At 62.7% G+C, this 922,746-nt stretch carries 830 protein-coding genes, 19 tRNA genes, 3 rRNA genes, 1 other RNA gene, 24 pseudogenes and 1 riboswitch (2 of these 878 running past the window's edge); of the genes and pseudogenes, 403 read left to right on the forward strand and 474 right to left on the reverse strand.

Annotated features, from left to right (window positions below; translation table 11 throughout):
- Window positions 1-1,076 carry the 3' portion of a winged helix-turn-helix domain-containing protein gene (locus PGC08_RS07960; RefSeq protein WP_271709915.1) on the forward strand. The gene continues 169 nt to the left of window position 1, outside the view, so 1,076 of the gene's 1,245 nt are visible here — the last part of the coding sequence; the start codon falls outside the window, past its left edge; it ends in the stop codon at window positions 1,074-1,076.
- A 54-nt stretch (window positions 1,077-1,130) separates the two neighbouring features.
- Complete coding sequence (gene secA, locus PGC08_RS07965) at window positions 1,131-3,827, forward strand: preprotein translocase subunit SecA (RefSeq protein WP_193083770.1); 2,697 nt, start codon at window positions 1,131-1,133, stop codon at window positions 3,825-3,827.
- Window positions 3,828-3,849: 22 nt separating this feature from the next.
- Here secA and PGC08_RS07970 read toward each other — a convergent pair whose 3' ends face one another.
- On the reverse strand, window positions 3,850-4,317 hold the full coding sequence (locus PGC08_RS07970; RefSeq protein ID WP_069599908.1) for an Rv3235 family protein: 468 nt from the start codon (window positions 4,315-4,317) through the stop codon (window positions 3,850-3,852).
- Entirely contained in the window at window positions 4,314-5,132 is an 819-nt protein-coding gene (locus PGC08_RS07975; protein WP_069599909.1) for a LysM peptidoglycan-binding domain-containing protein, read from the reverse strand. The genes PGC08_RS07970 and PGC08_RS07975 overlap by 4 nt, the downstream gene beginning before the upstream one ends.
- A gap of 148 nt (window positions 5,133-5,280) precedes the next feature.
- Here PGC08_RS07975 and PGC08_RS07980 point away from each other — a divergent pair, with 148 nt between their 5' ends.
- Window positions 5,281-5,796 carry a hypothetical protein gene (locus tag PGC08_RS07980; RefSeq protein ID WP_009884688.1) on the forward strand — a complete coding sequence of 172 codons (516 nt, stop codon included), beginning with the start codon at window positions 5,281-5,283 and terminating at the stop codon, window positions 5,794-5,796.
- 32 nt (window positions 5,797-5,828) lie between these two features.
- Here PGC08_RS07980 and PGC08_RS07985 read toward each other — a convergent pair whose 3' ends face one another.
- A complete protein-coding gene (locus PGC08_RS07985) occupies window positions 5,829-6,050 on the reverse strand; it encodes a helix-turn-helix domain-containing protein (RefSeq protein WP_009884687.1) in 222 nt (73 codons plus the stop codon).
- 140 nt (window positions 6,051-6,190) lie between these two features.
- Between PGC08_RS07985 and PGC08_RS07990 the strand changes: the two genes are divergently transcribed.
- The 4 genes from PGC08_RS07990 to PGC08_RS08005 are packed head-to-tail and all read left to right on the forward strand — an operon-like array spanning window position 6,191 to window position 8,534.
- Complete coding sequence (locus tag PGC08_RS07990) at window positions 6,191-6,841, forward strand: SAF domain-containing protein (protein ID WP_009884686.1); 651 nt, start codon at window positions 6,191-6,193, stop codon at window positions 6,839-6,841.
- On the forward strand, window positions 6,838-7,902 hold the full coding sequence (locus tag PGC08_RS07995) for a DNA-binding response regulator (RefSeq protein WP_271709916.1): 1,065 nt from the start codon (window positions 6,838-6,840) through the stop codon (window positions 7,900-7,902). The genes PGC08_RS07990 and PGC08_RS07995 overlap by 4 nt, the downstream gene beginning before the upstream one ends.
- Window positions 7,899-8,057 carry a hypothetical protein gene (locus PGC08_RS08000; RefSeq protein ID WP_271709917.1) on the forward strand — a complete coding sequence of 53 codons (159 nt, stop codon included), beginning with the start codon at window positions 7,899-7,901 and terminating at the stop codon, window positions 8,055-8,057. The genes PGC08_RS07995 and PGC08_RS08000 overlap by 4 nt, the downstream gene beginning before the upstream one ends.
- A 9-nt stretch (window positions 8,058-8,066) precedes the next feature.
- Window positions 8,067-8,534, forward strand: coding sequence for a DUF6912 family protein (locus tag PGC08_RS08005; RefSeq protein WP_069599911.1), 468 nt, complete (start codon window positions 8,067-8,069; stop codon window positions 8,532-8,534).
- Between the two features lie 57 nt (window positions 8,535-8,591).
- Here the strand turns inward: PGC08_RS08005 and PGC08_RS08010 are convergent, their stop codons facing one another.
- The gene (locus PGC08_RS08010) at window positions 8,592-9,056 is read right to left on the reverse strand and encodes a DUF2505 domain-containing protein (protein ID WP_009884683.1); all 465 of its coding nucleotides are present in this window, start codon (window positions 9,054-9,056) and stop codon (window positions 8,592-8,594) included.
- 177 nt (window positions 9,057-9,233) lie between these two features.
- On the opposite strand from PGC08_RS08010, the pseudogene PGC08_RS08015 reads away from it, so the two are divergent.
- A pseudogene (locus PGC08_RS08015) lies at window positions 9,234-14,084 on the forward strand (NAD-glutamate dehydrogenase domain-containing protein).
- 138 nt (window positions 14,085-14,222) lie between these two features.
- The gene (locus PGC08_RS08020) at window positions 14,223-15,737 is read left to right on the forward strand and encodes a sensor histidine kinase (protein WP_271710052.1); all 1,515 of its coding nucleotides are present in this window, start codon (window positions 14,223-14,225) and stop codon (window positions 15,735-15,737) included.
- 268 nt (window positions 15,738-16,005) lie between these two features.
- On the opposite strand, the gene PGC08_RS08025 is transcribed toward PGC08_RS08020, so the two are convergent.
- Window positions 16,006-16,254, reverse strand: coding sequence for a WhiB family transcriptional regulator (locus tag PGC08_RS08025; RefSeq protein ID WP_009884680.1), 249 nt, complete (start codon window positions 16,252-16,254; stop codon window positions 16,006-16,008).
- A gap of 388 nt (window positions 16,255-16,642) precedes the next feature.
- On the opposite strand from PGC08_RS08025, the gene PGC08_RS08030 reads away from it, so the two are divergent.
- From PGC08_RS08030 to PGC08_RS08045, 4 genes are all read left to right on the forward strand, one after another.
- Window positions 16,643-17,197, forward strand: coding sequence for a gamma carbonic anhydrase family protein (locus PGC08_RS08030; RefSeq protein WP_009884679.1), 555 nt, complete (start codon window positions 16,643-16,645; stop codon window positions 17,195-17,197).
- 109 nt (window positions 17,198-17,306) lie between these two features.
- Window positions 17,307-18,725, forward strand: a complete 1,419-nt coding sequence (locus PGC08_RS08035) for an NAD(P)H-quinone dehydrogenase (RefSeq protein WP_009884678.1) — start codon at window positions 17,307-17,309, stop codon at window positions 18,723-18,725.
- Between the two features lie 119 nt (window positions 18,726-18,844).
- Window positions 18,845-19,186: a YciI family protein gene (locus PGC08_RS08040; RefSeq protein WP_271709918.1), complete on the forward strand. Its 342-nt coding sequence runs from the start codon at window positions 18,845-18,847 to the stop codon at window positions 19,184-19,186.
- Window positions 19,186-20,475 carry an RNA polymerase sigma factor gene (locus PGC08_RS08045; RefSeq protein WP_069599915.1) on the forward strand — a complete coding sequence of 430 codons (1,290 nt, stop codon included), beginning with the start codon at window positions 19,186-19,188 and terminating at the stop codon, window positions 20,473-20,475. The genes PGC08_RS08040 and PGC08_RS08045 overlap by 1 nt, the downstream gene beginning before the upstream one ends.
- Window positions 20,476-20,500: 25 nt before the next feature.
- Here the strand turns inward: PGC08_RS08045 and PGC08_RS08050 are convergent, their stop codons facing one another.
- The 3 genes from PGC08_RS08050 to PGC08_RS08060 all read right to left on the reverse strand — a co-directional run bounded on the left by PGC08_RS08050 (window position 20,501) and on the right by PGC08_RS08060 (window position 24,108).
- Entirely contained in the window at window positions 20,501-22,309 is a 1,809-nt protein-coding gene (locus tag PGC08_RS08050; protein ID WP_271709919.1) for an acetyl/propionyl/methylcrotonyl-CoA carboxylase subunit alpha, read from the reverse strand.
- Window positions 22,310-22,432: 123 nt separating this feature from the next.
- On the reverse strand, window positions 22,433-23,161 hold the full coding sequence (locus PGC08_RS08055; RefSeq protein WP_271709920.1) for a Maf family protein: 729 nt from the start codon (window positions 23,159-23,161) through the stop codon (window positions 22,433-22,435).
- Window positions 23,158-24,108, reverse strand: a complete 951-nt coding sequence (locus PGC08_RS08060) for an SGNH/GDSL hydrolase family protein (protein ID WP_271709921.1) — start codon at window positions 24,106-24,108, stop codon at window positions 23,158-23,160. Before PGC08_RS08060 ends, PGC08_RS08055 begins: the two co-directional genes overlap by 4 nt.
- 65 nt (window positions 24,109-24,173) lie before the next feature.
- Here PGC08_RS08060 and PGC08_RS08065 point away from each other — a divergent pair, with 65 nt between their 5' ends.
- Window positions 24,174-25,532: an AI-2E family transporter gene (locus tag PGC08_RS08065; protein ID WP_271709922.1), complete on the forward strand. Its 1,359-nt coding sequence runs from the start codon at window positions 24,174-24,176 to the stop codon at window positions 25,530-25,532.
- 130 nt (window positions 25,533-25,662) lie between these two features.
- On the opposite strand, the gene greA is transcribed toward PGC08_RS08065, so the two are convergent.
- The gene (gene greA, locus PGC08_RS08070) at window positions 25,663-26,157 is read right to left on the reverse strand and encodes a transcription elongation factor GreA (RefSeq protein ID WP_009884671.1); all 495 of its coding nucleotides are present in this window, start codon (window positions 26,155-26,157) and stop codon (window positions 25,663-25,665) included.
- 213 nt (window positions 26,158-26,370) lie between these two features.
- Window positions 26,371-26,796 carry a DUF4307 domain-containing protein gene (locus PGC08_RS08075; RefSeq protein WP_271709923.1) on the reverse strand — a complete coding sequence of 142 codons (426 nt, stop codon included), beginning with the start codon at window positions 26,794-26,796 and terminating at the stop codon, window positions 26,371-26,373.
- Window positions 26,797-26,920: 124 nt separating this feature from the next.
- Between PGC08_RS08075 and mca the strand changes: the two genes are divergently transcribed.
- Both mca and PGC08_RS08085 read left to right on the forward strand, forming a co-directional pair.
- Window positions 26,921-27,913 carry a mycothiol conjugate amidase Mca gene (gene mca, locus PGC08_RS08080; protein ID WP_009884669.1) on the forward strand — a complete coding sequence of 331 codons (993 nt, stop codon included), beginning with the start codon at window positions 26,921-26,923 and terminating at the stop codon, window positions 27,911-27,913.
- The gene (locus PGC08_RS08085; RefSeq protein ID WP_009884668.1) at window positions 27,910-28,257 is read left to right on the forward strand and encodes a hypothetical protein; all 348 of its coding nucleotides are present in this window, start codon (window positions 27,910-27,912) and stop codon (window positions 28,255-28,257) included. Before mca ends, PGC08_RS08085 begins: the two co-directional genes overlap by 4 nt.
- A 26-nt stretch (window positions 28,258-28,283) precedes the next feature.
- Here the strand turns inward: PGC08_RS08085 and trhA are convergent, their stop codons facing one another.
- Complete coding sequence (gene trhA / locus PGC08_RS08090) at window positions 28,284-29,069, reverse strand: PAQR family membrane homeostasis protein TrhA (protein ID WP_271709924.1); 786 nt, start codon at window positions 29,067-29,069, stop codon at window positions 28,284-28,286.
- A gap of 137 nt (window positions 29,070-29,206) precedes the next feature.
- Between trhA and PGC08_RS08095 the strand changes: the two genes are divergently transcribed.
- Window positions 29,207-29,968, forward strand: coding sequence for an isoprenyl transferase (locus tag PGC08_RS08095; protein ID WP_271710053.1), 762 nt, complete (start codon window positions 29,207-29,209; stop codon window positions 29,966-29,968).
- A gap of 178 nt (window positions 29,969-30,146) precedes the next feature.
- A pseudogene (locus PGC08_RS08100) lies at window positions 30,147-31,453 on the forward strand (PhoH family protein).
- A gap of 262 nt (window positions 31,454-31,715) precedes the next feature.
- Here PGC08_RS08100 and PGC08_RS08105 read toward each other — a convergent pair.
- From PGC08_RS08105 to glpX, 3 genes are all read right to left on the reverse strand, one after another.
- Window positions 31,716-33,119, reverse strand: a complete 1,404-nt coding sequence (locus tag PGC08_RS08105) for a class II fumarate hydratase (protein ID WP_271709925.1) — start codon at window positions 33,117-33,119, stop codon at window positions 31,716-31,718.
- A 67-nt stretch (window positions 33,120-33,186) separates the two neighbouring features.
- The gene (locus PGC08_RS08110; protein ID WP_101583128.1) at window positions 33,187-33,813 is read right to left on the reverse strand and encodes a carbonic anhydrase; all 627 of its coding nucleotides are present in this window, start codon (window positions 33,811-33,813) and stop codon (window positions 33,187-33,189) included.
- 92 nt (window positions 33,814-33,905) lie between these two features.
- On the reverse strand, window positions 33,906-35,030 hold the full coding sequence (gene glpX / locus PGC08_RS08115) for a class II fructose-bisphosphatase (protein WP_009883708.1): 1,125 nt from the start codon (window positions 35,028-35,030) through the stop codon (window positions 33,906-33,908).
- A gap of 209 nt (window positions 35,031-35,239) precedes the next feature.
- Here glpX and PGC08_RS08120 point away from each other — a divergent pair, with 209 nt between their 5' ends.
- Window positions 35,240-35,809, forward strand: coding sequence for a DUF4245 domain-containing protein (locus tag PGC08_RS08120; RefSeq protein ID WP_271709926.1), 570 nt, complete (start codon window positions 35,240-35,242; stop codon window positions 35,807-35,809).
- 3 nt (window positions 35,810-35,812) lie between these two features.
- Here PGC08_RS08120 and PGC08_RS08125 read toward each other — a convergent pair whose 3' ends face one another.
- Together PGC08_RS08125 and xseA are read right to left on the reverse strand one after the other, a co-directional pair.
- On the reverse strand, window positions 35,813-36,052 hold the full coding sequence (locus tag PGC08_RS08125) for an exodeoxyribonuclease VII small subunit (protein WP_009883710.1): 240 nt from the start codon (window positions 36,050-36,052) through the stop codon (window positions 35,813-35,815).
- 69 nt (window positions 36,053-36,121) lie between these two features.
- Window positions 36,122-37,429, reverse strand: coding sequence for an exodeoxyribonuclease VII large subunit (xseA, locus tag PGC08_RS08130; RefSeq protein WP_009883711.1), 1,308 nt, complete (start codon window positions 37,427-37,429; stop codon window positions 36,122-36,124).
- 167 nt (window positions 37,430-37,596) lie between these two features.
- Here xseA and PGC08_RS08135 point away from each other — a divergent pair, with 167 nt between their 5' ends.
- Complete coding sequence (locus PGC08_RS08135; RefSeq protein WP_009883712.1) at window positions 37,597-38,655, forward strand: 4-hydroxy-3-methylbut-2-enyl diphosphate reductase; 1,059 nt, start codon at window positions 37,597-37,599, stop codon at window positions 38,653-38,655.
- 12 nt (window positions 38,656-38,667) lie between these two features.
- Here the strand turns inward: PGC08_RS08135 and PGC08_RS08140 are convergent, their stop codons facing one another.
- Window positions 38,668-39,852, reverse strand: coding sequence for a DNA recombination protein RmuC (locus PGC08_RS08140; RefSeq protein WP_009883713.1), 1,185 nt, complete (start codon window positions 39,850-39,852; stop codon window positions 38,668-38,670).
- A 73-nt stretch (window positions 39,853-39,925) separates the two neighbouring features.
- Between PGC08_RS08140 and ychF the strand changes: the two genes are divergently transcribed.
- Window positions 39,926-41,011 (forward strand): redox-regulated ATPase YchF, encoded by a 1,086-nt coding sequence (gene ychF, locus PGC08_RS08145; protein WP_009883714.1) that lies wholly within the window; start codon window positions 39,926-39,928, stop codon window positions 41,009-41,011.
- A gap of 5 nt (window positions 41,012-41,016) precedes the next feature.
- On the opposite strand, the gene PGC08_RS08150 is transcribed toward ychF, so the two are convergent.
- The 3 genes from PGC08_RS08150 to PGC08_RS08160 form a co-directional block, all read right to left on the reverse strand.
- Entirely contained in the window at window positions 41,017-41,703 is a 687-nt protein-coding gene (locus tag PGC08_RS08150; RefSeq protein ID WP_009883715.1) for a haloacid dehalogenase type II, read from the reverse strand.
- A gap of 179 nt (window positions 41,704-41,882) precedes the next feature.
- Window positions 41,883-42,473: a GNAT family N-acetyltransferase gene (locus tag PGC08_RS08155; RefSeq protein WP_009883716.1), complete on the reverse strand. Its 591-nt coding sequence runs from the start codon at window positions 42,471-42,473 to the stop codon at window positions 41,883-41,885.
- Window positions 42,470-43,075, reverse strand: a complete 606-nt coding sequence (locus tag PGC08_RS08160; protein WP_009883717.1) for a TetR/AcrR family transcriptional regulator — start codon at window positions 43,073-43,075, stop codon at window positions 42,470-42,472. The genes PGC08_RS08155 and PGC08_RS08160 overlap by 4 nt, the downstream gene beginning before the upstream one ends.
- 171 nt (window positions 43,076-43,246) lie before the next feature.
- On the opposite strand from PGC08_RS08160, the gene PGC08_RS08165 reads away from it, so the two are divergent.
- The 4 genes from PGC08_RS08165 (at window position 43,247) to PGC08_RS08180 (ending at window position 46,563) form a co-directional block, all read left to right on the forward strand.
- Complete coding sequence (locus tag PGC08_RS08165; RefSeq protein WP_271710054.1) at window positions 43,247-43,612, forward strand: zinc ribbon domain-containing protein YjdM; 366 nt, start codon at window positions 43,247-43,249, stop codon at window positions 43,610-43,612.
- A 1,172-nt stretch (window positions 43,613-44,784) separates the two neighbouring features.
- The gene (locus PGC08_RS08170; protein WP_442868170.1) at window positions 44,785-45,030 is read left to right on the forward strand and encodes a type II toxin-antitoxin system RelE/ParE family toxin; all 246 of its coding nucleotides are present in this window, start codon (window positions 44,785-44,787) and stop codon (window positions 45,028-45,030) included.
- Window positions 45,031-45,039: 9 nt separating this feature from the next.
- Complete coding sequence (locus PGC08_RS08175) at window positions 45,040-45,339, forward strand: HigA family addiction module antitoxin (protein WP_009883720.1); 300 nt, start codon at window positions 45,040-45,042, stop codon at window positions 45,337-45,339.
- Window positions 45,340-45,372: 33 nt separating this feature from the next.
- Window positions 45,373-46,563 (forward strand): PD-(D/E)XK nuclease family protein, encoded by a 1,191-nt coding sequence (locus PGC08_RS08180; RefSeq protein WP_271709927.1) that lies wholly within the window; start codon window positions 45,373-45,375, stop codon window positions 46,561-46,563.
- Between the two features lie 76 nt (window positions 46,564-46,639).
- Here PGC08_RS08180 and PGC08_RS08185 read toward each other — a convergent pair whose 3' ends face one another.
- Together PGC08_RS08185 and PGC08_RS08190 are read right to left on the reverse strand one after the other, a co-directional pair.
- Complete coding sequence (locus PGC08_RS08185; RefSeq protein ID WP_271709928.1) at window positions 46,640-47,680, reverse strand: methionine synthase; 1,041 nt, start codon at window positions 47,678-47,680, stop codon at window positions 46,640-46,642.
- Window positions 47,681-47,697: 17 nt separating this feature from the next.
- On the reverse strand, window positions 47,698-48,690 hold the full coding sequence (locus PGC08_RS08190; protein WP_069599929.1) for a putative oxygenase MesX: 993 nt from the start codon (window positions 48,688-48,690) through the stop codon (window positions 47,698-47,700).
- Between the two features lie 125 nt (window positions 48,691-48,815).
- Here PGC08_RS08190 and PGC08_RS08195 point away from each other — a divergent pair, with 125 nt between their 5' ends.
- Both PGC08_RS08195 and PGC08_RS08200 read left to right on the forward strand, forming a co-directional pair.
- Window positions 48,816-49,757: a LysR family transcriptional regulator gene (locus PGC08_RS08195; RefSeq protein ID WP_029417202.1), complete on the forward strand. Its 942-nt coding sequence runs from the start codon at window positions 48,816-48,818 to the stop codon at window positions 49,755-49,757.
- Between the two features lie 156 nt (window positions 49,758-49,913).
- Window positions 49,914-51,143 carry an alpha/beta hydrolase gene (locus tag PGC08_RS08200; protein ID WP_271709929.1) on the forward strand — a complete coding sequence of 410 codons (1,230 nt, stop codon included), beginning with the start codon at window positions 49,914-49,916 and terminating at the stop codon, window positions 51,141-51,143.
- Here PGC08_RS08200 and PGC08_RS08205 read toward each other — a convergent pair.
- Complete coding sequence (locus PGC08_RS08205; protein WP_096160941.1) at window positions 51,140-52,027, reverse strand: bile acid:sodium symporter family protein; 888 nt, start codon at window positions 52,025-52,027, stop codon at window positions 51,140-51,142. The genes PGC08_RS08200 and PGC08_RS08205 overlap by 4 nt on opposite strands.
- A 276-nt stretch (window positions 52,028-52,303) precedes the next feature.
- On the opposite strand from PGC08_RS08205, the gene PGC08_RS08210 reads away from it, so the two are divergent.
- Both PGC08_RS08210 and PGC08_RS08215 read left to right on the forward strand, forming a co-directional pair.
- Window positions 52,304-53,143 carry an alpha/beta fold hydrolase gene (locus PGC08_RS08210; protein WP_271709930.1) on the forward strand — a complete coding sequence of 280 codons (840 nt, stop codon included), beginning with the start codon at window positions 52,304-52,306 and terminating at the stop codon, window positions 53,141-53,143.
- Window positions 53,144-53,228: 85 nt separating this feature from the next.
- Window positions 53,229-54,074, forward strand: a complete 846-nt coding sequence (locus tag PGC08_RS08215) for an alpha/beta hydrolase fold domain-containing protein (protein ID WP_271709931.1) — start codon at window positions 53,229-53,231, stop codon at window positions 54,072-54,074.
- 25 nt (window positions 54,075-54,099) lie between these two features.
- Here PGC08_RS08215 and PGC08_RS08220 read toward each other — a convergent pair whose 3' ends face one another.
- The 9 genes from PGC08_RS08220 to PGC08_RS08260 form a co-directional block, all read right to left on the reverse strand.
- Window positions 54,100-55,320: a N(5)-(carboxyethyl)ornithine synthase gene (locus PGC08_RS08220; protein WP_271709932.1), complete on the reverse strand. Its 1,221-nt coding sequence runs from the start codon at window positions 55,318-55,320 to the stop codon at window positions 54,100-54,102.
- A 112-nt stretch (window positions 55,321-55,432) separates the two neighbouring features.
- The gene (locus PGC08_RS08225; RefSeq protein ID WP_096146804.1) at window positions 55,433-56,416 is read right to left on the reverse strand and encodes an ArsA family ATPase; all 984 of its coding nucleotides are present in this window, start codon (window positions 56,414-56,416) and stop codon (window positions 55,433-55,435) included.
- Window positions 56,407-56,598, reverse strand: coding sequence for a cory-CC-star protein (locus PGC08_RS08230; protein ID WP_271709933.1), 192 nt, complete (start codon window positions 56,596-56,598; stop codon window positions 56,407-56,409). The genes PGC08_RS08225 and PGC08_RS08230 overlap by 10 nt, the downstream gene beginning before the upstream one ends.
- 116 nt (window positions 56,599-56,714) lie before the next feature.
- On the reverse strand, window positions 56,715-58,442 hold the full coding sequence (locus PGC08_RS08235; protein WP_009883732.1) for a carbon starvation CstA family protein: 1,728 nt from the start codon (window positions 58,440-58,442) through the stop codon (window positions 56,715-56,717).
- 106 nt (window positions 58,443-58,548) lie between these two features.
- On the reverse strand, window positions 58,549-59,052 hold the full coding sequence (locus PGC08_RS08240) for a mycothiol transferase (protein WP_009883733.1): 504 nt from the start codon (window positions 59,050-59,052) through the stop codon (window positions 58,549-58,551).
- Between the two features lie 48 nt (window positions 59,053-59,100).
- Window positions 59,101-59,541: an alternative ribosome rescue aminoacyl-tRNA hydrolase ArfB gene (arfB, locus tag PGC08_RS08245; RefSeq protein WP_101583619.1), complete on the reverse strand. Its 441-nt coding sequence runs from the start codon at window positions 59,539-59,541 to the stop codon at window positions 59,101-59,103.
- Window positions 59,542-59,565: 24 nt separating this feature from the next.
- Window positions 59,566-59,979, reverse strand: a complete 414-nt coding sequence (locus tag PGC08_RS08250; protein ID WP_009883735.1) for a PH domain-containing protein — start codon at window positions 59,977-59,979, stop codon at window positions 59,566-59,568.
- Window positions 59,980-59,988: 9 nt separating this feature from the next.
- Window positions 59,989-60,561, reverse strand: a complete 573-nt coding sequence (locus tag PGC08_RS08255; protein WP_271709934.1) for a 1-acyl-sn-glycerol-3-phosphate acyltransferase — start codon at window positions 60,559-60,561, stop codon at window positions 59,989-59,991.
- Window positions 60,562-60,595: 34 nt separating this feature from the next.
- Window positions 60,596-60,790, reverse strand: a complete 195-nt coding sequence (locus tag PGC08_RS08260) for a hypothetical protein (RefSeq protein ID WP_029417207.1) — start codon at window positions 60,788-60,790, stop codon at window positions 60,596-60,598.
- A 212-nt stretch (window positions 60,791-61,002) separates the two neighbouring features.
- On the opposite strand from PGC08_RS08260, the gene PGC08_RS08265 reads away from it, so the two are divergent.
- On the forward strand, window positions 61,003-61,512 hold the full coding sequence (locus PGC08_RS08265; protein ID WP_096158607.1) for a hypothetical protein: 510 nt from the start codon (window positions 61,003-61,005) through the stop codon (window positions 61,510-61,512).
- An 85-nt stretch (window positions 61,513-61,597) separates the two neighbouring features.
- Here PGC08_RS08265 and PGC08_RS08270 read toward each other — a convergent pair whose 3' ends face one another.
- Window positions 61,598-62,176 carry a hypothetical protein gene (locus PGC08_RS08270; RefSeq protein WP_271709935.1) on the reverse strand — a complete coding sequence of 193 codons (579 nt, stop codon included), beginning with the start codon at window positions 62,174-62,176 and terminating at the stop codon, window positions 61,598-61,600.
- A gap of 92 nt (window positions 62,177-62,268) precedes the next feature.
- Here PGC08_RS08270 and PGC08_RS08275 point away from each other — a divergent pair, with 92 nt between their 5' ends.
- Complete coding sequence (locus tag PGC08_RS08275; protein WP_271709936.1) at window positions 62,269-62,955, forward strand: SDR family oxidoreductase; 687 nt, start codon at window positions 62,269-62,271, stop codon at window positions 62,953-62,955.
- Between the two features lie 87 nt (window positions 62,956-63,042).
- On the opposite strand, the gene PGC08_RS08280 is transcribed toward PGC08_RS08275, so the two are convergent.
- Complete coding sequence (locus tag PGC08_RS08280; RefSeq protein WP_101556773.1) at window positions 63,043-63,687, reverse strand: dihydrofolate reductase family protein; 645 nt, start codon at window positions 63,685-63,687, stop codon at window positions 63,043-63,045.
- Between the two features lie 54 nt (window positions 63,688-63,741).
- Here PGC08_RS08280 and PGC08_RS08285 point away from each other — a divergent pair, with 54 nt between their 5' ends.
- The 3 genes and pseudogenes from PGC08_RS08285 to PGC08_RS19575 form a co-directional block, all read left to right on the forward strand.
- On the forward strand, window positions 63,742-64,266 hold the full coding sequence (locus PGC08_RS08285; RefSeq protein ID WP_271709937.1) for a winged helix-turn-helix transcriptional regulator: 525 nt from the start codon (window positions 63,742-63,744) through the stop codon (window positions 64,264-64,266).
- A gap of 179 nt (window positions 64,267-64,445) precedes the next feature.
- Window positions 64,446-64,778 (forward strand): VOC family protein, encoded by a 333-nt coding sequence (locus PGC08_RS08290; protein ID WP_271709938.1) that lies wholly within the window; start codon window positions 64,446-64,448, stop codon window positions 64,776-64,778.
- A 122-nt stretch (window positions 64,779-64,900) separates the two neighbouring features.
- Window positions 64,901-65,128: pseudogene (locus tag PGC08_RS19575) on the forward strand (hypothetical protein); the annotation flags it as partial.
- Between the two features lie 83 nt (window positions 65,129-65,211).
- On the opposite strand, the gene PGC08_RS08295 reads toward PGC08_RS19575, so the two are convergent.
- Together PGC08_RS08295 and PGC08_RS08300 are read right to left on the reverse strand one after the other, a co-directional pair.
- Window positions 65,212-65,769, reverse strand: coding sequence for a PfkB family carbohydrate kinase (locus tag PGC08_RS08295; RefSeq protein ID WP_333937924.1), 558 nt, complete (start codon window positions 65,767-65,769; stop codon window positions 65,212-65,214).
- Window positions 65,670-66,095 carry a PfkB family carbohydrate kinase gene (locus tag PGC08_RS08300; protein WP_271709939.1) on the reverse strand — a complete coding sequence of 142 codons (426 nt, stop codon included), beginning with the start codon at window positions 66,093-66,095 and terminating at the stop codon, window positions 65,670-65,672. Before PGC08_RS08300 ends, PGC08_RS08295 begins: the two co-directional genes overlap by 100 nt.
- A 120-nt stretch (window positions 66,096-66,215) precedes the next feature.
- Between PGC08_RS08300 and PGC08_RS08305 the strand changes: the two genes are divergently transcribed.
- Genes PGC08_RS08305 through PGC08_RS08330 form a run of 6 tightly spaced genes read left to right on the forward strand, consistent with a single transcriptional unit; the run spans window position 66,216 to window position 70,989 of the window.
- Entirely contained in the window at window positions 66,216-66,674 is a 459-nt protein-coding gene (locus PGC08_RS08305; RefSeq protein ID WP_069599944.1) for a DUF2695 domain-containing protein, read from the forward strand.
- A gap of 36 nt (window positions 66,675-66,710) precedes the next feature.
- Window positions 66,711-67,928 carry a nucleoside hydrolase gene (locus PGC08_RS08310; RefSeq protein ID WP_096160952.1) on the forward strand — a complete coding sequence of 406 codons (1,218 nt, stop codon included), beginning with the start codon at window positions 66,711-66,713 and terminating at the stop codon, window positions 67,926-67,928.
- A complete protein-coding gene (locus PGC08_RS08315) occupies window positions 67,855-68,718 on the forward strand; it encodes a hypothetical protein (RefSeq protein WP_009883747.1) in 864 nt (287 codons plus the stop codon). The genes PGC08_RS08310 and PGC08_RS08315 overlap by 74 nt, the downstream gene beginning before the upstream one ends.
- A complete protein-coding gene (locus PGC08_RS08320) occupies window positions 68,719-68,991 on the forward strand; it encodes a hypothetical protein (RefSeq protein WP_271709940.1) in 273 nt (90 codons plus the stop codon).
- A 2-nt stretch (window positions 68,992-68,993) separates the two neighbouring features.
- A complete protein-coding gene (locus PGC08_RS08325) occupies window positions 68,994-69,533 on the forward strand; it encodes an energy-coupling factor transporter transmembrane component T family protein (protein ID WP_271709941.1) in 540 nt (179 codons plus the stop codon).
- 4 nt (window positions 69,534-69,537) lie between these two features.
- The gene (locus PGC08_RS08330; protein ID WP_271709942.1) at window positions 69,538-70,989 is read left to right on the forward strand and encodes an ATP-binding cassette domain-containing protein; all 1,452 of its coding nucleotides are present in this window, start codon (window positions 69,538-69,540) and stop codon (window positions 70,987-70,989) included.
- Window positions 70,990-71,010: 21 nt separating this feature from the next.
- Here PGC08_RS08330 and PGC08_RS08335 read toward each other — a convergent pair whose 3' ends face one another.
- Window positions 71,011-71,301: a YrhK family protein gene (locus PGC08_RS08335; protein ID WP_009883750.1), complete on the reverse strand. Its 291-nt coding sequence runs from the start codon at window positions 71,299-71,301 to the stop codon at window positions 71,011-71,013.
- 152 nt (window positions 71,302-71,453) lie between these two features.
- Here PGC08_RS08335 and PGC08_RS08340 point away from each other — a divergent pair, with 152 nt between their 5' ends.
- From PGC08_RS08340 to PGC08_RS08360, 5 genes are all read left to right on the forward strand, one after another.
- On the forward strand, window positions 71,454-72,245 hold the full coding sequence (locus PGC08_RS08340; RefSeq protein ID WP_271709943.1) for a hypothetical protein: 792 nt from the start codon (window positions 71,454-71,456) through the stop codon (window positions 72,243-72,245).
- 106 nt (window positions 72,246-72,351) lie between these two features.
- The gene (locus PGC08_RS08345) at window positions 72,352-72,912 is read left to right on the forward strand and encodes a DinB family protein (protein ID WP_271709944.1); all 561 of its coding nucleotides are present in this window, start codon (window positions 72,352-72,354) and stop codon (window positions 72,910-72,912) included.
- A 53-nt stretch (window positions 72,913-72,965) separates the two neighbouring features.
- Window positions 72,966-73,427, forward strand: a complete 462-nt coding sequence (locus tag PGC08_RS08350) for a VOC family protein (protein WP_009883753.1) — start codon at window positions 72,966-72,968, stop codon at window positions 73,425-73,427.
- Between the two features lie 73 nt (window positions 73,428-73,500).
- A complete protein-coding gene (locus PGC08_RS08355; RefSeq protein ID WP_271709945.1) occupies window positions 73,501-74,172 on the forward strand; it encodes a PepSY domain-containing protein in 672 nt (223 codons plus the stop codon).
- A 114-nt stretch (window positions 74,173-74,286) separates the two neighbouring features.
- A complete protein-coding gene (locus PGC08_RS08360) occupies window positions 74,287-74,895 on the forward strand; it encodes a thymidine kinase (RefSeq protein ID WP_009883755.1) in 609 nt (202 codons plus the stop codon).
- Between the two features lie 53 nt (window positions 74,896-74,948).
- Here the strand turns inward: PGC08_RS08360 and PGC08_RS08365 are convergent, their stop codons facing one another.
- Window positions 74,949-75,593, reverse strand: a complete 645-nt coding sequence (locus PGC08_RS08365) for a mismatch-specific DNA-glycosylase (RefSeq protein ID WP_009883756.1) — start codon at window positions 75,591-75,593, stop codon at window positions 74,949-74,951.
- 70 nt (window positions 75,594-75,663) lie between these two features.
- On the opposite strand from PGC08_RS08365, the gene PGC08_RS08370 reads away from it, so the two are divergent.
- A complete protein-coding gene (locus PGC08_RS08370) occupies window positions 75,664-76,167 on the forward strand; it encodes an SRPBCC family protein (protein ID WP_271709946.1) in 504 nt (167 codons plus the stop codon).
- Here PGC08_RS08370 and moeB read toward each other — a convergent pair.
- From moeB to thiO, 4 genes are all read right to left on the reverse strand, one after another.
- Window positions 76,105-77,355: a molybdopterin-synthase adenylyltransferase MoeB gene (moeB, locus tag PGC08_RS08375; RefSeq protein ID WP_271709947.1), complete on the reverse strand. Its 1,251-nt coding sequence runs from the start codon at window positions 77,353-77,355 to the stop codon at window positions 76,105-76,107. The genes PGC08_RS08370 and moeB overlap by 63 nt on opposite strands.
- Window positions 77,352-78,119, reverse strand: coding sequence for a thiazole synthase (locus PGC08_RS08380; RefSeq protein WP_009883759.1), 768 nt, complete (start codon window positions 78,117-78,119; stop codon window positions 77,352-77,354). The genes moeB and PGC08_RS08380 overlap by 4 nt, the downstream gene beginning before the upstream one ends.
- 1 nt (window position 78,120) lies before the next feature.
- Window positions 78,121-78,369: a sulfur carrier protein ThiS gene (gene thiS, locus PGC08_RS08385; RefSeq protein WP_009883760.1), complete on the reverse strand. Its 249-nt coding sequence runs from the start codon at window positions 78,367-78,369 to the stop codon at window positions 78,121-78,123.
- Window positions 78,366-79,547, reverse strand: a complete 1,182-nt coding sequence (gene thiO / locus PGC08_RS08390) for a glycine oxidase ThiO (RefSeq protein ID WP_271709948.1) — start codon at window positions 79,545-79,547, stop codon at window positions 78,366-78,368. Before thiO ends, thiS begins: the two co-directional genes overlap by 4 nt.
- Window positions 79,538-79,641: riboswitch (TPP riboswitch) on the reverse strand. It overlaps the preceding gene by 10 nt.
- A 23-nt stretch (window positions 79,642-79,664) precedes the next feature.
- Between thiO and thiE the strand changes: the two genes are divergently transcribed.
- Together thiE and PGC08_RS08400 are read left to right on the forward strand one after the other, a co-directional pair.
- The gene (gene thiE / locus PGC08_RS08395) at window positions 79,665-80,333 is read left to right on the forward strand and encodes a thiamine phosphate synthase (RefSeq protein ID WP_009883762.1); all 669 of its coding nucleotides are present in this window, start codon (window positions 79,665-79,667) and stop codon (window positions 80,331-80,333) included.
- A gap of 51 nt (window positions 80,334-80,384) precedes the next feature.
- Window positions 80,385-81,311, forward strand: a complete 927-nt coding sequence (locus tag PGC08_RS08400; RefSeq protein ID WP_035278984.1) for a 2-dehydropantoate 2-reductase — start codon at window positions 80,385-80,387, stop codon at window positions 81,309-81,311.
- On the opposite strand, the gene PGC08_RS08405 is transcribed toward PGC08_RS08400, so the two are convergent.
- Complete coding sequence (locus PGC08_RS08405) at window positions 81,265-81,912, reverse strand: histone deacetylase (protein ID WP_271709949.1); 648 nt, start codon at window positions 81,910-81,912, stop codon at window positions 81,265-81,267. The genes PGC08_RS08400 and PGC08_RS08405 overlap by 47 nt on opposite strands.
- An 8-nt stretch (window positions 81,913-81,920) precedes the next feature.
- Window positions 81,921-82,586 carry a DedA family protein gene (locus PGC08_RS08410; RefSeq protein WP_165770303.1) on the reverse strand — a complete coding sequence of 222 codons (666 nt, stop codon included), beginning with the start codon at window positions 82,584-82,586 and terminating at the stop codon, window positions 81,921-81,923.
- 153 nt (window positions 82,587-82,739) lie between these two features.
- Here PGC08_RS08410 and PGC08_RS08415 point away from each other — a divergent pair, with 153 nt between their 5' ends.
- Complete coding sequence (locus tag PGC08_RS08415) at window positions 82,740-83,888, forward strand: histidine kinase (RefSeq protein WP_096146823.1); 1,149 nt, start codon at window positions 82,740-82,742, stop codon at window positions 83,886-83,888.
- On the forward strand, window positions 83,881-84,597 hold the full coding sequence (locus tag PGC08_RS08420; protein WP_096160961.1) for a response regulator: 717 nt from the start codon (window positions 83,881-83,883) through the stop codon (window positions 84,595-84,597). Before PGC08_RS08415 ends, PGC08_RS08420 begins: the two co-directional genes overlap by 8 nt.
- Window positions 84,598-84,638: 41 nt before the next feature.
- Here PGC08_RS08420 and PGC08_RS08425 read toward each other — a convergent pair whose 3' ends face one another.
- A complete protein-coding gene (locus PGC08_RS08425; RefSeq protein WP_009883768.1) occupies window positions 84,639-85,856 on the reverse strand; it encodes a Fic family protein in 1,218 nt (405 codons plus the stop codon).
- A gap of 146 nt (window positions 85,857-86,002) precedes the next feature.
- Here PGC08_RS08425 and PGC08_RS08430 point away from each other — a divergent pair, with 146 nt between their 5' ends.
- From PGC08_RS08430 to PGC08_RS08440, 3 genes are all read left to right on the forward strand, one after another.
- The gene (locus tag PGC08_RS08430; RefSeq protein ID WP_009883769.1) at window positions 86,003-87,241 is read left to right on the forward strand and encodes an alpha-hydroxy acid oxidase; all 1,239 of its coding nucleotides are present in this window, start codon (window positions 86,003-86,005) and stop codon (window positions 87,239-87,241) included.
- 61 nt (window positions 87,242-87,302) lie between these two features.
- Window positions 87,303-88,778, forward strand: a complete 1,476-nt coding sequence (locus PGC08_RS08435) for an amino acid permease (RefSeq protein ID WP_125187921.1) — start codon at window positions 87,303-87,305, stop codon at window positions 88,776-88,778.
- Window positions 88,779-88,871: 93 nt separating this feature from the next.
- Window positions 88,872-89,828: an iron-siderophore ABC transporter substrate-binding protein gene (locus tag PGC08_RS08440; RefSeq protein ID WP_009883771.1), complete on the forward strand. Its 957-nt coding sequence runs from the start codon at window positions 88,872-88,874 to the stop codon at window positions 89,826-89,828.
- Between the two features lie 9 nt (window positions 89,829-89,837).
- On the opposite strand, the gene PGC08_RS08445 is transcribed toward PGC08_RS08440, so the two are convergent.
- The gene (locus tag PGC08_RS08445) at window positions 89,838-90,296 is read right to left on the reverse strand and encodes an NUDIX hydrolase (RefSeq protein WP_069599959.1); all 459 of its coding nucleotides are present in this window, start codon (window positions 90,294-90,296) and stop codon (window positions 89,838-89,840) included.
- Window positions 90,297-90,357: 61 nt separating this feature from the next.
- On the opposite strand from PGC08_RS08445, the gene PGC08_RS08450 reads away from it, so the two are divergent.
- The 7 genes from PGC08_RS08450 (at window position 90,358) to PGC08_RS08480 (ending at window position 96,365) form a co-directional block, all read left to right on the forward strand.
- Window positions 90,358-90,849 (forward strand): SRPBCC domain-containing protein, encoded by a 492-nt coding sequence (locus tag PGC08_RS08450; protein ID WP_069599960.1) that lies wholly within the window; start codon window positions 90,358-90,360, stop codon window positions 90,847-90,849.
- 31 nt (window positions 90,850-90,880) lie between these two features.
- Window positions 90,881-91,669: an alpha/beta fold hydrolase gene (locus PGC08_RS08455; RefSeq protein WP_009883774.1), complete on the forward strand. Its 789-nt coding sequence runs from the start codon at window positions 90,881-90,883 to the stop codon at window positions 91,667-91,669.
- 141 nt (window positions 91,670-91,810) lie between these two features.
- Window positions 91,811-92,719 (forward strand): sulfurtransferase, encoded by a 909-nt coding sequence (locus PGC08_RS08460; RefSeq protein WP_180959482.1) that lies wholly within the window; start codon window positions 91,811-91,813, stop codon window positions 92,717-92,719.
- The gene (locus PGC08_RS08465) at window positions 92,719-93,207 is read left to right on the forward strand and encodes a SufE family protein (protein WP_009883776.1); all 489 of its coding nucleotides are present in this window, start codon (window positions 92,719-92,721) and stop codon (window positions 93,205-93,207) included. The genes PGC08_RS08460 and PGC08_RS08465 overlap by 1 nt, the downstream gene beginning before the upstream one ends.
- Window positions 93,208-93,292: 85 nt before the next feature.
- Window positions 93,293-94,360, forward strand: coding sequence for an iron chelate uptake ABC transporter family permease subunit (locus PGC08_RS08470; RefSeq protein ID WP_009883777.1), 1,068 nt, complete (start codon window positions 93,293-93,295; stop codon window positions 94,358-94,360).
- On the forward strand, window positions 94,357-95,463 hold the full coding sequence (locus PGC08_RS08475) for a FecCD family ABC transporter permease (RefSeq protein WP_009883778.1): 1,107 nt from the start codon (window positions 94,357-94,359) through the stop codon (window positions 95,461-95,463). Before PGC08_RS08470 ends, PGC08_RS08475 begins: the two co-directional genes overlap by 4 nt.
- Window positions 95,460-96,365, forward strand: a complete 906-nt coding sequence (locus PGC08_RS08480) for an ABC transporter ATP-binding protein (RefSeq protein ID WP_009883779.1) — start codon at window positions 95,460-95,462, stop codon at window positions 96,363-96,365. Before PGC08_RS08475 ends, PGC08_RS08480 begins: the two co-directional genes overlap by 4 nt.
- 77 nt (window positions 96,366-96,442) lie before the next feature.
- On the opposite strand, the gene PGC08_RS08485 is transcribed toward PGC08_RS08480, so the two are convergent.
- The 3 genes from PGC08_RS08485 to PGC08_RS08495 are packed head-to-tail and all read right to left on the reverse strand — an operon-like array spanning window position 96,443 to window position 98,352.
- The gene (locus PGC08_RS08485) at window positions 96,443-97,573 is read right to left on the reverse strand and encodes a DUF808 domain-containing protein (protein ID WP_271709950.1); all 1,131 of its coding nucleotides are present in this window, start codon (window positions 97,571-97,573) and stop codon (window positions 96,443-96,445) included.
- Entirely contained in the window at window positions 97,574-97,891 is a 318-nt protein-coding gene (locus PGC08_RS08490) for an META domain-containing protein (RefSeq protein WP_271709951.1), read from the reverse strand.
- Complete coding sequence (locus PGC08_RS08495) at window positions 97,888-98,352, reverse strand: META domain-containing protein (RefSeq protein ID WP_271709952.1); 465 nt, start codon at window positions 98,350-98,352, stop codon at window positions 97,888-97,890. The genes PGC08_RS08490 and PGC08_RS08495 overlap by 4 nt, the downstream gene beginning before the upstream one ends.
- Window positions 98,353-98,597: 245 nt before the next feature.
- Here PGC08_RS08495 and PGC08_RS08500 point away from each other — a divergent pair, with 245 nt between their 5' ends.
- Both PGC08_RS08500 and PGC08_RS08505 read left to right on the forward strand, forming a co-directional pair.
- Window positions 98,598-100,547 carry an LPXTG cell wall anchor domain-containing protein gene (locus PGC08_RS08500; RefSeq protein WP_271709953.1) on the forward strand — a complete coding sequence of 650 codons (1,950 nt, stop codon included), beginning with the start codon at window positions 98,598-98,600 and terminating at the stop codon, window positions 100,545-100,547.
- A 268-nt stretch (window positions 100,548-100,815) separates the two neighbouring features.
- On the forward strand, window positions 100,816-103,176 hold the full coding sequence (locus PGC08_RS08505; RefSeq protein ID WP_271709954.1) for an LPXTG cell wall anchor domain-containing protein: 2,361 nt from the start codon (window positions 100,816-100,818) through the stop codon (window positions 103,174-103,176).
- 91 nt (window positions 103,177-103,267) lie between these two features.
- On the opposite strand, the gene PGC08_RS08510 is transcribed toward PGC08_RS08505, so the two are convergent.
- Window positions 103,268-103,585 (reverse strand): hypothetical protein, encoded by a 318-nt coding sequence (locus PGC08_RS08510; protein ID WP_271710095.1) that lies wholly within the window; start codon window positions 103,583-103,585, stop codon window positions 103,268-103,270.
- Between PGC08_RS08510 and PGC08_RS08515 the strand changes: the two genes are divergently transcribed.
- The 8 genes and pseudogenes from PGC08_RS08515 to tpx all read left to right on the forward strand — a co-directional run bounded on the left by PGC08_RS08515 (window position 103,576) and on the right by tpx (window position 109,620).
- Window positions 103,576-103,803, forward strand: coding sequence for a hypothetical protein (locus PGC08_RS08515; RefSeq protein ID WP_271709955.1), 228 nt, complete (start codon window positions 103,576-103,578; stop codon window positions 103,801-103,803). The two genes, PGC08_RS08510 and PGC08_RS08515, sit on opposite strands and share 10 nt — an antisense overlap.
- A gap of 36 nt (window positions 103,804-103,839) precedes the next feature.
- Complete coding sequence (locus PGC08_RS08520) at window positions 103,840-104,673, forward strand: thioesterase family protein (protein WP_069599972.1); 834 nt, start codon at window positions 103,840-103,842, stop codon at window positions 104,671-104,673.
- Window positions 104,674-104,765: 92 nt separating this feature from the next.
- Window positions 104,766-105,152 (forward strand): VOC family protein, encoded by a 387-nt coding sequence (locus PGC08_RS08525; protein ID WP_271709956.1) that lies wholly within the window; start codon window positions 104,766-104,768, stop codon window positions 105,150-105,152.
- On the forward strand, window positions 105,149-105,673 hold the full coding sequence (locus tag PGC08_RS08530) for a DinB family protein (RefSeq protein WP_271709957.1): 525 nt from the start codon (window positions 105,149-105,151) through the stop codon (window positions 105,671-105,673). The genes PGC08_RS08525 and PGC08_RS08530 overlap by 4 nt, the downstream gene beginning before the upstream one ends.
- Before the next feature lie 70 nt (window positions 105,674-105,743).
- A complete protein-coding gene (locus PGC08_RS08535) occupies window positions 105,744-106,715 on the forward strand; it encodes a DUF368 domain-containing protein (protein WP_009885034.1) in 972 nt (323 codons plus the stop codon).
- Window positions 106,716-106,815: 100 nt separating this feature from the next.
- Window positions 106,816-107,613: pseudogene (locus PGC08_RS08540) on the forward strand (metallophosphoesterase); the annotation flags it as partial.
- Between the two features lie 386 nt (window positions 107,614-107,999).
- Window positions 108,000-109,040 (forward strand): 5'-nucleotidase C-terminal domain-containing protein, encoded by a 1,041-nt coding sequence (locus PGC08_RS08545; RefSeq protein WP_271709958.1) that lies wholly within the window; start codon window positions 108,000-108,002, stop codon window positions 109,038-109,040.
- Between the two features lie 79 nt (window positions 109,041-109,119).
- A complete protein-coding gene (gene tpx / locus PGC08_RS08550) occupies window positions 109,120-109,620 on the forward strand; it encodes a thiol peroxidase (RefSeq protein WP_069599975.1) in 501 nt (166 codons plus the stop codon).
- 37 nt (window positions 109,621-109,657) lie between these two features.
- Here tpx and PGC08_RS08555 read toward each other — a convergent pair whose 3' ends face one another.
- Window positions 109,658-110,374, reverse strand: a complete 717-nt coding sequence (locus tag PGC08_RS08555; RefSeq protein ID WP_096160970.1) for a PIG-L deacetylase family protein — start codon at window positions 110,372-110,374, stop codon at window positions 109,658-109,660.
- A gap of 114 nt (window positions 110,375-110,488) precedes the next feature.
- On the opposite strand from PGC08_RS08555, the gene PGC08_RS08560 reads away from it, so the two are divergent.
- Entirely contained in the window at window positions 110,489-111,157 is a 669-nt protein-coding gene (locus PGC08_RS08560; protein WP_226838845.1) for a hypothetical protein, read from the forward strand.
- Here the strand turns inward: PGC08_RS08560 and PGC08_RS08565 are convergent.
- The 4 genes from PGC08_RS08565 to PGC08_RS08580 all read right to left on the reverse strand — a co-directional run bounded on the left by PGC08_RS08565 (window position 111,127) and on the right by PGC08_RS08580 (window position 114,735).
- Window positions 111,127-112,365 carry an oleate hydratase gene (locus PGC08_RS08565; RefSeq protein WP_271709959.1) on the reverse strand — a complete coding sequence of 413 codons (1,239 nt, stop codon included), beginning with the start codon at window positions 112,363-112,365 and terminating at the stop codon, window positions 111,127-111,129. The genes PGC08_RS08560 and PGC08_RS08565 overlap by 31 nt on opposite strands.
- A gap of 128 nt (window positions 112,366-112,493) precedes the next feature.
- Window positions 112,494-112,835, reverse strand: a complete 342-nt coding sequence (locus PGC08_RS08570) for a hypothetical protein (RefSeq protein WP_096146845.1) — start codon at window positions 112,833-112,835, stop codon at window positions 112,494-112,496.
- Window positions 112,836-113,380: 545 nt separating this feature from the next.
- Window positions 113,381-114,022 (reverse strand): hypothetical protein, encoded by a 642-nt coding sequence (locus tag PGC08_RS08575; RefSeq protein ID WP_271709960.1) that lies wholly within the window; start codon window positions 114,020-114,022, stop codon window positions 113,381-113,383.
- A gap of 134 nt (window positions 114,023-114,156) precedes the next feature.
- Entirely contained in the window at window positions 114,157-114,735 is a 579-nt protein-coding gene (locus tag PGC08_RS08580; protein WP_069599980.1) for an HhH-GPD-type base excision DNA repair protein, read from the reverse strand.
- A gap of 55 nt (window positions 114,736-114,790) precedes the next feature.
- Between PGC08_RS08580 and PGC08_RS08585 the strand changes: the two genes are divergently transcribed.
- The 6 genes from PGC08_RS08585 to PGC08_RS08610 all read left to right on the forward strand — a co-directional run bounded on the left by PGC08_RS08585 (window position 114,791) and on the right by PGC08_RS08610 (window position 119,909).
- On the forward strand, window positions 114,791-115,171 hold the full coding sequence (locus PGC08_RS08585) for a YchJ family protein (RefSeq protein WP_226833658.1): 381 nt from the start codon (window positions 114,791-114,793) through the stop codon (window positions 115,169-115,171).
- Between the two features lie 188 nt (window positions 115,172-115,359).
- Window positions 115,360-115,818 carry a DUF2087 domain-containing protein gene (locus PGC08_RS08590; protein ID WP_271709961.1) on the forward strand — a complete coding sequence of 153 codons (459 nt, stop codon included), beginning with the start codon at window positions 115,360-115,362 and terminating at the stop codon, window positions 115,816-115,818.
- A 59-nt stretch (window positions 115,819-115,877) separates the two neighbouring features.
- A complete protein-coding gene (locus PGC08_RS08595; RefSeq protein ID WP_009885022.1) occupies window positions 115,878-116,387 on the forward strand; it encodes a phosphoribosyltransferase in 510 nt (169 codons plus the stop codon).
- A 13-nt stretch (window positions 116,388-116,400) separates the two neighbouring features.
- Complete coding sequence (locus PGC08_RS08600; RefSeq protein WP_271709962.1) at window positions 116,401-117,705, forward strand: carboxylesterase family protein; 1,305 nt, start codon at window positions 116,401-116,403, stop codon at window positions 117,703-117,705.
- 97 nt (window positions 117,706-117,802) lie between these two features.
- Window positions 117,803-118,885, forward strand: a complete 1,083-nt coding sequence (locus tag PGC08_RS08605) for a winged helix DNA-binding domain-containing protein (protein ID WP_271709963.1) — start codon at window positions 117,803-117,805, stop codon at window positions 118,883-118,885.
- A 7-nt stretch (window positions 118,886-118,892) separates the two neighbouring features.
- The gene (locus PGC08_RS08610) at window positions 118,893-119,909 is read left to right on the forward strand and encodes a diacylglycerol/lipid kinase family protein (protein ID WP_271710056.1); all 1,017 of its coding nucleotides are present in this window, start codon (window positions 118,893-118,895) and stop codon (window positions 119,907-119,909) included.
- Here PGC08_RS08610 and PGC08_RS08615 read toward each other — a convergent pair.
- From PGC08_RS08615 to pdxS, 3 genes are read right to left on the reverse strand one after another with little or no spacing between them, the layout of a single operon-like run.
- A complete protein-coding gene (locus tag PGC08_RS08615; protein ID WP_271709964.1) occupies window positions 119,906-121,501 on the reverse strand; it encodes a helicase HerA-like domain-containing protein in 1,596 nt (531 codons plus the stop codon). The two genes, PGC08_RS08610 and PGC08_RS08615, sit on opposite strands and share 4 nt — an antisense overlap.
- A gap of 10 nt (window positions 121,502-121,511) precedes the next feature.
- The gene (gene pdxT, locus PGC08_RS08620) at window positions 121,512-122,093 is read right to left on the reverse strand and encodes a pyridoxal 5'-phosphate synthase glutaminase subunit PdxT (RefSeq protein WP_271709965.1); all 582 of its coding nucleotides are present in this window, start codon (window positions 122,091-122,093) and stop codon (window positions 121,512-121,514) included.
- Window positions 122,090-122,971, reverse strand: a complete 882-nt coding sequence (gene pdxS / locus PGC08_RS08625; RefSeq protein ID WP_009885016.1) for a pyridoxal 5'-phosphate synthase lyase subunit PdxS — start codon at window positions 122,969-122,971, stop codon at window positions 122,090-122,092. Before pdxS ends, pdxT begins: the two co-directional genes overlap by 4 nt.
- Before the next feature lie 144 nt (window positions 122,972-123,115).
- Between pdxS and pdxR the strand changes: the two genes are divergently transcribed.
- Together pdxR and PGC08_RS08635 are read left to right on the forward strand one after the other, a co-directional pair.
- On the forward strand, window positions 123,116-124,546 hold the full coding sequence (gene pdxR / locus PGC08_RS08630; RefSeq protein ID WP_009885015.1) for a MocR-like pyridoxine biosynthesis transcription factor PdxR: 1,431 nt from the start codon (window positions 123,116-123,118) through the stop codon (window positions 124,544-124,546).
- A gap of 34 nt (window positions 124,547-124,580) precedes the next feature.
- Window positions 124,581-124,988 carry a hypothetical protein gene (locus PGC08_RS08635; protein WP_009885014.1) on the forward strand — a complete coding sequence of 136 codons (408 nt, stop codon included), beginning with the start codon at window positions 124,581-124,583 and terminating at the stop codon, window positions 124,986-124,988.
- A 9-nt stretch (window positions 124,989-124,997) separates the two neighbouring features.
- Here the strand turns inward: PGC08_RS08635 and PGC08_RS08640 are convergent, their stop codons facing one another.
- The 3 genes from PGC08_RS08640 to PGC08_RS08650 all read right to left on the reverse strand — a co-directional run bounded on the left by PGC08_RS08640 (window position 124,998) and on the right by PGC08_RS08650 (window position 128,464).
- Window positions 124,998-125,642: a 4'-phosphopantetheinyl transferase family protein gene (locus tag PGC08_RS08640; protein WP_009885013.1), complete on the reverse strand. Its 645-nt coding sequence runs from the start codon at window positions 125,640-125,642 to the stop codon at window positions 124,998-125,000.
- Window positions 125,643-125,645: 3 nt separating this feature from the next.
- The gene (locus tag PGC08_RS08645) at window positions 125,646-126,134 is read right to left on the reverse strand and encodes a LapA family protein (protein ID WP_069599988.1); all 489 of its coding nucleotides are present in this window, start codon (window positions 126,132-126,134) and stop codon (window positions 125,646-125,648) included.
- A gap of 101 nt (window positions 126,135-126,235) precedes the next feature.
- A complete protein-coding gene (locus PGC08_RS08650; RefSeq protein WP_271709966.1) occupies window positions 126,236-128,464 on the reverse strand; it encodes an NADP-dependent isocitrate dehydrogenase in 2,229 nt (742 codons plus the stop codon).
- 161 nt (window positions 128,465-128,625) lie between these two features.
- On the opposite strand from PGC08_RS08650, the gene PGC08_RS08655 reads away from it, so the two are divergent.
- The 5 genes from PGC08_RS08655 (at window position 128,626) to PGC08_RS08675 (ending at window position 133,524) form a co-directional block, all read left to right on the forward strand.
- Window positions 128,626-129,267: a thymidine kinase gene (locus PGC08_RS08655; RefSeq protein ID WP_009885010.1), complete on the forward strand. Its 642-nt coding sequence runs from the start codon at window positions 128,626-128,628 to the stop codon at window positions 129,265-129,267.
- A 63-nt stretch (window positions 129,268-129,330) separates the two neighbouring features.
- Window positions 129,331-130,098, forward strand: coding sequence for an alpha/beta fold hydrolase (locus PGC08_RS08660; RefSeq protein ID WP_009885009.1), 768 nt, complete (start codon window positions 129,331-129,333; stop codon window positions 130,096-130,098).
- A gap of 42 nt (window positions 130,099-130,140) precedes the next feature.
- Window positions 130,141-131,760: an SLC13 family permease gene (locus tag PGC08_RS08665; RefSeq protein WP_271709967.1), complete on the forward strand. Its 1,620-nt coding sequence runs from the start codon at window positions 130,141-130,143 to the stop codon at window positions 131,758-131,760.
- Window positions 131,761-131,789: 29 nt separating this feature from the next.
- Window positions 131,790-132,860, forward strand: coding sequence for an NADH:flavin oxidoreductase/NADH oxidase (locus PGC08_RS08670; RefSeq protein ID WP_096158647.1), 1,071 nt, complete (start codon window positions 131,790-131,792; stop codon window positions 132,858-132,860).
- A 7-nt stretch (window positions 132,861-132,867) separates the two neighbouring features.
- Complete coding sequence (locus tag PGC08_RS08675; RefSeq protein WP_009881692.1) at window positions 132,868-133,524, forward strand: MBL fold metallo-hydrolase; 657 nt, start codon at window positions 132,868-132,870, stop codon at window positions 133,522-133,524.
- A 49-nt stretch (window positions 133,525-133,573) separates the two neighbouring features.
- Here PGC08_RS08675 and PGC08_RS08680 read toward each other — a convergent pair whose 3' ends face one another.
- Entirely contained in the window at window positions 133,574-134,164 is a 591-nt protein-coding gene (locus PGC08_RS08680; RefSeq protein WP_271709968.1) for a hypothetical protein, read from the reverse strand.
- 248 nt (window positions 134,165-134,412) lie between these two features.
- Here PGC08_RS08680 and PGC08_RS08685 point away from each other — a divergent pair, with 248 nt between their 5' ends.
- The 7 genes from PGC08_RS08685 (at window position 134,413) to PGC08_RS08715 (ending at window position 146,141) form a co-directional block, all read left to right on the forward strand.
- Window positions 134,413-136,218 (forward strand): ABC transporter family substrate-binding protein, encoded by a 1,806-nt coding sequence (locus tag PGC08_RS08685; protein WP_271709969.1) that lies wholly within the window; start codon window positions 134,413-134,415, stop codon window positions 136,216-136,218.
- A gap of 104 nt (window positions 136,219-136,322) precedes the next feature.
- On the forward strand, window positions 136,323-137,867 hold the full coding sequence (locus tag PGC08_RS08690; RefSeq protein WP_271709970.1) for an ABC transporter permease: 1,545 nt from the start codon (window positions 136,323-136,325) through the stop codon (window positions 137,865-137,867).
- Complete coding sequence (locus tag PGC08_RS08695; RefSeq protein WP_271709971.1) at window positions 137,864-138,922, forward strand: ABC transporter permease; 1,059 nt, start codon at window positions 137,864-137,866, stop codon at window positions 138,920-138,922. Before PGC08_RS08690 ends, PGC08_RS08695 begins: the two co-directional genes overlap by 4 nt.
- Entirely contained in the window at window positions 138,922-140,862 is a 1,941-nt protein-coding gene (locus PGC08_RS08700) for an ABC transporter ATP-binding protein (RefSeq protein ID WP_271709972.1), read from the forward strand. The genes PGC08_RS08695 and PGC08_RS08700 overlap by 1 nt, the downstream gene beginning before the upstream one ends.
- A gap of 228 nt (window positions 140,863-141,090) precedes the next feature.
- The gene (gene typA / locus PGC08_RS08705; protein ID WP_009881698.1) at window positions 141,091-143,001 is read left to right on the forward strand and encodes a translational GTPase TypA; all 1,911 of its coding nucleotides are present in this window, start codon (window positions 141,091-141,093) and stop codon (window positions 142,999-143,001) included.
- 16 nt (window positions 143,002-143,017) lie between these two features.
- Complete coding sequence (locus PGC08_RS08710; RefSeq protein WP_271709973.1) at window positions 143,018-144,370, forward strand: PIG-L family deacetylase; 1,353 nt, start codon at window positions 143,018-143,020, stop codon at window positions 144,368-144,370.
- A gap of 13 nt (window positions 144,371-144,383) precedes the next feature.
- Complete coding sequence (locus PGC08_RS08715) at window positions 144,384-146,141, forward strand: VanW family protein (protein ID WP_271709974.1); 1,758 nt, start codon at window positions 144,384-144,386, stop codon at window positions 146,139-146,141.
- 29 nt (window positions 146,142-146,170) lie between these two features.
- On the opposite strand, the gene PGC08_RS08720 is transcribed toward PGC08_RS08715, so the two are convergent.
- On the reverse strand, window positions 146,171-147,244 hold the full coding sequence (locus PGC08_RS08720; RefSeq protein ID WP_271709975.1) for a GNAT family N-acetyltransferase: 1,074 nt from the start codon (window positions 147,242-147,244) through the stop codon (window positions 146,171-146,173).
- Between the two features lie 201 nt (window positions 147,245-147,445).
- Between PGC08_RS08720 and fdxA the strand changes: the two genes are divergently transcribed.
- The 3 genes from fdxA (at window position 147,446) to PGC08_RS08735 (ending at window position 150,398) form a co-directional block, all read left to right on the forward strand.
- Window positions 147,446-147,769, forward strand: a complete 324-nt coding sequence (gene fdxA, locus PGC08_RS08725; RefSeq protein WP_009881702.1) for a ferredoxin — start codon at window positions 147,446-147,448, stop codon at window positions 147,767-147,769.
- 3 nt (window positions 147,770-147,772) lie between these two features.
- Window positions 147,773-148,909 carry a succinyldiaminopimelate transaminase gene (dapC, locus tag PGC08_RS08730; protein ID WP_271709976.1) on the forward strand — a complete coding sequence of 379 codons (1,137 nt, stop codon included), beginning with the start codon at window positions 147,773-147,775 and terminating at the stop codon, window positions 148,907-148,909.
- Between the two features lie 205 nt (window positions 148,910-149,114).
- Window positions 149,115-150,398, forward strand: coding sequence for a citrate synthase (locus tag PGC08_RS08735; RefSeq protein ID WP_009881704.1), 1,284 nt, complete (start codon window positions 149,115-149,117; stop codon window positions 150,396-150,398).
- Window positions 150,399-150,727: 329 nt separating this feature from the next.
- Here the strand turns inward: PGC08_RS08735 and dapD are convergent, their stop codons facing one another.
- Complete coding sequence (dapD, locus tag PGC08_RS08740; RefSeq protein WP_009881705.1) at window positions 150,728-151,672, reverse strand: 2,3,4,5-tetrahydropyridine-2,6-dicarboxylate N-succinyltransferase; 945 nt, start codon at window positions 151,670-151,672, stop codon at window positions 150,728-150,730.
- Window positions 151,673-151,715: 43 nt separating this feature from the next.
- On the opposite strand from dapD, the gene dapE reads away from it, so the two are divergent.
- The 6 genes from dapE (at window position 151,716) to PGC08_RS08770 (ending at window position 156,395) form a co-directional block, all read left to right on the forward strand.
- Window positions 151,716-152,882, forward strand: a complete 1,167-nt coding sequence (gene dapE, locus PGC08_RS08745; protein ID WP_271709977.1) for a succinyl-diaminopimelate desuccinylase — start codon at window positions 151,716-151,718, stop codon at window positions 152,880-152,882.
- 5 nt (window positions 152,883-152,887) lie between these two features.
- Window positions 152,888-153,664, forward strand: a complete 777-nt coding sequence (locus PGC08_RS08750) for a TIGR00730 family Rossman fold protein (RefSeq protein WP_271709978.1) — start codon at window positions 152,888-152,890, stop codon at window positions 153,662-153,664.
- Entirely contained in the window at window positions 153,661-154,560 is a 900-nt protein-coding gene (gene folP, locus PGC08_RS08755) for a dihydropteroate synthase (protein WP_009881708.1), read from the forward strand. The genes PGC08_RS08750 and folP overlap by 4 nt, the downstream gene beginning before the upstream one ends.
- Window positions 154,561-154,591: 31 nt before the next feature.
- Window positions 154,592-154,861 carry a DivIVA domain-containing protein gene (locus PGC08_RS08760; RefSeq protein ID WP_069600003.1) on the forward strand — a complete coding sequence of 90 codons (270 nt, stop codon included), beginning with the start codon at window positions 154,592-154,594 and terminating at the stop codon, window positions 154,859-154,861.
- Window positions 154,858-156,093, forward strand: coding sequence for a hypothetical protein (locus PGC08_RS08765; protein WP_096146860.1), 1,236 nt, complete (start codon window positions 154,858-154,860; stop codon window positions 156,091-156,093). The genes PGC08_RS08760 and PGC08_RS08765 overlap by 4 nt, the downstream gene beginning before the upstream one ends.
- A 131-nt stretch (window positions 156,094-156,224) precedes the next feature.
- The gene (locus PGC08_RS08770; protein ID WP_009881711.1) at window positions 156,225-156,395 is read left to right on the forward strand and encodes a DUF3117 domain-containing protein; all 171 of its coding nucleotides are present in this window, start codon (window positions 156,225-156,227) and stop codon (window positions 156,393-156,395) included.
- A 163-nt stretch (window positions 156,396-156,558) separates the two neighbouring features.
- On the opposite strand, the gene PGC08_RS08775 is transcribed toward PGC08_RS08770, so the two are convergent.
- Together PGC08_RS08775 and PGC08_RS08780 are read right to left on the reverse strand one after the other, a co-directional pair.
- Window positions 156,559-157,197, reverse strand: a complete 639-nt coding sequence (locus PGC08_RS08775) for an O-methyltransferase (RefSeq protein ID WP_069601330.1) — start codon at window positions 157,195-157,197, stop codon at window positions 156,559-156,561.
- Between the two features lie 36 nt (window positions 157,198-157,233).
- Window positions 157,234-157,566 carry an MGMT family protein gene (locus PGC08_RS08780; RefSeq protein WP_226829486.1) on the reverse strand — a complete coding sequence of 111 codons (333 nt, stop codon included), beginning with the start codon at window positions 157,564-157,566 and terminating at the stop codon, window positions 157,234-157,236.
- Window positions 157,567-157,632: 66 nt separating this feature from the next.
- On the opposite strand from PGC08_RS08780, the gene PGC08_RS08785 reads away from it, so the two are divergent.
- A complete protein-coding gene (locus PGC08_RS08785; protein ID WP_096158655.1) occupies window positions 157,633-158,106 on the forward strand; it encodes a twin-arginine translocase TatA/TatE family subunit in 474 nt (157 codons plus the stop codon).
- Between the two features lie 47 nt (window positions 158,107-158,153).
- Here PGC08_RS08785 and PGC08_RS08790 read toward each other — a convergent pair whose 3' ends face one another.
- From PGC08_RS08790 to PGC08_RS08800, 3 genes are read right to left on the reverse strand one after another with little or no spacing between them, the layout of a single operon-like run.
- Entirely contained in the window at window positions 158,154-159,278 is a 1,125-nt protein-coding gene (locus PGC08_RS08790) for an Mrp/NBP35 family ATP-binding protein (RefSeq protein WP_009881715.1), read from the reverse strand.
- A 43-nt stretch (window positions 159,279-159,321) separates the two neighbouring features.
- The gene (locus PGC08_RS08795; RefSeq protein ID WP_271709979.1) at window positions 159,322-159,855 is read right to left on the reverse strand and encodes a DUF1003 domain-containing protein; all 534 of its coding nucleotides are present in this window, start codon (window positions 159,853-159,855) and stop codon (window positions 159,322-159,324) included.
- A gap of 2 nt (window positions 159,856-159,857) precedes the next feature.
- Window positions 159,858-161,132, reverse strand: a complete 1,275-nt coding sequence (locus tag PGC08_RS08800; protein WP_009881717.1) for a magnesium transporter MgtE N-terminal domain-containing protein — start codon at window positions 161,130-161,132, stop codon at window positions 159,858-159,860.
- Between the two features lie 191 nt (window positions 161,133-161,323).
- Here PGC08_RS08800 and PGC08_RS08805 point away from each other — a divergent pair, with 191 nt between their 5' ends.
- A complete protein-coding gene (locus tag PGC08_RS08805) occupies window positions 161,324-163,252 on the forward strand; it encodes a calcineurin-like phosphoesterase family protein (protein ID WP_271709980.1) in 1,929 nt (642 codons plus the stop codon).
- A gap of 107 nt (window positions 163,253-163,359) precedes the next feature.
- Here PGC08_RS08805 and PGC08_RS08810 read toward each other — a convergent pair whose 3' ends face one another.
- A complete protein-coding gene (locus PGC08_RS08810; protein ID WP_271709981.1) occupies window positions 163,360-164,436 on the reverse strand; it encodes a P1 family peptidase in 1,077 nt (358 codons plus the stop codon).
- Window positions 164,433-165,946, reverse strand: a pseudogene (locus tag PGC08_RS08815) (aminopeptidase P family protein). The gene PGC08_RS08810 and the pseudogene PGC08_RS08815 overlap by 4 nt, the downstream one beginning before the upstream one ends.
- 79 nt (window positions 165,947-166,025) lie before the next feature.
- Here PGC08_RS08815 and PGC08_RS08820 point away from each other — a divergent pair.
- Window positions 166,026-166,883: a PHP domain-containing protein gene (locus tag PGC08_RS08820; RefSeq protein WP_009881721.1), complete on the forward strand. Its 858-nt coding sequence runs from the start codon at window positions 166,026-166,028 to the stop codon at window positions 166,881-166,883.
- Window positions 166,884-167,143: 260 nt separating this feature from the next.
- Here the strand turns inward: PGC08_RS08820 and PGC08_RS08825 are convergent, their stop codons facing one another.
- Entirely contained in the window at window positions 167,144-168,613 is a 1,470-nt protein-coding gene (locus tag PGC08_RS08825; RefSeq protein ID WP_271709982.1) for a DEAD/DEAH box helicase, read from the reverse strand.
- A 61-nt stretch (window positions 168,614-168,674) separates the two neighbouring features.
- On the opposite strand from PGC08_RS08825, the gene PGC08_RS08830 reads away from it, so the two are divergent.
- Window positions 168,675-169,307 carry a ferritin-like fold-containing protein gene (locus PGC08_RS08830; RefSeq protein WP_009881724.1) on the forward strand — a complete coding sequence of 211 codons (633 nt, stop codon included), beginning with the start codon at window positions 168,675-168,677 and terminating at the stop codon, window positions 169,305-169,307.
- A gap of 126 nt (window positions 169,308-169,433) precedes the next feature.
- On the opposite strand, the gene PGC08_RS08835 is transcribed toward PGC08_RS08830, so the two are convergent.
- Window positions 169,434-169,655 (reverse strand): DUF3107 domain-containing protein, encoded by a 222-nt coding sequence (locus tag PGC08_RS08835; protein WP_009881725.1) that lies wholly within the window; start codon window positions 169,653-169,655, stop codon window positions 169,434-169,436.
- Window positions 169,656-169,745: 90 nt separating this feature from the next.
- Window positions 169,746-170,339: a TetR/AcrR family transcriptional regulator gene (locus PGC08_RS08840; protein ID WP_029416568.1), complete on the reverse strand. Its 594-nt coding sequence runs from the start codon at window positions 170,337-170,339 to the stop codon at window positions 169,746-169,748.
- A 97-nt stretch (window positions 170,340-170,436) separates the two neighbouring features.
- On the opposite strand from PGC08_RS08840, the gene PGC08_RS08845 reads away from it, so the two are divergent.
- Both PGC08_RS08845 and PGC08_RS08850 read left to right on the forward strand, forming a co-directional pair.
- The gene (locus PGC08_RS08845) at window positions 170,437-173,697 is read left to right on the forward strand and encodes a PD-(D/E)XK nuclease family protein (protein WP_271709983.1); all 3,261 of its coding nucleotides are present in this window, start codon (window positions 170,437-170,439) and stop codon (window positions 173,695-173,697) included.
- On the forward strand, window positions 173,697-176,882 hold the full coding sequence (locus PGC08_RS08850; RefSeq protein ID WP_009881728.1) for an ATP-dependent helicase: 3,186 nt from the start codon (window positions 173,697-173,699) through the stop codon (window positions 176,880-176,882). Before PGC08_RS08845 ends, PGC08_RS08850 begins: the two co-directional genes overlap by 1 nt.
- A gap of 86 nt (window positions 176,883-176,968) precedes the next feature.
- On the opposite strand, the gene PGC08_RS08855 is transcribed toward PGC08_RS08850, so the two are convergent.
- Window positions 176,969-178,027 carry an aminoglycoside phosphotransferase gene (locus tag PGC08_RS08855; protein ID WP_069600010.1) on the reverse strand — a complete coding sequence of 353 codons (1,059 nt, stop codon included), beginning with the start codon at window positions 178,025-178,027 and terminating at the stop codon, window positions 176,969-176,971.
- Between the two features lie 105 nt (window positions 178,028-178,132).
- Here PGC08_RS08855 and nudC point away from each other — a divergent pair, with 105 nt between their 5' ends.
- Both nudC and PGC08_RS08865 read left to right on the forward strand, forming a co-directional pair.
- Complete coding sequence (gene nudC, locus PGC08_RS08860; protein WP_009881730.1) at window positions 178,133-179,110, forward strand: NAD(+) diphosphatase; 978 nt, start codon at window positions 178,133-178,135, stop codon at window positions 179,108-179,110.
- Window positions 179,107-181,146: a UvrD-helicase domain-containing protein gene (locus tag PGC08_RS08865; protein ID WP_069600012.1), complete on the forward strand. Its 2,040-nt coding sequence runs from the start codon at window positions 179,107-179,109 to the stop codon at window positions 181,144-181,146. Before nudC ends, PGC08_RS08865 begins: the two co-directional genes overlap by 4 nt.
- Here the strand turns inward: PGC08_RS08865 and PGC08_RS08870 are convergent.
- Entirely contained in the window at window positions 181,123-182,025 is a 903-nt protein-coding gene (locus PGC08_RS08870) for a hypothetical protein (protein WP_009881732.1), read from the reverse strand. The genes PGC08_RS08865 and PGC08_RS08870 overlap by 24 nt on opposite strands.
- Before the next feature lie 516 nt (window positions 182,026-182,541).
- Between PGC08_RS08870 and PGC08_RS08875 the strand changes: the two genes are divergently transcribed.
- Window positions 182,542-183,090: a M48 metallopeptidase family protein gene (locus PGC08_RS08875; protein ID WP_009883922.1), complete on the forward strand. Its 549-nt coding sequence runs from the start codon at window positions 182,542-182,544 to the stop codon at window positions 183,088-183,090.
- Here PGC08_RS08875 and PGC08_RS08880 read toward each other — a convergent pair.
- The 3 genes from PGC08_RS08880 to PGC08_RS08890 are packed head-to-tail and all read right to left on the reverse strand — an operon-like array spanning window position 183,077 to window position 185,091.
- A complete protein-coding gene (locus tag PGC08_RS08880) occupies window positions 183,077-183,646 on the reverse strand; it encodes an NUDIX hydrolase (protein WP_069600014.1) in 570 nt (189 codons plus the stop codon). The genes PGC08_RS08875 and PGC08_RS08880 overlap by 14 nt on opposite strands.
- The gene (locus PGC08_RS08885) at window positions 183,647-184,705 is read right to left on the reverse strand and encodes a zinc-dependent metalloprotease (RefSeq protein ID WP_271709984.1); all 1,059 of its coding nucleotides are present in this window, start codon (window positions 184,703-184,705) and stop codon (window positions 183,647-183,649) included.
- Window positions 184,648-185,091: a hypothetical protein gene (locus PGC08_RS08890; RefSeq protein WP_271709985.1), complete on the reverse strand. Its 444-nt coding sequence runs from the start codon at window positions 185,089-185,091 to the stop codon at window positions 184,648-184,650. The genes PGC08_RS08885 and PGC08_RS08890 overlap by 58 nt, the downstream gene beginning before the upstream one ends.
- A 171-nt stretch (window positions 185,092-185,262) precedes the next feature.
- On the opposite strand from PGC08_RS08890, the gene PGC08_RS08895 reads away from it, so the two are divergent.
- A complete protein-coding gene (locus PGC08_RS08895) occupies window positions 185,263-186,402 on the forward strand; it encodes a YlbL family protein (protein WP_009883919.1) in 1,140 nt (379 codons plus the stop codon).
- Window positions 186,402-189,416: a UPF0182 family membrane protein gene (locus PGC08_RS08900; protein ID WP_271709986.1), complete on the forward strand. Its 3,015-nt coding sequence runs from the start codon at window positions 186,402-186,404 to the stop codon at window positions 189,414-189,416. Before PGC08_RS08895 ends, PGC08_RS08900 begins: the two co-directional genes overlap by 1 nt.
- 132 nt (window positions 189,417-189,548) lie before the next feature.
- Here PGC08_RS08900 and PGC08_RS08905 read toward each other — a convergent pair whose 3' ends face one another.
- The 3 genes from PGC08_RS08905 to PGC08_RS08915 form a co-directional block, all read right to left on the reverse strand.
- A complete protein-coding gene (locus tag PGC08_RS08905; protein WP_271709987.1) occupies window positions 189,549-190,574 on the reverse strand; it encodes an ABC transporter substrate-binding protein in 1,026 nt (341 codons plus the stop codon).
- A 134-nt stretch (window positions 190,575-190,708) separates the two neighbouring features.
- A tRNA-Met gene (locus PGC08_RS08910) sits at window positions 190,709-190,782 on the reverse strand.
- Window positions 190,783-190,997: 215 nt separating this feature from the next.
- A tRNA-Met gene (locus PGC08_RS08915) sits at window positions 190,998-191,071 on the reverse strand.
- 188 nt (window positions 191,072-191,259) lie between these two features.
- Here PGC08_RS08915 and PGC08_RS08920 point away from each other — a divergent pair.
- Window positions 191,260-191,808, forward strand: coding sequence for a YceI family protein (locus tag PGC08_RS08920; protein WP_009883916.1), 549 nt, complete (start codon window positions 191,260-191,262; stop codon window positions 191,806-191,808).
- Window positions 191,809-191,968: 160 nt separating this feature from the next.
- Here the strand turns inward: PGC08_RS08920 and PGC08_RS08925 are convergent, their stop codons facing one another.
- From PGC08_RS08925 to PGC08_RS08945, 5 genes are read right to left on the reverse strand one after another with little or no spacing between them, the layout of a single operon-like run.
- Window positions 191,969-193,240 carry an aminotransferase class I/II-fold pyridoxal phosphate-dependent enzyme gene (locus PGC08_RS08925; protein ID WP_271709988.1) on the reverse strand — a complete coding sequence of 424 codons (1,272 nt, stop codon included), beginning with the start codon at window positions 193,238-193,240 and terminating at the stop codon, window positions 191,969-191,971.
- 43 nt (window positions 193,241-193,283) lie between these two features.
- Window positions 193,284-194,090, reverse strand: coding sequence for a histidinol-phosphatase (gene hisN / locus PGC08_RS08930; RefSeq protein ID WP_101638809.1), 807 nt, complete (start codon window positions 194,088-194,090; stop codon window positions 193,284-193,286).
- Between the two features lie 9 nt (window positions 194,091-194,099).
- Entirely contained in the window at window positions 194,100-195,131 is a 1,032-nt protein-coding gene (rsgA, locus tag PGC08_RS08935; protein WP_096160657.1) for a ribosome small subunit-dependent GTPase A, read from the reverse strand.
- Between the two features lies 1 nt (window position 195,132).
- Window positions 195,133-196,449 (reverse strand): 3-phosphoshikimate 1-carboxyvinyltransferase, encoded by a 1,317-nt coding sequence (gene aroA / locus PGC08_RS08940; RefSeq protein WP_009885384.1) that lies wholly within the window; start codon window positions 196,447-196,449, stop codon window positions 195,133-195,135.
- On the reverse strand, window positions 196,442-196,939 hold the full coding sequence (locus PGC08_RS08945; RefSeq protein WP_009885383.1) for a DoxX family protein: 498 nt from the start codon (window positions 196,937-196,939) through the stop codon (window positions 196,442-196,444). Before PGC08_RS08945 ends, aroA begins: the two co-directional genes overlap by 8 nt.
- Window positions 196,940-197,107: 168 nt before the next feature.
- Here PGC08_RS08945 and PGC08_RS08950 point away from each other — a divergent pair, with 168 nt between their 5' ends.
- Together PGC08_RS08950 and rsrA are read left to right on the forward strand one after the other, a co-directional pair.
- Window positions 197,108-197,746, forward strand: coding sequence for a sigma-70 family RNA polymerase sigma factor (locus tag PGC08_RS08950; protein WP_371860661.1), 639 nt, complete (start codon window positions 197,108-197,110; stop codon window positions 197,744-197,746).
- On the forward strand, window positions 197,743-198,015 hold the full coding sequence (gene rsrA, locus PGC08_RS08955; protein WP_009885381.1) for a mycothiol system anti-sigma-R factor: 273 nt from the start codon (window positions 197,743-197,745) through the stop codon (window positions 198,013-198,015). The genes PGC08_RS08950 and rsrA overlap by 4 nt, the downstream gene beginning before the upstream one ends.
- A gap of 84 nt (window positions 198,016-198,099) precedes the next feature.
- On the opposite strand, the gene PGC08_RS19580 is transcribed toward rsrA, so the two are convergent.
- The 3 genes from PGC08_RS19580 to PGC08_RS08965 form a co-directional block, all read right to left on the reverse strand.
- Complete coding sequence (locus PGC08_RS19580) at window positions 198,100-198,174, reverse strand: 50S ribosomal protein bL37 (protein WP_373270343.1); 75 nt, start codon at window positions 198,172-198,174, stop codon at window positions 198,100-198,102.
- Between the two features lie 77 nt (window positions 198,175-198,251).
- Window positions 198,252-198,866, reverse strand: a complete 615-nt coding sequence (locus PGC08_RS08960) for a GDSL-type esterase/lipase family protein (RefSeq protein WP_009885380.1) — start codon at window positions 198,864-198,866, stop codon at window positions 198,252-198,254.
- Window positions 198,863-202,624, reverse strand: coding sequence for a multifunctional oxoglutarate decarboxylase/oxoglutarate dehydrogenase thiamine pyrophosphate-binding subunit/dihydrolipoyllysine-residue succinyltransferase subunit (locus PGC08_RS08965; protein WP_009885379.1), 3,762 nt, complete (start codon window positions 202,622-202,624; stop codon window positions 198,863-198,865). Before PGC08_RS08965 ends, PGC08_RS08960 begins: the two co-directional genes overlap by 4 nt.
- Before the next feature lie 101 nt (window positions 202,625-202,725).
- Between PGC08_RS08965 and PGC08_RS08970 the strand changes: the two genes are divergently transcribed.
- From PGC08_RS08970 to murA, 29 genes and pseudogenes are all read left to right on the forward strand, one after another.
- A complete protein-coding gene (locus PGC08_RS08970; RefSeq protein WP_009885378.1) occupies window positions 202,726-204,183 on the forward strand; it encodes a GuaB1 family IMP dehydrogenase-related protein in 1,458 nt (485 codons plus the stop codon).
- 131 nt (window positions 204,184-204,314) lie between these two features.
- On the forward strand, window positions 204,315-205,643 hold the full coding sequence (locus PGC08_RS08975) for a hemolysin family protein (protein WP_096147165.1): 1,329 nt from the start codon (window positions 204,315-204,317) through the stop codon (window positions 205,641-205,643).
- Window positions 205,643-206,698: a hemolysin family protein gene (locus PGC08_RS08980; RefSeq protein ID WP_029417822.1), complete on the forward strand. Its 1,056-nt coding sequence runs from the start codon at window positions 205,643-205,645 to the stop codon at window positions 206,696-206,698. Before PGC08_RS08975 ends, PGC08_RS08980 begins: the two co-directional genes overlap by 1 nt.
- Before the next feature lie 277 nt (window positions 206,699-206,975).
- The gene (locus PGC08_RS08985) at window positions 206,976-208,013 is read left to right on the forward strand and encodes a M15 family metallopeptidase (RefSeq protein WP_069600023.1); all 1,038 of its coding nucleotides are present in this window, start codon (window positions 206,976-206,978) and stop codon (window positions 208,011-208,013) included.
- 87 nt (window positions 208,014-208,100) lie between these two features.
- A tRNA-Arg gene (locus PGC08_RS08990) sits at window positions 208,101-208,176 on the forward strand.
- 94 nt (window positions 208,177-208,270) lie between these two features.
- Window positions 208,271-209,026, forward strand: a complete 756-nt coding sequence (locus PGC08_RS08995; protein WP_113717816.1) for an ABC transporter ATP-binding protein — start codon at window positions 208,271-208,273, stop codon at window positions 209,024-209,026.
- Window positions 209,023-211,572, forward strand: a complete 2,550-nt coding sequence (locus PGC08_RS09000) for an FtsX-like permease family protein (protein ID WP_271709989.1) — start codon at window positions 209,023-209,025, stop codon at window positions 211,570-211,572. The genes PGC08_RS08995 and PGC08_RS09000 overlap by 4 nt, the downstream gene beginning before the upstream one ends.
- Before the next feature lie 45 nt (window positions 211,573-211,617).
- Window positions 211,618-212,793: an MFS transporter gene (locus PGC08_RS09005; protein ID WP_096146434.1), complete on the forward strand. Its 1,176-nt coding sequence runs from the start codon at window positions 211,618-211,620 to the stop codon at window positions 212,791-212,793.
- Window positions 212,794-212,878: 85 nt separating this feature from the next.
- The gene (locus PGC08_RS09010) at window positions 212,879-213,781 is read left to right on the forward strand and encodes a DALR anticodon-binding domain-containing protein (protein ID WP_009884037.1); all 903 of its coding nucleotides are present in this window, start codon (window positions 212,879-212,881) and stop codon (window positions 213,779-213,781) included.
- Complete coding sequence (gene lysA, locus PGC08_RS09015) at window positions 213,781-215,217, forward strand: diaminopimelate decarboxylase (RefSeq protein ID WP_101583637.1); 1,437 nt, start codon at window positions 213,781-213,783, stop codon at window positions 215,215-215,217. Before PGC08_RS09010 ends, lysA begins: the two co-directional genes overlap by 1 nt.
- 31 nt (window positions 215,218-215,248) lie before the next feature.
- The gene (locus tag PGC08_RS09020) at window positions 215,249-216,556 is read left to right on the forward strand and encodes a homoserine dehydrogenase (protein ID WP_009884039.1); all 1,308 of its coding nucleotides are present in this window, start codon (window positions 215,249-215,251) and stop codon (window positions 216,554-216,556) included.
- Between the two features lie 2 nt (window positions 216,557-216,558).
- Window positions 216,559-217,647: a threonine synthase gene (gene thrC / locus PGC08_RS09025; RefSeq protein WP_096158670.1), complete on the forward strand. Its 1,089-nt coding sequence runs from the start codon at window positions 216,559-216,561 to the stop codon at window positions 217,645-217,647.
- A gap of 2 nt (window positions 217,648-217,649) precedes the next feature.
- Complete coding sequence (thrB, locus tag PGC08_RS09030; protein ID WP_009884041.1) at window positions 217,650-218,552, forward strand: homoserine kinase; 903 nt, start codon at window positions 217,650-217,652, stop codon at window positions 218,550-218,552.
- 225 nt (window positions 218,553-218,777) lie between these two features.
- A pseudogene (rho, locus tag PGC08_RS09035) lies at window positions 218,778-220,866 on the forward strand (transcription termination factor Rho).
- A gap of 1 nt (window position 220,867) precedes the next feature.
- Complete coding sequence (prfA, locus tag PGC08_RS09040; RefSeq protein ID WP_009884043.1) at window positions 220,868-221,947, forward strand: peptide chain release factor 1; 1,080 nt, start codon at window positions 220,868-220,870, stop codon at window positions 221,945-221,947.
- Between the two features lie 34 nt (window positions 221,948-221,981).
- Window positions 221,982-222,869, forward strand: coding sequence for a peptide chain release factor N(5)-glutamine methyltransferase (gene prmC, locus PGC08_RS09045; protein WP_009884044.1), 888 nt, complete (start codon window positions 221,982-221,984; stop codon window positions 222,867-222,869).
- A gap of 54 nt (window positions 222,870-222,923) precedes the next feature.
- The gene (locus PGC08_RS09050; protein WP_009884045.1) at window positions 222,924-223,574 is read left to right on the forward strand and encodes an L-threonylcarbamoyladenylate synthase; all 651 of its coding nucleotides are present in this window, start codon (window positions 222,924-222,926) and stop codon (window positions 223,572-223,574) included.
- Window positions 223,575-224,684, forward strand: coding sequence for an MraY family glycosyltransferase (locus PGC08_RS09055; RefSeq protein WP_009884046.1), 1,110 nt, complete (start codon window positions 223,575-223,577; stop codon window positions 224,682-224,684).
- Entirely contained in the window at window positions 224,681-225,127 is a 447-nt protein-coding gene (locus PGC08_RS09060; protein WP_096162099.1) for a hypothetical protein, read from the forward strand. The genes PGC08_RS09055 and PGC08_RS09060 overlap by 4 nt, the downstream gene beginning before the upstream one ends.
- Window positions 225,128-225,342: 215 nt before the next feature.
- Window positions 225,343-226,155, forward strand: a complete 813-nt coding sequence (gene atpB / locus PGC08_RS09065) for a F0F1 ATP synthase subunit A (protein WP_236850701.1) — start codon at window positions 225,343-225,345, stop codon at window positions 226,153-226,155.
- An 81-nt stretch (window positions 226,156-226,236) separates the two neighbouring features.
- Window positions 226,237-226,461: a F0F1 ATP synthase subunit C gene (gene atpE / locus PGC08_RS09070; protein ID WP_009884049.1), complete on the forward strand. Its 225-nt coding sequence runs from the start codon at window positions 226,237-226,239 to the stop codon at window positions 226,459-226,461.
- A 19-nt stretch (window positions 226,462-226,480) separates the two neighbouring features.
- Window positions 226,481-227,032 (forward strand): F0F1 ATP synthase subunit B, encoded by a 552-nt coding sequence (locus PGC08_RS09075; protein ID WP_009884050.1) that lies wholly within the window; start codon window positions 226,481-226,483, stop codon window positions 227,030-227,032.
- Window positions 227,032-227,838 carry a F0F1 ATP synthase subunit delta gene (locus tag PGC08_RS09080; protein ID WP_009884051.1) on the forward strand — a complete coding sequence of 269 codons (807 nt, stop codon included), beginning with the start codon at window positions 227,032-227,034 and terminating at the stop codon, window positions 227,836-227,838. Before PGC08_RS09075 ends, PGC08_RS09080 begins: the two co-directional genes overlap by 1 nt.
- A gap of 84 nt (window positions 227,839-227,922) precedes the next feature.
- Window positions 227,923-229,557 carry a F0F1 ATP synthase subunit alpha gene (gene atpA, locus PGC08_RS09085; RefSeq protein ID WP_069600049.1) on the forward strand — a complete coding sequence of 545 codons (1,635 nt, stop codon included), beginning with the start codon at window positions 227,923-227,925 and terminating at the stop codon, window positions 229,555-229,557.
- Window positions 229,558-229,588: 31 nt separating this feature from the next.
- Window positions 229,589-230,521 (forward strand): F0F1 ATP synthase subunit gamma, encoded by a 933-nt coding sequence (locus PGC08_RS09090; RefSeq protein WP_009884053.1) that lies wholly within the window; start codon window positions 229,589-229,591, stop codon window positions 230,519-230,521.
- A 27-nt stretch (window positions 230,522-230,548) separates the two neighbouring features.
- Window positions 230,549-231,997, forward strand: a complete 1,449-nt coding sequence (atpD, locus tag PGC08_RS09095; protein WP_009884054.1) for a F0F1 ATP synthase subunit beta — start codon at window positions 230,549-230,551, stop codon at window positions 231,995-231,997.
- A 3-nt stretch (window positions 231,998-232,000) separates the two neighbouring features.
- Window positions 232,001-232,261 (forward strand): F0F1 ATP synthase subunit epsilon, encoded by a 261-nt coding sequence (locus PGC08_RS09100; protein ID WP_069600050.1) that lies wholly within the window; start codon window positions 232,001-232,003, stop codon window positions 232,259-232,261.
- A gap of 22 nt (window positions 232,262-232,283) precedes the next feature.
- Window positions 232,284-232,751: a DUF2550 domain-containing protein gene (locus PGC08_RS09105; protein ID WP_009884056.1), complete on the forward strand. Its 468-nt coding sequence runs from the start codon at window positions 232,284-232,286 to the stop codon at window positions 232,749-232,751.
- Complete coding sequence (murA, locus tag PGC08_RS09110; RefSeq protein WP_271709990.1) at window positions 232,751-234,064, forward strand: UDP-N-acetylglucosamine 1-carboxyvinyltransferase; 1,314 nt, start codon at window positions 232,751-232,753, stop codon at window positions 234,062-234,064. Before PGC08_RS09105 ends, murA begins: the two co-directional genes overlap by 1 nt.
- Window positions 234,065-234,090: 26 nt before the next feature.
- Here murA and nucS read toward each other — a convergent pair whose 3' ends face one another.
- Entirely contained in the window at window positions 234,091-234,786 is a 696-nt protein-coding gene (nucS, locus tag PGC08_RS09115; protein ID WP_101598512.1) for an endonuclease NucS, read from the reverse strand.
- A 30-nt stretch (window positions 234,787-234,816) separates the two neighbouring features.
- On the opposite strand from nucS, the gene PGC08_RS09120 reads away from it, so the two are divergent.
- Window positions 234,817-235,113, forward strand: a complete 297-nt coding sequence (locus PGC08_RS09120) for a hypothetical protein (protein ID WP_271709991.1) — start codon at window positions 234,817-234,819, stop codon at window positions 235,111-235,113.
- Window positions 235,114-235,217: 104 nt separating this feature from the next.
- On the opposite strand, the gene PGC08_RS09125 is transcribed toward PGC08_RS09120, so the two are convergent.
- On the reverse strand, window positions 235,218-236,804 hold the full coding sequence (locus PGC08_RS09125; protein ID WP_193083903.1) for a cell division protein: 1,587 nt from the start codon (window positions 236,802-236,804) through the stop codon (window positions 235,218-235,220).
- A gap of 229 nt (window positions 236,805-237,033) precedes the next feature.
- Between PGC08_RS09125 and PGC08_RS09130 the strand changes: the two genes are divergently transcribed.
- The 9 genes from PGC08_RS09130 to ettA all read left to right on the forward strand — a co-directional run bounded on the left by PGC08_RS09130 (window position 237,034) and on the right by ettA (window position 246,020).
- The gene (locus PGC08_RS09130; protein WP_271709992.1) at window positions 237,034-238,224 is read left to right on the forward strand and encodes an acetyl-CoA C-acetyltransferase; all 1,191 of its coding nucleotides are present in this window, start codon (window positions 237,034-237,036) and stop codon (window positions 238,222-238,224) included.
- 55 nt (window positions 238,225-238,279) lie between these two features.
- Complete coding sequence (locus PGC08_RS09135; RefSeq protein ID WP_009884061.1) at window positions 238,280-238,594, forward strand: thiamine-binding protein; 315 nt, start codon at window positions 238,280-238,282, stop codon at window positions 238,592-238,594.
- A gap of 185 nt (window positions 238,595-238,779) precedes the next feature.
- Entirely contained in the window at window positions 238,780-238,986 is a 207-nt protein-coding gene (locus PGC08_RS09140; protein ID WP_009884062.1) for a hypothetical protein, read from the forward strand.
- A gap of 141 nt (window positions 238,987-239,127) precedes the next feature.
- Window positions 239,128-239,201, forward strand: a tRNA-Arg gene (locus PGC08_RS09145).
- A 118-nt stretch (window positions 239,202-239,319) separates the two neighbouring features.
- Complete coding sequence (locus PGC08_RS09150) at window positions 239,320-241,017, forward strand: dynamin family protein (RefSeq protein WP_029417346.1); 1,698 nt, start codon at window positions 239,320-239,322, stop codon at window positions 241,015-241,017.
- Complete coding sequence (locus PGC08_RS09155; protein ID WP_271709993.1) at window positions 241,014-242,594, forward strand: GTPase; 1,581 nt, start codon at window positions 241,014-241,016, stop codon at window positions 242,592-242,594. Before PGC08_RS09150 ends, PGC08_RS09155 begins: the two co-directional genes overlap by 4 nt.
- A gap of 208 nt (window positions 242,595-242,802) precedes the next feature.
- Complete coding sequence (locus tag PGC08_RS09160) at window positions 242,803-243,402, forward strand: single-stranded DNA-binding protein (RefSeq protein WP_009884065.1); 600 nt, start codon at window positions 242,803-242,805, stop codon at window positions 243,400-243,402.
- A gap of 143 nt (window positions 243,403-243,545) precedes the next feature.
- On the forward strand, window positions 243,546-244,271 hold the full coding sequence (locus PGC08_RS09165; protein WP_271709994.1) for a DUF6993 domain-containing protein: 726 nt from the start codon (window positions 243,546-243,548) through the stop codon (window positions 244,269-244,271).
- Window positions 244,272-244,337: 66 nt separating this feature from the next.
- Window positions 244,338-246,020: an energy-dependent translational throttle protein EttA gene (gene ettA, locus PGC08_RS09170; RefSeq protein WP_069600054.1), complete on the forward strand. Its 1,683-nt coding sequence runs from the start codon at window positions 244,338-244,340 to the stop codon at window positions 246,018-246,020.
- 45 nt (window positions 246,021-246,065) lie between these two features.
- On the opposite strand, the gene PGC08_RS09175 is transcribed toward ettA, so the two are convergent.
- Window positions 246,066-246,380 carry a hypothetical protein gene (locus tag PGC08_RS09175; protein WP_271709995.1) on the reverse strand — a complete coding sequence of 105 codons (315 nt, stop codon included), beginning with the start codon at window positions 246,378-246,380 and terminating at the stop codon, window positions 246,066-246,068.
- Complete coding sequence (locus PGC08_RS09180) at window positions 246,377-247,285, reverse strand: acyl-CoA thioesterase (RefSeq protein ID WP_096146451.1); 909 nt, start codon at window positions 247,283-247,285, stop codon at window positions 246,377-246,379. Before PGC08_RS09180 ends, PGC08_RS09175 begins: the two co-directional genes overlap by 4 nt.
- A gap of 82 nt (window positions 247,286-247,367) precedes the next feature.
- Between PGC08_RS09180 and PGC08_RS09185 the strand changes: the two genes are divergently transcribed.
- Together PGC08_RS09185 and PGC08_RS09190 are read left to right on the forward strand one after the other, a co-directional pair.
- Window positions 247,368-247,922 (forward strand): acyl-CoA thioesterase, encoded by a 555-nt coding sequence (locus PGC08_RS09185; RefSeq protein ID WP_240689195.1) that lies wholly within the window; start codon window positions 247,368-247,370, stop codon window positions 247,920-247,922.
- Complete coding sequence (locus PGC08_RS09190) at window positions 247,919-248,593, forward strand: hypothetical protein (RefSeq protein ID WP_009884071.1); 675 nt, start codon at window positions 247,919-247,921, stop codon at window positions 248,591-248,593. The genes PGC08_RS09185 and PGC08_RS09190 overlap by 4 nt, the downstream gene beginning before the upstream one ends.
- Before the next feature lie 78 nt (window positions 248,594-248,671).
- Here PGC08_RS09190 and PGC08_RS09195 read toward each other — a convergent pair whose 3' ends face one another.
- From PGC08_RS09195 to pepN, 3 genes are read right to left on the reverse strand one after another with little or no spacing between them, the layout of a single operon-like run.
- On the reverse strand, window positions 248,672-249,073 hold the full coding sequence (locus tag PGC08_RS09195) for a globin (protein WP_009884072.1): 402 nt from the start codon (window positions 249,071-249,073) through the stop codon (window positions 248,672-248,674).
- A 2-nt stretch (window positions 249,074-249,075) separates the two neighbouring features.
- Entirely contained in the window at window positions 249,076-250,194 is a 1,119-nt protein-coding gene (locus tag PGC08_RS09200; RefSeq protein ID WP_101556722.1) for a mechanosensitive ion channel family protein, read from the reverse strand.
- 12 nt (window positions 250,195-250,206) lie between these two features.
- A complete protein-coding gene (gene pepN, locus PGC08_RS09205) occupies window positions 250,207-252,903 on the reverse strand; it encodes an aminopeptidase N (RefSeq protein ID WP_271709996.1) in 2,697 nt (898 codons plus the stop codon).
- Between the two features lie 104 nt (window positions 252,904-253,007).
- Between pepN and PGC08_RS09210 the strand changes: the two genes are divergently transcribed.
- From PGC08_RS09210 to PGC08_RS09220, 3 genes are all read left to right on the forward strand, one after another.
- Complete coding sequence (locus PGC08_RS09210) at window positions 253,008-253,613, forward strand: mycothiol-dependent nitroreductase Rv2466c family protein (protein WP_069600058.1); 606 nt, start codon at window positions 253,008-253,010, stop codon at window positions 253,611-253,613.
- An 82-nt stretch (window positions 253,614-253,695) separates the two neighbouring features.
- A complete protein-coding gene (locus tag PGC08_RS09215; RefSeq protein WP_069600059.1) occupies window positions 253,696-254,169 on the forward strand; it encodes a ribose-5-phosphate isomerase in 474 nt (157 codons plus the stop codon).
- On the forward strand, window positions 254,166-255,278 hold the full coding sequence (locus tag PGC08_RS09220) for an alcohol dehydrogenase catalytic domain-containing protein (protein WP_096146453.1): 1,113 nt from the start codon (window positions 254,166-254,168) through the stop codon (window positions 255,276-255,278). Before PGC08_RS09215 ends, PGC08_RS09220 begins: the two co-directional genes overlap by 4 nt.
- Window positions 255,279-255,299: 21 nt before the next feature.
- Here PGC08_RS09220 and PGC08_RS09225 read toward each other — a convergent pair whose 3' ends face one another.
- Together PGC08_RS09225 and PGC08_RS09230 are read right to left on the reverse strand one after the other, a co-directional pair.
- The gene (locus PGC08_RS09225; protein WP_271709997.1) at window positions 255,300-256,265 is read right to left on the reverse strand and encodes a PQQ-dependent sugar dehydrogenase; all 966 of its coding nucleotides are present in this window, start codon (window positions 256,263-256,265) and stop codon (window positions 255,300-255,302) included.
- A 426-nt stretch (window positions 256,266-256,691) separates the two neighbouring features.
- Window positions 256,692-256,765, reverse strand: a tRNA-Pro gene (locus PGC08_RS09230).
- A 178-nt stretch (window positions 256,766-256,943) separates the two neighbouring features.
- Between PGC08_RS09230 and PGC08_RS09235 the strand changes: the two genes are divergently transcribed.
- From PGC08_RS09235 to PGC08_RS09265, 7 genes are all read left to right on the forward strand, one after another.
- Window positions 256,944-257,014, forward strand: a tRNA-Gly gene (locus tag PGC08_RS09235).
- 244 nt (window positions 257,015-257,258) lie between these two features.
- Window positions 257,259-258,626, forward strand: coding sequence for a hypothetical protein (locus PGC08_RS09240; protein WP_271709998.1), 1,368 nt, complete (start codon window positions 257,259-257,261; stop codon window positions 258,624-258,626).
- Between the two features lie 260 nt (window positions 258,627-258,886).
- Complete coding sequence (tig, locus tag PGC08_RS09245) at window positions 258,887-260,257, forward strand: trigger factor (protein ID WP_271709999.1); 1,371 nt, start codon at window positions 258,887-258,889, stop codon at window positions 260,255-260,257.
- A 270-nt stretch (window positions 260,258-260,527) separates the two neighbouring features.
- Window positions 260,528-261,124, forward strand: a complete 597-nt coding sequence (locus PGC08_RS09250) for an ATP-dependent Clp protease proteolytic subunit (protein WP_009884093.1) — start codon at window positions 260,528-260,530, stop codon at window positions 261,122-261,124.
- 26 nt (window positions 261,125-261,150) lie between these two features.
- The gene (locus PGC08_RS09255; RefSeq protein WP_029417364.1) at window positions 261,151-261,792 is read left to right on the forward strand and encodes an ATP-dependent Clp protease proteolytic subunit; all 642 of its coding nucleotides are present in this window, start codon (window positions 261,151-261,153) and stop codon (window positions 261,790-261,792) included.
- A 253-nt stretch (window positions 261,793-262,045) separates the two neighbouring features.
- Window positions 262,046-263,332, forward strand: coding sequence for an ATP-dependent Clp protease ATP-binding subunit ClpX (gene clpX, locus PGC08_RS09260; RefSeq protein WP_096146481.1), 1,287 nt, complete (start codon window positions 262,046-262,048; stop codon window positions 263,330-263,332).
- Between the two features lie 13 nt (window positions 263,333-263,345).
- Complete coding sequence (locus tag PGC08_RS09265; protein WP_101583650.1) at window positions 263,346-264,635, forward strand: MFS transporter; 1,290 nt, start codon at window positions 263,346-263,348, stop codon at window positions 264,633-264,635.
- A 117-nt stretch (window positions 264,636-264,752) separates the two neighbouring features.
- Here PGC08_RS09265 and PGC08_RS09270 read toward each other — a convergent pair whose 3' ends face one another.
- Both PGC08_RS09270 and valS read right to left on the reverse strand, forming a co-directional pair.
- The gene (locus PGC08_RS09270; protein WP_009884154.1) at window positions 264,753-265,442 is read right to left on the reverse strand and encodes an AIM24 family protein; all 690 of its coding nucleotides are present in this window, start codon (window positions 265,440-265,442) and stop codon (window positions 264,753-264,755) included.
- Window positions 265,443-265,566: 124 nt separating this feature from the next.
- Window positions 265,567-268,212, reverse strand: a complete 2,646-nt coding sequence (gene valS, locus PGC08_RS09275; RefSeq protein ID WP_271710000.1) for a valine--tRNA ligase — start codon at window positions 268,210-268,212, stop codon at window positions 265,567-265,569.
- Between the two features lie 138 nt (window positions 268,213-268,350).
- On the opposite strand from valS, the gene PGC08_RS09280 reads away from it, so the two are divergent.
- The 6 genes from PGC08_RS09280 (at window position 268,351) to ndk (ending at window position 276,260) form a co-directional block, all read left to right on the forward strand.
- Window positions 268,351-269,499: an acyltransferase gene (locus PGC08_RS09280; RefSeq protein ID WP_096146463.1), complete on the forward strand. Its 1,149-nt coding sequence runs from the start codon at window positions 268,351-268,353 to the stop codon at window positions 269,497-269,499.
- Window positions 269,500-269,651: 152 nt separating this feature from the next.
- A complete protein-coding gene (locus PGC08_RS09285) occupies window positions 269,652-270,407 on the forward strand; it encodes an SDR family oxidoreductase (RefSeq protein ID WP_009884157.1) in 756 nt (251 codons plus the stop codon).
- A gap of 335 nt (window positions 270,408-270,742) precedes the next feature.
- The gene (ileS, locus tag PGC08_RS09290; protein ID WP_009884158.1) at window positions 270,743-274,009 is read left to right on the forward strand and encodes an isoleucine--tRNA ligase; all 3,267 of its coding nucleotides are present in this window, start codon (window positions 270,743-270,745) and stop codon (window positions 274,007-274,009) included.
- The gene (locus PGC08_RS09295) at window positions 274,006-275,394 is read left to right on the forward strand and encodes a bifunctional folylpolyglutamate synthase/dihydrofolate synthase (RefSeq protein ID WP_271710001.1); all 1,389 of its coding nucleotides are present in this window, start codon (window positions 274,006-274,008) and stop codon (window positions 275,392-275,394) included. The genes ileS and PGC08_RS09295 overlap by 4 nt, the downstream gene beginning before the upstream one ends.
- 4 nt (window positions 275,395-275,398) lie before the next feature.
- Window positions 275,399-275,764: a DUF4233 domain-containing protein gene (locus PGC08_RS09300; protein WP_271710002.1), complete on the forward strand. Its 366-nt coding sequence runs from the start codon at window positions 275,399-275,401 to the stop codon at window positions 275,762-275,764.
- An 82-nt stretch (window positions 275,765-275,846) separates the two neighbouring features.
- Window positions 275,847-276,260: a nucleoside-diphosphate kinase gene (gene ndk / locus PGC08_RS09305; protein WP_009884161.1), complete on the forward strand. Its 414-nt coding sequence runs from the start codon at window positions 275,847-275,849 to the stop codon at window positions 276,258-276,260.
- A gap of 140 nt (window positions 276,261-276,400) precedes the next feature.
- Here ndk and PGC08_RS09310 read toward each other — a convergent pair whose 3' ends face one another.
- Window positions 276,401-277,051, reverse strand: coding sequence for a vitamin K epoxide reductase family protein (locus tag PGC08_RS09310; RefSeq protein WP_009884162.1), 651 nt, complete (start codon window positions 277,049-277,051; stop codon window positions 276,401-276,403).
- A gap of 346 nt (window positions 277,052-277,397) precedes the next feature.
- On the opposite strand from PGC08_RS09310, the gene PGC08_RS09315 reads away from it, so the two are divergent.
- Entirely contained in the window at window positions 277,398-280,505 is a 3,108-nt protein-coding gene (locus PGC08_RS09315) for an Rne/Rng family ribonuclease (RefSeq protein WP_271710003.1), read from the forward strand.
- Between the two features lie 108 nt (window positions 280,506-280,613).
- Here PGC08_RS09315 and PGC08_RS09320 read toward each other — a convergent pair whose 3' ends face one another.
- Window positions 280,614-281,717 carry an SPFH domain-containing protein gene (locus PGC08_RS09320; RefSeq protein WP_226823785.1) on the reverse strand — a complete coding sequence of 368 codons (1,104 nt, stop codon included), beginning with the start codon at window positions 281,715-281,717 and terminating at the stop codon, window positions 280,614-280,616.
- 142 nt (window positions 281,718-281,859) lie between these two features.
- Between PGC08_RS09320 and PGC08_RS09325 the strand changes: the two genes are divergently transcribed.
- The 12 genes from PGC08_RS09325 (at window position 281,860) to PGC08_RS09380 (ending at window position 291,972) form a co-directional block, all read left to right on the forward strand.
- Window positions 281,860-283,392 carry an alanine/glycine:cation symporter family protein gene (locus tag PGC08_RS09325; RefSeq protein WP_271710004.1) on the forward strand — a complete coding sequence of 511 codons (1,533 nt, stop codon included), beginning with the start codon at window positions 281,860-281,862 and terminating at the stop codon, window positions 283,390-283,392.
- Window positions 283,393-283,487: 95 nt separating this feature from the next.
- Window positions 283,488-283,802 carry a chorismate mutase gene (locus PGC08_RS09330; RefSeq protein WP_009884166.1) on the forward strand — a complete coding sequence of 105 codons (315 nt, stop codon included), beginning with the start codon at window positions 283,488-283,490 and terminating at the stop codon, window positions 283,800-283,802.
- 175 nt (window positions 283,803-283,977) lie between these two features.
- Entirely contained in the window at window positions 283,978-284,286 is a 309-nt protein-coding gene (rplU, locus tag PGC08_RS09335; RefSeq protein ID WP_029417392.1) for a 50S ribosomal protein L21, read from the forward strand.
- Window positions 284,287-284,299: 13 nt separating this feature from the next.
- Window positions 284,300-284,551, forward strand: coding sequence for a 50S ribosomal protein L27 (gene rpmA / locus PGC08_RS09340; RefSeq protein WP_009884168.1), 252 nt, complete (start codon window positions 284,300-284,302; stop codon window positions 284,549-284,551).
- 83 nt (window positions 284,552-284,634) lie between these two features.
- On the forward strand, window positions 284,635-286,197 hold the full coding sequence (gene obgE / locus PGC08_RS09345; RefSeq protein ID WP_009884169.1) for a GTPase ObgE: 1,563 nt from the start codon (window positions 284,635-284,637) through the stop codon (window positions 286,195-286,197).
- Entirely contained in the window at window positions 286,194-287,360 is a 1,167-nt protein-coding gene (gene proB / locus PGC08_RS09350; protein WP_009884170.1) for a glutamate 5-kinase, read from the forward strand. Before obgE ends, proB begins: the two co-directional genes overlap by 4 nt.
- Window positions 287,361-287,363: 3 nt before the next feature.
- Window positions 287,364-288,653 (forward strand): glutamate-5-semialdehyde dehydrogenase, encoded by a 1,290-nt coding sequence (locus PGC08_RS09355; RefSeq protein ID WP_009884171.1) that lies wholly within the window; start codon window positions 287,364-287,366, stop codon window positions 288,651-288,653.
- A 151-nt stretch (window positions 288,654-288,804) separates the two neighbouring features.
- On the forward strand, window positions 288,805-288,969 hold the full coding sequence (locus tag PGC08_RS09360; RefSeq protein WP_009884172.1) for a hypothetical protein: 165 nt from the start codon (window positions 288,805-288,807) through the stop codon (window positions 288,967-288,969).
- A gap of 1 nt (window position 288,970) precedes the next feature.
- Entirely contained in the window at window positions 288,971-289,576 is a 606-nt protein-coding gene (gene nadD / locus PGC08_RS09365) for a nicotinate-nucleotide adenylyltransferase (protein ID WP_035279184.1), read from the forward strand.
- Window positions 289,569-290,972 carry a hypothetical protein gene (locus tag PGC08_RS09370; protein WP_009884174.1) on the forward strand — a complete coding sequence of 468 codons (1,404 nt, stop codon included), beginning with the start codon at window positions 289,569-289,571 and terminating at the stop codon, window positions 290,970-290,972. The genes nadD and PGC08_RS09370 overlap by 8 nt, the downstream gene beginning before the upstream one ends.
- Window positions 290,973-291,016: 44 nt before the next feature.
- Window positions 291,017-291,379, forward strand: coding sequence for a ribosome silencing factor (gene rsfS / locus PGC08_RS09375; protein ID WP_009884175.1), 363 nt, complete (start codon window positions 291,017-291,019; stop codon window positions 291,377-291,379).
- On the forward strand, window positions 291,376-291,972 hold the full coding sequence (locus PGC08_RS09380) for a histidine phosphatase family protein (RefSeq protein ID WP_069600069.1): 597 nt from the start codon (window positions 291,376-291,378) through the stop codon (window positions 291,970-291,972). The genes rsfS and PGC08_RS09380 overlap by 4 nt, the downstream gene beginning before the upstream one ends.
- An 18-nt stretch (window positions 291,973-291,990) precedes the next feature.
- Here PGC08_RS09380 and PGC08_RS09385 read toward each other — a convergent pair whose 3' ends face one another.
- Complete coding sequence (locus tag PGC08_RS09385; RefSeq protein ID WP_101598509.1) at window positions 291,991-293,121, reverse strand: glycosyltransferase family 4 protein; 1,131 nt, start codon at window positions 293,119-293,121, stop codon at window positions 291,991-291,993.
- A 278-nt stretch (window positions 293,122-293,399) separates the two neighbouring features.
- On the opposite strand from PGC08_RS09385, the pseudogene PGC08_RS09390 reads away from it, so the two are divergent.
- From PGC08_RS09390 to PGC08_RS09425, 8 genes and pseudogenes are all read left to right on the forward strand, one after another.
- Window positions 293,400-294,380, forward strand: a pseudogene (locus PGC08_RS09390) (proton-conducting transporter transmembrane domain-containing protein); the annotation flags it as partial.
- 565 nt (window positions 294,381-294,945) lie between these two features.
- Window positions 294,946-295,194: pseudogene (locus tag PGC08_RS09395) on the forward strand (hydrogenase subunit MbhD domain-containing protein); the annotation flags it as partial.
- A 15-nt stretch (window positions 295,195-295,209) separates the two neighbouring features.
- On the forward strand, window positions 295,210-296,328 hold the full coding sequence (gene mbhE, locus PGC08_RS09400; RefSeq protein ID WP_271710057.1) for a hydrogen gas-evolving membrane-bound hydrogenase subunit E: 1,119 nt from the start codon (window positions 295,210-295,212) through the stop codon (window positions 296,326-296,328).
- Window positions 296,325-296,657, forward strand: coding sequence for a sodium:proton antiporter (locus tag PGC08_RS09405; protein ID WP_009884179.1), 333 nt, complete (start codon window positions 296,325-296,327; stop codon window positions 296,655-296,657). The genes mbhE and PGC08_RS09405 overlap by 4 nt, the downstream gene beginning before the upstream one ends.
- Window positions 296,654-298,171 (forward strand): monovalent cation/H+ antiporter subunit D family protein, encoded by a 1,518-nt coding sequence (locus tag PGC08_RS09410; RefSeq protein ID WP_271710005.1) that lies wholly within the window; start codon window positions 296,654-296,656, stop codon window positions 298,169-298,171. Before PGC08_RS09405 ends, PGC08_RS09410 begins: the two co-directional genes overlap by 4 nt.
- Complete coding sequence (locus tag PGC08_RS09415; RefSeq protein WP_333937918.1) at window positions 298,168-298,566, forward strand: Na+/H+ antiporter subunit E; 399 nt, start codon at window positions 298,168-298,170, stop codon at window positions 298,564-298,566. Before PGC08_RS09410 ends, PGC08_RS09415 begins: the two co-directional genes overlap by 4 nt.
- Window positions 298,563-298,823, forward strand: coding sequence for a monovalent cation/H+ antiporter complex subunit F (locus tag PGC08_RS09420; RefSeq protein WP_009884182.1), 261 nt, complete (start codon window positions 298,563-298,565; stop codon window positions 298,821-298,823). Before PGC08_RS09415 ends, PGC08_RS09420 begins: the two co-directional genes overlap by 4 nt.
- Entirely contained in the window at window positions 298,823-299,227 is a 405-nt protein-coding gene (locus PGC08_RS09425; RefSeq protein WP_009884183.1) for a cation:proton antiporter, read from the forward strand. Before PGC08_RS09420 ends, PGC08_RS09425 begins: the two co-directional genes overlap by 1 nt.
- Window positions 299,228-299,267: 40 nt before the next feature.
- Here PGC08_RS09425 and PGC08_RS09430 read toward each other — a convergent pair whose 3' ends face one another.
- Window positions 299,268-299,990 carry an alpha-ketoglutarate-dependent dioxygenase AlkB family protein gene (locus tag PGC08_RS09430; protein ID WP_009884184.1) on the reverse strand — a complete coding sequence of 241 codons (723 nt, stop codon included), beginning with the start codon at window positions 299,988-299,990 and terminating at the stop codon, window positions 299,268-299,270.
- A gap of 17 nt (window positions 299,991-300,007) precedes the next feature.
- Entirely contained in the window at window positions 300,008-301,216 is a 1,209-nt protein-coding gene (locus tag PGC08_RS09435; protein WP_271710006.1) for an NAD(P)/FAD-dependent oxidoreductase, read from the reverse strand.
- A 132-nt stretch (window positions 301,217-301,348) separates the two neighbouring features.
- On the opposite strand from PGC08_RS09435, the gene PGC08_RS09440 reads away from it, so the two are divergent.
- The 4 genes from PGC08_RS09440 to PGC08_RS09455 all read left to right on the forward strand — a co-directional run bounded on the left by PGC08_RS09440 (window position 301,349) and on the right by PGC08_RS09455 (window position 304,584).
- Window positions 301,349-301,421: transfer RNA gene (locus PGC08_RS09440), tRNA-Ala, on the forward strand.
- Window positions 301,422-301,494: 73 nt separating this feature from the next.
- Window positions 301,495-301,842 carry a DoxX family protein gene (locus tag PGC08_RS09445; protein ID WP_271710007.1) on the forward strand — a complete coding sequence of 116 codons (348 nt, stop codon included), beginning with the start codon at window positions 301,495-301,497 and terminating at the stop codon, window positions 301,840-301,842.
- Window positions 301,843-301,954: 112 nt separating this feature from the next.
- Window positions 301,955-303,319, forward strand: a complete 1,365-nt coding sequence (locus tag PGC08_RS09450) for a GH1 family beta-glucosidase (RefSeq protein ID WP_271710008.1) — start codon at window positions 301,955-301,957, stop codon at window positions 303,317-303,319.
- Window positions 303,320-303,375: 56 nt separating this feature from the next.
- Entirely contained in the window at window positions 303,376-304,584 is a 1,209-nt protein-coding gene (locus PGC08_RS09455; protein WP_009884188.1) for an MFS transporter, read from the forward strand.
- A gap of 19 nt (window positions 304,585-304,603) precedes the next feature.
- Here PGC08_RS09455 and PGC08_RS09460 read toward each other — a convergent pair whose 3' ends face one another.
- The 4 genes from PGC08_RS09460 to PGC08_RS09475 all read right to left on the reverse strand — a co-directional run bounded on the left by PGC08_RS09460 (window position 304,604) and on the right by PGC08_RS09475 (window position 308,522).
- Window positions 304,604-305,155, reverse strand: coding sequence for a YdeI/OmpD-associated family protein (locus PGC08_RS09460; RefSeq protein ID WP_096166991.1), 552 nt, complete (start codon window positions 305,153-305,155; stop codon window positions 304,604-304,606).
- Between the two features lie 75 nt (window positions 305,156-305,230).
- Window positions 305,231-306,727 carry a 3-hydroxyacyl-CoA dehydrogenase NAD-binding domain-containing protein gene (locus PGC08_RS09465; RefSeq protein ID WP_069600077.1) on the reverse strand — a complete coding sequence of 499 codons (1,497 nt, stop codon included), beginning with the start codon at window positions 306,725-306,727 and terminating at the stop codon, window positions 305,231-305,233.
- The gene (locus PGC08_RS09470) at window positions 306,724-307,635 is read right to left on the reverse strand and encodes a 3-keto-5-aminohexanoate cleavage protein (protein WP_009884191.1); all 912 of its coding nucleotides are present in this window, start codon (window positions 307,633-307,635) and stop codon (window positions 306,724-306,726) included. Before PGC08_RS09470 ends, PGC08_RS09465 begins: the two co-directional genes overlap by 4 nt.
- Window positions 307,632-308,522 carry a TetR family transcriptional regulator C-terminal domain-containing protein gene (locus PGC08_RS09475; protein ID WP_009884192.1) on the reverse strand — a complete coding sequence of 297 codons (891 nt, stop codon included), beginning with the start codon at window positions 308,520-308,522 and terminating at the stop codon, window positions 307,632-307,634. Before PGC08_RS09475 ends, PGC08_RS09470 begins: the two co-directional genes overlap by 4 nt.
- Before the next feature lie 188 nt (window positions 308,523-308,710).
- Between PGC08_RS09475 and PGC08_RS09480 the strand changes: the two genes are divergently transcribed.
- Window positions 308,711-310,084, forward strand: a complete 1,374-nt coding sequence (locus tag PGC08_RS09480) for a pyridoxal phosphate-dependent decarboxylase family protein (RefSeq protein WP_009884193.1) — start codon at window positions 308,711-308,713, stop codon at window positions 310,082-310,084.
- Window positions 310,085-310,203: 119 nt separating this feature from the next.
- Here PGC08_RS09480 and yczE read toward each other — a convergent pair whose 3' ends face one another.
- Complete coding sequence (yczE, locus tag PGC08_RS09485) at window positions 310,204-310,875, reverse strand: membrane protein YczE (RefSeq protein ID WP_069600079.1); 672 nt, start codon at window positions 310,873-310,875, stop codon at window positions 310,204-310,206.
- Between the two features lie 135 nt (window positions 310,876-311,010).
- On the opposite strand from yczE, the gene yczR reads away from it, so the two are divergent.
- From yczR to PGC08_RS09510, 5 genes are read left to right on the forward strand one after another with little or no spacing between them, the layout of a single operon-like run.
- Window positions 311,011-312,465, forward strand: a complete 1,455-nt coding sequence (gene yczR / locus PGC08_RS09490) for a MocR-like transcription factor YczR (RefSeq protein WP_271710009.1) — start codon at window positions 311,011-311,013, stop codon at window positions 312,463-312,465.
- 45 nt (window positions 312,466-312,510) lie between these two features.
- A complete protein-coding gene (locus tag PGC08_RS09495; protein ID WP_009884196.1) occupies window positions 312,511-313,302 on the forward strand; it encodes a YggS family pyridoxal phosphate-dependent enzyme in 792 nt (263 codons plus the stop codon).
- Window positions 313,303-313,312: 10 nt separating this feature from the next.
- Complete coding sequence (locus PGC08_RS09500; RefSeq protein WP_096146471.1) at window positions 313,313-314,281, forward strand: arsenic resistance protein; 969 nt, start codon at window positions 313,313-313,315, stop codon at window positions 314,279-314,281.
- Between the two features lie 32 nt (window positions 314,282-314,313).
- The gene (locus tag PGC08_RS09505) at window positions 314,314-315,804 is read left to right on the forward strand and encodes an Ada metal-binding domain-containing protein (protein WP_009884198.1); all 1,491 of its coding nucleotides are present in this window, start codon (window positions 314,314-314,316) and stop codon (window positions 315,802-315,804) included.
- On the forward strand, window positions 315,801-316,382 hold the full coding sequence (locus PGC08_RS09510) for a methylated-DNA--[protein]-cysteine S-methyltransferase (RefSeq protein WP_226830318.1): 582 nt from the start codon (window positions 315,801-315,803) through the stop codon (window positions 316,380-316,382). Before PGC08_RS09505 ends, PGC08_RS09510 begins: the two co-directional genes overlap by 4 nt.
- Before the next feature lie 83 nt (window positions 316,383-316,465).
- Here the strand turns inward: PGC08_RS09510 and PGC08_RS09515 are convergent, their stop codons facing one another.
- Complete coding sequence (locus PGC08_RS09515; protein ID WP_069600082.1) at window positions 316,466-316,840, reverse strand: VOC family protein; 375 nt, start codon at window positions 316,838-316,840, stop codon at window positions 316,466-316,468.
- Between the two features lie 622 nt (window positions 316,841-317,462).
- On the opposite strand from PGC08_RS09515, the gene PGC08_RS19585 reads away from it, so the two are divergent.
- The gene (locus PGC08_RS19585) at window positions 317,463-317,648 is read left to right on the forward strand and encodes a DUF6968 family protein (protein WP_442868171.1); all 186 of its coding nucleotides are present in this window, start codon (window positions 317,463-317,465) and stop codon (window positions 317,646-317,648) included.
- 242 nt (window positions 317,649-317,890) lie between these two features.
- Here PGC08_RS19585 and PGC08_RS09520 read toward each other — a convergent pair.
- Together PGC08_RS09520 and PGC08_RS09525 are read right to left on the reverse strand one after the other, a co-directional pair.
- Window positions 317,891-319,200, reverse strand: a pseudogene (locus PGC08_RS09520) (ISL3 family transposase).
- Window positions 319,201-319,324: 124 nt separating this feature from the next.
- Window positions 319,325-319,555, reverse strand: coding sequence for a hypothetical protein (locus PGC08_RS09525; protein WP_096146982.1), 231 nt, complete (start codon window positions 319,553-319,555; stop codon window positions 319,325-319,327).
- Between the two features lie 255 nt (window positions 319,556-319,810).
- Here PGC08_RS09525 and PGC08_RS09530 point away from each other — a divergent pair, with 255 nt between their 5' ends.
- Together PGC08_RS09530 and PGC08_RS09535 are read left to right on the forward strand one after the other, a co-directional pair.
- On the forward strand, window positions 319,811-320,482 hold the full coding sequence (locus tag PGC08_RS09530; RefSeq protein ID WP_271710010.1) for a hypothetical protein: 672 nt from the start codon (window positions 319,811-319,813) through the stop codon (window positions 320,480-320,482).
- A gap of 57 nt (window positions 320,483-320,539) precedes the next feature.
- Window positions 320,540-320,884, forward strand: coding sequence for a hypothetical protein (locus PGC08_RS09535; protein ID WP_009885521.1), 345 nt, complete (start codon window positions 320,540-320,542; stop codon window positions 320,882-320,884).
- A gap of 725 nt (window positions 320,885-321,609) precedes the next feature.
- On the opposite strand, the gene PGC08_RS09540 is transcribed toward PGC08_RS09535, so the two are convergent.
- Window positions 321,610-322,191 carry a recombinase family protein gene (locus tag PGC08_RS09540; protein ID WP_009884202.1) on the reverse strand — a complete coding sequence of 194 codons (582 nt, stop codon included), beginning with the start codon at window positions 322,189-322,191 and terminating at the stop codon, window positions 321,610-321,612.
- Window positions 322,192-322,431: 240 nt separating this feature from the next.
- On the opposite strand from PGC08_RS09540, the gene PGC08_RS09545 reads away from it, so the two are divergent.
- From PGC08_RS09545 to PGC08_RS09560, 4 genes are all read left to right on the forward strand, one after another.
- On the forward strand, window positions 322,432-324,108 hold the full coding sequence (locus tag PGC08_RS09545; protein WP_271710011.1) for a Mu transposase C-terminal domain-containing protein: 1,677 nt from the start codon (window positions 322,432-322,434) through the stop codon (window positions 324,106-324,108).
- Window positions 324,102-325,019 (forward strand): TniB family NTP-binding protein, encoded by a 918-nt coding sequence (locus PGC08_RS09550; protein WP_271710012.1) that lies wholly within the window; start codon window positions 324,102-324,104, stop codon window positions 325,017-325,019. Before PGC08_RS09545 ends, PGC08_RS09550 begins: the two co-directional genes overlap by 7 nt.
- Entirely contained in the window at window positions 325,016-326,173 is a 1,158-nt protein-coding gene (locus tag PGC08_RS09555; RefSeq protein ID WP_271710013.1) for a TniQ family protein, read from the forward strand. The genes PGC08_RS09550 and PGC08_RS09555 overlap by 4 nt, the downstream gene beginning before the upstream one ends.
- A 125-nt stretch (window positions 326,174-326,298) precedes the next feature.
- On the forward strand, window positions 326,299-326,922 hold the full coding sequence (locus tag PGC08_RS09560) for a recombinase family protein (RefSeq protein ID WP_119296828.1): 624 nt from the start codon (window positions 326,299-326,301) through the stop codon (window positions 326,920-326,922).
- 228 nt (window positions 326,923-327,150) lie between these two features.
- On the opposite strand, the gene PGC08_RS09565 is transcribed toward PGC08_RS09560, so the two are convergent.
- The 4 genes from PGC08_RS09565 to PGC08_RS09580 all read right to left on the reverse strand — a co-directional run bounded on the left by PGC08_RS09565 (window position 327,151) and on the right by PGC08_RS09580 (window position 330,345).
- Window positions 327,151-327,924 (reverse strand): sulfite exporter TauE/SafE family protein, encoded by a 774-nt coding sequence (locus PGC08_RS09565; protein WP_062862459.1) that lies wholly within the window; start codon window positions 327,922-327,924, stop codon window positions 327,151-327,153.
- Window positions 327,921-328,544, reverse strand: a complete 624-nt coding sequence (locus tag PGC08_RS09570; RefSeq protein WP_062862458.1) for a rhodanese-like domain-containing protein — start codon at window positions 328,542-328,544, stop codon at window positions 327,921-327,923. The genes PGC08_RS09565 and PGC08_RS09570 overlap by 4 nt, the downstream gene beginning before the upstream one ends.
- 78 nt (window positions 328,545-328,622) lie before the next feature.
- Window positions 328,623-328,925, reverse strand: a complete 303-nt coding sequence (locus tag PGC08_RS09575) for a rhodanese-like domain-containing protein (protein ID WP_119296827.1) — start codon at window positions 328,923-328,925, stop codon at window positions 328,623-328,625.
- A 40-nt stretch (window positions 328,926-328,965) separates the two neighbouring features.
- Entirely contained in the window at window positions 328,966-330,345 is a 1,380-nt protein-coding gene (locus PGC08_RS09580) for an MBL fold metallo-hydrolase (protein WP_062862456.1), read from the reverse strand.
- Between the two features lie 124 nt (window positions 330,346-330,469).
- Between PGC08_RS09580 and PGC08_RS09585 the strand changes: the two genes are divergently transcribed.
- The 7 genes from PGC08_RS09585 to PGC08_RS09615 all read left to right on the forward strand — a co-directional run bounded on the left by PGC08_RS09585 (window position 330,470) and on the right by PGC08_RS09615 (window position 337,067).
- On the forward strand, window positions 330,470-330,727 hold the full coding sequence (locus tag PGC08_RS09585; protein WP_062862455.1) for a metal-sensitive transcriptional regulator: 258 nt from the start codon (window positions 330,470-330,472) through the stop codon (window positions 330,725-330,727).
- Window positions 330,728-330,790: 63 nt separating this feature from the next.
- Complete coding sequence (locus PGC08_RS09590) at window positions 330,791-331,210, forward strand: DUF302 domain-containing protein (protein WP_062862454.1); 420 nt, start codon at window positions 330,791-330,793, stop codon at window positions 331,208-331,210.
- Between the two features lie 53 nt (window positions 331,211-331,263).
- Window positions 331,264-332,619, forward strand: a complete 1,356-nt coding sequence (locus PGC08_RS09595; RefSeq protein WP_062862453.1) for an MBL fold metallo-hydrolase — start codon at window positions 331,264-331,266, stop codon at window positions 332,617-332,619.
- Window positions 332,620-332,928: 309 nt separating this feature from the next.
- Window positions 332,929-333,195, forward strand: coding sequence for an SHOCT domain-containing protein (locus PGC08_RS09600; RefSeq protein WP_062862452.1), 267 nt, complete (start codon window positions 332,929-332,931; stop codon window positions 333,193-333,195).
- Window positions 333,192-334,685, forward strand: a complete 1,494-nt coding sequence (locus tag PGC08_RS09605; RefSeq protein ID WP_271710014.1) for a multicopper oxidase family protein — start codon at window positions 333,192-333,194, stop codon at window positions 334,683-334,685. Before PGC08_RS09600 ends, PGC08_RS09605 begins: the two co-directional genes overlap by 4 nt.
- Window positions 334,686-335,149: 464 nt before the next feature.
- Window positions 335,150-336,445, forward strand: coding sequence for a NucA/NucB deoxyribonuclease domain-containing protein (locus PGC08_RS09610; protein ID WP_271710015.1), 1,296 nt, complete (start codon window positions 335,150-335,152; stop codon window positions 336,443-336,445).
- 16 nt (window positions 336,446-336,461) lie between these two features.
- On the forward strand, window positions 336,462-337,067 hold the full coding sequence (locus PGC08_RS09615) for a hypothetical protein (RefSeq protein ID WP_101584306.1): 606 nt from the start codon (window positions 336,462-336,464) through the stop codon (window positions 337,065-337,067).
- Window positions 337,068-337,503: 436 nt separating this feature from the next.
- On the opposite strand, the gene PGC08_RS09620 is transcribed toward PGC08_RS09615, so the two are convergent.
- A tRNA-Ala gene (locus tag PGC08_RS09620) sits at window positions 337,504-337,576 on the reverse strand.
- Window positions 337,577-337,733: 157 nt separating this feature from the next.
- Window positions 337,734-337,961: a hypothetical protein gene (locus PGC08_RS09625; RefSeq protein ID WP_271710016.1), complete on the reverse strand. Its 228-nt coding sequence runs from the start codon at window positions 337,959-337,961 to the stop codon at window positions 337,734-337,736.
- An 850-nt stretch (window positions 337,962-338,811) separates the two neighbouring features.
- On the opposite strand from PGC08_RS09625, the gene PGC08_RS09630 reads away from it, so the two are divergent.
- Both PGC08_RS09630 and PGC08_RS09635 read left to right on the forward strand, forming a co-directional pair.
- Window positions 338,812-339,711, forward strand: coding sequence for a universal stress protein (locus PGC08_RS09630; RefSeq protein WP_096160811.1), 900 nt, complete (start codon window positions 338,812-338,814; stop codon window positions 339,709-339,711).
- Complete coding sequence (locus tag PGC08_RS09635; RefSeq protein WP_096160812.1) at window positions 339,708-340,577, forward strand: alpha/beta fold hydrolase; 870 nt, start codon at window positions 339,708-339,710, stop codon at window positions 340,575-340,577. The genes PGC08_RS09630 and PGC08_RS09635 overlap by 4 nt, the downstream gene beginning before the upstream one ends.
- Window positions 340,578-340,683: 106 nt before the next feature.
- Here PGC08_RS09635 and PGC08_RS09640 read toward each other — a convergent pair whose 3' ends face one another.
- The gene (locus PGC08_RS09640) at window positions 340,684-340,917 is read right to left on the reverse strand and encodes a hypothetical protein (protein WP_009882457.1); all 234 of its coding nucleotides are present in this window, start codon (window positions 340,915-340,917) and stop codon (window positions 340,684-340,686) included.
- A 110-nt stretch (window positions 340,918-341,027) separates the two neighbouring features.
- A complete protein-coding gene (locus PGC08_RS09645) occupies window positions 341,028-341,441 on the reverse strand; it encodes a phage holin family protein (protein ID WP_096160813.1) in 414 nt (137 codons plus the stop codon).
- A 318-nt stretch (window positions 341,442-341,759) separates the two neighbouring features.
- Here PGC08_RS09645 and PGC08_RS09650 point away from each other — a divergent pair, with 318 nt between their 5' ends.
- Both PGC08_RS09650 and PGC08_RS09655 read left to right on the forward strand, forming a co-directional pair.
- Window positions 341,760-343,022, forward strand: a complete 1,263-nt coding sequence (locus tag PGC08_RS09650; protein ID WP_271710017.1) for an MFS transporter — start codon at window positions 341,760-341,762, stop codon at window positions 343,020-343,022.
- A gap of 142 nt (window positions 343,023-343,164) precedes the next feature.
- Entirely contained in the window at window positions 343,165-344,634 is a 1,470-nt protein-coding gene (locus PGC08_RS09655; protein WP_009882453.1) for a peptide MFS transporter, read from the forward strand.
- Between the two features lie 77 nt (window positions 344,635-344,711).
- On the opposite strand, the gene PGC08_RS09660 is transcribed toward PGC08_RS09655, so the two are convergent.
- Entirely contained in the window at window positions 344,712-345,560 is an 849-nt protein-coding gene (locus tag PGC08_RS09660; protein WP_308298009.1) for a CPBP family intramembrane glutamic endopeptidase, read from the reverse strand.
- An 87-nt stretch (window positions 345,561-345,647) separates the two neighbouring features.
- Here PGC08_RS09660 and PGC08_RS09665 point away from each other — a divergent pair, with 87 nt between their 5' ends.
- From PGC08_RS09665 to PGC08_RS09675, 3 genes are read left to right on the forward strand one after another with little or no spacing between them, the layout of a single operon-like run.
- Window positions 345,648-346,112, forward strand: a complete 465-nt coding sequence (locus PGC08_RS09665; RefSeq protein ID WP_271710018.1) for a hypothetical protein — start codon at window positions 345,648-345,650, stop codon at window positions 346,110-346,112.
- The gene (locus tag PGC08_RS09670) at window positions 346,066-346,827 is read left to right on the forward strand and encodes a molybdopterin-binding protein (RefSeq protein ID WP_271710019.1); all 762 of its coding nucleotides are present in this window, start codon (window positions 346,066-346,068) and stop codon (window positions 346,825-346,827) included. Before PGC08_RS09665 ends, PGC08_RS09670 begins: the two co-directional genes overlap by 47 nt.
- A gap of 20 nt (window positions 346,828-346,847) precedes the next feature.
- Window positions 346,848-347,963: a ThiF family adenylyltransferase gene (locus PGC08_RS09675; RefSeq protein ID WP_271710020.1), complete on the forward strand. Its 1,116-nt coding sequence runs from the start codon at window positions 346,848-346,850 to the stop codon at window positions 347,961-347,963.
- A 47-nt stretch (window positions 347,964-348,010) separates the two neighbouring features.
- On the opposite strand, the gene PGC08_RS09680 is transcribed toward PGC08_RS09675, so the two are convergent.
- Together PGC08_RS09680 and moaA are read right to left on the reverse strand one after the other, a co-directional pair.
- Window positions 348,011-348,256 (reverse strand): MoaD/ThiS family protein, encoded by a 246-nt coding sequence (locus tag PGC08_RS09680; protein WP_009882448.1) that lies wholly within the window; start codon window positions 348,254-348,256, stop codon window positions 348,011-348,013.
- On the reverse strand, window positions 348,257-349,345 hold the full coding sequence (gene moaA / locus PGC08_RS09685; RefSeq protein ID WP_096158706.1) for a GTP 3',8-cyclase MoaA: 1,089 nt from the start codon (window positions 349,343-349,345) through the stop codon (window positions 348,257-348,259).
- A 42-nt stretch (window positions 349,346-349,387) separates the two neighbouring features.
- On the opposite strand from moaA, the gene PGC08_RS09690 reads away from it, so the two are divergent.
- The 14 genes and pseudogenes from PGC08_RS09690 (at window position 349,388) to gluQRS (ending at window position 361,111) form a co-directional block, all read left to right on the forward strand.
- The gene (locus tag PGC08_RS09690) at window positions 349,388-350,653 is read left to right on the forward strand and encodes a molybdopterin molybdotransferase MoeA (RefSeq protein WP_035278444.1); all 1,266 of its coding nucleotides are present in this window, start codon (window positions 349,388-349,390) and stop codon (window positions 350,651-350,653) included.
- Complete coding sequence (gene moaC, locus PGC08_RS09695; RefSeq protein ID WP_069600102.1) at window positions 350,650-351,120, forward strand: cyclic pyranopterin monophosphate synthase MoaC; 471 nt, start codon at window positions 350,650-350,652, stop codon at window positions 351,118-351,120. Before PGC08_RS09690 ends, moaC begins: the two co-directional genes overlap by 4 nt.
- Window positions 351,117-351,539, forward strand: a complete 423-nt coding sequence (locus PGC08_RS09700) for a molybdenum cofactor biosynthesis protein MoaE (RefSeq protein WP_069600103.1) — start codon at window positions 351,117-351,119, stop codon at window positions 351,537-351,539. The genes moaC and PGC08_RS09700 overlap by 4 nt, the downstream gene beginning before the upstream one ends.
- Window positions 351,536-351,937 (forward strand): TOBE domain-containing protein, encoded by a 402-nt coding sequence (locus tag PGC08_RS09705; RefSeq protein WP_009882442.1) that lies wholly within the window; start codon window positions 351,536-351,538, stop codon window positions 351,935-351,937. Before PGC08_RS09700 ends, PGC08_RS09705 begins: the two co-directional genes overlap by 4 nt.
- Before the next feature lie 118 nt (window positions 351,938-352,055).
- Window positions 352,056-352,583: pseudogene (gene modA / locus PGC08_RS09710) on the forward strand (molybdate ABC transporter substrate-binding protein); the annotation flags it as partial.
- 101 nt (window positions 352,584-352,684) lie between these two features.
- The gene (locus PGC08_RS09715) at window positions 352,685-352,813 is read left to right on the forward strand and encodes a substrate-binding domain-containing protein (RefSeq protein WP_271710059.1); all 129 of its coding nucleotides are present in this window, start codon (window positions 352,685-352,687) and stop codon (window positions 352,811-352,813) included.
- A 57-nt stretch (window positions 352,814-352,870) separates the two neighbouring features.
- On the forward strand, window positions 352,871-354,547 hold the full coding sequence (locus tag PGC08_RS09720; protein ID WP_009882440.1) for an ABC transporter permease: 1,677 nt from the start codon (window positions 352,871-352,873) through the stop codon (window positions 354,545-354,547).
- A 33-nt stretch (window positions 354,548-354,580) separates the two neighbouring features.
- Window positions 354,581-356,275, forward strand: a complete 1,695-nt coding sequence (locus PGC08_RS09725) for an AMP-binding protein (RefSeq protein WP_193078987.1) — start codon at window positions 354,581-354,583, stop codon at window positions 356,273-356,275.
- Between the two features lie 153 nt (window positions 356,276-356,428).
- Window positions 356,429-357,178: an amino acid ABC transporter ATP-binding protein gene (locus tag PGC08_RS09730; protein ID WP_050773352.1), complete on the forward strand. Its 750-nt coding sequence runs from the start codon at window positions 356,429-356,431 to the stop codon at window positions 357,176-357,178.
- Between the two features lie 76 nt (window positions 357,179-357,254).
- Window positions 357,255-358,154, forward strand: coding sequence for a glutamate ABC transporter substrate-binding protein (locus tag PGC08_RS09735; protein ID WP_271710021.1), 900 nt, complete (start codon window positions 357,255-357,257; stop codon window positions 358,152-358,154).
- Window positions 358,155-358,221: 67 nt separating this feature from the next.
- Window positions 358,222-358,884 carry an amino acid ABC transporter permease gene (locus tag PGC08_RS09740; RefSeq protein ID WP_009882435.1) on the forward strand — a complete coding sequence of 221 codons (663 nt, stop codon included), beginning with the start codon at window positions 358,222-358,224 and terminating at the stop codon, window positions 358,882-358,884.
- A complete protein-coding gene (locus tag PGC08_RS09745; RefSeq protein WP_009882432.1) occupies window positions 358,881-359,723 on the forward strand; it encodes an amino acid ABC transporter permease in 843 nt (280 codons plus the stop codon). The genes PGC08_RS09740 and PGC08_RS09745 overlap by 4 nt, the downstream gene beginning before the upstream one ends.
- A 93-nt stretch (window positions 359,724-359,816) precedes the next feature.
- A complete protein-coding gene (locus tag PGC08_RS09750; RefSeq protein WP_271710022.1) occupies window positions 359,817-360,134 on the forward strand; it encodes a GNAT family N-acetyltransferase in 318 nt (105 codons plus the stop codon).
- Window positions 360,135-360,181: 47 nt separating this feature from the next.
- Entirely contained in the window at window positions 360,182-361,111 is a 930-nt protein-coding gene (gene gluQRS / locus PGC08_RS09755) for a tRNA glutamyl-Q(34) synthetase GluQRS (RefSeq protein WP_009882430.1), read from the forward strand.
- Between the two features lie 5 nt (window positions 361,112-361,116).
- Here gluQRS and PGC08_RS09760 read toward each other — a convergent pair whose 3' ends face one another.
- From PGC08_RS09760 to PGC08_RS09770, 3 genes are read right to left on the reverse strand one after another with little or no spacing between them, the layout of a single operon-like run.
- The gene (locus PGC08_RS09760; protein WP_307722858.1) at window positions 361,117-362,349 is read right to left on the reverse strand and encodes a glycosyltransferase; all 1,233 of its coding nucleotides are present in this window, start codon (window positions 362,347-362,349) and stop codon (window positions 361,117-361,119) included.
- The gene (locus PGC08_RS09765) at window positions 362,350-362,589 is read right to left on the reverse strand and encodes a hypothetical protein (protein WP_271710023.1); all 240 of its coding nucleotides are present in this window, start codon (window positions 362,587-362,589) and stop codon (window positions 362,350-362,352) included.
- Window positions 362,571-363,260 carry a DMT family transporter gene (locus PGC08_RS09770; RefSeq protein ID WP_271710024.1) on the reverse strand — a complete coding sequence of 230 codons (690 nt, stop codon included), beginning with the start codon at window positions 363,258-363,260 and terminating at the stop codon, window positions 362,571-362,573. The genes PGC08_RS09765 and PGC08_RS09770 overlap by 19 nt, the downstream gene beginning before the upstream one ends.
- Window positions 363,261-363,484: 224 nt before the next feature.
- Between PGC08_RS09770 and PGC08_RS09775 the strand changes: the two genes are divergently transcribed.
- From PGC08_RS09775 to PGC08_RS09800, 6 genes are all read left to right on the forward strand, one after another.
- Window positions 363,485-363,557, forward strand: a tRNA-Asn gene (locus tag PGC08_RS09775).
- A gap of 120 nt (window positions 363,558-363,677) precedes the next feature.
- Window positions 363,678-364,730, forward strand: coding sequence for an LLM class flavin-dependent oxidoreductase (locus tag PGC08_RS09780; RefSeq protein ID WP_069600108.1), 1,053 nt, complete (start codon window positions 363,678-363,680; stop codon window positions 364,728-364,730).
- A 122-nt stretch (window positions 364,731-364,852) separates the two neighbouring features.
- Window positions 364,853-366,331, forward strand: a complete 1,479-nt coding sequence (locus PGC08_RS09785; protein ID WP_101556345.1) for an MFS transporter — start codon at window positions 364,853-364,855, stop codon at window positions 366,329-366,331.
- 84 nt (window positions 366,332-366,415) lie between these two features.
- A complete protein-coding gene (locus PGC08_RS09790; RefSeq protein WP_009882405.1) occupies window positions 366,416-367,675 on the forward strand; it encodes an EAL domain-containing protein in 1,260 nt (419 codons plus the stop codon).
- Window positions 367,676-367,778: 103 nt separating this feature from the next.
- Window positions 367,779-367,855, forward strand: a tRNA-Ile gene (locus PGC08_RS09795).
- 18 nt (window positions 367,856-367,873) lie between these two features.
- Complete coding sequence (locus PGC08_RS09800; protein WP_096160835.1) at window positions 367,874-368,374, forward strand: GNAT family N-acetyltransferase; 501 nt, start codon at window positions 367,874-367,876, stop codon at window positions 368,372-368,374.
- Window positions 368,375-368,392: 18 nt separating this feature from the next.
- Here PGC08_RS09800 and PGC08_RS09805 read toward each other — a convergent pair whose 3' ends face one another.
- Window positions 368,393-368,905, reverse strand: a complete 513-nt coding sequence (locus PGC08_RS09805) for a hypothetical protein (protein ID WP_135447022.1) — start codon at window positions 368,903-368,905, stop codon at window positions 368,393-368,395.
- A 230-nt stretch (window positions 368,906-369,135) separates the two neighbouring features.
- On the opposite strand from PGC08_RS09805, the gene PGC08_RS09810 reads away from it, so the two are divergent.
- Window positions 369,136-369,627, forward strand: a complete 492-nt coding sequence (locus PGC08_RS09810; protein ID WP_069601345.1) for a DUF3145 domain-containing protein — start codon at window positions 369,136-369,138, stop codon at window positions 369,625-369,627.
- Between the two features lie 311 nt (window positions 369,628-369,938).
- Here the strand turns inward: PGC08_RS09810 and PGC08_RS09815 are convergent, their stop codons facing one another.
- The 6 genes from PGC08_RS09815 to aceE form a co-directional block, all read right to left on the reverse strand.
- The gene (locus PGC08_RS09815; protein WP_271710025.1) at window positions 369,939-371,183 is read right to left on the reverse strand and encodes a beta-ketoacyl-[acyl-carrier-protein] synthase family protein; all 1,245 of its coding nucleotides are present in this window, start codon (window positions 371,181-371,183) and stop codon (window positions 369,939-369,941) included.
- Window positions 371,184-371,248: 65 nt separating this feature from the next.
- Entirely contained in the window at window positions 371,249-371,500 is a 252-nt protein-coding gene (locus PGC08_RS09820) for an acyl carrier protein (RefSeq protein WP_009882400.1), read from the reverse strand.
- Between the two features lie 118 nt (window positions 371,501-371,618).
- Window positions 371,619-372,620 carry a beta-ketoacyl-ACP synthase III gene (locus PGC08_RS09825; protein ID WP_069600112.1) on the reverse strand — a complete coding sequence of 334 codons (1,002 nt, stop codon included), beginning with the start codon at window positions 372,618-372,620 and terminating at the stop codon, window positions 371,619-371,621.
- 19 nt (window positions 372,621-372,639) lie between these two features.
- Window positions 372,640-373,545, reverse strand: coding sequence for an ACP S-malonyltransferase (locus PGC08_RS09830; RefSeq protein WP_009882398.1), 906 nt, complete (start codon window positions 373,543-373,545; stop codon window positions 372,640-372,642).
- Between the two features lie 55 nt (window positions 373,546-373,600).
- Window positions 373,601-374,800 carry a PucR family transcriptional regulator gene (locus PGC08_RS09835; protein ID WP_009882397.1) on the reverse strand — a complete coding sequence of 400 codons (1,200 nt, stop codon included), beginning with the start codon at window positions 374,798-374,800 and terminating at the stop codon, window positions 373,601-373,603.
- Window positions 374,801-374,920: 120 nt separating this feature from the next.
- Window positions 374,921-377,683, reverse strand: a complete 2,763-nt coding sequence (gene aceE / locus PGC08_RS09840) for a pyruvate dehydrogenase (acetyl-transferring), homodimeric type (protein ID WP_009882396.1) — start codon at window positions 377,681-377,683, stop codon at window positions 374,921-374,923.
- 262 nt (window positions 377,684-377,945) lie between these two features.
- Here aceE and PGC08_RS09845 point away from each other — a divergent pair, with 262 nt between their 5' ends.
- Genes PGC08_RS09845 through PGC08_RS09855 form a run of 3 tightly spaced genes read left to right on the forward strand, consistent with a single transcriptional unit; the run spans window position 377,946 to window position 379,316 of the window.
- Window positions 377,946-378,389, forward strand: a complete 444-nt coding sequence (locus PGC08_RS09845) for a DUF3052 domain-containing protein (RefSeq protein ID WP_083248727.1) — start codon at window positions 377,946-377,948, stop codon at window positions 378,387-378,389.
- Entirely contained in the window at window positions 378,386-378,856 is a 471-nt protein-coding gene (locus PGC08_RS09850; protein WP_009882393.1) for a peroxiredoxin, read from the forward strand. The genes PGC08_RS09845 and PGC08_RS09850 overlap by 4 nt, the downstream gene beginning before the upstream one ends.
- Before the next feature lie 55 nt (window positions 378,857-378,911).
- The gene (locus PGC08_RS09855; protein WP_096161925.1) at window positions 378,912-379,316 is read left to right on the forward strand and encodes an HIT family protein; all 405 of its coding nucleotides are present in this window, start codon (window positions 378,912-378,914) and stop codon (window positions 379,314-379,316) included.
- A 26-nt stretch (window positions 379,317-379,342) separates the two neighbouring features.
- On the opposite strand, the pseudogene PGC08_RS09860 reads toward PGC08_RS09855, so the two are convergent.
- Both PGC08_RS09860 and PGC08_RS09865 read right to left on the reverse strand, forming a co-directional pair.
- A pseudogene (locus tag PGC08_RS09860) lies at window positions 379,343-380,112 on the reverse strand (MerR family transcriptional regulator).
- 52 nt (window positions 380,113-380,164) lie between these two features.
- Window positions 380,165-381,346 carry a trans-sulfuration enzyme family protein gene (locus tag PGC08_RS09865; protein WP_271710026.1) on the reverse strand — a complete coding sequence of 394 codons (1,182 nt, stop codon included), beginning with the start codon at window positions 381,344-381,346 and terminating at the stop codon, window positions 380,165-380,167.
- 109 nt (window positions 381,347-381,455) lie between these two features.
- Here PGC08_RS09865 and PGC08_RS09870 point away from each other — a divergent pair, with 109 nt between their 5' ends.
- The gene (locus PGC08_RS09870; protein ID WP_193083495.1) at window positions 381,456-381,932 is read left to right on the forward strand and encodes an Lrp/AsnC family transcriptional regulator; all 477 of its coding nucleotides are present in this window, start codon (window positions 381,456-381,458) and stop codon (window positions 381,930-381,932) included.
- A gap of 45 nt (window positions 381,933-381,977) precedes the next feature.
- On the forward strand, window positions 381,978-382,406 hold the full coding sequence (locus PGC08_RS09875) for a DUF1801 domain-containing protein (RefSeq protein ID WP_193083496.1): 429 nt from the start codon (window positions 381,978-381,980) through the stop codon (window positions 382,404-382,406).
- An 8-nt stretch (window positions 382,407-382,414) separates the two neighbouring features.
- Here the strand turns inward: PGC08_RS09875 and PGC08_RS09880 are convergent, their stop codons facing one another.
- Window positions 382,415-383,014 (reverse strand): DUF2249 domain-containing protein, encoded by a 600-nt coding sequence (locus PGC08_RS09880; RefSeq protein WP_193083497.1) that lies wholly within the window; start codon window positions 383,012-383,014, stop codon window positions 382,415-382,417.
- Between the two features lie 106 nt (window positions 383,015-383,120).
- Between PGC08_RS09880 and PGC08_RS09885 the strand changes: the two genes are divergently transcribed.
- On the forward strand, window positions 383,121-383,462 hold the full coding sequence (locus PGC08_RS09885) for a cupin domain-containing protein (RefSeq protein ID WP_271710027.1): 342 nt from the start codon (window positions 383,121-383,123) through the stop codon (window positions 383,460-383,462).
- A 120-nt stretch (window positions 383,463-383,582) separates the two neighbouring features.
- Here the strand turns inward: PGC08_RS09885 and PGC08_RS09890 are convergent.
- A tRNA-Pro gene (locus PGC08_RS09890) sits at window positions 383,583-383,659 on the reverse strand.
- Window positions 383,660-383,741: 82 nt separating this feature from the next.
- On the opposite strand from PGC08_RS09890, the gene PGC08_RS09895 reads away from it, so the two are divergent.
- The 5 genes from PGC08_RS09895 to PGC08_RS09915 all read left to right on the forward strand — a co-directional run bounded on the left by PGC08_RS09895 (window position 383,742) and on the right by PGC08_RS09915 (window position 388,949).
- Window positions 383,742-384,233 (forward strand): TetR family transcriptional regulator, encoded by a 492-nt coding sequence (locus tag PGC08_RS09895; RefSeq protein ID WP_271710028.1) that lies wholly within the window; start codon window positions 383,742-383,744, stop codon window positions 384,231-384,233.
- A 78-nt stretch (window positions 384,234-384,311) separates the two neighbouring features.
- Window positions 384,312-384,385, forward strand: a tRNA-Val gene (locus PGC08_RS09900).
- A gap of 664 nt (window positions 384,386-385,049) precedes the next feature.
- Complete coding sequence (locus PGC08_RS09905) at window positions 385,050-385,352, forward strand: DUF1003 domain-containing protein (protein ID WP_271710029.1); 303 nt, start codon at window positions 385,050-385,052, stop codon at window positions 385,350-385,352.
- Window positions 385,353-385,591: 239 nt separating this feature from the next.
- Window positions 385,592-387,343: an amino acid transporter gene (locus tag PGC08_RS09910; RefSeq protein WP_271708355.1), complete on the forward strand. Its 1,752-nt coding sequence runs from the start codon at window positions 385,592-385,594 to the stop codon at window positions 387,341-387,343.
- Window positions 387,344-387,485: 142 nt separating this feature from the next.
- On the forward strand, window positions 387,486-388,949 hold the full coding sequence (locus PGC08_RS09915) for an MGDG synthase family glycosyltransferase (RefSeq protein WP_442868133.1): 1,464 nt from the start codon (window positions 387,486-387,488) through the stop codon (window positions 388,947-388,949).
- A gap of 486 nt (window positions 388,950-389,435) precedes the next feature.
- Here PGC08_RS09915 and PGC08_RS09920 read toward each other — a convergent pair whose 3' ends face one another.
- The 3 genes from PGC08_RS09920 to PGC08_RS09930 all read right to left on the reverse strand — a co-directional run bounded on the left by PGC08_RS09920 (window position 389,436) and on the right by PGC08_RS09930 (window position 392,314).
- Window positions 389,436-389,861, reverse strand: a complete 426-nt coding sequence (locus PGC08_RS09920; protein ID WP_009885189.1) for a cupin domain-containing protein — start codon at window positions 389,859-389,861, stop codon at window positions 389,436-389,438.
- Between the two features lie 125 nt (window positions 389,862-389,986).
- Window positions 389,987-391,987: a heavy metal translocating P-type ATPase gene (locus PGC08_RS09925; protein ID WP_271708357.1), complete on the reverse strand. Its 2,001-nt coding sequence runs from the start codon at window positions 391,985-391,987 to the stop codon at window positions 389,987-389,989.
- Between the two features lie 93 nt (window positions 391,988-392,080).
- Window positions 392,081-392,314, reverse strand: a complete 234-nt coding sequence (locus PGC08_RS09930; RefSeq protein ID WP_029417737.1) for a heavy-metal-associated domain-containing protein — start codon at window positions 392,312-392,314, stop codon at window positions 392,081-392,083.
- 166 nt (window positions 392,315-392,480) lie between these two features.
- On the opposite strand from PGC08_RS09930, the gene PGC08_RS09935 reads away from it, so the two are divergent.
- Window positions 392,481-393,164 (forward strand): Crp/Fnr family transcriptional regulator, encoded by a 684-nt coding sequence (locus PGC08_RS09935; protein ID WP_127363015.1) that lies wholly within the window; start codon window positions 392,481-392,483, stop codon window positions 393,162-393,164.
- Between the two features lie 207 nt (window positions 393,165-393,371).
- Here PGC08_RS09935 and PGC08_RS09940 read toward each other — a convergent pair whose 3' ends face one another.
- The 4 genes from PGC08_RS09940 to PGC08_RS09955 form a co-directional block, all read right to left on the reverse strand.
- Window positions 393,372-393,836: a pyridoxamine 5'-phosphate oxidase family protein gene (locus PGC08_RS09940; protein WP_096158716.1), complete on the reverse strand. Its 465-nt coding sequence runs from the start codon at window positions 393,834-393,836 to the stop codon at window positions 393,372-393,374.
- A gap of 295 nt (window positions 393,837-394,131) precedes the next feature.
- A complete protein-coding gene (locus PGC08_RS09945) occupies window positions 394,132-395,040 on the reverse strand; it encodes a universal stress protein (RefSeq protein WP_271708358.1) in 909 nt (302 codons plus the stop codon).
- Between the two features lie 551 nt (window positions 395,041-395,591).
- Window positions 395,592-398,384: an aconitate hydratase gene (locus PGC08_RS09950; RefSeq protein WP_271708359.1), complete on the reverse strand. Its 2,793-nt coding sequence runs from the start codon at window positions 398,382-398,384 to the stop codon at window positions 395,592-395,594.
- 26 nt (window positions 398,385-398,410) lie between these two features.
- A complete protein-coding gene (locus tag PGC08_RS09955; protein ID WP_271708360.1) occupies window positions 398,411-400,210 on the reverse strand; it encodes a molybdopterin-dependent oxidoreductase in 1,800 nt (599 codons plus the stop codon).
- Between the two features lie 476 nt (window positions 400,211-400,686).
- Here PGC08_RS09955 and PGC08_RS09960 point away from each other — a divergent pair, with 476 nt between their 5' ends.
- From PGC08_RS09960 to PGC08_RS09970, 3 genes are all read left to right on the forward strand, one after another.
- Window positions 400,687-401,034 carry a cupin domain-containing protein gene (locus PGC08_RS09960; protein WP_009885195.1) on the forward strand — a complete coding sequence of 116 codons (348 nt, stop codon included), beginning with the start codon at window positions 400,687-400,689 and terminating at the stop codon, window positions 401,032-401,034.
- A 45-nt stretch (window positions 401,035-401,079) separates the two neighbouring features.
- Window positions 401,080-401,451: a non-heme iron oxygenase ferredoxin subunit gene (locus PGC08_RS09965; RefSeq protein WP_009885196.1), complete on the forward strand. Its 372-nt coding sequence runs from the start codon at window positions 401,080-401,082 to the stop codon at window positions 401,449-401,451.
- 384 nt (window positions 401,452-401,835) lie between these two features.
- A complete protein-coding gene (locus PGC08_RS09970; RefSeq protein ID WP_009885197.1) occupies window positions 401,836-402,381 on the forward strand; it encodes a YceI family protein in 546 nt (181 codons plus the stop codon).
- 127 nt (window positions 402,382-402,508) lie between these two features.
- Here PGC08_RS09970 and PGC08_RS09975 read toward each other — a convergent pair whose 3' ends face one another.
- Both PGC08_RS09975 and PGC08_RS09980 read right to left on the reverse strand, forming a co-directional pair.
- Window positions 402,509-403,249, reverse strand: a complete 741-nt coding sequence (locus PGC08_RS09975; RefSeq protein ID WP_271708361.1) for a L,D-transpeptidase family protein — start codon at window positions 403,247-403,249, stop codon at window positions 402,509-402,511.
- Window positions 403,246-404,505, reverse strand: coding sequence for a uracil-xanthine permease family protein (locus PGC08_RS09980; RefSeq protein ID WP_442868172.1), 1,260 nt, complete (start codon window positions 404,503-404,505; stop codon window positions 403,246-403,248). The genes PGC08_RS09975 and PGC08_RS09980 overlap by 4 nt, the downstream gene beginning before the upstream one ends.
- A gap of 331 nt (window positions 404,506-404,836) precedes the next feature.
- Here PGC08_RS09980 and bioB point away from each other — a divergent pair, with 331 nt between their 5' ends.
- On the forward strand, window positions 404,837-405,892 hold the full coding sequence (gene bioB, locus PGC08_RS09985; RefSeq protein WP_114385049.1) for a biotin synthase BioB: 1,056 nt from the start codon (window positions 404,837-404,839) through the stop codon (window positions 405,890-405,892).
- A gap of 44 nt (window positions 405,893-405,936) precedes the next feature.
- Here bioB and PGC08_RS09990 read toward each other — a convergent pair whose 3' ends face one another.
- Window positions 405,937-407,478 carry a fatty acyl-CoA synthetase gene (locus PGC08_RS09990; protein ID WP_101556342.1) on the reverse strand — a complete coding sequence of 514 codons (1,542 nt, stop codon included), beginning with the start codon at window positions 407,476-407,478 and terminating at the stop codon, window positions 405,937-405,939.
- A 188-nt stretch (window positions 407,479-407,666) separates the two neighbouring features.
- Here PGC08_RS09990 and PGC08_RS09995 point away from each other — a divergent pair, with 188 nt between their 5' ends.
- On the forward strand, window positions 407,667-408,500 hold the full coding sequence (locus tag PGC08_RS09995) for a Nif3-like dinuclear metal center hexameric protein (RefSeq protein WP_009885202.1): 834 nt from the start codon (window positions 407,667-407,669) through the stop codon (window positions 408,498-408,500).
- A 45-nt stretch (window positions 408,501-408,545) separates the two neighbouring features.
- A complete protein-coding gene (locus PGC08_RS10000; RefSeq protein ID WP_096161985.1) occupies window positions 408,546-409,274 on the forward strand; it encodes a zinc ribbon domain-containing protein in 729 nt (242 codons plus the stop codon).
- Window positions 409,275-409,340: 66 nt separating this feature from the next.
- On the opposite strand, the gene PGC08_RS10005 is transcribed toward PGC08_RS10000, so the two are convergent.
- The gene (locus PGC08_RS10005) at window positions 409,341-410,117 is read right to left on the reverse strand and encodes a YaaA family protein (RefSeq protein ID WP_029417744.1); all 777 of its coding nucleotides are present in this window, start codon (window positions 410,115-410,117) and stop codon (window positions 409,341-409,343) included.
- 121 nt (window positions 410,118-410,238) lie between these two features.
- Here PGC08_RS10005 and rnpB point away from each other — a divergent pair.
- Window positions 410,239-410,606, forward strand: an RNA gene (gene rnpB, locus PGC08_RS10010) — RNase P RNA component class A.
- Window positions 410,607-410,652: 46 nt separating this feature from the next.
- Here the strand turns inward: rnpB and PGC08_RS10015 are convergent.
- The 3 genes from PGC08_RS10015 to map are packed head-to-tail and all read right to left on the reverse strand — an operon-like array spanning window position 410,653 to window position 413,072.
- The gene (locus PGC08_RS10015) at window positions 410,653-411,318 is read right to left on the reverse strand and encodes a hypothetical protein (RefSeq protein WP_009885205.1); all 666 of its coding nucleotides are present in this window, start codon (window positions 411,316-411,318) and stop codon (window positions 410,653-410,655) included.
- Between the two features lies 1 nt (window position 411,319).
- Window positions 411,320-412,153: a polyphosphate--glucose phosphotransferase gene (gene ppgK / locus PGC08_RS10020; RefSeq protein ID WP_009885206.1), complete on the reverse strand. Its 834-nt coding sequence runs from the start codon at window positions 412,151-412,153 to the stop codon at window positions 411,320-411,322.
- Window positions 412,154-412,163: 10 nt separating this feature from the next.
- Complete coding sequence (gene map, locus PGC08_RS10025; RefSeq protein WP_096145549.1) at window positions 412,164-413,072, reverse strand: type I methionyl aminopeptidase; 909 nt, start codon at window positions 413,070-413,072, stop codon at window positions 412,164-412,166.
- 138 nt (window positions 413,073-413,210) lie between these two features.
- Between map and PGC08_RS10030 the strand changes: the two genes are divergently transcribed.
- Entirely contained in the window at window positions 413,211-413,936 is a 726-nt protein-coding gene (locus tag PGC08_RS10030; RefSeq protein ID WP_009885208.1) for a FadR/GntR family transcriptional regulator, read from the forward strand.
- Between the two features lie 168 nt (window positions 413,937-414,104).
- Here the strand turns inward: PGC08_RS10030 and ald are convergent, their stop codons facing one another.
- A complete protein-coding gene (gene ald, locus PGC08_RS10035) occupies window positions 414,105-415,223 on the reverse strand; it encodes an alanine dehydrogenase (protein WP_009885209.1) in 1,119 nt (372 codons plus the stop codon).
- Between the two features lie 328 nt (window positions 415,224-415,551).
- Here ald and PGC08_RS10040 point away from each other — a divergent pair, with 328 nt between their 5' ends.
- From PGC08_RS10040 to PGC08_RS10050, 3 genes are read left to right on the forward strand one after another with little or no spacing between them, the layout of a single operon-like run.
- Entirely contained in the window at window positions 415,552-415,755 is a 204-nt protein-coding gene (locus PGC08_RS10040; RefSeq protein WP_009885210.1) for a hypothetical protein, read from the forward strand.
- A 3-nt stretch (window positions 415,756-415,758) separates the two neighbouring features.
- Window positions 415,759-417,117, forward strand: coding sequence for a type I glutamate--ammonia ligase (gene glnA / locus PGC08_RS10045; RefSeq protein ID WP_009885211.1), 1,359 nt, complete (start codon window positions 415,759-415,761; stop codon window positions 417,115-417,117).
- A gap of 4 nt (window positions 417,118-417,121) precedes the next feature.
- Window positions 417,122-420,163 (forward strand): bifunctional [glutamine synthetase] adenylyltransferase/[glutamine synthetase]-adenylyl-L-tyrosine phosphorylase, encoded by a 3,042-nt coding sequence (locus PGC08_RS10050; RefSeq protein WP_096161984.1) that lies wholly within the window; start codon window positions 417,122-417,124, stop codon window positions 420,161-420,163.
- 9 nt (window positions 420,164-420,172) lie between these two features.
- Here PGC08_RS10050 and PGC08_RS10055 read toward each other — a convergent pair whose 3' ends face one another.
- On the reverse strand, window positions 420,173-421,642 hold the full coding sequence (locus PGC08_RS10055) for a mycothione reductase (protein ID WP_271708362.1): 1,470 nt from the start codon (window positions 421,640-421,642) through the stop codon (window positions 420,173-420,175).
- 155 nt (window positions 421,643-421,797) lie between these two features.
- Window positions 421,798-423,222 (reverse strand): type I glutamate--ammonia ligase, encoded by a 1,425-nt coding sequence (gene glnA / locus PGC08_RS10060; protein ID WP_009884662.1) that lies wholly within the window; start codon window positions 423,220-423,222, stop codon window positions 421,798-421,800.
- Window positions 423,223-423,365: 143 nt separating this feature from the next.
- Between glnA (PGC08_RS10060) and PGC08_RS10065 the strand changes: the two genes are divergently transcribed.
- Entirely contained in the window at window positions 423,366-423,806 is a 441-nt protein-coding gene (locus PGC08_RS10065) for an RDD family protein (protein ID WP_009884661.1), read from the forward strand.
- Between the two features lie 248 nt (window positions 423,807-424,054).
- On the opposite strand, the gene PGC08_RS10070 is transcribed toward PGC08_RS10065, so the two are convergent.
- Genes PGC08_RS10070 through lipB form a run of 3 tightly spaced genes read right to left on the reverse strand, consistent with a single transcriptional unit; the run spans window position 424,055 to window position 426,543 of the window.
- Complete coding sequence (locus PGC08_RS10070; RefSeq protein ID WP_009884660.1) at window positions 424,055-424,786, reverse strand: DUF4191 domain-containing protein; 732 nt, start codon at window positions 424,784-424,786, stop codon at window positions 424,055-424,057.
- A gap of 55 nt (window positions 424,787-424,841) precedes the next feature.
- Window positions 424,842-425,894, reverse strand: coding sequence for a lipoyl synthase (lipA, locus tag PGC08_RS10075; protein WP_009884659.1), 1,053 nt, complete (start codon window positions 425,892-425,894; stop codon window positions 424,842-424,844).
- A 10-nt stretch (window positions 425,895-425,904) separates the two neighbouring features.
- Window positions 425,905-426,543 (reverse strand): lipoyl(octanoyl) transferase LipB, encoded by a 639-nt coding sequence (gene lipB, locus PGC08_RS10080; RefSeq protein WP_096160706.1) that lies wholly within the window; start codon window positions 426,541-426,543, stop codon window positions 425,905-425,907.
- A gap of 178 nt (window positions 426,544-426,721) precedes the next feature.
- Between lipB and PGC08_RS10085 the strand changes: the two genes are divergently transcribed.
- The gene (locus PGC08_RS10085; protein WP_193069988.1) at window positions 426,722-428,245 is read left to right on the forward strand and encodes a hypothetical protein; all 1,524 of its coding nucleotides are present in this window, start codon (window positions 426,722-426,724) and stop codon (window positions 428,243-428,245) included.
- A 112-nt stretch (window positions 428,246-428,357) separates the two neighbouring features.
- On the opposite strand, the gene sucB is transcribed toward PGC08_RS10085, so the two are convergent.
- The 3 genes from sucB to PGC08_RS10100 all read right to left on the reverse strand — a co-directional run bounded on the left by sucB (window position 428,358) and on the right by PGC08_RS10100 (window position 433,275).
- Window positions 428,358-430,223 (reverse strand): 2-oxoglutarate dehydrogenase, E2 component, dihydrolipoamide succinyltransferase, encoded by a 1,866-nt coding sequence (sucB, locus tag PGC08_RS10090; protein WP_271708363.1) that lies wholly within the window; start codon window positions 430,221-430,223, stop codon window positions 428,358-428,360.
- A gap of 20 nt (window positions 430,224-430,243) precedes the next feature.
- The gene (gene lpdA, locus PGC08_RS10095) at window positions 430,244-431,632 is read right to left on the reverse strand and encodes a dihydrolipoyl dehydrogenase (protein WP_271708364.1); all 1,389 of its coding nucleotides are present in this window, start codon (window positions 431,630-431,632) and stop codon (window positions 430,244-430,246) included.
- A gap of 152 nt (window positions 431,633-431,784) precedes the next feature.
- Window positions 431,785-433,275 carry a leucyl aminopeptidase gene (locus tag PGC08_RS10100; protein WP_271708365.1) on the reverse strand — a complete coding sequence of 497 codons (1,491 nt, stop codon included), beginning with the start codon at window positions 433,273-433,275 and terminating at the stop codon, window positions 431,785-431,787.
- Window positions 433,276-433,437: 162 nt separating this feature from the next.
- Between PGC08_RS10100 and PGC08_RS10105 the strand changes: the two genes are divergently transcribed.
- Window positions 433,438-434,544, forward strand: a complete 1,107-nt coding sequence (locus PGC08_RS10105; protein ID WP_096160710.1) for a quinone-dependent dihydroorotate dehydrogenase — start codon at window positions 433,438-433,440, stop codon at window positions 434,542-434,544.
- On the opposite strand, the gene PGC08_RS10110 is transcribed toward PGC08_RS10105, so the two are convergent.
- A complete protein-coding gene (locus PGC08_RS10110; RefSeq protein ID WP_236850376.1) occupies window positions 434,519-435,079 on the reverse strand; it encodes a DUF3043 domain-containing protein in 561 nt (186 codons plus the stop codon). The two genes, PGC08_RS10105 and PGC08_RS10110, sit on opposite strands and share 26 nt — an antisense overlap.
- A 77-nt stretch (window positions 435,080-435,156) precedes the next feature.
- On the opposite strand from PGC08_RS10110, the gene PGC08_RS10115 reads away from it, so the two are divergent.
- The 6 genes from PGC08_RS10115 to PGC08_RS10140 all read left to right on the forward strand — a co-directional run bounded on the left by PGC08_RS10115 (window position 435,157) and on the right by PGC08_RS10140 (window position 440,782).
- The gene (locus PGC08_RS10115; RefSeq protein ID WP_271708366.1) at window positions 435,157-436,605 is read left to right on the forward strand and encodes a dipeptidase; all 1,449 of its coding nucleotides are present in this window, start codon (window positions 435,157-435,159) and stop codon (window positions 436,603-436,605) included.
- 9 nt (window positions 436,606-436,614) lie between these two features.
- A complete protein-coding gene (locus tag PGC08_RS10120; protein ID WP_009884650.1) occupies window positions 436,615-436,968 on the forward strand; it encodes a HesB/IscA family protein in 354 nt (117 codons plus the stop codon).
- A gap of 36 nt (window positions 436,969-437,004) precedes the next feature.
- Window positions 437,005-437,709: a leucyl/phenylalanyl-tRNA--protein transferase gene (locus PGC08_RS10125; RefSeq protein WP_096160711.1), complete on the forward strand. Its 705-nt coding sequence runs from the start codon at window positions 437,005-437,007 to the stop codon at window positions 437,707-437,709.
- Window positions 437,710-437,817: 108 nt separating this feature from the next.
- On the forward strand, window positions 437,818-438,690 hold the full coding sequence (ctaC, locus tag PGC08_RS10130; RefSeq protein WP_271708367.1) for an aa3-type cytochrome oxidase subunit II: 873 nt from the start codon (window positions 437,818-437,820) through the stop codon (window positions 438,688-438,690).
- Entirely contained in the window at window positions 438,687-440,384 is a 1,698-nt protein-coding gene (gene ctaD, locus PGC08_RS10135) for an aa3-type cytochrome oxidase subunit I (protein ID WP_271708368.1), read from the forward strand. The genes ctaC and ctaD overlap by 4 nt, the downstream gene beginning before the upstream one ends.
- The gene (locus PGC08_RS10140; protein WP_271708369.1) at window positions 440,381-440,782 is read left to right on the forward strand and encodes a cytochrome c oxidase subunit 4; all 402 of its coding nucleotides are present in this window, start codon (window positions 440,381-440,383) and stop codon (window positions 440,780-440,782) included. The genes ctaD and PGC08_RS10140 overlap by 4 nt, the downstream gene beginning before the upstream one ends.
- 432 nt (window positions 440,783-441,214) lie before the next feature.
- Here the strand turns inward: PGC08_RS10140 and PGC08_RS10145 are convergent, their stop codons facing one another.
- Window positions 441,215-442,639 (reverse strand): IS1182 family transposase, encoded by a 1,425-nt coding sequence (locus PGC08_RS10145; RefSeq protein WP_271710061.1) that lies wholly within the window; start codon window positions 442,637-442,639, stop codon window positions 441,215-441,217.
- A 586-nt stretch (window positions 442,640-443,225) separates the two neighbouring features.
- Here PGC08_RS10145 and PGC08_RS10150 point away from each other — a divergent pair.
- The 3 genes from PGC08_RS10150 to PGC08_RS10160 all read left to right on the forward strand — a co-directional run bounded on the left by PGC08_RS10150 (window position 443,226) and on the right by PGC08_RS10160 (window position 444,560).
- On the forward strand, window positions 443,226-443,609 hold the full coding sequence (locus tag PGC08_RS10150; protein ID WP_271708370.1) for a transposase: 384 nt from the start codon (window positions 443,226-443,228) through the stop codon (window positions 443,607-443,609).
- A 42-nt stretch (window positions 443,610-443,651) separates the two neighbouring features.
- Window positions 443,652-443,876 (forward strand): hypothetical protein, encoded by a 225-nt coding sequence (locus PGC08_RS10155; RefSeq protein ID WP_271708371.1) that lies wholly within the window; start codon window positions 443,652-443,654, stop codon window positions 443,874-443,876.
- Between the two features lie 492 nt (window positions 443,877-444,368).
- Complete coding sequence (locus PGC08_RS10160; RefSeq protein WP_271708372.1) at window positions 444,369-444,560, forward strand: hypothetical protein; 192 nt, start codon at window positions 444,369-444,371, stop codon at window positions 444,558-444,560.
- Between the two features lie 119 nt (window positions 444,561-444,679).
- On the opposite strand, the gene istB is transcribed toward PGC08_RS10160, so the two are convergent.
- The 6 genes from istB to ctaE form a co-directional block, all read right to left on the reverse strand.
- Entirely contained in the window at window positions 444,680-445,492 is an 813-nt protein-coding gene (gene istB / locus PGC08_RS10165; RefSeq protein WP_271708373.1) for an IS21-like element helper ATPase IstB, read from the reverse strand.
- Window positions 445,489-447,033, reverse strand: a complete 1,545-nt coding sequence (istA, locus tag PGC08_RS10170; protein WP_271710062.1) for an IS21 family transposase — start codon at window positions 447,031-447,033, stop codon at window positions 445,489-445,491. Before istA ends, istB begins: the two co-directional genes overlap by 4 nt.
- Before the next feature lie 823 nt (window positions 447,034-447,856).
- On the reverse strand, window positions 447,857-449,482 hold the full coding sequence (gene qcrB, locus PGC08_RS10175) for a cytochrome bc1 complex cytochrome b subunit (RefSeq protein ID WP_271708374.1): 1,626 nt from the start codon (window positions 449,480-449,482) through the stop codon (window positions 447,857-447,859).
- Window positions 449,479-450,522, reverse strand: coding sequence for a cytochrome bc1 complex Rieske iron-sulfur subunit (gene qcrA, locus PGC08_RS10180; RefSeq protein WP_271708375.1), 1,044 nt, complete (start codon window positions 450,520-450,522; stop codon window positions 449,479-449,481). Before qcrA ends, qcrB begins: the two co-directional genes overlap by 4 nt.
- A 49-nt stretch (window positions 450,523-450,571) precedes the next feature.
- Window positions 450,572-451,357 carry a cytochrome bc1 complex diheme cytochrome c subunit gene (gene qcrC, locus PGC08_RS10185; protein WP_271708376.1) on the reverse strand — a complete coding sequence of 262 codons (786 nt, stop codon included), beginning with the start codon at window positions 451,355-451,357 and terminating at the stop codon, window positions 450,572-450,574.
- A 57-nt stretch (window positions 451,358-451,414) separates the two neighbouring features.
- The gene (ctaE, locus tag PGC08_RS10190) at window positions 451,415-452,089 is read right to left on the reverse strand and encodes an aa3-type cytochrome oxidase subunit III (RefSeq protein WP_442868134.1); all 675 of its coding nucleotides are present in this window, start codon (window positions 452,087-452,089) and stop codon (window positions 451,415-451,417) included.
- A gap of 181 nt (window positions 452,090-452,270) precedes the next feature.
- On the opposite strand from ctaE, the pseudogene trpD reads away from it, so the two are divergent.
- Window positions 452,271-453,391: pseudogene (gene trpD, locus PGC08_RS10195) on the forward strand (anthranilate phosphoribosyltransferase).
- On the opposite strand, the gene PGC08_RS10200 reads toward trpD, so the two are convergent.
- From PGC08_RS10200 to PGC08_RS10210, 3 genes are read right to left on the reverse strand one after another with little or no spacing between them, the layout of a single operon-like run.
- The gene (locus PGC08_RS10200; protein WP_271708377.1) at window positions 453,359-455,104 is read right to left on the reverse strand and encodes a DEDD exonuclease domain-containing protein; all 1,746 of its coding nucleotides are present in this window, start codon (window positions 455,102-455,104) and stop codon (window positions 453,359-453,361) included. The pseudogene trpD and the gene PGC08_RS10200 sit on opposite strands and share 33 nt — an antisense overlap.
- Window positions 455,105-455,163: 59 nt before the next feature.
- Entirely contained in the window at window positions 455,164-455,586 is a 423-nt protein-coding gene (locus tag PGC08_RS10205) for a hypothetical protein (RefSeq protein WP_271708378.1), read from the reverse strand.
- Between the two features lie 29 nt (window positions 455,587-455,615).
- Window positions 455,616-456,407 carry an alpha/beta hydrolase gene (locus tag PGC08_RS10210; protein WP_271708379.1) on the reverse strand — a complete coding sequence of 264 codons (792 nt, stop codon included), beginning with the start codon at window positions 456,405-456,407 and terminating at the stop codon, window positions 455,616-455,618.
- Window positions 456,408-456,493: 86 nt separating this feature from the next.
- Between PGC08_RS10210 and PGC08_RS10215 the strand changes: the two genes are divergently transcribed.
- Together PGC08_RS10215 and PGC08_RS10220 are read left to right on the forward strand one after the other, a co-directional pair.
- Window positions 456,494-457,273, forward strand: coding sequence for a lysophospholipid acyltransferase family protein (locus PGC08_RS10215; protein WP_271708380.1), 780 nt, complete (start codon window positions 456,494-456,496; stop codon window positions 457,271-457,273).
- Between the two features lie 239 nt (window positions 457,274-457,512).
- Window positions 457,513-458,094: a MerR family transcriptional regulator gene (locus tag PGC08_RS10220; RefSeq protein WP_143921639.1), complete on the forward strand. Its 582-nt coding sequence runs from the start codon at window positions 457,513-457,515 to the stop codon at window positions 458,092-458,094.
- A gap of 222 nt (window positions 458,095-458,316) precedes the next feature.
- On the opposite strand, the gene PGC08_RS10225 is transcribed toward PGC08_RS10220, so the two are convergent.
- On the reverse strand, window positions 458,317-459,129 hold the full coding sequence (locus PGC08_RS10225) for a ParA family protein (RefSeq protein WP_271708381.1): 813 nt from the start codon (window positions 459,127-459,129) through the stop codon (window positions 458,317-458,319).
- 175 nt (window positions 459,130-459,304) lie between these two features.
- Here PGC08_RS10225 and PGC08_RS10230 point away from each other — a divergent pair, with 175 nt between their 5' ends.
- Genes PGC08_RS10230 through PGC08_RS10240 form a run of 3 tightly spaced genes read left to right on the forward strand, consistent with a single transcriptional unit; the run spans window position 459,305 to window position 464,101 of the window.
- Window positions 459,305-462,706 (forward strand): pyruvate carboxylase, encoded by a 3,402-nt coding sequence (locus tag PGC08_RS10230; RefSeq protein ID WP_271708382.1) that lies wholly within the window; start codon window positions 459,305-459,307, stop codon window positions 462,704-462,706.
- Window positions 462,699-463,205 (forward strand): peptide deformylase, encoded by a 507-nt coding sequence (locus PGC08_RS10235; protein ID WP_009884630.1) that lies wholly within the window; start codon window positions 462,699-462,701, stop codon window positions 463,203-463,205. The genes PGC08_RS10230 and PGC08_RS10235 overlap by 8 nt, the downstream gene beginning before the upstream one ends.
- A gap of 41 nt (window positions 463,206-463,246) precedes the next feature.
- Entirely contained in the window at window positions 463,247-464,101 is an 855-nt protein-coding gene (locus PGC08_RS10240) for a 3-hydroxybutyryl-CoA dehydrogenase (protein ID WP_271708383.1), read from the forward strand.
- 95 nt (window positions 464,102-464,196) lie between these two features.
- Here PGC08_RS10240 and PGC08_RS10245 read toward each other — a convergent pair whose 3' ends face one another.
- Complete coding sequence (locus PGC08_RS10245; RefSeq protein ID WP_271708384.1) at window positions 464,197-465,456, reverse strand: aminotransferase class I/II-fold pyridoxal phosphate-dependent enzyme; 1,260 nt, start codon at window positions 465,454-465,456, stop codon at window positions 464,197-464,199.
- A 135-nt stretch (window positions 465,457-465,591) separates the two neighbouring features.
- Here PGC08_RS10245 and PGC08_RS10250 point away from each other — a divergent pair, with 135 nt between their 5' ends.
- The gene (locus PGC08_RS10250; protein WP_035279408.1) at window positions 465,592-466,311 is read left to right on the forward strand and encodes a class I SAM-dependent methyltransferase; all 720 of its coding nucleotides are present in this window, start codon (window positions 465,592-465,594) and stop codon (window positions 466,309-466,311) included.
- Between the two features lie 134 nt (window positions 466,312-466,445).
- Here the strand turns inward: PGC08_RS10250 and PGC08_RS10255 are convergent, their stop codons facing one another.
- A complete protein-coding gene (locus tag PGC08_RS10255) occupies window positions 466,446-466,910 on the reverse strand; it encodes an Hsp20/alpha crystallin family protein (protein WP_009884626.1) in 465 nt (154 codons plus the stop codon).
- An 83-nt stretch (window positions 466,911-466,993) separates the two neighbouring features.
- Between PGC08_RS10255 and PGC08_RS10260 the strand changes: the two genes are divergently transcribed.
- The gene (locus PGC08_RS10260; protein ID WP_271708385.1) at window positions 466,994-467,929 is read left to right on the forward strand and encodes an AEC family transporter; all 936 of its coding nucleotides are present in this window, start codon (window positions 466,994-466,996) and stop codon (window positions 467,927-467,929) included.
- 158 nt (window positions 467,930-468,087) lie between these two features.
- Here the strand turns inward: PGC08_RS10260 and PGC08_RS10265 are convergent, their stop codons facing one another.
- Window positions 468,088-468,603: a ferritin gene (locus PGC08_RS10265; RefSeq protein WP_029417556.1), complete on the reverse strand. Its 516-nt coding sequence runs from the start codon at window positions 468,601-468,603 to the stop codon at window positions 468,088-468,090.
- Window positions 468,604-468,801: 198 nt separating this feature from the next.
- Here PGC08_RS10265 and PGC08_RS10270 point away from each other — a divergent pair, with 198 nt between their 5' ends.
- Window positions 468,802-469,083, forward strand: a complete 282-nt coding sequence (locus PGC08_RS10270; RefSeq protein WP_009884623.1) for a 4a-hydroxytetrahydrobiopterin dehydratase — start codon at window positions 468,802-468,804, stop codon at window positions 469,081-469,083.
- Here PGC08_RS10270 and PGC08_RS10275 read toward each other — a convergent pair.
- From PGC08_RS10275 to PGC08_RS10290, 5 genes are all read right to left on the reverse strand, one after another.
- Window positions 469,059-470,507, reverse strand: a complete 1,449-nt coding sequence (locus PGC08_RS10275) for an amidase (RefSeq protein WP_009884622.1) — start codon at window positions 470,505-470,507, stop codon at window positions 469,059-469,061. The two genes, PGC08_RS10270 and PGC08_RS10275, sit on opposite strands and share 25 nt — an antisense overlap.
- A gap of 4 nt (window positions 470,508-470,511) precedes the next feature.
- Window positions 470,512-471,744, reverse strand: a complete 1,233-nt coding sequence (locus tag PGC08_RS10280; RefSeq protein WP_271708386.1) for an amidohydrolase — start codon at window positions 471,742-471,744, stop codon at window positions 470,512-470,514.
- A 68-nt stretch (window positions 471,745-471,812) separates the two neighbouring features.
- Window positions 471,813-472,301, reverse strand: coding sequence for a hypothetical protein (locus PGC08_RS10285; RefSeq protein WP_333937177.1), 489 nt, complete (start codon window positions 472,299-472,301; stop codon window positions 471,813-471,815).
- Window positions 472,283-472,546: a hypothetical protein gene (locus PGC08_RS19420; protein ID WP_333937178.1), complete on the reverse strand. Its 264-nt coding sequence runs from the start codon at window positions 472,544-472,546 to the stop codon at window positions 472,283-472,285. The genes PGC08_RS10285 and PGC08_RS19420 overlap by 19 nt, the downstream gene beginning before the upstream one ends.
- A gap of 10 nt (window positions 472,547-472,556) precedes the next feature.
- Window positions 472,557-473,303 carry a DUF5058 family protein gene (locus tag PGC08_RS10290; RefSeq protein ID WP_096177783.1) on the reverse strand — a complete coding sequence of 249 codons (747 nt, stop codon included), beginning with the start codon at window positions 473,301-473,303 and terminating at the stop codon, window positions 472,557-472,559.
- Between the two features lie 222 nt (window positions 473,304-473,525).
- Between PGC08_RS10290 and PGC08_RS10295 the strand changes: the two genes are divergently transcribed.
- Window positions 473,526-474,092 carry a maleylpyruvate isomerase N-terminal domain-containing protein gene (locus PGC08_RS10295; protein WP_096158730.1) on the forward strand — a complete coding sequence of 189 codons (567 nt, stop codon included), beginning with the start codon at window positions 473,526-473,528 and terminating at the stop codon, window positions 474,090-474,092.
- Between the two features lie 59 nt (window positions 474,093-474,151).
- Here PGC08_RS10295 and PGC08_RS10300 read toward each other — a convergent pair whose 3' ends face one another.
- The 9 genes and pseudogenes from PGC08_RS10300 to PGC08_RS10340 form a co-directional block, all read right to left on the reverse strand.
- Window positions 474,152-474,643, reverse strand: coding sequence for a hotdog fold domain-containing protein (locus tag PGC08_RS10300; protein ID WP_096158731.1), 492 nt, complete (start codon window positions 474,641-474,643; stop codon window positions 474,152-474,154).
- Between the two features lie 152 nt (window positions 474,644-474,795).
- Window positions 474,796-476,115 (reverse strand): MFS transporter, encoded by a 1,320-nt coding sequence (locus tag PGC08_RS10305; RefSeq protein ID WP_096158732.1) that lies wholly within the window; start codon window positions 476,113-476,115, stop codon window positions 474,796-474,798.
- Window positions 476,116-476,708: 593 nt separating this feature from the next.
- Window positions 476,709-477,155, reverse strand: coding sequence for a transglycosylase family protein (locus tag PGC08_RS10310; RefSeq protein ID WP_269465928.1), 447 nt, complete (start codon window positions 477,153-477,155; stop codon window positions 476,709-476,711).
- 229 nt (window positions 477,156-477,384) lie between these two features.
- Window positions 477,385-479,766, reverse strand: a complete 2,382-nt coding sequence (locus PGC08_RS10315) for an excinuclease ABC subunit UvrA (RefSeq protein ID WP_271708387.1) — start codon at window positions 479,764-479,766, stop codon at window positions 477,385-477,387.
- Between the two features lie 5 nt (window positions 479,767-479,771).
- Window positions 479,772-480,190, reverse strand: a pseudogene (locus tag PGC08_RS10320) (VOC family protein).
- Window positions 480,191-480,201: 11 nt separating this feature from the next.
- The gene (locus PGC08_RS10325) at window positions 480,202-480,636 is read right to left on the reverse strand and encodes a helix-turn-helix transcriptional regulator (protein WP_009884899.1); all 435 of its coding nucleotides are present in this window, start codon (window positions 480,634-480,636) and stop codon (window positions 480,202-480,204) included.
- Window positions 480,633-482,176 (reverse strand): annotated as a pseudogene (locus PGC08_RS10330) (APC family permease). Before PGC08_RS10330 ends, PGC08_RS10325 begins: the two are co-directional and overlap by 4 nt.
- Before the next feature lie 24 nt (window positions 482,177-482,200).
- Window positions 482,201-483,553 carry a flavin monoamine oxidase family protein gene (locus PGC08_RS10335; protein ID WP_096160721.1) on the reverse strand — a complete coding sequence of 451 codons (1,353 nt, stop codon included), beginning with the start codon at window positions 483,551-483,553 and terminating at the stop codon, window positions 482,201-482,203.
- A 102-nt stretch (window positions 483,554-483,655) separates the two neighbouring features.
- Complete coding sequence (locus PGC08_RS10340; protein WP_271708389.1) at window positions 483,656-484,627, reverse strand: SDR family oxidoreductase; 972 nt, start codon at window positions 484,625-484,627, stop codon at window positions 483,656-483,658.
- 58 nt (window positions 484,628-484,685) lie between these two features.
- Here PGC08_RS10340 and PGC08_RS10345 point away from each other — a divergent pair, with 58 nt between their 5' ends.
- Window positions 484,686-485,534: a helix-turn-helix transcriptional regulator gene (locus PGC08_RS10345; protein WP_271708390.1), complete on the forward strand. Its 849-nt coding sequence runs from the start codon at window positions 484,686-484,688 to the stop codon at window positions 485,532-485,534.
- Window positions 485,535-485,654: 120 nt separating this feature from the next.
- Here the strand turns inward: PGC08_RS10345 and PGC08_RS10350 are convergent, their stop codons facing one another.
- The gene (locus PGC08_RS10350) at window positions 485,655-486,470 is read right to left on the reverse strand and encodes a septal ring lytic transglycosylase RlpA family protein (protein ID WP_096158734.1); all 816 of its coding nucleotides are present in this window, start codon (window positions 486,468-486,470) and stop codon (window positions 485,655-485,657) included.
- Window positions 486,471-486,646: 176 nt separating this feature from the next.
- Window positions 486,647-486,970: a hypothetical protein gene (locus PGC08_RS10355; RefSeq protein WP_226823530.1), complete on the reverse strand. Its 324-nt coding sequence runs from the start codon at window positions 486,968-486,970 to the stop codon at window positions 486,647-486,649.
- Window positions 486,971-487,025: 55 nt separating this feature from the next.
- On the opposite strand from PGC08_RS10355, the gene PGC08_RS10360 reads away from it, so the two are divergent.
- Both PGC08_RS10360 and PGC08_RS10365 read left to right on the forward strand, forming a co-directional pair.
- Entirely contained in the window at window positions 487,026-487,769 is a 744-nt protein-coding gene (locus PGC08_RS10360) for a glycerophosphodiester phosphodiesterase family protein (RefSeq protein ID WP_271708391.1), read from the forward strand.
- Window positions 487,770-487,846: 77 nt separating this feature from the next.
- Window positions 487,847-488,188: an RNA polymerase-binding protein RbpA gene (locus PGC08_RS10365; protein WP_029417638.1), complete on the forward strand. Its 342-nt coding sequence runs from the start codon at window positions 487,847-487,849 to the stop codon at window positions 488,186-488,188.
- A 122-nt stretch (window positions 488,189-488,310) separates the two neighbouring features.
- Here the strand turns inward: PGC08_RS10365 and PGC08_RS10370 are convergent, their stop codons facing one another.
- Window positions 488,311-489,084 carry a polyprenol monophosphomannose synthase gene (locus PGC08_RS10370; RefSeq protein WP_009881280.1) on the reverse strand — a complete coding sequence of 258 codons (774 nt, stop codon included), beginning with the start codon at window positions 489,082-489,084 and terminating at the stop codon, window positions 488,311-488,313.
- Between the two features lie 283 nt (window positions 489,085-489,367).
- On the reverse strand, window positions 489,368-490,321 hold the full coding sequence (locus PGC08_RS10375) for a metal-dependent hydrolase (protein ID WP_271708392.1): 954 nt from the start codon (window positions 490,319-490,321) through the stop codon (window positions 489,368-489,370).
- 87 nt (window positions 490,322-490,408) lie between these two features.
- On the opposite strand from PGC08_RS10375, the gene PGC08_RS10380 reads away from it, so the two are divergent.
- The 3 genes from PGC08_RS10380 to secA2 all read left to right on the forward strand — a co-directional run bounded on the left by PGC08_RS10380 (window position 490,409) and on the right by secA2 (window position 494,447).
- Entirely contained in the window at window positions 490,409-491,545 is a 1,137-nt protein-coding gene (locus PGC08_RS10380) for a 5'-3' exonuclease (RefSeq protein ID WP_271708393.1), read from the forward strand.
- Window positions 491,546-491,636: 91 nt separating this feature from the next.
- On the forward strand, window positions 491,637-492,143 hold the full coding sequence (locus PGC08_RS10385; protein WP_271710064.1) for an exonuclease domain-containing protein: 507 nt from the start codon (window positions 491,637-491,639) through the stop codon (window positions 492,141-492,143).
- 42 nt (window positions 492,144-492,185) lie between these two features.
- On the forward strand, window positions 492,186-494,447 hold the full coding sequence (gene secA2, locus PGC08_RS10390; RefSeq protein ID WP_271708394.1) for an accessory Sec system translocase SecA2: 2,262 nt from the start codon (window positions 492,186-492,188) through the stop codon (window positions 494,445-494,447).
- An 85-nt stretch (window positions 494,448-494,532) separates the two neighbouring features.
- Here the strand turns inward: secA2 and PGC08_RS10395 are convergent, their stop codons facing one another.
- From PGC08_RS10395 to PGC08_RS10415, 5 genes are all read right to left on the reverse strand, one after another.
- Window positions 494,533-497,256, reverse strand: a complete 2,724-nt coding sequence (locus tag PGC08_RS10395; protein ID WP_271708395.1) for a DEAD/DEAH box helicase — start codon at window positions 497,254-497,256, stop codon at window positions 494,533-494,535.
- A 7-nt stretch (window positions 497,257-497,263) separates the two neighbouring features.
- Window positions 497,264-498,091 (reverse strand): twin-arginine translocase subunit TatC, encoded by an 828-nt coding sequence (gene tatC / locus PGC08_RS10400; RefSeq protein ID WP_307722867.1) that lies wholly within the window; start codon window positions 498,089-498,091, stop codon window positions 497,264-497,266.
- The gene (tatA, locus tag PGC08_RS10405; RefSeq protein ID WP_009881286.1) at window positions 498,088-498,369 is read right to left on the reverse strand and encodes a Sec-independent protein translocase subunit TatA; all 282 of its coding nucleotides are present in this window, start codon (window positions 498,367-498,369) and stop codon (window positions 498,088-498,090) included. The genes tatC and tatA overlap by 4 nt, the downstream gene beginning before the upstream one ends.
- 99 nt (window positions 498,370-498,468) lie before the next feature.
- A complete protein-coding gene (locus PGC08_RS10410) occupies window positions 498,469-499,356 on the reverse strand; it encodes a WYL domain-containing protein (protein ID WP_271708396.1) in 888 nt (295 codons plus the stop codon).
- Window positions 499,340-500,362: a helix-turn-helix transcriptional regulator gene (locus PGC08_RS10415; protein ID WP_236850405.1), complete on the reverse strand. Its 1,023-nt coding sequence runs from the start codon at window positions 500,360-500,362 to the stop codon at window positions 499,340-499,342. The genes PGC08_RS10410 and PGC08_RS10415 overlap by 17 nt, the downstream gene beginning before the upstream one ends.
- Before the next feature lie 40 nt (window positions 500,363-500,402).
- Between PGC08_RS10415 and PGC08_RS10420 the strand changes: the two genes are divergently transcribed.
- A complete protein-coding gene (locus PGC08_RS10420) occupies window positions 500,403-501,527 on the forward strand; it encodes a DUF3866 family protein (protein WP_069600201.1) in 1,125 nt (374 codons plus the stop codon).
- A 63-nt stretch (window positions 501,528-501,590) separates the two neighbouring features.
- Here the strand turns inward: PGC08_RS10420 and PGC08_RS10425 are convergent, their stop codons facing one another.
- The 7 genes from PGC08_RS10425 to dop form a co-directional block, all read right to left on the reverse strand.
- On the reverse strand, window positions 501,591-501,965 hold the full coding sequence (locus PGC08_RS10425) for an FKBP-type peptidyl-prolyl cis-trans isomerase (protein ID WP_009881290.1): 375 nt from the start codon (window positions 501,963-501,965) through the stop codon (window positions 501,591-501,593).
- A 61-nt stretch (window positions 501,966-502,026) separates the two neighbouring features.
- Entirely contained in the window at window positions 502,027-502,983 is a 957-nt protein-coding gene (locus PGC08_RS10430) for an FKBP-type peptidyl-prolyl cis-trans isomerase (RefSeq protein WP_236850408.1), read from the reverse strand.
- Between the two features lie 36 nt (window positions 502,984-503,019).
- Window positions 503,020-504,423 carry a Pup--protein ligase gene (gene pafA / locus PGC08_RS10435; RefSeq protein ID WP_096161968.1) on the reverse strand — a complete coding sequence of 468 codons (1,404 nt, stop codon included), beginning with the start codon at window positions 504,421-504,423 and terminating at the stop codon, window positions 503,020-503,022.
- Entirely contained in the window at window positions 504,423-505,118 is a 696-nt protein-coding gene (prcA, locus tag PGC08_RS10440; RefSeq protein ID WP_096145570.1) for a proteasome subunit alpha, read from the reverse strand. The genes pafA and prcA overlap by 1 nt, the downstream gene beginning before the upstream one ends.
- A complete protein-coding gene (gene prcB, locus PGC08_RS10445) occupies window positions 505,115-505,915 on the reverse strand; it encodes a proteasome subunit beta (protein ID WP_009881294.1) in 801 nt (266 codons plus the stop codon). Before prcB ends, prcA begins: the two co-directional genes overlap by 4 nt.
- Window position 505,916: 1 nt before the next feature.
- Entirely contained in the window at window positions 505,917-506,108 is a 192-nt protein-coding gene (locus PGC08_RS10450) for a ubiquitin-like protein Pup (protein WP_009881295.1), read from the reverse strand.
- The gene (dop, locus tag PGC08_RS10455) at window positions 506,105-507,646 is read right to left on the reverse strand and encodes a depupylase/deamidase Dop (RefSeq protein ID WP_271708397.1); all 1,542 of its coding nucleotides are present in this window, start codon (window positions 507,644-507,646) and stop codon (window positions 506,105-506,107) included. Before dop ends, PGC08_RS10450 begins: the two co-directional genes overlap by 4 nt.
- Window positions 507,647-507,678: 32 nt before the next feature.
- Here dop and PGC08_RS10460 point away from each other — a divergent pair, with 32 nt between their 5' ends.
- Window positions 507,679-508,086, forward strand: coding sequence for a DUF3054 domain-containing protein (locus tag PGC08_RS10460; RefSeq protein ID WP_009881297.1), 408 nt, complete (start codon window positions 507,679-507,681; stop codon window positions 508,084-508,086).
- Window positions 508,087-508,100: 14 nt separating this feature from the next.
- Here PGC08_RS10460 and arc read toward each other — a convergent pair whose 3' ends face one another.
- The 3 genes from arc to PGC08_RS10475 are packed head-to-tail and all read right to left on the reverse strand — an operon-like array spanning window position 508,101 to window position 511,994.
- The gene (gene arc / locus PGC08_RS10465; protein ID WP_009881298.1) at window positions 508,101-509,753 is read right to left on the reverse strand and encodes a proteasome ATPase; all 1,653 of its coding nucleotides are present in this window, start codon (window positions 509,751-509,753) and stop codon (window positions 508,101-508,103) included.
- Window positions 509,750-510,787 (reverse strand): tRNA (adenine-N1)-methyltransferase, encoded by a 1,038-nt coding sequence (locus tag PGC08_RS10470; protein ID WP_096158740.1) that lies wholly within the window; start codon window positions 510,785-510,787, stop codon window positions 509,750-509,752. The genes arc and PGC08_RS10470 overlap by 4 nt, the downstream gene beginning before the upstream one ends.
- Before the next feature lie 46 nt (window positions 510,788-510,833).
- On the reverse strand, window positions 510,834-511,994 hold the full coding sequence (locus tag PGC08_RS10475; RefSeq protein WP_096158741.1) for a site-2 protease family protein: 1,161 nt from the start codon (window positions 511,992-511,994) through the stop codon (window positions 510,834-510,836).
- Between the two features lie 106 nt (window positions 511,995-512,100).
- Between PGC08_RS10475 and PGC08_RS10480 the strand changes: the two are divergent.
- Together PGC08_RS10480 and PGC08_RS10485 are read left to right on the forward strand one after the other, a co-directional pair.
- Window positions 512,101-512,280, forward strand: a pseudogene (locus PGC08_RS10480) (PD-(D/E)XK nuclease family protein); the annotation flags it as partial.
- 62 nt (window positions 512,281-512,342) lie between these two features.
- On the forward strand, window positions 512,343-512,909 hold the full coding sequence (locus PGC08_RS10485) for a RecB family exonuclease (protein ID WP_271708398.1): 567 nt from the start codon (window positions 512,343-512,345) through the stop codon (window positions 512,907-512,909).
- Here the strand turns inward: PGC08_RS10485 and PGC08_RS10490 are convergent.
- Window positions 512,887-513,546: an HAD family hydrolase gene (locus PGC08_RS10490; RefSeq protein WP_226838341.1), complete on the reverse strand. Its 660-nt coding sequence runs from the start codon at window positions 513,544-513,546 to the stop codon at window positions 512,887-512,889. The two genes, PGC08_RS10485 and PGC08_RS10490, sit on opposite strands and share 23 nt — an antisense overlap.
- A gap of 22 nt (window positions 513,547-513,568) precedes the next feature.
- Between PGC08_RS10490 and PGC08_RS10495 the strand changes: the two genes are divergently transcribed.
- On the forward strand, window positions 513,569-514,399 hold the full coding sequence (locus tag PGC08_RS10495) for a proteasome assembly chaperone family protein (RefSeq protein ID WP_009881303.1): 831 nt from the start codon (window positions 513,569-513,571) through the stop codon (window positions 514,397-514,399).
- 70 nt (window positions 514,400-514,469) lie between these two features.
- On the opposite strand, the gene mshC is transcribed toward PGC08_RS10495, so the two are convergent.
- The 3 genes from mshC to PGC08_RS10510 all read right to left on the reverse strand — a co-directional run bounded on the left by mshC (window position 514,470) and on the right by PGC08_RS10510 (window position 517,184).
- Window positions 514,470-515,729 carry a cysteine--1-D-myo-inosityl 2-amino-2-deoxy-alpha-D-glucopyranoside ligase gene (mshC, locus tag PGC08_RS10500; RefSeq protein WP_009881304.1) on the reverse strand — a complete coding sequence of 420 codons (1,260 nt, stop codon included), beginning with the start codon at window positions 515,727-515,729 and terminating at the stop codon, window positions 514,470-514,472.
- Between the two features lie 73 nt (window positions 515,730-515,802).
- Window positions 515,803-516,615, reverse strand: a complete 813-nt coding sequence (locus PGC08_RS10505) for an SCO1664 family protein (RefSeq protein WP_271708399.1) — start codon at window positions 516,613-516,615, stop codon at window positions 515,803-515,805.
- A 5-nt stretch (window positions 516,616-516,620) separates the two neighbouring features.
- Window positions 516,621-517,184, reverse strand: a complete 564-nt coding sequence (locus PGC08_RS10510; protein ID WP_096158744.1) for a DUF3090 domain-containing protein — start codon at window positions 517,182-517,184, stop codon at window positions 516,621-516,623.
- Between the two features lie 57 nt (window positions 517,185-517,241).
- On the opposite strand from PGC08_RS10510, the gene PGC08_RS10515 reads away from it, so the two are divergent.
- Window positions 517,242-517,523, forward strand: coding sequence for a hypothetical protein (locus PGC08_RS10515; protein WP_009881307.1), 282 nt, complete (start codon window positions 517,242-517,244; stop codon window positions 517,521-517,523).
- Window positions 517,524-517,586: 63 nt separating this feature from the next.
- Here the strand turns inward: PGC08_RS10515 and PGC08_RS10520 are convergent, their stop codons facing one another.
- Window positions 517,587-518,489, reverse strand: coding sequence for an aldo/keto reductase (locus PGC08_RS10520; protein WP_271708400.1), 903 nt, complete (start codon window positions 518,487-518,489; stop codon window positions 517,587-517,589).
- Window positions 518,490-518,558: 69 nt separating this feature from the next.
- Here PGC08_RS10520 and PGC08_RS10525 point away from each other — a divergent pair, with 69 nt between their 5' ends.
- A complete protein-coding gene (locus PGC08_RS10525) occupies window positions 518,559-519,392 on the forward strand; it encodes an undecaprenyl-diphosphate phosphatase (protein ID WP_009881309.1) in 834 nt (277 codons plus the stop codon).
- Window positions 519,393-519,520: 128 nt separating this feature from the next.
- Here the strand turns inward: PGC08_RS10525 and PGC08_RS10530 are convergent, their stop codons facing one another.
- A complete protein-coding gene (locus tag PGC08_RS10530; RefSeq protein ID WP_009881310.1) occupies window positions 519,521-520,225 on the reverse strand; it encodes a histidine phosphatase family protein in 705 nt (234 codons plus the stop codon).
- Between the two features lie 37 nt (window positions 520,226-520,262).
- Here PGC08_RS10530 and PGC08_RS10535 point away from each other — a divergent pair, with 37 nt between their 5' ends.
- Window positions 520,263-520,466, forward strand: a complete 204-nt coding sequence (locus PGC08_RS10535) for a DUF5703 family protein (protein WP_029416462.1) — start codon at window positions 520,263-520,265, stop codon at window positions 520,464-520,466.
- A gap of 10 nt (window positions 520,467-520,476) precedes the next feature.
- Complete coding sequence (locus PGC08_RS10540) at window positions 520,477-521,454, forward strand: DMT family transporter (protein ID WP_193078193.1); 978 nt, start codon at window positions 520,477-520,479, stop codon at window positions 521,452-521,454.
- On the opposite strand, the gene PGC08_RS10545 is transcribed toward PGC08_RS10540, so the two are convergent.
- The 5 genes from PGC08_RS10545 to PGC08_RS10565 all read right to left on the reverse strand — a co-directional run bounded on the left by PGC08_RS10545 (window position 521,408) and on the right by PGC08_RS10565 (window position 526,594).
- Entirely contained in the window at window positions 521,408-522,715 is a 1,308-nt protein-coding gene (locus PGC08_RS10545) for a M20/M25/M40 family metallo-hydrolase (RefSeq protein WP_096160733.1), read from the reverse strand. The two genes, PGC08_RS10540 and PGC08_RS10545, sit on opposite strands and share 47 nt — an antisense overlap.
- Window positions 522,716-522,898: 183 nt before the next feature.
- Window positions 522,899-522,986, reverse strand: a tRNA-Leu gene (locus PGC08_RS10550).
- A 115-nt stretch (window positions 522,987-523,101) separates the two neighbouring features.
- Entirely contained in the window at window positions 523,102-523,956 is an 855-nt protein-coding gene (locus PGC08_RS10555) for a MaoC family dehydratase (protein WP_271708401.1), read from the reverse strand.
- On the reverse strand, window positions 523,956-525,308 hold the full coding sequence (locus tag PGC08_RS10560; RefSeq protein ID WP_009881315.1) for a 3-oxoacyl-ACP reductase: 1,353 nt from the start codon (window positions 525,306-525,308) through the stop codon (window positions 523,956-523,958). The genes PGC08_RS10555 and PGC08_RS10560 overlap by 1 nt, the downstream gene beginning before the upstream one ends.
- Window positions 525,305-526,594, reverse strand: a complete 1,290-nt coding sequence (locus PGC08_RS10565) for an acetyl-CoA C-acetyltransferase (RefSeq protein WP_096145575.1) — start codon at window positions 526,592-526,594, stop codon at window positions 525,305-525,307. The genes PGC08_RS10560 and PGC08_RS10565 overlap by 4 nt, the downstream gene beginning before the upstream one ends.
- 58 nt (window positions 526,595-526,652) lie before the next feature.
- Between PGC08_RS10565 and PGC08_RS10570 the strand changes: the two genes are divergently transcribed.
- Entirely contained in the window at window positions 526,653-527,240 is a 588-nt protein-coding gene (locus tag PGC08_RS10570) for a TetR/AcrR family transcriptional regulator (RefSeq protein WP_271708402.1), read from the forward strand.
- On the forward strand, window positions 527,237-529,303 hold the full coding sequence (locus PGC08_RS10575; RefSeq protein WP_101598277.1) for an acyl-CoA dehydrogenase family protein: 2,067 nt from the start codon (window positions 527,237-527,239) through the stop codon (window positions 529,301-529,303). Before PGC08_RS10570 ends, PGC08_RS10575 begins: the two co-directional genes overlap by 4 nt.
- Before the next feature lie 126 nt (window positions 529,304-529,429).
- Here PGC08_RS10575 and metX read toward each other — a convergent pair whose 3' ends face one another.
- The 6 genes from metX to PGC08_RS10605 all read right to left on the reverse strand — a co-directional run bounded on the left by metX (window position 529,430) and on the right by PGC08_RS10605 (window position 537,770).
- Window positions 529,430-530,464, reverse strand: a complete 1,035-nt coding sequence (metX, locus tag PGC08_RS10580) for a homoserine O-acetyltransferase MetX (protein ID WP_009881319.1) — start codon at window positions 530,462-530,464, stop codon at window positions 529,430-529,432.
- A 1-nt stretch (window position 530,465) separates the two neighbouring features.
- Complete coding sequence (locus PGC08_RS10585) at window positions 530,466-531,788, reverse strand: O-acetylhomoserine aminocarboxypropyltransferase/cysteine synthase family protein (protein ID WP_069600215.1); 1,323 nt, start codon at window positions 531,786-531,788, stop codon at window positions 530,466-530,468.
- A 179-nt stretch (window positions 531,789-531,967) separates the two neighbouring features.
- Window positions 531,968-535,336, reverse strand: coding sequence for an error-prone DNA polymerase (locus PGC08_RS10590; protein ID WP_271708403.1), 3,369 nt, complete (start codon window positions 535,334-535,336; stop codon window positions 531,968-531,970).
- Window positions 535,337-535,355: 19 nt separating this feature from the next.
- Window positions 535,356-536,420, reverse strand: a complete 1,065-nt coding sequence (locus PGC08_RS10595; protein WP_271708404.1) for a hypothetical protein — start codon at window positions 536,418-536,420, stop codon at window positions 535,356-535,358.
- Entirely contained in the window at window positions 536,384-537,100 is a 717-nt protein-coding gene (locus PGC08_RS10600; protein ID WP_271708405.1) for a Y-family DNA polymerase, read from the reverse strand. The genes PGC08_RS10595 and PGC08_RS10600 overlap by 37 nt, the downstream gene beginning before the upstream one ends.
- Window positions 537,090-537,770: a porin gene (locus PGC08_RS10605; protein ID WP_180959470.1), complete on the reverse strand. Its 681-nt coding sequence runs from the start codon at window positions 537,768-537,770 to the stop codon at window positions 537,090-537,092. Before PGC08_RS10605 ends, PGC08_RS10600 begins: the two co-directional genes overlap by 11 nt.
- Window positions 537,771-538,147: 377 nt before the next feature.
- Between PGC08_RS10605 and PGC08_RS10610 the strand changes: the two genes are divergently transcribed.
- From PGC08_RS10610 to PGC08_RS10620, 3 genes are read left to right on the forward strand one after another with little or no spacing between them, the layout of a single operon-like run.
- Window positions 538,148-538,882 (forward strand): class I SAM-dependent methyltransferase, encoded by a 735-nt coding sequence (locus PGC08_RS10610; RefSeq protein ID WP_009881325.1) that lies wholly within the window; start codon window positions 538,148-538,150, stop codon window positions 538,880-538,882.
- 50 nt (window positions 538,883-538,932) lie between these two features.
- Window positions 538,933-539,397 (forward strand): tRNA (cytidine(34)-2'-O)-methyltransferase, encoded by a 465-nt coding sequence (locus tag PGC08_RS10615; RefSeq protein ID WP_009881326.1) that lies wholly within the window; start codon window positions 538,933-538,935, stop codon window positions 539,395-539,397.
- Window positions 539,398-539,442: 45 nt separating this feature from the next.
- Window positions 539,443-540,267 (forward strand): PfkB family carbohydrate kinase, encoded by an 825-nt coding sequence (locus tag PGC08_RS10620; protein WP_096161958.1) that lies wholly within the window; start codon window positions 539,443-539,445, stop codon window positions 540,265-540,267.
- A gap of 138 nt (window positions 540,268-540,405) precedes the next feature.
- Here the strand turns inward: PGC08_RS10620 and PGC08_RS10625 are convergent, their stop codons facing one another.
- Complete coding sequence (locus PGC08_RS10625; protein WP_009881328.1) at window positions 540,406-540,660, reverse strand: type B 50S ribosomal protein L31; 255 nt, start codon at window positions 540,658-540,660, stop codon at window positions 540,406-540,408.
- A 176-nt stretch (window positions 540,661-540,836) separates the two neighbouring features.
- Here PGC08_RS10625 and PGC08_RS10630 point away from each other — a divergent pair, with 176 nt between their 5' ends.
- Window positions 540,837-541,388, forward strand: coding sequence for a YbaK/EbsC family protein (locus PGC08_RS10630; protein WP_096177774.1), 552 nt, complete (start codon window positions 540,837-540,839; stop codon window positions 541,386-541,388).
- A gap of 43 nt (window positions 541,389-541,431) precedes the next feature.
- Here PGC08_RS10630 and PGC08_RS10635 read toward each other — a convergent pair whose 3' ends face one another.
- The 4 genes and pseudogenes from PGC08_RS10635 to PGC08_RS10650 all read right to left on the reverse strand — a co-directional run.
- Window positions 541,432-542,202, reverse strand: coding sequence for a phosphatase (locus PGC08_RS10635; RefSeq protein ID WP_009881330.1), 771 nt, complete (start codon window positions 542,200-542,202; stop codon window positions 541,432-541,434).
- Between the two features lie 107 nt (window positions 542,203-542,309).
- The gene (locus tag PGC08_RS10640; protein ID WP_009881331.1) at window positions 542,310-542,939 is read right to left on the reverse strand and encodes a maleylpyruvate isomerase family mycothiol-dependent enzyme; all 630 of its coding nucleotides are present in this window, start codon (window positions 542,937-542,939) and stop codon (window positions 542,310-542,312) included.
- A 67-nt stretch (window positions 542,940-543,006) separates the two neighbouring features.
- A complete protein-coding gene (locus PGC08_RS10645; RefSeq protein WP_009881332.1) occupies window positions 543,007-543,993 on the reverse strand; it encodes an RNA polymerase subunit sigma-70 in 987 nt (328 codons plus the stop codon).
- A gap of 93 nt (window positions 543,994-544,086) precedes the next feature.
- Window positions 544,087-544,533: pseudogene (locus tag PGC08_RS10650) on the reverse strand (TrmH family RNA methyltransferase); the annotation flags it as partial.
- A gap of 349 nt (window positions 544,534-544,882) precedes the next feature.
- Between PGC08_RS10650 and PGC08_RS10655 the strand changes: the two are divergent.
- Together PGC08_RS10655 and PGC08_RS10660 are read left to right on the forward strand one after the other, a co-directional pair.
- Window positions 544,883-545,284: an excisionase family DNA-binding protein gene (locus tag PGC08_RS10655; protein ID WP_166971825.1), complete on the forward strand. Its 402-nt coding sequence runs from the start codon at window positions 544,883-544,885 to the stop codon at window positions 545,282-545,284.
- Window positions 545,281-546,300 carry a PIN domain-containing protein gene (locus PGC08_RS10660; RefSeq protein WP_166971827.1) on the forward strand — a complete coding sequence of 340 codons (1,020 nt, stop codon included), beginning with the start codon at window positions 545,281-545,283 and terminating at the stop codon, window positions 546,298-546,300. The genes PGC08_RS10655 and PGC08_RS10660 overlap by 4 nt, the downstream gene beginning before the upstream one ends.
- A 540-nt stretch (window positions 546,301-546,840) precedes the next feature.
- On the opposite strand, the gene PGC08_RS10665 is transcribed toward PGC08_RS10660, so the two are convergent.
- The 6 genes from PGC08_RS10665 to PGC08_RS10690 form a co-directional block, all read right to left on the reverse strand.
- Window positions 546,841-547,317 (reverse strand): HAD-IC family P-type ATPase, encoded by a 477-nt coding sequence (locus PGC08_RS10665; RefSeq protein ID WP_271708406.1) that lies wholly within the window; start codon window positions 547,315-547,317, stop codon window positions 546,841-546,843.
- Window positions 547,268-548,719, reverse strand: coding sequence for a heavy metal translocating P-type ATPase (locus PGC08_RS10670; RefSeq protein WP_271708407.1), 1,452 nt, complete (start codon window positions 548,717-548,719; stop codon window positions 547,268-547,270). The genes PGC08_RS10665 and PGC08_RS10670 overlap by 50 nt, the downstream gene beginning before the upstream one ends.
- A complete protein-coding gene (locus PGC08_RS10675) occupies window positions 548,716-549,111 on the reverse strand; it encodes an ArsR/SmtB family transcription factor (RefSeq protein WP_166971829.1) in 396 nt (131 codons plus the stop codon). The genes PGC08_RS10670 and PGC08_RS10675 overlap by 4 nt, the downstream gene beginning before the upstream one ends.
- Window positions 549,112-549,464: 353 nt before the next feature.
- The gene (locus PGC08_RS10680; protein ID WP_166971831.1) at window positions 549,465-550,562 is read right to left on the reverse strand and encodes a cation diffusion facilitator family transporter; all 1,098 of its coding nucleotides are present in this window, start codon (window positions 550,560-550,562) and stop codon (window positions 549,465-549,467) included.
- A complete protein-coding gene (locus PGC08_RS10685) occupies window positions 550,559-550,930 on the reverse strand; it encodes an ArsR/SmtB family transcription factor (RefSeq protein ID WP_166971833.1) in 372 nt (123 codons plus the stop codon). The genes PGC08_RS10680 and PGC08_RS10685 overlap by 4 nt, the downstream gene beginning before the upstream one ends.
- A gap of 121 nt (window positions 550,931-551,051) precedes the next feature.
- On the reverse strand, window positions 551,052-551,684 hold the full coding sequence (locus PGC08_RS10690) for a TetR/AcrR family transcriptional regulator (protein ID WP_166971835.1): 633 nt from the start codon (window positions 551,682-551,684) through the stop codon (window positions 551,052-551,054).
- 165 nt (window positions 551,685-551,849) lie between these two features.
- On the opposite strand from PGC08_RS10690, the gene PGC08_RS10695 reads away from it, so the two are divergent.
- Window positions 551,850-553,415: an MFS transporter gene (locus tag PGC08_RS10695; RefSeq protein WP_166971837.1), complete on the forward strand. Its 1,566-nt coding sequence runs from the start codon at window positions 551,850-551,852 to the stop codon at window positions 553,413-553,415.
- Between the two features lie 321 nt (window positions 553,416-553,736).
- Here PGC08_RS10695 and PGC08_RS10700 read toward each other — a convergent pair whose 3' ends face one another.
- Both PGC08_RS10700 and PGC08_RS10705 read right to left on the reverse strand, forming a co-directional pair.
- On the reverse strand, window positions 553,737-555,260 hold the full coding sequence (locus PGC08_RS10700; RefSeq protein WP_166971839.1) for a multicopper oxidase family protein: 1,524 nt from the start codon (window positions 555,258-555,260) through the stop codon (window positions 553,737-553,739).
- Between the two features lie 206 nt (window positions 555,261-555,466).
- Window positions 555,467-555,904: a DUF6153 family protein gene (locus PGC08_RS10705; protein WP_166971840.1), complete on the reverse strand. Its 438-nt coding sequence runs from the start codon at window positions 555,902-555,904 to the stop codon at window positions 555,467-555,469.
- A gap of 151 nt (window positions 555,905-556,055) precedes the next feature.
- On the opposite strand from PGC08_RS10705, the gene PGC08_RS10710 reads away from it, so the two are divergent.
- From PGC08_RS10710 to PGC08_RS10775, 14 genes are all read left to right on the forward strand, one after another.
- Window positions 556,056-556,265, forward strand: a complete 210-nt coding sequence (locus PGC08_RS10710; RefSeq protein ID WP_166971842.1) for a heavy-metal-associated domain-containing protein — start codon at window positions 556,056-556,058, stop codon at window positions 556,263-556,265.
- Window positions 556,265-557,209 (forward strand): hypothetical protein, encoded by a 945-nt coding sequence (locus tag PGC08_RS10715; RefSeq protein ID WP_166971844.1) that lies wholly within the window; start codon window positions 556,265-556,267, stop codon window positions 557,207-557,209. Before PGC08_RS10710 ends, PGC08_RS10715 begins: the two co-directional genes overlap by 1 nt.
- 127 nt (window positions 557,210-557,336) lie before the next feature.
- Complete coding sequence (locus PGC08_RS10720) at window positions 557,337-559,550, forward strand: heavy metal translocating P-type ATPase (protein ID WP_166975927.1); 2,214 nt, start codon at window positions 557,337-557,339, stop codon at window positions 559,548-559,550.
- A gap of 49 nt (window positions 559,551-559,599) precedes the next feature.
- Window positions 559,600-559,941, forward strand: a complete 342-nt coding sequence (locus tag PGC08_RS10725) for a hypothetical protein (protein WP_166971846.1) — start codon at window positions 559,600-559,602, stop codon at window positions 559,939-559,941.
- 148 nt (window positions 559,942-560,089) lie between these two features.
- Window positions 560,090-560,686 (forward strand): YdhK family protein, encoded by a 597-nt coding sequence (locus PGC08_RS10730; RefSeq protein WP_166971852.1) that lies wholly within the window; start codon window positions 560,090-560,092, stop codon window positions 560,684-560,686.
- A 90-nt stretch (window positions 560,687-560,776) separates the two neighbouring features.
- Window positions 560,777-562,921, forward strand: coding sequence for a heavy metal translocating P-type ATPase (locus tag PGC08_RS10735; RefSeq protein ID WP_166971854.1), 2,145 nt, complete (start codon window positions 560,777-560,779; stop codon window positions 562,919-562,921).
- An 11-nt stretch (window positions 562,922-562,932) separates the two neighbouring features.
- Window positions 562,933-563,268, forward strand: coding sequence for a metal-sensitive transcriptional regulator (locus PGC08_RS10740; RefSeq protein WP_228282191.1), 336 nt, complete (start codon window positions 562,933-562,935; stop codon window positions 563,266-563,268).
- Between the two features lie 247 nt (window positions 563,269-563,515).
- A complete protein-coding gene (locus PGC08_RS10745) occupies window positions 563,516-564,076 on the forward strand; it encodes a CueP family metal-binding protein (RefSeq protein WP_166971858.1) in 561 nt (186 codons plus the stop codon).
- A 116-nt stretch (window positions 564,077-564,192) separates the two neighbouring features.
- Complete coding sequence (gene arsB, locus PGC08_RS10750) at window positions 564,193-565,290, forward strand: ACR3 family arsenite efflux transporter (RefSeq protein WP_166971860.1); 1,098 nt, start codon at window positions 564,193-564,195, stop codon at window positions 565,288-565,290.
- Window positions 565,287-566,303, forward strand: coding sequence for a metalloregulator ArsR/SmtB family transcription factor (locus PGC08_RS10755; RefSeq protein ID WP_166971862.1), 1,017 nt, complete (start codon window positions 565,287-565,289; stop codon window positions 566,301-566,303). Before arsB ends, PGC08_RS10755 begins: the two co-directional genes overlap by 4 nt.
- Before the next feature lie 17 nt (window positions 566,304-566,320).
- Window positions 566,321-566,743, forward strand: a complete 423-nt coding sequence (locus PGC08_RS10760) for an arsenate reductase ArsC (protein WP_166971866.1) — start codon at window positions 566,321-566,323, stop codon at window positions 566,741-566,743.
- Window positions 566,740-567,057, forward strand: coding sequence for an FAD-dependent oxidoreductase (locus tag PGC08_RS10765; RefSeq protein ID WP_228282193.1), 318 nt, complete (start codon window positions 566,740-566,742; stop codon window positions 567,055-567,057). Before PGC08_RS10760 ends, PGC08_RS10765 begins: the two co-directional genes overlap by 4 nt.
- Complete coding sequence (locus PGC08_RS10770; RefSeq protein WP_228282195.1) at window positions 566,972-567,790, forward strand: NAD(P)-binding domain-containing protein; 819 nt, start codon at window positions 566,972-566,974, stop codon at window positions 567,788-567,790. Before PGC08_RS10765 ends, PGC08_RS10770 begins: the two co-directional genes overlap by 86 nt.
- Before the next feature lie 556 nt (window positions 567,791-568,346).
- Complete coding sequence (locus PGC08_RS10775; RefSeq protein ID WP_166971870.1) at window positions 568,347-568,778, forward strand: arsenate-mycothiol transferase ArsC; 432 nt, start codon at window positions 568,347-568,349, stop codon at window positions 568,776-568,778.
- A gap of 6 nt (window positions 568,779-568,784) precedes the next feature.
- Here the strand turns inward: PGC08_RS10775 and PGC08_RS10780 are convergent, their stop codons facing one another.
- From PGC08_RS10780 to PGC08_RS10790, 3 genes are read right to left on the reverse strand one after another with little or no spacing between them, the layout of a single operon-like run.
- On the reverse strand, window positions 568,785-570,020 hold the full coding sequence (locus PGC08_RS10780; protein WP_208085310.1) for an MFS transporter: 1,236 nt from the start codon (window positions 570,018-570,020) through the stop codon (window positions 568,785-568,787).
- Window positions 570,013-571,077, reverse strand: a complete 1,065-nt coding sequence (locus PGC08_RS10785; protein WP_166971872.1) for a flavin-containing monooxygenase — start codon at window positions 571,075-571,077, stop codon at window positions 570,013-570,015. Before PGC08_RS10785 ends, PGC08_RS10780 begins: the two co-directional genes overlap by 8 nt.
- Complete coding sequence (locus tag PGC08_RS10790) at window positions 571,074-572,390, reverse strand: NAD(P)-binding domain-containing protein (RefSeq protein WP_271708408.1); 1,317 nt, start codon at window positions 572,388-572,390, stop codon at window positions 571,074-571,076. Before PGC08_RS10790 ends, PGC08_RS10785 begins: the two co-directional genes overlap by 4 nt.
- An 86-nt stretch (window positions 572,391-572,476) precedes the next feature.
- Here PGC08_RS10790 and PGC08_RS10795 point away from each other — a divergent pair, with 86 nt between their 5' ends.
- Window positions 572,477-572,821, forward strand: a complete 345-nt coding sequence (locus PGC08_RS10795; RefSeq protein ID WP_166971877.1) for an ArsR/SmtB family transcription factor — start codon at window positions 572,477-572,479, stop codon at window positions 572,819-572,821.
- A 307-nt stretch (window positions 572,822-573,128) separates the two neighbouring features.
- Here PGC08_RS10795 and PGC08_RS10800 read toward each other — a convergent pair whose 3' ends face one another.
- The 3 genes from PGC08_RS10800 to PGC08_RS10810 are packed head-to-tail and all read right to left on the reverse strand — an operon-like array spanning window position 573,129 to window position 575,684.
- A complete protein-coding gene (locus PGC08_RS10800; protein ID WP_271708409.1) occupies window positions 573,129-574,061 on the reverse strand; it encodes a TrmH family RNA methyltransferase in 933 nt (310 codons plus the stop codon).
- A gap of 4 nt (window positions 574,062-574,065) precedes the next feature.
- On the reverse strand, window positions 574,066-574,878 hold the full coding sequence (locus tag PGC08_RS10805; RefSeq protein ID WP_009881341.1) for a sulfite exporter TauE/SafE family protein: 813 nt from the start codon (window positions 574,876-574,878) through the stop codon (window positions 574,066-574,068).
- 20 nt (window positions 574,879-574,898) lie between these two features.
- Entirely contained in the window at window positions 574,899-575,684 is a 786-nt protein-coding gene (locus PGC08_RS10810) for an ABC transporter ATP-binding protein (RefSeq protein WP_069600222.1), read from the reverse strand.
- A gap of 44 nt (window positions 575,685-575,728) precedes the next feature.
- Here PGC08_RS10810 and PGC08_RS10815 point away from each other — a divergent pair, with 44 nt between their 5' ends.
- A complete protein-coding gene (locus PGC08_RS10815; protein WP_009881343.1) occupies window positions 575,729-576,463 on the forward strand; it encodes a hypothetical protein in 735 nt (244 codons plus the stop codon).
- A complete protein-coding gene (gene serB, locus PGC08_RS10820) occupies window positions 576,460-577,140 on the forward strand; it encodes a phosphoserine phosphatase SerB (RefSeq protein WP_009881344.1) in 681 nt (226 codons plus the stop codon). The genes PGC08_RS10815 and serB overlap by 4 nt, the downstream gene beginning before the upstream one ends.
- A gap of 91 nt (window positions 577,141-577,231) precedes the next feature.
- Here serB and PGC08_RS10825 read toward each other — a convergent pair whose 3' ends face one another.
- The 3 genes from PGC08_RS10825 to PGC08_RS10835 form a co-directional block, all read right to left on the reverse strand.
- Entirely contained in the window at window positions 577,232-577,735 is a 504-nt protein-coding gene (locus PGC08_RS10825) for a SixA phosphatase family protein (protein ID WP_009881345.1), read from the reverse strand.
- 42 nt (window positions 577,736-577,777) lie between these two features.
- Window positions 577,778-578,536, reverse strand: a complete 759-nt coding sequence (gene fabI, locus PGC08_RS10830; protein ID WP_009881346.1) for an enoyl-ACP reductase FabI — start codon at window positions 578,534-578,536, stop codon at window positions 577,778-577,780.
- Window positions 578,537-578,633: 97 nt separating this feature from the next.
- On the reverse strand, window positions 578,634-579,344 hold the full coding sequence (locus PGC08_RS10835; protein ID WP_271708410.1) for a beta-ketoacyl-ACP reductase: 711 nt from the start codon (window positions 579,342-579,344) through the stop codon (window positions 578,634-578,636).
- Between the two features lie 147 nt (window positions 579,345-579,491).
- On the opposite strand from PGC08_RS10835, the gene PGC08_RS10840 reads away from it, so the two are divergent.
- The 3 genes from PGC08_RS10840 to PGC08_RS10850 are packed head-to-tail and all read left to right on the forward strand — an operon-like array spanning window position 579,492 to window position 581,022.
- Window positions 579,492-579,911: a DUF3099 domain-containing protein gene (locus PGC08_RS10840; protein WP_271708411.1), complete on the forward strand. Its 420-nt coding sequence runs from the start codon at window positions 579,492-579,494 to the stop codon at window positions 579,909-579,911.
- Window positions 579,908-580,120 (forward strand): hypothetical protein, encoded by a 213-nt coding sequence (locus tag PGC08_RS10845; RefSeq protein WP_143921730.1) that lies wholly within the window; start codon window positions 579,908-579,910, stop codon window positions 580,118-580,120. The genes PGC08_RS10840 and PGC08_RS10845 overlap by 4 nt, the downstream gene beginning before the upstream one ends.
- Window positions 580,120-581,022, forward strand: coding sequence for an SURF1 family cytochrome oxidase biogenesis protein (locus tag PGC08_RS10850; protein ID WP_271708412.1), 903 nt, complete (start codon window positions 580,120-580,122; stop codon window positions 581,020-581,022). Before PGC08_RS10845 ends, PGC08_RS10850 begins: the two co-directional genes overlap by 1 nt.
- 36 nt (window positions 581,023-581,058) lie before the next feature.
- Here PGC08_RS10850 and PGC08_RS10855 read toward each other — a convergent pair whose 3' ends face one another.
- The 10 genes from PGC08_RS10855 to PGC08_RS10900 form a co-directional block, all read right to left on the reverse strand.
- Window positions 581,059-582,657, reverse strand: a complete 1,599-nt coding sequence (locus PGC08_RS10855) for an ABC-F family ATP-binding cassette domain-containing protein (RefSeq protein WP_271708413.1) — start codon at window positions 582,655-582,657, stop codon at window positions 581,059-581,061.
- Window positions 582,654-583,343, reverse strand: coding sequence for a ribonuclease H family protein (locus PGC08_RS10860; RefSeq protein WP_096145584.1), 690 nt, complete (start codon window positions 583,341-583,343; stop codon window positions 582,654-582,656). The genes PGC08_RS10855 and PGC08_RS10860 overlap by 4 nt, the downstream gene beginning before the upstream one ends.
- Before the next feature lie 209 nt (window positions 583,344-583,552).
- Window positions 583,553-583,888 carry a metal-sulfur cluster assembly factor gene (locus tag PGC08_RS10865; protein ID WP_009881355.1) on the reverse strand — a complete coding sequence of 112 codons (336 nt, stop codon included), beginning with the start codon at window positions 583,886-583,888 and terminating at the stop codon, window positions 583,553-583,555.
- Window positions 583,889-583,890: 2 nt separating this feature from the next.
- Complete coding sequence (sufU, locus tag PGC08_RS10870; protein WP_009881356.1) at window positions 583,891-584,358, reverse strand: Fe-S cluster assembly sulfur transfer protein SufU; 468 nt, start codon at window positions 584,356-584,358, stop codon at window positions 583,891-583,893.
- A 10-nt stretch (window positions 584,359-584,368) separates the two neighbouring features.
- Entirely contained in the window at window positions 584,369-585,619 is a 1,251-nt protein-coding gene (locus PGC08_RS10875) for a SufS family cysteine desulfurase (RefSeq protein WP_009881357.1), read from the reverse strand.
- Complete coding sequence (sufC, locus tag PGC08_RS10880) at window positions 585,619-586,377, reverse strand: Fe-S cluster assembly ATPase SufC (protein ID WP_271708414.1); 759 nt, start codon at window positions 586,375-586,377, stop codon at window positions 585,619-585,621. Before sufC ends, PGC08_RS10875 begins: the two co-directional genes overlap by 1 nt.
- Before the next feature lie 50 nt (window positions 586,378-586,427).
- The gene (locus tag PGC08_RS10885) at window positions 586,428-586,751 is read right to left on the reverse strand and encodes a non-heme iron oxygenase ferredoxin subunit (RefSeq protein ID WP_009881359.1); all 324 of its coding nucleotides are present in this window, start codon (window positions 586,749-586,751) and stop codon (window positions 586,428-586,430) included.
- The gene (gene sufD, locus PGC08_RS10890) at window positions 586,748-587,923 is read right to left on the reverse strand and encodes a Fe-S cluster assembly protein SufD (RefSeq protein WP_009881360.1); all 1,176 of its coding nucleotides are present in this window, start codon (window positions 587,921-587,923) and stop codon (window positions 586,748-586,750) included. Before sufD ends, PGC08_RS10885 begins: the two co-directional genes overlap by 4 nt.
- 34 nt (window positions 587,924-587,957) lie before the next feature.
- Window positions 587,958-589,388 carry a Fe-S cluster assembly protein SufB gene (gene sufB, locus PGC08_RS10895; protein ID WP_009881361.1) on the reverse strand — a complete coding sequence of 477 codons (1,431 nt, stop codon included), beginning with the start codon at window positions 589,386-589,388 and terminating at the stop codon, window positions 587,958-587,960.
- Window positions 589,385-590,104, reverse strand: a complete 720-nt coding sequence (locus tag PGC08_RS10900; RefSeq protein ID WP_009881362.1) for a helix-turn-helix transcriptional regulator — start codon at window positions 590,102-590,104, stop codon at window positions 589,385-589,387. Before PGC08_RS10900 ends, sufB begins: the two co-directional genes overlap by 4 nt.
- A 103-nt stretch (window positions 590,105-590,207) precedes the next feature.
- Here PGC08_RS10900 and PGC08_RS10905 point away from each other — a divergent pair, with 103 nt between their 5' ends.
- The 4 genes from PGC08_RS10905 to PGC08_RS10920 are packed head-to-tail and all read left to right on the forward strand — an operon-like array spanning window position 590,208 to window position 593,245.
- Complete coding sequence (locus PGC08_RS10905) at window positions 590,208-591,134, forward strand: ABC transporter ATP-binding protein (protein ID WP_009881363.1); 927 nt, start codon at window positions 590,208-590,210, stop codon at window positions 591,132-591,134.
- Window positions 591,135-591,166: 32 nt separating this feature from the next.
- Complete coding sequence (locus PGC08_RS10910; protein WP_271708415.1) at window positions 591,167-591,910, forward strand: ABC transporter permease; 744 nt, start codon at window positions 591,167-591,169, stop codon at window positions 591,908-591,910.
- A gap of 8 nt (window positions 591,911-591,918) precedes the next feature.
- Entirely contained in the window at window positions 591,919-592,818 is a 900-nt protein-coding gene (locus PGC08_RS10915) for a COX15/CtaA family protein (RefSeq protein WP_009881365.1), read from the forward strand.
- A complete protein-coding gene (locus tag PGC08_RS10920) occupies window positions 592,781-593,245 on the forward strand; it encodes a VOC family protein (protein ID WP_009881366.1) in 465 nt (154 codons plus the stop codon). The genes PGC08_RS10915 and PGC08_RS10920 overlap by 38 nt, the downstream gene beginning before the upstream one ends.
- Before the next feature lie 137 nt (window positions 593,246-593,382).
- On the opposite strand, the gene PGC08_RS10925 is transcribed toward PGC08_RS10920, so the two are convergent.
- Window positions 593,383-594,360, reverse strand: a complete 978-nt coding sequence (locus PGC08_RS10925; protein WP_009881367.1) for a heme o synthase — start codon at window positions 594,358-594,360, stop codon at window positions 593,383-593,385.
- A gap of 273 nt (window positions 594,361-594,633) precedes the next feature.
- Here PGC08_RS10925 and tkt point away from each other — a divergent pair, with 273 nt between their 5' ends.
- The 3 genes from tkt to PGC08_RS10940 are packed head-to-tail and all read left to right on the forward strand — an operon-like array spanning window position 594,634 to window position 599,434.
- Window positions 594,634-596,715, forward strand: coding sequence for a transketolase (tkt, locus tag PGC08_RS10930; protein ID WP_271708416.1), 2,082 nt, complete (start codon window positions 594,634-594,636; stop codon window positions 596,713-596,715).
- A complete protein-coding gene (gene tal, locus PGC08_RS10935; RefSeq protein WP_009881369.1) occupies window positions 596,712-597,815 on the forward strand; it encodes a transaldolase in 1,104 nt (367 codons plus the stop codon). The genes tkt and tal overlap by 4 nt, the downstream gene beginning before the upstream one ends.
- Window positions 597,812-599,434, forward strand: a complete 1,623-nt coding sequence (locus tag PGC08_RS10940) for a phosphoglucose isomerase (PGI) (protein WP_009881370.1) — start codon at window positions 597,812-597,814, stop codon at window positions 599,432-599,434. Before tal ends, PGC08_RS10940 begins: the two co-directional genes overlap by 4 nt.
- Window positions 599,435-599,555: 121 nt before the next feature.
- Here PGC08_RS10940 and secG read toward each other — a convergent pair whose 3' ends face one another.
- From secG to PGC08_RS10990, 10 genes are all read right to left on the reverse strand, one after another.
- Complete coding sequence (gene secG / locus PGC08_RS10945; RefSeq protein WP_009881371.1) at window positions 599,556-599,801, reverse strand: preprotein translocase subunit SecG; 246 nt, start codon at window positions 599,799-599,801, stop codon at window positions 599,556-599,558.
- A gap of 43 nt (window positions 599,802-599,844) precedes the next feature.
- Window positions 599,845-600,630, reverse strand: coding sequence for a triose-phosphate isomerase (gene tpiA / locus PGC08_RS10950; RefSeq protein ID WP_009881372.1), 786 nt, complete (start codon window positions 600,628-600,630; stop codon window positions 599,845-599,847).
- Between the two features lie 14 nt (window positions 600,631-600,644).
- Window positions 600,645-601,862, reverse strand: a complete 1,218-nt coding sequence (locus tag PGC08_RS10955) for a phosphoglycerate kinase (protein WP_271708417.1) — start codon at window positions 601,860-601,862, stop codon at window positions 600,645-600,647.
- Window positions 601,859-602,860: a type I glyceraldehyde-3-phosphate dehydrogenase gene (gene gap, locus PGC08_RS10960; protein ID WP_009881374.1), complete on the reverse strand. Its 1,002-nt coding sequence runs from the start codon at window positions 602,858-602,860 to the stop codon at window positions 601,859-601,861. The genes PGC08_RS10955 and gap overlap by 4 nt, the downstream gene beginning before the upstream one ends.
- 9 nt (window positions 602,861-602,869) lie before the next feature.
- The gene (whiA, locus tag PGC08_RS10965; RefSeq protein WP_009881375.1) at window positions 602,870-603,853 is read right to left on the reverse strand and encodes a DNA-binding protein WhiA; all 984 of its coding nucleotides are present in this window, start codon (window positions 603,851-603,853) and stop codon (window positions 602,870-602,872) included.
- A 26-nt stretch (window positions 603,854-603,879) separates the two neighbouring features.
- Window positions 603,880-604,875, reverse strand: coding sequence for a gluconeogenesis factor YvcK family protein (locus PGC08_RS10970; protein WP_009881376.1), 996 nt, complete (start codon window positions 604,873-604,875; stop codon window positions 603,880-603,882).
- Between the two features lies 1 nt (window position 604,876).
- Window positions 604,877-605,710 carry an RNase adapter RapZ gene (rapZ, locus tag PGC08_RS10975; RefSeq protein ID WP_226823560.1) on the reverse strand — a complete coding sequence of 278 codons (834 nt, stop codon included), beginning with the start codon at window positions 605,708-605,710 and terminating at the stop codon, window positions 604,877-604,879.
- Between the two features lie 153 nt (window positions 605,711-605,863).
- Entirely contained in the window at window positions 605,864-607,723 is a 1,860-nt protein-coding gene (gene uvrC, locus PGC08_RS10980) for an excinuclease ABC subunit UvrC (RefSeq protein WP_009881378.1), read from the reverse strand.
- Entirely contained in the window at window positions 607,716-610,586 is a 2,871-nt protein-coding gene (gene uvrA / locus PGC08_RS10985; protein WP_069600234.1) for an excinuclease ABC subunit UvrA, read from the reverse strand. The genes uvrC and uvrA overlap by 8 nt, the downstream gene beginning before the upstream one ends.
- A 15-nt stretch (window positions 610,587-610,601) precedes the next feature.
- Complete coding sequence (locus PGC08_RS10990; RefSeq protein WP_271708418.1) at window positions 610,602-613,127, reverse strand: DEAD/DEAH box helicase; 2,526 nt, start codon at window positions 613,125-613,127, stop codon at window positions 610,602-610,604.
- Window positions 613,128-613,193: 66 nt separating this feature from the next.
- On the opposite strand from PGC08_RS10990, the gene PGC08_RS10995 reads away from it, so the two are divergent.
- Window positions 613,194-613,484 carry a YciI family protein gene (locus PGC08_RS10995; protein ID WP_096145592.1) on the forward strand — a complete coding sequence of 97 codons (291 nt, stop codon included), beginning with the start codon at window positions 613,194-613,196 and terminating at the stop codon, window positions 613,482-613,484.
- 110 nt (window positions 613,485-613,594) lie between these two features.
- Here the strand turns inward: PGC08_RS10995 and PGC08_RS11000 are convergent, their stop codons facing one another.
- The 5 genes from PGC08_RS11000 to rpsA form a co-directional block, all read right to left on the reverse strand.
- The gene (locus tag PGC08_RS11000; protein ID WP_271708419.1) at window positions 613,595-614,656 is read right to left on the reverse strand and encodes a TerC family protein; all 1,062 of its coding nucleotides are present in this window, start codon (window positions 614,654-614,656) and stop codon (window positions 613,595-613,597) included.
- Window positions 614,657-614,858: 202 nt separating this feature from the next.
- Entirely contained in the window at window positions 614,859-616,991 is a 2,133-nt protein-coding gene (uvrB, locus tag PGC08_RS11005) for an excinuclease ABC subunit UvrB (RefSeq protein WP_069600237.1), read from the reverse strand.
- Between the two features lie 65 nt (window positions 616,992-617,056).
- Window positions 617,057-618,217: a dephospho-CoA kinase gene (coaE, locus tag PGC08_RS11010; RefSeq protein ID WP_271708420.1), complete on the reverse strand. Its 1,161-nt coding sequence runs from the start codon at window positions 618,215-618,217 to the stop codon at window positions 617,057-617,059.
- Window positions 618,218-618,245: 28 nt separating this feature from the next.
- Window positions 618,246-620,066 carry a hypothetical protein gene (locus PGC08_RS11015; RefSeq protein WP_271708421.1) on the reverse strand — a complete coding sequence of 607 codons (1,821 nt, stop codon included), beginning with the start codon at window positions 620,064-620,066 and terminating at the stop codon, window positions 618,246-618,248.
- Between the two features lie 46 nt (window positions 620,067-620,112).
- Complete coding sequence (gene rpsA / locus PGC08_RS11020; protein ID WP_069600240.1) at window positions 620,113-621,600, reverse strand: 30S ribosomal protein S1; 1,488 nt, start codon at window positions 621,598-621,600, stop codon at window positions 620,113-620,115.
- Between the two features lie 204 nt (window positions 621,601-621,804).
- On the opposite strand from rpsA, the gene PGC08_RS11025 reads away from it, so the two are divergent.
- Complete coding sequence (locus PGC08_RS11025; RefSeq protein ID WP_009881388.1) at window positions 621,805-622,644, forward strand: class I SAM-dependent methyltransferase; 840 nt, start codon at window positions 621,805-621,807, stop codon at window positions 622,642-622,644.
- Window positions 622,645-622,652: 8 nt separating this feature from the next.
- On the opposite strand, the gene polA is transcribed toward PGC08_RS11025, so the two are convergent.
- Complete coding sequence (gene polA, locus PGC08_RS11030) at window positions 622,653-625,319, reverse strand: DNA polymerase I (protein WP_271708422.1); 2,667 nt, start codon at window positions 625,317-625,319, stop codon at window positions 622,653-622,655.
- A gap of 41 nt (window positions 625,320-625,360) precedes the next feature.
- Between polA and PGC08_RS11035 the strand changes: the two genes are divergently transcribed.
- A complete protein-coding gene (locus PGC08_RS11035) occupies window positions 625,361-625,819 on the forward strand; it encodes a PaaI family thioesterase (RefSeq protein ID WP_009881391.1) in 459 nt (152 codons plus the stop codon).
- A gap of 105 nt (window positions 625,820-625,924) precedes the next feature.
- On the opposite strand, the gene PGC08_RS11040 is transcribed toward PGC08_RS11035, so the two are convergent.
- Window positions 625,925-626,545: an ANTAR domain-containing response regulator gene (locus PGC08_RS11040; RefSeq protein WP_404801969.1), complete on the reverse strand. Its 621-nt coding sequence runs from the start codon at window positions 626,543-626,545 to the stop codon at window positions 625,925-625,927.
- 197 nt (window positions 626,546-626,742) lie between these two features.
- Here PGC08_RS11040 and PGC08_RS11045 point away from each other — a divergent pair.
- A tRNA-Leu gene (locus PGC08_RS11045) sits at window positions 626,743-626,824 on the forward strand.
- Between the two features lie 141 nt (window positions 626,825-626,965).
- On the opposite strand, the gene PGC08_RS11050 is transcribed toward PGC08_RS11045, so the two are convergent.
- The 50 genes and pseudogenes from PGC08_RS11050 to aspS all read right to left on the reverse strand — a co-directional run bounded on the left by PGC08_RS11050 (window position 626,966) and on the right by aspS (window position 682,794).
- Complete coding sequence (locus tag PGC08_RS11050; RefSeq protein ID WP_096158770.1) at window positions 626,966-628,378, reverse strand: dicarboxylate/amino acid:cation symporter; 1,413 nt, start codon at window positions 628,376-628,378, stop codon at window positions 626,966-626,968.
- Between the two features lie 192 nt (window positions 628,379-628,570).
- The gene (gene pyk, locus PGC08_RS11055) at window positions 628,571-630,118 is read right to left on the reverse strand and encodes a pyruvate kinase (protein ID WP_271708423.1); all 1,548 of its coding nucleotides are present in this window, start codon (window positions 630,116-630,118) and stop codon (window positions 628,571-628,573) included.
- 123 nt (window positions 630,119-630,241) lie between these two features.
- Window positions 630,242-631,696 carry a glutamate synthase subunit beta gene (locus PGC08_RS11060; RefSeq protein ID WP_101618595.1) on the reverse strand — a complete coding sequence of 485 codons (1,455 nt, stop codon included), beginning with the start codon at window positions 631,694-631,696 and terminating at the stop codon, window positions 630,242-630,244.
- On the reverse strand, window positions 631,689-636,389 hold the full coding sequence (gene gltB, locus PGC08_RS11065) for a glutamate synthase large subunit (protein ID WP_271708424.1): 4,701 nt from the start codon (window positions 636,387-636,389) through the stop codon (window positions 631,689-631,691). Before gltB ends, PGC08_RS11060 begins: the two co-directional genes overlap by 8 nt.
- Before the next feature lie 187 nt (window positions 636,390-636,576).
- Entirely contained in the window at window positions 636,577-636,873 is a 297-nt protein-coding gene (locus tag PGC08_RS11070; RefSeq protein ID WP_101598263.1) for a hypothetical protein, read from the reverse strand.
- Window positions 636,870-637,661 (reverse strand): tryptophan synthase subunit alpha, encoded by a 792-nt coding sequence (gene trpA, locus PGC08_RS11075; RefSeq protein WP_271708425.1) that lies wholly within the window; start codon window positions 637,659-637,661, stop codon window positions 636,870-636,872. Before trpA ends, PGC08_RS11070 begins: the two co-directional genes overlap by 4 nt.
- Window positions 637,658-638,872: a tryptophan synthase subunit beta gene (gene trpB, locus PGC08_RS11080; protein WP_096161939.1), complete on the reverse strand. Its 1,215-nt coding sequence runs from the start codon at window positions 638,870-638,872 to the stop codon at window positions 637,658-637,660. Before trpB ends, trpA begins: the two co-directional genes overlap by 4 nt.
- 37 nt (window positions 638,873-638,909) lie before the next feature.
- On the reverse strand, window positions 638,910-639,713 hold the full coding sequence (gene trpC, locus PGC08_RS11085) for an indole-3-glycerol phosphate synthase TrpC (RefSeq protein WP_096161938.1): 804 nt from the start codon (window positions 639,711-639,713) through the stop codon (window positions 638,910-638,912).
- The gene (locus tag PGC08_RS11090; protein WP_009881401.1) at window positions 639,710-639,979 is read right to left on the reverse strand and encodes an HGxxPAAW family protein; all 270 of its coding nucleotides are present in this window, start codon (window positions 639,977-639,979) and stop codon (window positions 639,710-639,712) included. The genes trpC and PGC08_RS11090 overlap by 4 nt, the downstream gene beginning before the upstream one ends.
- Window positions 639,980-640,077: 98 nt before the next feature.
- Window positions 640,078-640,605, reverse strand: coding sequence for a Trp biosynthesis-associated membrane protein (locus tag PGC08_RS11095; RefSeq protein WP_069600244.1), 528 nt, complete (start codon window positions 640,603-640,605; stop codon window positions 640,078-640,080).
- Window position 640,606: 1 nt separating this feature from the next.
- On the reverse strand, window positions 640,607-642,184 hold the full coding sequence (gene trpE / locus PGC08_RS11100) for an anthranilate synthase component I (protein ID WP_271708426.1): 1,578 nt from the start codon (window positions 642,182-642,184) through the stop codon (window positions 640,607-640,609).
- Window positions 642,174-642,545 (reverse strand): phosphoribosyl-AMP cyclohydrolase, encoded by a 372-nt coding sequence (hisI, locus tag PGC08_RS11105; RefSeq protein ID WP_009881404.1) that lies wholly within the window; start codon window positions 642,543-642,545, stop codon window positions 642,174-642,176. The genes trpE and hisI overlap by 11 nt, the downstream gene beginning before the upstream one ends.
- Window positions 642,542-643,306 carry an imidazole glycerol phosphate synthase subunit HisF gene (hisF, locus tag PGC08_RS11110; protein ID WP_096161937.1) on the reverse strand — a complete coding sequence of 255 codons (765 nt, stop codon included), beginning with the start codon at window positions 643,304-643,306 and terminating at the stop codon, window positions 642,542-642,544. Before hisF ends, hisI begins: the two co-directional genes overlap by 4 nt.
- Before the next feature lie 28 nt (window positions 643,307-643,334).
- Window positions 643,335-644,837, reverse strand: a complete 1,503-nt coding sequence (locus tag PGC08_RS11115; RefSeq protein WP_101556310.1) for a carboxyl transferase domain-containing protein — start codon at window positions 644,835-644,837, stop codon at window positions 643,335-643,337.
- A gap of 85 nt (window positions 644,838-644,922) precedes the next feature.
- Window positions 644,923-646,128, reverse strand: a complete 1,206-nt coding sequence (locus PGC08_RS11120) for a CaiB/BaiF CoA transferase family protein (RefSeq protein ID WP_271708427.1) — start codon at window positions 646,126-646,128, stop codon at window positions 644,923-644,925.
- Between the two features lie 2 nt (window positions 646,129-646,130).
- Complete coding sequence (locus PGC08_RS11125; RefSeq protein WP_271708428.1) at window positions 646,131-646,592, reverse strand: PH domain-containing protein; 462 nt, start codon at window positions 646,590-646,592, stop codon at window positions 646,131-646,133.
- Window positions 646,573-647,412 (reverse strand): ATP phosphoribosyltransferase, encoded by an 840-nt coding sequence (hisG, locus tag PGC08_RS11130; protein WP_009881409.1) that lies wholly within the window; start codon window positions 647,410-647,412, stop codon window positions 646,573-646,575. Before hisG ends, PGC08_RS11125 begins: the two co-directional genes overlap by 20 nt.
- 81 nt (window positions 647,413-647,493) lie before the next feature.
- Window positions 647,494-647,757 (reverse strand): phosphoribosyl-ATP diphosphatase, encoded by a 264-nt coding sequence (locus PGC08_RS11135; RefSeq protein WP_009881410.1) that lies wholly within the window; start codon window positions 647,755-647,757, stop codon window positions 647,494-647,496.
- An 80-nt stretch (window positions 647,758-647,837) separates the two neighbouring features.
- Window positions 647,838-648,503, reverse strand: a complete 666-nt coding sequence (locus PGC08_RS11140; protein ID WP_009881411.1) for a nicotinamide mononucleotide transporter family protein — start codon at window positions 648,501-648,503, stop codon at window positions 647,838-647,840.
- Between the two features lie 11 nt (window positions 648,504-648,514).
- Window positions 648,515-649,177: a ribulose-phosphate 3-epimerase gene (gene rpe / locus PGC08_RS11145; RefSeq protein ID WP_271708429.1), complete on the reverse strand. Its 663-nt coding sequence runs from the start codon at window positions 649,175-649,177 to the stop codon at window positions 648,515-648,517.
- A 1-nt stretch (window position 649,178) separates the two neighbouring features.
- Complete coding sequence (locus PGC08_RS11150) at window positions 649,179-649,754, reverse strand: RsmB/NOP family class I SAM-dependent RNA methyltransferase (protein ID WP_271710065.1); 576 nt, start codon at window positions 649,752-649,754, stop codon at window positions 649,179-649,181.
- The gene (locus PGC08_RS11155; protein ID WP_271708430.1) at window positions 649,646-650,656 is read right to left on the reverse strand and encodes a transcription antitermination protein NusB; all 1,011 of its coding nucleotides are present in this window, start codon (window positions 650,654-650,656) and stop codon (window positions 649,646-649,648) included. The genes PGC08_RS11150 and PGC08_RS11155 overlap by 109 nt, the downstream gene beginning before the upstream one ends.
- A gap of 5 nt (window positions 650,657-650,661) precedes the next feature.
- Window positions 650,662-651,621 (reverse strand): methionyl-tRNA formyltransferase, encoded by a 960-nt coding sequence (locus PGC08_RS11160; RefSeq protein ID WP_069600246.1) that lies wholly within the window; start codon window positions 651,619-651,621, stop codon window positions 650,662-650,664.
- Window positions 651,622-651,675: 54 nt separating this feature from the next.
- Entirely contained in the window at window positions 651,676-653,766 is a 2,091-nt protein-coding gene (locus tag PGC08_RS11165) for a primosomal protein N' (RefSeq protein WP_096177762.1), read from the reverse strand.
- The gene (metK, locus tag PGC08_RS11170) at window positions 653,766-654,968 is read right to left on the reverse strand and encodes a methionine adenosyltransferase (RefSeq protein ID WP_009881416.1); all 1,203 of its coding nucleotides are present in this window, start codon (window positions 654,966-654,968) and stop codon (window positions 653,766-653,768) included. The genes PGC08_RS11165 and metK overlap by 1 nt, the downstream gene beginning before the upstream one ends.
- Window positions 654,965-656,212 carry a bifunctional phosphopantothenoylcysteine decarboxylase/phosphopantothenate--cysteine ligase CoaBC gene (gene coaBC / locus PGC08_RS11175; RefSeq protein ID WP_009881417.1) on the reverse strand — a complete coding sequence of 416 codons (1,248 nt, stop codon included), beginning with the start codon at window positions 656,210-656,212 and terminating at the stop codon, window positions 654,965-654,967. The genes metK and coaBC overlap by 4 nt, the downstream gene beginning before the upstream one ends.
- Window positions 656,209-656,541 carry a DNA-directed RNA polymerase subunit omega gene (gene rpoZ / locus PGC08_RS11180; RefSeq protein ID WP_069600248.1) on the reverse strand — a complete coding sequence of 111 codons (333 nt, stop codon included), beginning with the start codon at window positions 656,539-656,541 and terminating at the stop codon, window positions 656,209-656,211. The genes coaBC and rpoZ overlap by 4 nt, the downstream gene beginning before the upstream one ends.
- Window positions 656,542-656,553: 12 nt before the next feature.
- A pseudogene (gene gmk / locus PGC08_RS11185) lies at window positions 656,554-657,161 on the reverse strand (guanylate kinase).
- Window positions 657,136-657,447 carry an integration host factor, actinobacterial type gene (gene mihF / locus PGC08_RS11190; RefSeq protein WP_096158782.1) on the reverse strand — a complete coding sequence of 104 codons (312 nt, stop codon included), beginning with the start codon at window positions 657,445-657,447 and terminating at the stop codon, window positions 657,136-657,138. Before mihF ends, gmk begins: the two are co-directional and overlap by 26 nt.
- Window positions 657,448-657,767: 320 nt before the next feature.
- Entirely contained in the window at window positions 657,768-658,625 is an 858-nt protein-coding gene (gene pyrF / locus PGC08_RS11195) for an orotidine-5'-phosphate decarboxylase (RefSeq protein WP_009881421.1), read from the reverse strand.
- Complete coding sequence (carB, locus tag PGC08_RS11200) at window positions 658,625-661,900, reverse strand: carbamoyl-phosphate synthase large subunit (RefSeq protein WP_009881422.1); 3,276 nt, start codon at window positions 661,898-661,900, stop codon at window positions 658,625-658,627. Before carB ends, pyrF begins: the two co-directional genes overlap by 1 nt.
- A gap of 9 nt (window positions 661,901-661,909) precedes the next feature.
- Window positions 661,910-663,061, reverse strand: coding sequence for a glutamine-hydrolyzing carbamoyl-phosphate synthase small subunit (carA, locus tag PGC08_RS11205; protein WP_009881423.1), 1,152 nt, complete (start codon window positions 663,059-663,061; stop codon window positions 661,910-661,912).
- Complete coding sequence (locus tag PGC08_RS11210; protein ID WP_009881424.1) at window positions 663,058-663,552, reverse strand: PH-like domain-containing protein; 495 nt, start codon at window positions 663,550-663,552, stop codon at window positions 663,058-663,060. The genes carA and PGC08_RS11210 overlap by 4 nt, the downstream gene beginning before the upstream one ends.
- Window positions 663,537-664,856, reverse strand: a complete 1,320-nt coding sequence (locus tag PGC08_RS11215) for a dihydroorotase (protein ID WP_009881425.1) — start codon at window positions 664,854-664,856, stop codon at window positions 663,537-663,539. Before PGC08_RS11215 ends, PGC08_RS11210 begins: the two co-directional genes overlap by 16 nt.
- Window positions 664,849-665,829: an aspartate carbamoyltransferase catalytic subunit gene (locus tag PGC08_RS11220; protein ID WP_271708431.1), complete on the reverse strand. Its 981-nt coding sequence runs from the start codon at window positions 665,827-665,829 to the stop codon at window positions 664,849-664,851. Before PGC08_RS11220 ends, PGC08_RS11215 begins: the two co-directional genes overlap by 8 nt.
- Window positions 665,826-666,377 (reverse strand): bifunctional pyr operon transcriptional regulator/uracil phosphoribosyltransferase PyrR, encoded by a 552-nt coding sequence (pyrR, locus tag PGC08_RS11225; protein WP_101598257.1) that lies wholly within the window; start codon window positions 666,375-666,377, stop codon window positions 665,826-665,828. The genes PGC08_RS11220 and pyrR overlap by 4 nt, the downstream gene beginning before the upstream one ends.
- A gap of 110 nt (window positions 666,378-666,487) precedes the next feature.
- A complete protein-coding gene (nusB, locus tag PGC08_RS11230; protein WP_029416485.1) occupies window positions 666,488-666,895 on the reverse strand; it encodes a transcription antitermination factor NusB in 408 nt (135 codons plus the stop codon).
- Complete coding sequence (gene efp / locus PGC08_RS11235; RefSeq protein WP_009881429.1) at window positions 666,896-667,456, reverse strand: elongation factor P; 561 nt, start codon at window positions 667,454-667,456, stop codon at window positions 666,896-666,898.
- A 171-nt stretch (window positions 667,457-667,627) separates the two neighbouring features.
- Complete coding sequence (aroB, locus tag PGC08_RS11240) at window positions 667,628-668,743, reverse strand: 3-dehydroquinate synthase (protein WP_009881430.1); 1,116 nt, start codon at window positions 668,741-668,743, stop codon at window positions 667,628-667,630.
- Between the two features lie 79 nt (window positions 668,744-668,822).
- Window positions 668,823-669,446 (reverse strand): shikimate kinase, encoded by a 624-nt coding sequence (locus PGC08_RS11245; RefSeq protein WP_009881431.1) that lies wholly within the window; start codon window positions 669,444-669,446, stop codon window positions 668,823-668,825.
- Window positions 669,443-670,648: a chorismate synthase gene (aroC, locus tag PGC08_RS11250; RefSeq protein WP_029416487.1), complete on the reverse strand. Its 1,206-nt coding sequence runs from the start codon at window positions 670,646-670,648 to the stop codon at window positions 669,443-669,445. Before aroC ends, PGC08_RS11245 begins: the two co-directional genes overlap by 4 nt.
- 10 nt (window positions 670,649-670,658) lie before the next feature.
- The gene (locus tag PGC08_RS11255) at window positions 670,659-671,429 is read right to left on the reverse strand and encodes a hypothetical protein (protein ID WP_009881433.1); all 771 of its coding nucleotides are present in this window, start codon (window positions 671,427-671,429) and stop codon (window positions 670,659-670,661) included.
- Window positions 671,430-671,456: 27 nt separating this feature from the next.
- Entirely contained in the window at window positions 671,457-672,374 is a 918-nt protein-coding gene (locus PGC08_RS11260; protein ID WP_096177756.1) for a shikimate dehydrogenase family protein, read from the reverse strand.
- Window positions 672,371-673,513, reverse strand: a complete 1,143-nt coding sequence (gene mltG / locus PGC08_RS11265) for an endolytic transglycosylase MltG (RefSeq protein ID WP_193083661.1) — start codon at window positions 673,511-673,513, stop codon at window positions 672,371-672,373. Before mltG ends, PGC08_RS11260 begins: the two co-directional genes overlap by 4 nt.
- Complete coding sequence (gene ruvX / locus PGC08_RS11270) at window positions 673,510-673,986, reverse strand: Holliday junction resolvase RuvX (protein ID WP_029416490.1); 477 nt, start codon at window positions 673,984-673,986, stop codon at window positions 673,510-673,512. The genes mltG and ruvX overlap by 4 nt, the downstream gene beginning before the upstream one ends.
- Window positions 673,983-676,637, reverse strand: a complete 2,655-nt coding sequence (alaS, locus tag PGC08_RS11275; RefSeq protein ID WP_271708432.1) for an alanine--tRNA ligase — start codon at window positions 676,635-676,637, stop codon at window positions 673,983-673,985. The genes ruvX and alaS overlap by 4 nt, the downstream gene beginning before the upstream one ends.
- 257 nt (window positions 676,638-676,894) lie before the next feature.
- Complete coding sequence (gene rpsD, locus PGC08_RS11280) at window positions 676,895-677,494, reverse strand: 30S ribosomal protein S4 (RefSeq protein ID WP_009881438.1); 600 nt, start codon at window positions 677,492-677,494, stop codon at window positions 676,895-676,897.
- 238 nt (window positions 677,495-677,732) lie between these two features.
- Window positions 677,733-679,346, reverse strand: coding sequence for a cation:proton antiporter family protein (locus PGC08_RS11285; protein WP_241211272.1), 1,614 nt, complete (start codon window positions 679,344-679,346; stop codon window positions 677,733-677,735).
- Between the two features lie 117 nt (window positions 679,347-679,463).
- Window positions 679,464-681,011: a replication-associated recombination protein A gene (locus tag PGC08_RS11290; RefSeq protein WP_101638685.1), complete on the reverse strand. Its 1,548-nt coding sequence runs from the start codon at window positions 681,009-681,011 to the stop codon at window positions 679,464-679,466.
- Window positions 680,995-682,794 carry an aspartate--tRNA ligase gene (aspS, locus tag PGC08_RS11295; protein ID WP_271708433.1) on the reverse strand — a complete coding sequence of 600 codons (1,800 nt, stop codon included), beginning with the start codon at window positions 682,792-682,794 and terminating at the stop codon, window positions 680,995-680,997. Before aspS ends, PGC08_RS11290 begins: the two co-directional genes overlap by 17 nt.
- Window positions 682,795-682,912: 118 nt before the next feature.
- Here aspS and PGC08_RS11300 point away from each other — a divergent pair, with 118 nt between their 5' ends.
- Window positions 682,913-683,287 (forward strand): ArsR/SmtB family transcription factor, encoded by a 375-nt coding sequence (locus PGC08_RS11300; RefSeq protein ID WP_009881445.1) that lies wholly within the window; start codon window positions 682,913-682,915, stop codon window positions 683,285-683,287.
- 6 nt (window positions 683,288-683,293) lie between these two features.
- Here PGC08_RS11300 and hisS read toward each other — a convergent pair whose 3' ends face one another.
- Both hisS and PGC08_RS11310 read right to left on the reverse strand, forming a co-directional pair.
- Entirely contained in the window at window positions 683,294-684,628 is a 1,335-nt protein-coding gene (gene hisS, locus PGC08_RS11305; protein ID WP_009881446.1) for a histidine--tRNA ligase, read from the reverse strand.
- 84 nt (window positions 684,629-684,712) lie between these two features.
- Complete coding sequence (locus PGC08_RS11310) at window positions 684,713-685,357, reverse strand: MBL fold metallo-hydrolase (RefSeq protein WP_035277963.1); 645 nt, start codon at window positions 685,355-685,357, stop codon at window positions 684,713-684,715.
- A gap of 119 nt (window positions 685,358-685,476) precedes the next feature.
- Between PGC08_RS11310 and PGC08_RS11315 the strand changes: the two genes are divergently transcribed.
- Both PGC08_RS11315 and PGC08_RS11320 read left to right on the forward strand, forming a co-directional pair.
- A complete protein-coding gene (locus PGC08_RS11315) occupies window positions 685,477-686,829 on the forward strand; it encodes a DUF349 domain-containing protein (RefSeq protein ID WP_271708434.1) in 1,353 nt (450 codons plus the stop codon).
- A gap of 97 nt (window positions 686,830-686,926) precedes the next feature.
- Window positions 686,927-687,487 (forward strand): hypothetical protein, encoded by a 561-nt coding sequence (locus PGC08_RS11320; protein WP_101556300.1) that lies wholly within the window; start codon window positions 686,927-686,929, stop codon window positions 687,485-687,487.
- Between the two features lie 47 nt (window positions 687,488-687,534).
- Here the strand turns inward: PGC08_RS11320 and PGC08_RS11325 are convergent, their stop codons facing one another.
- The 17 genes and pseudogenes from PGC08_RS11325 to PGC08_RS11405 all read right to left on the reverse strand — a co-directional run bounded on the left by PGC08_RS11325 (window position 687,535) and on the right by PGC08_RS11405 (window position 704,643).
- A complete protein-coding gene (locus tag PGC08_RS11325; protein ID WP_009881449.1) occupies window positions 687,535-689,835 on the reverse strand; it encodes a RelA/SpoT family protein in 2,301 nt (766 codons plus the stop codon).
- 16 nt (window positions 689,836-689,851) lie between these two features.
- On the reverse strand, window positions 689,852-690,868 hold the full coding sequence (gene secF, locus PGC08_RS11330; RefSeq protein WP_069600261.1) for a protein translocase subunit SecF: 1,017 nt from the start codon (window positions 690,866-690,868) through the stop codon (window positions 689,852-689,854).
- Complete coding sequence (secD, locus tag PGC08_RS11335; protein WP_236850413.1) at window positions 690,865-693,204, reverse strand: protein translocase subunit SecD; 2,340 nt, start codon at window positions 693,202-693,204, stop codon at window positions 690,865-690,867. The genes secF and secD overlap by 4 nt, the downstream gene beginning before the upstream one ends.
- Before the next feature lie 33 nt (window positions 693,205-693,237).
- Window positions 693,238-693,843 carry a preprotein translocase subunit YajC gene (locus PGC08_RS11340; protein WP_240518044.1) on the reverse strand — a complete coding sequence of 202 codons (606 nt, stop codon included), beginning with the start codon at window positions 693,841-693,843 and terminating at the stop codon, window positions 693,238-693,240.
- A gap of 81 nt (window positions 693,844-693,924) precedes the next feature.
- Window positions 693,925-695,007: a Holliday junction branch migration DNA helicase RuvB gene (ruvB, locus tag PGC08_RS11345; protein WP_009881453.1), complete on the reverse strand. Its 1,083-nt coding sequence runs from the start codon at window positions 695,005-695,007 to the stop codon at window positions 693,925-693,927.
- A complete protein-coding gene (gene ruvA / locus PGC08_RS11350) occupies window positions 695,004-695,624 on the reverse strand; it encodes a Holliday junction branch migration protein RuvA (protein ID WP_009881454.1) in 621 nt (206 codons plus the stop codon). Before ruvA ends, ruvB begins: the two co-directional genes overlap by 4 nt.
- A gap of 82 nt (window positions 695,625-695,706) precedes the next feature.
- Window positions 695,707-696,302: pseudogene (gene ruvC, locus PGC08_RS11355) on the reverse strand (crossover junction endodeoxyribonuclease RuvC).
- 21 nt (window positions 696,303-696,323) lie between these two features.
- Window positions 696,324-697,076: a YebC/PmpR family DNA-binding transcriptional regulator gene (locus PGC08_RS11360; protein WP_009881456.1), complete on the reverse strand. Its 753-nt coding sequence runs from the start codon at window positions 697,074-697,076 to the stop codon at window positions 696,324-696,326.
- 126 nt (window positions 697,077-697,202) lie between these two features.
- Complete coding sequence (locus PGC08_RS11365; protein WP_050773326.1) at window positions 697,203-697,682, reverse strand: NUDIX hydrolase; 480 nt, start codon at window positions 697,680-697,682, stop codon at window positions 697,203-697,205.
- A gap of 224 nt (window positions 697,683-697,906) precedes the next feature.
- The gene (locus PGC08_RS11370) at window positions 697,907-699,946 is read right to left on the reverse strand and encodes an alpha/beta hydrolase family protein (RefSeq protein WP_271708436.1); all 2,040 of its coding nucleotides are present in this window, start codon (window positions 699,944-699,946) and stop codon (window positions 697,907-697,909) included.
- On the reverse strand, window positions 699,943-700,542 hold the full coding sequence (locus PGC08_RS11375) for an HIT family protein (RefSeq protein ID WP_206426700.1): 600 nt from the start codon (window positions 700,540-700,542) through the stop codon (window positions 699,943-699,945). The genes PGC08_RS11370 and PGC08_RS11375 overlap by 4 nt, the downstream gene beginning before the upstream one ends.
- Complete coding sequence (thrS, locus tag PGC08_RS11380) at window positions 700,539-702,545, reverse strand: threonine--tRNA ligase (protein WP_271708437.1); 2,007 nt, start codon at window positions 702,543-702,545, stop codon at window positions 700,539-700,541. The genes PGC08_RS11375 and thrS overlap by 4 nt, the downstream gene beginning before the upstream one ends.
- A 184-nt stretch (window positions 702,546-702,729) precedes the next feature.
- Complete coding sequence (locus PGC08_RS11385) at window positions 702,730-704,067, reverse strand: DUF4190 domain-containing protein (protein WP_271708438.1); 1,338 nt, start codon at window positions 704,065-704,067, stop codon at window positions 702,730-702,732.
- Window positions 704,068-704,260: 193 nt separating this feature from the next.
- Window positions 704,261-704,332: transfer RNA gene (locus tag PGC08_RS11390), tRNA-Val, on the reverse strand.
- 36 nt (window positions 704,333-704,368) lie between these two features.
- A tRNA-Val gene (locus tag PGC08_RS11395) sits at window positions 704,369-704,440 on the reverse strand.
- A 33-nt stretch (window positions 704,441-704,473) separates the two neighbouring features.
- Window positions 704,474-704,544 (reverse strand) — tRNA-Cys (locus PGC08_RS11400).
- A gap of 26 nt (window positions 704,545-704,570) precedes the next feature.
- Window positions 704,571-704,643 (reverse strand) — tRNA-Gly (locus PGC08_RS11405).
- A 136-nt stretch (window positions 704,644-704,779) separates the two neighbouring features.
- Between PGC08_RS11405 and PGC08_RS11410 the strand changes: the two genes are divergently transcribed.
- Complete coding sequence (locus PGC08_RS11410; protein WP_271708439.1) at window positions 704,780-705,256, forward strand: PGPGW domain-containing protein; 477 nt, start codon at window positions 704,780-704,782, stop codon at window positions 705,254-705,256.
- A 28-nt stretch (window positions 705,257-705,284) separates the two neighbouring features.
- Here PGC08_RS11410 and zapE read toward each other — a convergent pair whose 3' ends face one another.
- The 8 genes from zapE to hrcA all read right to left on the reverse strand — a co-directional run bounded on the left by zapE (window position 705,285) and on the right by hrcA (window position 713,152).
- The gene (gene zapE, locus PGC08_RS11415; protein ID WP_271708440.1) at window positions 705,285-706,295 is read right to left on the reverse strand and encodes a cell division protein ZapE; all 1,011 of its coding nucleotides are present in this window, start codon (window positions 706,293-706,295) and stop codon (window positions 705,285-705,287) included.
- Between the two features lie 61 nt (window positions 706,296-706,356).
- Window positions 706,357-707,292 carry a GTPase Era gene (gene era / locus PGC08_RS11420; RefSeq protein WP_009881464.1) on the reverse strand — a complete coding sequence of 312 codons (936 nt, stop codon included), beginning with the start codon at window positions 707,290-707,292 and terminating at the stop codon, window positions 706,357-706,359.
- A gap of 1 nt (window position 707,293) precedes the next feature.
- Window positions 707,294-708,547: a hemolysin family protein gene (locus PGC08_RS11425; RefSeq protein ID WP_114384916.1), complete on the reverse strand. Its 1,254-nt coding sequence runs from the start codon at window positions 708,545-708,547 to the stop codon at window positions 707,294-707,296.
- A 3-nt stretch (window positions 708,548-708,550) separates the two neighbouring features.
- Complete coding sequence (ybeY, locus tag PGC08_RS11430; RefSeq protein ID WP_069600267.1) at window positions 708,551-709,039, reverse strand: rRNA maturation RNase YbeY; 489 nt, start codon at window positions 709,037-709,039, stop codon at window positions 708,551-708,553.
- Window positions 709,036-710,088: a PhoH family protein gene (locus PGC08_RS11435; protein WP_009881467.1), complete on the reverse strand. Its 1,053-nt coding sequence runs from the start codon at window positions 710,086-710,088 to the stop codon at window positions 709,036-709,038. The genes ybeY and PGC08_RS11435 overlap by 4 nt, the downstream gene beginning before the upstream one ends.
- A 28-nt stretch (window positions 710,089-710,116) precedes the next feature.
- On the reverse strand, window positions 710,117-710,863 hold the full coding sequence (locus tag PGC08_RS11440) for a 16S rRNA (uracil(1498)-N(3))-methyltransferase (protein ID WP_271708441.1): 747 nt from the start codon (window positions 710,861-710,863) through the stop codon (window positions 710,117-710,119).
- Window positions 710,860-711,978 carry a molecular chaperone DnaJ gene (gene dnaJ / locus PGC08_RS11445; RefSeq protein WP_009881469.1) on the reverse strand — a complete coding sequence of 373 codons (1,119 nt, stop codon included), beginning with the start codon at window positions 711,976-711,978 and terminating at the stop codon, window positions 710,860-710,862. The genes PGC08_RS11440 and dnaJ overlap by 4 nt, the downstream gene beginning before the upstream one ends.
- Window positions 711,979-712,081: 103 nt before the next feature.
- A complete protein-coding gene (gene hrcA, locus PGC08_RS11450; protein WP_069600269.1) occupies window positions 712,082-713,152 on the reverse strand; it encodes a heat-inducible transcriptional repressor HrcA in 1,071 nt (356 codons plus the stop codon).
- Between the two features lie 140 nt (window positions 713,153-713,292).
- Between hrcA and PGC08_RS11455 the strand changes: the two genes are divergently transcribed.
- Entirely contained in the window at window positions 713,293-714,156 is an 864-nt protein-coding gene (locus tag PGC08_RS11455) for a DUF3097 domain-containing protein (RefSeq protein WP_096145612.1), read from the forward strand.
- Window positions 714,157-714,313: 157 nt separating this feature from the next.
- The gene (locus PGC08_RS11460; protein WP_069600270.1) at window positions 714,314-715,132 is read left to right on the forward strand and encodes a DUF4870 domain-containing protein; all 819 of its coding nucleotides are present in this window, start codon (window positions 714,314-714,316) and stop codon (window positions 715,130-715,132) included.
- A gap of 140 nt (window positions 715,133-715,272) precedes the next feature.
- Here the strand turns inward: PGC08_RS11460 and hemW are convergent, their stop codons facing one another.
- Together hemW and lepA are read right to left on the reverse strand one after the other, a co-directional pair.
- Complete coding sequence (hemW, locus tag PGC08_RS11465; protein ID WP_009881473.1) at window positions 715,273-716,505, reverse strand: radical SAM family heme chaperone HemW; 1,233 nt, start codon at window positions 716,503-716,505, stop codon at window positions 715,273-715,275.
- Window positions 716,506-718,377 carry a translation elongation factor 4 gene (gene lepA, locus PGC08_RS11470; protein WP_035277969.1) on the reverse strand — a complete coding sequence of 624 codons (1,872 nt, stop codon included), beginning with the start codon at window positions 718,375-718,377 and terminating at the stop codon, window positions 716,506-716,508.
- Between the two features lie 196 nt (window positions 718,378-718,573).
- Here lepA and PGC08_RS11475 point away from each other — a divergent pair, with 196 nt between their 5' ends.
- The 3 genes from PGC08_RS11475 to rpsT all read left to right on the forward strand — a co-directional run bounded on the left by PGC08_RS11475 (window position 718,574) and on the right by rpsT (window position 720,399).
- Window positions 718,574-719,341, forward strand: coding sequence for an endonuclease/exonuclease/phosphatase family protein (locus tag PGC08_RS11475; protein WP_009881475.1), 768 nt, complete (start codon window positions 718,574-718,576; stop codon window positions 719,339-719,341).
- 11 nt (window positions 719,342-719,352) lie between these two features.
- Window positions 719,353-719,931 (forward strand): type II toxin-antitoxin system PemK/MazF family toxin, encoded by a 579-nt coding sequence (locus tag PGC08_RS11480; protein WP_096158797.1) that lies wholly within the window; start codon window positions 719,353-719,355, stop codon window positions 719,929-719,931.
- Between the two features lie 207 nt (window positions 719,932-720,138).
- A complete protein-coding gene (rpsT, locus tag PGC08_RS11485; protein ID WP_009881477.1) occupies window positions 720,139-720,399 on the forward strand; it encodes a 30S ribosomal protein S20 in 261 nt (86 codons plus the stop codon).
- A gap of 91 nt (window positions 720,400-720,490) precedes the next feature.
- On the opposite strand, the gene holA is transcribed toward rpsT, so the two are convergent.
- From holA to PGC08_RS11510, 5 genes are all read right to left on the reverse strand, one after another.
- Complete coding sequence (gene holA, locus PGC08_RS11490) at window positions 720,491-721,474, reverse strand: DNA polymerase III subunit delta (RefSeq protein WP_009881478.1); 984 nt, start codon at window positions 721,472-721,474, stop codon at window positions 720,491-720,493.
- Between the two features lie 65 nt (window positions 721,475-721,539).
- Window positions 721,540-723,864: a ComEC/Rec2 family competence protein gene (locus tag PGC08_RS11495; protein ID WP_271708442.1), complete on the reverse strand. Its 2,325-nt coding sequence runs from the start codon at window positions 723,862-723,864 to the stop codon at window positions 721,540-721,542.
- Window positions 723,848-724,750: a helix-hairpin-helix domain-containing protein gene (locus PGC08_RS11500; protein WP_271708443.1), complete on the reverse strand. Its 903-nt coding sequence runs from the start codon at window positions 724,748-724,750 to the stop codon at window positions 723,848-723,850. The genes PGC08_RS11495 and PGC08_RS11500 overlap by 17 nt, the downstream gene beginning before the upstream one ends.
- A 141-nt stretch (window positions 724,751-724,891) precedes the next feature.
- A complete protein-coding gene (locus PGC08_RS11505) occupies window positions 724,892-725,767 on the reverse strand; it encodes a DegV family protein (protein ID WP_035277972.1) in 876 nt (291 codons plus the stop codon).
- Window positions 725,764-727,071, reverse strand: a complete 1,308-nt coding sequence (locus PGC08_RS11510) for a UDP-glucose dehydrogenase family protein (protein WP_009881482.1) — start codon at window positions 727,069-727,071, stop codon at window positions 725,764-725,766. Before PGC08_RS11510 ends, PGC08_RS11505 begins: the two co-directional genes overlap by 4 nt.
- A 94-nt stretch (window positions 727,072-727,165) precedes the next feature.
- On the opposite strand from PGC08_RS11510, the gene PGC08_RS11515 reads away from it, so the two are divergent.
- Window positions 727,166-727,861: a hypothetical protein gene (locus PGC08_RS11515; protein ID WP_125188006.1), complete on the forward strand. Its 696-nt coding sequence runs from the start codon at window positions 727,166-727,168 to the stop codon at window positions 727,859-727,861.
- Window positions 727,862-727,931: 70 nt separating this feature from the next.
- On the opposite strand, the gene nadE is transcribed toward PGC08_RS11515, so the two are convergent.
- Window positions 727,932-728,759, reverse strand: coding sequence for an ammonia-dependent NAD(+) synthetase (gene nadE, locus PGC08_RS11520; protein WP_009881484.1), 828 nt, complete (start codon window positions 728,757-728,759; stop codon window positions 727,932-727,934).
- A 41-nt stretch (window positions 728,760-728,800) separates the two neighbouring features.
- Window positions 728,801-731,725 (reverse strand): leucine--tRNA ligase, encoded by a 2,925-nt coding sequence (leuS, locus tag PGC08_RS11525; protein ID WP_009881485.1) that lies wholly within the window; start codon window positions 731,723-731,725, stop codon window positions 728,801-728,803.
- 190 nt (window positions 731,726-731,915) lie between these two features.
- On the opposite strand from leuS, the gene PGC08_RS11530 reads away from it, so the two are divergent.
- Together PGC08_RS11530 and PGC08_RS11535 are read left to right on the forward strand one after the other, a co-directional pair.
- Complete coding sequence (locus PGC08_RS11530; RefSeq protein ID WP_271708444.1) at window positions 731,916-733,724, forward strand: AMP-dependent synthetase/ligase; 1,809 nt, start codon at window positions 731,916-731,918, stop codon at window positions 733,722-733,724.
- Between the two features lie 105 nt (window positions 733,725-733,829).
- Window positions 733,830-734,867 (forward strand): glutathione S-transferase family protein, encoded by a 1,038-nt coding sequence (locus PGC08_RS11535; RefSeq protein WP_009881487.1) that lies wholly within the window; start codon window positions 733,830-733,832, stop codon window positions 734,865-734,867.
- A 34-nt stretch (window positions 734,868-734,901) separates the two neighbouring features.
- On the opposite strand, the gene PGC08_RS11540 is transcribed toward PGC08_RS11535, so the two are convergent.
- Window positions 734,902-735,648, reverse strand: a complete 747-nt coding sequence (locus PGC08_RS11540) for a DedA family protein (protein WP_050773327.1) — start codon at window positions 735,646-735,648, stop codon at window positions 734,902-734,904.
- A 102-nt stretch (window positions 735,649-735,750) separates the two neighbouring features.
- Here PGC08_RS11540 and PGC08_RS11545 point away from each other — a divergent pair, with 102 nt between their 5' ends.
- A complete protein-coding gene (locus tag PGC08_RS11545; RefSeq protein WP_193086208.1) occupies window positions 735,751-736,791 on the forward strand; it encodes a YhjD/YihY/BrkB family envelope integrity protein in 1,041 nt (346 codons plus the stop codon).
- Window positions 736,792-736,844: 53 nt separating this feature from the next.
- The gene (locus PGC08_RS11550; protein WP_271708445.1) at window positions 736,845-738,272 is read left to right on the forward strand and encodes a glyceraldehyde-3-phosphate dehydrogenase; all 1,428 of its coding nucleotides are present in this window, start codon (window positions 736,845-736,847) and stop codon (window positions 738,270-738,272) included.
- A 105-nt stretch (window positions 738,273-738,377) separates the two neighbouring features.
- Here the strand turns inward: PGC08_RS11550 and PGC08_RS11555 are convergent, their stop codons facing one another.
- From PGC08_RS11555 to PGC08_RS11595, 9 genes are all read right to left on the reverse strand, one after another.
- Window positions 738,378-738,977 carry a hypothetical protein gene (locus PGC08_RS11555; RefSeq protein ID WP_193078152.1) on the reverse strand — a complete coding sequence of 200 codons (600 nt, stop codon included), beginning with the start codon at window positions 738,975-738,977 and terminating at the stop codon, window positions 738,378-738,380.
- Entirely contained in the window at window positions 738,974-739,939 is a 966-nt protein-coding gene (locus PGC08_RS11560) for a D-2-hydroxyacid dehydrogenase (RefSeq protein WP_114319708.1), read from the reverse strand. Before PGC08_RS11560 ends, PGC08_RS11555 begins: the two co-directional genes overlap by 4 nt.
- Window positions 739,881-741,647, reverse strand: coding sequence for an MDR family MFS transporter (locus PGC08_RS11565; RefSeq protein ID WP_226829430.1), 1,767 nt, complete (start codon window positions 741,645-741,647; stop codon window positions 739,881-739,883). The genes PGC08_RS11560 and PGC08_RS11565 overlap by 59 nt, the downstream gene beginning before the upstream one ends.
- 11 nt (window positions 741,648-741,658) lie before the next feature.
- Window positions 741,659-742,303 carry a TetR/AcrR family transcriptional regulator gene (locus PGC08_RS11570; RefSeq protein ID WP_009881494.1) on the reverse strand — a complete coding sequence of 215 codons (645 nt, stop codon included), beginning with the start codon at window positions 742,301-742,303 and terminating at the stop codon, window positions 741,659-741,661.
- 104 nt (window positions 742,304-742,407) lie between these two features.
- Window positions 742,408-744,627, reverse strand: a complete 2,220-nt coding sequence (gene dnaG, locus PGC08_RS11575) for a DNA primase (RefSeq protein WP_069600277.1) — start codon at window positions 744,625-744,627, stop codon at window positions 742,408-742,410.
- Between the two features lie 3 nt (window positions 744,628-744,630).
- Window positions 744,631-745,938, reverse strand: a complete 1,308-nt coding sequence (locus tag PGC08_RS11580; protein ID WP_009881496.1) for a deoxyguanosinetriphosphate triphosphohydrolase — start codon at window positions 745,936-745,938, stop codon at window positions 744,631-744,633.
- A gap of 2 nt (window positions 745,939-745,940) precedes the next feature.
- Complete coding sequence (dusB, locus tag PGC08_RS11585) at window positions 745,941-747,131, reverse strand: tRNA dihydrouridine synthase DusB (RefSeq protein WP_009881497.1); 1,191 nt, start codon at window positions 747,129-747,131, stop codon at window positions 745,941-745,943.
- Window positions 747,132-747,188: 57 nt separating this feature from the next.
- Window positions 747,189-748,856, reverse strand: coding sequence for an ATP-binding cassette domain-containing protein (locus PGC08_RS11590; RefSeq protein WP_271708446.1), 1,668 nt, complete (start codon window positions 748,854-748,856; stop codon window positions 747,189-747,191).
- A 160-nt stretch (window positions 748,857-749,016) separates the two neighbouring features.
- Entirely contained in the window at window positions 749,017-749,565 is a 549-nt protein-coding gene (locus PGC08_RS11595; RefSeq protein WP_009881499.1) for a helix-turn-helix domain-containing protein, read from the reverse strand.
- 78 nt (window positions 749,566-749,643) lie between these two features.
- On the opposite strand from PGC08_RS11595, the gene PGC08_RS11600 reads away from it, so the two are divergent.
- On the forward strand, window positions 749,644-751,032 hold the full coding sequence (locus PGC08_RS11600) for an L-lactate permease (RefSeq protein WP_271708447.1): 1,389 nt from the start codon (window positions 749,644-749,646) through the stop codon (window positions 751,030-751,032).
- Window positions 751,033-751,049: 17 nt separating this feature from the next.
- On the opposite strand, the gene PGC08_RS11605 is transcribed toward PGC08_RS11600, so the two are convergent.
- Complete coding sequence (locus tag PGC08_RS11605) at window positions 751,050-752,378, reverse strand: M24 family metallopeptidase (RefSeq protein ID WP_009881501.1); 1,329 nt, start codon at window positions 752,376-752,378, stop codon at window positions 751,050-751,052.
- A 192-nt stretch (window positions 752,379-752,570) separates the two neighbouring features.
- Between PGC08_RS11605 and PGC08_RS11610 the strand changes: the two genes are divergently transcribed.
- Together PGC08_RS11610 and PGC08_RS11615 are read left to right on the forward strand one after the other, a co-directional pair.
- Window positions 752,571-753,056, forward strand: coding sequence for an Lrp/AsnC family transcriptional regulator (locus tag PGC08_RS11610; RefSeq protein ID WP_101582677.1), 486 nt, complete (start codon window positions 752,571-752,573; stop codon window positions 753,054-753,056).
- Window positions 753,053-754,444 carry an aspartate aminotransferase family protein gene (locus PGC08_RS11615; RefSeq protein ID WP_009881503.1) on the forward strand — a complete coding sequence of 464 codons (1,392 nt, stop codon included), beginning with the start codon at window positions 753,053-753,055 and terminating at the stop codon, window positions 754,442-754,444. Before PGC08_RS11610 ends, PGC08_RS11615 begins: the two co-directional genes overlap by 4 nt.
- Window positions 754,445-754,582: 138 nt before the next feature.
- On the opposite strand, the gene PGC08_RS11620 is transcribed toward PGC08_RS11615, so the two are convergent.
- Window positions 754,583-755,962: a glycine--tRNA ligase gene (locus PGC08_RS11620; protein WP_271708448.1), complete on the reverse strand. Its 1,380-nt coding sequence runs from the start codon at window positions 755,960-755,962 to the stop codon at window positions 754,583-754,585.
- Between the two features lie 337 nt (window positions 755,963-756,299).
- On the opposite strand from PGC08_RS11620, the gene PGC08_RS11625 reads away from it, so the two are divergent.
- Window positions 756,300-758,120 carry a DEAD/DEAH box helicase gene (locus PGC08_RS11625; protein WP_096145622.1) on the forward strand — a complete coding sequence of 607 codons (1,821 nt, stop codon included), beginning with the start codon at window positions 756,300-756,302 and terminating at the stop codon, window positions 758,118-758,120.
- Window positions 758,121-758,283: 163 nt separating this feature from the next.
- Here the strand turns inward: PGC08_RS11625 and PGC08_RS11630 are convergent, their stop codons facing one another.
- From PGC08_RS11630 to PGC08_RS11645, 4 genes are all read right to left on the reverse strand, one after another.
- Entirely contained in the window at window positions 758,284-759,060 is a 777-nt protein-coding gene (locus PGC08_RS11630; protein ID WP_271708449.1) for an isoprenyl transferase, read from the reverse strand.
- On the reverse strand, window positions 759,057-759,785 hold the full coding sequence (recO, locus tag PGC08_RS11635; RefSeq protein WP_009881508.1) for a DNA repair protein RecO: 729 nt from the start codon (window positions 759,783-759,785) through the stop codon (window positions 759,057-759,059). Before recO ends, PGC08_RS11630 begins: the two co-directional genes overlap by 4 nt.
- A 119-nt stretch (window positions 759,786-759,904) precedes the next feature.
- Entirely contained in the window at window positions 759,905-761,671 is a 1,767-nt protein-coding gene (leuA, locus tag PGC08_RS11640; RefSeq protein WP_009881509.1) for a 2-isopropylmalate synthase, read from the reverse strand.
- Between the two features lie 225 nt (window positions 761,672-761,896).
- Window positions 761,897-763,150, reverse strand: coding sequence for a DUF6636 domain-containing protein (locus PGC08_RS11645; RefSeq protein ID WP_271708450.1), 1,254 nt, complete (start codon window positions 763,148-763,150; stop codon window positions 761,897-761,899).
- Window positions 763,151-763,210: 60 nt separating this feature from the next.
- On the opposite strand from PGC08_RS11645, the gene PGC08_RS11650 reads away from it, so the two are divergent.
- Window positions 763,211-764,026 (forward strand): L,D-transpeptidase family protein, encoded by an 816-nt coding sequence (locus PGC08_RS11650; protein WP_096145624.1) that lies wholly within the window; start codon window positions 763,211-763,213, stop codon window positions 764,024-764,026.
- A 7-nt stretch (window positions 764,027-764,033) separates the two neighbouring features.
- The gene (locus PGC08_RS11655) at window positions 764,034-764,585 is read left to right on the forward strand and encodes a hypothetical protein (protein WP_193078141.1); all 552 of its coding nucleotides are present in this window, start codon (window positions 764,034-764,036) and stop codon (window positions 764,583-764,585) included.
- A 20-nt stretch (window positions 764,586-764,605) separates the two neighbouring features.
- On the opposite strand, the gene PGC08_RS11660 is transcribed toward PGC08_RS11655, so the two are convergent.
- The gene (locus PGC08_RS11660) at window positions 764,606-765,253 is read right to left on the reverse strand and encodes an NAD(P)-dependent oxidoreductase (protein ID WP_271708451.1); all 648 of its coding nucleotides are present in this window, start codon (window positions 765,251-765,253) and stop codon (window positions 764,606-764,608) included.
- A 123-nt stretch (window positions 765,254-765,376) separates the two neighbouring features.
- On the opposite strand from PGC08_RS11660, the gene PGC08_RS11665 reads away from it, so the two are divergent.
- Together PGC08_RS11665 and PGC08_RS11670 are read left to right on the forward strand one after the other, a co-directional pair.
- On the forward strand, window positions 765,377-766,246 hold the full coding sequence (locus PGC08_RS11665) for a DUF817 domain-containing protein (RefSeq protein WP_271708452.1): 870 nt from the start codon (window positions 765,377-765,379) through the stop codon (window positions 766,244-766,246).
- Between the two features lie 26 nt (window positions 766,247-766,272).
- Entirely contained in the window at window positions 766,273-769,020 is a 2,748-nt protein-coding gene (locus PGC08_RS11670) for a penicillin acylase family protein (RefSeq protein WP_271708453.1), read from the forward strand.
- Window positions 769,021-769,029: 9 nt separating this feature from the next.
- On the opposite strand, the gene PGC08_RS11675 is transcribed toward PGC08_RS11670, so the two are convergent.
- Complete coding sequence (locus PGC08_RS11675; RefSeq protein ID WP_271708454.1) at window positions 769,030-770,229, reverse strand: alpha/beta hydrolase family protein; 1,200 nt, start codon at window positions 770,227-770,229, stop codon at window positions 769,030-769,032.
- Between the two features lie 186 nt (window positions 770,230-770,415).
- Here PGC08_RS11675 and msrB point away from each other — a divergent pair, with 186 nt between their 5' ends.
- Together msrB and PGC08_RS11685 are read left to right on the forward strand one after the other, a co-directional pair.
- Entirely contained in the window at window positions 770,416-770,841 is a 426-nt protein-coding gene (gene msrB, locus PGC08_RS11680) for a peptide-methionine (R)-S-oxide reductase MsrB (RefSeq protein ID WP_069600287.1), read from the forward strand.
- Window positions 770,838-771,356 carry a GNAT family N-acetyltransferase gene (locus PGC08_RS11685; RefSeq protein ID WP_096163031.1) on the forward strand — a complete coding sequence of 173 codons (519 nt, stop codon included), beginning with the start codon at window positions 770,838-770,840 and terminating at the stop codon, window positions 771,354-771,356. Before msrB ends, PGC08_RS11685 begins: the two co-directional genes overlap by 4 nt.
- 14 nt (window positions 771,357-771,370) lie before the next feature.
- On the opposite strand, the gene PGC08_RS11690 is transcribed toward PGC08_RS11685, so the two are convergent.
- Complete coding sequence (locus tag PGC08_RS11690) at window positions 771,371-771,844, reverse strand: MarR family winged helix-turn-helix transcriptional regulator (RefSeq protein ID WP_271708455.1); 474 nt, start codon at window positions 771,842-771,844, stop codon at window positions 771,371-771,373.
- A 127-nt stretch (window positions 771,845-771,971) separates the two neighbouring features.
- Here PGC08_RS11690 and PGC08_RS11695 point away from each other — a divergent pair, with 127 nt between their 5' ends.
- On the forward strand, window positions 771,972-772,184 hold the full coding sequence (locus PGC08_RS11695; protein WP_035279299.1) for a hypothetical protein: 213 nt from the start codon (window positions 771,972-771,974) through the stop codon (window positions 772,182-772,184).
- A gap of 80 nt (window positions 772,185-772,264) precedes the next feature.
- Here the strand turns inward: PGC08_RS11695 and hemQ are convergent, their stop codons facing one another.
- The 3 genes from hemQ to hemE all read right to left on the reverse strand — a co-directional run bounded on the left by hemQ (window position 772,265) and on the right by hemE (window position 775,534).
- On the reverse strand, window positions 772,265-772,975 hold the full coding sequence (gene hemQ, locus PGC08_RS11700) for a hydrogen peroxide-dependent heme synthase (RefSeq protein WP_009884412.1): 711 nt from the start codon (window positions 772,973-772,975) through the stop codon (window positions 772,265-772,267).
- A gap of 104 nt (window positions 772,976-773,079) precedes the next feature.
- Window positions 773,080-774,483, reverse strand: coding sequence for a protoporphyrinogen oxidase (gene hemG, locus PGC08_RS11705; RefSeq protein ID WP_271708456.1), 1,404 nt, complete (start codon window positions 774,481-774,483; stop codon window positions 773,080-773,082).
- 4 nt (window positions 774,484-774,487) lie between these two features.
- Window positions 774,488-775,534 carry a uroporphyrinogen decarboxylase gene (hemE, locus tag PGC08_RS11710; RefSeq protein WP_101556287.1) on the reverse strand — a complete coding sequence of 349 codons (1,047 nt, stop codon included), beginning with the start codon at window positions 775,532-775,534 and terminating at the stop codon, window positions 774,488-774,490.
- 150 nt (window positions 775,535-775,684) lie between these two features.
- On the opposite strand from hemE, the gene PGC08_RS11715 reads away from it, so the two are divergent.
- Both PGC08_RS11715 and PGC08_RS11720 read left to right on the forward strand, forming a co-directional pair.
- Complete coding sequence (locus tag PGC08_RS11715; protein ID WP_009884409.1) at window positions 775,685-776,299, forward strand: DUF3000 domain-containing protein; 615 nt, start codon at window positions 775,685-775,687, stop codon at window positions 776,297-776,299.
- Window positions 776,296-777,471, forward strand: coding sequence for an HRDC domain-containing protein (locus PGC08_RS11720; RefSeq protein ID WP_069600291.1), 1,176 nt, complete (start codon window positions 776,296-776,298; stop codon window positions 777,469-777,471). Before PGC08_RS11715 ends, PGC08_RS11720 begins: the two co-directional genes overlap by 4 nt.
- Window positions 777,472-777,521: 50 nt before the next feature.
- On the opposite strand, the gene dxs is transcribed toward PGC08_RS11720, so the two are convergent.
- Entirely contained in the window at window positions 777,522-779,462 is a 1,941-nt protein-coding gene (gene dxs / locus PGC08_RS11725) for a 1-deoxy-D-xylulose-5-phosphate synthase (protein ID WP_009884407.1), read from the reverse strand.
- Window positions 779,463-780,000: 538 nt separating this feature from the next.
- A pseudogene (gene acnA / locus PGC08_RS11730) lies at window positions 780,001-782,684 on the reverse strand (aconitate hydratase AcnA).
- 275 nt (window positions 782,685-782,959) lie between these two features.
- On the opposite strand from acnA, the gene PGC08_RS11735 reads away from it, so the two are divergent.
- On the forward strand, window positions 782,960-783,151 hold the full coding sequence (locus PGC08_RS11735; protein ID WP_009884405.1) for a hypothetical protein: 192 nt from the start codon (window positions 782,960-782,962) through the stop codon (window positions 783,149-783,151).
- A 69-nt stretch (window positions 783,152-783,220) separates the two neighbouring features.
- Here PGC08_RS11735 and PGC08_RS11740 read toward each other — a convergent pair whose 3' ends face one another.
- The gene (locus PGC08_RS11740) at window positions 783,221-784,534 is read right to left on the reverse strand and encodes a class I SAM-dependent RNA methyltransferase (RefSeq protein ID WP_271708457.1); all 1,314 of its coding nucleotides are present in this window, start codon (window positions 784,532-784,534) and stop codon (window positions 783,221-783,223) included.
- A 6-nt stretch (window positions 784,535-784,540) separates the two neighbouring features.
- Window positions 784,541-786,451, reverse strand: coding sequence for an APC family permease (locus PGC08_RS11745; RefSeq protein ID WP_271710066.1), 1,911 nt, complete (start codon window positions 786,449-786,451; stop codon window positions 784,541-784,543).
- 136 nt (window positions 786,452-786,587) lie between these two features.
- On the opposite strand from PGC08_RS11745, the gene PGC08_RS11750 reads away from it, so the two are divergent.
- Window positions 786,588-787,259 (forward strand): potassium channel family protein, encoded by a 672-nt coding sequence (locus PGC08_RS11750; RefSeq protein ID WP_009884402.1) that lies wholly within the window; start codon window positions 786,588-786,590, stop codon window positions 787,257-787,259.
- Complete coding sequence (locus tag PGC08_RS11755) at window positions 787,256-787,921, forward strand: potassium channel family protein (RefSeq protein WP_271708458.1); 666 nt, start codon at window positions 787,256-787,258, stop codon at window positions 787,919-787,921. Before PGC08_RS11750 ends, PGC08_RS11755 begins: the two co-directional genes overlap by 4 nt.
- 42 nt (window positions 787,922-787,963) lie before the next feature.
- Here PGC08_RS11755 and PGC08_RS11760 read toward each other — a convergent pair whose 3' ends face one another.
- The 3 genes from PGC08_RS11760 to dut are packed head-to-tail and all read right to left on the reverse strand — an operon-like array spanning window position 787,964 to window position 789,696.
- Window positions 787,964-788,338: an OB-fold nucleic acid binding domain-containing protein gene (locus tag PGC08_RS11760; protein WP_271708459.1), complete on the reverse strand. Its 375-nt coding sequence runs from the start codon at window positions 788,336-788,338 to the stop codon at window positions 787,964-787,966.
- Between the two features lie 5 nt (window positions 788,339-788,343).
- Window positions 788,344-789,216: a DUF3710 domain-containing protein gene (locus tag PGC08_RS11765; protein WP_271708460.1), complete on the reverse strand. Its 873-nt coding sequence runs from the start codon at window positions 789,214-789,216 to the stop codon at window positions 788,344-788,346.
- Window positions 789,217-789,222: 6 nt separating this feature from the next.
- Complete coding sequence (gene dut, locus PGC08_RS11770) at window positions 789,223-789,696, reverse strand: dUTP diphosphatase (protein WP_271708461.1); 474 nt, start codon at window positions 789,694-789,696, stop codon at window positions 789,223-789,225.
- Between the two features lie 64 nt (window positions 789,697-789,760).
- On the opposite strand from dut, the gene PGC08_RS11775 reads away from it, so the two are divergent.
- Entirely contained in the window at window positions 789,761-790,216 is a 456-nt protein-coding gene (locus tag PGC08_RS11775; RefSeq protein WP_271708462.1) for a DUF3093 domain-containing protein, read from the forward strand.
- Window positions 790,217-790,351: 135 nt separating this feature from the next.
- On the opposite strand, the gene PGC08_RS11780 is transcribed toward PGC08_RS11775, so the two are convergent.
- The gene (locus PGC08_RS11780) at window positions 790,352-790,651 is read right to left on the reverse strand and encodes a DUF4193 domain-containing protein (RefSeq protein ID WP_092107696.1); all 300 of its coding nucleotides are present in this window, start codon (window positions 790,649-790,651) and stop codon (window positions 790,352-790,354) included.
- A 286-nt stretch (window positions 790,652-790,937) separates the two neighbouring features.
- Here PGC08_RS11780 and PGC08_RS11785 point away from each other — a divergent pair, with 286 nt between their 5' ends.
- Window positions 790,938-791,165 carry a hypothetical protein gene (locus PGC08_RS11785; protein WP_198396379.1) on the forward strand — a complete coding sequence of 76 codons (228 nt, stop codon included), beginning with the start codon at window positions 790,938-790,940 and terminating at the stop codon, window positions 791,163-791,165.
- A gap of 112 nt (window positions 791,166-791,277) precedes the next feature.
- Here the strand turns inward: PGC08_RS11785 and PGC08_RS11790 are convergent, their stop codons facing one another.
- Window positions 791,278-792,384 carry a ferrochelatase gene (locus PGC08_RS11790; protein WP_009884394.1) on the reverse strand — a complete coding sequence of 369 codons (1,107 nt, stop codon included), beginning with the start codon at window positions 792,382-792,384 and terminating at the stop codon, window positions 791,278-791,280.
- A 252-nt stretch (window positions 792,385-792,636) separates the two neighbouring features.
- Between PGC08_RS11790 and sepH the strand changes: the two genes are divergently transcribed.
- Complete coding sequence (sepH, locus tag PGC08_RS11795) at window positions 792,637-793,710, forward strand: septation protein SepH (protein ID WP_096145631.1); 1,074 nt, start codon at window positions 792,637-792,639, stop codon at window positions 793,708-793,710.
- On the opposite strand, the gene cydC is transcribed toward sepH, so the two are convergent.
- From cydC to PGC08_RS11810, 3 genes and pseudogenes are all read right to left on the reverse strand, one after another.
- Window positions 793,685-797,128, reverse strand: a complete 3,444-nt coding sequence (cydC, locus tag PGC08_RS11800) for a thiol reductant ABC exporter subunit CydC (protein ID WP_271708463.1) — start codon at window positions 797,126-797,128, stop codon at window positions 793,685-793,687. The genes sepH and cydC overlap by 26 nt on opposite strands.
- Entirely contained in the window at window positions 797,125-798,147 is a 1,023-nt protein-coding gene (gene cydB, locus PGC08_RS11805; RefSeq protein WP_271708464.1) for a cytochrome d ubiquinol oxidase subunit II, read from the reverse strand. Before cydB ends, cydC begins: the two co-directional genes overlap by 4 nt.
- Window positions 798,148-798,159: 12 nt before the next feature.
- Window positions 798,160-799,724, reverse strand: a pseudogene (locus tag PGC08_RS11810) (cytochrome ubiquinol oxidase subunit I).
- Window positions 799,725-800,022: 298 nt separating this feature from the next.
- Here PGC08_RS11810 and PGC08_RS11815 point away from each other — a divergent pair.
- Both PGC08_RS11815 and PGC08_RS11820 read left to right on the forward strand, forming a co-directional pair.
- Complete coding sequence (locus PGC08_RS11815; RefSeq protein ID WP_271710067.1) at window positions 800,023-800,385, forward strand: BlaI/MecI/CopY family transcriptional regulator; 363 nt, start codon at window positions 800,023-800,025, stop codon at window positions 800,383-800,385.
- An 18-nt stretch (window positions 800,386-800,403) separates the two neighbouring features.
- On the forward strand, window positions 800,404-801,297 hold the full coding sequence (locus PGC08_RS11820) for a M56 family metallopeptidase (RefSeq protein WP_271708465.1): 894 nt from the start codon (window positions 800,404-800,406) through the stop codon (window positions 801,295-801,297).
- A gap of 65 nt (window positions 801,298-801,362) precedes the next feature.
- Here the strand turns inward: PGC08_RS11820 and PGC08_RS11825 are convergent, their stop codons facing one another.
- Entirely contained in the window at window positions 801,363-803,474 is a 2,112-nt protein-coding gene (locus PGC08_RS11825; protein ID WP_069600299.1) for a DNA gyrase/topoisomerase IV subunit B, read from the reverse strand.
- Between the two features lie 127 nt (window positions 803,475-803,601).
- Here PGC08_RS11825 and PGC08_RS11830 point away from each other — a divergent pair, with 127 nt between their 5' ends.
- Complete coding sequence (locus PGC08_RS11830; RefSeq protein ID WP_069600300.1) at window positions 803,602-804,441, forward strand: N-acetylmuramoyl-L-alanine amidase; 840 nt, start codon at window positions 803,602-803,604, stop codon at window positions 804,439-804,441.
- A gap of 161 nt (window positions 804,442-804,602) precedes the next feature.
- Here the strand turns inward: PGC08_RS11830 and PGC08_RS11835 are convergent, their stop codons facing one another.
- Complete coding sequence (locus PGC08_RS11835; protein WP_009884385.1) at window positions 804,603-806,024, reverse strand: RNA polymerase sigma factor; 1,422 nt, start codon at window positions 806,022-806,024, stop codon at window positions 804,603-804,605.
- Between the two features lie 203 nt (window positions 806,025-806,227).
- Window positions 806,228-807,433 carry a DUF4192 family protein gene (locus tag PGC08_RS11840; protein WP_069600301.1) on the reverse strand — a complete coding sequence of 402 codons (1,206 nt, stop codon included), beginning with the start codon at window positions 807,431-807,433 and terminating at the stop codon, window positions 806,228-806,230.
- Window positions 807,434-807,597: 164 nt separating this feature from the next.
- Between PGC08_RS11840 and PGC08_RS11845 the strand changes: the two genes are divergently transcribed.
- A complete protein-coding gene (locus PGC08_RS11845) occupies window positions 807,598-808,389 on the forward strand; it encodes a spermidine synthase (protein ID WP_069600302.1) in 792 nt (263 codons plus the stop codon).
- 86 nt (window positions 808,390-808,475) lie between these two features.
- Window positions 808,476-810,686 carry a HelD family protein gene (locus tag PGC08_RS11850; RefSeq protein ID WP_009884382.1) on the forward strand — a complete coding sequence of 737 codons (2,211 nt, stop codon included), beginning with the start codon at window positions 808,476-808,478 and terminating at the stop codon, window positions 810,684-810,686.
- 245 nt (window positions 810,687-810,931) lie between these two features.
- On the opposite strand, the gene nrdR is transcribed toward PGC08_RS11850, so the two are convergent.
- The 22 genes and pseudogenes from nrdR to mraZ form a co-directional block, all read right to left on the reverse strand.
- Entirely contained in the window at window positions 810,932-811,429 is a 498-nt protein-coding gene (gene nrdR, locus PGC08_RS11855) for a transcriptional regulator NrdR (RefSeq protein ID WP_009884381.1), read from the reverse strand.
- 2 nt (window positions 811,430-811,431) lie between these two features.
- Window positions 811,432-812,742, reverse strand: coding sequence for a histidinol dehydrogenase (gene hisD, locus PGC08_RS11860; protein ID WP_009884380.1), 1,311 nt, complete (start codon window positions 812,740-812,742; stop codon window positions 811,432-811,434).
- Window positions 812,743-812,771: 29 nt separating this feature from the next.
- Entirely contained in the window at window positions 812,772-816,281 is a 3,510-nt protein-coding gene (dnaE, locus tag PGC08_RS11865) for a DNA polymerase III subunit alpha (protein ID WP_236850743.1), read from the reverse strand.
- A 203-nt stretch (window positions 816,282-816,484) separates the two neighbouring features.
- Window positions 816,485-817,407 (reverse strand): annotated as a pseudogene (locus PGC08_RS11870) (RluA family pseudouridine synthase).
- Window positions 817,400-817,945: a signal peptidase II gene (locus tag PGC08_RS11875; protein ID WP_271708466.1), complete on the reverse strand. Its 546-nt coding sequence runs from the start codon at window positions 817,943-817,945 to the stop codon at window positions 817,400-817,402. Before PGC08_RS11875 ends, PGC08_RS11870 begins: the two are co-directional and overlap by 8 nt.
- A gap of 132 nt (window positions 817,946-818,077) precedes the next feature.
- On the reverse strand, window positions 818,078-818,917 hold the full coding sequence (locus PGC08_RS11880; protein ID WP_271708467.1) for a DivIVA domain-containing protein: 840 nt from the start codon (window positions 818,915-818,917) through the stop codon (window positions 818,078-818,080).
- Between the two features lie 262 nt (window positions 818,918-819,179).
- Window positions 819,180-819,479, reverse strand: a complete 300-nt coding sequence (locus PGC08_RS11885) for a YggT family protein (protein WP_069600305.1) — start codon at window positions 819,477-819,479, stop codon at window positions 819,180-819,182.
- Between the two features lie 328 nt (window positions 819,480-819,807).
- Complete coding sequence (locus PGC08_RS11890; RefSeq protein ID WP_009884374.1) at window positions 819,808-820,299, reverse strand: cell division protein SepF; 492 nt, start codon at window positions 820,297-820,299, stop codon at window positions 819,808-819,810.
- A gap of 76 nt (window positions 820,300-820,375) precedes the next feature.
- Window positions 820,376-821,134: a peptidoglycan editing factor PgeF gene (pgeF, locus tag PGC08_RS11895; RefSeq protein ID WP_069600306.1), complete on the reverse strand. Its 759-nt coding sequence runs from the start codon at window positions 821,132-821,134 to the stop codon at window positions 820,376-820,378.
- A gap of 1 nt (window position 821,135) precedes the next feature.
- Window positions 821,136-822,317: a cell division protein FtsZ gene (gene ftsZ / locus PGC08_RS11900; RefSeq protein WP_009883149.1), complete on the reverse strand. Its 1,182-nt coding sequence runs from the start codon at window positions 822,315-822,317 to the stop codon at window positions 821,136-821,138.
- Between the two features lie 190 nt (window positions 822,318-822,507).
- A complete protein-coding gene (locus tag PGC08_RS11905; RefSeq protein WP_271708468.1) occupies window positions 822,508-823,263 on the reverse strand; it encodes a cell division protein FtsQ/DivIB in 756 nt (251 codons plus the stop codon).
- A 5-nt stretch (window positions 823,264-823,268) separates the two neighbouring features.
- A complete protein-coding gene (gene murC, locus PGC08_RS11910; RefSeq protein WP_271708469.1) occupies window positions 823,269-824,669 on the reverse strand; it encodes a UDP-N-acetylmuramate--L-alanine ligase in 1,401 nt (466 codons plus the stop codon).
- Between the two features lie 2 nt (window positions 824,670-824,671).
- The gene (locus PGC08_RS11915; protein WP_271708470.1) at window positions 824,672-825,772 is read right to left on the reverse strand and encodes a UDP-N-acetylglucosamine--N-acetylmuramyl-(pentapeptide) pyrophosphoryl-undecaprenol N-acetylglucosamine transferase; all 1,101 of its coding nucleotides are present in this window, start codon (window positions 825,770-825,772) and stop codon (window positions 824,672-824,674) included.
- 1 nt (window position 825,773) lies between these two features.
- On the reverse strand, window positions 825,774-827,375 hold the full coding sequence (gene ftsW / locus PGC08_RS11920; RefSeq protein ID WP_271708471.1) for a putative lipid II flippase FtsW: 1,602 nt from the start codon (window positions 827,373-827,375) through the stop codon (window positions 825,774-825,776).
- 1 nt (window position 827,376) lies between these two features.
- Window positions 827,377-828,912, reverse strand: a complete 1,536-nt coding sequence (gene murD / locus PGC08_RS11925; protein ID WP_271708472.1) for a UDP-N-acetylmuramoyl-L-alanine--D-glutamate ligase — start codon at window positions 828,910-828,912, stop codon at window positions 827,377-827,379.
- On the reverse strand, window positions 828,905-829,993 hold the full coding sequence (mraY, locus tag PGC08_RS11930; protein ID WP_271708473.1) for a phospho-N-acetylmuramoyl-pentapeptide-transferase: 1,089 nt from the start codon (window positions 829,991-829,993) through the stop codon (window positions 828,905-828,907). Before mraY ends, murD begins: the two co-directional genes overlap by 8 nt.
- Entirely contained in the window at window positions 829,990-831,456 is a 1,467-nt protein-coding gene (locus PGC08_RS11935; protein WP_271708474.1) for a UDP-N-acetylmuramoyl-tripeptide--D-alanyl-D-alanine ligase, read from the reverse strand. The genes mraY and PGC08_RS11935 overlap by 4 nt, the downstream gene beginning before the upstream one ends.
- A gap of 1 nt (window position 831,457) precedes the next feature.
- Entirely contained in the window at window positions 831,458-833,020 is a 1,563-nt protein-coding gene (locus PGC08_RS11940) for a UDP-N-acetylmuramoyl-L-alanyl-D-glutamate--2,6-diaminopimelate ligase (protein WP_271708475.1), read from the reverse strand.
- Window positions 833,020-834,801 carry a peptidoglycan D,D-transpeptidase FtsI family protein gene (locus tag PGC08_RS11945; RefSeq protein WP_271708476.1) on the reverse strand — a complete coding sequence of 594 codons (1,782 nt, stop codon included), beginning with the start codon at window positions 834,799-834,801 and terminating at the stop codon, window positions 833,020-833,022. Before PGC08_RS11945 ends, PGC08_RS11940 begins: the two co-directional genes overlap by 1 nt.
- Before the next feature lie 49 nt (window positions 834,802-834,850).
- Window positions 834,851-835,417, reverse strand: coding sequence for a hypothetical protein (locus PGC08_RS11950; RefSeq protein WP_271708477.1), 567 nt, complete (start codon window positions 835,415-835,417; stop codon window positions 834,851-834,853).
- Window positions 835,414-836,376: a 16S rRNA (cytosine(1402)-N(4))-methyltransferase RsmH gene (gene rsmH / locus PGC08_RS11955; protein ID WP_271708478.1), complete on the reverse strand. Its 963-nt coding sequence runs from the start codon at window positions 836,374-836,376 to the stop codon at window positions 835,414-835,416. Before rsmH ends, PGC08_RS11950 begins: the two co-directional genes overlap by 4 nt.
- A gap of 166 nt (window positions 836,377-836,542) precedes the next feature.
- Entirely contained in the window at window positions 836,543-836,974 is a 432-nt protein-coding gene (gene mraZ, locus PGC08_RS11960) for a division/cell wall cluster transcriptional repressor MraZ (RefSeq protein WP_009883133.1), read from the reverse strand.
- Window positions 836,975-837,567: 593 nt separating this feature from the next.
- Here mraZ and PGC08_RS11965 point away from each other — a divergent pair.
- The 3 genes from PGC08_RS11965 to PGC08_RS11975 are packed head-to-tail and all read left to right on the forward strand — an operon-like array spanning window position 837,568 to window position 842,046.
- Window positions 837,568-838,557 carry an AAA family ATPase gene (locus PGC08_RS11965; protein ID WP_204235976.1) on the forward strand — a complete coding sequence of 330 codons (990 nt, stop codon included), beginning with the start codon at window positions 837,568-837,570 and terminating at the stop codon, window positions 838,555-838,557.
- A 4-nt stretch (window positions 838,558-838,561) separates the two neighbouring features.
- Window positions 838,562-839,710, forward strand: coding sequence for a DUF58 domain-containing protein (locus PGC08_RS11970; RefSeq protein ID WP_271708479.1), 1,149 nt, complete (start codon window positions 838,562-838,564; stop codon window positions 839,708-839,710).
- Complete coding sequence (locus PGC08_RS11975; RefSeq protein WP_271708480.1) at window positions 839,674-842,046, forward strand: transglutaminase family protein; 2,373 nt, start codon at window positions 839,674-839,676, stop codon at window positions 842,044-842,046. Before PGC08_RS11970 ends, PGC08_RS11975 begins: the two co-directional genes overlap by 37 nt.
- 453 nt (window positions 842,047-842,499) lie before the next feature.
- Here PGC08_RS11975 and PGC08_RS11980 read toward each other — a convergent pair whose 3' ends face one another.
- Window positions 842,500-842,910: a DUF3040 domain-containing protein gene (locus tag PGC08_RS11980; RefSeq protein WP_235351409.1), complete on the reverse strand. Its 411-nt coding sequence runs from the start codon at window positions 842,908-842,910 to the stop codon at window positions 842,500-842,502.
- 130 nt (window positions 842,911-843,040) lie between these two features.
- Window positions 843,041-844,300, reverse strand: a complete 1,260-nt coding sequence (gene dinB / locus PGC08_RS11985; RefSeq protein ID WP_235351408.1) for a DNA polymerase IV — start codon at window positions 844,298-844,300, stop codon at window positions 843,041-843,043.
- A gap of 66 nt (window positions 844,301-844,366) precedes the next feature.
- On the opposite strand from dinB, the gene PGC08_RS11990 reads away from it, so the two are divergent.
- Window positions 844,367-844,909 carry a hypothetical protein gene (locus PGC08_RS11990; RefSeq protein ID WP_235351407.1) on the forward strand — a complete coding sequence of 181 codons (543 nt, stop codon included), beginning with the start codon at window positions 844,367-844,369 and terminating at the stop codon, window positions 844,907-844,909.
- The gene (locus PGC08_RS11995; RefSeq protein ID WP_271708481.1) at window positions 844,906-846,111 is read left to right on the forward strand and encodes a polyprenyl synthetase family protein; all 1,206 of its coding nucleotides are present in this window, start codon (window positions 844,906-844,908) and stop codon (window positions 846,109-846,111) included. The genes PGC08_RS11990 and PGC08_RS11995 overlap by 4 nt, the downstream gene beginning before the upstream one ends.
- Before the next feature lie 33 nt (window positions 846,112-846,144).
- Here the strand turns inward: PGC08_RS11995 and PGC08_RS12000 are convergent, their stop codons facing one another.
- Entirely contained in the window at window positions 846,145-846,495 is a 351-nt protein-coding gene (locus PGC08_RS12000) for an Rv2175c family DNA-binding protein (RefSeq protein WP_198396418.1), read from the reverse strand.
- Window positions 846,496-846,693: 198 nt separating this feature from the next.
- Here PGC08_RS12000 and PGC08_RS12005 point away from each other — a divergent pair, with 198 nt between their 5' ends.
- Both PGC08_RS12005 and PGC08_RS12010 read left to right on the forward strand, forming a co-directional pair.
- Entirely contained in the window at window positions 846,694-847,770 is a 1,077-nt protein-coding gene (locus tag PGC08_RS12005) for a lytic transglycosylase (protein ID WP_271708482.1), read from the forward strand.
- Entirely contained in the window at window positions 847,767-849,827 is a 2,061-nt protein-coding gene (locus PGC08_RS12010; protein ID WP_271708483.1) for a protein kinase domain-containing protein, read from the forward strand. The genes PGC08_RS12005 and PGC08_RS12010 overlap by 4 nt, the downstream gene beginning before the upstream one ends.
- A gap of 143 nt (window positions 849,828-849,970) precedes the next feature.
- Here the strand turns inward: PGC08_RS12010 and PGC08_RS12015 are convergent, their stop codons facing one another.
- Genes PGC08_RS12015 through gcvH form a run of 4 tightly spaced genes read right to left on the reverse strand, consistent with a single transcriptional unit; the run spans window position 849,971 to window position 853,262 of the window.
- Complete coding sequence (locus PGC08_RS12015) at window positions 849,971-851,365, reverse strand: class II 3-deoxy-7-phosphoheptulonate synthase (protein ID WP_271708484.1); 1,395 nt, start codon at window positions 851,363-851,365, stop codon at window positions 849,971-849,973.
- 10 nt (window positions 851,366-851,375) lie between these two features.
- The gene (locus PGC08_RS12020; RefSeq protein ID WP_009883118.1) at window positions 851,376-851,861 is read right to left on the reverse strand and encodes a bifunctional nuclease family protein; all 486 of its coding nucleotides are present in this window, start codon (window positions 851,859-851,861) and stop codon (window positions 851,376-851,378) included.
- A 10-nt stretch (window positions 851,862-851,871) separates the two neighbouring features.
- The gene (locus PGC08_RS19425) at window positions 851,872-852,858 is read right to left on the reverse strand and encodes an FHA domain-containing protein (RefSeq protein WP_096147007.1); all 987 of its coding nucleotides are present in this window, start codon (window positions 852,856-852,858) and stop codon (window positions 851,872-851,874) included.
- A complete protein-coding gene (gene gcvH, locus PGC08_RS12030; protein WP_009883116.1) occupies window positions 852,858-853,262 on the reverse strand; it encodes a glycine cleavage system protein GcvH in 405 nt (134 codons plus the stop codon). The genes PGC08_RS19425 and gcvH overlap by 1 nt, the downstream gene beginning before the upstream one ends.
- A gap of 232 nt (window positions 853,263-853,494) precedes the next feature.
- Here gcvH and PGC08_RS12035 point away from each other — a divergent pair.
- Window positions 853,495-853,568 (forward strand) — tRNA-Pro (locus tag PGC08_RS12035).
- Between the two features lie 118 nt (window positions 853,569-853,686).
- On the opposite strand, the gene PGC08_RS12040 is transcribed toward PGC08_RS12035, so the two are convergent.
- Both PGC08_RS12040 and PGC08_RS12045 read right to left on the reverse strand, forming a co-directional pair.
- A complete protein-coding gene (locus PGC08_RS12040) occupies window positions 853,687-854,931 on the reverse strand; it encodes an MFS transporter (RefSeq protein ID WP_271708485.1) in 1,245 nt (414 codons plus the stop codon).
- The gene (locus PGC08_RS12045) at window positions 854,928-856,358 is read right to left on the reverse strand and encodes a sodium:proton antiporter (protein WP_271708486.1); all 1,431 of its coding nucleotides are present in this window, start codon (window positions 856,356-856,358) and stop codon (window positions 854,928-854,930) included. Before PGC08_RS12045 ends, PGC08_RS12040 begins: the two co-directional genes overlap by 4 nt.
- A 317-nt stretch (window positions 856,359-856,675) precedes the next feature.
- Here PGC08_RS12045 and PGC08_RS12050 point away from each other — a divergent pair, with 317 nt between their 5' ends.
- Window positions 856,676-858,076: a sugar porter family MFS transporter gene (locus tag PGC08_RS12050; protein WP_096147025.1), complete on the forward strand. Its 1,401-nt coding sequence runs from the start codon at window positions 856,676-856,678 to the stop codon at window positions 858,074-858,076.
- Between the two features lie 52 nt (window positions 858,077-858,128).
- Here the strand turns inward: PGC08_RS12050 and PGC08_RS12055 are convergent, their stop codons facing one another.
- Window positions 858,129-858,629: a DedA family protein gene (locus PGC08_RS12055; RefSeq protein WP_009883112.1), complete on the reverse strand. Its 501-nt coding sequence runs from the start codon at window positions 858,627-858,629 to the stop codon at window positions 858,129-858,131.
- Window positions 858,630-858,820: 191 nt separating this feature from the next.
- Window positions 858,821-860,035 carry a metal-dependent hydrolase family protein gene (locus PGC08_RS12060; protein ID WP_083248755.1) on the reverse strand — a complete coding sequence of 405 codons (1,215 nt, stop codon included), beginning with the start codon at window positions 860,033-860,035 and terminating at the stop codon, window positions 858,821-858,823.
- A 301-nt stretch (window positions 860,036-860,336) separates the two neighbouring features.
- Between PGC08_RS12060 and PGC08_RS12065 the strand changes: the two are divergent.
- Window positions 860,337-864,331 (forward strand): annotated as a pseudogene (locus PGC08_RS12065) (Pls/PosA family non-ribosomal peptide synthetase).
- Window positions 864,261-865,622 (forward strand): M1 family metallopeptidase, encoded by a 1,362-nt coding sequence (locus tag PGC08_RS12070; protein ID WP_271708488.1) that lies wholly within the window; start codon window positions 864,261-864,263, stop codon window positions 865,620-865,622. The pseudogene PGC08_RS12065 and the gene PGC08_RS12070 overlap by 71 nt, the downstream one beginning before the upstream one ends.
- Window positions 865,623-865,645: 23 nt before the next feature.
- On the opposite strand, the gene PGC08_RS12075 is transcribed toward PGC08_RS12070, so the two are convergent.
- Together PGC08_RS12075 and PGC08_RS12080 are read right to left on the reverse strand one after the other, a co-directional pair.
- Window positions 865,646-866,341 (reverse strand): GNAT family N-acetyltransferase, encoded by a 696-nt coding sequence (locus tag PGC08_RS12075; RefSeq protein ID WP_271708489.1) that lies wholly within the window; start codon window positions 866,339-866,341, stop codon window positions 865,646-865,648.
- On the reverse strand, window positions 866,338-867,654 hold the full coding sequence (locus tag PGC08_RS12080) for an MATE family efflux transporter (RefSeq protein WP_009883106.1): 1,317 nt from the start codon (window positions 867,652-867,654) through the stop codon (window positions 866,338-866,340). Before PGC08_RS12080 ends, PGC08_RS12075 begins: the two co-directional genes overlap by 4 nt.
- 60 nt (window positions 867,655-867,714) lie before the next feature.
- On the opposite strand from PGC08_RS12080, the gene PGC08_RS12085 reads away from it, so the two are divergent.
- Complete coding sequence (locus PGC08_RS12085; protein ID WP_125240555.1) at window positions 867,715-867,951, forward strand: hypothetical protein; 237 nt, start codon at window positions 867,715-867,717, stop codon at window positions 867,949-867,951.
- Window positions 867,948-870,425, forward strand: coding sequence for an HNH endonuclease signature motif containing protein (locus PGC08_RS12090; protein ID WP_271708490.1), 2,478 nt, complete (start codon window positions 867,948-867,950; stop codon window positions 870,423-870,425). The genes PGC08_RS12085 and PGC08_RS12090 overlap by 4 nt, the downstream gene beginning before the upstream one ends.
- 39 nt (window positions 870,426-870,464) lie before the next feature.
- On the opposite strand, the gene PGC08_RS12095 is transcribed toward PGC08_RS12090, so the two are convergent.
- Complete coding sequence (locus PGC08_RS12095; protein WP_009883104.1) at window positions 870,465-871,664, reverse strand: acetyl-CoA C-acyltransferase; 1,200 nt, start codon at window positions 871,662-871,664, stop codon at window positions 870,465-870,467.
- A gap of 143 nt (window positions 871,665-871,807) precedes the next feature.
- Window positions 871,808-872,551 carry an SDR family oxidoreductase gene (locus PGC08_RS12100; RefSeq protein WP_069600331.1) on the reverse strand — a complete coding sequence of 248 codons (744 nt, stop codon included), beginning with the start codon at window positions 872,549-872,551 and terminating at the stop codon, window positions 871,808-871,810.
- Between the two features lie 422 nt (window positions 872,552-872,973).
- On the opposite strand from PGC08_RS12100, the gene PGC08_RS12105 reads away from it, so the two are divergent.
- From PGC08_RS12105 to PGC08_RS12125, 5 genes are all read left to right on the forward strand, one after another.
- Complete coding sequence (locus PGC08_RS12105; protein WP_096161092.1) at window positions 872,974-874,200, forward strand: ABC transporter substrate-binding protein; 1,227 nt, start codon at window positions 872,974-872,976, stop codon at window positions 874,198-874,200.
- A gap of 102 nt (window positions 874,201-874,302) precedes the next feature.
- Window positions 874,303-875,169: a branched-chain amino acid ABC transporter permease gene (locus tag PGC08_RS12110; RefSeq protein WP_009883101.1), complete on the forward strand. Its 867-nt coding sequence runs from the start codon at window positions 874,303-874,305 to the stop codon at window positions 875,167-875,169.
- The gene (locus tag PGC08_RS12115; RefSeq protein ID WP_271708491.1) at window positions 875,166-876,242 is read left to right on the forward strand and encodes a branched-chain amino acid ABC transporter permease; all 1,077 of its coding nucleotides are present in this window, start codon (window positions 875,166-875,168) and stop codon (window positions 876,240-876,242) included. The genes PGC08_RS12110 and PGC08_RS12115 overlap by 4 nt, the downstream gene beginning before the upstream one ends.
- Window positions 876,239-877,012 (forward strand): ABC transporter ATP-binding protein, encoded by a 774-nt coding sequence (locus tag PGC08_RS12120; protein ID WP_009883098.1) that lies wholly within the window; start codon window positions 876,239-876,241, stop codon window positions 877,010-877,012. The genes PGC08_RS12115 and PGC08_RS12120 overlap by 4 nt, the downstream gene beginning before the upstream one ends.
- A complete protein-coding gene (locus PGC08_RS12125; RefSeq protein WP_009883097.1) occupies window positions 877,012-877,716 on the forward strand; it encodes an ABC transporter ATP-binding protein in 705 nt (234 codons plus the stop codon). The genes PGC08_RS12120 and PGC08_RS12125 overlap by 1 nt, the downstream gene beginning before the upstream one ends.
- A gap of 179 nt (window positions 877,717-877,895) precedes the next feature.
- Here the strand turns inward: PGC08_RS12125 and PGC08_RS12130 are convergent, their stop codons facing one another.
- The 24 genes and pseudogenes from PGC08_RS12130 to PGC08_RS12245 all read right to left on the reverse strand — a co-directional run bounded on the left by PGC08_RS12130 (window position 877,896) and on the right by PGC08_RS12245 (window position 903,402).
- Window positions 877,896-878,516 carry an L-threonylcarbamoyladenylate synthase gene (locus PGC08_RS12130; RefSeq protein ID WP_009883096.1) on the reverse strand — a complete coding sequence of 207 codons (621 nt, stop codon included), beginning with the start codon at window positions 878,514-878,516 and terminating at the stop codon, window positions 877,896-877,898.
- A gap of 106 nt (window positions 878,517-878,622) precedes the next feature.
- Entirely contained in the window at window positions 878,623-880,002 is a 1,380-nt protein-coding gene (locus PGC08_RS12135) for an AI-2E family transporter (RefSeq protein WP_271708492.1), read from the reverse strand.
- Window positions 880,003-881,513 (reverse strand): annotated as a pseudogene (gene der / locus PGC08_RS12140) (ribosome biogenesis GTPase Der).
- The gene (gene cmk, locus PGC08_RS12145; RefSeq protein ID WP_009883092.1) at window positions 881,510-882,169 is read right to left on the reverse strand and encodes a (d)CMP kinase; all 660 of its coding nucleotides are present in this window, start codon (window positions 882,167-882,169) and stop codon (window positions 881,510-881,512) included. The pseudogene der and the gene cmk overlap by 4 nt, the downstream one beginning before the upstream one ends.
- Window positions 882,166-883,266, reverse strand: a complete 1,101-nt coding sequence (locus PGC08_RS12150) for a prephenate dehydrogenase (protein ID WP_101557487.1) — start codon at window positions 883,264-883,266, stop codon at window positions 882,166-882,168. The genes cmk and PGC08_RS12150 overlap by 4 nt, the downstream gene beginning before the upstream one ends.
- The gene (locus PGC08_RS12155) at window positions 883,263-884,123 is read right to left on the reverse strand and encodes a pseudouridine synthase (RefSeq protein ID WP_029416991.1); all 861 of its coding nucleotides are present in this window, start codon (window positions 884,121-884,123) and stop codon (window positions 883,263-883,265) included. The genes PGC08_RS12150 and PGC08_RS12155 overlap by 4 nt, the downstream gene beginning before the upstream one ends.
- A gap of 18 nt (window positions 884,124-884,141) precedes the next feature.
- Window positions 884,142-884,774, reverse strand: a complete 633-nt coding sequence (gene scpB / locus PGC08_RS12160; RefSeq protein ID WP_009883088.1) for an SMC-Scp complex subunit ScpB — start codon at window positions 884,772-884,774, stop codon at window positions 884,142-884,144.
- A complete protein-coding gene (locus tag PGC08_RS12165) occupies window positions 884,771-885,655 on the reverse strand; it encodes a segregation and condensation protein A (RefSeq protein ID WP_083248756.1) in 885 nt (294 codons plus the stop codon). The genes scpB and PGC08_RS12165 overlap by 4 nt, the downstream gene beginning before the upstream one ends.
- A gap of 8 nt (window positions 885,656-885,663) precedes the next feature.
- Window positions 885,664-886,533 (reverse strand): ParA family protein, encoded by an 870-nt coding sequence (locus tag PGC08_RS12170; protein ID WP_009883086.1) that lies wholly within the window; start codon window positions 886,531-886,533, stop codon window positions 885,664-885,666.
- A gap of 39 nt (window positions 886,534-886,572) precedes the next feature.
- Window positions 886,573-887,519: pseudogene (xerD, locus tag PGC08_RS12175) on the reverse strand (site-specific tyrosine recombinase XerD).
- A 9-nt stretch (window positions 887,520-887,528) separates the two neighbouring features.
- On the reverse strand, window positions 887,529-888,176 hold the full coding sequence (locus tag PGC08_RS12180) for an NUDIX domain-containing protein (RefSeq protein WP_127362149.1): 648 nt from the start codon (window positions 888,174-888,176) through the stop codon (window positions 887,529-887,531).
- An 11-nt stretch (window positions 888,177-888,187) separates the two neighbouring features.
- On the reverse strand, window positions 888,188-889,870 hold the full coding sequence (locus tag PGC08_RS12185; RefSeq protein WP_069600337.1) for a CTP synthase: 1,683 nt from the start codon (window positions 889,868-889,870) through the stop codon (window positions 888,188-888,190).
- A gap of 8 nt (window positions 889,871-889,878) precedes the next feature.
- Entirely contained in the window at window positions 889,879-891,015 is a 1,137-nt protein-coding gene (locus PGC08_RS12190; protein WP_009883079.1) for a hypothetical protein, read from the reverse strand.
- A 38-nt stretch (window positions 891,016-891,053) separates the two neighbouring features.
- Window positions 891,054-892,220, reverse strand: a complete 1,167-nt coding sequence (locus PGC08_RS12195; protein ID WP_271708493.1) for a glycosyltransferase family 4 protein — start codon at window positions 892,218-892,220, stop codon at window positions 891,054-891,056.
- The gene (murJ, locus tag PGC08_RS12200; protein ID WP_271708494.1) at window positions 892,217-893,950 is read right to left on the reverse strand and encodes a murein biosynthesis integral membrane protein MurJ; all 1,734 of its coding nucleotides are present in this window, start codon (window positions 893,948-893,950) and stop codon (window positions 892,217-892,219) included. The genes PGC08_RS12195 and murJ overlap by 4 nt, the downstream gene beginning before the upstream one ends.
- Window positions 893,947-894,816, reverse strand: coding sequence for a hypothetical protein (locus PGC08_RS12205; protein ID WP_271708495.1), 870 nt, complete (start codon window positions 894,814-894,816; stop codon window positions 893,947-893,949). Before PGC08_RS12205 ends, murJ begins: the two co-directional genes overlap by 4 nt.
- 1 nt (window position 894,817) lies before the next feature.
- Window positions 894,818-895,768 (reverse strand): copper transporter, encoded by a 951-nt coding sequence (locus tag PGC08_RS12210; protein ID WP_096161101.1) that lies wholly within the window; start codon window positions 895,766-895,768, stop codon window positions 894,818-894,820.
- Window positions 895,761-896,999 (reverse strand): putative cytokinetic ring protein SteA, encoded by a 1,239-nt coding sequence (steA, locus tag PGC08_RS12215; RefSeq protein ID WP_009883074.1) that lies wholly within the window; start codon window positions 896,997-896,999, stop codon window positions 895,761-895,763. The genes PGC08_RS12210 and steA overlap by 8 nt, the downstream gene beginning before the upstream one ends.
- Before the next feature lie 15 nt (window positions 897,000-897,014).
- Window positions 897,015-898,718 carry a DNA repair protein RecN gene (gene recN / locus PGC08_RS12220; protein ID WP_096146996.1) on the reverse strand — a complete coding sequence of 568 codons (1,704 nt, stop codon included), beginning with the start codon at window positions 898,716-898,718 and terminating at the stop codon, window positions 897,015-897,017.
- A complete protein-coding gene (locus PGC08_RS12225; RefSeq protein WP_271708496.1) occupies window positions 898,719-899,660 on the reverse strand; it encodes an NAD kinase in 942 nt (313 codons plus the stop codon).
- Window positions 899,657-900,460, reverse strand: a complete 804-nt coding sequence (locus tag PGC08_RS12230) for a TlyA family RNA methyltransferase (protein ID WP_271708497.1) — start codon at window positions 900,458-900,460, stop codon at window positions 899,657-899,659. Before PGC08_RS12230 ends, PGC08_RS12225 begins: the two co-directional genes overlap by 4 nt.
- On the reverse strand, window positions 900,457-900,684 hold the full coding sequence (locus PGC08_RS12235; protein ID WP_069600344.1) for a hypothetical protein: 228 nt from the start codon (window positions 900,682-900,684) through the stop codon (window positions 900,457-900,459). Before PGC08_RS12235 ends, PGC08_RS12230 begins: the two co-directional genes overlap by 4 nt.
- Window positions 900,677-901,711 (reverse strand): HAD-IIA family hydrolase, encoded by a 1,035-nt coding sequence (locus PGC08_RS12240; protein ID WP_271708498.1) that lies wholly within the window; start codon window positions 901,709-901,711, stop codon window positions 900,677-900,679. The genes PGC08_RS12235 and PGC08_RS12240 overlap by 8 nt, the downstream gene beginning before the upstream one ends.
- Window positions 901,708-903,402 carry a hypothetical protein gene (locus PGC08_RS12245; protein WP_271708499.1) on the reverse strand — a complete coding sequence of 565 codons (1,695 nt, stop codon included), beginning with the start codon at window positions 903,400-903,402 and terminating at the stop codon, window positions 901,708-901,710. The genes PGC08_RS12240 and PGC08_RS12245 overlap by 4 nt, the downstream gene beginning before the upstream one ends.
- Between PGC08_RS12245 and PGC08_RS12250 the strand changes: the two genes are divergently transcribed.
- From PGC08_RS12250 to PGC08_RS12260, 3 genes are all read left to right on the forward strand, one after another.
- On the forward strand, window positions 903,388-903,930 hold the full coding sequence (locus tag PGC08_RS12250; protein ID WP_271708500.1) for a hypothetical protein: 543 nt from the start codon (window positions 903,388-903,390) through the stop codon (window positions 903,928-903,930). The two genes, PGC08_RS12245 and PGC08_RS12250, sit on opposite strands and share 15 nt — an antisense overlap.
- 1,017 nt (window positions 903,931-904,947) lie before the next feature.
- The gene (locus PGC08_RS12255; protein ID WP_271708501.1) at window positions 904,948-906,426 is read left to right on the forward strand and encodes an aldehyde dehydrogenase family protein; all 1,479 of its coding nucleotides are present in this window, start codon (window positions 904,948-904,950) and stop codon (window positions 906,424-906,426) included.
- Window positions 906,427-906,439: 13 nt separating this feature from the next.
- Window positions 906,440-908,002 carry a GMC family oxidoreductase gene (locus PGC08_RS12260; RefSeq protein ID WP_271708502.1) on the forward strand — a complete coding sequence of 521 codons (1,563 nt, stop codon included), beginning with the start codon at window positions 906,440-906,442 and terminating at the stop codon, window positions 908,000-908,002.
- Between the two features lie 257 nt (window positions 908,003-908,259).
- On the opposite strand, the gene PGC08_RS12265 is transcribed toward PGC08_RS12260, so the two are convergent.
- The 12 genes from PGC08_RS12265 to PGC08_RS12320 form a co-directional block, all read right to left on the reverse strand.
- A complete protein-coding gene (locus PGC08_RS12265) occupies window positions 908,260-910,056 on the reverse strand; it encodes a BCCT family transporter (protein ID WP_271708503.1) in 1,797 nt (598 codons plus the stop codon).
- Window positions 910,057-910,379: 323 nt separating this feature from the next.
- Window positions 910,380-910,498, reverse strand: a 5S ribosomal RNA gene (gene rrf, locus PGC08_RS12270).
- A gap of 157 nt (window positions 910,499-910,655) precedes the next feature.
- A 23S ribosomal RNA gene (locus PGC08_RS12275) occupies window positions 910,656-913,771 on the reverse strand.
- A gap of 410 nt (window positions 913,772-914,181) precedes the next feature.
- A 16S ribosomal RNA gene (locus PGC08_RS12280) occupies window positions 914,182-915,715 on the reverse strand.
- Together the 16S, 23S and 5S rRNA genes form the textbook arrangement of a ribosomal RNA operon.
- A gap of 538 nt (window positions 915,716-916,253) precedes the next feature.
- Complete coding sequence (locus PGC08_RS12285) at window positions 916,254-916,655, reverse strand: YccF domain-containing protein (RefSeq protein ID WP_009885325.1); 402 nt, start codon at window positions 916,653-916,655, stop codon at window positions 916,254-916,256.
- 298 nt (window positions 916,656-916,953) lie between these two features.
- The gene (gene tyrS / locus PGC08_RS12290) at window positions 916,954-918,240 is read right to left on the reverse strand and encodes a tyrosine--tRNA ligase (protein WP_069600350.1); all 1,287 of its coding nucleotides are present in this window, start codon (window positions 918,238-918,240) and stop codon (window positions 916,954-916,956) included.
- A 106-nt stretch (window positions 918,241-918,346) separates the two neighbouring features.
- Window positions 918,347-918,604: a type II toxin-antitoxin system RelE family toxin gene (locus tag PGC08_RS12295; RefSeq protein ID WP_271708504.1), complete on the reverse strand. Its 258-nt coding sequence runs from the start codon at window positions 918,602-918,604 to the stop codon at window positions 918,347-918,349.
- Between the two features lie 9 nt (window positions 918,605-918,613).
- Complete coding sequence (locus tag PGC08_RS12300) at window positions 918,614-918,859, reverse strand: type II toxin-antitoxin system prevent-host-death family antitoxin (protein ID WP_101584913.1); 246 nt, start codon at window positions 918,857-918,859, stop codon at window positions 918,614-918,616.
- Window positions 918,860-918,942: 83 nt separating this feature from the next.
- A complete protein-coding gene (gene argH, locus PGC08_RS12305; protein WP_271708505.1) occupies window positions 918,943-920,364 on the reverse strand; it encodes an argininosuccinate lyase in 1,422 nt (473 codons plus the stop codon).
- A gap of 76 nt (window positions 920,365-920,440) precedes the next feature.
- A complete protein-coding gene (locus tag PGC08_RS12310) occupies window positions 920,441-920,974 on the reverse strand; it encodes an arginine repressor (protein WP_271708506.1) in 534 nt (177 codons plus the stop codon).
- Complete coding sequence (gene argF, locus PGC08_RS12315) at window positions 920,971-921,894, reverse strand: ornithine carbamoyltransferase (RefSeq protein WP_271708507.1); 924 nt, start codon at window positions 921,892-921,894, stop codon at window positions 920,971-920,973. The genes PGC08_RS12310 and argF overlap by 4 nt, the downstream gene beginning before the upstream one ends.
- Before the next feature lie 93 nt (window positions 921,895-921,987).
- Window positions 921,988-922,746, reverse strand: partial view of an acetylornithine transaminase gene (locus PGC08_RS12320; RefSeq protein ID WP_271708508.1) — the 3' portion only. Its footprint extends 459 nt past the window's final position; only the last 759 of its 1,218 coding nucleotides appear in the window; the start codon falls outside the window, past its right edge; the stop codon is at window positions 921,988-921,990.

The raw sequence follows: 922,746 nt of genomic DNA on the forward strand, positions 1-922,746 counted from the left end.
CCTTCTTCTCGCGTCTGGGTCCGTATCCGCGGGAGACCCTCGACCGCCTCCTCTACACGGCGCCGAGGATGGGCGTCGAGTACTGGGCCCACGCGGCGGCGTTCGTTCCGCCTGAGACCTGGCGCCACTTCGAGCAGAGTCGCACCGAGTGGTGGCGCAATGACTACGGGCAGCGGCATCCCGAGAGCGGTGCGGCGTTCCGCGAACTCCAGGCTTCCGTCCTCGATGCCCTGGAAGACGGACCCAAGACTGCGCGTGGAGTCGCCGATGTCGTCGATCATGAGATCCCCGAACGGCATCGCGGCCATTGGGGCTGGAATCCCAGCCAGGTCAAGATGGCCCTTGAGGCGCTGTTCGCCGGGGGAACAGTGAGCGCCACCGGCCGCAATGATCACTTCGAACGGATCTATGCGCTGCCGCCCGACGTCAGCGATGTCCTGCCGCAGACGCCGCTGGCCTATGGGCCCAGCCAGACACCGGAGCTGAGCCTCGTCGACCCGGCGGCTTCTCGTCAGCGGGGCATCTCAGGCACGGAGAACAACGTCCTCGAGCTCACGAGGATCGCCGCGAGAGCCCTGGGTATCGCGCGTCCGGGCTGCGTGGCGGACTACTTCCGCCAGCAGCGCGCCCCCACGGACGAGGCGATCAGGACTCTGCTGGAGACCGGCGAGCTCATCGAAGTCGACGTCGAGGGCACCCGTGCTCTGAAGTGGCACACAGCGAGGACCCCGCGCCGAGTCGACGCACGTGCACTCCTGGCTCCGTTCGACCCTCTGGTCTTCTACCGGCCGCGGATCGAATGGCTCTTCGACTTCCACTATCGGATCGAGATCTACACTCCGGCCAAGGACCGAGTGCACGGGTACTATGTGCTGCCGTTCCTCCTCGGCGAACGCCTCGTCGGTCGAGTTGACCTGCACCGGGACCAGGCAGCCGATACGCTCCGGGCGCTGAAGGTGACGTGGGAGCCCGGTGAAGAGCATCAAGAGGAACTGGCGCTGGAGCTGTGCGAAATGGCGAAGTGGCTCGGATTGGGTGCCGTGGATATGAGCGGTACTCACCTGCCATTAAGCTAGGGAATATAGAGTCGTTCGAGTTGTTGTCAGGCATTCATGCCGATTAGGAGAAAAGTGGCTAATTTCCTCGAGAAGCTTCTGCGCACCGGTGAGGGACGCACGCTGAAGAAACTCCGCCAGTACACGGAAGCGATCAATGCGCTGTCCGAGGAGTTCAGCGAGATGTCAGACGCTGAACTGCGAGAGGAAACAGATCGTTTCAAGAAGCGCTATCAGGAGGGGGAGACCCTCGACTCGCTGCTTCCGGAAGCCTTCGCCGCGGTGCGTGAGGCCTCGGGCCGCACCCTGGGCATGCGCCACTTCGACGTCCAGCTCATGGGCGGGGCGGCACTGCACTTGGGCAACATCGCCGAGATGAAGACCGGTGAAGGCAAGACGCTCGTCGCCACGGCACCGGCCTATCTCAATGCGCTCACCGGCGGGTCCGTGCACGTCATCACGGTCAACGACTACCTGGCGACCTATCAGTCCGAACTCATGGGCCGTGTGTTCCGGTTCCTCGGTATGGAGACAGGCTGCATCCAGGCGAACATGTCCTCGGACAACCGTCGCAAACAGTACGCCGCAGACATCACCTACGGGACGAACAATGAGTTCGGCTTCGACTACCTGCGCGACAACATGGCCTGGTCGGCCGACGAACTGGTCCAGCGCGGACACGCCTTCGCGATCGTCGACGAGGTCGACTCGATCCTCATCGACGAGGCGCGCACCCCGCTCATCATCTCCGGTCCAGCAGAAGGCGACGGCAACCGCTGGTACGAAGAGTTCGCCAAGGTCGTCAAGCGCCTCAAGACCGACCGTGACTACGAAGTCGATGAGAAGAAGCGCACCGTGGGTGTGCTCGAACCCGGCATCGAACGAGTCGAGGACTACCTGGGCATCGGCAACCTCTACGATGCGGAGAACACCCCGCTGATCAGCTTCCTCAACAACGCGATCCGCGCGAAGGAGCTCTTCAAGAAGGACAAAGACTATGTGATCCTCGACGGCGAAGTGCTCATCGTCGACGAACACACCGGTCGTGTGCTCAAGGGACGTCGCTACAACGAGGGTCTGCATCAGGCCATCGAGGCCAAGGAGAACGTCAAGGTCCAGGCTGAGAACCAGACCCTGGCGACGATCACCCTGCAGAACTTCTTCCGTCTCTACGACAAGCTCTCGGGCATGACCGGTACAGCCGAGACCGAAGCTGCTGAGTTCATGGCGACCTATAAGCTCGGCGTGGTCCCGATCCCGACGAACAAGCCGATGCAGCGCATCGACCAGTCCGACCTCGTGTACAAGAACGAGGTCGCGAAGTTCGACGCCGTCGTCGACGACATCGCCGAACGCCACGAGACCGGACAGCCGGTGCTAGTGGGCACCACCAGCGTGGAGAAGAGCGAATACCTCTCCAAGCACCTGAAGAAGCGCGGCATCCGTCATGAGGTGCTCAACGCGAAGAACCACGCGGGTGAGGCCTCTATCGTGGCAATGGCCGGTCGGAAAGACGCCGTGACAGTGGCGACGAACATGGCCGGCCGCGGTACCGACATCATGCTCGGCGGCAACGCCGAGTTCATCGCCGTGGCCGAGATGGAGAAGCGGGGCTTGGACCCGCAGGAAGACGCAGAGCAGTACGAAGCGGAATGGCAGGACGTCCTCAAAGCCGCAGAGAAGCGAGTCAAGAGCGAAGCCGAAGAGGTCGTCGAGGCCGGTGGCCTGTACGTCCTGGGCACCGAACGTCACGAATCCCGGCGCATCGACAACCAGCTGCGGGGACGTTCGGGACGTCAGGGTGACCCCGGCGAGAGCCGCTTCTACCTCTCACTGACCGATGATCTGATGCGACTCTTCGGCTCCGGTGCCGCTGAACGGATCATGGCCACCGCCAATGTTCCCGACGACGTCCCGCTGGAATCCAAGATGGTCTCCAGAGCGATCCTCTCCGCGCAGTCGCAGATCGAACAGCGCAATGCCGAACAGCGCAAGAACGTCCTCAAATACGATGACGTGCTCAACCGCCAGCGCACAGTGATCTACGACGAGCGTCGCAGCGTTCTCGACGGGGCGGACCTGGAAGACCAGGTCTCGAAGTTCCGCGAGGAGGTCATCGACGCCTATGTCGCCGAGGCGACCACCGGTCCGGTCGAGGACTGGAAGGTGGGCGAACTCTTCGAAGCACTGGGCAAGATCTATCAGCCCTCCATCACCGAAGAGGACCTGGCCGACGAGGTCGGCGGAATCGGAAACCTGACGAAGAACCGTCTCAACCGTGAGATCCAGTCCGACATCGAGGTGTTCTACGAGCAGCGCGAAGAGGCTCTGGGCGAAGAGGCAACCCGTGAACTCGAACGACGGGTCGTGCTCTCGGTCATCGATAAACGGTGGCGCGAACACCTCTACGAGATGGACTACCTGAAGAACGGCATCGGTCTGCGGGCCATGGCGCAGAAGGATCCGCTGGTGGAATACCAGCGCGAAGGCTTCGACATGTTCAAGACCATGCAGGATGGGATCAAGGAGGACGTCGTCCGCCTCACCAATACCCTGGAAGTGACCGTGAACCGGGCCGACGATGCAGCCGACGATGACTCCGAGGTCGAGGTCGATGCGGCAGAGCTGCGTCACACCACGCCCAAGATGCAGCTGTCCGCTCCGTCCGAGGACGGCTCATCCTCGATGTCTGAGTCCGAGGGTGACGAGGCCGGAGCCGAGCAGCCGGCCAACCGTGCCGAGCGTCGTGCGAAGAAGAAGGCGAAGAGCTGATTCTTCGGCTCTGACAACGAATTCACATCGTCTGCAGAGCAGTCATCGTCCACCGGGTGGTGAGCAGTTCCAAGCGAATTGCCACCGCCCGGAAGCGACTCTGGGTGCGGACGATGACAGTGACTTCGGCGACGTCACCGGTGACACGACAGACTCGCGCATTGCCAGCCTGCAGCGTTCGAGATGGCCCGAGCTCACCCACCGGCTTGGCCGGCGCCACCTCGGCACGCAGCTGGGCCCGCTGATCGATCTTCTCCAGCAGTCCCCGGTCGACCCAACGGGAGATGGAATCGCTGCGCCGTATGCCAGCGAAGATCTCCAAGCACGCCACCGCCAATGAGGTTGCGGTGGCTGCGATGCGGCTGTCATCCCGATCCGCTGCGACCTGGGTCGTCTTTGCCGCTGGGGCAGTGCCGATCCGGTTCTGTCGTGAGTTGGCAGGTGGCGTGTTTGCCACTCGTGGGCGTGAAAGCACCAGTGGGGCGGTCATGGCTGGATCTCCAATCGTTGGCCGGGCATGATGAGGTTCGGATTCGTGCCGATGACGTCCTTGTTTGCTGAGTAGATGTCATCGACGATGTCTTGGGCGGTGCCACCGGATGAGGGCTGGCTGATTGCGATCGACCACAGGCTTTCCCCGACGCCGACGATATGAACGCCGACCTCGTCGTCGGCACCTGGTGGAGCCGAGTCGTCGCTGTCTGCAGCTGGGTCAGGACTGTCTGGATCAGGGTCAGGGGCACCGGTGTCGGCCGCTGGTCCACCCTGGTCAGGGGAGGGAGGACGCGTCGGACCTGATGAGTCGGAGTCAGCAGGCGGTGGAACTGTCGGCCAGCCGGGGTCCAGCGAGGGATCGTCGGCGACTGCAGTCGGCCAGCCCGGATCGAGCGCGGCACTCGGCCCGTCCGGATCGGGCGCGGCACTCGGTGCGGCATTCGTTGCGGCAGCGGCGGCGTAGTGAGCGTCTCGTGGAGGTGCGCCCTCCGGCAGGGGAGAGGCCTGTGCCGCGTGAAGCGTCAGGCTCGCCGAGGCCACAGCGAGAACACTCGAACGCAGCACGGCGGGCACGATGCGCAGGACCGTCCCTGTGGCCAGTGTTCTCACCCGACCTCGGGGCAGGAGCCTGATCAGCATCGTCAGCAGAGACACCACACCGAGCCGAGACGACAGCGCCGCAGCTGTGCCGACGATGATGAGGATGACGAGATCGGTGGTGCTGCGTGGCTCTGGGAGCTGAACCCACGCGGTGATGAACGCACCGATCAGACAGAGCCACGAGATGGTGCAAGCTGCCAGCAGATACATGAAAGCGATCCTTCATTGGAAACGTACACCAATGATGTCGGTAGATAACGTTTGATGTCAATAGACAAATATAACTACAGTAGTGTAGTTCTCATGTACGGGTCGGAATCCCTTGCCTCACGCTCGTCACTGCGGCAGGCTTCAGATCATGGACGATCGGATCGACGCTCTCCTTGCGGATGTCGAAGCAATGCACGCGTCTCGGGAGATCCACGCCAGGCGTGGGGAGTTCGGTGATGAACTCGCGGTCCATGCTGCGCAGCGCACCCTGCTCGAGCGGATGCGTGGAACGCTCGGTCAGCCGGTTCAGGTAGTGGTTGCTGACCGGGAGATATCCGGGACCGCCGTGTTCCTGGGCGATGGAATCTTCGTCATCGCCGGCGTCGAGACAGTGGTCGTGGCCATCGACTCGATTCGAGAGATTCGCACCCGTTCCCGACGGCACAGATACGAACCCGGTGCCTTGGAGCGGTTGGGGATGGCGTCTGCGCTGAGGCGCCTGGCCGCCGATCACGAGGAGATCTCGCTGGAATTGGCGGGGGATGGTGGGACTATTCGTGGGCGCAGCGACATGGTCGCCGCCGACTATGTTGAGATCTCAGGTCGGATCATTCCGCACCGAGCGATCGTGCTGGTGCGTGCCAGGACCAACCCATTCGCCTAGGCAGTGCTGACGGTTCGAGCGCTGCGGTGCGCTCAGTCTTCGAGCGAGCCGGTCTTGATCTCGTGCTCGGTGCGTTCATACATCCGCTGGATGTACGCTTCGATCTCGGTCTTCTCCACACGCCACTGTCCGCGTCCGCCGACTTTGATGGCGCGCAGGTCGCCGGTGCGGACCAGGGCCCGCGCCTGAGCGATCGAGACATTGAGCAGATCGGCCACATCGGTGAGCGGCAGGAAGCGATTTTCGACGACCATGAGGGCCCCTTCTCATTCCAGGTGACTGATTGCTTGGTGACTAATTTTGCCAAAACCATTGCTTTGACCTCGTTTGGTGTTCAATACTATCACTCAGAAACAGTTCCTGTCATGGGAAATTTTCCAAAGGTGGAGATGCAATGGAGCTCTCAAAACGAATTCGTCGGCCCAAGTGGACCGATGCCAGACTGCTGGTCGGAGCGGTCCTCGTCGTCGTGGCCATCGTCGCGACCTATCTGCTCATCAGCGCCGCGAATGCGACGACCCGCGTGTGGGCCAGCGCCTCGCCTCTGGTCCCAGGTCAGGTGGTCAGTGCGGACGATCTGACGATTGCGGAGGTGAACCTGGCAGACATCGGAGACAAGTACCTCTCGGCCGACGCAGGAATCCCGGATCGCTCGAGTGTGCGCACGGTCATCGCCGCCGGTGAGCTGCTGCCAGCCTCGGCGCTGGCGCCCGTCGCGGAACTCGACGGCAGAATTGTGGCCATCGATGTCGCGGGCTCTGTCCCGACGGTCGTGGACACCGGCAGCCTGGTCGATGTCTGGGCGCAGCCGGAGTCGAAGGGGCTCGATGATGAGGGCATCGACCCAGAGCAGATCGTGACCTCGGCACCGGTGTCGAACATCTCCCGTGAGGTGGGCAGCTTCGGTGTCGGAGACGGTGCCAGGATCGAGGTCTTCGTCGCCAGCACTGAACTCTCCGATGTCCTCGGAGCCCTCGACGGCAACAGCGTGCTCTCCGTTGTCGGCGCCCCCGCTGAAGTCAAGGCCGAGGGCGGCCAGTCATGACGCAGGTCCTCCTGGCTGTGGACTTCGAATTCGATCTCATCCTGTTCGAACTCCTCAGTGAGGTCGACGATTTCACCATCGTCGCCCGCCCCGCGGACGAGGTCGAACTGCTCGCATTGTGTCGGACCGGCAGCGCCGACGTCGTCATCGTCGGGCAGTATTTTCCGGGCCTCGACGCGCAGGTCATCGCATCGATCCTGGCAACGGGGACGGCGGTGCTGGGGTTCGGCAATGACACCGCGGCATTGACGGCACTCGGCATCAGCACCAGCGTCCCGTCGAATGCCGATGCTGAGACCGTCGCCCAGGCGCTCAACGACACTCGCGACTCCACTGTTGTTCCGCCGCGGCCCATCGCCCCACCTGGGTCGGCGAGCGGTCAGGGACATATCGTCACGGTCTGGGGAACCGGCTCCTCTCCGGGTCGCACGCTCACGGCGGTCAACCTCGGCGATCATGGGGCCAGACAAGGGCATCGCAGCGTCGTCGTCGATGCCGACACAGTAGCCGCGATGGTGGCAACGACCCTGGGGTTGACGGAGGAGTCGGCACACTTGGCAAGCCTCTGCCGACTCGAGGCGGAGAAGGCGCCGCCCCTGGACGTCTCCGGCGTTCCGCGTGCTGCGATACGCGAGGACTTCCATGCCATCACCGGTTTGACCAGGCCCGACAGGTGGCCGGAAGTGCGCGCTTCGGTCCTCACCGCGGTGCTGGCTCGCCTGGCGAAGATGTTCGACCTCGTGGTCGTCGACGTCTCCGACCGAGTCGACCCCGACGATGACTTCGCCGATCCGTTCTACGACCGGCACTGTGCGACCCGGGCTGCTCTCGACGCCGCCGACACGGTGCTCGTCCTCGCTGCCGGAGATCCGATCGGACTGCAGAGGCTCGTCAAACTGCTGGGCACCGACAGAGTGGAGTCGCTGGGTTCGAGAATGCGCATCGGCATCACGAAGGTCCGCTCGTCAGCCGTCGGCCACCCCGCCGAGGGGCGAATCCGGGAAGTGCTGTCCAGGTTCGTCCGTCGGATCCCGACCTCATCTTCAGCGAAGATCGTGTGACGACCGATGCCGCCATGTTGGCCGGACACACGCTCCACGAGGAGAATCCGAAATCCGTGCTCAGCCAGGAGTACGCTGCCGCGGTGGCCGAACTGCTCCCGGCACGAAAGCGCTCTAGGAAGACAGGTTCGGGGCGCAGGGTGAAGTCCCTTTAAGATTGGAGCATGTCGATTCGCTGCTACATCCCGACCACACTGGACGCACTTCGCCGAGGACTCGCCTCCGTGCATGCGGTCGCCCCCGACGCCCACGGTCGAGGGCTGGGCGGAGATGAACTTGAGGCGCGAGAGTTCGACGCTCTCTACATTGCGGCCGCACTGGCCGCCACCCAGTCATTCGAGGACGGTCCCGCAGACATCCAAGAGCCCTCGCCACGCGCCGTCGTCGCCTACGACGCACCCGATGCAACTGCCGGTGAGGAACTCGTCGACGGCTTCGACCTGCTCAGCCTTCCCGAGGTCGACGTGACCTCGATCGTGAGCATCCACATCGACGAGGTCGAGGTCTGGGAAGAAGCTGCCAAGATCGGGGCCGACGGCGGACACGAAGCGGCAGAGGACCACCTCGGCGACTCAGATCTGCTCTGGTACGACGCGACCGAGCTTCCCGAGCTGCTGCGCGAACGCAGCTGAGACCGGACGCGGACATAGCTGAGACTGAACGCGCCTGAGACCGGGCGCGCCGCAGTCTCAGGCGCGTTCGAGCTTGTTCAGCCGATCGTCGAGACGGTTCTGCAGAATAGGCACCACGGCCTGTTCGATCATCGACCCGAACAGGGGAATCGAGGAGCTGATCTCGGCGCGCACCGACAGCGAAGTTCCCGCGTCCTTCTGGGTCAGCGTGATGAGCGCATCGATCTCAACGGGCACTCCGGCCGCGTGGGCGGTCATCCTGATCTCCGCGCTGTCACCGATGACGTCGCCGGGAATCATGTAGACCTCAACGAGTTCGGCATCCGCCGGCAGGTGGGAGGCCAGGGCCGAGGGCATCTCATCCTTGGGCAGCGGCGTCTTCACCGTCACCTCGGTGTCGGGATCGATTCGTTCTGCCTGGGCTTCATATCCCAGTGACTGCCACGTCGAGGCGTCGGCAAGCCTGAGAAGAAAATCGGACAGAGATTCCGAGTAATCATGGTTGAGAGTCAGAGTTCGCATAGCTCCAGTTTGCCAGTAGTTCATCGTCCTGACCCAGCATCGCCGTCGGCGTGCCTTTCTGGGCATTACGGCATAGTGTGGGTGATGGCGGTTCGACGTCGAATCGCAGTAAATTTTGCGCGCTGATCATAGAGGTGACATGGTGTCTCAGGTCTCATATTCGGACATTGCAGAAGAGTGGAGGAAGCAGAGGGGACAAGGTGCCCCGGAGAACTTCATCGAGGCGTACTATCCGCGTTTCGAACCAGGCACCTCCGAAGCAGGAACAGAGGCATTGGCCGCAGCGGCTGCCTCACACTACGCGCTGGGACTTGAGTACGACGGCAGATCACCGCAGATCTCCATCTACAATCCCGATGTCGACTCTCCCGAATTCCGTGACAATCACACTGTCATTGCGATGGTCCTCACCGACATGCCGCACCTGGTGTCCTCGATCGTCAGCGATCTGGCCACCAGCGGTCGAGCCATCCGGCAGGTCCACCACCCCATCATCGCCGTCGAAGGCCAGGGATCGGGGCTGTCGGTGCTCTCACGTGCCGAGGCACCAGCCGTCTCCGCCGACACCGCCGGCATCCCCCTGATCTCTGAGCCCAACGAGACCCCCGCAACAGACCTTCCTCAGCAGCAGTCGTGGATTCGTCTCGAGATCGATCGCCTCCCCGAAGAGGACCTCCCCGGGCTGAAGGACCAGCTGCGCAGCGTCCTCGACTACGTGACAGCCGCTGCCACCGATGCCAGCGCCATGGCGATCCGAGCCAAGGACATCGCGAAGGAACTGCAGACGCAGCCTCCGCGCCCGGAGCTCGCCTCCGAAGCGGAAGCCGCAGCGGAGTTGCTCAACTGGCTCGACGGTCACTTCACCTTCCTCGGATACCGCGAGTACGACTACTCTCACGATGAGAGCCAGAGCAGCCTTGAGCCGATCGAGCACACCTCGCTGGGCATCTCCGCCCTGCGGCCGCTGACGAAGTCGCCGTTGAGCCGCGCCGTGGCAGACAAGGCCCTCGAGCCGCACGTTCTGGTGCTGACGAAGGCAAACTCACGCTCGCGCGTCATCCGCGGCTCGTTCATGGACTACATCGGGGTGAAGACCTTCGACTCGGCTGGTGAGATCGTCGGTGAACGTCGTTTCGTCGGTGTGTTCAAGCCTGAGTTCTACAACGACAGCGTGCTCAACATCCCGGTCATCAACCGCAAGGTGCGCAAGATACTGTCGGCCAGCGGGTTCCCCGCCGGCTCCCATTCGGCCAACGAACTCCTGGGCGTCCTCGAGACCTACCCCCGCGATGACCTCCTGCACGACGTAACGGAGACGATCTTCGACGTCGTCATGCAGATCGTCGACATGCAGGAGCGCCGCCAGTCACGCGTCTTCGTCCGCCGCGACCCGTACCAGCGATTCGTCTCCGTCATCCTCTACCTGCCCCGCGATCTCTACGACACGGCCGCACGCATGCGGGTCCAAGAGGTGCTGCGCAAGTTCTACAACGCCGAGAGCGTCGACTTCGACGTGCTGCTGACGGAATCCGCATTGGCACGCATTCACTTCGTGGCCCGTGTCGGCCGTGACATGGAACTGCCGCAGATCGATCCCAAGACCGTGGAGAAGCGGATCGTCGGCGCAGTGCGTTCCTGGTCCGAAGACGTCCACGCCTTCCTCGCACCCACAGAGCGAGGCGACAACGACAGCTCAGTGGCACGCGCGAACCGGTGGTCGAAGGCGTTCCCACCCAGCTACGAAGAACATCATTCTCCCGCCGACGCCATCGCCGACGTCTCCCGGTTCGAAGCGCTGGAAGCCGGTCACGGCCCCGCGGTTCGCCTCTATCGTCCGGAGGACACCACGGATGCACCTGTGCGATTGGCCCTCTACCGCAAGGAACGAGTCGGACTCTCGGAAGTGCTTCCGTTCCTCACGGCCTTCGGCGCGACCGTTCTCGACGAACGTCCCCATGAACTCGACCTCGCTGGCGGGGAACACCGCTACATCTACGACTTCGGGTTGACCTTCCCCGAGGAACTCGACGATGGCGACTGCGAACGGATCTCTGATGCGTTCATCGCCGGCTGGGAAGGCAAGAAGGAAGCTGGAGTCTTCGACCGCCTCGTCGTGTGCGGAATGCACTGGAAGCATGTCACGATCATCCGTGCTTTGGGCAAATACCTGCGCCAGGCCGGCTTCACGTACTCCGACGCCTACGTCGGTGAGGTCTACAGCGACAATCCGGAGATCTCACGCCTGCTGGTGGACTACTTCTTCGCGAAGTTCGACCCCACCGCCGACGATGCCGGACGCGATGACAGGATGACCGAACTCAACACCGCGATCGAGTCGGCACTCAGCGATGTCGCCAGCCTCGACGCGGACCGTGTCCTGCGGTCCTCTCTCGAACTGCTGCGCGCCACAGTGCGGACGAACTACTTCCTGGACGAAGACGGCGAACTGCCGACAGCGCTCGTACTCAAGATCCGCGCCAACGACCTCAGCTTCGTGCCCAAGCCGAAGCCAGCCCTGGAGATGTGGGTGTACTCGCCTCAGGTTGAGGGCGTGCACCTGCGCTTTGGAACAGTGGCCCGCGGCGGCCTGCGGTGGTCTGATCGTCGTGATGACTTCCGCACCGAGGTCCTCGGTCTCGTCAAGGCTCAGATGGTTAAGAACGCGCTCATCGTTCCGACCGGCGCCAAGGGCGGATTCTTCCCCAAGCAGCTGCCGCCGATGAGCGACCGCGATGCGTGGATGGCCGCCGGTCAAGCCGCCTACGAGGTCTTCATCGAAAGCCTTCTCGAGGTTGCCGACAATCTCGTCTACGGCGCCGACGGCACCCAAGAGGTCGTCCACCCGGACCGTGTGGTCCGACACGACGGCGATGACTACTACCTCGTCGTCGCCGCGGACAAGGGCACGGCACGCTTCTCTGACGTGGCCAACGCGATTGCCGAACGCCGCGACTTCTGGCTCGGCGACGCCTTCGCCTCCGGCGGCTCCGTCGGCTACGACCACAAGAAGATGGCCATCACCTCCCGCGGTGCATGGAAATCCGTCGAACGACACTTCCGTGAGCTCGGGGTCAACACCGCGGCCGACGACTTCACTGTCGTGGGAATCGGTGACATGAGCGGTGACGTCTTCGGCAACGGAATGCTGCGCAGCGAGCACATCAGGCTCGTCGCAGCCTTCGACCACAGAGACATCTTCCTCGATCCGAACCCGGATGCCGCACGCAGCTTCGTCGAGCGCAAACGTCTCTTCGACCTGACGCGCTCCAGCTGGCAGGACTACGACAGGGAGCTCATCTCCAACGGGGGCGGAGTCTTCCCCCGGTCGGCGAAGTCGATCGACCTCAGTCACGAGGCCGCCGCGGTTCTGGGACTCGAGCCCGGCAAGCGCAGCCCCGCCGAACTGATGTCCCAGATCCTCAAAGCCCCTGTCGACCTCGTCTACAACGGAGGAATCGGAACCTACATCAAGTCCTCCGATGAGAGCCACGCCGATGTCGGGGACAAGGCCAATGACGCCATCCGCATCGACGGTCGCGACGTGCGCAGCCGGGTCGTCGGAGAGGGCGGCAACCTCGGTGTGACCCAGCTGGACGTGTCGAAGCGGCATTGAACGGTGTGGCGATCAACACCGACGCCGTCGACAACTCGGCAGGTGTGGACAGCTCCGACCACGAGGTCAACATCAAGCTGCTCCTGCGCACCCTGCTCCACAAGGGTGCCTTCGCCGCCGAGGATCGCGAGCGCGTGCTCCTGTCCTTCACCGATGATGTCGCCGATCGGGTGCTGGCGAACAACTACGCCCAGAACGTCGTCCTCGGCGAGGCACGGGCACAGACCGAATCGATGTCGGGCACCTACGGCCGGATGCTGAGCTACCTGGAGAAGAACGCCGACCTCGATCGCCAGGTCGAGTTCCTGCCCGATGCGCAGGAACTGACCAAACGTGAGTTCAGCTCCTATGTCTCTCCAGAGTTGGCCGTTCTGCTGGCCTACGCCAAGATGCATGCGGCCGATGAGATCCTCGACAGCGTGGTTCCCGATGAAGAGTGGATGAAGCGGGAACTGAGTTCCTACTTCCCCGATTCCCTGGTCGAGAAGTACGGAGAGCTGATCCCGGAGCACCCCCTGCACCGGGAGATCGCGACGGCCAAGCTCGTCAACCGGATGATCGACCGCGGCGGACTCACCTACGTCTACCGCATGTTGGAAGAGACTCCGGCCTCGGTGCCGCAGATCGCCCGCGTCTTCGTCGTCGTCTCCGAGATCTTCGGACTCGATGACTTCTTCGAGGCCGTATGCGCGCTCGACAACAAGGTGTCCACTGACGTTCAGGTCCAGCTGCAGCATGCCTATGTGCGTCTGCTCGATCGGTCCTCGCGGTGGCTGGTCCAGCAGGCCCCGGACACACTTGACGTGGATTCCGGCATCGAGATGTACGGCAAGGTCGTTGCGGCACTGCGGGACCGCGTGCCCGACCTCGTTGACGGGTTCGACGCCGCGAGCATGAAGGCGACGGCTGAAGGCTTCATCGACGAGGGAGTGCCCAGCGAACTCGCATGGCGAGCGGCAGCCCTGCTCGACGAGTTCGTCCTCCTCGACGTGGCACAGCTGGCTGGCCGGTCGAACGAATCCGCCGAGGACGTCGCAGAGGTCTACTATGCAGTCAACGACAAGTTCTCCGGTTCGCAGGTGCTCACTCTCATCGGCGATCTCGACCGCAGCGACCGGTGGTCGGCGCTGGCACGGGGTTCGCTGCGTGATGACTTCTACTCGGCCATCCTCTCCGTGGCCGGAACAGTGCTCGCCGCGACCGACTCACCGATCTCCGGGACCCCGGACGAACGAGCCAACCAGCGTCTGAGCGAGTGGCTCGAGCGCAACGACACCGTGGCCGCGCGAGTGCTCGATACGACCGAGACGATCTTGGGACTCGAGACCGTGACCCAGGCTCCGCTGTCGGTGCTGCTGCGCATGATGCGCGGAGTGGTCCGTTCCTCCGCATGGGAATCGGAGCACGGCGCCTGAGGTTGAGCGCAGGAGATCAGTGATAGCGTCAGATCATCGCTGACGTCGGCAGACTCACGGACTTCGAGTCCGTAGGTCTGCCGGCGTCTGGGCCGCCATCATCGGCTAGTGCCGTTGCCCATCCGGAAGAAGAACACAGTGCTCAACGAACTCCTGGCCGCCGAAGACATCACCGACGAGACCGACGTCGAACACATCCACCTGCTGGTGGGGGACTGGCAGCTCATCGCCGATCTGTCGTTTGCCGACCTCGTCCTGTGGGTGCCCTCGGCCAGCGGTGCATACACGGTGGTTGCACACGCGCGACCGACCACCGGTGCGACCCTGTTCAACCGTGATCTCATCGGCGCCCGAGCCACCGGACTCGAACGGGAGCTCCTGGACACGGCAACCAGCACAAATGAGTTGGTCACGAAGGTGGCGCAGGCGAAGTCCCTGGGCGTCAATGCCGGCACCGATGACACGGAAGTCTCCGCCGAGGCGGTGCCCCTCGTCCGCGGGGGAGTGACGATTGCCATCATGGTCCGGTACTCCGAGGAAGTCCGTCGTCGCGGTTCGTCACGCCTGGAGAAGTACTACACACAGTCAGCGATGTCGCTGCTGACCATGATCGCGCAGGGTGCCTTCCCTGATCGTGAGGCTCCCAGCGGGGCCCGGCACGGTGAACCACGCGTCGGAGACGGCATCTTCATCCTCGACCGTGACTCCCATGTCCAGTACGCGTCCCCGAACGCGGTTTCGCTCATGCACCGCCTCGGTCACCGGGGCGAGGTCGAAGGCGATTATCTCGCCGAGGTGGTCTCGAGTCTGAGTACGGAGCTGCGTCAGGTCGATGAGACTCTGCCGCTCGTGCTCACCGGCCGTGCCCCGTGGCGGACCGAGCTCGAAGTCGGCCGGACGAGTGTGTCGCTGCGAGCGATCCCGCTGACCGATGAGGGCACTCGCACCGGCGCGATCGTCCTCGCTCGCGACGTCTCTGAGATCAGACGTCGCAAACGTGAGCTGCTCTCACGCGATGCGATGATCAAAGAGATGCACCACCGGGTGAAGAACAACCTGCAGACCGTTTCGGCACTGCTGCGGCTGCAGACTCGTCGGATCGACAGCCCCGAGGCCAAGGGCGCTCTGACGGAGGCGATGCGCAGAGTCTCGATCATCGCCGTCGTCCATGATGTGCTCAGCCAGGGTGTCGAATCTGAGGTGGACTTCGACGAGGTCGTCGACAAGGGATTGCGGTTGACCCCTGAGCTGACAAGTCCATTGGTCCAGATCAGTCTCAAGCGCTGCGGCAGCTTCGGCACCATCTCCTCCGCCGATGCCACCTCGCTGGCTCTGGCGATCACCGAGCTGATCACCAACGCGATCGAACACGGCTTCCCTGTCGCGGAGCAGGAGAATCTCGCTCCAGGCGAGACGCTGACCGGTCATGTGTGGGTGACGCCGGAACGCGAAGGCGATCATCTGCACGTCACGATCGCCGATGACGGTGTGGGGCTGGGCGAACACCACAGCCCCGGCAACGGACTGGGCACGCAGATCGTCAAGACTCTGGTGTCTGCCGACCTTGCAGGCTCGATCCAATGGCAGGAACGAGAAGGCGGCGGAACCGTGGCCATCCTCGACGTGCCTCTGCGGGCCGACTCCTACGACTGAGCGCGCCGACTGCGGTCGCGTATTCTTCGCTGATCCGCGTATCGCCTACACGTACTGACAATTCAACTTGGTGCACCCTGGCGATGCGGCACTCACGGTGCGGGGTGAATCAGCGACAGTGCGAATTGTGCCGACAATATTGGTGTGCCGACGAATTTGATTGACCCCGTGTGCGGACACAATTGAGTCCCTTGCTCAGAATGCGAAGATCTCGTATTCCGAGCAAGGGACTCAAGTTGCAATCGACCGACTTCGGTCGCCGAGGGACTCAGCCGGCGCGGCGGGCACGTGCGGCGCGACGCTTGAGCGCGCGACGCTCGTCTTCACTGAGACCGCCCCAGACACCGGCATCCTGACCGGATTCCAGAGCCCACTGCAGGCAGGTCTCGACTACTTCACAGCGGCGGCATACAGTCTTAGCCTCTTCGATCTGGAGCAGGGCGGGTCCGGTGTTTCCAATCGGGAAGAACAGTTCCGGATCCTCATTGAGGCATGCTGCACGATGTCGCCAATCCATGGTGACCTTTCGACGAATTAAGTGAACGCGGTGTACGACACCCAAGTTCCAGGCGCGCAACTCTCTTACCCAAGGTTCACATAACCGTTTTGGGCACACAAGGGTAATGCAGTGTGAAATTTCTGACAAATATTTTGTTCATTGTCCTGCTATGGGGCTCTGGACGCAAATTCGTCCAATATGCGACTGAACTGTCCCGCCAGCGCTCACCAGCACACGATCGGATTCTGTTGCGACCCAGCTCTGAAGTGGCCCACGTTCGCGGCTAGACTGACGATGAAACGACTGGTCACCTCGGTGAGAGGATCCGAAGGAGCAGACGATCCGTACGGGGTCGGACTCAGTCGCCTAAGAGAACCGAATCGCACCGTGAACCAATGGAGGACTCATGACAACGGACAACCTTTCCCACGCACGCATCATCTCGGTCGGCGGTCACACCCCACAGGTCGATCCGGGTGCTTTCATCGCCGCCGGCGCCACCCTCGTCGGGGACGTCAGGGTGCTCAAGGGCGCCAGCGTCTTCTATGGCTGCGTGCTCCGTGCCGAGGCCGCTCCGATCACCATCGGCGAGGACTCGAACGTCCAGGACAACACCGTCATGCACACCGATGAGGGGAAACCGGTCGTCATCGGCTCCCGAGTATCCATCGGCCACCAGGCCCTCATCCATGGAGCGATCGTCGACGACGATGTCCTCATCGGCATGCACGCCACCGTTCTCAACGACGCCCACGTGGGAACCGAATCGCTCGTCGCCGCGGGGGCAATCGTCCTCGAGGGCACAGAGATCCCGCCTCGTTCTTTGGTCGCAGGCGTCCCGGCCAAGGTGCGCCGGGAGATGACGGACGACGGTGTGGAGAAGGTGCGCCAGAACGCACAGTCCTACCTGCGCCTGTCCGCGCTCCACCGGGATACCGCCGAGGTTCTCGACGAACTCTGAGGTGAACTCCGAGGTGCCGCGATCGGTCGCCGATGTTCGGCTCGTCTCGGTGTTGTTCGATCCGAAGTGTCCATTCGCCCCGCCGTCCGCTATTTGAGAGAATTGTTCTGTGAACACTGAATTTGAACCCACTGCAGATCGAGTCGTCATCATCGGCGGTGGCCCTGGCGGATATGAAGCCGCACTGGTTGCCGCACAATTGGGCGCGGACGTGATGCTCATCGAGCGCAACCGCTGTGGTGGGGCCGCCGTCCTCACCGACGTCGTCCCCTCCAAATCACTCATCGCCACAGCGGAGATGATGGAGGAGATCGCCCGGTCCGAGAGTCTGGGCATCCGCATCTACGACAGCGAGGGCGACGACGGCGACACGGTCATCGCGGACCTCAAAGCCGTCAACAAGCGCATCCTGTCCCTGGCCGACGCGCAGGCTAACGACATCTACCAAGCCCTGGTGCGAGCCGGAGTCAAGGTGATTCAGGGCACCGCAACCCTGGCCGATCGTGACCACGTCGCAGTCGTCGAAGAGGGCGGCACCGAATACACGCTCGAAGCCTCGACGATCCTGCTGTCGGTGGGCTCCCACCCTCGTGAACTCGATTCGGCCAAGCCGGATGCAGAACGGATCCTCACCTGGACCCAGCTCTACGACCTCGATGAGCTGCCAGAGCACCTCATCGTCGTCGGATCCGGTGTCACCGGTGCCGAATTCGCCTCGGCCTACCGTGCGCTGGGTACGAAGGTCACACTGGTCTCCTCTCGTGAGAAGGTACTGCCTGGCCAGGACGAGGACGCTGCCGACGTGTTGGAATACGTCTTCCGCAACAAGGGCATGAACGTCCTGTCTCGGTCGCGAGCCGATTCGGTCAAGCGCACAGACAACGGTGTCGAGGTGACACTGTCTGATGGGCGACGAGTGGAAGGCTCGCACTGCCTGATGGCGGTCGGTTCGATCCCGAACACCGAGGACCTGGGGCTGAGCGCTGCCAAGGTCAAGGTCAGCGAGTCCGGCCATATCAAGGTCGACGGCGTCTCGCGCACGTCCCGCTCCGGGGTATACGCCGCAGGAGACTGCACCGGTGTGCTTCCGCTGGCATCCGTCGCGGCCATGCAGGGCCGGATTGCGATGTTCCATGCCCTCGGCGACGCAGTGCAGCCGCTGAAGATTCGCCACGTCGCATCGAACGTGTTCACCGCACCGGAGATTGCGACCGTCGGCTTCACCCAGTCCGACTACCGGGAGAATTCGACCGACATCGATACGGTGATGCTGCCTCTGGACACGAATCCTCGTGCGAAGATGCTGGGCATCAAGGACGGGTTCGTCAAGCTCTTCGCTCGCCGAGGTTCGGGTTCGATTCTCGGCGGAGTCGTCGTCGGTCCTCGTGCCAGTGAACTCATTCTGCCGATCACCATGGCCGTGGAGAACCGTCTGACAGTCGATCAGCTTTCAGCCTCGTTCGTCGTCTATCCGTCCGTGAGCGGCTCCCTGACCGAGGCCTCCCGCCAACTGCACCGACACCTGTAGAAAAGTTTCTCTCTCCGAACTGTCGATATCGGGAACCCCCAACCGTGAGTATGGTGTCAGGCACCTTCGCCTGACGTGCTCAGCTCCCGCTGGCGCACATTCGAGGTAAGGAGAGAGAAGTGAAGTACGTACTTCTGCTCATGGGAAATGCCGCCGATGCCGATTGCGGTACCGATGAGGGGCCCGACCCCAGTGAGTTCATGGCCTTCGACGAGGAGATCAATGCGGCGGGGATCGTCGTCGGCGGATTCGCCCTCGAAGGTCCCGAGACCGGGGTGCGCGTGAGCACCCGAGACGCAGAGACGGTGGTGACGTCGGGTCCTTTCGCCGAAAGCGGGGAATTCGTCGGCGGAAGCTACATCATCGAGGTCGCCGACATCGACGAGGCGATTGCCTGGGCAGAGAAGAGCCCAGGATCCTCCCTCGGTCACATCGAAATTCAGCCGCTCGCCGACTACTGATGGCCTCGGCAGATCACGCCGACTCCTCGGCAGTCGCCCAGGTCCTCCACACCATCGGTGTCGAGGACCGTGGGCGGCTGTTGGCAGGGTTGGCCACACGCTTTCACGATCTGGACTTGGCCGAGGACGTTCTGCAAGAGGCGATGGTGCGCGCCCTGGAAACGTGGACCCGACGAGGTGTGCCGCAGAATCCGCAGGCCTGGCTGATGACGGCTGCGAAGAATCGAGCCCTCGACATCATCCGATCCGATGCGGTGAAAGCACGTCGACTTGCCGCACTCAGAATCGAATCCGAGGTCGACGAGGGCGATCATCGTGCACACTCGGCTGACCTCGACGAGGAGCTGAGCACAGCGAATATCCCCGACGAGCGGCTGGGACTGTTCTTCACCTGCTCGCACCCGACGTTGAAGGAACGGGAGAAGATCGCCCTCATCCTGCGTTTTCTGGCCGGTCTGAGCACCGCCGAAGTGGCAGCAGTGTTCCTCGTGGACACGACGACGATGCAGCAGCGGATCGTGAGGGCCAAGAAGCGGATCACCACTACAGGAATTCCCTTCGGCAGGCCCACAGCGGACCAGCTGCGCGAGCGCCTTCCCGGAGTGCTGCGAGTTGTCTATCTCATCTTCACCCAAGGCTTTGTACCGACGACCGGAACCACACACAGTCGAACCGATCTGCAGCAGGAGGCAATCACACTGGCGAGACTGCTCGTGAGGCTGCTGCCGCAGGAGACCGAGGCCAGGGGCCTGCTCTCACTCCTGCTGCTCACCGGTTCACGAGCCGGGGCGCGAACGGACCCAGCCGGATTGCCTGTGCCACTGGCCGAGCAGGATCGCGGGTTGTGGGATTCGCGGCTCATCGCTGAGGGGCTGAGCCTGGCTCAGACTGCCGCGGGTGAGCCCGAAGCAGGGCCCTACACAGTGCAGGCAACGATTGCGGCGCTCCATGCCGAGGCCGTCACCTATTCGGAGACCGACTGGAACCAGATCCTCGTCCTCTACGGCATCCTCTCCAGACTGGAACCCGGCCCCGTGGTGGCGCTCAATCGAGCGGTGGCCGTGGGCAAGGCGAAGGGACCCGAGGACGGGCTCAACGCGCTCGAAGAGCTGGCAGCGGATCCGGGACTGGCCGACTACCGACCTTTTCACATCGCGCACGCCCTCACCCTGAGGGAAGTGGGCAAGCCCGAACAGGCCGAACGTGCCTTCAGATCAGCACTGGACTGCCCCGGAAACGACGCCGAGTCGGACTACATCGAGGTTCAGATCAGGGATCTGCTGGCCTGAAGCGGTCCCGAGCCGCGAAACGGTCTCAGGCGGCGAAGCGGATGATCGGCTCGCCTGACCTCACCGAGACACCGGAATCGACGAGCACCTCGGAGACGGTGCCGGAATGACCGGCCTTAAGTGGCTGCTCCATCTTCATCGCCTCGATCACGGCCAGGGTGTCACCGGCTTCGACAGTGTCACCGGCTGCTACGGAGACTGACACGATCGTGCCCTGCATGGGTGCGTTGAGCGAGTTCGAGTCGTCGGCCAGCTGAGCGCCCTTGCGGCTGAGGCTGCGCTTGCGGCGCGGCACACTCGGGCTCGGGACATGCCCGAGGTCGGAGATGACGTCTTTGGGAACCGAGACGGTCATCCGGCGGCCATCGACCTCAACCACAACACTGAAACTATCGGCTGCTGTGCTCATCTGATCTCCTGGTTGCGGGTCGGCAAGTGGGTTGACGAAGGTGGTTTCGAGCCAATTGGTCCAGACCTCGAAGTCCTGGGCGAAGGCCTTCTGCGCGACGAGCACGCGATGGAGGGGAAGCAGGGTCGATACGCCCTCGATTCGGTACTCATCCAAGGCCCGTCGAGCTCGTGCCAGAGCCTGGTTCCTGTCGGCCCCGGTGATGATGAGCTTGGCCAGCATCGGATCGAAGTCCGTGCCGACGACGCTGCCTTCGCCGATGCCCGAGTCAAGGCGCACGCCCGGCCCGGCCGGAGCCCGGTGGTTCTTCACCGTACCCGTGGCGGGGAAATACGTCGTGGGGTCTTCGGCATTGATCCGGAACTGGATCGAGTGACCGCGAACCTGCGGGAATGCGTCGGGAAGGTGTTCTCCCGAGGCGATGCGCAGCTGCCAGGCGACGAGGTCGACGCCCGTGACCTCTTCTGTCACCGTGTGCTCGACCTGGATCCGCGCGTTGGCCTCCATGAAGATGATCGTGCCGTCGGTGCCCAGGAGATATTCGCAGGTGGCCGCCCCGACGTAGCCGACCTTGGCGAGAACGCGGATGGAGGCCACGGTGACGAGTCGCTCCTGATCGGGGGTGAGGAACGGCGCTGGCGCCTCCTCGACGATCTTCTGATTTCGGCGTTGCAGGGTGCAGTCGCGGGTGGAGAGGACCTGCACGTTGCCGTGGGCATCGGCCAGGCACTGGGTCTCGATGTGGCGCGGGCGCACGATCTGCTTCTCAATGAGGCATTCGCCGCGCCCGAAGGCGCTGAGCGCCTCACGGGTGGCGGCGGTGTAGGCGGTCTCGAGGTCCTCGGCTGCGGCGCAGGCGCGAAATCCGCGTCCGCCGCCGCCGTGGACAGCCTTGATGACGACCGGATAGCCGATCCTGTGGGCGACCTCGGCGGCCTCTGTCAGATCTGCGACGGCTCCGTCGGAGCCGGGAGCGACCGGAGCAGACACAGCCTCGGCGACCTCACGAGCACCGGACTTGTCACCCAGGAGCTCGATCGCCGACGGGGGAGGACCGATCCAGGTCAGACCGGCATCGATCACGTCCTGAGCGAACAGGGCGTTCTCGGCCAGATATCCGTAGCCGGGGTGGATTGCATCGGCACCGGAGCGTTTGGCCAGGGCGAGGATCTTGTCGATGTCGAGGTAGGTCTCCCCGGGGCCGGCTCCGTCGAGGAGCCAGGCGTCGTCGGCCAGATGCACGAAATCAGCGTCCGAGTCCGCTCGGGTGTAGACGGCGATGGCTTTGACACCGAGGTCGTGGGCCGCCCGAATGATGCGCAGTGCGATCTCACCGCGATTGGCGATGAGGACGCGGCGCACAGCAGCTGTGGGGACGCGGGTGTGCAATGGTGCAGTCGACTGTTCGGGGAGAACTGTGGTCATGGCGCTCCTTTGTATGATCACAGAACAATTTAGAGATCGACACCAAGCGTTTGTAGGTCAGAGATAAAAACTTCGGCCGAAAACTTCAAAGGCTTCGGGCGTGTCCGTCTGCCCTCAGCGATTCTACTCGCGTGGTGACCACAGATCGGGCCAGAACAGGTCCGAGTCGCGGACCAGATCACGGATCACGGGGAGGCTGAGGCCGAGGACGGTGAGATGGTCGCCTGCAAGGCGTTGGACGAACGCTCCTCCGTAACCGTCGATGGTCAGTGCACCGGCTACGTGGAAGGGCTCCTCGGTCGCGATGTACGCCTCGAGCTCCTCAGGAGTGGGCTCGCCGATGAGCACCGAGGTCGTTGATCGCTTCGAGCGGATGTCGACGAGCTCGAAGCTCGCCGTCGACGAGTTTGCCGTCGACGAGTTCGCCGTCGACGAGTTCGCCGTCGACGAGTTCGCCGTCGACGAGTTCGCACGTCTGAGCACGGCGAGCGTGTGTCCCGAGTGCAGCTCGGTCCACGCCCCTGCTATGTCCGCCCAGACCTCACGTGTGCGTTCGGCTGTTCCGGGCTTGCCGATCGCTTCGCCCTCATGTTCGAGCAGGGAGTCCCCGGCAATGATCACTGCGGTATCCGCGGTTGCCAACTGCGCAGGAGGGGAGGCGAGCACACGGTCGACGACGGCACGCGCCTTCGCCGCGGACAGGGCCATGGTGAGATCCGCGACGGAACCCGCAAAACGTGACTCGATGGCGGACTCGTCGACCTCGGAGACGATGATGATCGGATCGATTCCCGAAGCCGCGAGGATCTCTCGGCGGGAAGGGGACTGTGAAGCCAGGACGACAGGGATCACGAGGCTGCCTCAGCTTCGGGGACAGGATCGGCGTCTGCCTCAGGTCCCGACTCCGACTCCGGTGCAGGGACCGGCCTGCGTGCGCCCTCGCCCTTCTCCGGGATGTCGAGGCTGCGATCGACCTCGATGGGGGCCTCGACGCGATCGGCGATCGCGGCGAGAACGGTCGAGGACAACTGGGCATAGCCCAAAGTGCTGGGGAACCGCCCGGACTCGCTGAGCAGTGATCTGCGTGTGGTCCCACTCAGCGAACCAGTGGCTCGCAACGGAGTGGCGCGGGCAGCCAGCGCCGCCAGCCACTGCGAGCCGGCGAGAACCCGGGAGGTCCTTCGCAAAGAGGTCTTGAGGGGATCCCGCAGGCCCGGAAGGCCGCCGAGGTTGGGGCAGACCAAGACGAAGACCGTGTACCTGCCCTCTCTCTGGAGTCGATTGATCGCCTGGTTGAGCACGGGAATGCCGATGGTGCCGTGAATCGGGTGGATGATGTCACCGGTACCGATGGAGATGATCGCGAACCGACGCTGTTCGGTCCACGAATCGGAGAGCTGGCGCGAGAGCCAGGCGGAACGCAGGATCTCATCGACTTGCCGCGGCAGGTCTTCGGACAGAGCTGAGGGACGCGCGGTTGATTGGACGCGAACGGTGGTGCCCAGGATGCGGCCAAGCCCCCGGGCGATGAGGTTAGGAGGAGCCAGCGTCGGGTCGTCAACATCGATTCCACAGAGCCATGAGTCGCCGATGATCGCCAGTGCGGCTGAGTCCTCGTCGTCGTAGTTGCGTGGAGGAGCGACCGCCTCGGCGAAGGGGGAATACGCGCGCTGGGCGTCGTCGTCGAACGCTTTGCGAAGCGCGCCCGCCTGGTGGCGGAGGAGACCAACGGCCGACGCGCCGACACCTACAACCGTCCCCGTCATGGTGGCCAAGGTGTACAGCATGCGTTTTCCCACGAAATTCCCTCCTTTAACCGTCATCATTGCACTTGTCCGAGCTTCCCAACAACTATTGTTGAGTCATGTCTGACAATGAGAAGCAGCAATCCCCGAATCGGTTCCGTGGGGCCTGGGAAGCGTTCCGCAAGGGCCGAAACGATGGCCGATCCAAACCTTCTGAACCCGCCTCGCGTGTTCAGGACGTCAGCGCCGAGGAGATCGCGCACAGCCGTATCGAAGCCGAAGCTGTTCCCTATGTGGCACCGGGCCTCAAGCTCGCAGCCGCTTGGTCGTGGCGTTCGCTCGTCGTGCTCGTTGCCATCGGCGTCGCGTTCTGGCTGCTGGCGAAGATCTCGAGCGTCGTTCTGCCTGCGCTCATCGCCCTCCTGCTCACAGCCCTCCTGGCACCGTTCACCAACTGGATGGTGAAGAAAGGGCTGCCCCGCGTCGCCGCCGCCCTCATCGCCTTCATCGGGTTCATCGTCGTCGTCTCGGGACTCTTCACTCTGGTCGGACAGCAGATCTACTCTGGCATGCCAGACCTCGTCGATCAGGTGATCACAGGATTCGCCGGCATCAGCGACTGGTTGGCCAGCAGACCCTTCGGTCTGGACGCGTCGACGGTCACCCGTTATATCGATGATTCACTCGCCGCGGCCACGAACTTCTTCCAGAACAACAGCTCACAGCTCCTCGGCGGAGCGTGGCAGGCGACGTCATCTGTCGGCACCTTCCTCACCGGTGCCGCCGTGTGCCTGTTCGCGACCTTCTTCTTCCTCTATGACGGAGAGAAGATCTTCCGCTGGGCCATGCGTCTGCTGCCGCTGCCGGCTCAGCCCGTCGCCACCGGAGCTTCGGAGCGTGGCTGGACCACCCTCGTCCAGTACGTGCGTGTACAGGTCCTCGTGGCCGGCGTCGACGCCATCGGCATCGGCATCGGTGCGGCGTTCCTCGGGATACCGTTGGTCATTCCGATGACGGTACTCGTCTTCCTGGCGTCGTTCGTCCCCGTCGTCGGTGCGATCGCCTCGGGCGTCGTAGCGGTGCTGGTGGCCCTGGTCTCAACCGGCCCGGTCAGTGCCCTGATCATGCTGGGCGTGGTCCTCGCCGTGCAGCAGATCGAAAGCCAGATCCTGCAGCCGTTCCTCATGGGCAAGGCCGTGTCCGTCCACCCGTTGGCAGTCATCCTCGCCGTGACCGCCGGTGGCTTCCTGTTCGGCATCGTCGGCGCGCTGTTCGCTGTTCCTCTGGTCGCCGTCCTCAATACGGTGGTGACCTACATCGTCCGCGCCAAGAACCCGAACAGTGCCTCCGATGGTGAAGGCGATGAGGCCGCAGCCGTCCTCGAACGGGCAAAGGACAAGCTCGATACCGCTGTCCACGAGGCTGCAATCGAGGAATCTGACGGTGACTCGACGAAGGGCGACAGCCGGACCGACTGAGCGGGTCTGATCCAGTGGATCAGCACAATGAATGAAGCAGCAGCACAATGAATGAAGCAGTGGGCGGGTGATCATCACCCGCCCACTGCTTCATTCTGCTTGGTGGGTGCACCCGTTCGGGGGCCTTCGATCAGCTGGAGAAAGGCTCGATGCCCTTGACCTCGACCTTGATCTCCTTGCCGTTGGGAGCTTCGTAGCTGGTCTTTCCTCCGACGGCGACACCGAGCACCGCGGCGCCCAGTGGGGACTTCTCCGAAAACACGTCGATATCCGAATCGCCGGCGATCTCACGGCTGCCCAGCAGGAACCGCATGTCGTTCCCGGCCACCTTAGCGGTGACGACGGAACCGGGGGATACGGTTTTGCCATCGCTGTCGCTGGACCCGACCTTCGCGGACTGCAGGAGCAGCTCGAGCTGGCGAATGCGTGCCTCCTGCTTGCCCTGCTCCTCGCGCGCCGCGTGGTAGCCGCCGTTCTCCTTCAAGTCACCCTCGTCGCGGGCGGCTTCGATCTTCTCAGCAATCTCTGCACGTCCCGGTCCGGAGAGGTGTTCAAGTTCCTGCGACAGGCGGTCGAAGGCTTCCTGAGTCAACCATGTTTCTTCCTGGGTGACATCCTCGGTCATGACTTCTCCTTCTTCGGCTCGGTGCACTGACAGGCGCGTCAGGCAACGAAAAACCGGGCGTTGGGTACGCCCGGATGTTGAATGAAACTACAGTCTAGCGCATCTGCACGCGAAAACGATGATCTCCGTCACGCGCGCTTAAAGCCGTTGTGGGCGCTGTGTTCGTGACGGATGCGAGGCGTTTCGTGCCCCACGAGAAGCGTGCAGAACTTGCTATTCGAACCAGCAGGCGTCGGCGTGTCCGGACGACGCGAACTGTGTCGTGGCCAGATCGATGTCGATCTGTCTGGGCGAGTTGGGGTCGGCGGCGGGATCGGCCGGGATGCTGACCTCGGTGAACCCGACGATGGCTTCGAAGTCGTTCGTCGCCTGCACGATGCAGTGAACATCCCGATCCTGATCAGGAAATACTGCCACAGAGACCCGTGTTAACGAAGAGTCGACAACGGAATAGCCAAGCGTCTTGGGAGTCGTGGGTGTAGTCTGCGGGCGGAACGCCACAAAACCAATCGCGACGATCATGGCAGAGACGATGACAGCAGCGATGAGCTTGGCCGTCTTGCCCAAACGCCGTTTGGGGGCGCGAGCGCGACCGTATCGATCATCATGCAGTGGCTTTTCCACTGTTATCTCAGTCATTGAATTCCTCATCTACGAACATTGCGCACTAATCTAGAGTAGTCGATCCGTCTCCTGCGATCATTTCAGCCATTGCGCAGGAAACGGAACGTCACCAGGCTGAATCGAAAGGGACACACCAAACATGACTTCGCTTCCGTACCATGGACTGCGTCTGCTGACGGTTCATGCTCATCCTGACGACGAATCCTCGAAAGGTGCGGCGACGAGTGCGAAGTATGCGGCACTCGGAGCTCGAGTCCTCATCGCCAGCATGACAGGTGGTGAAGCCGGCGACATCCTCAACCCTGCACTGCTGCAGAGCCCGAAGGCCAGCCGTGATATCGCGGGCCTGCGTCGCGAGGAGATGGCCACGGCCGCAGCGGCTCTGGGCGCCGAGCATGTGTGGGTCGGACACGTCGATTCAGGACTGCCCGATGGTGACTTCGACAACCGGACGCCTCCCGGTTGCTTCTACCGTGTCCCCGACGAGGTGGCCATGCTGCCCCTGGTGCACATCATCCGCAGCTTCCGCCCTCAGGTTGTGACGACCTACGACGAGCTGGGCGGGTACCCTCACCCCGATCACATCAAGAACCATGCCGTGACGATGGCGGCTGTGGCGGCCGCAGCCGACCCGGAGAAGAATCCGGAGCTCGGCGAACCCTGGCAGCTTGAGAAGGTCTACTTCAATCAGGATCTGTCCGCGAGGAAGTGGGTGACCATCCACGAGAAGATGACCGAGGCAGGTCTCGAGTCGCCCTTCGCCGACCACATCGAGGACTTCAAGAAGCGCGATGCCCAGCGGGTCAACTGGTTGAGCACGACGATCGACTGCGCAGAGTTCTTCCCCTCACGTGATCGTGCTCTTCTCTCCCACGCCACACAGATCGACCCGGAGGGCGGGTTCTTCTCCGCCTCACGCAAAGCCGCGCGGACCTATTGGCCGACGGAGGAGTTCGAACTGGCTGTCGACAACACCGGCCGGACGCCTCTGACTCCCGGCGTTGATTTTCAGGAGACGGACCTCTTCGCTTCGGTTACCATGGATAATGGCCGCAGGGTGCCGGCAGAGGGCATGCTTCCTGCATCACCAGACGAAGACGACTACGACGAAGCGACAGGTGAGAGTGCATGATTCTGGCTGCAGCGCAGGACGCGACCCCCAGCGGAGCTCCCGATCCCGACCTGGTGACTCCCGGCACGATCGGCTTCCTGTCGACTTTGGTGATCGTCATCTTCGTGATCTTCCTCATTCGTGACGCGCTCAAACGAGTTCGGCGTGTGCGCGCACGCGCCCATGCCGATGATGCGTATCCGATCCCGATGCGCAAGCACGCAGTGCCCAACCAGTCGAAGCTCTCCGGCGAGTCTGCACCGGAGCCGGATGAGAAGTCGTCGACGGCCGAGGCCGAGAATTCGGAGACTGAGCACGGCGACGCCGGGCAGAGCGAACCAGAGCAGCACAAGCCCTTCAGCTGAGTACGAGCCCAGCCATCAGCAGGTGCCTAGTAGGCGGCCACCGCGGCGACAAGGAGTGCGGCAAGATGGCAGCCGTAGCCGGCGATCGTGAGGATGTGGAAGATCTCGTGGAAGCCGAGCCACTTCGGTGAGGGATTGGGCTTTTTGATTCCGTAGATCACGGCACCGACGACGTAGCAGACTCCGCCTGCCACGACGAGGATTCCCACCGCGGGATTGCTCGCCCAGATCTGGGGAATGTAGCCGACTCCGGCGACGCCGAAGCCCACATAGATGGGAACGAAGAGCCACCTCGGCGCGGTTGTGAAGATGGTTCTGAAGGCTGCCCCCAGAATGGCCGCGCCCCAGAGGACGGACAGGAGCAGGACCGTCTGGTCTGTGCTCAGGGTCAGCACCGCCAGGGGCGTATAGGTGCCCGCGGTGATGAGGAAGATGTTCGCGTGGTCGAGTCGGCGCAGGATCAGTCGAGCCCGAGTGCGCCACCGTCCCCGATGGTAGACAGCGGAAGTTCCGAAGAGCAGCATCCCGGTGATGGCGAAGATCGCGGCGGCGATCCGCGACTCGATGGTGGGGGAGATGATGACCAGAGCCAGGCCGCCGACCAGCGCCAATGGAAAAGCTGCGGCGTGGAACCAACCACGCAGCCTGGGTTTGACCTGACCGGCCAACTTGTCCAACTCACGGCGGAGAGCGGAGCGCCTGCGGGCAATGCGCTCAGGGTAGCCGGACCGCGACTCCGCTGAGGATGTGGAGTCGACCGACCTCTGACCTTCGGAGCCGAGTGAAGATGGTTCAGTGACTGGAGCGTTCATGGTTCCAGGATATCGACCTCAGCTGAGGGATCGTGCAACGGAACCCCAGGCGGAGGCTCCGACGACGCGAAGCCGTTCGGGATAGTACTGTGTAAGGTGGTCGAACCGACCGGAATTCGAGTGTGAAAGAGGACAGTGTGGCGCGACCGGTGAGCCTGCTCTACCGTCTCTATGAGCGGCGGCTCCTGCGCGAGCTGGACAAATCTGTACCCGTGCCCAGGCACGTCGGTGTCATCACCGACGGCAACAGGCGCTGGGCGAAGGAATTCGGTGCCACCACCGCCGACGGGCACCGGGCCGGAGCAGAGAAGATCGTCGAGTTCCTCGGCTGGTGCGACGAGATCGACGTCGACATCGTCACGCTCTACGTCCTGTCCAAGGAGAACCTCGCCAGATCCGCCGAGGAGGTCGAGGTCCTCATCGAGATCATCTCCGATCTGGTCGAGAAGATCGCAGCCCTCAAAGGCGTGGGGGTGCAGTTGGTCGGGGACCTGGAGATCCTGCCACCGGGCCTGCGAGCACGTCTGGAGGCAGCCACCTCGGCGGGGGACTGCCAGATGCGCGTCAACGTCGCCGTCGGCTACGGCGGACGGCAGGAGATCGTCAACGCGGTGAAGTCCCTGCTGCGCCTGCGCACGGATGAGGGTACGGACCTGGAGACGATCATCTCCGAACTCTCACCGCAGCAGATCAGCGAACACCTCTACACCAAGGGGCAACCGGACCCCGACCTCATCATCCGTTCCTCCGGTGAGCAGCGCTTGTCCGGGTTCCTCATGTGGCAGAGCGCCTACTCGGAGTTCTATTTCTGCGAGGCGTACTGGCCCGACTTCCGTCGCACCGACTTCCTGCGTGCGGTCCGCGACTATGGACTGCGCCAGCGCCGCTTCGGAAAATAGGTCTCGGGCTCACCTCGGTTCATACGAAGTTCACGCCCACGACTCTCCCGAACACGCGTGCCGTCACTCAGTCGGCATCGATTCGGGGATAGGTTGGCAGTAGTTGGTCGACACCAACCCGAGATCAGGGGGATGTCAAGACTCGGATCTCGGCGGTACTCACGCCACAGGGGTCCTCATGACCGCACATACCCACACTTACGTTCTCGACACCTCGGTGCTGCTCTCCGATCCGGGGGCACTGTTGAGATTCGCAGAACACCATCTCGTCATTCCGCTTGTCGTCGTCTCCGAGCTGGAAGCCAAACGCAACCATCCAGAACTCGGTTTCACCGCCCGCAAGGCTCTGCACATCCTCGATGACTTCCGGTCCGAGTTCGACCGGCTCGATGAGCCGATCCCTGTCGGCGATGCCGGCGGCACATTGCGAGTCGAACTCAATCACGTCGATGCATCGACGATGCCGATCGGCTTCGATCGTTCGGAGAACGACACTCGTATCCTCGCCGTGGCCCGGAATCTGGCCGCTGAAGGCCAGGACGTCGTCGTGGTCACGAAGGATGTGCCGATGCGTGTGAAGGCCTCGGCCCTCGGGCTGCACGCCGAGGAGTATCTGGCGGAGCTGGCCACCGACTCCGGGTTCACTGGGATGAGCGAACTGTCACTCGACGAGGCCGAGATGTCGCAGTTCTACGAAGAAGGGTGGGCAACCACCCAGGCGGTCTCCGATGAAGTCGTCAACACCGGCGTCGTCATCACCTCACCTCGTGGCTCCGCACTCGGCCGTGTCCGCTCGGGCAAGCGGGTGTCGCTGGTGCGCGGTGATCGTGACATCTTCGGCGTCCATGGCCGCTCCGCCGAGCAGCGAGTAGCCATCGACATGCTCCTCGACGATGCGCTGGGAATCGTGTCTTTGGGAGGTCGAGCCGGAACGGGGAAGTCCGCACTCGCGCTCATGGCGGGCCTGCAGAAGGTCCTCGAAGAAGGCAAGCATTCGAAGATCATGGTCTTCCGCCCGATCTATGCCGTAGGCGGCCAGAGCCTCGGGTTCCTGCCCGGCAGCGAGGGCGAGAAGATGAACCCGTGGGCAGAAGCGGTCTTCGACACACTCGGGGCTCTGGTCAGTAAGAACGTCCTCGAAGAGGTGATGAACCGTGACTTGCTCGAAGTTCTGCCGCTCACCCACATCCGCGGCCGGTCCTTGCATGATGCGTTTGTCATCGTCGACGAGGCACAGTCGCTGGAACGCAATGTGCTGCTGACCGTGCTCTCACGCATCGGCATGAATTCGAAGGTTGTGCTGACCCACGATGTGGCTCAGCGAGACAATCTTCGAGTGGGTCGACATGACGGCGTCGCAGCGGTGATCGAGAAGCTCAAGGGCCATGACCTCTTCGCCCATGTCACCCTGACCAGGTCGGAGCGCTCGAGATCGCAGCCCTCGTCACCGATGTGCTCGAGGAGTTCGATCCCTTCCGCTCCTAGCCTGCGCAGTGCGCCGCGCGCACCGGCGACTCGAGAGGCGACGACGCCGTCGACAGCCGACTCCAGCGTCGATGGGCGACCGCAGCGTCGATGGGCGAGTTCAGGGGGTCTGCTCTCGACGCTGCGGTGTGCGCTCGATGAGGTGAACGCGAGGGGCCGGTTGCCAGGATGTGATGTCCTGGCAACCGGCCCCTGTGTTGCGCGACGTATCTGCCGTGTGGCCTATTCGGAGTCTGTGTGGCTTACTAGCAGTCTGCGTGACTTACTTGTAGTCGCCGATCATCGTGGTGACGTCGAGTGCTTTGTCGAGGTCAGCCTCGGTGATGGAGCCGTCGGAGACGAAGCCGAGATCCATGGTGGCTTCCTTGACAGTCATCTTGTTGGCCACGGCGTGCTTGGCGATCTTCGCCGCCGATTCGTAGCCGATGACCTTATTCAACGGAGTCACAATGGAGGGGCTCGCCTCGGCGAGGAAGCGGGCGCGCTCCTCATTGGCCTGGAGCCCATCGATCATCTTCTCGGCCATCACGGTCGAGGAGTTCGCGAGCAGTCGAATGGACTCGAGCAGGTTCGACGCCATGACGGGAATGCCGACGTTGAGCTCGAAGGCGCCGTTTGTCGACGACAGCGCAACGGTGGTGTCGTTGCCGATGACCTGGGCTGCGACCTGGATTGTGGCTTCGCAGATGACCGGGTTGACCTTGCCGGGCATGATCGAGGAACCGGGCTGCAGGTCGGGGATGGCGATCTCGCCGAGGCCGGTGTTCGGTCCCGATCCCATCCACCGCAGATCGTTGCAGATCTTCATGTAGCCGTAGGCAATGGTGCGCAGCTGCCCCGAGGCTTCGATGAGTCCGTCGCGGTTGGCCTGAGCTTCGAAGTGGTTGCGTGCTTCCGTGATGGGAAGGCCGGTCTCTTCGGCGAGGATCTCGACGACGCGAGCGGAGAATCCGGCAGGTGTGTTGATGCCGGTGCCGACGGCAGTTCCGCCCTGAGGAACCTCTGCCACACGTGGCAGTGACGCCTCGATGCGCTCGATTCCGTAGCGGACCTGAGCAGCATAGCCGCCGAATTCCTGTCCCAGCGTCACCGGGGTGGCATCCATGAGGTGGGTGCGGCCCGACTTGACGATCTGGGCGAATTCCTTCGCCTTCTTCTCCAGCGAGGTCGCCAAGGTCTCCATCGCCGGGATCAGCGAGTTGACCAGTGCCTTGGTCACGGCGACGTGCACCGAGGTGGGGAACACGTCATTCGAGGACTGCGATGCGTTGACGTGGTCATTGGGATGAACGTCGATGTCCTGGGATTCCAGGGCCTTCGTCGCCAGGGAGGCAAGAACCTCGTTGGTGTTCATGTTCGACGATGTTCCCGAACCGGTCTGGAACACATCGATGGGGAAGTGGGCGTCGTATTCGCCGGCGATGACCGCCTCGGCGGCTTTCTGGATCGCTCCGGCCCGGTCAGCATCGAGGACTCCGAGTTCCAGGTTGGCCTTAGCGGCTGCCTTCTTCACCTGGGCCAAAGCAGCGATGTGCGCCGATTCCAGGGTCTTGCCGGAGATCGGGAAGTTCTGCACGGCGCGCTGTGTCTGTGCGCTGTACAGGGCATCTTTGGGAACTTTCACTTCTCCCATGGTGTCGTGTTCGATGCGAAATTCTTCGCTCATAGTTGTCCTTTCCGACAAGGTGTCTGGGGTGTTCGTCATTGTTAGTCGGCCGCAGATGCGGCCGTGGTCAAGCGAAGTGGGTCGAGACCGCGTCTTCGTCGCCGCCGTGCTGCGCGACGACCGTTGTCCGGCCGTCATGCAGCTGGTAAGTCAGGCCGACGATGATGAGGCGGCCTTCTTCGACTGCGCGGGAGATGATGGCAGAGAGCTGCATGATCTTCTCGACGGTGTCCATGGTGTTCTGCGCGACCGTCTCATTGACGGTTGTGCGATTGTGTTTGCGGGCCCTGGCCACTGTGGGCAGGATCCGGGCTACGACGTCGGAGATGAAGCCGGGGGGAGTCTCTCCGGAGTCGTAGGAGTTGTACGCCGCCGTCACCGCGCCGCAGTTGTCGTGACCGAGCACGACAAGTAGGGGAGTGCCGAGAATCTCGACCCCATACTCGAGGGAACCGAGGGTCACAGGATCGACGACCTGTCCGGCATTGCGCACGACGAACATATCGCCGAGGCCGACGTCGAAGATCATCTCCGCTGCGACTCGAGAATCCGAACAGCCGAAGAGGGTGACGAACGGCATTTGGTTGTTCGACAGTGCCTCACGCCGAGCGGTGTCCTGATTGGGGTGCTGCGGGACGTCATCGACGAAGCGATGGTTGCCTTCGAGCAGTCGGTTCCATGCCTCGTTCGGCATCAGTGAGATCCTCACTTCCGGTTGTCAGGCCAGGGATCGAATCGGTGGTGTCCGTATTCGACAGTGACCGGGGTGGATATCAGAGGGTGGGCTCAGATGAGTCCGCGGCGGGCTGCCTCCTCGGCGGCCTCCACGTACGAGTGGGTCTTCGCTGCCTGATGCTCGGCGAAGACCGAACGCACGGTTCCCGACTTCGAGCGCATGACCAGCGAGTGAGTGGTGACGTGCCCGCCGTCGAACTTCACACCGTCGAGCAGATCGCCGTTGGTGATGCCAGTGGCCACGAAGTAGCTGTTATCACCGGTGACGAGGTCATCGGTGTTGAGTACCTTGTCGACGTCGAGCCCGGCTGCAGCCGCAGCCTCACGCTCGGAATCGTCCTGTGGCCACAGGCGGCCCTGGATGACTCCGCCCAGAGCCTTGATCGCGCAGGCGGTGATGATGCCCTCGGGGGTGCCGCCGATTCCCATCAGCATGTCGACACCGGTACCGGGACGGCAGGCGGCGATGGCGCCGGCGACATCACCATCGGTGATGAGCTGGATGCGCGCGCCTGCGGCTCGGATCTCGTCGATCATCGTCTGGTGGCGCGGACGATCGAGGATCATCACGGTCACAGAAGCTGGATCATTCGTGCCTTTGCCCTTGGCGACGCGGCGGATGTTCTCTGCCACAGGCAGGCGCAGGTCGACGGCATCGGCGGCAGCAGGACCAGTGACGAGCTTCTCCATGTAGAAGACAGCCGACGGGTCGTACATGGCACCGTCTTCGGTGACTGCCATGACCGAAATGGCGTTGGGCATCCCCAGCGCGGTCAGACGGGTGCCGTCGATCGGATCGACGGCCACATCGCAGTGGGGGCCTCCGCCGTCGCCGACCTGTTCACCGTTGAAGAGCATCGGCGCTTCGTCCTTCTCACCTTCGCCGATGACGACTCGTCCGGCCATGCGGACGGTCGAGATGACGTTGCGCATTGCGGCGACAGCGGCACCGTCGGCGGCGATCTTGTCGCCGCGGCCCACCCAAGGAGCGGCTGCGATAGCGGCGGCCTCGGTGACTCTGACGAGTTCGAGGGCGAGGTTGCGGTCGGGAGCGTCGGCTCCGACCTGTGCTTTCTGGGACCAGGCATCCGTCACAGCGACGGGAGGAGCCTCGGCATCCACTCGGCCTCGGTCATGATGAGATTTCACGTCAGCAGATTCATTGGAGTCACTCATAAGTCCAATTGTGCCACCCCACACGTTCGGCGCCGACATCGGGACGATTTCGCGCCGTGACTGTGGCCGCCATCATGAAAGCCCGCCCAGGATTGGCCCTTGGAGCCATCCCCGAGGACAATGGCGATGTGAACGCCCAATCTGATACCAACACTGTGGGAACGCAGGCGCCCGTGACACGCACGGATGCCGGTCCCGAGGGAGTGCCAATGGCTGACGAGTCCGGAGTGATGCTCCCGGGGTCAAGGGAAGAGATGCGCTTCCTGCGGAAGAACTCGAACTGGGTCAATATGATCATTGCGATCTTCGCCTGCCTGGCAGTCGTCGCAGTGGTTCTGCTGATCGCCCCTCAGCCAGAGGTCGACTCCCAGCGTGTGGTCGACTACCAGACGATTGCGGAGCAGTCCCAGGACAGCGCCGACTTCGATCTCATCGTGCCTGAAATCCCGAGCGGGTGGACCTCGAACGAGGCGAGCTTGGACCGTGTGGACGAATCCGACCGCACCTCCTGGTACATGTCCTTCGTCGGCACTGAACAGCAATGGGTGAGCATCGAGCAGGCCAAGGCCACCGAGAATTGGGCCGAGAACCAAGTCGACGATGCGATTGCTGCTGAGACGGTGACCGTCGGCGGCTCTGACTTCCAGATCTATCGGACTGAGGATGCCAAGGAATACTGGGTCACAGGCAAGGGCGACACGTTCGTCGTCATCACCGCCATCGCGCCCCCCGACACCATCAACGCCTTCGCACAGCAGGTCGCCGAACAGCTGAAGTGAGCCTCAGCCCTCGTCGTCTGAGGATTCTTCGCGCGCTTTGTCGAGGCGTTCGCGTGCCCCATCGAGCCATCCTTGGCAGCGGTCGGCCAGGGCTTCGCCGCGCTCCCACAGACTCAGCGAATCTTCCAGTGGAAGATTTCCGGCTTCGAGTCGTTTGACGATTCCGACGAGTTCCTCACGTGCCTGTTCATAGCTGAGCGAGGCGATGTCGGACTGGTTCTGCTGGGCTGCTGGCTCTGTCATGATTGCGTCCTTAGTGCGATTGTTTGTGTTGGTGCGTGTGATCGACGGTGATGGGCCCAGGCACCTTCACTATTCGGTTGCCTGACTGCTGTCGGTGCTTTCCTGTACGGCGGTGACCGCGGCATCGAAGCGGCCGTGAGCGACACGGACATGGACGCCGTCGCCGGCTTTGACCTCGTTCGAGTCTCTGATGGCTTGGCCGTCATCGCTTTGAACGACGGCGTAGCCGCGTTCGAGCGTCCGCAGCGGGGAGAGCGAGCGTGCCTGTGAACGCAGGTGGTTGATTTCGGTCTGCCCCTGCATGACGCGCGTCGTCGTCGCCTGCAGGCTGCGTCGACGGACCAGTCGCAGCTGCTCTTCGTGCGCGGTCACCATAGTCTGCGGCTCGGCCAGCACCGGACGCGATCGGACGGCGGTGAGCATTTCCTGCTCCCGGTCGATGATGCGGTTGACGGCGGCATCGAGTTCCGCGCGAGCACGCAGCAGGTTCATCGCTTCCTCGGCCACATCGGGCACGATGCGTTTGGCGGCATCGGTGGGAGTCGATGCGCGCAGGTCGGCGACTTCATCGAGGATCGGACGATCGGCTTCGTGGCCGATGGCCGAGACGACGGGAGTCTTAGCCTCAGACACGGCTCGGACCAGGGCCTCGTTGGAGAACGGCAACAGATCTTCCATGCTTCCACCGCCGCGTGCGATGACGATGATGTCGATCTGCGGATCAGCGTCGAGCTCGGCCAGATTCTTCATCACGCCGGGTACGGCATCGGGACCTTGGACGGCGCAGTTGCGAATTTCGAACTCGGCGGCCGGCCAACGCAGATGGACGTTTTGAACGACGTCTTTCTGAGCATCTGAGTCCCTGCCGGTGATCAGACCGATCCGGTTGGGCAGGAATGGCAGGCGTTTCTTCCGGTTGGGGTCGAACAGACCTTCTGCTCCAAGCTGCTTCTTCAGCCGCTCAAGCCGGGCCAGGAGCTCACCGAGGCCAACGGCTCGGATGTCATTTGCCCGCATCGTCAAACGACCGGTCTTCGTCCAGAAATCGGCCTTGAGGTTGGCGACGACGTGGCTGCCTTCGGACAGTGGCGCGCCAGTGCGTTCGAGGACGTTCTTCCAGATCTGAACCGGCAGCGACGTCTCGACGTCGGTGTCACGCAGTGTCAGATAACTGGCCTTGCCGCGGTGGTTGAGCTCGACGACCTGGCCCTCGATCCACACGCTGGACATGCGGTCGATATAGGACTTCATCTTGCTTGAGAGCAGACTCAAGGGCCACGGGTTCTCCGCCGTCGTCTCTCCCGCAGTCGCAGGCAGCTCCTGAGCGTCGACCGTTTCGCCGAGAGTCCCGGGAGTGCCGGAAATTCGTTGCGCCATGTTGTCTCCCCTTCCAATCCACCACCCTAACGAACGGTGGTGACATGACGAATCAGCGCCGCGCAGGAACACCCCGGGTTGCAGGCTTGTTGTGGGTTGCTTCACCTTTGTAGCCGTTGTTCAGGTCCCCGGCCTAAACTGTGCTTGTGACTGCCGTATCTGTACCCATGCCCACCATTCCGCGCAAACGCCTCGCTCCGGAAGACATTCGGACGCCTGAAGGCGCCGACCAGAAGGTGCTTCTGGCCGCCCCGCGCGGATACTGTGCCGGTGTTGACCGCGCAGTGATCGCCGTCGAGCGCGCACTCGAGCACTATGGTGCTCCGGTCTATGTGCGCAAGGAGATTGTGCATAACCGCCATGTGGTCGACACCCTCTCCGAACGCGGCGCCGTATTCGTCAACGAAACCGACGAAGTTCCCGAAGGCGCCCGCCTCGTATTCTCTGCACACGGTGTCTCTCCTGCCGTCCACGCCGAGGCGGCCGCTCGCGAACTGTCGACGATCGATGCCACCTGCCCCTTGGTGACGAAGGTCCACCGCGAGGCAGTCCGTTTCGCCCGTGACGGTTACCGCATTCTGCTAGTCGGCCACGCAGGTCACGAAGAGGTCGAAGGCACGATGGGAGAGGCTCCCGACGACATCACGTTGATCCAGAACCCTGAGGAAGCCAAGACCGTCCAGATCGACGATGCAGAGAGCCTGGTCTGGCTGTCACAGACGACGTTGAGTGTCGACGAGACGATGGAAACGGTCAACATCCTGCGGGAACGGTTCCCGCACCTGCAGGACCCTCCAAGCGACGACATCTGCTATGCCACGTCGAACCGACAGGTGGCCGTGAAGAAGATCGCCCCACAGTCCGATCTGGTTCTTGTAGTCGGCTCAGCCAACTCGTCGAATTCCGTGCGTCTGGTCGAAGTTGCGCTGGAGCACGGGGCCAAGGACGCGCATCGCATCGATTTCGCTCGTGAGGTCGACGAAACCTGGTTCCATGATGTCGCAACTGTCGGCGTGACCTCAGGAGCGAGCGTCCCGGAGGGACTGGTCCAGGATCTCCTCAAACTGCTGGCAGAGTACGGCTTCGGCTCGGTCGAAGAAATCGTCACGGCGGAGGAGGACATCATGTTCTCCCTGCCGCGCGAACTGCGCAAGGACCTCAAGGCCGCCGGTAAGAAGACATCGAACAAACGCGATGGCGCCGACCGGGATCACGACCTGATCTGATCGCTGCCTGATCTAGTCCGTGCCAGTATGGCGGCGTCTCAGATCAGTGGGATCCTGTGTCGCGAATGGATCCTGTCCCGAGATGCGTGGCCGTGTGAGTTCTTCAGCGCTGACTCCACGGCTGCGTGAGTCGAGTTCAGCAACTGCATCGAGTTCGGTGGCGACGATTCCCGTGCTCGGAAACTTTCGGGCGGTGACGAGGAACCGCGATTCCAGCGATGAGACGAATCGGTTGTAGTCCTCAACCGACCGGTCGAGACTTGAGCCCATCCGTGTCACGTGGGTGACCAGAGTGCCTATGCGTTCGTAGAGTTCGGTGCCGAGCTTGAGTACCTCGGCTGCGGAGGTGCTCATGTCAGCCTGCCGCCAATTGAGTGCCACGGTCTTGAGCAGAACCAGCAGCGTGGCGGGGGAGGCGAGCACGACGTTCTTCCCGAGAGCATGATCGATCATCTTCGGATATGTGGACGCCGCCGAGGAGAGCAGCCCGTCCGTGGGGACGAAGCAGACGACGAAGTCCGGAGCAGTGTCGAAAGACTTCCAATACTCCTTCGAAGCCAGAGCATCGATGTGGCGCAGCAGTGCGCGAGCATGATCCTCATCGCTGGCATCAGCGTCACCCATGCGTGCTGACAGTGGTGTCTTGGCATCGATGATGATCGTTCCGCCGCCGGGCAGATTCACGGTCATGTCAGGGCGATGGCGTTTGCCGTCACGCACGCTGCTGACTTGGGTCTCGAAATCCACATGGGGGAGGAGGCCGGCATATTCGACGATGCGTTTGAGCTGGACCTCGCCCCAGTCTCCACGCTGAGTCGTCGAATTCAGCGCGCTGGCCAGTGAACCGGTGGACTCCTGCAGTCTGAGGTTCTGTTGGCTCAGGTGCCCGATCTGCGTGTTGAGTCGCGTAATCTGTTCCAACTGCGTCCGGTCCTGGGACTGAAGGTTCTCCTGCAGGTGATTGACGCTTGCAGCCAGGGGGCCGATGGCCGCAGTGATCTCGCCGGCCATCTGTGCATCAGCCTCCAAATCCTCCGTCCTGTTCGTGAGAATCCGAGACGTGGTCTCCGCTCTCGTAAGTCGCTCAATATAGCGGGAACGCGTGTGTGCGCGTCCGAGGAGGAAGCCGAGGGCGACGCTGATGATGATCGCCAGGATGAGGATGACGATCGCTCCGGTGGCGGGGAAAGAATTCATGACTCAAGCGTGACAGACGGCACTGACACGAGATTTAGACCCGCACCTCGGCGGCGGGATAGACTTAGCTACCGTGGCTCTAACTATCGGAATCGTGGGACTGCCCAATGTCGGCAAGTCGACCATGTTTAATGCATTGACCAAGAACCAAGTTCTCGCGGCGAACTACCCGTTCGCGACGATCGAACCGAACGTCGGCGTGGTGCCGTTGCCCGACGCGCGACTGACTCGACTGGCGGAGATCTTCGGATCCGAACGCATTCTCAACGCAACTGTCGACTTCGTCGATATCGCCGGAATCGTCCGTGGCGCTTCCGAGGGCGAAGGGCTGGGCAATCAGTTCCTGGCCAACATTCGCGAGGCTGAGGCAATCTGCCAGGTCATCCGCGGGTTCGTCGATGACGATGTGATCCACGTCGAGGGCAAGATCAGCCCGGCCGACGACATTGACACCATCAACACCGAACTCATCCTCGCCGACCTGCAGACCTTGGAGAAGGCACGGCCGAGGATTGAGAAGGAAGTCAAAGGCAAACGGGCACCGGCAGAACAGCTGACCGCCATCGATGCCGCTGTCGAGATCCTCGAAAGCGGAAAGACCCTCTATCAGGCGATGCAGTCCGACAAGTTCGACGTCACCGAGCTGCGCGAACTTCAGCTGATGACCGTCAAGCCGTTCCTCTACGTCTTCAACGTCGATGACGATGTGCTCGCCGATGAAGAGAAGAAGGCAGAGATGCGTGCACTGGTGGCACCTGTCGAAGCGATCTTCCTCGACGCCAAATTCGAGTCCGAACTCGCTGAACTCGACGAAGCGGAAGCCCTCGAGATGCTGGAATCCACCGGCCAGGAGGAAGCAGGACTGGACAAGCTGGCACGCGTCGGCTTCGATACATTGGGCCTGCAGACCTACCTGACAGCCGGCCCCAAGGAATCCCGCGCCTGGACCATTCCGAAGGGTGCAACGGCACCCGAGGCGGCTGGTGTCATCCACACCGACTTCCAGAAGGGCTTCATCAAGGCTGAAGTCGTCTCCTTCGACGATCTCGACGCCAACGGCTCGATGTCCGCAGCCAAGTCCGCCGGCAAGGTCCGGATGGAAGGCAAGGAATACATCATGGTTGATGGGGACGTCGTGGAGTTCCGATTCAACGTCTGACGGGTTCAGCCGAGAAGCTGTGTGTGTAGGTCGGCGAGGTCTGCGGCATAGATGTCGAAATGGTCATCAAGCCTGGGCGAATCGCCGCCCGGTCGCGGCACGTAAGCGGTCCGCAGCCCGGCGTCGGCAGCGGCGCGGAGATCCCATGCGTGAGCGGCGACGAGATACGGCGGTCCTGATCCCGCCGGTGCCGCGGCCAGCGCGAGCTGGTAGATTGCCGAGGCGGGCTTGTAGGTGTTGGCGTCTTCGGCTGACAGCGTCAGGTGCCATCTCATGCCGGAGGCTTCGACCAAGGCGGACAACACTTGGTGACTGGCGTTGGACAGCCCGCCGACGATCATGTCCTCGGCGAGTCTTGCCAGACCTTCGACGGAATCTGGCCACGGTTCGAGTTTTCTCGACGCGGTTGCGAGCGGAGCGCTCAGATGGGCCGATAGCGCATCGTCCGCAACGAGTTGAGCCAGCGCCGCGGAGTCCAAGTCGTGGCTTGGGACGAACTCGGCGTCTCCGGCGATGATCTTGCGCTCTCGCGCGGCAACGTCATCGAGCCACCTGGCCACGAGGTTGTCTGCATCTGCCCCCCTCCATCCGGTAGCGGCTGCGACGGACCTCCGCAAGCTGCCGGCTTGGTCAACGAGCGTCCCCAGAACATCGAACACGACGAACGGGCGGGTCTCTTCGGAGGTTCTCATGTCTCGATGAACGCGTTCGACGCTGGGCCTATTCCAGCGTGGAGGAGACCACTGCAGCAGAGGTTGCTCCGTGCCGGAATGCGGTGGAGTTTAGATTTTCGAACTAGAACCCGGACTTGAGGAGAGCCCCGAAGCGCTCTTCCTGACCTGTCGAGTTCTTGCGCTCTTCACGCGTCGGCCTACGCGCGGGTGAGGCCCATCGAGACATATGCGGAGAACCCAGCTCGCTTCGCGAACTTGATGCGTCGTCGCTGCCTCTCGGTGAATCCGAGCTTGGCGTACAGTCCAAGGGCCGGAGTGTTGGTGTCCTTGATATCACGCAGCACGAACTCGTCGGAGGGCAGCTCCAAGAGCCGACGCATCAGCGCAGTGGCTACGCCTTTGCTCTGATGCTGCGGCGCTGTCGTGACGAATGCAATCTCCGTCAGACCGTCGCGGGCACCGTCGTAGGCCCCCATGAATTGGCTTCGGATGATCCGATAGCTGATGATCCCGTGTATTGGACCGAGCACGCGCTGGAGCTCGTGCCGATCCGGCTCGAAGCATTCCTGCTCGCCTTCGGTGACGACCGCGACCGCGGCGGGCTCGCCGTCGACGAGCGCGATGTGGAAGCGCTCCAGGATGAGCATCGGGGCGAACGCGTCGGCAAGCACACCGGGGTCTTTGGAAAAGAACGCGAAATCCTCGGCGAACCCTTGCGTGAGAACTTCCGCGATCCTGTGCCGATGCCCCTCACCCAGTTCGTCTGCGCGCGCGACTTCGATCTTCATCGGGGTCCTCCTGTGAACATTCGTAGGATCAGGTCGACATCGGGCTCCGTAGATCCCTCCCGAAGAGCAACGTGCATCGTCGTCATACCGGCAAGCATGGCGAAGTAGTGAGCGGCCATTCGGGTTGGGTCTCCCGCAGTGATCTGGCCTGCGGCCTGGCCTCGACCGATGATCAAGGCGAAGGCCCGCCAGAGCGCCCCCTGCGTTGCGGCCAGCCGCGCTGCAGTCCCCTCAGGAGTGTCCGTCGTAAAACCCTGGTTGATCACCATGTAGAACTCGGCCGCGCCGTTGTTCGCTGCGAGGTCCGCCACGTATACCTCGGTGAAGGATCGGATCATAGAGAGCGGGTCCCCTTCGGTCGAGAGCAGCGTGGTGACAGCCACGAGCCCGCGCGAGGCCTGTTCGATCAGTTCATCGAACAACTCTTCCTTGCTCGCGTAGTGCCGGTAGATCGACCCGGTGCTGACCCCCGCTTCGGCGGCGATCTGGCGCACGTTCGTGGCCGCGAAACCGCGGTGCGCGAACACTCGGACGGCAGCCGTCTCCACAGCCGAGCGCGTGGCTGAGCGCAACGCTTCGTTCTGCTCCGTCGTCCGCGGCACGATGATCCTTTCAATGAACTTGTGTTCATTTTATGCAGCGATCGCACCGGGCGCAACTGGGTGCCCGACTAGGGTTGCTACGAGGTGCCTGGTGGGCAGTGGAATGATGCGCGGCCACGGGTCGACACTCAAAGGTTGGTACGTGTGGCGACGTGGTGGAGTTCCGTTTCAATGTCTGATCAGCTGCCTTCGTGCCCTGAATGCTCGGAGTCGTACACCTACGAACAGGGCGCGCTTCTCGTGTGCCCGATGTGCGGCCACGAATGGACGCCCGCTTCGGACAGTGATGATGAGTCGTCGTCTGCCGAAGGCGAGGTTATCCGTGATGCCGTCGGCAATCTGCTCGCCGACGGCGATGCGGTGACAGTCGTGAAGGGTTTGAAGGTCGCCGGCAGCGGCGGTGGTACCATCAAGGTCGGGACCAAGGTCAAAAGCATTCGGCTGCTCGAGCAACCGGTGAACGCCCACGACATCGACGCCTCTGTGCCCAGCCTCGGGCGGATCTACCTGAAGTCCTCGGTGGTCAAGAAAGCCTGAGGAGACATTCGCCGTCATTCTTCCTCAACGGTGAGGGGGATGACGCCACGAATTGTGCGGCCTGACGGCATGGCAGGGGACTGCGCCGTCGTTCCACCCGATTGAGTTGGGGGTCCGGCTAGTTGCGTCAGCACAAACCCGGCATACACGACTCGGTTCTCCCTCATCAATGGCGTGAACGAGGATAACTCGAGGCCTAATTCATTCGTCGCAACGGTGGCTAAAGTCGAGCTGTGCGTCACGATGGACAGTGATGACAGTCAGCGCCACCGGTCGGGAAGACTCGCACTGAATAGAGCGTCTTGAGGCTCAGTGCATGCCTAGCAAATCCGAGCTGATAATTGTCTCGCAGATATGCCGTATGAGCCCGGCTACAGGCCGGGCTCTGGATTCCGAATCTGTTGTACATCCAGCCACCCGAAAGCTTTCGCATCAGCTTCAGTGAGTGGTGCGGGTCCGATAATGTCCGTGCGGAAGGTAACTACCGTGCCCGACCCCCTGCTGCCTGCGACTGGGGCCAAGGCACGGTCGGGAATGCCAAACCGATAAGTCTGTGACCACGAACCGTTTTCGCGATAGTTTTCGTGAACGAGTACGGAGCTCAGTGCCGTGACCGTCGACATGCCTCTTCTTGGTAGTCCATCGCATAGGAAGTGCTGCGGAGATCCTGGCGTGAATCGCACATCTGGAGTAGCCATTACGGGCTTGCGGATCGCAATCCCATCGGTGTCCCGTCTCGTATCGGTACCACGTCCATCGTCCGCGACCGTGACCCATCCGTTTGGCAGGTGGGTGACAGTCGTGAACCCTTTCCGTCCCTGACTTTTGGCCTCGTCGTTGGCATAAGCAAGGATTTCAAGGATGAGGTGACGACTGCCTCCCGCGAGATAGGGCTTTTCGAGACGTGCCCTGACTTCAGCGAGATGCTCAATATCAAGGTCAGCGTCCCAATTGTGTGTGGTAGTCTCCCAGCTCGAACGATGGCTCATTTGCCCATTTTAGTGACTGGGCATGGAAGAGACAGATGAAGCTGCGCTTTGTCGAGTGGGACTGAAGCATTGGAATGTGCCGGAACTTGATGAATTACCGATTTAACGTATGGCGTTATTGACGCGTTCCGTTATAAACTGGATGGCGTGATCAGATCGTTTGCCGACCGCGACACCGAGCGTGTGTGGCGTCGTGAACCGGCGAGGCGACTTGATCCTCGTATTCACAAGACTGCGAATCGGAAGTTGCATCAGCTGGATGCAGCGGTGTCGCTCGATTCCATGCGTGTTCCGCCCGGTAATCGTCTGGAGTCACTCAGAGGTGATCGGGCTGGTCAGCATAGCATTCGCATCAACGATCAGTGGCGGATCTGCTTTAGGTGGACCGGTGCCGGTGCAGAAGAAGTCGAGATCGTGGACTATCACTGAGGAGGGGCGATGTCCGAGAAGCTTTACCCGCCGATCCATCCGGGGGAAGTCCTCATGGAGGATTTCATCGAGGGGTTCGGTATCACGCAGAATAAGCTCGCTGTGTCGATCGGTGTGCCACCTCGGCGTATCAATGAAATAGTGCACGGAAAGCGTGCCATCACTGCCGACACAGCTTTGCGTTTGGGGCGGTATTTCGGTGTGGAGCCGCAATTCTGGCTTAACCTGCAGAGTCGTTATGATCTGGAGCTTGCAGAGGAACGCGTGTCCGACCAGGTCGCGGCAATCACGCCGCTTAAGGTTGCGTAACTACAACCGAGACCGGACGGATAGCATTGGCCCATGGCCATACGACCCTCGGACATGAACAACTTCGTAACGGCGCTTCTACCTTCGCTGTCGCAGAGCCTGGCCGAACAATTCAGCATTTTTCGGGTGATGCATCATGGCACGCACGAGAAGCAGCTTTCCAACGTATTCGTATGGCTGCTGGATGCTGATGCGACTCACGAGTTCGGTGACAAAGTTCAACGCGCCTTCCTTTCGAGGGTCAATGCAACACGATCGGTTGATTCGCAGTTGCCGTTGTCCGGTTATCACGTAGTGCAGGAAGTTGACACGAGAGCGCAGCAGGAGATCGCTGACGAGAGCAGTATGGATATTGCGGATATCGTCCTTTCCCGTCCAGAGGCCGCAGTCGTCATTGAAAACTACGGGACCTCGGATGGCCACGGACATGACTTTCACAGATACCTTGCACACGGAGCTGCCGGAGGTCGATCAGCTGCGGTTGTCCTGCTGTGCCATCGTTATGAGGCGCACCTGCAGCGAGAGGGTTGGGAACAGGCAACCGTCGTCACATACGCCGAGATACTGAGTGACCTTCAGAATTACATTGATCGAGACAAGAATTGGTCCCGACGACATCCCGAGCAGTTCTTCTTCATCCGGCAGATGATGGAGCATTTTGTGGAAGGCGCAGCAGCAGTGGACATTGATGATCAGATTTCCTTTATCAAAGCTAAGTGCGAGACAGGGGAATCGGCGAGATACGGATATCGGCCTCGGGACCGAGCAGCACAAGAATTTGCTGAATCTGTTGCTGAGCATGCGCGCCGTCAGTTCGATGACAGCCGTTCGACGCTCGCGGCGGTCAAAGACGGACTGCGAAGGTATGCACGAACGGTATTGACCGATCAAGTGAATGAGAGCACCGAACTCGGGCGCATCCAGAAAGTCGTGACCCGATTCGTTGGACAGTGGGAGTGGTGCGTTGAACTGCAGCGCGCAGATGCGCAGCCTACGATCTTCCTCGAGTTCGGGCCTACCGCCGCAGTTGAGAATGGACGGGTAGCTGACCCCCTGGATGCTCCTGACTATTCTCGTATTTTCTTGACCCTTCAAGATGCCCGGCGAGACGGTATCGCGCTCATCATAGAGACGGAAGTCAGTCTCGGCGAGATCATTGAAGGTCTGTCTCGAGATGATGTGCGCTTGCGGGATGCAGTGCTTGCTATGACGGCAGAAGTCTGACCCGTACAAAGCATACCTCTCGCTGACGGCCCCCGCCTGAGGACCGTCAGCCACGCGGTATCTATGCAGCCAGGAGTCAGGGCTTAGCCGCGGCGAGTTCCTCGCGAACGATGCTTGTTCCCGCGCTCAGTGCGCTCAGCTTTTCGAAGGCAACATCCCGCGAAAAGGGCGCCATGCCGCAGTTCGTGCTCGGGACGAGCTTGTCCGAGTCGACGAATCTGAGAGCCCGGCGAAGGGTGTCGGCGACCTCCTCTGGAGTTTCGATGGTCTCATTGGCCACGTCGATGGCTCCGAGCATGACCTTCTTGCCGCGGATGAGCTCGATGAGGTCCATCGGGACACGGGAGTTGTGGCACTCCAGTGAGACGATGTCGATGGTCGACTGCTGCAGGAGCGGGAATGATTTCTCGTACTGGCGCCATTCGGACCCGAGGGTAGCTTTCCAGTCGTTGTTTGCGGTGATCCCGTAGCCGTAGCAGATGTGAACCGCCGTCTCCGCGCGCAGTCCTTCCGCAGCTCGCTCCAGCGTGGCAATTCCCCAGTCCTTCATCTCGTCGAAGAAGACGTTGAAGGCAGGCTCGTCGAACTGGATGATGTCCACTCCGGCCGCTTCCAAATCCCGCGCCTCCTGATTGAGGACAGCGGCGAACTCCCAGGCCAACTTCTCGCGACTCTTGTAATAGCCGTCGTAGAGCGTGTCGATCATTGTCATCGGGCCCGGGAGCGCCCACTTGATCGGTTGGTCGGTCTGCTGTCGGAGGAACTTGGCGTCGTCGACGAACACTGGCTTCTCACGGCTCACGGCGCCGACCACAGTGGGCACGCTCGCGTCATAACGATCACGGATTCGAACCGTTTCGCGCTTCTCGAAATCGACTCCGCTGAGGTGTTCGATGAACGTGGTGACGAAGTGCTGGCGGGTCTGTTCTCCGTCACTGACGATGTCGATGCCGCGGTTGGTCTGTTCGTGGACTGCGATTCGCAGAGCATCCTGTCGTCCCTCGGACAAGGCCTCGCCTTGCAGGTTCCATGGTGACCAGAGGGTCTCAGGCTGGGCGAGCCACGTCGGCTTCGGCATGCTGCCGACGATCGAAGTGGGCAATAGAGTCGGCTTCATTGATTCTTCTCCGGTGGTCATGCGGCTGGAACGGGATAGTTGGCGGCCCACTGATCGAGCATGTCCCGGTGTGGGTTGACGAACGTCTCTGCGGTGTACTTTCCCTGCTTGACTGCGAGCTGGCTGCGTTCGACGCGATCGTAGGTGATCGGTGTCTCCGAGAAGTCGTCCCGTTCCAGTGTCGGCCGATAGATGTCTTCGGCGGCCACGTGCGCGTTGTAGATCTCCGGTCGATAGATCCTCTGGAAGGTCTCCATCGTGCTGATCGTGCCGATGAGCTGCAAATTGGAGTAGTCGTTGAGGAGATCGCCGCGGAAATAGAAGGCGAGGGGCGCGACGCTGCCTGGCGGCATGAAGTATCTCACCTGCAGTCCCATCTTTCCGAAGTAGTCATCGGTCAGCGAATATTCGTCTTGCTGGTACTCCACGCCGAGAACCGGATGGTGATTCGCGGTCCGATGGTAGGTCTTGCTCGTCGACACACTGATGCAGACGACGGGTGTCACCTGGAACCGTTCCCGATACGCTGCGGAATCGAGGAAGTGCTGGAACAGCTTGCCGTGCAGTTCACCGAAGTCATCAGGGACCGTGAATTCGCTCGCGGACTCGTTGGCAGCCGGAAGTCGCACGCTGAAATCGAAATCGCGAACATAGGACGAGAAGTTGTTTCCCACGATCCCGGGATGGCGGTCACCAGTCGCTCGATCAAGGATCTGGACATCCAGAACCTCGAGCAAGGGGAATTCCTGTTCGTTGCCGGCGGCGGTGAACTGCAGCTGTCCAGAGACGATCTCGAGGTCGACAGCGTAGCGGTCCCCGGCGGGGTTATCCCAATGGGCGAGGTCGTTGAACCGGCGATTGATCGTCGTCAGGGTGTTGCGGAGGTTCTGCTGACGGTGTTCGCCCCTGGCGAGGTTCGCGAAGTTCGTCGTGGCCCGTGAACTATCCGACGGGGAGTAGTGCTCGTCGAATCGGGTGGTGGTGATGTTGAATGTGAATTCGGTTGTCATGGACGTCCAATTCGGTGTCTGATCGGCCGGGATCGGCCTTGCGGAGGTCTTCGGAATCCATCCTGCAGGCAACGGCTGGTTATCGGGTAACTTGGTTGAACTATGGGTTCATATAGTCTTTATCTATGTCCCGAGGATTGAGAAGCATCACACTGCTGCAGCTCCACTACTTCATCGAGGTTGCGGCGGAAGGGTCGATCACAGCCGCTGCCGATCTGCTCTATGTCTCCCAACCGACGATGTCGGCGGCAATGAAAGATCTTGAGACCCGCGTAGGTCGGGCGCTGCTCTTCCGATCAGCCCGCGGCGTGACACTGACTGTGGACGGCGCGGAGTTCCTCGGCTATGCGCGGCAGGTCGTTGAGCAGGCGGAGCTCCTTGAGCAGCACTATCTCGGTCGGCCCCCGTCGCGACGCCTGCTCGGTGTATCGGCGCAGCACTACTCATTCGTGGTTGATGCGTTCGTGCGGATGGTCAAGGCCAGCGATGCGGCCGAGTATGAGTTCTCGCTTCGAGAGACTCGCACTTGGGACATCATCGAAGATGTTCGCACGCTCCGCAGCGAGCTCGGCATTCTCTATCGGAACGACTTCAACCAGAAGGTCATCGACAAACTGCTGCGAGATTCCGGGCTTGTCTTTCACCCGCTTTTCCTTGCAACGCCGCACATCTTCATCTCCCGGAAGAATCCGCTTGCCGCCCGAGATCGCGTCACCCTTGACGACTTGGCCGAGGTGCCACGACTGACCTTCGATCAGGGAGCGAACAACTCCTTCTACTTCGCCGAGGAGATTCTCTCCACTTTGTCGAGCAAGCAGGAGATCAGGGTCTCCGACCGTGCGACGATCTTCAATCTCATGATCGGGCTCGACGGCTATACGATCTCGACGGGCATCATCAGCGATGACCTCGATCCAGAGATCGTCGCGATTCCACTCGACGTCGACGAACGCATCGAGATCGGGTGGATCGACCATTCCGGCATTCCGCTCACCGAACAGGCCCGTCGCTACCTCGAGGAAGTGCGTGCCGTTGTCACGGGATTCGAACTCGAGCTGATCGGCTGACTCTGACGAGGTGAGTCTCACGCGCACGGGTGATTGCTCACGTATCCGTGCCAGGCCCTGCGCTAGAGTGTCCTCTGGCGTCAGCATGTGATCGCAACGATGAGATCTGATGCAGGTGGAATGTCAACCTGGAAGATCGAAAGTTGAGGACCGAATATGGCCGACAGCACGAGTTTGCAACAGCACTCGAAAAGTGGGGGAGTCGCAAAGGCGTTCTGGGTCGTGGTGCTCGTCCTCGGGCTCATACTGGGCGCAATCGCTGCGATCTTCGGACTCGCGTCGCTGATTCCCGGGCTTGGGTCCCTCAGTACGTTTGCCGCTCGGTTCGCGCCTACTGTGGCGCCGATAGCGGCTCTTGTGGGCTTGATCGTGGTCTTCGTCGGAATCATGGCTTTGCGCAGAAATCGTCGGCGCACCGGAACCGTCACGACGGTGCTCGGCGGGATCGGTGCGGTCGCGAACATCGCTGTGGTCATCGTTCTCGTCGGCGCCATCACCTCGGCCGGCGGATCGGTCAACTTGCTCACTGCGACGTTCGGGCTCTCCGCAATGGATTCGGAGTCGCCCGACCGCTACGAGGTGTACGACACGACAAGCTCGGGGGACGACCTGTCCTTGTCGATCTACGAGCCGAAGAATGCGAAAGGCTCGACACCGACCATTATGGTCGTCCACGGTGGCGGTTGGATCGCGGGTGAACCAGATGCAGTGAGCTCAGAGCTTCGCACCCTGGCTGACCACGGCTATTTGGTTGTAGCGGTCGAGTACGAACTTGCCACCAAGGACAACGCGACCTGGAATAAGGCACCCGCGCAGGTGGCGTGCGCGGCGAGCTGGATTCAGTCTCACGCCGACACGCTCGGTGCAGATATGGATCGTCTCGCGTTCTGGGGTGAGAGCTCCGGCGGCAACCTGGTCGCCAACACCGCGGGCGCCGCGGCGGACGGTACCGCCGAGTCGTCGTGCGGTGGAAAGGTTCCCGCTCCAGCTGCCGTTGTCACCGACTACCCCGCGTTCGACGTGACTGGTCTCTACGAGAACGCCCCTGCGGGCCCGGGGGCGGGCACAGGCTCGCGCATATTCGCGACCAGCTACACGGGTGGCACGCCCGAGGAATTCCCGAAACGCTACGCCGCGGCGGATTCCGCCACGCACCTGACTGCTGCGGCCCCGCCGACACTCGTGATGACTGCGATGCGTGATGACGTCATCATTCCTGCTGACCAGTTCGAATGGGTCGACGCGGCCCGAGACCGTGGAGTCGACGTCGAGACGGTGCAGATTCCGCTCGCAAACCACGCCTACTCGCAGAAGGCGAAGAACTCCATCGGCAGCCAGGGACACCTCAGCATCGGAGAGGCCTACCTGTCCGAACGACTTCGCTAGCCCTGCAGCTGCGGCTCTTTGGCCGCTGCGGTGCGTGTGCCCCGGCTGATTGCGAAGCCGAATGCCGTAGCGAGGATGTACATGAGGATCGAATAGATGACGGCCGGGATAGCCACCTCGGTGCTGTTGAGCACGCTGAGGGCGATGGTCAGGGCGATGGTCGTGTTGTGGATGCCGATCTCCATCGATGTCGCGATTGCCTGCGGTGCACCCAACTTCAGCAGACGGGCGCCGAGGTAGCCGAGAGTGAGGCTGATCAGGCAGAAGAGTCCGGTGGCCAGGCCGACCTGCTGGAAGTAGTCGACGAGGTTCTCCCGCTCGCCGAGCAGGGCGCCGACGGCGACCACGACGAGGACGATGATCGAGAAGATCCGCACCGGTCGGTCCGCCCGCTCCGCGAAGCTGCGGGCGTAACGACGTACCACCATGCCGAGAGCAACAGGGATCAGCACGATGACCATCACCTGGATCAATTTGCCCAACTGCAGGCCCAGCTCTCCGTCGGCGTCGAAGTAGCCGATGGCCAGGTTGGTGATCACGGGGATGGTGAATGCCGCGAGCACCGAGTTGACTGCTGTGAGGGTGATGTTGAGCGCCACATCACCGCGGAAGAGATGGCTGAAAAGGTTCGCAGTGGGGCCACCGGGAGAAGCCGCCAGCAGCATCAGCCCGACCGCCAGGCGCGGATCGACATTGAACCCGACGACCAGACCGAAGGCAATCAGCGGCAGGACGAGGATCTGCAGGACGAGAGCGATGCCGGCAGCCTGCGGGGATCGGACGACTCGGCGGAAGTCGTTGACTGTCAGAGAGAGGCCGAGGCCGAACATGATGATGGCCAGGGCAATGGGCAGGCCGACAGAGATGAGCGCAGAATCATTCATTGATGCGGAGTCCTTGAATTCGAGTTGGTCACGCTGAAGGTGGCCACCGGGAACACCGCATGCGGGTTACTGGCGGGTAGTTGCGTTGTATGACCAGTATCAGGTGAGATATGTCACAGCTCAAATTTCTGATGGGACAATTTTTCGTGATCTGCAGGTGCTCGCGATCTTTCCAACAAGGTCCATTTGCACGTAGGCACAGCGTCCGACCCGACGACCGACGCCGGTACATTCGCGGCTAAACGTTGATGCGAGAACGCAGTGCTATCGTGCCGTATGGCCATCATCACAGTGAACGGCGTCGAACTTGGAGTTGAGAGTTTCGGGCGCGAAGAAGATCCCCTCATGCTGCTCGCGGGCGGAACCACGATGTTGTCGTGGCCGGACTCGCTCTGCGTAATGCTGGCCGAAGGCGGACGCAGAGTCGTTCGCTACGACCTGCGTGATTCCGGTGCTTCAACCACAAAGGACCCGGAGAACCCGTCATATGACCTACGAGATCTCGCCGCCGATGCAGCGGAGCTCGTCACAGCTCTCGGCGCGGAGTCCGCCCACCTCGGCGGGCAAGGCGTCGGAGGCATGGCCGCCCAAGTTGCCGCACTGGATCATCCGGAGTCATTTTCAGCACTGACGCTGGTGAGTACCCGCCCGGTTGCGCCCGGTCCTGTCGATGATGACCTGCCAGACCATGATCAGTCGGTGATGTCCGATGTATTCTCGCGTCCTCAGCCGGATTGGACGAACCGTCACGCCGTCGCCGAGTACGCAGCCGAGAGCGCCGCTATTCTGGGCAACGATCCCGCACAGGCTCAGGAGATCGCTGTTCGGATCTGGGACCGAACTCCGACATCGGACCCCTCGGTCCACCAGGCGAATCAGCTGGGTATGGTCTTCTCCCGAATAGACTGTTCACCACGATGGCGCGAGGGCCTCGGTGACCTGCGAGTACCGAGTCTGGTCGTCCACGGCAGGGCGGACCCATTCTTTCCCGTCGGCAATGGCCAGGCACTTGCCGCAGCGATCCCAGCAGCACAGCTGTTGACCTACGAGGATATGGGAACGCAGATACCGGAATGGGCGACCGACGGTATCGCGACCGCCATGCTTCGCCTCTGAACCCGAAAGGAAACCTGTGCGCATACTGCTTCCCGAATCGCTCATTCCTGTCTATCTCAAGGCCACTGGCGCGAATCGTCCGTTTGTGACTGAGGACGGAGCACGCCGGCGCATCGCTGAGCGCTTTCTCCGCCCCGTCTCCTACGGTCCGCCCTCTCGTTTGGAGGGTGTGCGTGTGAAGCGTCGCCTGCCCGATCCGAACGGTTGGCCGGTCTATGACGTTGAACCATCGGCTCCCGCCGGCCACAGGGCTTTACCGAAGTCTGTTGTCGTCTACGTCCACGGCGGGGGTTGGGTCAACGAGATCGCTCCCCAGCATTGGACACTCATCGCCCGTATCGCTCGTGAGACGAACCAGCGCGTCATCGTCCCGATCTACCCACTTCTGCCCTTCGGCACCGCCCGTGAGGTCTGCGACGGTGTCGTTGAACTCATTCGAGTCGAACTCGACTCCGATCATCAGGTGCGGCTGGCCGGAGACTCCTCCGGCGGTCAGATTTCGCTGTCTGCGGCCCTGCGGCTTCGTGACGAGGGAGTGATGCTGCCGACCACGACGCTGTTGGCTCCGGCTTTGGACTTGACGTGGGAGAATCCGCAGATCGATGTGGTCCAGCCCTCCGATCCCTGGCTGGGCCGTCCCGGTGGCCGCATCCTGGCTGAGCACTGGAGCGGCGACGACGAGCTAGTCGACCCCGTGGTCAGCCCCCTGTACGGCGACCTGGGCGGACTCGGGCCACTGACGATCCTCACCGGCACACGAGACGTGCTCAACCCCGACGCGCATGTACTCAAGGACAATGCTCGCGCCGCCGGAGTGCCGGTGGAGTGGCACGAAGGCGAAGGCCAGCTGCACGTCTATGCCCTCCTGCCGACGAAGGCAGGGGAGCAAGGGGCGAAGGCCATCGTGGAGAGCCTGAGACCGAGCACGTGAATCAGTCCCGCTCGAGATCGTGGACTCAGCCCACCTCGGCGATTTGGGCGTAGGGGTACTCAGACTCCCGGTTCTGAAAACTCAGGATGCTCGGATTCTTGATCCCACCGTTCTGGATCTCGATCGCCCGGGAGATGGTGGGGACCTGTGACCACGCATCCGGCCCCTCCAGAACTGTGCGCAGATACGGCAGAATCGCTTCGCTGATCTCCCACGTCGCCGAGTTCCACAGGTACGACGGGGTGTGATCGACCGCGTAGTAGTTGACGCCTTGTCCGACGGTGAACATCGGATTCTCGAACCCGGTGGGCTTTGCCCATTCGAAGCCCATGCTCTCATCGCAGGAGACATCGATGATGAGACTGCCGGGAGCGAACTCCTTCAGATCTTCGGTGCGCAGGTAGGTCATTGGCGCGGAAACGTCTTGGAGCGTGCAGTTGAGCACGATGTCGTGTGAGGCGAGGAAGGTCGGGAGGAACACGTCGCCCGCGTCAGTGACAACAGTTGACAGGTGGGTCGGACCGTCGCCGGTGTTGAGCTGGGTGATGTGGGCACTGTGAATCGGAGAACCCACTGCCGAGGCTCCTCTTTGTGTGAGGACCTGGATGTCATAGATTCCCTGGGCCTTCAGTGCAGTGACAGCCCCTCTGGCGGTCGCACCGAACCCGATAACGACCGCACTCATTCGTGGACCATAGTCACCGGTCGAACCGCGAAGGCTCAAGGCGTGCTGGACTGAACAGTAGCCGGCGAGTTCGTTGTTCTTGTGGAAGACGTGCAGGCTGAAGTCTCCCTGACGAGTCCAATGGTTCATCGCTTCGAATGCGATGAGTGTGAGCCGGCGGTCGATCGCGGTCTGCGCCATGGCCACGTCCTGCACGCAGTGCGGCCAGCCCCACAGAATGCGGCCTTCGGGAATCGCCTCGACGTCCGCAGCCTGCGGTTTCGGCAGGAGGAGGACCTCAGCGGCCGCAATCACTTCGGAACGTGCCGCGACTCGTCCGACCCGAGACTCGATGTAGCCGGGCTCCAGCTGAAAGTCCTCAGCGTAGCCGCGTTCGACGATCATGCGAGCTCGCACTTCGGGGTCGATGCGATCGAGGTGGTGAGGGTGAATCGGGAGTCGGCGTTCGTTCTCCATCGAGGACTCGGCGAGCAGGCCGAGGGTGAGGAGACCGTTGGTGGGTGGTCCATCATTCGCCGAGGCGGTGGAGTCGGCAGTGGTCATGTGAGCGGTGCCGGTCATCCGGCCTCCCATCGTTGGGGAACCAGAGTCAGCTCCGCCTTCGACTATACGCTGAACCCGCCCGGAACCGACTTTCCGCGCAATCAACGACACTGCTGAGCCTTGATCGTGCTCAGGACAGCGATCGTGCGAAGTTTGTCAGAGCTTGGCGTCCAACCAATTCTCCTGGCACCAACGGGAGTTCGGACAGAGGGATGTCGGGCAGCATCTGCCGCACTCGTTCAATCTGTGAGTCTTCGACGTCACGGCGATCCTTGAGCAGTTGCCCCGCGTCCGAGGGGGAACGCCGATTGGCGACGAGCGCCGCCAACGGAACTTTGATGTCCTTGAGCGATTCCGCCAGCTCCAAGGTCTCCGCAACCGGCATCCTCTCGGGAGTGAATACGACGAGGAATCCGGTGCGCAAACGGTCAGTGACGACCTTTCGCAGATTCTCGAAACGGTCTCTGCGGCGAATGAGCGTGCGACGGAGCTCAGCATCCGCCTCGGCGGCGGGATCAGCGCTGGAGGTGCCCGCGATGCTGCGCATCGCCGCGGAGTAGCGTTCTGAGCGATCACGATTCTTCAGCAGCGACTCGGTCCAGGTCGTCAGCTGCGCGGGCAGGGTGAGGAGCCTGAGCGTGTGGCCGGTCGGAGCTGTGTCGAAGACGACGAGGTCGTACTCCTCCAAGCCCAATGCGACTGCGTCGGCCACCCGTTCGAGGACCGCTGATTCGAAGCTGCCAGGCGCTTCCCGCGCGAGGGCGAGATGACGCTGCGCATGAGGGCGCATGCGTTCGGGCAGCATCCGCCTCATAGTGCGTTCGACGGAAGCCAGATGGCGTTCGAGCGTGGCCTTCGGATCGATCTCCATTCCATCGACGATGCCGCCGGAAGCATCACCGTCGGTGAAGGCAATCAGCCGCTCGGGCGCATCGCCGACCTCACGGTCCCAGAGATGTCCGAGATTGTGCGCCGGATCCGTGGAGACGACGAGGACGCGGTGTCCCTTGAGCGCATGCGCGATGGCCAGGGACGAAGCTACCGTGGTCTTGCCGACACCGCCCTTTCCGCCGACGAAGACTACGCGAAGACCGTCTATCGAGTTCAACAGCATGCGATGTGGTCCAGAGGAGAGTCGGGCATGCCCATGCGGCGATGCCAGGCATGGAAGTCCTGGTAGAGGCTGGGGAGGAACTCCGCAGTGTAGTAGGCGGCAGGATCCGGTACACCTAGTGCCTCGCCCAGAACGATCAGGGTGAAGAAGTCGTCCTCATTCTGCTTCTCCCGGGCAAACATCTGACGGTACGGTCCCTTGTAGAACTCCTCCAGGCCGTCGCGGAACGCGGCCAGCGCTGGGCGAATTCCTTCGTCCAGGGCTGGGCCGCGTTCATACCGCTGTCATCGGGCAAGGATCAGACCTCTTCGCGTACGGCTTCGATCTTCTCGTCGGCGTCCTCGGGCTCCGGCGGGTCCGATCGAGCTCGGATGATCGCTCTGATGCCTTCGATCGCTACGAACACGCTGCTGACGATGATGATGCAGTCGATGGCGAAGAGCAGCCAGTCCGCGCTTCCCGGGGTCGCGAAGCTGAAGAGCTGGTCGATCGCGGCCCAGAACGACATGACGAATACGATGGCCAACGGTATGAGCGCCGGCCACGGATTGCGCCGCTTTCGGATGAGCATGACCGCGAGGATCATCAACGTCAACGATGCCATCAGCTGATTGGTCGTACCGAAGAGCGGCCAGATGCGCAGACCGCCTTCTCCTCCCAGCCCCTGTGAGAATGTGAGGCCCATGCCGAGGACGACGACGACTCCTGTCGCCGTGTACTTGCCGATCCTGAGGTTGACGCGTTCGCCCATCTCTTGAACGACGAATCGCATGAGACGGAATCCGGTGTCGAGCGAGGTTGCGGCGAACAGCACTGCCATCGTGGCGAGCACCGTGGTGCTCAATGACGCAGGCAGGCCCAGACCGGATTCCATGAGCATGCCGCCGCCCTGGACGAACGACTGCACACCGGCTTCACCGAACTTGCTGTAAAGCTCTTCCCACTCAGCCACGGTGCGAAGTCCGGCGGAGATCGCGATGATTGTTCCCAGAGCCAGGAGGCCCTCACCGACTGCGCCGAAATAACCGACGAAGCGGGAGTCCGTCTCCTTGTCCAGCTGTTTGGAGCTGGTTCCTGAGGAGACCATGCCGTGGAAACCTGAGATAGCGCCACAGGCGATTGTGACGAAGAGCAGCGGCACGATGCTGGGGGTGCCCTCCGGGACATTCATGTTGATGGCCGGGGTCACGATGTCGTGGGCACCGTCGGCGACGAACATGCCGATGACCACAGCCCCGTAGAGGAGGATGAGTCCGATGAACAGCTGCACGCCATTGATGTAATCGCGCGGCTGCAGCAGCACCCACACCGGCAGCAGAGAAGCGAACGCTCCGTAGATGAACAGCGTCAGGATCCAGAATACAGTCGGCGTCATGCCGAGGAAGGTCTCCGGCAGGACCACGGGTACAGCATCGCCGAGGACGATGAGTCCGTAGAGCGCGACGACGCCGACGATGGTCACCGCCACCAACGGCATACGCAGACGGTATACGGCCACGCCGACGAGCAGAGCAACGCCGATCGCGCCCCACGTCGGAATGACCGCGGTCGGAGTGGAGATGAGGAGTCCCGTGATGACAACAGCGAATGCTGCGATCACCATCAGAAGCAGGATGAAGATTACAATCAGGAACAGACCAGCGCCGCGTTTGCCGATATAGCGGCCGGACAGCGCACCGATTGACTGGCCCTTGTTGCGAACTGAGGCCCATAGCGCGCCGAAGTCGTGCATACCGGCGAAGAAGACAGTGCCGAGTGTGACCCAGAGGAACGCAGGCACCCAGCCCCAGATCAGCGCGACGGCTGGCCCGACGATGGGCGCGGCGCCTGCAACCGAAGTGAAGTGGTGGCCCCAGAGGATGAATTTGTTCGTGGGGACGTAGTCGACCCCGTCGGTAAGTTCGTGGGAGGGTGTGCGGAAATCGTCATTCAGGCGATAGACGCGTTTCGCGAGGTACTTGGAATACACAAGGTATCCGAGTGCCAGGATCGCGAGACCGATCACCATCAGGAGGACGGGACTCATCAAGTGTGCCTTTCGTCATTGCGTCATTGCGCAGACAAATTGAAGTTCAGTCGTTGCTGTCCTCCAGTGTATCAACGTCAGCGTTTCGTTTGAACTTCCTCAGTATTCAGTGTGAATGGTTGAGGGCACCTGCTGCGTAGGCGGCCTGACCGACGTGAACGGCAGCGTCATCGATGATCGACGCCAGGCGCACCCCGCGAGTGACCGGGGGAGTCCAGTTCTCGTCGATGATTTCGCCGAGGTCGGTCTCCGAAAGTTTACCGACGTAGCGGCCCAGCGCACTGAGCGTGGCTTCCACATAGTCGATGAGCAGCTGCTGATCATCGACCTTGATCTCAGCCGCCTGCTCGGGTGTGTGCCCGAGACCGACCGCATCGCCGGGTGCTCCGAGTTCGAAGCGATCTCGGAACTTGATCCACACCTGCTCGTCACCAGTGAGGTCGGAGAGCTGGACATCGACCTCACGCCCGCTGTGCCAGAGCAGCCAGGCAATCGAATTGGGATGGCCACCGGGGTGGGCGTTGAGCTGATCGGCGGAGAGTGCCGGCAGATTATTTGCTGCATCGACAGGACGGTGGGCGAAATCGGTGAGGATCTCAATGCTGTTCATAAGGCCCATTGTGCTCTTCGTGATCGCACATGTCACCAGGCGAAGATGTCAGTCGAATCGGGGCCGTCTGCGGTTCTGCTTGATCTCGGAACGACGTTGCTCGGTCCGGACTCTGCGGCGGCGCGAGTTCCGTGATGGTTTGGTGGCGCGGCGCTCCACGGGTGGGGCGAGTGCCTCTCGCAGGAGCTCGGCGAGTCGCTGCCTGGCGGCATTGCGATTCCTCAGCTGCGAGCGCTGTCCTTCGGAACTGACCGTCAGCACGGTTCCCGCGAGCCTGGCTGAGAGGCGCTCGAGCACCCGGGAACGCTGCGTCTCGGTCAGTGCGGTGGTCGCGCCGAGGTCGAGGCTGAGTTGAACTCGGGAGTCTGAGGTGTTGACGTGTTGCCCACCGGGTCCGGACGAACGCGAGAACTGCTCCGCGAGATCTCTTGCTGGGACCACGAGTCCGACGGGTATGCCGGGGCCGGCAGGGACTCTCAGGTCATCCACGGAATTGGTCTCCTCATGTGCCGATCAGCGGTGGCCGCCGGAGATGATCTGGTTGAGGGAGTCGACGAACTCCCGTGCGTTGATCTCCCAGTTGTACATCATGCGGAGGAACGTGCCGCGATGAGAGCTGACGATGATTCTGCCGGAGAACATGGCCCCCTTCAACGTCGCTCCTGAGACGTCACGGGCAGCGACTTCACCCCGCTTGCGCCAGAAGCCGAGCACACCACTGCGAAGCAGGAGAACGCGTCGATCGGTGACGAGCATCAGAGGATCGACCCACGTCCACCCGTTTCCTTCGAGCGCGAGATGAACGAATTCACCGTCGTCGAGGAAACGGTCGACGACGACCTTGAATGCACTGAGCGGAGCCGGCTTCTCCCGGTGGCGGTTGAGTGCTGCAAGCAGGGAGGATGCAGTGCGAGACGAGCCGTTCATGATCTCAATTTAGAGTTCGAGCTCTTCACACAGTCGCGGCACAACCTGCTTTTCCGGCCTGATGCCTGACTTATCGGCGTAGAAGGCACGGATGCGATCCATATCGGCAGCGATATCACCTGTGATGTCGATCGTGGGTCCGAGCCCGGTGGTCATCGTGGTCCGATCGACGTAGCCGAGTGTGACCGGCATGCCGGTCTTCTCGGCAATCCGATAGAAACCGGACTTCCAATGAGTATGTCCACCGCGAGTGCCATCAGGGGTGACGACCAGGCCGAAGACCTCGCCGGCATGGACACGTTCGATCACCTCGGTGACAATACGGCTGGGATCGGAACGGTCAACTGGAATGCCGCCGAGCCCGCGCATGATCGGTCCACGCCAGCCTTTGAACAGACTGCGCTTTCCCAGCCAATGCATCTCGATTCGCTGAGTCCAGGCGATCGAGAGCATGAGGACGAAATCCCAGTTGGATGTGTGAGGGGCGCCGATGAGCACGGTGGGACGATTCGGGGCAGGCTGGGTGACCAGCTTCCAGCGGCTGAATGTCCAGAAGGCGCGGGCGGCAAGGCGTCGAAGCATAGTGACTACGTTAGAGGACGCCGGCGGCGTTCCTTCACAGGAGGGACCACATGTTCGGGTGGGGACCGCCGCATGATTGGCCGGCTGGGACCCACCAGGCGTCAGCTGCGTCACCCAGCAGCCGTGCGAGTGCCCGATTCTCTGCGATTCCGGGAAGAGCTGACCGGGGAACAACTCGCGTCCATCCGGCGACCTCGCCAGCGACGAAGGCCAACAAGCCGATCGGCACGGTGCGTAAGCATAAAGCCCACTGGCTGCATCAACGTGCAGGAGAGGCAGGGAAGAATTGGTACGTTGGCATCATGGGATTCAATACAGCCATCCTCATCGCCGATTCCGTATTGACTGACGACACCGTGAAAACGCTCAATCTCGTCCCTGTAGGGGGGGCAGATCACCGCCGAGGCTGTTCTGCTCACTCCATCTGACACCCGTGCCTGCGTGGTCAGGGAGGGTGGATCGACGATCATTCTTGACGGCGGCGAGTCGCTTACGACCGCCGCAGACGAGGGCAGACTCGGCATACCGGGCACAGTCCACTTCGCCGCCACCGTTTCAAGTGTCGACTTCAGCGAATTCACCGTGGTGAGCAACGGCGAAATCGTGCGTCACCTGTGTTACGAGGACGGGGAGACGACGATTGACGTCGGCGAACCTGTCCCCGGAGAATCGCGTTGGCTGATCACGGCCGACGACGGCGACGATGAGACCCGAACTGGTGAACCGGCCGAGGCTGAGATCGAAGTCGACGGTGACATCCTGATCCAGAAACTTCCAGAGATGGCCGGGCTGTCCCCAGACCTTGACGTCTTCGCTCTAGTTGGAGCCGCGTACGACGCGTTTGAGGAGCAGGGAGAAACGACAGACCCCGGTGCCCTCGAAGGCGAAGAGACCGGGGAAGAAGGCAGTGCAAAGCGGCCTGGGTTCTTCGGACGTCTCTTCGGCCGGTGAACCACGGAGGATTCAGCGGAATCGCAGTGCAACCTCGGCGATGGGGACGTGAGTCCGATTGAGGGGACCCCTGGTTATGGGCGAATCATCGGATCTGCCTCGCATACCGTGCGTGCGCTGCAGTTAAGAGCTCAAACAGTTGCCTGTGTGAGAACTCGAAACCGTTGCGGAGAGTGATCCGTCGAGCGAAGAGGCCGGTGCGGCCACGTCGCTGGACGGAATCTCGAGTCAGGTAGTAGATGACGTACTTGGGTCCTGGCCTCGGGGTGACCGTGTCGAGGGTGATCCGTTCGATCTCATTCCACGACACGAACGACGCCGGCAGAACCGCCCCTCGGTGGGACTCCACGAGACCGGCATTGGACACCACGAGCGCATCTGCCCGGCGGAGGCGATAACCGACTGCGATCGGAGCCACGACAAGACAGCCGACGATGCCGATAGCGAACGCCCACATCCGCGGATTGAAGGCGAAGAGCACCCAGCTGACATTGCGTTCCACACTGCCCGAGACGATGAGGACCGAGAGTCCGACGAGTACCCCGCCAATCACGAGTGCTAAGCACAGAATGACGATGAGTTTCCGGGACGAGGTTCCCACGACGACACTTCGCCCACGATCCATGGCATGCAGGGCAGCAGCAGTGTTCAGGGGCCTCGACATGGCTATGAGAATACCCGGTGTGGAATAAATCGCCGCCATTCGGGGCTGTTCCCAATGACAGTGCCACCAGCACACCGACGAAGGAGGAACACATGTCTGATGCAGACCGCGTAGTCATTCTCGGAGGCCACGGAAAGATCGCACTCATGGCCGCACCCAAGTTCAAAGAAGCCGGATACTCGGTGGATTCCGTCATCCGCAACCCGGATCAGAGCGCCGAAGTCGAGGCAGCAGGCGCAAACGCTGTCGTCCTCGACATCGAATCGGCGGAGACGGACAAGCTCGCGGAGCTCTTCACCGGAGCCAAGGCCGTAGTCTTCTCCGCTGGCGCTGGCGGCGGCAACCCCGATCTCACTCGGGCAGTCGACCTCGAAGCAGCCAAGCGCTCCGTCGATGCCTCCGCTCAGGCAGGGGTCGACCGGTTCGTCATGGTCTCCTATGCCAGCGCGGGAGTCGACCTCGACCGGGTCGATCCGGACAGCTCGTTCTATCCATACGTCCAGGCCAAGCACGGAGCCGACGAGCACCTACGTGCCAGCTCCCTGAACTACACCATCCTCGGACCGGGCGGTCTGACCCTGGAACCGTCAAAGGGCAGCGTGCTGCTGGCCGATGACTCCGGTGACGTCGACGGCACGACCCCGGACAGTGACACCCGAGTGACCTCCCGTGAACTCGTCGCTGATGTCATGACCCATGTCATCGCCAACGATGCCGCGAAGCGAGAGACCGTGAACTTCTACGACGGTGACACCCCGATCGCCGAGGCTGTGAAGTAAGGCTTCGCAACACATAGACTTCGCGACACACAGATGGGGAGATCGAACTCAGCGTTCGGTCTCCCCATTGTCGTTCTTACGACGTTGTCAGCCTCGATCTTTCCTGTTCCAGAGCTGGTGCGTCAGCTCACTCGACGAGCCGATGGTCTCGATCGTGAAGCGGTCCTCGATGCCGCTGATGCCCTCCCACAGTGAAACACCCGTGCCCAGCGTGATCGGCACGATCGCCACATGCATGAAGTCGATGAGGTCGGCGGCGAGGAACTGGCGAATGGTCGAGGGACCACCGCCGATGCGCACGTCAAGGCCGTTCGCGGCGTCGACCGCCTGACTCAGGGCCGCCTCGGGGGTGTCATCGACGAAATGAAAGCTCGTCCCATTGGGAAACTCCATCGACTCCCGCGGGTGGTGAGTGAGGACGAAGCACGGAGTCTTGAACGGCGGTTCCTCGCCCCACCAGCCGCGCCACCCATCATCGGGCCATGGCCCCTGCTGTGGCCCGAACTTCTTCCGACCCATGATCTCGGCGCCGATGCCCTGACCCCACATCGCGAACAGCGCACGATCAAGTGTCACGGGTCCATCGACTCCGCCGATCCCTTCGATTCCTTGTCCGTCGAACCAGCCGAAGAGAGCTTGGGCACCGCCGATCGGCTCGTCGAACGTCACATAGTCACCGGCGGAATAGCCGTCGAGTGAGACGAATTGACTGTGGACGCGTACTCGAACCATGATCACTCCGATGTGATTGTCAGCGATGATTGAGTCAAGCGTAGAATGTAGTGATTGCTGATTGCAACCACTTGGGAGGATGAATTGCGAAGCGAACCGCGCTCGGGCTGTGCGATCAATGCGGCCGTCGAAGTCCTCGGTGATTCCTGGAGCTTCATCGTGCTCCGCGACATCGTTTTCGGCAATCGGCGTCATTTCCGCGAGCTCCTCACGCTCAACGACGAGTCAATCGCCTCGAATATGCTCTCCAGCCGTCTGAAGAAGCTGGTCGACGAAGGCTTGCTGACTCGGGCGGACACGGTTCGCGGTCAAAAGGCTGCCTATTCCCTCACCGAGGCGGGGATCCAAGTCGTGCCCGTCATGGTCGCACTCGGCACCTGGGGAATGAACCACCGCCCGACCTCTCCCGAGCTGACGGTGAGATCCCGAATTCTCGCTGAGTCGCCCGAGCTGGTCGATGATCTCATGGACGAACTTCGGGAGGCCCACCTCGGCGTTGCGCCTCCTGAATCTCCTCGGCCACGCGCCTCGGAGCGCCTGCAGGCCGAATATGAGGCCGCACTCGGAGGCACGCCCTAAGGCACGTATGCGGGCAGGGGTGGTCGACTGGCGAATGCTGCCGTCCAGCTGCTGCCGGCGAGCGAATGGCGATCGCCCCACTTGTCGGATTCGCAATTGTATGGTTGCTTTGAATAAGTGGTTGCAAAATGCAATTACTTTGAAAGTTGAATCTACTCACCGATCTCAAAGGAGCGATCATGTTCACCGGACTGATGGCCAGCATCACCGTCATGGATCAGGATCAGGCGCGGGACTGGTATACGAAGGTGTTCGAGCGCGACCCCGATGCCACCCCCATGCCCGGACTGCTCGAATGGCATTTCGGAGGCGAATTCGGAGTCCAGGTCTGGGCCGAGCCAGAGCGTGCCGGATACTCGACTGCTGTCATCGGCGAGTCGGACCTCGACGTGCTTGCCGACCGACTGTCAGCCGCCGGCATCGACCATGGCGGGCCGCAGTCGGGCGGCGGTCAGCGGATTCTGCAGATCGCCGACCCCGACGGCGATCGAATCGTCTTCTCCGGAAAGTGAGGCAAGAGGACTAGTGAATCCCACGACCGACACCATTCGACTGAGTACGGAGATCGCACGTCCCGCGGGACGTCTGGGCGGCCTTCGCCGACACCGAGGCCAGGCAGCAGTGGAGTGCCCCAGCCAGCGAGAGGCTCGTTTACGACCGTGATGACTTCCGGACCGGAGGCAGTGCGCAATATCGGTGTGGGAGCCCCGAAGCGCTCGAGTTCAGTGCGGCCATCGACTACATCCATGTCGAAGAGGAGGAGTTCGCCGTTCATACCGACACGGTGTGGCACGGGAACGAACTTCTCGCCACGGGCATGATCACCTGGTCCTTCGCTGACGTCCCGCGGGGACGTCAGTGACTATCGTGAATCAGGTGGTGTCCTTCGTCGGTGGCGACATGATCGATGGCAGTCGGAACGGTCACCGAATCGCCCTCGAACAGCTAGGCGCCTTCCTCACCGGCCCAGGGCAGGTCGGCTCCAGCACGACTGACGGTGATGGCCGCTCGACGTGAGGCATTCTCGCCGAGGCGAGTGAGCGCGACCTCATCCAGGCCCTGAAGTTGTGGACCGCTGCCATGCAGATCATGCACCAGAGAGGTCATGAAGGTATCTCCGGCACCGATCGTGTCACTGACCAGCACTGCTCCTGTTGGAACCTTCACCCTCGCCGAGGTGGTCGAGAGGATCGAGTCATCCGATCCGCAGGTGAGCGCGACCAGGTCTACCCCGAGACGAAGGATTCGATCGATCTGAGCCTCAGCACTCTGACCGGGATAGAGCCAATCCGCGTCGACATCACTGAGCTTGACGACATCAACCTGTGAGGCGAGGGACTCGAACCGAGCCAGTGCGTGCTGTTGGTCTCCGATGATGGAGGGGCGGATGTTGGGATCGAAGCTCAGTAGCGCTGAGGAATCTGTCCCGCGTTGGAGCAGAGAGTCGACGCGCGCGCCGGGGAGAGGAATGCTGCAATCGAACCGACATGGATTGCCGCCCAGTCGCCGCGGTCGACCAGTGACGCATCGGGGTCCCAGCGCAGAGAGAATTCGTATTCGGCAGAGCCATCCGGTGACAGCAATGCTCGTGCCGTCGAGGTCGAACCAGTCGGGCGTGCATGCACCCGGACGTTTGACTCCCGCAGGTGAGCCAGCAGGAATTCGCCGTGAAAGTCATCTCCGACATCGGTGAGCAGCTCAACATCGTCGCCGAGGCGTCCCAGGCCGAGGGCGACATTCGCCGGAGCCCCGCCCGGGGAATAGCGATCCGGTGTTCCGGCCGAGCTGACGATGTCGATGAGAGCCTCACCGATGACAAGAATGCTCATGGGCTCGATTCTATGCGCACGCGACCGTTGAGGTGCGTCATCAGCGAGAATAGTACGCATTTAGTGCATAGCCCCGTTGTGATTTCATTTCATGTCAGTGGCGTCTGGAATCGTTGCCGCATGGACAAAGACACCATGGAATCAGAAGTCAGAACGATCGTCGATGCCGCCTCGGCTCGCATCCTCACACCGAGGGAGGGAGAGTGCTTGGTCTGCTACGTCTTCCGCCAGCTGGGAGAATTCGGCTGCGACGGAACGCATCGATTCGCCCAGACCTTCCGGGACCGCACAGCCCCTCGGGCCACTGCGCTGATGGAACGCTTGGGAAGCATGGGCGCCTGCTGCTGTGACTGCGAGGTATTCAACAACGCCTACACTTTCTCTGAACGCCCGTGGATCACCGGGGCAGCATTCGGTGCAGACATCGGCACAGGGTTCGAATCCCACGAGCCGGTCGACCTGCGTGAGGAGTTCGGCGTCAACGAACCGCCTGCAAAGATCTTCTATCTGTGTTGCCAGTTCGTACGTCGAGGCTCGACACAGCCGTGCCCGAACTGGGTGCGAATGAGTCGGTGGTGAGAAGCAGCGAGACGAGGTTCCGGCAGAATAGGGCACATGCCTCCACGCCTGCCGCTGTTCCTCGACTGTGATCCCGGAATCGACGACGCCATCGCCCTCGGATACCTGCTGTGCCAAGACGATGTCGACATCATCGGCATCGCGGCCTCAGGCGGTAATGTCTCCACTGCACAGGTCAGCGTCAACGCTCAAGGCTGGCTTGAACTTGCCGGGCGCACGGACATCCCCATCCACCCGGGAAGCGAGTTCCCCACAGCTTGGTCCGTCGGCGACCTCGCCCGAGATCCAGTCGACGGATCCCCGGCAGAGCCTGAATACGCCGACCTCACTCACGGCCCCACCGGGGCCGGTTACGCGCACCTTCCCACCCCAACAGCAACGGCGAGCTCCACCAGCGCCGCGCAGGCCTGGGTCGACGCGGCACGTGCTCACCCCGGGGAGCTCATCGGCGTCGTCATCGGACCGGCGACGAACCTGGCCCTGGCCCTTGCCATCGAGCCTGAACTTCCCCGCCTGATGGGCCGGCTCTTCATCATGGGCGGAGCCTTCAACTATCGCGGCAACACCCTCCCGACCACCGAGTGGAACGTCACCTTCGATCCCGAGGCGACGGCGACCGTCATCAACGCCTTCGACCACGCCCACAGCCAGGGCACTCTTCGAGCGCTGCCGGTCATCGCCCCCATCGAAGCTACTGAGGCGCTTGAGATGACACTCGCACGGTTGAGCACGATCCTCGACAGAGCTGCGTCACTCCACGAGAGGGCAGGAGAATCATCTGCTGCTGGTGAGACATGGGATGCCTGGCTGGCCCAGATGGCAGAAGCTCTGCGGTTCTACTTCGAATTCCATGAATGGGACGGTCTGGGATACATCGCCCACATCCATGACCCCTTCGTCCTTGCCTGCGCACTCGAATGGGCACGCGGAGACCAGGGCAGACCCACCTCGGCGGGCAGGGAAGAGCCCATTGCGAACGGAACCCGAGGCACACTGCCCTGGGCGAGCACGATCTGTGCGCCCGTCGACGTCGAACTCACCGGTAAACTCACACGTGGCGAAACCGTCGCCGATTGGCTGGGACGGTGGGGGAAGGGCGTCAACGCCGAGATCATCCGCACGATCGATGCGCAGACCTTCCTCGACCACCTCGGCGAAACCCTGAGCAAAGGACCCCAACATGACCATGACGCCCAAGCAGTCTGGGCAGGGGCCGACACGCACCGTCGGTCCCGCACAAACCCAGAGCGATAAGAGCTTCAAGAGCCACACACTGCCCCTGACACTGACGTTTCTCGGTACGATCGTCATCCTCGGCACCTACCTTGCCGTCATTCTGACGCAGCCGGCCAATCTCGGCACCGACCTGGGCCACACGACACTGTGGGTCATGCTCGGCTACCTGGCCGGGGGAGTCCTCCTCGCAGCCGGCACACTCCCGCTCATCCCGCGCAGCATCCTCGCCCTCATTCCCGTGGCCATCGCCGCCAACATCGTCATCGGCCAGGTCGTCGGGACCATCACCCCCATTCCGCTCTACCTCGACTCGATCGGGACCGTGATGATCGGCGTCCTCGCCGGTCCCGCAGCCGGAGCATTCACCGGCATCATCTCGAACCTCATCTGGGGTGTGACTCTGAGCCCCAGCGTCATCGCCTTCAGCTCTGGTGCGGCCTTCATCGGTGCGGCCGCCGGTTGGGCTGCGCGGCTCGGAGCCTTCCGTACCCCCTGGTTCGCCGTCATCGCCGGTGCGCTGGCAGGAATCCCTGCCGGAGCTCTCGGGGCACCCGTGGCCGCCTACGTCTTCGGCGGCGGACTCGGCTCGGGTACCGGCGGCGTTGTCGCCGTCCTGCAGGCCGCGGGCCTGGAGATGCTCAATGCGACTTTGGCGCAGAGCCTGTTCTCCGACATCATCGACAAGGCACTCATCTTCGCTCTGGCCTACGTCATCGTGCGCACACTGCCCCGCCGGATCCGTGACCGCTATCCGTTCACCGACCACAGTCGTGCGCGCAGCTCCCGAGCAGCGGTGCGGGTCGGCTGAATGCCCGCGACTGTTCTCCACCGGGAACAGCAGGCCACCCGCCGTTGGCATCCAGCCACAGAGATCATCGTCCTCGCATGCGCTCTGCTGCTCGTCTTCGGCATCCCGTCCCCGGTCGTGCCCATCACCATCATCGGCGCCACGCTCATCACCGCGACGGTCTCACCGACAGTGAGGCTGCGTTCCTGGGTGATCGGCGTCGGTGTGGTGTGCCTGCCTACGCTGCTCGTCCTCTGCGTCGTCCAAGGCCTGTTCTACCCCGGCGCGAGGTGATCGTGCTGTGGCAGTTGGGACCGGCCAGGCTCACAGTCGAAGGGCTCGCCATTGCGGTCCAGATCTGGCTGCGGGTCGCTGCGCTCGTGTCCCTGTGCGCGCTCTTCGGCCTCGGGGCCGACTCGGCACGCCTGTTCGACGGGCTGCGGACACTTCGGCTGCCGACCTCCGTGGCCTATATCTGCGCCTCGACGATCGGCCTCGTCCCACTCATCCGTGCCCGTACGCAGCAGATCGTGGAGGCGCGCGCCAGTCACGGCTGGGATGTCAGCAGCTGGAGGGTCCGCACGACGTTGCTCCCGGGCATCGTCACCGGCCTGTTCACCTCCGTGCTCATCGAGGTCGAACAGCGCCACGAAGTGCTCGAGCAACGCGGCCTGACTGAATCGACAGCAGCGACATCACTGCAGGACCACAGCGACGGGCCGGACCAATGGCTCCTGCGCCGAGGCGTCCCCATCATCACCGTCGTCCTCGTCGTGTGCTCCGTGGCCGGTGTCCTGCCCCTGCCTACCGCCGACCAGCTGATCGGAGGTGTCTGAAACGGTGGTTCTCGAACTGATCGGGGCAGGCTTCACCTACCGCGGAAGTACCCGGCCAGCGTTGACGAGCATCGATCTTCGTCTGGAGCCGGGGCAGATGCATGCGATCCTCGGGCCAGTGGGCGCCGGCGCCTCGACATTGGTTCGACTGATCACAGGACTGTTGGGCGAGCGCGGAACCAGCGTCGGGCAGGTCCGCCTCGAAGGGACGTCGGTGATGCTCGGTGACGATCCCGAGGCTCAGCTGAGCGGAATGACGAGCCTCGTCGGCGATGAAGTGCAGCTGTCGGGACGGCTGCACGGTGACGAGACCACACAGGTCGACAAGCGTGCACGAGAGACCTTGGACTTGCTGGGCATCGGCGACCTGTGGGGACGACGACTCGAGACCCTGTCCGGTGGCCAACGGCAGCTCGTGGCTCTGTCCGGGCTGCTCAGTCAGCGACCGTCGCTGCTGGCCCTCGACCAGCCCTCACTGTCCTTGGATCCGGACGCTCGACGTCGCCTTGGCCACGTGTTGCAGGACTACTGCACCTCCGGAGGAACGGTGCTCATCACCGCTCATCAGCTCGACGAAGTTGCTGCCGCCTGCCGTGATTTCAGCGTTCTGGCATCCGGACGCCTACATGCGAGACAACGACGACTGACTGTCCGGGACTGCGACCACGAAGGAATCTGGGATACACGAGAACAGGATCGTGTCGAACAGGCTGAGGTATCTGCACCAACCGCTGTTGCGCTCTCCGCACGCGGACTCTCGGTCACCCGGGCAGGTGCCGCCGTCCTCGACCACGTGGACATCGATGTCGCAACCGGTGAGATCGTGACGATCATGGGTCCCAACGGTGCGGGAAAGTCGACCCTCCTACGCAGCCTGGCCGGTCTCCTCGAGCGTGGCGCCGACATTACGGGCGCGATCACGGTCGATGATGACGGGAGGGCGGTCAGCCTCGGCGACACCCCAGCACATCAGCGAGCCGCCCACCTCGGGTGGGTGGGGCAGGATCCGGGCAGCCAGCTCTCGGCTGCCACCGTGCGTGAGGAACTCACACGCTCGGCCCCGTTGCCCACCCACAGGCGCCGGAACAGGACAGCCATCAGAGCCCAACGGCAGGAGGCAGTGGCTTCGGCGATGGCGCAGGCACAGCTTGAAGCAGTGAGCGAGACCCATCCCTACGATCTGAGCATCGACCTCCGCAAGGATCTGGTGATGGCCGCGGCACTCATCGTGGGCTCTCGGATCCTCCTCCTCGACGAACCGACGTTAGGCAGGGACCGCCAGGCCATCGGTCGACTGAACAAGTTCATTCAAGACTTCGTTCGCCGAGGTGGGTCCGTCCTTGCCACCACCCACGACCGACGATGGGCTGCGCAAACCGCCGATCGCATCCTGTCCGTGGACAGGGGCCGACTCTATGAAGACCGGCAGACAGGTGGCACGCCCTGGTGCGAATGAGCCGGCTGAGTCCTCTGCGGTTCAGAAGTCGTATGTGGAGTCCGTAGTCGGGGTTTCGGGTCCGCGGATCTTCTGCAGGTGCAGGTGTCTGATCAGGCGGATGACAGGACGGATGAGCATCTCAACGCTGCCGAGGACGAACAGGCAGGTGCCGGTGAAGACCCACTCGTCGGAGAAGAACATGAAGCTTCCGATGAGGAACCAGATGCCGATGAGGACATCGTTGATGATGCTCAGCACCTGATATCGCTGGCGGATGACCAGCTCATCAGGTCCGATGCGGATCGTCAGGTTGTTGTCGCCAACTGTCATATCGTCCTCCTGGGCCGAGCTCGAGTGGGATCGTCTCGCTGGTGAGCGCCCCCGGAGCGTCCTATTGCTGATGCTAAGCGCGGTCCGTGTCGCATGACCAGGTCCCGTGCCGCTGAGTCTGCCGTGTCAGTGCCGCATCGTAGCGTGAGGTCATGGATAAGAACGTGAATTCGTTTGATGCACTGTATGCCGAAGCCGGCAGCCACAGATCCGTGATGCCATGGGATGAACTGCTGGGCTTCGTCCGCCGATTTCCGCAGATTGCGGCGTTCAACGCAGCCCTCATCGCACAGCAGAATGCCGGAGCGATCTTTGTCGAAACCGAACACGCCTGGCAGCAGAAGTACGGCAGGCTGCTCACTGACGATGCAGTGGCGCTGATCGTGCTCCACCCCTTTGCTCCCGTGCGCTTCGTCTACGATGTCGAAGACACCCACGGCCCACCAGTTCCCGACTCCTCGATCAGCCCATTCAAGGCAGTCGGTGCACCCACTTGGGACGGGCATCGTCTCGTCATGGATGTCCTGCACCGCAAGGGTCTGGATCTGCCCGGGCTTCCGAAGACGCAGAGTCCTACGGTGATGTTGGGACATGTCCTCTATGAGCTTGCCCTGGTCTATGCCGGCCATCGTGGAGAATTCCCGAAGCTGGGAATCTCTGCCAGCGAAACTGACATCGACGGACGGCAGGCCCGCTTCGAAGCCGAATGCATCACCTGGCTGATCGCTGGACGACTCGGACTGAAGATGGCGGCAACCGGATCGTTGAAGGGGTATCTCAAACACGGCGAGCTGCTGCCCCCACTGTCCAGGGATCGTGTTCTGCATGCGGTGAATGCCATTGAGAAGCTCTTCGGTGGAGCGCTGCACTTCGGGCAGATGGTGCGCGAAGATGTGCCGAGCCTGTTTCCACTGACCGAACAGTGGACACTCTCACCTCGGTAGAGTGCATCCGGGCTCCGAGTTCGGGCGTCGACAATCGGTGCAAATTCTGCAGGCCGGATTCCGTACAAGCCTGGTCAACGCCTCCTCGGAGGCGCAGAATGCCTATATGTCGACAACTCCGAACCGATGGACCAAGGCCAGCGTCTACCCGGACATGTGGGTCGACCCCGATGACGATCCGCGCAATACCGACGGCAGGAGCTCCGATGGTGAGGCCGAGACGCAGCTCGAGTTCATCCGTGACTACCGCTCCACCTTGAGGATGAAGTGCGAGGGGCTCGACGCTGAGCAGCTGGCGATGCGGTCGGTTCCACCATCAATGATGTCTCTGCTCGGGCTGCTCAGACACATGGTCGAGGTCGAACGTGACTGGTGCAATTGGATCACTGCGGACGAGACACGACCTTCACTCTACGGTGGCCTCGACGCGGCCTTCAGCACGTCGGGCGCAGATGCGGACATGCTGGCAAGGACCTGGTCAGACCTCGCAGCCGAACAGGCGACCACCGATGCCGAGGTCGCGAAGTACGAAGACCTGGGCACCCGCCTCGGTGAATCACAGATCGCGGTACGGGAGCTCCAGATCCACCGAATCGAGGAATACGCCAGGCATTGCGGACATGCGGACCTGCTGCGCGAATGCATCGACGGCAGAACCGGGCAGTGACCACACCGCAAAAGCAGGTATCCTTGATTGAACTATCTCAATGAGGAGACGCCATGAGTCGCGCAGTTCAGATCACCTTCGATTGTCATGACCCGATCGGGCAGGCCACCTTCTGGGCCGAGGTACTCGGATATGTCGTGCCCGGCCCGCCGGGAGTCAAACTTGAAGCCGGTGGCGATCCCTTTGCCGCGTGGAAGGAATTCATCGCCGGCATGGGCATCGACATGAAACCAGAAGACTTCCGAGCCGCGATCGAAGACCCAAACGGACGCGGCCCCCGGGTGTTCTTCCAGATTGTGCCCGAGGGCAAAACCGTCAAGAACAGGGTCCATCTCGATGTCCGTGCGGCTCCCGGGCTGCAGAACCACGAACGGATGCAGGCATTGGAAGACGAATGTCAGCGCCTGCTGGAGTTGGGTGCTCAACGACTCGAGCGGGTTGACCCCAACCCGCCGATGGAGACCGGATTCATCGTCATGGCCGACCCTGAGGGCAACGAGTTCTGTCTGGACTGACCAGGCCCCTCACCAGCATGAGAATCCTCTTAGCAAGGGGGCAGAAAGCCTCGCCCGTTGTTACGGTGGCGGTATGAAGACTCAGAGATTGGCCACACGGGCCGCCGCAGGGACCATGATTCTCGCCTTCGCCCTCGCCGGTTGCTCCAGCGGAGAATCGGACGCCGATCAGGCACCAGGAGGTGAGGGTCAGACAGCAGAGACAGCCGGGGCCCAGGAATCGGCCGACGACGGTGCTGAAGAGTCGACGACAGGGGACCCGAGCCCTGACGACTCGTCTGCCTCGGCATCCGCCGGACTGCCCCAGGATGCTGATCTGAGCAAGGAATCGCCATCTGTGGCCCCCGAAGACGCCATCGCTACGGCGAAGAAGGAGGCCAAGGACGGCGACGTCCACGCCATCGAACTCGACTTCGATGATCGCGACGAGGCCTGGCAGTACGAGGTGAAGATCATCGACGGCAAAACTGAATTCGACGTGGAGATCGATGCTGAGACCGGCGATGTCGTCGACGTGGAGCAGGACTCCACGGATGACAAGGAGAAGGCGGTCGATCTCAAGGATCCGATGGCCTTCGATGAGGCGCTCAAGCTAGCTCAGGAGAAGGCCTCAGGCCGACTCGACGGGTGGAAGCTCGACTCGGACGACGATCGTATCGAATACCAGTTCGATTTCGATGACGATGACGAGGAGATCGAGGTTTCCGTCGACGTCGAATCAAAGAAAGTCTCTGTCGACGACTGACCGCGGTGACGGTTGACCGTGGTGACGTGCTGACACGGTGCATGCGCGAGCTGATCGAAGTTGAGTGACCCATATCGGTACGACGGGATCGCGGCGTAGGCTGGCCCCATGCCTATGAACCCCGTTGCTTCGCCACGGCAGGCAGGTCGTCTCGACGTCATTGCCGGCCCCATGTTCTCCGGAAAGTCTGAGGAGCTCATGCGCCGGGTCCGGCGGGCAAAGATCGCCGGGGTCAACGTCCTCGTCCTCAGCCACTCTCTTGATACCCGTTCGACGCTGTCGGCGATCACCTCGCACACCGGTGTCAATATCCCCGCCGTGCCCGTCGGCGACGTCGAGTCCCTCGCGGAGGTGGCCCACGCCGAGGACTACGATCTGATCGCCATCGACGAAGCGCAGTTCTTCGGCCCGGACCTCGTGGCGACCGTATTCGAACTTGTCGAACGCGGTGCCACCGTCATTGTCGAAGGGCTGAGTGTGACGTTCGACGGTGATCCCTTCGAACCGATGCCGACGTTCATGGCCGTGGCCGAAGACGTTCTCAAGCTGACAGCAGTGTGCACAATCTGCGGCAGAGACGCGGTCTTCCACCAGCGTGTGGGCGCACCCGGGCACACAGATGACGAGTCGGACGCTCCTGCCACAGACATCGATGCCAGCCATATCGGCGGCCTCGAAGCCTATGTCGCGCGCTGCCGAGAGCATTTCGCTCCACCACACTAGAAGCGAGGCTCCACGTTCGTGCCACGGTCGGCAAGCTTGGGCTGTAAGCCCGGTCAGGCTTCGATGCTCTCCCACACTTGCCGCCAGATTCGGGCCAGATCAGGCACCTGGTAGTGGGCATTGAGGCCGCTGGGCTGGGGGACGACGTGCAGCGGAATGTCCTCGGGCCACCCCTCGATGAGTGACGAGTCCTGTAAGCCGAGTTGGGCCTTGGGCTGTGAGTACCCGATTCGGAACGAGGTGATTCCTGCGATCGCGACCACCTTGGGGCGGATGTCGTCGAGTCGGTGAACCAATCGGGCCGCCCCGTCGCGCAGCTCCTGATTGTCCAGTTCATCTGCCCTGGCGGTGGCCCGACCGACGAGGTTGGTGATCCCGATGCCCCGGGCCAAGAGCTGTGCTTCATCTGCGGCGGCAAGGCCCAGTGAGGCATCGACAAGGTGATCGGTCAGACCCGCCTGATGCAGTGAGGGCCAGAAGCGGTTGCCCGGTCTGGCAAAGGGCGCATTGACCGCGGCGGTCCACAGCCCAGGGTTGATTCCCACGATGAGCATCGACAGCTCTCCCGGACGCCCGGGCAGGACATCATCGATGGCATCGGGATCGTCGGTGGCGAACTCTGCGAGGTCGTCCTTCGTCGGCTTACGTCCTCCCAGAGGCGAAGGTCGGCGGGAGCTGATGAAACTTTCCTCAATCACAGTCTCCACAGTACCGTCGAGTCAGAACGGGTTTATCAGCGCCCGTCGATCCACGAACACCAGGGGATCCATGACGAACGATCACCAGCTCTCACTCCACCACCATGTCCGACCGCAGGCCGGTGAGTCTGCACCCTTCCACTTCGAGAATCGGTGGAGGGTCAATGCCTCTGTGCGGGATGTGTGGTCAGTGCTCAGTGACATCGAGGCGTGGCCGCAATGGTGGCCCGGCCTTCCCGTGGCTGTGCCCATCGATGACACGACCGCCCCCGGAAGCCGAGCCGACATCCAGGTCAACAGCCCGATCGGCGTGACGTTGAGCTTCAGCATCGAACTTCAGGAAACCGATGCACCGTACTTCGTGAAGTTCTCCGCAGACGGTGATCTGAGGGGGAGCGGCGCATGGTCGCTGCAGCAGACTGGCCCCATCACCACGATCAGCTCAGTGTGGTGCGTGACCACTCGTCGGCGGTCGATTCGGCTGCTGCGGCCGGTGGCGACGTCGATGCACTCACGAGTGATGAGAGCCGGACACTGCGGTCTGGCCAGGCGCCTGAACCGTCTTGTGTCCTGAAGCCGACCAAGCGTCGATGCCACCGCGCAGCGAACGCAGACGCACGGCCCCCGGCGCACCCTCCTTGAGCAGCGCCACGGCCTGAGCAGACCGTGCCCCCGACTTGCAGTGGAAGATGACCTCGTCTGGCTGGTGAATAGCCGTGGCCTCCACGGCCTTCCACCCCTGGACCTGCAGCACGCTCAGCGGCAGGTGAACGGAGCCGGGAATGGCCGAGATCTGCCGTTCCCACCCGTCACGCACATCGATGAGGATGGCAGGGGAGGACTCGGCCAGATATTCTTCAATGCTGACCTCATCGTCCCGTCGCGCGCCCTGACTCTCGGCACCTGAGCCCTTCGCACTCTGGCCCCCTAGTCCTTGGTCGGCAGCGGCGCAGGCCACCGCCACCTCGGCGAGGTCGGTGACTGGCGGACGATCAGGATCCGGTGAGAACCGAAGCGTCGAGTAGTCGGCCTCCAACGCGTCATAGCGCAGCAGACGACCGATCAGCGGTGTGCCGATGCCGCAGATGAGTTTCACGGCCTCCGTGGCCATGGCGGAGCCGACGGTGCCGCACAGAACCCCGAGCACCCCTCCCTCAGCGCAGTTGGGGACCGAATCGGCCTCAGGAATATCGGGAAACAGGTCACGCAGCATCGGCCCAGGCCCGGGGACGAACGTGCTCACCTGACCTGCGAAGCGAAATATCGTGCCCCAGACCAGCGGGGTGCCGGTGAGCTCGGCGGCATCATTGGACAGGTAGCGGGTCGCGAAATTGTCGGCTCCGTCGAGGACGACATCATGGGAGCGAAACAGCTCAAGTGCATTGTCAGGACTTAACCGTTCGCTGATCGCGGTGATTGCAAGCTCCGGATCGAGACGAAGCAGAGCATCACGGGCGGAATCGACCTTGGCCCGGCCGATATCGGCATCGCGGTGGAGGACCTGGCGCTGCAGATTCGAGGCCTCGACCACATCGTCGTCGATGATCGTCATCGACCCGATCCCCGCCGCGGCCAGGTAGTGCAGGACCGGTGCTCCCAGTCCGCCCGCACCGATGACCAGCACCGAGGCGGCCCGCAGTCGCCGCTGCCCCTCGATGCCGATCCCCGGCAGGCTCAGATGCCTGGCGTAGCGTTCGAGTTCCCGTGGGCTCAGAGAATCGGTCGGTGCGACCAGTGGACCCGGATTGCTCGCGGTGCTCATGCCGGAGTCACCATCCCCTCGAAGGTCGACGAGGCCAGGGCCAACGGACGCTTCGGAATCCGGCCAGCGTGGGCAGCCAGATGACCGGACTCAACGGCCAGGGACATCGCTCGGGCCATGGCGGTCGCATCATGTGCCCGAGTCACAGCCGATGCCAACAGGACCGCGGTGCAGCCGAGCTCCATCGCCAGGGCCGCATCGGAGGCGGTGCCGATGCCGGCATCAAGGATCACCGGCACCTGGGCACGGTTGACGATCGTCTCGATGTTGTGGGGGTTGAGGATGCCCAATCCGCTGCCGATCGGAGCACCGGCCGGCATCACCACGGCGACACCGGCGTCCTCGAGCCTCTTAGCCAACGCCGGATCATCGTTCGTATAGGCGAAGACCGTAAACCCGTCGAGGACGAGTTCCTCCGCGGCCCTGAACAGCTCAACCGGATCCGGCAGCAGAGTCTCCTCATCGGCGATGACCTCGAGCTTCACCCAGTTCGTCTCGAGTGCCTCCCGGGCCAGCTGGGCAGTCAGCACAGCATCACGGGCCGTATAGCATCCGGCAGTGTTGGGCAGGATGCGGATGCCCATGCTGTTGAGCATGGCGAACACCGAGTCCCGGGCCGTCCCGTCATAGCGGCGCAGCGCCACCGTGGTCAGTTCGGTGCCCGAGGCTTCCAGAGCCTGTTCGAGGATGCTCAGCGAACTGGCACCCCCGGTGCCCATGACCAGTCGGGAGTTCAGGGTCACCTCGTCGACGTTCCAACTCATGTCAGCCTCCCTGCACAGCGGTGACGATGTCGACACTGTGCCCCTCGGCCAAGGTGAAGTCAGACCACTTCCCGCGCCTGATCACTTCACCGTCAACGGCGAGCGCTATGCCCAGACGACTGCCGTCGACGGGTGTGCCATCGACGGTGATGTCCTTGTCAACGAGACCGGAGACGAGGTCCCTGGCCGTGGTGGGACGGGCGAGTTCATGGCGCTCGCCGTTGAGCGTGATGCTGATCGTGTCGGTCACAGTTGACTCCCTGTCGGTTGCTGAAACATTTCGGTCGGTGTGGTCTGGAGGTGCTGAGCATGAGCGGCTTCGGCGAATCGGTCGGGCGTCACCGCGGCGAGTGTCTCCGTCGGTCTCGTCAGGGTTCCGGTCTCGCGCGCGAGGTCGGCGGTGAGGTTCGCCCCCAGAGGAGCGAGGAGGATGCCATGTCGGAAGAAGCCGGTGGACACCACACAGCCGGGATCGATGCGCCCGATGATCGGCACGTCATCGGGTGAGCCCGGCCTGGCGCGGGTGGTGATGTCGGTGATCTCGGCCTCGAGGATTGCAGGGACGAGACGTTCGGCGTCGCGCAGCAGCTGGTGGACGCCTCCGGCGTTGATCCCGGACCGACCGTCCTCACGACTCGTGGCACCGAGGACGAGTTCACCGTCGGGACGAGGCACAACGTAGACGGGCCGACCTTTGACCAGCCCACGGATCGTGCGTGTGAGAAGCGGGGTCAGAGTCTCGGGCGCCCGCAGTCTGATCACCTCGCCCCATACCTGGCGCAGGGGCAGCGCGGGAACTCCGGAGATGTCGTTGCAGGAACCGCCCGCGGCCACGACGACCTGATCGGCCTGCAGTCTCGTCCCATCCTCGAGTTCGACACCGACGGTCCGATCCGCCTGAGAGAGCAGACCGGTCACTCGGGCACGGACAACGGAGTCACCGAGGACGGCCAGCAGTGCACCAGTGAGTCGACGGGGATCGATCGAATGATCCCCGGGAATGGTGACCGCACCGCATACCCCGGGTGAGAGCGCCGGTTCCAGATCCCTGGCTCTTGACCCGGGAACGAGGGAGACGTCGAAACCGGCTGCGCGCTGCAGGTCGATGAGTTCGCGCAGAGAGGCGAGATCGGCCCGGTCACCGGCACACACAAAGGTCTCGGCGCTCGAATACCCCAGATCATGGCCAGACGCGGCAGCCAGCTCGGCGGCGAAGTCCGGGTACAGGTCTGCTGAGGCACGCATCAGCGGGTACAGGGGAGACTGCCCCCACACCACCTCGGCGGCCGGAGCCAGCATCCCCGCCGCAGCATGGGAGGCACCCATGGCGGGAGCCGGATCGATGATGGTGACGCTGACGCCGCGACGGCGCAGATTCCAGGCAGTGGACAAGCCGATGATCCCGGCCCCCACAACAATGACGTGCACGTGCTTCTCCCTCCGGCGGCATGATCCGCATCAGGTTGAACGGTCGGCACAAAGCCCTCTCAGCCCCCTTTATGAGGCTCCCGCGAACTCCTCTACTCTAGGAGCATGGCCGCAGATATGACAATGGACGCCGCAGTCCACGACACAGACAGAGCCGCACGACTGGACCGGCTTCACGCGTCCAGGCTCTATGTCTGCACCGATTCCCGCAGCGCGCAGGGCGATCTCCCCGAGTTCCTTGATGCCGCCTATGCCGGTGGCGTCGACATCATCCAGCTGCGCGACAAGGGCCTCGAAGCCCGCGCTGAGATCGAAGCACTCGAAGTCCTCAGGGAGGCAGCCCACCGTCACGGGAAGCTGTTCTCCGTCAACGACCGTGCCGATGTGGCCCTCCTCGTCGGCGCCGACGTCTTCCACATCGGCCAGGGCGACCTCACCAGCGAACAGGCACGCACGGTCCTCGGCCCCGACGTGATCCTGGGCCGCTCGACACACTCCATCGAACAGGCCCACGCCGCCGAGGCGGACCCCGAGATCGACTATTTCTGTCTCGGCCCCGTGTGGGAGACCCCCACCAAACCCGGCCGGGCCGCCATCGGAGTCGAACCCCTGCGTGCGCTCGCCACCACCGCAGCCAAACCCTGGTTTGCAATCGGTGGGATCTCCGCTGGTGAGCGGCAGGCGGAAGTCCAGGCCACCGGAGCACAGCGCATCGTCGTCGTCCGCGCAGTGACCGCAGCAGATGACCCCGCGGCGGCAGCTACGGAACTCAAACAGGCATTGTGACAGCGCACAACGCAAACGCCACGGAATCCATCTGACATGGGAGAGCACACAGTGAAGATACTCATTGCCGGAGCCGGCGCAACCGGCGGAGCGTTCGGCACCCGCCTGTTCGAAGCAGGACGCGATGTCACATTCTTCGTCCGCGAGGCCCGAGCACAGACGATGAGGGCCAACGGTCTGCGATTCGTTGCACCCGGGGAGGACCGGACGAACCACATCCCCGTCCTCACCGCAGCCGAACTCGCCACTGCCAACGGCTCGAGTTCGACGTCTTTCGACCTGGTGATCGTCGCGGTCAAGGCCAACGGTCTGGAGTCGATCATCGACGACATCAGACCCGCAGTGGGGGAGGACACCCTCATCATTCCGTTCCTCAACGGCATGGCTCAGATCGAGCGATTGGTCGAGGAGTTCCCCGGCCAGGTGCTGGGCGGTCTGGTCAAGATCGTCGGGACGATCATGGACGGTGCCGTCCACCAGATGACGGACCTCGCCGTTATGACCATCGGCGATCTCGACGGAACGGGCGTCCCGGATTCCATCGCCCAGGCCCTCGATGTTCCCGGCTTTAAGTTGCAGATTCTGGACAACATCACCGACGCCCTGTGGGAGAAGTGGATCTTCATCGCCGCAGCCGGGGTCGTCACCTGCCTGTTCCGGGCACCCGTCGGGGCGATCATGGCGGCCGGAGGGCATGCGCACATTGTTCGGATCGTCGACGAGCTCGAGGCCGTCGCGGCTGCGGGCGGACACCCGGTCTCGGCCAAGGCCAGGGAGATGACCTTGTCCATGCTCACCGCCGAGGGCTCGTCGTTCACCTCATCGCTCTACCGTGACGTGACTTCGGGCCTGCCCAGCGAAACCGAGCACATCCTCGGACACCTTGCGAGAACGGCAGCGGATCTGTCTGTGGCGACGCCGCTGCTCGACCTCACACTCGTGCAGCTGCGGGCTGGGGAGTCGCTGCGGCAGAGCTGAGCTCCGACGCTGAACTGAGCTCCGATTCAAAGTTGAGCTCCGAGGCTGAACTGAGCGTCGTCACGGACCTGACCTCCTCTGCGCCGAGGCGCAGCATCGTCAGATACGGTTCGTTGGGAACGGTGTGGGGGACTGCCTCGGATCCGTGCGGGGCCGTAAACGTCACCAGCGGGATCGAGCCCTTGCGGTCGAGGACGAGGAGCGTCTCGTACTTGCCCGGTCCCACCGAATGGGCGGAGTCGACGGGAAGTTCGCTGGCCAAAGTCTCCAGCGGATTCGTGGATGACGGTGGGCGGTTCATCTCCTGATCGGCGACATCGGCGAACTGCTCGGCGGTGATGAGATACGCCTTTGCCGGTGTGGGGCCTGGGACCTGATGGTCATAGAAGGCCATTCCGCCGCCCCACACGGTGGAGCTGCCGGCGAAGTAGATGGATCCGGGAAGTTCGATGCCCATTTCCGCTAGAGGCGGATCGGTGTTCCTCGCGCCGGGATAGGTGACGAGTGCACCTGGAGGACGGCCGCCCTGCAGGTAACAGGCGAGCCTGTCACGATGCATGTTCGACCCATAGCTGACATACCACACGAGCGCTTGAGACATCCCATTCATCATGCCACGTCAACGGCTGCGGCTGTCCAATCTGCAGGGTCTCGGTGCGCCGCTGGATCCTGGTCTGCACGGGCTTTCCTCCTGGCCAGCAGTCTGCGCGTGAGTTCCGCTACACCGGTGATGGCCAGGGCGATGCCGATGCCCAATCCCACGCCGAGCAGCGGTTGGTCCTCAAACAGCACACCGCCGAGCAGACCGACCCCGATGGAATAGATCGCCCAGGCCAGACAGCCGAGAGCGTCGAAGATGAGGAAGCGGGTGCGTGGATACTTCAGAATCCCGGAGCTCAGGGTTGTGGCCGAACGCCCACCGGGAATGAAACGTCCCGCGATCAGGACGACCCCACCTCGGCGGGCAAAGATCTCCTCGGTGTGCGCCAGCAATCGCTTGGCCCTCGAAGACCGGGTCCACCGCTGCACCAGGGAACCCCCGCCACGCCCCACGAGGTGGGCGGCGAAGTCGCCGATGAGGGCTCCGACCACGGCTGCCAGGAGCAGGCCCAGGGGACTCGGGATGCCGGCGGCGGCATAGGCGGCGGCCGTGATGAGCACGGTCTCCGAGGGCACGATGGGGAACAGGGAATCCATGCCCGCGATGACGAAGACGAGGAGGTACACCCACGGGGATTCGACGGTGGTGCGGAGGATATCAAGGGCAAGGTCCATGTCCACAGACGCTATCGAAGCGCGACCGCACCCGGAACGCGGCGCAGTGCACACCTGCGGGACGGCGCCCCGAAGAGATGATGCGGAAAACCGGAAGAAAGGACTGCGGTCGATCCTCTGGGCGACCGTATAAGGCATTGCTACGATCAACTCATGCCCTGGCCGACGTCGCTGACCGCGAGGATTCCCCGAGAATCCCGCATGTTCGTCACCCGTTGGGCCACCTCGGTGCTGGGCATCCTCTGGGGAGTGGCCCTGTGCCTTCCGCTTCTGCTTGCAGCCGTCCCCTCGTCAACATCTCGGCTGAGCCGTCGAGTCCTCGGCTGGGAGAGGTCCCGGCAGGCGAAGTGCTTCGGCATCGTCATGGGCCAGCTCCCGGTCAGGAGAGGCTTCTTCGTCCTCACCGGCGCCCTCGCCGGGATCATCGCCGTGCCCATGCTCAATCTGCTCACCGGTTTCCTGCTTGTGACCATCGGCTCCCTCATCCAGGGCCTGTTCATCGGCGGCAGCATCACCATCGGCTTCGATTTCTGGACCATCAGCCAGCCGACGCTGTTCGTCGGAGTGCTCTACGGTGCCGCGAACCTCATCGGAGTCATCATTCTCGCCGAGGTGGCCAATTGGCTCCACGGCATCATCGACGCCAGGTTCACCCAGGTCAGCCGCCCCAACGCACCTCACACGCGCATCACCCAGCTCCTCATGACCCGGCACGGAGTGGTCATGGCCATCGACGAGGAGAGGCGCCGCATCGAACGCGACCTCCACGACGGGGTGCAGCAGAACGTCGTCTCCCTGTCCGTGCTCATCGCCCGCGCCCAACGTGCGAAGGACCAGGACAAGGCCAGCGCCCTCCTCGACGACGCTCTCGTCCAATCCCAGGACCTCATCGACGAAATGCGCGAGGTCGCCTGGCGGGTCTACCCCACAGCATTGGATGAGCACGGGTTGGGCACCGTCCTCAACCGGGTGGCCGATCACTGCCCGATACCGGTCGAGCTCACCGCAGTCCCGTCTCGGCGAGTGTCCCAGGCCACCGAGTCTGCTGCATACTTCGTCGTCCGAGAGGCGGTGACCAACGTCGTCAAACACGCGAATGCCACGAGCATCAGAATCAGCGTCATCGACGAGGAGCAGGCACTGATCGCCGAGGTGGTCGATGACGGTTCCGGTGGTGCCGATCCCACCGGCGGTGGGCTGAAAGGATTGAATCGTCGGGTCGGAGCGTTGGATGGAACACTGACTGTGACGAGCACGGAAACAACCGGAACCACTGTGAGAGCGGAGATCCCCTATGTCTGAACCCGGCGTGACCGAATCCGGCATGTCCGAATCCGCGGTCGAGGCCATCAACGAGGCTCCCATGCGAGTGGTATTGGCCGATGACTCCGTGCTGCTGCGAGAAGGGGTGAGGAGCCTGCTCGAAGACGAGGGCATCTCCGTCGTCGCCTCGGTCGACGACGGTCACCAGCTGCTGGCGGCAGTCGCGGACACCCGTCCAGACCTGGCGATCGTCGATGTGCGAATGCCGCCCACGCACACCACCGAAGGACTCGAAGCGGCCCTGGCGATCAAACGTCGCTTCCCCGACATCGGGGTGCTTGTCCTCAGCCAGTACGTGCTGCGCGAATACGCGACCGAGCTGCTGAGCACCGAGACCGTGGGCGTGGGCTACCTGCTGAAGAACCGGGTTACCGACATCGACCGTTTCCTCGATTCCGTCAACCGGATTGCTGAAGGCGGAACTGTCATCGACCCCGAGGTGGTCCGACAATTGCTGAGCTCGTCCGAGAAGCAGAACTCACTGTCGGCACTCACACCCCGAGAGAACGAGGTCCTCGAGACCATGGCCGAGGGGTTGTCGAATCGCGGCATCGCTGAACGCCTCTATGTGTCCATCAGCTCGGTGGAGAAGGCCATCAGCTCGATCTTCGACAAGCTCGGACTCCATGCCGGACAGACCACCAGCCGGCGAGTCGCAGCAGTCCTGCACTACCTCGACCAATCCTGAGCGCAGTCAGGTGCGGCAGCGCTGACCGGCGCGGCATACCCTCAGAGTTCGGAACGGGCTCGGGCACCGATGCGCAGGTTGAGGTCTTCGAGTTCGGCGAGCACATCGCCAGCACCCCAGATCTGATTGCGCTTGCGACTGGTCAGGCCGCGCAGGACCCCGGCTTCCGTCAGCGCGGAGACCGCTCTGTTCGCGGAGGAGCTGGACAGCTTCAACGAGTCCTCAAGATCGTCGATGGTGAACACCGGGTCCGATGCAAGGTAGGTCAGGATCCTGGCTGCGGCGCTGTTCTCACGCGGATGGCCGAGGAGGTCGGCCCACTCATCAGGCAGTCCAGCCAGCCGATGTGCGGTCAGTTGAGCTTCCTCCGCCGCGATCACCGAAGACTTAGACCACAGCGATATGACCGGTCCGGCATCACCTGAGTGATAGGAATTCAACGCCGCGAAGTAGCGGTCTCGAACCTCGACCAGGGCAGCAGCCAGGGGAACAGTGATCCCGGTCGTGACACCTCGAGAGTGGAGGATCCCAGCCGCCAAGGCTCGTCCGATCCGCCCGTTCCCGTCGGTGAAGGGATGGATCGCTTCGAACTGCGAATGGGCGACGGCCGCCTGCGCGATCGTGGGAATGTCCTCGCGCAGTGAGAAGGTCAGCAGATCGTCCATGAGCTCGGGGACGAGCTCCGGGGGAGGAGGAACGTAGAGTGCACCGCGAGGCGAATGATCCGAGCCGCCGATCCAGTTCTGCATCGGACGATGTCGGCCCGCCAGATGAGCCTCGCCGGCATCGTCCTTGAGCAGCAGCCGATGGGCGCGAGAAACCGAATCGGCACTGATCGCTCCCGATGTCAGCAGATCCAGCGCACCCGTTGCGGCAGCCATCGCAGTGGCCGAGGAATTGGACTTCGCACCGTGGAGGGCCCGGACGAAGTCGTCGATGGGTGCCTCTTCGGCTTCGATCTTCGATGAGGCGATCGATTCGCTGCGCAGCAGCAGGTACGACAGTGGAATCAGGGTGCGACCGTGCTCGGCATCGAGCCGGGAGATCGCACGGACCGCGGTTTCCGAGCGTGCGGCGAGCTCGGAGGGCAGTCGCAGGTCGACCGAGCCGATGCGGGCTGGAATGGAGACGGACACCTCGGCGAATTTTCTGTCGTCGATCGTTCCGCCGCGAAACTCCTGGCGCCACGGTCTGGTCTCTGTCTGCGCTGCGGGCACAGGAACTGCAGAATCGGACAGGGGACCAGCGGAGTCGGACATGGGAACAGTCTAAACGATAAGCCCACATAGGGAAATAAATGGGAATATCTCTCATGGTGATCCCAGTTCCAGTGACGACGACCCCCTCGCTAGACTCGCAGGCGTCTCGAACCCGATGAGATTCAGTGTCGAATATGAGGAGAACGATGAAACGGCAACTGCCTGACGTGAAGGAACTCGCCCCTCTCCTGCAGTTCGGTCTGCCTAGACTTGACCGGGTAGGTGCGCGACTCGACTCCGCAGCCGATATCTGGGATCTGCGCAAGATCGCCAAACGGGTGACACCCACAGCCCCCTTCGACTACGTCGACGGTGGGGCCCTTGACGAGCACACCCTGCGGAAGAACCGGCAGGTCTTCGCCGACGTCGAACTCCTCCCACGCATCCTGCACGGAGTCGACGCCCCGAACACATCGACGACTATCGCCGGTCAGGACGTTTCGCTTCCATTCGGCATCGCCCCGACAGGCTATACGCGGATGATGCACTCGGAAGGAGAGATCGGAGGAGTGAGGGCCGCGACGAAGGCCGGCATTCCCTTCTCCCTGTCGACGATGGGCACCCGCTCCATCGAAGAGGTCGCACAGGCCGCACCGTCCTCGACTCGCTGGTTCCAGCTCTACCTGTGGAAGGACCGCGCACGCAGCCTCGACCTGCTCCAACGAGCCCAGGCGAGTGGGTACGAGACGCTGCTCGTCACCGTCGACACCCCGATCACCGGTCAGCGACTGCGCGACAACCGCAACGGGCTCTCCATCCCGCCGAAGCTGACATTGAAGACGATCGTCGACGCCTCCTACCGGCCCGGCTGGTGGTTCAACTTCCTCACCACCGAGCCGCCGAAATACGCGTCCCTGTCCAACACGTCTCAGTCCCTGGCCGAGATGACCCGGACCATGTTCGATCCGACGTTGGACCTCGATGACCTCAAGTGGATCCGCGAACAGTGGCAGGGCAAGCTCTTCGTCAAAGGCGTCCTCACCGCCGAGGATGCCAACAGGGCCCGGTCCATCGGCGCCGACGGTCTGGTCGTATCCAATCACGGAGGCCGCCAACTCGACCGCGCACCCGATTCCCTGACAGCACTTGCAGAAGTGCGGGCAGCGGTCGGTGACGATATGGAACTCATCCTCGACTCCGGAATCATGTCCGGCACCGACGTCGTGACAGCTCTGTGCGCCGGAGCGGACTTCGTGCTCATCGGCCGGGCCTACCTCTACGGACTCATGGCCGGTGGCCAGCGCGGCGTGGAGCGAGCCATCGACCTTATCAAGGCCGAGATACTGACCGCCATGGGGCTGATGGGTGCCCGGACCATCGCCGACCTCGGACCGCAGCTGGCCAGAGGACTGCCCACTGCGGCAATTGCGAAGGCCGACACCTGAATGTGGTAAGAATGGCCGGGGCCCGAACAGGATCCCGCCGGTACGACAGTCAAGGAACACGATGAACGAAGCAGCCACCTCGGCGGGGGAGAGTCGCGAACTCAAACGGGGGCTGAAGTCTCGGCACCTGCAGATGATCGCCATCGGAGGTGCCATCGGCACCGGCCTCTTCCTCGGTTCGGGCGGAACGATCTCGCAGGCGGGCCCCGGCGGCGCACTGTTGGCCTACGCCGTCATCGGAATCATGGTTCTCTTCGTCATGCAGTCGCTGGGGGAGATGTCGACCCACCTGCCGGTCGCCGGCTCCTTCCACACCTACGGATCGAAGTACGTCAGCCCCTCGTTCGGCTTCGCCATGGGGTGGAACTACTGGTTCAACTGGGCGATCACCCTCGCGGCTGAACTCGTTGCCGCCGGGGTCATCATGTCCTTCTGGCTGCCAGATGTCCCGTCCTGGGTGTGGGCGGCGATCTTCCTCGCCCTGCTCACCGGACTGAACTTCCTCTCGGCCAAGGCCTTCGGCGAGGGCGAATTCTGGTTCGCCGCCATCAAGGTCACCGCAGTGCTTGCGTTCCTCGTCCTCGGCGTGCTCATGATCGCAGGCATCATCGGCGGCGAATCGCCGGGCATGAGCAACTGGACGAGAGACGAAGCACCGTTTGTCGGCGGCTGGGTCTCGATCATCAGCGTGTTCATGATCGCCGGCTTCTCCTTCCAAGGCACGGAGCTCGTCGGCGTCACCGCCGGCGAGTCGGCCAACCCGCGCCGCGACATGCCCCGGGCCATCCGCACCGTGTTCTGGCGCATCATGCTCTTCTACATCGGCGCGATCATCATCATCGGCTTCCTCCTGCCCTACTCCGACCCCTCGCTGCTGGCCTCGGCGAACAACGAGGACGTCACCGCCTCACCCTTCACCCTCGTCTTCGAACGCGCCGGAATCGCAGTGGCCGCATCGGTGATGAACGCTGTCATCCTCACCGCGATCCTCTCCGCCGGAAACTCAGGGCTCTATGCCTCCACCCGCATGCTCTACGCGATGGCCAAGGAGGGGACCGCGCCGAGGCTGTTCGCCCGCCTGAATGAACGCGGCGTTCCCGTCATGGCGCTGCTGGCCACCGCCGTCATCGGACTCTTCGGCTTCCTCTCCGAGGTGATGGGCGACGGGGGTGCCTACACCTGGCTCATCAACGTCTCCGGGCTCTCCGGGTTCATCGTCTGGGTCGGCATCGCGTGGTGTCACTTCCGCTTCCGGCGGGCCTACGTCAAGCAGGGCCATGACATCGCAGACCTGCCGTATCGTGCCCCGCTGTTCCCTATCGGGCCGATCATCGCGCTCGTCATGTTGGTCATCGTCATCATCGGCCAGAACGTCGAAGCCGTCGTCAACGGACGAGTCCTCGAGGTCGCCTCGGCCTACATCGGGCTGCCGGCATTCCTGCTGCTGTGGCTCATCCACCGCCTGGTCACCGGTCGCCGCTCCAGCACCGTGCCCCTTGACGAGATGGACGTCGAAGGACTCGAGATCAAACCCTGAGTGGGCTCAGAGGCCGATAAGCGGATGAGGGCAGTCGCCGCGAGTCCGCTCATGGGTTAAGCTAGGCTCGCCTAACTACTCAAGAAGGATCTCATGCGCCGAATTCTCGCTCCCGTACTCGCCTCCGTTTTCCTGCTCGCTGCCTGTGGTGGCGGCGGTGGTGAAGAAGAAGCGGCCTCGGGCATCAGCATCGACACCAAATTCGGCTCCGTCGAGGTCCCGAAGGACCCGAAGAAGGTCGTGGCCTTGGGGTGGGGCGACGCGGAGACCGCGCTGGCAGTCGGCGTGCAGCCGGTCGGCGCCTCCGACTGGGTGGAGTTCGGCGGCAAGGGTGTCGGCTCCTGGGCCGAGGACCTCTACGATCAGGCTCCGGAGATCATCGACACGATGGAACCCGATTTCGAGAAGATCGCGGCCCTCGAACCCGACCTCATCCTCGACACCAAGAGCTCCGGTGAACAGGAGCGCTACGACCGACTCTCAGAGATCGCCCCGACCGTGGGAGCACCTGAAGGCGGCGACAATTACCTGACCACGATGGATCAGCAGGTCAACCTGGTCTCCCAGGCCCTGGGCAAGGAAGATGAGGGCAAGAAGGTCCTCGGAGAGCTCGATAAGAAGTACGAAGCCGCTCGCAAGGCTCATCCGGAGTTCGACGGGAAGTCCGTGAGCGTGGCCGCGAAGACCTCGGAAGGCTGGGGCGCCTATGTCGAAGGGTCCGAGCGCGTGCAGTTCATGGAACAGCTCGGATTCAAACAGTCGGAGAAAGTCGCGGCACTCAAACCGGAAGGCTTCACCGCCACCGTGTCCGAGGAGAAGCTCGACGATCTCGATGCGGATTTGCTCGTGGCGTTTCCGATCTACATCCCCGACACCGAGGTGACCAAGGACGCTGCCTTCAAGCGCATCCCGGCGGTCGAAGACGGTCGGAGCCTCGTACTGACCGAAGACCTCAATGATGTGCGCCAGGCATTCTCACTCAACTCGGTGCTCTCCGCATCCTTCGCAGCAGAGAAGATGCCCGACCTCGTGGCCGATAAGGTCAAATAGCCGACGAGCTCAGACGGCTGTGCGCCACGCATCCAATCCGATGTCGATGATCCGAGCGTGGCGCACCTCGGCCAGCGAATCGAGAGCCAGCCATTCGGCCCGGTCTGTGGTCCCATCGACCTCGAGAGTTCCCAGTGTCCCGCCGGTGATCCGAGCCTCATAGACGACGCGAACACCCTTGAACGGTCGTGAGACCGTCCTGCGGCGCGACGAGCTGCTCCGGTTCTCCGTGAAGGTGTGCGTCGTCAAGGGACGCACCAGCTCGGCATCGAAGCCCGTCTCCTCCTTGATCTCACGAATCGTTCCGGTCTCGATGCTCTCGTGGAATTCGATCCCGCCGCCGGGAAGGGTCCACAGTGCGTGAGCCGGTTCGTTGCCGCCGTTGAACCAACTGAGCAGGATTTCTCTGTCGTCGTTGACGATCACCGCGTAGCCGGCCAGTCGTGTGTCGTATTCGGAGAAGTGCATGGACTCACCCTACCTGTGGGTATCACTTCCCAAGCCGAGGTCGGGTGAATAGGCTGATCACATGGCCGAAGCAGCGAAGTATCCCAACGAGCACATCGTCCGCACACGAACGATCGACGCCTCCTCCGATGCGATCTTCGCAGTGTTGGCCGACCCCACCCGGCACCGTGACACCGAACCCACAGACTGGGTGCGTGATGCCATCGATGCGCACCCGATCACGGCCACCGGACAGATCTTCTCCATGAACATGCACTTCAACGACGAGAACGGTGACTACCGAATTGACAACACGGTGACCACCTTCGAACCCGATCACGCAATCGCCTGGGATCCCGGCCAAGCCGATGAAGACGGACACGTGGAACCCGGCGGCTGGCGGTGGCGCTACGACCTCGAAGGGACCGAGTCCGGCACCGAGGTGACCCTGACCTATGACTGGTCACGCACGACGCAGGAGATCCGCGAGGCGTTCGGCGGATTCCCCGTCGTCAGCCCCGAATATCTCGACCGGTCACTGCAGGCCCTCGAGCAGGCGGTCACCGACAAATGACCCGGTGAGAGGACCCGGGTAGGCTGGTGACGTGACTGACATCGCCAGCAAACTCATCGGCAGCACCGGTAAGCGCATCGTCTTCCTCCACGGACTCTTCGGCCGCGGCAAGAACTTCACGTCGATTGCCAAAGCACTCGAGCCCGACTATTCGAGCCTGCTCGTCGACCTGCCCAACCACGGCGATTCGGAGTGGACCGAGGACTTCAGCTATGTGGACATGGCCGACTCCGTGGCCGCCATGATCGCCGAGATGACCGCACCCGATGATCTGCCCGTGCACCTGGTCGGACATTCCCTGGGCGGCAAGGTCGCGATGGTCTTGGCCCTGCGCCACCCAGAGCTCATCGACCGCCTCGTCGTCGTCGACATCGCACCCACCGCTGGCGGATCTCTCGGAGTCTTCGAACACCTGCTCTCCAGCCTGGCCGAACTCGATCTCGACGAAATTGAATCACGCTCCGGCGCGAACGAGACGCTGGAGGCCAAGATCCCGGAGGACACGATCAGGGGATTCCTGCTCCAGAATCTGCGCACCACCTCGGCGGGATATGCCTGGCAGCCCAACCTCACCCTGCTCCATGAAAGCCTGCCGACTATCGGAGACTTCCCCGACATGGGGGAGGCGAGCTTCGACGGTCCCGTCCTGTGGATGGCCGGCGAGAATTCGGACTACGTCTCCCGTGAGGATCTGCCGCTCATGCGCTCCCTCTTTCCCCGGGCCACACTGCTCACCGTCAAAGGCTCAGGCCATTGGGTCCACTCGGAGCAGCCGAAGACGTTCATCTCCGCCCTGCAGACATTCTTCTCACGCGACTAGCGTCCCGAACTCACCGGTGACACCCGCATCTCACCAGCAACACCCCCGCATCGGGACATGCCTGTGGAGGAATATGCTGGTGGGCGGTGGCGTTGACCCGCACAGAGGCCCGAAGAGCCACACCATCACAAGGAGGAACGAGTGAGCACAGCGATCCCGGCTGATTCCACGGCCAAATTCGCCGAATACGCAGACGGATCACGTCTGGTCAGCACCGAATGGGTGGCTGAGCATGCCGGTGAACCCGGACTGGTCATCGTCGAAAGCGATGAGGACGTCCTCCTCTACGAGACCGGGCACATCCCCGGCGCGGTGAAGGTCGATTGGCACACCGAACTCAATGACAGGGTCACCCGCGACTACGTCGGCGGCGAAGGATTCGCCGCACTCATGTCCGCCAAGGGCATCTCCCGGGAGGACACCATCGTCTTCTACGGCGACAAATCCAACTGGTGGGCAGCCTACGCCCTGTGGGTCTTCTCCCTGTTCGGCCACGAAGACGTCCGCCTCATGGACGGAGGCCGTGCCAAATGGCAGGCCGAAGATCGTGAACTGACCACGGACAAGCCACGCCCGGAGCCGACCGAATACCCGGTCATCGAGCGTGATGACACGAGCTTGCGGGCATTCCTGCCCGAGGTCAGAGACAGCATCGGCACGCGTCCCCTCATCGATGTGCGTAGCCCCGAGGAATACACCGGCGAACGCACACACATGCCCGCCTACCCCGAAGAGGGCGCACTGCGCGGAGGACACATCCCCACCGCAGCCTCGGTGCCCTGGGCAAAGGCCGCAAACGAGGACGGCACCTTCAAGTCGGCAGCTGAACTCAAGGCCATCTACACCGATGAGGCCGGACTCGGCACCGCCGACGAGGTCATCGCCTACTGCCGCATCGGCGAACGCTCCAGCCACACCTGGTTCGTTCTCCAGCACCTGCTCGGCTACACCAACGTCCGCAACTACGACGGGTCCTGGACCGAATGGGGCAACGTCGTCGGTGTTCCCATCGTCACTGGAGCAGAGGCCGGGGAGGTGCCCAACCGCTGATGAGCGCCGCAACAGACACCCCAGAGTCCTCGGACCTGCCGGAGAGCCTGGCCGAGATCGTCACCGATTTCGCGGAGACCGATTCCAGTGACCGGCTGCAGCTTCTGCTCGAGCTCGCCTCCGAGCTGCCCGAGCTGCCACCGCGTTACAGCGAGCACCCCGAGCTGCTCGAACCGGTCCCTGAATGCCAGTCTCCGATCTTCCTCGTCACCGAGGTGGAGAACCCCGAGCAGGGGGATGCTGCGATCGTGAAGCTGCATTTCTCCGCGCCTCCCGAGGCGCCGACGACCCGTGGTTTCGCGGGAATCCTGCACGAAGGACTCAACGGACAGACCGCCGAGGTGGTCCTGTCCATCCCGTCTGACCTGCCGTTGCGTCTGTCGATGACGGACCTCGTGAGCCCGCTGCGGCTGCGGGGGATGAGCGGGATGCTCTCCCGGATTCAGCGTCAGACGTCCGAAAGGATCGGCAAGATCACAGGTCAGTGATCGAGAAATCGTTTGGATGAGCCGCCGTTTTCGACTAGATTGTGGTTAGCCTGCCCTTAATTAGTCGATACTAAGGAACCTTCCGATGACCGGTCTCGCCACCACAGCCTCGGCGAAGCCCTCTGAGGTCACCGGTCAGAAGGCGACACGGGCGCTGAAGGTCAGACGCACCCTCGGGCTCATCATCGCGGTCATCGTCTTGGTCCTCGTGGTGCTGGCCTCACTGGCCATCGGCACCCGTGACATGCCGGTCTCGGAAGTACTGGGCGCATTCTTCGATCCCAGCGGAAGCGACGACCAGCTGGTCGTCCTCGAACTGCGCTTCCCGCGAACCGTGTTGGGCATACTCGTCGGTATGGGACTGGGTCTGGCTGGCGGACTGATCCAGGCGCTGACGCGCAACCCGCTGGCCGACCCGGGCATCCTCGGCGTCAACGCAGGGGCCTCCTTCGCCGTCGCCATCGGGATCGGGTTCTTCGGAATCACCTCGATCAACGGCTACATCTGGTTCGCCTTCCTCGGTGCCCTCGTCGCCACGGCAGGCGTGTACATCATCGGGTCCTCCGGTCGAAACCACAGCGTGGATCCGATCCGGCTGACCTTGGCTGGAGTCGCCGTGGCAGCTGTGCTGACTGGATTGACCAAAGGCGTGCTGCTGACGAATGAACGAGCCTTCGACGCCTTCCGTGCCTGGGATGTCGGAGCCATCGCCGGTCGTGGTTTCGACACGGTCTACGCCGTGGCTCCATTCATCATCGGCGGCATCGTCCTCGCACTCTTCTTGGCCCACTCGCTCAACGCAGTGGCACTCGGCGACGATCTGGCTGCCAGTCTGGGCACCTCGGTCAACCGCACCCGCATCCTCACCATCCTCGCGGTCACCCTCCTGGCCGGCGGTGCCACCGCGGCCGCCGGGCCGATCGGGTTCATCGGACTGATGATTCCCCACATCGCGCGCTGGATCGTCGGCCCCGATCAGAGATGGATCTTAAGCTATTCCGTCATCCTCTCGCCCATTCTGCTCCTCGTCTCCGATGTGCTCGGACGGGTGGTGATGAAACCGGGTGAACTCCAGGTCGGCGTCGTCACCGCCTTCGTCGGTGCACCGGTGCTCATCGCCCTCGTTCGCAGAAAGAAGGCGAGCGGACTGTGAAATCGTCGCACTCACCGATCGGAGACGCCACCGAATTCGTTCCCGGCCAGCGGGTCCTGCCGGGGGAGAAGGTCGACTTCGGCCGTCCGGTGCTGCGAGCCTTCGGCTTCCGCATCGATCTGCGCGTCGTCGTCACGAGCGCCATCGTCGCTGTGCTGGCGTTGGGCTGCGGATTCCTGGGACTGCTCCTCGGAGAGTTCTCGCTTACCCCCGGCGAGGTCTTCCAAGGGCTGTTCGGCCAGGCCGACAAACGCATCGTCAACACCGTCGTCGGCGAATGGCGGGCACCACGCATCATCGCCGGAATCGTCCTCGGAGCCGGCCTGGGCATCTCGGGTGCAGTCTTCCAATCACTGACCCGCAACCCCCTGGGCAGCCCCGACATCATCGGCTTCTCCACCGGGGCCTACACCGGTGGAATCGTCACCATCATCGTCTTCGGCTCCAGCTTCGTCTCCACCGCCTTCGGTGCGATCATCGGCGGCCTCCTCACCGCCATCGTGGTCTATCTTCTGACGTGGAAGGGCGGCGTCCAAGGTTTCCGCCTTATCATCGTCGGCATCGCCTTGACCGCGATGCTCAACGCCTTCAACACGTGGCTGATCATGCGCGCCGACCTTGACCTCGCGATGGCGGCAGCTACCTGGGGAGCCGGAACACTCAACGGCATGGGCTGGTCGACTCTGCTGCCAGCCGCCGTCGGCACGGTGCTCCTGGGGCTGGGATGCGGTCTCTTCTCCCGGGGTCTGGGCACACTTGAACTCGGCGACGACACCGCTAAGGCGCTGGGGGTGCGCAACGAACCTCTGCGGGCGGGCCTCATTCTCGTGGCTGTGGCGCTTGTCGCCGTGGTCACGGCCGCCGCCGGACCGATCGCCTTCGTCGCCCTCGCTGCCCCGCAGATCGGACGTAGGATCGCAAAGTCCCAGGGCACCAGTCTGCTGTCGGCTGCAGCTGTCGGAGCGCTCCTGCTCGTCGGCGCGGACCTCATCGCTCAGCATGGTCTGGGCGAGACCCAACTTCCCGTCGGAGTCGTCACCGTGTGCATCGGCGGCATCTACCTGATCTGGCTCCTCATCCAAGAAGCTCGGAAGGCACAATGAGCATCTCATCCGATATGACCGATCACGCTGATACGACTGGCAAGTCCGGGACGACCGGCAATGTCGGCAAAGCTGGCGCGACCGATACGGCGACGTCGACCGCGACGCCGTTGGCGGCCCAGAACCTCGACCTGGCCTATGACCATCGCCAGGTCATCACCGACCTCAACGTAGAGATCGCTCCGGGCAAGTTCACCGTCATCGTCGGCCCCAACGCCTGCGGCAAGTCGACGCTGCTGCGGGCACTGGCCAGACTGATGACCCCGGCGCAGGGCACGGTTCTCCTCGACGGCGGAAATATCGCGAAACTGAAGACGAAGCAGATCGCCAAAAGGCTGGGACTGCTCCCACAGACATCGATCGCCCCAGACGGCATCACCGTGGCCGAGCTCGTGGCTCGCGGGCGCCACCCGCACCAGTCGTTCCTCAAACAGTGGACAGACCAGGACGAAACTGCCGTGCTCTCAGCGCTGCGGGCAACGAACACCGAAGACCTCTCGGGCCGCCAGGTCGACGAACTCTCCGGCGGTCAGCGGCAACGGGTCTGGGTGGCGATGGTCCTCGCACAGGAAACACCGCTGATGCTGCTTGACGAACCCACCACGTTCTTGGACCTGGCCTTCCAGATCGACCTGCTCGATCTGTTCGCACAGCTCAATCACGAACACGGCCACACCTTCGTCGCCGTTCTCCACGACCTCAACCAGGCCTGCCGCTACGCCGACGAGATCATCGCGATGAAGGACGGGGCAATCGTCGCCCAGGGCCCACCAGCCCAGATCATCACATCGGAGTTGGTGGACCGGGTCTTCGGCATCGACTGCACCATCATCGACGACCCCGTCACTGGTGCACCCATGATCGTTCCCGGCAGGCCGAAGAAGACCTTCGCAGACCGCTGAGCCGCAGTTCTTGTGAACGCCGCCGTCCGATCCGCGCCCGTTCCGACCGAAAGTTCCTCGTGCAGAGGAGATAGGGCTCAGCTTTCGGACGGACCTTTGCTCTGTCCCGGTGCGTAGTTCGGCTTAGGTCCCGCTCCATGATCGGCTGTTGAGGACGTGTCCGCGACCGAGGAAGAGTCTGCTGAGCCGTCTGCAGGAGCCTTCTCAACAGGCATCTCGTCGTCCTTCTGGACAGTGTCGGTGTCCTTGCCGTTCTTGTTTCCCGACTTGAGCAAAGCGGTGAAGCCGATAGCGATACCAGCCACGATTCCTCCCCAGGCGGCGCCGAGGATGAGTGAGAAGAACGTGTTGACCAGCCACCCGAGGATTCCGCCGACTCCGGCGATCGCGGCCACTGGCTCTTCGAGGTGGTGGACGAAATCGTAGAGGGCATGGAATCCGAGCTCGTCTGTGCCGACGAGGATGATATGTCCGCCGACCCACAGCATGGCGAAGGTGCCGATGACTGACAGGCCTCCGAGGAGCTTGGGCATCGCCTTGACGAGGAACCGGCCGAACTTCTGCGTGCTCGCCTTCTCCTTCTGCGCCATGTGCAGGCCGATGTCGTCCATCTTGACGATGAGGGCCACAGAACCGTAGACACCGATGGTGATCGCCAGGGCCACGACGACGAGGATGATGGCCCGTGGGATCAGGTCCTCGCTGGCCACCTCGTTGAGGGCGATGACCATGATTTCGCAGCTGAGCACGAAGTCAGTGGTGATGGCCGAACGCACGATCTTCTTCTCGGCGTCGCCGTCACCCTTCTTACCGTGCTTGGATTCCTTCTTCGGCTCTTCGTGGTGCTCGACCCACCCGAACTTCTCGAAGATCTTCTCCGCACCCTCGAAGCACAGGTAGGTACCGCCTACCATCAGGAGGGGAGTCAGCAGCCAGGGGAGGAACTCGCTGAGCAGCAGGATGATCGGCAAGATGATGAACATCTTGTTGATCAGCGAACCGAAGGCGATGCGCTTGATGATCGGCAGTTCCCGTTTCGGGTTGACGCCCTCAACGAATTTCGGAGTCACCGCAGCATCATCGACGACTACGCCAGCGGCTTTCATTCCCGCCCGGGATGCACCTGCGGCGACATCGTCGAGGCTCGCCGCCGAGAGTTTGACGAGTGCCGCTACGTCATCGAGGAGCGCGAACAGACCGCCGGCCATCTAACGTCCTTCGTCGAGTTCGTCTGAAGCGGCTCGAGTCAGCGCCCCGAGTTGGTTTCCGCTGTGGTCGAAGACGGTGAGTACGTCACCGTCTGCCTCGACCCGGTGAACCCGTCCCACCCAGGCCTCCATCCCCATGACGGCGCGCTGTGTGGTGGCGAAGGGTTTGATGACCGCGCCCAGCTCCTCCGCTCCCCAGGTGGTCGAGATCCGGTTTCCGCCATCGCTGCCGGTCAACGTTCCGTCCTCCTCGAATTGGAGGAACGCGGAGGACCCGTCCTTTGTGCTGATCCACTTGCCATTGACTGAGTTGCTCATTTGTCTTCCTTCTCCAGCCCGCCGACGACCTTCCCGCTGGCGTCGGCGATCTTCATGACGTTGCCTTCGACAGTTGCCGACGATGCTTTGGACAACCATGTGTCCACGCCTGCACACGCCTTCTGCGTGGTGGTGAATGAGGAGATGAGAATGTTCTCCCCATCGACTTCCCACGTTGTCTTGATTGCGTTGCAGCCATCAGTTCCCTCTACCTGTCCGTCTTCGGAGAACTCGAGATACGGATCTCCAGCTTCAGGAGAGGTCCATTTTCCGGTCGGATCCAGTGGCGCGGAGTCGGCCGAATCCGAGGGCGTGTTGGATTCTGTGGGTGCGGAGCTGGTCGGTTCGCTGGGCTCGGAGCCTGTCCCGCACGCGGCAAGGGGCAGGACAAAGCCGAGAACAGCAACTCCGATCACACGTCTGAACGCAGCTGAAGGTCTGTTATCAGTGAGGTTGAGCATGCACCGATCATAACGGCCAGTCTTGAGCGCATCATGGAGAAGACGGCGAGTTGGGTGTCAATTCAGGTTTTGTAAGTTGTGTTCACCACCAATGTGCATTGTGCTTGCGTCTCATCGTTGCCAAACCGTAACCTTTCATGTGGTTGAAAGACTGTTCTCAGAAACGTCCGCGCGATTGTTGAGCTGCGGGCCGAAGAGGGCACAGGCAAACGCAACAGTGAATCCGATCAAGGGAACCAAAGAGTATGCAGAAGAAACTCGTGCAGAGTTCGCTGGCACTGACCGCCGCCGCGGCGCTCGGTCTCGGCAGCGCGTTCGTCGCATCCCCTGCTGTGGCCGACGGCGGTCCGCAGAAGCTGAATGTGGAGAACGACGCCCAGGTGCAGAAGGCGCTGTCCGGAGTCGAAGGCGTCAACGCCTACGGTGCGAAGAACGGAAAGCTCAACCTCGGTGTTGAGAAGAAGACCGACGAAATCAAAGACCTTGAGAAGAAGTTCGACAACGTCAACATTGTCGACGGCATCAAGGAACTGAAGCCTTACGCAAAGAAGGACCTCGTCGGCGGCGCCGGCTACCTGGCCAGCTCCTCTGGAGGCAACGGCGTCTGCTCCACCGGTTTCTCCGGCTGGGACGGCGAGGGCAACCCTGTCGTGCTGACCGCAGGACACTGCTCGAAGGTCATCGACCCGGCGACGAGTGAGATCTCCGGCGACACCAAGGTCGGCGACACCGAGAAGCCTTCCATCGCAGAAGCCAATGGTGGCGAAGGATTCCAGCCATCCGGCATCGGCACCGTGGGCGAGTGGGGCTACCACAGCTACGGCAGCGGCGACCTGCTTGAGGGCCCCGAGGACAACTGGACCGACCCGAAGCCTTCCGACATCGACTTTGCAGTGATCAACGTTGATGAAGAGAAGTACAACGTCAAGAACGGCGTCACCGATTGGTCGAGCGCAGACTCCGACGATCTCTCGACGAGCCTCGCGACTGACATCGCAGAGGTTGGTGCACACGAAGAAGGTTCCATCGAGAAGTCCGGCCGCACGACTGGCCTGACCGAGGGTGAAGTCATTCCATTCGATGAGTACCCATTCGAGTACTCGAATGTCGGCGGTCGCTGGGTTCACGGCTTCGGCGTGACCTCACCTGCAGACGATCCGTTCTCAGCACCGGGCGACTCCGGCGGCGCTGTCTTCCAGGGTGACACCGCAGTCGGCGTCATCTCCGGTGGCGGACCCGCAGCAGACGGCACTTCATTCGGCTGGGTTGCCGACCTTGACTACTCGCTCGAGCAGTCCGGCGTCGACTTCCAGGTCGAGAAGCCAGACGGCGGCGAAGAGACCCCTGAGGCTCCAGCAGCCCCAGAGGTCAAGGACCAGACCATCGAGCCTAACGGTGACGTGACCGGCAAGGCCACGGCCGGCGCCGAGGTCAAGCTCGACTGGGCGCCTGCCAAGGGCACGCAGTCCGGCAATGACACGCAGGCCGCCAAGGAAGGCTCGGAGACAGTGAAGGCCGACGAAGACGGCAACTTCACTGTTGAGGGTCCCGAAGCTGCAGGCGACTACGACTACACCGCAGTCGCCACGGTGGACGGACAGGAATCCGAGCCTGCTGAGTTCCAGGTGACCGTTGAGAAGGAAGAGACCGAGACTCCTGCTCCTGCCGAGCGCGAGATCAACGTTGACCCCAAAGAGATTGTTGCTTCCGAATTCGTGAAGGAAGACAAGGGCGTCACGGTTTCGGTCAAGGGCTTCGATGAGGGAGAGAAGGTGACCCTCGAGGTCGCTTCCGGTCCTGAGAACGTCGAAGGCATCACCCTCGACGAGACCGCTAATGAGAACGGTGCAGCTGCCTTCTCGATCTACGGTACGAGCGAAACCGATCCTTCGGTCTATCTCGGCAAATACGACGTGAAGGTCACCGGAGCCAACGACACGGACGACGAGAAGGCTCTGGCCGGATCGTTCACCGTTGTTGAAGGTGAAGAAGGCAACGGCGGCGGCGGAAACGACGGCGGCGATGACGGTGACTACGGCAACAAGGATGATGACGGCAATGGTGACGGTGGAGACGGCGGATCTGATCTGCCTCGCACCGGTGCTGAACTGACCGGCCTCGCTGCCGGTGCCGGACTCCTCGTTGTCGGTGGAGCCGCAGTCGTTCTGACGATGCGTCGCAACAAGAAGAACTGAACATAGCTCACACGATCATCTAATGATCGTCTGAGAGTACACACGAGCGCCCCTGGTCTTCGGACCGGGGGCGCTCTGCATGTCCGGGCGCTGCAAACCGTGGCGGAGTCTGTGCTCACCATTTCAGCAACGCCTGTTGTTTCGTTCATTTAGTTCACAGTTTTAGGGGTACTTTCTTGGTAGTCGCTGTGTGAACCCCGTAACCTAACCGTGACCAAGGTCATCAAGTTGTAATATTGCAAGCTCCCGATAAGAGAGACGAAAACGTATGCATAAGAAATTCGTGCAGAGTTCGCTGGCGCTGACTGCCGCCGCGGCGCTGGGATTGGGTGGCGCCTTTGTTGCTGGCCCAGCCGCCGCCGAATCCCCAGTGCTCAACCAGCAAGCCGCACATCAGGCCGCGAAGAGCATTTCCGAAGTGAACGCTTTCGGATTCGAAGACGGTACGCTTCACCTCGGCGTCGATAGGGACAGCGACATCGATGCCGCCGGAATCGAGAAGCTCCAGACGAAGTATGGCGCAGACAAGGTCGAGGTGCAGGCCGGTATTCCCGAGCTCGACGCATACGCTGCGAATGACCTCGTCGGTGGCGCTGGCTACCTGATGAACGTCCCGAGCAATGGTGGTGTCGCCGTGTGTTCGACCGGTTTCTCCGGTTGGGACGAACAGGGCAATCCCATTGTTCTGACTGCCGGCCACTGTGCCGAGGACAGTGACAAGGACACAGGCGCCGACCTCGGCTCCACGGTTCATGCCGACACCGAGCGCCCGAGCACTGCTCAAGCGACTGGCGGCGACGGCTTCGAACCGGCTGGCGTCGGCCCCGTCGGAACGTGGGGATTCAATGAATTCGGCAGCCCGGTGGAGGCCGGAGAAACGTCCGGCGAAGCCAGCGACATCGATTTCGCTGTCATCGAGCTCGATGACGCGGCCTACAACGCGAAGGCTGAAATCACGGATTGGACGAGCGCCGGTTCCGATGATCTCGCTGCATCGACGAGTCCGATCACCAAAGTCGGGTCGCACACCGAAGGGTCGATCAAGAAGGCCGGTCGGACGACCGGCCTGACCGAAGCCGACGTCATCCCTGCCGAATCCTACCCTTATGAGTACATGAACGTCGGCGGTCGCTGGGTGCATGGCTTCGCTGTTGAGGGTGCTCTCGATGACCCATTCTCGGCTCCTGGTGATTCCGGCGGCGGAGTCTTCCAGGGAGAGACCGCAGTAGGTGTCATCTCCGGTGGTGGACCTGCGGAGTGGAATGACGGCACTAAGTTCGACTTGAGCTGGGTGGCTGACCTGGACCATTCATTGTCCGAGTCCGGCATCGACTTCCAGTTGACCGATCCGAATGAAGAGCCTCCAGGTGACGATGACGCGAATGCTGATGCAGGCGCGGATGCCAAGGATGCCGACGCTGACGCTGGCGCGGATGCCAAGGATGCCGACGCTGACGCTGGCGCGGATGCCAAGGATGCCGACGCTGACGCAGGTGCCGACGCCAAGGATGCCGACGCTGACGCTGGCGCGGATGCCAAGGATGCCGACGCAGCAGCTGCAGCTGACGCTGATGCCAAGGATGCAGATGCTGACGCAGGTGCTGACGGTAAGGAAGCAGATGCTGACGCAGGTGCCGAAGGTGACGACGCGAGCGCCGATGCCGATGGCTCGGACGCTCCCGAAGCCCCGAAGGTCACCGACCAGAAGGTGGACGAAGGCGGACAGATCACCGGCAAGACCGAGGCCAATGCCAAGGTGAAGCTGGACTGGAAGCCCGCGTCCGGTACTCAAAAGGCCGAACCTGAAGGCTCTGTGACAGTTACAGCTGACGCCGAAGGCAACTTCACGACCGAAGCTCCGTCAGAAGCTGGCGAGTACGCCTACACCGCTACCGCCACCACTGACGCAGGAACTTCGGATGCAACCGAGTTCACCGTGACCGTGGAAGAAGCTGCAGACGAAGCAGATGCCGCTGCTGCTGCCGATGGCGACAACGCAGACGCTGACTCTGCCGCTGAAGGTGACGACGCTAACGCTGACTCCGCTGCCGATGGCGCCGAGGCAGACGCTGGTGCAGCTGCAGACGCCAAGAATGCAGAGTCCAACGCTGACTCCGACGGATCGAAGGACGGCGAGGCTCCGGCCGAGCGCAAAATCTCGATCGAGCCCAAGGAAATTGCTGCCTCGGACTTCGTGAAGAAGGACAAGGGCGTGCAGATCACGGTCGAGGGCTTCGAAGAGGGCGAAAACGTCTCGCTCGAGGTTGTCGCCGGTCCGGAAAACGTTGAGGGCATCACCCTCGACGAGACCGCTAACGAGAATGGCGTCGCCGCCTTCTCGATCTACGGAACCAACGCATCCGATCCTTCGGCCTACCTGGGCAAGTACGACGTGCAGGTGACCGGAGCAAACGACACGGACGATGAGAAGGCACTGAGCGGCTCGTTCACCGTTGTTGCCGATGAAGACGGCAACGGCGGCGGAAGCGACGACGGTGACGGTGGAGACGGCGGATCCGATCTGCCTCGCACCGGTGCTGAACTGACCGGCCTCGCTGCCGGTGCCGGACTCCTCGTTGTCGGTGGAGCCGCGGTTGTCCTGACCATGCGTCGGAACAAGAAGAACTGAACATAGCTCACCCGATCAGCCACTGATCGCCTGAGAGTTCATAAGAGTGCCCCTGGTCTTCCGATCAGGGGCATTCTTCTTGTGGCCAGAGCTACGGCGTCACGGCACACATAGCGATATTGTCATCGCGAGTATTGTCTTCGAGCCGCACTATGCCGAGGTTGCTCAACTGTTCATGTTGGAGCCAGAAAGGGTCGTAGTCATCACTGCGAAGAGTACTCGAATCAATGCGCTCTTCGACCCCGGCAGCAGTCCATTGCTGTGGGCTGACATGGAAGGGAAAATCATTGCTGGTGAAGAAATCGATGAGTCCGGAACGATCGGCACCATTGGGATCGAGACGTGACAAGGATATGCTCATGGTCACCAGGCTAATCAGATGCGCGATGACGGGGGGGAGTGAGAGCATTGAGCCTCGATGATGACCCATTCGACTACCGCATCACGAAATCCGGCATGCTCATCATTACGCGCAACGGCCGAACCGTGATGGAACTTGGCGGCAAGAAGGCGTCTGCATTGATTCCCAAGCTCGGTGCCAACGACGAATCCGATCAGCAGCTGCTTGCTCGTGTCACCGGCAACTACCGCCACGGGAATGAACGACAGGTCAACAAACGGCACTGACCGGACGATTGTTCAGATCTTGGTAATGTGTGTCACATGAGTCAGAAGAATCCGAGTGAATCTCCCCTGAGCGAGTTCACCTCCGCCATTGCAGTCAAACGCGAGTCGGATACCAGCTTCAGCGCTGAACTCGACGGAGAGTGGAGTGTCGCCGGCGCGGTCAACGGCGGATACCTCCTCAGCATTGCCGCGCAGGCTCTGCGGAGCAACAGCCCGAAGGCTCCTGACCCTCTGGTCCTTTCGACCTACTACCTGGGCCCCAGCCAGGGCGGACGAGCCGACATCGCGACGCGACTCATCCGCGAGGGCCGATCCAGTGCCACCTTCGCCGTTGATCTGTCCCAGAACGACGCACCGACGATCACCGCCCTGGCGACGATGGGCAGCCTCGCTGATCTGCCGGATGATGTCGCGACCACAGCCAGCCCACCAGAGCTGCCGGACCCGGATCAGTGCATCAGCATCGCCGAGGCACCCGGAGACTTCGTCAAGTCCGCTCCCTTGGTCAAACGCTACGATATGAGACTCGATCCCGAGACCGCCGGCTTCGCCGCCGGTCGACCCAGCGGCCGCGGTCTGCTCCAGGGTTGGATCCGCTTGGCTGACGGGACCGAACCAGACTCGCTGGCGCTGCTGGCATTCCTTGACGCGTTCCCACCGGTGATGTTCGATCTGGGCCGCTTCAACTGGGCCCCGACCATGGAGCTCACCGCTCATCTGCGTGCCGTTCCAGCGCCAGGCTGGATCAGGGCGAAGCTGTACACGCGCAACATCGCCGGCGGCATGTTCGAAGAGGATTGTGAGCTCTGGGACTCCGCCGGCCGACTGGTCGCCCAGTCCCGGCAGCTGGCACGACAGCCGCGAGGTTGAGAGCTGAAGTATGTCGGGAGGCCCGCGTCGAGTCAGAGCCTGCGTCTAGAGTGTGAGGACAAACAGGCATCATTATGAAAGGATCACCAGCCATGGCGTCTCTGTCCTCGCTGAGCATCACCTTCGACTGCAAAGATGTCGAAACCCAGTCGGTATTCTGGGCCGAACTCCTCAACGCCGAACTCGATGACGGCGCGAACGAATTCGTCGCCAGCATCGGCGGCGTCCACAGTGGCGAATCGACGACTCCCGGCATGCTCTTCCTCAAGGTCGAGGAACGTGGCGAGGGAAAGAACCCCTTGCACATCGATCTCGATGACCCGAACTATCCCGCCGATGTCGACCGTGCGGTGGCATTGGGGGCCGAGAAAGTTGAATCGTTTGCCGAGTTCGGCATCGAATGGACCACGCTGAAAGACCCCGAAGGAAATGTCTTCGACATCGGTCGGAAGACACCGACTGAAGAAGGCGAAATATGACCTCGAGCCCGCGGCCAGCAGACCCGGCCGAAGCACCGAGGGAGCGACAGGGGCTCGAAGAGTTCCTCGACTACTATCGTGCGGTGCTGCGCATAAAGGTCGAAGGGCTGTCCTCGGCCGACCTCAACCGTCGGGTCGGTGCATCGCCGCTGACTCTGGGCGGGATCATCAAGCACCTCAGCCTGGTCGAAGAATCATGGTTCGTCGAAGACATCCTTGACCAGGAACTCTCCGAACCGTGGGCGAGCATTGACTGGAAGGCCGATCCTGACTGGGACTTCGAGAGCGCAGCCGAGGACACGCCCGGCTACCTATTGAGGCTGCATGCCAAGGCCTGTGACCAGTCGCGGGAAATCCTCGCCGGCATCGATGACTTGGATACGCTCATGGCACGTAAACCGTCCGCGGGCGAGCGGTTCAACGTCCGGTGGGTGCTCATCCATATGATCGAAGAATACGCTCGACACGTAGGCCACGCCGATCTCATCCGCGAAAGCATCGACGGGGCCACCGGCGACTAAGACGCCACGACGGTGATATCGAGCCTATTGTTGGCACCTGGGAGTGTGAGTCTCGTAGGCTGAAGGAACTATGACTAACTCCAGCTCCGAGGCGGCCGCTTCCGTGAAGACCACCCGTTCCAAAGCTCTGATTCCCCTCGATCTGCTCCGCGGTTTCCTGATCGGCTCCGCCGAGCTCGTCCCTGGGGTCTCCGGCGGAACGATTGCTCTCGTGACCGGAGTCTACGATCAGCTCATCGACTCGGCCGCCCATGTGGTCAAGGCGGCGAAGACTGTGATCACCGGCCCTGACCGGTGGAGCGGCGCCCGCGCAGAACTGCGCCGCACAGACTGGTTCCTCGTCATCCCTGTCCTCCTGGGCATGGCGACAGCAGTCCTCAGCATCGCTGGAGTGATGGAAGGCTTCGTCACAGCCAACCCGGAACTTGCCAGGGGACTGTTCTTCGGACTCGTCGCTGCCAGCATCTGCGTCCCATTGCGCATGCTGCCGGCGCGCAGCGGGCAATCTCTGCTGCTGGGTATTCTCGTCTTTCTCGCCGCTGCAGCTCTCGCTTTCTGGATGACCGGACTGGCAGGAGGTTCCGACGTTGAGAACCCACCACTCATTGCGGTCTTCTTCGTCGCCTCAATCGCCATCTGCGCTCTGGTCGTTCCCGGCGTATCGGGATCGTTCTTCCTCCTCGCAGTCGGCCTCTACGCCACCACGCTGCGCGCGGTCGACGACCGCGACCTCGTCTATATCGCTGTATTCGGACTCGGCGCGATCCTCGGCTTGGCACTGTTCGTCAACATCCTGCGCTACTTGCTGCACAATCACCGATGGTGGACTCTGGTCGCGATGGCTGGTCTGATGCTCGGCTCCCTGAGAGCCCTGTGGCCGTGGCAATCCGATGCGGAAGCCGGGGGTCTGCTCGCGCCTTTCGACCCGATCGCTGCCCCGATCATTCTCGCCGTCATCGGTGCGGCAATAGTGGTTGTCCTCATCGTCATCGAGTCCAAGTTCGCGTCGAAGGCTGCCAAGGACAACCTCGTCGAACAGTAGAGACAACATAGTTTGTGCAGATTTCGCTCAGGATTTGCTCAGGGTCGTCGGAATTCAGATTAGAGTGGGAGATCTGAATCACAACGACATCTGGAGACTCATGCGCTTGCGAACCCTGGCCTCGTCCACATTGGCACTGACACTCATCGTTGCGGGACCGGCAGCCGCCTCGGCGTCGGGACTGGGCAGCGGACCTCCGGACGAGGAACAGGCAGCAAGCGCGGGGGAGCTCACGCTTCTGGCGACGACCGATGTCCACGGTCACGTCCTCAACTGGGACTACTTCGCCAACGCACCCTACCCGGCCGGGGAGGAGCTGGGCATGTCGCGTGCCTCCACCCTGATCAAGGGTGTGAAGGAAGCCAAGGGTGAGGACTCGGTGCTTCTCGTCGACAACGGTGACACGATCCAAGGCACCCCGTTGACCTACTTCTACGCACAACAGGAGCGCATCACCGAAACCGGTGAGACACATCCGATGGCCAAGACCTTCAACAACGTCGGCTACGACGCACAGGTCGTGGGCAACCATGAGTTCAACTACGGACTTGACCTGCTCGCCAAATACAAGGAACAGGTGGACTTCCCAGTCCTGGGCGCCAACGTCATCAATGACGACGATGGGCAGTCCCACCTTGACCCCTACACCATGGTGAAGAAGCGCGTCTCCGGTCAGGAGATCACCATCGGCGTCCTGGGAGTCACGACCCCCGGCAGTCGGATCTGGGACAAGAACAATCTCTCCGGCAAAGTTCATTTCGACGACCCGGTCGAGACTGCGAAGAAGTACGTCCCACAGATGAAAGAGGCCGGTGCAGACATCGTCGTCGTCCTCTCCCACTCGGGTAAGGATCCGGAAGGCCAGGCTTGGGATCCTTCGGAACTGCAGGAAAACGTGAGCACCTCAGTCGCGAAGGTGCCGGGAGTCGACGTCCTCGTCGCCGGGCACACGCATCAGAACGAGCCCACCCAGGTGGTCTCACGCGAAGACGGCACGAAGGCCCTCATCACTCAGCCCAACTACTGGGCACGGTCGGTCTCCGAGGTAGACCTGCCCATCGATCTCGAGGACATGGGCATCGACTGGGGCAGTGCCGAGCCCGAAGCCACACCGCTGGCAACACAGGGCGACGTCGCCGAGGACCCCGAGATCAAGGACCTCATCGACTCCCAGCACAAGAAGACGATCGACTACGTCAACACGAAGATCGGCTCCGTGACCGAGACCATGAGCGCCTCGACTCGTACTACGAGGACACCGCAATCCTCGACTTCATCTCGAAGGTGCAGTCTCAGACGGTGGAGTCGGCATTGGCAGGCACCGAATACGAGGACGTGCCGATCATCTCCCAGGCATCACCATTCAGTCGAACTGCCGAATTCCCTGCAGGTGACATCACCATCCGCGACGTCGCCGGACTCTATGTCTTCGACAACACGCTCGGCGGGGTAGAGATCAACGGTTCACAGCTGCGTGACTACCTGGAGTTCTCCGCCCGCTACTTCAAACAGACAGAAGAAGGGGCCGACTTCGACCCAGCCACCGGAACCAATGCCATCGACGACGTACTCGATCGGCCGATTCCCGATTACAACTACGACGCGCTGTCGGGCATCGACTACGACATCAACGTGTCCAAACCAGTAGGTGAACGCATCGAGAACCTCACCGATAAGAGTGGCAAGACCATTGGTGATGACGACACCTTCATTCTCGCGATCAACAACTATCGTCAGTCCGGAGGCGGCGACTACCCAGTAGGTGATCTGAAAGAGGTCTACAACGAACAGGTCGAGGTTCGTCAGGCGCTCATCGACTGGGTGAAGGACAACGAGGTGGTTGACCCCACTGACTTCTACGACGAGAACTGGCAGGTCGTCACGTCCACACAGGACCCAGGCGATGCGGACGAGGCATCTTCCGATGACACCGCCGAGGCGGACGCCACGGCCGAAACCGACTCGGACGCGACGGCAGATGGCGGAAACGCTGACGCTGCCGATGGCACCGACAGTGCCGACGGTGACGACAGCGGTGCGAATGCCGATGTCGAAGCTGGTGCCAACGACAGTGCCGACTCCACAGCCGACGAGACTGCCACATCCGATACCGACGGTGGGACCACCTCGGCGAACGGATCCGATTCAGCCGGTGGAACCGATTCGGCAAGCGGATCTGACTCTGCCGACGGCAGTGGGGATGCCAATGCCGGTGGAGATCTGCCACGCACCGGTGTGGAACTTGGAAGCACGATCGGGATCGCTGCAGCCATCATCGCAATGGGTGCTGGACTCGTCTGGATCGCGCGCCGCCGCCGCATCTGAGCAGCCGATTCTCATGTCTGTCACTTCACGTAGGGTGGGGTCTGACAGCAATGATCACGAAAGAAAGTGAGAACCAAGCATGGCCACTACAGCATTCCAGGGCACACCAGTCAAGACTGTTGGAGACCTCCCGGAGAAGGGTGCGCAGGCACCGGCGTTCAGCCTCGTAGGCAACGACCTCGGCGAAGTCAGCTCTGCAGACACGGCAGGCAAGCGAGTTGTCCTCAACATCTTCCCCAGCGTGGACACCGGAGTCTGTGCCGCCTCGGTGCGCAAGTTCAACGAACTCGCCGCGAGCCTGGAGAACACCACCGTCCTGTGCGTGTCCAACGATCTGCCTTTTGCCCAGGCTCGCTTCTGCGGCGCCGAAGGCATTGAGAACGTCGTCGCCGCTTCGGGCTTCCGCAGCGCCTTCGGCAAGGAATTCGGTGTGACTATGGTTGATGGACCTCTGGCCGGGCTGCTGGCCCGCTCTGTCGTCGTCCTCGACGAAAAAGGCACAGTCATTCACAAGCAGCTCGTCGACGAGATCGGCACCGAACCGGACTACGACTCGGCGGTCGCGGCACTCAGCGCATAATTGCGTCGAACCCGACCACCGAATCGGTGTGCGGGAGCTACATGTCAAAAACCTGCACGGGCAGCGCGTACTTTACGCCTGCCCGTGTTCCGGCTTCCGAGGTGATTCCGGGAATCATCTCCGATGGAACCGGATGGTCGGGCAGTGCCTCCAGGTAGACGGTATGGGCCTCCAGCGAACGCACTGCCTGGTCGACGTGTTCATCGTCGAGGACCACGGCATGGGTGGCGTCAGCGCCATTGACCAGCAGCCTGTCGGCCTTCCATGCGTCGAGTCCAGCCTCCTTGAGGTCGGTGAAGACCCACGGATTGTCGGCGTCTCTGATCGCATCGACGGTGGCAATGCCAGCGGCCCGGTGGTCGACATGGTTGAGACCCCACGGCATGTTGAGTTCCCAGTTGGTGACCATGACGGCGTCGGGTTTGAATTGGCGGATCTTCTTCGCGATCGCATGCCTGAGCTCGAGGTTGGGTTCGAGGAGTCCGTCGGGGAACTCGAGGATCTCAAGGTCTTCGACCCCAACGATCGTGCACGCCTGTCGCTGCTCATCTGCGCGCAGCGGGGCGACCTTCTCAGGGTTCATGTCCCTGATTCCCGCCTCGCCACGGGTCAGCAGCAGATAGGACACTGGCTTACCCTGGTCTGTCCATTTTGCAACGGCCGCGGAGGCGCCGTATTCCATGTCATCGGGGTGGGCGACGATGCACAGGAGTCGGGTCACATCATCGTCGTTGAAGATCGGGAGTTCAGTCATGGTCCCAGGCTAAGGCCCCGGCGGCGCTTGTGCCAGAGCAGTCGGCGGGTCCTGTGGGTACTATGTGTATGGCGTTGTCGACGCAGTGCCGTTCCCTGATTCGAAAGCAGGCCCATGTATCGGAGTCTCCTCCTGGCATCCGTGGTGGTGCTGGGTCTGTTCCTCTCCGGATGCTCTGCGCTGCGCATCAGCACCGCTGAGGGCGATTCGAAGCCGATCGCCGTCGGTATCGATGACGGCTCCGAAGCGCAGCCGTCGCAGGATTCCGAGACTCCTGCGATCCCGTCCGGCATGTCTCAGGTGACGGCTGATCTGGGCCCGGAGTGCCCGATCAAGGTGCAGCTGGCCATGGATGGGCAGTGGAACGATGATCTCGCCTACGACAGTTATCAGCTCTACAGCCGCGACAACGGTGCCATCATCACCGTCAACTGCTATGAGGCCGGCGACGACACGGCACAGTCCGTCGTCGCCTCGGCCCAGGAACAGACCTTCGGTGAGTCCGGTTCGAGCATTCTAGAAGAGAAGACCGGGACGGTGACCGGTGGTCAATACTGGACAGTCCACGGGTTGCTCGCAGGCCAGGAGGTCCGAGCCATCGACCAAACCGACTCTGTGCTCTTCGGTGCTGTGGCCGGGATCTCCGACAACGGTCGACTCTACAAAGTCAGCGTCGAAATGGTCACGCTTGCCAGCGACGAAACCACTGCTGAACTCTTTGCACAGATGCTGCCGACCGTTCGTTTCGCCGATCAGGGTCTCGATACGCCGGCTTTCTCCTGAGCCGGTACGTGCTGTGCTCGTGCGCGCCGTTTCAGCAGCTCTCGGGCCGCGATCCTGCCAGCGCGAGTCGCACCGACGGTTGAGCTCGCGGACCCGTAGCCGACGAGGAAGATTCGACGGTCGTCTTTGACCGCGACCTCGGTCTCCATGGAGATTCCCCCGTCGGGTGTGCGCAGACGCAGCGGTGCCAGATGGTTAAGAGCGGCCCGGAAACCGGTGTTCCAGAAGATGACATCGACCTCTTCGACACGTTCGTCTTCGAAAGGCTGCCAGGATTCGGGCAGCGCCAGGTGATCGCTTGCCGAGGGACCAAGCCCCTCCGAGGTGGACTGTTCTTCGGCGGACTGCCCCGGGAAATGGACTCCATGAGGCATGATCGCGTCGATCATTCCGCGTGAGACGAGCACACCGGATTCGACGCCGTCGAGAAAGTCCTGGCGGACAGGAAGTCCAGTGCTGCGAACGACGCTGGCTGGGGCGAGGCCAGCCAATGTGCGAGACCGCACGGCTCGTTCAACCTCGAGGCCCCAATTGCCGTCAAACTCCCGTGAGGTGAAATTCGGGGGACGACGGGTAGCCCACAAAGTCTCGGTGACCTTCGCCAGCTCGAGCAGGAACTGTGTGGCAGAGATGCCACCGCCGATCACCAGGGTCCGCAGTCCTCGGAAGTCCTCGACGTTACGGAAGTTCGCTGTGTGCAGTTGCCGGCCCTCGAATTCAGCGATGCCCGGGACGAACGGAACGTACGGATGGGTCCAGGTTCCGGTCGCGTTGATCAGGTACCGGCTTGAGAGTTGAACACGTTCACCATCGATATCTGCCGTGATCTCGAGAGGTCCGGAGCCGGGGGTGGGGGATTTGACCGTGACCACCTCGGCGGGGCGGACGACGCAGAGTTCGAGTTCACGTTCGAAACGCGAGTAGTAATCGGAGACCACCGCCGAGGCGGGTACTGAGGGGTCTGGCGTACCCAGTGGAAAGCCCGGTAGATCCGCCACGTGGTTCGTTGAACCCAGCGTCAGGGAATCCCATCTCTCGCGCCACGCACCGCCGGGCCCAGCTCCGGCGTCGAGGATAATGAAATCCTTTCCCGGCACCAGCCCGTCGCGCCATAGATAATGAGCTGCCGAAAGACCAGCTTGACCTGCGCCGATGATGACAATCGGCCAATGGGAATCGACGAGCAACTCCGAAATGCGGCACACCATGTGGCCATTGTTTCAGGTTCCTGCCGTATTTGCCCTGGGAGGTTGGTGGAGTTGTTTCCGCCCCTTGTGAACGACGGTCAGGCCTTCTGCCTTCGGGCTGGATTGAAGATCTGAGCTGAGGGTGAAGATCAGTTGCAGTCTGGACCCTGTGGGTTCATGTAGCAGTCCTCGTCGACGAGATAGCGGTGGTAGCGGTAGACATCGATGGAGATCTCGTTGCTTGCTACGTGTGCAAAACCGTCGATGGGCAGCCAAGGTCCACCGTCCACGGAGAATTCCCCGCTGAACGTCGCGGTCATGTCGACAGTCTTCGCTCCTGTCTTCTGATAGTCGTGTCCGATCTGCGGTTCGTCGCCGGGGCGTGGCTTGGATCCGGTCTTCGTCGTTGTCCCGCCGGTGTCGTCGCCGAAATCCCAGTAGAACTTCTCAGGAGTGACCTTGACCGTAACGGCGTATGTCAGCAGTGTCATATCGATGTAGCTGGTGTCTGCATCGGTCCAGAAGGCAGCCGGTTTGCCGATGACGGACCAGTCCTTGGGCCAGGCATGAATCGTCGGAGCTGGTATGTCGAAAGTCTGAAACTGGGACTCTGGAATCCGGGTGGGTGGTTCTGGCCTGACGGGTGCACCGCCGCCGCCCCCTCCGGGACCGGGGCCCGGACCCGGGAGGTCTGCACAGATATGTCCGACTTCCTCGAGAATGCAATCGGGCATATCGGCCCCGTCGCCTCCGCCGTCGCCTCCGCCGTCGCCTCCGCCGGAGCCTCCTCCGGAGCCTCCTCCGCCTGAACCGCCACCTCCGGAACCGCCGCCACCAGAGCCACCCCCGCCAGAGCCGCCGCCGGAGCCTCCGCCCCCGCCGCCAGGTCCCGGGGGAGGGGCAGGGGCAGGCGGCTCGACGATTTTGCAGTTCCCGGACTTCTTATCTAGCCAATAGCAGGCACTTGCTGGTGCCTCTGCAACTAGCACAAGTCCAGCCATAAGCATCGCGCTGAGTGTTGCAAGCGTCACGAACTTCATGAAGCGCATTGTTCCCTGATCCAAGTCTGTTTTGCGACCTTCCAGGAGTCTTCTTTAAAGCGAATTGTAAACTCGAATTCAGGGTTGCTTGTATCACTTTCGGCCGGAGCGGAGTTGTCAGGATTCTCAAAATGGTAAGTCTCTGAAGGGCTGCATGCTTGAACGCTTACCTGATGAACAGTCTGCTCGATATCGATACTGCTGACTGTGATCCGTTCTATAGTGACCTCGCCAACCATGGTGGTTGATTCATCCACCATCGTTTCCGCGGCTTTTTCTACCTCGTCTAACGACTCATCTGTTGCAATTTTCTCCACGCCCTTCAGGCTTTTTCCGCCAGATTCGTACAGGGCGTTCGTGAATGCGACAAAATCGTCCAACGCAACTAAAGCCCCTTCTACGGCTTCTGTCTCCTCTGAGCTCAGATCAAGGTCGGTTTCGTAGGAGGGGATTGTGGGTCGCGGGTCAGCGGCCGGTGACGCCGTTGAAGAGTCTTTGGCAGGCAGGGTTGAGGTCGGCGCGGCTACGGGGGAATGGTCTTCGCATCCTGACAGCAATAGCGGCACTGAGAGTGCAGCGGTCAAAGTCAGAGCTGTTGCAGCTCGAACGCGGACACGTCTGCCAAGTCCGGTTTTCATTCCACGCCTCTGTGGTAGATAACTCCGGCGCCGATGTATCAATCACGCCCGGAATCCCTACATTATGCGAGAACCGTGACTTTGAGAACAGGCGAAGTTGAATCTGTGGATAACCTGCCCGTCAGTGGAAGGGCCTACTTCTTGGCTGCTTTCGCGGCTGCCTTCTGCTGCTTCTTGAATGCCCGGACTTCCAACAAGGTGTCCTCATCGACCACGTCGGCGATGGAGCGACGGCTGTCTTCCGCCCCGTAGTCGCCAGCAGCCTCTCGCCACCCCTCGGCGTTGAAATCGAACTGTTTGCCGAGGAGAGCTAGGAAGATCTTCGCCTTCTGCTCTCCGAATCCCGGCAGTTTCTTCAGGCGTTTGAGGACTTCCGGTCCTGTCGGATCGCCCGAGGTCCAAATCGCAGCTGTGTCGCCGTCATATTCGTCAACGATCTCCGTCGCCAGCTTCTGCACTCGCGTTGCCATCGACTTCGGGAAACGGTGGACTGCCGGCTTGATTGAGAACTTCTCCAAGAACTCGTCGGGCTCCATCTCAGCAATGTCAACGACATCCAGCTTGCCCAGACGTTCAGCAAGCTTCGCCGGGCCGGCGAATGCGACTTCCATCGGCACCTGCTGGTCAAGCAGCATGCCCATCAGCAGGGCAAAGGGGTCATCGGCCAGAAGGGCGTCGGCTTCGGCATTGCCGGAGAGGAATACTGAACTCATTCGTCCATAGTGGCACGTAACCTGCTTGCAAGCACCTCAGAGATACCATCGAAATATGATCTGCCCCTGCTCCGGAATGCCACCCGGCACCGACTACGACAACTGCTGCCGTCCCGCCTTGGATGGACAGGCTTGGCCGACAACCGCCGAGGCACTCATGCGCTCCCGCTACACCGCATTCGCACGCGGACACGAAGACCACCTCTTTCGCACCTGGCACGCTAAGACGCGGCCCAGCGACATCGGCGTGGATGCTGACACCGAGTGGCTGGGCCTGGAGATCGTGGACACAACCGGGGGATCGGAATCCGACGAAACAGGAACGGTACGTTTTCGGGCAACCTACCGGGACCACCTCGGCGAGCACACACTGGAAGAGAACTCATCATTCGTCCGCAGGGCGGGCCGGTGGGTATATCTAGACGCCCTCGACTGAGCGGGCTTCGCACGCGCTGGACTGTGTCTATACTGTTGGCAGCGGCGTATCCATCGCCCAGCCACGGTCGTGATCCCAGCTCACCGATCAATCGGCGAAGGGGAGAGAATCCTCGGACGAACCTGTCACGGTGATCTCCTGACCAGGTTTCGTGCTGGGGGAGACTTGGTCGTTGAGGAACGAACGCCATGACCAAGCACAAAGATTTCAAACAGCTCGTCCGCCACCGTATGTCCGTGACCGGGGAGAACTTCACCTCCGCTCGTGCGGCTCTTCTCGACGATCAGAGCCGCCACAGCGCAACAGCGACCGACCCCGAGACGGAGGCATTCAGGGCCAAAACGCTGAGAACATTCATGCGCGAGGGCCGACTGGAATCAATTCCCACGAAGCGCAAGGCGCTCGTCGTGATCCTGCTTGAGCTGCTCGCAGCCTTCGATGCTGACAGGGCCTACAGCGAGAAGGACGTCAACTCGATCCTCAGCGCCTTCCACCCGGACTTTGCACGTCTGCGGCGGGAACTCATCGACTACCGGTATTTGGAACGCAATGCTCACACCGGCCAGTACTGGGTGAACTCGGCGCTGCCCGAGCGCCGAGGCAACCAGCTCCAGGAGACAGCCGTATTCGAGGAGTTTCTGCGCTGAGTCGGCAACCGCGTATCCTTGAAGCTCGGGTCAACACCGGGCAAACACAAGGAGCATCCATGGGCCAGGCATACCACGCCGATTCGACCGATCTCAACGACAAAGAGATCCTCACGTGGGACACATTCGGTACGTCGGCCAGGGAGATGGCACAGACCATCGCCGACTCCGACTACGACCCCGAGATTGTCATCGCGATCGCCCGTGGCGGCCTGCTGCCAGCCGGGGCACTGGCCTATGCGCTCGGCCTCAAACTCTCCGACGCCATCAACGTCGAGTTCTACACCGATGTCCACGAGACTCTGCCCGACCCGATTCTTCTGGCCCCGATGCTCGACATCGATGCCATCAAGGGCAAGAAGCTGCTCGTCGTCGACGACGTCGCGGATTCGGGCCGCACGCTCGCACTCGTCCTCGAGCTGCTCAAGAAGCACGGCGCCGAAGCTCAGTCCGCAGTCATCTACGCGAAGTCGGCATCCATCATCGACCCGGACTTCGTGTGGAAGCGCACCGATCAGTGGATCGTCTTCCCATGGTCGGCCGAGCCACCGGTCGTCGCCTCCAAATAGGCAGCAGACGGTGATGCACGATTGGCGGGATGTCGACGCCCCGTGCGGTCGGGTCAGAGCCTACGTCGACGGCAAAGTGATCCGTGCACGGGGCATTCGCTTTGCCCGCGCGCAGCGGTTCGCCCATCCCGTCGACGAGCCACCCGTCGAGACCATCGACGGCAAAGACCCCGGCCCTGGAAGCCCGCAGTACCGCCGAGATCCGAACGCGGGAATGACCTTCGACCAGCTCGGCGGCCTTCCCACCAGCGAAGACTGCCTGCGGGTGAGTGTGACCATGCCCTCCGAGGCGGGTGGACACGACTCCGAACTCCCCGTGCTCGTGTGGATCCACGGCGGTGCCTACGTCGCCGGTGCCGGAGATGCGGATATCTACGATCCGCACATCCTTGTCGAAGAACAGAACATCATCGTCGTCTCAGTCACCTACCGCCTCGGCGTGCTGGGGTTCTTGGGCACGGGCAAACCCGAACATTCCAATCTCGGTCTCCTCGACCAGATCTCGGCCCTGCGCTGGGTTCAGCGCAACATTTCCGCCTTCGGGGGAGACCCCAGCAATGTCACAATCGCGGGACAGAGCGCAGGTGCCGACTCCTGTGCACACCTCATGATCGCCCAGGCGACCGAGGGTCTCTTCCACCGTGTGATCTTGGCATCAGCACCCCTGGGACTTGCCGGTGGCACCGAACCGATGAACTGGGCCATGGCGAAGGTCGCCGAGAAGATTGACCCCGACGCCAGCGTCGCAGACATCCTGGCCGCGCAGGACGAAGTGCACAAGGCCGCCATGGTCGGTGGACTGCACGCAGGCATGTGCTTCGGCGTCCACTACGGGGACTACCCGTTGCCGGCGAAGTCCGACACCGGAGCCGCATGGTCAGAAGCCGCACGCAAATACGACGTGCTCATGACCCGCACAGAACGCGAGATCGCGTTCTTCGCCGGTTTCGTTCCCGCCTTCCGACGTCTGCACAACCGGCATCTGACCTCTCCGATGCTTGAATCGCTGATCTCGGGCATCACCTCGGCGGTGTACACGCGTGCGGCCAAGGAATTCTACGATCGCCACCGCATGTCGGGAGGCCAAGGCACACGCCTCCTCATCGTCTCCCGCGGAGATGGCAGCTTCTTCGATGCCGCGCATTCGGGCGACCTTCCGCTGCTGTTCCCCGGCGACGTCTGGCACGACAGCTTCCTCGACTACGGTGAGACGGCACAGATCGCCGGCCCGGAACTGCGCACCATCTGGGGGCGCTTCGCAACCTCCGGTGCCCTGCCACGGGTTCCCGTGCCCGGACTCATCGACATTCTGGGCTGAATTCGGGCCGAATCCAGGTCAAATCCGGGTCGGTGAAGAGCCCGAACCCCGACAGTTGTTTCCCACTGGGGTCAGTGCCGTGGACTATCGTGAAGTCATGGACTCACACGAAGTCTCGGCTGCCCGACTGATCGCCCAAGGACTCACCGATTCGTCGCACTCCACGAGTGCCACGACGCTGTCGGTGGTCAGCCATCTCGGCTGCGTCCAGGCTCAGGCTCTGGGAGGTGCACTGGTCTCGATCGCTCTGCGCACCGGCACCTCGGTCACAGCCGTCCGTGAGGCCATGAACGCCGGAGACATCGTCAGGACGTGGACACAGCGGGGCACAATCCATCTGGTCGCCGCCGAGGATCTCGGATGGATTCTCCAACTGACGGGACAGCGCACACTCAAAGCCGTGGCAAAGCGGCGCGAGGTCTTCGGCATCACTGACGCGATGGTCGATTCCGCCGCACTACTGGCCGAAGAGACGATTCGTGAGCGCGGTCCGGTCACCCGTCAGGAACTGCTCGATGCCTTTGCACCACTGCAGGCGGGCAAGGAATACGGGCACGAACGCTACCTCATCACCACCCTGGCCCTGCGCAACATCATCGCCCAAGGTCCAATGGTCGAGGACAAGGACGACATGAAGTACGTCCTCACCGCGGACTGGATCCCGAACCCTGTCGATCTCGACGCAGAGGCGGCCCTGCACGAATGGATGCGACGCTATGTCCTCAGCCATGGGCCCGTCACAGTCGACGACGCCGCACGCTGGACCGGGCTGCCCAAGACCCCGGTGCGCCAGGCCCTTGCCGCTGCCGTCGCCGAGACAGAGATCGTCGAAATCAGCATCGACGGCCGTAACTATTACCAGGCGCCCGATCTGGACGATCGTGTGCACGAGAACCGCAAGCAGGCCAGCGAACTCCTGCTGCTGCCCGGCTTCGACGAGATCATTTTGGGATACAAAGACCGCAGCGCCACCCTCGACCCGACACACGAGAAGCTCGTCGTCCCCGGCGGCAACGGCATGTTCAAGAACACTCTCATCCACGGCACCCGAGCGCGGGCAACATGGAAGCGTTCACCGCGCAAGACCGGGCCCCGCCTGATCATCGAACCCTTCGACGACGAAACCGTCGACGTCGCCCGCGCCGAGGTTGTGGCCGCCACCCACCCAGCCTTCGTCTGAGTCAGTGATGAAGGTCGGAATCCTCATCAATCCCAAACACGGGCACACCATGCGTGCCTACAGCGAACTTGTCGAGATCATCAGACGAAGTCACACCAGGTATCGCAGTGCCACAACGACAAAGCAGTGGCCAGGTGTCGAGCAGGCCTCGAAGCTGCTTGACTGGGGTGCCGATCTCATCGTCATCCTCGGCGGCGATGGCACGCTGCGTGTGAGTGCTCCGGTGCTGGCGTCGGCGAATGTTCCTGTCCTCATCATTCCGACCGGAACCGCAAACGTCCTGTCCAGGCACCTTGGGATCAGGTCGACTCGGCAGGCACTGCAGCTGGTCCAGAAGTATTTGGACTCACCGTTCGCACCGCGTTGCGGGGTGCCCGTCAACGTCGCTGACTGTTTCACCGAGGCGGGCCCACGACGCGAGCATTTTCTGTCGCTGGCTGGGATCGGGGGAGACGCGCGGGCAGTCTCCGGGCGCACTCGACTCCCGACAGGTCTCGGATGGGGAATTCTCGGCTATGCCTATGGCGCCGGACGGGCACTCTTCGCCCCATTGATCAGTGCGCACCTGACCACTCCTCAGAGCTCCGGTCCACCGAGGCAGAGCCCCGGTGGACATGCAGCCCCGGGGGCGGAGTCGGATTCGCAGCCAAATGAGCTTCCGCTCGAGACCACGACTGCGAACTATGTGTGGTCGGTCATGGCCTCGAAGACGGCACGACCAGCCGGCCCGATCCCGGTGTTCGACCGCGCGAGGCCCACCGCCGCGAAATTCGAGCTTCTCGCCGTGGAGCTGAGCACGACGAAACCCGGCGACCGCCTCGGCGAATGGGCACTCATCGGGTGGAGCTGCGTGAACCGACGTCCGGCGGCTCACGCAGCGATGCACTACTGGCAGGGGACCGAAGCCAGCATCACCCTTGATGATCCGGCTCCGGTCCAACTCGACGGCGACCTCATCGGGGACTGCCGTCGGCTGGACCTGCGAGCCGGAACGACCGCACTGACGATCATCACAGCGAATTAGCGTCGACGACGTGAGGTTCCGAAGATTCCGCGTGTGATCTCTCGGACTGCGGTGCGAGTGAACTGCTTGAACGCAGAGGACTTCACGACCTTGGAGAACATGCTGTCCTCCTCCTTCTGGCCCGCCCCCGAGCTCGATCGAGAATCCGACCGTGAACCTGATCCGGACTGGGATCCCTGCGACGAGTCCTCGGGGAACGCCACCTTGTTTCCGGCCGCCTGCTCCTCGTCGTGGGCCTCGGAGCCGGACTCCAGGCGCTTCGTGAGAATCTCACGCGCCGACTCATTGTCGATGGCGGTCCCGTACTTCTCGTGTTGCGAAGATGCCGCGACGGCCGATTTGATCTCGTCCTCGGACATCGGACCCATCTGCGACTCGGGCGCGCGCATCCTCGTGGGCGCCACGGGCGTGGGTGCACCCTCGGGGTCCATCACCGTCACGACAGCCTCGCCGATGCCCAGCGTCGTCAGCAGCGATTCGAGATCGTAGTCGGACTTCGGGAATGTCTGCACGGTCGACTTCAGAGCCTTGGCATCGTTGGGAGTATGCGCCCGCAGCTGATGCTGAATGCGCGAACCCAATTGGGCGAGCACATCTTCGGGCACGTCCTTCGGTGTCTGCGTGACGAAGAAGACGCCGACTCCCTTGGACCGGATGAGACGCACGGTCTGCGTCACCGACTGCAGGAACGCCTTCGACGCATCGGCGAAGAGGAGATGGGCCTCGTCGAAGAAGAACACGAGCGAGGGCTTGTCGGCATCGCCGACCTCCGGCAGATCCTGGAACAGGTCGGCCAGCAGCCACATCAGGAACGTGGAGAACAGTGCCGGTGACTGATTGAGCTTCTGCAATTCGAGGACCGAGATGATGCCGGCCCCATTGTCGTCGAGGCGCAGCAGGTCCGCGGTGTCGAACTCGGGTTCGCCGAAGAAGACATCGCCGCCCTGTGCGGAGAGTTCGGAGATCTTGCGCAGGATGACGCCGACGGTGGCCTTCGACGCCCCACCGATGTCCTCGAGATCGGCCTTGCCCTCATCAGAGGTGAGGAAGTTCAGCACGGCCCGCAGGTCGGAGAGATCGAGGAGCGCAAGCCCGGCGGTGTCGGCGTAGTGGAAGACCAGCGAAAGCACGGATTCCTGCGTGTCATTGAGCTCGAGGACCTTCGACAGCAGGATCGGTCCGAACGAGGTGACCGTGGCCCGCAGCGGAGTCCCCAGTCCCGAATCTCCCAAGGTGTAGAACTCGGTGGGGTTGGCCGAGGCATTCCACTCCTGCCCCGAGGCCTCGAGACGCTTGCTCAACTTGTCGGAAGGTTTGCCCGCGGCACCGATGCCCGAGAGGTCGCCCTTGATGTCAGAGGCGAAGACCGGAACACCGGCGCGGGAGAGCTGTTCGGCCAGGACCTGCAGGGTCACGGTCTTGCCGGTGCCCGTTGCTCCGGCAACCAGACCGTGCCGGTTGAGCATCGACAGCGGGATCGAGATCGGGGTGTCCTTGTCGGGCTCATCCTCGTTCAGCGCCACCCCCAATTGCAGTGTCGGAGCATCGAAGGTGTATCCGGACTTGAGTTTCTGCAGCGTCTCGTTTGTCATGGTTCAATCTTTACACGGTCACGCTGGGGCTGTGCAGGAATTCTCTGTGGATCCTGGTATCGGCACCGAGTTCCGGGTGGAAGCTGCCGCCCCAGATATTGCCCTGCCGCACCAGCACCGGTGAACCGTCGTGCTCCGCGAGGACCTCGACATCATCCCCGTGTTCCATGATCTGCGGAGCACGGATGAAGGTGGCTTCGAAGTCTTCGGCGAACCCGCTCACATGGACGGGGGTGCTGAAGGACTCACGCTGCCTGCCGTAGGCGTTGCGGGCCACCGTGATATCGAGCCCGCCGAGGCGGTCGAAGCCGTCCAGCGAATCATCCGTGAGTCGATCGGCGAGGAGGATGAGTCCCGCACACGTGCCGAAGATCGGCAGACCGGACTGGATCTTGTCACTGAGTGTGGGGAAGAGTCCGGATCCGGCGGCAATGCGGACCATGGCCGATGACTCGCCTCCGGGCACGATGAGCGAATCGATGGAATCAAGGTGCTCGGGCCTCGTGACCTTGCTGGAGCTGACCCCCAGGGAGTCGAGCACGCCGAGGTGCTCGCGAAAGGCTCCCTGGAGGCTGAGGACGCCGACTCTCACCAGCCGCGCTCTGCCAGGCGGTGGGGTGCAGCGACGTCGGTGACATTGATGCCGACCATCGCATCGCCGAGCCCACGTGAGGCCTTCGCAACGGCGATGGGATCGTCGAAGTGAGTGGTCGCCTCGACGATGGCCTTGGCTCGTGCCTCAGGGTTGCCGGACTTGAAGATGCCGGAACCGACGAAGACGCCGTCAGCGCCGAGCTGCATCATCATGGCCGCGTCGGCGGGAGTGGCGATGCCGCCGGCAACGAAGGTCACGACGGGCAGACGTCCGAGGCCTGCGACCTGCTTGACCAGCTGGTACGGGGCTGCAATCTCCTTCGCAGCAACATAGAGCTCGTCTTCGCTCTTGGCTCCCAGCGCCCTGATCTCGGAGTTGATGGTCCGCAGATGGCGCATCGCCTCGGAGACGTCGCCGGTGCCGGCCTCACCCTTCGAGCGGATCATCGATGCGCCCTCTGTGATGCGGCGCAGGGCCTCGCCGAGGTTGGTCGCACCACAGACGAAGGGAACCTTGAAGACGGACTTGTCGATGTGATTGACGTAGTCGGCGGGGGAGAGGACCTCCGATTCGTCGATGTAGTCCACACCGAGGGTCTCGAGGATCTGTGCCTCGACGAAATGTCCGATCCGGGCCTTGGCCATGACGGGAATCGACACGGCGGCCGTGATGCCGTCGATGAGGTCGGGGTCGCTCATCCGGGCCACTCCGCCCTGAGCGCGGATGTCCGCGGGGACGCGTTCGAGCGCCATGACCGCCGAGGCGCCGGCGGCCTCCGCGATGCGGGCCTGCTCCTCGTTGACGACGTCCATGATGACGCCGCCCTTGAGCATCTGTGCCAAGCCGGTGTTGAGCAGGGTCTGTGTCTGAGTCATTGGTGTGGTGCTTTCCGTTCGAGGTGTGCCTGATGGAGGCGAATTGATTGGTGAGAACGGCCGTTCACCACAAGACTAGAACGACCGGTGGCCCAAGAAGAGTGCCAGAAAGTATGAAAAGTTTTAGGCCAGTATGATCGTGTCATGTCTCCAGCTCAGCCGACGCACCCCGCAGCCGCCCCACCAGACGTGGTCCTGCCGCGGGCCGACGGGATCGCACTGTCCATCGCGATCGACCGCGAGACGTCGACTCCGCTGCCGGATCAGCTGGTGGCCGAGATCAGACGACTCATCGCTGCCGGGGCCGTGCGCCCGGGAGAGCCGGTGCCCGCCAGCAGACGCCTGGCTGCCCATCTTCATGTCTCCCGGGGGACTGTCGAGACCGCCTACGCCCAGCTCGTCGTCGAGGGTTTTCTCATCACTGCCGAGCGCTCGGCCACACGGGTGAACCCGGAGCTGCCGAGCACTCCGCGAGCGTCCGGGCCACAGAGCCGTCCGCCCCAGGTGCCCCGGCGCCGGCTGCGCAGCTTCGTCGACCTGCGTCCCGGGTTCGGAGGTGACAACCCATTGCAGGAACCGGCCTTCCGGAGAGCCTGGCGTGATTCCCTCGACCTCGATCCCGGTCCGATCGATGCGCTGGGACAACCGCAGGCCAGGTGGGCGATCGCTGATCACCTGCGCCTGACTCGGGGGATGAGCGTCGATCCCGACGACATCATCCTCACCAGCGGATCGAGAGACGGGCTGCGCCTGCTCCTGACAACGGGCGTTGACGGCGCCATCGGCGTTGAGAACCCAGGGTTTCCAGGCCTGCGACAGGCAATGACCGATCGTGAACTCATCCCCATCGACACGGCGCACCTCTCCGGTGCCGCTTCTGCCCACCTCGGCGCGGTCGTGGTGACTCCCAACCATCAGTTTCCGCACGGAACCACGATGCCCATCGACCAGCGGGTCAGACTCCTGGAATGGGCACAGGCCGCCGGCGTCATCGTCATCGAGGACGACTACGACAGCGAGGCCCGGTACGCCCGCACCGTGGTGCCGACTCTCTACGACCTCGCGGTATCGACCGATGCCCCCGCCCAGGTGGTCCACATCGGCACGTTTTCGACTCTGCTGACCTCGGCCGTGTCCACCGGGTACATCATCGCCCACGGGGAGCTGGGGAAGCGCTTGAGCCGGATGCGCACCGCCTTGGGGCCGGCGTTCTCCCCGGTCATGCAGTCCGCGATCGCGGCCTATCTCACCTCGGGAGGGCTGCGCCGCAGAATCTCCCGGGGTCGACGCAGGATCAGAGCCGCCGAGGCGGTCCTGGCCCAGATCGGTGAGGTTCCCGGTCTTGTCCACGAAGGTCGCACCCTCGTCATCGAGACGAGCGCGCACACGGCAGCACGGCTGCGCACCGACCTGGCCGAGCGCGGAATCCTCGTGGCATCGTTGGCGGCCGGTTGGAGTGCCGACAGTGATGTCCGGCACGGAATCGTCATCGCCCACTCCAACGTCGAAGCGACCGTGCTGCGTCAGGCGCTGGAGACGGTGCAGTCAATGCTCAGTGAGGCCGACCACCGGTGACTTTCGTACAGGGTCGGTTGAGTAGGATCGGAGCATGATGAAATTCGGGTTCGTCGCCGATGGCGTGTTCAAACTGCTCGTCGCGGTCGCACTCTGCGCGTTTCTTCCCGCGGTCGAATCGTTTCTGCTGGCACCCAGGTGGTTGGCGATCACGGCAATCGTCCTGCTCTTCCTCAGCGCTGCCACGGAGATCTCCTATGGCGCCCGCAGAGGTGAGAAGCGCTATGTGAAGTACCTGGCGATATTCGATTCGCTCTGGGTGGTGTCGACGATCATCGCCGTGATCCTCGCCCTTGTCGGAAGTCCGGCGGCGGGCCTCGTCTGGTTCGGCTACACGGCTCTCGGCTCCTTGGCCATCGCCATCGTGTTCACCACCGGGGCCAATGGCCCCGATTTCGCCGAGGACGAGGCATCCGGTGGGTCCACACCGGCGAGCGACTGAGAGTGGCTGTCAGCGGTTGAACGCGATGGCCGCGTGGTATCCCTCGGGCAGACCCGATTCCAGGTCAAAGATCTCGACGTCGGGGTGCGGGGAGTTCGGTGCGGTTCCGGCTCCGATGTAGTCCATGCCGGGATCGCGGGCCAAGCCTGTGCTCAGAGCCTTGAGGAAGGCCTCTTTGCGGGCCCACACACGGACGAAGTCGGTCGCCAGCTCAGATGCTGGCACCTGCTCGAGCTCGGCTCGCTCCTTCGGGTGCAGCAGCGACATCGCCTCGGCGGCAACCGCGTGTTCGGGCACGGCCTCGAGATCGACCCCTATGGGATCATCGGCAACGGCGACCAGGACCAGTCGCCTGGCTCTGGTGACGGAGAATTCGCATTCCTCGACCCGGGGCTTGCCCGCAGAGTCGAGACGAATCTCGATGCCGGCGGGGTCGCGGTCCAGATGCGTGCCGAGAACATGGCGGAGAATGACCCGACCGGCAGCCCAAGTGGCTGCCGCATCGGGTTCGAACTCCGTCGCATAGTTCATCTCCTGCTTCGTCAGCGAGGAGAGATCGATGCGCGCCCATTCGGCCTCGGCGTCAGTGTCGGCGAGGACGATGGTCGAATCGAGCTGGGTGGGCAGGAGGGTGAAACCGGGGTGGGACTCCATGTATCAGCGGCCCAGAGCCTTCGAAATCTTCTTCAGCTTGCGGTTGAGCACGAAGATGCGCACGGATCCGATGATGCCGGCGATGAAGATGCCGCCGATTGCGGCGAAGAGCATGGCAACGCCCAGCGGCAGCTGGAACTGCCAACCGAAGTACTGGAATTCGGCGGGGACGTTGTTCTGCAGGATGAAGATGAGCAGGAGCACGACGATGGCGGCACCGAGGATGAGCGACGCCCACATTCCCGCCGACATGCCGGACCCGCCCTTGAGCTGAGCCAGTTCGGCATCCTTGCCTGCAGGAGTCGGCTCCTGGCGCTGCTCAGGTTCGGTCTGCTGTGCGGGGTCGATGCGCTGCGTCGGATCCACCTGCTGAGTCGGTGCGACCTCGCGGGTGTTGCCGGTCGCCGGATCCTCGTCGCCGAGCACGGACTGCGTCTCGGCCAGCAGCTCGTCGGGCGTCTGTGATTCGCCACGTGGGTCTTGAGTACTCATGCGCCCATCATAGTCGCTGATGGGCGCATGAGTGTGGTGTTGCAGTCTCTGACCTGAAGATGTGAGATCAGAGACGTGTGCTGGTCAGATCAGACCTGAGATCAGACCTTGGCGCTCAGGGTGGAGATGATCTCGTTGAGCGTGGCCGAGGGGCGCATGGCCGCGTCGAGCTTGGCCTCTTCCGGGTAGTAGTAGCCACCCAGATCGACCGGGCTGCCCTGGACTTGGAGGAGTTCGGACGAGATCTTCTCAGCGTTGGTCTCCAGAGCCTCGGCAACAGGCTTGATGGCCTCGGACAGCGGTTCGTCCGTCGTCTGCTCGGCCAGGTTCTGTGCCCAGTAGAGGGTCAGGAAGAAGTGGCTGCCGCGGTTGTCGATCTCGCCGACCTTGCGCGAAGGCGACTTGTTCTCTTCGAGGAACTTGCCGGTCGCTGCATCGAGTGTATCGGCGAGCACACCGGCACGGGCGTTGCCGTGGACGTTGAACTCGTGACGGAACGATTCGGCCAGGGCGAGGAACTCACCGAGTGAGTCCCAGCGCAGGTGGTTCTCTTCCACCAGCTGCTGAACGTGCTTCGGAGCCGAACCACCGGCACCGGTTTCGAACAGACCGCCGCCGGCGATGAGCGGAACCACGGAGAGCATCTTCGCCGAGGTGCCCAGTTCCAGGATCGGGAACAGGTCGGTGTTGTAGTCGCGCAGCACGTTGCCGGTCACCGAGATGGTGTCCTTGCCCTGACGAATGCGATCGATCGAGAACTGAGTCGCCTCGACCGGGTTCATGATGCGGATGTCGAGACCTTCGGTGTCGTGATCGCCGAGGTAGGCCTCGACCTTGGCCCGCAGGTTGCGGTCATGGGCGCGGGTCTCATCGAGCCAGAACACGGCAGGGGTCTCGGAGAGACGGGCACGGGTGACGGCCAGCTTGACCCAGTCGCGGACCGGGATGTCCTTGGTCTGGCAAGCGCGCCAGATGTCACCGGCGGCGACCTTGTGGGACAGGATGACCTCACCGGCAGAGTTGACGACCTCGACGACGCCGTCCTGGGCGATCTCAAAGGTCTTGTCGTGGCTGCCGTATTCTTCGGCCTTCTGCGCCATGAGTCCGACGTTGGGGACGGTGCCCATCGTGGTCGGATCGAAGGCACCGTTGGCGCGGCAGTCCTCGATCACGGTCTGGTAGACACCGGCGTAGGAGGAGTCGGGGATGACGGCCAGGGCGTCCTGGGTCGCGTCGTCCTTGTTCCACATTTTGCCGCCGACGCGGATCATCGCGGGCATCGAAGCATCAACGATCACGTCGGAGGGCACGTGCAGGTTCGTGATTCCCTTATCTGAGTTGACCATGGCCAAGGAGGGGCCCTCGGCGATGCCCTTCTCGATTCCGTCCTTGACACCCTTGGCCACATCGGCCGGGAGGGCGTCGAGTCCGCCGAGGATGGCGGCCAGTCCGTTGTCGGAGGTCAGGCCCGCCTCGGCGAGGGCAACACCGTATTCGGCGTAGACCTCGGGGAAGAACGCCTCGATGACGTGGCCGAAGAGAATCGGGTCGGAGACCTTCATCATGGTCGCCTTGAGGTGGACGGAGAAGAGGGTTCCCTCCTCCTTGGCGCGTACGATCTGCGCCTTGAGGAACTTGTGGAGTTCTGCGACGTCCATCTTGGTGGCGTCGATGACCTCATCGGCGAGGACAGGCAGAGATTCCTTGAGGACAACGGTCTCGCCCGAGGCGGGACGCAGACGGATCTGCAGGGTGTCATCGGCCGGGATGACGACTGACTTCTCGTTGTCGCGGAAGTCACCGGCAGCCATGGTGGCCACATTGGTCTTCGAATCAGCGGACCAGTCACCCATCGAGTGCGGGTGGGCCTTCGCGAAGTTCTTCACGGCCTGCGGGGCACGACGATCGGAGTTGCCCTCACGCAGGACGGGGTTGACGGCTGAGCCCTTGACCTTGTCGTAGCGAGCCTTGGCGTCGCGTTCCTCATCGGTCGATGGCTCGTCCGGGTAGTCGGGCAGTTCGTAGCCCTGTGACTGGAGCTCGGCGATGGTGGCCTTGAGCTGGGGGACGGACGCCGAGATATTGGGCAGCTTGATGATGTTGGCTTCAGGCTTCTTGGCCAGCTCGCCCAGCTCGGCCAGGGAATCAGCGACCTGCTGATCTTCGGGGAGGCGATCAGTGAACTGTGCCAGTACACGCGCGGCCAGAGAGATGTCTCGGGTCTCGACCTCGACGCCCGCCGAGGTGGCGAAGGCCTCGATGATCGGCTTGAGCGAGTATGTCGCCAGAAGAGGCGCTTCATCGGTGCGCGTATAAATGATTTTGGCCATGGTGATGGACTACTCCACATCGTCTCGGGGTTTGACCTCACCATCCTACCGTTGACCCGGATGCGCTCAGCTTCCCGGTAGGGTTCTGTTTCGTCACACACCACAGGACACCCATTACGAACAACAGCAAAATCATCACGAACGACTCAGAGAGGACGAAGGTGGCAAAGCTCTACTTCCGTTACGGGGCGATGAATTCCGGAAAGTCGACCGCTCTGCTGCAGGCCGCCTTCAACTACGAGGAGCGCGGCCAGCGAGTGCTGCTGGCCAAACCCCACATCGACACGAAGGGTGCTGGCGAGATCGTCTCGCGGCTCGGTGTCACCCGCGAAGTCGACTTCCTCATCCCCGCCGGCTCTGACGTTGAGACCATCTACCGCGAACACGCCGACTACGTCGATCATGATGCTCTGCTGGAATCCATCGACACCCCTAAGGCAAGCGTGGCCTGCCTGCTCATCGACGAGGCCCAGTTCCTCGAACCGCTCCAAGTCGATTCGCTCATGCGCATCGCCACTGCTATCTCGGTGCCGGTGATGTGCTACGGAATCCGCACCGACTTCCGCACCAGGGCATTCCCTGGTTCTGCCCGATTGCTTGAGATTGCTCACACTCTGGAAGAGCTGAAGACCATCTGCAGGTGCGGCCGCAAGGCCATGTTCAACGGACGCCTCGTCGATGGCCAGTTCATCTTCGACGGTGATCAGGTGGCTATCGACGGCAATGCCGTGACCTATGAATCACTGTGCCCACGCTGTTATCTCCAGTACTCGGGCGGTAGGCTGAGTGCGGTGGTCTCCTGACCTTCCGACAGCACTCCTGACCTCGAACATCTCATCTGATCTCGAACCTCGCTAGGAGCACTCTTGCGCATTGCAGTCCACCCCCTCAACGACAATCCGGGTTCACCGGCCATCGTCTTCGGAAACGCCCTCGGTACGCGAGTCTCCCTGTGGGCGGCGGTCGCGGCTCGGCTGGCCGACGACTATCAGATCTACCTCTCCGACCTGCCCGGCCACACACATCCTCGGACCGATGACGGTGGCGACTTCACAGTCCCCGACCTCGCCGCCGGACTCGTCACCAGTCTGGCTGAACTGGGTGTGGAGAAATTCACCTACTGCGGAGTATCGATTTCCGGCGGCATCGGCCTGACCCTCGCGCTCGATCACCCCGACTCTCTGAACGGCCTCGTCGCCTGCTCGACAGCAGCGAAATTCGGCACCGCCGAAACCTGGGCCGAACGCATCAAGGACGTCGAGGAGGACGGCACACGCGGTCAGCTCGACGACACCGCCGACCGGTGGTTCGCTGCGGGCTTCCTCACCGAGGACATCTCATCGGGACCCGCGATCCTCACCGATCTCGCCATGGTCGACGATGCCGCCTACCTCGCCTGCGCGCGGGCGCTGACCCAGTACGACCTGACCGGCCGACTCGAGGCGATCACCACACCGACCCTGTTCATCGCCGGAGCACAGGATCCCGGCTCCACCCCGGAAGCGATGACCGACCTCTCTGCACAGGTGCCTGACTCCACGATCGTCGTCATCCCCGACGCGGCCCACCTGCCCATGGCCGAACACCCGGACATCGTCTTCGACCACATCGAGGCATTTTTGAGTAGGGTGTAGATGTAGTCCCCAGCATCCGACCTTGCTCAATGAGGAGCGCAGATGACTCAGGAACAGCACTCACGAAGCGAGACCTCGACCGACCTCCGCGAACTGTCACCCGGTGAGAGAGCGCCTGGGCTGTCCAGACAGACGGTGCGCATCCGCTGGACCGGCTTCCTCCTCGGGCTCATCCTGTCGACCCTCGTCTACGCGATCATGCCGGACGGGGTCGAACACGGCGCGAAGCTGACGGCCGCCGTTGCTGTGCTCATGGCGGTGTGGTGGATGACCGAGGCACTGCCGATCCCTGCCACCTCCCTGCTGCCGCTTGTGGCTTTCCCCGTATTCGGCACCGAGGTCGAGATGGACACTGTCGGTGCCTCCTACGGAAACCCGATCATCTTCCTGTTCCTCGGCGGTTTCCTCATCGCTTTAGCCATGCAGCGTTGGAACCTGCACCGGCGAATCGCCCTCATCACCCTGTCCATCATGGGCAACAAGCCGGGACCGATGATTGCGGGCTTCATGATCGCCACCGGATTCGTCTCCATGTGGGTCTCGAACACCGCCACAGCGGTGATGATGCTGCCCATCGGTATCTCGGTGCTGATGATCGTGAGCAAAGTCGTCGGCGGCGCCATCACCGATGCGGCAGAAACCGCGGACTCCGATACCGCGGATTCGGCCGCCGAGGTGCCAGAGACAGGGGAGGACGACTCCGGCCTCGGGGCGGTGGTGAAGTCCAACTTCGGCACGGCGCTCATGCTCGGCATCGCCTATTCCGCCTCCATCGGGTCTCTCGGCACCATCATCGGCACACCGCCGAATCTCTTCCTCGTCGGCTATCTCAAGGACAACCACGACATCTCCATCGGCTTCGGTCAGTGGATGCTCGTCGGTGTGCCGCTGGCGATCGTGATGATGGTCATCGCCTGGTTCCTCCTCGTCAAGGTCCTGTTCAAACCCGAGATCGATGAGATCCCAGGGGGTCGCGAGCTCATCCGCGAGGAATTGGAGAAGCTCGGACCGATGTCGACCGGGGAAAAGCTGGTGCTGGGCATGTTCGTCCTCGCCGCGGTCAGCTGGATCTCCCTGCCGCTGATCTTCGAGGAGCCACCGATCAGCGATGAGGGCATCGCCATGGTCATCGGCCTCCTCCTCTTCCTCATTCCCGGAGGAGCCAATCGCGGAGTCCGCCTCCTCGACTGGGACACCGCGGAGAAGCTGCCCTGGGGTGTGTTACTTCTCTTCGGCGGCGGCCTGGCCTTGTCTGCACAGTTCTCCTCCTCGGGACTGACCGAATGGATCGGCAAATCCACGAGCGGTCTGGGAGTACTGCCGACAGTCTTCGTTGTCGCGATCTTCGCCACGATCATCCTGTTCCTCACGGAGCTGACCTCGAACACCGCGACCGCAGCCACCTTCGTTCCCGTTGTCGGCGGCGTGGCGATGGGGCTCGACCTCGACCCGCTGCTTCTCACCATTCCGGTGGCCCTGGCTGCGACCTGCGCCTTCATGCTTCCGGTGGCAACACCACCCAACGCTGTTGCCTACGGTTCGGGCTACGTGACGGTGGCGCAGATGGTCAAGGGCGGACTATGGCTCAACGTCATCGGAATCGTCCTCATCACGATCACCGTCTACGTACTCGCCGTACCAGTATTCAACATCATGCTGTGATCGACGAGGAACCTTGGCAGACTGACGACATGACTCATCTCTTCTCACCTATGACAATGCGCGGCACCGAGATCGCCAACCGCATCTGGCTGGCCCCGATGTGCCAGTACTCCTGCGAGTCCGAAGACGGCGTGCCCGGCACCTGGCACCTCGTTCACCTGGGTGCCCGTGCCCAGGGCGGGTTCGGACTCATTCTCACCGAGGCCTCCGCTGTCCTGCCTGAAGGGCGGATCTCGCCTCAGGACGCCGGCATCTGGAATGACGATCAGGCCGACGCCTGGTCCTCGATCACCGAGTTCGTCCATTCGCAGGGCAGTCGGATCGGTGTGCAGTTGGCCCACGCGGGTCGCAAAGCGAGCACATACCGTCCCTTCGAAGGCAATCCTCGGGGCAGCGTGCCCGAGGCCGAGGGCGGCTGGCCGACCCTCGGCGCCAGTGCCGTCGCCTACCCCGGATATGAGGCCCCGGAAGAGATGACGAAGGACGACATCGCCGAGGTGGTCGAGGCCTTCGCCGCGGCCGCCGTTCGAGCCATCGATGCTGGATTCGACCTCGTCGAACTTCACGCCGCCCACGGCTACCTGCTCCATTCGTTCCTGTCTCCGCTGTCAAACGTGCGCACCGATGAGTACGGCGGAGACCTAGCCGGACGTTCGCGAATTCTGATCGAGACCTACCAAGCCGTGCGCGCCGCAGTGGGGGAGGACGTGCCCGTCTTCGTCCGCCTCTCCGCCAGCGAGTGGCGCGAAGGCGGCTTCGACATCGCCGAGGCGGTTGAGGTCTCGCGTGACCTGAACGAATGCGGCGTCGACCTCATCGACGTCTCCTCCGGAGGCAACTTCCCCGTCAAGGTCCCCGTCGGTCCTGGCTACCAGGTGCCGCTGTCGGCCGCGATCCGCGCAGAGGGTGTGAGCACCGGAACCGTGGGCCTCATCACCGATCCGGAACAGGCGGAGACGATCCTGGCCTCCGAACAGGCAGACGCGATCTTCCTGGCCAGAGCAGCTCTGCGCGAACCGGCATGGCCACAGAGAGCAGCCCACGATCTCGGAGTCGAACCGGGACCGTATCCACCGCAGTACACACGAGGAGCATGGTGAACTGATAATGACGAAGACAATCGAGACCGAACACGTCGTCATCCGCAGCATTGCGGTGTCCGACATGGCCAACAACGTCTACCTCATCACCGCCAAGGAATCGGGGGCACAGGTGCTCATCGATGCCGCCGACGATGCCGATGCGATCACAGCACTCATCGCCTCAGGCGGTGACGACACCTCCGCGGAACCGATCCTGGAGGCGATCATCACGACTCACCAGCATTGGGATCATATTCGGGCACTGCCGGCCACTTCGGCGGCATTCCCTGATGCGATGACGATCGCCGGCAGCGCCGACGCGGAGGCGATCACCTCGGCCGAAGGGGTCGAGATCGCACGCTCCGTCGACCATCTCGACGTCGGCGACTTCGGCGGGTTCGTCCTGCAGGCGATCGGCCTGCGCGGGCACACACCCGGATCGATCGCTCTGCTGCTGCGTGATGGGGGAGAGACCATCCTGTTCTCCGGTGATTCGCTGTTCCCCGGGGGACCGGGCAAGACCTGGAAACCAGAGGACTTCACCTCGCTCATGGACGATCTGGAAGAGCGCGTCTTCGATCAGCTGCCTAACGAGACCCGGGTGCTGCCCGGACATGGTGATGCCACCACGCTGGGCGCGGAGCGTCCAAAGCTGAGCGAATGGCGCGAACGCGGCTGGTGAACAGTCGCGGCGGCTGAAAAGCCGACTGTCTGATCATTCAAGCGGCTGATCAGCTGGGCAGAGCCGCGAAGCCGAAGCCTGCCCAGATGACGGCGACCACGAGCGCGGCGATGATGCCGAAGTTCCACGAGCTGGAGATCGTGCGTTCCCCGCGAGGGTTCGACAGTTCCTCATCGCTGAGCTTGGAATGACGGTCGAGCACGGTGTCGACAGCAGGATTCGGATTGTCCATCAGCCTGCGGATGCCGTGTTCGTCCTTCTCCATCTTCTTACCCTTGCTGGCCAGGGGCCAAGAGGAGAAGACCTTCCCATGGGTGCGCACCCCGAGTCCGAAGTGGATGTCGAACCCGTCGACGAGATTCCAGGGGATGCGCACTGACTTCATCGGATTGATCAGTGCGATCTCCTTGTGCCGCAGCTCGACGCGCGGAAACCGGTAGAGGGCGTAGACGACGGTGATGATGGCGATCGGGATGCCCGCCACGGCCATGCCCCGAGCCGTGAAGTCTCCGACGACGATCGACCCGAGGCCGATCACGCACAGCCCAGCGATGACGAAGAAGAGCACCGTAGAGCTCGTCGTCCGTACGATCGTCGGCTGTTCGTTCCCTGAATTGCGATCTATCTCACTGTTAACCACCTGAACATCCTATCCACTGAGACTCCGCGTTGTGTGCATGTTTCCTTGGTCTCGAAACGGTAACGATTGTGAAATTTGCTCAGTATGTGGACTGTGTCACAGTGTCGCGTGAATTAACTTTGAGGCATTCCATGTGAAAAACATGAACGCGCTCACAGTCCCGACCAGGGATTGATCGGGCGCAACACGCCCTGACCTGTGGGCGTGGCTACAAGGGCGAAACAGCCTCATGACAACAAGGAGAGAACGTGAACAAGCGCTTCCTCGCGGCCGGAGCCTCAGTTGCCGCAGCAGCAATGGTGCTCACTGCGTGCACACCCCCCGGCGGCGGAGACGATGAGAAGTCGTCAGAGAAATCAAGCGTCAACATCGGATGGAACGAATCCTTCCGTTCGATGAACACATTGACGGCTAACGGCAACGCCACATCGAACGCCATTCTCACCTACATGATGAATGACAACTTCGGGTACTACGACGGCGAGCTCGAGGTCCAGGACGGATCTCTGGGTAAGGTCGAGCAGGTCTCCGAAGACCCTCTGAAGGTCAAGTACACCTTCAATGACGACGCCAAATGGTCCGATGGCACCCCGGTCGATGCCGCCGACTTGGCTCTGACCTGGGCCGGCACCTCGGCGAACTTCAACACCGTCGAGCAGAACAACGCGGATGACGGATCGGTCAAGGAGAACGACGCGAAGACCGTCTACTTCGACTCATCCACCGCTGGTTCCGCACTCGTCAAGGACTTCCCTGAGATCTCCGAAGACGGCAAGGAGATCACCCTCACCTACTCCAAGCCCTATGCCGACTGGCAGACCGAATTCGGCGTCGGTGCCGATGGAGTCGGTGTCCCGGCCCACATCGTGGCGAAGAAGGCGCTCGGCGTCGACGACGCGGCGAAGGGCAAGCAAGCCATCCTCGACGCAATCAAGGACAAGGACACCAAGAAGCTGTCCAAGATCTCAAACATGTGGAACACGGGCTTCGACTTCACCTCGATGCCCAAGGACAAGGACCTCCTCGTCCACAACGGTCCGTACAAGATGACCAAGTTCGAAGAGGGCCAGTACGTCACTCTCGAACTCGACGACAAGTACACAGGTCCGGTCAAGCCGAAGGTCGACACCGTCACGGTTCGCTACAACGGCGATCCGATGGCCATGATCCAGGCCATCGAAAACGGCGAGGTCGACATGACCCAGCCACAGGCCACGGCAGACGTCCTCTCTGCAGCTGAAGACCTCGACGGCGTCACCGTCGACGCGGCTGACGGTGCGACCTACGAGCACGTGGACTTCACCTTCGACAACAAGGGTCCCTTCGACCCCGAGGCCCACGGCGGCGACGAGGAGAAGGCCAAGAAGGTTCGCCAGGCGTTCCTCAAGACCGTTCCCCGTAAGGACATCGTCGAGAAGATCATCAAGCCGCTCAACGACAAGGCCGTCACCCGCGACTCCTACTCGCAGGTTCCCGGTTCGCCGATGTACGACGCGATCACCAAGGAAAACGGCGTTGCCGACGCCACCGATGTCGATATCGACGCAGCGAAGAAGCTCCTCAAGGATGCCGGCGCAGACGCGCCCAAGGTTCGCGTGATGTACGACAACACGAACTCGCGCCGTCAGCAGGAGTTCCAGCTGATCAAGGAATCGGCCGAGAAGGCCGGCTTCAAGATCGAAGATGTCGGAGACGTCAACTGGGGTACCCGCCTCGGCGACGGCACCTACGATGTCTCGTTGTTCGGCTGGCAGTCCGAGGGCACCGGCGTGACTGAGAACGATGCGAACTTCCGCACCGGCGCTCAGAACAACTACGGCGGCTACTCGAGCAAGAAGATGGACAAGATCCTCGACAAGCTCCTCGTATCCAAGGAAGAGGATCAGGAGAAGCTGCTCGTCGACATGGAGAAGCAGCTGAGCGAGGACGCCTTCGGTGCACCGATCTTCCAGTTCCCTGAGCTGACGATCTACCGCGACAAGGTCAAGAACGTGAAGTCCACGGCCGTGTCACCAACCATGTTCTGGAACTACTGGGAGTGGGAGACCAACTGATCCGCGACTGACGCGGTCGGTTCTCCTTCACCCCCAGCTGCTGTGGGGATCACTCTGTGATCCCCACAGCAGCGTTTTCGGAAGATTGAAACGGACACCACCCAATGACAAGATTCATCCTCAGACGACTCCTATCAACTGCACTCGTGCTCTTGGTCGTGACCTTCGTCCTCTATCTCCTGCTCAACGTCGCCCTCGACTTCTTCTGGGATCTGCGCTCGAGCACCTCTCCCAACATCGAGGCACTCTACGAGTCTCGGCGCAGACTTCTTGACCTCGACACCCCCGCAATCGTGCGCTACTTCAAGTGGTTGGCCGGTGTGGGCGGCTGCGTGGTCGGACAATGCGATTTCGGCATCGCCTGGAAGTCAGGCCAAGAGGTCACCTCGCAGCTCCAGGGAGCGATCGTCAACACGGTCAAGCTCATCACTGCCTCGACGATCGTGGCCATCGTGCTCGGCATCGCCGTCGGAATGGTCTCGGCGATTCGTCAGTACTCGGGCTTCGACTACTTCATCACCTTCGTCTCGTTCCTCCTCTACTCGCTGCCTGTGTTCTGGGTCGCGGTTCTGCTCAAGCAGTACGGCGCGATCGAGATCAACAACTTCATCAACGACCCGACGCTGAGCAGCTGGGTGCCGATCATCCTCGTCTGCCTGGCTTTGGGCCTGTTCTGGATGGGAGCTCTGGGCGGCAGCCGCAAACGCAGACTCATCACCTTCATCGCTGCCACGGTGATCACCTTCGCCACGATCTACTACATCCTGGCCAGCGGTTGGCTGCAGCACCCGAGCATCGGCATCGTGGGTATCGTCGTCATCGGCCTCGGTGCTGCCGTGGTCATGACCTTCCTGTCGACGGGCCTGAAGAACCGGCGCGTCCTCTACGCGTCTCTGACGATGGCCGTCATTGGAGCGCTGCTCTATATGCCGCTGCAGTATCTCTTCTACTACCAGGAGATGAACTGGCTGTGGATGTTCGGACTCCTGGTCGTGACGATCGGTGTGGCCATCGGCGTCGGTTTGGCATTCCGAGGTCCCGATCCCTGGGACACGGTGCGCACCACCTTCTTCACCGGCCTCATCATCGCGGTGCTCATCTTCGCGGACCGGGTGCTGCAGGGGTGGGGAGACTACTCCGACCAGCCTGCGATCAACAACCGTCCGATCGCGACGATCGGCGCATCGACGCCGAACCTCGAGGGCGACTTCTGGATAGCGAACCTTGACACGTTCACTCACCTGCTCCTCCCATCGATCGCACTGATCCTCATCTCCTTCGCTTCGTACACCCGCTACACCCGCGGATCGATGCTCGAGGTCATGGGCCAGGACTACATCCGCACGGCACGGGCCAAGGGCCTCAACGAGCGTACGGTCGTCATGCGCCACGCACTGCGCAATGCTCTGCTGCCGCTGGCATCGATCATTCCCGTCGACATCATCACCATGATCGGCGGTGCCGTCATCACGGAGACGATCTTCGGCTGGAACGGTATGGGCAAACTCTTCATCGATTCGATGAGACAGTCCGAACTCGATCCGATCATGGCCTACATCCTCATCACGGGCCTGCTCGCCATCATCGCCAACCTCGTCGCGGACTTCCTCTATGCAGTCCTCGACCCCAGAATCCGAGTGAACGCATGAGTACCAACAACGATAACCAGAATGCTCTCGCCCCCGACGAGGTCGGGGACAATGCGATCGAGGCCAAGGAAACTGAAGGTCTGTCCCAGGGCAAGATCGTCTTCCGAAAGTTCCTCCGTCACAAGGGCGCGATGATCAGCATCGGAGTCTTCGCCTTCGTCGCCCTCTTTGCCTTCTCATCGGTGGGCTTCGGCCCGATCCCGGGGTGGTGGATCTTCAATCACACCGCCTCGGGCCCGATCGTCAACGCCGGAGGCGCGCCGACTTGGTCGTTCTCGAACTTCTTCTCGCTGGGGGAGCACCCCTTCGGGCAGGACGAGATCGGCCGCGACAACTTCGCCCGTGTGATGAAGGGGACGCAGATCTCCATCATCGTCATGATCATCATCGGCCTGGTCTGCCTCGTCATCGGCACGATTGTGGGTGCAGTCGCCGGATACTACCGCGGCTGGATCGATTCCATGCTGATGCGCATCACAGACGGCTTCATCATCCTGCCCGTCATCGTCATCGGTTCCATCCTCGGCAAAATGGTCGGAGGCGCGAACGGGCCACTGCTCGGCCTGGCCTTGGGAGCGATCCTGTGGACCGGCCTGGCACGACTCGTCCGCGGTGACTTCATGTCCCTGCGCGAACGAGAATTCGTCGATTCGGCTCGCGTGGCCGGAGCCAGCGACTTCCGCATCATGTTCAAGCACATGCTGCCCAACGCCATGGGCGTCATCATCGTCAATACGACGCTGGTGATGAGCCAGGCGATCGTGCTCGAAGCGGCACTCAGCTATCTCGGCTTCGGCATCCAGGCGCCTGGAATCTCCCTGGGCCAGCTCATCAGCGAATACCAGACCTCATTCGCGACCCGTCCATGGCTGTTCTGGTGGCCGGGCCTGTTCATCATCGTCATTGCACTGTGTGTGAACTTCATCGGCGACGGTCTGCGCGATGCGTTCGACCCCCGGATGAAGACCATTCCGAGCTGGAGGAAGATGAAGAAAGCCGAGCGCATGACCCAGAAGAATGCGGCGAACACGACGCAGAAAGAGGAGGCGAAGTGATGACTGAACAGACAAGCACAGCCAAATCACCGGTCCTCGACGTCAAAGACCTAGGCGTGAACTTCTGGGTCAACGACGAATGGTGGATGGCCGCCGAAGATCTCAACTACACAGTCAACGCCGGTGAAGTGCTGGCGATCGTAGGAGAATCGGGCTCCGGCAAATCACAGTCGAGCATGTCACTGCTCGGTCTGCTGCCCAGCAACGGCCGGGCCACCGGCTCGGCGAAGATGGGCGGAACCGAACTCATCGGCATGCCTCCGGAGAAGATGCAGCAGATCCGTGGAAACGAGATCTCGGTCATCTTCCAAGAGCCGATGACCGCACTCAATCCGGTCTACACTGCTGGCTTCCAGATTGTGGAGACGCTGCGCGTCCACCTCGACGTCGGGCCCACCGAGGCCAAAGAACGCGCTCTCGAGCTCATGCGTCTTGTCGAGATCCCGGACCCGGAGGAACGGTTCCATTCGTTCCCCCACCAGCTTTCGGGTGGACAGCGTCAGCGCATCATGATCGCTCAGGCTCTGGCCTGCCAGCCCAAGCTGCTCATCGCCGATGAGCCGACGACGGCTCTGGACGTCACCGTCCAGGCTGAGATCCTCAAGCTCATGCGTGAGCTGAAGTCGAAGCTCGATGCGGGAATCATCCTCATCACCCACGACATGGGGGTGGTCGCCGATATGGCTGATCGGATGATCGTGATGAAGGCGGGGCGCGTCGTCGAATCGGGTAACGCGGAAGAGATCTTCTACAACCCGCAGCACCCGTACACGAAGCAGCTGCTCGAGGCCGTGCCGCACCTGGGCACAGGCATTGAGGGAGAGGCTTTCGGCGCCGACCTCGCCGGTGTCGAGGACTCGGCGGTCGTTCACGAATCGGAAGCCTCCCCCGGCACCGCCGATGACGTCACGACGGGCGGCAACGACGGTGGGGCGCACCCGCCGAAGTCGACTCTCAGCCCGATGGTGGCCGAAGGCGGAGCAGACCGGGTCTCGGGCCTGGCCGAAGCCGCGGAGGCAGCCGGTGAGTCCAAGCATGCCAATGACATCGAGATGGACTCCACGGAGACCTACTACCATCCCGGGTCTCAGGCTGACTTCTCGAAGCCTTCTGCACTGCAGCTGCGCGATGCTGCGATCGAATATCCGGCGATCGGACGGAAGAAGGCCTTCCGCGCCGCACACCACATCAATCTGATGATCGCTCCCGGCGAGGTCGTGGGATTGGTCGGTGAATCCGGTTCGGGCAAAACGACGATCGGTCGTGCTGCCTTGGGACTTCTGCCCACCGTCGAAGGCGATATGGTCGTCAACGGCAAGAGCATCAAGGGCCTGAGCAACAAGGCGATGCGACCGCTGCGCAAGGAAGTCGGGATCGTGTTCCAGGACCCTGGTTCCTCGCTCAACCCGCGTCTGCCCGTCGGTGAGTCCATCGGGGAACCTCTCTACCTCCACGAGGGGATGAAGGGACCAGCACTGAGCAAGCGCGTCGAAGAGCTGCTCACCGCCGTCGAGCTGCCCACATCGATGCGCAACCGCTATCCGCACGAGCTCTCCGGCGGTCAACGGCAGCGCATCGGCATCGCCCGTGCGCTGACTCTGAGGCCGAAGCTGCTCATCGCCGATGAGCCGACATCGGCCCTCGACGTTTCGGTGCAGGCCAAGGTCCTCGACCTGTTCGAGGGTCTGCAGCAGGAATACGGATTCGCGTGCCTGTTCATCAGCCACGACCTGGCAGTCATCGAACGCATCGCCTCGCGTATCGCCGTGATGCGTCACGGGTACTTGGTCGAGATCGGGAAGAGCTCGCAGGTCGTCGCCAACCCGGTTCATCCCTACACCCAGCGGCTGCTGTCCGCGGTCCCAGTTCCGGACCCGCGCGAACAGCGCAAGCGACGCGAAGCCAGGGACGCTGTTCTGGAGGCCACGGCCAACGCCTGATCCTCAGGCAGTCCAGCTGGCCTACGTGATAATTCGGTGGTCGCAGCGGACGAGTCAGATGCGCTTTCGGGCGGATTCTCACTCGCCGCTGCGACCACCGAATGCATTCACGCTCGCATTCTTCATGCCCGACTTTGAACACCACCTGTCATTTCCGGTAAGCGTGTGGCCGTATAATGGTCTGTTGGGTCCGCACCGGACCAATCTCTCTAGCTCATAAGGTTCTTGATGACTGAAGCCATCACGCGTCGGGAAAACCGCCGCAACGTCGCAATCGTCGCCCACGTCGACCACGGCAAGACCACTCTGGTCGATGCCATGCTCCGCCAGACCGGTGTGTTCAGCGAACACGGTGATTTTGCTGAACGCGTCATGGACTCCGGCGACCTCGAACGCGAGAAGGGCATCACCATTCTCGCGAAGAACACCTCGGTTCTCTACAACGGACCGTCAGCCGGTGACGACCCCATCGTCATCAACGTCATCGACACGCCGGGTCACGCTGACTTCGGCGGAGAGGTCGAGCGCGGCCTGTCCATGGTCGACGGCGTGGTTCTCCTCGTCGACGCATCCGAGGGCCCTCTGCCCCAGACCCGCTTCGTGCTGCGCAAGGCGCTGGCCGCGAAGCTGCCGGTCATCCTCTTGATCAACAAGACCGACCGTGCCGATGCTCGCATCGACGGAGTCGTCGAAGAGGCCCAGGACCTGCTCCTCGGTCTCGCCTCCGACCTCGCGGACGAAGTTCCCGACCTCGATGTCGACTCGGTCCTCGACGTGCCTACCGTCTTCGCTGCGGCCAAGGTCGGCGCCGCTTCGCTCGAGCAGCCCGCTGATGGAGAAGCTCCGTCGAACCCGGACCTCGAGCCGCTGTTCAAGACGATCCTCGAGACCATCCCGGCTCCTGAGATCAACGATGACGACATCCTTCAGGCCCACGTGACCAACCTGGATGCCTCGCCGTTCCTCGGCCGTCTTGCTCTGCTGCGTATCTTCGGCGGCACCTTGCGCAAGGGCCAGCAGGTCGCCTGGGCTCGTGGCGATGACATCAGCTCGGTCAAGATCACCGAGCTCCTGGAGACTCAGGGCCTCGACCGTGTCCCGGCCACCGAGGCATCTGCCGGCGATATCGTCGCCGTGGCAGGCATCCCCGACATCATGATCGGTGACACGCTCACCGACCTGAACAACCCGAAGCCCCTGCCTGCGATCACAATCGATGATCCTGCGATCTCGATGACCATCGGCATCAACACCTCGCCTCTGGCAGGTCGCGAAAAGGGCACCAAGGTCACCGCACGCATGGTCAAGGATCGTCTTGACCAGGAACTCGTCGGCAACGTCTCGCTCAAGGTTCTGCCCACCGAACGTCCCGACGCCTGGGAAGTCCAGGGACGCGGCGAGCTCGCGCTGGCCATCCTCGTCGAGCAGATGCGTCGTGAAGGCTTCGAACTCACCGTCGGCAAGCCTCAGGTTGTCACCAAGAAGATCGACGGCAAGGTCCACGAGCCGTTCGAAGAGCTGCAGATCGACGTGCCTGAGGACTACCTCGGTGCCGTCACGCAGCTCCTGGCCAGCCGCAAGGGTGTCATGTCGACCATGACCAACCACGGCACCGGCTGGGTCCGCATGGAATTCACCGTCCCCGCACGCGGGCTCATCGGCTTCCGTACCCGGTTCCTCACCGAGACCCGCGGAACCGGCATCGCCAACTCCTTCTCCGCAGGCTATGGACCCTGGGCCGGCAACATCGAGTTCCGCACCAACGGATCCCTCGTGGCCGACCGCCCAGGTTCTGTGACTCCCTACGCGATGATCAACCTGCAGGAACGCGGCACCTTCTTCGTCCAGCCCACTTCGGAGGTCTACACCGGCCAGATCGTCGGCGAGAACTCCCGCGCAGACGACATGGACGTCAACATCACGAAGGAGAAGAAGCTGACGAACATGCGTTCGGCCTCGGCGGACTCCTTCGAGAACCTCGTCCCGCCGCGCAAGCTGACGCTTGAGGAAAGCCTCGAATTCGCCCGTGAGGACGAATGCGTCGAGGTCACCCCAGGGACAGTGCGCATCCGCAAGCTGGAACTCGACCCGAAGGAACGCGCGAAGACCTACGCCAAGCTGCGTAAACAGAACGCGTGAGTTCCACCAACCCAGCATGACCACAAGCACTCAGGACCCCATGGCCGTCGTTCCCCGCATCCTCTTCGTGCACGCTCATCCCGATGATGAGACGATCACGACCGGAGGCACAATCGCCGCACTTGTCGGCGAGGGAGCGCGGGTCACGGTCCTGAGTGCCACTCGTGGTGAGGACGGCGAGGTCATCCCCGCCGACCTCAAAGGCTTGGAAGGCAATCGTGCCGGACTCGCCCGCGTCCGGGAAGCCGAGGTCGCTGAGGCGATGGCTGCCTTGGGCGTGCGTGAGCACCTGTTCCTGGGCGGCAGCGCCCACACCTTCGAAGACTCCGGGATGGAGTGGGGCCCTGACGGTCATGCCGTCGCCGCCTCGACCATGCCCGCCAACGCACTCTGCGCTGCCGAACTTTCGACCGTGTCCCGCTACATCGCCTCCGTCATCGACGAGGTCCGCCCCCATGCGGTCATCACCTATGCCGCCAACGGCGGTTACGGCCACCCCGACCACGTGCGCGTTCACGAGGCTACTGTGGCCGCCGTCGACCTCGCAGCTTGGAGAGCCGGACGGCTGCTGTTCGTCGATGTCCCCGCCGAGGTGGCTCACGAGACATTCGACGCGAATCAGCCCGGATTCGCCGAAACCGGCTTCTCGCCAGCTCAGACGATCCCCACCAAACCGCCCGTGAGCGAGATCGTCATCGCCCAGGACATCTCCTCGGTTCTCGGCGACAAACGCAGCGCCTTGGCCGCTCACCGCACCCAGGTGGCGGTCTCCGGCGGGTTCTTCGCACTGTCGAACGGCATCGGCATGAAGATCGTCGACCATGAGTACTACTCCATCGGTGCCGGAACACCCATCTCGGCCCAGAGGCTTCGATCAGGACCTGCACCTCATGTGCTCACGGACCTCGACATCGCTGCCTGCGAAACCCAGACCCCCAGCGCTGTCGGTGCAGCACCCCTGCGCCGGCGACGTCGAGAGCCCAAGAAGCCAGGGTTCTTCGCCTATGCCCATGCTGTTGTCTTAGCTGTGCTCATCGGCTTCCTCGGGGCCATGCAGCACCTCAACGTGAGCGTGTTCGACCTCGCCGGTGCCACGGTCATCCTGCCCTGGGGACTCGTACTGTCCCTGCTGCTGGCCGCCTGCGGACTCTGGCACCTCAAGACCATGTACTTAAGCTCCTCTCCGATGCTTGTGGCCGCACTTGTCATCGTCATCCTCTCCTATGTCCTCGGCCAGCCGACGTGGCTGCCTGGCGCGGACATCATCGTGACCGGAACGCTGCGCTCGGCGGCCTGGCTGATCGGTCCGATGTTCATCGCCGCAATCCTCGCGTTCATCAAGGTGCGGCGGCCCACAGCAGCCCGTTAGAATCGGGAGAACTATGCCGACGCAGACACTGTCCCACCCCTCACCGAACCCCGGCGGCCGCCCGCAGGGCACCGCGGAGACTCCGAAGCGGAGACCGTGGCTCATCGCCGGGTTCATCGTGCTGGTCCTGGCCGTCCTCTACCTGGTCATCGGATTCCTCACCGGACGCGTGCTGTCGCCCGGAACGACTGTCGCCGGCGTCGACATCGGCGGCAAGTCCACCACCTCCGCGGAATCGACCCTGCGTGAAGAGCTGGGTGAGACAGCGGGGGAGAAGATCGAACTCAAGGCGGGCAAGCCCACTGCCGCCCTCGACCCTGAGAAAGCCGGGGTCGGCTTCGACATCTCGGAGACCATCAGCCGAGCCACCGGCTTCACCCTCAACCCCGTCATCATCTGGGACCGCCTCTTCGGCGATGACGAAATCGAACCGGTCATCAGCATCGACGATGAGAAATTCGAGGACGCCACCGGCAAGGTCACGGAATCACTCAAGTTCGAACCCGTCGACGCCGAAGTCAGCTACGTCAAAGCCAAGCCCGAGGTCAAGGACGGCACCGATGGTCAGAGCGTCGACGCCGAACAGGTGCGCACAGCCATCGAGGACTCGTGGCTGCGTACCGAAGGGCCGCTGCCGGTCACAGCTGCCGACGTCGAACCCGACATCACCACTGCCGAGGCGAAAGACGTCGCCGACGGCTTCGCCAAGGATGCAGTGAGTGGAGACCTGACCGTGCGAGCCGAACCCGCGAAAGACGCCTCCTCGGATGTCGACGCCGGAGATATGACGATCAGCCCCGCGACGATCGCGAAGACACTGACCTTCGAGCCCAAGGACTCGAAGCTCACTCCCGTCTTCGACGAGGAGGACCTGCAGAAACGGGTCCTGGCGGCCAACAAGGATGTCGGGAAGCCCGCGAAGGATGCAAGCTTCACGATCAAAGACGGCAAGCCTCAGGTCGTGAAGTCGGAAACGGGAATCGGGATCAAAAAGGACGAGCTGACCACAGCCGTCACTGACGCCATCTCGGGCAAGACCGACAAACCAACCGTCACCCTCGCCTCGGTGAAACCGGACTTCACCACGAAGGATGCGGAGAAGGCTGATGTCTCCGATGTGATGTCCGAATACTCAACCGGCTACTCATCCGAACCCAACCGCGACACCAATCTCAAGGTCGCGGCAAAAAAGGTCTCCGGGACGGTCGTTCAGCCCGGGGAGCAGTTCTCCCTCAACGAGGCCATCGGACAGCGCACAGCAGCAAACGGGTACAAGGCCGCTGGCGTCATCTCGGACGGGCAGATGAAGGAGGACTTCGGAGGGGGAGTCTCGCAGGTATCGACGACACTGTTCAACGCCGCCTTCTTCGCCGGTTTCGAACTGGACGAACACCAAGCTCATTCGCGTTACATCTCCCGCTACCCAGAGGGCCGGGAGGCCACGCTGGACTGGTCGACGATCGACATGAAGTTCACGAACACCTCGAAGCAGCCGGTGGTCCTCGACATGTACCTCTCCGATGGTGAGGTCCACGCAAAGGTATTCGGCGACAAGAAGCTCAAGGTCAAGTCCGATTCCTCTGACCGCTACAACTACAGTTCACCCGGGTCCGTGACCGAGTCGGGACCTGAATGCACGCCTCAGACTCCCAAACAGGGTTGGTCGATCAAGATCACGCGGACGATGGAGGACATCGCCTCGGGCAAGACGACCAGGGACTCATTCGTCACCGTCTACCGTCCGGTGAACAAGGTGGAGTGCAAGGACTGAATCGCTTCAGCCGGAGTCGTTGACGCGACTCAACCGCGACTGGCGTACCAGGACCGGTGACGAACCGTGGCTCCCAGGGATGTGAAGAGGTTCAGGGACGCTTCGTTGCTCGCCTCCACATCAACGAGATACGAACGCACTCCCCGCTGGGACAGCAGTGCCGCCGCGGCGCGGGCCACCGACCGACCTGCTCCTCGCCGGCGCAGGTCGGGGTGGGTGACGAGGTTCGTCAGCACGCCCCATTTGCTGCGTTCGACGATCCGGGCGCTGGCCACCATGGTCCTGCTGCCATCGGGGTGATCGGCATAGGCCGTGACGAACTGACACGGATCGGAAGCTTCGATGAGGCTGCGGAAAGCGTCGGCCGAACCGGGGTTGCGCTCACTCGTCCACGCCGCGTAGTGCATGGGGCTCGGCTCCTCGCTGACGTCGATAGACAGGCCTGGAGCGGCTGCGTCACCGGGATGAGCGGCCCCAGCGGCCGCCTCGGCGGTGGAACCGGCCAGCAGGAAGACGGGCTCAGAGGGGGAGTAGCCGCGGGCGGAGAGCAGCGGGGCCAGCCCCTCGCATGCCGGCGCCAGAGTACTGGAGTCATCGGCAGAATAGATCTGGACGCAGCTGGGCTTCTCCCGGGCCGAGTACCAGGCTTCGACGGCGTCGAGGCTCTGCTCCCAGTCCATTCCGGTGTCGGTGACGGGCAGGCAGCTGTTGGCACGTCTGGTCACCGAGTCGGAGCTGCGCAGCAGCCAGCCCTTCTGCAGCAGTCCGATGTCGGCATCGGATTCGGAACTCTCATTGCGCAGGTTCTCCATATGCAGCCAGGAGATGTCAGCAGGTAGCCATGCTGCTGCTGAGATCCGACGCAGATCGACGGCGGAGACAATCTCGTGGGTGCGACCTGATTTGGTCGGTGCCGGGGGCACCTCGTGGACGAGCATGATCTGCTCGCGGGCGATGCGGATCGGTCCGCGTTTGGTCCCGATCTCCACGAACGACTCGTCGGCACTGTTGACGACGCCGAGGGCATCCGAGGTCGAATGCGAATCACCGGGTTCGAGCGAATACCGCACGACCACTCTTTTGCCGGGCTGCAGATCGTCCACTTATCGCCTTCCGCCGAAACGTCCTTGAAGTTCTTGCCACCCCAGCCTAATCCAGCCCCCATCCCCACCGCCGCCGACGTGACCGAGGACACGAATGTGAAAGAAGGATCACGTCGACCCGATGGGACCTGAACGGACCGGAAGGCGTAGTCTTAGGCTGTATACGTGCAATCTCGTTGAGTCTTTATAGGAGTCGTACTCGTGACGTACATCATTGCCCAGCCTTGTGTCGATCTGAAGGACAAGGCCTGCGTCGACGAATGTCCGGTCGACTGCATCTATGAAGGTGAGCGCAGCCTCTACATCCACCCGGACGAATGTGTCGATTGTGGCGCCTGCGAACCGGTCTGCCCGGTTGAAGCGATCTTCTACGAAGACGACACACCGGAGGAATGGTCGGAGTACTACAAGGCCAACGTCGAATTCTTCGACGAGCTGGGCTCACCCGGCGGCGCCGCGAAGCTGGGCAACACCGGCTTGGATCACCCGATCATCGCCGCCCTGCCTCTGCAACCTCACGACTGAGCCATGTCTTCACGCTTCGACTCGTCGCGCTTCGGCCTCAATCTGCCCGACTACCCGTGGGACCGACTCACCGAGTTCCGCGATCGGGCCGCACAGCACCCTGATGGGGTCTGCGACCTCTCGATCGGCACACCGGTCGATCCCACTCCTCAGGTGATCCAGTCAGCACTGGCCGCCGCCGGAGACGCCCATGGCTATCCGACGACGGCGGGCACGACCGAACTGCGCGAAGCCATCGCCTGGTGGTATCAGAATTGGCATGGGGTCACACTCGATCCCGCCGCCGAGGTGCTGCCCACGGTCGGTTCGAAGGAGCTTGTCGCGTGGCTGCCCACACTGCTGGGACTGCGCCAGGCTGGTCTGGAAGTGGCCTGCCCATCGGCGGCCTACCCGACCTATGAGGTGGGTGCCACGATCGCCGGTGTCGGCTGTCGTCGTCTCGACGCGGCAGACGTTGCCGCCGGTGCCTCCCTGGACGGAATCGGACTGCTGTGGATCAACACCCCTGGCAATCCCACGGGTGAGGTGCTGGACACCGACACCCTCGCCGAGGTGGTCCGCCGTACCCGTGAATCTGGAGTCGTCCTTGCCTCCGATGAGTGCTACGGACTGCTCAACTGGGAATCCGAATCACCGGCTCCGAGCATCCTCAACGTCACCGGCGGAGATCACCACGGTGTTCTCAGCGTGTACTCGATGTCGAAGCAGTCCAACCTCGCCGGGTACCGCGCGGCCTTCGTGACCGGTGACCGCGACCTCATCGGCGACCTCACCAAGTCACGCAAGCACGCCGGAATGATCGTGCCGTTCCCAGTCCAAGCGGCGATGATCGCCGGTCTGCGAGACACTGCTCACGTCACTGAACAGAAGGAGCGCTACCGGGCTCGTCGGGACCTGCTGCGCAGCGGTCTCGAAGACTACGGATTCCGCATCGATCACTCGAGCGCGGGCCTCTATCTGTGGTCGAGTGCCGACATCAACTGCTGGGATTCGCTGTCCGGGCTGGCCGACATCGGCATCATCGCCGGTCCCGGCGAATTCTATGGTGAGGCGGCTACGGACCATGTGCGCATTGCCCTGACGGCAAGTGATGAGCGCATCGAGGCGGCCGCACGACGGTTGCATGCGGCGGCAGAATGAGCGGTTCTGAGGTCCAAAAGGGTGGACGCTGAGCCTACCGAAATTTGGTTCGAAGAAGCCCAGTAGAGCCAGATCAGACGGGTTACCGAGCAGTTTGAGGGTAGTGCTGGGATTTTCTGATTCTGGCAGTTATCGGTAGTCTTTGAGGGAATTGTGCAAGACACCTCAGGAAGTTCTTGAGGTGGGTCAAAGCTGAGGAGAACATATGCCATCGGATGCGAGTCTGCAGGTCGGGGACACGGAGCTGACGCTGCCCGAGGTGGCATCCTCAGCGGGCAACAACGGATATCGCATCGGTTCGCTGCTGAAAGACACTGGCGCGGTCACCTATGATCCAGGTTTCGCCAATACTGCTTCAAGCTCCTCGTCGATCACCTACATCGACGGTGACGCAGGTGTTCTGCAGTATCGCGGCTATCCCATCGAACAGCTCGCCGAGCATTCCAACTTCGTCGAAGTCAGCTACCTCCTCATTCATGGTGAACTTCCGACACAGGAACAGTACGACGCGTTCGACGGTCGACTGCGCGGACACACCATCGTCCACGAAGACCTGCGTCGCTTCTTCCGCGCCTTCCCCTACGATGCGCACCCGATGCCCATGGTGGCAGCCGCGGTCGCCGCTTTGTCGACTTTCTACCAAGATGACCTCGATGTCTTTGACGAAGGTCAGGTCGACACCTCGACGTTCCGTCTGCTCGCGAAGATGCCGACGATCGCTGCACTGGCCCACCGCAAGAACATGGGTCTGCCGGTCATCCACCCGGACAACTCCCTGAGCCTCGTGGAGAACTTCCTGCGCGTGAACTTCGGAGTGCCGGCAGAGGACTACGAGCCCGATCCGCTGGCCGTCAAAGCCATGGACCAGCTCTTCATCCTCCACGCCGACCACGAGCAGAACTGCTCGACCTCGACGGTTCGTCTCGTCGGCTCGTCACAGGCCAACCTGTTCCAGTCGATCTCGGCCGGCGTCAACGCTCTGGCCGGCCCGCTGCACGGTGGCGCCAACTCTGCTGTGCTGACGATGCTCGAGGAGATCTCGGCTTCTGACGACGGACCCGAGAAGTTCATGGAACGCGTGAAGAACAAGGAAGACGGCGTTCGTCTCATGGGCTTCGGACACCGCGTGTACAAGAACTACGACCCGCGTGCGAAGATCATCAAGAAGACCGCTGATGAGGTCCTGGCACGCTCCGGCGGTGACCCGCTGCTTGAGGTGGCTCAGAAGCTCGAAGAGATCGCTCTGGCCGATGATTACTTCGTCGAGCGCAAGCTCTACCCGAACGTGGACTTCTACACCGGTCTGATCTACAAGGCCCTCGGATTTCCCACCAACATGTTCACGGTGCTCTTCGCCGTCGGCCGTCTGCCGGGCTGGATCGCACAGTGGCGCGAGATGATCAACGATCCCGAGACCAAGATCGGCCGTCCGCGCCAGATCTACACGGGTGCCTACTCCCGCGACTACAAGGAAATGAACGAGCGCTGATCGCATCCGCGATCGCGCGGCTGGTCTCAACCAGTATCGCGACTCGTAATGCATACCGCGACTCTTAACCGGCACCGCCGTTCGCAATAGGCACCGCCGGTCATATACGCCCTACACTCAGCACCGCTTCACCCCTTTGGGAGAAGGTGGTTTGCAGCCGAGTGTAGGGCGTATTGTCATGTCTGCTCGAGCCGCACGCTCACGACGACAGCGCGGGGCTGACGTACGACACACGCTCACCACGGGTTGAGGCACGACGTAAGACTGGCCGAGACAGCACGAGGGCGCGCCCACTTTCGTGGACGCGCCCGAGTTGATGTTGCTGTTGCTCAGTGCAGGTCGGGGTTGAGCTCGATTCCCTTGGACGTGCGTGAGATCGCCTCGACGGCTCCGGTGACGGAGTTGCGGCGGAACAGGATGTTGTTCTGGCCGCTGAGTTCGGAGGCCTTGACGACCGACTCGTCTTCACCGGGAACGGTGACGCGAGTTCCGGCCGTGATGTAGAGACCAGCTTCGACGATGCAGTCATCGCCGATGGAGATACCCACACCGGAGTTGGCGCCCAGCAGGCTGCCGTTGCCGATCGAGATGCGGTGTGTACCGCCGCCGGAGAGCGTGCCCATGATGGAGGCACCGCCGCCGATGTCGGAGCCGTCGCCGACGACGACACCCTGGGAGATGCGTCCCTCGACCATGGCCGAGCCCAATGTGCCGGCGTTGAAGTTGACGAAGCCCTCATGCATGACGGTCGTCCCCGCAGCCAGGTGTGCGCCGAGGCGAACACGGTCCGCATCGGCGATACGCACACCGGAGGGGATGACGAAGTCGGTCATGCGCGGGAACTTGTCGAGTCCGTAGACGGCGACGGGGCCTTTGGCCATCAGCTTCGCGCGGGTGGCTTCGAAATCCTCCGGCGAGCAGGCGCCAGCGGAGGTCCACACGATATTCGCGAGGTGACCGAAGATGCCGTCGAGGTTGACGTCGTTGGGAACGACCACACGGTGGGAGAGCGCGTGCAGGCGCAGGTAGGCATCGGCTGCCGAAGCGGGACCGGCGTCGAGGTCGATGGTGGTGGTGACGACCTCGGTCCGGGTGCCCCGAGCCTCGTCGGCGGACACGAGGGCATCGAGCCCGTCAGCGTCCGCGCGGGAGGCGGCGGCCGCCTCGGCGGCTTCGAAGGAATCGGCCGTGCTCAGGGTGGGGTACCAGGCGGTGAGGACGGAGTCGTTGTGCAGGGTGGCCAGGCCACGTGCGGAAACTATGCGTTCTGTCATGCCTCCAAGACTAGTCGGTGGCGGCAGTACTAGGCTAAGCGGTATGACTGTTGATCCATCTGCTGAGACCGAATCCTGTTTCGCCCCCACCGGTGACCTGTCCGAATACCTGTTTGCGGCCCTCGGTGACCCGGCCGAACTCACCGGTCGCCTGTGCGCCGTCGAATCCGTCTCAGGCAATGAGACAACCATCACCGACGCCGTCGCAACAGTGCTCGAGCGCATCGGGGCAGGCCCTGGCCCGGACCTGGAGATCCTGCGCGACGGAGACACTCTCGTGGCCCGCACCCACCTGGGACGAGCCGAGCGCATCGTCGTGGCCGGCCACTTGGACACGGTTCCAGTCGAGGACAACCTGCCGCCTCGGCGCACCCACATGGATGGTGAGAACTACACCGATGACGAGGTCATCTGGGGCAGGGGTGCCTGCGATATGAAGGCCGGAGTCGCGATGGCACTGGTCACCGCCGCGGCCCTGCGCGAACCTACGCGCGACGTCAGCTGGGTCTTCTACGACCACGAGGAGGTCGACGCCTCCCTCAACGGTCTCGGCCGCGTCTCCCGCAACCACCCCGACTGGCTGGGAGGGGACTTCGCGATCCTCGGTGAACCCTCGAACGCCTCGGTCGAGGGCGGCTGCAACGGCACCATCAGGGTCAACGTCTCGACGACCGGAGTTCGCGCCCACTCGGCACGCGCATTCATGGGAGTCAATGCCATCCACGCCGCAGCAGAGGTGCTCCAGCGCCTGGCCGACCATGAGACCGGGACCGTGAACGTCGACGGACTCGACTACCGTGAATCGCTGTCGGCAGTGTCGATCAGCGGGGGAGTCGCCGGCAACGTCGTGCCCGATGCCTGCACAGTGGCCGTGAACTACCGGTTCGCACCGAGCAAGTCCGCCGCCGAGGCCGAGGGCTTCCTCCGCGAGTTCTTCACCGGCTTCGACGTCGTCGTCACCGACGCAGCCGAAGGGGCACGGCCCGGCCTTGATCGCGCCATCGCTCAGGACTTCATCGACACGCTTGGGCTCTCACCGGCACCGAAGCTGGGTTGGACCGATGTTTCGAGGTTCAGCGCACTCGGTGTCCCGGCGGTGAACTTCGGACCCGGCAATCCTCTCTACGCCCACAAGTCGGATGAGCATGTGTCGGTCACCGAGGTCGACGAGGCCACCCGGACACTGCACGCCTACCTCGAAGGCCGCTGAGACCGATGACCGACCATGACTCAACCGCCGAGGTTCCAGCTTCGGCTGAGGACAATGTCTACAGCCAGGGTCCGCTGCGCCTGCGCGGATCACAGGTGCCGGAGACGACCGCAGACCAGAGCCTGCTCGATTCTCGCGGACCCTCGGACTGGACACACGAAGATCCGTGGCGGGTGCTGCGGATCCAGGGCGAGTTCGTCGAAGGCTTCGACTCCTTGGCGAAGATCGGTCCTGCCGTGTCGATCTTCGGCTCCGCCCGACTGAACGCGGACACACAGGGATATCAGGACGCGCGGGAGATCTCACGGCGCATCGCTGCCGCCGGCAACGCAATCATCACCGGCGGCGGACCGGGCATCATGGAAGCTGGCAACCTGGGGGCCAGAGAGGCCGGGGGAGTCTCGATCGGCCTCGGCATCGAACTGCCCTTCGAATCCGGTCTCAACGACCACGTCGAACTCGGTGTGAACTTCCGCTACTTCTTCGTGCGCAAGACGATGTTCCTCAAATACTCCCGCGGCTTCGTCGTCATGCCCGGCGGCTTCGGCACCCTCGACGAACTCTTCGAAGCCTTCACCATGGTCCAGACCGGCAAGGTCACCTCGTTCCCGATCGTGCTCTTCGGCACCGCCTACTGGCAGGGCCTGATCGACTGGATGACGACGACTCTCCTGGCCGAGGGCACCATCAGCGACAAAGACCTGAACCTGTTCACCCTCACCGATGACATCGATGAAGTCGTCGACATCATCGGGACCGCGATCAAGGGAGAACAGCAGTGAGGGACACAGCCGAGCCCAGCCCCCACCTCGGCGGCTTTCAACTGGCACAGGCCCGGTCCGGCGGCCCAGCCATCATGGCCGTGATCAACCGGACCACGGATTCGTTCTACGAATCGGCGGCCACTGCCGAGGAAGCCATCGCAGCCGTCGAAGGCGCCGTGCAGAACGGGGCGCACATCGTCGACATCGGAGGCGTGAGGGCCGGCCGCGGGCGGGAGATCTCCAGCGCCGAGGAGATCGACCGTGTCTGCCCAGTCATCGAGGCCGTCGCGCACAGCCACCCCGACGTGCTCATCAGCGTCGACACCTGGCGCCACGAAGTCGCCCAGGCCGCCTGCACCGCGGGTGCGGGCCTGCTCAATGACACCTGGGCCGGAGTCGATCCCGAACTGGCCTCCGTGGCGGCGAAGAACGACGTGGGCATCGTCTGCTCACACACGGGCGGACTGGCCCCACGCACCGACGCCCACCGCAACCGGTACGGGCTGAGCGCCGGCGAGGTCGTCGAACGGACCCTGGACGGAGTGATCGGACTGGCCGAAGCCGCCCTGGACGCTGGAGTCGCCGCTGAGAAGATCATCATCGATCCGACACCGGACTTCGGAAAGAACACCTACCAGTCGCTGCGCCTGCTGCGGGAGCTCGAGACCTTCACCGACACCGGATTCCGGGTGCTGCTGGCGATCTCGCGGAAGGACTTCGTCGGCGAGGCCATCGGTGACGTGGCACCGGGGGAGCGTCTCAACGGAACGATCGCGGCCACCGCGCTTGCGGTGGCGAAGGGGGCTGCGATGATCCGCACCCACGACGTTCGCGCCACCGCTGACGCCATCGCGGTGACGCTGGCGATCACCGGTGACGCAGCTCCCAAACACACCGTGCGCGGCCTGCGCTGAGCAGATGCGCTCACTGTGAGAAAATGACGTTATGCCATTGTGGATTGTGATCGGAGTGGCCGCAGCGATCTTCGTGCTCGTGATCGTGCTGGCGGCGACGTTCAACGTCTTCTCCGCCGAGTCCGCTGAGGAGACTGAGGCCGACTGGCAGCCCCTGCCGCAGGACTTCACACCTGAGGATCTCGAGGGGCTCTCGTTCCGCCCCGCCCTGCGCGGCTACCGCATGGAGGACGTCGACAGCGCGGTGACAGCTCTGCGCACCCGAATCACCGAGCTGGAAGCCGCACGCGAGCAGCAATGAGCAAAGCCCACGACCTGCCCGGAATCACACTCGCTCCCGAAGTCTTCAGCTCCTCCAGGCTGTCGCGCCTGAGCACCCTGTTCCTCACCCTGCCGGTGTGGGTGCAGGCCATCGCGGTCTACTTCGTCTCACGAGTCGTGAGCATCTCGATCTTCGCCGCCGTCCTCAAACGCCAGGATCCGGCGAACTGGTCCTCCAGCCCGGTGACCACCACACTCAACGACTTCCTCAACTTCTGGGACGGCGGCTGGTACGGCCGGGTGGCGAAGGAGGGCTACCCGAACATCCTGCCGATCGATGAGACCGGCGCGGTGGCCGAGAACCAATGGGCGTTTTATCCGCTGCATCCGGCGATCGTCGGCAACCTCTCGAGCGTGACCGGACTGAGCTACGAAGTGATCTCACCGATCGTGTCGACACTCGCAGCGGGCCTCGCCGCCATCGTCATCCTGGTGCTGTTTCGCAGATACGTCGACCCCGGCCAGGCCCTGACCGGTCTGGCCCTCGTCATGTTCTTTCCCCCGGCGGCCATCTTCTCCACCGGGTACGCGGAGTCGCTGACGCTGCTGCTGCAGGCCACAGCGCTCCTCCTCGTCGTCGAACGCCGCTATCTCAGTGCGATTCCCGTCGTGTTCCTCATGGATCTCTCGCGCCCCATCGGCGTGGCCTTCGCCTTCTTCATGCTGCTGCACCTCATCGACCGCTTCATGCGTCGCAGGCACGACCCCTATCCCACCGCCGAGGTGGTGCGGTCCTGGACCTTGGGTGTGCTCTCGTGCGTCGCGGCATTGGTCCATCCCATCCACGCCTGGTTGTCGACGGGGTCGATGACCGCGTATACGGACACCGAAGCGGCCTGGCACACCGGTGAGTCGACGTATGTGGTGCAGTGGTTGGCTCAGGCCAACAGCCTCATCGGTCCGCTGGGTCCGGTGCTCCTGTTCGTCGTCATCGCAGGAATGCTGGCTCTCATCTTCTCCCCGGCGGGCGCCAAGATGGGCAGAACTCTGCAGTACTTCTGTCTGGCCTACGGCGTGTACCTGCTCATCTTCTTCACTCCGCAGACGTCGACCCTGCGGCTGCTCCTGCCGCTGTTCCCGATGGCGCTGACATTGGCTCTCGTGCGCTCTCGCGGGTACAGGGCGGCTGTTCTGTGCGCGTTCATCCTGCTCCAGATCGTCTGGGTCGCCTACCTGTGGCACTTCACCCCACCGGCGGATCTGCCGCCCTGATGATGAGGTCCAGATGTCAGAATTCGGTCGGGTTACCCGTGGGTGACCGGATCGTGGAATAATCGGTCGTATAACATTCGGTCCATCGAGCGTGAACCGTTTTTGCATAATCAACGGAAGGAAGAGCCCACATGGCAGCCCAGAAACCCCGCACCGGCGACGGACCTCTGGAAGTGACCAAGGAAGGTCGAGGCATGGTGATGCGGCTTCCTGTCGAGGGCGGAGGCCGTCTGGTGATCGAACTCAGCAGAGACGAAGCCACAGATCTGCATGACACCCTGGCCGAGACTTTGGGCCAGTGATCGACACGGCACACTCCTTCAGCTGAGCAGTCAGCGCGGCTGAACGAACAGCAGAGACTTCGCAGAGTCTCTGCTGTTTTTGCATTCAAATGTCATTGCATTCAGCGCCGCTGTCGACGCAGCAGCCAGGGTTTCCTGGTTTTCTACGGTGTCGTCGGCCTGTTCAGCGACGAGTCTTCTGGATCATGAGCAGACCCTGGCCGATGGGCAGCAGGACGCGTTCGAGGCGGTCCTGTTCGGCCAGACGGTTGAGCAGGCCACGTGCCGCCTGGGTGCGCGGCGAACGGTCAACGGGATCGGCCACCCCGCCCTTGAGCAATGTCTGGTGGATGACGAGGAGTCCGTTGGCATCGAGAAGCCGGAGCGCGGGCTCGATCATGCGTTCGAGGTTCGTGGGCTCCGAGTCGAGGAAGACCATGTCGTAGGCACCTGGCGCCAGACGCAGCAGGACATCCTCGGCACGCCCGCTCATCAGACGCAGACGGCTGTGCCTGATGCCTGCCATGTCGATGAGATCACGAGCCGCAGCCTGAGCCGTGGAGTTCGTATCGATCGAGGTCAGGATCCCTGCATTGGGCATTCCCCGCAGCAGAGCCAACGTCGAGGTGCCGGCACCGGTGCCGACTTCGACCGCGGCAACCGGGGTGAGCAGCCGGGCGAGAAGGGTCAGCGTCGACGCCGTAGTCTGCGACACCGGGGCCAAACCGTTCTCGTGGGAGAGGGCTCGCGCGGCATCCAACAAGGGGTCGGGCCCGTTGTACTGTTCGGCGAAGGTGAGATCACCTGGATTCTCGCGTGACAATCGACCCTCCCTTTCGGCTGACATGTGGACTTCAGTCTAACTGCATGCGGGGTCGATTCCGTGGGTGCGCCACAGCTGCGCGAGATCATCGATGTCAACGAAGGCCGACTTGGAGACCTTCTCATGCGTGTGCGCGGTGGACTCGTGCTCCCAGTGCTCACGCGCGGTGGGCAGCAGAGCCTCCGGCAGCACTCCAGCGGCGTTGACCACCCTCCACCAGGTGACGTTCGAGCCGAACTCCTTCATCACGCGTCCGACGTAGCGCGCCGAGCAGGAGGCGACCAGTCCGACGGTGCCATAGGCGACGACGCGGCCCTCTGGCACGAGCTCGACGATGCGCAGGACTCGTTCCACGACCACTTCATCCATCTGCTCCACTCCATCCTGTGCTGACCGTGAGTCGAGCATACTTCTGTGCACGGTAGACTTGTTTCCATGTTGGGTATCAACGGCACCGAGATGTTGATCCTGGTGGTAGTGGCTCTTGTCGTCATCGGGCCCAAACGCCTGCCCGAATACGCGCAGAAGCTGCGTGACCTCGTGCGACAGATGCGTCGGATGGCTGAGGGAGCCAAGGACAGCGTGCGCCGCGACTTCGGCGATGACTTCAATGACGTCGATTGGCAGAAGCTGGATCCACGTCAGTACGACCCCCGGCGGATCGTGCGCGAGGCTCTCGTCGAGGAGGACTCAGCGATCCGCGAGTCCAAGCTTCGGGAATCATCGGCTGCCTCGAGTGACACACCCGCCCAGTCGCTCGATTCAGGGTCCGCAGGCAGCGAAGGTGACGCGGATTCCACGCCGAGGGAGCCCCGTACCAAGACCCTGTCGCCGATCGAGCGATTCCAGGCTCAGTCCGCTCTGCGCGACCGTTCAGCCACTGCACCCTTCGACACCGAAGCCACCTGATCTCAAGCAGGCGAATCTGATCCCAAACAGGCGGATCAGACCAGACTTCAGACCGGGCTGAGACCCAAGGATCGTCCCGACAGGCCGCGTGAGCGATGGGACAGAGTCGACGCCAACGAGGCGAATTCGCGTGCTGCGGGGGAGTCGGGGGAGCCCAACACCACCGGCAGTCCGGAATCCGAGCCTTCGCGGACCTGCGTGTCGAGTGGCACCTGGCCCAGCAGCTTGACCTCGGAACCGATCGTCTCCGAGAGGTTTGCGGCCACCTGGGCGCCGCCTCCTGAACCGAAGACCTCCATCCGAGTGCCGTCGGGCATCTCCATCCATGACATGTTCTCGATCACTCCGGCCAGGCGCTGATCTGTCTGGGTGGCGATCGATCCCGCGCGCTCGGCGACCTGTGCGGCCGCCTGCTGCGGTGTTGTGATGACGAGAAGCTCTGACCCTGGGAGCAGCTGCGCTACGGAGATCGCAATGTCACCGGTGCCCGGAGGAAGGTCGAGGAGAAGGACGTCGAGGTCGCCCCAGAAGACGTCGGTGAGGAACTGCTGGAGGGCGCGGTGGAGCATGGGTCCCCGCCAGACGACAGCCTGGTTCGGCGGCACGAACATGCCGATGCTCATGACCTTCACGTTGTGAGCGACCTGCGGGATGATCATGTCGTCGACCCGGGTCGGTTTGCCGGAGAGGCCGAGCATTGCTGGAATCGAGAAGCCGTAGATGTCCGCGTCGACGACGCCTACGCGCAGTCCGCTCTGAGCCAGGGAGACGGCGAGGTTCGCGGTGATCGATGACTTGCCGACTCCGCCCTTGCCCGAGGCGATGGCGTAGACCTTCGTCAGTGAGTCGGGCTTGTTGAACGGAACCTCGCGGCTGGTGCCCGGGCCCTGGAGCTTCTCGCGCATCGCGGTGCGCTGCTCTGGAGTCATGGTCCCGAGGATCACGGACACATCGGTGACACCGTCGACCTGCGAGACCGCTGCCGTGGTGTCTTTGGTGATCGTGTCCTTGAGCGGACAGCCGGAGATGGTGAGCAGGACGGTGACGGTGACTTTCCCGCCCTCGATGCTGACGGACTCGACCATGTCGAGTTCGACGATGCTGCGGCGGATCTCCGGATCGATGACACCTGTCAGAGCTTCCCTGACTGCGTCCTCGGATGGCCCACTCATGTGCTCACGTCCTTTCACTTCCCGCTCGGTCTTCGCGGGACCTTCAGCCTACCTGTTCGTCGTCGGACCGGTCACTTCGGACCGGGTCTCTGACGGGCTCCTTCGCGTCCTCTTCGAGCTCCTTGAGCAGGTCTCGGAGTTCGGAGCGGATGAAGTCTCGGGTCGCCACCTCGCGCATGGCGATGCGCAGTGCCGCGACCTCGCGTGCCAGGTATTCGGTGTCGGCGAGGTTGCGCTCGGCCCGCTGCCTGTCGTGTTCGAACTCGACACGGTCACGGTCGGTGCTGCGGTTCTCCGCCAACAGAATCAGCGGGGCGGCGTAGGAGGCCTGCAGCGACAGGATCAGCGTCAGCAGAGTGAAGTTCAACGACCGAGGATCGAACTGCCAGGCCTCGGGGAGGAGCGTGTTCCAAATCAACCAGACAGCACAGAACACGGTCATCCCCACAAGGAACGCGGGAGTGCCCATGAACCGGGCGAAGCCTTCGGCTCCGCGTCCGAAGGTCTCCGGGGACATCGCAATGTTCGGCAGCCTGCGTCTGCTCGAACGGGGAACGTCGAAATCTTCAGCAGCCACAGCTATCCCCTCCTATGGTCATCGCGACCGGTGACTCGCCAGTCATCGGGCAGCAGCTCATCGAGGACGTCATCGACGGTGACCACCCCGATGAGGCGGTCGTTCTCGTCGGTGATCGGCACCGACACCAGATTGTACGCCGCGAGCAGCTTCGTGACCTCGCCCAGCGGTGAGTCCGGTGGCAGCGCCTCGACCTCCGTGTCGAGCATGATGCCGACGGCCTCGTGCGGGGGATGGCGCAGCATCTCCTGAATGTGGACGATCCCCAGGTACTTTCCCGTCGGCGTCTCGACCGGCTGCCGACAGACGAAGACCGCAGCCGCCAGCGCCGCGGGAAGATCCTCTCTGCGGACGTGGGCGAGCGCCTCGGCGACGGTCGTCTCCGGGGTCAGGATGACGGGTTCCGTGGTCATCAGACCACCGGCGGTGTCGTCGTCGTAGGACAGCAGGGTGCGCACATCCTCGGCGTCGTCAGGTTCCATGAGTGCGAGGAACCGTTCTGCCTGCTCATCGCTGAGCTCGCCGAGGAGGTCGGCCGCGTCATCGGGTTCCATCTCCTCCAGCACCGTCACCGCACGTTCGGTGTCGAGGGCGGAGAGGAGCTCAACCTGTGTCTCATCGGGCAGTTCCTCGATGACGTCGGCCAGTCGTTCGTCGTCGAGGGCGCGGGCGACCTGGAGTCGACGTTCGGGCTTCATCTCGAACAGGACGTCGGCGAGGTCGGCGGGTTTCGTGTCTTGGTACGCGGCAATGAGCTGCGTGGCCTCCTGATCGACGTTTGAGTCGGCCGGGTGCTCGGTGTCGGTCCAGGAGATCTGCATGGTCTCACCACGCCGGCGGAAGGCGGAGAAGGCACTGCGTTCCTGGACTCTGCGCACGAAGAGCCGGGTGACCTCCCAGTCCTTGTTCACCTGCTGTTCGATGCCGACGTCTTCGATCTGGATGGGGGAGTCGTCCTCGCGCAGCCGCAGGCGCCGGTCGAGGAGGTCGTTGACCACCAGCGTCTCCGAGTGGCGCTGTTCGAAGCGGCGCATGTTCACCAGTCCGGTGGTGATGACCTGCCCCGAGTCGATGGAGGTCACACGTCCCATCGGCACGAAGACTCGTCGTCTGCCCGGAACCTCGACGACGAGGCCGATGACGCGGGGGAACTGCCGCATGGTCGCGCGGTAGACGATGACGGCGTCTCGCACACGTCCGACCTGATCTCCAAGAGGGTCGAAGACGGGGACGGCGATGAGACGCGCGACGAAGACTCTTTTCGGTGGACCACTCATGCTCTCAAGCCTACGGGGTCAGCACCATCGGATGCGCGAAGCGCGGCTGTGCGAGCGGCTGTCGGCGGTCGCCATGAGCCCATCACTCTCCGTTCACCAAGCTGTCTTGTCGCATCCATTCAGGATTCTCTCAGGCTCCCTAGGGTCTTTTCTCGGCAGAACTTCCCACTACCGAACACAAGGAGACTTCAATGTCGGAACGACGATTTCGTCCGAACGTGGTGACAGGACTCAGCGCATGTGCCGCCCTCGCCCTGATGGCACCGCTGGTGGGCGCAAGCTCTGCAGCTGCAGCAGATGCTCCCGCCGAACTCTATGAGGGCCACGTGCAGGTGGACCGTGGACAGGCCGATGACCCGGAGACTCTGAAGGGTCAGGTCTTCGATGACGTCAACGAGAACTCGAAGCTCGACGGAGACGAGACGGGCATTGCCGACGTCGCCGTGACCAACGGCGTCGACGTCGTGCAGACCGACGGCAAGGGCTCCTACGAGCTGCCCGTTCGTGACAACATGACGGTCTCCATCACCCAGCCCTCCGGCTGGCAGGTCCCGGTGGATTCGGACAACTTCGCGCAGTTCAGCTACAACCATCTGCCGAAGGGGTCACCACAGCTCAAGTTCGGTGGAATCAAGCCGACAGGGGACACCCCGAAGGCCGTGAACTTCCCGATGATCGAATCCTCGGCCACCGCCTCGGCGAAGCAGGACTGCGCGATCGCCTCCGACACCCAGGCCTATGACAAGACCGAAATGGGCTACGCCCGTGACGGCGCTGTCGGCGACCTCGCCGATCGCAATGACTACAATGGCTGCGGCGTGCTCCTGCTTGGAGACAACGTGGGCGATGACCTCAGCCTCAACGACGAGCTCCGCGACGTCTACTCGCAGATGAACGGACCGGTTCGGGCCGCTCCCGGCAACCACGACCAGGACTACGACTCCCCGGATGACGAACACGCGCTCGATACCTTCCGCGATGACTTCGGACCCGGCCACTTCTCCTACGATGTCGGCAAGACTCACTTCGTCGTCCTCGACAGCATCGAGTACTCGGGCAACGCATCGACGAAGAAGTACAAGGAGAAGATCGGTGAAGAGCAGCTCGAATGGCTTGAGAACGATCTCAAGAATGTGGCGAAGAACGACCACGTCGTCATCGCGACCCACGTACCGATCGTCACTCACAAACAGGTCGTCGCCGAGGACGCCAAGGAGTTCTACGACGTCATCTCCGACTACCCGAACGCGGTGACCGTCGGCGGTCACACGCACACGCAGGAGAACCTCGTGGCCGGTGAACAGCGCAAGGAATGGGCCGACGAGGGCATCGACACGCTCCCCAACACCCAGATCGTCGCCGGAGCCGTCTCAGGTGACTGGTACTCCGGCGGACTAAACGCCGACGGGCTGCCCTACTCCTTCACCGGTGATGCATCCGAACCCGGCGTCCAAACCCTCGAATTCGACGGTTCCGAACGCAGCGAACGCTACACGGTCCGCAACGAGTCCGATGACCATCAGCTGCTGCTGGGCGTGAACTCGCCCGAATGGCGCGATTGGGCGCAGGAGGCACAGGACTGGCAGGATGCCGACAAGGCAGGCGAAGAGCCGGAGGCGATCTCTGAGCGCGTCGTGACTCGCGATGACCTCAAACAGGGCGACACCTGGCTGACTTCGAGCTTCCTCGCAGGCACATCGGACGCTCGAGTCGAGGTCAGCTTCGACGGGAAGTCGAGCAAGCTCGCCGAGCACACTCAGCCAGGCAAGGGCGAGTCGCTGGCGAAGGGCTGGGAGTACACCGATCCGTACACGGCCTCGCAGAACCTGCGGACCTCGGGCAGCGTCGGACAGTCCAGCTCGCACCTGTGGCGAGCCGAGATGCCGTCCGATCTCGACCTCGGCACGCACAGTGCCGAAGTCACCGGCACGGACCGCTACGGCCGTGAGTTCACGGAGACCGTCCGCTTCACCGTTGTCGAGGACGAGGCCGCTGCGGCTCAGACCTCGAAGAAGCAGCTGGCGAAGGACGGTTTCAGCACTCAGCAGGAGAAGAAGGTCGACGCAGACGACCGTAAGGGACTCGACTCGGAAGAGGCTCGCCAGGCGGACTCGAACTGATCGAATCCCCTGAGGGAGGCTGCTGATTCTGAGCGAGGCTGTTGAAGCAGATTCGCATAGGAAAGGGGCGGGCGCCGGCATCAATGATGTCGGTGCCCGCCCCAGTCTCAGTCCTGTGCGGCGAAGGTCTCCACGAAATCGGGAGCGACATCGCTGAGAGTCGGTGGTTGACCCCACGAGTCCTCCACCGGAGCGGCAGCGACATGAGCATCGATGACGGCCAGGCTCAGGGCATCGGCAGCAGCTGCGGTGATCGCGACCTGGTCGAGTGTCGAGGCCGCGAAGTCCTCCGGCAGGCTCACATCACCGGTGGCGACGGCAAAGACCGTGTCACCGTCGAAGAGCGTATGCGAGGGGTGAATCGCCCGCGCGATTCCGGCATGGGCACCGGAGGCCATACGCGTGACCTGCGCCGGGTTCAGGGCCGCGTCCGTGGCGACGATGGCGATGGTCGTGTTCTTCGCCGAGGTGGCCTCGGCCGTGGACTCGGGAGTGGCCGGCAGATGACCGATCCGCGGCAGATCGAATCCATAGGAGTCCAGGAGCGGGCCCGCCCACAGGTTGCCGTCGGGCGTCCCGATCGTGCCCAGCGGGTTGGCCACCACCAGAGCGGCAACGGTGTAGCCGCCGGGCAGACGGATCGCGATCGACCCCGTGGAGCTGCGCATGGTCTGCTGTCCCGAACGTGCACCCAGACCCGCGCCGAGGCTGCCCCTGACGCCGGGTGCCTGTGCCCTATCGTGTGCTGAGCGAAGGGCTGCCCGTGCCGCGGCCTCACCGTCGACATCCGTAGGAGGACGCGCGGTCCCGTCGCCTCGGCCGAGGTCGAAGATCGCGGCGGCGGGGACGAGTGGAATGACGGTGTCGGCAAGTCCAGGAGCAGGGAAACCGCGCCCCGCCTCGGCGAGGGCGCGCACCACACCGCTGACCGACTGCAGACCCAATGCGGATCCACCGGTGACGACGATCGCATCGGCACCATAGGAATGGGTGCCGGGGGCGATGACATCGGTCTCATGAGTGGCCGGACCGCCACCACGGACGTCCACCCCGACGTGCGCACCGGGTGGTGGCAGGACGGCGGTGACGCCGGTCAACCGGTCCGGGCCGAACTCGCCGGCGTGGCCCAGCGTGATTCCCGGGATCTCGAGGATGCCCCGGCCCCGGAACGGCCCAGGGGTCATCGTCCCTGGACCCAGGCCTCGACCTCGGCGCGGGTGCGCGGGAATCCTGCCGAAAGGTTCTCGACTCCGTCGGCGGTGACGAGGACGTCGTCTTCGATGCGCACACCGTTGCCGCGGAATTCCTCGGGCAGGAGCAGATCGTCGGTCTTGAAGTACAGGCCAGGTTCGATCGTGAAGACCATGCCAGGTTCGATCGCCGCATCCAAGTACATCTCGGCACGTGCCTGAGCACAGTCGTGGACGTCCAAGCCCAGGTGGTGACTGGTCCCGTGCACCATCCAGCGCCGGTGATGCTGACCCTCCGGTGACAGCGACTGGGCTGCAGAGACCGGCAGGATGCCGAATTCCTCGAGGCGGGCGCGATGACCTCCATCGCGGCTTCGTGGACCTCGCGGAACTTCACCTCACGGTTGGCATGGTCAGCGGCGACGGCGAAGGCCGCATCCGATGCGTCGAGGACGGCATCATAGATCTTCGCCTGAACGTCGGTGAACGTGCCTGAGACCGGGAGTGTGCGGGTGATATCGGCCGTGTAGAGCGAATCGGCTTCTGCCCCGGCATCGACGAGGACGAGGTCGCCCTCGCGCACCGCACCGTCATTGCGGATCCAGTGCAGGGTGCAGGCATGGTTGCCCGCGGCCGCAATCGTGTCGTAGCCGATGCCGTTGCCCTCGGAGCGGGCGGCGGTTTCAAAGGCGGTCTCGATGATGCGTTCACCGCGTCGATGAGTCACTGCGGTGGGCAGGGCGGCGACGACGTTGTCGAAGCCGGTGCGGGTGATGGCGACGGCTTCGCGCAGGGCGGCGACCTCGTGTTCGTCCTTGATCAGTCGCAGCTCGGACAGCAGCTGGGCCAGCTCGGCATCTCCGGCCTCCGAGGTCTCAAGATCGGCCTGCACCTGAGTGCGGGCGACATCGATGAGGGAGTCGATGCGGACATCGGCCTGGCGGACCAGACGCACTGAGATCGCGCCGAGGTCCTTGGTGATCGCGTCGTCGACCGTCGCGGCGCTTTCGGTGGTGATGCCGGTCATCGTCGACATCGCTTCGAGATCGGCGCGGGGACCGACCCAGTATTCGCCGTACCTGGAATCGGAGAAGAACTCGACGGTATCCGAACCCGCGCGGGGCCGGAAATACAGAGTCACAGTGTGAGCATCGTCCTCCGGCTCGAAGACGAGAACGGCGTCCGGCTCGGAATCGGCTTCGAGGCCGGTCAGGTGGATGAACGCCGAATGAGCGCGGAAACGGTAGTCGGTGTCGTTGGACCGGACCTTGTGGCCCCCGGCGGGGATGACGAGTCGTTCTCCGGGGAAGGCGGCGGAGACCTGCGCCCGGCGTGCTGGTGTGAATCCGGCTGCGGCCAGAGCCTGGGCATCGAGTGGTGTACGGTCCCATCCCTCGGCGACGAAATCACGAAATGCCTGGGAGTTGGGGCGATGGGAACGGTTGTTGACTCGATCGTCGAGGGCCTGGGTCTGCTCGGTGCTGTCTTCATTCTGGGCTGTCATGTTCCCATTCTAGGCACTGCTCACGGTGATTGCCGGGACGAGGACGAGCATCCTGTGTGACTGCGGATAGACTGGGTACATGGTCATAGATCTCCATGTGCACACTGCGTTCTCGGACGGGACTCAAACCCCGTCCGAACTCTTATCCGAAGCGTCGATGGAAGGCATCGACGTACTCGGCGTCACGGACCACGACACCACTGCCGGATGGGCCCCAGCGGAAGCAGCCGCACGGGTCTACGGCCTGGGTCTGGTCCGGGGGATGGAGATCTCGTGTCGGCACGAGGGAATCAGCGTGCACCTGCTGTCCTACCTGCATGACCCCTATGACACCGGTTTGGCCGCGGTCGTCGAAGAGACTCGTCGGGCCCGGCTCGATCGCACGCACCTCATCATCGACCGCCTCGCTGAGGACTACCCCGTGGACATGGACGCGGTCCTTGCCGTCTCCGGCGAAGATGCGACGATCGGCCGACCCCATATCGCTGATGCCCTGGTTGCTGCGGGCATCGTCGAATCGCGCACCGAAGCCTTCGGCTCCATCCTGTCCAGCCACGGCAAATACCATGTGAGCCTGCCGACGATCGATCCGATCACGGCCATCGCGCTGATCCGCGAAGCCGGGGGAGTCTCGGTCTTCGCCCACCCTCGCGCCGCGATGCGCGGACTTGTCGTGCCCGACACGGCGATGGCGGATTTCATCGCGGCCGGACTCGACGGACTCGAAGTCGATCACCGCGACAATCCGCAGAGCGAACGCGAGATCATGCGCAGGCTTGCCCACGACCATGATCTGATCATCACCGGTTCGAGTGACTACCACGGCACAGGAAAGCCCAACCGGCTGGGCGAGCACGTGACGACGAGTCACATGTTCGCGAAGCTGCTTGACCGCGCGAACTCCCGACCCGGGGGAGTCGACTTCATCCAGGGGTGAATCGCGGTCGCTGAGCCCGGGTACGGGTGCGGGGCGCTGTCTTTTGGACTCAGCCTCTTGGCCTCAGCCGAGGATGAAGATGTCCGACCAGGCGAAGAGCGGCACGAAATCGGCATCCGCCCGTTCACCGCGTCCGATGAGGACTCCACCGGAATGTCCGACCATGACCGTGAGCCCGGCCAGCACACGCAAGATGAACGAACGGCCCCGACCAGAGGTGGTCGAGGCCGTTCGTTTGAGTCCGGTGGTGGGCTGTTGCCCTATTCTGCGGAGTTCTGGCGGTCGTTGGGGGCAGTCGAGGTGCGCCCCACCGGCTTGCCGCCGCGGGTGCGACGACGTTCCCGGCTGCGTCGCGGCTTCCGAAGTGCGTCATCACCTGATGATGACCCGCCGCGGCCCGAGGATCCGCCTCGGCGCTGTTCGGATTTCTTCGGACCCGCATGGTCGTCCGACTCCTCGGTCTGCTGCCTGCGCAGACGCCCCTTCGTCCCCTTCGGAATGGAGAGATCGGCGAAGAAGTGAGGTGAGGTCGAGTAGGTCTCCGCGGGCTCATCATGGTCAAGACCGAGAGCCTTGTTGATGAGGCGCCACCGAGGCATGTCATCCCAGTCCACGAGCGTCACGGCGATGCCCGTGTTGCCGGCACGCCCGGTGCGGCCGATGCGGTGGACGTAGGTCTTCTCGTCGTCGGGGCACTGGTAGTTGACGACGTGGGTGACATCGTCGATGTCGATTCCGCGTGCGGCAACGTCGGTGGCGACGAGGACGTCGACCTGGCCCTCGCGGAAGGACTTCAGGGCCTTCTCCCGCTGCGCCTGACCGAGGTCTCCGTGCAGAGGTTTGACCTGGAAGCCGCGGTCGCCGAGTTCGGCGGCGAGCTTGTCTGCGGTGCGCTTGGTGCGAGTGAAGATGATGGTGCGCCCGCGTCCCTCGGCCTGCAGCATGCGGGCGACGAGTTCGCTCTTGTCCATCGAATGTGCACGGTAGACCAACTGTTCCGTGTTCTTGCCCAACAGAGACAGGTCTTCGTTGTCGTGGGCACGGATGTGGGTGGGTCGGCTCATGTAACGGCGAGCCAGGGTGATGACCGCACCGGGCATGGTGGCGGAGAAGAGCATGGTCTGACGGTGTGCGGGCACCGCGTTGATGATCTTCTCAACGTCGGGCAGGAACCCGAGGTCGAGCATCTCATCGGCCTCATCGAGGACGACCGTGCGGACCTTGTGCAGTCGCAGAACCTTGCGCCCGTACAGGTCGAGGAGGCGACCCGGAGTGCCGACGACGACATCGACGCCGGACTTGAGCTTCTTGATCTGCGGGTCGAAGTCCATGCCGCCGTAGATGGTCATGATGTCGATGTCACGCTGCGTGGAGGCGGTGACGAGATCAGCGGCGACCTGCTTGGCCAGCTCACGAGTCGGTACGACGACCAGGGCCTGGGGAAGGCGTGTCTCGGTGCTGTCGGACACGAACTCCGGAGTATTCTCAGGATCAGCTGGTGCGGCACCATCTTCGTTCTTGCCCACGACACGCTGCAGGAGGGGAATGCCGAAGCCCAGAGTCTTTCCCGTTCCGGTCTTCGCCTGGCCGATGATGTCTGCTCCGGACAGTGCCACGGGCAGCGTCATCGCCTGGATCGGGAAGGGGTGGGTGATGCCCTTGGCAGCCAGTGCGGCCACGATCGGTCCAGCGACTCCCAGTTCTGCGAAATCAGGTTCTGTCTCCGCCATGTTTCAAACTCCTTTTAGCGCCTTCGCGCTCGTCATGGTCGTGAACCGGTACTCTTGAGTTATGCCCGATTCTGCCCCATTGGCCGGTAATAATGCTGCTACGCTCGCGCTTCTGGCGTTCGGCGAGCTGACCGCTTTCGAACGAATGGCCACCAACGCGACCACCGCTGTGCACATGGACGATAAAGTCACTTTGGCGCGGTTGGCCTCTCTGTCCTTTGCGAACTTCGAAGAGCTCTCGCAGCACATCAGTCGATTGGGCCAGGATGCGGTCGAGCTCTGTCAGCATTTCGAGCCGACCTTCACCGTGCTGGCTGAACGGACTCGTCCTCGTGACTGGCACGAAAGCCTCATGAAAGGATTCGTCTTCGACGGAATCATGAATGACTTCTACCGCACGGCCGTGGATGAGCTCAGCGAGCCCGGATACAGCCTGGCAATTACAATTCTTGATGATACACGTGCGACCGATTATGTGCGCAATCGCCTGACAGCCGACGTCGCCGCGGACACTCAGCTGGCCTCTCGTCTGGCGCTGTGGGGACGCAAGCTCGTGGCCGAAACTCTGGGTCGCGGACGCAACCTCCTCACCGACCCCTTCCTCGGCATCGATGAGGAAAGAGTGGTGGCCTCGATACCGGCAGTGACGGCCAATCATTCGAAACGGATGTCGGCACTGGGGCTTGTCGCCTGAGAGCGCCCGTCAACGTTGCGTGAATAGGTTCAGGGTCCGGTGATGTACCGGACCCTGAACCTATTCACGGGGAATTTACCGAGGTTCGGTGTTCACCCCCATGCGATGGTGCGTACTGTCGGTCCTTCAGGCTCCGAAGCCGACGCGGCGGGCAGCCTCGGTGCCGATCTCGACATAGGCGAGTGCGGCCGCAGGAACGAATACCTGGCGTCCCTTCAGGTCCGTGAAGGACAGCAGCGAATCGGCCTTGACGGATTCTTCGATGCGCGCGGCGAGATCCTTGGGTGTCTCGTCGGATTCCATGACGATCTCTCGCGGTGACTGCTTGACGCCGATCTTGATTTCCATTGTGCTCCTTGTGCGGATCGTGTTTGACTCGTCCTCAGCATAACGTCAGCGAGGCCGGGTTTTCTTCCCTCGTCTGGTGGGAGTTCGCAGTCACTTCGTGGTGAAGGACTGCAGTCCGCCCCAGCTCATCTGGGTCAGCAGGCTCACAGCCGTGTCGACGTCGATCTCCGGAGTCGTCTCGAGCTGTTTGACGACGACCTCGGCAGTGCCGATGAGCGTCCGGCACAGCAGCCGAGCCTGGATGTCGTCGAGGTCGGTGTAGCTCTTCAGCGCGGTCAGGACACGGGAGGCGGTCCGTTCGCGCAGACCGCGGATACGGTTCTGAGCCTCGGGTTCGTAGACATCGGAATTGAAGAGGATGACGAATTCCTCACGATGGGACACGATGAACTCGAAGTAGGAACGGTACGTGGCACGAACCTTCTCATGCGGGTCGTTCGTCGACCCGATTGCGGCATCGAGAGTCGTATCGAGGTGCGCTGCGGAATCGTCGATGAGCGCGAGGTAGAGATCCTGCTTCGACGCGAAGTGCTGATAGAGGACCGGCTTCGACACTCCAGCCGCCTCGGCGATTGTGTCCATCGAGGTGGTCCGATATCCACGGGTCGCGAAGACAGAGCGTGCCACCCCCACCAACTGGTCACGGCGCTGTTCACGGGGCAATCTTTGGTGCGGACTCGACATTCCATCATGCTACGCGAAAACCAAGTGGAGGACCTGGCAACGCGCTCGATCATGGCCACTTCGCCCCTATGTCCGTGCCTCATGATGGAATACGAGTATGGATGAAGTGACAGAGGGGATCGGCGCGAAGCTGCTCGCGGGGGAGTCGGTGACGGTCGTGGGCCGTCCCGGTACGGGCAAGACGACGATGCTCGAATCCGTCTACGCCCAGCTGATGTCATCGGTCAGCCCGTCATCGGTGCTGGTCCTCACCCCCAACCGCGATCATGCCGACGTGCTGCGCAACCGTCTCGCGGTACCCAGGGACGCGGTGCTGGCATCCGCGCCTGCGCGCAGCATCTCATCGTTCGCCTACGGAATTGCACGTGCCGCTCATACGACCCAGACCGGTGATGACCTCGAGTTCATCTCGGGCGCCGATCAGGACGTTTTCCTCGCTGATCTCCTTGCCGGGCACGAACTCGGTCATGGCCGTGGGCCCGCCTGGCCAGCTGAGATCACCGCAGAGGTGCGGTCGACCTCCGCGTTTCGGACCGAGGTCCGTGACTTCCTCAATCGGGTGATGGAGTTCGACTTCGGCGTACGGATTCCGGCCCCGAGCGCCGGCGGTGGACCGGAACAGACTCCCGAGTTCGTGTTCGACTTCGGGCGCAGCGCTCTTGACCGGGTGCTTGAACACCATCGCGATCCTCGGTGGGAGGCCGTGGCACAGGTCCTCGAGGAATACCTCGACATTATGAGCATGCCCGGCTACGGCGGCACCGACTCTGCGACGGTTCTTGCGCGGGCCGCGTTCGAAATTCTGCGTGAACCCGCCGAGGTGACCGCGGGTCGAGCGTGGACGTTCGCCCCCGATGTGGTGCCCACCGTTGTCCTGGCCGACGGTGTCCAGGACTTCCCTGCCGCAAGCTGGGGACTGCTGGAGCAGCTGCGCGAGCGCGGGAGCGCACTGGCGCTGTTCGGCAGCCCGGAGACCGTGACAGGTCGCTTCCACGGAGCCGATGCCTCGATCATCGATCGCAGCGCCTCCGACGAGCGGTTTACGACCGTGGTTCTGCCGGAGGTGAAGAATACTGCTGACGAGCTCGTTGCCGTCGGTGATGACTTCGGCCGCCGGATCACCACGAGGTGGGGGCTGCAGCACATGCCGCGCCCCGATGGTGCCGCACGCACCGGCGAGTCGGCCGATGGGATCGAACCGGTGGACGCCGGGCCGCAGCAGGGGGAAGGCGAGCCTGAGCCGGTCGCGAGCAGCCCGGACAAGGTGGAAACACATGTGTTCGAGGGCGCAGCATCGAGCTACCGGTACCTGGCCCGTCGGGTGACGAACTTCGTCGAAGACGGCCACGCGTGGTCAGACGTGGCAGTGCTGTGCCGGAACACGTCCACTGTCCGCGTCGTCGCCAATGAGCTGAGCGCCTCGGGCGTGGCAACGGCGAACATCATGCAACCGTTGAGCATCGACCCCGCCACGGCTCCGCTTCTCGAGCTGCTCGCCCGCACCCCGGATTTCGACGATGACGAATCCATCGCCGCACAGGCACTGTCCCTGGCCGGCAGCATCTACGTGCGCCTCGATCCGGTGCAGATCAGACGCTTCAAACGCGTGGTGCGGAAGCAGTTCCCCGCAGCGAAGAGCTCGAATTCTCTGGCTCAGGCGCTGCGCAGCGACATCGACGACTCATCTCCTCCGGGACTCGCCACGATCTCACGAATGCTCCATGCCGCGGCGGAGGTGGGCTCGGTTGATCCGCACGAGGCTCTGTGGGGTATCTGGGAGGCCGCCGGCATCGCAGACAAGTGGCAGACCGAGGTATTGAAAGATCCCGAGTCGGTGGCGAATGCGCACCTGGACTCCGTGCTGCGACTGTTCACTCTGGCAGAGAAGATCTCCGATCGTGGCGGGTTCACCGCACGGTCCTTCGCAGGCATTGTGGCCGAACAGGACATCGCCCAGGATTCCTTGGCCGCCCAGGCAGGCACTGACGACCTTGTGCAGGTCGGAACACCGTCGTCCCTGGCCCACCTGAGGGTCCCGCTCGTCATCATCGCCGAGGTGAATGAAGGCGTATGGCCGAACCCGAAGATTCGCGGCGGCATCCTCGGCCTCGACGACCTCAGCGCCGTTCTGCTGACCGGGGAGACCGTCACGAGTGACCCCGGTTACCACTCCCATGCCAAACGCACGAACCTGCGGGAAGAAGGAGAGCTCTTCTACACCGCTCTGACCCGTGCCGAAGAGCACGTCATCGTCACTGCGATCTCCGATGCGGAGAGCAATCCTTCCCCATTCTTCGATGTTCTCGCCGCTGGAACGGCGAAGGGCACGCAGGACGCCGACGGATACGCCATCACGCACGAAGACGAGCTCCTGCCTCTGTCGCTGGCCGAGATGGCCGCACACGCGCGGGCACGGCTGCTGAGAGCCGCCGCAGATTCCGAGCAGGAGACAGCAGCCGAGGACGTGGAGGAATGGGCACAGCTGATGGCCGCGCTGTCTGCCACCAGCTCCACGGTCGATCCGCCCGAACGTTGGCGTGAGACCGAAGACATCACCTCCGCCCAGCCCCTCTACGGTGCTGAGGACCTGGTGAAGGTCTCGCCGTCACAGGTCGAATCCTTCACCGACTGCTCACTGCGGTGGTTCCTCACCCGCAACGGCGGAGACCGGCCCGGTTCCCTGGCCCAGAGCCTGGGAACGATCATCCATGCCGCTGCAGAGAATTACCCACAGGGGCCCGCCTCGGCGATCCGAGAATTCGTCGACGAAGAGTTCAAGACGCTGGACTTCGACGCCGAATGGGAACGAGACCGCGAGCACGTTCTGGCTATGAAGATGGCCGACCGACTCGGCGAGTACATCAAGGACTCACCGGGCGAACCCATCGGAGTCGAGGCCCAGGTGTACGCCACCGGCGTCGACGAGAACGGGCAGGAATGGAAGGTCACAGGGCGCCTCGACCGCATCGAGAGAACGCCCGAGGGTATCCGGATCGTTGACTTCAAAACCGGCAAGAACACACCTACAGGCCAGGAGATGCCACGCCATGCCCAGCTCGGGGTCTACCAGGAGGCGATCAACTCCGGCTCGATCACAATCGGCGACGATCAAGTGGTCGATGCCAAGGCCTACGGTGCTGAACTCGTCTTCCTCCGATATACCAAGCAGAAGAAGAGGGAGCAGTCCGCTCTCGAGATCGATGAGGATCCAGGCTGGGCCAGAGACCTCATCAACGACGTATCCGGACGGATGCGTGCCGCGGAGTTCCCGGCACGAGTCGAACCCCAGAAATGTATGAGCTGCCCTGTCCGAACCTCCTGCCCGGCGATCGGGCCCAAGATGTTGGAAGATTCCTGATGCGCTTCTCCGCTGAGCAACTCGCCCGTCTCACCGCTGCCGATCCTGCCCAGGCCTTTCCGCCGAGTGAGGAACAGAGGATCATCATCGAGGCCGACCCGCAGCAGTCGATGAAGGTCACGGCCGGAGCCGGCTCCGGCAAGACGACCGTCATCTCCCAACGGGTCATATGGCTGGTGGCCAACGGCTTCGTCGATCCTGAAGAGATCCTCGGTCTCACCTTCACCCGCAAGGCCGTGGGAGAGCTGGGCGGCAGGATCAGGGTGCTGCTGGCCAGGCTGCGTCACAATCTGGGGCTCGGAAGTGAGATGACGTTGCCCGGGCTCGACAATCCTACGGTGTCGACCTATAACTCATATGCGGCATCGATCGTGAGCGAACACGGTGTGAGCATCGGCATCGAACCTGAGACCGTGCTGCTCGATGAGGCTGCGGCTCACACGATCGCCGGTGGAATCATCGACGCAGCGAGCACAGAGGACATTCCCGGTGACAAGGCGCGGGAGACGATGATTGCCGATATCATCGCGCTGGCGGCCGCAATGAACGATCACGGGCGCAATGTCGACGAGGTCACGGACTACCTCGACCAGTGCCTGCAGGCGCTGGTGTCGAGCAAAGGCAAACCCGTCGACCCCAGCGGCCGACGGGCGAAGCTCGAGGCGAAGATCAAGACGGCGAAGCTCGCCGACGAGTACATGGCCGCGAAGCGACGCAACCTGGCTATGGATTTCTCAGACCAGGTCAGGTTCGCCCAACGCATCCTCGACGAGGTGCCCGCCGCGCGCCGAGCTGAACAGCACCGGTGGAAGATCGTTCTCCTCGACGAGTTCCAGGACACCTCTGTTGCACAGCTGAAGCTTCTGCGCGACCTGTTCCACTCAACAGCGGTGACGGCCGTGGGCGACCCGCGACAGGCCATCTACGGCTGGCGCGGGGCGAGTGCGGACAACATGATCCGCTTCTCCTCGGACTTCCATGACGTCGAGTCACTGACTCTGAGCACAAGTTGGCGCAACGACCACAGAATTCTCACCGTCGCCAACCGCACCGCGAACGGATTGGCGGGCAGCCGGGAGACACCTCTGTCCGCGCGCACCGGCGCCGGCGAGGGAGACGTGGCCATCGACATCAGCTCTGGTGCACATGACCCCGATTTCCTCACCGTGGGACTGCGTTCATTGACCGAATGGGTCGCCAGTCTTCCCGACGGGTCGTCGACGGCGGTTCTGTGCCGCAAACGGGCACATTTCGCGCCGGTGGCCGCAGCTCTGGAGACTGCCGGCTACGCCGTGCATGTGCATGGTTCCTCCGGCCTCCTCAGCGATCCGTTCGTTGCCGACCTGCGGGCCGTGCTCACCGCAGCGGTCGATCCGATGGCCGGGGACAGTCTCATGCGCTTGATCAGCGGTCGACTGCTGGGTCTTGGCGCCACCGATATCGCAGCGCTGCAATCGTTCACCAGACGACAGAACGATTCGCGAGTCACCGAATTCCTGGGCGAGGATCCCGAGAATTCCGGAGTTGTTCCGGAGAACATCGACCAGGCGACGATCGTCGAGGGCCTCGATGAGCTCGTCGATCTCTTCGAAGCACTGTCGGGCTCAGCGAAGTTCCCCGGTGCGCGGGCGATGGTGAGCAACTTCCGCAACTCGGGGCTGAGCGAGCTTGCTCTGAAGCGTCTCGTCAGGTTGGCTCAGGCTCTGCGGCACGTGCGGTCAGGTTCGGGCACCATCGCCTCGATCATCCGTACCGCGATGACCGAGACAGGAGTCGACACCGATATCTGGGGGCTGAGCGATTCGCTGCGCAACCTCCATCGTTCGGCCATCGATTCGTTCCTCTCTGCTGCGAGCCAGTATTCGGCGGCTGATGACCAGCCATCGGTGCCCGGCTTCCTCGAATGGCTGAGCCTGATGGAAGAGAAGGACGCACTCAGCGTGGCCGAGCCGAACTCTGCGGCCGAGGCCATCGACATCATGACCGTCCACGCGTCCAAGGGCCTCGAATTCGATGCGGTGGCGGTTCCGTCGTTGGTGGTCAAGGACTTCCCGACCTCACCGCGCGACCCAGAAGGGTGGATGGAGAGGACGGCTCTGCCCTATCCGCTGCGCGGTGACCGCGCCCATCTCGTCGACTACGATCTGCGCACCGCCGACTTCGACACGAAGAAGGCTCTTGACGAATGGGTCAACGAGTTCATCAAACCCGCTATCGCCGATGCACATGAGGAAGAGGAGCGACGCCTCGCGTACGTGGCGTTCACCCGCGCCAAACACCATCTGTGGCTGGGGGCAGAGCTGATGGGCGCGCGAGCCAACCCCGACGAACCATCCCCGTTCCTGATGGAAGCGATCGAGGAACTGAACCTGGATGTCGACATGCCGGAGCCGGCTGACGAATCAGCTGAGGATCGTGTGGAGACGAGCGTCTGGCCCGTTCCCCGCACAGCCCTCGTCTCGACCGCCCGACGTGCCGCCGAATGGGTCAGTCGTGCCGCACCGACAGGACTCAGTGAACTCGCCCAGAAGCCCACCCCTGTGGGGCAGTATGCGCGTCAAGCCCTGCGAATCAGCAGCCGTCCGGAACGTGAGGGCACCGGAGCAGTCCCGGATCGGCTCTCAGCCACCGCACTCGTGTCGTGGCGTCGCGATCCGAACGACTTCATGAAGCAGACGCTGCGGCCCGTGCCCAGTCCGCCGAGCCGAGCCGCAGAGATCGGCACCACTTTTCACTCCTGGGTCGAGCAGCACTTCGGCCAGGCGAGCATCGACATCGAGGACGAGCAGCAGGTCCGGCCCATCGACACAGCGACCATTGAACGCCTGCAGCAGACGTTCATCGGCTCTGAGTTCGCGAGCAGGCATGCCGACCACATCGAAATGTCGTTCGAACTCGTCCTTGGGAGGTTCAGGGTCCCGGGCAAGATCGACGCGGTCTTCATCACCGGCGATCATGCAGAAGTCGTTGACTGGAAGACTTCGAAACTGCCCGAGGAGAAGACTCTTGAGGTGATGAAGTGGCAGCTGGCTCTGTACCGTTTCGCCATTCAGCGGGTGCATCCCGAAATCACCGAGGTGACCGGAACGTTCTACTTCGTCGGCAGCGACGACATAGTGAGATTCACCCACCTGCCGGAGGAAACCGAGATCATTGCATGGTTAGAGGCCAACGATCGCGCGTGAAGTGCTGGAAAGGGATGACCGGGTGACGAACCGGCTTCTCAGCCGTAGGGTCTGACCAGGTCATCTGATCAGATCAGCTGACAAAGTCAGGGGCGATGAGTGTCGTCTGCCGAGCCGGATTCGTCCGGTGCTGTTCCCTCATCGACGACGTCCTCTGCTTCCGAGGTCAGCTCTGTGTCTGGGGTCGATGGGGGACTGTCTTCGACCGCTTCCGGTTCCGCCGCGTTGTGGGAGAACAGAACGTCGTTGAACGAGGACAGCAGCTCGCCAGCGTCTTGGATCGCCTCTTCGTCACCAGAGTCCACCGCTTCAAGCAGCCAGTCGAGGACAGCAAACTCTGCCAGCAACTCGGCGCGTGTGATCACGTGTTCGTCGGCACGGGGCCGTGAATTGGTGTACTCACTGAAGAAGGTCGGGACTGCGGCCGGATCGATGAGCGCTGAGGCTGCGGCCAGATCAATGGCTGGATCGGAGACTCGCAGGCGCTCGATTCCAGACAGCGCGAGCACACGCTCCTGATCGGTGAAGACGCTCGTCTCATCGATTGCACCGTGAATGGGAGTGGCGAGGAAGCGCCAAAGCGAGACCTTCTCGAATTCCTCTTCCCAGTGTTGGAGCAGGCCCGCAGGCACTCGTCCGGTGGCTGCCGCCTGATCGAGTCGCTCCAAGATCTGAAATTGGAAACGCGATGGGTCTTCGACAGGGAATCCCGCCTCGGAGATCGATTCGGGCGCCGCCGAATGCAGCGTGGCAAGAGCCTGCGCCAAGGAACTCGCCCGTGCAGTGTCGGCGATGGCCTGATCGCCTACGGGGGCACCGGGCAGAGGCTCGATGAGGGTGACTGTCGTCGGTGCAGACGTGCCGAAGTAGTCGGCCTCAACCTCGGTGATGGCGCGCAGATGGGGCCAGGTGAACCCGGCATGCGGATACATCGAGTCGTAGATCCGACCAGCTTCAGCAGCAGATCCGGTGTCGGCGGAACGGTCGAGACCCGTCTGTGCCGTCGCCACCAACTGCTGCTGACCGTCGTCGACGAGAACTCTGATTCCCAGTCCCAACGACGGCAGGGGAACCCATTCCGTCGGGGAATAGTCATCGAGCATCGTTGCCGCGACAGCTGCCAACTTGAGCGCCTTGGTATTCACCCTCCCCAATCTACCGTCTGACATGGCCGAAGACCGAGGATTCGGCTGTTGAGCGTGTCAGCACCCGCGTTTCCCACGTCAGTGCCCTGCGTTATCGTGGAAGGCATGAAGCCACTGCCACCCGTGAAGCCGATGAGTCTGGCTCGCCATGGAATCGATCGTGACCATCTCTCACGGGGTCAGGACGGTGACCTGCGTGAACTATGGGCCAGCGGAGCCAGTCCCGTCTTCGAACATCGTGGTTCGCTCCTCGTGGCGGCGGGGGGACTCTTCAGCACTGAGCCGGGAATGGTTCCGGGGAAGCAGACCGAGATCTACCTGGGCCGCGATGCCGACGGCAACCGATACATCGGGGTCTCTCTCGATGACGCAGGCCGCAGCGAGCTGGACACCGCTCTGTCGACATCGCGTGCACGCGATGCCACCGATCTGCTGACCGCCCCAGGGGAAGGCATCGACAGTTCCGAACCCGTATGGTTGCCCCTGCGTCAGCTGGCTGAATCCCTCGACGACGTTCAAGTCTCCCTGGCGTGCGAGATCGTGGGACTGGGCAATTGGCATCGGGCTCACCAATTCTCGCCCCGCACCGGACGAGCGACACATCCCACGCTCGGCGGGTGGGTCAGAACAGACCCAGACAACGGAAGCGAACACTTCCCGCGTACGGATCCTGCCGTCATCGTCCTCATCATCAACACTGACGATGAGGGAATCGAAAGAGTGCTGTTGGGCAACAACGCAGCCTGGGAAGCAGACCGTTACTCCCTGCTGGCTGGGTTCGTGGAACCTGGTGAGACCCTGGAACGCGCAGTGATCCGTGAGGTCTATGAAGAGGCCCACGTCGAAGTTGAGAACCCGAGGTATCTCGGATCCCAGCCTTGGCCCTTCCCCTGCTCGCTCATGCTCGGCTTCTCAGCAGAGGCGCCAAGCCTCGAATTCGCCGCCGACGAAGCGGAGATCGCTACCTTGACCTGGTTCACTCGAGACGAGCTGCGTGCGGCCATCGAGCACGGCAAGGTCCGTGCTCCCGGACTCGTATCGATCGCCGGACAGCTCCTCTACAGCTGGCTGGACAACATTTGAACGCTCAGGCTGCAGCACTGCTCAATGCTCTCGACGAGGAGCAGAGAGAGGTCGCCACACATTTCTCCAGCCCGGTGATCGTCCTCGCCGGAGCAGGGACAGGCAAGACTCGTGCGATGACCCACCGCATCGCCTACGGCATCGCCACCGAGGTGTTTCCTCCCAACCACGTGCTGGCCCTGACCTTTACGGCCAAGGCCGCGGGTGAGATGCGGTCACGTCTGCGCGACCTCGGAGTTCCCGCGGTCCAGGCCCGGACTTTTCACTCCGCGGCACTTCGCCAGCTGCGCTTTTTCTGGGATCGATTCGCAACGGGCGATTTCCCCCGGATCATCGACAACAAGGCCGGAATCCTCGGCTCGGTGCTGCAGGGAATGGGAATCGAGACCAGTCGGGAGCTGAATCGGGACGTGGCCTCTGAACTGGAGTTCGCTGCCGCGTCTCTACTCGGAGTCGACGACTACGCGACTCAGGCAGCCGGCCGCGATCTGCCCGGCAAACTGAGTGTCGAAGATATGGTGCGCATCTTCGAGGCCTACAGCGAAGCGAAGACACGTGGCCGACTCATGGATTTCGAAGACGTGCTGCTCGTCCTCAACGGGGTGCTGGCGGAGTATCCAGCAATCGCAGCGGACATTCGCGAACAATACCGCCACTTCGTCGTCGACGAGTTCCAAGACGTGTCTCCGCTCCAATACGATGTGCTCTCACGCTGGTTGGGGCCACGCGACAATCTGTGTGTCGTCGGCGACCCAGCCCAGACGATCTATTCGTTTGCCGGTGCGGACTCCTCACTGTTGGGAACGCTCGATTCCTCGCTGCCGACGTCGACGACGATCCAACTGGTGCGCAACTATCGTTCGTCGAAGGCGATTGTGTCCACGGCGAACAACCTGCTTCGGCACACCTCCCGGACTGCGTTGACGTTGCGTACCGACAACCCAGACGGCCGACAGCCGGCCATGACTGAGTATCCGACCGACGATGCCGAAGCTGCGGGTGTCGTCAAGGCCATCTCCGCCGAGATCAATGCCGGACGGCGGCCGCGAAGCATCGCTGTGCTGTTTCGCACGAATGGTCAGAGTCCCGCCTACGAGCAAGCTCTGGCCACAGCTGGGATTCCCTATGTGCTGCGGGGTGGAGAGAGGTATTTCGCTCGCAAGGAAGTCAAAGAAGCGATTCTCATGCTCAAGGCGGCCCGTGCCACCTCGAGCGGTCGGCCCCTGCCGGAAGTCGTCGCCGAAGTTCTCATCTCCCTGGGATATTCGACCAAGCCGCCCGCAGCCGGGGCCAGCCGGCAGAAGTGGGAGTCTCTGAAGGCTTTGGTCGACTTGGCGGAGACGCTCCAGGCAGGGTCTGAACTGCCAGTGCCGTTGGAGACGTTTCTGGCTGATCTCAGCGATCGGGCCGAGCACCAGTTCGCTCCCGATATCGAAGGTGTCACCTTGGCCTCGTTCCACTCGGCTAAGGGTCTCGAATGGGACAGCGTGCACCTTGTCGGACTCAGCGAGGGACTGTTGCCGATCAGCTACGCACAGACGCCTCGAGCGATCGCTGAGGAGCGGCGCCTGTTCTATGTGGCGCTGACTCGTGCAGGTACAGACCTGAGTATGAGTTGGTCGCTGTCGCGCCACGACTCCAAGCAACGGCCACGCAAACCGTCGCGATTCCTCAGCGAACTCGGCCGTGTCGAGCAGACCGTGGGGCAGGGTCGTCGGACGGCGACATCGGTGGCGATGAACCGCTGCCGATCGTGCGGCAAGGTGCTTGTGTCCCAAGTCGATCGAGCGCTGTCGCGGTGTGCGAACTGTCCTGCCGACCTCGACCTCGAACTCCTTGACCGTCTGCGACGGTGGCGGGCCCGTGTCGGTTTGGAACAGGGGCTTCCCCCCTATCTTGTTCTCACCGACACCTCCATTTCGGCGATCGCAGAAATCAAGCCTCAGGACATGGCGTCATTGGCGCGGATTCCCGGCGTAGGTGCCACCAAGCTCGAACTCTATGGTTCAGGGTTACTGAGCCTGCTCGTCGACTAGATCGAAGTGTGGAACGGGGACGCGGCATTGGCACCGCGGGTGGAACGACAGCGGTTCCTCGGTTCCGATCCCTGTGGCCAGTGAGACCCTCCTGCGCACCGGGTCAGCGTCTGGGCACAGCAGAGAACGCCGGAGGATCTGCACGGCGTTGAGTCCGCCGAGCGCCCGTGACAGAGGGTCGCTGAGGTTGTCTCGATCCGGGAGAGCCCGGATGTGGGAGTACTGGTTCAGCCAGGAGTCATCGGCATCCTTCTGTCGCAGGCAGTCACACATGACGCAAGGCGTTGCGCCGGGACGGATGAGACCGGTGACCTCGAGAGAATATTCTCCGATCACAACCTGGCAGTGGGGGACCTCGCGATCCGTGAGCCAGGCGGCCGTGTGGAGATCCGGGACGAGGTAGGAGGTCGTGATCACCAGCGGTGAGGTCAGGAGATCAAGGTCGTCGACGTGATGGTGTGGCGCTATGGCGAAGCCGGAGGCCGACAGATATTGTTCGGTGATGGCTCTCAGCGGACCCATGACCACGACTGGTGAACCACTGAGGAGCCTCGACACACGATCGGGTGAGAGGGCGAATATCTGCGCAGTAGCCAGCAGAGATGAGCTCTTCGTCACCATTGCGGCATCGGAATCATCGGGAACCATGACGCCCGCCTCGTCGAGCAACGTTATCAGGGAGCTCGCGCGACCCAGATCAGCACCGAGATCCTGTGCACGAGAGTAGTACTGCGCCGAACCGACTCCCATTCGCAATTCCTCGATGAGAGCGACATCTGCCGGCAGAAGGCCATCGATGAGGACAGGGTCATCGACACCGAACTGGACACACGCCGACGACCGCCATGTGATCGGCACACTGGGAAAAATCCGGAACATGTCTCCACCTCGCATCGGCTGCCTCAGACTTCCACAGTAGTGAAGGTCGAAGGCGTGCGCCAGAGTCGAGGCGATTCTGTGGAAAAGCCTGTGGAAAACAGTTGAGGGCAGGCCGGAATATGCATTCCGACGTGCCCTCAACCGCTTTGAGCCCCAGGCGCTCGCGGAGACTCGTGCAGCTTCCCCTTCCGCACGCATCTCCGGGTTTTCCGGGGTCAATCATAGAACCTATTCTTCATTTGCCTCCCCGTCAATGTCGGTTCTTCCACAGGCAAGTCAACAGCGTGTGGATAACCTGTGGATATGTCGACATGAGTTGTGGAGAAAAGGTGCCTTGAATGATTGCACGATGGCCACAGAGGAGAGTGAAAGCGTAGGTCACTTCCGCTTCCCCTGCTAGCAACGCACGATCCGTCCTGTGGACAGCCTGTTGATTAAGGTGAAATATCGATACTCAGCAAACTCACAAGAAGAGGCCGGTGAATCTGCCGGCGTCGAATTTCCTATGATGGGTGTGTGGTGACTCAACAGCGATGGACCGAAGAGGACGTACTGCGGGCGATCGCCCGTGGGGAGATCGAAGTGCGCCGTTCGGCACGTCGGAAGAAGACCATCTCGGTCTCAAAGGAATTGGGGACGTATGTGCTCAGCACGCCGGTGAGATACAGCGTGGAGCACAACATCAGGTCGTTGACCAATCTGTTCAATCGGCTGGCGGCCAGGGACCATTCATCGGCGGAGGACCTCGTCGGATTGGCAGAGGAGATGAGCCGACGCTACTTCGATGGCCGCCTGCGTCCCCAGTCGATCAGATGGGTGACGAATCAGAACATCAGCCGCTGGGCATCCACAACGACCTCGTCAGGTGATATTCGGGTCTCCCACCGCCTGCAGGCGGTGCCTCGTTGGGTCTTGGAGACGGTCATCGTCCATGAGCTCGCTCACCTGCAGATCGGACCGCATTCCAAGGCCTTTCATGAACTGGCCGACAGACATCCGAGACAGGCAGACGCGAAGCACTATCTTGAAGGCTTCAGCGCGGGGGAGCAGTTCAGCCGCGGTTGATGTCGCTGACCTGCCGCGACTCCACAGCTGCCCGGTAGAGCTTCGGCAGACGGACCACGAGATCAGGCATTAGCGATGCCGGCAGAGAAGTCAGCGGGAACCATTTCACCGCCAAGGACTCCGCCGAGACCGTAGGGGCCTGGTTCACGGAGGCGAATGCTGCGAAGACCACATCGAAGTGGCGTTCGCACGCACCGAACGAAGCCGACAGGTCATGGACATGAAGGTCGATCGGGGTGGGGGAGAACCAAGACAGGTTGCTCAGTCCGCTTTCCTCCGTGGCTTCTCTGTGCGCGGCGGAGCACAGGCTGTCATCCTCGGGCTCGAGATGCCCGCCGAATTGGCCCCAAAGATCAGCCTTGCGGTGGTGGTTGAGGAGCACGGACTCGGTGTCGGGATCGATGACCAGACAACTGGCCGTGACATGCTCACCACCTGCATCGCGCCGCAGCGCGGCATCGCCGACAGTGGAGAACAAGTGGTCGAAGTCGCGCGTGAAGCCGGTTGCAGTCGGCGCAGCTCCAACCTCGGCGCGGGCGGTATCGAGACGAATCATTCAGCTCTCGCCGCGGCCGCCGGTACCATCACTGTCATCTGTGCCCTCATCGCCATCGGATTCCGAGCCGGATTCCGACTTGGAATCGGAGCCCGAGTCGGAGCTGGATTCGGAGGTCTCAGTTCCTTCGATTCCCTCGTCGAGAATGCGGCTCAGCGCCTCGTCGAGTGTCGATTCGCTGGTCCATTCGGCGTGACGACGCTCCGAGTAGCCCAAGGGATCATCGAGATCCTGTGTCGTCGGCAGAAGGTCGGGGTGTGAGAACACCTTGTCTCTGGCCTCGGTGCCGCCCTGAGTTTCGAGATACCCGAAGAGTGCGGCAGCATCGCGCAGACGCCGGGGGTTGAACTCCAGGCCCACCAGGGTCGAGAACGTCTTCTCGGCCGGACCTGCAGTAGCCCGGCGGCGGCGCAGCGCCTCCCGGATCTGATCGCGTCCTGGGAGATGCGCACATGCCGAATAGACGACCACGTCGACCCATCCTGCGATGACGGCAAGGAGGTTCTCCAGATTCGTCAGTGCCTTCTTCTGATCTTCAGTGGTCGGAGGGTTGAACAGCCCCTGACGGATGTTGTCACTGAGGTCGGAGATGTTGGACGGGTCGATCTGAGTCGCCATGTCCTCGATCTGAGAAGTATCGACCTTCAGGCCCTGTGCATAGCGAGTCAGTGCAGTCTCGACCTGGGCGCTCAACCATGGGGCGCGCTCGAACAGCGCAAGATGCGCAAGCTCTTGGGCTGCGAGGAAGATGCGAACCTCAGACGCATCGACATCGATCTCCGAGGCGAACTTCTCCACATTGGTCTCCACGAGGACCGCTGTGTCATGAGGCAGAAGTGGCAGACCCACCTCGGTGCCGGTGAGAACGCTCTCCGACAATGCGCCCACGGCCTGTCCGATCTGCATCGCGAACATCGAGTCACTCATCGAACCGAACATCGACGAGGCACCGGCGAGGATGCCCTTCATCTCCGCTGGAACCTGAGTCTCGAGGGTCTCTGTCAGGGCAGAGGACATGTTCGCCTTGATCGGGAGCACGAACTTCTGCCATCCGGGCATCGTCTCGCTGACCCACTCCGCGCGGTGACAGTGCGGGCCGTGCGATTGGACACGGAGAACTCGGTCGCTTCGGCCAGCCACAGCTCAGCCAGACGGAAGGCATCAGTCGTGGCTTTCACCGCTTCGTCTCCCACAGCGGGATCAGGACTCGGAACCGACTTCTGAGCGATCGATGTTGCCTGGGCCTGGGGATCGGCACCCTGCCCGAAGAGACCCTGCATCTGGTTCATGATGGTTGACATCATCGCCGGGTCGATCTGAAAGCCCTGCGGACCTGCATTGCCGTACTTGTCCTCGCCCTGACCGGAGCCGGGACCATTCGCTCCGAAGAGCATTCCGAAGATCTGTTCGAACGGATTCTGCTCGTTGTTGTTGTCGTCGCTCATTTTCTCAATGCCCCCAAGAATCGGTTTGTCTTCTACGTTAACGGTTCCGGATGTGGGAAGCTTCCCAATTCCGGGAGGTTTCGGAGGATGTTCGCACCAGGCGAAAGGAGTCTGTGAAACTCACGGTCAGGTTTCAACTAGACTGGTGGGGCGGTGCAGCGAAAGGAACACATGACAGATAATGCCCCTCGGGCCGTGCCGGTGCCCGCAGCACCGATGCGTGGCGAAACTCGACGACGCGCTCCACGTCTGACCACGACTTCAGGGGTCATGACATATATCCTCATCGCTCTTGCAGTTCTACTGCCAGTTCCATACATGTTGCAGCTGCCCGGACCCGTGTTCAACACTCTCGGTGACTATCAGGGTAAGCCCATGATCGATGTCTCCGGCGCCAAAACCTACCCGACCGATGGCCGTATCGACATGCTCACCGTGGCCGTGAGCGGCGGTCCGGGGCGTGACACCTACGCTTCTCAGGCACTGGGCGCTCTGCTCCACGGCAAGGAGACAGTCATCCCCACCGAGGCCTACTATCCTCTGGACACGACGCGTGAGGACGTGACCGCTTCGAACGCAGTGGAGATGTCTTCCAGCCAGGATGTGGCCGTGGCCGCAGCGATGGAACAGCTCGACAAGCCGTACAAGGTTCATCTCCTCGTCGGCGACGTGGTTCCCGATTCGCCCGCCGAGGCGGAGCTGCGCAAAGATGATCGCATCATCTCCGTCAATGGGAAGAAGCTGGACTCCGATCCGGCAGCAGCGCAGATCATGAGCGAGACGGTCCAGTCCTCCGATTCCGTGGACCTCGTCGTCGAACGCGGCGACAAGGAAGTCGATGTCGCGTTGAAGCCGGCAACGATCGATGGGCGCAAAGCCATCGGCATCAGCATGAAGCAGGACTTCGAATTCCCCGTCGACGTGGCATTCAACGTCGAAGGCATAGGCGGTCCCTCCGCCGGCACCATGTTCGCATTGGCGATCGTCGACGAACTCACCCCCGGTGCCATGACCGGTGGAAAGCACGTGGCAGGAACCGGGGAGATCGATCCTGCAGGAAATGTGGGGCCCATCGGTGGTGCCCGACAGAAGGTAGCAGCCTCGACGGCGAAGGGAGCCAAGCTCTTCCTCTCGCCCGCAGACAACTGTGCAGAGGTCATCGAAGCTGCCGATCAGTCCAAAATCACGGTGGCACGCATCGACACGCTCGATGACGCGCAGAACGCCGTGGAGCAGTACGCAGCCGGAGACACCTCGAACCTCAAGAAGTGTTCAGCCGGCGGCGCCGACAACAACGAGAAAGGGCAGTAGTGAGCTCTCCGTCCTCACCCACCTCCGCACGAATGCCGACGAACCGGCCCAGACGTTCGCCCCTGTTGCTCACTCTCGTGTCGGTGGCGATTCTGCTCGTCGCCTTCATCGCGTTCACACAGGTGTACACCGAAGTCCTGTGGTTCAAGCAGATCGACGCCTCGCAGGTGTTCCGCACTATGTGGTTCACTCGTGGCCTGACCTTCTTGGCTGGGTTCATCGTCATGGCCGTTCCCGTGTGGCTGAGCCTGCATCTGGCCTTCCGCAGCCGCCCGGTATACGCTCCGACGACTCCGCGACAGGAGAACCTCGACCGGTACCGTGAAGCGATCGAACCCCTGCGCAAGGTTGCGACATTCGCGATCCCAGCGGTGGTCGGTGTGCTCAGCGGAATCACCGCCTCGGCGCATTGGAACACTGTCCTGCAGTGGATGAATTCCACGTCCTTCGGCTCGAAGGATGCCCAGTTCGGGATGGACAAATCCTTCTTCGTCTTCGTCCTGCCGGGCCTGCGGCTCATCGGCGACCAGGTGGGGATGGCGATCCTGCTCTCTCTCGTCGCTGCTCTCGTCGGGCACTATCTCTTCGGCGGCATTCGGCCAGGCGAGCAGAAGGGCGTCATCCTCACGAAGACAGCCCAGTGGCAGTTGGGAATCACAGTTGCGGCTCTGATCCTGGTGCAGGCAGGTCGACTGTGGGTTGCCCGCTATGAGCGGCTGACGGGCACCACCGGCATCGTTCCGGGTGTGACCTACACCGACGACAGGGCGGCACTGCCAGCCATGGCCATCGTCGCAATCGCAGCGGTGCTCGTAGCGTTCCTGTTCGTCTACACGGCGTGGAAGGGCAACTGGCGTATCTCGCTCATTGCGACTGCCACGCTCATCGTCCTCGGCGGCATCTCGATCATCGCCTACCCCGCGCTGGTTCAGCAGTTCCAGGTCAGCCCGTCCCAGCAGAGCCTGGAGTCGGAATACATTCAGCACAACATCGATGCGACTCGTGACGGCTTCGACTTCGAAGACATCGACGTGACCCCCTATGAACCGAGCACGACCGGTGAGAAGGGCGCATTGCGTGCGGACGCCGAGACTGCTGCGTCGATTCGTCTGTTGGATCCGAACCTGGTTTCGGATACATTCCGCCAGCTGCAGCAGGTCAGGCCCTACTACTCCTTCCCTGAGCAGCTCGACGTCGATCGCTATAACATCGACGGCGATATGCGCGATACCGTGATCGCGGTGCGCGAACTGGCTCCGGACTCGGTGAACAACCAAAGCTGGTACAACCGCGCGATCGTCTACACTCACGGGTTCGGTGTCGTTGCCGCCAACGGCAACCAGCGCAGTCCTGATGGTGAGCCGCTGTTCATGGAATCCGACATCCCGCCTAAGGGAGAATTCCCCGAATACGAGCCGCGTGTGTACTTCGGCGAGAGTTCACCGGACTACTCGATCGTCGGCGGTGCGAAGGACGCGACTCCTCGAGAGCTCGACTACCCCTCCGATGAGGACAGCGGTTCGGGCCAGGTGAACAACACGTTCACCGGCGACGGCGGTCCATCTGTGGGAGGCCTCTTCAACCGACTGGCCTATGCACTCAAGTATCAGGATGAGCAGATCCTGCTCTCTGACGCTGTCAACGAGAATTCTCAGATCCTCTACGAGCGCCACCCACGTGAGCGCGTGCAGAAGCTGGCACCGTTCCTCAAGATCGACGGCGACCCCTATCCCGCTGTCGTCGACGGCAAGATCAAGTGGATCCTCGACGGTTACACGACGGCGAAGGACTACCCGTATTCGACCCCTCAGCCTCTGCAGGAGGCTACCGAGGATTCGGTGACGGCGACCGCGCCGAACGCCGTGGCCACACTTCCGGATGAAGAGGTCAACTACATCCGGAACTCGGTCAAGATCACGGTCGACGCCTATGACGGCTCGGTCGACATGTTCCAGTGGGACAAGGAAGACCCCGTCCTCAAAACGTGGATGAAGATCTTCCCAGACCTCATCAAACCGTCCTCCGAGATGTCGGGCGACCTGATGAGCCACGTACGGTATCCCGAAGACCTGTTCAAGGTGCAGCGTGATCTGCTCACGAAGTACCACGTGACCACAGCCAGTGAGTTCTACACCGGCCAGGACTTCTGGACCCTGCCGACGGATCCGACGAAACAGGCCAACAGCGGCCTGACTCAGCCTCCCTTCTACATGACCCTGCAGATGCCGGGGCAGAAGAATCCGTCCTTCTCCCTGACAAGTTCCTATATTCCGGCACGGTCTTCTGAAGGACAGGCCCGGAACAACCTGACCGGGTTCCTCTCAGCTGATGCTGACGCCGGCAGTTCCAAGGGCGAGGTGGCAGACGGCTACGGAAAGCTGAGGCTTCTGCAGCTTCCGCGTAACACGACGGTGCCCGGCCCCGGGCAGGCGCAGAACAACTTCAACACTGCTCCCGATGTGCAGCGCAGCCTCAACCTGCTGCGTCAGGGTGAGTCTGAGGTTCAGAACGGCAACCTGCTGACTCTGCCTGTCGGCGGCGGTCTGCTCTACGTCCAGCCCGTCTACGTCCGGTCCGCCGGCGATACGTCCTACCCGCTGCTTCAGCACGTGCTGGTGGCCTTCGGTGAGGACATCGGATTCGCTCCGACCCTTGACGAGGCTCTCGACCAGGTCTTCGGCGGCGATTCCGGCGCCAAGGCCGGTGACGCAGGCACCGAGGACAGCGGTGCTGCAGGTGAGTCCGGTGGGTCAAGCAGCGGAGGCGACTCCGCCGCGGCGCCGAAGGATGACCAGAACCTCAATGAGGCGCTGCAGGAAGCCAAGAAGGCAATGGAGGATTCCGATGCAGCCCTCAAGGAGGGTGACTTCGAGGAGTACGGTAAGGCCCAGGACCGTCTGAAGAATGCGATTGAAGATGCGGTGGCAGCCGATCCTTCACTCGCCGAGGATGGTTCGAAGGATGGGGCGTCTGCTCCAGCCAGTGCTCCGGCTGATGAAAGCGGAGGCAACTGACGCCGGGCAAGGTCGACACTGAATGAGACTCAGGCCTCTGGGATCCGATCGGATCCCAGAGGCCTGAGTCATCTGTTCAACGGCGGTATTCGGGCCTGAGCGCGGGGGAGCGGCCGATCTGCCGTGAAGTGTTCAGTTCGCGAAGTGGCCTTCGAGGTCATCGACGATCTGGCCGGCTCCGATGGGGCCCAACCCGAGGAACCACACATCGTCGTCGACGCGGAAGGCCCTATCGTCCTCTACGGCCGAGAGACTCTTCCACTGGCTGCCGGAAAGCGCCGCAGTCTCACCGGTGGCATCAGGGTCGCCGTAGCTGGTGTAGAAGACATAGTCGCCACCGGCCTGATCGAGGTTCTCTGGGGAGATCTCGACTGCGAGCTCTTCGACGTCCTGTGCTTTCGGGCGAGCAAGTCCTGCGTCGTCGAGGATGACTCCGATGAGCGATTTATTGCCGTAGAGTCGCAGGCGCTGCGGCATGAAACGCACCAGTGAGATCGTCGGGTTGCCTTCGACTCCAGCATCGAGTTCGTCGGTGGCCGTGGCGTAGCCGTTGAGCACGTCAGTCGCTTCCGTCTCCATTCCCAGAGCCTCCCCGACGAGCATGAAGTTCTCTTTCCAAGGGAAGCCCGGGCGAATCGAGAACACCGTGGGTGCGATGGAATCGAGTTCGTCATAGAGCTGATCGGCGCGCAGCTGACTGCCGAGGATCAGGTCCGGTTCGAGCGCGGCAATCGCCTCCAGATCGAGTTCGTTGATCGTTCCCACCGTGTCGACGCCTTTGACACGGTCGGCCAGATAGGACGGGACGGGGTTTGCTCCCTCGGTCGTGACCATACCGACAGGTGTGATGCCCAGGGAGAGGACATCGTCGAGTTCTCCGGTATCCAAGACGACGACCCGCTGGGGCTTCTCAGCAATATCGGTTGTGCCGTTGGCATGTTCGATCGAACGCGGGAAGGCTCCGGGGTCGGCATCGCTGCCCAGCTTCGCAGTCTCCTCATCCGCGGTGGCAAAGGCCTTGCCACCTGTGGCGACATCCTTTTTGCCTGTGCCCTCATTCTTGTCGTTGTCGGTGCCTGGAGAGCAGGCGGTAGTGAGGAGGAGGACGGACAACGCCGTTGCGGCCATTGCTCGGGCGTGGCGGGAAGAAGAGTTCATAAGGTAAGCATAACCTTCCCATGCGCTGCCCGAGATTCGCGCGCAGCAGGACCGATCGACCTTGTCGTCTGTCACTGAGATTCAATTGAATGAGAAGAACCCCTATCCACTGGATAGGGGTTCTGCCACTTTCGTGGCGGGGGGAGGATTTGAACCTCCGACCTCCGGGTTATGAGCCCGGCGAGCTACCGAACTGCTCCACCCCGCGGCGTTTGATTACTTGGTAAATACTACGTCCTCGCAAGTCAGAAGCATAATCGGCCTGCGATCCGATCGCAGCTGCACGTGATTGGTGCAGCCTTGGCCGTCGGGGACCCAATCGGGGGAAGGCTTGGACGGGAGGGGCCTGACCGTGAGCGGTCAGGCCGGAAAAGAAAAGTGCCACGACATCGAATCAACGATGTCGCGGCACTTTCGCAAACGTGGCGGGGGCAAGATTTGAACTTGCGACCTCCGGGTTATGAGCCCGGCGAGCTACCGAACTGCTCCACCCCGCGTCGTGTTCTTTACTTTACACGAGCAGTTTCCTGCAGGCCAAACCGAAGCCGCGTGACGTCTGCCACATGGACACCTGCCGTTCACCCCGGGTGCCCAAAGTGAAAGAAGTTCGGCAGCGGACTTGCACATGGTTGAAACATAAACTATAGTCATTCCTGTACTTCAAATTTCAACTAAAGGAGAAATCATGACTGCTCTTCCACAGGGACTCACCGCAGGAATCTGGAACATCGACCCCGTGCACTCCGAGTTCACGTTCACCGCTCGCCACGCTGGCGTCTCGAAGGTCCGCGGACACTTCGAAGATATCGCCGGCAGCGTCACCGTCGGTGAGACCCTCGAGGACAGCGTGGTCGCTGCTGAGGCGGACGTCGAATCGATCTCGACCCGCAATCCTCAGCGCGACGGTCACCTCAAGAGCGGTGACTTCTTCGAGGCTGAGAACAACCCCAAGCTGACCTTCAAGTCCACCGGGATCAAAGCCACGAGCAACGATGAGTTCGACCTCGTCGGAGAGCTCACCATGCGCGGAGTGACCAAGGAAGTCACCTTCTCCACCGAATTCAGCGGAGTCGCCACCGACCCCAACGGAAACCAGGTTGCTGGCCTCTCGGCATCGTCCAAGGTCGACCGCAAGGACTTCGGTATGGAGTTCAACGCTGTTCTCGGCGGCGGCGAGCTGCTGGTGTCGAACAAGATCAAGATCGAACTGGAACTCGAACTCGTCAAGGCCTGAATCCTCTGACACTGTCCCGGCGCCTCGGCGCTGAGAAATCGATTCTCGGGCAGGGCTGACGAATAGAGCAGGGGGCGGACCGCAGCAATGCGGTCCGCCCCCTGCTCTATGTTCTTCCGTCAACGCATTCTGTTCCGTGCTCACGGAGCAGAATGGGTGTTCAGGCGCGGACGCGCAGTGCATTCGGGTTGAGTCGCAGCTCGGAGGCGAGCTGGTTGAACAGCTGCGCCCCTCGCTCAACATCGGCAGGCGACTTGCAGAACGAATAGCGGATCGATGATCTGTAGGCAGTGTGTGCAGGTGAGCCCTGCCTGCACAGCGCAGGTACTGGTATTCCGACGAGCGAATAACGTCGGGCCAGCAGCTCATTGAGTGCAAATGCGTCCAGATCTGTCAGAGCCGAGAAGTCGACGACAGTGAAATATCCTGCGGCCGGAGTCGATGCGATGACTCCGGGGACGGCTCGGCAAGCCGGCACTAGTACCTCGGCTCTTTCCTGCAAGGACTTCCGGTTATCGGAAATGAAGGTCGAATCCCCGGTCAGCGTGCGCGCCAGCCCGATCTGCATGGGGCCGCTCGCTGTGAAGGTGAGGAACTGTTTGACCGCTTGAATGGCCTCTCTGACCTCTGGCTCGGCGATGACCCACCCGATCTTCCATCCCGTCGCGTTCCATGATTTCCCGGCTGAGGAGACTGTGACGGCTCGTGCACTGTCCTCAATTGCAACGGCCGGAGGCACATGAGGTGTGTCATCGAGAATCAACTGCTCATACACCTCATCGGTGAGGACCCAGGCATCGGCCTTGGCCGCAGCGTCGCCGATGCGAGCCAGATCCTCTCTGCTGAACATGAAGCCGGTCGGATTGTGGGGTGTGTTGACGAGGATGATCGAAGGGGCGGACTCGGGTGCGGCCACAGCGTCCTCGAAGCAGGCCCAATCAGGTGCGAATCCTCCTTCTCCTGTCGGCAGGATCGGCACGGTGACGAGTGTTCCGCCCGCGGCGGCGATCGCGGCCGGGTAGGAGTCGTAGTACGGCTCGAAAGCGAGAACGGTCCCACCTCGGGGGAGCAGAGCCAAGATCGCTGCGGTGAGGCCCTCTGTCGCCCCACACGTATAGAGCACCTGCTCTGGAGACACCTCTTGGCCGAAATCGTGATGTCGTTGTTCGGCCACGGCCTCAAGCAGTGATGGAAAACCCTGCCCGGGAGCGTACTGGTTGTAGCCTTCCCGCATAGCCTGGGCAGCGGCGTCGATGAGCTCAGGCGGAGCATCGGTGCCTGGTGCTCCCTGTCCCAGATTCACTGCCCCGGTCTGGGCAGCGAACGCTGTCATCTGACCGTAGATCGTTTCGCCGATTGTTCCGTCGGCATTGATCAGGCCGGCTGCATCAGCCATCGAATGCCACAGATCGGCACGCATCACATCGGGCATCTGTCTTCCTCTTCTTCAGCGAATTCTGGGCGGTTGTTCGTACTCAGGCCTGCGCGTCGGTGCGAACCGTCGCGGGCGCGACTCGGCCAAGCCGATCAAGGGCAGATTCGTGCAGCCGGGAGTTGCTGGCGAGAGCGTTGCCGCCGAAGGGACCGTCGATTCCGGCGGTGTTGGTGAAGGTTCCGCCCGCTTCGAGAACGATCGGGACCAGCGCGCCCATATCGTAGAGTTCCAACTCCGGCTCGCAGGCGAGGTCCACTGCTCCCTCGGCCAGGAGCATGTATGAGTAGAAGTCGCCGTAGCCTCGAGTTCGCCACAGGGAATCACAGAGGTCGAGGAACTCATCGAGGACCCCCAGCTGCTTCCACCCTGACAGTGAGGCATAGGACATCGATGCGTCTTCGAGGGAATCGACGGCAGACACGTGTATCTGTCTAGCCGGTTCCCCCAGCGCCGAGGTGAAGGCTCCGTGACCAGCCTCGGCCCACCAGCGGCGGCCCAAAGCGGGCGCTGAGACTACGCCGAGGAGCGGCGTCTGTCCATCGTAGAGCGAGATCAGAGTCGCCCAGATGGGCACTCCTCTGACGTAGTTCTTCGTGCCGTCGATCGGATCGATGATCCACCGCCTCGGCGAGGTTCCGTAGGATCCGAATTCTTCGCCGAGAACGCTGTCATCCGGACGCTCACGCTTGAGCCTGTCCACGATAGCCGCTTCTACGGCCCGGTCGCATTCGGTGACGGGGGTCAGGTCGGGTTTGGTCTCGACGGTGAAATCCTGGGCCACGAAGTGACGGTAGCTGATGGAATCCGCGAGGTCGGCGAGTTCGGTTGCCAGGTCGAGATCGTTCATAGCTCCACCTTATCCAGTCGTGGGCAGCAGCCTGCGCAGTGACTCCAAGCGTGAGACTCCACCAGGGCCCGCCTTGCCGTCGCTGACCCAGGCATCGAGTCGACAGCCCGGTGCGTCTGCCTGATGGGTGCAGCCGCGTGGACACTCTGCAGTGGCCTCGACGAGCTCTGGGAATGCCGAGATCAGCGTGTCCCGATCGACGTGTGCAAGTCCGAAGCTGCGGACTCCCGGGGTGTCGACGAGCCAGCCTCCTCCGTCCAGTGGGAGGCAGATCGCCGAGGACGAGGTGTGTCGGCCGCGCCCGGTCACATCATTCACGTGGCCGGTAGCTCTGTCTGCGCGGGGGACCAGAGCATTCATCAGGGTAGATTTGCCGACGCCGGAGTGTCCGATCAACACGCTGATCTGCCCGTGCAGGCGATCGAAGACAGTTGCATCCGTGAGTCTTCCGTCAGGGCTGAGTCCCGAGGAGATGATCTCGATTCCAGTCGCCGAGAACCGTCGAATGATCTCATCGGCTGGTTTCAGATCGGTTTTGGTGACGATGAGCAGGGGAGTGATCCCGGCATCGAAGGCCGCTGTCAGGGCACGATCGATGAGCCCGAACGAGGGTTCGGGATCTTCTGTTGCGGTGACGATGCCCATGACATCGACATTGGCGACGATCACGCGCTCGGTCGGATCGGTGTCATCGGCGCTGCGGCGCAGCAGAGTGCGTCGCTTCGTGATTTCGACCAGTCGCGCCAGGGAGCCCTTGCTGCCTGAGGTGTCGCCGACGAGTTTGACGATGTCACCAGGGACCACAGCGTCTTTGCGCAGGTGGGAAGCCCTTACTGCCGTAACCCTGGAAGTGGCGGCATTCGACGCGGAGACATCCGTGCCCCTGCCTTCGGCGACGACGACACGATAGCGTCCGCGGTCAACGGCAGTGACGAGTCCCTCGATGGCTGCATCGTGGTTCGGTCTGTTCTTCGTCCGCGGTCTGGAACCGCGTCTGTTCGGCCGAGGACGGTAGTCCTCGTCGCGGTAGATCCGTGACATCTCAGGCCAGCCGACTCAGCATGGCTTCCCACAGCTGGGTGAATTCCGGCAATGTCTTCGCCACGGTGTCGGCGTTTTCGATGACCAGCCCGTCAACGCGGAGTCCCAGAAGGGCACCGGCCATGACCATTCGGTGATCGTTGTACGTATGCCACAACCCGGAGTGTGGATTTGCGCCGGTGATCGTCAGAGACGTCGGCTGCTCAACGACGTGAATGCCGATGGCACTGAGCTCGCGGTGCAGCGCAGAGAGCCGATCAGTCTCATGTCCGCGGAGGTGGCCGATGCCAGTCAGCCTTGAGGTTCCCTCGGCCATGGCTGCCAGGGCGGCAACGACTGGTGTGAGTTCGCCGATGGCGGAGAGGTCGAGGTCGACGGCCTGCAGAACCTTCGGTCCTTGGACCCGGAGACCGTGTCTGTCCAGGGTCACGGTGCCGCCGAATGCTTCGACGATGCTTCGGAACCCATCGCCGGCCTGGGTTGTATGCGCCGGCCAGTCGAGGACGGTGACGTCTCCCTCAGTGGCCAGAGCGGCAGCGACGAAGGCCGCAGCATTGGATAGGTCGGGTTCGACCTGGACATCGAGCCCGCGCGGCAGTCCCGGTTCGACGATCCAGTGTTCAGGTTGCGGTTCTGTGACGTCGACCCCGGCATCGGCGAGGACTTCCAGCGTCATATCGACGTGGGCCCGGCTGGGCACGGTCTCGCCGCGGTTGACGAGTTCGATTCCCAGGGGCATGGCCGGAGCAGTCAGCAGCATCCCCGAGACGAACTGGCTCGAGGCGCTGGCATCGATCTCGAGGTGTCCACCGCGCAGGTGGGACTGAGCGTGGATCGTCATCGGCAGCAGATTGTCTTCTGCAGTGATGGAGACGCCGAGGTGGGTCAGAGCGTCGATGATCACAGACATCGGCCTGACTCTGGCCTGTGCGTCACCGTCGAGGATGACCTCTCGTCCGGTGGCGGCAGCGAGTGGGGGAACGAAGCGCATGACGGTTCCAGCCAGGCCGCAGTCGATGGTGATCGGGGGACCTTCGCGCTGTGCGGAGAAGTCGATGGGTGTGATGTGTAGGCTGCCGTCGACCTCGTCGATGTCGGCACCGAGAGCTTTCAGCGCCTCAACCATGAGCAGCGTGTCACGGCTGCGCAGCCATCCTCGTATGACCGAATTCGACTCAGCCAGTGCAGCAAGGACGAGATAGCGGTTGGTCAGAGACTTCGAGCCGGGAACGCTGACAGTGGCAGTGACGCCGCCACCGGCGACCGGCGCAAGCCAATCGCCGGTGGCGGGTGCGGTGAGATCGGGTGTGTCAGTCAACGCCAAGCGCACTCATCGCTTGCTTGGAGGTGTCTTCGACTGAGGACCAGAGATCTTCAGCAGCATGCTGTGTTCGCCACCAGAGTCCTGGCTTACCTGCCGTGTCGACGCTGGCCAGCAGTGCGCCGCCGAGCATCGAGGTGCGAATCAGCGTGCGCTCAGTGCGTGCCCGCTTGTCGTCCTTCGACGTGGTCTTGTCCGCTGCGATGCGCTCACCGACGGTGTCGAGGAGGTAGGTGCCGACGAGGATCGTGGCACTCACACGCGGGAACCGACCGATGGCCAACAGCGATCCCGCAGCGACCTGAGCCGCTCCGGTGGCGCGTGCCAGGGTAGGAGCATCGATGGGCACATCGATCCGTTTGCGCGCCATATTGAGCAGCGGGCCGATCGATGCGGCCGCAGCTTCTGGTCGACGCAGACGGTCGACGCCGTTGCTGATGTAGCCGGCGGCCAGCATGGGCCGTGCGAGGAATCTGATTGGAGACACTATGGTCCTTCCTACGTGTCGGGCATCTCACTGGCAAGCATAACGGTTGTCCGGGAATAGTGGGGGCTCGCCCCGGTGTTGAATCAGAGAATACGCACCGGTGAGGGTCAGCCTGGCCGGTGTCGAGTCGATAGGCAGAAGGAGAAGTCTGTGAACGCCACTGCCGTCCTGGAGAGAACGGGCGTACCATTGACTACGATGACCGAATCAGTCAAAGAAGTCCCCGAGACCAAGGCCGAGCGTTCGGCCCGTTTCGAGCGTGACGCTCTGGAGTATCTCAATCAGCTCTACGCAGCTGCGCTGCGGATGACCCGCAACCCTGCCGATGCCGAAGACCTCGTTCAAGAGGCGTACGCGAAGGCCTATGCGGCGTTCCATCAGTACAAGCCGGGAACCAACCTCAAGGCATGGCTGTACCGGATTCTCACGAATACTTTTATCAACAACTACCGGAAGAAGCAGCGGCAGCCGCAGGAACACGGCGGTGAGGATATCGAGGACTGGCAGATTGCCCAAGCGGCGAGCCATTCCTCCTCGGGTGGTCGCTCAGCGGAACTCGAGGCCCTTGATCATCTTCCGGACTCTGATGTCAAGGATGCGTTGTCGGAGCTGCCTGAAGACTTCCGCATGGTTGTCTACTATGCCGATGTCGAAGGTCTGCCCTACAAGGAGATCGCTGAGATCATGGATACACCCATCGGCACCGTGATGTCGCGTCTGCACCGTGGTCGGCGTCAGCTGCGAGACATGCTGGCAGACTATGCAGCCGATCGTGGCTTCTCCAAACCTGTGGGAGGTGCAAAATGAGCGATGAATGCTGTGAGAACGTGCGCGCTGAATCTCTGATGCGCATCTATCACTATCTTGACGGTGAGCTGACGACGACAGAGATCCGAGAGATCTCTGTGCATCTCGAACAGTGCCCGTCGTGTCACGACGAATATGAGATCGAAGCTCTGCTCAAGGAACTGGTGCGCAGGTCCTGCAGTCGGGAGCAGGCGCCGATGGGTCTGCGGGAGAAGATTCGCCAGCGGATCGCCACCGAACAGACGGTGTGGCCGGGCGCCGGAGCCTGATCGCCTGATAGAGGCAGCAGAAGAGGGCGGGGAGAATGATCATTCTCCCCGCCCTCTTCTCATGTCCTGATTGATTCGAAAGAATCAGCCGTTCGGACGCTTACCATGGTTCGCGTTGGAACGACGACGGTCGTGACGCTTGCGGCTGCGCTTGCTCATAATTACAACTCCTTCGCTAGATGCTTCATTCTTTCATGACCACTGTGCCTGGGCAAAGTGTCGCTGCTCGACGGTGTTCAGGAATCGCCCATGGCGTCCTGGACTCCCAGCCATGGGAACCAACCACGGTGCAACACCAGCCACGCGAGGAGACCGTAGCCTTCCTGAGCCGGAAGATGGTCTCGCGAGGATGAGATCTCACGCTGCCACACGGGATGACCCAGCAGCGGGGTGAACGTATCGACATAGGCGATGCCCCGTCGTTTTGCGACATCTGAGAAGCTCGTGTTGAGTTCAGCGATCCCGCGGTTTCGGTCGGAGTTGTACTCCGGGGGAGGACCGATGACGAAGGCCGACACCTTCCGGGCCAACGCCTCGTCGAGCACGTTGGCGACATCGAGCCGGGCCCGGGCAACGGACCGACCGGAATCGAGATCGCCGGAACCTAAAGCCAGCACCAGGCGATTGTCGCCGTCGGAGGTGAACCTCAGAGACGCCTCGGCGATGGTGCGAGCATGCAGACCTGAGGAGTCCTCGTGCGGAACTGCCAGAGGAAAAACTCTGAGATCGGGCAGGCTGGGAAGCGTCCTGGCGGTGACACGTCCTACCCACCCGAGGCCACGGCCATCACCGTGACCGGCGACCAGAGGGCCGCCGACCACAGCAACGGTCGTCGGAGTCACGGAGCTCACCGGCGGAAGATCCTGTCGATGACTTCCTGCTGCTGGACTTCATGGACATGCTTGAGTCCGGTAGCAGTGGCAGCCGATGCTGGGCGTGAGATCACGGAGATCTCACGATCGCCCAGGAGCTGCGGCATGTTCAGTGCCATGAACGGCCAAGCGCCCTGGTTCTCAGGTTCTTCCTGGGCCCAGACCAACTGTGCACCGGCAGGGTACCGCTCGAGCAGAGCCTTGATGGAGTCCTCGTCGAGGGGGTAGAGCTGTTCGACGCGGACCAGGGCCGTCTTCTTGTCTTCGCGCTTGTCGCGCTGCGCCAACAGGTCCCAGTAGAGCTTGCCGGAGACCATCACGACGCGGTCGACCTGATCGGGATCGACGACGGAATCATCGATGACGGGCTGGAACGTTCCCGAGGTGAAGTCCTCGGGTGAGTTCGCAGCGGCCTTGAGTCGGAGCATCGACTTCGGGGTGAAGACGATGAGCGGACGCTTGTTCGTCGTCATCGCGTGACGGCGCAGCAGGTGGAAGTACGATGCGCCATTCGACGGCAGTGCCACCGTCATGTTCGACTCGGCGCACAGCTGCAGGTAGCGCTCGATGCGAGCCGAGGAGTGGTCGGGTCCCTGTCCCTCGTATCCGTGAGGCAGGAGCATGACGACTCCGGAGTTCTGCTGCCACTTCTGCTCTGAGGACGAGATGAATTCGTCGATCACAGACTGAGCACCCTGAGCGAAGTCACCGAACTGGGCTTCCCAAGCGACCAGGGCGTCCTTGCGCTCGACCGAGTAGCCGTACTCGAAGCCGACCGCAGCGTACTCGCTGAGCAGCGAGTCGTAGACCCAGAACCGTGCCTGCTCGTCACTGAGGTTCTGCAGCGGTGTCCACTCGTTGCCGTTGACGGCATCGATGAGCACCGAATGACGCTGCACGAAGGTGCCGCGACGCGAATCCTGACCGGCGAGCCGAACAGGAATCCCGTCCATGAGCAGCGACCCGAAGGCCAAGAGCTCCGCGAAGCCCCAGTCGATGCCGCCCGACAGCGACATCTCCTTGCGCTTCTCCAGGAGGGCGCGCAGCTTCTTGTGGATCGTGAAGTTCTCGGGAACATCGGCGAAGGTCTGACCGATGTGCTGCAGAGTCTCCGAGCTGATTGCCGTCTCGGCGTTGTTGTATGCCTCGATGTCGCTGGGCACGTGTGGTGCGTTGAATGCATCGCCGTCGTAGGATCCGGTCTCGGCTTCCTTGGTTTCGGCGAACGCCGATTCCAGCTTCGACTGGTAGTCCTTGAGGGCTTCGCTCGCCTCGGCGTCGGTGATGCACTTTCTGCCCACGAGCGACTCGGTGTAGAGCTTGCGCACCGAGCCCTTCTTCTCGATGAGGGAGTACATCAGCGGCTGCGTCATCGATGGGTCGTCGCCCTCATTGTGTCCGCGACGGCGGTAGCAGACGAGGTCGATGATGACGTCGCGGTTGAATTCCTGACGGTACTCGAACGCGAGTCGTGCGGCCCGCACGACGGCCTCGGGATCATCGCCGTTGACGTGGAAGATCGGGGCGTTGATCGACTTCGCGACGTCGGTGCAGTAGAACGACGAGCGAGCTGAGGCCGGAGGCGTGGTGAAGCCGACCTGGTTGTTGATGATGATGTGGATGGTTCCACCGGTGCGGTAGCCGCGCAGCTCCGAGAGGTTGAGCGTCTCGGTCACGACTCCCTGACCGGCGAATGCCGCGTCACCGTGGACGAGGACGGGGAGGACGGTGTATCCGGCCTCGCCCTGGTCGATGAAGTCCTGCTTGGCGCGCACGATCCCCTCGAGGACCGGATCCACGGTCTCAAGATGGCTGGGGTTGGCGGCGACGTAGACATCGGTGGAGTTGCCGGCGGGGGAGGTGAAGGATCCTTCGGTGCCCAAGTGGTACTTGACGTCGCCGGAGCCCTGGACGCTGTCCGGGGACATGGTTCCGTCGAACTCCCGGAACATCTGCGCGTAGGACTTGCCTGCGATGTTGGTGAGCACGTTGAGACGTCCACGGTGGGCCATGCCGATGGCGACCTGTTCCATGCCGGTGTCTGCCGATTGGTTGAGCACCTCGTCGAGGAGGACGATGGCTGATTCGCCGCCCTCGAGGCTGAAGCGCTTCTGTCCGATGTACTTCGTCTGCAGGAAGGTCTCAAACGCTTCGGCTGCGTTCAGACGGCCCAGGATGTGGCCCTGCTCGGAGCGTGTGAGCTCCTGGTGGGGTACCTCGATCTTGGCCTGGAACCAGCGACGCTGCAGCGGATCGGCGATGTGCATGTACTCGAAGCCGATTGTGCGGCAGTAGCTCTCGCGCAGGAGGCCGAGGATGCTGCGGAAGGGCATCATCGGCTTGGCGCCGAAACCACCGGTGGGGAACTCGCGTTCGAGATCCCACAGGGTCAGACCGTGCTGATTGATGTCGAGGTCAGGGTGTGAGCGCTGCCGGTAGACGAGCGGGTCGATGTTGGCCATGAGGTGGCCGCGTGTGCGGTAGGCATCGATGAGCTCGATGACGCGCGCGGTCTTGTTGACATCGTCCTGATCTTCGGCAGAGACGTCGGGGACCCAGCGCACGGGCTCGTAGGGCAGACGCAGCGATTCGAAGACATCGTCGTAGAAGCCGTCCTCACCGAGGAGGTAGCCGTGGATGAGCTTGAGGAACTCACCGGAGCCTGCGCCCTGGATCACGCGGTGATCATAGGTGGAGGTCAGCGTGAGCACCTTGGACACAGCCAGCTTGTTGATGGTGTTCTGGCTGGCACCCTGGAACTCTGCCGGGTAGTCAAGCGCTCCGACGCCGATGATGCAGCCCTGGCCCTTGGTCAGACGCGGCACTGAGTGCACGGTTCCGATTCCACCGGGGTTGGTCAGTGAGACAGTGGTGCCCGCGAAGTCATCAGCGGTGAGTTTTCCCTGCCGTGCCTTGTCGACGAGACCGTCGTAGGCGTCGACGAACTGGCGGAAGGTCAGGGTTTCGGCCTTCTTGACGTTCGGCACCAGGAGGGTGCGCGACCCGTCCTTCTTCGGGACGTCGATCGCGAGACCGAAGTTGATATGCGCGGGGGAGACCATGACCGGCTTGCCGTCGCGGATGTCATAGGACACGTTCTGCGAGGGGAAGTTCTGCAGCGCACGGATGACGGCGAAGCCGATGAGGTGGGTGAAGGAGACCTTTCCACCGCGGGTCCGCTTGAGATGGGAGTTGATGACGATGCGGTTGTCGATGAGAGCCTTCGCCGGCAGTGCTCGCACGGACGTGGCCGTGGGAACCTCGATCGAATCGTCCATGTTCTTGGCGATCAGCTTCGCCGGACCGCGCAGCGGAGTGACGGTCTCTTCGGGAGCCGGCTTGGGCTCGGTATCCTTCACGACGACCTTCGGCACGGACTTCGTCTCTGCCTTCAGGGTCTCGGTCTGAGCCGAGGAAGGGGAGACTCCGCGGGGACTGTCATCTGGCACGGTGTCTGCCTTCGAATTGGCAGACTTGTCTGCGGATTTCGCGGCGGCCTTGGGCGCTGCTTTGGAGTTTGACTTCGCAGCCGGCTTGGCGCTGGACTCTGCGGCGGGTTGGGCCTTGGCAGTCTTCGCTGCTGCTCCATCCCCGTTCTTTTCGTACTTGTCGAAGAACGGCCACCATGACTGGTCGACGGAGTTCTTATCGGACTTGTACTGCTCATACAATTCCTCGACCAACCACTCATTCGACCCGAAGTCGTCGACGGTGCGGTTCGGAGTATTGACGGACACGGCGTTGATCGCCTACTTCCTGATTCAAGAATTGCTGCTTAACGACATCTCCAGCCTAACGCGATGTGCCCACGTATGTCCGCATAGGGGACAATAGTGTTATGCGTTTCATCTCAAATGACCCGAATAATGATCTGACCTACTCGGATGTGTTCCTGGTTCCGAACTCGTCCTCACTGACCTCACGCTTCGACGTCGACCTGTCGACGACCGATCCGACAGGCTCGACAACGCCGATCGTGGCCGCAAATATGACCGCCGTCTCCGGACGTCGGATGGCAGAGACGATGGCCCGCCGAGGCGGTCTTGCCGTATTGCCGCAGGACATTCCTTTGAGCGCGGCTCAGGACACCATCAAATGGGTGAAGGGGCGGGATCGCGTCTTCGATTCGGCGCTGCGCTTCTCCCGCGACGACACTGTGCTGAGCGCCTTGCACGTTCTGGCCAAGCGCGCCCACGGCTTCGGCGTCGTCGTCGACGAGGCCGGCAAGCTCGAAGGGGTGATCGATTCAGCGAACCTCAAGGACGTCGACCGGTTCACCTCGGTGTCCGAACTCCTCGAGGCGACACCGCATGTGATCAGGTCCACAGAAGTCGACTGGTCAGACGACGCACAGCTGGAGTCGCTGTTCGAGACCATGAACGAGTCCAGGACACCGTTCGCCGCCGTGGTCGATGATGAAGACAGAGTGCTGGGGTCGCTGACTCCCAAGTCGCTGCTGCGGTCGTCGATCTACGCGCCCAACCTCGATGATCAGAACAGACTGAAGATCGCAGTCGCGGTCGGAGTCAACGGCAATGCCGTCGAACGCGCCTCGGCGCTGGTCGCCGCTGGTGCCGATGTCCTCGTCGTCGACACCGCGCACGGGCACCAGGTCAAGATGCTCGATACTCTGAGCTCGATTGCAGCCGCAGACCTGGGAGTGCCCATCGTCGCCGGCAATGTCGTCACTGCTGACGGTGTTCGCGACCTCGTGTCGGCGGGTGCCCAGATCATCAAGGTCGGAGTCGGTCCCGGTGCCATGTGCACCACGCGCATGATGACAGCAGTCGGCAGGCCGCAGTTCTCTGCGGTTCGCGAATGCGCCGAGGCGGCCCGAGAGTTGGGTGCGCATGTGTGGGCTGATGGGGGAGTGCGCTATCCCCGCGATGTGGCCCTGGCCCTGGCTGCAGGAGCATCGCAGGTCATGGTCGGCTCGTGGTTCGCCGGGACCCATGAGTCCCCGGGAGACCTTCTCGTCGATGGAGAGGGCCGCCGATACAAAGAGAGCTTCGGCATGGCCTCGGCACGAGCAGTGGCGAACAGGACGCGCACCGAGTCTGCCTTCTCCCGGGCACGCAAGGGCCTGTTCGAAGAGGGCATTTCTTCGTCGACGATGTACATTGACCCAGAATCTCCTGGAGTCGAGGACCTGCTCGACGGCATCACTTCGGGCGTGCGCAGCTCATTCACCTATGCAGGAGCCCGCAGTCTCGCGGAATTCGCGGACCTCGCCACGGTCGGCGTCCAGAGTGCGGCCGGATATGACGAGGGCCGACCCTTGTCACGGAGTTGGTAAGATCAAAACATGCACAGTGACAGTCCCAGCCGGCGGGAAGCCGGCGCCCCAGACGACGACCCTCACCCCCTGAGGCTCGATCGCAACACTCACTGTGATCTCCTGACCGTGAACGGCAGGGATCGTCACTGATGGAATGGTTCTACCTCGCGTTAGCGCTGATTCTCATCTGCGGCACTGGCGTCTTCGTCGCTGCCGAGTTCTCTCTCCTCACGCTCGACCGTCACACCGCCGACAAAGCGGTGGAGGACGGTGTCGTCGGAGCTAAGACTCTGCGACGTTCGATGACACACCTGTCCACTCAGCTGTCAGCGGCTCAGGTGGGCATCACAATCACCACCCTGCTGACCGGTTACCTGATGGAGCCGTCCCTGGGCAAGCTTCTGGCACCGGTCTTCGAGTCGTTCGGAGTCAGCCCGGGACTGGCAGCTCCGATCGCCCTGACGATCGCACTGATCTTGTCCACATTCCTGTCGATGATCTTCGGCGAACTTGTACCCAAGAACCTGGCCATCGCGGTGCCCCTGGCGACTGGGCGCATCGCCGCACCGATGCAGTACGTATTCTCCATTGCATTCAAACCTGTCATCAGCGTGCTCAATGGAACAGCGAACAAGATTCTGCTGTCCTTCGGCATCGAACCACAGGAGGAGGGCTCGGTCGGGCGTTCGCCGGAGGAACTCACCTCTCTGGTGCGGCACTCCGCTGAAGAGGGAATGCTCGACGAGCAGACGGCCGATCTTCTCGAACGGACGCTGAGCTTCTCCGAACGCACCGCCGAAGACGTGATGACCCCGCGGACCCGAATGTCATCGGTGGTCAAGGACACTACCGCGCGTGCGATCATCGAACAGGCTCGAGAGACCGGGTTCTCGCGATTCCCGGTCGCCGGAGAAGACAAAGACCATATCGTCGGAGTCGTCCACGTCAAGCAGGCATTCGCCGTTCCGCTGGCGAACCGAGACGATGCATACGCCGGTGGGCTGATGACCGAGGTCACCGAGATTCCCGAAACCCTGCTGCTGGACCCGCTTCTCATGGAGCTCAGGGCCCAAGGGCTGCAGATGGCCGTCGTCGTTGACGAATTCGGTGGCACTGCAGGCGTGGTGACGCTCGAGGACGTGGTCGAAGAACTCGTCGGCGAAGTCGCCGATGAGCACGACCGAATGCGTGTGGCAGCACGACCGGCCCGTGATGGAACGTGGATCGTACCGGGACAGCTTCGCCCCGACGAAGTCTCGTCGACGGTCGGACTCGAGATCCCCGAGGATTCCGACTATGAGACTCTGGCGGGCTTCGTTCTCAAGGAATTGGGCCGAATCCCAGAACCCGGTGATCAGGTCCGCACTGATGACGCACTCATTCGCGTCGAGCGGATGCACGGGCGCCGAATCGAAAGACTGCGGATACTCCTCCGTGCGACCGACGCTGTCGGCTATGAAAAGGGTGGTGACTTCTGATGAGCGCTGATTGGATGGGGCTCGTCTGGCTCGTCGTCCTGCTCTTGGGCAACTCCTTCTTCGTGGCTGCCGAATTCGCGGTGGTCGCAGCCAAACGCTCACAGCTCGAACCCAGAGCTCAGGAGGGTTCGTCCGCAGCCCGCACCGCGCTCTACGCGATGGAGCACGTTTCGGTGATGCTGGCGATCTGCCAGCTCGGAATCACCGTCTGTTCCCTGTTGCTGGGCAACGTCGCGGAGCCTGCGATCCATCACCTCCTGGCAGGACCGCTTGAAGGGCTGGGCATCCCGGCGGGGCTGTCGTCGACGATTTCGTTCATTCTGGCTCTCGGCGTCGTCACCTACCTGCACGTGGTGATCGGGGAGATGGTGCCGAAGAATATGGCTCTGGCGACCTCGGCGCGTGCGGTGATGCTGTTGGCACCACCTCTGGTGTTCCTGTCTCGAGTGTTCGGCTTCGTCATCAAACCGCTGAACGGCCTGGCCAACTCGATTCTGCACCTGTTCAAGGTTGAGGCCCGAGATGAGGTCAACGAGGCGTTCACGATCGAGCAGGTTGAATCGATCGTCGCCGAGTCCAAGCGCGAAGGCCTGCTCACCGACGACACGGGGCTGCTCAAGGGGGCGCTGGAATTCAGCGACAAAACCGCCGCCGACATCATGGTCCCCATGTCCGAGCTGATCACCATTTCCTCCAGCGTGACTCCAGATGAGTTGGTCACCCTGGTCGGAAAGACCGGCTTCTCCCGGTACTTCGTCATCGACGAGGACGGCTACCCGCAGGATTACCTCCACATCAAGGACGTCCTCTACGCCGACAGCAGGCTCGAATACGGCGCGCCGATTCCGGCAAAGCGATTCCGACCTCTGTTCACCGTCACGGCGAGTGACGAGGTGGAAGAGGCTCTGTCTCAGATGCAGAAGGCCGGCATCCACGTCGCCAGGGTCCTCGCTCCAGAGGGCGGCGTGCTGGGTCTGCTGTTCCTCGAAGACGTCTTGGAGGAACTCGTCGGTGAAGTTCAGGACGCCATGCAACGGGGTCGCTACGAATACTGAGCATGATGTCGGGCACAGCTGGAAATAAGACCGTGACACAGGTCATTGAATGGGCTGTTGCTTTGTAACAATATGTTACGTAGCTCGCCGTCCGGGCCCCGGAAATGCCTGCTCCAGGACACCCCGGCGTGATGAAAAACCTATGAAATCGCAGGTCACACGCCGAGTATGAACGGAAAGTGACAATCTGTAACGATGTCGTTATAGTGTTGTGACATAAGGTTTTCGTTCGCCGGGGTACATGGCGGCCGAAATACGGACAACAGTACGGAGTAATATGTCGAGTGAGTCCTCGACCGCAGAGGCGCAACCGGTCCGCCGGCGCGATCTGCGCAAGCAGCACACCTCTTCACGCGTCCCATCCGTCTTTTCCAAGCAGGGTGCGACATCGGTGTCGCAGAACTCGGATCCGACCCCCTCAGCACCACTGTCGCCGCGTCGCGCCGCGATGGCAGCTGAGGCCAGAGCGACCGCCGGTTCGCCGCGCCGGGCCGCAATGGCCAGGGAAGCCGAAGCACGTCCCGATCACGGTGGTTCCGCATTCGTCGCCGCCCGCATGGGCAGCCGCGGATCCGACGGATCACTTCTGCGCTCCGTGCGTCGCCGTCGCGTGACGACCTTCTCAGCTTTGGCCACTGTCTCTGTGACAGGCACTGCGATCGCAGCAGTGATGGTCGCCGGCAACATGAGCGGCAACCAGGAAGTCAAGGTTGACGAGACCGCTGCGGATACACAGACCCGCGCCATCAACTCCGAATCCGTCTCCGCCGACATCAAGGCAGATGACGAGAAGACGAGCATGGCCATCGGCGCACCCAGCGCCAAGCAGACCAAAGTGGAGGCCGCATCGCGTGCCATCACGAAGACCGTGCTGCCCGGATGCGAAGGCGAAGCACCCAAGGGCGACGCTTCGAACGGTGAAGTCCCCGATGAGTGGCTGTGCGAGATCGGCGTCGGCAACCACAAGCTGCGTTCCGACGCTGCTGTGTCCTTCGCGAAGATGAACGCCGCGTTCAAGAAGGACACGGGCAAGGAATTGGCCGTCACCGACTCCTACCGCTCGCTGGAGTCCCAGATCTCCGTCGCCGAACGCAAACCAGGATTCGCCGCTCGTCCCGGCACCTCCAACCACGGCTGGGGCATCGCGCTGGACCTCGGTGCGGGAACTCAGAACGGCACCGGCGTGCAGTACGACTGGCTCGTCGCCAACGCCGATAAATATGGCTGGGAGAATCCCGATTGGGCCCAGCGCAACTCCTATGAACTCTGGCATTGGGAATACGTTCCAGGTCGCAAGGATCTCAAGGGCGCCTGATGCTGACAACCGCGTGCAATCGAGTCTCGATTGCACGCGGTTTCGTTTTGGGAAGCACCACAAGTCGGTGATAGCATTGCATCCGTTGCCCGCGTAGCTCAGTGGATAGAGCGTCTGCCTCCGGAGCAGAAGGTCGTAGGTTCGAATCCTGTCGCGGGCACCATCTGCCGCCCTCCTCATGTCCTGAGGTGGGCGGTTTCTGCTACCACCGATTAAGCTGGATCCCAACGAACCTCAACCAGCTGATGAAGGCCGTGATGACGATTCCTGCGGACGCGAAGAGCGCCGAAGTCGTGCTCAGAGCACAATCCGTGCGCAAAACCTTCGGCCGAGGCGAAACCGCTGTGACAGCACTCGACGATATCTCCGTGGACTTCGAGGCCGGTAGGTTCAGTGCGATCATGGGTCCCTCAGGTTCGGGGAAGTCGACCTTCATGCATGTCCTGGCGGGCCTTGACCGGGTGGATTCCGGTTCCATCACCATGGGCGGTCAGGATATCACCGGCCTCAATGACAAGGAACTCACACAGCTGCGCCGCGATCGCGTCGGCTTCATCTTCCAAGCGTTCAATCTGGTTCCTACGCTGAGCGCCGAACAGAACATCGAACTGCCCGTGTCTCTGGCTCGTCAGCGGATCGATCCCGAGTGGAAAGCCGAGGTCGTCGACCGTCTCGAGCTGGGGGACCGACTCAAGCACCGCCCGCACGAACTCTCCGGAGGCCAGCAGCAGCGTGTGGCCGTTGCCCGTGCGCTGCTGACACGTCCCGACGTGATCTTCGCCGACGAACCCACAGGCAACCTCGATTCGCAGGCGGGAGCAGAAGTGCTGGCCCTCCTGCACGGAGCGACCACCCGCTATGGGCAGACGATCATTCTCGTCACCCACGACCCCGTAGCCGCATCCCACGCGGACCGGGTCGTGCTCCTCAAAGACGGCCGTGCAGGCGGAGAGGTCCACCAGCCGACGAAGGAATCCGTGGTCTCTGCACTGGGCGAACTGAGCGACCTGTGATCTCAGTCGCTCTGGCGGAGATCCGTATCCACTGGGCGCGATTCATCGCTGTGGGAATCGGCATCGCGCTGGCTGCCGGTTTCGTCGCCTCGACTCTGATCATCAGCTCGTCCCTGCAGACAAGCCTCAAAGATTCCGTGGGCCACACGTTCTCCGAGTCCGATCTTGTGGTCATTCCCAGCCAGGACGTCTTCGTCAACGGTCAGGAAGTCGCTCCGGTGACGGAGCCCTTGGAACAGGTCGACGGAGTGGACACCGTGGCCGTCAACGCGCGCACGACGACGACCGGCCGAGGCCAGTCGTTCTCCGAGAGCTCCTTCGCTCTGACTCCAGCACCTGCAGATCCAGACCTTGACACCTTCACCATCACCGAGGGCACTCGACCCGAGTCGATCACCGATCTGGTCCTGGACGCGGAGACAGCCCAGGAACTGGGTGCGAGCATCGGCGACGAGATCCGATTCTCCGTCGATTCCGTTTCTCTGGGGCCCGAGGACGATTCGATGCCCGTCTATCGAGGACCGAGCCAGAGCAACACGATGTTCACCGTCGTCGGACTGGCTGAGATGGGCAGCGGTCCGGCGACTACGGGCACCCATCGTGCACTGACCACCTCGGCGAGCTATCAGGAGTACTTCGCCCAGGAAGGAGATGTCGTCGCAATCCAGGTCCCTCTGGACGACGGTGCCGATCCTGCTGCTGTGCTCACCCGACTGCAGGCGACGATCGACGATTCAGATCTGCGCGGGAGCCTGGAAGCGCTGTCGGTCGCAGACGCCATCGACGTCAAAGCCGAACGCCTCTCCGGCGGCAATGACGTCATCACCTCACTGCTGCTGGTCTTCGCCGGCATCTCCGTCATTGTGGCGATACTCGTCGTGTCCAACACGTTCTCTGTGATCGTCGCCGGACGCAGGCGAGAACTCGCCCTGCTGCGCTGCCTGGGGGCCTCACGTCTTCAGCTCTACGGTTCTGTGGTCACCGAGGGAACCGTTGTGGGACTCTTCGGATCGGTCCTCGGGGTGGCTGTCGGGGCAGGATTCAGCTTCTGCCTAGCCGCGGTGGCGCAGCGGATCTGGCCCAACGAGTTCGCCTACCTGAGCCTGCACATCCCGCTGTCCTCCCTGTTCATCGGTATCGTCGTCGGGGTCCTGCTGACGGTGCTGGCCACCATCCGACCGGCCCGCAGCGCCATCGCAGTCACACCGCTTGAGGCACTTCAACCCTTCGACGAGGCGCTGGCCCCCTCACGCCACAGCAGCCTGCGACACATCATCGGGTGGTCGAGCATCGGACTCGGCATCGTGACCCTCATCGCCTCGCTCCTTCTGGTCGAAAGTTCTCCGGTGTGGATTCTGGGCGGCGCACTCGGCGGTGTTCTCCTCGTCTTCGGGATCGTCCTCTGCTCTGTGGTGATCATTCCCCCGATCGTCGCCGCGATCGGTGATCTGGCTTTCGGTCCGTTCGGAATTCCGGGACGCCTGGCGACATTGAATACCTTGCGCAATCGCCGGCGAACGGCGGCAACCGCGACCGCGCTCGTCATCGGTGTCACCTTGGTGGCGACGATTCTGATCGGTGGAATGTCAACGAAGGCGACATTGAGCTTCGGCCTCGACCAGCGCTATCCGGTCGATATCGCCGTTCCACTCGACGCCACCGTGGACCGTGACACCGTCGACGCCGTGCGCGACATCGCAGGTGTCGAAGCCGCTGTCGTCGCACACCGGGCTGAGGTCCTCAGCGACGAGGGGGACGTGACCCCTGAGCTCTATGTCATCGATCCGGATTCCGCACAGACCGTGCTCAGCGAGGGCGCCGCAGCACCGGTCCCGGGGAAGGTTCTCGTCCCCAGCGACTATGACGCTGAGAGCATCTCGGTCAAGGGCCTGACAGAGGCGACGATTGCGGTTGCCAAAGCCGGCGAGTCGAGTCAGGTGTTCTTCACGACCCCGGACGTCGGCAACGATCTGGGCGTGTCTGCAACATCCACCGCCGTCCTGGTCAAAGTCGATGCGGGTGCCTCGGTCGCCGAGATCTTCCGGATCCAGCAGGACATCGCCGAGGAACTCGACGTCACCAGTGACGAGGTTGGCGGATCGGCTGTGGCACGAGGCGAATACTCCGAATTCATCGACGTCCTCCTCATCGTCGCGGTGGCGTTGCTGTTCGTCGCTGTCCTCATCGCTCTGCTCGGGGTGTCGAACACCGTGAGCCTGTCGGTGATCGAACGTCGGCGGGAGAATTCTCTGCTCCGGGCATTGGGGCTGAGCATCTCACAGCTGAGATCGCTCCTCGCACTCGAAGCAACTCTCATCTCGTCAGTGTCGGCGCTCATCGGGCTCTGCCTCGGTGGTGGACTCGGGATCGTCGGCACCCGTCTGCTCACGAATGACTTCTCCGAACAGCTCATCGTCGACTGGTCACTTCCGGCCACTCTCGGCATTCTGTTCGTGGCGATCCTCGCTGGCCTCCTGTCCGCTCTGGCCCCCGCCAGACGAGCGGCACGACTGTCTCCGGTCGAAGGCCTCAAGCAGGAGAACTGACCCCGCCGAGGTGGGGCCGATGGGCAAGATGGTAGAAATGCAAGCATGAAATCTGCGTGGGCCTCCGTTCTGATCGTCATCGGAATCGTTGTCGCCGCATTCAACCTCCGCCCCGGTGTGACCGGACTGTCGCCGTTGCTGGGAGCCATGGGCTCCGACATACATCTCAGCGCGGCGTTCCTGGCCGTCATCGGCATGCTGCCGCCCCTGCTCTACGGCGTCAGCGGGTTCATCACGCCGAGACTGTACAACCGCTTCTCCGGACTCACGATCACTGCGGCAGTGATGATCATGATCACTGTGGGCTTGGGCCTGCGCGCCGTCGTCGACTCTCCTGCCGTCTTCTTGGGTCTCAGCGTCCTTGCCTTGCTGGGCATGGGCATCGGCAACGTCGTCATCCCGCCGATAGTGAAGTCCTATTTCCCTGATCGCGTTGCTCTGATGTCGACCGTGCACGTGGGACTGCTGCAGCTGGGGACATTCATCCCGCCGCTGGTGGCTGTGCCGCTGGCGTCGAAGATGGAATGGCGGGGATCGCTGCTCGTGTGGGCCGGAGCCGCGGCGCTGGGCGTCGCCGTGTGGGTAGTGATCGCGGTGCTCAGACCTGCACCCCGTGCGCAGGTCTCGGCCGCGGTCGCCGGCGGAAACGAGCTGCTGCGCCTGGTCAAGACCCGCCGTGCCTGGGCCCTGATGACGATGACGGGGCTGACCTCGTTCAACAACTTCATCCTCTTCACCTGGCTGCCGACGCTGCTGACGCGCTCGGGCTTCGACCCGGCCTTCGCAGGCGCCATGCTGGCGTTGGTGACTGCCATTCCACTTGTGCTCGGATTCGTCCTGCCGTTCCTGGCTCAGAAGATGCACACCGCTTCACCGATCGTCGCGGTCTTCTGCGGGTGTCTGGCCGCCGGGTATCTGGGGCTGTGGCTCTTCCCCGCGGCCGCACCAGTGCTGTGGACGGTCCTGCTGGGCATCGGAATCTCGACGTTCCCTCTGGCACTGACCCTGATCACCCTGCGCTCACGCAGTGCCGAAGCCTCTGCCGCATTGTCCGGCTTCGTCCAAGGCGGCGGCTATCTGATGGCCGCGACAGGACCACTGGTCTTCGCTTTTCTGATTCAGAGCTTTGACTCGATGTGGCCTGCCTACGCCGTGGTGCTTGTCTCCACCGCGGTGAAGTTCGCGGTCAGCTTCTCTGCCTGTCGTCCCGGTTCGATCTGAGTTCACCACTGTGGACAGGGAGTCCTGGATGGCGAGTATGACACCTGATTCGTCGTCGGCAACGGGACACGAGTAATCTGATCGAGTGACCCCGGAACTTCTGCAGACCGCTCTGGCGCGCGCGCTGGCGAGCATCGCCTCGGCACGAGGAATCGACAGCGACCGCATTCCGGAACCGACCCTTCGCCGAGGGCAGACACCGCGACACGGGCACTGGGTCTCGCCGATCGCACTGCGCAGCGCCGGCGCAGTGCACACCGACTCGCGGAGCCTGGCGGTGGAGATCGCGTCCAGGCTGCACGACGACGCTTCGATCGCCGAAGTCGAAGTCGCTGGACCCGGGTTCCTCAACATCACGCTCACCCCCAGTGCTCTCGCCGTGATCGCCGCGGACATCGTCGCCGCGGACGACCACTTCGGACCCGAGCAAGGTGTTGCAGCACGCATCGACGCCATCATCGATGAGCGCATCTCCTCCAGCACAGAGCGCCAGCCCCGGCAGCAGACGATGGGCACCGACATCCGCCGCTACATGGCCGCACGCGAGATCCCGGCATCAGCGCATCTTCCCGATGCCCGACAGTGGCGCAGAGCCCACCCGGACAACCCGGTGCACTTCGTCCAAGTCACGCACGCCGCAGCGTGCAGAATCCGACGTCGTGCAGCCGCGGCGGGCATCGACGGCTGGGCGTTCGACCCCACCGCACTGAGCGATGACACCGAGACGGCACTGGCTGCGGCATTGGCGGACTTCATCGCCACAACAGCGCGCGCTGCATCCGCCGGTGAGCCCCAGCGCATCGCCTTCCTCCTCGAAGCCGTCTCCCAGCTGTTCCTTGACTGGACACAGTCATGCCCGGTGACACCGACTCTCGATGAGGACATCACACGCCTTCACGCTTCCCGGCTGGTCCTTGACCGAGCCGCCATCATCGTCCTGGCCACAGGACTTTCACTACTGGGCGTTTCCGCCCCGGAGAGGATGTAATGCCTGCCCACATCGCCGGCACCATGCACGCCACCCCCGCCCCTGTGTGGCTGCCCTACCCAGATGACGTCAACGCGCTCCTGCCCAGCCTGTGGTCGGACAACGTGACGAAGTCCGACGCCGGTGTCCTCACCATCGCCGGGCACGCAGTCACCGATCTGGCCGAACGCTACGGCACCCCGACGCTCGTCATGGACGTCGCCGATTTCAAGGCCCGCGCCGAGAACTACGTCAGCGCATATTCGGCCGCATTCTCCGAAGACAAGGGACTGGCCGGGGTCGACGTCTTCTACGCGGGGAAGGCCTTCCTGTGCACCGCCGTAGCACGGTGGGTTCACGAGTCCGGCTTGGGCGTGGACACGTGCTCTTTGGGAGAGATGATGGTGGCGCGCGCCGCCGGTGTGCCGGGGGAGAGGGTCGGGCTGCACGGCAACAACAAGTCCGCTGCCGAGCTCGAATACGCCCTTGACTACGGTGTGGGACGGATCTTCGTCGACAGCCTCGACGAGATCTCCCTCCTCGAATCGATCGCAGCTGCACGTGGAGTCCTGGCTCCCGTCATGCTGCGCGTCACGGTGGGAGTAGAGGCCCACACCCACGACTTCATCGCCACGGCGCATGAGGACCAGAAGTTCGGACTCTCCGTCTCCGCCGGTACCGCGGCGAAGGCCGCCGAGGCTGTGTCGAACTCCGCGCACCTGCGTTTCGACGGACTGCATTCGCACATCGGATCCCAGATCTTCGACATCTCCGGATTCCAGGTCGCTGCCGCCCGTGTTCTGGCTCTGCGAGCAGAGATCATGGCAGAGCACGGTGTCGACCTGCCCGATATCGACCTCGGCGGCGGCTTCGGCATTCGCTACACCTCACAGGACACACCGATCCCGGTGGCCGAAATGGCGCAGGAGCTCGCCGAGGTGGTGGCAAAGGAGTGCCGTGGACTGGGCACGAACGTTCCCCGGATCTCCATCGAGCCCGGGCGTGCGATCGTCTCCCCGTCGATGTTCACCCTCTATCAGGTCGGCACCGTCAAAGAGGTCGACACCGATAACGGTGTACGCACCTACGTCGCCGTCGACGGAGGGATGAGCGACAACATTCGGACAGCACTCTACGACGCCGACTATTCGTGTACCTTGGCAAATCGGAACTCCGGTTCCGAGCCGGTCATCGTCCGCGTCGTGGGCAAACACTGTGAGTCCGGTGACATCATCGTCCGTGACGAATACATGGGATCCGATGTGTCCTCCGGCGACCTCGTCGCGGTGCCGAGCACCGGTGCCTACTGCCGGTCGCTGGCCAACAACTACAACCACCTGCCCAAACCCGGGGTCCTGGCCGTGACAACGGATAAGGTTGAGTGGATCGTGACCCCCGAGGACTACTCTCAGATGTTGCGCAGCGATCCGGGAATGAACGCCGGAGAACGTGTGTGAGTGCCATAGAAGACAGCGAAAAGGTGAACAAATGCAGGCTTTGAAAGTTGCCATGCTCGGATGTGGAGTCGTCGGCACCGAAGTCGCCGCTCGCATCCAGAATCGGAGCGAGGCCCTGGCCGAACGAATCGGTGCGCCCCTGGAACTGAGCGCAATCGTCGTCCGCGACACCTCGAAGGAGCGCCCGGGAATCGACCCAGGTCTGCTGACGACCGATGCGGAGACCGCCATCGCCGGCGCCGATATCGTCATCGAGCTGATGGGCGGCATCGAGCCTGCCAAGACTCTCATCCGGTCGGCCCTCGACCACGGATCATCCGTCGTCACGGCCAACAAGGCATTGCTGGCCGCCAACTACGGCGAACTCATGTCCGCAGCCGACACCGCCGGTGTCCGTCTTGAACATGAGGCAGCGGTCGCGGGCGCGATCCCGATCATCCGGCCCGTCGGCGACTCGCTGGCCGGTGACCGAATCGATCGGATCATGGGCATTGTCAACGGCACGACCAACTACATCCTCGACCAGATGGATTCCGAGGGCTGGGGCTTCGATGAAGCGCTCACGGCTGCGCAGGAGCTGGGCTTCGCCGAGGCGGACCCGACCGCCGATGTCGGTGGGCACGATGCTGCGGCCAAGGCCGCAATCCTGTCGTCACTGGCCTTCCACGCTCCCGTCACGATCGACGATGTCCACGTCGAAGGCATTGCCGACATCACTCCGGACATGGTGGCCACGGCCCGCGACCAAGGGTTCGTCATCAAACTCCTCGCCGTCTGCGAACGCGTCAGCGACTCACCGGCAGGATCCGGGCTGTCCGCTCGCGTCTACCCGGCGCTGCTGGGACGCAGCCACCCGCTGGCAACGGTCCGCGGCGCGTTCAACGCTGTCTTCATCGAGGCCGAGGCCGCCGGTTCGCTCATGTTCTACGGGCAGGGCGCCGGCGGCGAACCAACGGCGTCCGCGGTCCTCGGCGATGTGGTCTCTGTGGCCCGTCGCAAGGTCCTCGGCGGCCGAGGCCAGTACGAGCGTCCCTTCCACGAGGACTCCCGGATTCTGCCGATATCGGCGATCACCACCCGCTATCACATCACGCTCGACGTGGTTGATCGTCCAGGTGTCCTCGCCGCAGTCTCCGAGGTCTTCTCCGACGAAGGCGCCTCGATCGAGCTCATGCGCCAGACCGTGGGGGAGGTCGATGATCAGGGCACTCAGCACGCGAAACTGGTTCTCGCCACCCACTCGAACACCGACGCGATCCTGCGGAGAACGGTCGACCGCCTCGGCGGCCTCTCCGTAGTGCGCGCCGTCAAATCCGTGATCCGTGTAGAAGGACAGTGACAATGACTGAATTCCCCAAAAAGCAGTGGCAGGGCGTCGTCGAAGAGTACCGCTCTCTCCTCGACATCTCGGAGACCACACCGGCTGTCACCCTGGGTGAGGGCGGGACGCCGCTCATCAAGGCGGAGAAGCTCAGCGAACTCACCGGCGCAGACGTGTGGGTGAAGTACGAAGGACTCAACCCCACCGCGTCGTTCAAAGATCGCGGTATGACGATGGCCATCACGAAGGCCCTGGCTCAGGGCGCGAAGGCCGTCATCTGTGCTTCGACAGGCAACACCTCGGCCTCGGCGGCGGCCTACGCCACCAAGGCCGGGCTCACCTGTGCCGTGCTCGTGCCCTCCGGCAAGATCGCCCCGGGGAAGATGAGCCAGGCCATCGCCCATGGGGCCACGCTCCTGGAGGTCGACGGTAACTTCGACGACTGCCTGACCCTGTGCAGGAAGCTCTCTGAGTCCTACCCCGTCCACCTCGTCAATTCCGTCAATCCCGATCGCATCGAGGGACAGAAGACTGCATCCTTCGAGGTCGTCGACGTACTGGGCGATGCTCCGGATATCCACGTGATGCCAGTCGGCAACGCCGGTAACATCACCGCCTACTGGAAGGGCTACCGCCAGTATCAGGAGATCGGAGCCTCGACGCGCCTGCCCCAGATGTGGGGCTTCCAAGCCGCCGGCTCTGCCCCGATCGTCCTCGGCCACCCAGTCGACGAACCCGATACGATCGCCACGGCCATTCGGATCGGCAATCCGGCCAGCTGGCAGCAGGCCATCGAAGCCCGAGACTCCTCCGGAGGAGTCATCGATTCGGTGACCGATGATGAGATCCTGCGCGCTCACAAGATCCTGTCCCGGGACGAGGGAATCTTCGTCGAACCCGGTTCTGCCGCCTCGGTGGCCGGGCTGCTGAAGATGTCCGAGGCCGGCAGAGTCCCTGCCGGTGCGAGGATTGCGGTCACCGTGACCGGTCACGGACTCAAAGATCCCACCTGGGCCCTGCACACCGCCGACGGTTCCGACATCGAACCGAAGCGGGTCTCCGTCGACGCAGTCAGCGCTGCACGGGCTCTCGGGCTCGAAGACAGGTGAGTGTGAGAATCCAGATCGAGGTGCCGGCCACCTCGGCGAACCTGGGCCCCGGTTACGATGCCCTGGGCCTTGCGCTGGGGATCTTCGACACGCTGACCCTCACGGTCCACGATGAGCCGGTGGATCCCAGTACCTGTGTGAAGGTGACGGGGGAGAACGCCGAAACACTGCCGACGGATCGGTCCCATCTCATCATGCGCGTGCTGCTCGAGGTGCTCGCGGCTGAGTACCCGGAGGCACCCGTGGGATTGGGTGATCGCCTCAGTCTGGAATGTGTCAACCGGATAGCGCATTCGCGTGGCCTCGGTTCCTCCGCCGCCGCGAACGTCGGTGCCATCGCACTGGCCGGTGAGCTCGGTACGTATGTCGGTGGTCAGCAGCTGAGCAGGCAGCGAGTGCTCGAACTCGCCTCCGATCTCGAGGGCCACCCCGACAATGCCGCGCCCGCGGTCTACGGGGGACTGACCATCGCACTGCCCGGCCCTGCACGGTCATGGCAGGTTCCGGCTAACACCGTGAACGAGGTGACTGTGCTGGTGCCGGACGTGCGTTTGGATACGGAGATTGCTCGCAGTGTGATCCCCGTGTCGATCGAGCACGAGGTCGCCGCGGAGAACTCTGCACGGGCTGCGCTGCTCATCCACGGCTTCGTCTCCGATTCATCGGTCCTGCTCGAAGCCACCGACGACCGTCTGCACCAGGAATTCCGACGCGAGGCCTACCCGGAGTCGATGGCACTCGTCGATGCCCTGCGCGCCGATGGTCTGCCCGCAGTGATCTCAGGGGCGGGGCCGACTGTTCTCGTGCTTGCGGGTGCGGTGCCTGAGTCCTTGGTTCCCGACACTGTCACACTCATTCACACCTCCATTGACCTCGGCGGATATCGGGTGGAGCAAAAGAATTAGGCACAGGATTAGCGTGATCGTCGTCGAGCACGTAAACTGGTGGTGTTCCGTCAGTGATCGGGTTTGACGATATGCATCGCGAATCCACTGTCAATGTCACAAATTCTGGAACGTCTCCTGCTCATTCTTAGGCAGGTTATCTTTCACAATGCACCGTCAATGGTGTTTCCGTCGCCGTGAGTAAACGGCTCTTGCCGCACGGCCGAAAGAGGGAGAAGGACCTTCGTGTCTGAAACCACTACTCAAGATTCCGCACCACGCACAGGCAGTCTGACCGCTTTGCGTCTGCCCCAGCTCCAGGAAATGGCAGCGGGACTCGGGATCAAAGGGTACCGTCGACTTCGCAAAGGCGAACTGATCGACGCCATCAACAACCACAACAGCGCTCAGGGCGGTTCGGGACAGGCTCAAGCCGCCCCGAAGACCGCACCTGCCGCTTCTGCAGCCTCCGCCAAAGAAGCTCAGGAAGAGAAGCCCGGCTCCAGCGAAGCAACCGACGAACCCAAGCGTCGTCCGTCCCGTCGCAGCGCTGCTGCCTCGTCTGACAAGGACACCGCCGGCTCTCAGGATGCCGCTGCCTCTGTGACTTCCACGGAATCCTCCGCTGTCGTCGAGACTCCGGCTGCAGATGACAATTCATCTGACTCCACCGCAGACCAGGACAGGCAGCGCTCACGTCGCAGCCGTTCCCGCTCACGTGGAGCCGAAGCTCAGAACGACGACAACGGACACAGCTCCGATGACTCGAACGAGCGTACGGACCGCAATGATCGCGGCAACGGTCGCAATCGTCAGAACGACGACAACAACGACCGCAACGATCGCGGCAATGATCGCAACAACGATCGCAGCAACGGCCGTAACCCGTCAGAACGACGACAACAACGATCGCGGCGATGACCGCAGCAATGATCGTGGCAATGGTCGCAATCGTCAGAACGACGACAACAACGACCGCGGTGATCGCAACAACGACCGCGGTGATCGCAACAACGATCGCGGCAACGGCCGTAACCGTCAGGGCGATGACAACGACCGTCGGAATCGCAACAACAACGATGACGACGATCGCGGCAACCGCCGCGGACGCGGACGCGACCGTGATCGCAAGCGTCGCGGAGGACGCGGCAACGACGAGCCCGAGATCCGCAACGATGACGTGCTCATCCCAGTCGGCGGCATCCTCGATGTGCACGACAACTACGCATTCCTGCGCACCTCGGGCTACCTGCCCGGCCCCAACGACGTCTACGTCTCGGCCTCGATGGTGCGCAAGAACCAGCTGCGCAAGGGCGACGCCGTCGCCGGCGCCATCCGCCAGCCGCGTGAGAACGATCGCAACAGCAAGCGTGAGAAGTTCGACGCTCTGGTGCGACTGGACTCCGTCAACGGCCTGACCGTCGATGATGCTCGTAGCCGTGTCGAGTTCTCGAAGCTGACACCGCTCTACCCACAGGAGCGGATGCGCCTCGAGACCACCTCGAAGCAGCACTCGACCCGACTCATCGACTTGGTGACACCTATCGGCAAGGGCCAGCGTGGTCTCATCGTGGCGCCCCCGAAGGCGGGCAAGACGATGATCATGCAGCAGGTCGCTAATGCGATCACCGAGAACAACCCGGAAGTCCACCTGATGGTCGTCCTCGTCGACGAACGTCCCGAGGAAGTAACGGACATGCAGCGCGCAGTGAAGGGCGAAGTCATCGCTTCGACCTTCGACCGTCCGGCAGATGATCACACGACGATCGCCGAGTTGGCCATCGAGCGCGCCAAGCGGCTCGTCGAAATGGGTTCGGACGTCGTGGTGCTCCTCGACAACATCACTCGCCTCGGCCGTGCCTACAACATTGCGCAGCCAGCTTCAGGCCGCATCCTCTCCGGTGGTGTCGACGCGAACGCGCTCTACCCGCCGAAGCGATTCTTCGGTGCTGCCCGCAACATCGAGAACGGCGGCTCGCTGACCATCCTGGCCACAGCCCTCGTCGAGACCGGATCCAAGATGGACGAGGTCATCTTCGAAGAGTTCAAGGGCACCGGCAACATGGAGCTGCGCCTGTCGCGCCAGCTCGCCGACAAGCGCATCTTCCCGGCCGTCGACGTCAACGCGTCGAGCACTCGCCGCGAAGAGATGCTGATGACCAACGAAGAGATGAAGGTCATGTGGCAGCTTCGTCGCGTGCTGTCCGGCCTCGAACAGCAGCAGGCTGTTGAGCTGCTGATGTCGAAGCTGAAGGAAACCGGCTCGAACGTCGAGTTCCTCATGCAGGTGCAGAAGACGACTCCTCTGCAAAAGTCGTCCACCGACAACAACTGAGATGGCCGACGATGACACCCTCAAGGCCAGCGTCAGCGCATTGCTCGACGAGCATGCACGACTGCAGTCGGAACTCTCCGATCCTGCAGTCCACGCTGACGCTGGTCGCGCCAAGAAGCTGACAAGGCGCTACGCGGAACTCGACAAGGTTGCCGTCACCGCACGTCACTTCGCCCAGCTCGAAGAGGATGCCGCCGCTGCGGAGGAACTCGCGGACGACGACGCCGAATTCGGCGCTGAGGCAAAACGTCTGCACGCTGAGGCCGCTGATGTGGAGACTGAGCTCAGAGACCTCCTGGTGCCCAGCGACCCCGATGACGCACGCGATGCGATCATCGAGATCAAAGCTGGTGAGGGTGGCGACGAATCGGCGCTGTTCGCGGGAGATCTCCTGCGGATGTATCAGCGCTGGATCGACTCACGCGGCTGGTCCTCACAGATCCTGGATGCCACGCATTCCGACCTCGGAGGCTATAAGGATGTGACCTTGGCTCTCAAGGCCAAGGACGACGGTGCCTACGGGTGGGTGAAGTTCGAAGGTGGAGTCCATCGGGTCCAACGCGTTCCTGTGACCGAATCCCAGGGACGCATCCACACCTCGGCCGCCGGAGTGCTCGTATTTCCCGAAGTGGACGAGCCGGAGGAAGTCGCACTCGATGACAACGATCTGCGCATCGACGTCTACCGGTCCTCGGGCCCGGGCGGTCAGTCAGTGAACACCACAGACTCAGCGGTGCGCATCACGCATGTGCCCACCGGCATCACCGCGAGCTGTCAGAACGAGAAGTCACAGCTGCAGAACAAGGAAGCGGCACTGCGCATGCTCCGCGCACGCATCCTGGCCAAGCAGGCCGAAGAGGCCGCAGCCGAGGCCGCTGATATCAGACGGTCTCAGGTTCGCACCGTTGACCGCTCGGAACGCATCCGCACATACAACTTCCCGGAGAACCGGATCACTGACCATCGGACAGGGTACAAGGCCTATAACCTGGACCAGGTCCTTGCCGGTGAGCTCGACCCTGTGATCGGTTCCTGCCGTGAGGCTGACAAGGCCGCACGACTCGACGCACTGGGGGACTGACCTGGATCCGCGCCCGCCCGCTGCCGAAGGGGACGTGTCGACGGTGCTGCGTGGGGCCGCGCAGCTGCTGGCTCGCGCCGATGTCCCGAACCCCGATACCGACGCCGCGGCACTCCTTGCTCATGCCTGGGGCCTCGACGCCTCCGGAGTTGCGCGCAGACGACTCCTCGGCGACACGGTTCCCGCTGAAGTCACGGCGACATTCGCTCAGCTCATCGACCGACGACGACAGCGCACACCGCTGCAGCACATCATCGGAGTCGCAGCCTTCAGACACCTTGAACTGCAGGTGGGCCCCGGAGTCTTCGTGCCACGACCGGAGACCGAGCTCCTCGTGACAGAGGTTCTCGAAGAGTTGGAACGGCAGCAGAACACACACGTGCCCTTCATCATCGACCTGTGCTCAGGATCGGGAGCGATCACACTGTCCCTGGCCACCGAACATCGGCGCCTGCGCGCGATCGGCGTCGAACGCGAGACCCAGGCCCTGAATTGGTCGCTGATGAACTTAGCGGCGGTCGACCTCGGCGAGTCCTCCGTCGATCTCGTCTCCGGCGATGCCACGACCTTCGCCGAGGACAGCCCGCAGCTGTGGGCCAGTGCCGATGTCGTCGTGACCAATCCTCCCTACGTCCCCGATACTGCTGTGCCCCGCGATGCCGAGGTTCGCGAGCACGATCCGGAGGCCGCTCTCTACGGAGGAGCGACGGGGTTGGAGATACCCGGACTCATCATCATCCAGGCTGAGAAGCTGCTGCGACCCGGTGGGTTCTTCATCATGGAACATTCCGAGGAACAGGGCCCGGCAGCCCGCGAACTCATCATGTCGACGGCCAGTCTGAGGCAGGCTGCCACCTACCCGGACTACACTGGACGCGACCGCTACACGGTGGCTCATCGTGTCACCGGTGTCGACCGGTGACGACGAACCAGCCGGTTCTGCCCACTGACCACCACCATCCGAAACGGAGAATTCGTGTCGAGACGATTCGACGTCACCCAAAGCGACATCCGTGACCTGGTCCTTGACGAATGCGCCAGGGTCAGTGAAACGGGCAACCTGCTCGTCATTCCCACCGACACCGTGTACGGGATCGCCGCCGACGCCTTCAGCGCCTCAGCGGTTTCCGCGCTCCTCGCAGCGAAGGGCCGCGGCCGAGACATGCCGCCGCCGGTCCTCGTGCCGCGGGCCGAGACCGTCTTCGGTCTGGTCGACGGCGTCGATGAAAAACTCCTGGCACTGACCGCCCGTTTCTGGCCAGGGCCTCTCACGATCATCGCCAACGCCCAGCCCTCATTGGATTGGGACCTCGGTGACACCCACGGGACCGTGGCAGTGAGAATGCCCGACGACGAATACGCACTCGCTCTCCTGGGCCGAACCGGTCCACTGGCCGTCTCGAGTGCCAACGTCTCAGGATCGCCCGCGGCCACCTCGGCGGATGAGGCGATGGAGATGCTCGGTGACGACGTCGACATCTACGTCGACGGGGGAGTGCGCGAATCGGGAATCTCCTCCACGATCGTCGACCTCACCGGTGACGTCCCGAAGATCGTGCGCGAGGGTCCTGTCACCAGCGATGAGCTGCGCGAAATCGTCCCCGATCTCCTCGACCTGGACGGCTGAGTGCGCGCCTACCTCTTCATCCTCATCATTTCGGCCCTCGTGGCCTACCTGCTGACCCCGATGGTCAAGCGGGTGGCCGAGCGAGGGCAGATCTTCTCGCCCCTGCGCGAACGCGATGTGCATTCCGTTCCGACGCCTAGGTTGGGCGGAGTCGCGATGTTCGGGGCAGTGATCGTGGGCCTCATCTTCGCCTCCCAGACCCCGTTCCTGCAGAGGATCTTCTCGGACATGGGGCCCATCATCGGCATCGCCGGGGCCGCAACGGTTCTGTGTGTGCTGGGAATCATCGACGACATCTGGGATCTCCACTGGATCACCAAACTCGCCGGGCAGGCTCTGGCCGCCGGGTTCATGGCCATCAATGGCGTGGCCCTGCTGTCGATTCCCTTCGGGGGAGTGATCATCGGCTCGCCGCGGATGTCGATCATCATCACCATCTTGGTGGTGCTGGTGACGATCAATGCAGTGAACTTCGTCGACGGCCTCGACGGACTGGCCGCAGGAGTCGTTGCCATCGGCGGCAGCGCATTCTTCATCTACTCCTATGGTCTGGCCCGGGATGCCTCGCCTGAGTCCTATGCGAACCTGGCCTCGCTGATCACCGCCATACTCGTCGGTGCCTGTGTCGGGTTCCTCCCGCATAACTTCAATCCCGCACGCATCTTCATGGGCGACTCCGGGTCGATGCTCATCGGACTTCTGCTTGCGGCATCCACTATCCGCGTGACGGGGCAGGTTGACCCGGCGCTGCTCGGGGAGGAGAGGGTCTTCGCGACCTTCCTGCCGATCATTCTCCCGGTCGCAGTGATGTTCCTGCCCCTGCTCGACCTCGGCCTGGCCGTCGTTCGTCGCCTTCTGGCCGGCCAATCGCCATTCTCTGCCGATGCGAAGCACCTCCATCACAGAATGCTCAGTCTGGGGCATTCGCACGCTCGGGCCGTGCTGATCCTCTACACCTGGACCGCACTCATCGCATTCGGCTCAGTCATGCTGCTGCTGATGCCGTGGATCTATGTGGTCTGCATCGTCGGCGGCCTGTTCGCCATCACCCTGCTCTTCACCTTCTACCCGTTACGGGTCCGACAGAAAGCCAGAGAGGAAATCTCATGACCGATGAGTCTCCCCGCCAGGAAACTTCCGTGCAGGCCGCATGGACGAGAGTCTGGAGGACCATGCTGGTCCGCGGAATCATCCTCGTCGTTGCCGTCGCCGTGCTCGGCATGGGCATCGGCTATCTGGTCTCCGGCGCCGAAGGACTCAACGGCGGTGCAGTGGGCGGGGGACTGGCGGCAGTCTTCATCATCATCACCCTGATCATCATGTATGCAGGGCGCAATATGGGGCTGACCGCGATTGCCGGATTCTTAGGCATCGGATTCCTCTTCAAAGCCTTCATCTTCATGCTCGTCATCTGGCGGCTCAAAGACGCAGCATGGCTGGATGGAAATGTGGCATTCTTCACAATCGTCGTTGCCGTGATCGGGTCATCACTCGTCGAGGCTCTGACGGTGGCCAAGGCGCGTGTGCCCTATGTGGATCCTGAGGCGAACTAGGCAATCCGGACGCACTTCGCGATTGCGACAGGGACTGCCAGAAGATGTACAGTCAAAGGTGATGAATTTGTCGGCAGCTCTCTACAATTGGTAGAGTAGTTGCGGTGCTGGAGCCATTTGTCGCTCCATGTCGCTCCTGAACCTACTGCCACGCAGGTCCTGCGTGGCTAAGGCCAGGCCATCAAGGCTTTTGACCATGGGAGAGTAAAGGAAACGTGGGAACACTCAACGCTGCGAACACAACGATCCAAGCCGCTGAAAGTGGTTTTCACGCCCCATCCATGGCGGAGTTCTTCCCCGCCGCGTTCCTCTTCGAAGGCACTCCCTTTGAGATGAACCGCGTGATGCTCATCCGCGTCCTCGCCACCGTCGCAGTCGTTGTTCTGCTTGCAGTGTGGGCCAAGCGCATGAAGCTGGTCCCCAGCCGTTTCCAGTCAGCTATGGAGCTGGCCATGGAATTCGTCACGGTCGGCATCGCCGAAGACACCTTGGGCAAGGAAAAAGCCAAGAAATTCATGCCGCTGATCGTTGCCATCTTCTTCGGCATCCTGTTCTGGAACGTCACGAAGCTCATTCCGTTCCTCAACATGCCAGGCACCGGCGTGATCGGTCTGCCGATCGTCCTCACACTGACGGTCTACGTCACGTACCACTGGGCCGGCATCTCCGAGAAGGGCTTCGGTCGCTACATCAAGGATTCTCTGATCCTTCCCGGCGTCCCTTGGCCGATGCACATCCTGCTCATCCCCATCGAGTTCCTGACCAAGTTCGTGACTCAGCCGTTCACCTTGGCGATTCGACTCTTTGCCAACATGATGGTCGGCCACCTCCTCCTGGTGCTGTGCTTCTCTGCAACGAGCTTCTTCCTGTTCGATGCTGCCAACGGGTTCCAGTTCTTCTCGATCATCACCTTCGCCGGCGGATTCTTCGTCTTCATCCTTGAGATGCTGATCGTCGTCCTGCAGGCCTACATCTTCGCTCTTCTGTCCTGCGTGTACATCAACGCCGCCATCTCAGACGACCACTGAGTAGCACCCCACATTCTGTAACCTCAGACGTTACAAGGGCCGGGCCAACCACCCGGCCGACTTATGAAAGGAAAGCATTCAATGGATATGCTCGCTGAAGTCACCGGCAGCCTCAACACCGTCGGTTACGGCCTCGCCGCAATCGGCCCCGGCGTCGGTGTCGGTATTGTCATCGGTAAGACCATCGAGGGAACCGCACGTCAGCCTGAGATGGCCGGTGCACTGCGCGGAAACATGTTCCTCGGCATTGCGCTGATCGAGGCCCTGGCCCTGATCGGCATCGCCACCCCGTTCTTCCTGCCCTGATCACGAAGAGGACTAAACGATGACTCCGGTACACATTCTTGCTGCGTCTGAGAACCCGCTTCTCCCCGCGTGGTACGACATCGTCTGGAGTGCCATCTGTCTGCTGATCGTCTTCCTGGTTGTCTGGAAGTACGTCCTCCCAGCCTTCAATAAGACTCTTGATGAGCGCGCAGAGCGCATTCAGGGTGGAATTGAAAAGGCTGAGAAGGTGCAGGCCGAAGCCGATGAGGCTCTGGCCGAGTATCAGAAGCAGCTCGCCGACGGCCGTGCAGAAGCTGCACGACTGCGCGCCGAGGCTCAAGAAGAAGGCGCCCAGATCATCGCCAATATGAAGACCCAGGCTCATGCAGAGTCCGAGCGCATCGTCGCTCAGGCTCAGACGCAGATCGAAGCCGAGCGTCAGTCCGCCATGGTGCAGCTGCGTTCGGAAGTCGGGACGCTCGCCACTGATCTGGCATCACGCATCGTCGGCGAATCACTCACCGATGATCAGCGCTCTGCCAATGTGGTCGATCGTTTCATCACCGATCTCGAGTCGCAGTCTTCGGCACAGCCGGTCAAGGGGGCGTGATGCTCCAGTCGAGCAGATTGTCCCTGCAGGCCGTACTTGAAGCCGCCAATGCTGAGATCTCCCGCGGCGACGCGCGTGAAATCGGTACGGGCGAGCTGGCCATCGTTGCTGTTCTCGCTGAGAACGTGACGTTGCGCAAGGCCTTGGCAGACTCGTCCGAGTCGGCTGAGAAGAAGCAGCATCTGCTGCGGACTCTGTTCTCGACTCGGACCAGTGAGACTGTCCTGCGTCTGAGTGAACTGGCGGTGAGCCACCGCTGGGCCAGGACTCAGGACCTCGTGACCAGCCTTGAAGTTGCTGGAGTGACAGCTATCGCTGCTGCCTCTCAGGCTTCCGGTCAACTCGGTCAGGTGGAAGAGGAAGTCTTCCGCTTCGCCCGTCTGTGTGAAAGCGAACATGAACTGGCGCGCGCCTTGGAATCTGATGCGTCTGCGTCGGCCAAGCGTGCGCTCATCGCAGATCTGCTGGCAGGTAAGGCACAGGCCGACACCATCACCCTGATCGAGCAGGCCGTTCTGTTCCCGCGCGGACTGCGCGTGGCAACGGCTCTGGATCAGTACAGCGATATTCTCGCGGCACGACAGCAGCGCTCCGTCGCCGATGTCACCGTCGCCAAACCGTTGAGCGAAGCTCAGACCCAGAAGCTGACGGCCGCTCTGTCCGCCAGCTACGGACGAGACCTTGTACTCAACGTTCAGGTCGACCCCGCAGTCGTCGGGGGAGTCCGGGTTCAGGTCGGCGATGAGATGATGAGCTCCACAGTGGCTGATCGTCTGGCCGAAGTTCAGCGCAAACTCGCAAGTTAAATCGAGGTGCCGGCCAGTCCGGCAGCACAGGCGGCCCACCGGTCGTCGGACGCAAGTTTTGAGTAAAGGAAGCAGGGAAACCAGATGGCGGAACTGACAATTCGCCCGGAAGAGATCCGGGACGCTCTCGGGAAGTTCGTTGACTCGTACAACCCCGAAAGCTCGGTAAAGTCCGAGGTCGGCAAGGTTGTCACCGCAGGTGACGGAATTGCCCACGTCTCGGGTCTGCCCGGCACCATGGCCAACGAACTTCTCCGGTTCGAAGACGGCACATTGGGCCTGGCACAGAACCTCGACGAGCGCGAGATCGGCGTCGTCATCCTCGGCGAGTTCTCCGGAATCGCTGCGGAGCAGAACGTCTACCGCACCGGTGAGGTCCTCTCCATTCCAGTCGGTGACGGATACCTCGGTCGCGTGGTGGACCCTCTGGGCCACCCGGTCGACGGACTCGGCGAAGTCGAGACCGTTGGTCGTCGCGAACTCGAGCTCCAGGCCGCAGGCGTGATGGATCGGCAGGAGGTCCGCGAACCTCTGCAGACCGGCTACAAGAGCATCGACGCTATGATCCCCGTCGGTCGTGGCCAGCGTCAGCTCGTCATCGGTGACCGCAAGACGGGTAAGACCGCTCTGGCCATCGACACGATCATCAACCAGAAGGACAACTGGGAGACCGGCGATCCGAAGAAGCAGGTTCGCTGCATCTACGTCGCCATCGGCCAGAAGGGTTCGACCATCGCCGGTGTCCGTCGTTCGCTTGAAGAAGCGGGCGCACTGGAATACACCACGATCGTGTCCTCACCTGCTTCTGACTCCGCAGGCTTCAAGTACCTCGCTCCTTACTCCGGTTCGGCCATCGGCCAGCACTGGATGTACGAGGGCAAGCACGTTCTCATCGTGTTCGACGATCTGTCGAAGCAGGCAGAGGCCTACCGTGCGGTATCTCTGCTGCTGCGTCGTCCGCCGGGCCGCGAGGCTTTCCCCGGTGACGTCTTCTACTTGCACTCGCGTCTGCTCGAGCGTTGTGCGAAGCTCTCGGATGAGTTCGGCGGCGGTTCGATGACCGGTCTGCCGATCATTGAGACCAAGGCCAACGACGTCGGCGCGTTCATTCCGACCAACGTGATTTCGATCACCGACGGGCAGATCTTCCTGCAGTCGGATCTCTTCAACGCCGGTCAGCGTCCAGCTGTCGACGTCGGTGTGTCCGTGTCCCGCGTCGGCGGTGCTGCTCAGACGAAGGCGCTCAAGAGCGTCTCCGGTACCCTCAAGATCTCCTTGGCTCAGTATCGTTCTCTCGAAGCGTTCGCTATGTTCGCCTCGGACCTCGACGAGACGACGAAGCGCGACCTTGCTCGCGGTGCGCGTCTGACCGAGCTGCTCAAGCAGTCGCAGTTCTCGCCGATGTCGTTTGAGAAGCAGACCGTGTCGATCTTCGCTGGTACACACGGCTACCTCGACGAGATCCCCGTCTCCGATGTCCTGAAGTTCGAAACAGAGCTTCACGATCACATCGAGCGCAAGACAGGCATCTTCACGACCATTCGTGAGACGCTGAAGCTCGACGATGATACGTCGGCCGAGCTGGAGAACGTGTTGGGCGAGTTCACCAAGAACTTCGTCACCTCCGATTCCAGCGGATCCCAGGCCGGCAGCGAGGACACCGCCACCGCGTCTTCAGACGAGGTCGAGCAGGAAAAGATCGTTCGGCAGAAGCGTTGAACCTGATCCGTAACAGCGAAAGGAAGAACTGATGGGAGCCCAGCAGAGGGTCTTCAAACAGAAGATCCGCTCTACTTCATCCTTGAGGAAGATCTTCAAGGCCATGGAGCTCATCGCTGCTTCACGGATTCAGAAGGCCATTGCCCGTTCGCAGGCCGCCAGCCCCTACGCCAATGCGTTGACCCGCGCGGTCTCTGCAGTGGCAAGCGAATCCAACGTCGACCACGTGTTGACATCCGAACCCGAGAACGTCAGCCGTGCGGCTGTTCTGGTTGTCGGTCCGGACCGCGGATTCGCGGGAGCCTACTCCGCGAACCTGCTGCGCGAAGCCGAAGAACTCATTCGGCTTCTGCACAGCGAAGGCAAGGACGTGTCGCTCTTCACCGTCGGTGGGAAGGCTGAGAACTACTACACCTTCCGCGACCGAGCGATTGTTCAGGCCTGGACCGGATTCTCCGAGACTCCGACTGCTGAGAAAGCACGGGAGATCGGTGAGGCCCTGTTGCAGAGCTTCAATGCCGAATCCGCTGAGAACGGTGTGGATGAGATCTACATCGTCTTCACGAAGTTCGTCTCCAGCGTCAAGCACGATCCGGAATACCGGCGTCTGCTTCCGCTTGAGGTCGTTGACGCTGACGAGGTCGCCACAGGCGGCACGTCAGCACCCGCGAACGATGCGGCCGCGTTCCCTCTCTATGAGTTCGAACCCAGCGCCGAGGCCGTCTTGGACTCGTTGCTGCCGCGATACATCGACTCTCGAGTCCTGTCTGCGCTGTTGAGCGCGTCAGCATCCGAGCAGGCTTCGCGTCAGGCAGCGATGAAGACGGCGACCGACAACGCGGACGATCTCATCAAGACCTACACCCGGTTGGCCAATACGGCTCGCCAGGCGGAAATCACCCAGGAACTCACCGAGATCGTCGGTGGGGCCGATGCCCTCGCGGCATCATCAGCCGGCGACTGACCGGCGAGAGCAGAGAAGAAAGAGACCATGACTGCCACAGCTACGGATACCTCCCCGGCGCAGGGCACAGCCCTCGGCCGGATTTCCCGAGTCATTGGCCCGGTTGTCGACATCGAGTTTCCGCTCGACTCCGTGCCAGCGATCTACAACTCACTGTCCACCTCGGTGGAACTCTCCGAAGGCACGCGCAAGCTGACCTTCGAGACTGCACTGCACCTGGGCAACGGCATCGTCCGTGCCGTGTCGCTGCAGCCCACCGACGGTCTTGTCCGCGGACAGGAAGTCACCGACTCCGGTGCGCCCATCACGGTGCCCGTCGGCGACATCACCAAGAACCACGTGTGGAACACCACCGGTGACTGCCTCAACCTCGAAGACGGTGAGCAGCTCGAGATCAGCGAACGCTGGCCGATCCACCGTACCGCTCCAGCCTTCGACGAACTCGAGTCGAAGACCGAGATGCTCGAAGTCGGCATCAAGAGCATCGACCTCCTCACCCCGTACGTGCAGGGTGGAAAGATCGGCCTCTTCGGTGGTGCTGGTGTCGGTAAGACAGTCCTGATTCAGGAAATGATCTACCGCATCGCGCACAACCACAGCGGCACATCCGTGTTCGCCGGTGTGGGAGAGCGCACCCGTGAGGGCAACGACCTCATCATGGAGATGGACGAGGCAGGAGTGTTCAAGGACACCGCCCTCGTCTTCGGCCAGATGGATGAGCCACCAGGCACCCGTCTGCGCGTTGCACTGTCGGCACTGACCATGGCGGAATACTTCCGCGATGTGCAGAACCAGGACGTGCTGCTGTTCATCGACAACATCTTCCGTTTCACCCAGGCCGGTTCCGAGGTGTCGACCCTGCTGGGCCGCATGCCTTCGGCCGTGGGCTACCAGCCCAACCTGGCTGACGAGATGGGACTCCTGCAGGAACGAATCACTTCGACGCGTGGTCACTCGATTACCTCGATGCAGGCGATCTACGTTCCTGCCGATGACTACACCGACCCGGCTCCTGCAACGACGTTCGCCCACTTGGACGCAACGACCGAGCTCAGCCGTGACATCGCCTCACGTGGTCTGTACCCGGCTATTGATCCTCTGACCTCGACATCGCGCATCCTCGATCCGCTGATCGTCGGCGAAGAGCACTACCGGGTCGCCAACGAGGTCAAGGCCATTCTGCAGAAGAACAAGGAATTGCAGGACATCATCGCCATCCTCGGCGTCGATGAACTCGGCGAAGAGGACAAGCTCGTCGTCCACCGTGCTCGTCGCATCGAGCAGTTCCTGTCACAGAACACGTACACCGCTGAGAAGTTCACCCAGGTGCCCGGTTCGACCGTTCCTCTGGCCGACACGATCGAAGGGTTCTCGAAACTCTGCTCGGGCGAGGTCGACCACATTCCGGAACAGGCATTCTTCAACGTGGGTGGGCTTGACGATGTCATGCGCAACTACGAAGAGATGCAGAAGTAAGCCATGGCTGTCCTCGATGTGAACGTCGTGGCTGCTGATCAGCAGGTATGGGCTGGTGAGGCCAAGCGCGTCATCGCCCGTACCTTGGACGGCGAAATCGGCATCCTGCCTGGCCACGAGCCAGTGCTGGGTGTCGTAGCCGATGGTGAAGCGCGTATTCTCACGACCTCTGAGGAGACCATCCGGGTTAAGGCCGATGGTGGATTCCTCTCTGTCGAGAATAATCGCGTCATCATTGCCGCTGATCAGGCCGAGCTTCTCTGATCTGTCAATTAAACTGGCAACCGTGAACCCTTCTGTCCTTCTGATCGTTCTGCTCTCGTTAGTAGGACTCGCCCTCGCGCTGATCGTCGTCGTGACGATTCGCCGCAGGTCGATCTCGAAGCTCTCCGGTGCTTTTGACTGTTCCATCAACGTGGGCGAGGAATCTTCTTCTCGCCCACGTTGGCGTTTGGGCGTGGCTGTGTTCTCAGTGGCCTCACTGGACTGGTACCCCGTCTTCGCGCTGACTCGCCGCGCCGCAGTCCGGCTGCCGCGCGCCGACCTCGATATTCTCGTCCGCCGCAAACCCACCTCCGGCGAGCAGTACTCGGTACTGCCCGACGCAGTTGTGGTGGACTGTTCCTATGGGAAGGCCGATGGCCGTCCCCGTTCCGTTTCCTTGGCCATGGACACCGAATCGCTGTCGACGATGGCGTCATGGCTGGAATCATCGCCACCTGGCTTCAACCCCACGATGGGAAGGTTCACCTGATGGATGTCTTTCGCTTGACCGGTCCGAGTCGACTGCTCGGCGAAGTCGACATCAGGGGAGCGAAGAACAGCGTTCTCAAACTGATGGCCGCGAGTCTGCTCGCCGTGGGACGGACAACGATCTCCAACGTGCCGGCCATTCTCGACGTGCGCATCATGGTCCAGCTCCTCATCCGGCTCGGCTGCACGGTCGACTACGATGCCGATCGCGGCATCGTGAGCATCGACGTTCCCGCCGAGGTGGGTATCCAGGCTGACTATGAGCTCGTGCGTGCAATGCGAGCCTCCATCTCTGTGCTCGGACCCCTGACCGCTCGGATGCGTTCTGCCCACGTGGCACTGCCAGGCGGAGACGCGATCGGCTCACGAGGTCTCGACATGCATCAGGCCGGCCTCGAAGCTCTCGGTGCGACGGTGCACCTGGACCACGGCTATTTCGTCGCGGAGGCCCCAGAAGGACTTCGCGGAACTGACATCGTCCTCGAATTCCCCTCCGTCGGCGCCACAGAGAACCTCGTGATGGCGGCGACCCTGGCCCACGGTGTGACAACGATTTCCAACGCGGCCAAGGAGCCGGAGATCGTCGATATCTGTACCATGCTCGTCGACATGGGAGCTCAGATCAAAGGGATCGGCACGGCCGACATCACGATCACCGGCGTCGACGAACTTCGCCCCGTCGACCATCGCACGGTCGGAGACCGGATCGTGGCCGGGACCTATGCCTTCGGGGCTGCCCTCTCCGGCGGTGACGTGACCGTCAAGGGCGTCGGACTCGAGCTCATGCCCAACATCGCTATCAAGCTTCGTGACTCCGGTGCCACTGTCGACGACCTAGGCGAGATCGATCTTCGCGACGGTACGCGCGGAGGAGGCTTCCGAGTCCGCGGCGCAGAACGGCCCCACGCCATTCGGGTCGCAACGATGCCGTTTCCCGGGTTCCCCACAGACCTGCAGCCATTCGTCATCGCCTTGAACTCCGTCTCTGACGGAGTCGGGCTGCTGTCGGAGAACCTGTTCGAGGCACGCTGGAGGTTCGTTCAGGAGATTGCCCGACTCGGTGCCAAAGTCCGCATCGACGGCAACCATGCACTGATCTCCGGGATTGAGAGTCTCTCCGGCGCCGAGGTGGAAGCCTCAGACATCCGCGCCGGTGCCGGCCTGGTGATGGCGGGGCTGCGTGCCGCCGGCATCACAGAGGTCTCCGGCATCGACCATATCGAACGCGGCTACGAGAATTTCGTGAGCAATCTGCGCAGCCTCGGCGCCAACATCGAACGCGTCGAGAAAGCCGACATACTCAGTTTCGAGTAGGTCTCAGACCAACTTTCGAAAAGGGTTCAGAACAGGCGTGAGTCGGGATCGTCCATGCCCCGCAGCGCGTCATAGTCCAGAACGACACAGCGGATACCGCGATCCTCGGCCAGCGTACGCGCCTGCGGCTTGATCTCCTGAGCTGCGAAGACGCCCTGTACCGGTGTCAGCAGCGGGTCACGGTTCATCAGTTCGAGATACCTGGTCAGCTGCTCAACACCATCGATGTCGCCACGACGCTTGATCTCCACGGCGACAGATTTGTGTCCTTGGTCGCGAGCGAGGATGTCGACAGGTCCGATGGCCGTCATATATTCGCGCCTGACCAGGCTGTAGCCGTCACCGAGAGTCTCGATGTGCTCTGCGAGCAGTTCCTGGAGATGGGCTTCGACGCCGTCTTTGACCAAGCCGGGATCAATACCGAACTCATGCTGGTCATCGGAGATCACCTCGGCGATGGAGATGACGAGCTTGTCACCGGTCTTGGCCTGTGACACCGTCCATATCTCTGTCATGCCGGCCTCCGTCTGCTCCTGGCTCGGATCAGCGACTGTGATCGAACACGGGGGAGTCATCCAGTTCAGGGGCTTGTACGATCCGCCATCCGAATGGATGAGGATCGAACCGTCGGCCTTGAGCATGATGAGACGGGTGGCCATGGGCAGGTGGGCGGTCAGACGACCAGCATAATCAACGGAGCACTTAGCAATGACGAGACGCACGCGCTTCACCCTACGTGAGAGAATGGCCAGATGCCACGATCTATCTCCTCGCGTCGCAAAAACAAATGGCAGCAGGCCCCACGTGAGCTCTCCGACTCCGTCAGCGGGCTGCGCACGAGCCGAGACCTGCCCGACGGAACCTGGTCCGTGCAGAACGTTGCCGGGAATTCTCAGGGCAAGATCTATATCTGTCCCGGGTGTGGACAGGATCTGGCTTCATCGACGCCCCATATCGTTGCCTGGAGACAATCGGCTCGGTACGGCACCGAGGTGGGTGTGGAATCCCGTCGACACTGGCATTCGAGGTGCTTTCAGAAGTTCCGCTGACCAAGGGCCTCGTATGTACTGAGGCGACATCGAGACATGGAAAAGGGCCAGTTCATCATGAACTGGCCCTTCTCATCAGTGCGGGCTACGGGCGAGGCCGAACCTCAGCGCAAGGAGTTCCGCGACCGCGAGGCCTTGCTGTTACGGTTCTTTCCGCCTGACACCTGAGCATCGATGGCGATCGTGTCGGCGTCCGTGGCTCCGTTCGGCAAGTCGGAGTCCTCTGCTTCCTCGGCTTTGTCCGCTGCGGTTGTGTCTGCCGGGGTCGCCTTGTCGGACTCGGCGCCGGTGGACTTCGAATCGGTTGCTTTGGAATCGGTGCCCTCGACAGAAGCGTCTTTACCGGATGCCTGTGGTGCTGTGGTCGCAGCCGATGACCCACCGGCGCCTTGTCCGCCCTTGGCGTCGGACTTCGCATCCTTGGACGCGTCTCCATCTGCCTCGGCGTCGGAATCCTCTGCGAGGAGGTCAGCGAGTTCCTGCTCATCGGCGATCTGTTCGGTGGCGTGGGATGCGGACTCGGCCTTGGCCGGATCGACCGAATCGCCTCCCATCACACCTGGCATGGCGAACAGCGAACGGAGCTGATCGAGCTGAGCGGTGATCGTCTTGCGCTGCTTGGTCAGCAGGTCGACCTGAGACTGAGCCGATGCGACGTTGCGTTTGGCTTCGGCTGCGGACTCTTCGATCGTCGCCTCGGCAGTCGCGCGGGCTTCGCCGATGAGGGTCTGCGCGCGGGTCTTGCCGTCGGCGATGATGTCATCGGCCTTCTTCACAGCATCCGCACGTGTCGTCTCAGCTCGTTCCGCGGCTTCCTTGGCCTCAGCATCGGCCTTGGCAGCACGTGCCTGTGCCTCATCGATGAGCTTCTTGTTCTCAACCTGAGCGGCGTCGTAACGCTTCTTGCGCTCGGACTCGGCCTCCTGGCGCTTACCAGCTAGCTCGACATCGAGTTCGTCAGCAGCCTTGGTTGACGCCTCATCACGAGCCTTGGCTGCGGCGAGCAGCTCATCGGCCTGCGCCCGAGCGGTGCTGAGCGACTCATCCGACTGAGTCTTGGCCGCAGCGCGGAGATCCGCAGCCTCCTTCTCCGCGGTGGCCTTGAGCTCGGCGAGTTCGTGTTCGAGGCTCTCGCGTGCTTCCTTCGTGGCTGCCTCGTTGGCTTCCTTGGCCTGGTTGTACTCACGCTCGGCAGTCGCCTTGAGCTCAGAGGCTCGCTTCTCGGCGGCCTTCACGGTCTCATCGGCGCGCATTTCGGCGGAACTGATGATCGCATCGGCCTCAGAGCGAGCATTCGACAGAGTGTCGTTGCTCTCTGTGTGCATGCGCGCACGTGCAGACGCAGCTTCGGCGCGTGCCTTATTGCGGATGGTCTCGGCATCGGAGTTCGCCTGGGAGAGCGTCTCACGAGCCTGGGACTCAGCGATTTTGAGCAGGTGGTCGATGCGGCTTCCGGGAGGGCCTGCCGCCTCGGCGCTGTCATTGGCCGCCTTCTTCAGCTGAGCCTTGGCCTCGGAGAGCTCGCCAGCGATCTGCAGCTTCGCCCGATCAGCGTTGATGACCTGACTACGTGCATCTGAGAGGGCTTTACGAACGGACTCGACCTCGGTCCGCAGCTGCTGCAGGCGAGAATCAACTTCACTTTTTTCGTAGCCGCGCATCGCTGTGCGGAATTCTTCGGTGGGCGTCACTGAAGTGGACTCCTGTCGTGTCAAGGGATGTGGTCAAATCGTCCACCCCCTACTCTAACGGACGCACCATGAGTGTTGGGTGCGAATACTCAAGTGCGGACGGGACTTGTCACTATGTGACACAGCCCCCGTGACCGAGGCCACAGACAGCTGGACTACCCTTGGATCAGAAAGAAACTTCATCGATTTCCCTGCGCTTGAGTGGGGTTCGGAAACCTGAGGAGGAAATATGGCTGAAGCAGTGATCGTCGCGGGTGCGCGCACGCCGTTCGGACGTCTGCAGGGAGGGCTGTCATCGCTGACAGCCGTGCAGCTTGGAGGTAAGGCCATCGCCGGCGCGCTCGGTCGTGCCGGCATCACCGGCGACGACGTTGAGTACGTCATCATGGGCCAGGTTCTGCAGGCCGGTCTCGGCCAAGGGCCAGCAAGGCAGGCCGCGGTCGAAGCGGGCATCCCGATGAACGTGCCCGGCGTGACCGTGAACAAGCTGTGCCTCTCAGGCATCAACGCGATCACTCAGGCCGCCCAGCTGGTGCGGGCAGGAGAGTACGACGTCGTCGTCGCCGGCGGCCAGGAGTCGATGAGTCTGGCGCCTCACCTGCTGGAGAAGTCACGTTCGGGCTACAAATACGGTGACGTGGTCGTCAAGGATCACATGGACTACGACGGCCTGTGGGACGCCTTCACCGACCAGGCCATGGGCGGACTGACCGAAGACGCCAACGCCGGAGACTTCGAGTTCTCCCGCGAGGACCAGGACGCCTTCGCAGCTCGTTCGCATCAGCGCGCGGCAACCGCCTGGGAGTCGGGCCTCTTCGGCGATGAGGTCGAACCCATCACCATTCCCGGCCGCAAGGGCGATGTGACCGTGTCCAACGACGAAGGTGTGCGCGCCGAGACCACACCGGAGTCGATGGCCAAGCTGCGGCCAGCCTTCCGCAAGGATGGAACCATCACCGCCGGAAACGCGTCACAGATCTCCGATGGAGCATGCGCCGTCGTCGTCATGTCCCTGGAGAAGGCCGAGGAGCTTGGTGCCCCGATCCTCGCTGAGATCCGCTCCCATGGATGGACTGCCGGTCCCGACTCCTCTCTGCAGCATCAGCCCTCGCAGGCGATCCAGGCAGCTGCAGAGAAGGAAGGCGTTGCCGCCGATTCCTTCGACCTCTACGAGATCAACGAGGCCTTCGCCGCGGTGGGCCTGGCCAGTTCGAAGGACCTGGGCGTTGACCCGGACAAGGTCAACGTCAATGGTGGCGCAGTGGCACTCGGCCACCCGATCGGAGCGTCCGGGGCACGCATCGTGCTGACCCTGGCCCTTGAACTCCAGCGCCGAGGTGGCGGAACCGGTGTCGCCGCGCTGTGCGGTGGCGGAGGACAGGGAGACTCGCTGATCATCACTGTGCCCGCCCAGAACTGATCCCAACCGCATTTGACCCTGAGTACAACGGGTCACGATCCAAGAGGAGAGCATGATGCTCGTCGCATTCTCCGTCGCTCCCAGCGGCGGTGACAACACAGACGCGTCGGTCCATGACGCGGTAGCCGCTGCTGTGGAGGTGGTCCGACGTTCCGGGCTGCCGCACCGAACCGATTCGATGTTCACCACGATCGAAGGCGACTGGGACGAGGTGTTCGCTGTGGTCAAGGAGGCCACCGACGTCGTCGGCGAATTCGGTCCACGCGTGGCGTTGGTGTTGAAGGCCGATATTCGTCCGGGATACACGGGGGAGATCGATGGCAAGCTCGAACGTCTGGAAAAGGCCCTCGACGCCCGCGGCGGCGACTGATCGACCCTCGGCGTCACCGTCGAGGCTCGCCGGTCGCAGCACATGGATCGCCGCACCGGAGCCAGGAGGTGTGGGGCGGGAAGTACCCAGCGGTAAGTTGGGCGCAGCGGAAATTTTCGGGGAATTCATAGTGACGTAGGTCTCATTCAGGTCTACTCTTTTCTTAAGAAAGAAGGAGATGAACAATGAACGGGTCCACCTATTTCACTACAGCCACCGCACTGACGATGGTTGCCCTGCTCGGTTTCATGGCCGCCGGCTTCTTTCCGGTCATCGTTGACTTTGCCTTCGCCATCGAAGCCGTGGCCGTCATCCTGGCTCTGACCGGGCTTGTGATGGTTGCGTTCGTGACCGTGCGAAAGTCACTGGAGCGTGCCGCTCGACTGTACTGATGCAATGCCCGATCGTCGCGTGATTCACAGTGGCGACGCAGCTTGCTGACAACGGCCCTTGTCGAAGTTTCGGAGTTCGTCTCCGAGGCTTTGACGAGGGCCGCTTTCTGTTCTGGATCACGAATCGGTTAGGATATTTGAGCCTCCGTAGCTCAGTTGGATAGAGCAACCGCCTTCTAAGCGGTAGGCCGCGGGTTCGAGCCCCGCCGGGGGTACTTTTTGTGCTCTGACGGCCCTTTCGCCCTTCCGGCGTTTCCCTGCAATGACCAATTACCGCGCGCTACGGCGTGGCAATTGGTGCACGGCTGGGAAAACGTAGAGAGTGGATGCGTGATGACAGACAGTAAGAGTGCCGTGACGCCACCAGTGGGAGGGGCGCTGAGCGATATCGCGAAGCGAGTCTCAGAAACCCGCTTCACCCTGCAGACCGACGACTTCGCCGACGGTCGCGAACTGCACCGACAGCTCTCCTCGGAGCTGACGGACTATCTGCTCCCGCGCATCAATCGGACGCAGACGCCCTTCATGATCGCGGTCGGTGGGTCAACTGGCGCAGGCAAGTCCACCTTGGTGAATTCCCTGGTCGGACGCACGGTGACTCCCGCGGGGGTGCGCCGTCCGACGACGGGCAACCCGATCGTGGTGCACAACCCTGCTGACACCAAATTCTTCGAATCGCAGTCCTTTCTCTCTGATCTGCCGCGCAGCACGGATCCGACGACGCAGACCCCCTCGGTCGTGCTCATTCCCGATGACGGTGTCGAGCCGGGCACGGCTGTGCTCGACTGCCCGGATATCGACTCCATCGCCGAGTCGAACCGTGAGTTGGCCCGCCGCATTCTGATGAGTGCCGACCTGTGGATGTTCGTGACCACGGCCAACCGCTATGCCGACGCCGCGCCCTGGGCGCTGCTCAAGGACGCCGCTGTCCGCAACACCTCGGTCGCGATCGTGCTCGACCGGGTACCGCCGCAGGCGAACCGCGAGGTCAGGCACCATCTTTCCAGTCTGCTGTCCGAGGCGGGACTGGCGAACTCTCCGATCTTCGCTGTGGCCGAGCTCGAACTGGAGGACGGCCTGCTTCCGCACTCGGCGATCTATCCGATTCGTTCCTGGATCAGCCAAGTGAGTTCCGAGGGACGCTCGCAGGACCGCATTCGTCAGCGCACCCTCACCGGCTCCATCAGTGCGATGCCGGCCCAGGTGAAGTCCTTGGCTGACTTCGCAGAGAGCCAGGAGACGACGTTCGACCGGCTGCAGGCCAGCCTGGATCAGACGTTCAGATCCGCGGACGAAGGGCTCGCGCAGGTATTCTCCGACGGTCGCGTGCTGCACGGAGAGGTCAATGCGAGATGGCAGGACTTTGTGGGAACAGGTCAGCTGTTTCGCGGTTTGGAGCCTACGATGGCTCGCATGCGCGACCGGATCTCCGCCGCAGTCACCGGCAAACACGATGCCGCCTCGCCGCTGCACATTGCCATTCTGCGCAGCGCAGCCATTTCGTTGCGGGAACAGGCTATCGGCGTCGTCGAAGAGGTCGGCACCACATGGGTTCGGGACTCGGCTGGCTCGGCCCTGCTCGATGCGTACCCCGAGCTGCGCCACAGTTCCAATGATCTTGAGGATTCCGTCAAGTCCGCCGTCAGCGGATGGTCGAATGAGGTGAACGCGCTGGTTCGAGAGATCGGCCAGGGCAAGAAGTCGAAGGCGAGAATTCTGTCCTTCGGTGTCGGCGGAGTCTGCGCCGTCGTCGAATACGCGGCATTCTGGGATCCGAAGTACACGAACGCCGGCGACCAGGCGTCGCGCAACGACGCCAACGTCGCCCTCAGCCTGGCCGGCACGATCTTCGGGGAGCAGGAAGCCGTGAATCTCATCGGATCGATTCGGGATCGTTTCCTGACCACAGCTGCAGGAATCGTCGGCGGCTGCCGGGCTCCCTTTGACAACGTACTACGACTATCCGCGGTACCGGCGCGGCAAGCAGGCGCCCTGCGCGCCTCCGGTGATCGACTTGAGGTGGCATTGTGAACGATCCTGCACAGTCCGAGATCAGGCGTCGAGCCGAAGGAATTCGGCAGACCCTGTCCCTGGGACCCGACAAATTGAGCGCCGAAGTTCGTACGGACGCGCAGAACCTGCTCAACCGTGCCGAGGATCGGCTCGGCCTGGGCGAGGAGTTCACCGTCGTGGCCTTCGCCGGCTCCACCGGTTCGGGAAAGTCCTCTCTGTTCAATGCCGTTGCCGGACTGGACATCGCCCGGGTCGGCGTTCGTCGGCCCACCACCTCCCGTCCCACTGCATGTGTGTGGGGCGAAGGCGGCAACGACATCCTCAATTGGCTCCATGTGCCCGAGCGCAGCAGGACCTGGCGCGAATCAGCGCTCGACGGTGATGATCAGCGCAAGCTGCACGGCCTGATTCTGCTTGACCTGCCTGACCATGATTCGACCGCGGTCAAGCACCGTGTTGAGTCCGATCGTCTGGTTGGGCTCGTCGATGTGGTGTTCTGGGTCGTTGACCCACAGAAGTACGCCGACTTCTCGCTCCACTCCGAGTATTTGGCAAAGCTGGCCGAGAACAGCTCGAACATGGTGGTCGTTCTCAACCAGGTCGACAAGCTCAGCGACGAAGAGCGGAAGGCTGCCGCCGATCATCTGCAGCAGCTGCTTGTCGAAGACGGACTCACCGACACCAAAGTCCACATGACCTCGGCTGTGACACGAGACGGAATCCCACAGGTCAGGTCGATCTTGGCCGACACGGTCGATTCCAAACAGGCGGCTTCTGAACGGCTGCTCTCCGATATGCAGGCCATGTCCAAACGGATGCAGCACGAACTCGGTGAGCCTGTGGTCCCGCCGGATGAACGTCCGGGAGCGTCGCGTCTGGTGGAGACCATGTCCGATGCCGCCGGCGTCGAGGCGGTTGCCCAGACCGTCCATGACGACTATATCCGTCGGGCCTACCGCAAGACGGGTTACCCAGTCCTGGCGTGGATGCAGAGGAACGCACCCGACCCGCTGGGAGCCAAGCACGGTCAGGGCAGGGAAGAGCTCATCCGCGCATCGGTGCCAGCCACCAGCAGAGCGCAGAGCTCGCAGGTACGCCTGATGGCTCACGAACTCATCACGGAATCCGTGTCCTCGTTGCCCAGACCATGGCAGAGCGCGGTCGTGGAAGCAGAGAAGGCAAGCACCACAGAGCTGTCTGAGACCCTCGACTCGGCCGTGACAGCTGTGGATATCAAACCTCGGACGCCCGGCTGGTGGTCATTGGCCAGGGTTCTGCAGATCATCTTCTTCATCGCCACGATCCTGGGACTCCTGGGTGTCATCGCTGCAGCGCTTCTCACCATCTTCGCTCCCGGATCGCTGCCAGGCTGGAGCTGGTTCGTGACGATCGGGCTGCTGGTGGTGGGAATCATCGGTTCCGTTGTGACATCGGTGATCGCCAAGTCCGCGCGCAGCAAGGGGGCTGATGAAGCTGCCGGCGAAGTAGACCGAAAGCTTCGCGACGCAGTCGGAAGCGTTGCGCAGAGTTCGTACCTGGAACCGGTCAACACCGTCATCGACGAGCACCGCCGGGCATACGAGACGTTGCGCTGATACTTCTGTGCACAGGAGCTCAGACTCGTGTGCCAATGCCCTGTGGACGATCAACGATCGTCCACAGGGCATTTTTCATGTCTGGACGCCGACATCGTCTGCCGCGCTCACTGGTGAATGACGTGATGGACCGATTCACACTGCATCGCCCCCGATGGGTGATCGGGCAGGGGCCATTACGAAACACTCCAAGAAGCGAGGCAACACGATGTCCATCATCCCGATCAACCTCAGCGGCACAGTGGCCGCCGATCCGCAGAGCCGCACCCTGCCGTCTGGCAGAGCCTGCGCCTCCTTTCGGTTGGCCGTCAACCATTGGCGCCTCGACAAAGGAACCGGAGAGTATCTCTCCGACACGACCTCGTGGTTCAGCGTCGACTGCTACGGGCCTCTGGCCAGCAACTGCTCGATGAGTCTGCACCAAGGTATGTCCGTCGTCGTACAGGGGACCCTGAAGATTCGGGAATGGTCGACTGATGAGAAGCGGGGAATCGCTCCGACCGTTGTTGCAGAACACATCGGTCCCGATCTTCGCTACGGCACCGCCAACTATCAGAAGTCCAGTAACCCGAATCGGCAAACCGAAGGTCAGCAGCAGACGGCTGCAGGCGGCGATTCGGGGTGGGACAGCCTCGCCGGCGAAGTTCCGCCCAGTGTGACCGGAGCCTCCGACACATCGACCCTCGACTCGCTGGAGGACACGGACGGAGTCGATGAGGACGGAGCGAGAGACGACGATGGGGGAGGGTCCGACAACGGCGATGACGCCATAGCACGAGAGACGGTGAAGGCAGCGGCGCCCTTCTGAGGGCACCGCAGATCGAGTTGACCAACTTCAGCGCAGAGATTTCGTGGGAACATGGGGCGCCGAACGCCTTGGAGTGCACGCCGTTTGCGGCTGTGATCGGCTAAGGTGAGACTGTTAATCGTTCCCACCTGCTGAGGTTGTTGATGCGTCTCGTTCCCCTCCTAGGTCTTGGAGCCCTGACCTTGGCTCTCTCGGGTTGTTCGCTGCTGGGATTGGGCGGAGATGATTCGTCGCCCACTCCGGCTCGCACCCCGGCGAAGCCGGTTGCAGAGGTCGACAAGGTCGTTTCCGCACTGAAACCTCTGACCGGCAACGAAGACACGGTTCCGTCGACGAAGAGATTCTTCACAACGATGATCGATGCCGGCTACGATCCGGAGCAGCTTGAGGCTACGATCGATGACTCCCCGCTGGGCAATGACGTGCCCTCGCAGATGTTCGGCGTCAAAACGGACAAAGGGTGCGTGATCGGGGAGATACGAAAGGGAAAGGCCACCGCAGAGCTGATGCCGCCCACCGAATCGACCGGGGCATGCCTGTTCGGAGAGGTCGAACGTCCGAAGGGCGTGAAGGCGCCCACAGGCGACAAGCGTGAGAAGGACGGCGATTCCAACGGCGCCGGGCACATGCCTGGCGAGGACATCAACGGCACGGACGGGCCCACTGAGAGTCCGTCTCCCGATGAAGGGTCCGATGACACGTCGGAGGGCACGTCATCCGATGGTGCATCGTCCGAAGGCGGTACATCGGGAAGCTCATCCGAAGGGACCACGTCGTCAGAAGGGTCGTCGGAGGAGGGCTCCTCATCGACGGGCGGGTCCGCCGAAGGGTCCTCGTCAGGTGAAGCTCCGTCACTCGGCGGCGGCTGAACAAGGGTGATCAGCTACCGGACCAATTGGCACTTGAACGTGGACAACCGATAGCCTGAGGTTACTATGGCCGAATTCATTTACACCCTTCACAAGGCGCGTAAAGCGCACGGCGACAAAGTCATCCTCGATGACGTGTCGATGTCCTTCTACCCCGGCGCGAAGATCGGCATGGTCGGTCCCAACGGTGCCGGTAAGTCTACGATCCTCAAGATCATGGCCGGGCTCGAGCAGCCGTCCAATGGCGAGGCTCGGCTCAGCCCCGGGTACACCGTGGGCATTCTCCTGCAGGAGCCGCCCCTGAACGAGGACAAGACCGTCCTCGGCAACGTCCAAGAGGGCGTCGGCGAGATCAAGGCAAAGCTGGACCGCTTCAACGCCATCTCCGAGGAGATGGCCAGCCCTGATGCCGACTTCGATGCCCTGATGGAAGAGATGGGCAAGCTGCAAGAAGCTATCGATGCCGCGGATGCCTGGGATCTCGACTCGCAGCTCGAACAGGCGATGGATGCTCTGCGCTGCCCACCGCCGGACGCCGAAGTCAGCGTCCTCTCCGGTGGCGAGCGCCGTCGCGTGGCGCTGTGCAGGCTGCTGCTTGAGAAGCCGGATCTGCTTCTGCTCGATGAGCCTACAAACCACCTGGATGCCGAGTCCGTGCTGTGGCTTGAGCAGCATCTGCGTTCCTACCCAGGAGCTGTCATCGCGATCACTCACGATAGGTACTTCCTTGATCACGTGGCCGAATGGATCGCCGAGATCGACCGCGGACACCTCTACCCGTATGAAGGCAACTACTCGACGTACCTTGAGAAGAAGCAGGAACGCCTCCAGGTCCAGGGCAAGAAGGACGCGAAGCTGTCCAAACGCCTGAAAGACGAGCTTGAATGGGTCCGGTCGAATCCGAAGGCCAAGCAGACGAAGTCGAAGGCACGTCTGGCTCGCTACGAGGAGATGGCAGCAGAAGCCGAGAAGACCAAGAAGCTCGACTTCGAAGAGATCCAGATTCCCGCCGGCCCCCGTCTCGGCGACATCGTCATCGAGGCTTCCAACCTGCAGAAGGGCTACGGCGACCGTCTGCTCATCGACGGTCTCAGCTTCTCGTTGCCGCGAAACGGCATCGTCGGAGTCATCGGGCCCAACGGTGTGGGCAAGTCGACCCTGTTCAAGACCATCGTCGGACACGAGGAGCTGGACGGAGGCGAACTCAAGATCGGCGACAGCGTCAAAACGTCTTATGTCGATCAGTCCCGCGGCGGTATCGACTCCAATAAGAACCTGTGGGAAGTCGTCTCCGACGGACTCGACTTCATCCAGGTGGGCAATGTCGAGATGCCCTCGAGGGCCTATGTCTCCGCGTTCGGCTTCAAAGGCCCGGACCAGCAGAAGAAGGCTGGTGTGCTCTCCGGTGGTGAGCGCAACCGTCTCAACCTGGCGCTGACGCTCAAACAGGGCGGAAACCTGTTGCTGCTTGACGAGCCGACGAACGACCTCGACGTCGAAACACTCGGCTCCTTGGAAAACGCGCTCCTCGAGTTCCCCGGCTGTGCCGTAGTCGTCTCGCACGACCGTTGGTTCCTTGACCGGGTGGCGACACACATCCTTGCCTGGGAAGGCACAGAAGAAGAGCCCGCCAAGTGGTACTGGTTCGAAGGCAACTTCGAGTCCTATGAGGAGAACAAGGTCGAACGACTCGGTGAAGACGCTGCTCGTCCTCACCGCGTGACACACCGCCGCCTCACTCGCGACTGAACGAATTCTGTGGGCTGGGGACAATCACCGCAGCCCACAGGGTTCTCATGCATTTGCTGATGCCCCGGTCAACGACCGGGGCATCAGCAAATGCATGGTGGATTCAGTCCGCTGGCGGTGGCGTCGACCGTCAGAGAGCAAGCCGCCGATCCACTGCAGGAGCTTGAACAGATACCGCAGGGCAAGTGTGCCGACGACTCCGATGATCATCGCTATGAGCGCAATCAGGGCAAGGTTCATCTCCACGTTCTCGCGAAGGAAGACCAGGGCAAGGATCGTGATGATGATGAAAAGTGCGACATTGACCAATCGAGACAGTATAGTCCCGAGGATCTCGATCATCGCGGTGTCTTTGCTCACTGCGGAGCCTTCACACGGACCATGCCCTCTTGAGCCACTGTTGCCAACAGCTCACCGGTCTGAGCGAAGATGCGCCCGTAACCGAGGCCGCGACCGCCCTGGGCCGCGGGGGACTCTTGGACGTAGAGCATCCACTCATCGACACGTACCCGACGATGCCACCACATCGCGTGGTCGAGGCTGGCCACCCGGAGCCCGGGGCTCGTCCAACTCAGGCCCTGTCGACGCAGTACCGGCTCGAGCAGGTTGAAGTCGCTGGCATAGGCCAAGGCCGCGGCATTGAGCACAGGATCATCGCCGAACTCGGAACTGGCACGGAACCACACATGCTGCTGCTCTCGCTGCCGATCATCGGTGGAGGAGAGGTACAGGGACGCCTCGACCGGGCGGATCTCGAAGGGACGTTTATTCAGCCATTCGGTCACTTGAGGGGTGTCCTGCCCAGCCAGGATGTCGCGCAGCTCTGGGCAATCCTGTGGACCAGGCAACCCGGTGGGCATGGTCTCTGCGTGTTCGAGACCCTCCTGCTCAACCTGGAAGGAGGCGATCAGGGACAGGATCGGGACGTCCTTCTGATAGGCGTGGACGCGTCGAGCGGAGAAAGATCGCCCGTCGCGCAGTCGTTCGACACCGAACTCAATCGGCTCGCTGACATCCCCAGCGCGCAGGAAGTAGCCGTGAAGTGAGTGGATGAGGCGATCATCTGGCAGGGTCGCGGCAGCGGCCACCACAGATTGCGCCACGACCTGACCGCCGTAGACGCGCCCATCGGGTTTGTACTGATTCTGTCCGAGGAAGTAGTCACTCTCCCGAGACGCCGAGGTGAAGCTCAGACTTTCGAGTTCGAGCACTTTGCGCAGCGTGTCGACATTCGCCTCGGCCGCTGTGGGTTCTGCATCGCTCATAAGGGCCTCCAGCCTGCGACAATGAATCTCTTGCGTGTGTTCACGATCCTATCGCGGCCGTCACTGCAGCGGTGAAGGTGGCATGATGGGACATATGCACAACCGCACCACGAATCCCCATCTGAACGAATTCACACGAGTCCTGTTGGAACTGAGATGGGGAGACATGGATGCCTATGGCCACGTCAACAATGTCACCCAGCTGCGTCTGCTCGAAGAGGCACGCGTCCGCGCTCTGGGCTCACCGACGCACAGCACCGATGCACCCACGACTCCGGGTCAATCGGGAATTGCCGAGACAGTTTCGGGGATCACAATTCCGTCGATCTTCGCCGAGGCTTCGGAGACCACCGAGCTGCTCGTCGCCTCGCATGCGATCGAATATCGTCGTCCCATTCCCTACCGTGCAGGTCCCATTGCCATCGATCTCGTCATCAGCGAGGTCAAACCGGCCTCTGTGACGATCGGTTACAGCATCGCCGAACCCGATGGTTCGGTCGGCTATACGCTGGCAGAGACGGTCATCGTCTTTGTAGACAGGACGACCTCCCGACCGCGTCGCCTGACCCAGGAGGAGACAGCAGCAATGGAAGACGTCATTCGACCTGCCGTACCGATGCGGGGTCGCAACCGATGACTGAACTCGAGATCGCCGATCCGCTGGCGATGAAGGATCTGGCCGCGTTCACCTCCTTGGCACACCGGCTCGACCCTGACGGGGCTATGCGCTTGCATGTGTCATCGACCGTGCTCGTCGTCACCGTTGCGCCCCTGTATCCGCATGGCATCGGAGACTCCACACCGTTGGTCCTCGCGATGCGAATGCTGCGCCTGAGCGGACCGGAGATGGACGGCCTCGACGAGGTGGTTCCCCTGACCAACCTCAAGGACCGGTTCGCGCGCGCCGAAAATGCCACACGCCTGCCTGTGCCCCCGAACTCGGTGCTGGTGTCCTGGACCGGCATTGCCCCGCCGAAGGGACAGTGGGCTGTTCGCGACAGGATCTCCGGCAATGAGATTCGGTCCACCGCCGAGGCTGGTGTGGAAGAGATCAGCAGCGGAGCTCCCGAAGGCGCGGGATCACATGCTGTGAAGGCGCTGCGTTCGCGTGTGTGGTCGAAGCCGATGGCTGCTCATGATGGCACCGAGCTGCCCGGCGGGCTCGCGTTCGCCGCGAATGCACTGCGATTCGTACCCGAGACGGGGACCGCCTCGGCGGGGGAGTCCGAGGAATATGACGTCTTCGAGACGTCCGGCTGGCTGCGGATCTCGACACCGGGCGGTCATCTGCTGACCCGAGCGAAGTAGACCCAGCACAGCAGGTCTCCTCAGGTCATGAAGACTGCAGACATAAAGGCTGCAGATGTGAGATGCGGAGTGTTCTGCTCAGACCGGGTTGCTGTTGGTGTTGACCATGGCCGTGGCCGCACGCTGGAAATAGTCCCAGAAGATTTCGTCGTAGAGCGGCGCAAGTGCCACATCGTCGAGAGCTGCCCGCATCGAGGCTAACCACCGGTCACGCGCATCGAAGTCGACAGGGAAGGGGAAATGGCGCATCCGCAGGCGCGGGTGACCCCGTTCCTCCTGATAGGTCGTCGGCCCACCGAAGTACTGTTCTAAGAACATCTGGAGCCGATGCTTGGCTCCAGTGAGGTCGTGCCCCTCCGGGTACATGGCGATGAGCACCTCGTCTTGGTCGACATGCTCGTAGAAGACATCGACAAGACGGGTGAAGGTGGGATGGCCACCGACCGCTTCGAAGATGGTCTCGTTCGATGTCTGAGTCATGGTCAGCTCTCTCCGTCTGCGGCATCGGTGCCGGATTCATCAGTGGTCGACCGGATCTCGTCATCGCTGGGCAGCGGTGAGGGTCCATTGTCGGTCGTCTGCCGTGTCGTGTAGGTGGGCCGAGGCTCGTCCTCGGAGTTGCTGCTCGTGGTCGAATCCGTTGAGTCAGTCTCTCGAGGAAGCGTCCTGAGGACGGTCTCCTGAATGATCGGGATGGTGATCCCACGCCTGTCGAACTCATTCGTGAGTTCCGCGCGGAAGGCACGTTCGACCATCCACTGCAGATTGGGCTTCGTCTTGATCATCGTCCTGATGACCCTGTACTCGGCTGACAGAGACTGGACACCGGCGATTTCGGGGACTTCGAGCATCGCGGAGGCCACCTGCGAGTCCTTGGCCATTTCAGCGGTGACCGTCTCTGTGATCTCACGGTAGGTGTCCATCGAAGTGGAGTAGTTGACTGGGATCTCGAGCACGGCACGCGCCCAGCCCTGCGACAGGTTGCCGACTCGCATGATCTCGCCGTTGCGCACATGCCACAGTGTTCCCGTGAGATCACGGATTGCTGTCTTGCGCAGGCCGAAGTCCTCGACCTCGCCGACGGCTTCTCCCAGGTCCACGGTGTCGCCGATGCCGTACTGGTCCTCGATGACCATGAAGAATCCCGAGAGGTAGTCCCTGACGAGTTCCTGCGCGCCGAAGGCCAATGCCACACCGACAACACCTGCCGAGGCCAGAATGGGTGCGATGTTGAAGTTGAGCTGGTCGAGGATCATGAGGACTGCGACGGCGCTGATGAGGATCGTCGCCACAGACGAGAGCATCCGACCGACAGTCTTCGCACGCTGAGCACGGCGTTCGCGGATCGTCGCCGGGTCGATGCCCGTCCGCTGCGATTCCATGACCGTGGCCGAGAACTTGCCGTTCTCCGCAGCCTTCTGACTGCCGACGGTGCCTTTGGCCACGGCAGTGGAGAAGCGTCGGATGAAGTACCGCATCACCATGTTGAGCACGATGGCGATGACGATGATGATGAGGATCCTCAACGGAGCGTCGAGGAGAAAGTCCCAATCGATCTTGGGTGCGGACAACAGGTCGGTATTCAAAGCATCGAAAGTCATGATGCCACGAGCCTAACGACCGAAGGTCAATGCGCCCTTGGAAGTGCTGGACACTTCCTGAGCATTCAGGGCCCGCTGGGCATCGGCAAGATTCTCACGCATCAGGCGCACGAGCCCCTTGGGCGCGGCAGGGTGATCGGCCAGCCAGCCCTCGGTGGCCTTGACCGTGTGCTCGCTGACCGGGGGGAACAGTCGCAGAGTCATGGTCTGTGCCATTTCGAGGGTGCGGGTCTCCCACCATCCGGAGACTCGTTGGAAGAACTCTGTGGAGAAGTCACACAAGGGCGCTTGTGAGGTGAGGATCTCACCCGTCTCGGTCTGCAGACCGGAGGCGAATCCCAGAGCGAGAGCGGCCAGTTCCGAATTCGGAAGCTCAGCCTCATCGAGGATGCGGGTGAAGGCCTCCGACTTCGCCGCCGAGGTGGGGCGAGCGCTGCGTGCCGTCGCTGCCTGGCGTGCTCCGGTGGCCGAAGGATCGGTCTTGGTCATGGCCGTGATCGCGGAATCATCGATCGCGTCGTGCGCCGCAAGAGCGATGATGAGCTCCCAGGTGAGATCGGTGTCGATGGTGATCCCGTGGACCAAGTCCCCGGACGCGTCCAACCAGGACTGGAGCTGTCCGAGCTGCTCCTGAGTCGTTGCGTGCTTGATGAAGCCGCGCAGGAACTGGAACGCCTGATCGGTGCCGCCGGGTACCGACCCGAGAAGCTCTGCGAATCGATCGGCGACAGCGGTATGAGCCTCTGCACGTGACTCCGGAGGCAGGTAGGACCCGACCGCGGTCTCGAGCTGACGCATCTGAGTGAGCAGACCCGAGGAGTGCGTGACTGCCGCACAGTTGTCGAGGACTGTGGCGATGTAGTCCTGTGCCGGGCGCTGTCCGTCGCGGACGGCGTCCCAGAGTGTGCCGAGGATGAGCAGCTGGGTCAGAGAATCATCGAAGTCGCCCAGTCGGGCGGCGGCGACGTCCATGCTCTCATGATCGAAGCGCACCTTCGCATACGTCAGGTCCTCGTCATTGACGATGATCACATCGGGCTTGGGCAGGCCGCGGGCCTCGTCGAGTGTCGTCGACTCGGCATCGATGTCGAGTGGGAAGCTGTGCGTGCGGACAAGGCGTCCCTGCCCGTTGTCGGAATAGAATCCGATGGACAGACGGTGGGGCCGCAGGGATGGCACCGGCTGCCCCTCGATGATCCACGGTCTCTGGGTCACACGAAGCTCGGTGACCACCTCGGCGTCGTTGTCCGTCTCGGTGTCGACTTCGGCTTCGATGAGGTTGACCCCGGATTCCTCGAGCCACAGCTTCGACCAGGAGGCCAGGTCCCGACCGCTGGTGGCCTCAAGTTCGCTGAGGAGGTCCGGCAGTTCTGTGTTCGACCACGCATGCTTGTCGAAATAGCGCCTGAGACCGGCGAAGAACTCCTCCCGACCGACCCATGCGACGAGCTGTTTGAGCACGGAGGCGCCCTTGGCGTAGGTGATGCCGTCGAAGTTGACCTCGACATCGGCGAGGTCTTCGATGCTCGCGACGATCGGGTGTGTGCTCGGCAGCTGGTCCTGGCGGTAGGCCCACGATTTCTCGATCGTGGCGAAGGTCGTCCACGCGTCGCTGTATTCGGTGGCCTCAGCGGTGGCCAGTGTGGACATGAATTCGGCGAAGGACTCATTGAGCCACAGGTCGTTCCACCACTTCATGGTGACCAGGTCCCCGAACCACATATGTGCCAGTTCGTGGAGCACTGTCACGGTCCTGCGCTCGACGAGGGCCTCGGTGGGCCTGGACCGGAAGACGTAGTTCTCCAAGATCGTCACGGCACCGGCGTTCTCCATCGCACCGGCATTGAACTCGGGAACGAAGAGCTGATCGTACTTCTCGAACGGGTAGGACACCCCGAATTCGCGTTCGTAGAATTCGAAGCCGGCGCGGGTGATGCCGAAGAGGTTCTCTGCGTCGAGATGCTCGAAGAGGGAATCACGGCAGTACAGCCCCAAGGGCACAGGGGAACCGTCGGAGGAGGTCAGTTCCGAATGCACGCTGCGGTAGGGGCCGGCCACGATCGCTGTGATGTAGGACGAGATCGGAGTCGTCGGCGCGAACTGCCACACAGCAGTGTCGTCGACCGGAGCTTCGTCGAGTTCGGTGAAGACCTCACTGGGATCGCCGGGAGTCGGGGTGGGGGAGTTCGAGACGACCGTCCAGCGGGATGGAGCGACGACCGTGAAGGAGAACGGCGCTTTGAGGTCGGGTTGTTCGAACACGGGGAAGACACGTCTGGCGTCGGGGACCTCGAACTGTGAGTAGAGGTAGACCTCGTCGTCGATGGGATCGATGAACCGGTGCAGACCCTCACCGGTGTTCATGTAGGAGAAGTGCGCATCGATGGTGAGTTCGTTCTCTGCGGCAAGGCCAGGCAGAGTGATGCGTGAGGGGGAGACGACCTCGGAGGTCTCGAGATCGAGTCCGTTGAGCCGGATGCGTTCGACGCTGGCTGTGATGGCATCGATGAAGGTCGTGGACTCCGGCGTTGCGGTGAAGCGGATGCGGGAGCGAACTCGGAAGCTCTCACCCACTCCCGTGAGAATCAGGGTGTTCTCGTAGCTCGAGACGTCGACGAGTGATGAACGTCTGCGAGCTTCCTCGCGGGTGAGGTTGTATTGGGGCACTTTGAGGTGACCTCCGCTTCGGGTCCGGGTGTACCTGGCCATTCTTTCATGGACGCATTCTTCTTCGGTGGCAAGGCTTGATAAATTGGCCTCGGAGATCGCGGGTGGTCCGCTGCTGCCCGCACCCAGCCTAATGAGGAGTGAAAATGAGCAGAGAGACACTTGACCTGTGGTTCGACACGGCCTGCCCGTGGGCGTGGATGACGTCGCGCTGGGGTCTGGAAGTCGCCAAGGTCCGTGACATCGATGTGAAGTTCCATGTCATGAGCCTGAACATCCTCAACCGGGACAAAGACATCCCCGCCGACTATCGAGCGCTCATGGATCGTGCTCTGGCACCCATGCGCATCGTCACCGCGGCCATCGCCGAACACGGCGAGGAGATCACCGAGCCCCTATACACGGCGATCGGAACCCGCATCCACCCAGGTGGAGAGAAGGACTTCGACAAGGCCGTCGCCGAGGCGTTGGATGAGGTCGGTCTGCCGGCTGACCTGATGAAATACGGCGAACGCGATGACTACGATGCGGCGCTGCAGGAGTCCCATGATGAAGCGCTGGCTCTCGTCGGCGACGATGTGGGCACACCCATCTGCCGAGTGGCCGGCACCGCCTTCTTCGGCCCGGTCGTCACACCGGCTCCGAAGGGTGAGGACGCAGGTCGTCTCTTCGACGGGGTTCTCGCTGTCGCCTCGACTCCAGGGTTCTTCGAGCTCAAACGCACCCGCAACCAGGGCCCGGTCTTCGACTGACTGACCCTCAGACACCACCGCACCATCACACGCACAGTCTTTCCCCGGCACCTCGTCCGGGACATCTCGAAGGAGTGACCATATGAAGGTTCATCTCGGCACGGACCACGCAGGATTCGAATTCAAAGAGACCCTCAAAGCCCACCTCGGCGATTCGGGTTTCGAGGTCGTCGACCACGGTGCCCACGAATACGACGCACTCGATGACTATCCCGCCTTCTGCATCGCTGCGGCCCAGGCCGTCGTTGATGATCAGGCGGCAGGCGTCGAGGCCCTCGGCGTCGTCATCGGCGGTTCGGGCAACGGTGAGCAGATCGCAGCGAACAAGGTCAAGGGGGCACGGACGGCTCTCGCGTGGAACACCGATATCGCCAAGCTCGCTCGTGAGCACAACAATGCCCAGATCGTCTCGGTCGGGGCCAGGCAGCACACAGAGGCTGAGTCCATCGCCATCGTCGACGCGTTCTTGGCAGAACCGTTCTCCGGCGAAGAGCGCCACGAGCGTCGGATTCGGATCATGGACGCCTACGAGGCCGAAGGTCCCTCGGCGCTGTGAAGATCCGAGGTGCGGTGCTTCGCGAGATGGGGGCCGCCCGCCCCTATGCGAGAACTGAGCCGATGTCGATCGAGGAGCTCGAGCTCGATGGGCCCGGCCCCGGTGAGGTGCTCATCCGACTGAGCGCTGCCGGCGTCTGCCATTCCGACCTGTCCGTCGTCGACGGCAACCGTCCACGGCCCCTGCCGATGCTCCTCGGCCACGAAGGCGCGGGCATCGTCGAAGAACTCGGCGAAGGCGTCACCGACCTCGAGATCGGTGAGCAGGTCGTGACCGTGTTCCTGCCCCGCTGCGGCGAGTGTGCGAACTGCCGCACCGACGGCAAACTCCCGTGCACACCGGGAAGCGCCACGAATGGGGCCGGCACGCTCCCATTCGACGGACACAAGGTCCGACTCCACGACGATTCGGGCGCCGAGGTGCTCCATCATCTCGGTGCATCGGTCTTCGCCTCCCATGCCGTGCTCAACCGCGCCTCCGTCGTTCCGGTCGCCTCCGATGTTCCCGCGTCGATTGCGGCAGTGCTCGGCTGCGCGGTGCTCACCGGCGGTGGAGCGGTCCTCAACGCGGGATCTCCCGGACCCGAGGACGAGATCATGATCGTCGGTTTGGGCGGAGTCGGCATGGCCGCTCTGATCACGGCGCTGTCGATTGAGACTGCGGGTGTGATCGGCGTCGATGCGAATCCGGACAAACTGGTTCGAGCCAAGGAGCTGGGCGCGGTCGAGGTGTACACGCCCGAGCAGCTGGGGGAGCGGCGGGCACCGATCGTCATCGAATGCGTTGGTCATGCCCGCGCCTTCGAAACCGCGTTCTCGGCAACAGCTGTGGGTGGGAAGACCGTCACAGTGGGACTGCCCGCCCCCGATGCGCAGTCCCACATCACCCCTGTCACACTCACTGCCGAGGCACGCACCGTCATCGGTTCGTATCTGGGTTCCGCAGTGCCCAGTCGTGACATTCCCGTCTACGCGGATCTGTGGCGTCAGGGCAAGCTGCCGGTCGAAGAGCTGGTTTCGGACACGATCGGACTCGAGGACCTCAACGCGGCCTTCGACGCCCTCGCCGAGGGAACTGTCGTGCGGCAGGTCATCGACTTCCAGCGCTGAAGTCGATTGTGACAGCTGCCCTCAGTCGTCGGTGCTGAAGTCAGCGGGAATGTGCAGGATCCGGTCGTCGTCGGCGGCCGGATCCCCACGTCCGTCGGTATTGTTCGTCAGTAACCAGATCTCGCCTTCGGGTCCGGACACCACGTCGCGCAGTCGACCGAACTCGCCGGCATAGGCGACCTCAGCCTCGGCGAGGTCCGAGAGGGGCACGGTCCGCAGCACCTGGCCGCGAAGATTGGCGATGAGCAGGCGGTCATCACTGATGGCGATTCCACTCGGACTGGCCTCATCGGGCCGCCACTGCTGAACCGGGTCGATGAAATCACCCCCGTCGGCCCCATCCTCTGAGATTCCTTCGACCTCCGGCCAGCCGTAGTTGCCGCCGGGTTCGATGATGTTGAGCTCATCCCATGTGTCCTGACCGAACTCGCTGGCATACATCGTGCCATCGTCATCCCAGGCCAGCCCCTGAGGGTTCCGGTGCCCATAGGAGAAGACGAGTGAGTCGGGGAAGGGATTGTCCTCAGGCACCGTGCCGTCGGGCTTCATCCGAAGGATCGAGCCTGAGAGCGACTCGCGTTCCTGCGCGGAGTCCTGATTCCCTGCGTCACCGACCGTGGCATAGAGCATTCCGTCGGGACCGAACGCCAGACGCCCACCATTATGGAAGCCGGCCTTCGCGATGCCGTCGACGATCGTCTCCGGTGAGCCGAGCTCAACCCCGTCCGAGCCTGTCCTGAGGGGGAACCGTTGGATCCGGTTGTCCGACTCGGCGGTGAAGTACGCGAAGAGACTGTCCCCACGCACGCTCAGACCCAAGAGCCCGCCCTCACCAGAGGCGGACACGCCGGCGACCGTCGTGACCTCTCTGGGCTGTGCTGGGCGTTCGTCGTCGACTTCGAGGATGCGAGCGGAGTCTCTCTCACTGACCAACGCCGTGCCCTTGTAGAAGGCGATCGACCATGGAGCCTGAAGATTCGTCGCCACCTCCTCGGGGTCTGCGGTGGACCCGCGTTCCTCGCCGGTCGTGTCGCCGGCAGCTGATGTGGGCGAGACGAGGTAGCCGAGGGGGCAGGTGGACGATCGGAGCTGCAGCCGCTGAGAACCAGCGCCAGAATGAGCCCGGCAGCGCGGCTTCGATGATGAGTCGTCGTCGGAGATGTTCCCACCTGCGGGTTGGTGCGCCGGTGACCTGGGGGTGAAGGACGCGAACTCAGGGGACTGCTGTCGTGGTCTCGGATCGACATGGGCGGCGTACCTTTCGGCCTCGGCAGTCTGCGACTCTGCTCTCCCATTGTCTCCCACACGCGCCCACGGTGTCTTCCGGCGGATCCGGGGTGCATCCCAGGCAGGTCCGTGGCGTGAATACGAAGAAAGCCACCCGGACTTTGAGTCCGAGCGGCTTCACTATCGTCGGGATGACAGGATTTGAACCTGCGACCCTCTGTTCCCAAAACAGATGCGCTACCAAGCTGCGCCACATCCCGCGACGGAGACAATCTAACCACAGACAGGGGGACAGATGCACATCGATTCGGCCTGATGGCGTGAATGGGATGCAGCTCACAGCTGTCGGTCACGGTCGCGTCGAGCGCTGTGACCCAGCTCATCTTCAATCGATTTGGCGGCCGGTGCGGATGTCGACTATAGTCGTTAACGCAACACGGGGATGTAGCTCAATGGTAGAGCCTCAGTCTTCCAAACTGATGGTGCGGGTTCGATTCCCGTCATCCCCTCCGCTTACCGGCCGGACCATATGGTCGGCCGGTTTTTTTGGTTCTGCGCTCATTCCTCCCGGTGCGATTCCTGCCATGGTGCCGTGCATTCGGACAGAGGTAGAATTCGGGAGGATCCGGAAGTGTGCGCCCGGGTTCCCACGCAGGCTCTCTGCCCGAACGACATTGCATGACACCACGCCGGATGACCGAGGCGGCTCCATTCACAGCCGAAGGCAGCCCACGTCAGAAAGTCCGTTTCCACATGACATCCGATCCCCAGCGCCGTCGACCGTTCCGGTCCCGGCCGAGTCGCCGTCAGCTCCTCACCGGTGCCCTGAGCGGTGCAGGCGTGCTCGGTGCCGGCTTCGTGACATCGTCGGGAACCGACATCCTCGCCGAGGTGGGCCGGAATGATCATCTTCGCTCGGTCACGGTCGCCTTCACATCGGGGACCACTCGGGAGGGTGTTGGGGCAGAAGCGGGACTGGAACTGCAGCCAGATTACCGTGTCATGCCCGGAATCGAGGATCCGGGGCCGAAGCAGCGGCAGAGGGAATTCCTCGATCGGTGCTCGTCGTGGCTATCGCGGCTGCCCGAACAACGTCGCGATCTTGCCACCTCGGCGCTGCTCGATCTCTGGGTTCTCACCGACTCATTGCCTGCGACAGTGGCCAGCTGGGCCCAACCTTGGCGCTATATCTGGCCACGGGACGCGGCCTTCGCCGCTGTCGCGCTGGCCCGAGTCGGCCTGATCGATCTGGCATGGAATCATCTCCTCCATCTGCAATCTCTGCAGTCATCCGATGGATCGTTCGCCGCGCGTTTCACTCCCGATTCGGGGGAGGCCCCGGACGCGCGCCCCTCCCAATTCGATGCGCTGGGTCTCCTTCTCTGGGGCGTGAGTGAGGTTCATGCCTCGTCGACCCGCGCTGAAGGCGCTGCCGGAGGCACCGTGGACCTCGAGGCCATGGCCCCGATGCTGCGACGGTCCTCCGCGCGTCTGTTCCACCGGACCGAACGCGGCACCGCGCTGCCACCGGTGTCCTCTGACTACTGGGAAGTCAGCGAATCCCAAGTCACTCTGGGCACGGCCGGTCCCACTCTGCTGGGTCTGCAGGCGCTGGTCGATCTCGCCGAGCACACCGATGGGCTGTGGGCACACATCGATGGGGGAGTCGAGGCTCTCGGCGACAGCTGCGCGGCGTACGAGGCGACGTTTGCTCGCACATTCATCGCCAACGGACTGCAGCGCTACCCAACCTCGGGGGGACTCGATTCGGCGGTGGCCTACCTGCCGGCAGCGGGTGCGGGTCTGGGATTGGATGCATCGACGCTTGACCATGTGTGGGACAGGCTGAGCCAACCTGCTGGTGGGATCAAACCCGGCCACGGGTGGATCTTCGACCAGACGAGCTGGACACCGTCAACGTCTCTCATGGGCCTCGGGTTCGCCCGTATAGGGGCCCGAGTGCAGGCCGAAGGGATTCTCGACTGGTTGGGTGAGTACCGCACTCAGGCCGGTTCCTTTCCTGAGAAGGTGAGCGCAGAAGGTGCTGCGCTGTCGGTGGCTCCTCTGTCGTGGACGGCATCCAATGTCATCATCGGCCTTGACGAGCTCCATCCCCGGTGATCCTGACCTTCGGTGGAAGTGCGTGTGCCCGACCCGGTGGCGCAGGCACGGGTCCGGCGGTCCGCCGCCGTCGGTGCGGATTGCGCTCCTCGCGAACTCATGCCCGGCAGTGGCCCGCCTGTTTCGTGTTTTCTCCCAGGTTTCGCGTAATATGGGTGACTGCGTCTTGCGGACGTGCGCGATCTCATCGTGGACTTTCGCTCCCTCCCGGTCACCAGAAGACCGAATATGCATGACTGTCGAAATTGAAAGGTCGCACTGTGAAGAGCTCCGTCGAGCAACTCGACCCCACGCGGGTCAAGATCAGCGTGGATGTCCCATACGCCGAAATCAAGCCGAGCATCGACGAGGCATACAAGACCATCGGTGGCCAGGTGACCATCCCCGGCTTCCGCCAGGGCAAGGTCCCTGCTCGAATCATCGATCAGCGCGTTGGTCGACCTGCAGTGATCCAGGAGGCCGTCAACAACGGTCTTGACGGGTTCTACCGCGAAGCCGTCGAAGAGAACGATCTCAAGCCGCTGGGCCAGCCCGAGGTTGAGATCTCAGAGGTCCCCGGCCTCGACGGCACCGAAGACGGCGACCTGACCTTCACGGTCGAGGTTGACGTTCGCCCGGCGATCGAACTGCCTGCCTACGACACCATCAGCGTCGAGGTCGACCCGATCGAGGTCACCGATGACGACGTCGATGCCGAACTCGAGCAGCTGCGTACCCGTTTCGGGACCCTGAGCTCCGTTGACCGTCCAGCAGCCAAGGACGACTTCGTGACCCTCGACCTCGTCGCCACCATCGACGGCGAAGAGATCGACACCGCCTCCGACATCTCCTACCAGGTCGGTGCCGGAACCATGCTCGATGGCATGGACGAAGCACTCGACGGACTGTCGGCAGACGAGACCACGACCTTCGAGACCACCTTTGCTGGTGGAGAGCACGCCGGCGAGACCGGTACAGTCTCCATCACGCTCAGCGCGGTCAAGGTTCGCGAACTGCCGGAAGCCGATGATGACTTCGCTCAGCTGGCCAGCGAGTTCGACACGATCGACGAGCTGCGCACGGACCTGCGTGAGCAGGCTGCCAAGCAGAAGGAGACCGACCAGGGTGCTCAGGCACGCGACAAGGTCCTCGAATCTCTCATCGAGACCCTCAACGTGCCGGTTCCCGAGAAGGTCGTCACCGACGAGGTCGAGCGCCACCTCGAGTCCGAGAGCCGTGTGGACGACGATGAGCACCGCAAGGAGGTCACCGAGGAGACCGAGCGCAACCTGCGCACTCAGTTCATCCTCGACGCGATCGCCGAGGCCGAAGAGGTCGAGGTGACACAGCCCGAGCTCATCGAATACCTCATCTCCGCTTCACAGCAGTACGGCATGAACCCGAACGAGTTCGCGCAGATGCTCGACAGCTCCGGGCAGGTCAACGCACTGGTCGGAGAGGTCTCGCGTCGCAAGGCCCTGGCCGCCGCCCTCGCCGGTGCCGTCGTCAAGGACACCGAAGGCAACGTCGTCGACATGGAAGAGTTCACCACTCCTCCTGAGGAAGAGGCACCAGAGGGCGCCGAGGACTCAGACGAGACGGCTGAGGACTCAGACGAGACCGTCGTGGCCGAAGGCGACGACGAGAAGTGACGTCGCACCGCCTCGGCGGTGACTGAGCTTTCAACGGTGGGTACGGGAATTATTCCGTGCCCACCGTTTTGCATAGTTCCACCCAGGCACCACAGCGACGTCGGCCCTTGCGTGGCGCCGCGGTTCACGGTCCATGAGTCCGAATCCGATGCACGATCACGCTGATGGCGAACACAGGTGCTTCGACGGACTAAAACGGACCGTTGAGCAGTTAGAGTCCATATCAAAGCAACCAAAGACCAACAGGAGTGAAACGTGAGCGCACACGAAATGACAGCGCCCGTCGGCCTCGACGCCGGTGGGGCAATGGGTCTCGATGACCACATCTTCAACCGTCTGCTCAAGGAGCGCATCATCTGGCTCGGCTCGGAGGTGCGTGACTCCAACGCCAACGCCATCTGTGCACAGATGATGCTGCTGGCGGCAGAGGATCCTGATGCGGACATCTCGCTCTACATCAACTCCCCGGGTGGTTCGGTCACCGCGGGAATGGCGATCTACGACACCATGCAGTACATCAAGCCCGATGTGTCCACCGTGGCCATGGGAATGGCCGCATCCATGGGACAGTTCCTGCTGTCCTCGGGTGCACCCGGCAAACGCTATGCCACGCCACACGCTCGCATCCTCATGCACCAGCCGCTGGGCGGCATCGGAGGCACCGCCACCGACATCAAGATCCAGGCCGAGCTCATTCTGCACATGAAGAAGCAGATGGCAGAGCTGACTGCCGAACAGACCGGCAAGACCCTGGAGCAGATCCTCAAGGACAACGACCGCGACCACTGGTTCACCGCCGAAGAAGCTCTCGAATACGGCTTCATCGACAAGATGGTGACCCGTTCGTCCGACGTCACCGACAACTGAGTGGGAGTCAAGGAAGAATGAATTCAATGAACTTTATGCCTGGGTCCACCGCTGGCAACATGCCGCAGTCCCGTTATGTCATGCCCCAGTTCGAAGAGCGGACTCCTTACGGCTTCAAGCGCCAGGATCCCTACACGAAGCTGTTCGATGATCGTGTCATCTTCCTGGGCGTCCAGGTCGACGACACCAGCGCCGACGATGTGATGGCTCAGCTCCTGGTCCTCGAATCGCAGGATCCGGACCGTGACATCACGCTCTACATCAACTCGCCAGGCGGCTCGTTCACTGCGATGACGGCCATCTACGACACGATGCAGTACATCAAGCCGGAGATCCAGACCGTCTGCCTCGGTCAGGCAGCCTCAGCTGCCGCGGTTCTTCTCGCCGCCGGCACCCCCGGCAAGCGTCTGGCTCTGCCCAACGCCCGCGTCCTCATCCACCAGCCCGCTATGGAGGGCCAGGGACAGGGACAGGCCTCGGACATCGAAATCCAGGCCGCAGAGGTATTCCGGATGCGCCAGTGGCTGGAGACGACATTGTCCGACCACTCGAACAAGTCCCCGGAGCAGGTCTCGAACGACATCGAACGTGACCTCTTCCTCACCGCCGAACAGGCGAAGGACTACGGACTCGTCGACCAGGTGCTGACCTCGCGCAAGGCAGTCTGAGACACACGAACATCTTTGGGCCCGGACAGGCAGCGTCTGTCCGGGCCCAAGGCAGTCTGTGGCGGCGGGAGTTGCCACAGGGTGTGGCGCCGAGTAGTTTGGGCCTTCTCGACAGTTTGGGTGGGTCCGGGCTCTCCGACACACCGAATGACGGTTCTGGCCGCTCATGTCAGTCCCGTATGGGAAGCTATTGAGGTACAGGAAACACGGGCGGTAGAGTTGGGGCCAGGTGCCCCGGCGGAAGGTTGTGACAGTGGCTCGCAGTGCGGACGGAGCAGACCTGCTCAAATGTAATTTCTGTGGGAAATCGCAGAAACAGGTTCGGAAGCTCATTGCCGGACCTGGCGTTTACATCTGCGATGAATGCATCGGGCTGTGCAACGAGATCATCGAAGAAGAGCTCAGCGAAGGCACCGCCGAGCACACCGAGATCGAACTGCCGAAACCCCGCGAGATCTTCGACTTCCTACAGGAATACGTGGTTGGTCAGGAGCCCGCGAAGAAGGCTCTCTCCGTCGCCGTCTACAACCATTACAAGCGCATCCGCTCTCTGCAGGGTGCAGAAGACACGAAGACCCTGGGCTCAGACGACACCGAGGTCGAGATCGCGAAGTCCAACATTCTTCTCGTCGGCCCCACCGGATCCGGTAAGACCTACCTGGCGCAGTCGCTGGCCAAGCGGCTCGATGTGCCGTTCGCCGTTGCAGACGCGACCGCACTGACCGAAGCCGGCTACGTCGGCGAAGACGTCGAGAACATTCTGCTCAAACTCATCCAGGCCGCGGACTTTGATATCCAGAAGGCCGAACACGGCATCATCTACATCGACGAGATCGACAAGATCGCCCGTAAGTCGGAGAACCCCTCAATCACTCGCGATGTCTCCGGTGAAGGCGTTCAGCAGGCGCTGCTGAAGATTCTCGAGGGAACCCAGGCATCAGTTCCGCCGCAGGGTGGGCGCAAACACCCCCATCAGGACTTCCTCCAGATCGACACCACGAACGTGCTGTTCATCGTCGCCGGAGCGTTCGCAGGCATGGAAGAGATCGTCGCCGGGCGCAAGGGCAAACACGGCATCGGGTTCGGGGCGCTCCTGCAGTCGAAGAACGACGAAGAGGACCTCTACGCCGACATCCTGCCCGAGGATCTGCTGAAGTTCGGACTCATTCCCGAGTTCATCGGACGTCTGCCGGTGCTGGCCACAGTCTCCACACTTGACCGCGCCGCACTGATCTCGATCCTCACAGAGCCTAAGAATGCTCTGGTCAAGCAGTACCAGCGCATGTTCGAGTTCGACAATGTCGAACTCCGCTTCGAGACCGACGCACTTGAAGCCATCTCCGACCTTGCCCTGCTGCGAGGAACCGGAGCACGTGGCCTGCGGTCCATCCTCGAAGAGGTCCTGCAGCCGGTCATGTTCGATGTTCCTTCACGCGAGGACATCGCCGAGGTGGTCGTGACCAGAGAAGTCGTGGACAAGAACGCAGCCCCCACACTGGTTCCTCGCGAGCAGCCTCGGACATCCAAAAAATCAGCCTGACGCCCCTCGCTAGATGCGGCTGTTCGCTGATACCCGGCCCTTAAGATACGACAACTTCCGCCGCCTCTGGGTGGCCAATATCGTCACCGTCATCGGCGCCCAGATGACTGTCGTGGCCATTCCCGCACAGATCTATCACATCACCGGGTCATCCGGGTACGTCGGCCTCAGCGGCATCTTCGGCCTGGTTCCGCTCATCGTGTTCGGACTGTGGGGCGGTTCACTCGCCGACGTCATCGACCGGCGCAGACTGCTCATCGTCTCCACCGCGGGACTGATCATCGCGAGCACTCTGTTGGCAGTGCTCGCGCTCATGCAGGTCGACAACGTGTGGCTGCTGCTGAGCGTGTTCTCCCTGCAGCAGGCCTTCTTCGGTCTCAACCAGCCCGCGAAGGGTGCGCTGCTGCCTACAATCGTTCCGCTGGACCTTCTGCCGTCGGCCAATTCGCTCAATATGACCGTCATGACACTTGGCGCCGTGGCGGGCCCGATCATCGGGGGAGCACTGATCCCCGTGGTGGGCTACCAGATGCTCTACCTCATCGATGCGCTGTTCCTGGCCACCACCCTCTACGCGGTGATGCGTCTGCCTGTTCTGGTGCCGCTGAAGCAGCCCGACACTCGCTCCGGTTTCAAGGGCGTCATCGACGGCTTCCGCTACTTGGGCACGAACACGGTCGTCATGGTCTCCCTGCTGGTCGACGTCATCGCCATGGTCTTCGGTATGCCCAGAGCACTGTTCCCGCAGATCGCCACGGAAACCTTCGGCGGTCCACCCGCCGGCGGCATCGTCTTCTCACTCCTGTTCGCCTCATTGGCGGCAGGCAGTGCTCTGGCAGGCATCTTCTCCGGTTGGGTCTCCCGTGTCGAACGCCAAGGTCTGGCAGTGATCGCAGCGATCCTCGTCTGGGGCGCCGCCATGTCTGTATTCGGTCTGTCGCTCGAGTTCGCCTCACACTTCTGGACAGCGGCCCTCATCGTCGCACTGTTCGGCCTGGCCATCGGCGGCGGCGCCGACATCATCTCCTCAGCCTTCCGCTCTACGATGCTGCAGGAGGCTGCCAGCGATGACATGCGCGGACGAATGCAGGGCGTGTTCATCGTCGTCGTCGCCGGCGGGCCCCGCATCGCCGATGTCCTCCACGGCACCGTCGCCGAGCTGACGACCACAACCATTGCGGCCTCCGGAGGCGGCCTCCTCGTGATTGTGCTCGTCATCGCCTGTGCACTGATCTTCCCGACGTTTCGGCGCTATCGCGTCGAGCGCGGAGGAGGCCATCACTCACGGACACCCGTGTCCTGACGAACTCTCCAACACAACGACCCCGAGGCAGCCCGGTGAATACCGGGCGACCTCGGGGTCGTAATATGTGCAATCCGAAGCTCCCTGTCGTCCCAGGGCGCCTCGGGCTTGGTCTGACTAGGCCTGAGCCGTATACACGGCGTTCTCAGCAGGCTGGACGACGACGAAGCCTGGGCCGTGGAAGGCAAGCTGAACCGATTCACCCGAACCACGACCGAAGAACGTCCCGACGCTGACATCGGTCTTGATCTGTGGGGCCAAAGACGAGGACCAGCACACCGCAGCCTGCGGATCGACGAAGGTCGGCTGCTGTGAGCAGTCGAGGACCATCGGCTCGCCCTTGCAGCAGATGGCGGCCGTACCCACACCGTTGAGCTCGAGGTTGAACAGTCCCGAACCGCTGGCCATGGCACCGATTCCGCCCTTGATTCGTTTGATCTCCCAGTTGAGAGCATCGTCGAATGCCAGCAGATTCGAGGTGTTGACGGTCAGCGCATCCTGCTGACCTTCGAGCGCCATCATGAAGATGTTCGAGGCCTCACGAGCGAAGAAGACTTCACCGTGACCTTCGACCTTCATCACATTCCCACCCTCGCCGGTGGCGGCCTTCTTCATGAACTGACCCACAGACTTCGATCCCTGGTGGGTGAAACGAACGTCGCCCTGATACGCGACCATGGCACCCTTCGTGGCGATCATGGGGGCGTTGGGGTTGATCACTGTGCGCAGCATCTTGTTCGACTGCAGAGTCCAGCGTTCCTGGTTCTGAATCTCCGCATTCCGCTTCGAAAAGAGTTCGCTTCTCATTGTGCAAGGGCCTTTCGTCCATGAAGAAGATCGTGAGTACTTCTGTTGTCGTGTCCATCGTATGCGTCCGAAGCCGCAGACGCCCGGAAGTTCCTGTTCTTATCTTGGAACACAGGGGGACAGATCAGTCCTGTTCGACGAAGTCGATCGCGGCAACCGTGATCTCCTCGCCCTTCTCCTCAGTGACGAGCTCCTGGATGCGTCCGGCAGCCTGCAGATCGCCTTGAGCGCTGCCGATGGCGGCGACGATAGCTGCAGGGGCATGGATGGTCAGGCTGCGGACCTGCGTCTTCTGGGAGACCTTCGCCTCGGTCTTCGCTCGCCGAATCTCGGTGAGCACCGAGGCGACTGAGACCAACAGTTCCGGGTCCACTGAGGACTCGGGATGTGTGAGCTGCTCGTCACCTGGCCAGGGTGACCTGTGCACAGATCCGGTCCGCCACCAGGACCACACCTCTTCGGTCACGAAGGGCATGAAGGGGGCGAACAGACGCAGCAGGACATCGAGCGCAGTCGCGAGCGTGACGTGGGCAGAGAGCTGATCGTCATCCCCGGTGGCACCGTAGGACCGGTCTTTGACGAGCTCGACGTAGTCGTCGGTGAATTCCCAGAAGAAGCTCTCCGCGGCACGAAGTGCATGCGCGTAGTCGTAGGCCGCCATGTGCGTCGAAGCGGCATCGACCACCTCGGCGAGTTTCTTCAGCAGCGCCCGATCGAGATCGTGGGTCACCGAGCCGAGCTGACCGACAAGACCGGAGTGCACGCCCTGTGCGAGTGCGAACTTCGAAGCATTGAGCAGCTTCATGGCCAGACGCCGCCCGATCTGCATCTGCGTGACGTCGTAGGCGGTGTCGGAACCGAGCTTTGCACTGGCAGCCCAGTAGCGGACGGCATCGGGGCCGAATCCCGGCTTCGTCTCGGCGAGGATGTCGGTGGGAACAACGACATTGCCCTTCGACTTCGACATCTTCTTGCGATCCGGGTCGAGGATCCAACCTGACAGGCCGGCATGCTTCCACGGTGCGGCGTCATTGAGCGAGTTGGCTCGAACCACGGTGGAGAACAGCCATGTGCGGATGATGTCGTGACCCTGCGGGCGCAGATCGAAGGGGAAGACCTTGGAGAAGAAGTCGTCATCGCGGCTCCAGCCGCCCAGCAGCTGCGGGGTCAACGACGAGGTCGCCCAGGTATCGAGCACATCCGGGTCGGCGGTGAACCCGCCGGGCACATCTCGTTGGTCGGCTGTGAACCTGGCGGGCACCTCGGCGATGGGATCGATGGGAAGGGACTCGGGAACGATCGGATCCGAGTAGTCAGGTTCCCCGTCCGAGTCCAAGCGGTACCACAGCGGGATGGGCACGCCGAAGTAGCGTTGGCGCGAAACGAGCCAGTCTCCGTTGAGGTTCTCCACCCAGTTCTCGTACCGGGAGCGCATGAACGTCGGATGCCACTCGATCTCGCGTCCGCGTGCGATGAGGGCATCGCGAAGCTCGGCCGAGCGACCGCCGTTGCGGATGTACCACTGACGAGAGGTGACAACCTCGAGAGGCTTGTCGCCCTTTTCGTAGAACGGCACCGGGTGAGTGATGGCCTCGATTTCGCCGATGAGGTCACCCGACTCGGCGAGCATCTCGGCGATGTCCTTGCGAGCGGTAAAGGTCGTCTTTCCCGCCAGCTTCTCGTAATTTGCCACAGCATCCGGCTTCGGCGATGCCGTGATCCACTCGGGAACTTCGAGGTTGAGTCGTCCACCACGGTTGATGACGGCACGCGTGGGCAGGTTGAGCTCGCGCCACCAGGTGACGTCGGTGAGGTCGCCGAAGGTGCAGACCATGGCAATTCCCGTGCCCTTGTCCGACTTCGCCAGTTCATGGGCGCGGACTTCGACGCTGACGCCGAAGAGCGGTGAGACGACTCTGGTGCCGAAGGATGCGGTGTAGCGCTCGTCCTCAGGATGAGCAACGAGTGCCACCACTGCGGGGATGAGCTCCGGGCGGGATGTGAGGATGATGATCGGATCCGCCGAGGTGTCCGCGAGACCGTCGGGACCTTCGGGGTAGAAGTTCACCTTGTGGTAGGCGCCGTCCTTGTCTCGATCTTCGAGCTCGGCCTGCGCGACAGCGGTGCCGAACGTGACGTCCCACATGGTGGGGGCGTCCTGTGAGTAGGCATGCCCGTTGGCGAGATCGGTGAGGAAGGCCTTCTGGCTGACAGAGCGGGAGGTGTCGTCAATGGTTCGGTAGGTGTACTTCCAATCCACGGACAGGCCGGTGGAGCGGAAGAGTTCCTCGAAGACGTGCTCGTCCTCAGCGGACAGCTTCTCGCAGAGCTCGATGAAGTTCTGGCGCGAGACCTTGACGAAGTCACGGGAGTTCTTCGGAGGCTTTGCCGGTGGTTCGAAGTCAGGATCGTAGCTTTGAGTGGGCTCGCAGGTGACCCCGTAGTAGTTCTGGACGCGGCGCTCTGTCGGCAGACCGTTGTCGTCCCAGCCCAAGGGATAGAACACGTTCTTTCCCTGCATGCGCTGATACCGGGCGATGATGTCGGTCTGCGTATAGGAGAAGACGTGCCCGACGTGCAGGGAGCCCGACGCTGTGGGCGGGGGAGTATCGATCGAATAGACCTGCTCACGATCCGTATCGACGTCGAAGGCATAGACCTCGTTGTCGCTCCACGCGGCATCCCATTTGTCGCGAAGTCCTTCGAGAGCCGGCTTATCCGGCAGGTTCACTGACTCGTGCGTCGAGTCCGAAAAGGCAGGTGTGTTCATAGTTGTTGATTTTCTCACCCGGGCGGCCTGGGGCCAAACCGATGACTGGGTACGAGCGGGTTTCGGCGATTCAAGGGTGTGACACACACGGAACGCGGCGTGAGATGCGGCGGTCGCTGAAAATGAGATTATTGGAGCATGGCGCCCTTGGACAGAATCGGATCAGAGAACCTGCCGCCCACGTCGACCGCGTGGATGAATCCTGCTCGTGCGATCGCGATCGTGGCAGTCGTGACCATCCATTCGCTGGGGACCGTCGTCGAAGAGAACTATGCGGGCATGGGCCCAGACTGGTGGGTGGCCAACGGGTTCGACTCCGCGGCCCGTTGGTCGGTTCCCGTCTTCATCATGATCTCCGGCGCACTCGCCTTGGACCCGGCACGCGGCAACAAGCCACGAAAGTTCCTCAGCAAACGGGTCTGGAGAATCGGGATTCCCCTCGTGTTCTGGACCGCTGTCTACGTCGTCTTCCGCCGCTTCTATCTCCTCCCGACCGATGACGGTTGGAACCCGGGAATCGCCATCCTCACCGGGTCCCCGTTCGTGCAGCTCTACTTCCTCTACGTCCTCGCTGGTCTGACGCTGCTGACGCCGTTCTTCCGACTGCTCAGCGTTCACGGCTCCAGGCGACTGCAATGGGGTACGGGGCTCATCTTCCTGGGCATCGGAATGCTCGACCAGTGGGTGAGCATCGTCTTCGACGTGGGCGAGGCCAATATCGCCACCCGGTTCCTGCCCATGGCCGGGTTCTATATCCTCGGATGGGTGCTGCGGGACGTGGTGCTGTCCCCTCGCGGGGTCGTTCTGGCCTGGCTGGCCCTGGCCGGAGCGATTGCGATGACCATCGTCTGGGCCGGACTCGGCCCGGGGGAGAAACCATGGATCTTCCCCTACGAATATCTCTCACCCGGCGTCGTCATCGCCTCCTTGGCGGCCTACCTTCTGCTCCACCACCATATGAACACCGGTTTCCGGTTGCTGCACTGGTTCTACCCGTACTCTTTCGGGGTGTTCCTGCTCCACCCGCTCCTGCTCTACCCATTGCGCAATGAGATGGGCCTGCCCACGACCGTCCCCGGTGTCATTCTCCATGCGATCGTGATGCCGATCGTCTACACGATCATCTGTGCTGCCATCACCTGGCTGGCGGTCAAGATCCCCGGAGTCCGCGCCGTGTTCGGCGAAGGTGGTCCACGCAATCCCCACGCGAAGCCGAACCCACGGGTGCCGCGGGCAAGGAAATCCACGTCGGCACCGAAGACAGACACCGACACCACCAGTGCCTAGAGGCCACCGTGCTGCGCCAGTCCGGCCGCAGAACTCCGTAGACTGAAGACACGACCTCGGCGAACAAGGCATCGCCCGGTCGAAGCACGCACAGAGGCGGCTGGATCCAAAGGATCACCGGGCACCAACCAGAAGGACGGAGAAGCACAGCGATGGAAACACTCAGAGCGGTCGTGACAGGGGCGAGTTCGGGAATCGGCGCCGCAACGGTTCGTCAGCTGCGGGAACAGGGCTGGGACGTCGTCGCTGTGGCCCGGCGGGAGGAGAAGCTGCGCGCACTGGCCGACGAGACCGGCGCCAGCTATATCGTTGCCGACCTCACCGACGACGATGCGGTTGCCGCACTCACCGCCGAGGTGCTGGCTGGGGGACCGGTGCACTCCCTCGTTGCCAATGCCGGCGCCGCGTACGGCACCGACACGGTCGCTGAGGCCTCGGTCGACGGGTGGCGTGACATGTTCGACGTCAACGTCCTCGGAGTCCTCCGGGTCGTCAAAGCCTTCCTGCCCGCACTGATCGAATCCGGGCGCGGAGACATCGTCGTCATGTCCTCGACCGCCGGGCATCAGGCCTACGAAGGCGGCGGCGGGTACGTTGCCGCAAAGCACGGGACACATTCCATCGCAGCGACGCTGCGACTCGAACTCGCCGGTGAACCCGTGCGCGTCATCGAAATCGCTCCCGGAATGGTCGCCACCGAGGAGTTCACGCTGAAGCGAGTCGGCGGCAGCCAGGACAAGGCCGACAAGGTCTACGAAGGGGTGGAGAATCCACTGACCGCCGAAGACGTCGCAGACGCCGTCGTCTACTCGCTGACCAGGCCGCACCACTTCAACGTCGATCTGATGGTGATCAGACCGATCGCACAGGCCGCACAGCACAAAGTCGCACGCAACACAGGACTCTGAGCCGGGAGGCCGGCGGCCGATGCGCGGTGACCGATGCGCGCCTGCGGACGTGGAGTGGTCGACACCCACGGCCAAGGTATACGATTGAGGATGCAGTGATCCGGCCATCACCGGGGAGCATCCGGAAGAACAGCGTATTCGACCCTGACCGACAATGTCGGCAGGGGAGGGGCGCCCAGTAGAACCGGGCGGTTGGACCCGTCATCACTCCGGCTATGAGCGATCCTCCGATCGTCTGTCTCATCCGACAGACGTTCACGGCGGATAAGCGAGGTGGTACCGCGGCAGACATGTCGTCCTCGTGACAGTGACCGCAGTGACTCAAAAGGACGCTCATGACGCAACCGTTGTATCCCAAGGTATCGACCTCGGCCTTCGGCCTCAGTGCCTCGCCGGACTTTCCCGCCATCGAAGACGCCGTACTCTCGTACTGGAAACAGGACGACACGTTCCAAGCCTCGATCGATCAGCGTGATTCAGGTGAGAACGGCTCGAACGAGTTCGTCTTCTATGACGGTCCTCCCTTCGCCAACGGCCTGCCTCACTACGGCCACCTGCTGACCGGATACGTCAAGGACGTCGTTCCCCGCTTCCAGACGATGCGCGGGAAGAAGGTCGACCGCCGATTCGGGTGGGATACACACGGACTCCCCGCAGAGCTCGAAGCCGAGCGTCAGCTGGGCATCACCGACAAATCTGAGATCAGCGGCATGGGCTTGGCTGCCTTCAACGATGCCTGCCGCTCTTCGGTGCTGAAGTACACGAAGGAATGGGAAGAGTACGTCACCCGCCAGGGTCGGTGGGTCGACTTCGAGAACGACTACAAGACGCTCAACGTCGAATACATGGAAAGTGTGATCTGGGCGTTCAAGCAGCTGTGGGACAAGGGCCTCGTCTACGAGGGCTACCGGGTTCTGCCCTACTGCTGGAAGGACCAGACCCCGCTGTCGAATCACGAGCTGCGGATGGACGACGATGTCTACAAGTCGCGCCAGGATCCGGCCGTGACCGTCGGCTACAAGCTCAAGGATTCCGACGAGTGGGTCCTTATCTGGACCACGACCCCGTGGACTGTTCCTTCCAACCAGGCGGTCGCGGTCAATCCCGAAATCCCGTTGGTCGCAGTCGTCGCCGGCGAGGACGGTGCACAGGAGCTGCAGGGCAAGACCCTGATCCTCGCCGAGGCTCGCCTCGGCGCCTATGCGCGCGAGCTGGGGGAGAACCCCGAAGTGCTGCGCACATTCTCCGGCAGTGAGCTGCTCGGACGTGCCTACGAGCCACCCTTCCCCTACTTCGAAGGTCGCCAGGACGAGTTCGGCGAGCGGATGCACACCATCCTCGAAGCCGACTTCGTCACGACCGAGGAAGGCACGGGAATCGTCCACCAGTCGCCTGCCTTCGGTGAAGAGGACAAGGACCTCACCGACTCCTACGGCATCACCGCAGCACGCCCAGTCGACGACGCCGGCTGCTTCGACTCCACCGTGGCCGACTACGCAGGCCAGCAGGTCTTCGAGGCCAACAAGGCGATCATCAAGGATCTGCGCAACTCCACAGGTCCGCTGACGGGCCGTTCGGCTCTGCTGATCCGTCACGAATCCTACGAGCACTCCTACCCGCACTGCTGGCGCTGCCGCAATCCGCTGATCTACCGCGCAGTGTCCTCCTGGTTCGTTCGGGTGACCGAGTTCAAGGACCGTATGGTCGAGCTCAACGAGCAGATCAACTGGGTGCCCGACAACGTCAAGCACGGGCAGTTCGGCAAATGGCTGGAGAACGCTCGGGACTGGTCGATCTCCCGCAACCGCTTCTGGGGTTCACCGATCCCCGTGTGGACCTCCGATGACCCCTCATATCCACGCACCGATGTGTACGGTTCCCTGTCCGAGATCGAGGCCGACTTCGGTCGCCTGCCGATCAATGACCAAGGAGAGGTCGATCTTCACCGCCCCTGGGTTGACGACCTGGTCCGACCGAACCCTGATGATCCGACCGGTCAGTCGATGATGCGCCGCATCCCTGAGATCTTCGATGTCTGGTTCGACTCGGGCTCCATGAGCTACGCCCAGGTTCACTATCCGTTCGAGAACTCGGAATGGTTCGACAACCATTTCCCCGCCGACTTCATCGTCGAGTACGTCGGTCAGACGCGCGGATGGTTCTATCTTCTGCACGTGCTCTCCACCGCGATCTTCGACCGTCCGGCGTTCACGAACTGCATCTCCCACGGCATCGTCTTGGGCTCCGACGGTCAGAAGATGTCGAAGTCCCTGCGCAACTACCCCGACGTCAACGAGGTCTTCGACCGTGACGGCTCCGACGCGATGCGCTGGTTCCTCATGGCCTCGTCCATCCTGCGCGGCGGCAACCTCGTCGTGACAGAGCAGGGCATCCGCGACGGAGTGCGCCAGGTCGTTCTCCCGCTATGGAACACCTGGCAGTTCTTCGCCACCTATTCCAACACGGCAGACGGAGCCGACGGTGCAAAGGCCGGCTACCGCGCGGAATCCCGCTACGACTCGAGCCAGGTGCTTGACCGGTACCTGCTGGCGAAGACCCATGACCTGATCGCTGAGTTCGCCGAAGCCATGGAGGGCCTCGACATCTGGGCCGCCTGCGATCTCGTGCGCAGCTACCTCGACATGCTCACGAACTGGTACGTGCGTCGTTCCCGTCGCCGCTTCTGGGACGGAACCGAAGACACCCACGAGTCCTTCGACGTCTTCTACACCTGCCTGGAAGCATTCTGCCGGGTTGCAGCCCCGCTGCTGCCGTTCACCGTCGAAGAGATCTACCGCGGACTCACCGGAGAACGGTCGGTGCACCTGACCGACTATCCGGACGCCGACCTGTTCCCCGCCGATGACGAACTCGTCTCCGCCATGGACCTGACCCGCGACATCTGCTCGACTGCCTCGTCCGTGCGCAAGGCCAACAGGCTGCGGGTGCGTCTGCCGCTGGCCAAGCTCACCGTTGCGGACGACACCGATCTGAGCACCGAGTTCACCGACATCATCTCCGATGAGCTCAACGTCCGCGAGGTCGAGGTCCTCGATGTCGCCGAAGCCGAAGCAGCAGGATTCTCCCTGTCGCAGAACCTGGTGATCAACGCCCGTGCCGCCGGACCTCGTCTGGGCAAGCAGGTGCAGCAGGTGATCAAGGCTTCGAAGACCGGGGATTGGTCTGTTGCCGACGACGGTACGGTCACCAGCGGCGGAATCGACCTGGTCGACGGCGAGTACACCCTGGACTCCGTGGCCCAATCGGGCACGGAAGGGATGGAACTGGCAGCGCTCGACTCCGGCTTCCTCGCCCTCGACACTCGTGTCACCCCCGAGCTCGAAGCCGAAGGCGTGGCCCGAGACGCCGTGCGCGCCATCCAGGGCATCCGGAAGCAGTTGGACCTGCACATCTCGGATCGAATCACGGTCGTCATCGAGGCAGAAGCCGAACTGACCGCCGCGCTGACCACTCACCGGGACCTCATCGCCGGTGAAACCCTGGCCACCTCGCTCGACTTCGCCGCTGTCCACGGTCACGAGCAGGTTTTCACCCCCGAAGAGCTGCCGTCGGGAACACGACTGGCCGTGAGCCGGGCATGAGTACGGGCGAAAACGCCGAGCAGTCTGACTCTCAGCTCGTCCGGGTGTATGCGTCGCTGCTGGCGCGTGCAGGTGAGACCCAGATCGAGGTTCGTCTCGACGCGACCCGTCGGGCCTGTGAGCTCCTCGGCGATATCCATCAGGCGGCTCCGGTCATCACCGTCACCGGGACCAACGGCAAGACCTCGACCGCGCGGATGATCGACGCGATCGTGACAGCCCACGATCTGAGAGTGGGCCGTTTCACCAGTCCGCACCTGCATTCGGTGACTGAGCGGATCTCTGTGGACGGAGGCCCCGTGCCGGCTGAGACCTTCGTGCGCATCCATGACGAGATCGCACCGGTGCTCGACCTCGTCGATGCTGAACTCCTCGCTGAGGGGCGCGGTCGACTGACGTTCTTCGAAGCGCTGACGATCCTGGCCTTTGCGGTGTTCGCAGACGCCCCCGTCGACGTCGTCGTGACCGAGGTCGGTATGGGCGGTGAATGGGATTCGACGAACGTTGCCGATGCCGAGGTGTGCGTCTTCACGAAGATCGGACTTGACCATCAGGCGTTCCTCGGTGACACCCTCACCGAGATCGCCACCACCAAGGCCGGAATCCTCAACCGCAGCCTCGATCCGTCTCCGGCGCCCAATCCGGTGGCTGTCATCGGCACGCAGACCGACGAAGCCCAGGAGGCTTTGGACGCCGAGGTGGAGCGTCGACAGATTCTCGCGCTGACCGAGGAACGCAGCTTCCGGCTCCTGGACCGCACCCGTGCAGTCGACGGGCAGCTCATCACCGTGCAGGGAATCCGTGATGTCTACACGGACATCTTCCTGCCGCTGCATGGGATTCATCAGGCGCACAATGCCGCCGTCGCGTTGGTCGCGGCGGAGGCCTTCCTGAGCGACGAGGATAAGCCACTGGTTCTCGACACCGTTGCTGAGGGCCTGTCCCACGTGACGTCTCCTGGCCGCGCCGAACTCGTCCGGACGGGACCGGCCGTGGTCGTCGACGGGGCGCACAACCCCGACGCGGCCCATGTGCTGGCCGAGACCATCACCGAGGCCTTTGACTTCGACTACACCGTGATGGTCCTGGCGATGTTCGCTGACAAGGATGTCCTCGGCGTGCTCGAGGAACTCCACCGCAGCGCTGATGTGTTCGTCGTCAGTGAGGCGCTGGACTCTCGAGCGCTGGGAGCCCACGAACTCGCCGAGGCCGCTCGTGAATGGGTGGATGAGGACTCTGTGCTCGAGACGCCGGACCTCAACGCCGCCCTGATGAAGGCCATCGACCTGGCGAACAGTTCCGGGGCGACGAGCCCAGGGATCGTCGTCACCGGCTCACTGCACACCGTTGCCGAGGCCCGCCTGCTGCTCGGAAAGGAAGAATGAGACTGTGAAATCGAAGTTTCCCGTTCTCTGCGGTTCGATCCTCATCTGTGAGCTCTTCGTCGTCTACTTCGCGGTGCTCACCGCCTTTGGGCTGGAAGTGAAGGCTGCAGGATCCCTGACGTTGGGCCAGCTCCTCCTCGGCGCTTCCGTGATTGCGGTTCTGGCAATCGTGTCGGTGCTGCTGCTTCCACGCAAGATCGGCCAGAAACGACCGGGTGTGGCACTGGGCTGGGTCGTCCAGGCCCTCCTCGTGGCCTCAGGATTCCTCGTCACCTCGATGTTCTTCGTCGCTGCCATCTTCATCGCCATGTGGGCGGTGTCGGTATATTGGTCGGCGAGGATCGACAGGGAAGTGGCCGAACGAGCCTGAACCGCCTCGGCGATTGACAGGAATGAAACTCACGGCGGTTAAACTGTGACCGCCGATCACCGCACAAACGAAAAGGACTGGAATGGAACGCACTCTCATCCTCATCAAACCCGATGGCGTCGCCCGAGGACTCGTCGGTCAGATCCTCGCTCGGATCGAGGCCAAGGGCTACCGCATCGACGCTCTGTCGCTGCGGACCGCGACAGCCGATGAACTCTCCGCCCACTACGCAGAGCACGAAGGCAAGCCCTTCTACCAGCCTCTCGTCGACTTCATGTCAGAGGGCCCGATCGTCTCGATCATCGCCTCCGGCCAGGGAGTCATCCCCGGCTTCCGCTCATTGGCAGGGGCGACAGATCCCACGGCAGCAGCCCCGGGTACGATTCGCGGCGATCTCGGTCGCGACTGGGGAGAGAAGGTTCAGAAGAACCTGGTGCACGGATCCGACTCCGTCGAGTCCGCCGAACGCGAGATCGGAATCTGGTTCCCCGCCTGATTCCCCTCAAGGCAGCAGTTCTGCGCACATAAATACGGGCGCCCTGTCGCAGTTCCTCTCAAAAAGGGATCTGCGACAGGGCGCTCGAGCAGTCTGTAGGACTGCCTGCTGCGCTGTTCCGTCCGACTGCGCGGTCCCCGTCAGAACAGGGTCGCGAAGAAATTCCAGAACTGGACGACGACGCAAGCTGCGATGACGAGCAACCAGAGCACAAAGATCGCGATGTTCTCCTTGGCCAGGACTCTGGCGATCGGATTGCGAGCGATTCCGGCACCGAAGTTTCCGGCCAGGGCGTTATGGGCCGTGACGGAGACGAACATCGGAATCGTCATCGTCCACACCACCATGCACCACGGGCAGCCGACGCCGATCTTATAGATCGAAATGTAGAACAGGAACATCACCAGAGTGGTGCCGAGAGCCAAGCCGACGTTGAGCCCGACCATGACCCATCCGGGGATCCTCGCTCCGGCAAGAAGCAACACGCCCAGCAGCAGCGGGAATATGAAAGCGGCGATTCCCAGCAGCTGATTGGGAAAGCCGAAGAGCTGGCTCTCGGGGTACTCCATGACCGATCCGCAGGAGAAGAACGGATTGAGATCGCAGGAGAGTACTGCATTCGGGTTCTCCAACTTCTCGTACTTCTCGACAGCGAGGGCGAAGGACGCCAGGAAGCCGACGACAGAGGTGACGACGAGGAAGATGCCAAGGGTGGCCGGCCGAAGCACCCAGGATCGGGTCTGCGGGACTACGTCGATATCGTCATCAGGAAGCGTGTCTGCGGTATTCACACTCCAAGAATGCCTCCCCGGGCATCGAGCCGCAAACGCAGACACCTGTGAATGATCGCAATACGTCAGTGACGGGGACCAGGGGAGATCCTCAACAGCAGGAGCACTTCGGTTGATCTGTGACATAATGGTCGAACGGATACCTGCTCTCACACCGAGCAGGAGAAGTGCCTCCACCGAGTCGAGGGTACGACCTCGCAGGTCGACACCAAGAAGAGGCAGCATGGAAGGCCTACGCGCTGAGCGCGAGCTGGAAGTGCCATCCACAAGTTTCGGTCCGATTTGGACCATGCAAGGATCCGAAGATCCGTGGGGTGTGGACGGAGCCTTCGGTCTGGGAGTAACAATGAATGACGCGTCAAACGACGGCAACGAAGCAACAGAGGGCATCCTCGCGGATCTCGCCAACCTGCAGCAGGCGGTGAATACGGCAGACTCCGCGAACGGAGATGTCGACGAGAGCATCAGGGAGAAGCTCGATCACATCGCGGAGGCCGCAGAATCCCTGCGTCTTCCAGAGCCCGATGAGGACTCGGATGACAGCGACGATGTCGTCCCCGAGCCGAAACGCAGTGCACCGAAGAAGGCACGTGACGCCGTGGCGAACAGAGGACTGGTCTTCGAGCAGTTCGTCCGCGATTCCAACGAAGACTCACAGGACTCTGCAGACTCACCGGAGGCCGCGAGTTCTGTCCGGGGGAGTGAAGCGAACGATTCCTCGGAGGCCGACGACGCTTCGAATGACACCGCTGCAAACGCCCAATCGCCTGCGCCGGCGTTCGATCCTCGCAATCCCTTCGCCGCGCCGACAGCCGAGCCTACGCCCGCGCCGACACCGCGAAGCGCTCCTGCAGTGCCTCACGATGGCGGCCTGATCTTCCAGGTGCCCAAGGCCGAACTGGCTCAGCCCGTTCAGGTGGAGGACACCGGCGACGATTCCGACGACGACTATGACGACTCGGACTATTCCGACTCTTCAGACCACGACACCAGCCGTGTGAAGAATGACGACTCCGAGGACAATGACTCGAATGATTCCGGCGGCCGTCGCCGGCGTCGCGGTGGCCGTGGCCGCCGCTCCCGAGGACGCGATGACAACGGCAGCGATTCCGACGCCGAGGGCTCTGCCGGAGCCTCAACCGAGGGTTCCTCCGACGACGACTCCGCCTCGGGAACGAAGAACAATGAGTCCCGGTCCGGCAGCCGTTCGGACAAGAAGGGCCAGCAGGCAGACTCGAACAAGTCCGCGGAGACGAAGAGCTCCGATGACGAGTCCTCCAAGCAGCCCACGGAGAAGTCCAACGACTCCTCCGATGACGATCACGATGATTACGACGACAACGGTTCGCGTCGCCGTCGCCGTCGTCGCTCACGTACACGCAGCACCGACAACGATGAAGTGACTTCGCTGAAGGGCTCCACGCGCCTGGAGGCCAAACGGCAGCGCCGCAAGGAAGGCCGCGAGGCCGGTCGCCGTCGCCCCGTCATCACCGAGGCTGAATTCCTCGCCCGTCGTGAATCGGTCGACCGGACGATGCTGGTGCGCGAAAGCGGCGAGCAGACCCAGTTGGTCGTCGTCGAGGACGGGATCACCGTTGAGCACTACCTCAAGGAGAACCGCCAGCAGTCCTCCCTCATCGGCAATGTCTACCTGGGCAAGGTCCAGAACGTCCTGCCGAGCATGGAAGCAGCGTTCATCGACATCGGCAAGGGCCGCAACGCCGTTCTCTACGCCGGTGAGGTCAACTGGGATGCCCTGGGCATGGACGGCAAAGCCCGTCGCATCGAAGTCGCCCTCAGCCCCGGCGACGCGGTTCTCGTCCAGGTCACCAAGGACCCGATCGGTCACAAGGGTGCCCGCCTGACCAGCCAGATCTCTCTGCCCGGACGTTTCCTCGTCTACGTTCCCGGGAACTCGATGACCGGCATCTCGCGGAAGCTGCCCGATGTCGAGCGCAATCGCCTCAAGAAGCTGCTCAAGGAACTCGTCGGTGACTCGAACGGAGTCATCGTGCGCACCGCGGCCGAAGGCGCCAGCGACAAGGAGCTCAGCACAGACGTCGAACGACTGGCCAAACGGTGGGAGACCATCGAGAAGAAGTCGAAGTCGACGAAGGTGCTCGCCCCCCAGCTCCTCTACAGCGAGCCGGACATGATCGTGCGCATCATTCGCGATGTCTTCAACGAGGACTTCTCCTCGCTCGTCATCGACGGTGACGGAGCCTGGAACACCATCCACGAATACGTCGAGGCCGTCGCGCCGGACCTGCTTGATCGTGTCCACCGCTACAGCGAAGACGAAGACATCTTCGACCACTACCGGGTCGAGGAACAGGTTCAGAAGGCGCTCCAGCGCACGGTCAACCTGCCCTCCGGTGGTTCCCTTGTCATCGACCGCACAGAGGCGATGACGGTCATCGACGTCAACACCGGCAAATTCACCGGTTCGGGCGGAAACCTCGAAGAGACCGTGACCCGTAACAACCTCGAAGCGGCCGAAGAGGTCATCCGTCAGGTTCGCCTGCGTGACATCGGCGGCATCATCGTCGTCGACTTCATCGACATGGTTCTCGAGTCGAATCGGGACCTCGTCGTGCGTCGTCTCGTTGAATGCCTGGGCCGGGACAGGACCAAGCATCAGGTCGCCGAGGTGACCTCGCTGGGTCTCGTGCAGATGACCCGTAAACGCATCGGCACGGGGCTCGCCGAGTCCCTGGTCAGTGCTGGTGCTGACCTCTCAGGCCGGGGGCTGCTGCTGCCTGGCTCGGAAGAGGACGGATCGAAGGCCCACCATGGCAACCGGTCCTCAAACAATGACGGTGGCAACAGCAGGCGTGATCGTAAGCGGCGCGGCGACAACAAATCATCATCGAAGTCCAACGACTCCGACGGCCAGTCGGATGCCGTTGCCAACGATGCCTCCCGCTCAGCCGTTGCCGCCATCGCCAAGGCCACACTGAAGAAGGACGAAGCCGAGTCGAAGGAGCCCGGAAGCTCCCAAGACGCGTCGGTGTCTGATAACGCTTCTTCCTCGGCGAACACCGACAGCTCTAAGGACTCGCAGGGCAACGAGCCCAGCGATTCGGCCGGAAACGGCGGATCGGGCCGTTCCCGGACCCGCAGCAACAGGAGACGCTCGCAGGCGAAGTCCGCTGATTCGTCCGACTCCGCACAGGACCAGTCGGCTCAGGACACAACGGTCGACGAGACGCCTGCGCCGGAGCAGCCTGCCCAGGAGCAGCCGGCACAGGCCAAGCCTGCGCGGGCGAAGAAACCTGAGGTTCCCGCAGCCGAGCTGCCGCTGATGATCGGAGCCGACTCGGCGACCAAGGTGGCCAAGGCTGAACCGGTCAAGGCCGCTCCTCGACGCAAGCCTGCCGCTAAGTCCGAGGCCAAGAGCGAGACGGCGCAGCCGTCGTTGCCGACCTCGTTCGTCATCATCGGCGAGGACTGAGCACCGGCTCCAACGGGCTGAGCGCCAGGGCTGTCGCAGTCTGACTGCGACGACCAGGCCGCACAGAAACGTCCCTCCACCGATCATCGGGATCGGTGGAGGGACGTCTTATTTGCCGGATTCCTGATTTCTTGTGGTGCTGATCGTCGGCTGCGCGGCCTGGTCGCCGCAGAGGACGATCATCAGGTTCGATACGAGATCGCTGCGTTCGAGGTGACCGAGCGTGACGATGCCGCGTCCTTCGATCTGCTCGATGGCGGTCTCGACCATGCCGACAGCACCTTCGACGATGAGCTGGCGGGCTGCCACGACGGCTGTCGCCTGTTGGCGTTGGAGCATGGCGCGGGCGATCTCGGCCGCGTAGGCCAGCTGGGTGATGCGCGATTCGATGATGGTCACACCGGCGGCGGCGACTCGCGCTGCGACCTCGCTGGAGAGTTTCGACGTGATCTCATCAGCATTGTCGCGCAGGGACATACGGTTCGGGTCCGAGGAGTCATACGCATAGGAGTTCGCGATGTGACGTACAGCGGTCTCAGCCTGGATGGCGACGAACTCCTCGAAATCATCGACTTCGAACAGTGCCTGAGCCGTGTCTTGGACCTGCCAGACGACCACTGCGCCGATTTCGATCGGATTGCCATCGAGGTCATTGACTTTGAGCGTCGACGTCTCGTGGTTGCGGATGCGCGTGGAGACCTGGATCTTCGAATAGAAGGGGTTGACGAAGCGCAGTCCCGATTGGCGCACTGTGCCGACGTACTTGCCGTAGAGCTGCAGGACGACAGCATTGCCAGGAGCCACGGACGTGCATCCCTTGAACAGGAACATCGCGGCAATGAACATGACGACACCGAGCACGATGAGGATGACCCCGAGCGCCGCCTGTGCCACTGTCATGATGAGTCCGAACACCGCGAGCAGGAGTGCCAGAATCAGCAGGATGACGCCGCCTACGATGGCGAAGTAGCCCGACACGCCTCCGGCCGAGCTTTCCCTGACACGTTCACCCTCCGCTGACGCAATTCGTGCAGGACGTCCTCGGCCCCGGCCTGGAGGTCCTCCCGGGGGCGCCTGCGGGCCGCCCGGAGGGGATTGATGGGGCCCATTGCCGGGATGCTGTCGAGATCCGCGGTCAGGACGCTGCTGGTTCTGCTGCGGTCCTGGTGGCTGGGCCGGGGGATATCTGTGCTGATTGGGGTTCTGAGTCATGATTTCAGTCTAGGACACAGAATGAGACGTGCATCTCAGAACAGCCCATCAGGTGTGATGTAGGTAACAGTTGGATAACTGTATCCGCGGCACGTGGAATAGTGCTTGCTACCTTCCTGGGGGTACGGCAGGTTATTGCACCATGAACACTTTGTTATTGGCAGCAGATGCCCCCAAATCTCCAGTTGATGATGCAATCAACTCCTGGTTCGATCCCATCGCCACCTTCTTCGGCGGGATCATCTTCTTTCCCATCACGCTCGGACCGATTTCCTTCCCCTTCGTGGTGCTATGGCTCATCGGCGCGGCTTTAATCTTCACCATCTATTTCGGGTTCATCCAAGCCCGGGGATTCAAGCTCTCGCTCGAAATCATCCGTGGCAAACATTCGTCCAAGAACGACCCGGGCGAGATCACCCACTTCCAGGCACTGGCCTCGGCGCTCTCCGGCACCGTCGGCCTCGGCAACATCGCCGGTGTCGGTGTGGCTATCGCCCTCGGCGGTCCCGGCGCTACCTTCTGGATGATCATCGCCGGCCTTCTCGGTATGTGCACGAAATTCGTCGAGTGCACCCTCGGTGTCAAATACCGAGAGATCGACGAGAACGGCGTCGTCTACGGCGGTCCCTTCAAATACCTGCCAATCGCGTTCCGCAAGTTCTCCAAGCCCATCGCCGGTCTGCTGACCGGAATCTTCGCAGTCTCCATCCTCATCTTCGGCGTCGTGGGCGGCGGAATGTTCCAGGCCAACCAGACCTTCGCTCAGGTTCGGACCGCTACCGGCGGCGCAGACGGCTTCCTCGCTGGCCCTGCGGCGTCATTGATCTTCGGCATCATCTTCGCTGGCCTCGTTGGTCTCGTGATCCTCGGTGGAATCCGGTCGATCGCCCACGTGACTGACAAGCTTGTCCCCGCCATGGGCATCTTCTACGTTCTTTCCTGCCTCTTGGTCCTGGCTATCAACTTCGGCCAGATCCCAACGGCCATCGGCCAGATCTTCGACGGAGCGTTCGCACCGCAGGGAGTTGCCGGCGGCATCGTCGGCGTCATGATCATCGGTTTCCAGCGTTCAGCCTTCTCCAACGAAGCAGGCATCGGTTCGGCCGCGATTGCACACTCGGCAGTCAAGACTCGTCGGCCCATTTCGGAAGGTTTCGTAGCACTTCTCGAACCCTTCGTGGACACCGTGATCGTCTGTACCATGACCGCACTGACCATCATCGTTGCCAACCAGCCCTCGTACACCAACGACCTTGGACAGGGTGAGATCGGCGGCGTGGCCCTGGCCTCGGACGCCTTCTCCACAGTGGCTGGCTGGTATCCGGTGCTGCTGGCGATCGCTGTCGCGCTCTTTGCCTTCTCCACGCTAATCACCTGGGCCTACTATGGTGAGCGTGCTTGGGCTTACCTCTTCGGCAAGTCGAAGGGGGCAGTCACAGTTTTCCGTGTCCTCGTCTGCGTGTTCGTGGTCATCGGCTGCATCGCCAGCTTCAGCAAGATTGTGGAGTTCGCGGATGCCGCACTGTTCCTCTGTGCCTTCATCAACATCCTTGGCCTCTACATGCTGATGCCGGTGGTGAAGAAGGAAATGAAGAAGTACCTGGCCGACCGCAAGGCCGGTACGCTCATGGACCCCGACACCAAGGACGCTGTTCCTGTGGAGGAGATGGTCTGAGTTCAGTTCTCCCCTGAGGCCGATCCCGCGAAGGCGCGAGATCGGCCTCAGTGCGTCGTCGGCGGATTGCTTCGAGTCTCGTTAGACTGGAGCACGTGGATCAGATCAACGACAAGACACATGCCCAGGAGCGACTGTTGGAACTGCGCGGAAGCATTGACAACATCGACGCAGCGCTCATCCATCTGCTCGCTGAGAGGTTCAAGCTCACAGAGAGAGTCGGCGAGCTGAAGGCCGACCACGGTCTGCCTCCCGCAGATCCCGAGAGGGAGCGCAGGCAGGTTGCCCACCTCCGCAGGCTGGCCGAAGATGCGCACCTGGACCCGGAGTTCGCAGAGAAGTTCCTGACCTTCATCGTCGCCGAGGTGATCCGTCATCACGAACGGATCGCTGAGACCCGTGAGGCTTGAGTTCGGCACGACGTACGGTTTGCCCAACGATGGTCGAATCCATTAGACTTGATCGTCGGTGCGTGCTGCGCACCACGGCTGGTGATTCCTCTCAATGGGACACCCGGGGAAATCCTTCTTCGGGAGCCAAGGGATCAACCGCCGTTCGTTTGTGTATGAACAGAAAGGGTTCGACATGGTCTATGCCATTGTCCGTGCCGGTGGCCATCAGGAAAAGGTCAGCGTCGGCGACATCATCACAGTTAACCGAATGAAGGCGAAGGCCGGAGAGAGCGTCGAGCTCGACGCCGTCCTCCTCGTCGACGGTGAGACTGTCACGACCGACGTCGATGCCTTGTCGAAGGTCGCTGTCAGCGCTGAGGTCGTCAACGAGCTTCGCGGTCCCAAGATCATCATTCAGAAGTACAAGAACAAGACCGGTTACAAGAAGCGTCAGGGCCACCGCCAGGACCTCACCCGTCTGAAGATCACGAACATCAAGTAAGAGGAGACTTCACATGTCAAGCAAAAAGGGAGTCAGCTCGTCCCGTAACGGTCGCGACTCGAACCCGCAGTACCTCGGTGTGAAGCGCTTCGGTGGACAGGTTGTCAAGGCCGGAGAGATCATCGTTCGCCAGCGCGGAACCAAGTTCCACCCAGGCGCCAACGTCGGACGCGGCGGAGACGACACGCTCTTCGCGCTGTCCGCAGGAGCCGTGGAATTCGGCAAACGCAACGGTCGTAAGATCGTCAACATCGTCGGCGCTTGATCGACTAGTTCTGTTTTTTCCCCTGTTAGGGGTCCATGAAGGGTGAGTCTCGAGACTCACCCTTCATCTGATATAAGGACATTATGGCCACCGAGTTCATAGACCGTGTCACAGTCCATCTCTCCGCCGGTGACGGCGGCAACGGCTGCGCCTCGATCAGGCGCGAGAAGTTCAAACCTCTTGGCGGACCTGACGGCGCCAACGGAGGTCAGGGCGGTGACGTCAAATTCGTCGTCGACACCCAGACCACCACGCTGCTGCCATTGCACCACCGTCCGCACCTGACCGCAGACGACGGCGGAATCGGGAAGGGCGATCTGCGTCATGGCGCTGACGGGGGAGATCTCGTCATCGCTGTCCCAGAGGGCACGGTTGTGAAGAGCAAGGACGGCGAGATCATCGCTGACCTCGTCGAACCCGGAACCGAATACGTTGCTGCCGCAGGTGGCCGCGGCGGACTCGGCAACGCGGCTCTGGCATCGTCGAAGCGCAAGGCTCCGGGCTTCGCCCTGCTGGGCGAACCTGGCGAAGCACTGAGCTTGGTGCTGGAACTGAAGACGATTGCGGACATCGCGCTCGTCGGATACCCCTCAGCCGGCAAATCCAGCCTCATCGCCGCTATGTCTGAGGCCAAGCCGAAGATCGCGGACTACCCGTTCACGACACTCGTGCCCAACCTCGGCGTGGTCCAGGCCGGGGATGTGCGCTACACGATCGCCGATGTCCCGGGACTCATCCCGGGTGCGTCGGAGGGCAAGGGGCTGGGCCTGGAGTTCCTGCGCCACGTCGAACGCTGTGCCGCTTTGGTCCACGTCGTTGACATGGCGACGTGGGAGCCGGGCCGTGATCCAGTCTCGGACCTGACGATCATCGAATCCGAACTCGCCGCCTACGCGGTCGACCTCGACGACGGAAGCGGGCTGCTGCCTCTGTCCGAACGTCCGAAGCTGGTGGCGCTCAACAAGGTCGACATTCCCGATGGCCATGACCTAGCCGATATCGTCCGCCCGGACCTCGAAGCCGCTGGCTATCGGGTGTTCGAGATCTCCGCCGTCAGCCACACCGGTCTGCGGGAACTCTCATTCGCCATGGCAGAACTCGTCACCGCTGAACGTGAGCGTCGGGCAGAGTTCGAAGCCACGCCGCAGCGCGTCGTCATTCGTCCTCGGGCAGTCGACGACCGCGGATTCCAGGTGCAGGCCGAAAGCGATGACGACGGTCCTGTCTTCCGGATCCGCGGAGTCAAGCCCGAACGCTGGGTGCGCCAGACAGACTTCGCCAATGATGAGGCTGTCGGTTATCTCGCCGACCGGCTCGATCGTCTCGGCGTCGAAGAATCCCTGTTCAAGGCCGGTGCCAAGCCCGGCGACACGATCGTGATCGGCGGAGATGACGGTGTCGTCTTCGACTGGGATCCGACAAGTGTGGGCGGTGCCGAGCTGTTGGGCAGCCGCGGTACAGACCTGCGTTTGGAAGACGACACACGGTCGACACGCAAGGAGCGCAAGGCGGCATTCCACGACCGCATGGATGCCAAGGCCGCAGTCCGGGCCGAGCAGGAACAGGAGCGTCTTGCTGAGCGCGCTGTCCGCAGCCGGGAAAGCTCGGGCGCGTCCGTCTCCGATGCGGAGTCCGGTCAGGAATGATCGAGAGTTCGTCCTCCGTAACTGAGAACCACCCGGTGCGCACGGATATCGCCACGGCCCGGCGCATCGTGATCAAGGTCGGCTCCTCGTCGCTGACGACCCTCGACGGAGGTTTGGACGAGGCGAAGCTGATTGCGCTGACCGATGTCATCGGTGCCCATCGTGCCGCAGGTCATGAGGTCATCCTCGTGTCCTCCGGTGCGATCGCCGCCGGACTCGAACCCATGGGGCTGTACAAACGGCCACGTGACCTGGCCACACAGCAGGCTGCGGCCGGAGTCGGCCAAGGTCTGCTGATGGCCGCCTACACTCGGGCTCTTGGTCGCTACGATCTGGTCCCAGGACAGGTCCTGCTCTCCGCCGATGATCTGATCCGTCGCACCAGATACAAGAACGCCCAACGCGCCATCGACAAGCTGCTTGCGCTCGGGACCTTGCCGATCGTCAATGAGAACGACGCTGTGGCGACCGAAGAGATCCGTTTCGGCGACAATGATCGCCTTGCCGCTCTCGTCGCACATCTCTCACACGCCGATGCTCTCGTGCTCCTGTCCGACGTCGACGCCCTGTACTCCGGGCCGCCGAATCTGCCTGAATCGGTGCGCATCGAACACGTCTCCAGCATCGCCGACCTCGGGGACATCGCCATCGGCGGAACCGGATCGGCCGGCACGGGAACCGGGGGCATGGCGACGAAGGTCGAAGCCGCGCTGATGGTGGCCGACTCAGGGATCCCAGCAGTACTGACCTCCGCGGAGAAGGTCTCTGGAGTGCTCGGCGGTGAACATGTGGGCACCTGGTTCGCCGTGACGCACAAACGGCGCGGGACCCGGCTGCTGTGGCTGCGGCATCTGGCTCGCACCTTCGGCTCGGTGACGATCGACAAGGGCGCCGAATCGGCAGTGCTCTCCAGAGGAACCTCCCTGCTGGCTGCCGGAGTCACAGGTGTCACCGGTGACTTCGAGGCGGGTGACCCCATCGAGATCAGAAGCCTCGACGGCACGGTCATCGCCCGTGGAATGACCAACTTCTCAGCCCATGAGCTGCCCGCGATGTTCGGCTTCTCCACGGACGAACTTGGCACCCGACTGGGAAATGATTACCGTAAAGAGGTCATCCATCGCAATGATCTCGTACTCACTCACGTGAGCGGGGGGAGATAGTCCATGACCGCTGTATCCGAGATACACCCGAAGACCGTCCGGGGTGTGACGAGAGTCGTCCGCAACGCCAAGAGCGCCGCGGCTCACTTGGCCACCTCGTCGACGGCAGAGAAAGACGCCGGTCTGCGCGCGATCGCAGATGCTCTGCGTGAGAATTCAGACCGAATCGTCAAAGCCAATGAAGTCGACATCGCCGCCGGTATCGACAACGGGATGAACGCCGGTCTCCTCGACCGACTTCGACTCGATCATGATCGCATCGAAGCCATCGCCACATCGGTCGGAACGATCATCGATCTTGACGACCCCGTGGGCAACGTCGTGGTCGGAAGGGTCCTGCCCAACGGCATCCGTCTGACCCAGAACCGTGTGCCGATGGGCGTGATCGGCGCGATCTACGAAGCTCGCCCCAACGTCACCGTCGACATCGCGATCCTGGCACTCAAGGCCGGCAACGCCACTGTGCTGCGCGGAGGCTCCGCCGCACAGAACACCAACACTGAGATCGTCTCTGTGCTGCGCAAAGCCGTGGAGTCGGCAGGTCTTCCCGCAGATTCGATCAACGGAATCGACCAATACGGACGCGACGGCGCCACAGTGCTCATGAACGCGCGTGACTACGTCGACCTCCTCATTCCACGAGGCGGTGCCGAGCTCATCAACACTGTGGTGCAGGAATCGCTGGTTCCGGTCATCGAAACCGGAATCGGGAACGTCCATATGTTCATCGATTCATCCGCTACGGTGAAGAACTCGGTCGACCTCGTCGTCAACTCGAAGACGCATCGACCCAGTGTCTGCAACTCGTTGGAAACTCTGCTGGTTCATGAGAAGGCAGCCAAGCGCGTCCTTCCCAAGATCCTCGACCGACTCGACAAGGCCGGGGTCGTTCTGCACGCCGACACCACCGTCGCGGCACTGGCACCAGAGACGATGAAGGTCAAGCGCGTGTCTCGACGCGACTGGGCGAAGGAATATCTGGACCTCGAACTCGCGGTGAAGGTCGTCTCGGGAATCGACGAAGCCATCGAGCATATCCGCGCCTATTCCTCCGGCCATACCGAGGTGATCGTGACCAAGGACCTCGACAACGCCGAGACATTCGTCACAGCCATCGATGCCGCAGCGGTCGGAGTCAACGTCTCCACACGATTCACCGATGGGGGAGAGCTCGGCTTCGGCGCCGAGGTCGGTATCTCAACCCAGAAGCTCCATGCCCGTGGACCCATGGGCGTCGAACAGCTGACGACCACGAAATGGGTCATGATAGGCAATGGACAGATCCGGAACTGACACGGCCCAGGTCAGAGAGCGCCGACGGCGAACTCCGATCACGCTCAACCTCATGTCGATGTCCACTTGTCTCACAGTTCATGAGAAACTGAAGCCATAAGCACTGTGACGCAGACACACCGCGTCAGCATCACTGATAAGGAGAGAACACGTGAATGCAGCACTGTTGACCACCGTCGCCGAAGGCGCGGAGAAGGCAGCCCACCACACCGAATTGCCGATGGACCCGATCTTCTTCGGACTCATCACCCTCGCGATCTTCCTCTCGATGGCAGCAGTGACGCGGTCGTGGAAGGGCATCTCCAACCGCCACTGATATGGCAAAGCAAACACGCAGGGTCGGTGTCATGGGCGGCACCTTCGACCCCATTCACCACGGTCACCTGGTCGCCGCCAGCGAGGTGCAGTCGACCTTCGATCTCGACGAGGTGGTCTTCGTGCCCACCGGCCGTCCGTATCAGAAGGACGTCGAAGAGGTCACCAGCGCCGAACATCGGTATCTGATGACAGTCATCGCAACCGCGTCCAACCCGCGCTTCACCGTCTCCCGGGCCGACGTCGATCGCCCGGGGCCGACCTACACGATCGATACGCTTCGTGACCTGGCCAGAAGCTACGGAACCGGCACAGAGATGTTCTTCATCACCGGCGCGGACGCTTTGGCTCAGATTCTGACGTGGAAGAATGTAGATGAGCTGTTTTCCTTGGCTCACTTCGTCGGAGTGAGCCGACCGGGACACGAACTTCGCAGTGAAGGTCTTCCGGTGGATCGATTGAGCTTGGTGCAGATTCCTGCACTGTCGATCTCTTCCACGGATTGCAGACTACGGGTGATGGATGGGGCGCCTGTCTGGTATCTCGTACCGGATGGGGTCGTTCAGTACATCGCGAAATACGAGTTGTACAGGAGTGAAAATGGCTGAGGAGCAGTTCACGTCACGTCGCGCCAGGCGAGAAGCCGAGCGGCTGGCTGCAGAACAGGCGTTCGAAGCACGAGAGACACCTGAGCAGCCGAGCGAACCGTCACCGACCAATCGGGCCGAACTGCTGAACCCGCCGCCCGCACCCGCTCAGGCGCCGGAGCCGCGAACGACGACGCCCGAGCCAACGCCGACCGGATCGGAAGCGGAGCCTGCTGAGGTCACGGACCAGCCGCAAGAATCACAAGCTCCTGTCGACACCGAGGACCGCCTCGACCCGCAACGAGCCCCACTGCCTCATTTCGAATCACGCACCGCGCGAAAGAAGTACCTGCGCGACAACGGGCTGTCCCTGGAAGGCGACGTCTCCACCGGCGCGATTCCGGTCATCGCCGGGCCCGAGGAGACAGCAGAGGACGAGACCTCCCCAGAGGGTCCGGACAGCGCAGCTGTCACCGACAGCGATTCCGTTGATGCGGCAGGATTCGGCGGATCGGCTGATGAAGTCGCCGCACGAGACTTCGAAGCTCCCGTCACCGCCGATTCGGCCCCCCGTCCCACCGCTCTCGACGATGACCCACAGGACGCACTGTCCCAGCCGATTGAGCAACTGGACGTCGAAGAGCCAACGGCAACACCTATCGCAGGAACACCTGCCCCCGGAGCCACCTCGGCGCCGAAGCAGCACGAGGTTCCCGCTGCCGAAATCGCTTCAGCTGAGACAGCCGACTCCGCGACAGCGGCGCCCGAGCAGCCCGCACACGGGGACCGCGATGAGCGTGTCGACGCCGATGCGCTCACCGATGAGACCGAGGAAGAGACCGGCGAGACGAGCCGTTCACGACGGATGCCCATCGTGAAGCCGCCGAGCAGCTCGGGAGTGCGAGTCGTCACGGCTGCCTCGGCCCAGATTCCTGCAGTCGACGACGCAGACACCAGTACCGATGCTCGCCCGGGATCCGGCGGGCCGAATACGAACCGTTCGGACTCGAATGAGGCACGGGACTCGAACGAGACGAGGGACTCGAAAGTCGATTCCTCGGCTCCTGGCACGCCGGGCACCGGAAGCACCGCGAACGGATTCGCCCCTGTTCCCGAGGCACAGTCCGCGGAAGAGTCTTCGACCTCATCCGATGATGCCGCCCGTGCGCTGGCAGCCAATCCGGAAACACGTCCGATGGAGACCGTGCCAGAGGCCTGGGCACTGCCCAACTCTGACTATGAGGACGAAGAGACCGAGAATCCTCCGGGAACGCGCATCCGCGCCAGCGAGGTCACCGGTCACGACGGTCGCATTCTTGTTGGCGAAGAACCATCCAAAGTACCCTATGTAGTGCTGGGTGTCGCTGCGCTCTTCGCAGTCGCACTCATCGTCATTGCACTGGTCATGTTGCTGTAATCATCTGAAAGGCTCTTGTGAGCGAGATCGTTGAATCAACCCAAATGCTGAGGACCGCCGCACGTGCGGCGGACGACAAGCTCGGCACCGATCAGGTGGCTCTTGATGTGAGTGCCACTCTCTACATCACTGACGCCTTCCTCATCATCTCAGCGGAGAACGATCGGCAGATCGGATCGATCGTCGACGCTGTCGAAGAAGCTGTGCAGACGACCTATGGTCGCACACCCCTGCGTCGTGAAGGCCGGGGGAGCGGTGATTGGGTGCTGCTCGACTTCGGCGACATCGTCGTCCATGTCTTCTCGCCCGAACAGCGCGAATACTACGCGCTCGAACGTCTATGGAAGGACTGCCCGGTCATTGATCTGGAGCTGCCGGAACATTCCGGTGCTGACGACGCTCGATGACCAAGACCGTCATCTTCTGGCGCCACGGCCAGACGGACTACAACGTCGAACGCCGGTTCCAGGGACAGTCCGACATCCCCCTCAACGACCTCGGCCGGAGACAGGCAGCGCAGGCAGCGAGCTACCTCAGCGAACTGGCACCTGAACTCATCGTCTCCTCAGACCTGTCACGAGCCGCTGACACGGCCGACGAACTGGCTTCCCGTCTGAACATCCAGGTGACCCGCGATGACCGTCTGCGGGAGACTGCCTTCGGCCAGTGGGAAGGCCACACTCGCGACGAACTCAGCACCACCTGGCCCGACGCACTCGAACAATGGCTCAGCGGAGCCGATATGAACCCTCCCGGCGGGGAATCACGATCCGAGTCAGGCCAGCGCGTCGCCTCGGCGATCACCGAGATCGTCAATGGAACTCAAGCACAGACGATCGTCATCGTCGCTCACGGCGCGGTCCTGCGGGCAGCTGCAGAACTGCTGCTCGGCATGGACGGGCCCGGTCGTCTGGCTGTCCTCGGCAACTGCGGACACGGGGAATTCGCGTTCACCGGAACCAACTGGATCCTGCGCAGCTGGGGCACTGTTCCTTCCTGACACGCGCGCCCACCGGGCCTACTGTCGCAGTGCGTGCACCTGGCGGATCATTCCTATCAGCGCCTGAGCCGATGAGTTCCAGTCGAAAGACGTTGCCTGCTTCTGGCCCGCAGCAGAGAGCTCTGACCACAGCTTCGCATCGGTGAGGCGAGCGATCCCAGCCGCCACGTCACCGGCATCATCGGGGTCGAAGTATACGGCGGCGTCCCCGGCGATTTCGTGGAAGATCGCAATGTCCGAGATCGCCACCGGCACACCCTGGGCCATCGCCTCGATGACGGGGAGTCCGAATCCCTCTTCCTGAGACGCCGTGACCAGAGCGGTCGCACCCTCGAGCAGCCCAGCGTATTCCTCATCGCTGACACCTCGGTGGAAGATCACCTTCGCCCGGTCAGGGATGAGAGCTCGCAGCGCGGCCTCGCGCCTTCCGTCGATGCGGCTGGCAATGTGCAGGGTCCACCCCGGCAGGTGCTGCAGCGAACCGATGAGGGTTTCGACGTTCTTATACGGCAGGAACGAACCCATGTAGACCAAAGACCGTGCATCGTGTCGGTTCACTGACCTGGATCCGGCAACAGCAACCTCGGCGGCATTGGAGACCACGGTCACCGGCTTCGACGACAGGCGGTGATCGGCGATGAGCCCCTTCGTCGTCTGGCTCACCGCTGCGATCGCGTCGGCGCGACCCAGCAGCAGTCGCTGCGGGGCAAAGCTGAGGTGGTAGGCCCGCCACAGCAGTCGCACAGCTGCCGGGAGATCTGCCGGGGGCAGGGGATGCGAATAGTAGATGAGGTCGTGGACGGTGAGAATGAGCCCGTAGCGGCGTCCCGTGGACCCCATGACCTGCATGGTGGAGAAGACGACGTCGGCGCCGAGGTCGTTGAGCTTCTTGGCGATGACGACCTCCTTTGCGGAGGTGGGGGAGTTGAGCTTGACCCACCGGCATTTCGGCAGAAGAGCGAGCTGATCTTCGTCACTGATGATCGCAGTAACCTCGATGTCAGTTCCGGCAACGGCGTTGAGCAGGGCCTCAAGCAGGCATGAACCATAACGGGAGATGCCGTCATGATGGGTTGTGCGGGTGAAGCGAGCATCGAAGAACACGCGGATCGTGTCGCTCGTCCGAGGGCGGCCTGTGCTTTTGCTCATGGAACTCCGAGTCGATAGTCTGATCATCTGTTAGTCTGCGTCTGCCAGAGTCTGCCAGAGACTGCGTTCTTTTTGTCGAAGGGTCAGTGAGTGAAGGAAGCATCACCTGCGTCCGGGGCCCTGAGGTCTCGACCATGATCCTAACGGTTGTCGCTCTCGCCGCCCTCATCATTGTCACACCCTTCATCACGCGTGTGCTGGGCCGGGCCAGTGGTTGGCTCCTGGCCGCGGCCTACCTGGGCATCGCAGGCCTGTTCACCCCCACCGCCGCCGAGGTGATGGCCGGGTCCACCCCGGAAGTGAGCTACCAGTGGATTCCCACCTTCGGTGTCGACCTGGCGCTGCGCGCCGACGGCATCGGCGTCATCTTCACCTACATCGCGCTGATCATCGGGGCCGTCGTCTTCGTCTATTCGACCGGATACCTGGAACGTGGACGGAACACGAGCTTCTACTGGCTGATGGTGATCTTCACCTTCTCGATGGTCATGCTCGTCCTCAGCAACGACCTTCTGGTGCTCTTCGTCTGCTGGGAGCTGACCTCCCTGGCCTCGTTCTTCCTCATCGCCAGGTCCGGCTCGCCCGGTCAAGCGCCGGCGCTGCGCACCATGTTCATCACCTTCATCGGCGGATTGTCCCTCCTGGTGGCCACCGGTGTGATCATCGCAGTGACCGGCACCACGAACGTTCACGAGGCACTGAGCTCGCCGGTCTGGTCAGCCCAATCGCCGGTGACGAGCTTGGTCGCAGTCCTCATCGCCGTTGCAGCGATGACCAAGTCGGCTCAGTTCCCGTTCCACTCGTGGCTGCCCGATGCGATGGCCGCTGCTACTCCGGTCTCCGCGTATCTGCACGCGGCCGCCGTGGTCAAGGCCGGCATCTTCCTGCTGTTGCGTTTCACCCCGGCATTCCATGCCACGCCGGCGTGGAACACTCTGCTCATCGTCGCCGGTCTGATCACTGCCTGCATCGGCGGGTGGTTCGCCCTCAATCAATACGACGTCAAGAAGCTGATGGCCTATTCCACGGTCTCTCAGCTGGGACTCATCACTGCGGTGATCGGCATCGGCTCCGAGGCAGCGATCGCCGCCGCGACGTTGCACGTCATCGCCCACGCCCTCTTCAAATCCGGTCTGTTCATGATGGTCGGCGTCGTCGATCACCTCGCCGGAACCCGCGAACTGACCCGAATTCCACAACTGATGCGCGCGGCACCGGCATCGTTCATCGTCATGATCGTCGGCTGTGCCTCCATGTCGGGCATACCGCCGCTGCTCGGGTTCGTGTCGAAGGAGGCACTGTTCACTGCCTTCGGCGATACTCCCGGTTCTGCCTGGACCGGGTGGGCGGCTCTGCTGGTGGCCGTCGGTGCCTCGGTGCTCACTTTCGCCTACTGCGCGAAGACCGTGTGGGGTGCGTTCATCGACGGCAAGCCTGTGGAGCGAGCGCGTCTGGGTCACGGTTCTCCGGTCATGCTTATTGCCGCCGCGGTGCCGATCCTCGCCTCGCTTCCGCTGAGTTTCGCACTGTTCGTCTTCGACAACCCCATCAGCCAGGCGGTCAGGGCTGCCCTGTACGAATCAACGGGTTCCGTACATCTGGCATTGTGGCACGGGGTGAACGTCGAACTCATCGCTTCACTGCTGATCATCGCGATCGGTGTGATCATCATCCTCAATCGGTCCCGCGTGTTCGTCTTCTTCCACCGCGCCACCCTCGGCTTCGATGGAGCCGACGTCATCAACGGTCTCACCTGGGCCCTGCGCAGGCGGCCGAAGCCTCGGCGTCTTCGTCAAGCCGATGAATTCCGGTCCCTACCTGGCAATGTCGCTGGGCGGTCTCGCCGTGCTCGCCTTCACCGCGGTGCCGATCATCTATCCGGAGCTGCCTCCGCTGCAGGAAGGTCTGTGGCGTCCCATCGACATCGTTCTCCTTGTCCTTATCACCATCGCCGTCCTCGTCGTCTGCACCTCGCATTCGCGTCTGACCACGGTCGTGGCCCTCTCCGGAGTCGGCATTCTGGCGACCGTGCAGATTCTGGCACTCGGCGCCCCGGACGTCACCCTTACCCAGCTGTTGGTCGAGGCGATGACGATCATCGTCATCATGCTGGTGCTGCAGAAGCTCCCGCGTTCGTTCTGGAGATATCCCAAGCGTCTGCAGGCCACACGGGCGATCTTTGCGATCATCGTCGGCCTCGCAGCGACGGTACTGACTCTGGCTCTGAATGGACGCCGAGAACGGTCCGACCTCGGCCAGTTCTATATTGAGAACGCCCCCGACATCAGCGGCGGACACAACATCGTCAATACCATTCTCGTCGAGTTCCGTGCCCTGGACACACTCGGAGAGCTCACCGTCCTCGGCATGGCCGGGATCGCGATCGTTGCGGTGATGTCGACGGTCAAGGACAAGTTCATCGACCCGCCCGCCGAGAACATTCCCGAACCCCCGCGGCAGGCCTGGGTCTCCATCCGACCCCGCGGCACAACCGCCTATCGAGCCGTCCATGAGGCCTGGCCCAACGTGATACCGCCTAAGCTCACGATCAAGATCCTCGGCCCCCTGCTGGCGATCACCTCACTCGTGATCTTCTGGCGCGGACACAACGAACCCGGCGGAGGCTTCATCGCGGCGCTGGTCGGTTCAGCGGTCATCGGACTGCTGTACATGTCGACGGCCAAGGACCGAGCGATCGGTCCGCCGAAGGCGCCGCTGTACCTGATCGGGTTCGGTGTCGCCACTGCGGTGGCCACCGGCTTCATCGGTCTCATCTTCGCCGGCTCGTTCCTCGAGCCGATGCACGGCTACTTCCTCGGGCAGCACTTCACAACATCGATGATCTTCGACCTCGGGGTATATCTGGCGGTGGTCGGACTGATCCTGCTGTCGTTCAACATCCTCGGCGTCTCGGACTCTGCGGCCACGCCCGCTGGCGACGATGTTCTCACCAATGGCATCATCCATCGTGACGTGGAACTGACCCGCGAGCGGGCCGACGAACTGATATACGGAGAGCTGAGCGGACCGATGGACGCGATCAGAGGGGAACGTCCGACTCACGAACGTCGATCAAGGGCCGGCAACCCCGATGCGAAGGTCAAGGCCTCATCAACGCATATCCTGCACGGCGATGCGCCCATAGAGCGGTCGAGCGACACTCAACCGGATCAGCCACCAACAGATGCACAGGAGGGTGCGAAATGATCCTTGCCCTCACGATCGGTGTGCTCACCGCAGGCGGCGTGTATCTGATGATGCAGCGATCCATGGTCCGAGGCGTCTTCGGACTGACACTCATCTCCCATGCTGCGAACTTCATCCTGCTCTCCGCAGGAGTCAGCGCCTGGCGAGTCGAGCCCTTGAGCAATCGCGGGGACCAGAGCGTGGCAGCCGACCCGTTGCCGCAGGCCTTCGTTCTCACCGCCATCGTCATCACCCTGGCGGTGACGATCTTCATGCTTGCACTCGCCGTTCTCGGCCACGACGATGATCAGAGACGGGCCCCTGAGACCGGGGAGGAGCGCGAATCATGAATCCGGCACTTCTCCTACTGCTTATCGGTGTGCCATTGCTGGCATCAGCGCTGAGCGTGCTCATCACCTCACGCACCGTCGATCGCGTCCTGCTGCTGGCGGCTCCGAGCTTCGTCGGCATATTCGGCGTCGTGCTGCTCTTCGTCCACCAACATGAGCCGGTTCTTGCCCACTCTGTGGGCGGCTACGTCCCCGGGTTGGCGATCCCGTTCGTTTCCGATACATTCACCGCTCTGATGCTGGTACTGACGTCCGCCACCGCTATCGCGAGCTGCATCTTCCTGATCACGACGGGTGAGGACCAGTACCGTTTCGTCCCTGCCCTGATCCTGATGATGCTCACCGGCGTCTACGGTGCACTGCTGACAGGGGACCTCTTCAACTTCTTCGTCTTCGTCGAGGTCATGGTGCTGCCGGCCTACGCACTCATCGCGGTCACCGGAACCTGGCGCCGCCTCGGCGTGGGTCGCATGTATGTCATGGTCAACCTCCTGACCTCGACGATCCTGCTCATCGGTGTCGGCTTCGTCTACGGAGCCACCGGCACCGTGAACATCGCGGTCCTCGCCGAGATGGGGGCACCGACCGGGCAGGGGGCTCTGGCCATCGGCGTCGTCCTCTTCGCGCTGATCATCAAAGCCGGGGGCGCACCCTTCCACGGTTGGCTGGTGCGCAGCTACCCGAACACCTCGGCCGGAATGATGTCGTTGTTCTCAGGTCTGCACTCGAAGGTCGCCCTCTACGCGATCTACCGGATCTACACCACCATGTACGGCGAGCCTGCTGCCTGGGTCAACGTCATCGTCATCATCGCTTTGGCCAGCATCATCATCGGTTCGCTGTCCGGAATCGGGCAGAACAGGGTCCGCAATGTCCTCGCCTTCCAGATGACGAGCGGCGTCGGACATATTCTGCTTGGTGTTGTGCTTCTGACCTCGACGGCGTTGGGCGCAGGAGCCTTCTACATGGTCCACCACATGATCACGATGTCGGGCCTTCTGCTGATCATGGGAGCGGTCGAACAGACCTACGGCAGCGGCTCGTTCAAAAAGCTGACCGGGCTGGCCGGCAGAGAGAGGTGGGCGACGATCCTGATGGTCCTCGGCCTGTTCTCACTTATCGGCCTCCCACCGACCTCCGGACTCTGGGGAAAGGTCGGACTCATCACGGCCGCCACCGGCAGCGGAGATGCACTGGGCTGGTGGCTGGTCGCGGCGATCGTGATCGGAGCGGTCATCAGTCTGCTCACTCTCCAGCGCATGTGGCGCAACACCTTCTGGGGACCGCCGATGCAGACGTACCGCCCCGATTCGGCTGAGACCGGCCGCGCCCCGGCCGAGCCCATTCCGAACAGCGTCCGGATTCCCGCACGCCTGCTGGTCCCGGGTACGATCATGATCGGAGTGTCCGTGGCCATCTTCGTCTACCCCGAGCCGCTGTTCGAGATCACTGCCCGCGCCGCGGCTGGGCTGCTCGACCACAGCGCCTACATCAAGGCGGTGACGACGCCATGATGCGATTCGTCCACGGCATCACCTACCTCGCCTACATCGGCTGGGCCATCGTGACCGGGTCGGCGACCATCGTCACCCGACTGTTCCGGCCCGGTCAGTACGCCCAGCCGATGATCGTCGAGGTCCCGTTGAGGTGCGTCACCGACCTTGAGGTAACCATGTTCGCCTCGTCGATCACGATCACCCCCGGAACCTTGGTCACGGCCATTGCCGCAGGTACCTCCACACAGCCGCCGGTGCTCTTCGTCCATGCCCTGTTCGAAGCTTCCGAGGAATCCGCATTGGAGGGCCTGTACGACATGGAGTCGCGTCTGCTCGCGATGACGCGAGGCCGGGCTCCAACGACTGCCGCAAGCACCGTCACCGAGGTCGAACACGAGGAAGGAAGCCCATGACCATCGTCGTCAGCATCTGCATCATCATCCTCGCCGCGGCTGTCATTGTGGGCCTGGTCCGCGTGCTGACCGCCAAGGACCTAGGTTCACGCGCGATCGTCAGCGATCTCATGTACTTCTCCGCCATCGGCATGCTCACCATGTTCGGAATTCTCGTCTCCTCCTCGATCATCCTCGACGCGATCTTCCTGTCGTCCATGGTCGGCATTCTTGCCACCATCGCACTGTCGCGGATCCTCACGAGGGGGTTGCGTTGATGAATGATGCTGTGGCAACCACTCTGGTCGGTATTCTCGGGATCACTGGCTCCCTGCTCATGCTGTTCTCCGCAATTGCGATGTTCCGGGTACGTGACGCTTTGTCCCGGATCAACGTGTTCTCACCGGCCACGGGCCTGGGGATGCCGTTGATCGTCGCGGCCGCCTACGTCTATGACCTTCATTCGGAGGGATTCAGCTGGGGCTCGCTGCTCATGGCCCTCATCGCCGTGCTGTGCCTGATCATCGTCTCGTCCGTGGCCAGCAACACGCTTTCGCGAGCCAGTGTGCTCTCCGGGCAGCCCGTCTACCGCAAGACAGCGCCGAATCGGTTGGCCCGCCCACCAGCAGGCATCGTTGACGACGACCCCGACTATCCTGATCATCCGAGGGCTGGGGCCTGATCTGGTGGGTCCTGGCAGTTGAGTTCGGGACCCCGACAGGCTAGTTCCTGCCGGTGGTGCGCATCGTGATGTTGATCCTGCCCCCGCCGAGGTGATCCAGCCGTCCGTGCTCGGGTGCGGTAGCGTCGAGGATCTTCGTCACCCCGTGAAAGGCGAAGCGGGCGGGCCCTCCGAAGACGAAGGCATCGCCGGAGGCCAGACGAATGTCCTCATAGGGCTTGTTGCGGTTGTCGGTGTTGCCGAACCGGAAGATGCAGGTGTCACCGAGGGACAGTGACACGACAGGAGCGGGATCGAGCTCGTCCTTGTCCTGGTGCATTCCCATCTTCGCCTGACCGTCGTAATAGTTGACGAGCGCCACATCGGGACTGTATTCCTCGGGCAGAAATCCCCACAGGTTGGGTGCATCAGCGGGGGAGTCGGGATCATCGGCGACCACCTCGGCGGCGTGGGAGACGACTCGGCGGCCCAGGCGAGTCATCCAATCCGGGAACGACAGGACGCGCTGGCCGTTGACGTCACGCGCGTGCCGATCATAGCGGCCGGGCTGCCAGTGCCAGCCGAGGCCGATGGTTCTCACACTCATCGGATGCCCGGCGATCGACGTCGCATGTGCCGGCACCGGTCCCGACTGCCACTTCGCGTACTGCCGGATGATCCAGGTCTGAGCAGCGGCATCGAGGAACCCCGGTACCCACACCGCCCCCGGTGCGATGACACGGGGGCGGCGGTCGAAGGCCTCGTCGGCGAAGAGTGACTCCATGGCAGGACGATTCGAACTCAGAGGTCTGTGAGCTCGATCGACTGATCCTGCAGCTGTGCGGCGGACACCTTCTTGCCGATGAGTGCCCGGAGTTCGTCACCGACATCCCAGATGTTGACGTTCATTGCGGCGGTGACGTCTCCGCCGCGAGTCCAGAAGACAATGAACTCCCCGCTTGATTTGTCGCCGCGGATGACGACGTCATCGTCACTTGAGCCGTGGCCGATGTACTCCATGCCGAGATCGTACTGGTCGGTGTAGAAGTAGGGTTCCCAGTCGTATTCCTTGTCTCCACCGGTGATGGTCGCTGCTGCGACTTCGGCCTGACGAACCGCGTTGTCCCAGTGCTCAACGCGCAGACGCTGGTTGAGCAGCGTGTTCTGCGCCGCCGCGATGTCACCGATGGCCAGGATATTGGCATCGCTGGAGCGCATATGCTCATCGACGAGGACGCCGTTATCGGTCTCCAGACCAGCAGATACGGCAAGGTCAATGGTGGGATCTGCACCGATTCCCACGACGACCAGGTCGGCAGGAAGGTCACCGGCACTGGTCTTGACGGATTCGACGGCCTTCGTTCCCGAGAACCCGTTGGTCTCGGCCTCGGTGACGAACTTGATGCCGTTGGCCTTGTGCAGCTCTTCGAAGTACTCGCCGATCTCCTTCCCGAGGGCCGACTTGAGTGGGGGAGTCGAACGCAGGACGACGGTGACATCGCTGCCGGCATTCTGGGCAGCCGCAGCGACTTCGAGGCCGACCCAGCCGCCTCCGATGATGACGACCTTGCTGCCCCGACTGAGCTGCGAGCGGATGGCCACGGCATCACCGGCATCGCGCAGGGTATGGATATTGCCCAGATCGGCACCCGGAACATCCAGGGTGCGCGGGGTGGCACCGGTCGCCAGGATCACCTGTCCGTAGACCAGGTTCTCGCCGTTGTCGAGGGTGAGGCGCTGCTGCTGGGGATCCAGGCCTGTGACCGTGGTGCCGAAGAACGTCGTAACATCGTGGGCGGGGTACCAGTCCTCACCACGCAGCGCGGACTCCGCAGGATCCGAGCCTTCGAGCATGACATTCTTCGACAGATCCGGACGGTAGTAGGGGGCTGCCGGATCGGCGCCGATGAGAGCGATCGACCCGGTGTAGCCACCGTCGCGAAGAGCCTCGACTGCGGTTCCGCCGCCGATTCCTGCACCGATGATGACGGTTCCGAATTCCTGAGCCATTGTCTGTCCTTCCTCGAGGGGGTTTCTTCCACCTTGTACCGCCTGCCTCAGCGAGTCAACCGATGCCGGACCTGCGCTGGTAGGACGCCGTTTTGTGCACGACGGGACCTTCGGCGTAAAGTGAAGAACGAAGGGGCTTTAGCTCAGTTGGTAGAGCGTTTCGTTCGCAATGAAAAGGTCAGGGGTTCGATTCCCCTAAGCTCCACAGAATGGTTTCGCATATGCGTAGAGGTGATCGCGAGATGAAGCCACAGGCAGTGCGGCGACAATCAGCGACCATGACCGGAATTCTCGGGCTTGCCGGTCTCACACACTTCTTCAGACCCGAGACTTTCGATTCGATTGTTCCGCCCCGTTTGGGCGATCCACGCTTCATCACCTACGCCAGTGGTGTCGCCGAACTCGGATGCGCGACTCTCCTGGCGCTGCCACCCACACGCCGACTGGGCGGAATGGCAGCCGCTGTACTCATGGTCGCGGTCTACCCTGCCAATATCTATACGGTGAAGAAGCACTGGCACAATCCTCGTGGACGTGCGATCGCCCTCGCCCGTCTGCCGCTGCAGGTTCCGCTCGTGTGGGTGTCATGGAACATCGCGAAGGATCGGACCAAAGTCTCGCGCTGAGATCCGCACCTCTGACACGGAGAACTGAACTTGGGATTGAGATTCGCGTGATTCCCGTGTTCACCCTGGCCACCGTCTTGCGGCAGGGCCTCTTCCATGACATATTCTGAGAATGGCAGTGACACCGGAGTTTGCCCCACGGGCACTGCAGACATTGAGCGGTCTGCGCTTCTCAACAGCCACCTCCGCGTTCCAGATCGAGGGCGCACGAACACTGGACGGCCGAGGGCGGTCGATCTGGGATGAGTTCGTTGATGAGCCAGGCAATGTCATCGACTCCAGCACCGCAGACCCGGGACCCGACAGCTATCACCGCAGCGCTGAGGATGCAGCGTTGCTGGCCGGTCTCGGCGTGGACCGCTACCGATTCTCCATCTCCTGGGTCCGTATCATCGCCGATGGTATGGCTGGGACGAAGCCCAACACAGCCGGCCTGGACTATTACGATCGCGTCGTCGACGAGCTTCTGGGTGTCGGAGTCACACCGGAACCCACTCTCTATCATTGGGACCTGCCCACTGCACTTGAAGCAGCGGGCGGCTGGTTGAACAGGGACACTGTTCATCGCTTCGGCGACTATGTCGATGCCGTGGCGGACCGCCTCGGCGATCGTGTCCGCCATTGGTACACGATCAACGAACCGGCCTCGACCTCGCTTCAGGGCTATGCACTTGGAGAACTCGCACCGGGGCACACGATGCTCTTCGACGCGCTGCCCACGGTCCATCACCAACTCCTGGCTCACGGGACTGCCACGACGATACTGCGTGAGCACGGCGCCGAGCAGGTGGCCCCGGCAATCAACCACAGTCTCATCCTTCCCGAGACGGATACCGAGGCGGACCACGAAGCGGCGGCGACCCTCGATCTCATCTACAACCGTCTCTTCGCCGATCCGCTGCTGCTGGGGGAGTACCCGGATCTTGAAGCACTCGGCGCCCAGATGCCGATCCGCGACGGGGACATGGAACTCATCTCCACACCCTGCGATGTGTACGGGTTCAACTACTACAACCCGACCACGGTGCGCGGAGTCGGCGAAGGGCCACTGCCCTTCGAGATGGTTCCGACCCCGGGTGCTGCGACCACCGGATTCGGGCCGCTGTGGCCGATCCGACCGGATACGCTCAGAGACTTCCTCGTCGATATGCGCACACGCTATGGGTCCAAGCTGCCACCCATCGTGATCTCTGAAAACGGTGCGTCCTTTCCCGAACCCGAGGTGGGCACCGAACCGATCAGAGACGATGAGCGCATCGCCTACCTACACGAACATCTCGAGGCTGTCGCCGAGGCGATCGTGGCCGGTGTTGCCATCGTCGGCTACACCGTGTGGTCGCTGCTGGACAACTTCGAATGGGCGGACGGATACACCCAGCGCTTCGGGCTCGTTCATGTGGACATGAACACCGGGCACCGAACCCCGAAGTCCTCATATCAGTGGTACCGGGACCTCATCGCTTCGGTTCGGGCATGAGCGCGAACCTACCAGGAACGGGCCACCGAACGGGAAAAAGGGTCGGGCCCCTGTGGATGGTGTGGTTCACTCTGGCCTGGCTGGCCATCTGGACGGTTCAGCTGACTCCTATCCAGCTGCTCCTGCCTTTGCAGCTGGATACGCAGAGCGGGCACTGGCTCCACGGAGTCGTCTGGTCCGGAGTCGTGCTCTCCGCAGGCGGACTCGCCGGCATCGTCGCGGCCCCGATCGCAGGGAGTCTCTCCGACCGCACACGCTCGCGTCTCGGACGCCGCCGCCCCTGGGCCATCGGCGGATCGCTGGGGGCCGCCATCGGCCTCCTACTCACCGGGTGGGCGCAGGGACCGCTGTTCGTCGGAGCCGCCTGGGTCGTCGTCTCAGTCTCGGTGGCCATCGCCTCTGCCGCGCTGACGGCCCTCATCGCCGACCAACTGGACTCACAGCGGGGAACGGCATCGGCATCGGCGAGCTCGGCCCAGGCTGTCGGCATCGTCGTCGGCGTCGGTGCAGTCGTGCTCCTGGGCCTTGGACTCGGTGCCTCCTATGCGCTCCTGGCTGCGATCATCACCGTCGTCGGGGTGGGCACCGCGTTCCTCCTGCCCGATCCCGCTCCGGACCACCCGAGGATCCTCGCCCTGCATGAGGGACGGGAGCCGATCACCCGGGCTCGGATCTCTTCGCTGCTCGACCACAACTTCAAGTGGCTGCTCGTCTCGAGGTTCGTCGTCAACGTGGGCAACGCCTTCGGCACCTCGCTGCTGCTCTTCTTCCTCATCTACGGAATCGGAGTCCCCGCAGACAGTGCCGAGGACAAACTGCTCGTCCTGATCGTCATCTACACGATCTTCGTCGTGATCTCCTCGATCGTGCTGGGAACCATCTCGGATCGTTCCGGGAATCGTCGCTTCTGGACGATCGCCTCGGCGCTGGTGCAGGCCTGTTCTGGTGTCATCATCCTCATCAGCCCGGAATTCCTCACCACCGCTATCGCAGCTGCTGTCATGGGCACCGGTTACGGCGCGTACATGGCGGTCAGTCTGGCCTTCGCCACCGACCTGCTGCTCGATCCCGATGACCACGCACGCGATCTGAGCATGGTCAACAATTCCGCCGCTCTCGGACAGCTTGTCGGGCCACTGCTGGGAGCGGGACTCGTGGCCCTCGTCGGAGGTTTCTGGCTGCTCTTCGCCGCAGCCGCGTGTGTCTCGATCCTCGGTGCGGTGATGACGCTGACGGTACGCCCGAAGACCCTTCCGGTGCGCTGAGGCTGCTCGCCGGGCGACGTCAGGAGATGCCGAGGAGCTTCCCGCTCTTCGCCAGCTCGGGATCGGTGCAGGACGCCAGATCGAAGCAGCAGGGACGGCGTTTCCCTGACTCCAACTTCGAGATCGCAACCTCGACGCGGCGGGCACGAGTCTCAGCGTTCTTCGTCGCCTGGATCCATCTCACCCATTCCCACCGCGCCATCGGCGTCAGGCTCGCCCAGACCTCGGTGAGTTCGGGTGCGTCTTCGAGGGCTGCCCCGAAGTCATCGGGGATCGAGGTCTCCGGCCATTCCTTTGTAGGAGTCAGCGACACATCCACTTCATCGTCCACCTTGGCATTGAGCGCTGCAGACAGCTCGTTGGTGACATTGATCCAATGTCCGCGCATGCCGTCGGGCTCGACCACCGTAGTGAAGTCCACACCGCCCGCCGTCCCCTGAGCGGCAACCTGCCCGCGGGAGGGCAGCTCCGCGCTGGCCTCGGCGGGCAGGCGCAGGATGGTCCTCTCGTTGATGACCTCCAGCGTTGCGGAGAACTCGATGGCCGTGGGTGTGGTCGTCTTCGTGCTCATGGTCACCAGAATAGCGCCCCACCCGGCAGGTGACTTCTTGATCCCTGACCGGTTGTGGCGCCACCTGTGTTCGGATCATCCCAGCTGTGAGCCCACCCAGTCGGGCGAGGCACATCGGATCTGCCCGATGCGTTCACTCACCTCTGTGGGGAAAGGGACGGTCGTGCCCGATTCTTGGTCCACATGCAGGGCGACGATCTCCTCAGTGGCCACGAGTTTCCCCTCGACTCGCATTTCGTAGGCCAGGTGCAGCTTCTTCGCCCCCGCCGCGACGAGAGTGGGCGTGACCTGCAGCTTCTGGCCGAGGCTGACCTCGTCGAGGTAGCGGATGTGGGATTCGACGGTGTAGAGCGAGGTGGAGTGCGCCTCCCGGTATGCCTGGTCGAGGCCGATCTGGTCCATGACCTGGTTGGTGGCGAAGCCGAAGACCAGGACGTAGAAGGCCTCGGACATGTGGCCGTTGTAGTCGATCCACTCAGCGACGACCTGGGTCTGATAGTCATCAAGCTCGCTCGGCTCGCTGTTCCCAGGAGAAGCCGTATCCGGGTGCACTGATCCTGCCGGGACATTGGTCGCCGAGGTGGTTCGGGCCTTGGTCTCCCGCGTGGACTCTAGGTCGGCGGTGAGCCTGCGCAACGCGATGATGCCCGCATCCCGGGTGGCGATGAGGTCGGGAATGGTGCTGTCTCCTGCAGCCACATCACAACCGGCCACGACATCGTCACGCAGCTTCTGGGTGAGCTCCGGGGCCTCGAGCCGTGTCCAAGGGGACTTCAGCGACGGACCGAAGTGGTCGAGCATGTGCGCCATCCCGCCCTCACCGCCGGCCAGGTGGAAGGTCAGCATCGGTCCCTGGAAGGGCCAGCGGAGACCGGGACCATCGGTGATTGAACGGTCGATCTGCTCGACCGTCGCCTCACCCTGGTCGATCATGTGCAGGGCCTCTCGCCATTGCGCCTCTTGAAGACGGTTGGCGATGAAGCCGGGGACCTCGTGGTCCATTCTGATGACGGACTTCCCGACGCGAGTGTAGAACTCGGCCGCCCAGTCGACAGCCTCGACGGCAGTGGACTCTCCACCGACGACCTCGACGAGCGGAATGAGGTACGGCGGATTGAACGGATGCCCGACAACCAGGCGCTCGGGATGCTCGGCATCGAGTGCCATCTCGGTCATGCTGTAGCCCGAGGTGGAGGAGCCGATGACCACATGTTCGTCACACACCGCATCGATGCTGGAAAGGAGGCTGCGTTTGAGTTCGAGGTTCTCCGGGGCGGACTCCTGGACGAATCCGGTTCCGGCGACCGCCTCGGCGAGGTCGGTGTGCACCGTCCAGGCGTCCTTGTCAGCACCTGCGACCATGTCGAGTTCGGCCAGGGCAGGCCATGCCGCGTCGATCAGGCGAGTCAGCTTCTCGGCCGCATCAGGTGCCGGGTCCCAGACCTTGACGGTGAAGCCCTGAGCGAGGAAATACGCTGCCCAGCCCCCGCCGATGGTGCCGGCTCCGATGCAGGTGACCGTGGTGATCGACTCGATGTCAGGATAGGACGGAGCAGTGATCGCCGCGCTCACAGGTCGAGTCCTGTCACCATCGGCGTCTGCACGCGCAGATCAAGGATCTGGCGAGCCTCGTCAGGTGTGGCGACGTCGGCGCCCAGGCCCTCGATGATGTCGACGGCACGTTCGGTCAGTGACGCATTGGTGGCCTTGACCCCTTTGGCCAGGTACAGATTGTCCTCGAGTCCGACCCGAGCGTGGCCTCCGGCGAGCACGGATTGGGCCACCCACGGCAGCTGATTGCGACCGATGGCGAAGGACGTGAATTGGGCACCTGTCGGGAGCATGTTCACCATCGCCGTCAGCAGTCCGGCATCGACCGGTGCGCCGTAAGGCACTCCCATGCACAGCTGATACAGCGGCGGCGGGTCGATGAGACCCTCTTCGACGAGCACATTGGCGAACCACAGGTTGCCGGTGTCGAAGATCTCGAGCTCGGGTCGGACCCCCAGAGTCTGGATCTTCTTCGAGCCTTCACGCAGCATGTCGGGCGTGGACACGTAGATGTTGGAGCCGTCGCCGAAATTCAGCGAACCGCAGTCGAGAGTGCAGATCTCAGGCAGAAGCTCCTCGACATGGGGGAGCCGCTCCAAGGCATTGACGAGATCGGTGCCCGGCATCTGTGTTGTCGGATCCTGAGGGTCGACGACGAGGTCTCCGCCCATGCCTGCGGTGAGGTTGATGACCGGGTCGACATCGGAGGCGCGGATGAGGCGGACGACCTCTCGGTAGTGGGCGACCTCGCGGGAACCCTGCTTGGTGTCGAGGTCGCGGACGTGGACGTGCACCACAGAGGCTCCGGCCCGAGCTGCGGCGATCGCGTCGTCGGCGATCTCCTGCGGAGTGACTGGAACGTGTTCGCTCTTGTTCGCTGTATCGCCGGCGCCGGTGACGGCGCAGGTGAGAATGACCTTGCGATTCATGATGACTCCTCATCAGGGTTGGGTTTGACGATTGCGCGTTTGAGGTAGCTGGACAGACGGCGCCGGAATGTCGCGGGGTCCATGATTCCGGTGAGTACTTTGACTCCGAGTCCGTCGATCAGCGATGTCAGCTCATCGGTCATGGCGGTACTGTCACCGTGGCGGAAGAGACCCTCTGACTGACCTGCTTCGATGGTGGAGCGCACGGTCTGGGACCAGCGTTCGTAATGCGCCGGATAGTCAGAGCTGTAGGGGTCTTCAAGGCCGAGCCTGGCCCAAGTCTGGAGCCAGATGGACCACTCGCTGCGTGCGGTGCGGCCGATGGGAGACTGCAGTTCGAGCAGGCGTTCGAGCCGGCGATGTGGGCTGGGAATCTCTCCGAGCCAGGCGACCTGTCGATCGAAGGCGAGTTTGACCGAGTAGTCGAGTGCTGCGTCGAAGAGATCGGACTTGCCGTTGAAGTAGTAGTGGATGCTCGCGTTCGAGACTCCCGCGGCTTCGGCGATGTCGACGATCCGTACGGTGTCGTAGCCGTGGCGGGCGAAGAGGTCCCATGCGGTCTCGACGATGAGCCTGCGCGGTGAGGAGCCCGGGGGCGGTGTCGGTGCCTGGTCAGAACCGGTTTGGAATCGCAGGGGAGTCGCGGACACCTGTGATTCGTCACCGAGCAGCCACCTGACAGTCACTCCTGTCGCGGTGGCAAGACCGAGGAGCTCTGCGGTGCCGAATCTGCGCCGACCAGACAGGGACTTCGACAGTTTGGTCTCATCGATTCCGATGCTTGCGGCCACATGTCGCTGAGACAGTTCGCTGGCGCGCAGCGCCTCTTTGGCACGCTGCGCAGTGATCCCGCCTTCGCTGGTGTCGGCGTCTTTGCGATCCGTCATGGCCGCCAATCTATCGTCTGCATGCGCAAATCGCAAGCAATGCTGATGTGTAATCAGAACTTGCGATTGTTGACGTTGAGCATGAACCGCCAGATTCGGACCTAAAGGAGCGCGACGAGCGGCAAGTGAGCGGATATTGTCGAAGGGATGAACGAACCAGCTGCTGCCACCTTCACCAGGAGGACTCCATGACCGACAATCTCCACTCTCGAATGCACGTCGTATCCGATGAGACCCGAAACCTTGTCAACCTCGTCCTCGACTATTCGCGACGACGGACCTTGGCAGTCGACACTCCGCTCGACCATCCGACGACAGAGACTGAACTCAAACGACTGGCCGGGCCGACCATCACCGAAGACGGTGTCGGTTCGTCTCGCGCACTGGCGATCTTCGAGCACATCTTCGCTCCGGCCTGCATCACCACAGACCACCCGAAGTACCTGTCCTTCATCCCGAGCGCGCCGACGAAGGCCGCCGTGGCGTTTGACCTGGTGGTCTCCGCGAGTGCGCTCTACGGCGGGTCGTGGCTCGAAGGTGCGGGCGTCGTCCATGCCGAAAACGAAGTGCTGTCATGGCTGGCTGGCGAGTTCGGACTGCCGGAAAGCGCCGGCGGCGTCTTCGTCCAAGGCGGCACGATCGGCAACCTGTCTGCCCTCGTCGCGGCTCGTGACGCTCGCAAGGCCCAGCTCGGCGATGAGAAGCCGGGTCGCTGGGTCATCGTGTGCAGTGCCGAAGCGCACTCCTCGGTCGCTTCAGCGGCCGCTGTGATGGACGTCGATGTGGCGCCTGTAGCGACAGGTGACGACGGCATTCTGCGCCCCGAGGGCGTGCGAGCCGCGCTCGAAGAGCACGGCAACGCCGTCATCGCCGTGGTTGCGACCTCGGGTACGACGAACTTCGGCACCATCGATGACATCGCCGGGATCGCGGCGCTCAAGGATGACTACGACTTCTGGCTCCACATCGATGGAGCCTATGGGCTGGCAGCGATGCTCTCGCCATTGGCACGCCACAAGTTCGCCGGAGTCGAGTCCGCCGATTCCGTCATCGTCGATCCTCACAAGTGGCTGTTCGCGCCCTTCGACGCCTGCGCACTCATCTACCGCGACCCTGACCTGGGACGGCGAGCGCACACCCAAAGGGCCGAATACCTCGACACACTCACCGAGTCCCAGGAGTGGAGTCCCTCCGACTACGCCATCCAGCTCACCCGCCGTCCGCGTGGACTGCCCTTGTGGTACTCGCTGGCCAGCTATGGTGCCGAGACCTATCGTGAAGCCATCAGCCACTCGATCGAACTGGCAATGCAGATCGGCACAGAGATCAAGAAGCGGCCGAATCTCAGACTCGTTCGTGAACCCGAGCTCTCGGTCGTCGTCTTCGAACGCGATGACTGGACTCGTGAGGACTATCAGCGATGGTCAGACCGACTGCTCGAGGATCAGCGGGCCTTCGTCGTGCCCAGCTCGCACCAGGGTCGGCCCAACGCCAGGTTTGCCATCGTCAACCCGCTGACGACTTTCGAGGATCTCGTCGACATTCTCGACACGGTGGAGTGACGCCGGTTCGTATGCAGTGAGGCTGTTCCCTATGCGGTGACACCGTTCCGAGTCGTGGTGTGGCCCAAAGCGTGGACCCGGCCGACGCCGTCTTGCCGTAGTACCGCCTGTGCCGGAGTTCAGTCCTTGGTCTGCTGCCGGGGCCTGAGCTCGACGGTGAATGTGGGCAGGAGGAACTGCGTGATCGGTCCGATGGACACCGCATAGAGCGCGGTGCCGAGCCCGAAGATGCCGCCGAGCAGCCAGCCGACGATAACCACGCTGACCTCGATGAGTGTGCGCACCAGACGGATCGACCTTCCGGTGACCCGGGACAGGCCGGTCATCAGGCCATCGCGTGGGCCCGGCCCGAACTGCGAACCGATGTACATCGCCGAGGCGACGCCATTGAGGATGATGCCGCCGATGAGGAGGGCGATGTTCCACCACAGTTCATCGGGCTGGGGCAGGAACAGCCGCGTGAGGTCGAGCGAGGGGCCGATGAGGAGCGCGTTGAGCACCGTCCCGAGCCCAGGCTGCTGTCTGAGCGGGATCCAGATCAGGAGGACGAGGAACGAGGTGATCGTCACGATGGTGCCGAAGGTCAGAGGCAGGTGCTTGATGATTCCGGAGTGGAGTACGTCCCAGGGCATCATGCCCAGGCCCGAGGTCACGATCATCGCCATCGAGGCACCGTAGAGGTAGAGACCAAAGATCAGCTGCGGCAGACGACGGGGGAGTCGACCGCTCTTGAGCTGTTGGATGGGACCGATATTCGCAAGTTCGCGTTTCGGTACGGGTGCTGATGACATCGTTGGTCTTCCGGCTCGTTCTGGCTGATAATCCCATCATGTCTTGAACTGGTCTTGTATTAAAGGTCCAATTGAAACAAAGTGGTCGTATCTCCACCGCTTCGGTGGACGAGTCATCGACACAGCGAGGTTGGTATGAGTACACCAGTGATGAGCGGGACCCGATTGGCCGGCATCATCGGCACCGGACCCTGGCCGGCCGGGCCAGCCTATGATGCGCTGACGACTCGGATCTCGCGTGCCATCGGCGATGGTCGCATCCCGGTCGGAGCCCGACTGCCCAGTGAGCGAGAGGTCGCCGCCGCGACGGGTCTGTCTCGGACGACCGCGACCCGTGCCTTTGCGAAGCTGCGTGAACAGGGCTTCGTGCACACCCGTCGGGGCTCGGGCAGCGTGGTCCGGCTGCCGGAAGTGCCGGGCGGACGAATCGATCATCTTCTGACCCCGACAGGATCGAACGAGGCGGAGATCGACCTCACGTGCACCGCATCGGTGGCACCGCCCTGGCTGCTGGAAGCCTACGAACGTGCAGTCGCCAACGTCCACGCCTATCTGCCCGGAACCGGGTACTACCCCTCGGGGCTGCCCGTGCTCAGGGAGATCATCGCCGAACGATTCACCGCTCGCGGAGTCCGCACCGATCCCGATCAGATCCTCATCACCTCCGGCGCCTTCGGTGCCGTGGCCATTGCCGTACGGGCTCTCAGCGAGGGGCGGGGCCGGGTGCTCATCGAGAGTCCCACCTACCCGAATGCAATTGCGACTCTCGAAGGGGCCGGAGCCTCCCTGATCCCCTATCCGCTCGAGCAGGGCCCCGACGGACACCACTGGGACATCGACGCCATGGATCACATTGCGCGCCAGACCCGGGTGCGCTCGGCCTATCTCATTCCCGACTTCCACAATCCCACCGGTGCGCTTCTGCCCGAAGAGCAGCGCCCCAGGCTCGGTGCGATGCTCAGACGCAACGCAATCGTGCCCATCTTCGATGAATCCCTGGTCGAGTTGGGCCTTGACGGTGATCCGACACCGACGCCGATGGCAGCCTTCGTGCCCGACTCGATCACGGCCGGCAGCACCAGCAAGATCTTCTGGGGAGGACTGCGCGTCGGGTGGCTGCGAATTCCCACCCACCGCATCGACTCCATGGCATCTACACGGTTGAGCCTCGATCTCGGGGCTCCGGTCCTCGAACAGCTCGTCGCCGTCGAACTCATGCGCGACCATGATGCGATCGTCGATGAATACCGGGCCAAGCTGCGCGCGGCCAGGGATAGTCTCGCGGCCCAGGTTCGCTCTCATCTTCCATCGTGGGAGGTCATCGTGCCCGGAGGAGGAATGGCTCTGTGGTGTCGACTGCCAGAGGAGCGCTCGGGTGCCCTGGCCATCGCGGCACGCAACCACGGGCTCGGACTGGTCTCCGGACCGAATTTCGCCCCGGCCGGGGGACTGGACCGATGGATCCGACTGCCGTACACCGTATCCGAGACGGATCTGGACCAGGTCGGCTCTCGTCTGGCTGCTGCCTGGGACGATGCTCTGACGTTCACCGACCGTGTCCCGGCGGGGCGGACCCGGACCGTCGCCTGAACCGTCTGAAGGGACTGGGGGACGGGCGCTGGGTACCATGAGGTCATGGACCAGGACACAGGCGACGCCGAGGCGCTCAATCACGACGAACGGTATTCGACGGCCACGACCGTCGAAGACTTCAGGATCAACCTCGCCGAGGTGAACCGGCGCATCGAGTCCGCCGCCGTTCGAGTGGGCCGGGACGCAGCTGAGGTCGAGCTGCTGCCGGTCAGCAAGACGGTCCCGCAGGAGAGGATCCGGCAAGCCGTTGCAGCCGGCTGTCACAAGCTCGGAGAGAATAAGGTGCAGGAGGCCTTTCGAAAGTCAGGCGAGATGGCTGACCTTGACATCGATTGGGCCGTCATCGGCCATCTGCAGTCGAACAAGGCCCGTGACGTGGCGAAGTTCGCATCCGAGTTCCAAGCCCTCGACCGCCTCAAAGTGGCTGCTGCTCTTGACCGACGGCTCCAAGCCGCGGGACGCAGCCTCGATGTCTACGTCCAGGTCAACACGTCCGCCGAGGAGTCGAAGTTCGGAATGCCGCCGGAGGAGCTGCCCGGTTTCCTGCGCGAACTGCCGCAGTTCTCGGCCCTGAAGGTCCAGGGGCTGATGACTCTCGCGATCTTCTCCTCAGACATCGCTCGTGTGCGTACCTGCTTCCAGCGTCTGCGGACCCTGCGGGATCAAGCCCAGGACACCAACCCCGAGCTGATCGGTCGGGGAAGCCTGTCAATGGGCATGTCCGGAGACTACGAGGTGGCTATCGAAGAAGGAGCGAACTGCGTCCGGGTGGGTCAGGCCATCTTCGGCAAGAGGGCACTGCCCGACAGCTACTACTGGCCAGAGAACAGTTGACTCCTGCGCTGTGCTCGCGTCACTGACCAGACACCAGGTTCTCTGGTACCTCATCGCCATCGGGGCAGGAGCTCTCATCGGTCTTGGCCTGCCGGGGGCATCACCGCTGGCCGCCGCTGCGATCACCCCCTGCCTCATCGCACTCCTGTTCGTGACCTTCCTCGACATCCCCTTCGATGCGGTTCGAGACTCCTTCACCGACGTGCGATTCCTCGGAGCTGTTGCCCTGGCGAACTTCCTCATCGTCCCGCCCGTCGTCGCCGGACTCCACGCCGTGATACCTCTGAGTGACGAGCTCGTAATACCCGTCCTCATCGTCCTGCTCACCCCCTGCATCGACTACGTCCTCGTCTTCACCCGACTGGCCGGGGGAGACCACGTCCGTCTGCTCGCACTGACCCCGGTGCTCATGATCGTTCAGATCATCCTGCTGCCCGTCTACCTGTGGATGATCCTCGGCGGCACCGGCGTAGGTGCGATCACTCCCGGACCAGTCATCACCGCGCTGCTCGTCTTCATCATCATCCCGTTGGCAGCCTCCGTCGTGGCGCGTGGACTCGCCCGCCGATCGACGCTCGTGGAACGGAGCATCCACGCAGCCTCACAGTCCATGGTCATTCTGATGATGGTCACCCTGGCTGTGATCGCTGCGGCACAGGTCCCGCTGATCACACCGCACCTGTTCGACCTGAGCGGTGCCATCGCGGCATTCGTCGTGTTCGCCCTCGTCATGACCGGTCTCGGATGGTTCATGGCTCGCACGATGTCGCTGCCGGTGGGAACCGGACGCGCCCTGGTCTTCACCGCGGTGACGCGCAATTCGCTTGTCATGCTCCCGATCGTGCGAGCCATCACCTCTGACGGACTGGGCCCGGCAGCCGTGGTCGCACAGACGTTCGTCGAGCTTGTCTTCATGCTCATCCTCGTCCGTGTGGTCCCACGCATCCTCCCCGGAACCGTGGTGTCCGAAAACCGCTAGTATTGTCCCGATCTGGGGAGCAGAATGGTCATATGCTCACCACAGATCAGTGCTATCAGGCAGTAGCCGGGCGCGACAGGCGCTTCGACGGAATGTTCTTCACTGCCGTGCGCTCAACCGGCATCTTCTGCCGCCCGTCGTGCCCGGCGAGAACGCCGCTGCGTAAGAACGTCGATTTCTATCAGACGGCAGCTGCGGCCTCGGATGCCGGATTCCGGGCCTGCAAACGGTGCCGCCCGGACGCCAGCCCGAATTCTCCCGAGTGGGACACCCGAGCTGACATCACGGCTCGGGCCATGCGACTCATCCAAGACGGACTCGTCGATCGGGCAGGAATCTCCGGGCTCGCCTCGGCGCTGGGATACAGTTCACGCCAGCTGGGTCGAGTGCTCCAGTCCGAACTGGGGGTCGGCCCCCTCGCCATCGCCCGGACCGAACGAGTCCGGACTGCCCGCACCCTGGTCGAATCCACGCCGCTGTCCATGAGCGAGATCGCATTCGCCGCCGGATTCTCAAGCATCCGTCAATTCAACGACACCTTCCGTGCCGTCTATTCGTCGAGTCCCAGAGATCTGCGCGACGGTCGCAGCGAACCTCGCAGGGGGCAGGACATCGTCGTTCGTCTCGCCTACCGTCCACCGCTGGACCACGTTCACCTGTTCAGATATCTGGGATTGCGTGCGATCGCCGGCGTGGAAGACGTCAGCGATGATCACTACACCCGCTCGCTGCGTCTCGCCCACGGGGCAGCCGTCGTCACTCTGGTCCCGGGGTCCGGAGACTTCATCGAATGCCGCCTCCGCCTGGCCGATACCCGCGATCTCGGCAGCGCAGTGGCCCGGGCACGACGAATCCTCGACCTCGATGCGGACCCGACCGCGGTGGCAGCGACGATGGCAGCCGCCGGCCTCTCAGAACTCGTCGACAGGTACCCAGGGATTCGGTCCCCGGGAACCGGTGACCCGGTCGAACTCGCAATCCGCACGGTCCTGGGACAGCAGATCTCGGTCACCGCCGCACAGACACACCTCAACCGCCTGGTCACCGCCTACGGTCAGCCGCTGCCGGAGGACCTGAGAGTCGGCACTGTCGACCGAGTCTTCCCGACGGCAGCAGCCATCGCGGAGGTTCCGGACGAGCACTGGTCACTGCCGGGCCGCAGGATCGAGACTCTCCGCGCGCTGAGCGCAGGGCTGGCAGACGGTTCGATCAACCTGGGTCCTGGCTGCGATCGGGAAGAAGTCAACGACAGCCTCCTGGCACTGCCCGGCATCGGACCCTGGAGCCTCGGCTACATCCGAATGCGCGCACTGGGAGACCCCGATGTCCTTCTCGGCTCAGACCTTGGAGTCAAAAAGGCGCTGGAGTCGCTCACCAGTTCAGAACCGACGTCGACCTCCTGGCTCCACAGGGTTGACCGATGTCGACCATGGCGGTCCTACGTCACGCATCTGCTGTGGGCCCATCATTCGCAAACACAATCACGAACACAGATACACGATCAGAATCGGAGAAGGCAATGACGACAGAGATGACACGCCCCACCACGGACACTGTTCGCTATACGGTCATCGACTCGACGTTGGGTCCGATCCTGCTCACCTCGGACGGTGCACATCTGACCGGACTCTATCTCGATGACTTCGACACAGTCCTGGAACGACTGGAGGCGAAAGTCGGAGTCGCGCCGGTCCTCGACGACGACCTCACACTGTTCGCCACGGCAGATAAACAGCTGGGGGAGTACTTCTCCGGCACCCGCACCGACTTCGACCTTCCCTTGGCACCGACGGGTACCGAGTTCCAACGCACGGTCTGGCAAGCACTGACGACGATTCCCTACGGCACAACCGCCGGATACGGAGAACTCGCGGCGTGGATCGACAGACCGACAGCGGCACGGGCGGTGGGAGCGGCCAATGGCCGGAACCCGATCAGCATCATCGTTCCCTGCCACCGGGTGATCGGAGCGAACGGCGCTCTGACTGGCTACGCCTGGGGTGAAGAGAAGAAGCGGACGCTGCTCGATCTTGAAGCCAGCCACTGTGTGAGATTCAGCGGTACATGGCGGTGTTTTTTCAACTTTTCGTGGCAGTACTGAGTTCACGATCTCCACATGCGTCTACGGACTGTTCGGCGAAAAATGAGCGTCGAGACTCTCTCGCCCTGCTCGATTGGACAGCCTCAGTCGTGAAAATCTTCAGGCTCCTTCGGGATGCGTTTGTCCATGAGACAGAACCTATTTCCTTCCGGATCGGCGAGGACGTGCCAGCTCCCTGACGGAGCTACGTCTGTTCGCTTCGCACCTAGGGACAAGAGCCTCTCGAGCTCGTCCGCTTGACTGCGGTCAGTCGGACACAGATCGAGATGTAGAGTTCCATTTACGGGAGTATCGTCCGAGCGATCGAAGAGAATCGTCGGAGCATTCGACGCCCCAGAGATAGCGACCCCCGTTTCATCCTTGGCCGAAATTTCGTATCCGAGTGCTTCGCACCAAAATCGGCTCAGCCGATCTGGGTCCTGGGCCTTGACTACGAGGTCCCCAATTCGACTGGTCATGGGCTCACCCTACTTGGAGCCTGAGGCGACGATACGTAACTGCATGGTTGGAGTCTGTTCTCAGAGCATGGCGAACGAGCGGCCGCTGCGGTGGAAACACCAACGGAACTGTCGTGCGAATCGACGTCACTTCACTGCCGCCATCACCGAAAGCGCTTGCGTGGAGGCTGGACCGATAACGGTCGTTTTAGGGCCACCGGCGAGCTGTCCTGAGCGATGTGAGTCGCAGCGGTAAATGGCACGTTTTTCGCGGCACCTAGTGGCCGATGAGGGGGAGCCTGCCGAGCTGCCTCTACAGCCTCGGGTGACAACTCGTCGAGGTCGATCACGGTCTGCACCCGCTAGATCTGAGTGAGCAGTCAGTCCACGAGGAAGAAGTTGCCTGCGGCGACCCGGAGGATGGCCGCGATGGCGGTTGTGTGGGCGACGCCGCATGGCCCCTCGCTTTTTACGCAGATTTCCTCGAATCAATCCATCGACACTGTCATTGATAGCTGATAGATTAGAGTAATACACTCTAAGGATAGTCTCAATATCTTCTATTCGTTACACTTAGGGAAGTTGCGTTGTGTTTACTCATATATTTTATTCTCATCTTCACGGCGCTTCAGTTCGTGTTTCGATGGATCGCCCGCAGCAACAGCATGATGGTGACTATTATTGCACTGTGAATATCCAATGCGCCAAAGCAGAGGTTGACACTTCAATGAATGCTTACGGCGTTGACCCCTTCCAGGCGATCGAAGCTGCTGTCACTATTGCTCGCGCTCAGATGAAGCACATGGATCCTGAACTTATTGTTAGCTAAGCAACCCCTTTAAGACTCCGCTAATTATTCGAGCGTCAACTTAGTTTGGAGAGATAATGAGTTTCATGCCAATTATTTCCACCGCAGCCAGCATCCTACTGATTTTCGGTGGCGCTGGGGGTTCGGCATCGCCTCAAGGTGCCTCTTCCAGCTCTAACGCTTCCAATTTAATCTGCTCAGAGGTTAGAACGGCTGCTGCGGCAGCGGGTGACGTCAAGCCGATGACAGCGAAAGAAACCGGCTCATCGTAATTGAGAGTGTAGAACTGGCCTGAAGCCACCGGACTCGAGCAGACTCCTGGCGATGTAGTGGGTGATGTTCCGGAACCCCAACGCGGACCCGCGGAGATGTTCAAGCCTGCCGTTGATCGCTTCAGTCGGACCATTCGACGTTCCCGATCGGTGAAGAACGCGAGCACATCAGCAGCTCGACGCTTCAAAGTCCTTCCTAACCGTTTGAGCTCAACCAGCCCTGTCGGCAGATTCGTCGTCAGGGTATCGATGACCGTGCTCAAGAGCTTCTTGCCCTCGTTCCGGTCGGCGGTTCGGTAGGCGCTCACTATGTCTTGGTAGACAGCCCAGGTGACTTCGACTTCGATGGAACTCGAATCGGCGAACAGGCCCGCGATCCTCTCCTGTTGCTTGGTTGTGAGCAGATCAGTACCGGTGTGCAGAGTCCTCCTTGCCCGATACAAGGGGTCTTTCGCTCGTCCACGATGGCCAGTTGTCTCCTGCTGAATACGACGGCGCACTTCGTCGAGGGCATCACCGGCGAGTTTGACGACGTGGAAGGGGTCCATGACTTCGACAGCGTCGGGCAGTTCCTCAGCTGAGGCTGTTTTGAAGCCGGAGAATCCGTCCATCGCGACGACGTCGATGCCCTCACGCCAGTCTTTCGGTCGGGCTTTCAGCCATTGTTTGAAGACTTGTTTCGACCGTCCGGGAATCATGTCGAGCAGTCGTGCCGGGCCTGTGGCCTGGCTGATCGGGGTGAGGTCTATGATGACGGTGACGTACTTGTCGCCACGTCGGGTGTGCCGCCATACGTGCTCGTCGACACCTATGACGCTGACCCCGTCGAAACGGGTCGGGTCGTTGATCAACAACCTGTGGCCTTCAGCGAGGATTGCGGAGTTCGCGGTGTGCCAGGACACTGCGAGTTTCGCAGCGATGACGGACACGGTGTCGTGGTCGATGACGAGAGCACTCAGCGCCCAGTCGAGGCCGGTTCGAGAGATCTTCGCTCGTGGTGGTGCCGCAGCAGTGGTGTCTTGGCGCCAGACGCGGCCGCACTCGACGCATTTGTAACGGCGGAGGCGAAGATGAAGCGTGGTCGGTCGGTGACCGAAGGGTTCGTGGGCCAGACGGCGGACGACGGTATCGCGAACGATCCCGTGGCCACCGCACCGTCGGCACCAGTCATCGGCAGTGTTGGGCCGGCATTCCAGGATGGCTTTGTGTCCGGTGATGTTTTGGCCGGTGCAGGTCAGGTCGAGGGTGTTGAGTCGGCAGAATGTCGTGAGGTCAGGGGTCGAGAAAGTAGGCTTGGCCACGTCGAGGTCTTTCGGATGGACTGTGTGAGAACTTCCATCATCGGAAGACCTCGACGTCTATCCGGGCAGCGACTCGCCGTGTCCGGGCATCACCGGCCTGCACTTTCTTTTACGGAAGAGCCACCTAACCTGCCCGGAAAGCCACGGAAATCCAACCACCGGATGCGGTGATCGCCGCATCCCAGAAGAAGACACCATGTTGACCCATCTTTATGTCCGCCTCGTAGCGTTCGTCGCCGGTGTCGGCACTGCCGACCCGAAGCGCCGAGGCGACGGCCCCGTTCACAAGGAGGTGCCTGACCGCAGGGACGTTCCCGGTTGGGTGCTCATCACGCTCGTTAGTTTCCGCGCGCACACCTTCCCCTCCCCTCAGAGCCAACCGAATTAAGGAAGTTCGCGGAGCAAGGCCTCAACCACAGCCGGAATCAACAAGTGACTATCAAACTTCAGTACCGGGCAGTGCGTCGCAGGTTACAATTTGGACACCAAGATCAAGCCTTACTCGATACTTCATCGAAAGTTTTCGTTCTGCGGTTAATATCACGTTACCCACTCCGACGACCGGCTGCACTAGCGCATGCCACGCGGAGCTAACAGAACGGGAAATGCAATGAAGCATACTTCCAAGATCCTGGCGATTTGCCTCTCACTAGTCCTAGCTGCCGGCGCGGCATCGCCTGTAGCTGCCGAGGAGGAAGAGTCGGAGGTCGACAGTGTTGTCATGGCGCAGTACGAGGCTTGGGCACAGACGGTCGAGACGAACGCGTTGACACTTTCGGACGACTTCCTACAAACACAGGCAGCGAGTACCGCCGAGTACGTGGACACAACTGTTACGATTGGCGATCCAGTCGCCTCGAGGTCCGCCGAAGCCGCAGAAGAGGCGAACTCGCGGTACGTCAAGTGCACTGCACGTGTGGACAACCCTCACTATTCCAAAGGGGCAGGTGGCGCGATATACAAGTCCCGGTATAAGTGCGAATCGAAAGGAGTCAGCACGACCGTGAAGCTACGAGTCCGCGGTCTTCTTAGCCTGTACCCAGCTTCGAAGAACGGCGGGAAAGCCGGCAAAGCACAGAGCCGGGCAAAGAGCGACGCAAACATTACGGTCAAGGCAAACACCGGGTTCTCCAACCCTTACTACACGCCCAAGACTGGTTACAACGGTGGACGCGGCACCGGATACTGGAACGCCACCAGCACACTGATCATCAACAGTCATCCTTCACTCTCGGGAAAGCGAACAGGATCAAACTCAAAGACCGTCTGGAAGAAGATTTAGACTGCAATCTACCAAGCAAATCAAAGATCGACAGGCTAAACGAACTGCGAGGTCCCCATGGACGACGAAGTCTTTCACCTGATTGACGAGCGAGATATCGATCGTGAAGCCACTGCTGACACATTTCGCGTTTCGTTCTGGCATGGCGACGAAAACGATCCACAGGATCTCACTTCGGTCGCCGTATACGAAACTTCAGTTGCAACTCTCGACGAGGTCATCGCGTGGGCGAAGCGCGGGCAAATTCCTGAGCCTCGGCTAGTCGAAATATTCGCAGTAGTCGCTTCTGCAGAACAGAAAGACAGCATACAGATTGCGAGTTATGACCACCGCCCAGATCTGAAGCCGGGCGAAGTTCGTGACACCGGCTACTCTGAAGCGTCGATCTTCCTACACGGTTAACTGCTCGACAGCGAACAGGATGCATGAGTCAATTGCTCTCGGCGGTTCCGTCTTTTGCGGACGGGACCGCCGACTATTCCGCTCGTCGCTCCCACCACACATCATCCGACTGCAACCACGCTCCCAGCGTAGAGCACCGCCGGTCATGCAAACGCACGAACATCCCCATCGAACCCGAGGCGCTCGGGTGCGCCGTGATCTGGAATCACCGACCTACACTCTCGTTTACGAAGAGCCAAGAAACCTGCGAGAACGAATATAACTACAATATCGATAGCTGCAAAAAGCGCTTTCCGGGGAATACTAATACCGCAAAACAAGACCGAGCGCAATGTTATTCGAATGCAATGAGAGCTTATGCGGATTGCCTTAAGGGTGCGGATTAATGACTCTTCATAAATAGGGCCTGTGAGCTTCGGCGATAATTGGCGGCACCCTTCCATCGCACAGTGGCGGTGCAGGCACTATATGGTCCCGGCGTGTCCTGGTAAGTTTCGAGGATGAGCGATCAGCAGCACCAGAGTTGGCAAAGAGGCGACCATATTTAAGGGCGCACTGCCGAAGGCGCAGCTGTCTTCTCGGCTGGTCGAGAGCAACCTTGTACCGTCATCGGCAAGCCGCCAGAACTTTCGACCCTCTGGCCCAGTCGAAGTGTGATGGCAGAGCCGGGCGCACCCCCGTCATCCGCAGGGAACGGACGCCGTTGTGAACAATGGGTGTTCCTGCTATTCGACGAGCGAGCGTGCCCGTCGGTAGAAAGTTGCCCTGGACATTCCGAGGTCTCGCGCCGCTTGCGCAGCCGGTTCACCGCCTTCGATGAGACGGATAGCGTTGCGGACCTGGCTATCGGTGATACGGCGGGGTCGGCCGCCCAGATCAAGGCCGGCGTCACGGCGTTTCTTGATGGAGTCAGTGATGCGTTCGCGTTTGATCTCGTGTTCCATCTGTGCCAAAGCGGCCATGATCGTAAACAGCATCGATCCTATCGGCGTCGCAGTGTCCACATCTCCGCCGCCGAGGTTGAGCACCCGCAAACCGGCACCACGGCCTCGGAGCTCTTCGGCGAAGGTCAGCATATTCTGCGTCGAGCGGCCTAAGCGGTCGAGCGTGGTGATAACGAGAGTGTCACCGTCAATGAGCGCGTCGAGGGCTCGATTGAACTCGGGTCGTGAAGCGCGTGCGCCCGAGACGCCGTGGTCGACGTAGAGGTCATCGCGGCGAACGCCGGCGGCGAGGAGGTCGGTTTGTTGTCGGTCGGTAGATTGATCGCGGGTTGATACGCGCGCGTATCCAATGAGTTTCGCCATACGAGTGCTCCAATGTGTCTCATAACTAACGGTCAGTACACCGATTCATCACTCAGGTTACAAGACATAGTTATAAGAATTTCTCACCTGGCCAACACTGTCGTTTTCGGAAGTCGTCTGCGCGCCGGGCTCCGGATTTTAGGGGCGTGTGCAGTTGGCTGCTGAACTCTAGCCGTTCACTACTTGTGTGCACTAAAATCGTTCTTGCTCAATAGTCCTGTTCTCAAAGGGGAGGCAGTGATGGACGAGGAGCCCGGACGAATTCTGTCGACGGGGCATCTAACGATGTCAGACGCTGAGTGGAAGCAAGCTCGATTGCGGGCAGACGTGATTAGCAAGCTTGCTGAGCGTGGAAGTGTTGGGCTGGCTGCTGCTGATGAAGCAGCCCTCGCGCTGAGCATTTCTCGCCGGCAGGTGTATGTGCTTTTGGAGCGCTGCCGCCAAGGGGCAGGTCTCGTGACGGATCTTGCCAGTCGCCGGTCCGAAGGCGGTAAGGGCGGCAGTCGCCTGTCGGAGCCAGTGGAGCAGATTATTCGCGAGCTGGTGCGCAAGCGGTATTTGACGAAACAGAAACGCAGCGTTGCTTCGGTTCATCGAGAAATTGTTCGGATCTGCACTGTGCGAGGGTTGCCGGCGCCTGCTCGGAACACAGTAGAGACGCGGATTACACGGATGAATCCTGTTGAAGTCGGTCGGCGACGAGAAGGCCCCGATAGTGTTCGAACTTTGCAATCGGCTGGTGATGACGTCCCAGTGATTGAGTGCGTCTTGGGCCAGGTGCAGATCGATCACACCGTCATTGATCTGATCGTCGTCGATGAGCGGGAACGTCAACCAATAGGCCGACCATATTTGACTGTAGCAATCGATGTGTTCAGTCGCTGCCTGGTTGGCTTGGTCGTGACGTTGGAACCGCCGTCTGCGGTGTCAGTGGGCTTATGTCTGGCTCACGCGGCCGTTGATAAGCGACCGTGGTTGGAACGACTCGGGGTCGATGTGGACTGGCCGATGAGTGGGAAACCGGAGGTGCTGTATGTCGACAACGCTGCCGAGTTCAAGAGCGAGGCACTCACACGCGGGTGTGAACAGCATGGCATTAACCTGGACTATCGACCGTTGGGGCGACCCCATTACGGCGGGATCGTCGAACGCGTGATCGGCACCGCCATGCGCGAGATCCACGAGTTGCCGGGAACGACATTCTCGAATCCAGGTGAGCGGGGCCGGTATGACTCTGAGAAAATGGCGACGCTCACCCTGTACGAACTGGAGAAGTGGCTGACCTTGGCTGCGGCGACCTATCACGGCACCGTGCACAGCAAATTAGGTCAGACCCCGGCCTCGCGATGGACTGAGGGGCTTGAGGCAGCCGAGCCGCCCGTTGTCACGGCGAATCCGACAGCTTTCTTGGTTGATTTCCTGCCCGTGATTCGTCGGAAGCTGACGCGTACCGGGTTCGTCATCGACCACGTTCACTATTTTGCCAACGTGCTCAAGCCCTGGATCGCGCGCCGTGAGAGTCTCGAACGATTCATCATACGCAGAGACCCGCGCGATATTAGTCGGATCTGGGTACTCGACCCCAAAGGAGCGGAATATGTCGAGGTTCCCTATCGGACGTTGTCGAATCCTGCCGTTAGCGTTTGGGAACACCGGCAGGCGCTAGCCCGATTGCGCGAGCGTGGAGCTGCTCAGGTCGATGAGGCCGCGTTGTTTCGGATGGTCGAACAGATGCGCCACATTTCCGAGAATGCCGAAAAGACCACGAAGCGGACGCGGCGTGAAGCTGAGCGCCGCAACAACTCGGGAACCACGAATAAGTCGTCGCCCGCCCCGAAATCGGAGGTGCCACTACCCGCAACGGAATCGAGCTCAGCCAGGCCGGCACCTCGATTCGAGGAGATTGAACAATGGTGACTACTGACGAGGACCTGTCACTGGACCTGTCTCATCTGCATCCCTCTGCACAGTCGACAGCCCGGCTACCGGCGGCCGAGCGGGTCTACAGGATTCGAGCCGACCGATGGATTGGATACCCCAGGGCAATCGAGGCGGTGACACGGTTGGAAACGCTGCTGACATGGCCCCGGAAACAACGCATGCCTAATCTGCTGCTGGTGGGGCCGACGAACAACGGCAAGTCCATGATCATCGAGAGATTCCGCCGTCAACACCTACCGACGACTGAGCCGGATCGTGAGCACATTCCTGTGTTGTGTGTGCAAATGCCCTCGGAGCCGTCGCCGTTGCGGTTCTACACCGCGATCGTCGCAGCCCTTGGCGCACCGTTACGTCCGCGCCCGCGAGTCATCGAGCTCGAACGTCTCGCTCTCACGCTCCTGCGTGAGGTCGGAGTACAGATTCTGGTCATCGATGAGCTGCACAACGTGCTCGCTGGTCGCGGCGATGTCCGACGAGAGTTCTTGAACCTCTTACGCTTTCTCGGCAACGAATTGCGGATCCCTCTCGTTGGCGTCGGTACCCGTGAGGCATACCTGGCGGTACGTTCCGATGACCAGCTGGAGAACCGGTTCGAGCCCTTCGTGCTGCCTGTCTGGGAGGCCGGCGAAGACGCCCGATCACTGTTGGCCAGCTTCGCAGCAGCCTTCCCGTTGCGACATCGATCTGCCATCGACGCCGACGATATGACACAGTACTTGCTGGCCCGCAGCGAGGGAACGATCGGTGAGCTCGCGCACCTTTTGACTGCAGCGGCGGTCGCTGCCGTCGAGTCCGGCCTCGAGTCGATCAATCATCGCACGCTGACCATGGCCGATTACGCCGGACCGACACAGCGTCGGCGGCTCTTTGAACGCGAGTTGATGTGACTACTCGCTGGCCGCTCCATCCTCGGCCGATCGTTGGGGAAGCCCTCACCTCGTGGCTGTATCGTCTCGCCGATTGCCACACGATCACCGTTGATAGTCTTACCTTCGATCTCGGCCATTGCGTCACCCGCGAAGACGATCTTGATCTGGACCCACCACAAGGGCTCGTCGAGCAACTGGCCATACGAACCGGAGTAAGCAGCGAGCAGATTCAGAGTATGAGCATCAGCGGGTACACCCCATGGCTCTTGGACACTATCGACCCTGATCCCGACACGTTCACTACCTACACCCGGCAGCAGGCTATTCTCTTGCCCGAGCGGAACGTGCGCAGCCGGACGGTGGACTCGTGGCGAGCATGGGTACCGCTGACGAACGATCGGCACTACCGGTCCTGTCCTCAGTGCTCGATCGAATCCTCACCGCCTCGCCCCTACCTTCTAACCTGGTCGCTACCGTTGATGCTCACCTGCCCCTTTCATCACTGCCGGCTTGAACACCACAACGGCTCGTCGGGCTACTACGCGTGGGGTGAACTATCGCCCGTGCCTGAACCAGAGGAAGCCCCACCGGCAATCCGACGCATGGACATCCGGACATGGCAAGCACTGACCACCGGGTTCGTCGACCTTCCACGACACCGCATCCACGCCGGCAGATGGTTCCGACTGCTTCGCACCCTGATCGACGAGCTTGGGGCAACCATGGGTGATTGCGGTGCTGCGCAGCGGCTGACCCGGAAAGCATGGGAACGTTCCGGCCATCCGGTCCGAGCCGGCCAAGCAAAGTGGCGGCCCTTCGAAACACTGACACCCCAGAAGCAAGAACAAACCCTTGAAGCCGCAGCAGTTGCAATGTGCCTCCTCGAAAACGATGAACTGACCGGCCAAGGCCGCGAGGCCGGACTGTTCCTCCCAGAACCCGATGCCTCTATCGATCCAGGCCAACCGCAACGGAAGCCGGCGCCTTCATGGCAACCGAAATCCCTTGGCCAAGCACTTCACGATGCCGTCGAGGAAGCCAAAGCCAATCCTGATAGTGCACGCCAGCTCTTTGACTTCATTACTCTCTACCGCCACGACGATGAGTACGTCGGCCGAGTTCGGGGCAATTTCGCCGAACTCGGTATCCGTCTTGACGACGTGTCACAATAACTCTCCTCAACACCGTCTGCGACACGTAGAATAATTGACGGGTTAAGTGACATATTGTGATGAGCGGTGAAAGGTCCGCTGGACTGTCGCACAAACGAACGTATAAATGATGGAGGAGAAACCTGATGCTGGTCGGCTACATGCGCGTTTCCAAAGCCGACGGCTCCCAAGCCACTGACCTGCAGCGCGACGCGCTCCTTGCCGCCGGCATCGAGCCTGCGCAGCTGTATGAAGACAAGGCCTCCGGCAAGAAAGAGGACCGCCCCGAGCTGGTCTCTTGCCTTCGGTCCCTGCGGGACGGGGACACTCTAATGGTGTGGAAGCTGGACCGGCTCGGTCGGGACCTGCGCCATCTGGTCAACATCGTCCACGACCTCACCGAGCGCGGCATCGGGCTCAAAGTCCTCACCGGTCAGGGTGCAGCGATCGACACCACCACCGCCTCCGGCAAACTGGTCTTCGGGATCTTCGCCGCCCTGGCCGAATTCGAACGCGAACTCATCTCCGAACGAACCATGGCCGGCTTGGCATCGGCCCGCGCCCGGGGCAGAAAAGGCGGCCGGCCCTACAAAATGACGTCCGCCAAAGTCCGCCTGGCGAAAGCGTCCATGGGTCAGCCCGACACCAAGGTTGGTGATCTCTGCAAAGAACTCGGCATCACCCGGCAGACGCTGTACCGGCACGTCTCGCCCACTGGAGAACTAAGGCCTGACGGCGCTAAATTGCTCTCCCGAAGCCGGGCGCAGTGAATATTGAGTACGACTGTATGGGCCGGCGCCCAGCGGCACGGAGGGTCCCCTTCACAGGCAGGTGTCTCTCTACCGCTTGCAGGTCCGACACCGCACCCAGTTGCTTGAAATCCAGTGCCAGGTTTGCTTACTAGTTGCAGATGCGGTTGGTGCATCGATCAACCTCGGTGGCGGTTACGGCACTGGGACAGTCGCTGAGCGCGGTGGAACGAAAGGAGCGGCGAATCGTCAGCCGCCGATGATGCCGATAATGGTGCTCACCGCCACGATGGCGGCGACGGCGAACACGAGGATGGCGAAGGCGGTGCGAACGTGTTTGCTGTTGAGTTTGTGTGACAGGCGGCTCGCGGCGAGCGAGCCGGCGATGGCGGGAATTGCGAAGGCCAGTGTTGGGACCCAGTCGATGGTGAAGCCGGTGGCGTGGGCACTGAATCCTGCTGCTGCGTTGATGGTGATGATGACCAGTGATGTTCCGACGGCCTGCGACATCGACAGACCGAGGAACAGCGTCAGTGCCGGAACGATGAGAAAGCCACCGCCGACGCCGAGCAGTCCGGTGAGAAAACCGATCCCAAGTCCGACGGCGGCTGCCTTGGGTAAGCACGATCGCAGGAAGGATCCCTGATCGGAGCCACAGTGTCCGGTTATCTCTGGTGTCTTGGTGAGCATCCGGGCCCCGGCGGCCACCATGATGGCGGCGAAGGCGAGAAGGAGCACCTCTTCGTTCAGGAGCCGGCCGGCGGCGGCTCCGCCCCATGCCGCTGGAATGCCGGCGGCCCCAACCGGTAGTGCGATACGCCAGCTGATACCGGTGCGGATACGGGGGATGACGGCGGCTATGGAGGAGAGTCCGACGACGAGTAGTGAGGTGGGGATGGCGTCGTGGGTGCTCATTCCCACGCCGTAGACAAGCGCGGGAACGGCAATGATGGAACCGCCGGCCCCGACCAGGCCCAGGACCGCTCCGACGAGCAGTCCCAGGGCCAGGGCGGCGGCGATCATGAAGCCTGGGTCTGCGGTGCCGGTCCCCGGGAGGGCAGTTGCAGGATGACTGCTTCGCGGGTTGGCTCCTGAGCCGCGCGGTTCCAGGGCATTGCGGCCAGTGCTTTGCCCATGGCGCAGGTGTTGGTCGCGGCGGAGAAGGTCAGTCCGGTGCCGATGGCCCCGGCGAGCATGCGGAATTTCGGTGAGAGGAACTTGCCGCCGGCGAGCCCGGTCACGACGAGGGAGCCGGCGACCAGGCGGACCTGGCGTTCGAGGTCCCAGCGTTGGGTGCCGTGGACGACGTCGCCGCCGGCGGCCGCGTAGGCGGGAATGCCTCCGGTCAATACATGGGCGGCTTCCACGCCGGCGCCGTTGAGGCGCTGCCGTGCCTGTTCGGCACGCGTGCCGGATTGGCAGACCAGTACGGTGCGTCGGCCGAGCCGCCCTGCGAGCTCATCGGCGTGTTCGGAGAGCAGCGGCAGCGGCACGTTGTATGAGCCGCGGATATGCACCGTTTCGAATTCGGCTCCGCTGCGCACGTCCAACACGATCAGGTCATCGTCGGTGTCGATCCAGGACTGCAGCGTTGCCGCGCCCACGGTATCGATCGTGGGTTTAGGTTGTGTTGAAGTAGTCATACTTTCCTTTGTGCTCAAGGTGTCCCCGCCGCCGGCAAGGACCGGCGGCGGACCGCCGGGATGGGTGGATGCGCCTTTTTAGGGCTTGTGGGTGGGTCGACCTTCGGTTTCCCAGGCGGTCATGCCGCCGGCCATCGTGTCTGCGCGGAAACCTGCGACCAGCAGGTCCACGGCCGCGTGGGCGCTTCGGTTTCCGCTGGCGCAGACGGTGATGACCGGCCGGCCCGCATCGAGTTCTCCAAGACGGGATGCCAGTTGGCCGAGCGGGATGTGCACTGCGCCGGGGATCATGCCTTCGGCGGTTTCAGCCTCTTCACGTACGTCCAGGATGGTCGCAGTATTGCGGCGTGCATTGGCCTCTGCGGTGGTGATTTCGGACATGGCGGTATTTCCTTTCCGGTGATGGTGCTGCCCGGTGTTCTTAGGCGTTGGATGGTTCGTGAGTGGCTGTCCAGGCGCTGTAGCCACCGGTCAGATCCTTAACGTTGGTGTGGCCGAGGGCTCGCAGGGTGCTGGCGCCGACGCTGGAGCGCCACCCGCCGGCGCAGTGTACGAGGACGGGCCGGTCCGCGGGGACTTCGTTGTGGCGCTGCGCCAGTTCTGCCAACGGAATCCGCACGGAACCGGGCACCGCGCCGTCTTCGATTTCACCGGGATTGCGGACATCGAGAACCGTGGCCCCTTCGTTTTGGCGTTCTGTGTCGAAGGTTTCGACGTCGACGCGTTCTCCCCGCTGGACAATGTCGCCGAGTTCGGTGAAGGCGCGTGCCGGTTCGTTGAGGTAACCGGCCACCCGGTCGAAGCCGATCCGGCCCAGCCGCATCGCGGCCTCTTCTTCACGTGACGCGTGGGTGATAAGGACGATCTCCTCATCTGATCCGATGACCATGCCGGCCGTCTCGGCGAAGCGTCCGTCGAGTCCGACGTTGAGAGATCCGGCGAGGTGGCCTTCGGCGAAGTCCTCCGGTGAGCGGGTGTCGAGGATCCGAGCGCCGCGGGCGGCGGCATCCTGCAGGTCCCGTACGGACAGTGCACGGAGGTCACTGGCGGCGCCGATCAAGGGGCGGTCCTGACGGTTCAGTACGGCATCGACGGCAAAGTACTCCGGGATGGCCGGCTGTCCACTGCGGATCATGGCAACGAATTCGTCTTCACCCATCGGCTGGACGGAGAGGTTCATCATCCGCTGCGCACCGATAGTGGACTCGAGTTCATCCGAAAGGTTTTTGCCGCATGCGGAACCGGCGCCGTGGGCCGGCAGCACACGCACGTCGTCGGGAAGCTTCATCAGCACATCATGGATCGACGCGTAAAGGGCACGTGCCAGCTCGTCCGGGTCGGCGCCGACGGCGGCAGCCAGGTCGGGGCGGCCGACATCGCCGATGAACAATGCATCGCCGGTGAGTACCGCATCCGGGCTCGCACCGGACTGTTCGCGTACCAGTACGCTGATCGACTCCCAGGTGTGCCCGGGAGTCTCCAGGATCTCGAGTTCGACCTCACCGAGGGAGACCTTATCGCCGTGGCTGAAGGTGCGGATCTCGTATTCGGTTTCTGCTCGGCGGCCGTAGCCGATCCATGCGCCGGTGGCCTGGGCGAGTTCAAGGTGGCCGGCGACGAAGTCGGCGTGGAAGTGGGTATTGATCACCCCGGTGATCGTCAGGTTGTTCGCCGCCGCGTCGGCGAGGTACTCGCCAATGTCGCGCCGCGGATCGACGACGACCGCCTGACCGCTTCTCTCATCGCCGATCAGGTAGGAGCCATGGGACAGGCAGCCGAGGTAGTACTGATTCACGATCATTATCGTCCTCCAAAGGATTGTCGTTGGTGGGAATGAAGCCAGTCTTACACATACCCTAGGGGGTATGCAATAAGCCCCTGGGGGTATACAATTAAAGGCAAGCACGAAAGACTATGGAGGAACAATGCAACTCGACACCACAGATCTGGGCCCGGTCGTGAACCGGCTCAAGCGTGCACAGGGACAACTTGGTGCCGTCACACGGATGCTCGAAAACGGCAGTGACTGCAAGGATGTGGTGACTCAGCTTGCCGCCGTATCGCGGGCGCTGGATAAGGCTGGATTTGCCATCATCGCCAGCGGGCTTCAGCAGTGCATGAGCCAGGAGGACCCCAGTATCGATAAGAAGGACTTGGAAAAACTGTTCCTCTCCCTCGCCTAACAGCACCCCCGCCCGCACGAATCGTCAAGCAGCACTGCAGGTACAACCAGCAAGGAGCAGCAGATGAGCTACACCCACACGATCACCGTCGACCTTTCCTACACCGACGCCGTGGAACGGACCAAGGAGGCCCTCTCTGAACAGGGGTTCGGCGTCCTGTCGGAAATCGACGTCCGCTCCACCTTCGAGAGCAAGCTGGGCGCTGAGGCCGCAGAGGCGCTCGGCGATTACGTCATCCTGGGTGCCTGCAACCCCGGCCTGGCCCAGCGCGGCCTCACCGCCGAGCCGGATCTGGGGGCGCTGCTGCCGTGCAACGTCGTCGTGCGCCGCGGCCCATCAGCCGGCACCACGGTGGTCCAAGCCATTGACCCGCAAACCATGGTCGAGCTCAGCGACACCGATGCTGTCCGCGAAGTGGCCGACGATGCCGATACCCGGCTGCGCGCCGCATTAGCTCAATTGCCGGCCGCCGCCGGAGCGTAGGAACCCCACCTATTCCATCAGCGTGAACAGTGCCCATAGTGAAGGAGCATCCCATGGACGTCATCACGATCGACACCCCGCAACTGGGCGACCGCAGCTACCTGGTCCACGACGGCACGAGTGCACTGGTGATCGACCCGCAGCGCGATACCGACCGGCTCGAAGCCGCCGTCCGGAATGCGGGGGTGAAAATCACCCACGTTGCCGAAACCCACATCCACAACGACTACCTCACCGGCGGGCTGATGCTCGCCAAGGCTCACGGGGCAGAGTATCTGGTCAACGCCGCCGACCCCGTCGACTACGAACGGACCCCGGTTGCCGACGGGGAGGTCTTCCAGGTCGGCGATCTATCCGTCAAGGCGGTGGCCACGCCCGGGCACACCCACACCCACCTGTCCTATATCGTCAGCGATGGTCAAGGGCAGGCGGTTTTCTCCGGAGGGAGTCTGCTGTATGGCTCCGTTGGGCGCACCGACCTGGTCAGCGACGATGACACCGAGACCCTCACCCGGAACCAGTACGCCTCGGCGCGGCGGCTCGTTGCCGAAGCCGTCCAGGACGCCCCGCTGTATCCCACCCATGGGTTCGGTTCCTTCTGCTCCAGCGGACCTGCCGCCCAGGTTGATTCGTCCACTATCGGCGAGCAGGCCCGGGACAACCATGCTCTGACAGATCCGGACGAGGACCACTTCGTTTCGGAATTGATCGCCAACCTCAGCGCTTACCCTGCCTACTACGCACACATGAGCCCCCTGAACATTGAAGGCCCCGGTCCCGCGGACCTGACAGTGCCAGAGTCGGTCGACGCCGGCGAACTCGGCCGCCGCCTCAACGACGGCGAATGGGTCATCGACCTGCGCAACCGGGTCGCTTTCGCCAGCAACCATCTGGATGGGTCCGTCAGTTTCGAATATGGCGACGGGTCCAGCTTCACCGGATATTTGGGCTGGGTGCTGCCCTGGAACGACAAACTGACACTGCTCGGTACGCACGAAGATGTGGAGAACGCGATCCGGGACCTGTCCCGGATCGGCATCGATTCCCCCGATACTGCCACCGGCGGCGGCCCGGCCGAATGGGCCCATGGAGTGCCAACCGCCAAGTATCCCCGGGTTGGCTGGGATGAGGTTCCCCGCGGCAGCACCGGTGACGAAGTCATTCTTGACGTGCGGCGCACCGACGAGTTCGAAACCTCCCACATTCGAGGGGCCGTCAACATCCCCGTCCATGACCTGCCGTCCCGGATGGGCGACGTCCCGCCACAGCGGCTGTGGGTGCACTGCGCCTCCGGCTACCGTTCCGGCATCGCCGCGAGCCTGCTGCAGCGCGCCGGCAAAGACGTGGTCCACATCGACGCCATGTTCAACGAGGCCGAAAGTGTCGGCCTGCCCATGGCCGAATCGTAACCGCTCCTCACAGCGACAGCCTTCGCGCTGGCTCACCAGGCTCTGCTGTTCCGTGCCCGATTCGCTGCTGCTGCGCTTCGGACAGGCCCAGCCCGGTTAGCGACCGCGATCGAAGAAGCCACCGAAGCTGGGATCGCCGCCGTCTCCATCGGCGGGGCCCCTGCAGCACACGGTCCATCCCGGTGGTGGTGAGCAGGAAATGCCCGCTGCCCAAGGCTTGAGAGGTCAAAACTGGGTTGACACATACCGGCAAGAGACACATAGGACTGAAGATCTGACCATGCACGACCAGAGAGAAGGAGCACGATCATGATGAACGGCGGCGGTATGGGTGGTATGGGATTGATGTGGGTCTTCGGGCTGCTGGTGCTCGCCGGGGTAATCGTGCTGGTGGTCGTGCTGGTAAAGACCCTCTCCGGCAGATCCTCGAACACCGGCGCACCCGATCACGGTCGTGCCCCCGGCGCGGATCCTGGCCGGGGGCGGGAGATCCTCCAGGAGCGCTACGCCCGCGGCGAGTTGAGCGCCGAGGAGTACCGCGAACGGTTGCAGACCCTCGAAGATGACGGCCGGTGAGCCCGCTGACCCGCCGGCAGCTGCTGGCGCTTGGCGCGGCAGGGGCCGGTGCCACCGTCGTCGGCGGGACCGGGCTGTGGTGGACCGCCACCGGCGGCCGCGGGTACACCGGTGGTGAGGACCTGATCGAACCGCAGGTGCTGGCCAGCCGCGAAGGCGTGCTGGAACTGGACCTGACCGCCGCCCAGACACGCATCCAGGTCGGCGGACGGCAGGCATCCGTGAAGGCTTTCAACGGCTCCCTTCCCGGCCCGACTCTGCGCGTGGCACCCGGAGATACAGTGCGGGTTGCGATGACCAACCGTCTGGAGGCGCCGACGAACCTGCACGTGCACGGGATGCACGTTTCCCCGGAAGGCAACGGCGATAACCCGTTCGTGAGTATCGCACCCGGTGGGTCCTTCAACTATGAGTTCGCCTTGCCCGCCGACCATCCGCCGGGCACCTACTGGTACCACCCGCACCGCCACGGCCACGTGGCCGATCAGGTCGCCGCTGGACTCTACGGGGCCATCATCGTTGAGGACACCGAGCCGGTCCCGGTCACCCGGGAGCGGGTCATGGTGGTCTCGGATCTGACCCTGGATGCTTCGGGCAACCTCGCCGAGGTGAGTCAGATGCAACAGATGATGGGCCGGGAAGGTGAGGTCGTGCTGGTCAACGGAGCGGTCCGCCCGCAACTGAACGCCGCGCCCGGGGAGCGGGAACGGTGGCGAATCGTGAACGCCTGCCCCTCCCGGTACCTCCGACTGCGGTTGGAGGGCCAGCAGGTGCGGGTGCTCAGCCGCGACCTCGGCCGCCTGCCGACCCCCGAGGACATCACCGAAGTGGTGCTGGCCCCCGGCAACCGCATCGAGATGCTCGTGGAAACGACCGAGGGCTCCTCCACGCTGGTCGCCGCACCGGTGGACCGCGGCGGCATGGACGCCATGATGGGCGGGACCATGATGGGTGACAACGAGACCGGTAGCGGCGAGCCGGTCGAGCTGCTCACTCTGACAGTGTCCGGAGCACCCGTCCAAAAACCTCCACCTGTGCCTGAAGGACCGGGCCTGCGAGATCTGCGCGGGGAGCCGATCACCGCCCGCCGCACCCTGGACTTCGCCATGGGCATGGGCGGCGGGGCCATGATGGGCAGTGGGGGCGGTGAGGGGGACACCACGATGATGACCTTCACCATCAACGGCCAGGAGTTCGGCCCCGACCGGGTCGACACCCCCGTGGCGGCCGGGACCGTGGAGGAGTGGACCCTGAAAAACTCCAGTCCCATGGACCACCCCATCCACCTGCACGTATGGCCCATGCAGATCGTCCAGGACGGAAACCGCGACCTCTCCGAACCGAGGTGGCAGGACGTAGTGAACGTCCCGGCCCGCAGCCAGGTAAAAGTCCTCATCGCCTTCGAGGACTTTCCCGGGAAGACCGTCTACCACTGCCACATCCTCGACCACGAGGACCAGGGCATGATGGGCACCGTAGAAGCCCGCTGACCGCGACGTGCGGTGACGACCGTGGCGACACAGTGCTCCGTGCCCTGCGCCGCCAGGCGAAAAAATGAGGGAAGCGCCGAAGAACAAGATCAGCAGGGTCGTCGATCAGAGCGCGGCCTCCAGCAGATAGTGCAGCCGACTTCGGACATTCCGTGCAGCCGACTTCTGAAAATGACAAACACAGCTGAGAATTCGCGGAACTCAGTTCGGCCCGAAAGCTCAGAATCGGTGTATTGATGAGACGTCGCGTATCCCTAGGGATACGCGACAGTCCTCTACGCTGCTGAGTTCAGGGGGCTGTCCCCGACACTGCACCCCACTAGTAATCGGCCGTAGCAAACACTAGGCACGTGTGAATGGCTTCAGAATCAAGTTGGGAATCTACCTCGTTCGTGCGATGTCAACGAGGTAATCGAACTATAGAATTTCGAAGCCATCACCCCACGTAAAGGATCAAAATACACATGACAAGTGTCAAATTGAGGCGATCGAGCGCTCTCTTCATAGCAGTCATCGGAGCATTGACTCTGACATTCGGGCCAGGAGGATCGGTGCTAAGTAGTGCCGCCGCGGAAGTAGATCCTAAAACCTTTGAGACTGATTCGCAGGAGTCTTCAGTCTCAGAATCGACTAAGGCGCAACGAATCGTCATCGCCCCGTCCCGGATCGATGAAACCCATGGGCTCTCCGCCGAAGCCCAATCCGGGCAAGTCACTGAAGCAATCAAAGCCGAAACCACCTGTTCTAAAGCCCCCGACGGGTCCAGCATCTGTGCGACGGTGGGCGAACTGGACAGTTCTGCTTTGAAGCCTCATGCGACGCTACCTCTGCCGAAAAATGTTTGCAAAGCGGGCGTCCGCTCGTCCGACCGAACAAACGGCTGTGTTGGTACTCCTCTCACTATCAAACATCACTCTGGCAAGGGTGCGGTGCTCGGTACTCTCACTGGGACCGTCTACGTCTACCAGTACAGCGCGACGAATCAGACCCGTATCGGATACCAACTCACCATGGTGATCTCAAAAACTACGGGAACAGGCAACAAGTTCTCGATCGCCGGCACCTCACCGAAATGCACCGGAAACTGTTCTCGCACTGGATCAGTGACATCGCTCGCAGGAAAGGCGATGCAAGCCGGCAAAACGCTGAGCGCGGAAAGTTACTACAACTGGACAGGGAAGACGACCAGGTCAAGTCAGTCGCTGTCATGGAACCTCACGGTTAAGCATCCAAAGGTCGCACAAATCCTTCCGTTCAGCTATGCAGGTGCCAGCCCAGTGCGTTGCGACAAAGAGTACAAGAGCTATTCTGCCGGATGCATCATGACGAAGGGACAGGTCGCAATCGGTTACGATAAAGGCCCCTACCCAAGCTTTGCTCGACACGTCAGCGAAGCACAAAAAAGCGGTCTACCCGGCAAGACCACAGCATTGAAGAGGCTCAAGGCCGGACAGTCTTCAGCAAAAAATCGTTCGAAGGCCTGCCCTTCGCGTCTCAAGCGACCGTCCGGTCTATCTTGTGACGAGTATCCATTCGCTTCAACACAGCAGGGTGCCTATTACGGTGGTGGTGCCGGCCGCACTTTCAGCAAGTGCAACATTGCCGACAAATCTTATCCTGTTGGCGCAAAAGGCGCGAAGGGGTACAGCGCATGTATGATTCCGCAGAAGGAAAATTCGGCAGCCGGATCCGATCTCAGCAAGTTCTTCAAGGAAAGTCGAGTGCTGACAGGCGATCCGTTCTATGTCCAAATTCTTTGAGAGACAGTTGACTGACATGTACACGCAGGTAGTTCAAACTGAGAACTGGCGGCTCCGCCTCATCCCTTTGGTGGCTTCTTCCATTGCTGAGACAGTTCTGGGCGGGACAGTCTCAGCCGATGGCGAGGGAACGCTTACACTCCATACCGGAGCGATGTATGGGCCGGTTAGCGCAAGCTTCGAATTGCTTGATCAATCGCCAGGGGAATCAGCCGGTGCATGGGAAGACGTTGTCGAGCTGGGTGCACGAGCAACTGACTCCGAACCGTTGGCGTTGGTTGGAATCTTCAGCGATAGTGTTGAAGTCGACGAGAACGACACCGGCGCGGCAGTGCTCGAAGGCGGTCAAGAATATCGCGTCCGCATTCATGTGCGTGGCCGAGATGATTCGGGAACCGACGAGCTGATCGAACCCAACCTTCCCGCAAGAGACCACTTACTCATCCAAGTGTGGCCATCGGTCGTTACCGAACCTGAAGTCTTGAAAATGACGTCGGCCAAGGCGAAAAGCGACGATGAAAACCCCGAGTTCTACAGTGGTTCCGGTGCTCTCACCCTCGGAATGGGGGATCCGGACTTTGAGGCGCTCAAAGCTCAGAGCCTTAGGGACGCAGGAGAGTAGTCATCCGAAAGCGAAATGAAGGTTCCGTCGCTTGTCAGAAGCATCGGAGCGGCGGGACTTTCGTTACGCCGTGGCCATTGACATCGGTCCGAAATGGTGCGCGTTGCATAGCGGGATCACTTGGCTCGTTGTTAGTTCTCAAAAGTGGGCGATTCGCAGCCTCAGCCTGTCTCATAACTTACCTGTCTTAAAACCCATGTCATGCGAGACTCCTTGCGGCTGGAGCTCAAACACGCAGTCAATGAGATTCGCCCCGCCACTGAGTGTTGTCATAAGACCGCCATTTATCGCTGAAGCTCACACAGCCACTGAGAGAACAGCCTCGGAGCAACCAGTCGCGGAGAGATCATCCGCAGACCCACGCACACGAAGAAGGATCCGGTGCACACGAAGAAGGACCCGGCCTCATGTTTATGAGACCGGGTCCTTCGTGCGGTGGAGGTAAGGGGATTCGAACCCCTGACCTTCTCCATGCCATGGAGACGCGCTACCAACTGCGCCATACCCCCGCTTGCTCGATCAATATTACTCAGGTGCACCCACGACGACAAATCGGGCGACAGTGACGCTGACCACATTGACTCTAGTGAGCATCGCCAAGCGCGTGGTCTCTGACGATGACCGGGGTCGGATGTGATCCCGGCCCCGGTCATCTGTCAGCGATCATCAGATCATCGGGCGCACCAGATAGAGGTATCTCGTGACTTCGCGTTCGCGCTGCTCCTGCAGCCGCTCATCTCGAGCGAGCCTGCGGAACCGCGCGTTGCGACGCTCCAACGCGATCCGATCGTGATCCTTGGTGGTATCTGGTGGACGGCGGGCCCATTGGATCAGCTTGAGCCCAGCAGTCAGCGCTATCCGCCGTGGATATGTGAATGGAAATGCCGTAGACAAAACGATTCCTTAATGTTTTCGGGCAGGGGAAATGCCCAAATGAGAGTTAGGGAAAATGTCCGATATCAATGAGCTGCAGAACAACTCAATGAACCGAATGAAAGCGACGTCCGGAATCTGGATCCGCTGCTGGTGCCGTACACAGTCGATGAAAACTCGCCCGAAGCACGCCTGTGGCGCGAGTGAGTATCGGGCAATGTCACGGCGACTGCCGTCGGCAGATGCGATCAGCGAAATGGGTCCAGAACCCAAAGGGTCGGTGAGGTTCGTGAATGCACGTACCTGTAGAACTCCAGTGTCCTACGCGAGCTCGGCTCATGCCTCGATGCTGCGAATGAGCGCCAACGGTGGCGTCAGTGCGGCGTGGAGGCAGGACGACCCCGCGGGAGAAACGTACCGGTGTTCACGTGACCGGTGGAGAAAGACGAGAGATGCGGCTGGATTCAGCCGACGAGTCCTTGTCCGCCAGTCAAGCAGGCAGTGATTCCGATCCAGCGATGCTGGGGATGGGGAAATGCGATGAGTTTCAACATTCTCCTGCGCTCCTTTCTTGGTCTTGGATCTCGTTTGAGCGGCGTCAGCGCTCAGAATGAATGGCTGCAATTGTGGGGTTTGTGCGAATCCGTAATTGCAATCTCGAATTTATCACAAATGAAGAACTCTGTGTGGTTTCTGGGCATTCTTTTTGTGAAACTTCTGCGACTAATGAGCACGGTGGCCTAATCGCGGATTATGGGGAGGGGAGATCTCGTCTCCAGCCCCGTGCTTCCAGACTCGGGGTGCGCGGTCGAGGAATCCCCAGGCAGCGACGTAGAATCTTCTCAGACTCGCGACTTACTGGGGGAAGACAATGTCACAGGCAGCTGCCACTACTCGACGACTGGTCGTCGGATACATCGCCACCGACCGTGGACGTGACGCCATCGCTCTGGCGATCTCCATGGCACGATCGGCCGGCACCGAACTCATCATCACGATCGTCCGTCCGGAAGCCTCGACCTTCACCGCCGGCAACTCCATTCCGCAGGATGGGTCCGGGATCGTCTCACAGCAGCTCGAGGACTGGCTCGACGAAGCTCTCGCACTGGTGCCGGACGATGTCACGGCTCGAGGCGTCATCCACACCTCGTCGAACGAGTCCAAAGGGCTGATGGAGGTTGCTGAGGCCGAAGGTGCACTGGCCATCGTCATCGGTGCGCGAGCCACCACATTGATGCGCTCGTTCCGCATCGGGACTGTCGCGACCTCACTGCTGCACTCGTCCGAGGTCCCTGTCGTCTTGGCGCCAGCCGGCAACTCGGACATCGGCCCGATCTCACGCATCACAACCCTCTTCGGCGCCCGACCAGGCGCTGCGGCGCTCATCGGTGCGGCCGTGCAGTCCGCCGATGCCCTCGACGTAGATCTCCGTCTGCTGTCTCTGATCGAAAACGATGGTCTCGGCGAGGACGACACCGCGGAGATTCAGGAATTCGCCGAAGAATACGGGGGAGCGGTGCTGGCTGCACGTGCCGCGAAGATGTTCGAATCGGGCCGAGCCGTGGTCAAATCACAGGCCGGAGCCGACATCGAAGACGCCGCCGCCCACGTCGACTTCCAACCGGGCGAAATCGCATTCATCGGATCGAGTCGGCTCGGACGAGGCGGGCGCGTCTTCATCGGCGCACGAGCCCGCCGACTGCTGCGTGTTCTGCCAGTCCCCGTGGTCGTCGTGCCCCGCAGAGCCGTCAGCGCTATCACTCCGCCGTGAGTCCCTCAGCTCCGACGCGCACGAACTTCACCGTCGACGGTCACCCGACCGCAGCATGGGTGCACTCCTCAGGCTCAAGCGCCCGTCCTGTGCTCATGGTCCACGGCTTCCGCGGCGACCACCACGGAATGGACCTCATCGCAGGCGCCATCCGAGACCGCGATGTCATCGTCGGTGACCTGCCCGGTTTCGGGCTCACGCCTCCGCTGGCGACCGGTCTGAGCCTCGATGCCTACTGCGATCACCTGGCTGGCCTCGTCGCCGAGGTGACTCGGCGGTGGCAGGCTGCCCCGATCGTTCTCGGGCACTCCTTCGGCTCCATCCTTGTCGCGCACACGGCCGCTCGCCAACCGTCCACGGCGCCTGAGCTCATCCTCATCAATCCGATCACCACGCCCGCTCTCGAGGGTTCGGCCAAGGTGCTGACTGCCCTGACCCGTCTGTACTACGGTCTCGGTGCTCGGCTGCCGGAGACGATCGGGCACCAACTGCTGGCCAACCCTGTGATCGTGCGTGCGATGAGCGAGGTCATGGCCACGACCCGAGATCGGGGTCTGCGGCGCTATATCCATGATCAGCATGCTCGTCACTTCTCCACATTCAGCGATCGGACCTCGCTGGCCGAGGCCTTCGACGTCTCGGTCGCTCACACGGTCACCGAGGTGGCCGGACAGCTGTCGATGCCGATGCTCGTCATCGCCGGGGACAAGGACGCCATCGCACCGATCGCGGCGACTCGCCGCTTCGTCTCAGACCTGGCCGATGCCAAGTTCGTCGAACTCTCCGGGGTCGGGCACCTGGTGCACTATGAACGACCGGATGCAGCCGCCTCGGCGATCATGGATTTCTGTCGCGGTCGGGACTGAACCTGTCACCGAGCCTCGACGATGAGCCCGACAACGGCAGCGCACTGAGAAATGGCAGAGAAAAGGGCCGATGCGAATCAACGCATCGGCCCTTTTGCTCGTGCCGTCAGATCTGGGGGCGGTCGCTGACCCAGTGGTAGACGATGGGCACGAGGAAAGCGAGGCAGGAGGCGAGCAGTCCAGCCCAGAAGAGCCAGAACTCGGTGCCAGGCGCACCGAAGAATCCTGCGCCGAAGAGATACAGCCCGAAGATGAAGAGGGCGAACGAAACGATGAAGACGATGACGTCAGCGAACGATGCTGAGTTCCGAGTTCTCTTCGTTGTGGCGATGTTGGACATATTCTCCTCCGACGGTCATTGGGTGCAGGCTCACACACACTGCACATAAGTCTACATGTCGTAGAGAAGATTCCGGTGCTGGCAGTCGCCGAAGTCGCGGCGATTATCCGTCAGTCGCGTTCGGTGCTTCGCTCCGGGACCAGCCAACCCAGCAGAGCGGAGACGATCGAGACGATGACTGCGGCGATGATGGCCGAGGGGAAGAAGGAATCGATGGTGAACTCGAACGGAGTGAAGCCGCTGAGCCAACTGGTCAGAGCCAAGATGACCGCATTGATGATGATCGAGAACAGACCCAAGGTCAGACACGTGATCGGTGCCGAGACGAAGCTGAGGATGGGTTTGATGAACGCATTCGCCAAACCGAAGATCAACCCGACGACGAGGTAGGAGATGATCGTGGCGGCGATCGTGCCGGTCTGGTCTTCGACAACCTGGTTTCCTTCGATGGCGACGCCAGGCAGAATCCAAGCCGCAACCCAGATCGCACATGCGTTGACGACAACTCTCAAGAGGAAATTCATAGAGATATCGTCGCATTCTCGTCTGCATTCTTTCTGAGTCACGGGTGAGAATGAGGTCCGTGCCGGCGGCCTGTCTCCTGGTCTTCGCCGAGGCGTGGGGGGCGACAGGATTGCTCACCGTGTGATGCCGATGGTGAGCAAGCTCAAGTGAGTAAGTGCCCATGGACCCTCGTGCACGCGGTCCGATCCCGGTAGCCTGGGAGGAGCGCCTATTGAGCGCTGACAGTGACAGCAGAGTGCATCTACCGAGTGATTTGATCCAGGTCACCACGGCGGCACCGATCCCCATCACCATGATGGGGGAGAAACTGGATTGATATGCCCAGCAATGAAACCCGCATCAGACCTGACGAGACGGCAGCACCGAAGCTGCTCAAGATCGTGGGCCCCAGCTACTTTCCGATCGCCTTCGTGGCCCGCCTGCCCTACGCCATGGTCGTCATCGGTGTCCTCACCCTTGTCGTCGCCGGCCGAGACTCGCTGAGCCTCGGCGGAATCAACTCCGCCATGGTCGGACTGGGAACGGCGATCTTCGGCTCCTTCATCGGGGCCGCCGCCGACCGTTGGGGCCAGCCTCGCGTGCTGTTGACCATCGGCCTGCTCAACAGCATCGCACTGATCTTCATGGCCTGGGTGGTCTTCAGCCCCCTGCCCGATTCTGTGGTGCTCATCGCCGCCTTCGCCATCGGTGCCACAGCCCCGCAGGTCGCCCCGATGTCACGCTCGCGTCTCGTCGAGATCATCATGTCCAAGCTCGCGGGCCCCAGACAGCAGAAGACGCTCAACTCGACGATGGCCTACGAGTCGGCCGCCGATGAGTTCGTCTTCGTCTTCGGTCCCTTCATCGTCGGTCTCCTCGCCACGACCCTCCACCCGGTGGCGCCGATCATCGGCGCGGTGATCATGACCTTGGTCTTCGTGACCTCATTCGCTCTCCACCCCACCGGCCGTGCGCACGTGAGCACGTCGACACAGCCTCGCGCCCAGGCGCCGGCGAAGGAACTGTTCACCTTCGGCGTGTTCGTCGTCGTCCTCGGCGTCTTCGGCATCGGACTCGTCTTCGGGTCAACGCTGACGGCGCTGACCTCGCTGACGAACGATCTCGGACGTCCCGAGGAAGCGGGAATCATCTACGGCATCATGGGCATCGGCTCAGCGATTCTGGCCATCACCGTCGCGCTGTTCTCACCACGCTATGCTCTGTGGGCCAGGCTGCTGTCCTTTGCACCGCTGATGTTCATCGGCTCCGTGATCATGGCGTCCTCGACCTCGATGGTCACCGTGGTCATCGCGCTTCTGCTCATGGGCTGCGCGGTCGGGCCGACGCTGGTGACATTGTTCAGCCTCGCCGCCGAACGCAGTCCGCTCGGTCGTTCTGCCACGGTCATGTCGATGGCCGGGTCCGCGATCATCGTCGGTCAGTCGGTGGCATCGGCAGTCAACGGAATCCTCGCCGAGGAGGCCGGAACCTCGGCCGCAATGGCTGTCCCGATGGCGGCTTCCGCACTTGTGCTCGTCGCGGGCCTGCTCAACCTCCTCTGCGGCAGAAAAGCCCGAAAAAGAGACCTGGTTCACTCGTAGTTTCCGCTTATTGGGACAGCGTGTCCCAGCATTGGGAGCGTGTGACCTGAGCAATATCCGGGAGTAGCATTGCCGGTTGTTCACAGTGAATCGCGCACCAGAACGACAGTGCGCGTTTGCACGCCACAACGGAAAGCACGATATGTCATCAAGCACCTCAACCACTGAGGCCGCGCGGAACGATACCCGATTCTTCGGGCACCCGCTTCCGCTCATGCAGCTGTTCAGCCTCGAACTGTGGGAACGGTTCTCCTACTACGGCATGAACGGCATCCTCGCCCTCTACCTGTACTTCCAGGTCTCCGAGGGCGGACTGGGAATGCCGCAGCCAACCGCCATCGGAATCGTCGGCGCCTACGGCGGCGCCGTGTTCCTGGCGACGATCCTCGGTGCATGGGTTGCCGACCGGATCCTCGGTGCGGAGCGAATCCTCTTCTACTCGGCGATCATCATCATGGTCGGCCACATCTGCCTGGCGCTCATCCCCGGATTCGGCGGCGTCGCCTCCGGTCTCATCCTCGTTGCACTCGGATCCGGTGGTCTCAAGGCCAACGCCTCCGCTCTCGTCGGTGAGCTCTATACCGAGAAGGACCCGCGCAGGGATGCCGGATTCACCCTCTTCTACATGGGCGTCAACATCGGGGCCCTCCTGGGACCGCTGATCACCGGCCTTCTGCAGAAGGAGATCGGATTCCACTTCGGCTTCGGCGCCGCAGCAATCGGTATGGCTCTGGGTCTGATCATCTATGCGACAGGTCGTAAGAACCTGCCCGACGAATCGCGGGGTGCGGTCAACCCGCTGGCGACCTCGAAGCTCTACCTCTTCCTGGCGGCCATCGTCGTCGCAGTCATCCTCATCGTGATTCTCTGGTTCTCCGGTGTCGTCAACCCCGACAATCTCGACTGGTGGATTGCGGGAATCTCAGCCGGTGCAGCGGCCTGCTACTTCATCGTCATGGGTGTCAGCCCGCAGACGAATGCCGATGAGCGTTCACGGGTGCTCGCATTCATTCCCTTCTTCATCACCTGCGTTGTCTTCTGGTCCCTCTACCAGCAGATCTTCGGAACGCTCACTGCCTATTCCGACACGCAGATGAACCGTGAGATCTTCGGCTGGGAGATGCCGATCAACTGGCTCCAACTCATCCCGCCGATCTTCGTCATCGCCTTCGCTCCGGTGTTCTCGGCGATCTGGTTCAAGCTGGGCACACGTCAGATCTCGACTCCGGTCAAGGCAGGGCTCTCGCTCATCCTCATCGGCATCGCATTCCTGCTGTTCCTGCCGTATGCGAATGCCGGCGAGCATGAGACACCGCTGCTGTGGGTAGCATTCATCCTGCTGCTCTTCGTCTTCGCAGAACTGCTCATCTCACCCATCGGTCTGTCCTTCTCCTCGAAGGTTGCCCCGAAGGTGTTCCAGTCACAGATGATCGCCGTCTTCTTCCTCGCCTCGGGCGTGGGAACGGCTCTGTCCGGTGTGCTGGGCGGCTACTACTCGGCCGACAATCAGACACCGTATTGGACATCTATCGGCGCGGCGTCGATCGTTCTCGGTCTGCTGGCTCTGACCCTGACGAAGCCGATGCTCAAGGCTCTGCGCGGCATCCGCTGACCCTTAGCAGTCCCATCGTGGCTCCTTCGAGCTGCAGCGAACTCCCTCGCTCACACAGTGTGAGCGGGTGAGTTTTCTCATACTCCGATGAAGATGGGCAGCGCCTCGGGATGGTGGGCATGGACGATCGTGAGGAAGACGAGCGCGTCGAAGAGGAGGTGGACCGTCACGGTGTATGGCAGCGACTTCGTCCGGGTGAAGATATAGGCCTGGACGAGTGCGAACGGAATCGTCAGCACCGGTCCGATCGACCGATAGCCCAGCTCCCAGAGGAAGGACACGAAGATGACGGTGGTGAATACGTTCGCGGTCCAGAAGGCGAAGTGCTTGCGCAGCAGAGCGAAGACCGTGCAGATGAAGAACAGCTCATCCCAGATGCCGACGGCGTTGACGCCGAAGAAGAGACGGACGATCTCATCCCACTGCGTCACCGGCGGCCAGTTGAGATAGACCCCAGTGCGCATGAAGTACTGGGGGAGGACGAGCCAGGCGACGACGATCACGAACAGCAGCCACGCCCACTCCAGACGCGACCATCGCTGCCCCCGACGCAGCGGGAAGACGATGGTGCGGTCCTTGAATCCGTAGCGGGTGATCAGCCAGGGCCCGATCACTACGGCAGAGAGCACGACCCCCATGCGAGCGATATTGGACCACGAGATATCGGCGGCCACCGAGATCGAGGAGATCAGACCCAGGCAGCCGGCGATGACGCTGAGGTCGCGTGCGAATTCCCGGTCGGCGCTCCAGGCGACGATGAGGGAGGCTACCATCGGTACATACCCGAAGGCTCTCACCTCAGGAAACGTGGTTCCCAGTCCGAACAGGACGAAAGCGGACAGTGCCAACAGCGTCGCGGCCAAGCCTGGCCAGGAAACGAGGTCGAATCGGCGAGAATCAGTGTCGAATCGTGTTTGAGTGTCCACGCCTGCCACTCTAAGTCACCACTGTCCGAACGCGAGTGCCCGAAGCGGCAACTCCTCGTAGGATTCCCAACAGACGAAAGGACACCCGTGGAACCAGAGGAATACTGCCGACTCATCCTCGCTTCGGCTCCCCAGCGCACCGAAGAGACGATTCCCACCATGTCAGGCCATGGCAGAATCGCCGCGGAAGACGTGATCGCCGATTCCCCCATTCCCGGCTTCGCCACCTCGGCGATGGACGGCTTTGCACTCGACGAGACGGCTCTGACCAGTGCCAGAACCGGCGCCGAGGTGGATGTGCGCGGTGACATCCCCGCCGGTGCCAGGCCCGTGGACATCACACCGGGGACCGCCGTGCGGGTGATGACCGGGGCCCAGGTGCCCGCCACCGCCGAGGTGGTCGTTCCCGTCGAGTACACCGATGCCGAACGCACGGGCGGCCCCGCACCGAATCCGCATCTCCTCCTGGCCCAAGGGCGCGCGACCAGGCTGGAACATCAGAGCAGTGGGGGAGGACACCGGGAGCGGAGATACCGTCATCACCGCCGGTGAGGTGATCAACTCCGCCGGTGTGGGCACGCTGGCGATGATGGGACGCGAGACCATCCGCGTGCGCCGGCCGTTGACCATCGGTCTCATCGTCACCGGAGATGAGCTGGTCACCGATTCCGCCACCTCGTCGCAGCCATTCATCCACAACTCGAACCTGCCCATGCTCAGTTCCGCGATCGCCGCTGCCGGCGCGATCCCCGTCGAACGCAGCTGCGGTGACGACCCAGCAGTCTTTCGACAGATCGTCGACGAACTGCGCGACAGCGTTGACCTGATCATCACCACCGGCGGAATCAGCGCCGGTGCCTTCGAGGTCGTCAGGCAGGAACTGGGCGATGACCATTCGACGTTCCTGCGTCTGTCGATGCGACCGGGTGGGCCGCAGGGGCACGGACGCATCGCCGGCGTACCGCTGCTGCATTTCCCGGGCACACCGACAGGGGCCATTCTGTCCTTCCACCTCTTTGCACGTTCGGTCATCGCTGCGCGGCCCCTCGCATCGAGGTGGAGGAAGGCCGTGTACACCGGTCCCGAAATCACGGGCCACAGCACAGCGGTCAGCCTGGTGCCGGGTCGTTTCACCGCTGGGGGAGAGATCGCAGCGTTCGACCGGTCACGACTGCGAGACTTCGCCGGGGCCGAGGTCATCATCCGGGTCCCTCGAGCGCCCGAGGCCATTCGCCACGGTGAGGTCATCACGGTCCTTGACTGCTGAAGCAAACTAGACTGGGACACATGTCAGGCAAAACCCTCAGCTCCGCGGACACAGCACGCTATGCCCGTCAGATCCGCCTCAGCGGCTTCGGACCACAGGCCCAATCCGCGCTCCTGGATTCCCATGTGCTCGTCATCGGCGCAGGAGGACTCGGGGCACCGGTCCTCACCTACCTGGCAGCCGCCGGAGTCGGACGCATCAGCATCATCGACCCCGACACAGTGGAACTGAGCAACCTGCACCGCCAATTCATCCACTCCGAGACAGGTGTAGGGCAGCGGAAGGTCGAATCCGCGAAACATCGGCTGGGCGAGCTGAATTCCGCCATCGACATCACCACCCACCCGGTGCTGCTGACGCCGGACAACGCCCTCGAACTCATCGGTGCTGCCGACATCGTCATCGACGGAAGCGACAACTTCGCGACCAGATACCTCGCCAACGACGCCTGCGAGATTCTGGAGAAGCCCCTCGTCTGGGGCACGATTCTCGGATTCGACGGCCAGGTTGCCGTCTTCGACACGAGGCAGGGAGCGACTCTGCGCGACCTCTACCCCGTCGTACCAGCACCCGGGTCGGTCCCGGACTGTGCAACAGCCGGTGTCCTCGGCGCACTGTGCGGAAGCATCGGTGCTGCCATGGCGATGGAGACGATCAAGGTCCTCACCGGCATCGGCACCCCGCTCTGCAACGCGGTCTCCATCCACAGCAGCCTCGACGCCAGCTGGGAGACCGTGCCGGTCGGACGGATACCGAACCGCCAGCCGATCACGGACCTGGAGAGCCACCTCGGCGACTACGGTGACACACTCGGCAGCCATGGTGATGAGAGCGCCGCCGGGACGTCCGAGGGGACGGATCCGAGCGTGACATGGGCGTCGCTGGCACCCGGCACGCACCTCGTCGACATCCGAGACGACGACGAGGTCTCGGCGGGCATGGTCCCGGGAGCCCAGCACATACCGATGGACGCTCTCCTGGAGGATTCCGGGCAGCTCGCCGGACACGAACTGGTCGCACTCTACTGCCGCTCGGGCGTGCGGTCGTCACGGGCGTGCGCCCAACTGCGCGCACAGGGTACTGAGGTCAGCTCAGTCTCCGGCGGATACCTCGCATACCTGTCACTGCCGCACTGACAAACTCAGCTGCGCTGACGACATCGGCCACACGGAACCAGCCGGTCTCAGCCGCCTGCGAAGGGCGGGAGAACGTCGACGGTGTCACCCTCGCTCAGGGGCGCTTGCGGGTCTGTGGCGGCGACCGCATTGACGAGGAAGCTCGAACGGGAGATGACTGTTGTCGCCTCGGTGCTGGCGTCCTTCGTCAGGGTCGTCATCAGCTCGTCAATGGTTGACGCGGCCGCGGTCGATTCCTTGGTTCCGAAGGCCTCTCGTGCGGCTGCGAAGAAGCGGACTCTGATCTGGGGCACTTATCCTCCGATGGCGCTCATGGGACGTTGGGGCTGTTCGAAGCTCTCGGAATCCATGCCGTGTCCGGCCAGTTTCTTCCAATGCGCGCCCTTCCACAGGTTCGCGATCGCCTCATCGTCGGCACCACCGCGCATAGCGGAGAGCAGATCCACCTCCGTGTGCGAGAACAGGCAGGTCCGAACCCGTCCCTCTGCCGTCAGACGGGTGCGGGTGCAGTCGGCACAGAAAGGCCGGGTCACCGAGGCGATGATGCCGACGTCGCCGATGATCGTGTCCGGATCGTTCCTGCTCGCAACCAGGAACTTCTCCGCTGGCGCACCGTTGCGCGGTGCGGAGTCGGGAGTGAGGACGAAATCGGGTTCGAGCAGGGCGAAGATGTCAGCGGCCGTGATCATGGTGCCGCGTTCCCAGGAATGCCCGGCGTCGAGCGGCATCTGTTCGATGAAGCGCAGCTTGAGCCCGCGCTCCAGGCACCAGGCCAGCAGTTCGGGAGCCTGATGGTCGTTGACACCTGGCAGCAGAACGGCGTTGATCTTCACCGGATCCATACCGGCGGCCTGGGCGCCCTTGATCCCGTCGAGCACCCGATTGAGGAACGGGCGGCGAGTGATCGTCGCGAACGTCTCCGGATCGACAGTGTCGAGAGAGACATTGATGCGGTCGAGGCCCGCGTCCCGCAGCTTCGGCGCCCGCTTGTCGAGGCCGATCGCATTCGTGGTCAGTGCGATATTGGGGCGGGGTTCAAGGGCGGCGACACCGGCGATGATGTCGGTGACGTCTTTTCGGGTCAGCGGTTCGCCACCGGTGAACCGGACCTGGTCGACGCCGAACTTCTCGACGCCGATGCGCACGAAGCGAATGATCTCATCGGCTGTCATGGCCGCATCGCGGGACATGAACTCCACACCCTCCTCGGGCATGCAGTAGCTGCAGCGCAGATTGCAGAAGTCGGTCAGTGAGATGCGCATATCGCGGGCACGTCGACCGAAGGTGTCCAGGAGCGAATCCTCCTGATGGGCTGTGAACGTCTCGCCCGGATCCACTGTCGGGGTTCTCAGAACGGGCGTGGGCAGGCTGATCTTGCGCATTCTGCCATCCTCCTTGATCAACTTCTTCGTTATCATCGTCCCATGACTACCGCCATCATGCATCGTCGTCGTGTCCTCGACACGATCGGCCCGCTGCTTCAATCGCAGACGATTCCGATCGGCGAACTCCTCGATACACCTCGTCGCCTGAGCACCACTTTGAGCTCACCGATCGATGTTCCCGGCTTCGACAACTCCAGCATGGACGGATATGCCGTCGCCGCCACCACGCTTCGCGATGCGAAGCAGAGTCACGCCACCGACGACAATGGTAGACGACAGACAGTCTACGGCCCCATTCCGGTCCACGGCCGGGTTGCGGCTGGAGCCCGTGGCAGCGAGGTGGCGGCCGGAACCGCAGTGGAGATCATGACCGGGGCTCCGCTGCCTGCCGGCACCGACACGGTGATCAAGATCGAGGACACCCACCCCGGGCGCTTCGAATCCCCGGAGATCACCATCACCCTGCCGGCCACGGATGCAGGCGCTGAGCCGGGCGCCTTCGTCCGCTCGCGCGGCAGCGACGTTGCTGCCGGATCCACAGTGCTCAGCGCCGGAGTGATGCTCACGCCGGCCCACCTCGGCGTCGCTGCCGCCTGCGGAATCACCGAACTCGAGGTTCAAACCCTGCCGCGCGTGCTCATCGTGAGCACAGGGGATGAGATCACCGCCGCTGCCGCAGCCGGAATCCACGACGCGAACTCGATCACCCTGGGGGCCAGCCTGCGCCGCCTCGGCGCCGAAACGACCCTCCTCACCGTGCCCGACGATCCCCAGGCTCTGCTCGACGCAGTCAGAGCAGCCGACTGCGAGCTCGTCGTCTCGACCGGCGGGATCTCGAAAGGCGCCCACGAGGTCGTCAAGCTCGCCGCCGAACTCGACGAAGGCTCGAGCATGGTCTTCGAACCCATCGCCATGCAGCCCGGCGGGCCGCAGGGATGCGGACGCCTCGCCGACACCGCATGGGTGGCACTGCCCGGCAATCCCGTCAGTGCGCTGATCAGCTTTGAGATGTTCATTCGCCCCGCGCTGCTGGGTTTGGACGTCGATGAGGAACCTCGCGAAACGGAATACCACCGTCTGCTCGGTGGCCTGGACGAGGCTCCGCCCAGCGGAAAGCTGCAGGTGCGGCGTGCCGTGATGGGCCCCGACGGCCTTGAGCTCGTCGGCGGTACCCGCTCGCATCTGCTCCACAACTATGCTCAGAGTTCGCATCTGGTCTTCATCCCGCCAACCGATTCCGGTGCGCACACGAATGAGCTCGCCCCCGGCGCAGACGATAGGCTGAAGACGTGGAAGATCACATGACACTCACGCACATCGACGACGACGGCGCCGCCCATATGGTCGACGTCGGAGACAAGGACGTGACCAAACGTCGCGCCGTCGCCACCGCACTTATCACCACCCGGAGCGAGGTGATCGACATGATCGCCGAGGCGGGCCTGCCCAAGGGTGATGCCCTGCCCGTGGCACGCATCGCGGCAGTCATGGGCGCCAAACGCACCAGTGATCTGATTCCGCTGTGCCACCCGCTGCCGCTGACGGGCATCGATGTCGACTTCGAACTCCTCGACGACGCTGTTCGCATCGCGGGCGCGGTCAAGACCGTGTCGAAGACGGGTGTCGAGATGGAGGCGCTGACCGCAGTGTCCATCGCCGCCCTGACCATCTTCGACATGATCAAGGCCGTCGACAACCAGGCGATCATCGGCGACATCAAGGTCATCGAGAAATCCGGTGGGCGCAGCGGCGACTGGAGCCGGGACACATGAGCGTCATCCACACCGACATCGTCGAGACCCCGATCAGCACCGCCGCACTTGAGGCGGATGTCCTCGATGACACCTGCGGTGCTGTGGTCAGCTTCTCCGGTGTCATCCGCGACCACGACGAGGGTCGCGGGGTCCATCGACTGACCTATGAATCCCATCCGGTGGCAAGCGCGCAGATCGCCGAGGTGGCCGCTGAGATCGCAGCCAAACACCCGGCCGTACGTCTGTCCGTCGTCCATCGCGTCGGTGCCCTCGAGATCGGAGATGTGGCCTTGGCCGCGGTCGTCGCCTCACCACATCGCCACGACTCCTTCGCCGCCTGCTCCGAGCTGGTCGACGAGGTCAAGGCGCGTGTGGCGATCTGGAAGCACCAGTTCTTCGCCGACGGTGAGGACGAGTGGGTCGGGGCTCTCGAATGACCGAACTGCGCATCAACGACGCGGCCCGGTTCCTCGGAGTCAGCGACGACACCATCCGCCGCTGGATCAGCGACGGGAAACTCACCCAGCACAAGGACGCCTCCAACCGGGCAGTCGTCGAGGGGCGGGAACTGGCTGCCCTGGCACAGACGGGTTCAGGTGCCCTCGAGGATCCGACGGGTGTCGTCAGCTCCGCCCGCAACCGATTCGCCGGTCTCGTCACCGACGTCGTCATCGACGGCGTGATGGCCCAGGTCAGCCTCCAGTGCGGCCCGTTCCGGGTTGTGTCGCTGATGTCGGCTGAGGCCTGCCGGCAGCTCGAACTAGAACCAGGCAGCCTGGCCACCGCCTCGGTGAAGGCCACAATGGTCTCCATCGACACCCCGGGTACTCGCTGAAAACTGCTCACCGGCTGCTTTTCTCCGGGACCGAGGCTGTTTAAGAAAAAGCAACATCAGTTCCGCAAATACTGAGTCAGATTAGCCATTTACGCGCAGATGCGGGTTTAATGGGCGAATGAAGTATTTGTCTGCAGCCTGCATCGTCGCAGTGCTCTCACTGACCGCCTGTTCTTCCGGGACAGAATCAGACTCGGAATCGGGGGAGAAGACGACGTTGACCGTCTTCGCCGCAGCGTCTCTGACCGAGGTGTTCGAAGACATTGCGGAAGACTTCACCAAGACAGAGACAGGCGTCGACGTGAAGTTCTCCTTCGCAGGATCCTCAGACCTGGTCGCCCAGATCTCCGAAGGAGCGCCGGCAGACGTCATCGCAACCGCCGATGAAACAACCATGGACACACTCGCAGCGGATGACCTGTTGGCCGGAGAACCATCGAACTTCGCATCGAACACGCTGACTCTGGCCGTCCCCGAAGGCAATCCAGGAGACATCTCCTCATCGCAGGACTTCGCCGGTAAGGATCTCGTCGTCTGCGCCCCGCAGGTGCCCTGCGGGGCCGCGACCCAGAAATGGGCGAAGCAGAACGCTGTCACACTTGACCCTGCCAGCGAGGAGAACTCCGTCACCGATGTGCTCGGCAAGGTCAGCGCAGGGCAGGCCGACGCCGGCATCGTCTATGTCACCGACGTGGCACGTGCGACGGCGATGTCGAAGAGGTCGAACTCGACGGAGCCGATAAGGTCATCAACAAGTACCCTGCGGCCACTGTCGACGCCAGCGAGAACAAGGACGCGGCCGATGCATTCGTGACATTCCTGCAGTCAGACGTGGCAGCGAAAAGACTCAAAGACGCAGGATTCTCGACCCCATGACAGAACATTCCCGAGGGCACTCCTCGCAGACCACCGTGATGAGATGACGGTGCGCAGATGACGAAGACGCGCAGACGGAACGCCCATCCGGCGATACCGGTGTGGCTATGGATCCCCGCAGTTCTCGGCATCGCCTTCCTCCTGGTCCCGATCATCGGGCTGGTCGCACGCATCGATCCGGGCCACCTCGGCGAGGTCATCCTGGCACCTGAATCACGGCTGGCGATGGGGCTGTCGCTGCTGACTGCTCTGATTGCGGCGCTGTGCTGTGTGGTCATCGGATTTCCGTTGGGATACCTGCTCGCGACGCGCACCTTTCGCGGGCAGCGAGTCGTGCGCACCCTCATCCTGCTTCCGCTCGTGCTGCCTCCGGTCGTCAGCGGTCTGGCGCTGCTCTACACCTGGGGGAGAACCGCGACACTCGGATCCCTGCTCACGGACATGGGACTCGGGCTGGCCTACACATCCGCGGCAGTGGTCTTCGCCCAGATCTTCGTCGCTCTGCCGTTCATGGTCATGTCCGTCGAAACTGCCGTCGCCGCACGCGGACATGACTTCGAACTTGCCGCCGCTGAGCTCGGTGCCGCACCCAACCGGGTGTTCTTCCACATCACCCTTCCGCTGCTGCGGCAGGGGATCATGACCGGCGCCATCCTCTGCTTCGCTCGAGCGCTGGGGGAGTTCGGTGCCACCCTGACCTTTGCCGGCTCCCTCTCCGGGGTCACCCGAACGATGCCGCTGCAGATCTACCTGGTCCGCGAAACCGACCCACAGTCTGCCATCGCCCTGTCCCTGCTCCTCATTGTCGTCGCCTTGGTCATCATCGTCCTCGCCTATCGTTCCCCTCACGCCCCCAGACTCCGGGCACCCAAACCCCACGAACCGCAGTCGACGACACGCTCGGTCAATGAGACGCTGCCAGCCGGTGAACCCCTGCCCGTTGACGGTCTCGGGCCGACGACAGCGAGCGCAGCCACGATCCGCCTCAGAGCATCCGTTCCCGATCGTGGCCTTGACATCGACCTGTCGATTCCCGGCTCGTCGACGACGGCGATGATCGGCCGGAACGGGGCAGGCAAGTCGAGCCTGTTCCAGCTGATGACCGGCGCCATCCCCGCCGACTCAGGCTCCCTGCACATCGGGAAGGACACCATCTTCGACATCGCGGACGGCAGCTGGCCGCCTGTCCACTCGCGCGGAATCGTCCACCTCGCACAGACACCTCTCCTATTCCCGCATCTGAATGTGATCGACAACGTTGCCTTCGGGCTCAAGGCCCAAGGACTCACCACCACGGAAGCACGCTCCCGTGCGCAGGACATGCTCACCAGGCTCGGAGTCGGCCACTGCTCCGGTCGGGCACCAGAGGCAGTCTCTGGTGGACAGGCGGCCAGGATCGCATTGGCCAGGGCCCTTGTCGTCGATCCGAAGCTGTTGCTGCTCGACGAGCCCCTGGCTGCTCTCGACGTCGACGTCAAGGTCGAAACCCGGCGAGTTCTGGCACAGGCTCTCGCTGGCCGCAGCGCCGTCATCATCACGCATGACGCCGCCGATGTCACCGTTCTGGCGACCACCCTGGTGCACATCGACTCCGGGTCTGTGGCCACCGTGGCACCGGTGGAGCAGATCGGGCAGCGTATCTCCGACGCAGGCCCAGACATGCCAGGTCACGAGTTCCTGACCAGTTTTTGCGCCACGGACGCAGAAGGAATAATGTGCATTACGACACAGTAGTTACTTTGAAACTGCACTAAGGAGCACAGCGTCGTGGCAGAACTTTCCTATTCCTCAGGACCATCCGAGACACCTCTGCTGGGGCAGACAATTCCCGCAAATCTGAAGGCCACAGTTGCCGCACATGCCCAAGAGCTGGCGCTGGTGGATCGGCATTCCGAGCGGCGGTGGACCTATGCCGAGTTCGACCGCGACACCGACGCCTTGGCGATCGGACTGCTTGAGCGCGGAGTGAAGAAGGGCGAGCGGGTCGGAATCTGGGCGCAGAACGTCGCCGAATGGGCTCTCGTCCAATACGCCACTGCGAAGATCGGCGCGATCCTCGTCAACGTCAATCCTTCCTACCGCAGTCACGAGCTCGAATACGTCGCCGAGCAGTCGGGCATGTCGATGCTCATCTCCCAGATCTCGGCACCTCCGCACTCGGACTTCCATGCGATCGCGACCGAGGTTGCCGGCAAAGTGGCGGGCCTCGAACTGGTCTTCATCGACACGGTTCCTGCCGACCTCCTCGGCGATGCGGTGATCGGCGAACGCGAATCCTTCGCTCACCTGATCGGAACCGGTCGTGACCTGCTCGACGAGGGCGCAGCCAAGTACTCGGTGCGGCTGGAGAAGCTTGCGGGCGAACTGGCGATGGACGATCCGATCAACATTCAGTACACCTCGGGCACCACAGGTTTCCCCAAAGGGGTGACGCTGAGCCATCACAACATCCTCAACAACGGCTTCTTCATCGGAGAGCTGCTGTCGTACTCTGCGAAGGACTCTGTCGTCCTGCCGGTTCCGTACTACCACTGCTTTGGCATGGTCATCGGAAACCTCGCGGCTCTCAGCCACGGCGCGGCCATCATTCTGCCCTCGCCCGGATTCGACCCGGGTGCGGCGCTGAGCGCAGTTTCAGAGGAGAAGGCGACCTCGCTCTACGGGGTGCCGACGATGTTCATCGGCGAACTCGAGCATCCGGACTTCTCGAGCTACGACCTCAGCTCGCTGCGTACCGGCGTCATGGCCGGCTCTCCCTGCCCGGTCGAGATCATGAAGCGCGTCATTTCCGATATGAATATGGACGAGGTCGCCATCTGCTACGGCATGACGGAGACCTCGCCGGTGTCCATGATGACCCGCGTCGACGACACCCTCGAAGCCCGCACTCAGACCGTCGGCCGCGTCATGCCCCACCTCGAGATCAAGATCGCCGACCCGGTCACCGGGCAAGCTGTCCCGCGCGGACAGAAGGGCGAACTGTGCACCCGCGGCTACGCGGTCATGCTCGGGTACTGGGAAAATCAGGAGAAGACCGCCGAGGCGATCGATGCATCCCGGTGGATCCACACCGGTGATCTGGGCATCATGGACGATAACGGCTACGTCGACATCTCCGGACGGATCAAGGATATGGTCATCCGCGGCGGAGAGAACGTCTACCCCCGTGAGGTCGAAGAGTTCCTCTACCACCATCCGTCGATCAGGGACGTCCAAGTCGTTGGGGTCGCCGACGAGAAGTACGGTGAAGAGCTCATGGCCTGGGTCATCCTCAAAGACGGCTTCGACTCTTTGACCGCAGCGGAGGTCAGGGAATTCTGCAACGGCAAACTCGCCCATTTCAAGATCCCGCGCTACGTGGAGGTCCGAGAGTCATTCCCGATGACCGTGTCGGGCAAGATCCGCAAGATCGAGCTGCGTGAAGAAGGCGAGAAGATCATCCAGAAGACGAGCCTCGTCTGAGGAATCGGTGCGATAGTCCTCGGTGAGGGCCGCACCCGCACGTCCGTGAAAGACTGCAACCGACGATTGGCCCAGGTCACAAGTCGGTTGCAGTTTTTCTGGCAAGCCTCCACGTTTTTCATGTGAGACCTTTATTCACTAAGATCAACTCTTATGAGAGCTGAATCACAACCGTTGGTGTCCGTCACAGATGTCGAGAAACACTACGGTGATTTTCACGCCCTGAAGCACATCAACCTCAACATCAAAGAACGCGAAGTCGTCGTCGTCATCGGTCCCTCCGGCTCCGGCAAATCGACCCTGTGTCGGACGATCAACCGTTTGGAGACCATCACCTCCGGTTCGATCACGATCGACGGGAAGGAACTTCCTGCGGAAGGCGCAGCTCTGGCGCACCTGCGCTCGGACGTGGGAATGGTCTTCCAGGCCTTCAACCTCTTCGCCCACAAGACGATCCTGGAAAACGTCACACTCGGACCGATCAAGGTCCGCAAACTGTCCAAAGCCGAAGCCGAACAACAGGCCATGGCCCTGCTCGAACGCGTCGGGGTCGCTCACCAAGCCGACAAATACCCCGCACAGCTTTCGGGCGGGCAGCAGCAGCGAGTCGCCATCGCCCGTTCATTGGCGATGAAACCGAAGGTGATGCTCTTCGATGAGCCCACCTCGGCGCTGGATCCGGAGATGATCAACGAAGTCCTCGACGTCATGGTCGGACTCGCCGAAGAAGGCATGACCATGGTGGTCGTGACCCACGAGATGGGCTTCGCCAGAAAAGCCGCACACCGGGTCGTCTTCATGGCCGATGGGGAGATCGTCGAGGTCGCCGAGCCAGAAGAGTTCTTCACCAACCCCCAGACCCCACGCGCCAAGGACTTCCTGTCCAAGATCCTCACCCGCTGATCGCAGCGAACGAAGTCGTTCGTCACCGCACAGTCCTGCACCACCTCACACAGCACCACACTCACAAGGAGAAACGATGAAGAAGCTCAGACTCTCAATCGCATCTGTCGCGATCGGACTGCTCGCACTCAGCGGTTGCGGCCAAGGTGGAACCCCTGATGCTCCTGCCGAGGGCGACGGCGCCCAGGCGGAAGCACCCGAATACACAGTCAACGACAGCGCCGATTTCAAAGACTCCAAGACCTGGAAGGCCGCCAAAGACGCCGGCGAGCTGAAGGTCGGCGTCAAGTACGATCAGCCGGGACTCGGCAACGTCAAGGCCGGATCCGAACAGCCCGAAGGCTTCGACATCGAAATCGCGAAGATGGTGGCCGCGCAGCTGGGCTTCAGCCCAGACCAGATCAAATACACCGAGACCGTCTCTGCCAACCGTGAGCCCTTCCTGCAGCAGGGCAACATCGACATGGTCGTGGCTACCTACACCATCAACGACGAACGCAAGAAGGTCGTTGACTTCGCCGGACCGTACTACGTTGCCGGTCAGGACCTGCTCGTCGCCGAAGATTCCGACATCGCCGGCCCCGACGATCTGGACGGCAAGAAGGTCTGCTCGGTGGACGGTTCGACACCGGCACAGAACATCGAAGAGAAATACGACAAGGCAGAGCTCGTGGCCTATGACACCTACTCGAAGTGTGTCACTGACCTGCAGTCGGGTTCCGTTGACGCGGTGACCACCGACGACGCGATCCTGCGTGGCTACGCAAAGCAGTACGAAGGCGAGTTCAAGGTCGTCGGCAAGCCCTTCACCGAAGAGCCCTACGGTGTTGGTCTGCCCAAGGGTGATGACGCGATGCGCGATGCTGTCAACGATGCCCTGCAGAAGGGCATGGACGACGGGGACTGGAAGAAGGCATTCGAATACACCCTCGGCTCCGCCGATGATGTCGAAATGCCTGAAATCGACCGCGACTGACCAGCCTTCAGATTGACATGATGCGAGGGCACCCAACGGTGCCCTCGCATCGATTAAGGAATCTGGAATGGATTTTCTGCAACTTCTCGAGATGTTCCTCTCAGGCATCTGGGGCACCGTCAAACTCTTCACCGTCGCCCTGATCGGCGCCCTCGTACTGGGCACGATCCTGGCCGGAATGCGCGTCTCACCGACACCGGTCCTGCGGATCGCGGCTTCGACCTACATCAACGTCGTCAGGAACACACCGCTGACGCTGGTGATGTTCTTCTGTGCCTTCGGACTGCCGTTCCTCGACATCCGCTTCGGCTCGACCAGCTCCTTCAACTCCTTCATCTACGCAACGCTGGCGCTCACTGCCTATACGGCATGCTTCGTCGCCGAGACTCTCAGGTCGGGCATCTCGACGATTCCCGTCGGCCAAGCCGAAGCAGCTCGGGCCGTCGGGCTCACGTTCGGCCAGACCCTGAGCCAGGTCATTCTGCCTCAGGCGTTTCGCACCGTCATCCCGCCTCTGGGCAGCGTCATTATCGCGCTGCTGAAGAACACCTCGATCGCCTCGGCGTTCAACAACCGTGAACTCATCTCGGCCATGCGCAATGCCATCGAGGTCCGGGGCGACCTGGTGATCCCGCTGCTGTTCGGGACCGCTCTTGCCTACCTGATCTTGGCGCTGATCCTGGGTCGCGTCTTCGACTACCTCGAGAGGAAACTGGTGATCCTGCGATGAGCGCACCGACACAGGTCCTGTTCGACGAACCCGGTCCCAAGGCTCGTCGCAACAACATCATCCTCTCGATCGTCTCGGCCCTTGTGCTGGCCGGACTCATCGCCTTCATCATCTGGAAGTTCGCCGACGCCGGACAGCTGGACGCGGCGAAATGGTATCCATTCACGTTCTCCCAGATTCAGCTGGTCCTGCTCCAAGGCATGGCCGCAACCCTTAAGGTCGCGGTCGTCGCCTCCCTGCTGGCTCTGGTCGTCGGAGTCGTATTCGCGCTGCTGCGGCTCTCGAGCAAGAAGGTCATCTCGGTACCGGGAACCATCGTCCTCGAGTTCTTCCGCGGAGTCCCTGTCCTGCTGCTGATCTTTGCGATGTTCCTCATCTTCGGAAACACCATCGGAGCATTCTGGTCAGTCGTCATCGGCCTGACACTCTACAACGGGATGGTTCTGGCCGAGATCATCCGTGCCGGTATCCTCGCCGTTCCGAAGGGTCAGCGAGAAGCCGCCATGGCCATCGGTCTGCGCCCGGGACAGGTGATGAGCCTGGTGCTCATGCCGCAGGCGCTGCGTGCCATGATGCCTACGATCATCGCCCAGATCGTCGTGCTGCTCAAGGACTCGGCCCTGGGCTTCATCGTCACCTATCAGGACCTGCTGTACCAGGTGAATCTCATCGGCCGTGAGTACAACAATCTGCTCCCGACATTCCTCGTCGGTGCCGTGCTCTTCATCATCATCAACATGATCGTCGCCGGCATCGCCCGGTGGTTGGAGAAGCGTCTCCAGCGAAAGGCCACCGCTCCCGTCGGAGCGGAAGGCCTGTCGGCGAAGACTGTCGCATAGACGAGCTGAGACGGGTGGCGTCGGTGAGTGAAGATACCGGCGCCACCCTGTAATGTTCGTGACAAGGACGATGCCGTTGACAAGGAGTCCCACATGCAGCCCGAACCCAGTTCCACCCCCGTCACGGTGGTCAAGAACCCCGGTCGCGAACGCTTCGAGATCTTCACCGCCGAGGATCCCGTACAGTTCACAGGCTTCCTTGCCTATCGCGTCATCGACGAACACACGGTCGAGCTCCAGCACACCATCATCTCCGAAGGCTTCTCACGTCGCGGCTTCGCTCGCACACTGGTCACCAGTGCTCTTGATCAGATCCGGGACGAAGGCGGTCGCATCGTCCCGACCTGCAGCTACGTCCAGGACTACCTTGAACGATTCCCGCAGTACGCCGACCTCGTGGCGAAAGCTTGAGCACACCACACACAGACTCGATTCCACGGGCCGCAGGGCTCAACTCTGTGCAGCTTGGGGCAGGTCGCTTCGCTCCCAGCCCCAGCGGGGACCTGCACATCGGCAACATCCGCTCAGGACTGCTGGCATATGTTCGTGCGCGGCAGACCGGGAGACGGTTTCTCTGGCGCATCGAAGACCTCGACCGGGTCCAGCCCGGTGCGGCGCAATCACAGCTTGAGGTCTTCGCCGATTTGGGGATCGCACCGGACGAGCCACCGCTCATCCAGTCCGAACGGCTCGGCATCTACACCGAAGCGCTGAATCGCCTCGAGGGGCGCGGGCTTGTCTATGAGTGCTACTGCTCCCGCAAGGACATCCAGCAGGCGCCGTCTGCACCCCATTCTCCGCCCGGGTCGTACCCGGGGACCTGTCGTGATCTGTTGGAGTCCGAACGAGAACAGCACAGACAGCGCCTCCAACAGCAGGGACGCAGCCCAGCGCTGCGTCTGCGGACTGACAATGTCGAGGTCACCGTCGAGGATCGACTGCTGGGTGAGATCACGGCCCCGGTCGATGACCTGGTCCTCAAACGCGGTGACGGGGTCTTCGCCTACAACCTCATCGTCGTCGTCGACGACGCTGCCAGCGGTGTCGACGAAGTGGTCAGGGGCGACGATCTGGCCACCTCGGCGCCACGTCAGGCTCATCTGGCCGACCTGCTGGGACTGCCGCAGCCGTCGTGGCTGCACGTTCCACTGGTGGTGAACACCGCAGGCAGCCGATTGGCCAAACGCGATGGCGCGGTCACCTATCAGCAGCTGCGAGCACTGGGATGGACACCAGATGATGTCTATTCCTGGATCGCCACGTCCCTCGGTGTCATCGGCGCCAAGGGATCATGGTCAACCATCGACGACATGGTGGCAGGACTCGACTTCGATCGGATTCGCACCGACGAGACGATGTTCGTTCCGCCCTCTGAAGCACTCGGCTGACAGGGTCAGGCCGCGGAGACGATGTTCTCGTCGATGACCTTGCTGTAGATGGATTCGAAGGTGTCAAGCGTGTACTCGATGTCGTGTTTGGCCACCACATCGAGTGAGGCCCTGGCCATCGTGTCGAGGTCGTCCTCGGAAAGCTCACAGATCTGCGTGAAGCGCGAAGCCAACTCCTCGATATCCCTTGGCGGGAACAGGAAACCGTTGATCCCGTCTCTGACGAGGTGCGGCAGGGCCACCGCGTCAGCGAGGACGACTGGCTTTCGGGAGGCCAGCGCCTCCAGCGTCGCGATCGACTGAAGCTCGGCGGTCGAGGGCATACAGAAGAACGTGCAGCGCTGGTAGGCGTCCATGAGCTCCTTGTCGCTGATCTTGCCCAAGACATGGACGCGGTCGGCGATGCCGAGTTCGGCAGCCAATTCCTTGAGCGGCTCTTCCTGGTCCCCGCCACCGACGATGTCGGCTTCGAGTCCGAGCGCCGGATCAGTCTTCGCGAGCGCTTCGACGATGTCGGCGGCGTGCTTCTCTGAGGAGAGTCGGCCCACAAAGAGGACTCGCGGTGGCGCTGAACCCGAAACGGGATCAGGCACTGTCGCAGGCTGAACGGCTTCATCGTCGCGCAGATGCGCGAAGCGCTCCAGGTCGATGCCACACGAGACTGCTCGGATGGGGGAGGTGAACCCATTCTGGGTGAGAAGGTCGGCGGCCAGCTGCGTCGGCACGGTGATGAAGTCCGCGGACTGGAATTTTCTGCGCAGATCCCACCAGGCGACAGCGGTGCCTCCGTCGAGAAGCGATTTCGGCGCCCGCAGATACGGGCGAACATTGTCGGGCATGAAGTGGTTCGTGGCGACTACGGGAATGCCGCGCCTGCTCGCCTCAGAGAATGCGTAGCGCCCGATGACGAAGTGTGCCTGTGTGTGAACGACATCGGGTTGAAGAGTGTCGAGGAGGCGGGACAGCTCCGGTTTCGTCTCCCACGGCATGCAGATGGTCCAGGTGGGGTGCAGGAGCCACCGATGTGAGGTCATGCGGTGGACGGTGACACCATCCTCGGTGCTCACTGAGGCCTTGCCTGTTGCAGAGGGACAGGCGACGTGAACATCGTTGCCGCGGGCAGCGAGCCCAGCAGCCAGACGTTCCGCGAACTTCGCGGCACCATTGACCTCGGGAGCGTAGGTCTCCGTCGGGATGAGAATACGGCGGGCTGGGGTGTGGCTGTGGGCGGACAGGATTCAACTCTCCTCGGTGTCGGTCAACTGGTCTGTGCGACGAGCGACTCGACGCTGGTGTTCTCGATCTTTGACATCGGGGTGATACCGCGACAATACAACGACGCCCAGACAGGCGACCAATCCGGTGGCTGCGATCACGACGATGAGCCAGACCGGAGCGGCCGATACTTCGCCCAAGACGACCGAGCCGAGGACCACAGCACCGATCGGGTCGACGACAGTCAGGCCGGCGATGACCATCTCCGGGGGCCGGCCGCATAGGCATTCTGCACGAACCAGGACCCGAGCGCCGTCGCAACGATGAGGCCGACGACATTGAGCCATGTGACCTGGTCCAGTCCTGCCCGCAGCAGTTGGACGCTGACGAGGTGGGTATTCGTGGCCACACACGCGAACAGCAGGCCTGCGGCCATGATGAGGACGAGCTGGGGCGCGCTCCGGAAGAAGACCATGATGGACAGGCCGGCAGCGACGACGACAGCGGTGATCCAGACCAGCGGCAGCGCGTCGGAGCCCAGATGCACCTCTGTACGAGCGGTGGTGGCTGACAGCGCTACGAAGATGGTCACACCGACGGTGCACCAGACGACTGCCTGGACAAGACGTCGATTGACCTTGAGCCCACGATGGCGCACACCCAGAAGAACAGACACGATGAGGGAGAAGGCACCGACAGGTTGGACGACCATCACCGGGGCAAGCGCCAGAGCGACGATGTTGCCCACAGTCCCCAGGCCCGTGACGATCAGTCCGATCAGCCATTTCCTGTTGCTCAGCAGCTCTTTGAAATGAGCCCAGCTCAGCCCGTTGTGGGAGTTATTCTGACCTGCGACGGCTTCATGTTGGTACAGCGCTCCATAGGCCAGAGCCACCGCCGCCAGGACGGCGAGGGCGATTGCCACTAAGGTCACGTGCTCTTCTTCCGCTGCATGGATGGGGAGAGGAATCCCTTTGATTTTACAGTGCGGTCACCTCGCCGAGGTGGTTGTTGACTGGGTTTGTCCTGACTGTACGGATTCCACGGTATCTGGTGGTGGGGTTAACCGGAACTGTGAGCTAAAGCACTGTTGTCCGCTTTGTCGCAGACCTTGGGTCTTTGCTAAGCTGACACAACGTGCGCAGGCAACTGCGACATTCCTCCGTAGCTCAGTTGGCAGAGCATTCGACTGTTAATCGAAGGGTCGCTGGTTCGAGCCCAGCCGGGGGAGCAGCTCAGGCCCCGTCCGTTTGGACGGGGCCTTTGTCGTGCCCTCGATTCTGAAGCAGTCAGTGTCGGCGCGCTCGCGAGGAACGGGAATAGTTGATCGATCAAGCAGGTTGTCTCGGGTATGAAGGCATTCGGGTTCTTGAGTTTCGGTCACTACGGGTCGGGAAGTGCTCCAGGGGAGTACGGGGCGAAGGAAGCGCTCCAGCAAGCAGTCGAGATCGGTGTCGGAGCCGACGATCTCGGCGTCAACGGCGCCTACTTCCGAGTCCATCACTTCGCTGAGCAGGCGGCTTCGCCGATGCCGTTGTTGGCAGCGATCGCGGCCAGGACCTCTCGAATCGAGGTCGGTACCGGTGTCATCGACATGCGCTACGAGAACCCTCTCTATCTGGCAGAGGAAGCCGCAGCCCTTGACCTGCTCTCGGATCAGCGTGTGGCACTGGGCATCAGCCGCGGATCACCGGAACCAGCCGACCAAGGCTGGGAATCCTTCGGCTACAGCGACAGCGATGATGCGAAAGCGGCGAACATGGCCCGCGACAAGTTCGCACGATTCCTGTCCGCCATCAGGGGCGATGAGATCGCGCCTGCGGATCCGATGCAGTTCGGACCCGATACGAAGCTGCGTGTCGAACCTCATTCGCCCGGTCTTGACCAACGTGTCTGGTGGGGCGCCGGAACCGCAGCGACCGCCGAATGGGCGGCTGCTCAGGGCGTGAATATGATGAGCTCGACCCTGCTGACCGAAGCGACCGGCGCATCCTTCGGCGAACTGCAACGCGATCAGATCGATCGTTATCGTGCAGCGTGGAAGTCCGCCGGCCATGACTGGACTCCGCGCGTGTCCGTCAGCCGCAGCATCTTTCCGATCACCACAAACCTCGATGACCTCTACTTCGGCCGTCGCTCCGACGGGCAAGGTGATCAGATCGGCATCATCGACGGCACCCGCTCGACCTTCGGCAAGACCTACGCCGGCGAGCCCGACGAACTCATCGAAGCGCTCAAGGCCGACCCTGCCGTCGAAGCCGCAGACACGGTGCTGCTGACGATCCCGAGCCAACTGGGAGTCGACTACAACCTCCACATCCTGGAATCCTTCGCCAGCTACGTCGCTCCGGCCCTGGGATGGCAGCCCAACACCTCTGGTCCGGTGACCGGCTCGACGATGTGATTTCCCCGGGGCGCGAGCACGGACACGTATGATGAAACAGTTCCCACAAAGGGGACTGTCGAATCGACTAGGTTCCGCACGGTGACCTCTGTGCGGAATTCGGTCCGAGCAGAGGTGATCAGGTGAGCGACGGCCAGCGCATGAATCAGGTTCAGAGACGAATCGTCCTCATCGGTCTCGTCCCGCTCTTCATGTCTCTGCTCTCAGTCTCAATCATCAACGTCGTCCTGCCGGCCATTGAGACTGATCTCCAGGCCTCGTCCTCGGCCCTGCAGTGGGTCCTCACCGGCTACGCCCTGTCCTTCGGCGTCGTGCTCGTGGCAGCAGGACGAGCAGGAGACGTCTTCGGCCGCGGCCAACTGTTCATGATCGGAGTGGGCCTGTTCGGCCTCGCCTCACTCGTTGCCGGCATCGCCCCCGGTGCACTGACTCTCAATATTGCTCGCGTCTTCATGGGGCTCGGGTCAGGTCTGCTCAATCCGCAGGTCGTGGGACTGCTGCAGCAGTACTTTCAAGGGCCGCAGCGCGGGCGCGCCTTCGGACTTATGGGCACCACCGTCGGCCTCTCCGTCGCAACAGGTCCGATCCTCGGCGGTGTCTTCATCGCTCTCTTCGGCCCTGAGCTCGGCTGGCGTGCGGCCTTTCTCGTCAATGTCCCCTTCGCAGTCATCTCCCTCATACTCGCCAAAAGCTGGCTGCCGAAATCAGCCTGGCACCCTATCGCCGCCAACGACGGGTCCGATGCGAACCCGACGGCCGCCTCGGCGAACGGGGGACACGTCCCGAACAGGGAGCGCGACCTCGATCCCGTCGGAGTCATCCTCCTCGGTGTCGGAGTCCTCCTTGTGCTGCTGCCCTTCGTCGAGTCCTCGGTCGGCTGGTTCATCTGGCTCGGCCTACCTCTGGGACTCATCACGATCTGGCTCTGGACCCGGTGGGAGCGCCGGTACTCCGCCCGTGGACACGCTCCCATGGTCGATCTGAACCTGTTCAGCATTCGGAGCTTCAGCAACGGTTCGATCATCATCACCCTGTACTTCATGGGCGTGACGAGCGTCTGGGTGCTCATCGCCATGTACATGCAACAGGGGTTGGGCCACACCGCACTGGCGGCGGGCATGATCGGCCTTCCGGCCGCCCTGCTGTCGGCTGTGTCGGCAGATGTGTCCGGACGTTTCGTGTTCCAGATCGGACGCCGACTCGTCGTCTGGGGGATCGTCACCTGCCTGGTGGGCCTCGTCTCGACGATCGGCGTCGTCTTCCTCCTCACACAGGGCATCGGCAGCGAATGGTGGATGCTGCTGACTTTGAGCTTCATCGGAGCTGCCCAGGGAATGGTCATCAGCCCGAACCAGACCCTGACGCTGCAGGAAGTGCCGCTGAAGTATGCGGGATCGGCCGGGGGAGTCCTGCAGACGGGCCAACGCATCGGCACGTCGATGGGCTTGGCAATCATGACCGCGCTGGCCTTCGCCGTCACGGCGATCAGCGATTGGAACATCGGCATGATCGCCTCGTTCGCGGCCATTGCGCTCATCGTGATCCTGGCCGGAATCGTCGGTCTGGCCGAGGTCAGACGAGGCCGGCGCCGTCAGCTCTGAGCGCAATAATGTTACGGAATTTAGACAATCGCGTCTGTTCTCATGTGGAAGACTGTGAACGCATGTTTGCCCATGGAAGGACATATGGTGGTTGAGGCGGTACACGATCTGGACCTGGCTCTCGAAGAGTTGGTGCGCTCAGGTGGGATCGAAACCTATTTCGCCCCTGTCGTCGATGCGTACACCTTCGACAAAGTGGGATATCAGATCCTCCAGGCCCCCATCGATGACCCGGCACTCGGGCACGCTGAATCCGAAAATCTGCGCCGCGAGATGCATGCCTCGGCGATGATCGGCGATATCGATGCTTCACTTCGGGCAACAGCTCTGAGGACTGCCGAGGCGGCGGGACTGCCCAAGTCGAACCGGCTCTTCCTCCACGCAGAAGGCGAATCCTTCGCCACCCTTGAAGATCGCACCGAAGAACCCGACCGCTCAGTCATCCTGCAGCTCGATGCCTCCCGCGTGTCGTCCTCACCAGCGTCCGTCCTCCGCGCGGTCCGTCAGGCCCGGTCGATGGGCTGGGGCGTGGGAATGTCCTCGGTCGGTGCTGACCTGCGGAGCACCTCATTCGTGCCTTTGGTCAATCCGTCTGTCGTTGGTCTTCACCCGGACGTTCTTCGCATCGACTGCGAATCGCATCTGGCCGAGCTCAATCGACTTCTTCATGCTCACCTCGAACGCACTGGAGCCGTGATCCTTGCAGAAGGGGTCACCACCGAGGATGATCTCGACCGGGTGCGAGCTCTGGGCGCACGCTTCATGTCAGGACCGTACTTCGGCCCCGCGACCAAGGAACCCGAACCATTCGCAGAACCGATCGAGGACGGTCTGGTCGATCACCATTCGCGTAACCTTCCGGCACTGGGCACTCCCTATTCGATCGCCCAGGGTCTGCGGCGTGAACCTCTGGTGATGAATCGTGAGCTGCTGATCGCTCAGATCGCTGCCCTCGAAGAACGCGCCCTGGCTTCAGGTGCCGCCACAATCACCCTCGGAGTCTTCGGCGAAGACGAGACCTTCTCCCAAGCCACCCGCGATCGCTATGAACGCATCCGCGACACGGTGGGACTGACCGCGATGTTCTCCGGTGGGTTCACCGAACCGCCGATCTCTGGTGTACGCACAGGCGTCGTCGATGCGTCGGATCCCATGCGCAATGAGCACGGTGTCGTCGTGGTCGGTCCCGATTGGTCGGGTCTGGTTGCCGCGTCTAAACGCAACGATCCCGGCAGTGATGGTCAGACTGTCTTCGACGTCTACATCACGACGGAACGCTACACCTGCGTCGACGCCGCGCGCAGTGCGCTGACACGCATTTCGCCGGTGTCCTCAACCAGCTGAAGGACTCAACCCCCGTCGGGCAAACGTTGGGGCTCCAGCGGCTGCGCTGCGTGTGAGCCGAATGGGTCCGGGCCGTCAGTTGGTGCTAATCTTATTTCTGCTCGCCCCCGTAGCTCAGCTGGTCAGAGCAGGGAACTCATAATTCCTTGGTCGTCGGTTCAAGTCCGACCGGGGGCACCACTGATATAGCATCGGTGCATGACGATTGTCGTTCGTACCCCAGTCATCGAAGACGCCACGGCCATGGCCAAGGTCCATGTCGAGACATGGCAGGAAACGTACCAGGGCACTATGCCCGATGACGTCCTCTTCGCACCAGATTCTCTCCAGCGCCGAGAACACATGTGGAACTCACTTCTGGCTGGCGGCACTTCAGGCAAACTCACTATCGCGGTCGCTGAACACGATCGTCAGCTGGTCGGAATTGCTATGTCTGGGCCATCTGACGACGAAGACCGTCAGGGGGAGTCGGAGCTGTTCGTCCTCTACACCTACGAATCGGTCCACGGCCAAGGTGCAGGTGCCAAGCTCTTGGAGGCAGTCGTTGCACCAGATGAGTCTGTGTCCTTGTGGGTCGCTGACCCCAACCCGCGGGCGCAGGCGTTCTACTGCAAGATGGGATTCGCTCCTGACGGTTCCCGCAGCACCGACGATGATGATGGTGTCACCGAGATCCGGATGATCCGACCATCCCGATAGAGTCTTCGCCGCTGTGTGTCAGTCAACGTCTTCTGTTCGAGGAACGTGTTTTCCCGGAGTGAATGTCTCTCCCGACAGCGGCGCGTATGCCGTCCACTCGCCATCGGGACCGGCCTCAGCCACCAGCTGTGCCGCGCGTTCGTCCTCAGCGTCGAGTTCAGCAACGATGGTGGAAAATGCGGCAAAAGCCTCGTCGTTGTCTGCTGGGCTGCGGCTCTGAACCGTGTACGTCGGTGCGTGATGTTCGTACGAGGCGAATTCGACAACGAATTCCTCGCCGAGTTCGTTCGCGACCTGCCCGGCCAGATCGATGCCTGTCTGCGTGAAGGTTCGAGCTTCTTCCGCTGATTTCCAGTTGAAGTCGGCATCCAACGCTTCGTAGTACGACTGTTCCCACGCGTCGAGCTGATGAATCAGGTCTGGGGACAGGCCGGTGTCCTCATAGTCAATTGGAAAGACGAGCCACAGGACAGTGTCTGCATAGTCCGGGAACATGCGCACGGTGGTGGTTGTGCAGTTCTCATCCGTCATGCCGCCATCGTAGAGCACAAGGTGGCTGGTCCCCAACGACCTTCCGTGTCCGGGAAGCTGGCATTGAGCTGACCGGCTCCCTTCCTGTGCTGGTGCAGATCTCGGCTACACGCGACGCCACCAGGTCTTTCGGTGCTTGGCGCACAGGAAAAACTCGTCTATCATAGGCTCTAGCACCTCCTTTCGGATCGTAGGGGAAGACGTATCCGAGGTAGGAGGCACAAATGGATATGACACAGGGCGTACTATTCGTCCACTCAGCACCTCGCGCGCTTTGCCCGCATATTGAATGGGCAGCGGGCGGGGCAATCGGTGCACAGGCACGCTTCGACTGGACACCCCAGCCGGCAGCGCCAGGTCTTGTGCGCGCCGAGGTCTGCTGGCGAGCGCCAGCGGGTTCTGGTGCTCGCATCGCATCCGCACTTCGCGGATGGGACTCACTGCGCTATGAGGTGACCGAGGAGCCATCTGCCGGAGTCGACGGAGGCCGTTGGAGTCACACTCCGGAGCTCGGTATCTACCACGCGGTCACCGACTCTGCTGGCAATATTCTGGTTCCCGAAGATCGCATCCGCTCCGTCATGGAACGCGCCTCCGGTGATCCGATCAAACTTTCCACTGAGATGGCGCTGGCCCTGGGCGAAGCCTGGGACGAGGAGCTTGATGCCTTCCGCCACGCTGGCGAGGGCGCACCAGTGCGCTGGCTGACAAAGGTCGGCTGAGACTCTCACACAGCTTCCTGCGACGTTGATCCGATGACGTCCCTCAAGTTGCGGTAAACGACTATGGGCACACCTTCCTACCTCGGGTGTGCCCATAGTCGTATTCACGTGTGAGAGTTTGCAATGCCTCGAGTTCGACGCTGCTGCCGCAGTCTCGTTCTAGGGTGCTCCAGACACAGATCGGGGCCCCAGCATAATTGCTGGGGCCCCGATCTGATCGCTGCTCAGAGGCTGTACTGGTTTCGATGAACCAGTACAGGAACAACGCCGCCTCGTGAAGCGCTATCGCATCACAAAGCTCTATCGCTGATTTATACCGACTTGAACGCGACGACGGCATTGTGCCCGCCGAAGCCGAACGAGTTCGTAATCGCTGCGATTTCTCCGGCGGGAAGTTCTGCAGGAGTGTCGCGCACGATGTTGATGCCCACGACGTCCGGGTCGACTTCCTCGATGTTGATCGTCGGGGGAGCCATGCGAGTCTCCAAGGCCTTGACGGTGAGGATCGACTCGACTGCGCCGGTTCCGCCCAGCAGGTGACCGGTCATCGACTTGGTCGCACTGACGAGAGCATCTCCGACGTGAGAGCCCAGCAGTTGGCTGATCGCCAAGGACTCCGGGATGTCGCCCACTGGTGTCGACGTGGCGTGGGCGTTGACGTGCTTGACGTCTGCGGGGCTCAGGTCCGCGTTGTCCAGCGCACTCTGCATGGCACGCAGTGCGTACTGACCACCTGGCTCACCACCGGTGATGTGGTAGGCGTCGTTTGAGATGCCCCAGCTGGAGACCTCGGCGTAGATCTTCGCACCACGAGCCTTGGCGTGCTCTTCGGTCTCAAGGATGAGAGTTCCTGCACCCTCACCCATGACGAACCCATCGCGACCGACGTCGTATGGGCGTGACGCAGTCTCAGGGTAGTCTGTCCGACGTGAGAGCGCCTGCATCGAATTGAATGAGGCGATCGTGATCGGGTGGATCGCGGCTTCGGAACCACCGGCGATCACGATGTCGGCGTGACCTGAGGCCACAACGTCGTAGGCGTGGCCCAGGCTCTCGGTCGACGAGGCGCAAGCAGAGACCATGGTCTGGACTCCGGCGCGCGCCTTGAACTCCATGCCGATGGCTGCGGCTGGCCCGTTGGGCATGAGCATCGGCACGGTCAGAGGCATGACCCGGCGCGGGCCCTCTTCCTGGAGTGTGTCCCAGGCGTCGAGCAGAGTCCAGACTCCGCCGATTCCGGTCGCCCAAGAGACGGCGGTGCGGTCAGGGTCAGTTTCCTCGAGGCCGGCGTCGGCCATGGCCTCTCGGGCGGAGATCAATGCGAATTGGGAGGAGGGGTCGAGGCGTTTGGCCTGGACGCGTTTGAGATTCTCGGGAACGACCTGTGGGTCGACCTGTGCTGCGAAGTCGACGGCGAGGCCGTACTTCTCGGACCAATCATTGTCCATTGTGTGGACGCCGGACTTGCCGGCCAGGATGGCTTGCCACGTGGCATCGGCCGTCGCGCCCAATGGGGTTACCGCACCAATCCCGGTGACGACAACTTTAGGTGTCATGGTACAAACCTCGTCGATAGTGTGGACACGGCCCGTCGGTGGACGGGCCGTGTACGGCTAGTTTCTCAGGCCTCTTGAGCCTTGTTGATGTAGTCAACAGCGTCCTGGACGGTGACGAGGTCTTTGACGTCGTCATCCGGAATCTTCACGCCGAACTTCTTCTCAGCGTTGACGACGATGGTCATCATCGAGATGGAGTCGATGTCGAGGTCATCGGTGAAAGACTTGTTGGCCTCGACTGCTTCCACAGCCAAACCGGTTTCTTCGTTGACGATCTCTGCCAGTCCAGCGAGGACTTCAGCTTCGGTGAATGCCATTACTTTCCTACTTTCTAGTGTCAGCCGAGGGTTGGTCGACTGGTTGAGGAACTTTTCGACGAGTGTCCCGCCGAATATCTTAGGACATTCACGGAGAGTTTTCCGTGAATGAACCCGTTTAAGGGAGACGGATCACTTGTGCACCGAAGACCAGACCGGCTCCGAAACCGATCTGCAGTGCCAATCCTCCGCTGAGTTCGGGCTGTTCGCGCAGCAGACGCTCGGTGGCCAAGGGAATCGACGCCGAGGAGGTGTTGCCGTTGTCTGCGATATCTCGAGCGATGACGACTGATTCGGGCAGCTTGAGCTGCTTGGCCAGTTCGTCGATGATGCGCATATTCGCCTGATGGGGGATGAAGGCAGCCAGGTCAGAGGCTTCGATGCCGGATTCGGCAAGGGCCTCCTTGGCCACTTCGGCACCATCCCAGACGGCCCAACGGAAGACGGTCGGCCCGTCCTGGCGAAGGGTAGGGAATGGGGTCTCGCGGTCGTCGCGGACGTCATAGAGGGACTCGGTCATACGGATCGTCGACCAGTTCTCACCCTTCGAACCCCAGACGGTCTTCGAGATGCCCGGCTCGTCGGAGGACGAGACGACGACAGCGCCGGCTCCGTCACCGAGGATGAAGGAGATCGAACGATCCTCCGGGTCGATGACCTCGGAGAGCTTCTCAGCGCCGATTACCAGGATGTTGTCCATGGCTCCGGAGCGGACCAGTGCGTCGGCCTGTCCGATGCCGTAGCAGTAGCCGGCGCATGCGGCGCTGATGTCCCAGGCCGGGATGTGGCCGGTTCCCAGGCGATCGGTCAGTGCCGCTGCCGCTGACGGTGTGAAGTACTCGAAGGTGACGGTGGCGATGATGATGCCGCCGATGTCCTCGGGTTTGAGGCCCGAAGATGCGATTGCCTCGAGGGCTGCTTCCTCGCACATGTCGAGGACGCCGACGTCCTTGCTGGCCCGCCTGCGGGTGATGATGCCGGTGCGCTGGCGGATCCACTCATCGGAGGAGTTGATGGGGCCGGCGATGTCGTCGTTGGTGACGAGGTTCTCGGCGCGGTAGGCGCCGATGCCCGTGATCTTGGAGAAGCTTCCGGGCTCTGCGGTCTTCAGTGTTGGCATGGTGGTCTTCCTTTGATGATCAGGCGTGGGCCGCGGCGAACTCACGCGCCCCGTCGAGGTCTGCAGCGGATTTGATGGCGAATGTCTCCACGCCCTTCATGGCGCGTCGTGCAATGCCGGTGAGAGTTCCACCGGGGACGAGTTCGATCATTCCGGTGATGCCCGCGTTCAGGAGGGTCTCCTGGCACAGGTCCCAGCGGACCGGGTTGGTGACCTGTTTGACGAGACGGCCGACGTAGTCCTGTCCGTCCTCGACGACGGTGCCGTCGGAGTTGCTGAGGATCTTCGTGCCCGGGTCGGCAATCTCCAGCGCCGAGGCGGTGGCGGCCAGTTCAGCGGTTGCCGGAGCCATGAAATCGGTGTGGAAGGCACCGGCCACAGGCAAGGCGATGACTCGGGCCTTCTCCGGTGGGTTCTCGGCTAGCTTGTCGAGGCTCTCCTTCGATCCTGCTGCCACGGTCTGCCCGCCGCCGTTGACATTGGCCGGGCTTGCCCCGGCAGCTTCGATCGCGGCCAGAACGTCCTCGGGGTCGCCGCCGACGACGGCTGACATTCCCGTTGGTGTATGGGCGGCGGCGGATGCCATGCCGGCACCACGGACAGAGACGAAGCGCATGGCGTCAGACGCTGTGAAGATCCCAGCGATCTGTGCTGCCGCGATCTCACCGACGGAGTGTCCGGCGACATAGTCGGCCTTGACTCCGAGTTCCGCTGCGCACGCGATTGCTGACGCGACGAGCAGCGGCTGCGCCAGAGCTGTGTCCTTGATGGTCTCATCATCCGATTCGGTTCCGTGCTCTCGCAGGTCGATCCCGGATGCGGAGGAGAGTTCGTCGATCTGTGCGGCGAAGGCGTCAAGTTCCAGGAAGGAACTCAGAAAGCCCGACTTCTGGGCACCTTGGCCCGGGCAGGTGATTGCTAGCACTCAGTTCTCTTTTCGCTCGACTTCGGTGTTCAATCTAGTGGATGGATCGTACAGATCAGTGTGTTTTGTCGGTGTTCGACAATAGCCCGGCATCTGACAGTCGCCCGTAGACCAATGCGATGTGGATGACGAATGCGTCGCGGGAGACTGTGGGATCGAGTGAGATCGCCGAGGTGATCTTCCGCAGCCGGTATCTCACCGTATTCGGGTGGACGGACAGCGCCTTGGCCGTGGCTTCCAAGGACGAACCGAATTCGACGTAGGCGCTGACTGTTTTGAGCAGCTGTCCCGTCCCCGAGGTCAACGGTTCGTAGTAGCGGCTGATGAGTTCTCCCAGTGCGACGGTGTCCCCGGCCAGGGCACGTTCAGGTAGGAGCTCCTCTGCCCTGACGGGGCGTGGGGAGTCGGGGCGGGCGGTGGCGGCCTTGAGCGCCATGATCGCTGCCTTCGCCGAGGTGGCGGCTTCGGCCAGTGATGACACGCTGGGACCCACGATGACCTCGGAGGGTCCGAAGCAGTCGGAGAGGTCTTCGACGGCGGTGTCGAGTTCGGTGGCACCGCCGAGGACGATGAGCAGTCGGTTGTCGTGAATGCCGACGAGTGCATCATCGGCCCATTTGCGGGCCTTGCGACGAATGACGTCGAGGCCGCGTTTGGCCGACCGCTGCGGGGCCCGTCCGACGAGGACGCTGACAGGTCCCTCGGACTGCCAACCGAAGGCCGCCGTACGGCTGGCCAACTCGTCGACGGAGTCACCGCGGACGAGGGCATCGACGACCATCGCCTCCAGGCGGGCGTCCCAGCTGCCCCGGGCTTCGGCGGCTCGGGCATAGACGTCTGCTGCGGCGAAGGCGATCTCACGGGAGTAGACGAGGACGGCTTCCCGCAGGGCCGGCTGTTCTACCGCACGCGCAATGTCGGGTACTCGTTCTTCGACGACCTCGACGACGACCTTGAGCAGCTGCAGCGTCTGCTGCAGGCTGATGGCTCGGATGAGGTCGCGGGGGGCGGACTTGAAGATCTCGCTGACGACCCGCAGATCCGTATCGGGTTTGCGATACCAGTCGATGAAGGACGAGATGCCTGACTGGGCCAAGAGTCCGACCCAGGAGCGATCCGAGGGCGACATGCTGCGGTACCAGGGGAGCCGAGCTTCGAGTCTCTGCAGGGTCACAGTGGAAAGAACTCCCACTCCGGCCCGGAGACGACGTGCCGTCTCTGCGCGGCGCCGGAGCGTCTCGGCGTCTGTTGTCATGGACTCCACTTTAAACGCTTCAACACAATTCGCTTGTACACGACACACAAGTTTTTGTCGTTGGGGACAAGTATGGCCGGAGTCTTGGAGACTCCGGCCATACCGCCTGACACGGTGTGCTTAGGCGCCCGCACCTTCGGTTGAACCCGAAGTACCAGCGGTGACATCGTCGAGCTGGTACTTCCGAGCCGCCTCGGCGGCCTTATCGATCGAGATCGCCCCGGTATCGGCCAAGGAGATCAGGGCCTGAGTCACGACCGAGGGTCCATCGACGTGGTAGTAGCGGCGAGCGGCCGGACGCGTGTCCGAGATCGCGTAGCCGTCGGTGCCCAGCGAAGTGAAGTGACTGGGCACGTACTGCCGGATCTGATCCGGTACCGCACGCATGAAGTCCGAGGTTGCCACCACGGGACCCTCGACTTCGGACATCTTCTGAGTCACGTAGGGCACACGGGCCTCGGCGTCAGGATTGAGCAGCCGGTCATCTTCGGCATTGAGCCCATCGCGACGCAGTTCGGTCCATGACGTCACCGACCACACATCGGCGGATACGCCCCAGTCCTCGGCCAGCAGCTCCTGGGCCTCGAGGACCCACGGAACACCGACTCCGGAGGCCATGAGCTGAACCTTCGGGCCACCGTTGTCCGGTCCCTTTGACAGCAGGTACATGCCCTTGAGCACACCGTCGACGTCGAGGTCCTCGGGTTCAGGAGGCTGGACCATCGGTTCGTTGTACATCGTCAGGTAGTACATGACGTTGGGGTCGCGTTCATCGGCCGGGTCGTACATGCGGTGGATGCCGTCACGGACGATGCGGGCGATCTCGTAGGTGTACGCCGGGTCGTAGGACACGATCGACGGGTAGGTCGAGGCCAGCAGATGGGAATGACCGTCTCCGTGCTGCAGTCCTTCTGCCACGAGCGTGGTCCGTCCGGCGGTGGCGCCGAGGATGAACCCGCGGGCCATCTGGTCTCCTGCGGCCCAGAAGAAGTCGCCGCTGCGCTGGAACCCGAACATCGAGTAGAAGATGTAGAACGGGATCATCGGCTCACCGTGGGTGGCATAGGACGTGCCGACGGCGGTGAGAGCTGCGGTGGCGCCGGCCTCGTTGATGCCCACGTGGAGCAGCTGACCGTCGGTGGCTTCCTTGTAGGCGAGGAAGAGGTCGCGGTCGACCGAGATGTAGTTCTGGCCGTGCGGGTTGTAGATCTTCGCCGTCGGGAAGAACGAGTCCATACCGAAGGTGCGGGCCTCGTCGGGGATGATCGGCACGATGCGCTTGCCGAACTCCTTTTCGCGCATCAGGTCCTTGAGCACGCGGACGAATCCCATGGTGGTGGCGATCGTCTGCTTGCCCGAGCCGCGCTTGCCGGCGTCGAAGGCCTTGTCGGAGGGCAGTTTGAGATCGATGTGCTTGCTGCGCCGTTCGGGGGAGTACCCGCCGAGTGCCGCACGTCGCTCCTGCATGTACTTGATCTCCGGAGCATCCTGCCCGGGGTGGTAGTACGGAGGCAGCTTCGGGTTCTCCTCGAGATCCTTGTCCGAGATCGGAATCTGGAAGTGATCACGGGCCAGCTTGAGATCGTCGATCGTCAGCTTCTTCATCTGGTGTGTGGCGTTGCGGGCCTCGAAGTGCGGTCCCAGGGAGTAGCCCTTGACGGTCTTGACGAGGATGACTGTCGGCTGACCGGTGTGCTCGGCGGCGGCCTTGTACGCTGCGTAGACCTTGCGGTAGTCGTGTCCACCGCGCTTGAGGTTCCAGATCCTCTCGTCGCTGTAGTCCTCGACCATGGCCTTCGTGCGAGGGTCGCGACCGAAGAAGTTGTCACGGACGAATCCACCCGACTCACCCTTGTACGTCTGGTAGTCACCGTCCGGGGTGGCATTCATGAGGTTGACGAGGGCGCCGTCACGGTCCTTGGCCAGGAGTTCGTCCCATTCGCGGCCCCAGACGACCTTGATGACGTTCCATCCGGCACCGCGGAAGTAGGCTTCGAGCTCCTGGATGATCTTGCCGTTGCCGCGCACCGGTCCGTCGAGGCGCTGCAGGTTGCAGTTGATGACGAAGTTGAGGTTGTCGAGTTCTTCGAAGGCAGCGACATGGAGCATGCCGCGGCTCTCCGGTTCGTCGAGCTCGCCATCGCCGAGGAATGCCCAGGTCTGCTGCTGCGAGGTGTCCTTGATACCGCGGTTCTGCAGATACTTGTCGAACTGTGCCTGCGCGATCGCGTTCATCGGTCCCAGGCCCATCGACACCGTCGGGTGCTCCCAGAAGTCAGGCAGCTGGTGCGGGTGGGGGTAGGAGGGCAGTCCGCTGGGTTTGCCGTCGATCTGATGAGACTGCTGCTGACGGAATCCGTCGAGGTCCTGTTCGCTCATCCGGCCTTCGAGATAGGCGCGAGCGTACATGCCCGGTGAGGCGTGGCCCTGATAGAAGATGTGGTCACCGCCGCCGGGATGGTCCTTGCCCCGGAAGAAGTGGTTGAGGCCGATTTCGTAGAGCGTGGCCGATGAGGCATAGGTCGAGATGTGACCGCCGACCTCGACTCCGGGCCGCTGAGCGCGGTGGACGAGCATCGCGGCGTTCCAGCGGTTCCAACGCCGGTAGCGTCGCTCCACCTCTTCGTCGCCGGGGAACCACGGTTCGTTCTCGGGACCGATCGTATTCACGTAGTCGGTGGCTGTCAGGCTGGGCACGCCGATCTGCTTCTCTCGCGAACGCTGGAGCATCCGCAGCATGACGTACCGTGCGCGTGATCGTCCGCCCTCGTCGATGAGGCCGTCCAGCGACGCCAGCCACTCCTCAGTCTCTTCGGGATCGATGTCGGGCACCTGGCTGGGCAGCCCATTGAGAATCGGTCCGCCCTGTTTCCGATTGTCCACGGTGTGGTCCTCTCTTCAGCTCCACGATCTTCGTTGGTGTCAAGATCCGGTGGGTCAGGTGGAATGGGCGGTCAAATCATGATTGAGCCCAGGGTCCACCAGATACTTCCATCAGCCTAGTCCTCCCACGCGATCTTCGCTGGGGCGAAATCTTGTGATCTCAATGACGAGTTCATAGTCTTGGATGCTCTTTGCAGCCGATTGCATCGTCTTGACGCGCCGCCATTTGCGCCTCCGGCACACTTGACGGAACAATAAGGGCATGAGTAACTCCTCTTCCGAAAGGACATCTTCCACGTCGACCCTCCCCAACGAGCTGGGCCACAACCTTGGTTTGGCTGCGGGAGACTATGTGCAAGAAATCGGCTACGACGATGACGTCGACTTGGACCTGTGCCAGGCGATCGAAAACATCATTGGTGAGAAAATCGCGGACGGCGATGAAGACGGTGTCTTCGACGCCATCCTGATGTGGTGGCGTTCTGACGACGATGACCTGATTGATGGTCTCGTCGACGCGCAGGTCACATTGAAGGAAGGCGGAGTCGTCTGGCTCCTCTCTCCCAAGGCAAGCCGCCCCGGCCACATCAGCCCGGCCGACATTTCCGAGGCAGCTCCCACAGCAGGCATGCACGTGACCTCGACGGTCAGCGCAGCCGAGCACTGGGCAGGCTTCCGTTTGGTAGGCAAAAAGAACTTCTCATGATCCTTCGGCCCGGAGACCGGGCCCCTGATTTCCGTGTGCCCGATCAGTTCGGGTCCACGATCCACCTCGCCGAGGTGTCTCGCCGGTCGGCTGTCATCCTCGTCTTCTTTCCGTTCGCCTTCTCACCCGTGTGCGGTGACGAGGTCAGAGCATTGGACGACCTGGGGCAGACTCTGGCCGCAGAGTCCGCACCGATCGAGGTCATCGGCATGTCCGTGGATTCGAAGTACACGCTCGCCGCATGGTCGAGCGAGCGTGGGCTTCGACTCGATCTGGGTTCTGACTTCTGGCCCCATGGCGAGGTGGCGAAGTCCTACGGAGTCTTCGATGCCGATCACGGTGTGGCCGAACGCGGAGTCTTCGTCATCTCGCAAACGGGTACGATCGTGACCAGTCGACAGGTCGCACGAACCGAGACGCGTGACTTCTCCGTTGATGTCGCTCAAGCGCGAGCACTTCGCGGTTGAGTCGATGTGATCATCGGATCAGCGTGATCATCGGATCAGCAAGGAGGAATGAAACATGGCCACCATCTTCACCAAGATCATCAACGGAGAGATTCCGGGCACTTTCGTCTACCAGGACGACCTGTGCGTTGCATTCCTCGATGTGTCGCCGATGACCGAGGGCCACACCATGGTCGTACCCCGGGAAGAGATCTCGCACTGGATCGACGCGGACCAGGACCTGCTCGATCACCTGATGGCGGTGGCGAGGCAGATCGGACGTGCCCAGAAGGAGGCCCTCGACTGTGAGCGCATCGGCCTGCTCGTTGTCGGCTATGAGGTCCCGCATCTGCACATCCACGTCCTGCCGACGAACTCGATGGATGATTTCGATATCTCCGATCGTGCGCCTATGCAGACCCCTGAGCAGCTGGCAGGGCCCGCCGAGAAGATTCGGCGAGCCCTGGAACACCAGTCCTGATCAGTCGTTTCGATATCCGCAGCTGATCACTGAGGTTGACCGGCGTTCACGTCGAGGTAGTGGTCGAGTGAGTCTCGGACCAGCTGCGCACCTTCGACGCCGCCGTAGTTGGCTGCGAAACGAGGATCGCTGACATACATGTCGGCCAGGCCCCTGACGTATCCGTCGAGGTTTCCCGACGGATCGCTGGCAGGGGTCCCGGGTACGGCTCTCAGCCACTCGACATGGCGCCGCGCCAGATCTTGGCAACGCTCCGATCCTGGGCCTGCCCCCGCCTCGGCGGCGTTGGTCCAGTCCTGGTTGAGTTCCTCGACCGTGGCTTCCACGACTGCTTGTCCGTGGTGGGAAGGGATTCCCACCAGTGCGCTGAAGTCTCATAAGCCTCTCGGCCCCAGCGCTGCGTCACTTCTTGCTTGTGCCTGCGATGGTCGAAACCGTCGAACATTTCCTCTGCCATGAGAGGTTCACCTGCTTCCAATCGTGCGATAGTCGCGGTGACGGCGGCGATCTGCCTCTCGATCCGTGCACGCTCGCGTCCGAGGCTGTGCACATGGTCGCCCAATGCCGCTATCGGGTCGGAGGTGCCCTCGAGCGCCTCCGCGATCCGATTCAACGGCATCCCCAGCTCCTTGAGCAGGAGGATGCGCTGCAGGCGCACCAGCCCTGTCTCGTCGTAGTAGCGATATCCGTTGTCGGCAGTGTAGGTCGGCGGCAGTAGGCCGATTGCGTCATAGTGACGCAGCGTTCGGCTCGTCGTCCCCGTCATCCGCGCTGTTTCCTGTATGGACCAGTCCATGACGATCAGCTTAGAAGTTGACGTCGCGTCAATGTCAACGGGGAGAGGATGATCAGGCTGCGGCTCGGCTCGCGTCGAGGGCGGCGATAAGATCATCTGCCAAGTCATCAACGTGTTCGAGGCCGACGGAGAGCCGGATCAGACCGTCTCCGGGCTTTGCTGTGGCCGCGACCGGTCGGTGGGTCAGCGACGCCGGATGTTGGATGAGTGTGTCGGCACCGCCCAGGGACACCGCGTGGACGACGAGGCTGCAGTGTTCGACGAAGCTGCGTGCGGCATCGAATCCGCCGGCAAGTTCCAGCGCGATCATCGCTCCACCGCCGGACATCTGGCGTCCGAGCAGCCCACGTGGATCCTGGCCTTCCAGGCCCGGGTAGTGGACTGCTGCGATGGCGGGATGGGCGGCCAGGCGCTGCGCGAGTTCACCGGCGGTGGTCTGTGCCGCGCGCATGCGCACGGCGAGGGTACGCAGTCCCCGGTGGAGAAGGTAGGCACCCATGGGGTGGAGGAGTGCTCCCGTGATTGCCCGGACCTGTCGCAGACGCATCGCCCAGTCGGAGTTGGTGGCGATGATGCCGCCCATGGCATCGCCGTGGCCGCCCAGGTATTTGGTGGCACTGTGCAGAACCAGGGCAGCACCGTGGGAGATGGGCTGCTGGAGCACCGGGGTGCAGAAGGTGTTGTCCACCAGCACTGGAATGTTCCCGGCGGCCGCGACGACTCCATCAAGATCAACGAGGTCGAGGCTGGGGTTGGCGGGGGTCTCGACGATGACGAGCCCGGTGTCGTCTTGGATCGCCGAGGCGATTTCGGCCTCCTTCGCCCATGTGACCCTCGTGCCGAGCAATCCCGACTCAAGGAGATGGTCGCTTCCTCCGTAGAGCGGGCGCACTGCGACGATGTGAGGTGTCCCGGCGCTGACGGCGGCGAGGAGGGTCGCGGTCATTGCGGCCATTCCGGTGGCGAATGCGACCGCTTCGTCGGCGTGTTCGAGTTCGGCCAGGGCCGTCTCGAAACGCGCGACACCGGGCTGCCACAGGCGCTGGTAGACGGCCGAGTCGCCATCCTTGAGCGAATGTCCGGTGGCCAGCCATTCGTAGGAGTCACCGCCGGTGGCGACATCGTTGACTGGGTTGGTGGTCGAGAGGTCGATAGCCGGAACGTGGACTCCCGCCTCGGTGAGGCCTTCCATGCCGCCATGGACCATGAGCGTTTCTGGGTGCAGTGAGGTCATGTCAGCATTCAAGCTATTCCTGCTAATAACTGCAATCATCAGTCAAGAATCCGTGATTTTCTTTGCTCTTGTCGAAGCTTCTTGAATTGCGTATGTCAGAATGTGAGTCATGTCGCAGAAAGTGGAACTCGATGATGTTGATCGACAGCTGCTCAAGGCTCTCGGAGATGATGCCAGGGCATCCGGCACTGCCTTGGCTGCTGCGGTAGGCATCTCAGAGTCGACGGTGTCGCTTCGGCTCAAACGACTGAAGACCTTGGGCGTGATCAGAGGTTTTCGCGTCGACATCGATGCCGCGGCTGTGGGCATCCCGCTGCAGGCCCTGATCTCCATCCGCCTGGCCAAACATGACCGAGCGGAGATCGATGCCTTCACCGCTGCAGCCCCGCAGTTCCCCGGGGTGGTGCGGATGTACCACATGGCCGGAGCCGATGACTATCTGCTTCATATCGTCGCCACCGACACTGAGGCGGTGCAGTCCTTCGTCCTCGACTATCTCACCCGCTACCCTGCTGTCGCCCATACCCAGACGAATCTCATCTACAAGGTGCAGGACGGCTCGGCATGGATTCCTGCTGGCGCCTGAAAACGCTGCCGTGCCTGTTCGCCGACGAGAGTCCATAATTGAGCCATGACGACACAGAAGACTCAGCCCACCGATGCCGATGTCGGGCAGTTCCTTCAGGCGGCCGTACCGAACAAACGGCGGGGGGACGGGATCCGACTCGACACGATATTCAGGGAAGTCACCGGCACCGCTCCTGTGATGTGGGGACCCTCGATCGTCGGCTATGGACAGTACCAGTACATCTCACCGTCGAACCCGCGCAATCGTGGCGTATGGCCCAAGACCGGCTTCTCACCGCGCAAGGCTCAGCTGTCGCTGTACGGTCTCAAGGATACGCCGGCTGGAGCAGAACTGCTGTCCAGCCTCGGTACGTACACAGAAGGCGCAGGGTGCGTCTATGTGCGCAAGCTGGAGGACATCGACGAAGCGGTGCTGCGCAGACTCATCACCATTGCATTCGACCGTCCCGATGACTCCGAGCCTGCGACCTGACCGCAGCCTCAGGTGCGGCTGGTGATCGTCAGTCCCTGTTTGCGCTGATGGACTGAGAAATAGCGCAGGCCCAGAGTTTCATCGGCGAGGAAACGTCGCCGGGAGCGGCGCGGCAGCCACACGATCTGGCCCGGAGCGAGAGGAATCGAGGTCAGCTCGGTCTCCAGCGTCCCGCCTCCGTCGAGGATGTGGATGAGGACGTCGAGGCTCGGTCCCACGTGTTCTTTGATCTCGCCGCCTGGGGACAAGGCGATGATGTTCGCATCGAGATCACGCTGCTGAGGCTGGAGCTGCCAGACCGAACCGGAGTTCTCGGCAATACCACCGAACTCATCCACGTCAGCGAGGACGCGGGGGAGAGGTGTTGCTGCTCGCTTGCTGATGAGAACCCGGAATTCTTCTCCATCTGAGGACTGAGGCTCCCAGCCGAGAGCCTCGGCGAACTCAGCCTCCATCTCGATTCTGAGGTTTTTGGGTTCATGGTCGTTGATGAGGATGAGACCGGAGCCGACCTCGAGCTTCTGATAGGCGCCCATGACACGAGGGTGCCGTTCGGGCTTCGGGAGAATGCGCACGTCGATGATCTCGAGTGCGGTGTCATCGGTCATTGGGAACCTCCACAGTCTGTCTCGTTTCAATCAGTTACAAGCTAGCATCAGGACTGAGATGTCGACGCACCGGCAGTGGAACGAGCATGACAGGACTGGATAGACGATGACTGACAATTCACACACACAGAACCTCGGCAAGCTCACGGACGAGCTTCTGACAAAGGCCCGCGGTGCCAACAGCGGGCGAGCCGCTCACAGCGTCTACAGCGGTCAATACCTCAAGCAGGCACTGCTGACATTGACGGCAGGGACCACCATGGCCGAACACGACTCACCGCCGGAGGCGACGCTTCAGGTTCTGCAGGGGAGCGTGGCCCTGTCCTCAGCCGAAGAGACATGGGACCTGTCCGCCGGCGACCTCATGACGATCCCGCCGGAACGACACTCCGTGCGGGCGCACGAGGACTCGGCCTTCCTGTTGACTATTCGAACCGATGTCAGCTGATCGCCAAGCTCGGTTGCAACGAGGATTCCACCGACCCTGACCAGGAGGCGTGCGTCCGAGAAGTGGCAGAAATAAGAAATGTGCCGCGACATCGAGTCAACGATGTCGCGACACATTCATTGGTCGGGATAGCGGGATTCGAACCCACGACCTCCTCGTCCCGAACGAGGCGCGCTACCAAGCTGCGCTATATCCCGCGACCAGGAACTACTATAGCGATGGCGACGCGTTCTGAAAAATCGGCACGGTCGACCATCTGCGAATGGAAGGAACGGCTCATTGGCACTGACTGCTGGGGGCATCACGACTACCGCCCTCGACATCCTTTCACGCTACGGTTTGGGCGATCTGTCGATGCGCAGGCTCGCACGTGAGCTCGACGTTCAGCCCTCCGCACTGTATTGGCACGTCAAGGATAAGCAGGAGCTCTTCGTCCTCATCGCCACACGGATGAATGCTGAAGTGGATGCGCGATGTCCGTCGACTTCTGACCCGCTTGTGACTGCGATGGCTCTGCGAGACATTCTTCTGACCTACCGTGACGGTGCTGAGATCATGCTGCTCGGCTACTCGATCGCCCCCGGCGAAGTGACTCCTGGCGCGTTGAGCGTCGATGTATTGGGGGAGACGGTCTCCCATGGCGTGATGGCATACGCGCTGGGCGCAGTGGCGATCGAACAGAATCGCAGTCTCTTCGGGATCGAGTCCGGACGTGCCAGTGAGAACTTTGCAGAAACTGCGGCTCAGCTGCTGGAGACTGCCGGTGCCTGAATAGAGAATTCGTCTGCGTGCCTGCCATATGGCATACTGATCAAGCACGTTTGGGAGCATCGCTTCTGAGCTGTTGTGGGGCCTATAGCTCAGTTGGCTAGAGCATCTCGCTTACACCGAGAGGGTCGGGGGTTCAAGTCCCTCTGGGCCCACATTTGAGCACCTGATAAGTTGCCTGTTGAGAGGCCTGGAAGTGCGAATTGAGCCGGTCGAATTAGCTCATTTGCCCACATTTCATTCTTAACTATTCCGATCTATGAGCATCCAAGGCCTCTGAAACCTGGTCCAAGTCGACGAGGTCAGCGCACAGCTTTCTCCATGTCGCCATTGTCTTCTTCAAATGGTGGCCAACACCTCTCGCGCGTACAGTTTCCGGCAGCAGTACACCGTCGGCGTCAACACCGTTCTTCCTGGACGGGAGCATCTTCGGTTTGTGTGTGCGGAGCTGGAAGGTTCTAATCATTAGGCCCAGAGGCTAGCGATATTTTCCTGGGCTCGAGAGTGTCACTAAAGACGCTTGCATCTGACCGCGCCGTGCCTTAGCGTCTGACTTCTGATGAAGCACGCATTTCTGGCTCTCGTCAGTTATGCGGACTTCCCGCGATTTGTGACGAGAGGAACAAAATTGTGGGATCTATGATGACTCCTGATGGAGAGCAACAATTGCCATCCACCGAGGCTCGTACTTTCTGGGCGGATGCCAAGAAATGCGAGCGTCAGTCTGGAGAGATGAAACGGCCACTCACGAACTAGCATGCTGAGCATTCCAAGAACCTGACCACAGGGCAGCGAGCAGCGGACCGACTGCGAAATGGAATGGGATCTTGGTACTTCATCGGCGCATTCCTCGCGTTCATGATCGTGTGGGCCATCGCCAACACGATGATATTCGCCTGGGACCCTTATCCATATATATTGCTGAATCTGTTCTTGAGTATGCTCGCCGGCCTGCAGGGCGCCATCATTCTCATCGCAGCAAAGCGACAGGATTCTATCTCAGCAATGCTAGCCCAGCACGACTTTGAGACAAACGTCGCGGCGAAGCAGGAACTTGAAGAACTCATGGAGATCAATCGCCACCAGCTTGAGTTGCTCCGCGAATTGCGCGCCCAAAGGTGACCGATGAGGTGGAGGCGTCAGCCCCAAAAGAGACTAATGGCCTCACATCAATTGCAGGTATCCAATCCAGACATAAAAGGCTGACTAGCTGGCTGTTAGATGGACTCGTTGACGGCGCGGGGACCCATCAAGGCCCGCACGCTGCGCACGCAGCCAAGAAGCACCCTTGGTGGCGGGTGATGTGTCTGAGCGGCGTTGACTATTTTTCCACTCTCGGCTAACAGCCAGCAATCGCTGCGTTGGCAGCCGGATTGCTGTCTCCACTGGCAACAATCGTGCTGGTGCTGCTCACCCTGTTCGGGGCTCTTCCTGTGTACCGCCGCGTTGCGCGCGAGAGCTTCAACGGGTCCGGATCGATCGCGATGCTTGAACATCTTCTGCCTTGGTGGGCTGGCAAGGTATTTGTGCTGGTGCTACTGGGGTTTGCGGCGACGGATTTCATGCTTACGATGACGCTGTCCGCAGCAGATGCTGCCGCGCATGCCATCGAGAATCCGTTCGCGCCCGACTGGCTTGAAGGCGGGAGGATCCTTCTTACTTTGAGTCTAATCGCGATGCTCGCCGTAGTATTTCTCAAAGGCTTTCACGAAGCGATCGGAATCGCAGTTGTTCTCGTCGCCGCCTACCTCGCACTGAACCTTATCGTAATCGCTGTCTCGCTTGTACACATCAGCCAGAATTCGATCGTGATTACGAATTGGTGGACAGCGTTGACCGCGCAACATGGCAATCCAATAGTCATGGTGGGCATTGCGCTTCTCGTATTCCCTAAGTTGGCACTGGGATTGTCTGGTTTTGAAACCGGGGTCGCAGTCATGCCACAGATTGCTGGCGCACATTCGGATACGCCGGAAAGACCCGCGCGCCGCATCCGAGACGGGATTCGCCTACTGACGACGGCTGCCGGCGTAATGAGTATCTTCTTGATTGCATCAAGCATCGTGACGACGTTCCTCATTCCACAGGAAGAATTCATGACCGGCGGCGCAGCCAATGGCCGAGCGTTGGCTTTCCTCGCTCACGAATATCTCGGAGAGGGGTTTGGAACCGTCTACGACATTGTTACTATATGTATCCTTTGGTTTGCTGGCGCATCGGCGATGGCCGGACTGCTGAATCTAGTACCCCGTTACCTGCCTCGTTACGGCATGGCACCTCAGTGGGCGCGTGCTGTCCGACCACTTGTGCTGGTGTTCACCGGGATAGCTTTCGTTATCACCATCGCTTTCGAGGCAGATGTCGATGCGCAAGGAGGTGCATACGCCACTGGCGTGCTCGTGCTCATCACCTCGGCATCGGTGGCTGTGACTATCTCGGCTATGAAAAGACGGCAACGCACCGCGATCTTCGGGTTCGCCGTAATCACCCTAGTGTTTGTCTACACGACCATTCTCAACATTATCGAGCGCCCCGAAGGAATCCGAGTTGCGGGCCTGTTCATTCTGGGCATTCTCCTTTTATCTGCAGTCTCAAGGATCTTCAGGTCTTTTCAGATACGTGCAACCAAAGTCACCTTTGACGCTAAAGCATTGGAATTCATTCAAAACGATGCCCGCAATGGCACAGTCCGGATTGTGGCACACGAATCGCACGGTGGGGGGCGTCACGAATATCAGGACAAGAACGCTGCAGAGAGGCGTTTTAGCCATATCCCTCGAGTTTCCCGAATCATCTTTCTCGAGGTTCACCCCACCGATTCGTCTGAGTTCGAAGAGGATCTTCTGGTGGAGGGTAGGAAGCGATACGGCTACCGAGTCTTGAGCGTCAAAAGCGCCAATGTTCCCAATACGATTGCGGCAATCTTGCTGCAGGTCCGCGATCAGACCACAGTGGTCCCCAACGCATATTTCGAATGGACGGAGGGGAACCCGATTTCGAGCATGCTCAAGTTCCTGCTGTTTGGAACTGGGGCAGTCGCAACACTTACTAGAGAGGTGCTCCGCAAAGCTGAGCCAAATGAAAAACAACGTCCTTTGATCCACGTAAGTTGACCGAAGCCAAATTTTCGTGCTCATCTCTCCGAAGCCTATTGAGATTACCTCACATCCCGTCTCCAGCCTTATATGAGCAAAAAACCTCGTCTGTCGTTTGACAGTGAATGTACTAGGTGATGCAGTACACTAGTCTTTCTCTATGCGTAGGACGTTGGCACGGGGCCCCCACACCGCCGGATGTGAGCGCGTCATGATCTTGTCCGCAGGTGTGGGCACAGGGCACAACAGCGCTGCGGCGGCGGTACAGCAGGCGTGTTCCGCACGCGCCGACGTCGCCGAGGTGCAGGTGTTGGATGTGTTGCAAGTAAGTAGCGCGCTCTACCGCGACGTGCTGGGGAAGGGCTACTTCGTCCTGGTCGAGGGCATGCCATGGCTGGTCGAATGGGGTTATGATGCCAGTGATCCGCCGTTTCGGCGCCGCGGCCCGATCGACCCTTGGACACGGATTAACGCCCTTCCGGTTATCCGTGCGATCAAGCGATTTCGCCCGACCGCGATCGTGTGTACGCACTTCTTGCCGGCCCAGTTGCTAGCGACCCTGATCCTGCGCGGCGTGGTCGATGCCAAGACTGCTGTCGTTACGACAGACTACGACTTCCAGGGCCTGTGGCTTACGAACGCGTTCCACAAATTTTTCGTTGCCAGGGAGGAAGGGAGAGTCGAGCTGACGGCATTCGGCCTACCTCCCGACCGCGTCGCGGCCACGGGAATCCCGATCGCGGCGGAGTCCAACATTGCACCTGAGCGCGATGCCAGCGCGCCCCCGATGCTGTTGATCTCCGCAGGCGCGAAAGGAGGCGGCTACGCCGAGGCAGTGGTGCGGCAGACGCTGCATATGCGCTCCGCATTCACGGCTACGGTCGTGTGTGGACATGACGAGGACCTACGGCGGCGCATCGAGCAGCTGGTGGCGCCCGCCGGCAATTGCTATCGCGTACTCGGCTTCACAACGGAGATGCCGCAGCTGCTGCGTCGCGCCGATCTGTTCGTGGGTAAACCGGGCGGGTTGACAGCGTCGGAGTGCATGGCCGCAGGATTGCCCATGGTGCTGGTGAACCCTATCCCGGGACAGGAAGTTCGCAACGGCGACTACCTGATGGAACAAGGAGCAGCCGTACGCTGCAACTCTGCCGCCACGATCGGCTGGAAGATCGACGAGGTGCTGCGCGAGCCGGGCCGTCTGCAGAGGATGCAGGTGGCGGCGCAGAGAACCGGCAGTCCTGACGCGGCGGCGGACGTGCTCAGCGGCCTACTGGACGGGCCGTCCCGTCCTCTGGTTGTGAGCCGTGCGGCGCAGAAAACGATCCTCGCCGAGAGTGAGCGGCGCGTGGTCGCCACCGATCTGACGGGGCCTTCCTCGCTGGTCCGCCTGGTCGAGGAGGTGGCGGGCAATACTGTGGCTCTGCTACAGGCAGAGGAGCTGATTGCGCTGCGGAAGCGGTATGCGACCGGGGCCGGGGGGCTGATCTTGCGGCGCGACCACGCACTGGTGTCGCTCCGGTGGGAGCAACGGCGGTTGCTCCGCGCCATGCTGCGGGGTGAGGACGTGCTGCCGGTGCGCGTCGAGGGGCCCTCGACTCCGTTTCGCACTCTCCCCGATTGAGTGGGACGCGCATCAAGTCGTCCTCACACTGGCCGACCATCCTTAGCGCCCTATTCGCCCGGTCAATCCGCAGCGCGTCGTAACGTGGCCGCGCCCGCCCAGCTAGCGTGGCTGTGTTGGGTAGCGACCAGTGCCGAGTCGCCGGATCCCGCTGAAGTATGCGCCCTGCACCCAGGGCGACCTGCGAGGTCCTCTTCTCACCTGCTTGCAGCATCACGCAGGCCGCCTCCCGGCTCATCGGCTCCGGTAGTCGGAACTTCCGATCCGGCTGGTCTTCGTGGATCTCCCAATCGGCAGGGTTGACTCCCTCAGCCTTCACCGTGATGACGAATCCCCGGGCCCGGACTGTGGAACAGGCCGGTCGATGAGTTGCTGGGTCGCGGAGCAGTCGTAGTCGTTGAACACGTAGACCTTGGAAATCGGATGGGGTCTTCTTCTTAATAGTTCAGATTCGGCGCCCCAGTTGGTTCGCCGGGATCAAGATGTTCAGTGCCGAGGTGGTTTGTCAAGGCCAGCGCTTTCGGCAGCGTCGGCGTCACCCTTGGTAGCGAAGGCGGCATCGACAGCGTGTTCCGGCGGGCTGTAGACGGTGTAGAGTACCAGCGACTCCTCGCCGGTGTTGCGGAAGTTGTGCTGGGTGCCGGCAGGAACTGCGCACTGGTCTCCTGCCTCGATGGGGTGGTTGTGGCCGTTGAGGTCGGCCTCGCCGGTGCCGGAGACAAAAGTCAGGATCTGGTCGGTATGTTCGTGAACCTCGTCGCCGATCTCACCGCCGGGCGGAATCGTCATGACGACAATCTGGGCGTGTTCACCGGTCCACAGCACTTTCCGGAAGTCCGGATTGTCCCGGGCGACGTCCGCGATAGTGAAGTGCTCGACGTTGTCTCCAAGGGTGAAGTTCTTTTCGGTCATGGCTGATCTCCTGTGCTTCCTGTGTAACTGTCTGTGTGGGTCGTGTCGCTGTCTGAGTTCTCGTGTCTATCCATGTCCGAGACGGCCTGGGGCGAAGTGCTCCGGGCCGCCACGCGGATTCGATGTCAGGCGATTACCTGCTTCTCCTCTTTCCTTATGGTCCACTTGCTCTTCGGCATTGCGGTCGAACCGCGGGTATTCCGCAGCAGTCGCATCGCATTGATGATGACCACCAGTACGGAGGCTTCGTGGACGAGCATGCCGACGGACATGGTCACCCCGCCGGCGAAAACGCCGGCCAGCAGCAGCACCACTGTGATCAGGGCGATCGCGATGTTCTGCCTCATCACTGACACGGTCTGCTTGGCTAGGCCAATGGCCTCCGGCAGTTTGAGCAGGTTGTCACCCATCAGGGCGATGTCCGCGGTCTCCACGGCCACGGCCGAGCCTGCGGCGCCCATTGCCACGCCGATGTTGGCGGTGGCCAGCGCCGGGGCGTCATTGACGCCATCGCCAACCATGGCAACCGTGTGTCCCTGGCGCTGCAACTGCGCAACCACGTCCAGCTTGTCTTCCGGGAGCAGCGAGGCGTGGATCTCGTCGATCACAGTGGCCTTCCCGACAGCCTCAGCTACCAGCCGGGTGTCACCGGTGAGCATGACCACCTTTTCGACGCCGGCTTGGTGGAGCCGAGCGACCATTTCGGGGGCATCCCGGCGGATCTGGTCGGCCACCGCGATGACGCCGATCACCTTGTCGTCGACGGCGACGATCATCGGCGTCTTGCCGGCGGAGGCTAGCGCCTCCGCAGCCTGGGCAGCGCGGCCGTCGTTGGGAATGCTGTATTGGTCCAGCAGAGGCGGGTTACCGATGAGCACTCGTTGGCCGGCGACATCGGACACGATGCCCTTACCAGGCACCGGGGTGACGGTACCGGGAATCCCTTCTGGGGCCACCCCTTCCTCGCGCGCCGTCTCCAGGATGGGACGGGCCAGAGGGTGCTCCGACCCGGCCTCGGCCGCAGCAGCCCATTGGAGCATCTCGGCACGGCCCCGTGTCGGGTCGAGTACCACGACGTCGGTCAGCCGAGGCTTGCCCTCGGTGAGGGTACCAGTTTTGTCCACGGCGACCGCTGAGATCTTCGCCGAGGTCTCCAAGAACTCGCCCCCCTTGATCAGGATGCCATTACGCGCGGCGCGCCCGATGCCGGCCACAATCGCGACCGGAATGGAGATGACCAGGGCGCCGGGGCACCCGATGACCAGAAGGGTCAACGCGAGGACCACGTCGCCGGCGATCAGTCCGGCTACAAGTGCTAGCACTATTACAGAGGGGGTGTACCACCGGGAGAAGCGGTCCATGAAGTCCTGGGTGCGAGTCTTGGCGTCCTGGGCCTCTTCCACCCGGTGAATGATACGGGCCAGGGTGGTGTCCGCGCCGATGCCGGCAGCCAGCACTTGCAGGAAGCCGCCTTGCGAGACGGTACCGGCGAAAACGTGATCGTTCTTGGATTTTTCAACCGGGATCGATTCGCCGGTGATGGAGGCCTCGTCGATGGCGCCGGTACCGGAGACGACCTGCCCGTCCACGGGGACCTTCGCGCCGTTCTTGACCAGGACGATCTCACCCATCCTCACCTGCCCGGCAGGGATCTCCAGCTGTTCGCCATCGCGCATGACGACGGCGGAATCCGGGGCGACGGCGACAAGCTCGGCCAGTGCCGAGCGCGTCTCGTTCAGGGTCGCAGCTTCTAGAGCGTGGCCGATGGCGAACAGGAATGTGACAGCCGCGGCCTCCCAGAAGTTGCCGATGATTATCGCGCCGATCGCCGCGATCGACACGAGCAGGTCAATCCCTATGACCCTGGCGATAATTGCGCGAACCGCCTTGATCACGATCCCGTAGCCTGCGACTACGGCGGCGGCGGCCATGAAAGCGTTGGCGAGGGTGAAGACCGTGGTGGCATGGGTGGAGAGGGTGCCGGCATCGAGCCACCACTGGGGGCTGAGGGTGAGGTTGGCCGCACCCCCTGCGAACCGCTGGACGGCGAACGAGACGATGATGAGCACGCCGGACACGACGGGGACTGCCCAGTTCCCATAGACCCATTTCTGGAGCCTGTTCATTTTCGGTACGACCTTTCTGCGATGGGTGCCAGCGAACCGGCGAATGGAAAGGGGGAGGGGTGTGCGCGCTAGCAGAGGCCGGCCGGGGGAGCCTCAGAATGCGGCAGGAGTGGCCTTATAGCCGGCCTTGGCCACGGTAGCCATGAGGTCGTCCACAGAGACGCGCTCGGCGTCGTGGTCGATCTCAATGCGGGAGGAGGCGAAATGGACCTTTACCTTCTCGACTCCGTTGAGACGGCCGACCTGCTTCTCGATTTTGGCCACGCAGGACGGGCAGGAGAATCCCTCAGCCCTCAAGATGGTGTGGGTGGCGGTGGAGGTAGTCATTGTGAGAATCCCTTTCACATTGGTGTTCATTTTGTTGATATTTTCACTATAGGTACTCGCTATCGGGAACTCCTTGACCTAGATCAAGTGCGCCCTGCACCGTACGAGGTGGACCTGGCGGCAACTGGTGCCGTAGCGCCAACGCCGGCTCCGGTAGGCTTGAGATATGTCTGACGATGACCTGTGCGTAGCCCGCGTCCCGATCTTCCAAGGGCTAACGCGCCAGGAGCAGTTGCACGTGGCGGAGTTCGTTCGCCCCACATGCGTCGAAAAGGGGGAGACAGTCTATTCCCCCGGGCAGCCAGTATCGCGTCTGCTGGTGATGCACAGTGGACAGCTCAAGGTCAGCCGCGCGGCCGCTAATGGTCAGGACCAGATCCTGCGAACGGTAACAGACGGTGACGTCGTGGGCGAACGGGCTTTCCTCACGGGCCACCGCCCGGTCGACCTTGTCGTCGCGCTGGAAGACAGCCGGATGTGCGTCTTCAACCATGCCGACCTCTCAGCCCTGCTCCGCGACTATCCGGATATCAGTCAGCGGATGTTGCGAGCCCTGTCCGACCGGCTCTCTTCCGTCGAGCGACTGCTGGCCGCGATCACCTCCAGCAACGTCAACGCCCGCGTCGCCGCCTACCTGCTGGATCTGCCCGGCAGCATCCGAGACGGCGTTGCGACAGTGCAGCTGCCGATGGCCAAGCAAGAAGTCGCCGCCTACCTCGGGACTACGCCGGAAACTCTGAGCCGGCGCCTCGCCGCACTTTCCGCCTCCGGAATCATCGAACTCCACGGACGCCGTGACGTCACGATTCGCGCCATTGACGCGCTCGAATGCATAGCCATACCTCGGTAGACCGGCGCCTTGAGGGATGGGTGAATTGTTCGGCCAGTCATCTCCGACAGCTCGGATCCCGCCCTTGACTCTTAACGCGACCGATCATCTTCCTCGATGTAGTCGACAGGGCATTCTTAAACGCACGGCTTATCCTTGATGTCCACACAGGGCTGGACGATTACGTAGGTCATCGGTTACTCTCCACAGCTACACTGGATGGACGCCCTATTCTGTTGATGTACGCCTGACGTCCGATAGCGGCGTCCGCCATATGCCAGGGCCGGCCACGGGGAAACGGCGCCCGGTTACGAGATCGGGATGAATGCGTATGAACCTGTTCTTGCCCCCGGCCTGCCACGGAAAAAGCGGAAGGTCTACGGTGTCCATCAGGTCCCCAACCTGGCTGATTGTCTTGGCGCGGCCTTTCACCACGACGCTCCATGCTTTGGAGGTTGTTGGATCGTATCCGTCGGTCTCTAATGCAACCGGGGCATCGGACAGAGCGCCGAAGACTTTCGTTCCCTCCCGGGACCGGAATACGAGGGTTCCGTGATCCACTGCGTAGTTAAGGGGAAATATGTCGGGGTGTTCGTCCACCCACACGGCGAGGCGGCCTACGGTGGTCGTGCGTAGCAGCGCCCAGCATGTGTCGACCGAGAGTTCTTCTACATCCTCTGACATGTCCATCATCGCACCTTCTTTCTGGAAACGTTCTGTCGAGCCTTCTGGTCGGTGAGCTCATCCACGAGCAGTCCCATCGCGCTGCCGAGCATAAAGTCATCGCGGGCAATGCCCCCATCCCTTCCGGAGCCGGGCGAATTCCGTCCTCGGGGTGTCATCCCCGGTGTCTTGAGATGCACCGCCATCAGGGCCCCGAAAAGCCAGCCAATCCGGCAGCAGCCACCCAAGTGGGCGCCACGGGTGCGAGCAGAGCCGCACTCACGCCGGAGAGCAGCTTCCCGAAACGCACCGGGTCGCGGAGGTATCAGCTCGGGACGATCATGACCGGGCCCTGTGCATGGTGGAGGACCCCGCGTGACACGGACCCCAGAAGCGCACTGCTGGCGGGTCCTCGACCGCGGGTACCCAGAACAGTCAGCGCAGCAGCTTTCGTCTTCTCGGCGATAACCTCAGTCGGATCTCCGATCGACACCACTGCGCTCACCTTCAGGTCGGGGAACTGCTGAGCCACGGCGGCGGCCTGGACCTCGAGTCCGGCCTCGAGCTCCTTGCTCCTCCGGTCGGTGACCTCGGAACTCAGCTCCAGTTCGGGGTACCAATAGAGCCATTCCTCGCCTCTGGGCAGGACACAGACGATTTCGAGCGCAGTCTCTCGTGAGCTGGCCACTTCGGCAGCAGCGAACATGGCCAGGCTCCCCGAATCCGAGCCGTCGACGGCGGCGACGATCGGGGCATTGGACGTCTCCGGCCGGTGGCCGGGTACCACGATCGTCGGGCAGTGAGCATGTGCAGGCAGAGCAGTTGACACCGAGCCGAGTAGTCGCCCGATGAATCCACCACGGCCCCTCGAACCCACGACGGCTGCGCTTGCGTGGGCGCTCAGGTCCCTCAGTACGCCGGTGGCATCGCCCTGCTCGGCGCGGTAGGAGACCTTTCCAGCGTGATCTGGCAGGAGTTCAGCCGCTTCAGCGAGAAGCTTCTCGACCGCTCGGCGTGACGTGTCCTGCCCGTTCTCCACCGGCATGGACGCAAGGTTGGCATAGAACATCGCGGGGGCAATGTAGGCGCAGACGACGGTGAGGGCTAAGTTGCGACGGGTGGCCTCTTCCGCGCCGTACTCGAGGGCGCGTGCGGCATGTTCGGAGCCGTCATATCCGACGAGGACCCCGAGTCCTATAGACGTCTGTTCTGTAGAGCTATTCTCTGCGGTCATGACAGCCTTCCAATTGGAGGCCGGCTATACCCTGACGAGGATGATGCCCCCGATCATTGGAACCGCCCTCGCATAGTTCACGTTACCAGGCTGCTTCTCCGGGGTGTAGGGAACCTGGAGAGGAGCTTGGCGCCTCTTACGGCACCTGGCCTTCGTAAAATGCATGTACAGCCATTCGCGCGCTGTTGGCGGGGTGCGGTTCGCCTTCGAGGACGACGCCGGAATTCACCGGAGAGTTCTGGCGCAATTCAGTCTGCAAGCTTGCGGTTTGCAAGCCTTCAGCATGCTGGAAATCTGGCATCCCCGTAACAGCAAGACAGCCTAAGGGTTGAGGTGGGGAAGTCTTCGTTTTGCGCACAGCCAAGTTCTAATAGCGCCCGAGAAGAGCGCAAAAGTCGAGCCGCGCTTCTGTGAGCGCCCGTGCCGTGGTGTTCTTTCCCGGCCGTCTACCGCTTAGAAGCCAACGTTCAGATTCCGCGGCGGCGACGCCGCGACCCCGGGATGGTCACTTACTCCATCTCGAATTCGGCTGGATTGACATGGTGCCACTGTCAGCGTTGCAAGAGGTGGCGCAGGACGTAGGTCAGGATGCCACCGTGAAGGTAGTATGCTTCCTCGGCCGGAGTATCGATGCGCAGCGTCGCGGTGATCTCTCGTGTGCTGCCGTTGGACTCAATCGTCACCGTGACTTCGCTTGGAAGTCGGTCTTTTCCTTCGAGTCCGGTTACTGAGCAGATCTCTTCGCCAGTCAGGCCCAGGGACTCCGCGGTGTCGCCGGCCGGGAATTGCAGGGGCAGCACGCCCATGCCGATGAGGTTCGACCGATGAATCCGTTCAAATGATGAAGCCAGAACGGCCTTGACGCCGAGCAGCGAGGTGCCTTTGGCCGCCCAGTCGCGGGAGGATCCTGAGCCGTAGTCGGAACCGGCGATGATCATCAGCGGCACGCCTTCCAAGGCATACGCTGTGGCGGCGTCGAATATGCTCTGCTGCCCGCCGTCGGGCCAATGCCGGGTGAAACCGCCCTCAACTCCCGGGACGAGCTGGTTGCGCAGCCTCACGTTGGCGAAGGTGCCGCGGATCATCACGTTGTGGTTTCCACGGCGCGAGCCATAGGAGTTGAAATCGGCCGGCTCTACGCCCTGCTCGATGAGGTATTGGCCGGCAGGAGAGTCCTGCCTGACGGCTCCTGCTGGGGAGATGTGGTCGGTGGTCACCGAGTCCCCGAGCAGTGCGAGGACTCTGGCCGCTGCGATATCGCGTACCGGTGACGGTTCGGCGGTCATGCCGTCAAAGTACGGCGGGCGCTGGATGTACGTTGAATCGTCGTCCCACGCGAACCTGTCGCCTTCGGGGATGTGCATGCCGCGCCAATTCTCATCTCCGGCATAGACGTCCGAATAGCCTGCGGTAAACATCTCCGCTTCGAGGTTGTCATCGACTACGGCTTTGATTTCTGCTGTTGTCGGCCAAATGTCACGTAGAAAGACCGGGCTGCCATCGGCGTCGTGTCCCAACGGATCTTTGAGTAGGTCTGCGTGCATGGTTCCGGCCAGGGCGTAGGCGATCACCAGCGGTGGGGAGGCAAGGAAGTTCATCTTCACCTCGGAGTGGATACGCCCTTCGAAGTTCCGGTTGCCGGACAGCACGGAGGCCACAGTCAAGTCGTGATCGGCGACGGCGGTACTCACTGCCGGAATCAGGGGCCCGGAGTTGCCGATGCAGGTGGTGCAGCCGTAGCCGACTAGGTCGAAACCAAGCTGCTCCAAGTAGGGCGTGAGCCCAGACCGATTGTAGTAGTCGGTCACGACGCGCGAGCCTGGCGCGAGTGTGGTCTTCACCCAGGGTTTGCTGCGTAGTCCGCGCTCCACGGCATTCTTCGCCAGCAGTGCGGCGCCGATCATGACCGATGGATTGGAGGTATTGGTGCAGGACGTGATCGCTGCGATGACGACATCGCCATGATCAATGCTCGATATGTTCCCATCGAGGATGACTTCGGCCGGGTCTGACGGCCACTCGAACGCTTTGCCGTCGTCCACATACTTGTGGGGTGGTTCATCGAGGGCAATGCGCTGGCTGATGGCGATAGGGTCGCTGGCCGGGAACGAATCGGCGGACGCATCATCAAGACCGCCTCGGATGGCATCTTCGTGGGTTTGCCCTGCCAGCAAGCCGCGGACAGCGCGTTGGGACACAGCGAGGGGAATACGGTCCTGGGGGCGCTTCGGTCCGGCGATCGAAGGCGTCACGGTGCTCAGATCGAGTTCGAGGACCTGGCTGTAGTCCGGCACCTGGTCCGGGTTATGCCACAGCCCCTGTTCCCGGGCGTAGGTCTCCACCAACCTGATCTGGTGTTCGCTGCGACCCGTCAGGCGAAGGTAACTCAAAGTCTCGTCGTCGATGGGGAAAATAGAGCCGGTGGAGCCGTATTCGGGGCTCATATTGCCCAAGGTCGCCCGGGTTGCGAGCGGGACGTTGGCGACGCCGGGGCCGAAGAAGTCAACGAATTTGCCCACTACTCTGACTCGGCGCAACAGTTCCGCAACGGTGAGGACAAGATCTGTGGCGGTGGTGCCTTCCGGCAGCTCACCGGTGAGCTTGAGGCCGACGACCTCGGGGATCAACATGCTCATCGGCTGGCCGAGCATCGCGGCTTCCGCCTCGATGCCGCCGACGCCCCAGCCGAGGACCCCGAGTCCGTTGACCATTGGGGTGTGTGAGTCGGTGCCGACCAGAGTGTCCGGGTAGGCCTGTTTCCCGTCCGGCCCATCACGGGTGAACACGACGCGGGAGAGGTATTCGAGGTTGACCTGGTGGCAGATGCCGGTGTCTGGTGGCACCACCAGGAAGTCATCGAAGGACTGCTGTGCCCACCGCAGGAGCTGGTAGCGCTCCTGATTGCGTTCGAACTCCAGTTCCGCATTGATTCCGAACGCATCGGGACGGGCGAAGACGTCGGCGATGACCGAGTGGTCGATGACCAGTTCGGCAGGGATCTGCGGATTGATTGCCCGCGGGTCCCCGCCGAGCTCGGTCATGGCATCGCGCATGGCCACCAGATCGACGACACAGGGCACACCGGTGAAATCCTGCATCAGCACCCGGGCGGGTGTGTATTGGATTTCCGGGTTGATCTCGGAGTGTGGATCCCAGTCACCAAGCGCAGTAATCTGCTCAGCGGTGACGAGTCGGCCGTCTTCGTTGCGCAACAGATTCTCCAACAGCACTTTCAGGCTGTATGGGAGTCGGTCAGAACCCTTGATCCGGTCAATTCGGTAGATCTCGTATGTCTGGTCGTCCACGTTTAGATGATTGCGAGCATTGAAACTGTTCGACGTCATGGGTTTCGCTCCTGAAATAGAAGTTTCTAAATCGATTGGCGGTAGCCGAAGAACTCGTGGTCGTTGTTGTAGCCGCCCTCGCCGCCGCCGATCTCCGAGAAATCCTTGACGAATTCGATGCCCTTGATCCATTTGACGAGTTTGAACCCGAGCTGGACTTCATTTCGCAGCCGCAGCGGGGCGCCGTGCCCGTAGGGTAGGGCCTCGCCGTTCATGTCGTAGGCCAGCATGGTCAGGTGGTAACTCATCTGTTCAATGGGTTGGGCGTCGTAGTAGACACCACCGTCGGGTCCTTCGGCAAAGGAATAGAAGATGACCCACTTCGCCTCGGAGCTCGGCTTCACCAGATCGACGATGGTCTGCATGGAGACGCCGCCCCATTTGGCGACGCCGGACCAGCCTTGGATGCAGAAGTGCTGGGTGATCTGCTCATGGTGGGGCAGGTCCCGCAGCTGCTTGAGGTCCAGTTCCAGGGGGTTCTCGACTAGACCGGAGACCTGGAGACGGTAATCGGCGAAGTTGGTTTCGTATAGGCCCTTGTATTCGGGTGTCTCCGGGTACTTGCCGTTGTGCCACATGTAGGGGGAAATGTCTTTTTCGGTGTACTGGCCCGGTTTTGAATCAAGGTGCTCAAACAGTCGTTGTGTTGGGCCGATCAGGGCATAACCGATGCGCTGAACCATGCGTGGATGCCTGTACGTGAAGGGGGTGACGGCAACCCAGAGTACAATCATCACGGCCAGTGAGACGGCAAAGATCCAGAATCCGTTCCAGCTGTGGTCATCATTGGTGTTCGTGTACATCATGTTGAAGTTGTGCAGCGCATCGGTTGCCACCACCAGAGTCACGTGCATCACGATGAACAGCAGGAACCAGATCAGCACCAGAAAATGCAGGGAACGCGCAACCTGAATGCTGAAGATTCTACTGATCCACCTGAATTTGGTGGACAGGGCCGGTGACATGCCCAGCCCTGTGATGAAGGCCAGCGGCGCTGCAATGAACACAGTGACGAAGTAGGCCAGGACCTGCAGACTGTTGTAAGCCACCCAAGCATTGTCGGTGGGCCAATCCAGGGATAGATACTGGATCATGACCGAGATCGCGTTGGGAAAGACATCCCAACTGGTGGGGATCAGGCGCAACCAATGCCCGGTAGTGAAGACGAGGATGTAGAAGATGATTCCGTTGAGCAGCCAGAGCGTGTTGACGCCCAGATGCCACCACCTGGCCAGGCCGATCGAATGACGCCGACCGGGCAGGCCGATGCTGTCGGGCAGGGTGATTGAGTCCTGTTTGGCTGTCCAGAGCGGATCGGTGGGCACAGGTTTCTGCACCCGGAACCAGTCTTTGCCTGGCGTCGAATGTCGCGTCCAGTAGAAACGGGGGTGGTCGGCAATGATCGTGACACCGGAGCGGATGATCGGGATCATCAGCAGCATGTTGAAGAAGTGCTGCCAGCCCACCCAGGTCGGGAAACCGGCATTCTCCTCGGCGCCATTAGGGACTACGGTGCCCGGGTACGTCTCCGTGAACTGGGCGACCGTTGGGATATCGCGTAGGCCTTTAGCCACGGCGATGAAGACGATGAGTAAGACGAAGCCGATCGGCAGCAGCCAGAGGAGATTGAACCATTTGCTGCGGCCGATCCGTACTCGAGGTGCCACCCCGTACTGTGCCGGTACGGAGCCTGCCCAGGAACCGTCAACGGCATCGTATTTTCGCTGGTCCAGTTCATGCCTGAATCCGGCTAGGGCTTTCGGGGTGATGGTTGATGCTGCCGGCGGGGGCAACTCATCGGGTGTAGGTCTGCCGCTGTTCGCCATGCTGTTACTCCTACTGAGTTGATTCAGCCCCGGCGATGGAGTTCATACAACCCAGGAACTGAGTCGACAGGACCCTTGTCTAAGTAGGGACCTTCGATACGATGCGTGGATGGGTGATGACGCAGGTCATCAACGCTTCCTCCCAGTGGGCGTCTTCTCTTTCCGAGTGTAGAAGGTATACGTCTTACTTACTAGAGGTCGACCAGACTCGTAGTCAGTCCCCGCGTAGCCAAGGGTCAGGTCTCACACAAAATTCTCCGGGAATGTCTTCGCCCGGGTCGCAGCCCCGACAACGGATCGCCGGCGGGATGCTGTCGAGACCGCGGCCTGCCGCGGGTCATCCTTGGAGCAAACAATTCTGGTAGCTTGGGAAGATGGCGCGTGTCACTCCTCGTCGTGCATGAATTGTGGCCACCAGCAGCCATTTATAGGCAGAGAACTGATTTGGCGAGACGGCCAGCGACAGTCCATCGAGAATGGAAGAGGGCTACGTGCAGAAAATATCTTTGACGGCGTTGATGCGTCACCAACTGGAGATCGCCAAAGGCGCGTCGAGTGGGCGCAGCGCCCGTACTGTCTACGGCGGCCACGAACATATCCTTCGGCAAACCATGATTGCATTGCGCGCGGGCGCTGAGCTCAACGAGCATGAGAATCCCGGAGAAGCCACCCTGCAAGTGCTCCACGGACGAGTGACCCTCATTGCTGACAAGGCCCGCTGGAACGGTTCGCCCGGCGACCTCATGTTCATACCTGACGCCCCGCACGCGCTGGAAGCAGTCGAAGACTCAGTGGTGGTCCTGACGGTGGCGAAGCGGCCATGAACCGGTCCTCAACGACAAGCCATGACACTGTGACGGAAAGGCAACATGACTGCTGAGGACCACCCCACAGAAGCACCAACCGACGACGAAGACAATTCGGGTTGGGTGAGAATCGACGAGGCACGAACTCTTGACGACGAGTCTGCGATCCACCTCGACATCGGTCGACATGAGATCTGCCTTATTCGTAGTCTGGGCAGAATCCATGCCATTCGCGACGAATGCACTCACGGTCAGGTGCTTCTATCCGAAGGTGACGTTGAGAGCGGCTACGTCGAGTGCTGGCTGCACGGCTCCCGATTCGACCTGGACACCGGAGTCCCCACGGGCCCGCCAGCCACCGAGCCGGTCGCCGTCTATCCCGTTCGCATGACCGACGACGAAATCGAGGTTCGTCTGCCCACCTCGGACGACTGACTCTTTAACGCGCACCCTCGCCTCAGTTGTCCCTCCGGGTGAAAGTCATTCGCGCGGGGCTGATTGCAGCCTGCGAGATCTCCGGGCACTCAGCAAGGGGTCATCTGCCCACAATTCCTTCCCAAGCCCCTGTTTTCAGAGGTGCTAATGTGAAGACTGCGACCCTAGAATTCATGGGTCAGGCTCCTCACCTGCGACGCAGGGAGATTCTAAGTCTCTCTGGCCCACAATCACCCAAGGGTAATTGTCTCGTCAACATGACAGTCCAGCTCCGCAACATATACGCTGAACTCATATGCACACCAGTACTCTCACAGTACTGACTTGGGCTCTCGTCATCTCATCGGGTTCCCACGATCTCAGCTCGGCCAAAGGAGCACGACTATGTCATCAGACGAACAGCTGACCGGAACATGGGTCATCGACCCCGCACATACCCGCCTCGGATTCTCGAGCCGCCACGCGATGGTCTCGCGCATACGTGGTGCTTTCAACACTGTCGAGGGCAAAGTCGTCGTCGACGCTGAGGACCTGTCGAAGACCGAAGTGACCATCACGATTGACGTTGACAGCGTTGACACACGCACCCCTGATCGCGATGCTCACCTGCGAAGCGCAGACTTCTTCGACGTCGAGAACTATCCAACGATCACATTCAAGTCCACCGGCGTCGATGAGGTTGAAGAAGGTAGCTACATCGTCAACGGTGATCTGACGATCCGCGATATCACCCGGCCTGTCTCTGTTCCCCTCGAGCTGCTGGGAATCGACCACGATCAGACCGGTGCACTGAGGGCGGGCTTTGAGGGCAAACGCCGCATCGATCGTAAGGACTGGGGCGTGACATGGAATACGACCTTGGACTCCGGCGGCCTGCTCGTCAGTGACAAGATCACTCTCGAGTTCGAGCTCTCCCTGATCAAGGAGTAATCAGCAGCACGGATCGCAATAAGAGTTGGTCAGAGGGCACTCCGTAGTGCCCTCTGACCGCCTCTTCGTCGTTTGCCACGGCTCGTTTGTGGTGACTGTGGTCTAAGCTGCTGACCTATCTGCTGACCTAGCTGCTGACCGCCATCTCAACCACGCTGTCATCTTCCCGCTCGAAGATCCTCAGCAGGTCCGCCTCCGACACCGATACGCAGCCTGCTGTCTTCTGACTGCCGGTGTTGACGTGGAGGAAGATCGCTGAACCCTTGCCCGGCGTGGCGGCAGTGTTGTAGTCAATGACCTGGCCATGGTCGTACGCCGGAGTCTGGTACATGGATTCACCGGAGTATCCGTCGGACTTCTTCTGCATGGTGTTGTAGTTCTTCACTGCGTCTCCATCGACCCAGACATCGTCCTTGGAGACCTTGACGTATTTGGGTCCATGGAACTGCTTCGGTTGCGCTTTCACTCCGAACCCATAGCCCATGCTGTAAACGCCGGAGGGAGTCATGCCGTCACCCTCACGTTTCTCTCCTGCCGCAGCGATGCCGTTGTAGCCGACGTACCCGTCGACACTCATCGCAGAATAGTACTTCCCGTCCCACTTCTCACATGCTCGGACCTCAGCTGTGGCACCGCCGGTGCCCGAGACTGCAATGACCTTCTCCGCCGTCGCGGCCGAAGCGATGGAACATCTGTCGCCAAGGTGATCCGGCTTGTCTGCAGCATTGCCGTCGATCAGCCCCGCGCCGAGTCCTTGGGCGGCCTGAGCCGAGGACCCGAGGAATAAGGCACCAGCGACCAGGACGACCGCGAAGCCCGCCGTCAGCTGGCGGCGCGTTCCGCGCGAGCGTGAATGTGCAGGTTTCATGATTGTCTCCTCATCATCAGATTCTCATCATCGGGGGAAGAACCTCCGTGCCCGTCCAGGTTCTGGTCGGTGCCGCGCCATTTCGCGATGCCGCGCATGACCTGATAGATGATGATCGCCGAGGCTGATCCAAGTGCGATGCCTTCGAACTGAAGGTCACCGGGAGTCCAGGTGAAGTTGGCGATTGCCACGATCAGTGCCACCGCTGCCGTGTTGAGGTTGATGGGATTGGAGAAATCGACCTTGTTCTCCACCCAGATGCGCACTCCCAGCATTCCGATCATTCCGTAGAGGACGGTCGCTGCTCCGCCGAGGACGCCTGGAGGAATGGTTGCGATGATCTCTCCGAACTTCGGCAGCAGGCTCAAGATCAGGGCGATGACGCCTGCACACAGGTAGGCCGCCGTGGAGAAGATGCGTGTGGCTGCCATGACTCCGATGTTCTCCGCATAGGTCGTCGTTCCCGAGCCTCCGCCGGAGCCGGCGAGGACCGTGGAGAGTCCATCGGCGAAGAGCGTACGGCCCGTGATCGAGTCGAGGTCGCGACCTGTCATGGCCGACACGGACTTCACGTGTCCGATGTTCTCGGCGATGAGAACGAAGACGACCGGGAGGAAGAGTCCCAGATAGCCCAGGTCGAATGCAGGGGCACGGAAGGCGGGCAATCCGACCCAGTCGGCCTGTCCGACGGTGGAGAAGTCGATCTGACCCTGAACCCATGCGGCGACGTAGCCGACGAGGACGCCGATGAGGATGGACAGTCGGCCGAGCATCCCGCGAAACAGCACGCTGGTGACCAGGATGGTGACGATCGTGATCACCGCAGTCAGAGGGGCCTCCTTCACCCAGTCCCACGCCGCAGGTGCGAGGTTGAGTCCGATGAGGGCGACGATGGCGCCGGTGACGACCGGGGGCATGGTGACCTCGATCCACCGCACTCCGGCGAAGTGCACGACGATCCCCACCAGCGCGAGAGTCACGCCCACGGAGATGATTCCGCCCTGTGCCAGTGCCATGGCATGGGAGTCGAGGTCCTCTCCCGAGGTGGCTGCGAATCCGGTCACGGCACCGGTAGGCGCGAGCAGACCGAAGGACGATCCCAGGTACGAGGGCATCATGCCCTTGGTGATAAGCAGGAACAGCAGTGTTCCGATAGCGGTGAAGAACAGCGTCGTTGAGGGAGGGAACCCGGTCAGCAGCGGCACGAGGAATGTCGCGCCGAACATGGCGACCACGTGCTGAGCTCCGATTCCCACGGTCCGCGGCCAGCTCAGTCGCTCCTCGGGTAGAACGGCCTCACCAGGACGAATCGTCTTTCCATCCCCGTGCTGCCTCCAACCCACCTTGCCTTTGAAAGGACTGGATGCAGGTGTCGTCTCGTTGGGGGATGCCACCACTTGTCTCCTCATTCGTCCGCCCGAAGGCGGCGACGTCTGTTCGTCATGCGTTCTCTGCCGTGAGCAGTCTATTCGCTTTCGCCCACCCTGCATGAGCCTGCCCACCCAAGCACTGATACGCTATTGAACACTGTTCAGGAGCGGGTGCCTGCACCACACGCTCATCCGCCGTAAAGAGGAGACTGCACCGATGACCAGCTGGTTCGACAACCTTGCCGACTCGATACTCGATGGTGGCGTGATCACCGAGGAACAGGCGGTGGCAATACTGGCCACGCCCGATGCCGACCTCCTCGCACTCGTTGCCGCAGGATCCAGACTCAGACGCACGCATTTCGGGATGACCATCAAGCTCAACTATCTGGTCAATCTCAAATCGGGTCTGTGCCCCGAAAGCTGCAGCTATTGCTCACAGGCACTTGGATCGGCGGCACCGATCCTGAAGTACTCGTGGTTGAAAACCGAAGAAGCGGTGAAGCAGGCAGATTTCGGGATCCGCGGGGGAGCCTCTCGGGTCTGCCTGGTCGCCAGTGGACGAGGACCAGGAAATCGAGACGTGGAACGCGTCAATGACATCGTCACACGTCTCAAAGACGATCATCACGATCTCGAGGTCTGCGCATGCCTGGGAATCCTCAAGGATGGGCAGGCAGAATCTCTCGAAGAAGCCGGTGTCGATGCCTACAACCACAACATCAACACTGCTGAGTCGTTTCACGACACAATCGTGAAATCACACACCTACGCGGATAGGACCAACACGGTCGCCAAGGCGAAGACGGCCGGGCTCTCTCCGTGCAGCGGACTCATCGTCGGCATGGGCGAAAGCGACGAGCAGGTCGTCGAAGCCCTGTTCGCACTGCGCGAGCTCGATTCCGACTCCATCCCCATCAACTTCCTGGTCCCATTCGACGGAACGCCTATGGAGGGACAGTGGAATCTCACTCCCGCCCAATGCCTGCGAATCGTCGTCACAGCACGATTCGTCTGCCCCGACAAGGAGATCCGACTTGCCGGCGGGCGAGAGATCCACCTGCGGTCGCTGCAGGCCCAGGCACTGCACGTGGCGAACTCCATCTTCCTCGGCGACTACCTCACAGCGGAGGGGCAGGCTGCCGAGGACGACATTGCTCTCATCCGAGACAACGGGTTCACCATCATCGGCCAGGAGAAAGGTCCCAACGGCACACAAACTCCCACGATCAGGGCACGGGGCGCGGGCACAGAGCAGGGTGCCAACGCATGACCGCGACCCTGCCGCTTGTACGCGGCAGGAACCTTCTATAAGCCTCAGGCCTCACGCAGCTGACGTTTGAGGATCTTGCCTGCCGAGTTCTTGGGCAGCTCGGTCACGAAGTCGACTCGCTTGGGGACCTTGAAGCCAGCGAGACGATCCTTGACATGGGCCAGCACATCCGCCTCGGTGATCTCGGGCTGATCAGGCTTGGTCACGACGAAGGCGGTGACTGCCTCGATCCACTTCTCGTCGGCGACTCCGACGACCGCAACCTCGGCGACCTGGGGGAGTTCGAAGATCGCATCCTCGACCTGTCGGCTGGCGACGAGAACGCCGCCGGTGTTGATGACGTCCTTCACTCGGTCGATGACTTCGATGAAACCGGATTCGTCCACCGTCACGAGGTCTCCGGAATGGAACCAGCCGTTGTCGAAGGCCTCGGCGGTGGCCTCTGGCTTGTTCCAGTAGCCCTGGCACAGCTGCGGTGACCGGTAGAGGATCTCACCCTGCTCTCCTACGCCGACATCATTGCCCTCGCCGTCGACGACCCTGGTTTCGACGAAGAAGACGGACCGGCCGGCCGATGATGCGTGGTCATCGTGTTCCTCCGGCCTGAGGACCGTGCACAGCGGACCCATCTCGGACTGGCCGAAGCAGTTGTAGAAGCCGAGCTTGGGCAGACGCTGCCGCAGCTTCGCAAGCACCGGTCCGGGCATGATCGAGGCACCGTAGTAGGCCTTGCGCAGACTCTCCAAGTTACGGGTATCGAGGTCGGGACTGTTGGCCAGGGCAACCCATACCGTGGGGGCGGCGAAGAAGGAGTTGATCTCACGTTCTTCGAACAGCGCCAGCAGCTGGTCGGGGACCGGTGCGGGCACAACGATGTTGTGCGCGCCGATGGCCAGGAGCGGGATCAGGAAGACGTGCATCTGGGCCGAATGGTAGAGCGGCAGGGCGTGCACGACCCGGTCAGTGGGTGCGAAGTCGAGGCTCATCAGCGCCGACATGTATTCGTGGACGAGTGCCCGATGGGTCATGATCGCTCCCTTGGGCGCCGAGGTGGTGCCCGAGGTGTAGAGCAGCTGTGCGACGTCGGTGTCCACGACGTCGAATTCCCCGGTGCCGGCCGGCGCTGTGTCCGTGGCGGTGGCCGATTCCAGAAGTGTGGCGAAATCCTTGGACTGGACGCCCGCGCCGGTCGTGGTTGCTGCCACGGCGTCGAGAAGATCGGCATCGGCGAAGACGAGCTTTGCACCCGAGTTGTCCAGAATGTAGTCGAGTTCGTCGTTCTTGAGCTGGTAGTTCACCGGCACGTGGATGAGTCCCGCGCGTGCACATCCGAGGTAGAGGAGAAGGTAGAGATCGGAATTCTTCCCGTAGGCTGCGATGCGGTCGCCCTGCTGCACGCCGAGGCTCATAAGTTCACGTGCAACGGCCGTGACCGCGGTGTCCAGCGCGGAATAGGTCCAGATGCGATCACCGAACTCGACGGCGACATCGGTGCCGAAGCGTCCGGCGCTGCGACGCACGATGTCGGCAACGGTCGAGGAGAAGTGAAGATCGGGCGCTGGTGAATTCGTCTCATTGGTAGTCATGTGCCAAATCTATCGCCGAGCTCCCGTCAGATGTACCCCGGGTCACATTTTCTGGGAGCGTCTCAGGCAATTCTCTGCCACGAACCCCAGCTGAGGTGACGACGCCCGCGACCGGCCAGTGGTGCTCCGTGGTCGTCCGCCGGTCAGTACCGCCTGACCGAAATGTTCGGATGTAATACTGTGGTGGCATGAGATACCCGAAGGTCAGCGAATGTGTGGATGTGTTCGAAGCACTGTGGCCGACGGCCCTGGCGGAGAGTTGGGATTCGGTGGGTCTGGCTGTGGGTGATCCCGATGCGGAAGTGCGGTCGATCCTGCTCGCTCTCGACCCGATGGACGCGGTCATCGCCGAGGCGGTGGTCCTGGGATCTGACCTGGTGTTCAACCATCATCCGCTCATGCTCAAACCCGTGAAGTCGGTGAATGCGTCCACTCTCAAGGGCGGCGCCGTGCACACCCTGATCAGCAACGACATCGCGCTCTTCAACGCTCACACGAATGCGGACTCCGCACGTGGGGGAGTCTCCGACGTCCTCATCTCCCTGCTCGGCATCGACAACGCGCAGCCACTCGTCCCGCACGCCGAGGGGTCGCCCACCGGAATCGGACGAGTCGGTGACCTGCCGACGCCGACGCCTGTGCGCGATATCGCCCGCACCCTCTCGAACCGACTTCCACGGACAACGACCGGTGTGCGCATCGCCGGAGACCCGGCAGCCACAGTCACACGGGTCGCCGTCTGCGGTGGAGCAGGCGACTCCTTGTTCGACGAGGTTCGGGCCAGCGGCGCGGAGGTCTACATCACCGCCGACCTCCGCCACCATCCCGCGACCGAGGCTCGCGATACCGCAAACAGAAACGACGGCCGCCCACAACTCATCGATGTCTCCCACTGGGCCTCCGAGACAGTCTGGCTGACTGCGGCGGCCGAACAGTTAGAGACCGAATTCGCCGAGCGCGGGCTCAGCGTCGCCCTGCAACATTCGGCGGTCAACACCGACCCCTGGGTCGAACGCTATTGACTCCCTGCCCACGCCCCCACACGCTTCGCTGACAAGGAACCAACAATGCTGATCACCGCCGAACAACGCACCGAACTCGAATCGCTCATCGAACTCGCCTCCCACGGACGTGCACTGCGACACGAACACGACAACCCGGCTCAAGCCTCGGCGCTGAAGGACCTGGTCTCCCAGCACAAGGAACTCGAAACCAAGAAGACAGAAGCCGCCGAGGTGGTGGAGAAGTTTCGCGCAGAGGTCGCCGAACATGCAGCAGCCATCGAGACTCAGAACTCTCAGATCGCGAAGAAGACCGTCGAACTCAACGACGGCACCGGCCTGACCAGCCGAGACCTTGTGAATCTGCAGAACGAGATCTCCGGTCACGAGGAACGAGTGTCGGAACTGGAAGAGGCTGAGCTCGGTTCGATGGAGGAACTCGAGTCCGCTGAGACTGCTCTGTCGGACGTTGAGTCCTCTCTCGCCGAGGTGATCGCATCGGGCCGTGCCACGCAGACGGCCATCAAGGACCGCAAAGCGGAGTTGGCCGCACAGCTGGAGGCCAACAGTGCTTCGGCTGCGAAGCTCAAATCCGATCTCCCCGATGCTCTGGTTCGTCAGTTCGACCAGAACGTCGCTCAGGGCGGACCTGGGGCCGCCGTGCTCAGTGGCCCGAATTGTCAGGCTTGTGGCCAGGAAATCAGCGGCATGGCGTGGAAGGGCATGCTGCTGGAGGACCCGAACCAGACCTACGAATGCGAAGAGTGCGAGGCTGTTCTGCTGCGCAAGGGCTGAGACGCACCTCCGCTGGCGACTCAGGCACGTTCCGCTCGAGCCGCTCGTCCCGGTCGAGCCGCTCGCTCAGTCCCGCAGGATGATGGTCAGCGCCGCCGGTCGGTTCTTGGCATGCGGGGTGAACTCGACCTCGTAGGACTCTTCTGCTCGTGATACCAGATCTGCAGAGTTCGCCGGCAGCTCACGATCGTCTGCGAGCAATCGGCCGACGAGTTCGCCGCGATAGTACTTTGCCCAGTGAGAGACAACGCTGCGCTTGGCACCGGTGACCTTGACGGCTCCCAGGGTCACGACCTGCTCATGAGGGCCCGGCCAGGCGGCCCGGTAGTCACTGGAGCGGCAGTCGAGGATCACCTCGGCGGGGTCGACCGTGAAAGATTTGGCCAGAACAGGCTTCCACCAGGACGAGAGTTTGCCCAGGGTGCCCAGGTCCGTCTTCATCGCCAGTCGATAGGCAGGGATTGGATCGAGACCGTTGACCTGACCGAAGAGGGCAGAGAAGACGTGCACACTCCGCAGTCGCTGCGCCAGGGTTTCGTTCGTCAGAGCATCGGCGACGAGGTCGGGGGCGCCCATCGCCTCATAGAGGACACCTGAGTAGGTGAGCAGAGCAGGCGCGCAGGGCAGCGAGTCGAGGCTGACGTTGCGTTCGACATCGGCTGACAGTGAGGCACCCACGCCCAACTGCTTGAGAGCGTCCTTACGTTTGGAGACCCGCTGCAGGGCAGTGAGGACCTTCTTCCGCTGGGGATTGAGGTCGGGTGCCGAGAGTTCTGGCAGATCGAGCGGGGAGCCCGAAGTTGCGGGAGTCTTTCCCTCAGAGGGCGGCAGTAGGATCTTCACCTCACCATGGTAGGCCGCCAACGCTTCGGCCCCGATTCGCCGTCCACGTTAGTTTGATCACTCCCGGGACGAGGCCGCGACGAATGGTCCCGGCGTTGCGGGTAGACTCTTGAACTCGAGGACAGGTCACCAGACGGTCGCGGCTCTCTCACGAGGGCTGAGGAACGTCCGGGCTCCGCAGAGCAGGGATGGTGGGTAACACCCACCCGGGGCAACCCGCGGGCCAGTGCAACAGAAAGCAGACCGCCCAGTTTCGACTGGGTAAGGGTGAAACGGTGGTGTAAGAGACCACCAGGGTGTCGGGTGACCGGCGCCGCTGGGTAAACCCCATCCGGAGCAAGATCAGACAGACGACGTTCGAGGCTGCTCGCCGAGTCGTCGGGTGGATTGCTTGAGGCCGGTGGCAACATCGGTCCCAGATAGATGACCGTCCGTCGAGAAGGGTAACCGACTCGATGACAGAACCCGGCGTATCGGTGGCCTGTCCTCACACAAACATCGTCAGCGCATCAGCTCCGTCAGGGCATCAGCTCCGTCAGTCCATCATCCACGGTGCCGCGCCCCACCGATCTTCCCTGTATCTCCGGTTTCCGAAGAGCAGCAGCAGTGCGCACATGAGATAGACACCGGCGCTCAAGAGCACTCCCACGACGAGAATCGCGATATCGGCGGCGAAATCGATGCTTTCGGCCGGCTCGATGGGGGCATTGCCGTCGGCGCCGATGAGCACGCTGATCGTATCGCCCGTGTCGAACTCTTCGAACCCGTCCTTACCGCGATAGATCATCGGCTCCTCGATCGGTGATCCGTCGGTGTGCTGCAGGGTGTATTCGTGTGTGTAGACCTTCCGACCTCCTGGGTCGGTCGAGTCGTGAACCGTCTTGACCTCGGACGTATGGTCGACGACAACCACTTCAGTGAGTTCGCCGACGCGGCTGATGCCGAGGTCCTCGGCCAGCATGATCGATCCGAGTCCTGCCAGCGCGAATGCCGGCACCGCGAACCAGAGCACCCAACGCCGATCGAGGATCCGGCCGATGCCGACCAGGGCAACGAGGACTGAGCAGCACCCGATGATGATGCCGGCCAGCAGAAGGTTCGGCCAGAGGACGATGATCGCAGCGCCCACAGCCAGCAGAATCACCGTCGCGGCCATGACGATGAGCAGGCTGAGCTGACCGCGAAGACTGTGTGAGTCCATGCTACGAGCGGCTCTTCTTGACCTTCGCCTTGCCGTTGTTGATTGCGAGGATCGCGGCCCCGACGATGCCGGCGTTGTTGAACAGCTTGGCCGGCTTCATCTCGGCACGCGTCTTGATGTGATGGAGGAAGTCCGCATGCGACTTCGAGACTCCGCCGCCCACGAGGATGACGTCCGGGGACACGAGGAGCTCGATCTGCTGATAGTACTGCTGCAGCCGAGCCGCCCACTCCTCATAGCTGAGGTTCTCACGGACCTTGACGGACTCAGCGGCCTGAGTCTCCGCATCACGGCCGTTCATCTCGATGTGGCCCAACTCGGTGTAGGGCACCAGCCGTCCCTGCGTGAACAGTGCGGTGCCGATCCCGGTCCCCAGCGTCGTCATCAGGACGGTATTCTTGCGATGCTTGCGTCCTGCGCCGAACACCATCTCGGCGAGGCCGGCGGCATCGGCGTCATTCATGATGAAGAAGCGACGACCTGTGTGTTCGGAGAGGATCTTGACGATGCTCGAACCGATCCACGACTGGTCGAGGTTCGCCGCGAAGTGCACCTCATCATCGAGGATGACGCCGGGGAAGCCGCACCCGATCGGCAGTGCGTCGAGCACTGCACGGTCGTCGACGATCTCAAGCTCGAGCGCCTTATCAGCCAGGTGTTCGAGGAGCTGCCCGATGGCCTCTGCCACAGCGGTCGGGGTGCTCGGCTTCGGGGTGAGCACTCGCACCCGCTTGAAGGCGAGGCTCCCCGTGGCCGTGTCGACGAGTGCGGCCTTGATTCCCGTGCCGCCGACGTCGACTCCGATGGCGAAGCGTCCCTGCGTATCGTCAGTCATGTCTGTCCTGTCAGTCTTCTCGGGCAATCGGTCCCTCGGCGATGGCGGTGTCCGCATCGGGGAGGGTGAGGATCTCGGCACCGGTCTCGGTGACGACAAGAGTGTGCTCGAACTGGGCGGAGCGCTTCCTGTCCTTTGTGACCACAGTCCAGGCGTCGTCCCAGACGTCCCAATCGACGGTTCCGAGGTTGAGCATCGGTTCGATGGTGAAGATCATTCCCGGTTCCATCACCTCGGCGTGGGCAGGTGCGGCGTCGTAGTGGGGGACGATGAGGCCGGAGTGGAACTCGCGGCCGACACCGTGCCCGCTGTAGTCGCGGACGACTCCGTACTCGAAGCGCTTCGCGTACTTCTCGATGACTCGTCCGATCACGTTGATCTCGCGGCCGGGTTTGACGGCTTTGATGCCGCGCATGGTGGCTTCCCACGTCCGTTCGACGAGGAGTCGGGACTCCTCGCCGACGTCTCCGGCGTAGTAGGTGTAGTTCGTGTCTCCGTGCATGCCGTCGATGTAGGCGGTGATGTCGACGTTGACGATGTCGCCGTCGGCGATGACCGTGGAATCGGGAATCCCGTGGCAGATGACCTCGTTGAGTGAGGTGCACACGGACTTCGGGAATCCCCGATAGCCCAGCGTCGACGGATAGGCCCCGTGGTCGCACATGTACTCATGGGCAACACGGTCGATGGCGTCGGTTGTGATCCCGGGTTCGATGATCTCGCCGACTGCAGCCAGAGCATTTGCTGCGATCCTGCCCGCAACGCGGACCTTTTCGATCTCCTCGGCTGAGTAGAAGTTGTTTCCCCGACCTTCGTCGGCATCGGCGCGTCCGACATATTCGGGTCGCGTGATGCTGCGGGGGACTGGCAGTTCGGCAGAGATGGTGCCGGGCGTGAGCAGGCGAGGCGTATCAGTCATGGTGCCTTCGATTCTAGAGCGGTTGAACCCAGATATTCCACAATTGCGGTGCCTGTCGGTGCGGGCCTGCCGTGGGAGAGGATAATAGAGTGAAAGGAACGGCCAGCGAAGGCCACAATGTTGGGCAAAGGGGGAGTGATGAGCGAACGGGCAGATGTGACCGGTCCCGAATTCTCCGGACTCAGCGACGTGGTGAGCCTGACGAGTGCACCGCAGCAGATCGCAGACCACATCCTCTCCGGCATCGCCGTCGGTGCATTGCCCGAAGGCACGCTGCTGCCCGGGGAGAGAGCTCTGGCCGCCGATCTTCAGGTTTCACGCTCAAGTGTGCGTGCGGCGCTGCTGCGTTTGGAGCGCCTCGGTGTCGTCGAACGGCGGCGCGGACGCGGCGGCGGCACCTTCGTCTCCAACGCGGAACCGACTGCGCTGGCTCCCATGGCCGATCGCATCGGTGAGTTCCATGCCGAACGCAGAAATCTCCTCGATGCCCGCGCGGTCTTCCAGAACAGTCTGGCTGCGACTGCTGCACTGCGGCGAACCGATGAGGAGCTCACCGAGCTTCGGCAGTTGGCGCAGAGATACTCCGAACGCGCCGAGGCGGGGGTGGCCAGAACAGCTGACGCGCAGTTCCATTTCGCCATCGCTCGGGCCGGGCATAACCCGGAGCTCGTTCGCATGGCCATCGACATCGACACCAGGATCAACGCCGGGTTCCGTCACGATCCCTTCTCCCATGAACTCTTCGATCATGCCGTTGCCGATCACGCTGCCATCGTCGAGGCGATCGCTGGTCAGGACGCGCAGGCGGCGGGGAGGCTGTGTGAGGAGCACTTCCGGTCGACGACGATGCCACCGCGCAGCTGAGACCAATCCAGCTCCGGTGCGGCTGACGCTTCCCGCATCCCCTGTGATCTCAGAGGTACCCCCTCACATCGAGGAGCGCCCCTTAACAACGCCGAAGGCCGACACCACAACGATGGTGTCGGCCTTCCGCGTGTGCGTTTCAGGTGATATTCACCGGAACGTGTGCGCTCAGTTCGCCAGGGCGTGTTCGACGGAGACTGCCTCGAGTCCGAAGGCCTCGGCGACGTTGTCATTGGTCACGTGTCCGTTGTGGATGTTGAGTCCACGGGCCAGTGCCGAATCCTTCGACAGGGCCGCGTGCCACCCCTGGTTGGCGATCTTGACCGCGAACGGCAGGGTCGCGTTCGTCAATGCCGCTGTGGCTGTGTTCGGTACCGCTCCGGGCATGTTCGCCACGCAGTAGTAGATCGAGTTGTGGACCTCGAACGTCGGATCGTCATGCGTCGTCGGTCGCGAGTTCTCGAAGCAGCCGCCCTGATCGATGGCGATATCGACGAGCACGGAACCTGGCTTCATGCCGGCTACCATCTCGTCGGTGACGAGCTTCGGCGCCTTCTTGCCCGGGATGAGGACCGAGCCGATGACCAGGTCTGCAGAGGCCAGGGACTTCGTGATCTCGTACTTGTTCGACACCTTGGTGGCGATGGCACCGGCAAAGGTCTCATCGATCTGGCGCAGTCGGGGGATGTTGATATCGATGACCTCGACTGCGGCGCCCAGGCCCAATGCCATGCGCGCGGCATTCGTGCCGGCGACGCCGGCACCGATGACGACGACGTTGGCCCGTTCTACTCCGGGGACTCCGGAGAGCAGGATCCCGCGCCCGCCCGAGGCCTTGAGCAGACTGTGGGCTCCGACCTGGGTGGAGAGTCGACCGGCGATCTCACTCATCGGAGCCAGCAGGGGAAGGCCTCCGGCGTCGGGCTGGACCGTCTCGTAGGCGATGGCTGTGGTGCCTGCGTTCATGAGCGCCTGAGTCAGCGCTTCATCTGCAGCCAGGTGCAGGTAGGTGAAGAGAATCAGATCCTTGCGCAGGAATCCGTATTCTTCGGCGATGGGCTCTTTGACCTTGAGGACCATGTCTCCGGCGGCCCAGGTGGTCTTCGCGTCGGGAGCGATGGTGGCGCCGGCTTCGGTGTACTCATCATCGGTGATGAATGATCCTTCGCCGGCACCGGCCTGAACTGTGACGTCGTGTCCGTGGGCAACGAGCTCGTGGACGCCGGCAGCGGTGATGGCGACGCGGAACTCGTTGTTCTTGACCTCTGTGGGCACTGAAATGCGCATAGCTTTCCTTCTCTCATGTTGCCCCATGGGCAGTTCCAGCCAGTTCGAACTGTGGCTGAGGATACATCTCACTGTATTCCTTAGAAGGTCTGGAGGGCAAACCTTTATATCCAGTATTCGTGACGAATTTTGCGGAATCGGTGGAAAATTGGTCGCCTTGATACGAAATGTTGAACTTTTGTCGCTGACCGACGCAATTAAGACGAACTTTTTGGAGGCACCGACCATCGGGCGACTGGCAGGGACGACCAAGTCATGGCGGCAACGGGCAGAACCGGTAAGCTGAAATCTGTCAGGGATTCACCACACCCGCGATGGAGGGCTCGACATGGGACTGTTCAAGGATATCGACGACGCTGATTCGAAGTACTACTTCAATCTCAAGACCAACAAGGTCGAACGCGGCCTGGTCAGCGATGCGGACCATCGCATGGGCCCCTATGAGACAGAGGAAGTGGCCCAAGCCGCCCTCGAGCGTGCTCAGGCTCGCAATGAGGAGTGGGAAGAAGACGACAAGAAGTGGAACGGCTGAGGAATGTCGCGTCAGGAAGAATTCGTTCTTCGCACCGTCGAGGATCGTGAAGTCCGCTTCATCCGGCTCTGGTTCACCGACGTCCTCGGGGGCCTGAAGTCCGTCGCGGTCGTTCCCGCAGAACTCGAGGGGGCGTTCTCCGAGGGGATCGGGTTCGACGGTTCCGCTGTCGAAGGACTCTCACGTGTCTATGAGGCCGATATGGTGCTCAAGCCGGACCCTTCGACCTTCTCGCTGCTGCCTTGGCGCGGAGAGAAGGAACCCACGGGGAGGATGTTCTGCGACATCCATGTGCCCGGGGGCGAGCCGGCGCAGGCCGATCCGCGCAATGTCCTCAAACGGACGCTGGCGAAGGCTGCCGAGAAGGGCTTCTCCTTCTATGTTCACCCGGAGATCGAGTTCTACCTCTTCCAGACGTCCAACCTCGATCCCGTCAGCGGCATCCTCGAGGGCACGACTCCCATCCCCGTCGACACCGCAGGGTACTTCGACCACGTCAACGGCGGGACAGCCAACGATTTCCGACGCTCGGCAGTCACCATGCTCGAAGCCATGGGGCTGTCCGTGGAGTTCTCACACCACGAGGCCGGACCAGGTCAGAACGAGATCGACCTGCGCTACGCAGACGCCCTGACCATGGCCGACAACATCATGACCTTCCGATCGGTGATCAAGGAGGTGGCGATCTCCCAGGGCGTGTACGCCTCGTTCATGCCCAAACCCCTCAATGATCATCCAGGCAGCGGAATGCACACACACGTCTCGCTCTTCGAAGGTGAGAACAACGCCTTCTTCGAGCCCGGGGCCATGTACCAGCTGTCGAAGACCGGCAGGCAGTTCATCGCCGGAGTCCTCACCCACGCCGCGGAGATCACCGCGGTGACGAACCAGCATGTGAACTCCTACAAGCGACTGTGGACCGGTCATGAGGCCCCGTCCTATATCTCGTGGGGACATCGGAACCGGTCCGCGCTGGTCCGGGTGCCGCAGTACAACTCGGGCAAGTCCTCTTCGGCTCGCATCGAGTACCGGGCCCTTGACTCCTCGGCAAACCCGTATCTGTCCTATGCGCTCCTGCTCGCCGCGGGGCTCAAGGGCATCGAGGAGGACTACGAACTGCCAGAGGAGGCAGAGGACAACGTCTGGCAGCTCTCGGACACGGAACGCCGGGCCATGGGAATTCAGGCCCTGCCGACCAGTCTGTCGCACGCCTTGGAGATCATGGAGCAGTCCGATCTCGTTGCAGAGACCCTGGGCGAGGAGGTCTTCGATTTCTTCCTGCGCAACAAACGACAGGAATGGAATGACTACCGCGCTCAGGTGACGCCGTTCGAGCTCAGCAAACACTTCACCTCGATGTAGACCCATGGCACGAATCACTTCGCGCACCTCCGTCGTCTCCTCGTCAGCGGCCCGCTTCCTCGATGAGATCGATGAGCTCGTCGGCGAGCCTCTGGCCACCGATTCTCGGTTCATCGATCTCCTCGAAGCGACCCCGGATCCCCACGCGGCCGCACTGGGCCTGCTCCGGGTCCTGGAGGCGGCGGGGGAGTCGGCACCTCAGTTCCTGTCCGCCATCCGTTCCGGGGCCGGGGAGGATCTGGCTGAGGACGAACTCGACCGTGCGCTGCTGCGTCGAGTGCTGGCGGTCATGGGCACCTCAGAAGCGATGGTCGACCACCTCGTGCGGCATCCTGAGTCTCTGCCGCAGCTGGTGGAGCAGTCACCGTTCCTCATGATCTCCACCCCGGCGGCTTCGGCGGCAGCGCTGCGCAGAGATCTGCTGAGCGCCGTGGGCGCCGACCCTGATTCACCGGCGCCTACGGCGGACCACCTCGGCGATGAGGCGATCAAGGACCTTCGTCGCACCTATCGCGATGCCCAGCTGCGGCTGGTCGCCGATGATCTCGTCGCCGAGGCGCCCGAGGAGATCGTCGACCACGTGATGGCTGTGCTCTCTGACCTGGCGGCGGCGGCGATGGATGCCGCACTGGCCATCGCCCGGGCAGAGCTCGATCCTCAGGGCACGGTTCGCATTGCGGTGATCGCCCTGGGCAAGACTGGGGCTCGTGAACTCAACTATGTCTCAGACGTCGATGTGGTCTTCGTCCTCGACTCCTCGACGAACGATGAACAGCGCGAACTGGCCACTGAACTGGCCCAACGTATGCGCAGCATCCTCTCCGACGCCGGAGCAGAACCTGCCCTGTGGGAGGTCGATACCGCGCTGCGCCCCGAAGGCAAAGCGGGGGCATTGGTGCGCACCATGTCCGAGTTCACGCGCTACTACGCCGACATCGCAAAGAACTGGGAGTTCCAGGCTCTTCTCAAGGCACGGCCCGTGGCCGGTGATGTGGGAGTGGGCGAGGAGTTCGTCGAAACGCTCCTGCCGCTCGTGTGGGAGGCCGCCAGCAGGCAGGGATTCATCGACGGAATCCGTTCGATGCGTCGTCGTGTCGTGGACCTCATTCCCGCCGCCGAGGCGCCCAGGCAGATCAAGCTCGGACGTGGGGGACTGCGTGACGTGGAGTTCTCCGCGCAGCTGCTCCAACTCGTCCACGGGCGCACGGACGAGGAGATCCGGACTCCGAATACTCTCGTGGCGTTGGAGGAGTTGGGAGAGCACGGGTACATCGGAAAAGAGGATGCCTACGTCTTCTCCTCCGCCTACCGTTTCATGCGCGTGGTCGAACACCGGGTCCAGATTCCGCGGATGCTGCGCAATGCACTCATCCCCGACGACGATGAGAAGCTGCGCATTCTCGCGCGCTCGGTCTTCACCTCGGGTTCACGCACCGGCGCCCGGCTGGAGGACACCCGCAAGGACTACGCGAAACAGGTCACCCGCCTCCACGAGCAGATCTTCTACCGCCCCATCCTCGATGCGGCGGTCGGCGTCCACGGTGCCGTGGTCGATGCACACAATCGCGGCAGCAGCATGCAGGCTGCCGCCGATCGGCTCCAGGCATTCGGGTACCGCGACCCGCAGGGGGCTCTGGCCCACATCAAAGCGCTGACGTCTGGTATGTCGCGCACCGCGCTGGTCATCAAGCAGGTCCTGCCGGCGCTGCTGGACTGGTTCTCAGACGGTGTCAGTCCCGATGCCGCGCTGTTGGCATTTCGTCGGCTCACAGACTCACTGTCATCATCCGGTTGGTTCCTCAAGATGCTCCGGGACTCCGGACTGGCGGCGAAGTCCGTAGCGGAGGTCCTCTCGCTGTCCGGCTATGCCAGCGAACTGCTGCTGCGCCAGCCTGCCGCCGTTGCCTGGTTGGACAACTTCGACAACCTCAAGTCCCGCGATTCGAAGGCACTTGCCGCCGAGGTCGCAGGGCTGCTCAAACGGCATGGGGCAGCGTCGATCACACCGATACGCGAAACCTACAGTCGTGAACTTCTGCGCATCGCTCTGCGCGATGTCCTCGATGTCGGCGATCGAGCCGAAATCCCCGGCGATCTCTCTGCCCTGATGGATCTGACGGTCAGCGGTGCGCTGCAGGCCGTGCGGCTTGACCTCGATGGGCCAGAGACTCCGCCCTACGAGTTCGCGATCATCGCAATGGGCCGCTGGGGCGGAAATGAGATCGGGTACTTCTCCGATGCTGATGTGACCTTCGTCTTCCGCTCCGTCGGTGAGGAGCTGGGTGCCGAGGATAAGGCCAAGCTGAGCAAGCACGTCAACAAGGTTGCCCTCGGGTTGGGGAGCCGACTCAAGGCCAGCGATGCCGCGCAGGGTGTGGATCTCGACGCAGATCTGCGTCCGGAGGGCAAGAACGGGCCTTTGGTCCGTGCGCTCTCGTCCTACCGGGCCTACTATGCGAAGTGGTCCCAACCGTGGGAGGCGCAGGCGCTGCTGAGGGCGCGTCCGGTCGCCGGTGACTCCGGCCTCATCGAAGACTTCACGGAGCTGATCGATCCGCTGCGCTATCCGGTGGAGATGCCGACGAAGTCGCTGACGCAGGTTCGCACCCTCAAGGCACGGATGGAGGACGAGCGTCTGCCCCGCAATGCGGACAAACGTCGCCACCTCAAGCTCGGCCGAGGCAGCCTCTCCGACGTCGAGTGGACCGTCCAGCTCCTGCAGCTTCAGCACGCCCACAGGATTCCTGGCCTGCGCACGACATCGACGCTGACAGCCCTCAGTGTCGCAGCCGAGGAAGGGCTCATCCCCACGGATGATGCCGAGGAGCTGGCGGCCGCATGGCAGCTGGCCACCAACGTCCGCTCAGCCGTGATGCTGTATCGAGGGCGAACCGCCCAATCACTGCCGGAGGAGCACTTCGAGCTGGAGGCCACGGCCCGGCTGCTCGGATATCCGGCGGGTGGCGGTCACGAACTCGAAGACGACTATCTGCGCACCACCCGCCATGCCAGGAACATCATGGAGGAACACTTCTACGGCTTCTGACGCCCGTCCTCAGGCGTCGTTGAACTCCAGGCCCAGCAGCGCGTTCTCAACGACCTCAGGCAGAGCCGGATGAATCCAGTACTGTCCCTTGGCCACCTCGTCGGCTCGCTGGTCGAACGCCATCGCCTGGATCAGCGGCTGGATGATCATGGACGCTTCATGACCGACGATGTGCGCGCCCAGGATCTTGCGCGTTGCACGGTCGGCGACGATCTTCACGATCCCGGGGTCATCGGCCATCGCCCACCCGTAGGCCACGTCGGCATACTTCTGCACCTTCACGCTCACGTCATGGCCGGCCCGCCGGGCTTCCTCCTCGGTGATGCCGACATAGGCGACCTGCGGCGAGGTGAACACCGCACCGGGAACGGCGTGATGGTTGACCTCCCGCAGCTGCGCCTCGGCGCCGCTTCCCGGTGCACCGGCTGCCACGTCCACGGCCAGGTTGTCACCGACGACGGCAGCTTCGTGATTGGCGACGTGCTTGAGCTGGTGCGGCGAGCTGATGTCGCCGAGGGCGAACACGCCGGGAACCGGACGGCCCTGGGACAGCACGCGCTGACGTGAGTCGACGCTGAGTCGCGCATCATCGAGGATGTCGAAACCGGCGTCGCCCACGCGCAGGCTCGTGGTGTTCGGTGTGCGCCCGGTGGCGATGAGAACCGCATCCGCGTCCAGCTGCGCAGGCAGATCGACATCGCCGAGGCGGCCGCTGGGTCGCAGTGTCACGCTCACCTGGTCGTTGTCGAAGCTGTAGGACGCCACCTCTGCTCCGCGGTGGACAGTATGGTTGCGTTCGAAGAGTTCGGTGAACTCCGTTGAGACTTCCTCATCGATGGTGCCGAGCAGACGTGGACCACGGGCGATCACGGTCACCTCGGTGCCGAGTCCGGCGAAGACGTGGGCGAACTCCATGGCGATGATGCCGGACCCGATGATGACCAGGCGTTCGGGTCTCTGGGGAATGCGCATGATCGAGTTGGAGGTGAAGACGGGGTAGCCATCGGTGTCCACCAGCTTCGGCTCGAGTCCTGTGGCCTCGGGGATGACGGGGGAGGCCCCGGCCGCGATGACGATTCGATCGGCTGTGATCGTCTCACCTGAGGCCGTTCGCACCGTTTTCTCTCCGACGAACTCGACGTGTTCGGCGACGACGCTCACATTGGGTTGCCGGTCGCCGCTGCGGTAGTCCCGACCTCCGGATTCGATGGCGTCGACCCGGTCGAAGATGCGTTTCTGCAGCGCGGGCCAATCCACGCCGTGAAAGTCGGTCGAGAGGTTGTAGCGGTTCGCCTCGGCTGCCTGTTCGGCGATTGTGGCGGGATAGACGAACATCTTCGTGGGAATGCACCCGACGTTGAGGCAGGTGCCGCCGAAGTGCCACTCCTCAGCAATCGCCACGTTGAGGTCGGAGAAGCGGTCGTCGAGGAACATGTTCCCCGACCCTGTGCCGATCAGTAGGAGATCGAAATGCGTCATTGTCCATCCCTGTATCAGTTGTGGTCACAATCGAATGCGGCCCTGGTCAGATGCACTGAAGGGCGCCACGGGTGAAACCCGTGACGCCCCCACTGTATTCCCTCAGTCCGTGGCTCACCTGCTCTGCGGCAATCCGCGGGCCCTGGGGCCGTGGCTCAGAGTCCGTAGTAGAGCTCGAATTCTGTCGGAGTCGGACGCAGACGTGCAACGTCGATCTCGTTCTCCCGTTTGATCCGAATCCACGTCTCGATCAGGTCGGAGGTGAAGACGTCGCCCGCGGTGAGGAAGTCGTGGTCCTTTTCGAGCTCGATGAGCGCCTCATCGAGGGAGCCGGGGACCAGCTTGATGTCCTTGGCCTCCTCTGGTGGGAGCTCGTAGAGGTCCTTGTCGATGGGCTCCGGGGGCTCGATGCGATTGCGGATTCCGTCGAGGCCGGCCATCAGCTGGGCCGAGAAGGCCAAGTAGGGGTTGGTCGACGGGTCCGGCACGCGGAACTCGAGACGCTTGGCCTTCGGCGAGCTGCCGGTGACCGGGATGCGGATCGCGGCGGAGCGGTTGCGAGCCGAGTAGACGAGGTTGACGGGAGCTTCGTATCCGGGCACGAGACGACGGTACGAGTTGATCGTCGGGTTGGTGAAGGCCAGCACTGCGCCTGCGTGTTCGATGAGGCCGCCGATGTACCAGCGAGCCAGATCGGAGAGCCCACCATAGCCGTTCTCGTCGTAGAACAGCGGTTCACCGTTCTTCCACAGCGACTGGTGGCAGTGCATGCCCGAACCGTTGTCATCGAAGAGCGGCTTGGGCATGAAGGTGGCCGACTTGCCGAGTTCGTAGGCGGTGTTCTTGATCACGTACTTGAAGTCGAGGAGCTGATCGCCGGCATGCTGCAGGGTCTTGAACTTGTAGTTGATCTCCTGCTGACCTGCGGTGCCGACCTCATGGTGGGCCCGCTCCATCTCGAAACCGATCTGCTCCAGCGTCAGCGACATCTGATCGCGGATGTCGGCGAACTTATCCTGGGGTGAGACAGGGAAGTATCCGCCCTTGAACGGGGTCTTGTAGCCGAGGTTGCCGCCGGGCTCGTCTTCGCCCGTGCTCCAGGCGGCTTCCTCAGAGTCGATCTTGTAGAAGCTGCTGCCCGGGGTGTTCTGGTAGCGGATGGAGTCGAAGAGGTAGAACTCCGCCTCGGCTCCGAAGAATACGGTGTCGGCGATTCCAGTGCTTTCGAGGTAGGCCTCGGCCTTGGCCGCAACCTGGCGCGGATCACGGGAGTAGGGCTCATCGGTGAAGGGATCGACGATTGAGTGAGTGATGACCAATGTTTTGGCCTCACGGAATGGGTCGATGTAGGCCGATGAGACATCGGCGAGCAGCTTCATATCCGACTCGTGAATACCCTGGAAGCCCGTGATTGAGGAACCGTCGAAGAGCAGCCCTTCGGTGATCTCTTCCGTGCCGTATGAGGCCGCTGGAAGGTTGAAATGCTGGACGACACCGGGGAGGTCGCAGAAGCGAACGTCAACGAATTTGACGTCGTTCTCCGAGATGTAGTTGACGAGTTCTTCAGCAGACGAGAACACTTAGTCTCCTAGTTAGGTTATGGTGGTCGTTTGTCTTGACCACCCCCAATCTTAGTTGCAAGCGGGTGAAGTGGTGATGTCGTCCGTGTTTCGGGCATGTTTCCTGAGGATTCGTCCAGGATCGACTTGGGTAAGCTGAGTCCGTGATTAATCGTGATGACCTCGGCTCCTGGCTTGAGGGACCCAAGATCGAACGAGAAGACGGAGACTGGCCTGGCCGGCGTTTGGGCTTGCCGGAGACCGGTTCTCATTCGGTGGCTCCGGCCTGGCGAAGGCTGCTGGGACTGATGGTCGATTGGTTCATGTGCCTGGCCATCGCCAATCTCATCGGTTCGTCCAATCCGTTTCTGGTACCCGGGCTCTTCGCCCTTGAGCATTTCCTGCTCGTGTCGACGCTCGGCTACACGGTGGGCCACCGGATCTTCGGCATCGAAGTCCGTCGCCTCGACGGTCATATGCCTGGGTTGGTCAAGACCCTCATCCGCACGGTTCTGGTCGTTCTCGTCATCCCCGCGCTGATCTTTAACCGCGACAATCGTGGTCTCCATGATCTGGCTGCCGGCACACTCATTCTCAAACGCTGAACAGTTGAGCCGCGGATTCGGTGACGAACAACCTCGGTGACGAACAACCTGGGTGACGACCTGGCTGGGGCGAGGACTGGATCGACCGAGAGCCGAAAGCAGTAAGCGCACCGTCCAGGTACGGCAGAGGGCACCGACTCATTCGAGTCGGTGCCCTCTGCTTTGTGTTCAAGACTTGAAGTCTTCGCGCAACCGGAGGACTGTCGTCCCCTGTGGCCGTCTGCTGGCTCAAGTCAGGCCAGGTTGGATCAGCGTCCGCGCATCGCCTTGTGATTCGGGCGAGCCTTGTTCGGATCGATGCCCTTCGGAATCGGGGGACGGGTGCCCTGAGTGCCGAGAGCAGCGAGGCGGTTTCGCACGGCCAGGACCTCGGTCTTATTGAGCTTACGAGGCAGCTTCTGCACGGCAGGAACGACCTGCTTCATCTTCAGCTGTCCCTCTTCGTTGCCACCCTGGAACGTATGGACCGGGACGTTGGGCAGAATGCGCTCGTGACGCTTCCTCTCCTTGGCCAGCAGTTTCGCACTGCGTCCCTTCGGTCCTTCGCTGAGCAGAACGACACCCGCACGACCCGTTGACCGAAACACGAGGTCACGGCTCTTCGGATCGATGGCGATGGGCTTGTCGTCCATCAGGTAACCGCGGCGGGCGGTGTTGAGGACGGCGCCGAAGGCTCCGGGCTGACCATCCATCTGTGCGAAGGCGGCAGTCTCAGCGAACCGACCGAGCATGAACATGCCGAGGAGCAGACCCACCATGAAGCCGAGGATCGTGGTGAAGACCGCTCCACCGAACAGAAGCCCGGCCAGCAGGCCGAGCAGTGTGCAGCCGAGGATCGCTGCGGCCAGCAGCCACGGAGTGGCCTTATTGTGTTTGGCCGACAGCTCATAGACCTGCTTCATCTGCGCCAGACGGCCCGGCTTCTTGTTCGGGTCCTTGGGCTTCCGGCGGAAAAGTCCCTTGCGCGGTTCTTCGCTCATGCTCTCACTTGCTCTTGAATGGCGTGTCGACGTCGAGGCCGGGCCTCAAACGTTCTCATTGCTCAGCAGTCAAGTCTACCTCTTCGCCCGGACCGAATGTATCCACAACGGCCTGAGCCTCCTGCTTCGCGGGAGTGTGCTTGTCCAGGTGCGAGAGATGGGCTGGGATCTGCTGTCCCCGGTGGCGCATCGCGGTTGCCCACAGGCGGCCGGCACGGTACGAGGAACGCACCAGCGGACCAGACATGACACCCGAGAATCCGATCTCCTCCGCGGCATCGCGCAGCATGACGAAGTCGGCAGGTTTGACCCACCGCGTCACGGGGTGGTGGCGAGGCGAGGGACGCAGGTACTGGTTGATCGTGATGAGATCGCAACCTGCCTCGTGGAGGTCGCGCAGAGTTGCGATGATCTCGTCATTCGTCTCACCCATGCCCAACATCAGGTTGGACTTCGTGATCAGACCTGCATCGCGGGCCTGAGTGATCACGGACAGAGACCGTTCATAGCGAAATGCCGGACGGATGCGCTTGAAGATCCGGGGGACCGTCTCAACGTTGTGAGCCAGCACCTCAGGACGAGAGGAGAAGACTTCGGCGAGCTGATCCGGCTCGGCGTTGAAGTCCGGGATGAGGAGTTCGACACCGGTGCCGCTGCCGTCGGAGTAGTCGAGGTTGTGGATCTGGCGCACAGTCTCCGCGTAGAGCCATGCACCTCCGTCCTCAAGGTCGTCGCGGGCAACGCCGGTAATCGTTGAGTAGCGCAGTCCCATCTCGCTCACCGAGGCGGCCACACGACGGGGCTCGTCGGCATCGAAGTCGGCAGGCTTGCCGGTGTCGATCTGACAGAAGTCACAGCGCCTGGTGCACTGCTCGCCGCCGATGAGGAACGTCGCCTCACGGTCTTCCCAGCATTCGAAGATGTTGGGGCAGCCGGCTTCCTCGCAGACCGTGTGCAGCTCCTGCTTGCGGACCAGCGACTTCAGAGAGGTGTATTCGGGTCCGATATGGGCCTTCGCCTTGATCCAGGCGGGCTTGTCTTCGATTGGCGTCTCTGAGTTCCGTGCCTCGACACGGAGCATGCGGCGGCCTTCTGGCGCTATGGTCACGTCAATTCTCCTAGGCTGTGATGTGGTTGTGCAGGATCTCGTCAAGGCGGTTCGCGACATCCTCAGGTGTCACGTTGCGGCCGAGTTCTGCACTCATGGTCGTGGTGTCGGCGTCCGCGATACCGCAGGCGATGATCGATTCGTAGGCAGCCAGGTCGTTGCTGCAGTTGAGTGCCAGGCCGTGCATGGTGACACCTTCGTGGATGCGGATGCCGATGGCCCCGATCTTCCGGTCGCGGCGGGTTCCGTCTCCGAGGATCCAAACTCCTGCGCGTCCCTCAACGGTGGTGGCTTCGATGTCGTATTCGGCGAGGAGTTCGATCATCGAGTCCTCGAGCTGCGATACGAAGAGCCTGACCTCTTTGGGATCGTGGAGTTTGTACACGAGGTAGGCCACGAGCTGGCCCGGACCGTGCCAGGTGATCTTCCCTCCACGATCGACGTCGACGACCTCAGTGCCGTCGGTGGGTCTTTCATGGTCTTCCGTGCGTTTCCCGGCCGTGTAGACCGGTGGATGTTCGAGCAGGAGAACCGTAGATTCGCGATCTCCAGCGAGCACTTCTTCGTGGTATCTCTTCTGCAAGTCCCAGGTTCGCTGATAATCCGAATAGTCGGGCGCGAAACCCAGCGTTTCTGTGACCAGAGGCATGCACCCAGACTATGTCTCTTGTCCCGGGGGTTCAATTTCAGAGGAGATGAGCCTCGACACCTTTGCGCACCCCACGGCTATTGACATACGGACCAACATCAAACAGTATTAAATGCACACAAACACTACTGAACGTTTCTGATGAAGCCACGCAATCCATCGACGGAGATGACGAACAATGACGTGGGAACTCCAATCACCGGTCTCTGATGACATCTACCGACTCGTGAACGAACAGGGCCGGACGCTGTGGGGAGTCGCCCATCGAGGCTTCGACGTCGATCACCCTCAGGCTCTCGGCTTCGTCGAAGTCGCTCTGCCCAGCGGCCCCACCTCTCTTCTCCTCGTCGAACCATTCGCCGGCGGGTTCGTCCTCGATGCCGTCCGCTCCTACCAGGGACTGGTCGAGGGGGAGCTGCGTACGCTCTTCCTCGGGATCGTCGACGAACTGCTGTCCAGCAGCGATGCCCAGTCTCGGCTCTGCCTCGAATGCATCGGACTCGATGCCGATGGACACCCGCGGATCATTCCCGGAATCAGCCGTACCCAGTCATCATCGATGCGCTTCGCCGTCGGAGAGATGATCTATCACGCGGCGTACGGTCGTCCGTGGGCGCAGAGTCCACTGCCGGTCACCGTTGCACTCTCCGACTTCTCCCAGCCCGTTCAGACCTTGGTGGCGCAGCTGTTGGACGAATCAGTCTCGGATACCGGCCTGTCCGCCACCCTCGCCGAGGTGAGCGGAACTCTTCGTCGAACCGGGACACCGAGTGCCCTTCCGCTTTTGCCTGCCGAACGCGATCTCGATCCCGGGTTGGCGCTGACGGCTCGGCTGCGCGCGGCCAAGGCACCCGGCGCCGATACTCGTTCCGCGCCGAGAGCGCTGCCTGAGCCTCCCGCGCCCACCACGGATTCCACCCGGTCGGTTGAGACAGATGGCGCGGCTGGCCGCCTGCGAGCCGCCAGTCGCGACCACGCTCGCAGGAAGGGGCAGAGAACGCGTCGCAGCCGTCGGAGTCGAGGGAGTCCATCCTGGTTCAGGCTCGTCACCTCGTGGCTGGCAACGAACAGGTCCAGCTTGGTCAGACGACTGTCTGAAAGAGATCAAAGTGAGCGAAGGTGGAGGTTCGGCACACGCACCTGGGCCATCCTTGCTGTGAGCCTCACGGTCATCGGAGGCTTCGTCATGGTCAGGTCATGGAGTTCGGGGGATAGTCCTGCCTCAGTCAGTTCCACTCAGGGGACTGGTGCCGAAGCCGAGTCGAAGCCCTCCCACGAATCGACCCCGTCTCCTGCGGAGAGTCCGAATCGAGACTCGGACCTGGACCAGGGTGGTGTGGATCGGCTCTCCGAGACTCAGATTCTCGACCTCCTGGAGGATCTCTGTCAACGGCGCTCGGAGGCACTGAGCTCTGGGGACGACCAGGCCCTGGCGGCACTGACCGTTCCCGACTCGGCGGCCGCAGCCGCCGATGAACTGCTCGACCTGCAGGCCTTCGTCGGCAATGCCTACACGATCGAAGTCGATGACCTCGTCATCACCAAGCAGACAGAGACACGCATCCTCGTTGACGCGCAGATGTCGACGAAAGTGACCGTCGACGGCGAGATCTCAGACTTCGAGCCCACCCAGGTCGAGTTCGAGCTGGAGTCCCACACCGGCGAATGGAAGATCGGCACAGTCACCGAGATCGAAGACTGAACAGTCGCAGCCGCTGGGAACATGGAGAAGGGCCGGTCACAACTGTGACCGGCCCTTCTCGCCCCTTTGGTGGGTCTCGCGACTCACCGAGAGAGACAGCTCATGAAGCGACTCAGAGTTCGAGGTCCGCTTCGAAGTTTCCTTCTTCCAGACGAGCCTTGATCGTCTGCAGGAATCGTCCTGCATCCGCGCCATCGACCAACTGGTGGTTGTAGGTCAGCGGCAGGTAGACCATGTCACGGATGGCAATCGACTCTTCGCCGTCCTCAGTCTTGACGACGATCGGGCGACGCACGATCGTACCGGTGCCGAGAATACCCATCTGCGGCTGGTTGATGATCGGAGTGTCGAACAGTGCTCCCACCGAGCCGATGTTGGTGATGGTGAACGTTCCGCCGGACAGTTCATCAGGCATGATCTTGTTGTTGCGGGTGCGGTCCGCAACATCGTCAATGGACTTCGACAGCCCCGCGATACTCAGGTCACCCGCATCCTTGATCACAGGAACCAGGAGTCCGCGTGGGGTGTCCACTGCGATCGCCAGGTGCTCGTGGTCGAAGTACGAGATCTGCTGAGATTCCAGATCGTACTGTGCGTTGACCTTGGGGTGCTGCTTGAGAGCCTCGACGACTGCCTTGCCGAAGAACGGCAGGTAGGTCAGCTTCGAGCCGTGCTTGGACTGGAAGGCCTCTTTGTTGGCCTTGCGCAGCTTGACGACGCGGGTCATATCGACCTCGACCACCTGGGTGAGCTGAGCCGATACCTCGAGGGATTCGCTCATCCGCTTGGCGATGGTCTGGCGGATGCGAGAAGCCTTCTCCGTGGTGCCGCGAAGCTTGGCGGCCTCCTCGGGGATCTCGAGCTTGAACGGCTCCTTCGCGCCGCCGGCTGCTGGAGCAGCAGACCCTGCCGGAGCAGACGAACGGTTGGCCGCTGCGGCCACGACGTCCTGCTTGCGGATGCGTCCACCCACGCCGGTGCCGGTGACCGAGCTCAGATCGACACCCTCATCGCGTGCCAGGCGGCGCACGAGGGGAGTCACATATGCGGCATTCTCACCGACGGTGTCAGCAGCGGCAGGAACCGATGCAGATCCTTCGGACTTCTCAGCAGGCTTCTTCTCGTCAGGCTTCGAAGCGGCCGGGGCAGAAGTCTCCTGCTTCGGTGCCTCTTCTGCAGGCTCAGACTTCTCGTCTTCGGCCGGAGCCTCTTCCTCAGCAGGCTCCTCAGCTGGTTCTTCGGCCGGCTCTTCCTCTGCATCAGAGGAAGACTCGGCTTCACCCGAACCGGAATCTGTCGATCCCGAGTCGGAGGACGAAGGAGCGCCGGAGCCGACGCGAGCCAATGGCTCGCCGACCTCGACTGTCTCGTCCTCTTCTGCCAGGTGTGCCTGCACGATGCCTGCCACGGGGGAGGGCACCTCGGTGTCGACCTTGTCGGTGGACACCTCGAGGAGAGGCTCGTCGACCTCAACCTCTTCGCCGACCTCCTTCAGCCAACGAGTCACAGTGCCTTCTGTCACGGACTCGCCCAGCGCCGGCATGGTGATCTCCGTGCCTTCGCCTTCGGAGCCTGACGAGGCCGGTGCTTCAGCTGCTGGTTCGTCTGCTGAGTCCGCGGATGATTCCTCGGCCGCCTCGGTCTCCTCTGCCTCTGCGGGCTCGGGAGCTTCGGCCGCTTCAGAAGAATCCTCGTCATCGGAGTCATCTTCCTCAGACGAGGCCGCGGAGTCCGATCCGCTGCCGTCGCCGATGTAGGCAAGATCTCCACCGACTTCGACGACATCGTCTTCGTCGGCCAGGATCTTCTCGAGAACACCTGCGTAAGGGCTGGGGATCTCTGTGTCGACCTTGTCGGTCGACACTTCGAGCAAGGGCTCGTCTACTTCGATTTCTTCGCCGACCTCTTTGAGCCAGCGGGTGACTGTTCCTTCGGTCACCGACTCACCGAGAGCCGGCATCTGCACGGAATTCGACATGTCTTTCGTCTCCTCGGATCTTAAGAGTGGAAGTGCAGGGGTTTGCCGGCCAGGGCCAGGTGGGCCTCGCCGAGTGCTTCATTCTGCGTCGGGTGAGCGTGAATGAGTTGCGCAACTTCCTCTGGGAATGCTTCCCAGTTGATGATCAGTTGGGCTTCACCGGCCTGTTCGCTCAGTCGAGCGCCGATGCCGTGGATGCCCACAACAGGTCCGTTCTTCTCGCGGATGACCTTGATCAGACCAGTGGTGTTCAGGATCACGGACTTGCCGTTTCCACCCAGGTTGTATTCGAGGGACTCGACACTGTCGGCGCCATACTGCTCTTCGGCCTGCTTGGACGAGAGTCCGACCGAGAAGATCTCGGGTTCGCAGTAGGTCACGCGGGGGATGCCGGATTCCAGAACGGGAACCGGGTTGAGCCCTGCGATCTCCTCGGCGATGAAGATTCCCTGACCGAAGGCACGGTGTGCCAGCTGCAGGCCGGGAACGATGTCGCCACAGGCGTAGATATTGCCGACTCCGGTGTGGAGACGCTCGTTGGCCAGGACGAATCCGCGGTCCATCGGGATGCCCTGCTCTTCGAAGCCGAAGCCGTCGGTGACCGGGCCACGGCCGACAGCCACGAGGAGGTACTCGGCTTCGAGGATCGATCCGTCTTCGAGGGTGACCTTGACACCGTCGGCGGTCTCTTCGACGCCCTTGAACATGGTGCCGAGCTTGAAGCCGATCTTGCGCTTCTTGAACGCGCGCTCCAGGTTCTTCGAGATCGTCTCGTCCTCGTTGGCCACGAGGTGCTTGAGTCCCTCAACGATGGTGACCTTCGCTCCGAACGACGACCACACGCTGGCGAACTCGACGCCGATGACGCCGCCGCCGAGGACGATCGCCGATTCGGGAACCTTGTTCAGCTGCAGAGCTTCGGTACTCGTAATCACGCGCTCGGTGATGTCGAGGCCGATGGTCTTCGACGTCGAACCGGTCGACAGGAGAACGTTGGTGCCGGTCACGGTGTGCGTGCCGTCTTCACCGTCAACCTCGACCGTGTCTTTGCCGGTGAGTTTTCCGGTGCCGAAGTACGTGTCGATTCCACGTGCCTTGACCAGGCCCTGCAGGCCCTTGTAGTTGCGGGAGATGACATTGTCCTTGTAGTCAAGAACCTTCTCAATGTCGATGCCCTTGAATTCGACGTCAATGCCGAAGTTCGACGATTCCTTCGCCGTGTCGGCGACTTCTGCAGCGTGCAGAAGCGCCTTGGTCGGAACACAACCGCGGTGCAAGCATGTGCCGCCAACCTTGTCGCGTTCGATCAAAGCAACCTTCATGTCGAGCTCTGCAGCGCGCAGTGCGGCAGCATAGCCGCCGGTTCCGCCGCCCAGAACGACAAGGTCGTAGGTCAATGAGTCACTCACGGATTACTCCTCGTAGCTGTGAATAAGCCTGCCGTACGCAGCTTTCCTTCTATCTTTCCACTTTTCTCGCCAAGGGCGAAAGCACACGCTGTCTGTTTGGACACAGGTGTGGATGATCACGTCCACATCGACAACGCGTAGAACTTGTTTTGTCAGTTCACCTGCTTCGCTGCCTGGACGAGAGTCCGGACTGCTGCCCCTGTGGCAGCGATCGGCGTGTAGCCGAATGCGGAGCCCGTGTTGAAACTCGGTCCGGCGATGTCGATGTGCGCCCAGTTGGCCTTCTCGCCGACGAATTCCTGGAGGAAGGCGCCGGCTGCGAGCATTCCGCCGGGTCGGGGACCGGAGTTCTTCAGGTCCGCCGCGTTCGAGTCGAAGCCGGAGAGCATCTCCTCGGGGATGGGCATCGCCCACATCTCCTCGCCGGCCTTCGTCGCCGAGGCGGTGATGAGGCTGCGTGCCTTCTCCGCTCCCATGACTCCGGAGGTGCGATTGCCCAGTGCCACGACCTGTGCACCTGTCAAGGTGGCCACGTCGATGAGGAGGTCGGGGTTCTCCGCGTCGGCGTCTGCCAGCGCATCGGCGAGGACCAGACGGCCCTCTGCATCGGTGTTGGTGACCTCAACGGTCTTGCCGCTTCGCATGTGCAGCACATCACTGGGGCGGGTGGCCGACGAGCCTGGCATGTTCTCGGCCAGCGGCAGCCACGCAGTCGCCCGGACCGGCAGTTCCAGGTCTGCGATCGCGAACAGGGCCTGAACCACAGCGGCGGCACCTGCCATATCGGACTTCATGTCCTCCATGCTCGCTGCCGGCTTGAGGGAGATTCCGCCGGAGTCGAAGGTGATTCCCTTGCCGACGAAGCTGACATGGCGTTCGGCGCCCTTGGGGGAGTACTCGACCTTGACCAGGCGCGGTCCCCGGGTCGAGCCCTGACCGACGCCGATGATTCCACCGTATCCGCCTGCCTTGAGTTCCTTCTCGCCGAGGACACTGACCTTGAGCTTTCGCTCCTTGCCCTGGTCTTTGACGCGCTGGGCGAAGGACTCGGGGTAGAGGTCGAGGGGAGGCGTGTTGACCAGATCGCGGGCACGGTTCGTCGCTGCGGCGATGATGGCGCCGGTGGCGTGCGCGGCCGAGTGCTCCTTGCTCTTGGGCCCGAGGATGGTCACGGTGCCGGGCACCTTGTCTGAGTCCTCGCTGCGGTAGTCGATGAACCGGTAGGCACCGAGTGCGGCACCGACGGTGACAGCTTCGATGGCTTCGGCGCTCAGTGCCGGAAGGCCCACGGCGATCGAATCCACACCGTCGAGGGCGCGCAGGGCATTGCCTGCGGCGCGACGCAGCACCTCGTGTGACTTTGCTGCGGCGTCAGTGCCGCGTGCTGTGGCGTCGAAGTCACCGAGTCCGACTAAGAGGATGCTTGTGGCGGAGAACCCTTTGGGAGCGGCCACGCGGGCCGTGGATCCGGCCTTGCCGGAGAATTCGATGGCCCGAGCCACGTCTTCCAAGGCTGTTCGTGCGGACTTTGCGGTCTCGAGCCCGAGAACCTTGTCGTCGGCGACTCCCAGCACCAGAACGGAAGCGGTGGCTTTCACGAGGGTGGTCGAAGAGTAGCCGGTGGGCGTGGATGCACTGGGCATATATTCCCTTTCATCGTCTTTGAACGTTGAATCGATCCTAATGCCATTTCGCGGGGGATGGATAAACGGCGACCGTTCTGAGCAGGGATCTGCGTGAATTCCTGATGTCAGCCAACTATCCCGTCTGACGTTCGGGTCACCGCCTGGCATATTCTGGTGGGTGTGTACTCACTTATCTTCAAACTCTTCTTCGCCCCTATGGATGCCGAACGTGCACATCATGTGTCGTTCACAGCGCTGAAAATCCTCGACTCCGTCCCCGGTCTGGGCCGTCTGCTGCGTCTGGTCCTAGCCCGCGGCACTCGAGACGAGGTGAATGTCCTGGGTCTGCGGTTCCCCAACCGCCTCGGGCTTGCTGCCGGCTTCGACAAGAACGGTGAGGGGATTCGCGCGCTCTCGGCGCTGGGCTTCGGCCACATCGAGGTCGGCACCATCACCGCTCATGCTCAGCCCGGCAACGACAAGCCTCGACTGTTTCGACTGCGCAACAATATTGCGCTGCTCAATCGGATGGGCTTCAACAATCAGGGCGCCCGGCAGGCCGCATTCAACATCGAGGGGCAACGGAAGTCCATTGCCTCCCTACCCGCGAGACAGCGACCGCTCATCGGGATCAACATCGGCAAGACCAAGGTCGTCGACGCCGCCGATGCGGTCGAGGACTATGCGAGTTCAGCGCGGTTCTGTGCACCTCTGGCTGACTACCTCGTCATCAATGTCAGTTCACCCAACACTCCGGGGCTGCGTGACCTGCAGTCCGTGTCTAGCCTGGAACCCATCATCGACGCCGTGCGCTCTGCCGCCGCCGAGGTGGTCCCAGCTCCGCGCTCCACGCTCGGTCATGTGCCCCTGTTGGTGAAGATCGCCCCCGACCTCAGCGACGAAGACGTCATCGATATCTGTGAACTGGCCATGCGTGCAGGAGTCGACGGCCTCATCACCACCAACACCACGATTGATCGGGACGTGCTCACCGGTCGGGAGGCTGACTTCGCCCGCAGTCAGGCCGGAGGCATCTCGGGCCGACCATTGGCCCCTCGGTCGATGGAGGTTCTGCGCTTGGTCAAAGCCACCGTGGGTGAGCGCCTCAGCATCATCTCGGTCGGGGGAATCGTCGATGCCAACGACATCAGCGCCCGGCTTGCGGCGGGCGCTGATCTGGTTCAATCCTATTCGGAGATGATCTATTCCGGTCCGTTCTGGCCAGGACGGATCATCCGTGGAGCAAGGTCGAGAACTCTGCTCACTCGGGGTACTGGCGGCGCTTGACCTGTGGCTTGGGCATGCGCAGCGGCCGAATCTGGACGCTGCGCATGATCGCGTAGAACGCCAGGCCTCGTTCGACGGTTCCGAACTTGGCGCGCAGCCGGCCCTTGAGGATGTAGTTGACGATGACACCGTCGAGGATGACCAGCGCCAACAGGCCCCAGACCGCGTAGGTGAAGTACTGCTGAATGGCCACGGGCTGGGTGAACGCCACAACCAGGATCAGAATAGCGGCAGGGATGAACAGCTCTCCGATCGAGAATCGGGCGTCGATGTAGTCGCGGACGTAACGACGCTGAGGCCCCTTGTCACGGCGAGTCAGGTACTGCTCTTCGCCGTTCATCATGCCGATGCGGGCACGGTCACGGTCCTTGCGCGTCTGCTCCTTGGCCCGCTGGTTCGCCACCTTGCGATCCTTCGACACCAGTGGCTGCTTACGCACCGATTCCTGTTGGCTGCGCTTAGGCGTCGGCCGTCCTTTCTTCTGCTCAGCCTCACGCTGCGGGGCAGCATCAGGGCGTGAACCGTCATTGTTCACCGGTCGATTGTCGGAGGATTGCGCATCCTCATGAGTTTTTTTGCTTCCGAACACCTAATGAATACTACCTTTGGAGAATGAGCGAATCGACTTCAGCACTTGACAGTGCCCAATTGCATGCCGAACTCGACACTATTTTCGACGAGGTCATCGACAAACTGACTGATCTTGTGGCGATCCCCTCGGTCGCGTGGCCGAGTTTCGATCCCGCACACGTACGAGCCAGCGCCGAAGCAGTCGCCAGCCTCGCCCGCGACCTCGGGCTCGACGTCGAAATCCTGACCGCAGCTCAGGAAGACGGAACCGAGGGCTATCCGGCTGTGGTCGCCTCGGTCCCGGCACCTGCTGGAGCCCCGACTGTGCTGCTCTACGCCCACCATGACGTTCAGCCTCCAGGCAAGTCTGAGGCCTGGACTACCGACCCCTTCACAGCCACCAGAACGGGGGACCGGCTCTATGGCCGTGGCGCCGCAGATGACAAGGCCGGCATCATGGTCCACCTCACTGCACTTCGTCTCCTGTCGGACCGCCTCGGCGTAGGTGTGACTCTCTTCATCGAAGGTGAGGAAGAGGCCGGCAGCCCCAGCTTCCGCAACTTCCTCGAGACCTACCAGGACAAACTCGCCGCAGATGTCATCGTCGTGGCAGATTCCGGCAACTGGGCGGCGGGCACACCGGCCCTGACGACGAGTCTGCGCGGAATGTGCGCGGTCGAATTTGAGATCTCCACGCTTGATCACGCCGTGCATTCGGGCATGTACGGAGGCATCGTCCCCGATGCGATGCTGGCGATGACTCGCGTGTTGAGCAGCCTCCATGATGAGAACGGCTCGGTTGCCGTCAGCGGGCTGAAGTCGCAGGCCCAGAGCGAGATCGACTACGAGGAGTCGACGATCCGGGACGACTCCGGTGTCCTCGACTCGACTGCGCTCATCGGCACAGGATCATTGGCTTCGCGTCTCTGGACGCAGCCGTCGATCACCGTCATCGGTCTCGACATCCCTGACGTCGATGTGTCGTCGAATACTCTCCAGTCGAGCCTGCGGGCGAAGTTGTCGATTCGACTGGCACCCGGTGACACTCCGGACAATGCCGTCGAAGCAGTCGAGAGGCACCTGCGTGAGAATCTTCCCTTCGGTGCCGAGCTGACCATCGGAGACACGGAGGGCGGCAGCCCGTGGCAAGCCGATATGAGTGATCCTGTGGTGCAGACCGCACAGCAGGCGCTCAACGAGGCCTGGGGGCAGGATTCTGTGACCATGGGCATCGGCGGCTCGATCCCGTTCATCGCCGATCTCCTCGACGTGTTCCCTCAGGCATCTATCTTGGTCACCGGAGTCGAGGACCCGGACGCCAGGGCACACAGCGCCAATGAGTCGCTGTATCTGCCCGATTTCAAGGCGGCCATCGTCGCAGAGGCACTCCTTCTTCAGAAATTGGCACACGGATGCGGGTTGTTGGGGAATAGGTTCGCTGACTATTACGTTGTCCGCGGTGTAGCCTGGAGACAGGCAGGATCGAAATAAGGAGTAACCATGACTGTGACGAACGAAGCGATGGCCACGCACGAGGTCGAACTGTCGAGCACGGCAGCCGAGAAGGTGCGCAGCCTGTTGCAGCAGGAAGGTCGCGATGACCTTCGTCTGCGTGTGGCCGTTCAGCCCGGCGGCTGCTCCGGCCTGATCTACCAGCTCTACTTCGACGAGCGCCAGCTCGACGGTGACGCTGTCCGTGACTTCGACGGCGTCGAGGTCATCGTTGATCGGATGAGCGTGCCCTACCTCGGCGGTTCGACCATCGATTTCGCCGACACCATTGAGAAGCAGGGATTCACGATCGACAATCCGAATGCCGGGGGATCCTGCGCATGCGGTGACTCGTTCCACTGATGCCGAACCGCTGAAACAGACCTGAAAGTCACTGAGATGGACCTGGAAGATCTGCGCGCCGTGTCATACACGGCAACGCAGGCCCAGGTCCTCTCTTCGTATCGGGCCGGACTGTTCCCGATGGGAATCGGCAGTGGCGGCACCGGTCGCATGGGCTGGTGGGGTCCGCGGCGTCGAGGGGTCCTCCTCCCCGGAGATCTCAAAGTCAGCAAGAGCCTGCGCAAATCGATGCGCCATTTCGAATGCAGCGTCAACACAGACTTCGAACACGTCATCCGGGCTTGTGCTGACCCCAGCAGGCCCGGCAGTTGGATCACCGAAGACATCATCAGCCTCTACCTGGGTCTCCACAAAGACGGGTGGGCCCATTCGGTGGAGATCAGATCCGAAGGCATCCTCGTCGGGGGTCTCTACGGCGTCGCCATGGGGTCGTTCTTCGCCGGAGAATCGATGTTCCATACACGGCGCGATGCTTCCAAAGCCGCACTCGTCCACCTGGTCTCTCTCTTCGACGAAACCCTTGACAATCATCCCTCGGAGCCCGGGGCGAAGAACGCTGTCTCGAGCGCTCCCACCTCGATTGATAATGACGATGACCACCACAGATGGCTCATCGATACACAGTGGCAGACCTCACACCTGGCCAGTCTCGGCGTGTCGGAGATCAGCGGTCTCGAGTACTCCACTCGGCTAGATTCCGCTCTCCGCGGGGATCGTTGTCAGGTTATTCTCAACAAATGATCATTTGCATGTGAATTTCTACCGCTTGTAGCGGTACTCTGGTAACTGACATAGTAAGAATTCGTCTTTGGGGCACCCCGAGGCGAATAAGGTTGTGAAAGGCTGCACGTGGATTCTCCGAATCAGGCAGGACCGGGAAAGTCCTGGGCGAAGCGGCTCGGCACTCTGGGCGCCGTCGCTGTACTGGCGTTGTTGTCCGGCTGCACGAAAGAGCAAGTCTCCACAGGATTCTTCCCCGCCGAATCGAAGGGCGCCACCAACCACACCGAGGCATACACCTCTCTGTGGAACGGCGCATGGATCGCCCTGCTGATTGTGGGGCTGATCGTCTGGGGGCTCATCCTGTGGGCGATGGTCGCTTACCGCCGCCGCAAGAACGATCGCGGACTGCCTGTGCAGCTGCGCTACAGTATGCCGATCGAAATCCTGTTCACGGTCACCCCAGTCATCCTGGTTCTCGGATTCTTCTTCCAGACCGTACAGGTCATGGAGAAGACCACCGACGACACCACACCAGGTGAACAGGTCATCGAAGTCGCCGCCAAACAGTGGTCATGGGACTTCAACTACGTCAATCAAGACGTGTACTTCGCAGGAACACAGGCGCCCCTCGATGGCAGTGAGAAACCGGGGGAGAACGCACCGACCCTCTACCTTCCGGTCGACACCGACCTTGAGATCAAGCTCCGTTCACGCGATGTCATTCACTCGTTCTGGGTCCCCGCTTTCCTCGAGAAGCGCGACATGATTCCTGGTCTCGACCAGAGTCTGAATCTGCGCGCTGAGAAGGAAGGCGAGTACGTGGGCAAGTGTGCCGAGCTTTGTGGTGAATTCCACTCGGAGATGCTCTTCAATGTGAAGGTCGTGTCCAAGGACGAGTTCGAGGAGTATACAAAGTCACTCGGCGACCAAGGCAACACCGGTCAGCTTGGCCCTGAGTATGATCGCAACTGGTACCCGAAAGAAGGTGCTGAAAAATGACCGCAACGATCAATCAGCCTACCCTTGACGCCCCTGTTGTTCCGCGGAGCAAGGGAAAGATCATCGTCGACTGGATCACGTCGACCGACCACAAGACGATCGGGTACATGTACCTGATTGGGTCGTTCTTCTTTTTCTGCATCGGCGGCGTCATGGCGCTCATCATCCGGCTCGAGCTCTTCGACCCAGGCATGCAGATCATTGAGACGAAAGAACAGTACAACCAGCTGTTCACGATGCACGGCACCCTCATGTTGCTGATGTTCGCCACCCCGCTGTTCGCGGGCTTCGCAAACGTGATCATGCCACTGCAGATCGGTGCTCCCGACGTGGCTTTCCCACGCCTGAATGCCTTCTCCTTCTGGATGTTTCTCTTCGGCTCGCTGGTCGCTCTCTCCGGGTTCCTCACTCCTCAAGGTGCAGCGTCGTTCGGTTGGACCGCGTATGCTCCGTTGAGCAATACGACCTTTACGCCTGGTGCCGGCGGTAACCTCTGGGTACTCGGGTTGGCTATACAGGGCTTCGGAACCATCCTCGGATCGGTCAACTTCATCACCACCGTCATCACGATGCGTGCTCCAGGTATGACCATGTTCCGTATGCCCATCTTCAGCTGGAACGTCCTAATCACCGGCATTCTGGTTCTCATGGCGTTCCAGCCCCTCGCAGCTGCTCTGCTGGTGCTGGGAGCTGATCGAATACTGGGGTCCCAGGTCTTCAGTCCGGCTAATGGCGGACCGATACTATGGCAGCACTTATTCTGGTTCTTCGGTCACCCGGAGGTCTATGTGATTGCCCTGCCCTTCTTCGGCATCGTCACCGAGATTTTCCCGGTGTTCAGTCGAAAGCCCGTCTTCGGCTACAAGGAACTGGTCTTCGCGACGATTTCAATTGCGGCACTGTCTGTGACCGTGTGGGCCCACCACATGTATGTCACTGGTGTTGTCGCCCTGCCGTTCTTCGCGTTCATGACGATGCTCATCGCTATTCCGACGGGAGTGAAGTTCTTCAACTGGGTTGGCACGATGTGGCGAGGGTCGATCACCTTCGAGACGCCTATGGTCTGGTCCATCGGGTTCCTCGTCACATTTCTCTTCGGTGGCCTCACCGGTGTCATCCTGGCCAGCCCTGCCCTTGATCAGGCGGTCTCGGACTCCTACTTCGTTGTCGCGCACTTCCACTACGTGGTCTTCGGGACTGTCGTGTTCGCAATGTTCGCCGGGTTCTACTTCTGGTGGCCGAAGTGGACCGGCAGGATGCTCAACGAGAAGCTCGGGCACATCCACTTCTGGATGCTGTTCATCGGCTTCCACGCGACCTTCCTTGTTCAGCACTGGCTGGGTGTTGCCGGGATGCCCCGTCGTTACGCCGACTACCTGCCGCAGGATGGCTTCACCTGGATGAACCAGGTGTCGACTGTCGGGGCGATGCTGTTGGGCCTGTCCATGGTTCCGTTCTTCTGGAACGTGTGGATCACCGCTCGCAACGCACCGAAGGTCACGGTCGACGATCCGTGGGGTTACGGCGGTTCACTGGAGTGGGCGACTTCATGCCCACCTCCACGCCACAACTTCACCTCTCTGCCGCGCATCCGTTCCGAGCGCCCGGCATTCGATGTGAACCACCCCGAACTGCTCGAGCACGCCGGGCACGGTGCCGGTGAACCACAACTCGCCGGAGGTGACGTCAAATGAAATCATCGATCTATGTTTTCAACTTCTGCGCCATCTTCTTCGTCGCAGTAGCCGTTGTCTATGGTATCTATACCGACTTCACAGAACTCGTCGGCTTTCCGGCACTTCTGCTCGTCGGAGCGATGTCGGGGATGATCGGCGTCTACCTGTGGCTGACAGACCGGCGAGTCGGTCGACAGCCTCAGGACTCAGAGCATGCTGAGATCTCGGATGCCGATGCGGATTACGGGTTCTTCAGTCCATGGAGCTGGTGGCCCATTGTCTCCGCCGCCGCGGTTGCAGTGTCGTTCTATGGAATCGCAATGGGTTGGTGGATCTTCCCCTTCGGCGCCGTCCTCGGCGTTGTGGCTCTCGTCGGCATTTCGTTCGAACACGATCGTGGAGATCACGCCCACTGATTCGTTCCAGACCGAACACTGATATCGGATAGCGCTAAGGGCCCGGACTCCTTCGAGTCCGGGCCCTCGCTGTACTCACGTACAGTCTTATGGAACAGTCCAAGAGGAGCAGGCACCACACCGGCAAGTTCTTCCGTGGCAAAGAACTGCCAGGCGATCTGCCAGATCGCTGTCACCACCTCGACAACCAGGAGTGTCTGCAGAGCCCCGAGAGGACCAGGCCGGACGAGTGCAGAGCTCAGCGCCTCACCTCGACGAGCCTTCGCTCCTAGGTGTGTGGGTCTGAAATGTCTCGAAGGATCGTAGGCACCCGCCGACTCAGATCCTCGGCAACGATGGTGATCACCCACAGTGGTGGCCATCGGCCCTGACAAGGCTCTCGCCTCTGCTCGTACCTCCTCATCCGGACAGGCCTGGGCCCCTCACCCTGTCTCAGGTGGTAGCCATTGCCCCGATTACGGGTGGAAACGAGGCAATGGCGCGGAGTTTGCGGAGGTTATGACACACCGCATGTAACACCCACTCACACTTGACCGCCGCCAACCCCCGCAACCGGAGCTGCCCGGCCGCTTGCCTCGTTTTCATCTGCCCGAACACCGGCTCCACGATCGCCTTTCGCCGGGCATAATGGGCACGATCGTCGGGTTGTCGCAGCCGGTGGGCCATCGCTTCACGGACAGTCGCATCCGCGGGCACCGGAGCATCCGGGCCGGGAAACGATTCACCGGCACGTTCACGGCCCGTCGCGACCAGCACCGTTCCCGCCAGGTCTTCGGCCGCGGTGAGATTCGCGTTCGAACAGTACCCGGCGTCACCCAGAAACACGCCCGGGTGTTGATCAATGTCAGCCTCAGCGAGTTGATCGACCATGGTCTCGTGCATCGGCACCAGTTGCTGAACGTCTGTGGCCTTGCCGGTGAGGTCGGTGGTAATGATGACCTGAGCGGTCTCATCAACAATGGCTTGCCCGTTGTAGGCATAGTCGAATCCGTGATTGGTCTTCATCATCCGCGACTCCGGATCCGTGAAGTTCCTTTGCGTTTTCGCCTGAGGTACAGCCTTCTCGGCTGCTTCCTCAGCGACGGTGTCCTGTTCCTCGGCGCTGGCGTGTTTCTTCGCAGCCTTGTCTCGTGCCTTCGCCGCTGCCCGGGCTTTGGCCTCGGTCTCGATATCGGCCTTCGCGGCTTTCAGTTTCGCGATACGACGCTGACGGTGGCGCAGTTCGTCCGGGATCTCATCACCACGCTGATCGTGACCGTATTCGGCATCCTCGACCTCATCGGTGTCTTCGGCAGCCGCCAGAAGTGAGTCGACCTCGGACTGTAAGGCTTGAATCTTGGTATCCATCCGGTCATAGCTCATCGCTTTGTGTTTCGAGGCGTTGGCATCGAGTTTCGTCCCGTCGAGAGCGACTCGACCCAGTTGGACCATGCCCGCCTGGGCACACACGGCCAACACTTGAGTGAACAGGCCAGCGACGGCGTTGAGGTGGCGTTTGCGAAACCTCGCCAGAGACCGGTAGTCCGGGGTCTGGTTACCCGTCAACCAGCGGAAGGCGATATCCCGGTGGCAGGCTTTCTCGATCTTGCGGGAACTGGTGATCCCAGTCGAGTAGGCGTAGAGGAGGACTTTGAGCATCATCGCTGGCTCGTACGGGGGCCCACCCCGCAGGTTTTCGTAGGAGGCATAAATGTCGGTCAGGTCGAGGACATGTTCGACGATCTCGGAGATGAATCGGGCTTCGTCATCGCCGGTCAGCCAGTCATCGAGGCTCGGTGGTAAGAGGAACTGTTGGGTTTGGTCGTAGTCGCGGAAGCGTTTAGCCTCTCCGGCCGGACCGCCGACGGTGGCAGCGATACACGTTGCCTGGTGTCCATGGTGAACAGTTCATCATTGCCCGTATCCATTCCACTATTTTACCTGGTCAACCATGCCGACAGGGAGTTTTTCGGGTGTGTTTCCTCATCCGATTCTCGGCAGAGTCGGCGTGTCCTGCTCCATGATGGTGATTACTGACCCACACACCTAGTGCGTGACGACTCGGAGCATTACGAGCTGCTGGACCAATCACCCGGGAGATTCTGCGAAAGTCGCGCTGCGGGACTTCATAGGCCAACAGGCCGCAGCTCGCGACCGGGAGGTCGTGTAAGATTCTGAAAGCTTTGACCCACTCGCTTTCGGTGGCTGCATGTGCGTGCCTGTTGACGTCCTCTCCGTGATACTTTCAGCCTTCACCTTCGGCGTGTTGGTTTACTCGATCTCCACCGCCGGTCCGCCCCACTCACAGTGGCGGCGAACTGCTGAATCTGTAGCCACTCAACTTGTTGTTTGACCTCTCAGGATGGGTGATCAGCCGTGTTCGCGGCGTGTCGTCGACATGGGAAGCGCCACTGCTTGCATGCTGATTGTGTTAGCAAAGACGCAAAGAACGGTGGCTCTTCCCATGGTTATCACCGACGACAACCTCACACAACTGCAGCGACACGGCGCCCGTCGAGACCTCGATACATTTCGGACCAACGTGTATCAGTGCTGCACTCTGCGCTCGGAAGCACTATTCGAACTCGCCGACGCACTGGCATGCTCGACCGGGTGTCAACGGCCATTAGGAATTGCCCACCTGTCGTTAGAAGCCGGACAAGAACGCGGTCACGGGGGCGTCTACGACGCCCTCAATGCCGGGTCCATCGACGAAGACGACCTCGGCAGGGTCTTGGCGCAGGCTCCGATTCCCACGATCCACACGCCCGATGGCAAGGACGAGATCGTGCTGGCCGTGGACGTGTCGAATTGGTTGCGGCCAGCAGCCGGGACGAGTCCCGGCTGATCATTCTGCGCCGTCTATGCTCGGGGACGGGGCCGAGCGGATATGATCTCGGGCTGGCCCGACTCATTCGTCGCGGCCCTGGAAACAGGAGCGGCATCGTGGACAGCGATCCTTGACGCGACCCGCTTGACGCCCGATGCCACAGCCGTGACTGCGAAACAGCTGCTCCGTTTCGTCGAGAACCTCATGGCAGGCGTCGTTGACAAGGCGGCCACTGGCATCCCGGCGACCCGGACATCCTCATCGTCGCCGATGCCGATCGATTAGACACCGTCATCATAGCCTTGAAGCGGTTCGGGGTTGCCCTATTGAACGAGGCTTTATGTCATCGGAGGGGCAGAAATCGTGGCCGTCACTGGGCAGTCCTACTGGCCAGGAGTGGGCATTTCTACTGTCCGCCTATGGGCAGTTTTCCATGGCGACCAACAGGCGTTGTGTGACCGGCGTATCTCAGCCCAGTTTTCCGTCGTGATCATGCCTCCTAGCATGCAACGGGGGTCAATTTTCATCCGTCGCCTAGGGGTCATTATTCACCCGTCGTTGACACCTGCCATCCAAAGCACCTTCTATACAGCTCTTCCAGATCATCACCGACCTGTGTGAGTATTCGATGGTGTGAGCACCACTGACTATTGCGGTTGAGCGCCACCCGATATTGCCTTTCAGCGCCACTGGGTCGTAGCGGTGCGCGGTGGCGCAGGCATCGCGATACTCGCTGTGCAATAGTTTCAGCGTAACCCCGACGCGAGCGAGTTCGCGGTGGACTTCACTCCAATCAGGTTGGGCGTAGACACTCTCATGCTGGCCACGGCCAGGAAACAGTCGAGCGTAGACATCGGCATCCGGCATCCCCGCTGCCTCGTCGCAGGAGAGCCCCAGGGCATCAGCGGCGGCGATGACCGCGTCGACGGAATGCCTCGACTTGCTCTGAGCGGCAATTTGGCGCCGTGAGAGCCCTTCAGATCGGAGGTGAAGCACCAACTGAGTGTGTCAACCCCATTTGGCCCCACTGTGATGCTTTGATTTGGCCCCACCCCGGCATGTGTGGTCGTGCTTGCTGAACGTGTTGGTCAAGTGGTCACGGTTGCCTCCCGTGCCCGAGTGGTACGCAACCGGTAGGAACTGGTGCCGGTGTTGATGATGTGAGCGTTAAACGTCAACCGATCAACAACGGCCGCGGCCAGACGCGGATCGGCAAACGTCGCACCCCACTGACTGAACGAGGCATTCGAGGCTGTAGCAATCGATGCGCGTTCCTCACGTTCGGTGATGATCTGGAAGAGCAACTCGGCTCCACGAGAATCGAGGCTGACATAACCCAGCTCATCAAGGCACAACAGATCCAGACGGGCATAGCGGCCCACCACCCGGGAGAGCTGCTTGGAATCAGCGGCCTCGGTGAGTTCGTTAACCAGGGCCGCTGTCGTCACGTAACGGACTCTGCGTCCCTGCTCGGCCGCTGCGGTCCCCAAACCGATCAGCAGATGCGTCTTACCCGTCCCGGAATCGCCGAGCAGGACGAGGGGCTCACCAGCATCGATCCAGGCTCCGGTGGCCAGGGTCGCCAACCGGGCCGGGGGTAAGTCCTCGATCACGGTGGGGTCGAAGTCGGCCAGGTGCTTGGTCCGGGGGAACTTCGCCTCCTTAATCCGCCGGATACGGCGGCGGGCATCGCGATCATCACACTCCGCGGCCAGGACCTCAGCCAGGTAGGCCTTGTGGGACAGTCGCTCCCGGGCCGCTGCCTCGGCCAGCACCCCGGCCTGGTCGCGGATAGTGGGCATGAACAGGCTCCGGCAGGCCGTGGTGATCGCGGCCTCGGCGGCCTGATCGCCCAGTGCAGTCACCGCCGGTGTCGACGCCAAGGCAGTCTCGGCATTCATGCTCCCACCACCCCGACCAGCTCGTCATAGGCGCCCAGGCCCGGGACCGGCCGGTCCCGGGCTGGTCCAGCATGGGCCGGGACCACCACCGCCGGTGGCGGGGTCGTGGCCTGGCCTGCCCGGCGGGCCTCGACGGCGACGAGATCAGCATCGAAGCGTCCCAGCCCGGTCGCGACTGTGATGCCGGTGGCGATATCACCGACGGGCAGGCTGCGGTTCAATAACAGCACACCGATGAGCGCACGAGTCCCGGCCGCGTCGCCGAGCTGTCTGCGCGCGCCATCCCAGAACCGCTGATGAGCCTCGGTGAACGCACCGGCCCTCCGGGCCTTCGTCAACGCTGTGGCCCCGGCCAATGCTCCAGGCTTGCGCGACAGCACCTCCAGGTAGTGATCGAGGACCAGGTCTTCGGTGTACTTATGCAGCGACCGGGTATGGACGGCGATCACCGCACCCTCGGCGACTGCGGTGACCGCCGTTGCCCCCAAACGCACCTGGACGCGTCTGCCGGCGTAGCGGGCCGGGACAGAATAATACGATTGGCGTACGCACACCCTGGCTCGGGCATCGACGCGACACGACAGGGTCTGCGTGGCATCGAAGGCATCATCAGGCAAACCCCGCAGCCCGGGCAGCTCCCGGGCCGCCGCGGCCCCAACCGTCTCGATCCGGCCGGTGATCTTGCGATCGTCGTCACCAGCATCGGCGGCAGCCATGAAAGCGTTGAGCTCGGCCAGGGATGCGAACTCGGGCACCGGCACCAGATGACGGCGCCTAAACCGGCCGACCTCACCCTCGACACCGCCCTTCTCATGAGCACCCTCAATGCCGGGCTGGCAGAAGAAACTGTCGAACCCGTAGTGTGACCGCAGACCGATGAACCGCGGATTCTCATCCCGGCCCCGGCCCCGGCCCAACAGAACCCGCACCACCGCCGGAGTCAGGTTGTCATAGCGGATCATGCCCGTCGGGACCCCACCGAGCCGGTCGAAGGCCTGGACGTGACCGTCCAGGAACGACTCCTGAGCCTGGTTGGCGTAGGCGATATGCACGGCCTTGCCCGAATGCGACAGGCGCAGGATGAACATCCACAGCTTCAACCACACCCCACCGATCAGCGCATTGAACTCCCCGAAGTCGACCTCGGCCTCCTCAGCAGGGGCATGCGTCTGCGGGACCTTCACATCCAGAGACTGATCGAAGATATCTCGGCGCAGCTCGGCGACCAGGGTCCGCACACTCGACTCCGCGACATCGACTCCTTCCTCCTCGACAAGGCGCTGCCATACCCGCCGGGCGGTATGTCGCTGCCTACGGGGGACCTCCTTATCAGCGACTAGCCACCCGCGCACCGTGGCTACGTGGGCACCGAGAACCGGGGCCACCCGGGCCGGAACCTTCCGCGGCGGGGGTACCGCATCAGCCAACGCCTGACGTATCGTCCTGCGGTGGACCTTGTACTTCTGAGCCAGCTGTCTAATCGACATTTCATTATCTCTGCGGTCTCGTCGGATATTCTCGAACTGCTCCACTCTCGACATCTCCTTCATGTGCCCCACCTCTTCGTGATCGTCTTGGTCGACATCACGAACGGTACGGCTGGTAGGTCGGGGGTGGGGCCAAATCAGAGGATCATTGTTGCTCCAAGCGGGGCCATTTCAGACTGTCACACTCACCGATCGACACCCAGGAGAGGTGGCGTTCAAAGACGAGGTCAGTGCCGCCCAAGAAGCCGAATATTCACCTGTGCTCATCCCTGGATTCTTCTTGCATCATCTCCCCGAAGCAAGCCTGACGCAACATCGCCACAGCGGCTGCAAGTGCCCCCGACCAAATTGGTCGGGGCACTTTGGTATCCGCGCAGCCCGGTACACACCGATGAACCTCGTCGACGACATCTCGGTTCGAGCCACCCTCGACAGTTGGTGACCTACGCTACTCATATCCTCAGTCTGGATGTCGACTCGCCGGTTCGTCGATGCCCTTCACTGCGCAATCTGAACGGACAGGCGGGGAAGCAGGTTGAGTATTCGATGGTGTGAGCGGAGGCTACGACGTCTCCATTGCTGGTGCTGATTCACCGTCCGGTGCAGGGTGTCGGAACCTCCCTGTACGCCGCAGCTCGGGTGTCGAGCCGGGTCGCACGTGGAATGACCGAACAGATCCCAGCACCACCTCGGTGATGGTGAAGGTTTCAGTATGAACGGTCGACCGTCGCTCGCAGGATGACGACAGCTCAAACACTCAGTTCGAATGTTCAGCGGCGCACGATGACTGTACGACGGAGGGGCCCGACATAAACTGTCGGGCCCCTCCGTCGTACCGTCGATTCGTCAGAATCAGGTCATCTGAACTCGGACTCGATCAGTGACCGAGCTGGTTGTGAGTGTTCGACTCAACCGAATGATGGTCATGGTGTGATGCTTCGAGCTCCTGCTTCGTCACTGGCGCAACACGGTCCTCGAAGAAGAACTTGGAGAGCTTCGCACGGATCTTCTCGAGTCCGGTGATCTTACCTTCCGCATTCGGCTCCGCCGGCGTATAAGTGGGCGACTCAAACGCTGTCAGCTTCCACAATTTGTGCGGAGGCAGCGCCTCGTGACGCTCGAGGAACTCACCATGTGGGAGTCGGATGATCTGGGCCGTCTCCCGTCCGTGCAGTGCGATCTCACGATCCTTGCGCTGCAGACCGATGCACATACGCTTCGTGATCATGTACCCGATGATCGGTCCAACGAAGAACACGATGCGGAAGATGTAGATCATATCGTTGAGTGACATCTGGAAGAACACCGCAATGATGTCACCGGAAGCGGCCGCCCACATATTGCAGTAGAAGATGATGCCTGCAACACCGATGGCGGTGCGGGTGGGGTTGTTGCGCGGTCGATCGAGGATGTGGTGCTCACGCTTGTCCTTGAGCAGCCAAGACTCGAAGAACGGGTAGATGAACATCGCACCGAAGACGCCGCCCATGACAATGACCGCGCTGTTGATATTCAGCGAGATCGGCCAACCTGCGATGTAGAATTCGAGCCAGCCTGGAACAATGCGCAGGAATCCGTCAGCCCAGCCAATGTACCAGTCCGGTTGAGTGCCTGCCGAGACCGGTGATGGGTCGTACGGCCCGTAATTCCAGATCGGGTTGATCGTGAACAGAGCTGAGATCAGGGAGATGAGACCGAAGATGAGGAAAAAGAAGCCTCCGCCCTTGGCTGCGAATGTCGGCAGAACAGGCTCGCCCACCACGTTCTTCTCGGTGTTGCCGGCACCTGGGTACTGCGTGTGCTTGTGCACGACGACGAACACCAGGTGGATACCGATCAGAGCGATCAGCAACGCGGGAACGATCATGATATGGAGGGAGTAGAGCCTGGCGACGATGTCGGTGCCCGGGAACTCTCCGCCGAAGATGAAGAAGGAGAGATACGTTCCGACCAGGGGCAGTGATTTGACGATTCCGTCAATGATTCGTAGACCGTTGCCCGAGAGCAGATCATCGGGCAGTGAATAGCCAGTGAAACCAGCTGCCATACCCATGATGACAAGGAGCACACCGACGATCCAATTGAGCTCACGTGGCCTGCGGAATGCGCCGGTGAAGAAGACACGCAGCATGTGGATGCTCAGCGCAGCAACGAACAGCAGTGCGCCCCAGTGGTGCATCTGACGGATGAACAGACCGCCGCGAATCTCGAATGAGATCGCCAGGGTCGAGTTGTACGCTTCCGAGATCTCGACGCCTCGCAGCGGAGCCCAAGGGCCTTCGTAATGAAGCTCGCCCATCGCGGGGGTGAAGAAGAAGGTCAGGAATGTGCCGGAGAGAATGACGATGACGAAGCTGTAGAGAGCGACCTCACCGAGCATGAAGGACCAGTGGGAAGGAAAGATCTTCCGACCGAATTCACGCACGAGGACAGAGGCCCCAGCGCGCGTTTCAGTGAAGTTTGCTGCTTTCCCGACGGCTGTTGTGGGTTGTGTAGTACTCATGGGTGATTGATCTCCCAGAACGTAGGTCCGACGGGCTCAGGGAAGTCCGACTGTGCGACCAGGTACCCTTCGCTGTCGACCGAGATGGGCAACTGCGGCAGTGGGCGCTTGGCCGGGCCGAAAATGACCTTGCAGTGTTCGGTCACATCGAAGGTCGACTGGTGGCAGGGGCAGAGCAGGTGGTGTGTCTGGTGCTCATACAGTGCGACCGGGCAACCGACGTGGGTGCAGATCTTGGAGTACGCGACAATGCCATCGTGTGACCAGTCCTTGCGATCCGGATCCTCTTTGAGGTCTTTGGGATCAATGCGCATCAGGAGAACGGCGGCCTTGGCCTTCTCATTGAGCGGGTGATCGCTGATCTCTTCATCGCCAATGCCCGATGGCAGCACGTGGAAGGCCGAACCGATGGTGACGTCGACTGCCTTGATCGGGCGTTCGGATTCCACCGATGGAATGCCGCCCGGGTCCTGGATGAGGCGAATGCCTTCGCCCCAGAGTGTGGTGAACAGCTTGTCCCCGGGTAGTGGGCCCAAGTCACGGAATACGAGGACTGCGGGCAGGGGAGCGATGGCCAGTGCCGCGATCAGCGTATTGCGCAGGAGAGGACGTCGGGCGATTCCTGACTCTTCCTTGGCCTGGTGCAGGATCTCAAGGGCAACTGCCTGATCCTCTTCACTGCCACCGATGTCGTGACGCTCATCGATTCCCTCATGATCGCTCATGAGGTTCTTCGCCCACAGGACGGCGCCTACGCCGATGGAGAACATCGCTACCGCGGCACCAAGGCCGATGGAGGTATTGTGGAGTCGAATGCTCTGCATCGTCTCGCCGGGAGAGAACAGGAAGTAGGCGACGATGAACCAGATGGTTCCGATCATCGACAGCACGAACCACAACGCCACTTGGCGTTCGGCGACCTTTGCGGCCTTCGGATCACGGTCGGCGATCCGCGGCTTGTGTTCCGGCAGCCCTGGGTTCGTGAAGCCATTCAACTCCTCGAGCTGGCTGCCGCCGCCGAAGTGGTCTTTCGAGGTCATTGAATTCCCCGTCTTTTCTCGTGGTGGTTACTGAACGACACTGGCTGGCTCACTTCGCCCTGGATGACAGCCATACTGTCAGTCCGATGACTGCGCTGAGTCCGAAGAACCAGATGAAGAGGCCTTCAGCCACTGGTCCCAGCGATCCGAGCTTGAATCCGCCGGGAGAGGGGGTCTCCGTCACCTCTTTGACATAGGCGATCACGTCGCGCTTGTCATCGGGAGTCAGGTTCGCGTCGTTGAAGATTGGCATATTCTGCGGACCGGTCTGCATCGCTTCGTACAGGTGCTTCTCGGAGACATCCGCCAGGTTCGGTGCGTATTTGCCTCGGGTCAGAGCACCGCCGGCGCCGACCACGTTGTGGCACATGGCGCAGTTGGTGCGGAAGAGACTACCGCCTGCAGCAGGATCACCCTTAGACGCATCGAGGTTTTCGTCCTCAGGGACGGCGGGACCGGGGCCCAGCGATGCGACATAGGCAGCGAGCTGCGCAGTCTGCTCGTCGTCGAACTGAGGTTCCTTGGCGCGGGCCTGCGGCCCGTTGGCCTGCAATGGCATACGGCCCGTTCCGACTTGGAAGTCGACTGCCGCGGCACCGACCCCGATGAGGCCCGGTCCGGCCTTCGAGCCCTCACCGTTGAGACCGTGACATGTTGCACAGTTCGCAACGAAGAGCTTCTGGCCTTCATCGATGTCCGAGGCACTGGCCGTATCGGCTTTGGCACTCGAGGTCTGAGTGAAGAGAGCGTATGCTCCGCCTGTCAGCAACAAGCCCACCAAGAGCAGCACAACCAGCGCCATTGGATGCCTGCGGCGATCTGCTAAAAGCTTCACGTGATCGTCCTTTGCTTGAAATTTTGTGAGTCCGAATGGCCGAGCATCTCGAGCCGACTACTGGAGGAGGTAAATGACTCCGAAGAGACCAACCCAGACGACGTCGACGAAGTGCCAATAGTAGGACACGCAAATCGCGAATGTGGCTTCGTGATGGCCGAACTTCTTGGCTCCGTATGCTCGTCCGATCACAAGCAGGAAGCAGACGAGTCCAATGGTCACGTGAATACCGTGGAAGCCTGTGGTCAGGTAGAAGACGGAGCCATAGCCATTAGAGTCAATGGCAATGCCCTCGCTGACCAGGGTGGCGTATTCCATGACCTGGCCAGAGACGAAGACAGCGCCCAGCAGGAATGTGAGGTAGAACCACTCGACCATTCCCCATTTGGCGAGGTTGAACAGTGAACCCGTCCGACGCGGCCGGAACCTTTCTGCTGCGAATACGCCCAGCTGGCAGGTGAACGAAGACGACACCAGAATGATCGTGTTGCCGAGCGCATACGGAATGTCGAGGACCTCAGTCTGAGACTCCCATAATTCCGGCACGACGGATCGAATGGTGAAGTACATGGCGAAGAGCGCGGCAAAGAACATCAGGTCGCTCGCGAGGAACACGATGAAGCCCACCGTGGTCACATTCGGACGATTGACAACCGGATGTGCTGGCGCTGTTTGAGATGCAGTGGCAGTTGACACAACTCCATTATTACTCGTCTCGGGGTGAGTTTTCATCTTTTACCCAGCTTTCGGTGAATATTTTTCTACACGGTGTAGCGAAAACCTTGATTTGGTGCCGGAATCTCGTAGTCGGATCACCGTGCCCCCCGCGTGTCGAAGACAGGATAAGATGCCGCAGGTAAGTTCCATCTCGTTGTCAGAGGTGGTGGAAGTCCCTTAAGGAAAGTTCATTCGGATGACGGAGACACCGCGTACGACAAGCCCGGAAACACAGGATTCCGGGCTCCGAACCACACCCCAGGGCACCACCTATAGCTGGCCCGATCTGCTCATGACGCTCATGCACCAGCAGGATCTCGACGAGGCCGCCGCCGTCTGGGCTATGGACCAGATCATGTCGGGACGGACAGCCGATGTGACAATGGCCGCATTTCTCGTGGCACACCACACAAAGGGCGAGACCGTCGCCGAGATAGCCGGTTTGGTCTCCGCGATGATGGACCACGCCGTGCCGCTGCCGGGTCTTGAGGATTCGGTCGACATCGTCGGCACCGGTGGCGATCGGGCGAAGACTGCCAACATCTCCTCAACGGCAGCGATGATCATCTCCGCGAGCGGGCAGCGCGTCGTCAAGCATGGCAACCGTGCGACGTCGTCGGCCTCCGGCTCCGCCGATGTGCTCGAGGCTCTCGGTGTCCGCTTCGACATCACCCCGGAACAGACAGGCATCATCGCGAAGGAAGTCGGCCTGGCATTCTGCTTCGCCAACGTCTTCCACCCGTCGATGCAGTTCGTGGCGGCAGTGCGTCGTCAGATCAGCGTCCCGACCGCGTTCAACATCCTCGGACCGCTGACGAACCCGGCCCGTGCCCGTCACACCGCGATCGGCGTCGCTGATGCTCAGATGGCGCCTCTGGTCGTCGGCACCTTGGCCAAGCGCGGTCACCAGGCAGTCGTGTTCCGCTCGAGAGACGGATTGGACGAACTGAGCAACACGACGTCAACGATGTGTGGGAGATTCGTCACGGCGAGGTCGAACATATGACCTTCGATGCCCTTGACCTGGGCTTTGAACGTGTCACAAAGAACGATCTGCGTGGCGGCGGGCCCGAACAGAACGCTGAGATCACCCGATCGGTGCTCAACGGAGAGAAGTCAGCGGTACGCGACATCGTGCTCATCAATACAGCAGCGGCACTCGTCGCAGCCGATGAGTCTGCCGTGGGCAGCCTGACCGAGCGGATGGCGGCGAAAGTGACCATTGCAGAGGAAACGGTAGACGCAGGCCTCGGTGCGCAGAAGCTCGACCAGCTGATCGCAGTCTCACACAGGGTCGCCGAGACGAACCGTCCCTGATTCCTGCGCGTGGAAATTGGCCCCGGTGCGGGGGAGCGACCAAGCTCCCCGCATCGAGGTCAGAGTCGCCGACTGCAGCCATTGGGACAGGAGCCTTGTCTCTTCCGCCAGCGAGTCGGATGCTGCTGGAAGCTTCCCTGGTGCAGGAACCCATTCCGCTGTCGCGCGAATGGCAACGAAGGCCTCGTCGATTCCCCGCGAGCCACGAGAGTGTGCAACGGCGGCCAGCTTCCCATGTCGGATGACGGCGAGATCGAAACCTCCTTCGTACCCCGGAGCGTACGCAAGGATCTCAGGGACATCTCGCAGAGCACGAACGGATTCGGCCCGTGCGGCGTTTGCAAGTCCCGAACGCATGGCATCGCGCACCTCGGCGGCTGTCTCATACCTGGCTTCGGTGGCCAATCTCGACATTCTCTGTGTGCACAGATCACGCAGCGTTGAGAAGTCACCGTCCATGACCGCGAACAGATCGCTGATGTCGGCCAGGTACGCCTGCCTGTCGGTCACGCCAGCGCAGGGACCTCCGCACTGACCGACCTGGGAACTCACGCACGGGCGGTGCGATCCGAGATTGGCGGAGGTGATCTTCGCCGTGCATCGTTTGACGGGATAGAGGGTGTCGAGAAGCTCCTTCACCCCTTGGGCCGTCTTGCGTGACCGGAACGGGCCCATCGGTGTTGCAGGCGACTTCTCCAATGCGGTGTTCGAACGGACCACCGACAACCTCGGGTATGACTCATCGCTGAGAACGATCCACGAATTGCGTTCGGGGTTCTTCGACCGACGGTTATACGGCGGGGCGAGCTCTCCGATCAGGCGAATCTCTCTGACCTCGGCCTCGAGCGCGTGCGCGCATGGCAGGCAGCTGATCTCCTGAGCTGCTGTGATCATCTCAGCCATCCGACCGCGGTTCTCCGAAGCGTTGAAGTAGCCCCGGACTCGGCGCGCCATATTGCCGGATTTGCCGATGTAGAGGACTCGTCGAGTTCCATCGAGGAACATGTAGACGCCAGGTTCGGCCGGAACCCCTTTGGCCAAATGAGATTTGGCTTTGCGTTTCGCCCATCCGGCCTGGCGCACCGTCGCCAGCTCTTCGAGAGTTGTGATGCCATAGCCGCCGAATCGCTCCAGCACCCGGTGCAGCAGCTCTCCGGTGGCCTTGGCATCGGAGAGTGCCCTGTGGTCGGGAGAGACTTCGGTTCCGAAATGAGCGGCGAGAGTCGACAGTTTGTGATTTCGCACCTCATCGCGACTCACTACTCGCCGAGACAAGGTGACGGTGTCGAGGACAGTTGGCTGAGGCCAGTTGTAGTCGAGCTTCTCACACGCGGAGCGGAGGAAGCCGATGTCGAAGGGAGCATTGTGCGCAACCAGGACCGCACCGACGGAGAACTCCAGAAAGCTCGGCAGCACAGAGCGAATCGAGGGAGCATCATCGACCATAGCGTGTGTGATGCCGGTCAGTCGGGCCACGAACGGGCTGATCACCGATTCCTCGGGCTTGACCAGAGATTGAAACTCCCCGAGAACCTCGCCGCCGCGCATCTTGACCGCACCGATCTCCGTGATCTCCGATTTTCCGGCAGTTGTACCGGTTGTCTCCAGGTCGACTATGACGAAAGTGACCTCATGGAGCGGAGTGCCAAGACTGTCGAACGACAGCTGCGAGGAGGCGATTGCTGACGGCGCTCGGTCGAATGGGGTGGACATGGGCCCCAGTCTTTCACTCGCCCCTGACACAGGAGAAGGTCCGACGTTCGACTGCGACATCAGACCGAGGCGCCGTTGTCCTCGTCGGGCGAACGGTTCGTCGGAAGATGAAAGAACAGGCCGAGCGCTCCGCCGAGGCCGACAGCAATTCCGATCAACAGAAACCAGCCGGGCAGTGGGCGGAAGAAGATCGCGCCGAGGACCAACAGCAGGACAGCGCCGAACGTCGCGACCACAGAGAGCATCAGCGTCGGCGAGGCGGTGCGCCAGCCGATGGGTTCCGCTGGCCCGGGCTCCCAGCCCTCTTCCTCTTCGAGTCTCTCCCTGACCTCTTCAACAGGCATATCACCCATCATGGCGCTGGGCTCTGCTATCTGATTGACGAGATCCTCCCAGTGACTGTCACTGATGCGCGAAGAATCACCGAGCCGCTCGGACTCGGGAACCTCATCACGCCAATCCTCGTTCTTCTCCTCGTCCATGTCCTCTATCAGCAATCTTCTTGGTGTCTCTATTCCCCGGTTCCGGGGGTTCCTGCCGGGAAACGATCGGCGGATGTCGCCTTGTCCAGGATCGCCTCGGCGATGATGCCCGCATCATTGTCCAAGGTGGCTACGTGCCGAGATCGACGCAGAGATCGGATCGTCGGCCGCTGGGGCAGACGCGATCGCAAGGTTCGCAGGGTCCGCGGCCCGACCACTCCGTCGCGGCCGGAGACGAAGAGGGTGACCGGGCATTCGATCCGCCAGAGGTCCCCGCGAAGAGTCCTCTGTGCCGAAGCGAACGAGGCGATAGCGGCGACAGGGGTGCGATCGTAAGCATATTCGCAGCGATCCGGATGTGCGATGTCGCCGGCGATTGCCGGCACAGAGGCGACCACGTGCTTGATGACGGGCAGAAACGGTGTCAGCGGGGAATCGATGTAAAGGGCAGGATTGATCAGCACGAGCTCGTCAGGAGGAGAATCCCCGGCACCCAATGCCAATCCCAGGGCACCGCCCATTGACAGACCGGCCACCACCACCCGGGAGTGAGTTCGAGACAGTGCCTGAAGCTCCGCCTTCGCTGCGTCGAGCCATTCGGACCAGGGCGTGGAACTGAGGTCCTGCCACCGAGTGCCGTGGCCCGGAAGCAGCGGCACGCTGACGCTGATTCCACGATCGGTCAAGCTCCGGGCGATGGGGAACCATGCGGCCGGGGAACCGGTGATCCCATGGAGAAACAGCACCGCAGACGCAGAGTCCGGGACGATCTGCCGGTAAGGTGCAGTCGGCACCGATTGTGGTGAGTAGTCGATCTCCATAGGTTCAGCATGGCATGAATGTGCGTTGATGGTGTCGATATATGATGTCCGAGGACGACAAAGAGTCGTGACAGGGAAGGGTGCTCGTGTTCTACTGGTTTCTCAAGCGAGTCGTGGCCGGACCCATTCTGCGGATCCTCTTCCGTCCCTGGGTGCGCGGGTTGGACAACCTCCCGTCGGATGGGCCTGCGATCATCGCGGGAAACCACAATCACTTCATGGATTCGATCTTCGTCCCCCTTCTAGCACCCCGGCCTGTCGTCTATCTGGCGAAGAAGGACTATTTCACCGGTCGCGGCCTCAAAGGTGCGGTCACCCGGTGGTTCTTCAAACTCAACAACCAGCTGCCGATGGATCGAGCCGGGGGCTCCGGTTCTCAGGCCTCGCTGGAATCCGGACTCAAGGTTCTGAGAGAGGGAAACTCCCTGGGAATCTATCCGGAAGGCACACGTTCACCGGACGGCAAGCTCTACCGCGGCCGCACGGGCGTCGCCCGCCTGGTCCTCGAATCTGGTGCCCCTGTGATTCCCGTTGCGATCATCGGCACCGACAAGATTCAGCCTCCGGGGCGCCTGATCCCGAAGTTCCGACGCGTAGGAATAGTCTTCGGATCCTCCATGGACTTCTCGAAGTACGAGGGCCTTCCCAACGACAGGTTCCTGCTCCGATCCGTCACCGACGAGATCATGTACGAGATCATGCGGCTCTCCGGCCAGGAGTACGTCGACAAGTACGCGTCGACCGTCAAGACGAAGCTCCTGACCAGCGCCAAGCCCAAGAAGGCTGAGGATCGGAAGGCTGAGGATGACAAGCCGCAGGGATCCACCGGCGCCAAGGACGACCAAGCGCAGCCCGAGACCGAATGAGCGGGCTCCCAGAGCGGTATCGAACGGTCCGTCTGTGCCTGAATCACGTGTTCGAATACTGCGATAACGGCGACACGCAGAAATTGTTACCTTGAGGTGTTTGTCCTGGAAGGCCCGGGAGAATAGCTTGGAGTTGTTGAATCCCACTGTAGGTTCGCTGAGAAGAGGGCTAGAATAGTTATGTTCTCTGCTCTTCAAAGCGATCTCGCTTCCCCCAGGGACTATAAGGAGGAGTCGGTGTGAACCGCTCAAGTCATGAAAGCGTCGAGCCGACGCCAATACCACCAGCCGCCCAAGGACTGTTGTTCGACGACGATCTGCCAGTCCTCGATGAAGAGGCTGGCTACCGCGGTCCGACCGTGTGCAAAGTCGTCGGCATCAGCTACCGCCGGCTCGACTATTGGGCGCGCACCGACCTGGTGACCCCGTCGATTCGCAACGCCACGGGATCAGGCAGCCAGCGGCTCTACAGCTTCCGTGACATCCTCGTTCTCAAGATCGTCAAGCGGCTTCTCGACACCGGCGTCGGACTGCAGTCGATCCGCACTGCGGTCGACCACCTGCGTTCGCGCGGTGTCCGGGACCTCTCTCAGATCACTCTTATGTCAGATGGCGCCAGCGTCTTCGAATGCACCTCACCCGATGAGGTCGTTGATCTCCTGCAGGGCGGACAGGGCGTCTTCGGCATTGCCGTCGGGCGTGTCTGGAACGAAGTTGAAGGCAGCCTCTCCGAACTGCCGAGCGAACGTCTTCCCGAAGATGATTCCGCAGTCGTCGAAATGGATGAGCTCGCACAGCGAAGAGCACAGAAGCTCGGCTGAACGGCTGATCGCCCGGATACCGGGCAGTCCCTGACCGGGACACCATGGGGGATAGATGAGTGTGGCCCGTCCGAGAGGACGGGCCACACTCATATTCATCAAGAAGAATCAGGCTTCGCGTCGAGGCATCACAGCAGATTCGGTCTCCCAATGAGTAGGAAGACTCACGGACGAGCCAGCTGTCACAGGACGTGGCGTTCGACGCCTACTGCTGCTACGGTCCTACTGCTTCGGGGTGTTGCGCGAACGGATGTTCTCCGAGCGCAGAGCGCGTTCCAGCAAGGTGTCGAATGAGGTCGCAACTTCCTCCGCCGGCTTCCCGGGCCACGTGTGAATTGGGCGGGCAGAACCCTGAGCCTGCTGCATCACGGCACGTTCGGCCAATGGCGGATTGAGCACCAACGGCCCGAACATCTCCCGCATCTCAGTGATGCGATAGTCATGTTCGTTCGAACCGGCGCGAACCCGGTTCACTACGAGACCCAACGGCTGGATGTCCGAGGTTCCTCGCTGGCGCAGTTCGTCTGCCGCACGCAGCGCGCGATCTGCGGCAGCTACGGAGAACAAGCTGGGCTCGGTCACCACTGCAACCCGATTGCTGGCCGTCCACGCGGTGCGTGTGAGCCCGTTGAGACTCGGCGGACAGTCGATGAGAACCAACCGGTATCCCTTGGCGACGCGACTCAGCGCGTCTTCAAGGCGCCGGAGGTACCTCTCCGACAACGAGGGTCGATCGAACTCCGCAGCTCTGGGGGAGCCGGAGATCACGTCGAGCTGGCCGAGCTTGTCACCCACCCACCCGGAGGGGATGATCGCCTCGGACAGGATTTTCTGGGACTTGGGAGCAGCGAGCACATCGGCGATATCGACACGTGTCGACGTCGGGACATCAAGGCCGGTCGAAGAGTCCGCTTGCGGATCCATGTCGACGACCAAGGTCGGAATTCCTCGGTTGTATGCGGCCGAGGCAAGACCGAGTGTCACGGACGTCTTACCGACTCCGCCTTTGAGGCTGCTGATACTTAGGACAAGCACTCTCCTACGTTAACGTATCCAACCGGGCTGAGCAGTCACGACCACGCCGGGCGTGGCAGCAGAGTCGAAATCAGACCCCCTGTATCCGAGTGCTCTGGGTCACTTAGTAGAGTGGTTCCTCGACAGCCCGTCGACTATCGCCTCTAGGCGATCGATACAGAAGTGAGAGACACAGATGTTCTCTAAAGTTCTTGTGGCAAATCGTGGAGAGATCGCCGTTCGCGCATTCCGTGCAGCGTACGAACTCGGCGTCTCCACTGTCGCTGTTTTCCCATATGAGGATCGGAACTCCGAACACCGAATGAAGGCCGATGAGGCCTACATGATCGGCCAAGAAGGCCACCCTGTTCGCGCGTACCTCAGCGTCGAAGAGATGCTGCGCGTCGCCAAGGAATCGGGAGCCGACGCCATCTACCCCGGCTACGGCTTCCTGTCGGAGAACCCCGACTTAGCGCGAGCCTGCCAGGAGGCAGGAATCACGTTCATCGGCCCCAAGGCCGACGTGCTCGAACTTGCCGGCAACAAGGTGCAGGCTCTCACGGCGGCACGCAATGCCGGTATTCCCGTACTCGACTCGACCCGCCCCTCCGCTGACATCGCTCAGCTGCTGGCCGATGCGGACTCCATGGAGTACCCGCTCTTCGTCAAGGCTGTGGCCGGCGGCGGCGGACGCGGAATGCGCCGAGTTGCCGAATCCTCACAGCTGGAGGACGCACTCAAAGCCGCCATGCGCGAAGCCGAGGGTGCCTTCGGAGATCCCACGGTCTTCATCGAGCAGGCCGTGCAGCGGCCGCGCCACATCGAGGTCCAGGTCCTTGCCGACAATGACTCGAATGCGATCCACCTCTTCGAACGCGACTGCTCGGTCCAGCGTCGCCACCAGAAGGTCGTCGAACTTGCACCGGCTCCGAACCTGGACCCGGCCATCGCTGACGCGCTTCACGCCGACGCCCTCAAGTTCGCCAAGGCGCTGGGCTACCAGAACGCCGGAACCGTTGAGTTCCTCCTCGAAACCGACGGCCCCCGCAAGGGCCAGCACGTCTTCATCGAGATGAACCCGCGCATCCAGGTTGAGCACACGGTCACCGAGGAGATCACGGACGTCGACCTGGTCGCCTCCCAGATGCGCGTCGCGTCGGGGGAGACCCTGGCTGAGATCGGCCTGACTCAGGAAGACATGCGGATCAAGGGTGCTGCCCTCCAGTGCCGCATCACCACCGAGGATCCGGCAAATGCCTTCCGTCCCGACACCGGAACCATCACCGCCTACCGCTCTGCCGGCGGCGCAGGTGTCCGACTCGACGGAGGAACCGTCCACGCCGGTGCCGCCGTCAGCGCCCACTTCGACTCGATGCTGGTCAAGCTCACCTGCCGTGGTCGCGACTTCGAACAGGCGATCTCACGTGCCCGACGGGCCCTGGCCGAGTTCAGGATCCGCGGCGTATCGTCGAACATCGGCTTCCTGCGGGCCGTGCTCGAAGATGAGTCATTCATCGCCGGAGATCTCGCAACCTCATTCATCGAAGAGCGCCCACATCTGCTCGACGCTCGTGTCAGCGCAGATCGCGGTTCGAAGATCCTCGACTACCTGGCCGACGTCACCGTCAACCGTCCCAATGGCGAGCCGCGCCTGCGCATCCGCCCGGGGGAGAAGCTTCCCGATATCGATCTCGACACGGTTCCGACGCCTGGAAGCCGCGATCGACTCCTCGAGGTCGGCCCGACCGGTTTCGCTCAGGCACTGCGCAATCAGACACCATTGGCTGTCACCGACACCACGTTCCGCGACGCTCACCAGTCTCTGCTGGCCACCCGGGTCCGCTCCCGTGACCTGCTGGCCGTCGCCGGACACGTCGCCCGGATGACGCCGGAGCTGCTGAGCATCGAAGCCTGGGGAGGTGCCACCTACGATGTGGCGCTGCGTTTCCTCGGTGAGGATCCCTGGGAACGGCTGACCGCTCTGCGCTCGGCAGTGCCCAACATCAACCTCCAGATGCTCCTGCGCGGTCGCAACACCGTCGGCTACACCCCGTACCCGACTCAGGTCACTGACGCCTTCGTCGATGAGGCGGCACGCACCGGCATCGACATCTTCCGCATCTTCGACGCCCTCAACGACGTCGAGCAGATGCGCCCGGCCATCGAAGCGGTTCGTTCCACGAACACCACAGTCGCCGAGGTTGCCCTGTGCTACACCTCCGACATCCTCGATCCGCGTGAAGAGCTCTACACGCTCGACTACTACCTCAAGCTGGCTGAGCAGATCGTCGGTGCCGGAGCACATGTGCTCGCGATCAAGGACATGGCCGGGCTCCTGCGCCCCGCCGCCGCGACGAAACTCGTCACAGCACTGCGGGAGAACTTCGATCTCCCAGTCCACGTCCACACCCACGACACCGCGGGCGGTCAGCTGGCCACTCTCTACGCTGCCGCGGCAGCCGGAGCAGACGCCGTCGACGCCGCCTCGGCGGCCATGGCCGGCACCACGAGCCAGCCGAGCCTGTCCGCGCTGGTGGCAGCGTTTGAAAACACCGAACGCGACACTCAGATCAGCCTCAACGCTGTCAGCGATCTCGAGCCCTACTGGGAATCAGTCCGCAAGGTCTACGCACCCTTCGAGTCCGGTCTGGCCGGACCGACCGGACGTGTCTACCGACATGAGATCCCGGGCGGACAGCTGTCCAACCTGCGCCAGCAGGCTGTGGCACTGGGACTGGGGGAGCGATTCGAAGAGATCGAGCGCATGTACGCCGCAGCCGATGCCATCCTCGGCCACCTCGTCAAGGTCACTCCCTCGTCGAAGGTCGTCGGTGACCTCGCGCTCCACCTCGTGGGCGCCGGTGTCGATCCTCAGGAGTTCGCCGAGAACCCGGACAAGTTCGACATCCCGGACTCGGTGATCGGATTCCTCAACGGCGACCTCGGCGACCCTCCAGGCGGATGGCCTGAGCCGTTCCGCACAAAGGCTCTGGCAGGCCGCAGGCACAATGCTGTCTCCGAAGACCTCGCAACCGAGGACGCGGCAGCGCTGGAGACCCCCGGCACCGAGCGGCAGGCGAAACTCAATTCGCTTCTGTTCCCTGGACCGACGAAGGAATTCCAGCAGATGCGGGCCAACTACGGTGATCTCTCCGTCGTCGAGACCTCGGAATACCTCTACGGTCTGACCGCGGGGGAGGAACACGCCGTCGAACTGTCCAAGGGCAAGGACCTCCTCATCGGTGTCCAGGCCATCAGCGGCACCGACGAACGCGGCATGCGCTCGGTGATGTTCACTCTCAACGGCCAGCTGCGTCCACTGCAGGTTCGCGATCGTGCCGTCGAAAGCGACGTCAAGACCGCGGAGAAGGCCGATCCGACGAACTCCGGTCACGTGGCCAGCCCGTTCGCCGGTGTGGTCACCCTGCAGGTTGCCGAGGGCGACACGGTCGAGGCCGGCGCTACGGTTGCCACGATCGAGGCGATGAAGATGGAGGCTTCCATCACCACTCAGACGGGCGGCACCGTCTCACGTATCGCCATCGGCAACGTCCAGCAGCTCGAAGGCGGCGACCTCGTCGTGGTCATCGATGGCTGAACGCGACATCCGTCTCTGGGGTGATCCGGTGCTGCGCAGTCCGTGCGCACCGGTCACCGTCTTCGACGAAGGGCTCAGAGCATTGGCCCAAGACCTCGTGGACACATCTCTGCCGGAGGGCCGGGCCGCTGTGGCGGCACCGCAGATCGGCGTCGGCGTACGGGCATTCGGATATGATCTCGACGGCCGCACGGGGTATGTCATCAACCCCGAGGTCGTCGAGGTCGGCGGGGAGCTGCGCGACATCGAAGAAGGCTGCCTGTCTGTCCCCGGGCTGTTCTTCCCCACACCGCGCTACGAGTTCGCTCGTGTGCGCGGTGTGGATGCGGAGAACTCGCCCGTGGAGATCTCCGGCACCGAGGTCTTCGCCCAGATGCTTCAGCACGAGGTCGCTCACCTTGATGGTCAGGTCTACGTCCAGACCCTTCCCAAGGAGCGTCGCCGAGAAGCGATGAAGGCCATCCGCGGCTCAGACTGGTTCCTCGCCAGGCAGCCGTAACCAACAACGACGAATCCCCACTTCAACAGAAGGAGCACCAGATGAGCATTCAACGCACTGCAGTCATCGGAAGCGGACTCATGGGAGCAGGCATCGCCGAGGTGCTCGCGAAGTCAGGTCTCGACGTCATCGTCCGTGAGATCAACGACGAGGCCTCGACAGCTGGTCGTGCTCGTATCGAGAAGTCCCTGGCCCGTGCGGTCGAAAAGGGCAAGCTCGATGCCCAGGCCCGTGACGAGGCGATGGGCAGGCTGCGATTCACCACCGACATCGGCGAACTCGCCGATCGTCAGCTGGTCATCGAGGCCGCAAGTGAGAACGAGGACATCAAGAAGTCGATCTTCGCCGAACTCGACAAGGTCGTGACCGACCCCGATGCGATCCTCGCCTCCAACACCTCGTCGATGCCGATCATCCGGTTTGCACAGTCGACGTCACGTCCGGAGCGTGTGCTCGGGGTTCACTTCTTCAACCCGGCACCGGTCCAGCCCCTGGTTGAGATCGTCTCCTCCGTGCTCACCGCCGATTCGGTGCGTGATTCGGTCACGGAGTTCGTCGCCGAGGTGCTGGGCAAGAACCCGATCCAGGCGCAGGACCGTCCCGGGTTCATCGTCAATGCACTGCTTATCCCGTACCTGTGCAGTGCCATCCGCATGCTCGAGGCCGGGTTCGCCACCAAGGAAGACATCGACGCCGGAATGGTGGGCGGCTGCGCGCACCCTATGGGGCCGATCAAGCTTGCCGACATGGTGGGACTCGACACCTGCCTGTACGCGGCTGAGAGCATCTACAGGGAGACCGGAGATCCTGCGGCCAAACCTCCAGTGCTGCTCTCGCGCATGGTTGATGGCGGCCTGCTCGGAGTCAAGTCCGGCCGCGGCTTCTACGAGTACTGAGGCCAAAGGCACTAAGACAGACAAAGAACTCCTGGTCGGTGATCGCACCGACCAGGAGTTCTTGTATTCAGGCTGCGTACCGCGAAGCGCAGGCTTCAGCCCGCGAGGAGTTTCTCGTAGCTGGCGAGCTTCACACAGGCCACGAGGCCCTGTGCAGCCAGTTCCACATCTTCGACTGTCGGCATGGTGGGGGCGATGCGGATGACGTTGTTGTGCGGATCCAAACCATAGGGATGGGTGGCACCGGCCGGGGTCAGCTTGACCCCCGCCTCGGCGGCCAGCTTCACGATCCGGTCCGCGGTGCCCTCCAAGGTGGTCAGCGTGATGAAGTATCCACCGTCTGGGTGGGTCCATTGCGCCAGGTCGGTGCCGCCCAGTTCCCGTTCCAAGGTATCGAGCACCGCGTCGAATTTCGGTGCGATGATCTTCGCGTGCTGGCGCATGTGCTCCTCGACGCCCTCCGGGGTGGAGAAGAAACGCAGGTGACGCAGCTGGTTGACCTTGTCGGGACCGATGGAGATCTTTGCGAGATTCGACCGGATCCAATCATTGGTCTCGGGACCCGCACCGAAGAAGGAGACGCCGGCACCGGCGTGGGTGATCTTCGACGTTGAGGCGAAGATCCAGGGGCGTTCCGGGTGTCCGGCCTTGGCGCAGATGTCGAGGATGTCGAGGACCTCGGGATGCTCGTCCCGGAGGTGGTGGAGACCGTAGGCGTTGTCCCACAGCAGCGTGAAGTCGGGTGCCGCTGCCGGCATCGCCGCGAGCTCCTTCGCCCGCTCCTCGGTGATGGTGATGCCTGTCGGGTTCGAGTACATGGGCACCAACCACATGCCCTTGACCGTTTCATCCTCTGCCAGACGCTGGGCCTCGGCGACGACCGGACCCTGTGAGTCCATGGGGATGCTGAGGAGTTCGAAGCCCAGCGACTCGGCCAGCGTGAAATGGCGGTCGTAACCGGGGACCGGGCAGATGAGCTTGTGGGGCCCCTGGCCCCAGGGTCGTGAGTCACCGACGGTTCCGTGCATGAGAGCAAAGGTCAGAGCCTGGGCCATGAGGGTCAGAGAGGCGTTGCCGCCGGCCAGCAACTGGTTCGAAGGGATCTTGAGCAGCGGTGAGAAGAGCTCACGCAGCTCGACGATTCCGTCCAGACCGCCATAGTTGCGGGTATCGACTCCGCTGGGAGTCATGACGTCATCGGGTGTCACCGCAGTCAGAAGGTCTGCCGCCAGGTCGAGTTGCGCGCTTGCAGGCTTGCCTCGGGTGATATCGAGTTTCAACCCGCGGGAAGCGAATTCCTGATAGGCGCCGGAGGCGCTCTCCAGCTCTGCCTGCAGCTCGGACGTGGGGGACATCGATGCTCCTTGTCACTGTTGTTTGACCGGTACCTCTATCCTAGTCACTTCCTGAGTTCGGCGCGGGCGCCACCCATCGGCGACGAGTTAGAGTTGACCTCGATCATTGAACTTTTCGAATCGGGGTGGGCAGCTGTGAGACCACGCGCGCGATCGGCCCATGGGCGCAGCTTCGGTCGACTGGCCGACGTCTACGATGAAGTGCGCCCACGCTATCCGGATGCGGCCATCGACCTTGCGGGCCCTGAGTGGAGCGGACTCGACGTCTGCGATCTGGGCGCGGGGACGGGCATCCTCAGTCGTGCTCTGCTCGACCGCGGAGCCCAGGTCATCGCCGTCGATCCCGACGAAGAGGCCCTGGAGAGCAATCCTGCGCGCAGCAGCGGCGGCAGCGCAGAAGACACTCTGCTGCCGGATGACTGCGTCGATGTCGTGACCGTGGCACAGGCCTGGCACTGGTTCGACGAAGCCGCCGCGGCGGTTGAGATCTCGCGCATCCTGCGACCGGGCGGTCGACTGCTCATCCTCATCAACCAACTCGACGTGCGTGTCGACTGGGTGCTGCGCCTGAGTCGGATCATGCACGCCGGGGACGTGTACCGTCCCGCGTACCGCCCGAACCCGGCCGGGTTCGAGCTCGTCGCTCATGAGCTGGTCGAGTTCTCCACCCCACTCACCGTGGATGGCACCGTGGATCTGGCCCGGACCCGTTCCTATTGGCTGCGCTCGAACCAGACGACCAGGGCCCGGGTCGAGGCGAATCTGCGTGAGTACTTCACCCTTGAGCACCCTATCGACGGAGCGCTGGAGCTGCCCTACATGTGCCTGGCGTATGTGCTTAAGTCGGTTGCCTGACGGTTCGCCAAGCTGCCTAGTCGGTCCCACACTCAGCGCAAAGAAGCGGGCCGTACCATGGGTGCGGCCCGCTTCTCACGGTCGAGTCCTTCGCAACGGAGCGATGTGTCCGTCGTGACGGCGCAGACTGTCGATCAGGCGCCGGCCGGATCCTCATCACGGACCGGAGAGGTTTCGACAACCTCGGTGGCTCTGGTCGGGTTGGAGTGCGAGACATTGATCTTGCGGGGCCGAGCTTCCTCTGCCACAGGGATGGTCAAGGTCAGCACGCCGTCCTGGTAGTCAGCCTGGATCCGGTCGAGGGCGACTCGATTGCCCAGGGTGAGCTGGCGTGCATAGGTGCCGGTCGTCCGTTCCCGGGTCAGCCACTTCACATCCTTATCCGCCACCTCGGACTGCCGCTGAGCGCGAACGGTCAGCGTGCGATCCTCAACGTCGACGTCGATGCTCGAGGGGTCAACACCCGGCATGTCGATACGTGCGACGAAGACCTCTCCATCACGGTAGAGATCCATGGGAAGCGAAGTGGAGTTCGGGGTGCGAGTCACTTCCGAGAAGAATCGATCGAGGTCACGGATGGGGTCAAAACGTGTAGCCATGAGCTTCCTTTCGTTAGGTCGTTACATTGAGTCAAACACACTCAACTTTGAAATGATTCCCATCTCATGAAATTCTCAGTCTCGTGAGTCTCACTCCGGTCCTCCTCGCCCTCGTTCCCGTCGCTGTTCTGATCTTCTTCGGCGCCGTGCTCAAAAGACTCCCAGGTTTCACCAATCCCGAATTCTGGTCAGGAGCGGAGAAGCTCGCCTACTACTGCCTGTTGCCGGTGCTGCTGTTCACATCGGTCGCCGACGTCAACGTCGCACATGTTCCGCTCGGGCGACTGACCATCGGCCTCATCGCCCCGACATTGCTCGTATCGATCCTCATCATCGTGCTGCGTCGGTTCGTGGCTCGCGATCTTCCATCCTTCACCTCGGTGCTGCAGGGCGGAATCCGCTTCAACACCTACATCGGACTGTCGATATCGGCCAGCATGTTCGGACCTGAGGGGAGTGCCCTGGCTGCCATCGTGGCGGCCGTTCTCGTGCCCACGGTCAACATCGTCTCCAGCCTGGGGTTCGAGTTTCTGCGCACCGGGCCCAGCTCCGTGCTCGGAATCCTCCGCGTCATCGTGACGAACCCGCTGGTGATCGGCTGTGCGGCCGGGGGAGCGTTCAACCTCACCGGAGCTCGCGTGCCCGATGTGCTCGACTCCGTGCTCTCGCCATTGGCGGCCGCGGCCCTGCCGATCGGACTTCTGTGTGTCGGCGCCGGTCTGCGAAGATTCCCGCTTCGCGCCCAGGTCGCGGGCCTGATCAATTCCACCGTGGCAAAGCTCATCGTCCTGCCTGCAGTGACCCTGCTCGCTCTGGTCCTGCTCGACGTCCCCACCACCCCGGCGTTGGTGACCATGATCTTCCAATCGATCGCCACGGCCAGTTCCGGCTATGTCATGGCGAGGCAGCTCGGCGGCAATTCGGAGCTCATGGCCGCCCTCATCGCGGCCCAGACTGTGCTCATGCTCATCACGCTGCCCATCGTCCTGCTCGTCTCACAAGCCGTACTCGGCAGCTGAGCAATTCATCGTCCGCGGTCTCTCGCATTACCCGCGAGTTCGCGGACTGGAAGTTCTCACACCGAAGCAGCGAATGGCCGGACCCCGTGCGGGGTCCGGCCATTCGCTGCTTGCCTACGGTGACTGCAGGTCACACGCAACAGGTCATGATCTGTCGATCACTCGTTGTCAGCCTTGATGTCAGGGTGACGCGATCCGAGCTCGGAATCGATCCGGAGCAGACCGGAACCGCTGTCGCCGACGAGCTCAAGGCGACCGATGATCTCAGAGATGGTTGATTCCTCTTCGACCTGCTCGTCGATGAACCAGTGCAGGAGCGGCAGGACGTCGAGATCGGTCTCCGACTGAGCAGTGCGGTAGAGGTTGCGAATCGATTCGGAGACCTTCTCCTCGTGGGCCAAGGCAGCCTTGAAGTAGTCGATGGGCTGTGAGCCCGAGACCTTCGGTGCCGCGATGTCACCGATCTGGGGAGCGAAGCCACGATCCTGGCAGTGCTGAATGAATTTCGCAGCATGGACCTGTTCTTCCTCGGACTGCGCACGCATCCAGCGTGTCATTCCGGGAAGGTCGTGATCATCGAGCTGAATGGACAGCTGCAGGTAGACCATCGACGCTTCGAGTTCGAGAGTGACCTGCTCGCCGAGGACCTTCTGCATTGCGGGGCTCAACTGCATATGTTTCTCCTTCGCGATACGAGACGGATTCGTTCCGTCCTCATGTTCCATATCCTGACACCTTTTCTAGAACGGTTCCAGTGTGGGAAGGCTCGGCAAACAATGCTGAGGCATGGCATACCTGACCCAGCAGATTCGCTGCTTTTGCCGATGCCGTGGCTATGGACACTTCGCCGGGCCCGGTGCCAAGCTGGGTCCATGCAGGATCGAATCGACGAACTCACACAATGGCAATCGGCCGACGACGCACTCCACGCACGGTTCCTGACGGGTTCCTTCGTCAGCGGAGTCACGTTCATCAATGCCATCGCAGACGCAGCAGAAGCCGCAGGCCACCACCCGGATGTGGACCTGCGGTTCCCACATGTGGATATCTCACTGACCACCCATGACGCCGGGTCGATCACCGACAAGGACATCGACTTGGCCACTGAGATCTCCCAGATCGCGAAGGATCAGGGCATCGACGCAGCCAGCTGAGGATGACGGCGATGGACCTGGGTCGCCGTTTCGAAGGCATGCGCCATGCGCAGCAGGTCCACGTCGGCACCCGGCTTCGCGACGAGCTGGACTCCCACCGGCAGCCCCGACTCCGAGAAGCCCGCAGGCACGGAGATCGCCGGGCACCCCGTGGCCGAGATCAGACACAGGGCTCGCATCCAATCGAGATAGTTCTCGAGTCCGACCCCGTTGATCTCCGTGGGGTATTCGATGCTGGCGTCGAAGGGGAGCACTTGGCAGGTGGTGAGCACCAGGAGGTCGTGGTCACCGAAGAACTGGTCGACTTCGCCATGCAGACGTGCACGAGCACGATCGGCGGAGACCACCTCGGTGCCGGTCAGCTTGAGTCCCATCTCGATGTTCCAGATCACGGAATCCTTGATCTGTTCGGGATGCTGTTCCAGCAGGGGCCCCCAGGAATGGACGAAATCGAGGGCTCGTCGAACGTTGAAGACCTCATCGGCATCGCCGAGGTTGGGGATCGTGTCGACGACGCTCGCTCCCAGCTCGGAGAAGACGTCTGCCGTACCCGCCACGATGTCATGGACCTCCCGTTCGACGGGGAGCAGACCGTTGAGGTCTGGGTTGAATCCGATCTTGACACCGCGCAGGTCAGGTTCGGCCTGATGTCCTAGCTCGAACTCGGGCAGGTCGAAGACGCTGCCGGGCTCACTGATCGAACGAGGCCCGCCTGGCTCCGGCCCGGCAGTCGCACTCATCGTCAATGCCACATCCGAGACCGTCCGGGCCATGAAGCCGCTCTGTGCCAACCACGCGAACGGGTTGCCGGGAAGCGTATGAGGAATGCGCCCATTCGACGGGCGAAACCCCACGACATTGTTGAACGACGCGGGGGAGCGCAACGATCCTCCCATGTCCGAACCATCTCCGGAGGCTTGGATGCCAGCGGCCAAGACCGCCCCGACTCCGCCGGAGGAGCCCGAGGCGGACTTGCTCGTGTCATAGGGATTGACCGTGGTGCCGAAGACCGGGTTGAAGGTGTGCGAGCCCGCCGCGAACTCAGGCACATTCGTCTTGCCGGTCGTGTTGACACCCGCCGCTTTGAGTCGGGCGATGATGAGGGAGTCAGTCTCGGGAACGCGATCGGCCATGATCGGCGAGCCCCAGGTGGTGCGCATCCCGGCAGTGTCGTGCGTGTCCTTATGGGTCATCGGCACGCCGTGCAGCGGTCCGATCGGCTCACCGTTGGCCACCGCCTGGTCAGCGGCGTCGGCGCGTGCCAGCGCGCCTTCGTCATCGCGGGTCACCACCGCGTTGAGGGCCGGGTTGAGAGCATCGATGCGTGCCAAGTGATCGCTGAGTGCTTCCCGCGCAGAGATCTCCTTCGTCGCGATCTTCGCCGCCAGCTCACGGGTGGACAGCCAGTCCAGTTCCTTGCTCATCGTCTCACTTCCCGACCGTGCTGAGAACGGCGCTCAGTGCCACACGAATACCGGTCTCCAGTGTGGTTTCGACATCGTCTGGAGCGAAGAAGGGGGAGTGGTTGCCTGCCGGCGGTTCATCACCGTCGAACTTGGCGGGGGAGTACCCGCCGAAGAACCAGTAGACGTAGGGCACGTCGATGTCATCGCCGAAGGCCCCGAAGTCCTCGCTGCCGGTGACGGCCTGGTCCAGGTGGACCTGTTCTGCTCCGAGCTCGGATCCGGCAGCCTCGAGGAACTGGTCGGTGGTTGCAGGATCGTTGTAGCAGCGTGGGAACCGGTACATCTCTTCGATGATCGGCTCCGGTGCCCCGGATGCCTGCGCCTCGGCGAGGATGATGCGTTCGATCCGGTTGAGGACGACCTCACGCACCTCCTCGTTGAAGGTGCGGATGTTGAGTTTGAATTCGGCGGAATCGGGAATGATGTTCTCCTTCAGCCCGCCGTGGAAGGTGCCCACGGTGACGACAGCCATGTCGCGACCCGAGATCTCTCGCGAGACGATGCTCTGGAGGCGGGTGATCATATAGGCGCCGAGGACGATCGGGTCGACTGAGTTCTCGGGCTGTGAACCATGAGCCTGCTTGCCTCTGACCGTGACCTTGATGCAGTCGGACATCGCCATGGCGGTCTCCTTGGCCACGTAGACGTGTCCGGCCTTACCGGGCCACACGTGCTGTCCGTAGACGACCTCTGGCTTGACGGTCGAGTCCCAAAGTCCGTCGTCGAGCATCGCCCGCGCGCCCTCGCCGGTCTCTTCGCCGGGCTGGAAGATCATGACCACGCTGCCTGACCACAGGTCCTTGTGCTCGACGAGGTAGCGGGCCAGATATAGGCCGACGGTGATGTGCGTATCGTGGCCGCAGCCGTGCATGACCTTCGTGGTCGATCCATCGGGCAGTGTTCCCTCGGCCGTCGAGGCGTAGTCGTATCCGGTATCTTCGGCGATCGGCAGTCCGTCGGTGTCGGCCCGGTAGGCCACGACAGGGCCTTCTCCGTTTTCGATGACGCTGACGATGCCGGTGCCGCCGTAGGTGCGGGTTTCAAGTCCGAGTGCTTCGAGCTTGGAACGAATCGTCGCAGCCGTCTGAGTCTCCTGCATCGACAGCTCGGGCGTGCGATGGAAGTCCTTGTAGTCGGCGACTGTCTGTGCCAGATTGTCCGAGATCGCACTCCGAAGAGTGGTGTTGAGCGACATGATGTCCTTTCACAGTGTGGGTGTCTTCGATGGTCTCAGGTATTGAATGATGAGGTGGCGGGTGACCGTCAGTTGATTCCGACGTTGTCGCCGTCTGCCGGTCCCTTCTTGTCGGTGAGGGCCTTGTTCCGGGTGAACCAGGTGATGGCGATCGTCAGAATGACGACGATGGCAACATCGCCGGAGGCCAGGACTGGGACGAGCGGGATGAGGACGAGGATGACCAGGGCCGCCGCTCCCAAGGCGATGAGCGTGGATTTGACCTGTCTGAGTGAGGCGATGAGCTGGACCGTGACTCCGCCGAGGATGGCCGGCAGAATGTAGAGCTTGGCCACGAGCGTCACCGGCTCGGGGATGATCGAGACCAGCCAGGTGCCGAGGATTCCGACGAAGAGCACCATGGATGCCACGTGGATCAACGCTGCGCCGCAGATTGCCATGGTCGCGGCATATTCGCCCTTGCGTGTGCCTGGCTTCACTCCGATGGTGTCCTGGGCGACGATCGCCGACGGCAGCAGTTTGTTGGAGATGTTGCCGATCAGGAATGCCTGGTACATGCCGCCGGCCCCAGGATCGGGAAGTAGGTCAGCGGCTCGACGATGTAGAAGACACCGTAGACGGCGAACACGGCGAGAAATCCCTTGAGGATCTCACCGAGGTTGACGTTCGCATCCGCAACGAACAGGAGGTAGAACGGCACCGAGGTGGCGATGAGGAACCCGATGAACAGCGTGCGAGAGCCCCACTTGGTCGTCGTCCGCTCGAAGGCCGCGTGTGAGGGTGACGTAATGATGTTCGACATGATGTTCTCCTCAGGCTTCGGGTGCGCCGAGACCGGCATAGTGGGCGAAGTAGGACGCAATCAGGCCCACAAGAAGTGAGATTCCAAGTCCCCATTCCTTGAGCCACGGCTGTTTCAAGGTCTTGGCGAGGAAGAGACAGATCGTCATCACCACGGCGGAGACGAGGATCGCGACGACGTGCGTCGGGGATTTCGGGAGTTCCCGGAACGTCAGCGCGGCGAAGGCCGCGAGCAGCGCCGCGCCGGGGATGATGGACATCAGTGCAGGATTGACCTTCTCCAGCTTGTGGGAGCTTCGTGTGAAGACCGGAGTCAGGATCAAGGTCGAGATCATCCACCCGGCCCCCGAGAGGCTCATCGCCATGAGTGCGACGATGAAGACGCCGCGGGTGAATGTCTCATCGCCGAGACTCGAGCCCATGGTGCCGGCTGCGATCGAGGCCGAGGCGACCTCCGTGGCCGCGGAGCCGATGAGACCGACGCGGACGACGACCGGGGGAGTGCCGAAGAGGGGCAGCAGGGCAATGGCGACGAGGACCACGGACAACGAGGGTCCGATCGCCGCAACTCCACCGGCTCTGAAAGCCGACTTGACCTCCTGCTGGCTCATGCCGGCCGACTCGGCGTTCTTCTTCACCGCATTCATATAGATGAGTGATTGGACGACGACGACACCCATGACTGCCAATGCCAGAATCCAGAGAACAGGGGCATTCGCGAGGCCGAGATAATCGGCCGATCCACTTGCCATCACCATAGCGGGGCTCCTCACTTCCTTGTCGGAGTTGCTCACAGCGACCGGTCCACGTCGTTGTGGTCCGCATCACTTGTGTCAGTAACGTATACCGAGATGCGCTCCGTTTGGTGATCTTCCATGCGACTTCCCGATTGGCGAGAATAGACTTCTCAATGCCGGCCATCAACGAATTCGATGAGTATCGTCGGAAATGAGATATCGGCGCTGAGAAAGGATCGAGCAATGGACGATCTGCTTGTGGACATCAATCTCGACCGGGCAGAGATCTGCTGGGAGACAGCGCTGAGAAGAGTCTCGGGTGCGAACCTTCATTCGCCGAGTGGATGCCGTGAGTGGACCAACGAACAGTTGATCAATCACCTCATCGGCGGTGGGCTGCGCTATGAGAAGCTGCTCGCCCAATGCTCACCTGCCGAGGTGGAGGCCACACGGGGGCAGAACCACCTCGGCGATGATCGCTTGGAAGCGTTCTGGTCACAAGAACGAGCATTCCGACGTCTCGTGGGGGAGTGCGACCTCGGGGCTCAGGTATCTCACCGCATCGGACGGATAACGGGGCACCAGTTGGTGCGAATGCGGATCCTCGAACTGGCTCTCCATGCTGCCGACCTTTCGGCCGGCACCGGCGATAAGTGGCCCATCGATGATGAGCTCGCAGAGTACATCTCCACACATCTCGGCGAGCTCATTGCTGACTTGGGTTCTGCAGGGGGATACGCTGCGCCCAGGCCGGAGCCGGGCGCCGGAGCCTCGCACGCGCAACGAGTTCTGAACGTCTCAGGCCGCTGACCGTCTCACGTCGCTGACCGGCACACTCTCCGACTCCAGCTTGCCGCGCCTTCTTCCATCTACCGCGCCTTCTTCTTGGAGACGTACATGGTGATCTCTGCAGAGACGAACACATTCCCGTCAGCATCCAGGACGTCGACCGGCACGATCAGATCCATCTTCTCGTCGCCGAACTCGGGGATGGTGTCGAGCCGGGCGATCGAGGTGACGCCCGTGGTGGCCTTGTCCTTGTATTCGACGGTCATGCCGGCGGGAATCCAACGATGCGTGGGCGGTACCGTTGCCTCGGTCATGATGCCACCGGCGATCTCTGCCATGTTGCATGAGGCGATTGCGTGATAGGTGCCGAGGTGGTTGTGGACGCCGCGACGGTTCGGCGCACTCACACGGCACAGTCCCGGGCGCAGCTCCTGGATCCGCGGATGAACGGTGCGGAAGTAGGGGACTTTGAAGCACATGGCCTGAGTGAAGAGCCACTTGCCGAATGGCAGCTTCTGCAGCTTCTGCCAGGTCTGGAGATTCTTTCCAAAATCTGCGGTGTCGACGGTCATGGAATCGTCCTTTCGGTCGTACGGGCCGTCGAATTCTGCGACATCGGGCCCGCCTCAAATGGTTCCCTAGTCATAGGCTAGGTTACTCCACAGTAACGGTCGGGGGCGTCGCAGTTCCTCGGCAGCGGCTTTGATGTCGCTTGAGCAGAGTGTCACGATGCGTGACCATCGGTGCGTACGAGCAATTTGTCCCTCTCCGGGTCGGCGAAGATGAGCGTGATCATCGCACAGACGGCGGAGGCGACGCCCAGTGCCTGAAACGCGGTGGCGTAGCCGAGACCAGAAGTCGGCGCCGCATCGACGATGAGTCCGGTGACATAGGGCCCGACGAGTCCTCCCACGGCCATGAGCGCCAAGAAGATCCCCAGCGTTCCCGCTGTCTGTCGGGGTGGGCAGATCTCTGAGACCGCCGCATTGCACAGTGGCAGGACGACGACGCCGACGCCATACCCGATGGATACGATGGCAACTGCGCCGGGGGAGTTCGAGATCGAGGGGAGGAAGCAGAGAATTCCACCGCCGAGTACCACGCAGACGGAAGGCGCGATGATTCGCACGAACCTGGACGACCAGCCTCTGGCCAGCAGTTGATCAGAGAGCAGAGTTCCGCCGATGAGGCTGATTAGACCGGCGATCGACGGGATGGCCAACATGGAACCTGACTGGAGGCGACTGTAGCCGAGACCCACTTCGAAATACGACGGCAGCCACGTGAGGACCACGGTCACCAATGCGTAGACGCTGGCGACCAGCAGCGCACCGCTGATGAACGTCTTGGTCAGGAGAATCTTCCGCCAGGGGACTCGCGGTTCTTCACTCGGGTCGATTGCGTGCTTCGCGGCCTTAGCCGGAATGTAGGGGCCGACTTCCCAGTACCGCGTCCAGAAGAAGCACCACACGACACCGATGACAGCCATCGTGATCAGCGCACTGCGCCATCCGAACGTTACCGAGAGATAGGCGAGCAGCGGGGCCAGAGCAATCTTGGCGATGGAGGCGGCGCTGGCCAGCAGGGCTCCGGGGAAGCCGCGCTTCTGCGGGGTGTGCCATGAGTAGGTGGCTGTGTGGATGAGAGCAGAACTGGGCCCTTCGGCGAGTCCGAGGAGCATTCTGGACACAACTAGGACTGCGAACGTGGCCGAGAGCACCAACGGCAGCATCGCCAGGGCCCACACAAGAGACAGGACGATGAGAACAGTGCGCAGGGACAGCCATTTGTTCAGTGCTCCGGCGAAGAATCCACCGACGGTGAAGGCGAAGAAGAACAGGCTGCCCACGAGACCGATCTGAGCTGCACTGATGCCGAGTTCATCCTTGAGGGACTGAGCGATGATGCCGAATGCGGCTTTGTCCCCGTAGTTGACCACGTACAGAACGACGAGCAGCGCAGTCAGAGACCACGCCTTGCGTCGCGATTCGGTCCCAGGTGCAGCAGCTGCGGCCGGGGGAGAGGTGAGCTTGGATGAGACCATGATGCTTCCTTGCGTCGTGGTGACTATCGTGACAATCGGCCTTGGGCTTGTTGAGCCGATCACACACACAGTATTGAACGTTCGATAAAAATGTCAATCGACGCTTGAACGTTCCCGCCGGGTTCGAGAACTCTGCGCACAGCAGGCCAAGGGCACATGGCTGACCAGCGACAACCTGGCGCTCACGGTCACCACGGCACTGTCAGCACACACGCGCTGCCGGCACTCGACTGGTACTGAAATGTCGGGGTCAAACGGAAGCCGCTTCAGTAGGAGTCGTCAGCAGACGATGCGGATCATTGAAGGCGCTCGCGCAGGACGCGAGGAGTAGTCGCGAACGAGTTTACTTAACATAATGTATATTATCGGCGTTATACACATGACCCCAAGGGAGCCACGAGATACCGCTGATATTGAGCTGTCAGTTCTGCCGTCGGTCTTGCCATCAGTTCTGCTGTCATTCCTGCGACGATCATAGTTACCGGTCAGTCACCAGCGTACAAAAAGATGACGGCCGCGGATAGCTTCTCAGCTATTCGCGACCGTCATCGTGCTGACTGCGTGTCAGCCAACTGCGTGTATCAGCAGGTGTCTCAGCTGCCGCCGAGTCCGACCTTGTCGTCATCCTTGGATCCACCATCGTCCTTGGATCCTCCGCCGTCGTCTGCAGCGCCGTTGGCCTTCGTCAGGCCAGCTTCTTCACCACAGACCGGCCATGCTCCCGGGCCCTGCTCCTTGAGAGTCTTCTGAGCGACATCGATCTGCTCTGCCTTGCTGGCCTTGTGAGGCATACCCTCACCGCCGAAGGCCTTCCAGGTCTGCTCCGAGAACTGCAGTCCGCCGTAGTAGCCATTGCCGGTGTTGATGTGCCAGTCACCGCCGGACTCGCACTCGGCGACCTTGTCCCAGACGCCTTCCGAGGACTGAGCCCCTGTGGAGGCCTGAGCTGGGCCGCCCATTCCCGTCAGTCCGGCTGCGGCGACCGCGCCGGCTCCTGCAACGAGGGCGACCTTGCGGAGGCTTGTGCTGTAGAGGTTCACTGTCTCATCTCCGTAATACGACTGCATTTCGGTTCTGTAACTCGGTCGTTACCGAGCCGTTATACACCGTAACGGATCTGAGTGCCGGTGTGAACCGAGATCAAGGTCTCTGCACTCCGAATCGACTCACAGAAGTCACAACACGAACTGAGAGACGAGCCCGTCAGGTGAGTGTCACAGAGGTGCTCGACTCCCCCGAGAATCGCCTCAGACTCCCCCGATATCCGGCTCAGGCACCTGAGACGTAGGCCGCCAGGTGCTGTGCGGTCAAGGACGCGTCCGACTCCGAGGCACCGTCTACGAGTTGCTTCGGAGTGCCTTCGAAGACGATGCGGCCACCGTCGTGTCCGGCCCCGGGTCCTAGGTCGATGATCCAGTCGGCGTGGGCCATGACTGCCTGATGATGCTCGATGACGATAACTGTTCTGCCTGCATCCGCGAGACGGTCGAGCATTCCGAGCAGGTTGTCCACGTCGGCGAGGTGCAGGCCCGTTGTCGGTTCGTCGAGGATGATCACCTGTGCGGCATCCGCGGCTTTGGCCGACAGATGTGTGGCGAGCTTGAGACGCTGTCGCTCACCGCCCGATAAGGTCGTCAACGGCTGTCCCAGGCTGAGATATCCGAGTCCCACCTCGGCGAGGTTGGCGATGATCTTACTCACCGCAGGGATACGTGACTCCTCTGCTGCGAAGTATTCGATGGCTGCTGTCACCGGCAGGTCGAGTACCTCACGGATGTTCTTGCCACCGAGCGTGTATTCGAGGACTTCGGCCTGAAATCCCTTGCCGTCGCAGACATCGCAGGGAGCTGACATTCCCGCCATCATTCCGAGATCGGAGTAGATGATCCCGGCACCGTTGCAGACCGGGCAAGCCCCTTCGGAGTTCGCGCTGAAGAGTGCTGGTTTGACCCCGTTGGCCTTCGCGAATGCCTTCCGAATGGGTTCGAGCATGCCGGTGTAGGTGGCCGGGTTGCTCCGACGTGAGCCCTTGATACCCGCCTGATCGATCATGATCACACCATCGCGATGGCGCAGCGATCCTTCGATGAGGGTGCTCTTGCCCGAACCTGCCACGCCGGTGATCGCAGTGATGACTCCGACAGGAACATCAACATCGACGTCACGCAGATTATGGGCCTGTGCTCCCCTGATCTCGAGACGTCCAGTCGGTTCACGGGTTGTCGCCTTCAGCTGCGCACGGTCATTGAGATGTCGACCGGTGAGGGTGTCACTGGTGATGAGGTCGCCGACGGTGCCGGTGAAGCAGACCTCTCCCCCGGCTGTTCCTGCTCCGGGTCCGAGGTCGACGATGTGATCGGCGATTCTGATGGTCTCGGGTTTGTGTTCGACGACGAGGACTGTGTTGCCCTTGTCTCGAAGCGCGATGAGCAGCCCATTCATTGCGTCGATGTCGTGCGGGTGGAGCCCGATCGTGGGTTCGTCGAAGATATAGGTGACATCGGTCAGTGAGGACCCGAGGTGTCGGACCAGCTTGATTCGCTGTGCCTCTCCCCCGGACAGCGACCCGGCCGAACGGTCAAGGGAGAGATATCCGAGGCCGATGTCGACGAAGGCCTGCACATCTGCGATGAGTGATTCCACGAGGTTGCTGACGCCCTCATCGGGGACTTGGGCGAGCCAGTCCAGGAGGTCAGAGACCTGCATTGCGCAGACTTCCGCGATGGACAGACCGACCAGCTTCGATCCTTGTGCCGCCGAGTTCAGGCGTGTGCCGTCACACTCGGGACACTGCGTATAGACGACCGCACGATCGACGAACTCACGCACATGCTTCTGCATCGCGTCGCGGTCCTTTGACAGGAAGGAGCGTCGAATCCGGGGAATGAGTCCGTCGAAGGTCATATTCGTGCCGTTGATGACGATCTTCTCGTCCTCGGCGTAGAGGAGATTGTGCCTCTCCTCCTCGGTGTAGTCGACGATTGCCTTGTCGGGGTCGAAGTATCCCGATTCCGAATAGAACCGCACGCTCCATCCGCCGGGCTTGTAGCCGGGGATCGTGATCGCACCCTCGTTGAGGGACCTCGAGGAGTCGACCACCTCGGCGATGTCGATGTCTGTGGCCGTGCCCATTCCTTCGCAGTGAGGGCACATCCCTCCATTGACGGTGAAGGTACGTCGCTCGACCTGTTTGTCGGCGCCCTTGTCGATCGTCACGGCTCCCTTGCCGCTGATCGTGGCCACATTGAACGAATAGGCCTTGGTCGATCCCAGGTTCGGTTGAGCCAGCCGGGAGAACAGGATGCGCAGCTTCGCGTTGATGTCGCTGACGGTGCCCACCGTCGATCGCGGGTTGGCCCCGATGCGTTCCTGATCGACGATGATGGCGGTGGTCAGGCCCTCCAACACGTCGACTTCGGGTCTGGCCATAGTCGGCATGAAGCCCTGGACGAAGGCGCTGTACGTCTCGTTGATCAGGCGTTGGGACTCGGCTGCGATCGTGGAGAAGACCAGCGACGATTTGCCGGAACCGGAGACTCCGGTGAACACAGAGAGTCGGCGTTTGGGGATGTCGACAGAGATGTCTGCGAGATTGTTCTCCCGAGCTCCCTGCACACGGATGAGCTCATGGTCATCGGCTGGATGCGTCATACCGATCAGCCGCGCTGCTGAACGCGGATCATATTGCCGGCCGGATCCCGCAGAGCGAAGTCCCGGAGACCGTAGGGCTGGTCCATCGGCTCCTGGACGATGTCGGCTCCCCTGCCCTCCACCTCGGCGAAGGCCTCATCGACGTTCGTGCTTGCCAGCACGATCGCGGCGTAGCTGCCCTTGGCCATGAGCGATTCGATGACTGCCCTCTCCTCGTCGCTGATGGTCGGGTCGGTGATCGCTGGGGTGAGCACGATGAGGTATCGGGTTGACCGGCAGGGCCCAAAGTCAGCCACCGCATCTGCCCGGATCCGACATCGAGGCGAACCTCGAAGCCGAGGACGTCACGGTAGAAGGTCAGGGATGCTTCGGCATCGGTGTGAGGCAGGAAGCTGGCGTTGATTGAAATATTCATGATCGTCATCCTAGTGCGCATCACCGGGGTGGAACTTCTCGATTCCTGACCGGTCTGAGCACATTCTTGACGATGATCGTCGGCAGGTCGTGGTCGCCTTCGACGACGCCGGAACGGTAGCGGGAGGGTGAGACCCCGACAAGTTCGCTGAATCGAGTGGAGAACGTGCCCAGCGATGAGAATCCCACAGCGAAGCAGATATCTGTGATCGACAGGTCACCGCGACGAATCAGTGCCATGGAGCGTTCGATGCGCCGGGTCATGAGATAGGAATAGGGCGACTCCCCGTAGGCAGCTTTGAATCCGCGACTGAGGTGCCCGGCCGACATATGCACCCCGGCGGCAAGTTCCTGGACGTTGAGAGGCTGGTCGAATTCTCTGTCGATGCGGTCGCGCACACGCCTCAGGATGGCCAGCTGCTGCACAGACGGCGTGTCGCTGCCTCTCGCGCTCACCCTGTGTGGACTCCCTGTGTCAGCGTCTTCCCGCGGAAGTAGTCGGGGTGCCTGCGGGATTGGATGATCATGATGACCACACCCAGGAGCAGGACGCCGATGCCCAGTACGAAGACCAGTCCGATGCCGAAGACCGAAGAGCCGGAACCATAGTCGGGATCGAGTGAGTCGATCGCGGTGGTCACGAAGATCACCAGCAGGGTCACTCCCCCGACCAGCGGGAAGAGGCACCTGAAGAAGAAGTTCTTCGCCCCGGAGAACAGGGACTGTCGGAAGTACCAGATGCAGGCCAGGCCGGTCACACCGTAGTAGAAGCAGACCATCAGCCCCAAGGCAGTGATCGTGTCCCACAGTGCGTTCTCTGACAGCAGACGCATGACCACATAGAAGATGATTGCGGCCGCGCCGAGGTGATGGTGGCCACGGATGGAGACTTGTACCGGGGCGAGATCTTTCCGTACTTCTTCGGCAGCGCCCCGTAGTGGCCCATGGCCAGGATCGTGCGCGAGGGAGAGACCATCGTCGACTGCAGCGAGGCCAGTGAGCTAGAGAGGACGGCGATCGAGACGAGAACGGCGAAGGGCCCCATCACCGGGCCGGCGAGGACGGCGAAGATGGATTCCTGATTCTCCGGATTCCCCGCGCCCAGCCCCTCGGTGCCGACACCGGCGAACGAGATGACGGCGACGGTGCAGGCCAGGTAGATGATGACGATGGCGATGATCGTGAGCATGGCTGCGCGTCCGGGAGTCTTCTCCGGGTCCTTCGCCTCTTCGTTCATGGTGATGACGGTGTCCCAGCCCCAGAACAGGAAGATGGACAGAGATACTGCCGCTGCGACCGTCGAGAAGTCTCCGGCCTCGGCAGGGTTGAACCAGCCGAGTTCGACCGGTGTGGGGTCGAAGGCGGTGCCGTTGGACACGTGGACGAATGCTGCGATGACGAACCAGCCGAGTGCAAGTACCTGGAAGGCGACGAGCCAGACCTGAATCTTCTCGGTGGCTTCGACTCCGCGGTAGGAGATCCACGCGGCGGCCGCGGTCAGGAGAACTGTGACAGGAATGTTGATCCACAGCACTCGGGTCAGATCGGCGATTCCTGGGTCACCGAAGATCTGCGCCAGCAGCAGGAACAGGAAGTCCACTGCCACTGCGGCCAGGTTCGAGAGCACGAGGATCGTGGCAGAGATCAGGCCCCATCCTCCCATCCAGCCCAGCCAGGGCCCGAAGGCGCGGGTCGCCCAGGTGAAGGTCGTCCCGGAATCGGGCATGGCAGTGTTGAGTTCGCGGTAGCCGAAGACGACGAGCAGCATCGGAACGAATCCGATGAGCAGAATCGCCGGAGTGTGCACACCGACCTGCGAGATCGTCGGTCCCAGCCCCGAGGTCAGGGTGTAGGCGGGCGCGATGCAGGAGATGCCGATGACGGCACCGCCGATGGCACCGATCTTGCCCGCCGACAGCCCCTTGGAGCTCAGACCCGAAGCGGATGTCGCAGACGCGCTTCCGGTCGGGCCCGGTGATGGAGTTGCCGAGGTCATCAGTTCAACCTTTCAGACATGTGCTCAGGTGCCCAAGATCATACGGGCGGTGTCCTGCCCGATCCTGATGGCGCCATCGACGTGCTGGTACCCGTGTGCTGCAATGTCCGAACTTGCGAAGTGGATGGGACCGACTGGGTCGTTCTGGAACCGGCCCCACCGGTGCAGTCCACCGAGGTCGTAGCTGGTCGCATACGCTCCACGGGTCCATTCCTCGGAGCCGAAGTCCGACAGGTAGAAGACGTCAGGCTCCAGGGCACGTGGACCGAGGAAGTCTGCCAGGCATTCGACGATGCGCTGCTTGCGGGTGTCCTCGTCGAGGGCGAACATCGCATCGGCGTTGACGTCTGAGATGAATCCGACGAGAGTCCCCTGCTCTTCACCGTGATTGGTGTTGTCATAGACCTCCTGAACCAGCTGGCCGGCACCGAATCCGGTTCCGCACAGGCCGTCTTCACGCCAGAACGGTGTCGGATAGGTGGCATGGACCTTGATCACCAGACCCATCGACTGGTGCTGGTGGAAGACCTGCTGGAGTCGGGGCAGATGCGGGGAGTAGCTGATGCGTGAGTACAGGTTCGGCGGGACGGCCACAATGGCACGATCGGCCGACACGGTCATCGCATCGGTGCCGACGCTCACCGCATCCTCCGTCCACTCAATGGTGCGCACGGGGCTATTGAGGTGGACGACGCCTTCACCGAGCTCGCTGGCCATCTGCTCGGAGACCGACTGCATTCCACCCACGACGCGGCGGTCGAGAATGAAATGATCATCGACGAGGTGGGTGAATGATCCCGCCGAGGCGGCCATGAGTATCGCCTGCAGTGCGGAGAATGCGGTGGCCGGCTTCGTCAGCATTCCGCCCGCGATGAACATGCCGATGTTCGCGCACGCGGTCTCATCGTCTGATTGTTGGCGCAGCCAATGGTGGAACGACACCGAATCGAGTTCGGCAGCATCCTCGGCTTCCCACGGAGCTGTCGGTCCGATGCGGGCGGCGAGCTCGTCCAACTGCGCGATCAGCCGTTCCATCTCCGCTTGGGTCGACTCCCCCACTGGGAACATGTCGCCGCTGTAGACGGAACGTGTGCCGTCCGGTGCGATGTAGACGCTGTCGCCTTCTCGGTAGCGCTGGTACGTCTCCTTGCCCAGCTCCTCGACGAGTTCGAGGAGTGCCGTCTGGTCAGGTGAGATCCACTGACCACCGATTTCGTACATCTGACCGTCGATGTGATCTGTCCACGTCCGACCGCCCACACGATCTCGTGCCTCGAGGACCACAACGTCCTTACCTGCTGCCTGCAGCGTCCGGGCCGCACTCAGGCCGGTCGGGCCAGCTCCGACGATGACCACATCGCATGTTCGATCCGACATCCTGCACTCCTTCGAAAGTTCCACTTATGTGATCAGAGTAACCAGGGAACCAGGGCCTGCCAAGGCGAGTTCGGGTCCGGTCGGACCGGTGCGGAATCGGTTTCAGCGATACTCGCGGGCGTCCGCGCCCAAGTCGGCCTCCTTGGCTGCCATGAAGCTCCAGGAATCGGGTCGAGAACCATCGATATCGTCGATCGCGTAGATATCTGCGAGTTCCCGCGTGCTCAATGTGCGTGTGTTGAACCGGTGCCGTTGCGCGTCCGAGGCCACTGCGACGACAGTTCGCCCCAACAGGTGTCGGGTCTCCGAAATCGCGAAATCCGCAGGCGGCAGTTCACGCTCGGTATCCAGAGAGTCTCGCAGCCAAGTCTGCTCACTCGTGTCGAAGAGGTCGAGCATCATCTCCGATCTCAGCCAGCCTGGGGTGATCGCCAACGCGGTGCACTCGGAGTCGCTGAGCTCGTGGCCGAGTCCGAACGCCAGCCTGCTCACCGCCGTCTTCGTCAGGTCGAGATAGATGGACTCCCGGTAGTGGGCAGCATTGAACTCGGAGGTTCCGTCGGTGATCTCGATGTGCAGTCCCCCTGGGGTGCGTGTCAGCAGAGGGAGTGCAGCGTGGGCTGTGTGCAGGTGCGTGAGCAGGCCCGCGTTCACCAACCTCATGCCCGAGTCGAAGTCCGTGTCCCAGAACTTCTCGCCCCAGGAGACGTAGGCCTCTCCCCCGATGTCGTTGACGACAACGTCAAGCCGACCGTGCTGCTCATCGATGCGGCGCACTACCTCGTGGATCATCTCCGGTTTCAGGTGATCGCAGACGAGCGCCTGGGCGTGGCCGCCGTCTGCTTCGATGAGTTGGGCTGTGCCCTCGATCGTCTCGCTGCGACCGTAGTCGGATGGCTGCGCCGAGGTGGATCGTCCTGTGCAGTACACGAACGCTCCCGCCCGGGCCAGATTCCTGGCGATGGCGCGTCCGGCACCCCGGGTTGCGCCGGCGACGAGAGCGACTCGGCCCTTAAGCGGACGCTGGACGAAGGGAGGAAATTCTGGTTCTGCTGGTGCCTGGGATGAGGTCATGATGACAGCATCTCGTGCGATCACTGACACCTCATGTCAGTGATGAAGACTATTCTTGATGAGCATGAAGGCAGCACGGCTGGTGTCGGAGATCGTCATCCTCAGCGCGAGGAGCGTACCGATCACTGCCGCGAATCTGGCCGAGCGGCTCGAGGTCACCGAACGGACGGTCTATCGCGATCTCGGCGACCTGTCTCGGATGGGTGTGCCCGTGGTGACAGAGGCCGGCCCAGGTGGGTGCATCAGCCTGCTGGGAACCTGGACGTCTCCGCTGTCGGGCATGACCCGTGATGAGCTTGATTCAGTGCTCATCGGAGGTGCCGCAGCAGCCGATCTCGGGTTCGCACGGGAGTTGGCGACGGCGCGGGAGAAGATCCTGTCCGAGACGGAATCCGTCTTCTCATCGAACGTCCTCGTCGACGGGCCCGACTGGTTCATGACACATGAGCGTCCCGAGGCGCTCTCGGTCATCGTCACGGCTCTGCGTTCGCACCGCGGACTGCAGTTTCGGTATGCAGCCCGTACGGGATCACGACTTCGCACTGCCATTCCGCTGGGACTCGTCGTCAAGGCCGGTCGCTGGTACCTCATCGCACAGCCTCCCGGAGGCAGACCCCGAACCTACCGGGTCTCCCGGATGACTGCGATCGCACTGCGCTACGTCGCGGTTTCACGGCCGGTGGAATTCCACCTCGGCGACTATTGGTCGCGGTCTCAGGTCGAATTCGACCGCACCGTCAGGTCGACGACGGTGAGACTGCGGTTCCCAGCCACAGCCTCGACGATCTGCGCCGGGCAGTTCCGGGTCGAGTCACCGAGGAGGCAATCGAGGCAGGATCCATCACCGCCGACGACTATGTCATCGACCTTCCGATGGAGCCCGTGGACGTCGCTGTCTCCCAGCTGATCACGGTGCCCGGAGTCGAGGTCATATCACCTGGAGAACTCCGACTGGCGCTGCATGAACGGGCCCGTCAAGCGGCCGCGTGCAATGGTCCCTGACGTCGCTCAGCGACGCCAGGGACGGTCACTGGACTTCGTATTTGCCGTTGATCTGCCCGGCACCGACTCCGCCGACTGCTTCCATGGCGGCCTTGGACAGGTCGATGCAGCGGCTGCCGTGGTAGGGACCACGGTCATTGATGCGCACGGTCACGGATTTTCCGTTGGCGGTATTGGTGATCTTGACCTGCGACCCGAAGGGCAGCGTCTTATGCGCAGCGGTCAGCTTGTTGGTGTCGAAGATCTCCCCGTTGGCCGTCGGCCGGCCATCGAATCCATCGCCTCCGCCGTAGTACGACATCGGGCAGGTACCGGACTCGCCAGCGGACTCACCGGACTTCGAGGGTTCGTCATTGGTATCAGGAGCGGGCTTCTTCGTGTCTGTGCCGCCTGCGGTGCCGCCCGTGGTCGCGTCCGTGCTCGCAGCCTCGTCGGACGCGGTCTCCGACGGGGTCGGGCTCGGTGTCTCGACCTTGGACTTGAGGGAGATCTCGGCTGGCTTCTCTTTGGCCTGCTTCTTCGCTTTGGCCAGGAACTCATCTGGGGATTGGGTCGCCTCGGCTGCGGCGACGACAGGAGATTCGGCGACGACCTGCTGGTCACCGCCGGCGCTGCCGGGCACCATCGCCAGGCTGGATGCGACGACCGCTGCTGTTGCGGCGGTGGGAACGATGAATGCGGAGAGCACTGGACGTGCACGCACCGAGGCCAGCACTCCCCCAGCGGTGTTCGCAGATGCCTGGGTCCCCTGCGGCGAATGCCGTCCGGACTTCTTCGGTGCCTTGAACGCAGAGAAGAGCGATCCCGTCGATTTCGAACGGGGTGAAGAGTGTTTACCCACAGTCAGTCCTTGTATAGATGTGCCGGTGTCCTTCGCAAACATGGGTCTCAGTGATCGAGCAAGGCTCAACACTGACTCCAAGTTATCGGATCGTTACCTGAACACAGTCTAATTAAGAAACTGTTACAAAAGCAATGCGGCACGCTAAAAAGCGTGCCGCATCAATGGTTATCGGGTCACTCGGACTTGCGGTTGACCAGCCTGCGGACGGTATCGGCGCCGGTGGTCACACCTTCCTGGGCCTTGTCGAAGACTCGCTCGACCTTGCCGCTTCGCACGGCATCGTCGATCGCGTGGGAGACATTGCCCAGCGCCTTCTTCACGTTCGTCTCGGTGGTCTCGATGAGACGGTTGCCAGAGGTGGCTTCACGAGCGTTCTTCACACCGCTGCTGGCCGCACCGTAGGCTCTGGTGGCTGCCGAACGCACCCTTTCGGTCGGGGTCCGCTTGGTGGAGTCAATGACGTAGTCAGGTTCAATCGGATCTTGTGTTCGGCTCATGTCTCCATAGTTGTCGACCCTGCTCGTCAGGTCAACAGCAACATAGGATTGGACCATGAATTCTCAGGCAGAGATCATCGCCCACAGAGGCGGGCAGTGGCCCGGTATGAGTGAGAACACCCTCGAGGCGTTCGCGTCCGCGCATCAGGCCGGCGTGCGGTGGATGGAGACCGATGTCCATGCGTCTGCCGACGGAGTCGTGTTCGCCGCCCATGATGCCGATCTGGATCGCATCGCAGGTCGCCCCCACCGCATCCGCGATCTCAAGGCCGCCGAACTCGATTCCATCGAACTCATCGCAGGCGGGCATCTGCCTCGCCTGACCACGCTTCTGGAGGAGCTTCCGGACCTCGCCTGGAACATCGATGTCAAAGCCGCCCACTCCATTGCACCGATGATCCGCACCATCCGCAGCCGCGAGGCCGGAGAGAGGATCCGGCTTGCCTCGTTCTCCTCGTCGACTCTGCGCCGACTGCGCGAGGCCCTGCCCGGGGTCCGTACTTCGGCCGGAGTGTTCGAGTCTGCCCTGTTTGCCTTAGGCGCCCTGCCAGGAGTCGCGGGTTCCGGCCTGACTCAGCTGCCGGCCGGTCTCGATGCGCTGCAGGTACCGATGTCGTTCAAGGGCCTCCGTGTCATCAGCGAGGACTTCGTCTCGCGCGCTCACCGCTCGGGCCTGCAGATCCATGTGTGGACCATCAATGACGTCGCCGAGATGCGCACCCTCCTCGACCTCGGCGTCGATGGGATCGTCACGGATGATGTCCTGCTGGGGCTGCGCGAGATCGCGGCGTGGACCTGAGTGCTGGGAATAGGCGTAGACGGTAGACTGTTCCTTCGTATGAGACGTCTGCAGTCGAGTCGGAAGGTGAGAGAGATATGAGCGAACGCAGTCTCCGCGGTACACAGTTGGGCTCACGCAGCCTGGAAACGGAAGAGGGCGTCGAACCGGCACCTCGCCAGATGGTCGAATTCGAGTGCGAGGACGGAACCAAGTTCAAGGTTCCCTTCTCGATCGAAGCCGAAGTGCCCTCCACCTGGGACTCAGGCATCCACGGCATCGGCACTCGTGTCGGCGTGAATGAACCCGATGGGGAGCCGGGCAAGCATGTGCGGTCCCACTGGGACATGTTGCTTGAGCGCCGCTCCTTCGACGAACTTCAGGTTCTGCTCGATGAGCGACTCGCCGTTCGTCGCGGAGAGGTGCCAGCACAGGCCTGAGCGCCTCTGTACTGAGTCACACGAACGCATCCGAGCGTAAAGGGCGGGGTGCAGGTCATCGGACCTGCACCCCGCCCTTCATCGTCCCGAAACTCATTGTCCCGAAACTGCCGGGAATCACCTCACGCAGTTCGACTGCGTGTTGTCAGACGCTCAAGCAGGCCCCGAGCCTGACGTCGGCGCCGGGTCAGTCCCCATCCGGCGACCTTGGTGAATGCCTCGGAGATGATCGATCCGCTCATCTTCGACTCCCCCAGCTCGCGTTCGACGAAGACGATGGGGACCTCGGCCACGCGGAATCCGGCTTCGACGGTGCGGTAGGTCATGTCGATCTGGAAGCAGTAGCCCTGAGACTGCACCTCGGAGAGATCGAGGTTCTGCAGTACTTCTCGCGAATACGCACGGAACCCTGCTGTCGCGTCTTTGACGCCGAGGCCCATGACCGCGTTGACGTAGATATTGGCTCCGCGGGAGAGGAAGAAGCGTGAGCGTGGCCAATCCACGATCGCCCCGCCGCGAACCCAGCGTGAGCCGATGACGAGGTCGGCGTGCCCGGCCTGAGCGACGGCCAGCAGCTGCCCGAGGTCAAGGGGGCGGTGGGATCCGTCGGCGTCGAATTCGCAGATGATCTCGTAGTCGCGTTCCAGCGCCCATTCGAACCCGGCGATGTAGGCCATTCCCAAACCGGACTTCTCACTGCGGTGCAGGACGTGCAGGCGTGGGTCGGTTCGCGCCTGTTCATCTACCCATTCGCCGGTGCCGTCAGGTGAACCGTCGTCGACGACGAGAACATCGACGTCGGGCTGGTTCTCAAACAGCCCCGACAGCGTCACGGGCAGAGCGAGTCGTTCGTTGTAGGTCGGAATGACGACCAGAGTCTTAGAAACCACGGCCACTACGATACGCGTCGCGGCAGAGAAAATATGAGCCGACACCCTCGCCTTCGGACCACGTTGAGCAACGAGTTATCTAATGACGGGGGTGCCGGCTCCATCCCAGCTGCTGTGGAATGTCAACAACGAATCTAGTGGCTCTCAGCGTCTTTGCAAAATCGCTCTGACCTGGGGTTATGTTCAAATCTCCAGGTCAGACGCAAGACAGAATGAAGAAAATAGATCTTCCTCGGCGTGTCGTCTTGCCTTCGATGAGTCGTGACTCGACTCACACAAGCGGCTGCTTCTAGACGTCCTCGCCGAGCGGAATGCGGGTCGGCAGTGCAACGTCAGAGGAAAGCTCCGGCAGTCCGGGAGTACCCGAGCGGGGGTCTGTGCTCCACGCCGCCACACGTGCGTCTGCAACCTGAACGACGAGTCGTTCCACCTGCCACCGCACGAAATCCGCATCCGCGCCCGGGGCAAGGACTCCCCCATCGGGATTGCCGGCGGCGCGGTGAGCGAATCGGGTGGCCGCGTTGAATGCTGCGCGTGCACCGATTCCGTTCTCCCCGACGACTGCCGAGCGCATCGTCGCCCACGGGGAATCCTGTGAGTCGGTCCACGACACCTGAGCACCTGCCGAGAGCAGCTGCGCCAGAGGTTGGGGCTGTGCCGGATCGAGAGTGATCGCGATGCCGGAGTAGCCCAAAGGAGTGACGAACTCCTCTTCGACACTGAAATCCAACAGCAGGCGATAGCCGTTGCGCTGGGCCAGTGCTGCCTGTCCGCGCACGCGGTCAAGGACCTCGCCCAGGCGCTGGTTCGACTCGACCTGGATGTACAGCGCGGTCTCGGGCATCTCGTCGAGGCCGAGGAAGTCGCCCGCGGCGATGCTCGCCCGGCCCTCGACCTGGTCGGCGCTGCCAGCGTCGTCGGACCCGATCTCGGGGTAGGCGACGATCCGCAGGCCCTTCGGTGCGCGAGCCTGGAAATCCTCCACATCCTCGGCGCTGCCAAGGATGTGCGCGTGCGTGTATCCGGATTCGACGAGTCGATTCCCATCGGGACCACCGCCACCCAGAACCAGTCCTGCATGGACGAAGCCTGGGGTCAGGAAATCCCCGTCGAGGTTGATCGCATCGGGGTCCGCTGCAAGCGCAGCTTCGTCGGAGCCGATGAACGAGACCTTTCCGTCCTTCGAGCCCAGGGCAGTCGCAAACGGGTCGACGCTGCTGTAAACATCTCCACCAAAGTACATAGTCACAGCCGACAGGTTACACCTCTGCTGTGGGCGACGTTGCACTCGCGTCAGGGGTGTCGGGTATCGTCATCGAGTGTGAAGCCCTTGGTTCTGATTGACACGCCTGCCCTGTACTACCGTGCCTTCTATTCGGTTCCCGACTCGATCGTCAACGACGAAGGTCAGCCGGTCAATGCCGTGCGCGGCGTTCTCGATGCGATTGCGCAGATGATCCGTCGCTTCGACTCCCCTCGAGTCGTGGCGACCATGGACGCCGACTGGCGCCCGGCATTCCGCACCGCGATCATGCCCGAGTACAAGGCCGCCCGAGTCAAGGACGCCGAGGCAGGCACGGAGATCCCACCCGAATTGGACGCGCAGCTGCCGATCATGACCGATGTCCTCCGTGCCGCAGGCATCCCCATCGCCGAGGTTGACGGCACCGAAGCCGACGACGTGATCGCGACCATGGCCGCCCAGTCGCAGACACCCGTGGTCATCGTCTCCCCCGACCGTGATCTGCTTGCCCTCATCGATGCTGCCTCCGATGTGAGCGTGCTGCGTCCCCGCAAGGGCGGAGAGTGGGAGGCCATCTCCCAGGCCGACCTGCCCGAGGCCTACGGAGTCCCCGATGGCACCAGGTACCGTGAGCTCGCCGCGATGCGCGGAGACCCCTCGGACGGATTGCCGGGAGCACCGGGGATCGGAGAGAAGACCGCAGCGACGCTGCTGGCGAACTTCGGTTCCCTCGAATCGATCATCAAGGCAGCCAAGGCCGGGGTGAAGACCGGAGGTCTCAGCCCCAAACGAGCCGCCACCCTCATCGAGGAAGAGGAGACGCTGCATAAGACCATCGAGGTCATGCGCTGTCTGACCGATGTCGCCCATGGGCTCGATCTCGAATCGGTCCCCGGCGAATGCGATCGTACTGCGGTTGAGGCTGCGGCCCACGGCCAGAACATTCGTCGTTCTGTCGACAACCTCATCGCCGCACTCGGCGATGCCGGCCGAGGCAACGACCAGAGCGGAACCACACAGCCGGCGCCGTGCCTACCAGCACGACAGCCGCAGGGGCAGGGTCCGGGCCCGCATCAGGATCCGCAGCCGCCTCAGTCTCTCCTGCGAAGTCTCGCGCCTCGCAGAGTCCGGGATCGGTCTCGGCCGAGGCCTGGTCACAGTCGCGACTCGTCGGCTTCGACCTCGAGACGACCGGCGTCGACCCGGCGACTGCACGCATCGTGACTGCGGCCTTCGTCGAATCCGCCGACAACGCCCGGACCTGGCTGGCCGATCCCGGAGTCGAGATTCCCGAACCGCCCGGGCCGTTCATGGAATCACCACCGAGTTCGCCCAAGCCAACGGAGCACCGGTCGCCGAGGTGGTTGCCGAGCTCTGCACGGTCCTCGCCGATCTCAAAGCGGAAGGTGCCGTGGTCGTGGGCCACAACATCGTCTACGACCTCAGCGTCATGTCCGCCGAGGTCAAACGCCACCAGCCCCACATCGGTCTCGCGGCCCTGCTGCCGACGATCGTCGACACCTTCGTCCTCGACAAGAAGGTCGAGCAGTTCCGCCGCGGCAAGAGGACCCTGACCGAGACAGCCAAGCGGTGGAAGGTTTCTCTGCTCGATGCCCATGATGCCGCTGCAGACGCGCTGGCCGCCCTGGACATTTCCCGAGCGTTGGCACAGAGCTCGGAGGAAATTGCCCAGCTCACCCGGGACGAAATCATGGCCGCACAAGGCGAATGGAAACGCGATCAGGCCGCTGACCTGCAATCTTGGCTGCGTAGAAAAGGCAACGCCGAAGCCGTCGTCGATGGCTCCTGGCCCATGGCCTGAACGATAGAATCAACTGCGACCATCACTCGACAAAGGACGATAATGGGTTTCTTCTCACGACTGCTCAACCGACCCGGCGCCCAGGCCGACAAAGCAACGGGATGGTTCGACAAGGCCGCCGACGATATGGCGGCCGCGAGTCGTGAATACGCGGAGCTCGATGACAGCGGCCTGACCGAGGCAGCTGCCGACATCTTCACCTCCGGCTCTGCCCAGGACAACCTCGTCCGCTACTGCGCGCTGGCCCGTGAAGCTGCCGAACGGTCCCTGGACGAACGTGCCTATGACACGCAGATCAAGGGTCTCGTCGGGCTCCTGCAGGCGAATATCGTGCAGATGGCCACCGGTGAGGGTAAGACCCTCGTCGGCGCTCTCGCCGCCGCTGGATACGCCCTGCAGGGACGTCGCGTCCACGTCGTCAGCGTCAACGACTACCTCGCAGTCCGCGACCGGACCTGGATGAAGCCGCTCTTCGACCTCCTGGGTGTGAAGTCGGCGTCGATCTCCGGGACCCAAAGTGAGACCGAACGCCGTGAGGCCTATGGCGCTGAGGTTCTCTACGCCTCCGTCACCGAGGTCGGATTCGACGTCCTCCGCGACCGATTCGTCACCGACGATGACCAGATCCGTGTCCCGGACCGCGATGTCGTCATCGTCGATGAGGCCGACTCCGTGCTCATCGACGAGGCGCGTGTCCCACTCGTCCTCGCCGGCTCGGCCAGTGTTGAAGATGCCAACGCTGCGATCGCAGCACTCGCCGAGAAACTCGAGCCAGATGTCGACTACGAAATCAGCCCGGATCACCAAGCTGTGTCTCTCACAGATGCAGGCATCACCCGAGTCGAGACCGAACTCGGTGTCGAGCTCTTCGACGAAGACGCGTCCGACCTCGCAGCAGTCAACCTCGCCCTGTATGCCAAGTCCCTGGTCAAACGCGATGTCGACTACCTTGTCGTCGATGGAAGAGTGAAACTCATCTCGGCCTCCCGCGGGCGCGTCGCCGAGCTGCAGCGCTGGCCCGACGGACTCCAGGCCGCAGTTGAGGCCAAGGAAGGCGTCGGCACCACCGAAAGCGGAGAGATCCTCGACCAGATGACCGTCGAGGAACTCATCCACGGTTACGAAACCGTCTGCGGAATGACGGGCACCGCGCTGGCAGTCGGAGATGACCTGCGTGAGTTCTACAACCTTGAGATCGTTCCCGTCGACACCCACCTGCCTGTCATCCGCCATGACGAACCCGACCGCCTCTACACCTATCAGGAGTCGAAGGAACGCGCGATCGTCGAGGAGGTCGCTGAGAACCATGCCAAGGACCGTCCGGTGCTCATCGGAACCTCATCGGTGGCAGAGAGCGAATCCCTGGCCGAGCGACTGGTCGAACGCGGCATCGAGGTCACGGTCCTCAACGCCAAGGATGACTCACTCGAGGCTGAGGTCATCGCCGCCGCTGGTGCCCCTGGTGCCGTCACCGTCTCAACTCAGATGGCTGGACGCGGCACCGACATTCGGTTGGCCGATGACAGCGTCGCCGAGGCTGGTGGCCTGCTGGTCATCGGTGCCGGTCGTTACCTGTCGTCACGGCTTGATGACCAGCTGCGCGGTCGTGCAGGTCGTCAGGGTGACCCGGGAACCTCGGTGTTCTTCACCAGCCTCGAGGACGAGCTGCTGACTCGTGTGCCCGAGATCCAACGCTTCGTCTCCGAGGGAGATGAGACCGGTCGGATCGAGTCCAAGCGCGCGCTGAGCCTCGTCGAACACGCGCAGCGTATCGCTGAAGGTCAGAACACGGCACTGCATCGCGACACGTGGAAGTTCAATGAGCTCATGGCCAAGCAGCGCGATCTCGTCCTCGCCCGGCGCAGGGAGCTGCGTGTCGATGATGAGGCTATCGACGAACTCAAGACCCGCCTCGGGGATGTGGCCGAGAAATTGGCCGAAGACCATCCTCAGGAGCTCGTCGATGAGACGCTGCGCGAGGTCATGCTCTTCCATCTCGACGCACGTTGGGTCGATCACCTTGCCTTCCTCAACGACCTGCGTGAGGGCATTCATCTGCGCACCTTCGCCCGTGAGAAGCCGCACGAGGCATTCAACACGGAATCGATCCGCGTGTTCTCCACCTTCTGGTCCGATGTCATCGACGATTCCGCATCGACTGTCGAAGAGGCAGAGTTCACTGATACGGGTATCGACCTGGCCTCGCACGGGCTCAAACGTCCGTCGTCGACATGGACCTACCTGACCACGGAGAGCGCATTCGGCTCCGACATCGAGAACATCGTCAAGAAGGTCAAGCGCTGAGCAGTCGCCGGGCCACCCCGTTTCAGGGAGGGCCCGGCGGTCACTGCCGCAGGCAGACCAGCTGTCACCCCTGGCAGACCACCTGTCAGGAGTCTGCGACGACTCCGCGACGGATGGCTTCGATGGTCCGCCGGATGCGCACAGCGGTCTCCGGTTCGGCCACCTCGGCGACCTGACCGAGGAGGTCAAGGCTCTGTTTGGCCCACCGGACGAAGTCGCCAGCGGCGATGTCGGTGCCGCGCAGGGAATCGGCGAGGTTCTTGCCTTCGGTCCAGCGGTACATCGGTTTGAACAGGCCCCGGTCGGGTTCCTGAGTCGTCGACAGCGCGTGCTGCTCCTCCAATTGGAAGAGCTTGCGCCACATCGTCACCGCTTCGTCGCCGTTGACCTTGAGATCGCGGCTGGGTGCGCGCTCCGAATGGAGTGTGTCGGCGCGCCGTGACTGGAAGACGAAGCACGATGCGAATGCTGCGAGTTCAGGTTCGACGAGGTTGTCCCACAGCCCGGCTCGGATGGTCAGTGCCACGAGCAGGTCTCGTTCCCCGTAGATGCGGCGCAGCATATCGGACTGCTCGGGATCGAAGCCGAGGGTGCGCAGCACATCCTGAACACGTTCGAAGACGAGGGCGATCGAGGTCGTCCTGCCTTCGATGCGAGCGATGAGCGAATCGTTCTCCTTGACCAGTTTGGCCGCTCGGTTGGCCCACCTGGCGTGCATCTCACGGTCGGGGCAGTCATGACAGGGATGGGCACGCAGCTGCGCGGTCATCTCCGTCACGCTCGAGCTCACACCCGGGGAACCTGGTTTGGACTCCCAATGTGCCTCGTGATCGACCTTACCCTCGTGGATGGCGTCGTTGAGGATGCCCAGCAGCTGCCGGCGGTCCCCTGCCTGGCGGTGGTTGAACTTCTTCGGCACTCGAACTCGACCCTGGGCTGGCAGCGGCGCGGTCACCTCGTGGGGCCGCAGGTGCCAGACTTTGCCCTGTTCGGTCAACACTGTCGGCAGTCTGGAACCCCCATCCCGGGAGCTCATGGGTGCGATGATGACCGCTGCGCCTTCGACTCGCTTCGTCGGCAGGGTGACGACATCGCCGATCTTGAGAGCGGTCAGGGACTCGACGATCTCACGCTGCCGATTCTTCGACTTCGTGCGAGTCTCCTGCTTCTCGGTATCGCTGATGGCCTGCCGCAATCGCGCGTACTCAGCGAAATCGCCCAGATCGCACTTCATCGACTTCTCATAGGCCGCGATCGTGGCCTCGTTCTTGCGCACCTTCTTCGCCAACCCCACGACGGCCTTGTCCGCCTGGAACTGTGCGAACGAGGTCTCCAGGACCTTCGCAGCCTCGGCGGAGCTCATCCGGGACAGCAGGTTGGCTGTCATGTTGTAGGTGGGTCCGAACGCAGAATTGAGTGCATAGGAGCGGTTGGATGCCAGCCCAGCGATCTCGTTGACTTCGAAGCTGGGATGCCAGATGACTACGGCATGGCCGATCTGGTCGATGCCGCGGCGCCCTGCGCGTCCGGTCAGCTGGGTGTACTCCCCCGGCGTGATCGAGACGTGGGCCTCTCCGTTGAACTTCACCAGCTTCTCAAGAACCACGGTGCGGGCAGGCATGTTGATGCCCAATGCCAGGGTCTCCGTGGCGAAGACGACCTTGATGATTCCTTGGGAGAACAGCTCCTCGACGAGCTGTTTGAACTGCGGGATCATTCCCGCATGGTGGGCGGCGACTCCCAGGAGAAGACCTTCGCGGAACGAATGGAACCCGAGGATGCCCAGATCCTCGCTGGCCAGTTCATCGCGCAGCTTTTCGAGTGCGGCGTTGACGATGACCTTCTCTTCACGTGAGTTCAGGTCGAAGCCCGAGCTCAGATACTGTTCGACCGCTTCGTCACAGGCATTGCGCGAGAAGATGAACATGATCGCCGGCAGCATTCCGGCCTCTGCCAGAGAGGACACGACCTGGGTGCGGCTGGGCCTGCGGAAACGGGCCCTAGTGGCTCGTTCACGCTTGGAACGGGGCCCGCCGTGGGTCCGAGTCGCATGATTGAGCGCAGGATCGATTCGGTCGGAGTCGTGGTGGGTGAACAGATCGTACATGCGGTGGCCGACGAGGACATGGTTGACCAGCGGCACGGGCCGGTGGGAGGTGGAGACGACGGTGGTGGGTCCGCGTACCTCGCTCAGCCAGGCACCGAATTCCTCGACGTTGGACACCGTTGCCGACAGCGACACCATCTGCACCCGGTCCGGCAGATGGATGATCACTTCTTCCCACACGGGACCACGGAAACGGTCGGCCAGGTAGTGAACCTCGTCGAGGACGACGAAACCGAGATCAGAGAGCCCAGCGACATTGTTGTAGAGCATGTTGCGCAGGACCTCGGTGGTCATGACGATGATCGGCGCGTCACGCCGGATCGAGGTGTCGCCGGTGAGCAGACCGACGTTCTCCACGCCGTGGACGTCCATCAGGTCATTGAACTTCTGATTGCTCAGCGCCTTGATCGGGGTCGTGTAGAAGACCCGTTTGCCTTCGTCTCTGGCCAGCTCCACAGCGAATTCCGCGATCAGAGTCTTACCCGCTCCGGTGGGGGCGGTCACGAGGACGTCTTTGCCGTCCTGCAGTTGGGCGCAGGCCTCAAGCTGGAAGTCGTCGAGCTCGAATTCCATTCTGGCCGAGAACCGCCCTAAAGGAGTCTGGGCCTTCTTCGTCCGGTCCTTGTAGTCGGCATAGGCCGCCGAGGGGCTCAACGTCTCGGTCTCGGCTGAGGATTGGATCGGGCTCTCGGATTCAGTCATGGCTCTCTCAGTCAATCGGTTCGTCGGGGTCGACCCACAGGCCCTGGGCGATGAGTCGTCTCTTGCGTCTCCGGTCGCTGAACAGGCAGATCACCCATGCCACAGCAAACAGCGTAAGCATCGGGATGACCAGGAAGAACATCGACATGGCGTCGGGGGTGGGGGTGGCGATGGCGGCGAACAGGAACACGATCATCACAATCACCCGCCAGGACTTCTGGATCCTGACGGCTGAGAGGATACCCAACATGTTGAGTCCGACCATGAGTACCGGCAGGACGAATGCGAGTCCGAAGACCACGATGATGACCATCACAAAGCTCAGGTAGTCCTGGGCGGGGATGATGTTGGTGCCGCCTGCCGGCGTGAAGGACGTCAGTGCTTTGACGGCGTTGGGAAGGGCGAAGAAGGCCATGGTCGAGCCCGCGAGGAACAGCGGAATGGCTGCGCCGAGGAAGCCGACGGAGTACAGCTTCTCCTTCTTCGTCAACCCCGGAACGATGAACGCCCAGACCTCGTAGAGCCAGATCGGACAGGACAGGAAGATGCCGATGAAGAACGACAGTTTGATCTTCAGGTCGAACGGGGAGGCGACTCCGGCGAAGTTGATCTCCGCGGTCCGGTCCCCCGAGGCTCGGATGCTGCGGATCGGCTCCTGCAGGATGTCGAGGACCGGGTCGTAGAGGAACCATCCGGCGACGGCTCCGAGGGCGATTGCGATCGCCGCGACAAGGCTGCGGTTGCGGAGTTCGATGAGATGCCCGACGACGGGCATCTTCCGTTCGGGATTCTTCCTACGTGCCGAAGCCGAACGCCGGTTGTTGTGCTCTTTCACTTCTCGTGAGACTGCGGATCCTGCTTTTCCTTCGCAGGCTGCTCAGGCTTTCGAGCAGCCTCGGCGGTTGTCGAGGTGTCGTTTTCGGTCGCTTCGCGGTTGAGTTCGCCCGGTTCCGTCTTCTTGGGCTCGTCGTCATCACGGAGATCCTTGACCTCGGATTTGAAGATCTTCATCGACTGACCAAGGCTTCTGGCCAGCGCCGGCAGCTTGGGTGCGCCGAAAATGATCACGATGATGAGGATCACGATCGCGATCTGCACGAAACTCGGTTTCATGGGGACTCCTTGACTGTTGTCTGCTGTGAAAGATTCTACGCTCTGTGGCTGTGCCTTTCATCCTCGCCGCACGGCAGGGCGGGAACGCGAAGACCGGGCTCAGCCCAGGCGCTGCAGCGCGGCTTCCACCGCGTCGCTGTCGTCGATGTCGGTGATGACGTCGGCATGGCACAGCAGGAAACGACTCAACCAGTCGACGGAGTGCACAAGGAATCGAATCCGCACACTTGGCTCACCGTTGGCGAAGTATTCACGCTCACTCAACTCGAGTTCATCCGCGAGCCATGCTCCATCCGGGGCCAGTGTCATGGTGACCTCATGCGCACTCGACTGCTGATCGCCGACGCCCAGTGGAGGATGAACAGCGGAGTTCCAGGAGCGGATGCTGCTCAGGGCGAAGCGCCGCGGAGCCTGGGCGCTGTAGCACCAGGCATCCAGGTACCAGTCTGCGCCGGGGACGAGCCGGCTGGGGGCAACGATCCGCCGAGTGAGTTCGTCTCGGGAAGCGACGTAGTAGTCGATCTCGACCGCGGCCTCGTCGTCGATGGCCTGCTTAAGGAAGGTCATGAGCTCCTCATCAGCGGGGATCTGACTGACCTCGACCGGGGTGTGCAGGTTCTCCCCCGCCGCCAGCCTGAGTTTCTCTGCCGCCGTCCGCACTGCCTGAGTGTCGAGACCCGGCAGCGTATCGATGAGTTCGAGAGCCAGGACGAGAACCCCTGCCTCCTCCGCACTGAGGCGGACCGGGACGGAGACCTCCTCGGCGTTGGAGATGTAGATCTTCCCGCCTTCCCAGCTGGCATCGATGAGATCATCGGGCATGTGCCCGGGCCGACCGGTGACGAAGAGGAGCTGCAGGTCATCGATGAGGGTGTCCGAGTCGATGTTGAAATATCCGGCGGTCTCCTCGAGATCTGCTCCCGGATGGGCATCGAGATAGGGCACCAGGCTCAGCAGCCGGGTGAGTCGTTCACGCGCTGAGGACATTGCGACCTCCGAGTCGTTTGAGGGACTCCCTGACCGTGTGCCGACGATCGTCGACAGCCTGGACCAGTTCCGCAGGCTCAAGCACGACGACTGCTGTTCCGAAGCTCACGATCTCCGCGGCAAGTGAGGCCGCATCGGTGAATTCGACGATGATGGCATCGTCCTCGGTGCGGACCTGTCGCCGGACCAGCGGGTCGGCACGGTGGGCACGGATGCGCAGCTTCGCCTCGGCGACGACAGCCATCTCCGTGCTCGAGTTCAAGGCCACGTGGGGTGCGAAGTCAGCGGGAATCTCGTAGTCACCGGGGTCGCGGCCGCCGAGCTTCGTCAGCTTGCCCTCGACCCGGGAGAGCCGGAAGGTGCGCTGAGCACCACGGTCGATGTCGTGGCCGAGGAGGTAGACACGGTCACCGCGGCTGAGCAGCGCATAGGGTTCGAGCTTGACCTTGCGGGGGCTCTGACCTGGTTTGTGATATTTGAAGCTGATGGCCTCCCGTGCGTTGATGTGGTGGAGGGCGGTGGCGAAGTTCACGCTGCCGAGCTTGCGTGCGGCAGGACCCTGGTTGGCTTCGACACGACCTGGTCCTGCCTCGGTGAGGTCGATGCCAAGGGCACGAAGCTTCGTCAGGGCCTGAGAACTGGACTCGCCGAGTTCGGTATCGGACCAGAACTGTGCCGCCACGGCTACCGCCGCCGCTTCGGCAGGGGTGAGCTCAACGTCGTCCATGGCATAGTCATCGGCGGAGATCCGGTAACCCGTCTCCCCGGTATCCGAATAGGCATCGTGTTCGGCTCGGGTGGCGATCGTGATCCCCATATGCCGCAACAGCTCCTTGTCACGGGAGAACTTGCGGTCGAAGGCGATGTCGTCAAGGCCTGCGTAGCCGTCGATGGCACTCATCAGGGTCTTCCTGGAGACCCATCCGCGGGCGGCTCTCAGAGCGATCAGCAGGTTCATCAGACGCTCGGTCTGCTGCCTCTGTCGACTGGCGCGGGGTGCATTCACAATTCCACCGTAACCTAATGCGGGCGATAGTCTTAGGACCATGATTCATTGGCGCAGAGGAACCGTGACCACGATTCGCTCCACCCGGCCAGGATACACAGAGGTCGAGGCCGATATTGACCAGGCGCTGCCAGGCACGACGATCACACACATCAAGGCCGTGGCGTACACCGAGGCGATCGGGCATCCGCAGGTCGGAGACACGGTCCTGCTCAACGTCTCGGCTCTGGCCAAACGTCTGGGCACCGGTGGTTTCGGTCTCGTCATCGCCCTGCCCGATGCGCTTCCGGCCGACCCGCCGGAGGGGCCGGGGCATCTGGTCAAGGACCGCTACTCCCCTCTGCAGACGATGGTCCTCGGCGTCGACGATCAGGAATCGGAGCACCACGAGACCCTCGCCAGCGAAGAGACGCTGCACGACATGCCGGTGCTCGCTGCGGACCTGCATTCGGCGCTGCCTGCCATCATCGCCGGCATCCGGACGGTGCGGCCCGAGGCACGGATCGCCTATGTCCTCAGCGACGGTGCGGCACTGCCCGCCAGCTTCTCCCAAGCCGCCGCCGGGCTCAAGGACGCCGGTTGGCTGCACGGAACGATCAGCACCGGCCAATCCTGGGGTGCCGATCTCGAAGCTGTGACCATTCACACCGGACTGCTGGCCGCCAAACATGTTCTGGGCGCCGATATCACCATCGTCGCGCAGGGTCCGGGGAACCTGGGCACCGGCACCAAATACGGCTATTCGGGTCTGGTCACCGGCGAGCACCTCAATGCCGCTGCCCTGCTGGGCGGGACCCCGGTAGGTGTCCTCCGGATGTCCAATGCCGATGCTCGGGGCAGACACTTCGGCGTCTCCCACCATTCGCTGACCTCTCTGGCAGAGATCGCCCGCCCCGGAATGACGATTCCGGTCCCGGACTTCTCCACCCTCGCCGAGGCGGACCGTCGAGAGATGGACACCGACCCCGCCGTCGTGGCCGAGGTCGCAGCGGCACAGCTGCCGATGCTGCACATGCACAATCAGGTCGACGTGAGCCTGGAGGGACTGTGGTCCGGGCTCAAGTCCTCACCGGTGGCTCTGTCGACGATGGGACGAAAGCTGCCCGCCGATGCGGCAGCGTTTCTCGCTGCCGCCGCGGCGGGCAGGCTGGCCGCCGAGCTCTGAAGCCGCGGCGGCCACACTCTCCTCAGCCCCAGGGCTGAGGAGAGCTCATCAGTTTTCAGTGTCTCAGCGGACGCCTTCGAGATCGCAGACGAAGATCAGTGATTCGCCGGGCTTGATGACGCCGCCTGCACCCTGATCGCCGTAGGCCAGGTGCGGTGGGATCTGCAGCGTACGCCGACCGCCGACCTTCATGCCTTGGATTCCCTGATCCCAGCCGGAGATGACCATGCCGGATCCGAGACGGAACTCGAGCGGGGTCCCGCGGTTATAGGAGGCGTCGAACTCTTCACCGGTTGAATGGGCGATGCCGACGTAGTTCACGCTCACGGTATGACCGGGAGCCGCCTCGGCGCCGTCACCGATGATGTCATCAACGATGACGAGTTCGGTCGGAGCCTCTGTTCCGGGGAATTCGACGACTGGTTTCTGCTTGCTCATGGTGTCTCCTTATGTCGTGGTTCTGTGGCGTTCAGGGACCCAGTTCTTCGCGAACTGAGTCTCAGCCCTGAGCGGAGAGGACGTCGATGACGAACACGAGGGTGGCGTTGCCGGGAATGCTCGGCGGGCTGCCCTGCTCTCCATATCCTTTGTCGGGCGGAATGACGAGGACGATCTGGCTGCCGACCTTCGCACCGACGAGACCTTCGTTCCATCCGTCGATGACCTGAGCCTGACCGACTGGGTCGACGGCGAAGGGTCCACGACCATCCTGCCAGCTCGAGTCGAAGTACTTCGAATTGTCGTCCCAGAGCCAACCGGAGTAGTGCACGGCCACGTTCTGGCCCTCTTTGACCTTCGGTCCCTCGCCCTCGATCGTGGTGTACGACTCGAGTTCCTTCGGGGCCTTGCCCTTGGGCTTCGAGATCGAGGGTTCACCGTTGTCTGCCCACTTGACGGTCACGGGGTTCTTCGACTGGTCGATCTTCTTGCCTTCGGCGCGAGTCAGCGGCTTCGTGGTCTTCTCGATGTCGATGACGTAGACGAGCGTCTCAGCGGGCTGACCCTCCTGTGCGCTGCCGTTGAGCGACATGAGCACACGCGACCCGACCTTCGCGTCCAAAAGCGCGTTGTACAGATCCTCGGAGATCTGGCTCTTGTCCATGGGGAACCCGGCCGGTGACTTCGAGTCGTAGCTCGACTCGATCTGTTTCCCGGTCGTGCCCGAGATCAGGGTCATCTGCGCGGTGACCTGTTCGCCGTCGGCGACCTTGTCACCCTTGCCTTCGCTGATGACCGACTTCCCGGTCTTGTCGACGACCAGGGGTGCCTCGAAGCTGACCTTCGGCTTCTCCCCGACCTTGCCCTTGACGGTGACGTCGTCGAGGCTGGTCGACTTCGCGTCTTCGGCCGAGACGGAAGCCGGGGCACTTGCAGTGTCCTCCGCCTCCTCGCCCTGCCCGCAGGCGGACAGCAGCAGTGTGGCGGCCGCGATGACGGCGAGCACTTTTGTGCGCACGTGGTTCCTTTCGTTCAAGACCAGATCACTGAGATCTTACAGGCCCGCGATGAGAGCTTCGGCCTGTGGGTGTGTGGGCTCGAAGGGGTTCTTCAGTGCCACGGCCCGACCGGATTCGTCGTTGAGTCGCAGATGCACCCAGTCGACCGTGTAGTCGCGGCGTGCGGCATGAGCGGCACGGACGAATTCGCCGCGGATCGCTGCTCGTGTGCTCGTCGGCGGAATGTCCTTCGCCTTCTCCCGTGCCTCGGCGGAGACCAGGTTCTTCGCCATCCCCGTCCGCTCCAGCTTCGGAAACAGGCCGGTTTCGGGTGTGATGTCGTGATAGGCGATGTCGAGGCGGGAGATGCGGGCATCCGTGACGTCATCGATGCCCCGGGCCAGGGCTCGATCGATGAGGGTCTTCTTCATCACCCAATCGATCTCGTGGTCAACGGCGGAGAAGTCCTGAGACTCGACTGCCTCAAGCATTCTGGTCCACAGGTCGATGACGTATTCGGCCATGCCATCGTCGCCGAGGCTGTGGTCGCCGTTGTCGACGATGACGCGAGCCCGGTCTCGATAGTCGGCGAGCAGATTCAGCGGGGTGATCGTCGTCCCGTCGGTGCGTTCGAGTTTGACCGACCCTGTGAGGTCCCTGGCGACGAGACGGATGTCGCGGACGGGGTGGCGCAGGCCGTGTTCGGGGATCCGTGCTCCCTGTTCGATGAGGTCGAGCATGAGCACGGCGGACCCGATCTTGAGCGCCGAGGTGGCTGTCGACATCGAGGAGTCACCGACGATGACGTGCAGCCGGCGGTACTTCTCCGCGTCGGCATGGGGCTCGTCCCGGGCGTTGATGATCGGGCGTGATCGGGTTGTGGCCGAGGACAGTCCCTCCCACATCACATCCGAACGTGCCGAGAGTCCGAACATCATCTCCGACTGGTTGGCCTCGACATCGGGTTGGAACGAGGACTGTGCGGGAATGATGGCCCCGGCCCCCACCAACAGCTGCCTGGACACGAGGAACGGCAACAGCACCGTGGTGAGACGGTTGAAATCGAGGTTGCGGCGGATGAGGAAGTTCTCGTGCGAGCCGTACGAGTTCCCGGCCGCGTCCGTATTGTTCTTGACCATGTGGATTCTGCCGCCGAGGCCATCTGCTTCGATACTCGCCTGGGCCTGATTCAGCAGATCGATCATCAGTGACTCCCCTGCCCGGTCCTGGGTGAGGAGGTCGCTGAGCTTGTCGCATTCCGCGGTGGCGTATTCGGGATGGGATCCCACATCAAGGTAGAGCCGCGAACCGTTGGGCAGGAACACGTTCGAGGAGCGTCCCCACTCGACAACGGGTCGGAACAGGTAGCGTGCGATCTCCTCCGGGCCGATCCGTCGATCGCCCTCTCCTGCCGAGTGAGCGAGACCGTATTCGGTTTCGAGGCCGTAGATTCTGGCCATCAGTCCTCGTCTTCCCGCAGCGAGACCATCAGGGCGTCGCTGAGTCGTTTGAATGTGCGGTGTCCGCTGGCGTTGCGATCAAGCACCGCTGCTTCGAGATCCTTGGTCGCCAAGGTCCCAGAGGTGGCGGTGGCGAGTGCGCGAACACCATGGTCGAAGACCTCGCTCAGCGGCATCACCGAGGTCCTCAGGTCCTTCAGTGTTGCGGTGATCGCATCGGCCTGCCCGCCGATGGCCACGTGCTCGGTCTCATCCATCACCGAGCCGTCGTAGCTGAGGCGGTAGAGCTGATCTGTGTCGGCGGTCAGGCCGAGTTCGGCGACGACGAGTTCGACTTCGAAGGGCTTCGACTCTGTGGTGAAGACCCCGGCCAGGGTCTGTGCGTAGGCGTTCGTCAGGCCCCGAGCGGTGACATCGCTGCGGTGGTAGGAGTATCCGCGCAGGTCGGCGTAGCGCACCCCGGCTTGGCGCATCGTCTCGAACTCGTTGTACTTCCCCACGGCAGCGAAGCCGATGCGGTCGTAGATCTCGGCGATCTTATGCAGCGTCGGTGAGGGGTTCTCCGCGAGCAGGAGGATGCCTTCGTCGTAGCGCAGAACCACCACGGACCGTCCTCGGGCGATGCCCTTGCGGGCGAAGTCGGCCCGGTCCTTCATCAGCTGTTCCGGTGAGACGTAGAACGGTGCCTGGCTCATGACTGGGCCTTCCTGGTCCGACGGTCTACGACCTCGGCGGCAACCGACATCACGTCGGCGGAGGGGACCTCGACGACGCCGTTTTCCAGGTCGACGGTGAAGATGGTCGGGGCGATCTGTCTGACGAAGTCGGGGCCGCCGGTGGCGGAATCGTCGTCGGAGGCATCGAAGAGTGCTTCAACGGCGACCGAGATCGCCGCGTCGAATTCGAGACCGGGCTGCCACAGCTTCTTCAGCGCCCCGCGAGCGTAGCCGGATCCGGAGCCGATCGAATGGAATCGGTGCTCTTCGTATTTGCCGCCGGTGACGTCGAAGCTGAAGATCTGTCCGGCAGGAGTGGCCTCGTCGACTCCAGCGAAGAGCGGAACCACGGACAGTCCCTGCATGGCCAGGCTGAGGTTGCCGCGCAGCATCGATGCCAATCGGTTCGCCTTGCCGGCCAAGGACAGGCGGGCGCCTTCGATCTTCTCGTAGTGTTCGAGTTCGAGTTGGTAGAGGCGGATGAGGTCGAGGGCAAGTCCGGCAGTCCCGGCGATGCCGATGACCGAGAAGTCATCGGCCGGGCGCACCTTCTCCATGGAGTGGGAGGCGATCATGCTTCCGATCGTCGCGCGCCGGTCACCGGCCATGAGGATTCCCGCGGCGGTGCGGAAGCAGATGATGGTCGTGCCCTCAGGGACCTGATGTCCCAGATCATGCCCGGCCGTGGTCGGCAGCGCCTCTGGGGCCACGGCACGGGCGAGTTCGACGAACGAGTTGCTCGTCGAGCTCAGAAATGCAGGAGAGAACCCCGACATCTCATTGGCCGCCCTTCTGGACGAAGTTGCGCACGAACTCCTCTGCATTCGTTTCGAGGACTCCGTCGATCTCGTCGAGGATCGAATCCACGTTCTGGGTGTTGATCTGTCCCTGCACGGCCTCCGGCGGATCGACGGGTGCTTCTCCCCCGCCGGCCGAATGATCCTTCTGCACCTGTTCCTGCGAACTCATTTCGCACCTCTTTCATCGTTCGTCGTTTTCAGTCTATCCACTCCCAGCGCCTGCAGCAGTGCCTGCGCATCGGGCACTTCGGCCAGTCGCTCGGCCAGGAGTTCGCGGGTGCCCTTCAGCGGTTCGCTCATCGGCAGACGCACGATCCCGTAGTCTCCGGCGTCGAGGACGAGCGAGTCCCAACTCGCTGCGACCAGCGATTGCGAGAATCGGGTCACGGCCAGGGATCTGAGGTAAGCGCGAGTCCCGTCGGGTGCTGAAGTCACCGCCTTCTCCACCTCATCATCGGTCGTCAGGCGTCGGATCCGCCCGGCCTTCTCGAGCTTGTAGAACAGACCCTTCTCCGGCCGCACATCGTGGTACTGAACGTCGATGAGAGCCAGCTTCGGGTGATCCCAGTCGAGGTTCTCCTTCTGCCGGTAGCCTTCGAGCAGCACCCATTTCGCAACCCAGTCGATGGAATCCGAGAGGCTGCGCGGGTCTGTGCTCAGACCATCTAAGAGTCGTTTCCATTCAGCGAGGACCTCGCTGGTGTCGGCGTCATCACCAGCGTGTTCGAGGCAGGCGGAGAGGTACGCGTTCTGGATCTCGAGGGCTGTCATCGTTGTGCCGTCGGACATGGGCAGCTCGGTGCTGAGTTCGAGGTCATGGCTGACATCCCACAGTGCCTGCATCGGGTCGGCGAGTTCGAGAGTGGGGGCGAGTCCGGCTTCGATGAGTCCGAGGACAAGCGAGGTGGATCCGAACCTGACCAGGGTGGCGGGTTCGGCCATCGTGGCATCACCGATGATGACGTGCAGTCGACGGTATTTGGCCGGATCGGCGTGGGGTTCATCGCGCGTATTCACAATCGGCCTGCGCAGGGTGGTCTCCAACCCCACTTCGGCTTCGAAGAAGTCGGCACGAGATGAGATCTGGAACCCTGCGGTCTCGCCTTCGCGCCCGATGCCCACACGACCGGATCCGCAGAGAATCTGCCTGCTGACGAAGAAGGGAATCAGGCCCGCGACGAGGTCGTCGAAGTCCACTGCCCGGTCGACGAGGTAGTTCTCGTGGGTGCCGTAGGACGAACCCTTCGAGTCGGTGTTGTTCTTGTAGAGGTTCACGGGTTCGTCTGTGGCCGCGAGAGTGCGCACCGAGGCCAGGGCCACGAGGTCTCCGGCCCGATCGTAGGTGACGAGATCGCGCGGAGTCAGCACCTCCGGCGAGGAGTATTCGGGGTGAGCATGGTCCACGTAGTAGCGAGCACCGTTCTCAGTCACCACGTTGGCCAGGTACTGTGCTTCCACCGATTCTTGGGGCATGTGGGTGAGCTGGGAGATATCGGCGTCGGCGACGTTCATGAAGAATCCGCGGGCGTCGGCCAGAGGGGATTCCGTGGCGAAGTCCCAGAAGTTCTGGGACGACTTCAGCCCGCGCTGTCCCGCATAGGCGTCGACGACACGCGCCGAGTCACGCATCGGGTTCGCGCCCGGATTGCCCGGCTGGCTCAGCCCGAACTCGGTCTCGGACCCCATCACGCGGTGGACACTGAGCATCTGAACTCCCTCTAACGTTTAGACTCGGGGACGTGGCAACGAAGAAATCTCATCTCCCGATCGCGTTGATCGTCGACCTCGTCCTGGTCGTCCTCTTCACCATTATCGGTCATTACACACATTCTCATAATTTCGATCCCCAGGGGCTGCTGACCACAGCGTGGCCGTTCCTGGTCGGACTCGGCGTCGCCTGGCTGCTCGCAGCTGTCTGGGACCGTCCGATCGCGCCCTTGGCCACGGGAACAGGAGTCTGGGCGATCACCATCCTCATCGGCCTCGTCATCCGCGGCATCACGGGTGCCGGAGGCGAGCCGGGACAGGTGCCCGTGAGCTTCATGATCGTGGCCACGAGCCTCAATCTCATCACCCTGGTCGGGTGGCGCATGATCGCCACGGCCGTATCCGGCGGCGGCACCAGGCCTCGCCGACGCCGCCGCTGAACAGGCGGACCGGATCAGACCAGATCTGAGTTCGGGTACACCTCGGCGATGTCCGACTCCAAAGGCACCGCAGGCGCTCCACGAGTCGTATCCAGGTGCATCATCCGCAGATGAGTCACCCGCTCCCCCTTGCGTCCTGAGATTCGGGCCCATTCGTCGGGATTCGTCGTATTGGGCAGATCTTCGTGCTCGCTGAATTCCTCGGCGATGGCCTCTTCGAAGTGCCTGGGCTGCAGACCGCGTTCACCCGTCTCGAGCAGCGATTTGATCGCGCTCTTCTTCGCCCGGTCCACGATGTTGTGGATCATGGCACCGGAGGCGAAGTCCGCGAAGTGCAGGACTTCCTTCGCTCCGTCGGCATAGGTGACTTCGACGAATTCGTTCTCCGGCGACAGGGCGAACATGCGATCGACACAGAACGAGATCAGGGCCGACACCGCCTCGGCGGGGGTCTCATGTCCTGACAGCACGCTCGGGTGCAGCGGCAGGTCGACGGTGAGGTACTTCTCGAAGATGTCTCGGGCCGCATCAGCATCGGGACGTTCGATGCGGATCTTCACATCGAGGCGTCCCGGGCGCAGAATGGCCGGGTCGATGAGGTCCTCACGGTTCGATGCGCCGATGACGATGACATTGTCGAGCTGTTCGACACCATCTATCTCGGTCAGCAGCTGCGGCACGATCGTCGTCTCCACGTCCGAGGACTTGCCGGTGCCGCGCGTGCGGAACAGGGATTCCATCTCGTCGAAGAAGACGACGACGGGGAACCCGGCCGAAGCCTTCTCCCGAGCCCGGGCGAAGATGAGTCGCAGCTGACGTTCGGTCTCACCGACGTACTTGTCGAGCAACTCGGGGCCCTTGATGTTGAGGAAGTAGGTCTTCCGAGACTGGCCTGCTCCGGTTCGATCTGCCAGCGAGTTGGCCACGGCCTTCGCGATCAGCGTCTTGCCGCAGCCGGGTGGGCCGTAGAGCAGGATGCCCTTGGGTGGTTTGAGGCCGTGCTCGGTGTAGAGCTGAGGGTGTTCGAAGGGCAGCTCCACTGCGTCCTTGATCTGACCGATCTGGTCGGCCAGTCCACCGATGTCGGAGTAGGTGATGTCCGGGACCTCTTCGAGCAGCAGCGAGGAGACTTCCGGCTTCTCAACAACCTGGAGGGCGTAGTGAGTACGGGTGTCGACGACCACGGCGTCTCCGACGCGCAGTCCGGAGTCGATGAGATCTTCGCCGAGGATGAAGACCTGCTCATCATCGCCGGGAGCGCCGACGAGGATGCGGGTGTCGTCGACGAACTCACGCACGTTGACGACCGAGCCCACCGGGGCGAAGGAGCCGGTCCCGATGATGACGAGGCCTTCGGAGAGCAGCACGTCGGTGCCGGCACGCAGCTCGGCAGGGTCCACCTCGGGGCCGACGGCGACGCGCATTCGGCGTCCGCCGACGATGACGTCCGCGTTCAGTCCCTTATCGCCGAGCCCGATGAGCGTGCCCCAGTTGTTCGGCGGCTCCGTCAGTCGACGGGCCTCTTCCTTGATCCTGTTGAGCTCATCGCGTGCTGTGCGCAGGGTCTTCGACAGGGCTTCGTTGCGTTTTCCGGCGCTGAAGAGCTGTTGGCGCAATGCCGCAGTGTCCTCGCGCTGACGTTTGGCTTCGGGCGTGGTCTCGGTCATTGGTCCTCCTTCGACCCTTGAGTGTCCGACTCGGGAGTCGACACGTCGTGGTCCAACCGTTTTCCTGCTTCGCGCATGACGCGACGCAGTTTCTTTCCCTGTGCGACTCTGGCGCCGACGGCTTCGTTGGTGACTTCCGGTTTCGTCCAGGCATCAACGTCTTCGCTCGATGCCGGGGCGCCCTGTGGTCGTTTCTTCTTCTCCAACGGGGCGACTCCGGGTGCCATGCGTCGGGCGATGACGAGGAAGCCGGTGTGGGCGATCATCCGGTGATCGGGACGGACGGCGAGTCCATCCACGTGCCAGCCTCTGACCATGGCTTCCATCGACTGAGGTTCGCTGAAGCATTCGGTGGCCCGCAGCGCCTCTACGAAGCGAGAGAGCTGGGGCACGGTGGCCACATAGGCGATGACGACTCCCCCGGGTGCCAGAGCCCCGCTCACCGCGTCTAGAGTGTTCCACGGTGTGAGCATGTCCAGGACGACCCGGTCGACGGTGCCTGGCTCGTAGGCCTGAGGCAGCTCCTCGCTCAGGTCCCCCACGGTGACCGACCAGTTGTCGGGGCGTCCGTCGAAGAAATCTGCGATGTTCCCGGCGGCGATGGTCGCGAACTCTTCGCGCAGTTCGAAGGAGTGCAGCCGTCCGGTGGGACCGACTGCCCGCAGCAGGGCCATGGACAGTGCCCCGGATCCGACGCCTGCTTCGACGACGACTGCACCGGGGAAGATGTCGCCGAGGGTGACGATGAGCCCGGAGTCCTTGGGATAGACGACCGCGGCCCCTCGGGGCATGGACAGGACGAAGTCCTCGTAGCGGGGACGGAAGACCTGGAAGTCGATGCCCCCGGTGTTCGACACGATGATGCCTTCGGTGCGACCGATGATGGCGTCGTGTTCGATGAGTCCCTTGTGGGTGTGGAACAGCTCACCGGGAGCGAGCACGATGGTGTGCATACGGCCCTTGGGGTCGGTGAGCTGAATCTTCTCGCCGATCTTCAGGGCCCGGCGGGGTTCGGTATGGCTTGCCTCAGTCATGATGCGTCCACTCTACGCTGATGGGAAGTGTCTCAGCACACCTGGTTCAGGCTGCGAGAAGCTCGTCGAAGAATTCCTGCAGGTCGATCACGCCCACCAGGGTGTTCTCGTCCATGACCAGGCTGAATTGCGCCTTGGGGCGATGTGTCAGCGACTCGAGCAGATGGGGTGCTGTGATGTCCTTCGGGACACCGATCCACCCGGCGAGGGGGCGGGCGACTTCTCCGGCCGGGACCTGGTCCAAGGACTCGGCGAGGCGGCCGGCAGCGGCATGCCTGTCAACGAGGCCGTAGGGCAGGCCCTTCTGGTCGAGGACGACGATGAGGGTGCGTTCCTTCGCATTGCCCAGCGTGTTCGCGTAGTCGAGAGTGTCCGCAAGATCGGCGTCCCAGGTTGCGGCGATAGCCGGCTGGATCACCTGGGAGAGGTCGTAGGTCTCCATCTTCCGGGCCCGCTTCGCGTGAGTTGCCGCGTCTCCGGCGGAGAACCACAGCATGATGGCGATCAGCGACATCCACGCCACCGTCAGAGGGTCGGGACGCTCTCCGGCCAGCAGCGGGGTGATGACAGACCAGCCGATGAAGCCGATGGCGATGACTCGCCCGACCCAGCTGGCAACGATCGTGCCCAGGTACTGCGAGCCGGTCAGTCTCCACATCAGAGCCTGCAGAGCCCACCCTCCGTCGAGCGGAATGCCCGGCAGCAGGTTGATCGCGCCGAGGGCGACGTTGGCGAAGGTGACCGCGATCAGCAGGAGCCACGGCACCGAGGTCGGCGAGACCGCGCTCAGGCACCACCAGCCCAGCAGCGCCAGCACGATGTTGACGATCGGACCGACGATGGAGATGACGAAGCTGGTGAGCGCCGCCTTGTCACGAGGATTGTCGGCCTGCGGCTCGAACCGGGTGAATCCACCCCAGATGTTGAGTTCGATCGCGGCGACCTTGAGCCCGTAGAACTGGCCGGCGACACCGTGTGCCAGTTCGTGGAGGAAGACCGAAGCGAACAGGAGGACCGCATACGCGAAGGCGACGAACCAGGCCCAGACACCGAGGTCGGGGCGGACGGTATTCACCCACGGGGCGAACAGGATCGTGATCACGATGGCGGCGAGGAACCATGACCAGGCCAGGATCACCGGGGCGCCGAGAACAGTCCCCAGGCGCAAGCCCGAAGAGGCACCAGTCTGGTGATTTTTCGCGGCCATGGAAGGAGTTCCTCTTGCTTGGGGTCGGGTCTACTCAGCCTAACAGCGACGGGGTCCTCGACGTGTTCTGACGCGTCGTGTCAGGGCAAGTCGTTAGAGTAGTCACATGGCCGAGCTGATCAGTCTTTCGCCCTCACGGGCAAACGACTTCGTACAATGTCCCTTGAAATTCCGATTTCGCAGCATCGACAAGCTGCCGGAGCCGCCTTCGCAGGTCGCTTTCAGGGGCACGGTCGTCCACTCCGTGCTCGAGAAGCTCTTTGAGCTGCCTGCTGCACGACGGACCCAGGATGTCGCCGAGTCGCTGTTGCGTCCCAGCTGGACGAACTCGTCGACAAGGACCCCGACGTGCTGGAGATTTTCGGAGACGAGGGTGAGAAGGAGACCTTCTTCACTACGGCAGCAAACCTGCTGCGTGCCTACTTCAGTCTCGAGTTCCCCGAGCATCTCGAACCGGAGCAGACGGAGAAGTATGTCCGCACCCAGCTCGACAACGGTCTCGAGCTGCGCGGCTTCATCGATCGGGTTGATGTCGCACCGGGCGGTGAGAAGCGTCTGGTCGACTACAAGACCGGAAAGCAGCCCAAACCCCAATACGGCAGGGAGGCCCATTTCCAGATGGGCTTCTACGCCCTCGTCGAATATCGGCTCACGGGTGAACTCGTCCACACTCTGCAGCTCATGTATCTGGGGTCGCAGTCCATCCTCAAGTCTCATCCCACGATGAGTGACATCGAGCGCACCCAGTTTGAGATCGAGTCGATCTGGAAGGACATCATCGCCTCCGCCGAGGCTGATCGTTGGCGTCCGAAGAAATCACCCCTGTGCAATTGGTGCACCTTCAAACCGCTGTGCCCGGCATGGGGGAACACTCCCCCACCGACTCCGGAGATCACACGGATAGTTGGGACGTGAGCTCCTGCAGGTCAGCAACACCGCGCCCCTGAAGACTCGACCACAGGTTCCGGCCTGGGCGCTGTTCGAGCTCAACCAGGTGCGGGATGCCGATGGCGATGGTCCCGGCCGCTTCCGCGCTGGCCAACCCGGGCTTTGAGTCTTCGAGCGCCACGCAGGCTCCCGGTTCCAGACCCAGCAGCGCCGCACCCTTGAGGTAGGGCTCGGGATCAGGTTTGCCGGCGCTGACCTCGTCGCCGGCGATGAGGCCGACGAAGCTGCCCTCCGGGCATGCCGAGATGACGGCTTCGGCGAGTCGGCGATAGGACATTGTGACCATCACGCAGGGAATTCCGGCACTCACGATCGCGTCGAGGAACTCAAGAGCTCCCGGACGGAACGGCACTGAGGCTTCGATCTTCGCAACGACCTCGTCGAGGAGGGTGTCGACGATCTCTCGGGCGGGCAGGTCGAGTCCCGCGTCCTGCATCATCGCCGCAGAGGTGAGCAGATCATTGCCCACGAATTCCAGGCCCTGCTCTTCGGACCAGTCAATGCCGTGAGCGTTCATCAGTTCGGTCTCGGCCCTGATCCAATACGGTTCCGTATCAACCAGAGTTCCGTCCATGTCCCAGAGGACTGCGGCAGGATTCGTCATGATTCCAGCGTAATCTGGAAGCATGACTTTTCTTCCATCAGGGTCCGGGGCACTCGTGTTCATCGCCTTCGAAGGGCAGGATGCGGATGCTTCCGAAGCCGCAAGTTCGCTGGTCAAGGATCTCATCGATGCGTGGGAACTCAACGACAGTGAGATCTTGGACACCGACGGCTTCTATGAGTTCAGATTCTCAGAACCTGAGATCGTGCGAGACGAATCGAACCGCGCAACGATCGCCTGGCCGGGCATCGAAGTCCATCGGGGGCAGCACATGGGCACCCCGATCACCATCATTCAGGGACATGAGCCGGGTCTGAAGTGGCGTGAGTTCCTGTCCCTCATCCTCGCCGAGGTCACCGCCGAGGATTGCGTGGTCCTGCTCGGAGGGCTGCACGCCGAGGTCCCGCACACGCGACCGCTGCCTGTCGTCGCGAACACCGAAGACATTCGACTCGCCACTCATCTGGGCATCGATGTCAACGGGTATTCGGGTCCGATCGGCATTCTCGGCCTCCTCGGCGTCGAATGCGACAGACGCGGGCTGCGCGCGATCAACCTGTGGGTCGGCGTACCCGACTACCTCACCGACTCCCCCTCACCCAAGGCAGAACTGGCCCTCGCCTCGGCGGTGGAGAAGTACACCGGGCACGAGATCGACATTCCCGTGCTCGAAGAAGAGAGCCGAGCCTGGGAACTCGGTGCTGATGAGCTGGTCGCGCTCAACCCACATCTGGTGGAGCTGCTCAAGGGACTCGAAGAACTCAATGACTCCACTGAGCTGCCCGAAGCCAGCGGCGATGCGATCGCCGCCGAGTTCGAGCGCTACCTGCGCAAACGCGGTCGCGAGAGGTAGTCGAGCCCGAGAGCCAGTCGACTCTGAGAGCCAGTCAGGCTCTCAGAGTCGGTCAGACCCTCAGGGTCGGTCAGGCGTGCAGATTGATGCCGAGCAGGGCGTCGACGGCGTCGGCGACCCTGTCTCCGCACACCGGCGCGGTCTCGGCCGCGGGTGAGTCAGCGTAGTGCTCGGCCCATTCGTCGAGAATGCCCAATGCACGGGGGCTGTCGAGGTCATCTGCCAGGGACTCACGCAACAGCCCGATGATGTGCCCGCGCAGTCCTTCCCGACATTCGGCTTCGCACATCGCCGCATGCCTCCAGGCCTTCAGCCGCGCCGAGGCGGTTTCCAGCAGGTCCTCGGTGAAGTTCCAGTCGCTGCGGTAGTGGTTCGACAGCAGCACGGTGCGAATGACCATCGGATCAACACCCTGTTCGCGCAGCTTCGACACGAGCACCAGGTTGCCCTTCGATTTGCTCATCTTCTCGCCCTGGTATCCGACCATGCCGGTGTGCATGTAGGTCCGGGCCAAAGGTGTCTGCTTCCACGCAGCCGCGTGGGCTGCGCTCATCTCATGGTGTGGGAACACGAGGTCGCTGCCGCCACCCTGGACGTCGACAGGAAGCCCGGCATACTTGTCGGCGATGACGGTGCATTCGATGTGCCATCCCGGGCGTCCCGGCCCGAGCTTTCCGCCGTCCCAGGACGGTTCGCCTTCGCGTGCGGCTTTCCACAGCAGCGGGTCGATCTCATTGTCCTTGCCCGGAGTCTCCGGATCCCCGCCGCGTTCGGCGGAGAGTTTGGCCATCGTGGCCCGATCATCGTGGCTGACGCTGCCGAAGGGCGGATTGATCGGGGTGGAGACTCGGTAGTACACGTCACCGTTGTCGAGGGTGTAGGCGGCCCGCGAATCAACGAGGTCTTCCACCGCCTTCACGATCTGGTCGACGGACTCGACGACGCCGATGTAGCTCTGCGGAGGAAGCACACGCAGTGCGCTCATGTCCTCGCGGAAGAGTTCGATCTGGGATTCAGCGAGTTCACGCCAATCGACACCGGTCGCGTCGGCCCGCTCAAGCAGGGGGTCATCGACGTCGGTGGTGTTCTGCACATAGACGACGTCGAGCCCCGCGTCGCGCCAAACCCGGTTGAGCAGGTCGAACGCGACATAGGTTGCGGCGTGACCGAGGTGGGTGGCGTCGTACGGGGTGATTCCACATACATAGAGACCCGCTGCCTGGTCACGCCCTTTGAGTCTGCGTGGGCTCCGAGTGCCGGTGTCGAAGACTGTCGGCACCTTTCCGGAGCTGGTGAGGCGGGGTAGCTGAGGTTCGGACCATGACTTCACGGAGACTAGCCTAACCGAGTCATAGCAGAACGGCACTTCCTGCCTCAGACGATTCTCGCGGTCGTTTCTCAGCCTAGATCGGCGGCCAGGGGATGACGGTCCGATCTTCGGGCGGTTCGGGGAAGGTTCCGGCCTCCCCCAACGCCTCGGCGCGGCGCTGCAGGCTCTCGATTTCGTCCTCGTCCAGGCACTCCTCCAGCGCGGAGACCAGCTCCGTGGGCATTCGAGCCACCTCGTCGAGAGCGTCGAGTTCATCCACCTGGAACGACGAGCGAGAGAACCCCCACAGTACGGTCCGCAGCTTCTCCTCGGCATGGAATGTCAGACCGTTGTCGATGCCGTAGGTGCCGATGCTGGTCGGGCCGCTGCCCGGCAGGTAGCTGCCGGTGATGATGTGGCCGGCTTTTCTGTCGGCGTTGTTGGCCAGAAGGTCGAAGAAGGCGATCGCTCGGAGTTCGTCCCCGGTGTCGTGGGACAGCACGAGATCGGTGCCGTCCTCGGTGCGCAGGGCGAACATCGGGGTGTGATCGGCCGGGATGGCGTTGACCGTGGTGAGGGACACAGAGTCATCGTCGCCGGCATCCTCGACGTAGGCCTGCAGGGAGCCTATCCCTGCCCCCAGATCTTCGCGCAGGACGGTCGGCGGGACCACGTTGAGGTCGAGGTGGGAGCTCAGTCGGTAGGACGCCACTTCACGCAATGACAGGGTGTGCTGCGGAAAATCGGCGAGGGGACGTTCTCCCGATGCCGGTTTGTAGACGGCTTTGAGGTGTGTGCCGGCATGGTCGACGACCACCAGGCGAGTGTCGTTGCTGGCTCGTGGGATTGCCCCCATCACGGTGCAGGAGCCTTCTTCCAGAGCCTGCCTGGCGAAATCTTCGTGCATGGGACTCAGGTTCGCGCAATCCCATTGGCGCGGGGGCACAGGTGGCCTTCTGGCTCCAACGGCAGCGAACAGAAGGGGCAGTCGCCACGACCGGCGGAGACGACCTGGTCGGCTCGGCGGGCGAATTCGCGGGAGCCGGCGGCGTCGAGAACGATGCGCAGCACCTCCCGGTCCACTTCATCGTCGTCGGGTTCTGCCGAAGTGCCCGTCTGAGCGTCCGCTTCGGTGAGTTCGAAGCATTCGACCACGAGCTCGTGGGCGACGGTGTCCCACCCCAGGCTCATGGTGCCGACCCGGAACTCCGGCTCGATCGGAACGTTGAGGCCCGCGTTGTCGATGCGTTCGTCGATGGCAGACTGGGGCACTCGCGCCGCAGGGTCTTTGACCATGACCATGTCGAGAAGTTCGGTGATCCGATCGGCGAGGATCTCGACCTGTTCCTTCTCCACCACCACCGTCGTCAGTGAACTTCCTGATTTCGCCTGCAAGAGGAACGTTCGCTCGCCGGGCAGACCGATCGTGCCGACGACGAAACGTTCTGGGGTGGGGTGGTCGTACAAAGCTGCCATGCCTTCAGCCTAGTTCAAAGACTTACATGTCCGACTTCCCTGGGATACATTTGAGTCATGAGCACTGATCCTCGTGAGGCCCTGGACGCATTCCTCGAAGCAGTGGGTGAGCACTTCGCTGCATCCGCACACCGCAATGGAGACCAAGACCCCCGTGTCGAAGCTGCCTACATGGCCTTAGCCGACGCCTTCGAAATCTATGAGGACGCGATCTACACCGCGTACGACGAGGTCACTCCGTTCGAGCTCTTCGACGATGTCGAAGACGCCAAGGAAGATGACGACGACAACGACCTCGACGGTGATTTCGCCGTCGAGGATGATGACGAGGACGACTGAGCTTCGTCGACCCTGTCTGAGGCCTGGTCAGACAGCCTGAACCTGGTCAGTCAGCCTGCTGGATCAGGAGATCTGATCGAGCACCTCGGCGATCTCGGGTTCGAGTTCGACCTCACTGCTGACCACTTGGGACAGCTGCTCGGGGGTGCGGGCGGAGACCAGTGACGACGTGATGCCCTGGTACCTGTTGAATGCCAGTGCGATGTCCGCCGTGGTCACGCCCAGTGCAGCCGCAGCCTTGCGGACTCCTGCCAGCACCCGAGTCGAACGTTCGTCGAGGTAGGCACCCACATAGTCGGTGAGTTCACCCACCGCGAAACGCGAGTCCTGTGGAGTGCCGCGCCGATATTTGTCGCTCAGCACTCCCCTGCCCAGGCTGGCACCGGCGATGAGTCCCACCCCTGCATAGTTGGCTGCGGGCAGCAGATCGTTCTCCGCCTCCCTGTTGAGCAGGGAGTATTCGGCCATGGCGCAGGCGATCGGCACGCCCGCTCCGCGCATCTCCGCCAGTTCCCAGCCGGCGTGGTGAGACACACCGACGTAGCGGATCTTGCCCAATGTCAGCAGGGTGTCGATCGCCGAGGCGGTCTCTGCCCTGTCCACGTCAGCATCGAAGACATCGAGGATGAGCACATCGATGTGCGAGCGTGCGGTCGTGCGCAGCAGCGAATCCACCTGGTCAAGGATCCGAGCTCGCCCCAGACCCACCTCGATGTGGGATGGCTCACTCATTGACACGCCCACTCGGGCAACCAACACGATCTCCTCAGAAAGTCTCAGCTGGGACAGCACCTGGGCCGCGTGGACACCTGAACTGGGAAGCTCAATGAGGTTCCCACCAGCACCGACGTACTCGTCGACGAGTCGCTGTGCGACTGCGGCGTCGACCCGGTGCCCCCATTCGAATGTGCCGAGACCCACTTCGCTGACTTCAAGACCGGTGCTGCCGAGGCGTTGTTGCTTCATGATTGTTGAGGTTACCCGATTCGGCGACTACCGTGGTTTCGTTCCCACCCCACTTTCTCTAGGAGACGCATGTACGACTGGCTGGTCGCCGCTGTGCTCGGCATCGTTCAGGCACTGACGGAATTTCTCCCGATCTCATCCTCTGCACATGTGCGCATCGTCGGAGAGTTCATGCTGCCGGGCCAGGACCCGGGAGCGTTCTTCACCGCCATCATCCAGATCGGCACCGAGGCGGCTGTCGTCGTCTACTTCTGGCGCGACATCGTCTCCATCATCTCCAAATGGTGCAAGGCGCTGGTCGGAAAGCATGACCGCAAGGACCCGGAGGTCCGGCTCGGCTGGCTGATCATCGTGGGCTCCATCCCCATCGTCATCCTGGGTCTGCTCTTCCAGGACGCTATCGAAGGTGCCCTGCGCAGCCTGTGGATCACCGCGACCATGCTCATCGTCTTCGGTCTCATCATCGGCCTCGCCGACTGGGTGGGCAAGAAGGAACGCACTCTCGAGGATATGACCTGGGGCCAGGGCATCGCCTACGGCTTCGCCCAGGCGCTTGCCCTCATCCCCGGAGTCTCGCGGTCCGGCGGCACGATCATGGCTGGACGCTTCATGGGCTTCGACCGCCCGGCAGCCGCCCGCTATTCGTTCCTGCTCGCCATCCCGGCCGTCCTGGGCTCAGGCTTCTATTCCGTCTTCCAGACGCTGGGCAGCACGGACATGGTCATCGGCTGGGGCCCGACGATCCTCGCCACCATCATCGCCTTCGGACTCGGACTCCTCGTCATCCATTGGTTCCTCGGATACGTGAAGACGAAGTCGTTCGCGATCTTCGTCTGGTACCGCGTGGCCCTGGGCCTCGTGCTCTACGTTCTGCTGGGCACCGGCGTTCTCGCCGCCACCTGAGCCACCGCCGCCACCCGAGCCATCGGATAACGACCCAAGGGGTCAAGCCGAGAGAAGGGCGGTCACAGCAGCTGCGGTGACCGCCCTTCAGCGATTCAAGGAACCTTCAATGCTTCAAGGAACGAACTTCAGCGCAGCCCTCCGCCGCCCGGCGTGTTCCCCTCGGCCAGCCCTGCGGCGGTGATCGACATTGCACTCAGCACGGGTCGGGGTCCTGAGTAGTCGATGACGGTGAATGAGCCCGGTGCCACGCTGATGCGCTGAAAGTCGTCGAGCGGCATGGCCAGCGCGTCGGCGATGAGCGCCTTGATGATGTCTCCATGAGAGACGAGCATCGCCCACCGGCTGGTGCTGGTCTTCTTCTCATCGGAGTTTGGGTCTCGCTGCTTCTCGTCGTCGCGCTCTTCATTACGCAGCTCCTCGACGACGGTCGCTACGCGTGCGACGGCACGCTCAGCCGCCTCGGCGATGGACTCTCCGCCGGGGAAACGTGCTTGGGATGCATTGTCGATGACGGTCTTCCACAGTTCTTCACCACCGAGGTCCTTGAGACTGCGTCCCGTCCACTCCCCGTAGTCGAGCTCGATGAGATCGTCGACGGCTGCCACGGTGTCGGCGCTGATCGTCTCCCGCGCGATCTCTGCGGTCTGCTCACACCGCAGAAGCGGCGAATGCAGCAGGCGGGAGAAGTGTTGGTTCGGGAGCATCCGCAGGGTCTCACGAAGGGCGCTGATACCCTGATCGGTCAGCGACACGCCGGGAGCGCGCCCGGCGAGGATCCCTGCTGTGTTCGCACTGGATACGCCGTGCCTGAGGAGAACGATGACGGGCATGCCATCAACCCTAGCCCAGATCATCTACAGTGGGCCTATGAAACGTCAGCGTCCGGCCATGACCTATGAGTTTCGCAAGGTCTCGTTCTCCAGAGATACACCCCGCTCGGTCAGTCTTCAGGAACTCAACGATGAGGCCGAATACGGCAAGTGGGAGCTTGCCCGAACCCGGATCTCCATGGGCGGCACCAAGACCGTCTGGCTGCGTCGCAAGATCATGCCTCTGACGTTGAGCAGCTGACACCACACCTGTGAAATCACCCGCTGCGCTTCTTCCTGTCCTCTTCGCCGGCCTCGTCACCATCGTGGCCGGCGGTGCCATGTCGCTCCAAGGTCGCGCCAACGGCCTCCTCGGCCCGGTTCTGGGCCATTCGGTCTTCGCCGCGCTCGTGTCCTTCATCGTCGGGCTCATCCTCGTGGGGACGACGATGCTGTGTTCCTCGCGCTCTCGGACCGGTGCGCGGACTCTGATCCGCTTGGTTCGCAGCCGTGCGATGCCGTGGTGGATGCTCCTCGGCGGGCTCAGCGGCGGCCTCGTCGTCATCGCCCAAGCCTCGACCGTCCCGATCATGGGCGTCGCAATGTTCACGATGGCCTTTGTCTCCGGTCAGGTCACCGGTGGCCTTGCCGTCGATTCCACACGCCTCCCGCCGGGCGGGAAACAGCGCCTGACGATCCTCCGGGTCTTCGGGGTCATCGTCGTCATCGCGGCCCTGGTCTACGGCGCCTCAGAGAGACTCACGCTCGGAGTCCCCCTGTGGGCTCTGCTTCTGCCCTTCGTCTCCGGTGCTCTGACCTCCGTGCAGCAGGCGTTCAACGGACGGATCAAGTCAGCCACCGGGTCGGTCATCGTGGCCACCACTGTGAACTTCGCGGTGGGGTTCCTCGCGCTTCTCGTGGCCGCCGGGGTCATTATGCTCAGCGGAGTGTCCTGGGCCGGCTTCCCGACGGAACCGACTCAGTGGTGGATGCTGCTCGGCGGAGCCTTCGGAGTCATCTTCATCGGGCTGACCGCTCTGACCGTGGCCAAACTCGGTGTCCTCCTGCTCAGCCTGTTCTCGCTGTTCGGGAATCTCCTCGGCGCACTGCTGCTTGATCTCCTGCTGCCGATTCCCGGATCCCTGGTGAGCACCACGACGGTCCTCAGCGCCGCCCTGGTGCTCGTCGGAATCGCGATTACGATTATGCCTTCATCAGGAAATCGCCCAGGACCCTCGCCCCGAACTTGAGCGCCGAAATCGGCACCCGCTCGTCGACGCCGTGGAACATGGCTGGAAAGTCGAGATCGCCGGTCAGCTGCAGTGGGGCGAACCCGTAGCCGGTGATTCCCAGCTCCGCCATGGACTTGTTGTCGGTGCCGCCTGAGAGCGTGTAGGGCAGAACCTTCGCTGTGGGATCGTCATCGAGCAGGCTCTTCTGCATCTGAGCAACCAGCGGGGTGTCGAAGGGGGCCTCCAGTGCGTCCCCCTCGTCATTGGCCTCGATGTCGATGCCCTCCCCCGCGAGCTCCTTGATCTTGAGCATCACATCCTCGTGCTGACCCGGCAGGGTGCGGCAGTCGACGTAGGCGGTGGCCGTGCCCGGGATGACGTTGTGCTTGTAGCCGGCGTTGAGGAATGAGGGATTCGAGGTGTTCTGCAGGGTGGGTGCGACGAACTTCTCGACCGAACCCAGTTCAGCCAGGAGCTCACCGATCGTATCGGCACGAAATTCGATTCCGGTGATCTCTGCGACGCCCTCGAGGAGCTGCCTGGTGGCCACCGGGATCTCCTGCGGCCATGGGTATTCGCCGATGCGCGCGATAGCCGCGGCGAGACGCGTCACCGGATTGTCGTCGTTGCGCTGGGAGCCGTGGCCGGCCGTCCCATGTGCGATGAGGTTGAGCCAGGCGAGTCCCTTCTCAGCTGTCTGGACGAGGTAGACGCGCTGACCTCGGACATCGACGGAGTAGCCGCCGACCTCGGAGATCGCTTCGGTGGCACCGGAGAAGAGCTCCGGGTGATTGCGAACCATGTACCGGGCGCCGTAGTTGCCCCCGGCTTCCTCATCGGCGAAGAAGGCGATGATGAGATCACGACGGGGACGCAGCCCCTGGCGCAGCATGTCTCGGACGGCGGCGATGATCATCGCGTCCATGTCCTTCATGTCAACGGCCCCGCGACCCCAGAGCAGCTCATCCTTGATGACACCGGCGAAGGGGTCCACGCTCCAATCCTCGGCTGCCGCCGGGACCACATCGGTGTGGCCGTGGACGACGAGCGCGTCGGCATCTGGGTCTGTGCCCTTGATCCGTGCCACCAGCGAGGCCCGTCCCGGTTCCGATTCGATGATGGTGGACTCCAGGCCCACCTCGTCGAACCAGGCGGCGATGAGATCCGCGGCAGGGCGTTCAGGATTGACCTTGTTGCCGCCCCAGTTCTGGGTGTCGATGCGGATGAGCTGCTGGCACAGGGAAGTGACCTCGGCTTCGGCGGCGCTGAAATCGTACACGGTGTCTCCCGTCGGATCGGTGGAAATGCGCTGACGTGATCCACGTTATAGCACCCGCGTCGACAACACCGGAGATGTCCGGCAATCTTGAGAGTTGACGGCCAGTCGTGATGCTCACCAAGCACCCGGGGGGTGAATGAGAAACGGCCTCCGGATCAGATCCGGAGGCCATTTCCTCTGTTGTGCGCGAAGGGGGACTTGAACCCCCACGCCCGATAAGTTGGGCACTAGCACCTCAAGCTAGCGCGTCTACCAATTCCGCCACTCGCGCTGGCAACAGAGATTACTTTACACGCGACTTTCGGCCGTGCAAAATCAGATCGGTCGATTGTGACGCACGGCACTCAACTGATTGCGCTGAGCTCCTCACCGGCGCCTGCACAGGCTCATTCGCGAAGTTCTGAGACCTCGGAGAGGATGTGCGGCTTGCCGGACTTGAGGTCGAAGACAGCGAACTTCGCGGCCTCATGCCGACGCCCCTCGGTGATCGCGAAACCGACCGTCGACGGCAGCAGCACGGGCTTGGCAAAGGACACGTCCCACCGGTAGGAGCTCAGCCTCGTATCGACCGCAGACAGGGCACGCGAAGCGCCGTACATTCCGTGGGCGATGAGGCGCGGGAAGCCGAAGCCCTTCGCCGCGAGTCCGTTGAGGTGGATCGGGTTGTAATCACCCGAAGCGTGGGCGTAGCGCTGCCCGATGATCGGATCGAGTCGCCACAATGCGGTCGGCTCAGGAGCCGTGAACTCCTCCCGCGGTGGCTGCGGCTTCGATTCGGCATTGGGCAGCTTCTTGCCCTTGGCCAGATAGGTCGTGGTCTCGCGCATGCGCAATTCGCCCTCGACCTTGGCCTCGACGATGACCTCGACCGTGGTTCCAGCAGAATGCTGGAACGGACCGGCCAACTCCACATGGAAGTCGACGCTGTCACCGACATGTACGGCGCCGAGGCTGTCGATGCGGTTGTGGACATGGACCATGCCCATCATCGGCAGCGGCACCTCGGGGTCACCGAGGAGCTGCATGCTCAACGGAAACGCAAGCACGTGGAGGTAGCCGGGATGGACGGTGTTGCCCAGACCGGCGCCGACGACGGTGGTGAACCCGGCGTAGGCATCGGCCTCGATCGGCATACTGCGATCCAGGGCGCGGGTGGGCAGATCAGGACTCGTGCGTGTGCCCAACGGCAGTGCCTTGAGCACGGCCTTCGCGTAGAGCGGCAGCATGGATTCCTTCGCCATCACGCACCCACCATGTTCTGGCCGCACACGCGCAGTGTCGAACCGTTGATGCCCCTGGCCCCCGCCGAGGCGAGGAAGCCGATGGTCTCGGCCACGTCGACAGGGTGTCCTCCCTGCTGGAGGCTGGAGAGCCTGCGGGCGACCTGGCGGGTCAACGCCGGCATCTTGGCGGTCATATCGGTTTCGATGAAGCCGGGGGCCACAGCGTTGATCGTGCCGCCGAGCTTCGCGAAGTCCGACGCCGAGGCGGCTGTGAGTCCGATGACCCCGGCCTTCGACGTCGCATAGTTCGTCTGTCCGCGGTTGCCCGCAATGCCCGAGGTCGAGGCCAGTGACACGACCTGAGCACCCTCAGCGAACAGCCCCTTGGCCTGCAGGTGGGCGTTGATCCGGGCCTGGGAGGCGATGTTGACGGCGATGACGGAGTTCCAACGGGAGGCATCCATGTTCGCCAGCATCTTGTCACGGGTGATTCCGGCGTTGTGCACGAGGATGTCGACCGGTCCGCCGACAGCCTCGGCGATCTTCTCCGCCGCGGTGTCTGTGGTGATGTCGAGCTGGAGGGACCTGCCGCCGACTTCGTTCATCACCTCAGCCAGTGCCTGCCCGGCCTGGGGCATGTCGACGCCGATGACGTGGGCTCCGTCGCGGGCCAGGTTGCGTGCGATCGCAGCGCCGATTCCACGGGCGGCACCGGTGACCACAGCGGTGCGCCCGGCCAGCGGCCCAACGTCACCGGTGGACAGGAATTCCTTCATCCCGATCGGTGTGCCGGCCTGAGTCGAGACGGTGATGAACTGCCCCGAGACATAGGCTGATTTGCCGGAGAGCAGGAACCACAGCGCGGTGGCCACGGAGGGAGCCTGGACATCCACGCCGTCGAGGAGGATGCCGTTGGCGGTCGCTCCGCTGCGCATCTCGTGAGCCATCGACCGTGTCAGGCCGGTGATTCCCTGAGTCGCTGCCGCGAGCTCCGGGCTCTGCTGCTCAGGCTTGGGGGCTGCTGAGACTGTGATGACCCGACCGCAGCGGGCCAGTGATCGCAGTGCCGTTCCGATCTCAAGCACGGTCTCAGACAGGTCTGCGGGGGCTGACGCGTCATCGAAGACGGCGATGATCGCTCGCAGGGACTCCCCCGAGCTGGCATGGCGCCGAACTTCAAGACCGTTGTCGAGCAGCAGATCTGCCAGCTTCTGTGCCTCAGGCCCGGATCCGAGGACGAGGACCGGCTTCCGGTGGTAGTCCGCCGGTGTCGAGTCGAAGCGGTGCAGTTCGACCGGCTGGGGCAGGCCCAGGGTCTTCGCGACCTGCTTCAGTGGGCCGTTGACCAGGCCCAGGTAGGTGTCTTTCATGCTGCCTCCACAATCGCGGTGAGTCCCTGGCCGCCTGCTGCGCAGATCGAGACCAGCGACCTCTTCTTGCCTGTGAGCTTGAGGTACTTCGCGGTGGAGGCGATGATGCGTCCACCGGTCGCCGCGAACGGGTGTCCGGCGGCGAGGCTCGAGCCCAAGGGGTTGAGTTTGCTGCGGTCGATGGATCCCAGTGCCCCGTCGAGGCCTGCCTTATCGCGGCAGAACTTCTCCGATTCCCATGCCGCCAGGTGGCTGAGGACTGTCGAGGCGAATGCCTCGTGGATCTCGAAGACGTCGAAGTCCTCGAAGGTCAGGCCGTTGCGGGCCAGCAGGCGCGGGACTGCGTAGGCCGGAGCCATGAGCAGACCCTCGGCACCGTCGACGAAGTCAACTGCAGCGGCTTCGGCGTCGACGAGGCGAGCCAGGGGTGTGAAGCCGTGCTCGCTTGCCCAGTCCTCGCTGCCGAGCAGGACGGAGGAGGCTCCGTCTGTCAGCGGCGTCGAGTTTCCGGCAGTCATCGTGGCCGGAGTGCTCAGCTTCTTGCCGAAGACAGGTGAGAGCTTGGCCAAGGACTCGGCGGAGGAATCCGCGCGCATGTTCGTGTCCCGGCTGACGCCGAGGTACGGAGTCGAGAGGTCATCGAAGAATCCCTCGTCCCAGGCGCGGGCGAGGTTGTGGTGAGAGGCCAGAGCCAGAGCGTCCTGGGCCTCGCGGGTGATCTTCCACTCGGCGGTGGTGATCGCCTGGTGTTCGCCCATGCTCATGCCTGTGCGCGGCTCAGCTGTCGACGGAGCCTGCGGAGCCAGGTAGGCGGGACGGATCTGCGCGGCGATCTTCGCCCGCTGCGCAAGTGTCTTGGCCCGCGTGAGCTCGAGCAGGATCTCACGCATCGAGTCGTTGACGACGATCGGCGCGTCCGACGCTGAGTCCACACCCGATGCGATGCCCGACTCGAGCTGGCCGGCGTTGATCTTGTTGTTGAGGCTGACCACGGTCTCAAGGCCGGTGGCGCAGGCCTGACCGACGTCGAATGCGGGAGTGGTCGGCGACAGGGCGGAGCCGAGCACCGCCTCACGAGTCAGGTTGAAGTCCTTCGAATGCTTCAGGACAGCACCGCCGGCGACTTCACCGATGCTCTCTCCGGCGAGGCCGAAGCGGGCCACGAGTCCGTCGAGGGCGCTCGTGAGCATATCGAGGTTGCTTGCTTTGGAGTACTGCTTGTTCGAACGAGCGAACGGAATGCGGTTGCCGCCGAGGATGACAGCGCGCTGATTGGGAGTGGACATTTGCACCTCCGGTATATGGATTTAACTGTTACAGACAGTACCTGATACCGTCTGTCACATGAAATCGCTCACAGATGGTCGGTCCACTCGGTGGCAGCAGCATCGCGACCTCAGGCGCCGAGAACTGCTGCGCGCCGTCCGGCATGTCGTCGACGAGCACGGAGACGAGCTGTCGATGGAGCAGATCTCGGAGTATTCGGGCACCACCAAGTCCGTGCTCTACAGGTATTTCACGGATCGTGCCGGACTGCAGGCGGCAATGGGCGAATGGGCGATGGATGTCATCGCCAAGTCACTCGATGACGCAACAGCAGCCTCGGCGCAGGATGCACTCACCAAGATGATCCATGCCTTTGTCGCGCTCGCCGCAGAATCACCGAATATCTACCGATTCTGCGATACGGCAGTCAACCGCTTCGCACCGACGGAGACCGGCGGGTTCTTCAACTCGATCGCCGGCCTCCTCGCCGAGAGGCTGTCCCTGGAAGGAACGCAGGGACGCCTCTGGGCAGCAGGTGCGATCGGGTTCGTGCGTGCCGCAACCGAAAGCTGGCTGGCCGATCCCAGCCGCCCCGATGAATTCGCCACCGCAATCAGTGAATGGCTCTGGGCCTCGTTGCCCGCAAAACTAGGAGTAGACGAATGAAGCTTTCCCTTGATCCACAGGCGATCAACAATGCCCTCGATGGCCGGTGGGCCGAGGCTCGGCGCCAGGGCAGGACCCTGGCACTCGAAGAGATCACGCATGAAGATCCCGCCGATGACCTCGAGACCACGCGGGCGAAGACGCTCGCCGGGGTCGAGCTCATGGCCGACACCGGGCTGCCGATGGTGGCGCTGCCGCCCGCACTCGGCGGCCGCAACGAGCATGCGACCAATATCGCCAGCTTCGAGGAGACAGTCACAGCCTCACCCAGCCTGCAGGTCAAGGCCGGCGTCCAGTTCGGACTCTTCGGCGGAGCGATCCTGCACTTGGGCAATGCCGAACAGCACGACGCGTGGCTGGTCGCGGCGCAGACGGGCAAGCTGCTGGGCTCGTTCGCGATGACGGAGATCGGTCACGGCTCAGATGTGGCCGCGGTCGGGACCACGGCAACCTATGAGGTCGACAAGGACGAGTTCGTCATCGACACGCCCTTCCGTGCCGCGACGAAGGAATACATCGGCAATGCAGCCCGCGATGCCCGTGCCGCAGTGGTCTTCGCTCAGCTCATCACCAACGGCGTCAACCACGGTGTGCACGCATTCTTCGTGCCGATCCGTGACGAGGACGGCACCATCCTGCCGGGAATCAGCATTGAAGATGACGGCTACAAGGGTGGCCTCAAGGGCGTCGACAACGGTCGGATCGTCTTCGAACAGGTCCGGATTCCTCGCTTCAATCTGCTCGATCGCTACGGTGCCGTGGATGCTGACGGGAAGTACACCTCCCCCATCGACTCCCCCGGACGCCGCTTCTTCACCATGTTGGGAACCCTTGTCCAGGGTCGTGTCTCCCTTGACGGTGCGGCCATCGTGGCGTCGAAGCTGGCGCTGGACATCGCCGTGCGCTACGGGCTCGAACGCAAGCAGTTCACCACTGTCGACGACATCAACGAGACCACCCTGCTGGACTACCAGCAGCACCAGCGCCGCCTCATGCCGGCCATCGCCTCGGTCTACGCCTCGGCCTTCGCCCACGAGAAGCTGCTCAACTCGTTCGAAGAGGTCTTCTCAGGCGCCGACGAGAGTGAAGAGAACCGGGCCCTGCTCGAAACCCGTGCAGCGGCGTTCAAGGCCGACACGACCTGGATGGCCCTCGACGTCATCCAGGAATGCCGGGAAGCGTGCGGCGGTGCCGGTTACATGGCCGAGAACCGTCTGGTGGGACTGCGCGCCGACCTCGACATCTATGCCACCTTCGAGGGAGACAACACCGTGCTCCTGCAGCTGGCAGCCAAGCGCCTCCTCGGCGACTATGCGAAGGAATTCGCCAATATCGATGTCGGCGGGGCCGCCCGCTACATCGGCACCCAAGCAGCCGAGCACACGCTCTACCGGACCGGACTGGCAAATGCGGGACTGGCCATCTCCGATGTCTTCACCCCCAACCTCGGCGAGAAGCGGATCCGGTCCGGACGCCTGCAGCGTTCGCTGCTGGAGACCCGGCTCGAAGTCATGGTCTCCGGCCTCGCGCAGGCACTGCGCCCGGCGATGAAGATGTCGGCGGCAGACGCGGCCGACCTGTTCAATTCCAATCAGCATGAGTTCATCGAGATGGCTCGTGCCTACGTTGAGCTGGAGAAGTGGAAGGCCCTCGACGAAGCGATGAGGGAGCAGCAGGACCCCGACCAGAACAAGCTGTTCCGGCGTCTGCGCGATACGTATGGTCTCAGCCTCATCGAGAAGCATGTGGGCTGGCACCTCATGTACGGTCGCCTGCCGATGCTGCGTGCCCGTCAGCTCAACGAGACGCTCAATCGCCTGTGCGCGAAGCTCTCGGCGAATGCTCTGGACCTGGTGGACGCCTTCGGCTACGGCGATGACCATCGTCGCGCCACGATCTCGACCGGCGTTGAGGCCGAGCGACAGGACGAAGCCGCGGACTACTACCGTCACTCCCGCGCCCAGGAAGACTATGCGGTGCCGGAGAAGCAGCTGCGTAAGGCCGAAAAGGCAGCGAAGAAGGCAGCCGAGAAGGATGCTCGCAAGGCGAAGGCCGGGAAGTAGAAGCCATCACTTCCGGTGAGTCCTGACAGGCAACTAGTCCTGACAGACAGTGAGAGGGCCGTGCGGCGAATCAGCCGCACGGCCCTCTCATGTGTTGTGCCCGGCGTGTTGTGCCCAGGCAGGCGATCAGGTGTCGAGGAAGCCCTTGAGTGCCGTCGAGACAGCCTCGGTTTCGGTGAGGAAGCCGTCATGGCCGATGCCGGAGTCGATGACGTGATGGGTCACGTCTCCGGGCAGGTTCTGGGCGAGAAGTTCGACCTGCGCGGGCGGGAACAGCCGATCCGAGGAGACGGAGACAACGAGGTTGTCGACACAGGCATCGGCCAGTGCAGTCGTCAGATCGTGTGAGCGACCGATGCGCACATCGTGGTCGCGCAGGGCTCGGGTGAGCACGACGTAGCTGTGCGGGTCGAACCGTGCGGTGAGCTTCTTTGCCTGGTGGTCGAGGTACGAGGTGACTTCGTAGTAGTCAGGCGATCGGCGTCGCCGGGAGAATCGGTTGTTGAGGTCGACATCGTTGCGGTACGTCAGGTGGGCGATCTGGCGTGCCAGACCCAGCCCCTGTGCGGGGAAGGCCCCGACCGCGGTGTAGTCACCGGAATAGTAGTCGGGGTCGAGCTCGATCGCGCGCTCCTGCATCATCGCCCAGGCGATCTGATCGGCTTCGCAGAAGGCCGGTGCTGCGATGATCGCGCACTTCTTCACCTTGCGTTTGTCGAGGAGCGCGAATTCGAGGGCTCTGGCTCCGCCCATCGATCCGCCGATGACGGCATGCCAGGAGTCGATGCCGAGGATCTGAGTCAGATTGTGTTCCAGTCGGGCCATATCGCGGATGGTGACCTGAGGGAATCTGGATCCGTAGGGCAGCCCGTCGTCATAGACAGACTGCGGTCCGGTGGTTCCCGAGCACCCGCCGAGCGAATTCGCGCACACCACGAAGTATTTCTCGGTGTCGATCGCCTGCCCCGGACCGACGATGCCTGCCCACCATTCGGTGACGCTGGTGTCGCCGGTCAGGGCGTGTTCGACCAGGATCGCATTGCTGCGCTCCGTGTTGAGTGTGCCGAAGGTCTCATAGGCGACTTCGACAGTTCCGAACGTGTGTCCGGATTCTGTGACGAAGCCCAGGATTCGCTCGACGGAAGTGCTCTGGGTGGTCATGTCAGGCGGCGGCCGATGCGATCGCTGCGGCAGCGGCGAAGCCCTTGTCGAGGTCGGCGATGATGTCGTCGCTGCCTTCGAGTCCCACGGACAGACGCACGAAGGCAGGGTTCACGCCGGCGGCGGCCTGTGCCTTTTCGTCCAGCTGGGCATGGGTCGTCGATGCCGGGTGGATGACCAGCGAGCGGACGTCGCCGATATTGGCCACGTGGGAGTGCAGTTCAAGTGCGTCGACGAATGCCACGGCGGCGTCGAAGCCTCCGGCGATGTCGAAGCCGAGGACCGATCCGACACCGTTGGGCAGGTACTTCTTGGCCTTGTCGTGCCAGGGGCTGGACTCGAGTCCCGCGAAGGCGACCCGGCTGACCTGGTCGTGGCTTTCGAGGTAGGAGGCGATCTTGTTCGCGTTCTCGACGTGGCGGTCGATGCGCAGGCTCAGGGTTTCGATTCCCTGGGCGATGAGGAATGCGTTGAACGGGCTGACGGCCGGTCCGAGGTCGCGCAGACCCTGCACACGGGCCTTGAGGCCGAAGGAGACGTTTGCGCCGAAGGCCGAGTCCGCGCCGAGGTCGCGAGCGTAGACCAGACCGTTGTAGGACTCATCTGGGGTGTTGAAGCCGGGGAACTTCTCCGGCTGTGTGCCGTAGTCGAAGTTTCCGCTGTCGACGACGACACCGGCGATCGAGTTGCCGTGTCCGCCGAGGTACTTGGTGGCCGAGTGGAGGACGACGTCGGCACCGTGCTCGATCGGGCGCACCAGGTAGGGGGTGGCCAGGGTGTTGTCGGCGAAGAGCGGAACACCGGCTTCGTGGGCGATGTCAGCCACTGCGGCGATGTCGAGGACATCGGAGCGGGGGTTGGAGACAACCTCGGCGAAGAAGAGCTTGGTGTTGTCCTTCGCTGCTGACTTCCAGGCCTCGAGGTCGTCGACGTCGACGAAGGTGGTTTCGATGCCCAGCTTGCGCAGGGTCACGTGAAGCAGGTTGTAGGTTCCGCCGTAGAGGCTGGAGCTGGCGACGATGTGGTCACCGGCTTCGGCGATGTTCGTGATCGCCAGCAGGGCTGCCGACTGACCTGAGGCCGTGAGCACGGCGTGGACGCCGCCTTCGAGGTCGGCGATGCGGTTCTCCACGACCTCGGTGGTCGGGTTGGTGATGCGGGTGTAGATGGGGCCGAGCTCGGCCAGGGCGAAGCGGTTCGCGGCCGTCTCATTGCTGTCGAAGACGAACGAGGTGGTCTGGTGGATGGGCAGCGCCCGGGAGCCCGTGGCCGGGTCCGGTGTCTGGCCAGCATGGATCTGACGAGTTTCGAATGACTGGGTCATGATGTGTCTCCTTCGGGTACGGGTGAGTCGCCCGTGGTGGTCCGCGCGATTGTTTGTGGTGATGTCACTACTGTCTTCGACTCTGTGACTTCCCCGATGCGATCTCGTCATGTTCATGTCACCTGGCGTCATGTTTCGTCACACCACTAGTTTTCGCAGCGCTCACACCGCCAGTCCCCTCAGCGGAAGTTGCGGGCCTTGGTCGGCAGCTGCACCTCGAGTGGGATGAGCTTGTGCGCGTAGAGGCTCACGACCTCTCCTCCGCGTTGGATCAGCCCGGTGACCACGAGTGCGTTGCGTGAGGTTGCGATCGGCCTGAACCTCTTCATCAGCCCGGCAGTGGCCACGACGTTGAGCATCCCGAATTCGTCCTCGAGGTTGATGAATGTGATTCCCGAGGCGGTGGCCGGGCGCTGTCGGTGGGTGACGATGGCGGCCACCGTCATCCGAGTCCCGTCCGCGGCCGCAGCGGCATCAGCCGTCGAGGCATAGCCGCGTTCGATCAGGGACGCTCGCAGGATCTCGGTCGGGTATCCGTCGACGGTGATCCCGGTGGAGAAGAGTTCTGCCAGGGTCGTATCGAAGGCGTCCATGGTCGGCAGGGTCGGTGCCGAGGAGATCGTGGCGGTTCCCGGCAGCACGCCCGGGTGTGCTCCCGCGACCCCACCGGCCAGCCACAGTGCCTGCCTGCGATCGAGGTCGAAGCAGCTCAGCGCCCCCGCGGTCGCGAGTCCTTCGAGGCCCTGTTTGCCGATCCCGGTGCGTTCGGCCAGGTCCGCCACCGAGGTGAATGGTGCCTTCGCGCGTTCGGTCACGATCACCTCGGCGAAGGAACCGACATGTGACACCGAATCCAATCCCAGCCGGATCCCGAACTCGCCCGAGTCTCCGGTGCCATCGGACTCGAGTCGTTCCAGGTCGCTGCCAGCCATTGAGTGGCGGATGTCCACGGGCAGGATTCTCACCCCGTGTCGGCGGGCGTCGGCGACGAGGGACTGCGGCGAGTAGAAGCCCATCGGCTGACTGCGCAGCAGGCCGACGGTGAATGCCGCATGGTGGTGGTATTTGAACCAGGCCGACTGATAGACGAGGTTGGCGAAGCTGATCGCGTGGGATTCGGGGAATCCGTAGTTGGCGAACGCGGCGATCGTGGAGAAGATGGACTCCGCGGTCTCCTCGTCGACTCCGTTGGCCGCAGCGCCTGTTTGGAACTTCTGGGCCAGCTCGGCCATCCGCTTCTCTGATCGTCGCGATCCCATCGCCTGCCGCAGCTGGTCGGCATCGGCCCCGGTGAAGCCGCCGACGTCGATGGCCATCTGCATGAGCTGCTCCTGGAACAGCGGCACCCCGTAGGTCTTGGCCAGGGATTTGCGCAGCAGCGGGTGGAGGTACTCGACCTTGTCCAGGCCCTGCCGTCTGCGGATGTAGGGGTGGACGGAACCGCCTTGGATGGGGCCGGGCCGAATGAGGGCGACCTGAACGGCGAGATCATAGAACGTCTCCGGGCGCAGGCGGGGCAGGGTCGCCAGCTGAGCCCGTGATTCGACTTGGAAGACGCCCACCGCATCGGCCTTCTGCAGCATCGTGTAGACGGCTTCGTCCTCGTCGTCGATGTGGGCGCGTTCGATGAGCTCGCCGGTGTGCCGGTGGACCAGGTCGACCATCTCGTGGAGTGCGGTGAGCATGCCCAGTCCCAACAGGTCGAACTTCACCAGGTCCATGACGGCGCAGTCGTCCTTGTCCCATTGGACGACGGTGCGATGGCCCATCGTGGCCTTCTCGATCGGAACGACCTCACCGATGGGACGATCGGCGAGGATCATGCCGCCGGAGTGGATGCCCAGGTGACGGGGTGAGCCCAGCAGGTCATCCGCGATCGTGAGCACAGGCGCGGGGACCGGGGAATCCTCCGCCTCGGGCAGGGTCGACCAGCGGTTGCTGGCCTTTGAGAACGCATCCTGCTGCCCCGGTTCGTAGCCGAGGCTGAAGGCCGCGTCACGGATGGCTGATTTCGCCCGGTAGGTGATGACGTTGGCGACCTGGGCCGCCCGCTCACGGCCGAAGTGGTCGTAGACGTATTGGATGACTTCTTCGCGCCTGCCCGATTCGATGTCGATGTCGATGTCCGGATAGCCCTTGCGGTCCGGTGAGAGGAAACGGTCGAAGAGGAGTTCGTGCTTGACCGCGTCGACGGCGGTGATGTCGAGGACATAGCAGACCGCGGAGTTCGCCGCCGAGCCTCTCCCCTGGCAGAAGATGGCCACCCGATGGCAGAACTCGGTGATGTCGTAGACGATGAGGAAGTATCCGCAGAATCCCAGCGTCGCGATCATGTCCATCTCCCGATCCAGCTGGGCCCAGGCCTTCGGGTTCTCTGCTCGGGTCCCGTAGCGCCTGGCACCGCGATCTTCGATGAGCTCACGCAGATATTCCTCGGCCCCACGGTCATCAGGCATCGGCGCACGCGGCAGATCCGGGCGGGCCGAGTTCAGGACGAAGGAGCATTCCCGGCCGATGGCCACCGCGTTCTCCAACGCCTGACGCGGGAAGCGTGCCGCCATCTCCTCCCCCGTGTGGATCCGAGCGTTCGCCGTCGCCGGCAGCCACCCGGCCAGTTCGTCGAGGGACAGCCTGGACCTCACCGAGGCCCGCACCTGGGCTGACTTCCACTGCGCCCGAGTGGCGAAATGGACGCTGTTGCTGGCCACGATCGGCAGGTGGGTGCGCTGAGCCAGGTCGCCGAGGTGGCGCAGCCGTTCATCGTCATCCGGAGTCCCATCCCGGCTGAGTTCAACCGCGAGGCGGTCGGCTCCGAAGAGCGCGATGAGTTTGCGCAGGGCACCGAGTCCCCCGTCCGGGTCATTCAGGGCTCGACGCAGGGGGCCTTTGCGGCAGCCGGTGAGAATCGTCCAGTCACCGCTCATCGCTGCCAGTTCCTCGAGGCCGAACACCGGTCGGTTCTTCTCCCCCGCCAAGTTGGCCTCGGTGATGGCCATCGAGAGTCGGTGGTATCCCTCTACTCCACGAGCAAGGACCAATAGGTGGGTGGCATCGGGATCGGTCTGGCCGGGGATCTTCTCCTCCAACCCCACGGACAGCTCAGCACCGAAGACGGTGGGCAGACCCACCTCGGCAGCGGCATGGGCGAACCGCACCGCACCGTAGAGACCGTTGTGGTCGGTCAGCGCTAGGGACGTCAGCCCCGCGGCGGCACCGGCGGCCACGAGCTCTTCGGGGTCGGAGGCTCCATCGAGGAAGCTGAACTGGGAATGCACATGCAGCTCCGCCCATTCGACGCTCGAGGTGCGCAGGATGGGGCCTTGACCCGGTCCCGAATAGCGGCCGGCACCGTCGGAGCCGCCAGGACCCACCGACACCTGATGCCGGTCGGGGCGAGAGAAGGCGGGCGCGTCAGATCCGTCAGCGTGTTCGTCAACCGATTGCCTGTTGACCGTCTGCCTGTCGGTGACCTGTTTGCGGTTGGCCTGTTTGCCCTCCAGCCGCTGGGCCAGCTGGGACCAGGGGGTGCGCGGATTCGAAAAGCCCATCAGCGGTTCAGCTCCCTCATCAGCGGTATCGGCCGGTGATGTGCCACTGGCCGTTCTCTTTGCTCAGCAGCAGTGCCTGTCCCGAGTCTGTGACGACCTGCAGACGGGTCCGATAGGTGGCTTTCGCCGGATCCCACCAACCGGATTCCACGGGCCAGGAGCCCGAATAGTCAACGATTGTCTCGGTGGCTCCGGTCGGAAAGCGGATCGCGTACGGTGCCGATTCCAGGCCTGCGGGGCGAGCCCCCACCGAGCGACCTCCCACGGCAAGCACATCGACGGGCAGGTTCTCAACCGTCGTCGGTCGGGGTGCATGCAGTGCCCCAGGCCAGGGTGCCCCGGGGCTGCGCACCGGTGATGCTGCCTGCTGCCACGGCGTCCACAGGTTCGTCTCGGCCGGATCCCATCCGCCCTGCAGCCCCGGGACCAGAACCGCGTCGGGGCCGAACAGTCCCTGCAGCCGCTCCAGCGTGTGGGTGACCTGCCCGGTGTTCTCATCGAACAGGCTCTTCGTCGCCCCGATGGGGGTGGTCAGCTCCGCGGCCACAAGGCTCAGAGCGATGATGCCCTCCTCGGAGAAGTCCTCCGGGTCGGGGCCGGGCTCGTCGGGAGCCGGCGTCTCCCTATCCTGGCTGCTCTTGCTGTCTTTGCGGTTCTTGCGGGAAGGGACTGAACCCTGCTGAGGTGAGGCCGGTCCTTTTCGAGTGCTTCCGGCCAACCATCCTTCTGCCTGCCACCGCAGACGATCGGCGATGGTGTTCTCGTTCATGTCCTCGATCCGCCAGGTCCGCTTCGAGGACTGTCCCGAGACGGCGATGAGCTCGATCGTGATCTGTGTGCACACGAGCCCCCGGCGGCGCACCGTACTCAGCAGGTCGGCGGCGAGCTGGCGGGTCAGGAATCCCAAGGTGTCACTGCGGGTCGTCGGCTCGTCCAGACCGAGTTCGACGGTGAGCTTCTCCTCCCGGACATGATCGCTCAAGGGTGCCCATTCGACGCCTGTGGCCAGATCGTGAGCGTGTTTGCCCAGCGCCCCGAACCGTGAGTTCACCGCCCGCACGTCGATTCCGGCCAGATCTCCCAAGGTGCGCAGGCCCAGCTGGTGAAGGTGTCGATGAGTTCGGTCGCACCTGCCCCCGCATACTCGAGGGTGCTGATCGGCTGGGCGGCCAAGAACTCTGCAGTCTCCCCCGGCTCGACCCGCCGCGCCTGCCCCGCGGCGAGGACTGCTGCGAAGAAGGTGTCGGCGATGCCGGGGAAGAACTCCCACCCGGTGACCGCCACCAGCGCGGAGATCAGAGCCTCAACGGCGCTGGGCTCATCGGCATAGCCGTGCTTGAGCGAGTCGAGGGGAATGGCGAGCGTGCCGGGGCTGAGCAGAGTGAACCGTGCCACGAGTTCCTCGAGCGCTCCGACTCCTGCGGAGAAGTGTCGGTTGTCTGTCTCTTCATTCCAGGCCACCACTTGGGCTTCGGGACAGCGATATCCGACCGCGCGCTTGTTGTTGCCCAACGCGATTCCGGCGGCACGAGCAGGCGCGTTGGCCGCAACGACCTTGCCCCCGCTGAGCACCGCTACCGGAGTGCGCGGGCTGAACTCGTGCTCGGTCGCGGCGGCCACGGCGGACCAATCGGGAACGGTGAGAACGAGCGTGCGACGACCCTCGGCGCTCGCGGCGGCAGGCGCACTGTCGCTATCTGCTGGGTCGCTGCGCACCGCCGTGGGGTTGGGGTTCTTCTGCCTTGCTGCGGCTTCAGCTGACACTGCGGATCACCGGCCGTTCGAATGTTCCCTCAGTCGGGGTGCGTGGTGGTGCTTCGCTGGGAGTTCCGTCCGGTCCGGGCAGCAGGAACCGGTGGACGCCGGTCTGGGATCGGGCCTGCACGAGGCAGGATCGGAGACGTCCATGGCCGTGTTCTGTGCCCGACCACTGCGTGTCGGTGATGGTGATCTGCTCCGTGCTGCCGGGCATCGAGGTCAGGCTGATGAAGCTGATCTTGCGTTCGCGCACCTTCGCCAGCAGCCGGGCGCGTTCGCCGGCACTGGGCAGAAATCCTGGATCGACGACGAGGACGTCGAAGGATTCGATGAGGATGGAGGCCACACGCAGCCAGTCTTCGGCCGGGGTGACAAGGTTGACGAAGTGGTCGAGGTCAACACCCAAGTCGGCGATGGATGACACGGCCGGTTCACCGAGTCCGATGCCTGCACACCATTTCTGTTCTTGGGTTGCCATGGCGATCGTGGCCAGGGCGCAGCTGAGGGATTGGCCTCCGGTCAGTGTCACGATCTCACCTCGGGGAAGACCACCTCGGCGGAACATCGGGGCCAGCACCGGGTCCACGGGGCGAGGAACGAGCCCATCGAACAGAGCAGTAGCCGTGGAGATACCCATCTCCCGGCTGAGCTGTTCAACGAGTGGCACTGCAGACATGACATCCATTATCGAACTAGTGTTCTAAATAGGCAAGATTTACGCGGCCGTATTGTCCGCCCGGGCGTGTCGCCATTCCGCCTCAAACGGATCGGCCGGCGTCTTCTTCATCATGGTTCTCACCCTTCTTCTTCGGCCTTCACAGCCGCTCGGTCCGGGAGTCCCCCTGACCTCGAACCGTGCCTTCACCATACGAGGAGCCACTGACACGTGATCGGAATCATCATGTGCGAGAGAAGACTTTCAATCCACCTCATTCTATTTTGTTTCGTCTGTTGAATATCCCAGTTCGATATGATTGGAATCTCACGCACACAGGCGTCCCCGCGGAGACGCTCCGCGCTCGACCCGGACCGCCTCGGCGGTAGGCTGACTGCATGAGCGATGGGACCAACGAGACCACACACCCGGCTCGGACAGGCTCACAGGAACAGGTCGAGACGGCAGCCAGGGAGTGCGCCACCCGAGCCTCCTATGATGCGATCGCGGAGACGTACACAGACTGGATTTCTGCCGAGCTCACTGCGAAGCCGCATGACCGTGCGGTCCTCGGCGCCTTCTCCGAACTCGTGCTCTCCACAGGACATTCCGAGACCCTTGAGATCGGGTGCGGCCCAGGTCGGATCACGGCATTCCTTGCCGCCCTGGGGCTGAGCCCCTCTGGCCTCGACCTCTCCCCCGCGATGATCGCCCAGGCAACTCGCCTCTACCCGAACCTTGACTTCACCACCGGGTCGATGACCGCGCTGCCGAACCTCGACAACAGCGTCTCCGGACTCGTCGCCTGGTATTCCATCATCCATATTCCCGATGAGTCCCTGCCCACCGTATTCGCCGAGGCGGCACGAGTGCTGCGTCCGGGAGGGTGGTTCCAACTGGCCTTCCAACTCGGTGACCGCGTGGATCATCAGGCCCAGGCCGCCGGCTTCGACGTCGATCTCGACTTCCACCGCCGATCGATCGAACAGGTGCTCACGATCGCCGAAGACCATGGGTTCACGCCCGTGACCCGCATCGAACGCGAACCCGATCGTTCCGGCCCGTTCCCCGAGTCGACCCGCCAGGGCTATCTGCTCGTTCGACTCGCGACCACATCCTCGGACTCGCAGTAACCAAGCTCGTGGACCGGCAAGCGGGCGATCAGTGACAAAATGGGTGTCATATGAACATCGACATCGTCTTCCACACACCCGAGATCCCCGGCAACACCGGCAACGCCATCCGATTGGCCGCGGTCACGGGTGCCCACCTCCACCTCGTCGAGCCCTTGGGCTTCGACCTCTCCGATGCCAAGCTGCGTCGCGCGGGACTGGACTACCACGATCTGGCCCACGTCACGGTCCATGCGTCTCTGACGGATCTGTGGAACCACCTCGGCGAGCGTCGGGTCATTGCGTTCACGACCCACACGGATCAGTCCTTCGCCGAGGTGGACTACCGTGACGGTGATGTCCTCCTCTTCGGTCAGGAGTCGACGGGTCTGCCCGATTCCGTCGTCGACGATGACCATGTGGATCTGTCCGTGCGCATCCCGATGCTGCCGTCGAGGCGGTCGCTCAATCTTGCCAATTCCGCGTCGATCGCGATCTACGAGGCGTGGCGGCAGCAGGGATACACCGGCGCCTGAACGCGCGTAGACTTCTGCCCGACAGCAATTCCCGAAAGGACCACTATGACCTCCAAAGTGCTCACGATCGCCGGTTCCGACGTCTCCGGCGGAGCTGGACTCGAAGCCGACCTGAAGATGTTCGAAGAATACGGCGCATTCGGCACCGCCGCTGTAACCTGCATCGTCACCTTCGACCCGAATGACGGCTTCAGCCACGTCATCGAATTCATCGACCCCGAGGTCGTGACCAGGCAGCTCGAATCGACGCTGGCCGTGCACACGTTCGATGCGATCAAGTCGGGCATGCTCGGGTCCGTGGAGAACGCTCTCGTCCTGGCTCAGAAGCTGAAGACCAATGAGCTGCCCTATGTCTTCGACCCCGTCCTCGTCTGCAAGGGTGCGGGCACAATGGTCGACCTCAAGGATCTCTTCGTCGACAACCTCGTGCCTTTGGCCACGGTCATCACCCCGAACCTCGAAGAGGCCGCCACGTTGGCCGGACTCGAGCCCATCGATTCGGTTGAGGGCATGGTCGAGGCCGCGAAGATCATCCACGCCCAGGGTGCGAAGAACGTCGTCGTCAAGGGTGGTGCACGTCTGGCCGGTGAAGATGCCATCGACATCGTCTTCGACGGTGAGAGCATCACGACGCTGCGCTCACGCAAGGTCAATGAGAAACTCGTCAACGGTGCAGGCTGTTCCTTCGCCTCATCCATCGCCGCTGGCATCGCCACTGGCTTGAGCATCCAGGACGCGGTCGTCTCGGCGAAGGAGAAGGTCGCTCACGGCATCGCAAACTGCCTCGACAACGCCACCGGCGTGGCCTCACTGTTCCACCCCGCGGCACGGACTCAGCCCTCACCCGAGGTCCGGGTCACGGTGGACTGACCCGAGCGTCCGAACCAGAGCGTCTCGACCAGCAGGAGACAGAGAACTGCCCCGCACACCAGCTCAGGTGTGCGGGGCAGTTCGCATGAGTCATGCGTGACGGTCGGAACCGTCGGGTCGGTCGAAACCGACAGGGGGTCAGCGCTTGCCGAAGCCCTTGTAGCGATCCTTGAACTTCTCGACGCGGCCTGCGGAGTCGAGGATGCGCTGCTTTCCGGTGTAGAACGGGTGCGATGCACTCGAGATCTCAACGTCGATGACTGGGTAGGTGTTGCCATCTTCCCACTCGATCGTCTTGTCGCTCTTCGCGGTCGAGCGGGTGAGGATCTTGGTTCCCGACGACAGATCGTTGAACACGATCGGTGCGTATTCCGGGTGGATGTCCTTTTTCATATTCTTACCTTTGCTGAATCCGCTCAGGCGCCTGGTATGGGTCGACCCATCCGCCAGTGCCCGAATTCGTCTGCTGGACACGCCCCGTACCGTAGGAACCGGACACGAAGCGACAGTCCAGTCTATCTGATGGACCGGCCCAAAGCGATTCCCGCACCGTCTCCTAAACTGTGGCCATGAACACCAAGGAACGCATCTCCGCGCAATTCGACCTCACGCCCGCCGCAACCGCTCCCGACCTCATGGCCGCATCGACCGCCGAGGCGCTGTCGTCGATCGCCGGCGAGGTCCACGCGTTCGCCATCGATCCGCAGATCGCCGACACAGCCGCCCTGCTCGATGCCACCGGGCTGGGACCCGAAACCTCGGCGAACTGTGTTCTCGTCGCCGGTTCGCGCGCCGGTGAGGAGCGCATCGCCGCCTGCATGGTGCTCGCGAACACCCGTGCCGATGTGAACAAGCGCGTGAAGAAACTCCTCGACGTGCGCAAGGCCTCGTTCCTGCCCATGGACCGTGCGGTCGGCGAATCGGGGATGGAGTACGGCGGCATCGGGCCCATCGGTCTGCCTGCCGACTACCGGATCCTCATCGACTCACGCGTCGCCGAGGCCAAAGAGCTCATCATCGGTTCAGGCATCCGTGGTTCCAAGCTCATCCTCTCCGGTGCGGCGTTGGCATCGCTTCCCACCGCCGAGGTGGTCGAGGGTCTCGCGAACGAGATCAGCTGAGATTCTCGGTCAGCTCAGGTCGTCGGTCAGCTGAGGTCGTCGGTCAGCTCAGTCCTGCCTTGTCGAGCACGAAGTCGATGAGTGGTTCGTAGAGGTAGGGCACGACGTCGTCATCGAGAGGGACGGTGACCTCGATGGCTCTCTGCGCCTCGGCGACGAAGAGGGCCGGATCGTTGCAGTCCGCGTAGCCCAGCGTGCGCAGTCCCCGTGTCGAGGCCGCACCTGCCCACCCATGATCGGCCACGATCAGGTCGGGGGCGGCGCCACCTCGGCAAGTGATGTCATCCAGCAGTGCGTGCATGGGTTCGGCGAGGTGAGTGTGCGGGGTCCCACCGTGCTGGTGCCAGGTCCACACGCGGTTGATCTGCCGGCAGTCGCCGCCGAGTCCCGGAACCGGAACGGCGTTGGCCTGGTGCATGATTGTGGCGCCGCCGGCATCAGCGGCCGCGGCGATGGCCATGTGCACGGGAAGCAGGCCCGCGGGATGACCGGTGGCGAAGAGTATCTCTCCCCCGGCACGAGTGACCTCGCCGATAGCCACGGCTACACGCTCGAGGGCATCGATGCAGCGTTGCGTCGAAATCGTGTCCACACCCTCGACGAAGTCCGTTTCGGGACGCAGCCCGCACCGGTCGACCATAAGAGCGAACACGGAGTCATAGTCCCAATCGCGGGTGAGTTCGACACCGAAGTCGAACTGCTTCTCCTGTGCGAGGAACCGGTGGATGTGGGAGAGGTTGTTCTCTCGGGGTGTTCCCACCTCACCGGTGATGCGAGCTGCTTCCAGGGCGTGGGCGAGTGTGGTGCGGTCCACTGGTCTCCTCTTGTGCGGTCACGTGCGCCAAAGTCACGACGAAAATGGTCATGAAAACGGCAGGACAATGTCTGTCTCCAGTCTCCCACAGCCGGTCTCGCCCCCGGTCAGCGCCGTGGAGGGCTCTGGTCCCGCAATGGTCGGCGCCCCGTGACCGTCAGCAGCATCTCCCGGGCGCTCGCCCGCACTTCGCGCGGGCCGGTGCCCATGCTGAACTCTGCGTCCTCGGCGATGAGTCTGACACCGGTGAGATCCGTGCCGAAGTAGGCGAGGTTCTTCTCCCCTGCCTGTTCGAGTACGAGTCTGATCCGTTCTGCGGGTGCCGATGCAAGTCCCAGAGGCTCCGTGATGTCGAGGCCGTGGATGACGTCGTGGCTGAGGGCTCCCACCGGACCGCCGCCGGGTGGTCTCCATGGATTGCGGATATTCTCTCTCAGCGCGGCCAGGAGGTCGGCGTTCGTGAGTGTGTTCGTGTCCTCGTGGGCGAGATGATCGGCGAAGTCGTTGAACCTGAATCCACGTCTGGCCAGGCCCAGAAGGAAACGGAGACCTCTGTGTCGGTAGGCCATCGTCATATGGGCGACGACTTCCCTGACCCGCCACCCGGTGCACAGCGAAGGTGCCGACCAGTCGTGTGAGTCGAGTCCGTTAAGCAGGTCGACCACGCGGGCGCGCTCGGCGAAGGTCTCGTCGCGGATGAGTTCAGCGGAGGGATGTGTGTTCTTCTTTGGGTTCATACTTCTTATACGCAGGTCCGGGTGCGAACTCATCGGTCGACGACGAAATTCTTTTCAGACGAGCGTCTCAGGCAGTGGGGTCCACACTCTCTGGGAGGCCGAACTCGCGGAATCGTCCCTGGCTGCCGAGGAAAGTGACCAGATGGGACACCGTGTTCTCTCGCACCTCGACGAGGAGCAGCGCAAAGGCACGCGGCACACCGTCGCTGCCGACCCGGTACTGCCCGAAGCCTGGGCTGCCGTTGATCGGCACGGGAATGAGTCGGTCACCGTCGCAGGCATCGGCTGCGCCCATGACCGTAAGAATGGTCTCTCGTCCTTCGAGCCACCAGGCGAACGGCGGCATCGAGGACCGAGCGTCTTCACGCAACAGACGCCGGAGCGCGACCATGTCGTGGGCCTCGAAGGCGCTGACATAGTCATCGAGCAGTTGCCTCTGCCGGGCGTCGGTGGGGTCGAAGACCTCTGTTGTCTCTGGTGGGGACTTCGCCAAGCGTGCTCGTGCCCGTTGCAGGGCGCTGTTGACGGCAGGCACCGTGGTTCCGATGATGTGCGCGGACTCCTCGGCGCTGAAGCTGAGAACCTCACGCAGCAGGAGCACCGCGCGTTGCCGTGGTGCCAGACGCTGCAAAGCCGCGATGAAGGCATAGCGCACGCTCAAACGCTGTTCGACGATCTCGGCCGGGTCGGTGGCCGAGATCACCCGGGAGTCAGGGATCGGTTCGACGAAGTGATCGGCTGACAGCGGCGCACCCAAATCAGCAGACGTGGTGCCTGTCCGCGCAGGGCCCAGGTCGGTGGCCCTGGACCGGCGACGTGCGCCGCGCAGCAGATCCAGGCAGATATTGGTCGCGATCCGGTGCACCCAGGTAGAGAGCGTCGCCCGTTGCGGGTCATAGCTCTCAAGGGAGCGGTAGGCCCGCAGGATCGTCTCCTGGACTGCGTCGTCGGTGTCCGCCACGTTGCCGAGCATTCGGTAGCAGTAGGCAGTCAGCCGAATACGCAGTTCCTCGAGATCATCGACCGTTGGTCTCAGCGGTGCGTCTGTGCTCACACCGACATCATCACACGAAACCGGGGCGAGTGACCATCATTGAGCAAGGATATGGATGGCGCTTGTGCAGTTGGTGTGGCGTGAGGCTCGACCTCAGAGAGCAGCTTCAGGCTCCGTCTGCAGAGCAAAGCAGGCCACCGCCGACGCGGCTGCGACGTTGAGTGAGTCCACTCCCCCTGACATCGGGATCATCACCGTCGAATCGCAGGCGGCGATCGTCGAGCGGCGCAGACCGTCGCCCTCGGTGCCGAAGACGATGGCGGTGCGCTCGGGAGCGTTCGCAGCGAAATCACGGATGGCCACCGAATCCTGTTCGAGGGCCAGAGCTGCGACATGGAAGCCGAGCTCACGCAATGAGTCGACTCCAGCCGGCCAGGACTCGATCCGCGTCCACGGCACCTGGAACACCGTGCCCATGGAGACTCGGATGGAACGCCGGTAGAGAGGATCGGCGCACCTCGGCGTGACCAGGACGGCATCGACGCCGAACGCGGCGGCGGATCGGAAGATCGCGCCCACGTTCGTCGGGTGTTCCAAAATACGCGCTCTGCCGGCGGAGGAGGGCTGGCTATCGGAGGGACCCATGTGACGTGCGAATTCTGGCGATTTGTTCACTTTGCATACCACTATCGTCGCAGGCTGCTCGCTCCCGAACCAACCACGAAGCGCACTTCGGAGATCTTCTCTGCCCAGGCCGGGAGGAGCAGCGATGACCTGCGCCGCGTGTTCCACCGCTGCGACCCTGCGGAACACTGCGCTACGACAAGTCGCCCATGTCGCTGCACGCGCTGATGGACCGTCTCGCCGACTGCGGGCTCGACCGTCCCAACCGAGATCGCACGCCATTATCCCTGTGCGTTTTGAGCGTTTGATGGCGTAGAATAAGGACATGGCTGGAGCAATCACGCATGACAAGGCATCGCAGCTGCGCGATGCGGTGGACGAGGCGCTACGCGCCGCGCCGGAGGTCACGGACAGCGCCCGCGCGGCGTTCGCCCGGCTGGTCGACGTGCTCGAGTCCAGCGACGACGCGGTCGTGTTCCCGGCCGAGGCGACGATCTCCACGAGCCAGGCGGCCGCACTGCTCGGCGTCAGTCGAATGACCGTGGTGCGGTTGGTCGACCGTGGCGAGATGCGAGCGGAGACCAGCGCCGTGCACCGGCGGATCCCGGTGGCAGAGCTGGCTCGTTACCAGGCGGTTACCCAGACGCGGAGGCGCTCGGCGATGGCCAAGCTCGCCGGCGACATTACCGAGGACACACCCGCCGACCGGGTGATCGAGACCCGGTGAGCGACGCACCAGCGGGGAACATCCGAGTCGCCGTCCTCGATGCGTGCGCACTGGTGCCGATCAGACTGGCGACAACGTTGCTGTGGCTATCCGAAGCGGGGATCTTCGAACTGCTCTGGTCGGACCAGATCCTCGATGAGGTTCAACGCAACCTCCCGAAGCTCGGCATCAGCGGGGAGAAGGCCGCCCACCGCGTGCGCACGATGCGTGATGCCTTCGGCGAAGCCGCACTCGTCGACGACTTCGAGCATCTGATCGCGGACATGACCTGTGACCCTAAGGACCGCCACGTGCTCGCCGCCGCCGTGCGTGCGGAAGCCGACACGCTCGTGACGTTCAACCTCAAGGACTTCCCGCCGGATTCGACGAGCGGCTTGCAGGTCGATGCCCTCCACCCGGACACGTTCCTGACCGGCCTGCTCGCCGAGGACCCCGTCGGGGTCGTCGAGGCCCTGCGCCGGGGCAGCGCCGACCTGAGGAACCCAGCGCAGACGGCCACGGACTTCCTCGCATCACTGACCGGAACGGTGCCGATCTTCGCCAACCTGGCCGCCGATCAAATCCGCTCCCGCGACGAGAGTCCCGACGAGCCCACCTCGCCGATCACGGCGCTAGTCAGCGCCGACCAGGACGAGGCCGTGGCCGCGTTCGGTGAGGCCGGAGACCTGACCGACCCCGCGCAGGTCGCGCTCCAGTGGTGGACCGTGCTCGATGAAGAACCCGACGTGGCGCGCGGGCTCACCTTCGTGCCCCGAGCGTGGGGCGACTACCAGTGGGCCATCGACATGCTCGCCGACAAGTCGCTCGCGTCAAGAGTGATCCGCGCCGTCGACGAACCAGACCGTATCGCGTTCATGCGCTTCATCCCCGAAGTCGCCGCCACCGCGCAGGCGTTCGCCGCCTACGCGACGACAGTCACTTTTCTCATCCTTGTCAGGCTCGACGACCGTACGTGGCGGGTGTGGGGCCTCGGCCCGGCGCTCCTGGCCGCCAAGGACATCGTCGGCGACGCATAGATCAGGGGATGGCGCTGTCGTCGGGCTCGTGCACGAAACGCTAAACGTCGCCGACCGACGATTGTCGGTCTTTCGCAGTTCTGGGGATGACCTTCGGCCCGTCCGAGCCCAATTTCGCCGTCAATGGGCAGCCGTCGAGAGCCAGATTCTCCTCGTTTACGATGTCAGCGTCACGTTCACACTTAAGGGTGGTGACACGGTGCACGGTGAAGGACCTGGTAATGCATGAGGCTGTGATGTTACCTCCAGCGACAAGGGGAAATGCTGCGGTCGCCACAAGTGCATGAGACCCAGGCTTGGGGTCGGAGCCAGCGGAATCGAGAAGGTTCAGGAGCAGGAAAGACTCTGCTCGACTACCCTTCGGCATCATCAAGTGTTTCGTCATGTCGTTCCCAGACGACGCATCTCGGGGGACACGGTTTCAAACTTCGATCTCCAGCCAAGAGCCGGGACCAAGTTCCGTCTCGTTCAGAAGATGTCTGCGAGACGCACCGCTGCAGGCCGCATGGGGCGGTGGAGAAAGCCCCTGACCGCGCGGTCTTATCGACGTCGCGCCCGTCCCGGAATCAGCCTGGCGGAGTTGAGGATGAACGCGGTCTCACTGCCGACGTGGATGAACGCCGCCGCCACCGGGGAGAGCAGCCCGACGGCGGCCAGGGTCATGCCGGCGAGGTCGACGGCGATGGTGCCGACGAAGTTGAACATCACGATCCGGCGGGCACGGCGGGCGACGTGCACGGTGCGGACCAGGTCGTCGAGGTCGGAGCTGATGAGCACGACGTCGGAGGACTCCCGGGCGATGTCGGTGCCCGAGCCCATGGCGACGCCAACCTGGGCGCGGGCCAGTGCCGGGGCGTCGTTGACGCCGTCGCCGACCATCGCGACCCTCGGCCGGCGGCTCGCTCGGCGTCGATCGCGGCGAGCTTCTCGTCCGCGGCGGCCGGCCCGCACGTCGTCGATACCCAGCTCAGCGGCGACGGCCTGGGCGGTCGCCTCCTGGTCGCCGGTGATCATCATCGTCCGCAGGCGCGGCGGCGCAGCTCGGCCACGGCGGCCTGCGCGCTCTCGCGGAGGGTGTCGGCCAGCAGTACCGTGCCCGCATAGCGCCGTCGATGCCGACGTGGACGGCGGTGGCGGTGCCCTGGCCTTCGACCGCCTCCGGGGCGTCGGGGACCAGGGCGCGGTTGCCGGCCGCGACAGCCTTGCCGGCGACCTTGGCGGTGACCCCGCGGCCGGGCAGGTAGACGAAATCGTCGCACGGGCCGATTGGGAGGCCCTGGGCGCGGGCGTGGTCGACGACGGCCTGCCCGAGGGGGTGCTCGGAGTAGGACTCTGCCGCGGCGGCGAGCACCAGCAGGCCGGCCTGGTCGGTGCCGTCAGCGGTCCGGACGTCGACGACGGCGGGTGCGCCGGTGGTCAGCGTCCCAGTCTTGTCAAAGACCACGGTGTCGACCGTCGAGAGCGCCTCGAGGTGCGCGCCGGACTTGACGAAGGCCCCGGACCGGGCGATCCGCGCGATCGCGGCCAGCACGGCCAGCGGCGTGCCGGCGGCGATGCCGCAGGCACCAGCGACGACGACGACCGAAATGGTTGAGGTCAGGTCACGGGTGACCAGGAAGGTGATCGCCGCGCCGATCAGGGCGAGGTAGACCAGCCAGGCCGCCAGCCGGTCCGCCAGCCGCTGCACCGGCGGCTCGCTCGACTGGGCCTCCTTGACTGCTTCGATGATCCGGCCGAAGGAGGAGTCGGTGCCGACCCGCTCGGCCCGGACCTCGACCGCGCCGACCTGGTTGATCGACCCGGCGAAGACCTCGTCGCCGACCGTGACGTCGACCGGCAGCGGCTCGCCGGTGATCCGCGACTGGTCCGCCGTCGACTGGCCCGCGATCACGGTGCCGTCGACCGGGATCCGGCCGCCCGGCACGACCACGACGGTGTCCCCCTCGGTCACCTCGGCCAGGGACACCTCGGCGGTGCCGTCGCTCCGGCGGACCTGCACGGTCTCGGGCAGGAACGACATCAGATCGGTTAGGGCATCTCGTCCGCGGTCCATGGAGAGGTCCTCGAGGATCTCCGCGGCGAGGACGAACGCGGTGATCACCAGAGAGGTGGTCCACTCCCCGATCGCGGCCGCCGCGACAATGGCGATGAGCATGGAGGCCTCCATGCTCATCCGCCGGTGCCGGATGTCCTCGAACGCCTCCCGGGCGATCGGCCAGCAGCCCACCACGATCCCGACCACCGCCACGATCGGGACCGCCGGCCATGGCCAGGTCAACCCGAGGGCGACCGCGACCGCGCAGGCGGCCACGAACAGCGTCCGGGCCAGGTCGGCCCGGTCGATGCGCCGCCACAGGCTCGCACCCGACGGTCCTGCGGCTGGCGCGTCGACCGCCTCGAGTTCGGTCTTGCCGATCAACGCCCGGCCTCTTGCGAATCAGTGTCGGCGGTGATGGTCCCGTCGGTCGCCATGTGATGGGCCGGGGCGGAGTTGACGACGTGCTGGGCCTGGAACACCGCGTGCGCGACGAGCTCGCGGGCATGCTCGTCGATGAGGCTGTAGAACGCGCGATTGGCCTCTTGGCGGGCGGCGACGATCTTGCCCCACCGCAGCTTCGCCAGGTGCTGGGAGACCACCGTCGGCGACTTGCCCACCTCTTCGGCCAGCTCGCTCACCGACTTCTCCGACTCGCGCAGCGCCAGGACAATCCGCACCCGAGTCGCGTCGGAGAGCAGTGTAAACACCTCGGCGGCGAAATCGGCGTACTGGCTGTCCGGGCTCAACGTGCACTTCTTCGTATCTTCACTCATGCTTAGATTCTAAGGTAGGTGACACTCCTGCGCAACCAGACCGCCGACTTTCGGACGGTCAGCAACTGTCGGCTACCAGGAAGAGTGGCAGTTCATGGCAGCCCACGATCACTCCGGAGGCTGCGGCGACCGTTCGCTGTTCGCAGTCGGGAGGACACGGACGGCCCCCGACTGCCCGAAGAGCCAGCTGGATTGGCACTCCCGCAATGCGTCGGAGACCGACGTCCCGGCGGTGCTACTCCCCTTCGTCATACATGCCTTCCCGGCCCGATCGGGTGTGTCCACGCACAACACATTGTTGGAGGTCCCACACAGTCGGCGCATGTGAGCGCGGCGGCGTGGCGGGAGTGACATTACCTAACCGCCGACGCCGTCACCCGCACGGCCATCTCGTCCACGTTCGGCATGTGCCGCTTCACCGAGCTCTCTGCCTCCGCGGACAGGCGGTCGGCATCGGCAAGGCTCGTCGCCGAGGTGCGGACGAGCGCGTCGCCGTGGAGGCGGTGCCCGACCCAGCGCATTCGTACCCGTTCCACCGACTCGACCTCGGCCAGATGCTCCAGAGCGCGCTCGGCGCGTTCGACGAGTTCCGGCTCGACGCCGTCCATCAACCGTCGGCCGACCGAGCGCACGGTGCCCACCAGCAGCACCGCGATCATGGCCGAGATGAGCAGGCCCACGATCGGGTCGGCCAGCGGGAAGCCCAAGAGGACGCCGATGCCACCGGCGACGACGGCAAGTGAGGTGAACCCGTCGGTGCGGGCGTGGATGCCGTCGGCGACCAGGGCGGCCGAGCCGATCTTCCTGCCCACGCGGATGCGGTAGACCGCGACCGCCTCGTTACCGAGGAAGCCGATGATGCCGGCGGCGATCACCCAGCCGATGTTCTCCATCGGGCGAGGGTTGAGCATGCGGTCGATCGCCTCCCACGCGGCGATGACCGCGGACAGGGCGATCATCAGGACGATGAACAGCCCGGCGAGGTCCTCGGCCCGGTTGAAACCATAGGTGTACTTCCGCGTCGCGACCCGACGAGACAGCACGAACGCGATCCACAGCGGCACCGCGGTCAAGGCGTCGGAGAGGTTGTGGATCGTATCGGCCAGAAGCGCTACCGATCCGGAGAACGAGACGACGACGGCCTGCAGCACGGTCGTGGCAAGCATGAGCACCAGGCTGATCTTCAGCGCGCGGATTCCCTCGGAGTGGGCTTCCATCGCGTCGTCGATCGAGTCGGCGGCGTCGTGGGAGTGCGGCACGAAGATCCCGTATAGGAATCCCTTGAACCCCGTCGGGTGGGAGTGACCGTGCTCGCCGTGGTCATGGGAGTGGCCGTCTCCGTGGGAATGGCCGTGGTTCCGGCTGTGATCATGGTCCGCGTGATCGTGCGCGGACGATCCGCTCTCCTGCTCGTGGTCAGCGTGCGGATGGGCGTGGTTGTGTTCGGTCATGCTTCTGCTCGTTCGTCGTGGTGATGGGCCGGGATCTGCCCGTTGGCGACGGAGTGCTCGGCCTGGAAGATCGCATCTGATACCAGCTGGGAGGCGTGTTCGTTCTCGAGCCGATAGAACACCCGCTGCCCCTCCCGCCGGGTCGACACGATCCGGGCCATCCGCAGCTTCGCCAGGTGCTGCGACACCGCGGCTGGCGACTTGCCCACGCTCTCGGCGAGATGGTTCACCGACAGCTCGTCGCTGCGGCGCAGCGCAAGGACGATCCGGACCCGGGTCGGGTCGGCGAGGAGCCCGAACACCTCAACGGCAAGTTCCACGTATTGGTTGTCGGGGCCGATCCTGCACATCTGCTTATCTGCGTCCATACGCAGATTATTGCATACTCGAACGTAAGTCCGCATCGATGAGTGCTGCACGAGACGCCGCCGGACGCCCCGCGTTCAGCTCGAGAGGGTGACGAGGTGCCCTGGCTATCGATCCGGCGAGTCAGACGCGATCGTTGGCGGCGAAAGCGGAGCGCAGTGTGACGACGATGACGCGGGCCGCGTCATCTCTGTCGAGCCGGCCGGCCGTGACTTCTTCGGCTGCGGCGTTCATGGTCAGGTGGGTGACCGCGAGGAGCCAGTCGACAGGCAGGTCCGCACGGAAGACGCCCTCGCGCTGACCGCGCTCGAGAAGCCCCCGCATCCGAGCTTCGGCCTTCTCGTGCATCTCGCGGATGCGGGCCGGCTGCAGCTCGCGCTGAGCCACCACGAGCACGGCGCGGATGCGCTCCAGGAGCATCCAGCTCGAGGTGATCAGGGCCTCGAATGCCTCACCCGGATCGCCGTCGAGAGGCACGTCGGCCAGGACTGCTTCAGCCCCCTCGAGGCTGTCGGCCAGCGTTGCGTCGATGAGCTCGGCACGCGTCTTGAAATGCCCATAGAGGGTCATCCGACCGACGCCCGCCTCGGCGGCGATGTCGGCGACGGAGGCATCGGGGTCCTTCCGGAGCGCGTCCGGAGTCGCAGCGAGGATCTTCGCCCGGTTGCGCTGGGCGTCGGCTCGCTTGTTGACCGTCTTTCCTTGCCGCACCGGCCTCTGCTCACCGGTGCCGGCCGTGCCCTTGCCGTTCGGCATGCCCACCTCTAACTCGTACGGGAATATACGAGCTAGTATAGCGGTTAGAAGTCGTACACCGATGCTTGACTTCGGCTGAGGGCCTCCCGGCCCGTGACAACCCTGTCGAGAACGAAAGGATCAATGCAGCCATGAGAACGACGAGGCAAGACAAGGAGGTGCGCCATGTCTGAGACGAATGCACCTGCACCCCGGACCGGGGCGAAGCAATGGTGGGGGCTCGCGGTCCTCGTGATTCCGTCGACCCTGCTGTTCATGATGCTGACGATTCTGTTCCTGGCGGCCCCGAACATGGCCGCCGACCTGAATCCGACGAGCGCACAGCTGCTGTGGATCCTCGACATCTACGGGTTCGTCATGGCTGGATTCTTGGTCGCGATGGGCGTCCTCGGCGACCGGATCGGCAAGCGGCTGCTCATGGTGAACGGCGCGGTCCTGTTCGGGATCGTGTCCATCGCTGCGGCGTTGACGACCAGTCCCGAGCTGATGATCGCCTGGCGCGCCGTCCTCGGAGTGGGAGGAGCCATGATGCTCCCGTCCACGCTGGGACTGATCTTCGTGCTCTTCGCCGACCCGAAGGCGCGAGGCGTCGCGATCGGCGTGTGGGCCGGCGGGATCTCCGCCGGCGTCGCTCTCGGCCCGCTGCTGTCCGGACTGCTGCTGGAAGTCTTCGGCTGGCAGGCGACGTTCCTGGTCGCGGTGCCCGTGATGGCGTTGGTGGCCATCGGCGCGCCGTTGCTGCTGCCGGAGCACAAGGATCCGACCGCGAAGATCGATCTGCTCAGCGCACTGCTCCTGGTCGCTTCGCTGCTGGCCATCATCTACGGCGTCAAGCGCTTCGCCACCCAGGAGCCGGCCGGTCCGTCGATCGGCCTGCTGATCGCCGGAGCACTGGTCGGGTTGTGGTTCGTGATCCGGCAGTTGCGCGCGACCCAGCCCCTGCTTGACGTGCGGCTGTTCGCCAACCGCACCGTCAGCGGAGCACTTGCGGTGTTCCTCCTATCGGCCGCGGCGCTGGGTGGGGTGTACTCGCTGTTCACCCAGTACCTGCAGCAGGTCCAGGGGCTCTCGCCCATGCAGGCCGGGCTGTCAATCCTGCCCGCCGCGGCAGTGCTCATCGTCGTCTCGACCCTCTCGCCGATGCTCGCCCGAAGGTTCCGGCCGGGTAACGTGATCGCCGTCGGACTACTCACCCAGGTCGTCGGCTACATCCTGTTCACCCAGCTCGATGCCGGCACCGGCCTCGCGCTGGTGATCGCGAGCTTCGTCGTCACCTACCCCGGGGTCGCGCCGTCCATGGCGCTGACCACGGACCTGGTCGTGAGCTCGGTCCCACCGGAGAAGGCCGGCGGTGCCTCCGGGCTCGCGACGACCGTCAATGACCTCGGGATCTCCCTCGGTGTCGCGGTTATCGGCAGCATCGGGATCGCTGCCTACCGCAGTCAGATCGCCGGCTCCCTGCCCGATGGGCTGCCACCGGAGGCCGCGGCCGCGGCTGAGACCGGAATCGACGGGGCCATCGACGCCGCCGGGCAGCTGCCGGGTGACATCGGAGAGGCACTGACGACCGCGGCCCAACAGGCCTTCGCCAGCGGACTGAACGCCGCCGGGATCACCTCCGCCGTCATCGCTGCCGTCGCCGCGATCATCGCCGCCGTCGGCCTGCGCCATATCCGCCCCACCGGGCAGGCCCACGACGACGCCGAGAAGGAACCCGCTCAGGAGTCGTGACGCATCCTCGACCCTTCGTGTCCGGCGGACGGATGAGTCCGCCGGACACGAACGCCGACACCCGCCATAGGTACACCGAGAAGACGGCAGAACCGCCCCGCGACGAGGCCGCCGAACCACGCCGAAGGAGACACGATGACCACGCTCAGAACCACCATCGACACTGTCCGACACTCACCGACGGCGCGGCGCGTGCTGCACTGCCTGCTCCGATGCGCCGCGTCGGGGGCATTGGATCGTTTCTCCCGAACGACGCATACGTCTTGTCCGCGCAACTGAGTCGCAGGCCGCGCACCCGAAGAGGTTCGCGGCCCCGATGCTTCAGTTGACCTGGTAGGCGATCGTCGTCATCATCCCGGCTTCCCCGTGGTAGACATTGTGGCAGTGCGAGAGCCACCGTCCGGGATTGTCGGCATCGAACTCGACCCGCAACGTTGTGCCGGGAACAACGATCGAGGTGTCCTTGCGCGGCCCTCCCCCTGGATGCTGGTAGGTGTGTCCGTGCAGATGCATCGGATGCCACATCTCAGTCGAGTTCTTGAACTCGAGGGCGACCCGCTCCCCTTCGACGATGCCGAGGGCGTCGCGCATCGGCTTGTCCATGTTCATCCGCTTGCCATTGATCGCCCAGTCGTATTTCTCCATGCCACCGGTCAGCTCGAGTGAGAGAGTGCGGTCGACGGCGCGCTTCGGCAGAGCGACTGAACTGGTTGCTTTGAGGCTGTCCGCGGTGGCGGGGGTCTTCTGCTGGGGCAGCTTCACGTCCTTCGCGGGCGCGCTTCCCAACCCAGTGCGCAGAACAGCATGGGCCTGGTTCTGCTTCCCTAGGGCTTCGGCGATGACTGCGAATGCGCCGTCGCCGGCGGTGATGATCGCGTCGTAGCGCTCCCCCATTCCAAGAACGAGGCTCTCTGCCTTGAGGGGTTTGACGGGGAATCCGTCGGAGTGCGTGATCGTCATCTCGTGCTCGGTGACGCCAAAGCGGAAAGCGGTGTCGCCGCCAGCATTGATGATCCTCAGCCTGATCCGCTCTCCGGGCTTGGCGGCAAAGGTTTGCGGGTCATTGGCGGGCTTGCCGTTGATCAGGTAGAGGGGGTAGTAGACGTCGCCTGCGTCGCCGCCGAGCAGAGGCGAGGTCGCGCCCATGAGGGTGTTGCCCATTCGCATCGGGCCCATCTCCATGTCACCGTGTCCCCCACTATCGTGGTCCATCATTCCCTGGCCGAGCTGCTTCATCACCTCGTCCGGCGTCGCGGTGACGCCGTCGAGCCAGTCATCAAGGACGATGACCCATTCCTTCTCGTAGTCGCCCTTCTCGTTCGGGTCATCGATGATCAGCGGCGCATACAGGCCACGGTCTTGTTGCGTGCCGACGTGGGGATGGAACCAGAACGTGCCTGATGCGGGCAGTGTGAACTCGTAATCAAACGACCCGCCGGGCTTCACGGCATCCTGGGTGAGGCTCGGCACTCCGTCCATGTCGTTGCGCAGCGCCAGTCCGTGCCAGTGGACGCTGGTCGGGTCAGGGAGATCGTTGGTGAAGGCGACTTTCAGGGTGTCGCCGACGTTGCCGCGCAGCGGCTGGGCCGCCGAGGCTCCCCGGTAGGCCCAGGTCTTCGCGGTCTTCCCGCCGAGGTCGAGGGTGACCGGTTCGGCGGTCAGCGCGCGCTGCACGACGGTACCGGTGCTGCGTCGCTTCGCCTCCGCGGCGGTGACCGCAGCGCTGGTGGGCCTCACGAACGAGGTTGTCTTGGTGGTAGTGGTGCTGCATCCGGCGAGGCCGGCGGCGGTCAGCGTCAGTGCGCTGACGGACAGGAATTGCCTGCGGTTCAGGGTGGAGTGCATGGGTGATGTCCTTCTGTGTCGATGGTGAACGGGGCCACGAGATCGCGCCTGCGCGCTCGACGATCATGGGTGGTCGGAGGCGCAGGGCTGCTTGGCCTCGGAAGAAGGGCCAGCGTTTTTGGACACGGTGTCGTGGCAGGCACGGCAGGGTCGTGAACCCGCCGAGATTGCCGGCTGAGGAGCGCCGCATCGGCGCTCCTCAATGCTCACGTTCGGTAGATCGACAGCTCCAGATGCGTCAGCGCGAACCGGCGAGGCGTCTCGGACGGCGGCGTCGGCATGGGCGCAGAGACGGGTGTGGGCACAGCCGCGACGGACGGAACGGGGAGGGCCGGAATGCTCTCGGCCGTAGGCGCGGAGACGCAAGTCGAGTCGCCGTTGTTCATGGCGTCTGCGCAGCCGCCGGAGCCGTGCACCGGGCCCTGTACTCCGGACGCGCTCGACATGGAGGCGGTAGACGTCATGCCCGTCATGCCGGGCGACTGCGAGGACACGTGAACCGGCGACGCCGTTGAAGCCGTCGCCGCTGCCGGGCCGCCGACCAGCGCGTGCATGCCGAGAAGACCCGTGATCAGCAGCGCCGTAAGAACGACCAGCTGCAGCCAGTGCCGGCTGCGGCAGGTTTCATAGGTCGCGGTCTCCACACCCAAAGCATACCCCGGAGGCGTATCCGCTCGACGCGGCGGGACCATTCACCGGCGAGTCCGGCCCGCCTTGCAGGAATACCCTCATGGGGTATACGGTTGCACTCACGCAGGTACCCACCGGGGGTAACTAGATTGAGGAGGCTATCCGATGGCTGCGAACGAATACCAGGTGACGGGCATGACCTGCGGGCACTGCGAGATGTCGGTCCGCGAGGAGGTCAGCGAGATCTTCGGCGTCACCGACATCCAGGTCAGCGCACAGACCGGCAAGCTCGTCGTCTCCGCCTCCGACGAGGTCGACGACGCGAAGGTTCTGGCCGCTGTCGAGGAAGCCGGCTACACGGCGGTCCGGGTCTGATGAAGGCACCAGTCAGGCTCGCGGCCTACGGCGCTGGGCTGGTGGTGGCGTTCGGCGCAGCCTTCGGGCTCGCCGGCGTCGCCGTCCCCGACAGCGTCGTGACCGCGTGGGCCAAGAGCAGCGAGTCGAACGCCCACGGCGAGGGTCACAGCGGAACGGAGGAGCAAAACAAGGAGCACGCGATGAACGGCGTCTCGGCCAGCGCTGCCGGCTACGGCCTCTCCCCCGTCACGGCCCCCTCGGGCACCGATGATGCCGGCACGCTGAGCTTCCGGATCCTCGATGAGGACGGGCAGCCGGTGACGGAGTACACGACGACCCATGAGAAGGATCTGCACCTGATCGTGGTGCGCACCGACGGGACGCAGTTCCGCCACGTGCACCCGGACTTGGACGAGGCCACCGGCACCTGGTCGGTGTCATCGTGGAGCTGGGACGAGGCGGGAACCTACCGCGTCTACGCCGACTTCACAGCCGGGCAGGACGCCGAGGGGGTCACGCTCACCCGCGCTGTCGAGGTCGCCGGCGACTACGCCCCGGTCGAAGCGACTGTCTCGCGCACCGTCGAGGTCGACGGGTACACCGTCACCCTCGATGGTGACCTCGCCGCCGGAAGCACGGGCGACCTGACGGCCACCGTGGAGCGCAACGGCAAGCCGGTCACCGCGCTCGACCCCTACCTCGGCGCGTATGGCCACCTGGTCGCGCTGCGAGAGGGCGATCTGGCCTACCTGCACGTTCACCCCGCCGGCGAAGAGCCCCAAGCGGGGTCGACCGGAGGACCAGACGTCGGCTTCGCCGCCGAGGTCCCCACCGCCGGCCGGTACCTGCTGTACCTGGACTTCCAGGTCGACGGGCAGGTCCGCACCGCACAGTTCGTGGTCGACGCCGGGCACGGCGACGGCACCCAGGCAGACGATGAATCGCATTCGGGCGGCCACTGACCCCCTAAAGGGCCAGTCCGTCGACGAAAGAAGCAACAGGAAAGGACTTGCAGTGAGCACCCAAGCTGCAGCGAACACCGAAGCGCCCCCGGTCGCGGACGCCGGCATCGAACTCGAGATCGGCGGGATGACCTGCGCCTCCTGCGCGAACCGGATCGAGAAGAAGCTCAACAAGCTCGACGGCGTCTCCGCCACGGTCAACTACGCCACCGAGAAGGCCAAGGTCACCGTGCCCGCCGGCTACGACCCCGCCCTGCTGGTCGCCGAGGTGGAGAAGACCGGGTACACCGCCGCCATGCCCAAGCCCAAGGACGCGACGTCGTCGGGCCCGACCGGCGACGACGGCGAAGCTCCCGACTCCGAACTGACATCGCTCAAGCACCGCCTCATCGGCGCGATCGTGCTCACCGTCCCGGTGATCGCCATGGCCATGGTTCCCGCGCTCCAGTTCACCTACTGGCAGTGGGCCTCTCTGGCCCTGGCCGCACCGGTGATCGTGTGGGCGGCCTGGCCGTTCCACAAGGCGGCCTGGACCAACCTCAAGCACGGCACGGCGACGATGGACACCCTCATCTCCATGGGCACGACCGCGGCGTTCCTGTGGTCGCTCTACGCCCTGTTCCTCGGCACCGCCGGCACCCCGGGGATGACACATCCCTTCGAATTCACCATCGCTCCGTCCGACGGCGCGGGCAACATCTACCTCGAGGCCGCCGCCGGGGTGACGATGTTCATCCTCGCCGGCCGCTACTTCGAGAAGCGCTCCAAGCGCCAGGCCGGTGCCGCACTGCGCGCCCTGCTCGAGCTCGGCGCGAAGGAAGTCTCGGTGCTGCGCGATGGGGCCGAGGTGAAGATCCCGACCTCCGAGCTGGCCGTCGGCGACGAGTTCGTCGTCCGCCCCGGTGAGAAGATCGCCACCGACGGCACGGTCGTATCCGGGACGTCGGCCGTGGACGCCTCTATGCTCACCGGAGAGTCCGTGCCGGTCGAGGTCGTCGCTGGCGACCCGGTCACGGGCGCGACCGTCAACGCCGGCGGCCGCCTGGTCATCCGCGCCACCCGCGTCGGATCGGACACCCAGCTGGCGCAGATGGCCAAACTCGTCGAGGACGCCCAGACCGGCAAGGCCGCGGTCCAGCGCCTGGCCGACCGGATCTCCGGCGTGTTCGTCCCGATCGTCATCGCCATCTCGGTCATCGCCCTCGGCGCATGGCTCGGTGCCGGATTCCCCGTCTCCGCCGCCTTCACCGCAGCGGTCGCGGTCCTCGTCATCGCCTGCCCCTGCGCCCTCGGCCTGGCCACTCCGACCGCACTGCTGGTCGGCACCGGTCGCGGCGCGCAGATGGGCGTGCTCATCAAGGGCCCCGAGGTCCTCGAATCCACCCGCAAGGTGGACACCGTCGTCCTCGACAAGACCGGCACCGTTACCACCGGCAAGATGACGCTGGTCGATGTCATCGTCGAGCCGGGCACCGATCGCGCCGAGCTGCTGCGCCTGGCAGGCGCGTTGGAGGATGCCTCCGAGCACCCGATCGCCCAGGCCATCGCCAAGGGAGCAGTCCAGGAGGTCGGGCCGCTGCCCACGCCGGAGGACTTCGCGAACATCGAGGGCAAGGGCGTCCAGGGAGTCGTCGACGGCCGCGGCGTGCTCGTCGGCCGGGAGTCCCTGCTGGCCGACTGGTCCCAGCGCCTTTCCCACGACGTCGCCGCCGCCAAGGCCGCTGCCGAGGACGAGGGCAAGACCGTCGTCGCCGTCGGCTGGGACGGACAGGCCCGCGGGATCCTCGTTGTCGCCGACGCCGTCAAGCCCACCAGTGCCGAGGCGATCCGGGGCCTGAAGGACCTGGGCCTCACCCCGGTCCTGCTCACTGGCGACAACAAGGCCGTGGCTGAGCGGATCGCCGCCGAGGTCGGAATCGACCAGGTCATCGCCGAGGTCCTGCCCAAGGACAAGGTCGACGTCGTCACCGGACTCCAGGACGAGGGCCAGGTCGTCGCGATGGTCGGCGACGGAGTCAACGACGCCCCGGCGCTGGCCCAGGCCGACCTGGGCCTGGCGATGGGCACCGGCACCGACGTCGCCATCGAGGCCTCCGACATCACCCTCGTGCGCGGGGATCTGAGGGCCGCGGTCGACGCGATCCGGCTCTCCCGCAGGACCTTAGGCACGATCAAGTCGAATTTGTTCTGGGCGTTTGCCTACAACGTCGCGGCGATCCCGGTCGCGGCGCTGGGCATGCTCAACCCCATGCTCGCAGGCGCGGCGATGGCGTTCTCCAGCGTCTTCGTCGTCGGCAACAGCCTCCGCCTGCGCGGGTTCCGCAGCGTCGCCAAGCAGTGACGCCGCAGAACCGACCAACATCCGAACACACGAAAGGCATCTACCGAGAATGAGCAACGAAGACCAGGTATCCACCAGCTGCTGCAGCACCTCCCCCGAAGCCGAGGTATCCGCCGCCGAGGAACCTGTCAGCGACGGTTCCAGCTGCTGCGGCACGACCGGCGCAGAGAACCCCGCCGCCGATTCCAGCCATCGCGAAAACCTTCTCGTCGATGGCAGCGACGACATGACCACCTGCCCCGTCATGGTCGGCAATCCGGTCAGCAAGCAGGACGCCGAAGAAAAGGGCCTCTTCCGTGACTACGACGGACAGCGCTACTGGCTCTGCTGCCCAGGCTGCGGACCGACCTTCGACTCCGATCCAGCCAAGTACGCCGCCAACATGGCCTGATCCTTCGACGACCCGGGGCTGCAGCATCACTGCTGCCGCCTCGGGTCGACTGGATCGTAACTGAGCGATTCCACGCCAGCCGATCGACATTTGACCTATACCCTATAGGGGTATAATGTTGGTCGAGCCAGAATGAATAGGAGACTTTATGCGTAAGCGCCTCATGACCACCGTCGCCGCAGGAGTGCTCGGCGGAGCACTCGTGCTCACCGGCTGCAGCACCGGAGGAGACCAGGACCAGGCGACGCCCTCGTCGACCAGCCAGCACGAGGGCCACGGAAGCAGTGGCAGCAGTTCTGACGGCGGCGGGATGGAGCATCCGATGGACGGCGGCCCCGCACCCGAAGGCATCGAGAAGGCTGCGTCCCCGAAGCACCCGGTCGGCACCGAGGTCACGCTCACCGCTGATCACATGGAGGGCATGGACGGCGCACCGGCCACCATCGCCGGGGCCTACGACACCTACACCTACGCGGTGAACTTCACGCCCACCACCGGCGGGGATCCGGTCAAGGATCACAAGTGGGTCGTGCAGGAAGAGATCAAGGACGCCGGAGACCAGCGACTGGCCGACGGCACCGAGGTCACTCTCGAGGCCGAACACATGGAGGGTATGAAGGGCGCGAAGGCGACCATCGCCTCCTCCACCGACGAGACCGTCTACATGGTCGACTACGAGTCCGACGGCATGACGATGACCAACCACAAGTGGGTCGTCGAGAGCGAGATCAAGCCGGCCTCCTGAGCCGGTCGCCGCGGGCCTATTCAAGGTCCGCGGCGAGACACGACCCGATCGAAGGGAAGACCGGGGAAGAACGAGGGGAAGCGAAGAGCAATGACGGACCCGACCACGCATCACCACGACCACGACGGCGGCGCGACCACCGATTCCGGCCACGTTAACGACTCGCACATCGAGCAACACGGCCACACCATGGAACACGGCGACCGTACCGGGCACGGCGATCACGGCAGTGGTCATGGTGGTCATGCGGGCCACGGCGACCACGTCGGCCAGTTCCGCAGGCTGTTCTGGATCAACCTCGCCATCGCCATCCCGGTGGTCGCGTTCTCCCCCATGTTCGCCATGCTCCTCGGGTACTCCGTGCCCGGCTGGGCAGGCTGGGTCGCCGCAGTCCTTGGCACCGTCATGTACGCCTGGGGCGGCACCCCGTTCCTCACCGGTGCCGTCAGCGAGTTGAAGAGCCGCCAGCCGGGGATGATGCTGCTCATCGCGCTCGGCATCACCGTCGCCTTCCTCGCCTCCTGGGCCGCCACGCTCGGCCTCGTCCACCACGAGCTCGAGTTCTGGTGGGAGCTGGCACTGTTGATCGTCATCATGCTGCTGGGCCACTGGATCGAGATGCGCTCCCTGGCCCAGACCACCTCGGCGCTGGACTCCCTGGCCGCACTGCTGCCCGACGAGGCCGAGCGCGTCGAGGGCGACGACGTCGTCAAGGTCGACCCCGCCGACCTGCGCGTCGGCGACGTCGTCATCGTCCGCCCCGGCGGCAGCGTCCCCGCCGACGGAACCATCGTCGACGGCCGCGCCGACATGGACGAGTCCATGATCACCGGCGAATCACGCCCCGTCGCCCGCGGCGAGGGCGATGCAGTCACCGCCGGCACCGTGGCCACCGACTCCGGCCTGCGCGTGGAGATCACCGCTACCGGCGACGACACGGCGCTGGCGGGCATCAACCGGCTCGTCGCCGAGGCGCAGGGCTCCTCCTCTCGCGCACAGCGCATCGCCGACCGCGCCGCCGCCCTGCTGTTCTGGTTCGCCCTCGGGGCGGCCCTGATCACCGCAGTCGTTTGGACTCTCGTCGGGCTCCCCGACGATGCGGTCATTCGCACCATCACCGTCCTCGTCATCGCCTGCCCCCACGCGCTGGGCCTGGCGATACCGCTGGTGGTCTCCATCGCCACCGAGCGCGCGGCCCGCGGCGGCGTCCTGGTCAAGGACCGCCTCGCACTGGAGTCCATGCGCCAGGTCGATGCGGTGCTCTTCGACAAGACCGGCACCCTGACCAAGGGCGAGCCCACCGTCACCGGCGTCGAACCGACCGCAGGCCTGGACTCCGACGAGGTGCTCGCCCTGGCCGCCGCGGCCGAGGCCGACAGCGAGCACCCGCTCGCCCGGGCCATCGTCACCGCCGCCAAGGAGAAGAGTCTCGCCCTCGAACCGGCCAGTGGGTTCTCCTCCTCCCCGGCAGTCGGCGTCACCGCGACCGTGGCCGACCAGGAGATTCGCGTCGGCGGTCCACGTCTGCTCGAGGAGACCGGGCAGGACGAGGTCGACACAGCCGACGCGTGGCGGGACGAGGGTGCGATCATCCTACACGTCCTCCGCGACGGGCAAGTGATCGGCGGCCTCAAGCTCGCCGACGAGGTCCGGCCCGAGTCCCGCGACGCCGTCGACGCCCTCCATGAGCTCGGCGTCGAGGTCGTCATGATCACCGGCGATGCCGAGGCCGTGGCGAACGAGGTTGGCCGGGAACTCGGCATCGATCGTGTCTTCGCCGGCGTCCGCCCCGAGGACAAGTCCGCCAAGGTCGCTGCGCTCCAGGACGAGGGCAAGAGGGTCGCGATGGTCGGCGACGGCGTCAACGACGCCCCTGCGCTGGCGCAGTCCGACGTCGGTATCGCCATCGGGGCAGGCACAGACGTCGCCATCGCCTCTGCCGGCGTCATCCTCGCCAGCTCCGACCCGCGCAGCGTCCTGTCGGTCATCCAGCTCTCCCGTGCCGCATACCGTAAAATGAAGCAGAACCTGTGGTGGGCTGCCGGATACAACCTGCTCTCTGTACCGCTCGCGGCGGGCGTGCTCGCACCTGTCGGGTTCGTCCTGCCGATGTCGGTCGGCGCGATCCTGATGTCGATCTCCACTGTCGTCGTCGCGCTCAATGCCCAGCTGCTACGTCGCATCGACCTCACCCCAGATGCCAGCACTCGCTCCGTCCTGGAGCGCCAGAAGTGAAGGACACACCCATGAACACCGACACTGCAACCGATGAGACCGGCACCGACACCGGGGCGCATCAGCACGGTTACATCAGCGACAAGGACCGTTACCGCAACCGCATGAAGCGCATCGAAGGCCAGGCCCGCGGCATCACCAAGATGATCGACGACGAGAAGTACTGCATCGACATCCTCACCCAGGTCTCGGCGCTCACCCGGGCCCTGCAGGGGGTAGCGACCGGCCTGCTCGATGACCACCTCAAGCACTGCGTGCTCGACGCCGCCAAGCAAGGCGATGAGGACGCGGCCATCGCCAAGATCCAGGAAGCCACCGATGCCATCAATCGCCTCGTCCGCTCCTGACACCATCCGATTTCGTCAATACAGGATGCCTCGGACCGGTTGCGCCCCCGGGTCAAGACAAGGCTCTCGATGTCTCCTGGCAGGCGTGCGCTGCGCTTCGTCTTGCCCTTGGCACCGGCGAAATCGGGCTGCTTTAGGACTTACCTGACGACATGAACACTTTCACCTGAGAAAAGAGTTGGGCATGCCCCTTGCCATTGTTACTCCGATTCAGCCCTCCAGGAGCCGCCTGAGACTCTGCGCGACCATGACCGCGCTGGCGACCAGCACCGTCCTCCTGCTCAGCGGCTGTGCTGATGCGGAACCGTCCGCTGACGCAGGATCCGATCACTCACTGGTGGTCGAGCATAATCTAGACGGACTGAATGCACAGGAAATCATCAAGCGCCTCGACACAACGAAGGTGGCAGATCGCTCGTCTGAACTCATCGCTTCGATTGAATCCGACCAACTCGTCCTGACCGACGATCAGAACAATCAAACCACTCTGCCGATGCCAGAAGACGAATTCTACGTCTCTATCGCCCCATATCGCGGCCAGACTCACGAATGTTACTTTCACAGCCTCACTACTTGCCGCGGCGAGCTCGCCAATACTGACGTCGACGTCACCGTGGTCGAGGCGACGTCCGGGAAGACCATCCTCGATGAAACACTCACGACTTACGACAACGGATTCGTCGGACTCTGGCTGCCCCGCGGCATTGACGCGACGCTCACGGTCAGCACCGGAGACCGCATCGCGAAGCAGGACATTTCGACCCGCATCGACGACCCCACCTGCTTGACTGGTCTTCAGCTGACTTGACGCCCGGACGCTGAAAATGGCGAGGAGCTGCAGATCACCGCGATGGGCGAGCCGCGGTTTCGGAGGGTGAGCACGACTGACTTGCTGATTGAATCGATATCCTTCAATATAGAGGCATGTCTAATCAAGCATCTCTCACTGCACCCCCTGTGACGCGACGGCTCTCGACCCTGGACAGGTGGCTGCCGCTGTGGATCGGGCTGGCGATGGTCGCAGGCCTCCTTCTGGGACGATTCATTCCTGGAATCTCGGAGTTGCTGTCGCACATGGAGATCGGCGGGATCTCCATGCCGATCGCGCTCGGCCTTCTCGTGATGATGTACCCGGTCCTGGCCAAGGTCCGCTACGACAAAGTCGCCGCCGTCACCGGCGACAAGAAGCTCCTCATCTCCTCTCTGGTACTCAATTGGCTCGCCGGGCCGGCGATCATGTTCGCCCTGGCCTGGCTGCTCCTGCCCGACATTCCCGAGTACCGCACCGGGCTCATCATCGTCGGTCTGGCCCGCTGCATCGCCATGGTCGTGATCTGGAACGACCTGGCCTGCGGCGACCGCGAGGCGACCGCGGTGCTAGTGGCGATCAACTCGGTCTTCCAGGTCGTCATGTTCTCCGTCCTCGGCTGGTTCTACCTCAGCGTCCTGCCGAGCTGGCTCGGCCTGGACACACAAGGGCTCGAGGTGTCGATGGGCCAGATTGCCCTCAACGTCCTCGTCTTCCTCGGAGTGCCCCTGGTCGCGGGATTCGCCTCGCGCTGGATCGGTGAGAAGCGCAAGGGCCGGGACTGGTACGAGGAGAAATTTGTTCCTAAGGTCGGACCATGGGCCTTGTACGGGCTGCTGTTCACTGTGGTACTGCTGTTCGCCCTCCAGGGTGAGCAGATCACGAGCCGGCCGCTGGACGTCGTCCGGATCGCTCTGCCGCTACTGGTGTACTTCGCCGTCATGTGGTTCGCCGGCCTGCTGCTGGGCAAAGGCATCGGCCTCGGTTATGCACGGTCGACGACACTGGCATTCACTGCGGCGGGCAACAACTTCGAGCTCGCCATCGCCGTCGCGATCGGCACCTTCGGCGCGACTTCCGGCCAGGCACTGGCCGGCGTCGTCGGACCGCTCATCGAGGTGCCCGTCCTCGTCGGCCTCGTCTACGTCTCCCTCTGGGCCGCCAAGGCGTGGTTCCGCACCGATCCCTATAACCAGGAGGTACGAACGTCATGACCGACATCGCCCTGACGCCAGCCGCCCCCGATGAAGACTGCCTGCCCCAAGTGACGCCGATCTCGACGGCCCTCGGCCAGGAGGTTGCCGCGACACTCGCGGGCACCCTCAAAGCCCTCGCCGACCCATTGCGTCTGCGGATGCTCTCGGCGATCGCAGCCGATCCTCGCGGCGAGTCGTGCGTATGCGATCTCGCCGACCTCGCCGACGTCTCACAGCCGACCGTCTCCCACCACCTCAAGGTCCTCCGGACAGTGGGGCTGCTCGATTCCGAGCGCCGTGGGACTTGGGTCTGGTACAGCATCGCGCCAGGGAAAAGTGACGCTGTCGCCGCCTTGCTCGAAGGATTCGCACCGGCGGCCGTCGCCCCCAGCATGGAACCGGAAACGACGGCCGCCGCAGAGCTGGAGAGCATGGACGAGCACATCGAGCGTCTGGCCGCCGACCTCGCCAACGCGACGTCGCAGCTGCCGCGGGATACCGTCACCAGCATCGTCCGGGAATCGTACACGGCGCTGGCCCGGTCGGCGAAGATCACACGCTACCTGGTGCCCCTGAGCGAACGCTTCGCTCGGCAGCGACTGGCTGACCTCACCCGCAACCGAGCAACCGCACCGCCTCAGGTGCTGTTTGTCTGCGTCGCCAACGCAGGTCGCTCCCAGCTGGCCGCGGCGCTGACCCGCAGCCTGTCCGAGGGCAGGGTCGTCGCCCGATCCGCCGGCTCGACCCCGGCGGCGGGCATCCACCCGCACGTGCGCGACCTCGTCGCCGAGATCGACCGCGAGGCCGCCGACGAGGCGTTCCCCAAGCCGCTCACCGACGACGCCATTCGCGCCGCCGATGTCGTGGTGACCATGGGCTGCGGCGACGCCTGCCCCGTCGTCCCCGGAGTCCGGTACGAAGACTGGGCTGTCGGCGACCCGGCCCTGGCATCGCCGGAGGGACTCGCCGCTATCCGCGACGACATCGCTACACGCGTCAGCCGACTCCTCCCCACCTTCACCACCGAATGAACGAGAGAAGCACAGATATGAACGATCGCACGCCCTCCGTCCTGTTCGTCTGCGTCCACAACGCCGGCCGTTCCCAGATGGCTGCCGGCTGGCTGCGCCACCTCGCCGGGGACCGCATCGAGGTCCGCTCGGCCGGGTCGATGCCCGTCGAGCAGATCAATCCGGTCGCTGTCGAGGCCATGCTCGAGGTGGGGATCGACATCACTGCCGAGCAGCCCAAGGTGCTCACAGCCGAGGCCGTGCAGGACTCCGACGTCGTCATCACGATGGGCTGCGGTGACGCCTGCCCGTACTTCCCCGGCAAGCGCTACGAGGACTGGGAGCTCGACGATCCCGCTGGTCAGGGCATCGAGGCGGTGCGCCCGATTCGCGACGAGATCAGGTCTCGGATCGAGACGCTCACCGCAGAGCTGCTCGGCCAGGACCCGGCGCGGGCGTGAGTGACGTCGTCGTCATCGGAGGAGGCCAGGCCGGTCTCGCCGCGGGATATTTCCTCCGCCGCGCCGGCTTGGACTTCGTCATCCTCGACGACCAGGAACAGCCGGGAGGAGCCTGGCAACACGGCTGGCAGTCGCTGCGAATGTTCTCCCCGGCCCAGTACAGCCCCCTGCCCGGTTGGTCGATGCCCGCCCAGGTCGGCGAGACGTTCCCCCACCGCCGACCACGTCGTGGACTACCTCCAACGATACGAGGAACGCTACGAGTTGCCTATGCATCGGTCGGTCAGCGTCACCAGCGTCCGCCGGGAGAATGATCGTTGGATCGTGGACACGGACGCAGGCTCTCTCAATGCCTCTGTGGTGATCAGTGCCACTGGCACGTGGCAGAGTCCCTATCTGCCGTACTTCCCGGGTCAGGACACGTTCACCGGCAGGCAGCTGCACACCGTCGACTACGACTCCCCTGACATGTTCGCCGGCCGACGGGTCGTGGTCGTCGGAGGAGGGAACTCGGCCGCGCAGATCCTCGCCGAGGTCTCCACAGTCGCCGAGACCTTGTGGGTGACGCGTCGTCCGCCGCTGTTCATGCCCGACGAGGTGGACGGCAGAGTACTCTTCGACGTCGCTACTGCCCGCGAGGCAGCCCGTCGCTCTGGTCGTGATCACGACGGTGTGACGGGACTCGGAGACATCGTCATGGTGCCTCCCGTGCGCGAGGCTCGCGATCGCGGTGTCTTGGACCGCTCGCCCATGTTCGACCGCCTCACCTCGAAGGGGGTCTCTTGGCACGACGGCCGAGAACACGAGTGCGATGCGATCATCTGGTGCACCGGTTTCCGTCCACACCTCGGACATCTCAGCGGGCTGGGGCTGACTCGCGACCATGGCCATCCCGTCACCGACGGCACTCGGAGCATCGACCACCCCGGACTGCACTTGCTCGGATACGGCGACTGGACCGGACTCGCCTCCGCCACCATCATCGGCGCAACCCGGACAGCCAAGCCCACCATCGCCGAGATCAGCGCTTGGATGGACCGGTCATGAAGTTGCTGCAGGACGCATCGATGACTTCAACCATTTTGACGTCCATCGAAGATGCCCAAAGATTCCACCTCGATGACAACCAGATCAAGGAGTAGACAGATGAACTGCTGGGAACACACAACGACCGGGGCCGGTTCTGTCCCCGCCGTCGCATTCTGCCGGCGCTGCGGTGCCGCACTGTGCAGAGAACATGCGACAGTCTGCGCCGACGAGCGTGTCCGACAAAACGGCCTGGGCTCACCCACACGCTTGCTGCCCGACGGCCGGAAGATCTGTTGTTCGACATGCCGGGCCGCTTTCGCCGAGTCCATCCCCGTGCACCGAGTTGAGCAACGTTGGCGTGAATTTGCAGCCACTGGGCCAGAGTCCGCAGCCGCGTCGTGCTGATCCGACTGGCGCGCCCCTGTTGATGAGTGGTGGACATGAACGCCGTCCACTGGACCCTCGACGTTGGCCAGCCGCCGGCATGCCGGGACTGCTCGGCCGCGATGACATCGTTGCAAGTGTCCACGAGTTCAACGTCGTTCTTACCAACTATTGAACAAAGGTAGATATCGTGATCGAGAAGAAGCCGTCCGTCCTGTTCGTCTGCGTCAAGAACGCAGGCAAGTCGCAGATGGCCGCCGCACTCATGCGCCAGGTCGCCGGCGACTCCGTCCGGGTGCACTCGGCCGGCACCTCCCCCGGGACAGCGCTCAATGCCTTGTCCGCTGCCTCTGTCGCCGAGGTCGGGGCGAGCATGGACGGCGAGCACCCGAAGCCGATCGATCCCACTTTGTTGCAGACTGCGGACCGCGTCGTCGTGATCGGCGACGAGGCTGTCGTCGAGCCCGTGCCGGGGATGGCCGGGACCATCGAGACATGGACGATCGACGAGCCCTCGGCGCGAGGGATCGAGGGCGAGGAACGAATTCGCCTGATTCGCGGCCAGCTCGCCGAGAAGGTGCGCCATCTTGTCGGCGAACTCGCTGCCGGGCCCGTGGCCTGAGTTGGGTCAGGTCGCTCGCGAGGGCGCGAGGCCCGCCGAACACGAGGTCCTCGTGGACGAGCTGGCGACCATGAGCACGGTTCCCACCGCGGCCACCGCTGCCAGGACCGCGAAACCGGTTGCGTAGCTGCCGGTGACCTCGGCGAGGACCGCACCGGCCCCGGGAGCCAATGCGGTGGCCAGCAGGACCGGGAGGCCGAGGACGCCGGAGAGGCGGCCGTATCCGCGTGCGCCCCACCGATCGGTGACCGCGGTCGCCTGGAGCAGCGTCGCGATGCCGCGCCCGACCCCGGCGGTCATAGACGCCGCGACCAGCAGACCGACCGGCCCGGGGACCATAGCGAGCACCGCGGTGCTGACGGTGACGAGGCCGAACACGGTCGCAGTGCGCACGACAAGTGAGGCGTATCGGGCAAGAGCGGTATAGACGAGTCGTCCGGCGACCTGGCCGAGACCGCCGAGGCCGAGCACCCATGCAGCGGTTTGGGGACTCAGACCGCGCTCGAGCATGAGCGGCACCAGAGCCAGCAGTGCGGCGTACATCGCCAGTGCGACCAAGGTCAGTCCGGCGGTCAGCAGCCGGAACCGCGTGTCCCGGACGACGTGAGAGGTGTAGTCTTTCTCGGCTTCGGGTTCCTTCGAGATGACATGCACCGGTTGGGGCCAGGGGCGTCGCAGCACGACCCAGTGGGTCGGGACCGTAAGGACTGCCAGTAGAACTGCCGCCCAGAGATACGTCTGTCGCCATCCCAACTGGTCATACGTTGCTGCGGTCAACGGAGCGAAGACCGTGCTCGCCAAGCCGGCGACCAGAGTGAGTGTGGTCAGCGCGCCGAGGCGGCGGGCAGCGAACCAACCGGTGATCGCGGCAAACGCCGGCGGATAGAGCACTCCGGCCATGGCGACTCCCGCGAATGCCCAGCCGACGATGAACACCGGCAGGTTCGGCGACGCAGCGATCACCACCAGCGTCAGAACGCCGAGGCCCGAGCCGGCGGTCATAACAAGACGAGGTCCGTGCCGATCGATGAAGCGCCCGACCGGCACCCCGGCCAGCGCAGACATGGCCAGGGCCACAGAGAACGCCGAGGTGACGGCCACCGGCGACCACCCGGTGTCCGCGCTGATTCGCGGAGCGAGCACCGGGAATGCGTAGTAGAGCAGCCCCCAAGAGACGACCTCGGTTACGCACAGCGCCGTGAGCACCGCTCCCAGCGACGGCCGAGAGACGCGCTCAGCCAACGACGACGCCCCGCTGCTGCCTGGCCAGCGCATCGACGACGTAACCCGCGTCGCGGTGGACACCGCGCAGGGTGTTCGACGAGAACGAACGCTGGAACTCCAAGCCCAGGAACGCAAGACCTGGCAGCACGGTCGAAATGCCGCGATCGTGCCTGGGCGCGCTGGCCTCGTCGAGGACGCCGAGGCCGCACAGGTACGACAGGTGCGGTCGATAGCCAGTCGCGAAGACAACAGAGTCGACGCGCTCCCGCGATCCGTCAGGCCACACGACGCCACCCGGGACGTACTTAGCGAACATCGGCTGTTCGTCTGGGTAAGCTGCCTCGAGCGCAGCCCGGTACTTTCCGGCGTCGATGACCGGTGTGCCTGTGATAATCCTGTCGAGAACCGACGGCGGCAGGAGGTCGGCGCGGGTAAGCTTCAGCCACCAATGCAGGTCGCGACCGGCGATGACCTGCGGCGCGAACCGCACCTTGTCTCGCACCGCCAGCGATGTCCGGGCGTGCTCGGCGAGCTCGTGTGCTACCTGGACGGCGGAGTTGCCTGCGCCGACGACCACGACCCGCTGACCGGCGAACTCTTCGGGCGACCGGTAGTCGGCCACGTGCAGGACCCTGCCCTGGAATGTCTCCCTGCCGGGAATCGTCGGCACGTAGGGGCTGGCGAACGACCCCGAGGCAGCGATGAGTGCTTCCCCGACCAGGCTGCTCCCATCGGCCAGATCCACGGCAAAGCCCGGGCCGTCGGCAGCGACCTCGGTGACGCGAGCATTGGTCCGCATCTCGACGCCCAGCCACTCTGCGTAGCCGCGGAGGTAGTCGGCGACCTCGTCGCGGCCCGGGTACCCGTCGGGGTCGCCGGGGAACGGGTGACCCGGGAAGGCGCTGTACCGGCGCGGGGAGAACAGCCGCAGGCTGTCGTAGTAGCGCGGCCACGACCCAACCGGCTCGTCACCGGCCTCGAGCACCACCGGCTCCCAGCCGCGGTCACGCCCAGCACGGGCCGCGGCGAGGCCCGACTGCCCGCCGCCCACAATCAACAGGCGACCTCGGCTCATCCGTCGGTCCTCGTGCCGATCTGGACCAGCTGCGGCGCGGATGTGCAGCACCCGCCCGACGTCGCCTGCTCCGGGGCGTCGAACAGGCCCGATCCCCCGCACACTCCGGTGTCGGGCAGCTCCAGCTCGACACGGTCAGCCGCCTCGTGATCACCTGAGAGCTCGGCGACGACACTACGGACCTGCTCGTAGCCGGTCATCGCTAGAAACGTTGGAGCGCGGCCGTAGGACTTCGCACCGACGATGTAGAAGCCCGGTTCCGGGTGGGCGAGATCGGTCGCCCCCGTGGCGCGCACTGAGCCGCAGGAATGAAGATTCGGATCAACCTCAGTGGCGACCTTCGTCGGAGCTTGCAGGCGCACGTCGAGGTCGAGGCGGACCTCGGTCAGGAACGACAGGTCCGGGCGGAAGCCGGTCGCGACGACCACCCGGTCAGCGGGATCGAGCCGTCGGCCGTCCTCGGCGACCAGGACCGCGCGGCCGTCCTCGACGAGGACCCGTTCGGTGCGGAACCCGGTGACGAGGTCGACGAGGCCGTCCTCGACGGCCTTCTTCGCGCGCCTGGCCCAGGGCCCCACGCTCGGGCAGCTCGTCGGCGGCCCCGCCGCCGAACGCGTTGCCGACCGCGCCGCGGCGCGCGCCCAGGTCACCCGGGTGCCCGGCTCGCGGCGGACCACTGTCGCGAGGTCGCCGATCGCGGTCGCTGCCGAGTGGCCGCTGCCGACCACCACGATGTGCTTGCCTGCCAGTTCGGCGGCCTCCTCGCGGCTCGGCGTGCGGTGATCAAGCAATCCGGCTTCGACGGCGGCCTGTTCGCCGAGAGCAGGCAGTCCCTCCGCGCCCGCCGGGCTCGGTGCCCGCCAGGTGCCCGAGGCGTCGACCACAGCCTTGGCCTCAAGCCGTTCTTCAGTGCCGTCGGCGCGGCGAACGTGGACAACGAAGGGCTGCTCCGCGCGGCCCGCATCGACCGAGAGATCGCGCCCCTTGCGGCCGACCCCCACGACGCGGGAGCCATAACGAACACTGTCACCCAGCGCCTCGGCGAGCGGGGCCAGGTACTCCTCGACCCACTGAGAGCCGCTCGGGTATCCGGTTTCGGGTGCGCTCCAGCCGGTCGGCTCGAGCAGCCGGCGCGACGCTGGGTCGATGAGCTCGGGCCACGGTGAGAACAGGCGGACGTGGCCCCACTCGACCACGGTCGCTGCCGGGCTGTCGCCCGACTCCAGGACCAGAGGCTCGAGGCCTCGCTCGAGCAGATGAGCAGCAGCGGCCAGGCCCTGCGGACCGGCCCCAATAACGACGACATGATTCATTTCAACCCCCATGTATTGACGTTCTTCGATGGATTGAGCTTGCCTCACGTATCGACAGATGTCAATGCGTCAGGCAGAATGGAGGCATGAGCACTCCCCCAGCCATCGAATCCGCGGCCGACGTCGCGCCCTGCTGCGTCCTCGGTGAGACGATCGACGACACTGTCGCCCAGGATCTCGCCAAGGTGTTCAAGGCCCTCGGCGACCCCACCCGGGTCAAGCTCATGTCCCTCATCACCGGCAGCACCGAGGGCGAGATGTGCGTCTGCGACCTCACAGAACCGGTGGGCCTGTCACAGCCGACGGTCTCCCACCACATGAAGCTGCTCGTCGATGCCGGCCTCGTCGAACGCGAGCAGCGCGGACGCTGGGCCTACTACCGGCCCACCATCGACACCCTCGCCGCCGCAGCAAAGGCGCTCATCGCCTGATGCGAGGCGCGTCGTCCGGGCCTATGACGCCGACCGACTGGCCCGCCGTCGACACGAACAACAGCGCGACCGTCTTCGCCAGGTATGAGGTCGAGTCGCCGGCTCTGCCTCGACCCATGCCATGGTCCGAGGCGTCGTCGAGCACCCGGTGAACGTCGGACTAGCAGCGGTCGCGATGGCAGCGTCGATCCGCTCGAGAACCTCGACAGCGCGCTTGACCACTGCGACAACATCGTCGACACTGCAGACTTCTACTTATGGGCCCGTCGGCGAGGTCTTCTGGTAAGCGCTCCAATGCCCCTGAACTCTAGTGCAACCTCGTCGCATAGAGCGCGAGTGCCGAGGACGCGGCGACGTTCAACGAATCCACTCCACCCATCATCGGGATCGTGACTCTTCTGTCGAGCCGCTGCTCAGTCGCCCGAGTCAATCCATGACCCTCGGACCCGAAGACCAGGGCGAGTTTGTCGTGTTCTTCTGCGACCAGCTCGTCCAAGGTGATCGCGCCCTCGCCCAGAGTCATGCCTGCAACGACGAACCCTGCATCCTGGAGGGTGTCGATGCTCCCTGGCCAAGGATCGATTCTTGTCCATGGGATCTGGAAGACCGTACCCATCGACACTCGGATCGCTCGCCGGTACAACGGGTCAGCGCAACGAGGGGTCACGAGGACCGCATCGACGCCCATCGCTGCGGCAGAACGAATTAGAGCACCAACGTTCGTATGGTCGACGACGTCTTCGATGACGACGATGCGTCTGGCCTTGGCCACGAGCTGGGAGACATCGTCCATCGCCGGGCGATGCATGGCCGCCAGAGCACCTCGGTGCAGGTGGAAGCCGGTCAGCGCTTCGACAGCAGCGTCGGTGCCGATGAAGATCGGTGCATCGTAGGCGGCGATGAGGTCGGCTAAGTCGAAGAGCCACTTCGGGCTGGTCAGGTAGGACCGGGGAACCATGCCTGCGGCGTGGGCGCGGCGGATGATCTTCGAGGACTCGGCGATGAACAGACCCTCGGCTGGTTCCCGGACGCTGCGCAGGGCGACATCCGTCAGCTGGGTGTAGTCATACAGTTCGGTGGCCGAGACACTGAACTCGACCTCGTCGACGGCGCTGCCGCCGCCTTCGCCGTTGATCGTCTCCTCGTCGAAGAACCGCAGGCGGTCGGCGGTGATGCCGAGCTCGGCCGCACGGTCGATGACCTGCTGCCTTGTCAGTGGTGCCTTGGCGGGTGTGTTCATGCGATCACAGTGTGAGGATTCGCCAGATGGCGACGAGGCCGAGGATGACGATGATGGTGCGCAGCAGGACGGGCGAGAACTTGCGGCCCACGCGGGCCCCGAAGTAGCCGCCGATGAGTGAGCCGATGGCGATGCAGATGACGGCGATCCAGTTGATCCGGTCGTGGCCGACGATGATGTAGGTGCTCGCCGAGACCGTGTTGACGACCAAGACGAGGACGTTCTTCAGTCCGTTGAGCCGCTGCAGGTCATCGGGCAGGAGCAGTCCGAGCAGGGCGATGAGGATGATGCCCTGAGCCGCGGCGAAGTAGCCGCCGTAGATCGCGGTGAGGAAGACGGCGAGGAGAACGAGAACATAGCGGCCGGTGGAGAGTTTATCGCCAGCCGAGGCCGCCACATGCTCTTTGCCTGCCTTTTCGGCACGGCGCACCGCTCGGCTCTTGAGATGACGTGACAGCGCCGGCTGGGCCACGACCATGACGAGGGCGACGACGAGGAGGACTGGCACGATCGTCTCGAAGGCATCTTCTGGCAGGTGGAGAAGCAGATAGGCGCCGGTCAGCGACCCCAGGATGGAGGCCGGCACGAAGCCGAGGATCCTCCGCCATTGGCCTTTGAGCTCCTCGCGGTAGCCGAAGGACGAGGCGATGTTGCCGGGGATGAGGCCGACCGCGTTGCTCATCGTCGACACGACCGGGGGCACGCCGAAGGCGACGAGTACCGGGAAGGTGATGAGGGTGCCGGAGCCGACGACGGCGTTGATTCCGCCGGCACCGATTCCTGCGAGGACGATCAGCGCGATCTGCCACAGTTCCATTCCGAGAACTGGGTCCATGCTCAGTACTGGGATCGGGCGTGGAACCGCTGCCCGTCGCGGGTGAGCTTGACGTCGATGCCGAAGGTCGCCGAGAGGTTGTCGGCCGTCAGCGTCTCATCGATGGGACCGGCGGCAAGATCGGTGCCCTCGGCCAGAAGCAGCACGTGGGTGATGCCCACAGGGATCTCCTCGACGTGATGGGTGACCATGATCGTCGCTGGAGCCCACTTCGAGGACAGAATCTCCGTCAGCGCAGCCAGCAGCTCCTCACGACCGCCCAGGTCGAGTCCGGAGGCGGGTTCGTCGAGGAGCAGCAGCTCCGGATCCGTCATCAGCGCACGGGCGATCTGCACCCGCTTGCGCTCGCCCTCGGACAGGGTGCCGAAGGTGCGATCGGCCAGGTGGGAGATGTTGAACGCGCCGAGGAGGTCCTTGGCTCGGTCAGTGTCATCGGTTTCGTATTCCTCGACCCAGCGACCGGTGACGCCGTAGGCGGCAGTCAGCACGGTGTCGAGCACGGCCTCGGACAGAGGGATGCGGTTGGCCAACGCGGTCGAGGCATAGCCGATGCGCGGACGCAGTTCGAACACGTCGACGCGGCCGAGGCGCTCTTCTAAGATTCCGACGGTGCCCGTTGTCGGGTGCATTCGCCCGGCGGCCATTTCCAGCAACGTCGTCTTGCCGGCGCCGTTGGGTCCGAGAACGGCCCAATGCTCACCCTCGGAGACGGTCAGGGAGAAATCTTGGAGGAGGAAATTGGCTCCTCGGCGCACGGAAACTGAATCCAAAGTCAGGACATCACTCATATCAGCCAACTCTATCGCAGGCTCGGCGTCTATTCTGGTTCGACATGGACTTGACTACCGACTCACTGCTGCTGACCCTGGCGATGAACCATCGCCTGCACTCCAGCCTCGCCCCTGACGAGGTCAGTGCTGCCTTCCTCGATGACGATCGTGATGTCCCTCTCATCGTCGCCGACGACGTCTTCGGCACCTCACCGCCGACGGGTCTGCTGCTCTTCACCGCCGAGGCGAAGGCCGCCGGTATCACGCACGCGCGCTTGGCTCTGCACCACCCGTCCCTGCCGCATACGACCCCACCGGTGGACAAGGCCGACCGGCTCAGGGTCGGTCGGCACACGGCTCCGATCGTCCTCCACTCGGGGTCGCACCAGGTGGGAGTGGTCCTCCTCGGCGCCGAGGCCAACGTCGAGGTCATCGCCTGCCGGGACACGGTCTTTCGCCCGGTCACGGTGGGAACCCCCGCCGAGGCGCTGCGCCGACTCCGGCTCCTTGTGATGGAGGGGCTCAACCTCATCGAGTCCATCGAGGTTCCCGCCGACTGGCGCGAGGGTCCATGGCGGGACTGGCAGGAGGAGCTGAGCACCAGCCACCCGATTTCACGGCTCATTCCCTCCGTCGCCGATGCCCGGGCCATCTATGCCGCCCTGGACATTCATGAACGGATGCGCACCGTGTTGGCTCCGGCCACGGTCGCACCGCCGGCCTTCGGTGATCTGCTCTCGCGCCTGCACCCCGCGGCCGCCGACTACATCATGGCTGTCGCTACGATGAAGGGGTGAATGACTCAGACTCCGCAGCCCCGATGCCAGGCAATTCGATCCAGCTCCTCGTCATGGACGTGGATTCGACGTTCATCAACGAGGAGGTCATCGACCTCATCGCCGTCCACGCCGAGGTGGGGGCTCAGGTCGCCGACATCACCGAACGGGCCATGGCCGGCCAGTTGGACTTCGCCGCTTCCCTGGCCGAGCGCGTGGCGCTGCTCAAGGGATTGCCGGTCTCCGTCCTCGATGAGGTGCGTGCTCAGATCACGTTGACGCAGGGTGCCCGCGAGCTGGTTGCCGCAGTCCAGTCCGGTGGCGGCGTCGTGGCGTTGGTCTCCGGTGGCTTCACTCAGATCATCGCTCCTGTCGCGGAGGCGATGGGCATCACCGAGGTCTTTGCCAATGGTCTCGACTCCCACGATGGACTGCTCACCGGTGTCACGAGCGGTCGTGTCATCGATCCCAGTGCGAAGGCCGAGATCTTCTCGCAGCTAATCCCCAAGTACGACTGTGATCCGGCCCGGACCGTGGCTGTCGGCGATGGAGCCAACGACATCGGAATGATCCAGGCCGCTGGTCTGGGTGTGGCCTTCTGTGCCAAACCGGCACTTGTCGCCGCCGCTGACGCCGCGGTGACGAATCGTGATCTGCGAGAGGTGCTCACCCTCATCGAAACACGCGCACAGGTGTGAGCCTCACCACGCGTGAACCTCACCACGCGTGAATAGAACTCAGGCGCCTGAACCTTGTTCAGACGCCTGAGTTCTCTCTTGGCTATGGCGTTCAGACGCCGAGGAAGACCCGCAGCTCGGGCTCCGGATAATTCCCGGGTTCGATGTCCCAGCTCTCAAGTGTGAAGACTGCGAGCGAGGAGGGACGGAACTCGTCCGGGACCCCCGATGAGCTGCTGAGGTGACCGACCACCTCGGCGACGGTGGGCTGGTGGCCCACGATATAGGCGCACTGGGAATCGGCCGGGATCGAGTTGATCGCGTCGATCCAGTCCTCGACTCCCCCGTTGTAGAGGGACTCGTCCTGGCGCAGTTCGAGGCCGGTACCGGTTTCGGGTTCCCCGTTGTTCCGGTTGACGGCTTCGACCACGGCCTGCCCGGTCTGGACGGTGCGCCGAGCCGCCGAGGCGATGGCCACGTCAGGTGACCAGCGCTCGGCGATTTCGGCTCCGGCCTCAACAGCCTGAGTCAGGCCCTTGGCGTTCAACGAGCGTTCGAAGTCCGTTGGGCCTTCGGCCTCGGCCTTCGCATGGCGGGCGAGAATGAGCACAGGCATCGTCGTGTTCTCCGGATCAGTGTGGGTGTCGGGTGGTCCGGTTCAGGCGCCGGTGGAGTGGAATCCGCCGTCGACGTGGATCATCTCGCCGGTGGTGGCGGGGAACCAGTCCGAGAGCAGGGCGACGATCGCCTTGCCTGCCGGGGTGGTGTCCTTCTGGTCCCATCCCAGCGGTGCGCGGTCGCCCCACATGTCTTCGAGGGTCCCGAATCCGGGAATCGAGGTGGCGGCGGTGGTCTTCAGCGGTCCGGCCGAGACGAGGTTGACGCGGACTCCGTCTTCGCCGACGTACTTCGCGAGGTAGCGAGCCGTGGACTCGAAGGCGGCCTTGGCCACGCCCATCCAGTCGTAGACCGGCCAGGAGATGGTGGCGTCGAAGGTCAGGCCGACGACTCCGGCACCCTTGTTGAGCACGGGCTTCGCGGCCACGGTGATGGCCTTGAGCGAGAACGCCGAGACGTGGATCGCTGCGGACACGGAGTCCCAGGGGGTGTCGAGGAACACGCCGCCGAGTGCGTCCTTGGGGGCGAAGGCGATGGCGTGGACGATGCCGTCGATGTTGCCTTCGAGGCGCTCAGGCAGTGCGGCCAGGTCGTCTTCGTTGGTGGCATCGAGTTCGATGACCTTCGGGGTCTCGGGCAGGCGTTCGGCGATCACCTGGGTGATCTTCATCTGGCGGCCGAAGCTGGAGAGGATGACTTCGGCACCCTGCTCCTGAGCGATGCGGGCTGCTGCGAAGGCGATGGAGGCCTCGGTCAGAACGCCGGTGACGAGGATGCGCTTTCCGTCAAGAATTCCCATTGTGGTCCTTTCAAACTGTTCAAACGTGGGTGAAATCGTTGTCGTCGACGGCTATGGAGCCGACGCCCTTGGTGTGAAGTCTAGATGTTGGCGGGGCTCAGTGCCCCATCCCCAGCCCACCGTCGACGGGAATGACGGCACCGGAGATGTAGGCGGCCTCGTCCGAGGACACCCAGCGGACGACCTTTGCGACCTCGGTCGCCTCGGCGAATCGCTTCGCGGGGATCGTCGCGAGGTATTCCTTCTGCTGCTTCTCGGGCAGTTCATCCGTCATGTCGGTGCGGATGAAGCCGGGAGCGACGACGTTGGCGGTGATGCCGCGTGAGCCGAGTTCACGGGTGACCGAGCGGGCGAAGCCGACGAGTCCGGCCTTCGAGGCCGAATAGTTCGCCTGACCGGGGACTCCGTAGAGCCCGGACACCGAGGAGATGAGCACGATGCGGCCCTTCTTCGCTCGGATCATCCCGGTGATGGCACGTTTGACGGTGCGGAAGGTGCCGGTGAGGTTGGTGTCGACGACGGCCTCGAACTCATCATCACTCATCCGCATGAGCAGATTGTCGCGGGTGATTCCGGCGTTGGCCACAACCACCTCGACAGGGCCCAGCTTCTCCTCGATCTCCGCGAACGCCGCATCGAGGGACGCAGTATCGGTGACGTCCGCGGACACGGCCAGAGCACCTTCTGGTGCGTCTCCGTTGCGGGAGGTGACGGCAACCGTGTCGCCCTGGGCGAGGAATTCCTCGGCGATGGTGCGGCCGATTCCGCGGTTTCCTCCGGTCACGAGGACTATGCGTGGTTCTGACACGAATCTCTCCTGTTGGTGGACAATACAGATTGATCAGCGTTTGAGATCAAACTTACCGTCACTAACCTATCGCGAACCGGCAGGCGTCGATACGACTCACACAAACGAAGAGTATGATTTTGTAGCAGTAATCGAACGAAGAAGGCTATGTCCAAGCACCCGCAGCAGATCACCACGGCAGACACTGCCCTTGATGACGACATGAAGTCGCGGATCATCAAATACTCGATCACCATGGCAATTCGCACGTTCTGCTTCGTGGCGGCCTATTTCATGTTCCGGGCAGATCTGACCGTGTTGATGTGGATCTGCGTGGCCGGTGCCGTGCTCCTCCCCTATCCGGCTGTGATCTTCGCCAATGCCGGGCGTGAGCGCTCCAGCAATGCTGATACAGCTCTGATCGACAATGCGCCCATGCCCGAGCTGCCGCCTGCCACCGGGGACACGGTTTCCGGCGAGACGATCTCCGGTGACACGATCTCCGGGGAATCCGACGACGCTGCGTCTGCTGACGACACCGACGGCAGCGCCCATCCCACTGACCCGACTCGAGGTGATGAAGCATGACCGAGACGCTCCAGTGCTCGGCGAAGGGATGCCGGGCAGAGGCCACCCGCGCAATTCTGTGGAACAATCCCCGCCTGCACATGCCAAAACGTCGCAAGACCTGGCTGGCCTGTGACGAACATCTCGACTATCTGCGAGAGTTCCTGACCATGCGCAGCTTCTATCAGAGCGACGTTGCCGTCGACGATATCCCGGAGGACGCCGGTTGATGTCACGCTATTCCTTCCTCTTCAGCGCACGGTGGCTGAAATACATCGCGATGACCATCATCATCGTCATCGCCTGCATCTTCCTGGCACTGTGGCAGAAGGACCGACAGGATCAGCGGCAGCACGAGATCGCGACGATCAATGCAAACTATTCGTCTCAACCGGTCGACATCACGAGCATCCTGGGTTCGACCTCGGCGAACCTCGACGAGTCCGATGAATGGCGACAGGTGTCGCTGACCGGACACTACCGGACGTCCGATACCGTGTTTGCGCGCAACCGCACGGTCAATGACAAGGTCGGCTACTACGTCGTCGTTCCGTTCGAACTCACGTCCGGAGACACGATCGCGATCGTCAGGGGATGGATCGCAGAACCCGATCAGGTCCCGTCGGCACCCGCCGGGGAGCAGACCATCGCTGCCCGGCTCCAACCGGCCCAGGACGGTTCCGAGGACAACAATCCGGATGGGCTGATCAAGGCCATCGATCCCGCCCGGATCCCCGGTATGGACTCGGCATACGAGAACGTCTATGCGGAAGTCGTCCACACCGGCAGCGGCCTGCCCGACGAATCCGGGCTGACGCCTCTGCCGGCACCGGATCTCGACCCGGGCAACCACCTGTCCTACATGCTCCAGTGGTTCACCTTCGGCATCATGATCATCATCGCCGTGTCGATCTCAGCCAGGCGTGAGCGACGAGCCGACGACGAGGCTGCCGAGAAGGTCACCGGTGACGTCGAGTACGTCGTGATCGACAAGGCGGCGCTGGGCGCGGGTGCGAAGATCTCGCAGCCCGGCAACCGCTACGGCCGCAACCGATTGAGATCAGCCAGCGTGCACGGTCGTGCCGAGGCCGAAGAAGACGAGTACATCGAGGACCGCTTCAGGCACAGCTGAGCACGCTTCCGGCACAGCTGAGCCAGCGGTCGAGCCTCAGGCCAGCGTGACGAGGTCCAGGTAGGTGTCGTTCCACAGGTCTTCGTCACCGTCGGGCAGCAGCAGCACACGATCAGGATCGAGTGCGGAGACGGCTCCCTCATCGTGGGTGACGAGGATGATGGCACCCTCATAGCGGCGAATGGCCGAGAGGATCTCCTCACGCGAGGCCGGGTCGAGGTTGTTCGTCGGCTCGTCGAGGAGGAGGACGTTGGCGCTGGAGACCACGAGTGTGGCCAGAGCCAGACGAGTCTTCTCGCCACCGGAGAGCACCTTCGAGGGTTTGTGGACGTCATCGCCGGAGAACAGGAACGAACCGAGCACATTGCGCACCGCGGTGTCATCAAGGTGCGGCGAGTTGCGCTTCATGTTCTCCAACACGCTGCGTTCGAGATCGAGCGTTTCGTGTTCCTGCGCGTAGTAGCCGAGCTTGAGCCCGAAGCCGGGCACGACCTCACCCGAGTCTGGTTCGTCGAGGCCGGCCAGCAGGCGCAGCAGGGTGGTCTTACCGGCACCGTTGTAGCCGAGGATGACAACGCGAGAGCCCTTGTCGATGGCCAGGTCGACGCCGGTGAACACCTCGGTCGAGCCGAAGCTGCGTGAGAGTCCCTCTGCTGTCAACGGCACGCGTCCGCAGTCTGCCGGGGCCGGGAATCGCAGGTTCGCGACCTTCTCGGAGCTGCGTTCGGCGTCGAGGCCCGACAGCAGACGTTCGGCGCGTTTGGCCATCTGCTGGGCGGCGACAGTCTTCGTGGCCTTGGCCATCATCTTGTTGGCCTGGGCGGTCAGTGCCGAGGCCTTCTTCTCAGCATTGGCGCGCTCACGACGGCGACGACGCTCATCGTCTTCACGTTGCTTGAGGTAGAGGCGGTAGCCCATCGAGTAGATGTCGATGGTCTGGCGGGTCGCGTCGAGGAAGAACACCTTGTTGACGACTTCATCGATGAGATCGAGGTCGTGACTGATGATGATGAGCCCACCGGAGTAGCCCTTGAGGTAGTCGCGCAGCCACAGCACGGACTCGGCGTCGAGGTGGTTCGTCGGCTCGTCGAGGATCATGGTGTCAGGTGCCGAGAACAGGATTCGGGCCAGTTCCACGCGGCGCCGCTGACCACCGGAGAGGGTGCCGATCTCCTGATTGATGAGATCTTCGTCAAGGCCGAGGTTGGCTGCGATGGCGTAGGCCTCGGACTCGGCCGAATAGCCTCCTGCTGCCATGAATTCGGCTTCGATGCGCGGGTAGCGGTCGATGGCCTTCATCGAAACGTTCTCATCGGGAGAGGCCATCTGGTGCTCGGCCTTCCGCAGACGCTTGACGAGGACGTCGAGCTCGCGAGCGGAGAGGATGCGCTCCATACCGGTGGCCTGCGGGTCGCCGCTGCGGGGATCCTGCGGCAGGTAGCCCACCGATCCCGACACGGAGACACTGCCCTTCGCGGCGATGTGCCCTCCCATGATCACCTTCGTCAGGGTGGTCTTGCCCGCACCGTTGCGTCCGACGAGGCCGACACGGTCGCCCTTGTCGACACGGAAGGAGACCTCGGACATCAGCGTACGGGCGCCGACGTTGACTTCGAGGTCGGATGCCTGAATCATTCATTCTCCAAACTGCGACCGATGATGTCGGCCAAGAATTCTTGCGGGTGGATTCCCTGAGCCTGTGCCCGGGAGACGAGTTCGTCTGCGATGTGAGTGGGGACGCGACAGGAGACCAAGGTCGTGGCCTCGTCTGCGACGGGTGCTGTACCTGCGACCGGAGCCTCTTCTGCAACCAGATCGTCTTCGGCTGAGGGCGCGGTGACCGACTCCGACGTCCCCGCGGGGACGTATCCGGGCCCGGAGGGAACCGTGGAGTTCTTCTGATAGGCGGTCGCGGCGGCCCGGGCGCGATCGTCGGCGGCCTCGTTCATCGCATGATTGCTGTGGCCCTTGACCCATTCGAATTCGACCTCACGGCCCTTCAGCGCAGAGTCGAGCTGTTCGAGGAGATCCTTGTTGAGGACGTCCTTGCCGTCAGCCTTCTTCCATCCCTTGCGCTTCCAGCCGGGCATCCACTTCGTCAGGGCGTTGATGACGTACTTGGAGTCGCAGAAGACCTTGAGGTCCTCACCGGCGTCGGCTGTGGAGTTCAGCAGGTCGAGGACGGCCATGAGCTCACCGCGGTTGTTCGTCGATTCTTTCCATCCGCCGGCGTGCCAGCAGTCATCGTCGACATACCAAGCCCAGCCGGCGGGTCCGGGGTTGCCGAGGGCTGACCCGTCTGCGGCCGCGATGATCGTCAATGGTTCTCCTAGGAAAGTCGGTCTTCATTCTTTCATGCCGAGCCCGTGCCCCCGCGTTCAGGGCGGGTGATCTGCACAACCCCTGCCGGCTCGGGACCGGTACACAGGTACTCACGAACATCGCCGAGGTGGGGGCACCGGAATCGATGCTCCCACCTCGGCGAGGTGAGGGTGCGACGTCCCCGCGGGGACGTCTCAGGTGACGAAGATCAGATGTTGAAGCCGAGGGCGCGCATCTGTTCGCGACCGTCGTCTGTGATCTTCTCCGGACCCCATGGCGGCATCCAGACCCAGTTGATCCGGTAGGCCGGCACGATGCCTTCGAGGCACTGAGCCGTCTGGTCCTCGATGACGTCGGTCAGCGGGCAGGCCGCTGAGGTCAGCGTCATTTCGACGACGGCGGTTCCGTCGTCTTCGACTGAGAGGCCGTAGACGAGTCCGAGATCGACGATGTTGACGCCGAGCTCAGGGTCGACGACATCCATCATCGCTTCGCGCACCTCGTCGATGCTTGCATTCTGCGGTGCGTCTATCACTTCGGGCATTCTTACTCCTTCAGAGACGTTTGGGCTTGGTTGAGTGCATCCTTGAACGCCACCCAGGACAGGAGTGCGCACTTGATCCTGGCCGGGAACTTCGACACTCCGGAGAACGCCGCGGCGTCGCCGAGTATTTCCTCGTCCCCTGCCATTGTCCCACGGGAGTGCATGAGTTCGTGGAACTTCGCTTCGACATCGAGCATGCCCTCGAGCGTGTTCTCCTCGGCGAGCTCGGACAGAACCGAAGCCGAGGCCATCGAGATCGAGCACCCGTCGCCGGTCCAGCGCACGACGATGCTGCCGTCGCTGCCCAACTCGGTTTCGAGTTCGATCTCGTCCCCACACGTGGGATTGATCTGGTGCGAGGAGCCGTGCGGCCCCGCGGCCATGTCTCCGAGCAGATCAGCGTTGCCGATCCGTTCCCGCGAGTGGTCGAGGATGACCTGTTGGTAGAGCTGCTGCATCTGTGTGCTCATGACCGAGACCTCACTGAACGCCGAAGAAGGGACGTACCTCGGCCAGAGCGGTCAGGAACCGCTCACAGTCCTCGGTGTTGTTGTACAGGTAGGTGCTCGCCCGGGTTGTGGCGGTGACGCCGAAACGCCGGTGCAGCGGCTGAGCACAGTGGTGACCGACCCGGACCGCGACGCCCTGGGAATCAAGATACTGGCCGACATCGTGGGCGTGGACGCCGTCGACGTCGAAGGCCACGGTGCCGATCCGGTCCTCGGCCGAGCCGAGCACGGTGATGCCGGGAATCTCTGCGATTCCGTCGAGGAGAACTCGGGTGAGGTCTCGCTCATGGTCGAAGATTTTGTCCAGGCCCACCTCGGCGAGGTAGTTGACCGCGGTGGTGAACGCCGCAACCTCGGCCACGGGCTGGGTTCCGGCCTCGAAGCGCTGTGGTGCGTCCATGAACTCTGAATCCTCCATGGTCACCGTGGTGATCATGGATCCGCCGGTCAGGACCGGGGGCAGTGCATTGAGCAGCTCCGACTTGCCCCACAGGGTGCCGAGGCCGGTGGGCCCCAGTGCCTTGTGCGCGGAGAAGGCCGCGAAGTCGACATCGAGGTCAACGAAGTTCACGGGCATGTGCGGGACCGATTGGCACGCGTCGAGGACGACGAGGGCGCCGACCTCTCGAGCTCGGGCGACGAGTGTGTCGACCGGGTTGATGGTGCCGAGCACGTTGGAGACATGGGTGAAGGCGAAGACCTTCGTGGTCTCATCGACGATGGTGTCCAGATCACTGAGGTCGAGCTCACCGGAATCAGTGACGGGAATCCACCGGAGCGTGGCGCCGGTCGAGTGCGCCAACTGCTGCCAGGGCACGAGGTTCGCGTGGTGCTCCATCTCGGTCACGACGATCGAATCGCCGGACCCGAGGTTGAAGCGCTGCGCGGATTCCCCGCCGAAGCCGTGGCTGGCTCGGTCGATGCCGAGCGCGACCACGTTGAGGGCCTCGGTGGCGTTCTTCGTCCAGCACACCTGTTCCGGTGTTCCGCCGACGAGGTTGGCCACAGCTTCCCGGCCGGCCTCGAACGCGTCGGTGGCCATCACCGCGAGCGAATGCGCCCCGCGATGGACAGCGGCGTTGCGCTGCGAGTAGTACTCGGTGAATGTGTCGATGACACACTGCGGCTTCTGCGAAGTCGCGCCCGAGTCAAGATAGCTCAGAGGCGACTCCCCGACCCTGGTGTCCAGGATCGGGAAGTCGTTCCGAAGTCGAGCGAACATCAGGCCGGTGCTTGCAGGAAGCGGTCGTAGCCTTCGTTCTCGAGGCGTTCGGCCAGTTCCGGTCCGCCTTCTTCAGCGACCTTGCCCTTGATGACCACGTGCACGTGGTCAGGCTTGACGTAGCTGAGGATACGCGTGTAGTGCGTGATGAGGAGAACGCCGACATCGGTCGTCTCGCGGACCCGGTTGATGCCCTCGGACACGATGCGCAGGGCATCGACGTCGAGGCCGGAGTCGGTCTCGTCGAGGACCGAGAACTTGGGCTTGAGCATCTCCATCTGGAGGATCTCGTGGCGCTTCTTCTCACCGCCGGAGAATCCTTCGTTGACGTTGCGGCTGGCGAACTCGGGATCCACGCGGAGGTTCTCCATCGCGGCCTTGAGGTCCTTGGTCCAGTGACGCAGCTTCGGAGCTTCGCCGTCGATTGCGGTCTTAGCCGAACGCAGGAAGTTCGTCACGGTCACGCCGGGAACCTCGACTGGGTACTGCATGGCCAGGAACACGCCTGCCTTGGCACGCTCGTCGACGGACATCGCGAGGACGTCTTCACCGTCGAGGGTGACGGTGCCCGAGGTCACCTGGTACTTCGGGTGACCGGCCAGGGAGTAGGCCAGGGTGGACTTGCCGGAGCCGTTGGGGCCCATGATGGCGTGGGTCTCGTTGGAGTTGATCTCCAGGTTGATGCCGTTGAGGATCGGCTTGGGACCGGTTTCGGTGTTGACGCTGACGTGCAGGTCAGTGATTTTCAGAGTGGACATGTCAATCCTTTTCAGTTCAGGTAAGCGTGGTGATCAGTTGAGCGTGCTGGTCAATTGAGCACTGTGCTCGGGTCAATCAGGATGCGGCCGGCGATCTCCTTGCAGTCATAGACTGCGATCGGTTCGAAGGCCGGTGGGCTCAGCGGCTTGCCGGAGGTGAGATCGAACTGGGAGCCGTGCAGCCAGCATTCGATGGCGCATCCTTCCACTTCGCCCTCGGCCAGCGATACTTCGCCGTGAGTGCAGAGATCGTCGACGGCGTGGATCGTGCCATCGGAGTCGCGGGCGATGCAGATCTCGAAGTTGTCGACTTCGATGCGCATCGTCGCTCCCGCGGCCACCTCGTCGGCGGCCGCAACGTCGATCATGGTCACAGAACGCTCCGGGAGAGTTCTTCCTCGATTCGCTCGTTGAGGACCTCTTCGATCTCGGGGACCTGGATCTTCTGGATCACTTCGTTGAAGAATCCGCGGACCACGAGCTGACGGGCGACTTCCTCGGGGATGCCGCGGCTCATCAGGTAGAACAGGTGCTCCTCATCGAAGCGTCCGGTCGAGGAGGCGTGTCCCGCACCGGCGATGTCGCCGGTCTCGATCTCGAGGTTCGGCACCGAGTCGGCACGCGCACCATCGCTGAGGATGAGGTTGCGGTTGAGCTCGTAAGTGTCGATGTCGAGAGCTTCGGGGCGGATGAGCACGTCGCCGATCCAGACGCTGCGTGCGTCCTTGCCCTGAAGAGCGCCCTTGTAGTGGACGTTCGACGTGGCCTTCGGCGTGTTGTGGTCGATGTAGGTGCGGTGCTCGAAGTGCTGTCCGGCATCGGCGAAGTAGAGTCCGAGCAGTTCGGCCTCTCCCCCGGCTGCGGAGTAGCGCACGTTCGTGTTCAGGCGCACGATGTCTCCACCGAGGCTGATGGCGATGTGCTTAAGCTTCGCATCCTTGCCCACGATCGCGTCGTGCTGGCCCAGGTGCTGTGACGCGTCGTCCCAGAGCTGCAGGGACACGAAGGTCACGTCGGCGCCGTCTCCGACTACGAGGGAGACCAGCTCGGAATGCCGGGCCAGACCTTCGTGCTCGATGACGACGGTCGCCTTCGCGTTCGCGCCGACCGAGACGACGACATGTCCGTGGGAGATGTCGTCGCCGGTGCCGTCAGCGTGGATGATTGCGGCACCGCTCAGTTCGGTGTTGGCCGGAACCGAGTAGTGGGTCACGGTCGAGGCGCGGTTGGCGGCCACGACTGCGGCCCGGTCCTCGGGTTCGAGGATGCCCAGTTCCTGAGCGGCCTCGAGCGAGATCTCCTCGACGGAGATGCCCTCGGGCAGGTCGCCCTTCGTGGTCAGCTTCGACTCGGAGGCAGCATCGGTGAAAAAATCACTGAGCTTGCGCACCGGGGAGAAGCGCCATTCCTCTTCGCGTCCGTGTGGGACGGGGAAGTCGGCGACATCGAAGCTGCGTGTACGTGCGTCCCGCTTGGAATCGGGAACCTGGACGCCGGCGCCATGAGAGTGCTCATCAAGGCCCAGCGGATTGGTGGTATCAGTCACTTAAAACTCCTTTAGCAGACGGTGGCAGGCTGACTCAGCCCACGCCACCTTCCATCTGGATTTCGATGAGGCGGTTGAGCTCGAGGGCGTATTCCATCGGCAGCTCGCGAGCGATCGGTTCGACGAACCCGCGCACGATCATCGCCATTGCCTCGGTCTCTTCCATGCCGCGGCTCATGAGGTAGAAGAGCTGATCCTCACTGACCTTGGACACGGTGGCCTCGTGACCCAGAGTCACATCGTCCTCGCGGATGTCGATGTAGGGGTACGTGTCCGACCGGGAGATGTTGTCGACCAGGAGTGCGTCACAGAGGACGTTGTTCGACGAGCCCTTGGCTCCGGGGTTCACGTGGACGAGTCCACGGTAGCCGGAACGTCCGCCGCCACGGGCCACGGACTTCGACACGATCGAGGAGTGGGTGTTCGGAGCGGCGTGAACCATCTTCGCACCGGTGTCCTGGTGCTGGCCCTCGCCGGCGAATGCCACGGACAGGGTCTCTCCCCTGGCGTGCTCCCCTGTGAGCCAGATGGCCGGGTACTTCATGGTGACCTTGGAGCCGATGTTGCCGTCGACCCATTCCATGGAAGCGCCCTCTTCGGCGATGGCACGCTTGGTGACGAGGTTGTAGACGTTGTTCGACCAGTTCTGGATGGTCGTGTAACGGACCTTCGCATCCTTCTTGGCCACGATCTCGACGACTGCCGAGTGCAGCGAGTCGGTCTTGTAGATCGGTGCTGTACAGCCCTCGACGTAGTGCACCGACGAGCCTTCGTCGGCGATGATGAGGGTGCGCTCGAACTGGCCCATGTTCTCGGTGTTGATGCGGAAGTAGGCCTGCAGCGGGATCTCGACGTGGACGCCCTTGGGGACGTAGACGAAGGAGCCGCCGGACCAGACCGCGGTGTTCAGCGCTGAGAACTTGTTGTCACCGGAGGGAATGATCGAACCGAAGTACTCTTCGAAGATCTCCGGGTACTCACGCAGACCGGTGTCGGTGTCCATGAAGATGACGCCCTGCTTCTCGAGCTCTTCATTGATCTGGTGGTAGACGACCTCTGACTCGTACTGAGCGGCGACACCGGCGACGAGGCGCTGCTTCTCCGCCTCGGGGATGCCGAGCTTGTCATAGGTGTTGCGGATGTCCTCGGGCAGGTCCTCCCAGGAGGTGGCCTGTCCCTCGGTGGAGCGGACGAAGTACTTGATGTCGTCGAAGTGGATTCCCGTGAGGTCTGCACCCCAGCTGGGCATCGGCTTCTTCTCGAACAGCTTCAGCGCCTTGAGTCGACGCTGCAGCATCCAGTCCGGCTCGTCCTTCAACTTCGAGATGTTGCGGACGACTTCTTCCGAGAGTCCGCGCGCGGCGAACTCGCCGGCGTCGTTTCCGTCGTGCCAACCGTATGCGTACTGTCCGAGGTCTTTGAGCTCGGGATTCGCATCGATGATCCGATTGCCTGTGTCAGTCATCGTGAACCTCCTTGAGGTCGATCATTGCTGTGGATGAGTGGTCTGGTGAGTTCCGAGGTCGGAATGTGGGTGGTGCAGACGTGGTCGCCGTGGGCCAATGAGGACAGACGGCGGACATCGACGCCCAGGTAGTCCGAGAACATGGCGAGCTCTGCTTCACAGATCTCGGGGAACTCGGAGGCGACTGCCTGGATCGGACAATGTCCTTGGCACAGCTGCATCGCTTCGAGAGGGGTTCCGGCCGCCACCGGTGTCGCCGAAGCGGCGTAACCCTCCTTGGTCAATGCCGCAGCCAGGCCCCGGGAGCGGGAAGCCACTGTGGTGCCTCCCCGTCGGTCCAGTTCCCCGCCGAGGTTGTCGCGGAGTTTCGCGACCAGGTCCTCGGTGAATTCCTCAACGGCTTCGGGACCGACTCGGTCCTTCATAAACCGCAGGATATCGACTGCCAGCTGGTCATATGAGTGGGTGACGGACCCATGGCCACGCGAGGTGACCACGTAATGCCTGGCCGGTCTTCCACGGCCTGCCTGCTTGCCGGCGAGCTCGCGGACCTCGATGAGGCCCTCGGTCTCCAGCGCATCCATGTGACGACGAATCGCCGCGGGAGTCAGGTCGAGGCTTTTCGCCAACGCCGAGGCAGTGATCGGCCCTTCATCGAGCACCGATCGAAATACCTTCTCCCTGGTACGGCGATCTTCTGTGTCGTTCGCAGCCATTCTCCACCTCCTTGACTAACACAACACTATTGTTGCGTAATTTGTTTCGTAAAACTAGGTGAGCCTAACTACGGGCCGATTCGACGCGTCGTAGAATGGTGTGGTGTCAGAATCGGCCCTCACCATTCGTGGTCTCCATTACTCGTACGGCGCACACCACGTCGTCGACGGAATCGACCTCGATGCCACCACCGGATCCATCCTCGGTGTGCTCGGCCCCAATGGTGCAGGCAAGTCGACGACGATCTCTCTGGCCGTGGGCACGAGGCCTCCGGATGCCGGTCAGATCGAGATCTTCGGGCTCGACCCTTACCGCCGCCACGACCAGACTTCCCTTCTTGCCGGTGTCATGCTCCAGGACGGCGGTCTGCCGATGAGCGCCAAGCCGCTCCAGGTCCTGCGGCATCTGGCGTCGCTGTATCCCAATCCGCTGACCATCGACGAACTCGCCGAGCCGTTGGGCATCCATGAGTTCGCCTCACGCACGATCCGCCGACTCTCCGGCGGCCAGAAGCAGCGCGTGGCCCTGGCCGCCGCACTCATCGGCCGACCGCGACTGGTCTTCCTCGATGAGCCCTGCGCCGGTCTCGATCCGCAGGCACGCGCGGTCGTCCACGATTTCATCCGTGAGCTCGCGGCCGCCTCGGTGGCGGTGGTCCTGACGACCCATGACCTCGCCGAGGCGGAGGAGCTTGCCGATGAGGTCATCGTCATCGATCGGGGACGCATCATCGCCCAGGGTGCGCCCGAAGATCTGCGCAACGCCTCCCCCGCCGGCCGCCGACTCGTCATCACCGTCGATCGTCCATTGGACCAGACACACCGCGAACTCAGCTCCACGATGAGCACCATCGCCCCCACCTCGGCGGTGGGATCGGGCTTCGTCATCGACGGAGACCTGAGCAGCGGCCAGATCGCGGCCCTGTGCACTGCCGTCGCCGAGGCGGGTCTGGCGATCACAGACATCGACATGCACTCGCAGTCGCTGGCCGACGTGTTCTTCGAACTCACGGGCAGGCCGCTGCGATGAACCAGCTGCCCCCGACAAACCAGATGCCTCGCATGAGAACGAAGCGCGTCATCGCGCAGACGAAGTTCGAGACCATCTCGGTCCTGCGCAACGGCGAACAGCTGCTGCTCTCCCTCATTCTGCCGCTGGGGATGCTCATCTTCCTCGCGAAGACCCCGCTGCTGGGCGCCCTCGGCCTCGTCCCGGAGGGCACCGATCCACTGACCGACCCACTGACCGTGGCACTTCCCGGTGCGCTGAGTCTCTGCCTGGCATCGACCGCGTTCACGGGGCAGGCGATCGCCACGGCCTTCGACCGTCGCTATGGGGTCCTGCGCCAGTTGGCGACGACGCCGCTGGGTGCCAACGGACTCATCCTCGGCAAGCTCGGCGCCGTCATCACCGTCGTCATCATCCAGTTCCTACTTGCCTTCGCCATCGCGCTGGGGCTGGGCTTCGATGGCCCCGTCAACGCCTTCGCACTGATCCTGACCACACTGCTTGGCACCGCGGCACTCCTGTCCTTAGGCTTGCTCATGGCAGGAACGGTGCGCGCCGAGGCCACTCTGGCCGGCGCCAACCTGATCTGGGTGCTCATGGCAGGCGTGGGCGGGCTCGTCATCGCACATCCCGGAGAATGGGGCACCGTGGTCGGCTATCTGCCTTCTGGTGCTCTCGGCGATGCCATGCGTGCGGCCGTCGGCGGAGCTGGCTTCGATATCAAGGCACTGATCGTGCTCCTCGTGTGGGGGCTGTTGGGAACGCTTGCGGCACGCAGGTGGTTCCGATTCGAATGAGGAGAGAAATGGTCACAAAGAAGATCCGCGTCGCTGCCTGGGTCATGCTCATCGCACAGGCCGGCATCATCTTCAGCGGTGGCATCGTCAGGCTCACTGGGTCTGGCCTCGGCTGCACCGACTGGCCGAAATGCACCCCGGACTCCCTGGTGACGACACCGGAGATGGGCATTCACGGCCTCATCGAATTCGGGAACCGCACGCTGGCGGTGGTTCTCGCCATGATCGGCGTCGTCATCTTCCTCATGCTCTGGAAGTCGCGGAAGCAGCGTCCCGACCTGTTCTGGCTCAACCTCGGACTGCTGGCCATCGTGCCCGTCCAAGCCATCGTCGGCGGAATCACCGTGTGGACGAAGCTCAACCCCTGGGTCGTGGCTGGGCACTTCGTCCCCTCCGCCATTGCGGTGGGAGTCGCCGCCTACTTCGTACGCCGCACCTACGACACGGGCATTCGCACCGGTGAGAAAGCACCGTCTCCGCTGCCCGCGCTGGGCTGGACCATCCTCGTCCTCACCGCGATCGTCGTCTTCTTCGGTGTGCTGACCACCGGTGCCGGCCCGCACTCGGGCTCGACCATGTCGACACGCAATGGTCTGGACAACATCTGGATCACCCGCGCGCATGCCTTCCCTGTCTGGCTCATGGTCATCGCCACGATCGTGGCCCTCTCCATCGCGATCAAGCGGCACAGCGTCATGGTCAAGCCCCTCGTCGTGCTCCTCATCGTCGAGCTCGCGCAGGGTCTCATCGGCTATGTCCAGTACTTCACCGGTGTGCCGATCGTCCTCGTGGCATTCCATATGATCGGGCTCTCGGCTACGATCGCGGCAAGCGTTGCCGTCCTGGACAGCGCATACTCGAGGAGTACCCATGCCAACACCGATCGTGCCCAGCCTGTGGTTCACTGATCACGCCGAGGAGGCGATGGAGTTCTACTGCTCCGTCTTCCCGAACTCGCACATCGTCTCCATCGAACGCTATCCCGATGAGTCGCTGGATCCCCATTACAAGGGAATGAGCGGGAAGGTCATCACCGGGGTCTTCGTCCTCGACGGAACCCGTTTCATCTGCCTCGACGGCGGCCCCATGTTCCACTTCAACGAAGCGATCTCATTGACGGTCGAATGCGCTGATCAGGCCGAGATCGACCACTACTGGACCTCACTGTCCGCTGTCCCCGAGTCCGAACAGTGCGGTTGGCTCAAGGACAAGTACGGACTGAGCTGGCAGATCGTTCCCGCGAATCTGGGCGAGCTGATGACCGGCGATGCGCAGATCAAGGCGCTGATGGGAATGAAGAAGATCGTCATCGAGGACCTCATCAACGCCGGGTGATTGAGTCACGCTGGGTGGGGCACGCTGGCGCGGGCGGCCTCTGCTGCCGCGCTAACTGAGGAAATACAAATGCCAGCGGCAGAATACGCCGCTGGCATTTGTAGAACCGTTACTCGGCCGGGCTTACGAGCAGCGACTTACCAGAAGCCGGGGAGAACGAACGGGTCGATTGCGACTGCGAGGAAGAGCAGCGACAGGTAGGTGATCGAGCCGTGGAAGACCTTCATCGCCTTCAGTGATGTTCCGCTCTTACCCTTCTTCGCCCGAGAGACGAGGGCGTAGCAGGAGAACAGGAACCAAGCGCCGGCGAGAACAGCCACAGCCGTGTAGACGGGGCCCATGGGGGCAAGCGGAATGAGTGCCAGCGAGCACAGCACCATGGCCCAGGTGTACGCGATCATCTGGCGACCGACGTTCGTCGGCGGCACCTTCGACGGCAGCATCGGAACGTCTGCGGCGTCATAGTCGGCCTTGTATTTGATCGCCAGCGGCCAGTAGTGCGGCGGGGTCCAGAAGAAGACTACGAGGAACAGGAGGAGCGCTTCCCATGCGAGTCCGCCGGTGACAGCGGACCAGCCGATGAGGACGGGCATGCAGCCCGCGGCGCCGCCCCAGACGATGTTCTGCGTGGTGCGACGTTTGAGGATCAGCGTGTAGAAGACCGCGTAGAGCAGGATCGCACAAGCGGTGAGGCCGGCGGTCACCCAGTTGGTGGTGCCGCCGAGCCAGAAGATCGATCCCAGGCCCAGGGCAAAGGCAAAGATGAGTGCGGCCCGGGGCGTGATCTCACCAGTCACGAGCGGACGGTGCTTGGTCCGTTCCATCTTCGCGTCGATGTCACGGTCGACATAGCAGTTGAACACCGAAGCGGAGGCGGCAGCTGCCGCGCCGCCGATGAGCGTGTTGATGACCAGCCAGATATTCGGCATTCCCTGCGCGGCGAGGAACATCACCGGAGCGGTGGTCACCAGCAGGAGTTCGATCACTCGAGGCTTGGTCAGTGCAATGTAGGCACTGATGATCGAGCGGGGACGTTTTGAGAGTCGCTCCTCGTCGATTGCCCTCTGCAGAGGGCGTTCACTCTGCGTGTCCTGGTTCTGACGAAGTTCACTCACGCACTCGATTCTACCCTCTGTCGAATATTTTGCCAGTCGGTGGCGGATGCGTTTCGGAGTCCGATTCTGGAGCCGAAAGGAGCACTGGACCAGAAAGGAACAGCGGGATCCAGATGATGCCGCCGACCGCCGCAAACAGGAACCACCACCTCGCTGCTGAGCACCACTGCGGTCGCGATCTCAGCGTTGGTGATCTCACCCCTCGCGTTTATCACCCGGCACGGTAGAGTTTGAGTGCACGCCTCTAAGACGAACGAAGGATCGCTCGAAGACATGAACTCCCTGTCCTGGACAGAACTCGACAACCGCGCAGTCGACACCGCCCGCCTCCTCGCCGCAGATGCAGTGCAGAAGGCCGGACACGGTCACCCCGGAACCGCGATGAGTCTCGCTCCCGTTGCTCACTATCTCTACCAGCACGGTCTCAAGCATGATCCCGCCGATCCGACCTGGGCAGGCCGTGATCGCTTCGTTCTCTCCTGTGGGCACAGCTCACTGACCCAGTACGTCCAGCTCTACCTCTCGGGCTTCGGTCTTGAGCTCGACGATCTGAAGGCGCTGCGCACCTGGGGTTCTCTGACTCCAGGCCACCCCGAGGTGGGACACACCGCCGGTGTCGAGATCACCACGGGACCACTGGGCTCCGGGCTTGCCTCCGCAGTGGGAATGGCCATGGCCTCCCGTCGCGAACGCGGTCTCTTCGACCCTGAGGCTGCTCCGGGCACCTCCCCCTTCGACCACTCCGTTGTGGTTCTCGCCTCCGATGGTGACCTCGAAGAAGGAGTCTCCGGTGAGGCTTCCTCCTTGGCCGGAACCCAGGAACTGTCGAACCTGATCGTCATCTGGGACGACAACCGGATCTCGATCGAAGATGACACCGCGATCGCCTTCAGCGAGGACACGGCCGCTCGCTATGCGGCCTACGGCTGGCACGTCCAGCACGTCGACTTCCGCGCCGGTGACGAATACAACGAAGACCTGAACGCCTTCCATGCAGCGATGGAGGCTGCGAAGGCAGATTCCCGTCCGTCCTTCATCCGTCTCTCGACGATCATCGCCTGGCCCGCTCCGAACGCCCAGAACACCGGCGGCTCGCACGGTTCCGCACTCGGCGACGACGAGATCAAGGCAACCAAGGAGATCCTCGGCTTCGACCCCGAGCAGAAATTCGAGGTTCCCGCCGAGGTGCTCAACCACACCCGTTCAGCACTGGACCGCGGTCGCAGCGCCCACATCGAGTGGGACGAGTCCTACACTGCGTGGCGCGAGGCTAACCCCGCCAATGCCGAGCTCTTCGATCGTCTGGCCAAGCGCGAACTGCCAGCAGATCTTGACGACCAGTTCCCAGTGTTCGAAACCAGCGACAAGGGCATCGCGACCCGCGCCGCCTCCGGACAGGTTCTCAATGCCATCGCCGCAACCATGCCCGAGCTGTGGGGCGGCTCGGCCGACCTGGCAGGCTCGAACAACACGCTGATCAAGGGCGACCCGAGCTTCCTGCCCGAGCATCGTTCGACCGGCGCATTCTCCGGCAATGAGTACGGGCGCAACATCCACTTCGGTGTCCGCGAATTCTCTGCCGGACTCATCGGCAACGGCATCGCCCTCCACGGCGGAACTCGCCCCTACAGCGGCACCTTCCTCGTCTTCAGCGACTACCAGCGTCCAGCCATCCGTCTGGCCGCCCTGCAGCAGCTGCCCAACGTCTTCGTGTGGACTCACGATTCGATCGGCCTCGGCGAAGACGGACCCACCCACCAGCCGATCGAGCACCTCTCCGCACTGCGTGCGATTCCCGGTCTCGACCTGGTCCGCCCTGCCGATGCGAACGAGACCTCGGTCGTCTGGCGCAAGGTTCTCGACCGCACCGACGGCCCCAGCGGGCTCGTGCTCACCCGTCAGGCCGTTCCGGTCCTCGACCGTGAGAAGTACGCTCCCGCCTCCGAGGCTGCTCGTGGCGGCTATGTCCTCCTCGACACTGCCGACGAGCCCGAGGTCGCCATCCTCGCCAGCGGTTCCGAGGTCGCCATCGCGATCGCCGCTGCCGAGGAGCTGCAGGCCGCAGGCACCGCTGCACGCGTCATCTCGATGCCGTGCCAGGAGTGGTTCGACGCGCAGCCCGCGGACTACCGTGCAGCGGTCCTCCCCCGTGGCCTGAAGGCGCGTGTGAGCATCGAAGCCGCATCGGCGATGAGCTGGCACAAGTACCTCGGCGATGCCGGTCGTGCCGTGTCGATCGAGCACTTCGGTGCCTCTGCCGACTACGCGACCCTGTATGAGAAGTTCGGAATCACCCCGGCCGCGGTCGTTACTGCCGCCAAGGAATCGATCGCAGCGGCGAAGGCGGACGCATGAGCACCAATCTGACGAAGCTGAGCGAGCACGGTGTCTCCATCTGGCTCGATGATCTGTCACGGACTCGCCTCGAGTCCGGTGATCTGGCACGACTCATCGAGGACTCGAACGTCACCGGAGTGACGACGAATCCGACGATCTTCGCCAATGCCATCGCCGGATCCGACAGCTATGACTCCACGCTTGCCGAACTCGGCGCCGACAAGGTCACCGCCGATGAGGCGATCGAATCACTGACCACCTCGGATGTCGCAGCGGCCGCCCGACTCTTCCGCCCCGTCTATGACGCCACCAACGGCGACGACGGGCGGGTGTCGATCGAGGTCGCTCCCCCATTGGCACACGATGCCGAGGGTACAGTCGCGGCGGCGAAGGCCCTGTGGGAACGAGTCGGCGAACCCAATGCGATGATCAAGATCCCGGCGACCGAAGCCGGACTGCGTGCGATCTCTGAGACGATCGCCGCGGGCATCAGCGTCAACGTCACCCTGGTGTTCTCGCTCACTCGCTACCGCCACGTCGTCGAAGCGTTCCTCCAGGGGCTGGAGAAGGCTCGAGCGGCGGGACATGACCTCAGCCAGATCAAGTCGGTGGCCTCGATCTTTGTCTCTCGCGTGGACGCGGAAATCGACGCACGCTTGGATGGCCTCGATGATCCGGCCGGAGCTGAGCTCAAGGGCCGTGCAGGCATCGCGAACTGCGTCCTGGCCCATGAGATCCATTCGCAGCTGTTCACCTCCGAGCGGTTCCGGGTCCTCGAGCTTGCCGGTGCCACACCGCAGCGGCTGCTGTGGGCTTCGACCGGAGTCAAGAACCCCGACTACCCGGACACCATGTATGTCTCGGGGCTGGTGTCTGCGAACACCGTGAACACGATGCCAGAACCCACGATGCAGGCATTTGCCGATCACGGCGAGGTCACTGCCGAGATCTCGCCGGAGAACTACCGGGCCGCCGATGAGGTCTTCGACCGTTTGGCGCGGCTTGGAATCGACTATGCGGAGGTGATGACCGTGCTTGAGACTCAGGGACTTGAGAAGTTCGACGTCAGCTGGGCGGAGCTGCAGGAGACGATTCGCACAGCATTGGACCGGGCATGAGACTGCAGCACAGCGTCCCGGTCACCGAGGACTACGAAGCCGAAGCAGCTCGCCTCCTCGAATCACGTGTGCCCTCCCGCCTGGGTGCCAAAGATTCCACGTTGTTCACCGACGCCGTGGATACTGTGCAGCGCATGGGCTGGGTGGATCTGCCGCAGAGGGCTGCGCAGCTCGTCGACGAGATCGAATCTCTGCGCTCCCGGCTGGAGGCACAGGGACTGCGTTCCATCAGCCTGACCGGGATGGGCGGTTCGTCCCTGGCCCCTGAGGTTATGGCCGAGGCCGCCGGAGTCAGACTCGAAGTGGTCGACTCCACCGACCCTAACCAGGTCGCCGAGGCGATCGGGACCGATCTGTCCCACACCGTGCTCATCGTCGCGTCCAAGTCTGGAACGACGATCGAGACGGATGCGATCCGCCGAGCCTTCTCCGCGGCCTTCGAATCGGTGGGCATCGATCCCGCATCGCGCCTGATCGCGATCACCGATCCGGGTACAGAACTCGACGAATTGGCCACAGAGCAGGGCTTCCTGGCCACCTTCCACGCGGATCCGACGGTGGGAGGCCGCTACAGCGCATTGTCGGCCTTCGGTCTCGTCCCAGCAGGTCTCGCAGGCGTCGACATCCGCGCGATCGCAGACTCGGCGGCAGCGGCCGTCGACGGGTTCGCAGCCGATGCACCTGACAATCCCGCCCTGCAGTTCGGGACCTGGTTGGGCATCGGGCATGCCCGGGCGACAGAGAAGCTCGTGCTCGCGGAGACCACACCCGCATTGTCGGGATTGAGCAAATGGGTCGAGCAGCTCGTGGCCGAATCCCTGGGCAAGGACGGTCAGGGAATCCTGCCCGTCGTTGTCGACGGAACCGGCGACGTCGGCTTCTCTGATGCCCGAGCAGACGCCATGCTGTGCACCCTGGGTCCTGCCACCGACGTCACGGCGCCATCAGGCTTCGATTCCGACCTCGACGGTGACCTTGGCGAGCTGTTCGTGTTCTGGGAGTTCGCGACTGCCATTGCCGGATACAGCATTGGCGTCGACCCCTTCGACCAGCCGGATGTGGAGTCGGCGAAGGCACATGCCAGGCAGGCTCTCTCACAGGGCTCGTCGAGCGCACCCGCGCAGCCGGCGTTCCGCGAGGAGCAGATCGAAGTCTTCGGCGAGTTCGACGAAGCCACCGACCTCGTCGGTGCCATCGGCGAACTCTTTGCACAGGTCGATGAATACGGTTATGTCGGTGTGCAGGCGTTCCTCGACCGCATCGCCGATGCCCATGCCGAGGACCTTCGCGCACTGGTCTCCCAGCATGCGGGTGTGCAGACCACATTCGGGTTCGGGCCTCGGTACCTGCATTCGACGGGTCAGTACCACAAAGGCGGCCACCCCAACGGTGTGTATCTGCAGATCACTGCGGATCCCCGGACGGATCTGCTGGTTCCCGGACGCCACTATGGCTTCACCGAACTGCAGCGGGCGCAGGCTCTCGGCGATGCCGCGGCATTGCAGGAGAAGGGCCGTCCCGTCCTCCGCGTTCATCTGCTCGACCGCGCACAGGGCCTCGAGCAGCTGGGTCGCGCGATCGCAGCTGTCGAGCCGAAACATCATTTCGGTGTCGACTGACTGACGACGGTCTCACCGACCGCCTAGTCAGCTGAAATCATCTGCTGACGACGAAGGACCCTGACCACATGGTCAGGGTCCTTCGTCGTATTACGTGGTTCGTGCTTCCAGTCAGACGCACTCAGGCATTGAAGCGGGTGATGAGACCCAGCAGAATGATGCATGCGCCCCAGATGATCGCCATCAGGGTCGTGAACCGGTTGAGGTTGCGCTCGGCGACACCCGAGGATCCCAGCGATGAGGACATGCCTCCACCGAACATGTCTGACATGCCTCCGCCCTTGCCTTTGTGCATGAGGATGAGGAGTGTCAGGAAGATGCTCGTGATGACGAGCAGCACGATGAGTATGATGTTGAGGATTTCCACGTCGAGAACTACCTATATTTCGTCAGAGGATGTCTTGGTCAGTCTACTTTGCCACTGCGGCCTTGCACAAAGCGGCGAAATCGGGCCCGTTGAGGCTCGCTCCCCCGACAAGTGCGCCGTCGACATCGTCGGATGCGAGGATCTCGGCGACGTTGTCGGTCTTGACCGAACCACCGTAGAGGATCCGCGTGCTCGACGCCAGTGCGGAACCGTACTTCTCTTCCAGGTGGGCTCGGATGGCCGCCGCCATCTCTGCAGCGTCGTCGGCCGTCGCGGTCTCCCCTGTGCCGATTGCCCAGACAGGTTCGTAGGCGATGACGATCCCTTCCAGCGCTGCCGAGTCGAAGCCGCTCAGGGATTCTTCGAGCTGCGTGAGGGTGAAGTCCACATGTGTCTTCTCCTGACGCTGTTCCAATGACTCGCCGATGCACAGGATGGGCGTGATGTCCTGAGCCAGCGCCGCCTTGACCTTGGCCGCGACGACGTCGTTGGTCTCATGATTGTTCGCCCGCCGTTCGCTGTGTCCGATCACGACGTAGGTGCAGCCGAGGCGGGACAGGAACGAAGCGGCGATCTCTCCGGTGTGAGCGCCTGGTTCGTACTGGGAGACGTCCTGTGCCCCGTAGGTCAGCCACAGTTTGTCGCCCTGGATGAGTGTCTGCACGGACCGGATGTCGGTGAACGGAGGAATCACGACGACGTCGCACTGTGTTCCGTCGAGTTTGGCGTCCTCGAGTGCCCAGGCAAGTTTCTGGACGCTCGAGATCGCTTCGAGGTGATCGTGGTTCATCTTCCAGTTGCCGGCCAGAAGTAGGGTGCGGTCGCTCATTGTCGTCTTCTTTCTCACGCGAGTGCTTCGAGTCCGGGCAGCGTCTTGCCTTCGAGGTATTCGAGGCTGGCGCCGCCACCGGTGGAGATATGGCCGAACTCGTCGTCGGCGAAGCCGAGCGTGCGCACGGCCGCTGCCGAGTCGCCGCCGCCGACGACGGTCAGACGTGCACTGTCAGATCCTGCCTGGTTCGTCAGTGCGGATGCGACGGCCTTGGTCCCGGCGGAGAAGGCCGGGAACTCGAATACTCCCATGGGGCCGTTCCAGAACACGGTGGTCGAGTTCGAGATGACGTCGGCGTATGCCTGCGCCGAGTCGGGCCCGATGTCGAGGCCCAGTCCCTGCGCACCGGCAGGCGTGGATTCGAGATCCGCGATCGGACACACCCAGTTCTCGGCCTCGGCTGCGAATGACGCGGCCATGACGATATCCGTGGGCAACACGATGTTCGCACCCCCGGCCTCGGCACGTTCGAGGTAGCCCTTGACGTCGTCGACGCGGTCCTTCTCCACGAGGCTGGACCCGATGTCGTGGCCGAGCGCGGCGAGGAAGGTGAAGACCATTCCCCCTCCGATGAGGAGGTTGTCAGCCCGATCGATGAGATTGTCGATGACGCCGAGCTTGTCGGACACCTTCGACCCGCCGAGGACGACGGTGAAGGGCGACTGCGGGGAGTTCAGCAGACGGTCGCTGACTTCGACCTCGGCCCGGACGAGAGATCCGGCGTAGTGGGGCAGCAGAGCCGCGATGTCGTAGACCGAGGCCTGCTTGCGGTGGACGACTCCGAAGCCGTCGGAGACGAAGTCGTCTGCCAGTTCGGCCAGCTGAGCGGCGAAGGCCTGCCGTTCGCTGTCGTCTTTGGAGGTCTCGCCCGGATTGAAGCGCAGGTTCTCGAGCAGGAGAACCTCACCGTCGGCCAATGCCGCTGCTTTGGTCCTTGCCTCCTCACCGACGGTGTCGGCGGCGAAGGCGACATCGCGGCCGATCGCCTTCGCGAGCTCGGGAGCCAGCGGATGCAGCGAGAACTGCGGGTCGGGTTCCCCCTTGGGTCGACCCAGGTGAGACATGACGATCACCCGCGCCCCCGCCTCGGCGAGGGCCTTGATCGTGCCGGCCGAGGCCAGGATGCGACCACGGTCGGTGATCGTGCCCTCATCCATCGGCACGTTCAGGTCACTGCGAACGAGGACCGTGCGGTGGGAGAAGATCTGCGGGTCGTCGTAAGTCCTCATTTGTTCCTTTCGCCGAGGATGTAGCTGACCATGTCCTTGAGGCGATTGGTGTAGCCCCATTCGTTGTCATACCAGGCCACGACCTTGATCTGGTTCCCAAGCGTCATCGTGAGCTGGGAATCCACGATCGCCGAGGCGGTGGTGCCGACGATGTCGGTCGACACCAGAGGTGCCGTGCTGTATTCGAGGTACGGCGAGGATTCCGCTGCCTTGGCCAAGATCTCGTTGACCTCTTCGGTCGTGGCGTTCTTCTTCGGGGTGAAGGTGAAGTCGATGATCGATCCGGCGGGGACGGGAACGCGGACTGCGAGGCCGTCGAGTTTGCCGGCCAGGTGCGGCATCACCTTGCCGACGGTGCGTGCGGCACCGGTCGTCGTCGGGACGATGTTCACGGCTGCGGCACGAGCACGACGCAGGTCCCGGTGGGGCCCGTCGACGAGCATCTGGTCACCGGTGTAGGCATGGACGGTGTTGAGCAGGCCGGATTCGACCCCAAGAGCGTCGTCGACGGCCTTGACGATGGTGGCCATGCAGTTCGTCGTGCAGGAGGCGTTGGAGACGACGGTGTGCTGGGCCGGGTCGAAGTCGGCTTCGTTGACGCCCATGACGAAGGTTCCGTCGACGTCCTTGCCCGGAGCCGAAAGCACAACGGTCTTCACGGTTCCACCGAGGTGGACCTCGGCTTGGTCGCGGCGGGTGAATCGTCCGGTGGACTCGACGACGAGTTCGACCTCGTGTGCCGACCAGTCGATCTCGGCTGGGTCGGCCTGGCTGAGCACGGAGATGGTGGTCCCATCGACGGTCAGTGTCTCGTCGCTGGCTTCGACGGTGTGGTCGAAGCGCGGCCACACGGAGTCATAGGCCAGCAGGTGGGCCAGTGTCTGTGTGTCGGTGAGGTCATTGATGGCCACGACTTGGAAGTCGGAGCCGGGTTCGAGGGATAGACGGTACAGGGCACGACCGATGCGGCCGAAGCCGTTGATGGCGATTCGTCTCATGACTCGATCTTAACGATCTTCGAGCATTTCCGGGGTGAGACTGGCCTCTGTGCCGGGAATTCCCAGATCTTCGGCATGTTTGTCGGCGGTGGACAGCAGGCGGCGGATACGACCGGCCACGGCATCTTTGGTCATCGGCGGATCGGCCAGTTGACCCAGTTCCTCCAAGGATGCCTGCTTGTGCGTCACGCGCAGCTGGCCGGCATAGCGCAGGTGTTCGGGAACCTCGTCGCCGAGGATCTCCAGGGCACGTTCGACTCTGGCTCCGGCCGCGACTGCGGCGCGGGCTGAGCGTCGCAGGTTCGCGTCGTCGAAGTTGGCCAGTCGGTTCGCTGTGGCGCGGACCTCGCGCCGCATCCGACGTTCTTCCCACACGAGCACGGCGCTGTGGGACCCCATGCGGGTCAGCAGTGCGGCAATGTCGTCGCCATCGCGGATGACGACACGGTCGACTCCGCGCACTTCGCGGGCCTTGGCGCTCAGTCCCAGGCGCCGAGCGGCACCGACGAGAGCAAGTGCTGCCTCTGGGCCGGGGCAGGTGACCTCCAGTGCGGAGGAGCGCCCGGGTTCGGTCAATGATCCGTGGGCGAGGAATGCGCCGCGCCAGGCGGCTTCGGCATCGGCGACGGACCCGTTGACGATCGCTGAGGGCAGGCCGCGGACGGGACGTCCGCGGTTGTCCACGAGACCGGTCTGGCGGGCCAGGGCACCGCCGTCACGGGTGACGCGTAGGAGGTAGCGGTTGGAACGGCGGATTCCGGCGGCGTTGATGACGACGATGTCGGCATATTGGCCGTAGAGGTCCTTGATCTCGCTGCGGAGACGTTTGGCCGCCTGCGCGGTGTCGAGTTCGGCTTCGAGGACGATCGACCCGTTGACGAGGTGGAGTGCAGAGGAGAAACGGAAGATCGCAGACACTTCGGCTTTGCGAGCAGAAGTGCGGGTGATCTTCACCCGTGCCAACTCATCCTTGACCTGAGCGGTCAGTGCCATTGTTCGTCCTCCTGCAACTGAATTGGTTACCACTGCTCGTCCACGCCGATCCCGGCGTCCACCAACATGTCACGGTAACACGCGGCGAGCTTGAGGCTGTCATGCTGTCCTGCCCGGCGAGAGTGCAGTGGACGGGCCCAGAGTTTGGCATTGAACATCTCCCTGGCGCACCGCTCAAGCTCAGGTTCTGCAAGGGTTGCCGCCTCGTCGACGAGCACATAGCTCAGCTCGAGGGAAGGGGCATGCCTGTGCAGTGACATGAGGTGCTCGCTGAGACTGAGATCTCTCGTTTCTCCGTCGCTGGACCCGAGATTCAAGGTGAGGGACTTCACTGCAGAGGATCGTTCGATGGCAGCGGCGAGGGATGGAACCAGGAGATGCGGCATCACCGAGGTGTACCAGGATCCGGGGCCGAGGTTGAGCACATCGGCTTCGGCGACGGCTTCGATCGTTTCGTGTCGTGCCGGTGGGTCGGGTGGATCGAGCCGCACGGTCTCAACGTGGCCGAGGGTGGAGGCGAGCACGGACTGCCCGCGCACGACCTGGAAGGATCCGGGGAACTTCACATCGGCTTCGATCGTCAGCGGGACCGATGACATCGGCAGAACTCGACCGTGGGCGCGCAGAAGCTTGGCCATCCAGTCGAGGCCGGCGACGTGGTCGCCGTGGATCTGCCACAGGGCGGAGATGAGCAGGTTGCCCACGGAATGTCCGCTGAGCTCACCGTCGGAATCGAAGCGGTGCTGGATCACATCGCGCCAGGTCTTGCCCCAGTTCCCGTCATCGCAGAGGGCTGCCAATGCCATGCGCAGGTCTCCAGGGGGCAGACCACCGAGTTCGTCGCGGAGCCGACCGGAGGAGCCTCCGTCATCGGCCACCGTGACGACTGCGGTCAGCGACTCGGTGAGCAGACGGAACGCACGCAGGGCGGCGTAGAGGCCGTGTCCTCCGCCGAAGGAGACGATCTTGGGTCCCTTGTCCTTGACGGAGGGGATGATCTGAGGGAGATCCTCGGTCTCCATCTCACTCTCTCCCCAGATCGCGGTGGCGCACTGTGACCGGAATGCCGGTCTGCGCGGCGAGGCTCTTGGCGACACGTTCGCTGATCGCGACCGAACGGTGCTTGCCGCCGGTGCAGCCGATGCCGATCATCGCGTAGCCACGGCCTTCGTGGAGGTAGCCCTGCGAGACGGTGTCCAAGGTCGCGGTGTAGCGTTCGATGAATTCTTCCGCGCCGTTCTGTCCCAGCACGAAGTCCGCGACATCGGAGTCCAGCCCGTTGTTGCCACGCAGGTGCGGGATCCAATAGGGGTTGGGCAGGAAACGGACATCGGCGACGTGGTCAGCATCCTTCGGCAGCCCGTATTTGAAGCCGAAGCTCATCACGGTCAGGCGCAGCAGCGGGGTGTCGATGGTGCTGAAGCGTTTGCGTACCTGAGCCGAGAGCTGGTGAACGTTGAGTTCCGAGGTGTCGATGATGATGTCGGCACGGTGTTTGAGGGATTCGAGTGCCGAGCGTTCACCTTCGATGCCTTCCAGCAGCGTGCCCTCGCCCTGGAGCGGGTGCGGCCTGCGCGTTGATTCGAAGCGCCGGACGAGGACCTCGTCGGCGGCATCGAGATAGAGGATGCGCAGCGAGAGACCCTGATCGATGAAGTCGCTGATCGTCTCTTCGAGTTCTGTGTACTTCGCTCGGCCCTTCGAATCAGTGACGATGGCGATCTTCGGCACCGCCCCGTCTGCACGGGCGACGAGTTCGACGAGGGTGCGCATCATCTGCGGCGGCAGGTTGTCGACGACGTACCAGTCCATGTCCTCAAGCACGTTGGCCACGGTGGTCCGTCCTGCTCCGGACATTCCGGTCACGAGGACGACCTCGATGGGATGGTCGGCACCGATTGATTCGGCCTGCGTACTCACACGTCCTCCTGGGGCTGCGCGGTTGAAGACAGCTGTCGAGGACTACTCTAGATCAGTTGACTGCTGGAGGGCTCAGCGCCGGCCAAACTGTCACTCGGCCAGGGCCGCGGCAACCTTCTCTGCGAGGGCCTGGCCGATGCCCTTGACCTCGCACAGCTCTTCGATGCTGGCTGCCCGCACCTTCTTCACCGAGCCGAAGTGGCGCAGCAGTGCGGTCCGTTTGGATTCGCCCAATCCGGAGATGTCGTCGAGGACGGAACTCGTCATCGCCTTCGCCCGCTTCGAGCGGTGGTAGCTGATGGCGAAGCGGTGCGCCTCGTCGCGCAGGCGCTGCATGAGGAACAGGCCTTCGGAGTTGCGGGGCAGGATGACGGGGAACGGATCCTCGGGAACCCAGACCTCCTCAAGACGCTTGGCCAGACCTACCACCGAGATGTCGACGATGCCCAGGTCGTGCAGTGCTCGAGTCGCCGCCGCCACCTGTGGACCGGCACCGTCGACGACGAGGAGGCTGGGGCGGTACCCGAAACGTTCGTCGGGTTCATCGGAGCTCATCTGCTCGAGGTAGCGACTGAACCGACGTGAGACGACGTCGTACATCGACGCCGTGTCATCGGTGGCAGCCTCACCGTGGATGGCGAAGTGACGGTAGTCGCGCTTCTTCACCAGCCCGTCTTCGAACACCACGAGGGAGGCGACGACATTGGATCCTTGGGTGTGGGAGATGTCGATGCATTCGATGCGCAGAGGGGCCTCAGGCAGCGACAGGTATTCCTGGATCTCTTTGAGTGCCGTGCTCCGGGTGGTCAGATCGGAGGAGCGTTTGAGCTTGTGCTGGAGCAGGGCCTCCTTCGCGTTCTTCGCGACGGTCTCAAGTACGGCCTTCTTCTCTCCGCGTTCCGGGACTCGGACGGTGACCCGGGAGCCGCGCTGTTCGCTCAGCCAGCTCTCGAGTGATTCGATATCGGCGGGGACGGTGTCGACGAGGATCTCGCGGGGAATCGCGTCCGCGTCGAGACCTGTGTACGCCTGGCGGAGGTAGTCGGTGGTGAGTTCGGCGGGGCTGTGATCGTCGGAGCGTTCGATGATCCATCCGCGCTGACCGCGGATGCGGCCCTGCCGGACGTGGAAGACCTGCACCGAGGCTTCGAGCTCCTCGGTGACGAGCGCGAACACATCGCAGTCGGCGTTGACGGAGAGGACCACAGCCGACTTGTCGAGGACCTTCTGCAGTGCGGTGATCTCGTCTCGCAGGCGTGCCGCCCGTTCGTAGTCGAGTTCCTCTGCGGCCGAGGCCATCTCCTTCTGCCGGTAGCTGATGAATCGCCCGGTGTTGCCGGACATGAAGTCGGAGATGCTGCGCGCCAGGTCCTTATGACCTTCCACGCTGATCTGCCCCACGCAGGGGGCTGCACATTTGTCGATGTAGCCCAGCAGGCAGGGTCGGCCGCTGCGTTCGGCGCGTCTGTACACCCCGGCGGTGCAGGTGCGCATCGGGAAGGCACGCAGCAGCAGGTCGAGTGTGTCCTTGATCGCCCACACCTGGGCGAAGGGACCGAAGTACTTGACTCCCTTGCGGCGCTTTCCGCGGGTGATGAAGGCCCGGGGAACCTCATCGTTCATTGTGATCGCCAAGTACGGGTAGGACTTGTCGTCGCGGAACATGACGTTGAACCGCGGGTTGAATTCGTTGATCCACGTCCACTCGAGCTGCAGCGCCTCGACCTCGGTGTCGACGACAGTCCATTCCACAGAGGCTGCGGTGTGGACCATCGTCGAGGTGCGCGGGTGCAGTTGGGCAGGGTTCGAGAAGTACGAGTTCAACCGGTTGCGGAGGTTCTTCGCCTTCCCGACATAGATCACCCGCCGGTCGGGGTCGCGGAACTTGTAGACCCCCGCCGAGGTTGGAATGCTGCCCGTGGCCGGGCGGTAGGATGCTGGGTCAGCCATCGAGCATCGCTTTGAGGAACCGTCCCGTGTGGCTCTTCTTGTTGCCGGCCACCTCTTCTGGTGTGCCCTGGGCGATGATCTTTCCACCGCCTCGTCCGCCTTCGGGACCCAGGTCGATGACGTGGTCGGCGTTGCCGATGACATCGAGGTTGTGTTCGATGACGATGACGGTGTTGCCCTTGTCGACGAGTCCCTGCAGGACATGCAGCAGCTTCGAGATGTCTTCGAAGTGCAGGCCCGTGGTCGGTTCGTCAAGGACGTAGGCGGTGCGCCCGCGGGAGCGCTTCTGGAGTTCGGCTGCGAGTTTCACACGCTGGGCTTCGCCACCGGAGAGCGTGGTCGCCGGCTGACCCAGACGGACATAGCCCAGGCCGACCTCGACCAGTGTGTTGAGGTGACGGGAGATCGCGGGGATCGCGGCGAAGAATTCAGCGCCCTGCTCGATGGGCATCTCCAGCACCTCGGCGATGGATTTGCCCTTGAAGGTGACTTCAAGAGTTTCCCGGTTGTATCGGGCTCCCCCGCAGACCTCACAGGTGACGTAGACGTCGGGCAGGAAGTTCATCTCGATCTTGATCGTCCCGTCGCCGCTGCAGTTCTCGCAGCGTCCGCCCTTGACGTTGAAGGAGAACCGGCCCGGCTGATAGCCGCGGATCTTCGCCGATTCGGTCTCGGCGAACAGGCGCCGGATGCGGTCGAAGACGCCCGTGTAGGTCGCCGGGTTCGATCGCGGGGTGCGACCGATCGGCGACTGGTCGACGTGGACGACCTTGTCGAGGTTGTCCAGTCCGGTGACCCGCTTGTGCCGACCCGGCACCCGCGAGGCACCGTTGAGGACGTTGGCCATCTGGGTGTAGAGGATCTCGTTGACCAGTGTCGACTTGCCGGAGCCGGAAACGCCGGTGACGGCGGTGAGCACCCCGAGCGGGAACGAGACGGAGACATCGCGAAGATTGTTTTCGACGGCCTTCTCAACTGTGACGACACGGTCCTTGTCCACCGGCCGACGGGTCGTGGGAACCTGGATCGACCTGCGACCGGCGAGGTAGTCGCCGGTGATGGAGCGGTCTGCGTCCTTGAGCCCGGGAACCGGGCCTGAGTAGATGACCTCTCCCCCGTGCTCGCCCGCCCCAGGACCGATGTCGACGATCCAGTCCGCCGAGGCGATGGTGTCCTCATCGTGTTCGACGACGATGAGGGTGTTGCCGAGTTCTTTGAGCTTGTTCAGAGTCTCGATGAGGCGCCTGTTGTCGCGCTGGTGGAGACCGATCGAGGGTTCGTCGAGGACGTAGAGGACCCCGACGAGGCCCGAACCGATCTGCGTGGCCAAGCGGATGCGCTGGGCCTCACCGCCGGACAGGGAGCCGGCAGGGCGGTCGAGGCTGAGGTAATCGAGTCCGACATCGAGGAGGAAGCCGAGTCGGGCGTTGATCTCCTTCATCACCTGAGCTGCGACTGCTGCGTCACGGGAGTCCAGTTCCAGCTGCGAGAGGAACTCCGCGGATTCGTCGAGAGCGAGCTCCGAGACCTCGGCGATCGACTTTCCGCCGACCTTGACCGCCAGGATCTCCGGTTTGAGGCGGGCTCCGTTGCAGCTGGCACAGGGGATCTCACGCATATAGGACTCATAGCGTTCCCGCGACCAGTCGGACTCGGTTTCCTCGTGTTTGCGCTGGATGTACTGGTAGACGCCTTCGAACCCGGTTGAGTAGGTGCGTTCGCGGCCGAAGCGGTTCTTGTATTTGACGTGGACCTTGTAGTCCTTGCCGGTCAGGATCGCTGACTTGTCCGCCTTCGACAGGTCCTTCCACGCGGTCTTCATGTCGAAACCGAGTTCGTCTCCGAGACCCTTGAGGAGTCGGTTGAAGTACTTCGTGACCTGTTTGCCGCCGGCCCACGGGGCGATTGCTCCCTGACCGAGGCTGAGGTCCTCATCGGGGACGACGAGTGTCTCATCGACCTGCAGTCGAGTGCCGATGCCGTCACAGGTCGGGCAGGCGCCGAAGGGTGAGTTGAATGAGAAGGTCCGCGGCTCGATCTCGTCGATGGCCAGGGCGTGCTCATTCGGGCACGACATGTGCTCAGAGAACGTCCGAGTGATGCCTTCGTCGACCATTTCGACATCCATGCGGCCGTCGGCAAGACCGAGTGCCGTCTCGACGGAGTCGGTCAGGCGCGGGCGCAGTCCCGACTTCGCCACCAGACGGTCGACGACGACGGAGATCGTGTGCTTGTACTGCTTTTCCAATGTGGGTGGTTCGCTGAGGCTGATCTGCTCACCATCGACGATGGCGCGGGCGAATCCCTTGGCCTGCAGCTCGGTGAAGAGGTCGACGAACTCGCCCTTCCGGGACCTCACGATCGGCGCCAGGACGAGGAACTTCGTCCTCTCCTCGAGTTCGAGCAGCTGATCAACGATCTGCTGTGGGGTCTGTTTGGTGATGATCTCACCGCACACGGGACAGTGCGGCACACCGATCCGAGCCCACAGGAGGCGCAGGAAGTCATACACCTCGGTGATGGTGCCGACCGTGGATCGCGGGTTGCGGGACGTCGACTTCTGATCGATCGACACCGCCGGTGACAGGCCCTCGATGAAATCGACGTCGGGCTTGTCCATCTGGCCCAGGAACATGCGGGCGTAGGAGGACAGGGACTCGACGTAACGGCGCTGCCCCTCGGCGAAGATCGTGTCGAAGGCCAAGGAGGACTTCCCCGACCCCGAGAGACCTGTGAAGACGACCATGGAGTCGCGGGGCAGGGCGATCTCCACATTCTTGAGGTTGTGGGCGCGCGCGCCCTTGACCCACAGAGTGTCGAGATGTGACACGCCTGCAGACTGCTCACCGCTGTTAGTTTTCATCACCTGTCCACTGTATTACTCGGCACTGACATTGCTTGAATGGGGACGGGCACTGATCTCTCCGACCGCGAGGATTCGGAGCACGATGTCTCCGGCTTCATCACTCGCGGGCACATCCACCTCGGCGTCGATGGCCCAGTCCCTGTTGTCATCGGGATCGGCCAAGGTCTGTCGGACGGTCCACGTCTGTGAACCAGGTTCGATCGAGATATATTCCTTGCCTCTGGCCTTCCCGTCGGTGAGGAGGTCGCCGTATTCCTCGTAGAAGTCTTCGATCGCGTCCTCCCAGGCTGTGGCGTCGAAGCCGTCCTCGGCATCGAGGCGGCCCAGCTCTGCGTAGTCGGCGCGTTCGGCCAGCAGCACCCGGTGGAACAAGGCGTTGCGGACCTCGGCGGTGAAGACCTTCACATTGTCGGAGAACTTGCGGTCGAGGTCGGGCAGCTCCTCGTCGGCGAAATCAGTCGGGGACAGACCCTGCAGGGTCCGCCATTCGTCGAGCAGGGATGAGTCGGTTCTCGCGATCGTCTCCCCCAGCCATTCGATGATGGTTGAGAGCTCCTCATTCCTGTCGTCGGCGGGAACATTGTGCGTCAGTGCGCGGAAGACATCGGTGAGGTAGCGCAGGAGGCTGCCTTCGACCCGAGTGAGACTGTAATAGCTGACGAACTGGGTGAAGCCCATCGCCTGTTCGATCATGTCGCGCACGATCGACTTCGGTTCGAAGTTCCCGGCACGCAGCCACGGGTGGGCCTCGATGAAGTGTTCGAACGCGGGGTCGAGGATCTCTGCCAGCGGCTTCGGTCCTTCGATCTCGTCGAGTATCGCCATGCGTTCCGGGTATTCGAGACCGTCGGCCTTGAGCTCGGCCAAGGTGTCCTTCTTGATCCTGTCGAGTTGGCCCTTGAGGACGGGGAATGGCACCGGTGTGGTGGATTCGACGAGGGAGACCACGTCGAGGGCGTAGGTCTCCGCTTCCGGCTCGAGCATTTCGAGTGTTGCGAGCACGAAGGGTGCCAGCGGCTGGTTGAGCGCGAACTGCGGTCCCAGATCCGTGGTCGGGACCAGTTCGCCGTCCCTGACTTCGATGAGTCCGGCGTCGATGAGTGAGCGCCCGATTCTCAGGGCTGTGAGTTTGAGGTCGAGGTGACGTTCCCGGCTTTCGTGGGTCTTGTCGATGAAGCGGCTGATCGTGGACACGTCCGACCCCGGGCGGGCGACGAGGTTGAGGATCGTCGAATGGTCGATCTTCATGCGTGAGCGCAGGGATTCCGCCTGGGACTCGATGAGCTTGGTGAAGGTCTCCTCGGACCACCCGACGAACCCGGCCGGTGCGGACTTCTTCTTGACCTTCTTCTTTTTCTTGTCTGTGTTGGCCGCTTTGGCTTCTGCCCGCATGTTCTCGATGACATGCTCGGGCGCCTGTGCGATGACGTAGCCGCGGGTGTCGAATCCGGCGCGTCCGGCACGGCCTGCCAGCTGTTGGAATTCGCGGACGCTGAGTTTGCGCATCTTCCGGCCGTCGAACTTCGTCAGCCCTGTCAGCAGTACGGAGCGGATGGGAACGTTGATGCCGACGCCGAGCGTATCGGTGCCGGAGATGACGAGCAGCAGCCCCTTGAGTGCGAGCTGTTCGACCAGCCTGCGGTATTTGGGCAGCATGCCTGCGTGGTGGACGCCGACGCCGTGCAGGAGGAGCTTGCGCAGGCTCTGCCCGAATCCCTTCGCGAAGGTGAAGCCCTTGATGGCTGCCGCGATCGCAGCTTTCTGCTCCTTCGATGCGAGATCGACGGACAGCAGGCCGGTGGCGAGGTCGATGGCCCCGGCCTGTGAGTAGGACACGACGTAGACGGGGGCCTTGTCGTTGCGCACGAGTGAGCGCAGGGTGTCGGAGAGGGTCTCGGTGGAGTATTCGTAATCGAGAGGAACCGGTCGAGTCGCCGAGGTGACGACGGAGCTGTCGCGACCGGTGGTGTCTTCCATGGTGCGACAGATTTCACTCGTATCGCCCAGTGTGGCCGACATGAGCACGAACTGTGCCTGGGGCATCTCGAGGAGAGGAACCTGCCACGCCCACCCGCGTGAGGGGTCGGCGACATAGTGGAATTCGTCCATGACGACCATGCCCGCGTCGACCAGTCCGCCTTCGCGCAGAGCCTGGTTGGCCAGGATCTCTGCCGTCGCGCAGATGACGGGGGCATCCCCGTTGACCGTGGAGTCGCCGGTGATCATACCGACGTTCTCAGCGCCGAAGGCGTCGATGAGGGAGAAGAACTTCTCACTCACCAGAGCCTTGAGCGGGGCCGTGTAGTAGGCACGGATCCCACGGGTGAATGATTGGTAGAGAGCGAACAGAGCCACGAGGGACTTGCCCGAACCTGTGGGGGTGGCCACGATCGTGTTGTCCCCGGCCAGGATATTGAGGATGGCTTCGTCCTGAGCAGGGTACGGTTCGATTCCCAGCTCCTGGCAGTAACTGCCGAAGGCCTCGTACACTGCGTCTTCATCAGCGAATTCCGCTGGGATCTCCTGCAATCGCACCACAACTATGCACAGACCTTTCCGTTTAGACTGATGTCCATCCTATTGATCGAACCTCAGGAGTTTCAGATGCCGGTTTTCGCTGTCAACTATGTCTATGGTCCAGATACTGACACCCGGATGGAATCACGGCCCGCCCATCGTGCGTGGCAGTCCGAACTGTACGAAGCCGGAACCGTTCTGGCTTCAGGACCTCTGGACAATGATCCGGCCCCCGGCGGTCTTCTGCTGATGCAGGCTGCGAGCCGTGAGGACATCGAAGCTCATCTGGCCAAAGACCCCTATGCCTCCGTCGGTGTGATCGACGAGACGATCGTTCGGGAGTGGACACCGGTCTTCGGCCCATTCTCCCAAGCCTGAGGCTGTTCTCGGCAAGCTGGCCGCCAGGCCCTCTTGCCCATGTGCGCGGGTGCTCTCCCGAGGGAGGTCACCCGCGCACAGTCGCATCTGCTGCGAGAAGGAACAGCCGCTCAGTCCTGCGAGTCGTCTGAGTCCTCGGCATTCGTGCTGCGGATGGGGATGCCTTCCTTCTTCATCTTCGCCAGGGAGGCGAGTGTCGCCACAGCCATGGCGACCACGATGAAGCTCAACGACAGCCACGTCGGCACCTCAGGGATGTTGCTGCCCCAGGACAGGAACTCCCAGCCCGACTCGTGCAGAGCATGGATGAAGAGTTTGACGCCGATGAAGGCAAGGATCGCCGCAATTCCGTAGTGGAGGTAGACGAGCTTGTCGACGAGGCCTCCGAGCAGGAAGTAGAGCTGACGCAGCCCCATCAGTGCGAACACGTTGGCCGTGAAGACCAGGAACGTATTCTGTGTGACTCCGAAGATCGCTGGAATCGAGTCCAGCGCGAACATGATGTCTGTGGATCCGATCGCGATGAAGACGATGAACATGGGCGTCCAGTACTTCTTGCCTTCGATCGTCACGCGCAGGCTGTTGCCGTGGTATTCGTCGACGACGTTGATCCGTTTGCGCAGAAGGCGGATGAGCCCGTTCTCTCCATCGCCTTCGTCCTCATCACTGAATGCCTGCCTGTAGGCGACGATGAGGAGGAAGATGCCGAAGATGAAGAAGACCTCGACGAATGCGGTGATGATCGCAGAACCGGCCAGGATGAAGATGCCGCGGAAGACGATGGCGATGATGATGCCCACCATGAGGACTTCCTGCTGATACTTCCGCGGAACCGAGAAGCTGCCCATGATGATGATGAACACGAACAGGTTGTCGATGCTCAACGAGTATTCGAGCAGCCAGCCGGTGAGGAATTCGCTGCCGTGTGTGGCGTCTCCGATGGCGAAGAGCGCACCGGCGAAGATGATGGCGAGGCCGACGTAGAAGGCGACCCAGATGCCGGCTTCCTTCATCGAAGGAGTGTGGGGGCGCTTGATGACGAGAAGGAGATCGAAGACGAGGATGGCGACGACGACGATGCCCGATGTGATCATGAACCACGGGGGAATGGCGGATTCACCCCCAGCTGCGGCTTGACCGCCTGCTGCGAGTGTGGAGGACAGGATATCCATGAATGCCTTTCAAAGGTGTCGGGAGTGTATCCGTGCCGAAAGTCTCTCCCACGCTAAGTCCACTGCAGCAGTGGCGGCGTGCGCTCCGCGCCCGGACCCTCTGTGGGATCGTGATGACGAGCACGGATGGACGGGATACTCCCTTTCGCCAGCCTTACCAGTATAGTCGCGTGGCTGCTCGTGCACTTGCACGCGGGTCGAATCAGGCGTGCCCGGCCTGCTTCATCTGCCGCAGCTCCTGCTTGAGATCCGAGAGTTCGTCTCTCAGCCGTGCGGCGAGCTCGAACTGGAGCTCCGCTGCGGCTGTGTGCATCTGCGAGGTCAGGGACTCGATGAGTTCGGTCAGGTCAGCAGCAGGTGGGCGCAGCGATCCCGACTTTCCTGCGGCCTGGCGCTGTTCATCGGTCAGCGTCGAGTTGTATCCGCGTTTGCCCTTGCCGTAGTCGAATTCGGTGAGGAGCTCACGCGTGTCTGCGTCCTCGCGCTGCAGGCGTTCGGTGATGTCCGCGATCTTCTTGACCAGCGGCATGGGGTCGATGCCGTGTTCCTTATTGTGAGCAACCTGTATTTCACGTCGGCGATCAGTCTCGTCGATGGCCTCTCGCATCGACCGGGTGATCGTGTCGGCGTACATATGCACCTGGCCGTTGATATTTCGAGCCGCGCGACCAATCGTCTGAATCAGCGAAGTCGCCGAACGCAGGAAGCCTTCCTTGTCGGCGTCGAGGATGGCCACCAGGGAGACTTCGGGCAGGTCGAGACCCTCACGCAGAAGGTTGATGCCCACGAGCACGTCGAACTCTCCGGCCCGCAGCTCGGTCAGGAGTTCGACTCGGCGCAGAGTGTCGACGTCGGAGTGAAGGTACTGAACGCGCACATCGTGTTCGAGGAGATAGTCCGTGAGGTCCTCGGCCATCTTCTTCGTCAACGTGGTGACTAGGACTCTCTCCTGGGCATCGACGCGGGTTCTGATCTCGTCGAGCAGATCGTCGATCTGTCCCTTCGTTGGTTTGACGACGATCTCCGGATCGACCAGGCCTGTGGGTCGGATGATCTGCTGGACATAGCCGTTCGCGTTGCCCAGTTCGAAATTGCCCGGGGTCGCGGACAGATACACGGCCTGCCCGATGCGTTCACGGAACTCGTCGAATTTCAGGGGACGGTTGTCCATCGCACTGGGCAGGCGGAAACCGTGTTCGACCAGGGTGCGTTTGCGCGACATGTCGCCCTCGTACATGCCGCCGATCTGGGGCACCGTCACATGGGACTCGTCGACGACGAGGAGGAAGTCTTCGGGGAAGTAGTCGAGCAGACAGTTCGGTGCCGATCCGGCGGGGCGTCCGTCGATGTGGCGGGAGTAGTTCTCAATGCCGGAGGTGAAGCCCATGGACTCCATCATCTCGAGGTCGTAGGTGGTGCGCATCTTCAGGCGCTGTGCCTCGAGGAGCTTGTTCTGTGATTCGAATTCGCTCAGCCGCTTCTGCAGCTCGTCCTCGATCTCACTGACGGCCCGACCCATCCGATTCTCACCGGCGACATAGTGCGAGGCGGGGAAGACGTGGATGGTCTCCTCCTCACGGACGATCTCACCGGTCAGCGGGTGCAGCGTCTGCAGGGATTCGATCTCATCGCCGAAGAACTCGATGCGCAGGGCCAGCTCCTCATACTGCGGGATGATCTCGACCGTATCGCCCCTGACCCGGAAGGTTCCGCGAGTGAACGCCATATCGTTGCGGGCGTACTGCATCGACACGAAGCGTTTGAGCAGTTCGTCACGGTCACACTGCTCGCCTCTCTGCAGCGTCACCATCCGGTCGACATATTCCTCCGGTGTGCCCAGACCATAGATGCAGGACACGGTCGAGACCACGACGACGTCACGCCGAGTCAGCAGGGAGTTCGTTGCGGAGTGGCGCAGCCGCTCGACCTCGTCGTTGACCGAGGAGTCCTTCTCGATGAAGGTGTCGGTCTGAGGAACGTAGGCTTCAGGCTGGTAGTAGTCGTAGTAGGAGACGAAGTACTCAACGGCGTTGTTGGGCAACAGCTGTCGGAACTCGTTGGCCAGCTGCGCGGCCAGGGTCTTGTTCGGCGCCATGATCAGCGTCGGGCGCTGCACCTGTTCGATCAGCCAGGCTGTGGTCGCGGACTTGCCTGTACCGGTGGCACCCAGGAGAACAATGTCCCGCTCCCCCTGATCGAGGCGTTCGGAGATCTCGGTGATCGCCGTGGGCTGATCACCGGATGGGGAGTATTCGGACACGACTTCGAACGGGGCGACTGTGCGCGTGACATCAGGCCGGTGGCCGATGGCTGGAAGGGGACGTTCTGAGCTCATGGTCCAACCCTAGCCCCCGCCCATGACACAGTGAATTGTTGGGACGAGACTCCGGTGTGCGCTGTTCAGTCGAAGCTGGCTGGGACGAGCTGTCGGCGCATCGTGAGGAAGTAGGGTTCCTTCGCCTCCGCATAGCCGTGGGAGTCTCCATGATCGGCATGTTCGTGGGCCAGAGCTCGTTTCAGCTGCTCATACCTGCGTCGTTCGCTCTCGTCGCTGCTCAGGAGCTCAACGAACTTCCGTGCGAAGGCGGCGCCGACGGAATCCGTCGTTCGGACGTGGAGGTTGACTGCCTGGCCCGGGTCCGTGTTCGCGTGAAATCGTTTGGCCTCCTGCTGCCCCTCGCCGAGGTTGTCGACCGAATCCTGGCCGGGAAATCCCAGCTCCGCCAAGCGGTCGGACAGATCACGTGCAACGTCGAGATCGGAGACGAGGAGCTGCAGATCGATGATGTCCTTCGCGGCGAGATCGGGCACCGCTGTTGATCCGATGTGATCGATGCGGAAATGATCGCCGAGACCGTGGTGGAGTTTGGCGATGATCCGCTGTGCCTGCAGCGACCAGTCGTGGCCAACGGGCTCGACGAGTTCGGCCGGTCCGCGCTGGGCACGTTTCCGTTTGGCCAGATTGGCCGCAAACGGGAGGATCCGGTCTTCGACCAGCCGGGCGACGGTGTCCCGGGTGTCGCTGACCTCTCCTGCGTTGTCGATGATGACGTCGCAGACCGCGTAGCGCTGTTCATCGGTGGCCTGGCGGGCGATGCGTGACTGGGCATCGGCGCGGTCCATGCCTCGGGCGCTCATCAGCCGCTGCAGTCGAAGTTCGGCTGGCACATCGACGAGGAGGTTGAGGTGGTAGGACGGGGTCATCCCGTTCTCGACGAGAAGGGGAACATCGTGGACGACCACCTCGGCGTCGGCATGTTCGGCGAAGTGATCGATCGTGCGATCGCGGATAGCTGGATGCATGAGGGCATTGAGTGCAGCGGTCGACTCTTCGTCCCCGAAGGCCGCGGCCGCCAGCTGAGCTCGGTCGAGTCCCCCATCGTCGGCGATGACGTCCTCACCGAACCGCTGGGCGAGCTGAGCCAGCAGCGGCTCTCCCGGTGCGACGACTTCACGCGCGATCTTGTCGGCGTCGATGATGGCCGCGCCATGGTCGGCGAGGATCTTGGAGACGGTTGACTTCCCGGCACCGATGCCGCCGGTGAGACCTATTTTCAACATGCCTTCAGCCTAGCGATATGACCCGGCGCTAGCGATTCAGCGGGTAGACGAGAACACCCTCGTCATCGAACATCGGCTCGCCGAGGCTCGAGTTGAGGAAGTCTTCGTAGTCACCGGGTTCGCCGGGCAGCAGTGGGGCATCAGGGGCGAGTATCACATAGTCGACTCCCGAGGCGCGCAGCTCGTCGACGGCGGCACGGACTTCGGCGCTGTCGGGGTCGGGGAAGGGTGCGCCGGCGAAGACCGTGTCGTAGAGGACCTCGTCGAGAGCGTCTTCGGGGGCCGCATAGGTGACGTCCGACTCCGGGCTCGAGCCGATGAAGTACCCGCCGGTCTCCCGGTAGTGAAAGCCGCTCACGGCCTGCCACACCATGGCCTCATCGGCATGCGGTTCGGCCCAGGCCAGGGGGCGCGGCACGGTCTTGACCACGGACCCGGCGGGGACCACCTCGGTGATGGACTCGGTGTAGAAGTCCGGCACGTAGACCTCTCGCGAGGTCTGCACCCCGGGGACCACGACCACCGCGGAGATGACGAGCAGTCCCAGCAGCGCCTGGGCTCGGCGCCTTCGGATATTCTCCAGGGCCCATTGCAGCCCGCAGCCGAGGATCGCGAACAGGGCGATCGTCGAATGCAGGACCAGGCGCATGGGCAGAATGTTGTTGAGCACGGGGATCGCTTCGATCAGCGCGAAGGGACCGACCCCGGATACGACCGTCCCGTTGAGGAGGACGGGTGAGCCCAGTGAAAGGACGAAGACCACGAACCCCGTCGCCGAGGCGATGGCCAGGATCGTCTTATACCTTCGACTGCGGATCAGGCAGATGACGATGATGACGGCGGCGATGAGCGCGGGAATGCCGACATAGGCTCCGAGCTCGGCGGAATCGATGTCCATGACGCGCGGGATCGGCGATGATCCGGACCCGAGCAGCGTCGGGCCTGCGGGGATGATGGGGTCGAGCAGGTCGGTGTTCCACACCCCATGGGGTCTGATTGCGCCTGTGGGGGCGTTCGGGCCGCGCATGGTCAGCAGCAGGGGAATCGCGAGCAGCAGTGCAAGGGCAGAGCCGATCACACCACCAAGCCCTAACCGCAGCCAACCGGCCAGGGTCCACGCTCTTCGGCCGAAGACGGCGATGGAGATGAGCAGACACAGTGCCGCGATGAAGGTTCCGGCGAGCACCTCGGTGGAGACGTAGAACTGGAAGCCGAGGACGGCGCCGAGTCCGAGGCTCAGCGCCCAGAACTCACGGCTGGCGAAGCCCGTCTGCGGAGCCCGCAGGACCAGTTTGATGATGATCAGCGCCACCAGTGGCGGGGCGACGGCGAAGGCGAGGTTGGGATGGCCGGAGGCCTGTGCGATGACGTAGCTGGAGAAGCCGACACCGCCGGCCGCGACGAAGGCGGGGACGTGGGTGAGGAACCGTGAGAACAGCGCCGCGGTCGCCAGACTCACGAGGACAGGGATGGAGATGATGAGCAGGTTGTAGCTGACGACGGGTCCCGCTGCCCAGGTGATGGGCGCTAAGATCAGCCCCAGTCCGGCCAGGGAGGTGTTCCAAGCGCCGTTGACTCCCCCGTGGAGAGTGTTCATCGCCTCCGTGTAGAGGTAGCCGTCCGCGGTTCCGCTCTGAGCTGCGTCGTTTCCCAAGCCGAGCTGTGAGCCGAGCAGCTCGGCCGCATGTCCGAGCCACCAGATGAACAGCGATGAGTCGTCATTGCTTGCGACGACCTGTCCACCGGGATCGGCAGCGACCTGCCCGAACACACAGATGCTGACAACGGTCAGCAGAAGCGCGTACCACAGCCAGGGACGAGCCCGCTGTCGCAGAGTGGGAGCAAACACAAAGGGCTCCCGATCAATCGACCGGGAGCCCTTGTGAGTGCTGTTATCAGCTGCCTGCAAGCTTCTCACGCAGAGCTGCGAGAGCTTCGTCGCTGGCCAGTGTTCCTTCGTCGCCTGCCTCTTCCGAGGAGAACGATCCGGTGGCTGGAGCAGCTTCGGCAGGAGCGCTGCCTGCTTCTTCGGAGCCGGCTTCGGCATCCGCAGCGATCGCCTTGGCGACCTGCTTCTTGTGCTCTTCCCAGCGTTCCTGAGCGGCAGCGTACTGCTGCTCCCAGACCTCGCGCTGTGAATCGAAGCCTTCCATCCACTCGTTGGTCTCGGGATCGAAGCCTTCTGGGTACTTGTAGTTGCCGTCTTCGTCGTATTCCTGCGGCATGCCGTAGAGGGCAGGGTCGAGGAATTCGTCGGCCTCTGGGTCGACGCCTTCGTTCGCCTGCTTCAGCGACAGCGAGATGCGGCGACGTTCGAGGTCGATGTCGATGACCTTGACGTAGATGGTCTCGTCAACGGAGACGACCTGTTCTGGCAGGTCCACGTGGCGAACTGCGAGTTCGGAGATGTGGACGAGGCCTTCGATGCCGTCTTCGACGCGCACGAACGCACCGAATGGAACCAGCTTGGTGACCTTGCCGGGAACGATCTGGCCGATGACGTGGGTGCGAGCGAAGTGCTGCCATGGGTCTTCCTGAGTCGCCTTGAGCGACAGGGAGACGCGTTCGCGATCCATGTCGACGTCGAGCACCTCAACGGTGACCTCGTCACCAACGGTGACGACCTCGCCTGGGTGATCGATGTGCTTCCAAGACAGTTCAGACACGTGTACGAGTCCATCGACACCACCGAGGTCGACGAATGCACCGAAGTTGACGATCGAGGAAACGACGCCGGGACGGACCTGGCCCTTCTGCAGGGTCTGCAGGAAGTCGTGGCGGACAGCGGACTGGGTCTGCTCGAGCCATGCGCGACGGGACAGAACGACGTTGTTGCGGTTCTTGTCCAGTTCGATGATCTTGGCTTCGACCTGCTGGCCGATGTAAGGAGCAAGGTCGCGGACGCGACGCATCTCGACGAGGGAAGCGGGCAGGAAGCCGCGCAGTCCGATGTCGACGATCAGGCCGCCCTTGACAACCTCGATGACCGTACCGGTGACAACACCGTCGTCTTCCTTGATCTTTTCGATGTCGCCCCAGGCACGCTCGTACTGAGCGCGCTTCTTGGACAACATGAGTCGGCCTTCTTTGTCTTCCTTCTGAAGAACGAGGGCTTCGATTTCGTCCCCGACCTCGACGACTTCGCCGGGATCGACATCATGCTTGATGGAGAGTTCTCGCGAAAGGACGACGCCTTCCGTCTTGTATCCGATGTCGACGAGCACTTCGTCGCGATCGACCTTGACGACGGTGCCCTCAACGATGTCGCCATCGTTGAAGTACTTGATCGTTTCGTCGACTGCGGCGAGAAAGTCCTCAGCGGTTCCGATGTCGTTGACAGCGACCTGCTTCGGCTGCACCGATTCCGGCGTGGTGGTGGTCATATAGGTTGGGACTCCGATGGAATTATGGTCCAGATCCGATACTCTGAGGCGATGCTGTGAAACAGCCCGAGAACTGGATCCGGTCTCGATTACGATTTTGGACATGTATGCATACGCGCATACGGTTGTCAATACTAGCATCATCCATGGCGTGAATGCACGCCGAAGTCGGAAAAGAAACATGGCGATCGCCACGGAGGAATGATGAGCGACGGAAGTTATCAAGCCGAGGTCATCAGCGGTGGCTATCTGCCCATCGATGAAGAGGCCTCAGTACGCGCCAACAGAGGGTATTGGGACAATTCCGCCGAGGAGTACCTCGCCGAACACGGCAGTTTCCTGGGCGCCTCGGAGTTCATGTGGTGTCCCGAGGGAATTCACGAATCCGATGTGAATCTGCTCGGCGATGTGCGCCGACGCCAGATCCTCGAGGTCGGCTGCGGTGCCGGTCAGTGCTCGCGCTGGTTGGCCGAAGAAGGTGCCATCGCCACGGGCGTAGACGTCTCCGCCGGCATGCTCGAGCAGGCTTCTCGCCTGCAGCGAGAGCATCCCCTCAGCGAGGACGCCACTCCCCCGACGTTCCTCCACGCCGATGCCCGAGAACTGCCGTTCGCTTCGAACAGCTTCGATGTCGCGTTCTCCTCCTACGGTGCCCTTCCCTTCGTCAAGGACGCCGAGGTGGTTCTGTCCGAGGTCGCACGTGTGGTCCGCCCCGGTGGACGGTGGGCGTTCTCAACGACCCATCCGATGCGGTGGATGTTCCCCGATGTGCCCGGTGAAGCGGGCCTGACGGTCGAATACTCCTACTTCGACCGCACCCCCTACGTCGAGATCTCCTCCGATGGACAGCCCGTCTACGCCGAGCACCATCGCACGATGGGAGATTGGGTGAATCTGCTGGTCACGGCCGGCTTCACGATCGATTCGGTGACCGAGCCGGAATGGCCGGAGTCCAATCAGACGGCCTGGGGCGGCTGGTCTCCGCTGCGCGGCTCCCTCATGCCCGGCACCGTCATCTTCTCCACCACGCTCAACAAGGACTGACTCCGGGCTCAGTGCGCTGCGTCGTGCCAGGAGGTTCCGGTGCCGACGTTGACGTCGAGCGGCACGTCGAGTTCGAAGGCTGAGCCCATCTCCTCGGTGACGATCTGCGTGACAGAGTCGATCTCCTCGGGGTGGACGTCGACGATGATCTCGTCATGGACCTGCAACAGGACCGTTGACTTGTGATCACCGAGGCGGTCGCTGACCTTGAGCATGGCGATCTTCATGATGTCCGCGGCAGATCCCTGGATCGGGGCGTTGAGCGCAGCGCGTTCGGCCATGTCCCGCAGCTGTCGCCGGTCGCTGTGCAGTGCCGGCAGGTAGCGCCTGCGACCCATGATGGTCTCGGTGTAGCCGTTGGCGCGTGCCTGTTCGACGATCTCGTCGAGGTAGTCCTTGACTGCTCCGAAGCGTTCGAAGTACTGCTCCATGAGATTCTTCGCCTCGTCGACGCCGATGGCCAGCTGGCGGGAGAGACCATAGGCGGAGAGTCCGTAGACCAGACCGTAGGACATGGCCTTGACCTTCGAACGCATCGCCGAGTCGACCTCGTCGATGCCGACGCCGAAGACCTTAGACCCGACGTAGGAGTGCAGGTCCTCGCCGTCCTTGAATGCCTGGATCAGTGCGGCGTCGCCAGAGAGGTGGGCCATGATGCGCATTTCGATCTGCGAGTAGTCAGCCGTGAGCAGTCGAGCGTCGTCGACGTGTGGGTCGGCGATGAAGATCTCGCGGATCCGTCGCCCCGATTCGGTGCGCACCGGAATGTTCTGCAGGTTCGGGTCGAGTGAGGACAGCCGCCCTGTCGCAGCGACGGTCTGCTGGTAGGTGGTGTGGATGCGTCCGTCCTCGGCCACGGTTTTGAGAAGTCCGACGACGGTCTGCTTGAGCTTCGTGGAGTCACGGTAGGCCAGCAGGTGCTGCAGGAACGGGTGCTCGGTCTTGATGAACAGCTCCGCCAACGCCTCGGCGTCGGTGGTGTACCCGGTCTTCGTGCGCTTGGTCTTGGGCATGTCGAGCTCGTCGAAGAGCACGGTCTGCAGCTGCTTCGGCGACCCGAGGTTGACCTCATGGCCGATCGCCTCATAGGCGAGTTCTGCGCTCGCGTTGGCCTGCTTCGTGAATTCGTCGATGAGTCCGGACAGTCCTGCCTCGTCGACGGCGATGCCGGCCAGTTCCATTCTGGCCAGCACAGGCACCAACGGCAGTTCGATATCGCGATAGACCTGGCTCATATTGGCTTCGTCGATCTTCGCCGCCAGAATGTCATGGACCTCGAGCAGCGCGGCCGCCCTGTGCCCGTGGGTCTGAGCGGTTTGATCGGATTCGAGGTCAAGTGCCAGCTGCCCGCTGTCGGACTCGGCATCGCTGAGTTCTATCCCGGCGCGTTCGAGTGCGATCTGCTGCAGTTCGTAGCTGCGCTGATCGGGCACCAGCAGGTAGGCAGCCAGGGCCGTGTCACCGGCAACGTCGTCGACGTCCAGGCCCAGTGAACGCCAGGCCTTGATCTGTGTCTTCGAACTGTGCAGGATGAGGGTCTTCGACCGCAGCGCCGAGCTCAGTTTCGAGACATCGGCTTCCCCCGCCTCGGCGAGGTCGACGACCCAGGCCTCGTCGGGCGCACCGGACACGGCAAGGATCCGCACGTCACCGTGTCCGAGTTCGTACCGCGCATCGGAATCGAGGGCGAGCACATCGGAGTCCGCCATCTTCTCCAGAAGTGCGGGCACGTCGAGGGTCTCAACGGAGACCTCGCGGGCGGGACCCGAAGCCTCCTCTGGGACGGCCTCTTCGCCGAAGATCGCACTCAGTCGTTTGCCGAGGGCCTGGAATTCGAGTTGGTCGAACAGGCTCGAGAGCTCGCTCGGGTCGCCCTCTCCCCATTTGAGATCGGCATAGGTCAGGCCCAGGTCGACATCGTCGAGGAGGCGGTTGAGTCGGAAATTGCGTTCGACCTCAGAAATGTGGTCGCGCAGCTTCTCCCCGACCTTGCCTTTGATCGCGTCCGCGTTCTCCAGCACACCCGGCAGATCACCGTAGACGGCCAACCACTTCGCTGCGGTCTTGTCACCGACCCCGGGGACGCCGGGAAGATTGTCGGCCTTCTCCCCCACCAGGGCCGCGAGCCCACGGTAGTTCACGGGCGTGACCGCGTATTTCTCTTCGATCGCGGCCGGGGTCATGCGATTGAGGTCGCTGACTCCGCGTTTGGGGTAGAGGATCGTCACGGAGTCGTTGGAGAGCTGGAAGGAGTCCTTGTCCCCGCTCATCACCTCGACCTGCGCACCGGCTTCGGTGCCCATACGCGCCATGGTCGCCAGCGCATCGTCTGCTTCGAAGCCCTCTTTGGTCACCACTGTGATGCCCATGGCCACCACGATGTCCTTGATCAGATCGATCTGCGGGTGGAACTCCGGCGGCGTTTTGGCTCGTCCTGCCTTGTATTCGGGGTACTCCTCGAGGCGGAAGGTCTGTCGCCCCAGGTCGAAGGCCACGGCCACGTGGCTGGGTGACTCGTCCCTGAGGACATTGATGAGCATCGAGATGAAGCCGTAGATGGCGTTCGTCGACTGGCCGGTGCTGGTGGAGAAGTTCTCCACCGGAAGGGCGTGGAATGCCCGGTAGGCCAGAGAGTGTCCATCGATGAGCAGGAGGGATTCGTTTACTTGAGTCACATGACATAGCCTATCGTTCAAAACTGACATGAAGGAGAACGATGTTCATTCCGACCGCATCGCTGAGCGCTCACACCACTGAAGATCAGTGTCGGGAGATGCTCGGCCAGCTCAACAGTCCAGAAGCGGTCGGTGCCCTCGCCGCGAAGATGGGCATCGAGTTCACAGAACTCAGCCATGACCATGTCACGGGAGCGGTGCCGGTGACGGACAACACTCAGCCGATGGGCCTCTTCCACGGCGGCGGTCATGTCGTGCTGGCCGAGTCCCTGGCCTCGATGCACTCGTTCCTCATCTCCGGTGGCAAGAACGTGGTCGGAGTCGACCTCAACGCCACGCATCTGCGCGCGGCTCGAGACGGTACGGTGACCGGCCGCGCCGAGGTGCTCCACCAGGGACGTACGATCGTGTCCCATGAGGTGAAGATGACCGATGCCGCCGGCCGGCTTCTCTCGATCGTGCGGATCACGAACATGATCCTCAAGACCGAACCCAAGTGAGCAGCGGCCGGTGACCGGCCGACAGGCTGTCACCGCTGAATGAAGGAGGCCGGCGAATCCTCATCGGATTCGCCGGCCTCAGTATGTGTTCGGGTGGGGTGTGAGCTACTTGCTGGAGCCGATCTGCTTGAGAACGGTGTCGGCAACCTCACGCATGGTCAGGCGGCGGTCCATCGAGGTCTTCTGGATCCACCGGAAGGCCTCGGGCTCGCTGAGACCCATCGAGGTCTGGAGCAGGCTCTTGGCGCGTTCGACGACCTTGCGGGTCTCGAAGCGTTCGGTCAGGTCGGAGATCTCACTCTCCAGGGAGCTGATCTCCGCGTGACGCGACAGGGCGATCTCGAGGGCAGGGATGAGGTCCGCGGCCGTGAAGGGCTTGACCACGTAGGCCATTGCTCCGGCATCGCGAGCTCGCTCGACGAGCTCCTTCTGCGAGAAGGCGGTGAGCAGGACCACCGGGGCGATGCGCGCCTTGGCGATCCTCTCCGCTGCGGAGATTCCGTCGAGGATGGGCATCTTGATGTCCATCACGACGAGATCTGGGCGCAGCTCTTCGGCCAGGCGGATAGCGGATTCGCCGTCTGCGGCTTCGCCGACGACGTCGTATCCGACCTCGCGCAGCATCTCGACGATATCGAGACGAATCACGGCCTCGTCTTCCGCCACTACGACGCGGCGAACCGGCACGGACTCATCTGAAGTTGGTTGTTCGCTGTTTGAAAGCACGGCACCAGTCTAAACCAGGCCTCATCCGTGCACCGACATCGGTACCCAAGTTTCTTCTGTGATGGTAGCCACCCGTGTGATCGTCGCCACCGAACAGGAACTGGAAACGGCGGCAGCACCGAGCCTCGGCACCGATTGTGCAATCACATAAAAGCTGTCGTAAACTCGTCCCTGTCGCGGATTCCATCCGCGGCCCAGCCGGATTGGCGGAATCGGTAGACGCGGTGCACTCAAAATGCATTGTCGAGAGACGTGTGGGTTCGAGTCCCACATCCGGTACAAATAGCTCCAAGTCTCAGTTTGTTCTGAGATTCAGTGCGCAGATGAATCAGCGCTCAGATGCACAAGACCCCCGAACTCAGGTTCGGGGGTCTTGTGCATCAGTGCTCGGCGCTCAGGGCCAGCAGGCGTCGAAGCCGCTCAGGCTCGAGTCCCGCCCGACGGCTGTTCGAGTTCAGCCTCGTCGGAACCTTCGGCGCTGCTGCCGGCAAGAACGCTCTCGTCCGCATCCTCATCGACTGGCACATAGCCGTCGATGCGATCGGAATCATAGCGCACCTCATCGAGGATGCCGTGGCGCTTCGCGACGATCGCCGGGATGAGTGCCTGTCCGGAGACGTTGAGAGCCGTGCGCCCCATGTCGACGATCGGTTCGATCGCCAGCAGCAGTCCCACACCTTCGAGCGGCAGACCGAGCGTGGACAGCGTCAGAGTCAGCATGACCGTGGCACCGGTCGTTCCTGCCGTTGCCGCCGAACCGATGACCGAGACGAAGACGATGAGGAAGTACTGGACGATCGTGAGATCGATTCCGAAGAACTGAGCCACGAACACGGCGGCGATCGCGGGGTAGATCGCAGCACAGCCGTCCATCTTCGTGGTCGCACCGAAGGGCACCGCGAAGGCCGCGTAGCTCTGGGGAACACCGAAGTTGTCGGTGGCGACCTTCTGGGTCACCGGCATAGTGCCGATCGATGACCGGGAGACGAAGCCCATCTGCGCGGCCGGCCACACACCAGAGAAGTACTGGCGAACGGAGAGACCGTTGAGCTTGGCCAGAGTCGGGTAGACGACGAAGAATACGATCGCCAGCCCCACGTAGACCGCGACGACGAACCACAGCAGGGAACCCATGGTCGACCAGCCGTAGGAGTTCACGGCATTGCCGATGAGGCCAAGGGTGCCGATCGGTGCGATGCGCACGATCCACCACACAACCTTCTGCACGACGGCCAGTGCCGCCTCGGTGAACTGGAGGAAGGGTTCAGCGGCCTTGCCGACCTTGACCGCGGCGATGCCGATCGCGCCGGAGACGATGATGAGCTGAAGGATGTTGAAGTCGACCTCGGAGACCAATCCGCCGGCCTCATCGGCGGAGGTGCCGACCTCGAGCCCGAGGAAGTTGACGGGTACGAGTCCGGTGAGGAATCCGATCCAGCTGCCTTCCGAATCGGGGGCCGAACCGCTCAACGATGTGGCGTCAGCGTGCATGCCCGGCTGAATCACGACGCCGAGGATGAGTCCGATGAGAACGGCGATGAGCGCCGTGAATGCGAACCACAGGAGCGTGGAGACGGCGAGTCTGGCCGCGTTGGTGACCTTGCGCAGATTGCCGATGCTGGCAATGATCGCGGTGATCACGAGCGGCACGACAGCTGCCTTGAGGAGGGTCACATAGGAGGATCCGATGGTGTCCAGGGTCGTTCCGAGCCAGTTATCCTGGTCTTCGCTGACCGGCCCCCAGGAGCGGGCAATCAGTCCGAGGATCACGCCCGCAATCAGGGCTATGGTGACCTGCACCCCGAATGATCGGCTCCATTTGGGCAATCTCATGCCATTCCTCTTCTTCGTCTGTTGGTTTCCGGGCAAGGCTCATCTCACGAGCCGTTCACCCACAGCACAACTGTTGAGCAATCTCGGAAATTCCGCAAGTTCGAGTGAAGTGCATCTCACTGGCTCTTCGCCTGCCTGGGCACATGACAACGGCGGCCACCCCGACTCGGGGTGGCCGCCGTTGTCGACGCCTCAGTGCCTGGGTGTGCCGCTCTCTTTGACGATCGGCACCTCACGAGTGATCGGCGACTCGGACACGATGCCGTATCCGGCCAACGGATCCTCCTCGTTGTCCGAGGAGTCTTCGTACGCCGCGGCAACGCCCTTGGCCGCATCACCCATCGTGTGGATGCGCAGAGCGTTGGTCGAGCCGGGAATTCCGGGAGGGGACCCGGCAACGAGGATGCTCTGATCTCCCTCGCGCGCGGTTCCGTCGGCCAGCAGCACAGCATCGACCTGCCTGGCCATCTGGTCCGTATGACGCACGGTCTTCACGAGATAGGGACGCACGCCCCAGGTCAGCGCCAGCTGGTGGCGCACCTGTGGATCAGGAGTGAAGCCGAGGATCGGCCAGGCCGGACGCAGCCGCGACATCCGGCGGACGGAGTCACCCGTCTGCGAGAACGTGCAGAGCAGATCGATATCAAGCTGCTCGGCGATCTGAACGGCCGCTGCGGTGACGGCACCACCCTTGGTGTGGGGAACGGTGCCCAGCTGAGGAATCCGCTCCATGCCGTGTTCCTCGGTTGATTCGATGATCCGGCTCATGGTCCGGATCGCTTCGACCCAGTAATCACCGACAGAGGTTTCACCGGAGAGCATGAGGGCATCGGCGCCGTCGAGGACGGCATTGGCACAGTCGCTGGCCTCGGCGCGCGTCGGCCTGGCCGCATCGATCATGGTCTCGAGCATCTGCGTGGCCACGATGACCGGCTTGGCCTGCTGACGTGCGATCTCGACCGCGCGCTTCTGCACGATGGGGACCTGCTCGAGCGGCAGTTCCACGCCGAGGTCGCCGCGGGCGACCATGATTCCGTCGAAGGCGTCGATGACGGCGTCGAGCTGCTCCACGGCCTGTGGCTTCTCAAGCTTGGCGATGACGGGGGCGGTGATGCCGACCTCGTCCATGACTGCTTTGACATCGTCCATGTCTTCGGGGCTGCGCACGAAGGACAGCGCCACCCAGTCGAACCCGAGGCTGAGACCCCATTTGAGGTCCTCGATGTCCTTCTCCGACAAAGCTGGGACGGATACCGGAACGCCGGGCAGGTTGATGCCCTTGTGGTTGGAGATCGTTCCGCCGATCTCCACCTCGGTGACGACGTCGGTATCGGTGACCTCGGTGGCCCGCAGGCGCAGGCGCCCGTCGTCGATGAGCAGCGGATCGCCGACGGACACATCGCTCGGCAGAGTCGACAGTGTGGTGCTCACGACCTCGGCGGTGCCGGCGATGTCGCGGTTAGTGATCGTGAAGGCTGCGCCTTCGACCAGCTCTTCCTTGCCGTTGGCGAAATTGCCGACCCTGATCTTCGGGCCCTGCAGATCGAGCAGCAACGCGACGGCGCGGCCGGTGTCGAGCGCGGCCTGGCGCACCCAGGCGAATTTCTCTTCGTGTTCTTCCCGCTTGCCGTGGCTGAGATTGAATCTGGCCACGTCGACGCCTTCGTCGACGAGCGCGCGGATCTCTTCATAGGAGTTCTGATTCGGACCTAATGTTGCGACTATCTTTGCACGCCTCATGCACACCACCCTACCTGTACCGTGGCGGGCGATCCGAACCGCCCGCCACGTCTGTTCGTCGGAGGAGAGTCACGCACACCGATGTGCGGACTTCTCATTAATTGACACAGATCATCTTAACATTTAAAACGATCTGTCGTGTGGTCCGACGGGTTCAGGCAGCCGAGTCGAGCCCGTGAGGAAACGATCGACCTCGGCCGCGACCGACCGTCCCTCGGCGATCGCCCATACGATGAGCGACTGACCACGCCCAGCGTCACCGGCGATGAACACTCCGGGAGTCGAACCGAGATAGGTCTCGTCGCGAGCGAAGGCGCCGCTGTCGCTGACGTCGAGGCCGAGAGCGTCGGATTCCGGCCCAGAGAAGCCGAGGGCCAGGAGCACGAGGTCGGCATCCAGGCGGTGCTCGGTGCCAGGAGTCGGCACACGGCGACCGTCGACGAACTGGGTCTCTGCCACATCGATCCCGACCACCCGGCCTTCCTCGTCTCCGGCGAACCCTGTCGTCGATGCGAGGTAGCGCCGCGTGCCGCCCTCCTCATGAGAGGACTGGACTTCGAAGATGCGCGGGACGGTGGGCCAGGGATCTGCCTCGCTGCGGTCGATGGGCGGCTGAGCTCCGATCGCCAGCGTCGTGACCGAGGCTGCAGTCTGCCGCAGGGCCGTTCCCAGACAGTCCGCACCCGTGTCGCCACCGCCGATGATGACCACGTGCTTTCCCTGAGCGTCGATGTGGCTCTCCACTCCACCGGGTCCAGGGCGCTCCCCCGCCTGCACACGATTCGAGGGCACCAGATAGTCCATCGCAAATTCGACTCCGCGAAGCTCGCGGCCGGCGATGGTCATATCACGGGGCACTGTGGCACCTGTGCACACGATGACGGCATCGAAGCTCGACTGCAGGTCCTCAAGGCTGATGTCCCTGCCGATCTCGACCGACGTCTTGAACCGGGTGCCTTCTGCGCGCATCTGATCGAGACGACGGTCGATGTGCTGCTTCTCGAGCTTGAAATCCGGGATCCCGTAGCGCAGCAGTCCGCCGAGGCGATCGTCGCGTTCGTGGACGACGACGGTATGCCCAGCCCGTGTCAGCTGCTGGGCTGCGGCGAGTCCGGTCGGACCGGAGCCGATGACGGCAACGGTCTGCCCGGTGATCCGTTCAGGAATCACCGGCTGGATGAGTCCGGCGGCGAAGCCCTGGTCAACGATCGAGACCTCCACCTGCTTGATCGTCACTGCAGGCTGATTGATCCCGAGGACGCAGGCATTCTCACACGGTGCCGGGCACGCGCGACCGGTGAATTCCGGGAAGTTGTTCGTTGCATGCAGAAGTTCGACGGCCCGCGGAAGCTCACCGCGATACATCGCATCGTTGAACTCCGGAATCAGATTGCCCAGGGGGCAGCCCTGATGGCAGAAAGGAACGCCGCAGTCCATGCACCGCGATGCCTGCCTGCGCAGCTGCTCCGGATCGCCTGCTTCGTAGACCTCGCGGTAGTCCATGAGTCGGATGGGAACCGGGCGCCGCCGTGGCAGCTCGCGCTGGTCGGTGGTGAGGAATCCATGTGGATCAGCCATTGGCGACCTCCAGAATCTTGTGCCAGGCGTCGTCCGAATCCGCGGACTGACCTGCCGCGATGAACTCTTCCTGAACGTCTTTGACCATCGCATAGGCGACGGGAATGATCTTTGTGAAGCGGGAGAGGACGTCCTCTCCTCGGCGCAGTCCGTCAAGCAGCTGGGCAGCCAGGGGCGAGCCCGTCCACTGAACATGTTCACCCAACAGGCGCTGGAGGACCTCCATATCGGAGATTCCCACCCCGGTGAACCGGAATACGCCGGCAGCGCGTTCCTTGGGGTTGAGCTTGGCGGGGTTGAAGTCCAGGACGTAGGCAGTGCCGCCCGACATACCGGCGGCGAAGTTGCGTCCGGTGCTGCCGAGGATCACAGCGAGGCCTCCGGTCATGTATTCGAGCCCGTGGTCACCGATCCCTTCGACCACTGCTTCGGCGCCCGAATTGCGCACCATGAACCGCTCCCCCACCTGGCCGGAGACGAACAGCTTGCCGGCGGTCGCGCCGTAGCCCAGCACGTTGCCGGCGATGACGTTGTGCTCGGGTCTGGTCGGGTTCTCCTCGTGCGGATGCACGCTGATGGTCCCGCCCGAGAGCCCCTTGCCGACGTAGTCGTTGGCGTCGCCATGCAGGTCGATGGTGACTCCGCGAGGCAGGAAGGCACCGAGTGACTGCCCGGCCGTGCCGTGCAGGTCGAGCCTGATCGTGTGCTCGGGCAGGCCCACTTCGGCATGGGCGAGCGTGACATTGTGCCCCAGCAGGGTGCCGACGCTGCGGTCCGTGTTCTCGATCGCCGAGGTGATCGTGACCGTGGCCCCGGACTCGATCGACTCCCCGGCCTCGGCCAGCAGACGCAGATCCAGCTCCCCGGCGAAGTCGCGGTTGACCTCAGTGGTGCGTTTGCGCGGCACTGCGGTGTCGCCATGGACGTCCTCGGGCACGGTGAGGATCGCGGCCAGATCGAGGTCGAGGCCTGAGGCCTCGGCACGCTTCTCATCGATGCGCAGCCTCTCGACAGCACCGATCGCCTCGTCGAGTGAGCGCAAGCCCAGCTGCGCAAGGTAGCCGCGGACCTCCTCGGCGATGAAGGTGAAGAAGTTCACGACGTGATCGGCCTGGCCATGGAAGCGTTCGCGCAGCTTCGGGTTCTGAGTCGCGACACCGACAGGACATGTGTCCTTGTGGCACACACGCATCATGATGCAGCCGGAGACCACGAGTGCCGTGGTCGCGAATCCGAACTCCTCACCACCCAGCAGGGCGGCGATGATGACGTCGCGGCCGGTCTTGAGCTGGCCGTCGACCTGCACGCTGACCTTCTCTCGCAGACCGTTGAGCACCAGGGTCTGCTGGGCTTCGGCCAAGCCGAGTTCCCAGGGGGTGCCGGCATGCTTGAGGGAGTTCAGCGGGCTGGCCCCGGTGCCTCCGTCGTGACCGGAGACGAGGACGACGTCCGCTCCGGCCTTGGCCACCCCTGCGGCCACCGTGCCGACGCCGATCCCGGACACGAGTTTCACGTGCACGCGGGCCCTGGCATTGGCGCGACCGAGATCGTGGATGAGCTGAGCAAGGTCCTCGATCGAATAGATGTCGTGATGCGGCGGCGGAGAGATCAGCCCCACTCCGGGAGTGGCATGTCTGGTCTTCGCGATCCACGGGTAGACCTTCGCCCCGGGCAGCTGTCCGCCCTCTCCCGGCTTCGCGCCCTGAGCCATCTTGATCTGCAGGTCGTCGGCCTCGGTGAGGTAATGGCTGGTGACCCCGAAACGTCCGCTGGCGATCTGCTTGACAGCCGATCGGCGTTCGGGATCGACGAGACGTTCGGTGTCCTCTCCACCTTCACCGGTGTTCGACCTTCCGCCGATGCGGTTCATCGCGATGGCCAGAGTCTCGTGTGCCTCTTGGGACAGTGAGCCGTAGCTCATGGCACCTGTCGAGAAGCGCTTCATGATCTCGCTGGCCGGCTCCACCTCGGCGATGTCGATCGGACCCGATTCCGTGGGCACGAGGTCGAACAGTCCGCGCAGAGTCATGAGCTCACGTGACTGCTCGTCGACGGCGTGGGTGTACTGCTCGAAGATGTCGAAGCGACCTGTGGCAGTGGAGTGCTGGAGCTTGAAGATCGTCTCCGGGTTGAACAGGTGGGCCGGACCTTCCCGCCGCCACTGATATTCGCCTCCGACCAGCAGATTCCGGTGCGAGGGCCGTGGATGGTCATCACGGTAGGCGTCGGCATGCCGAGCACTTGATTCCGCGGTGATCTCAATGATTCCCTTGCCCCCGAGCTGGTGCGGGGTGGAGGTGAAGAACTCGTCGATGAAGTCGTCCGAAAGCCCGAGGGACTCGAAGGTCTGGGCTCCGTGGTAGGACTGGACAGTCGAGATCCCCATCTTCGACATGATCTTCAGCAGCCCCTTGTTCAATGCCGTGAGCACATTCTCCACGGCCGCAGATTCGCTGATGCCGCGGATCCTGTCTGAGCGCACGAGCGCTTCGGCGGTCTCCATGGCGAGGTACGGGTTGACGGCGGAGGCACCGAATGCGACCAGAGTGGCGACATGGTGGACCTCACGGACATCGCCGGCTTCGACGATGATGGACACCCGCGTCCGCGAACGCTGCCGCACCAGGTGGTGGTGAAGGGCCGAAGTCAGCAGCAGCGACGGAATCGGAGCAAGATCAGCTGTCGAGTCCCGATCGCTGAGGATGATGAACACTGCTCCGGCCTCGACGGCCGCGCTGGCTTCCCGACACAGCGCCTCGAGACGCTTTGCCATGGCATCAGGCCCGGCATTCACCGAATACAGGCCGGCCAGCGTCACACTGGGTCGTCCATTGTCGACGCCGAGGTGGTGGCCCTGGACGTACGAGATCGCCGTCAGTTCGTCGTTGTCGATGACCGGCTGATCGAGCAGGATATGCGCGGAGTCCGGCTCGGAGAACTGCAGCAGGTTGCCTTCGCGCCCGATGCCCGAGGACATGCTGGTGACGATGTCTTCGCGGATTGAGTCCAGCGGCGGATTCGTCACCTGAGCGAAGTTCTGATGGAAGTAGTCGAAGAGCAGCCTCGGTCGTTTGCTCAAGGCCGCGATCGCCGTGTCCGTACCCATGGCCCCCAGGGGCTCTGCCCCGGTCTCGGCCATCGGCGAGATGAGGATACGCAGCTCCTCCTCGGTGTAGCCGAAGGTTCGCTGACGCCTGCGCACCGATGACTGCGGGTGAGTGACGTGGATCCGAGTGGGCAGATCCGCGAGGCGGCGCGAACAGCTCTTGACCCACTCTTCATAGGGATGCTCAGTGGCGAGCTGATTCTTGATCTCCGTGTCGGAGATGATCCGTTCGGACTCGGTGTCGACGAGGAACATGCGTCCAGGCGTCAGCCGACCGCGAGCAACGATGTCCGCTTCGGGCAGGTCGACGACGCCGATCTCACTGGCCAGGACCACGGTGTCGGAGGTCATGACATAGCGCGCAGGACGCAGGCCGTTGCGATCGAGGACCGCCCCTGCCAGCTTCCCGTCGGTGAATCCCACGCAGGCGGGTCCGTCCCACGGCTCCATCAGCAGCGAATGATACTCATAGAACGCCTTGCGTGACTCTCCCATGCCGGGGTTGTTCTCCCAAGCCTCCGGGATCATCATCAGCATCGCCTGCGGCAGCGACCTGCCCGAGGCAACCATGAGTTCGAGCACCGAATTGAATGACGCCGAGTCCGAGGCGCCGGGCGGCACGATCGGGCACAATCTGTCCAAGCTCGTCGAGGTGCCGGGCACCGGGGAGACGAGCAGGTCCGAGGCCAGCTTCGATTCCCTGGCCTGCATCCAGTTGCGGTTGCCGCGCACCGTGTTGATCTCACCGTTGTGGGCGATCGTGCCGAAGGGCTGCGCCAGCTGCCAGGACGGGAACGTGTTCGTCGAGAAGCGAGAATGCACGAGCGCGATCCGAGAGGTCAGCCGTTCGTCGAGCAGTTCCGTGTAGAAGGCGGAGAGCTGGCCCGTTGAGAGCATGCCCTTATAGGTGATGGTGCCCGGGTTGAGAGAAGGGCAGTAGAGACCCGCATGGTCGAGGCGCTTCCTCACGATGTAGGACCGGCGGCTCAGATCCTGTGGGTCCCGGGAGGGATACCGCTCGTCGATGGCGAGGAAGAGCTGGCGCATGCGCGGCATCGTGGTGCGTGCGGTCTCGCCCAGCACGCTCGCGTCGTGGGGCACGTCGCGGAAGGCAAGGACCTTCAGTCCCTCTTCGGCGGCGATCCGCTTGACGAGGTCGTCCTGATCCTCGTGCGAATCGTTCCTGCCCTCTGTGACCGGAGCATCCCTGTCGTCCGTGGGGATAGCCACGTCGGGGATGAGATCCTGTCGGTAGTCCTGGGCGAAGAAGCCGATGCCTGCGGCGTAGCTGCCCGGCTCCGGAAGTTCGACGCCGTCAGCACCGAGCACCTCGGCGAAATAGTCGTGGGGTATCTGCAGGGTGATCCCGGCACCATCCCCTGTGCCTTCATCGGAGCCGATGCCGCCTCGGTGTTCGAGTTTGCGCAGTGCGGTCAGAGCCTGTTCGACGACCTCATGGTCTGCCGGGCCACGGTAGCGGACGATGAGCGCCAGCCCACATGCGTCGTGCTCGAGTGCCGGATCGTAGAGTCCGGCACGAACTGGTTGACGCGGAGCTTTCGGGGTCGTTGAGTGTTCAATGTACATCGCTGCCTTCACGGGGTGTAGGAGTTTACGTTAAAGACGGCGCTGTCCCTAGCTGTTTTCGCGGTGCCCTTCGAAGATCGTCCTCAGACACAATTGTGACGTGGTTCTCACAGTCGGTAACCCAACATACACCATGTGGTGAATCCGAATGGAATAGAAAAAGGACCGTAAAACGAACCTAAAAGTCTCAGTCGTCGGTCGTCGACCCGCCGTTGCCCCGTGCACGCCGCCTCACATCGGGGGTGATGGAGATCGCCGAGGTGACGGCTCCATAGGACCCGAAGGTGTGCTCACCGTCGGCTGCCTGAGAGGTGTCGTTCGTCGCCCGAGTGATCTTTCGGGCGCGCCGAATGAGGCGGACGATGATGATGGAGACGATGACGAGCACCACGAGCAGCGCAATGGCCCACAGCGCCCAGACCGGGATCGTAACGGAGCCGAGGCGAAGCCCAGCACCGGAGGTCAGCAGTTCGGTCAGGCTCATGCACAGCCCTCAGCGAGCTCCGCGGCAAGAGCTGCGATACCGCTGACTCCGTCGCTGTCGAGAGCACGCACGAGGGCAGATCCGACGATGACGCCGTCAGCGTATTCGGCAACCTCTGCGGCCTGGTCACGAGTCGAAACTCCGAGCCCGACGCAGGCGTGCTGGGCTCCGGTGTCCTTGAGACGTGTGACAAGCTCGCGAGCATGGTTGTCGACCTCGGAGCGGACTCCGGTCACTCCCATCGTCGAGGCGGCATAGACGAATCCGCGGCTCGCGTCGACGATCTTGGACAGACGTTCAGGCGTTGAGGAGGGAGCGGCGAGGAAGATGCGGTCAAGATCGTACTCGTCCGAAGCCGCAGTCCATGCCGCTGCCTCATCGGGGATGAGGTCAGGGGTGATGATGCCTCCCCCGCCGGCGGAGTCCAGATCTCGGGCGAAGGCGCTCACACCGTACTGCAGCACCAGGTTCCAGTAGCTCATCACGACGGCGGTACCTCCGGCTTCTGCAACGGCTGAGACGGCGGTGAAGATGTCGGAGGTGCGCACTCCGGCGTTCAGCCCCTGCTCGGCGGCGCGCTGGATGACGGGACCGTCCATTCCCGGGTCCGAGTACGGCATGCCGACTTCCACGATGTCGACGCCGGACTTCACGAGTTCGACCATGGCTTCGATGGAACCCTCGACAGAGGGGAAGCCGACGGGGAGATACCCGATCAGTGCGGCCTTGCGGCCGGCCTGAGCGACGGCGTCGAGGGTGGTACCGGTTCGGGGTCCTGAGCTCGTCATACCTGCACAGCTCCTTCGTCGAAGTAGTTGAACCATTTGGCTGCGGTGGTCATGTCCTTGTCGCCGCGCCCGGAGAGGTTGACGAGCAGAACCGCGTCGCTGCCGAGTTTCTGTCCCACTCGCATCGCGCCGGCCAGTGCATGGGCGGATTCGATTGCGGGAATGATGCCCTCAGTGCGCGACAGCAGTTGCATCGCCTCCATCGCCTCTTCATCGACGACGGGTTCGTAGGTCACGCGTTCGGAATCGTGCAGGTAGGAGTGCTCTGGTCCCACCGAGGGGTAGTCGAGGCCGGCCGAGATCGAGTGGGAGCCTCGGGTCTGCCCGTCCTCGTCCTGCAGGATGTAGGTGGCGGAGCCGTGGAGGACTCCGGGACGTCCGCCTGAGAATCGTGCCGCGTGGCGGCCGCTGTCGACACCTTCTCCTCCGGCTTCGAAGCCGAAGATCTGAACGTCCTTGTCGGCAAGGAATGCGGCGAAGATGCCCATGGCGTTCGATCCGCCGCCGACGCAGGCGCAGACAGCATCAGGCAGTCGTCCGACGGCGTTGCGTATCTGCTCGCGTGCCTCGATGCCGATGACGTCCTGGAAGGAGCGAACCATGGCCGGGAAGGGGTGCGGGCCGGCGACGGTGCCGATGATGTAGTGCGTGTTCCCTACGTTGGCGACCCAGTCGCGCATCGCTTCGTTCATTGCGTCTTTGAGCGTCTTGGTGCCGTTGGACACAGAGTTGACCTTAGCTCCGAGCAGCCGCATCCGGGCGACGTTGAGTGCCTGCCGCTGGGTGTCTTCCTCGCCCATGTAGACCTCGCACTCCATGTCGAGGAGGGCGGCCGCTGTAGCTGTGGCAACACCGTGCTGTCCGGCTCCGGTCTCAGCGATGACTCGAGTCTTGCCCATGCGCTTGGCCAGCAGAGCCTGCCCCAGAGCGTTGTTGATCTTGTGGCTGCCGGTGTGGTTGAGGTCCTCGCGCTTGAGGAAGACCCTCGCGCCGCCGCAGTGTGCGGCGAAGCGGGTGGCCTCGGTGAGCAGACTGGGACGCCCGATGTAGTTCTTCTGCAGGTCCAGCAGCTCTTCGGTGAACGCGGGATCCACCTGGGATTTGCGCCAGGTCTCTTCGATCTCGTCGAGTGCGGGGATCAGCGCTTCTGGGAAGAACCTGCCTCCGTACGAACCGAAGTAGGGTCCGTTCTCCTGGCTCAAATCGGTCATTGCAGTCCTTCGCGGTTCGAATTGGTGGTCGGGTGGATCAAGACTGGAGACTGTTCGCCGCCCGGCGCTCCCGCCCGGTCGCGGTGAAATCGGCTACGGCTGACTTCGCGTCGCCTCCGGTGACGAGGGCTTCGCCGACGAGCACGAGATCAGCTCCGGCTCCGGCGTAGGTCTCCACGTCTTCGCGACCGGTGACCCCGGACTCCGCCACCAGAGTGCAGTTGGCGGGAGCGAGATCAGCCAGCGGCGCGAAGCGATTCGTGTCGACGCTCAGATCCTTGAGGTTGCGGGTGTTGATGCCGATCAGCGGAGCATCGAGTTCGGCCGCGATGGCCAGCTCTTCGGCATTGTGCGTCTCGACGAGAGCCGTCATGCCCAGTTCGTGGGCGAGGGCGTGGAACTCGTGGAGCTGTTCGACCTCGAGTGCGGCGACGATGAGGAGGACGAGGTCGGCACCGTGGGCGCGGGCTTCATGGAACTGGTATTCCTCGACCATGAAGTCCTTGCGCAGGACGGGGATGTCGACTGCAGCGCGAACGGAGTCGAGGTCCTCTAGGCTGCCTGAGAAGCGCCGCCCTTCGGTGAGCACGCTGATCGCTCGGGCTCCCCCGGCGGCATAGAGGCCGGCCAAAGTACCTGGATCAGGGATGTGGGCGAGGTCCCCGCGGGAAGGGGAACGTCGCTTCACCTCGGCGATGACACCGAAGTCGCCGGCATAGTCGAACGCACGCGCGGGCTGAGCCTCACGCGCGCGGTCGATGACGTCTGCCAATGGGGTCTGCCTCCGGCGTTCGGCGAGATCTTCGCGTACACCGGCGACGATGTCGTCGAGAACTGTCATTTCTTCTTCGGCTTGTTTCCCAGGCCGACGGCACGCAGGATGATGCCCACGATGAGGCCGAGTACGACGACTCCGACGCCGACGTAGGTGATCATCGCGGTGTGAATCGTGAAGCCGACGCAGCCGATGGCGACACCGATCAGGATGATGATGACTCCGGTCCAGCCGGCCACGGAGTTTCCGTGTCCTGGGTCGGCGATGGCGGCATAGTCGATCGTCGATTTGTCGAGATCGGTTGCGCCGTTACGAGCGACGGTTTGCGACATGGTGCTCCTTAGAGATGCAGGCGTGGCACGCGTGAAAACTTGTTGCATCCATTGTGACACGCTTCGAGTTGGGTCGAGACACCGACCCGGTCACGAGGTCATTTCGATTCATCGTCGGCCCCACCAGCGGCGGAGTCGGGATCGTCTCCGCGGGAAAGTGCGTCCCAGGTCGCGGCCGAGTCGAACTCTTCACCTCCGGCCTCTGCCGTCCGGGCGTACCGGTTCGAGTTCGTCCAGCTCGCCGAGGAGAAGGCGACGTAGACGATGACGATGAGCGCGATGGCTGCCGCGCACAGGCCCACGATCGGCCACGCGGTAGCTCCGGGGGCTGACACGGACTGCAGCGCGGTCATGCCGTAGCCCACGGCGGCCAGGCCGGCGAAGCCGAGGACGACGAAGCGTCCGATCTTTCCCAGCATGGCCGAGAGCAGTCCGGTGACGGCGATGATTGCGACGCAGGCGGTGGCGACCGGCGAGGCCTGAGAGCTCGCGTCTTCCGTGACGTCGGCCACACCTGCTGGTCCGAGCGTGTCGCCGGCGACCCCTGCCTGCCAGGAGGCGAGGCTGATCGCCCACAGGGCTCCCGCAAGAATGAGGACGAGGAGGACACCGCGTGATTTGGTCATCTCAGGTCCATTCCTCTCTCGGCTCTCCGAGCTTCGTCACCGCGCTGGCTGCCGATGCTGCACCCAAGACGGCGGCCGCCTTGTTCTGTGATTCCTGATATTCGGTTTCGGGAACCGAATCCGCGACGAGACCACCGCCGGCGTAGACGCTCATGACCGAGTCGCGGAGGACGCCGGTGCGGATGGCGATCGCCAGGTCGAGGTCTCCGGTGAATGACATGTAGCCGACGACACCCCCGTAGATTCCGCGGCCGATGGTCTCGAGCTCGTCGATGATCTGCAGAGCACGGGGTTTGGGAGCCCCGGAGAGGGTGCCCGCCGGGAACGTGGCACGAAGCACGTCCACGGCCCCCTTGCCCGGCGCGAGTTCTCCGCGCACGGTCGATGAGATGTGCATGATGTGGCTGTAGCGCACAATGTCCATGAACTCGCTGACATCCACGGTCCCCGCCTGGCAGACCTTCGCCAGGTCGTTGCGGGCAAGGTCGACGAGCATCAGGTGCTCGGCCAGTTCCTTCTCGTCGTTGATGAGGTCTCTGGCCAGGGCCGAGTCCTCTTCAGTGGTGGCGCCTCGGGGCCTGGATCCGGCGATCGGATGGGTGACGACGTCACCGGAGCGAACCGTCACGAGGGCCTCCGGAGAAGAACCGACGATGCTGGCGGGCTGGCCCTGATCATCGTGGAGGTTGAGCAGGTACATGAAGGGGCTGGGGTTCGAATGGCGCAGCATCCGGTAGACCGTCAGCGGGTCGGCGGTGCACTCGGTGTCGAAGCGCTGTCCGAGGACGACCTGGAAGATCTCGCCGTTGACGATCTCTTGCTTGGCTCGTTCGACGTTGTCGAGGTAGACCTGTGGGTCGGTGCGTGTCGAGACCTGCGGCGGGACGAAGTGAGTGCTTGAGATCTCGGCGTCGACGGGTTCGGTGATTCTGGCCAGCATCGCTTCGATCCGGTCGACACCCGCGTGGTAAGCCTCGTCGATGCCGGTGTCGGCACCGTTGACGTTGAAGACGTTGGCGACGAGCGTCAGGGTTCCTGAGTAGTGATCGTAGACCGCGATGTCGCCGGGGATCATCAGCTGCACGGTCGGCAGATGGTGCTCATTGGCCGGTGCCGGGCCGAGCTTTTCGAACTGGCGGACGATGTCCCAACCGAAGTAGCCGACGAAGCTTGAGACCATCGGTGCCAGCACCGACTCGGTCTCATCGACGGCGAGCAGTTCCAGGGTCGCGGTCACGGCGTCGAGAACGCTGCCCTCGGCGGGGATTCCCACCGGCGGTGTGCCTTCCCAGCGGAAACTCTCGCCCTCGGAGATCAGAGTGGCCACGGGAGCCGAGCCGATGAATGAGTACCGTGCCCAGGCTCCGGACACGGCCGACTCGAAGAGAAAGCTGCCGGGCCCGCCGTCGGTGAGCTTGCGGTACAGACTCAAGGGAGTCTCCGTGTCGGCAAGCACCTCCGCATGGACAGGCACCAGGCGGTGGTCGGCGCCCGAGGCTCGAAATTCTTCGAGACTGGGACGGATAGTCAGCCCGGTCTCGGTCGTCGAAGTGGACGTCGTCGAAGTCTCAGTTGGCACTGATGGTCCTTCCGGTGAAGCACGTCGGGGTCAGAGTATGGCAGGCCGGTCCGGTCTGTTCGACCTCCATGAGCAGAGCGTCTGCGTCGCAGTCGAGGCTCAGGGAGGCCACCTTCTGTGTGTTCCCCGAGGTTTCGCCCTTGACCCAGTATTCCTGCCTGGACCGGGACCAGTAGACTGCGGCGCCGGTGCTCAGGGTGCGCTCGATGGCTTCCACGTCCATCCAGGCCATCATCAGCACCTCCCGGGTGTTGACCTCCTGGACGATGACGGGGATGAGCCCGTCGGAGTTGAGAGTGATCAGTTCGCGCCAGTTCTCCGGGGTCGCGTCGATCTGCGTGGTGGTCTCGTGCGTGCTCATCGGACTTCGATCCCTTCGTTCCGGAGTGCGTCCTTGACCTCGGCGATGCTCAGAGTTCCGAAGTGGAAGACGCTCGCGGCCAGCAGCGCATCGGCTCCGGCCGCCACGGCGGGAGCGAAGTGCTCGACCCGTCCGGCTCCCCCGGAGGCGATGAGCGGAACGTCGACGGCTGCCCGTGCGGCGGCGATGAGTTCGAGATCGAAGCCATCGCGAGTGCCGTCTGCGTCGATGGAGTTGAGCAGGATCTCACCCACGCCGCGCTCGGCGGCCTCGGTGATCCAGTCGATGGCGCAGCGACCTGTGCCCTCTCTGCCGCCGCGGGTGGTGACTTCGAAGCCGGAACGTGTCTGCGTCCCCTGGCTCCGTCTGGCGTCGAGGGACAGGACGAGGACCTGGTTGCCGAAATGGTGGGCGATGTCGCTGATGAGCTGCGGGTTCGCGACCGCCGAGGTGTTGACGGAGACCTTGTCGGCCCCATCACGCAGGAGGCGATCGACGTCGGAGACGCTGCGGATGCCGCCGCCGACGGTCAGAGGGATGAAGACCTCTTCGGCACAGGCCCGGACGATATCGTGAACGGTCTCGCGATCACCGCTGCTGGCGGTGACATCGAGGAATGTCAGCTCGTCCGCACCGGATTCCCCGTAGCGTCGGGCCAATTCGACCGGATCGCCGGCGTCCTTGAGGTCGGCGAACTTCACTCCCTTGACGACACGTCCCTCGTCGACGTCCAGACACGGAATGACTCTGATGGCAACCATATGACTCTCCTAGATTCCCGGTCGACGATTAGATTCCAAGGGTGCGATACCGTTCCATCCGGCGCGCCAGGCGCCGGTCGGATGGTTCACGCATGAGCTCGATGAGTTCGTACTCCAGTGTCGCACCCACCCGAGCCACGAAGTCCAATGGCTCCTCACTCGCATCCGGATGTTCGGCGATGATGCGGTCGACGACTCCCGTCGACATGAGCATGGGTGCATGCACACCTTGGCTCTGGGCCATCTCCGGCGCACGGTCGGTCGTCCGGTGCACGATCGCCGAGGCACCTTCCGGAGGCAGGGGCGAAAGCCACCCGTTTTCGGCACTGAGCACTCGATCCGCGGGGATCAGGGCGAGGGCTCCCCCGCCGGAGCCTTCACCCAGGATGAGTGAGACCGAGGGGGCGTCGAGGTTCGCGAGGTCGGCGAGGCTGCGTGCGATCTCTCCGGCGATGCCGCCTTCCTCCGCCGATTTCGACAGTGCGGCTCCTGGTGTGTCGATGACCGTCACGAGCGGCAGGTCGAGTTCGGCGGCCAGTCGCATGCCGCGCCTGGCCTCGCGCAGAGCCGCCGGGCCCAGCGGCGCACGGGAGTCCTGCCGGAACCGGTCCTGTCCGAGGACGATGCAGGGGGCGGATCCGAACTTCGCCAGCGCCAACAGCAGTCCGGGATCCTTCTCACCCTGTCCCGTGCCGTTGAGGGGCAGCACGGTGTTGGCTGCGGTTCGCAGCAGGTCGCGGACCCCGGGCCGATCGGCCTTGCGGGAACGCGTGATCGCCTCCCAGGCGTCGGACTTCGGGTCGACCACCTCGGGGCGGGTGTCCGGGTCGCTCACTCGGCAGGGAATCTCCTTGGCTCCCATGAGGACATCGAGGACCCGAGCGAGGGTGGTCTGAATACGCTCGGGACTGATCACGGCATCGATGATTCCGTGCTTGTGCAGGTTCTCACCCGTCTGCACGTTCTCCGGGAACTTCTCCCCGTAGATGGCTTCGTAGACCCGCGGTCCGAGGAAGCCGATGAGCGATCCCGCCTCGGCGACGGTGACGTGGCCCATCGAACCCCAGGACGCGAACACCCCGCCGGTGGTCGGATGCCGCAGGTACACGAGGTAGGGCAGAGCTGCCCGGCGGTGGGCCATGACGGCGTTGGTGATTTTGACCATCGACAGGAACGCGATCGTGCCTTCCTGCATTCTGGTCCCGCCCGAGGCGGGACCCGCCAGCAGCGGCAGCCCTTCGAGCGTCGCACGTTCGATCGCGTCGACGAGCCGCTGGGCCGCGGCCACGCCGATCGAACCGGCGAGGAAACGGAATTCGCCGGCGACGATGGCAACGCGACGACCCTCGATCCGCCCCTCTCCGGTGATGATGGCTTCGTCGACTCCGGACTTCTCCTTAGCGGCGGCGAGTTCGGCCGCGTACTCGTCGGAGATTCCTCCGGCGGGTGTGATCGGAGTCGTGTCCCAGGACACGAAAGATCCGTCGTCCACGACGATGTCGACGAGTTCATGAGCATTCAATCGTGCCACGTGCGTATCTCCTGTTTCAGATGTGTCTGACGAACGGTAAAGCGGTGTTGGACCTGCTGTGTTGGACCTGCTGTGCTCGGGAGTCTCAGCCGTCCGAGTCGAGCCAGGACACGATCGCCTCGGCGTCCTCGTTCAGCAGCGGTGGGGCATCGTGTGCGGTCCGCGTGGTCTCGACCTCGGCCTCACCATCGGCGTCGAAGAAGCGCAGTGGCGGTCCCGGCAGGTCGATGTCGCCGAGGACCGGGTGATCGACGGAGACCTTGAGTCCCTGGCTCAGCGCCTGGTCCCAGGAGTAGACCTCTTCGAGAGTGCGCACCGTGCCGGACGGGATCCCTGCGTCGCCGAGCTTGGCGAGCAGGTCCTCTGGCCCGAAGGCGGCGAACTTGCTCTCGATGAGCTCGATCACGGCCGGGCGGTTCGCAACGCGGGAGGCGTTGTCGGACATGCCTTCGGTGGCCGGTTCGATGTCGAATGCGGCGCAGAACTTCTGCCACAGGTTCTCGTTGCCCACGGAGATCTGCACGGCGCCTTCATGGCATTTGAAGAGTCCGTAGGGAGACAGAGAAGGATGGTGGTTGCCGCCGGGTTGCGGGTTCTGCCCGGCCACTGTGGCGCGGGTGCCCTGGAAGGCGTGGACTCCGACCATTCCGGCGATGAGGGAGGTGCGGACGACCTTGCCCTTGCCGGTGCGTTCACGTTCGAGCAGGGCGGCGAGGACACCGTAGGAGCCGTAGATCCCGGCCAGGAGGTCTGCGATGGGGACTCCGACGCGCTGCATGTCGTCTGGCCCCGACCCTGTCAGTGACATCAGGCCCGCTTCGCCCTGAGCGATCTGGTCGTAGCCGGCGCGGGAGGATTCGGGTCCGTCGTGGCCGAAGCCGGTGATCGACAGGAGCACCAGGCGCGGGTTGATCTCCATGCACACCGTGGTGGAGAAGCCGAGGCGGTCGAGGACGCCGGAGCGGAAGTTCTCGATGAGCACGTCGGCCCGGGAGATGAGTTCGCGCAGCGTCTGCTTGCCGGTGTCCGACTTGAGGTCGAGGGCGATGGATTCCTTATTGCGGTTGCAGGAGAAGAAGTACGTTGCCTGCGGGTCGTCTTCGGGTCCTACGAAGGGAGGTCCCCAGGACCGCGAGTCATCGCCCTTGCCCGGGTTCTCGACCTTGATCACTCGGGCGCCGAGGTCGCCGAACATCATTCCCGCATGTGGGCCGGCCAATGCGCGAGAGAGGTCGATGACCGTGTATCCGGTCAGTGGGCCTTCGACCCCTGTGATTGTGTCGTTCGACATTCCTATTCCTCCTTGAAGTGGGTCCATCTAGCGATGAGCATACGCAATCGCTGACATTCCTCGTGGGCTCGGGGGCCATCCGCATGCTGGATCGCCATCACGCTGTAGGTGGTTCCGTCGGTCAGATCGAGGGTCGGCCAGGGGTCGTCTCCCTCCGGGGAGAAAGCGACGCCGAGAATCTGACCCCAGGCGAAGGTCCGCGTCCTGACCATGTTCTTCACGACCAGGCCGGATTCGCTGGGTCGGGCCTGGATGTCGGCGACGCGCAGCAGGGCGGCTGCGAAGATGATTCCCAGCAGGTTCATCCAGACCACATCGAGCGGGGTCCAAGGGTCCCAGTCCACGACGAGCAGTGCCACGGAGAGCACGGCAAAGCCGATGAACACCACCACTGCGCCGACGGTGCTGATGACGCGCACCTGGCGGGGTCGGAAGACGCGGAGATCAGATTCGGCAGGCGCCAATGTTCGTCACCAGAATCGCACGTGCACCGACCGCGTAGAGGCGGTCCATGACGTTGTTGACCTCTTTGGATTCGACCATGACGCGGGCGGCGACCCAGCCAGTCTCCTGCAGTGGGGAGATCGTGGGTGATTCGAGGCCGGGGGTCAGCCCGAGAGCTTGTGGCAGGAGGCGCTCTTCGATGTTGTAGTCGACGAGAACGTACTGACGGGCCACCATCACCGATTCGAGCCGGCGCTTGAGCACCTCGATGGTCTCGGCTGCCCCATCGCGTTGGACGAGGACGGCCTCGGACTCCAGCAGGGGTTCGCCGAAGGTCTCAAGTCCTGCCGCGCGCAGGGTGCTGCCGGTTTCGACCACATCGGCGATGGCATCGGCGACGCCGAGCTGGATGGAGACTTCGATCGCTCCGTCGAGCTGCACGGTCTTCGCATCGATGCCTCTGGCCTGCAGGTCGGCGTCGACGAGGTTGGGGAAGCTGGTGGCGATGCGGGCACCCTCGAGCTGTGCCGGGGAGGTGTAGGAACCGCTGACACCGGCGTAGAAGAAGCGGGAGGCACCGAATCCGAGTCCGATGACTTCCTGCGCCTCGGCCTTCGACTCCAGAAGCAGATCGCGACCGGTGATGCCGGCGTCGAGGATTCCCGACCCGACGTAGACGGCGATGTCGCGGGGGCGCAGGTAGAAGAATTCGACGCCGTTGACTTCATCCTGATGGACCAGGGTCTTGCTTCCCCGGCGGGTGGAGTATCCGGCCTCGCTGAGCATTTCGGAGGCGGCTTCGGACAGTGCGCCCTTGTTCGGCACGGCTACACGCAGCATGGTGTCCTTTTGTGTTTCATCGTCAACGGTTGTGAGTGGTGCTCGGACTGCGGTTCAGGCGGTCTCTGGTTCAGGCGGTCTCTACAGATGCGAGTTGACGTCGTCGAGGCTGAGATCCTTGGCGACCATGAGCACCTGGAGGTGGTAGAGCAGCTGGGAGATCTCCCCGGCAAGCTCGTCCTTGGTCTCGTACTCGGCCGCCATCCAGACCTCTGCGGCTTCTTCGACGACCTTCTTTCCGATCGCATGGACTCCGGCGTCGAGTTCGGCCACGGTCTTCGAGCCTTCGGGGCGATCGAGGGATTTCTGCAGGAGTTCGGCGTAGAGCGAGTCAAAGGTCTTCACGAATCCAGCCTAATACATCGCCTACTTCGCGTCCGCACAGGGTCTCGACCAGCGGGACAGCCCCAGTGAGCGGAACGGTCTCATTCCTCCGGGCTGCGGTTGATGTCCGTTGCGCCGAGGTGGGGCGCAGAGATCGTCTGCCGTGATCTCTTCGACCAGTCGATGAAGCCGATGACGACCATGACGAGGAAGATGAGGTACACAGCCCCGGAGAACACGAGGCCTCCGGCTACTGCCAGGGGAATGCCGACGAGGTCGACGGCCAGCCACACGAACCAGAATTCGACGATCGCCCGTCCCTGGGCGTACATCGCCACGAGTGATCCGATGAAGATGTAAGCGTCTGGGTAGGGGTTCCATGACCATCCGCCCAGTGCCAGGACATAGCCGAACACCGCGGTGCCCAGCAGCAGGGCACCGATTAGGAGGAATCGTTCCTTCCAGGTGGCCCAGCGGACGAGGACCTCTCCTGCGGCTTCGCGCGATTTGTTCCACTGCGTCCAGCCCCACACCGCGGCGACGATGATGACGACCTGCCGGGAGGCGTTGCCGCCCAGGCCCGCGGAGATGCTCGCGGCGAAGAGCAGGATGGAACCGAGGATCTGGACCGGCCAGGACAGGATGTTGCGGCGCAGCGCCAGGACCACAGTGGCCAGGGCGCAGATGTTGCCGAACAGGTCGGAGTACGGCACTGGTTTGCCCAGCAGTTCGAATGCCGGCGTGTTCAGCCAGTCGAGCAGTTCCATATCGGCCTTCTTCAGTGCACGTGTGATGCTGCGAGTTCACGCAGCCCTGAGATCGCGGCGGCGGCGTCTTCGGGTCCGTAGACGGCGGAGCCGGCCACGAGCACATCGGCACCGGCGTCGATAACGCGTTCGACCGTCGAGGTCGACACTCCCCCATCGACCTGAAGTTTGATCTCAAGCCCGGAAGCCGAAATCGCTTCACGCGTGCGCCGGATCTTCGGCAGGCACACATCGAGGAACTTCTGCCCGCCGAACCCGGGTTCAACGGTCATGATGAGGATCTGATCGAACTCGCCGAGGAGGTCGATGAAGGGTTCGATCGGAGTCGCCGGCTTGAGTGCGAGGCTGGCTTTGGCTCCCAGCTTCCGGATCTCCCTGGCCAGACGCACGGGTGCGGCGGCCGCCTCGGCGTGGAAGGTCACCGAGGCACAGCCGAGTTCGGCGTAGACGGGGGCGTGCCTGTCCGCCTCGGCGATCATCAGGTGAGCGTCGAGTGGGATCGGGCTGATCGCCTGGATCCGTTCGACCACGGGAGGACCGAATGTCAGATTGGGGACGAAATGGTTATCCATCACGTCGATGTGAGCCATATCTGCCGTGCTGATCTTCGCCAGTTCGCCCCGCAGGTCCGAGAAATCGGAGCTGAGGATGCTGGGATTGATCTCGATCGCCATTTCAGTTCGCCTTCCGCATCAGAGCCAAGAACATTCCATCGGTGTTGTGGACATGGGGCCACAGCTGAGCGTACCGTCCCGCTCCCCTGGTCACCGAGGCAAACCCCTCGGCGTCGGTGCCGGTGACCTCGGCGAGGACCGCCGGTGCGTCGAGGATCTCGACGTCGGTTTTGCGCAGGACATCGTCGACGACGAGCACGGTCTCTGCGTAGTGGGGAGAACAGGTGGAGTAGGCCACGACTCCCCCGGGAGCGCAGGCGTCCAAGGCCGCACGCAGAAGCTCGCGCTGCAGCCCAGCCAGGGCATTGATGTCCTCGGGGCGCCGCCGGTAGCGGGCTTCGGGACGACGCCGCAGGGCGCCGAGGCCCGAGCAGGGGACGTCGACGAGGACCTTCGCGTAGGGACCGGTGGCATCACGGGCATCTTGGACGCGGGTGGTGACGTTGTCGAGTGCCTGGGTGGAAGACCTCACGAGTTCAACCCGGTGCTCACTGGAGTCGAAAGCGTCGAGGGCACCGCCCTGCTGTTTGGCGATCGCTGCCAGGACTGCGGCCTTGCCGCCGGGGCCGGCGCACAGGTCTGCCCAGTTGCCTGCCGGTGCCTCAACCTGTGCCAGCGCCAGCGCCACCAGTGCGGAGCCTTCGTCCTGCACACGGGCGCGGCCGGTGGCGACGGCATCGACGTTCTTGGGCACGGCGGTCTCGAGGGTGACGCCGATGGGAGAGAATTCGGTCGGGCCCCAGGCAGCTCGCTGCGGTCCACGAGTCCGGGCAGGGCGGAGACGCTGACCTTGGCCGCCGCATTGTCTGCCTCCAGCAGTGCCTGCAGTTCGGAGGCCTGACGACCATGGCCCTTGAGTGCTTGGGTCATGGCCCGAACGATCCATTCGGGATGAGAGTATTCGATGGCCTGTTCGCCCACAGCGGTGGCACCGTCAGTCACGCGACGCAGCCATTCGGCCCGGTCGACCTCGGAGATCCGACGCAGCACGGCGTTGACGAATCCGGCGGTCTTCGGTGCATTGGTCTTGATCACGGCGACGGTCTCAGACAGTGCCGCATGGTCGGGCACGCGCATGGACAGGATCTGGTGGGCGCCGAGGCGCATTCCGGCCAGCGGTTCGGCGTCGATGCTGTCGATGGGCCGGTTCGCGGCCCTGGCGATGATCGCATCGTAGAACTCCTGTTGGCGCAGGGCGCCGTACGTCAGTTCCGTTGTGAACGCCGCGTCCTGGGGTTCCATGTGCGTGCGGGCCAACTTGGCGGGCAGGAGCAGGTTCGCGTAGGAGTCCTTCGTCTCTACGTCGACGAGGACCTCCCAGGCGATGCGCCGCGGCAGGTTCTTCGCCTGTCTGGGCTCACGCTCCGTCTGCTGTCGGCGCGGAGCCGACTTCCTGCCGGCTCCACCTGCTTTCCGGCGTGAGTTGCCGGCTGCGTTCCCGGCTGGCTGCTTCCGTGGCCTGCGCTCTTCTGCTGGCATCTGTCTCATGCTCCTTGCTCGGGATCGGCCGCCGGCTCGGCGCTGGTTTCCAGGGGATCGAATCGGATGTCGCCGCGGCCGCGCAGGAAGTCAACGGCGGCCATGCGTGCTTTGCCGAAGGGTTGGATCTCCGCCACGTGGACCCATCCGTCGCCGCAGCCAAGCACGGCGGTCTTCTCCCAGGATGTCAGGAGGCCGACCTCTGGCGGGTCGGTGACCTCGGGAGCAGGTGTGAGACCGAAGAGTTTGGTCCGCTTCCCATCGACATCGGCCCATGGTCCGGGGCTGGGGCTGACCCCCCGGGAGCGGTCGATGATGGCCTGTGCTGGTTCGGTGAAGTCGAGATGAGCATCATCGACGCCGATCTTGTCCGCGTGGGTCGCCTCTCCGGACTGTGGGGTGAGGACTGCGGTTCCGTCCTCGAGGTCGTCGAAGGCGGCGACCAGTTCTGCCGCGCCTTTGTGAGCGTAGTCATCGAGTGCGGTGGCGACGTCGGGATGGTCAAGCGGCAGTTCGAGGCGACGCAGGACGGGGCCGGAGTCCATGCCCTCGTCGATTCTGAACACGCTCACCCCGCTGTGCTGTCGGCCCTCGATCAGGGCTCGCTGGACGGGTGCGGCTCCGCGATGGGCGGGCAGGAGGGAGAAGTGGAGGTTGAACCAGCCGAGTTCGGCGGTGGATAGGGCTGCCGGTCCGGCGATTGCTCCATAGGCGACGACGGCCACGGCATCGACCTTGAGCGCGCGGAGTTCGGCGATGACCTCACCGCGGAGACGACTCGCTTCGATGACATCGAGACCCAGCTCAAGTGCGCGGGCCTTGACCGGCGAGGGGGTGAGGACTCGCTTGCGTCCCACCGGGGCGTCGGGTCGGGTGAGGACGGCACGGATGCGGTGTCGAGATTCGACAAAGGCCTCGAGGGCTGGCACTGCGGCATCCGGGGTTCCGGCGAAGACGATATCCACTTGAGGAATTCTACTTGTTCGGTCCGCAGGTGCGGCGCCCGGGCATCATCGGGCTCACAGCGACCGCGGATCGTCGATGCGGATACGGACTTGGGGCAGCTTCTTCGCCGACCGCGAGGCGATGAGATGGGCCAGTGATTCCCCCACCGCGTCGCCAGCCGCGATCGGATAGGCTGCGACCGCTTTCTGGTCATCGCCGTCGGAGTCGCGGATGAGTTCGGTCAGTTCGGGCACCTCGGCGAGGACTGCGTCGATGCCGGTGCCGGGACCGGTGAGTTCGACGATGCGACGGTAGGGCGGGAATCCGAGTTCCCTGCGATCGCCGAGTGCTCTGGACATGCTGGTGACCGGGTCGAAGGTGGTCACCGTGCTCCGGATTGCCTCGTCGGTGTCGCCGAGGTAGACGACTCCCCCGGCAGTGCGTGATCTCACGAGGACTGCCGCACGCAGTCGTCGGCTGATCCCCTCGTCGGTTGAGCGCATCCAAGGCCCAGGCCACAGCGAGTCGAGCAGAATGGCGCAGGCGTAGCCCCCGAGAACATAGGGTTCGGCTCCGGTGGTGGCGACGACGATGCGGGCAGTGTCATCGATGGCGACGGGAATGTCATCCCCGCCGGATTCTAGGATTTCGATCCCCGGCATGGCCTTGCGCAGCTCTTCGACGGTGCGACCCCTGCCGCGCACGATCGACCGCACCTGGTTCGAGCGGCAGCGCCCGCAGGAGAAGGTCTCGGAGTGGAAGCCGCAGGATCGGCAGGCGAAGGGCCCCACCTCGGACTGGGTGGTCAGCGTGGCCGAACAGTTGGGGCAGCGGGCGACCTCTTGGCATCGTGCGCAGGCGAACACCGGGTAATACCCGGCTCGTGGGACCTGGACGAGGACGGGGCCGACCGCGTTGGTGTCCTTGGTTCCGGGGCGCAGGGCACCACGCATGAGCTGCCAGGCCCGCGAGGGGATGCGCTGCCAGGCGAAGGGGTCACGTTCCTCATCGGGGACGAATACTCGGGGTGCTCCCTCGCGACGTTCCGGGCCGGTGGGCGTACTGTCGCGCAGCCACCCGACTTCCACGAGACGCTGGATCTCGGCGCTGCGGTCGGTGGAGACGAACAGCAGCCCGGTGGTCTCGATGGTCGACCTCAGCAGGCAGACCTCTCTGGCGTGCGGGTAGGGAGCGTGCTGGTCGAGGTAGTTCGAGTTCGAGTCGTCGAAGCAGATGATGAGGCCCAGGTCTGCGACGGGAGCGAAGGCCGCGGCTCTGGTGCCGATCGTTATGCGTGTGTGTCCCAGCAGTCCCCGCAGCCAGGCATTCCACCGCTGTTCGGGCGATTGGTCGGCGCTGAGCACCGAGTGCGAGTCGATGTCCGCGCTGGCGTCGAGGGCCGCTGAGAGGACAGCAAGTTCGCGGTGATCGGGCACCAGCCACAGCACGGACTCCCCCGCGGCCAGTGTGGCCCTGGCTGCGGCCAGTCCGGCGGTGATCCAACTGAGTCCCGGGGTGGGCCCGGGTACGCAGGTCAGTGCGATGCGCGGATGTTCGGCGGCGGGGAAGTCCTCTGCCTGGTCGGACGGGGAATGTCTGAGGACCCATTCGCCGAGGCGGCCGACCGTGTCCTCGGCAGTCGCCGTCTCGTTGTCTGCAGCGGTGGTCGAGTTCTCGGACGCCGTGCTCGCGTTACCGGAGTCTGTCGGTGCGCTGGAACTGCTCGCGTTCTGCTCACGCGTCTTCTCAGCCTTGAGAACGGCCTTCTCGGCGCGGGCGTGGCGTGGTGGGATCGCCAGCCGAAGGACGTCGGAGAGTGTGCCGGCGTAGCGGCGGGCGGTGGCGGTGCCGAGACGCAGCAGCTCGGGGGTGAGGACTGCGACCGGACTGGTGATGCGTTCGATCGTGGCCAGTGGTCCGATGTGATCGGATGACTCGACCCGCTCGAGCAGGAAACCGTCACGCAGCCTACCTGCGAACTTGACCCGTACTCGTACACCCGGACGGGCGGTGTCGGCGAACTTCTCCGGCACCGCGTAGTCGAAGGCACGGGCCAGGTGCGGCACCGGGTGATCGATGAGCACTCGGGCCACGGGATCCTCCGCAGCCACCGGCACCTGTCCGAGGGCAGAGGTGCCGGTGTCGATCGGAAGAGGTTCGTCCATCAAGCCGAGGAGACTGCACGCAGCAGATCGTCGGCGCGGTCCGTGACCTCCCAAGTAAAATCAGGGAGCTCGCGGCCGAAGTGACCGTAGGTCGACGTCTGGGAGTAGATCGGTCGCAGGAGGTTGAGGTCCCGGATGATCACGGCCGGTCGCAGATCGAAGACCTCGCGAATCGCCTTCGAGATCGCGTTCGGGTCGACCTTCTCGGTGCCGAAGGTCTCGACGTAGAGGCCCATCGGGTCGACACGGCCGATGGCGTAGGAGACCTGCACCTCGGCGCGGTCGGCGAGCCCGGCCGCCACGACGTTCTTCGCCACCCAACGCATGGCATAGGCAGCAGAGCGGTCGACCTTCGACGGGTCCTTCCCAGAGAAGGCACCTCCACCGTGGCGGGAGTAGCCGCCGTAGGTGTCGACGATGATCTTGCGACCGGTCAGTCCGGCATCGCCCATCGGTCCGCCGGTGACGAAGGGACCGGCCGGGTTGATGTGGATGTTGGCATGAGAGTCGTCGAGACCGGAACCGGCGATGACCGGATCGATGACGAAGTCCTTGATCTCGGAATGCAGCTGGGCCTGGTTCACGTGTGCCGCGTGCTGGGTCGAGACGACGATGTTCTCGATCGACACGGCTTCGTCGCCATCGTAGCCGAGTGTCAGCTGGGTTTTGCCGTCGGGGCGCAGGTAGTCAAGGGCGCCGGTCTTGCGCACCTCGGACAGCTTCTCGGCCATGCGTGAGGCCAGGTGGATCGGCACCGGCATGAGGACATCGGTGGCGTTGTCGGCATAGCCGAACATCAACCCCTGGTCTCCGGCGCCCAGGCTTGAGCCGTGGTCGGATTCCACGGCTTCACGGAAGTCCAGCGGGTTGGTCACACCGGAATGGATGTCGGTGGACTGGCTGCCGATGGACACGGAGACTCCGCAGGAGTGTCCGTCGAATCCGGTGTCGGAGGAGTCATAGCCGATTCCTGTGATGAGCCGGCGGACGATGCCGGCGACATCGGCGTAGGCCGCGGTGTTGACCTCGCCGGCGACGTGGACGAGACCGGTGGTGACCATCGTCTCGACTGCGACCTTGGCGTTCGGGTCCTGACTCAGCAGATCGTCGAGAACGGCATCGCTGATCTGGTCGCAGATCTTGTCGGGATGGCCCTCGGTGACGGATTCGGACGAGAAGAAACGCAGATTTGATTGACTCACGGCGTCGATTCTACGCATTCCATTCGATTCACGAGAGCCGCGATGACCTTTTCCGAAACATCGTCCTTGCTGCCGTGGAATTCCACGGATGCGTCGACGTCAGTGCCGTCAGCGCTGAGGATCTGGACGGCGTTGTCATCGTGGCCGAAGGCTCTGTCCTCGGAGACATTGTTGAAGACCAGGAGGTCGACACCCTTGCGCCGGAACTTCGCCTTGGCGTAGTCGAGCGCACTGTGATGTGAATCTCCGGTCTCGGCGGCGAATCCGACGATGATCTGCGACTCGGGGCGTGACTGCACGAGCCCGACGAGCACATCGGGGTTCTGCACCAGGCTGAGGGTCAGACCATCGCCACCGGACTTCTTCATCTTCGAATCGGTGCGCTGTGCCGGCCGGTAGTCGGCGACGGCTGCGGCCATGATGATGGCATCGGCCTCGGGTTGAGAGGCGAGCATCTGGGTCTGGAGTTCGAGCGTGGATTCGACGTTCGTGATGCGCACGTTGTCCGGCAGGCCGGACAGCAGTCCCGTGTCGATGTTGGCAGCAACCAGATCCACTTCGGCGCCGGCTGCTGCGGCGGCTCGTGCCAGCGCGATGCCCTGCTTGCCTGACGAGCGGTTGCCGAGGAATCTCACGGGATCGAGTGGTTCTCGGGTTCCGCCGGCACTGACGACAAGGTGCTTGCCCTGCAGCGGTCCGCCGAGCTTGGCGGCCGCAGCGTTCGCAGCGGCGGCAAGGGCGAAATCAACGATCGCCTCGGGTTCGGGCAGGCGCCCGGGACCGGAGTCGGGTCCGGTGAGTCGTCCCACAGCGGGCTCGAGGACATGGATGCCTCGCTGCTTCAAGGTCGCAATGTTGGCGACGGTGGCAGCGTTCTGCCACATCTCGGTGTGCATGGCCGGAGCGACGACCACCTCGGCGGTCGTCGTCAGGACCGTCGCGGTGAGCAGATCATCGGCGATTCCTGCGGCCAGTTTGGCCAGGGTATTGGCTGTGGCCGGCGCAATGACGACGAGTTCGGCATCCTGCCCGATGCGGACATGGTTGACCGACTCGACCTCGTCGAAGACGTCGGTGGTCACCGTCTGCGAGGACAACGCCTCGAAGGTGGCAGCACCGACGAAGTTCAGCGCGCTGGCAGTGGGCACGACCTTGACGCTGTGCCCGAGCTCCCGGAGCCGCCGAATGACATGGCACGCCTTGTAGGCAGCGATTCCACCGGCGACGCCGAGTACGGTTCTCACTGGTCGCTGAAGTCCAGTGCGCCATCGTTGCTGGCAGCGGGCTGCGCAGGCTCCTGGCTGAGGCCACCGAAGTCGGCTTCGGTGGCTTCGCGGGCCACGATCTTGCCCTCGTTGATCTCGCGGAGCGCGATCGACAGCGGCTTCTCATGGGTGCCGGGGGTCACCAGCGGACCGACGTTTTCGAGCAGTCCCTCTTGGAGCTGGGCGTAGTAGGAATTGATCTGGCGAGCTCGCTGAGCCGCAATCGAGACCAGTTCGTACTTCGAGCTGGTCACGGCCAGCAGATCATCAATCGGTGGATTGGTGATGCCTTCAGGTTGTGCAGGCAATGAATGTCCAATCTAATCGGTAGTGGATATACCCATCAATGATATGAGTTCTTCGGCCGCAGTGCGAACGTGGTCATTGACGATGGTGACGTTGAACTCGGATTCGGCCGCCAATTCCTGCTTGGCAGTGGTGAGTCGACGCTCCTGTTCGGCCTCTGATTCCGTTCCGCGACCGGTGAGTCTCGACACGAGCTCGTCCAGCTGGGTGGTGCCAGGAAGACGAACAGCGCCTCCGGCATCTTGTCCTTGACCTGGCGTGCGCCCTGCAGATCGATCTCCAACAGGGCCGGAATCCCCTGAGCAAGCTTCTCCTGCACTTGGGCCGAGGGCGTGCCGTAGCGGTGGCGACCATGGACCACGGCGTACTCGAGCAGCTCACCGGCGGCGATGAGCGAGTCGAATTCGTCATCGCTGATGAAGTGATAATGAACACCATCGACTTCGCCGGGCCGCCGTGGCCGCGTGGTGGCGGAGACGGAGAACCAGACCTCGGGATGGTGATCTCTGATGTACGCGCTGATGGTGCCTTTTCCGACCGCGGTGGGACCCGCGAGAACGGTCAGTCGATTATTCACAGATCTATTGTTCACACATTCAGGAGTATTTCTCCAACAGGGCATTCTTCTGGTGTACGCCCAGGCCCTTGATCCGACGTGACGAGGCGATGCCCACGTCGTCCATGGCCGCTTCCGCACGCCGGTCGCCGACTCCCGGAAGGGATCTCAGCAGATCGACAACGCGCATCTTCGCGAGTGCTTCGTCTGCGTCGGCCTTCTTCAGCACGGCGGCGAGATCGGTTTGACCATTCTTCAGCGCTGATTTGACCTCGGCTCGCGCCTGACGCGCTTTGAAAGCCTTGTCAAGAGCGGCTGAACGCTGTTGCGGGGTCAAAGGTTCGAGTGCCACATTATCTCCTCTGTCACCATGAACGGGCAGGTAGGGAAGTTGCTTCAGTCTAAAACAAAAACCCTCGTGAGAGGCATAAAGCGGCAAAGAAAACTCAATTGCTCGCAGAACTGCTCACTTCGGGTCCACCCCACTCCACCTCAGGCGACGCAGAAAATCGGAGGAGAGCATTCAGGCAATCGGCACAGAGCAGGCAACGAGAGAAGGCGTGCAGGCCGCACAATGACGCTGCCTGCACGCCTTAAGCGCAGTGAGATCAGACACACGCTCAGGTGGTCTCAAACAGCTCCTGCGCGACCGGCTGACATGTCCTGCGAGTCTCAGATCACCTGTGTCAGGGACTCGTTGAGCGACTTCGCCGCTGCCCGCACGCCCTCGGGTCCTGCGCTGAGCACGGCCCGCGATGTTGTGGCTAGGATCTGGTTGGCCGCGATGGCCTCGGATCCGAAGACATCGATCAGCTCGGCGATCCCTGCTCCCTGAGCACCGACCCCGGGTGCCAGAATCGGACCGCCGCATGCGGCCGGGTCGAAGCCGAGGTCACGGGCCGCGGATCCGATCGTGGCACCGACCACCAGGCCGAACCGGCCCAAGCCCTCGGTGGAGTCTGCCTCGTTGCGCGCGGCGACCTGGGACACGATCGACCCGGCGACCGAGTCACCGAAGCCCTCGGCGGCCTCACCACGCCGCGCGTGCTGAACTTCCGCACCTTCGGGATTCGAGGTCAGAGCCAGGACGAATACACCCCGATCATGCGCCTCGGCGAGGTCGAACGCCGGGTCCAGTGCCCCGAATCCGAGATACGGGGAGACCGTGATCGAATCCGCTGCCAGCGCCGAGGTGGGCTCCAGGTAGGCGCGTGCGTACGCTCCCATGGTCGACCCGATGTCCCCGCGTTTGATGTCGAGGACGCTGATGAGCTCGTGTTCCCGGCAGGCAGCCAGAGTCTCTTCGAGCGCAGCGACCCCGGCCGAACCGTATTGTTCGTAGAAGGCCGACTGCGGTTTCACGGCGGCCACAGTCCCGGACAGTTCAGACACCGTGCGCAGAGAGAATTCGCGCACACCTTCCGCCGTGCGCGGCAGTCCCCAGGCCTCGAGAAGATGATCGTGGGGGTCGATGCCCACACACAGTGGTCCGTGCTCGTCCATGGCCGCCTGGAGGCGGGCGCCGAACATCACGCGCTCCAATCCTGCAGACTGCGAACCTTGAACGTCTTGTCGCGGACGACCTCGAGCGAGGTGACTGCCGCGGCGAATTCGGCCAAAGTGGTGATCAGCGGCACGGAGTTCGCTGTGGCAGAAGCACGGATCTCGTAGCCGTCTGCGCGTTCCTGACGGCCGGACGGAACGTTGATGACCATATCGATCGTCCCCGCTGCCAGGTAGTCGAGGATGGTGCGATCCTCGGCATCGGCCTCGAAGTGCTTGTGCACCTGAGTGGTCTTGATGCCGTAGCGGGACAGGACCGCGGCCGTGCCGGTGGTCGCGACGACGTCGAAGCCCATGTCGACGAGTTCCTTCACGGGCAGGACCATGGCGCGCTTGTCCCGGTCAGCGACCGAGACGAACACCGTACCGGAGGTCGGCAGCTTCACCGATGCGCCCAGGAGACCCTTGGCGAAGGCCGTCGGGAAGTCGTGGTCGATGCCCATGACCTCACCCGTAGAGCGCATCTCCGGTCCGAGGATCGAGTCGACGACCTTGCCCTCGACGGTCCTGAACCGTCGGAACGGCAGGACCGCTTCCTTGACCGCGATCGGGTGGTCCAGAGGCAGCCGCGAACCGTCGCCGGTCTCGGGGAGCATGTCCCCGCGCAGATCTGCGATAGTGCGGCCGACCGCGATGAGCGCTGCTGCCTTGGCCAGCTGAGTGGACGTGGCCTTCGAGACGAAGGGCACGGTCCGCGAGGCGCGGGGGTTGGCCTCGATGACGTGGAGCACGTCGGCGGTGATGGCGAACTGGATATTGAGCAGTCCGCGCACATTGGTGCCTTCGGCGATCGCCGCGGTGGCGGTGCGCACGCGTTCGAGCACATCCTCGCCCAAGGTCAGCGAGGGCAGCACGCACGCCGAGTCACCGGAGTGGATACCGGCCTCCTCGATGTGCTCCATGATGCCGCCGATGAAGATGTCGGTGCCGTCATAGAGGGCATCGACGTCGATTTCGATGGCATCTTCGAGGAACCTGTCGACGAGGACCGGACGGTCCACGGAGATCTCCGTGGCCGTGGCCATGTAGTCCACCAGCTGCGTGCGATCGTAGACGATCTGCATTCCGCGGCCACCGAGAACATAGGACGGACGCACGAGGACCGGGTAGCCGATCTCCTCGGCGATCTTCTCGGCCTCGGAGTAGGTCACGGCGGTGCCGTGCTTCGGTGCGGTGAGTCCGGCACGGTCGAGCACGGCCCCGAACTCGCCGCGGTCTTCGGCCAGGTCGATGGCCTCAGGCTGGGTGCCGAGGACCGGCACGCCTGCGGCCTTGAGCTTATCGGCCAAGCCCAGCGGGGTCTGCCCACCCAGGGTGCAGACGACACCGAGCACGGGACCGGCGGCCACCTCGGCGTGGTAGACCTCCATGACATCCTCAAAGGTCAGAGGTTCGAAGTAGAGACGATCGGCCGTGTCATAGTCCGTCGACACGGTCTCGGGGTTGCAGTTGACCATGATGGTCTCGAAGCCTGCCTCGGAGATGGCCATCGTCGCGTGCACGCATGAGTAGTCGAACTCGATGCCCTGACCGATCCGGTTCGGACCCGAACCGAGGATGAGCACGGCCGGCTTCTCACGCGGGGCGACCTCGGTCTCCTCGTCGTAGCTCGAGTAGTGGTACGGGGTGTGTGCGGCGAACTCACCGGCACAGGTGTCAACGGTCTTGAACACGGGGCGGATCCGCAGGGCGTGGCGGACACCGGTGACGACACCGGTCTCCATGCTGCGCAGTTCGGCGATCTGCTCATCGGAGAAACCGTGGTTCTTCGCGACCTTGAGCACCTGGGGATCGAGTTCGTCTGCTGCGGAGATGAACTCGGCGACCTCATTGATGAGTTCGATCTGGTCGAGGAACCAGGGATCGATCTCGCAGGCCTCGAAGACCTCCGCATTGGTCAGTCCCGCAGCCAGACCCCGCTGCACGGAGTGGATGCGATCCGCGGTGGCATGCGAGATGGCTTCGAGGACGGACTCTCTGACGTCCTCGTCGCTGATGTCGGGCAGGTCGGTCCAGGAGAATGAGGCCTTTCGCTGCTCCATCGAGCGCATGGCCTTCTGCAAGGCGGTGGTGAAGTTACGGCCCAGGGCCATGACCTCGCCCACTGACTTCATGGTCGTCGTCAGCGTCGGGTCGGCTGCGGGGAACTTCTCGAAGGTGAACCGTGGGATCTTGACCACGACATAGTCCAGCGTCGGTTCGAAGCTGGCAGGGGTGACCTTCGTGATGTCGTTGGGGATCTCGTCGAGCGAATAGCCGACGGCCAGCTTCGCGGCCATCTTCGCGATCGGGAATCCGGTGGCCTTCGAAGCCAGGGCCGAGGAGCGCGAGACTCTCGGGTTCATTTCGATGACGACGATGCGGCCGGTCTTCGGATCCACGGCGTACTGGATGTTGCAGCCGCCGGTGGCGACGCCGACGGCGCGGATGACGTCGATGCCGATGTCGCGCATCTTCTGGTATTCGCGGTCGGTCAGCGTCAGCGAGGGTGCCACCGTGATCGAGTCACCGGTGTGCACGCCCACAGGGTCGACGTTCTCGATCGAGCAGATGACGACCACGTTGTCCTTGTGGTCGCGCATGAGTTCGAGTTCGTATTCCTTCCAGCCGAGGATCGATTCCTCGAGGAGCACCTCGTGGTTCATCGAATCGCCCAGTCCAGCTCCGGCGATGCGGCGCAGGTCGGCTTCGTCATAGGCCATGCCCGAGCCGAGCCCGCCCATGGTGAACGACGGCCGCACGACGACGGGATAGTTGAGCTCTTCGGCACCAGCAAGTGCCTCGTCGATGGTGTGGCAGATGACGGACTTGGCCGATTCTGCGCCGCACTCTTCGACGATGGTCTTGAACTTCTGACGGTCCTCGCCGCGCTGGATGGCTTCGACGTCGGCGCCGATGAGTTCGACCCCGTACTTCTCGAGGGTTCCTGCGTCGTGGAGTTCGATCGCGGCGTTGAGCGCCGTCTGACCGCCCAGGGTCGGCAGGATCGCGTCGGGGCGTTCCTTCTCGATAATCGATTCGATGATGTCGGGATCGATGGGCTCGACATAGGTGGCGTCGGCGACATCGGGATCGGTCATGATCGTCGCCGGGTTCGAGTTGATGAGGATGACGCGCAGGCCCTCTTCGCGCAGCACACGGCAGGCCTGGGTGCCCGAGTAGTCGAATTCACAGGCCTGACCGATGACGATCGGTCCGGAACCGATGACCAGGACGGATTTGAGATCTTGTCTGAGTGGCATGAGTGCTCCTTAGGCCTGTGCGACCTGGGAAGTGGACATGAGGTCGATGAAGCGATCGAACAGGTAGCTCGAATCGTGAGGCCCGGCGGCGGCCTCCGGGTGGAACTGGACGGAGAACGCCGGAATGTCGAGGCACTGGAGGCCTTCGACCACGTCGTCATTGAGGCACACGTGGGAGACGGTGACTCGACCGAAGTCCGCGTCGTGTGGTGCCTGCGTCTCGCCCTCCAGGGGCGCGTCGACGGCGAATCCGTGGTTCTGCGAGGTGATCTCCACCTTGTCGGTGGTGCGGTCCATGACCGGGACGTTGATGCCGCGGTGACCGAAGGGCAGTTTGTACGTGCCGAAGCCCAGTGCTCGGCCCAGCAGCTGGTTGCCGAAGCAGATGCCGAAGAACGGGATCTTCGCAGCCAGGACCTCGCGCAGGAGTCCGACCTGGTCATCGGCGGTCGCCGGATCCCCGGGGCCGTTGGAGAAGAAGACTCCGTCGACGCCCAGCGCCTTGATCTCGTCGAAGCTCGTCGTGGCGGGCAGGAGGTGGACGTCGATGCCGCGTTCGCTCAGGCGTTCCGGCGTCATCGATTTGATGCCCAGGTCCAGGGCCGCGACACTGAACTTCCGCTCTCCCACAGCGGGGATGAGCTGGGGCTCGGTGATCGAGACCTCTTCGGCGAGTTTCGCGCCGGCCATATGCGGTGAGGCCTGGACCTTGGCCAGCAGCTCTTTGTCATCGGCATCGGCGGCGGGACCGGAGAAGATGCCCATGCGCATGGCACCGGCTTCGCGCAGATGCAGGGTCAGGGCACGGGTGTCGACGTCGCTGATGCCCACGATGCCGGATTCTTCGAGGCGCGTGGACAGGTCTCCGATGGAGCGCCAGTTCGAGGACACGCGGGAGGCGTCGCGGACGACATAGCCGGCGACCCAGATCTTGGCCGATTCGTCGTCATCATCGGTGATTCCCGTGTTGCCGATGTGCGGCGCGGTCTGGATCACGATCTGACGGTGATAGGACGGGTCGGTCAGTGTCTCCTGATAGCCCGACATGGCGGTGACGAAGACCGCTTCGCCCAGGGTCTCTCCGATGGCGCCGTAGGCAGAGCCTCGGAAGGTGCGTCCGTCTTCGAGGACGAGGACGGCAGGTGTGGTGGACAGTGTCATTGTGCCTCTTCGATCATTTCGCGGATGCGGTCGACGGTGGGGGTGGTGCTGGCGGCGTAACGGGCGCGGAAGCCTGTGTCGACGAGGGTCTCCCCCAGCCGCCAGGTGATGCGGACGATGCCGCCGCGTTCGACGAATTTGCCGATCATGCCGGCGGTGGTGTCGACGGAGACGATGTCGCGCCTGGGGATAAGGAAGTCCTCACGTCCGGCGAGGTCCATGATGACTCCCCCGTCGGTGACGACGATCTCTCCCGTGGTGCGGATGCCGAGACCATGGACGGCGACGCGTTCGAGTGGGTGCCCGGCCAGGGTCGTCGACACATAGGAGCCTTCGACAGGTTCTGCGACGGGCTTGATTCCCATATGCGGCTTCGCTGGCTGCGGGACGTCGGTCTGGCTCTTCTTTCGTCGGCTCCACCCCCAGGTGATGGCGAGGACCAGCAGCAGGAAGACGACCGCGATGATGATGACGCTTACTGGTCTGTCCATGATGCTCCTGCCGGATGGGGTGTGCTGAGTCGTCCGCCGGAGAGAACCCGGTGGCCGTAGAAGAATGTGTCGGTGATCGAGGTGGAGACCTCAAGACCGGCGAAGGGGTTGTTGCGGCCCTTCGTCGCGTGGTCATCGGGCACGATCGTGTGCGTCGAGTTCGGGTCGATGAGCACGATGTTGGCACTGGAGCCGATTTCGAGGCTGCCATGGCCGGTGGCCCCGGTGATCCGCGCCGGAGTCACCGACATGACCCGGGCAAGGTCGCCGTAGTCGAAGTCGTAGTCGGCCATCGCCTCGACGACGATGGACAGTGCCGTCTCCATGCCGACCATGCCCATGGCCGCGGCCGTCCACTCGCTGCATTTGTGTTCGGCGGTGTGTGGGGCGTGGTCGGTGCCGATGACGTCGATCGTGCCGTCGGCCAGCGCCTCGCGCAGTGCGGTGACATCGGCCTCGGTGCGCAGCGGCGGGTTGACCTTGTATACAGGGTCGAAGCTGCGGACGAGTTCGTCGGTGAGCATGAGATGGTGCGGGGTCACCTCGGCGGTGATCTCGACTCCGCGCGACTTCGCCCAGCGGATGATGTCGACGCTGCCTTTGGTCGAGACGTGGCAGATGTGCAGCCGTGAGCCCACATGCTCGGCCAGGAGCACATCGCGGGCGATGATCGATTCCTCGGCGACGGCGGGCCAGCCGGGCAGTCCCAGCTCAGCGGAGACGACACCCTCGTTCATCTGCGCGCCCTCGGTCAGGCGCGGTTCCTGTGCATGCTGGGCGATGACTCCGTCGAAGGTCTTGACGTATTCGAGGGCCCGGCGCATGAGCAGCGGGTCGGAGACGCAGATCCCGTCGTCGGAGAAGATGCGGACGCGAGCCGCCGATCGGGCCATGGCTCCGATTTCGGCGAGGTTCTTGCCTTCGAGTCCGATTGTCACGGCACCGATGGGCACGACTTCGGTGTAGCCGGCGGTACGCCCGAGGCGGTGGACCTGTTCGACCACGCCTGCGGTGTCGGCGACAGGTGCGGTGTTCGCCATCGCATGGACGCAGGTGAACCCGCCCGCCGCGGCCGCTCGTGACCCGCTCAGGATCGTCTCCGCGTCTTCCTTTCCCGGTTCGCGAAGATGCGTATGCATGTCGACGAGCCCAGGCAGAGCGATCAGTCCTTCTGCACTCACGACTTCCACCGAGGTGTCGTCGGGATCGAGCAGATCCGGATCGACGATCGTCGAGTCCTTGATGGCGATATCGGCACTTCCCTGGCCCAGCACGTTCGCACCGCGGATCAGATAGTCAGTCATTGGTCTCCTCCTGGCCTGTCAAGAGGCGGTACAGGACCGCCATGCGCACGCTGACTCCGTTCTCGACCTGGTCGAGGATGAGGGCGCGCGGTGAGTCGGCGGCTGCCGCTGAGATTTCGAAGCCGCGGTTCATCGGCCCCGGGTGCATGATGAAGGTCTCCTTCGGCAGTCCCGCCAGGCGGGCCGCGGAGAGTCCCCACAATCGTGCGTATTCGCGTTCGTTGGGGAAGAACGATTCGTGCATGCGCTCGTGCTGGACACGCAGCATCATCACGGCTGCGAAGTCTTCGCTGTGCAGCGCCTCGTCGAGGTCGTAGTGCAGGGTCACAGGCCAGGTCTCGACGCCCCAGGGCAGCAGCGTCGGGGGTGCGACCAGATGGACTTCGGCGCCGAGGTTGGCCAGCAGGTGAACATTCGAGCGGGCTACCCGGGAGTGGAGGACGTCGCCGACGATGGCGACCTTCGCCCCGTCGAGACCGCGTCCGCGTGGGCCGTCCTTGACAGCACCCGAGGCGGAGAATCCGCCGAGGGCACGGCGCAGGGTGAAGGCGTCGAGCAGTGCCTGAGTGGGGTGTTCGTGAGTGCCGTCGCCGGCGTTGACGACGGGAACATCGATCCAACCGGTGTGGGCCAGGCGATGCGGGGTGCCGGATCCGGGATGCCGAACGACGAGCGCATCGGCGCCCATGGCCGAGATCGTCTGGATGGTGTCCTGCAGGCTCTCGCCCTTGGATACCGAAGAGCCCTTGACGGAGAAGTTGAGGACGTCGGCGGAAAGCCGCTTGGCCGCTGCCTCGAAGGAAAGACGGGTCCGTGTCGAGTCTTCGAAGAAGAGGTTGACCACGGTGCGTCCACGCAGAACAGGCAGCTTCTTGACCTCACGGTCAGAGACCTGTGTCATCTCTTCGGCGATGTCGAGAATCGAGATGGAGTCCTCGCGGCTCAGCGACACGGTGTCGAGGAGGTGCTTCATTCGCGGCCTCCCGAGATGGTCACGCCGTCTTCGCCGTCGATCTCAGCCAGGGAGACATTGACGCGTTCGCTGCTGGAGGTGGGGAGGTTCTTCCCGACGTGATCGGCCCTGATCGGCAGGTCCCGGTGGCCACGGTCCACGAGCACGGCCAGCCGAACCTTGGACGGACGACCCAGATCCGAGAGCGCATCGAGTGCGGCTCTGATGGTGCGGCCGGAGAAGAGCACATCGTCGACGAGGACGACGGTCTTGGCATCGATGCCGGAGGCGGGAATGGTGGTGGGCTCCGGGGCGCGGTAGGCGCCGCTGCGCAGGTCATCACGGTACATGGTGATGTCGAGGCTGCCGACGAGTTCGCCTGCCATCTCCGGTCGTGCCGAGATCGAGGCGATCTGTTCGGCCAGCCGGGTGGCCAGGGGCACCCCGCGGCGTGGAATCCCTAACAGGACGAGGTCATCGCTGCCCTTGTTGGACTCGATGATCTCGTGGGCGATACGGGTCATTGCCCGTTTCATATCTGGGGCATCGAGCACTGTTCGCTGTGTCATGCTTCCCCTTCTCCGCCTCTCCGGACGGTGGTTAAAGGAGTGGTTCGATTCGATTGTAGACCTCGGTTGAGCGAGGTCGGTTCGCGGGTCCGGATTCCGGACCCGCGGACTCAGATCAGGGTCGGCTTGACGTCCAGGACGCGTGACAGCAGACCCGAGATGAAGCCGGGTGAGTCATCGGTTGAGAACTGCCTAGCCAGGGACACCGCTTCGTCGATCGCTGCCTTGTCGGGCACCTCGTCATTGAAGATGATCTCCCAGGTCCCGATCTGGAGCAGCGCCAGGTCAACGGCCGGCATCCGCTCCAGGGTCCAGCCCTCCGCATAGGTGGCGATGATCTCGTCGATCTCCTCACGATGACTCGTGATTCCTTCGACGATCTCCACCGCGTAGGCCTTCATCGGATAGTCGGGATCGTTGGACCTCATGGTCACGATCTGCTCGGTGTCGAGGCGTCGCTGACCGGCCTCGAACATCAGTTCCAGGGCCCGACGGCGGGCCCGCGTACGTGCTGACACTTACTTGACGCGACCCAGGTAGTCGCCGTTGCGGGTGTCGACCTTGACCTTGGTGCCCTCTTCGAGGAACAGAGGCACCTGAATGTCGTATCCGGTCTCCAGCGTCGCAGGCTTCGAGCCGCCGGTGGAGCGGTCGCCCTGCAGGCCGGGCTCGGTGTGGGTGATCAGCAGCTCGACCGACGGCGGCAGCTCCACGGAGAGCGCCGTGCCCTCGTGGAAGGAGATCTGCAGGTTCTGGTTCTCGAGCATGTAGTTGGCGGCATCACCGACGAGCTCAGGCGAGACGCTGACCTGGTCGTAGTCCTCAGCGTCCATGAACACGTAGTCGGTGCCGTCATGGTAGAGGTACTGCATGTCGCGACGGTCGACGTTGGCTGTCTCGACCTTGGTTCCGGCGTTGAAGGTCTTGTCGATGATCTTGCCGGAGATGACGTTCTTGAGCTTGGTGCGGACGAATGCCGGACCCTTGCCGGGCTTGACGTGCTGGAACTCCAGCACCTGCCACAGCTGCTTGTCGATATTGAGCACAAGGCCGTTCTTCAGGTCGTTGGTTGAAGCCACTAATCCGTCCTTCTTCGTGTCAGTCTTGGCCACCGCGAGGTGATTGGGTGTGTTTGGCATTGGTTGGCAGTTTCGCCAAACAGCAATTCTAGCAAGCTCCTGCGGGGGCTGCCATCTCGGGCCTGTGAACTCGGCTCAGGTTGCGCTCTCAGGTTGCCCTGAGCGCTGCCTTCAGCCCAGGTCCGCACCGAGCATGACCCGCGGCGAGTCCTCCCCGATCTCCTGGTAGGCCGTATGGAGGATCGAGACATCTGGGATCTCCACGGTCGAAGGTGCCCCGACCTCACCCAGCAGCACCATGCGCAGCATGGAGCCGCGGGCCTTCTTGTCGCGCTTCATAGTGTCCAGCAGCTGCGGCCAGACATCGGCACGGTAGGCCACGGGCAGACCCAGTTTGGTCAGCAGCTCACGGTGGAGGTCGACGGTCTCGGGAGGAAGACTCTTGACCATCGCCGCCACCTCGGCGGCGAAGACCATGCCCACGGACACGGCGGCACCATGGCGCCACTGGTATCGCTCCTTGTGCTCGATGGCGTGTGCCAAGGTATGGCCGTAGTTGAGGATCTCGCGTCGACCGGATTCCTTGAAGTCATCGGCGACGACCTCGGCCTTGACAGCGATGGAGCGTTCGATGAGCTCGCGCAGGACGGGACCGTCCACCTCGGCGATCTCTGCCTTCGAATGACTGCTCACCAGATCGAGGATCTTGGGATCGGCGATGAAGCCGGTCTTGACCACCTCGGCGAGGCCGGTGAAGAGCTCGTTCTCCGGCAGCGTCTGCAGCGTGTCGAGGTCGACGAGGACACCTGAGGGGGCATGGAAGGAACCGACGAGGTTCTTGCCTTCGGCGGTGTTGATGCCCGTCTTGCCGCCGATGGCCGCATCGACCATTCCCAGCACCGTGGTGGGGATGTGGATGACGGAGATTCCCCGCAGCCAGGTGGCCGCGACGAAGCCGCCGAGGTCGGAGACGGCTCCCCCGCCGACCGTGATGATGGCATCGGAGCGAGTGAAATCACTCTGGCCGAGCACCTGCCAGCAGAATGCTGCGACCTGGACGTGCTTGGCTTCCTCGGCATCGGGGATCTCGGCGACGATGGCATCGAGGCCGGTTGCGCGCAGGTCGTCACGGACCGTCTCCCCCGTCGTCCGCAGAGCCCGAGGATGGATGACGAGCACCTTCTCGACCCGTGGCCCCAGAAGCTCGGGAAGTTCACCCAGGAGCCCCTGCCCCACGAGAACCGGGTAGTTCCCGCCGGCTTCGACGTTGATGCGTGTGAGACTCATTCGTGCACTTTCCCCTTTGCTGCCTCCGCGTCGGTGATGACCGCGGTGGCTGACTTCTGAACGTCTTGCGTCCCCAAGCCTAACTCTCTGCTTCCCGGTCCGAGTACTTGGCATACTCTTCGGCTCGCTGCAGCCCGGTGAGGACATCGACGACGCGGTTGACGATGGTCGAAGGATGCGAATTCGACGCGTGGACGCGGAAGGTCGCGACCTGGTCGTAGAGCGGCTCCCGTTCTTTCACGAGTGCCAACCAGTTCTCGACCGGCGTTCCCGCACCCCGCAGCAGAGGCCGATGCGGCGAGTTCAATCGCGTCATGACGGTGTCAACGTCGATATCGATGTGCACGACCTTGATCGCCGGATGACCCAGCTGCGCTCGGGTGCCCGAATTGAGGATCGCTCCCCCGCCCAGGGATACGATTCCCGGACGGTCGAGGAGACGACGCAGGGCACGTCGGACGACCTCGCGTTCGATCCGCCGGAAGTGGTCCTCACCGCGTTCGACGAAGATCTCTGCGATGACACCGTACTTGTCGACGATATTCGCATCCGTGTCGATGAGCGGCAGATCGAGTCGATCGGCCAAGAGCCGACCGATCGTGGATTTGCCGGCGGCAGGCGGCCCGGTCAGGACGATGCGCGACTGCGAGGCCGGGACCGGTTCCAATGGTGGAACCGGTTTCGGGTGCGGGCGTTGAGTCATTGGCCGATTCGGAGGTTCTCCGGAATGGCCGCCACGTAGGCATCCAGGTTCCGTTTGGTCTCGGCCACGGAGTCTCCCCCGAACTTCTCCACCACTGCCTCGGCGAGAACGAGAGCCACCATGGCCTCGGCCACGACTCCCGACGCCGGAACCGCACAGACGTCGGAGCGCTGGTGGTTGGCCTTGGCGGGTTCACCGGTGACGACGTCGACGGTGGCCAGGGCGCGTGGGACCGTGGCAATGGGCTTCATGCCTGCACGGACTCGCAGCGGACCACCTGTCGACATTCCGCCTTCGGTGCCGCCGGCTCGGTTGCTCACGCGTCGGATGCCGTCGTCACCCACAGCGAGTTCGTCGTGGGCCGCGGACCCGGGGCGCCGGGTGGTGAGGAAGCCGTCGCCGACCTCGACGCCCTTGATCGCCTGAATGCCCATTAGGGCTCCAGCGAGTCGGGAGTCGAGCCGACGGTCCCAGTGGACATGCGAGCCCAGTCCGGGCGGAAGGTTGTAGGCGAGGACCTCGACGACGCCGCCGAGGGTGTCCCCGGCCTTCTTCGCAGCATCGATCTCGGCCACCATGCGTGCGGAGAGTTCCGGGTCGAAGCAGCGCACGGGATCGGCGTCGAGTGCGTCGACGTCCGAGGCGAGCGGCAAAGCTGGCTCGGACGTGGCTTCTGTGGACTCCGCAGCCGTGCCGATTGCCACGGTGTGGGAGACGAGTGTGATGCCCAGTTCGCCGAGGAAGTTCGCGGCGATAGTTCCCAGGGCTACACGCATCGCGGTCTCTCGGGCGGAGGCGCGTTCGAGGATCGGGCGTGCCTCGTCGAACCCGTATTTCTGCATTCCGACGATATCGGCGTGGCCGGGCCGCGGGCGGGTCAGCGGGGCGTTGCGGGCCTGACCGGCGAGCTCGTCCTCGTCAATCGGGTCGGGGCTCATCACGGATTCCCATTTGGGCCATTCGGTGTTCCCGACTTCAACGGCCACCGGTGAACCCAGTGTCTGACCGTGTCGGACTCCGCCGAGGAGGCGAACCTCGTCGGCTTCGAACTTCATCCGTGCTCCACGGCCGTAGCCCAATCGGCGTCGAGCCAATCTCGCGCGGATATCTTCCCTGGTGATCGGAACGTGGGCGGGAAGCCCTTCAATGATCCCAGTCAGCGCTTCGCCGTGGGATTCGCCTGCAGTCAGCCATCTCAACATTCAACCGATTCTACAAAAGGATTGGCGCAAGCACCGACCCGAACCACATTCCGGATAGCATTGCGGGTCCGAATGCGATCGTCGTCGTCTTCAGACTGCGTCGTGCGGCCGCCGACAGCAGTGCCGCGAGGCCGGCGATGAGCATCATGATGATGAGGACGAGAGCTGGCGCCCATACCGAGAACAGCGTGGGCACGCCGAACACGACGAAGGCGAGTTTGACGTCGCCGAGGCCCATGGTGCGTGCATGCATGACTCGCCCGATCAGGTGGAGGATGCCGAAGAACAGCACCCCGGCGCCACCGGCGATCAGGGCCAGAACCCACATCTGGGACTCTCCCAGGAGCGATCCGAGGGCGAGGACCAACAGTTCGGCGCCGATGAGCGGGTACATGATCCTGTCCGGCAGCCGGTGGATGACGAAGTCGACGACGACGAGGAATGGTGTGGCCGCGGCTGCTGTGCCCAGGCTCAGCGCCAGCAGAAATGCGTCGAACGCCCCTAGGCCAGCCGAGGAGCCAGCGACGGGGTTGGAAGCCGTCGAGGATCCAGCGACGGAGGCGGGACCGATCCCGGGGAAGAGCAGGGTGGCAACGGTTGCGAGCACGATGCCCAGGACTGCCAAGGGCAGCGGGCGGAAGGCATGTGATCTCGCGAGCACGCCGACGTGTCCGTCATCGGCTGTCCACCATGAAGTCGAGCGAGACAGGAGCAGTCCGAAGCCAGCGCTGATGAGGGCGCTGACCCCGATCGGCCATACGTGGAGAACTCCGATGTCCACCCTCGCCTGCCCTTCCCGTCTCCGTCGTCAGTCGCCTACCGGTCCAGGTGCGTCCTCGAGGGCTCGATACATGGCCACGGTGATGGCTGCTCGACGTGCAGAGTCCCTCGTGCGTCGGTCTCCGCCGTCTGCAGTCTCCGTGTTCCGCAACTCAGCCTCAGCGTTCTGCGACTCGGCTGCGGCGATGAACATCTCCGACTGCGCCACAGCCTGCTCGACGAGCATCACCGTGCCTTCGACCGGGATCAGGCCATGTGCCTCGGCCGCTCGAAGGAAGCCGGATTCGGCGGCATAGGCGACATCAAGTGCCACTCCGCTGTGAAAGTCGGGTGACCACTGCAGCTCGGGAACCGCCTCGGCGGGGAGGGTGGAGATGACGATGGCAGCGGGTTCGATCCGCCTCAGCGGTGCGGTGGTCGCCGTGATCCCGAGCCGTTGACTGAGTTCGAGGACCCGACGCGCCCGATCAGGGTTCCGCACGAGGAACTCGATCGAGGTGATGCCCAATTCGTGGCAGGCCAGCAGCGCAGAGGCCGCAGTCGCTCCCGCACCGAGGATCGTGGCCCTGTCACCATATTCCGTGTCGCTCGTGGTCAGCCCTGGTGCCAGGGCTCGCACGATCCCCTGGACATCGGTATTGGCCACTGCCGTCGAACTCGCTGAACGGACAAGGGTGTTCGCTACACCGGTCAGCCCGGCAGTGTCGTCGAGATCCCACCCATGAGCGCGTGCGAGCTCGACGAGCTGCTCTTTCAGCGGCATCGTCAGGGAGAATCCGACTTCATGATCATGATCCGCCAGAAACGCCTCGAGCTCATCGGCGCCGAGGTCGTAGCTGGCGTATTCGCTGCCGTGAAGTCCCAGCGCCTGGAACGCCGCACGATGAAGCAGCGGTGACTTGGAATGAGCGATCGGGCGACCGAGCACCGCAGCCGAAATCGTCATCCGTCGCCGTTGCCTTCGTTATGTTCCTTAAGCCACTTCCGGTAGATCTCGACGTTCTTCCGGTGCTCGTCGAAGGTGTCGGCGAACTTGGTCTCCCCTGTGTCCGGGTTCGTGGCAACGAAGAACTGCCAGTCGCCTTCTGTCGGGTTGAGTGCGGCATCGACTGCCCCGGAGCTCGGCGAGTTGATCGGCCCTGGAGGCAGCCCCTTCTGCTTATACGTGTTGTACGGGCTGTCTGACTGGCGTTCTTCCTTCGTCGTCGTCAGGTCGCTGCGGGCGCCGTGGATGTAGGCGACGGTGGCATCGGATTGGAGAAGTTTGCCGGTCTTCGAATCATCGGAGATGCGGTTGAGGAAGACCCGCGCCACCTTCTTCCGGACGTCCTCGTCACCGGGCGATTCGATCTCGACGAGGCTGGCCAGAGTCATGATCCGATTCGCGTCATCAAGGTCGATGCCGGCGTTCTCGATCTCGGTCTTCGTCTTGGCGACCATTTCGGACACGACAGCCTCGGCGGTCTTCTCCTTGTCGAGATCGTAGGTCGCCGGGTACAGATAGCCCTCAAGGCTGGGAGCATCGACGTCGAGGCCGTAGTCCTTCGGGGTCTTATCGTCGATGGCTTTGTCGACCGCCTCGGCCTTCATCCCCGATTCGACCATCGTGGACTTGATCTGCTCGATCTTGCGTCCCTCGGCGATCGTGATCTTGGGCGGTTTGATGGGATTGACGAACGCTTCGACTGCCGCCTTGGAACTCATCTTCTCGCGCAAGATGATCGGACCGGCCTGAATCGTGATGTCTCGACGTTCGACCTCATCGAGGAACGGCTCGGAGTTCATGATCACTCCCGCTTCGACGAGCTGGTTGGCCACGGAACGGGCCGAGGCTCCCGGCGGGATCTCCACAGAGACCTCGCTGGTGCCGGCGCCCTCATAGTCGCCTTTGGGACCGAACAGGTCGTCGAAGACTCCGCCGGCGGCTCTGACACCGAAGAAACCGCCGATGCCGAAGACGAGAACACAGACGACGACGATGGCCGTCGTCCTGCGTCTGCGCATCATCCGGCGGTGCTTCTTGGCTTTGAGATCGGACCTGGACAGCCCTTCGTCTTCCGAAAACTCGCCTGGGAACGGGCTCATTGCTCACTCTCCTCGTCGGGCATTGCTCGACCGGCCGGTTGTCCGGTGTTGTGTTCGTATTCGAGGGCGTTCTGCAGAATGATGACTGCGGCCTGGGCGTCGACGATCTCTCGGCGCTGACGCGAGTTCTTCCCTGCGGCTGCGAGGGCGTGGTGGGCTTCGACAGTGGTGAAGCGCTCATCGACGAGGCGGATCGGCGTCGCCGTGGCAGCGCTGATCCGCTTCGCGAACTCCAAGGCCGTTGCTGCTGCCGCTCGGGCCGATCCGTCGAGGGATTTCGGGTCGCCGATGAGTAGTTCGATCGGTTCGTATTCGTCGATGATCTCCCGCAGCGTCTTCAACGCTGCGGGTTCATCGGTCCGCCTCACCACGGTCAGTGGTGTGGCGAGGATGCCATCGGGGTCGCTGGCGGCCACCCCGATGCGCACCGAACCGATGTCCAGGCCCAATCGACGGCCCCGGCGGAAACTCACTGGAGAGCTGCCTTGACTGCTGCGATGGCAGAGGGAATCGCACTGACATCGCTGCCGCCGCCCTGGGCGAGGTCAGGCTTGCCGCCTCCGCCGCCGCCGAGTTCACCGCAGGCCAGGGAGACGAGCTTCCCAGCCTGGTGTCCCTCTTCACGTGCGGCGGCGGTCGTGGCAATCACGACGACCGGCTTCGAGTTGCCTGTGCCGATTCCCAGAACCACAGCGGACCGTTCGTTGACTCTGCCGCGCAGGTCGGTGACGACGGTGCGGATGTCCCCTGCGTTGGTGACGTCGCCGAGGTCGGCGACGACGAACAGGGTTGATCCCACGGTCTCGGCATTGTCGAGGAACTTGCCGGCTGAGGCCAACAGCTGCTGGGAGTTCAGGCGGGCGATCTCCTTCTCCGCGTCCTTGAGTTTGCTCATCAGGTCCCCGACGCGTTCCTTCACATCGGTGCCTGGCACCTTGAGCATGTCGGAGAGGGAGGACACGATGCTGCGTTCTGCGGCCAGGGAGCGGAAGGCGTCCATGCCGACTGCGGCCTCGATGCGGCGCACGCCGGAGCCCACGGAGGCTTCGGAGAGCACAGAGATGGGCCCGACTTCCGAGGAGGAACCGACGTGGGTGCCTCCGCAGAGTTCACGGGAGAAGGGACCGCCGATATCGACGACTCGCACGATGTTCGGGTACTTCTCACCGAAGAGCGCCATCGCACCGGACTTCCGGGCGTCTTCGAAGGGCAGGAATTCGGTGCCGACCTCATAGTTCGAGCGAACTGCGAGGTTGGCGACGTCTTCGATCTCCGCACGCATCTGCTGGCTGGGTGCTTCGGGGAACGAGTAGTCGAAGCGCATGTAGCCGGGCTGGTTCATCGATCCGGCCTGCACGGCGTGCGTGCCCAGGATCTCCCGCAGTGCTGCGTGGACGAGGTGGGTGGCGGTGTGTGCCTGTGAACCCTGGAACCGGTGGTCGTGGTCGACGACGGCCAGAACCTCGGCGCCGACGTGGATCTCGCCGTCGATGACTTCGACCCTGTGGGCGGGCAGACCCTTGATGGGGTTCTGCACGTCGAGGACACGAGCGGTGAAGCCATGACCCTTGATGAGGCCGATGTCGGCACGCTGCCCGCCTGCCTCGGCGTAGAACGGGGTCAGATCGAGGATGAGGTCGGCGGTCTGTCCTGGTGTGAGGACTTCCTGGGCGAGACCATCGACGACGATCCCGCGCACCCGGGAGTCGGCTTCGAGCCTGTCGTAGCCGACGAATTCGGAGGCACCGTCTTCGAGCAGTGCCGAATAGGCCGAGAGGTCGGCATGTCCGCCGCCCTTCTTCGCCTTCGCGTCGGCTTTCGCCCGGGTCCGCTGTTCGCTCATGAGGGCACGGAATCCCTCTTCGTCGACATTCACGCCCTGCTCGGAGGCCATTTCCAAGGTCAGGTCGATGGGGAAGCCATGGGTGTCATGCAGAGCGAACGCAACGTCGCCGCTGAGAGTCTTGTCCGATGCGGGCAGTGAGGCTGCCGCGTTCTGGAACAGCTGAGTGCCGGACTCCAGAGTCCGCAGGAACGCCTTCTCCTCGGCATAAGCGATGCGGGAGATGCGATCGAAGTCCGTCTCAAGCTCCGGGTAGGAGAGTTTCATCGACTCCATCGACACCGGGAGCAGTTCGGGCAGGACCTCGCTGGTCACGCCGAGGAGACGCATTGCACGTACGGCCCGGCGCAGGAGACGGCGCAGGATGTAGCCGCGGCCCTCGTTGCCGGGGCGGACACCGTCGCCGATGATGATGAGGGAGGAACGCACGTGGTCAGCCACGACGCGCATCTGCACATCGGCGTCGTGATCGGCACCGTAGCGGTGGCCGGAGAGCCGGCTGGCGGCTTCGATGACGGGGAAGACCTCGTCGATCTCATACATGTTCTCGACGCCCTGGAGCAAGAAGGCGACGCGTTCCAGGCCCAGGCCGGTGTCGATGTTCTTGGCAGGGAGTTCGCCAGCGATGTCGAAGTCGACCTTGGACCGGACTTCGCTGAGCTCGAACTCCATGAACACGAGGTTCCAGATCTCGATGTAGCGATCCTCGTCGGCCACAGGGCCGCCTTCGACTCCGTAGTCGGGGCCGCGGTCGAAGTAGATCTCGGAGCAGTAACCGCCGGGACCGGGCTGCCCGGTGTGCCAGAAGTTGTCCTCGTTGTCGCGCGGCTGGATGCGCTCACGGGGAATCGAGGTCTCCTCGAGCCACAGGTCGATGGTCTCGAGGTCGTCCTCGTGGACCGTTGCCCACAGGAGGTTCTTGTCGAAGCCGAGTCCACCGTCGTCCACGGAGTTCGTCAGCAGGCCCCAGGCGAAGCGAATGGCCTCGCGCTTGAAGTAGTCGCCGAAGGAGAAGTTGCCGTTCATCTGGAAGAACGTGCCGTGGCGGGTGGTCTTTCCGACTTCTTCGATGTCGCCGGTGCGCACGCACTTCTGCACGCTCGTGGCCCGATTGAACGGAGCGGGTTCCCGACCGGTGAGGTAAGGGATGAACTGCACCATTCCTGCGATGTTGAACAGGATCGATGGATCGGAACTGATCACCGACGCTGAGGGGACGACCGCGTGCCCGTTCGCTTCGAAGTAGTCCAACCAGCGCTGTTTGATCTCTGCCGTCTTCATCCAAGGCCTTTCACATGTTGCGTGTGCACTCTTGCACTCATCAGTGACTAGTTTAGTGACTCAACCACATTATGCGAGGTGCCGACGCTGCGCGCCGCCGACCCGCTGGTCACCCCGAGATCAGCTTTAGGTTCGGTCCTGTGGTTGAGCGATTGTCGGGCGGTTGTTCACCGTCCGAACGAATTGGGGGGTGAATGCACAACTGCCCGGAACTCGATGTTCCGGGCAGTTGCTGCCGTGCGATCCCTCTGGGGTGATCAGCGCGAGTAGTGCTCGACGACCAGCTGAACGTCGACGGTCACAGGAACCTCTTCGCGCTTCGGGCGACGAAGCAGAGTGGTCTGCAGTCCCTCGAGGTTGACGTTGAGGTAACCCGGAACTGCAGGGAGAACATCCTTGTGTCCACCGGCTGCAGCAACCTGGAACGGATCCATCGATGCGCTGCGCTCGTGCACCTGGATGGTCTGTCCTTCCTTCACGCGGAAGGAGGGGCGGTCGACGCGCTGTCCGTCAACGGTGATGTGACGGTGCACGACGAACTGACGTGCCTGGGCGATGGTGCGGGCGAAGCCCGAACGCAGGACCAGGGCGTCGAGACGCATTTCGAGGAGCTCAACCATGGTCTCACCGGTCAGACCGGAGAGGCGGCTGGCTTCTTTGTAAGTCTTGAGCATCTGAGCTTCACGGATGCCGTACTGGGCGCGAAGACGCTGCTTCTCCTTGAGACGGACCGAGTAGTCGCTGTCATTGCGACGACGTGCGCGGCCGTGCTCGCCTGGAGGATACGGGCGACGCTCGAAGTACTTCTCCGCCTTCGGAGTCAGCGGCATGCCGAGGGCGCGCGAGACGCGCGTCATCCGGCGGTTACGTGCTGGTGCTGGCACTGTATTACCTTTCATCAATATGGTGTGTCACGACTGGCCATAGGTTCTCGCCCGAGTCGAAACGGTTGTTTCCCAGGATGGGAAAGAGGGATTGAGCGTCGAGATACGCTCGCACCGACCGCCTTTAGCTTGCAGGCACAACAGCAACCTATCTTAGCGGAAGTCGGCGGGTCGGCGCAAAGCAGAGATGCCCCGAACACCGGCTGAAATCTCAGCCTTCGGCATGATCTGCATCACCGTCGGCTCGCCGGTTGCTCGGCAGCTGCATTGCCGCATCGGCGACTTCAGCTCCCGAACCGCTGTAGATGTTGACGACGGTATGCACACCTGCTCTGATGAACCGGTCGGCCTGGTCCTGGCGCTGCACGACTGCGGCGATGGCACCGTCGAAACCGGCGATGCGCAGCTGTTCGAAGGCAAACGTGTTCGAGTCGTGGATGGCCATGGCCAGGATGACTGTTCGAGCCGTACCGCCGACAACGAGCCGATGCCAGAACTCGTGGTCGGTGGCATCACCTTCGAGCACGTTGAACTCTTCGCGTTTGAGCTCCTCCACCACCAGGTGGTCGTTGTCCACCCCGATGACAGACAGCCCGCCGGTGTCGACCAGTCGCTCGTAGGCCCCGCGACCGATGCGGCCCATCCCCAGCACCACAACCTCGGCGTCACCGGTGTCGATCGCCCGATCCGGGGGACGCAGCTTGGCCTCATTCTCATCGGGCAGGATCTCATCGAGTCGAGCAACGATCTGCAGGCTGTAGGCATTGGCCAAAGACGAGATGATCATCCCGATCGCAACGGCCAAAGCAGTCACTGTCAGCCAACTCTCCTCGAACAGTCCGTTGCCTGCCCCGACCGCCACGACGATGAGCGCAAATTCGGAGAAGTTGCTCAGCGCCAGACTGGTGCGGATGCTGGTCCGATTGCGCAGACCGAAAAGTCGACCCATCAGGTAGAAGCTTGCGAAGTTGAAGGGCAGGAGGATCACACACAACAGCAGTGCCATGAACAGGTCGGCCCAGGTCGGGACCGCCTGAAGCCCGATGACGACGAAGAAGGCGACGAGGAAGAGCTCCTTGACGCTGAACAGCGACTTCGACAACTCGGTCGAACGCCGATGGCTGGCGAAGAGCAGCCCCATCACCAGCGCCCCTAGGTCACCGTGGATGCCGACAGATTCGAAGGCGAGATAGCCCGGCCCCAGAGCCATGACCACGCCGAAGAGCACCAGCAGCTCACCGCGGCCGACACGGTCAAGGATTCGACGTGCCACCCACGCCGCAGGAACCAGGAGAACGAGAGCGAAGGCCCAGGGACTCGGCGGCTCCTCCCCCGCCACGGTGATGAAGGCGACGGCGGCGATGTCCTGGATGACGAGGACCGCAATGGCGATCTGGCCATAGTAGGAACCGTCGTCGGAACGATCTTCGAGCACCTTGACGACGAGCACTGTTGACGAGAATGACAACGCGAATCCGAGCAGACCGATTGTTCCCAGGCCACCGTCGAGCGAAACGATTCCGACGACCGCGGCAAATCCGATCGTGCCGGCCCCGACGAGGACGCCGGAGATCATGTGGAGAACAGCCGTGCCATAGGCCTCGGGCTGCAGAAGGGAACGCAGGTCGAACTTCAGCCCGATGGTGAAGAGGAGCAGTACCACGCCGAGGTCGGAGACCTGTTCGATTCCATCGAAGGCGGAGAAGCCGAGGAAGTGCAGCAGGAAACCGGCACCGAGGAAACCGACCAACGGCGGAATGCGCAGTTCATACGCGACCAACCCCAGAGCCAGAGCGACGGAAATGGTGACGATGATGTCCTGCACGTCGACCCTCCTCGGCCCTACTGCGCCGACTCACCGACCCTGGCCGCGGCACGCTTTCACCCTGTGCACAAAACTACCGTGTCCGCAGGCTCAGCGCTAAGACATCCGTCGTTGAACTTAGGGGCGCAGCAGTCTCTGCAGCATCTCGAGTCGCTCCCCCAGGGACCGCTCCATACCGTTGCCGGTCGGTTCGTAGTAGCGCTTCCCGCGTAGCGTCTCGGGCAGGTACTCCTGAGCCGCGACCCCGTGCGGATGATCGTGGGAGTATTTGTAGCCCTCACCGTGGCCGAGCTCCTTGGCACCGGGATAGTGGGCGTCGCGCAGATGAGTCGGCACCTGCCCCGAGAACCCGTTCTTCACGTCGGCGATTGCCGCGTCGAGAGCCCGGTAGCTGGCGTTCGACTTCGGCGCCATGGCCAGATAGGTGACCGCCTCGGCGAGGGGAATACGTCCTTCGGGCATGCCGATGTTCTGCACGGCAGTTGATGCCGCGACCGCGATGGGAAGCGCCTGCGGATCGGCCATGCCGATGTCTTCGGCGGCCGAGATGACGACCCTGCGGGCGATGAAGCGAGGGTCCTCCCCGGCGACGATCATTCTGGCCAGGTAGTGCAGTGCGGCGTCGACGTCTGAGCCGCGGATGGATTTGATGAATGCGGAGACGACGTCGTAGTGCTGGTCGCCGTTCTTGTCGTAGCGCAGCACCGTTTCCGAGCTCGCCTCAGCACAGGCAGCCTCGGTGATGAGAATCGCGGTGCCTTCGGCTGGTGACGCCTCCGAGTCGTCGGTGTCGGCTGAATCTTCGGAGTCGGTTGAGTCCTCGATGTCTTCATCAGCGCCGATGTCTTCATCCGCGTCGGTGTCATCATCTGAGTCGACAGCAGAATCGTCACTGGCAACAGCCTCGGCGAACTCTGCCTGTGCGGCGGCGATGCCGGCTGCGGCTTCGAGGATCGTCAGGGAGCGTCTGGCATCGGCACCGGCGATGCGCACGATGAAGTCCTTCGCCGCCGGTTCGAGTTCGAACTGGCCGGCCAGTCCTCGTTCGCTGACGACTGCTCGGTCGAGGAGATCGGCGATGGCGGCGTCATCGAGTGGCCGCAGTGTGAGCAGGAGCGAGCGGGACAACAGCGGGGAGATGACGGAGAAGGACGGGTTCTCGGTCGTGGCTGCGACGAGGACGACGAGGCGGTTCTCCACGGCCGGCAGCAGTGCGTCCTGCTGTGCCTTGGAGAACCTGTGGATCTCGTCGAGGAAGAGCACCGTCGTGCGCTGGTACATGTCACGTTCACGCCTGGCGTTCTCGATCACCTGGCGCACGTCCTTGACCCCGGCGGTGATCGCGGAGAGTTCGACGAAGGTGCGCCCGGGTGCGTGGGAGATGACGTGAGCCAGGGTGGTCTTGCCGACCCCGGGCGGACCCCACAGGATCACCGAGGAGGCTCCGGCCCGGTCTCCCCCGCTGGCTTCGACGAGTTGAACCAGCGGTGAGCCGGGGAACGTCAGATGGTCCTGGCCGACCACCTCGGCGATGGTGCGCGGACGCATCCGCACTGCCAGCGGATCGAGGGCACGGCCCGAATCGGCAGAGGAACCGCCGACGCCCGGACCAGGGAGTCCCTGGTCCGGGCCGTCGGAGGAGAAGAGGTCAGGACCGTTGGTCATCAGCCTCGGCGTCGTCGTCTTCCGCTTCGAAGTCCACGCCGGCCTCGGCGCGCTGGGCGTCGGTGATCGGTGCGGGTGCCTGGGTGAGCGGATCGTATCCGGCACCGGTCTTCGGGAAGGCGATGACCTCGCGGATCGAGTCGACTCCGGCCAGCAGGGACACGATGCGGTCCCAGCCGAAGGCGATGCCTCCGTGTGGGGGTGCGCCGAACTTGAATGCTTCGAGGAGGAAGCCGAACTTCTCCTGTGCGTCCTCTTCCGAGATGCCCATGATCTTGAAGACGCGTTCCTGGACATCCTTGCGGTGGATGCGGATCGAACCGCCGCCGATCTCGTTGCCGTTGCAGACGATGTCGTAGGCGTAGGCCAGGGCAGCGCCGGGATCGGATTCGAGGGTGTCGAGGAATTCGGGCTTCGGAGCGGTGAAGGCGTGGTGGACGGCGGTCCATGACCCTTCACCGACGGCGACATCGCCCGCGGCCTGCGCTGCGGCTGCGGATTCGAAGAGCGGTGCGTCGACGACCCACACGAAGGCCCAGTCGCCTTCCTTGATCAGGCCGGTGCGCTCGGCGATCTCGTTGCGGGCGGCACCCAGCAGCGAGCGTGAGCTCGCAGGGTCACCGGCGGCGAAGAAGATTGCGTCACCGGGGTTAGCTCCGGCGGCTTCGACGAGGCCGGCCTTCTCATCCTCGGAGATGTTCTTGGCGACAGGTCCGGTCAGGGTGCCGTCCTCGGCCACGAGAACGTAGGCCAGGCCCTTGGCACCGCGCTGCTTGGCCCAGTCCTGCCAGCCGTCGAGCTGACGACGGGGCAGGGAGCCGCCGCCGGGGTAGACGACGGAGCCGACGTACTCGGACTGGAAGACCCGGAACGGGGTGTCCTTGAAGAACTCCGTGAGGTTGTGCAGTTCGAGCTCGAAGCGCAGATCTGGCTTGTCGCTGCCGTACTTCTCCATCGCCTCGGCGTAGGTGATGTGCGGGATCGGGGTGGTGATCTCGTGGCCGATGAGCTTCCACAGAGCCACGAGGATCTTCTCGGCGAGCTCGATGATGTCCTCCTGCTCGACGAAGGAGGCTTCGATGTCGAGCTGGGTGAACTCGGGCTGACGGTCGGCGCGGAAGTCCTCGTCGCGGTAGCAGCGTGCCATCTGGTAGTAGCGTTCCATACCGGCGACCTGCAGCAGCTGCTTGAACAGCTGCGGTGACTGCGGAAGCGCGTACCAGGAGCCGGGCTGCAGACGAGCCGGAACCAGGAAGTCGCGGGCGCCTTCGGGAGTGGACCGGGTCAGGGTCGGGGTCTCGATCTCGAGGAAGTCCTGCTCGTCGAGGACGTTGCGGGCTGCCCGGTTCGCTGCCGAACGCAGACGCATGGTCGCGGCGGGACCGGAGCGACGCAGGTCGAGGTAGCGGTAGCGCAGGCGGGTCTCTTCACCGACGGTGCCGGCATCTTCGGCATGGTCGGAAACCTGGAAGGGCAGAGCCTCGGCCTGGCTGAGGATCTCGACCTTCGTGTCGACGACCTCGATATCACCTGTGGGCAGGTTCGCGTTGGTGTTGCCCTCGGGGCGCAGGGACACGGTACCGGTGACCTTGACGACGGATTCGTTGCGCAGTGCGTGGGCATCGTCCTCACGGACGACGACCTGGACGATCCCCGATGCGTCACGCAGATCGATGAAGGCGACACCTCCGTGATCGCGACGACGGTCGACCCACCCGGAGAGGGTGACGGTCTGTCCTGCGTGTGAGGCTCGCAGGCTTCCGGTTTCATGGCTTCGCAGCACCTAGGGCTCCTTTACGATGTTTATGTGGCAGCGCGTGAACAATGATAGTCGCTCGCTGCATGTTTGCTGGCACGGCCCACTGCGGGCCGACTGCCGTGGGGACGATGAAGAGGATGACATGAGCACTGGTGGTACAGGCCCGGAAGATCCCGCCGCGGACTTGGGAGGTGACCCCACCTCGGCGCAGGTCGAGGTGGCAGCGGAGACGTTTCGCATGCTCGCCTCCGGGACGCGTCTGCGGCTGGTCTGGACCTTGGTCAATCAGGAACTCGATGTCTCTTCCCTCGCCGAGGCGATCGGTGCGGCAGTGCCCACCGTGAGTCAGCATCTGGCGAAGATGAGGTTGGCTGGCCTGATCTCCTCCCGCCGTGATGGGAGGCGGATCTTCTACACTGTCGATGACCCGCACGTGGTCTCCATGGTGCGAGAGATCTTCGAGCACATCGCCCCGGACGGATCCCTGGCACCCGACCCGCCTGTGAGCGATTCCTGAGGCTGATCAGTCGCGGTACACCCGTGGCTTGCGATCTGCCTCGACAGGCTCCCAGGTCGCCGGGTCTGCCGTGACCTGCTCGCCGGAGCGGATGTCCTTGATTTCGTGACCAGACTCACCATCGGTGAACCATACGAAGGGAATCCCCCGACGTTCGGCATAGCGGATCTGCTTGCCGAACTTCGCCGCACTCGGTGAGACCTCGCAGGCGATGTCGCGGGCACGCAGAGCGGTGGCAACCGCATCGGCTTCCCCGCGCTTGTCCTCATCAGTCACGGCGACAACGACGACCGAGGGTGTTCCGCGTGTGGCTTTGATGCCGCTGTTCGCATCGAGGATGAAGGCCATGAGGCGAGAGACGCCGATCGACATTCCGACACCCGGGTAGCTCTTCTTCCCCACCGTCACGAGCGAGTCATAGCGACCGCCGGAGGCGACCGAGCCGAGCTCTTCGTGCCCGATCAGCTGAGTCTCGTAGACGGCTCCCGTGTAGTAGTCGAGTCCGCGTGCGATCTTCAGCTGTGCCACGACAACGCCGGGGGCGCGCTCATGGGCGGCCCGGAGCATCGTGGTCAGAGAATCGAGGCCCTCCTCCAGCAGGGGGTGTTCGACTCCGAGCGCACGCACTTCGTCGGCGAAGTCCGGCGAATCCGATTCGATCGCGGCCAGGGCCAGGCACAGTCGCTGCTGTTCCTCGTCGGCCTCGGCTTCCGTGGCCAACAGTTTGCCCACCTCTGCGGGACCGATCTTGTCGTACTTGTCTAGGCAGCGCAGGACAGCCTGGATGTTGGTCAGCCCGATGCCACGAGCGAATCCTTCGAGGAGCCTGCGATCGTTGACGACGATCTTGACTCCGGGCACGCCCAAGGGCGCCAGCCTGCTGAAGGCATCGGCGACGGCAAGCGGAATCTCCACTTCGAAGTGTCCGGGCAGCTCCGCCTCGGCGATGACATCGATATCGGCTTGGATGAACTCGCGGTAGCGGCCCTGCTGGGGGCGTTCGCCGCGCCAGACCGGCTGGATTCGGGCGGCTTTGAAGGGGAAGGAGAGCTCGTTCGCGTTGTCGGCGATGAATCGTGCCAGCGGCACCGTGAGGTCGAAGTGCAGCCCCAGTGGATTGCGCTCCGTGCCTTCGGAGTGCAGGCGGCTGACGGCGAAGATCTCCTTGTCGATCTCTCCGTCTTTGGCGAGCTGGCTGATCGGTTCGACTGCCCGGTGGTTGAGTGCCGAGTATCCATGCAGCGCGAAGGTGTGGTCGAGGATGTCGATGATCGACTTCTCGATCACGCGTTCTGCTGGAAGTCGTTCCGGGAATCCGGACAGTCGGGCTGACTTCGCCATTGTTCTCCTTGGTGCTCTTCGTCTCTGGTGGGGTTCGGGTGCTGCCTGTGGTCGGTCGTCGCCGTCAGGGAACCTGGTTCAACTCTAGAAGAACGGGTTCGTCGTCAGCTCGTGACCGACTCGGGAGCCGGGACCGTGTCCAGGATAGATGGGAACGTCGGGAAGCGTCGCAAACGCCCGCAGTGATTCTGCCATCGCCGAGGCGTCTCCCCCTGGCAGGTCGACCCGTCCGATCGCTCCGGCGAAGACCACATCACCGGTGAAGATGATCTCCTCATCGTCGGCTTGGACTCGCAGGAGGGTCGATCCTTCGGTGTGCCCGGGAGCGGCCACAGCGGTGATCGTGAGACCGGCGACCTCCACGGTCTGGGCGTCGACAAGGGCGGTGACCTCGGGGGCGGACCAGCCTTCGACGAGTGGCTGCAGCATCTGAGCGAACTGCGGGCTGAGGGTTTCGGCTGGTTTGTCCAGGCGGTAGCGGTCGGCATCTCCCAGGTAGACGGGCACATTCCAGCGGCTGAGGACGTTGGTCAGGCCGAGGATGTGGTCGGGGTGGCCGTGGGTGAGGAAGACGGCGCTGGGCACCAGATCCTCCTCGGCGACGATTTCGGCAAGTCCCGGTGCGCAATCGAATCCGGAGTCGATAAATATGGCCTCATCATGGCCTTCGGCACGCACGGCATAACAGTTGACTTCGAGAAATTCGGCGCTGGTCACAAATACATCCATGCTCAAAGTCTATCCAGAGCCTGGGGCTTGGTTATGCTGGGATAACGTCAATCAGGAAATCGAGTGATCTGCAGGCACAGAGTCCTGCAGGTTCGACCGATGGAAACAAGGTGAGAATCATGTCGACCCCGACACCGAAGCCGGTCCCGCGCCCGTCCTCTCTGCCCCGCCCACAGGCGGCCCAGACAGTGACCGGGACAACCGTTGATCATGATGCGGAAGTCCGGCGCGCAGTCGAGCACGGTCGCGCGGATCAGGAGGGCAACGTCTTCGTCGTCACGGCCGACGGCGAGCGTGCGGTCGGGCAGTATCCCGATGCCACTCCCGAGGAAGCCTTGGAATACTTCGCCAAGAAGTACGTGGATCTCATGGAGAACGCGGCACTTCTGCGCAATCGACTCTCCGCCGGTGCCCCGGGTCGCGAGATCGTCTCGGCAGCGAAGACGCTGCAGGAGACCCTGCCCGAGGCCAACGTCGTCGGCGATCTCAAGGGTCTGTCCGCCACCTTGGACACCCTGATCTCAGATGCGCAGGCCACCGAGTCGAAGCAGGCTGCCCGTGCCGAGGCAGCCAAGCTCGAAGCCGCACAGGAACGTGAAGAGATCGTCGCCGAGGCTGAATCGCTGGCCAAGCGCGATCCCTCGAAGATCCAGTGGAAGCAGTCCGGAGCACGTCTGCGTGAGCTCTTCGGCCAGTGGAAGGACATGCAGCGCAGCGGTCCCCGACTGCCGCGTGCAGTGGACCAGGAGCTGTGGGGCCGCTTCTCGCAGGCTCGCAATACTTTCGAGCACAAGCGCAAGGAGTTCTTCTCCGAGCTCGACAAGCAGAACTCCGAGGGCAAACGCATCAAGGAGAAGCTCGTGGTCGAGGCGGAGTCGCTGTCGAACTCGACAGACTTCCGCAATGTGTCCCAGAAGTACAAGGACCTCATGAGCCAGTGGAAGAAGGCTCCGCGGGCCTCACGCAAGGACGACGATGCCCTGTGGGCTCGGTTCCGTGCTGCTCAGGACGTCTTCTTCGCCGCCCGTGATGCAGAGAATGCTGCCGTTGATGAGGAGTACAAGGGCAACCTTGTGGTCAAGGAGGAGATTCTGGCCAGAGCTCAAGGTCTGCTGCCGATCGGCGATATCAGTGTGGCGAAGAAGGAGCTGCGCGTCATTCAGGACGAATGGGAGGCTGCGGGCAAGGTTCCTCGTGCCGACGTCTCGCGCATGGAGAACGGACTGCGTGAGGTCGAACGTGCCCTCGCCGATGCAGAAGATGCTGAGTGGAAGCGCAGCAACCCCGAGACCAAGGCCCGCACGTCCGGTGCGCTGAGCCAGCTCGACGACTCGATTGCCGAGTTGGAGCAGAAGTACGAGAAGGCGAAGGCGGGTGGCGATGAGAAGGCTGTCGCTGATGCGCAGTCCGCACTCAATGCGCGTCGCGCCTGGCGTGACCAGCTGGCTCAGACCGCGGCTGAGCTGGACTGATTCGGCGTCCACAGCACCACGAGCATAAGTCGCGGTTTATCCACAGATTGACCCTGCGGCCTTGAACATCGCCTCCCTACAGCGCAATAGTGGCTGTATGGAGGCGATGTTTCATCTGCGCGACTACAGCTATGAACACCTCACGGAACTGACTCTTGACGGGCTGCTGACACGCCTAACCGAGTCCACCTGGGTGCGCAAGGGCGCTGTGCTCAACGCCGCGGACAGAATCACGGCGCTGCGTGCGCAGATCCCTCCACGTCTTGTGCTCTCCCATGACATTGCGTGGTGGGTCCACAGCGGCCTTGGCAGGGCCCCGAGTCCGCTGACGTTCATCACCTACCCCCGGCGCCGCTACGTCGACGGGGCCGATGTCGTCGTTCATGAACTCACGATTGCTGCGCACGAGTGGGAGCTCATCAACGATCTGCCCATCACGACACCGGAGAGAACGCTCTACGATCTGCTGCTTCCGCACTTGCGCAGTCCCGACGAATGGTCTGCTCAGACGGTGAGGAATCTCGTCGATGAACTCCCCGGCCAGGCCCGGCAGCAGTTCCGGCTGTATATGGCGGAGATGTCACGCCGACCCTACGTCGCTCATATGCGCACCGTCTTCGAACGCGCCTGCGCCGCCTCAGACCGCGACAGACGCTGACGTTGCCACCGTCGCTGACGTTGCATCCAGGCGCAGTGACGGCGGTGTCAGCCGCCGGCGATGCGGTAGACGTCGAAGACGCCTTCGACTTTGCGAACTGCCGAGAGCACGGTGTCGAGATGGCTCGCATCGCTCATCTCGAAGACGAACTTCGACTGGGCTACTCTGGCCCGTGAGGTGGCGACCGTGGCAGAGAGTATATTGACGTGGGTCTCGGTGAGCACCTTCGTGATGTCTGAGAGCAGACCGGAACGATCCAGGGCCTCCACCTGGATCTGAACCAGATAGATACCGCTGGTCGTCTCACCCCAGGAGACATCGACCATCCGCTCAGGCTCTCGCTCCAGAGAGGCGATGTTAGGACAGTCCACACGGTGGACGGATACTCCCGAACCGCGCGTGACGAATCCGAGGATCTCATCGCCGGGAACCGGTGTGCAGCATCGTGCCAGTTTCACCAGGACATCGTCGACACCTCTGACCGTGACTCCCCCGGACGACGAATGGTGTCCCGAGGACTGGCCGGTGCGATTGCGCGGCGACGGCGGCAACACGGTCTCATCATCGTCAACACCTCCGACCTCCTTGGCCAGCAGATCGACGACATGAGCCGCCGAGCTCACTCCATTGCCGATAGCAGCGTAGAGCGCGGACACATCTGGCAGCCGCAGCTCAGTGGCGACGACCTGCAGTGCCTCCTGGCTCATCAACGACGAAGCCGACAGAGTGTGGCGGCGCATTGCCCGCGCCAGCTGTTCGCGACCGTTCTCGATCGCTTCCTCGCGGCGTTCCTTCGAGAACCACTGGCGGATCTTGCTGCGTGCGCGGGGGCTCTTGACGAAGCCCAGCCAGTCACGGCTGGGGCCCGCATTCTCATCTTTGGACGTGAAGACTTCGACAGAGTCGCCGTTCTTCAGTTCGGTGTCGAGTGCGACCAGACGACCGTTGACTCGGGCGCCCATGGTCTTATGCCCGACCTCGGTGTGAACCGCGTAGGAGAAGTCGACAGGAGTCGCCCCCGCAGGAAGGCTCATCACGTCACCCTTGGGGGTGAACACGTAGACCTCCCTGGAGTTCACCTCATAGCGGAGATTGTCGAGGAACTCGTCAGGGTCGCTGACCTCACGTTGCCATTCCAGCAGCTGCCGCAGCCATGCCGCGTCATCGACTTCGCCGTCGTCGGAGACCTTGACCGAGCGAGCGGTATTCGACGTCACGGCCTTCGAGACGTTGCGTCGATCCTTGTACTTCCAGTGGGCGGCAACACCGAATTCAGCGCGGCGATCCATCTCATGGGTGCGGATCTGGATTTCCACGGGTTTGCCGTTCGGGCCGATCACCGTCGTGTGCAAGCTCTGGTACATGTTGTACTTCGGCATCGCGATGTAGTCCTTGAACCGTCCGGGGACTGGATTCCACCGGGCGTGCACGATGCCCAGCGTGGCATAGCATTCGCGAACGGTCTCAACGAGGACACGGACACCGACGAGGTCGTAGATGTCAGCGAACTCGTGCCCGCGCACGACCATCTTCTGATAGATCGAATAGTAGTGCTTCGGGCGGCCCGTGATCGCGGCTTGGATATTGGACTCCACGAGCTCGGACTGGAGTTCGTTGGAGACAGTGGCCAGGTACTTCTCGCGTTCGGGTGCCCTGTCCGCGACGAGCCGGACCACTTCGTCATAGACCTTGGGGTGGAGAACTTGGAAGGACAGATCCTCAAGTTCCCACTTGATCGTGTTCATGCCCAGTCGATGAGCCAGCGGCGCATAGATCTCGAGGGTCTCCCGAGCCTTCTTCGTACTCGACGAAGCGGGCACGAAACGCCACGTGCGGGCGTTGTGAAGACGGTCGGCCAGTTTGATCACGAGGACGCGGATGTCCTTGGCCATCGCGACGATCATCTTGCGCACGGTCTCAGACTGCGCAGCCTGACCGTAGGTGAGTTTGTCGAGCTTGGTCACCCCATCGACCATGGCTGCGACCTCGGGGCCGAATTCCTCGGTGAGCTCATTCAGCGAATAGGACGTGTCCTCGACCGTGTCATGCAGCAGCGCAGCGGCGAGGGTGACCGGCAGCATGCCGATCTCGGCCAAGATCGTGGCCACCGCCACCGGGTGGGTGATGTAGTCATCACCGGATTTCCGGGTCTGGCCACGATGAGCCTGCTCTGCGATCTTGTACGCCCGGACCACCAGGTCGATATCGGCCTTCGGGTGGTTGGACTGCAGTGCCCTGATCATCGGACCCAGGACACGGGGGTAGCCAGGGTTGTTCTGTGCCCTGGCCGCCCACCAAGCTAAGCGGGAGATGCCTCGCGGACGGCGCGAATCGGCGGAAGAAGCCATGACATCCCCTTTCTGCTCAGACCTCGGCGTGAATCACCGGTGGAACATCTTCTGCTCCATTCTTCAAGCGTAATTCACGCACGGCCTCTTCCTGCTCCTTGACTGCGGGTTCATTCGCCCGCAGCAGGGCGTAGAGAGGGCTGGCAACGAACAACGTCGAAGCTGCTGCCACAATCGTACCGATGAACAGCGACAGAGAGATGTCGACCAATGTGCCGGCACCCAGCAGGAACACACCGATGAACAGAATCGAGGCGATCGGCAGCACCGAGACGACCGAGGTGTTGATCGAGCGCACTGTCGTCTGGTTGATGCCGAGGTTGACCAGCTCGGAGAACTTCAGGTCGCGTTTGTCCTTGAACCGCGTCGTGTTCTCTCTGATCTTGTCGAAGACCACCACGGTGTCGTAGAGCGAGAAGCTCAAGACGGTGAGGAACCCAATCACGGCCTCGGGGGTGATCTCGAACCCTGTCGCGGAATAGATGCCCGTCGTCACGATCATGACGACGAACAGTCCCACGATCGCGGCCAGAGACATCTTCCAGGTCCGGAAGTACAGAGCCATCACGACCATGGCGATGCCGACGAAGATGACAAGGGCCCGAATCATCTTCTCAGTCACGTCTTGGCCCCACTCAGGACCGACGAACGTCGATGTGACGTCCTCTGCTTTAACGTCGTAGCCGCCTACGAGAGCGTCACGGACTTCCTGCATCTGGTCATCGCTGAGCTGGTTCGTCTCGATGCGCACCGCAGTGTCACTCGTCGGAGTCAGGCGCGGTTCAGAGCCCGGCACCACCTCAGAGACGAGATCTTCGCCCTTGGCAGGTGCAGTGTCTGAGACGTGGTCGACTTGGAACTGAGATCCGCCCTTGAAGGCAATACCGAAGTTGAATCCCGCGATCAACGGCACGAGAAGTGACAGGAGCACCAGGGCGCCGGAGATCATCAGCCAGAGTTTGGCCTTCCCGACGAAGGGAATCGACGACTCACCGTTGTGGAGCCGGTTGCCCCAAGCAAAGAACCGTTTCACTTGTCTGCCTCCTTGCCCTTGTCGGCAGATTCTTCGGCTGCCTTCTTCGCAGCCGCCTTCCGCTCCGCGATGGTGCCACCGGCTGGTGCCGGATTCGTCGCAGACTTCGTCTTCTTCTTAGGCTTCTTCTTGGGCTCCGCCTCGGTCGCCTCATCGGCTGGCTCGGCGGAAGCTGAGACCTCGTCGGAGTCGGAGGACTGAGGCTTCTTCGACCGTTTGGTCGTCGTCGTGCCGCGAGGCTGGCCCGAAGATTCTGATTCGGCACCTGCCTTCGACTTCGACGATGCGGACGAGGATTCAGTCGATGAGGATGTCGAATCGACAGTCGATTCTTCGGTCGATTCCGCCTCGGTGTCGGACGACATTCCTGCCTTCCGGGTTCGAGCCTTCTCCCGTCGGCGTGCCTCGGGTGACTTCTCGTCGTCATCGATGCTGAGGTTGAGCGCACCACGATAGGCGGCGGGCTTGACTCCCAGCAGACGCGGATCCATACCGGACATCGGATGGCCCTGGCCGAAGAACTTGGTGCGGGCGAGGACTTCCAACATGGGGTGTGTGAACAGGAAGACGATGAGCACGTCGATGATCACGGTCAGTCCCAGGGTGAAGGCGAAGCCTCGCACGGAGCCGACAGCCAAGATGTAGAGGATGACCGCGGCGAGCATGTTCACTGCCTTGGATGCCCAGATGGTGCGCTTGGCGCGGTCCCAGCCGACTTCGACTGCGGAGAGCAGATTTCGACCGCTGCGCAACTCGTCTCTGACTCGTTCGAAGTAGACGATGAACGAGTCCGCGGCCATGCCGATGCCGATGATGATACCGGCGACACCTGCCAATGACAGCCGGTAGCCGTATCGCCACGAAGCCAAGAGCAGCAGCAGATAGGTCAGCACACCGGCGACAACGAGGCTCGAGACTGTGACGAGTCCGAGCACCCGGTACTGCAGGAGCGAATAGATGACGACGAGGATGAGTCCGACGAGACCGGTGAGGAGACCGATGTTGAGGTAGTTGGAACCCAATGTCGGTGAGATCTGGTCCTCGCTCTGGACCTGGAAGCTCAACGGCAGGGAGCCGTTCTTGAGCTGATCGGCCAGGGTCTGAGCCTCGTCAAGGGTGAAGTTGCCTGAGATCTCGGCGTTGCCGTCGGTGATCGCAGCGTTCGATGACGGTGCCGAAAGCACATTCCCGTCAAGAGCAATGGCGAACTGGTTGTACGGCTGCTGCTTCCCGGTGATGTCCGAGGTGATCTGCTTGAAGATTTCGCGCCCGACGCTGTCGAACTTGAGGTTCACAGCCGGCTGGTTGGTCTGGACTCCGTTGGCGCCCGCCGCATAGCCGAAGTTTGCGTCCGCTAGGTGCTCGCCTGAGAGTTCGACGGGGCCCAGAATGTACTTGGCCTCTCCGTCCTTGCCACAGGCGACGACTGGTTCATCTGCTGGCTGCTGCTGTCCACCGGTCCGGTTCTTCGGATCGGTGCAGTCAAGCTCCGTGTACTTCTTGATGATCTTGTCGGTCTGCCATTCGTCGACGTCCTTCTCAGGATCGAAGAGTGGCCGCGGCGTCGAATCAGTGACCTTCGTGTCGTCGCCCTTAGCGGACCCGCTCTCTTCGGTCGCCTGTTCGCTGCTCGCTTCTCCGGATTTCTCAGCGTCTTTGCCTGCTGGTCCGGGAACGCTTCCACCGGCGTTGGCGACATCGCCACCAGAATTGGCGGCGTCGCTGCCAGACTTGGCGACTTCGCCGCCGCCTGCAGGTGCTTCTGCACCGCCCTGTCCGCTGCCATCGCCTTGCGCTCCGGCATCCGCCTGAGCGCCGGCGCTGCCACCGGTGAGTTCCTCGAGGCGTTTCTTCTGCTCGTCGGTGAGTCCCTCGGAGGGGTCCTGCTGTTCTTCCCCGCCGCCCTGCTCCTGTTCCTTCTGGATCTGCTCCTGGGAACGCGGGTCACCGACAAGGGCGACTCGACGGAAGACGAGCTGCGCGGAAGAACGAACCAGATTGCGTGTTTCCTCATCCGGATTGCCCGGCAGGTTCACAACAATGTTGCGGTCACCCTGAGTCGTGATCTCTGCTTCAGAGACACCGGTCGAGTCGACGCGCTGTCGAATGATCGACACAGCCTGGTCAAGCTGCTCCTTGCTGATGTCCGTGTCCTCCGATACCTGGGGTTCCAGGATGATCGAGGTTCCGCCCTCGAGGTCGAGAGCGAGCTTCGGCGTGGTTGTGGCATCAGACCACACGACGCCTGCGGCGATGATGCCGAGGAGCAGTGCAGTAACGATCCCCAGCCACACGAAGCGCAAACCAGGACGTGGCTTTTCTTCAATATCGGACACGTTTCAGCTTTCGATTGAGTGCAGTGAGCGAAGTCAGTTCTTCTTGGGATTCTCAGGATCGGAAGAATCGGTGCCGAATGCGTCCGCATCGGTCTCACCGGTGCCATCCACAGCATCGTCGGCATTCTTCGAGCCGGTGGCGTCATCGATCACGGAATCGGTCTCGTCTGCGTCAACCTGAGTGGCGTCCGACTTCAGTTCCGAATCGGAATCGACAACGTCGTCCGCTGGAAGATCGGTGTCGCCGTTGGTCTTTTCGGCCCGCTTACGCTCATTCATCGCGTCGAGTTCAGCGTCGGTGATCGCCGGGGTGTCGGTGCTCTCAGCATCATCAGCAGCCTCTGGTGCGTCTGCAACAGCACCGCCAGCGGCAGCGCCTGTAGCTTCAGGATTGCTGATCTGGCCGATGGCCTGGCGGTGGACTCGAAGCACGGTGCCGGGACCCGATTCGAGGGTGACCTGGTTGTTCTCCTCGTCGATGGACAGGACGGTGCCGAATACGCCGAACGTCGTCATCACGGTAGCGCCGGGGACAAGGCCCGACTTGATCTCCTCTGCACGCGCCTTCTGCTTACGCCGAGAATTGAACAGGAAAAAAATAAGCAGCGCAGCAAGCGCGAGAGGGATCAATAAATCCACAGGTATCTACCTTTCATAAGAACGAACCAGTCCACTACCTTAGTTCGTAGTCAGTACTCAAGGCGAACTCAATTGCCGGGATCAGAACTCATAGTTTGCTGGGATCTGCATTCCCAGGTGCTTCCAAGCCGCGGATGTGGCAACCCGGCCTCGCGGAGTGCGACTGATCAGACCTTCTCGCACAAGGTAGGGTTCCGAAACTGTCTCCACGGTGTCGGCCTCTTCTCCGACGGAGACTGCGATGGTCCCCAGACCGACCGGTCCCCCGCCGAATCGCTTGCACAGCACTTGCAGCACGGACCGGTCAAGGCGATCAAGGCCGAGTTCGTCGACTTCGTAGACCTTCAGGGCCGACAGGGCCGCGGCCTCATCGATGATGCCTGTTCCGCGCACCTGCGCCCAGTCTCTGACTCTTCGCAGAAGTCGGTTGGCTACGCGCGGAGTGCCGCGAGATCTGGTTGAGATCTCTTTCAGACCTGCAAGTTCTGCTTCGATTCCGAGCATGTGAGCTGAACGTTTGAGCACGGTCAGCAGATCGTTGCTTGAGTAGAAGTCGAGGAGTCCCGTGAATCCGAAGCGGTCTCGCAATGGCGCGGGAAGCAGACCGGACCGGGTTGTGGCGCCGACCATCGTGAACTGGGGCAGGTCGAGTGGAATAGCCGTCGCACCGGGACCTTTGCCGACGATGACGTCGACGCGGAAGTCCTCCATCGCGACGTAGAGCATCTCTTCTGCGGCACGAGCCATCCGGTGGATCTCATCGATGAAGAGGACTTCCCCCTCCTCCAACGACGAGAGGATCGCGGCCAGGTCGCCGGCATGCTGAACAGCCGGGCCCGAAGTGACTCGCAGGCTCGACTGCATCTCATGGGCGATGATCATCGCCAACGTCGTCTTCCCCAATCCGGGAGGACCGGAGAGAAGGACATGGTCAGGGGCCCGATTTCGGGCCTTCGCAGCATCGAGTACCAGGGAGAGCTGCTCTCGGACCTGGGGTTGGCCGATGAAGTCCTGCAGTCCCTTAGGACGCAGGGCGGCTTCCGCATCGCGTTCGGCGGTCTCTGCTCGACCTGAGACCAGCCGTTCCTCCTCGGCGCCGGTGAGCTTCTGATCACCGAATTCCAGTTCGTAGGAGGCGCTTCCGCCATCAAAGGAGCTCGTCACTTCCGAGCACCCAGAACCTTGAGTGAGGCCTTCAGCAGCGCCGATGTGCCGGCGTTCTGGCCAAGATCATTGACCACTTCCTGAACGACGTCTGCCGCCTGGGCCTCTTTCCAGCCGAGTCCGACCAGGGCATCGACAACCTGCTGGTTCGCGCCGCCGAACGACAGCTGCGGTCCGGGTTCCGAGGCGGAGAGCTTCGGCAGTTTGTTCTCAAGTTCGAGAATGATCCTGGAGGCCCCCTTCTTGCCGATGCCAGGCACCCGTGTCAGTGCGTTGGCGTCCTGGTTCGAAATCGCTGCGGCAAGTTCACCGGGGCCCATCACAGACAGGATCGCCATGGCCAGGCGCGGCCCGATTCCGGAGATCGACAAGAGCACTTCGAAGGTGTGGTTCTCATCTTCGGTGCCGAAGCCGAAGAGCGTCATCGAGTCTTCACGGACCACGAGCGTGGTCACGAGTTCGATATCGGCCCCGTGGCGGGTGTTCGACAGGGTATCCGGAGTGACGTTGACTCTGCGTCCGACACCATAGGTGAGAATGACGAGGTGGTCAGCTGCGATGCGATGAACCGTACCGCTGAGGAAACTGATCACGGCCTGCCTTTCGAGTGGGAACACGTGTACGAATCCAGGCTATCAGCTTGGCGTTGAGCACCAGGTTCGACATACCGACGATAGCAAGGCTCGCAACGAGAGAACCCTACTTAGCGTTGCGTAGGGCCTTGGCCCACTGTTCCTGAGCCTTCGTCAGACCTGTGCCCTGACGGCCGGCGCTCTTGCGTTCGTTGAGGTCCTTGTTCGCTCCAGGGGTCGATTGCCCGCTGAGAGCCCCACGCCATGAGTGCAGATGGCGATCGCCAGTGCGTCCGCGGCGTCGGCGGGCTTCGGTGCGGCCTCGAGCTCGAGGATTCGGGTCACCATGTTCGTGACCTGTTTCTTATCGGCCCGTCCCGAACCGGTGATGGCTGCTTTGACTTCGGAGGGCGTGTGCATCGCCACGGGCAGCCCGCGCCTGGCGGCCAGCCCCATGGTCAGGCCGGAGACCTGGGCGGTGCCCATGATCGTGGAGACGTCGTTGCGGGCGAACACCCGCTCGATGGCCACGACATCAGGACGGTAGGTGTCGAGCCAGCTGTCGAACGCCTCGGCGAGGGCGCCCAAGCGCAGGTCCACGGAATCGGTCGACGGTGTGCGCAGCACATCCACGGACACCATCTTCGCCTTGCGTGCGGGCAGGGTGTCGATGACACCCAGCCCGCACCGGGTCAGACCCGGATCAACGCCGAGGATTCTCACCAGTCACCCGATTCAGTCTCATCAGGAATCAAGTTCGGCGAGAACCTCATCGCTGACATCAGCATTGGAGTAGACGTTCTGCACCTCGTCGCTGTCTTCGAGCGCATCGATGAGGTTGAAGACCTTGCTGGCGGTGTCCGCGTCCAAGCTGACTTCGATTCCGGGCACGAACGAGGCCTCTGCCGAGTCATAGTCGATGCCTGCATCAACGAGTGCTGTGCGCACGGCAACCAAGTCGGTGGCTTCACAGATGATCTCGAAGTTCTCGCCTTCGTCCTTGACCTCTTCGGCTCCTGCGTCCATGGTGGCCAAGAGGATCGAGTCCTCGTCGGTACCCTCTGCGGGCACGATGATGACGCCCTTGCGGTCGAAGTTGTAGGTCACCGATCCGGGGTCGGCCATGGTGCCGCCGTTGCGTGTGACTGCCACACGGACCTCGGAGGCTGCACGGTTGCGGTTGTCGGTCAGGCACTCGATGAGGAGGGCGACACCGCCGGCGGCGTAGCCTTCGTACAGAATGTTCTCGTAGTTGACGGCAGAGCCGTCGAGACCGCCGCCGCGCTTGACCGCACGGGTGATGTTGTCGGCGGGAACGGAGTTCTTCTTCGCCTTCTGCACAGCATCGAACAGCGTCGGGTTGCCGTCGAGATCAGGTCCACCGTTGCGAGCGGCAACCTCGATGTTCTTGATCAGCTTGGCAAAGAGCTTGGCCCGCTTCGAATCGATGGCAGCTTTTTTGTGTTTAGTCGTTGCCCACTTGGAATGACCTGACACTGGTGTTCCTTCCTATAGATACAGCCCCTAGAGTCTATACGCTCAGCACATCGTCATGTGCGCTGAGCCACGCAAGGCAGCTCCCTGCGCCTGCGCCACGGTCTCTCAACCGATGACGAGGGTCTCTCAGTCGATGACGAGGGGAACGTCGGGCACGGAGCCTGCCGTGACGAGGTCCATGAGGCTGAGCAGATTCTTCGGATAGATCGTCTCGGTCGTCGTCATCAGCTCTTCCCGCGACCACCACCGGAATTCGAGCAGACTGCGCTTCTCGATGTCCGTCCAGACGGCGTCTTCGAGTTCGATGTCCTCGCTCGTTCGGAAGGCGAAGTAGGTCTCCTGCTGATGCAGCGACTTCTCCGTGAATTCGAAGACCTCGTCACGTGTGGCCAAGGGGCCGATGAGTTCGCCGGGTTCGCATTCGATTCCGGTCTCCTCGGCGAGTTCGCGGGCTGCGGTCTGAGCGGCCGACTCCCCCAGTTCGGAACCGCCGCCGCAGGTCATCCACCACTGGTGTGTGGGCGTGAGCAGGTCCTGAGCTCGAATCAGGAGAACCTCGTCGCGCTCATTGAGTAATACGACCCGTGAGGCTTTACGAGGTTTCATGGTTCTCCAGGAGTTGACGATGGACGGACGCAGTCTGTGCAGAATAGTGAAGCGGCAAGCAAGCAGCAAGACCGCAATCGTAACCGACAGAACGATATCGGGAAGTGTCCACTCGACCAACCTGGAGGCGGTCAATGTGACGAATCACCGACTTGGGATGTGTTCTGGCCAGGTACAGGAGGGGTCGGGTGAGCGCCTTGGAGGCGGTGGGGATGGTCATCGGCTCAGCTGTTCGCCGAGGTGGTCGGATCGTCGAGGTCAGCATCGACGTTTCCGCCCAGATGCTGATCCCACCAGTCGAGCATCGCTTCGAAGCGCTGCCGGCGGTGCCGCGGCTGACCCGCGCGTGAGAGTTCGTGGTTCTCTCCGGGGAAGATGAGCAGTTCGGTGTCCACCCCGGCACGCTGCAGGGCGGCATAGTACTGCTGAGCCTGTTCGAGCGGGCAGCGGAAGTCCAGTTCCGAGTGCATCACCAGGCTGGGTGTGCGCACCTGTGAGGCGTGTGCCAAAGGCGACTGCCTGTCGATGGCCTGCCGGTCACGGGTGGTGTACTCCTCGGTGAAGAACCGTCCGATATCGGAGGTGCCGACGAAGCTGTCGGGATCAAGATAGCCGCGTTCGACGATGGCTGCCTGGAACCGATGGTCGGCGGCGGTGATCATGGCGGTGAGATAGCCGCCGTAGGAACCGCCCTGGACGCCGAGGCGGCTGGAATCGAGCTGCGGGTCACCGGCCAGTGCGTGCTCGAGGACTGCGAGGACGTCGGCCATCGCTGGGGCCGCCATGTTCCCCTGCACCGCTGTCCCCCATTCGCGGGTGCGTCCGCCTGAGCCGCGAGGGTTCGCGTAGACCACGGCATATCCCGCCGAGGTGAGCACCTGAGTCTCGTCGAACCATCCGTGTGTGTACTGCGCGAAGGGTCCGCCGTGGATGTTGAGAATGACCGGGAACGGTCCCTCTCTGGTGGGTTTGGCCAGCCATCCGGTGATGGGTCCGCCCTCACCGTCGACGCGCAGGACCTGTGGAAGGACGGAGTTCGCGGGCGCTGGATGCTCACGGAGTGTGGCTGCAGCCGGCCGGGAAGCGTCCGCATTCGCGTGGGCATCACGTGAGGTGGTGATGCCCGCCTGTGCCAGGACTGCTCCGTTGCTCGGGGTCTGAGCGGTGAAGACCACCGTGTCGCCGTCGAGGTCGAAGCCGTTGACGACGGTCGTCTCATCCGTGAGGAAAGTCAGTTCGTCGAAGCCCACATTCTCAGCCGTGAGATCGATCGACACGATGCGGGAGGCACCGTCTGCGTCCACGACGGCGATGACAGAGGCGTCGTCGAGGACTGAGCCGTCGATGCCGTGGCCCACGATCTGAGGCCGGATGGAGGTGATTGCGACGGTCTCCGGGTCACTCAGGCGTCGGGTCGTGCCGGCAGTCGTATCGTGGACGAAGAGTCCTGGCATCTGAGCGACGAAGTCGAGTTCGTCTCGAACCAGTTCGTTGCCGACGAGCAGCACGGTCTCGTCGTCGACCCAGCGGTGCAGGTGCACGCTCATCCGCGGCAGCTGCAGTGCCTCCGGGTGATCCCCGCCGAGCAGCCACACGGTCGAGCGCAGGTCGGGCTCACCGTGGTCAGGCGCCAGTGCGGCAACCACGCTGACGCGGTTTCCGCTGGGTGAGAACTGCGGGTCGTGGACATCGGACTCCGGAGTCTTCAGGAGCGTGGACAGTGGGACTTCGGCACCGCCGGCGATGCCCGACTTCCCCAGTCCCGGTTCGACGAGGTCGACGATGAATGCCCGTGCCGGACGGTCGTTCGTGTACCCGAGACCATTGCTCAGGTAAGCCGCCGAGGTGATCCGCCGTGGAGCTTCCTCACTGGCTGGAATGTCCTCGTCCTGGCCATAGCGACCCGGTTCGGCCACCCGTGCGACGTAGAGCGCCCGTGCACCCTCGTCATCGAGTGCGAATTCGGAGACGCCGAGGTGGTTGTCCGTGATCCGGTGAGCCGTTTCGAGGGTGGAGCCGACGAAGAGCTGGCCGGCTTCCTTCTTGGCCGCACTGAGGTATCCCGACCAGCTGCTGCGGATCTCGGGAGCGTAGTCGCGCCAATTGTGGGTCAGCCGTCTCGAGGACTCCCCGGACAGGGCGAACAGCTGCGAGAGGTAGCTGTTGGACTCCAGATCGGGGCGGGTGATCGTGATGACGGCTTCGCTGCCTCGCACCAGTGGGGATGAGTACTCGGCGAGGGCGTCGAGGTCTTCGGGGTTCATCTGTTCCATTCCTTTGACAGCGCTGCCTGCACATCGGCGTGCACCTGCGGCAGAGCTTTGGTCTGTGCTACGACGGGCAGGAAGTTCGAGTCCCCGCCCCATCTGGGCACAATGTGCTGGTGGAGGTGCGCGGCGATGCCGGCACCTGCCACGGGTCCTTGGTTCATTCCCAGGTTGAAGCCGTCCGGGGACGAGACGGCACGGATCACGGTCATCGCCTTCTGCGAGAAGTGAGCGAGTTCAGCGGTCTCCGACTCGCTCAGATCCGTGTAGTCGGCAACGTGACGGTAGGGGCAGATGAGGAGGTGGCCGGGGTTGTACGGGTACAGGTTGAGCACCGCGTACACCTCCGCACCACGGGCCACGATCAGGCCCTGCTCGTCGGACTTCGTCGGCGCCGTACAGAACGGGCACTCGGCGATGCCGGAGTCCTTGGGCTTGTCCTGTCCCCCGATGTAGACCATGCGGTGCGGTGTCCACAGCCGCTGGAAGCCATCAGGCTCCCCGGGAAAGCCCGCAGCCGCCTCCGGCTCAGGAATGTCGCGAAGGTGATCGGGGCTGCTCTGGCCGAGGTGGTTGTGTGGGTCCTCCGTCATACCTGGGCCTTGGTTTCGATGGATTCGACGATCCTGCTGACCGCCTCGGCGACCGATACGCCGTTGTTCTGCTCACCATCGCGGAAACGGAACGACACGGCGTTCGCGTCGCGGTCATCCCCGCCGGCGATGAGGACGAAGGGCACCTTCGACTTCGAGGCGTTGCGGATCTTCTTCGGGAACCGATCATCGCTGTCATCGATCTCGACGCGAACGCCGGCGGCCTTGAGCTGTGCGGCCACCTCGGCGAGGTAGTCGTTGAATTCCTCCGCCACGGGGATGCAGGTGACCTGGACGGGAGCCAACCACACGGGGAATGCGCCCGCATAGTGTTCGATGAGCACGCCCATGAAACGTTCGATGGAGCCGAACTTCGCCGAGTGGATCATCACCGGCTGCTTGCGGGTTCCGTCGGCGGCCTGATATTCGAGACCGAAGCGTTCGGGCTGGTTGAAGTCGAGCTGCACGGTCGACATCTGCCAGGTCCGGCCGATGGCGTCGCGGGCCTGGACGGAGACCTTGGGGCCATAGAAGGCGGCTCCACCGGGATCGGGGACGAGTTCGAGTCCGGTCTCCGAGGCGACCTCTTCGAGAACCTGTGTGGCCTCGGCCCACTGCTCATCCGAGCCGATGAACTTGTCCTTCTTCTTCCCATCTTCGTCCCGGGTGGACAGTTCGAGGTAGAAGTCGTTGAGACCGAAGTCGCGCAGCAGGCTGAGGACGAACTCGAGCAGGTGACGGATCTCCTTCGCGGCGTCCTCCTGAGCGACATAGGAGTGCGAATCGTCCTGGGTCAGTGCGCGCACACGGGTGAGTCCGTGGACGACGCCCGAGGCCTCGTCACGGTAGACGGTGCCGAATTCGAAGAGACGCAGGGGCAGCTCACGGTAGGAGCGACCACGCGAACGGAAGATGAGGTTGTGCATCGGGCAGTTCATCGCCTTGAGGCGGTACGGGGTGCCCTCCTTGACGATCTCACCGGACTCGTCGCGGACCTCGTCGACGGAGATCGGCGGGAACATGTTCTCGCCGTAGTAGGGCAGGTGGCCCGAGGTGTAGTACAGGGCTTCCTTGGAGATGTGCGGGGTACCGACGTACTCGAAGCCCTCTTCGATGTGACGGGCGCGGACGTAGTCCTCCATCTCGCGCTTGATGACTCCGCCCTTGGGGTGGAAGACGGGCAGGCCGGAGCCGAGCTCCTCGGGGAATGAGAACAGGTCGAGTTCGGCACCGAGCTTGCGGTGGTCACGACGTTCGGCCTCGGCGAGGCGGTCCTGGTGGGCCTTGAGGTCCTCTTTCGAAGCCCAAGCGGTGCCGTAGACGCGCTGCAGGCTCGCGTTGGCCTGGTCTCCGCGCCAGTAGGCGGCCGAGGAGCGGGTGACGGCGAATCCGTTGCCGATCAGCTTGGTGGAGGGAAGGTGCGGTCCGCGGCAGAGATCCTGCCACACGATCTCGCCCTTGCGGTCGAGGTTCTCATAGACGGTGAGTTCGCCGGCACCGACCTCGACGGAGGCCGAGTCGTCTGAGCCTGCACCCTTGTCGTTGATGAGTTCGAGCTTGTAGGGCTCATTCGCCATCCGGGCCTTGGCCTCGTCCTCGGTGACGACGACGCGGTTGAAGGTCTGACCGGCTTTGACGATCTGCGCGGCCTTCTTCTGGATCGCCTTGAGGTCTTCGGGGGTGAAGGGCTCGGCGACGTCGAAGTCGAAGTAGTATCCGTCGGTGATATAGGGTCCGATGCCCAGCTTCGCGTCCGGGAACAGGTCCTGCACGGCCTGTGCGGTGACGTGCGCGGCGGAGTGGCGCAGGATGTCGAGTCCTGCAGGGGAATCGATGGTGATCGGAGCGATCTGGTCGCCGGCGGCGAGCTCGCGGCTGAGGTCGACAGGCTGTCCGTCGAGCCACATTGCAACGACTGTGCGGTCCGTGGAGAAGATCTCCGTGCCGGTCAGTCCCTGTTTCCAAGGAATGGTCTCTCCCGCGCAGTCAATGCTGTCTGCCACTGATCTTCTCCGTTCGTCTGAGTTGGGTGCCTCGCCACTAGAGTCTAATACCTAAACGGCGGTGCGAAATCAGTTGGGTGGCAGTCGTGAGACCGCCACCCAACTGGTGAATCATATGCAATTTTCGATGACTGCGCAGTTCGCGCCTATGCCAGTCGGGATCGGAGCACCGTCCCGACTTGCATCACGCGGCCTTGCTGAATTCGAAGGTCTTGCCCTTGCCGAGGTCCTGTCCCAAATCGAGCTTGAGGTGGACCTTGTCGAGATCTGCCGAAGGCACCCCGTAGGCGAGCTGAACAGTCTTCTCACCGCCGGCAGGAACCGAAGTGTCGAAGATCAGGTTGCTCTTGTACTGGCTGCCCGAGAACACGTCTTCATATTCCTTGCCCGATCCGTCATCAGCCGTCATGCGGGCGCTGCTCATGTCGACGTCGGAGCTGGAGTTGTTCTTGAAGGTCACAGTCACAGCCGCGATCTGGCCATTGGAGTCTTCCGCACCGATAGCGGTATCGGGCGCGGTGTCCGAGCGCACTGCCACTGCCGCGGTCAGATCAGTGCCGATCTCGACCTCTCCCCCTTCGACGGCTGGGGCTGCTTCGTCACCGCCCTCAGATGGGCCTGCAGCCTCACTGGGGTCCTGAGCAGGATCAGAAGGATCCGCGACGGGGGCTGCGGAAGAGGACTGCTCATCGGCAGCTTCGCCGATCGCGGTGATGAACATACCACCGAAGATCACGGTGACGATGACCGAGATGATCGAGAACAGGATGGCGGCGAAGCTCAGGATCATGCCTGTGATGGTCATGCCCTTGTTGTTGGCCAGCCCCTTCTTGATGGCGGAGAGACCGACGAACGCGAAGATCACACCGGCAACACCGAAGATGAACCCGATTCCGAAGACGAGGGACAGGACGATGCCCGCAATGCCGCCGACCAGGGCAAGGATGCCCCAGATGTTCTTCGACTTGTTGTTGCCCGAACCAGCCGAGTACGAACCGTAGCTCGCATTGGGGTTGGCTGGGATGAACTGGTCCGAAGAACCGTCAGCACCGGCATAGGCAGGCTGCTGGCCGTACTGGTTCGCGTCATAGCCCTGCGCATTGGCGTCGTAGCCCTGACCGTAGCCGTCCTGGTTCTGACCGTAGGGGTCCTGGCCATAGCCCTGACTGTTGGCGCCATAGCCCTGGTCGTAACCGCCCTGGTTCTGGTCGTAGCCGCCCTGGTTCTGGTCGTAGCCTGGGGCACCTGCGTCGTTCTGCTGCCCGTACTGGGGCTGGGAGCCGTACTGCGGCTGGGAGCCGTACTGAGGCTGGGAGCCGTACTGAGGCTGCTGGTTCGGGTCGTTCTGTGAGCCGTACTGCGGCGGCTGCTGTCCGTTGTTCTGCGAGCCGTACTGCGGCGCGCTGTTCTGATCGCCCGAGAAGCCAGGCGCGCTGGGCGGCTGGTTGTCGGGGCCCGAACCGTTGGGGTTCTGATTTCCAGAACCGTTGTTCGGTTCGTACGGGTTCTGAGGAGTAGACATGAGTGTCCGAAGTCTTCGTCGATGGTTACCCTCACTAGCGTACTAGTGAATGAGTCTCTTTCCCCATGACAAACGCGTGGCAGTCCTGACACACGGCCGACACATCGGGCGAAGCCGAGGCTCACGCATGGGTCAGACGGCGACCGAGGATGAATGCACGAAGCCCCGAGTGATTCACTCGGGGCTTCTTCTGTGCGCGATACTGGGATCGAACCAGTGACCTCTTCCGTGTCAGGGAAGCGCGCTACCGCTGCGCCAATCGCGCCTTATTCATTTGTTGCACCGGAACACAAGGTCCCTGTGCGCGATACTGGGATCGAACCAGTGACCTCTTCCGTGTGAAGGAAGCGCGCTACCGCTGCGCCAATCGCGCCGACTCACCGATGGAAAACCATCGGAAAATCCGAGGTGGCGACGGGATTCGAACCCGTGTATACGGCTTTGCAGGCCGCTGCCTCGCCTCTCGGCCACGCCACCATCAAGGCAGTGCCATGACGCCTTCGAGCGGATGACGGGATTCGAACCCGCGACCCTCACCTTGGCAAGGTGATGCTCTACCAGCTGAGCCACATCCGCATTTCTCGCTGCCCGGTTTCCCTGGCAACGAGATATAACTCTATACGCAGGTGGCGGTCCATGCAAAATCGAATCGGAGTGATCGTGCTCACACACGCAAATCAAGCTTTCAGACTCATCGACTTATATTGGAAGAGTGAATGACCATCCCCAGGACAAGCGCCCCGAAGGGTGGCTGTCGCGCCCTCACAAACACGGAGTGCGACCGTGGCGCAGAACCCGCCTGAGCTTTCTGCGCTGGCGCGGAACTATCACAGCCAACCCGCACACGGCACGCCTCTACCGAATGACCGTCGGCGGACTGGGCACACTCATCGTCCTCATCGGACTGCTGCTCGTACCGTTGCCGGGCCCCGGTTGGCTCATCGTCATCATCGGCCTGTTCATCATCTCCAGCGAGTTCCGCTGGGCGCAGAGGATCCTGCACTTCGTCCGAGTCAACGTGGAGAAGTGGACACATTGGATCATGGCGCAGCCCCTATGGGTGCGCTGGACCATCGGCGCAGTGACCGCGGCGTTCGTCGCCGTGGTCGTCTGGGCAGTATTCAAGATCATCGGGATCCCCGACTGGGTTCCCGAGCTCGAAGTCCTCAGATACCTCGACCTGCAATAGCGACCTGCAATAACGCTGCGAGACCCGCCTACTGCGAGGAGAGCGCTGTCAGACGCGAGAGACAGCGCATGTACTTCTTCCGATAGCCGCCGGCCAACGATTCCTCGGTGAAGACCTTGTTCAGCGCCTGTCCCGAGTTGATGATCGTGACGTTGCGGTCATAGAGCCGGTCGACAAGTGCGACGAAGCGCAGAGCCACGCCCTCGTTATCGATCGTCTCCACGTCCTCCCACACTGCTGCGTCGACGCCGTCGACCATCCGGCCGTACCGGGAGGGATGGACCGTGGAGAGATGCTTCAGCAGCGTCGGGAAGTCGTCGCGGGCGACCGTGCCCGTGAGTTCCGCGGTGGCAGCATCGAGGTTCTCTGCCGCAACAGGCGCGGCCGGCTCGCTCAGACCTCGGTGACGGTAGTCTTTGCCTTCGATCCGGTAGATGTCGAACTGGTCAGCCAGCGCCTGGATCTCGCGGAGGAAGTCCTGTGCCGCGAAGCGTCCCTCTCCCAACGACCCGGGCAGGGTGTTCGAGGTCGCGATGATCTTCACGCCGGCATCGGTGAGTTCACGCATGAGTCGTGACATGAGCACCGTGTCGCCGGGATCGTCGAGTTCGAACTCGTCGACGCAGACGAGTTTCATCGTCGAGAGGTCGTCTCGGGCACGGACGAAGCCGAGGGCGCCGACGAGGTTCGTGTATTCGACGAAGGTGCCGAAGGTCGCCGGCTTCTCATTGGCATGCCATGCCGAGGCTAGGAGGTGGGTCTTGCCCACACCGTAGCCACCGTCGAGGTAGACGCCCTTGGGCCCGTCCTTGCCCTTCGAGAACAGTTTGCCGAGGAAGCCCTTCGACGTCGAGGACGCCACGAATTCCTCAAGCTTGTTGCGCGCCTGAGCCTGCGAGGGCTCCGTGTCGTCGGTGCGGTAGCTGGCGAAGGACACGTCATGGAACTGCGGTGGCGGGACGAGGCCCGCAATGAGTTCGTCGGGTGCAACTTGGGGGGAACGGTCGCTCAGGGCGACCAGAGTCTGCTCGGCATTCACCCGGCCTAGTCTATTGCAGGCCACACGCTGTCAATCAACTGAGCCCTGCGTGAGAGTCCTCTCAGCTGAAGTCGAAGCCCAGACGCCCCAGCTGCTTGGGATCACGCTGCCAGTCCTTGGCGATCTTCACATGCAGGTCGAGGTAGACCTTGGTTCCGAGCAGTGCTTCGATGCCGCGCCGGGATTCGCTTCCGATCGCCTTGAGTCGACTGCCGCCCTTGCCGATGATGATCGCCTTCTGGCTGGATCGTTCGACATAGAGATTGACGTGGACGTTCCACAGCGGATTGTCCTCACTGCGTCCCTCACGGGGATACATCTCCTCGACCTGTGCGGCCAGGGAGTGGGGCAGCTCATCACGGACTCCCTCGAGCGCGGCCTCGCGAACGAGTTCGGCGATCATCATCTCTTCGGGTTCGTCGGTGAGCTCGCCCTCCGGGTAGAGCGGCGGTGAGACGGGCAGGTGACCGGTCAGCACGGTATCGACCGTGTCGATCTGGAACCCGTCGACGGCGGAGACGGGGACCACATCGGCGAAGTCGGCGAGTTGGCCGACTGCCAGCAGCGCCTCGGCGACCTTCTCCTGGGGGACCTTGTCGGTCTTCGTCACCAGCGCCACGATCGGGGTGCGGCCGTCGAGGAGTTCGAGCTGTGAGGCGATGTATCGGTCACCGGGGCCGATGGGCTCATCGGCGGGCAGGCAGAAGCCGATGACGTCGACTTCGCTCAGCGTCGAGGCCACGAGGTCGTTGAGGCGGCTGCCCAGCAGCGTCCGCGGCTTGTGGAGTCCCGGGGTGTCGACGAGGATCAGCTGGTGATCGTCTTTGTGGACGATGCCGCGGATCGTGTGCCGTGTGGTCTGGGGCTTCGCCGAGGTGATCGCCACCTTCTCCCCCACCAGAGCGTTCGTCAGCGTCGATTTCCCGGTGTTCGGTCGGCCCACGAAGCAGGCGAAGCCGGCTCGGTAGTTCTCAGGATAGTCCGTGCGAAATTCCATTTCAGTTCTCTTCCTTCGTGACCCTGACGTGGGTGATGCGGTGGCGGCGGCCCTGGCCCTCCATCGCTTCGATGATGAGACCCTCGATCCGTGCGTTCGAGCCGTCGATGGGAACGCGGCCGATGAGCTTCGTGAGAAGTCCGCCGACGCTGTTGACGTCATCTTCGTCGATCTTCACATCGAAGTAGTCGGCGAAGTCGGAGATGGACATGCGGGTGCTGATGACGAATGACCCGTCATCGACCTCGACGAGCTCATCATCGCTGGTGTCGTATTCGTCTTCGATCTCGCCGACGATCTCCTCGACGATGTCTTCGATGGTGACGAGTCCGGCGGTGCCGCCGTATTCGTCGATGAGGATCGCCAGATGCGTCGAATCGACCTGCATCTGCTCCATCAGGTCATCGGCGGGTTTGGTTTCGGGAACGAAGAGAACTCCTCGCGCCAGAATGTCGACCGGTCGCTCCGCGTCCTCCGGATGGAGGTGGAGACGGCGGGCGACGTCCTTGAGGTAGGCGACCCCGCGAATGTCATCGAGGTCCTCACCGCTGACGGGGATCCGTGAGAATCCCGACCGGAAGAAGAGGTTCATCACCTTCGACAGCGGAGTGCCGGAGTTGACGGTCACGAGGTCCGTGCGCGGGACCATAACCTCATTCGCCGAGGTGTCGGAGAGGTTGAACACGGACTGGATCATCTCGCGTTCGCCGTCTTCGATGACATCCGATTCGCTGGCTCGCTCGACGAGGTCACGCAGCTGATCCGAGGTCACGAACGGTCCGTCCTTGTAGACACGGTCCGGGGTCAGCAGGTTGCCGAGGAGGACGAGGATCTTCGTCAGCGGCTTGAGCACGACGAGTGCCGCACCCACGACCCAGCTGAGGTTGAGGCACACGGCCAGGGAACGACGTCGCCCGATGGTCCGCGGGGACACTCCGGCGACGACGAAGACCGCGATCGAGGCGGTCAGCACGGTGAGCACGACCATGAGCGGTCCCACCGAGTAGATCGAGTTATACGCCAACGCGATGAAGACCGTCGCCAGTGCTTCGAGGAAGTTGCGGACGAAGATGATGACATTGATGTTGGTGGGCAGATCGACGAGGATCTTCTCAGCCCGGAATGCGGCCTTCTTACCTTCGTCCTTCGCATCCTGGATCGCCTGATGGGAGACGCTGAGCAGAGCCGCGTCCACCGCGGACAGCGTCGCCGAGATCACGAGACACAGGGCGGCGCCGAGGAACAGCCAGAGCACGGCTCAGACCTCGGTCGGTGAGGGGATGTCGGTGCGACCGTCGTAGCGGGCGGCGAAGAAGGTCAGCAGAAGATGACGCTGCAGGGCGAACATCTCTTCCTTCTCCGCGGGCTCACCGTGGTCATAGCCGAGCAGGTGCAGGAAACCGTGGACCGTCAGCAGCAGCACCTCGTCCATGGTCGTATGGCCAGACGACGATGCCTGGGCAGCGGCCACCTCGGGGCAGATGATGATGTCGCCCATCTGTCCCTCGGTGGGAGCACCGGGCTGGCCCTGGGTGAGCTGGTCCATCGGGAACGACATCACGTCGGTGGGTCCCTCGAGGTCCATCCAGGTGACGTGGAGTTCTGCCATCGCCGTGGCATCGACCATGGTCACCGCGAGTTCGGCGCCGGGGTGCATGTGCAGAGCCTGACCCAGGTATTCGGTCAGAGCGACAACCTCGTCGAGGTCGATCGACTCATCGGTTTCGTTGGAGATCTCGGTATTCATTCGCTGCTTCCCCACAGGTCGTAGGCGTCGACGATCTTCGTCACCAGCGAGTGGCGGACGACGTCCTTGCTGCCCAAGTGGCAGAATTTCAGGTCTTCGATTCCGGTCAGGATGTCCTGGACGACGTTGAGACCGCTGCGGGTCTTGCCCGGCAGGTCGATCTGAGAGACGTCACCGGTGACGACCATGCGAGCTCCGAAGCCCAGACGGGTGAGGAACATCTTCATCTGCTCACCGGTCGTGTTCTGCGCCTCGTCGAGGATGATGAACGCATCGTTGAGAGTGCGGCCGCGCATATACGCCAGCGGGGCCACCTCGATCGTGCCCGTTTCGATGAGCAGCGGGATCGACTCGGGGTCGACCATGTCGTGCAGGGCGTCGTAGAGGGGACGCACGTAGGGGTCGATCTTCTCGTTCAGCGTCCCGGGCAGGTAGCCCAGGCTCTCCCCTGCCTCGACGGCCGGGCGGGTGAGGATGATGCGTGAGACCTCTTTGTGCTGCAGGGCGTTGATGGCCATCGCCATGGCGAGGTACGTCTTGCCCGTGCCTGCAGGACCGATGCCGAAGGTGATCGTGTGATTGCGGATCGCCTTCACATAGTCGTGCTGGCCCATCGTCTTGGGACGGATCGACTTTCCGCGTGTGGACAGGATGTTCGTGCCCATCACCGCCGAGGCGGCCTGTCCTTCAGAGGAGAACGACGCGACCCTGTCGATCGTCTCCTCGTTGATGCGGTGGCCCGAGGCGTGCAGCTTCTTGAGTTCCCCGATCACGGAGACGAATGCCGCCACGCGCGTCGGCTCACCGCTGGCCTGCACCTGGTTGGCGCGCACATGCAGATTGAGCTCGGGGAAGACGCGCTCGAGCTTCCGCAGGTTCGACTCCCCCGGCCCGAAGAACTCGACCAGATCGATGGAGTCGGGAATCACGAGACGCACTGTGTCCGATGAGGCTGCTTCGGCAGGTGTGCTGTTCACAGAGTTCGTGGGCTGAGTGGAGGTGTCCAGAATGATCCTTAGTGACTGTGAGTACTTGTGGGAGTACTGCAATTGTGTGCTTCCATCGTAGTCCGCTTCGTCACCAACGGCCCAATGAATTCTGAGCCATGACGAGGCCGGCTGCTCCGGCCGAGGACGAACGCAGGACCGTCGGGCCCAGGAGCACTGTGTCGGCGCCGATGGCCGACAGGGCCTCGAGCTCGGCGTCGCTGATGCCGCCTTCGGGTCCCACGACCAAGACGATGCGGTCCGAACCGGCATCAAACCGAGACAGCGCCTGGGAGAGTTTCAGCTCGGCCGCCTCGTGGAGGACGTAGACGGTATCGCCCTCGGACAGTGCCCCTGCCAATCCGGTGCCGCGGACCAGATCGTGACGCAGTGGGAAGCGGGCGCGTCTGGCCTGCAGAGACGCAGCCCGCAGGACGTTGTCCCATTTGGCGGCGAGTTTGTCGCGCTTCTTCGCGGGCCAATCGGCGATCGAGCGTTCGGCGGCCCACGGGACCACTTCGTCGACTCCGATCTCTGTGGCGGCTTCGATCGCCTGCAGATCGCGGTCGGCTTTCGCCAGAGCCTGCACGAGGACCAACCGCGGTCGTTCCACCTCGGCGTGGGTCACCGAAGCAACCTGAAGTCCCATTTCATTCGCCGAGGCGCTCGTAACGGTTCCGCACACGCGAGTGCCGGCTCCGTCGACGACTTCGAGCTCATCCCCGGGTCCGAGTCTGCGGACTCGGACCGCGTGCCCGGCCACGTCCTCACCGAAAGTGAGCACCTGACCGGCGGCCGCCTCGGCGACCTGGGAGGAGAAGAAGACGGGAAGACTCACCGACCGGCGAACTTCTCACGCATGCGGGAGAACATGCCTCGGTTCTGGGTGGTGATCTGCGCGCGTGGAGTCTCCTCATCGCGCAGCTTCGCCAACTGCGACAGCAGGTCCTTCTGCTCATCGTCGAGTTTGTCCGGTGTCATCACGTCGACCGTGATGAGGAGGTCGCCTCGGGTCTCCGAACGCAGACGGGAGGCGCCGAGTCCGGGAAGCTTGACGACGGTGCCGGACTGGATGCCGGCCTCGATCGAGAGATCCTGAGTGCCGTCGAAGGTATCGAACGGGATCGAGGCGCCGAGGGCGGCCGCGGTCATCGGCACCGAAACGGAGGCGCGCAGGTTGTCACCGTCGCGCTGGAAGACTTCGTGACGGGTCACCATGACCTCGACGAAGAGATCGCCGGCAGGTCCACCTCCGGGTCCCACCTCGCCCTGGGAGGAGAGCTGGATGCGCGTTCCGTCGGAGACTCCGGCGGGGATGCGGATCTTCATGGTCCGCTGCTTGCGGACGCGGCCGTCTCCCTGGCAGTTGAGGCAGGGGTTGGGAATGACGGTGCCGTAGCCGTGGCAGGAGTTGCAGGTCTGGTTAGTCACCATCTGGCCCAGCAGTGTCCGGGTCATGCGCTGGACGCTGCCGGCTCCGTGGCACAGGGTGCAGGTCTCAACGGAGGTGCCCTGCTGTGTTCCAGCACCCGAACAGGTGTCACAGACCACGGCAGTAGCGACGTCGAGGTCGATGTTGCCGCCGAATGCGGCGGTCTCGAGGTCGATGTTGACTCCCACGAGCGCGTCCTTGCCACGCTGCGTGCGCGGCATCGGGCCACCGGCTGAGCCGGCCCCTCCGCCGAAGAAGGTTTCGAAGATGTCGCCGAAGCCGCCGAAGCCGCCACCGCCGGCAGGGAAGCCCTGTCCGTTCTCGCCGCCGCCCATGTCGTAGTTGCGGCGCTTCTCCGAGTCGGAGAGAACGTCGTAGGCAAGGGAAATGGCTTTGAACTCATCCTCGTGGCCGGGGTTCACATCGGGGTGATACTTCCGGGCCAGCTTTCGGTAGGACGATTTGATTTCAGCCGCCGAAGCGTCTTTGGACACTCCGAGTGTTTCATAGTGATCGGCCACAGAAACTTCTCTCTCCCTGGTGGTGTGGGTTGTTCGCGTTGTCGTGCCTGTTCGCAGTGTGGTGCTTGTTCGCGCTGTGCTGTGCGCTGTCGGATCGGTACATCTAGCTCTGATCGAGGACAGAGGAGACGTACTTCGCCACGGCTCGCACAGCGGTGATCGTCGTCGGATAGTCCATCCGGGTCGGCCCGAGCACAGCCAATCGCGCGGAGGAGCCCGCGTCATGACCATATTCGGCGGCCACGAGGGATGTCGAGCTGAATGACTCGTGAGTATTCTCACGACCGATCCGAACGCTGATCTCCTCTTGGTCCTCGGCCATCGATGTCAGCAGCTTGAGCAGTACGACCTGCTCTTCGAAAGCTTCGAGGATCGGTGCCATCTTCTCACCGAACTCCCGTCCGGAGCGAGCCAGGTTCGCGGTGCCTGCCATGATGATGCGTTCTTCACGCGTGGCGATGACAAGATCTGTGACTGCGGCTCGCACCTGCGTCAGAGCCGCGGCGAGCTCAGCGCCGACTGAGTTGGCTCCGCCGAGGGGTTCTGTCTCGGTGCCGTCGGCGACCGCGCCCGTGGTGCTGGGGGTGACCGTGCTCATCACCTTTGAGAGCTTCTGGCCGGAGAATTCGGTGTTGACCTCATCGCGGATTCCGCGCAGTGATTCGTCGTCGATGACTCCCGGTGTGATCACGACCTTCTGTTCGACCTGACCGGCATCGGTGATGAGGACGACGAGGATGCGGTTGGGCCCCAGGCCCACGACCTCGATGTGTTTGATCGTGGCGCGAGAGACCGTCGGGTACTGGATCAGGGCCACCTGGTGGGTCAGACCCGAGAGGACTCGCACCGTACGGTCGAGCATGTCATCGAGGTCCCCGTTTCCGTCGATGAGCTGGAAGATCGCACGCCGCTCAGCCTGGGTCAGCGGTTTGAAGTCGTCGATGCGGTCAACGAACATCCGGTAGCCCAGGTCGGTTGGGATCCGACCGGCGGAGGTATGGGGCTGCGCGATGTAGCCCTCCTGCTCGAGGTGAGCCATGTCGTTGCGGATCGTGGCCGGCGAAACTCCGAGCGTATGGCGCTGAACGATGGCCTTCGAACCGACGGGTTCATTGGTGGCGACGAAGTCTTCGACGATCGCACGCAGAACCTGTGCTCGTCTGCTGTCGTTCATTCGTCCCTCCTTGAGTTCGGCGCTGCATTTGGCACTCATCTGCCTTGAGTGCCAATTCTACGCCTCTTGCAGTTCGAATTCACTTTCGCCCCTGTCCCAGCGGGTCACCGCCCATCGCGCCGAGTCCTTGATTAGGGTGGTTGACCGTGAATACCTTTGATCGCTACGGACCCGATGTACTGGCAGGTTCCTCTCCTTCCTCGCACCGGCCCAAGAAGTCCACCCCTGTCGAGCTCGCACTCGGAATGGTCCTCGAGGACGCCATGAGCGGATATGTCGGCGCCGTCGTCGGCGCCGAGAAGACCACTGCCGGCGTCGTCGTCAATCTCGAGGACCGTGCAGGCAAGGTCCGCGCATTCCCACTGGGGCCCGGCTTCCTGCTTGAAGGCAAACCCGTAGACATCAAGCTCCCTGCCAAGAAAAAATCGGCCCCAGGTCGCACGGCCTCGGGGTCGCGGGCAGTCGGCAATGCCCGGGCCCGAGTGGCTCGCGGATCGCGCATCTGGGTCGAGGGCAAACATGATGCTGAACTGGTGGAGAAGATCTGGGGTGACGATCTGCGCATCGAGGGAGTCGTCGTCGAACCCCTGGGCGGCTTGGATGACGTCGCTGACAAGCTCGCTGCCTTCGGTCCCGACAAGGAGCACCGCGTCGGGGTTCTCGCCGACCATCTGGTCTCTGGCACCAAGGAGTCCAAGATCGCCGATGCGGTGCGTGCCGATCCTCGCTATCGCGATGTCGTCCACATCATCGGACACCCCTATGTCGACATCTGGCAGGCGGTCAAGCCTCATGTCGTGGGCATCAGGGAATGGCCCGTCGTCCCCCGGGGCGAGGACTGGAAGACGGGAATCCTGAAGCGAATCGGCTGGCCCCACGCCGATCACCGGGATGTGGCACGCGGCTGGGTTCGCATTCTGGGCAAGGTCAGCACCATCGCCGACGTCGAACCCACGCTCTCCGGTCGAGTCGAGGAGCTCATCGACTTTGTGACGGTCGGGTGAGACGCCGTTCGGATAAGCCACCGGGACGGGGAAAACGCAGGTCAGTTGAGGCCCCAGGGAGTTTGTGATCGATCTGGTACACGATTCGGGCTTTCCCCCATTCGGCGCCAGAGCATTTCCGATAGTGTGAATGACCAGAAGCTCTGAAAGGACCCGCATGTCTTATAACCCCCAGCAGCCCAACAACGGCTCTGACCAGTCGCGTCCCATGCCACCGAACTATTCTCAGGCCTCTGGACCCCAACAGCCCTACAGCCAGCAGAACCAGAACTATGGTTCCCAGCAGCCGAATCCCGCTCCGCAGACCTACGGTTCACAGCAGGGCCAGCCGGCTCAGCCCGGTTTCGGATCGCAGCAGCCCGGTCAGCAGCCGAACTACGGTTCGCAGCAGCCAGGTTACGGTTCGCAGCAGGCCTACAGCGGCCAGCAGCAGTCCGGGCAACAGCAAGCGTACGGCCAGGGACAGTATGGGCAGGGTCAACAGCAGTATGCCCAGCAGCCCTATGGGCAGCAGGCGTACGGCTACGGACCAGGACAACCGGTCGGAAATCCGGCGCTGTTCGACTCACGGATGCTCCCGGAGAATGCCTACGGCCCCGGCTCCGAGATGTTCTGGCAGGCCAGCGAGAACGACAGAACCACAGTTCTCTGGACACACCTCGGGTCGATCATCGTCGGGTTCCTGCCCCTGATCATGTTCCTCATCAAGAAGGACGAATCGCCCTACGTGCGCGAACATTCACGACAGGGCCTCAACGCCATGATCACGAACCTCATCGCCACGTTCGCGGCCGTCATGGTGTTCATGGTCATCGGCTTCGTCCTCGCGCTCGTCACCTTCGGTCTCGGGTTCTTCGTCTATTTCCTGGCATTCCTCGTCCCGCTCCTCTACACGGTGCTCTACATCATCGCCGCTGTAGCCGGGAGCAAGGGAGAGGGCTATCAGTTCCCCCTCGTGATCAACTTCGTGAAGTGATCAGGTCCACCCCATGAGCTGAGAGTCGTTTCAGCATCAAGAAGCCGCTGCCATCGCAATCGATGACAGCGGCTTCTTCGCGTTCGGTTCAGTTCGCTGGGCCTGCGTTCAGCTGACCGAGTTCAGGCCTCGGAGCCGATTCAGTCCACGTAGTCGGTCAGGATACGAACCATATAGTCCGCCATGAGCCGTCCCTGCAGAGTGGGTTCGAAGCGACCTTCGTCCACGGCGTCACCATCGAGCAGTCCCTGTTTCACAAAGCCGCGGATCGCCCGCTCGCTGCCTGCTCCCAACGAGTCCAGTGGCAGTTCCGAATCGATGCGGGCTGCGAGCATGATCCGCTCGATCTCCTGCGTCGACTCGTCGAGGACCTCACGCCCGATGGCAGGTGACTCGCCTGCGAGCAATCGGTCGGACCAGGCACGGGGATGTTTGGCGTTCCAGAACCGCACTCCCCCGACGTGCGAGTGGGCTCCGGGTCCGAAACCCCACCAATCGGCATTGCGCCAGTAGGCCATGTTGTGGTCACAGCGGGTCTCGGCTGACGTCGACCAGTTGCTGACCTCGTACCAGTGCAGACCAGCAGCCGCCATGGCGGCATCGGCGATCTCATACTTATCGGCCAGATCGTCTTCGTCGGGCATCGGCAGTTCACCACGGCGAACCATGGCGCCCATCTTCGTGCCGGGTTCGACGATGAGCGAATAGGCAGAGATATGGTCGACGTCGTTGCTCAGCGCCACCTCAAGTGACCTGCGCCAGTCGTCGATGGACTCCCCCGGTGTTCCGTAGATGAGGTCGAGGCTGAGTTCCAGACCGGCCTCTTTGATCCACCGAGCCACATCCGGAATCTTCGCCGGATCGTGAGTGCGATCGAGGGTAGCGAGCACATGGGGTACAGCTGACTGCATGCCCAAGGAGATCCTGGTGAACCCGGCAGCGGCCAGGGTCGCGATATAAGCCGGATCCAAAGTGTCCGGGTTCGCTTCGGTCGTGACCTCCACATCGGGAGCCAGCCGGAAACGATCACGGATGTCATCCATCACCCCGGCCAACACCTCGGCGGCCAACATCGTCGGGGTGCCGCCACCGAAGAAGATCGTCGTCACCTCACGGTCACCAGCACCCGCCTCGGCGAGGACACGGACCGAGAGGTCGAGCTCTCGGGAAAGATTGCTGCGGTAGTCGTCGCGGGAGGCCCCAGGGCCCAGATCTTCTGCCGTGTAGGTGTTGAAGTCGCAGTAGCCGCAGCGGACTCGGCAATAGGGGACGTGAACGTAGAGGCTCAGGCCGCGAGCGGCCGCGCCGACCCCGGCCGACGCCGGCAGCGAACCGTCGAGCGGTGGAGTCTCCCCAGTCGGTTGTGCCGGCACTTACTTCTTGGCGTCTTTCTTGGTCTCCGGCTCATCGGAGGACAGCGCGGCGATGAAGGCCTCCTGAGGGACCTCGACGTTGCCGACCACCTTCATCCGCTTCTTGCCTTCCTTCTGCTTCTCGAGCAGCTTGCGCTTACGGCTGATGTCGCCGCCGTAGCACTTGCTCAGAACGTCCTTGCGGATGGCACGAATGGTCTCGCGGGCGATGATGCGCGAACCGATGGCGGCCTGGATCGGCACCTCGAACTGCTGGCGCGGGATCAGTTTGCGCAGCTTGCCAGCCATGAGCACGCCGTAGGAGTAAGAGTTGTCGCGGTGGACGATCGCAGAGAAGGCATCGACCTGATCCCCATGGAGCAGGATATCGACCTTGACCAGATCCGCTGCGTCCTGTCCGTCATCGGAGTAGTCGAGGGTCGCGTAGCCCTTGGTCTTCGACTTCAGCTGGTCGAAGAAGTCGAAGACGATCTCCGCCAACGGCAGTCGGTAGCGGATCTCGACTCGGTCTGAGGACAGATAGTCCATCCCCTGCAGGCTGCCGCGACGCGTCTGGCACAGTTCCATGACCGCACCGATGTAGTCGCTCGGGGTGAGGATCGTGGCTTTGACCATGGGTTCGCGGACCTCTTTGATCTTGCCCGTCGGATACTCGCTGGGGTTCGTGACCTCCATCTCCGTTCCGTCTTCCAGGGTGACGTCGTAGATCACGCTGGGTGCGGTGGAAATGAGGTCGAGGTCGTATTCGCGTTCGAGTCGGTCGCGCAGAACTTCGAGGTGGAGGAGCCCGAGGAACCCGCAGCGGAAGCCGAAGCCCAGCGCCGTCGAGGTCTCCGGCTCATAGGCCAGCGAAGCGTCGTTGAGCTTGAGCTTGTCGAGCGCGTCGCGCAGGACCGGGTAGTCCGAACCGTCGATCGGGAACAGCCCGGAGTACACCATGGGCTTGGGTTCTTTGTAGCCGTCGAGCGCCTGCGTAGCTGGAGCGGAATTCAGGGTGACAGTATCGCCGACCTTGGACAGGCGCACGTCCTTGACTCCGGTGATGAGGTAGCCGACCTCACCGACGCCGAGGCCCTTCGTAGCCTTCGGCTCCGGAGAGGAGACCCCGATCTCAAGAAGTTCGTGGGTGCTGCCGGTCGACATCATCGTCAGCTTCTCACGCGGGTGCAGGGCACCGTCGATGAGGCGGACGTACGTCACGACACCCCGGTAGGTGTCGTAGACGGAGTCGAAGATCATGGCTCGCGCCGGGGCATCGGCATCGCCGACAGGTGCAGGAATGTCGGAGATGATGCGGTCGAGGACCGCGTCGACGCCTTCGCCGGTCTTGCCGGACACCAGCAGGCAGTCCTCCGGTTCGCAGCCGATGAGGTTCGCGAGTTCTTCCGCGTACTTCTCAGGCTGGGCAGCGGGGAGGTCGATCTTGTTGAGCACTGGAATGATCGCAAGATCGTTCTCCATGGCCATGTAGAGGTTGGCCAGCGTCTGGGCTTCGATGCCCTGTGCTGCGTCGACGAGGAGGAGGGCACCTTCGCAGGCAGCCAGGGACCTGGAGACCTCGTAGCTGAAGTCAACGTGTCCCGGAGTGTCGATCATATTCAGAGCGAAGGGAGTGCCCTCGTTCTCCCAGGCCATACGCACAGCCTGGGACTTGATCGTGATTCCGCGTTCGCGTTCGATGTCCATCCGGTCGAGGTACTGAGCACGCATATCACGCGGCTGAACCGCACCGGTAACCTGGAGCATCCTGTCGGCCAGGGTCGATTTGCCGTGGTCGATGTGAGCGATGATGCAGAAATTGCGGATCAACTCGGGTGATGTAGCGGACGGAGAAATCCGTTCGAGTGCTTGTGGCTTCACCTGAGGTGACATGAACGCCCTTCCTTCGACAGACCAGAATCTCCATTGTTCCATGGGTTGTGCGCCAGACTGGAATCCTCCGCACCCCCGAGCGTGCTCTCCCCTGCTCTGCAAAGCCACACATAGAGTCGGGACGAAGTCACACGAACTCACCGAGAATTCGGGCTCCGATCCCCCACTTTCGGCCCTGATCGGCGAAGATTGTGCCATGAGCGACTTCTCGATCATGACCTTCAACCTCAGATATCCCGCTCTCGACGGGCACCCCGTGGCCACACGGCTGCCCATCGCCGCCGAGCTCATCACCCAGGCTCGCCCTCACATCATCGGCACGCAGGAGGGTGAACTCGACCAGCTCGAGAATCTCATCAGTCTTCTCCCCAAGGAGTACGTCTGGCTGGGCGAGGGCCATTCGGGCGGCAACTCCGGGGAATTCACCGCCGTCATCTACGATTCGTCCCGCTTCGACGTCGACAGGGTCGACATCAGCTGGCTCTCCGAACAGCCGGAGACAGTCGCCTCCGAATCCTGGGGCGTCTCCCATGCCCGGACCCTGACGGTCGTGGACTTCCGTGACCTGGTGACCAAGCAGCCGCTGCGCCTGCTCAACACCCACCTCGACCACAGATCAGAGGAGGCTCGTCTGGAGTCGGGGAAGATCATGGCCGATCACCTCGCCGAGGCGGCCGGACCTTGCGTGGTCACCGGAGATTTCAATGTCGCCACCGGATCCCCCGTGTACAACTATTTCTGCACCGAGCTGGGACTCACCGACACAGGGGCTGCCGTCCCGGGTGAGAACATCGGCACCTTCCACCGCTACAAGGGGCCGAAGGACGGCGACCCTCGCATCGATTGGATCCTCACGACATCAGACCTGCAGACCGTGTCGACCCGGATCAATACCTTCTCCGCTGGTGGCGAATATCCCTCCGACCACTTTCCGGTCGAAGCGGTTCTGCGCCGCGTCGATTAGGATCAGTGCACATGAGTTGGAAATCACTGGTCAGTCGCGTCGTCAGGATCGGCGTCAGAGAAGGCGTCAAATACTACAAAGATTCACAGCGGAAGAAGTCAGGTTCGCAGGGTTCGGAACCGCGCCCCAGCGGTCCCCCACAGGGTGATGGACGGTCGTCGGGATCCGCCTCGGCGAAGGGAGGCGACTACCCCGGTGACTACCGCGGCGCGGTCAACGTCTCCTATGCACCCGATCTCGACGGCGACGCCGATCCGGGCGAAGTCGTCTGGGGATGGATCCCCTTCGAAGAGGACCACAGCCAAGGCAAGGATCGCCCGTCCTTGGTCGTGGGCAAAGACGGACGCTGGGTACTGGCACTCATGCTCACCAGCAAGGACCACATTCCAGGTGGCGTCGGAGAGGTCCGCGAGGACCGCCACGCCAAGTGGATGAACATCGGCAGCGGAGAGTGGGACTCACAGGGCAGGCCCTCTGAGATCCGTCTCGACCGTGTGATCCGACTCGATCCGGAGACCATCCGCCGCGAAGGCTCGATCATGCCTCGCGAGATCTTCGAACAGGTCGCGAACAACGTCAACGCGGGCTGAGTCGAATCCCGGACACCGATAATTTCTGCTTGACCGGTTCAGCCTGTATCGTTGGCTGTGTATCTTCATCAATGGCGTGTGTCTCGTCTAGGTCGGGTGAAGATGCCATCAGGCTCGATATCGTCGATGTGTTTCCCCGCGGAGATGAGTATGTCGGTCAGATGTGCCCTCACGACCATGTTCCACTAACACGAAAGAGTGTTGAAATTGGCTAATATCAAGTCACAGATCAAGCGGATTGAAACCAACGAGAAGGCTCGCCAGCGCAACAAGGCTGTGCGGTCCGAGGTTCGGTCACACGTCCGCGTCGTCCGCGAGAACATTGCTGCCGGCAAGAAGGACGAAGCACAGCAGGCTTATGCTGTTGCCGCCCGCAAGCTCGACAAGGCTGTTTCGAAGGGTGTTCTGCACAAGAACAACGCTGCGAACCGCAAGTCGCGCATGGCCACGCAGATCAACGCTCTCTGAGTCGATCACTGAGGCTATAGCTTCGAGGGGCCCGATCCATTTGGATCGGGCCCCTCAACTATTCACCGTTCGGTTCGGCTCACTGTTCGGTTCAGCGTTGGCGAGCCAGACGGCAGACTTCGGAGACGAACCATTCGACGGCATAGACCGGGTCACGACCGCCGCCTTTGACCGCCTCATCAGCCTCGGCCGCCGCGATCAGAGACTGTCCCAGTGCCACTTCGTTCCACCGGCGCACCTCACGCCTGGCACGGTCGACCTGCCACGGAGCCATCTTCAGCTCCGCTGCCAGTTCACCGCTTGATCCAGAGAAGCCCTGCACCTTGGCCATCCCCCGCAATTTCATCGCAACGGCGGCCACCAGGGGAACAGGGTCGGAACCGGTCGACAGAGCGTGACGCAGCAGGCTCAGCGCACTCTTCACATCTCCCCCGACTGCAGCGTCGGCGACCTTGAAGCCAGTGGCCTCCACTCGGCCGCCGTAGTACTGATCGACGATCTGAGCGGTGATGGTGCCCTCAGTGTCCTCGATGAGCTGTTCGACTCCGGCATTGAGTTCGGACAGATCAGCTCCGAGCGCAGACATCAGCGCTGCCATCCCGGATTCGTCGATCTGCCTCTTCGCGGCCTTGAACCGACCCTGAGCGAACTTGGCCCGGTCACTCTCATTCTTCAGTGCCGCCGCATCGACCCGGGGGAAACCGTTGGCCTCGATCTTCTTGACCAATTTGGCACCGCGATTGCCGCCTCCGTGGAGGAGCAGGACGACGGCGTCGTCATTGGGTTCATCGAGGTAGGCGAGCGCATCAGCCAGGAACGCCTCCGAGCACTTCTCAACGCTGTCGACGATGATGAGCTTCGCAGTGGAGAACAAGGAGGGTGAAGCGGCCATGAGCAGCTCTCCACCCTGATATCCGGCGGCGTCGAATTCCACCTCTTCCGGGTCCTTCTTCCGTGCGGCAGCCACGATCCGGTCCTTAGCCATACGGATGAGCACCGGCTCGTTCCCGGAGATCATCACAACGGGCGCGGGCTTCGCGGAACTCCACGGGATCAGGGTCTTCTTCACTGCCATGGGCCAAGCCTATCGTCAGCCGCGGACACGATGCGCAACGGTCACAGGTGTCTCCCTCGATAGGCTCATTGCTCGTCCCCGTGACAGTCTCGCGCGGTGCTGTACTTCGCGTGTGCGTAGACGGCGACGGTGCCGCAGCGGTCGGTGCGCAGGACGGGGACCGGACCGAATGCTCGTTGGGCACGCGGGGTGGGATGTCCGTAGCTGTTCTCGCCCACGGAGATGACTCCGAGGCGAGCGCCTGCTGCCGTGAAGAAGTCCTCTGCCAGGTCCGAGGAACCGTGGTGGGGTGCGATGAGCAGATCAACGGGTTCCAGGCTCTGGGCGAGAATGAACTGTTCGTCTTCGCCGATGTCGCCGGGGACGAGGAAGCTCAGCCCCTCGAGTTCGACCCGTAGGACCAGGGAGTCTTCATTGCGCACCTCGGTCCCCACTGTCTCTTCACCCACGTCTGTCTCCTCATTCCCGTCTGCTTCCTCCCCTCTATCTGTCTCTGCGGTCTCTCGCGCCGGCGGCCAGAGCACCTCGATTCGGGCCCCAGCGGCGTCGAGGCTGCGTCCACGTGTTGTCGGCACCACCTTCGCACCGGTGTCTGCGACGAGACCGCGGACCTCTGCTCCCCCACTGACGTTGCTGGAGACCCACAGACGATGGAGGATCCGCGACCAGGTGGTCCCGGCATACCCGGCGCTGTGATCGGCGTCGAAGTGGGAGATGACGAGGTCGAAGTCCTCGATCCCACCCTCATCGAGGCACACATCGACGGGCTTCGGATCTTTCCCCGTGTCCACGACGAGCCCTGCCCCCTCGCCGAGGTTGATCACCGTTGCCGAGCCCTGCCCCACATCGCAGATCATGACCAGCCAGTCATCGGCCGGTGGCTTCGTCCTGCCGACGACGATGATCAGTGCCGTCAGGCAGATGCAGACGACGACGGTGGGGATCCCCCACAGCTTCCTGCGCACCAGCATCCATAGGCCTGCGGCCAGCAGGATGAGGAGCCCGAGTGCTGCCAGTGTCCCCACAGGAGGTTTCGGCCAGTCCAGGGCTGCCCCGGGCAGTCCGGCACAGATCCTGGCCACGCCGACGATCCACCATGCGCACAGTGAACCGAGCCAGGCGGGCACCTGCGCACACCACAGCAGGCCGGGAATGCCGAGGAGCCCGAGTCCCCCGCACACCAGCGACACGAACCCCAGAACGGTGGCCGGCAGGACAGCAGGGGCGGCGAGCGCGTTCGCTGCCACCGACCACAGCCCGATCCGCGGGTCGATCGCCACGAGCACCGGGGTACAGGCTAGCTGGGCAACCAAGGGCACGATGAGTGCGCTGATGACGATTGTGGGGACCATGGACAAGTGCAGGCTCAGACGCCGCAGAATGATCGGAACGACGAACAGGATCGCGGCGGTGGAGACGACGGAGAGGACGAACCCCACAGAGGTTGCCAACACGGGAACAAAGCTGAGCAGGATGCATACGGTTGAACTCATCACCGCCACCGGTGAGATCCCTCCCCCACGCAGGAACACGAGAGCAACCGCGATGGCCATACCCGCAGCGCGGATGGCACTGGGTTCGAATCCGACGATGAAGACATATCCCACGCAGGTGAGCACCCCGACGCCCACCCGTGTCCGAGGGCCTGCCCGGCACAGTCCGGCAAGCAGTCCGGCGCCGAGGCTGACGATCGTGACATTGCTGCCCGAGACAGCCGAGATGTGCGTCAGGGACACAACGCGCATGTCATCTTCCATTCGCGCGTCCTGGGGTTCGGTGTCTCCGACCACGAGACCCGGCAGCAGTGCGCCCCCGCTGTGCCCCGAGGCCAGCGAGTCGTGGCGCAGCTGCAGGCGCAGATCTGCCCGCCACTGCCAGACTCCGTTGGGCGCGCGGATGATGCGAGCGTCCTCGTTGCTGATGCGGATGTCATCGAGGGCTTCGGTGCGCAGTGACACGTGGGCACCGTCGGGTGGCGCCGAGGGGCTGAGCACCTCGGTGATCCCTGTCGACGTCAGCACGGTCAGCCGTGACCACCCCGAGTCACCCGGCTGGCTGTGCCCGACCGCGATGCCCTCCACCTCGGTAGCCTCATCGGGCCCGCGTGCAGACCCGAGCATCGTGGTCTGCACCGTGAGCAGGCACGCGAAGACGATGAGGAGTACGCCGAGGTGGTGGTGTCTGCGCAGGCAGAGGAACCCGAGACAGACGAGGGGTGGGACGGTGAAGAGTGCCCAGGGACCGGGTGCCGCCAGAGCGGTGATCCACAGACTCAGCGCACAGATGAGCAGGCGGAAGGAGGCGGGCCAGACCTTCGCAGCACCGCGCACCCACGCCAGTGCACCCCTCAGCCGTTCCTTCGCCGCTTCGGCCCTACCCGACGATGACAAGGTCTTTGAGGCTTTCAAAGGTCTTGGGCCCGATCCCTGGGACCAGCAGCAGGTCGTCGACGGTGGCGAAGGGCTGTTCCTCCCGGTAGGCGATGATCGCCTCAGCAGTGACCGGTCCTACCCCCGGCAATGTCTCCAGGGTGGTGAGGTCAGCGGTGTTGAGATTGACGGCGGTACCCGAATTCGGATCTGCGGTCGCACTGCCTGACGCACCTGCACTGTCCGAGGTACCGGAACTGCCTGCGCTGCCGGAGCCGCCGTCCTGTCCAGCACCGCCTCCTGCGCCTTGCTCGGCACCCCCTGCCGCGTTCGTGCCGGCACTGTCTGCATCGGATGCGCCCGGTCCTGGGTCCTCTCCGCGCTCGGGAATGTGGACCTGCTCGCCGTCTTGGAGCACCCGAGCGAGGTTGATCGCCTCCGCATCCGCTTCGCCCTTCAGACCACCTGCCGCCTCCACCGCATCTTGGACTCGAGCACCGGGTGCCAAGATCACCACAGAGGGGCTTTGCACCGCCCCGGTGACGTGAACGATGACATCGCCGGACTCGGTGCTGGGGGCTGCAGATGCGGCTTCGGGCCCACCCTTGTCGCCTGAGGCGGTACCCGGTCCATCGTGAGAGGCGGAGCCATGATCGTCGCTAGTACCCGCCTGGCCCTCGGATGCCGCGTGCTGTGGGGCAGGTCGGAAAAGGAGGAAGGCGATGACGAGCACAGCAATGGTCACAACTGCCAGAGCTACGAGGATGGGCAGGCGCACTCGGCGCGGCTCTACCGGCTCGTCCTCTCCTTCGCTGTCGCTGCCGAAGACATCTCCTGGGACCCAGCCGCCGCGCTCGGCGCTGGAGTTGATGAGGCCTGCGAAGCGATCATCGGGAGAGACAGCCATGTCGACAAGCTATGCTCGGCGATCACGAGGGCACCAGGGCCAGTTTGCTGCCTGTGGACGCCGTCTGCACATCCACAGGTCATGGGCACATGAGTCGGCTGGTCATCCACATGACGGCGACCGCGAGTAGGTGGGGCCGGCTCAGGGTCGTCTTTGAACCGTGATTCCGATCGTGCCGGATCCGACGTGGGCGGTGATGATGGCCGAAAGAGTCCGAAACGTCGTCGGCAGACCACTGGCTTCGATCTTCTCCTGCAGCGCAAGCACATCAGGGTGGGAGGGTTCACCATCTGCGTGCTGGATCTCTACGTACACGTCCTGCTCGTCTGAGGCGATCTCTGCCGCAGCCTCGCCTGCCAACACGGCCATACGCTCAAGTGCCTTCGTGCGGGTGCGAACACGTGCGACGGGTGCCACGACACCGGCGTTGAGTCCGAGGACCGGGACGATCTGCAACGCCCTGCCCAGGAGCGAGGAAGCGGCCCCGATGCGACCACCTCGGCGCAGGTGCTCCAAGGTCGCCGGGGCGAACGCGGTACGGGTCTCGGCGGCGCACCAATCAGCGACAGTACCGGCAATCGATGCCACGTCATGCCCCTGCGAGATTCCGGCGGCCGCGATCGACACGGCCCCGGCCAGGCCCGCCGAGGTGGTCCGGGAGTCAACGACATTGATCAGCAGGTCCTCGTTCTCGGCTGCCGCGACGGCGGAATCTCGGGTCCCGGAGAGCTCGCCCGACATCGTCACAGTGATGATCGCCTCAGCACCATGGTCGATCAGTGTCGAATAGGCGTTGGTGAATTGGGCGGGAGTGGCCATGGAGGTCGAAACCTCGGTGCCCTCATCCATCCTCCGGCACAGATCCCCGGCGTCCAGTTCACCGTCGGCGAAGGCGACTCCTCCGACGAGAACCGTCAGCGGAACGACGGCGAAGAGGTCACCGGTGACCTCGCGCAGCCCTGCCTCCTCGGAGGCAGAGAGCTGCGCGGTCGAATCGGTGACCAGGCCGATTCTCATGGACGGCCCAGCGCCCGATACGTCCAGCCTGCCGAGCGCCATACCTCTGGGGTGAGCACATTCCGACCGTCGATGAGGACCTTGCCGGCCACCAGCGATGCCGTGGCCACGGGATCAAGATCCCGATACTCCTGCCATTCGGTGAGCAGCAGCACCGCATCGGCACCGGCCAGAGCCTGCGAAGCATCCGCGACATAGTTGAGCTCGGGGAACGTCTTCGCGGCATTGTCGATTGCCTGCGGATCGGTCACTGTCACCACGCCGCCCTGGGTGGCGATCAGGCGTGCCACAGCCAGGGCAGGCGAATCGCGCACATCATCGCTGTTGGGCTTGAATGCAGCGCCGAGCACCGTGATCTTCTTCCCGATGAACGACCCGTCAAGGGTGTCCCGGGCGATGTCGACGATGCGCACTCGACGCCTCATGTTGATCGAGTCGATCTCGCGTAGGAATGCCACCGCCTGATCGGCACCCAGCTCACCGGCCCGTGCCATGAAGGCTCGGATGTCCTTGGGCAGGCAACCGCCGCCGAAGCCGAGTCCGGCGTTGAGGAACTTCCGACCGATGCGATCATCCATTCCGATCGCATCCGCCAGCTGAGTCACGTCCGCGCCCGAGGCTTCACACAGTTCGGCCATGGCGTTGATGAATGAGATCTTCGTGGCCAGGAACGAGTTCGCTGCGGTCTTGACAAGCTCGGCCGTCGCGAAGTCTGTGACCAGTCGAGGCGTCTGCTCCTCGAGCATCGTCGCATAGACCTCATCAAGGTTTTCTGTGGCCCGTTCACCGGCTTCGCCCTCGGCAACGCCGTAGACCAGACGGTTCGGGTGCAGGGTGTCCTCGACGGCATGGCCTTCGCGCAGGAACTCGGGGTTCCACATCAGGCTCGCTCCGGTGGGAGCGAGGATCGCGGCCAGACGCTCAGCGGTGCCGACTGGAACGGTGGACTTGCCGACAACCACAGACGTCGACGACAAGTGCGGAACCAGCGAATTCACTGCAGCATCGACATAGGTGACATCGGCGGCGAACTCGCCTGGCTTCTGCGGAGTCCCGACACACACGAAGTGCATCTGCGAGTCCGCGACACGCGAGACGTCGGTGGTGAACTCGAGGCTGCCGAGATCCTGACCCTTCACCAGCAATTCACTCAGTCCCGGCTCGAAGAAGGGTGGCCGGCCGGAGGTCAGCGCCGCAACCTTGTCGGCGTCGACATCGACGCCGACGACTTCGTGTCCCAGTGTTGCCATGGCCGCCGCGTGTACTGCGCCCAGATATCCGCATCCGATGACTGAAATCTTCAACCCGTGTTCTCCCTGCTTCGTCCCGGCATTTCAGCCACACTATATGCCACTAGGTTCCACGATATCTGCAGGTTGAAACAGTACCCTTGGAAATGTGAAGCGTTTCTTGGATTTCCTGACCAACTCCCCCGCCGCGGTGACGTTCGCGGTGCTCAGCGTGCTGGGCATCGTGGCCTTCGCCATTCCCGGTCTGCACCCGTTCGCCTGGATCATCGGCCTCGTGCTGTGCCTGGGCGTCATCATTGCCCTGCTCCTCTTCCACGGTGAGTGGCGGCGTGCGCAGATACAGATCGATGCGCTGCGCCAACTGCTCAGCACCGAGCGCGGACGTCTCGACACACTGGGACTGACACACGTCGATGAGGAGGTCACTGCGCTGCCCGACGAGGAGCGAGCACAGCGGATCCTGGGTCTGCTCCCGGACTCGGCCGGACTGGTGCAGTCACTGCGTCTTGATGCGACCTTCGGATCTCTCGAGGTCGACGAGCTCGAACCTCTGCACACGTTCAGGCAGGAATTCGCGAAGTCCAGCTTCGACAATCCGCGTTCGCACACCGCTTTCATGAATCTCTATCGGGCAGCTGAGGCCCTGTCGATCTGGGTCAACGAAGAGACACGGCAGCTTGCCAGCGATAAGACGAAGCGAGAGATCCGGCCCGGTGACTCCCGCAAGGGCGGATGGAGAGAGTACACGGAGGCACGCAGTCGCGGCGAGAGCCTCGGCGACCGGTTCGTCTCCGCCCGCTGGGAGTTCAACCAGACAGCTTTGGAGCTCGGGCTCGTCGCCTGAGTCAAACACAGCCGAAATACACTGCTGGCGACGAACTCGATTGAGTTCGTCGCCAGCAGTGTATTCACCGTCAGTGGCGAATCCACCACGAATCTGTCGGAGCCACAGGGGTGCGACGCTTGTGCTCGGTGGCGCGGTACTTCTCAATGAGGAGAGAAGCGGCCGCCTTCTCGATGTCTCTGCCCTCAAGGAAGTCATCGATCTGGTCGTAGCTGAGTCCCAGAGATGATTCATCGGTCTGGCCCGGTGCATCGTCGAGCAGATCGGCTGTCGGAACTTTCCGCACCAGATGTTCTGGGGCGCCGAGGTGGTCGAGCAGTGCACGGCCCTGCCGTTTGTTCAGCCCGGCCAGCGGCACCACATCGGCGGCTCCGTCACCGAATTTGGTGAAGAAGCCGGTGACGGCTTCGGCGGCATGATCGGTGCCTGCGACGAGGAGTCGCTTCTCCCCTGCCAGTTCGAATTGTGCGATCATCCGCATCCGAGCCTTCACGTTGCCCTTGCCGAAGTCGGTGATGGCCTCTCCGGTCGCGGTATTGTATTCGGCTGCGGCTGCGTCTGTGGCGGATCCGATGTTGATGACGAGTTCATGATCGGCTCGGATGAATTCCAACGCGTCCTGAGCATCACTCTCATCGGCCTGCACATGATGCGGCAAACGGATCGCCCAGAATTCGGCGGCTGCCCCCCGCCGCCGCAGCTCCTCGACCGCCAACTGGCACAGGCGTCCGGCCAGAGTCGAATCCTGTCCGCCGCTGATGCCCAAGGTGAGCCCCCTGACACCGGTGGTCAGGATGTAGTCGGCGAGGAACTCGACCCGCCGGGCGATCTCCGTCGCCGGATCGATTGTCGGTCTCACACCCAGTGCGTGCCGGATCTGGTCCCGAGTAGCTTCCATTGACATATGTGTTTTCACCCCTTCCGGGCAGACGCCGTATCTCAGGCGTCGGGGACGATATTGACCAGTTTGGGCGCACGCACGATGACCTTGCGCACTCCGGCCCCGTCGAGCGCCTTGAGCGCGTTCGGCGATTCCAGTGCCAGCTTCTCCAGCTCCTCGGCAGAGATATCGGGGTCGACCTCCAGTCGTGCCCGCACCTTGCCCTTGACCTGGACGACACAGGTGACCTGGTCGGCGACCAGATACTGTGGGTCGACCTCGGGGAAGGACGCGTAGGTCAGCGTCGAAGTGTGGCCCAGTTTCGCCCACAGCTCTTCGCCCAAGTGCGGCGCGAACGGAGAGAGCATGATGGTCAGCGGCTCGAGCACGTCGGCCGTGACACCGCCCTGCTTCGTCGCATGATTCGTGAGCACGATCAGCTTCGAGATCGCGGTGTTGAAACGCAGGTGGTCCATGTCCTCACGGACACCGTCGATGACCTGGTGGAGGACCTTGAGAGTCTCAGGATCGGCGACACCGTCCTTGATCACAGACTCACCCGTGGTCTCGTCCACGAAGAGACGCCACACGCGCTGCAGGAACCTCTGCGCACCGACGACTGCTCGTGTTTCCCAGGGGCGGGCCTGTTCGATGGGTCCCATCGACATCTCATACACGCGGAAGGTGTCGGCACCGTAGGCGTCGTACATCTCATCGGGCGAGACGGAGTTCTTCAGCGACTTGCCGATCTTGCCGTACTCACGGTTGACCTGCTCACCGTCGTACCAGAACGTCGACTCACCGTTGTCAGCGACGGTCTCTTCCACCTCGGCGGCGGGAACGTAGACGCCACGCGCATCGGTGTAGGCATAGGCCTGGATATAGCCCTGGTTGACCAGGCGGTGGAATGGCTCCGAGGAGGAGACATGCCCCAGGTCGAACAGAATCTTGTGCCAGAACCTGGAGTAGAGCAGGTGCAGAACCGAGTGCTCGGCGCCGCCGACGTAGAGGTCGGCTCCGCCGCGCGGCTTGGACTCGCGGGGCCCCAGCCAGTACTGCTCGTTCTCCGGATCGACCAGGCGTTCGGAGTTGTGCGGATCGGCGTAGCGCAGCTGATACCAAGACGATCCGGCCCAGTTGGGCATCGTGTTCGTCTCGCGGTAGTACTTCTGCGGCCCGTCGCCCAGGTCGAGTTCGACCTCGACCCAGTCGCGGTTGCGGCCCAGGGCCGGTTCCGGCTCACTGTCGGCGTCATCGGCGGCGAAGGTCCGCGGAGCGAATTCGTCGACCTCCGGCAGTTCGACGGGCAGCATAGAATCAGGCAGCGCGATGGGAGTCCCGGCCTCGTTGTAGACGATCGGGAACGGTTCGCCCCAGTAGCGCTGGCGTGAGAACAGCCAATCCCGCAGCCGGTACTGGGTCGATTCCGTGGCCAGCCCCTGGTCTGCCAGCCACGCTGTGATCTTGGCCTTGGCCGCTTCGACGTCGAGACCGTTGATGTCGATCTCGTCATTGGCTGAGTTGATCATGACGCCGGTGCCGGTGAACGGGGTGTCTTCGTCGTGGTCGGCAGGCGGCTGCACGGTGCGCACATAGGGCAGTCCGAAGGACTTCGCGAAGTCCCAGTCGCGGGCGTCCTCGGCAGGCACTGCCATGATCGCACCGGTGCCGTAGCCCATCAAGACGTAGTCGGCGATGAAGATCGGGATCTGTTCACCGGTTGCGGGGTTGACCGCGAATGAACCGGTGAAGATGCCGGTCTTGTCCTTGCTCTGCTGACGATCCGCGTCGGTCTTGGCCGCCGCATTGCGCTGGTAGGCGGAGATCGCCTCGGCGGGGGTGGATTCTCCACCGCGCCAGCCTTCGGGAGTCTGCTCGTCCCACTGGGCCGCGGTCAGCTGCTCCACCTGCGGATGTTCGGGGCTGAGCACGAGGTAGGTGGCACCGAACAGGGTGTCGGGTCGGGTCGTGTAGACCTCGACCTGAGTCTCCGAGGCGGCCACGGGCAGTCGCAGCAGGGCACCCTTGGACCGGCCGATCCAGTTGGTCTGCATGCTGCGCACCGCGCTCGGCCAGTCCAGCGAGTCCAGATCGTCGATGAGACGGTCGGCATAGGCTGTGATGCGCATGTTCCACTGCCGCAGGCGGCGAGTGTAGACGGGGAAGTTGCCGCGTTCGGACAGTCCCTCGGCGGTGACCTCTTCGTTTGCGAGCACGGTGCCCAGACCGGGGCACCAGTTGACCGGCGACTCCGAGACGTAGGCCAGGCGGTAGCCCTGCAGGACATCTTCCTGCTCGGCGGGGCTCAGCTGAGTCCAGGGGCGGCCGTCGGGTGTCTGTCGGGTGCCCTGGGCGAACTGGTCGATCAGGGTTCCGATCGGTCGCGCCGCACCACGTGAGTTCTCACCTGCGGTACTTGCCTCCGGGTCATACCAGGAGTTGAAGATCTGCAGGAAGATCCACTGGGTCCACCGAACGAAGTCGTCGTCAGTGGTCGCGAAGCTGCGGCGGGCATCATGGGCCAGGCCCAGGCGTCGCAGCTGTCGGGTCATGTTGGTGATGTTGGCATCGGTGGTGATGCGCGGGTGCTGCCCGGTCTGGACGGCGTACAGATCGGCGGGCAGACCGAAGGCGTCGTAGGACAGTGCGTGCATGACGTTGTGCCCGCGCATCCGCTGATACCGCCCGTAGACATCCGTGCCCAGGTATCCCAGGGGGTGGCCGACGTGCAGCCCCGCTCCCGAGGGGTAGGGGAACATGTCCATGATGTAGAGGGACTCACGCTCGCCGAGGTTCTTAGGCGGTCCGTAGCTGGAGTCGACGTCCTGCAGACCGAGACCTGCACCAGCCTGGCTGAGATCACCGGTGGGATTCGGGGCGTGGAATGTTCCCGCCTGTTCCCATGTGTGCTGCCATGACTTCTCGATCTTTTCGGCCAGCCCCGCATCGTAGCGGAAACCGGTCTCTTCAGGGTTCGTCGTCATTACCTTCCTTCACTGAATGGACGTGAGCGGGTTTCGACCATCGTACTCTGAACAATCCCCGCTTCGGCTTGACTAGACTGGCCCAGAGAGCCGCGATGAGGGTTTGAGCTGCAAAACGTGAGCGATTTCACCTCACAGCCCAGGACCAGTAGTATGACCGGGCAGTAACTTATGCCCCAAAGGAGAGCTCATGAGCCCAGCGACAATGCCCCAATCGACCACTCCAGTTGTCGGCTTCAAGGTCGATAGGACGTCATCGACGACCGATGTCTTCCTCGCGAAGGCTGCCGAAGACCCGAACCTGCCGCTGCTGGCCAAACCGGTTGACAACGGCTGGGACGAAGTCAGCGCCGGAGAATTCCTGACCCAGGTCCGAACCGCAGCCAAGGGGCTCATCGCCTCCGGCGTCGAGGTCGGAGACCGGATCGCCATCTTCGGCCCCACCTCCTTCGAATGGACTCTCAGCGACTATGCCGTGTGGTTCGCCGGTGGAATCTCCGTGCCGTTCTACGACACCTCCTCGGAATCTCAGCTTGCCTGGATGATCAAGGACGCCGCGGTCGGACGCGGTCTCGTCAGCACCCGTGAGCATGCCGACCGAGTTGAAGCCGCCGCAGCCGCTGCCGGAGTTGCCGCCCCACAGCTGTGGGTCTGGGACCAGGGCGCTTTCTCCGAACTCGAAACCACCGGACGACAGATCAGTGATGATGTGCTCGAGGCCGCACGCTCACAGGTCACCGGCGACTCGGTTGCCACTCTCATCTACACCTCCGGCACCACAGGTAAGCCCAAGGGCTGTGTCCTCACACATGGGAACTTCGTCCAGACCGTGCAGGCTGCCCAGGAACAGATCCCCGAGATCTTCTCGCACGGCATGCGCGCCCTGCTGTTCCTGCCTCAGGCACACGTCTTCGCCCGCTTCATCGAGGTCCTCTCGGTCAGCTCCGGTGCCCTGTTGGCCCACCAGTCCGACCTGACGAAGCTCACAGACGCACTCGGCAGCTTCCGACCCTCGTTCATCCTCGGAGTCCCCCGCGTCTTCGAGAAGGTCTTCAACTCCGCACTGGCCACGGCCGAATCCGGCGGCAAGGAGAAGATCTTCCGTCAGGCGGAGCGGGTCGCAGTCGCCTACTCCAAGGCCATGGATGCCGAGAAGATCCCCGTCTCACTCAAGCTCCAGCACGCACTCTTCGACAAGCTCGTGTATTCGAAGCTCCGTACGGTCATGGGCAACAACGTCAGCGCCGCTGTCTCCGGTGGCGGTCCTCTCGGCGCCCACCTCGGCCACTTCTTCCGGGGCGTCGGCCTCGTCGTCCTCGAAGGTTACGGTCTTACGGAAACGACAGCTCCGATCACCGTCAACGTGCCTGAGAAGGCCAAGATCGGCACCGTCGGCGTTCCCCTGCCCGGTGTGAGCGTGGCCATCGCCCCTGACGGCGAGATCCTCGCCAAGGGCGTCCCCGTCTTCCGCGAGTACTGGAACAACCAGGAGGCCACCGACAAGGAGTTCCACGACGGCTGGTTCTCCACCGGCGATCTCGGTTCGCTCGATGAAGACGGATACCTCACGATCAGCGGACGTAAGAAGGAGATCATCGTCACTTCGAGCGGAAAGAACATCGCACCGGCACCACTTGAAGATGCCCTGCGTCGCCACCCGCTCATCGGCCAGCCCGTCGTCGTCGGCGACAACCGCAAGTACATCTCAGCGCTGATCTTCCTCGACTCGGAGATGCTGCCCACCTGGTTGAAGAACAACGGTCTGCCCGAGATGGATCTGCCTCAGGCAGCGGACGACGAAACAGTGCGAGCCGCCGTCGAAAAGGCAGTCGAAACCGTCAACAGAACGGTGTCACGGGCCGAAGGCATCAAGAAGTTCACAATCCTGCCCGTCGAGCTCTCCGAAGACAACGGATACCTGTCGGCGAAGCAGTCGGTCAAGCGCCACCTCGTCGGCAAAGACTTCGCAGCCGACATCGACGGACTCTATGCCGACTGACCGCTCCGCGGTGGACTGACTCCGTGCCGACTGACCGCGTTGCGGTCGACGGAAGTAGGCTGGGACTGTGCGAGATGAACAAGGCACTTTCCGAAGGAGATGACAATGTCCGATGACAGCAGCCAGATGAACAGCTATGTGGCCAAGGGCGAGGCATTCGACCGGGACACGAACTACATCGAGGACCGAATCCTTGCCGATCCCGACTCCCAGTGGCCGGTCGAGCCGGGTCGATACCGACTCATCGCCGCGCGAGCCTGCCCGTGGGCGAATCGAACGATCATCGTCCGCAGGCTGTTGGGCCTTGAAGACGTCATCTCCATCGGCATGCCGGGGCCCACACACGATGCACGGTCGTGGACCTTCGACCTCGATCCCGGCGGCGTCGACCCGGTGCTGGGCATCGAGCGCCTGCAGCAGGCGTTCTTTGCCCGGTTCCCGGACTACCCGCGCGGAATCACGGTTCCTGCCATGGTCGACATCGCCAGCGGCGCAGTCGTGACCAACGACTTCCCACAGATCACCGAAGACTTCTCCTCACAGTGGAAGCAGTATCACCGCGCCGGCGCCCCTGATCTCTGGCCCGAGGAGTCTCGGGACGAGATGGAGAAGGTCATGCGCCTGATCTACACCGAGATCAACAACGGCGTCTACCGCTGCGGCTTCGCGGGGTCGCAGGAGGCCTACGAAGCCGCCTTCGACCGACTGTTCACCGCCCTGGACACCATCGAAGAGCGTCTGAGCCATTCCCGGTATCTCATGGGAGGCTCCATCACCGAGGCGGATGTCCGTCTCTTCACCACTCTGGTTCGCTTCGACCCGGTCTACTTCGGTCATTTCAAGTGCAACCGCCAGACCCTGCGCGATTTCGAGAATCTCTGGGGCTATGCCCGCGATCTCTACCAGACGCCGGGCTTCGGTGACACTGTGGACTTCACCCAGATCAAACAGCACTACTACATCGTCCACGTCGATGTGAACCCGACGCAGGTCGTCCCCAAGGGCCCTGACCTCTCCGGCTGGCTCTCGCCTCACGGTCGGGAGAAGCTGGGCGGTTCACCCTTCGGCGAAGGCACCGCGCCCGGGCCGGTGCGCGCCGGTGAGGAAGTTCCCGAGGAGCACACCGCAGCAGCCTGGCTGTGATGGCCGCAGCTGCGAACTGAACCTAACCGAAGGCTCAGCCCCCATACGGGTCGGCTGGGCCTTCGGTGTCTTCGCCAGCGGCATCGGTGCGATCCGCGGCCTTGGCTCGTGAGCGCTTGCGGATCTTGAGCACGATCCACACCACAACGAAGACGACCACAGCAATGATGACCAGAGTCTGGAAGTAACCGGCGTAGGTCTCCACGATCGACCAGTTCTCACCGAGGTAGAAGCCGGCGACGATGAGAATGGTGTTCCAGATCGCGCTGCCGGCCGTGGTCAGCACCAGGAACTTGATGATCGACATGTTCCGCATGCCTGCGGGGATGGAGATCAGAGACCGGAAGATCGGAACCATCCGACCGAAGAACACGGCCTTGTCACCGTGCTTGTCGAACCAGCCGACCGTCTTGTGCACATCGTCGACGTCGACGAGCGGCATCTTCACTGCGATGCGGGAGATGCGCTCAAGACCGATCCATTTGCCCAAGGCCCACAGGATCACCGCGCCGACGACGGAGCCCACGGTCGCGAAGATGATCGCCAAGACGATGTTCATGCTTCCCTGGCTGGCGGTGAAGCCCGCCAGCGGCAGCACCAGCTCACTGGGAATGGGTGGGAAGATATTGTCCAAGAACACCAAGAACCCGACGCCGAGAGGACCCAGCGCCTCCATGAGCCTCACCGCCCAGCCGGAGAAGCCACTGAGATTCTCCGCCGCTGAGGAGCCAGCGGAGAGCAGCAGATCTGTGGACGGGGCAGTCGAAAATAATGTCGGCATGGTCAAAAGTCTAGATTGGAGGCGCGGCCCACCCCTCTCAGGACGCTCCCAGCGGTTAGTGTTGAAACAGACACCTGCGGGTCAAGATCGAAGGAGCACGAAGTGGCACCAGCCAAAGTACTGGCCTCACGCAACACCGTCGCCGAAGTCGGCCACAACGCCATCACCCAGCCGGGACCCGCCCACCTGATGCGGGCCGTCAAGCGCTTCGGTGAACGGTTGGGCAACCAGTTCGGTGCGGCCATCACCTACTTCCTGGTCCTCGCAGTCATGCCCATCGCGATGTTCACCTTCGCGAGCCTCGGATTCGTCCTCGATGTCCTCAAACCCGAGCTCCTCCCCGTCGTCGTCGAGCAGATCGAGGCTCAGGTAGGCGGCAACTCGTCACTGACGGAACAGCTTGAGAGCTTCCTCACCAGTTGGCAGTCGGTCGGCATCATCGCCATCCTGGCTGCCCTCTACACAGGACAGGGATTCATCGGCAACCTCGGTGCTGCTGTGCGAGCTCAACTCCACGCGGACTTCGACGATGTCATCGAAGACAAGTCGTTCGTCAAGAAGTTCCTCAACAACGTCGTGACTTTGCTGGGGCTTATCATCGGCCTGCTGCTCACCGTGGCGTTGACCGTCGTCGGCGCCGGCTTAGGGTCCGTCATCAGCGACCTGCTCAGCCTTCCCGGCTGGGCGAGGGCCCTCTTGGTCATCATCCCGCCCCTCATCACCTTCGGTGCCGCGTGGTTGATCTTCATGTTCCTCTTCACCATGCTGCCCGACCACCCGGTGGGCAAAAGGGCCAAGATCCGGGGCTCCCTCATCGGTGCTCTGGCCTTCACCATTCTCATCAACTTCGCCACGGTCCTCGTCGACCTCTTCTCCGGCAACAAGGCTGCTGGTGTCTTCGGTTCGATCATCGCGATCATGCTCACGATGAATGTCTTCGCCCGCATCATCCTCTTCGTCGCCGCTTGGATCGGCACCGCGACGCCACCGCGCCCGCAGGAGGATTCCACGCCCGAATACCGCTTCGTCGAACCGAGAGTCCAGATCCAGAGCCTGGGTGCGCTGCTGGCCGGCGCTGGCATCATCGCGCTGACTCTGCTCGGATTCCGACGACTCGATGAGCGCCAGACGAAACACGAGTAGACAACGCGTTAGACTGAGCGAGAATTCGCCAACTGACCGAGGAGACACGACCTTTGACTGATGCAACGACGGCTCGCCTGAACGAATGGGCGAACAAGCAGACTGCCGCCGAAGAACTCATTCCACTGACCGGACGACTTTACCGTGAGAACGATGTGCTGCTGACGCTGTTCGGCCGTTCTCTGCTGAATAAGTCGGTGACCGGGATGATCAAGGCTCACCGTTATGCCCGCCACTTCCTCGGCGAGGATCTCGACATCGAAGAGACCCTGAAGATCGTCCGCGCTCTGACCGAACTCGATCTCGGTCCCACTCGAATCGACTTGGGTCGCCTCATCCAGAAGCTGCAGGACCAGTCGGCCTCGGTCAAGGACTTCCTCTCCACGGAGCTGGCATCGGTCACCGGAGGCAATGCTGAAGAAGGCGCCGTTCGCGATGTCGTCCTCTACGGCTTCGGTCGCATCGGTCGCCTGCTCGCCCGCATCCTCATCGATCGTGCCGGCGGCACGGGGATGCGCCTGCGTGCGATCGTCGTCCGCAAGGGCAGCGATGATGACATCGTCAAGCGTGCCTCGCTCCTGCGCCGCGATTCCGTTCACGGCAGCTTCGACGGCAGCATCGTCGTCGACGAAGAGGCCAACACGATCCAGGCCAACGGAACCCTGATCCAGGTCATCTACTCCAACGATCCTTCTCAGGTCGACTACACCGAATACGGCATCAACGATGCGATCATCGTCGACAACACGGGAATCTGGCGTGACGAGGAGAGCCTGTCCAAGCACCTGGCCTGCCCGGGTGCCTCGAAGGTCCTCCTCACCGCGCCCGGCAAGGGCGAGGTCAAGAACATCGTCTACGGCGTCAATGACGCGGCCATCCTCGAAGAGGACACGGTGATGTCAGCGGCTTCGTGCACCACGAACGCGATCACCCCTGTGCTCAAGGCCCTCCATGACAAGTACGGGGTCCGAAACGGTCACGTCGAGACGGTGCATTCGTTCACCAACGACCAGAACCTCATCGACAACTTCCACAAGGGCTCCCGTCGTGGTCGTGCCGCCGGACTCAATATGGTGCTCACAGAGACCGGTGCTGCCAAGGCAGTGGCGAAGGCTCTTCCCGAGCTCAAGGGCAAGCTCTCGGGCAATGCGATCCGCGTTCCCACTCCGAACGTGTCGATGGCGATCCTCAACCTCAACCTTGAGAAAGCCACGAGCGTCGATGAGCTCAACGCATTCCTGCGTGAGACCTCGATGAATTCGGAACTGCGCAACCAGATCGACTATGTCTCCTCCCCCGAGCTCGTCTCCAGCGACCTCGTCGGCTCGAAGCGGGCCGGTGTCGTCGATGGTCTGGCCACGATCGTCGACGATGACCGTGTCGTCGTCTACGTCTGGTACGACAACGAGTTCGGCTACAGCTGCCAGGTGATCCGCTGCGTGGCGAAGATGGCCGGGGTCGACGTTCCCGCCCTCCCCTGATCTGATCGTCAGCGCTCCGATCCTCTGATCGGATGATGAAACGCCCGCAGCCTGAATGGCTGCGGGCGTTTGTTCGTCTCTGAGTCTTTGGTGATGGATGCGCGCTCAGGCTCGGTCCTGGCCTGCCTTCTCATTCTCCATCGCTTCGTGGAGCCAGATAGGGGTGTAGGTGCTGAACCGTTTGGCCAGTTCGTCGTCGCTGTCGAGGATGACGGCGAAGCGATCATCGGCGGTGGAGAGCTCATTGGCCCAGATCGGACCCAGGCAGGCCAGAACGGCACACGCCAGGACGATGGCGATGGCCAGGATCGGTGTCGCCGTGAACAGCATCCATCCGAACAGAAGCCCGAGCACCGCGAAGCCGATCGCGACCGCCATTCCCGCGTTGCGGGTTCTCGGAGCTTTGGCGCGGGCGGGTTTGGCCGAGGCCACCGAGTCAAGGACGTCACGATTGATCCTCGTCCAGGCGAGGATCGCCCCCAGTGCACAGACGATTCCGATCATGATGAGGCTGAACGCGGAGAACAGCAGGACCGTGTCCACCCGAGTCCCCTGCGCCTGCATCGCCGCACCGATTCCGGCGACGAGCATGGCCAGAGCCAAGACCAGCATGCTCAGCAGTCGCGCTCGGCGCACCGCGATGAGCTCGCTGACAACTCGAGCGAGGTATGCCCGTTCATCAGCATGGTCAGACTTCTCGCTCATCGCACGTATCCCGCTGCTTTGTCGACCGTGTGCGGGAATGCCTCACCTGCCATGTGCTTGTCGAAGAGGTCGACGAACTGGTTGGCCAGACGCATGCGCCATCCGTCGGTGTCCCCGCTCATGTGCGGGGTGACGATGACGTTGTCCGCCTGCCACAGCGGATGATCGGCGGGCAGTGGCTCTTCGTCGAAGACGTCGAGTCCGGCGCCGGCGATCTGGCCCGTCTCAAGTGCGTTCACGAGGTCGGAGGTGACGACTCCCTCCCCACGACCGACATTGACGAAGTAGGCGTCCGAGTCCATGGCGGCGAACACCTCGGCGTCGATGAGGTTCCTCGTCTTCTCCGTCAGCGGTGCAATGTTGATCACCCAGTCGACTCCCGACAGATGCGAACTCAGCTGAGCCGAGTCGATGACGGTTCCGAAGTCGGCGTCACCGGTCCGAGCACGGCTGCCGGCTCCGGTGACGTTGACGTCGAGTGCGCTCAGTACTCTGGCGATCTCTCGCCCGATCGACCCGGTTCCGACGACCATGGCATGGGATCCGGCGAGGTTCTTCGTCGATCGACGATTCCAGGTCGATGTTTTCTGGTCCTGGAGCGAACCCAGCGAGTTCTTCGCATGGATGAGGATGTAGTTGAGGACGAACTCCGCGATCGGCCGGTCGAAGATCCCCCGCGCATTGGTGACGACGACCTCCGAGGCCGACAGCTCATCGAAGAGCAGCGAGTCGACTCCGGCCGCAGCCGCATGGATCCACTTCAGGCTGTCAGCACGGTCGAACTCGCTGCGCAGCGCTTTGGAGAAGAAGTCCCAGAGCAGGAGAACATCGGTGCCGGGGAGAGCGGAGCCGAGGTCCTGTGCCTCGACGATCCGCAGTTCGACTCCCTCCCTGTGACCGAGGTCAGTCAGCTGGTCGGGAATCTCCGTCCCCGGGGCGTTGAGTATTGTCAGTACCGTCATGAGTCGACTCCTTCAGCCTAGCCTTCTCCGCCAGACTATCGGATGTGACGGCGTGAGACGCGGACGAATCCGCGTGGCTCGCAGAGGAGTCAGCACCGACCGTGACGAGCTCGCGCTTTGCAGGGTCGGCCTTGAGCGTCTGCGCCAATGGCGTGTTGGGCAGGAAGCACAGGAAGACGAACCCGAGGACTGCCAGTGGGGCGACCCACAGGAACAGCGGCACCAGGGCGTCGTTGTACGACGTGATGATGAGACTGTGCAGCGGCTCAGGCAGGTCGGCAACGATCTGGGGTGTGAGCCCCGTCGAGGAGACCTTCGGCAGCGGCTGTGAGGGTGCGGCCTTGGCGAGCTCACCCATACCGTCCTTGATGTTGTCCAGGAGGCGCTGCGTGAAGACCGACCCGATGAAGGCCATGCCCAGGGTCGCTCCGACCTGGCGGAAGTAGTTGTTCGACGCGGTGGCTGTGCCGACCATGGCAACGGGGAAGGCATTCTGGACGACGAGCACGAGCGTCTGCATGCTCAGACCCAGTCCGAGTCCCAGCAGAGCCAAGCAGCCCATGGTCTCCCACGGGGCGCTTTCGGCCTTGAGCTGCGAGAGCAGCACCAGAGAGGCGGCCATGATCAGGATGCCCATGAGCGGGTACTTCTTGTACTTGCCGGTGCGCGAGACGACGAAGCCGATGAGGGTCGAGGAGATGAGCATCGTGCCCATCATGGGAACCATCATCAGTCCGGCCACTGTGGCGTCGATTCCGTGGACCATCTGCAGGTAGGTGGGCATGTAGGACAGGACACCGAACATGCCGATGCCGATGAACAGGCCGGCGATGGTGCACAGCAGGAAGTCACGGTTCTTGAACAGGTACATCGGGATGACCGGTTCGCTGACCTTGAGCTCGACGAAGATGAAACCGACGATGGAGAGAGCTCCGACGATGATGAGTCCGTTGATCTGCCATGAGCCCCATTCGTAGTCGTGCCCGCCCCAGGCGGAGACGAGGACGATGCAGGAAGTGACGATCGAGATCAGGGCCATACCGATGACGTCGATCTTCGGGCGTGGTCCGGGGGCACGCTTGGGCACCTTGAGGAAGATGGCGGCAGCGAAGAGAGCGATGATGCCGAGTGGGAAGTTGATGGCGAAGGCCCAGCGCCAGCCGGGTCCTTCTGTCAGCCAGCCGCCGATGAGGGGACCTGCGACCGAGGACACTGCGAAGGCGGATCCCATGATTCCCATGTACTTGCCGCGTTCACGTGCGGGAACCACGGAGGCGATGATGGACTGCGAGAGGATCATCATGCCACCGCCGCCGATGCCCTGGAGCACACGACCGAAGATGAGCATGCCCATATCGTTGGCGATGAGCGCGAAGACCGAGCCGAGCAGGAAGCAGCTGATCGCGAACATGAACAGCGGCTTGCGACCGAACAGGTCCCCGACCTTGCCGTAGATGGGCATCATGATCGTCGAGGCGAGCATGAATGCGGTGGAGACCCACAGCATCTGGTCGACGCCGTCGAGTTCACCGACAATTGTCGGCAGGGCGGTCGCCAGCACCGTCTGGTTGAGGGAGAACATGAACATGGCGATCATGAGTCCCACGAAGAGCAGGATGATCGCAGATGTCTTCATCTGCTCTGGCTCGCTGCTGTCTTCCGGGGTCTTCGGCATCTCCCCGGTTCGCAGTCCTTGATTGCTTCTCATTTCAGCCTTTGTCATAGTCGGTCCAGAACCTTGAGGAAGAGTCCCAATGATTCTTCGAAGAGTGGTTGTGTGCCGGTTTTCTCGTCAATGCGCTCGGGTGAGCGTTTGACCGTCTGTCCAGCATGGTTCAGGGGCACCCGGCACAGTTGGGTGAGCATCCTGGCGCTGCGCCAGGCCGATTCTTCAGTGGAGAACTCTTGGCCCAGAAAGCGCAGACGCGCCAGCACGTGTTCGGCCACGAGCTCTTCCAGGGCCTCGGCCCGGTCAAAGCGCTTGCTGACAAGCTCCGGATAGCGGGCGAACAGCTTCCTGCGACGGGCCGGCAGGCTGGGATCCATCGATCCCATGAGCAGCACCTCGCGGACGAAGCGGGCAGTGTCCTCGGCCAGATTCTCCACCCCGGAATCGGAGTGGACGTAGTCATCGACCAGTGTGGCGTCGATGTTGGATTCGTCGAGGCCGACGATGGCGTCTTCCTTCGTCGCGTAGTAGTTGAAGAAGGTTCGTGTGGAGACGCCGACGTCGGCGGCGATGTTCGCCACCGTCGCGCATTCGAGTCCTTCATCGAGAACCCGAGTGATCGCCGCGTCATGCAGCGCATGACGCGTCTGGCGGGCCTTTTTGGCACGGAGGGATTCGGGTTCGGATTCACGCATGAGACCATTTTTGCATCTCATGCAACATTTCATCAACTGCAAAATTGCAATTGTGCACTATTTCACGTTCTCAGGCGAGAATCGCAGCCCTCACATCGGTGTCTTCACATGAGAGTCTTCAGCCGCGCCCGGTGCTGTTCGAGCACCTGGAGCTGCCCCAGAAGAGTCGTCTGCGCAGCTGTGTCAGTGGTGTCCTGGCGCTGCAGTCGCGAGTGCAGCTCCTTGGCGATGCGTTCGAGATCGTAGTCGAAGAGACGGGCCACGATGCCGCGGGCAAACCCTTCCGCGCTGACGCCGTCTGCCACCGGCAAGGGCGTCACCAGCAGCTGTGTGACGTAGGGCTTAAGGTCCTCGGCGCTGGCGGAGAGGACCGCGTCGGCCCAACGTGTAGCGGCGGCGGTTCCCGCTGTCTGCGCACCACCGGCCGACTTCAGGCCGCCGGCAGCCTTCACCGCGGCTTGGATCCGTCGATAGCCGGGGTGTTCGAAGGCTCGTGCGGACAGGGAATCGAACAGTTTGGCGTTGACGAACTCGGGATGCTGCAGCGCCACCATCAGGGCGCCCTTCTCTGTCTTCAGGCGAGCGGGGCTGATCGGTGCTGACAAGTTCGACACGTCGGGGCGCTCATCGTAGACGTACTCGATGGCGGTGTCGTCTCCCCCAGCACCTCCCCCTGCGGGTGCGAATCCCGTGGACGGCCGCTGTGCGTCCGCCCCCTGCTGCTGGCCCTGTCCCGATGCGGGCTGGCCGGAAAGCTGCTGTCCCTGTGTCGGCTGGCCGGATGGCTGTTGACCCCGTGCCTGCTGTCCCGGCGCGTACTGGCCCGAGGACTGTGGCCTCGATGCAGGATGACCCGACCTCTGCTGGCCCTGAGATCCGTACCTCTGCGCCTGCGACGCGCCTGCTTGCCCCGGCGGACCCGATGCGACTGGCGGGGCACCGGGCGGGGTCTGGGACGGGGCAGGCTGAGGCTGACGAGACTGGTTCGCCTGCGGTCTGCTGGGACGTTTCCGGGCATCTCTGACCGCAGATTCCACCTCGTCGATGTCGACACCGATGCGACCGGCGACGAAACGGTAGTAGTGGCTGAGACTATTGCGGTCCCGGATGTCAGCGAGCACCTCGGCGCTGGCCTTGACTGCTGCGATCCGACCTTCGACCGAGTCGAGGTCGTAGCGAGAGATTGCGGTGGTGATGACGAACTCGAAGAGCGGCTTTCGACCGTCGATGAGCTCGCGCAGGGCCCCATCGCCCTTCTGCATCCGCAGATCGCAGGGGTCGAGCCCATCGGGTTCGACGGCGACGAAGGTCTGAGCGGTGAACTCGCTTTCGAATTCGAAGGCCCGCAGAGCCGCCTTCTGTCCGGCCGCGTCGCCGTCGAAGGTGAAGATCACCTGGCCTGTCGGATCATCGCCGAGCAGACGCCGAACGATCTTCACATGCTCAGGCCCGAAAGCCGTTCCACAGGTCGCCACCGCCTGTGTGACGCCGGCCAGATGCGCGGCCATGACGTCGGTATAGCCTTCGACGATGACCACGCGCTTGGTCTTCGCGATGTCCTTCTTGGCCAGATCCAGACCGTAGAGAACCTGGTTCTTGTGATAGAGAGCCGTCTCCGGAGTGTTCAGGTACTTCGGCCCCTTGTCATCGTCGTACAGTCGCCTGGCACCGAAGCCGATGGTCCGAGAGGTCATGTCCTTGATGGGCCAGACAACCCGGCCGCGGAAACGGTCGTAGATGCCGCGGCCGCCTTCACTGGCCAGACCTCCGGCGAGGATCTCCTCCTCGGTGAAGCCGGCCCGCTTGAGCTGGCTGGTCAGAGAATCCCAGGACTTGGGGGCGAAGCCGAGGCCGAACTCCTTGCTCGAACTCAGTGGGAAGCCACGACCCTCGAGGAACTCCCGACCGATCTGCCCCTGCTCGGATTCCAGGCACTGGGTGAAGAAGCGCTGTGCGACTTCGTGCATCTCCAGCAGCCGCTGTCGTCGGCTGGCCTGCTCACGGTCGGGGCCCTTGCCGTCCTCGTAGCGCAGATGCATCCCGATCTTGCCGGCCAGCGCCTCGACCGTCTCAACGAAGCTGAGCTGTTCGACCTTCTGCAGAAACGAGAACACGTCGCCGGACTCACCACAGCCGAAGCAGTGATACATCCCGACTTGGGGGCGAACCGTGAACGAGGGAGTCTTCTCATCGTGGAAGGGGCACAACCCCTTGAGTGAGCCGATTCCCGCGGTCTTGAGCGTGACGAACTCACCGACGACCTCGTCGATGCGGGTTCGACTGCGCAGCTCGTCGATGTCCTCACGTTTGATCAGTCCGGCCATGGTCTAGAGACGATCCCCCGCCCCTGCTTTGAGCTGGTGGTACAGGGCCCAAGCAGAATGGTCGGTCAGTGATGCGATCTGGTCGACGACGACACGCAGCCGTGCCGCATCGTCGGCAGCTTCGAAGTAGTCGGCTCTGAACATCGGGTCGAGCTTGGTCGGCATCGCGGAGTACCACTGGGCCAACTCGGTGATGACGGCAGACTGGATGTCATGGAGTCGCAGACGGTCTTCGGCGACCATCACCGTCAACGTCGCCATGCCCTTGAGGACGGCGATCTCGACGACCGTGGGCTCGGGGACGACCAGCGAGGCCGCGTAACGGGCCAGGGGCTCCCAGCCGAACTCCTCACGTGTTGCGGCTTCGGCCGCACCGACGAACCGCCCGATGAGCTGACTCGTCATGTGCTTGAGCGTGGCCTGGGCCTTCCTGGAACCGTCATAGACATCCGCGGGCCAGTACGCGGCCGCCTGCAGCCGCGACAGCGCCTTGTCCATCTCTTCGTCGCTCGTGGTCGGCAGATACCATTTGCGGGTGATGTCGAAGAGCTCAGCCCGACGGCTCTCCGCAGCGAATTCACCCAGATGCAGGTGGCCCCCGGCGATCGCGTCCTCAACATCGTGGACGGAGTAGGAGATGTCATCGGCGAGATCCATCACCTGGGCTTCGATACACCGTTTGCCGTTCTCGATCCCGTCGCGGTAGAAGTCGAAGACTCCCCTGTCGTCATCGTAGACACCGAATTTCCGCACGCCGGAGTCACGCCGCCCCGCGGACGCTTCGCTCCGTGACCAGGGATATTTCGTGAGTGCGTCGAGGCTGGCCCGCGTGAGGTTGAGTCCTGCCGGTCGGCCGTCATCGGCGATCACCTTCGGCTCGATCCGGGTGACCAGGCGCAGCGTCTGCGCATTGCCCTCGAATCCGCCGATGTCGATGCACAGGGCGTCGAGGATGGTCTCGCCGTGGTGACCGAAGGGCGGATGGCCGAGGTCATGGCTCAGGCACGCGGTGTCGACGATGTCGGGATCGCAGCCTAAGTATCGGGCAAGTTCGCGCCCGACCTGAGCGACTTCGAGAGAGTGGGTGAGCCGGGTGCGGACGAAATCATCAGTGCCTGGTGACACGACCTGAGTCTTGGCGCCCAGACGCCGCAGTCCCGCGGAGTGCAGCACCCGGGCCCGGTCACGTTGAAAGGCCGAGCGGCGTGGATTCTTCGCCGGTTCGCTCACCCATCGTTCCTCGTCCCACGGCGTGTAGACCGCCACGGTCCCCGAGCGCACCGAGGTGCGTGGGTGAGTTTCGAATGGCATTGTCATCCTCCCGAGATGTCGAGTTCCGCCTCGGAGAGCAGTGACTTTCCGCTCACATCGAAGATGCGGGAGTCGAGCCACCCTTCGGGCAGATGCGGCTTCTTCGGGCGGGTCGTCCGCCCCCGGGAGCCTTCCGCGTCCGTACCAGGATACGGTGCGTCCTGATCAAGCTGAGCCAGCAGGCCCGCGAGCTCCTCGAGCGAGGAGACCATCGCCAGCTGACGCCGCAGGTCTCCCCCAACCGGATAGCCCTTGAAATACCAGGCAATGTGTTTGCGCAGGTCACGAACGCCGTAGAACTCGTCCTCGTAGTATTCGGCCAGGTACTCGCCGTGCTTGTAGACGGCGCGAGCCACCTCGGCGAGACCCGGCCGGAAGCGTTCATCGCTGCCGTTGAGGGCATTGGCGAGGTCGCCGAACAGCCAAGGTCGTCCCTGGCATCCGCGTCCGATGACGACGCCGTCGCAGCCCGTGCGGCGCATCATCTCAAGTGCATCCTCTGCCGCGAAGATGTCACCGTTGCCCAGAACCGGAACGGTGTCGCCGAGGTGGTCCTTGAGTCGGGCGATGGCGTCCCAGTCCGCCTGGCCCGAGTACAGATCCGCCGCAGACCGACCGTGGAGGGCGACCGCTGCCACACCCGCATTGCGGGCAGTCTCACCCGCGTCGAGGAAGGTCTGGTGGTCCTTGTCGATGCCTTTGCGCATCTTCACGGTCAGGGGGATGCCGCCGCGATCTGCCTCGGTCACGGCTGTGGTGACGATGGACTCGAACAGGTCCTTCTTCCACGGCAGGGCAGAGCCGCCGCCCTTCCGGGTGACCTTGGGCACGGGGCATCCGAAGTTGAGGTCGATGTGGTCGGCCCGGTCCTCCTCGACGAGCATGCGCACGGCCTGCCCGATCGTCACCGGGTCGACGCCGTAGAGCTGGACCGAGCGCGGTGTCTCATACGGCTCGTGCCGGATGATGCGCATGCTCTTGGGGCTGCGTTCGACCAGCGCCCTGGACGTCACCATCTCTGTCACATACAGGCCGGCTCCGTACTCGCGGCACAGGCGCCTGAAGGCGGTGTTGGTGATTCCGGCCATCGGCGCGAGCACGACCGGCGAGGACAGCTCGATGGGACCGATGCGCAGGGGCTCGGCAGCGGCTGGGGATACTGATTCTGGGGCAGGGCTGATGACACTCACCATGCCATTATCCCCGAGCAGTCAAATGATGGATCACTGGCACGGGCGGCTGGCTCCCGCTCACGATCGCGCATGTGAGGCCTCCTCAAACTCGTTCCTGTCTCCATCAACCTGCTCGTCTCCTTCAACCTGTTCGGGGAGAAGAAATTCCCGAATGTCCCATTCGACGTCGAGGCGCAGCTCCTCGGCGAGACGATCATCGTGGGTGATGACGATCATCGCTCCGCCGAATCCGTCCAGGGCGGTCACCAACGCAGTCAGCGAGGAAAGGTCGAGGTTGTTGCCTGGTTCGTCGAGGATGAGCAGCTGGGGCGCGGGGTTTTGGAGCAGACTCTTCGCCAGAGCCACTCGAAAGCGCTCCCCTCCCGACAATGTCGAACACAGCTGCTCGGTCCGTCCGGCCCTCAGCCCCATCGCGGCCAACACCTCATGAACTCGGTGTGGTCCGAGACCAGGGTTGTCCTCCCTCACGGCTTCCATGACGGTCAGCGTCGGCGGCAGCCTGTACTGCTGGTCGAGGAAGCCGCTGGACACGGGAACGGTGAAGGTCAGATCGGGGAACAGCTCGTTGATCGGGGCACCGGTGTCGTATCGCCCGGCGATCGCCGACAGCATGGTCGACTTCCCGGAGCCGTTGGCACCGGTCAGCCTGATCCGCTCGGGACCGACGATCGTACGTGGCTGCTCGAGCACCGGACCTGAGACCTCGAGGACACGCTTCGCCGAGTGGATCACGGTCTCGGGCAGGTCCAGGCGGATGCTTGAGTCCCTGCGCAGAGCGTCCTTGGCGGTGCGCACCGAGGAACGGGCGGCCTCCTCGTCGTGAGCCTTGTCTCCGCGTCGCTTCGCCGCGCTCTTCTGGGCGAAGTCGGTCAGACCATTCATGACGATCTTGGGTCGGCGTTTGTTCTCCTTGTCCTTGGCAGCCTTGCGATCGGCCCTGGCCAGCTTCGTCTCGAGTTCGATGCGCTGGCGCTTCTCGATCGCCAGGGACTTCTTGGCGTCGACGAGGTGAGCGAGCTTCGCCTCCTCTTCGGCGGCGACCATGCGTTCGTAGTCGTCGAAGTCTCCACCGTAGATGCGCAGCTGGTCCGTCATCTCGACGATCGTCGTCACTTCCGCCAGCAGTGCACGATCGTGGGAGATCACGAGTGTCGGCCCCGTCCGGTCCCGCAGCAGGGAGGCCAGCCGGCGACGTCCCACCTCGTCGAGGTTGTTGCTCGGTTCGTCGAGAATCAGCCAGCGATCACCGGCCAGAGCCGCCCGCGCCAGTCCGATGCGCATGGCCTGACCGCCGGAGAAGGTCGACAGTCGCCGGTCAAGGACCGCGGCATCGAGTGTGAGTCCGAGATCGGCCAGGGCGCTCAGCGCCCGTTCCTCGATGTCCCAGTCATCGCCGATGACGTCGAAGTCGGCGAAATCGGCGTCACCGGCCAGGGCCTTCGACAGGGCCGATCTGATCTCGCTGATTCCCAGCGTCGAGGCGACGCTGAGGTCGGTATGGGGCAGCAGCTGATCGATGTACACCGCGTCCTCGGCGCCGGTGACGGAGCCCGCGCTGGGGCGAAGCTGTCCGGCGATGATTCTGGCGAGGGTGGATTTGCCGATCCCGTTGTCACCGACCAGTCCGACAAGGGAGGCCGGGATCGATGCAGTGAGAGCAGTGAAGATCTCGGTGTCATCGCCGAGGCGGTAGCCGAGTTTCGAGAGAGATATGGCAGCAGTCATGTGTGTCCTCATTTCGTGCACAGAAGTGCGCTGCGGGTCCGTAGCACCCGCATGATGCGGAAATGAGGAATTACTTCACGAAATTGCTGTCTTTCGCCGGGAATGTGTCAAGTCAAGGATGCCGGAGGTCGGTTGTCCTCGTCAAGGGCTGTTGCGAACCTCAGACGATGATGAGCATGAGCTCCGCCGGCTCGTTTCCGGGGTTGGACAGCTGGTGCGGAACATCGCCGGGCGCCTGCGCACAGTCTCCGACCCGCAGGGTGGTCCGGCGATCGATCGTGACGATTTCGATGGTGCCGGCGAGCACGAAGAAGGTCTCACGGGAGCCGCTGCGGTGAGCGGCGAAGGATGCTGTTTCGCAGTGCGGATCAAGCTTGTAGTGCACGACCTCCATGTTCTCCTGCGGAGCGGGGAGGTCTCGGCGCAGAGTGCCTCTGCCGTATGCGCTGTGAGCGGGAATGGCAGCACTGGAGGTGATGACCACCTCGGGCGGAGCGAGGAGCTCACCCACATCCACGCCGAGGGCACGGGAGAGCCCCATGGCGTTCGAGACCGATGTGTCCTGTTCCCCACGTTCGATCTTCGACAAGGCCGCTCGAGAGATTCCGGCGCGCACAGCAAGTTCGTTGAGCGTCAGGTCGTTGTACTTGCGGCGCGCCCTGATGCGCGCGCCGAATACTCGAGCTCCGAGGTCCTCTGTGTTCACCATGGTGACATCATAGATTGTTCTTGAATAGTAGAGTGAATTCTACCAAGTCTTACTTCTTCACACGATGGAACTGTTCCCATGACTCCTCTGCTGGCGCTGACGCCGATTGTGCTCGCGATCGCTCTGCTCGTATTCAAACAGAACTCCTGGATCGCCGCTGCCACCGGGGTCATCGCCGCCTGCCTGGCTGTCATTCTCTTCTTCCCGACGCCGATATCGGTTCTCGTCGAATCGGGGGCTGACTACTTCCCTCTGATCCTCGAAGTCGCCCTCATCCTTCTCTTCGGCATGGTTCTGGCACGCCTGCTCGAGTCGTCAGGATCGATGGGCGAGATCTCCGCCTGGGTCGAAGCAGCGGCGCCCAGTCGCGCGCTCGGAGTCGGACTCGTCGTGTTCGGGCTCGTCCCCTTCGCCGAGTCGGTCACCGGGTTCGGCATCGGCGTGACGATCGGAGTCCCGGTCCTGCGGCTGCTCGGCTGTTCACTGCGGCAGTCGGCGATCCTCGGACTGCTGGGCCTCATCGCCGTCCCCTGGGGCGCACTCGGCCCCGGAACCACGGTCGCCGCCGCGCTCACCGGCATCAACGTCGACGATCTCGGCGTCGCGACGGCCTGGATCAACGCGATCCCCGTCATCATCGTGGCGACCTCGGTGATTCTCATCATGCGCCCCGGCCTCTCCTCCTGCTTCGGAATCATTGCCGCCGCGGCTCTGATGTGGACCGGCATCCTCGCCGCAAACATCCTCATCGGCATGGCCCCAGCCGGCATCATCGGCTCACTCCTCGTCATCGCCGTCATGGGCACCCGCTTCATCATCCGCCGCCGCAGAACCGGCTTCACCCGTCAGCTGGGTCTCGCGGTCCTGCCGTACACGACCCTCACCGTAGGCCTGCTCATGGCCCGCGCACTGGAATCCGCAGTCCCGTCACTGGTGACACAGATCGTGGCCTCTCCCCCGTTCTGGTTGGCCGCCGCCTGTGTGATCGCCGCGCTCAGGGTCACCTCTCGCGGTGCTGTCACCTCCGCCGCCGTTCGCTCCTGGCTGCCGATCGGCGCCGGCACAGCCGCCTTCATGCTCATGGGCTGGATCATGACGACGACCGGGATGAGCGCGTCCATCGGGACCCTGGTGCCCGCCGGACTCGTCCTCTTCACGCCCTGGCTGACTGCGGTCGGAGCCATCGTGACCGGATCGAACACCGGCGCCAACTCCATGTTCACCGGCACCATCGACGCGGTCGCCACGGCCTCCCACGTCTCCTCACTGCCAGTGGTGGCAGCAGGAAACGCCGCCGCCTCGCTTGCGGCACTAGCCGCTCCCCCACGGGTGGCGATGTCAGTGCAGATGGCAGACCCCTCAAGCCCCGCCTCGGCGAATGACATCGCCTGGGTCCAGGGACGGGCACTGACCGTCGCTGGGATCAACGCGGTGGCCCTCGGCCTCTGGATTCAGTTCATGGTCTGAGCTCCCAAGCGCGGACTTCAGACGCGGATGATCTCGCGTGGGAAGTCGGTGAACGTGTCACAGCCGGTATCCGTGATGAGGACGGACTCGGAGAGTTCATAGCCGTAGCCGTTCATCCACATGCCGCAGATGAGGTGGAAGGTCATTCCGGCTTCGAGGATCTGGTCGTCCTCGGTCCTGATCGAGATCGTGCGCTCGCCCCAGTCGGGTGGGTACCCGATGCCGATGGAGTAGCCCAGCCGGCTCGGCTTCTCCAGACCGGCCAGCGCCAGCACCCGGTTCCAGGTGCGGGCCAATTCGGCGGTGGGCACCTCTGGTGCGGCGACGTCGAGAACCGCGGCCAGCGCCTCGGAGACGACACCCTCGAGTCGGATGAGCTCCTGCTTCGGCTTTCCCACGACGGCGGTGCGCGCCAAGGGCACGTGATAGCGACGGTGGACGCCTGCCAGCTCGATACTCACCGACTCATCGGCAACGAACTTCCGATTCGTCCAGCTCAGGTGCGGGGTGTCCGCGCTCTCCCCCGTGGGCAGCAGCGGAACGATGGCCGGATAGTCACCCCAGGCACTGCCGCGTCCACGGGCCTGAGCAGCGGCGATCTCAGCCGCCACCTCATTCTGTGCGACACCGTCGCCGATGGTCGCCAGGGCAGCGTTCATCGACTCCGTGGTCACCTCGGCGGCCTTGTGCATCAGTGCGACTTCGGCTGGGGACTTGATCGCGCGGATCCAATTGACCAGCTCGAAGGAATCCACCAGGCGCCACTCCGGGACACCGTTGACCAGTGAACGGAAGGCACGCGGAGAGAAGAAATGCGAGTCCATCTCGACCCCGACCGGCGAGGACGAGGCACGGGCGACTTCCCAGCGCTGCCGCAGCGCGAAGGACACCCAATCGAAGGGATGGATGTGAGGGCGCTGCACGTAGCGTTCCGGATAGCCCACGATGTCCTCCGGGGGCAGCCATGAGGTGTGCATAGCGCCTCGGGCATCCATGTCGCGCATGAACAGAGTCAGCGGTCCCGAGGCCGGGACGAAGAGGAGCTGAGGGGTGTAGAACGACCAGGCGTTGTACCCGGTGAGGTAATAGATGTTGGCGGGGTCGGTGACGATGAGTGCAGACAGGCCCTGGTCGATCATGCGATTGCGCACCGAAGCGATGCGCCCCAGGTACTCATCCGGAGAGAACGACAGCTCGTTCGCGCCGATCGTGTCGACCTCGCCGGGACGCGGCTGCGGGCGAGCCCTGACCTCCTGTCCTGCCCGGCCCTGCTCGGCTCCGGGCCGCATTCCCTGCACGTCCGGCCGGTTGTCTTCACCGGCGTAGAACAGCTCACCCTCATTCATGATTACAGTGTGGTGAGCCAGCTCACACCGTGTCAATCACTGTCACACGCGTGTTGTCAGGGGTGAAAATGCCAATTCATGACGAATCCAGAATGAATGTTTTTCGTATTCGACTGAATTCGCATACGAATCTGCGCATTCCGACGGAATCAATGGTAGATTGTGTTGAGACCCAAATCACGGAGGTGAAGAATGGCCCACTTGATGCCGAGCGGAAGCAATCACCGCCTGGGCAATCTCGATGAGAAGTCGAAAGCGATCATCGTCGAATTGCAGCACGACGGGCGCAAGTCCTACTCCGCCATCGGCAAGTCCGTGGGACTGTCCGAGGCTGCCGTCCGTCAGCGGGTCTCCAGGCTCATCGATTCCGGCGTGATGGAAATCGTCGCCGTGACCGATCCCTTGAGCCTGGGCTTCGCCCGACAGGCCATGGTGGGCGTCAAGGTTCGGGGCGATATCTCCAAGGTCGCCGATCGACTGCACGGCTACGACGAGATCGACTATCTCGTGGTCACCGCAGGGTCGTTCGACATCTTGGTCGAGATCGTCTGCGAATCGGATCGCCACCTGATCGAATTCGTCAATGAAGAGCTGCGTTCGATCGACGCCGTCGTGGACACCGAGCTCTTCATGTACCTCTCACTCGAAAAGCAAAAATACAATTGGGGGACGCGATGACAGAGAATGTCACCAGAGCTGGCACCAGCTATCAGGATGCCATCCGCAACAACGTGTGGATGCATATGGCTCCGCACCAGTCACTGTTCAACGGTGGTGAAGCACCGATCATCACTCGTGGTGAAGGCCACCACATCTTCGACGACAAGGGCAAGAAGTACCTTGACGGACTGGCCGGACTGTTCACCGTCCAGGTGGGCCACGGTCGCGAGGAGATCGCGAAGGCGATGTCGGATCAGGCGATGAAGCTGCCCTTCATGCCCCTGTGGTCCTTCGCCCATCCGCAGGCCATCGAGGTTTCGGAGCGCCTGGCCAGCTATGCCCCGGGTGACCTCAACCGTGTCTTCCTCACCTCCGGTGGCGGTGACTCGGTCGAGTCCGCGATGAAGCTGGCGAAGAACTACTTCAAGGTCACGGGCAAGCCGGGCAAGCACAAGATCATCTCGCGTGCCACGGCCTACCACGGCACACCTCACGGCGCGCTGTCCGTGACCTCGCTGCCGGATCTGCGTGAGCAGTTCGCTCCCCTGGTCCCCGGTGCGATCAAGGTACCCAACACGAACTTCTACCGCTCACCCGAGCCCTACGCCCACGATGAGAAGGCCTTCGGCCGTTGGGCAGCGGACCGCATCGGTGAGGCCATCGAGTTCGAGGGTGCCGATTCGGTTGCGGCAGTCTTCCTCGAACCGGTGCAGAACTCCGGCGGCTGCTTCCCGCCGCCTCCCGGCTACTTCGAACGTGTCCGCGAGATCTGCGACGAGTACGACGTGCTTCTGGTCTCGGACGAGACGATCTGTGCCTACGGCCGTATCGGCGACATGTTCGCCTGCAACGACTTCGGCTACGTGCCCGACATCATCACGAGCGCCAAGGGCATCACCTCCGGTTATGCTCCGCTCGGTGCGATGATCGCCTCGGATCGTCTGTTCGAGCCCTTCGGTCCCGGCGGGGACGAGACCTTCTACCACGGCTACACCTTCGGCGGACATCCCGTCTCCTGTGCGGCCGCCATGGCGAACTTCGATGTGTTCGAGAAGGAGAAGCTCAACGATCACGTGCATGAGAACGCTGCTGCGTTCAAGTTCACGCTTGAGAAGCTCAAGGACCTGCCGATCGTCGGCGACGTCCGCGGTGAGGGCTTCTTCTACGGCATCGAACTGGTCAAGGATCGCGACACCAAGGAGTCCTTCACCGAGGAGGAGTCGGAGCGCATCCTCAAGAACTTCGTCTCAGCGAAGATGTTCGACGACGGCCTGTACTGCCGCGCCGACGACCGTGGCGACCCTGTCATCCAGCTCTCGCCTCCACTGACCGTCGGTCAGAAGGAGTTCGACGAGATGGAGCAGATCATCCGCGGAACTCTGACCGAAGCCTGGACCAAGCTCTGATCTGCTGATCTCGGCCAGGGCTCCCGCAACAACGGCCCGCCAGAGACAACGGCCCCGATTCCTCATACGAGGAATCGGGGCCGTTTCGCGTCTCCGCTCAGGCCCCGGCAGCAGATTCTGCCGGGGCCCAGGCGAGCCTCAGACGCCGAGGTGCTCGGCCAGGTAGTTCTCCACCTGATCGATGCTCACGCGCTCCTGGCTCATGTCGTCGCGCTTGCGGATCGTGACCGCATTGTCGTCGAGTGAGTCGAAGTCGAACGTGATGCACAACGGAGTGCCGACCTCGTCCTGACGACGGTAGCGACGTCCGATCGCACCGGCATCATCGAAGTCGATGTTCCAGCGCTTGCGCAGACGAGCCGCGAGCTCCTTGGCCTGCGGGGACAGCTTCTCGTTGCGGCTCAGCGGCAGGACTGCGGCCTTGACCGGAGCCAGACGCGGATCGAGCTTGAGCACGATGCGCTTGTCGACGCCGCCCTTGGTGTTCGGTGCCTCGTCCTCGGTGTAGGCGTCGATGAGGAAGGCCATCATCGAGCGGGTGAGTCCGAAGGACGGTTCGATGACATAGGGGGTGAAGCGTTCACCGCTGGCCTGGTCGAAGTACTGCAGCTTCGCGCCGGAGGCCTCGGTGTGGGTGCCGAGATCGTAGTCCGTGCGGTTGGCCACACCCATGAGCTCTCCCCATTCGGAGCCCTGGAAGCCGAAGCGGTACTCGACGTCGATCGTGCCCGACGAGTAGTGTGCCCGGTCATCTTCGGGGACGTCGAGGCGACGCACGTTGTCCTCGGAGATGCCGAGGTCGAGGAACCAGTTCCAGCAGGCCTCAACCCATTCGCGGTAGTAGTCGTCTGCCTCGTCGGGACGAACGAAGTACTCGAGCTCCATCTGCTCGAACTCACGGGTGCGGAAGATGAAGTTTCCGGGAGTGATCTCGTTGCGGAAGGCCTTGCCGATCTGGCCGATGCCGAACGGCGGCTTCTTCCGTGCAGCGGTCACGACGTTGTTGAAGTTGACGAAGATCCCCTGCGCGGTCTCAGGCCGCAGGTAGTTCAGACCCGCTTCTGATTCCACTGGACCCAGGAAGGTCTTGACCAGCCCGGAGAACTCCTGCGGCTCGGTCCACTGACCGCGGTTTCCGCAGTCGGGGCAGACGATGTCGGCCATGCCGTTCTCGGGTGCCTTGGAGTGCTTGGCCTCGTAGGCTTCGACGAGGTGGTCCTCACGGTGGCGCTTGTGGCAGCTGAGGCATTCGACGAGCGGGTCGACGAAGGTAGCCACGTGGCCCGAGGCTTCCCAGACCCGTTTGGGCAGGATCACCGAGGAGTCGAGTCCGACGACGTCTTCGCGTCCGCGGACGAAGGTCTGCCACCACTGGGCCTTGATGTTGTCCTTGAACTCAACACCCAACGGCCCGTAGTCCCAGGCCGAACGGGAACCGCCATAGATCTCTCCGGCTTGGAAGACGAATCCTCTGCGTTTGGCCAGGGCGATGACGGCATCCAACTTGGACTGTGCCACGTTTATTCTCCTTGAGGTAGTTCGCCGACGGCCGGCTGCCGTGGCTCGCAGGTACAGCCTATCGGTTCGCCTGCGATCGGTGGCTGTCGACTCCTGGGCGACGGAACTCACACTTAAAGCGGGCCGCAGAGCCACCTCGGCGGGCGAGTGGCATGTAGAATTGAGGTACACCCAAACCTTTCTCCGTACTGACGGTTTTCAAGTCTGTCCAAGCAAGCCTTGGATCTCATACGGTTTCGGCCCGGATTGCTCACGATGATTGCACAAGCGGCCGCAGGGTAGATCGCCACTACAGTCATCTGCGATCAAGTGTGTGCCGACGTGAGAGAGAAAACTCATGACCGATGTGTCCTCATCCGACGATCCGACAACACCGAAGTTCTCCGAGCTGGGTCTCCACCCGCTCGTCCTCCAGGCAGTTCAGGCTCAGGGTTACGAAACCCCGACCCCGATCCAGGCCGAAACGATTCCCGCACTGGTCGAAGGCCGCGACGTCATCGGACTCGCCCAGACCGGTACCGGCAAGACCGCCGCTTTCGCCCTGCCGGCACTGTCCGACCTCGCCGAGGCGGGTCGCGCCAATGACGGCCCCTTCGCTCTCGTACTGACCCCCACCCGTGAGCTTGCAATCCAGGTCGCCGAGGCGTTCACCTCCTATGCGACGAACCTCGACGACTTCTCCGTCCTCCCGATCTACGGCGGCCAGGCCTACGGCCCGCAGCTGTCCGGGCTCAAGCGCGGCGCTCAGGTCGTCGTGGGAACGCCCGGTCGTGTCATCGACCACCTCAAAAAGGGCTCCCTCAGGCTCGGCAGCCTCCGTCACCTCATCCTCGATGAGGCCGACGAGATGCTCAAGATGGGCTTCGCCGAAGACATCGAAGAGATCTTCAGCCAGTCCGGTGACTCACGTCAGGTGGCTCTGTTCTCCGCCACCATGCCGACCTCGATCCACCGCCTGACCGGCAAGTACCTCAACAACCCCAAAGAGGTGCGGGTCGCGTCGAAGTCGCAGACCGGATCGAACATCCGTCAGCGCTACCACATGGTCCAGCACTCCCATAAGCTCGACGCCCTGACCCGGATCCTCGAGGTCGAGGAGTACGAGGGCATCATCATGTTCGTCCGCACCAAGCAGGCCACGGAGGAGCTCGCGGAGAAGCTGCGTGCCCGCGGCTTCAAGGCCTCGGCAATCAACGGCGACATTCCCCAGCAGGCCCGTGAGCGCACGATCGACATGCTGCGCAACGGCAAGGTCGACATCCTCGTCGCCACCGACGTCGCAGCCCGCGGCCTCGACGTCGAGCGCATCACCCTGGTCGTCAACTTCGACATTCCTCACGACACCGAGTCCTACGTCCACCGCATCGGCCGCACCGGCCGCGCCGGACGCTCAGGTGAGGCCATTCTCTTCGTCACCCCACGTGAGCAGCGTCTGCTCGGCTCCATCGAGCGCGCAACGAAGCAGAAGGTCGAACAGCTGAAGATGCCCAGCGTCGAAGAGCTGACGAACACCCGTGTGGAGAAGTTCACGAAGCGCATCGACGATGTGCTCGCAACGACCGAGCTGACCGAGCTCGCGACCGTCATCGAACAGTACGAGCTCTCCCGCAACGTGCCTGCGACCGACATCGCCGCAGCGCTGGCGTCGCTGGTGCTCGAGTCGAACACCCTCAAGGCCGATCCCATGCCGGAGCCTTCGCGCGGCAAGCCAGCCCGTGACCGTGACAGCGGCGGACGCGACGGCAAGCCCGGCCGTGAACGCTCATCCCGTCCGCGTGATGAGAACATGACCACCTACCGTCTGGCGATCGGACGCAATGAGCGTCTGCAGCCCGGTGCGGTCGTCGGCGCCATCGCCAACGAGGGTGGTCTCACCTCGAAGGAGATCGGCCACATCGACATCCGGTCGAACCACACCCTTGTCGATCTGCCCAAGGATCTCGATTCCTCGGTCATGCGCAAGCTCTCCAACACCCAGATCCAGGGCCGCCCGATCGACATCCGTCCGGATTCCGGCCGTCCGGCTCGTCCGTTCAAGAAGCGCAACTTCGACAAGCAGCCCGGCGACAGCCGCAACTTCCGCAATGATCGCCGCGGAGGCGCCAAGAAGTTCAGCAATGACCGCTTCGGCGGCGAACGCTCACACGACCGCTACTGAGTCGCTGCCGCTGCGCAGTCGCCCAGCCGTGCTGATCCACCGGCACCGCTGATCCGGCTTCGGCGCAGCGAGCACACATGACACGAGGTCCCGCAACGTTTTCGTTGCGGGACCTCGTGTTTGCCTCTGGGCTGTCGTGTTGGCTCAGACTGTTCGCGACCGACTAGGAGCCTGAGCGGTCCACGGCACCACCGAAACGACGATCACGGCGTGCGTATTCTTCGATCGCCGACCACAGTGTGCGACGGTCGACGTCGGGCCAGAGCACGTCTTGAAAGACCATTTCGGCGTACGCGGACTGCCACAGCAGGAAGTTCGATGTCCGCTGCTCCCCCGATGAGCGCAGGAACAGGTCCACGTCGGGAACCTCGGCGGCGTAGAGACGGGAGCGAACGGTCTTCTCGCTGACCTTGCCCGGTTTCAGCTTCCCGGCGGCCACCTCGGCGGTGATCTGGTTGACCGCGTCGACGATCTCCGAGCGTCCCCCGTAGTTGACGCAGAACTGGAGGACCAGTCCGGTGTTGTGCTTGGTCATCTCCGCCGCGTTCTCAAGCTCGTCGATGACCGAGCGCCACAGACGACCACGACGCCCGGCCCAGACGATGCGCACGCCCAAAGCGTTGAGCTCATCGCGGCGGCGGCGGATGACATCACGGTTGAAGCCCATGAGGAAACGAACCTCGTCGGGCGAGCGTTTCCAGTTCTCGGTGGAGAAGGCGTAGGCGGACAGATAGTCGACGCCCATCTCGATGGCTCCGTGGATGACTTCGAGAAGAGAGGCCTCTCCTGCCTTGTGCCCTTCGGTGCGCGGCAGACCACGGTCGTTGGCCCAGCGGCCGTTGCCGTCCATGACCACGGCCACGTGATTCGGGACGAATTTCGACTCGATGCGCGGGGGTCGGGCTCCGCTGGGGTGCGGAGGTGGTGCGGGATAGCTCATCTGCTCTCCAGAACTCTCAGTGATCGGATATTGCGCTCCAGATGCCACGACACCCAGTCAGAGACGAGTTTGGAACCGTCGATCTGGTCGTGGAGGTCCGAGGACTCCGCGCGCTCCCAGTCACCGGAGAGCAGCGCCGCCATGTGTTCGAGTGCGTCGGTGTCCGGCAGGGCCGCGCCGCTGGGGCGACAGGTGGTGCACACGGCACCGCCCAGGGAAGCCGAGAACGCACGGTGGGGTCCAGGACTGCCGCACTGTGCGCAGTCGAGCAGACTCGGTGCCCAGCCGGCCACGGACATGGCCCGCAGCAGATACGCGTCGAGGGCCAACCTCGGCGGATGCTCGCCGTTGCACAAGGACCGGATGGCCGAGACGAGGAGCAGGAAATGGGTCCGTGATTGGGGTTCGACCTCGGTGATCCGAGCGGCGGTCTCCGCCATCACACTCGCGGCCGAGTAAGCGTCATAGTCGGCGCCGATGCCGCGGGCAAAGGGTTCGATGAGTTCGACCTGGGTGACGATGTCGAGGCTGCGGCCGACGTGGCACTGCAGATCCACGAGCATGAAGGGCTCGAGTCGGGAACCGAAGCGTGACTTGGTGCGGCGAATGCCCTTCGCAACTGCTCGGATCAGCCCGTGGCTGCGGGTGAGAACAGTGACGATGCGGTCGGCTTCGCCGAGTTTGTGCCCCTGGAGCACGATGCCTTCATCACGATAGTTGTGCACCCGCCCATTATCGCAGAGTGCGGCGGGGAATCATCCCCGCCGCACTCAGACATCAGTTGTGAGATTGCACCCTGCCGGCCCTCGATCCGACCGGCAGACTCAGTCTCGAGAGTCAGACCTCAGCGCTCTCCGTCACGGTCGCGTGCCGCCCGGTTGACCGCCGAGACGACGGCCTTGAGAGAGGCCTTGGTGATGTTGGAATGCAGTCCGGCACCCCAGACCACACGGTCCTCGACAGCGAGTTCGACGTAGGCTGCGGCCATGGTGTCGGCACCCGATCCGATGGCGTGCTCGGTGTAGTCCTGGAGTCGGAGATCAACGTCGAAGTTCTCGACGAGGATCTTCACCAGCGCATCGATCGGACCCTTGCCGTGTCCTTCGTAGGTACGTTCCTGGCCGTCGACGATGAGGTCGACCTCGACGCGCTCGGCAGACCCGGAGTCATCGACCGTGCCGGAGTCGGTGCGCAGGCCCACGATCTGGAAGCGGCCCCAGACGTTGTCCGGATCATCGCTGGGCAGGTATTCGTGGTTGAAGATGCGGCGGATCTCTTCGGCCGAGACCTCTCCCCCGCCTTCGGTGTGTGCCTGGACGGCGCGGGAGAATTCGACCTGCATGCGGCGCGGCAGATCCAGGCCGTACTCGCTCTTGAGCAGGTAGGTGACTCCGCCCTTGCCGGACTGCGAGTTCACGCGGATGATCGCCTCATACGAGCGCCCCAGATCCTTCGGGTCGACCGGCAGGTAGGGCATGTCCCACTCCATCAGGTCCACGGGCACGCCCTGCTCGTTGGCCCTCTTCTCACGGTCGGCGAACGCCTTGTTGATGGCGTCCTGGTGCGAGCCGGAGAACGAGGTGAAGACGAGGTCGCCGCCGTATGGATGGCGCTCGTGGACGCCGATCTGGTTGCATTCGGTGACGGTATGGATGACTTCGTCGATGTCGGAGAAGTCCAGTTCGGGGTCAACACCCTGCGTGTAGAGGTTGAGTGCCACGGTGACCAGGTCGAGGTTGCCCGTGCGTTCGCCGTTGCCGAAGAGGCAGCCTTCGATGCGGTCGGCACCGGCCATGATGCCCATCTCTGCGGCAGCCACACCGGTGCCACGGTCGTTGTGGGGGTGCAGGGACACCGCCACCTCGTCGCGGTAGGGCATGTTGCGGCAGAACCATTCGATCTGGTCGGCGTAGGTGTTCGGGGTGCCGCGCTCGACGGTGGCAGGCAGGTTGACGACCGTTTCGCGATCGGTGGCCGGCTGCCACATGTCGAGGACGCTGCCGACGATGTCGAGAGCGAATTCGGGTTCGGTGTCAACGAAGATCTCCGGGGAGTACTGGTAGCCGAAGTCCGCGTCGCCGAGGAGTGACTCGGCGTGCTTCATGACCGCCTGGGTGCCGCGGGTGGCGATTTCGCGAGTCTGGTCGAAGCCCTCACCGTCGAAGCCGAACACGACCTTGCGGAAGACCGGTGCAGTGGCGTTGTAGAGGTGGACGGTCGGCTTCTTGGCACCGACGAGGGACTCCACGGTGCGCTCGATGAGATCTTCACGCGCCTGGGTGAGCACGGAGATGCGCACATCGTCAGGAATCGCGTCCTGTTCGATGATCTCGCGGACGAAATCGAAGTCGACCTGGCTGGCAGCGGGGAAACCGACCTCGATCTCCTTGAAGCCCAGCTTGACGAGGAGGTCGAACATCTTGCGCTTGCGATCGGGTGTCATCGGATCGATGAGGGCCTGGTTGCCGTCACGCAGATCCGTGCTCAGCCAGCGCGGAGCCTTGCGAATCAGTTGGTCTGGCCAGGTGCGGTCGCGCATATCGAGGGCGATCCGGTCCTGAAAGGACTTGTATTTGCTGAACGGCATGGGAGTGGGCTTCTGCAGTTTCATGGTTCCTCAATCATTCATCGTGTGCTAAATCAGCATATGAAAAACTCCGCGACGAGTGTGCTGTCCGATCAGGACTCATCGCGGCAAGGAAGGAGGAGCAACCTGTGAGCCACACCATCAACATAGCCCTGGTTGCTCCGTCCGCCCCAAATCTGTCCAAATCCTAAGATCGTAGTCCTGATCTCGCCGAGGTGGTAGGTCCTTGCATCGCCGAGGTGACTCTGCCTAGTCGAGGAAATCGACCGAGGCTCGTCGCATGTTGAAGCCGACGCCGGACTCATCGGACTTGCATGTCATACCCTCTCGAGTGGAGGTGCAGGTCATTCCCTCAGCGGTGATCGATTCGCCGTAGCCGAGGACTCGAGCGGGGCCGGAATTCTCAGGCGCCTGCGCGCAGGAGAAGCCCGCGCCCTCGGAATTGGCCACGACGACAGCGCCCCAATTCTCCAGTTCGCAGTCATCGGGTTTCTCCGGAGCCTTGTAGTCAAAGGACGTGATCACGCACCTGGTGCGGTCTGCATCGATCGTGCAGGAGATGTTGCCCGACGGTGACTTGAACGACTCTGCCGCGGCCGGTGGCGTCGAAGCCCCCGGGTCCTCGGTCTCGGAGCCCGCACCCTCGGACGGTCCCTGGGAGGACGTGCCGGTGGCATCGTCGTCCTTGCCCTGTGTTGCGTCCCACGCGATGTATCCGACGATGCCGAGTGCGAGGATCAAAGCGATGGCAGCCAGCGCCCAGAGCCAGCCTGGGACCTTCCTGGTATCGGGGTCCCGTCGATAGGGGCCTCCCGGACCACCTGGCCCGCCCGGACCATATCCGCCTGGACCGCCGGGACCGTACCCGCCGGGCCCACCCGGACCGCCCGGCCCATATCCACCGGGTCCGCCAGGACCACCGGGGCCATAGCCTCCGTTCGTGGGTCCGGGACCGCCGGTTCCCGCGTAGGCGGCTGCGGCATGTGGGGCGTAGGCTGATGCGCCGTTGGGCACGAGCGACTCACTTCCGGGGTGTTCAGAGGGATGTGGTTGAGGGATCGGCTGCTGTGGTGGGGGTCCGGCTGGAGGGCCGGGTGCACCGAATTCCGGTCCCCACTGCTCGGGCTGCGGCGGGGTCGGGGCCGAGGCACCCTGCGGGTTCCACTGTTTCGGTGCCGAAGCGGCTTGGGCTTCGGCGATGTCCTCGGAACTTGCCTTTCGAGGTACCGGATCGCTGCTGCCGGTGGATGCGTCGTTCTCTGCTGCGGCCAGCTGGCGCAGCTCGTCGAGGCTGAGCACCTCGGTGGCCTCGGCGCCGTCGGAGGACACCATCGACCGGAGCCTGGCCAGCTCCTCGGAGCTGAGTGCTTGGGTTGAACCATCAGCAGCCGGGGATTTGTCCTGACCGATGAACAACTGCGTCGTGATCGAATCTGGAGACTCCTCGGCCGGCTTCCGACGCCCGGGGCGCGGAGGGTGGTTCGGCACAGGTGGAATGCTCATGGGGTCATTTTCGCATAGTCATTACCACGGCGTTCTCAAGGTTCGTGAGAAGATGACCCCATGTTCAGTGGTGGAACCCGGACCGGGACCAGCCTGACGGTTGCTGTTCTGGCTCTGACGCTGTCGTCGTGCGGGACACCGACCGACAGCGAAGACGATGACGGCGCCGCCGTTCCCTCCGGTGTGGTCGCGGCCCCCGCACAGCAGAACGACCTCGGTGATTTCGCCGCCCCTGCTCAGATGACCCCGCCCGGAACAGCACCCCAAGAAGAAACCGGGCCCGCCCACTCTGTACCGGTGCCAGGACTCGGACCGGAGACTGCGTCGCAGATCCCTGCCGAGACCTCACAGGTCCTTGTTGCCAGCGGCTCGGATGCGAGCTCCGATTCAGGACAGCTGAGCTTCTACACCTTCGGCGACGGCGACTGGAAGAAGCGCAAGACCTTCGACATCCACAACGGGAAGAAGGGGTGGTTGGCCGATCGGCGGGAAGGCGACAAGACCTCACCGATAGGAGTCTTCACTCTCAGCGATGCCGGCGGGTACAAAAAGGATCCGGGGACCCAGCTCCCCTACTCCCAGGATGATCGGCTCCCCTCATCGGCGACGGTGGCCTACGGGTCCGAGTACGAACGGGTCTTCGACTACATCATCGCCATCGACTACAACCGCGTCCCGGGGACACCGCCGACCGACAGGACACGCCCCCTGGGGTGGGACAAGGGCGGTGGGATCTGGCTGCACCTCGACCATGATTCGGGGACCAACGGCTGCGTGACCCTCAAGGAGAAAGACCTCACGTGGATCCTTGAGACCATCGACCCCGACGCCCACCCGCGCATCGCCATGGGACCTGAGTCCCAGCTGCAGAAATAGAGGCACAGTGACGCGCAAGCTCATCATCTCCCTGGTGCAGTCGATCAACGGCTCCTATGCCCAGGACGGCTGGTCAACGGGTGTGTCCACCAAGGCCGATTTCGCCTATTTCACGTCGCTCCGCAAGCAGGCGGGTGCCATCATCATCGATCGCCGGACCGCGCTGAATCCCGCATTGCCGGTCATCAACGCACCGGGCAAGGCACTCGAGCACACCCCCGTGCATGTCCTCACCGAATCAGATCCGAAGGCACTGACCCAGCAGCTCGCCGAGGCGGGCCTCGACTACCGAGCCCAGCACTTCACTCCCGAGACTGCCGCCGCCACAATCGAGGCTCTCGAATCCACGAATGAGACCCTGGTGTGCGAATCGGGGCCCAATCTGGCCTACCGTCTCCTCGACGCCGTCCCCGGTGCCGAACTGCATCTGAGTCTCAGTCCGCTCTACAGCCGCACCCCCGGCAGCCACTTCTCCCAGCTCGAGGCCACCCTCGATCTGCGACTCATCGATGTGCGGGCCGTCGATGACCAGGTCTTCGTCCGCTACGGTCGAGCCTGAGCTCAACGTCGAGCTGCGAGCTACACGTTGAGCTGCGTGCTCAGTTCGTGATCCTCCGGCCTGCTCACGATGTCGATGACAGCCTCGGCGACGGTCGTCAGTCCGATGGTCTCCACTCCCCCGCTGAGGTCGTTGCGGTCGTCGCCGGCGATGGGCGCCATGACCTTGAGTTCGCGGTAGTGCACTGAGTCCGTCTCTTCCGCGGCAACCCTGAGCAGCATCTCCTGGGCCGCACCGAAGACGCTGATGGCTCCGGATCCGGCACAGGGTTCGACGCTGGCGACGCCGTTGAGAGTCAGGTGGCGGATTCGGTCACTGCCACCCGCCTCGGCGAGCGCCTCCGACACGGCACAGGCCGCGAAATGACCACGCAGGTACGAACCGTAGTCCGCGTCGAAGGAGTCGACGCCGCGGGCAACCATCGAGATGTCGACGGACCAACCGCCGACCGCGGCGATGACAGCGTCGACCGGTGGTGTTCCCACGCGGCCGAGTTCGTCGACGACAGTCTGCGGTCGCTCCACCCATTCGGGCACAACGACCGGAGTGTAGGCAGTCTTGGCCTCCGGCTGTGAACGGACGATTCCGGTGATGCGGTGGTCGGCGGACAGGTGCTGAGCAAGTCCCGAGCCGACATGGCCCGAGGCTCCGAAGATGAGGATGTGCATGTCTCGAAGTCTATTTGACGAAGGCCTCGACGCGTTCGCCCAGACGAATTCCGGCGCGGGTCGATCGCCGCGCCGGCCGCGATAGAATCGTCCTCGACCGCTTCCCACCCGGACAAGGACCTCATGGCCGATCAGCACGAGCTCACTCGTCGCGAACGCGTCCTCGACGATCTGGCCAATCGGCATCTGGGTCGGATCCCTGCCGGCCTGAGAGAGTTCCTCGTCTTCGGAATCAAGCAGGCGTGGGCGTGCCTGTTCGGAGCCCTCATGCTGCTGGCCATCATCGCCACAGCGTGGTGGTACCCCGACGATGCGAGCCTGGCCCGCAATGACCTCCTCGTCATCCTGGCTGTCCTCATCCAAGCCCTCATGCTCATCTTCCGTCTGGAGACCGGGCGCGAGCTCTGGGTCATCGTGCTCTTCCACATCGTGGGCACCGGCATGGAGATCTTCAAGACTTCGGTGGGTTCGTGGGACTACGCGGAAGGCGGTGTCCTCCACATCGGGGCCGTCCCCCTGTTCACGGGGTTCATGTATGCCGCCGTCGGCTCCTATATCGTCCGCGTCTACCGACTCTTCGATCTGCGCTTCAGTCATTACCCGCCGAGGTGGATCACCGCAGTCATCGCCGCAGCGATCTACATCAACTTCTTCACCCACCACTTCATGGTCGACGTGCGGCTGGTCCTCGTCCTGGCTGTGGCCGTGGTCTTCTTCCGCTGCAGCATGCATTTCCATGTGCACAGGCTCACGCTGCGCATGCCGGTGCTTCTCGCCTTTGTGCTGGTGGCGTTCTTCATCTGGATCGCTGAGAACATCGGCACCGTCACCGGCGCCTGGCTCTACCCCTCTCAGGTCGACGACTGGGAGCTGGTGCCGGTGACCAAGCTCGTGGCGTGGTTCCTGCTGATGATGATCTCCGTCGTTCTCGTCACGTTCGTCTACCCGCCCAAACCCCCTGATGAGGTCACTTCACCTGATAATCTGAGCTGAAACTCAGACTTGGCCGAAGGAGACACATGGCAGACGCGGATCCCGAGGATTCCAGTGCACTGGTGGCGGCGGTCCGCCGCCCATCGGGATCGCATCGCTTCGTGAGCATGAAGGTCCTCATCCGCGTCCTCGCCGCAGTCCTCGTCCTGCTGCTGATCCTCACCCTGCTCGGTGTCTTCATCATGCGTCGGTCGTTTCCCACCACGGACGGCGACATGTCGTTGCCTGGCCTCGATGCCGAGGTCAGCGTCACACGAGATGAATCGGGAGTCCCAACTGTCGAGGCCAGCACCTCCCATGATCTCTTCATGGCCCAAGGCTTCGTCCATGCCCAGGACCGTTTCTGGGAGATGGACTTCCGCCGGCATGTCACCTCGGGTCGACTCTCGGAGCTCTTCGGAGAATCACAGTTCGGCACCGACTCGTTCATTCGCACTCTGGGCTGGCGCAAGGTCGCCGAGGCGGAGGTCGCGGCACTCGATGACAAAACGCGCGCATACTACGAAGCCTATGCCGAAGGCGTGAACGCCTATCTGCACGACAAGTCCCCTACCGAGGTGTCCCTCGAGTACGGAATCGTCGGCCTGCAGAACGGTGGGGTCGAGATCGAGGAGTGGACACCCGTCGACAGCGTGTCCTGGCTCAAGGCCATGGCCTGGGACCTGCGTTCGAACGTTGAGGACGAAATCGACCGCGCCATCAGCACAACCGGACTCGACGACGAGCAGATGGCCGATATCTACCCCGACTACCCCTATGACACCCGACCGACGATCACCGGCGGCAACGCCGGAGCTAAAGCGCCCGCGACAAGCCGCAAGAGCGGAGCGGGTAAACCCGGTGGCGACAGCAAGTCCGGTGGCGATAAAAGCGGTGGCAGCACAGCAGGTGGCGGTGACGCGCCCGGAGACAACTCCAGCGAGGACGAAGCACGAGCCGGCGGCGAAGTGACCGGCGTCAACGCACCACGAACGGACGCCGAGGTGGACGGCCAGACTCCGGGCAACCTCGGCGAGCTCAAGCAGCAGCTGAAGTCGCTGCCCACACTGTTGGGGGTCAACAGTCATGACATCGGATCGAATTCCTGGGTCGTCTCCGGTGAGCACACGGCCACCGGCGCCCCGCTTCTGGCCAACGATCCGCACCTGTCTCCGTCCATGCCCTCGGTATGGTATCAGATCGGTCTGCGCTGCACCGAGATCACACCCGAATGCCCCTTCGACGTGTCCGGCTTCTCCTTTTCCGGACTGCCCGGGGTCGTCATCGGACACAACCAGAACATCGCCTGGGGGCTGACGAATCTGGGACCCGACGTCGCCGACCTCGTGGTGGAGAGGATCCGCGACGGCGAAGCAGTTCGTGACACCGGCGACGAAGCGGTCACCACCCGCAAAGAGACCGTGAAGATCGCGAAGCAGGAACCGCGCGAGATCACGATCCGCTCGACGAGCAATGGTCCGCTCATCTCAGACCTCGAGGGCCCTTACCGGGGTGTCCTCGATGCTGCGACGGGAGCCGACACCTCCGATACGAAATCGGGTCCGGCGGAGGAGCACTACCAGCTGGCGCTGCAGTGGACGGCTCTGCAGCCGGGCAATACTGCCTCCGCGATCTTCGGACTCAACGCGGCCAGGAACTGGGGCGAATTCCGTCAGGCCGCCTCGCTCTTCGACGTGCCGTCCCAGAACCTCATCTACGCGGACACCGCCGGCAACATCGGCTACCAGGCACCGGGCAAGATCCCCAAACGGGGCAAGGGCGACGGCATGCTGCCCCGACACGGGTGGAAGACCGACGAAAACTGGCAGGGATACCTCGACTTCAAGGACCTGCCGAGTCTCTACAACCCCGAACGCGGGTGGATCGTGACGGCCAACAACCCGGTCACTCCCCCTGGGGATTCCGTCCAGCTGAGCAATGACTTCGACGACGGGGACCGGGCTCGGCGAATCACGAAGCTGGTCCAGGACACCATTGCCGACGGAGACGTCACGACTGACGACATGTCTCGGATTCAGGGCGATGACCTCAATCCACTTGCCCTGACCCTGATCCCTCTGTTGGAGGACCTTGAGGCAGAGGAAGGCAGCGACATCGCCGAAGCGCAGGAGCTGCTCTCGTCATGGGACGGCCGCGATGATGCCAACAGTGCCGCCGCAGCCTATTTCAACGTGCTCACGAAGACGATCCTCGACGAGGTCTTCGCTCCCAAGCTGCCCGACGCTGTGCCGCCTGGAGGCGGGTCACGCTGGTACCTCATCATCAAGAACCAGCTCAAGGACCCCGACTCCGATTGGTGGGCCGATTCCGAGGTCGATGATCGGGACGAGGCACTGACTCGGGCCATGGACTCGGCGTGGGAGACGACCGAGGATCTGCTCGGCTCCGAGCCCGTGACCTGGCGCTGGGGCATTCTGCACAGACTGACCATCCGCAACGCCAGCCTCGGCGAATCGGGGATCAAACCCATCGAGCAGCTGTTCAACCGTGGCCCCTATGAGGTCGCGGGCGGTTCCGGAGAGGTCAACGCCACCGGCTGGGATGCCTCGGTCGGATTCGAGACGAACTGGGTGCCTTCGATGAGGCAGATCATCGACCTCAAGGACTTCAACCACTCGCAGTGGATCAACCTCACGGGTGCCTCTGGTCATGCCTTCCACCCGCATTATGCGGATCAGACCGAGGACTGGGCAGCCAATAAGACCCGGCCCTGGCCCTACACTCCGGATGCCTTGGACCGGCATACCGAGGACACTCTGGTGCTGCGGCCCTGAGACCCGTGATCAGCTCTTGGGCAGGACCTTCGCCTCGAGGAAGTTCGCCACATCGTCTTCCCAGCGGACGGGGTCGACGTTCCATTCCTTGGTGTGGCGGGCCTTCTCGTAGACGGGCATCGTCACCAGGTCACGGCGCACCGATGCCAGCGCGTGAGATGGCGAAGAAGGTACGAACTCGTCATCGTCGGAGTGGATGAGCAGCACCGGAACGTCAAGCTCAGCGGCACGGGTCACCCAGTCCAATCGGCCCAGGTCCAGCGGCGTCTGCAGCCCGGTGATCGGACGCGCCCACGGCTGGGTGATCATCTCCAAGGTGAGTTTCGCGATCGGGGTCGGCAGCATGTTGAGGCGGGCCTGGTTATCGAGGACATTCACCCAGTCGACGACTGGTCCGTCGAGGACGAGTGCCTTGACAAAACGTCTGTCGCGTCCGCGGGAAGCGGCCTGGAGCGCGATGGCTCCACCCATCGACCAGCCGATGAGAACGACGTCGCTGGCACCGTGTGAGAGCGCGAAGTCGATCGCGGCGTCCACGTCGATCCATTCGGTGTCGCCGAGTCCGTAGCGAGAGGTGGTCTCGACCCGCACCTCGGCGTCGTTGCGATAGGACATGGCGATCGCAGGAATCCCCAGCGTGTTGAGGATCGGTGCGGCACGCAGGCCCTCGGCACGGGTGCTGGCACGACCGTGGACGAGGATCGCCCAGGTGCTCTGCGGCTCGGGATGGTCGGTGGGCAGAAGCCAGGCCGGGAGCTTGCCTGCATCGGACTCGATCTCGATGTCCTTCGCGTCGACTCCAGCCGCCAGCGGCTCCGGGTACACGATGCCCGTCCAACGGCCGTGAGCGGCACGTTTGATGTCGCCGCGAGTCACCGAGAGGATCTCCCGGGACACGGTTCTCGACCGCGGATCGTATTCGACGATGTCACCGATCACGGCATGTCCGGCACCCTGGTTGAAGTAGAGGCCATAGGTGCCGCGCACCGTCGTCTCTTCGGTGGCGGGCAGATGAATGCGCATATTGGGCGAGAATCCATCGATGTGGAGAATCTCGAGCTCTTCCGGCGCATTCTCGGGCACCACGATCTTACGTGCGAAGTAGACGGCCAGCCCCGAGGACGCCACCGAGATCACAGCGCCGATCCCAGCACCGACACCCACCGAAGCCAGAAGCAGGCGAGTCGGGAATTTAGTGTCGCGAACCATGAAAACCTCCTGCCTTCATTGTCGCCCAAGGAATGAGCAGTCTCCAAACGCTGTTGTGCAGGTGAGAAGGCTTCCCAGAGTCCACGCGCTGCCACACCACGCATCGTCCGCAGCCGGACTGCCGGTGTGTCAGGCGGCGGTGGGACAATGGGAGACACGAGAAACCGACAAGGCCCGGAGGTCGCGATGAGTCAGTCACCGAATGCCAATGCAGAAGCCAATCCCGAGGAAGTCCGCTGGCAGGATGTGCTCACTCCTGCCGAATTCGCGGTGCTGAGGCAGGGCGGTACGGAACGTCCGTTCACGGGCGAATACGTCGACACGACGACTGTCGGAATGTACCAGTGCCGTGCCTGCGGCGCGGATCTGTTCCCCTCAGACACCAAGTTCTCCTCCCACTGCGGTTGGCCCTCGTTCTATGCACCACTGGCCGAGGACCGGGTGCGCTACCTCCGCGATTCTTCGATGGGCATGGAGCGCATCGAGGTCCGGTGCGCGAACTGCGATTCGCACATGGGTCACCTGTTCGAGGGCGAAGGCTACGACACGCCCACCGACCTGCGCTACTGCCTGAACTCGGTGTCGCTGCGGCTCACCGAGGGACAGGAGTGAGCGAAGACTCCCAGCTCGTCGTCAAAACCTTCGACGAACTCACCCTCGCCGAGCTCTACGGGATCATGCAGCTGCGCTCCCAGGTCTTCGTCGTCGAGCAGAGCTGCATCTTCCTCGACCAGGACGGTGTGGACACTCTGCCGCAGACCCTGCATGCCTTCTTCCCCGGAGACGTTCGAACCATGCAGGATTCTCACGGCGCCGAGGTGGGCCGGAGTCTGGCCCCCAATGCCTACGCTCGTATGCTGCCGCCCGATTTCCCGGACGGGCCGGCGTTCGAGCCCGGTGCCCGCAGCATCGGTCGCGTCGTGACCAATCCCGAGGTCCGCGGCGGAGGCTGGGGGCGACGGCTCATCAGTGAGCTCGTCGCCGGTCACAGTCACGGACTGTTGACGCTCAACGCCCAATCTCACCTTGAGGGCTTCTACGCCGGCTTCGGGTTCAGCCCGAACGGTCCACGATTCTTCGAGGACGGGATCGAGCACACACCGATGTCACGCCCAGCGATCGCCTGAGGCTTCGGGACACACTAGGCTTGGGCCGAACTGTCCTGCTGCTGCGCCTGAGAGGCGTCGACTGCCTCGATGAGGCGTGTCATCGTTGAGTGGAGCTCACACAGATCTGCCTCGCCCATATCGAGCTTGGCCATCATCTGCCCGGGAATCGCCTCAGCCGTCTTCCGCAGATTCGCACCAGTCTCGGTCAGGGAGACTTCGACGATCCTCTCGTCGTGGCTGCTGCGTCGCTTCTCCACGTAGTCCAATGCTTCGAGACGTTTGATCAGCGGCGACACCGTTGCCGCCTCGAGTCGCAGCAGCTCGGCGATCTTTCGCACTGGCAGCCTCTCATGCTGCCAGAGAGCCAACATGACCAGATACTGCGGGTGGGTGAGGCTGATGGGCTCGAGCACCGAGCGATAGGCGGAGATCACTCCGCGAGAGGCCACGGCCAGGGCAAAGCAGATCTGGCTCTCCAGAGCCAGAGGATCGTTTCTGGTCTGCATCTCTTCTTTGTCCTTCCACCGGCGACGCCATTTAGTTAGTGCACTAATGATTAGTGTACACTGTATGTATTGCGTTCATCTCAGCCCGACGCCAGCTGTCCGGCTCCACATCACCGAATGGAATCACATGTCAGACTCCCACGATCCTCAGCGACGCGTTGCCTGGCTCAATCGCTTCTTCCGCAAGATCGTCGGCCCTGCACAAGTCGACAACTCCCGTCCCGGTGGCTATTACGAAGATGAGCACCTGCGCCATGAGCGCCTCGACGCGATGGGCCTGGAGATGCGCACCGACGCCAACGGCCATTCCTATGTGGTGAAGAAGCAGAACCCCGAATAGTCAGCGCGGGGTGCGCGTCCCGGAACGCACTCGGGGCCGCGCCGAGGTGGTCTCCCCCGTCGCGGCCCCGAGCCGAAAAATCAGCGCCAGTCGGTGATGATATCGACGAGTTCGCGCAGCGGCCCGGTGTAGAACGGAACCTCTTCGCGCACGTGCAGGCGCGCCTCGGTGTTGCGCAGATCGCGCATGAGGTCGACGATGCGGTGAAGTTCGGGGGCTTCGAAGGCCAGCAGCCATTCGTAGTCACCAAGAGCGAAGGAAGCGATCGTATTGGCCTTGATGTCCTTGTAGCCAGCGGCGGCCATGCCATGATCGCGCAGCATCTTCGAGCGCTCCGCGGGATCAAGGAGATACCAGTCGTAGGAGCGGACGAACGGGTACACGCAGATGTACTTGCCTGGTTCGTCATCGGTGAGCAGTGCAGGCAGGTGCGCCTTGTTGAACTCGGCCGGACGGTGAAGTCCCACGACTGACCACACAGGTTCGAGGACTCCGCCCAGCATGCTGCGGCGCACTGCCGAGTAGGCGGCCTGGACCAGTTCGATGGTCGGCGCATGCCACCAGAACATCACGTCGGCATCTGCGCGCAGGGCGGAGACATCGTAGATTCCGCGAACGACGAGACCCTGCTCCTTCAACGGGGCGAGTGCTTCGTGGACCTCGTCGGCGAGTTCGGCGCGATCGGCGTCACCGAGTTCGCCGGCGGAGGCGAAGACCGAATACGCGATATAGCGCGTCTCGTTGTTCGCCTGATCGATCTGCTCGTCGGTGGGGTGAGAGTATTCGCTCATTCCTGCTCCTTCTTCTGTGTGTCGGTGCTTGTGCACGATTCTGTGTAGCGGTCGAGCCTGCGAGGTGGTCGGGGCTGCGAAGTGGTCGCGCCCGTCTGGAGTGTTCAGGTCTGCATCGATGTGATTCTCTGGGCTACGGTCTCTGCCCGGCTGATGCAGGCAGGAATGCCCACACCGAAGTAGGCCGAACCGGCCAGTTCGAGTCCGGCGATGTCGTTGATCTCCTCATCGGTTCTCGCCACCATCTCACCATGCCCCGGCAGGTACTGCGGCAGAGCACGTTCCCAGCGATGCGCCTCGGCCGCGATCAGCCGATCCGAACTCCGGCCGACGGTGGCCTGCCAGTCGTCGAAGGCCTGTGAGATGAGCTCTTCGTCCGTACAGTCCTGCCAGACCCCGGGCTCGTCCCCGTATCGTCCGATGCTCATCCTGATCAGGGCGGTTCCTGCGGGGATGCGCTCCCCCGTCCAGGGCCACTTGTTCGACACGAAGGTCGACGCCTTGATGAATGATTTCTCCGTCGGCGGGATGAGGAAGCCGGAGCCGTCGAGTTCACCCTCTCTGAGCTCGACAAGTGCAGGGATCAGAGCGGTGGACGCGTAGGGCACGGAGGCCAGCATCGATGCGGACCGAGGGGCCACCTCGGCGATGAGATCCTTCGTCACGTGTGCGGGGGTGGCCAGCACCAGACCGTCGGATTCCAGGCTGAAGTCCTCGGTTTCAACGGTCCAGCGACCGTTGTCGACGCGAACCGAGTTCACTCGTGTGTCGGTGTGGATGGTGCCGTTGTGCTCGCGGATGCGCTCCACGAGGGCGGGAACCAGACGGTTGATCCCTCCGATGAGACTCATGAACACCGGCCGCGGGGTCTCCCCGTCAGCCAGCGCTGCCGACTGCGCGTCACGGGCTGCGAGCAGGCTCTCGACCAGTTCGAGCACCGAGGTGCCTTCTGCTGCGGCTGGCAGCAGAGCAGGCACCGTCGCCGCCAGCGACAAGTCACGGCATCGTCCCGCATACACTCCCCCAAGCAGAGGGTCGACGAGTGTGTCGACGAGGTCAGCGCCGAGGCGGTCGCTGAGGAAGTCCCCCAATGACACATCGCCGCCGTCGATCGGTGCGGTGATGACCTCATGTGCGACGCGCTCGCTGGCGACCGGCCCGAGAAGGTCGCGGACCTCGGCCGAATCGCCGGGCACTCCCATGACCGTGCGTTTGGGGATCGCGTGGAGTCGTCCCTTCGACAGGACTCGTGAACTGTGCTTCGTGGAGGGGAATTCGACGTCGAGCCCGAGTTCGGCAGCCAGGTCCTTCGTCTCGGGGCGACGGTACAGGCTGGCTTCGGCACCGGTGTCGAGGCCCACGGGCACAGTCCCGTTCAAGGTCGTCGAATGCAGGCAGCCGCCGAGGCGGGAGTCGGCTTCGATGAGTGTGACCTGATGGTCGGGGGCCAGTCGATGGGCGGTGACGAGACCGGAGATTCCTCCCCCGACGATCGTGATGTGACGCATCGCCTCAGCCTCGTGCGGCCAGGATCTCTGCGGAGACGCGGTGGACTTCGTCCACGATCCGTCCGGGCACGTCCGGGTCGGTGTCGGGCAGGACGCCGTGGCCGAGGTTGAAGACGAAGCCTGCTTCATGGTTGAGGCCCTGTTTCACGATCTCCTCGATTCGCGGTGCCAGAGCCTCCCAAGGGGCGAAGAGCAGCGCCGGATCGAGATTGCCCTGCAGCGGTTGGCCCGGCTGCACTCGCGTTGAGGCATCGTCCAGGTCGACTCGGAAGTCTACGCCGACTGCGGTGGAGCCGGCGCGTGACATGGAGGTCAGGAGCTCACCGGTCTGGACACCGAAGTGGATGCTCGGCACCTCGTGGTGGCGCAGCGATTCGAAGACCGCGCTGGAGTGCTCGACGACGTGAGCCTCGTAGTCGCGGCGGGACAGGTAGCCTGCCCAGGAGTCGAAGAGCTGGAACGCTGAGGCTCCGGCGCCGAGCTGGACGTCGAGGAAGGTCGAGGAGATCCGAGCGAGCTTGCTCAGCAGCAGGGAGAAGGTCTCCGGGTCGGAGGCCATGAGGGATTTGGTCTTCTCATGGTTCTTGCTCGGTCCGCCCTCGATGAGGTAGCTGGCCAGCGTAAAGGGAGCACCGGCGAATCCGATCAGCGGAGTCTCCTGGCCCAGCTCTTCGAGGATCCGGCCGATGGATTCCGCAATATCGGGAATCTGCTCGGGTTCGAGCTCGGCCAGTGCGTTGACATCGGCACGGCTGCGGATCGGGTTCGCGATCACGGGACCGGTGCCGGGGACGATCTCCACATCGACTCCGGCCGCCTGCAGCGGCACCACGATGTCGGAGAAGAAGATGGCGGCATCCACACCGTGACGGCGCACCGGCTGCAGGGTGATCTCGGAGACGAGCTCCGGGGTCCGGCAGGCATCAAGCATTGCGGTGCCGGCACGCAGTTCGCGGTATTCGGGAAGTGATCGGCCTGCCTGTCGCATGAACCAGACGGGAGTGTGCGCAATCTGCTCTCCGCGCAGGGCGGGCAACAAGGTTGAAGTCATGTCTCCATCCTCCCATCCTCCACGGACTGATGCCCACCGGATGCCGGTTTCAAGACTCCGAGTCTTGCTCGCGGGTGCGGGCGAAAACTCTTGGTTCCGCCACGGCGTGGACGGTTCACCTCTACCGTGGCCTGATCTATCGTGGCAGGTGTGGTCAACACCTCACCTCTCAATCGCATTCCGCCGGAGTTCTCCGCCGTGACCTCGGTTCTGCGCGAAGCCCGGAACACGAATAACGTCTCGATCTCTGAAATCCCGGCGCCGGCTCGTCTGGCGCCGTATTCCTATGCGCTGGGAGCCGAAGTCAGCGCCGATGAGACCTTCCTGCGTGCCAGCGGAGAGGCCATCGACGAATTGGCCACTGGCCGCATCGTCGTCCTCTTCGACCCCAGCTCCCCCGAGGAGTGGGAAGGGCGATTCCGGGTCGTGTCCTATATCCGTGCCGAACTCGAACACGAACTCGGCAATGAGACGATGCTCGGTCCGGTCGCCTGGACCTGGCTCGAAGAGGCTCTGGAATCCAATAACTGCGAGGTCGTCGCCGCCGGAGGCACGACCACCCGCGTCCTCTCAGAGAGCTTCGGCACGCTTGCCGATCGGCCGTCCACGATAGACTTGGAGCTGCGCGCTTCATGGACCCCCGTGATCGCGGAGCCGGAACTGATCGGCGATCACTTCGAAGCGTGGATCGATCTGCTGTGCACAGTTGCCGGACTGCCACCGCTTCCTGAAGGAGTTTCAGCCCTGCCCGGGCGACGTCGATGACAACCGAACTACCGCTCTTGGCCACACCCGCAGACGGCGTACCGCCACTCGTCGACACCCCAGCCGAATTCTCCTCGGCCTGTGCCGAGCTCGCGCAGGGATCCGGTCCCATCGCCATCGATGCCGAGCGTGCCTCGGGCATCAGATACGGCCAACGAGCCTTCCTGGTGCAGCTGCGGCGCGCGAACGCCGGCACCTACCTCCTCGACTCCGAGGTGCTTGCTGACCTCAGCCCGCTCAATGACGCATTCGCAGGGGCGGAGTGGGTCATTCACTCTGTGACCCAGGATCTGCCGTGTCTGCAGGAACGCGGCATGCAGCCCGAGGTGCTCTTCGACACCGAGCTTGCTGCCAGAATGCTCGGGTGGGAGAAGTTCGGTCTCGCCGCCGTGGCAGAGAGGACTCTCGGAGTCCGTCTGGCCAAGGAGCACTCGGCAGCCGACTGGTCGAAGCGGCCGTTGCCGAAGGAGTGGCTCAACTACGCAGCCCTTGACGTCGAGGTGCTGCTGCCCATCCGCGACATTCTCCACGAGGCTCTCATCGAGGCCGACAAGTGGGAGTTCGCCAGGCAGGAGTTCGAGCATCTCCTCGATTTCCAGCCCAAGCACTTCACCGAACCCTGGCGTCGGACCCATGGGCTGACCAAGCTCAAATCGCGCAAGGACATCGCCAAGGTGCGCGAACTGTGGACGTCTCGTGATGAGATGGCCGCCGAGTCTGACATCGCGCCCTCACGCATCCTCCGCGATCGCGACCTTGTCGCCCTCGCCCAGTCACGGGTGCAGTCGAGCGACGACATCATGGCGACGTGGCCCAAGCTCTCCCGCGCGAACTCCGGTCGACTGTACCGGGCCTTTCGCAAAGCGACGCGGCTCACAACAGAAGAATTGCCTGCGCGCAAGGAAATGCACGCAACGCAGTCGCGGTCTCCTTTCAGCCACACTGATATCAAGGACCGGGTCTCTGCCCTCAAGGCGGCAATGGCCGAGCTGTCCGAGGAGCACACGATTCCCCACGATGTGCTGCTGCAGCCGGCCATCGTCAAGGCGCTCGGCGCGCAGTCGAGGGTCAACGTCGAGGAGTTCCTCTTCGAGCGTGGAGCTCGGAGATGGCAGGTCGAATTGAGCGCACCGGTGCTCAGAAGCACCCTCGAGTCACTGCCCCGAGCCTGAGAAGTTCTACCCGGCTCAGCAGCTCATAGGGTCAGAGACAGCTCATTGAGTCAGACGGCTCGGCGTGAGCTCTGCTGAGCGCGTTCCCTGACCTCTGCGGGCAGGATATGAACGATCTCGGAGACGATGGTGGCCACATCGAGGCCCGCGTATTCAAGGATCTCATCGCGAGTGCCCTGTGGCAGGAACTCATCGGGTGCTCCGAGTTCGAGGACACCGACACGAGAGTCAGCGGCGCGCAGATCACTGCGGATCTGTGAACCGACACCACCGACCTTGACTCCGTCTTCGATGACCGCGACGAGACTGTGCTCAACGGCCATGTCGATGACACCGCCTGGCACAGGCAGCACCCAACGCGGGTCGACGATCGTTGACGCAATGCCCTGGTCAGCCAACTCTTCGGCCACTTCCTGAGCACGTCCGGCGAAGGGCCCGACGGACACGATGAGTACGTCTTTGGGAGTGCCTGCCGGCACCTCTCGCAGTACGTCGACGCCATCGTCGAGACGACGCAGCGCCGGAATATCCGTACCCACGCTTCCGCGCGGGAACCGGATCACGGTCGGTGCGTCCTCGATGGCAACGGCCTCGGCCAGTTCTTCCGTCAGACGCGCGGCATCACGAGGGGCGGCCAGTTTGAGGCCGGGCACGATGCGCAGCATCGCCATGTCCCAGATTCCGTGGTGGCTGGCGCCATCGGGTCCGGTGATTCCTGCCCGGTCCAGGACGAAGGTGACTCCCTGGCCGTGCAGGGCCACGTCCATGAGCATCTGGTCGAACGCGCGGTTGAGGAACGTCGCGTAGATGCACACGATGGGGTGCAGTCCGCCGTAGGAGAGCCCGGCTGCGGACGTCACTGCGTGCTGTTCGGCGATGCCGACGTCGAAGACCCGCTCCGGATACACCTCGGCGAACTTCGCGAGACCCACGGGCAGGAGCATTGCAGCGGTGACTGCGACGATATCGTCGCGGTTCTTCGCGATCTCGAGCACTTCGCTGCCGAAGACCGAGGTCCATGAAGTCTGCTTCGACGGGGTCGACTTGCCGGTCAGAGGGTCGATGACTCCGACGGAGTGGAACTGATCGGCATCGTCATTGAGCGCCGGGTCATAGCCCTGGCCCTTCTGAGTGATCATGTGCACGATGACGGGGCCGCCGTCGTACTGCTTGGCACGCTGCAGCGCCTTCTCGACCATCGGCAGGTCGTGGCCGTCGACAGGACCCAGATATTTGATCCCGAGTTCGTCGAACATTCCGGCCTGCTCAGCGGAAACCATGTCCTTGAGGCCTCGTTTGACCCCGTGGATGGCGCTGTAGGCGGCCCGTCCGGGTGCGCCCGACTGCCGCAGCGTCGATTTGCCCCAGGACAGCAGCTTTTCGTATCCGGTGGTGGTGCGCAGTTCATCGAGGTGCTCGGCGAATCCGCCGACGGTCGGGGCGTAGGAGCGTCCGTTGTCGTTGACGACGATGATGAGCTTGCGTGGTGGTGTCGACTTGTCGGCCGCGATGGTGTTGAGGGCTTCCCACGCCATACCGCCGGTCAGTGCACCGTCACCGATGACGGCGACAACATGGCGGTCGCTTTCACCCTTGAGCTGATGCGCCTTCGCGATTCCGTCGGCCCAGGACAGTGAGGCCGAGGCATGGGAGTTCTCGATGACGTCGTGTTCGCTCTCGGCCCGGCTCGGGTATCCCGAGAGCCCGTCACGCTGGCGCAGACTCGAGAAGTCCCCCATGCGTCCGGTGAGGAGTTTGTGCACGTAGGTCTGGTGGCCGACGTCGAAGAGGATCGTGTCGTGCGGGGACTCGAACACGCGGTGGAGACCGACGGTGAGTTCGACCACGCCGAGGTTGGGCCCCAGGTGACCACCTGTGCCGGCGACCGTGGTGACCAGGTAGTCCCTGATCTCCTTCGCCAGGACTTCGCACTCGGCGTCGTCGAGTTCACGCAGCTGTGATGGCGAGTTCATCGACTCGAGGAATGTCATTCGACCTCGCTCCTGAATGCACAATAGATGGTCTGATACTGCAATTTCCGCTCGAATCATCTTAACGCTTCACGGCCCAGAGTTCGCCTTCAGGCGAGCTCATCCGCCATTGAGTGTGTCTGGATCCACAGCCACCCCGGTGTCTGGGGCACGGACACCCGAGCATCTGGCACGCGGGCTCCGGGTTGTCAGCGCGTCCGAGCTCAGCGGCGCAGAGTCCCCCGCGGCACCCAACACCGCCACTCGCAAATCCACTCTCAGCAGAGGTCGCTTAAGACACTGACGGTCAGTATTGCGCTGCCAAGGGTATGAGTTGGCAGCAATGGTGGGCATAGGCGGCGCGGGGAGGACTTAACGCCTGTATGAGGAGTTGGCGCCAGCGGGAGGACTCGGCGCAATCCGGCGTCTCCTGCCCGACCGTACACAAAGGGTATGGACACCCAGCTATAGCCACCCGAGCACGACGAAGGCCGGCGGGATGTTCCCACCGGCCTTCGTCAATCAGTCCTGATTACCGTTCAATCAGTCCTGATAATTATCAGGCAGTCGCGAGCTGACGCAGCACGTACTGCAGGATGCCGCCGTTGCGGTAGTAGTCAGCTTCACCCGGGGTGTCGATGCGGACCACTGCGTCGAAGTCGACGGTGGTTCCGTCTGCCTTCGCCGCCGAGACCTTGACGGTCTTGGGGGTCTTGCCCTCGTTGAGCTCGGTGATGCCGGAGATCGAGAAGGTCTCCGTACCATCGAGGCCCAGCGAGTCAGCCGACTCGCCGGCGGGGAACTGCAGAGGAACAACGCCCATGCCGATGAGGTTCGAACGGTGGATGCGCTCGAAGCTCTCGGTGATGACAGCTTCGACGCCGAGGAGCTTCGTGCCCTTGGCCGCCCAGTCACGCGAGGATCCCGAACCGTATTCCTTGCCACCGAGGATGACAAGAGGGGTGCCGGCATTCGCGTAGTTCACGGATGCGTCGAAGATCGAGGTCTGCGGACCGCCCTCCTGCGTGAAGTCGCGGGTGAAGCCACCCTGGACTCCGTCGAGCAACTGGTTCTGCAGGCGGATGTTCGCGACGTGCCGCGGATCATCACCTCGTGGTTGCCGCGACGCGAACCGAAGGAGTTGAAGTCCTTGCGCTCGACACCGTGATCGATGAGGTACTTGCCGGCCGGAGTATCAGCCTTGAAGGAACCTGCTGGCGAGATGTGGTCGGTGGTGACCGAGTCGCCGAGCTTCGCCAGCACGCGTGCACCCTTGATGTCGGAAACAGGCTCTGCTTCCAGGCCCATTCCGTCGAAGAAGGTGGGTTTGCGCACGTAGGTCGACTCATCGTCCCACTCGAAGATCGCGCCTTCTGGCGTCTGCAGCGCCTTCCAGCGGTCGTCACCTTCGAAGATCCGGCCGTATTCCTCGTCGAACATATCTGTCGAGATCGACGAAGCGATGACCGATTCGACCTCTTCCGGCGAGGGCCACAGATCCTTGAGGTAGACGTCCACGCCTTCCGAGTCCTGGCCCAAAGGCTGGTTCTCGAAGTCGAAGTCCATAGTTCCGGCCAGAGCATAGGCGATGACCAGTGGAGGCGAGGCGAGGTAGTTCATCTTCACATCGGGGCTGATGCGGCCCTCGAAGTTACGGTTGCCGGAGAGAACTGCACTGACCGCCAGGTCGTTGTCCTGGATGCTCTGCGAGATGTCGGAATCGAGCGGACCGGAGTTTCCGATGCAGGTGGTGCAGCCGTAGCCGACGACGAAGAAGTTGAGTGCCTCGAGGTCCTCAATGAGGTTGGCCTTCTTGTAGTACTCGGTGACGACCTTCGACCCCGGTGCGATGGAGGTTTTGACCCACGGCTTGGAGTTGAGTCCGCGCTTGCGGGCATTGCGTGCCAACAGGCCTGCAGCCAACATCACCGAAGGGTTCGAAGTGTTGGTGCACGAGGTGATCGAAGCGATCGCCACGGCACCGTTGGCCAGTTCGAAGCTGGATCCGTCGCCTGTGGTGACGGGAGCCGAGTTGTTCTCTTCGCCGGGCTTCGCGTAGTTGTGGATGTCCTTGGCGAACTGGTCCTTCGCGTCGGAGAGTTCGATGCGGTCCTGCGGGCGCTTCGGTCCTGAGATCGAAGGCACAACGGTGGAGAGATCGAGCTCGATGTACTCCGAGTACTCGACTTCCTTGCTCGGGTCATGCCACAGGCCCTGGGCCTTGGCGTAGTCCTCGACCAGCTGGATCTGCTCGGCCGAACGACCGGTGAGCTTCATGTAGTCGATGGTCACTTCGTCGATCGGGAAGATCGCAGCGGTCGAACCGAACTCGGGGCTCATGTTGCCGATCGTGGCGCGGTTGGCCAGCGGCACGGCGGAGACGCCCTGTCCGTAGAACTCGACGAACTTGCCGACGGCTCCGTGCTGACGCAGCATGTCGGTGATCGTGAGCACGACGTCCGTTGCGGTCACACCGGAGGGGATCTCGCCGGTCAGCTTGAAGCCGACGACGCGAGGGATGAGCATTGAGACGGGCTGGCCGAGCATGGCTGCCTCTGCCTCGATGCCGCCGACGCCCCAACCGAGCACACCGAGGCCGTTGACCATGGTGGTGTGGGAGTCGGTGCCGACCAGGGTGTCCGGGTAGGCGCGGAGAACACCGTCGACCTCACGCGGCATGACGACGCGTGCGAGGTGCTCGATGTTGACCTGGTGAACGATGCCCATGCCTGGAGGAACGACCTTGAAGTCGTCGAAGGCCGTCTGGCCCCAGCGCAGGAACTGGTAACGCTCACCGTTGCGCTTGTACTCCATGTCCATGTTGAGCTCGATCGCTTCGGCTGTGCCGAAGTTGTCGATCTGGACCGAGTGGTCGATGACCAGCTCGGCCGGAGCCAGCGGGTTGACCTGCTCGGGCTTTCCACCGAGCTCGACGACCTTCTCGCGCATTGTCGCGAGGTCGACGATGCAGGGCACGCCGGTGAAGTCCTGCATGACCACACGGGCGGGGGTGAACTGAATTTCCGTAGCCGGTTCGGCACTGGGATCCCAGTTGCCGAGGGCTTCGATATGCTCCGAAGTGATATTCGCACCGTCTTCAGTGCGCAGCAGATTCTCCATCAGCACCTTGAGGCTGAAAGGAAGCTTCTCTGACCCTGGGACCTGATCCAGGCGATAGATCTCATAATCCGTATCGCCTACGGTCAGGGTGCTCTTCGATTTGAACGTATCGACGTTGCTCATCGTGATTCTCCTGTTTCATCCGACACTCATCCAAGAAACCGGGCAAGCCCGTGAGCCGCGCACCGATTTACGCGACACAAATGTTTCCAAAAGTATCTTGACGTCAAGATAAATTCTATCTCATTTGGCCGCCCTTGACCACCTTCTGACGGTGGCCTGTCGGTGAACTGAGAATCGGGTTTTCCCCAAGCGAGCGTCCGGACAACTCCAGCGCGGAGCGGCGTCGAAGAACCCTAATCTGGAGTCATCTCAACAGCAGCGAGCAAGGAGCTCTCATGGACCCGTTCACACTCGGAGCCGGATTCGGATTCGGCGCACTCCTCGTGGGCATCATCTTCGCCGTCATCTGCCGTTCCCTAGCCGACGAGAAGGGCCGCTCCTCCGGATGGTGGGGGCTGTGGGGCTTCCTGACCACTTTCATCGCCCTCATCGTCCTCATCCTCCTCCCACAGCGGTCCCAAGTCTGACCTCCCCCGCCGAGGTGGGAACGCGTCAACCCCTCACCCTCGCCGAGGTGGGCCGTCGTCCCGCAACTGTCACCGTCTGAGGACGGTGACAGTTTCCACGTGTGAGGTGAGTGGGAACAGGTCGAAGCCGGAGAGGCTGTCAATGGCGAATCCACCGTTGACCAGGACCGCGAGGTCCCGAGCCAGGGTGGCGGCGTCGCAGGAGACGTAGACGATCGTTGTCGCGCTCGATTCGATGAGTGCCCTGGTGACGGCTTTACCGGCGCCGGCACGCGGCGGGTCGAGGATGATGACGTCTGAGTTCGGGATCTTCGCCCGATCTGCCCGGGACGCATCGAAGTTCGCGGTGAGGCCCTTCGCGTTGACTTTTGCGTTCTCGATGGCGGACTTCGCACCTTCGACCCCATAGAGTCGTGCACCGGTGGCGGTGGCGGCACTGATTCCCAACAGCCCGACACCACAGTAGAGATCCGTGATCATCTGCGTCTGGTCGCTGAGAGCGGAGTTGACCTTCTTACTCAGCAGCCCCGGAGCCTGTTCGTGGACCTGCCAGAATCCGTCGGCCGCGACCCGGTAGTCACGCCCGGAGACCGTTTCGATCAGCTGGTCCTCTCCCCTGACCACGGCCAGCTTCGAGTGTCCGCCCTTCGTTCCGGCTCCCTTGCGGCCGGTGCCGTTTCGCGCGTCTGCGAGAACTGACCACTGCGAGGGCAGGATCTGCGCCAGCTCGGAGAGCACGGAGGGATCACAGTCACCGCGCACGATGGCGGCTCCACGATCACCGGCCCAAGCGAACTCAAGTCGATCGGCACCGGGCAGGCGCAGTGAGGACAGGGCCACCTCGGCGATGGCAGACGTTGCCAGTGGAGCGGCGGTCAGCGGCACGATGTCGTGGGAGCGCGGTGCCAGCATGCCGAGGCGACCGTTGCCGTCGACGGCCAGCTGCACGCGGGTCCGCCAGTTCAGGCCGGTGGTCTCCCCCGGTGCGGCCGCCACCTCGACGCTGCGGTCGATGTGGCCGATCCGGGAGAGCTGATCGCGGAGGACTTCGGCCTTGAGCTCACGACTGTGGGCGAGGTCGACATGGGCGAACTCCATCCCGCCGAAGAGCGCCCCGGCGTCGGCGCCTTCTGTGAGGAACTGCGAGCGACGGTCATCGACTCGGAATTCCGAGGCGTCGAGGACCTCGGTGACATCGGCGCGCAGGAACTTCGCCTTCGGCCCGGCTTCGGTGCGAGCACGCACTGTCTCCCCCGGGATGGCTCCGGTGACGAAGACGACCTGCCCTTCGTGGCGCGCGATGCTGCTGCCGCCGGCGGCCGGGCTCTCGATGTGAAGGGTCAGATCCATGGCCGGTATCGCTTCGGCTGAAGGTGCGCTCATCGGTGTTCAAGCCTGTCTGTACAGTGGATTGTCGTTGTCGGGTCCATCGCCGTCGTACTGCCGGGAGAAGGAACGCAACCGCCAGGGCACGGAGACCACGACGACGTTGGGGACCAGCAGCAGACGAGTGCGCAGCTTCAAGGCTACTTGGTTGTGCAGGATGTGTTCCCACCAGCGCCCGACGATGAACTGGGGAATGTAGACGATGACAAGGTCACGCGGTGATCGGCGGCGGATCGCGAGCACATGTGCCAGCAGCGGCCGGAGGAGCTCCCGATAGGGTGAGTCGAGGACCGTCAGCGGCACGGGCAGCGCCATCTCGTTCCACTGCCGCTGCAGCGCGCCAGCCGACTCCTCGTCGACGGCGACGGTGATCGCCTCGAGCTGACTCGACCGTGCCACCCGCGCATACGACAGAGCTCGCAGCGTCGGTTTGTTGATCTCATTGACGACGACGATCGCGTGGGTGTTCGACGGGATCGTGCGGGAGCCCCCGTCCGCTTCAGGGGCCAGTTCCCGGGCAACGCGAGAGTAGTGACGATGGATTGCGCCCATGATCAGAAACAGTCCGGCCATCGCAGCGACTGCCAGCCAGGCACCGGCGAGGAATTTGGAGACGATGACGACGAGCAGCACACCCGAGGCGATGATGCACCCGGCCCCGTTGACGAGGCGGTTGAAGTGCATTCGCACCCGCGCCTTCGAGTCGATGACCAGTCGCAGACGCTTGTTCCAATGCAGGACCATGCCCGCTTGACCGACGACGAAGCTGGCGAAGACACCGACGAGATAGAGCTGAATCAGCGTCGTCGCCGAGGCCCGCGTTGCGATGACGAGCAGGATAGCGGCGAAGGCCAAGAGCAGGATGCCGTTCGAGAACGTCAGCCGATCGCCCTTCGTCGCCAGCTGCCTGGGCAGGAATCCGTCGCGTGCCAGTCGAGAAGCGAGACCGGGAAATCCTTCGACCGCGGTGTTCGCGGCCACGATGAGCACGAGCGCCGCGACGAGCACAACGAGGTAGAACATCACGGGTGCATTGTCGAAGATGGCATCGGCCAGCTGCGCGAGCACCGGTTCCTGTTCGTATTCGGCGCTGACCGCACTGCCGTCGGGTCGCATCAGGTAGAGGTGCGGATCGTCGACGTATTTGACCCCGGTCACCGACGCCAGATAGGTCAGACCGGTGAGCATCAGGGCCGCCAGCAGGCCGGAGAGCAGCAGGGTGTTGCCGGCGTTCTTGCCGCGCGGCTTCTTGAATGCGGGCACCGCTGTGGCCACTGTCTGCACACCGGCCAGTGCCACCGAACCCGAGGAGAAGGCGCGCAGGACGATGAGGACCGTCGCCAGCCCGAGCGTGGCTTCGTTGTTGATTCCGGTGTGGACAACGGTGTAGTCGGCCGTCTCCGCCTGCGGGAGGTCTCCGGCGCCGACCCGCAGCAGGCCCACCAACATGGTGAGGAATACAGCACCGAGGAACAGGTAGGTCGGGACGGCAAGCAGCACCGGGGTGGCGCGTGAACCACGCAGTCCGGCCAGGGTGATGAGCAGAATCCCGATGATCGCCACGGCGACACGGTATGGGGCCAGAAGTGGGAAGGCCGTGGTGATGTAGGCGGCGAAGACCGTCATCGACACGGCCAGGGTCAGCACATAGTCAACCAGCAGGGCCGCGGCGACGACCAGACCGGCACGGGGCCCGAGGTTCTTCGACGCGACCTCGTAGTCGCCGCCGCCCGAGGGGTAGGCCTTGACGTTGATGCGGTAGCAGGCGACGATCACCAAGATCACCGCGCCGACGGCTACACCGATCCAGGGCGCCACAGTCAGAGCGACAAGAGATGTCAGTGACAGCGCCAGCAGGATCTCGTCGGGGGCGTAGGCCACGGACGAGAGCATGTCGGAGGCGAAGACGGGCATTGCGATGCGCTTCTTCAGCGCAGGCGCACGCCTGTCCTCACTGCGGAAGGGCCGTCCAACGAGTAGTCTTTTGACGGCATCAGAAAAACTGCTGGCCACGGGCACTAATGGTAGATCAATGCGGAGAGGATTACCCATGCACTTCGTGATTATGGGCTGCGGCCGAGTCGGAGCGTCCTTGGCCAAAGCCCTCGATGCCAATGGGCACTCGGTGGCTGTAGTCGATCGCAACCCCGATGCGTTCCTCAAGCTCGGCAGGGAATTCAGCGGTTCCACTATCACCGGCATCGGGTTCGATCGTGAGACTCTCTCCCAGGCGAAGACGTCGGACGCCTACGCCTTCGCCGCCGTGTCCAGCGGAGACAATTCCAATATCCTTGCCGCGCGTGTCGCCCGGGAGACCTTCGGCGTGGTCAACGTCGCGGCCAGAATCTACGATCCCAACCGTGCCCAGGTGTTCGAACGACTGGGCATTCCGACCGTGCCCACAGTGAGGTGGACGGCCGACCAGGTGATGCGCAAACTCGTTCCGCAGGGATCCATCACCGAATTCCGCGAGCCCTCAGGCAGGCTCGTGCTCGCCGAAGTTCATCTCGATCCCGGCTGGGTGGCCAGGCCGATCAAGGAGATCGAGACCAGGACCAAGGCACGGGTCGCCTACGTCACCCGCCTATCCGAGGGCATCCTCGCTCACGAGGATCTGCTCCTCCAGGACGGGGATCTGGTCCATCTGATGTGCCCGGTGGACCGCCTCGGCGAGATCGAGAAGATCCTGGACCAGCCGGTGCGAGCAATGGAGGAAGAATGAGAGTCGTCATCGCGGGGGCCGGATCCGTCGGTCGGTCAGTGGCTCGGGAGCTCCTCGACAAGAAGCACGCCGTTCTGCTCATCGATCAGAGCAAGGAGGCTCTGGGCCATGAGCGCATACCGGGAGCCGAATGGCTGCTCTCGGATGCGTGCGAACTGGCGGGATTGGGTGAGGCCAAGCTCGAGGAGGCCGATGTCGTCGTGGCCGCGACCGGTGACGATAAGACCAATCTCGTTCTGTCTCTGCTGGCGAAGACGGAGTTCGGTGTGCCGCGCACCGTTTCGCGGGTGAACAACCCGAAGAACGAGTGGCTCTTCGACGAGAACTGGGGCGTCGACGTGGCAGTGTCGACACCACGACTGATGACCGCACTCGTCGAGGAAGCTGTCGAGGTCGGCGGCCTGGTGCATCTGATGAGCTTCGAACGCGGTCAGGCTGGTCTGATGGAGTTCACCGTTCATGAGTCGTCCGCGCTCGTCGCCTCACGGATCGGCGAAATCGCCTTCCCCCTGGACACGGTGCTCGTCGCGGTCATTCGCAACTCCCGGGCATTCGCGCCCAGCGCCGATGACGTGATCGAGGCCGGAGACGAGCTGTTCTTCCTCTCCTCACCGGATCAGGAAGGCGCGCTGCTCGAACTGCTGCAGGCTCCCGCTCGATGAGCTCACGCGTGATCGTCGCGGGTCACTCGAGGTCGGCTCAGCTCACTCGTGGTCGTCGCGGGTCTGAATCAGCTCGTAGACCGGATTGTGGGCCTTCAGCGCTCCGTCATGAGCACAGAAGCGTCCTTCGAGGACGATCAGTGCTCCGGGCCTGATTCCGCTGATCTCGCGGCGGCCCAGGAACTGTGCATGGACCTCCCCGGTCCCATCGGCAACCGTGATGTGCAGACGGGGGCTGTCGCCGCTGCATGACTGTGTCACTGCGCTGACGACACCGGCGATCCTCGACATCTTCCGAGCGGTCAGATCCTGCACGCTGATGACGCCGGGAATCTGGGACACCAGTCTCAGATCGGCCCGCGCCTCGGCGTCCCTGGACCCGAAGTCACGCACAAGGCGTGTGATGAGATCCAGCATGGAACTCAGCGGACCTCAGTGATTTCCGGACCGCGTTCGAACGGGTTGAACTCGTCCTTGTCCTCATCCTTGGTCTCAGAATCACCGTCGACCTGTGGCGCGGTGAGCACGATGAGCTCACGCGGAGCCATCGCCTCATGTCCTCTGTCGACGACGACGCCGCGGAAGAGTGCGCTGAGTTCGGATCGGATCTCTTCGTCGGTGACGGCCTTGCCGGAGAACACCGCGCGGACGAACCAGCGTGGACCGTCGACTCCGGCGAAGCGCATGGCACGTTTGCCCGGGCGACCGTCTTCGGTCTTGGCCGGAACCTCGACAGCAAGCTCCCTGCCCAGCGAGGTGTGCAGCTCCGAGGCTTCGCCGCCCTGTGAGGTCACTCCGGTCGCCAACTGTTTGCGAACGGTATTCCACAGTCCTTCCGAACGTGGGGTCGCGAAGGCCTGCAGCTGGATTCCCCCGCCTTCATGGATGAGTGTCACTGCCAGCACCCGCTGGGAGTCGTCGTCGGTGTCCAGGCGCACCTGCATGCCGTCGACGACCGGCACCTTGAGAGCACCCAAATCAAGCCGGTTGAGCTCAGGGAACTCCTCCGCGGCGTCGAACGGGCCCTTCTCGGAACGGTCGAAGGGAGCGGACTTCTCGAGCAGGGCCTCCTCGTCAAGTTCGTCGACGTCTTCGTCGTCTGTCGGGCCATCAGAGTCTTCGTCAGAAGTCGAGCCTGCAGACACGCTCGAGTCGGTCTCGTCCGAATCGGCTTCGGTTGAGTCTTCGGTATCGGTGACATCTGTCACACCGTCGTCGACGTCGTGTTCCTCATCGACGGTGTCGTCGATCTTCTCAGCGGAGGATTTCTTGGAGAATCGGGAGAACAGTCCCATGGTCGTTCACACCTCTTTCTCGGTCAGACCTGATTGCACTCCACCTGTGGAGCCGAAGCCCCCTGCCCCGCGATCGCTGTCGTCCAGCGATTCGACCAGAGTGAAGTCTGCTTGTTTGATTTCTTGGATGACGAGCTGGGCGATGCGGTCTCCGCGCGAGACGCGCAGAGGCGTCCGCGCATCGAGGTTGATCAGCGGCACCTTGATCTCACCCCGATAGCCGGCGTCGATCGTGCCCGGAGCATTGACTACGGTGACTCCGTGTCTGCTCGAGAGTCCCGATCGCGGATGGACGAATCCTGCGCAGCCGACTGGCAGGGCAACCGCGATCCCAGTGGGCACGACCTTCCGTTCAAACGGTTCGAGGACGAAGTCGATCGCCGAGCACAGGTCGGCGCCCGCATCGGTCGCGTGCGCGTAGGAGGGAGGAGCCATACCTGCATCAAGCAGTATGAGGTCAATCTTCAGGATTTCTGCCACAAAGAAGCACTCTAACGCCGAAGCCTGAGCGCTTCCAAAAAGTCCGTTATGGGAGAATGGCCTTATGACAACGACTCAACCCGAAACACGCGTGGTCTACACGGAGAAACTCGGTCCCTCCATCGGCATGTGGATTCTCATCGTGATCGCCGCGGCTTCGACCGCACTCATGGTCCTCCCAGTGTGGACGGCCGGCACCATCATCCTTCCAGTGATCAGCTTCGTCCTCTTGGCGTGGTGGCTGCGTTCGCTCGGGATCTCAATCATCGTCACCGAACGACAGCTCTTCGTCGGTGATGCGCATATCGATCGCCGATACGTCACCGATGCCACCGGCTACGACGCCGAAGATGCACGGACTGCCCGAGGAACGGGTCTCGACGCTCGGGCATTCCTCATGCTGCGTCCCTGGGCCAAGTGCGCTGTGCGGATCGACATTCACGATGAGAGCGACCCGACTCCCTACTGGCTGGTTTCGAGCAAACGTCCGATGGAGCTCGCCGCGGCCCTCAAGCCCTGACACTCACGCCAGCCCGAAGACTCACGCGGTGCGCAGTTTCCTCGACAGAGGAGCTGACGCACCGGGACTGAAACGGGCCGAGACACAGAAACGCGCCCCGACAAGGGCGCGTTCTTGTATCGTTCGACAGTCGCTTCAGCCAGCGCAGTCCGTGCAGATCGGGACTCCACCCTCTTCGCTCGCCAGCTGCGAGCGATGGCGAACCAGGAAGCATTCCATGCAGGTGAACTCGTCATTCTGCTTGGGCAGCACTCGAACGGAGAGCTCTTCGTTCGACAGGTCCGCGCCGGGAAGTTCGAACCCTTCGGCAACTGCTGTCTCGTCTTCGTCAATCTTGCTTGCCTGCGCCTGCGAGCGTGAAGCCTTCAGCTGTTCAATCGAATCGCTTTTGATTTCATCGTCTTGCTTACGAGGTGCGTCGTAATCTGTTGCCATATGGCTCATCGCTCTCTGTCGGGTGTGCTGAAGAGGATTTTCAACCCCTCTCGCCAAACGTGTCCCCAGCATTGTGCACTGTATGGTTGCGGTTGGCAAGATCAGATCGTCCATGTTCACAGTGATTCTCGTCACTGATGAGTCGCTTCGTGACAGCTCGCACATACGACTCTCGAAAAGCTCTGCGAGAATACATAAGTCGAATAGCGCCGATAGCATTTTTTCGGTGAATGAAACTGGGTTCGCCCCAAGTATGGGAGGCGGCCCGAGGAAGGACGGATACACGATGAGTGAATTCGCAAATCAACTCGATACCAGGATCGACGATGTCCGTCATCGCATTCATGAAGCCCGGTCTGCGGGGGACGACTACCTCGTCGAGACCCTGATCGACGACCTGCAGAATCTCTTGGAATTAGCCGATCGCAACGATGTGGACACCGGTCCGATCGCGGCGGTCATCACAGCAGAGACCGGAGCGATTCCGGTCATTCCCGCACCTGAAGAGTCCTGACTCCCGGAGAAGACTGACACCGAGAATCCCTCCCCTGCGCAACTGGCAGAGGAGGGATTTCTGTTGTCTGAAGAGCGCTCTGGTTCCCGAAGAGCGCTCGGGACGCTTGAGCTCAGGCTGGCCAGTTGGGTTCGGTCGCTCGTTCGATGCGTCCTCGGCAGCATTCGATGCTGCACGCGCCGCTGCCGGGAGTCAGCGCTGTGGAACCGGCAATGACAGGGGCAGCTGTCTGCTCACCGCGAAGCTGTGCGATTCTCTCCTCGACGAGGTCGACGAGCCCGGAGACGAACAGGGGATGAGTTCCGACTGTCGCAACGCGGGTGAATGCGAAGTCGAGTTCGGCAGCAGTCTCCTTCGCTTCGGTGTCGAGGTCGAAGGCAACTTCCATGTGATCGGAGATGAAGCCGATCGGCACGAGGACGACGCCGGTGACCCCGTCTTCGGAAAGCTCCCTCATCCGATCATTGACATCGGGTTCGAGCCACGGGACCTCTGGGGATCCCGAACGAGAGCAGTACACCAGCTCCGCCGGAAGTGCTTCGGATTCCGAGAGTCCCTCGAGGAGGTGGGCCATCAGCTCTTCGTGCTGCGCCTGGTAGCCGCTCGTCGCCACCGCAGAAGCGTCCTGCATGACGTTGGGAATGGAATGCGTGACGAACAGTATCCGATGCTTCCCAGCATCTAGAGCCCCGACCTGCTTCGCAAAGTCGACCAGCCCCTCCTTCAGAAGCAGAGCGCAGGCCTGGGCATACCCAGGGTGGTTGTAGAACTGTCGGATCTTGTCGATCGTGACTGTCGTGCCCTCGGCTGACAGTTCCTGGATCGTCTTGGCGAAGTCCTCCCGGTACTGACGGCACGATGAGTACGACGAGTACGCCGAAGTGTCGATGGACAGAAAACGTGTTCTTCCTGCCTCTGCCTCGGCACGGACCTCGTCTGTCAGGTACGGCTCCCAGTTGCGATTGCCCCAAATCAGTGGAGTATCAATTCCGCGGCGTTCGAGCTCTTCGCGCAATGCCTGCAGGAGCGCCTTGTTCTGATCGTTGATCGGCGACTTTCCGCCGAAGCCATAGTAGTGCTCACCGACTTCTTCGAGTCGCTCCTCCGGTATTCCGCGACCGGCGGTGACGTTTTTGAGGAAAGGGACGACTTCTTCTGGAGCCTCCGGTCCCCCGAAAGACATGAGGACGAGAGTGTCAATGGGTGCAGTCTTATTCACAGTTACTGATTTTACAGCCAGTAGAGATGCCGCCCCCGTTGTCCATACAGTGAGTCAGTTCCTCTCACCGTTCAGACCAGAGATCGGTTCATGGACCGATAGCCCTCTGGCCGTTGCCGATTGCGCGCTGACTGTTGCCGATGGCCCGCTGGCCGTTCGCGGTGGGCATTTCGCGACTCGCGCGCAAATCTGCCCAACACGCGGTGCCGAACGTGACACGATGCAGGGAGACGCGATAAAGGAGCTTAAGGCATGCGTGAACTGATCTTGAACGGAGTCGACGCCGACGGCACACATCTGCTGCTGAACGACGAAAACGGGCTGCAGTATCGATTGGCTCTCGACGAAGCTCTGTACGCCGCTGTCCGCAAGGACCGCACCACAGTCAAGCCCGAGACCCCTGTGCGCCCCCGGGACATCCAGGCGATGATCCGCGGCGGGATGAGCGCAGAGGAAGTCATTGCTTCCACAGGTGCCGATATCGAACAGGTCCGCACCTACGAGCGACCAGCCCTGGCCGAACGCGCACACACCGCGTACACCGCCAGCCAGCATCCGATCTATTCCGATCATGACCCCAATGGCGACCCGACTCCGCTGGTGGAGCTGTGCCAGACCCGTCTGGCGATGCGCGACGTCGACATCGAGACCATGGATTGGGATGCGTGGAAGCAGCAGGACGGCAACTGGTACATCCAGCTCAGCTTCACTGCCGCTGATCGGACTCGCACGGCCGGATGGAATTACTACCGCCGGTCACTGACACCCATCGACGACGAAGCGAAGTGGTTGGCAGATTCCGGTCCGACGGATACGGGCCCCATCCCGAACTACGGTACCGGCGCCGAACGACAGAAGAACACCGAGGAGATCGACACTCCGCCCGCTCCTCCGGCTTCATCCGAGCCCTCTCCCGCCGCCCGCGACCACCAGGCCGAGACCGGCCGGATCTTGGAGAATCTGCGCAAGCGGCGTCGCCATGAGGAAGAGGACGAACCCCGAGGTCGGCTCCGCGCCGTCACCGAGGACCCCGAGACCCACCCACAGGGTGCGCACACCGCACCGGGTCGGCCGGAGGACGCGACCGATGACGAGGTCTTCGCCTTCGAAGGTCCTTCGAGGCCGGACCCGGACGAACCTCAGGAACCGACCCAGGAGGTCGGCAGATTCGATGACGACAACCAGCTGTCTCTGCTCAATGAGCCTGGAGTCAGCGAAGATTCGAATCAGTACAAGGACCCTGAGTCGAAGGCGAAGTCGAAGAAGAACAGCCGCGCATCCATTCCCAGCTGGGACGAGATCATGTTCGGCTCGAAGCGCGACTGAGTTCGTCTCCCAACTCGACCAGTCGATCGCCCTCAGCGATCAGACTGCGATCGTGAGTGACCATCACAACGGCGTGTGAGTCCAGGCTCATCCGCAGATCAGCCACCAGCCGATGAGCCATCTCATCGTCGAGGTGAGCCGTCGGCTCGTCGAGGACGATCACTTCGGCCCCGCTCAGGATCGTCCTGGCCACGGCCAGCCGCTGACGCTGCCCGCCGGAGATGTCAGCACCGTGATCGCCGACCCACAGGTCCAGGCCAGCGGCATCTGCCCATTCGCCGAGGCCAGCGCGGGTCAGAGCCTCACACATCTCCTCTGTGGTGGGTGTGCCCGAACGTGCGATCGCGAGATTACCTCTCACCGTCGACCGGAAGATGTGCGCCTCCTGGGGACACCACGCAATCCTCCCTGCGAGGTCTGACGGTGCAAGGCTGAGCACATCCGTCTCGCGGCCTGCTTCGTCTTCGGCACGATAGCTGCCGGTCCACGGGTCGAGGAAGCGCAGGAGCACGCTCAGTGTCGTTGACTTGCCCGTCCCGCTGTCACCGTGGAGAACCGTCCACTGCCCCGTCCGAGCACGCAGATCCACGTCTTCAACGACGGGGCCGGCTTCCCATCCGACGCTCATGCTTTCCAAATTGAGGGCGGTGAAGGAGCTGCCAGCAGCACGCTCGCCCCCGTTGCTCGCCCACGTGCCGTTCTCGTTTGAGCTACAACGTTCCGACTGGGCCGGTGGCATTGCGGGGAGACGGTCGAGAACGACACCGAGGCTCGGCAGCGCACGGAATGCGAGCATCGACTGTGAGAAGACATCCGCGCACCCCAGCGCAATGAGAACGACGACGGCCCGGATCTCGGTCGGTGCCGATGAGGTCAAGGCGATGAGCACCGCGGCCCCGACCGTGCTCAGTTGCAGCCAGAGTTGGGCGATGCCGAGGTGGTGGGACGAGCGGCGCTGCACACGGCGCAGTTCCTGCTCTTCGCGGCCCAGTGCTGTCAGAACCGTGCCCACGCCGCGATTCGTTCGCAGGTCCGCTGTGGCATTCAACGCACGTGCCAGGACAGAGAGGATCCGGTTGCGTGCAGTTCGGACGCCGCGGGCCAGACCGCTCTCACTCCTGATCACGGCTGCCGGCAGCAGGATCAGGTTGAGGCCGCCGAGTATCAGGAACACCGGCAGCGACGCCGGGTCGAGGGCCCAGGCCGCGATGAGCACCGCGATGAAGACCAACGCCGAGGCGATTGGTGGGAACAGCGTCCGCGGAATCAGATCGCGAACATCATCGGCATCGGAGACCATGGTGCGCAGTGCGGCATCGGAGGTCAGCAGCTTCCGGTCCCCCATTCCGACCGCTTCGAAGTGCTCCCACAGACGGGAGCGCAGCCTGCCCAAGGAAGCGAATATCGCCGAGTGCAGTTTGAGGCGACTGAGATAGAGCAGCACGGACCGGCTCAGCCCGAAGAATCGCACCCCGACGATGGCGACGAGGAGAATCATGATGGGCGGCTGATAGGAGGCCTCGACGATGAGCCACGCGGAGACCGCGGTCAGTGCGATCGCGGCCAGACTCGAGGCACACGATGCGAGTAGCGCGATGATCATATTCGGTGTGAACAGAGGCATGCTCGAACGCAGGAGCGACCAACGGCGGCGAAGCTTCGCCCGCGGTTCTTCCGCTGCGAACTCACGGTTCGCCGCCGCCGTGTCTGTGCCCTGAGTCCCATCCTCCGATGACGGGACGGCAGGAACTTCCCCGCCCGCCGCAGACGCTGTCTCGGACACATTCGCAGAAGCAGGCTGGGCAACCATGCCCGAATCTGCGCTCCGAGCACGGGTGTGCGCAGTCGCCGAGTTGCGGAGTGCACTGCCGAGTTCATTAGGTCTGCTGGGCACGATCTCGTCCCCGGCCAGTGCGACGACACGGTCGTCATGGCTGGCCAGGATGACACGCACACGCGTGGCCGCCTCGGCGATCATGCCGATGATGATCTCCGAGTTCTCATCGTCGAGGTGGGCGGTCGGCTCATCGAGGACGAGGGCTGTCGCATCATCGTCGATCAGATGCTGGACACGGACGAAGGCGAGTCGACGAAGCTGACCTGGACTCAGTGCCGAGGTCGACAGGTGCGTGTCCACGGGCAGTCGGGCACGGCTCAGAGCGGCAGTCTGCAGATCATGTGGGAGACCGTAGACATCGAGTTCAGCCCCGATCGTCGCGCCGAAGAATCGTGGAGCCTGCGGGACGAACGCAACTCGGCGAGGTGCCACTGTGGTGCGGGCCTGGGCGGGCAGGTTGCCGGCCAGGGCCGAGAGAATCGTCGATTTTCCCGCGCCTGAGGGCCCTCGAACAGCGGTGATGCCCGGAGACTCCCGGAAATCACCGGACCACTCGATCGTCGTCCGATTCGGGTACACGACCCGGTGACGGACCTCCGTCGTCTCGTCATGGGCCTCGGAACTGGTCGCACTGTCCCGGTCTGGTCCTTCTGGTGGCTCGCTCTCGGTGCTCTCGATCAGCGCATGTGCCCGGGCTTGTGCCTCACGGCCGTTTTCGCTGGCGTGATAGCCGGCCCCCAGCTCACGCAGAGGGGTGAAGCACTCGGGTGCCAAGAGCAGGACGAAGAGACCGGAGCTCAGGTCCATGGTTCCCGAGACCAGTCGCAGGCCGATGACGACGGCGACCAAGGCCACGGAGATCGTAGCGATGAGTTCGAGGGCGAGGCTTGAAAGGAATGCGATGCGCAGCGTTGCCAGGTTGGCGCCGTGGTACTTCTCCCCCAGGGCTCGCAGCGTGCGCGCGTGATCCCTGGATCGGCCCAGGCCGATGAGCACGGGCAGGCCCTCGGCCAACTCGGCGAGGTGATCGGACAGGCGCTCGAGTGCCGTGGTGCTGGCCGCCGTCGATTCCTCGGTGAAGCGGCCGATGAGGATCATGAAGATCGGAACCAGCGGCAGACACAGGGCGATGATGACCGCCGAGAGGACGTCGGTGAAGACGATGCGCACAAGCAGCGTCACGGGAACCACCGCCGCCGCGGCCAGTGCCGGCACCACAGTTGTGAAGTAGTCGTCGAGGTCGTCGATACCACGAGTGACGGTGACTGCCGTGTTCATGCGAGGCTGACCGCGCCCGGTCAGCAGCGAGGAGAGGATCGAGGACCGCAGCCGCTGTTTGTTCACCGCTGCCAGCGACGTGCCCAGGCTGTGATCTGCCCAGAGGTTCACTCCGCGCAGTGCCGCTCCCAGCAGTCCCAGCACTGCCCAGACTGCGACAGGGCTCGTGCCGATGATCAAACGCACCAGAGCCTCGGCGATGAGCACGCTGCCGACGGCACGCGCCAGTGCACTGAACACGGAGAGGCAGAGTCCCCGCCGGCCACCCGGCAGATCGAGCAGGATCCGCAGTGGCGAGCTCATGATCTGATCGCGACCGGAACGCGGTGTGCCTCCGGGATGTGGGTCTCGGCGATCCGTCCCAGGAACATGCGGTAGCTGAAGATCTGGTAGGCGATGATGATCGGCAGGAAGACGGCGGTCACGACCAGCATCACCGTGAGGGTGTAGTCCGATGACGAGGCCGAGGCGATCGTCAGCGAGTTCGCCGAGTCCAGTGTTGAGGGCAGGACATTGGGATAGGCCCCGGCGAACACTGCGGCCAGTCCCGCCACGAGGTAGCTCCCGTGGAGGGCGAAGGCTCGCTTCTCTGCCCCGGAACGCACCGCGAGGTACGCTGCCACCAGCGCGATCACGGCGACGACGACTAAGGCAATGAGCCACGGACGTGCGGTGATGGAGAGCCCGAACCAGATGAGGAAGCCGATCGACCCCGGCAGCATCAGTCTCCGCGCCCACCGCTGAGCCTTCTCTCGGATGTCGCCCTGAGTCTTGAGCCCCAGGAAGATCAGACCGTGGACGAGGGCGAAGCCGACCCCTCCCAGGCCGCCCAGGACCGCGGGCCATCCCATCCAGGCGAAGGCTCCGCCGACGATGTCACCGTTGTCATTCAGCGGCAGCCCGCTGGAGGTGATGGCGAGCATGGCACCGATGAAGAACGCGATTCCAGCCGATCCCACGGCCATCGCCCAGGTCCAGAAGGACTTCCATGCCTGACTGTGCCCCTTGCCGCGATATTCGATGGCGACGGCGCGGAAGATCAATGCCAGCAGGCACAGCGTCAGCGGTATGTAGAGGGCGCTGAACAGTGAGGCATACCAATGTGGGAAGGCTGCGAATGTGGCCCCGGCCGCGGTGACCAGCCACACTTCGTTGCCGTCCCATGTCGGCCCGATCGTGTTGAGCAGCACCCGCTTCTGCCGTTCGGTACGGCTCAGCACCGGCATGAGCATCCCGACGCCGAGGTCGAAGCCGTCGAGGAACAGGTACCCCATCCACAGGACGATGATGAGGACGAACCAGATCGTGGCGAGAATTTCCATCGTGTCTTCTCCTCAGTACGCGAACGACAGGACGTCGTCTTCGTCGTTCGTGATCCGCGGGGTGTGGTTGGTCTTGGTCACCTCGGGCATCGCCGAGGCGACCCCTCCCCTGATGTAGACGATGAGCAGCCGCAGTTCGACGACCATGAGAATCCCGTAGACGAGCTGAGGCTGATCAAGGAGAACAGCAGCATCGCCGGCGTGAGTTGGGGCGACAGCGCTGCCTGGGTGAACATGTACACAGCGTCCTGTCGTGCGGGATTCGGCGCGACCACGAACGGCTGACGTCCCATCTCCGTGAAGATCCAGCCAGCGGAGTTCGCAATGAAAGGCGCTGTGATGGACAGGAGCGCCCCGCGCATCAGCCAGGCCGAGGCGGGGACGGTGCCCTTGCGCGTCAGCCACAGCGCCAGAGCGCTGACTCCCGCTGCGATCATGCCGAATCCGATCATGAGTCGAAAGCCCCAGTAGGTGACGATCATGATGGGCTGGTAGTCGATCTTCTCGCCGGAGTGCTGGCCGTAGCGCTCGTCCTCGGGCAGATGGGTGCCGTACTTCTCCTGGTAGTCAGGAAGCAGACTAGTCACACCGCGGACCGGAGTGTTGAAATCGCCGTTGGCGAGGAAAGACAACAGACCGGGGATCTCGAACACGTTCTCAACGCCATCACAGTCGTTCGAGGAGGGGTCTCCGATCGTGAGCACGGAGAACTCTGTTCCATCGTGGCAGGCGGCCTCGGCCGAGGCCATCTTCATGGGCTGTTGTTCGAACATGAGCTTTGACTGGATGTCGCCGGTGATCGCCACACCGGCGAAGGCGACGATGCCGACGACCGCGCCGATCCGCAGAGAACGGATCCAGACCTGGTGGTCGATGGCATCACGTCCGGGCACATCGGGCGCGGAGCCGACGACGACCTTTCCGTCGGGTCCGATGGTGTCAATACCGTCCTTGCGCCGGCGGTACAGGTGATACCAGGAGATTCCGAGCAGGAAGCTGCCACCGACAGCCAGCGCCCCGCACAGCGCGTGCGTGTAGGCTGCGATCGCCGTGTTGTTCGTCAGCACCGCCCAGACATCGGTCATCACCGGTGCACCGTCGACCATCTCGACGCCGACCGGATGCTGCATCCACGAGTTCGCGACGATGATGAAGTAGGCGGAGATCCATGACCCGATGACCGCGCACCAGAGGCTGCCCAAATGGACAGCACGAGGGAGTCTGCCCCAGCCGAAGATCCAGAGTCCGAGGAATGTCGACTCCAGGAAGAACGCGAGCAGCGCCTCCAGCGCCAGCGGCGCACCGAAGACGTCCCCGACGAAACGGGAATACTCACTCCAAGCCATACCGAACTGAAACTCTTGGACCAGGCCGGTCGCCACACCCATGATGAAGTTGATGAGGAAGAGCTTCCCGAAGAACTTGGTGCTGCGCAGGTACACCTCATTGCCCGTGCGGTGGTACATGGTCTGCAGAATCGCGACCAGCATGCCGAGGCCGAGAGTGAGTGGGACCATCCAGAAGTGATAGACAGTGGTGATGCCGAATTGCCAGCGCCCGATGAGAACCGGATCCAGGTCCATGGGTACTCCGTTCGTGGAAGACCAGATTTCTACAACACGTAGAATTCTACAACGCGTAGAAGATATTGCGGCAATATTTCGCCATCTAAGATCCTCCGTCCCAGAACGCGCGTCACTGCCCGTTTGCGCTCACCCTACTTCGCCGAGGTTTGCGTACGACCCCGATTCGACCGAATAGCGCACCAGCAGCGGCGACGAAGCGAATTGCGGTCGATCTCACATGGAATTCGACAGCTTGTAGAGTTAGACTGAAGTGGCAACAAGAACCATCACCTCGAAGGACAAGGACACCGTGGGAACACTGGGCGAACTCGAACGCAGCGTCATGGACGCCATCTGGGTACATGATGATGGGTTGAGCGCGGCCGAACTCCGCGACGTGCTGGCAGCACGCGATCTGGCACTGACCACCATCCACACCGTCCTCACTCGACTGGAGAAGAAGGGCTTCGTCACTCGCGATCGCAGCATCCGCCCGCACCGCTACCTCGCGGTGTCAACACGCGAAGACCATGTCGCAGAGCTGATGACCGAAGTTCTGTCACAGGCACCTGATCGCCAGGCCGTTCTCGCCCGCTTCCTGGGCACTGTGTCGGAGGCCGATACGAAGGCTCTGCGCAATCTGCTGGGACGCAATCACTCAACCAACTCCTGAAGCAGGTAGTTCCCGAGCATGAGCATCGTGGGATCCGTCCTCGCGGTACTTGCATTTCTCTTAGCGTGGCCGGTCCCGGCTGCGCTGTCTCGTTTTCGCGGAGACCCTATCTCGAAAGTCATTCTGTGGCAGGCCGTGGGCCTTTCCGGTGGCCTCTCACTTATCGGTACGGCTTTGGCCTTCGCCGTGGCTCCGGACTCGCGCAGCCTGCCTGAGGGACTGTGGCAGCTCGCCAGAGGAGAGTCGCACACCACCCTCACGGTCTTCGGCTGGATCTTCCTCATCATCGCGGTGGCGCTCATCGCGCGCCTGCTGGGCTGTCTGGCGCTGACGTTCTACTCAGCGCGCAAGACTCGCGTTCGTCATGATGAGATCCTGCATCTGCTCAGCGAACCGTCTGCCACGTACCCGGATACGCGGATCATCACGACCGACGAGGTTGTGGCCTATTGTCTGCCGCAGGGACCGCGCAAAGGCACTGCGGTTCTCTCCACCGGTCTGCTCGAAGTCCTCAGCGAGGACGAGCGCACTGCTGTCATCGCCCACGAGCGAGCCCACCTGGATTTTCGCCACGACGTGCTGGTCATTCCCTTTGCCGCATGGCATCGCGCCCTGCCGTTCTTCTCGGCCACCGCGATCGGACTCAACTCCATCAATGGTCAGATTGAACTCATGGCCGATGACCAGGCGCGTGAACATGTCGATCCTGCGATTCTGGCCCAAGCGGTGTGTGAAGCAGCAGGCATCAGCCCGGAACACCGCAGCGACCTTTCGGTTCAGAGAATCGACCGACTTTCGCGTCCGCTGGACCCTGCGCGGATCCCGGTGCGTGTGACGTCGAGCCTCGTCGCACTGGGACTGCTGCTCGTCCCCAGTCTGCTGCTCTTCGCTCCGATCGCCGCCGGAATCTGAGCTGGACGGGAGCGCCGCCTAGCTGAACACCGTAGTTCAGCTGGCGGGGCCCCACCTCGTTCGGTTCAGCTGTCGATGCGCTCGGCGTCGAGGACAGCGGCCCCCGAGACGATGAATTCCTTGCGCGGGCCAACGGAGGAACCCATCAGGAGCTCGAAGGTGTTCTCCGCCGCTTCGGCATCGGCCATTGTGACCCGACGCAGTGTGCGCATACTCGGATCCATCGTCGTCTCCGCCAACTGGTCGGCATCCATCTCGCCGAGGCCCTTGTAGCGCTGAATGGGTTCCTTGTACGTCTTCTTCGACTTCTCCAGCTTCTTCAGCAGCGCTTGGAGCTCTGCCTCGCTGTAGGTGTAGATGACATCGTTCGGTGTTCCTCGCTTCGTGACCACTTCCACGCGGTGGAGCGGTGGAACGGCGGCGAACACTCGCCCCTGTTCGACCAGCGGCTTCATGTAGCGGAAGAACAGGGTCAGCAGCAGGGTACGGATGTGGGCACCGTCGACGTCGGCATCGGTCATGATGATGACACGCCCGTAGCGGGCGGCATCGATGTCGAAGCTGCGGCCGGACCCCGCCCCGATGACCTGAATCAGAGCGGCACATTCGACATTGGCCAACATGTCAGACAGAGATGCCTTCTGCACGTTGAGGATCTTGCCGCGGATCGGAAACAGCGCCTGATGGTCGGAGTTGCGAGCAGCTTTCGCCGTCCCCATCGCGGAGTCACCCTCGACGATGAACAGCTCCGTGTTCTCCACCCCGTTGTCACGGCAGTCGTAGAGCTTGGCAGGCAGAGACGATGCCTCGAGTGCCGTCTTGCGACGCTGATTCTCTTTGTGCGTGCGCGCCGAGATGCGCGATTTGAGTTCGGCGACGACCTTCTCCATGAGGACGGCCGCCTGCTGCTTCTCTGCGCGTTTGGTCGAGGACAGTATGTCGCCCAGCTGCCTCTCGACCGTCTTCGCCACGATCTGCCTCACCGCAGCCGTACCCAGGACTTCCTTGGTCTGTCCTTCGAACTGAGGTTCTGCCAACTGCACCGTGACCACGGCGGTCAGCCCAGCCAGGACGTCGTCCTTTTCGAGTTTGTCCTTGCCCAGTTTGAGCTTGCGGGCATTGGCTTCAACGGCCTTGCGCATCGCTTTCAGACTGGCCTGTTCGAAGCCGGACAAGTGCGTTCCGCCGTGCGGAGTGGACACAACATTGACGAAGGACTTCACCTTCGTGTCGTAGCCGGTCCCCCACCGCAGAGCGATGTCGACACCGACCTCGCGTTCAACCTCCTTCGAGACCAGATGGCCCGAGGAATCGAGCACCGGAACTGTCTCACTGAATTTCCCGGTGTCCTGCAGACGCCAGGTGTCCGTCATCGGCGGATCGATCGACAGGTGGTCGACGAATTCGGTGATGCCGCCGTCGAAGCGGAAGACCTCGAGTCGTTCGGCGATGACTTCACCGGTCTCGTCACGTGCGACTCCACGGCGGTCTTCGATCCGCAGCTCGAGACCGGGGACGAGGAATGCCGTCTGACGAGCGCGCTCGACGAGATGCTGGTAGTCGAACTGAGCTTTGGACAGGAAGATCTGCGGATCGGCCCAGTATTGGACGCGGGTTCCGGTGACTCCCTTCTTCGCCTTGCGGACGACGTCGAGCCCGGTCGGCTCGTGGAATTCTTCGAACGGATTGTCTGGCCCCGGCTGACCGGACGAGTCATCGAATCGTCCCGGCACTCCGCGACGGAAGGACATCTTGTGAACCTTCGACCCTCGGGTGACTTCGACATCGAGGCGAGCAGAGAGCGCATTGACGACTGAGGCGCCGACTCCGTGCAGGCCGCCGGATGCGGCATATGAGCTGCCGCCGAACTTGCCTCCGGCGTGGAGCTTGGTCAGGACAACCTCGACGCCGGTCAAACCGGTCTTGGGCTCAATGTCCACGGGGATGCCACGGCCGCTGTCTGTGACAGCCACCGAACCATCTGGTTCCAGTTCGATGAGGATCGATTTGCCGAAACCACCCAGAGCCTCATCAACAGCGTTGTCGATGATCTCCCACAGGCAGTGCATCAGCCCTCGGGAATCAGTGGTCCCGATGTACATGCCCGGACGCTTGCGAACCGCTTCGAGACCCGACAAGACGGACAGATGCCTGGCGCCGTAACTTTCCTCTTCCACACGTTTCCTCTCGTTCGATTAAATTCTAATCGCTCAGTCGACTCTGTCCCGGCCATTGCGAGCCGTGTCTCGCTTCGATTCTGCCGAATCCTCCTGCGCAAAGCATCTTTGCTGGAACAATGGCACTATGTCTCCACGTCGCAGCCTCGCAGTCCCCCTGGTGTGTGCAGCACTCGCCTTTCCCACCCTCACCTCGTGCGGACCGGAGCCGCAGGAAGATGCGGCCGCCTCCACCTCAGCCCCCTCCGCTTCGGCCGCACCCGAGGGAACGGAGCGTTCTGCGAGTGCTGAGACACAGAAGACCCCGACCACGGAGCCTGCCGTCGATCTCAGCGGACGGACAATCGCCATTGATCCCGGCCATAATGGAGGCAATGCCTCACACCCGAGCGAGATCGCGAGCCCGGTGCCGGATGGTCGCGGTGGAACCAAGGCCTGCAACACCACAGGTACCTCGACGAACTCCGACTTTCCCGAAACCGACTTCAACTGGGGAGTCGCTCAGAAGCTCGAGAAGGATCTCGAAGACGCCGGAGCGAAGGTGGTGATGAGTCGCGATGACAATGATGGCGTTGGCCCCTGCGTCGATGAGCGCGGCACGTTCGCCGATGATGCCGACCTCATGGTCAGCATCCATGCCAACGGAAGCGAATCGTCCACGACAAAGGGCTTTCATGTCATTGTGGCCGAACCAGGCAGTTCGGATACCGTCGAGGACGACTCGAACCGTCTTGCCGATGCCATGAGCAAGGCTTTTTCCGGCCCCTTCACACCCAACAGCGCCTATGGAAAGGACGCGATCAGTCGGCGTCCGGACCTGGCTGGGCTCAACAACGCCTCCGTGCCTGCTGTCATCGTCGAGTGCGGCGAGATGCGCAACCCAGACGAAGCCAAGTCCATGGAATCGAAATCCGGTCAGCAGAAATATGCTGACGCTCTGATGGACGGCATCGTCGACTGGTACTGAACCTCATCGCGACCAGAGGACTCCCTGAAAGGCAAGACGACGTCTCAAAGAGAGACGTCCCTGAACAGAGAGATCGCCTGCGGTCGCGAGAATTCGCGTCCGCAGGCGATCGTTGTCACCGGCTCAGAGCCAGAGTGCAGCCCAGGCTGTCGGCAGCCGACTCAGTCGAGGTAATCGCGCAGAACCTGTGAGCGTGAGGGGTGCCGCAGCTTCGCCATGGTCTTCGACTCTATCTGGCGGATGCGCTCACGCGTGACGCCGTAGACCTTGCCGATCTCGTCTAAAGTCTTCGGCTGGCCGTCGTTGAGTCCGAAGCGCATCGACACGACTCCGGCCTCACGCTCGGACAAGGTGTCGAGAACCGAGTGGAGCTGTTCCTGCAGCAGCGTGAAGCTGACCGAGTCCGACGGGACGACGGCCTCGGAGTCTTCGATGAGGTCACCGAACTCAGAGTCACCGTCTTCGCCGAGCGGAGTGTGCAGAGAGATCGGCTCGCGACCGTACTTCTGAACCTCCACGACACGCTCAGGTGTCATGTCAAGTTCCTTGGCGAGCTCTTCTGGGCTTGGTTCCCGTCCGAGATCCTGCAGCATCTGGCGCTGGACGCGAGCAAGCTTGTTGATGACCTCGACCATGTGCACCGGAATGCGAATGGTACGAGCCTGATCGGCCATGGCGCGGGTGATGGCCTGACGAATCCACCACGTGGCGTAGGTCGAGAACTTGAATCCCTTCGTGTAGTCGAACTTCTCGACTGCACGAATGAGGCCCAGGTTGCCTTCCTGGATCAGGTCGAGGAAGAGCATTCCACGACCGGTGTAGCGCTTGGCCAGCGAGACCACGAGACGCAGGTTGGCCTCGAGGAGGTGGTTCTTCGCGATGCGGCCGTCGTGGATGATCCACTTGTAGTCCATGGATTCGCGCGGTTCGGTGATGCCACCGGCGTCGAGCAGATGCTCGGCATACATGCCGGCTTCGATGCGCTTGGCCAGATCGACCTCTTCGGCCGCGTTGAGCAGTGCGACCTTGCCGATCTGCTTGAGGTAGTCCTTGACCGGGTCAGCGGTGGCGCCGGCAGACACGACCTGCTGTGCTGGCGCATCCTCTTCGTCGGCATCGGAGACGATGAAGCCGCCTGCTTCGGTGACCGCGGCGTTCTTCTCCTTCTCTTCGGAGTTCTTCGTCTCAGTCGCCTCGGCGGGGCTCTGTTCGGTTCCGAGTGTGTCGGTTGCCGGCTCGACGGTCTCGCCCGCTTCGAGCACATCGTCGGACTTCTTCTTCGCGCCGCCGGCCTTGGTGGTCTTCGCAGCAGTCTTCTTCGCCACGGTGGTCTTTGCTCCGGTGGTCTTCGCCACCTTGGCTGCCGTCGATTTCGTGGCAGCAGTTTTGGCCGTCGCCGTCTTGCGGGCGGCGGTGGTCTGCTTGGTCCCGGTCGCCGCGGCGGTCGCTGAAGCCGATGTCTTCGTCGTCTTCTTGGCTCCCTTCGACGCCGCAGTGGTCTTGGATCCAGCGGTGGAGGTCTTGGCGGCCGTTTCCTCCGACTTTTCCGTCACCGTCGTGGATTCCTTGTCGACTCTCGGCACGTGTTCACCTTTCGCGAGCGTTGAAACTTCTCGAATGCACCAGGACATTACTAAGACCCATGTCAAGAGGTCCGAGGATCGGGCCCGAGGGGAACACATAGTTCGCCCATGATGCTATGACAGGGTCAACACCCAATTTTCGCACGATATTCCCGGCTTTGCGAATTGAGCCCGGGACGGTGAGTCGAGGGTGTGTCACGGCCTCATCCGGGGCCGCGACGCACCGGCATCAGCCACCGTGGGAGATACCCATGTTGAACGGCGTTGATGATCAGTGTAGCCATCGAATGATCAGCATCGAGGTCAAGCCCGGCCTGGGCGTAGTGCTCTGCCATCGTCGACCCTCCCAACGACCATTCGAACCATGCGATCACAGCATAGGCGGTGGCCCGGACATCCGGGTGGCCCAGAGGGATGTAGGCCTCGAGGAACTCGATGCCCAACTGAACATCGCTTGGCTTCGGAGCGCGATCGGACAGGCCCACCATGTGCTGGGCAGCCTGCGGGGATCTTCCATATCGCTGTGCGCGACGGTGCAGCTGCCCGGGACCGCATTTCTTCAGATCAGAGCGTGAGAAGTTCGGGTGGTCGAAGCTGAGGATCATCTCGAGTGCGTCCCGAGACCACTTCTCCCCCAGAATCGCATCGATGGCCATGACCGTCTGCAGCGTCATCAGCTCTGTGAGGGCGGCTCGGTCGATGGGGTCGTCTCCCTCGCTCAGGCGGACCAGCCGCGGATAGACCTCGGAGATGATGTCGAAACCCTCGCCGATGGTCAGCCGGGTGTCTGCGCAGTCTCTGCGGCTGTCTTGGAACTCCGCTGCTGAAACGGGCCTGGCCACGAGCTCCTTCGCTGATGCCGCGGGCGCTGAGCCGCCGGCGATGAGTTCGGTGGCGCAGGCCGAGGTCGCTGCGGCCTCAAGCAGGGTGCTGGTCAGCCCATCGCCATCGATGCGACCGAATCTCTCCTCACTCACCCACCACGCGCCCAGAGTGTCGATGCCTCGGTCCCCCAGCGCCATGGCAATCTCGTCGATGGCGGCCCGAATGAGATCCCGGCGAACGTATGAGTACTCGTCGCCGTTGTCCCCGCCTTGCGCAGGATCTGTGTCCGGCCTCCGCCCTGCCCCGGGCAGATCGCGCTGATATTCCGAGTCGTAGAGGGCCAGGAACACTCCCGAGGCGGCGCAGGCTCCGGCGATGAGATCGCTGTACCACTGCCCGCCCTCGGCAACGATGTGCGCGGCCGTCTCCAGGTCGAAGTCGACGCGCAGCGTCGTGGCACATGACTGACCGCCGTCTTCGTCGGTTCCCACGATGATGGCCACAAGGCTCTCGCGTGGAATGTAGCCGAGCGTATGGGGCACGATTCCGATGATGTCTTCTGCTGTCTTCGCTGTCGTCTGCATGGGATCACTTCAGCTTCTCCTCTGCCGGAATGACCAGGGTTGATCAGATGCCTGTGGATTCGCTCGAAGCATCCACAGGCCGAGAGCACATGAGTCCGGTCCGCTGTCCCCACGCTGTGACACCCGGAATTGCCACCGAGGCACATCTGGCATACAAGTGAGGGGTGGCGAAACGACGGATATACACAGCACCCGGCTCACAAGTCGTCGATATCTCGACCGGCACTGCGCGGCTGGAGAAGGTCGACGGTGAGGTCGACAGCTACGTCCTTCATGTCAACGGTGTGCCGTCTTCGTCGATCACTCTGAGTGAGCCGACTCGTCTGGACTTCGAATATCTGGATTGGATGTCGCGGATCATCGACGTCCAGTTCGCACCGGGACCGCTGCGAGCGGTCCACATCGGGGCCGCCGGATGCGCCCTCGCTCGTGCCCTCCATGCACAGCGCCCGGGGTCGAAGCAGACGGCAATCGACATCGACCCGGTTCTCCTCGACTATTCGCGCGACTGGTTTGATCTGCCGCGCTCCCCCGCGCTTGCACTGCGCGCCGGCGACGGTGCCCTCGAAGTTGAGAAGTTCCGGCCCGACACCCTTGATGTGCTCATCCGTGATGCCTTCGATCACGACTCTGTGCCCCCGACGCTGCAGACTTCGGAGTTCTTCACCACCAGCGCACGAATCCTCAAGGACACGGGGGTCTATATCGCCAACGTCCCCGACTCCGGCGACCATCGGGTCCTCCGGGCCGAGCTTGAGCTGCTGTACTCTGCCTTCGACCACGTTGCTGCGGCCGCCGAACCGGGGATTCTCAAGGGCCGTCGACGCGGCAATGTGGTCGTCATCGCTTCGGCTTCTCCACTGGAAGTGCCCGAACTCGACAGGAGTCTGCGGACCGCCGCGACCATGGCGACGTTCCTTTCCGGGCACAGTCTGAAGTCGCGGCTGGGCCTGTGACGGAACACACCAGCATTGTTTCAGTGCTTCCAACTACTCCCGGTGGGAAAAGTTCGGCATAATGGAATGCCGATTGGGAAGGTGAGATGACCGAGACTTCAGAAATACGCGTCGAGCAGGTCAAGCTTGACGAGCTCTATGCACGACTCGACGAATTGCGAGATGAGGCCACGGCCCGACTGGGCAAGGTGAGGATCTCCGAGGTCGGCGGCAATCATCAGCACCGGAGTGAGCGCGATGCGTTCGCAACTCTGTATGAGGACCAGCTGATCCGCCTCAACAGCGCTGAGGACGGCCTGTGCTTCGGCCGTCTCGATCTCAGATCGGACGCGGAGCCCAGCTATATCGGACGGATCGGGCTCACCGACGCCAACCGTCAGCAGATCCTCATCGACTGGCGTGCTCCGGCCTCGGAGCGCTTCTACCAGTCGACTGCTGCCAATCCGGCCGGTGTCATCCGGCGTCGCCATCTGGTGACGAAGAACCGCACGGTCACCGACCTCGAGGACGATGTGCTCGACATCGAGGCCCTCGATGATGATGAACGGTCGAATCTGCAGGGCGAGGGCGCGCTGATCGCGGCCCTGACCAATCACCGCACCGGTCGCATGGGCGATATCGTCGCAACCATTCAGGCCGAGCAGGACGCCATCATCCGCCAGCCGCTGCAGGGTGTGCTCGTCGTCCAAGGCGGACCGGGAACAGGGAAGACGGCGGTGGCACTCCACCGTGCGGCCTTCCTCCTCTACCGTCACCGGGAGCGCATCGCGAAATCGGGTGTGCTGCTGGTCGGCCCCTCGGCGGTGTTCCTCAAGTACATCGAGAAGGTCCTGCCCAGCCTCGGCGAAACGGGTGCCCTTCTGCTCACCCCCGGACAGCTCTACCCCGGTCTCGAGACCGAGCTGAGCGATGACACGGATGTCGCGGTGATCAAGGGGCGATCCGAGATGGCCACGGTGCTGAGGAATCACATCGCCAACTACGAGCGGATCCCCGAGCAGGACGAAGAGCTGCGAGTCGGCTCGCACACCATCTGGCTGCGTCGCCGCGACGTGCGCGGGGCCCGCGATCGAGCCCGTCGCAGCGGGGACGCTCACAATGCCGCCCGCAACGGCTTCGTCTCCGGTCTGCTCAAGACCCTCGCAGAGGATCTGGCACGGCAGATGGGCCTCGACGGTGCAGGTGAGCGACTGCCGGAGCTGATGGACGAACTGCGTTCGAGCGTGGACGTGCGCCGGGCTCTCAATCTCGCCTGGTTCCCCATCAGTCCCGCTGCGGCTCTGCGTGCGTTGCTGTCCAAGCCGCACAAGCTGCAGGCCGCCGCCGAGCGACTGCTGTCCCCCGAAGACCAGCAGAGACTGATCCGCCCTGCGAACGCAGAGCTGACCATCGAGGACGTTCCTCTCCTCGACGAGCTCGCGGAGCTGCTCGGCAGCAGCCCGCAGCAGACTGCCGCGCGCGATGAATCGGCTCGGGAATACGCCGAGGCGGTCCTCGACATGACGGACACCTCGGCTCTCATCGATGCGGAGACACTGGCTGCCCGATGGGAGGAGGAAGGCCCGACAGTCACGTTGGCCGAGCGTGCGCTCGACGATCGCGAATGGACCTACGGCCACCTCGTCGTCGACGAGGCTCAGGAACTCTCCCCCATGCAGTGGCGGGTGCTCTTCCGTCGAGTTCCGTCGAAGTCCGCGACCGTCGTGGGTGACCTGGCTCAGTCCTCGCACGTGGACAACACCCGGACTTGGAATTCCATCCTGTCCGAGTTCGTCGGCGATCGCTACAGCCTGCAGGTGCTCACCGTCTCCTACCGAACTCCGCAGTCGGTCATGGACCTGGCTAACCGCTACCTGCATCGCCATTTCCCGCAGCTCGAACTCGTCGAATCGGTTCGCCAGGGCGGTCCCGACCCACGAATGGACTCGTTCTCCTCGACGCAGGAGACACTCGCGGCACTCGTTCCCACTGTCAGGGATGAGGTCGAGACCGTCGGCGGCGGCAAGATCGCCGTGATCGCTGCGCGCGATCTCATCGATTCCGTCGCCGAGGTGCTGGCCGGCTTCGACATCGGCCGTTCAGTCACCGGCCTCGACCATCAGATCGCGGTCATCACCGCTCAGCAGGCGAAGGGCCTGGAATTCGATTCCGTGGTCATCGTCGAACCCGGTCTGATCGCTCCCGAGGGGCACGAAGACGGGGTCGGAGCGCTCTATGTGTCGTTGACCCGTACGACGGATAGGCTGCGGATCTTGGCTTCTGCCCCGACCGAGCTGTCAGAGCTCATCGCAGACTGAGGCAGGCTGACCTCCCGGTCTCTCAGCACGCCTGAGAGAAGACGAACAGAGGGCGCATCGGAATCATTCCCGATGCGCCCTCTGTCGTCGTGGAGCAAGTCTCACGGAGAAATTAAAGGGCCGCTTGACGGTTCGGCTTCCCCTCCGAACCGCAAGCGGCCGCGCGCCGAAGCGCGCACTGTCAATATTACACAAGAATCGGTGCGCTGGACTACTCCGCTCACAGAATTCTGTCGGTGATTTTCTCAGGCTTGGAAATCTTCGGGAATTGCCTGCCTGGCATCGCCCGATTTCAATGCGGCGTCGGCACGCAGCGAGTCGATCGCCGCCTCGAAGTCTTCGAGGGAGTCGAAGCCCTGGTAGACGCTGGCGAATCTCAGGTAGGCGACCTGGTCGAGTTCGCGCAGCGGTTCGAGGATGCTCAGACCCACCTCGTCGGCATCGATCTCGGCGATCCCTTTGGACCGAATGTCTTCTTCGACCTTCTGCGCGAGCTTCGCCAGGTCGTCGTCATTGACCGGACGCCCCTGGCAGGCCTTGCGCACACCCGACATGATCTTCTGTCGGGAGAACTCCTCGGTCACACCGGAACGCTTGATCACCGAGAGGCTGGTCGCCTCCATGGTCGTGAAGCGGCGCCCGCAATGACGGCACTGCCGGCGACGCCGGATCGCGGCGCCGTCTTCGCTGGTCCGCGAATCGACGACTCGGGAATCTGATTCACGACAGAACGGACAACGCATATCTACTCCTCGAACCGGATGCTGACGGCGCGACCGTGGGCGGGCAGCTGTTCACTGTCGGCCAGCACCTCGATGTGGTCGGCGACCTCGGCCAGTGCCGAACGGTCATAGTCGATGACCTGGCTGACCTTGATGAATGAGTGCACTCCGAGGCCGGAGCCGTGTGCCGCGGTTCCCATGGTGGGCAGGACGTGGTTCGAGCCTGCGCAGTAGTCGCCCAGGGACACCGGGGACCAATCTCCGACGAACACCGCTCCCCCGTTGGTGATGCGGGCAGCGACGGTATCAGCCTCGGCGGTGTGGACCTCGACGTGCTCCCCGGCGTAGCCGTTGACGACATCGATTCCTGCGTCGATATCGTCGACGAGGACGATGGCGGACTGCTGACCCGACAGTGCGGTGTTGATCCGCGCTTCGTGTGCGGCGGCCGGGACCTGGGTGAGCAGTTCTACCTGGACCCGTTCGGAGAGTTCGGTCGAGTCCGTAACGAGAACGGAGGCCGCCAGTTCGTCGTGTTCGGCTTGGCTGATGAGATCGGCGGCGACGAAGGCCGGATCGGCGTTCGCGTCTGCGAGGATGATGATTTCGGTGGGTCCGGCCACGGCGTCGATGCCGACCTGGGATCGCATGAGCGATTTGGCGGCGGCGACGTAGGCGTTGCCCGGACCGGTGATGAGGTCGACGGGGTCGAGCTGCTCCTCATCATCGAGGCCGTAGGCCAGCGCTCCGATGGCTTGGGCACCGCCCATGGCCCAGACCTCGTCGACGCCGAGGATGTGGGCTGTGGCGAGCACCGTGGGGTGGGGCAGTCCGTTGCTCTGCGGTGGGCTGGCGATAGCCAGTGAGGCTGACCCTGCAGCCTGTGCCGGCACGACGTTCATCACGACGGTCGATGGGTAGACTGCCAGCCCGCCGGGAACATAGAGACCGACTCGTTCGATCGGCAGGTGCCGTGTCGTCACGTGCGCACCGGAGGCCAACTGTGTGCGGACGTCTGTGGGTCGCTGGTCCGCAGCAACCTTCCTGGCTCGGGAGATCGATTCGACCAGGGCAGCCTTGACCGAGGGGTCCAGTTCGGCTTCGGCGCGTTCCAGTTCGGAGGCGGGCACACGCAGCGACTCAAGGGTGACCGAGTCGAACCTCTCGGTGAATTCCTTCACGGCACGGGTTCCCCCAGCCTGTACCTGAGCCAGGAGCTCGGCGACTCGTCGTTCGATGTCGGCATGCGTCTCGGCGGCACGAGGCAGTCTCTGCTTGAGGAATCGCTTGTTCAGTCTCTCGCCGCGGAAGTCCAGAATGTTCACCCGCACCATTCTAGTCCCCGCCCTCACCGCTCGTGTTCTCAGGCTGTCAGACAGCGGGATCCCAGCAGTGCCTTGAGGTCACCGTAGAGGCTCGGATTGGGATCGACGCGGATGGCGCGATCCAGACGCATCACCGTCTGCCGGCCCGGCTGCGAGAGCACCAGGTGCACATCGGTCTGGCCCTTGTGGGATTCGAGGACCTGGAGCAGCTTCGAGGCCATCTCCTCTGTGGCCTTCTCCATCGGCAGCATGAGGTTGAGCGGACGATCCTTCGGGTCGGTGACATCGGGAATCGTCATCGACATCGCCATCATCGACGTCGGGCGGTCATCGGAATGGCGGATGCGTCCGGTCAGCGAGATGACGAGGTCGTTGGTCAGCAGGCTCGCCACAGGTTCGTAGGTGTCACCGAAGAACATGACCTCCACCTCGGCGTTCAGGTCCTCCACGGTCACGATCGCGTACGGCTTGCCTGAGTTCTTCGACACCTTGCGGCTGACTTGTGTGATCATGCCGCAGATCTTGACCTGCGATCCATCGTGGCGGTGGGACTCCGGATCCACCACCTCGGCGATGGAGGCCTCCGACTCAGCTGCCAGGACTCCTTCGAGACCATTGAGCGGGTGGTCGGAGACGTAGAGGCCGATCATGTCGCGTTCGAACGCGAGCTTCTCCTTCTTCTCCCATTCCGGTCGGTCGGGAATCGCCACGGAGAAGCTCGGCTCGTCATCGTCCCCGCCGAGTCCGGCGAACAGATCGAACTGGCCGTTGGCCTCCTGACGTTTGACGCCGATGACCGAGTCGACGGCCTCCTCATGGACCTCGACGAGTGATCTGCGAGTCTGGCCCAGCGAATCGAAGCCGCCGGCCTTGATGAGCGATTCGATCGTGCGCTTGTTGCAGACGTGGCTGGGCACCTTGTCGAGGAAGTCCGTGAAGGAGGTGTATGCCCCCTTCTCCCCACGGGCTTCGACGATGCCGTCGACGACGTTGGCGCCGACGTTGCGCACGGCTCCCATACCGAAGCGGATGTCCTCACCGACTGGGGTGAAGTGCAGGGCCGAGTCGTTGACGTCTGGCGGCAGCACCGTGATGCCCAGGCGTCGACACTCATTGAGGTAGATCGCGAGTTTGTCCTTGTTGTCGCCCACCGAGGTGAGCAGCGCGGCCATGTACTCTGCCGTGTAGTGAGCCTTGAGGAAGGCCGTCCAATAGGACACGAGACCGTAGGCCGCCGAGTGGGCCTTGTTGAACGCATAGTCGGAGAAGGGCAGCAGAATGTCCCACAGGGCCTGCGCCGCCGCCTCGGAGTAGCCGCGTTCCTTCATGCCGCCGAAGAAGCCGACCTGCTGTTTGTCCAGCTCGGACTTCTTCTTCTTGCCCATGGCGCGACGCAGAATATCCGCCTGGCCCAGCGAGTACCCGGCGACCTTCTGCGCAATCGCCATCACCTGCTCCTGGTAGATGATGAGACCGTAGGTCGTGCCGAGGATATCCTCGAGAGGCTCCTCGAGCTCCGGATGGATCGGGGTGACCTCCTGCAGACCGTTCTTGCGCAGCGCGAAGTTCGTGTGGGAGTCGGCACCCATGGGGCCCGGACGGTAGAGCGCAATCGTTGCGGAGATGTCTTCGAAGTTGTCCGGCTTCATCAGTCGCAGCAGGGCGCGCAGTCCACCGCCGTCGAGCTGGAACACGCCGAGTGTGTCACCACGGGAGAGCAGATCGTAGGCCCCGCGGTCGTCGAGGTCGAGGTGTTCGAGATCGAGATCGTAATCGCGGTTCGCTTTGATGTTCTCAACCGCGTCGGAGATGATCGTGAGGTTTCTCAGCCCCAGGAAGTCCATCTTGATCAGTCCGAGGCCCTCAGAGGTGGGGTAGTCGAACTGGGTGATGACCTGGCCGTCCTGGAAACGACGCATGATCGGAATGACATCGATGATCGGGTCCGAGGACATGATCACTCCGGCAGCGTGGACGCCCCACTGCCGCTTCAGTCCCTCGATGCCCTTCGCCGTCTCGAAGGTCTCACGCGCATCCGGGTCGGAGTCGACGAATTCTCTGAACTCCCCCGCCTCGTTGTAGCGCTTCGATTCGGCGTTCTCGATGTCGGCCAGCGGAATGTCCTTGGCCATCTCGGCCGGGGGCAGAGCCTTGGTCAGACGCTCCCCCATCGAGAACGGCTTGCCGAGGACGCGCGCGGAGTCCTTGAGCGCCATCTTCGTCTTGATCGTGCCGTAGGTGACGATCATGGCGACACGTTCGTCACCGTACTTCCGTGTCACATAGTCGATGACCTCGCCGCGGCGACGATCATCGAAGTCGACGTCGAAGTCGGGCATGGAGACACGGTCAGGGTTGAGGAAGCGCTCGAAGAACAGTCCGTGCTTGAGCGGGTCGAGGTCGGTGATGCGCATCGCGTAGGCGACCATAGAGCCGGCACCCGAACCACGTCCGGGTCCGACGCGGATGCCGTTGTCCTTCGACCAGTTGATGAAGTCGGCGACGACGAGGAAGTAACCGGGGAAGCCCATCGAGATGATGACGTCGAGCTCGTAGTCGGCCTGCTTGCGCACATCGTCGGGGATTCCTCCCGGGTACCGGTATTCGAGTCCCGTCTGCACCTCTTTGACCAGCCAGGACGTTTCGTCTTCGCCGGGAGGGCAGGGGAACTTCGGCATGTAGTTCGCCGAGGTGTCGAAGGAGACTTCGCACTTCTCGGCGATCTCGAGGGTGTTGTCGCAGGCCTCGGGGAATTCGGAGAACAGGGCGCGCATCTCCGCACCCGATTTGAGGTAGTAGCCGGATCCGGAGAAGGCGAAGCGGGAGCCGCCCTGGTCATAGGTGGGCTCGATGAGCTTCGACCCGGATTGGATGGCCAGCAGCGCTTCGTGGGCCTTCGCATCGGACTCATGCGTGTAGTGCAGGTCGTTGGTCGCGACCAAGGGAATGTCCATCTCCTTCGACAGACGGATGAGGTCCTTGGTCACACGCTTTTCGATCGAGAGCCCATGGTCCATGAGCTCGACATAGTAGTTGTCCTTGCCGAACATCTCACGGTATTTGCCGGCAGCGGCCCTGGCCTCTTCGTACTGCCCGAGGCGCAGGCGGACCTGGATCTCCCCCGAGGGACAGCCCGTGGTCGCGATGAGCCCCTCCGAGTAGGTCTCGAGCAGGTCCTGGTCGATGCGCGGCCACTTGCTGAAGACAGAGTCGAGGGAAGCGTAGGACGAGGCCTTGAAGAGATTGCGCATGCCCGTGTTGTTGCGTGAGAGCAGGGTCATGTGGGTGTAGGCACCACCGCCGGAGAGATCGTCACGTTTCTGCGACTCATCCGTGCGCCATTTCACCCTGGTCTTATCGCGCCGGTCGGTGCCGGGAGTGACATAGGCCTCGACGCCGATGATGGGTTTGATGCCGGCTGCGGTCGCCTGCGACCAGAAGTCGAAGGCACCGAAGAGATAGCCGTGGTCCGTGGTCGCGATGGCCGACATTCCCGATGCCTTGGTCGCGGCCATCAGGTCCGTGAGTCGGGCGGCTCCGTCCAACATGGAGTATTCGGTGTGGACGTGAAGATGGACGAAATCGTCTTTCGGCACTGACAGCCTTCCCTCAGATATGACCTTTGCTGCGACCCCCAGCTTAGACCATCTCCGGGTCTGCCAGCGGAGCCCGAAACGCCACCTCGGCGACCGAGAAGATGTCGGTCAGCGAGGTGGCGCTACGGAGCTGCGACGCAGTTTCCGAGGTGAGATCAGGACGTACGGATGCGATCGATCGCGTACTGCAGGTCCTCGGGGTATCCGCTCTCGAATTCGACCCATTCGTTCGACTCCGGGTGATGGAAGCCGAGCTTGACGGCGTGCAGCCATTGACGTTCCAGGTGAAGGTCCTTGGCCAGAGTCGGATCCGCGCCGTAGGGAAGATCACCGACGCAGGGGCGTTTCAGCGCAGAGAAGTGGACTCGGATCTGGTGGGTGCGCCCGGTTTCGAGATGCACCTCGACCAGGGACGCTCGTCGGTGAGCTTCGAGCACCTCATAGTGGGTGATCGCGTTCTTACCTCCGCTGTGGACGGCGTAGAGACCGTCATGGCGAGGGTTGCGGGCGATGGGCGCGTCGATGGTGCCGAGCACAGGATCCGGCAGTCCCTGGACGACGGCGTGATAGGTCTTCTCCACGGTGCGTTCCTTGAACGCGCGTTTGAGCACGCTGTAGGCGTATTCGCTCTTTGCGATGACCATCAGGCCCGAGGTGCCGACGTCGAGGCGCTGGACGATTCCCTGTCGTTCGGGTGCACCGAGGTCGCGATTCTGAAGCCGGCTGCGGCGAGTCCGCCCACGACGGTCCTCCCCTTCCAGCCCAGTGCCGGGTGAGCGGCGACGCCGACGGGTTTGTCGACGACGACGAAGGAATCCTCGTCGTGGACGACCTTCATTCCGGGCACGGGATCCGGGACGACTTCCAGCGGTCGCGGAGGTTCGGGCATCTCGATGTCCAGACGCTCTCCGGCGGAGACCCGATCCGATTTTGCGACGACCTGTCCTGACAGCTGCACGCCCCCTTCGGCGCAGATGTCGGCGGCTGCTGTGCGGGAGAGCCCCAGCAGCTTCGACAGCGCAGAGTCCACCCGTTGGCCTTCGAGGCCCTCGGGTACCAGGATCGAGCGTTCAGCCATGTGTGTCCTCTCCGACCGTGTTCTCGTGCTTCGAGTCCGATCCGTCCAGTTCAATGCCTTTGAGGCTGACGACCACGAGGGTGACAGCCGCTGAGGATATCGCAATGTCAGCGACATTGCAGATGAAAAACGATAGGTCGATGAAATCGACTACGGCACCGTGGAGGAATCCCGGTTGTCGGAACAGCCGGTCCACGAGGTTGCCGAACAGTCCGCCCAACAGCAGACCCAGTCCGATGGCCCAGGCCACGGAGCCCAACTTCCTCGACAACATGATGATCGCGACGAAGACAGCGATTGCGATGAGAGGGAAGATCCACGTCACACCGGACCCGAGTCCGAGTGCCGCACCTGGGTTCCGATAGAAGTTGAAGCCTGCCAGAGTGCCGATGACGGCGACTGGCTCCTGTCCTTCGAGAAATCGGACCGCGAGGAACTTCGTGAACTGATCCACGATAAGGACGATCCCGGCAATGCCGAACAGCATCCCGAGCATTCTGCGCCGCCGGGGTCTTGTCTCAGTGGCATCATCGTTCATTTGGCTCATTCTAACTCACTGACTGATGACGCGATGGCACGGAAGGAGCCGTTATGCGCCATCTCACCCGGGCACGAACAAGGTCCGGGATCTCCATGGAGCTCCCGGACCTTGCGTGTCTGCTGTGACGAATCAGAGTTTGTGATTCGACGACGAACCGAAGGAGTTCCCGTCCAGGGTCTCCGGTGCCAGACTTGTCGAATTCTCGAGGTCGCGCAGCTGATCGTTGAGGTAGCTCTTGAGCCGCGTGCGGTACTGACGCTCGAAGTTCGAGAGCTGATCGATGGAGCGCTCGAGGGTCGACTTCTGGGTTTCCAGGGTCGACAGTGTCTCGTCGCGCTTGGTCTCAGCCTTGCCAACGATGTCCTTGGCTTCGGTCTCTGCAGACCTGATGAGCTCGTCGCGGCGGCGTTCGCCTTCAGCCACATGCTCGTCGTGGACGCGCTGTGCAAGAGCGATGAGCCCGTGGGCGTCGCCGTCTCCGCTGCCGAGACCCGAACCGAGGCCGAGACCAGCGGCTGTGCCTGCTGCAGCAGCTGGTGCTGCGTTGTTGCCGGCAGAAGCAGATTCCTTCGCTGCAGGAGCCTGAGCGGCAGGTGCTGCTTCCTTGACTGCAGGTGCGGAAGGCTGTTCGGTGGTTTCCGGGACAGCAGGTGCTGCTGGGGTCTGCTCCTGCTTCGGCGCTTCGGCGGCCTTCTGCGAGGAGGGAGCCGGCACCGCGGCAGGCATTGCCTGAGTGGCGTCGATGTCCTTAGCGGGTGCGGCAGCAGATGCTCCGCCGGCGTCGAGCTCCTTGACGCGCTGTTCGGCGGTGGAGAGCTTCTGACGAAGTTCGTCGTTCTCCTGGTAGAGACGGCGGATCTCTACGACTACCTCATCGAGGAAATCGTCGACTTCATCCTGGTCGTACCCGTCGCGGAACTTCACATGCTGGAACCGCTTGTTTACTACGTCTTCAGGCGTGAGCGCCATGAGGTCACCTTTGGTCGATCTACATTCATTACGCTGCCGCCTTAAAGACGGCTTCAACGTCACATTAGCGTAACACCTGCAGTTTTGTCCTGCAGAAATGCCGTGTCGCAATTTTCATATGACGAAGTTGTAATAATCGAGCCTAGCAACACCCGGTTCTGTTCCGCGAACTGAGCACCTTCTCAGGACAGCCGCAGTGATGCGTGTAACAGTAGTGAAACGAAGAGGAAGCTCGTGCTGTAAGTGTTCTCAGCGAGTTGCTTCAGGCGCTCACCCTCGAGAAGTTGAACAGAACAGATGCAAGGATCTGGATTCCGATCAGCAGCACGATGAAGCCCAGATCCAGTGAGATCTGACCCAGGCGCAGGGGCGGAATCACCTTGCGCAGGAGGCGCAGCGGCGGATCGGTCAGCGTGTACACGATCTCTGCCAGAACAAGGAAGAAACCAGCAGGTTTCCATTCGCGTGAGAAGACCTGGACGAGGTCGAGGACGACTCGCGCCAGCAGAACATAGACGTAAAGACTGAGTGCCGTGCCGAGGATGTAGAAGATGATGGCCACGTGTTTCCTCGTGCCTTTCTTTGGTGCTTAGCTGTCGATCCCCAGCGTATACGGTCGAGCTGAGGATGAGATCAGAATGACTTCGACCAGAGCCCGAACGCGTTGCACGGACTACGCCGTAACAGGTCCGACCGGGTGATCTCAGTTCAGTTCCGGGCGGGTGATCTCAGTGCTGGTCCAGGCGAATTCGCCTGAGTTCGCGAGGTTCAGTTCTGGTCGATGAGGCTGCGTCTGAGTTGACGCAACCCCGCTCCGGTTGAACGTGCCCAACTCTGGTTGAACGAATCTGAGTTCTGTTTGAACGGGACTCAGTTCTGTTGAACCAGTCTCAGCTCTGGTTGAAGAAGCTCGCCTGGGTGTCGGGGTCGGACTCGTTCTCGCCGCTGACCTCGATGTCCTCAGGGGTGAGAAGAAACACCTTGTTGGTCACACGCTCGATCGAGCCGTGCAGACCGAAGATCAGGCCGGCGGAGAAGTCGACGAGGCGCTTTGAGTTGTTCTCGTCCATTTCGGACAGGTTCATGATCACCGGGGTTCCCTCACGGAACGCGGCACCGATCACCATCGCGTCGTTGTAGCTGCGGGGGTGGATTGTCTTAATGCGGTTCATGGAGATTCCTGGCGCGGGAGAGTCGACTGGACGAATCGGTGACGGATGGATCGGCGTCACCTGGGCGGAGGGCCGTTCCTCTTCTTCCTCGACATGATCGTCGACGGGCTCTTCGTAGGTGTCGATGACCTCGCGGTCACGACGTTCGATGGGCTCGTCCTCTTCTTCGACGAAACCCAGGTATTCCAGCGTCTTCTTGATTGCTGACATTTTTCCACTCCTCGGCCTTCGGCACTTCCTCGCCTGCCGCCAAACTATCTCAACAGACCGGCCTGGCGGGTGAGTCTCATGGGTGTGTCGTGGGGTTTTCTTCCTGGAGCCAGACCACGCCTGCGAATCTGCCTGTGCTCTGGTGTCTGCGGTAGGAGAACAGGTCCTCGGACTCGCGGGTGCAGGTGCGGGAGAAATGATCGATGTGCACGTCCGCCCGACGCAGCTGTTCGGCCACTGCCCCGGCGACGTCAAGTGCCGGGGTTCCGGTCACCGACACCGAGGCGGCCACTGGTTCGACCGCTGCGACTTCGTCCCTCATCGCGGCCGGGACCTCGTAGCACCGTGGGCACACAGAGGGTCCGATGATCGCGTGGATGTTCGCAGCGCCCAGATCCCGCATATGGGTGATCGTCTCCGCCACCACGCCTGCGGCCATTCCGGGGCGTCCGGCATGAATCGCGCCGATGACTCCGACGTCCGGGTCCGCGAGCATGATCGGTGTGCAGTCTGCGACCATGATGGCCAAGCCGATGCCACCGCGGGTGGTGACCTGCGCATCTGCCGTCGCCGGAGCCTCCCGCAGCTGCTCCGGTGACTCGACGGTGTGCACGTCGGTCCCGTGGACCTGGGACACGAAGCTCAGTCGTTCTCCGCTCAGCCCGAGGACCTGGGCCAGAGCTGCGCGGTTCGCTGCGACCAGCTCATCATCGTCCCCGACGTGTCGTGCGAGGTTGAATGATGACAGATCTCCCCTCGAGTAGCCGCCGTGCCGGTCGGTGAACGCCACATGTGCGTTCAGCCTTCCGGGGACGACGAATCTCGAGTGCAGCATCTTACTTCAGGAAATCCGGGATATCGAGGTCGTTGTCGAAGCTCGATGAGCTACGCTCGTTGGGCAGTGAGGTCGGAATCTGATGGTCCTCGTTGCGAGGCTCAGGCTCGGCCGCTGCCGCTGGTGCAGCGGGCTCGGCGTCTTCTGCCGGCGGTGCGGATTCGATGTCCGAGGGATTCGTCGCCATCGGGATCGAGGCAGGAGCAGCCTCGACCGGGGCTGAATCCTGACCGGCGACCGTGTTGTCGAATCCGGCGGCGATGACCGTGACGCGGCATTCGTCGCCGATGTTGTCATCGATGACTGCACCGAAGATGATGTTGGCTTCGGGGTGTGCAGCCTCCTGCACCAGACGAGCAGCTTCGTTGACTTCGAACAGGCCGAGGTCGGCACCGCCCTGGATGCAGAACAGCACGCCGTGGGCGCCGTCGATGCTGGCCTCGAGCAGAGGCGAGGCGATGGCGGATTCGGCGGCCTGGACGGCACGGTCATCACCGGTCGCAGCTCCGATGCCCATGAGCGCGGTTCCGGCGTCCTGCATGACCGACTTCACGTCGGCGAAGTCGAGGTTGATAAGTCCCGGGACGGAGATCAGGTCCGTGATGCCCTGGACACCCGAGCGCAGGACCTCATCGGCCGAACGGAACGCGTCGACGACGGAGACGCTGCGGTCTGAGATGGAGAGCAGACGGTCGTTGGGGATGACGATGAGGGTGTCGACCTCTTCGCGCAGTGCCGCGATGCCTGCCTCGGCCTGCGCGGAACGACGACGTCCCTCGAAGGTGAATGGGCGGGTGACGACACCGATCGTCAGTGCTCCCAGGGATCGTGCGACACGAGCCACGACAGGGGCTGCGCCCGTGCCGGTTCCGCCGCCTTCGCCTGCGGTGACGAAGACCATGTCGGCACCATCGAGTGCGTCGCGGATGGCTTCTTCGCTGGAGTCTGCGGCCTTCCGGCCGATCTCCGGATCAGCACCGGCACCGAGTCCGCGAGTCTGGTCGCGGCCGATCTCCAGCTTCACATCTGCGTCCGAGAGCACGAGTGCCTGGGCGTCCGTGTTGATCGCGATGAACTCCACGCCGCGCAAACCGACGTCGATCATCCTCTGAACAGCGTTGACACCGCCGCCGCCGGTACCGGCAACCTTGATATCCGCTCCGGAATTTGGGAATTCAGCCAAGTCGGTTCCTCTTTCGGCGCATCGTCCACGCATCATCTGCGTGCAAATTCGAAAAGTCTTCTTTGCCCTGAGGCTATTGTCCGGGGCAACACCACTGCAACTATTCTCGCCGGAGTGTCGGACATCGGCCAAACTTCAGCCCCGGTGTGTCGGCGGCAATGAGAGGCAACTGCTCCGGAATCGACGGTTTTCAGTTCGTCACGGGCACCGAGGGGACGGAGACGTCGATCTCGGTGCGTCCGTCGGCCGCCAGCTGCAGCGCGGTGCGCATCTTCAGGCCGGCGCTCGAGTCGTCACCGAAGACCACCTTCGCCTTCGTCTTTCCGGTGTCGATGACCCCTGACAGGTTCTTCTCATCCTTCGCCTGGATCGAGTGCAGGTCGGAGCGCAGCTTGGGTGGTAGCTCGGCCATGAAGCGGATCACGGCGGCCACCGTCTTCTCATCGGGTGCGCCCCCGGACTCTTTGAGCACGGTCACACCCTTCGGCGCCTTCTTGACGGTGCCAAGGTTCACGGCCTCATCGTCGAAGAGCTCGTATCCGTCACTCGTTGTGATCGCCAGAACCGGGTCCCTGTCGGTGATTTCGATGCTCAGGCTGCGCGGACCTGAGTAGTGCACCGAGGCCTCCTTCGCGCGGGGGAACTCCTTGAGCACGTTCTTCTCCACGGTTCCCGGTCGGACCTGGGGAAGCGGTGTCCCTCCCTCGGTGCGGAGAACCTCCTCAGTGACCTTCTCACCGTCGACCAGGTTACTGTCCTTGACGCTGACCTTGTCCAAGGCCAGCAGGGGCGAGAACCAGAGCACAGCGACGATGATGAGGACCGCAGCGACTGCGCCGATGAGAATCAGGCGGGAGCGCCACACCTGTCTCCGGCGGGCACGGATGACCCCGGTGAGGTCCGCGGTCGAGTTGTCACCGGTGCGCGGTTCGGGAAGGGGCGCCACGGTGTTCAGGCCTCCAGAGCGGTGAGCAGCTCAGGGCCGAGGATCGTCACATCCCCGGCACCGAGTGTGAGCACAAGGTCGCCGGGGCGCACACGCGCTGCGACATACGGCACCGCTTCGTTGAATGATTCGACGAAGGTCACGTTCTCGTGTGGGACGCGATCGGCGATCAGCGCACCGGTGACACCTGGAACTGGGTCCTCCCTGGCTGGGAAGACGTCCAGGACGACGACCTCGTCGGCGAGCCCGAGGGCTTCGCCGAATTCGGCTCGGAACTCCATTGTGCGCGAGTAGAGATGCGGTTGGAAGATCGCCCACACCCTGCCCTCTTCGGTGACGACACCGCGAGCTGCGCTGAGCACCGCTCGCAGCTCAGTCGGATGGTGAGCGTAGTCGTCGATGACGCGCACACCGGCCGCGATTCCCCGTTCTTCGAAACGTCGCCGGGTGCCTCCGTAGTTTCCGAGTCCGCTGGCCGCCTTGGCCACATCGGCGCCGAGGCTGTGGGCGACGGCGATAGCCGCCGTCGCGTTGAGTGCGTTGTGGGTACCCGGCTGCCGCAGCGCGACTGGCAATGGCTCTGCTTGTCCTGGGACATCGAGAACGAATTCGGAGACCAGACCCGATTGGAGTTCGCGGAGGCGGATATCCGCGGTTTCGGAGGCGCCGTAGAGGATGACAGAAGTCCCCTGCGCCCGTGCCTGCTCGGCGACATCGAGCGAACCTGGGTCATCGGCGCAGGCGATGACGGTGCCGCCGTCGGCACCGATGCCGGCACAGAATTCGACGAACGCCTCCCGTACCTTCTCAGGGGTCCCGTAGTAGTCCAGGTGGTCCGCTTCGACGTTGGTGAGGATGCCGATCGTGGGCTCGTAGAGCAGGAACGAGCCGTCCGATTCGTCCGCCTCTGCGACGAAGACGTCTCCGGTGCCCAGATGGGCGTTGGTGCCCGTCGTGGACAGCACGCCCCCGATGACGAACGAGGGATCGAGCCCGCAGGCCTGCAGCGCCACGGTCGTCATGGACGTCGTGGTGGTCTTGCCATGGGTCCCGGCCACCGCCACGGCTCGCTTGTCGGCCATCAGCGATGCCAGTGCACCCGAGCGGTGGAGGATCCGCAGGCCCCTGCCTTCGGCTGCGACGAGCTCGGGATTGTCCTTGCGGATGGCTGAGGAGATGACGAGGGTGTCTGCCTCGCCGAGGTTGTCTGCCGAGTGTCCGATCTCAACTCTGGCGCCCAGTGTCCGCAGCACGTCGACGACCGCTGATTCCTTCGCATCGGAGCCGGAGACGGTGACGCCGTTCATGACCATGATCCGTGCGATCCCGGACATGCCCGAACCGCCGATTCCGATGAAGTGCACGGCACCCAGCTCTGTGGCCGGGACGATTTCAGCTGTGCTCATGTTCAACCTCTCAGAGCGCGAGTGACGATGGTGGCCATGGTGGTGGCGGCATTGGTCGGATAGTGCAGCTCAAGGGCTGCCTTGCTCATGGCGTCCAAACGAGCTTGATCGGTCACCAGGGGCAGGATCTGTTCGGTCACGGTTGACGGGGTGAAGTCCGCGTTGTCGACGAGCTGTGAGGCCCCGGCCCTGACGCTGCCGGCGGCGTTGAGGCGCTGTTCACCGTTGCCGATGGCGAGTGGGACGTAGAGCGCAGGAACTCCGACGACGGTGGCTTCGGACACGGTCGCTGCGCCCGAACGTGCCACAAGCAGGTCCGCGACCGCGTAGGCCCTGTGCATTCCATCGACGTAGTCGACAACATGGTAGTCGGGCAGCTGAGCTGCTGCTTCCCGCAGAGCGTCATCCTTGCCGGCACCGGTGATGTGCAGGACCTGCGCTCCGTTCTCCTGGCACATCGGTGCCGCTGCGAGGAAGGCATCGTTGATGCGCTGCGCTCCAGAGGACCCGCCGGTGACCACGAGGACGGGCTTGTCGTCGTTCAGGCCGAGGTCTTCTCGCCACGCCTTCCGCTGGAGGGAGTCGCTGCGGTCGAGCGTGGAGATCTCGGTCGGCATCGGCATGCCCACGAGCTCGGAGTTGCGCAGCTTCGTGTCGGGGAAGGTGACTCCGACCATGCCCTGTTTCGTCAGGGCGGCGCCGAGGCGGTTCGCCATTCCGGGCTTCGCATTCGCTTCGTGGACGAGCAGCGGGATCTTCGCCTGTTTGGCTGCGATGAACGCGGGTGGGCAGACGTATCCCCCGACCCCGACGACGGCCTTCACATCTCGTTCGGCGATGATCGCCTTGACGTGGGAGATGTTGGCGGCGAAGCGTTTCGGGAATTTCAACGCGGCAGGGCTGATCGAGCGCGGCATGGGGACCTTGTCGATCGTGAGGAGTTCGAAGTCGGCCTTCGGAACGATGTCGGCTTCGAGGCCGTCGGCGGTGCCGAGGGCGAAGACGTCCCAATCGGGGTGGTTCTCACGCAGCTCGCGGCCGATCGCCAACATGGGCGAAATATGGCCGGTGGTGCCTCCACCGGCGAGGAGAATGCTCGTCATCTCACTTCTTTCTCTTTCTGGCCAGTACGGCGAACGACGACCTCACACGGTCCTTGTGCACTCTGATCGCGGCGGGAGCTCCGTCCTCGGTTCTGGCAAAGGACAGAATCACCCCGACCGCCAGCAGAGACGCGACGATGGAGGATCCGCCGTAGGACACGAAGGGCAGGGGCAGTCCGATGACCGGCAGAAGTCCGGTCACGACAGCGATGTTGATTGCTGCCTGGCCGATCAGCCAGGCGAAGAGTCCGGCCGTGGCGATCTGGACGAATCGGGATTTCGAGCGCAGGATCACCCGCACCAACCCACAGGCCAAGGCGACGAACATCAGTATCACGGCCAGCGACCCGAGCAGGCCGAGCTCCTCGCCGATGATGGCGAAGATGAAGTCGTTGTGGGCTTCGGGCAGCCAGGACCATTTCTCTCGACTGGCTCCGAGCCCCACTCCCAGCCAACCTCCGGAGGCCAAACTGAACAGACCGTGGTTGGACTGCCAAGCCTGGCCGGTGACGTCGGCTGCGGTCTGGTCTGCGTGACCGGTGAGTGCCGCGGTGATGCGTTGGAGCCGGTTCTGAGAACTGAAGACGAAGAACGCGGCGACAGCCGCCAAAGCGCCGAAGAGCAGGAGGAAGTACTTCCACGGGAAGAAGCCGATGAACAGACACACCAGGGACATGGCCATGAGTACCAGCCCCGTGCCGAGGTCATTGCCGCCGACGACGAGTCCGACAGCGATGATGATGCCCGGGACGACGGGGATCATGGCGTGGCCGAAGGTCGTCATCTTTCCGTATTTGCTGGCCAGGACGGCTCCCAGCCACACGGCGAGGGCAATCTTGAGGAACTCTGAGGGTTGGAGCTGGAACCCTCCGAACTGGATCCAGTTCGCATTGCCCTTCGTTGACTTGCCGAAACCGGGGACGAAGACAGCTGCCTGCATGACAACGCCGAGCAGCATCGCCCACCATGACAGTTTCCGCCACGTGTGCAGCGGAAAGAACGAGGCCGCAACCATGAGGACGATGCCCACCGCGACGAACCCGGCCTGCTTATTGAAGTAGGCGAAGGATGATCCTTCTCCTCCGTCATAAGAGGTTATCGAGGACGCTGAGAGGACCATGACGAGTCCGAGAGACGTCAGCGCGAGGACGGAAACCAGAATCAGGTAATAGGTCGTCAGCGGGTAGGCAGAGACTCGGTCGAATTCACGGCGCACCGAAGACAGCATTGCCCGAGCAGCTCCTGCCCGAGGATGATTCAGAGGGTGAGTCGTCTGGGTGCTGCGCACGCTGGCTGTCTGTTTGCCGGTGCGAGCCGAACTCGTGCCGACGGTCTTCTTCGGCGTGGCCTTCTTTGCAGCAGCAGGGCTCTTCTTCGGCCCTGCCCGCTTCGTGCCAGCTGTGGTCTTCGGGGACGACGCCTTCGCGGTCGCGGTGTTCTTCACAGTCGCGGTGTTCGCCGTGTTCGGCGACTTCGCGCTCGGCTTCGCTGCAGTCTTCTTCGCTCCGGCCTTCGTGTCGCCTGCGCGGCCCACAGCCGGTTCGGCCGACTTGGTCGATCGGAGACGGCGTGACTGAGAGCTCGCGGTTGTCTGCCGTCCCATGTCAGCTCCCCAGGCGAGCGTGGACAGCCTGGGTGAAGAGTTCACCCCGAGTGTTGTAGTTGAGGAATTGGTCCATGCTGGCTGCTGCGGGAGCCAGCAGTACGGTATCACCTGCACGGGCGATGTCTGCGGCTGCTTCCACTGCTGCAGCGACCACGGCTTCGCCCCGGCGTCGGGGTACGCCCGAGTCCACGGCGAGAGCAGGTTCGATCCGGATCACGTCGAGATCTGGAACTGTCGCCGCGATGGCCTCCCGGAAGGCTGCGTCTTCGGCTCCGATGAGCACGAGCGCTCGGAGCCTGTGGCCGTGATCGGCGAAAAGTGAGGTGAAGTCCGCCCCTTTGGGCAGCCCCCCGGCGATCCAGACGATCGAGTCGAAGCTGCCGAGCGAAGCATTGGCTGCGTGGGTGTTCGTCGCCTTCGAATCGTCAACCCAGGTGATCTGGTTGCTCTCCGCGACTGTGACCATCCGGTGGGCGCCGAGCGAGTGGTTCTTCAGTCCCTGAGAGATCGCCTGACCCGGTACCCCGATGCTCCGTGCCAGGGCTGCGGCCGCGAGTGCGTTCGACACCTGGTGGTCTGCCGGCGCACGGCCGGGAACTCCAGCCGCTGCGGCGACATCGTCCAGGGAGGCGAGTTCAGCGGCCGAGGAGTATCGCTGCGGGATGAAGGCGCGATCGACCAGCATATCCTCGACGACGCCCACCTCCCCTGGTCGTGGGATGCCCGTGGTGAAGCCGATGGCTTTGGCACCGTCGACGACATCGGCTTCTTCGACCATGTGCAGTGTCACTTCATCGGCGACGTTGTAGATGCACGCGGTCTTGGCCTGGTGATAGATCTTGGCCTTATCGGCCTCATAGGCATCGGCGCTGCCGTGCCAGTCCAGATGATCGGGGGCGATGTTGAGCACAGCGGCAGCATCGGCACTCAGCGAATACTGCCAATGGAGCTGGAAACTCGAGAGTTCGATCGCCAGCACCTCGAGTCCGGGCTCGAGCACGGCTTCAAGAAGCGGTGCACCGATGTTGCCGCAGGCCTTGGCGTTGCGACCATCGGCCAGGAGCATGGATTCGAGCATGGTCGTGGTCGTCGTTTTGCCGTTGGTGCCGGTGATCGCCAGCCATTTGGCGTCGTTGGTGCCACGGATCCGCCATGCCAACTCGACTTCGCCGATCAAGGGCACACCCGCCTCGGCGGCGGACAGCAGCAAGGGGTGGTCGGGACGCCACCCAGGCGAAGTCACGACCAGATCGAGCGGCTCCGCGGGCAGGGTCGTGACGTGGCCTTCTCCGCGCCGGATATCGACGTCGAAGACCTCGAGGATCTGAGCCTTCTCGCTGACGTCCGACTGATCGTCGCCGTCGACGACGATCACATCGGCACCACGTTCGCCGAGATGGACAGCTGCGGGAAACCCGGTCACACCGAGACCGGTGACGAGGATCCGCAACCCGTCCAAGGACGAGCTCGGCCCCACGAGTGCGGCCGGGATCGCCTCGGCGTTCGGATATTCGGTGACGGGATTCTCAGCCAATGCGAGACACCCATTCGGCGTAGAAGAGACAGATTGCGGCGATGACGAAGAGTGCGGCGATGATCCAGAACCGGACCACGATCGTGACCTCTGCCCACCCCTTGAGTTCGAAGTGATGTTGGAGGGGAGCCATTCGGAAGACACGTTTTCCGGTGGTCTTGAACGACACGACCTGGATGATCACGGAGAGTGTGATGATGACGAAGAGTCCGCCGAGGACGACGAGCAGAAGCTCAGTCCGCGACATGATCGCGAGACCGCCGATTGCGCCGCCGATGGCCAGGGAGCCGGTGTCGCCCATGAAGATCTTCGCGGGTGAGGTGTTGAACCACAGGAACCCGAAACACGCCGCTGCCATGGCGCCGGCGACCATTGCGAGGTCACGTGGATCGCGCATGTAGTAGCAGGCGTTCGTGGCGTCCGTCATCAGATTGCAGTTCTGCGTCGACTGCCATGTGCCGATGACGACATAAGCGGCGAAGACGACGACCGAAGCGCCGGCGGCCAGTCCGTCGAGGCCGTCAGTCAGGTTCACCGCATTCGATACCGCGGTGACGATGAGGTTGGCCCAGATGACGAACAGGATGAGTCCGAGCACTGCGGATCCGAATGCCAGGTCGAGGTTGGTGTCGCGGACGAACGACACCTTCGTCGACGCCGGGGTTTCACCGAATGAGTTAGGGAACTGCAGCGCCAGCACCGCGAAGGAGATTCCGACGAAGGCCTGGCCGAGGAGCTTGGGCACCGGTCGCAGGCCCAGGGAGCGCTGCTTCTTGATCTTGATGAAGTCGTCGAGGAAGCCGACCACGCCGAGACCTGCGGCCAGCCAGAGGACGAGGAGTCCGGAAGCAGTCGGCACGGATCCTGTGAACAGGTGTCCGAGCAGGTAGGCCAGGACGGCGGCACCGATGATGACGACACCGCCCATGGTCGGTGTGCCGCGTTTCGTGGCGTGTGAGGTCGGACCGTCGTCACGGACGAACTGGCCGTAGCCTCGTTTGACCAGAACACGGATGAATAGCGGCGTGCCGACCAGTGCCAGGATCAGTGCCAGGCAGGCGGCGAGCAGTACGGCGATCATTGGGCCCCCGATACACCGGCGATTTCATCTCCGAGATAGCGCAGACCGGCATCTCTGGAGGATTTGAACAAGACGATGTCCCCGGGTGCCAATTCCGCACTCAGCAGGTCCTTCGCTTCGGCAGCGGTTGCGACCCAAGCCGCTTCGTTGCCCCATGAACCTTCGAGGTTCGCAGCGTTGAAGATGGGCTTTGCTCCGTCACCGACGACGATGGTGCGGGTGATGTTGAGTCGCACGACGAGCTCGCCGATATCGGAGTGTGCGGAAATGGATTCGTCGCCGAGTTCGAGCATCTCGCCGAGGACGGCGAACGTCCGACGTGGTCGGCTGTCTTCGTCGCCGCGGCCCATCGACGCCAGCGTCTTCAGGGAGGCACGCATTGATTCCGGGTTCGCGTTGTAGGCGTCATTGAGCACGGTCACGCCCGACGGCGAGTCGATGAGCTCCATGCGCCAGCGGCTCGCGGCCGAGGAGGTTGAGAGCGTGGTCACGATGGACTTCACGCCCACCCCACAGGCGTGGGCGATGGCTGCCGAGGCAAGGGCATTGCCCACGTGATGTTCACCGATCAGAGCCAGACGAACGTCCTGCGGCTCCTCTCCTGGCAGGTTCAGCGAGAAAGCGGCGTGTCCGGAGGCGTCTGTCGTGACGCCGGTCCCACGGACGACGGAGTCCTCATCCGCGACCCACTCGGGCAGCGATTCCCGTTGTGAGAACCACAAGGTCTCGACCTCAGGTGAGAGCACCTCACGCATCCCGGCCACTCGTGAGTCGTCGGCGTTGAGAATCGCAACGGAGCCTGCAGTGAGCGACTCGACGAGCTCAGCCTTTGCACGGGCGGTGTTCTCGATCGAGCCGAACACACCCGAATGGGCGGTGCCAACCGCGAGCTCGACAGCGATGTCGGGGCGGACAAGGCTGGTGAGGTAGGCGAGATTGCCGATCGAACGGGCACCCATCTCAAGGACCAGGAAGCGCGTGGTCTCCCCCGCCTGCAGTGCTGTCAGGGGCACGCCGACCTCGTTGTTGTAGGAGTTCGGCGGCCACACCGTCTCGGCCTCGCCGGCGAGCAGATCGGCGGCGAGATCCTTCACTGTGGTTTTGCCGACCGATCCGGTGATCGCGATGACCGTGATCTCACCGACCTCGCGCAGCGCCTCGATATTGGCCTTGGCCAACTGGCCCAGTGCCTCAGTGGCATCGGAGACGAGGACCGTCGGCAGGGTCGCATCGTCGAGGGTGGGGACGGATTCGCCGATGATCAGCGCTGCGCCGGCCTCGACGGCTGCTGCTGCGAATTCGATGCCGTCGAAGGATTCACCTCGGCGGGCAACGTAGATATCGCCGGGTCCGACTTCTCTCGAATCGGTTACCACTCCGGCGGACAATTTGGTCTCGGGGTCAACGCCGTACAACTCGCCGGAGACGGCGGTTGCTATTTCGGCTGCACTCAGTCGCTTCATATCAACTGTGAACTTTACCTGTTTGTGCGCCGCCAAGTCGCGTGCACAGCGCTGAGCGTGTCCTCGACCGGTCGTCGAAGTCGGTCACGACGCCGCCAGCGGACTGTCCGGTTTCGTGGCCCTTCCCTGCAATGAGCACGGTTGTGGAGGCCTCGGCGGCGGCAATCGCCTCGTCGATGGCGGCTCCTCTTTCGGCAACTTCAATGACTTTCTTCACACGCGCGCGTCCCGTTGAGATCTCAGCATCAATGCCCTCTCTGATGGCGGCACGAATCGAGCTGGGGTCCTCGGTGCGCGGGTTGTCATCGGTGAGGACGATCACGTCTGCCCCGCGAGCGGCAGCCTGACCCATCCCGTATCGCTTCCCTCGGTCCCGGTCACCGCCTGCGCCGAAGACGATGACGAGTTCCTCACTGTCGGCATGCAGCGACTCCAGGGCCTTCTCGATCGCATCAGGTGTGTGGGAGTAGTCGACGATCGCACGAGGCAGGCGTTCCGGATGCGTCTGCCCTTCTGCACGCGGGCCGCTGACATCGATGATCTCCATCCGGCCTGGGACTGAGGCACTGAAGGTGCGTCCGATCGCGTTGAGATCCGAGACGGCGATTCCGGCTTCCAGCAGCATCGCCGCTGCCAGCGCGGTGTTCGTGACGTTGAAGTCCCCCGGCAGCGGAGAGCGCAGGGCGATGGTCTCGTCGGCGGATCCGCCGAGGTGGAGGATGAAGTCGGATACGCCTGGAGTGTGTTCGATCCGCAGTTCGCTGCGGTCGTCTCGCCCCAGCGTGCGCACCGGCACCTGAGCGGCTTCGACCATCTTCTCGCCCCACCTGTCCTCGACGACGATGACAGCGGCATCGGAGAAGGTTCGAGTGAACAGCTGGGCCTTGACGTCGAAGTACTCGTCCATGGAGTTGTGGAAGTCGAGATGATCCTGGGAGAGGTTCGTGAAACCCGAGACCGCGAAGTGAGCCCCATCGACCCGGTGCTGGCTCAGCGCATGTGAGGACACCTCCATGGCACAGGTGTCGACGTCAGCGGCGCGCATCTTCGCGAACAGGGCATGCAGCTCGGGAGCTTCAGGGGTCGTACGCACGCTCGGTTCTCTCACGCCGGCGATGAGCGTCGCCACAGTGCCGATGACTCCGGTGCGGTGTCCGAGGGCTTCAAGCATCCCGTCGACGAGGTAGGTCGTCGTCGTCTTCCCATTGGTTCCGGTCACACCGATCAGCTGTGGAGACACCGAGGTGCCGTACACGGCTGCCGAGACGAAGCCGAGGACCGACCGGGGGTGTTCCACGATCAGCCCGGTCACCTCGGCGAGGGTCTGCGGGTCAACGGCAGCGGAGATCATGTCCCAACCGGCGGCATCGGTGAGGATCGCGGTGATCCCGCGCTCCATGAGATCCGGTGCGAACTTCGCTCCGTGGACGTTCGCACCCGGCAGCGCTGCGTACAGCTGACCCGGGGAAACGGTGCGCGAATCGTGGGAGACTCCCCCGACCTCGCGTTCAGGATCTCCGTGGACTGTTCCAGGGGCTGCCGGAAGCAGCTGTGAGATACGCATTATTTCCATTCTCGAGCGGGTAGCTGGGGATCCTCGGTCGATGGAGGGATCTTGAGGTGACGCATGGTGAAGCCGGCGACATCAGAGAACACCGGGGCCGCGGCGCTTCCACCGTAATAGCCGTTTCGGGGCCGCTGCAACGTCACCGAGATCGCGATCTGCGGGTCCTCGGCGGGCAGGACGCCGACGAAGGATGCTGTGTAGCCGTCGTAGCCGCCGCCTTCGGCTGCCGGAGCCTGCGCGGTACCCGTCTTTCCCGCCACCCGGTAGCCGGAGACCTGCGCCGACTTGCCGGTGCCCTTGGCGACGACGCCTTCGAGCATGGACAGTGTCTGGTCAGCGGCCTTCTTGCTGATGACCCGCTCGGGTTCACCTGCCGGGTTCGGGATCGTCTTGCCCGAAGGAGAGACCGTTCCATCGACGAGCGTCGAGGGCACGTGCACCCCGCCGTTGGCGATGGTCGCGATGACATCGGTGGTCTGGACAGCGTTCGCGGCCACACCCTGGCCGAACATCACCGTGTATTTGGTGCGACCGTCCCACTCCTTATAGGGGTGGAGGATGCCTGAGGTCTGTGCAGGGAACTTGACGCCTGTCGGCGTACCGAAGCCGAACTTCTTCAGGTAGCCGTAACGCTGCTCTTCTGAGAGCGCGTTTCCTGCCAGAATGGTGCCGGTGTTCGACGATTCGGAGAGGATCCCCGCGAACGTGAGCTTCTCATCTGGGTGCGGGGAGGAGTCACGGAACTCTTCGTCGTTGGGTGCCTTCCACTTATCGGGCACCGTGAATTCCTGCTCCGGAGTCACCAGTCCCTGGTCGAGCAGGGCGGCGGCCGTGACCATCTTGGCCGTCGAACCGGGCTCGAAGACATCGGTGAAGATGCGAGACCCACGGTCATCGCCGTCGACCTTGCCCGGTGAGTTCGGATCGACGCTGGGGGCATCCGCGGCAGTCAGGATCTTGCCGGTTTTGATGTCCTTGATCACGATCGACGCGGATTCTGCCTCGTGCTTCTTGCGCTGTTCCTCGATCGCCTGCTGGGCGTAGTACTGCAGGGCCGGGTCGATCGTCGTCTGCAGACCTTTTCCGTCGACGGCGGCACGGGTGTTGTTGTCCCCGAGCGGGATGATCTCACCGCGTGCACCACGCTCGTACTGCTGCTGACCGTCGCGCCCGCTCAGCTGTTCGTTGTAGGCCATCTCAAGCCCAGCCTGAGGCTGGCCGTCGGAGCTGAGGAAGCCCACGAGGTTCCCGGCCACCGCGCCGGACGGATAGGAGCGCACTGCGTACTCCTCCGCGGAGAGGCCGAGGATGTTGAGATCCTTCACCTCGCGCCAGGTCTCGGAGGTCAGTCCCTTCGCAACAGGGTTCCAGCGTTTGTCGCCGACCAGCTTGGGGTACAGCAGACCGGGGTCGGTGTCGAGTGGAGCGGCCAGAGCCTCAGCAGCACCCCAGGCGCCGACCAGCTTTCCGTCCACCTTGTACTGCGCCACGTTCTGCTGGTCCACGACGAGCTGATAGCGGGAGACGCTGTCGGCGAGAACTGTGCCATCGGCGGCCAGGATCTGTCCGCGCGAAGCCGGCAGGGTTTTGGTGACGAGCCGGTTGGAGAGTGCCTTCTCGGCCAGTTTCATCGAATCCATGCCCTGGATCGAGATCAGCCGTCCGGAGGTGACGAGGAGAACCAGGATGGACAGAGCCGCGATCAGTGCCATCCGCAGGCGAAGGTTGGGTTTGCCTCGTCCGCCTTTTTTCTTCACCCGAGTGGCTCGTGGGCCCATTGCACTGTCCTTGGTCCTTGCTTGTCGGCGAATGGCTGTCAGACTCTCCCTATTTCGGAGTCTCCTGAGCCGGTGGCGCGATGTCCTTGCTGGGACTGCCCCCGACTACTGGCAGCTTCTCATCCGATCGTAGATTGGGACGGAGGGCTTCGCGGGTATTGGCACGCGGGCCGGGGACAACTGTCGGCTTCTTTTCTCCGCTGACGTCGATCGGAGGTGCGTCGATGATCTTTCCGGTCTCCGCATCGAGGAACTCGGGCGAGGAGTCTCGGACCAGTCCGAGCTCCTCGGCCGCGATCGAGATGTTCTGCGGAGATTCGCGGTACGAATTGTCTTCGACCAGTCGATCCTTCTGCTCGGCCAGCTGTTCCTTCTCGGAATTCAGCTGGTCGATCTGATACGAGGTGTGGGAGATGAAGATGTTGAGCAGCAGCACTGCCACGAGGGCGGCAACGAGGATCGCCACGCACAGCATAGAGAACGGGACCCTGGCCTTCGGCAGCTCGAACTTCAGGAGCTTGAGCCGAGGCGGTACCGGCCGGCTGACGGACTCTTCGAGGCGCCGCGTCCGTTCAGTGACGCGGGGTTGGCGGATGGCCGCTTGAGCGCTCCTCACGATCTTGCCTCCCTGATCTTCTGTACTGCACGCAATCGCACGCTCTTGGCGCGAGGGTTCCTGTCTGCTTCGTCACTGTCAGCCAGTTCCGCACCGCGAATGATTTCGGACAGCCACGGTTGGAGTTCCTCGGGGACGACGGGCATATCCGGCGGCGCCGAGGTGGTGGTTGCGGAACGGAAGATCTTCTTCACAATCGTGTCCTCGAGGGACTGGTACGACTCGATGACCGCCACTCCCCCGATATGCAGTGCCCGCAGAGCCTCCGGCAGGGCTGTCCGCAGCACACTGAGTTCATCGTTGACCTCGATGCGCAGGGCTTGGAACGTTCGCTTCGCAGGGTGGGACTTCTTCTTCGTCTGGGGAAGAACCCGTCCCAGCATCGCTGCGAGCTGCTCCGAGGTCTCCCAAGGCGCATCCTCACGGTCGGTGACGATGATCTTCGCGATCCGGCCAGCCATCTTCTCTTCGCCGTACTCACGGAGGATGCGTCGGAGTTCAGCTTCGGGGTAGGTGGCCAGCACCTTGGCGGCGGTCAGGGTCTGGGTTCGATCCATCCTCATGTCCAAGGGCGCCGGACGGGAGTAGGAGAACCCTCTCTCGTCCTCGTCGAGCTGCAGCGACGATACCCCGAGGTCGAGGAGGACGGCGCTGATGTGATCGACGCCGAGGTCGTCGAGGATCTCTGGGATCTCGTCATCGACGGCATGGACGATGTCGATGCGGTCGGAGAATGGCGCAAGTCGCTTCGTGGCGATATCGATGGCCTGGGTGTCGCGATCGATTCCGATGAGGTGGACATCGGGGAAGGCGGTGAGGACCGCTTCCGAGTGTCCGCCCATCCCCAGTGTTCCGTCCACGACGATCGGTGCGTGACCATTGTCTCTGGCGGCCTGGACTCCGACCCCGATGAGCTCGACCACGCGCTCCAGGAGCACTGGTACGTGCTGATCGTTCATAGGTGAGTCCTTCGTGGGTGGTGGTCGTGGGGGTGAACTGCTGGAGCCAGAACCTTGTCCGCCGCTGCCCTGGCACCGGGGAAGTGTGTCAGGACTGCCGAACTTCGGAAACGGGGAAGTTCCCCGAAACTCGAACACGGCGGGCAAGGATCAAACCCGAGCAGAATCAGATCACTCCTGGAATCACCTCGTTCTCACGTTCAGCGAATGCCTGCTGAGCGCCGACCAGGTAGTTATCCCATGTCGGTGAGTCCCAGATCTCGACGCGGTTGCCCATGCCGATCACCGCAACTTCCCGGTCAAGTGATGCGTACTGCCGCAATATGTTCGGGACCGTGATGCGCCCCTGTTTGTCCGGTTGATCCGCAAAGGCCGCCGACAGGAACACACGCTGGTAATCGCGAGCTTCCTTATTCGTCTTCGGCGCGTTCTGGATTCGCTCGTGCTCGGCTTCGAATTCCGTGGTGGGGAACAGGGTGAGGCAGTTCTCCTGTCCACGGGTCAATACGAGACCGGGCGAAAGCTCCTCCCGGAACTTTGCGGGCAGGATGAGCCGACCCTTGTCGTCGAGCTTCTGCAAATGAGTGCCCAAGAACATGTCGTCTCACCCCTTTCGAAACCCAATTGGCTCCGATAGCAACCACAGTACTCCACTTCCCTCCACCCAATCTAGTGGTTTGCCCCTTCTTCACCAGTTCGAACCATAAAACCCCAGGTCAGGCAGGTGGAGGAAAGTGGGGAAAATTTGCGGTCGGCGAGTCGAACCTAGTGCGCAATGGGCCTTTTGCGGCGCATTTCGACCTTCAGTGCCTCCTCACCGCGGAGCCAATCAGAGGGCCAGATCCCTGATTTTCCGCGGAAGACCGAAGCCTAGAGCTCCCCGGGGAGGGAAGCGGGGAGGAAAGTGGGGGTCTCTGGTGGAGCCAAGTGGGGAGCGATGTGGAGAGACGAGTGGGGAGCGATGTGGAGGGGCGTTCTGCAGGACAGGAAAGGCAGCTGCGCAGTCCCCCAGCCGTCGGTACCGTGGCTGATACTCCAGAATCAGACCCTTGCGTCGGCGCGGCCGGATATGCCGAACGAGGCTGCCCGAACGGGCGAATGGTGACCACCAGAAAGGTCGAGCAATGACTGCCCGAACGGCCGAGCGATGCCCGTGTGGATGCAGGAGACGGGATAGGGGACAATAGGATCATGTCGATCAGCCAAGAAGGTACTCAGGCCAATTCCGTGATCGGTGCCGAGCACATCGAATGGGTGCAGCAACTCACCTCACGGGCACGCACAGCAATGAACGCCGTCCTCGAAGGCAAGGATGAAGCAGTCGGACTGTCCCTGGTTGCGCTCCTTGCCGGGGGCCACGTCCTCCTCGAGGACGTGCCCGGAGTCGGGAAGACTCTGTTGGCACGAGCCATGGGCAAGGTCGTCGATGGCTCGGTCAGGCGCATCCAGTTCACCCCCGACCTGCTGCCGACTGACGTAGTCGGCGTGAACCTGTTCAATCAGGAAACCCGGCACTTCGAGTTCCGGCAGGGACCCGTGTTCGCCAATATCGTCATTGCCGATGAGATCAACCGCGCCTCCCCCAAGACTCAGTCCGCGATGCTTGAGTGCATGGCCGAAGGTCAGGCCACCATTGACGGCGAGACCTACCCGATGCCGTCACCTTTCATCGTCGTCGCTACTCAGAACCCAATCGACATGGAAGGCACGTACGCGCTTCCCGAGGCACAGCGGGACCGCTTCATGACTCGAATCTCGCTGGGCTACCCCGAAACTGCTGACGAGATCGACCTCCTGGACAACCAGATCGAGCACGATCCACTTTCCAGCGCAACCCCGGTGACCAGCCTCGAGCAGATCAACCAGGCCCGGGGAATCGTCCGACATGTCAGTGCCGCCAGAGAGCTGCGCGAATACATCGTCTCCATCCTCCATGCCAGCCGCAATGACGAGGCCATCCTACTCGGCTGCTCGCCCCGAGGTGGTGTCCACCTTCTCCGCGCGGCCAAGGCTCGCGCCGCGCTCTCGGGACGGACCTTCGTGACTCCGGATGACATTCAGGCTCTGGCCCCCTACATCTTGGCTCACCGGATCATCCCGCGCGATGGTGACGATTCGGAGCTGGCAGCCGAATTGATCGGCCGCCTCCTGGCCCGCGTGCCCATTTCGACGGTTCAGTGACCACATGCGTCTGAGCACCTCAGGAATCATCTTCGTCCTCGCTGGAGTCGCACTGATCGTCACCGCGTATCGGTTCGCGCTCCCCGGGCTGCTGCCTGCTGGAATTCTGCTTCTCGCGCTGGTCATCCTTTCGGCGCTGCTGATCACCTGGGGCACCCGCCGCGTTTCGATCACGTTGCGGACTGGACTGCCTACCGTGGCACTGCCTCAGTCCAGAGACCGCTACCCGCTTGCCCACGAGGGGAAAGAGGTTCATGTCGAGGCACTGGTGACTAACACCGGGCGTCTGGCAATTCCGTCCTCGACGATCAGCTTCGTGGCAGGCGAGGGCTTCGGCGATTCCACAGTCGGGCAAGTTCCACCTCTGGCCCACGGAGCTTCTCAGACTGTCCTGACGTCTTTCACCCCGAATCGTCGTGGACTCAGCGGAGTGGAAACTGTGCTGATCACTGTCTCTGGCCCCTTCGGCCTGGTGACGAGGAAGAAGAAGGTCATCGCCGGCTACCCTGTAGCTGTCTCGGTGCCGATCCTTCCCGCACGGATTCCCACCGACTCGGCGATCAGACCGGCCCGCTTGGATGACGGCAAGGTCCGTGCCGGCCACACTGCTCGGGACTTCCATACGCGAGAGTACGTTCCCGGAGACGATCTCCGACACGTCCATTGGCCCAGCACCGCGAAGTCCGGTGAGCTCATGGTCCGTCACGAAGCCGACGAGGAGACGCTCTACGCTCTCATCGTCGTCGATCTCAAGGGTGACGATGACCGACCAGACGCCCTTGAAATCGAATTCCTCCTGGCCGCCGCGGCCGCGGCCGGCACGGCGTTCCTGCGTGCTGGCTACGAGGTCTTCGTCGTCGCACCCGGCCATCAGATCAGGTTCAAAGGACAGCGCGATATCGACAGACTGCGATTGCTCACCGCCCTCGTCGAGGCCGGCCGAGTGCAACTGCCTTCCCATGACAACCCCAACCACATCGTCATCTGCGCCGTCGACGACGCTCGCGGAAAGGAGCTGGCGGCCCAATTCTCCCGGCGCGTTCCGGTGACCGTCCGAAGCCTCGACGACATCAATGACCTGACGATGGTGGGATTGAGCGAGGATCTGCCCGAATCATGGACCGCATTCGATTCGAAGCGGGTGAAGCGATGAACCCCGAAACATCAGAGAGTGCAGACAGACATTCCCCGGCTTGGCTCGAGGCCTGTGCCGTGTTCGTGGCCATGGTCTTGGCCGCTATCGGCCTCTCCGCGGTCTTCTCCGACTTCGCGTGGCTTCCCTCCGTGCTCATCTCGATTCTCCTGATCGTTCTCGTCGGCGCGATCTTCCGCAGTGTCCCGGTCCTTCGGGCCACCGGAGCTGCCGTCATCGCACAGTGCGTCGTGGGTCTGATCGCAGTCCTCGTGCTATGTGCACCGAGCACGCTGATTCTCGGCGTCGTGCCCACCGGCAGTTCATTCACCACCGTCATCGACCTCCTGTCCTCGGGAGTCAGCGACCTGTACGCCACGACTCCCCCAGCGCCCAGCACTCCTGGCTTCACCACGATGCTCACGATTGCGTTCACGCTGATCACCATCCTCATCGACGGACTCGTCTCCGACCTCAGAGCACCTAAGGTGAGCGGCGTTCTGCTCCTGGTGCTGTGGATGATCCCGGTCTTCTTCGCCCCTATCCAGGTGAGGTGGTGGCACGTCGTGGCCATCTTGGCGGCATTCCTCATCCTCATCCTCAGCCCCTACTTCCCCGCAGCGAAGTGGCGCGGTGGTCTGACCGCAACCGTGGCTGGAGCTGTGGCCGTTGCAATCGGCATCGGAGCTCCCGTGCTTCTGCCGGAAGTTCCGACCCTGCCTGATCGCGCAGCGAGCGACAAGGGCGATCTCACAGTGACGAACCCGTTCCTCGACCTGCGTGCCGATCTCGGCGACCGTGACGATTCGACCCTCTTTAAGTACACCACTTCGGAATCCGAAGGGCAGCCGATCAGGCTGACCTCGATCAACTCCTTTGACGGCCAGTCGTGGGCACCGACCCCGTTCCCCCTCGACCCCTTTGCGATCGCGAACGAGGGATTGCCCTGGCCGCAGGGACTGCCACGCGAGAAGAACTACAGCGAAGAACGCATCGACATCACTGTCTCCGACGAATACGATCAGCAGTATCTTCCCACCCCTTACGCCCCACAGCAGCCGACCGGCCTGAACCGGCGTTGGATCTACGACGAGACATCGCTGACAATCGTCGGCAACGGCGAGAAGTCGGGTGGACAGGACTACTCGATGGAGTATCTCTCCATCAATCCCGACGTCGACGATCTGCAGAGCGCGGCACCGGTGAACTCCAGTGATTTCGAGACGGAACTCGAAGTTCCGGACAGCCTGCCCGGCAGCGTGAAGGAAACCGCCGAGAAGATCACTGCGGACGCGGACAACCAATGGGAAGCCGCTGTCCTGCTCCAGGCCTACTTCCGAAGCGGCGACTTCGAATACTCGCTGGATGCTCCCGAAAAAGCCAGCGGCGATGCGATCTCTGACTTCCTCGTCGATAAGAAGGGGTACTGTGTTCAGTTCTCGTCGGCTATGACGATCATGGCTCGCACGATGGGGATTCCCGCACGCATCGGCGTCGGTTACGGCGAAGGCACCAAGAGCGGTGAAGGCTTCGAAGTCAGCATGCAGGATTCGCATGCGTGGCCGGAATTGTACTTCGAGGGAGCCGGATGGGTCCGCTTCGAACCCACTCCAGGCGGTCCAGCCGGCGACCCTCCTAAATGGACGGTTGCCAGCGGCAGCACCGGAGAGGCCTCCGAGGAGGACTCCGAAGAGACCTCGTCACCGTCTGAGGAGCCCACAGAGGGCTCCGAGGAATCGGAAGCGGCGGAATCCGAGAGCTCCAGCCCCGAGACATCAGCGGCTGGGGAACCAGCTGGTGCGAATCTCGGTACGTACCTCTGGGCGGGTCTCATCGTGCTTGCGATCCTGCTGATTGCAGCGATTCCGGCGCTGTGGAGACTTATTCTGCGGCGTCGACGCACACGTGACCCTGACGAGCTCGAGAAGGTCTGGACGGAGATACGGGCGCTGTCAACCGACTATGGTCAGAGCCTCGACCCCAGCCGAACGTTGCGATACAACGAACTTGTATTGGCCAGCAGAGCCAGTGGAGGGACCGCTGAGTCTGAGGACCCCACTGCGGAACCAGGTTCTTCGTCGTCTGACGCACGTGGCGATTCCAGTGATGGATTCGCCGCGCTGCGCAGCCCGGCCCCGCCCTCAGGGTCACGCAACGCCGGCGATGACACTGCGTTGTCAGCCTTCGTCGACGCACTTGAAGCCCACCGCTACGGTGCGAGTGAGAGGAACATCTCGTCAACCGAGGTCAGTGCCCTCATCGACGAAGTCAGGACCGACCTCGCAGACAACGCGTCGCCCGGAAACAAGATCACCGCCATAATCTGGCCGGCAAGTATCTTCAATCCACCGCGCTGATTGCGATGCCCTGTTGCTACCCCGGATGCCTTGTGCCTCCGGGGCAGTTCCTATTCCAGCGCACCTCCTATTTCATGGCAGCGTCCGTTCGAGGCAGCGCCTGCTCAAGGTGCCATCGTTACGACCCTCATTGGGCAGGTGCGTCCGCACCGGGCGAGTGCGTCCTCAACCAGCATCAGGCGCGGACCTGGTTCCAGCACCGGAGCACTGTCGGTGAGATTGAACCACCACGATGCGTGACGGCGCTGCGTGTGCCGAAGCCGGTGAGTGATGATGACTGCGGATGCCGATGCACTATCGAGCACGAAAAAGCGCCCTCTCTGCAGAGGACGCTTCACTGGGGTGGATTGTGTGCCAAGTATTACTCGGAGAGTACCCGCGGGCAGTGACGATCGGCCTACAGGACATCCGGCTGACAATCAGTCTCAGCGGCTCTACCGAGTGCCGCGCGAATCATTCGCCGCGCTGGCGCTTCTCCCACCGGTCTTCGATCCGATTCATGAAACCGGACGGCCCCTTGGCCTCAGACTGAGGACCTTTCGACGGCTGAGCACGCTTGGCTTTGTCGCCGATCTGACGTGGACGGCTGAAAGCCCAGTACATTCCGGCAACCATCAACCCGAAGCCGACGACGCCGAGGATGATCCACCATGTGCTGTTCGTCACCATCGAAATGGCGAAGATCGTTGCGGCGAGTCCTACAAGCGTGAGCAGAATACCCAGCACGAATCGCTTCGCGGAGAACCCTGGCCCGTTAGCAGCTGCCTGGGTTTCTGAAATATTGCGTGCGAAACGTGGGTCTTCACTGCGCAGCTGCTTCTCCAACTGATCGAGCAGCTGCTGTTCGTGATCGGAGAGTGGCATCTCGAACCCCCGTTTCCTTACTATGGCCTGATGACACAATCATAGTCTCTGAACACTGAAAAAACATCTTGAGGACCGTTGCATCCCCTGGATTCTCACTGCGTCCTCAGACTATGAGGCACCTCACTGCCTAAACGTGGTCAGGACCCGTATTTTCGGGGTCAGGGCGCCTTCTGAGCAGAGACGCCTGCGAGATCGAAGCGGTCCCGAACTTTTTCCGCACATCGTCAAGAGCAACCTCTGCTTCCCTGCCTGAGTGCTCGGCCTCGTCCAATCTCGCCTGTCGCCCGCTGGCAGCGAAGTCCATCAGACCGGCTGCGCGGATACCCAGCAGACGCACCCCCTTGGATTTCTGCTCCCGCAGGTTCCTCATGGCCGGCCGCAGGGCCTCATAGATCTCACGGGCGAGGTCGGTGGGAGCATCGAGAGTGATCGATCGTGACAATGTGGTGAAATCACCGAGTCGATATTTCAGCCCCAAAGTGGTGGCGACCTTGCCTTCGGCCCGAACCCTGTGCGCAACTTTGTCCGACAGCCGCAGCAGCTCATGCTCAAGCTGACTCAGATCCCAGACGTCGTCGTTGAAGGTGTGCTCGGCGCTGATCGACCGGTCCTTCACCTGCCTGTCCATGCCGTGTGAGTCCAGTCCGTGGGCGCTGCGCCACAGATGATGGCCGTGGGCGCCGAATACCCGACCTGCCCACGCTTCGTCGACTGCGGCTAAGTCCCCGATCAGACGTATGCCGTACTTGAAGAACCCATCCTTCGTCTTCTCCCCCACTCCTGGAAGCGCTTCGATCGGCATCGGATCGAGGAATTCCTGAGTCGCCGCCAGCGGGACGAGCAGCTGTCCGCGCGGTTTGGCACGAGTGGACGCGAGCTTCGCCACGACTCGACTGCCAGCGATCCCCACCGATGCGTTCAGCCCCGTCTGTGCTTCGATCTCGGCTCGAAGCTCGGATGTGATCAGCACCGGCGACCCCAATCTGCGCACCGCTCCTGACACGTCGATATACGCTTCGTCGACACTCACCTGGTGAAAATCAGGTGTCACCTCACCCACCAGGTCGAAGACCTTCTGGGAATACGAAGAGTACAGGCCATGCGAAGGAGGGATCACCTCGGCGAAGGGACAGAGACTCATCGCCCGGCCCATGGGCATGGCCGCATGGACACCGAACTCACGAGCCTCATAGCTCGCCGAAACCACGACGCCCCGCCCGCTGCGACCGCCGACGATGACGGGACGGCCGAGAAGTTCCGGGCGGCTCAGAAGCTCCACCGAGACGAAGAAGGAGTCCATGTCCAGGTGGAGCATCGTGGCTCCGGCATCGTCCGTCCCGAGACGGCTGAGGTCGCCACCGGATCGTGACAGCTGTTTACGACTCATCGGGCACTCATGTGTCTGCGTTGGCTCCTTTCGGCTCCCGTCGCCGAGTCCGGGTAGTCTGTAGTCATGGTAACGCGCGCCACTGTCATGACATTGCCCCTCGCCGCTGCTCTCGTCCTCGCAGGATGTTCGGGACCGGCCAACGAGGCGGCAGAAGGATCGCCCACTCCGGAGAAGACGCAGTCTTCGTCCGCAGCCTCGACGTCCGAAGGTTCGGAGGCCGCGAGCAGCGAACGCCCGAGCAAGGATTCCGAGGCTGCCTCCACCGACGTCGAAGATCTCCCGAAATACCTCAAGCCCTACCCGGACTCGACTGTGCTGTCGAGCGCCCGTGCGAAGGCCGAGAACGGAGCCGATTCAGGAAAGCTCGAAGAGGTCAGCCTGGTCATGAGCGCCAAGGCCGAACCCAAGGACATCTTCACGTTCTACTCCAAGGCATTGAAGAAGGCCGGATTCGAAACGTATGGCGACGAGATCAAGACGAAGAGCGCCCAGGTCGTGAACTTCCGACACAAGGACAATGAAGGTCTGCTCGTCGTCACAATCGCCAAGGATCCTTCAAAGAAGGCGAATTCGATCGTGACAGTCGGCGGGAACATCGTTCCATGATGGGTGCCGACTCTCCGTCTGCAGTTGAGGCGGAGACCGCGCAGACACCAGAGGCGTCCGGCCGGAAGAGCACCATCGAAGCCCTCAAGTCCCCCGAATCCATTGCCGCCGAGGTGTCGACGGGAATCGAAGGGTTCCTCGAATCGAAGGCGGCCGAGTTCCTCACGATCTCACCCGATGCGCACGACATCGGGCAGGCGCTCCTCGACTTCACACGGGGCGGGAAGATGATCCGCCCGGTCTTGCTGTGGTGGGGCTACCAGCTGGCAGCCGGAGACGATCCTGCAAGGGACAGCATGACCGGCAGTGTCGCCGAGGCCGCTGGTTCGCTCGAACTTCTCCATGCGGCCGCTCTCATCCATGACGACGTCATCGATCATTCCGATACGCGTCGCGGCAAGCCGGCATTGCATCGCCAATTCGAGTCCTATCACGCCGGACGCAGCTACCAAGGCGGAGCCGAGCCCTTCGGAATCGCGGCAGCCATCGTCATCGGAGACATCTGCCTCGCACTCAGCGAAGAGCTCTTCGAGAATTCCCAGACAGTCCTGGGCATTTCGCCCTTGGCACGAGACCTGCGTGCCACGCTCCGCAGGGACGTGATGGTCGGGCAGTACCTCGACGTCCTGGCCGAGGTGGTCCCGCTTGAGGACGAACGCATCGGCGACAGGGCATGGGAGGTTCTCAGCTACAAGTCCGCGAAGTATTCGGTCGAACAGCCGCTCCTTCTCGGTGCGGCCCTGGGCGGTGCCGACGAGGAACAGCTCGCGGAGATCTCCAAGTTCGGGCTACCGCTCGGGCAGGCATTCCAGCTTCGCGACGATGTACTCGGCATCTTCGGCGATCCCGTTGCCACCGGGAAACCGGCCGGCGATGACATCCGTGAGGGCAAACGCACCGTACTCATCGCCGAGAGCATGAAGAACCTTCGCCCGGAGCAGGTTCAGGTCATGGCAGAGCGTCTGGGAGACCCGAATCTCTCCGATGACGAGGTCGGCGAGTGCGTGGAGATGCTCACCGAATCGGGCGGCCTCGACGCTGTCGAATCCTTCATTCGGACCAAGTATGACGAAGCACTGTCCGTGGTCCGCGAATGGGCGGATAAAGGTGCCCACGCTGACACAGCACGGACAACGATCGGCGCCGCTGCCCAGAGGCAGCTCGAGGGGTTCGCCGAGTCTCTCAGCTATCGGACGAGCTGAGAGACCCTGCTGAACGACGAGAAGGCTGAGGGATCAGAAGGCCAGGGCCTGGGCCCGCCGTCTGACCTCTTTGCGATTGCCGGCCCGCAGCAGATCGATGGGACGCCCGGGCAGAGAATCATCCGGGGTGAACAGCCAGTGGATGGACTCACGATCGTCGAAGCCCGCGTCCCGCAATGTGCTCAGAGTGCCCTTCAACGGGGTCAGCACCGAGCCGTCGACGAAGAACGCCGTCGGCACCTGCATCACTTTGGGTGTCCCGTGCTTATAGCCGCAGATCGCACCGTCCTCCAAGAGCCTGCGCACTTGCATGATGCCAAGACCCGTCGACTCGGCGATATCTGGCAATGTGGCCCAATCCTGGACGAGTTCTTCCGTATTCACATCCTCAAGCCTAGCAATATTTGAGAGAAACACCCCGCCATGCGGAGTCGAATGCTCGGGTGCAGCCCGGGCACTCGATAGTCTGGAGTGTGAAACTTCCCCATCCGATATGAAGTCAACAGGTGACAGATGACACGTATGCGACGGAATCCTCAGGTGCCCGTTACCGCCGCTCCTGACATCCGTGCTGCTTCAAAGGTGAATTCCACCGGCCCCATCCCGGGACTCACCGACCCCATCCCCACGGATCAAGACAACGCTGACCTCGACTTCGCCGAGGCGGCCCCCTCCCCCCGTGCCGACGACCATGAGAGCTCCCCCGGCACACCGACCGACTCCCCAGCGTCATCATCGCAGGCTGCGCCGGGGCCGCAATGGACGTCTGGAACCAACGGTGAGACCATTCCGGTGACGCACGGCGGTCGCACCTACAAAACCAGAGAAGGCGACACTCTGTACGGAGTCGCCAGCAAACATGGCGTGTCCGTGCCCGCTCTGGCTGAGCTCAATCGCATCTCGCCGCGGCAGAATCTCCAGCAGGGTCAGGTGCTGTCCCTGCCTGAGAAGAACGACCTGCCCGATACCGACCCTTCGCATGTCGTCGCACCGGGCGAGACTCTGCCCGGAATCGCCGCCAGACATCAGATGTCGCCCGGCAGCCTGCGCCGTGCGAATTCGATGGGCGACGACTCGTTCCTCCAGGTCGGCGAGCTGCTGCTGCTCAGAGATTCGACGGCTCGACGGCATCGCACACCGCCCCAGCCACCGACCGATATTCCGCGCGTCGCCACGAGCGCACAGGTCGAAGGCATCAGACCCAATGTGCTCGCAGCCGCACGACTGAACAAATTCACACTCCTGCAGAGAACTCACCCGGCACCGGCCCAGGCTCGATTCATCGTTGCCTCAATCGCCGAGGAGCTCGGAGCCGACCCGGCACTCATGCAGGCCGTTGCCGCGCAGGAATCAGGTTTCCAGCACACCACTGTCTCGGCGGGGAATGCCATCGGCATCATGCAGGTCACTCCTCGATCGGGCAGGTGGGCCAGCGACATCGTAGGCCGCAGTCTCGATCTCCTTGATCTCGGCGACAACATCGTTGCGGGAACAGTCATCTTGGGATGGCTGATCGAAACTGCAGAATCGGAGAACGAGGCACTGGCGGGCTACTATCAGGACCTTCGCTCCGTGAGATCCGAGGGATTGCTGCCCGAGACGAAGGCCTTCGTCCGTGCCGTTCAGATGCAGCGACAGCGAATGCAGGAGGCGCTATGAGTGCCCGTACGGATCCGCTCATCGGCACCATTCTCAATGACCGGTACAGCATCGACGCGAAGATCGCGCGCGGTGGAATGGCGATGGTCTACCGCGGCACGGATCTGCGCCTTGACCGTGAGATCGCGATCAAGGTCATGCATGACCACCTCATCAGCGACGACACCTTCGTCGAACGGTTCCGACGCGAGGCCATCAACGCCGGACGGCTGACCCACCCGAATCTCGTGGCCATCCATGACCAGGCCCGCGACGGCGACACGGTCTATCTTGTGATGGAGTACCTGCCGTCGGTGACTCTGCGCCGCGAGCTCAAGCACCGGGGCACCTTCACTCCGCGTCAGGCGATCGTCGTCCTCGATGCGATCCTCGCAGCACTCGAAGCAGTCCATTCCACGGGAATCATCCATCGCGATCTCAAACCCGACAATGTCCTCCTCGGCACCGATGGTCAGGTCAAGCTCGCGGACTTCGGTTTGGCGCGCGCCGTCACCACCGCGACGACGACCAAGACCCTGATCGGCACTGTCGGATATGTGGCGCCTGAGCTCGTCACGCGGACTGGCGCGGATATCCGCACCGACCTCTACACGGTCGGCATCATGTTCTACGAGATGCTCACCGGGATGCAGCCCTATACGGATGAAGTCCCCATCCAGGTCGCCTATCGTCACGTACACGATTCCGTACCGCCTCCGTCAGACCAGGTCTCCGGACTGAGTCCGCGCCTTGACGCCCTGGTGCTGTGGGCGACGTCAAAGGATCCCGCCGACCGTCCCGATGACGCCGCGCAGTTCCGTCATGCCCTCGCCGAGGCCCGATCCGAGATGAGCGAGAGCGAACTCGACCTCGGCGACCCCAATGTCGTACCGGGTGAGCACTCCCCCAAGCTGACAGCGAGCATCGATCTGGGAGCTGAAGCTCCGAAGGAGAAGCGATCGCGCACCGACGAGATCCCCTACCTCGAGAACGACGAAGACAACGAGAACGCCGAGGCGAAGCACTCCGATACTGACACCGACGAAGAGTCTGGTGCGGCGGGGACAGCTGCAGCGGCTGGTGCCGCAGGCATCGGTGCGGCTGGTGCCGCTGCCGCCTCGAAGACAGACGATGCGGGGAGCTCCCCCGACGGTGCGTCCCAGGAGGCAACCGATCACGGTGACGAGAACAAACCCGCGCACGGCGAAGGCCAGGCCGACGACAAGACCGCAGTCACGGCGGCTGCAGGCACAGCCTCGGCGACTTCAGCACCAACCCGTCGACGCAGACGACGACTGGCTGCAACCGTCGGCGCTGCGTTGCTCGTGCTCGCCCTTGTGGCCTGGCTGGTCATCGCAAACCTTCCCGCGCCCACCTCGATCGTGCCGGCCCAGCTGGCGGGCAAGGACCTTGACAAGGTGACCTCGCAGATCGAGGACACCGGTCTCGACGCTCAGCCGAAGGAAGTCTTCGACGACAGCGTCCCAGCTGGTGTCGTCATCGGAACCGACCCGGTGGGCGGATCCGAACTTGCCCCGGACTCGACCGTCACGGTCGTCGTGTCCAAGGGCGAAGAGATGTTCGCTGTTCCCAAGCTCAAGGGTCTCAACGCCGACGAGGCTGAGGCCGCACTGAAGAAGGCCGAGTTGAAGCTCGGCAAGGTGGACGAAGAGTACAGCGACTCGGTCGACAACGACGATGTCATCTCAGCGTCGAAGAAGTCGGGCGAGGACCTGTCAAAGGGCACCGAGGTCGATCTCGTCGTGTCCAAGGGTGTCAAGCCGACCCCCGTGCCCAATGTCGAGGGCCTGACCTTCGAAGCCGCATATGCGACCTTGGCCAAACGCGGATTCCGTGTGGGCAAGGACGAGGTCTTCTCCGACGACATCCCCAAGGGCAAAGTGGTCTCACAGTGGCCGAAGAGCTCTGAGGCGAAGCCCTATGACTCTCTCATCATCGTCCGCGTCTCCAAGGGCAAAGAGAAGAAGGAAGAGTCCAAGGACGACAAGAAGGACGAGAAGAAGAAGGACGACAGCAAGGACAGCAAAAAGGACGAAGACAAAAAGAAAGAAGACTGATCTGATCGATCAGGGCCCTTCCCCGCTGCGGGTCTTTTTCTGAAGCCGAATGAAGTAACAGGTGGCCGTGCGATTCGTTCGCACGGCCACCTGTTTCGCTGTTGTCTAGAAGACGAGTCGACGCCTGTCAGCCGACACTCACATCAGTTACGACGAGTCAGGTACTCCGCGACCTGGAAGGCCATCTCGAGAGACTGGTCGTGATTGAGACGAGGATCGACGAGTGTCTCATAGCGACGGCGCAGGCCCTCGTCGTCGATCTCGGTCGCTCCGCCCATGATCTCTGTGACGTCGTCACCGGTGAGTTCGATGTGCAGTCCGCCCGGAATGGTCCCAGCTTCCTGATGGGCGCTGAAGAATCCTTCGACCTCGGCCATGACATCTTCGAACCGGCGGGTCTTGTACCCGGTATTCGAGGTGATGGTGTTGCCGTGCATCGGATCGCAGACCCAGGTCACGTGCGGCAGGCGGTCACCGACTCCGGCAAGCAGCTTCGGCAGCGCCTCGGTGATCCTCCCTGCACCCATGCGAGTAACGAATGTCAGTCGGCCGGGCTCGGCACTCGGGTCGAGCTTTTCAGCTAGTGCCAGTGCTTCGTCCGCGGTGGCCGTCGGACCGAGCTTGACCCCGATCGGATTGCGGACCTTCGACAGGAAGTCCACATGGGCTCCGTCGATGTCACGGGTGCGTTCGCCGATCCACAGGAAATGTCCGGACACGTCGTAGGCTTCACCTGTCCGCGAGTCGATCCGCGTCAGTGCACGTTCGTATTCGAGCAGAAGAGCCTCATGAGCGGCGTAGAATTCGGTGGTCCTCAACGCATCGAAGTCAGCTCCGCAAGCGTCCATGAAGCGGATGGCACGATCGATCTCGCGCGCAGTCTGCTCATAGCGCTGGTAGCCCGGGTTCGATGTCAGGAATCCGCGATTCCACTCGTGGACGAGTCGCAGGTCTGCGAAACCACCCTGAGTGAAGGCACGGATGAGATTGAGCGTGGACGCGGAGACGTGGTATCCCTGCAGCAGTCTCGCTGGATCGTGACGGCGTGACTCCTCGGTGAACTCATAGCCGTTGACGATGTCGCCGCGGTACGAGGGAAGCGTGACGCCGTCGCGCGTCTCCATATCCGCAGAGCGGGGCTTGGCGAACTGACCGGCCATGCGACCGATCTTGACGACGGGCATCGAACCGCCGTAGGTGAGCACCGCAGCCATCTGCAGCACAGTCTGGACTCGGGCGCGGATCTTGTCGGCCTGAGCACCGGCGAAGGACTCGGCACAGTCACCACCAGCAAGGACGAAGGCTTCACCTCGGGAGGCGGCTGCGATGCGCTGTTTGAGCACGTCGGCTTCTCCGGCGAAGATCAGCGGCGGAGAGTTGCGCAGGCTGGTCAGAGCCTCGTCGAGTGCTGGAGTATCAAGATAGGTCGGCTGCTGCTGCGGATCCATCTCACGCCAGGCATCGAGACCACTGAGGTCATTCGTGCCTGCTGGGGCGCTGTCTCTGTTGGCGAATACCGGATCGATATGGAAGCTCACAATCGTTCTTTCATGATGTTTCGGTACCGGTTTCGAAGTCCTCTGCCGAGACGTTGTCGAGGAAGTCCCTGAATTGGGCGACTTCCTCTTCGTCGGCTTCGGGTGCTTCGATTCCGGCGTCTTCGAGAAGTTCTGAATCGACGTAGACGGGACACTGAGCCGTGAGGGCCAGCGTCACTGCGTCGGAGGGACGTGCAGAGATCGACTTGCCATCGTTCGTGTGTAGCTCGGCCAGGAAGATCTGTCCGTCGCGGCCGGTGATCGTGACATCGGCCAACGACGTCTCATACGCTTCGAGAGTATCGAGCAGCAGCGCATGCGCCATCGGTCGCGGTGGGGTCAGTCCCCGCTGCGCAATCGAGAGTGCATTGGCTTCGATGGCACCCACCCAGATGGGCAGGTAGTAGGCAGGCTCAGTGGCTTTGAGCAAAAGGATCGGCTGGTTGGCAGGCATCTCGATGCGAACACCAACAACCTCAACTTCAATGTTTGACATTATCCCCCGGTCAGGAGCGCGGACGCTGCTGGAAAATCATCCGGAACTTGCCGATCTGCACATCGGCTCCGTTCTGCAATTCAATGGAATCGATGAGCTGACGACCCACGTAGGTTCCGTTGAGTGAGCCTGTGTCGCGCAGTGTGAAACCACTTGGAGTCCGAATGAATTCAGCATGCTTGCGCGAAACGGTGACATCGTCAAGGAAGATATCAGCGTTCGGACTGCGACCCACGGTCACCACATCAGTGTCGAGCAGAATCTGTGAACCCGAGTCCGGGCCCGAAACGACGACGAGAAGCGCATCCGTGTCCTGCAGACCTTCAAGGTCGGGCACAGGGTGGATCTCACCGGTATGCGGATCCAGGATCCCCTGGAACTGCTGGTTACCGGAGTCGCCGGAGACCGGCTCATCGTTGCGATACTGCTGCTCCTGGCCGCCGTACTGCGGCTGATTGCCGTACTGCTGACCCTGGCTGCCGTACTGCTGTCCCTGGCTGCCATACTGCGGCTGATTACCCTGACCGTTGGGATCCTGCGGTCCATAGTTACCATCCTGAGGCTGATTGCCCTGGGGAGGATACTGGCCCTGATTCGGCTGCTGATAGCCCGGCTGCTGGCCCTGGCTCCCGTTGTACTGACCCTGCTGTCCAGCGTTGTACTGACCGTACTGAGCATCATTGCGCTGCGGAGCATTGCCGTACTGCGGAGCCTGCGGTCCGTTGTTCACCGGAGCCTGCCCGTAGGGAGGCGTCTCCTGCGGAGCCGGCCTGCCCTGAGACTGCTGAGGCGGTGCATAGTTCTGCTGGCCGTTTCCCTGGCTGCCTCCGTTGTGCTGACCGTAGGGATCGACTTGCGGGTTATGGCGAGTCTCGGGTCCCGAAGCGTCGTCACCGTTTCCGGCGCCGAATGGGAACCTCTTCGACTGCGGCACCTGACCGTTGTCATACCAGGTCTGCGAGGGGTTGGGACGACCTTGATCGTTGTTCTGCGACATTACGCCTCCTCGCTCTGAATGAGCTCTTTGTACTGCTCGACGTCCATCAGCGCTTCGACTTGCTGCGGATCACTGAGTTCAACGAGATACATCCAACCGTCTTGGAACGGGGAGGTATTCACGGTTTCGGGGGCGTCGTCGAGTCCCTCGTTGACCTCGGTGATGGAACCGGACACGGGTGCAATGAGATCGGACACGCTCTTCGTGCTCTCGACCTCGCCGCAGGATTCTCCAGCAGTGGTCTTATCGCCGACTTCAGGAAGATCGACATACACGACGTCACCCAGCTGCTCTTGGGCAAAATCGGTGATACCCACGCGGACAACCGCACTGTTCTCCGTGGTCTCGACCCATTCGTGGTCGCGCGAGTATCGCAAGGACACTGGATAATCCAGGTTTGCCATGTCGACTCCTCTTAGCTTGTTGGTCCTCCAAGCATAGCCGCCTGGGGTGCTTTCATAACAATCACGAAACAGAAATGTTACCGATCCTCGGTACCAGTCCAGGCTTACACCCGTCTCTCACATGACTACCAGGGATGATACTCGTTTTTTCATGGTCACGAAACGCAATTTTGGCACTTGGCCGGGGATCGTTATAGGCTGGGTCTCGTTGCTTTCCGAAGCAGCACGGAAACGGGCTATAGCGCAGCTTGGTAGCGCGCTTCACTGGGGGTGAAGAGGTCGTGGGTTCAAATCCCGCTAGCCCGACCGTTGTGATGTGTCGCGACATCGTTCACTCGATGTCGCGGCACATTTCTCATTTCTGACCCGGCCGTCCACAATTTGGTGGCCGCAATACCGAACAGCCGCAATGCCGCTCAGCCGCTCAGTCTGAACGCAACGGCCTTCCGCCTAGTCGACCAGCGAAGACCATGGTGACGGCACCGATGACGATCAGGACCGACAGTCCCCACCGCAGATTGCCGAGACCGGCGATGACTCCGACCAATGGACTCGTCCCCAGGAAGCCGATTCTCATGATCCAGTTCACCAAGGTGACGCCTCCGGCCCGCCCCACTCCCGGAAGGTGGGCTGCGGCACCGAGAGCACCCGGGACGAGAGTGGCCGAGCCATATCCCATCATGCCGAGGCCGACCAACAGCTGGATCGGCTCGAACGCGGTGACTGCCCCGAGTCCGCCGAGGGCGATGAGTCCCCCGCCGAGGCGAGCGATCCGACCGGACCCGAATCGCTGAACTAGGATGTCGCCGCTGAAGCGGCCCAGGCATTGGCTGCCTATGACCACGCTGAAGGCGATTCCAGCTGTCGCAGCAGACATCCCGCTGAACTCGACAGCAGCCAACGCCGACCAATTGTTCGCTATGTCCTCGACCGCGGTGCCGCAGATGGCAACGACGGCCAAGGGCAGTGCCATGAGCAGAATGGCACGCCTCGAACTGGGTTGCTTCGCCCCTGCGCCTTCGCTGGAACCTGCCTCCGCGCTGGGACCGGCATCAACCTCGGCGATGTCATCGATACTGGAAGTCGCAGAACTGCTGCGAAGAACGGCATCGCCGATCAGTCGACGAGCGAGCAGGATCACGATGATGGATGCCACCGTGATCAGTGCCAGGTGGAGTCTCATGTCCATGGCATTGGCAGCGGCGATCGTGGCGAGGGCACCGCTGACGAGTCCGCCCAAGCTCCACAGCGCGTGCATAGACGAGAGGATGACGCGCGCCAGACTCTCCTGCACCCCGATGCCGACAACGTTCTGGGCCACGTCCACAATGGCATCGAAGAAGCCGACGAGGAACAGGCAGATGGCCATCATCCACCCGTTGACCGACCACGCCGTGGTGGCAGCCGACAGGCCCAGCAGCACGGTGCCGCCGACGACGACGGCGTTGGCTCCGAACCGTGAGATGAGGTGCGCCGGTACGACTGAGGAGACGATCGCGCCGAGCGCGAACGAGGCGACGACGAGCCCGAACTCCCAGGAGCTCAGCCCCAGCCGCTGGACCAGCAGCGGATACCACGGCAGCAGCGCCGCGAACACGAAACCATTGCAGCTGAAATAGAGCCCGACGCCGGTGATCGCGCGGGCACCGGCGCTGGGCCGAGGGCTCATTGGCCGGGCTCACTCGCCTGGTCGTTCGAGCCTGTTCCCTTCATCGCCTCGAGCCTGCCCTGCCGCATATTCAGACCCGCGCGTCCGAGCACAAGCAGAGTCACCAGCACGCCGAGGAGCTTCCACCACAGGCCGTCGGTCATGAACAGCAGCACCATCGCGGCCAGAATCGGAACCAGGTGGGTCATCGACCATCCGACGTACCCGCCGAAGCTGGGCATCGTCACGTTGGCCGAGTCAGCAACGGATTTCACCATGAAGTTCGGCCCATTGCCGATGTAGGTGATCGCCCCGCCCATGACAGCGCCCAGAGACACGGCGATCAGCAGAGTTTCGGCGACGCCTGCCACTCGGGGCTCCCCCGGCACCTGAGAGGCCATTTCGAAGAACGTCACATACGTCGGAGCATTGTCGAGCACCGAGGAGAGCCCACCGGTGAATACGAAGAGTGAGATCTCATTGAGCGGAATCCGATGCGCAATCTGACCGAGGTAGGCCAGTGCGGGCATCATCGTGAGGAAGATGCCGATGAATAGCGCCCCGACCTCCAGAATCGGCGTCCACGTGAACTTGTTGAGATTGAACCGTGCACCGCGGTCTCCGAACAGGAATGATGCGAGTGCCGCGGCGAGCATCACGATTTCTCGCCAGGGAACGAATTGGGCGAGGCTTGCGTGCCCGGATTCGACCGCATGCATGTCGATCGAGGGGATGAACGCGACGGCGATGATGATCACGGCAAGATAGACGAGTCCGCTCGCCCCGCGCAGTCCGAGTTTGGTGGCGTATTCCGCGTCCTTCGCCAGCGCCTCGGCGGGTTCCTTCGCATACATTTTGCGATCCAGGACATAGAAGCTGATGAGCAGCAGCGAGTTGACGAAGAGCCAATAGGGCCACAGTCCGAACGTCCATTCGAAGGGCACACCGCGCAGCATTCCGAGGAACAGCGGCGGGTCGCCCAGTGGGGTCAGCAGGCCTCCGCAGTTGGCCACGATGAAGATCGTGTAGACGACGGTGTGGGTCCGGTGCTTGCGGTCTTGGTTCGTGTTGAGGATCGGGCGGATGAGGAGCATGGCCGCTCCGGTGGTGCCGATGAACGATGCCAGCACCCCGCCGACTGCCAGGAAGATCGTGTTGTTCTTCGGGGTCGCCTTGATGTCACCGACGAGGAAGATTCCTCCCGAGGCGACGAACAGGCTCCCGACCAAGACGATGAACTGGAAGTACTCCACCAGAGCGTGGGAGACAGTGGAACCGGCTCCGCCGATGACGAACCACACGGCGATGGGAACACCGAGGATCAGTGCCACGGTGAGTTTGACGAGATTGCGGTCCCAGATCTTCTCGGTGGCAGGAATGAGCGGCAGGACCGCAATGCATCCCAAGAGCAGAACGAAGGGGATGATACTCCACCAGGCAACAGCCATGCGGCGGTCCCTTTCTCATAGTGGTGATGACGAGTTCCACCGAGCTCGTCGACTGTGACGTGGCACTTACTCTACTGACATTTCGGCTCCGCTCCCCGCAGTCGCCCATTTCTCGTACAGTCGGTCCTTTCGGACAGTCGGGCTTCTCAGGCAGTCGTGTGCCGGACTTCCTCTCAGTGGCATACCCTGGGGTGCAGCTCATCGACATCGCATTCGCACCAGGTGCCGAATGTCATTCACAGGAGGAGTCCCACTTGTCTCAGAACGATTCATCCCCCGACGGCAGACTGCACGGTCGAGAACGGGTGAACTCCCGCATCGTCGGAATCTCGCTGGCCGCCGCCTTGGGCGGATTCCTCTTCGGATTCGACACTGCCGTCATCAACGGCGCCGTCGACGCCTTGGCCGAGGAGTTCGCGCTCAGCGCCGGGGTGAAGGGCTTCGCAGTCTCCTCAGCCCTGCTGGCGTGCGCGCTCGGAGCCTGGTTCGCGGGCAACCTGGCCAATCGCTATGGCCGCCTCCCGGTCATGGTCGTCGCGGCAATCCTGTTCCTTGCCTCTGCCATCGGATCGGGCTTGGCCTTCGGCGTCACCGACCTCATCATCTGGCGCATGGTCGGCGGTCTCGGTGTGGGTGCCGCGTCCGTCATCGCCCCTGCCTACATCGCCGAGGTGTCTCCCGCCCGAGTGCGCGGTCGACTCGGTTCTCTGCAGCAGCTGGCGATCGTGACCGGCATCTTCGCCGCGCTCCTGTCGAATGCCCTGCTGGCATCCCTGTCCGGCGGTGCCGCCGATCCCCTGTGGTTCGGCATCGAGACCTGGCGCTGGATGTTCATGGTCGAGGCTGTGCCCGCGCTGGTCTACGGGCTCATGGCTCTGGGGCTGCCCGAGTCCCCACGGTTCCTGGTCGCCCGCGGCAGAGAGGATGAGGCTGCTCGGGTTCTGCGCGTCTTCACCGGCGTCACCGACACGGATTCGCTCATCGAACGCATCCGCGATTCGATCCGTCGCGAGGACAAAGAGTCCTTCAAGGACCTCATAGGCCGCCGGTTCGGACTCAAGCCGATCGTTTGGATCGGAATCCTGCTGTCCGTGTTCCAGCAGTTCGTCGGCATCAACGTCATCTTCTACTACTCCACGACGCTGTGGAAGTCAGTCGGGTTCGACGAATCCAGTGCCCTTCTGACCTCGGTCATCACCTCGGTGACGAATATCGTCGTGACGATCGTCGCGATTCTCCTCGTCGACAGAGTCGGGCGTCGGAAGATGCTCTTGGCCGGTTCGTTCCTGATGGGAATCTCATTGGCGATGATGGCGGTGTCGTTCTCGTTCGCCGAGCTCACCACGGCTACCGACGGCACCACCAGCGCACAGCTGGGTGCGCCGTGGTCGATCATCGCACTGATCTCAGCGAACGTGTTCGTCGTCGGATTCGGTGCCACCTGGGGTCCCCTGGTGTGGGTGCTGCTGGGAGAGATGTTCCCCAATCGGATTCGGGCCGGTGCGCTTGCCGTGGCCGCCGCAGCCCAGTGGATCGCGAACTTCGCCATCTCGACGACGTTCCCGATCTTCGCCGATATCAGCCTGACCTTCGCCTATGGCTTCTACGCGTTCTTCGCGGTGCTGTCGTTCTTCTTCGTCTGGTGGAAGGTGCCGGAGACGAAGGGCATCGAGTTGGAGGACATGACCGAGGATCTCCCGGTTCGCCCGCGCGACTGAGTTCGCCGAGGTGGCTCGCCGTTCAGGGGACCGCGCCGAGGTGGCTCGCCGTTCAGGCCGAGCCGTTGGCGGCGTGCTCGGGCTTCTCGTCCTTCTTCTTCAGACCGACGACGAGTCCGACGATCGCCAGCGCGAAGCAGGCGCCCAGACCGACGGTCAGGCCCGGCTCCGCGTTGTAGGCGGTGGCCAGGGCCTTGAAACCGATGAGACCGACGGTCGAGTAGATCAATGCCCACAGCGAGCCGCCGACGACGAGCGCGGGAATGTAGCGGCGATAGCTCATGCCGCTGGTTCCCGCTGCCAGGTTGAGAACGGTCTGCACCCCGATCATCAGGAAGCTCAAGGCGATCACCGGGGCGCCGAAGCGTTCGATCATGGCCTCGGCCTTGCGGTACTTCGGTCCCGACATGATCGTGTCGATGCGTTCGATCTTCCTGATTCCCTTGCGCGCCAAGCGCCCCAGGAGGAAGGTCCCTCCGGCACGGGCCAAAATGATGCCGAAGAGAATGAGCCACGTGACGCCGATGGGAAACGTCCAGTCCAGAGGGTTCATCGCATATCGACGCCTCTGCCAACGTCCCGGGTGCTGTCCCTGCCATTGGCGCTGCACGGATGGTTTCGATTGCTCACGCCGCAATTGTACGCCAGGTGAGGTTAGTCTCCCCTCACCTGGCGTGCACGGTCAGCGTCTTGAGCCGGTCTCCGCGGACGGACGCCAGCCTCCTCAGACGAACTCCAGCCTCCTCAGACGAGTGCGCCGCCCAGATGAACCGAACTGACACGGGACTCGATTCCCCTGACGTCTGCGGTGCTGAGATCACCATCGACGACGACAAGGTCGGCGAGCGCATCTGCCTCGATCCGCCCGACGTTGTCATGGCCGAGCAGCTCAGCCGCAATGGATGTGCCGGCCGCCAGAGCTTCGGTGGTGGATAGGCCGACCTCGGCGAGGAGGCTGATCTCTTCGAGGTTCTCCCCATGCGGGCCGACACCGGCATCGGTGCCCATCGCAATCCTGACCCCAGCCTCATGGGCCTTCGTGATCGACGCATAGTGGGATTCGATGACTGAGTGGGCCTTGTCGACCACGGACTGCGGCAGTGCTGAACCCGCCTCGGCGGCCTTGATCACTGCCTGCGGAGCCTGCAGGGTCGGGACCAGGAAGGTGCCGTTCTCGAGCATCAGGTCGATGGCTTCATCGTCGAGGTAGATGCCGTGCTCGATGGAGCGCACCCCCGCACGGACCGCGTTCTTGATTCCTGGGGCACCCTGCGCATGGGACATGACGTGAGCACCCTGGGCAGCCGCCTCGGCGACGATGACTGCGATTTCGGCCTCTGTGAACTGGGAGTGACGGGGATCATCACGGGGCGAGAGCACGCCGCCGGTCGAGCAGATCTTGATGTGATCGGCACCGGCTCGCAGCAGCTCACGGGTCTTGCGCTGCACTCCTTCGAGACCATCGGCCACGCCCGAGGGCCGACCAGGGTGAGGGGCGAGGAAGGGCGAATCGGCGCCCGAGACCAGGTGGAAATCACCGTGCCCACCCGTCTGGGACATGATGTTCACCGCAATCGACATCCGTGGCCCGCGAACGATGCCCGTCTCGACTGCCACCTTCGCCCCGAGATCGGTGCCGCCGGCATCGCGGACAGTGGTCACTCCGCCCTTGAGCGTCTTCTCCATATTGTCCACGGAGTTGTAGAACTGCAGCGAGAACGGGTCATGGAATGACGAGGAGTTGCTGGCACCCGTGCTCATCAGGTGCACGTGGCAGTCGATGACGCCGGGAATGACCGTCTTGCCCGCACAGTCGATATAGGTGTCCCCGGCATCATGCGAGCCCTGGCCGCCCTCGGTGACGGCGACGATCGCTCCCCCGTCGACGACGATGTCGCGCACTCCCGCCAGGAATCGGAATCCGTCGAAGACCTTGGCGTTCTTGAAGACTGTGACCATTGAATCTCTCCTCGTCATTGAAAATCGTTCGGGTGACGTGCCTCACGCCCGCACTTCAGCTCTATCACGGACATCTGCGTCTCGTCATGCTGTGGTTCAACCGTCATGCTGTGGTTCAGCCGTCGTGCTGTGGTTCACACAATAGTGAAGGGTCTTGCACCATAGTGAAGATGCCCATGGTCCGAGACGTGCAAGCGGGCCGCGTGTTCACATTCACGACACCTTCGAGCTATAGAGTGTTGGTCGATGATGGCTGGCACGTACGCCGCTGTCCATTTCTCACGCTCGACCCGGAAGACCTGTGACTGTATATTCTGCGCAATTTCCCGCACCTCCGCGACCACGCGAGGACCGCACCCTCATCGACGTTCTCCTAGAGGTCGCCGGAGCTCATGGCGATCAGCCGGCCATCGATGACGGACAAAAGGTTCTCAGCTATTCCGAGCTGATCGTCGAGATACGTGATCTCGCACTGCAGCTGGCCGCCGTCGGAATCGGCCCCGGGGACAAGGTGGGCGTTCGTGTGCCCTCCGGTTCGGTCGACCTCTACGTGTCGATTCTCGCCACCATGATGCTGGGCGCGGCGTACGTTCCCGTCGACGTCGACGACCCCGATGAGCGGGCACACACCGTCTTCACCGAGGCGGCTGTCACCGGCATCATCACCGCCGACCGGTCGATCGAGGCTCGCACCGACCGACCACCGCTGCAGAACTCAGATCTGCGCCGTCCCACTCCCGACGACGACTGCTGGGTCATCTTCACCTCCGGTTCGACCGGCAAGCCCAAGGGTGTTGCCGTCTCCCACCGCAGCGCAGCGGCATTCGTCGACGCTGAGGCTGCCATGTTCTGCCAGGAGGAACCGCTCGGCCCCGGGGATCGGGTGCTGGCCGGGTTGTCCGTGGCCTTCGATGCCAGCTGCGAGGAGATGTGGCTGGCCTGGCGTCATGGTGCCTGCCTGGTTCCTGCGCCCCGTACATTGGTGAAGTCCGGGATGGACTTGGGCCCGTGGCTGTCCTCACGCAATATCACGGTGGTCTCGACCGTGCCCACGCTCGCCGCTCTCTGGCCGGCCGACAGCCTCGATGCTGTCCGCCTCCTGATCTTCGGCGGAGAGGCCTGCCCGCCGGAGCTCGGGCGCCGACTCAGCGATGAGAGCCGGGAGGTCTGGAACACCTATGGCCCCACCGAGGCGACCGTGGTGGCCTGCGGTGCCCAGCTCGACGGCTCCGACCCGGTGCGGATCGGGCTGCCCTTGGCCGGTTGGTCCCTGGCCGTCGTCGACGCGGCCGGCATTCCGGTGGCCGAGGGCGAGACGGGCGAACTCATCATCGGTGGGATCGGACTGGCCCGCTACCTGGATCCTGAGAAGGACGCCGAGAAGTATGCGCCGATGCCGACCTTGGGCTGGGACCGGGCCTACCGTTCGGGTGACCTGGTCGTCAATGACCCCGCAGGACTCGTCTTCGTCGGTCGTGCCGATGAGCAGATCAAACTGGCGGGCCGTCGTATCGAACTCGGCGAGATCGACGCCGCCCTGCAGGCCCTGCCTGGTGTCGAAGGGGCCGCAGCGGCCGTCAAGCAGACCCCGGCCGGCACCGACATCCTCGTCGGCTACCTCGCCTCCAGCACACCCGATCCGGAATCCCGCATGTCCGAGTGGGAACAGCTGCTGCGCGCCGAACTGCCTGCCGCCCTGGTTCCCCGGCTCACCCTCATCGAGGAGCTGCCGACGAAGACGTCGGGCAAGGTCGATCGCAACGCCCTGCCGTGGCCGATGGGCGATGCCGCCGAGGCGGAGGGAAGCTCCGAGGTCTTCGATCCCGAGGTGGAATGGATCGCCGAGCAGTGGTCCTCTGTGCTCGGGGCTCGCCCCGGCTCCGACACGGACTTCTTCACCGCCGGCGGTGGATCGCTGGCCGCCGCGCAGTTGGTCTCACGACTGCGGACCCAGCACCCCAGCGTCACGGTCGGCGACATCTACTCCCACCCGCGCTTCGGTGCACTCTCAACCCTGTGTCTCGTCGACAACGGTGCCGCCGCGGCCTCGGCACGTCCACGACGGACGATCGCACGCACCTCGAAGGGAATGCAGGCGTTCCAGACGCTGCTCGCGATACCCGTCCACATCCTCGGCGGTGTCCGCTGGGTCGTCATTGCGATGGTGCTGGCAAACATCGGCAGCAGCCTCGGCGCGGATCTTCCGGTCACTCCCTGGCCCGTGATCATCACCCTGTTCCTCGTCTTCGTCACCGCCTGGGGCCGTATGCTCATCTCTGCCGGTGCTGCACGGGCCCTCATGGCCGGGATCCGGCCGGGAGACTATCCGCGGTCGGGATGGGTGCATAAGCGTCTGTGGCTGGCCGAGCACATCGCGGATCTCGCTGCGGCCGTCTCGGTGGCGAGCGCACCCTGGGTGACCTGGTACGCAAAGCTACTGGGCAACAAGATCGGCTCCGACGCCGATCTGCACTCCGCTCCCCCTGTGACGGGGTTCCTGACCCTGGGCGATGGCGCCGCGATCGAACCCGAGGTCGATCTCAAGGGCTGGTGGGTCGACGGTGACCTGCTGCGCATCGGCACGATCGAAGTCGGCTCCAATGTCACGATCGGAGCCCGCTCCACACTGATGCCGGGCACCCGAATCGGTGAAGGCGCACTGGTCGAGGCCGGATCTGCTGTGACGGGCAAGGTGCGACGGAACCAGATCTACTCGGGTTCCCCAGCGGTCCGCATCGGCAAGGCCAAGAAGAGCTGGCCCGCTCCCCCACCTCGGCGCCGGCTGCCGTTCCTCCTCTATGCTCTGGATCCCAGGTCAATGCCGCTCTGCCATATCTGGCGGCTCTGCCCGGCATCGCGCTCATGCTCGGCGTCTCAGGCATCGACGTCGTCGAGTCACCGTGGCTCGTCCTCGCCTGGTCTCCTCTCATCGCGTGCCTGTGGTTCGTCTGCACCGCACTATTCATCCTGGTGTCGGTGCGGCTGCTGTCCATCGGCATGGAAGAGGGAGAGTTCCCGGTCCGTTCGGCTCGCGGCTACCGAGTCTGGGCCACCGAGCGCCTGCTCGATCTGGCCCGCGACCTCCTCTTCCCGCTCTATGCGTCGATGCTCACACCCTGGTGGCTGCGGCTGCTCGGGGCGAAGGTCGGACCGGGCACGGAGATCTCAACGGTGGTCTTCGTCCCCAAGATGACGACCATCGCCGCCGGGGCGTTCCTCGCCGACGACACCATGGTCGCCAGCTACGAACTCGGACACGGATGGATGCGCGCCGGTCGGGCGAAGGTCGGCAAACGGGCCTTCCTCGGCAACTCGGGAATCGCCTCCCCCGGACGACGAGTGCCGAAGAACGCACTGGTCGCGGTGCTCTCCGCGGCCCCGGCGAAGGCGAAGAAGGGCTCCTCGTGGCTGGGCTCTCCCCCGGTGCAGCTGCGCAGAGCCGCCGTCGATGCCGACGAGGCACTCACCTATGCTCCGAACTTCGGCGTCAAGGCCGCCCGCGGATTCTTTGAGACTCTGCGCATCACCTCGGTGATGGTCGCCGGGCTTCTCATCGCCGCAGTTCTCCTCACGATCGAGTTCCTGCTGGGACTGCCGAACTCGGGCTCCGCAGCGGGAGTTGATGGTGCTGCTGGCGGCGCTGCTGGCGGTGGCGGTTCGTTCCTGGCCTCTGTCGGTCTCGCGCTGCTGACCTCGGGCATCGTAATGATGGCCGCCGGCGCTGTGGCGGCAGGGCTCGCAATCGCAGCCAAGTGGATCTGCGCGGGTCCGATCAAGGCAGGCGAACACCCTCTGTGGTCATCATTCATCTGGCGCAACGAGGTCGCCGACTGCTTCGTCGAGCTCATCGCCGCACCATGGTTCGCTCGAAACGCCGTGGGGACACCCGCCATCGTGTGGTATCTGCGTGCCATGGGCGCGAAGATCGGCCACGGCGTGTGGTGTGAGACCTACTGGCTGCCCGAGGCCGACCTCGTCAGCCTCGGCGACAACTCCACGATCAACCGCGGCTGCGTGGTCCAGACGCACCTCTTCCACGACCGGGTGATGAGTTTGGACACCGTCGAGCTCGAGGACGGGTCCACCCTGGGCCCCAACAGCGTGATTCTGCCCGCCTCCAGCTTGGGCACGAACGCCACGGTCGGTGCGACGTCGCTGGTGATGCGCGGAGAGTTCGTACCCGCGCATGCCTATTTCAGCGGCAATCCTGTCATACCCTGGGTGGATGCACCAGAACTTCCTGAAGTCGGATCCAGCGAACCGGAAACACCAGCAAGGCGGCACCACGATGCTTGATCCCTACACCCCGAACGTCGGCAGCGCCGAGCTCACCATCGACCACTACGATCTCGACCTCGACTACCGGATCGGGCCCAACCGCCTCTCCGCACATGCGAGCCTGACGGGTCGTGTGCTGCAGGAGACGAAGACGATCCTCCTCGACCTCACAGGTCTGCGAGTCACGAAGGCCGCCGTCAACGGCAAGAAGGTTCGGTACTCCACGCGGGGCAAGAAGCTGCGCCTGACGACAGATCCCCTGCCGAAGAACCAGCCGGTGCGCATCGACGTCTCCTATGTCGGTAACCCGCAGCCCGCGATCGGAACCTGGGGTGACGTGGGCTGGGAGGAGCTCGAGGACGGCGTCCTCGTGGCCGGGCAGCCCGTCGGCGCCTCAACCTGGTTCCCCTGCAACGACCACCCCTCGGACAAGTCGAAGTACCGCATCCGTGTGCTCACGGAATCCGAATACACGGTCGTGTCCAACGGAGAACTCGTCGACAAGGTTCGCAAGGCCGGCCGCACGGCATGGACCTACGAGTCACAGACCCCCCTGGCGACCTACCTGGCAACGGTGCAGATCGGGCGCTACCGGCACACCCAGCTCGAGGCCGAGGACGGCGCCAAGACCTCCCCGATCCCCCTGGGGCTCTACGCGGGCGAGCATTGGCCCAAGGCATCGACGCGGCTGCAGGTCCAGCACTCCATGATGAACGAGTTCATCGAACGGTTCGGGCCCTACCCCTTCGACCGCTACGACGTGGTCGTGACCGATGATGAGCTCGAGATCCCGCTGGAGTCACAGCCCTTGTCGGTGCTCGGGCCCAACCACCTCGGCGAGGAATGGGAGGCCGAACGACTCGTCGCCCATGAGATGGCCCACCAGTGGTTCGGGAACTCACTGACACCTCGGCGCTGGAGCGATATCTGGCTCAATGAAGGTTTCGCCTGCTATTCGGAGTGGGTGTGGTCGGAGGCCTCGGGTCGCAGCAGTGCCCACGAATGTGCGCAGACGTGGAGGGAGGCCCTGGCCGACGAACCGCAGGACTTCCTGCTCAGCGATCCTGGTGGTCCCGACATGTTCGATGACCGCGTGTACAAGCGCGGAGCCCTGTGCCTGCATGCGCTGAGGCTCGCGATCGGTGACGAGGACTTCTTCGCCGCGATCTCCGAGTGGACGACGAAGTATCGTCATTCCTCGGTCGCGACTTCGGAGTTCCTCACGTGCATATCCGCTGTGGCTGGCCGTGACCTCGCCGAGGTTGTCCATCCGTGGCTGTACGAAGAGGAACTTCCCGAACTGGCTTAGCTGGGGCGGCTGGTTCGGGTCGGCTATTTCAGTCGGCGGACGAGGATATCGGCGTCCCCGTTGCGACCGACCGCAACGAAATCGCGGTCATGGTAGAGACGAGCCGCGCCGTTTCCGTCTTCGACCGAGAGGCTGACGGCCGGGAAGCCGCTCATCTTCGCCAATGTGCACACCACGTCGAGGAGCATGCCGCCGATGCCCTGCGACTGATGGTCGGGCAGGACAGCCAACGACAACTCGGGGATGTCCGCGGCCACCCAGCCGTACCCGGTGAACCGCGGCCCCACCTCGGCGGTGGTGTCGGTGGCATTGCCATCGTCTGAGGCTTCGGTATCTGCGGTGTCCTCGGGGGTGGCAGTCGACCTGTCCATCACTGCATCGAACTCGGCCAGCCGCAGCCATGCGAGGCCCACGATCTCCGGCTCCGAACCGGCAACGGAATCGTTCTCGGCGGCGTCTCCGGTGTTCGGATCTGACGCATAGGCGGCCACCGCGATGTCTCCGTTGCGGCCCCAATCCTTGAAGTAGAAGGCGGCATCGTCGCGTTCGACAAGCTCGTCGACCTCGACCCGCGGCTTGTCCATCGACCAGTTGAAGCACAGGTCGAGGAACGGCAGAAACAGCTCGTCCGGGGTGTCTGCGCCCAGAGGACGGATGCGTGATCTGAGTGTGCTCCGGCGTTCCGCCTCGGCGGGATCCAGGTTCTGACCTTCGTTCATGACGTTCCTTTCTCGACCGCACGAGCGATCCAGCTGCGGTTGCGCACGCGCCAGCCCAATGTCAGCGCCCGCAGGCCGACGAAGCCGATGCAGAACGCCGCCCACAGCCCCAGTGCACCGGGCCAGTAGAGGACGACCGGAATCAGCAGGATCGCATATCCGCCTACTGCCACCAATTGTGCCAGAGCGAGATATCTAGCGTCCTCGGCACCCATGAGGACACCGTCGAGGACGAAGACATAGCCGGCGATGGGCATGCTCAAGGCGAGGATCGGAAGGAGGCTCGTCAGCAGAGCCACGACCGCGGGGTCCGAGGAGAAGCCGCGGGGAATGAGTCCCGCGCCGGCCAACAGGATGAGACCGACGACGACTCCGAAGACTATGCCCCACAGGCACAGTCGGCGGTTGATTGCGGCCACCGCGTCGCTGTTCCGTGCCCCTAGCTGCAGTCCGATGAGCGCCTGACCGGCGATGGCCAGTGAGTCGAGGGCGAGCGCGAGGGCGAAGAAGAGACTTTGTGCGACCTGAATCGCGGCGAGTTCGGTCGTTCCCATGGCTGTGGCGAGGAAGACGAGGATGATCAGTGCCGCGCGCAGGGAGGCGTTGCGCACCAGCAGCCAGCCGGAGGTCTTCGCCGAAGCAAGCACGCCGGACCAGTCGGGGCGGAATGTGGCATGGAATCGTTGTGCGGCCCTGATAGAGATCAGCACGTAGACGGAGCACATGCCGGCTTGTGCGATGACTGTGCCCAGCGCGGAGCCGGCGACTCCCATATCGAGACCATAGATGAAGATCGCGTTCAGCCCGATGTTGGCGATGCAGCCGGCCGCGGCCACGATCAAGGGCGTGCGCGTGTCCTGCAGTCCGCGCAGCAGCCCAGTCGCGGCGATGACGACGAGCATGAAGGGCAGACCCCACCAGGAGATGGCGAGGTAGGAGTGCGCGCCCGCGGCGATCTCGGCGCCGGGTTCGAACGCTGCGATGACAGGCTTGAGCAGAGGCAGTCCCATGGCCAAGAGCACCACCGAGGTGCACAGTGCGAGCCAAATCCCGTCGAAGCCTGCGTTGATGGCACCGGAGCGGTCCCCCGCTCCCATGCGCCTGGCAACCCGAGGTGTGGTGGCGTAGGCGAGGAAGATCATCAGCCCGAGAACGGTCTGCAGGATCGTGGACGCAATGGCCAGCGACCCCAAAGCACCGGCGCCGAGGTGGCCGACCATGGCCGTGTCAGAGAGCAGGAAGATGGGTTCGGCGATCAGCGCTCCGAGGGCCGGAAGTGCCAATCGGAGAATGTCTTTGTCGATCGCTGCCACGGATCGAGTCTAACGAATCAATCGAGTCCGACGAACCGGGTGGCTTTGACTCTCGTGTCAGTGGCGAATGAGATCATATTCAAACAAACCGATCCAGTCACCGGTATTGGACTACAAGTAGATGATAGTGGAATTTTATGGATCAGTCGCTGTTCCTGTTCTATCAAATCACCTATTTTATTTCGTCCTCTATTCGAATCTATCTATCTTTCTGTTCTATTTATCGATACACTGGATATAGACGCCAATGCCATTGAAAGGTCTCCACAGAGCGGTGGAGAGGAGGCAACGCAATGAAGCACATGAACGACAGCAGTTCGCACTACAGCGTGCATTCAGCCGACACCAGCTCGTCAGCCTCCAACGGCCGTTGCCTCGATATCGACGAGGATTCTCCATTCAGCGACCTGTCGGCTGTCTACGCCTGCAGCGACCAGGCACAGTTCGCAGCGCTCGATGCCACCAGCAGCATCTTCGTTCGCGAAGTTGCGCACTACCTCGGTCTTGCTGGTCCCGATCTGACTGTCCCCTATGACTTCGCGCCTCTCGCGGAGACCGTCCGCCGACACTGCCGTCGCAAACGCCCCCGCACGAGCTCCACAGCAGGCGCCGCTGCCAGCGCGCAGTCTCCTGCATCTTCTGCTTCGAGCGCTTCGTCCACTTCTGGCCGAAAGAAGGACCGCGGAGCTGGTCGCAGAATGCGGCGTGAGCAGAGGGAAGCCCGGGAGCACCCTGAGCCGCTTCCCGACTTTCCTGCATTCAATCCCGCGTCGACGTTCAATGGCTGGACCCATCAATACGCCTGGGCTGAAGACATCTGCGAGTACTCGACGCTCCTCGGTGCCACCACGTCGGGGGCCTATAAGCACATCACGTCTGCAATGACGCTGGTCCACGGGCTTCCACAGTTCCACCAGCGTTGCCTCGATGGCGATTTCACCATCGAACATGTCGCATTTGTGACCCGTCGCTGCCGGGATGTCGCGTTCAGATACCTGCCCAGCATTGATGACTACTTAGCCGACAGGCGTGCAGACATCACGATCGAAACGTTCAAGCGTTCGCTCGCTCTGAAGATCGCAGCACTTCAACCAGCACAGGAGACACTGGAGAAGGTCGCAGTCCGCCGCCGGGTCGATATCAGCACGGGTGACGATGGGACCGCATATCTCACGTTGACTGGGCCAGCTCCAGAACTTCACGCCTGCTATAGACGGGTCGAAGCATTCGCTCGAGCCGTCTACAAGGGAAATATCGATGCATTCGGCGACCAACTGAACGATGGTGAGTCCTTCGACGACGATCGCGGCATCGACGCGCTCATGTTCGACATTCTCACTCGCACCCGACCCCAGCTGAAGCTTCGGATCACCAGCAACAACACGACAACTGGGGACATATCGAGCACGGACTTTCCGATCGATGGCCTTTTCGCTGGACCTGACGGTGTCCCCATGTCGCCCGAGGAATCTCTGCTCGATTACATCGAACGGACCTTTGGTCAGATGAACGACGAGACTTCAGTACCGGCCGGCGCAAACGACCAAGAGCATGCAGCCGGGCAAGGACGGGCCGCCGCCCAAGGACAGGGCGACAGCCAGGAACAGACCACCAGCAAAGGACAGGCTGCATCGGACTACTGGTTGCGCGACCCGCGATTCTTCGAAGCCATGATCAACAGTCGGCCGACACCGGGTAGGGCATTCTGGCCGCCCGGGACCGACCCGCAGACACCGCTCGACGATGATTCCTCGTCCCCATATGACGGATCGACAAGTACGGTCAGCTACGAGGTTCTCCTCGACTTACCCACCCACGAATATTGGCTTTCCCACCAAGCACGGACGACGATCACCGTCCCCATGTTCACACTGCTCAGCCAGTTCCTCGGCACTTCAGATGACGAGACAAGTACCGAACCGGCCCGGACGCCGAAGACACCTGCCAATGCAGAGGCCCCACCCGTAGAAGTTACAACAGCCGAGGGTAAAGAAACAGATGCAGATGTTTGCGATCTGGCCGGGATGCTTCCGGACGGCTCCCCTCTGCCAGCCGACATGGCACGCAGGCTCGCCGGATATGCGTCAACATGGACACGCATCCTCACGGATCCAGCGACCGGCACACCACTGGATGCGAAGGCGATCAACTACACGATCCCCAACAGCGTTCGCCAGCCCCTTTCCGCCCAGTGGATGAACTGCACCATGCCCGGGTGCACTCGGCGGGCCGAGCTCACAGAAGTCGATCACATCATCCCCTTCGACCACAGCAGCCCACAAAGCGGTGGCCACACCCGATTCGGCAACCTGCACAATCTCTGCAAACTTCATCACCAGGCAAAGACAGACCGGAAGTTCTCGGTCAGAATGACCGAACCTGGACGGCTCGAGTACATTTTCAGACACGGGATCACGACGGAAGTCATGCCGCCTGACAACCCGATCAATGTCGAGCATGCCAAGCTGTTCCTCAAGTATTTCGCGACACCGCCACCACAAACGGCTGCCCCACCCCCAACTGCGGCCTCGCCGAGAGCTGCCCCGTGTGCCACAGAGGCTCCCCCACGGCAGACGGACGAACAGAAGGAGTCCGAGACGGCAGAAGAAAAGCCGCCGACCGCGCAGTCACAAACTGCGCAGCCGACGACTGCTCCTACCGGGAAAGGTCAGTCCCCCGTGTGGGCCGAATACGTTGACCCCTTCTCTAGCCAACCCGAGCAGAACGCGAAGCAGCAGATCTGGGGTTCGGGTGAGAAGCCACCATTCTGATGATCAGCCAGATGATGAAGCTTCAGCCAACGTATTGGGTCAGCAGACTTCGAAGAGTCCGGCCGCTCCCTGACCGCCGCCGATGCACATCGTGACGACGACATACTTGACTCCGCGGCGACGCCCCTCGATGAGAGCGTGACCGACCAGGCGGGCACCGGTCATTCCGTAAGGGTGACCGACCGAGATTCCTCCACCGTCGACGTTGTACTTCTCTGGATCGATCCCGAGGCGGTCACGGCAGTAGAGAGCCTGGACCGCGAATGCTTCGTTGAGCTCCCACAGACCGATGTCATCGATGGACAGTCCCTGCGCCTTGAGCAGCTTCGGAATCGCAAAGACGGGACCGATCCCCATCTCGTCGGGATCGCAGCCAGCGACGGCCATGCCCCGATAGATGCCCAGTGGCTCCAGTCCACGTCGGCTCGCTTCATCACTCGACATCAGTACCGAAGCAGAGGCTCCGTCAGACAGCTGTGAAGCATTGCCAGCGGTGATGCTTGGGACCTTCGAAGCGTCGCCGGGCTTGAGGACTGGGTTCAGACCAGCCAAGCTCTCCAAGGTCGTCGACGGACGGTTCCCTTCATCGCGCTCGAGAGTCACCTGTTGAGCCGAGGTTTCCTTGGTCTCCTTGTCCACGACGATCTTCGTCGTCGGCAACGCGACGATCTCGTCGTCGAACCGGCCAGCCTCCTGGGCTGCGGCAGTCCGCTGCTGCGAAGAAAACGCGTACTCGTCCTGTGCTTCCCGGCTGATGCCATAGCGTTCGGCCACAACCTCGGCGGTGGCGAGCATCGGGTAGTAGATTCCGGGAACATGTTCGACCAGCCACGGGTCCTTCGCCCGGAACATATTCATCTTGTCGTTCTGCACCAGGGACACAGACTCCACGCCGCCGCCGACTGCAATCTCCTGGCCATCGAAGAGGATCTGCTTGGCAGCGGTGGCGATCCCCATCAGCCCGGAGGAGCACTGACGATCAATCGTCATTCCTGGGACCGTTGTCGGGAGGCCGGCTCGCAGTGCCGCCTGGCGAGCGACGTTGGTGGATTGGCTGCCCTGCTGCAGGGCTGCACCGAAGACGACGTCTTCGACTTCGCCCCCTTCCAGACCTGCCCGTGAGACAGCGTGGGAAATGGCGTGACCCGCCAATTCCTGGGCTTGGGTGTCGTTGAACGCACCCTTGTACGCCTTTCCGATCGGAGTTCTAGCGGTGGAGACGATGACTGCTTCGCGCATGACGTGCCTTTCTTCAGTGAGGTGCGCCGGACCGGAGTTCGTCGCGATGTCAGTGGGACCAGATTGTCAGTAGGACCAGAGTCTCAATGAGACCAAAGTGTCTGTGAGACCAGAATGCCAGTGGGACCGGAGTCCGCTGTTGGTCAGTTTTTCGGCCCTCCAGCGACATAGATGACCTGGCCGGAGACGAAGCCGGCTCCCTCTGAGGCGAGGAATGATGCCGTGTGAGCAATGTCTTCGGGCTTTCCCGTGCGCGCAACGGGAATCTGTCCGACTCCCGCTGCGATGAAGTCTTCGTAGTTCACGCCCATCCGCTCAGCGGTGGCTTTGGTCATGTCGGTTTCGATGAGGCCGGGAGCAATCGCGTTGGCCGTGACTCCGAACTTGCCGAGCTCGATCGCCCAGGTCTTCGTCATTCCCTGGATTCCCGCTTTGGCCGCGGAGTAGTTCGTCTGGCCACGGTTGCCCAACGCTGATGTCGACGACATCGATACGATGCGCCCGTATTTGGCCTCGACCATGTAGGCCTGAACTGCCTTGGCCATCAGGAACGCACCGCCGAGGTGGACGGAGAGGACCTTCTGGAATTCCTCGTGCGTCATCTTGAACAGCAGGTTGTCTCGCAGGATGCCGGCGTTGTTGACGAGGACTGTCGGCGCACCAAGAGTTTCGGCAACGGTCTTCACTGCTGACTCGACGGAGGCTTCGTCGGAGACATCGGTGTCGATCCCCAGCCCCTTCACGCCTGCGGCTTCAACGGCCTTGACCGTATCTTCAGTCGGACCCATGTCGAGGATCGCAACGTTCATTCCGTCTGCTGCCAGGCGCTGGGCGATAGCGGCTCCGATGCCGCGGCCGCCACCTGTGACGATTGCTGTCCGAGTCATGACGATTTTCCTCCGAAATGCTGGTTCGTGATTGGGCGCGACAACAGTGATGTGGATCTCACCTCTCGCAACTTCCACCATAGACCACATTTCTCACTGAACGATTGTTTGCTCAGGAATTGGGATCTCGACTTCCCGCCGACTGCCGACCAATGCTCACTTCAACACCGCACCCTGGGCGACCGACCCCAGCTCCGGCCACCACAGGAGCACAACACGAGCCGACCAGACTGCACCGCATCGCGGTGTGAGAACAAAAGTCAACGATTTCCAAAATGGGATTGACATCACATTTGATGATGTATAGGTTCCATTCTAAGCCTCAATCGAATATTCGTTCAGATTGGCTTCGGGGCCTATTCAGGCATCCCGACAATTTAAAGGAGCGCTGTTGCTCCGTCTCACTTTTCAAAGGAGAAAAGATGACCTCAATCCCGCGAAGGGCGAGCCGTCCTGTGCTTGCTGCGGCCGTCATCAGCACATTTGCACTGGCTCTCGGCGCATGCGGTGGGGGCGGTGGAAGCGGAGACTCCGGAGGCGGCGATGAATCTGTAGTCATCGGCTATACAGGTCCCCTGAGCGGCGGAGGGGCAGCCTATGGAGAGAACGTCCAGACCGGACTCCAGATGGCTGTCGACGATCTCAACAAAGATGGGCTCGAAGTCGACGGGAAAAAGGTCACCATCGAGCTCAAGTCCCTCGACGACAAGTATGCGCCGTCCACCGCAGCCAGCAATGCACAGCGACTGGCAGATCAGGACAAAGCCCCTGTTGTCGTCTCCCCCAATGCCGGGGCCATCAAGGCGATCCAGCAGATCAACGACGGTCGCTCCAAGTTCTTGATCTCCGCGTACACCTCGGATCCTGCCATCGTGCAGGCCGACAATCCGCTGACGATGATGATTCCGCCGAACTTCGAGTCCTATGCCAAACCGTTCACTGAGCAGGGAATGAAGCATGGCGGCAAGAAGCTCGCTCTGCTCGGCACCCAGAGCGAATACGGTCAGCAGTGGACGAAGGCGATCACGGACGAGTGGAAGAAGGCCGACGGCAAAATCGGTGCAGACAACAGCATTGACTATGCCACCGTCTCGGACTTCGCCGGCCCAGTCTCGAAGGCGCTGTCAGAGAAGCCGGACAGCATCTTCGTCGGTGGCCCTTCACAGCCGACCGCACTGATCATGGAAGAGGCGAAGAAGCAGGGCTTCAAGGGCAGCTTCCTTGTGATGGACCAGGCGAAACTCGACGAGATGGCAACCGTGACCAAGCTCGAGAACCTGACGAACTCCGTTGGAGTGCTGCCAGTCAAGGAATACGAGGATCCGGGCACAAAGGACTTCCTCAAGCACTTCGCGGAAGTTGCCGGTGAGAAGAAGGTCGCGACCAGCGAGACTGCGCTGAACTATCAGGGCATCGCCATCATCGCCAAGGCGATGGAAGAAGCGGGTACAACCAGCGATCCAGAGAAGATTCGGGCAGCGATCCCCGACGCACTCAGCAAGGTCGATGACAAGTACAAGGTCAACGGCTTCCCGACCGAAATCTCAGATGAGGGCCACCTGGTCAACCCTGAGCTGGAGGTCACCTACCTCGACAAGGACGAGAAGTACACGAAGGTACCCGTAGAGCAGGTATCCGACGCCAAGTAGTCACCATCGTCTAGTAGTCACCATTGTCGGCGCTTCCCGCAGCGGGGTATGAGCTTCATACCCCGCTGTGGCGCCGTCTGACGTCCTGTGAGGATTCGCTTCATGACCCTTTTCATCCAACAGCTCTTCAACGGCGTTGCACTCGGCGGTGTGTACTGCCTTGCAGCAATCGGTCTCACCCTAGTCTTCGGCGTCCTGCGCATCCCCAACCTGGCGCACGGTTCGCTGTACATGCTCGGCGCCTACGTCACCTACTTCTTCCTGACCACGGTTGGAGTGCCCTATGTGGCAGCCATCGGCATTGCAGCACTCATCCTGTTCGTCCTCGGTGTGCTGCTCGAACGCTTGGTCTTCCACCCTCTGCGTAACTCACCGCACACCCATCACATGATTGCGGCCATCGGCGCCATGTTCTTCTTCCAGGCCGTGGCGCAGGCGATCTGGGGCGCCGATTTCCGGCGGATGGAGACACCGATCTCGGGAAGCCTGCGTATTCTGGGCGCTGAGATCTCCGCACAGCGCATCGTGATCATCGTGACTGCAGTCGTCGTGCTCTCTCTGCTGACATGGTTCATCAAACGATCCATCCACGGCCAGACGATCGAAGCCATCGAACAAGACCGGACAGGATCGGCTCTGGTCGGAATCAACCCCGCCATGGTCTCGATGCTGACTCTTGGCTTGTCCGCGCTTCTGGTCACAATCGCGGCCGGCCTCGTCTCTCCCATCAACCTCCTCTCCCCCACGATGGGTGACTCGCTCAACCTCAAGGTGTTTGCGATCATCATCCTCGGCGGCCTCGGATCGTTGCCGGGCGCCATCGTCGGCAGCTTCGCGCTGGCGATAGCGGAGACGATGACCTCAACCTATATCTCCTCGGCTGTCGGAGAAGCGGTGGCCTTCATCGTTCTGGTGGCGGTGCTCGCGATCAAACCCACAGGCCTGTTCGCAAAGGCGGTGCAGCGATGAATGCACTGAAGAATCCCCGCATCTTCGGCACACTGGCTGTGCTGCTCATCATCGCCCTGACACCGGTGGCTTTCGGCGACGAGAACTACATCATGCGCGTGATCACCGTCGGACTGTGTTCGGCGATCGCGGTCTACGGCATGAACATCATCCTCGGCTTCACCGGGCAGCTGTCGCTGGCCCAGGGTGGCTTCTTCGGCATCGGGGCTTACACGGTCGGATTGCTGACGACGGATTTCGATTGGTCATTCTGGCAGGCCTTCCTCGTCGGCGTGGTCGGCACCTCCGCCATCGGTTACCTGTGCGGACTCATCGCACTGCGTACGAAGGACGAGTACTTCGCCATCTTCACGATGGCCATCGGCTTCATCATCTATCTGACCATCAGCCGATGGGAATCGGTGACTCACGCCCATTCCGGAGTCAACAATGTGAAGTTCCCCGAGGCTGGGGATCTGATCGATTTCAGCAACCCGACGGCGATGTTCTATCTCGTCTTCATCATCCTTCTGGCCTGCGTCTACGTCACGTATGCGATCCGTCGCTCCAGCGTTGGTCGCACACTGCTGACGATTCGAACCAGCGAGGACCTTGCCGACGCGATCGGCGTGAATGTGGGGCTGAGCAAGCAGCTCGCCTTCGCTGCGTCAGCCTTCTTCGGCGGCATCGGCGGCGGCCTCTATGCCTCCGTCGTCGGTTTCATCGGCCCCGATGCTGCGACCGTGGACAAGACATTCGAGTTTCTGATGTTCATCCTGGTCGGAGGCATGGGCACTGTGGCCGGGCCGCTGGTGGGCACCATGATCGTGACGTTCCTGTTCGAACTCTTCCAGGACTTCCAGGCCTACCGGTTCATCGTGCTCGGGCCCATCATCATTGCACTCGTGATCTTCGCCCCGCGCGGAGTCGTGGGGTACCTGGGTGGGTTCATCGACAAACGAGCGCGAAAGCGACGAATCGGCTCCGCTCGCAAGGACGGCTCAACTCCTGCCGGCACTCCGAGCAGCGCTGACGCTGCCGGTCACCGAGGAGCTCCCGCCGACACCATCACCACGACCGAGGAGAAGAAGTGACGCTGCTCGAAATCAGAGGCCTCGGGAAACGCTTCGGCGGACTTGATGCCGTGAAGAATGTCGACCTCGATGTGCAGGAAGGACAGATCACCGCTGTGATCGGTCCCAACGGTGCCGGCAAGTCAACTCTGTTCAACCTCATCCATGGGTTCTATCGCCCCACCGCTGGGACCGTGTCCTTCAACGGGCGGGATATCACCCACTCGTCTCCGCACAACTCGGTCAACGGGGGAATTGCGCGAACCTTCCAGACGACGCACCTCTTCGACGACTCCACACTGTTGGAGAACGTGTTGGCCGGTCGCATCGTCCGGTCCAAGTCCAATGTCTTCGACGCGATCTTCCACACTCCGCGGCATCGCCGGGAATCGGCACTCAATCAGGACAAGGCGCTCGAAGCGCTCGACTTCTGCGGTGTCGCCGAATTCCGGCACGACCTTGCGTCCAATGTTCCGCAGGAAGTGCAGAAGCGCACGGCCGTCGCGATGGCATTGGCGACCGAACCTGAGCTGATACTCCTCGATGAACCTGCTGGAGGCATCCCCGAGGAGGAGACCACGGACTTCGGCAATCTCATTCGCTCTCTGCCCGGTCGCGGGGTGTCGGTGCTGCTGGTCGAACACAAGATGTCGATGATCATGGGCCTAGCAGACACGATCCTCGTTCTCGATCACGGTCAGAAACTGGCGATCGGCTCACCCGCGGAGATCCAGAGCAATCCGGACGTGATTCGTGCCTACTTGGGATCGACCAAGGATGAGGAGAACTGATGCTCTCGCTGGAGAACATAAGCGTCGGCTATGACGCGACTGACGTGCTGCACGGGGTGAGCATCACTGCCCAGCCCGGTGAGCTGACGGTGATCCTGGGAGCCAACGGCTCGGGAAAGACCACCTTGTTCAAGACCATCAGCGGACTTCTGCGCACGCGTTCGGGAACGATCGAATACAACGGGCACCCCATCCAACGAACTCGGCCGAACACCATCGTCAAACGCGGCATCGCTCATTGCCCCGAGGGGCGGCACCTGTTCGGGAAGATGTCGGTTGAGAAGAATCTCCGCTTGGGCACGTACCCGCACAGGGATCGCACCCGCACCGAGGAGATCCTCAATGAAGTCCTCGAGCTGTTTCCCATTTTGAAGGAGAAGTCGGCCCAGCCTGCAGGTTCGCTCTCGGGCGGACAGCAGCAGATGGTGGCGATCGGTCGCGCGTTGATGTCAGACCCCAGCCTGCTGATCTTAGACGAGCCGTCTATGGGCCTGGCTCCCCTGGTTGTCGAACAGGTGCTGGAATCGATTGCACAGATCAACAGGAACGGAATCGGCGTGCTGCTCAGTGAGCAGAATGCCAAGGCTTCCTTGGCGATCGCCCACCGTGGATATGTGTTGGCTGAGGGACGAGTCGTGCTTGCCGACGATGCCGAGAAGCTGCTCGACAACCCTCAAGTGCAGGCGGCCTACCTGGGACTGTGAACCGGTCGGGCACACGCATCACGCCCACGGTTCGGCACAGGCGCAGCTCTCAGACGACTTCGACCTCTGGTGCTTCGCATTCGCTGCGAGGCACCAGAGGTCGATGGAGCACTGCTACCGGTCGAAGGAGCACTGCCATGAGTCGAAGTGAACCGCCGCAGTCGATGAACCGCTGAAGCTCATTCGAAGCGGGAGACGTCTCCGGCTCCGACGCGGGCAACCACTGGTTCCCGACCGGTGAAGTCGATGACGGAGGTCGGGACGTTGCCCGGTACTCCGGATTCGATGACGGCGTCCAGTTCGTGGCCGATCTGTTCGACGACCTCGTCGGCCTGGGTCAGCGGGTCCTCGGCGCCGGGCAGCAGCAGGGTCGATGACAGAATGGGCTCGCCCATTGCTTCAACGAGCGCCAGTGCTGTCACATTCTGAGGAATGCGTGCACCGACCGAGTGCTTTTTAGCGTGCATCATGCGACGTGGAACTTCCTTCGTCGCCTTCATGATGAATGTGTAGGGCCCCGGAGTCATCGACTTGATGACCCTGAAGTCAGAGTTGTCGACGATGACGAACTGTCCCAGTTGGGCGAAGTCGCGGCACATCAGAGTGAAGTGATGCTTCGAGTCCAGTTGCCTGATGCGGGTGATCCGCTCGATTCCGGCCTTATTGTCCAAGGCACAGCCCAGGGCATAGCCCGAGTCTGTGGGGTAGGCGATCAGTCCGCCGTCCCGCAGAGTCTGCACGGCCTTCTCGATCATTCGGTTCTGTGGGTTCTCAGGATGAATATTCAGTACAGTCGCCATACTTCATGCTAACCACTCACAGCATACGAGGCGAGAGGCATGACGTAATCGATCGCACAATTCTGCGGTCCCGACCGCCAGAGACTTCGTCTGCCGAGCTATCGGGTCAGTTCTTCGGTCCGGACGTGTCCTGCTCGGCTTCACTGTGCGGCGTAGTCAGGCTATCTTCGTCGGCAGCTGACGCGGCAGACTCCTCCGCAGGCCGCGAGTCCGCCGGGCGCGAATCCGCGGGCCGCGAATCCGCACGCCTCGAACCGTCAGTCTTCGACTCTTCAGAATCAGACATCCCCAACGGCGATCCGAGAGTGTCGCCCAATGACTCGGTCACTGGTGACACCGGTGGTTCCCCCGTAGAACTGTTCGCAGTCGTCGGGTCCGAGGCGAGAAGAATGTTCACCCATTTGGCCTTCGGGTCTGCGTCGACGAGCAGCGCCTTGAGCAGAAGCGTCGCAGGCAGCGCGAGGAGCGCGCCGAGCCATCCGAGCACCCACACCCAGAACAGCAGCGACAGGAAGGACACCAATGGTGTGACCCCGACCGACTCGCCCGTGAACTTCGGTTGGATGATCGACTGGATGACGAAGTTGAGCACGCTGTAGGCGATGACGACCCACAGCGCCGACTGCCAACCGCTGTCGACGAGAGCGAGCAGCGCCGGAGGGATGAGGCCGATGACGAACCCGATGTTGGGAATGTAGTTCGTCAGGAACGCGAGCACGCCCCACACCCAGATCAGCGGGACGTCGATGATCGCCAGAGCGATGACGTCGAGGACAGCCACGATGAGGCCGAAGACCGTGGCCACGACCCAGTAGCGTCGGACCCCACTGGCGAAACCGCCGAGTGAGGCCGCCAGCGAGGGCTTGACGTCGAGGAGCATCAGCATGCGCCGGTCGATGCCCATGGAGTCCATGGCGACGAAGAACACTGCCATGACGACAGTGGTCAGCAGCCCAGCGACCAACGACACATTGGTCAGCAGCGGATACACAGCGTCGATGAGGGATCTGACGTTGAACTGCTGGAACTGCTGTTGGAGGACTGAGGACGTGACACCGATATCGGACAGGAACGACAGTGCGCTCTGGTAGGTCGCGACGAGCTGTTCACCGTAGCTGGGGATGAGGAGCACGAGTTCGGCAACGGACCATGCCGTCAGCCCGAAGAAGCCGAAGATCATCACCAGCACGAGGAGCACCGAGATGGTGGCTCCGATCGCACGCGGCACCTTCAGCTTGGTCAGATACTTCTGCAGCGGATAGACGACGATGTAGAAGTTGAGCGCCAGGAACACCGGAGCGACGATGTCCTGGAGTCCTTTGAAGAACATCAGGGCATAGGCCAGACCGGCGATCGTCAACGCGATGACAAGCGCCCTGGCAGGCCGGCTGGCATGCCAAGGACGTTGTTCACGAGTCAGCTCAGGCTGCTGCTCACGATGATTCAGCTCCGGTCGCTGCCCGTGGAACTGCCCGTCAACGCTCACTCAGCGCCCTTTCCGCTTCTCCCTGATTCGCATCGACACCTCGATGGGAGTTCCCTTGAACCCGAACGTCTCACGCAGACGCCTGACAATGAAACGACGATACCCCGGATCGAGGAATCCGGAGGTGAAGAGCACGAACTTCGGTGGCCGGGACTGTGCCTGGGTTCCGAACAGGATCCTCGGCTGCTTGCCTCCGCGCACCGGGTGAGGGTTCGCGGCGACCAGTTCACCGAGGAATGCGTTGAGTCGCCCGGTTGGGATGCGTGTGTCCCATCCCTCCAGAGCCGCCTCCATCGCGGGGACCAGCTTGTCGGCGTGGCGTCCGGTCTTGGCCGAGATGTTCACTCGCGGAGCCCAGGCCACATGAGCCAGGTCCCGCTCGATCTCGCGCTCGAGATAGTAGCGACGCTCGTCATCGAGAAGATCCCATTTGTTGAACGCCAGCACCACGGCACGGCCGGCTTCAGCCGCCGTCGTGACGATGCGAACGTCCTGTTCGCTCAAGGGCTCCTGGACCTCAAGGAGGACCAGAGCCAGCTCCGCGCGTTCCAGAGCGGTCTGGGTGCGCAGCGCAGCATAGAAGTCAGCACCGCTGGCCTGGTGAGCACGACGACGGATGCCGGCGGTGTCCACGAAACGCCACTGCTTGTCACCGAGCTCGATGAGTTCGTCGACCGGGTCGCGGGTGGTGCCGGCGACGTTGTCCACGAGCACACGGTCGGAACCGATGAGCTGGTTGAGCAGGGAGGACTTTCCGACGTTTGGTCGCCCCACCAGAGCGATCCGGCGCGGACCGCCCTCTTCGATGCGGGTTTCGACGGCAGAGACCTCGGGCAGGATTGTGAGCACCTCTCGAGGAGGTCAGCGACCCCGCGACCGTGGAGGCCGGACACCGTGAACGGCTGTCCAAGGCCCAGGCCCCAGAGTTCGGCGGCCATGAGCTCGCCGCGTTCGTCGTCGACCTTGTTGGCGGCGAGGATGACGGGCTTCTTCTTCCGGCGCAGCATCTTCACGACCATTTCATCGGTCGCGGTCGGTCCGGTCGTGGCATCCACGACGAGGACCACGGCGTCGGCCATGTCGACGGCGACTTCGGACTGAATCGCAATGCGCGAGGCCATGCCCTTGGAGTCCGAGTCCCAACCGCCGGTATCGACGAGGGTGAATTCCTTCGTGTTCCATTCCGCCCGGTAGCTCACCCGGTCACGGGTGACTCCGGGGACGTCTTCGACCACGGCTTCACGGCGGCCGAGGATCCTGTTGACCAGGGTCGATTTGCCCACGTTGGGGCGCCCGACGACGGCCAGGACGGGGTCAGCCCCGCGGGTCTCTTCGGCTTCGAACTCGAAACCGTAGGCGTCGAGCAGTGCCCGGTCCTCGTCTTCGAGGTCATAGCTGGAGAGACCGGCTTCGAGAGCAGTCGCCCTCTTCTCGGCCTCCTCGTCGCTGATGCTCTCGAGACGCTCGGCCAGATGCTCGTCCGGGTTCTCGTGGAATTCTGAATCAGTCATTGTGAGTCCTTCACCAGTTTCAGCACCGTCTCGACCACCTGGTCGAAATCGATGTCACTGGTATCGAGTGTGTAGACACCTTCGGAGGCTTCCAAGAAGCTCGTTGTCGCTGAGTCCTTGGCGTCACGGCCGGTGACCTGGGATTGGGTGGCGGCGAGAGCCTCGGCGTCGGCGTTTCCGTGGAGCTCCTTGGCCCGGCGGGCCACGCGAACCTCGTCACGGGCGGTCATGAGGATGCGAACCTCAGCGTCCGGGGCCACGACGGTCGTGATGTCACGTCCCTCGACGACGATTCCCTCCGGTGCCGCGGCGATGATGGTCCGCTGCATGTCGATGAGCTCTTCGCGGGCATCGACGACGGCAGACACGGTCTGCACGTTCTCCGACACCTCGGGTTCGCGGATCTCCTCGCTGACATCAATTCCGTCGACGGAGACGAAGAACTCGTCCGGATCGGTCGAGATCTCCAGATCGACCCCGCGGACCTGTTCGAGGACGTCGACCGGGTCGGTCACGCCCCGGTTGAGGCACAGCCAGGCCATCGCACGGTACATGGCACCCGTGTCGAGGTAACTGTAGCCCAATCGGCGGGCCGTTTCCTTCGCGGTGCTCGACTTGCCGACCCCGCTTGGTCCGTCAATGGCGACGACGCTCATGCAATTCCCTCTTTCTCGATGGCGGATTCGGGAATCTGCCATCCCTTCGACAACAAACCGATTTCAAGTTCCTGCTGGGTGGCCGGCACCACCGAGACATCGACGATCCCGAGTTTCTGACCCGGCGCGTGATCCATCCGGAAGTCCTCGACGTTGATGTTCAGGTCACCGATGTCCTTGAACAGTGTGGCCAGAGTTCCCGGGGTGTCGGGAACCAAGATCGTGACTACAGCATATTTGGTCGGAGCCTGTCCGTGCTTGCCCGGAATCCGATCGTGACCTTCATTGCCCAACGCAATGGCCTTGGCCAGTGCGCCTGTCGAGCCGGGGCCCAATTCCAGAGCAGTGATGACCTCGTCGAGTTCGGTGCGCAGATCCAGCAGCACCGAGCGGATCTCCTCGGAGTTCCCGGCCAAGATCTGCGTCCACAGACGTGGATCCGAGGCCGCAATACGGGTCACATCGCGCAGCCCCTGCCCCGCCAATTCAATTTCCTCCAACGGCGCATGACGCAGCTGCGAGGCCACCAGCGAGGCGACGACCTGCGGCACGTGTGAGACCTTCGCGACCGCGGCATCGTGGATGCGCGGATCAAGATGGATGACCGAGGCACCGGTGGCTTCCGCCATCGTGACGACCTCGCCGAGGCGGCTGCCCGGTGTGTCCTCATCCGAGCAGATCACCCATGGTCGGGCCGTGAACAGGTCCGACCTGGCAGCGATCGCCCCCGACTTCTCCCGGCCCGCCATCGGGTGACACCCGATGTAGCGGCTGAGTTCGGCCTCGCCGACCAGTTCCCGCACCGCTTCGAGCAGGCGGGTCTTGATGCTGGCGACGTCCGTGACCGTGGCGTTCGGGTAGGTCTCCAGCGCCGTCGCGATCGTCTGCGCGGCAACATCCGGTGGAGTGGCGACGACGACGATCTCCGGATCCTCGACGTCGGAACGTGCAGAACCGACAGTCCCAGCCCCCAGATCCGCCGCCAGCTGCTGGGCGGTCGGTGAGGTGTCTTCGAGGCTGACCTGGTACTTCTGTGCACTCAACGCCAGTCCGAGGCTCGCGCCCAGCAGACCGGTGCCGATGATGTGGATTCTCACAAGCCGACGGCCTCGAAGAGCTCGCCGATCTCGTCCGAACGCAGCGGGCGGATCTTGCCCTGCCTCTGCTCGTCCAAGGTGATGGGACCGAACTTCGTGCGCACCAGACGTTCGACCGGGTGGCCGACCTCCTTGAGCAGGCGGCGCACAATGCGGTTGCGGCCCGAATGCAGAGTCAGTTCGACCACGGACTTGCCGGGAGTCGAATCCACGAGCTTGAACGAATCGACCTTGACGAAGCCGTCGTCGAGGTCCATGCCTGCCTTGAGGCGAGAGCCCACGTCCTTGGCCAGCTGTCCCCGGACCTGGGCCAGGTAGGTCTTGGGGATCTCGTAGCGCGGGTGAGCCAAGCGGTTGCTCAGCTCCCCGTCATTGGTCAGCAGGATGAGTCCCTCGGTCTCGGTGTCGAGTCGTCCCACGTGGAAGAGACGGTCGACGCGGTTCTTGACGTAGTCGGCCAGGCAGGGGCGCCCGTCCGGGTCGCTCATCGTCGACACGACTCCGGCCGGCTTGTTCAGCACGAGGTAGACCTTCTGAGTCTGTGTCGAAATTCTCACTGCGTCGACGTACACGGCTTGGGTTTCGGTGTCGATTCGGGTGCCCAGCTCGGTCACGATGGAACCGTCCACTTCGACCCGTCCGTCGAGGATCAGCTGCTCACATGCACGACGTGAGCCCAGGCCCGCCTCGGCGAGGATCTTCTGCAGTCTCACACCCCCGCTGACATGGGCATCCGACTTCTCGCCCGTGCCTGACTGCGACCGCTGGGAGCCTCGTGCAGAGGTGCTGGATCGCTGTTTTCGGGTCGGACGATTGTTGCGCCCGCCTGGCGCTCGGGGATCACGGTATGGACTCATAATGTCCATTCTCTCAAATCAATCGTCAACTCGTGACATCTCATCGTCGAGATCGGCCATCTCGTCCTCCACGGAGGCCAGAACCTCCGTGTTGTCGGCACCCAATTCGGCGACATCGGCGTCCTCGGGGAGGTACGGAGCAATCTCCGGCAGGTCGTCGATGCTGTTCATTCCCAGGGCGTCGAGGAACTGGTGGGTAGTGGTGTAGAGCAGCGCCGAGGTGGTCGCCTCCTTGCCCGCTTCGACGATGAGTCCGCGCAGCAGCAGGGTGCGGATCACGCCGTCGACGCTGACCCCGCGGATGGCGGCGATGCGCGGGCGCGAGATCGGCTGCCGGTAGGCGATGACGGCCAGGGTCTCGAGTGCGGCCTGCGACAGCTTCGCGCTCTGTCCGGAGGTGAGGAAGTCCTTGACGATCTCGTGATAGTCCCCGCGGGAGAAGATGCGGAAGCCTCCCGCGACGAGGCGGATCTCGAATCCGCGCTGCCTGCGGTCTTCCCCGCCGTCGTAGTCGGCCTTGAGCTCGGCGATGGCATCGGTAACGGTGTCCTCATCGAGGCCGAGGGCGGTGGCCAGTTCGGTCACCGAGACAGCGGAGTCGCTGATCATGAGGACGGCCTCGATCCCGGCCAGGATTTCATCGTCGATCATGCCGGTCCCTCTTCCTTCTCGGCAGTGTCTTCCTCGTTGACGCCGCCCGCGTATTCTTCGCCACCGTATTCCTTCACGGGAGCGCCGTCCCACTCCCCCTCGGTTCGCAGGTCGACCCCATCGTCGGTGGAGTCGGTGCGGGAGATGAGCAGCGGCCCCAGCGGCTCCTCCTGCGCGAAGTCACACAGGCCGACTTTGAACAGCTCCAGCAACGCGAGAAAGCGGGCCACGACGACCAGCGTGTTGTCAGCGGTGTCGAGGAGCTTCTGGAAGTCCAGGTCCCCGGCCCGCAACAGGCTGAGGATGTGGCCGCGCTGTTCGGAGACGCTGACCAGCGGCAGATGGATGTGGTCGACGGCGACGCTCGGGGGCGTGTGGTCGCGTTGGAGCACGGTTGCGTAGAGTCCGGCCAGCTCACCGGGACCGATGTGCATCTGCAGCGGGGGCAGCACGTCCTGGAATTCGGGTTCGAGTCCGACGCTGCGTGGTGCCCTGACCGACCCCGCGGCCATGGCTTCGGCGAAGAATCTGCTCACGGACTTATAGGCCCGATACTGCAGGAGCCGGGCGAACAGAAGATCACGAGCTTCGAGCAGTTCGAGGTCGAGTTCCTCCTCGCCGTCCTCGTTGGGCAGCAGTCGCGCCGTCTTGAGGTCGAGGAGGGTCGCGGCCACCAACAGGAACTGGGAAATCTCGGCGAGGCTGGAACCGGCTTTGGCACCGGTGCGTTCGCTGAGACTCGTCGTGTACGCGATGAACTCATCGGTCACCTCGGCGAGGGCGATCTCTGTGACGTCGAGGCGACGTTTCGAGATCAGGCCGAGGAGCAGGTCGAAGGGACCGGAGAAGTTCTCCAGCTCAACCTGGAACCCCTCGTGCACGGTCTCGCTCAGGGTGCGCCTCCGCGGGCGATGAGCTCCCTGGCCAGGCGACGATAGGCTTCCGAGCCTGCGTGCTTGGGAGCGAAGCTCGTGATCGGTTCGGCGGCGACCGAGGCATCCGGGAACTTCACAGTGCGGTTGATGACCGTCTCGAAGACCTTGTCGTCGAAGGCCTCCGTGACACGCGACATGACCTCTTTGGAGTGCAGCGTGCGCGAGTCGAACATCGTGGCCAGGATCCCGTCGACGACGAGGGAGGGATTGAGCCGGTCCTGGATCTTCTCGATGGTCTCCACCAACAGCGCGACACCACGGAGGGCGAAGAACTCGGTCTCGAGCGGAATGATGACGCCGTGCGCGGCCGTCAGCGCGTTGACAGTGAGGAGGCCCAGGGATGGCTGGCAGTCGATGAGGATGACATCGTATTCGTCGGCGACCTTGGACAGCACACGGGAGAGGATCTGCTCCCGGGCGACCTCGCCCACGAGCTGGACTTCGGCGGCGGAGAGGTCGATGTTGGCCGGGAGGATGTCGATGTTGTCGAAATCGGTGCCGACGATGACCTCGTGGGGGTCAAGACGTGAGTTCATCAGCAGGTTGTAGACGCTGATCTCGAGGTCATAGGGGTTGACGCCCAGCCCAACGGACAGTGCGCCCTGCGGGTCGAAGTCGACGAGGAGCATCTTGCGCCCGTAGGCGGCCAGTGAGGCGCCGAGGTTGATCGACGAGGTCGTCTTGCCGACGCCGCCCTTCTGGTTGACCATCGCGATGATGCGGGCGGGCCCATGAGTGTCCAGCGGTGCTGGTTCGTCGAAGTCCTGCTGCTCGGGGACAGTGGATTTCGATTTGGGAATATCCAACGCCTGTTGCGTATTCATCACTCGGATGGCCACCTTTCATTGCTCTCTGGTCCAACCCTACCGCGCCCGAGGGTGCGAGGTCGCGTACACTTCCCGCAATGTTTCCTCCGACACCTTGGTGTAGATCTGCGTGGTCGTGACTGAGGCGTGTCCCAGCAGTTCTTGGACAACGCGGATATCGGCCCCGCCTTCGAGCAGGTGTGTCGCAAACGAGTGTCGGAACGTATGCGGTGACACCTCGGCCTCCAGCCCCGCCAGTTCCCCGGCGTCCTTGACGATCTGCCACGCGGTCTGGCGTGAGAGGCGAGTTCCCCGGGCGTTGAGGAACAGGGCCCGGCCGGTGCCGATGATCTGGCCTTCGCGGCCATGCTCGGCCTGGTCCGTGATACCCAGGCGCCCAGAGCGGTGGCGGCGTGGGAACCGAAGGGCACGATCCGTTCCTTCCCGCCCTTGCCGTAGAGGCGCACGAGGCTGGTCTCGAGGTCGAGATCGTCGAGATAGACACCGACGGCCTCGGAGATCCTCGCCCCGGTCGCATAGAGCAGCTCGAGCAGCGCGGCCGCACGGATCTGTGAGGGTTCCTCACCGCCGGTGGTTGCCAGCATCGCTTCGATATCGTCCAGAGACAGAGCCTTGGGCAGTCGCAGCCCTTCCTGCGGTGGGCTGACCTCGGAGGCCGGATCTGTGGCCGCCAGTCCCTCACCGAGGGCGAATCCGTGGAACCGGCGCACCGCGACGAGTGCTCGTGCTCGGGTCCGTGGCGCCAGGTTCTCATCGAGGAGGTGAAGCGCAAAGGCTTCGACGTGGGTGCGTTCGACCTCGCCGAGGTGGCTCATCCCCTGCCCGTTGAGCCAGGTGCCGTACCTGGCGAGGTCACGGGCGTAGGCGTCGATGGAGTTTCGCGAGAGCCCACGTTCGAAGCGCAGCGAGTTCAGGTACGTCTCAAACGCACGGGCCAGCGACGCCGGAAGTTCGGGGAGAAGTTCGGCACCGTGCCGGGCCATGGCGTGCCCTCAGGCCTGCGGTCGGCCGTCGATGAGGCGGCGGGGCGCGTCGACGCTGCGAGTCCTGGTGGGTTCGCCGGCGGCTTCTGCGCGCAGGATGCGGGCGACCTGCAGGATGGCCAGCTGTGCGATCGAGTTTGTGATCTCACCGGCGCTGACAGCGTCGAGTGCCTCGTCGAGACTGGCCCACCGGAATTTGAAGCCGGCTTCCTCTTCGCTGCGTTCGTGCCGGTCTTCGTCGGCGATGAGTTCGAAGTCCCGGGCCAGGTACAGCCGGATCGTCTCGCTGCTGCCGCCGGGCGTCAGACAGGAGTCGGTGAGGACCTCCCAGCGGGCGGCCCTCAGATCGGCTTCCTCAGCCAGTTCCCGCTGGGCCGCGGCGAAGGGTTCCTCGTCGGGCACATCGAGGAGACCGGCCGGTACTTCCCAGAGCCTGGCCCGAACAGGGTGGCGGTACTGCTGGATGAGCAGGATCCGCTCCTGCTCATCCACGCACGCGATCGCCACAGCACCGGTGTGAGCCATCATGTCGCGCACCAGCCCGGTTGCTTCGGGCAGGTCGAAGGTCTCGCGTCGGATGTTCCACACCGCACCGTGGTAGACGACCTCGGAGTCGGTGATGTCCGGCGTATAGGCTTCGTCGCGCAGATCGCTCACGTTGATCCTGACTACTTCTGGGCCTTCAGCGCCGCTGCCACGAGTCCGGAGAACAGCGGGTGGGGCTTGGTCGGACGTGACTTGAGCTCGGGGTGAGCCTGTGTCGCCACGTAGTAGGGGTGCTCAGATTCCGGCAGCTCCACGAATTCGACGAGTTCACCGCTGGGTGAGGTGCCCGAGAACCGGAGACCGGCCTTGGCCAGATCCTCGCGGTAGGAGTTGTTGACCTCGTAGCGGTGACGGTGACGTTCGGTGATGAGCGTCGAGTCGTAGACTCCGGCGACGACGCTGCCTTCGTCGAGCTTCGCCTCGTAGGTGCCCAGGCGCATGGTGCCGCCCAGGTCGCCTTCGCCTTCGACGATGGAGAGCTGCTCGGCCATCGTCGCGATGACGGGGACCTGTGTCTCGGGGTCGAACTCGGAGGACGAGGCATCGGCGATTCCGGCGATGTTGCGGGCGTACTCGATGACCATGCACTGCAGGCCCAGGCACAGTCCCAGGGTCGGGATGCCGTTGGTGCGTGCGTACTTCAGCGCACCGAGTTTGCCTTCGATGCCGCGGATGCCGAATCCGCCGGGCACGCAGATCGCGTCGAGGCCCGAGAGCTTCTCAGCCGCGCCGTCCTCGGATTCGCAGTCATCGGACTGGATCCATTCGACCTTGACGCGAGCGTCGTTGGCGAAGCCGCCGTGACGCAGCGCTTCGGTCACGGACAGGTAGGCGTCGGGCAGGTCGATGTACTTGCCGACGATGCCGATGCGCACATGGTGTGCGGGATTGTGGACGCGTTCGAGTACCCAGTCCCACTTCGTCCAGTCGACGTCGCGGAAGGGCAGGTTGAGACGACGGATCACGTAGACGTCGAGGCCTCCGTCGTGGAGGACCTTCGGGATGTCGTAGATGCTCGGTGCGTCCACGCAGGACACGACCGCGTCGGATTCCACGTCGCAGGAAGAGGCGATCTTCGTGCGGATCGAGTCGGGCAGCTCACGGTCGGAGCGCAGCACGATCGCGTCGGGCTGGATGCCGATCGAGCGCAGTGCGGCCACCGAGTGCTGCGTCGGCTTCGTCTTCAGCTCACCGGAGGGTCCCAGGTAGGGCACGAGTGAGACGTGGATGAAGAAGACGTTGTCGCGGCCGATGTCGTGTCGGACCTGACGTGCTGCTTCGAGGAAGGGCTGGGATTCGATGTCGCCGACGGTGCCGCCGATTTCGGTGATGATGACATCGGGACGTTCCTCGACAGGACGTTCGGCCTGGGCCCGCATCCGTGATTTGATCTCATCGGTGATGTGCGGGATGACCTGCACGGTGTCACCGAGGTAGGCACCACGACGTTCCTTGGCGATGACCGAGGAGTAGACCTGTCCGGTCGTCACATTGGCCGCGCCGTCGAGGTTGACGTCGAGGAATCGTTCGTAGTGGCCGATGTCGAGATCGGTCTCAGCACCGTCTTCGGTGACGAAGACCTCACCGTGCTGGAAGGGATTCATTGTTCCCGGATCCACATTGAGATAGGGATCCAGCTTCTGCATTGCTACCGAGAGTCCGCGCTGAGTGAGCAGGTGACCGAGGCTCGAAGCCGTCAGTCCCTTGCCCAACGAAGAGGCAACGCCTCCCGTGACGAAGATGTGCTTTGCCGTATTTGTGCCGCCTGGGCCAGTTCGATTCACCACGGGATTTGATTCTATCAAAGTCCGGCTCACGAATCCGACGATTCGGCGACTTCGGCGTAGAGATCAAGCAGAGTCGCAGAGATCGCGGCCCCGTTGTTCACGTCGATGACGCGCTTCTTCGCGGCTACAGCCTGCGATCCGCGTCCGGCTGGGTCGTCGATAAGATGATTGATCTCACTCAGAAGTGCGTCCGTGTCGTCGGCGGCAACGGCCTTCGCCGCCGCGCCCCAGATGCCTGCACGTCGTGTGTTGCCGATGAAGACTGCCGGCTTCGACAGCTGCATGAGGTCCTCATGGCTGAGTCCGGTCATGGTCTCGCTGGCGATGACGACGTCCGCGGCGGCTGCCACGTCGACGAGGTCACTGGCGGGGGCGACGATGACGTGTCGGTCTGCGAAGGCGGACTCGATCGTGCTCCGGTCCTTGCCGGTGCCGGTGAGCACCGTGACGACGGGACGTCCGGGCCGTTTCGTGTTGATCTGGTCGGCGGCGTCGAGGACGGTGGCCAGTGCCGTGTGGTCGCGCAGGGCGATAGGGCTGGCGACCATCCAGGTGCCCTCTTCGACGCCGAGTTCCTTGCGCACCTGTGCGCGCGGTGTCCTGACGGTGAGGTCGACGTCGATGTCCGGGTGGACGAGTTCGGCCCGTTCGACGACGGGGACCTTCTCCCCGAAGTAGTCGACGACGGGTTCGGTGGTGCCCAGAATCGCGGTCGCGGTGCGGCCCACGATCTCGGCGCCGGTCTTCTCGATGACGTTGGCCGCGTCGAAGGACTCGACCGTTGCGACGACCTTCGGGTGCAGGCGGGCCGGGAGGCCGGTGAAGGCCAGACCGGCGAGCGTCGCGGCGTGCAGTCCGTGGGCGTGGACGATGTCCACGTGCTGGTAGTACTTGTGCAGAGTGAATGCGGTGTTGGGATCTGCCAGCGTGAAGCGTCGTCTGGCCGCGAGTTCGATCTCACGGAAGTTGTCTGCCAGTTCCTCGGGGACTCCGAAGGTGCCCAACAGCGAACGGTGGGCGGCGACCGCTACCTTGAAGCCTGCGCGCAGATGCCCGAGCACTGCGAGTTTCGCCACTTCGACAACGGGACCCGTAGTTTCGGCGAGCACATGCAGAATCCTCGTGTCTGCGCTGAGTGGGTGGACCTCGCCGGATTCGCTCATTTCCTCATCCTTTTCATTAGATCGACGCTGCTTCTACCCTACCTGGGAGGGCATGAGTTCCGTGTATATGCCCACCAGTTCTTTGGCCACTTCCCTCTCATCGGGAAGTTGCGCTCCACGAGACTGGGCGCGTGCGGCCAGTTCGGCCCGGCGGTGGGATCGGTGGCCAGTTCGGCAATGGCTGCGGCCAGTCCGGTGTCGTCATCGCTGTCGATGAGAATGCCCGCGTCGCCGACGAGTTCCGTCGTTCCACCGGTGCTCGTGGCGATGATGGCCTGCCCGGAGATCAGCGCCTCCTGCAGCACGAGGGCACGGGCTTCCCAGACGCTGGTGAGGACGTAGAGATCGGCGGCCGCATTGAGTGCCGCGATGTCATCACGCGGGCCCAGGAAATGCAGAGCCGGAATCGCCGAGGTGGCCGCGAGGCTCTCGTACTGCCCCCGCACCTCGTCGAGGACGGTGGGGTCCGCGGCTCCCGCGATGAGGACGACAAGCTCCGGTGTCGTTCGGTCCGAGGCCACAGTTGATACCTGTGCATCGCCGAGGTGGCCCAACGCCCTGATCAGCATCGGGTAGTTCTTCTGTGGTGCGACACGCCCGACGGCGAGCACGATGACGGTCTCAGGTCCGAACCCGAATTCCTCGCCCAGGGCTGCACGGGTGGCCAGGACAGCCTCGGCGGGGACGGGGTGAACTTCCGGGGCCGCGACGGGCAGGAACCGGGCGTCGACGGCGCCGAGCTCTCGGGTTCGGTCCACGAGGTCGGTGCTCGCCCCCAGCGTCAGGTCCGCGCCCTTGGCCAGCAGGGTCTCGATGCCGGTTTCGACGGTGCCGCGCAGGCCGTGGCCGCTGGCCTGGTTGTGCAGGCTGATGATGAGGCGGGGACGGCGTCGAGCGGTGCGGACGGACAGGAGAGCGACGAAGCCGGCCCGGAAGCCGTGAGCGTGGACGATATCGGCATCAAAGCTGCCGATGAGACTGCGCAGGCGGATGATCAGCGCGGCATCACGGACACCGATTCCGGTGCCCATGTCGAGGGCGGCGAAGCGAACACCGGGCAATGAGGAGAAACCGAAGTGTTCGTCGGTGGAGGCGGGTCCGATGATTCCGATCTCATGGCCGGCCGCGGCGACATCTCTGGCCAGGGCCTTCACATGGGTGCCGACTCCCCCGGTCGATGTACCGAGCACGTAGACGATTCTCATCTCTCATCCTCATTCTCTTTGGGAGTGATCGGTGGGGCGGCCTGGACGGCAGGGTCAGTCTGTTCGGCCAGGTCGGGGCCACCTCGGCGACCGGCGAGCACCGTTCGCACCTCGGAGATGAACCCTTTGTCGAGGACGACGATCGCTGCGAAGATCGCGCAGCCGATGAGCGCGGAGATCACGCCGTTGGCCACCGAGGACAGTGCGTCGATGCCCACAGGCCCCGCCAACCAATGCGAGACCAGCGCGCCGGCAACCGACGCGAGAGCAGCGGCAACCAGAGACAGCAGGCCTCGGCGCAGCACTCTATGGAGCCCGGCAGGCCCCAGCACCCGCCGCATCGAGGTCAGCAGGAAACCTCCGGCGACGCTCATGCCGATTGCGTAGCCGATGCAGATGGAGACCAGCGTCAGCCCGTCATCGCCGTCGGCGTTGATGACCAAGACTGCCAACAGCATTCCGACGATGACAAGCAACCAGCCAGTCGTCGTCGCCACCGCTGAATGACGCGAATGTTCCAGCGCGTAGAACACGCGGGTGCCCCAGGCGACGAAGGACCAGCCAGGCACCGCAAGAGCCATGACCATGATCGCCTGACTCATTGCGTCGAAGGGCGCATCTCCGCCTTCGCCTGCGGCATCGATGGCGGTGAAGAACGTCTGCAGAGGCCCTGCCGCGCTGACGAGGATGACCGTGCCCAGCAGACCGATACTGATGATCAGCGCGGTTGTCGTCGAGGTCAGACGTCGCAGTTGAACTCCGGCATTGCCTCTATCCGTATCGCTGGCATCGGGGTCTTTGGAACGAGCGACCCAGGACGACAGGGATGGGAAGACCACCGTGGCGACTGTCACCGCGAGGACACCGTAGGGCAGAAGATAGACGGCGTTGATGTAGCTGAAGAGAACGAAAGTACCCTCGCCACCGGAATGGTTCGACAGGAGCATGGTTGCCAACATCGCGGCCTGCTGTGCCAGCAGCGCCGCCATGCCTGCACCGGCCAGCCGAAGAGCCCGATGAGCGACTCCGGGTGGGAAACTCCAGGTGGGCCTGATGCGCAGTCCGGTGGTGCGCATGGGCAGGGCCAGCGGCAGCGCCAGGGCTGCGACGCCGATGGTCGTGCCCCAGCCCAGCCAGCCGATGTGGTCCCGCCAGGATTCGTCGGAGCCGCCGACCATGTTGTAGGCGATGTAGCAGCCGATGACGACGAGGCTTGAGAGCAGCGGCGCAAAGGCCGGCCAGATGAACTTTCGATGCGCCTGGAGCACACCGGTGAGCACGGCCCCGATGCCGTAGAGCACCAGTTGGGGCGAGAACATGAGCAGGAACACGACAGTCGCCTCGAGTTGCGCTGTCTTGTCGACATCGGTGCCGATCAGCAGGCTTGCGATCGGGTGCGCGAAGACCGCGAGAATGATGCTCAACGGCAGCGTCACTGATACTGCCCAGGTCAGCAGCGCCGAGGCGATCCGACCTGCCGTCTCCTTGTCCGATCGGGCCAGAGGAATCGCGAGCAGAGGGATGACGGCACCCGCCAGGGCACCACCTGCGACGACTTCGAAGAGGATGTTGGGGACCAGGTTCGCGGTCTGGTAGGCGTTGCCGACCGACCCGGCGCCCACATTGGGCGAGAATACGAGCCACCTCAGGAACCCGACGAGTCGGGTGAAGAGGGTGATGACCGAGACGAGCAGCGCCGCGGAGGCGAAGACTCGAACCAGCTTATTCACACGACCTCGCGGCCGAAGGCGTCGATCTCTCGCAGTCCCGGAGTGGATTCGATGATCGAGGTGAAGGAGACCTTCTCGCTGAGCAGGGTGAGACCGACCAGTCCGGTGAGAACCAGCGCACGCTGCTTGGCCGTGGAGTTCTCGACCAGGATCGTGCCCAGAGCCGCACCGAGTGCGTTGGCGCCGGTGTCGCCGAGCATGACGGCACCGTCGAGGTCATCGGGCCAGGCCGCCGTGCTGGCCCCGGCGATGGCCGCACCGGGTGCCCAGGTCAGGCCATGTCTGTGGGGCATGAAGGCCAACGTCAGCAGTCCCGCCTTGAGCGCACGTCCGGGGCGCAGATCGAGCAGATTGAACAGGTTCGCGGTGCCGGCGATGACTCCCCCGGTGACGACGACGTCGACCGTGGACCCCCACCATGTCTGGGCTGCGGTCGTCCGATGGGAAGAGAACAGCCCGTGGTTGTTTCGACCGGTGCGCAGGATCGTCGCTGCGGCGATCGAGGCCATGGGGATGCCGATGACCTTGATCGCACCGGTGGTGATCTCGCCGCGGGACAGAGCCTCGAGATGGCCACGCAGTCCCTTCGAATCCCCGGATTCGAGGAAGTCATCGACCGCACCCAGGCCGCCGGAAACGGTGGTCACCAGCAGAGTGGCCGCGCGCTGGCGTGGTTCTTCGATGAGGAGACTGCCCGCGACCAGTCCCGCGGTGACGGCCGGACCTTCGACGAGAGAGACGTCATTTCCGGCATGGTTGGTGCGCACCACCTTGTCATGGGTGCGCAGCTTCGAGTTGAGGATGGCTCTGGTCGCCGTGTAGCCGACAAGTCCGGCGACGGCGGAGCTGACGAGTGAGCGGATCATCTCAGTCCTTTCCGGGCATGATCTCTTCGGCGTCATCGGAGAACCCGTAGTGGCCGTGGGTTCCGGCTTCGCCTGCAGCAAGGGCTCGCACAGTGATGACGGCGCCCGCTCCCAGGCCGAGTCCGTCGACGGTGCTGGCCCGCGACTTCTCCGTCCGGAGGATCGAGACGAGTCCGTTCTGGGCCGAACCGGCGTCTCCTGCCACGACCACGGACTTCGAGTCCGAGGTCAGCGCATTGACGAAGTCGGTGATGAGGGTCCGGTTGGCCTTGTCATCGGTCGCTTCGGGACTGGGTTCGGTCTCGTCGGCGAGCTTTGAGTTCTCGTCATCGATAACGACGAAGAGCGGGGTGGGCTTGTGGTCGGTGTCGGTGCGCAGTCGGCCCGCGTCGACGAAGGCATCGAAGATTCCGGAGGACTTCTTCTCCGCAGCGTCCCGGTCCTCGCTGTCCTCGAGCATCGAGGCGTTGCCGGTCAGGGCGATGACGAGGGCGGCCCGCAGTGCTGTCGAATCGTCCTTGGGCAGACTCGGAACCGAGGCCCGCAGGATCTTGAGGAACTCTTCGGAGTCCGCCAGCGACAGGGTGTTGTCGACGAAGGAGACGTCTCCGCCGATCTTGCCGCCTGCTTCCTTGATCCGGTTGGTGACCTCTTCGACCTGCTCGGGGTCGGCGTTGGGTGCACCGATGATGCTGACGTCCTTACCTTCGAGTGTGTCGCCGATGAGTTCGGGGGCGGCGGAGGTCACGAAGTCGTTCTGCTTGTCGATGTTGCCGTTGGCGGCATCGATCTTCGCGCGCAGGTCGTCACGGTCGGCCCGCAGTGAGTCGACCTGACTCTGCAGGGACTCACCGATCGGCTCCTTCAGCGGTCCGGCGCCCAGGACGATCCCCACCGCCAGGGCGAGGAAGACCGAAACGAGGGAGACGAGGTGGTAACGAAAATCAATCACTGGTCAGTCCTTGAATGATGCTGGCAGATTCTGAAGATGCAGCAGGGTCGCCGCCGAACAGGGAGCCGATCCATCCGAAGACCCCGTCGAGTTGGGCTCCGATGAGCCCGATGAGGGTCTGGCCGGCAGCGGTCGCAAACAGGGCCACACCGAGTGCGACGAGACCAGCGATGATCAGGACGCTCAGCTGCAGGCTGGAGATCCTCTGTCGGTACAGCAGGGACACGCCCTTGGCGTCGATGAGCTTCGAGCCCACCCGCAGTCGCGTGATGAATGTCGAGGCCATGCCCTTGCGCCCCTTGTCGAGGAACTCCATCACGGTGTCGTGGGTGCCCACGGCCACGATCAGGTCGGCACCTTTGTCGTCGGCCAGCAGCATGGCGATGTCCTCGCTGGTGCCGGAGGCGGCGAAGGCGACGCAGTCGACGCCGAGGGAGTGAACGCGCTCGGTTCCCGGAGCGTTTCCGTCCCGGTAGGCGTGGACGACGATTTCGGCTCCGGAGGTCAGCGCGGTGTCGGAGACGGAGTCCATGTCGCCGACGATCATGTCGGGCTTGTAGCCGGCCTCGATGATGGCGTCGGCCCCGCCGTCGACTCCGACGAGGAGCGGACGGTATTCGCGGATGTAGGAACCGAGGATCGCGAGATCCTCTTTGTAGTGATAGCCGCGGACGACGATGAGGACGTGTCGGCCCTCGAACTTCGTGGCCACCTCGGGGACGACGAGCTCGGCCGAGAGGAGGTCGGAGTCCTTGCGGATGTATTCGATCGTGTTGTCGACGAAGTCCACGAGCACGGAGTTCATTCCGGCTTCGGCTGCGTGCATATCCTCCGCGATCGTCTCCGAGGTCTGGACGATGCCGGTGGCGATCTCCTTCTCATCGAGGAACACGGTGTCATCGGAGATTCTGATCTGAGCGTTCTCGTCGACTAGGTCGAAGATCTCGGGCCCGGTGGCGTCGAGGAGGGGGATGCCCGCGTCGACGATGATTCCCGGTCCCAGGTTGGGGTAGCGTCCGGAGATCGATTTGTCTGCGTTGATGACGGCTGCAGGTTTGCAGGCCACGAGCGCCTCGGCGGAGATCCGGTCGATGTCGCCGTGTTTGATGACTGCGATATCGCCTGCGCTCAGCCGTTTGGTGAGGTCTTTCGTCCGCCGGTCGAGCCTGGCGGGAGCCGGGCCTGACCTGGTCGGGACTATGTGCTTCTCCCGGGTTCTACGCGCTCTCATGGTGAGCCTATTCTCTCATGTCAGCGCAGCTGAGCCGGTCTTGACCTGCCGGGCCGAGTCCAGCAGTTCGGCTGCATGGGCCTTTGCTGAGGAGGAGTCCTCCATGCCTGCCAGCATCCGTGAGAGTTCGATGACCCGTTCGTCCTCGCTGAGTTCTCTGACCCCGGACATCACGGTCTCGGCGTCATCGTCCTTGACGATGGTCACGTGGGTGTCGGCCCAGGCCGCGACCTGCGGCAGGTGGGTGACGACGATGACTTGGGCGTTCTCGGCCAGCTTCGCCAGTCGTCGCCCGATCTCGATGGCGGCCTTGCCGCCGACACCGGCATCGACTTCGTCGAAGACGTAGGTGGGGATGGCCTCCCCTGCCGCGCGGACGACTTCGATGGCGAGCATCACGCGTGAGAGCTCACCGCCGCTGGCGACCTTGCCGATGTCGTCTCCGGCCGAGGAGTCGTGCGGAGCGAAGGTCAGTCGCACGTCGTCACAGCCGTGGGCTGCCGGTTCTCGGTCGGTGAGTTCGAACGTCACCTGGGCCTTCGGCATCGACAGGGCTGCCAGTTCTGCGCTCACGGCGCGGGAAAACGAGGCGGCGGTGGCCGTTCTGATCTCGGTCAGTCCGCGTGCGGCCTCGACCATTGCGCTGTGGGCTTCGTCGAGTTCGGCGTCGAGCTGGTCGAGGTCGCGGTCATCGGCTTCGAGTTCTGCCAGTTCCTGAGCTGATCGGGTTTCGAAGTCGAGGACTTCGGTCACGTTCTGGCCGTAGGCTGCCAAGGATCCGAGTTCGGCTCTGCGGGCCTCGGTCTCTTCCAGTGAGGTCTCCCCCAGTTCGTCGAATCCGGTGAGGTAGGAGCTGAGCTCCGCGGCGGAGTCGGACAGGCGCAGGACGGCGTCGTTGAGGGCGGCCTTGATGCGGGCCAGTTCCGGGTCCGCGGATTCGACGTCGGACAGGGCGCTGATCGCCTGGTGTACGTGGTCGACGGCAGCACCGGCGTCGTCGAGTTCGCTGCCGAGCAGGAGGTCGTGGGCGCTGCCGACGGCCTGCGTGATCTCGGCGGCGGCACCGAGTTTCGCGGCCTGCGCGGTCAGGGCTTCGTCTTCGCCTGGAACCGGGCGCACCTTGTCGATGGCCTCGAGGCAGCCGTTGAGCCATAGGATCCTCTCCCGCCTGGCAGCGGTGCTGTCCTTGATGCGGGCGACCTTGGTCTGGGTCTCGCGCCAGTTCTCAAATGCTGCGTGGTATTTCTTGGCCACTGCTTCGAGTTCGGGGCCGCCGGCTGCGTCGAGGAGCTGCCGCTGTTGGGCGGGGCCTTTGAGTCGCAGCTGTTCGGACTGTCCGTGCAGGGTGATGAGCTCATCGGAGATCTCGGTGAGCACGGAGATGGGGACGGTGCGTCCGCCGGCGGTGGCGCGGGCGCGGCCCTTCTGGGCCACGGTGCGGGAGATGATCGCTTCGTCTTCGGCGCTGCCGCCTGCCTCTTCGATGCGGGAGCGCACGGAGTCGGTGACGGAGGAGAAGATGCCTTCGACCTCGGCCTTCTCGGCTCCCTTGCGGACCACTCCGGAACCGACCTTGCGGCCCATGAGCAGGCTCAGTGCTGAGACGAACATCGTCTTGCCGGCACCGGTCTCACCGGTGACGACGGTGAAGCCTGTGGAGAGTTCGACCTCTGCTTCGGCGATCACGCCGAGGTGGGAGATCCTCAGTTCGGAAATCATCTACGCCTCCTCGATCGGTCCCCGCCAACCGGAGACGGGCAGTCGGAACTTCGCCACCAATCGATCGGTGAAGGGACCGGTGTGCAGCCGGGCCAGTTTGATCGGGGACTGTGAGCGCTTGGCTTCGATCCGTGCCCCGGCGGGCAGCTCCAGGGCTCTGCGTCCGTCGCACCACAGGACTGCTGAGAAGTCGGGGTTGCGTGGGGAGATCTCCACGCCGAGGCGGGAGTCGGGGTTGACGACGAGAGGTTCGGTGAAGAGGGCGTGGGCTGAGATCGGGATGAGCAGCAGTGCTTCGACCTCGGGCCAGACTATGGGTCCACCGGCAGAGAACGCGTAGGCGGTCGATCCGGTCGGCGTCGCCAAGATCACTCCGTCACAGCCGAAGGAGGACACAGGGCGGGCGTCGACGCCGAGGACGACGTCGATCATGCGGGCCTTGGAGGTCTTTTCGATGGTGGCTTCGTTGAGGGCCCAGGCGTTGTAGATCGCCTCCCCTTCGTGCCAGACGGTGACGTCGAGTGCGAGGCGCTCCTCGACGAGGTAGTCACGTTGGGAAGCTCGGTGGACCGCCTCGGCGAGGTCCTCTCTCTCGCTTTCGGCGAGGAATCCCACATGCCCGAGGTTGACGCCCATGAGCGGTACGCCGGACCCGTGGAAGCGTTCGGCCGCGCGCAGGATCGTGCCGTCGCCGCCTAAGACGATGACGAGTTCGCATCTGGTCTTCCAGATCGCCAGCTCGGCTGGGTCGATGACCTCGCAGCGGCTGAGCAGCTCCTGCTGCACGTCGGCGTGGGAGCTGCGTTCGGCGAAGTTGAGGACCTCTTCGTCGAGGACGACTGGGGTGATTCCGTCGTCGAGGAGCGCCTTCCACACGCTCACTGCTGCCACTGCTGATTCCTCGCGCTGGGGGTGCAGCAGCACCATGATGTGTCGGCTCACGGCTCTCCTCTCATGATCTGATCCAGATGGGTTTCGATGTCCGCCTCGTTGAGCCTATCGGACTCGGTTCGTGTTTTCCCTGGTCGAACACGCAGGAAATACTCCCGGTTTCCGCTCGGACCTGGGAGGACGGAGGGCGCGATGTCGGTTACGCGAGCCTCGTGTTCGCTGATGCCGGCGAGGACGGAGTCCAGGGCGCGGCGCCGTTTGGTCGCGGTCGCCACGACCCCGTGTTTGTCGAGTGCGCCTCGGGCGAGTTCGAATTGGGGTTTGACCATGAGGAGCAGTTCACCAGTGGGTCGTGTGGCTGCCAGCAGCGGGGCCAGCAGGAGGCGCAGGGAGATGAAGGACACGTCGGCGACGACCAGGTCGACCTGCGGTACGTCGGAGTCGGCGAGCTCGCGGAGGTTAAGGCCTTCCCGGACGTGGATACGAGGATCCTCGCGGAGTCCGGCATCGAACTGGTCGTGTCCGACGTCAACGGCCCAGACCTCTGCTGCGCCGCGGTGGAGCAGGACCTGTGTGAAGCCTCCGGTGGAGGCGCCCGCGTCGAGTGCGGTCAGTCCTGTGACGTCATCGATTGAGAATGATTCAAGCGCGCCGAGGAGTTTGTGGGCACTGCGTGCCACCCACGGGTCGGGTTCTGTGACGCTGAGCTCATCGGAGTCGGACACAAGTTGCGAGGGCTTCGACACTGTGTGGCCGTTGACGCTGACGCGTCCGGCGGCGATCTCTCTTGCCGCACGGGAGCGTGTGGCGATCAGTTCCCGTTCGACCAGTTCGCGGTCGAGTCTGCTCACAATGAACTCACCTGCGAGTCGAGGTCATCGAGGAGTGCGGAAAGCTGTTCGTGCCGTTCGGCACTGGGTGCCTCGCCGATCTGTTCGAGGTCGCGACGCCAGGCTTCGACCGGCACATCACCGTTGACCGAGGCCGGCGTCGGTCCTGGTGCGGGTGTCGGTCCGGGTGCCGGCGCTGGAGTCGGTGCGGCAGGCTGCTGTGGCTCGTGGCTCGGTTCAGTCATGGATCCTCCGTGGCAGATTCCCTGGAGCCACGTCCTCGCCGCGGTCCATCGCCTCCCATGCTAATCGGAGTGCGCTCTCGACCGTTGAAACACTGTCCTGGGCAGACTCGTCCACACGGAGTTCACCGTCGACGATCTGACATGCTGCCGGCCCCGGAGTCGCGTCCGACGCTGGTTGCGCGCTGCCGGCGATGAGCCTCGGCAGGCTCCGCAGGCTGGGCAGGATGTAGGTGGGGCGCAGCTCGGAACTCGCGTGGAGTGCATCGTGGATGTCGTGGACGCCGGTGAGGACGAGTGCGGTTTCGAATCCGGCCGAGTTGCCGCCTTCGATGTCGGTGTCGAGACGATCGCCGACCATGAGGGGTCGTTGGGCTCCGCACCTGTGGGCTGCGAATTCCATCATGTGCGGAGAGGGTTTGCCGACGACGGTCGGTTGAGCACCGGTGAGTTTGGAGAGCATGTCGATGAATGCCCCATTGCCTGGGACTCGGCTCCTGGGCCCGACCATCGAATAGTCGGGGTTGGTTGCCCACCATTCGATGCCTGCAGTGATGGCCTCGCAGGCGGCCACGATCCGCTGATAGGAGATCTCCGGGTCGAGCCCCTGGGCGATGGCCACTGGGCCATCATCGAGGGTGCGTGTGACCCGCAGGCCCTCGGATTCCAGCGCGGTTGCCAGTCCGGTGGTGCCCACCAGGTAGATGAGTGCGCCGGTCCCGAACTTCGCGGCGAGCTTCCCCGCCAGCACCTGCGCCGAGGTGGTCACCTCAGCCGTTGTCGTGCTGATTCCCAGCGTGGAGATGTGCTCGGCCACCACCTCGGCGGTGCGGGTGGCATTGTTCGTCACATAGCTGACGGGGATGGACTGATCGTGGAGGAAGTTGATGCCCTCCACGGCTCCGGAGATCGGTTCCGGACCGTGGTAGACAACGCCGTCGAGGTCGAACAGCACACAGTCGATCGGTGCGCCCGATTCCTCAGGCGCACGTCGATCGACTAGTGCTGCTGCATTGGCGACTGGCGTCACTGATGACCGTTCAGCCGATACGAGACGTTCGTCTCCTCTGAGCTCGCGTTGTCTGCAGGCTTGAGGCTCGTGCCCGATTCTTCGGGTTCCGCGTGAGCTTCTTCGTCGGAGGTCTCGGAAGTCTCCTCATCGGAAGCGGCGCTTTCCTCGGCGTCCTCGAGAAGTTCGTCGAGTTCAGCTTCGATCTCCTCGTCAGAGACCTTGACCTTCTTCAGTTCCTTCTCTGAGACGTGCGTCTTCGACTTCGCCGGAACGTGATCGTCTCCAGCCGCGTCAGCAACGGCATCTGTGATGGCGTTGTCTGCGACGAGGCTGGCTGTAGGGGAATCGTCGGCCTCGGCGTCGCCAGCGTCCTCGTCGAACTCTGCTTCGCCCGCACCCTCAGCGTCTGCGTCGTCGAAATCGACATCGTCGGCGCCTGAACCAGCCGCGGTCGAAAGTTCGGTCTCGGCATCGTCGAACTCAGCGTCTTCGAGTTCTGCAGCGTCCCTGTTGTCAACGTCAGCCATGCCAACAGCATCAGCATCGTGTGCCGAGCCGTACTCAGCCTCAGCAGGAGCATCGTCGAGTGAGGCAGGCTCGTCATCTTCGATCTCTTCGACGGTCTCGATTTCCACGCCGAGGTTGGGGTCTGGCTCTTCGTCCCCGAAGAGAGTGCCCGTGGCCTTGGCAGTGCGACGCGAAAGCTCCTCGTACTTGTCGGCCATCTCGGTTTCTCCGTGCAGGCGCAGCACTTCGGAATATGCGGCCATCAGTCGCACCAATGCACCGCTTGGCTTCTGGGTGAAGTCCTCGGCTTCGATCAGAGCGCGTGCGCCCTTGAGATCGCCGAGGTCCGATTTCGCTCCGGCGGCCACGATGACGAGTTCGGTGCGAGCATCGTTGTCGAGGTCGAGCTCTGCTGCCGACTCGAACAGTTCAAGTGCCTTCTGAGGCTTCTCACGGCCACGTTCGGCATCGGCGATGAGCGCGATGTTGTCGTCCGAACCGGAGATGCGACGGTGAGTGCGCAGTTCGCGCACCGCCTCGTCGTACTTCTCCACGTGGTAGGCGGCAATGCCGAGGGCTTCTCGGACGAGACCGACGCGACCCGCGCGAGCCATGGCTGCCTTTGCGTGTTCGTAGGCGCGTTCCGGATCGACGTCCAGGAATCCTCCGGCGGAGACGAGATGCTTGGCAACTGCCGCAGCATTCTCTTTGTCGAGGGAACGCAGCTGGCCCAACAGCTCCTTGTCGAGCTCCTTGCCGGTGACCTCTTCGGGGATCGGCGGTTCTTGGATCCGCGGACGACGGGCACGCTGCTCGCGTGCGTATTCACCGGTGTCGGTTGACCGAACGGCCCTACGGTCGTTGTTGTTGCGACCGAATCCACCGCGATCGCTGCCGCCGCCTTCACGGCGTCGGTCTCCTCCGCGGTCATTACGGCGATCGCCCTGGTATCCCCCACGACGATCGTCCCGACGGTCACCGCTGAAGCTGCGACGCTCACCATCATTGGAGCGGTTGCCCTGGTACCCGCCACGGCGCTCACCATCGTTGCTGCGGTTGCCCTGGTAGCCCCCACGGCGTTCACCGTCATTGGAGCGATTGCCCTGGTAACCACCGCGACGTTCACCGTCATTGGAGCGATTGCCCTGGTAACCACCGCGACGTTCACCATCGTTGGAACGTATTGCTTGACTATCCGCCACGGCGTTCACCATCTTGGAAGCGGTTACCTGGTAACCACCGCGACGCTCACCATCATTGGAGCGGTTGCCCTGGTACCCGCCACGGCGCTCACCATCGTTGGAACGGTTACCCTGGTAACCACCACGACGTTCACCGTCGTTGCTGCGGTTTCCCTGGTATCCACCACGACGTTCACCGTCGTTGCTGCGGTTTCCCTGGTATCCACCACGACGCTCGCCATCATTGGAGCGATTGCCCTGATAGCCTCCACTGCGCTCACCGTCATTGCGACGGTCGCCGCCGAAGCTGCGACGCTCACCATCGTTAGAGCGATTGCCCTGGTAACCGCCGCGACGCTCGCCATCGTTCGAACGGTTACGTTGGTAGCCTCCACGACGCTCACCGTCATTGCGACGATCACCACCGAAGCTACGACGTTCACCATCGTTAGAACGGTTGCCCTGATAACCACCGCGACGTTCACCGTCGCTGGAACGGTTACCTTGGTAGCCGCCTCGGCGGTCGTCGCGACGATCGGAGTTACGTGACCCGCGCTCGTCCCTGGACTGGTGAGAGTCCTGTCGACGATTGTGATTGCTGTCGCGATCTGAGCGGCGCCCGCCGTCCGAACGGCGGTTGTGCTGGCTGTCTCGCGAATCCCCTGGGGCCACGATTCTCCCTATAAAGTCTTTTCAATGATTCCGCACCATTCTAGTCCACTCGAAACGGGTAAGTCCTGTGCGTGGGAACACGTATTTATGGTGAACCGAGCACAGCAACAGAGCCGATAAGCTCTCATAAGCCGCATGAGTCCTGGTCGAGGAAAAGTATCCGACGGGCTGCCCGCAGCCCCGATCGACCACGCAAGCCGTCGGCGAACGATTAGACCGACGCCACTCCTATTAGGAGTTTGGGTCCGACAAAGCCCTGGGGACGTTTACAAACGCTCTGTTAGAATCGTGGCGAACCGTCCCGCTGGCAGTGGCCTGCGGAGACGTACGGTCATCTCATCGAGGTCAGTAGAGGATTGATGAAGCCTGGTGTTGAGGATTCGAGCATGATGGTCAATTCCTTGTGCTCGCCCACATCAATTGCATTATCATCGCGCCAAACTACAGCGGCAATTAAATGCATTCGGTATGCACCTGCAAATGGCCAACATCATTTCAGTCACCACACCACGATTGCCAGTCCGATCTATACCGGTAACTTACTTCCGACATTTGTGCTCATTGTCACCGTAGCCGCCGAGCCCGGAACGACGGAGAGCGCTCGACGCGATACCGAGATTGCATACAGTCCCGAGCCCACCCGCGGTCATACGAGTGTCGGCAACCCATACTGCTCAGTCCCCCATAGGCGCCTTCTGACGCCCGCTTTCTGTGATCCGGTTCATTCGATTAAGCATCGGATGCCCCTGTTCGCATATCGTGGCTATCGGAAGCGCCACCACCAGCGGAAAGAGGAGGCATGCTCACAGTTCTGACTCCCCCGCCCACAACAGTGGACTGGCCAATCTCGAACTCAATCTCAACGACTTTCACCATCAAGGAATAGGAGACATCGTGCCCAACACGCTTTTCATCGATGGACAGTGGGTTTCGGCCCAGAATGGCGGGATCAGAGAGATCCATAATCCTGCCGACGGCAGCTTCGTCGCCGAGGTGGACGAAGCCAGTCCAGCTGACACCGAACTCGCAATCGCTGCCGCACGTCGAGCCTATGACTCGGGCGTCTGGGCAAGCGTGCCCGCCAGCGAACGAGGCGACCTTCTCCTCAAGTTCGCTTCGGTCCTGCGTGAGCGCAAGGCCGAGTTCGCTCGTGCCGAGTCCCTTGACACCGGCAAGCGCTACGTCGAGTCCGAGATCGACATGGACGATATCGCCAACTGCTTCGACTACTTCGGCAAGCTTGCCGCCAATGATGCAGGCCGCGTCGTCGACGCCGGAACCGACACCGTCGCCAGCCGCATCGTCCACGAACCAGTCGGCGTCTGCGCTCTCATCACACCGTGGAACTACCCGCTGCTGCAGGCCGCATGGAAGATCGCACCGTGCCTGGCAGCCGGTAACACGTTCATCCTCAAGCCCGCCGAGCTCACCCCGCACACGGCGATCCTGACGATGCAGGTGCTCGAAGAGCTGGGACTGCCCGCAGGTGTGGGCAACCTGATCCTCGGCGCCGGCGCCGATGCAGGAGCACCGCTGTCGACACATGAGGACATCGACATGGTCTCCTTCACCGGTGGCCTGGTCACGGGACGCCTGCTCGCAGCCAACGCAGCAGCAACCGTGAAGAAGATCGCCCTCGAACTCGGCGGCAAGAACCCGAACGTCGTCTTCGCCGATGCCGACTTCGAGGCCGCTGTCGACAACGCGCTCAACGCCGCATTTGTCCACTCCGGTCAGGTCTGCTCTGCAGGTGCCCGTCTCATCGTCGAAGAATCGATCGCCGAGAAGTTCGTCGACCGCCTTGTCGAGCGTGCTCAGCAGATCCGCCTCGGCGGACCCTTCGATGACAACGCCGAAACCGGACCGCTCATCTCCGCAGCCCACCGCGACAAGGTCACCGCCTACGTCGACAAGGGCGTCGCCGAAGGCGCTCGTGTGCGCTGCGGCGGCACATGGGGCGAAGGCGAACTGGAAAAGGGCTACTACTACCTGCCCACCATCCTCGACCAGGTCAAGCGCGGAATGTCCGTTGTCTCCGACGAAGCCTTCGGCCCAGTCGTCACCGTAGAGACCTTCTCCACGGTCGACGAGGCCGTCGAGATCGCCAACGACACCTACTACGGTCTCGCCGGTGCGGTCTGGAGCCAGGATGCCGGCAAGACCCAGCTGGTCGCCCAGCGCCTTCGCCACGGAACCATCTGGATCAACGACTTCCACCCCTACCTGCCGCAGGCCGAGTGGGGCGGATACAAGCAGTCAGGCTCCGGACGCGAGCTGGGACCGACCGGTCTGGCCGAATACCAGGAAGCCAAGCACATCTACCAGAACCTCGAGCCCGCCGTCACCGGCTGGTTCCCCGATCACAGCAAATAAGGAGAGTCAGAACGTGGAAACAACTCATAGCTTTGACTATGTCGTCGTGGGCGGAGGCTCCGCGGGTGCAGCTGTGGCAGCACGTCTCAGCGAGGATCCCGACGTCAGCGTCGGTCTGCTGGAAGCGGGCCCGACCGATGTCGGCGAGGACGTCATCCTCAGCCTCAACCGCTGGATGGAACTGCTCGAGTCCGGCTTCGACTGGGACTACCCCATCGAGGAGCAGGAGCACGGCAACTCTCATATGAGGCATGCCAGGGCGAAGGTCCTCGGCGGCTGCTCCTCGCACAACTCGTGCATTGCTTTCTGGGCACCGCGTGAGGATCTCGATGACTGGGAGACAAAGTTCGGCGCCACCGGGTGGGGGTCGAAGGACACCTTCGGCCTGTACAAGAAGCTGGAGAACAACGAGCTTCCCGGTGACCACCACGGTCATGATGGCCCCGTGCACCTGATGAATGTGCCGCCGAACGATCCCTGCGGTGTTGCCCTGCTCGACGCCTGTGAGCAGGAGGGCATCCCCCGCGTTCAGTTCAACGAAGGTGAAACCGTCATCAACGGTGCCAACTTCTTCCAGGTCAACCGCAAGGCCGACGGCACACGTTCGTCCTCCTCGGTGTCCTACCTGCACCCGATCCTCGACCGTGAGAATCTCACGATTCTCACCGACACTCAGGCCAAGGTCCTCGAGTTCGATGAGCAGGAGAACTGCACCGGCGTCCACGTCGTCAACAACGCCTTCGGTCACACCAAGCGCATCGAAGCCAAGCGGGAAGTCATCGTCTCCTCTGGTGCGATCAACACCCCGCAGCTGCTGATGCTCTCCGGAATCGGACCCAAGGACCACCTCGCCGAGCTGGGTGTCGATGTTCGCGTCGATTCGCCGGGAGTCGGTGAACACCTGCAGGACCACCCCGAAGGTGTCATCGCCTGGGATGCTAAGAAGCCCATGGTCGACGACTCCACCCAGTGGTGGGAAGCCGGCATCTTCACCCCCACAGAGGAGGGCCTGGACCGCCCTGACCTGATGATGCACTACGGTTCCGTGCCGTTCGACATGCATACCCTGCGTCAGGGATACCCGACGTCGGAGAACACCTTCTGCCTGACACCCAATGTCACGCATGCCCGCTCACGCGGCACCGTGCGTCTGCGCTCGCGTGACTTCCGGGACAAGCCCCACGTCGACCCTCGGTACTTCACCGATCCAGAGGGCCACGATATGCGCGTCATGATCGCCGGCATCCGCAAGGCTCGGGCCATCGTCGCCCAGGACGCCATGTCCGAGTGGGCCGGTGAGGAACTGTTCCCCGGCAAGGATGTGCAGACCGATGAGCAGATCGAGGACTACATCACCCGCACCCACAACACCGTCTACCACCCGGTGGGAACAGCACGCATGGGTGCCGCCGATGACCAGTCGTCGCCGCTGGATCCCCAGCTGCGGGTCAAGGGCGTCAACCGCCTCCGCGTCGTCGATGCTTCGGCCATGCCGGAGATCACGACGGTCAACCCCAACATCACGGTGATGATGATGGGTGAGAAGTGCGCTGAAATGATCAAATCAGGATCCTGATACCTCGCCTCCTGGCGCTGAGCGGTCGAGACCGAACAGTGCTCTGACGCAAGGAGATGGACCGTCTGGGAGGGCTCCGCTGACAAGCGGGGCCCTCCTCGTCATCTGTCAGGCGAGAAGCTCATCGCCAGGGGCTCAGTCCAAGCAGCCGAGTTCGGACGGCGATGCTCAGGTTGATGGATAGAAAAAGCGACTGGCCACACCTGACATGCAGGTATGGCCAGTCGCTTTGCCCGTCCTAAGCGGGACTCAGCACCTCACTCGGATGAGGATGGGCGATCCGGCTCACTCTTCGCGCTGCCCGTCCGGCTGGCCAGCGTTCCGTAGCGTTTCTTCTTCTTTCCATCTTCAGAGATGTAGGGGTCGCGGAACTCCGGCGCCGGCTCAACAGCTTCGGGAGCAGTCACGACCTCTTCCTCATCGTCGTATTCATGAGCGAAGACGTCGTCTTCATCGGCCCTGCGCTCGACCTCTTCGGGTGGGAGCACCTTCTTCCACTTGCGCATTCGCACTCGTGGCAGTTCACCGGCGTCCTCACGCAACGCTCGCATGAGGGCGTAGATCTGGAAGTACGCGATGATGAAGAACGGGAGCCCGACGAGGATGATCGTCGACTGCAGTGCCTCGAGTCCACCCGAACCGGAGAAGACGAGCAGCGCCGCGGTGACAACGGCAATAGCCAGAGCCCAGAATATTCGCTGCCCCAGCGGATTGAAGTCTTCGTGACCGTTGTTCATCGTGTCCACCACGAGAGCCGCAGAGTCCACCGAGGTGACGAAGAAGATGATCACCAAGATGATGGCGATAACGGACACTGGCGCAGCTAGCGGGTAATGCTCGAGGAATGCGAACAGCGCACCAGGGACATCACCCTGTTCCACGACGCGATCGACGAGTCCACCACCCTGATTGAACTCGATGTCAAAGGAAGCGTATCCGAAGACTCCGAACCAGATGACGGAGAAGGCCGACGGAATCGCGAGAACTCCGATGACGAACTGCCTGATGGTACGACCGCGGGAGATCCGGGCGATGAAGATACCCACGAAGGGCGACCAGGTGATGGTCCAGGCCCAGTAGAAGACCGTCCAGGTGTTCTGCCAGCCTGTGTCGGCGAAGGTGTCATTCCACAGTGCCAATTCCGGAAGCGTCTGGATGTAGGTGCCCAAGGATTCGAAGATGCCGCGAGCCATGAACAAGGTGGGCCCGAGGACGATGATGAAGATCAGCAACAGAACAGCTACCACGATGTTGATGTTCGACAACACTTTGATGCCCTTGTCCAGACCCATTGACACAGAAATAGTCGCCAAGCCGCAGACCACGCCGATGATGATGAGCTGCCAAAGTGCATTCTCCGGGATGCCGATGACCTGGGCCAGACCACCGTTGATCTGCAGTGTGCCGAGACCGATGGATACCGCAATACCGAAGACGGTGCCGATGATGGCGACAACGTCAATGAACTTGCCGATGGGACCATGGATCTTCTCACCGAGGATCGGCTGGAAGATGGAGCTCACACGCGGTGGCAGGTTCCTCTTGTGAATGAAGTAGGCGAAGCACAACGCCGGCAGGGTGAAGATCGTCCAGGTATGTAGGGTGAAGTGATAATAGGTGAAGTTCATCGCGTCGGTGGCAGCTTCGACCGTACCGGGTTCGATGCCCAAGGACCCACGAGGTGGGTCGCCGAAGTGGCTGACCGGTTCCGCGACTCCCCAGAACATGAGGATCGATCCGATGCCGGCGGCAAACAACATCGCGAACCAGGCACCATTCGAGTGCTCCGGTTCCTCGTTGTCCGGGCCGAGCTTGGCCCGACCGTACCGTGATGCGGCTATGTAGATGAGGAAGACCAAAAAGACGGTGACGCCGAGGATGTAGAACCATCCGAGGTTCGTCAGCAGCCAGTCCGACGCGACAGAGACACCACTGTCGAGAGCGTCGGTGAAAAAGATCGTGGCGAGCACGAACAGAATGATGACCGCGGCTGACGAAAAGAAGATCGCCGGGTTGGTCCGGAGCCTAAGGGTATCGTGCAGACGGTTGAGCATGAGCGGTACCTTCCTACGTGTTGTGACCACCACACTACCTATACAGTCCATCATTGTGGACTGAACCACGCGTAGGAATTTGGGAAAGTTCAACCGATGGTCAGGCCCAGAATTGAGAGAATCTCCTGCTCGCAGGCGCTCCGAGACCTCGAAGCCGTGAATGAAGAATGGTGGAGGAGCCTCCCCTGATTGGAGTCAGGAAACACTCCCCCACCACACCGATCGTGAATGCAGGGAAGGGGCCACCCCACCAAAGTGGAATGACCCCAACCAAAAACAAGTTGGCCACCCTGTCAACGACAGGATGGCCAACCTAAAGAATATTGCGGCAGTCACCTACTCTCCCACAACCACCAAGTTGCAGTACCATCAGCGCGAATGGGCTTAGCTACCGGGATCGGAACGGTTAACCGGGCGTTTCCCCACCACTATCACCACCGCAAAACCAACAAACCACCACCACCCGAATCAAAAAGACTCAAGAGTGTAGTAGCGGTCCAAGAACCGTACAGCGAACGCGAACACCACACACAATGTGACTCGTTAATATCTCGTAAAACCCATAGCGTGAAACACGCACACACCAACCAAACAAATGGGTTGATGAGTGATCGGCGTATTAGTACCAGTCAACTCCACACCTCACAGTGCTTCCATACCCGGCCTATCAAACCCATAATCTATAGGACACCTCACCCCAACTTAATGGGTTGGAAATCTCATCTCGAAGCAGGCTTCCCGCTTAGATGCTTTCAGCGGTTATCCTTCCCGAACGTAGCCAACCAGCCATGCACCTGGCGGTACAACTGGCACACCAGAGGTTCGTCCGTCCCGGTCCTCTCGTACTAAGGACAGGCCTCCACAAATTTCCTACGCACGCAGCGGATAGGGACCGAACTGTCTCACGACGTTCTAAACCCAGCTCGCGTACCGCTTTAATGGGCGAACAGCCCAACCCTTGGGACCGACTACAGCCCCAGGATGCGACGAGCCGACATCGAGGTGCCAAACCATGCCGTCGATATGGACTCTTGGGCAAGATCAGCCTGTTATCCCCGAGGTACCTTTTATCCGTTGAGCGACCACGCTTCCACAAGCCATGGCCGGGTCACTAGTCCCAGCTTTCGCTCCTGCTCGACACGTCCGTCTCACAGTCAAGCTCCCTTGTGCACTTACACTCGACACCTGATTGCCAACCAGGCTGAGGGAACCTTTGGGCGCCTCCGTTACTCTTTAGGAGGCAACCGCCCCAGTTAAACTACCCATCAGGCACTGTCCCTGAACCCGATCAGGGTCCGAAGTTAAGAAATCCAGAATAGTCAGAGTGGTATTTCACTTGACGACTCCACCACCACTAGCGTGATAGTTTCACAGTCTCCCACCTATCCTACACAAACCACACCGAATCCCAATACCAAACTATAGTGAAGGTCTCGGGGTCTTTCCGTCCTGCTGCGCGTAACGAGCATCTTTACTCGTAATGCAATTTCGCCGAGTTCGTGGTTGAGACAGCAGAGAAGTCGTTACGCCATTCGTGCAGGTCGGAACTTACCCGACAAGGAATTTCGCTACCTTAGGATGGTTATAGTTACCACCGCCGTTTACTGGGGCTTAAATTCTCCGCTTCACCCCTAACGGGGTTAACGAGTCCTCTTAACCTTCCAGCACCGGGCAGGCGTCAGTCCGTATACATCGACTTACATCTTCGCACGGACCTGTGTTTTTAATAAACAGTCGCTTCTCTCTGGCCTCTGCGACCACCACCAGCACATCACCAAGCAAGTTGGCTTCACCAGGATGGTCCCCCTTCTCCCGAAGTTACGGGGGCATTTTGCCGAGTTCCTTAACCACGATTCTCTCGATCACCTTAGTATTCTCTACCTGACCACCTGTGTCGGTTATAGGGTACGGGCAACACACAACCTCACGCCGATGCTTTTCTCGGCAGCATAGGATCACCAGATCACCCCACCACAAGTGGGGCGCCCATCAGCTCTCACACTATGAGTGGGGACGGATTTACCTACCCCCACATGCTACGACCTTAGACCACGACTACCATCGCGTGGCCTGGCTACCTTCCTGCGTCACACCTCGCGCTTACCGACTCCACACTCAGGTCCCACAGAATCCTTCAACCAGACACCCGAAGGCATCACGGAAGAACACCGAGGTTAGTATCGTGTGTTTTGGTATTGACGGTTATGCGTCGGTACCAGAATATCAACTGGTTGTCCATCGACTACGCCTGTCGGCCTCGCCTTAGGTCCCGACTTACCCAGGGCGGATTAGCCTAGCCCTGGAACCCTTGGTCATCCGGTGGACGGGTTTCTCACCCGTCTTTCGCTACTCATGCCTGCATTCTCACTCGTACCGGCTCCACCACTCGTTCACACGGCGACTTCACTGCCAGCACGACGCTCCCCTACCCAACACCCCACCATTACGGCTATAAGGGGTGCTGCCACAACTTCGGCGGTGTACTTAGCCCCGCTACATTATCGGCGCTCAATCACTTGACCAGTGAGCTATTACGCACTCTTTCAAGGATGGCTGCTTCTAAGCCAACCTCCTGGTTGTCTTCGCAACTGAACATCCTTTCCCACTTAGCACACGCTTAGGGGCCTTAGTTGATGGTCTGGGCTGTTTCCCTCTCGACAATGAAGCTTATCCCCCACTGTCTCACTGCCACGCTGAACCTTACCGGCATTCGGAGTTTAGTTGACGTCAGTAACCCGGTGGGGCCCATCAGCCATCCAGTAGCTCTACCTCCGGCAAGAACCACGCAACGCTGCACCTAAATGCATTTCGGGGAGAACCAGCTATCACAGAGTTTGATTGGCCTTTCACCCCTAACCACAGGTCATCCCCTCCATTTTCAACTGAAGTGGGTGCGGGCCTCCACGCGCTCTTACACACGCTTCACCCTGCCCATGGCTAGATCACTCCGCTTCGGGTCTAGGACACGCGACTCAAACGCCCTATTCGGACTCGCTTTCGCTACGACTACCCCTCTCGGGTTAACCTCGCCACGCACCGCTAACTCGCAGGCTCATTCTTCAAAAGGCACGCCATCACCCCAACAAGGAGGCTCTGACGGATTGTAAGCACATGGTTTCAGGTACTATTTCACTCCCCTCCCGGGGTACTTTTCACCATTCCCTCACGGTACTATCCGCTATCGGTCATCAGGAAGTATTTAGCCTTACCAGGTGGTCCTGGCAGATTCACACGACATTCCACGAGTATCGTGCTACTCGGGCAAACACATATCGTCGGGGCCACATGTTTCGTCTACGGGACTCTCACCCACTCCGGTACTGTTTCCCACCAGCTTCGACTACACGCAGCACACATCAACGACTCGGTCATGCTGGACCGAACACGCATTCCCCACAACACCGCATACGCAACACCAGCACGTTTGACACGCACACGGTTTAGGCTGATCCAGTTTCGCTCGCCACTACTCCCGGAATCATGTTTTATTTTCTCTTCCTACGGGTACTGAGATGTTTCACTTCCCCGCGTTCCCTCCACACACCCTATATATTCAGATGCGGGTCACCACACTCTCATGTGGCGGGGTTTCCCCATTCGGACACCCTCGGATCACAGCCCGTTTATCGGCTCCCCGAGGCTTATCGCAGATTTCCACGTCCTTCATCGGCTCCTGATGCCAAGGCATCCACCATGCGCTCTTACACACTCATCACACCCAAAAAATTTGGTTGCAAAATGTGTGTGCGAAAATTTCACACTAAGATTTCACAAGAAAAATCACATTACATAACAACCCAAACAAAGTTCGGGCTGTTGATGCTCGCGTCCACTATACGATTCTCAAACCACTACCAAACACCACCCACACCCACACAACCGAAGGCTGCTGGTCTGGACGGGTTGGTCCTGTTGGTTGAAACCACACCCAACCATTGCTGGTTGGTTTGTGATTCCAGGACCCAATAACGTGTTCGTTCTAGCCCACCATCATCACACCGTCGACAAGGCATGAACCTTAACGACGCTGTGCGGGTTGAGCGAAAATAATGATGTTCCACCCTTGAGCTCCCAACCGGCACCACGTACGGGTGACACGTTGGGGTTCTTATGTGTGCTCCTTAGAAAGGAGGTGATCCAGCCGCACCTTCCGGTACGGCTACCTTGTTACGACTTAGTCCCAATCACCAGTCCCACCTTAGACGGCCCCCTCCACAAGGGTTGGGCCACCGGCTTCGGGTGTTACCGACTTTCGTGACTTGACGGGCGGTGTGTACAAGGCCCGGGAACGTATTCACCGCAGCGTTGCTGATCTGCGATTACTAGCGACTCCGACTTCACGTAGTCGAATTGCAGACTACGATCCGAACTGAGACTGGCTTTAAGGGATTCGCTAAAACCTCGCGGTCTCGCATCTCTCTGTACCAGCCATTGTAGCATGCGTGAAGCCCAAGACATAAAGGGCATGATGATTTGACGTCATCCCCACCTTCCTCCGAGTTGACCCCGGCAGTCTCCTATGAGTTCCCACCATCACGTGCTGGCAACATAGAACGAGGGTTGCGCTCGTTGCGGGACTTAACCCAACATCTCACGACACGAGCTGACGACAACCATGCACCACCTGTACACCAACCCCAAAGGGGAGGAACTGTTTCCAGAACGGTCTGGTGTATGTCAAGCCTTGGTAAGGTTCTTCGCGTTGCATCGAATTAATCCGCATGCTCCGCCGCTTGTGCGGGCCCCCGTCAATTCCTTTGAGTTTTAGCCTTGCGACCGTACTCCCCAGGCGGGGCACTTAATGCGTTAGCTACGGCGCGGAGAACGTGGAATGTCCCCCACACCTAGTGCCCAACGTTTACGGCATGGACTACCAGGGTATCTAATCCTGTTCGCTCCCCATGCTTTCGCTCCTCAGTGTCAGTTACAGCCCAGAGTCCCGCCTTCGCCACCGGTGTTCCTCCTGATATCTGCGCATTTCACCGCTACACCAGGAATTCCAGACTCCCCTACTGCACTCTAGTCAGCCCGTACCCACTGCACGCGCAACGTTAAGCGTTGCGTTTCCACAGCAGACGTGACCAACCACCTACGAGCTCTTTACGCCCAATAATTCCGGACAACGCTTGTACCCTACGTATTACCGCGGCTGCTGGCACGTAGTTAGCCGGTACTTCTTCTGCAGGTACCGTCACCCCGAAAGGCTTCTTCCCTGCTGAAAGCGGTTTACAACCCGAAGGCCGTCATCCCGCACGCTGCGTCGCTGCATCAGGGTTTCCCCCATTGTGCAATATTCCCCACTGCTGCCTCCCGTAGGAGTCTGGGCCGTGTCTCAGTCCCAGTGTGGCCGGTCGCCCTCTCAGGCCGGCTACCCGTCGTCGTCTTGGTGAGCCATTACCTCACCAACAAACTGATAGGCCGCGAGCCCATCCCCAACCGAAAAAACTTTCCACCATCACACATGCGAGTCATGGTCATATCCGGTATTAGACCCAGTTTCCCGGGCTTATCCCGAAGTCGGGGGCAGGTTACTCACGTGTTACTCACCCGTTCGCCACTCATCCACCCCGGTGCAAGCACCAGGGCTTCAGCGTTCGACTTGCATGTGTTAAGCACGCAGCCAGCGTTCGTCCTGAGCCAGGATCAAACTCTCCATAAAAAAATTATGTTACGAATGAATCCCAGCAAGACAGCCAACCAACGATCACGGGGTGACCGAGGCTGACCAATTAATCATGTCCACACATGCTGGCGTGACCACCCGGCGAGGGGAGGCCACAAATGTGTGAACATGTGATTGTCTTACCAGAAATACTTAATGTTTCTGGCATCACTATTTGTTCAAACAAACACGCTATTGGATTCTCAAACCACAAACACTCACCCATCACCACAGACCCAATTATTGGGGCGTGTTCACTGGGGGTGTCAGTTTCAATTGTTGGCTGCCACCAACATTTTCCGTGTGGACCAGACAAACTGTGTTTGTGCTGGTCACACCCGGTGAAAACTGTTCTCGAAGAGTTCGTTTTCTGCGGGGCAACGAGATACAACTCTAGACCAGGCCAGCCTCTGCGTGCAACTCGAAACCGGACCTTTGGCTGTGACACCCGTCACCGGAGCCTCATCGGGCCTCTTGTTCCCCGAATTCTAGGGTTCAGTCCCTACATGCGGGTCTTTGTTGCGTGGCGCCGGGCTCAGGCTCCGCGGTACCCGGGCATGAGGGAGTCGCTGTCGACGATCTCTTTGCCCAGGGGCATCAGCGAGACGGGGATGAGTTTGATGTTGGCCCATCCCAGTGGGATCCCGATGATGGAGACGAACAGCGGGATCGAGGTGACCACGTGCCCGATGGCCAGCCAGATGCCGGCGACGATCACCCAGATGATGTTGCCCAACGTCGTTGCGATACCCGCCGGCCTGGTTTCGATGACCTCACGGCCGAAGGGCCAGAGCGCATAGTTGCCGATCCGGAAGGAGGCGATCCCCCAGGGGATGGTGACGATGAGGATGCAGCAGATGATGCCGGCAAGGTAGTAGCCGAGCGCCAGCCACAGTCCGCTGAAGATGAACCAGATGATGTTGAGCAGTGTTCTCATGTTCTCCTCGTTTCGACGTAGTACTGATATCAGTCTCGGTCACAACGCCGGTTGATGCCATGAGGCTGTCCAGATATCTCACGAATGACATCCCCCAGAGCTTCGAACTCCCGAAGTCTCAACGCGCCAGTCCGAGTACCGGTACAAATGAATGACTTGTCATTGACGATCACAAGTCATTCGCTTGTCCATTGCAGCTCGCCGTCGATTCCGGTGCTTTCACCGTGTCGACGGTGAATACGACGACACCGTGCCCTCGAATTGATCAAGGGCACGGTGTCGTCGGCAGTCATGGAGCTCAGCTGATGATGTCAACTGCCCCCAGGGTCTTCTTTCCACGACGCAGGAGGATCACTCCTCCGCCTTCGGTAGGGAGCACCTCGGTGGGGGTCAGGGTCTGGTCGTCACCGGTGACCTTGACGTTGTTGACGTAGGCACCGCCGTCCTTGATGGCTCGACGTGCCTCGCCCTTGGACTTGACGATGCCGGCGGTCACGAACGCGTCGGCCACGGGTACACCCTCGGCCAACTGGGCCGAGCTGACATCGCCGCGAGGAAGTTCGGATGTCGCAGCCCCCAGGGTGGAGGCATCGAGACTGGCCAGCTCTCCCCCACCGAACAGGGCAGAAGCCGCAGCGATCGCCTGCTCGTATTTCTCCTTGCCGTGGACCAGAGTCGTCACATCCTCGGCCAGCACCTTTTGGGCCAGGCGAGTGTGTGGAGCCGCGGTGAACTCGGCCTCGATCTGCTCAATCTCCTCGAGCGAACGGAAGGAGAACACCTTGAGGTACTTCACGACATCGCGGTCATCGGCGTTGAGCCAGAACTGGCTGAACGCGTATGGGCTGGTCAGGCTCTCGTCCAACCACACGGTGCCGGACTCGGTCTTGCCGAACTTGGTGCCGTCGGCCTTGGTGATCAGCGGTGTGGCCAGGGCATGGACACTGTGCTGTTCGACGCGGCGGATGAGGTCGACACCCGAGGTCAGGTTGCCCCACTGGTCGGAACCACCGGTCTGCAGGGAGCAGCCGTAGCGGCGGTGGAGTTCGAGGTAGTCGTTGCCCTGCAGCACCTGGTACGAGAACTCCGTGAAGGAGATTCCTGCTTCGCTGTTGAGGCGAGCCGAGACCGATTCCTTGGCCAGCATTCGGTTCATCGGGAAGTGCTTGCCGATGTCGCGGAGAAAATCGATGGCCGACATCTCGGATGTCCACTCGTAGTTGTTGACGACCTGCGCGGCATTCGGACCGCTGAAGTCGAGGAACTTCTCGACCTGTGCCCGGATCTTTTCCAACCATTCCTCGACGACCTCGCGCGGGTTGAGCGTGCGTTCTCCCGACATGCGGGGGTCACCGATGAGCCCGGTTGCCCCGCCGACGAGTGCCAGCGGGTTGTGCCCGGCCTTCTGCAGGCGAGCTGCGGTGATGAGCTGGACCAGGTTGCCCATGTGCAGGCTGGGTGCGGTGGGATCGAAACCGACATAATAGGTCAGCGATTCCTCATTGAGAGCCTTCTGCAGGGCGGCTTCGTCGGTCGAAACCGAGACGAGGCCACGGGCCTTGAGTTCACTGAAGATGTCGGTCACTTCGGTCCTTTCAGATGTGTATGAAGTGTCGGCGAGAAGCCGACGAAGTCAATTCTACGGGTTGTGCTGAGGTATTCCCTCACGCCTGGGTGCACCGGAATCCTTTTCAGCGATACACTTCACGTCGATGCCCAAGGTGCAAGACCAGCACGAGAAGTTCCCCATCGTCTACGTCATAGATGATCCTGTAATCGCCGACCCGAATCCGAAGTTCCCCGTCACCGCCCTTGAGCTGAATACTCCCCTTTGGACGAGGATCCTCGGCCAGTTGACCGATCGCAGCCAGCAACCTCCGTGCTACAGGCTGATCGAGCTTGCGCAGCGTCCTCGCCGCCGATGAGACGTACCTGATCGAGTAGCCCATCGAGGAAGCTCAGATGCCAAGCTCTCGGACGAGGTCCTCGTGAGCGACCTGTTCGGACTCATCACGCGCCGCGGCGGCAGATCGAATATCAGCCTGATCCTCCAATGCCTGCAGAGCACGATCATAGAACTCCGGAGACACAACGACAGCACGACGGCCCGCCCCGCGCGAGGTGATCTCGACGGGCTCGCGCTGCGCAGCGGCAATGTAGTCACTCTGCTGATTGCGGAACTGGGATAACGTCACTGAACTCATAACACCAAGCGTACAACTTGTACAAGTTGTACACAATGCTCAACAGCGTCCCTGGAATCGTTTTCCTTCGAAAAGAAGGACGCTCACACGCTCCGAGCCGAATCGGCGAACTCGCGCAGCTTTGCAACCTCGGCTTTCGCATTGGCCAGCTGCTGGTCCACGGCGGACCGGGCGGTTCCGCCCTTGGAGCTGCGGGAGTCGACCGACCCGAGAGTGGTGAGCACTTCGCGGACGTCTGGCGTCAGGTGTTCGGAGATGCCGGCGAATTCTTCGTCTGTGAGATCCCACAGCTCGGCATCCTTCGACTCGGCCAGCTGCACGCATTCCCCGGAGAGTTCGTGGGCGATGCGGAAGGGCACGCCCTTGCGGACGAGCCATTCGGCGATGTCTGTGGCCAAGGCGAATCCGCGCGGTGCCAGGTAGGCCATGCGTTCGGTGTTGAACTTCAGCGTGGCGACCATGCCGGTGAAGGCCGGGAGCAGAAGTTCGAGGGTGTCGGTGGCGTCGAAGACCGGCTCTTTGTCTTCCTGCAGGTCACGGTTGTAGGCCAGCGGCAGCGCCTTGAGCGTGGAGAGCAGCCCGGTGAGGTCACCGATGAGGCGACCGGACTTTCCGCGCGTCAGCTCGGCGACGTCGGGGTTCTTCTTCTGCGGCATGATCGACGAGCCCGTCGAGTACGCATCGTGGAGGGTGACGAAGGAGAATTCCTTAGTCGCCCAGGCGATGACTTCCTCGCTCAGACGGGAGAGATTGATGCCGATCATCGTGGTGATGAACAGGTACTCGGCGAAGACATCGCGACCTGCGGTGCCGTCGATCGAGTTCTCTGCCGAGTCGTTGAAGCCCAGATCTGCGGCCACAGCCTGTGGGTCGAGACCCAGCGACGATCCGGCCAGGGCCCCCGAACCGTAGGCAGAGATGCCGGCACGCTCATCGAAGTCGACGAACCGGGCGACGTCACGCAGCAACGGCCATGCATGGGCCAACAGGTGGTGGGCCAGGAGCACAGGCTGTGCGTGCTGCAGGTGGGTGCGACCGGGCATCGGCGCTTCGGGGTGCTCTTCAGCCTGGGCGATGAGGACCTCGACGGCGTCGAGGACCAGACTGGCCAGATCACGAGCGTGATCGCGCAGGTACATGCGCCCCAGGGTCGCGATCTGGTCGTTGCGGGACCGGCCGGCACGCAGTTTTCCGCCGAGGTCAGCTCCGGCGATCTCGATGAGTCCGCGCTCGAGTGAGGAGTGGACGTCCTCATCCGATTCGGCGGCAACGTATTCGCCGGTTTCGACGCGGCGGCCGAGTTCGTCAAGTGCCTCGGTCATTCCCTGCAGCTCGTCGTCGCTGAGCAGACCCGAGCGGTGCAGCACCTTTGCGTGGGCCTTCGAACCGGCGATGTCGTAGTGGGCCAGACGCCAGTCGAAGTCCGTCGATTTGCTCAGTGCGGCCAGTGCATCGGCCGGGCCGTCCGAGAATCGTCCGCCCCATAGGCTCAGTCGTTCGCTCACAAAAGGTCCTTCCCCACCGTTGTCGCTTTCACGTCACCGGTCAATTCGTCATCGTTCGTTGTCATTGTCTCAGGCTTCATCCCTCGCCGAGGCCGCCGGCCGCGTATTCGAGGAACGTCTCCGCCAAGGCTTGTCCCCCGATTGTGGAGTCGGCAATGACGAGGACAGTGTCGTCGCCGGCAATGGTTCCGAAGATCCCGGTCATCGAGGAGCGGTCGATCGCCGAGGCCAAATATTGGGCGGCTCCGGGCGGGGTGCGCAGAACGACCATGTCCTTCTGAGCTGCCGCGGAGACGAGGAGCTCTTCGAGCAGCCTCGGCAGCTTCGCATCCAGGCTGTCACCGGTCGATTGCTGCAGGCTGCGGTCGCCGCCCTCACCGGGGACGGCGTAGACGGATCCGGCGGTGGACCGGATCTTCACGGCCCCCACCTCGGCGAGGTCACGTGAGAGTGTCGCCTGGGTGACGGTGATGCCCATCGTTGCCAGGTTCTCGGCCAGGTCGATCTGCGAATGCACGGATTTGCGGGTAATGAGATCGATGATCTTCTGCTGCCGCGCGGTCTTCGTCAGCGGCGCCGAGTTCGTCGGTGATGTGGCGTTGTCGCTCATCGCGTCTCCAGCAGGAATGTCATGAGTGCCTTCTGCGCGTGGAGGCGGTTCTCTGCTTCATCGAAGACTACCGAGGCGGGACCGTCGATAACCTCGGCCGTGACCTCTTTGCCCCGGTAGGCCGGCAGGCAGTGGAGGAAGATCGGGTCGTTGCCCAAGTTCATCAGCTCCTGTGAGACCTGGTACTTCACGAAGGGTGAGGCTTCGTCATCGCGCCCGGTCGAATCCTGGCCCATGGACACCCAGGTGTCGGTGACGAGGACATCGGCTCCCTGGGCGGCAGCCACGGGGTCGTCGGTGACCGTGACGGAGCCGCCGGTGGCCTGGGCGAGTTCGTTCGCCTCGGCGATGATGGCCTCGGCCGGCTGGTAGTCGGCGGGGGCGGCGATGCGCACGTGCATGCCGGCGTTGACTCCGCCGAGGACGTAGGAGTTGGCCATGTTGTTGGCCCCATCGCCGTAGTAGGTCATGGTCTGGCCGGGGACGTCGCCGCGGTGTTCGCGGATGGTGAGCAGGTCGGCCAGGATCTGGCAGGGGTGGTAGTCATCGGAGAGTGAGTTGATGACCGGGACGGATGAGTTCTGGGCCATCTCTTCGAGGCCTGCCTGAGCGTAGGTGCGCCAGACGATGGCCGAGACCATGCGCGACATGACCTGGGCGGTGTCGGCGATGGATTCCTTGTGTCCCAGCTGCGCCTCACCGGGGTTGATGATGAGCGGCTGCCCGCCAAGGGCGGCAATGCCGGCGGCGAAGGACACGCGGGTCCTCGTCGAGGTCTTGTCGAAGATGACTGCCGCGGTCTGCGGTCCCGCCAGCGGGGTGCGCGAGTACGGGGCTGCCTTGAGCTCAACTGCGAGGTCGAGGACTTGCGCCTGTTCGGCCGGGGTGAGGTCGGTGTCCTTGAGGAAATGCCGTGTCATGGTGTGTCCTTTGTCAGTCTGTGTGGGGCAACCGGGCTGTGAGCGTGGATTGCCCGGTCGCCGAGGTGGCCGCTAGGTGGGCGGCGGATGTGTTCAGCCGTGCAGCAGTCCGGGCAGGGCGGTCACGAACGGTGCGAGATCGTCTTTCGTGATGATCAGCGGTGGTGCCAGGCGCAGGCGTCCGGGTGCGACGGGGTTGATGATGAATCCGGCCTCGAGCGCGCGGGCGGCGATCGCCTTCTCATCGAGGCCGGCGGCCAGTTCGAGGCCGAGGAGCAGTCCGGTGCCGGTGACCTTCTCGATGCCGTCGATTTCCATCAGCTGTTCAGTCAACCAGGCCCCAGTCTCCCGGGTGTGGGCGAGCAAGTTGTCGGTCTCGATGGTTTCGAGTACGGCCAGTCCCGCCGCGCAGGCGATGGGGTTTCCACCGAAGGTGGTCCCGTGCTGTCCGGCTTCGAGGAGTTTGGTGTTGGCATCGCCGACGGTGATGGTGGCCCCGATCGGCATGCCCCCGCCCAGACCCTTCGCCGAGGTGATGATGTCGGGGACGACGCCTTCGCCGATCTCCGGGTCCTGGTGGGCGAACCACGATCCGGTCCGCGCCACACCGGACTGGACCTCGTCGAGGACGAGGAGGGCCCCGGCCTCGCGGGTGAGTTCACGGACCTTGGTGAGGTAGCCGGCCGGGTGCTGCCGGACTCCGACCTCGCCCTGGATGGGTTCGATGAAGACGGCGGCAGTGGTGTCGTTGATGGCTGCGGCGAGCGCGTCGACGTCTCCGTAGGGAATGTGGACGACGCCGGGGACTCCGGGTGCGAAGGGTTCGCGGTAGGCGGCCTTGGCTGTCAGTGC

It is taken from the genome of Brevibacterium sp. BDJS002 (assembly GCF_028201555.1).
Classification (GTDB): Bacteria; Actinomycetota; Actinomycetes; order Actinomycetales; family Brevibacteriaceae; genus Brevibacterium; species Brevibacterium aurantiacum.

What these genes read in the sequence shown, in the direction of transcription:
- hisN (WP_101638809.1), bottom strand. Translation starts at nt 194,090, where the DNA reads ATGAACGATCTCGACCTGGCAACCGAACTCGCCGACCTCGCGGATTCC.
- PGC08_RS09800 (WP_096160835.1), top strand. Translation starts at nt 367,874, where the DNA reads ATGACGATTGTCGTTCGTACCCCAGTCATCGAAGACGCCACGGCCATG.
- PGC08_RS08600 (WP_271709962.1), top strand. Translation starts at nt 116,401, where the DNA reads ATGCACGATTGGCGGGATGTCGACGCCCCGTGCGGTCGGGTCAGAGCC.
- proB (WP_009884170.1), top strand. Translation starts at nt 286,194, where the DNA reads ATGATCGAGAGTTCGTCCTCCGTAACTGAGAACCACCCGGTGCGCACG.
- PGC08_RS12300 (WP_101584913.1), bottom strand. Translation starts at nt 918,859, where the DNA reads ATGAGTTCAGTGACGTTATCCCAGTTCCGCAATCAGCAGAGTGACTAC.
- gap (WP_009881374.1), bottom strand. Translation starts at nt 602,860, where the DNA reads ATGAGACGAATCGCCATCAACGGCTTCGGCCGCATCGGTCGTGCCCTG.
- PGC08_RS11370 (WP_271708436.1), bottom strand. Translation starts at nt 699,946, where the DNA reads ATGAACCCCGAAGACCTCGACGCCCTCGCCGAGTACTCATCCCCACTG.
- PGC08_RS08585 (WP_226833658.1), top strand. Translation starts at nt 114,791, where the DNA reads ATGATCTGCCCCTGCTCCGGAATGCCACCCGGCACCGACTACGACAAC.
- PGC08_RS09615 (WP_101584306.1), top strand. Translation starts at nt 336,462, where the DNA reads ATGTACACGCAGGTAGTTCAAACTGAGAACTGGCGGCTCCGCCTCATC.
- PGC08_RS10395 (WP_271708395.1), bottom strand. Translation starts at nt 497,256, where the DNA reads ATGACTGAATCCGAGAGCCCGATCCAATCCTCAGCCGAGACCGAGACG.
- PGC08_RS12040 (WP_271708485.1), bottom strand. Translation starts at nt 854,931, where the DNA reads ATGAGCCCTCGGCCCAGCGCCGGTGCCCGCGCGATCACCGGCGTCGGG.
- uvrB (WP_069600237.1), bottom strand. Translation starts at nt 616,991, where the DNA reads ATGAGCTCAGAACGTCCCCTTCCAGCCATCGGCCACCGGCCTGATGTC.
- whiA (WP_009881375.1), bottom strand. Translation starts at nt 603,853, where the DNA reads ATGGCACTGACCGCTCAGGTCAAGGATGAGTTGGCACGGGTGAAGATC.
- PGC08_RS09925 (WP_271708357.1), bottom strand. Translation starts at nt 391,987, where the DNA reads ATGAACAGGCTCCAGAAATGGGTCTATGGGAACTGGGCAGTCCCCGTC.
- PGC08_RS08500 (WP_271709953.1), top strand. Translation starts at nt 98,598, where the DNA reads ATGCAGAAGAAACTCGTGCAGAGTTCGCTGGCACTGACCGCCGCCGCG.
- PGC08_RS11365 (WP_050773326.1), bottom strand. Translation starts at nt 697,682, where the DNA reads ATGAAACCTCGTAAAGCCTCACGGGTCGTATTACTCAATGAGCGCGAC.
- PGC08_RS09855 (WP_096161925.1), top strand. Translation starts at nt 378,912, where the DNA reads ATGGCCACCATCTTCACCAAGATCATCAACGGAGAGATTCCGGGCACT.
- PGC08_RS09880 (WP_193083497.1), bottom strand. Translation starts at nt 383,014, where the DNA reads ATGACCGATGACACCGCACTCGAGATCATCGACGTGCGCATTCTCCCG.
- PGC08_RS10365 (WP_029417638.1), top strand. Translation starts at nt 487,847, where the DNA reads ATGAGCGAACGCAGTCTCCGCGGTACACAGTTGGGCTCACGCAGCCTG.
- PGC08_RS08690 (WP_271709970.1), top strand. Translation starts at nt 136,323, where the DNA reads ATGACAAGATTCATCCTCAGACGACTCCTATCAACTGCACTCGTGCTC.
- PGC08_RS09090 (WP_009884053.1), top strand. Translation starts at nt 229,589, where the DNA reads ATGGGAGCCCAGCAGAGGGTCTTCAAACAGAAGATCCGCTCTACTTCA.
- tpiA (WP_009881372.1), bottom strand. Translation starts at nt 600,630, where the DNA reads ATGAGCGACCGCACCCTACTTCTGGCCGGCAACTGGAAGATGAACCAC.
- aroB (WP_009881430.1), bottom strand. Translation starts at nt 668,743, where the DNA reads ATGAGTCTCACACGCATCAACGTCGAAGCCGGCGGGAACTACCCGGTT.
- ndk (WP_009884161.1), top strand. Translation starts at nt 275,847, where the DNA reads ATGGAACGCACTCTCATCCTCATCAAACCCGATGGCGTCGCCCGAGGA.
- PGC08_RS10955 (WP_271708417.1), bottom strand. Translation starts at nt 601,862, where the DNA reads ATGAGGACTTACGACGACCCGCAGATCTTCTCCCACCGCACGGTCCTC.
- PGC08_RS08110 (WP_101583128.1), bottom strand. Translation starts at nt 33,813, where the DNA reads ATGCCGAACGAGGCATGGAACCGACTGCTCGAAGGCAACCATCGCTTC.
- PGC08_RS09970 (WP_009885197.1), top strand. Translation starts at nt 401,836, where the DNA reads ATGTCATCAGACGAACAGCTGACCGGAACATGGGTCATCGACCCCGCA.
- xseA (WP_009883711.1), bottom strand. Translation starts at nt 37,429, where the DNA reads ATGGCGCAACGAATTTCCGGCACTCCCGGGACTCTCGGCGAAACGGTC.
- PGC08_RS10745 (WP_166971858.1), top strand. Translation starts at nt 563,516, where the DNA reads ATGACCGCGCTGGCGACCAGCACCGTCCTCCTGCTCAGCGGCTGTGCT.
- PGC08_RS11630 (WP_271708449.1), bottom strand. Translation starts at nt 759,060, where the DNA reads ATGAGCTATCCCGCACCACCTCCGCACCCCAGCGGAGCCCGACCCCCG.
- dapD (WP_009881705.1), bottom strand. Translation starts at nt 151,672, where the DNA reads ATGACAGAACGCATAGTTTCCGCACGTGGCCTGGCCACCCTGCACAAC.
- PGC08_RS08840 (WP_029416568.1), bottom strand. Translation starts at nt 170,339, where the DNA reads ATGTCGAGTCCGCACCAAAGATTGCCCCGTGAACAGCGCCGTGACCAG.
- PGC08_RS08810 (WP_271709981.1), bottom strand. Translation starts at nt 164,436, where the DNA reads ATGACCCCTGGGCCGTTCCGGGGCCGGGGCATCCTCGAGATCCCGGGA.
- PGC08_RS08610 (WP_271710056.1), top strand. Translation starts at nt 118,893, where the DNA reads ATGAAGGTCGGAATCCTCATCAATCCCAAACACGGGCACACCATGCGT.
- leuA (WP_009881509.1), bottom strand. Translation starts at nt 761,671, where the DNA reads ATGAAACTGCAGAAGCCCACTCCCATGCCGTTCAGCAAATACAAGTCC.
- PGC08_RS09355 (WP_009884171.1), top strand. Translation starts at nt 287,364, where the DNA reads ATGACCGCTGTATCCGAGATACACCCGAAGACCGTCCGGGGTGTGACG.
- PGC08_RS11775 (WP_271708462.1), top strand. Translation starts at nt 789,761, where the DNA reads ATGACAACGACTCAACCCGAAACACGCGTGGTCTACACGGAGAAACTC.
- PGC08_RS10590 (WP_271708403.1), bottom strand. Translation starts at nt 535,336, where the DNA reads ATGGGCTTTTCGAATCCGCGCACCCCCTGGTCCCAGCTGGCCCAGCGG.
- PGC08_RS10420 (WP_069600201.1), top strand. Translation starts at nt 500,403, where the DNA reads ATGATTCATTGGCGCAGAGGAACCGTGACCACGATTCGCTCCACCCGG.
- PGC08_RS09060 (WP_096162099.1), top strand. Translation starts at nt 224,681, where the DNA reads ATGACCGATGAGTCTCCCCGCCAGGAAACTTCCGTGCAGGCCGCATGG.
- PGC08_RS11785 (WP_198396379.1), top strand. Translation starts at nt 790,938, where the DNA reads ATGAGTGAATTCGCAAATCAACTCGATACCAGGATCGACGATGTCCGT.
- PGC08_RS09940 (WP_096158716.1), bottom strand. Translation starts at nt 393,836, where the DNA reads ATGATGGACATGTCAGAGGATGTAGAAGAACTCTCGGTCGACACATGC.
- PGC08_RS08155 (WP_009883716.1), bottom strand. Translation starts at nt 42,473, where the DNA reads ATGAAGATCGAAGTCGCGCGCGCAGACGAACTGGGTGAGGGGCATCGG.
- PGC08_RS10630 (WP_096177774.1), top strand. Translation starts at nt 540,837, where the DNA reads ATGAACACCAAGGAACGCATCTCCGCGCAATTCGACCTCACGCCCGCC.
- PGC08_RS11375 (WP_206426700.1), bottom strand. Translation starts at nt 700,542, where the DNA reads ATGACGGAGGACCCACACAACCACCTCGGCCAGAGCAGCCCCGATCAC.
- PGC08_RS11475 (WP_009881475.1), top strand. Translation starts at nt 718,574, where the DNA reads ATGAGCGACTTCTCGATCATGACCTTCAACCTCAGATATCCCGCTCTC.
- PGC08_RS12115 (WP_271708491.1), top strand. Translation starts at nt 875,166, where the DNA reads ATGAATGCACTGAAGAATCCCCGCATCTTCGGCACACTGGCTGTGCTG.
- PGC08_RS08615 (WP_271709964.1), bottom strand. Translation starts at nt 121,501, where the DNA reads ATGACAAACGAGACGCTGCAGAAACTCAAGTCCGGATACACCTTCGAT.
- PGC08_RS08320 (WP_271709940.1), top strand. Translation starts at nt 68,719, where the DNA reads ATGCCCGCGACTGTTCTCCACCGGGAACAGCAGGCCACCCGCCGTTGG.
- hemG (WP_271708456.1), bottom strand. Translation starts at nt 774,483, where the DNA reads ATGCGTCACATCACGATCGTCGGGGGAGGAATCTCCGGTCTCGTCACC.
- dapE (WP_271709977.1), top strand. Translation starts at nt 151,716, where the DNA reads ATGACTGTTGATCCATCTGCTGAGACCGAATCCTGTTTCGCCCCCACC.
- PGC08_RS08065 (WP_271709922.1), top strand. Translation starts at nt 24,174, where the DNA reads ATGTCTGACAATGAGAAGCAGCAATCCCCGAATCGGTTCCGTGGGGCC.
- PGC08_RS10560 (WP_009881315.1), bottom strand. Translation starts at nt 525,308, where the DNA reads ATGAAAGACACCTACCTGGGCCTGGTCAACGGCCCACTGAAGCAGGTC.
- PGC08_RS08300 (WP_271709939.1), bottom strand. Translation starts at nt 66,095, where the DNA reads ATGAGCATTCTTGTCATCGGTGAGGCTCTCATCGACATCGTCAGCTCG.
- PGC08_RS08425 (WP_009883768.1), bottom strand. Translation starts at nt 85,856, where the DNA reads ATGTCCGACTCCGCTGGTCCCCTGTCCGATTCTGCAGTTCCTGTGCCC.
- PGC08_RS10425 (WP_009881290.1), bottom strand. Translation starts at nt 501,965, where the DNA reads ATGAGCAAGCAGAAACCAGTCGTCGAATTCCCCGGAACAGAGGCTCCG.
- PGC08_RS09005 (WP_096146434.1), top strand. Translation starts at nt 211,618, where the DNA reads ATGAAATCTGCGTGGGCCTCCGTTCTGATCGTCATCGGAATCGTTGTC.
- PGC08_RS08575 (WP_271709960.1), bottom strand. Translation starts at nt 114,022, where the DNA reads ATGAAAACCGGACTTGGCAGACGTGTCCGCGTTCGAGCTGCAACAGCT.
- PGC08_RS09270 (WP_009884154.1), bottom strand. Translation starts at nt 265,442, where the DNA reads ATGAGAAGCGAACTCTTTTCGAAGCGGAATGCGGAGATTCAGAACCAG.
- lepA (WP_035277969.1), bottom strand. Translation starts at nt 718,377, where the DNA reads ATGTCACCTCAGGTGAAGCCACAAGCACTCGAACGGATTTCTCCGTCC.
- PGC08_RS11165 (WP_096177762.1), bottom strand. Translation starts at nt 653,766, where the DNA reads ATGGACGAACCTCTTCCGATCGACACCGGCACCTCTGCCCTCGGACAG.
- pafA (WP_096161968.1), bottom strand. Translation starts at nt 504,423, where the DNA reads ATGGCCAGAATCTACGGCCTCGAAACCGAATACGGTCTCGCTCACTCG.
- PGC08_RS11720 (WP_069600291.1), top strand. Translation starts at nt 776,296, where the DNA reads ATGACAACCGAACTACCGCTCTTGGCCACACCCGCAGACGGCGTACCG.
- metX (WP_009881319.1), bottom strand. Translation starts at nt 530,464, where the DNA reads ATGACCACCCAGAGCACTTCCGTCGAGCGAATCCTGGGCTTCGTCACA.
- PGC08_RS10470 (WP_096158740.1), bottom strand. Translation starts at nt 510,787, where the DNA reads ATGACTGAGGCAAGCCATACCGAACCCCGCCGGGCCCTGAAGATCGGC.
- PGC08_RS09295 (WP_271710001.1), top strand. Translation starts at nt 274,006, where the DNA reads ATGAGTACGGGCGAAAACGCCGAGCAGTCTGACTCTCAGCTCGTCCGG.
- PGC08_RS11600 (WP_271708447.1), top strand. Translation starts at nt 749,644, where the DNA reads ATGACTCCTCTGCTGGCGCTGACGCCGATTGTGCTCGCGATCGCTCTG.
- PGC08_RS09160 (WP_009884065.1), top strand. Translation starts at nt 242,803, where the DNA reads ATGTCCATCATCCCGATCAACCTCAGCGGCACAGTGGCCGCCGATCCG.
- prfA (WP_009884043.1), top strand. Translation starts at nt 220,868, where the DNA reads ATGGCCGACGATGACACCCTCAAGGCCAGCGTCAGCGCATTGCTCGAC.
- PGC08_RS12155 (WP_029416991.1), bottom strand. Translation starts at nt 884,123, where the DNA reads ATGAGTCCATACCGTGATCCCCGAGCGCCAGGCGGGCGCAACAATCGT.
- PGC08_RS12295 (WP_271708504.1), bottom strand. Translation starts at nt 918,604, where the DNA reads ATGGGCTACTCGATCAGGTACGTCTCATCGGCGGCGAGGACGCTGCGC.
- PGC08_RS10495 (WP_009881303.1), top strand. Translation starts at nt 513,569, where the DNA reads ATGACTTTTCTTCCATCAGGGTCCGGGGCACTCGTGTTCATCGCCTTC.
- PGC08_RS08700 (WP_271709972.1), top strand. Translation starts at nt 138,922, where the DNA reads ATGACTGAACAGACAAGCACAGCCAAATCACCGGTCCTCGACGTCAAA.
- PGC08_RS09650 (WP_271710017.1), top strand. Translation starts at nt 341,760, where the DNA reads ATGCCCAGCAATGAAACCCGCATCAGACCTGACGAGACGGCAGCACCG.
- PGC08_RS11780 (WP_092107696.1), bottom strand. Translation starts at nt 790,651, where the DNA reads ATGGCAACAGATTACGACGCACCTCGTAAGCAAGACGATGAAATCAAA.
- PGC08_RS08890 (WP_271709985.1), bottom strand. Translation starts at nt 185,091, where the DNA reads ATGAGCGACGACAACAACAACGAGCAGAATCCGTTCGAACAGATCTTC.
- ettA (WP_069600054.1), top strand. Translation starts at nt 244,338, where the DNA reads ATGGCCGAATTCATTTACACCCTTCACAAGGCGCGTAAAGCGCACGGC.
- PGC08_RS09945 (WP_271708358.1), bottom strand. Translation starts at nt 395,040, where the DNA reads ATGACCGCAGAGAATAGCTCTACAGAACAGACGTCTATAGGACTCGGG.
- lipB (WP_096160706.1), bottom strand. Translation starts at nt 426,543, where the DNA reads ATGCCTCTGGTCACAGAAACGCTGGGTTTCGCGCCCGACTATTCGGAT.
- PGC08_RS11560 (WP_114319708.1), bottom strand. Translation starts at nt 739,939, where the DNA reads ATGACGGTACTGACAATACTCAACGCCCCGGGGACGGAGATTCCCGAC.
- PGC08_RS12130 (WP_009883096.1), bottom strand. Translation starts at nt 878,516, where the DNA reads ATGGCGACTGTACTGAATATTCATCCTGAGAACCCACAGAACCGAATG.
- recN (WP_096146996.1), bottom strand. Translation starts at nt 898,718, where the DNA reads ATGATTTCCGAACTGAGGATCTCCCACCTCGGCGTGATCGCCGAAGCA.
- lysA (WP_101583637.1), top strand. Translation starts at nt 213,781, where the DNA reads ATGCCTGCCCACATCGCCGGCACCATGCACGCCACCCCCGCCCCTGTG.
- PGC08_RS12195 (WP_271708493.1), bottom strand. Translation starts at nt 892,220, where the DNA reads ATGAGAATCGTCTACGTGCTCGGTACATCGACCGGGGGAGTCGGCACC.
- PGC08_RS09720 (WP_009882440.1), top strand. Translation starts at nt 352,871, where the DNA reads ATGACGAAGACGCGCAGACGGAACGCCCATCCGGCGATACCGGTGTGG.
- PGC08_RS09750 (WP_271710022.1), top strand. Translation starts at nt 359,817, where the DNA reads ATGCAGCCCGAACCCAGTTCCACCCCCGTCACGGTGGTCAAGAACCCC.
- PGC08_RS10785 (WP_166971872.1), bottom strand. Translation starts at nt 571,077, where the DNA reads ATGAGCCGAGGTCGCCTGTTGATTGTGGGCGGCGGGCAGTCGGGCCTC.
- PGC08_RS10720 (WP_166975927.1), top strand. Translation starts at nt 557,337, where the DNA reads ATGACCTGCGCCTCCTGCGCGAACCGGATCGAGAAGAAGCTCAACAAG.
- era (WP_009881464.1), bottom strand. Translation starts at nt 707,292, where the DNA reads ATGGAATTTCGCACGGACTATCCTGAGAACTACCGAGCCGGCTTCGCC.
- PGC08_RS10210 (WP_271708379.1), bottom strand. Translation starts at nt 456,407, where the DNA reads ATGGAGATCGACTACTCACCACAATCGGTGCCGACTGCACCTTACCGG.
- PGC08_RS09515 (WP_069600082.1), bottom strand. Translation starts at nt 316,840, where the DNA reads ATGACCAGTCGAATTGGGGACCTCGTAGTCAAGGCCCAGGACCCAGAT.
- PGC08_RS11935 (WP_271708474.1), bottom strand. Translation starts at nt 831,456, where the DNA reads ATGAAGCGACTGAGTGCAGCCGAAATAGCAACCGCCGTCTCCGGCGAG.
- PGC08_RS10520 (WP_271708400.1), bottom strand. Translation starts at nt 518,489, where the DNA reads ATGAAGCAACAACGCCTCGGCAGCACCGGTCTTGAAGTCAGCGAAGTG.
- PGC08_RS08185 (WP_271709928.1), bottom strand. Translation starts at nt 47,680, where the DNA reads ATGAAGCCGACTCTATTGCCCACTTCGATCGTCGGCAGCATGCCGAAG.
- PGC08_RS10515 (WP_009881307.1), top strand. Translation starts at nt 517,242, where the DNA reads ATGAGCACTGATCCTCGTGAGGCCCTGGACGCATTCCTCGAAGCAGTG.
- PGC08_RS09435 (WP_271710006.1), bottom strand. Translation starts at nt 301,216, where the DNA reads ATGGCTCAGGAATTCGGAACCGTCATCATCGGTGCAGGAATCGGCGGC.
- PGC08_RS11840 (WP_069600301.1), bottom strand. Translation starts at nt 807,433, where the DNA reads ATGCAGACGACAGCGAAGACAGCAGAAGACATCATCGGAATCGTGCCC.
- rpsD (WP_009881438.1), bottom strand. Translation starts at nt 677,494, where the DNA reads ATGACGCGCGTCTCGCGCGCCCTCGGCATGCCGCTGACTCCGAAGGCG.
- PGC08_RS09675 (WP_271710020.1), top strand. Translation starts at nt 346,848, where the DNA reads ATGTCAGGCAAAACCCTCAGCTCCGCGGACACAGCACGCTATGCCCGT.
- PGC08_RS09180 (WP_096146451.1), bottom strand. Translation starts at nt 247,285, where the DNA reads ATGAGCGATGCAGAACCCACAGCGGCCGAGGCGAATGTCGACACGCTG.
- PGC08_RS11095 (WP_069600244.1), bottom strand. Translation starts at nt 640,605, where the DNA reads ATGACCAAATCACGCGGTGTCCTCCTCGTCCTCATTCTTGCGGGAGCC.
- PGC08_RS10200 (WP_271708377.1), bottom strand. Translation starts at nt 455,104, where the DNA reads ATGTCCACCCCATTCGACCGAGCGCCGTCAGCAATCGCCTCCTCGCAG.
- typA (WP_009881698.1), top strand. Translation starts at nt 141,091, where the DNA reads ATGACTGAAGCCATCACGCGTCGGGAAAACCGCCGCAACGTCGCAATC.
- PGC08_RS11595 (WP_009881499.1), bottom strand. Translation starts at nt 749,565, where the DNA reads ATGGTGAACACAGAGGACCTCGGAGCTCGAGTATTCGGCGCGCGCATC.
- PGC08_RS08560 (WP_226838845.1), top strand. Translation starts at nt 110,489, where the DNA reads ATGTATCGGAGTCTCCTCCTGGCATCCGTGGTGGTGCTGGGTCTGTTC.
- moaC (WP_069600102.1), top strand. Translation starts at nt 350,650, where the DNA reads ATGACACTCACGCACATCGACGACGACGGCGCCGCCCATATGGTCGAC.
- PGC08_RS10710 (WP_166971842.1), top strand. Translation starts at nt 556,056, where the DNA reads ATGGCTGCGAACGAATACCAGGTGACGGGCATGACCTGCGGGCACTGC.
- sufC (WP_271708414.1), bottom strand. Translation starts at nt 586,377, where the DNA reads ATGTCCACTCTGAAAATCACTGACCTGCACGTCAGCGTCAACACCGAA.
- PGC08_RS12205 (WP_271708495.1), bottom strand. Translation starts at nt 894,816, where the DNA reads ATGATCCGCTCACTCGTCAGCTCCGCCGTCGCCGGACTTGTCGGCTAC.
- PGC08_RS10605 (WP_180959470.1), bottom strand. Translation starts at nt 537,770, where the DNA reads ATGTCTGCAGTGCCACTCGTTGAACAGCTCAGCCGGGAGATGGGTATC.
- PGC08_RS08305 (WP_069599944.1), top strand. Translation starts at nt 66,216, where the DNA reads ATGGACAAAGACACCATGGAATCAGAAGTCAGAACGATCGTCGATGCC.
- PGC08_RS09960 (WP_009885195.1), top strand. Translation starts at nt 400,687, where the DNA reads ATGGAAGAGGGCTACGTGCAGAAAATATCTTTGACGGCGTTGATGCGT.
- PGC08_RS09865 (WP_271710026.1), bottom strand. Translation starts at nt 381,346, where the DNA reads ATGACCTCACTGCACCCAGAAACGCTCATGGTCCATGGCGGCATGGAA.
- pepN (WP_271709996.1), bottom strand. Translation starts at nt 252,903, where the DNA reads ATGGCCAGGTACACCCGGACCCGAAGCGGAGGTCACCTCAAAGTGCCC.
- PGC08_RS11315 (WP_271708434.1), top strand. Translation starts at nt 685,477, where the DNA reads ATGTCGACCCCGACACCGAAGCCGGTCCCGCGCCCGTCCTCTCTGCCC.
- PGC08_RS09765 (WP_271710023.1), bottom strand. Translation starts at nt 362,589, where the DNA reads ATGGTCATCGCCGGCCTGACTGTCGTCGACCCGATCGGTGCTGTGGTC.
- PGC08_RS11480 (WP_096158797.1), top strand. Translation starts at nt 719,353, where the DNA reads ATGAGTTGGAAATCACTGGTCAGTCGCGTCGTCAGGATCGGCGTCAGA.
- PGC08_RS09610 (WP_271710015.1), top strand. Translation starts at nt 335,150, where the DNA reads ATGACAAGTGTCAAATTGAGGCGATCGAGCGCTCTCTTCATAGCAGTC.
- PGC08_RS11590 (WP_271708446.1), bottom strand. Translation starts at nt 748,856, where the DNA reads ATGACTGCTGCCATATCTCTCTCGAAACTCGGCTACCGCCTCGGCGAT.
- PGC08_RS08025 (WP_009884680.1), bottom strand. Translation starts at nt 16,254, where the DNA reads ATGGATTGGCGACATCGTGCAGCATGCCTCAATGAGGATCCGGAACTG.
- PGC08_RS11320 (WP_101556300.1), top strand. Translation starts at nt 686,927, where the DNA reads ATGGAGGCGATGTTTCATCTGCGCGACTACAGCTATGAACACCTCACG.
- PGC08_RS09790 (WP_009882405.1), top strand. Translation starts at nt 366,416, where the DNA reads ATGGTGGTTGAGGCGGTACACGATCTGGACCTGGCTCTCGAAGAGTTG.
- PGC08_RS10970 (WP_009881376.1), bottom strand. Translation starts at nt 604,875, where the DNA reads ATGGAGACCGAGGATCTCCCTCAGATCATCCCCTCCGTCAAGGACAAG.
- PGC08_RS11300 (WP_009881445.1), top strand. Translation starts at nt 682,913, where the DNA reads ATGAGCACTGGTGGTACAGGCCCGGAAGATCCCGCCGCGGACTTGGGA.
- PGC08_RS10375 (WP_271708392.1), bottom strand. Translation starts at nt 490,321, where the DNA reads ATGTACTTTGGTGGAGATGTTTACAGCAGCGTCGACCCGTTTGCGACT.
- PGC08_RS12070 (WP_271708488.1), top strand. Translation starts at nt 864,261, where the DNA reads ATGCACCAGAACTTCCTGAAGTCGGATCCAGCGAACCGGAAACACCAG.
- PGC08_RS19425 (WP_096147007.1), bottom strand. Translation starts at nt 852,858, where the DNA reads ATGTCGCAGAACAACGATCAAGGTCGTCCCAACCCCTCGCAGACCTGG.
- PGC08_RS10290 (WP_096177783.1), bottom strand. Translation starts at nt 473,303, where the DNA reads ATGGTGATGGCAAGTGGATCGGCCGATTATCTCGGCCTCGCGAATGCC.
- PGC08_RS10915 (WP_009881365.1), top strand. Translation starts at nt 591,919, where the DNA reads ATGGTCACAAAGAAGATCCGCGTCGCTGCCTGGGTCATGCTCATCGCA.
- PGC08_RS10695 (WP_166971837.1), top strand. Translation starts at nt 551,850, where the DNA reads ATGTCTGAGACGAATGCACCTGCACCCCGGACCGGGGCGAAGCAATGG.
- PGC08_RS09875 (WP_193083496.1), top strand. Translation starts at nt 381,978, where the DNA reads ATGACGACACAGAAGACTCAGCCCACCGATGCCGATGTCGGGCAGTTC.
- PGC08_RS09885 (WP_271710027.1), top strand. Translation starts at nt 383,121, where the DNA reads ATGACTGACAATTCACACACACAGAACCTCGGCAAGCTCACGGACGAG.
- PGC08_RS12090 (WP_271708490.1), top strand. Translation starts at nt 867,948, where the DNA reads ATGAAGCACATGAACGACAGCAGTTCGCACTACAGCGTGCATTCAGCC.
- PGC08_RS08820 (WP_009881721.1), top strand. Translation starts at nt 166,026, where the DNA reads ATGGTCATAGATCTCCATGTGCACACTGCGTTCTCGGACGGGACTCAA.
- PGC08_RS08150 (WP_009883715.1), bottom strand. Translation starts at nt 41,703, where the DNA reads ATGAGAACCTCCGAAGAGACCCGCCCGTTCGTCGTGTTCGATGTTCTG.
- PGC08_RS08995 (WP_113717816.1), top strand. Translation starts at nt 208,271, where the DNA reads ATGACGATTCCTGCGGACGCGAAGAGCGCCGAAGTCGTGCTCAGAGCA.
- PGC08_RS12235 (WP_069600344.1), bottom strand. Translation starts at nt 900,684, where the DNA reads ATGACTGAACCGAGCCACGAGCCACAGCAGCCTGCCGCACCGACTCCA.
- PGC08_RS08290 (WP_271709938.1), top strand. Translation starts at nt 64,446, where the DNA reads ATGTTCACCGGACTGATGGCCAGCATCACCGTCATGGATCAGGATCAG.
- carA (WP_009881423.1), bottom strand. Translation starts at nt 663,061, where the DNA reads ATGACACTGTCCACCACACCTGCCGTCCTCGTCCTCGAAGACGGACGC.
- PGC08_RS10815 (WP_009881343.1), top strand. Translation starts at nt 575,729, where the DNA reads ATGGACTTGACTACCGACTCACTGCTGCTGACCCTGGCGATGAACCAT.
- PGC08_RS11740 (WP_271708457.1), bottom strand. Translation starts at nt 784,534, where the DNA reads ATGAGCGCACCTTCAGCCGAAGCGATACCGGCCATGGATCTGACCCTT.
- PGC08_RS11570 (WP_009881494.1), bottom strand. Translation starts at nt 742,303, where the DNA reads ATGCGTGAATCCGAACCCGAATCCCTCCGTGCCAAAAAGGCCCGCCAG.
- PGC08_RS10245 (WP_271708384.1), bottom strand. Translation starts at nt 465,456, where the DNA reads ATGTCCCCCACGTCCGAGCTGCAGGCAGAGCTGGAGAGCGCCTCCGGC.
- PGC08_RS09370 (WP_009884174.1), top strand. Translation starts at nt 289,569, where the DNA reads ATGGCTGAGGAGCAGTTCACGTCACGTCGCGCCAGGCGAGAAGCCGAG.
- PGC08_RS12125 (WP_009883097.1), top strand. Translation starts at nt 877,012, where the DNA reads ATGCTCTCGCTGGAGAACATAAGCGTCGGCTATGACGCGACTGACGTG.
- PGC08_RS08230 (WP_271709933.1), bottom strand. Translation starts at nt 56,598, where the DNA reads ATGTTTGCCCGGGAGAAGCAGAATGAGGACGACTTCTTCACCCTGATC.
- prcA (WP_096145570.1), bottom strand. Translation starts at nt 505,118, where the DNA reads ATGAGCCAGGCACCGTTCTACGTCTCACCGGAACAGCTGATGAAGGAC.
- PGC08_RS10030 (WP_009885208.1), top strand. Translation starts at nt 413,211, where the DNA reads ATGAGCGAACGGGCAGATGTGACCGGTCCCGAATTCTCCGGACTCAGC.
- cydC (WP_271708463.1), bottom strand. Translation starts at nt 797,128, where the DNA reads ATGAGCTCGCCACTGCGGATCCTGCTCGATCTGCCGGGTGGCCGGCGG.
- PGC08_RS09820 (WP_009882400.1), bottom strand. Translation starts at nt 371,500, where the DNA reads ATGGCATTCACCGAAGCTGAAGTCCTCGCTGGACTGGCAGAGATCGTC.
- PGC08_RS07990 (WP_009884686.1), top strand. Translation starts at nt 6,191, where the DNA reads ATGGAGCTCTCAAAACGAATTCGTCGGCCCAAGTGGACCGATGCCAGA.
- PGC08_RS09920 (WP_009885189.1), bottom strand. Translation starts at nt 389,861, where the DNA reads ATGACCGAAAAGAACTTCACCCTTGGAGACAACGTCGAGCACTTCACT.
- PGC08_RS09815 (WP_271710025.1), bottom strand. Translation starts at nt 371,183, where the DNA reads ATGACACCTAAAGTTGTCGTCACCGGGATTGGTGCGGTAACCCCATTG.
- hemE (WP_101556287.1), bottom strand. Translation starts at nt 775,534, where the DNA reads ATGACTTCAACCTTGTTGCCCGCCCTGCGCGGAGAGCAGATTGCGCAC.
- rsmH (WP_271708478.1), bottom strand. Translation starts at nt 836,376, where the DNA reads ATGAACGATCAGCACGTACCAGTGCTCCTGGAGCGCGTGGTCGAGCTC.
- PGC08_RS08190 (WP_069599929.1), bottom strand. Translation starts at nt 48,690, where the DNA reads ATGACAACCGAATTCACATTCAACATCACCACCACCCGATTCGACGAG.
- PGC08_RS09165 (WP_271709994.1), top strand. Translation starts at nt 243,546, where the DNA reads ATGCGTCTCGTTCCCCTCCTAGGTCTTGGAGCCCTGACCTTGGCTCTC.
- PGC08_RS10340 (WP_271708389.1), bottom strand. Translation starts at nt 484,627, where the DNA reads ATGACCTCATCCCAGGCACCAGCAGAACCAGAATTTCCTCCCTTCGTC.
- nadE (WP_009881484.1), bottom strand. Translation starts at nt 728,759, where the DNA reads ATGGAAGCTACTCGGGACCAGATCCGGCACGCACTGGGTGTGAGACCG.
- arc (WP_009881298.1), bottom strand. Translation starts at nt 509,753, where the DNA reads ATGACCGAGACCACGCCCGAAGCCAAACGTCAGCGCGAGGACACTGCG.
- PGC08_RS11875 (WP_271708466.1), bottom strand. Translation starts at nt 817,945, where the DNA reads ATGAACGATGATGCCACTGAGACAAGACCCCGGCGGCGCAGAATGCTC.
- PGC08_RS11565 (WP_226829430.1), bottom strand. Translation starts at nt 741,647, where the DNA reads ATGAGAAGCAATCAAGGACTGCGAACCGGGGAGATGCCGAAGACCCCG.
- PGC08_RS10345 (WP_271708390.1), top strand. Translation starts at nt 484,686, where the DNA reads ATGAGCATGAAGGCAGCACGGCTGGTGTCGGAGATCGTCATCCTCAGC.
- rapZ (WP_226823560.1), bottom strand. Translation starts at nt 605,710, where the DNA reads ATGTCCGGAGCAGGACGGACCACCGTGGCCAACGTGCTTGAGGACATG.
- PGC08_RS11385 (WP_271708438.1), bottom strand. Translation starts at nt 704,067, where the DNA reads ATGTCTACTCCTCAGAACCCGTACGAACCGAACAACGGTTCTGGAAAT.
- PGC08_RS09320 (WP_226823785.1), bottom strand. Translation starts at nt 281,717, where the DNA reads ATGACTCAGAACCCCAATCAGCACAGATATCCCCCGGCCCAGCCACCA.
- PGC08_RS09700 (WP_069600103.1), top strand. Translation starts at nt 351,117, where the DNA reads ATGAGCGTCATCCACACCGACATCGTCGAGACCCCGATCAGCACCGCC.
- PGC08_RS09990 (WP_101556342.1), bottom strand. Translation starts at nt 407,478, where the DNA reads ATGACTACCAATGAGACGAATTCACCAGCGCCCGATCTTCACTTCTCC.
- PGC08_RS11670 (WP_271708453.1), top strand. Translation starts at nt 766,273, where the DNA reads ATGGCAGACGCGGATCCCGAGGATTCCAGTGCACTGGTGGCGGCGGTC.
- PGC08_RS10535 (WP_029416462.1), top strand. Translation starts at nt 520,263, where the DNA reads ATGAAACGTCAGCGTCCGGCCATGACCTATGAGTTTCGCAAGGTCTCG.
- PGC08_RS11290 (WP_101638685.1), bottom strand. Translation starts at nt 681,011, where the DNA reads ATGACCAACGGTCCTGACCTCTTCTCCTCCGACGGCCCGGACCAGGGA.
- PGC08_RS08205 (WP_096160941.1), bottom strand. Translation starts at nt 52,027, where the DNA reads ATGAATGATTCTGCGCTCATCTCTGTCGGCCTGCCCATTGCCCTGGCC.
- pgeF (WP_069600306.1), bottom strand. Translation starts at nt 821,134, where the DNA reads ATGCTGCACTCGAGATTCGTCGTCCCCGGAAGGCTGAACGCACATGTG.
- PGC08_RS09475 (WP_009884192.1), bottom strand. Translation starts at nt 308,522, where the DNA reads ATGACGGATCGCAAAGACGCCGACACCAGCGAAGGCGGGATCACTGCG.
- PGC08_RS08220 (WP_271709932.1), bottom strand. Translation starts at nt 55,320, where the DNA reads ATGACCGGCACCGCTCACATGACCACTGCCGACTCCACCGCCTCGGCG.
- PGC08_RS10140 (WP_271708369.1), top strand. Translation starts at nt 440,381, where the DNA reads ATGAAATCATCGATCTATGTTTTCAACTTCTGCGCCATCTTCTTCGTC.
- PGC08_RS09410 (WP_271710005.1), top strand. Translation starts at nt 296,654, where the DNA reads ATGAATCCGGCACTTCTCCTACTGCTTATCGGTGTGCCATTGCTGGCA.
- PGC08_RS10015 (WP_009885205.1), bottom strand. Translation starts at nt 411,318, where the DNA reads ATGGACTCACACAGTCTTCGCGGTCAGCTCAGCCTGCTCATCGTCATG.
- PGC08_RS10740 (WP_228282191.1), top strand. Translation starts at nt 562,933, where the DNA reads ATGAACACCGACACTGCAACCGATGAGACCGGCACCGACACCGGGGCG.
- PGC08_RS10295 (WP_096158730.1), top strand. Translation starts at nt 473,526, where the DNA reads ATGGACGATCTGCTTGTGGACATCAATCTCGACCGGGCAGAGATCTGC.
- PGC08_RS08005 (WP_069599911.1), top strand. Translation starts at nt 8,067, where the DNA reads ATGTCGATTCGCTGCTACATCCCGACCACACTGGACGCACTTCGCCGA.
- PGC08_RS10675 (WP_166971829.1), bottom strand. Translation starts at nt 549,111, where the DNA reads ATGAGTGAAGATACGAAGAAGTGCACGTTGAGCCCGGACAGCCAGTAC.
- PGC08_RS09705 (WP_009882442.1), top strand. Translation starts at nt 351,536, where the DNA reads ATGACCGAACTGCGCATCAACGACGCGGCCCGGTTCCTCGGAGTCAGC.
- PGC08_RS09495 (WP_009884196.1), top strand. Translation starts at nt 312,511, where the DNA reads ATGGACCAGGACACAGGCGACGCCGAGGCGCTCAATCACGACGAACGG.
- PGC08_RS08580 (WP_069599980.1), bottom strand. Translation starts at nt 114,735, where the DNA reads ATGAGTTCAGTATTCCTCTCCGGCAATGCCGAAGCCGACGCCCTTCTG.
- trpC (WP_096161938.1), bottom strand. Translation starts at nt 639,713, where the DNA reads ATGACAGTTCTCGACGACATCGTCGCCGGTGTACGCGAAGATCTCGCC.
- PGC08_RS08450 (WP_069599960.1), top strand. Translation starts at nt 90,358, where the DNA reads ATGGCCGAAGCAGCGAAGTATCCCAACGAGCACATCGTCCGCACACGA.
- PGC08_RS11500 (WP_271708443.1), bottom strand. Translation starts at nt 724,750, where the DNA reads ATGGCTGTCTCTCCCGATGATCGCTTCGCAGGCCTCATCAACTCCAGC.
- PGC08_RS11735 (WP_009884405.1), top strand. Translation starts at nt 782,960, where the DNA reads ATGGACCCGTTCACACTCGGAGCCGGATTCGGATTCGGCGCACTCCTC.
- PGC08_RS10585 (WP_069600215.1), bottom strand. Translation starts at nt 531,788, where the DNA reads ATGACCCAGTCATTCGAAACTCGTCAGATCCATGCTGGCCAGACACCG.
- alaS (WP_271708432.1), bottom strand. Translation starts at nt 676,637, where the DNA reads ATGAAGACGGCAGAGATCAAACAGCGCTGGTTGGACTACTTCGAAGCG.
- secA2 (WP_271708394.1), top strand. Translation starts at nt 492,186, where the DNA reads ATGGGTTTCTTCTCACGACTGCTCAACCGACCCGGCGCCCAGGCCGAC.
- PGC08_RS08665 (WP_271709967.1), top strand. Translation starts at nt 130,141, where the DNA reads ATGACTCAGGAACAGCACTCACGAAGCGAGACCTCGACCGACCTCCGC.
- PGC08_RS11695 (WP_035279299.1), top strand. Translation starts at nt 771,972, where the DNA reads ATGTCAGACTCCCACGATCCTCAGCGACGCGTTGCCTGGCTCAATCGC.
- PGC08_RS09590 (WP_062862454.1), top strand. Translation starts at nt 330,791, where the DNA reads ATGAGCTACACCCACACGATCACCGTCGACCTTTCCTACACCGACGCC.
- hisI (WP_009881404.1), bottom strand. Translation starts at nt 642,545, where the DNA reads ATGAGCACGCACGAGACCACCACGCAGATCGACGCGACCCCGGAGAAC.
- PGC08_RS08885 (WP_271709984.1), bottom strand. Translation starts at nt 184,705, where the DNA reads ATGCCCGGATGGCAGAAGTTCGTGCTCCCGATCAAGGCGAACATGTCC.
- PGC08_RS09430 (WP_009884184.1), bottom strand. Translation starts at nt 299,990, where the DNA reads ATGGAGTCACTCTTCGCCGACGAGGCCTTCGACCGCCGCCCCCGTGTC.
- PGC08_RS08805 (WP_271709980.1), top strand. Translation starts at nt 161,324, where the DNA reads ATGTCGGAACGACGATTTCGTCCGAACGTGGTGACAGGACTCAGCGCA.
- PGC08_RS08555 (WP_096160970.1), bottom strand. Translation starts at nt 110,374, where the DNA reads ATGACTGAACTCCCGATCTTCAACGACGATGATGTGACCCGACTCCTG.
- PGC08_RS10230 (WP_271708382.1), top strand. Translation starts at nt 459,305, where the DNA reads ATGTTCTCTAAAGTTCTTGTGGCAAATCGTGGAGAGATCGCCGTTCGC.
- greA (WP_009884671.1), bottom strand. Translation starts at nt 26,157, where the DNA reads ATGACCGAGGATGTCACCCAGGAAGAAACATGGTTGACTCAGGAAGCC.
- PGC08_RS11980 (WP_235351409.1), bottom strand. Translation starts at nt 842,910, where the DNA reads ATGCCACTCTCCGATCACGAACAGCAGCTGCTCGATCAGTTGGAGAAG.
- ybeY (WP_069600267.1), bottom strand. Translation starts at nt 709,039, where the DNA reads ATGAATACCGAGATCTCCAACGAAACCGATGAGTCGATCGACCTCGAC.
- mltG (WP_193083661.1), bottom strand. Translation starts at nt 673,513, where the DNA reads ATGAGCCCGTTCCCAGGCGAGTTTTCGGAAGACGAAGGGCTGTCCAGG.
- PGC08_RS08980 (WP_029417822.1), top strand. Translation starts at nt 205,643, where the DNA reads ATGAGCGCTGATTGGATGGGGCTCGTCTGGCTCGTCGTCCTGCTCTTG.
- PGC08_RS11245 (WP_009881431.1), bottom strand. Translation starts at nt 669,446, where the DNA reads ATGACTCAACGCCCGCACCCGAAACCGGTTCCACCATTGGAACCGGTC.
- coaE (WP_271708420.1), bottom strand. Translation starts at nt 618,217, where the DNA reads ATGTTGAAAATAGGTCTCACCGGCGGCATCGGTGCCGGGAAGTCAACC.
- PGC08_RS11830 (WP_069600300.1), top strand. Translation starts at nt 803,602, where the DNA reads ATGTCTCCACGTCGCAGCCTCGCAGTCCCCCTGGTGTGTGCAGCACTC.
- PGC08_RS07975 (WP_069599909.1), bottom strand. Translation starts at nt 5,132, where the DNA reads ATGTATCTGCTGGCAGCTTGCACCATCTCGTGGCTCTGTCTGATCGGT.
- nrdR (WP_009884381.1), bottom strand. Translation starts at nt 811,429, where the DNA reads ATGCGTTGTCCGTTCTGTCGTGAATCAGATTCCCGAGTCGTCGATTCG.
- PGC08_RS10360 (WP_271708391.1), top strand. Translation starts at nt 487,026, where the DNA reads ATGAATTCTCAGGCAGAGATCATCGCCCACAGAGGCGGGCAGTGGCCC.
- PGC08_RS09020 (WP_009884039.1), top strand. Translation starts at nt 215,249, where the DNA reads ATGCAGGCTTTGAAAGTTGCCATGCTCGGATGTGGAGTCGTCGGCACC.
- PGC08_RS08380 (WP_009883759.1), bottom strand. Translation starts at nt 78,119, where the DNA reads ATGAGTTGGAACGTCGACGAGGTGACCCTGAACTCCCGACTGGTCATG.
- PGC08_RS10505 (WP_271708399.1), bottom strand. Translation starts at nt 516,615, where the DNA reads ATGCACGAAGATTTCGCCAGGCAGGCTCTGGAAGAAGGCTCCTGCACC.
- PGC08_RS10555 (WP_271708401.1), bottom strand. Translation starts at nt 523,956, where the DNA reads ATGGCGAAGGAATCCATGCTGCCGCTCTACGCGAAGGCCGTGCTCAAG.
- PGC08_RS11605 (WP_009881501.1), bottom strand. Translation starts at nt 752,378, where the DNA reads ATGAATGAGGGTGAGCTGTTCTACGCCGGTGAAGACAACCGGCCGGAC.
- PGC08_RS11755 (WP_271708458.1), top strand. Translation starts at nt 787,256, where the DNA reads ATGAGAGTCGTCATCGCGGGGGCCGGATCCGTCGGTCGGTCAGTGGCT.
- PGC08_RS11745 (WP_271710066.1), bottom strand. Translation starts at nt 786,451, where the DNA reads ATGCCCGTCTTCGCCTCCGACATGCTCTCGTCCGTGGCCTACGCCCCC.
- PGC08_RS09540 (WP_009884202.1), bottom strand. Translation starts at nt 322,191, where the DNA reads ATGGCGAAACTCATTGGATACGCGCGCGTATCAACCCGCGATCAATCT.
- PGC08_RS08350 (WP_009883753.1), top strand. Translation starts at nt 72,966, where the DNA reads ATGAGTCGCGCAGTTCAGATCACCTTCGATTGTCATGACCCGATCGGG.
- PGC08_RS11050 (WP_096158770.1), bottom strand. Translation starts at nt 628,378, where the DNA reads ATGAGATTGCCCAAATGGAGCCGATCATTCGGGGTGCAGGTCACCATA.
- trpB (WP_096161939.1), bottom strand. Translation starts at nt 638,872, where the DNA reads ATGACCGATTTGAGCCAGGAGAACGGACCCTACTTCGGTTCGTACGGA.
- PGC08_RS11675 (WP_271708454.1), bottom strand. Translation starts at nt 770,229, where the DNA reads ATGGTTCGCGACACTAAATTCCCGACTCGCCTGCTTCTGGCTTCGGTG.
- PGC08_RS11140 (WP_009881411.1), bottom strand. Translation starts at nt 648,503, where the DNA reads ATGGAACTGCTCGACTGGCTGAACACGCCGGCATTCGAACTGCTGGGC.
- PGC08_RS08985 (WP_069600023.1), top strand. Translation starts at nt 206,976, where the DNA reads ATGTCGAGTGAGTCCTCGACCGCAGAGGCGCAACCGGTCCGCCGGCGC.
- PGC08_RS11750 (WP_009884402.1), top strand. Translation starts at nt 786,588, where the DNA reads ATGCACTTCGTGATTATGGGCTGCGGCCGAGTCGGAGCGTCCTTGGCC.
- PGC08_RS08825 (WP_271709982.1), bottom strand. Translation starts at nt 168,613, where the DNA reads ATGGCGGAGACAGAACCTGATTTCGCAGAACTGGGAGTCGCTGGACCG.
- PGC08_RS09285 (WP_009884157.1), top strand. Translation starts at nt 269,652, where the DNA reads ATGGAAACACTCAGAGCGGTCGTGACAGGGGCGAGTTCGGGAATCGGC.
- PGC08_RS08635 (WP_009885014.1), top strand. Translation starts at nt 124,581, where the DNA reads ATGATGAAATTCGGGTTCGTCGCCGATGGCGTGTTCAAACTGCTCGTC.
- PGC08_RS08590 (WP_271709961.1), top strand. Translation starts at nt 115,360, where the DNA reads ATGACCAAGCACAAAGATTTCAAACAGCTCGTCCGCCACCGTATGTCC.
- PGC08_RS08125 (WP_009883710.1), bottom strand. Translation starts at nt 36,052, where the DNA reads ATGACAGAGCCAGCAGCCCAGCAGAACCAGTCCGACATCGCCTCGCTC.
- PGC08_RS08480 (WP_009883779.1), top strand. Translation starts at nt 95,460, where the DNA reads ATGAGCATCTCATCCGATATGACCGATCACGCTGATACGACTGGCAAG.
- PGC08_RS10275 (WP_009884622.1), bottom strand. Translation starts at nt 470,507, where the DNA reads ATGAGCAAGGAACTGGACTGGCTGTCCACCCGTGAGCTGGCGGCGAAG.
- PGC08_RS19420 (WP_333937178.1), bottom strand. Translation starts at nt 472,546, where the DNA reads ATGTCGAACATCATTACGTCACCCTCACACGCGGCCTTCGAGCGGACG.
- PGC08_RS09780 (WP_069600108.1), top strand. Translation starts at nt 363,678, where the DNA reads ATGAAGGCATTCGGGTTCTTGAGTTTCGGTCACTACGGGTCGGGAAGT.
- PGC08_RS10305 (WP_096158732.1), bottom strand. Translation starts at nt 476,115, where the DNA reads ATGGTCTCATCCAAGCTCACCTCTCCCCCGGCCGCAGCTGCTGCACCT.
- PGC08_RS10300 (WP_096158731.1), bottom strand. Translation starts at nt 474,643, where the DNA reads ATGACCGTCGACACCGCAGATTTTGGAAAGAATCTCCAGACCTGGCAG.
- PGC08_RS08235 (WP_009883732.1), bottom strand. Translation starts at nt 58,442, where the DNA reads ATGAGTCCCGTCCTCCTGATGGTGATCGGTCTCGCGATCCTGGCACTC.
- PGC08_RS09280 (WP_096146463.1), top strand. Translation starts at nt 268,351, where the DNA reads ATGGCGCCCTTGGACAGAATCGGATCAGAGAACCTGCCGCCCACGTCG.
- PGC08_RS12100 (WP_069600331.1), bottom strand. Translation starts at nt 872,551, where the DNA reads ATGACTCGGACAGCAATCGTCACAGGTGGCGGCCGCGGCATCGGAGCC.
- PGC08_RS08780 (WP_226829486.1), bottom strand. Translation starts at nt 157,566, where the DNA reads ATGGATGAAGTGGTCGTGGAACGAGTCCTGCGCATCGTCGAGCTCGTG.
- PGC08_RS10825 (WP_009881345.1), bottom strand. Translation starts at nt 577,735, where the DNA reads ATGCCTGTGCTCATTCTCGCCCGCCATGCGAAGGCCGAGGCCGAAGGC.
- PGC08_RS08830 (WP_009881724.1), top strand. Translation starts at nt 168,675, where the DNA reads ATGCCCGATTCTGCCCCATTGGCCGGTAATAATGCTGCTACGCTCGCG.
- PGC08_RS11210 (WP_009881424.1), bottom strand. Translation starts at nt 663,552, where the DNA reads ATGGACAGACCAGTAAGCGTCATCATCATCGCGGTCGTCTTCCTGCTG.
- PGC08_RS09640 (WP_009882457.1), bottom strand. Translation starts at nt 340,917, where the DNA reads ATGTCCAACATCGCCACAACGAAGAGAACTCGGAACTCAGCATCGTTC.
- pyk (WP_271708423.1), bottom strand. Translation starts at nt 630,118, where the DNA reads ATGAGGCGTGCAAAGATAGTCGCAACATTAGGTCCGAATCAGAACTCC.
- PGC08_RS10845 (WP_143921730.1), top strand. Translation starts at nt 579,908, where the DNA reads ATGACCGAGACGCTCCAGTGCTCGGCGAAGGGATGCCGGGCAGAGGCC.
- rsrA (WP_009885381.1), top strand. Translation starts at nt 197,743, where the DNA reads ATGAGCGATGAATGCTGTGAGAACGTGCGCGCTGAATCTCTGATGCGC.
- PGC08_RS10620 (WP_096161958.1), top strand. Translation starts at nt 539,443, where the DNA reads ATGACCTCCAAAGTGCTCACGATCGCCGGTTCCGACGTCTCCGGCGGA.
- PGC08_RS09240 (WP_271709998.1), top strand. Translation starts at nt 257,259, where the DNA reads ATGACATCCGATCCCCAGCGCCGTCGACCGTTCCGGTCCCGGCCGAGT.
- PGC08_RS07985 (WP_009884687.1), bottom strand. Translation starts at nt 6,050, where the DNA reads ATGGTCGTCGAAAATCGCTTCCTGCCGCTCACCGATGTGGCCGATCTG.
- PGC08_RS09425 (WP_009884183.1), top strand. Translation starts at nt 298,823, where the DNA reads ATGAATGATGCTGTGGCAACCACTCTGGTCGGTATTCTCGGGATCACT.
- murA (WP_271709990.1), top strand. Translation starts at nt 232,751, where the DNA reads ATGGATGTCTTTCGCTTGACCGGTCCGAGTCGACTGCTCGGCGAAGTC.
- map (WP_096145549.1), bottom strand. Translation starts at nt 413,072, where the DNA reads ATGACTGATACGCCTCGCCTGCTCACGCCCGGCACCATCTCTGCCGAA.
- hisG (WP_009881409.1), bottom strand. Translation starts at nt 647,412, where the DNA reads ATGCTGCGTGTAGCCGTGCCGAACAAGGGCGCACTGTCCGAAGCCGCC.
- PGC08_RS08525 (WP_271709956.1), top strand. Translation starts at nt 104,766, where the DNA reads ATGGCGTCTCTGTCCTCGCTGAGCATCACCTTCGACTGCAAAGATGTC.
- PGC08_RS08770 (WP_009881711.1), top strand. Translation starts at nt 156,225, where the DNA reads ATGGCAGCCCAGAAACCCCGCACCGGCGACGGACCTCTGGAAGTGACC.
- glnA (WP_009885211.1), top strand. Translation starts at nt 415,759, where the DNA reads ATGTCGCGTCAGGAAGAATTCGTTCTTCGCACCGTCGAGGATCGTGAA.
- uvrC (WP_009881378.1), bottom strand. Translation starts at nt 607,723, where the DNA reads ATGGCTGACCCAGCATCCTACCGCCCGGCCACGGGCAGCATTCCAACC.
- PGC08_RS10115 (WP_271708366.1), top strand. Translation starts at nt 435,157, where the DNA reads ATGAGCGAATCGACTTCAGCACTTGACAGTGCCCAATTGCATGCCGAA.
- PGC08_RS09655 (WP_009882453.1), top strand. Translation starts at nt 343,165, where the DNA reads ATGTCATCAAGCACCTCAACCACTGAGGCCGCGCGGAACGATACCCGA.
- PGC08_RS08010 (WP_009884683.1), bottom strand. Translation starts at nt 9,056, where the DNA reads ATGCGAACTCTGACTCTCAACCATGATTACTCGGAATCTCTGTCCGAT.
- hrcA (WP_069600269.1), bottom strand. Translation starts at nt 713,152, where the DNA reads ATGAACGACAGCAGACGAGCACAGGTTCTGCGTGCGATCGTCGAAGAC.
- rpe (WP_271708429.1), bottom strand. Translation starts at nt 649,177, where the DNA reads ATGGCGATCGAGATCAATCCCAGCATCCTCAGCTCCGATTTCTCGGAC.
- PGC08_RS08120 (WP_271709926.1), top strand. Translation starts at nt 35,240, where the DNA reads ATGGCTGACGAGTCCGGAGTGATGCTCCCGGGGTCAAGGGAAGAGATG.
- dnaG (WP_069600277.1), bottom strand. Translation starts at nt 744,627, where the DNA reads ATGGCCGGACTGATCAAACGTGAGGACATCGACGAGCTGCGCAGTCGA.
- PGC08_RS08710 (WP_271709973.1), top strand. Translation starts at nt 143,018, where the DNA reads ATGACCACAAGCACTCAGGACCCCATGGCCGTCGTTCCCCGCATCCTC.
- PGC08_RS11690 (WP_271708455.1), bottom strand. Translation starts at nt 771,844, where the DNA reads ATGCAGACCAGAAACGATCCTCTGGCTCTGGAGAGCCAGATCTGCTTT.
- atpD (WP_009884054.1), top strand. Translation starts at nt 230,549, where the DNA reads ATGACTGCCACAGCTACGGATACCTCCCCGGCGCAGGGCACAGCCCTC.
- PGC08_RS11000 (WP_271708419.1), bottom strand. Translation starts at nt 614,656, where the DNA reads ATGGATATCCTGTCCTCCACACTCGCAGCAGGCGGTCAAGCCGCAGCT.
- PGC08_RS11820 (WP_271708465.1), top strand. Translation starts at nt 800,404, where the DNA reads ATGAGCATCGTGGGATCCGTCCTCGCGGTACTTGCATTTCTCTTAGCG.
- PGC08_RS08225 (WP_096146804.1), bottom strand. Translation starts at nt 56,416, where the DNA reads ATGCTGTTGAACTCGATAGACGGTCTTCGCGTAGTCTTCGTCGGCGGA.
- PGC08_RS08785 (WP_096158655.1), top strand. Translation starts at nt 157,633, where the DNA reads ATGTTGGGTATCAACGGCACCGAGATGTTGATCCTGGTGGTAGTGGCT.
- PGC08_RS10040 (WP_009885210.1), top strand. Translation starts at nt 415,552, where the DNA reads ATGGGACTGTTCAAGGATATCGACGACGCTGATTCGAAGTACTACTTC.
- PGC08_RS09380 (WP_069600069.1), top strand. Translation starts at nt 291,376, where the DNA reads ATGACCAAGACCGTCATCTTCTGGCGCCACGGCCAGACGGACTACAAC.
- PGC08_RS09510 (WP_226830318.1), top strand. Translation starts at nt 315,801, where the DNA reads ATGACGACAGAGATGACACGCCCCACCACGGACACTGTTCGCTATACG.
- PGC08_RS09100 (WP_069600050.1), top strand. Translation starts at nt 232,001, where the DNA reads ATGGCTGTCCTCGATGTGAACGTCGTGGCTGCTGATCAGCAGGTATGG.
- PGC08_RS09730 (WP_050773352.1), top strand. Translation starts at nt 356,429, where the DNA reads ATGAGAGCTGAATCACAACCGTTGGTGTCCGTCACAGATGTCGAGAAA.
- PGC08_RS10910 (WP_271708415.1), top strand. Translation starts at nt 591,167, where the DNA reads ATGAGAACGAAGCGCGTCATCGCGCAGACGAAGTTCGAGACCATCTCG.
- PGC08_RS11090 (WP_009881401.1), bottom strand. Translation starts at nt 639,979, where the DNA reads ATGTCGCAAACCGTCGCTCGTAACGGCGCAACCGATCTCGACAAATCG.
- PGC08_RS12265 (WP_271708503.1), bottom strand. Translation starts at nt 910,056, where the DNA reads ATGCTCAACCGTCTGCACGATACCCTTAGGCTCCGGACCAACCCGGCG.
- PGC08_RS07970 (WP_069599908.1), bottom strand. Translation starts at nt 4,317, where the DNA reads ATGACCGCCCCACTGGTGCTTTCACGCCCACGAGTGGCAAACACGCCA.
- PGC08_RS11325 (WP_009881449.1), bottom strand. Translation starts at nt 689,835, where the DNA reads ATGGCTTCTTCCGCCGATTCGCGCCGTCCGCGAGGCATCTCCCGCTTA.
- hisD (WP_009884380.1), bottom strand. Translation starts at nt 812,742, where the DNA reads ATGGTGCGGGTGAACATTCTGGACTTCCGCGGCGAGAGACTGAACAAG.
- PGC08_RS11990 (WP_235351407.1), top strand. Translation starts at nt 844,367, where the DNA reads ATGGTAACGCGCGCCACTGTCATGACATTGCCCCTCGCCGCTGCTCTC.
- PGC08_RS11975 (WP_271708480.1), top strand. Translation starts at nt 839,674, where the DNA reads ATGGACCGCATTCGATTCGAAGCGGGTGAAGCGATGAACCCCGAAACA.
- PGC08_RS09565 (WP_062862459.1), bottom strand. Translation starts at nt 327,924, where the DNA reads ATGATCGCCGCCGCCCTGGCCCTGGGACTGCTCGTCGGAGCGGTCCTG.
- PGC08_RS08845 (WP_271709983.1), top strand. Translation starts at nt 170,437, where the DNA reads ATGGATGAAGTGACAGAGGGGATCGGCGCGAAGCTGCTCGCGGGGGAG.
- PGC08_RS10565 (WP_096145575.1), bottom strand. Translation starts at nt 526,594, where the DNA reads ATGTCCACTCCCAATCAGCGCGCTGTCATCCTCGGCGGCAACCGCATT.
- PGC08_RS11645 (WP_271708450.1), bottom strand. Translation starts at nt 763,150, where the DNA reads ATGAGCATTCCACCTGTGCCGAACCACCCTCCGCGCCCCGGGCGTCGG.
- PGC08_RS09450 (WP_271710008.1), top strand. Translation starts at nt 301,955, where the DNA reads ATGGCAGTGACACCGGAGTTTGCCCCACGGGCACTGCAGACATTGAGC.
- dnaE (WP_236850743.1), bottom strand. Translation starts at nt 816,281, where the DNA reads ATGTTGGACGGAGCCGCCCGACTCACGGACCTGATGGCCGCGACCAAG.
- PGC08_RS09505 (WP_009884198.1), top strand. Translation starts at nt 314,314, where the DNA reads ATGCTCACCACAGATCAGTGCTATCAGGCAGTAGCCGGGCGCGACAGG.
- moeB (WP_271709947.1), bottom strand. Translation starts at nt 77,355, where the DNA reads ATGAGCACCGCGAGCAATCCGGGTCCACTGGTCGCACCGACCGATTCT.
- PGC08_RS08410 (WP_165770303.1), bottom strand. Translation starts at nt 82,586, where the DNA reads ATGGACCTTGCCCTTGATATCCTCCGCACCACCGTCGAATCCCCGTGG.
- PGC08_RS09265 (WP_101583650.1), top strand. Translation starts at nt 263,346, where the DNA reads ATGCGGCTGTTCGCTGATACCCGGCCCTTAAGATACGACAACTTCCGC.
- PGC08_RS10625 (WP_009881328.1), bottom strand. Translation starts at nt 540,660, where the DNA reads ATGAAAAAGGACATCCACCCGGAATACGCACCGATCGTGTTCAACGAT.
- PGC08_RS08530 (WP_271709957.1), top strand. Translation starts at nt 105,149, where the DNA reads ATGACCTCGAGCCCGCGGCCAGCAGACCCGGCCGAAGCACCGAGGGAG.
- PGC08_RS08595 (WP_009885022.1), top strand. Translation starts at nt 115,878, where the DNA reads ATGGGCCAGGCATACCACGCCGATTCGACCGATCTCAACGACAAAGAG.
- PGC08_RS09405 (WP_009884179.1), top strand. Translation starts at nt 296,325, where the DNA reads ATGATCCTTGCCCTCACGATCGGTGTGCTCACCGCAGGCGGCGTGTAT.
- PGC08_RS12190 (WP_009883079.1), bottom strand. Translation starts at nt 891,015, where the DNA reads ATGAGCGAATCCGGCGAGGTCCACCCACTCAGCGCAGACACGAGGATT.
- PGC08_RS11610 (WP_101582677.1), top strand. Translation starts at nt 752,571, where the DNA reads ATGGCCCACTTGATGCCGAGCGGAAGCAATCACCGCCTGGGCAATCTC.
- PGC08_RS11660 (WP_271708451.1), bottom strand. Translation starts at nt 765,253, where the DNA reads ATGCACATCCTCATCTTCGGAGCCTCGGGCCATGTCGGCTCGGGACTT.
- PGC08_RS08210 (WP_271709930.1), top strand. Translation starts at nt 52,304, where the DNA reads ATGGCCATCATCACAGTGAACGGCGTCGAACTTGGAGTTGAGAGTTTC.
- PGC08_RS10265 (WP_029417556.1), bottom strand. Translation starts at nt 468,603, where the DNA reads ATGCAGTTGAGCCCCGCAATGCAGAAGGTCCTCGGCGAGCAGGTCACT.
- PGC08_RS10410 (WP_271708396.1), bottom strand. Translation starts at nt 499,356, where the DNA reads ATGTCCTCAGCGCGTGAACGACTCACCCGGCTGCTGAGCCTGGTGCCC.
- PGC08_RS10610 (WP_009881325.1), top strand. Translation starts at nt 538,148, where the DNA reads ATGAGCGATGGGACCAACGAGACCACACACCCGGCTCGGACAGGCTCA.
- rsgA (WP_096160657.1), bottom strand. Translation starts at nt 195,131, where the DNA reads ATGTCACGGATCTACCGCGACGAGGACTACCGTCCTCGGCCGAACAGA.
- PGC08_RS09545 (WP_271710011.1), top strand. Translation starts at nt 322,432, where the DNA reads ATGGACGAGGAGCCCGGACGAATTCTGTCGACGGGGCATCTAACGATG.
- PGC08_RS09735 (WP_271710021.1), top strand. Translation starts at nt 357,255, where the DNA reads ATGAAGAAGCTCAGACTCTCAATCGCATCTGTCGCGATCGGACTGCTC.
- gcvH (WP_009883116.1), bottom strand. Translation starts at nt 853,262, where the DNA reads ATGGCAAACCTGGATTATCCAGTGTCCTTGCGATACTCGCGCGACCAC.
- PGC08_RS10900 (WP_009881362.1), bottom strand. Translation starts at nt 590,104, where the DNA reads ATGGCTGCGAACGACACAGAAGATCGCCGTACCAGGGAGAAGGTATTT.
- PGC08_RS09130 (WP_271709992.1), top strand. Translation starts at nt 237,034, where the DNA reads ATGGCTGAAGCAGTGATCGTCGCGGGTGCGCGCACGCCGTTCGGACGT.
- PGC08_RS08760 (WP_069600003.1), top strand. Translation starts at nt 154,592, where the DNA reads ATGCCATTGTGGATTGTGATCGGAGTGGCCGCAGCGATCTTCGTGCTC.
- dop (WP_271708397.1), bottom strand. Translation starts at nt 507,646, where the DNA reads ATGCTCAGTGTCCACCGCGTGATGGGGTCCGAGACCGAGTTCGGGCTG.
- PGC08_RS08870 (WP_009881732.1), bottom strand. Translation starts at nt 182,025, where the DNA reads ATGTTCCGGATTTTTCCCAGTGTGCCGATCACATGGCGGTCGTCGGCG.
- PGC08_RS08045 (WP_069599915.1), top strand. Translation starts at nt 19,186, where the DNA reads ATGGCCTCGGCAGATCACGCCGACTCCTCGGCAGTCGCCCAGGTCCTC.
- PGC08_RS08280 (WP_101556773.1), bottom strand. Translation starts at nt 63,687, where the DNA reads ATGGTTCGAGTACGCGTCCACAGTCAATTCGTCTCACTCGACGGCTAT.
- PGC08_RS08695 (WP_271709971.1), top strand. Translation starts at nt 137,864, where the DNA reads ATGAGTACCAACAACGATAACCAGAATGCTCTCGCCCCCGACGAGGTC.
- dusB (WP_009881497.1), bottom strand. Translation starts at nt 747,131, where the DNA reads ATGGTGAGTGTCATCAGCCCTGCCCCAGAATCAGTATCCCCAGCCGCT.
- PGC08_RS09570 (WP_062862458.1), bottom strand. Translation starts at nt 328,544, where the DNA reads ATGACTACTTCAACACAACCTAAACCCACGATCGATACCGTGGGCGCG.
- PGC08_RS11070 (WP_101598263.1), bottom strand. Translation starts at nt 636,873, where the DNA reads ATGAGCCTGACCGAACTGCTGACCTCCGGTGCTGGGCTTCGCCTCGGC.
- PGC08_RS10100 (WP_271708365.1), bottom strand. Translation starts at nt 433,275, where the DNA reads ATGCCCAGTGCATCCACGCCCACCGGCTACTCTTCGACCACCCTCGTG.
- mraY (WP_271708473.1), bottom strand. Translation starts at nt 829,993, where the DNA reads ATGATCGCCGTACTGCTCGCCGCCTGCCTGGCACTGATCCTGGCACTG.
- PGC08_RS11060 (WP_101618595.1), bottom strand. Translation starts at nt 631,696, where the DNA reads ATGGCTGATCCACATGGATTCCTCACCACCGACCAGCGCGAGCTGCCA.
- PGC08_RS10255 (WP_009884626.1), bottom strand. Translation starts at nt 466,910, where the DNA reads ATGGCTACACGTTTTGACCCCATCCGTGACCTCGATCGATTCTTCTCG.
- PGC08_RS09200 (WP_101556722.1), bottom strand. Translation starts at nt 250,194, where the DNA reads ATGACTTTCGATGCTTTGAATACCGACCTGTTGTCCGCACCCAAGATC.
- trhA (WP_271709924.1), bottom strand. Translation starts at nt 29,069, where the DNA reads ATGAACGCTCCAGTCACTGAACCATCTTCACTCGGCTCCGAAGGTCAG.
- PGC08_RS11760 (WP_271708459.1), bottom strand. Translation starts at nt 788,338, where the DNA reads ATGCTGGATCTCATCACACGCCTTGTGCGTGACTTCGGGTCCAGGGAC.
- PGC08_RS12310 (WP_271708506.1), bottom strand. Translation starts at nt 920,974, where the DNA reads ATGAGCGACAACGCCACATCACCGACGAACTCGGCGCCGCTGACGAAG.
- ppgK (WP_009885206.1), bottom strand. Translation starts at nt 412,153, where the DNA reads ATGACTGACGATACGCAGGGACGCTTCGCCATCGGAGTCGACGTCGGC.
- PGC08_RS10050 (WP_096161984.1), top strand. Translation starts at nt 417,122, where the DNA reads ATGGCACGAATCACTTCGCGCACCTCCGTCGTCTCCTCGTCAGCGGCC.
- PGC08_RS08880 (WP_069600014.1), bottom strand. Translation starts at nt 183,646, where the DNA reads ATGATTCGTCTCGATACCGCCCGCGCCGAGGTTGGAGCTGCGCCGACT.
- PGC08_RS08535 (WP_009885034.1), top strand. Translation starts at nt 105,744, where the DNA reads ATGACTAACTCCAGCTCCGAGGCGGCCGCTTCCGTGAAGACCACCCGT.
- PGC08_RS08165 (WP_271710054.1), top strand. Translation starts at nt 43,247, where the DNA reads ATGTCTGATCAGCTGCCTTCGTGCCCTGAATGCTCGGAGTCGTACACC.
- PGC08_RS09825 (WP_069600112.1), bottom strand. Translation starts at nt 372,620, where the DNA reads ATGCCAACACTGAAGACCGCAGAGCCCGGAAGCTTCTCCAAGATCACG.
- PGC08_RS08175 (WP_009883720.1), top strand. Translation starts at nt 45,040, where the DNA reads ATGTCCGAGAAGCTTTACCCGCCGATCCATCCGGGGGAAGTCCTCATG.
- PGC08_RS11215 (WP_009881425.1), bottom strand. Translation starts at nt 664,856, where the DNA reads ATGACTGACTATCTGATCCGCGGTGCGAACGTGCTGGGCCAGGGAAGT.
- ctaD (WP_271708368.1), top strand. Translation starts at nt 438,687, where the DNA reads ATGACCGCAACGATCAATCAGCCTACCCTTGACGCCCCTGTTGTTCCG.
- PGC08_RS10855 (WP_271708413.1), bottom strand. Translation starts at nt 582,657, where the DNA reads ATGATTCAGGCATCCGACCTCGAAGTCAACGTCGGCGCCCGTACGCTG.
- PGC08_RS10240 (WP_271708383.1), top strand. Translation starts at nt 463,247, where the DNA reads ATGAGCATTCAACGCACTGCAGTCATCGGAAGCGGACTCATGGGAGCA.
- PGC08_RS08355 (WP_271709945.1), top strand. Translation starts at nt 73,501, where the DNA reads ATGAAGACTCAGAGATTGGCCACACGGGCCGCCGCAGGGACCATGATT.
- PGC08_RS08360 (WP_009883755.1), top strand. Translation starts at nt 74,287, where the DNA reads ATGAACCCCGTTGCTTCGCCACGGCAGGCAGGTCGTCTCGACGTCATT.
- PGC08_RS08850 (WP_009881728.1), top strand. Translation starts at nt 173,697, where the DNA reads ATGCGCTTCTCCGCTGAGCAACTCGCCCGTCTCACCGCTGCCGATCCT.
- PGC08_RS10865 (WP_009881355.1), bottom strand. Translation starts at nt 583,888, where the DNA reads ATGCCCGAAGTGATAGACGCACCGCAGAATGCAAGCATCGACGAGGTG.
- PGC08_RS08430 (WP_009883769.1), top strand. Translation starts at nt 86,003, where the DNA reads ATGAAACGGCAACTGCCTGACGTGAAGGAACTCGCCCCTCTCCTGCAG.
- PGC08_RS10490 (WP_226838341.1), bottom strand. Translation starts at nt 513,546, where the DNA reads ATGACGAATCCTGCCGCAGTCCTCTGGGACATGGACGGAACTCTGGTT.
- hisF (WP_096161937.1), bottom strand. Translation starts at nt 643,306, where the DNA reads ATGGTTGCCATCAGAGTCATTCCGTGTCTGGACGTCGACGAGGGACGT.
- sucB (WP_271708363.1), bottom strand. Translation starts at nt 430,223, where the DNA reads ATGTCGAATTCCGTGCAGATGCCGGCTCTCGGTGAGTCGGTGACCGAA.
- PGC08_RS10335 (WP_096160721.1), bottom strand. Translation starts at nt 483,553, where the DNA reads ATGTCGGATCGAACATGCGATGTGGTCATCGTCGGAGCTGGCCCGACC.
- scpB (WP_009883088.1), bottom strand. Translation starts at nt 884,774, where the DNA reads ATGATCGACGATGAAATCCTGGCCGGGATCGAGGCCGTCCTCATGATC.
- PGC08_RS11940 (WP_271708475.1), bottom strand. Translation starts at nt 833,020, where the DNA reads ATGCGTATCTCACAGCTGCTTCCGGCAGCCCCTGGAACAGTCCACGGA.
- PGC08_RS09415 (WP_333937918.1), top strand. Translation starts at nt 298,168, where the DNA reads ATGATGCGATTCGTCCACGGCATCACCTACCTCGCCTACATCGGCTGG.
- PGC08_RS11625 (WP_096145622.1), top strand. Translation starts at nt 756,300, where the DNA reads ATGACCGATGTGTCCTCATCCGACGATCCGACAACACCGAAGTTCTCC.
- PGC08_RS10355 (WP_226823530.1), bottom strand. Translation starts at nt 486,970, where the DNA reads ATGAGCCGAACACAAGATCCGATTGAACCTGACTACGTCATTGACTCC.
- istA (WP_271710062.1), bottom strand. Translation starts at nt 447,033, where the DNA reads ATGTCGAGAGTGGAGCAGTTCGAGAATATCCGACGAGACCGCAGAGAT.
- PGC08_RS08925 (WP_271709988.1), bottom strand. Translation starts at nt 193,240, where the DNA reads ATGCCCGATGTGATGCGTGCCGATCTGTGGCATTCGATGGCTGATGCA.
- PGC08_RS10315 (WP_271708387.1), bottom strand. Translation starts at nt 479,766, where the DNA reads ATGACGCATCCAGCCGATGACCATGAGCTCATCCGTGTGCAGGGAGCT.
- PGC08_RS09480 (WP_009884193.1), top strand. Translation starts at nt 308,711, where the DNA reads ATGACCGACAATCTCCACTCTCGAATGCACGTCGTATCCGATGAGACC.
- PGC08_RS08315 (WP_009883747.1), top strand. Translation starts at nt 67,855, where the DNA reads ATGACCATGACGCCCAAGCAGTCTGGGCAGGGGCCGACACGCACCGTC.
- PGC08_RS10150 (WP_271708370.1), top strand. Translation starts at nt 443,226, where the DNA reads ATGGTTATCACCGACGACAACCTCACACAACTGCAGCGACACGGCGCC.
- PGC08_RS12075 (WP_271708489.1), bottom strand. Translation starts at nt 866,341, where the DNA reads ATGAACGAAGGTCAGAACCTGGATCCCGCCGAGGCGGAACGCCGGAGC.
- PGC08_RS11555 (WP_193078152.1), bottom strand. Translation starts at nt 738,977, where the DNA reads ATGAGCGAGAAGTCTGACCATGCTGATGAACGGGCATACCTCGCTCGA.
- PGC08_RS08490 (WP_271709951.1), bottom strand. Translation starts at nt 97,891, where the DNA reads ATGAGCAACTCAGTCAATGGCAAGTGGATCAGCACAAAGGACGGGTCC.
- carB (WP_009881422.1), bottom strand. Translation starts at nt 661,900, where the DNA reads ATGCCACTCAGACAAGATCTCAAATCCGTCCTGGTCATCGGTTCCGGA.
- PGC08_RS11880 (WP_271708467.1), bottom strand. Translation starts at nt 818,917, where the DNA reads ATGGCGCTCACGCCTGAAGACGTAGTAAACAAGCGGTTCCAGCATGTG.
- PGC08_RS10235 (WP_009884630.1), top strand. Translation starts at nt 462,699, where the DNA reads ATGGCTGAACGCGACATCCGTCTCTGGGGTGATCCGGTGCTGCGCAGT.
- PGC08_RS10840 (WP_271708411.1), top strand. Translation starts at nt 579,492, where the DNA reads ATGTCCAAGCACCCGCAGCAGATCACCACGGCAGACACTGCCCTTGAT.
- PGC08_RS10875 (WP_009881357.1), bottom strand. Translation starts at nt 585,619, where the DNA reads ATGTTCGCTCGACTTCGGAACGACTTCCCGATCCTGGACACCAGGGTC.
- PGC08_RS08565 (WP_271709959.1), bottom strand. Translation starts at nt 112,365, where the DNA reads ATGGTGTGCCGCATTTCGGAGTTGCTCGTCGATTCCCATTGGCCGATT.
- PGC08_RS11915 (WP_271708470.1), bottom strand. Translation starts at nt 825,772, where the DNA reads ATGACGAGCATTCTCCTCGCCGGTGGAGGCACCACCGGCCATATTTCG.
- PGC08_RS10680 (WP_166971831.1), bottom strand. Translation starts at nt 550,562, where the DNA reads ATGACCGAACACAACCACGCCCATCCGCACGCTGACCACGAGCAGGAG.
- PGC08_RS12095 (WP_009883104.1), bottom strand. Translation starts at nt 871,664, where the DNA reads ATGCGCGAAGCAGTCATCGTCTCCACCGCTAGAACTCCGATCGGAAAG.
- PGC08_RS12020 (WP_009883118.1), bottom strand. Translation starts at nt 851,861, where the DNA reads ATGTCAAACATTGAAGTTGAGGTTGTTGGTGTTCGCATCGAGATGCCT.
- PGC08_RS10735 (WP_166971854.1), top strand. Translation starts at nt 560,777, where the DNA reads ATGACGGACCCGACCACGCATCACCACGACCACGACGGCGGCGCGACC.
- PGC08_RS11540 (WP_050773327.1), bottom strand. Translation starts at nt 735,648, where the DNA reads ATGCCGACATTATTTTCGACTGCCCCGTCCACAGATCTGCTGCTCTCC.
- aroC (WP_029416487.1), bottom strand. Translation starts at nt 670,648, where the DNA reads ATGTTGAGATGGCTGACTGCAGGCGAATCCCACGGCGAAGCGCTGACT.
- PGC08_RS09630 (WP_096160811.1), top strand. Translation starts at nt 338,812, where the DNA reads ATGTCACAGGCAGCTGCCACTACTCGACGACTGGTCGTCGGATACATC.
- PGC08_RS09810 (WP_069601345.1), top strand. Translation starts at nt 369,136, where the DNA reads ATGACACAGGGCGTACTATTCGTCCACTCAGCACCTCGCGCGCTTTGC.
- PGC08_RS08105 (WP_271709925.1), bottom strand. Translation starts at nt 33,119, where the DNA reads ATGAGCGAAGAATTTCGCATCGAACACGACACCATGGGAGAAGTGAAA.
- PGC08_RS09585 (WP_062862455.1), top strand. Translation starts at nt 330,470, where the DNA reads ATGCAACTCGACACCACAGATCTGGGCCCGGTCGTGAACCGGCTCAAG.
- PGC08_RS08310 (WP_096160952.1), top strand. Translation starts at nt 66,711, where the DNA reads ATGCCTCCACGCCTGCCGCTGTTCCTCGACTGTGATCCCGGAATCGAC.
- mraZ (WP_009883133.1), bottom strand. Translation starts at nt 836,974, where the DNA reads ATGTTCTTGGGCACTCATTTGCAGAAGCTCGACGACAAGGGTCGGCTC.
- PGC08_RS11460 (WP_069600270.1), top strand. Translation starts at nt 714,314, where the DNA reads ATGTCTTATAACCCCCAGCAGCCCAACAACGGCTCTGACCAGTCGCGT.
- PGC08_RS11505 (WP_035277972.1), bottom strand. Translation starts at nt 725,767, where the DNA reads ATGAGAATCGGCCTGGTCACCGATTCGACCGCGCAGCTCTCTGCCTCC.
- bioB (WP_114385049.1), top strand. Translation starts at nt 404,837, where the DNA reads ATGACCAGCTGGTTCGACAACCTTGCCGACTCGATACTCGATGGTGGC.
- PGC08_RS10575 (WP_101598277.1), top strand. Translation starts at nt 527,237, where the DNA reads ATGAAGCTTTCCCTTGATCCACAGGCGATCAACAATGCCCTCGATGGC.
- prcB (WP_009881294.1), bottom strand. Translation starts at nt 505,915, where the DNA reads ATGTCGGGGTTCTCTCCTGCATTTCTGAGCTCGACGAGCAACTCGTTC.
- pyrR (WP_101598257.1), bottom strand. Translation starts at nt 666,377, where the DNA reads ATGACACAGCGAACAGTGCTCGATGCCCCAGATATGAAACGGGCAATG.
- PGC08_RS09995 (WP_009885202.1), top strand. Translation starts at nt 407,667, where the DNA reads ATGAGATACCCGAAGGTCAGCGAATGTGTGGATGTGTTCGAAGCACTG.
- PGC08_RS09535 (WP_009885521.1), top strand. Translation starts at nt 320,540, where the DNA reads ATGGACGACGAAGTCTTTCACCTGATTGACGAGCGAGATATCGATCGT.
- PGC08_RS09550 (WP_271710012.1), top strand. Translation starts at nt 324,102, where the DNA reads ATGGTGACTACTGACGAGGACCTGTCACTGGACCTGTCTCATCTGCAT.
- PGC08_RS08470 (WP_009883777.1), top strand. Translation starts at nt 93,293, where the DNA reads ATGACCGGTCTCGCCACCACAGCCTCGGCGAAGCCCTCTGAGGTCACC.
- mca (WP_009884669.1), top strand. Translation starts at nt 26,921, where the DNA reads ATGACTTCGCTTCCGTACCATGGACTGCGTCTGCTGACGGTTCATGCT.
- steA (WP_009883074.1), bottom strand. Translation starts at nt 896,999, where the DNA reads ATGAGAGCGCGTAGAACCCGGGAGAAGCACATAGTCCCGACCAGGTCA.
- PGC08_RS08975 (WP_096147165.1), top strand. Translation starts at nt 204,315, where the DNA reads ATGGAATGGTTCTACCTCGCGTTAGCGCTGATTCTCATCTGCGGCACT.
- PGC08_RS11120 (WP_271708427.1), bottom strand. Translation starts at nt 646,128, where the DNA reads ATGTCGAACGACACAATCACAGGGGTCGAAGGCCCACTGACCGGATAC.
- PGC08_RS09185 (WP_240689195.1), top strand. Translation starts at nt 247,368, where the DNA reads ATGATGGGACATATGCACAACCGCACCACGAATCCCCATCTGAACGAA.
- PGC08_RS09135 (WP_009884061.1), top strand. Translation starts at nt 238,280, where the DNA reads ATGCTCGTCGCATTCTCCGTCGCTCCCAGCGGCGGTGACAACACAGAC.
- PGC08_RS11650 (WP_096145624.1), top strand. Translation starts at nt 763,211, where the DNA reads ATGTTCAGTGGTGGAACCCGGACCGGGACCAGCCTGACGGTTGCTGTT.
- sepH (WP_096145631.1), top strand. Translation starts at nt 792,637, where the DNA reads ATGCGTGAACTGATCTTGAACGGAGTCGACGCCGACGGCACACATCTG.
- PGC08_RS10525 (WP_009881309.1), top strand. Translation starts at nt 518,559, where the DNA reads ATGTACGACTGGCTGGTCGCCGCTGTGCTCGGCATCGTTCAGGCACTG.
- gltB (WP_271708424.1), bottom strand. Translation starts at nt 636,389, where the DNA reads ATGTACATTGAACACTCAACGACCCCGAAAGCTCCGCGTCAACCAGTT.
- PGC08_RS08675 (WP_009881692.1), top strand. Translation starts at nt 132,868, where the DNA reads ATGACGAAGACAATCGAGACCGAACACGTCGTCATCCGCAGCATTGCG.
- PGC08_RS09850 (WP_009882393.1), top strand. Translation starts at nt 378,386, where the DNA reads ATGATCCTTCGGCCCGGAGACCGGGCCCCTGATTTCCGTGTGCCCGAT.
- PGC08_RS08970 (WP_009885378.1), top strand. Translation starts at nt 202,726, where the DNA reads ATGCGTTTCATCTCAAATGACCCGAATAATGATCTGACCTACTCGGAT.
- rplU (WP_029417392.1), top strand. Translation starts at nt 283,978, where the DNA reads ATGGTCTATGCCATTGTCCGTGCCGGTGGCCATCAGGAAAAGGTCAGC.
- thrC (WP_096158670.1), top strand. Translation starts at nt 216,559, where the DNA reads ATGACTGAATTCCCCAAAAAGCAGTGGCAGGGCGTCGTCGAAGAGTAC.
- msrB (WP_069600287.1), top strand. Translation starts at nt 770,416, where the DNA reads ATGAGTCAGTCACCGAATGCCAATGCAGAAGCCAATCCCGAGGAAGTC.
- PGC08_RS11970 (WP_271708479.1), top strand. Translation starts at nt 838,562, where the DNA reads ATGCGTCTGAGCACCTCAGGAATCATCTTCGTCCTCGCTGGAGTCGCA.
- PGC08_RS08195 (WP_029417202.1), top strand. Translation starts at nt 48,816, where the DNA reads ATGTCCCGAGGATTGAGAAGCATCACACTGCTGCAGCTCCACTACTTC.
- cydB (WP_271708464.1), bottom strand. Translation starts at nt 798,147, where the DNA reads ATGGAAATTCTCGCCACGATCTGGTTCGTCCTCATCATCGTCCTGTGG.
- PGC08_RS10665 (WP_271708406.1), bottom strand. Translation starts at nt 547,317, where the DNA reads ATGATGATCACCGGCGACCAGGAGGCGACCGCCCAGGCCGTCGCCGCT.
- PGC08_RS11995 (WP_271708481.1), top strand. Translation starts at nt 844,906, where the DNA reads ATGATGGGTGCCGACTCTCCGTCTGCAGTTGAGGCGGAGACCGCGCAG.
- PGC08_RS09455 (WP_009884188.1), top strand. Translation starts at nt 303,376, where the DNA reads ATGGTGTGGTTCACTCTGGCCTGGCTGGCCATCTGGACGGTTCAGCTG.
- istB (WP_271708373.1), bottom strand. Translation starts at nt 445,492, where the DNA reads ATGAATGCCGAGACTGCCTTGGCGTCGACACCGGCGGTGACTGCACTG.
- PGC08_RS08645 (WP_069599988.1), bottom strand. Translation starts at nt 126,134, where the DNA reads ATGAGTACTCAAGACCCACGTGGCGAATCACAGACGCCCGACGAGCTG.
- PGC08_RS10000 (WP_096161985.1), top strand. Translation starts at nt 408,546, where the DNA reads ATGCTGATCACCGCCGAACAACGCACCGAACTCGAATCGCTCATCGAA.
- sufU (WP_009881356.1), bottom strand. Translation starts at nt 584,358, where the DNA reads ATGAGCACACAGATGCAGCAGCTCTACCAACAGGTCATCCTCGACCAC.
- PGC08_RS09460 (WP_096166991.1), bottom strand. Translation starts at nt 305,155, where the DNA reads ATGAGCACGAAGACGACCACACCCACGGCCATCGAGTTCTCCGCAACG.
- dxs (WP_009884407.1), bottom strand. Translation starts at nt 779,462, where the DNA reads ATGACATTCCTCGAGTCGATGAACTCGCCATCACAGCTGCGTGAACTC.
- moaA (WP_096158706.1), bottom strand. Translation starts at nt 349,345, where the DNA reads ATGCGCAAGATCAGCCTGCCCACGCCCGTTCTGAGAACCCCGACAGTG.
- atpE (WP_009884049.1), top strand. Translation starts at nt 226,237, where the DNA reads ATGGATATGCTCGCTGAAGTCACCGGCAGCCTCAACACCGTCGGTTAC.
- PGC08_RS10155 (WP_271708371.1), top strand. Translation starts at nt 443,652, where the DNA reads ATGATCTCGGGCTGGCCCGACTCATTCGTCGCGGCCCTGGAAACAGGA.
- pdxR (WP_009885015.1), top strand. Translation starts at nt 123,116, where the DNA reads ATGTCTCCAGCTCAGCCGACGCACCCCGCAGCCGCCCCACCAGACGTG.
- leuS (WP_009881485.1), bottom strand. Translation starts at nt 731,725, where the DNA reads ATGACGACGAACCCTGAAGAGACCGGTTTCCGCTACGATGCGGGGCTG.
- PGC08_RS08495 (WP_271709952.1), bottom strand. Translation starts at nt 98,352, where the DNA reads ATGCTCAACCTCACTGATAACAGACCTTCAGCTGCGTTCAGACGTGTG.
- PGC08_RS08800 (WP_009881717.1), bottom strand. Translation starts at nt 161,132, where the DNA reads ATGAGTGGTCCACCGAAAAGAGTCTTCGTCGCGCGTCTCATCGCCGTC.
- PGC08_RS09075 (WP_009884050.1), top strand. Translation starts at nt 226,481, where the DNA reads ATGACTCCGGTACACATTCTTGCTGCGTCTGAGAACCCGCTTCTCCCC.
- PGC08_RS10055 (WP_271708362.1), bottom strand. Translation starts at nt 421,642, where the DNA reads ATGACGCATTTCGATCTCCTACTGATCGGCACAGGGTCGGGGAACATG.
- atpA (WP_069600049.1), top strand. Translation starts at nt 227,923, where the DNA reads ATGGCGGAACTGACAATTCGCCCGGAAGAGATCCGGGACGCTCTCGGG.
- PGC08_RS11665 (WP_271708452.1), top strand. Translation starts at nt 765,377, where the DNA reads ATGGCCGATCAGCACGAGCTCACTCGTCGCGAACGCGTCCTCGACGAT.
- yczE (WP_069600079.1), bottom strand. Translation starts at nt 310,875, where the DNA reads ATGTCATCAGCACCCGTACCGAAACGCGAACTTGCGAATATCGGTCCC.
- PGC08_RS09080 (WP_009884051.1), top strand. Translation starts at nt 227,032, where the DNA reads ATGCTCCAGTCGAGCAGATTGTCCCTGCAGGCCGTACTTGAAGCCGCC.
- PGC08_RS10850 (WP_271708412.1), top strand. Translation starts at nt 580,120, where the DNA reads ATGTCACGCTATTCCTTCCTCTTCAGCGCACGGTGGCTGAAATACATC.
- PGC08_RS08765 (WP_096146860.1), top strand. Translation starts at nt 154,858, where the DNA reads ATGAGCAAAGCCCACGACCTGCCCGGAATCACACTCGCTCCCGAAGTC.
- PGC08_RS11850 (WP_009884382.1), top strand. Translation starts at nt 808,476, where the DNA reads ATGACCGAGACTTCAGAAATACGCGTCGAGCAGGTCAAGCTTGACGAG.
- glpX (WP_009883708.1), bottom strand. Translation starts at nt 35,030, where the DNA reads ATGAGTGACTCCAATGAATCTGCTGACGTGAAATCTCATCATGACCGA.
- PGC08_RS08335 (WP_009883750.1), bottom strand. Translation starts at nt 71,301, where the DNA reads ATGACAGTTGGCGACAACAACCTGACGATCCGCATCGGACCTGATGAG.
- PGC08_RS09150 (WP_029417346.1), top strand. Translation starts at nt 239,320, where the DNA reads ATGACAGACAGTAAGAGTGCCGTGACGCCACCAGTGGGAGGGGCGCTG.
- PGC08_RS10715 (WP_166971844.1), top strand. Translation starts at nt 556,265, where the DNA reads ATGAAGGCACCAGTCAGGCTCGCGGCCTACGGCGCTGGGCTGGTGGTG.
- PGC08_RS11035 (WP_009881391.1), top strand. Translation starts at nt 625,361, where the DNA reads ATGTTCATTCCGACCGCATCGCTGAGCGCTCACACCACTGAAGATCAG.
- PGC08_RS08275 (WP_271709936.1), top strand. Translation starts at nt 62,269, where the DNA reads ATGTCTGATGCAGACCGCGTAGTCATTCTCGGAGGCCACGGAAAGATC.
- tkt (WP_271708416.1), top strand. Translation starts at nt 594,634, where the DNA reads ATGAACTCCCTGTCCTGGACAGAACTCGACAACCGCGCAGTCGACACC.
- PGC08_RS08650 (WP_271709966.1), bottom strand. Translation starts at nt 128,464, where the DNA reads ATGGCCAAAATCATTTATACGCGCACCGATGAAGCGCCTCTTCTGGCG.
- PGC08_RS08895 (WP_009883919.1), top strand. Translation starts at nt 185,263, where the DNA reads ATGACAGATAATGCCCCTCGGGCCGTGCCGGTGCCCGCAGCACCGATG.
- PGC08_RS10800 (WP_271708409.1), bottom strand. Translation starts at nt 574,061, where the DNA reads ATGAACACACCCGCCAAGGCACCACTGACAAGGCAGCAGGTCATCGAC.
- PGC08_RS12010 (WP_271708483.1), top strand. Translation starts at nt 847,767, where the DNA reads ATGAGTGCCCGTACGGATCCGCTCATCGGCACCATTCTCAATGACCGG.
- PGC08_RS10940 (WP_009881370.1), top strand. Translation starts at nt 597,812, where the DNA reads ATGAGACTGCAGCACAGCGTCCCGGTCACCGAGGACTACGAAGCCGAA.
- PGC08_RS11260 (WP_096177756.1), bottom strand. Translation starts at nt 672,374, where the DNA reads ATGACGATTTCGGCTGCGGTGCTCGGTCGCCCGATCGCTCATTCCAAG.
- tatA (WP_009881286.1), bottom strand. Translation starts at nt 498,369, where the DNA reads ATGAAACCGAGTTTCGTGCAGATCGCGATCGTGATCCTCATCATCGTG.
- PGC08_RS09835 (WP_009882397.1), bottom strand. Translation starts at nt 374,800, where the DNA reads ATGACAACAGACGCCGAGACGCTCCGGCGCCGCGCAGAGACGGCACGT.
- PGC08_RS08485 (WP_271709950.1), bottom strand. Translation starts at nt 97,573, where the DNA reads ATGGCCGGCGGTCTGTTCGCGCTCCTCGATGACGTAGCGGCACTCGTC.
- PGC08_RS11310 (WP_035277963.1), bottom strand. Translation starts at nt 685,357, where the DNA reads ATGGATGTATTTGTGACCAGCGCCGAATTTCTCGAAGTCAACTGTTAT.
- PGC08_RS10700 (WP_166971839.1), bottom strand. Translation starts at nt 555,260, where the DNA reads ATGCACTCCACCCTGAACCGCAGGCAATTCCTGTCCGTCAGCGCACTG.
- PGC08_RS10085 (WP_193069988.1), top strand. Translation starts at nt 426,722, where the DNA reads ATGACGTGGGAACTCCAATCACCGGTCTCTGATGACATCTACCGACTC.
- PGC08_RS09950 (WP_271708359.1), bottom strand. Translation starts at nt 398,384, where the DNA reads ATGACGTCGAACAGTTTCAATGCTCGCAATCATCTAAACGTGGACGAC.
- PGC08_RS10070 (WP_009884660.1), bottom strand. Translation starts at nt 424,786, where the DNA reads ATGAGCGAAGAACCGCGCAAGGGACTTTTCCGCCGGAAGCCCAAGGAC.
- PGC08_RS09580 (WP_062862456.1), bottom strand. Translation starts at nt 330,345, where the DNA reads ATGATCGTGAATCAGTACTACCTCGGCTGCCTGTCCCATGGCTCCTAC.
- PGC08_RS10755 (WP_166971862.1), top strand. Translation starts at nt 565,287, where the DNA reads ATGACCGACATCGCCCTGACGCCAGCCGCCCCCGATGAAGACTGCCTG.
- PGC08_RS12105 (WP_096161092.1), top strand. Translation starts at nt 872,974, where the DNA reads ATGACCTCAATCCCGCGAAGGGCGAGCCGTCCTGTGCTTGCTGCGGCC.
- PGC08_RS08255 (WP_271709934.1), bottom strand. Translation starts at nt 60,561, where the DNA reads ATGCTTCGACGCCTTGCCGCCCGCGCCTTCTGGACATTCAGCCGCTGG.
- qcrA (WP_271708375.1), bottom strand. Translation starts at nt 450,522, where the DNA reads ATGACCTCGAAAGACCACTTCGGCGGCGGCAGCCAGCTCGAGGAGTTG.
- PGC08_RS10685 (WP_166971833.1), bottom strand. Translation starts at nt 550,930, where the DNA reads ATGGACGCAGATAAGCAGATGTGCAGGATCGGCCCCGACAACCAATAC.
- PGC08_RS08670 (WP_096158647.1), top strand. Translation starts at nt 131,790, where the DNA reads ATGACTCATCTCTTCTCACCTATGACAATGCGCGGCACCGAGATCGCC.
- PGC08_RS11945 (WP_271708476.1), bottom strand. Translation starts at nt 834,801, where the DNA reads ATGGGCCCACGAGCCACTCGGGTGAAGAAAAAAGGCGGACGAGGCAAA.
- PGC08_RS09445 (WP_271710007.1), top strand. Translation starts at nt 301,495, where the DNA reads ATGACCGGAATTCTCGGGCTTGCCGGTCTCACACACTTCTTCAGACCC.
- PGC08_RS08240 (WP_009883733.1), bottom strand. Translation starts at nt 59,052, where the DNA reads ATGAACAGCATTGAGATCCTCACCGATTTCGCCCACCGTCCTGTCGAT.
- hisS (WP_009881446.1), bottom strand. Translation starts at nt 684,628, where the DNA reads ATGGCGAAGTCAGCCCGACTGTCCGGATTCCCGGAACGACTTCCAGCA.
- tpx (WP_069599975.1), top strand. Translation starts at nt 109,120, where the DNA reads ATGGCCACTACAGCATTCCAGGGCACACCAGTCAAGACTGTTGGAGAC.
- PGC08_RS09975 (WP_271708361.1), bottom strand. Translation starts at nt 403,249, where the DNA reads ATGAAACCTGCACATTCACGCTCGCGCGGAACGCGCCGCCAGCTGACG.
- cmk (WP_009883092.1), bottom strand. Translation starts at nt 882,169, where the DNA reads ATGAGCGTCGTCGCCATTGACGGACCAAGCGGGGTCGGCAAGTCGAGC.
- PGC08_RS12285 (WP_009885325.1), bottom strand. Translation starts at nt 916,655, where the DNA reads ATGAGAACACTGCTCAACATCATCTGGTTCATCTTCAGCGGACTGTGG.
- PGC08_RS09420 (WP_009884182.1), top strand. Translation starts at nt 298,563, where the DNA reads ATGACCATCGTCGTCAGCATCTGCATCATCATCCTCGCCGCGGCTGTC.
- PGC08_RS10760 (WP_166971866.1), top strand. Translation starts at nt 566,321, where the DNA reads ATGAACGATCGCACGCCCTCCGTCCTGTTCGTCTGCGTCCACAACGCC.
- PGC08_RS08420 (WP_096160961.1), top strand. Translation starts at nt 83,881, where the DNA reads ATGTCTGAACCCGGCGTGACCGAATCCGGCATGTCCGAATCCGCGGTC.
- PGC08_RS09255 (WP_029417364.1), top strand. Translation starts at nt 261,151, where the DNA reads ATGAACTTTATGCCTGGGTCCACCGCTGGCAACATGCCGCAGTCCCGT.
- PGC08_RS11535 (WP_009881487.1), top strand. Translation starts at nt 733,830, where the DNA reads ATGTCCGATGACAGCAGCCAGATGAACAGCTATGTGGCCAAGGGCGAG.
- PGC08_RS10450 (WP_009881295.1), bottom strand. Translation starts at nt 506,108, where the DNA reads ATGAGTTCGCAGGAACAGGTGCAGAAGGATCATTCGGCCGGCGGGGGA.
- PGC08_RS10995 (WP_096145592.1), top strand. Translation starts at nt 613,194, where the DNA reads ATGCCGGTTTTCGCTGTCAACTATGTCTATGGTCCAGATACTGACACC.
- PGC08_RS12060 (WP_083248755.1), bottom strand. Translation starts at nt 860,035, where the DNA reads ATGGTCACAGTCTTCAAGAACGCCAAGGTCTTCGACGGATTCCGATTC.
- PGC08_RS09250 (WP_009884093.1), top strand. Translation starts at nt 260,528, where the DNA reads ATGACAGCGCCCGTCGGCCTCGACGCCGGTGGGGCAATGGGTCTCGAT.
- PGC08_RS10125 (WP_096160711.1), top strand. Translation starts at nt 437,005, where the DNA reads ATGGACCTGGAAGATCTGCGCGCCGTGTCATACACGGCAACGCAGGCC.
- PGC08_RS10510 (WP_096158744.1), bottom strand. Translation starts at nt 517,184, where the DNA reads ATGGCAGCTTTGTACGACCACCCCACCCCAGAACGTTTCGTCGTCGGC.
- PGC08_RS09915 (WP_442868133.1), top strand. Translation starts at nt 387,486, where the DNA reads ATGCGTAGGACGTTGGCACGGGGCCCCCACACCGCCGGATGTGAGCGC.
- PGC08_RS11765 (WP_271708460.1), bottom strand. Translation starts at nt 789,216, where the DNA reads ATGGGACTGTTCTCCCGATTCTCCAAGAAATCCTCCGCTGAGAAGATC.
- PGC08_RS08440 (WP_009883771.1), top strand. Translation starts at nt 88,872, where the DNA reads ATGCGCCGAATTCTCGCTCCCGTACTCGCCTCCGTTTTCCTGCTCGCT.
- PGC08_RS09140 (WP_009884062.1), top strand. Translation starts at nt 238,780, where the DNA reads ATGAACGGGTCCACCTATTTCACTACAGCCACCGCACTGACGATGGTT.
- PGC08_RS09845 (WP_083248727.1), top strand. Translation starts at nt 377,946, where the DNA reads ATGAGTAACTCCTCTTCCGAAAGGACATCTTCCACGTCGACCCTCCCC.
- PGC08_RS08345 (WP_271709944.1), top strand. Translation starts at nt 72,352, where the DNA reads ATGTCGACAACTCCGAACCGATGGACCAAGGCCAGCGTCTACCCGGAC.
- valS (WP_271710000.1), bottom strand. Translation starts at nt 268,212, where the DNA reads ATGAACACACCTGCCTTTTCGGACTCGACGCACGAGTCAGTGAACCTG.
- PGC08_RS09600 (WP_062862452.1), top strand. Translation starts at nt 332,929, where the DNA reads ATGATGAACGGCGGCGGTATGGGTGGTATGGGATTGATGTGGGTCTTC.
- PGC08_RS09935 (WP_127363015.1), top strand. Translation starts at nt 392,481, where the DNA reads ATGTCTGACGATGACCTGTGCGTAGCCCGCGTCCCGATCTTCCAAGGG.
- PGC08_RS08570 (WP_096146845.1), bottom strand. Translation starts at nt 112,835, where the DNA reads ATGACACTGCTGACATACGCCGTTACGGTCAAGGTCACTCCTGAGAAG.
- PGC08_RS08750 (WP_271709978.1), top strand. Translation starts at nt 152,888, where the DNA reads ATGACCGACCATGACTCAACCGCCGAGGTTCCAGCTTCGGCTGAGGAC.
- rpsA (WP_069600240.1), bottom strand. Translation starts at nt 621,600, where the DNA reads ATGACCACCACCACGCCGGAATCGGTGCAGCCGAAGCAGGTCGCTGTC.
- dapC (WP_271709976.1), top strand. Translation starts at nt 147,773, where the DNA reads ATGTCTTCACGCTTCGACTCGTCGCGCTTCGGCCTCAATCTGCCCGAC.
- trpA (WP_271708425.1), bottom strand. Translation starts at nt 637,661, where the DNA reads ATGACGAGCTCAGGACCCCGAACCGGTACCACCCTCGACGCCGTCGCT.
- PGC08_RS08735 (WP_009881704.1), top strand. Translation starts at nt 149,115, where the DNA reads ATGCCATCGGATGCGAGTCTGCAGGTCGGGGACACGGAGCTGACGCTG.
- fabI (WP_009881346.1), bottom strand. Translation starts at nt 578,536, where the DNA reads ATGGGAATTCTTGACGGAAAGCGCATCCTCGTCACCGGCGTTCTGACC.
- PGC08_RS10270 (WP_009884623.1), top strand. Translation starts at nt 468,802, where the DNA reads ATGCAGGATCGAATCGACGAACTCACACAATGGCAATCGGCCGACGAC.
- PGC08_RS08640 (WP_009885013.1), bottom strand. Translation starts at nt 125,642, where the DNA reads ATGGAGTCCCACCCCGGTTTCACCCTCCTGCCCACCCAGCTCGATTCG.
- PGC08_RS08905 (WP_271709987.1), bottom strand. Translation starts at nt 190,574, where the DNA reads ATGAACTCTTCTTCCCGCCACGCCCGAGCAATGGCCGCAACGGCGTTG.
- PGC08_RS10475 (WP_096158741.1), bottom strand. Translation starts at nt 511,994, where the DNA reads ATGGCCGCGAAAAATCACCAGACTGGTGCCTCTTCGGGCTTGCGCCTG.
- PGC08_RS09190 (WP_009884071.1), top strand. Translation starts at nt 247,919, where the DNA reads ATGACTGAACTCGAGATCGCCGATCCGCTGGCGATGAAGGATCTGGCC.
- murC (WP_271708469.1), bottom strand. Translation starts at nt 824,669, where the DNA reads ATGAGCACAGCTGAAATCGTCCCGGCCACAGAGCTGGGTGCCGTGCAC.
- PGC08_RS08140 (WP_009883713.1), bottom strand. Translation starts at nt 39,852, where the DNA reads ATGAATTCTTTCCCCGCCACCGGAGCGATCGTCATCCTCATCCTGGCG.
- PGC08_RS08050 (WP_271709919.1), bottom strand. Translation starts at nt 22,309, where the DNA reads ATGACCACAGTTCTCCCCGAACAGTCGACTGCACCATTGCACACCCGC.
- PGC08_RS09930 (WP_029417737.1), bottom strand. Translation starts at nt 392,314, where the DNA reads ATGACTACCTCCACCGCCACCCACACCATCTTGAGGGCTGAGGGATTC.
- PGC08_RS10570 (WP_271708402.1), top strand. Translation starts at nt 526,653, where the DNA reads ATGAAATCGCTCACAGATGGTCGGTCCACTCGGTGGCAGCAGCATCGC.
- PGC08_RS12170 (WP_009883086.1), bottom strand. Translation starts at nt 886,533, where the DNA reads ATGAATACGCAACAGGCGTTGGATATTCCCAAATCGAAATCCACTGTC.
- mbhE (WP_271710057.1), top strand. Translation starts at nt 295,210, where the DNA reads ATGACGATCATCGTCATCATGCTGGTGCTGCAGAAGCTCCCGCGTTCG.
- PGC08_RS07995 (WP_271709916.1), top strand. Translation starts at nt 6,838, where the DNA reads ATGACGCAGGTCCTCCTGGCTGTGGACTTCGAATTCGATCTCATCCTG.
- PGC08_RS11890 (WP_009884374.1), bottom strand. Translation starts at nt 820,299, where the DNA reads ATGTCAGCAATCAAGAAGACGCTGGAATACCTGGGTTTCGTCGAAGAA.
- PGC08_RS09210 (WP_069600058.1), top strand. Translation starts at nt 253,008, where the DNA reads ATGAGCAGAGAGACACTTGACCTGTGGTTCGACACGGCCTGCCCGTGG.
- PGC08_RS10795 (WP_166971877.1), top strand. Translation starts at nt 572,477, where the DNA reads ATGAGCACTCCCCCAGCCATCGAATCCGCGGCCGACGTCGCGCCCTGC.
- PGC08_RS09955 (WP_271708360.1), bottom strand. Translation starts at nt 400,210, where the DNA reads ATGGCGAACAGCGGCAGACCTACACCCGATGAGTTGCCCCCGCCGGCA.
- PGC08_RS09805 (WP_135447022.1), bottom strand. Translation starts at nt 368,905, where the DNA reads ATGACGGATGAGAACTGCACAACCACCACCGTGCGCATGTTCCCGGAC.
- PGC08_RS11220 (WP_271708431.1), bottom strand. Translation starts at nt 665,829, where the DNA reads ATGAAGCACCTCCTCGACACCGTGTCGCTGAGCCGCGAGGACTCCATC.
- PGC08_RS09575 (WP_119296827.1), bottom strand. Translation starts at nt 328,925, where the DNA reads ATGTCCGAAATCACCACCGCAGAGGCCAATGCACGCCGCAATACTGCG.
- ftsW (WP_271708471.1), bottom strand. Translation starts at nt 827,375, where the DNA reads ATGGGACGGCAGACAACCGCGAGCTCTCAGTCACGCCGTCTCCGATCG.
- PGC08_RS10805 (WP_009881341.1), bottom strand. Translation starts at nt 574,878, where the DNA reads ATGGAACTGTGGCAGATCGCGCTGATCGTCCTCGCAGGAATCGGTGCC.
- PGC08_RS10280 (WP_271708386.1), bottom strand. Translation starts at nt 471,744, where the DNA reads ATGTCGCTCAACACCACTCTTCGGAGTGCGATCTCGGACAATCTGGCA.
- PGC08_RS08510 (WP_271710095.1), bottom strand. Translation starts at nt 103,585, where the DNA reads ATGCTCTCACTCCCCCCCGTCATCGCGCATCTGATTAGCCTGGTGACC.
- PGC08_RS12055 (WP_009883112.1), bottom strand. Translation starts at nt 858,629, where the DNA reads ATGAACCCTCTGGACTGGACGTTTCCCATCGGCGTCACGTGGCTCATT.
- PGC08_RS08270 (WP_271709935.1), bottom strand. Translation starts at nt 62,176, where the DNA reads ATGTCGAGGCCCCTGAACACTGCTGCTGCCCTGCATGCCATGGATCGT.
- PGC08_RS09530 (WP_271710010.1), top strand. Translation starts at nt 319,811, where the DNA reads ATGAAGCATACTTCCAAGATCCTGGCGATTTGCCTCTCACTAGTCCTA.
- PGC08_RS08135 (WP_009883712.1), top strand. Translation starts at nt 37,597, where the DNA reads ATGCCCACCATTCCGCGCAAACGCCTCGCTCCGGAAGACATTCGGACG.
- PGC08_RS12045 (WP_271708486.1), bottom strand. Translation starts at nt 856,358, where the DNA reads ATGGCTGTTGCCTGGTGGAGTATCATCCCCTTCGTTCTGCTCTTGGGA.
- qcrB (WP_271708374.1), bottom strand. Translation starts at nt 449,482, where the DNA reads ATGAGTACTACACAACCCACAACAGCCGTCGGGAAAGCAGCAAACTTC.
- PGC08_RS08030 (WP_009884679.1), top strand. Translation starts at nt 16,643, where the DNA reads ATGACAACGGACAACCTTTCCCACGCACGCATCATCTCGGTCGGCGGT.
- PGC08_RS07980 (WP_009884688.1), top strand. Translation starts at nt 5,281, where the DNA reads ATGGACGATCGGATCGACGCTCTCCTTGCGGATGTCGAAGCAATGCAC.
- PGC08_RS09645 (WP_096160813.1), bottom strand. Translation starts at nt 341,441, where the DNA reads ATGAATTTCCTCTTGAGAGTTGTCGTCAACGCATGTGCGATCTGGGTT.
- PGC08_RS08370 (WP_271709946.1), top strand. Translation starts at nt 75,664, where the DNA reads ATGACGAACGATCACCAGCTCTCACTCCACCACCATGTCCGACCGCAG.
- PGC08_RS08605 (WP_271709963.1), top strand. Translation starts at nt 117,803, where the DNA reads ATGGACTCACACGAAGTCTCGGCTGCCCGACTGATCGCCCAAGGACTC.
- PGC08_RS09740 (WP_009882435.1), top strand. Translation starts at nt 358,222, where the DNA reads ATGGATTTTCTGCAACTTCTCGAGATGTTCCTCTCAGGCATCTGGGGC.
- rpmA (WP_009884168.1), top strand. Translation starts at nt 284,300, where the DNA reads ATGTCAAGCAAAAAGGGAGTCAGCTCGTCCCGTAACGGTCGCGACTCG.
- PGC08_RS11530 (WP_271708444.1), top strand. Translation starts at nt 731,916, where the DNA reads ATGAGCCCAGCGACAATGCCCCAATCGACCACTCCAGTTGTCGGCTTC.
- PGC08_RS08835 (WP_009881725.1), bottom strand. Translation starts at nt 169,655, where the DNA reads ATGGAAATCAAGATCGGCGTCAAGCAGTCACCGCGAGAGATCGTCATG.
- PGC08_RS08085 (WP_009884668.1), top strand. Translation starts at nt 27,910, where the DNA reads ATGATTCTGGCTGCAGCGCAGGACGCGACCCCCAGCGGAGCTCCCGAT.
- PGC08_RS10205 (WP_271708378.1), bottom strand. Translation starts at nt 455,586, where the DNA reads ATGGACGAGGAGAAGAACGAGGATTGGCGTGATGAGGTTCCCGAGTCC.
- PGC08_RS08415 (WP_096146823.1), top strand. Translation starts at nt 82,740, where the DNA reads ATGCCCTGGCCGACGTCGCTGACCGCGAGGATTCCCCGAGAATCCCGC.
- PGC08_RS09745 (WP_009882432.1), top strand. Translation starts at nt 358,881, where the DNA reads ATGAGCGCACCGACACAGGTCCTGTTCGACGAACCCGGTCCCAAGGCT.
- PGC08_RS09470 (WP_009884191.1), bottom strand. Translation starts at nt 307,635, where the DNA reads ATGAATCGCAAGGTCATTCTCACCTGCGCCGTCACCGGCGCCGGCGAT.
- PGC08_RS09595 (WP_062862453.1), top strand. Translation starts at nt 331,264, where the DNA reads ATGGACGTCATCACGATCGACACCCCGCAACTGGGCGACCGCAGCTAC.
- PGC08_RS08435 (WP_125187921.1), top strand. Translation starts at nt 87,303, where the DNA reads ATGAACGAAGCAGCCACCTCGGCGGGGGAGAGTCGCGAACTCAAACGG.
- nudC (WP_009881730.1), top strand. Translation starts at nt 178,133, where the DNA reads ATGAAGCCACTGCCACCCGTGAAGCCGATGAGTCTGGCTCGCCATGGA.
- PGC08_RS09195 (WP_009884072.1), bottom strand. Translation starts at nt 249,073, where the DNA reads ATGACTCAGACATCGAACGAGACCATCTTCGAAGCGGTCGGTGGCCAT.
- PGC08_RS09315 (WP_271710003.1), top strand. Translation starts at nt 277,398, where the DNA reads ATGAATGACGCGTCAAACGACGGCAACGAAGCAACAGAGGGCATCCTC.
- yczR (WP_271710009.1), top strand. Translation starts at nt 311,011, where the DNA reads ATGAGTACACCAGTGATGAGCGGGACCCGATTGGCCGGCATCATCGGC.
- PGC08_RS10530 (WP_009881310.1), bottom strand. Translation starts at nt 520,225, where the DNA reads ATGCCCGTCATCGTTCTCCTCAGGCACGGCGTATCCAGTGCGAACACA.
- PGC08_RS10725 (WP_166971846.1), top strand. Translation starts at nt 559,600, where the DNA reads ATGAGCAACGAAGACCAGGTATCCACCAGCTGCTGCAGCACCTCCCCC.
- PGC08_RS08790 (WP_009881715.1), bottom strand. Translation starts at nt 159,278, where the DNA reads ATGAGTGGGCCATCCGAGGACGCAGTCAGGGAAGCTCTGACAGGTGTC.
- PGC08_RS08505 (WP_271709954.1), top strand. Translation starts at nt 100,816, where the DNA reads ATGCATAAGAAATTCGTGCAGAGTTCGCTGGCGCTGACTGCCGCCGCG.
- PGC08_RS11615 (WP_009881503.1), top strand. Translation starts at nt 753,053, where the DNA reads ATGACAGAGAATGTCACCAGAGCTGGCACCAGCTATCAGGATGCCATC.
- PGC08_RS09325 (WP_271710004.1), top strand. Translation starts at nt 281,860, where the DNA reads ATGAACACTTTGTTATTGGCAGCAGATGCCCCCAAATCTCCAGTTGAT.
- uvrA (WP_069600234.1), bottom strand. Translation starts at nt 610,586, where the DNA reads ATGAAAACTAACAGCGGTGAGCAGTCTGCAGGCGTGTCACATCTCGAC.
- argF (WP_271708507.1), bottom strand. Translation starts at nt 921,894, where the DNA reads ATGACACGGCATTTCCTCAAGGACACCGACCTCACCCCGGCCGAACAG.
- PGC08_RS08445 (WP_069599959.1), bottom strand. Translation starts at nt 90,296, where the DNA reads ATGCACTTCTCCGAATACGACACACGACTGGCCGGCTACGCGGTGATC.
- nadD (WP_035279184.1), top strand. Translation starts at nt 288,971, where the DNA reads ATGGCAAAGCAAACACGCAGGGTCGGTGTCATGGGCGGCACCTTCGAC.
- ald (WP_009885209.1), bottom strand. Translation starts at nt 415,223, where the DNA reads ATGCGCATTTCAGTGCCCACAGAGGTCAAGAACAACGAGTTCCGCGTC.
- pyrF (WP_009881421.1), bottom strand. Translation starts at nt 658,625, where the DNA reads ATGTTCGGCGCCCGCCTCCAGGCGGCCATGGACGAGCACGGACCACTG.
- PGC08_RS12110 (WP_009883101.1), top strand. Translation starts at nt 874,303, where the DNA reads ATGACCCTTTTCATCCAACAGCTCTTCAACGGCGTTGCACTCGGCGGT.
- PGC08_RS09690 (WP_035278444.1), top strand. Translation starts at nt 349,388, where the DNA reads ATGACTACCGCCATCATGCATCGTCGTCGTGTCCTCGACACGATCGGC.
- PGC08_RS08465 (WP_009883776.1), top strand. Translation starts at nt 92,719, where the DNA reads ATGAGCGCCGCAACAGACACCCCAGAGTCCTCGGACCTGCCGGAGAGC.
- PGC08_RS09905 (WP_271710029.1), top strand. Translation starts at nt 385,050, where the DNA reads ATGGGATCTTGGTACTTCATCGGCGCATTCCTCGCGTTCATGATCGTG.
- tal (WP_009881369.1), top strand. Translation starts at nt 596,712, where the DNA reads ATGAGCACCAATCTGACGAAGCTGAGCGAGCACGGTGTCTCCATCTGG.
- PGC08_RS08075 (WP_271709923.1), bottom strand. Translation starts at nt 26,796, where the DNA reads ATGACTGAGATAACAGTGGAAAAGCCACTGCATGATGATCGATACGGT.
- sufB (WP_009881361.1), bottom strand. Translation starts at nt 589,388, where the DNA reads ATGACTGACACAGGCAATCGGATCATCGATGCGAATCCCGAGCTCAAA.
- PGC08_RS10640 (WP_009881331.1), bottom strand. Translation starts at nt 542,939, where the DNA reads ATGAACCCAAAGAAGAACACACATCCCTCCGCTGAACTCATCCGCGAC.
- PGC08_RS10920 (WP_009881366.1), top strand. Translation starts at nt 592,781, where the DNA reads ATGCCAACACCGATCGTGCCCAGCCTGTGGTTCACTGATCACGCCGAG.
- PGC08_RS08405 (WP_271709949.1), bottom strand. Translation starts at nt 81,912, where the DNA reads ATGTCTCAAGCGCTCGTGTGGTATGTCAGCTATGGGTCGAACATGCAT.
- PGC08_RS11155 (WP_271708430.1), bottom strand. Translation starts at nt 650,656, where the DNA reads ATGCCAGCAGAAGAGCGCAGGCCACGGAAGCAGCCAGCCGGGAACGCA.
- pdxS (WP_009885016.1), bottom strand. Translation starts at nt 122,971, where the DNA reads ATGACTCAGACACAGACCCTGCTCAACACCGGCTTGGCACAGATGCTC.
- PGC08_RS09965 (WP_009885196.1), top strand. Translation starts at nt 401,080, where the DNA reads ATGACTGCTGAGGACCACCCCACAGAAGCACCAACCGACGACGAAGAC.
- ileS (WP_009884158.1), top strand. Translation starts at nt 270,743, where the DNA reads ATGACGCAACCGTTGTATCCCAAGGTATCGACCTCGGCCTTCGGCCTC.
- rsfS (WP_009884175.1), top strand. Translation starts at nt 291,017, where the DNA reads ATGCTGAGGACCGCCGCACGTGCGGCGGACGACAAGCTCGGCACCGAT.
- PGC08_RS08920 (WP_009883916.1), top strand. Translation starts at nt 191,260, where the DNA reads ATGACTGCTCTTCCACAGGGACTCACCGCAGGAATCTGGAACATCGAC.
- PGC08_RS10120 (WP_009884650.1), top strand. Translation starts at nt 436,615, where the DNA reads ATGACTGTGACGAACGAAGCGATGGCCACGCACGAGGTCGAACTGTCG.
- PGC08_RS10730 (WP_166971852.1), top strand. Translation starts at nt 560,090, where the DNA reads ATGCGTAAGCGCCTCATGACCACCGTCGCCGCAGGAGTGCTCGGCGGA.
- PGC08_RS08520 (WP_069599972.1), top strand. Translation starts at nt 103,840, where the DNA reads ATGAGTCAGAAGAATCCGAGTGAATCTCCCCTGAGCGAGTTCACCTCC.
- obgE (WP_009884169.1), top strand. Translation starts at nt 284,635, where the DNA reads ATGGCCACCGAGTTCATAGACCGTGTCACAGTCCATCTCTCCGCCGGT.
- PGC08_RS08340 (WP_271709943.1), top strand. Translation starts at nt 71,454, where the DNA reads ATGGATAAGAACGTGAATTCGTTTGATGCACTGTATGCCGAAGCCGGC.
- PGC08_RS10810 (WP_069600222.1), bottom strand. Translation starts at nt 575,684, where the DNA reads ATGAGTGATGTCCTGACTTTGGATTCAGTTTCCGTGCGCCGAGGAGCC.
- holA (WP_009881478.1), bottom strand. Translation starts at nt 721,474, where the DNA reads ATGGCAGTGAAGAAGACCCTGATCCCGTGGAGTTCCGCGAAGCCCGCG.
- PGC08_RS10615 (WP_009881326.1), top strand. Translation starts at nt 538,933, where the DNA reads ATGAACATCGACATCGTCTTCCACACACCCGAGATCCCCGGCAACACC.
- PGC08_RS10655 (WP_166971825.1), top strand. Translation starts at nt 544,883, where the DNA reads ATGGCTGGAGCAATCACGCATGACAAGGCATCGCAGCTGCGCGATGCG.
- PGC08_RS09385 (WP_101598509.1), bottom strand. Translation starts at nt 293,121, where the DNA reads ATGAGCAAAAGCACAGGCCGCCCTCGGACGAGCGACACGATCCGCGTG.
- PGC08_RS09870 (WP_193083495.1), top strand. Translation starts at nt 381,456, where the DNA reads ATGTCGCAGAAAGTGGAACTCGATGATGTTGATCGACAGCTGCTCAAG.
- PGC08_RS10790 (WP_271708408.1), bottom strand. Translation starts at nt 572,390, where the DNA reads ATGAATCATGTCGTCGTTATTGGGGCCGGTCCGCAGGGCCTGGCCGCT.
- PGC08_RS08715 (WP_271709974.1), top strand. Translation starts at nt 144,384, where the DNA reads ATGCCGACGCAGACACTGTCCCACCCCTCACCGAACCCCGGCGGCCGC.
- PGC08_RS11025 (WP_009881388.1), top strand. Translation starts at nt 621,805, where the DNA reads ATGAGCGACGGAAGTTATCAAGCCGAGGTCATCAGCGGTGGCTATCTG.
- ctaE (WP_442868134.1), bottom strand. Translation starts at nt 452,089, where the DNA reads ATGAAAACTCACCCCGAGACGAGTAATAATGGAGTTGTGTCAACTGCC.
- thiE (WP_009883762.1), top strand. Translation starts at nt 79,665, where the DNA reads ATGACAATGGACGCCGCAGTCCACGACACAGACAGAGCCGCACGACTG.
- arsB (WP_166971860.1), top strand. Translation starts at nt 564,193, where the DNA reads ATGTCTAATCAAGCATCTCTCACTGCACCCCCTGTGACGCGACGGCTC.
- PGC08_RS09560 (WP_119296828.1), top strand. Translation starts at nt 326,299, where the DNA reads ATGCTGGTCGGCTACATGCGCGTTTCCAAAGCCGACGGCTCCCAAGCC.
- dinB (WP_235351408.1), bottom strand. Translation starts at nt 844,300, where the DNA reads ATGAGTCGTAAACAGCTGTCACGATCCGGTGGCGACCTCAGCCGTCTC.
- PGC08_RS10285 (WP_333937177.1), bottom strand. Translation starts at nt 472,301, where the DNA reads ATGTACCAGGCATTCCTGATCGGCAACATCTCCAACAAACTGCTGCCG.
- PGC08_RS11965 (WP_204235976.1), top strand. Translation starts at nt 837,568, where the DNA reads ATGTCGATCAGCCAAGAAGGTACTCAGGCCAATTCCGTGATCGGTGCC.
- hemQ (WP_009884412.1), bottom strand. Translation starts at nt 772,975, where the DNA reads ATGAGCGAATACTCTCACCCCACCGACGAGCAGATCGATCAGGCGAAC.
- PGC08_RS08180 (WP_271709927.1), top strand. Translation starts at nt 45,373, where the DNA reads ATGGCCATACGACCCTCGGACATGAACAACTTCGTAACGGCGCTTCTA.
- PGC08_RS11580 (WP_009881496.1), bottom strand. Translation starts at nt 745,938, where the DNA reads ATGCCATTCGAAACTCACCCACGCACCTCGGTGCGCTCGGGGACCGTG.
- PGC08_RS08250 (WP_009883735.1), bottom strand. Translation starts at nt 59,979, where the DNA reads ATGAACGGCTCGTCTCGCACTGCATCCTCCCTGCTTGCAGCACTCAAC.
- PGC08_RS09215 (WP_069600059.1), top strand. Translation starts at nt 253,696, where the DNA reads ATGAAGGTTCATCTCGGCACGGACCACGCAGGATTCGAATTCAAAGAG.
- PGC08_RS19585 (WP_442868171.1), top strand. Translation starts at nt 317,463, where the DNA reads ATGGATCGCCCGCAGCAACAGCATGATGGTGACTATTATTGCACTGTG.
- PGC08_RS09120 (WP_271709991.1), top strand. Translation starts at nt 234,817, where the DNA reads ATGCCACGATCTATCTCCTCGCGTCGCAAAAACAAATGGCAGCAGGCC.
- PGC08_RS08200 (WP_271709929.1), top strand. Translation starts at nt 49,914, where the DNA reads ATGGCCGACAGCACGAGTTTGCAACAGCACTCGAAAAGTGGGGGAGTC.
- PGC08_RS10690 (WP_166971835.1), bottom strand. Translation starts at nt 551,684, where the DNA reads ATGCCGAACGGCAAGGGCACGGCCGGCACCGGTGAGCAGAGGCCGGTG.